Raw genomic sequence first — 922,746 nt, forward strand, 5'->3', positions numbered from 1 at the left:
AGTCCCTGGCCTCCTCCCATAAGGGCGACCAGCATGAATATACCCCAAAAAACGCCGAAAGCGGTCAAGAGGCTACGTGTCTTGTTTCTGGTGATGGTGATGAATATCTCCTCCCACCTGTCTAAATCTATTCTCATAATCTTAATCTGCTCTAAGTGCTTCGATAGGCCGGATCATGACAGCTTTGCGGGCAGGAAAGAAACCTGCCAGTGTACCGGCTATCACTAACGTCATGGTTGCTTGTATGGCTACACTGATATCTACAGTGGGATTGAGGAACACCGTTTCGGTGAAGACCCCTGCGTCCATTGTTTGATTTCCTGCCACGGCATTCATGTATTCCGTAGCGGCAATACCTGCCACCATTCCTATATATCCGAAAAAGGTGGTAATAGCTACACTTTCGGCTATAATCAGCCATAAGATGGATGCAGGCTTGGCGCCCAGTGCTTTGCGGATACCAAATTCACGGGTACGTTCTTTTACAGTAATCAGCATGATATTGCTTACGCCCACTATGCCGCTCAGCAACGTGAATATGCCGATCACCCAAATGGCTATGGTCAGGATGTGCATCCCCTTTTCTTGTTGCATGAATTGAGTGAAACGGTTCCACATCCAGATGGCACCTTTATCATCAGCTGTAAAACGATGATGTATACCAATAGCTTTGCGGTACTCCTCTTCGAAAGTTTTATTTTTTTCTTCTGTATCGAGTCCCTGTGTCATAAATATCAGATTGTTCAGCTTGTCACCTTTATTATATATAAGTTGTAAGGTGGTGAACGGAATGAAGGCATTGGGTTGGAAACTTCCCTTGTCTGTAAACAGGCCTACCACTTGATATACCACTCCGTTGGCATTGACAAACTTTCCGATAGCCTTGTCCGCCTCTTTTTTAAAGAGCATTTCTGCGGTTTTGGTATGAAGGATGATCACTTTTCGTCGCTGGCGGATATCAATGTCATTGATAAACCGTCCTCCGGCGGGTTTTACTCTTTCTACATCCTTATGATTGGGATATACTCCTTCCAATGTGGTGGATACATAGTCTTGTCCGTATGTTAAGGTCACATTGCTCTGACGTACGGTAGCTCCTACGCTGATGACATTTTTCGGAAAATCGGTTTCGGTTATCCGATAATCTTTATTGTCCAGTTCTATGCGGCGTCCTTCTTTCAATCCGTCGTATGCTTTGGAAGTCCATCCGGGAAATACTTTGATGGAGTTCATAGCCATGTCCGCCGAGGAGCTTTCGAAAGCGTGGATTAGTCCGTTGCCCGCTCCCAGCAGCACGATCAACATGAAGATGCCCCAGGCTACGGCAAATCCGGTGAGGAACGTGCGTAATTTATTGCGCTTTATTGTTCCGAATATTTCTTGAATAAGATCAATCATGGGCGTCAGTTATTTCATGAATCCGTTCTTTCCGAAAGGAGAGGCATTATGGTCAATGTTTTCTTCAATCCGCTCAATCACCCCATCCTTGATATGGATGATTTTGTCTGTCTGGTTCGCCACCCCACTTTCGTGGGTTACGACCACGATGGTCAGTCCCTCATTTTTATGCAGTTCTTTCAAAATGTTCATCACTTCCACGGAAGTTTTGCTGTCCAAAGCTCCGGTAGGTTCATCGGCAAGGATGATTTGCGGTTTGGAAATCAAGGCACGTGCTATGGCTACACGCTGCTTTTGTCCGCCGGACAATTCGTTGGGCATGTGATGCGCCCATTCTTTAAGTCCCAGCTTGTCAAGGTATTCCAATGCCATTTGGTTTCTCTTTTTCCGGCTCACTCCTTGATAAAAGAGGGGAAGCGCTACATTTTCTACCGCATTTTTAAAGGAAATCAGGTTGAAGGACTGAAAGATGAAGCCTATCATCCGGTTTCTGTACTCAGCGGAGCGGGTTTCGCTCAGATTCTTGATTAATACGTCGTTCAAATAATATTCTCCCGAATCGTAGTTGTCCAAGATGCCTAAAATATTCAATAAAGTGGACTTTCCGGACCCCGAAGCGCCCATAATGGAAACAAACTCACCTCGTTCTATGTCGAGGTCAATACCTTTCAAAACATGCAGCGGTGCTCCGTTGTGATAGGTTTTGTTGATGTTCTCTAAATGTATCATTACCGATGAATTTAACTTGTGTTTGTCTAGTTAGACGTGCCGAAGGTACAAAAAGTTGCAATGCTATATGAAATAATTGAAAAAAAATTTGCTCTCTTTTTTCTCATTATGTACATTTGCTCAAAATAACTAACCCTAAATAATAATATATCATGGTAACAGGCATGGAAAAACCCTACGTAGTAGGTATGGACATTGGCGGAACTAATACTGTTTTCGGTATCGTAGATTCACGTGGTAACGTATTGGCTACCGATTCAGTTAAGACACAATCATTTGCTAAAATAGAGGATTATGTGGAGGCTGTCAGTTCAAAATTGCGTCCGTTGATTGAATCATTCGGTGGTGTGGAGAAAATAAAAGGTATGGGTGTAGGTGCTCCTAATGGGAACTACTATAACGGTACGATTGAGTTTGCTCCGAATCTTCCCTGGAAAGGTGTAATTCCTTTAGCTGCCTTGTTTGAAGAAGCGATAGGTGTGCCTACTGCTTTGACAAATGATGCAAATGCTGCCGCTATCGGTGAAATGACATACGGTGCGGCTCGCGGTATGAAAGATTTTATTATGATTACTCTTGGAACCGGTGTCGGTAGTGGTATTGTAGTAAATGGACAATTGGTTTATGGACACGATGGTTTTGCCGGAGAGTTAGGGCATGTGATTGTTCGTCGTGACGGACGTCAGTGTGGTTGTGGCCGTAAGGGTTGTCTGGAAACTTACTGCTCGGCTACAGGTGTGGCACGTACGGCGCGTGAGTTTTTGGTTGCTCGTCCCGAACCTAGTTTGTTAAGAGACATTCCGGCTGAAGATATCGTATCTAAAGATGTTTTTGATGCGGCTGTAAGAGGGGATAAATTAGCGCAGGATATTTTTGAATATACAGGACGTATTTTGGGTGAGGCTTTGGCGGACTTCATCGCTTTCTCCAGTCCGGAAGCGATTATCCTGTTTGGTGGATTGGCAAAATCCGGTGATTATATCATGAAGCCGATCCGTAAAGCGATAGATGATAATATCTTGAAGATTTACGAAGGCAAGACTAAATTATTGATTTCTGAATTGAAGGATGCTGATGCTGCCGTGTTGGGAGCTAGCGCGTTAGGCTGGGAAGTAAGAGAATAATGGAAGACAGAAAACAAGGATATAAAGTCCGGGAATATCACGGGCCGGTAAAACGTTATTGCCAGATGTTGAGTCTGAAAGACGATCCGGCCTTGGTAGCCGAGTATAGAAAGCGTCATTCGGAAGGCAGGATCTGGCCGGAAACGTTGGCGGCTATCCGTGAAGTTGGTATTTTGGAAATGGAAATTTATATCCTGGGTACCAATTTATTTATGATAGTGGAAACGCCTCTCGATTTTGATTGGGATACGGCCATGGCCAGAATGGCTACGTTGCCTCGCCAGGCAGAATGGGAAGAGTATATGTCTGTCTTTCAACAGGCGGAGCCGGGAGCGTCTTCGGCTGAAAAATGGCAGTTGATGGATAGAATGTTTCATCTATATGAATAACTTTCATTCTAGAAAATAAGAAGAAAAGGATATGATAAAAATCATATCCTTTTCTTATATTATAAACTTATAAATTTGTGTTCTTTATGGTAAAGCTCATCAGGCATTCGCCTGCTGGCTCATTAATTTCTGAAGCTTGTATTGCAAAGATTGGCAAGCAGCTCCTTTTCTCATTGCTTTGTATCTTCTTAATTGATACTGCAACATCTCGATTGTGTCATTTGTTCTTTTCATAATTACATCTTTTTTATGTTCTCCCGTTTGGAGAACTGGTTATTCCTAAAAACCTTTTGTTTTCTCTTTTACTACTGCAAAGATAACACCAAAAGCCCTAATTATGTTTAGAAACATAGAATTAACCTTCTAGCTTTAACGTTTTATGTGTATTTACTTTGGTTATTTAGTATGTGTTAAGAAACACAACTGTAATAATGACACTTGTAATCTGACAGTAAAATGTTCGTTAACAAATGTGGCAGTTCTTCTTAAATCATGTTATTAAACATGCTTTTTTAGTTGTTTTATTTGTAGATTTCACTAAAGTCCGTACCTTTGCAATGTGTTTTTCATAGTATTAGATTTAAGGTTAACAAAGGTTGGAGCAAGGCGTTGCTCCTTTTTTTATGTCTATAGATGAAAAAAACTTCCAGTTTACAAATTGTTTTGTTACATTCGCATTATAAATTTGATATTTAAACTACTATTATGAAACACTTATTCATCACAGTTCTATTATTGTTGCCGTTGTGCCACATGTTGGCGCAGGAGAGAGAATACGTAATTGTTGTTCATGGCGGTGCCGGTGCTATGGCAGGGCTTGAGAACAATCAGGAGAAATCGGCCTTGTATTATGCAGCTTTAGATTCAGCTTTAAGTATCGGAAATGCTATATTGTCTGCCGGAGGTGAAGGACCTGAGGCGGTAATGGCGGTAGTTAATTATTTTGAGAACAACCCCTTGTTCAATGCTGGTAAGGGGGCGACATGTACCAGTGCCGGAACTTTTGAACTGGATGCTTCTATTATGGAAGGTAAGGATTTGACAGCAGGAGCTGTCGCCGGATTGAAAACGGTGAAGAATCCGATAAATGCTGCTTATGCTGTAAAGAATAAAACACCTCATGTGATGCTGGCAGGTGAGGGGGCTGACCGGTTTGCAAAGTCACAAGGACTGGAAATTGTGGATAATATGTATTTTGCTACTCCCAAGACGTTGAAGTGGATAGAGGATTTGAAAAAGGAGAGCAAGAAGAATGGAACTGTGGGCTGTGTGGTACTGGACAAGCAAGGTAACTTGACAGCGGGAACAAGTACTGGTGGTATGTTCAAGAAGCAATGGGGCCGTGTGGGAGATTCTCCGGTGATTGGTGCGGGTACTTATGCGGATAATGAAGGTTGCGCAGTGTCATGCACCGGGCATGGAGAGTATTTTATCCGTCATGTCGTAGCTTATAATCTTTCTACTCGTGTGAAGTTGTTGCACCAGCCTGTCGGGGAGGCTGCCGATTATATTATCCATCAGGAGCTGAATGCCAAGGAGGGAAATGGTGGATTGATCGCAGTGGACAAGAAAGGTAATTTTGCCATGCCGTTTAATAGCGGAGGTATGTTCCGTGGCTACTTGTATAAGGAAAAAGGAACAGGAAAAATTTCTAAAGCAGTGGGTATAGGGGAGAAGATGAAAACTTTATAATTTTTATAGGAAATCGAAGGTAGAATGCCTCTCTGAAATACTTCATGTCATCTCAGAGAGGCTTTTTACCTTTAATTTTAGTTTCTGTTTGAATTTTCTCGCCGACTCTCGCCTCCCTCGACTTTTCCTACAATAGAGTTTTGCAAAACTCTATTGTAGCGACTTCTTTCCTTGTATTGCATTTTCACTATTAAAGCCTGGTTATAAAAGGGTTTGAATGAATATTGAACACTTCCCCCCCCATTCCGGGATAAGACGGAAAGATGAAGACGTTTACTGCTGCCGGAATCCGATTCATCTTTCTGGTAGTGAGATACTTTTCGGAAAAAAAAGTAAAGAACCTGTAAACACGTGCGTATAAACAGATTCTTTACTATTGCTTAAAAGGACAAACTATTCAGGTGGAAAAGCCTATTCCTCTTCGTCCAGCAGAATGTCCATAATCTGAACGGCCGCTTTGGCAACGGAAGTTCCGGGACCGAAAATCGCTACAACACCCGCCTTGTACAAGAAGTCATAGTCTTGAGCGGGAATGACACCACCGGCGATGACCAGAATGTCTTCACGTCCTAATTTCTTCAATTCTTCAATAATCTGAGGGATCAGAGTCTTGTGGCCGGCCGCCAATGAGGAAACGCCTACCACATGAACATCGTTTTCCACCGCGTCACGGGCAGCTTCGGCGGGAGTCTGGAACAACGGTCCCATATCTACGTCGAAACCACAGTCGGCATAACCTGTTGCGACTACTTTTGCACCACGGTCGTGTCCGTCCTGTCCCATCTTGGCAATCATGATACGCGGACGGCGACCTTCCTTCTTTGCAAATTCTTCGGTCAGTTCGCAAGCTTTTGCGAAATCTGTATCCTTTTTACTTTCTGATGAATACACGCCTGATATAGTTCTGATTACTGCTTTATAACGTCCTACAATTGTTTCACAAGCATCCGAAATCTCGCCCAGGGTAGCGCGGACATGAGCCGCTTCTACAGCCAGTTCCAGCAAGTTGCCTTTGCCTGTTTTCACACATTCGGTGATGGCTGCCAAAGCCTTGTCTACTTCTGCCTGGTTGCGGCCTTCCTTCAAACGCTTCAGATTCTCAATTTGTTCCAGACGTACAGCAGTATTGTCCACCTCAAGGATATCGATCGGATCTTCTTTCTCCAAACGATATTTGTTGGTGCCGACAATAGTCTGGGCGCCGGAGTCGATGCGGGCCTGAGTACGTGCCGCCGCTTCCTCGATACGCATCTTAGGCACACCGGTTTCAATCGCTTTCGCCATACCGCCCAGACTTTCAATTTCCTGAATATGTTCCCAAGCCTTGTGGGCCAGTTCATTAGTCAAGGATTCCACATAGTAAGAACCGCCCCATGGGTCAACATTTTTGCAGACGTATGTTTCTTCTTGGATATAAATCTGAGTATTACGTGCGATACGTGCGGAGAAGTCGGTGGGCAATGCGATCGCTTCATCCAGTGCGTTGGTGTGCAGTGACTGGGTGTGTCCCAATGCTGCCGCCATAGCTTCGATACAAGTACGGCCTACATTGTTGAACGGATCTTGCTCGGTCAGTGACCATCCCGAAGTCTGGGAGTGGGTGCGCAATGCCAGTGATTTAGGGTTCTTCGGGTTGAACTGTTTCACAATCTTGGCCCACAGCATACGTGCCGCACGCATTTTGGCGATTTCCATAAAGTGGTTCATGCCGATAGCCCAGAAGAATGACAGACGCGGAGCGAATGCATCGATGTCTATGCCTGCGGCCACTCCGGCACGGAGATATTCCAGACCGTCGGCCAGTGTATAAGCCAGTTCAATATCTGCTGTGGCACCTGCTTCCTGCATGTGGTAGCCCGAGATGGAGATGGAATTGAACTTAGGCATTTTCTGTGAGGTATATTCAAAGATGTCGGAGATGATCTTCATGGAGAAGGCGGGCGGATAAATATAGGTGTTGCGCACCATAAATTCCTTTAAGATATCATTCTGGATGGTTCCGGCCATTTCTTCCAATTTGGCTCCCTGCTCCAAACCGGCATTGATGTAGAATGCCATGATGGGAAGCACGGCGCCATTCATGGTCATGGAAACGGACATCTTGTTCAAGGGGATACCATCGAACAACACCTTCATGTTTTCCAATGAGCAGATAGACACGCCTGCCTTGCCTACATCACCTACCACACGCTCATGGTCGGGGTCATAACCGCGGTGGGTCGGAAGGTCGAACGCTACAGACAAACCTTTCTGACCTGACGCCAGATTGCGGCGATAGAATGCGTTACTTTCTTCGGCGGTGGAGAAACCTGCGTACTGGCGGATAGTCCAGGGACGGAAGGTATACATCATGGAGTACGGGCCGCGAAGATAAGGAGGGATACCTGCTACATAGTTCAAGTGCTCCATGCCTTCCAGATCTTCTTTGGTGTAAACGGGCTTCACATTGATGTGTTCCGGCGTTTTCCAGTCGGCGGTGATGCCGTTTTCTTTTTGCCATTCCATGCCATTCTGAGGTTGGAATCCGGCATATATATCTATATTCTTAAAATTCGGTTTCATTGTTCTTCCTTACTTAATTCCTAACTTAGCGTTGTATTCTTTCAATGTGTCCAATACGTTGACACGCACATGGATGAAGTTCTCGATGCCTGCGGCTTTCAGTTCTTCCATGCAGGCGGGAGCACCTGCTACAATGAAGATGGCGCGTCCGTCCAGTGCCTTGAATGCCGGAATGGCATATTCTGCGTATTCGTCATCGCTGGAGCAGATAACTACGATGTCGGCGCCTGCTTTCATGGCTGCTTCGACACCGGCCTCTACGGTGGGGAAGCCCAGATTGTCTATTACTTCGTAACCGGCGCAAGCCAGGAAGTTGCATGAGAACTGGGCACGAGCCTGGCGCATGGCCAGATTGCCGATGGTCAGCATAAACGCTTTCGGGCGTTTGCCGGATTTCTCGGTCTGCAGACGAAGTGCTTCAAACTGGCTGGCGGCACGGTCGAAGTTCAATGTGGCAAACGGCTTCTCGCAAGTCGCATGGCCTCCGCCACAGCAGCATTTGGCTTCTACAGGAGTCTTTTCGCCTGCTTTTTCATTGAAGTTGGGATATTGGTTGGTACCCAGCAGGATTTCTTTACGTTTTGACACGGAGTCATGACGGGCCTTGTTGCTTGTGTTGATGGCTTCCTGTACTTTTCCTGCTTTGACCGCTTCCAGCATACCTCCTTCGTCTTCTACTTTCAAGAACAGCTCCCATGCCTGTGTGGCGATAGAAATTGTTAAGTTTTCGATGAAGTAGGAACCGGCGGCGGGGTCAACCACTTTGTTGAAATGACATTCTTCTTTCAACAACAATTGCTGGTTGCGGGCGATACGTTCGGAGAACTCGTCCGGAGTTTCGTAAGTCTTGTCAAACGGGGTTACGGTGATGGAGTTGACACCTGCCAGAGCGGCACTCATCGCTTCCGTCTGCGTGCGGAGCAGGTTCACGTGTGCGTCAAACAAGGTCAGGTTGAAAGTGGAAGTCTCGGCATGTGCCACCATTTTGCAGGCACAGAGGCAGGTACCGTCTTCCGCCTTGTTCGGACATTCGGGCTGGCGGTTGCATTGAGGATGATATTCTTTTACGATGTCCGCCCATAGCATACGTGCGGCACGGAACTTGGCAATCTCCAGGAAATAGTTGGAACTGATGCCGAAATTGAATTTTATTTTCTTGGCGGCCAGTGCGGCGGGAACTCCTGCTTCTATCAGCTTGCTCAGGTATTCGTTACCCCAGGCCAGTGCATAGCCCAGTTCCTGTGAGATATAAGATCCGGCGTTGTTCAGCTCTATCGCATTGACGCAGATGCAACGGAATTTAGGTAGCGGAGCCAGTACTTCTACCAGCTCTTTGGCAGTAGCGATGAAGTCGCTGAGGTCTTTGCCTTTCACCATCATCTTGCCCATAGGGTCATAGTTCACGGAGCCTTGCAACTTGGTCAGGTCGTATCCCTTCTTTTGGAAGTAATCAACCAGTAATTTGGCTAATTCCACCGTATGTCCTTGGCAAGTGGAGAAATTCAACTCAATGCATTCCGCACAGATATCATTCAATAAAGTTTCGATGTATTCGGGACTGAGGTCTTTCTTCTTTACGTAGAATCCCAGCGAGTCAACACCCTTGTTCAAAATATCCAGTGCCTTGGCATTGGCTTCTTCGGGGCATTCCACTTTGATGTCCTGACGTACGAACCATGTGTTGTCGTCTTTCTTCGTTCCTCTCACGTATGGGAATTCTCCGGGTAGTCCTTCGGTTGTTTTCAAGCCTTCCAGATCTTCCTGACGATAAAATGGTTTTACTTTAAAACCTTCGTTGGTTCTCCAGACCAATTTTTTTTCAAAATCAGCGCCTTTCAGGTCTGCTGTAATCTTTTCCATCCACTGTTCCGTAGAAACGGCCGGGAAGTCCGAAAAGAGTTTCTCTTTACTATCTGCCATAGTTTATTCGGTATTAATATTTAAGAATTGTATCACATACTTTTTTCAATAGTATGGGCAAATATACTAAAACCTTTTAAATAGCCTCCTTTTTTTAGTTATTTTCATAAAGGAGAACGGGTGGTTTCTGTCATTTTGTTAAGTCATGAAAACGAAAGACGTTCTTATTGCAAAGTGGATATTGCAAAATAAATAGGAATCATGAAATAATAGTTCTCGATTTGTTGGGCTGAGTGAGGGGAATTCACTAATTTTGCGGCAATTTTATAAAAACATAGTATTATATCATGGATTGGTTACAAAATCTATTATTTGATGAAAACTCCATCGCACATATCGTGCTGCTTTATTCCTTTGTGATTGCAGTAGGGGTGTTGCTGGGAAAAATTAAATTTTTCGGGGTATCGTTAGGGGTTACTTTCGTCTTGTTTACTGGTATTGTCTGCGGACATTTCGGCTTGACGGGAAATACACAGATCCTTACATTCTTGCAGGATTTCGGACTGATATTGTTCGTGTTCTGCATCGGACTTCAGGTAGGTCCTTCTTTTTTCTCTTCATTCAAAAAAGGTGGAATTGCCATGAACTTGGTGGCGATAGGCATTGTCGTGCTGAACATTGCTGTGGCTGTGGCTCTGTATTATGGCTTGAACGGCCGGATAGAGCTGCCCATGATGGTGGGTATTCTTTGTGGTGCCGTGACGAACACGCCGGGACTGGGTGCTGCCAACGAAGCGTTGAGCCAGCTGAATTACAATGGCCCGCAGATAGCGATGGGATATGCGTGCGCTTATCCGTTGGGAGTGCTGGGCATCATTGGTTCTATCATTGCCATCCGCTACATTTGCCGGGTCAATCTGAAAAAGGAGGAAGAGGACATTGCTAAGGAGGAGGCTGCAAATCCTCATCTGACTCCTCGTATGATGCATTTGGAAGTGCATAATGAGGCATTGGCGGGAAAGACTTTGCTTCAGGTCAGAGATTTTATGGGGCGTGACTTTGTCTGTTCACGTATTTTGCAGAACGGACACGTCAGTATTCCGAACCGTGATACTGTCTTTCATCTGGGTGATCAGTTGTTTGTGGTTTGTGCGGAGGATGATGCGGAAGCTATCATCGCGTTCATCGGTCCGAAAATTGAAGTGGACTGGGAAAAGCAGGATACGCCGATGGTATCCCGCCGTATCTTGATTACACAACCTAAAATGAATGGCAAGCAACTGGGTGAATTTCATTTCAGCAGTATGTATGGTGTGAATGTGACTCGTGTCAACCGTTCGGGTATGGATATCTTCGCTTCACGTAACTTGACTTTGCAAGTGGGCGACCGTGTGATGGTGGTAGGTCCTCAGGATGCGGTGGAACGTGTTGCCAATTTGATGGGTAACTCGTTGAAACGCCTGGATCATCCCAATATCGTGACTATTTTTGTGGGTATCTTCCTGGGTATTTTCTTTGGCAGTCTGCCCATTGCATTCCCGGGTATTCCTACTCCGGTGAAACTGGGTCTGGCCGGTGGACCGTTGATCGTGTCTATCTTGATCGGCCGTTTCGGATATAAACTGAAACTGGTGACTTATACCACGATGAGTGCCAACCTGATGTTGCGTGAAATTGGTATTGCCTTGTTCCTTGCCAGTGTGGGGATAAAGGCCGGTGCGAATTTTGTGAATACGGTTGTCGATGGAGACGGGCTGCTGTATGTGGGCTGTGGTTTCCTTATTACAGTGATACCTTTATTAATAATGGGAGCGGTGGCACGTTTGCATTACAAAATGAATTATTTCATGCTGATGGGTCTTATTGCAGGTAGCAACACAGATCCCCCCGCATTGGCATATTCCAATCAGACAGCAGGTAATAATGCTCCGGCGGTAGGTTATTCCACTGTATATTCGGTGTCCATGTTCCTTCGTATTCTGACTGCCCAGTTATTGATATTGATATTGGCAAGCTGATATTGGCAAAGAAGTATAAAGACAATAAAGTATAACTTGCAGGAGGGGGTGTTGAAAAATGATGGTTTGAATCATTTTTTGACGCACCCTCTTGCTGATTAAAAGAATAAATATGATTTCAGTAGATGGATTGACCGTCGAGTTTGGCGGTACCACCTTGTTCAGTGACATATCTTTTCAGATAAACGAGAAAGACCGTATCGCCTTGATGGGGAAAAACGGTGCGGGTAAATCTACCTTATTAAAGATTCTGGCTGGTGCGCGGCAGCCTAGCCGCGGAAGGGTTTCGGCTCCCAAGGATTGTGTTATAGCCTATCTTCCCCAGCATCTGATGACAGAAGACGGACGCACCGTATTCGAGGAGGCTTCTCAGGCTTTTGCGCATCTTCATGCCATGGAGGCGGAGATAGAAGCTGTCAATAAAGAGCTTGAGACGCGTACTGACTATGAAAGTGATTCGTACATGGAGCTGATTGAGAAAGTTTCCGCCATGAGCGAGAAGTTTTATTCCATTGACCTGACCCATTTTGAGGAAGATGTGGAAAAGGCTTTGCTGGGACTTGGTTTCGTGCGTGAGGATTTCAACCGTCCCACCAGTGATTTCAGCGGTGGATGGCGTATGCGTATCGAACTGGCTAAATTATTGCTCCAGAATCCGGATGTACTGTTGCTGGACGAGCCTACCAACCATCTCGATATTGAATCCATCCAGTGGCTGGAGGATTTTCTGATCAATAGTGCCAAAGCGGTCATTGTCATCAGCCACGACCGTAAATTTGTGGATAATATCACGACCCGTACCATTGAAGTGACGATGGGACGCATTTATGATTATAAGGTGAACTATTCCCAATATCTGATTTTGCGCAAGGAACGCCGCGAGCAACAGATGAAGCAATATGAGGAGCAGCAGAAGATGATACAGGAAACCAAAGACTTCATAGAGCGGTTCAAGGGCACTTACAGCAAGACTTTACAGGTGCAGAGCCGTGTGAAGATGCTCGAGAAACTGGAACTGGTTGAAGTGGACGAAGAGGATACCTCGGCGTTGCGGTTGAAATTCCCGCCTTCTCCGCGAAGTGGGAATTACCCGGTCATTATGGACAGGGTAGGAAAGACTTATGGTGACCATGTGGTTTTCAAGGATGCCTCACTGACCATCGAGAGAGGGGATAAAGTGGCTTTTGTGGGTAAGAATGGGGAAGGTAAGTCCACGTTGGTGAAGTGCATCATGCGTGAGATAGAGCATGAGGGGACTTTGACGCTGGGACACAATGTGCAGATTGGTTATTTTGCTCAGAATCAGGCTTCTTTATTGGATGAGAACCTCACGGTTTTTCAAACGATAGATGATGTGGCGAAAGGGGAGATCCGTAATAAAATACGAGACTTGCTGGGTGCGTTTATGTTTGGCGGGCCCGAGGCTTCCATGAAGAAAGTGAAAGTGCTCAGTGGAGGGGAACGTACCCGTCTTGCCATGATCAAACTGTTGCTGGAACCAGTGAATCTGTTGATTCTGGATGAGCCTACCAATCATTTGGATATGAAGACCAAAGATATATTGAAGCAAGCTTTGGTGGACTTTGACGGCACCTTGATTGTAGTATCTCATGACCGTGACTTTTTGGACGGATTAGTGACGAAAGTGTATGAATTTGGGAATAAAAAGGTGAAAGAACACCTTTGTGGTATCTATGAATTCCTGGAAACAAAGAAAATGGAAAGTTTGCAGGAGTTGGAAAAATAGATTAGCTTTGCGTCTGTTAACTTTGGATTGGAGGTGGAGATGCAAACAATTTCTATAGATATAAATAAAGTACAAAAAGGGGACGAAGCGGAGTTTCGTCTTCTTTTTAATCTTTTCTATCCTCGCCTGATGTCTGTAGCCTGCCGTTTTGTGCCTGAACACATAGCCGAAGATATTGTGCAAAGTGTCTTTGTGATGTATTGGGAGCAGAAATCTACTTTGATACCCAATGCCATTCATTCTTTCCTTTATAAATGTACCCAGAATAATTGCCTGAATTACCTGAAGCACCAGGCTGTCGTGTTGGGGCATGAGGAAGAAGTGCGTCTGGCAGAAGAACGCGTTGCCTTTCAGTTGGCAGGATCGGATGCCAATGAATTGTGGAATGAGGTGGTTGAGCGGGATATCCGGAAATTGTTGGAAGCTTCCATTTCTAAGTTGCCTCCTAAATGTCGTCAGGCTTTCGAATTGTCTTATTTTAAAGAGATGACCTATAAAGAGATAGCGGAGGTGATGCATATATCCTCCCGTACGGTGGAAGAACACGTTCAGAAAGCCACAAAATTCTTGAGAGAGGATTTGAAGGAGGTATTGTTCTGCCTGTTATTTTTGCTTCGTTAATACCTTTCCAGCAGGCTTTTCCGGAGTCTGTGAAAAATAAAATGCAAAAAAAAGCATTTTTTTTCCTTTTTAACCCCGTAGTTCCTTCTTGGTTAATTGTCTTAATAATGAAAGACAATAAAAAAGTAAATGAAGGACGAAATTTTAATTCGATATATCAGTAAGCGCTGTACTGCAACTGAAGAAAAAGAGATTCTGGAGTGGTTGAAGGAGAAAGAGAACCGTCAGCGTTTATTTGAGCTGGAGCAGATCTGGGGACTGAAAGCCGAAATGCGCTTTTCGGATAAAGGGCGTATGGATGAGGCTTACCGGCAACTGGGCGGACGGCTTGGTTTGGGTAAGCAGGCTGAGAAGAAAGAGACACCGGTACGGAGATTCACCGTCAGGGAATGGTGGAAATATGCGGCTATTTTGGTTGCCGTTTGTCTTTTTGCAACAAACTTGTTCTATATCACGAAAGAGGAGCCAGCGGCATATAATACGGTCGTGGTTCCGAAAGGACAACGGGTTTCTTTGTTGCTGAGTGATGGGACAACAGTCTGGCTGAATGCTGAGAGCCGTTTCTCTTACCCGGCTAAGTTCTCGGAGAAATATAGAACGGTCAAATTGGAAGGAGAGGGATATTTTGAAGTGGCGCATAATCCCAAATGTCCGTTCACGGTGGAATTGCCGATGTTGAACATCAGGGTGCTGGGTACAAAATTTAATGCAAAAGCCTACTTGGACGAACCTAGCTGGATTACCTTGAAAGAAGGTTCGGTGGAAGTGTCAACCTTGGATAACAAGAGCAAGGAAAGAATGCTGCCCAATGACCAGGTGTATTATACGGTTAGTGACGGTTTGGTGCTGATCAGGAGTTCGGCGCAGGCAAACGTGGACAGCTGGACTACCGGCGACTTGAGATTTGACAACAAGACCTTGAAAGAAATGGCAAAAGTGATAGAACGCCGGTATGATGTGAAAATCAGGATTATGGACAGCTCGCTGGTAGAAGAATATTTCACTTGTCATTTCAGAAAAGACCTGACTATAGATCAGGCGATGGAATTGCTGAAAGAAACCAGACGGGTGGATTATAGAATTGAAAAGAAAACGGTATACCTATATAAAAAATAACAGTATGTGAAACTTTGAAAAACAACGGATGCCTATGAAGTAAAACCTTTGCAAAAAATGAAGGGCCGAAGACGCACCACCATCTTTCGACCCGGATTAATGAGTAACCTTATAATTTATTACAAACTAATCAATTACAAATGTATGGATAATATTATGAAATGCACGCCATTGGATGAGCAAAAATCACTATGGCTACGAAAAACATGGTTAATTATGAAATTTTTTGTTCTTTTTCTATTATTGGGAACGATCCCGTGCTGGGCAGGCGTCGCTTATTCACAGAATGTGAAGATGTCTTTGGATATGGAAAATACGACGGTAAATGATGTGATTAATGCTATTGAGAAAAAAGGGGAGTTCTATTTTACCTATAATCTGAATCAAATCAATGTCAACCGAAAAGTATCCATTAAAGTAGAAAATAAAACGATCAACCAGATTCTGGATCAGTTGTTCTCGGAATCAGGTGTTAATTATAAAATAGAAAATCGTCACATCGTATTGTATAAGCAGGTTGCTTCCGAAGTGGCAGCGGTGAAACAGCAGAAGTCTATAAGCGGTATTGTAGCCGATGATCAGGGAGAGCCTATCATTGGTGCCAGTGTCTTGGAAAAGGGTACAACAAATGGTACGATCACTGATTTGGACGGTCATTTTACTTTATCTATCGGCAAGGGAACAGAACTGATCGTCTCTTACGTAGGTTATACCACAAAAACTGTGAAAATAGGCAATCAGTCCACACTGAAAATTATATTGGTGGAAGATACCAAGACTTTGGATGAGGTGGTAGTGATTGGTTATGGCACACAGAAAAAGTCGGATATTTCAGGTTCGGTAACGTCTGTATCGGGTGATAAATTGTCTAAAATCCCTACCGCTAATGCGGAGATGGCATTGCAAGGTATGGCTCCGGGCTTGTCGGTAAACTTTGGCAGTGGCGCTGCCGGTTCTTCTGCCACTTTGCAGGTGCGCGGTGTGACTTCCTGGAAGGATGATGATGGTGAGAACAGCGAGAGCAACGGTCCGCTGGTAATCATTGACGGTGTTCCGGGAAATATGTCTTATCTGAATCCGGAGGATATTAAATCTATTTCCGTATTGAAGGATGCTGCTACAGCCGCAATCTATGGAGCACGTTCGGCAGCTGGTGTTATCTTGATTGAAACACATCGTGGTACGATGAATTCAGCTCCGAAGATTACTTTTTCCGGTTATTGGGGGTTGAGTGCCATGCCGAAGCGCTTGGATGTTTGTAACTCGGCCGAGTTTATCAAGGTACGCAAGATGGCATTGACAAATGCCGGTACGGACGAAAGCCGTTGGCCTAAATATATCAGCGAATATGAGAGAGATCCGAGTCAGTTTGCCGATACCGACTGGCAGAAAGAGTATTACCAGCGCGGCTTTACACAAAAATATAACATTGGCTACACCGCAGGTAGCGCTAACTCCAATGTCTCTCTTTCTGCTTTCTACAGCAAGACAGATGGTGTGACCATTGCTACCGGAGATGAAAAATTCGGTTTCCGTTTGAATTCTGATGTTACCCGTGGTAAGTTTAAAATGGGTGAATCAGTAAGCTATAGCCGTTGGTCTGCCGATCTGGAGTCCAATTCGGGTTTCTCTTCCATCTATCAGGTGACGAATATGGAACCGTTGGCGTTCCTTTACGATGAGAACAATGATGGTGGTTATGGCGGCGCCATTTCCGGTATGGGTATGTCTGATGCCGGTAACCAGGTGGCTTTCAATAAATTGATTGACAATACAAGTTCTAACGACTATATCGCAGCTTCCGGCTATTTGCAATACGAGCCGATCAAAGGACTTATTGTGAAATTCAATGCCAGCCGTAACATGTACTTTGGTAAAACCCGTCTTTTCAAACCTACTTACGAAATCGGTTCGGCCAAACGGAATACGATGGCCAGTTTGTCTGAAGCGCGCACACAGACTACCAACGACTTGCTGGAACTGACAGCTAATTATGACAAGACCATTGCCGAACAACACAATCTTTCTCTTTTGTTGGGACTTTCCCAGGAAGAAAATAAGTATGACGACCTTAGTGCTTCCGGTTCTGATTTTGAGAACAACGACATGAGCCTGATGGGACATGCCAAGAGCAACTATTCTGTAGGGGGTACCAAAACCCGCAGTGCCCTTCGTTCTCTCTTCGGACGTGTGAACTATAACTACATGATGCGTTACATGATTATGGCCTCTTTCCGTTATGATGGCTCCTCACGTTTTGCCAAAGGTAACAAATGGGGTTTCTTCCCTTCCGTATCATTAGGATGGAACATTGCCAATGAACCGTTTTGGGAAAATTTGAAAGAGACAGTTTCCATGTTTAAGTTCCGTTTGAGCTACGGTGCTTTGGGTAATCAGAACATTGGTCTTTACCGGTACATTCCTACTTTAAGCTACAATACTCATGTATTGAACTATCCTTTTGGCGGTCGTGAAACTTCTATGGGATATGCAGTCACTGCTTTTCCGTCGAGCGACATCAAGTGGGAAACAACGGTATATAAGAATATAGGTGTGGATGTGAGCTTGTGGAACAATAAACTGGAACTTTCTGCGGAGGCTTATATCAAGAATACCAGTGATATGCTTTCTAGCCGTAACATCAGTCTGGCTACCGGTTATAACTCTTCTATTTTGGTGAACGATGGTAAGTTGCGCACAACCGGTTTTGAAATGCAAGCCATCTATCATGGCAAAGCCGGAGGCTTGAAGTACGATTTGGATTTGAATTTGTCTCACTATAAGAGTGTGCTGAAATCGATGGCCAATCCCGATTATCTGTATGAATATGGTGCCTTACGCACTTACGTAGGAGGTGAGATCGGTGAATTCTGGGTATATCAAACTGCTGGAATCTTCCAGAACCAGGAAGAAGTGAACGAATGGAATTCCGCTCATGGTTATAAGGATCAAAACGGTAACTGGCAACCCTTGCAGCCTGTCGCCAAACCGGGTGATATCCGTTTCGTTGATCAGAATGGAGATGGTATGCTCGATACAAACGACCGTGTGAAAGTGGGTAGTGGCACACCGAAAGTATCATTGGGATTCAATATCAATTTGGCTTATAAAGACTTTGACCTGGTGGCTAATTTCTATGGTGATTTTGGTGCCAAACGTTACAACTATACTAAATATCAATTGGAACGAATGGATCATGTGTTCAACTACGGTAAGAATGCCCTGAATGCCTGGACACCAGAGAATCCTAATACTGATATTCCACGTGCCGTGTCGGGTGACCCGAATAAGAATTCCCGCACTTCCACCCGTTTTGTGGAAAATGGTGACTATCTGCGCTTGAATAATTTGCAGATCGGTTATAACCTGCCAGTTAAATATTGTAAGAAGATGGGGTTGAGTAACCTGCGTATCTATGTAGGCGGTACTCGTTTGTTCACTATTACCAACTATAAGGGCTATGATCCTTCAACTGGTTCTTCAGTCGGACAGATGGGATATGACTATGCAGCCATTCCTTTGAGTCGTGACTTTATGATGGGTCTTAAATTCGGTTTCTAATAAAATTTAATACGAAGATTATGAAATTCAAAAATATATTATTTGCAGTTCTTCTGAGTGGGATTTCTTTTTCCTCTTGTGCTGATTTCTTGGATGAAGACTCTAATCCCAATGCTTTGTCACCCGGTAATTTCTGGAAAAGTGAAGGGGATATAATGAAAGGATTGACCAGTGTATATGCCGCTTTGCAGCCAAACGCGTCTTGGGCGGTACCGTTTGAACGCTATATGGTGATAGACGAATATCGAAGCGATGAAATTACCCACAGGGATGATGTGACAAGCTGGATGAATATCTCATCGTTTAATGTGGAATCCAGTAACTCCGTGATCAGTAAAGAGTGGACTAATTTATATAAAGGTATTAATTATGCCAACCAATGCTTGACCAACATCCCTGCTGTACCTGGCGATTCGGAATCACTCAATGCATTGAAGAAGCAGTCCATAGCGGAGGCCCGTTTTCTGCGTGCTTATTTTTATTATCGTCTGTATGTGAACTTTGGTGAGAGAGTGCCCATTTACAAGGAAGCATTGGCAGGCACGGATGAAGAATTTTATCCGCCGCAAGCCAACCCGGGAGAATTGGTAAGTTTGATTGAAACCGAACTGAAAGAAGTACAGAGCGATCTTCCCGAAAGCTATGATGAGAGTGACAAAGGGCGTGCCACACGCTATACGGCAGCGGCTCTTCTGGGCAAATTCTATATGTTCCGCAAGGAATTGAGCAAAGCCGAAGCCGAATTCAAGAAAATCATCGATAAAGAAGGAAGTCTTTTCGGCTTGATGGAGAATTGGGCTGACAATTTTGATGGTATGCACAAGAATAACAAAGAATCTCTCATGGAAATTCAGTTTACCGGTGACCGTTCGGGCGGACAGTATGAATACAATCTGTTTACTGTTCACTTGGGCCCCATGGCGGGACTGGACGCATACGAAGAAGCTTATCCTACAGACTGGATGTGTCAGACTTTGCTGGCTGATAAGACTGTAGATGGTAAATCCAGTGACCGTTTGCTCCATACACTTATTTTTGATGATCCGGAATGTCGTCCTTTCTATTACGAGAAAGGAAAATCCTTTAAGGATTACCACAAGGAAGGCGAGATTTTCTGGCATAAATATGTAACTTATACTGAAGGCATGAGCGATTATTGGGACTATAGTTTCTTTAATGTTTCCGTCATCCGCTATGCTGATGTGCTGCTGCTCTATGCGGAATGTCTTAATGACAGGGGTGAGACAACAGAGGCCATTAACATCATAAACAAGGTCCGTGCACGTGTTAATGTGCCGGCATTACCGCTTACCATGAGCAAAGCCGAAGTGCTGAGACATCTGCAAGAAAAAGAACGTCCTTGTGAGTTGGCACTGGAAGGTTCACGTTGGTACGACTTGATTCGTTGGGGTATTGTGGAAGAAACGCTGAAAGCTCATAACAAACCGTTTGTTGAGAACTACGTAGATGCTAAGCACCAGTTACTTCCTATCCCTCATAGCGAATTCCTGCTTAACCCTGATTGGGAGCAGAATCCGAACTATAGCAAGTAATCTAGTTTGTATCATTTTGAAGAACCGCTTATGAAACATTTATTTCCTATATACGGAATGTGTGGCATTCTTTGGCTGGGGGCATGTACCCCAGTCGCTACACAGCCGGAAGAGAGCCTGTTTACCACACAGGAGGATTTCCCTAATTTGCTGAACGTGAAGAATGTGCCCGAACAGGCTGTAGAAGGCGATCTCAATTTGTTTTCCGATCTGGGAGCATGGAGTGGCTATGCGTTGCCGGTAAATCAAAGCAGGGCATTTGCCGGTGCTTTCATCGGGCCTATGACGATGCACGGAAGAGGCTGGATTGCTCAAACGCTGGCGCAGCCTACGCTGATGGTCAATGGCGAAAAGTATGATCTGACCCGCAATACGCAGACGGCTAAGTACTTGCCCGGAAAACTGGTGCAGAACTTTAAGGATGTGCAGTTGGAGTTCACCACTGAATTGTGTTTTGCTACATCGCGTACAGCTTTTGTACGTTCTGTCATTACAAATCTCAGCGAAGAACCTTTGAAAGTGTCGTTGACTTGGGAGGGGGGTGTCTTTGAGGAGAATACCGTTGCCACTAAGCTGGACAAAGGTGTTCGTTTTGATTATCCGTTCTACGGGCGTCGGTGGGGAGCTGACCGCCAGATTATTACACTGCGTAACGAGCCACCGGTAGACGAGGTGGCGGCTACTGTCTTCTTCCGTACTGCCGATGAGGTAATGGCTGTTGGTAATGATAGCTTGCGGGCGGTTGAAAAGCGCGATTATTTGTTGCAGCCCGGCAAAAGCTATACTTCGGAATACAGTCAGACTCTGACCTTGAAAGGGGAAGAAACAGATAAGGAATATACAGCAATCAAGTCCATACGTTTTGATCAGTGTTTTGCCGACAATGAGCAGCGCTGGAATCAGGGACTTCAACGGGTACTTTCCACGGATAGTCCTTATATGAAAGAAAATGCTTACCGGAACATTGCCGTGAAAGCGATGATGACCTTGAACTCTAACTGGCGCACACCGGCCGGTGACATTTTTCACGGATGCAGCTTCCCCTCTTATACGGGATTCATCGGCGGATGTTGGTCGTGGGATGCCTGGCAGATTGCATCGGGCAATGTATTTTACAATCCCGAAGGAGCCAAAAGCGAAATGCTTTCTTTGTTCGACTATCAGGCCGAGAATGGTATGGTTCCCGACTTTATCGGTTACAACAAAGCTCGTAATAACTGGCGCGATTCCAAACCTCCTGTGGCATCGTGGGGGGCCATGAATGTCTATAAAGCTACAGGCGACAAGGCATTCTTGGGCGAGATCTTCGATAAGTTGTATAAGTTTCATCAATGGTGGTATGCCGAGCGTGACCACGATCACAATGGCATTTGCGAATATGGGTCTACTGATGGTACATTGATTGCGGCGGCTTGGGAGAGCGGCATGGACAATGGAGTCCGCTTTGACAATACCAAGATGCTGAAAAATGAAATGGAGAAAGCTTGGTCGATGGATCAGGAGAACATCTGTTTGAATTCCTTCCTTTATGTAGACAAACTGACCCTTTCGGAAATGGCTTCTATTTTGGGAAAACAAGAACTTTCTGAACAGTTGGTCAAGGAGGCTGAGGTAATCAAGCAGTATGTACAGACTAAAATGTACGACAGCGAGAGTGGTTTCTTCTATGACATTCGTCTGGATGACCGTACTCCCGTCAAAGTGATGGGTGCCGAGGGATGGTTGCCCTTGTGGGCAGGTATTGCCACACCGGAACAGGCCGAAAGGGTGAGGAACATCATGATGGATGAGAAACATTTCAACTCTTACTTGCCGTTAGGTACACTGGATGTAAGTCATCCTGCTTTGCGTCCTACCTTCGGCTATTGGCGCGGTCCGGTTTGGTTCAATCAGGTGTATTTCGGTATTACCGGATTGAAACGTTACGGATATGTGGAGGAAGCCGACTTGCTGACCCGCAAGTTCATGGCACATGCCCAAGGACTGATGACCGACGGGCCGATTCATGAAAATTACAATCCGCTGACGGGTGAAGTATTGAATGCACCCAACTTTGGCTGGTCTTCCGCTTTGATTTTGCGGTTGCTGTTGAACCAATGATAGTGGGAGCAAGAATCAGTATGCGGATGCTCCGAATTTATTAAAAGACATATTTATGATGAAAATTCGTTCTATATTGACAGGGGTTGCCGTGTCTTTGTCATTGGCAGGCATGGCACAATCCCAATATGACGGCGCTCCGGTGAACAGGAGCGTCGATGAAACGAGCAAAGACAATGTAGAAGTGCGTAGAAACAAATATCCCCGTTCGGATAACGATTGGGAGAATTTTGATGTGCTTCATATCAATCGTCTGCCTTCGGCGGCTAATTTTATGGGATATCCCACTAAAGAACAGGCATTGCAGGGTGATAAATCACAATCTCCTTATTTCCAATCCTTGAATGGAACATGGAAATTTCATTTTGTGCCTCGTTCGGATGAACGGCCGATGGATTTCTTTCAAAAAGGATATGATGTCTCGGGTTGGGATGATATAAAAGTCCCTTCCAACTGGGAACTTCAAGGGTTTGGTTATCCTTTTTACGTGGGTAGCGGGTATGGTATAAAGAAAAATCCGCCATTGATTGCCGTGGAGAATAGCCCGGTAGGTTCTTATAGACGTACCTTTACGATTCCTGCCCATTGGAACAAACGCCAGATTATTCTTTATTTCGGCGGAGTGGCTTCTGCTTTCTATGTATGGGTGAATGGCGAAAAGGTAGGTTACTCTCAGGACTCTAAAACACCTTCGGAGTTTGATATTACGCCGTATGTAAAACAAGGGAAGAATGAAATAGCTGTACAGGTTTTCAAGTTCAGTGACGGATATTATCTGGAAGATCAGGACTACTGGCGTTTTGCCGGCATACAGCGTGATGTCTATGTGTATGCCCGGCCCGAAACTCATGTGCGCGACTATGAAGTGGTCACCGACCTTGACGGAGAATACAAGAATGCTGACTTTCAACTTTTTGTAGAGTTGGGTAAAGCCGGAGAAGGAAAAATAAAGGGGGCTGAAGTGGAAGTAAGTCTGTTGGATAAAGCAGGTAAAAGTATCTATAGTGAACGTAAGCGTTGGAATGCTGCCGACCGGGAACTTCATTTCAAAAAAGAAGTGGTAGAACCTTTACTGTGGAGTGCGGAGAAACCGAATCTGTATAAATTGTTGCTTACTTTGCGCGTAAATGGCAAACCGGAACAATACATTTCCCAATACGTCGGTTTCCGCAAATCTGAAATCAAACATGCCCAATTGCTGATAAATGGCAAACCAGTCTATATAAAAGGAGTAAACCGACACGAACACGATCCTTATAACGGTCATGTGGTGGATGAGGCGTCCATGCTGCGTGATATTCAATTGATGAAAGAGAATAATATCAACAGTGTACGAACCTCTCATTATCCCAATGATCCCCGCTGGTATGAATTATGTGACATCTATGGTATGTATGTGGTGGATGAGGCCAATATCGAAAGCCATGGCATGGGGTATAAACCCGATCAATGCCTGGCAAACCAGCCCGAATGGGAGAAAGCTTTCATAGACCGCACGGAACGTATGTTCGAGCGTGACAAAAACCATCCTTGCGTCATTATCTGGTCATTGGGTAATGAAACCGGTGAAGGATGTAACTTCGCGGCTACCTATAAATGGGTACATGCCAATGACCGTTCACAGCGTCCCGTGCATTCGGAAGACGGAATAAAGGGGCCTTATACCGATATTTTCTGTCCGATGTATAAAAAGATAGATGTATTGATTAATCACTCTCTTTATCTTCCTACCAAACCGTTGATTCTTTGTGAATATGCCCATGCTATGGGAAACAGTGAAGGAAATCTTCAGGATTATTGGGATGTGATAGAGAAATATCCTTCTTTACAGGGCGGACATATCTGGGACTGGGTGGATCAGGGCTTGTATGCAAAAACACCGGATGGAAAATTCTATTGGGCATACGGAGGCGATCTGGCTCCGAAAGGCACTCCAAGTTCCGCCAATTTCTGTATGAACGGTCTGGTTGCCGCCGACCGCACTTTGAAGCCGCATATCCATGAAGTGAAAAAAGTATATCAAAATATAGCATTCTCTTTATTGGATTATCATGAGGGATGGGTAGAGTTACGTAACAAGTATTTCTTTACAGATTTAAGTGAATTCAATTTTACTTGGAAACTGGAGGGGAATGGTGAGCTTCTGGCTACCGGAACCATTGATGATGTATCCTTGGCTCCTCAGCAGACGGGTAGGTTCAAGACTTCTTTCCCGGCCATACAGGCTAAACCCGGTGTGGAATATTTCTTGAATTTCTATGCCAGTTTGAAAAATGAGGATGGTCTGCTGAAAGCCGGAACAAGACTGGCTGATGCCCAGGTGAGTCTTCCATTCTATCAGCCGTTTGTTGCTGAGGCTCAGTCTTCACCGGTGATAGCGGATGATGCGGCTTCGTTGTTGACACTTACAGCCGGTAACTTGAGCGTAGGTTTTGATAAGGAAACCGGTGCCTTGACTTCTTATAAAGAAGGAAGTATGGAACTGATAAAAGAAGCTTTACGTCCTAATTTCTGGCGTCCTGTGACGGATAATGATATGGGAAATGGCATGAATAAAACCTTGCGTCCGTGGCGTGATGCGGGGCGTCAGGCAAAGCTGTTATCCATGGAACAAAAGGCATTGGGTAAAGAAGCTTATGAGGTTGTTTCTCATTATAAGTTGCCTGTAGGAGAGTCTGATTTTATTGTTACCTATCATTTCTCGGGAAAAGGATATTTGGATGTGAATTGTACTTTCATTCCGGGTAACGACACGTTGCCTTTGCTGCCCCGGATGGGAGTCAGCATTACGCTGAACAAGCAGTTCGACCAGATGGAATGGTTGGGACGCGGTCCTCATGAGAATTATATAGACCGGAATACTTCTTCCTATGTAGGTCTGTATAAGGGAAGCGTGGCCGGTCAGTATTTCCCGTATGACCGTCCGCAGGAAAATGGCAATAAGACCGAAGTCCGCTGGATGAGTTTGACAAATACCGCCGGACAGGGATTGATGGCTGTCGGACAGCCTTATATCAGCACCAGTGCCTATCTGTTTCCTACAGAAGATTTGGATGAGCCGGGCCTGCGTAAATCGCAGCGTCATTTATCCGATATTCAGTTCAAGGATATGGTGACATGGAATATTGATTTAAAACAGATGGGAGTGGGTGGTGATACCAGTTGGGGAGCTTATCCTCACCAGCCTTATTTGATTCCGGCTGAACGTATGTCATTCTCTTTCCGCTTCTGTCCTGCAATGCTGCATGGAGTATCAGGAAACCGGCAATATTTGAATTTTAAGTAATATAGGTTCATTCAAAAAGACAGAGGGCAGGTAATGATTGTTCTTTTAGTTGCTGTAGCCCTTTTGTGAATAATTTAAGGTGGAAAGGGGACGCTCCAGTGATGAAGCATCCCCTATAAAAAAGACAGCTTGGATAGAATTCTGCTATCCAAGCTGTCTTTTTTATAGGAGGAATTTATCTTGTCTGTTAATATCCTGGATTCTGATATTCGTCAGCATTGTCGATCAGTAATAATTCAGCTGTCGGAATGGGGCGCAAATAGTGAATATTCTTATCGAATTTTGTGATTTGCGGGTTTGCTTTTGTGATGCGGCTCTCGAAAGCACGGAATCTTTTCAACGTCATCCAGCGGTTCCATTCGCCTACCATTTCACGCGCATTCTCATCCAGCAAGAAATCCTGAGTGACATCTGTGGCTGTGATATCCATGCTGTGGTCATGTCCCTTGCAGGCACGGTTCCGGAGCGTGTTCAGTCTTTCGGCGGCACTTTGGCTGTTGCCTAATCTCCAGTCGATTTCTGCTGATAGCAGGTAAGTCTCTCCTAGACGATAAACAATACAGTCCGCTGAGGAATAAGGCTTGGAGGCATTCGAACCTGCATATAGACTGGGGCAATCCGCTTTCTTCAGACTCGGGAAGAACTTCAGAGGACTTTTGGGGTCGGCATAATTGTCTTCCAAGTTGAAAATGGCATAGCGGCAAGCGTCTCTTTCGGCCTGTGTATAAGTCTTGCGGGATAAATAGACAGCCGTATCTCCTAAAGTGATATCATAGGCAGAATTACCGACTCTGCCGGTAGAAAGACCGTATCTTTGTGCGTCGGCTTCGTTCCAGGTATATCCGTTCTTGGCACTATTTGTTGCGTTATTCACATAATAAGTGTCTTTGAAGAAAGCTTTATAGCGGCCGTCTTTTTCTCCATATAAATCAAGCATATACTTGCTGGGTTCCATATAGCAGTTGCCTTTTGCCAGTTTGGGAACTTCGTATCCGTTGACATTAGTGGCATAGCTGGGAGTCATGCCCGACAGATAGACGCCTGAGGTATTGTTATTGTATGCTTCGGAGTGTTTCCATACACGGTTGAAATAGTTTCCACGGGGGTTATAAGCTGTAATGGTGGAGTGGCAGACAATAAACAGTGCCTCTTCGTTGTTCTTATTATTGTTTTCATCAAAAACAGCTTCTACATCATCATAGAGCTTGACTCCCAGCGAACCGGCATTCTGAATCAGATAATCAGCTGCCGTCTTTGCTTTTTCCAGATAGGCTTTGCTTTCGCTTTCCGTCAAGGCCGTGGTATTGCCCAGGCCGTCAGTGTAGGTAGAGAAGGTGAGGCAGGCTTTGGCATATAAGTGATAGGCTGCCGCACGTGTTACGTGTCCTTTTACCTCTTGTGTGATAGGGAGGTTTTTCATGGCGAATTCCAGATCTTCCAGAATTACTTTATAGAAATCGTTTACCGGACTACACGGGAGGACAGTAACAGGGCTGTTCATCGGCTCCAATGGCAGGTATTTGCCTCCCCACTGTTCTACAATATTATATAAGGCATGCGCACGGATGAAACGGGCCTCACTGACCAGTTCATTGATTCTTGTCTCACTCAGACCTTCCACTTTGCCGGCATAGTGAACAGCAGCGTTACATGCACTCAATATGCCATAGAAACCCGCGTATCCTTCATTCAGCATACCGTTTGAAGCACCATAATCCTCATAACGGAGCAACTTGCTCCAGTTGCCGTTGGTACCATCGGGGTTCGTGTCCTGCCAGATGTCTGTTCCTCCTTCTGCAACCATTAAATAAGTATCTTCTGCCTGACCGTAAACAATGCGGACCAGGTCAAAATAGCAGTCGTTCACTTTCTTTTCGTACCCTGCCGGGGTAGTCCATTCTTGTTCTGTAGAAATGCCTGAAGGATTGAATTCATCCAGACTGCAGCCGTTGGCAGACATCATCAGGATTACGGCTGATATAGAGAGTAATTTATGTTTTTTCATCAGTATGAGTTTTTAGAATGAGATATTAACGCCAAATACATATTGTTTTGATAACGGTGCATCATCGTCGTCACCTCCTTTTTCAGGGTCATAGTTTTTCAGATAGTCGCACTTGGTAAAGATGAACGGGTTATTTGCGGTGAAATATACACGCATTCTATCAATCTTTAGGGTGTTCAACCATTTCTTGGGAAGTGTATAGCCTAATGAAATATTTTTTACCTTCAAGTAGGAACCATCGAAATAATTAGCCCATTGTTGATATGGATCCTGTCCGTTTGTAATGCTTGCATCCGGACGCGGATAGCGGGCGCCTTGATTTTCAGGAGTCCAGTAGTCGCATACAGTAGGAGAGGGAGTCAGTCCGTCTGTGCGATACCATCCGGTCAGTCCGTAAGGAATCGTCCAGTCCCAACGGGCAATCAACAAGATGCTCAAGTCGAAATTCTTATAATTGAAGTTGTTGAGTAAACTGCCCGACCATTTCGGTGTGGCGCTTCCCAGAACATAATAATCATCCGAGTTCAGCTTGTAATCGGGAGTACCATTCTCGGCAATATGCACCTGTCCGGGTTTCTGGCTGTATTTGGCTGCTTCCTCGGCCTCGGCAGTACCCCATATTCCGGCATATTTGTACCCGTAATAAGTCTTGATCGCCTCACCGGGAATCAGGTAATAGTCTCCGAATTGAAGCGGGCCTTCGCTGGTTGTCTTTATCACTTCTTCCTTGTTGGTAGAGAATGCCAGGGTGGTGCTCCACTGGAATTTAGGTCCGACAAAGTTGCGGCTGGTAATGCTCAATTCCACACCCGTATTGCGCGTTTCGCCTACATTAGACCATATTTTGAATGGAGAGGAGCCGTAACCTCCTGTCGCATAGGGCAGGTTTTTCTCGAACAAGATGTCTTTGGTGTCTGTCCGGTACCAGTCAAATGCCACATTCAGTCTGTCACTGAACAGTCCCAGGTCGAATCCCAGATCTGCCATGTATGATTTTTCCCATCCCAGACTCTTGTTGGCAATGGAACGGGAATAGCCGCTATAAGGGACTCCTACATCCTGGAATCCGATGATACCTGTGCGGCTGTAGTCTAATGTGGCGTATTCTGAAGCACCGGCGTTACCTGTGACACCATAACTGGCACGTAATTTCAAGTTGGAGACAGCTTTTACATTCTGCATGAACGGCTCGTCACTGATGCGCCATGCAAAGGCTCCTGCGGGGAACATGTCCCATTTGTTGCCATCGGCCAATATGGAAGAGCCATCCCAGCGGTTGCTTAACGTCAACAGGTAACGTCCTTTATAGCTATAGTTGATACGGGCCACATAGGACATCTTCTGGCTGCCTACATAAGAAGACGAAACAGTGGGTGTACCGGTTGCCGCACCTAAATTGTGATATAGATAAGAGTCCGTATCAAACTTGTTGGCAGTGGCGGTGGCCTTTTCTTTTTGATCTTTTGACCATTCGGTGACTCCCGTTATGGTGAAATCGTGATCTTCTTTTATTTTAAAATTGTAAGTCAGGATATTCTGCCATTTATAATTATAAGTGAAGGTGTTGGGGATTGTGGCCTGCACCAGTCCGCTTTCCAGTCCCTGATAAGAATTTGTACCGGTATATTTACTCTCTTTTACGTTTCGGAAATATCCGCCTAGCAGACTCTTGAATGAAAGTCCCTTCAACGGGGTCAGCTCTACATACATCTGTGGGGCTATGCTTAATGTCTTTACATTGTTTACATACTGGTCTTTACCCATATCGGCCAGTGGGTTCATATTACCATCTCCCAAAGGATAATCTACCAGATTACCGTTTTCGTCGTAAGGGGTACCTAGTGGCGGCATACATAGAATACGGTTCCATATACGACTGTAACGCTTGTCATTTTCAGAATACATGGCATATAGGTTCAATCCGTATTTAACCATTTCGTTGGCTTTGAAATCTATTTTTGCACGCGCCGAGTAACGTTCCAGTTCGTCTCCTTTCAACAATCCTTCCAGATTATAATATCCTAAAGAGAAATAAGAGGTAACCCGGTCATTGGAATATGAAGTGCTTAGATTATAACTGTTGGTAATACCGGTTTGTGAGGCCAGATCAAAATAGTCCACCCATTGGTTGTTGTCTATGTATTTTTGCATATAGCTGGGGAAAAGGCTTCCATCGTCGGCCGGACTGTTCCACGCGCCTACTGTTTTTTGCGCTTCCCGGCGGAAATTGATATAATCTTCTCCCCGGTTTACTTCCGGAAAACTGGAAATGACATTCCAGCCATAGTAGGCATCCAGGTCGATGGAGAATTTGTCTTTCTTGGGAGTCTTGGTCGTGATGATGATGACACCGTTCGCGCCGGAGGCACCATAAACAGCGGTAGAAGAGGCGTCTTTCAGAACTTCGATAGAAGCAATGTCATTCGGGTTCAATTCATCGTAAGAACCCTCCATGCCGTCAATGATAAACAGCGGACTGTTGTCACCGTTGATAGAACGTGTACCGCGCAGCGTCATGTTCACTCCGGAACCGGCTTCGCCGCTGCTCCGGGTGATATCCAGACCGGCTACCTGCCCTTGAATGGCTTCCAGTACGTTACTGGTAGGCATACGGACAATATCTTCACTTTTCACAGAAGCTACGGCGCCCGTCAGGTCTCTCTTTTTCACCGTACCATATCCTACCACTACCACTTCGTCCAATGTCTGGGTATCAGGCTGCATCTTGATATTCAGTTGTTCATTTTTGCCGATGGTAATTTCCTGAGTCTTATATCCTATATAGGATATTTCGAGAATATTTTTTCCGGCAGGAACTTCCAATGTGTAATTCCCGTCAAAGTCTGTAATAGTCCCTATAGTGCTTGCACCTTTGACTATGACAGATACTCCGATTAAAGGTTCGTTGTTTTCATCAAGAATTTTACCTTTAATGGTACGTCCTTGCAGGATCGATTGAACCGATTCATTTTTTACCATGTCACTTGCTTCTGCATACAAATGGGTGGCCGGTATGCATAGGGCCATTGACAATCCTAAAATGAGGGGAGTGCGCATTAAGCTGCTTTCCCGGTTTTGTTTTGGATTTTTTCTCATGTTTTTCATTTTTGCTTTTTTATTAACTCACTAATTGTTTCTAATGGTTGATTTCTGATATCAAATAATTGAATCAGTTTGGTTTCAATCGTAAACTTATTAGGTTGGATAAATCTTATGTATTCTTTTCTATTTCCTTGTATCTGCCTTTTGGACGTCATTATTTTGCTGGTTTCTTGTGTTTGCTTTTTTGATTCTTTCTGTGTGTCTCTTTATTGCTTATAAATATTAAATTAATTTCTTTATTTTATTTTTAGTAGTTTGTTTGTGTTATATTTGTTTTATCGATGCAAAAGTATATGAAAGAAATCGAAAATAAAAGAAGTATTTACATGTTGTTAAACATATCTTTAGATGATTCTGTTTTATTGTTTCATAATAGTTGAAATATGGTACTGGATATGAGTTATGCATATCAAGATAAAAAAGTCCCCGGACAAGATGAACTGCACTGTTCTTGTCCGGGGACTTTTATAAATATGATAAGATAGTATTGTCTATCGGTTCTTATACATACTTTCGTAATACTTTTGGTAATCGCCGCTTGTTACATTTTCCACCCACTCCTGGTTTTCCAGATACCATTGGATAGTCTTTACAATGCCGATTTCGAATTTTGTTTCGGGATACCACCCCAGTTCATTGGTAATCTTTGTCGGGTCGATGGCATAGCGTTGGTCGTGTCCCAGACGGTCTTTGACGAAGGTGATCAATGATTCGTTAATCCAGTCGATGGAAATCTCACCTTTATCGTTCAATTCTTTTTTCTTCAGCACTTTGCGGTATTCGGGATTCTCCGTCATCATCCGGTGGATGGTGGCGATGGTGAGCTTCACTATCTCTATGTTTTCTTTCTCATTGTGTCCGCCTACATTATATACTTCACCTTCGCGTCCCTTGCGTAGCACCAAGTCGATAGCTTTGCAGTGGTCCTCCACATACAACCAGTCGCGTACATTCTTTCCATCGCCATATACGGGAAGTTTCTTTCCTTCCAGAATATTTTTAATGATCAGCGGAATCAGTTTTTCAGGAAAGTGGTACGGACCATAGTTATTGGAACAACGGGTAATGGTTACCGGCATTTTGTAAGTATCACGATAAGCCATGACAATCATGTCCGCACTTGTTTTGGAAGCGCTGTACGGGCTGTGCGGACACAAAGGGGTGGTTTCGGTAAAGAAGCCTTCCGCTCCCAGACTGCCGTACACTTCGTCTGTAGATACCTGATGGTAGCGTACATCCTTGCGCCAGGTAGGGTAACCGTTCTCGTCTTTTCCTGTAACCCATGCGCGACGGGCCGCATCCAGCAGGTTCTGGGTACCCAGAATGTTGGTCTGCAAGAAGAGTTGAGGGTTTTCAATGCTGCGGTCCACATGGCTTTCGGCGGCAAAATTCACGATGTAGTCAAACTTGTATTCTGCGAATAGCTGGTCTGCCAGGTCACGGTCGCATATATCTCCTTTTACGAAGAAACAGCGTTCATTATCAATGTCTGATGCGATGGTACCCAAGTTACCTGCGTATGTTAAAGCATCCAGCACCACCACTCTGATATCGTCATGTTTGGCCAGGATGTATTTCAAATAATTGGCTCCGATAAATCCGGCAGCTCCTGTAACGAGATAAGTCTTCATATTGTTTTTGATATTAATGCGTGCAAAGTTCGGAAAGATTTTTTAATCTTACAACTTATCAGCCAGTTCTATTACTTCTAAATCTTTAAATTCTCCGTTGTCGATGCAAAAACGTACCAATGTTCTCACTTTATGGAATCCGTAGATACCTGCCGCTCCCGGGTTGATGTGCAGCATATCCAGTGTTTTGTCATACTTGACCTTTAAGATATGCGAGTGTCCGCTGATAAACAGTCTGGGAGGTTTCACCAGCAGGCTGCCGCGGATGGAAGGATCATAGTTGCCCGGATATCCGCCTATATGCTTTATCAACACCTCGGCGCCATCTACGGTGAAGCGGTTGATCTGAGGATAAAGCCGGCGGATATCCTGTCCGTCAATGTTTCCATATACAGCCCGGAAGGGGCGGAAGGCGGACAGTTTCCGGGCGACTTCTACTGAGCCGATGTCTCCGGCGTGCCATATCTCATCACAATTCTCAAAGTATTTCAGGTATTTATCATCCCAAAACGCATGAGTATCCGATAATAATCCAACTCTTGTCATACTTTTTTTGTTTATTACCGGCAAAGGTACTATATTTGGAACAAATCTAAGCATAATATGGAGAGCAAATATCATTATTTCAAGCGTGATATCAGTTGGCTATCTTTCAACTATCGCGTATTGCTGGAGGCGGATGACGACTCCCTGCCGTTGTATGAACGGATTAACTTCATCTCTATATATTCTTCTAATCTGGAGGAATTTTACAAAATCCGTGTGGCGGAACATAAAGCCATTGCTTCCGGCGGCCAGAGTGATGATATGACACAGGAGGAAGCCAGACACCTGATACATCAGATTACCGAGGTGGTGAACAACCAGATGGAAGACCGTATCCGCATTTATGAGCGTAAGATTGTTCCGGCCTTGCGCGATCATCATATTGTTTTTTATCAAAGCAAGCAGGAGGTGGAACCTTTTCATCAGGAATTTATCCGTAATTTCTTTAAGGAGGAAATCTTTCCCTATCTCCAGCCTGTCCCGGTGTGCAAGAACCGGATCAAGACTTTTTTGCGTGACAACCGCTTGTATCTGTCGGTACGCGTGACGCGCAAGGACACGGGGGAAAAGGAATACTATATCATTAAATTGCCTTATAGCAAAGTTCCCCGTTTCATAGAGCTTCCCCGGCAGGGAGAGAACTTTTACCTGATGTATATGGAAGATATCATCAAAGCGAATATCGACCGTATGTTTCCCGGGTATGAGTTGGATTGCAGCTATTGCTGTAAGATTTCTCGAGATGCCGATATTTTTGTGGATGATGCGGCCAGTTCCGAAGTGATGGTGGAACAGTTGCGGAAAAAGGTGAAGAAGCGCAAGATAGGTGCCGTATGCCGTTTTGTCTATGACCGCAAGATGCCTGCTGACTATCTGGAGTTTCTGGTTGATGCGTTCGGCATTAACCGTGACGAGTTGGTTCCGGGTGACAAACACTTGAACTTGGAGGATTTGTCTCACTTGCCCAATCCCCACAAGGAGCTTTATGTCCAGTTGAAGCCCCGTCCTATGAAGTTGAACTGTCTGGATGAGAAAGAGTCCATCTTCCGTTACGTGAATAAAAAGGATTTGATGTTGCATTTCCCTTATCATTCTTTCGGGCATTTCATCCATTTTCTGTACGAGGCGGTTCATGATCCGGCTTGCAGGGAGATTATGATTACCCAGTACCGGGTGGCGGAGAATTCGGAAGTGATCAACACTTTGATTGCCGCTGCCCAGAATGGCAAGAAGGTTACGGTATTTGTGGAACTGAAAGCCCGTTTTGACGAGGAGAACAATCTGGCTACCGCCGAGATGATGAAGCGGGCGGGCATTCATATCATATTCAGCATACCGGGTCTGAAGGTGCATGCCAAGGTGGCGCTTGTACTACGTTATAACAAGGAGGGAAAGCAAACCCGCAGCTATGCCTATATCAGTACGGGAAACTTCAATGAGAAGACTGCCCGGATATATGCTGATTCAGGCCTGTTTACTTCCAATGAGGTGATTGTGAATGACCTGCATACCTTGTTCCGGGTATTGCGGAAGGAAGTGACCGAACCCCGGTTCAAGCGTCTGCTGGTAGCCCGTTTCAATCTGTTGCCTGAACTGAGAAGGCGCATCGGGTATGAGATAAATATGGCAAAGGCCGGAAAGGAGGCACGGATTGTTTTGAAAATGAACGCATTGCAAGATCCTGCCATGATAGACGAATTATATAAGGCTAGTGAGGCGGGAGTGAAAATAGACTTGATCGTGCGTGGCATCTGCTGCCTGATTCCCAACCAGCCTTATAGTAGGAATATACGCATCACCCGCATTGTGGACAGTTTTCTGGAGCATGCCCGGGTGTGGTACTTCCACAATGGAGGAAAGCCTCTTTTGTTCATGGGGTCGCCAGACTGGATGCGGCGCAACCTGTACCGGCGTATAGAGGCTGTCACTCCTGTGCTGGACGAGGACTTGAAACAACAACTGATAGATATGCTGGCCATTCAGCTGAAAGATAACAGGAAAGCCGGATGGGTGGATGAACATCTGAACAATGTGCCGAAAAGGGATCCGGAGGAAGGGCCGGTACGTGCGCAGTATGCTTTTTATGAGTATTTGGAGGAGAAGAATAAAGAAGGATATGTCAAAACTCCCAAGCAGCCATAAAATGTTGCAGATGCTACATGAGTAGAAAAAGAATAATTTTCTCTCGTTTTGTGTGAATGATTAAATATCTATAAATAGGTTGTTCTTTCTTTGTGAAATCGCAACTTATACGTTACATTTGCTCTATGAAAAAATATAGAACGGTTATCACATATAGAAACTACTTTGATGATTTTCTCGCAAGCCAACGCCCGAAAATAGCAAGTAAGATTCTGCAAATATTGCGTATAATCGAGGAAGTGGAACGTGTTCCTGTTACTCATTTGAAATATGTAGAAGATACGAATGGATTGTTTGAAATACGTGTTAAATTTGGCAGTGACATTTTTCGTATATTTTGCTTTTTTGATGCTGGAAAATTGGTGGTGCTTTTGAGTGGATTCCAAAAAAAAACACAAAAGACACCACCCGATGAGATAAAAAAAGCTGTGAGACTTATGGATGAATACTATCAAGAAAAAGAAAAGGAGGAACGAAAATGAATACAAAGACATTATCAGAGTTGGAAGATAAATACGTAGGTAAGCAAGGCACTCCTGAACGTGATGCTTATGAAAAAGAATTGTCTGATCTAATGATAGGTTTTCAAGTAAGGAATGCAAGAATCAAACTCGATCTGACACAAGAAGAACTTGCAGAGCGTATTAATAAGAAACGGGCATTTATTTCTCGTATAGAGAATGATGGCAGTAATCTTACTATAAAGACACTCCGTGATATTGTAGAGCGTGGTTTGGGTGGCAAACTGAATATAGAGGTTCAATTCTGATATTCTTTTAGGATCGGATTAGTCACAACATCCTTCTTATGCTACGATTTATTTCCGGACAGGCATTAGATTGAATCCGGGAATAAATCGAAGGCTACGGGAGGTCGCCCTACCGGCCATTTCTCCTTAGTCATAATCCAATTTGTTTCTCATGGCAGGAGCATACCGGCAGCGCGGATCAGGATAGTCCCAGCAATCGGGTCCGTATGCTTTGACAATATCACTCCAGCAGCGGTTCTGGTAACTGAAACAGTCCTCGAAAAAATAACAGCTTTGGCATTGGCTTGCCTCATTGATATCGGTACGTTCCAAGGAGCAAAGATGTTTGGCTTGAGGCGAGTTCCATACTTCCATGATACTTTGGGTGGTGACATCGCCTATGATAAATTGGGGAAGCCAATACAGCTGCTCACATATCGTTACTTTCCCGTCGGGTAATATGAACAGATGGGTGCTGAGCGCCGAGCATTCGCTTCCTTTAAAGTGGCGGCTGCCTCCCCAGGTGTCATAATATTCCTTTGTGACGGTCGCTTTGCCCAGAATGACAGGAAACGGGGCGTTGGCTATGAGCGGGCGCATTTCTTTGAATGTTTCCAGAATTTCTATTTGCGAAGGCTTCAGCCGCGCGAACTTCTTATAGTTTTTGCTGATGGAATTGGTGGTGGGCACGATGCGCCAGTCGCGCAGATGTTTCAGCTGGGACAGTTTTGATAATAATTCGGCCAGTGTGACAACATCGCAGTTATAAGTGGTCAGTACGGAGGACACCTGGTAGGTCAGTCCGCTGTCGTCCAGCAGGCGGAGTCCGTGTAGCATCTGTTCGGTGTACTGCCGGTTTACTTCCAGCGAAGAGCACAGGATTTCCGGCCGGGCGGCATCCAGCGAAACTTGCACGATGCCTTGGTAACCGGTTTCTTGTATATCTTGTATGATTTTTCCGGTCAGAGGTATTTTGGTTGATATGAATTCGGGTGCGATTCCTTTTTTCACCAGCTCCGTCAAGATGATTTTCCAGTCGTGATGCAGGAATATCTCGCCGCCTATCAAGCTGATCTGTTGCACTTGCATTTTCGAAGCTTCGTCAATGAGTTCCAGTATCCGTTTGACAGGCAAAGGAGATTCCACCTGTGTGGAGGTGTCTGCATAGCAATACTTGCAGTGGGTGACACACCGGTTGGTCAGCATGAAAGTGAGCAGCAACGGGCCGGTATAGAGCCTTCGGGTGGTAAGGTCCAGTTGCTTCCATACGAAAGAATTAGGGTCTAATTGTTCAAAACGCAAGGCGCTGCCCGCCTTTTCCGCTTCAATCAATACCCGTTTGGGGAAATAGATCTCTCCCTGCTGCGTGGAGGTATGAACGGGGGTCGTATTATTGATGAAGTACGACACCCACCCTGTTATTTCCTCCCTGCTGCGGTAGAAGAAATCGCACAGCAGGGGTATCGTTTCCTGCAAAGGCCTGTCATACGTGAAAAAACTCAGCATCACAGCCTGCAAGGGATGAATGAACGTATGCCAGTTCCGGGAGCAGCCGGTCTCAGCTCCCGTACCGGTGGAGAACAATGCTACCCTGTGTATATCATGACGGAGGTGATAATAGGGGTTCAGCACATACACTTTATTCATTTCCGGCATTTTCATCTTGTTTTTTGGTAGGATCGACAAATCCGCCTGTGTAACATCCCAGGCCGCATTGGGATAGTTCTTCGTCATCTATGCCGCCCTGCACGTCCATCAGTTCGTTCAAGTCCAGCACCTGTTCCTCATCAGAATAGTTGAGGTATTCCGGTTGCTTGTTGTTTTCTTCTTTTTTCTTCATGTCCTGTGTTTTTAATAGGTTTATGAATCCGTTTATTTTTGTTTGAAAAGTTCGTATATGGGGGCGAATATCCGGCTCATTATGCTTCGGCTCGAAGTGATGATCTCCGCTTTGCCGGACAGGTCTATCTCATATTTTATTTCTTTATGGTTCGTTGTCGTCAGCCCTTCCGGGAAGGCGACTTCCACCGCATAGCTTTTATTGTAAGGTACAAAAGAGATGGACGCTATTTTTCCCGGCAGCACTCCGTAAGCGTGTGTGGGATATTTGTTCAGCTCTATGTTCACATGGTCCCCCACCGCTACTTCCGCCACTTCATCTTGCGACAAGCTGATATGCCCCAAAGGGTTTTCCTGTTGTTTGGAGATAACGGTGCACAGGGTATCCCCCTCATTGACCCGGTGGCTCATGCCCCAGCTTTTCCCCCATACCACTATGCCGTCATGCCGGCTTTTTATCAGATACTTCCTGTCCCAAGTTCTGAGGCTGTTCACCATAGTCTCGTATGCCAGTTCCAGCATCCGCTGGTTTTTTCCCATTTCCATCTTATGGTTAATCTCCAGTTCGAACAGTTCCCGTTTCACCTTGAGTATATCCAGTGCGTCTGCCTGTCCGGAACTGTTCAGTATTTTCATCTCGTCGTCCAGAAACTTCTTTTTCTGCGGGTACAAGTCGAATTCCTGGTACATGACACAGGTGCGTACCGCTTGGGTGAATTGCTCGTATGCCGGAGCCATTTCCCCCATGATCAGATTGAACGGATAATTTTGCAGATAGTTGATGTCGTTGGTCCGGTAATACCATTCTATGTTGGTAAGGACGTTGCAGAACTTTTGCACATCCTCCAGCGAGGCCGTATTTTTCAGTATGCCCAATGTATCATTCCGTTTTACCTGCGACTGGTTTTCCACAAAAAACCGGTCTACCATTCCTCCCTGATTGGCGGTAATCCATTCCACGCTGCCCATATCATCAATGGTAATGTCCTTCTTTATTGTTTCAGGATATTTAAATAAGGCGGTTCCGGCAATCAGGAACGCGATAAGACCATAAACAATATAGCTTCCCGTATGTATCAGCCATCGGGGCATATCGCCCAGCATGTCGTTGTTTTCCCGGCTGTATATTTCTACATCTCTGTTTTCTTTATCTGTAGCTTTATATATTTCTTCCATGGCATGTTAATAATAGGGTAATACTGCAAAGATAGATGGTCTGTCCATATCGGACTGGATGCTTTTTTACATTCGGTCTTTCTGTGTTTCTCCGGCTCCTGTACCTTTATATTTGCTCCGTGCCTGATTGAATTTGTAACGTATCGTCAGGCTGACACTGCGCGACTGGGCAGGTAGGTATGTGCCTAAAGTTTGTAACTCGCCTAAATAGGCGATGGTGTGCGTCCGTGTGCTGTTGAACAGATCGTGGACACGGATCTGGCAGCTCAACCGGCTGTTCATCCAGCTTTTGAAAAGACTAAGGTCAGCAGACCATGTGGAACGCAACAGCTTGATGTTTTCACTGTGTCCGGTGGAACTCCATGAAAGGTCTGCGTTAACGAGGAAGTTGCAAGGTAGTTGCAGACTATTGTCCCATGACAGGCTGACGATTGGAGTATCTAGTATATGCTTTCCTTCGGGAGTGTCTGCCCGGAACCATTGCTGGGAGATCGTTCCTATAAACTGAGGCGACCAAATGCCGACAGTGGGTGAGAAAGCCAATGAAGCAAACAGGTTGTCGTAGCTTTCCGCATTGATCGTTTTCAGTAAAGCGATTGTAGGATTGTCTGGTGAATACGGGCTGCTTGCCATGACGATAGCGTTCTTTGTATGTCGATAACCGGCAGTCAGTTGCGCGTCATTATACACTGCGTTCAATATCAGGTTTTGTGATAATTGTGGGTGGAGCAGCGGATTTCCGCTCTCGTAAGTATAGCGGTTATTGTACACGATATTAGGGCGTAACTCGTGATATGATGGACGGAGGATATCCGAGGTGTAACTCAGTGAAAGTTGTAATTTTTCCAAGGGAAGCATGACTGTTGCCGAGGGAAACCAGTTATTATAATGCTTGCTTTGCATTTCGCTTTTCGTTCCCTGCTTGTAATATTCGGACGTGATGTGCTCGTACCGGACTCCTGCCTGTACATACAGAAGACCGAAACTGTGACTGTATTCCAAAAATCCGGAGAAGTTTTTTTCGCGTATTTTGCTGTCATTGTCTTTTAGAATAGCTTCTGCATTACTGAACTGATTGTGGTGTTTTGTATGGACGTATTCCCCTCCTATAGAGAAGTCCCCACCTGCTATTGTGTGCGACAAGACCAGTTTCCCGGCATAAAGACCGTTGTTTGTCCGGCTTAGGGTGTTTATCGTCCGTTCGTCTTTTGTGTCTTCGGTATAGTAATGCAAGTTCTCATGTGTCAGATTGGCTGAATGATTGTTTCTTTTCAGTATGTCCGCATTGAAGTCTATTTTCCATTCATTGATGTTGCCTTGGTAATAGAAGTTCAGCGAATGCTGGCTCTGTTGATCTCTACTGTCATAGAGGCTTAGTAAATGTTCCTTTGAGGTATTGTCTTCTGACACTTCACTTTTCATACTTCCCCAACTGTCATATCCGGGCAGGCGTGTAAAGCTGTATCGTGCTCCGGCGGTGTGGTTGGGATTGAACACGTAATTGGCAGAAAACATGGTATAGATTTGTTGGCTGTGTTCGTTTTCTTGTATGTTCGATTGCTGTTGCCAGGTCTTGTTCAGTCGTGTTTGCTGACTGATTTCTTTTTTATTCCAGTCGTGTTTGTTGCTTCCCATCAGTGTGCCGGAGAGGTCGAATCCTCCGGTACGGTAGTTGAAGTTAAACTGGTCTAGCAGACTCCATTTTTTGTTATATGCCACATGCGTGCGATTGTTGAATCCGAATCCGTCTCCTTGTATCCGTTTGGTGGTGATGCGTACCACGGCTTTCACGGAGGCGGCATAGCGTGCTCCGGGATTGTTGATGACCTCTACCGACTTCACCTCGTTGCTTGCCAATCGGTCTAGTTCTGAAAGATCGTGTATTTTTCTACTGTTGATATACACCTCTGCTGTTCCTCGTCCGAAAACAGATACGGTTCCTCCATCGTTCGAGACGCCCGGTATCCTACTCAACATGTTTTCTGCTGTTCCCGCTTTCTCCAGCAAGGTGCCTGCCACATTGGTCAGTAAGGAACCGCCTTTTATCCGGGTACGTGGTGGTTCGCCGTGTACCATTACTTCTTGCATCATTTGCGTGTCGTCACTCAACAGCAGTTCTCCGGATATTGGTTTGCCGGCATCTACGGGCAGATACAAAGTGGCATAGCCGATGCACGATACACGCAGCAATCCTTTTTCCTTTTCTGGATACTCCAAGGTGAAAGTACCGTCAACACCACTGACAGTTCCTTGTATGAAAGTACTGTCCGGCAGAGACAGCCATACGATATTGGCGTACTCTATCGGGCTCTTTTTTTCATTCATTACAGTTCCTTGAACTTTGATCTGTCCTGTTGCGGCGGAAGTGCACATCCAGCCGAATAAGAGGGCGAGTAGTTTATATTTCATATTTTTTGTCTTGTTGATAATTGTTCCCATGTTTTTCGGTCTTGTTTGATTTGTGCTATCATTAATAGGATACGCTCCAAGTGTATTTTGTTTTGTTTGCACAATGTTTCTTTAGGATGTTCCATGAATTTCTCTTTTTCTTCTTGATAAAACCATGTTCGTGAACATCCGCCACATATTGTGTTTGCCTTATCCAGTGTGATATCACGCGCTCAGTTCCAGTTGGTTCTTTACCAATCTGTAGTAATCTCCCTGCCGGGCAATCAGTTCATTGTGCGTACCCTTTTCGGTTATTTCTCCTTCTTTCAGCACCACTATCTGGTCGGCGTTTTTCACCGTGCTCAGGCGATGGGCAACAATGACCACTGTCTTGTCCTTGAAGAACTTCTCCAGATTGCCCTGTATCACCTTTTCATTGTCCGTGTCGAGGGCATTGGTCGCTTCGTCGAAGAACAGATAGTCGGGATTGCGATAGATGGCGCGCGCTATCAGGATGCGTTGCTTCTGTCCCTGGCTCAGTTCTTGTCCCGTGTTGCCTATTTTGGTGTTATACTTCAAGGGCAATGATTCTATAAAGTCGCGTATGTTCGCCATCTCCACGGCATAGAGCAGCCGTTTCTTGTCTATCATGTTTCCATCCGGAGCGATGTTGTTGGCTATGGTGTCTCCAAAGATAAATCCCTCCTGCATCACCACGCCACAATGCTTGCGCCACTCTTTGAAACTGATTTTCTGTAGAGACTGGCTTCCTATGGTGACTGCCCCTTCTGTGGGAGGGTAGAATCCCAGCATCAGTTTGATCAAGGTTGTTTTTCCGCTTCCGCTGAGGCCTACGATGGCGGTGGTTTTTCCGGCCGGTATATCCAGTGAAAGCCCTTTGATGATCCGTTTTGATTTTTCGGAACCGTAGGTGAAGATGACATTATTCAGCCGGATGGGGTCTTTGCCGGATATCTCAGTTTCCTGCTCCATGCCTTCCGTCTCCTCATCGGGCTTGCCATGTATCTCTCCCAGACGCTCCAGACTCAGTTGGGCATCCTGCGTGTCTTGCATAAAAGATACAAACTGCGTGACAGGGCCTTGCATCTGTCCGATGATGTACTGTATGGAGAGCATTACGCCCAGCGTGATGCTTCCATGCAGTACGGCGGTGGCCGAAAGGACGGTAATCAATACGTTTTTTACTTCGTTGATAAGCACGGCTCCCACCTGTTGCCACTGCCCCAGGTTGAGTGAATTCATATTAATGCGGAACAGAGAGGCTTGTATATTTTCCCATTCCCAGCGTTTCTGTTGTTCACAGCCCAGCAGCTTGATGTCCTGCATGCCATAGATGAGCTGCATCAGATTGTTCTGATTGACGGACATCTGTTCAAAATTTTTCCGGTTGAGGTCTGCCCGTTTCCGCATGAACAGTTTCACCCATCCTATATATGCCAGGCTGAACAGGAGAAAAATCAGAAATATCTTCCAGCTGTAAATGGCCAGTACAACCCCGAAGATAACCACTGTAAGGGTGGAGAAGAGTATGTTCAGCACAGACTGGGTGAGAAAACTTTCTATGCGGTTGTGATCCTCGATACGCCGTATCAGGTCGCCTTCCAGCTTGCTGTCAAAGAAGCGCATGGGCAGCCGCATCAGCTTGGAGAGGAAATCGGAGATGAGCGACACGTTTACGCGCGTACTGATGTGGAGCAGTATGCAGCGCCGGATTACCTCTATCAGTGTGCGGCTGAATACCAACATGAGCTGTGCTGCCAGAATTAGCTGGATAAAGTTCAGATTCCGGTGCCCGATGCCTTGGTCTACAATGGTTTGTGTAAGAAACGGGAAGACCAGTTGCAGCAAGCTGCCCGCCAGCAGTCCGATGACGAGCTGCATCATGGCTTTTTTGTACGGGCGGACATAGTGGAACAGATACCACAAGGACAGCTTCTCGTATTTTATGGGCTCTGCCTCGTAAAATTGCGGTGTGACATCCAGCAACATGGCTATTCCTTTTTCTATTCCTCCCTGGGTGGTGCTGATCCAGCACTTCTTCAGTTCCTGTTCTTCATACTTCAGCAGTCCGTAAGCCGGATCGGCAATGTAGAACCAGGTTTTTCCTTTTTTCTTTTCTATTTTGTAAAGCACCACAAAGTGCTCTTGGTTCCAGTGGATGATGCAGGGCAGCTTGGATTGCTGTTTCAGTTTATCCATAGAGGTGCGGATGCCCGTGGCACGTAACCCTATGCTGGCTGCCGCTTCACTGATACCCAGCAGGTTCACCCCGGTGCGCTGTATGTACGACTGTTCGCGCAACTGCTGCACCGAGAATGTCTTTCCGTAAAATTTGGCTATCATTCTCAGGCAGGTAGGGCCGCAGTCCATGGCATCCAGCTGTTTATAGAATGGGAATTTGCTCATTGTCGTGTTTTCTGTTTTACAATGCTTGTCCTATGCAATCCATTGTTTCAATGAATCATATAGACCTTTGTCACCATAGTAATAAGTTTTGGCAGATCTGTCGTACAGTATCACTATGTTGAGTTCGTTACGCATATAATCCATATATTCAAAGAATGTAGAGCGTGCTACACCTAGCTTTGTTGCAAATTCTGCGGCTGTGCCTGTTTTTCTAGTATGGATTAGATGATCCATATAGAAAATCTTTTTTAGTTCAACTTTAGTCATTGTATTTTGTGTTTTTAAGGGTTAGATTTTAAAGATTCCCGTCAGGTAGTCACCTTGGTTATTGGTCATTTGCAGCGTATATTGTCCTGAAGGAAGATTTCCTGTCTGGATTACCATATAAGCTGTTTGTGACTCGGAGAAGGTTTGGCGGTAGACTTCTTCTCCGGTACTGCTGGTGACGGTAATGGTGATGTCGCAGTTGGGAGAGGGATTCTCAATGTAGATGGATTGGGAATCGTAAGAAGCGGTAGGGGTGGGAGAAAGGCTTCTTGATGTGTTGGATTCCCAACGTCCATTTAAAGGCAAATTTTTTGTAGCCTCTGAGAATGCATAGATGCTTTGCATTGACAGGCCACTTAATAGCATGGCAAGTAATGCCATACGCAAATTCAGATTTTTCATTTTTTGTATTTTCATACTGTTCGCTATTTATATTGTTTTGATGGAAGCAAAATTAGGCTTTTGCTTTTAAATATATATAGACTTGATTTCCTAATAAATGGACAGCATGAAAAAATATTTTCTTGATTTTTAGCGCTTTATGCTTTTTGAATAATCCCCCTTATGGACGGCTTGTTCCTTTAAAATTCCAGAAGCCATAAATCGAGGGTATGGCTTTCGCCTAATGAGCCTAACTTTTGGGTAATCCGATCTTTGAGGCGGAACTTTCTTTTAGAAACAGACTGAGGAGAGATATTCAGTATGCTTGCTATAGTAGGATTGGAAAAACGAAGCTTGATAAGGCAGCATATCTGTAAATCACTCTCCGTTATTGAAGGAATCACTTGGCTTAAGCGTATCGTATAGTTATCAAACAACAAATCAATATTCTTCTTGATTTCCTCCCATTGCAAAACATCGATGGGGGATTTTTTATCTTTCAAGTTCTTGATCACCCTTATGTCCTTTATCAGTAAGTTCGATAGATAGGTTTCTCTATCGCGTAACCGCTGATTTTCTTTTGCCAAAATTTCTAATCTCTTCAGTTCATTAGACTTTTCATTCAGGGTAAAGGAATATTTATTTATATTGTTTTGAAGCGTTTCATTCTCTTGCTTCAGGCTCTCGTTTTGCTGCTGTATTTCGACCAATGCTTTATGTTCTTCTTCCAGTTGTTCCTGTACTTCTTTGTTTTCTTCTATCTGCATGGCGAGTTCTTCCATCCGGTTTCTGTTGCGGGCAATTATCATCTCATTCTCTTGTATTTTAATGGTGTTCTGGTTTATTTCTTCTTCCTTCCTTTGGAGCAGGCGTTCTTTGCGAAGCAGTTTTTTTTGATATATATATATCATGACTGCTATTCCCACAACTATTTCTATTCCTGCCAACAATATCATATTAATTATATTCTTCTTATCAATTTCTAATTGACTCTTTTCATTGATAATTTTCTGTTGGTCGTATTCCTTTTGCATTTCAGCCAATTCACTACTTTTATTTAGGGTTTGTATCGAGTCCTGATAATTCAATAGCTGGTCGCAATAAACTGACATCTTTTCATATTCATGATTGTCCCGGCTTACATAATATAAACCTTGATAAGCTGCACGAACTGTATAGATACTTGAAGAATGCAACGCTTTGTTAAAATAGTAATAAGCAGAATCAGAAATAGGAAGGTTGTAATAAATTTCACCTAACACCAAGAAGTTTTGCCCTAAGGATTCAATCTTGTCTGTTTCTTTTATCTGTAGTGCTTTCTGTGCATATTTCAAGGCAGATTGATAATCTTTTATATTCGTATATATCCCTGCCAATTCATTCATGGCGCCTGAACACAAATAGTTATCTTCAGTTTTCTCAGCTAGCAGAATCGCTTTCTGATAATATTCTATCGAAGTATTCATTTGGTTTAATGCAGCCATAATTCTTGCAAGAAAAATATAAGAAGAGCATATATATTTATCATCATTTGCTAATTCTGCATAATGAAGTGCTTTTTCAATGTTTTTTGAAGCATCCTCATATAAATCTCGGAAAATATAGAGATCGCCTAGTTCTATATATATAAGGTGTGCCAATTGGTAATCTTCTGTCTTCTCCACTTCCTCTATTGCTGCTAGGTAGAGTTTTTGTGCCTCTTCCGGCTTGCCGGCTATTTTGCACAATATACCTTTATAATATAGCACCATCGCTCTACGCTGCGTATTCTCTTGGTGCATAAAGTAGTCGTATGCTATATTAATGAAGGTGGAATCTGCAACTTCCTCTCTATAATTTTTGTATTTAGCTTGGGTTAGAAATAAAGCCCATGTAGCTTTTTGCAATTTATCAGAAGATGCCGGGACCTGCATCTCTTGTAATATGTGTAATGCACTATCCGGGTGTTCATACATTATTGACTCTGCTTGCGTCAATTCGGGCAGTAATATTGTTGTGCCATTATTAGGGAATGTGCAAGCTGATAAGTAGGTGATAATGATAGTTAGTATAATAATAACTTGTGTTCTTCTCATTGTTTATTCAATTGATGTATAATTTGCAAAATTAGAAAATAAATGTCAATTAGGAAATTAGATAGATGAAAAATTTAGTTGATTCGGCATCCTCATCTGTAGCAGGACTGGAACCAGAATTTGAATCATCCTTATCTTTCGACTTCTCTTCGGCGGAAATTCTGGCCTTTTCAACTTGTTTTTTCAGAAGAGAGACACTCATGTTATTGAAGTCATTGTTGCCCAGTCGCTTACGAATGTTCACAAACAAAGTAGGGTCAAAGATCGGTTTGTCGGTAAACTCGGACAGACCCACGAAATATTGCATATAGGGATTTTCCTGAATAGCCAAAATCGTTTCTTCGTCAGACTGGTTCATTTTGTGTTTGATGAGTAGCGAGCCGATAATCATGCGGGCGGGTTTGTTACCGACACCGCGTTTGCCATTATTCAAACGATGGTTATACAAACGTTCAATCTCATTCTAGGGAAGAGTGCACCCAATTGAACCCAACGATTAGATTTGGATAAGCCATCCAGGGAGGAGCGAAATATATCAATGCTGAGCTGTTTTCATTGTGAACTGTACTTCATAAAATCTTCTTTTAACACTCAAAGATACCCATTTTAAGATAAATGAGGGAATATACACATGACTATTTTAATGAAAATCAGTTAATTGATATTATTCAGGGAACTCTAAGTATGGTTAGCATTATAACCATACAAGTAATCGTTTTCTTTTTCATTGTAATGTTCTTTTTTATATTCATATTGTATTTTATTTGTTGCAAAAGTACAATATTATAGCTAAAAGAGTATAGACGGGATATGGACAAATGAAAATAGATAAAAGGCTATAAAACAGTCTTTTATCTATTTTTGCTTTCACTTAATATGGACGAACTCTTCTTAATATTCTATGAGCCACGTATCTAGATTCTGATTTTTGTCGAATGTCCCTATTTCTTGGAGGATTTTTTCTTTCAGTCTCAATTTCCTCTTTGAAACGCTGGTAGAGGCGAGTCCGCCTATTTGGTGTGCTATATTTACATTGCTGTAGCGTAGTTTTATCAAGTAACATAGTTGCATGTCATTTTCTGTTAAGGTAGGTATTTGTAAGCGGATCCGTTCGGTGAAACCATTGTATATATAGTCTATCTTTACTCTAATTTCTTCCCATAGTAATGCATCAATGGGCAATAGACCTTTCTCGTTTATCTTTTCTTTGATATTTGTTTGCTTTATTAATAAATTGCAAAGATATGTTTCCCGTTGGTGCAGATATTGATTTTCTTGTGTCAGAGTATCGAGCTTTTTCATAGCTTTGGACTTTTCGTCCAGTGATGCCGTATAATGGTTGATGTTTTCCCGCAGTTTTAGATTCTCTTGTTGTAACTGCTGATTTTGTTGCAGCATTTCCTGTAGCATATTTTGTTGTTCTTCCCATAACTCTTTTGCTCCTTTGTGTTCTTTCATTTGTGCAATGAGTTCATCCATACGCATTTGGTTACTATAAATGATATTTTCATTATCACGCAGTTGCTCTATATAGGAACGTATTTCATTTTCCTTTTCTTGTAGTTTTTTTCTTTGAAGTGTTATTTTACGTTGATAGCCATAAATAGTAATGATAATGGTGCAGAGTAAAATACTTAATATAATCAGTGTATTGCGTATAGTCCGGTCTTTTTCAATTTGCAATTGATTCTTTTCGTTAATGATTTTCTGTTGATCGTATTTTTCCTGCATTTCTATCAATACTTTGCTATGCTCTATTTTATTGATGGAGTCTTGATATTGCCACAATTTATTGCTGTATTCTACCGCTTTTTTATAGTCTTTTTCTTTTTTAGAAAGGTAAAATAGCGCTTGGTAGGCACAGTATGCTGTATGAATATTATTTGATTGGGATGCTTTGTTTAGATAAAAGTAAGCAGAATCATTTTGACCTAAATATCGATATGTATCGCCTAGTCTAAGTCTTTTTTTGTCTGTTTCTTCTATTTGGATAGCTTCTTTTATATAGTGTAATGCTTTCTTGTGATTGTTGATATGATTATAAAAGATAGATATTTCATTCAGAGCATCCCCTGTTGGTTTTATTAGTTTATATGTTCTCCCCAACTTTATAGCTTCATTGTAGGACTCTATGGCTTTATTATATTCACATTTTAGAGCATACGCTCTTGCAATCAGTATATAGGAGTAGGCTATGTAATCTTTATATTTGGATAATTGGGCATATTGTTGCGCTTTCTCGAAATACTGCATGGTATAATCACTAAGTTCGCGGTAAGCATATATCATTCCTATACTAGAATGAATGAGATAGGCGAGTTTGTAGTCTTCGGTCAATTCTACTGTTTTTGCAGCTTCAAGAAATTGTTTTAGGGCTTCATCATCCTGATTGTGTTCATTATATACTATACCTTTATAATATAGTACCATTGCTTTCCGTTGCATATCATTTCCTTTTGTGAAAAAAGAATAGGCTATATTGATTAAAGAATCGGATTGCTTTATATCATTCTTATATTTGGCTTGTGTCATTAGCAGTGCCCATGTGGCATGTTGCAGTTGATTCGAAGAAGAGGATATGTGCATATCTTGTAGTATCTGCAAAGCACTGTCGGGATGTTCGTACATCACTTCTTCTGCATCAGACAATGCGGAAGAAATACGAACTGAGGTTGTTTCATGTTCTACGCAGGCTGAAAGAACAATGCAGACTGTTGCTATCAGCCCAATAATTTTATAAGCTTGTGTCATGTTGTTATGAGGATAATAATAAATACAAAGATACAGAATCGTTTTTAGAAGGACATCTGCGAATGTGTAAAATTATATATTAATTAATATGCATTAACATTCTGCTTGTCGTATTATCTGATGGTGGTTATCTTTTACCTCATGTCCGTTTCTTATTATTCGAGCACCTTGTTCATCGGTAACTGGCAAACTTTTCAAAGAACTCATTTTATTTACAGTCAAAGCCACTTAGGATTAGCTGATTTTTAACGAACTATTGCAGCTTGGCATTAATAATCCTATTATAAATAAAAGTTAAATAGCAGATTCTATTTAGTCAGTCCAGATTGTTCGGACTAGCTTGACTTACATTTGCAATATAATTTGATTCACTATTTAAGAATACTGGTGTTCAGCATGAATTTAAGTATATCTTAAATTTCGGTCTTAAATAATTTAGTTTATCTGTTTTACCATAATGGTAAGTTTGTCAGCAGAAATTAGATTATTATTCTAAGCATCTTAATAAAATAAGACAGACTGTTTTATTGAGAATGCGTGCATTTTAAAAAAAGGTGTTTATTCTGGTAGTAGAGGAATGGATACTTGGTGAAATGAATACGTGTATAATATTTTTTTGTAAATAAATTCTTTGAGGTATGAATACAAATACTCAGCAGGAAACAGAAACTTTACTGGGAACAGAATTGGAGCAGATACAAGGTGGAGCTTGTAATTGTGATTCAGGTGCAGGTCAGATTGTAGTTAGACCTGTTAGACCGGGGCAATTATAATTAATTCTATAAAAAATTGATTATGGTTCGCATCCAGTTCTTAATATAAGTATAGTGAATCTCAAATATTCAATTTAGTAAGGAGGATATTCCTCCTTACTATTTTATGTATAAAATAGTTGTATTATGTATATCTACTTAAATCCGCAATATGTGATTCGAAATGAAAAGCATTGTTCCTATATTATCTCTAAATCTGCTTTAATTACCACTAAGCTAGAATATACTATGGCCTTTGCTAGTGTACTTCCGCCGTGTATAGGGTATATTTTGTCGCATATTGGAGAGGGGGAGTTAAATGCTTCAATAGAAAAAATAGCAAATACTCTAAATGTAAAGTCGGATATAATTGAAAAGTTTATTCGAAAGATAATAGATAATCCTATAAAAGTAGGATGGAATTATAAAGGAGTGACGATATCTTTTCCTCCATATTTGCTGACTTCTGTTAAAGAGGAGTCAGAAGGAAGTGTCTATACAGATGATGAATTGTTTTATACTACAGACTTTATACCTAAACGTCCTTCGATTCCGCTGAATCTTAATTTTATGATTACCACTAAGTGCGGAACAGATTGTATGTATTGCTACGCAGATAGAAATAAAAGGTATGATTTGACAAGTCGGCAAATCATGAAGGTAATCGATGAAGCTCATGATATAGGGGTTGTTAATTTAGCTTTGACAGGAGGTGATATATTTGCTTTTCCAGACTGGAAAAAGTTGGTACGAAAAGTTGGTCTATATGGTTTTAAACCTTTGCTGAGTACGAAGATACCGTTAAAAAAGGATGATGTTTACTTCTTAAAAGAGTCTGGAATTAATTTTTTGCAATTTTCATTAGATTCTGTATTTCCGTCCACTTTGCAAACGATGGTACATGTAAAGGAAGACTATATAGATAATGTAAGGCATATGTTTGAATATTGTACAGATAATGGGATAAAGGTGACAGTTCGTACTGTGCTGACTAAATATAATAGTGATAGTAATGAAATAGATTCATTGTGTGCTTTTCTTGAAGGGCAGTTATGTGTTGCTAATTGGGTGTTGACACCGGCCTTTTATTCTGGATATAAGAATGGCTATACGGATTATAGAGCAAGTGACGATGCTTTGGTTCATGTTTATAAGATGACTAAAATAAAAAGCTCATCAGTTGGCTTTAATATTTTATATAATAAAATGAGTGATGAAAGATATAATCTCCATTCATATAAGACTGTAGATGAATTTGTAGCTGAAAACCAGATATGTAATGCAAATAGCTATTCAATGTCTATCTTGGCAGATGGTAATACTACAGCATGTGAAATGTTATATGACAATCCACACTTCATATTTGGAAATGTACGACAACATACGCTGCGTGATTTATGGAACTCGGATGTTGCATTGAAAATGTATTCATATACACAGCAAATGATAAAGCGGAAGGAAAATAATGCTTGTACGAAATGTAAAGTGTATGCTGATTGCAAACTTGGAGTGGGAAAGAAAGTTTGCTATGTTGATATAGCCAAAGTTTATGGAGCGGATAGATATGAGTATCCTGATCCGCGATGCCCTCAGGCGTTGAGATGTGAAGAGAACTTAATATTATAATATATGATTACATGTAGATACAATACGCTTATGAAATTATTAGTTTTTACCCTTTTATCTCTGATGGTTGTTTTACAGTTATCCGCGCAATCCTTTTCCGGAAAGGTGGTGGACGAGAACCGACAACCAATGCCTTATGCCAATATAGTACTACTCTCTCTTCCTGATTCCGCTTTTGTGGCCGGAACCATCAGTGATGAGCAGGGTATGTTCTCATTCCCCGAATCTTCTACAGCGCAATTGGTATGTATATCTTCCATCGGCTATAAAACACTTTATAAGGCTTGTGCCGGAACAGATTTGGGAGTTGTCAAACTATCGTTTGACACGCAGCAACTGGGTGAGGTGGTAGTAAGGGGAAACTTGCCCAAGACCCGCTTGAAAGATGGGGCGTTAACTACCAATATACAACATTCTATATTGAGTGATATAGGTTCTGCCAATGATGTACTGGCAAAAGTCCCCGGCATACAGGGAAAGGATGGCAATTTTACTGTGTTCGGCAAAGGCGAACCTGTGTTTTATATTAATGGAAGAATGGTCCGCGATAATGCAGAACTGGAGAGGTTGCACTCCAAGGATATAAAGAGTGTGGATGTTATAACCAACCCCGGAGCGCAATATGACGCAACAGTAAAGGCGGTAGTCCTTATCAGAACACTGCGGCCGGTAGGTGAAGGACTGGGATTCAATGTACGCACTTCGCACATGTATGGCAAGCATTATTTTATGTTGAACCAAGTGGATTTGAATTATCGTCATAAAGGACTTGACATAATGGGGTCATTGTTTTACAGCGGAGGAAAAGACGGGACAAATACCCGGCTGGATGAACAGGCCTTTACAGATACACCGTGGATATTGCATTCCAAGGCTTCTACTGTGGCAAGAAGAAAAAACTATAAAGCAAGGCTGGGAGCCAACTACGTATTCAGTGAAAAACATTCTATGGGGATGCTTTATGACTATGTATGCTATACTACCAAGGAGCCTCATTACTTCATGGACTCGCAGATGAGGCAGGAAGGAACGCTCATTGATGAATGGACGGGACATAATAGGCTTTCAAATCGTTATCCGTCTCATTTGGTAAATACCTACTATACCGGAAGTATAGGAAAATTATCGGTCAACTTCAATATGGATGTGCGTCGTGGAAAGACTGAAAATCAGCAGACTACTCAGGAAGATAGCGGAAATCCGACGGACAGGACGGTAAGTACCCGGAGCGACTGTAACAATGGGCTGCTTGCCGGAAAGCTGGTGATGGAACATCCCTTATGGAAAGGGAAACTCTCGCTCGGCGGTGAATACACAAATACATATCAGAAGAATAAATTTCAGAATGAACAGGGTATATTGGAAGATACAGACAATGAGGTAAAGGAAAATACAACATCCGCTTTCCTTCAGTATAGTGCCACGTTGGGCAAGTTTACTCTGGGAGCCGGAATAAGATATGAACACAATGTTTCTGATTATTATGAAGCCGGGGAGAAGAAAAACGAGCAGAGTAAAACGTATGACAATCTGTTCCCGTCTGTTTCTGCTGCCTTTACCTCCGGTCAATATAATATAGACTTGAGCTATGTCAGAAAGACGGAACGTCCTTCCTACAGCCAGCTGGATGGGAACATGAGCTATGTGAACCGATACACTTATCTGAGTGGGAATCCGTTGCTGAAGCCTGTCACCACATCGGATATGACAATGGTGGCTTCCTTTCGGTTCCTTCAGTTCATAGCCGGCTATCAACATGTGGAGGATAACATTGCTTATACCATCCGTCCATTGGAAGGATCTTCTTATATCACACATACCACTTATGAGAATTTCAAGAAGATGGATAAACTGACATTGATGGTGTCCGCTTCCCCCACTTTAGCTTGTTGGAATTTGAATTATAGTGTGGGAATGATAAAGCAGATGTTTGAACTAAATCATAAAGGGGAGATGAAGCGGATGAACCGTCCCATATTTTATGCCTCGTTGTTTAATACTTTCAGCCTTCCGGGGGATGTTAAACTGACACTGGATGCGGTGTATATGGGAAAGGGAAATACTCAGAATATGCTGCTGGGCGAAGATAAGTATATTGATGTAAGTATCAGCAAGAAATTTTTAAAGAGCAAGGCTTTGCAGGTTAAGTTGGAATGTCTTGATGTTTTTGACTGGAAACGCAATGACATGACATTGTTCGGGGTACAGCATGTGTTGCGTGAGACGAATTCATGGACGGATATGAGAAGGGTGGTGCTGACCGTGCGCTATAACTTTAACCCGTCAAAGGGAAAATATCGAGGTGCAGGAGCGGGTGAGGCTGAAAAGGCACGTCTCTAAAAGAACTTTTATAGTTTCTCCACTTCTTCTTTCGGCTTAAGGTAATTGGACAGAAAAAGCATATTTTTAATAAAATTCTTTGGTGTTATAGCTCTTTGTTGTACTTTTGCGTAAATTTATAAAAAATATATATGAAAAAGTTATTATTACTAACCTTATGCTTAATGGTGAAAAGTCTGTCCATGCAGGCGCAAACTATCAGCGGAAAGCTGATAGATGAACACAAACAACCGATTGGTTTTGCTAATATAGTAGTACTTTCTCTTCCCGATTCTGCTTTTGTGGCCGGGACAATCAGTGATGAACAAGGGGCGTTCAGTATCAGTGGGTCTGGTGATAACAGGCTGTTGAAAGTTTCTTGTTTGGGTTACGCACCTGTTATAAAGTCATGTGCTCAGTCTCCGGTAACGATTGTAATGCGCGAGGACATCAATCTGTTGGGTGAAGTCGTGGTAAAAGGGAACCGTCCGTCACATAAACTTACTGCCGAAGGGTTGCAGACCCATGTGCAAGGGACAGTGCTCAGCAAAATGGGTACAGCGGAGGATGTGCTGAACCATATACCGGGACTTCAGAAGAAAAATGGTGCGTATGAGGTGTTTGGAAAAGGAACTCCGATCATTTATGTGAATGGAAGACTGCTCCGTGACTTGTCGGAGCTGGACCAGTTGAAGTCAGAAGACATAAAGAACGTGGAACTGATAACCAGTCCCGGTGCACGATATGATGCGTCAGTGAAAGCGGTGGTTAGAATAACGACCAAGCCCATAAACGGGGAAGGTTTTGGATTTGATGTGCGTTCCGGTTATAATCAGTGGGAGTACGCCGGCTTTGTGGAACAGCTGAACTGGAACTACCGGCGCGACAAGCTGGATGTGTTCGGAACCGTGTATTATAGAAAAAGTGAAGGGTTTGATGAAAGCCGGCTGACTCAGGACGTGTATGTGGATACACTTTGGCATCAGGACAATTATCAGTTCGCCAAAACAGACCGGCAGACGTTTACCAATATCGCCGGTGTGAACTATGCATTCGATGAGAATCATTCAATCGGAGTAAAATATACATTGAAAGCCAATCCGGATGCCCGCTATCGCACAGCATTTAATTCGGATGTATATGCCGACGGCGCACCTTATGACTATCTGGCGAATGATATCCATGCCATTGCATATTATAATCCCTCGCATTCGGTCAATGTTTATTATAAAGGTATGGCAGGAAAGACGGAGGTTGATTTCAACGCGGATTATCTGTTTGATAAAAATGGAGACCGTACGATACAATGTGAAGAAAGCAGCAATAAGGAAGACAGGGTGGTCACCTCCACCAATACATTGAGAAGTGAGCTCTTTGCAGCCAAGCTGGTGCTGAGCCGTCCGCTGCTCGGAGGAACTGTCATGGCGGGGGCCGAATACAGCCATACGGAGCGGCAGGATGATTATATGAATCCGGAAGGTTATGTGCCGACTTCGTTCAGCAAACTGAAAGAGCAGAACATCAGTCCGTTTATAGAGTACAGTCATGCTACCCCCATAGGGCAGCTTTCGGTGGGGGGACGCTATGAGTGGGTGAACTTTGATTACTATGAGGATGGCAGATATGTGGATGGGCAAAGCCGGAACTTCAGTAATTTCTTTCCCACCGTCTCATTGGGTTCTGAAATAGGTGAGATGCAGTTGCAGCTTGGTTATGCGGCAAAAACGCGTCGCCCGTCCTATCAGCAGTTGAGCAATAATGTGACGTATGCCAACCGGTTCACGCTCCAGTCCGGCAATCCGCTGCTGAAGCACGAGGTGGATCATCATGTTTCCTTGATGGGCGCATGGGAGTTCATGCAGTTCAGTGTGGATTATAATGACAGACGGAACGCGATTATTTACTGGGGGGAACAAATGGAGCATAATCCGGCGGTAACGCTTATCTCTTTCAAGAATCTCCATAGCTTGAAGTCCGTTTCTGCCTTTCTGGCATTGGCGCCCAAGTTTGGAATCTGGTCACCGCAATTAAGCTTCGGTCTTCGAAAACAATGGCTGGATCTGGAGACTACCGATGGATTGCTGAAGATGAACAAACCTGTGTTTACGGGGGCTTTCAATAATACATTTAACTTTCACCACGGCTGGGTGGCTTCGGTGGAAATGAGTTATCAGAGTAAGGGCGATATGGAGAATTGTTCGGAAACCAAGAATGTCTTTTATGTGGATGCCGGGGTTACGAAATTCTTTCTGGGGAATAAGATGTCTGTGAAGTTGAGTGGTACGGATTTGTTTCATGGCATAAAGTCGGGTAACCGCTTGTATTATAACCGGGCGTCTTCTTTGCAGATAAATAACTATGACAGCCGGAAAGTGATGCTGACGGTGCGCTATAAGTTTAATGCTACGCGTAATAAATATAAAGGTAGTGGTGCCGGAGAAAGCGAGAAAGAAAGGTTATAAGGGCTTGACATGCATACTTTGCTAAAAATAAGAACCGGGGCTCGTTTGCCTCGGTATTATTTGGCTCGTTTAAAGAAGAGAACATTACACCATTGATTATTATACATTTTAATACTAGAAATAGATGAGAATATTTGTTTGTTTACTATTTATGCTAGGAGTATTTTTAGCTGTATCAGCCCAGCAGGTAGAAATCTCCGGCAGGGTAGCGGACAGTAAAGGACAACCGGTTTCTTATGCCAATATTACATTGCAGCATAGTGATTCAACTTTTGTCACCGGATGTACTTCAGATGAAAAAGGTAGGTTCGTAATAAATAAGCTTGCAGTTGATAATTATTTGTTGCAAATATCTTTTGTAGGATACATTACCCAGGTAATCAGGTTGGACAATGTCAGTGGCACACTTGATATAGGAACTGTTCCATTGGCTGATGAAGCAATAATGCTGCAAGGGGTCACGGTGAAAGCATCCAATGTGATGAAACGGGTAGACCGCCAGATTGTGCTTCCTACAGACAAGCAGGTGAAATCTTCTAATTCTGGATATGAACTGATAGGCCACATGCAATTGGCCGGTTTGAAAGTAAATAGTATCGAACGCAAAATAACTACAGTCAGTGGCGGAACTGTACAGCTTCGCATCAATGATATCGAAGCAAGTACGGCTCAAGTACAGGCATTAAGACCTGATGAAGTTTTAAGGGTAGAATACATTGATAACCCAGGAGTGCGTTATGCTGATGCGGAAGTGGAGGCGGTGATTAACTATGTAGTTCGCAGGGCGAAGTCGGGTGTATCCGGTGGCGTGGATTTTATGAATGCTGTGACGACCGGATTTGGAGATGATAATCTTTATATACGCGCCACTCATAAATTATCGCAGTTCGGATTGAATTATTACCTCAGTTATCGCGATTATGACGATCGTAAAGTGGATGAAGAACAAATGTTTGATTTCCCTGACGCTGATGTGCGCCAGCGCGATTTGATAGGAATTTCTACCCCTTTCAATTATAAGGACCATTCAATAGAGGCAAGTTATAATATCACAAAACCTGAAAAGTATATATTTAATGCCGTTTTTACGGAAAATATTTATGATTCACCTCATGGGGATTATGGACAATTGATACAAGAAACCGGAAAGACGGATTTATATAACTATACACGTTCCGAATATAATTATAATTCTCCTTCACTGGATTTATATTATAAAAAGATTCTGCCTCATGATCAGTTTCTTGCTTTAAATGCGGTAGGGACTTATATCAATTCTGATTATAAACGTGAGTATAGCGAAGCTTATACTGAAGCGGGCAAGCCTGTATCCTCCTATAATTATGGTACGGATGGTTCCAGATATTCGCTGATAGGGGAAGGTATTTATCAGAAAACATTCAAGGAAGTAACTTTAACGACAGGTGTTAAGTATATGCAGGCATATACTCATAACCGCTATATGGGTGATGTGAATGAATCTACGGAAATGCATAATTCCAGCCTTTACGGTTACGTGCAAGCACAAGGAAAATGGGAACAGTTGAATTATTCTTTAGGCATAGGGGCATCCCGTCAGACTTTTGACGAATCGGAAGAAGGATTTACTTTCTATATGTTCCGCCCGATGCTGTCTCTTTCTTATCCTGTTTTCAGAGGGGCAAACTTGCGTTATAATTTCACTTGTTCACCTTCTATCCCCAGTTTGTCCGCATTAAGTGATATCCGTCAGCAAACTACCGATTTGGAGGTAAACAGAGGGAATCGCCATCTGGATCCTTATCGTTCATATACGAATCGCTTGCAATTGTCGTGGGGCAACAAAACAATGAATTTCCAGCTTAGCGGAGGACATCGCTATAGTAAAAATCCTATCATGGAGCAGATAGACTGTGTGGTGCAGCCGGATGGAAGTTATATCATCGAGTACAGCTCTGCCAATCAAAAGAGTTTCACTCAATGGAATGGAAGGCTTTATGCGAGTGTCAGTGTGGTGCCTGATTTATTGTCTGTCAGCCTATATGGAGGAGTGAATAGTTTTGAGAGCAAGGGAAATTCATATTTGCATCATTATACAGCCTGGTATGTGGGAGGGGATGTGTCTTTGAATTATAAGAATTTCTCTCTGTATGGTTCTATAGGAAACCGATATAATTCGCTCTATGGAGAATCGATAGATTATGGGGAAAAAAGCTCCATGATACAATGTTCTTATAAGTGGAAAAACTTAAATGCAGGTGTGGGAGTATTATATCCATTTACTCCTGCCGGTTGGAGTGCCGGTTGGAAGTTGATGAATGAGCGGGTGCAGAAGAAGAGTTGGACATATATTAAGGATAATGCCAATATGGTGGTACTGACGCTCTCCTGGAATTTCAATTATGGTCATAAGCATCGGACAGAAGATAAACTTATGAATAACGTAGACCGTGAGACTGGTATTGCAAGATAAGTAAATTTTTAATGGAATTCTTTGGTGTTATAGCTCTTTGTTGTATTTTTGCGTAAATTTATAAAAAATATATATGAAAAAGTTATTATTACTAACCTTATGCTTAATGGTAAAAAGTCTGTCCATGCAGGCGCAAACTATCAGCGGAAAGCTGATAGATGAACACAAACAACCTGTGGCCTTTGCCAATGTAGTGTTGCAAACGCTTCCTGATTCGGTTTTTCTTCAAGGCACAATCACTGACGAACAAGGGAAGTTTGTTTTTGATAAAGTAAATCAGAACCAAAGTGAGAAACTTATTCAGATTTCTTGTCTCGGCTATGAGTCATTGCATCAGCATGTTGTAACGGGGGATGTCGGTGTGTTGTCTTTACGGTCGTCCGCCATTATGCTGGGAGAAACCGTAATTACAGGCCGGCGGCCTACTTATTCATTGAAAGGGGCGTCACTGACAACAAATGTTGAAAATACATTGCTTAGCAGTTTGGGAACAGCCCATGATGTATTAAAACGTATCCCCGGATTAAAAACGGGTGACGGGACAGTTGAAGTGTTTGGAAAAGGAACTCCGATCATTTATATCAATGGAAGAAAAATAAGAGACTTGTCTGAACTGGAGGAACTGAACTCCAGAGACATCGCTAAAATAGAATTGATAACCAATCCCGGAGCGGAATATGATGCCGAAGTCAAATCTGTTTTAAGAATAAAGACCGTACGCCGCACAGGCGAAGGATGGGGAGGCAATGTACGTTCCATGTTGCAGAAAGGCAGGTTGTGGAGTAACAACCAGCAATTGGCTTTGAATTATCGTAAAAACAATCTGGATATATTTGGTTCATTTTATTATAACAAGCAAAAACGAAAGACCGGGCAGGAGGACTTGCAGACAGTATATATGGACAAGCTGCTGGAGATAGATGGAGATTCGGAAAGTCCTTATTCTACTGAGAATATACAGGGAGAAGGAGGGGCCAACTATCAGCTGAACGAAAATAATTCCTTGGGAGTTCGTTATACATACAACTATTATTCGAATGACAGCCATGTTTATTCATTGTTTCGTGTTAGAGAAAACAATCTCGATTTTGACAAGTTTGATTTTACTAATGCAATGGATGGAAGTGGCGAGACACATAAAGTGAATGCTTATTATAACGGAGTATGGGGACGGCAACTAAATGTTGACTTTAATGTTGATTGGCTGTATAGTGACAACGACACCCGGCAGAACATCATGGAAAACAGCATGAATGAAGAAGATCGTACTGTACATTCCGTAAGTGGATCCCGGAATAACCTGTATGCCTGCAAGCTGGTGTTTTCTCATCCTGTGTTTGCCGGTATCTTGCAATTTGGCACGGAAATCAGTTTGACTAACCGCCATAGTCACTATGTGAATGAAGAGCAAATCATGAACGATGCTTTCGATAAGATCACATCTTGCAATCAGGCTGGATTTGTCAGTTATGATCTGCCTGTCGGGAAAACCTCGCTGAATGCCGGACTGAGATATGAACATGTTTCTTTTAATTATTATGAGGATGGCGTGAAACAAGAGGGCCAGTGCAAGGAATATAATAATTTATTTCCCAGCCTCTCATTTTCATTCCCTGTCGGGAAAGCACAGTTCGCGCTGGGATATTCGGCACGCATACAGCGTCCCGGTTATTTTATGTTACGTAGCGATGTGCAATATGCCAACCGATATACATACGAACGGGGAAATCCGTTGCTACAGCCTGAAATATCTCATGATCTGTCCTTTCAGGGCGGATACAAGTTTGTTCAATTGTCTGCTTTTTATTCCTATACCAAGGATGCTATAGTATCTGTGGCCCGTCCTGATGATAGCGACAACCGGATAACCGTATTCGGAATGGAAAACATATCATCCTGGCAGAATTTTGGAGCAACTTTGTCTTTATCTCCTAAAATAGGAATATGGGAGCCTATATGGAATTTGCAGTTCATGCGTCAAATCCTTATGGGGACGCATAGAGGGAATTTGAAACATTTTAACCGCCCGGCCTTGGCAGCCGACTGGAATAATCAGTTCAGTCTGCCCGGACAATTTATCCTCTCTATTGATGCTTCATGCACTAATTCATATCACAGTGGATATAACCGCATGAAGGCTGTAGCCTGGATGGATTGCGGTCTTCGTAAGTCCTTTTTCAAGAATACATTGGATGTCAGTGTGCAGGTGAATGATGTATTCGCTTCTAAAAAGGAGAAGTATTTAGTTTATGGACCAATGGTCACTTTCAACAAACGGGGAGATAGCGACAGCCGTCAGGTAAGACTCAGGCTTGCTTATCGTTTTAACTCTGTTCGTAGCAAATATAAAGGAACAGGAGCGGCAGCCGGTGAGATGGGACGACTGTAAGGGGAAATCCTAACTTTATAGCTTACATGTAGATACAATACGCTTATGAAATTATTAATGTTACCTCTCGGTTACCTTTCCAAAGAATTGTTTCAATCGTTCAATGCCTTGTTGGTGCTTCTGTGGATTGGTATTTTTCAATTTGACAATGTTTTGTAATTTCCATTTTACTGATGGATAGTTGCTCAAATCCCCAGTAGAACACTTACTCCAATCAGGAGTGCCTTCTTCAAATGAGATTATAAAATCCTTGTCCGTTTCTGTTAATGCGGCATTGACTTGTGCAGTCAGATTTATTCTGGCTTCTTCATAATCGGCATAACTAAACTCAACATCAGACATGCCCTTAAATTGATTCTCCAAAGCATCCGTTTGATCAATGCTATTGGGTTGCAAAGATTCAATAATGGGCTTGTCGCTACCAAGTAGGCATAACATAAAACCATCTTTCACATCATCGAAAGACGATATTTCCATATACTTGCAATCAAACAAGTCTCGTGGATGCTGGCGACTCAATGCAGCTGTTATCTTACCGCCATATAATTGTGAATATGACACGGTACGAGCCTTACATGCCATACTGAACTCTTGTTGAGCCTTATCACACAACATCTTATCTTCAGTCACTCCGATTATACCTCTCTTCGTGCCATTTACCTCAATCTTAACGGTTGCTCCGTTGAGTGTACATTGCAGTTTCCATACATCATACTTCGGCACAACTTTAATACCTGGAATAGACTTCTCTATATTTGCTTTAAGAGTTTTTAGATGTTCGTTAATGGTCTTCAAACTCTCTTCTCTTTCCTGTATTGGGATGTAGGTCAAGTCAATATCCACAGAGTAACGAGGCATATTCTTATGAAACAGATTGATGGCTGTTCCTCCGTGAACCGCAAAATCCTTGATACGATAAACCGATGGCATAATGCGTATCAAAAGGGCTACTTGTTTTTTGTATATATCATTCATATTCGTTCAACTCTTTAGGTATTGTTATTCTGTACTTCTTTATATATATTCCATTCTCTACTAATTGCTGTTTGGATGTACCGAGATTTATTTTGTCTATATTCAGCATATCGAACCAATAATGTCCTGCTTTTTCAGCCATATATAGGAACACTCTTTTAACTCGTTGATTGTTTATGTTTTCAAGTAGTGTTTGCACCACATCGGCACGCAATGAGGTTAATTGCTCCATTATATAATATAAGTCCATATAATTATATTGTTCTGGAGCCAAAAGCAAGCATTCCATAAAAGCCTGTTCTGGAGAAGACGCCAAAACATCAACTCCCTCTATCTGTATGATACTTGTTTGGGGGGCATCAATCATTTTAGTGCTAAATGGTTTGAAATTCTTGTCAAAAGAATCACTTGTCATCCATTTGGGTATATTAGTATGATAGGCTACTACAAGCAAAGGCTTTCCCATCGGAACATAATGATTGAAACCGAAAAGTTCCAATGCCGAATGTGCAGCCACTCTTACCTTTTTATTTAACTGTTCATTGTAGCATGACAATGCAGCGAATGAAGATAATGAATCTCCAGTACGATACATTACTCCTTTATCCAAAGTCTCAAGCCATCCAGATTGTCGATACTTTCTTATCAACTGATCTGAATAACCATTTTTTCTTAACCAATCAGAGAAAAAGAGTCCGTTTTTCTTGCCTAATACAAGTAATCGGTTTAATTTACTTTGATATTCTAAACTCATAGTTTATAATAATCGATTAAATTCAACTGCAAAGATAGTGTATTTCTTAGAGCCTGTTTAAATTTTCTTCAATAATAATTTTATTGCTGAACTTTTGACCATTTCCTCTGCCGAATCGAATGTTAGTTCATAGTTCCTGCAGAGCCTCCTGTCATTTTCCATCCATGAAAAATGTTCTTTCCACAATCCATTTTTTTAAAGTTTGGTCACTTCAAACAAAGATATGATTGGGCAGATACGGAAACCTTCTTAAAATTTTATTTCAACCATTTTTAAAAGGCTCTAAATCTTGCTTCATCTTTTTCTGATTTTACAGGCAGGTTACAACGTACTTACGCTTGTTACACCCCGCACACGTTACTAACCTTTCAAAGAAGGTGTGTCGTAATACACGATGCTCCTTCTTTTTTTTCATTGACTATAAAAATCGACTCATTGTTATTGAATGAGAGCATGAGAATAAAAAATAGTAGAGAGCAGCAGATTTATTTTAATCTTATTATAAGTTCCTATGTTTGTAATTGCAAACAAGCCAAAAATCGAACAGGCTAAAACAGGTCTGATAAAAGATAAAGGCGAATGTTTAGCATGCCACCACGCGGTACACATTCCCCTTGGCGGTATGCACCCGTTCGCCCAGCTGGGGCAGGATACGGCTCAGGCTGTAGGCGGTCATGCCCCTCATGACCGAAGGATGGGCGGCTTTCATGCGCTCGAACAACTGGGTGGCGGAAAGGGTCAGCACTTCCTGCGGATGGTCCTCTTCGGTGGCAAAACGGAAGCAGAGGCGGAATACTTCCTCTTCGGGTATGTGTTTGTAGAACAGTGCGTTGTGCTGCTGCATGGCTTGTTCCTCTTCCTTGTTGAACCAGCTTCGCTCACCGGACAGAAGCTCCGCCTTGAGCTGGGCGTACAGCTGCTTGTGCTCTACGGGCGTGGCGCAGTCTATGGCGTGTTCCAGGCTGACACAGAGAAAACGTCGTGAGCCGGTGCGGTCCACCAGCAGGTCCTCCCGGTTGCTGGTGCCGATGAACGAGGCGATGCGGGGAAGTGCCGATGCACTGCGTTTGTAGGCCTTGCGGATGTTCAGTGCGGAGGCCTGCATCAGGTTCTTCAGCAAGGGCATTTTGGATGCGCCTAGTTTGTCAAACTCATCCAGGTTGATCAGGCCGTAGGCGGCCAGTCTGGCTTCGGCGGATGCCGGGGAGTTGAGGTCGTAACTTTCCGTGTAGTAGGCTTTCAGCGTATCGGGCATCAGCAGGCGGCAGAACGTACTTTTCCCCAGTCCCTGACGGCTGCTCACCAGCAGGGGGGCCACACTGTTGGCGCGGTTATTATCCGGATTAAGCTGCATCCATTGGGCGGAGAGCCCCAGCATCCAGCGGTGGAAACCGTTCATCCATACCGGGTCTTCGGACACCCGGCGGGCGAGTGCGGATACCCGGTCCGTTCCGTCCCATTCGGGGAGGTGCTCAAAGTAGGCGGTGAAGGGATGGTATTCGCTGATGCGGCGCGAGCGCACAAAGCGTTGGATGTCCCTGTCCCAGCAGTCTATGCCTGTTTCGATGGCTTCCATACTGAGCGAGTTCATCCATCGCTCGTCCACCTTGGTGTAGCGCAGGTGGGTGTCGGGAATGTCATTTGCTCTGTCTGTTACGTTTTCTATGTTTGCCACCTCGGTTTCCTCGGTAAGGACATTGAAGCGGAAACGGTAGCGGGAGGTGAGGAAAGCGGTCACCTCCTGCATCAGGGTACGTGATTTTGCCTTCCTGCCGGTGTCCTCCGAGGGTGCTTGTTCCGTTTTCTTTTGAACGTCTTTCGTATGGGCGGAATGTTCCTTTGCTTTTTCGGTTGAGGCTGCCGGGCGTTTGTGGGAAACGTCCATATTTTCCGGCAGGTTGTCCTTGCCGTTTTCAGCGAGGAGCACCTGTGATCCGGTCACTTCTCTCACTCCGTCTTCGCCTGACACGATGTAGTGGTAACTGCCCGTGGGTGCCTTCCCGTCGGTGCGCGGAGTCCAGTTCAGTACCAGAGCCAGCTGCCCCTCGCGGATATCCAGTGCCAGACGCACACCGGGGATAGTGCGGCAAAGCGGCATCACTCCGTTGAGGGCGGATACGAGATCACGGCGCAATGTTCCCTCGGTGGGAACAGGGCTTGACAGGAATTTGCTTCCGAAGAAGACTGTTTTGAGAGTGGCGAATACATTCATAGGTTACTTTTTTTAGTTTGGCAAACTACAAATATACAACATAAAAAGGCGTTTGTCAAGAGGGGCGGGTAATAGGGTGTGGAACTTGGTGCAGGATTCGATGAAACTTGGAGCAAGATCCGATGGGACTTGGTGCAAGATTTAATGGAACTTGGTGCAAAATTCAATGGATGCAGGGCGCAATACATACGTATGTGTAGGCCGATGCTTGCGTATGTGTGCCCCGATGCTTATGTACGTGTGGGCTTACACGTTACTAACATGCGGGCTGACACGTTACTAATGTTATTGTTGAATACGCCTTTATGTTTTTAAAATACACCTTCAGGTTTTACGAATATGTCTTCAGGCTTTTAAAAAACAACTATACGTTTTTAAAACACGCCAGCTTGTTCAGTGCACAGACTTAGCCTGTTCAACGTACAGACTTAGCCTGTTCAGCTTACAGACCTGGTCTGTTCCGTGTATTACTCCCCCACTAATCCGATACGCTCCCTTTTCCCCTCATCCTGTCATCTTATGTAATATGCACAGAAAATCAGCCGGTTAAAGCTGAAACCACTTCCCCTCACGTCCATTTCAGCCCGTATCGTTTTGTCCCTTCACAAAAAATATGAAAGAGCAGGCTGAAAGGAGGCTGACAGGGCAATGACAGGATGTCCCTTCATAACCGGAACGCCTATGGGCAGGGAGTTTCAGCGATAGTTGAAAGGAGGAAAGGAACAACCGGATTTTATCGCTGGGCCATTTATATTTTTAATAAAATTCTGTGGCGTTATAGCTCTTTGTTTTTTCTTGCAAAGGTTATAAAAAATATATATGAAAAAACGATGCTTTCGATAAGACTACATCTTGCAATCAGGCTGGATTTGTCAGTTATGATCTGCCTGTCGGGAAAGCGCAGTTCGCGCTGGGATATTCGGCACACAGACGGAATATCGGGACTCGTTTTCCTTGGTATTCCGCCTGTTTTTATTTTATAGGTTCTCCACTTCTTCTTCAGACAGCCCGGTGATGTTGGTGATCAGACTTGTGTCCATCCCCATCTTTTTTAAATTGGCTGCTATCGCCTTTTTCTCCTCTTTTTTCCCTTCTTCTATTCCTTTTTTCAATCCTTCTCTCATCCCTCTTCTTTCAGCGCTGTTGTAAAGTGTCTTTTCCACGCTGATAATATCCCAGAACTTTTCATATCCCAGCAACTGTGCCGGTGTGAATGCGGATTCCTCTATGGCTGTGACTGCTTTGTGTATTTCCGGGTTTGCCATCAGGTCTTCCGGCACCTCCCGTGTGTGTCCGTTTATTTCTGTCAGATAACGGAGCCACAGTGCTTGCATTTTCTTTTCTGTGTAGCTGTGCGGCTGGAACTTTGGCAGCTCTACAAATACCAGATGCAGCCCGTCTATCACTTTCTCGCTATGTTCCACGTGCACCAGTCTGTAGTAATGATAGTATCCTTCCAGTTCTTTTTCAAAAACCTCGTTGACCAGATTCAGGGAATAGACCGGCTGCAGCAGTTCATACTGTTCGCCGGCGTCAAGTTGGCGCACGTATGCTTTCGAGGCGTTGAACAAGATGCGCTGCTTGAACTCGGGAGACCATATCATCTGCATTCCCACGATGAACTGTCTGCCGGATTTGTCCTTGCACCGCACATCCACTATACTATTCTTCCGCAGCGGGTTTTCGGGCACAATTTCAGTGGGCAGGTATTCAATGTCCGCTATCTCCTCTTCCTCAGAGAGGGGCAGGAGTGCGTTCAGTAAACTTTTCACCAGGTCCGGATGCTCTCCGAACACTTTCTTGAAGGTCAAATCCGCCTTGGGGTCTAAGTATCTCATAATGGTTGGGTCTAAATGTTGCTATGGGCAAAGGTAGGCATAAAAGATGTAATGTGAAAGCAATCAGGCGAGTATGTTTCGACAATCTTTCCGCAGGATCCCCGCTCTTATTTGTTTCTTGCGACTCCCTGAGAAAAAAGTTGCGGCCATTTATGCCCTCAACTTTCTTTTGAAAAAGAATTCCGGTTACAAGCCTAGCTTCAGCTTCACAAACTCTTTGATGAACTGCACGGTTCCGTCAATGCCCAGTACGGACGAGTCAATGCATAAGTGATAAGTCCCGGCAGCCCCCCATGTTTTGTAACTATAATAATTATAGTAAGCAGACCGTTTTTTATCTGCTTTTTCCATTAGCTCCTCGGCGGTTTCTGCGGAAATGCGATGAATGCGCGTCAACCTTTCTACACGCGCTTCCCTGGAAGCGGAAACGAATATATTGACACAACGGGGGTGGTCACGCAAAATGTAATCGGCGCACCGGCCCACAAACAAGCACGACTGTCTGTCTGCCAGTTCGCGTATCACGTCGCTCTGTATCTTGAACAGGGCATCGTTACTCAGGCAACTGCCGTATGGAATAGCTCCGTCACTGATAAAAGGAAAACGGGTTCCGAACAGACCGCCGATGATGCTTTGGGAAGCCTTTTCATCTGCTTTCTCGAAAAACTCCTTGCACAAACCGCTTTCTTCCGAAGCCAGCTTGATTAACTCTTTATCATAAAAGGCGATACCAAACGCTTGAGCCAGTTTCTCGCCTATTTCTTTTCCTCCGCTACCCAGTTGGCGTCCCAGGTTGATGACATAATGCTCGTTCATAGTCGTTTTCTATTGATTATGCGGACAAATATAACGAAACTAATCTTTAATTCTTAATTTTCAACTTCTAATTTGTTGCCGTGGACCTTAAAAATCTTGAACTGGCGGTAAAGCATGATGCCTGCCACAACACTTGCCGCCAAATCTGATATAGGCATGCTCCACCAGATTCCTGTCGATCCCCAGATGAGGGGGAGCAGGATGATGCAGGGGAGCAGGAACAGCAACTGCCGGGTTAGTGACAGGAAGATAGCTTTACCCGCCATGCCGATGCTTTGAAAGAAATTGGAGGTGACCATCTGGAAACCGATAATGGGGAAGAATATGACCACAATGCGTAAGCCGGTGGCGGATAGCTGTATCAGTCCCTCATGGGTGGTGAAAGCGGATACGGCCAGTTGGGGCATCAGCTCACCTACCAGAAAGCCGGTTGTTGTAACGGCGGTGGCGCCATAAATGGTCAGCTTCAGAACCTGGTTTACACGATGGTATTGACGGGCTCCGAAATTGTAACCGGCTATGGGTTGCATGCCTTGGTTCAGCCCCATCACAATCATGACGAACAGGAAAACAATCCGGTTGACAATGCCAAACGCACCGATGGCAAGGTCGCCGTCATACTGTTTCAGTCCCTTGTTGATGAAAATCACAATAAAGCACGCCGCCAGATTCATGAGGAACGGAGACATGCCGATAGCGATGGTGTTTTTTACAATCGTGCCGCGCAGTTTGTAGATGCCGCCGCGGAGATGAAGCAGCTCGTTCCGGTTGGTGAATGTCTTGAATTGCCACACCAGCGAGATGATTTGCGCCAGAATGGTGGCGATGGCGGCTCCCTGGATTCCCCAATGGAAGCCATAGATAAAAAGAGGGTCAAGGAGGGTATTGATAATCACTGTGGTAATGGTGGCTGTCATTGCTTTTTGCGGATGGCCCGAAGCGCGCAGCAAGGCATTCAGACCTAAGTACATGTGGGTTACAACATTGCCCAGCAAAATAATGACCATATAGTCTCGTGCATAAGCGATGGTATCTGTGCTTGCCCCGAAGAAATAGAGGATCGGGTCAAGAAAGAGCAGCGTAAGTATGCTGAATCCTATACCTATGATAAGGTTCAGCGTAACCACATTCCCCAAAATGTTTTGGGCGGTGGCATAATCTTTCTGTCCTAACTTTACGGAAACCAAGGTAGAGGCGCCCACACCGACCAATGAGCCGAATGCTGCTGCCAAATTCATCAACGGGAAAGTGATGGCCAGTCCCGAAATAGCCAAAGGGCCTACGCCGTGGCCGATGAAAATGCTGTCCACCATATTATATAGTGAGGATGCTGTCATAGCAATAATGGCGGGTATTGCATATTGTAAAAGTAATTTTCCGATGGGTTGTGTTCCCAATTCTGTGGGTGTTCCTGCTTTTGCCATACTTTATTCTCTGTCTTTTTACCTGTTTAACCTGAAATTGACCGCAAAGGTACACAAAAAATGAGTGTGAGGAAAAAGTTTGTTTATCTTTGCATGAATAAAAAATAAACGGAATAGAATTCATGAACAGTCAAAGAGGAATAGTAGGCTGCCTGCTATTGGTATGCGCCTTACAAGTATCGGCACAAGTGAAAACTTACAAATATCGTATCAATCTTCGCGACAAGGCGGAGACAACTTACACATTGGACAATCCGTCGGCCTATTTGTCCGGACGTGCGATGGAGCGTCGCACGAAACAAGGGTTGCCGGTTGATTCTACAGATCTTCCTGTGTGCCGGACTTATATCCACGCGCTGGCTGAAAAAGGAGCGCAGCCGGTTTCTACGAGCAAATGGAACAATACGGTGGTGGTACAGGTGGCCGATACTTCGGTCATTGCCGGGATAGCGGAGCTGCCTTTTGTGACCGCTGTCCGGAAAGTATGGACAGCGCCCGACAGTATCCCTGCCCGCAATGCCGACCGTAAGAAAGAGGTGACCAACAAGGTTACGAAGAACGATCATTATTACGGAGATGCCTGGCGGCAGATTGCCGTCCATCACGGTGACAGCCTTCATGGCGCAGGCTTTCGTGGCGCAGGCATGCAGATAGCGGTCATTGACGCGGGCTATTACAATGCCGATGAAATAAGTGTCTTTAAAAAAATGAATTTGCTGGGAACACGCGATTTTGTCAACCCCCGCTCGGACATTTATGCCGAGAACTATCATGGCATGAAAGTGTTATCCTGCCTGGCGGCCAACCGGCCGCATGTATTGGTGGGCACGGCTCCCGAAGCCGCCTATTGGCTGCTGCGCAGTGAGGATGATGATACGGAACAGCTTGTGGAAGAGGATTACTGGGCCGAGGCGTTGGAATTTGCCGATAGTGCAGGGGTGGATGTGGTCAATACCTCATTGGGGTATTATGAGTTTGATGACAAGGCCATGAACTACCGTTATCGTGATTTGGACGGGCGTTATTCATTGATGTCCCATTCCGCCTCTCTGGCTGCCGATAAAGGGATGGTTGTGGTGTGCAGCGCCGGAAATTCGGGCCGTGGCGTCTGGAAGAAGATTACTCCGCCGGGAGATGCGAAGAATATCCTTACGGTGGGAGCTGTCAACAGAGAGCTGGTCAACGCTGATTTCTCTTCGGTGGGAAATACCACAGACGGCCGTATAAAGCCGGATGTGATGGCGGTGGGAGTCTCTTCGGCCGTGGCGGGTACTGACGGAACGGTTTCTTATGCCAACGGTACCTCGTTCGCATCGCCCATATTGTGCGGACTGGTAGCCTGTTTCTGGCAGGCATGTCCCTGGCTCACTGCCCGGCAGGTGGTGGAGGCGGTGCAGAACGCAGGCGACCGTAAAGAGTATCCCGATAATATATTCGGTTACGGTATCCCCGATATCTGGAAAGCTTATCAAACAGCATTAAAAAAGAAACCCTGATGGAAGAACATGCTCTTTCTTTATATGAACTGAATGCGTTGGTAAAGCGCAGTATCAACACCTGCATGCCCGACACTTATTGGGTTCAGGCGGAACTGAGCGATGTGCGCTCCAATTATTCCGGTCACTGCTATCTGGAATTTGTACAGAAGGAGCCGCGGGGGAATAAGCTGATAGCCAAGGCAAGGGGGACTATCTGGAGCAATGTTTTCCGCCTGTTGAAGCCTTATTTCGAGGAGGAGACGGGGCAGGCTTTTGTGGCGGGCATTAAAGTGATGGTGAAAGTGACTGTGGAGTTTCACGAATTATATGGTTACTCGCTTACCGTGCAGGATATAGACCCTACTTATACATTGGGGGATATGGCACGCCGCCGTCGCGAGATACTGAAGCAGCTGGAGGAGGAAGGCGTCCTGACCTTGAACAAGGAGCTGGAGATTCCCTTGCTGGCGCAACGTATAGCTGTTATCTCCTCGGCTACGGCTGCCGGTTATGGGGATTTTTGTAATCAGTTGGAACATAATCCATACGGCTTTGTCTTTTATCCCCGTTTGTTCCCTGCCATCATGCAGGGGGAGCGGGTAGAGCCATCGGTCATTGCCGCGCTGGATGCCATCAACGCCTGTCGTGACCATTGGGATGTGGTGGTGATTATCCGGGGGGGAGGCGCCACGTCCGATCTCTCGGGGTTCGATACATACGAGCTGGCGGCCAATTGCACCCAGTTTCCTTTGCCTATTATCACCGGCATAGGGCATGAGCGCGATGATACGGTGCTGGACAGTGTATCTCACACCCGTGTCAAGACGCCTACCGCCGCCGCCGAGTTTCTGATCAATCATTTGCACGACACGGCCGAGGTGCTTGAAAACCATGCGTCCGCCATTCTTCAGGCTGTTTCCACCCGTATGGAGCGGGAGAAGGTACGGCTTGCCCGGATAGCGGAGCGTATTCCCGTGCAGACGCGGATGAGGCTGAATGAGGAACATTATCGGCAGGAGCGGATCATGAAGCAGTTGGAAGTAGGCTGGCAGTCCCGTCTGGCAAAAGAGACTCATTTTCTGAATATGCTGGAGACGCAGCTGGGGGTTGTTTCACAGCGTCGTCTGGTGAAAGAGCAACATCGTCTTCAGCTGTTGGAGCAGGAGGTGAAGGCGGCATCTCCCGAGCATCTGTTGAAAAGGGGGTACAGTATCACGCTGAAAAATGGTAAAGCGGTGACCGATGCTTCTGCCTTGCAGCCGGGTGACGAGCTTACCACCCGTTTGGCTCAAGGGGAGATAAAGAGTATAGTAACTAAAAAATAAAACGAAATATGGCAGCAAAGAAACAAACCTACGAACAGGCCATGAAACGCCTGGAAGAAATCGTATCACGTATAGACAGTAACGAACTGGATATAGACAGTTTGAGCGAAAAGCTGAAAGAAGCGCAGGAGCTGATTAAGTTTTGCCGGGACAAACTCTACAAAGCCGATGAAGAGATAAAGAAGATTATCAGCTGATTTGTCAATGTGGCAATGTATCAATTTGCCAATGTGCCATGCGGATGCGCTATGTTCCGCATGGCACATTGACAAATTATTACTTTACTACTTCATAAAAGGCAATGATCGGATTCTCGGACTGAGCATCATATTGTTGGAAGATAGCAGGGTATTCGCCCGGACATTTGGTTATGCAATAATCGATGAACTCGGGAGATAGGACGCTGAAAAATTGACCTTTATAGACTCCGTCAATCGTATTAATCAAGGGAATGGTAAGTCTGGGACTGTCCTGCATCGCTTTGACACAACAAATCTGTTCGTTTTTTGCTAAATCATATAAAGCGGCCATGATATATCCGCTTTTAAAAAAACGGAAATAAAGCAAACTCTCACATTCGTAAACATTGGATATGCCGAATGCGTAGTCTGATTTTATAAGTTTCCATTCATTGGCTCTTTCCTCTATCTTTGAAAAAGGAAGAGGATTGGGTAAATCTATGCGATAGCGTGCTTTTATGCTGTCTTTACCTAATTGATACACTGTATTGTCGAAATTTTTGCAATAATAGAGCGTGGTGTCGTTGTCGTAAAAGGTTTGTAAAGAAGGACTGAATATATATTTTTCTTCGGCATCATTATGCGGAAAATAATTCTTGTCCATCTTCAGCCCGTCTGCTGATACCAGCAGGGAATAGTGCAGAGAGTTATCATTAGGGTAGTTCCGGTGGTCGCGATTGTTGTAGAAATACACACCATCGAAGAAAGCCATTTCACTGGGATTGGGTTTGGGAAAACTTTCTGTTCTCAAGTATTTTCCGTTCAGCATGGAATAATAATGAAGGGAGATTCGCATATTGTCGTAAATAACGACTTCTGCCCGGTCGGGATTGAGGGCGAAAGCATGGATGCCCGAATACTCGCCCGGTCCGTTTCCTACCCCATGAATCCGAAAGATCATATTTCCTTGCATGTCGTAACACACTATCTGGTCTGCCTGATCCCAAACATAGATTTTTTCATTGATAATGTGGATGTCATTGATCCGGGTAAGCAGAGGTTCAGAAGCCAATTTTACATACGATACAGTGCGCAGATAATCCTCTACATGGTTGAAATAATCCCCGTCTGTATGGACAGGAATGCACTGCACCTGGTCGGTTATCACCAGGGGAATGCTTGTGTGATAGATTGATTCTTTCTTGTTTGCGGCAGGGCGGTTGCAGGACGCAAGCAGGGTCATGCCTACAATAAGAAATAAGTACTTTAACATAATAACTTGAATTTAGTTATAGAAAATTTCTCCACATTCTGTTTCTGTACATGAATAAGGTACAGCACAGAATACACAAGCTCTTCTTACACTTCCTGTATGCCATGATCCTTCTATATAATCACAGGATACAGTTTTAGGCTGGCTGTAGTCGTAAACACTTTCACCCGAAGCCAAAGCTTCGATATTGTTCAGAATTATGTCAGAGGGACGGTCAGATTGAGTTTTTGATATGGTGACAGCAACTAAAAAAATAAAAGCGGTAGAAATTAAAGTTTTTTTCATAGAGTATAGATTTTAAGATTATTATTAATTTCCTGCAAAGGTATACTATGTTATTGAGTTATACAAATAAATGTTGATATTAAGAGTCGCACTTGGAAAAAGTTACTTTGATTTTCTAGCCTTTACTGGTCCGTTTCAATACTTCATGATTTTCTTTTTCATCATAGATTTGCTAAATATTATCTGTTTTGATTGGAATTTGCAAATATAAAACGTAATTTTGCTCTCATTCGTAAACAATAACATAAAAGAAGATACAAAATGAAAGAGATTGATTGGGCAAATCTGTCATTCGGCTATATGAAGACAGATTATAATGTACGTTGTTACTATCGTGACGGTGCATGGGGAGAATTGGAACTCTGTTCGGAAGAAACACTGAATATACACATGGCCGCCACCTGTCTGCACTACGGGCAGGAAGCGTTTGAAGGATTGAAGGCTTATCGTGGAAAAGATGGTAAAATCCGTATCTTCCGTCCGGAAGCCAATGCAGAACGCCTGCAAAGCACTTGCGATGGTATCCTGATGCCGGAACTGCCTACTGAAATGTTTGTGGCCGCTATAAAGAAGGTAGTGAAAGCCAACGAGCGTTTCATTCCTCCATACGAAAGTGGCGCGGCTCTCTATATCCGTCCGTTGCTGATTGGTACAGGTGCCCAGGTGGGTGTTCATCCGGCCAATGAATATCTGTTTGTGGTGTTCGTCACTCCGGTAGGCCCTTATTTCAAAGGTGGTTTCTCTACTAATCCTTACGTTATTATCCGTGAGTTCGACCGTGCGGCTCCATACGGAACAGGACGTTATAAGGTGGGTGGTAACTATGCCGCCAGTCTGCGTGCCAATAAGAAGGCTCATGATTTAGGGTATTCCTGCGAGTTCTATCTGGATGCCAAAGAAAAGAAATACATCGACGAATGTGGCGCGGCCAACTTCTTCGGTATCAAGAATAATACTTACATCACACCGAAGTCATCTTCCATCCTGCCCTCTATCACGAACAGGAGCTTGATGCAGCTGGCCGAGGATCTGGGTATCAAGGTGGAATGCCGGCCGGTTCCCGAGGAAGAACTGGAAACCTTCGAGGAAGCGGGTGCCTGCGGTACAGCGGCCGTGATCAGTCCGATCCAGCGTATTGATGATTTGGAAAACAAGAAATCGTACGTTATCTCTAAAGATGGAAAACCGGGACCTGTTTGTACAAAACTGTATAACAAACTTCGTGCTATCCAGTATGGTGATGAACCCGATACACATAATTGGGTGACTGTTTTGGACTAATAAAAAAAGAGATTCTTATGAAAACAAATTCAGAATTGAAAAATCAGGCAATCGATGCGTTGGGCGGTAATTGGGGATTGGGTGCTGTCATTACTTTTGTTTATGGATTGGTGATGAATGCTCCTACGCTGCCCTATCGTATCACGGAGTCGGTGACCTCATCCTCTTTTAGTCTCTTCACGTTGCTGCTCCTGCCTTTGGGCTTCGGCTATGCCATTCTTTTCCTGGACGTGATTCGTGGGATAAAGTTGGACTTTGCTCGTCTCTTCGACGGGTTCAAAGACTATGGACGGATATTGGGGACTATGTTGCTGACTACAGTCTATACGTTCTTGTGGGCATTGTTGCTCGTCATTCCGGGCATCATAAAGTCCTATTCATACGCGATGACGCTCTTTATTCTGAAAGATTATCCGGAATTGCAGTACAACGCCGCCATAGAGAAAAGTATGGCGATGATGTCCGGGCGTAAAATGAAGATGTTCCTGCTGGATTTGAGCTTCATCGGTTGGGCCATTCTGTGCTGTTTTACCTTGGGTATCGGTTTCTTGTTCCTGGCTCCTTATGTAGAAGCATCACACGCTGCTTTCTATGAAGACCTGAAGAAAGAGCTGGGAGAAACAATTGCCGAATAAGGAATCTGTTTTAACATATAAGGAAAGAGTCCTGCAATTAATTTGTAGGGCTCTTTTTATATGAGGTCGATAGTTACTATTTCAAAGATGCAGTGCCGTTGTTTCATCCGGATTTCAGCAGCGTTCTATTTTCGTATCGAATGTGAAGGAGGGCATTCTTTCTAATTTCCCTTCCTGTCATCTTCCTTATGTGAGGGAAATTCCCTACCTTTGCCCTGCAAAATAGAAAACTTATGGGAAAAGGAAAACTGGAGAAATTTGCTGATATGCGGGAATATCCGCACGTGTTTGAATACCCTTATTCGGTGGCCGATAATGTTCCGTTTGATATGAAGGGCAGTTGGAACCGTGACTTTTTTAAGAACGACCATCCGATTGTGCTCGAACTGGGATGCGGACGGGGTGAATATACCGTAGGGCTGGGGCGTATGTATCCCGATAAAAACTTTATCGGTGTGGATATAAAAGGATCCCGTATGTGGACCGGTGCGACGGAAGCACTGAAGGAATGCATGAAGAACGTGGCTTTTCTACGTACCAATATCGAAATCATCGACCGTTTCTTTGCTCCGGGTGAGGTGAGCGAGATATGGCTGACTTTCTCGGATCCGCAGATGAAGAAGGCGACTAAACGTCTTACTTCCACCTATTTTATGGAACGCTATCGCAAGTTTTTGAAGCCGGACGGACTGATTCACTTGAAGACCGATAGTAATTTTATGTTTACCTACACCCGCTACATGGTAGAGGAAAACAGACTGCCGGTAGAGTTTATGACCGAGGATTTGTATCATTCGGGGCTGGTGGACGACATATTGGGCATCCGTACTTATTATGAACAGCAGTGGCTGGACCGTGGACTGAATATAAAGTATATGAAGTTCCGTCTGCCGCAAGAGAATGAGTTGCACGAGCCCGATGTGGAAATAGAATTGGATGAGTATCGCAGTTACAACCGCAGCAAACGAAGCGGATTGAAAACAAGTAAATAATAACAATATGATGACTTTATATCCGAAATTGATTTTGGATGCCCTGGCAACAGTGCGCTATCCCGGAACGGGAAAGAATTTGGTGGAAGCGGAGATGGTTGCCGATAATCTTCGCATTGACGGCATGTCGGTGAGCTTTTCGTTGATTTTTGAGAAACCCACCGATCCGTTTATGAAATCTATGATAAAGGCTGCCGAAACAGCAATCCATACGTATGTATCACCTGAGGTACAGGTGGCTATTGCCACAGAGAGCCGCCAGGCGGCGCGTCCCGAACCGGGCAAGCTGCTTCCGCTGGTTAAGAATGTCATTGCTGTCTCATCCGGAAAGGGCGGGGTGGGCAAATCTACCGTGGCAGCCAATCTGGCTGTGGCGCTGGCTAAGCTGGGCTATAAAGTGGGGTTGCTGGATGCGGATATTTTCGGCCCTTCCGTGCCTAAGATGTTTCAAGTGGAAGATGCCCGTCCATACGCCGAGCAGATAGACGGCCGTGATTTGATTGTTCCGGTTGAGAAATATGGTATCAAGCTGCTTTCTATCGGTTTCTTTGTAGACCCGGACCAGGCTACTTTGTGGCGTGGCGGTATGGCCAGTAATGCCTTGAAACAATTGATCGGAGATGCCGCATGGGGGGAACTGGATTATTTCATTCTGGATACGCCTCCGGGTACCAGCGATATCCACCTGACTTTGGTGCAGACTTTAGCCATTACGGGAGCTGTGATTGTCAGTACACCCCAGCAGGTGGCTCTGGCCGATGCGCGCAAGGGAATCAATATGTACACCAATGACAAAGTAAATGTGCCTATCTTGGGGTTGGTGGAGAATATGTCATGGTTTACTCCTGCCGAACTTCCCGAAAACAAGTATTACCTTTTTGGAAAAGAGGGCTGCAAGCAACTGGCTGAAGAAATGAATGTGCCTTTGTTGGGGCAAATCCCCATTGTGCAGAGTATCTGTGAGAATGGTGATAAGGGAACTCCGGCGGCTTTGGACGAGAACAGCCTGACAGGACGTGCGTTTATAGAACTGGCCGGGAATGTGGTGAGGCAGACTGAGAAGCGGAATGCGGAACAGGCTCCTACACACATTGTGGAGATGAAGAAATAATCGGTTCGCCATGCTGCCGGACTCGGCGAAGAATCCGGCTTGGATAAAAAAGTCTGTCACACGGGCTGTCACAGTTGCAAGTAATATTTATACATCAATGTGACCGGTGCTTGTGTGACAGACTTTTTTTGTCCGAGCCGGCGGATGCTAGTGTTTCAGTTTGCCTATGAACATGACGTTGTTGTCATTCTCATCCAGAGAGTCCAGCAGTTTGTTCAGCACTTCTTTGTCCTTGTCGGTGCATCCGGATGCGGACAGGCGTTCTTCTATCTTGTCCATCAGAACCAACGGTTCGTACATGGCAAAGAAATAGCCATTAGTAAAGTTCATGGGAGTGGGAAGACCGCCGAAGTAATCGTTCACCAGCTTCACGTAGTGCGACTGCTGTTTCTGCAAGTCTATGGCTATGGTGCCTGTTCCCCAAACGGTGGCAAGGAATTTACCCGGCAGTTCGTTGTAAATCAGAAAGACATCCTTGCCTTTCGGTGGGTTCTGCAGGGCGAAACGGGCTGTCACCCGGTTCTGTTCCGGATTGTACTGATACAGTGTATCTGTAGGCATCGTCATGAAGTTGAAGTTTTCCGTATTGTTGTAGGACCATATCTCGTTGTTAAACCCTACAAAGTTGCCGTCTTTGTCCATCGGATTGATGATCTGCTCTGCGGTGGGCTTGTATGAGGTCAGGGTTCCGTCGGGTGCGATGTGGGCAACCATCATTTCGTTCCTTCCTTTGAAGCAGAGGTGGGTGACGGACAGGCTGCCGTCGGGGTGCAGATGGAGTTTGGGCTTGTTCAGGGTTTCTCCTAATTCGATGACTGACGCGAAAGTCCCGTCCAGGTTGTACTTCAGAATTTTGTTGCTGCCAAAGAAAGGTGCCAGATAGACGCAGCGGTTCTTCTCGTCGATGGCTTCGCTGTACAGCGAACCGGCATACTCGCCGGGCCCTTGGCCCATAGCACCGATGTCGTTTAGAAATTTGCCTTCACGGTCGAACAGCTTGAACACGGCTCCGCTTTGACGGATGCCGATGTACCGGTCGGTAATGGCGGGCCACCAGAGTTTGAACAATGCCGTGTCGCTGTTTTCGAACCGCACCAGTTGGCAATCTTCCACCCATTCGCTGAGGGGAACGCTCAATGTATCCGTCACTTTGTTGAAATCACACAGGGTCAGTTTGTTTCCGTCCGTTTCCAGAGTGGAAATACTTCCGTCGCTTTGGGTGGACGGGGTGCATGCGCTCCATACGCCTGCCGCTGTAAGGAGAAGGAGACCGTAAATGTTCTTTTTCATGTGCTTTGGTTTTTTATAATAAGGTTGTTTTTCAAGGCGGCTTAATGGTTACAGGAAGGGCGGACTTGCAGCGTACCGTTTCTTCTTTATGCTTTCCAGGAGTCTACGGGACATGCCTTTGATTTCTTGTATAGTTAACTTTTCCATAAGAAAATGAGTTGTTTACAGTGTTTTCACAAATCTACGATTTTTTCGTAATTAGCAAGACGGTTAAAGGTTAATTAGTGTAAAGGTGAAGAAAATAGCGACTGTTGCTACAATGGCGTGATAGGTTTTCAGTTTGTTGTAGCTTGCTCGTCGTCGGGAGTAACTAGTTTGGGATGAGGCGGATTTCCCCATTTGAACCAGTAATATCCTTCTTTTATCAGTTTGCTTTGTTTGCTATAGATGAAAGCGTACAGGTAGAATGTTCCGCTTTGTGCGTTTCCCGAGAACTTGGAGTATTTCTCTCCTGGATAGAACACGGCATAGTGCACGTTGTCTCCTTCGGCTTTTTCATCGATGGTGACATAATAATACCCTTCCCGGGTAGTGTAGGCGTTGTTGATATGCAGTGTGCTGTCTTCTCGGACAGTGAATTGAATGTGGCTTCCTTCCACATCCTTATACCAATTTTTCAAGGTGTAGGAACCATTGTTGTATTGTTGCAGGGTGGAGGTGTAGACGGTAGTTATTTTTTCTCCGGAGGCATCTGTCATCCAGGCATCTCCTTTGCTGCTTCCCACTAGTTCCGGAGTGACAAGCGTTCCTATCAGGGTAATTCCTACATAGAGCCAGTGTGCGCTGGTTCCTGCAACCAACCCGCCAATGGTGTGCGCTATCAGGTCCTTGGAAGTAAGTTGGCGGAATCCCAGTGAATCCAGCATGGCGGTGTGTGTGCTTAGGTAGCCGCTCCAGCACATACCGATGGCCGAGAATACAGCGATGGTGTTGCTGTCGATCACGCCATTGGCCTGGAATTTGGGAATCAGTCCTAATGCGGCACCTACCGATCCCAGCGAGATAATGGGGAAAGCGATCAAGGTAGAATCTTTAAATCCGAATAGCCATTCGAAGAGAAAACCTATTTTTCCTGCCAGTTTGGGAAGCAGTTCAATGCCTTCGTATGCTCCTCCGGTATAAGCGAGTATCGCTTCGCCTGTAGCATTGGTGCCTACCTGGCTGGGACCGAAAGTGAACATCATGACCAGTGTGGAGATAATCAGTACGCCGGGAATGATAGCCAGTCCTAGTTCTACACCTGTCTTGCCGCCATCCAGCAACGAGTTGAGCACCCGTAGGAAAAGACTTTGTTCTTCGGTTTTGAAAGATATCTGTTGTTCGTTACCGCCCGAGGTGTGTTCATGGGCATATTCAGGATGTTCTTTTAAGATAAAGAATTGCATCAGCCGGGTGGAGGTGAGACTTCCGATAAAGGCTCCGAACAGTCCGATCAAAGACGCGTAGGCATAGCCCAGACTGGACATGAATACGATTACGATCAGTCCCATGCCGTAGGCTGCGGCGAAGTTGGTGAACGAGATGAGCTGGAATGTTTTGAAGTAGCGGCTGAAGTTCTTGTCCTTGGTCAGTGACATGATGGCAGGATTGTCGGATAGAAAAGTCATGACAGCTCCCAGCGAGGCTACACCCGGCATGTTGAATAGGGGTTTCATGAGGGGGCGTAACAGTAATTCGAGCAAGCGTACCACTCCGAATTCTACCAGTAGTTTGCCTAACGCACCGGACAATACGGTGATGGCCATCAGATAAAATACGGTATCTATAAGCAGACTGTAGGCTGTTTTCATAAGGGTGTTAAGCATGTTGGGAACTCCCATGATACTTCCCAGAGTGCCGAAAATGGTAAAGAATACCAATAAGAAGATACCTGCTTCCATTCGCCGCAGGGTAAGGAACTTCAGTGATTTCATAGTTGTTTGAAAAAAGGTTTTTCAAATGGGTTGATAATTGTGGCAAATGTAGGGAAAATCTGTAAATTATGGAGTAAATGAGACGATAAATCGTTTTTTTTCTGTTGGAGTGACCGTTCTTTTTTAGTAGTATTGCTTATCTTCCCCATTCATTAGGGCCATGATATGGCCCTCAATGGAGTAAGTACCCTGTCGGGTTCTTGATTTATAAACAATTTTAAACGGCATTGAGTTTGCGTCTTTTCTTCATCTCTTTCAGCCTTTCGTATACATGCCTGCGGCTCAGGGTAATCTGGCGCCGATAGACTATGCAGGTGGTCAGGAAATAAACACCTGTTTGTATCCACAATACGCGGTACTCTGTCAGTACATCGGCCAGTGTGGCGCCCATGGTGTTGATGCGTACAAAACCGTTGATGCCGAAAGTGGAAGGAAACAGCCACGAAATCACTTTCCAGTATGGAGGGATGGCAGCACCCGGCCACGAGATGCCCGAGATAAACAGCAGCGGTACGGAGGTGAATACATAAATCATCATGCAGGCTTCCCGGTGGTGGATAAAAATGGAACAAGTCATTGCGAAGAAGATGCATGCCAGTATATAGGGGAGCATAAATGCCGCCAGGGTGCCGGCTTGCGCTATTTGTACCAGGCTGAACATTTTGGGGACAAGGCAGAGCATATAGGCAGCCATGACAGCATATATCATCAGGTAAGTCAGTGATTTCCCCAAAACGATGCGCAACGTGCCATGGTAGTGGCGGCTCATGGGGATAAGGTCGCGGAAACGGTTGTTCTCACGGGCGGTCCCGGCAGATAAACCTACCCCCAGCAGCAAAGTTTGCTGGATAATCAGTATCAGCACGGCGGGAATCAGGAAGCTGGCAAAACCGTTCTGCGGGTTGAAGATGGAGATGTCCTCGTATGCGATGGGAGCGGTGCTCACTTCATCCTGACGGTCGGTGGTATGGCCGGAGCGTTCTATCTTTATCTGCTTGTTCATCATCAGCGAGGCGTTGGTGTTGGCCGTCAGCATCGCTTTGTAGTATAGCATACCGCTCATGTCACAGTAAATGGTGACATGGGTTTGAATGCCTTTGGCAATGTCACGACTGAAACTTTCGGGAATATAGATGATGCCGTATATCTTGCCGTTCTTCAATAACGTTTTTGCTTCTTCCATATCACTGCAATGGGACACTATTTCCAAGTCGGCACCTGCATCTACCAGACGCAGGTATTCACGGCTGAGGCTGGAACGGTTGTTGTCCACCACGGCGGCGGGAACTTCGCGCACCGTCTCATTGGTATATATAAAGGTATAGAGAAGCGGATAGCCCAACGGTACCAGAATGAAGAAGATGAGCACGCCCTGGTCCTTGACAACTGCCTTCAGCTCTTGCCACCAGATGTAGAAGAGATCTTTGATACCTTGTGAGATGATATGTCTGAATTTATATTCTGTCATAATTGCTTGCCGTTTTAGGGGATATATACATAGTGCAATAGTACCGTGCGCAGCCTTTTCAGGATGAAGAAAGGCAACAGCATGAATAACATCAACGCGACTACTGAATGCCATGCGTAAATCAGCGGATATCCGTTAAGCGCCAAATCTACATAAATCAGGAAGTAATGGCGCAGCGGGAACAGATTGGCCAGTGCCTGTAACGCGGGATTCATAGCCATTACCGGAAAACTCATGCCCGAGATGGAGAAGGAAATCACTCCCCATAGGGAGGCGGTGCTCAGTGCCAGACGGACGGTGGTGAACAGTCCGAATAGAAAGACTCCGAATGCCTGCGAGGCCAGCACCAGTAACAGGCCGGCAAACAGCATGGGCAGTATGCCGCTGTTGCAGGGATAGTGCAGGAAACCGTACAGATAGGCATTATAGAAGGTGGCCATGACAAAGAAAACCAACGTCTGGGGCAGCAGCTTGCCGGTCAGGGCTACGGTGATGGAATTGTCTGCCATGCTCATCCATTCTTTCTGGGTGTTGGTCTTCATTTCACTTCCGATGGTATAGACGGTGGTCATAAAGATGAGCAGCATCAGGATACCCGGCAGGATGGTGTTGCTCAGATATACTGAGTAGTTGAGCCATGGATTGTTCAGTATATGGGAGTCGATGACGATGGGTTGCAGGAACGCCATGGCCTGGTCTTCTGTGGCTCCTTTGGCATATAAGGTGGCGCGGCCGATGGCTCCGCCTGCCAGTTCGGACATGGTGCGCTGGTCTTTGTAGAGCAGTGAGCCGGCTACCAGATAGGAATAGTTGGTATAGAAAGACACTTTGGGCTGGCGGCTTGCCAATGCCTTGTCCGTGGTTCCTTCGGGAATATAGTAGAAAGCGTAGATCTTCCCTTGCTGCATGGCTTTGCGGGCATCGGCGAAACTGGGATAATGGGCTACAATTTTCGTTTGCTGAAAAGCATCCAGATTACGGATGATGCTGCGTGTGGTAGCTGTGTTGTCCAAATCGACCACACCTGCCGGCATATCCGTAGGGAGTCCGTTCCACATCAGCGTGGTGAAAAAGAGGTAGCAGAACAAGGGCGCTATAATCATGCAGAACAGATATAGCGGTCTTGTAGCGATGCGGAACACTTCGCGTCGGGCTATGCGGAGGATACGGTTATGGACTGTACTGTTCATTGTCTGTTATTTCTCAATGATGGCACTCATTCCGGGGCGTAATCCGTCTGTCTTTTCTACGGGAACAGCTTTCACCTCGAAGGTTTTCAAGTCGAATTGCCCCGTAGTCTTGGTAGCTTTCCAAGCGGCGTATGTACCCAGATCTTTCATATAGGTGACTTTGAGTTTCACTTCCCTGTCAAAGGCAGGGATAAATGCGCTGATCTCATTTCCTACGGTAAAGTCTTTCAGGAAATCTTCGCGCACATTGAAAGTCACCCACATATCATCCAACCGGGCGATATTCATAATCGGAGCACCGGTTCCTACCAGTTCACCTGCTTTGGGGAAGATTTCGGTCACTTCTCCATCGGCCGATGCGGTCAGTATGGTTTCGTCTATGTAGGAGGAAACTTCGGCTACAGCGCCTTTGGCACGTTCCACTTGGGCAGCGGCTGCGGCTTTGTCTTCACGTTGCGCACCGTTTTTCGCCATCTCGTATTGGGAACGGGCGGCTTTTTCGGTGGCGGTCATGGCGTCAAACTGCGCTTTGGCTTCGTCACGCTTTTGTGCGGACATCACTCCTTGTTCAAAGAGCCGGTTCACGCGGTTGTATGATTTTTCGGCTATTTCCACACCGGCCTTGGCTTTCTGCCACATTTCGTAGGCGGCTTGCAGTTGTTCCCGACGGGTGCCCCGTTGCGCCTTTTCACTCAAGGCTTGCGCCGCTTGTTCGGCTGCCTGCGCTTGGGAAAGTTTGGCTTTCACATCGGGAGCTTCCAGGATAGCCAGTGTGTCGCCTGCTTTTACCTTATCTCCTTCTTTCACACGAAATTCAAGAATGCGTCCCGGCACTTTGCTGGAAACACGGTATTCGTCGGCTTCTGCCTGTCCCTGAATGATTTCCGGGCCTTTACCCAGTGTAAAGAAACCTATCAGTGACACGATGACAATGACTGCTGTCAGTGAAATGAATGCCAGCAAAATATTGCTGTGTTGTGATCTTTCTGCCATATCTATTCGTTTTTAATCTTTAAATTTTACTTTAGTACTCCCATTGCCTTGCGCAAATAGACTTCGGTCAGTTTAACATCAATCTGAGCGTCTATTTTGTCCGACTGGGCGGATAGCCAGGCGGTTTGCGCTTCCAGCACATTGCTGGTGGGAATCACTCCTTCCATGAATCCCAGCTTGGCGTAGCGCAGGTTCTCGTCTGCTTTCTCCCTGTTCTTTTCGGCCATTTCCAGCCGTTTGGCGGCTTCGTTTACTTTGTAGCTGGCTTGACTTACCTGCAACTCTACCTTTTCTTTCACGTCTGCCAGTTGGTAGCGGGCTATGTTTGCTTCTGCCTTGGCGGCTTTTACCTTATACATTCCTTCGCCCCAGTTCCAGATAGGGATTTTTACCATAGCGCCTACGGCCCACATGCCGCGGAATTTGCGTTCAAAGCCGTTTACCAGTGAGGGATTGGTTACCATATAGTTGGCCGTCAGAGCTACCGTAGGAAGGAATCCTGCACGGGTAATGTTGATTTTCTGGTCGTAAATTTTGCTGGCCAGATCCAGACTTCGCAATTCCTCGCGGTTTGCCAGGGCGGTGGCTACATTGTCGCCCGCATGGTATTCGGGAAGGGGTAAGCTTTCCACATCTTCATCTGCCAGGTGTATTTCATCCTGTAAGGGCAGGCCGCATAATTGGCATAATACCATTTTGGACAGGCTTAATCCGTTATCCACTTGTGTAAGTTTCATTTCGGCTTCATTCACTTTCACTTTTACGCTCAGTCCGTCGGCTTTGGTGGCTACACCTTCGGCTATCATTTTATCGACATCACTGTCCAGCTGGCTGACTAATTGCAGGTAGCTTTGTGCCAGTTTCTTCTTGTTTGTCAGTGAGATGACTTGCCAGTAGGCCTGGTCTGTACTCAAGATGATATCCTGCATACCGGTGGCATGCTGTGATTCGGCCAGTTGCTCGGCATATCGGGTGATTTTATTGTAGGCCACGATTTTCCCTCCCATGAAGATGGGCTGGGTAAGGGTTACGGCTCCTGCATACATGTTGCGCGTGTCGGTGTGCAGGGCATCTACCAAACCTTGTCCTACCTTGTTCAGTGCGTTTCCGATGCCGGGGATAAGGGGGGCAAGCGGTTGAAGTATCTGTGCCAGTTCGGGACTGGAAGCTGCCAGCTGCTGGAACGTTTCCTGTATGGAGCCTTGGGCGGCAGTCCCTATCTGGCTGATAGCTCCTTTTTGCTCGTCACTTAATAATGAGATTTCCTTCTGGGTGCGCATGTATGTTCCTACGGCGGCAATCTTTGGAAGATAATTGGTGAAAGCCGCTTTCTTTTCATAATGTGCCGCGGTTATCTTCTCAGCTGAAATGCGCAGCTCTTTGTTATTGGATAGTGCTAAAGTGCGACAACTATCTAAGGTGAGGGCGTTTTGGGCCGAAAGACTATCTAAAACACCGATAAATAGGATGAAAGCTACTATCTTTTTCATTATAGTGTTCTTGTTTTATGGTTCTTAAGTTGTTTATGCAACAAAAATAGAACAAATCTTCAGGAAAGCCATATTATAGGCGTTATTTTAAAATATTTTTATGATTTTGTCATCTACATGTTCATGGTTTGTGTTTGGTATATCCGTAAAAAAGATCAGCCGGTTGATTTTCAACCGGCTGATCTTTTTTACGGATATACTTTGGAGAAACGTTTCCTGTTATTTCATGCTGAACGCCTGTTGTCCTATCATTGTGCCATCGGCGAAGATGTAAACGTGATAAGTTCCGGCAGGCAGATATTCTTCTACCTCCCAGTAAACGGTCACATTCTGCTCTTCTCCGGTGTATTCTATGTATTTCTTGATAGAATAAGCCAGGTTGCGGTTCTCGTATGGAAATGTGTCTGAGGCGCTCTTGGTCAGCACATCGTTGTCCGGCTTGGCAATGCGTATATATAAGGTACGTTCGCCTGTTTTGGCAGTGATGTTCTTGACAATGGTGAACGAGATGGCGATCTTCTTCACATCTTTCACCTTCTTGGCTGTTTTGCCGCGTTTGTTTCTAGGATCTACGTTGATTCCTGTGGCATCCAATTGCGCCGCCAAGGTAACTTTCTCGTTCAGGTTCTTTTTCTCTTGAGATAAATTACTGATTTGGCGGGTTGCCTGTGTATATTTTTGTTTTACTTCCTGGTTTTCTTCGGCCAGTGCCTGGTTCAGTTTGTTCAGTGAGTCTATTTGGATAACGTAGGTGCGCAGTACGGCACGCACGGTTTTCAGTTCTTTTTTCAGCCGCATGATTTCAGCTGCATTGCTGGTTTTTACTTGTCGCAGTTCTTCCAGCAGCCGTTGTGTCTTCAGCTTCTCACTCTCCAGCTTTTCGCGCAAGGAGTCATTGTTTATCTGTACCTGAAGTTCATCATATTGGGTGGCGAAAGTGGTGTATTCGTTTTCCATTTCCAGTTTCTCCACAGCGAATAATTCGCTCATCTCTTTATTCTCTTTTGCTTGGTGGAAAGCATAAAAAGAAACTCCGCCGATAATCACGATCAGCAGAATAATGACAATAATCAGTTTTTTGCTCTTATCCATAGTGTTACATTGAATTTTGGACAAAAGTACAATAATTTATGTACACTGCTCGAAAAATATTATGGAAATTTTTCTTTAATCCGGAATATCATTGTAACTTTGCGGTGCTTTTAAGGAGGCGATTTTATTATCAACTTTAAACAAAATATAGAGATTATGTCAAAAGTAACCGTAGTAGGCGCAGGTAACGTAGGTGCTACATGTGCAAATGTTCTTGCTTTTAACGAAGTAGCAGATGAAGTGGTAATGCTGGATGTGAAAGAAGGCGTATCAGAAGGTAAGGCAATGGATATGATGCAGACAGCTCAGCTGTTAGGCTTCGATACAAACATTGTAGGTTGCACAAACGATTATGAAAAAACAGCTAACTCTGACGTTGTGGTTATCACTTCAGGTATTCCCCGTAAGCCGGGTATGACTCGTGAGGAACTGATTGGTGTTAATGCGGGCATCGTTAAGTCTGTTGCTCAGAATATCTTGAAGTATTCTCCTGATGCTATCATCGTAGTTATCTCTAACCCGATGGATACCATGACTTATTTGTCATTGAAAGCTTTGGGCTTGCCGAAGAACAGAATCATCGGTATGGGTGGCGCTTTGGATAGCTCACGTTTCAAATATTTCTTGTCTCAGGCTTTGGGCTGCAACGCTAATGAAGTGGAAGGTATGGTTATTGGTGGTCACGGTGATACTACTATGATTCCTTTGACTCGTTTCGCTACTTATAAGGGTATGCCTGTTTCTAATTTCTTGTCTGAGGAAAAATTGCAGGAAGTTGCTGCTGCTACTATGGTGGGCGGTGCTACTCTGACTAAGTTGCTGGGTACTTCTGCATGGTATGCTCCGGGTGCGGCTGGTGCGTTTGTTGTTGAATCTATCATCCACAACCAGGGTAAGATGGTTCCTTGTTCAGTTTACTTGGAAGGCGAATATGGTGAATCAGACATTTGCTGCGGTGTTCCTGTGATCTTGGGTAAGAACGGTATCGAAAAGATCGTTGAACTGCCTTTGAACGAAGATGAAAAAGCTAAATTTGCTGCAAGCGCTGCTGCTGTCCGCAAGACTAACGCTGCTTTGAACGAAGTAGGTGCTCTTTAATAAGAACAAGCTATCAATTGGATATAAAAGCCGTTTTCTCCTGTAAAAGGAGGAAGCGGTTTTTTTATTGGACACTGTTGAACCGGAACCTGATAGACGAATGCTTTCAGTCATCGTAGTTTCTTCTGTATGGGGAGGCCTTATATATTCTCTTCCGGATTTTAGGAAATGAGGCGGGAAATCCCGTTTTCAAGTAAGTTAAGTAACTTGTCCAAGTAAGTTAAGTTACTTTGCCTTTTAAGTCAACTTACTTGGATTCACTCTGAGAGTCTGTAATGAAAATGGCAGGAAGGCTTTCTCCTCCGTCTGTCCATCGGGTAAAGGTGTAATCGGGATAAAGGGTAGGGGCGGTTTCGTCTATCCATTGGTTGAGAAGTTGGTAGATGGCATCTTTCGTTTCATTTGTGAAATGATAGGGACTTGCTCCAGTGACCGTTGTTTTGATATTTCCTATAGGATTAGGGGATGAAATGGGGTAAAAAAGATTGTTTATGTGATATTGATTGGAGTTTCCTATCAGTGCTCCTCTTTGGATGGAGGGGAGAGTGATAGCATGAACATAACAGTTGGCCATAATTACAGTCATTGATGGGAATGACCTTCCGATAAGACCTCCACTGTAATTACTTGTACTTTTTACCGTATCATTGGCGGCAAAACTATTTAATATAATTCCACAGGCATTACCTGCTAATCCTCCGGTATAGTATTTGCTTGATATGTTTGTGTTTTCTACTTTACAATTTATAATTGCTTGTTTGGAGCATCCTACTAAACCACCGGTATCTACCTCCTGTTCTGACATAATGAAACAATTCTTTACAGAGCAGTTTATGATAGTTCCCAAATTGAAACTGGCTATAGTTCCAATTCCTGAACTTGCGCTTTTGTCATTTGCTTTGATATAAGCAGAGCATGATTCCATGTGTAGATTGCTGATTATGGAAGATGATCCTGTTTTACCAAATAATCCGGCATGACCATTGAATGGCTTTAGAATAAGATTGGAAATTTTATGTCCTCGTCCATCAAATATGTCTCTAAATATTCGGTCTCTATTAGACCATCCTCCAACATATTCTAATTTGCTGCAATCCACCCCTTTAAAATCAATATCATTCAGCAGGTAATAAGTCGTGATTCCATTCACTGTCTCTCCGAAATCAGCAAGCGTTTTTCCATTGTATTCAGTTATGTTATTATGGTTTATCAGCCGGCTGAATGCAATCCAGTCTTCGGCTGTTACAATGCCCGGCATTTTTTCAGAAATCTTCATGTTATAAGTATATTCCTGATTTCCGGTGAAAGACTTGGATGGCAATAGGGCGGTGTACTTCTTGTTGGAAGTCTGAATATTTATAGTGATCGTCATATTTTCAGCCGGAGGAACGATAAACGAATACTTTCCGGAGGAAGAAACTTGAGTGATAGAGGTGGTATGCGTTTCATGGGCTGCAAGAGTAATTTCGGCTGATTCCGGTGCTATGGCAGAAACGACCGCAGGACATGATACTTCTATCTTCTGAAAACCATTCTGCAAATCGTCGTTCAGCTGGAGTGTCAGAAGAGAAAACAAGTGTTTGAAATGCAGACTAATGGTATTACCGGCAGTAAATTCATCCTTGTCATAGAGTACATCCTCCAATCCTCCCTTGCTATAAAGGTTTTCCTTGGTATAAGCTAAATCGGGATAGACAGGATAGAATGCAGTGACGTTTGTTGTTTCCGTCCCGTCAGTCCAGCCAAATTCATCCCTTGCTTTCCATTGATTGTCAATATAGGTCAGAACCTGATTGTCTATTTGAAGACTGCCCGAAGCATTCAGCAGGATTTGGCTGCCGGGGCTGAAAGTAGAGATGGAGGAAGTTCCTGTGAAAGCTGTTTGGTATGTATTACCAGTGAAGGTTGCCTTCGTGCCGGGCTCTGTATAAATAAGGTTGTCGGTGCAGCTTTGTAAAGCCAGAACCGACAACCCTATGATCAATGCATGATATTTCAACTGAATAGTGTATTAATTAAATTTGCTTTACGGTTCGGGTATGGTGAATTCCCGGTCGGCAAAGAGTTCCATCAAGCCGGATATTTGTTTGAGTCGTAAAAGTTCGTCGGCATCCATGCCGATATTCTTTTTAATCCATTCGTCACTCATTCCGGCTTTGGTCAGTTCTGCCACGATATCCACCATCAATTCAATGCTGTGAGTACCACGGGCACGGTTGTGGCGGATGGTACTTGCCATTCTGTTTGAAAGGTCTTTTTTTATAACGACTACGGGAAGCAGACCTTTCTCTCGTTCAAACACACGTTTGGAAGTTTTAAGCACGCAGTAACGATGATAGCCATCTACCAGTTCATAGATGTCTTCATCGGGAATATAATAACATACGCAAGGCATAGTGTAACCATCTTCCCAAATGCTTAATTCCAGTAACTTCATTTCAGGAGCGGCTACGTGGTTTGGGTTATAACTGTTGGCGCGTACCTTTTCCACCGGTACTCTGTGCACGTGATACACAGGACTTTCGAATTCTTCTTTCATTTGATAATGTTTTTATATTTCTGCATCACTCTGTCTCTTCTTAATTTTTCTTTTTTGGTCAGGGCGAATCCCATGTATTTGCATACGTGGTCATTTTTCAGAATGCAAATACACATACGTTTATAGGTGGGGATTTCTTTGAATTCCGCAATGTCTATGTCATCCAGATAATCCATCTGGACAGGAAGTTTGTCTGTCTTGTAGTTCGTTTTCTTTTGTACATAGAATTTTATGCCCAAGTCAGTCAGTTTGCGGATCGTTGATAAATCCAGACACCCTCCCTTATACTTCCAGAACTCCCGGCTTACTCTTAGTTTTTCCAAGTAAGACTGCCTGGTTTCTTCGGGTAATGTGTCCAGCAGGAAGTACATATACTCCTTCCATGTGTAGCCTTCCGGCAATTTGATGTTTTGCCACCCCATGGCACGGGTTCCGCCATAGATTCCGGTGAAGTTCACTCCGTTTACGCGGCCTAACATTCTTCCCCACGTATTGGGATCGATGGCTTTGTATAATTTCAGAGTCTCCTGTGCTGTGCTGAGGAACGGACTGGCTACACGTTGTCTGTCCAAAGGTACGCCGGCTTTATAATAAAGTTCATACATTTGATTGAACGGCCATTTGAAACGGGCGTATGCAGTCCATATATCTTCGGTGGTCCAGTCATAGATAGGGTAGGCGTTGTATAAATCGTATCCCAGCCTGCGGGTCCATTTCAGGTTATGATAGCTGTTCAGGCGGTTGTTGCCGTGAATGGTTCTCCACCGGTCCAGGCTCTCTTGGGTACGGATACCTACCAGGCAGCAAGTGCGTACTGCGTCATGCTTTTTATGATACCACGATGCGAATGAGGTTTGGAAAGTATAGTCCCACATTTCCTCATTGTAGAAGGGAAAGTCTTCCTTTTTATAACAGTTTTTCGGAAGAGGCCTTACCCAGTGGGCGTGCATGCTTTCGTCCCAGGGGCGCCAGTAGGTTTGGAACATGGAAGCGCAAGTCACCACCTTGAATGGAACGCATACATGGTATATGTCCAGAATATCCTGGTTCTCTCTGAAGGTTTGCTCCACATACTCTGTGGTCATTTGGTACTGTGCCTCATAATCCATGTGGAATACTCCGATTTTTCTGTTCAGATTATGCTCTCTGATGTATTGGATACATAAGTTGAGCAAGACACCACTGTCTTTTCCTCCTGAAAAAGAGACATAGATATTATCAAATTCGTTGAATAGGAATTTGAGTCTCTTTTGAACGAGTTGATAAACATTTTCCCCTTTAGGTCTTTTATTATTCATGTTTGTCTGTGTTGTAAATCATTTTTATATAATTAGTCCAGCGGTGCTCAGTTTGAAAGCCGCATCCGGAAAAAGTCGCCTCGTGCTTGGTCTGAACAATGGCATATAAATTCTTTTTGGGCTTTATTGCTCCTATCAGTTCGGTCAGCACTTCCTGATTATCGTTATGGACATAATAGTTGTTGATAACATAACTGCCGCTTTTCCGTTCTACGGGGATGAAGCCGGTTACGTCATGATCTTCGACAGCAATGTACCATTGAAAACTTTGGGTCGTTTTAAAGGGATAATTGTTATTTGCTTTCAGGACTTTGGGATTCATAGCCAATGGTCCGATTAAATTAAATAATTGAGGTTCAAGGCCATCTAGTTGTACTATTTCCATAACTTAAATTTTACATACGTTACTTGAAGCTACAAATGTATAAAAAAGATTGGATATACCATAAAAAAACGCTGCCATACCTTCACAGGCGGGCAGCGCAAGCTACAATACAAAATACAAATACAACTAAACGAGATATTTTTATGCTAATAGAATGCTTTTAAACAATTCCTTGAGCCATCATGGCATGAGCTACTTTCATGAAGCCTGCAATGTTTGCTCCTTTCACATAGTTGATATATCCATCAGGTTCTGTACCATATTTCACGCATTGTTCGTGGATACCATACATGATTTGATGTAACTTGTCATCAACTTCTTGTGCACTCCAGCTCAAATGCATCGCGTTCTGGCTCATTTCCAGACCTGAGGTAGCTACACCTCCGGCATTTACCGCTTTGCCCGGTGCATACATCAGTTTATTTTCGATAAATGCATCAATGGCTTCGGGAGTACAACCCATATTGGAGATTTCTCCAATGCAAAGAACGGAATTTTTTATTAAATTACAAGCATCTTCGCCATTTAATTCATTTTGAGTTGCACATGGAAGTGCAATATCCACCTTAACTTCCCACGGACGACGTCCGGCAAAGAATGTGGAGTTAGGATATTTTTCAGCGTATGGAGCTACGATATCATTGCCTGACGCACGCAATTCCAGCATATAATCAATTTTATCGCCGCTTATGCCGTCCGGATCATAAATATAACCGTCGGGTCCAGAGATTGTGACTACTTTCGCACCTAATTCAGTCGCTTTAGTCACGGCACCCCAAGCTACATTACCGAAACCGGAAACAGCTACAGTTTTACCCTTGATATCAATTCCTTTTGCTTTCAGCATTTGGTTGACGAAGTAAAGACCGCCGAAGCCGGTTGCTTCAGGACGAATCAATGAACCACCGAATTCCAAGCCTTTACCAGTGAAGGTACCTGTAAACTCACGGGTCAGTTTTTTATACATACCGAACATATAGCCTACTTCACGGCCGCCTACACCGATGTCGCCGGCAGGAACATCCATATCCGGACCTACATGACGCCACAATTCCAGCATGAATGCCTGGCAGAAGCGCATGATCTCAGCATCGCTCTTACCGCGTGGTGAGAAATCGGATCCACCTTTACCACCGCCCATAGGCAATGTGGTCAGTGCATTTTTGAAGGTTTGCTCAAATCCTAAGAATTTCAGGATAGAGAGGTTTACAGAAGCATGGAAACGGATACCGCCTTTGTACGGGCCGATCGCGTTATTGAATTGAACACGGTAACCTAAGTTTACCTGTACTTTTCCTTTGTCATCCACCCAGGGCACCTTAAATGTAAAGATACGGTCGGGTTCTACCAGTCTCTCAATCAAGGACGCTTTCTCAAATTCCGGATGTTGATTGTATATATCCTCAATAGAAAGCAGGACTTCTTTTACAGCCTGCAAGTACTCTGATTCACCAGGGTGTTTTGCCTCCAGGGAGGTCATGATTTGATTAATATCCATAATTATTATGCATTTAAGGTTTTGACAAAATGAAAATCATTTCTGATGCAAAGGTATGTTTTTTGATGAATTGGCAAAATATTTTTGGCTAAATTTTAGTCTGCTGGTGATAAAAAGTTAATCTCCGTGGTGAACCCTCTCTACCCAAAAGTTCTTTTTTATTGCGAATAAGTTGCATAAAACAATATTATTGACGTATTTTGCTATTACATTATCCATGTAAATCAAGTAACCATGTTCAGCAAGTTAAAATTAAATCAGTTGTATTTCAAGGATACTTCGTTTGTAAACCTCATGACCAAACGGATTTTTAATGTTCTTTTGGTAGCAAATCCGTATGATGCTTTTATGTTGGAGGATGACGGACGTATAGATGAGAAGATCTTTAACGAATATATGAATCTCAGCCTTCGTTATCCGCCTCGTTTCACACAAGTTTCTACCGAGGAGGCGGCTTGGAAGCAATTGGAGAATACGACATTCGATCTGGTGATTTGTATGCCCGGATCCGATAACAGTGATACATTTGAAATTGCACGCAGCATAAAAGAACAATATCCTCATATTCCACTGGTGGTGCTGACTCCGTTCTCGCACGGCATCACGGCACGTATGGAGCACGAGGATTTGAGTATTTTTGAATATGTGTTCTGCTGGTTGGGAAATACGGATCTGTTGGTGTCTATCATCAAGCTGATAGAGGATAAGATGAATTTGGAGCATGATATAAAAGAGGTGGGAGTGCAGATGATCTTGTTGGTGGAGGACTCCATCCGGTTCTATTCTTCCGTATTGCCCAACTTGTATAAATTCGTGTTGAAGCAGAGCCAGGAATTTGCCACGGAGGCCTTGAATGCCCATCAGCGTACCTTGCGTATGCGGGGACGTCCCAAAATTGTATTGGCACGTACCTACGAGGAGGCGATGGACTTGTATAATAAGTATCAGAATAATGTATTAGGTGTGATTACGGACGCCCGTTATCCGCGCGGTGGTGTGGTGGATCCGATGGCAGGTATCAAGCTGTTGGCGGAGGTACGTTCCCGGGATCCGTTTATTCCTCTTATCTTGCAGTCGGCCGAGGTGAATAACAAGGTGTATGCTTCCCGGTATGGTGCCAGTTTCGTGGATAAGAATTCCAAGAAGATGAATATAGACTTGCGCGAGATTGTGTCTGATGATTTTGGTTTCGGGGATTTCATTTTCCGTAACCCCGATACATTGGAGGAAGTGGCCCGTGTTCATAACTTGAAAGAGTTGCAGAATGTAATCTTTGCCATTCCTAAGGAGTCTCTCCTTTATCATATCAGCCGTAACCACGTGTCCCGCTGGCTGTATTCCCGTGCCATGTTTCCACCTGCCGAGTTCCTAAAGCAGATTACTTGGGATTCTTTGCAGGACATTGACGCCCATCGTCGCATAATCTTTGAGGCGATTGTGAAATATCGTAAGATGAAGAACCAAGGTGTGGTGGCGGTGTTCCAGCGTGATCGTTTTGACCGCTATTCTAATTTCGCCCGTATCGGTGAGGGGTCATTAGGGGGTAAAGGACGTGGCTTGGCTTTTATAGACAATATGGTAAAGCGTCATGCGGAATTTGATGAGTTTGAGAATGCGACGGTAGTTATTCCTAAAACGGTGGTGCTTTGTACAGATATCTTTGATGAATTCATGGATACCAATAGCTTGTACCAGGTGGCGTTGAGTGATGCGGATGATGATACGATATTGAAGGCTTTTCTTCGGGCCAAGTTGCCGGATTGTCTGGTGGAAGATTTCTTCGCTTTCTTTGATGTGGTGAAGTCACCTATAGCCATCCGTTCTTCCAGTTTGTTGGAAGATTCTCATTATCAGCCTTTTGCTGGAATCTATTCTACTTATATGATTCCTTATCTGGATGATAAGTATGAGATGCTCCGTATGCTGAGCGATGCTATAAAAGGGGTATATGCTTCTGTCTTTTTCAGAGACAGCAAGGCTTATATGCAGGCTACCAGCAATGTGATAGACCAGGAGAAGATGGCTGTAATCTTGCAGCAGGTGGTCGGTACGCAATATGGTGACCGTTTTTATCCTTCCATTTCGGGAGTGGCGCGTTCGCTCAATTATTATCCGATAGGAGATGAGAAGGCCGAAGAAGGGACTGTGAGCCTTGCTTTGGGGCTGGGCAAGTATATTGTGGATGGAGGTTTGACTTTGCGGGTGTGTCCGTATCATCCTAATCAGGTCTTGCAAACCAGTGAGATGGAAATCGCTTTGCGTGAGACGCAGACTCAATTTTATGCGCTTGATTTGAAGAATACAGGGCATGACTTTTCGTTGGATGACGGTTTTAATTTGTTGAAGCTGCCGGTGAAGGAGGCCGATAATGACGGAGCTTTGGCTTTCATCGCTTCCACGTATGATCCGTATGATATGATTATCCGCGACGGAATTTATCCGGGGGGGCGTAAAGTGATAACATTTGCCAATGTGTTGCAGCATGATGTATTCCCTTTGCCCCGTATTTTGCAATTGGTACAGGAATACGGGCAAAGCGAGATGCGGCGTCCTGTCGAGATAGAGTTTGCAGTGACGCTGAACCAGCAAAAGAAAAATGGTACTTTCTATTTGTTGCAGATTCGTCCGATGGTGGATGTGAAAGCCAATCTGGAAGAAGATTTGAACCTTATCAAGGATGAAGATGTTCTTTTAAAGAGTAATAATTCGCTGGGACATGGCATAATGGAGGACATTCAGGATGTGATCTATGTGAAAACAGACGGTTATACCGCTTCCAATAATCCTACCATCGCTTATGAAATAGAAAAGATGAACCGTAAATTTCTGGATGAAGGGAAACATTATATACTGGTAGGTCCGGGGCGTTGGGGAAGCAGCGATTCGTGGCTGGGCATTCCTGTGAAGTGGCCGCATATTTCGGCGGCACGAGTCATTGTGGAGGCAGGGCTGACCAACTATCGTGTGGATCCCAGTCAAGGAACCCACTTTTTCCAGAATCTTACTTCCTTTGGGGTGGGGTATTTCACGATCAATGCTTATATAAAGGATGGCATTTATAGCCAGGAGGTGCTGGATGCTCAGCCGGCTGTTGAAGAAACGAAGTTCATACGTCACGTGCGGTTTGATAAACCACTGATAGTGAAGATGGATGGAAAGAAGAAGTTGGGAGTGGTGTTGCTGCCGGAATAATGTTCTAAATTACATAAAATGTGTTCTAAATTTCGATAAGAAGAATTAGACGTTTAACTTTTTAGTATATTTGCGCGATTTTTTGAGTATAAATTAAATTAACTAAGCAATGAAAAAGAATCTTTTTTATTATTTGTTCGCTGTGATTTGTTCAGTGACATTGTTCACAGCATGTAGTGACGATGATGAAGATACTACATGGCAGCAGATTCCGGAAATAACCAACGACAATGTAACTTTGAAGTTGAATAACACAACACCTGCCGGTGCTACTGCAACCTTAGATATTATAAATGGCGAGAATGCTAAAGTGACTTTGATTAATGCCATTTATGGTCATGCGTCAGTGCCTGTAAATGTAACTATGGAAAAGAAAAATGATACTTCTTATAATTTTTCGGGCACAACAGATCTGGAGGCTGCCAGAATGGAAGCATCGAATTCTCCTTTAAAAGTTACTGTAAACGGTACTGTGGATACTGCTGGAAAAATGACAATCGATGTAGCTACTTCTGGTTGGGCGGCTGTTTCAGGAGTTTATGCTAACGATAGTCTGGCTATCACATTCGATGGTAAATCTCATAATAATGGTTCTGATTATGCTGTTACTTTGATAGCAAAAGAAAATGGTTCTGCGGCTACTCTGGTTTTCAAGAAAATTATTAATGTAGCATTGAATGTGGAAGCTGACGTAACTTTGAACAATGGAAAGATTTCCGGAACAGTAGAGCCTAAATTGGGATACACCATTACGATTGATGGTTCTGTTGATAATAGTGGTAAATTAACTTTGGATCTGGTAAGTTCCGGTTATGGTACGATTGATGCTAGTTATTCAGCAAAAGGTAATGCGATTACCTATAATGGTAAGGAGCTGACCAGTGGATCTGTGTCAATAAAGGTGCTTTCCGAGAAGGCTGCACAGGTTACTTTAAGTGGTATGCTGGTTGGTAGCAGAACCGCTGTTATTGAAGAGGCAGTTATCACAAAAGAAGAAGGTAAGGAAGTATATGCTTTAAGTGGTGAGTTGAAAAACAATGATTATACTGTAACCTTTAAAGGAACAGTAGGTGAAGACCGTAAATTGACTGCCGAGGTGACTTATAGGGTAATAGGTGATATTATCGGTAAATGGAATCTGATGAAAACACCAGAAAACATGGCTGCTCCTATTTTCAAATTTGCAACGAATAAAGGCAGTGTGACTTTACCGGAGAGCCTCTTGGATATTATTCCTGAGAATATGAAACCGATGTTTCCTGCAACAATGCCGGATGCACAGCTTACACAGGTTATCCAAGCTTTGTTGGGCACTTATGCTGTTTATCTTCAGAGTATAGAATTTGCAGAAAACGGTAGAGTGATCGCTTCTTATATTGATATGCCGAAAGATGTAAATGGTGATGGGAAAATTGATGCTCAAGATGCAGTTGATACTACTCCCAAAACATTTGCTATGTTGCAATATTATATGAAAGATGGTCAGCTTTATCTGGCTTTCGACTTGAGTGAATTGCTATCTATGATGTCTGTAGACAATTCTCGTTCATGGGATCCCAGTACAGTTTTGACAGAAGGGATACCTGTAAGTTATCAGGTTGCTGGTAATACTTTATCTGTATCTTTGGTTACAGATGTTGTGGTGGGTCTTGCCGGATTCGCTAATACAATGTTGCCTATTATTGGAATGATGCTTCCTGAAGAAATGAAACCGCAGTTTGCAGTGATTGAGAAAATTTTCAGTGCAATAGTGGAAGGAATTATTCCTGATGTGAAAGAATTGGAAGTAGGTTTGATGTTTACAAAATAATCTACGTTATCCTTATTATATAAGAATAAAGGGCGTTTGGCTGAACAAATGCCCTTTTTCTTTGTCTGTATGAGGGGGAGAAAACAATAGCCCCTTTACTCTATTTATGAGTAGGAGAAATAGATTTCAAATTAGCAGGTTCTCCCGTTGTGAAGGATATGCAAGCTTCTATTACTGTTGGAAAAGTAAATGACAGTAAAGTCAAGATATCATTGTCTAATGTTATGATAACATATAGTGGATGAAAATTACCATCCAAAATATTGGAATAGCAAATATTTGAATAGAAAAAGAAGAATAAACTCTTTTATTGTTCAAAATATTACTATGTTTGCAACATGAATAGACAATTAACGGAAATAGGAGCTATCCCTATAACGAATTCAATCATTGAATCGTTATATCCTGAACTCAAGTCGGCAGATAAGAAGGTTGTTTGGCTTGAGAAGAATGGGTATATTATAAGATTGAAGAGAGGGCTCTATGTTGTCAATCCCGAACATTCAGGAAAGACGCTTTCAAATGAATTGATAGCAAATCATCTTTATGCTCCTTCTTACATCTCTATGTCGACAGCATTGAGATATTATGGTTTGATTCCGGAGGCTGTGTATACGCATCAGTCTATGACGGTAAAGCATTCCCGAAGTTTTCATACCCCTATAGGGAATTACGATTACAAGTATATTGACAGAGATGCATTTTCAGTAGGAGTAAGAAGTATGCATAAGGGGGAATATGCTTTCTTGATAGCGTCACCAGAAAAGGCTCTGTGCGATCTGATAGCAAATTCTTCCAAGGTCAATCTGCGTTTCCTGAAGGATGTGGAAAACTATCTTGAGCATGACATCCGAATGGATATGGATGAGTTCTATAAGTTTGACGCTAATATTTTTGAAGAGTATATAAAGGTAGGCAAGAAGGCCGATTCTATTGCAACTGTATTAAAGTTTCTGAGACGATGAAGAATGAAATTTATGATAGCATGTTGTCACGCTACGATCTGACGACAGAGCAGAATAAGCGAAACGCTATTTTTGAAGTAAACCAACAGGTGATTCTTGCTGGTTTGTATAATGGTGGATTTTTTGAATCGGTAGCATTCTATGGAGGAACTTGTCTGAGAATCTTTTACGGGTTGCAACGCTTCAGTGAAGATATGGACTTTTCTCTGCTGGCACAGGACGATGCGTTTGATTTCAGCAAATATTTCCAACCCATTGTTGATGCGTTTGCATTGGTGGGTCGTGAGGTTGAAATCAAGAAAAAGGACAAGAAGAATTTCGGCAAGGTTGAGTCTGCTTTCCTGAAGGACAACACCGATGTATATGATGTAATGTTTCAAACAGAGAAGTCTATAAAAATCAAGATCGAGGTTGACACTTGTCCTCCATTGAATTTCAAGACAGAGCAGAAACTGCTGCTTCAGCCTCATTCATTCATGACTCGCTGCTTCACTCTACCCGATTTGTTTGCCGGCAAGATGCATGCCTTGGTATATCGTGTGTGGAAAAACAGAGTCAAGGGACGCGATTGGTACGACTTTGAATGGTATGTTCGTCATAATGTGCCACTTGATTTTGCACATTTGGCTGAGAGATGCAAGCAGTTCAATAATGAGGAGATTACTCCAGAACTATTCAAGGATAAGCTTAAAGAACGTCTTTCTACAGCAGATATCAAACAAGTAAAAGAGGATGTTCTTCCTTTTGTGCGCAATCCGAAGGAATTAGACATCTGGTCAAATGACTATTTTGTTCAGTTGGCAGATATGGTGAAAATGGTATAACCTTTGACTATATTATAACATTGTAATAATACTCGCCCATATTAGATACTGTCAGTTTTAGCTTTAGGGAATCTGGACGTAACAGTTACCGGTAATGCTGATGGTAAACTGGTATTTGGATATTACAGTGACTAAGATGGCTGTTCTTGTTGAGTTTGACGGTCTGAAGAAATAGTATTCATACTGTATTAGTAAAGGAAAAAGGAAGCTGTATTATGCAACTTCCTTTTTTATGATTGAATTTGTATGATACACAAAAGTAAAATTCTACTTTAGAATGCGTATCCGAATCCTACATTCAGATAAACCGCATACATATCAAAAGTGATTGTCTTGAAATCTTTCTGGAAAATATCATTTAGTCCCCAGTTTAAATCCGCATATACTTTTAAATGCTTGAAAGCCTTCCAGTCGGCTCCTAACTGTACCCCCCATTGAAATTTACGTAAATCGGAAGAAAAGTCATAAGTCGCGATTTTATCGTTTGTAAATTCCACCTTTGCTCCTGTTGGATCGCCTTCCCGCAAATAGCCCTCATAAACATGTCCGGAAAAATCTCCGTCCATTAAATAGGCAAAATAAGGTCCGAATTTTAGATTCCAGCGTGGCGTCAGTTTGTAGGCTGCTAGAACGGGGATCGTGAGGTATGAATTTTGTACTTTTGTACGTACACCTCCGTTCCAATGTCCGGACATCTTTTCTCCACCATCGCCGATAATTTCCATTCCATAGTCTTTTACGGTAGCTTTAGTGCGCATACCTTTGTTTTCCATTTTGAGTCCTGTGGTGACACCCCATTTTTGTTTTTCACCGAACCATTTGGTGATGTTGCCTTCAATGGTTATGGAAAGTGTTGGATTGTAGGCGTCTATGGAGCGGATTTCTGCAGGAAACGGGATGGGCAATGTACCGCCAATATTAAATCCTGCCTTGATTTCATATTCTAAGCCATGTAATGAAGACCAGATAATACTTTTTGTTCTCTCACGTTGTGCCCAGGTAGAGAGGCTGACTAGTAAGCAAAGGATCAATATAATATTTTTTTTCATACTTTCCATTTTTAATTTTCGTAAAACATTTCTACTTCATCAAGCCAAAGCGTGCTTTCCGGAGCACCTTCAAATATATCTCCATCTGCACTTGACGAAAATACGATGGCGACATTATAACTACCTGCCAATAGTTTATCTGTATCAATTTCTTTATGGTAATCGAATAGCATTTCAAATCGAGTCCATTCGGATGTCTCATGCGGATTGTCTATCATGGCTAAAGCTACTAAATTTTTATGTTCATATCCATCTGCTTTGAAATAACCGTCCAATGTGCGTGTCTCTTTATCTGTTTCATAGAACATGGCATAGATATTAAAAATATCTTTTTTCCCTGCGACCTCTTTGCCTCCGGACATGAACTTGGGGCCTGCCTTGAATTTGTAATATCCTACTATTTTGGTTGGTTTGTGATAGAAAGGATAACCGAACTGAGTGGACTTTAAAGCATCAGTAAGAGCTGAACCAACGTCAAAGTTTCCCATAAATAAGTTTCCGGCAGCAATAGGCATTCCCACCATGTTTCCAAAGAAACCGGTGCTGCGGGTTACCAATTTAACACATTTTCCTACTACACCGGCATCGTCTTGCATGGTAGGGTAATCGTATGGACTTTTGGCCACTCCTGTCAAGCGGAATCCGGGGTTACCGCTTGACCATTCTAGCTTTCCACCGTTGTTTTCTGTAAGAACAAAATAATCTCCATTGCTTTGAGTGGTGATAACTGTATCCTCAAATTCATAGAAGGTAGGTATTTCCTCTGAAATAAAAGCTACCGTATAAGTCTTTTCCCATTTTCCACTTTCAGAGGTAACGGTATATTTTTGTGGGGTAGTGAAGTCACGTTCTGTTCCACTGAGAGGGGATATGGTTGCCCCTTCCGTCAATGTAAATTCTGGTGCCTGATGTTCAAGGTCGGTAGTTGGCTTTACCATTAAAGTAATACTGTTATTCTGAATGATAGGTTCTCGTTTTAGAATTTCTACCGGAACTTTACAACTTAGAATATCCGCTTCTGCATTGGGCGCTTCATCCTTTATACAGGAGGTACAGAAAAGCAAAGCTGTCATTGTACAGGCTAGTAAGTCTTTCAGTTTCATGAATTTATAATTTAATTGTTTTTTGAAATTAAAACACATATAATGAATGACAAAGTTACTGCTTTTGGTGAAATTTTCCGCATTTTATGCTAAAAAAGGATTGCCCTTTTTTCAAATTAGTTGATGATTTTCCGTTTTTTTCGGAACTTGGCTGAAACAACAAGTGAATTTCTTGCAGGTTTCAATATTTTTTGCGAATATTACACCTTAATTGCATGTTTTGTGACACAGAGATATGAAGCAGACTTTATTGAAATTAGACAAGTTGGATTTTGACGAGATGTACACCATCTATTTTCCAAAGTTGGTACGTTTTTCCCAAACCTATCTGCTTCTTCAGGAAGATGCGGAGAATGTAGTTCAGGATATCTTTCTGAAACTTTGGGAGAACCGTGAACAGTTATCATTTGAGGGGAATTTTAATGCTTATCTTTTCACGATAGTCAAGAATCGTTGTATCGACATACTGCGGAAAGAATGCCGGGAAGAGTCCAGACATTACTCTTTTTCACCGGTAGAGCGTCAGGAACTTGAGTTTAAATTGTATTCCTTGCAGAAGTTTGACGAAAATTCTTTTTCTTTCTTTGAAATGGAGCGTATTCTTCAACAGGCCATAGAGTCGCTTCCCGAACGTTGCCGGGAGATTTTTAAATTGAGCCGTATGGAGGGCTTGCAAAATAAGGAAATTGCCGCCCGGCTTGGTATCTCGGTAAATACGGTTGAAGGGCAAATGAGTATCGCGCTTCGTAAACTCAGAGTGGCATTGAAAGATTACCTTCCTTTTTTTATTTTCATGTGTTAATTAGTGTTTATTTTGAAATTGTTTTTGGTGGCTGTCTTTTTCCCTTTCGTTCTACTGTTATACAGAACAAAAGAACTTGGTGAAATATGGAAGAATATCTGCATAACTATTTTTTGGGTATCATGACTGACTCCGAGAAGGAGCGGCTTTTTAAAGAGCTGGAAAAAGATGCGGCCTTGAAGGAGGAGTTTGCGGCATTGCAAAACTCCATGGCTCTTTCCGGTCTGATGGAGGAAGAAGGAGATAAGCGGATGGCAGCCGTCAAGCTGAAAGAACTGAAGCGGATGGCGGCAAAGCGGCGTGTCCTTCGTCTGTCGTGGAAGATGGTGAAGTATGCGGCAATGATACTGCTGGTGGTCGGCACATGGCTTCTTTCCAAAGAATATAATTTGGACATTTATAGCAGGGAATATACGTGGGTGCAGGCTCCTAAAGGGCAGCGGGTATATGTCACTTTAGCCGATGGAACCACGGTATGGCTGAATCCTTGCACCAGGCTGAAAGTGCCTAATGTGTTCGATGCCAGACAGCGTATCGTGGAACTGGAAGGTGAAGGCTTTTTCAAGGTGATGAAAAATGCGGAAGCTCCTTTTATTGTGAAGACAGACAAGTATGATATACGGGTATTGGGCACTGAATTTAATGTGTTCGCTTATCCGGACCGGGACGATTTTGAGACGGAACTGGTCACAGGGTCTGTCTATATTTGTGACAGGGAGGAGAACGGGCAAGGCATTTACCTGAAACCTGATGAGAAAGCAATCGTTTTGAACGGGCGTCTGCATAAGTTATCTTCGGAATATAAACAACGGCAACTGCAAACCAATGGCATCTATACCTTTGGAGACCAGCCTTTCGGAGAGTTGTTGAAGCGGCTGGAACTGTGGTATGAAGTGAAATTTATTGTGAAGAATCCGGAAATCTTAAAACAGGTTTATAACGGTAAGTTCCGTCAGAACGACAGTATAGAAAGTATATTACAAGCGATTAAAGATGTGGGTAAATTCCAATACCGCATCTTGTCGGATAAAGAGATTGAAATATTTTGATTAATGTATAACCTTAATAACGAATATGCCTATGTAAAAACACACTTGAATCTATTTTTAAACTTATGCGTTAGATCAATGATATAAAAAAAGGAGAGTACTGCAACTACCCTCCTTTCCAAAGGATTATCCTGATATATCTTGACTAATGCCCCTAAAATCAGTACCTAATAACCCTTTTATTTTGCGAAGTTATGAAAAAAACACTACGTATTATGAAAATTACACTTTTTTTTATTTTTTGTCTTTTAATGCAGCTGCATGCGGAAAACACTTATTCGCAGACGGCGAATGTTAATCTTAATGGAAGTTCGCTCACCTTACAGGAACTTATTTCAGAGATTGAGAATCAGACAGATTATTTGTTTATTTACAGCAAGCATGATGTGGATCTGAATCAGAAACTGAAGATCAAGGCTGCCGGTAAGACGGTTGCGGATGTTCTGAATAAAGCTTTTGAAGGAACAGGCCTTAATTATAAATTTACAAACAATTATATCTCTGTGTATAAAAAAGGAACGGGCGATCCGGAGGCTGTCCGTCAGGACGGGAAGAAGCGGACTGTGACCGGTCGTGTGACAGACGTTCAAGGCGAGTCCATCATCGGAGCCAATGTGATGGATCTCAAAAGTAAAACCGGTACCATAACCGACATTGACGGTAATTTCAGCCTGTCTGTAGGCGAGAATGCTGTATTGGTCGTTTCGTTTATCGGATATATTGAGCAGAGAATTACAGTAAAAGGAAATGCGCCCTTGCATATCAAACTGAAAGAAGATACCCAGAAACTTGACGAAGTAGTGGTAGTAGGCTATGGCAGCATGAAGAAAAGCGACCTTACCGGTTCGGTGGTGTCTTTGAAAGCCGATGATATCAGCAGTCCCACCAACTCCAGTTTCGTGCAGATGATGCAAGGAAGAGCAGCCGGTGTGGTGGTGACTCAAAGCAGCGCGCAGCCGGGTGGGGCGGCAGCCATTAAGATTCGCGGTACTTCTTCTGTCAACGCCGGTAAAACTCCGCTTTACGTTGTGGATGGGTTTCCGATAGACAACACGAACTTCTATCCGGGTTCGGGAGATGTGTTCGATGGCCCCAAGAAAGACCCGCTGAACAGCATCAACCCTTCGGACATTGAAAGCATGGAAGTGCTGAAAGACGCTTCCGCTACCGCTATCTATGGTTCGAGAGCCGCCAATGGCGTTATCTTGATCACGACAAAGAAAGGTAAGGAAGGAAAGGCCAGAATCACATTCAACTCATCCTTTGGTACACAGGTCATAGCCAAGCGTTTTGATGTACTGAACGGAAGTGAATTTGCGCAGGTATATAACGAAATGCAGGTGTTCAACGGCAGAGACCCTTACTACAAAGACGTGGAGTCGTTTGGTAAAGGAACCGACTGGTTCAAAGAAGTTACCCGTACCGGTATGGTGACCAACCACGATGTAACCATGCAAGGTGGAAATGTGAATACCAAATACCTGGCGTCAGGCAGCTACCACCGCAATGATGGTATCGTGAAAGGCAGTTCGTTCGAGCGTTACAGCTTCCGCCTGAATTTGGACCAGAAGATTTCGGAGAAGCTGAACCTTACGATAAACAGCTTGTTGAGCAATACTACGGATAATAACATCATTGCCGGAACACGTGCCGAAGACACCGGTGTGCTGGGTGGTGCTTATGCTTTCCCCTCCAACGTGCCCATTCGCAATGAAGAAGGAAAATTCTCTGATAATCCGCATTATGTGCTGATGTCCAATCCGGTATCCTTGCTCGATATTGATGACAAGACCCGCTCCAGACGCGTTATGCTGAATGCATTGTTGAATTATACGCCTACGGATTACCTCTTCTTCAAGATTCAGGCAGGTACGGACATGCAGAACGCGAAACGCGAGTATTACAATCCTACCACTACACGCAAAGGTGCGGGTGCGGGAGGTATAGCGTCGGTTACCACCACACAAGGTGCCAGCAACTTGCTGGAGGCCACGGCTACTTTCAAGAAAAACTTCGGCAAGCATAAACTCGATGTGCTGGCAGGCTATACTTACCAGGATTTTCTTTTTGAAGACTTGAGTGCCAAGGCTACGAAGTTCTTTACCGACTATTTCGGATATAACAATATCGGTATCGGCGAAGAACGTCCTACCGTGGGTACCACCAAATCAAAGAATGTGCTGATCTCGGGTATCGCCCGTGCCAATTACAACTACGATGACCGTTATTTGTTTACAGCCACCTTCCGCGCGGACGGTTCGTCCAAGTTCGAGAAAAGCAACCGTTTCGGTTATTTCCCCTCTTTCTCGGCGGCATGGCGTATTTCCAACGAGGCGTTCATGAAGGATTTCACGAATTTGTCCAACCTTAAACTCAGAATCGGTTACGGAGAAACCGGTAACCAGGATATCGGTAACAACAGTTATATGACATTGCTGGGAAAAGGTTATGTCTATATCTTTGGAGACCGCGTGGCATCGACACTGGTTCCTAACAATGCCGGCAACCCGTTGCTGATGTGGGAGACAGCCAAGCAGTTCAATGTAGGGGTTGATGCCGGATTCTTTGATAACCGGATTTCCGCTACGTTGGAATACTATCAGACTACGACGGATAACCTGCTGCTTAAATTTGCCACACCCGCCTATTCGGGTTATGCAAGCCAGTGGAGAAATGCAGGTAAGATTCAGAACAAGGGAGTGGAGTTCACGCTCAATACCCGCAATATCAGCACCCGTGACTTCCAGTGGGAGACAACCTTGACAGTCACTCATAACAAAAACTTGTGGAAAGACCGTGCCGGACTGCCTCTGCCCCAACTCGGTGCATCGGAACACGATCCGGTCAATGCCATCTATGGTTATGTGTTCGACGGAATATGGCAGGAAGGAGATGATATCAAGGGCAGTGCGCAGCCCAATTCCGTTCCGGGAAATATCCGTTATGCCGATATAGGCGGACGCGATGAGAACGGTGAGTTCAAGCCGGGACCTGACGGCAAAATCGACGCGGCCGATATCACCTACCTGGGAACTCCCGATCCGAAGGTGGAGTTCGGATTTGGCAATGACCTGACTTACAAGAACTGGAATCTTAATTTCTTCTTCAATGCGCGTGTGGGTGGAAAAACCTTCAATCAGTTCAGGTCTTATTATGAGAATCCTGCCCGTGTGTTCGAAGGGGTGAATGCTTTCAAGAGCGTCATGGACCGCTGGACACCTACCCATACGGATACCCATATCCATTCGGGAAAGAGCAATCCTTATGGCAGCGAATACAATTCACTGTATATAGAGAACACTTCCTTCCTGAGACTGAAATCCGTCCGTCTGACTTACAACACCCGCATTGGAGCTGTTCCTTGCAGTGTATATGTAGATGCGCAGAATGTTTTCACCATCACCGATTATACAGGATACGATCCGGAAGTAGACGGTTCGTACAACGGTTATCCTCCTTGCCGCACATTTATGGCGGGATTAAGAGTTAGTTTCTAATTTAAAAAGAAGAATATCATGAAAAAACTTGGAATATATATTATTGCGGCTGCAAGCTGCCTTTTTTCCTCTTGCTTGGACACTGAGTTATATACCACGATACCGGTGGATGATTTTTTCAAGACAGAATCGGATGCCCAGGCATACCTGAACGGAGTGTACGGAGGATTCCGTGACCGGAGCGCCCGTTGTTACATACCTGCCGGAGAGTACGCTTACCAGATGTTGAACGAAGTGGCGGGAGCGAATCTTATTTTCGGTCCGGGAGCGCAAAAAGGCAACCAGCTTATGATGGAAAAGGCAGAGTGGGGAGTCGATTTCTATGTCACTTCTTCTTTGTGGATGGACTTGTACATGGGCATCAGCCGCACCAACATCGGTATTGATAACTTGAGGAAGCAGGCGCCGACCCCGGCCATAGAGCGTTTCATCGCAGAAACCCGCGTGATACGCGCCTTTTTCTATGCCGATCTGGTTTACCTGTACGGAGATGTTCCTTTTATCACCACTTCCCACTTCGACTTGATGTCGAAGCCGGGCAGAACCTCCAAGGATGAAGTCATCAAGTTCTGTATTGACGAGATAAAGGATGCCATGGACAAACTGCCGGACAGCTACCCCGCCAAGGATTATGGACGCTTCACCAAATGGGGGGCAAAGGCGAAACTTTGTAAAATATACCTAGAAGCCAAGATGTGGAAGGAGTGTGCCGAGATAGCCAACGAGATTATCACCCAGTCGCCTCATAGGCTGATTGCGGATTACAGCAAGTTGTGGGGAGTGGAGAACGAGAAGAACGCCGAATTCCTTTTTGTCATTCCTAGTCTTCCTCCGCGTTACCAGCATTCCGCATACGCCGCTCATTTTCAGCCGGCCGATTTCCTGAATCCGGACGGAACGGTGATAGGATGGGACTACTACCGCGCCACCTGGGACTTTTATGATTCATTCGATCCGGCGGACAAGCGCAGAGCCGACTTGCTGACATCGTATGAAGCGAAAGTAAAAGGCGAGATTGTGGTGAAAGAAGTGGGGCATGGAGTAGGCGAAGGCCCTATCCCCAATAAATTTCCGATGGACCCCGCCCATATAGACTGGACTGAAGGAACAGATATCGTATTGCTTCGTCTGGCGGATATTATCCTAGCGCGTGCGGAGGCATTGAACGAACTGAACGGTCCTTCTCAGGAGGCTGTCGATTTGATAAACAAAATACGCGAAAGAGCTTTCGGCAATGCGGAGCATAACTTGAAGCTGGCTGATTATCCGTCGAAAGACGCGTTGCGTGCCGCTATCTTGCAGGAGAGAAGCTGGGAGTTGTTCCTCGAAGGCTACAACCGCATGGATTTGATCCGTCACGGAGTGTATATTGAGACCATGAAGAAGAAAGGTTCGACCAACGTTTCGACCAACCATCTTTTGTTGCCTATTCCGCAGTCCGAACTGAACATGAATCCAAATTTGACACAAAATCCTTATTGACGGGAATAAAAGGTTGTTGTTTTTGGGGTGAAAAGATATTTTCAGGATAATACAATAACGTATTAAGAATATAGCTGTGATTATGTGCGGAGGCTGTTTCGGGAGAGGGGAGGAAAAAATATCCGTCTTCTTCTTGGGGCAGCCTCTTCTTTATTTATTCTAGAAAGGAAAAAGATATGTATGCGAAGTTTATTATTTTAGTTTTCTTATGGGGAATAACCCGGTTGGCGGCGGAAGCCCAACCTGCGGGATGGTCGCTGCCCACTCCTCAAAACCAGCTTTCGACAAGTCTTATCCCTTATCCTGCCGAGGTGACCGGAGGCAAGGGAACCGTCCGCTTCTCTTGCCTGAAGGTGGCGGGAGGCGGAGGCGCTGAACAGTTTCCGCAGCTTCGGGCGGAACTGGAAGAGGTGGCGCTGGACCGGGGGATGGTTGCCGGCGGGAAAGACTGCCTGCCCGTCCGGTTTGTCCCGGGCGGCTCTTCAAAGGCTGCCGGATCGGTAGAGGCGGAAAGCTATACGCTGTCCGTGTCCGATAAAGAGGTGCGGATCACTGCTGCCGGCTTTCAAGGATTTTTCAATGGCTTGCAGACATTGCGGCAGCTCATCGTAAAGGAAAAGAAAGGTTACGGAATAGCCCGTTGCATCATTAAAGACATGCCGGCATTCAGTGTGAGGGGGGTGATGCTGGATGTGGGGCGCAACTTCGCCTCGGTGGATTTCATCAAGAAGCTGGCCCGCCGCTTGTCTCATTATAAAATAAACATGCTTCATCTGCACCTCACGGACGATCCGGGATGGAGGGTGGAGGTAAAGAGCCACCCCGAACTGACAGACACCGCCACCTTCTGGAAGACCAGGCAGCCCGGAAAGTTCTATACACAACAGGAACTGGCGGATTTGGTGGACTACTGTGCCGGGCTGGGGATGCGTGTCCTGCCCGAGGTGGATATGCCGGGGCATAGTGCCTCCTTCAGAAAGGGAGTGGGAGCCGATATGCAGTCGGTCAAAGGAATGGAAGTATTGAAAGAGGCGCTGGATGAAATCATTCCCCTTTTTCCCGACCCATGGTTCCATATCGGTTCGGATGAAGTACATTTTAAGATGGAAGCCTTCATGCCTGAAATGATTCGTTACGTGCGCGGCAAGCACAAGGAAGTGGTGGTGTGGTCGCCCGGCTATGTGCCCGATACGGCTGCCGTGAGAATGTGCTGGGGCGAAAACGAGGCGGGGCATGCCTTGGACAAGTCGGCACGCTACATAGACTGTAACGGATTCTATCTGGATTGGATGGACTCTCAGACGGGAGTTCCGCAAGTCTTTTTCCAGCAGCCGTGTGAGGTGCCCCGTGGCGATGCCCGGGCGTTGGGAAGCATTTTCTGTGTCTGGACGGATGGGGCACTCGGTTCGGAGCAACGTTTGCTGGAGCAGTATCCGTTTTATCCCTGCGTGCTCACCTTTGCCGAACGCATCTGGCGGGGAAGCCGCGAAAAGAGGCGCGACTGCATGGCGCGTATCCCTTCCAAGGGAACGGAGGAGTGGAAAGCCTTTGCCGAATTCGAACGCAGGCTGGTCTATCACCGGGACCATTATTTTGCCGGCATTCCTTTCGCCTATGTGGAGCAGGCGGACATGGAGTGGAGGTTGATAGGCCCGTTTGACCACCACGGGCAGAATGATTTTTCGTTTGATCCCGAGCGTATAATAAAAGAGGAGTATGCGGTGAATGACACCGTGTTGGGATGGCAGTCTCGGGAAGCTTGCGGAGGCGCGGTGCAGATCCGTTCATTGTATGATATGTTCAATGCCCACCGCAAAGTCTTTCGTCCGGGGCATTGGCCTACGCTGATGTCTCCTGTGGTGGGGACAGGGCCGGGTACCTGCTATGCCCTTACCTATATTGAAAGTCCGGTTGATCAGGAGGTCTGGTTGATGTTCGGTCTGAACGGCATGTGGGGTCATTCGGGCGGCTACCGTTCGGGCAGAGCTCCCGAGCAGGGCAGCTGGGATTATGAAGGAGGGGATGTGTGGCTCAATGACGAGCGGGTGAATCCTCCTCACTGGCCTTTCCAAAGCCTGCCGTGGACAGGATGGGGGAGAGGGCGCATTGAAATCCCGTTGACGCAGGAGGGGTATTTCTTTCGTCCTCCGGTAAAGATACATTTAAAGAAAGGTATGAATAAAATGCTGGTACGTACGGTTTCCGGTCCGTGGAAAGGCGATCTGGGAGACCGGAAATGGCAGTTCTGCTGTATGCCCGTGCAATGGGACGGACTGCATTACACCGAGGTGAAGGGATTGAAATACCACGCCCGGTAAGGCTGTCACATTAAGTTATGGAACAATATTCAACCAACCTCGCTGATAAACAGTGGCAATTTATAGAAAAGATAGTGAACACGCAAACGGGAATACGAAAATATTCTATTCGCGGCACGGCTTTTTCATTTAAGCTTTGGATTTGGCGTACAATCCTCCTGCCCATGCCAGTGCGGCATGGAGGTAATAAACCAATGGAAAGTTGGACGCGAAAATGCCCTCATGCCCTAACTTTTGTTGTAACTGGTTTATAATGAACTGCTTATTGGTGGTGGTAGCATTATTGTTAGTGAGGGCATTGCCCTCACTAATGGACGCTTGAAAATAAATTATTGCAACCTTATTGCATGATATACAGTACCTTTATTGCTGGTTTTTGGGGAAGTGTTCAGTTTACAGCGAATGCGTACGAATTAATTTATATTGTTGATTGACAGTGTTTAACGCGTATATCCTTGCAGATAATTGAAAATCTTCATGGGCGATCAGCCCTTCTTTATTTTCCTCTGTAGTAGCAGAAGAAAAGCGACATTTAAACAACTGCTCAAAAGGCGAAATTTGCTCAAATTCGATGTTGTTTCACCGCAATATCTCCTCATTTTCTTCATTCAACCCCTAACCATTCGTTCTTATAAAGCAGCTGCATGGCTTGTGCACCGGATTTTCAGTAGTCTATGTGCGCGTATTCCACTGTCTCTCTGTTGTTTTCTCCCTTTTCTGTTCTTGCTTTTTATAGGTTGTAATTGCTTAGTCACCTAGGTGGTTAAGTCTAATCACGAGAGTGGTTAAAGTTAACCACCTAGGTGACTATACTTAACCACGTACGTGGTTAACGAATATTGAACTTTCAATCATCAAAGAAGAATAGTATAACACAAACTACGGTGGCCGCTATTTATGCCGCTTATGTGAGGAAAGAAAGCTGAAAAGCAGGGGATTTCACAAATAATCGGTTTATAAGTCTGTGAATGGATATCATGTTGTGAATGAATGATTTAAGAGGGGAATGTAGGAAAAAGGAGTGAGGGTGATGGTTTTATAATGAGTGTATTATAGCTAAAAGTGAGGGCATGAGGGCATAAGTGGGTGCAACTTATTATTGTATTATGTACAAATTGGTATTGGCGGAAGATGTCAAAAAGAATCACTTTGCACCCTTTCGGGTATATTATACGAAGGAAACTAATAAATTATACCCATTAGGGTGTAATTGTCGAAGCTTTTTGTATATTTGTACCCTAAAGGGTGTAATTATGAGTGATTCATTGTCATTGTTTGTAAAAGAAATGCGTAAGCGGTTCAGACTTACGCAAGTAGATTTGGCGGCTAAGGCGGGGGTGGGACTTCGCTTTGTGCGCGAGTTGGAGCAAGGAAAGCAGACTTTACGGATAGACAAGGTAAACCAGGTGCTTGCCCTCTTCGGACATGAAGTGGGGGCTGTGCCTGCAAGAAAGGAGCATAGCGCATGAAAAGGGGAAAAATATATTTGAATGATATCTACGCAGGGTTGTTGACGGAAGATGAGAATGGTTTCACTTTTGCCTATGATGCCGGATTCTTGCGCTCCGGCAAGGCGGAAGCCGTCAGTCTGACACTACCGCTGACGGACAAACCTTATCGTGACACTGTGTTGTTCCCGTTCTTTGACGGCTTGATACCTGAAGGATGGCTGCTGAACATTGCCGAAAATAGCTGGAAGATAAACCGGCGCGACCGTATGTCGCTGTTACTGGCCTGTTGTAAGGATTGCATTGGGGCAGTGAGCGTAGTAGAGGATGAACTTGATAAACCGGAAACATGATGGAAAGGTGTTTGTATTGTTATAAGGAACTGAAGGAAGGACAGGTGGACTATCATCCGGCTTGTGCCCGGAAACTTTTCGGTACCCGTCAGGCTCCTCAACTGCCTTACGTGCGGAGTGAAATAGGCGAACTGGCCAAACAGGTAGTAAGGGCACAGACCACGCTGACGGGCGTGCAAGCCAAATTGTCGCTCGATGTGAATCCCGGCGGAAAGAACGAGCCGGACCGTTTTACTATTGTGGGCTTGTGGGGAAAGTTTATTTTGAAGCCCCAGACTGATTTTTACCGGGCATTACCTGAGCTGGAGGATTTGACCATGCACATGGCGGAAGCAGCCAAAATGACGGTGGTTCCCCACGGGTTGGTGCGTTTTGCCGATGGCGAGTTGGGATACATCACCCGGCGCATAGACCGTCGCCCGGATGGTGGAAAGATTGCCATGGAGGACATGTGTCAGTTGACGGAACGTCTCACCGAATATAAATACAAGGGATCGTATGAGCAGATAGCCAAGACTATCAAGAAGTATTCCGCAGTGCCGCAGCTTGATCTGGTGAATTTCTGGGAAGTGGTGGTGTTCTCGTGGATTGTGGGAAACTCGGATATGCACCTGAAGAACTTTTCATTGTATAACACGGGGATGGGTTATACTCTGACACCTGCATACGATTTACTGTCCACGGTTATTGTCATGCCCGAAGATACGGAGGAAATGGCATTAACTCTTAATGGGAAAAAAAGGAAAATATGGAGAAGTGACTTTGAGAAGTCGATAACAGCATCGGGGATCAGTGGCAAGGTAATAGAGAATATCGCCCGGAAATTCCGGTGTTCCATCATCAAATGGATGGAACTGATAGATGCTTCCTTCCTGCCCGAAGACATGAAGAAACCCTATAAAAGACTGGTGCTTCAACGTCTGCTTTGGCTGCGCTGAAAGATGCTTTCTTTGCTATGTCAGTTATTTTAATCAAACCCCATGCACTCTGCCAAGGTGCAAAATTGGCGGAGAGCATACGTCATTGACAACCTGTTTTGGGCAAGTAGGGAATGGCATCAAAAATGCCACGAATAGAATATTTTCGTCTTCTCTTTTGCGTATTCACTATTTTTTCTATAAATTGCCACTGTTTATTAGTGAGGTTGGTTGAATATTGTTCCATAACTTAATGTCTTAGTAATCATAAAGTTACAAATGGTGTATTAATTAACATGCTGAAATCCAATATGATAAGCACTTACATGGCAATTATTTTAATTTATTTTTAAACAGTTTCTGAATAAATATTATACTTTATGACTTCTTCTTATTTGTTAAAATTGACAGGGCTATCCATACTGATATTCACGCTTTCTCTCTCGTGTTTGAGAGCGCAAAACATACGTGGAACCGTTTGGGATGAAAATCACAATGGTTTGTCTTATGCCACAGTACGTTTGTTGCATCCTGATTCTATTTTCGTGGCTGGTGTTTGTACGGATAGTGTGGGGCATTATCAGATAAAAGCAAGTTATACAGGTAATTATTTGCTGGGTATTAGCTCCATTGGATTTAAGACGAAATTCATTCCTGTTCATGTTTTGCAGGATGAGGTTCGTTTGGAACCTGTTGTCTTGGATGTTGAAGCTGTAAGACTTGGAGAGGTCATGGTGAATGCTTCTTCTTTTATCCGGCAGAAGGATCATGTTTTGATTATACCGGAAAAAACGCAGGTAAGGCATTCTGCTTCTGGTTACGACTTGCTATATCGATTAATGATTCCGGAGGTGGAAGTAGACCGGATAAATGGGAAGGTGTCGGCTATTGGTGGCGAGACAACTCTCTATATAGACGGACGCAAGGCTGATGCGCGTGAGATACGGAATTTGAATCCGAAGGATGTTGAGAAGATAGAGTATTACGATGTGCCGACAGGAAAATATATGAATGACATTTCTGCCATTAATTTCGTGATGAAACAACATGAAAGTGGGGGCTATGTATCATTTAATGCCGATCAAAAAATAGGATATTTGAGTGGTGATTATAATGTGGTGGCTAAACTGTCTAAAAAGTCTATGGATTATACTTTGTTTGCCGGATATTCTCAAAGGGAATATAGTAAGCTGACGGACGACAGGCAAGAGGCATTCGTTTTTACCGATCGTGTCGTTCGCAGACAGTCCACCTTGTTGGACGACCGTGTGAAGAATAATAGCCAGTATGCCCAGTTGAATATCTCCAATAAGCAGGATAAACGGTTGCTCTCGGGAAAATTGTCTTTGGTACATAGCGATTCTCCTGATAATTATAACCGGAGGTCGTTGTTGTATGATGGTGACAAGGAAAACATAGAAAGTTTCTCTAATGTAAGCCAATCAGGTTGGAAACCTAATTTGGAACTGTATGGACACTGGGACGTAACAGACAAGCAGTATTTGGAAACGACGGTAGTGGGCAGTTATACGCACAACCAATACCGTTATAGTTATCAAGAGAATGACTACACTGTCCTTACCGACAATCAAGAAGATATGTATGAACTTTATGCCATTCTCAATTATGGCATTCAGTTCAAACATCGAAACGCATTGACCATACAGGGCTTTCATTTTCATACCGTCAGTTCGATCGATTATCGGATTGGTAATATTCCTTGGCAACATTTTTGGGAAGGAGAAAGCATGTTGTTTTTGGATTATACTCAACGATTTGGAAAAAAAATATTCCTTCGGGTTTGTCCCGGATTCTCATATATCCAATATCGTTTACATCACGATGACAGGAAAAGCAAACTTTCTCCTCGTTTGCGTTTCAATGTAACATATACTTTTGCACCACAACAACAAATCAGACTGACTTGTCCTGTCGGCAGTGGTTTCCTGGATATCAGCCAATTGAATACGGTGGAACAACAAATAGATTCGTTGCAAATAAGACGTGGAAACCCTCATCAACGGGTACCTTTCCAAACCACTCCTTCTATTGCTTACAGTGGGCAATTCGGGAAAATTACTGTGGGGGCGAATGTGGCTTATGATATGATCAATTATATGCGATATGAGGATTTCAGTATAGAAAATAATAAATTGGTGCGGAGTTATAACAGTGACCGCAAGTATCGCAATTTCTCTGTCCAATTGTTTGGTACATGGAAGGTAACAGACCATTTACGGATGCGGCTGAATGGGGGCTGGCGATATGTGACTTACCCTTCCACTTCTAAAAGTTTAGATAATTTTTGGGGTAATCTGCAAGTGGATTATTACTGGAAAGACTTTTCGTATGGTTTGTATGCCAAGTCGAAGACCAAGTGGCTTAATTTTAACCTGATGTCTGTTACTATGGCTGCTCAATGTGGAGGATACGTTAGTTGGAATCCCAAAAACTGGCGAATGGAAGTGGGCGTGACTAATCCTTTTTCCACTAAATTTAAGGAAAAGTCTATGATGGACCGTGAGATATATCGTTGCCAAAACACTATGCTGTCTAAGCCGGATCGCTTCGCCGGTTATGTTAAGTTGGCTTATACATTCGACTTCGGCAAGAAGACCTCTCGTGAAAGTAACAGTGTGGACAGAAGTATCAATAGTGCTATACTGAAAGTGGAATAACTGAACAAGCTGGTGTGTTTTAAAACATAAAGTGTGCTTAATAGCCGTTTGAAATGGCTGCAAACCGGACACTTTTCAATGAAACTTAAATAAAAAAATGCTACCTTTGCCGCATGGTAAGACATCAAGTATTATAAAAAGGTAGCTTTATGAAAAATGCATTGTTTGTATATTTGTTGGCCGGATGCGTGTGTCTGCTTTCCTGCACCTCGGAGAAAGATTATCCTATAGCCATGCGTCATGCCATGGGCTGCATGAATGCCCGTCCCGACAGCGCTTTGATATGGTTGGCTACTTTGGCGGACAGCATAACCCATGCTCCTCAGAAAACACAAATGTATTATCGTCTGCTTACTATAAAAGCAGAGGACAAACTTTATATGCCGCATACCACGGACTCCGTTATTCTTTCCATCGTTGATTATTATCAGCAAAAGGGTGATAAGGAACGCTTGTTCGAATCCTATTATTATTTGGGAGGAACGTATCGGGACATGAACGATATTCCGAGGGCGCTGAAGGCGTATCATCAAGGCATAGAGGTTGGTGAGGATACGGAGCAAACGCTTTTGCAGGGAATGACCTACGGGCAGATGGGTATCTTATTTGCCTATCAGGACCTTTACGATGAATCCCGACGTATGCATTGGAAAGCATTACATTGCTATAGGGAATTAGGAGACTCTGTGAAATGTGCCAATTCGTTGTGTCATCTGGCTCGTACGTATGATGGGAAAAATGAAAACGATAGTGCCCTTTATTATTATAAGGAGGCTTACCGGATGGCGCGAAAGCTTCGAAAAGACAAATTGGCTGATGGCATAGCCGGGGAAATGGGATGTTTTTACTACGATAAGGGGCAAATAGGGTTGGCAAAACAGATTTTATTGGAAGTATTGCCTACGGAAAGGAAATCGAGTAATGTATTGTTGTGTCTGGGAAGTATATATAAAGATGAAAGACAAGTGGATTCAGCTCGCTATTATTGGGGAGAGGTGTTGAAATATGGAAATCTTCATAAACAGTGCTATGCAAATTATTATCTGACTGATTTGGAAAAGACGCAGGGAAATGAGGTGCTGTCATTAGCTTATGGCAAGCAATATAGAATATTACAAGATTCTATAAATGCTATAACTCGAACTGATGCGGTAGAGAAACTGCATCTGTCTTATAGCTTTCAGCACGAAGAACAGAAGAACCATCAGCTGGATTTGAAGAATGAAAGCTATTTAAAGAAAATCTATCTGCTTCTATTTATTCTGCTGTTTATCATAGCCTTGGCTGTTATTGTCATTCAGCGTATCCGCATCAGGAAGCAGAAAGCCATTGAGCAGGAAAAGCGTTTGCGGTTAATACAGGAAGAACAATATAAGCATAGCTTGGCCTATATGCGCGAGAACGAGCGGAAGTTGCAGGAAGTGGAAAGGCAATTGGTGGAAGCGGTTAAACAGAATGACACGCTCCGGCAGGAGCTGTTGCTCTCTCAGCGGAAGGTGTTGGAAACTTCCGGGCATCAAAGTGCCGCTTTGCTTTCCAACCGGGAGTTACTGGAAGATGCTTTTCGTCGGTCTGATGTCTATGCTTTCTTTCATCAAGCAGAGCAGGAGGAACTGAAAGTGCAGGAAGAGGATTGGGATGCGCTTCGCACAGCTATTGATATTGCCTATCCTCAATTCACTGGCCGCCTGTATGAACTCTATCCCAAACTGTCGCAAAGGGAACTCCATCTATGCTACCTCATCAAGTTGTCTTTAAGCTGCATGAGCATGACTCACATCTTGATATGTACTCCTTCTGCCATTACACAAGCCCGTAAACGGCTTTATAAAAAGATGTCGGGACGAGATGGTGCAGGAGAAGATTTGGATAAATTAATTGCTGATTTATAGGTGATTAGTATATTGTCAAATATCTGTCAAATCATTTTTTGAACCTCTTTGAATCTTTTTATCTAGCTTTGCATCATTAATTTTAAATGATAGTGCAATGATGAAAACAAAAAGATTAATAGTGATTTTATGCTGCCTTGTACAGGTCTTGTTTGGTACAGTGGCTTATGCTGAAAAGATACCAGTAAATAAGAATTGGGAAGATACACTTGATGTGCGTTCTTTGTCTTCATCTCCTATCTTGATGAAAGAAGGAAATATGCTTCTAATCCAATCGGATAAAGTTTTAGAGAACTTGTTTATTGCCATTACAAGTGAAGATGGACGGCAAGTGTATTTGGAATTGCCTAATGTAATAGTTGATACAGCATACGTTATCCCCATTGACTTGCTTCCGGCAGGCAATTACTGCATCACTGTGATGCAGGGTGCTAATTATGTGATAGGATATTTTCACGTGGGTTAAAAGGAGGTTATGTATCGTATTCTTCTCTATATAATATCAGTAACTGTGCTATTCCTTTGCAGTTGCAAGATGCAGACTGCGGAAACGGGAGTGGAGGAAGCATTGTCGAAAGCCGGAGGTAACAGGAAAGAGCTTTTCCAAGTGATTCGGCATTATCAGGATAGTGGTGACTCGTTGAAGTTGAAAGCGGCTCTGTTTCTGATAGAGAATATGGCAGATAAATACTATCTGACTGGCAATCTGATTAATGAATTTTATACTTTTATTGATTCCGTTTATCAGATAAAACAGCCGGAATATGACATCCCTGCCATTTATGATGCATTTGGGAATAAGGCAATATATAGAGATGAAAAGCCCCAAGTGAATTGGGATGTGCAGACTTTGTCTGCCGACTTTCTGATTCAGAACATTGAGGAGGCATTTGCCGTATGGGGGCGTCCGTGGAACAAACATCTCACTTTTGACGAGTTTTGCGAATGGATATTGCCCTATCGTGTGGCTACAGAAATACCCGAATCATGGCGAAAACTGTATAGGGAACGCTTTGAACCGCTGTTGCAGTCGGACACTATTCAAACAGCCAAGCAAGCTTGTACGATTATTAATAATGAGTTGATAAAACTTCCTATTCATATTGCTTTGGATGCGGTGTTGCCAATTAGTTTGCGCCCCAGTACATTGGCTGATATTAAGTTTGGTCTATGTGGCGATTATGCAGAGTTAGCACTTTATGCTATGCGGGCAGTTGGTATTCCGGTGGCAATAGAAAGCGTCTCTCATTGGGGAAGAGGTAATGGAGGGCACGTGTTCAATGTTGTTTATGATAATGATGGAACATGGCATGATTTTTCGGGAGCAGAACAAAATCCGGATGAGCATTTGGTACGTTTCCGCCATGAAATGCCAAAAGTGTATAGAGAGACTTTTGGCAAACAAAAAGGTTCGTTGGCTATGATTCATGGTAATGAGGATATCCCTTCCAATTTCCGGAATCCTTATCAGCAAGACGCTACGGGAGAATATCCTTTTATCGAAGCTAAGGATGTAGAACTTACATTGCAGATTCCTCGCAATAAATCATTTGCCTATTTATGTGTATTCAATCCGCAAGGTTGGTTTCCCGTAGCATGGACACAAGTAGAGAATGGACATGCTGTATTCAAGAATATGGGACCTAACATAGTCTATCATGCCGCCTATTTTGACAAAGGAAAAATTCAACCGACGGGACATCCATTTTTGCTGGATACTTTAGGATGTATCACATTTTTGACTCCTCAGAACGAAAAGGCGACATTAACTTTGGAACGTAAGAATCCGAAAGCTAGCAATCTGGCGTACCTTCCTCCCCTGATGATAGGATGCCGCTTCCAAGGGGCAGACAATGCAGACTTTACAGATGCTGTGACTTTTCATACCATAACAGAAGAACCGGATTTCAAGTATATCACGGTGTTGGTGACCGATTCTCGTCCGGTGAAATATGTTCGCTATCAGTCTTCCGACCAGACATGGGGAAACATGAGTGAAGTGGAATTTTATGCCAAAGGCTCTGATACGCCACTCAAAGGGAAGGTAATAGGAAAGTATATACCCAGTATATATTATCCACGGAACGGAGCAGACAATTTGTTTGATGGTGACCCGTTGACTTTCTTTCACAGCAATGATAGCTTGAGTTGGGGAGGACTGGAGTTGGAACAGCCTACGGTCATTTCCCGAATCCGATATATTATTCGCAATGATGATAACGGCATTCGTAAAGGACATAAATACGAATTGTTTTATATGAATAACGGACAATGGACGTCACTGGGTAAACAGATAGCAACTAAAGATGATGAGGCAGCCTATAATAATGTTCCACAAGGAGCTTTGTATTGGTTGCGTGACTATACGAAAGGATATGAAGAGAGAATTTTTGAAGTTAAAAATGGAATTGTAATTTGGCATTAATGATATGGAATTAAGGACATCATCTTATATAATTCCAGTAAAACTGGAAAAGGAAAAAGGGAAGTATTTATTGATTCATGGATATACAGGAGCAATTGATGTTGTTTCAGAAGAACTATTAGCGAAAATTGAATCGATAAATTTGGTAAATGATTTATCAGAAGATACGTTACAGAATTTATTAAAACGGGGATATATAACCGTAAAAAAACAAAATGAGGAGATTGAATATGTTTCGAGAATAGCTAGAGCATTACATAAAAAGATGCAACTATTATATAAAAATTTTACATTTGTGGTTACTTATAATTGCAACTTTAGATGTCCTTATTGCTTTGAAAACAGACGAATGAAAGATGATTCTTCAGTATTATCTTTTACAAGGATGATGGTCGATAAAGCTTATTCAGCAATGGAAGAAATAGAACCTCGTGTGGAGTTAAGAGATAAAACAATAGCTTTATACGGTGGTGAACCTTTATTACCACAAAATAAAAATATAGTAAAGTATATAATAGCTAAAGGTGCTGAGAAAGGATATACATTTAGAGTATTAACCAATGGATATAATTTGAATTGTTTTATGGATTTATTGTCTCCTGAGCTTATAGATGAAATTCAGGTTACGATTGATGGAACAAAAGAGTATCATAACAAGAGAAGGATACATTATGAAGATAATGAAACCTTTGATAAAATAATATCTAATGTTGATCAGGCTTTAAAAAAAGGAGTAAATATTATTGTTAGAGTAAATACGGACAATAAAAATGTCGAGGATTTTGTTCGTCTAAAAGCTTATTTTGAAGATTGTGGATTCTTTTCATATCCAACTTTTAAAATGTATTCTGCTTTATTGTGGGATAGTTCTTCTATTTCAGAAGAAGAACAACACTCACTTGATTTTTTATCTGCTAAATTGTATATTTCAAAAAATGAAGAGATGGGAACAATAAAACAATGTAAAGATTGTGGCTTATATACAAGAATATATCAAGCTTTGAGTGAAAATAAGCCTATCCCTTTTAGAAATGTATTTTGTGCTTCCCAAACAGGAGGATACATTTTTGATCCTTTAGGAGATATTTATCCATGTTGGGAGATAGTAGGGAATAACAATTATCGAATCGGAAATTATAGGAATGAAAAGATAGAGTGGGATAATGGTAAATTAGATGAATGGCACAACTATGACATTACTGTTAATTCTATTTGCAAAAGTTGTAAGTATGCTCTTTTTTGTGGTGGTGGGTGTGTAGCTCATGCACTATTTGGAAGGAAAGAACAATGTGCCTATTTTACGACAATGTTTAAATCAGTTGTGAATCGAGCTTTTGAAAAAATGCTAAATAAATCGTTTAATTAAAATTTTTCTAATTATGAAATTAAGAGAAGATGAATTAGTTTCTTTAAATGAAACTTTTTCCGAATTTAATCTTCAAGAACTTGAAGATCGTTTAGAAACCGATCCTCTAGCTGCTGGAGGCCTATTAGATATAGGCTCTTCAGATGATATCGCATTGTATGGTCACTGCACTGGCTATACGTGTGGAGGTATGTTTTGTGAAAGTTACGATTGGTAAATGTTGAATTTTAGGAGGGGGTATCAAAATTAAGATAGTTCATTATTTTATCATTCAAAATGGTTGGGAAGGTTTTGAATATATCTGTTTTAATGTATGCAGATTTTTTATAAGCCGATTAACCAAATGATAAAATGCTATTAGAATTTTGATATGACCTCCTTTATGGATTAATTTAGCTATGAATAGTCTTAGATTTATAGTAGCTTTATGTATAAGCTTATTCTTTATTGAAGCTCGGACACAAAGCATAGTCAAGGGAAAGATAAAAAATGCAATTAGTCAAGGTGTTTCTTATGCAACAATAAGAATCTTGCAGAAAGATTCTACCTATGTTCAAGGCGCTTCTAGTGACAGTATGGGTTGTTATAAGTTCGTGAACGTAAAGCAAGGTAGATATTTATTGGCTGTGAGTTCTATTGGTTATACTTCTGAAATTTATCCATTTGATGTAAATGGAACAAATGATAAAGTGTTGCCGGATATTATATTGACTGATAATAATATTGTATTAAATGAAGTGGTGGTAAAAGGACAATCTTTTATTCGTCAAAAAGACAGAGTCTTGATTGTTCCCGATAGACAACAAATGCAGCATTCTCATACAGGATATGATTTACTCTATAATTTAATGATTCCTAATATTGAGGTGGACCGTCGGAAGGGAAGTGTTTCTACATTGGGAGGAAGCGTGACGTTATACGTAAATGGGCGCAAGGCAGATTATCGGGAAGTAAAGAATCTTCGTCCAAAAAATATAGAGAAAATTGAATATTATGATGCTCCCACCGGAAAATATGCTGGTGATATAGCATCTATCAATTATATAGTAAAGGAACAACAAACTGGTGGGTATGTATCTCTTGATGCTGATCAAACAATCGGGTATTTGAAAGGAGATTATAATGCCGCTGTGAAAGTGGCTCATGGGAACACTTCTTATACTCTTTTTGCGGGTCATGCTATGCAGCAATATGAAAATGATGATAATAATAAGTTGGAAATATTTTGTTTCTCAGACAACCCTTTTACTAAGAATTCTTTTACAGATTTGGAAAGAATAAAGACCAATCAACAGTATGCACAACTAAATATTCTCAATCGGAATAAAATGCGAACATTAGGGGCAAAAATATCTTTGATTCACAATGATATACCTGATAATATTCAAAGTTGTCACTTCAAATATTCAGGCTATAATGAAACGGCTAAATCTAAAAATCTTACGAATCAATCTTCTCTTATGCCTACCGTTGAATTATATGGGAGTTTTCAATTGAAAGAAAACCAATGGCTTGAATGTACTTTAAGTGGAACCTGTACAAACAATGATTATAATCGTTCTTATGAGGAAAGTGCTTTTTTATCGTCAACAAATGTAAAAGAGAAATTGTATACTCTTGATCCATCTTTGAAATATACAGTTTCTATGAAACATCATAATTCATTGACAGTACAAGTACAGCATTCTCATAAGGTCACTTCTTCGACTTATTTAGGTGATTATCATTCGTGGCAACATTTATGGTCTGGTGAGACGTTGTTTTTTCTGAGTTATAACCAGCGGTTAAATAAAAAAGTCTTTATAGATGGACGTGTTGGTATGTCTTCCTTGCAATATCGTCTGCATGGTCATGATAAAATAGCTTATGTTACTCCACGTGGCAATATTCTTTTAGGATATCAGATGAGTGATAATCAACAGCTTTATTGGGGAGCAAGTATAGGAAATGCTTATCCCGAAATAAATACCATTAATTCAGCAGAACAAAATATTGATATCTTTCATATAAAGCGTGGAAATCCTGATTTGGACAAAATAAATATGTATATGACTTCGGCTAGTTATAGTTTGCAATTTGGACGTTTTAATTTGTTCGGTATTTTTATGTATTCATCTGAAATCAATGCAGCTTTGCCGGCTTATTATATTGAGAATGATAAAATATTAGAAACTTTTCGTAGTGATGGCGATTATCATCTGTTTCGTAGTGGATTGGACCTTTCTTGGAAAGCCACAAATGCATTCCGCTTAAGATTGAGCGGACGTTGGCAATATGGAATGATTAAAGGATTTACAAATGAATCACAGAATAGTGTTTACGGCAAATTGAATGTTACTTATTATTGGAAAAATTTAACTTTAAGCTTGTATGCTCAAACTCAGAGTCGTGAATTGACTGAAGTAGGTGTTTATGAATGGCAAGATGGACGTTACGGAGGAGCTTTGAGTTGGAATCATAATAATTGGGCAATCGAAGTGGGAACTAATAATCCATTCTTAACTAATAATGAAACAAGATATTATTTAAATTCGAATGTTTATAGCTATAGTAATCATATATATAATAGAGTAAATCAGCAAACTGGTTATATAAAAGTTGCTTATACTTTTGATTTTGGGAAAAAAATGTCTAAAGATCAAAAGAATATTAGTACAACAATCAATAGTGCCATTTTAAAAGCAGAATAAAATGAATATATATGGTGATATCCTTATTCATCCGTTATCTTCTTCCACACAAGAAAAACGTTATCTTTTGTCTTGCAATGGAAAATATTATGAGGCGAATTACTCTATTGTTGAATTGTTGCATTTTTTGCAGGAATATTCTACGAAAGAGGAAGCTATAACTGCTTATATGTGTCATAAGCAGGGTAGATATAAGATTGAACAGGTACAGCTAATTATAGATAGATTTATTGCACCCCTTTTTATGGTTAAAGAACGAAAACATACTTTTTTCTACGAAAAAGAATTGTTCAGTTCAACAGCCATTGATAAGTTTTCAAATCAATTCTGCTTCATGTTCAGTAAGACGTATATGCTTGTTGTGCTCTTTATAGCTGTACTTTTGGATATTTATTTTTTCCTAAGTTCTGACAATTTATTGATGTTCAACAATAAAGTTGACATTTATATGGTAATTGGATTAATTGTCTTTATGCTTGCTTCCTCTTTCTTTCATGAATTGGGTCATGCTTCTGCTTGTAAATATTATGGAATAAAACATGGTGCAATAGGATTTGGATTGTATCTAAATTTTCCTGTACTTTATACGGATGTAACAGAGGTGTGGAGGTTGAGTAGAGCAAAAAGGTGTGTGGTGAATATTGCTGGTGTTTATTTTCAAAGCTATTGGTTAATAATTCTGTTAGTAGCTTTTGAACTTACCGGAAATGATACTTTGCGTTATATTATATTAATTATGAATCTAGGTTTTTTGATGACATTGAATCCTTTTTTCAAGTTCGATGGTTATTGGATTGCGTCCGACATTTTGGGTGTACCCAATTTGCGCGCCCGGTCATTGGAACTGCTCAGTTATTGGTATAAGCGTATTTGTAAATATCCAATAGAGAAGAAACCTTATTTACTGCAAATCCGTTCCTTGGAAAAATACGGTTTACTGCTCTATTCTATTGTGGTGAATCTGTTTATGGGATTCTATTTCTTTTATATCATTCCAAGGTTCTTTTATCGGTTTGTACATACATTTCCCGATAAGGCAAACGAATTGATTCTTTATTTGTCTAATAATATGACACCTCCGTTTGCGTTGCTACGTAATATCGGTTCGCAATTGCTCTTTTTGATGTTAATAGGATACTTTTTGTACAGACTGGTAACTCCTTTAGTGAAGCGATATGTCGGCAGGTAAACTTTCTCTTTCCCGTCCGGCATGTGTAGGGATGGCTTTGCTGGTATTAGCGATAATGGCAATGCTTTTGTTCCGGATGGAAGACAACTATCATATAGGTTTGCTGCTATCGACATGCGGTTTGGCATGGGTAGGGGCATTGCCCTTTCGCCAATGGACACGGATAGATTGGATTCTTTCTCTTATTACGGTGTATGAATTGTTTTCATGCTATTGGGCAGAATGTATGGCACCGGCAATCTTTCCGGCATTCTATGCTGTTTTTGGTTGGACGGTTTACTTTCTGCTTCGTCGGATATTAGCTGAAGGATCTATCTTTTATTGGGTGGTAGAAGGAGGACTTATCCCGATAGGAATAGCTTTGTTGTTGGCTATTGGAAGTTTTTATGTTTTTCGTCATTCTGTATTAAATTCCGGGTTTGTGGATACTTATCATTTCCGTTTTCTGTTTCGTCCATTGGGCTATATTACGAATGTATGGGCAGAAGTATTGCTCATTCTTTTAGGATGGATATGTCTTGCGCGACGTTATTCTGCCCTATTCATTTTTCTATGTGTACTGGCAATTCTCTTTTCTTTTTCAAGGGGGGCTTATATTTCTTTGGGCATTTATTTATTGGCGGGGCTTTTGTGGATGGAAACAAAACGGGAAAAAATACGTTTGCTGGCAGTCGGTTCGACAGCCATTGTTTTGACTGCTTGTTTTCTTCCACAGGAAATGAAAACAACTTTGCAAATGAACCGTACGGTCTCCCAGCAACAAAGTACGGAAGGACGGATTGATGCTGCACACGCTGCTTGGAACGCATTTCGTGAACATCCGTTACTGGGCTATGGAAGTGGTAATTTTACTTATGCCATAGACCATGCCATGAATCAGGACAGTACGCATGCTTTTACATCGTTCGCGCCAAATATTATAGTGCAATTGTTGGTAGAGAAAGGAATCTTGGGTGTAATGTTTTATCTGCTGTTGACGGTAGTGGTACTACATTTTATATGGAAACATAGGCAACGGTCGGAGTGTAGGATTATAGGTTGTGTCCTATTGGCCTTGCTGGCAAAAGAAATGACCCAGGCCACATTATTGTGTGTGCCTTTTACATTCTTTATGCTCTATGTGTTGCTGGCTTTCTTGCAGAGTGGGGAAGTAGTGATGGAGGAGAAGAGGGAGAGAAAGGCGTCAGGCTATATACTTCCGGCTGTGGCACTGGTTTGTTTCATTGCTTGGAATACTCCTTCCTTGCAATCTATGGAGGCTACACCCCAATGGGTGAACAAGGCTATAGAAGAGATGGCACTTTATAAAAACGATGGTAAAACGGAACATTTGAGTGAAGCGGCAAAAGTTTTGGAGGAAGCCTCGGAAAGGCGGCCGGAGGATTTGCAAATCACCTATTTACAGGCCCGTCTCCATTGTGCTAAAAAAGAAACAGGTGAAGCCGAAACATTATTGAACGGGCTTGTTGCGGCTTATCCGAAAAATTCGCTTTATCTGGCCTCTTTATCAGATGTACAATACCGGCAAGACAAGAAAGAACTTGCTTTGCAATCGTTTGTGAATGCCGTCCGTTATATGCCTCGATTGCTGACAAATGAACGTGTCAGAAAATGGCGGCAAACCGATACGTTATTTTATCAGAACTTGCGTGACAGACTTTGGCTTCTCCGGCCTGCACCGGGAGATACTCCGTCTGATTATGCTCGCTATGGTTACATTGCCCGCTGGTGTGGCAATCCTTCTGCCGATACATATTTGCGGAAAGCTGTTGCGGCTTTGCCGAATCTTGCTACACCTTGGCATTTGCTGGGTGATGACCGGAAATATCGATTATTACTATTTGGCGCTTTTCGTAAAGAACTTGATACTGCTGAACTGCCTGACGAACAAGAACTGACTGACGAACTTATGTTGGAAATGGCTTATTCCGCTAAGTTTAAAAATTGGTATGGCTGCCCATTGATAACTCTCCAATAAACCTGTTTTCCTTCCCTGTTTTAGTTATTTTAATTAAAACGTGTGCAGTCTTTCAACATCTATTTCGTTTCTTTGTTAAAAGGATACTGAGTATGAACTAAAAGATTGCAACTATGAAAATTCGGTATTATTCGTTGATCGTGTTGCTGGTAATGAGCGTATTGGCTCCTATGCAGGCACAGACATACGATAAAATGTGGAAAGAACTGGAGGTATTGGAACAAAAGGATCTGCCCCAATCGGTTATTTCCGAAGCAATGAAAATCTACGATAAAGCAAAAGCGGAACAGAATGTACCGCAAATGATGAAAGCCTATCTCACTGCCATGCAGTACCGTTCCCTTTTAACGCCCGATAGCTTGAAGGTAGATATGAAAGGGCTGGAACAATGGGCTTCCCGAACCGGCAGTGTGGAGGACAAAGCTATATTGTATTCCATTCTGGGGGAAATGACGATGACCGACAGTATAAAAAAAGGATTTGATTATCTGCAATTATCCTTGAAAGACAAAGATAAGTTATTGCTTGTCCCGGTTGAGAAGTTTAAACCTATGGTAAAGGTGGGGGAGGCAAGCAAACGGTATTTCCGTGATAATCTGTACAACCTGCTGGCACGTCGTGCCATACAGATCATGCAGCAGTACAGGTGGCAGGCGGCCTCTAAAGCAAATCAGACAAACAGCCTGCCTGCGGATATGACGGATATGGATCGGTTTGTGACTTATCAGTTTGTCCCCGTCTCTGATTGCGACCTGACAGCAGCTGTCATGCAGACTTATCAGTCCTTGCTGAAAGCATACGATACGGAAACGGAGCGCGAGGGTTGGTTGCTGACCGGGATAGATGCATTGAATTACCTGTACCGCCATTTTTCCGGAAACTTCTCGAATGACGTATGCCAACAGGAACTCCGGAAGTGGATGCATACTTATCCGGCTGTGAAAACAGTTCCTGAAGTTTATCTGGCTTTGGCACAATTCCTACAGTATCAAAATAATCAGGTAGAGCGCTTGCGGATAGTTCGTGAAGGAATAGCCGGATACCCCCGTTACGAAGGGATCAACCAGCTGAAGAATATAGAACGAGAAATTCTGAATGCAAGTCTTTCACTGGAAATAGCTACGGCTTACCCGGGTGAACAGCAGTCGGTGAAGGTAAATTATAAGAACCTTACCGGCATCACCCTGCAACTCTATAAGGTGAATTTACCCGTTACCTCTGCCGTATTGCAGAACCGGACTGCCGGCTTTGAAAGTAAATATGCCCGTTTGCAACGCGAGGAGCATTTTTCTTTGAAACCTACTACAGATTATTTGAATGTCGATACCACCCTGACCATACAGGCTCCGCAAGCGGGAATTTATTTCTTAAAGGCTGTGCCCGATGGCAAGAAGGGCGTTTCGGACGGAACATTGATGTATGTCACCGCTTTAAAGACCATTTACCGTCCGCTGCCGGATGGCGCGTTGGAATTGGTGGTGGTAGATGCAGGGAGCGGACAGCCGGTTTCGGAAGCGGAAGTAACCGTTTATACGGAGAAGGGGGGAGGATATGCTCCCCAACAGACTTATCAGGCGGATAAACAGGGTACGTTGAAACTGGATTTCCTGAAAGGTAAAAGATACGGGTACAATGCACATACGGCGGCTGATAACGCGATGCCCATCTTGAATCTTTGGAAAAACGATTATTACTATCAAGAGAGCAAGAGGAAAGAAGTTTTGCAATTATTTACCGACCGCTCCGTTTACCGTCCCGGTCAAACCGTATATGTATCCGGCTTGGTTTATGAGATGGAAAAGGATTCTACGCGTGTGCTGGCAGATAAAAAATATACGGTATCCCTGTATGATGCGAATAATAATGAAACAGGAAAAGTAGAAGTGAGGACGAATGGGTTTGGCTCATTCAGCGGACAGTTTGTTTTACCCTCTCCTTGCCTGACCGGTTATTTTAGTTTGCGTGCGGCCGATACTTCTGTCAGTTTTAAGGTAGAAGAATATAAACGTCCCACCTTTGATGTCACGTTTGAGCCCGTGAAAGTAGAGTATCAAGCGGGTGACTCTATAGAAGTGGTGGGTATGGCAAAAACTTTTGCCGGTGCACCTGTGCAGCATGCCAGGGTACATTATAGCATATCCCGTTCCTATGCCTGGTTCTGGCGGTTTATGGGCCGAAGCTCAGCCCGTTGGGAAGGAGAGGCAATGACCGATGCGGAAGGTAAGTTCAGCATTCCGGTACATTTTGAAATAGATTCGGACAGGAGAGAATCTCCGTTGTGGTATTATACGTACCACATACAGGCGGATGTGACGGATGGTGCAGGTGAAACACAGCAAGCTAATTTGTCATTGCCTTTAGGAAGCACTTCAATGGTGCTGAATATGGATAATCTGCCCGATAATTGGGTGAAAGAAAAGAAGCCGGAAATAAAACTGACAGCCATGAACCTTTCGGGTGAGCCGGTAGATACTCCGGTCACTTATCAGGTGGTCGAGATGGAGAAGCAGAAAGACGGTCAGGAAAAAGAAGGCAGAAAGGTATTGACCGGTACGGTGCAAGCCAACACGAGTTTTGTTCCTGAGGCTATTTATGCCCTGCCTTCCGGTAATTATCGTTTGAAGCTTTCGGCTAAGGATACGCAGGGCAGAGAGTGTACGGCATCTAAGAATTTCCTTCTGTTCTCCTTGAACGACAAGCGTCCGCCCATCGTGACAACGGATTGGTTCTATCAGGATGGTCTGGAATTTGACGCGGCATCTCCAGCTACTATATATATAGGTAGCAGCGAAAAGAATGTCTATCTGCTTTATGATGTATTTGCAGGGAATAAGCGTTTGGAAAGCAAACGTATACAGCTTTCGGACTCGGTGGCCGGTTTCCGCTTCCCTTATAAGAAAGAATATGGTGACGGCATTCTGGTCAGTCTGGCATTTGTGAAAGACGGAAGACTTTACAGTCATCATGCACAGATCATGAAACCGGCTCCTGAGAAGAAATTACAGTTGAAATGGACTACGTTCCGTGACAAACTCCGTCCGGGACAGCAAGAGGAATGGAAACTGACGGTGCTTTATCCGGACGGGCGCCCGGCTGAGGCTGAAATGCTGGCTACCATGTATGATGCTTCGCTGGATAAGATCTATAGTGCACATCGGCTGGACTTCAGACCGGATTTTCATTATGTGGCTCCATTGACTTATTGGAATACATCTTCTATGCGGAACGCCTATTTGTATGTTCATTTCCCGTTGAAGATGCTTCGTGAGGCTTCTTTGAAATATAGTGAATTGCTGGTTCCGTCCACAGGAAGAATGGAAGCTATGGTGGTAGGCTATGGAGGCATGCCTCGTGCCGCTCTTACAGGAGCAGTGAAGATGAAAGGTACGAGTGTCGCAAATTCTGTGATGAAACAAGAGGCTGTTACTGATATGGTGCTTCAGGAAGAAATGGTAGAAATGTCTGCACTGGAAAATGCAGAAATGGGCAGTTCTGAAGAACTGGCAGAAACGGGCGATATACAGATACGTGAAAACTTTGCGGAAACGGCATTCTTCTACCCACAGCTTCGCACCAATGAAAAAGGAGAGGTAAGTATTTCCTTTGTACTGCCCGAAAGCCTTACCCGATGGAAGTTTATGGGCTTGGCACATACCCGGAATGTGGATTATGGAAAGATAGAGGCTACCGCTACTGCCAGCAAGGAGTTTATGCTTCAGCCTAATATGCCCCGCTTTGTCCGCGTGGGAGATAAGGCGAATATTGCCGCTTCACTGATGAACCTGTCGGACAAGGGAGTGAAAGGGATTGTCCGCATGGAATTGTTCAATCCGGAAACAGAAAAGGTATTCTATTCACAAAAACAGAAGTTTGATGTGAAGGGAGGAGAAACCGGGCATGTGAACTTTACTTTTGAAGTGAGTGACAAATATGCGGTAATGGCATGCCGGATGGTAGCGGATGGAGATACTTTCAGTGATGGAGAACAGCGTTACATCCCCGTACTGACAGACAAACAGTGGGTGACGGAAACCATTCCTCTGAACGTGAATGGGGAAGGTGTGCATACGTTCTCTTTGGAAAATCTGTTTAACAAGCATAGCAAAACGGCTTCCGGACAACGGTTGACCGTGGAATTTACTGCCAATCCGGCTTGGTATGCCGTGCAGGCTTTGCCTGTAGTGGCTCATCCTCAGAATGAAGATGCACTTTCCTGGGCTACAGCTTATTATGCCAATTCATTGGCTGCGTTTATAGTCAAAGAAAATCCCCGTATCAAGCAGGTCTTTGATAGCTGGAAGGCCCAAGGTGGCACGAAGGAGACTTTTATGAGCAATCTGCAAAAGAATCAGGAATTGAAAAATATCCTGCTGGCTGAAACTCCCTGGTTGACAGAAGCTACCAATGAAGCCGAACAAAAACAGCGTATCGCCACTTTGTTTGACCTGAATACAATGAATAGCCAACTGGCTGTTTCTGTAGAGAAACTGGGAGAATTGCAAAATGCCGATGGCGCATGGAGTTGGTATAAAGGTATGCAAGGCAGCCGCTATGTAACCACTCAGGTAATGGAAATGCTTGTCCGGCTGAATGCATTGACTCATCAGGAGGCTGACAGCCGGGTGCAGCCTATGATTCAAAAAGGGTTCGGGTATTTAGGCAAGCAGGTGGCGCAGGAGTATCAGTCCATGAAAGAAGCTGAAAAGAAAGGAGCCGTCGGTATCCGTCCGTCCGAACAGGTGCTCAGGTATTTGTATGTCTGCGCTTTGGATGGCAAGGCTCCGGTTGATAAAAAGGTGAATCGGTATTTCATAGACAAGTTGTCCGGTGAGGGAAAAGAACTGACCATTTATGGAAAGGCGTTGGGAGCTATCATCTTGCAGCAAGCTGGTAAGGTGGCAGAAGCCAAGCTGTTTATGCAGTCATTGATGGAATATTCTGTTGTGACGGATGAAATGGGACGTTACTTTGATACTCCTAAAGCCCGATATTCATGGTTCAGTTATAAAATCCCGACTGAAGTGGCTGCTATGGAAGCTATACAGCGTATAACCAAAGATACGAAAGCAATCGATGAAATGAAACGCTGGCTGTTGAAGCAGAAACAGACACAGACTTGGGAAACACCGATAGCCACGGCTGATGCGGTGTATGCATTGATGGCTACAGGGGTTTCGGATTTATTGGCGAATACAGGAGGAGTAGAGATTACGTTGGGTAAAGAAGTGATCCGGACTCCGGCGGATGATGCCATCGGTTATATCAAGAAGACGGTGTCCGGTGAGGTGATGAATATCAAGAAAGTAAGGGTGGATAAAGAAGGAGCCGGAATGGGTTGGGGAGCCGTTTATGCCCAATATCTGGAAAGTATGGATCAAATTAGCGGGCAGGAAAACGGATTGTCTGTCAGCCGCCGGTTATATAAAGGGGATGAAGCTTTGAATGAATCAGCTTCGTTAAAGGTGGGCGATAAGATTACCGTTCGCCTGACTGTAAAGGCCGACCGTGATATGGATTTTGTTCAGATCAAGGATGACCGCGCGGCTTGTATGGAACCGTTACAGGCAGTTTCGGGCTTCCGTTGGAGCAACGGGCTGGGATATTATCAGGCTACCAAAGATGCTTCGACTCAGTTCTTTATCGATCAGATGAGAAAAGGAACATACGTGATAGAATATCAGGTGTATATGAACCGGACAGGAGAATATCAGGCGGGAATGGCGACTGTACAGTCTGCTTATGCTCCGGAGTTCGGAGGGCATACGGCAGGATACCGGGTGATAGTGAAATAAGGAAACAGGTTGTCTTGGGGCAACTGTGTGATTTCAGAAAAAAAGTAAGTTATCTTCATCGGGCATTTAAGTTATCTTCATCGGCAAAGTTAGTTATCTTACTTTGCCGATGAAGATAACTTACTTTTTTCTCACACTTCTGCCATCTATCCATTCCAGCCTGATGTCAAATCCATCTTCTGCCGTGCCATAGAAATAGCGGCCGGAAACGGACGGGTATCTGATGATGAAACGATAGTTGTCATTATAGAAAAGATACAGCCATCCATCGCGTATTTCCCAATCAAACTTATATATCCTATAAAGTTCATCGTCATAATAGCAACGCTCTTCTGTGCCTACACCATGATCTGAAGAAGCCCCCGAGGTGAATGTGATATAACTGTAAAGAGGTTCTCCGTATGGATCTTCAAATCCTAGATCTCCATACCAGGTCTTACCATACATCCCTGAAATATCAAAGCCTCTTTCCTCATCACTTTCACACGAAGAGAAGCCGATCATTGCAATCAGTGCAACGGCAATGAACCAGTAGTGTTTTACTATTTTCATAATTTATCTGATTTTTAATGAGGGGCAAAGATAAGTGTTATTCATAAGATAAAATAAATTATAGGCTGAAAAAATGGGTAAAGGATGTTTTTTATCTATCTTTGCTATCTAAAAAGCATAAAATAATTGTATGAAACATATTTCACTGATAGTAAGTCTGCTACTGGCTGTAGCCTTGGGAGTACAGGCGCAACCCAAAGCATTATTTGATAAGACAACGCATGAGTTTGGAACCATTTTATGGAAAAATCCGGTGACGGCCATCTTTAAAATCACCAATAAAGGAGACAAGCCTTTAGTGATATCCAATGTGACCACTTCTTGTGGATGCACGGTTGCCGATTGGACTAAAGAACCCATTGCGCCGGGAAAGACCGGGATTGTAAGTTCCACGTTCGACGCCAAGGCCATCGGACGTTTCCAAAAGAGCGTAGGTATTTATTGCAACGCTTCCACTAAGCCCATCTACCTGGCCATTCGTGGAGAAGTGACTGCCGATCCTAAAAACTATACTTTCACTCATCCTTATCAAATCGGCGCTATTCGTCTGGACAAGGAGGAAATAGAGTTTGAAGATGCCAATAAAGGAGATAAACCGACAATGGAATTGCTGGTTGCCAATACTTCAGACAAGCTGTATACCCCTGTGTTGATGCATTTGCCTCCTTACCTCAGTGCCGTTGCCACTCCGGAAAAACTGGGAAGAGGGCGTACGGGTAAAATCAAGATTACTCTGGATACGGAGAAGCTGCCTAAACTGGGTTTGACAACGGCTTCTGTTTATCTGTCCCGCTTCCCGGGAGACAAGGTGGGAGAGGAAAATGAAATTCCGGTCTCTGCCGTGTTATTGCCTGATTTCTCGCATATCAGCCAGCAGGAACGTCTGAATCCTCCTGCGATCCATCTTTCTGCCCAAGAATTACAGATGGGGGCATTGGCGGGTGATGAAAAGAAGGCGTATACCATTATTGTGAAGAATGTAGGAAAATCCAATCTGGAGATCCGCGACTTGCAGGTGTTCAATTCTGCTTTAGGGGTCCAGCTGAAGAAACGTGTCTTGAAACCGGGTGCATCTACCAAGTTGAAGATTACCGCTTTCGGTCAAAACTTGAAGAAAGTAAAGGGTACTCCGCGTGTTTTGATGATAACCAATGATCCTAACAATCCGAAGATAATTATTAAAGTAAAAGTAACCTCAAAAAAATAGCTATGGAACATCCTGAAAATAGTGAAGAATATAAGGGATTGACTGTAAATAAAGGCATTGAGCAGCCATCCATTGTGAATCCTTATTTGAAACTGCGTAAGAAACCCCGTCGTCGCGAGTTTTCTGTAGACGAATATGTAGAGGGCATTGTAAAGGGTGATGTGACCGTATTGAGTCAGGCGGTTACTTTGGTGGAGAGTGTGAAACCGGAACATCAGGCTATTGCCCAGGAAGTGATAGAGAAGTGTCTTCCTTATTCGGGAAAGTCGATGCGTATCGGTATCAGCGGGGTGCCCGGTGCAGGAAAAAGTACATCGATTGATGTTTTCGGGTTGCATGTGCTTGAAAAGGGGGGGAAGCTGGCTGTGCTGGCCATTGACCCTAGCAGTGAGCGTTCTAAAGGCAGTATTTTGGGAGACAAGACTCGTATGGAGAAGTTATCTGTTCATCCGAAGTCTTTTATACGGCCTAGTCCGTCGGCCGGTTCGTTGGGAGGAGTGGCCCGTAAGACTCGTGAGACGATCATACTTTGTGAGGCGGCGGGATTTGATAAGATTTTTGTAGAGACGGTTGGAGTAGGGCAGAGTGAAACGGCTGTACATTCCATGGTGGATTTCTTTTTATTGATTCAACTGGCCGGTACGGGTGATGAGTTGCAGGGGATTAAGAGAGGGATTATGGAAATGGCAGATGGAATTGTGATCAATAAAGCCGATGGCAGCAATATTGAGAAAGCGAAACTGGCTGCCAGTCATTTCCGCAATGCGTTGCATTTGTTTCCTGCCCCCGATTCAGGCTGGAGTCCTAAAGTGATGACGTATTCCGGTTTCTATGGCATTGGAATCAAGGAGATCTGGGATATGATTGATGAATACTTCGCTTTTGTGAAAGCGAACGGTTATTTTGAATACCGTAGAAATGAACAGGCCAAGTACTGGATGTATGAGTCTATCAACGAGCATTTGCGTGATAGTTTCTATAACAATGAAAAGATCGTTTCGATGTTGGCTGTCAAAGAGGAAGAGGTACTAAAGGGTAAACTGACTTCGTTTGTTGCTGCCAAAAAGTTATTGGATGCTTATTTCTCAACCTTGAAATAAGGCTTTTCTATCACAGATAACACAAAAAACGCAGATTATAATTATTCATTTAATCTGCGTTTTTTGTGTTATCTGTGGTGAATGAAAATTAGATGGAAAGTTCGTGAAGTACGTTCACCAATTCCCTGTCTATAGGCTTGTCGTTCTTTATAGCCTTAGCGAAAGGTACATAAACGATTTTATCGTCATCAATACCAATCATCACATTACGCTGTCCTTCCAACAGTGCCTGGATGCTGGCCACTCCCATACGGCTGGCAATGATCCGGTCGTGTGCGGTGGGGCGTCCGCCACGCTGCAAGTGTCCTAATATAGTTACACGCACATCGTATTGCGGATATTCGTTCTTCACACGTTCGGCATAGTGCATGGCACCTCCGGTCAGTTCGCTTTCGGCTACCAGTACGATACTGCTGCTCTTGGACTTCCGGAAACCATGTTCGATGAATTCTTCCAGTTGGTCAACTTCTGTACTGAACTCCGGAATAATGGCTGCTTCCGCACCTGCGGCAATGGCACCGTTCAATGCCAGAAAACCGGCATCACGTCCCATTACTTCGACAAAGAACAAACGTTCGTGAGAAGTTGCCGTATCACGGATCTTGTCTACTGCATCCAGAATGGTGTTCAAGGCTGTGTCATAACCGATGGTGGTATCGGTTCCGTACAGGTCGTTGTCAATCGTTCCGGGCAGACCGATACAAGGAACATCGAATTCTTGTGCGAAAATACGTGCACCAGTCAACGAACCGTCACCGCCTATAATGACTAAAGCGTCGATTTCATGTTTCTTCATGTTTTCGTAAGCTTGTGCCCGTCCTTCGGGAGTGGTGAATTCTTTGCAGCGGGCGGTCTTTAGAATGGTACCTCCCATTTGTATGATGTTACTGACATTCTGACTCTTGAATTCCTGAATTTCATCTGTTACCAATCCTTTGTAACCTCTATAAATGCCATATACTTTCAAGCCGTTATAGATGGCAGAACGTGTCACTGCCCGGATGGCAGCGTTCATTCCCGGAGCGTCTCCTCCGGAGGTTAAAATACCAATGCTTTTAATCGTTCCCATAAATACCCATTTTAATATTTTTATGTCGCAAAGTTAACAAATTATCAGTTGGACAACGATAATTTTCTATTTTTTATTGGTCTATTTTTCGTTTAAGATAGCTTTTTTACATTCTTCCATCAGCCATTTGGGAGTGGAAGTCGCTCCACAAATGCCGATAGAACGGACGTTCTCCAGCAAGTTCCGGTCTATTTCCTCCGGCTGGTCAATGAGGTATGAATTCGGGTTGACCTTTTTGCATTCCTGATATAAGATTTTTCCGTTCGAACTTTTTCGTCCGCAGACAAAGAATATCAGATCATGCGCTGCTGCGAACTTGCGGATGTTAGGCATCCGGTTGGCCACTTGCCGGCAGATGGTGTCGTAATATTCAAAAGTGGCATCGGGTGAGATATGCTCCTTGATATATTCTATAATCTGCCAGAACTCTTCCAAAGATTTGGTAGTCTGGGAATACAGGCGGATGTCTTTGCTGAAGTCCAGATGGGCGGCTTCGGCGGGCGTTTCTATGACAATTGCTTTTCCATGGGTCTGTCCTACCAGCCCCAATACCTCGGCATGACCGTTCTTGCCATAAATCACGATTTGTGTGTCTTGATTTACCGGAACATTGTCATACTCCTGTTTGATGCGCTTTTGAAGGCGCAATACCACCGGACAGGTGGCGTCAATGATCTCGATGTTGTTGGTACGGGCCGTGGCGTATGTCTCGGGAGGCTCCCCATGTGCACGCAACAGTACTTTGGCGTCGTGCAATTGGGCAAACTCTTCGTGATTGATCGTGATAAGTCCCATCTTTTTCAGCCGTTCGCATTCCTGTCCGTTGTGCACAATGTCTCCCAGGCAATAAAGGGTGTTTCCTTTTGCCAGCTCTTCTTCTGCTTTACGGATAGCGGTGGTGACTCCGAAGCAGAAACCTGATCCTTCGTCTATCTCTATGTTAACCATTTATCGCTGCTTGAAATTTTTCGGTCAGCCACTGTTTCTGCTCGGCAATGCTCATGTGGCTGTTGTCTAACAAGATAGCGTCATCCGCCTGCCGTAGCGGGCTTACCTCACGAGTCTGGTCTATACGGTCGCGTTCCTCCACATTCTCCAGAATCTTTTCATAAGAGGCCTCTTGTCCTTTACTTCTCAATTCATCATAACGGCGCTGTGCGCGTATGGCGGCCGAGGCAGTTACAAATATTTTCAGTTCGGCATCGGGGAAAACAACGGTTCCGATGTCTCTTCCGTCCATGACAATTCCTTTGGCCTTTCCCATTTCCTGTTGTTGTTTCACCAAAGCCTCGCGTACAAACCCTAAGGCGGCGACGGGGCTTACATGAGAGGAAACCTCCATGCTGCGGATGGCCTCTTCCACATTTGTGCCGTTCAGGAAAGTCATGGGACGTTGTGTCTCCGGATTCAACCGGAATGAAATATGTATATCGGGCATCGCTGCTTTTAAAGCTTCGGTTTCGATGCCTTTTTCCGTAAAGAACCCTTTCTGCAAACTATATAATGTAACAGCGCGATACATGGCGCCACTATCAATATAAATGTATCCTATCTCACGTGCCAGGTTTTTGGCCATGGTGCTTTTACCACACGATGAATAGCCGTCAATGGCAATAGTTATTTTCTTCATATATAATTAATGTATAAGTGACTACTAAAAAACGGTTCAAAGATAGGCAAAAGTTGGGTGTATGTCTATGAAATAGAGTGAAAATAAAATGAATTAGCATATTTTTCATGTGAAAATACTTTTTATTTAAAAGATTTGTGTTACATTTGCCCTCAGTGAGAAACACTTAATTTTTAAAACACAATTTATGGAAATTAAAAAATCGCCCAAAGCAGATCTCGAAGGTAAAAAAAGTACCTGGCTGCTTATCGGTTATGTGTTTATCCTTGCTCTCATGTTTGTAGCTTTCGAATGGACTGATCGCGATAAACAAGTGACTACGGATACAGGTATAACTGATGTCGTATTTGAAGAAGAAATTATTCCTATCACGGAACAGGAACAGAAGCAAGCTCCTCCTCCTCCCGAGGCTCCTAAAGTAGAAGAAGTGCTTCAGATTGTTGAAAACGATGCTAAAGTAGAAGAAACTACGATTCAGGCTTCAGAAGAAACCGGTCAGGCTGTAGAAGTTAAATACGTTCCGGTAGAAGTTGAAGAAGAAGAACCCGAAGAACAACAAATTTTCCAGGTGGTAGAAGAAATGCCTGAATTCCCCGGTGGTATGGCTGAATGTTTGAAGTTCTTAGGTAAGAATATTAAATATCCCACTATTTCTCAGGAAAACGGTGTGCAAGGTAAGGTTATCGTTCAGTTTGTTGTGAACAAGGACGGTTCTATCGTTGACCCGGTGGTTGTACGTAGTGTAGACCCTTACTTGGATAAGGAAGCTCTCCGCGTAATCAAGACCATGCCGAAATGGAAACCTGGAAAACAACGTGGTAAGGCTGTACGTGTGAAATATACAGTGCCTGTAACTTTCAAATTACAGTAATAAAATACTTCAATATCTTAATTGAGAGGCTGCCCTAAAGCAGCCTCTTTTTCTAGTAACCCCTTAATCAAAATCATCTTATGGCTTTTTCTGCAGAACAATTATTGGATAAGGTAAATGCATACCTTGCTACAATGCCCTATGTGCGTGAACCGAAAGGATTATATGCTCCTATAGAATACGTCCTTTCGTTAGGTGGCAAACGTATACGACCTGTTTTAATGTTACTTTCCTATCAGCTTTATAAAGAAAATGTGGAGGATATCCTATCGCAGGCGGCAGGCATAGAAACGTATCATAATTATACATTGTTGCACGATGATTTGATGGATCGTGCGGATATGCGCAGAAACAAGCCTACCGTGCATAAGGTGTGGGATGAGAATACGGCTATTCTTTCGGGGGATGCCATGCTGGTGTTGGCTTACCGGCTGATGAACAATTGCCCGGATCGCTATTTAAAGCAAGTGATGGATATTTTCAGTCAGACCGCTCTGGAAATCTGTGAAGGACAGCAGTGGGATATGGAATTTGAGACGCGCAATGATGTTACCGTATCTGAATATATCGAGATGATTCGTCTGAAGACCTCTGTGCTTTTGTCCGCCGCGTTAAAAATAGGTGCAGTGCTGGGGGACGCTCCGGAAGATGAGGCGCAAAAGCTGTACGACTTCGGCATTAAGATGGGATTGGCCTTCCAGTTGCAGGATGATTTTCTGGATGTGTATGGAGACCCGAAGGTATTCGGAAAGAATATCGGAGGAGATATTTTATGCAACAAAAAGACGTTTATGCTGATTAATGCCTTGGCTTTGGCTGACGGACAGCAACGGGAGGAACTGGAAAAATGGATATCGTGCACCGATTTCTGTCCGGAAGAAAAAATTAGGGCTGTGACGAAGCTTTATGACAAGATCGGAATCGGCAGGATTTGTGAGGAGAAGATCAACGAATATTATGCTGAAGGGCTTTCTTTATTGGAAAGCATAGCTATGCCTTCCGGGAAAAAAGAAGAATTGAAATCTTTTGTTTGCCATTTGATGAATAGAAAAGTGTGATATGATTGATACACATTCCCATCTGTTTGCTGAAGAGTTTGCGGAAGATTTGCCGGCAGTGATAGAACGTGCCAGAGCTACCGGAGTTTCTAAAGTCTTCATGCCGAATATTGATGACACTACCATAGAAGCGATGCTGGGCGTTTGTACGGCATATCAGGGATATTGTTTCCCTATGATCGGATTTCATCCGACTTCTGTTGATGCAGATTCGTTATCCCGTATTCATGGAATGAAAAAAATGCTTTCCGATGAACATCCTTTTATAGCTATAGGAGAGGTGGGGATGGATTTGTATTGGGACAAAACTTATTTGAAAGAACAACAGAAGGTATTGGATATACAGATCCAGTGGGCGTTGGAGTATCATTTGCCTTTGGTGCTGCATTGCCGTGAAGCTTTTCCTGAGTTGTTTGAAGTAATGGAGCCTTACCGGACGACAGAGTTAAGCGGAGTCTTCCATAGTTTCACGGGAACGCAGGAAGAGGCTGAGAGAGTTTTGGAGTATGCTCATTTTGTGATTGGGATAAATGGGGTTGTTACCTTTAAAAAAAGCACTCTGCCCGGAATCCTGACGCATATTCCTCTGGATAGGATTGTTCTTGAGACGGACGCTCCCTATCTGGCTCCGACCCCTTTCAGAGGGAAACGGAACGAGTCCTCCTATATAAAGAATGTAGCCGTGAAACTTGCTGAAATTTATGCTGTGGATTTTGAATACATTGACAGAACCACTACCAATAATGCTTTAAAAGTGTTCAAAATGGCTGAATAAGTTTTTAAAGTTTATTAATTTTGATGAGTAATTTCAATAATGACAGGGTTAATTCTGCGTAAGACGAAAAAAAAGAATACATTTGTAGCTGAAATCGCTTGCAATTCCCGATTTTCTTTGTAATTTGCACCCGATTTTAAAAAAGATAGTATTGTGTAGCCCGAAATAAGGAGAGATGCTCGAGTGGTTGAAGAGGCACGCCTGGAAAGCGTGTAAACGTCAAAAGTGTTTCGCGGGTTCGAATCCCGCTCTCTCCGCCGTTGTTATGGAAAGCACAAAAAGCAGGAAAACAATTAAAACAAATAAATAACAATTAATTAATTAATCTTAAAAAATTAGACACACAATGAAAAAGTTATTTGCAATTCTTGCAGTGATGGGAGTCCTTACTTTAGGATCAGTTCAGCCTATTATGGCTCAAGACGCAGCTCCGGCTCAAACAGAACAGACTACTGAAGCAGCAGTAGTTGAAGAAGGTGGTGGTCTTCACAAAGAGTTAAAGACTAAATTTATTGAAGGTTCTGCTGACTTTATGTCATTGGTAGCCATCGCATTGGTTTTAGGTTTGGCTTTCTGTATTGAACGTATCATTTATTTAAGTTTGGCTGAAGTGAACACAAAGAAGTTGATGGCTAACATCGAAGCTGCTTTGGAAAAAGGTGATGTTGAAGCTGCTAAGACAGTATGTCGTAACACTCGCGGTCCTGTCGCTTCTATTTGCTATCAGGGCTTGATGAGAATCGACGAAGGCGTTGACGTAGTTGAACGTTCTGTTGTTTCTTACGGTGGTGTTCAGGCAGGTTACCTTGAAAAAGGATGCTCTTGGATTACATTGTTTATCGCCATGGCTCCGTCTTTGGGATTCTTGGGTACTGTAATCGGTATGGTTATGGCGTTCGATAAGATCCAACAGGCTGGTGATATTTCTCCGACAGTTGTAGCTGGTGGTATGAAGGTGGCTTTGATTACTACTATCTTCGGTTTGGTTGTAGCATTGATCCTTCAGGTATTCTATAACTACATCCTTTCTAAGATTGAAGCTATCACAAGCCAGATGGAAGATTCTTCTATCACTTTGCTTGACATGATCATGAAATATAACTTGAAATACAAAAAATAATTAGAACAATGGCTAAGTTATCATATAAAATGTCCTACTATGCATTATATGTCTGCATTGCATTGATTTTGGTGGTGCTGGGCATGTTCTACTTCGTGGGATATAATAATCCGGTCGGGGAATACAATGAACCGGCTCATACAGAAACATTGATATACTTGATGTATGCAATGTTTGGTATTTGCGTTGCTGTTACCCTAATTGGTGCTATTGCACAGTTTGGCGCTGCATTAAGAGATAATCCGAAAAGTGCCATCAAATCTTTGTTGGGTATCGTATTATTGGTTGTAGTATTGGTAGTTTCTTACTCTATGGGTTCGGATGCTACTGTTATGACTGGTACAGGTCCTTATACTGATGCTTTCTGGTTGAAAATAACTGATATGCTGATCTATTCTATCTATTTCTTGTTTGGAGTTGCAGCTGTCGGTACTTTGATCAACCTGTCTGGTATCTTTAAGAAATAATATTATCTCATTGATATTTAACAATTAAAAAACGAAGTAAGTAAAATGGCAAGAAAGAAAAGAGCCGTACCTGGAATTAACTCCAGCTCAACAGCTGATATTGCCTTTATGTTGCTTATTTTCTTCCTGATTACAACATCAATGGATACTGACCGTGGTTTGGCGAGACGTCTTCCGCCTCCTCCCGAAAACAAGGATCAGAAACAAGATGATATTATTGTAAAGGAACGTAATGTACTCCAGGTTCGTTTGAACAAAGATGACCAACTGATGTGTGGTCAGGACTACATTGACATTAAGCAATTAAAAGAAAAGGCAAAAGAATTTATAGTCAATCCGTATGATGACGAAAAATTGCCTGAAAAGCATAGAAAGAATATTCCTTTGCTGGGTGATTGTATGATTACGGAAAAGCACGTAATCTCTGTTCAGAATGACGTTGGTACTAGCTATAAAGCATATATTGACGTTCAGAATGAATTGGTTGCTGCTTATAATGAATTACGTGATGAGTTAGGTAAGGCTAAATTTGGCAAGACTTATGCTCAATGTGATGAAGATGAGCAAAAAGCAATCCGTGAATATTATCCGCAGAAGATTTCTGAGGCTGAACCTAAAAAGTATGGAGGTAAGTAATGGGAAAATTTAATAAAACAGGTAAACGTGGAATGCCTGAGTTGAATACCTCTTCATTGCCTGACCTTATCTTTACCATGTTGTTCTTCTTTATGATTGTAACAACCATGCGTGAGGTTACATTGAAGGTTCAATTTCAGGTTCCTCAAGGAACAGAGTTGGAGAAATTGGAAAAGAAGTCTTTGGTTTCCTTTATCTATATAGGTAAGCCGTTGCCGGAGTTCCAAAAGAAAATGGGTGCTGAAAGCCGTATTCAGTTGAACGATAAGTTTGCTGAAGTATCTGAAGTTCAGGACTACATTACTCAAGAGCGTTTGAACATGAAAGAAGAAGACCAGCCGTTTATGACCGTTTCTTTGAAAGTTGATAAGGACACAAAGATGGGTATCGTAACCGATGTGAAGCAGGCTCTTCGTCAAGCTTACGCTTTGAAAATTAACTACTCAGCTACTCAACGTCAGTAAACTAGTTAATATAGTATAGATAAAAAAGGAAGTTGTTTATGAACAGCTTCCTTTTTTTATTGTCTTTATTTTCTATTGGCTATAAGAACGGATTCAATCTGTTATCTATCTCCTAATAATAGTGCAAGAGACTTTGTGAGGATAATTCCTACATGGGGCAGTATTATTAAGAATGGAAGAATGAGTGTCATCAGATTTCTTGTCCGTAAACTTCTTTATAGAGGGTGTTCTTAACTCTTTCAAAATCACGATCCATATCTATGTCTCCATAAGTCATTAAGAGCATTGGCAATCCGCTATCTCCCTTACGGTAAGGAGGTTGCATATAGGGCTTTCTATGCAAAGTGAATTCCAAACGTTCATAGAAGTGAATACGGCGTGTGCTCATTTCATCATTGGGTTCCTCTACTTCCAATACAATTGGACTTTTTAGTTGCTTTTTTATCATTTCCAACACACGTTTTCCATAACCACCGTTTCTGAGCGTGGGATCAATGGCAAAATGTTCGATATAGTAGAAATCTTCCATAGCCCAATAACTGATCATACCAATGCTGTTACCGTCTTCTAGAATAATGTTGCTACGGAACAGGGGATTATTATCCGAATATTCTCTCTGTTGTACCGTATCACGGCGTTCTTCCTGAGGAAATGCCGTGTGCATTAATTTTTCCACAAAGTTGTAATTTGACTCATCTGATGTTTTTACTTGTTTAATTTCAATCATTTCATCTGTATTTGTTTCGTTTTAACTATAAAACTTATTTCGCGGTATAAAAGTTTATCAGTCTCTCTAATGCACGCTGGCATACCGGGCAGAACACAGGGGCTTCGTTTATCTTCATTCTGCATTCGGTAGTAGGGCGGTAAATTCCCTTTTGTGTATAGCCTGCTCCTTCATAGACTCCCACTTTGGTGTATAGATCGGTATCTTGGGTAGTTGTCGGAGTAGGTATGGCCGTTCCTTCCGGGATCATATCTTTCCATTTGCTGCCGAAATCAACCAATGTAGTGATATTCGGTTCCCAAGGCTCCACGTTATATGGATATTGCGGGCTAGGGGCTTCGGTATATGCATATTCATCTGCTAATCCTCCGAAACTATGGCCGAACTCATGAACTACAACAGGACGAAAGTCGGGATGGTGAGCTGTGGTCAGTGTATATGAGTTATAGATGCCACCTCCTCCATAAGTGTCTGTATTGGCTAGAATAATGATATGTTCGTAAGGAATTCCGGCCAACCAATTATGAATACTTTTAACCCGGCTGGTGGTGAGATACCGGTCGGAATAAAAGGTGTTGAAATGTGAACTAACAGCTGTAGATTTCCATTTTCCTTCTCCCGGTATGCTGACTCCGCTGTCTGCTGAAGGGCTTGCTACAGCAACAATATTAAATTTGTTCTTCAGTTTCTTGAAAGGTTCATGACTGAACAGGGCATCACATGCTGCTTGGGCATCTTTATAAAATAGCTCCATTTCTTTTTCTGTATATCCTTCAGCCATGATTGCTACATCGATACAATCCTCGGCATTTCCGTTTTGCAGAAGATAGCGGTGAGGAGTGATATGGTTCGTTCCCCGTTGATGGATCAGAATATCATCTGGATTTACTTCATGTGTGAGCGAGGCATTAACATTGTGATATACATCTTTCAGAGATACGGTCACTATTGCTTCTTTTTTGGGATAAGGCAGAAGAAAAGAGTTCTCGAATCCTTTTTTTACCCTGCTTGCTTCTTCTTCGCTTACCCATTCTTGGAAAAGACTTGAGAATGAAGTCCGGTAAATGGTTTCTCCGGTTGCTTTGTCTTTCATCGTGATTTCACCGTTGCCTGCCAGGGGAAGTTCTGCCAGATGATGTTTGCGTCCGGCCCATTTCGGAAGGCTTGACAGTTCGTCCAGATACACTTCCTGTTTAGTGGCATTTCCGGTAAAAATATAATCTGCCCGAAGTGTTTTGTCTTCGAAATACTCATTGAAATTTTGTGCGTTTACAGCTACGCTGAATAAACTGCATAAGATAAAAATAAATGTCTTTTTCATTGTTTTCTCATTTTCCACAAAGATAGAATATTCTATTAAATTATTGGGATTTATGCAATAAAAGTTATGAATCGCACAAATATTGTCGAGAAAAGTCATATCTTTGCAGAAAATTAAACTAAAAAGAATGGGACATCATCAATTAGACAGTTTGGATGAGCAGATTTTGAGGTTGATAGCCAGCAATGCTCGTATTCCGTTTTTGGAAGTAGCCCGTGCTTGCAATGTATCCGGTGCTGCCATTCATCAGCGTATTCAGAAACTAACCAATCTGGGGATTCTTAAGGGGTCTGAATACGTCATTGATCCAGAAAAAATCGGATATGAAACGTGTGCATATATTGGTCTTTATCTGAAAGATCCGGAGCAATTTGATTCAGTGACAGAGGCTTTAAAAGGTATTCCTGAAGTCGTGGAATGTCATTTCACTACAGGACAATATGATATGTTTATCAAGATTTATGCTAAGAACAATCATCATTTGCTTAGCATAATTCATGATAAGTTGCAGCCATTGGGGCTGGCTCGTTCAGAAACTATTATCTCTTTTAATGAGGCTATCAAGAGACAAATGCCTATCCTCGATTTAGCTGATGAAGACTAACAGTTACTTTATCCGGCTATAATTAATAAAATGATACGGGTAGAGATGTTTTTCATCTGTCGGGTGATCTTCTCTACCTGTTTCTTTCCATTCCTCTTCCTTAATTTCGGGAAAATAAGCATCAGCTTCCTTGGATGCGTCATCAATAAATGTGATATACAATTGTGTGGCTATGTGCATTGCTTCTTTATACAAGCTTGCACCGCCTATGATAAATATTTCCTCCTCTTCTTTGCAGTGAGATAGAGCGGTTTCCAATGAGGGGAAACATTCAGCTCCGGCAAAGGCGGCTCCTTCCCGGCGGCTTAATACGATATTCCGGCGATTGGGAAGTGCTCCTTTAGGAAGTGACTCAAAGGTTTTGCGCCCCATGATAATTGTATTTCCGGTGGTCAAGGCTTTAAAGCGTTTCAAGTCATTGGGAAGCCAATACAATAATTTATTTTCAAATCCAATGCCGCGGTTGCGTGCTATTGCTACTATAATTGAGATGTTCATAGTGATGAGTGATTAGTGACTAAACAGATACTTTACCTGCAATGTGTGGCCATGGGTCGTAATTCACCAATTCAAAATCTTCATATTTGAAACTGAATATATCCTTTATGTCCGGATTGATTTTCATTTGAGGCAAGGGACGAGGCTCACGGCTCAATTGAAGTTTTACTTGTTCCAGGTGATTGGTATAGATATGTGTGTCACCGAATGTATGAACGAAATCACCAGCTTGCAATCCAGTTACTTGTGCCACCATTTGCAGCAATAATGCGTAGGAGGCGATATTGAAAGGTACTCCCAGGAATGTATCTGCGCTACGTTGGTAAAGTTGCAGGCTTAAGCGTCCGTTGGCAACGTAGAATTGAAAAAAAGCATGGCAAGGAGGAAGATTCATCTTAGTTAAATCGGCTACATTCCATGCGCTGACAATGATACGTCGTGAATCCGGATTATGCTTGATGGTTTCTATTGCTTCGGAAATCTGGTCAATAAAACCCCCGTTATAATCCGGCCAAGAACGCCATTGGTAACCGTAGATGTGTCCCAGGTCACCGTTTGCATCGGCCCATTCATTCCAGATGCGTACTCCATTGTCTTGCAGGTATTTTATATTGGTGTCACCTTGCAGGAACCATAAAAGTTCATGGATGATGGATTTTAAATGTAGTTTTTTGGTTGTGACCAAAGGGAAGCCTTCTTCCAGATTGAAGCGCATTTGATGGCCGAATATACTGATGGTTCCTGTTCCGGTACGGTCTTCTTTGTGAACGCCTTCGGTCAAGATACGATTTAACAGATCTAAATATTGTTTCATGCTCGGAAATTCATTTTATAGATTGCAAAAGTACGCAAAATCTTTCTTTTCCGAGCATAAAAAACGAGTCTATTTTGGTTTTACCATTTGAAACTGCATACACGTTGTACGCCGATGATGGCAAGAACCACGGTGGCAATGACCCATGACTGGAAATTCGTATCACTGATCAGATAATAGGCTTGGGAAGTGATTATGTCACTGATAGCCTGGTACAGAACTTCAAAGCCATTGAAAATATAGAAGAATGTACAACAGACAATGGCGCAGGCTACACTGAGCATATCCGATAACCGCTTGGCTTGTTGGGGGAGGTTGCGGATAACCCGGCGTGAAAATCCATTGTCTTCAATTTCATGTTTGTTGGCAAGCATGAAATTCTTAATTAATTTATCATCATTTTCCATCATAACCGTTCTGTTTTAAGAAAGTTGTCAATTTCGTTTTTCCGCGTGATAAATGGGATTTGATTGTTCCCGCAGGCATTCCTGTGATCACTGCTATTTTTTCTATCGGAAGATCTTCCATAAAAAATAAGGTGATGCAGGTACGCTCCGCCTCTTTTAATTGGCTCAATCCCCGATATATGTCCATGTGCTCACCTACTTGCCTTTGTTCTGTTTGGTAAGCAGCATCTATTTCCCAAGTTTCCAGTCCGGACGTTTCTTTTTTGCTGCGAATATAGTCATAAAATATATTATAAGCAATCCGGTAAAGCCATGTGGAAAAGCTGGACAGGTTTTTAAATGAAGCCAAGTTGGTATATGCTTTTATAAAAGTTTCCTGTGCCAGGTCATCGCTGAGCTCTGCATCTCCCAATGTCTGGTGTAGGAAAAAACGCCTGATGGGCGATTGGTACTTTTTGACCAAAGTATCAAACGCCCGGGTGTTTTTGAAAACCACCACTTGTGCTACCAACGCTATGTCGTTGATTTGGCTCATCTTTATTCTTCGTTGTGGGGAGTATCTGTCTTTTTACTCTTATGTGGAGTGGTAGTATAAGCTATCAATACTTGTCCCAGCCCCATACAGAAAATAAGGAATCCGATAGCTGCCAATCCTTCTTCATAGGTCAATATCCAAAGGAAGACTCCCAGACCAATACCTAAGAATATATTTTTGATTCCCTTTGCCATTACAGCATTTTCCTGTTCTTCGGGATCGTTGAACAGTTCGGCCGGAATGGTCCGTCCTGCTGCCAAGGCCTCTGCAGCCAGTTTGTATTTGGCTTGTTTGTTCTTGTATCTGAACCAAAGTACAATAGCTACAATAAAGAAAGGCAGTCCGCAACAGATGATGAGTGCGATAATTGCTATTGAAGTAGGAGGGCCGCTGCTCCAATCATCGAAAGCTGGATTGGTGTTATGTATGGTGGCGTCTTGATCTTCATCCACATCTTGTAATTCGCTTACAACGACTGTATCCATCCGGGTGCTGTCAAGGGCGGAAGGCACTAGTTTGATTGTCTGGGCATGGATTGCGAAGCAAGTCCCCATGAGCAAGGCTAAAATAAAAAGTAACTGTTTCATGTTTTTATATCTTTATTATTGTTTTCTGCTAGTTAGACGGAACGAATTGGGAAATAGGTTGCAAATAGACAGAAAAAATTCATATAATCCCGAAATATCATCGTATTTTTGTCCTATAAAAAGGAAAAAACATGAAATTACCATCAGAATTTGAAGCAAGAACCCTGGAATGGATGGGGGAAGAAACCTATCGTGCGTTGGAAGCTGCTTTACAGGCCGAGCCTCCTGTCAGCATCCGTGTCAATCGTACCAAGCGGAATGAGAAAGTTACGGGGGAACCGGTGCCTTGGGCGGATGCAGGAGTCTATTTATCACAACGGCCGACTTTTACATTCGATCCGTTGTTTCATGCTGGTTGCTATTATGTGCAGGAAGCATCTTCCATGTTTGTGGAACAGGTCTTGCGCACATATATTACCGGACCTGTGGTGATGCTCGATCTCTGTGCCGCTCCCGGTGGTAAGTCTACTCATGTGCGTTCACTTCTTCCTGCCGGTAGTTTGTTGCTGGCTAATGAGGTGATGCGTAACCGTTCCCAGGTGTTGGCTGAAAATCTGATAAAGTGGGGGGATGCGGAAGTTGTGGTGACGAATAATGATCCGGCGGATTTCACTTCTTTGACAGAGCTGTTTGATGTTGTTTTGGCGGACGTGCCTTGTTCCGGTGAGGGGATGTTCCGTAAAGATCCTGTTGCCGTAGAAGAATGGAGTGCGGACAATGTACAGATTTGTTGGCAACGTCAGCGTCGGATTTTAGCGGATATATGGCCGGCTTTGAAACCCGGTGGTCTGCTGATTTATAGCACGTGTACTTATAATAAGGAGGAAGATGAGGAAAATGTGGCTTGGATTGCCGGTGAACTGGGTGCGGAGGTACTGAAGGTGCCGGTGTCATCGGAATGGGGGATCATCGGGAATTTGGCGGGACAGGATTTCCCTGTTTATCGTTTCCTGCCTCATAGTGTAAAAGGGGAGGGATTTTTCTTGGCCGTACTGAGAAAGAATGCCGCCACGTCTTATGCTGTTCCTTGCATCCGCTGCCGGGAGGACAAGGAGAAAATGACGAAAAGGAAGAGGAAAGGAGAAAAAGGAAATTCGTCTCAGGTTGCTTCTTTTCCCCATGAAGTGAAAAGTTGGTTAAAGCAGGCGGAGGATTTCCGGTTTGAGGTGAGAGGTACGAAGGTGATAGCATTTCCCGGTGCCTATCTTTCGGAATATGACTTGTTCCGGCAGGAATTGAAAGTGGTCCATGCGGGTGTTACTATAGGTGAGTTGAAGGGAAAAGATGTGATACCGGATCATTCATTGGCGATGAGCACGCTGCTGAATCGTGATGGTTTCCCTTGTTTTGAACTGACCTATGAGCAAGCCATTGCTTATTTGCGTAAAGAGGCGATCACACTGGATGCTTCTGTTCCGCGTGGCTATATACTTTTAACTTATAAAGATATTCCCCTGGGATTTGCCAAGAACATTGGCAATCGGGCCAATAACCTCTATCCGCAGGAGTGGCGTATCCGAAGCGGTTATTTGCCCGAAGAACTTTCTTTTGTATGGTAAAAGGAGCTATAATTTTGTCCGGGAAGATTGTGCGTGTTACTTTTCATAGACTGGCACAATGCTTCCCAGGGAATATGCGGGCTTGCTTGAATACAGTACAATTCTTGTAGGCTTTGTACAAGGGAACGTGTGATGATCAGAACGGTTTCCTGTAGGTACACCCGTTCTTCCATTCCGAGCAGCCATACGCGGCCTTGCCTTTTATAATTGTTCCTTTGCCACATAGCGGGCAAGGTTTTCCCGTCGGTTCGTCATCGGACGGGATAGTGGGAACGGGTGTGGCTGAAGAAGTTTTTTTCCGTGGGGTACCGTTCTTCTTTTTCGGCTGTTTGGGTGTAGAGTTTGTTGCAGCTTTCGTCACTGTTTCCTCTATTGTGGTGACGCGGCGGTTTGTATTATCACTTAAAACGCTGTGTACTATTTCACTTACCATCTGCTTCAATTCATTTAGAAAAGTAGTCGCATTATAACTTTTCTTCTCTATTTCACGTAGTTTCTTTTCCCATATACCTGTTAGCTCGGCTGATTTCAACAGTTCCTCGCGGATTAGTCCCACCAGCTCTATTCCGGTAGGGGTTGCGATCAGATTCTTTCGTTCTTTACGGATATAATGGCGCTTGAACAGGGTTTCAATGATGGCTGCGCGTGTAGACGGACGTCCTATTCCGTTTTCTTTCAACGCATCGCGTAACTCGTCATTATCTACCAGCTTGCCTGCAGTTTCCATGGCGCGCAGCAGGGTTGCTTCTGTATATGGCCGCGGGGGTTGTGTCCATTTCTCGTCCAGTTTGGGCAGATGCGGTCCGCTTTCTCCTTTCACAAAAGCGGGCAAGGAGTGTTCTTCGTCACTTTCACGAGCTTCTGCATCAGGATCGGTCATACCTTCTGGCAGATTGGTTTGTGGTTTGGCAAAGATAACGCGCCATCCGGCATCCAGAATCTGTTTTCCTGTGGCTTTGAATTCTATCTTGTCCGCTTCGCCTATTACGGTCGTGGTGGCAAACTTACAGTCGGGATAGAATACGGCAATAAAGCGCCGTGCTACCAGATCGAACACTCGTTTCTCCATATCTGTCAGATTTACGGGGGGCTGTCCCGTAGGAATGATGGCATGGTGATCCGTAACTTTCGAATTGTCAAATACTTTTTTGGACTTGATAAGCTTTTGTCCTGCCAATGGAGCGGTAAATGCAGTGTATGGAGTTAGCCCTGCCAATATATTAGGGCATTTGGGATAGATGTCATCGCTTAGGAAAGTGGTATCTACACGGGGGTAGGTAGTCACCTTCTTTTCATACAGTGACTGGATAAGCTTCAAAGTTTCATCGGCCGAATAAGCGAATTTTTTGTTGCATTCCACCTGTAGGGAAGTCAGGTCAAAAAGACGGGGAGGAGCTTCTGTCCCTTGTTTTTTTGCCACTTCGGTCACGGTAAAAGGAACATCCTTGATGCGCTCCATGAGTGCCTGTCCGGTAGCAAGGTCGAGAATGGGAGGGATTCCCCTGTTTTCTTCGGTCTTTTTGGCTTTCTTGGGGTTCTCTTTGGCGTCACTTTCTTCCTGAGCCAGTTCCTCGTCGCTTTTGCGGATGATGGCGGAGAAGGTAGTTTCCCGATATAAGGTAGCCAGTACCCAATATTGTTGCGGGGTGAAGTTCTCTATCTCTTGCTGGCGCTTCACTATCAGTGCCAAAGTAGGGGTCTGCACTCGTCCGATAGATAGTATCTGTCTGTTTTGTCCGTATTTTAAGGTATAGAGCCGGGTAGCGTTCATGCCCAATACCCAATCGCCGATGGCACGGCTTAAGCCGGCCTCGTATAAAGGTTGGAACTCTTTCTGGTCTTTTAGCTTGTTGAATCCTTCGCGTATGGCTTCTTCAGTCAGGGAGGAAATCCACAGGCGTTTTACCGGACAGTGTGCTCCTGCTTTCTGCATGACCCACCGTTGAATAAGTTCTCCTTCCTGGCCGGCATCACCGCAGTTTATAATTTCATCGGCATTTTGCATCAGTCCTTCTATGATGTGGAATTGTTTTTCAATGCCCGGGTTGCTGATCAGCTTTATGCCGAAACGGGGAGGGATCATGGGAAGGCTGGACAGGCTCCATGCTTTCCATGAAGGAGTGTATTCGTGAGGCTCCTTCAAGGTACAGAGATGTCCGAATGTCCAGGTAACCTGATATCCGTTCCCTTCTATATATCCGTCTTTTTTTGTTTTTGCTCCCAGTACATCCGCTATGTCACGGGCTACGGAAGGTTTTTCGGCAATACAAACTATCATATTTATTTTGTTTCTGTTCAAATAGGATTGCAAAGGTAATAAAAACACTTGGAAGAGATTTTGTTTTATCTTTATTAGTTCTTCTTTTATAAGAAATTAAAAATAGCTATCGAGTGCTTCGAAGTCATTTCACATAAGAATGCGAAAAAATAGATTTGTATAATATGGGATATTCAGCTACATTTGTATTCAGAATAAAAAGATAGAATGATGGAAACAGGACTGACTTATACTTCGACTGCAGTCGTATCGAAAGAAAATGCAGCTGCCACAATGGGCAGCGGAGATTTGAACGTGTTTGCTACTCCCGCTATGGTAGCGTTGATGGAAAATGCAGCCATGAATGCGGTGGCGGGCGGGTTGCCCGAAGGTTCCACTACGGTAGGAGCTATGATGAACACCACCCATATCAAGCCTTCGGCTGTGGGAGACACGGTTTCGGCCACTGCCGTATTAAAAGAGGTGGAAGGCAGAAAACTTACTTTTGAAGTGCGGGCGCAAGATAGCAAGGGCGTGATCGGGGAAGGTACGCATGTACGTTATATTGTGGATAAAGAGAAATTTATGAGCAAATTGTCTTGATGGATATTTGTTTGTGTCAAAACTGACCCAGACTGTCATACGATGATGACAGATTACGGTATGACGGCCTGGGTCAGTTCTGATTTTTTCTTATTCCTGCAACGACTGGATATACTCATATAATTTCTTATAAAACGGATGTCTTGTCAGCGTGGAAGCATCTCCCAATATAATAAGTTTCATGCGTGCGCGTGTGATGGCGACATTCATTCTTCGCAAATCATTCAGAAAACCTATTTGTCCGTCTTCATTGGCGCGTACCAGACTGATTAAGACCACATCCCGTTCCTGCCCTTGGAAACCATCTACCGTATTGACGGTGATAAGGTGCCGGTAAGGCTTGAAAAAAGCGTTTTGTCTTATCAGCTGGCGGAGATATTGTACCTGCGCTTTATAAGGAGAAATCAGCCCCACGTCAATCCGCTCTTCCAAAAAACGTTCTTTTCCTATTTTATGAATGTAATGAGTCAGTTGGGAAATGGATAGTGCCGCTTCGGTTTTGTTGATGCGGCCGAAACTTTCACCCACAAATTCCTCATTACAGTCCATCCCTTCCGTATTCACCCATTCTATAGGGGTGTCGTAATCCAGGATTCCCCGGTATTTTACTTCGGGGGCAGATTTCAATTCCCCCTGATAGAACCATTCCGAAGAGAAACGCATGATCTCATCATTCATTCTGTATTGAACCTTCAGCAGAGAAACCGTTTCGGGTTTGTTCTGCACGATTTCCTGCATCAAGGTCTGGTCCAGTCCGCCTCGTGCCGCCTCCACACATTTTATGGTAGGGGGGAGCTGGCAATGATCTCCTGCCAGAATAACCCGGTCTGCCTTGCGGATAGCGATCCAGCAGGCGGGTTCCAATGCTTGTGCGGCCTCATCTATAAATAAAGTACCGAATTTACGTCCTGTCAGAACCCGGTTGGCAGAGCTTACCAATGTGCAGGCTATGACGCGCGCTTCGCCGAACAGCGATTCGTTGATGCGGATCTCCAGTTCGGTGGCACGGTCTTTCAATGAATTAATTTTCAGACGTATGTTTTCCCGTTCCGCACCTTTGCGCGAACGGCGGTAGAGTTCGCGTATGGCTTTTCGGATACTCCAAAGTTGAGGATAATCCGGATGGCTTTCAAAACGGCGTTCATAGGTAAAAGAAAGCATTTTGTCATTGACACGGGTGGGGTTGCCGATTCGTAATACGGGAACTCCGCGATCGACCAGCTTTTCACTAATCCAGTCTACAGCCATATTGCTTTGAGCGCATACCATCACTTGGTTCTCGCGGTGCAGCGTTTCATAAATGGCTTCTACCAGCGTGGTGGTCTTTCCCGTTCCGGGAGGGCCATGGACAATGGCTACATCTTTGGCGTGCATCACCTTGTTCACCGCTTCTTCTTGCGTACTGTTCAGCCACGGGAAACGGGCGGGACTAAAACTGAATGTTTGTGCTTTTAATGTACCGTGGAAAATTTCCCGTAGCTCTGCCAGACGGTTGTCTTTCGCTTTGATAACCTGGCTTAAAGCCTCAAACATCAACCGGTAACTGGTCTCGTCAAAATAAAGTTGCACACCCAACCGGCACTCGGTGGACTGTATGCTGAGCAAAGCGTCTGCCGATGGCAGGACAATGACCATTCGGTCCTCATCCACATAGTTCACGGTGGCTGTGAAGTTGAAATAATGAATGCTTCCCGAGGTATCCTGAGTGAAAAAGCAGACGGGACGTCCGAATTCGAATACATGTTCTATTTCTTTGTCTTCCTGCCTCTCTATCTCTATAACCAGTTGGTTTAAAGAGTTGTAATAGCTTCTGCCTGTACAGACCGGATACCAGCACATGCCGCGTTTTACCTTGCGGTCGATGCCCATCGCTTCGGTCTGTTGCCTGAAAGTTTCTTTTTCGTAATTATATTCCATGTGAAGCAACAACTCTTTGCGTTGTAATTTGTTAATAATAGTAGAGAGGGATTTGTGCTGGTTCATATTTGTTCTTTTTTATAAGAATTGCAAAGATAATAATTATCTCTCTAAAAGTGCTTTGTGTTTTATATTGTTAAATGTATTATAGACTACACAAGGATTCTATTGATTTCTTTATCTCACCAAAGATAAAATGGATTAAAAAACATAGTAACTATAAATTGTGGTAGGTATGGTATATGACTTGGATATGTTAAAGGCCTTTTATGCTTCTTATGAAAAGAAGATCAGGCAGGTAAGAGCAGTGTTGCAGCGTCCGTTGACGTTGGCGGAAAAGATTCTGTACATACATTTGTACGATGATGCACGGTTGAAAAACTACAGACGCGGTGAGGATTACGTGAATTTCCGTCCCGACCGTGTGGCTATGCAGGATGCGACGGCGCAGATGGCGCTGCTGCAATTTATCAATGCCGGAAAGACGGCTGCGGCTGTTCCCTCTACCGTGCATTGTGACCACTTGATCCAAGCATATAAAGGTGCCGGACCGGATATTGCGACGGCGACAGAAACCAACCGCGAGGTATATGACTTCCTACGGGAGGTGTCTTCACGCTTTGGCATCGGATTCTGGAAGCCGGGTGCGGGTATCATTCATCAGGTGGTGCTGGAGAATTATGCTTTCCCCGGAGGGATGATGGTGGGGACTGATTCGCATACTCCGAATGCCGGAGGTTTGGGCATGGTGGCAATCGGAGTCGGTGGTGCCGATGCGGTGGATGTCATGACCGGCATGGAATGGGAATTGAAAATGCCGAAACTGATCGGCGTACATTTGAAAGGTGCGTTGAACGGATGGTCCTCTCCGAAAGATGTTATCTTGAAACTGGCTGGAATTCTGACTGTGAAAGGAGGGACAAATGCCATTATCGAATATTTTGGAGAAGGTACGGCTTCGCTTTCGGCTACCGGCAAAGCGACTATTTGTAATATGGGTGCAGAGGTGGGGGCTACGACTTCTCTTTTCCCGTATGATGAGCGGATGAAGGTGTATCTGGAGGCGACCGGACGCAAGGAAGTGGCTGCCATGGCCGATGCGTTGTCTGCTGATTTGCAGCCTGATGCGGAAGTTGTGGCTGATCCCTCAGCTTATTATGACCGGGTGATTGAAATTGATTTGTCCGAACTTGAGCCTTATATTAATGGACCGTTCACACCGGATGCCGCCACTCCTCTTTCGGAATTTGCCGAAAAAGTGCTGGTCAACGGTTATCCGCGTAAAATGGAAGTGGGGCTGATCGGTTCATGCACCAATTCCTCTTATCAGGATTTAAGCCGTGCGGCTTCCATCGCCCGGCAGGTAGCCGAGAAGCATTTAAGAGTGGCGGCTCCTTTGATTGTCAATCCGGGTTCGGAACAGATTCGTGCTACAGCCGAGCGTGACGGCATGATGGATGCTTTTCTGAGAATAGGAGCTATCATAATGGCCAATGCTTGCGGCCCATGTATCGGCCAATGGAAGCGGCACACAGATGACCCGGCCCGTAAGAACTCGATTGTGACCTCTTTCAATCGTAATTTCGCCAAACGTGCGGACGGCAATCCGAATACACATGCCTTTGTGGCTTCTCCCGAAGTGGTGCTGGCCCTGACCATTGCAGGTGATTTGTGCTTCAACCCGTTGAAGGATGCTTTGATCAATCAGAATGGTGAGAAGGTGAAACTGAGAGTTCCCGCAGGGGATGAATTGCCGTTGGCCGGTTTTACTCAGGGAAATCCAGGCTATCTGGCTCCGGAAGGCGCGCAGGTAGAAATCAAAGTGAATCCCGAATCACAACGTTTGCAATTGCTGGCTCCGTTTGCGGCTTGGGATGGAAAAGATTTTGCAGATATGCCTTTACTGATTAAGGCGCAAGGCAAATGTACCACAGACCATATTTCAATGGCAGGCCCGTGGCTGCGTTTCCGTGGCCATCTGGAAAATATCTCGGACAATATGCTGATGGGAGCGGTGAATGCATTCAACGGTGAGACGAACAAGGTGTGGAACCGCTTGACAAATACGTATGAGAGTGTGTCGGGTACGGCCAAGCAATACAAGGCCAAAGGGATCAGTTCCATTGTGGTTGCAGAGGAAAATTATGGTGAAGGTTCCAGCCGTGAACATGCCGCTATGGAGCCTCGTTTCTTGAATGTAAAGGTTATTCTGGCGAAGAGTTTCGCCCGTATTCATGAGACGAATTTGAAAAAGCAGGGAATGCTGGCGGTGACTTTTATAGATAAAGCGGACTACGACAAGATTCAGGAACATGATTTGATTACCGTCAGCGGATTGGCGGACTTTGCTCCCGACAAGAATCTGACTGTAACCTTGTATCACGAGGATGGGAGCAAGGATTGTTTTGAAGTGCAACATACCTATAACGAACAGCAGATAGGTTGGTTCCGTGCCGGCTCTGCTCTAAATGCAAGATAAAAGATGAAAAAGACAGTACCTTATATTATAGGCGACGGAGTGGGAGTGGAAATCACTCCCGCTATGCAAGCCATAGTCAATGCAGCCGTGAAAAAGGCGTATGGCGATGAACATGAAATAGAATGGATGGAAGTATTGGCAGGGGAGCGTGCTTTTAATGAAACAGGCTCCTGGTTGCCGGATGAGACCATGAAAGCGTTTCAAGAATATGGCGTAGGGATTAAGGGCCCGTTGACTACTCCCGTAGGAGGTGGCATCCGCTCTTTGAATGTGGCTTTGCGTCAGACGTTGGATTTGTATGTGTGTTTGCGTCCTGTACGCTGGTTCAGCGGAGTGGTATCTCCGGTGAAGGAGCCGCAGAAAGTGGATATGCATATTTTCCGTGAAAATACGGAGGATATTTATGCAGGTATAGAATGGGAAGCAGGTACGCCGGAAGCTGAGAAGTTCTATCGTTTTTTGCACGATGAAATGGGAGTGACGAAAGTGCGATTCCCTGAAAGTTCTTCTTTTGGTGTAAAACCGGTGTCCAGAGAAGGAACGGAACGTTTGGTACGTGCGGCGTGCAACTATGCTTTAGAGCATGGCTTGCCGTCAGTGACGTTGGTGCATAAAGGAAATATCATGAAATTTACTGAAGGCGGCTTCAAAAAATGGGGGTATGAACTGGCGGAGCGTGAGTTCGGTGATGCCGTTGCATCGGGCAGACTGGTGATAAAAGACTGCATAGCCGATGCGTTTTTGCAGAACACCTTGTTGATTCCCGAAGAATATTCAGTGGTGGCTACCTTGAATTTGAACGGAGATTACATTTCAGATCAGTTGGCTGCTATGGTAGGCGGTATCGGGATTGCTCCCGGAGCGAACATCAATTACAATACCGGTCATGCCATTTTTGAGGCGACTCATGGCACGGCTCCCAATATTGCCGGAAAAGACGTGGTGAATCCTTGCTCATTAATTCTCTCGGCTGTCATGATGCTGGAACATTTTGGCTGGAATAAGGCGGCAGAGCTGATAGTGAATGCTTTGGAATCCAGTTTTGGCGAGGGACGGGCTACTCATGACCTTGCCCGTTTTATGCCCGGAGGTGTTTCACTTGGAACATCAGCGTTTACAAAAGAAATCATAGAAAGAATAAACCCCTAAAAACTCACGGATATGAAGAAAGAATATATCATTTACAAACTCTCCGAGGAAATGAAGAATGCCACCCGGATTGAGAACGAACTGTTCAAGAAGTATGATGTAAAGCGCGGATTGCGTAACGAAGACGGTACTGGTGTCTTGGTAGGGTTGACCAAGATAGGTAACGTAGTAGGGTATGAACGTATTCCCGGCGGAGGATTGAAACCGATTCCCGGCAAACTTTTCTATCGTGGGTATGATTTGGAAGATTTGGCACATAGCATCATTAAAGAGAAACGTTTTGGTTTTGAGGAGGTGGCCTATCTGCTATTGTCCGGTCATTTGCCTGACAAGGAAGAGCTGGCGTCTTTCTGTGAACTGATTAATGACAATACACCGTTGGAGCAGAAGACCAAGATGAATATCATTGAGCTGGAGGGAAATAACATTATGAACATTCTGGCCCGTAGTGTGCTCGAGATGTACCGTTTTGACCCGCAGGCGGATGATACTTCGCGCGATAATCTGATGCGCCAGAGTATTGACTTGATTTCCAAGTTCCCGACCATTATTGCATACGCTTATAACATGTTGCGTCATGCCACCTACGGACGTTCATTGCATATCCGTCATCCGCGTGAAAAACTGTCAGTTGCGGAAAATTTCCTGTATATGTTGAAAAAGGATTATACGGATCTCGATGCGCGTACGCTTGATTTGCTGTTGGTGCTTCAGGCTGAACATGGAGGTGGTAATAACTCGACTTTTACCGTCCGTGTTGTTTCTTCCAGCCGTACGGATACTTACTCGGCCATTGCTGCCGGTATCGGTTCGTTGAAAGGTCCGCTTCACGGAGGGGCGAATATCCAGGTGGCGGATATGTTCCATCATTTGCAGGAAAACATCAAGGATTGGACCAATGTGGACGAAATTGATACTTACTTTACCCGTATGTTGAATAAGGAGGCGTATGATAAGTCCGGTCTGATTTATGGTATCGGCCATGCGGTCTATACTATTTCCGATCCTCGTGCCATCTTGTTGAAAGAACTGGCTCGTGACTTGGCAAAAGAAAAAGGTAAGGAAGAAGAGTTTGCTTTCCTGGAATTGTTGGAGGAACGTGCCATTGCTATGTTCGGAAAGATTAAGAATAACGGCAAGACGGTGTCCAGCAATATTGATTTTTATTCAGGATTTGTTTATGAAATGATTGGTTTGCCTCAGGAAATCTTTACTCCGTTGTTTGCAATGGCCCGTATCGTGGGCTGGTGCGCACATCGCAATGAAGAATTGAACTTTGAAGGAAAGCGTATTATTCGTCCGGCCTACAAGAATGTATTGGAAGAGTTGGAATATGTGCCGTTGAAACAGAGATAACGGTTTAGAGACATCCTCTTTATCCAACAGTGCGGCCCGGTTATTGTCGTCAGCGGTGTACGCAATTCATGGAGAATGGCATGCACCGCTTTCTTGCGGGAAGCAATCAGTGACTCGTTTTGTACCACAGAATGTTTCAGTTACCCTATCAAATCTGTCGTTTCTTTCTTATACCGTTTGATACAGTTCGCATTTCGGTGCATGATGATATAGGAAATGGCCAAAAGCAGAAGAGCAATCAGCAAATAACCAGAAACAATTATTTTTCGGATAAATATCATTTCTTTTGATGTTTATTGCATTCTCGTTATGAATATCTTATGCATCTATTGAAGTCTTTTTTACAAAATGCACAAAACGCTTCAGCCCTTCTGTCAGTGTATTACGAGGGCAGGCGATATTCCAACGCATGAATCCTTCGCCCTCCGCGCCATACATAGTTCCTGCATTAAGCCACAATCGGGCTTCGGTGACCAATCGCCGTTCGAGTTCCTCCGAAGATATACCGAGTTTGCGGCAATCCATCCAGACAAGATAAGTTCCTTCCAATATTGTGACAGGAAACTCCGGCAGATGCTCACGACAGAAATCCCGCATATAGAGATAATTGGCGTGTAGATACTCGATAAGTTGGTCCAACCACTCTTTCCCTTCGTTATAAGCCGCTTGGGTAGCGATTACTCCAAACGGATTGACATCGCATACTTCGTTGTCGTTGATGGCACGGTCGATTCTCGCACGGCGGTCGGCATTGGCGCAGACGATGTTTGCAATTTGCAATCCGGCGATATTGAACGCCTTGCTGGGGGATATGCAGGTGACGGAATGTCGCAAAAAATCTTCTGAGATAGAGGCAAATGGCGTGTAACAATATCCTGGAAAAACCAGTTCACAGTGAATTTCGTCCGAAACGACTGTAACGCCGTGGCGGATACAGATTTCTCCGATATGTACCAGTTCCTCACGTTTCCAGACTCTTCCGGCAGGATTGTGAGGATTGCACAGCAGCATCACCTTTATTTTCGGATCAGCGGCTTTGCGCTCCAAGTCTTCGTAATCAATCGTGTAAGTATGGTCTGCAAAGACCAACGGAGAAGAGACCATTTCGCACCCGTTGTTGCGGATGGACGAAAAGAAACAGTTATAGACGGGTGTCTGCACCAGCACCTTGTCGCCCGGAACGGTCAAAGCTTTGATGATTGCCGATACCGCCGGCACCACACCTGATGTGTAAATAATCCATTCACGGTCCATCTTCCAACCGTGACGATGTACGAACCAGTCTATAACAGTCTCGTAATAACTGTCGGGCACACGGGTATAACCGAAAATGCCGTGTTCTACCCGTCGGTGCAAAGCATCGACGATAACAGGGGCTGTACGGAAATCCATATCAGCCACCCACATCGGCAATACATTCTCGTTTTCGGCACTGTCCCATTTGTAGGAATCGGTTCCCCGGCGCGAAATTTGTTCATCGAAGTCGTATTTCATACCTTCATCTTAATCGGTGAAACAAGTACGATCGTCCCGGAGACGGATTTCACAATCGGCAGGAGCCTTGATGTTCTCGTCTATGGTGATGGAGCCGTATTCATCGGCTACGATGCGTCCCGACATTGGATTCTTGATATTCGTGATGGCTCCGCGAATATCGGCCTGCAACGTGCTGTACTCGAATGCACGGTCACAGTCTGGTCCGAAGGTGCAGTTTTCCAGTATGAGGTCGTGAGCGTAGCAGAGCGGCTGTTCACCGGTGATATGGCAATTGACCAGACGCAGGTTCTTCGAATGCCAGCCGAGGTACTCGCCGTTGAGTTCGGAATCGTAGATAGTCACATTCTCAACTTCCCAGAACGCATCCTTCGTCGTGATTTTGGCACGATGGATTTCTACGTTCTTCACGTACTGGAACACATATTTGCTGTCGCTCTCCAATCCGTCCACATAAATGTCGTTACTGAACATGAAAGGATAGGTACCGCCCTGCAGTTTGAGATTCTTGATGCGGATGCCGTTGCAACGCCAGAACACTTCATCGGCATCGTTCATCGTTACGTTCTCAATGTCTATTTCGTCCATCTCACGGAACATTTTCGGTGCGTCGATAATCGTGTCGGTCATTTTCAGGTGGTCGGAGTACCACAAGGCCGAGCGACCTCCGACATCGAAATAACAACGGTCGATTTTGAAACCGTGTACATGCCAGAAGGGGTAGTTACCCTCGAAACGGCAATTTACAGCTTCTATATTGCTACACTCTTTGATGGCCGATTCACCAGCGCGGATAATCACATTTTCCAGACGGAGATCATGGGACTCGAACAGGGGACGCTCGCCCCCAAATTCAGTATCTTTAATCAGTTTCATTTAGAATATTATTTTAGTTATCAGTCTTATTGATTTCAAAAGTCACGTTCACATTGCCTCTTCCAAGAGCCGAAGCCAGCCCTGACGGATTTTATATGTTATAATTCCAATCCCATTTTATAGGCTTTCTCAAGGTGCTCAGGTGCGATTTGACGGGCTGTATTTTCACATTCCGTACAACCGCCTGCCAGATAAGTCCCGGCCTCTTTCCCACCCAACACACCGCTGATAATATGAAAATAACTCAAAGCCTGGTCGAAAGTATGCTCGTTATTATCTCCAGCGGTCATAAGCAGCACGGTTTCTTTCTCAGATGAGGAGGTTCTTCCATTTTGCAGTCTTTCAGAAAACGGAAAATAGTCGCCCCCCCCCAAGCAATACGCCGCCAGCAGTCAGCAAACTGTTTCTTAAAAATGTTCTTCTTTCCATATTTTATAATCCTTGTTTCAAACAGTTATTCTTCTGATTTTCACATTGCAAAATTACGTTGAAACTACAAATCACTCAAAAGCATCTGCCACCATCATTGGAGTGGCAGGTGCTATCACTGTTATTCAGGTTTTCTTTATTTCAGGTATTTCTTGAAGAACTCTTCCAGCTTGTCGAACGGAATAACATCCGTCCGGTCATACAAATCCGTATGCACGGCACCAGGAATAATCATCAGTTCCTTGTTGTCGCCTTTCAGTTTCTTGAAAGTATCTTCGCTAAAATAGCGGGAGTGGGCTTTCTCACCATGAATGAGCAACACGGCACTACGGATTTCATCGGCATACGCAAGAATAGGTGCGTTGAGAAATGCGAGATTGGAGGTCTTGTTCCAACCTAAACCAGAGTTGATGGAACGAGGATGATAGCCTCGTTCGGTCTTGTAATAGTCGTAATAATCCTTCATGAACTGCGGCGCGTCGTCGGCAGGCTTCGGGTTCATCACGGTGCGGGGATAAGTACCTGTACGGTAGTCTTCCGTACGTTGGGCGTTGAGTTCCTGGCGCATCTTATAGCGTGCATCAGCATTGTCATTGGCATCGAAATAACCATTTGCTGAACAACGGCTGATGTCGTACATCGTGGAAGCTACCGTAGCCTTGATACGTGTGTCGTTGGCAGCCGCGTTGATGGCAAATCCGCCCCAGCCACAAATACCTACTATGCCGATACGTTCAGCATCCACGTCCGGACGTGTTGCAAGGTAATCCACCGCAGCCGAGAAGTCTTCAGTATTGATGTCCGGCGAAGCTATGTAGCGGGGCTGGCCACCGCTTTCACCTGTGAACGATGGGTCGAAAGCAATCGTCAGGAATCCCCGTTCAGCAAGAGTCTGGGCATACAGTCCCGATGACTGTTCCTTTACAGCCCCGAACGGACCACTGACAGCGATGGCAGGCAATTTTCCTCCGGCGGTCGTTTTCGGTACATACAAGTCAGCGGCGAGCGTGATGCCGTAACGGTTAACGAAGGTCACTTTGCTGTGGCTTACCTTGTCGCTCTTCGGGAACGTCTTGTCCCATTCCTGTGTTAATTTCAGTTTTTCCATATTTCTACTACTTTGAGTGTTCTGCGCCGGGCTTTCCATCAGACCGAAAAGGCAGAGGAAAGTGGCCGTTAAAATAGTTATACGTTTCATAATCGCTGTGAATTTAATGTTTATCGTTTCTTGTTTTCTTTTCACTGTACAAAATTACAGCGGATTACAGAGAACGCCGGTAGATGGATTACAGATAATATAACCCCAATTACATGATTTTCGGAAAGAACGGCAATTCATTACACGCGAAAATAGAAACAAAACCGTACTCGGAGAATTGGACACCCTGCTTAATGGGAAGGCTGATGCCATCTATGGCCCAAACAACGCTTACGGCTTTACATTGCGTCCTATCCGCGACCATCAGCATAGCACCAGTACAACACGGTAAAGCATAACTTCGTTTGTCTTTATACAGGATGCGGAATCATAGGCTTAAGCCCCTTTCTGCGGTGGTGGGATAATCCGTAACCGGACGGTAGGATAAACAGGCTTTCTTTCAAAACCATTTTATCCCGAACTCACGTCTATAATGACTACATGGATACGATAGAAAAGATGCTCCGTCGTCTTCGCTATGATTGGTTTTTTCAATCGTTGGTACATTGCTGTATAATTTCCTGTTTGAACTCCGACAATGTAGATACATCTCAGCCGGATTGGTTTATAAGGTAAACCTTTCTTTTTCTCGCAAAAAATCTCTTAATTGTTGCTTACATCTGATTTTTCCCTTAAATTTGTTAGTGACTTACTAAATTTAATCTAGGGAGGAACGAGTATGGGACAACAAACTTTTGAATTCTTGCTATTGGCAATGTCCGCGCTTGCGGTGATTGTATTTGTAGCTCTTTATTATGTACGTGCCGGTTATGGTATGTTCCACACCCCGAAATGGGGACTTTCAGTGAACAATAAATTAGGTTGGGTGCTGATGGAGGCGCCTGTGTTTTTTGTAATGCTTTATCTGTGGTGGAACAGCAACGTACGTATGGATGCTGCTCCTTTCCTCTTTTTTCTCCTTTTTGAATTACACTATTTCCAGCGTTCTTTCATCTTCCCTTTCCTGATGAAAGGAAAGAGCCGGATGCCTCTTGCCATTATGCTGATGGGAGTGGTCTTTAATGTCCTGAACGGACTGATACAGGGAGAATGGTTGTTCTATCTGGCTCCGGAAGGACTCTATACGGATGCTTGGCTCAGTACTCCTTCGTTTTGGATGGGGACAATTTTATTCTTTATCGGGATGGGCATTAATCTGCATTCCGACAGTGTGATCCGTCATTTGCGTAAACCGGGTGACACCCGCCATTATTTGCCACAGAAGGGAATGTACCGGTATGTCACTTCGGGCAACTATTTTGGCGAGCTGGTGGAATGGACGGGATTTGCCGTACTCACCTGTTCGCCGGCTGCGTGGGTGTTTGTGCTGTGGACGTTTGCTAATCTGGCACCACGTGCCAATTCTATCCGTAACCGTTATCGGGAAGAGTTTGGTAAAGACGCGGTGGGGAAAAAGAAAAGAATGATTCCTTTTATTTATTGAAATTAGATAGTATACCGTTTCTGTTTTAGGAAATGATGAAAGCAAAACATAAAATATGAATGATGAACTCTAAATTATTTACTCCAGCTTCTATCGGGCCGCTGACTTTGCGTAACCGTACGATTCGTTCGGCCGCTTTTGAGAGTATGTGTCCGGGCAATGCGCCCTCCCGGCAATTGAAGGATTATCACTGTTCGGTGGCAGCAGGTGGAGTGGGAATGACTACTATTGCTTATGCAGCTGTTACACAGAGCGGTCTTTCTTTCGACAGGCAATTATGGATGCGCCCTGAAATAGTGCCGGGCTTGAGGGATATAACCGATGCGATTCATAAAGAAGGGGCTGCTGCAAGCATTCAGCTGGGACATTGTGGAAATATGTCGCACAAAAGTATTTGTGGAGTGATGCCCGTAGGGGCTTCTTCCGGTTTTAATCTTTATTCGCCTACTTTCGTGCGTGGTTTGCGTAAGGAGGAACTGCCGCAGATGGCAAAGGCATACGGTCAGTCGGTCAATCTGGCGCGTGAGGCCGGATTTGACGCGGTGGAGGTGCATGCAGGTCATGGCTATCTTATCAGCCAGTTTCTTTCACCTTACACCAATCATCGTAAGGATGAGTTCGGCGGCTCGTTGGAGAACCGCATGCGCTTTATGGATATGGTGATGGAGGAAGTGATGCGTGCCGCAGGTAATGATATGGCTGTCCTGGTAAAAACCAACATGCGTGACGGTTTTAAAGGAGGCATGGAAATAGATGAAGCTGTGCAGGTAGCGAAGCGCTTGGTGCAGGATGGGGCCCATGCGCTGGTGCTGAGCGGAGGCTTTGTAAGCAAAGCGCCTATGTATGTCATGCGGGGGGCGATGCCTATAAAAAGTATGACACATTATATGAATTGCTGGTGGCTGAAATATGGGGTGCGTATGGTAGGTAAGTGGATGATTCCGACCGTACCCTTTAAAGAGGCCTATTTTTTGGAAGATGCGTTGAGATTCAGAACAGAAATAAAGGAAATTCCGTTAGTATATGTGGGGGGGCTGGTATCTCGTGAGAAGATAGATGAGGTATTGGATGATGGTTTTGAATTTGTACAGATGGGAAGGGCACTGCTGAATGAACCGGGTTTTGTCAATCGGTTGCGGAATGAGGAGAAGGCTCGTTGCAACTGTGGGCATAGCAATTACTGCATTGCCAGAATGTACACGATTGACATGGCATGCCACAAACATTTGGAAGAGAAATTACCCCCTTGTTTGGAACGTGAAATAGAAAAATTAGAGAAACAATGAGCAAATTAGCCATAATAACCGGTGCCGATGGAGGAATGGGAACAGAGATAACCCGTGCGGTAGCACAGGCCGGTTATCATGTAATCATGTTGTGTTACACTCTTTTCAAAGGGGAAGAACGTAAGAACCAGTTGATTCTGGAAACAGGCAATAAAGAGATAGAAGTCAGGCAGATTGACCTTTCTTCCATGGCCTCTGTGACTAATGTCGCGGATGATTTGTTGGGACGCGGAAAGCATATAGATTTGCTGATGAACAATGCGGGAACAATGAGTACCAGCGGTTTGATTACAACGGAGGATGGCCTGGAATATACGGTAGCCGTGAACTATGTGGCTCCTTTTTTGCTGACTCTGAAATTATTGCCTCTGATGGGGAAGGGAACCCGGATTGTGAACATGGTTTCTTGTACGTATGCTATAGGGAGGATTACTCCTGAATTTTTTACCCGTGGGAAGAGAGGAGGTTTCTGGCGTATCCCTGTTTACAGCAATACCAAATTGGCTTTGTGGCTTTTTACCCGTGAACTTTCCGAGAGGCTGAAAGCAGAGGGGATCACCGTCAATGCTGCCGACCCCGGTATTGTATCGACCAATATCATCCGTATGGATATGTGGTTTGACCCGTTGACCGACATACTGTTCCGTCCTTGTATCCGTACTCCTAAGCAAGGGGCCGCTACAGCTGTCAGTTTGCTTTTGGATGAGCGGTGGAAAGGGATTACAGGGCGAATGTTCGCTTCTTGCAAACCTAGAAAAGTAAAGGATAAGTTCATGAATCATCCACAGGCAAAACAGCTTTGGGCGGATACGAAGGCGTATCTGGAGAAGTTGAAGCTGGAGGAGCCTATTGGCTGAGTATTCCTAAATACAGAAAAGCCGTATCATCACTCAAAAGTGGATACGGCTTTTTTTATGGTCGATGAAGAGTGTCAGGTTGCGGATAGCAGTGTAGTTGAGGTCATTCTTTTCTAGCAGCCTGTTCTGCCAGCATCTGCTCACGGCTTTTACTTTGAGTCACAATATACACTCCCGTGAATACCAGTGCCACAGCTATTCCTTTGGCAATGCCGAAGGTTCCCATTCCTAACAAGATAGAGACACTGGTTCCTACAATGGGCTGCACATAGTTGTACATGCTGATGACTGTGGGGCGCAATGTTTTCTGTCCGATCATCATCAGGATATAGGCAAAGAACGTCCCGCCTAAAATGACATAAGCTACACAGGCCCATGTGGAAGCGGAGATTTCCTGAAAATGTATGGCCGAGACCTCATGATAGGAAAACGGAATAAAGCAGATGGCCGCATAGGTGAACATCCATTTCATCAAGGTGAATATGTTGTATCTGCTGATCAGTCCTTTGAAAATAGCCAGGTAGAACGAAAAACTGATTTGTGCGGCCAGACAAAGCAAATCGCCCGGAATGCTTCCGCTTTTTCCATCCGTTGACCCCTGACTGCTCAGTATCAATGTCAAAGCTCCGATAGATCCCAGAAAAATACCAATCACTTTTTTCCCGGTAACCGGTTCTTTCAGATAAATGGCGGCGACAATCATGGTGGCGATAGGAGCCGTGGTTGTTACGATGGAAGCGTCGATGGGAGAGGTCAGTGACAATCCGAATGTGAAGCATCCCTGATTCAGGACAATACCCAATAATCCTGCAAAGAACAACATCATCAAGTCGTGCGGCTTTACTTGTTCTTTAGGAGCGAAAATAGACGCTATCCAGAAACAGATAGCACCTCCTGTCATTCGGAATGTAGCGAGCGAGAGACCTGAAATACCGTTTTCTAACGCCGTTTTACCAATTGGGGACATCAATCCCCACATTATGGCAGCGCCTAGCAGTGCCAAATGTCCTTTGTACTTTTGAATAGCCATTCTTTTTACCTTAAAATAACAGTGCAAATGTAGGAGGTTTTTTTTATATTTTCTATCTTTGCTTAAGAGTAAATATATTAAAGATGAAAAAACAAGCTGATTATATAAAACGTATCGAGATAAAACGGCTTTGGGGTCGTAAGGATATCTCATGGGAACTGCGTCCGGATGTCAATATCCTGAGCGGAGTGAATGGTATTGGTAAGAGCACGATTCTGAACAGATCAGTGAACAGCCTGACAGCTTTGGAAGGTGGAGCGTTGAGTAACGGTTATGCTCCCGGAGTACATTTTGTCTTTTCTCCGGAAGATGCTACCCAGATACACTTTGATGTAATCCGCAGTTTTGACCGCCCGTTGATTCATTCGGAGCTTCTGGAGAAGATGGCGGATAAAAATGTAAAGACGGAGTTGGACTGGCAGCTTTATCAATTGCAGCGGCGTTATCTGGATTATCAGGTAAATATTGGCAACCGCATTATCGAGTGCCTTACCTCCGGTGGCCCTGACGGTCAGCTTCGTGCTGCCGAGATGTCTTACCCCAAGACTAAATTCCAGGATCTGATGGATGACTTGTTTGGTGAGACCGGTAAGAAAATCATCCGCAAAAGCAATGAAATCTTGTTTGAACAGGATGGGGATATACTTTATCCTTATCAATTGTCTTCCGGCGAGAAGCAGATTCTGGTCATCTTGCTGACAGTTCTGGTACAGGACAACCGTCGGGGAGTCCTGTTTATGGATGAGCCGGAAGTATCTCTGCATGTGGAATGGCAGCAACGCCTTATTTCCTTGATACGGCAATTGAATCCGAATGTGCAGATTGTGTTGACAACTCATTCGCCTGCTGTGATTATGGACGGATGGCTGGATGCGGTGACCGAAGTGAGCGATATTACAAAATAAACAATTTCTAACGACAACACTATGGGAAAAAGATTGTCCGAAAATCTGTCCTCCTTATATATTGGTGCGGCCAACAAATTGAAGCCCAGACGCTCGCGGCGTAAGATTATTGCGTATGTCGAGAGTTATGACGATATCTCGTTTTGGCGCACCCTGCTGGGCGAGTACGAGGATGAGACCCGCTATTTCGAGGTGATGCTTCCTTCGAAGACCACTCTGGCAAAAGGCAAGAAATCTGTACTGATGAACGAGCTGGGACCTCAGTTGGGGCAAAATATGATCGCTTGTGTGGATAGTGATTATGACTATCTGTTGCAGGGAGCTACCCATACGTCACGTTACATTATAAATAACAAATATGTTTTTCATACGTATGCGTATGCCATAGAAAACTATCAGTGTTATGCCGAAGCATTGCATGAGGTTTGTGTCATGGCAACGTTGAATGATCATCCGTTGATAGATTTTGTCGCTTTCATGCGCATGTATTCCCAGATAGCTTATCCGCTGTTTGTGTGGTCGGTCTGGTTTTATAGAAAACACAATCTTTCCGAATTCTCTTTGCTGGATTTCTGTTCGTATGTGAAATTGGATCACGTCAGTGTTTATTATCCCGAACGAAGCTTGGAAAGTATGAACCGTAGGGTGAGGCGTAAACTATTGGAATTGGAACGTCGTCACCCGAAAGCTTTGGAAGAAATAGAGGCGATGAAAGGCGAGTTCGCCCGATTGGGAGTGAACGAAGAGAATACCTATATGTTTATTCAAGGACATCACATGATGGATAATGTGGTCATGAGATTGTTGGTGCCGGTCTGCAATGTACTGCGCCGTGAACGTGAAACGGAAATTAAGGAACTGGCGGAACACAATATGCAGTTTCATAATGAACTGACCAGTTACCAGCGCCGGCAGTTGGGAGTAGACATTGTACTCCGCAAACATACCAGCTATAAGTTATCACCTCTTTATAAAAAATTGGAAGCGGATATAGAACGCTTCTTGAAACATATCTGATCCGGTTACTTCTTACGGGAGGCAATCGCTTGGGCTATGAAATGGTCTAACGAGAATTTACCCGGCCCTGCTATATACAATAATACGAATACTGCCAGATAAATGAAAGCCAATTCTTTGACGGCGAAAGGATCAGAACCATGGACTACAAAGAATGCGATACACATGGTGAAGATCATCGGAAGCATTGCCAGACGATAAAGGAATCCGAAAATGAAAGCTATCGAGCAAATCATCTCGCCGAAGATGGCCAGTATCAGTGAAAGCTGGCTGCCTATTCCTAACGGATCAGGAAAACTGCCGGACATGACATCATAGTTGGCCCATTTCTGTACGCCATGCGACATCAGTAAAATGCCAAACAGGATTCGTAAAGCTACTATCAGGAGTGACATGGCGGTACCATCGGGCTTGGCTGGAAATAAGAATTTATAAATGATGGACATAATACGTTTTTTTTGTTTATACTCTATTTATATAAACGTAACAAAAGGGTGAAATGTTTAGAAGTTCTATAGAGTGTAATGTTTGTTATGTGTCACGCAATGCAGCGTGATGATTGGCATTCATAATGATGAGGCGATAGATGTCTTTTATGCTGAGGCGGTTGAAAAAGACAAGCCCCTCGATAAATTGTCTGTCAAGGGGCTTGATGAATTACCTGTCTGGTGACAATAATCATTGCAGGAGAAGCGGCAGCAAATCTTCCGCTTTTTCCAGAATATGTGCCGGATGCAATGCTTCCAGTTCCGTGCGCGGACGGAACCCCCATGCCACGCCTATGGCTGTCACTCCGGCATTATGGGCGGTGTGCATATCCACATTGGAATCGCCTACATAGAGCACTTCTTCATTTTTTACTCCTGCTTTCGCCATGATGTCACATACAATGGATGGATCGGGCTTGGCCGGGATACCTTCACGCTGTCCCAGTACCTCTACGAAATTGATTTCCGGAAAATAATGGGATATCAGTTTTCGGGTAGCGGCCTGGTATTTGTTGGAGGCGACCGCTATCATGATTCCTTGTTGTTGCAGTGTCTCTAATAATTCGGGGATACCGGGATAGGGGCGGCTTAAATCGGCATTGTGCTTGTCGTAGTAGGGGACAAACTGTGAACGTATTTTCCATACATTCTCTTCCGTACGCTCGCCTTCGGGCAGGGCGCGCTCGAATAATTTATTGATTCCGTTCCCTACAAAAAAACGGTATGCTTCCGTTTCGTGAGTGGGATAGCCATAATGCAGTAAGGCTTGGTTGGTGGCGGCTGCTAAATCTGCTATTGTGTTCAGCAAAGTGCCGTCCAGATCGAATATCACAAGTTTCTTCATATTTGTACTTCTTTTATCGGCGCAAAGTTACTATTTTTGCACGCAAACTAATAATAATGCTTATGAACTTTCTAGAATTAGTGAAGGCGCGCTACTCTGCACGCAAATATGCCAATCGTCCTGTTGAGGCTGAAAAGTTGGATTATATCATGGAATGTGTGCGCATGGCCCCCTCAGCGGTCAATTTCCAGCCATGGCGTTTCCGCATTGTTACGGATGAAGCTATGCTGGAAGCTTTGCAGCAATGCTATAAGCGCGAATGGCTGGCTACGGCTCCTTGTATCATTGTGGCCTGTACCAACCATGATGAATTCTGGCATAGGCGTGCCGATAATAAGGATCATGCGGATATTGACATTGCCATTGCCGTGGAACATCTTTGCCTGGCGGCAACCGAGCAGGGACTGGGCACTTGCTGGGTTTGTAACTTTGATGCCGCCCAATGCCGTGAAGTGTTGGGCCTGCCCGGAAATTTGGAACCGGCTGTCTTGATTCCGGTCGGTTATGCAGAGGATGAACCGGCTGAAAAGAAGCGTAAACCATTGAATGAAATTCTTTTTTAAGAAACAGACAATAGGATATCAAAAGTAATTTTTGCTGTTCTTCAGCTGCGGGGGTATGCTTCGCCCTCGCAGCTGACAACCTGATAACCGCTTCGGGCTTTGAGCGCGCTTTTTTCTCTTCGTCTTCTTCCTTTTCTAATAATTTTGCATATTTTTTATTCCGTTTATGATAGAAGTAAAGCCGAAATGCCTAAATTTGAGCGCTTTTTAGGCTTTGAATAACCTATGAGTGTAGTAAGTACTATTAATAACACTAAAATTTATGGAGAACATAGGAGTTGGATTGATGTTGATGGTGGTCGGTATGGCGACTGTCTTTGTCATTCTCCTCATCGTTATCTATCTAAGCAAGTACCTTATTACTGTTGTCAACAAGGTGGCTCCCGAAGAAGCTCCCAAGAAAGCGCCTGCCGTAGCACCTACGGCAGATGCCGGTGCTATGGATGCTATTAAGGCGGCAGTCGAGATTTTGACGGCAGGTAAGGGTCAGGTGATAAAGATTGAGAAGCTATAATCCAAAAAAGAAAAACACATTTATCAAAAATGGAAAGAGAAGTAAAATTTAGTCTGGTATTCCGCGATATGTGGCAGAGCGCAGGTAAGTACGTGCCCCGCGTGGACCAGTTGGTTAAGGTTGCCCCGGCTATTATTGAAATGGGTTGTTTTGCCCGGGTGGAAACAAATGGTGGTGGTTTTGAACAGGTAAATTTATTGTTTGGTGAAAATCCGAATAGAGCCGTGCGCGAGTGGACGAAACCGTTTCGCGAAGCAGGCATCCAGACTCACATGCTGGACCGTGCGCTGAACGGTCTCCGCATGAGCCCCGTACCGGCAGATGTCCGCAAGTTGTTCTATAAGGTTAAACATGCGCAAGGAACCGATATCACCCGTACGTTCTGCGGATTGAACGATATCCGCAACATTATCCCCTCGATCGGCTATGCTCACGAAGCCGGAATGATATCACAATGTTCGCTCTGCATCACTTTCTCTCCGGTACATACTGTAGAATATTATGTAAATATGGCCAAACAGCTCATTGAAGCCGGAGCCGATGAAATATGTATCAAGGATATGGCAGGAATCGGACGTCCCGTCTCATTGGGAAAGATTGTGGCCGGAATCAAGAAAATAAAGAATATCCCTGTACAGTATCACTCTCATGCAGGTCCCGGATTCAATATGGCTTCTATCCTGGAAGTATGCCAGGCCGGTTGCGACTACATTGATGTAGGTATGGAACCGTTGTCATGGGGTACCGGTCATGCCGACCTGATCAGTGTGCAGGCCATGTTGAAGGACGCAGGTTTCAAAGTACCCGAAATCAATATGGAAGCCTATATGAAAGTTCGTTCTCTGGTTCAGGAATTTATGGATGATTTTCTGGGATTGTATATCAGCCCGAAAAACCGTCTGATGAACTCCTTGCTGATTGCTCCGGGATTGCCGGGCGGTATGATGGGTAGTTTGATGGCCGATCTTGAAACGAATCTGGAATCCATCAACAAGTATAAGGCAAAACGCAATCTGCCGTTCATGACCCAGGATGAGCTGTTGATCAAACTGTTCAATGAAGTGGCATACGTGTGGCCGCGTGTAGGTTATCCTCCTTTGGTGACTCCGTTCAGCCAGTATGTGAAGAACCTTGCCATGATGAATGTGATGGCGATGGAAAAAGGCAAGGAACGCTGGGGAATGATTGCCGATGATATCTGGGATATGATTCTGGGCAAGGCAGGACGTCTGCCGGGCAAGCTCGCTCCTGAAATCATAGAAAAGGCAGAACGCGAGGGACGCAAGTTCTTTGACGGCAATCCGCAGGACAACTATCCCGATCAGTTGGAAAAATATCGCAAGATGATGCTGGAAAAACAGTGGGATAAGGGACAGGACGATGAAGAACTGTTTGAATATGCCATGCATCCGGCTCAGTATGAAGCTTATAAGAGTGGAAAGGCGAAAGAGGACTTCCTGGCGGATGTAAAGAAGCGCCGCGAGGAAAAGGCGAATGCCACAGCTTCTGCAGAGGCTGAAAACAAGACCAAAGTACTGACTGTGGATGTGAACGGACAACCTTATCGCGTCACGGTGGCGTATGGTGCCGTAGATCCGGCTACATTGACAGCCGCTGCCGGCGCTGCTCCTGCACAAGCCGCCGCTCCTGCTCCGGTAGGTGAAGGAAAAGATGTGCTTTCTCCGTTGGAAGGTAAATTCTTCCTGGTGAAGAATGCACAGGAAACCCCGAAGAAGACGGGCGACAAGGTAAATAAAGGTGATGTGATTTGTTACGTCGAAGCGATGAAGACCTATAATGCCATCCGTGCGGAATATAGCGGTACGATTACCGCCATTTGCGCTAATCCGGGTGACACGGTTTCAGAGGATGACGTATTAATGAAGATTGTATAATGGAAGATATATTCGAAAGACTGTATAATATGACTGCCTTCAGCAATATCATTGCTGAACCGCAATTCTTGATAATGTATGCCATTGCCTTCATCCTGCTTTATCTGGGCATCAAGAAAAAGTACGAGCCGCTGTTGCTGATTCCGATAGCTTTCGGAGTGTTGCTGGCCAACTTTCCGGGTGGTGACATGGGTGTTGTCCAGGCCGATGAGAACGGCATGGTGATGGTGAATGGAGTGTTGAAGAACATCTGGGAAATGCCGTTGCACGAAATTGCGCACGACCTGGGACTGATGAACTTTATCTACTATATGCTGATTAAGACCGGTTTCCTTCCGCCTATCATCTTTATGGGGGTAGGTGCTTTGACAGACTTCGGTCCGATGTTGCGTAATCTGCGCCTCTCTATTTTCGGTGCGGCTGCACAGTTGGGTATTTTCACCGTACTGCTGGTAGCTATCCTGATGGGTTTCACTCCGAAAGAAGCGGCATCATTGGGTATTATCGGTGGGGCGGACGGCCCTACGGCTATCTTTACTACGATCAAGCTGGCTCCCCATTTGCTGGGTCCTATTGCCATTGCCGCTTATTCGTATATGGCTCTGGTGCCGGTTATCATTCCGTTGGTGGTCAAATTGTGGTGCTCTAAGAAGGAATTGAGTATCAATATGAAGGAACAGGAAAAGAAATACCCTTCTTCCGTTGAGATCAAGAATCTTCGCGTGCTGAAGATTTTCTTCCCCATTGTGGTGACTACGGTCGTTGCCTTGTTTGTTCCCAGTTCGGTGCCTTTGATTGGTATGTTGATGTTCGGTAACCTGATCAAGGAAATAGGCAGTGATACCTCACGTCTGTTTGATGCCGCTTCAAACAGTATTATGAATGCCGCCACGATCTTCTTGGGATTGTCGGTTGGTGCTACGATGACAGCTGAGGCATTCTTGAACTGGACTACGATTGGTATTGTAATCGGTGGTTTCCTGGCATTTGCCTTGTCTATCTCCGGGGGTATTTTCTTTGTGAAGATTTTCAATCTGTTCACCAAGAAGAAAATCAACCCGCTGATTGGCGCTACAGGCTTGAGTGCCGTGCCTATGGCCAGCCGTGTGGCAAACGAGATTGCGTTGAAGTATGATCCGAAGAATCATGTGCTTCAATACTGTATGGCAAGTAATATTTCGGGCGTAATCGGTTCGGCGGTAGCGGCCGGTGTGCTGATTTCGTTCTTAGGATAAGACATTGCTTGATTTATTACTGGCAAGGCCTTCACTCACGGCAGTTTTTTAATGCCGGGGGTGAAGGTTTTTTATTTATTTGAAATAGTTAAACCGGGGGGGAGTACGCATAAAAAGAAAGCTTATCCTTGCATGAAATAAGCAATAAATAGTATCTTTGCCATTATTTTGTGCAGAAAATGTGAGTATTTACACATTTTCTGCATATAAAAGTGGAAAAGTATGAAAATTCGTAGGGATATCATAGACAGACTGAAGCAATGGAAAGATAGTGAAAACAGGAAACCTATTTTGCTGAAAGGGGCTCGTCAGACAGGCAAGACTTGGATTATGGAAGAGTTTGGCAAGGAATGTTTTGAACATGTTGCGATTTTCAATTTTGACAAGGTGGAAGAATTGGCAGGCGTCTTTGAAAAAACCAAAGATGTGCAGCGCATTCTGAAAGAACTTGCCTTGTTTACCGATGTACCCATTGAAGCGGGAAAGACATTGCTTGTTTTTGATGAAATACAGCTTTGTGAGGGTGCGCTCAATAGCTTGAAGTATTTTTGTGAAGATGCTCCACAATATCATATTATTGCAGCAGGATCCTTGCTGGGCGTTGCTATTCGTAAAAAGAAAATGTCTGTCCCTGTAGGCAAGGTGCAGATACTGAGAATGTATCCGGTTACCTTTAAAGAGTTTTTGCAGGCTTCTGATGGACGTACATACCACTATGTGAACAATTTGGAGGTGATAGAGCCGCTTCCGGATATTGTTCTTAGTAAGTTGGAATTGGAATATAAGCGCTATTTGGTGTGTGGCGGAATGCCCGAGGCTGTTACGGCACTTTTGGGAAATAAGGGAGGACAGGCTGTTGATGAAGCCTTGCAGAATATACTCGACATGTATACGCTGGATTTTTCTAAATATGCTTCCTCTACGGAGATTCCACGTATTAATAGCTTATGGGCTTCATTGCCATCCCAGTTGGCAAAGGAGAACCGCAAGTTCCTTTATCGTATCATCCGCAGCGGCGCGCGTGCACGCGAATACGAGGACGCTTTATTATGGTTGGAGGAAGCCGGACTTATTTATCGTATTTTTAATGTGGCTAAACCGGGGCTTCCGTTAAGCGCTTATCAGGATTTGTCGGCTTTCAAGGTGTATGCCTCTGACTGTGGACTGTTACGCCGTTTGGCAAAACTGTCACCGGAAGTGATTCTTTCCGGCAATACAGTATATACGGAATTTAAGGGGGCATTGGCCGAGAATGCCATTTTGCAATCTTTGGTTCCCCGGAATGACGTGATGCCTTATTATTGGAGTTCGGAAAATCGTGCGGAAGTGGACTTCTTGTTGCAATTCCCTACTGAAGTGGTGCCGATAGAGGTGAAGGCCGACAGCCGTATCAGTGGGAAGAGTCTTTCCGTCTATGCTAATAAGTTTGCTCCTCAGCTGAAGATCCGTTTTTCGATGAATAATTTGAAAATAAATGATGGGTTGCTGAGCTGTCCCATTCCTTTGGCTGATTGGATAGATAAGATAGTAAAGGCGGCTATAAGTTTGTGAAAACATTCAGACTGGTATGGAGAAATTACAGCGATTATATCCGATAGGGATACAGACATTTTAGAAATCCGGGAAGATGTGGAAGAACTGGCACAAAGGCTGGATATGGCTCCTGGTAAAGATATTGGGTAAATTCGGCGTGTTGCCTTCCGAAATAGGATGTAAGCAGGCAAAGGCTTCGGCTTTTGATGCTCCATGACCACTATCACCTTCTTGCTTTATCAAAGCGGTTATATCACGATTAAGGATTATGACAGTGAACGCCGTACGTTGGGAGATTGGATGATTGCTGAATGAGTGAGAGACTTGCTGGTGAGAAAAGACGATACATCAAGGACGTTTCCGGAAGTGTGACCTGTCCGGAGAAAAAAATGATCCTTTAGGGGTGAAAGTCTTCCTCCATAACTTTGCAGGTGAGTCAAATTCTGTACACTAAATTAACGAGAACAGGTCGTTCTTAAAAAGATAACGAATTTTTTTTAATGTCTTGGTCTTTTAACTGAGCCTTTTTTGATGTTTCTTTACGCATGGAGGCCCACTTCTTTTCCTTTTTTACATGAAATCGTGAAGAAATTCATTACGAGATGATTGATTATTGAAATTATTGCGTAAATTTGTATTTGGACTGAGGTAACTTAGTCTATGACATATTAGAATATTTAGAAGCGTTATGCTTATCTCTTGCGAATGAAAACCTAGGAAATTTTCAAAAGCGAACAAGAAATAGCATGGTGGTTCTCACGCTATAGCGTGGGCTGCTATTACTACATCTGTTCGCATGGGTTTTCCTAGGACCTTCATTCAAAGACGTGGCATTTGCAGTTCCACGCTTGTGATTTATAATGGCTCTTTTTAAGGAACAGCGGGAGCCCCCAAAAGAATATTATAATGAGAACAATTCAGCTTTTAGTATTTACTTTGTTTGTAGTCATATCCTCAATTTTAACAGCATGTAGTTCTGGAAATGATGCCGATTTAGAGAATCCGGAAGAAAAAAATCCCATTGAAGTAAAAGATATATTAGCTAAAGATTTGATAGGACATTGGCAATGTGTCACCCAAAAATGGGTGGAAAGCGGAGATGAATGGCAATCTTCTTATGACACTAAAAAAGATGAGTATTATATCGAGTTCAATGAAAATTTTACAGGTGTATTAGACAGCGGGGATGATCAATTAATGGAAATTATGAATATGTACACTTTTACTTGGTCTATTTCTAAAGGTGTCATTTCTTATGGAACATCCGTTACTGATAAATGGTACATCAAAGAATTTTCTAAAAATGAGATGACACTTTATTGGGCAGATGGAGAGTACAATATTACTTGTAAATTTAAAAGAGATGCAGGGGGGACATATAAACCAGTATTAGGAAATAAAATAATGCGTATCACTAATTATTATTTAAGAAATGGAATAACAAAAGATAATTTGCGGTATTATGATTTTAAATATGATTCCCAAAATAGAATAGAGGAGTGGACAGAAACAGTGACTGATGGAAATGGGTTTAAAGAAACAACAAAATATAGTTATGAAGGAAATATTGTAAAAACTAATTTTCAAGACTACATTATAGGAGAAAATGGCTATTTAAAAATAGGTAATAAAAAACTTTCTCCAACAATAAAAGGAGAAAATATACAAAAATTGATTTACGATAAAAATGAATATCTTACTGATATTGAATATGGAGAAGATCCTTTAAAAAAAGGAACAATACATTACGAATATGAAAATAACGGTTATACTAGTACATTGAACTCTTTTTATGAGAAAGAAACATACCAATATATTTATAATGTCGAGTTTCTCAATAATACTTCTATAAACCTTGTTCCATTGTACACATATGGTGGATACTTTAATTTCACATTAGAACTTTTCGATTTTGTAGGAAAAAGACCCTTATACCTTCCAAGAGAATTTGTATATCATGGCAAAAACGGTTCTTATAATAAGAAAGAGTTTATATTTAAAAAAGACGATAAAGGGAGAACGATACAAATTAGAGAAGTAACTAATTTATCGCCACAGATTTGGGACATCTATTATGAAAATATTACCGATGAACCAGCTGATGATCCTACAGGTGGTTATGGTACAATTGCAGATGCAGTAGATCTTGGCTTAAGTGTGAAATGGGCTAGTTGGAACTTAGGAGCAACAGGACCTGAAGAATACGGAGAACTCTATACTTGGGGAGTTCCTGATGCAAAATCGGGTTATGATGCGAAAAGTAGCCGACCGGATTATTTAAAAGAAATTAGCGGTACAGAATACGACATTGCTCGTGCACAGTGGGGAGAGAATTGGCGGTTGCCGACTAATGCAGAACAAGCTGAACTCACAGAAAAATGTAAATGGGAGCTAACAGAGATAAATAATATTATTGGGCTAAAAGTTACTGGTCCTAATGGACATAGTATTTTCTTACCTGCCGCAGGTTATCAAAACAATGTTGCTACGGTTGATCATGGAGAAATAGGTTATTATTGGTCTGGAACAAGAAACCGATTGGATGCAGGAAAAGCCTATCCTATCTATCGTTTTTTTACAACAAGTAAGTTACAAATTAATTGGGGATGGGCTGCGAGAAATTATGCTGCAGGAGCTGATGATTTGAGATTTTACAATGCCATGTCAATTCGCCCTGTATGTGATTAAGTATGATATATAATAGTTCGTTAAAAATTAGCCAAGCCTAAACGGCTTTGGCAGTAAATAAAATGAGTTCTTTGAAAAGTTTGTCAATAACTTGTGGGGTTGGGTTAATCAATACTTCGGTAATTTTTTACCGAAGTATTGAATTATAGAAGAACTCGTTAATTATTTATCGACCTTTTGCTATAAATGAAGAGAAATGAATTATATTTGTAGTGCATCAATATAATATATATGAGTAATTTTATAACAGATATAAAAGTTCAGAAGGTCTTTCATCTGAAAGACTTTTGTATTCCTATTTCCGAAACAGAAAAGAAACACCTGATTATAACGGGAAGAAATGGCAGTGGTAAAACAATCTTGCTCAACGCCATTGCTGCTTTCTTTAATGAAATGTATTCCTTTGCGAGTGTAAAAAGTATTGCCGGAAAGTATATGCTGGAAAACCGGTTTGTTGCAGAAAAACAAGTAGGATTGTATTGTAATGATGCTGAGACTTTATTAAAGAAATATAGAAAGCAAGACTTTATTATAGCTTTTTATGCAGATGAACGTAAATCACGTTTTGAGGAATCTCGTAATCCGGTAAAGCCTGATTTAAAGGTAAATAAAGAGAATGTAGGACAAAGTAAAGTGGATCAGTTTCTTAATTTTATGGTTGATTATAAAGTTCAAGAAGCGTTGGCACGGAATGAAGGGAAGAATGAAGATGCTGATTATATTCGTCAATGGTTTATTAGTTTCCAGACTATTTTGGGAAGAATTTTTGATGATCCACAATTAAACTTGAAGTTTAATTATAAGGACTATTCCTTTTTTATTGAAACGGATGGTAAAAGTTTTAAGTTTACAGAATTATCTGCCGGTTATTCTGCTGTTCTTGATATTGTCACTGATTTAATTCTAAAAATGCAAGAAGGGAATAATATTGTACGAGCTTATGAAAAAGAAGGTATAGTATTGATTGACGAGATAGAAACGCATCTCCACCTGGAACTCCAGCGGGTGATTTTGCCCATATTGACTACGATTTTCCCTCATATACAATTTATTGTAACTACCCATTCCCCCTTTATATTAAGTTCATTACCCAATGCTGTTGCTTTTGATTTGGAACGTAGAGAATCGATAGAAGATTTGACTGAATATTCTTATGAGGCATTGGCGGAAGGTTATTTTGGTGTCAGTACAGATTCTAGCGAAATACAAATGCGTTTGCAGCAGTTGGAAAGTTTGATTCAAAAAGAAAAATTGTCCGTGTCGGAGGAGAAAGAACTGGAAATGTATCTAAAAGATTTTGAAAATATACCTGAAGTATTGGCTCCTAATGTCAAAGCAAGATTTTATGAACTGAAAAGAATATGGAATAGTAAAGCCTGGAAGTATGATTAGAATAAAAAAAAGTCTTGAAATACCTTTAGGTCTGGACACAAAATATAATGCGGAAGATGTCTGTAAGCAAATTTTAGAGGATCAATATGAGAAATGTTATTTATGTGAACGGTATTTGGGTACAGATTATCAGGTGGACCATTTACGTTCACAAGCGAATTACCCTTTATTAGTGAAGGAATGGAGTAATCTGTTTATTGCTTGTAGCTATTGTAATGGGAAAAAAGGAGTTTCTTTTGATGGAATACTTAATCCTTGTCTTCATAATATTGAAGAGATTATAGAGCATTCTGTTCTATTTATGGAAAAGAAAGTAGTTTTTAATAGCAGCCAACTGTCAAAGGAAGTACGGCAGACCATTCAGTTACTCACTATTTTATTTAATGGAAAAAACGGTTTACGGACATGTCGGGAACAGAGGTTTTATGATGAGTTTATCCGAAAAATTAATGTGTTTCAATATGCTGTTGATGAATATATGTTGGGCAAAAAAGAGGAATATCGTCCGATGATAGAAGAATTATTGGATATACACGGTGAATATTTGGGCTTTAAACATTTGATTATTTGTGGGAATCCTGTATTAAAAAAAGATTTTGAAGAATTTCTGGGTTGGAATAAATAGTATCTTTTCCATTTTTATGTGCGGAAAATGGAAAGGTATGAAAAGTATTAGGGATATCATAGACAGACTGAAGCAATGAAAAGGATAGCGAAAACAGGAAACCTATCTTGCTGATGTCGCAATTCTCCATGTTGATAAGGTAGAAGAATTGTCAGGCCTCTTTGAAAAAAACAAAGATGTGCAGCGCATTCTGAAGATAGATAAGAAGATAGTAAAGACGGCTATAAGTTTGTAGACAAATATATTTCTTTTGGTCTTTACTCTATTGAGGCAGTATATAAATGATTTTTGCCCGTTTAGCGGATGATGACATCCATCCTGATGCAAACCTATCCGCTTCCCGATCCATTCTTTGCGGCAATCTGTTCTGTTCGGTAATCATCGCTGGAAATCAGTCAATCACAAGCACAGATTCATTAATCACAAGCAGTGATCGACGAATCTGTGCCGATAATTTGTAAATGCAGCCAGAATCAATTAACTTTGTGTACGGTATCCAAATGCTTTGAATACCGTTAATACAAACTTTATACATACCAGCAATTATGGCTGAATACATCAAGCAGGAAATGAGTGACTTAGACGGCTCGGGAGAAGAACGAACTTTCTACCGCATGAAGATCTGTCACAATATCGATACCAAGGAATTTATCAGCAAGCTCGCGCGCCCGGCTTCAGGAATGAACAAAGGAACCGTGCTGCAAGTGCTAACTAACTTTGCCGACGAACTTGCCTACTGCATGGCACATGGAAACAGCGTGACCATTGACGGCGTAGGAACTTTTAAGCCCACTCTGGGCATAATAAAGAAAAAGAATAAAGACGCACCGTGCGAGGAAGGACAGAATCCCAACGCCCGCAGTCTCACAGTGAACGGCGTGAACTTCCGCGCCAGCAAAGAACTGGTGAAGGAGACTGCCCGACAGTGTGACCTGAAACGCGCCGGAGTAGAGTACATCCGCCGCTCGGCTTACTCGCTGGAAGAGCGAATCGCACTGGCTATGAAATACTTGGACGAACATCATTTTATGCGCGTAGCCGACTACATGGAACTGACTGGATTGCGCAAAACAGCTGCTACCATGGAACTGAAGCGGTTGAGGGAAGACCCGGCCAACGGAATCACAACGGAAGGAAAAAGGAACGGAATTATTTATGTAAGGCGAAAAACCGAGTAACTAAATGTTCGGAATATGTAATGAAAGTGCCGGGAATAACAGACGAAGAGTGAAACAAAATTTTGATTATTGTGATGATGAATTCTACTCGCTATGCCGGTACTTGCCGGATGCATTGGAATTATGGTTGGACTACCGGCTATGGAGAAGGCAAATCGATTGCTAAAAAACAGGCTCTCTTCTCACGAAGAAAGCCTATTATCCAATTAATGTTTAATTATAAGAGAGAGTGTGTTAAAGTCCTAACAGTTCATTGAACTTCTCTGCTGTCTTGGGATCTGACGGACGTGTCATATTAGCAGAGATGATTTTGCCATCCCGATCCAGCAGGATAAAACGGGGAATGCCGTTGATGAGGTAAGCATCCATAAACGGACTCTCTACCCCTAAATGCAGTTGTATTCCTTTCATTTCATCTTTCTTTACCATATTTTCCCATGCTTTTTTATTTTTGTCGCATGATAGGCTGACAAAGTAAATATCCTTATCAGCATATTTCTCTTCTAATGTTTTTAAATGGGGCAATTCTCCACGGCAAGGACCACACCAGGTAGCCCACACGTCAATATAGACAAACTTTCCTTTCAAATCTGCTAAAGATACTGTTTTTCCATTAATATCCGGACAAGAGAAAACAGGAGATGGGGTTCCGGCTTTTAATTTCTCCCATTTAGTACATAGCGTATTAAACTTGTCGAGCATTTTGGCATCTTTGACATGTTTATTAAACATGGAAATTAATGCATCCGATCCATCCAAACCACGGCTGCTGATATTGCCATAAACAAACAAGTTTACCAGATATTCTGCTACTTTTTCGTCTTTGATGTTTTTGTCTATATAGTTAACAAATTGTTCTGTGGTGTTTTCCGGCTTTTCTGTCACTCCTTGATTGCTCATGCTGGCAATGGCATTGGGCAGGAATTCTTTATATTCCGGCAAGGTCAGCAAATTGCTATCTATAGTAATGAGTGATTGTAATTTGTTATAGAAAGTGTTTGACGCTACGTGTGTAGAATCCTTAGTTTGATACACATAATACATCGGATGCATGGGGAAAAAGCCGTATGTAAAGTATTTCAAGCGTATTTTTTCCTTGTCAGTAAATGCCGCAGGAAGATTGGCAGCGTTTAATCCTTCATTGTTGGCAGCAAACAAGCTATCTGCTTTATTTATAAACGCATCTTCTTTAAGTTTTGTGTCTTGAAAAGTCAGATTCTTTATTTTACCTGTGTTTAAGTAAGTGTTAACTGCTGCAGCCGCTCCGTCAAAATTGATGGCTTTCCACATTGCTCCGCCATCAAAAGAAATAGTTAAATCTTGTACAGGATCCAGATAAAGTGTTCTCCGTGCACGCCCGTATTGCAAAAGGACGTATTGCGGAGTAAAGTCATTGATTTCGATTGTTCCGTTTCCGGTTGCATCAATTTCCACTTCTTTTTTCTCTCCGGTTTCAGTAAAAGATAATACAGTTTTAGCTCCATCATCAGGATTAGCTATCTTGAATGTTAATTTAGAAGCTTCTGCTTCTGTAAAGGAGATACCCAGCATTAAGCTGAGTACCATCATTGATTTAATTCTGTTCATTCTATTTATTTTTTTAGTTGAATACCATCTAGGCAGAACCATGCGGGGGTACGCATATTGCCATCTGTGTTTATGTCAGTGGACTCAAGGTAGAATACCACTTTATCTACTGTACCTAATGTGACAAGATCCATACGTGTCCAGTCGCTGACTACATATTTCCAGTTAGGATGCTCAGCATTTGTATTCATACATGCCAAGTCGAAAGTCACACTTCCTGTTGCTTGTCCATTGTTGAACCCTTTGGCCGTGAGCTTGAAGTAATCACCGCTATCGAATTTCTTAACCCCTCCTGGTACATAGGAATGCCAAATCCCTTTGGGGGCACTTGGAATATTAGGGTTGGCTTGAGGTTCTTCTTTTGTACCATAGGTATCACCATAAGTCATGGCCAGATATCCCCAAGTAGAATTGGATACAAGCATATAGTCAATAACAGAAGGTTCGTCTAAAGTAAAGAAAGCGTCATCACCTTTTACATGGCATACTACATAAGTTTCTGTAGTATTCGGGCGTGTGGTCCAAACGCTGTAACGGACAGTATCCATAGATACTACATCATTGTTCCACACAAATGAACGTTGAGAACGGTTACTGTAACAGAAACCGGCTTCTAACTGTCCGTCGGCTGCCTTCACTGTGTTAAAGTTGAGACCTTGTGAAGAGAAGCCTCCATCGGGTACATTATGTGTGAAATTCTTATCTAATTTCAGCTCATTGAAAGTTATGTTTGTCGGGTATGGTACTTTCACTTCCAAATCATCACTGCAAGCAGTAAACAATGCTAAAAGTGCTATTGCACTAAATATTATTTTTCTCATATTTATATTCTTCTTAAAATTATTCAAGCCCTGGGTTTTGTTCAATTTTGTTGGTGTGTGCTATAATTTCTGCATAAGGAATCGGCCAACAATATTTATTGGTGCTGATGTTGACATCCGGTTTTAACACTTCCAACCAAGTCTTTCCATCTTTTTTGAAACGGACGGATGCAAACCAAGGTGTTTCGTTCTCCATCAAAAGAGTGACTACATATTCTTTGAAGATAGCATCCATCAGCTGTTCGTGAGTTGTGATTCCTGTGATAGGGGACATAACCGGAGTGGTATATTGTGCGCGCATGTCATTCAAAGGTTTCAATGCTCCTTGAATATCTGATGGATTGGTACGGGCCAATAATTCGGCTTTCATCAAATAGAGTTCGGCATAACGGAATACATAGGTACAGTATTTGTCATTGGGGCCATTGGCTGCTCCTCTATGGTATAATTTCGTTAACACATTTTCATTAATGATCTCAGCTTGCCAGTTTTCGCCGCCTCCTGCTTCTCCGAATGTATAGTCATGGCGTTCATCCTTTTCAATCCATTCGTTGGGAATATCTCTGAATTCACTATCATACAAACCTTTGGAATATGTATATTCATAATTATAAAGATCCCACGTTAAATCTCCCTGACCCAGATAGCGGGCGAAGAGTACCTCGTTGGAGTCCCAGGCGTCCTCATACAATTTGGTAATATTTGGTTCCATTTTGAATATGGATGGTGCGGTGGAAATTACATTATTAACTAGTTCCAATGCTTTGGCATAATCACCTTCCCAGCCACGTACTAACAAGAGTTTGGCGTGCATGACTTGGGCAAATTGTTTGGACATATATTTTGCAGAAGTATAATCATGCAAGTTTTGTTCTGCATATTCAAAATCATCAATAATATATTGGTAACTATCACCTACTGAGCTTCTGTCTATCATCAAATTACTTAAATCAGATAATTGATCACGATAAAGGATGCCATAAGGAGATTCCGCATTGTCAAACCAGTGACTGAATAGCCACATTAACTGCAAATTTATAAAACCTCTGAAACAGCGTGCTTCAGCTATCAAGTCATTTTTTACTTTCTCTGAAGGAAATTTGGAGACATCTAGATCACTTACTCCTTTAATAGCTGCATTAGCCGCATTTATACAAATGTACAGATCATCCCATATATTGAAAGTATATGTGGTTGACTCATCTGTACTTTGACTATAAGTCATATTATAAAAGGCTTCGGCAGATTTGCCTCCTGTTTTATAAATTCCGGCTTGCATGTGTAAGTTGCCGTATATATAACCTCCCGTGTTTTTGCTTGAGGCATAATTGGAGTACATACCGTTAACAATATTCTTTGCCGAATTATAATCTATAACGGCATTCTCCTGTACCAATTCATGTTCGGGGACCTGATTAAGGAAATCCTCGCATGAACTAAGGGAGATACTGGCTGTTAAAGCTATAATAAAATATATCTTTTTCATATTTTCTTCTATTAGTTGAATATAAATTTAAGACCGAAATTGAATGTTCTGGCAGCCGGATAAGTACTGTAATCAGTTCCGAAACCATTTAATGCTACATTACTGGTACTGCTGAAGTTTCCTTGTGGATCCATACCGGGATATGGAGTTACGGTAAATAGATTTGTCGCTTGGAAAGTCGCTTCTATTCCTTGAACCAAGAATTTCTTAAACCATTTTTCGGGTAACCGATATGACAAGTTTATGGCACTTAAACGCAGATAGGAAGCGTTGTGTAACCAACGGTCTGTAAATACACCGTTATTACCCCAGCCATAGTGACTGCTAAATGGGTAAGTTGCATTTTCTCCCTTCATAGACCAACTGTCTAAAACAAATGTTGGAGCATTGTATACATTAAGTCCGTTGCATGTACTTAGTTCCTGTTGCCATAAACGTTTCCCTCCTACAGAATAGGTGAAAGTGAAGTTGGCCATTAAACCTTTCCAATAGAATGTTGTTCCAAAACCGCCAAAGAAATCAGGGTTTGAACTTCCTAAATATTTACGGTCACCATCGGCTGTAATTTTTCCATCTCCATCTAAGTCCATTACATAGATATCTCCTGCTCCTTCTGGTGTCGTCGCACGGTAATTAGTGACTTTTCCGGTGCTGGGATCAATGGGTTTATTAGCCCAAACTTCTTCATTGTTGAGGAATAAACGACCGGCATCTACATATCCGTAGAAACGTCCAAGTTCACCTCCTTCTTCCAATTTGAAATATTGATAAGCACCACCTCCAACACTCTTGGTTACTCCGTTCAGCTTTTCTAATTTACCTTTATTATGAGCTATGTTAAAATTGATTTCCCATGTTAAATCACGTGTTTTAATGATTTCACCACGAATATCAAATTCCAGACCGGTATTGCTGATGGCACCAATATTTTGTTTAACATCGTCGAAAGCAGATGAAGTTGGAACAGGTTTATCGTAGATCAGATTATCTACATATTTACGGTACCAACCAAAACCACCACGAATACGATCGTTTAGGAAACCGAAATCAAGACCTAAGTCTGTTTGAGCCTGTGATTCCCATTGCAACAGACTATTTCCTAATGAAGATGGGGATGATCCCGGCTGTCCATTATAGCTGCTGGAAGAGAAACGGCTGGCAAAATCGTAATTGTCCAAATTCTGAGAACCGGTCAGACCATAAGATGCTCTTAGTTTTAAATAAGAGAGGGCGGGTTTCATAAAGTCCATAAAATTTTCTTCAGATGCAATCCAGCCTGCTGCAATAGAAGGAAAGTATCCCCAACGGTTGTCTTTACCAAATTTGGAAGAGCCATCAGCACGATAAGTTGCTGTTAACAGGTATCGGTTGTTGAATTTGTATTGGATTCGGGCAAATGCGGAGATAAGTGCATTAGTTTCTTTTGCACTTTTCATAGCACCTCGTGTAGCAGCACTTCCTAAATCTGTCAGAATATCATCATCTGGGAAGTTGGATCCGCTTGCTTGCATCATATCATACCAGTTTTTTTCCATAGAGTAACCTGCTATGGCTTGAACATCATGTTTTCCCATTGTTTTGTAAAAAGTCAGCAGGTTTTCCCATACCATGACATAATTTTGGCGGTTTCTCTGAAGAGCCGAATTGGTACCGTCATCATAGTATTTTCGGGTAAATTGATCTAATTTATAATTCGTATATGCTATGTTGCCCGTTGTCCTGAATTTTAAGTAAGATAAGATGTTGTATTCCAAGAATAATGATGCATTTAAGTTGCGTGATTGACTTTCATTCTTATCTTTTAATTCCAGTAATGGATTCTTGGTATAATAATCAATCGTATTGATATTTCCATCTTCATTATAAGCTGGATAATCAGGACGTATTCCTACTATTTTGGAAATCATGTTGTCTTTGTCTGTAGCTTCGCGGGAAGAGGCATCCATATTAAGACCGAATTTTAAGGCTTCTCGTACTTTGGTTTCAAAATTAAAACGAGCACTTAATAATCTGGAATTGCTGCCTTTTACAATACCATCCTGATCCTTATAATTTAAAGAGGCATAGTATGAACTTTGTTGACTGCCACCACGTACGGATAAATTATATTCCTGTATGGCAGCGTTTTGAGTCATCATGTCCCAATAATCATCCTTTCCATTATAATATGCATTTTCTTTAAACATGCCTGCTAAATCTTCTTTAGTCCACTGGCTGGTATTTAAAGCTTTGAATTTGTTTTCATCAAGGTAACGTTTGCTGAAATATGTTAAGTTGCCTTGCCGGAAAGACTCATCAATATTGATTTGTTTGGAATACATGATATATTGGTCAACATTCATCGTTCTGAAGTCGTTTGAACTGATAGCTTGAAATCCATAGCGGGTTGTCAGTTCAATGGTTGGCTTGCTTCCTGCTGAACCTGTTTTTGTTGTAACAATTACAACACCATTGGCTGCACGTGAACCATAAATAGCTGTTGCTGAGGCATCTTTTAAAACATCAAGGCTTTCTACATCATTTAAATTTAGATTGTAGAGCGTGTTTGAAACATCTCCGGAAACATCATTTGAGTACTGGGGTACACCGTCAATGATCCATAAAGGCTGTCCATTACCCGATAAAGAGGATACTCCACGGATAACGACAGATACCGGAGCTGTAGGAGATGCACTGGCAATCATGACATTTACACCGGCGGCTTTACCTTGTAGCATACCTTGAATATTAGTGGTCATAGGAGCACTTTTGATGTCCTCCTTGCTTACACGTGCCATTGCGCCGGTTAAGTCTCTGGGTTTTGCTGTACCGTAACCGATTACCACAACTTCGTCTAGATTTGTAGTGGAACTTTTCAACTTCACATTGAATACACGTTTGTTTCCCATATTCTCTTCAACAGTGTTCATGCCAATAAAGCTGAACATCAATTTGTTTCCTGCATTTTCCGGAAAAGAAAGCATGAACTGGCCGTCCATATCAGCAATAGTTCCGAAAGTTGTTCCTTTGACAACGACAGAGGCACCAACTACAGGTTCTCCTAATTCATCTCTGACAATACCTGTTATGGTTTTGCGTTTGGCATTGCGATCAATGGGGAGAATTAATACATAATTGTTTTCTACTAGCTCATAGCGCATACCTGCCTGGCTGCAGATAACGGATAATGCTTGTTCTAAAGGCACTTTTTCTAATGTCAGTTTTAAAGGGACATTGTTTAGTGTTGCATCCTCATACATAATGTTAATCCCTGTCTGCTTTTTGATTGTGTTTAGTGCTTCTTTAACACTAATGTTTTCACTTTTAATCGTGACATTCTTGTCTGCCATGATATTGGCAAAGGCGGAATTGAAAACACAACACATGCATATAAGCATCATTAATAGCCTCATCTTAGGAGGTCGGGACGCTGAGCGTCTCCACATTTCATTCTTTTTCATAAAACTCTAGCTCATTAACTTTGAATTGTTTATAATATTAAAATTAACTCTATTGTTTTTTTACTAAAATAGTTTCACCGTCTTTCTCGAATTTTACGTCTGAAACCCGGTGTAATATCTCTAAAGCAAAACTGAGTGGTTTGTTTCTAAAGATGATTCCAGTGAATTTCATATTTTCTAATTCTTTGGAAGCCAGTTTTAAGTCTACGTTGTAGCAGCGTGATAGCCTGGCAAGTAAGTCTGGCAGAGGCATGGCGTCAAATTCCATAGCTCCAGTTGTCCATGAAGTATATAGTTCTGGATCTACTTGGCTGATCTGGGAAGTCTGTGATGAGTAATGCTCATTAGGAGTCATGGTGTATTCTCCGGTAGGGGATGTTACTTTTATTTTACCGCTGACTAATGTAATGGATACGTCTTCACCGGGATAAGCTGTAACATTGAATGTCGTTCCTAATACATAGACTACATGATCGTTGGCTTTTACAATAAAAGGGCGTTGAGGGTCATGGATAACATCGAAGAAGGCTTCACCTTGTAGTGTTACTTCACGGATGTTGGTGAACTGAACGGGAAAGTCAAGGTGGGAGTCTGCATTTAATTTTACTTTTGTACCATCTGATAGAACTATGGAATATTCTGAACCTCTAGGTACTTTTAATTGATTTTGTAGAAGAATTGTATCTAGAACAGGTTGATCAGCTTCCTTGCTGTTTTCTTGAGGGTAAATGATTTCCCCATTATTAATATGACTGCCGTTTATTTCCTGATGGTTTGAATATAGCTTTATTTCAGATTGGTCTGCTAATACCAAAGTGGCTCTAGAGGAAGGTACTATATTGTATTTTTCAGTTTTAGTTATATTATTCTCTGTAATCAATGAACTTGATTCTTGGTGTCTCAAATATAAAATGGAAGCAATCCCTATGATAACAGCTATCGCAGCGGCAGATGAATAAATCGCAACCCGATAGCGGATAGAGTGGGGCTGCTTGCAACGTTTTTGAATAGCTTCCCATGAAGCTTCTTTATCAAACTGTTGTAATAAGTTAAGTTGGTTATTGACATGGCGGAGTGAAAGTAACTTCACAAAGACTTCTCTATGCGAAGCGTCTTCTTCAATCCATTGTTTTAATTCTTTAAATTCCTGTTCATTGAGTTGGTGGGACAGGTATTTTTGAATTAAGGCTTCTGTTTTACTCTTTTGCATAATTGTTGTACTGTTTAACACTAAGTATCACAAATACGCAAAACGGGTGACAAAAATCTGAAGAAAATTATAAATTAAATAAGATTAGGATTTCTGTCATATTGAAACGACGCAACATTTTGAGTGCGCGTGATAAATGAGTTTTTACTGTATTTACAGAAATATGGAGCTCTTCGGCTACTTCTTTGTATTTTTTGTCTTCCAGAATAATTTTGACTAAAACATTGTATTCCTGTTCCGGCAGTTTTTTTAATTCGGCCAGCAACTGGCTTCTTTTTTGCAACAGTTCTTCTTCATCATAAAAGTCATCGATGGGAGAATAAGATTCTTCCTCCAGCTCGTCTAAGGAGAAATAGCGTTCTCGTTGTACTTTGGTCAGTGAGGAAAAACGGACGGCATTGAACAACCAAGCATGTAGGTTGGAGGAAATGGCAGTATGCGAGTTCTTGTCCCAGAAACTGACAAATAGATTCTGCACGATATCTTCTGAAGTTTCCGTAGAGCCTGTGAACTGTACAGAGTAAAGGCATAAGGGAAGGTAATAAGTATCATAAAGCAGACGAAAGGCTTCTTCTTTGTTTTCAGTAAAGAGGGCTAATATCCTTTCGTCTACTTCATCATATTTATTGTATTTTCTTGCATTATTGTCCATAGATGCCTTTTATGGCACAAAATTAGGAATTTAACCGGCAAAATGTGCGATTTACATCAAATAAAAATGCAAAAAGTACAATGTATATAGAATATCTTCTTTATTTTTCAATTCTGAACCAGTCTGCGTCTGTCCATCCTCCGTCATTGGTTAAAATAGCGGGGCGCGTACAGAAGATACCCACTTTGGCTCCTATCCATTTACCTTCTTTTACTTGGAAGGTTTCCCCCAATGGCTGGAATTTCTTGCCGTCCGTACTGTAACTGAGGTTACATTTCACTAACAGGTCGTGACCGCCTTCACTGGCTTTAATCTTGTCTCCTTTTGCGGAAAATTTAGCGCGAAGATAGATTGTGCCGTCTTTTAAGGGAACGGAAGCATTTACTTTTTCAGTACCCCCTCGATCGGCTTTCAGGCATTCCACTTGTGACAGGACGAGTCCGTTGTCTGTGTTTTCAACAACTAATCCGGCATAATCCATTCCCATTACAACCAGTCCCGTACGTTCACCTTTATATTTTTCTGTCGGCTTGAAAGTAAGTTTGGTGGTGGCAGTGAAATTGGGAGCCGGAGTCTTTTGTAGCATCAGATTAGAAACATCCCATAAACTCTTATAATCTTCGGGAATCGGGTAGGAGTATAGACGTACAAATCCTTCTCCTCCGTTGAAATAAGCCCATTTTTCATTGATGTTAGCCTGCCATTGCCATTGAGGAGACAATGTATAACCATCAAACTCGTCACTTTCCTGCGGAGTACAAATAGGATAGTTCTTACCTACATTAGGCTTTTTATAAGTCAGAACAGGTTCGCCACAGCCGTCTCCGTCTTTATCAATACCTATGACGGGCCAGTCATCAACCCATTCCATAGGTTGCAGGTGAACCAGGCGTCCGTAAGCACCTACGTCCTGGAAGTGCATGAACCAGTCTTCTCCCGTAGGGGTGTCCACCCAGCCTCCCTGATGAGGCCCGTTGATGGGAGAGTTGCCTTGCGCCAATACTGTTTTCCATTCGTATGGTCCATATACGTTTTTTGAACGAAGCACTACTTGCCAGCCTGTAGGAACACCGCCTGCCGGGTGGAAGATATAGTAGTATCCGTTGCGTTTATAGAATTTAGGTCCTTCGCAAGTCTGATGTGCTTCATGGCCGTCAAATATGATACGGGATTGTGTGATCGCTTTGCTGGCGTCGGCACTCAACTCACAAATGGTGATGACACTTTTCAGCCCGGCACGGCTTCCTGCATAAGCGTGAACCAAATATACACGACCGTCATCATCCCATAATGGAGTTGTGTCGATAATGCCTTTTCCGGCTTTTACCAGAACAGGTTCGCTCCAAGGGCCTTTCGGGTCTTTGGCTTTCACCATGAATACTCCTTGGTCAGGGTCACCCCAGAATATATAGAATTCGCCATTATGGTGGCGGATACTGGGTGCCCATACACGGTTGCCATGTTCAGGACGGACATCGGTAACAGGGGGTAGTGCATAGGGGACAGCCGCACCTATGATAGTCCAGTTGACCAGGTCTTTGGAGTGTAATATTTGTAATCCGGGCAGGCAGTTGAAACTGGATGAGGTCAAATAATAATCGTCTCCTACGCGGCAAACGTCCGGATCGGAGTAGTCCGCATACAGGACTGGATTTTTGTAGGTTCCATTGCCTTGATCGGCCACCCAGACTTGGGATACATAATTCTGTGCGGGAGCGGACAAAAAACAGGCTCCTAGCAGACAAAGGGTGATTAGTCGTTTCATGGTTTTAGATTTTTTTTTATTTAATCGTAATTTTGCAAGGATGTTCCAATTCTTTTCTCCATTGGGGAAGGTAATTGAACCAGTCTTTCATATCTTTAAATCCGAAACTTTCTTTTTTTGAGGTGAAAGTAACGTAATAGTGGAAATGCTGTTGACCCGGTGCTTGTAAGGTATATAAGTAGTTTGACCCGTCTTGCACTTCTTTACCGATATATTTAGGAATGAAAGTTCCCATACCTGTTGTTTCCTTCACATAGCCTATGGTGTCTGTGACAGGCCAGTCGGTTCCCCAGCTTCCGGTCAGTCCTTTATGGTCGCTCATGTGGCCTCCTTCTTTCAGAATCTGCACACCTGCAGCAAAGATTTCCTGTTTAAGCGGACGGTCAAACAGGACATCTACCTTCATATCCCGATGGCCGCCATAGAGGGTATATCGATTGATCATGTTCAGGTCGTTTCCTTGATATTCCCAACCGATGACTTCTGCTTCGACGATGGCGCGTACTGGTCCCGAGGCTAGTACGCGTTCCGTGCGGTTTATTACAGGTTTGATGTGGGTCGCTTCAGTACCGTTCCAGCCTTTTAATGCACCTACGCCGCCACTATTGTAAACACGTAACGCATCATCTCCGTAGCCGTTGGCGCGTTGCTCTTTGGTAGGGTAGAAACAAGTCTCTTTTATTTCCAGTCTTTTATTTACTTTGCTGTAGGGGTCTACCGTCTGCTTTTCGTTGAAATAGATACGATAAGCTACTAATTCACTTTCTATGGCCGGTCCGTGATGGTAAACAAAACTATACACATTTTCGGTTCCTGCCGCTGAAAATCCCGTGATGTTGGCGAACCTGTTGTTGTGTCCATAAGCCTTCATCTGGGCATAGGTACGTGCCGGATAGGTTTTGTTGCTTTTTTCGGAGGAGAGAATTACACGGAAGATTTTGTTGCTTCGGGCCGGCATATCGGTCAGGAAAGCCAGTTCGTCTGCTCGCGCGTCACCGTTCAGATCATCTAATTGGGATGGAATTTCTTTATCACCTTCCCATACGGTGGCGGACTTGATGTTGAAATTTGCTTTCAGATTGTTTAAGTCTATCACTACCGGTTCGTCGATTTTATTTTGATTCCATTCATTGCTGACTTCTACGGTTAGTGTCTTTTCTCCTTTTTGTGCAAAAGAGCTGGTAAAGCATCCTGCCAATAATGCAAGGACAATCATGGAGTGTTTTGTCATAATGCTATGTATTTTATTGGTTGAAGCACGGATTATACGGATGGCACAGTGTTGTATAGAAACTGTGTTTATCCGCGTAATCCGTGCCTGACTATTTTTGTAAATCAAGTAAAGATATTCGCTGATTGATGTGAGAGTTAGAAGTTGAGTTCTTCTCCTGCGGCTCCGATCTCTGCATGACTTTTTCCGTCTATCGTTACGTTGGACACATTTTGCATTTTCAAGCTATTTCCGTCTTTCAGCAACTCTATCTTGATATTCTTCATGTTTACTTCATCGGCTTCGCTCAGTACCACACCTTCTTTGGCATTGGACACGATAATGTTCTCCATATTGATATTCTGGATTCTCATTTCAGGTAAACCATTGAAGAATACAGCTCTGCCTGCTCCGTTACAAGTAACATCTTTGATAAAGATATTGCGGAATATCGGAGTCTCTTCTGTTACAGGAGGAATGGTGGTTTCTACTTTCTTGTCGTCTTGGTTGGGATCCTCACCACGGCCTTTTCCGCCATAGTACAAATTAAAGATCAAAGCTTCGTTGGGGATATTGATCATGTTGATATTGCTGATGTAGATGTTCTCCACCAATCCGCCACGACCACGGTTGCTCTTAAAGCGCAACCCGACATCTGTACCCATGAAAGTACAATTATCTACGTATATGTTATTTACGCCACCGGACATCTCGCTACCGACTACGAAACCTCCATGTCCGTGTAACACGGTATTATTCATCACAATCACATTCTGACAAGGCTCACCGCGTTTGCGTCCTTGTTCGTCCTTTCCTGATTTTAAGCAGATGCCATCATCTCCTGCGTCAAACGAATTGTTGACAATCAGTGCTTTATTACATGATTCCAAATCAAGTGCGTCTCCGTTTTGTGAGTACCAGGGATTGGATACGGTTACTTTATTAATCGTAATGTTTTCGCAGGATAGCGGATGTAGACACCAGCTGGGCGAATTCTTGAATGTCGCTCCTTCCAGCAATACCTTATTACATTTGATGAAACTTAGCAATACAGGACGCAACCAGTCGCGCATGTAGTCCCAGTCAGCGTCGGTCAGTTCTCCACGAGGTACGTTAAAGTTGTCTTTTGACAGGATAGCACCTTTCAATGCACCTTCGCTGGGATACCAGATTCTTCCATCGGCATCTACCACACCACCGGAGGCAACCAATTTATTCCATTGTCCTTCAGTCAACTTATCTTTTTTGGTCGGACGCCATGTGTCTCCGTTTCCGTCAAATACTCCGTGGCCGGTAATCGCTATGTTCTCAGCATTGCGTGCTGATAACGGAGACTGGCAACGACGAGTCTTCAAACCCTCGAAAGAAGTGTTGATGATAGGATATAGTGAATGGTCTGCACTGAATAATACCAAGGCATTCTTTTCGGTGTACAGGTTTACATTGCTTAATAGTTCGATGGGGCCGGTCAGCCACAAACCTTCGGGGATGATAACCTTACCACCGCCTTTTTCATTGACTTGCTTGATAGCGTCATTGATGGCTTTTGTATTCAAGGTAATGCCATCCGGTTTGGCACCGAAATCTATGATGTTTACAGAATAATCAGGGAATGTGGGTTGTTCAACCTTGTCCATCTTGAAAGGAAGGCTTGCGTAGATAGCGGGGTCTATGATCTCTTCTACAGTAGCCGTGGAAGGACAATTATTACATCCTGTCAAAAAAGGGATTAAACATGCGGCAGGAAGTAATAGAATCTTCTTTATTAAAGTAATCATGGGTATTATATATGTTTAAGATTAATAATTATCTAGTTGATAGTTGCTTTAAGAAGTCTTATTACTCCCCCGTAAAAGACCCTCACGGGCTATTTACGGGAGCAGCAATAATGTTTCATGTTAACCTAATTCTAACCTTAAATAAATATTATGAAAAAACCTCTTAATTCGGTGGCAAATATAACTGAAAGATTTGTCCTTTATGTGCACTATTTGATAGAATAAGTGGATTTTTTGTTAAATTCTCATAGAGTTGAAACTTTAAATGGTAAAAATTAGTTTTATAATTGCATTATTTCTTCATTTGTGTGCAAAAAAGGCTATGATTAATTTATTTGTTTGTATCTTTGCAAACTAATTTAACAATAAAGAAGGTATGAGTTACAATTTGTTGAAAGGAAAAAGAGGAATTATTTTTGGTGCATTGAATGAACAGTCTATCGCATGGAAAGTTGCGGAAAAGGCTGTAGAAGAAGGTGCGACCATAACATTGTCCAATACTCCGGTAGCTGTCCGCATGGGAGAAGTTTCTGCTTTAGCTGAGAAACTGAATTGTGAGGTAATTCCGGCAGATGCAACCAGTGTGGAAGATTTGGAGAATGTTTTCAAGCGTTCAATGGAAGTATTAGGTGGGAAAATAGATTTCGTCCTTCATTCTATCGGTATGTCTCCCAATGTTCGTAAGAAACGTACATACGATGATCTTGATTATGATATGTTGAACAAGACTTTGGATATATCTGCTGTTTCATTCCACAAAATGATTCAGGCTGCCAAAAAGCTGGATGCTATTGCTGAGTATGGTTCAATTCTGGCATTGAGTTATGTTGCTGCACAACGTACATTCTATGGATATAATGATATGGCGGATGCAAAAGCATTGCTGGAATCTATCGCACGTAGCTTTGGTTACATTTATGGCCGTGAACATCACGTGCGTGTGAATACCATATCTCAGTCACCGACCATGACTACTGCCGGCTCGGGTGTGAAAGGTATGGATAAGCTGTTTGACTTTGCTAACCGTATGTCACCCTTAGGCAATGCTTCGGCAGATGAATGTGCGGATTACTGTATTGTAATGTTCTCTGACCTGACTCGTAAAGTGACCATGCAGAATTTATATCACGATGGAGGATTCTCCAGTGTAGGTATGAGTTTGCGTGCCATGGCAACTTATGAAAAAGGTCTGGATGAATATAAAGACGAAAACGGAAACATCATTTACGGATAAGGATTGATGATACGCAAAATTATATTCATATTAGTGGTATGCTTTGTTGCTCTTTCCTCCTGTCAGTGGGATGGAAAGAGTGGCAACGCTGCTGATGTGGATGTAAAAGTTGCCCGTTATGATCGTTTGCAGTATGAGTATGTCACGATGAACAGTTTCTCGGCACTGCAAAAAATGAATACGGACTATCCTCAGGTTACCAAGCTGTTGATAGAAGATGTATTGGCGATAGGTGAGGTGGATGACATGAAGATTAATGACCGGATGTTGGAGTATTATTCGGATTCTACCCTATTGACTTTGATGCATGATGCCGAAGTGAAATTTAAAGATCTTGGTTGGGTTGAGGAAAAGCTGACTAAAGGTTTTAAACGTTTGAAAAAAGAAGTTCCTACGCTGTTTGTTCCTCATTTTTATGCCCAAATAGCTGCGCTGAACCAGTCGGTTGTAGTGGGAGATAGTATTTTAGGGTTCAGCATTGATAAATATATGGGGGCGGATTATCCTTTATATAAACGTTTCTATTATGACTATCAATGCCGTAGTATGGAACCCGATCGTATTGTTCCGGATTGTTTCACTTTTTATTTATTGAGTCAGTATCCTTTGCCATGGCAGCCCGGCCGTACTTTATTGGATATGATTATGCATCGTGGAAAGATAAATTGGATCGTGGCCCGTATTTTGGGTTATGAATCTTTTGAAAAAGAAATGGGATATAGCGAGGATGAGGCTGAATGGTGCAGGAAAAACAAAAGAAGTTTGTGGAAGACAATGGTTGAAAATGGTCATTTATATGCTACTGATCCTCTTATAGTACGTACTTATATACGCAAAGATCCCTTTATTTCTATTATGGGTGAGAAAACTCCGGCAAGCATTGGAGTCTGGATGGGAATTATGATGATTGATGAATATATGAAAAAGCATCCTGATATGACAATAGAGGATTTGTTGGCTAAAACAGATTATCACCAGATGTTGGTTGAAACAGATTTCAAACCTTGATATTTTGATTGAATAGTATGATGGAAGTTGCTTTATATCTATTGCCTGTTACCTTGGGCGAAACTCCTGTGGAAAATGTGTTGCCTGCATATAATAAGGAAGTCATTCTTGGTATCAAACATTTTATAGTAGAAGATGTACGTTCGGCACGTCGGTTTCTGAAAAAGGTGGATCGTGGGATTGATATAGACACATTAACTTTTTATCCATTAAACAAGCATACTTCTCCTGAAGATATTTCCGGTTATTTGAAACCCTTGATGGCTGGACAATCCATGGGAGTTATATCTGAAGCAGGCTGTCCGGCTGTTGCCGATCCGGGAGCGGATGTGGTTGCCATTGCCCAGCGCAAGAATCTTAAGGTGGTGCCTTTGGTCGGTCCTTCTTCTATTATTATGTCTGTTATGGGATCTGGTTTTAATGGACAGAGTTTTGCTTTTCATGGTTATTTGCCTATTGAATCCGGTGAGCGTGCAAAGCGTATTAAAGTATTGGAGCAACGTGTTTATGCGGAAGATCAGACGCAGCTTTTTATAGAAACCCCTTATCGTAATAATAAGATGGCGGAAGATATCCTTAAGAATTGTCGTCCGCAAACCAAACTTTGTATTGCTGCCAACATTACGTGTGAGGGAGAGTATATCAAGACTAAGACGATAAAGGAATGGCAGGGAAATTTGCCGGATTTATCGAAGATCCCATGTATATTTTTGATTTATAGATAACTACGACAAAAAGATTTTTAATTGAACTCTTCCCACATCTGCGCTACTATATTCAGATGATCTATTTCTTCTTTTAGAAAAGAGCTGTATAGAGTGGAGTTCTGCTCTATTTCTTCGGGAGTAACGAATCTTCCTCCTGTAAAATGTATTTGGCTTTCACTGCTCAAAGGGAGAACATAGAGCATGATAGTCCTTTTTATTCCATTGTTTTCTTTTATTAAATGCTTTAGGCTGAAGCGTGGCTCCAGTTGTCCGGTAAGGTTATTATTATATTTATTTTCTATCTCTTTGGCATATTTATCCGTGTCTGTTTTGCAGGCATAAATATAGTCTTCCATGGGTATGTCTAATTTACCTGGCTCTTCTCCTTGATAACTGCGGGGAGCAACATAAATTTTTCCATTGCAGATAGGTGCAATACGCAAAAAGGGCATTTTTTGATAAGTTAAGCTGATTGTTTTCACAAAAGCATGATTAACAATAATACAAATGACGTATACCAAAGGAGGAATGATGTGAGTCATCGTATAAAGGGTATGATAGGATAGTGGGCTGAAAAATAAATAGATTATGCAGGAGGTGAACAGATGAATGCCAGATAAGACTGCTATAATCTGCATTGCCCAACAGTTCAGAATAGATATCTTATAATGAAAGTAAGAGAATAGTTTAGTATAAAAACTTGGAATCATGAGATAGAGTAATGAAAAACTGAGTATCAGTATTTCCAGAGTGATGGGAACAGTGCGGTCCGGAATAAGCATGTCTCCGCTTATTCCTTTTATAATAGATGCAATGATCAAAGACAAAGTCCCATGCAGTAATATTATATTGGGTTGATAAACAGGTGGTTTGACAAGTCTGTATAAGATATAAATAATGCTGGCCAAACTACAGACATACAAAACAACTGCATCTTGAAAGAAAATGCAGAAAATCATGCACATGATGGTTGGAATTAATCCTGTGGACATGATTAAATTCTTGTATTCCAGTAACGATTTCATTCTCTCTATCTCAATTTACCCCTTTATAACAAAAAAGATATTAAGTTGGTTTACTCGTTATCCTTTAAATTTTATATGTTTTTCTGCATGATAGGAAGAACGTACTAAAGGAGCACTTTCCACTTCGCGGAATCCTTTCTTTAATCCGATAGTTCTATATAATTTAAATTGGTCGGGAGTGATATATTCCGCTACCGGATAGTGGCGGTGAGTAGGTTGCAGATATTGACCGATAGTAAGTATCTTGCAACCTTGTGCCAATAAATCGTCCATGACTTCTTCCACCTCTTCCGGGCGCTCTCCCAAACCTACCATAATGCCGGACTTGGCTGTAATGCCGTTATCTGCTATTTGTTTGATGACTTTTAAGCTGGTTTCATAGTTGGCTGCGCTTCGTACCAGAGGACTGATGCGGCGTACGGTTTCCATATTGTGTGAGATGATGTCAGGTCTGGCGTCAATAACCAGTTGGATCAGTTCGCTTCTTCCTTGAAAATCAGGAATTAAAACTTCAGAAGTGGTTTCCGGATTCAACCGTTTGATTTCTGAGATTGTTTTAGCCCAATGAGCCGCCCCTAAATCCTCCAGATCGTCACGGTCCACAGAGGTGATAACAGCATGGGATAATTTCATGAGCTGAATGGACTCTGCTACATGGGTGGGCTCTTCTGGGTCTAACGGAAGAGGGCGTCCGGTCTGTGTGTTGCAAAATTTGCAGGAACGTGTACAAATTTCGCCACCTATCATGAAAGTGGCAGTACCTTTTCCCCAGCATTCTCCCATATTGGGGCATCGTCCGCTGCTGCAAATGGTATGTAGTTTGTGGGAATCTACAATATGTTTGGTTTCGGCGTATCGAGCGTTTGCTCCTATGTTTATTTTAAGCCAGTCTGGTTTTTTAACGTGATTCATGATGATATTAGATTTATAATTCACCACAGATTATGCAGATTGCCCTCATTCGGCTTGATGTGGAACACCTGTATAATCTGTAGTGAACAGGTTCTTATTTCAAATTATTTATAAAAAAATTAGCTACACGAGTCAGCAAGTGCTTGGTTGTATTGCCTCCACTGATTCCATGATTGCGGTTCGTATAGATTTGCATATCAAATTGCTTGTCAGCCTGTACCAATGCTTCACTGTATTCCGCGTTGTTGCGTAAGTGTACATTATCATCTGCTGTGCCGTGAATCAGTAACAATTCACCGTTCAGTTTGTTGGCACGGTTAATGGCAGATGCAGCATTGTAACCTTCCATGTTTTCTTTGGGGGTGCGCATGAAACGTTCTGTATATACCGAATCGTAGAAACGCCAGTCTGTAGGGGCTGCAACAGCGACTCCAGCTTTGAATACCGGAGTTCCTTCACTCATGGACATCAAGGTATTGTAACCTCCATAACTCCATCCCCATATACCGATACGGCTACCGTCCACGTATGGTAATGTGCTTAAATACTTAGCGGCTTCTACTTGGTCTTTTGATTCTTTTACCCCTAAATTCAAGTAAGTACATTTCTCGAAATCAGAACCGCGTCCACCGGTTCCGCGTCCATCTACACAAACCATGATGAATCCTTGGCCGGCCATGTAAGCTTCGAACATACCACCATCTCTACGGGCGCCAATTCCCCATTTGTCTGCTACTTCTTGTGAACCCGGTCCACTGTATTGGTGCATGATAACAGGATATTTTTTACTTGAATTGAAATTTGCGGGTTTCATGATCCAACCATTCAATTCCACACCGTCATGGGTCTTGAAACTGAATAGTTCTTTACTTGGCATATTCAGACGTGCGATCTGCTGTTTCAGCTTGTTATTATCTATCAAGGTTGCCAATTCTTTACCCGTATTGTCATTAAGGGTAATGATAGGGGGGGTGTTGATATTGGAGAAAGTATTGATGTAATACTTCATATTGTTGCTGAAAATAGCTTTGTGGGTGCCCTCCTGTTTGGATAGTTTGGTCTTTTTTCCTTTACCGTCTACTTTATAGATAGCGGTGCGCAGCGGATTGCCTTCATTGCTCTCAAAATAGAATGTATTGGTAGCTTCATCCCATCCCAGAAAATTTTTCACTTCGAAGTTCCCTTTTGTGATTTGCTTTACCAGATTTCCTCCACTCGTATAAAGATAGAGGTGGTTATAACCGTCTTTCTCACTCATCACCACAAAGTTTTTTGGATAGAAAACAAGGTTGGAGTAGGCTTCTTCTTTAATGTATTGGGGAGCTTCATCACGTACCATCAGCTTGCACAATGTACTTCTCGGATTGGCAAAATAGAGGTCGAAACGGTTTTGATGACGGTTCAGAGTCATGATTGCCAACGCATTTTCATCATTCGTAAACTTGATGCGGGGAATATAACCATCTGCATCCAGAGGCAAATCCATCTTGCGGGTTACCTTGCTCTTGATATCAAAAGTATGAACGGTTACTTTGGAATTGTCAATTCCCGGCATGGGGTATTTATATTCATATTCTCCCGGATAAGTGCTGAATCTCTCTAATGCAGGAACCATACCTTTGTATAGCGGGAAAGAATACATCGGCACTTGACTTTCGTCAAAACGGATATAGGCAAGCATCTGGCTGTCTGCGCTGAAGTCGAAAGCACGGTTGAAACCAAATTCCTCCTCATATACCCAGTCGGGAATGCCATTCAGCACTTCGTTGAATTTGCCGTCTTTGGTTACTTGTGACTCACTGTTGCCGAACAGTAATTTTACCAGATAGATATTGTTATCGCGTACAAAAGCTATCTGATTGCCGTCCGGCGAGAACAAAGGAACCTGTTGCGGACCGTTTTCTGAGAGCGGTTCCATCTTGTTGTTCTTTACGTTGAAAATATAGTAATTGGCGGTGAACGAACGACGATAAATAGGTTTGGTGTCAGTCTGTATTAGAATCAGCTTTTCATCAGGTGACATGATATAGTCATCGAATGACTTGATGTTGCAATCACGGGCTGTATTTACATCGAAGATCGTACCTGTTTCTTTACCGGTCTTGAAAGAATATTGCACGATTTTTTTGCCGTCGGCACTCATTTGGGTATAATGTTCTCCATCCAACATCGGTTTGACACCTCTGATTCCTTCGGCACGATATGTTCTGTTTGCTACGTTTTGCAAGCTTACTTGTTGGGCTCCGACAGTCAGCAGGCAGAAGAATAAAATAATAAATATGCTTAATTTTCTCATAATAGATAAATTCTTTAAATGATAATCAAAGACAAAGGTAAAACTTTTGTTTGAAAATGCCTATCTTTGTCCCGCAAAATAAGTTCATGAACAGAGAGAAGCTTTATAACGACTTATCCGGCTTTTTAGCCATGCACTTTCCTTGCAAAGTGCAGAAGATTTCTATCAATGCCGGATTTACTTGTCCTAACCGCGATGGCTCGGTAGGATACGGAGGGTGCACTTATTGCAACAATCAAACATTTAATCCGGCCTATTGTCATACGGAAAAGTCTGTTACTCAGCAGTTGGAAGAAGGAAAGCGGTTCTTTGTACGTAAATATCCGGAAATGAAATATCTGGCCTATTTTCAGGCTTACACCAATACGTATGGGGAACTGGAAGAGTTGAAAAGGAAATACGAAGAGGCGCTGATGGTAGAGGATGTGGTAGGGTTGGTGATAGGAACCCGTCCGGACTGTATGCCGCTTTCATTACTGGATTATTTGGAAGAGCTTGGCAAACACACTTTTTTATTAGTGGAGTATGGCATTGAAAGTACGGATGATGAGACGTTGCGCCGGATAAACCGGAGACATACTTTCGCTGTTTCCGCAGAGGCTGTCCGGAAGACAGCGGAGAGAGGGATTTTGGTAGGAGGGCATATAATTCTTGGTTTGCCCGGAGAAGAAAGGGACATGTTAATCGAACAGGCCGGAATACTTTCACAGTTACCTCTGACTACTTTAAAGCTACATCAGTTACAACTTATTAAAGGTACGCGTATGGCGGGTGAATATGTGAAAGATCCTGAAGCTTTCCATCTTTATACTGCTGACGAATATGTTGATCTGGTTATTGATTATATAGAACATCTTCGTCCGGACATCGTACTGGAGCGTTTTGTTTCCCAATCGCCCAAAGAATTGTTGATAGCTCCTGATTGGGGACTGAAGAATTATGAATTTACAGACAAGGTGAAAAAGCGGATGAGAGAAAAAGATGCCTGGCAAGGCAAATACTATAAATATTAAAAGAAGGAAACAAATATGGAAATCAAAGGAAAAGTACATTATGTGGGAGTGAATGACCGTAACAAGGCTTTGTTTGAGAACTTGTGGCCGTTACCTTACGGTGTGTCTTACAACTCTTATTTGATTGACGACGAGATGGTCGCCTTGGTGGATACAGTGGATGTATGCTATTTTGAGGTTTATTTGAAGAAGATTCGTAGTGTCATCGGTGATAAACCTATCAATTATTTGATTATAAACCACATGGAACCCGACCATTCCGGTTCTATCAGTTTGATCAAGCAATATTATCCTGACATTGTGATTGTCGGTAACAAGAAGACTTTCGAGATGATTGAAGGATTTTATGGTGTAGGCGGTGAACGTTATGTAGTGGGGGAAGGAGATTTTCTGGCTCTGGGACATCACAGACTGCGCTTTTCATTGATTCCGATGGTTCACTGGCCCGAAACGATGGTTACTTTTGATGAAACGGAAGGTATTTTGTTTTCCGGTGACGCTTTCGGTTGCTTTGGCGCATTGAATGGTGGGGTGGTTGATACAAATATCAATACAGATATTTATTGGAATGAAATGGTGCGCTATTATTCTAACATTGTAGGCAAATATGGTGCGCCGGTACAGAAGGCTTTACAGAAATTGCAACACTTGAAAATAACCACTGTTTGTTCTACTCATGGTCCGGTATGGACGGAAGAAATACCTCGTGTGGTACGTATTTATGACCGTTTGAGTCGTTATGAGGCTGAAGAAGGGGTTGTAATAGCTTATGGCTCGATGTATGGTAATACAGAGGAGGTGGCGGAAGCTGTTGCGGAAGAACTGAGCAAGCAGGGAATCCGTAATATTGTGATGCATAATGTTTCTCATACCAGTCATTCTTTTATTATTGCGGATGTATTCAAATATAAAGGACTGATTGTGGGATGTCCCACTTATAATACTCAGATGTATCCGGAAATGGAGGCTCTGCTGAGCAAGCTGGCTTCTCGTGAGATAAAGGGACGTTATCTGGGATATTTCGGCTCATTTACATGGGCTAGCGCTGCTGTGAAGAAGATTGCGGAGTTTAATGATAAGTTGAAATTTGAACCTGTCGGAAATCCTGTAGAAATGAAGCATAGCATGAAGGCTGAAACTTATGCTCAAGCAAAAGAGCTGGCTAAGGCTATGGCTGACCGCTTGAAAGCGGATAGAAAATAAATCTTGTGATAGAAAACGAATGACGCAATTGACACAACTCTGATCTTATCAATCATTTGTGTCATTTGCGCCATTTGTGCTCTAACGATCGCTAGTGTCAGGCTTGATGTACGGTAAGCTGCGGGAATGGGAAATTGATTCCTTCTTTATTGAAAGTGCTGTAAACGGTCTGATTCATACTGAAGAATACGTCCCAGTAATCCGAACTGTTCACCCATACGCGGATTTTTATATTTACACTGCTGGCGGCAAGTTCTCCTAATTCAATAAAAGGGGCCGGACTGGTAAGAATACGTTTGTCATTGGCAATGATTTCGCGCAATACTTTTTCTACTTTTTTATAGTCTTCTCCATAGTCCACACCAAAATTCCATTCTATACGGCGGGTGTCCAGTTTGCTGTAGTTTGTAATGACGCCACTACTCATGGCTCCATTAGGTACATATATCATCTTGTTGTCTGCTGTGATAAGAATCGTATGGAATATCTGTATTTCTTTTACGGTTCCCGAAGCGCCGGTAGAAGCTTCGATAAAGTCCCCTACTTTATAAGGTCTGAACAATAAGATAATCAGTCCTCCGGCAAAATTTTGTAAGTTACCGGACAGTGCCATACCGATAGCGACACCGGCAGAAGCAAGAAGTGCGGCGAATCCTGTCAGTTCGATACCTAATTTCCCTATCACAGCAAGGATCAGCATGATGAGCAGTAGGATATTCACCATACTCTTTAGGAACGACTGGATGCTTGGGTCCACTTTTCTTTTTTCCAGGATACGTGCAAAAAGTCTGTTCAGCCAATTTACAAGGAACTTTCCGATTATAAAAATAATAAGTGCTCCTAATACTCTTTCTCCTAATTGAATGCCGGAGTCGATCAGTTTCTCTAGTGCATTGGTTAATTGAATGCTGGTTTCAGATGCTAATAACATGATAAATTTACTTTAATTTGATATTTCTAATATATAAAACAATTCAGATTAAAAATCGTTCAGAATGCCTTTGCCTTGACGGACGATTTCCGCTTCTCCGTTTGTACAGTTCACAATGGTGGAAGGTTCTATGTCTCCGATTCCTCCGTCAATAATTAGGTCTACTTCTTTCCCGAACTTTTCTTCTATCAGTTCTGGGGTAGTGATGTATTCTATATCTTCACCATCTTTCAGAGGCAGCGTGGTGGTCATGATCGGTGCTTTTAGCCAATGGCATATTTCCCTGATGATGTTGTTGTCAGGTACGCGTATGCCTACTTCTTTACGGTTCTTGAATATTTTAGGCAGGCGGCTTCCTGTGTTCAGGATAAAAGTAAACGGTCCGGGAAGATTTCGTTTCATTAACTTGAATGTGCTGTTATCTACTTTGGCATATTCACTGATGTTACTTAAGTCGTAACAGATAATGGATAAGTTGTTTTTACGTGGATCAATGTTTTTCAGTTTGCAGATACGTTCTATCGCACGTTCTTTCAGACCATGACATCCTATGGCATACATCGTATCGGTAGGGTAAATAATCAATCCTCCCTCTTCCAATATCCGGACGACTTCTTCCAGATCTTTGGGATTATTATCCTTATTGTAAAGTCTTAAAAGCATGTTATTTTAATTTTTAGAGTTTTTCTCACGCAACTGTTCCGCAATGGCCCATTGCAGGGCGGCTTCCTCTTCTTTTCCTACTCTCATCAATGCGTCTCCGAAATATTCATGGGCTTTGGGGTGTTCTGGCTTTAGAGAGACAGCCCGGTCAAAATCTCCCAACGCTCCTTCTATATTATCTAGTGCCAGTCTGTTTTTTCCTCGATTATAAATAGCTTTGAACAAAGCGGGACTAAGGCGTACCGCTTCATTCAGGCAGACTTCGGCTTCGTAATATTCTTTGTTGTTATGTAATGTGATGCCTTTACGTACCCAGGCGTCTGTATAAGAAGGATTCAATTCAATCGCCTTGTCATAATTGGCAATGGCGGCACGTGAATCATGTGCTTGGGTGATACATTCATTTCCCATTAAATAATATTCGCGGGCATATTTTTCAAGATTCTTGCGTTGCACATGAAGCTGGTCCTTCAGTCGTTTGTTTTCGGCTTTCAAATTGTTGATGATTCCCAGTTTCTTACGTATAAACCGTTTAATCAAAGGCTTCTCGATGTCGTAACGTGAATGGATGGCAAGAAAGAACTGTTCTAGAAATCTTTCAAAATCACCTTTGTCGAAGTGTTTTACCGCTTCTACATATTGTACATCAGCTTGTGCCTGCTTCAATGCTTTTTCGATGGACTGGCGATTATTGAACCGTTGCGAGAAATTTATTATTTCCGGGCGGACAAAGATGTCTCCGCGTGTAATTTGTTTCTTTAGTTGGATGCCGTTCAGGGAGGTACAACGGCTCAATGCCACGTAGGCTTGTCCGCCGGCAAATACTCCTCCTGTAAAATCAATAACGACTCTGCTGAAAGTCAGCCCTTGGCTTTTGTGTATGGTGATGGCCCATGCCAGACGGATCGGGTATTGTATAAATACTCCTAACTCTTCTTCCTCTATTTTTTTTTCTTGTTCATTATACTTATATCGAATATTGCGCCAGCTGTCTTTTTTAACATCAAATTCCTGTCCGTCTTCAGTGACAACATATAACGTACCCTCTTCGTCTATACCTGAGATGGTGCCAATCGTACCGTTCACCCAACGGTGGTCATAATCGTTTTTTATAAAAATGATTTGTGCTCCTGGCTTTACTTCCAGTTCCATTGGGGTGGGAAGGCTGCTCTCTGGAAACTCTCCGTGTATTTCACCGGTCAGCAGAGTTGGTTCTCCGGGTAGTTCGGATAATTTCTTTTCATTGATAAAATCCACGGTATCCCTCCGGGTGGCAAGTGTGATGTACATATCACTTTCATTTTCTTCTATTAGGGTGTTGTAGCGGGTGTTCAGCAGTTGCAGGTCGGCCGCTCCGGCGGTGTTGGTACGGATGTGGTCCAATACATTAACAAAAACTTTGTCCGACTGGCGGTACACTTTGGTCAGTTCGATGGATACCAGCTCCATTTCCTGAAAGACGCGTGCCGAGAAGAAATAAGGGTTGGGATAGAACCGGTTGATTATCTCACGTTCATCATTTTTAATGACTGGCTCCAGCTGGAAAACATCTCCCACCAGCAAAATTTGCTTGCCTCCGAACGGCTCACGCATATTTTGTGAATATACCCGCAGCACTTTGTCTATAAAGTCAATAATGTCTGCCCGGACCATGGAAATTTCATCGATGATCACTAGCTCTACTTCTCTTATCAGTTTGCGATGGGCGGAAGTATATTTTAGAAAGCTATGTAACTTTCCACCTTTCAAACTGAATTTAGGATCATCCGGCAAAAGTGGATAGAATGGTAATTTAAAAAAACTATGCAGTGTGCTTCCACCGGCATTGATAGCTGCGATTCCTGTGGGAGCCAGTACTATATGTTTCTTTTTAGTTACTTCGCAGACATATTTTAAAAAAGTAGATTTACCTGTACCCGCCTTTCCAGTGAGGAATACTGACTGACGTGTATATTGGATAAGATTCAAGGCATCTTGAAATTCTTTATTATGGGTATCTACTTGCATTTTGTCCATACGTTTGAAAATGAATGGGCAAAGATAGTGGAAATCCCGTAAAAAGGCATAAAAAAGACGGTTAAATAACCGTCCTTTTTTATAGTCCTACAGGGAGTTGCCCTGTATGGGTTCTAATTTACTTTGTTTCGTTCAACATAACGTAACCCCAAATCATAGGATCAGCGTTAGCGATTTTGTGAAAAATGTTTTTTACCTTTTTCATAATGTTATCCTTTCTTTTTTTAATTAATACCTAAAAACACTCATAAATAGCAGGCGCACCTCACGGTTGACCTTCTTTAAACAATCTTTCTTTTTACCTTAGTAGCTACTAAAAAACATCTTTTTATGTTTTACAACACAAAGATAAAGCCTTTGTTCGTTATGATATATGTTTTGAAGCATATTTTTAATCAATATCCCAATTTTATTGATTTAGGTCAACAAAGTAGGAGTTTCTTGTTGCATTTTGGTGAATATTTTGTTTGTTTCTGCCGTATAACATATAAATCGGTTTGTTTATCTCAAGAAATATTGTTTGATTTGTGATATCATAATAATATCAAAAATAAATCATTATGGAAACAAAAGAAACTTCTTACAATGAGCTGGTGATCAATGGATTTATGGCTTTGTTCTTTAACTTGGTTATGTTGCCTGCACTAGTATTTCTGAACTTTTTGATTTTTGGACAACTGCCCTGGTTGTTTATTCCTGTTTTGCTTGTGCTGGTATTGTTGTTTGTGCTGATGCTTCCGGGATATTTTTCTCAAGAACCCAATGAAGCACGTGTAATGGTGTTTTTCGGTGAATATAAAGGCACTTTTAAAAACACAGGCTTCTTTTGGGTAAACCCTTTCATGAACAAGAAAAAGTTGTCTCTTCGCGCCCGTAATCTGGATGTGGAGCCGATAAAGGTGAATGATAAGATTGGTAATCCTATTCTGATAGGGCTGGTTTTGGTCTGGAAATTGAAAGATACTTATAAGGCGATGTTTGAGATTGACGCGCAGACGATGGCGGACAGTAAAGGGACAGGGACGGCAAGTGTCAGCGTGGCAGGGCGTATGAATGCCTTTGAGGATTTTGTACGTGTGCAGAGTGATGCGGCCCTCCGCCAGGTGGCCGGACAGTATGCTTACGATGACAATGAGCATGATACGAATGAGCTGACCTTGCGTGGCGGAGGTGAGGAGATTAATGACCAGCTGGAACGTCAGCTTAATGAGCGTCTGGCTATGGCAGGTATGGAAATAGTAGAGGCCAGAATCAATTATTTGGCTTATGCTCCGGAGATTGCAGCGGTGATGCTTCGTCGTCAGCAGGCAAGTGCTATTATTACCGCGCGCGAAAAAATAGTGGAGGGGGCTGTTTCTATGGTTAAAATGGCTTTGGATAAATTAGCCGAGGATGGAATTGTAGAACTGGATGAAGAAAAGAAAGCCGCTATGGTCAGTAATTTGTTGGTAGTGCTTTGTGCGGACGAGCCGGCACAGCCGGTAATTAATTCCGGAACGTTGAATCATTAGTGTAGGAAATGGCAAAGAAAGAGACGATAAAAAGCTTTGTGCTCAGAGTGGACGCGGAAACCATGGAAGCTATCGAGAAATGGGCGGCGGATGAATTCCGTTCCACGAATGGACAGCTTCAATGGATTATAGCGGAAGCTTTGCGCAAGAGTGGCAGAATGAAGAAAAAGAAGACAATAATCAAAAAGGAAGAAACAGAATGATACATTTTAGAATGAAAAACAATATAGGTTCGGTTACAGTGACGGATCGTATATTGGAGATGGCCGCGTTGGCATTGGCCGTTTTTCTTGTCGTACTGGCAGTTGCTCTCTACCATTATTTGCCGGAACGTATTCCGGTTCATTTTAATAGTGTGGGTGAGGCGGATGGATGGGGAGGCAAGGGTATGATATTCATGCTGTCGGCATTAGGCGTGGTGGCTATGGCAATATGCAGTGCTGCGGCTTATAATTATAAGATGGTCAATCTTCCTTTTTCGTTGAATCCGGCTTGTCTGTCACAGCAGGTTACAATCATAGGGCGTATGATGCGTGTTCTTTCTGTACTGTGTGGTTTGTTGTTTATCGCTTTAATGTTGATGACGACTGTTCCCCAATGGGGGATGCAGTCTGTCTTTTTCTCTTTCTTTTTGATCGTTATGACAAGTATGACGGTTGTTTTGATTGTTTATACTGTTTGGGTCTATAAAAAAGGGCGTCAATGTCGATAAAACAAATTATTTTTCTTATTTTCATAGGGTATTTTAATCTTGGGTGATCTTATAAGTAGAAACAGGATTAGTATTCACTTTTTTAATACCTTAATGAATATGAGAGCGCATAAAAAACAATTGATCGAATGGACACTGCTCATTGTCTTTTGGTTGAGTGTCATTCCGGGATGGAGTCAGGAGGAGACACCGTTTGCTGAAGAGAATACTTATATTACAGTCAGCGGTGTAGTAAAGGACAAACAAAATAGAAAGACTTTAGAGTATGTCAATGTATCTGTTCCGGGTACCAGTGTGGGGACGGTGACAAATGCGGATGGTGAATTTTCTTTGAAGATAGAAGATGCGGAGATGGTTTCTGCTTTAGAGATTTCACATATCGGTTATCATAATAATAGAGTACGTTTGGATAAAGAACATTTGTCGGATTTAAAGATTTACCTTACCCCTCATGCCAATATGTTGAATGAGATTGTGGTTTATGCCCACAATCCTCGTCTTATAGTGGAAGAGGCCATTCGCAAGATTCCTGTCAATTACAGTAATAAAAACAATATGCTTACCGGTTTTTACAGGGAAACTGTTCAGAAAGGGCGTCGTTATATCAATATTTCGGAAGCTATTATTGATGTTTACAAGACTTCTTATGAGGATATGACAACTACTCGCGACCGGGTACAGGTTTTGAAGGGGCGCCGGCTGCTCAGTCAGAAAGTCAGTGATACGTTGGGGGTGAAACTGGCTGGTGGTCCCACTTTGTCTATCTATGTGGACATTGTGAAAAATCAGGATGCGTTGTTGGATATGGAAACGTTGAACTATTATGATTTCTTTATGGAAGAACCGGTACAGATAGACAATCGTCAGCAATATGTGGTTAGTTTCCGTCCCCGTGTCGTTTTGCCTTATGCCTTGTATTATGGCAAATTGTATATTGATCGTGACAAGTTGTCGTTTACCCGTGCGGAATTTAGTTTGTCTATGGATAATAAAGTCAAGGCAGTACAGGCTATTCTTGCCAAGAAACCCTATGGCTTACGTTTTAAGCCACAGGAACTTTCTTTCCTTGTTACCTATAAAGATATGGATGGGAAAACCTATCTGAATTATATCCGTAACCGTATCCGGTTTAAGTGTGACTGGAAGCGCAAACTTTTCTCTACCGGCTATACTGTGCTTTCAGAGATGGTGGCAACGGATAGGGAGGAAAATAATGTGGCGATAATTCCCGGAAAGATGGCTTTTCATCAGAAAGATGCTTTTTATGATAAAGTGGATGAATATTGGAGCGAGGATTTTTGGGGCTCCTATAATATTATTGAACCTACGGAATCATTGGAAAATGCAGTCCATAAGTTAAAGAAACAGTCGCGTTAAAGTCTCGGATGAGGTTCGTATGGTTGAAAAGAATTACCAAAAAAGAAGTGGATGCTGAATGATTTGTTAACACTGGCCAGAATAAGAGAGGGAGATATAAAGGCGTTTGAAGATGTGTTTCGCCGTTATTATTCCCCTCTCTGTTGGTATGCCATGAGTATCACCGGCAGTATGGAGGCTGCGGAGGAAATTGTAGAGGAGTTGTTTTATGGGTTTTGGAGAGACCGGGAGAGTCTGCCGTTGTTCCGTTCTATGAAAAGCTATCTTTATGTTGCGGTGCGCAATCAGTCTTTTCAATATTGCGAGCATCAGGAGGTGAGAAACAAATATAGGGAGTTTGTTCTCTCGCGGAAGGAGCGGATACGGGACAGCAGTCCTCAAGAAGAGATGGAATACCAGGAATTAAGACATTTGATAGACACTACGCTTGCTCGGATGCCGCAGCGAAGGTCGTGCATATTCCGGATGCATCGTATGGAAGGTAAAAAGTATGCGGAAATAGCCTCGCAGCTTTCTTTGTCGGTGAAGACTGTGGAGGCTGAGATGACAAAGGCTCTTAAAGCATTAAAAAAAGAAATTGAGAACTATATTATAAGGACATGAGTGAAACAAAAAGAAATAAGGAAAGAGTGGATCGGGCATGGAATAAATTGTATGACCGTTTGGATGCTGACGGACTTTTGTTATCAGGCCGGCAGGATAGGAAACGTTTGTCTGCATCCATGTTGTGGAAGTGGGGGGCCGTAGCTGCTATATGGATCGGAATAGGTGTCTTTTTGACGACTACTTATCGGAAGGTGGACGAGTCTGTGGAGGCTCAAGTCTTACTTATGCGGGAGAACACGGAGCAATCTACTTTGGTGACCACGCTTGAGGATGGATCTATTGTTTATCTGGGTGGGGAAACCTCTTTGCGGTATCCTGAACATTTCTCTATGGATAAGCGTGAAGTCAGTTTGCAGGGAAACGCTTTGTTTGATGTGACCGGTAATCGGGAACGTCCTTTTCTGATTGAAACGGAGGAGGTCAGAATTGAAGTCTTGGGAACGGCGTTTCATGTGAAGAGTGATGCGGGGAGTCCTTTCGAGCTGTCCGTACAGCGTGGAAAAGTCAAAGTGGCATTGAAAAATAAAAATCAAGAGATGTATGTCAATGCAGGTGAAGCGGTGACGCTTGAAACACATCAATTGCGTCTCACGGATTATAGGGACAATACCCGGATAGCCCGTTATCTGGAAAGTATGCGTTTCAAAGACGAACCTTTGATGAATATTCTTCGAGTGATTAATCTGCATTCCTCCGGTTTGCAGCTTCAGACTTCTCCCTCCTTGGGGGAGCGTCGGCTTACGGTTGCATTTTCCGGAGAATCTCCGGAGTCTATGGCAGAACTGATCTGTCTGGCTATGAATTTAAAATATATTCGTGAAGGTGATATAGGTGTTTTATCCGAATAAAGTGAGAAGATGAATCGTATCCGTACATATCATTATTATTGGCATATCTTTTTTTTCAGTTTGCTGATTTGCATGGCAGGATTTGCGAAGGCGGCGGATAGGGATGTGTTGGAGCGGGTCATTTATCTTACTAAGAGTAAGGGTACTGTCTATGCTTTACTGGGCAAGGTGTCCGAGCAGTCTGGTTTCCTTTTTGTTTATGACAGCAAGGTGGTGGACAATGATCGTACGGTGAAGTTGGGTGCAGGACAGCGCACCATTCGTCAGGCTGTTTACGAAATTATCGGTCGGCAGGATATCAGTCTGCGCGTTGTGGAAAATCATATTTTGATCAATCAGTCGCAGGTACAATATGCGGTTGTTCCCACTTCTAAAGATACTTTGGCCTATTTTACTTTAGAAGGCAAATTACAGGATAATCAGTCGGGGGCTCCGATTGCTTACGGTACGGTAGGGGTAGTCGGTACTTCTATAGGCAGTATAACCAATCAGGATGGCGAATTCCGTTTGCGGTTGCCCGATTCGTTGAGGCAGGGCCGCATCGGGGTTTCTCATGTGGGGTATGTGGGACAGGAGATGGATATGTCTTTATTAGAGGCTCAACATGCGGTGTGGTCTCTGGAACCTCGGGTCATTCCTATTCAAGAAGTGGTGATTCGTGCTGTTAATCCTATACGGTTGTTGCGTGAGATGTTGAAAGCCAAAAAAACAAATTATGCATCGGTTCCTGTTTATCTCACTACCTTTTATAGGGAAGGGGTTCGGTATAAACAAAAATTCCGTAATCTGACAGAGGCCGTTTTTAAAATCTACAAACCTTCTCCTTTGTTGCTTCATTCTCAGGATCATGTAAAATTATTAAAGATGAGTCGCATCGTCGATAGCCAGGAACAGGACACACTGATAGCCAAGATGAGTGCGGGGATTGATGCTTGTTTGCAACTGGATATTGTCAAAAACTTGCCGGATTTTCTGTTGCCTGACGATCAGGGTAGTGTGTACTCTTATGCCTCCTGTGATATGACGGTGATAGATAATCGTCTGGTTAATGTAATATCTTTTCGACAAAATAAAGGAATAAAAGAACCTCTTTATTGTGGCGAATTATATATTGATGCTGAAAACAATGCGTTGGTTCAGGCTCGTCTTGAGATTAATCCTGCCTATGTGAGGCAAGCTACGGATATGTTTATAGAACGGAAGACACGGAAGTGGAAAATAACCGCGCAAAAGGTGGTTTATACCATTTCTTACAGGCAGTGGAACGGCATTTATTACATGAATCATATTCGTGGAGATCTTTATTTTAAAGTGAAACCTAAACGGCAATGGTTTAGTGCTTCTTCTCTGCACACATGGTTTGAAATGGTTACTTGTAAGGTGGATACAGATAATGTGACTCGTTTCCAGCGTAAAGAACGGATACCTACACGCACTATATTTTCGGATACGCATTTTAAATATGATGCTGACTTTTGGGGGGAGTTTAATGTTATTCCGTGGGAAGAGGAACTGAGTACTGTTATTGAAAAGTTGTCTTCTAAAATTGAACAGATAGAATATTAAAATAAAAGTTGGATACGGAGCTTTGTATTTGGCATTTTTTGTCATGATGTGTGGCGGGTAATGTGTTAATCTGATGTATGTAAGTTTCGTATTTGTAGGTCTTTAGTTTAAAATCGATTCGGTTGTCCTTTCAATTTTTCACCGTGTCCGGAAGCATGCTGGGATAAATATACTTATTAGTACCAAGTCGTGTTAATCGGTTGATTAATAAGAGAAAAGGATGATTTTGTCAAAGGTTACAAAATCATCCTTTTTTTACAGACCTCACGTTAACAATATTGATTAAATATGTTAAATAGCTTTTTATTATCTGTTGCCACGAGTTAATAAACACGATAATACGAATATTATCATGAGGTCAATATTTCCTTAAAAAATCTCTAAAATCAATGTCCTTTCGGTTGGCCAAAAATAGGGATTCTTTTTCTGTGGAATTATTTGTGCAAATACGAATAATATAGATATCTGCAGCCGTATAGGTAATTTCCGATTGATATATCCATAGCTCTGCCATACAACAGGCACCAATGGGCGAACTCACCCTCCGGATATGATTCGGGCAGAATAATGGAATCAAGCATGGAGTAAACCAATTCAGGATCTGACTCCAACATCAGATCTGACCGTTCCAAGACAGAATGCATGGATTTATGTTTGTTGTTGCATCCCGCAAAAATAAGTGTAACAATAACAAATAACAGCGTAAACAATATTTTCATAGTTAATCAACATAGACAAAAAGCGAAAGGAAGTGCGAATCCATACCCCCTTTCACTTTTAGAAAAACAAAAACATTTCAAACTTTATGTAAAACAACATATCAAACGACTATCCTAACGGATAACTTTAAAAGACTTGACCGGTCTTCCGTCATAATTATAGAGACTGACAATATTCAGTCCGGAACCCGGCTTTAACGTAAACCGGATAGAATTATCGGAAGCGGATTCTGTCTGTAACAACCGGCCATTCAGATCCACTACACGAACGAATGAAGACTGCGGAACATTTTATACTATATGTGGCATCATTCTTCCGGGTTGCTTTATAACTTATACCATCCAATGAACAGCTTTCAAAACCTTCAGACTTGCCGTTTATCATTTTCTCACGTTGACAGGTGAAACTCACATTTCCTTTGCCACCCATGTAAGGCAAGGATACTTTTTCTTCCGCAAAGGCAATCTTGTATGAACCGTATTCTATAGTGGCGGCATCCTGATTTAGTTCCACAGTTCGTGTTTCGGTAGCAGTGTCATCCTGTACAGTCAGTACAATCTTTCCCTTTTGCATTTCCTCAGTCTCATTTTCCCTGGCGGTAACTTTCAACAGCAAACCTGCCTCTGTCTGTGATGATTCAGACATGAAATGTTCTCCTTCCACACTTGCCGTAACCTTTGCAGGTTCCGTTTCACCGGAAGGTTTGCCGTCCCAACAGATTTCTTTGCTGGCAGACACAGTGATGGTTCGGGTTTCCCCCAATGCGGTAAATGATACGGGAGAAGCAGCGTCAACCGTAATCCGGTAATTGGAGTAAGATTTTATCGGATCTTCATCCGATGAGCAGGAAGTAAATAACAAACATGAGCAGATTGATCCAAGAACAATGGCTCCTGACATTGAAGCGAATGGTGTCAATTCCATAGTGTTAAGTTTTGGTGGCCTTGTCCCCGGGAAGCCGGTTTGTATATAAAAGGAGAGCGTGGGAACTGTCGATGTTACCCTTCGAGGCCTTGGAACTGCCTATCTCGTATAACAAACAACAGCCCACGCCCTAAGAGGTATATGATTTTAATACATATACAACCAAGGCGTAAGCATTATGTTTATTATCCACGAGATTCAAAATGTTCCAAGTTTCGAAGTAGGATAATATCTTAACGCTTTCGCAAATAATCAAATATACGCTTAATTAAAAGCGTTATTTGATGCAAATATAGAAATTTAAAACAATAAAACAGCCTAAAATCCTAATAAGTTACGGTTCTTTTTGTATGGTTCAACTAGGATCGTTATGTTTGCGAAGTTTTTATTATTTAATAGATAAGAAATACTTTTGAGACTTTACTTGGCATTATAGAAGCCATAAACAGATTTTACTTAACAGAAATTAATATCATTCACTTTAACGTCTTGTTAAAAATATACCATCTGAATTTTTGCTATAAAACATTAATAATCAGAATGTTAATATGTAATTAGATTGGATTTATTTATATTAAAACATGCAATTTGCATACAAAAGTTCCAAATCCAAGAAAGCAAATACGCAAAAATACAAATCTTGAAATGAAAAATAGTAAGCCCTTTTTAGCACTATTTTCTTCCGTTTGTACTAATGTACATAAAATGTGTTTTGATTATTAATTGAAAGTAACAATATTATTATAGATTCTCGACAGTTTGACACAACTATTTGAATAATAAACATTTAGTGGAGTATTTGAGAAACGGCGGTAGCAAATTGGCAACCGTGCGATTTTCAGCGTTTTGCGGTGCTGTACTGTCAAATAACTCTTTCAATTACAAAAGTAGTGAAATTCTCGAAGAAGCAAAAGGTTGGATGATAAAAAGTTCAAAAGGAAAAAAAGAGGTTATGCCGACCTTTTGGCATAACCTCTTTTTCCCTCATTAAAATACCATTACCGTTTTCCATTTTTTATTGCACCATTCTCGTTGAGATGTATTCAACCCTCCGGCTGTTGGCGTCCCTTCCCAAAATCTGAGACCGCAAGATTCCGTATCTACACCATCAAAAGCAGTTGCATCAATTTCCGCGACACATCCCAAGCCCAACATATTCAGTTTACTACAGCCCGCAAATGCCGATTTGCCTATTTTTTTTACTGTTTTAAGGGTAGCCGTTTTTAATGCAGAGCATCCCGAAAAAGCGGACTCTCCTACTTCTTCGACTGCTTTCAATCCTCCGATTTCGTTCAATGAAATACATTCTGCAAATGTATGTCTCGGCAAAACTGCGACCTTCGGTAACGATACAGATGCCAAGTGAGTGCAATTCATAAAGACACTGCCTCCAATCGTTGTAACCTCCGGAAACTTAAGATGCGTCAACGAATAGCAATCCAGAAAAGCTGAATTGGGCAACGATGTAACTTTCGGCATGTTCACTTCCTTCAATAGATAGCATCCTCTTGCAAAATTAGCATAGGTAAGATACCCAAATGTTTCAAGATTGGGCAAATTCAAAGTCTCCAGTTGAGAACAGTTATAAAAGACTTGACTTCCTTGCACGCTGGTCACATTAGTCAAATCCACTTTTCGAAGACTGCTACATCCGGAAAATTCTGTTTGATAAAGAGTTGTGACATTAGGCAAATACACTTCTTCCACCGCGCTGTTCCAAAACGTACCGCCGTCAGAGTCCAAAGACGAAATATATTCCGATTTGAACACCTTTATGTTCGCATTCGCAATGTTATTGGTAAGATGTTGTATTTGCGGAACGGAAATTTCCAGCGTGCCAATTTGAGTGAATTTGTTTATTTCGCTTATCAAGTCTATTACTTCAGAAGATGTAACAACCTTGTCAAAACAACCGGTGATTTTGATGTCCGTAGCTTCAGTCTTATCCACCATGTCAAGTTGCGACATCAAATCATCTAAAGAAGATACGGACAAAACTCCCGTAAAGATGCCATTGGCAAACACCTTTTGTCCGGAAGCAAGCAGTTGTCCATCTGCCAAAGTTACCGTTACTTTCAATACGGCTGTTTCGTTCAAAGCGGTTTCTTCTGACGGATTGACTTTTATCGACAGTTCGTTGCCGGACAAGGAAGAACTGATATTCCACCGCTCGGAAGCGGAACGGGTTAAAATATCCGTGCCGTCAGCACTCTTGCTTTCTACTCGAGTCTGTACGACCAAATCAGTCCGGCTGAAAAGGTTGCTTTCAGTCGTAAATGTGTTATTTCCTTTTGTTATCACATCCAAATCATTGAATGTTAGGATAGAAGTGCATAGCGGAATGGCTATCTGTTGTGCATCCGCCCCTGTCCCTATGGTAAATATTACATTGTTGCCATTTATTTCTATATTGGAAATTCCACACGCTGCGCCACTTGGACCTGCAGGACCTTGTGTTCCTTGAGCTCCTTTATCTCCGGTGGCTTTGACTCCAGTTGAAGTCCACGTTTTACCGCCGTCGGTCGAGATTTCCCATTTGTTCGTATCTGTATTGATGCGAACTTGCGGAGCGATAGCGTCCGCACCTTTATCGCCCTGCGCCTTTACACCCGTGTCGGTCGTTCCAATCCACCAGTTGCCGTTGTCGCCGATGTGTGGTGTCTGCCCGTCAGTCCCGGTATTGCCTTGCGCTTTTACTCCGGTATCCGTTGTGCCTATCCACCAATTACCGTTATCACTGATATAAGGAGTCAGACCATCGCTGCCGGAAGCTCCGTTATCACCTTTGTCGCCCTTATCGCCTTTTTCCCCGGTTACGGGCATTTTGTTTCCATTATCAAGCAGCCACTCGCCGTTCACAGTCCAGTAGTATTTCCCGTCAGTGTCCAGCTTCACGCTGATAACGGGCGTTGTTCCGTCCTCGCCCTTTTCTCCTTGCTCGCCACGTTCGCCGTGCTTGATGGTTATATTACCGCTTTTGAGGAATGAGATGACATAGCCCGTTCCGTCCTCAAGAGGTGTAACCGCCGTAACATAATCCTTGTTTTCAAGGGCTGCGACAAGGCTTTGCAATGACCGTATGTCCGTGTTGACGGATTTCTGCCATTCTTCAAGGGCTGTTATTCGGTCTTCAAGGTTCTCAATGTCGCTTCTGAGTTCCGAATCGTTGTAGTCGTCGCCGCAAGAAGACAACCCGAGCATGCAGGCGCACATCATGGAACACGCAATCCATGTCTTACGGATTGTTCCCGTACCGATAAATATCTTTTTCATACTGATGAAAAGTGTCTTTCCAGTTCCCAAAAGACCTTTAAAACCACGAAGCGTGGAACTGCAAATGCCACGTCTTAAATCGAAGGTCGTAGGAAAAACCTTTAGCACAGATATGGGTATAGCAGCCCACGCTATAGCGTGAGAACCACTATGCTCTCCTTGTGCTAAATCTGAAAGTTTCCTACGTTTTCGATTTACAAGATAAGCATAACGCTTCTTTCTTTTCTAATATGTCTTGGAGAGGGTACACCCCAATCCAAACGCAAAAATATAAAAAATGCAGGAAGCGTAATAACATTTCCTGCATTTTTTATGTTGGCACATAAGTATTTATAATCATTACAGTTTGAATCCCCTGTTTTTCCGTTGCGGTTGCCGTATCGTTGGCCGTATCCGTCGGAGTAGCCTCTCGAACTGCTCCCAGAACCAGTCGAGGATGTTTTTCCCGTTGATGCGCAGGACAAAGCGTTTCCCTTTCTCTCCCTGCTCTATCCCCATCTGTGCGGTGGCACCCGTCACGGAGAGGGCTCTCTTGTGTTCCTCGGAGTAAAGGTTTCCGCTGTACTCCAACGGCTGGAACGTGAAAAGCCGGTCTGTCTGCTCGGGCGTGAAGCCTGCCGAACGGCAGTACCTCTCCATGCGCATCGCATCGGCGAAAAGAGGGAACCAGCCACATGCGCGGTCCGTCCATTTTTGCAGGTATGCCGTCCGCTCCCTTTCCCTTTCCAGTTTTTGGATGTAGTCGGTCTGCACCGTGGCAAGCTCCCTGCCGTGCTGTGCCCGCTGCCGTTGCAGGCTGGCCTGCAGGTCCTCTATGCTCTCCTCACGGGCCGCTATCTCGTTCTGAAGGCTGCGGTTGTCCGCCTCCAGCTCCTTGATTTTCCCGCTGCCCAAAAGAGAACCCACCTTTGCTATGATGGCGGTCTTTGCCTCCACCTTGACCGCCTCCAGCCTCTGCGTGTTGATTTCCTTTCTGGCCGTTTCCAGTCGTTTTTCCGCCTCTTCCTGCTCGGCTTGGAGTTGTCGCACGTTCTCTTCCAGTTTGCCCGTCTGCCGCCTCAAATCGCGGTAATACTGGGCGGTGGAGACATGCCGGGCTTCCGAGCCTCTTACCCCGCGTTGCAGGCCGTATTTCGCCATGACCTTGGCATAGTCGTCGTGGTAGGCAATCAGTCTGGTGCGGTTCAGCACGTCGTCGGCACACAGCCGGACGGCGTTCGCCTTCTTGCGGTAGGTTCGCCCTCCCTCCTTCGGCTTCTTCTGTCCCGCCTTCCTGCGCTCTCCCGTCACTATCGGTACGAGCGTGGCGTGTATGTGCGGCGTGTGCTCGTCCATGTGCAGCACCGCCGAGACCACGTTCTCCCGCCCGAAAGTCCTGTACAGCCAGTCCATGCTGTCCCGGCACCAGTCGTCCAGCCTTCCGGCCTTCTCTATCTCCGTCATGTCCTCATGTGTCCCCGAGAGCATGACACGGATGGCGCGTACCTGGTCGTGGGTGATTTTCCTTCTGATGCCCGCACTGCTGATGCGGGCGGCAATCGCGTCGTCACGCTCCCTGATGCCTTCGGGCATCCGGACGAGTTCGCGGTTCAGGTGCGTGCGCGTGGGGTCGACGTTCGGTGCTATCACCCTGCGCTCGATATGGTCGGACATCCGGCTGTCGGATGCCCCTTTCGCTTTTCTGAAATCGAGTGACAAATATCCCATTGTAAAGTCTTTTTAGGTTTGACAATTCCGCCTGCCATGCGGTATGTCCGCACGGCGAACGGGGTGTGCAGAGGGGCCGGCCCCTCGCCTCAATAGGGCGTTTTTAGCTGCGCTTGCGCTGCGTGAAGAAAACGCCCTATTGAGCTATGGCTTTTCACTGTGCAAAAAGCCTGCGGGGGTGCGTGCGGTTACATCCCGAGTCCCTTCCCCTTTTTCTTGTCCGGCTGCTGCACTCTCTGTACCTGCTTTGCCTGCTGTACCGGGTCCACCGGTTGTGACAACTTTTTTCCGTTCAGGTAGTCGTTCAGGTCCTTGTATCCGCTGTACACATATGATGCGTCGCGGACACGCGAACCGTACTCTCTTTGGATTTCGCGCAGAGCTTCCAGCCCGGCGCGGTCGTTGTCAAGGAAGCAGTGTATCCGCTCATAATCCCCCAGTGGCCGCAGGGCTTTGGAAAGGTTGGAGACCGAGTTCAGCACGATATAGTCCTGCCCGTCAAGGGCGGGGCGGTCGGGACGCCTTGCCTGCCGCAACGTGAGGAAGGAGAGGTAGTCCATGAAACCTTCGAAGAGGTAGCAGGTTTCCCCCGGTTCCGTTTGCCGTATGTGGGTGATGTCTTTCGGGGCTATGCAGCCCTTGAAGAACTTGTTGCGTATCTCGTAGCCTCCCGACATATTCGGAAATGCGATGGCAAAATACCACCTGCCGTTGTTGGTGAAATGCGCCTCGCTGCATTCTCTTCTGGCCAGTTCCGTATTTATCCCCCTTTCCCGCAGATAGGAGAATAAGGCGGGGGAGGAAAGCGGCACGATTTCCAGCTGTTGGAAACTCGGCTCCGAAGGGGATTGCCGGGGAAAAGAGAAGGAGACCGGGCGCACGTGCGGTGCCTGCCTTGCTATCATTTCCAGAAGGTAGGGTACATGGTCGGATGCGTAGAGTTCCGCCGCCAGTGCGATGATGTTGCCGCCTTTCCCGGTGGCAAAGTCGTACCAGAGATTACGTTCGATGTTCACCTTGAACGAGGCCTCGGTTTCCTCCCTCAGCGGTGACTTGTACCATAGGTTGCCGCCCTGCCGTCTTACGGGTGAGTACCCCAGACTGTGCAGGTATTCGGCTATGCTGATTTGTTTCGCTGTCTGAATGTCCATACGTGTAAGTGTTTGAATGAATGACTGTTTTTGTTTTTTTCGCCCGCACCTTCTTATATAAGGTACGGCATATACATAGCTTCACTTAAATGCTCGTATATATAGGATACGGGTATTAAGTGAAGCGGTTGCGTGATGTCCGCGTACCGCTTCGCTTTTCCCTTATATATAGGCACCGTGAATAAAGTGAAGCGTTTTTCCGCAGCCGGTTTAATAATGGAAATCGGGCATGAAGGTATATTTCCTGCCGTTCTCCTGCACTATCATCCGCTTGCTCCGTAGCGTGGTGATGAGTGATACCGCCTTGTGGTGGTTCAGCTTCACGCCGACGGCGGCATAGGCATTTATCAGCGCGTCCTCCAGCTCCTTGTAGCCGTATTCGCTTTTCAGTGCGAATGCCGCCTCCAGAGCGATGCGGTGCTGTTGTTCCGTGATGTGCCTATACGCGTCGAACGGCCCCTGCTGCGGTCTTCCGGCCTTCCTCTCCTGTGGGACATAGTTCTCCACCAGTTCGGGAAGTGCCCTGTCATTGATGCGGAAGGCGAACGGCTCGAAGTCCATCGCCCGGATATGCATGGCCGACACCCGGCTTATGTCGCTGTCATTCTTGTCCTTCTCCACCAGCAGCACCGTCTCAGCCTTGTTGTTCAGCTCCGTGCCGATATGCCCTCTTGCGTTTTCGTCGCCCTTGTTCTGGTGCAGTATCGTGTGGATGTGTATCTGGCGGTCGTCCGTCCACTGCATCAGCTTGGAGATGATGCGTGTGGATTCACTGGGGCTGTTGATGTCATACACCATGTCGCGGATGCCGTCTATCACGACAAGCCCCAGTTCCGGCGTATTGTAGATGGCCTGCTCCACAGCCGCGATGCGTTCTTTCGGGGTGTACTTGCGCAGGGCGAGAAATTCGAGGTGCTCGCTGTCCCGGTCGGTCGGCAGGCCTGCCATGCGCAGGATGCGTTCCATCACTTTGAGACAATGGTACGGGCTCTGTTCGGTATCAACGTAGAGGATTTTCCGCTTGTCCTTGGGCAGTTCCGCCGAATACAGCAGTACCGTGCCGTTCTTCAACGCCGCCGCGACGATGGCAGAGACGTTGAACGTCTTCTTGCTTTTCGCCTTGCCGATGGACGCGCTGAAATTGCCCAGCGTGCCGACGACAGTGCCGTTAGCCTTCAGTATCTCGGGAGCCTTCTCACATTTCATGCCGATGCTCAGCCGTGAGGCCTGCCAGATGATGATGGCGTTCTCACGGGTCACTTCTTCCATGCGCTCGTTACTTTCCATGACTGCGGAGTTTTCGGTTTGCGCTTCTGGCGATGGCGAGTGCCGCCTCGCCCTTGTCGTTCACACGTCTTGCGAGGCTTTCGGCCCATACGAGCAGCTCCCTGCGGGAGAACAGCAGTTTGTTTCCGTACTTGCGGAACGGTACGTTCCCCTTGGCGGTCAGCTTGTAGAGGCGGGCCTTCGAAATCAGGAACCCGTGCTGTTCGAGTACCCCCACAGCCGCATCCGGCGTGAGGTTGTCGGGTTCGTCCTTCGGCAGGGTGAGCCCTGCCAGTGTCTGCGAGACGCTCTCGCTCACGATTGCCCGGAGTTCCTCGGGCGTGGTAAGAATGATCTGGTTCATTTTCTTCCTTTCTTTTTGGGTGTTTGTACTATGGCTGTCGTCACAGCCGTTCCAACCGGTTGTGGCGCAAAGGAAGAATAAAGGAAAGCGAATATCGAACCGCAAATAACTTAACACGGATATGACTTTTATGGACGTTTCATGACTTTTGGTGACACTGCGTGGGGCGGGTAAAAAGGGAAACGGTGCCATAGGCGGATATAATCCTCCAATGGCACCGTTTTGCACACATATGTCAAGTGATTCGGAATGTACTATTATTTCACACCCTTTAACTTTCCGAGTTGGGAAATGACTTCTTCTATTACGAAATATTTCTCTCCCGGTATCCCGATATCGGAGCGCGATATGAAGCCCAGCTCCTCCCACCGGGCTATGGTCTGGCGGCTCACGCCCGCCATCTTTGCCAGTACACTCTGGCCTATCATCTCCCTGCCGAGGATGACGGGGTATTTGTACTTGCGGGTGGCATGGCTGAACCTTATGCGTTCGATGACCGCCTCCACATTGTTTATGGTGGGCCGTACCCGCTCCTGTACGCGTATCACGGCCTCCGTTATCTCATATCCGGCAAGCCCGGGATGTCCGGAAAGCTCCTCCCATATGGCACCGAAACATTTGAGGTGCCGTATCTTTATCTCTCTGGTCTTCTTTCTTGGCATGGTCAGTCGAATTTGGTAAGTAACTGCGCGTTCCTCATCCGTTCGTCCCGCTCGAAACTGGCAAGGTAGTTCTCCGTTATGGCAAGGTTGGAGTGCCCCAGACTTTCGGATATGTAGGAGATGTTCGTCCCGCTGCGCTTGAGCACGGTGGCGAACGAGTGCCGGGCTGAATACGTGGTCACGGGGGGCAGACCCACCGCCTCGGCTATCCTGCCCAATACCTTGTTGCATTTCTGTATGACCGTATCGACAAGGTGCTTGGTGGCGAAGCCGTCCTCCTTCCCCGTGGCGAACTTGAAGATGAGCGTGCCGGGGTTTCCGTCGTCGGGGTTGCCCCAGCGGTCCATGATTTTCCGCATCTCGGGGGTGAGCACCGCACGTATGGTACGCACTTGCTTGGAAGTATTCATCGTCTTTGCCCTGACAAAACAGATTTCACCTCCCACGATGTTTCCGTAAGTAAGATAGAGCATGTCCCGGAAGTTGATGCCGTTGCAGAGGTAGGAGAAGAACCACATGTCCCGGTAAAGCTCGGTTTCCTCCCTCCCGTCGGTATAGGTGACGAGCCTCTTTATCTGTTCCAGCGTGAGTGCCAGCTTCCTGCCTTCGGCTGAGGGTATCTCGAACCTGTTCCTGCCGAACGGGAAGTGCGCCTCCTTTATTATGCCGTCCGCCTTTGCCCGGTTCATTATCGCCTTGAGCATCTTGAAATAGACGCTGAGCGTGGACTTGCTTTTCTTTTGGCCCGTCCAGAATCTTCCGCAGCGGTTCAGCCAGTCCACCGTGACGGCAGAAAACGGAATGTCTTTCCCTGCAAACTCCTCCACCGCCGTCAGCAGTGCATGATAGCTGCGGTACGTACCCGCCTGCCCGTTACGTTTCAACTCTTCCGTCTTCGCCTTTATCGCGGCGTTCACTGTCGCGGTGGAGCATCTGCCCAGCCGGACACTCAAAAGGTCAAACGCGAAATCTCCACGTTCGGCGAGTGCCTCCACCTGCCCCTTGATGATTGAGAAGCTGTTCTCTATGTTCGAGCGTGCCTCCGTGAGCCTGCGGCTCTTGCTTTCCGCAAGGTTCGCCCAATCCTCCTTTGACAGCTCCTGCCCCGTGGAATAGTATTTCTGCCTGCGGTTGTGTATGACTTGTATCTTCACGGGGAACAAGCCGCTTTTCTTCGCCCTGCGTGCGTCCAGTACCGACAGCACCGAAATTCCGTCCTTTGAATACTTGTACATAATCTGCCGTTTTTGATGGTTCTTTACTTGGTCTGTATGCAAATGTATGTGCATACGATTTGCATACAAAAATAGAGATTATCGGAAAACGATGCAAATTATTTGGAGAGAAAATTTGCTAAAATACGCTATAATACAGTGATTTGCGTATATAGGTCAAATGGTGGAAAATAAATAAAAATGAGCTTGTTTTAACTATTAGATAATTACTACTATATCGATGATCTGCTTTCTATTAGATTTATCTACCCTTAATATCGATGAAAATGAAGAAAAACATGATGGATTATGAGCTGCTGTGGGAGAGGATAACGGATTACGCAAAGGCTGCCGGTAGGGGACTGCCCGTCCTGTACTTCTATTGTATTATGTATTGCGAAGTCCCGAAACTCCCTCTTCGGATAAAATGCTGATTGTGGCGGCACTTTCGTATCTGGTATTGCCGGTCGATTTGGTCTCGGCAAAGCGGTTGCCGGTTATCGGATGGATTGACGAAGCGGTATCTTTGGTTTATGCTTATAAGAAAGTATGCCGCTATGTGATTCCCGAAAAAGAGTCGGAGGTGGATAATATACTGGAACGCTGGATCCCGAAAGGAAAATACGAGCTGATAGAAGAATAAATAGTTATCTGCCAATGGCAGCATATCGTTTTGTATTTTCTTTTTTGTCCATGCAATTTCCGGTGTGAATCGTGGTAAAACTAAAACAGTCTCAGTTTTTTACCCTTAGTTTTCCCCTCCCGGAGTTTGGTAAAAGTGCTACCACTGCTACCACTCTTCCTACTGAAACTATAATGGACAGGGCGTTTGGATGGGTGGTGGCAGCACTTTTTTTTAGGTGGTAAAAAGGGCTGCTGCCACCACTTTTGTCTATTTTTTCCGGCTGTTGGCTTTTGCTGTTGATTCTTTTCAGTTGTCTTTTTGGGGCTGGAGGTTTCGTCAGTTGATGCGTACGGTTTGCCTTGTTCATCTTGAAAGAGTCAACTGATATTATAACTTAAGTATTAACTCTGTCAACCATCCATACAAGTAAGACTAAGAAGTAGTTAACCTAAAGCGTTAAACTACAGTATGAATGCGCATACGGACTAGGAGTTTCAACCGGTTCCTTCAGGTTGGAACTTTAGTTCCGCCCGGTTGAAACTACAGTTCCATCAGGTTAAAACTACAGTTTCATCAGGATTGTAACTTTGGTTCCGTCGGGCTGGAACTGAAGTTCCGCCGGATGGTAACTCTGGTATTGACGGGCTGCAACCGTGGTTTTGTCGGGTTGTAGCCGTGGCCTTGTCAGGCCGCATCCGGTGTCTTGTCCTTCAGTGGGCTTCGCATTGCCGGTCCGGTTTCCGGTTTCTGCGTGTTCGTATCCGTCTCCTTTTTCCGGCGTGTGGTCCTCTTCCGCCTGTTTCTTCCCCCTTTTCCGGACGTTTTGGGATAAAAAAGGGATAAAAGTGGTGGCAGCAGCCCTTTTTCCTGCATAAAAAAATGTGCTGCCCCACCCATCCAAACGCCCTGCCCATGGCGGTTCCATGGGGTAGGGTGGTAGCAGTGGCAGCAGTTTTTCAACACTCCAGGAAAGAAAAAAGGAGGGCAAGTATCTGGGCGGAGTTGCAATAAGAAAGTTTTTTTCAGGATGTCCGCGTTGTGTGCTTCCGTTTCCGGCTGCGTATATGATATGCCCTTTCCGGTCACGCCCGAAAGCTCCCGCCCTTTTCCGGAAAGACAGGGAGCTCTCCAAAAAGATGGCGAGCTTTTATCAAAAGGTGGCGAGCTTTTATTAAAAGATTACGAGCTTTTTTTAAAATGTCCTGTTGTTTTTCACCGCTGCCGTAATCCGCACTATCCACACCACACGCACTTCACTCCCCGTTCCAGTGTTCCTTCTCCATTCTTTTCCCGTTCCTTTTTTCCCTTTCCCTTCCCATATACGCGTCTGCACGCCCGTGTGCGAATATTATAATGTGTAGCTGTTTTCCCTCCTCCGGACGTCACCATAAAAATATGTTCTGTAACACAACTGTAAACCAGCCTGTTACAAACTTGTTTCAAAAAAGTTCAGGAAAAACCGTAAGATATGTTTGGCTGTTAAGTTAAAACCGTCTACCTTTGCAACCGCAATCGGGAGAGATGCGGCACTGACAAAACAGTGTGACTGACTTGGTGATACAAACGTAGGAGCGTTGCTTTCCTTTATAAGGATCTGCACCCGGTATCTTACCTTGGCGTGGCTAAGGGAGCGAGAACGGATAAGACCTTCCGGAACGTACAACCGGCCGCCTTGAAAAAAAAGTTTTAAAAAACTTTCGGAAATATTTGGTGGTTAAAATTAAATCCCTTACCTTTGCATCCGCTTTCGAAACCGATAGCACAACAAGAAGAAGAGTTCTTTGAAAGACTTATAGATAAACAAACAAGTAGTACAAGCCTATACATTATATAGTATATATGATGTATGGAAAAACAAGAACCGTCAATAAATGATATTGATAGATCTGGATCCTTGAGCAGATTACAACACTAGCAATAGTGGAAAGAATATTTTTACAATGAAGAGTTTGATCCTGGCTCAGGATGAACGCTAGCTACAGGCTTAACACATGCAAGTCGAGGGGCAGCATGGTCTTAGCTTGCTAAGACTGATGGCGACCGGCGCACGGGTGAGTAACACGTATCCAACCTGCCTTATACTCCCGGACAGCCTTCTGAAAGGAAGATTAATACGGGATGGTATCACGGGCCAGCATTTTCTCGTGATTAAAGAATTTCGGTATAAGATGGGGATGCGTTCCATTAGATAGTAGGCGGGGTAACGGCCCACCTAGTCGACGATGGATAGGGGTTCTGAGAGGAAGGTCCCCCACATTGGAACTGAGACACGGTCCAAACTCCTACGGGAGGCAGCAGTGAGGAATATTGGTCAATGGGCGCGAGCCTGAACCAGCCAAGTAGCGTGAAGGATGACTGCCCTACGGGTTGTAAACTTCTTTTATAAAGGAATAAAGTGAGGCACGTGTGCCTTTTTGTATGTACTTTATGAATAAGGATCGGCTAACTCCGTGCCAGCAGCCGCGGTAATACGGAGGATCCGAGCGTTATCCGGATTTATTGGGTTTAAAGGGAGCGTAGATGGGTTGTTAAGTCAGTTGTGAAAGTTTGCGGCTCAACCGTAAAATTGCAATTGATACTGGCAGCCTTGAGTACAGTTGAGGTAGGCGGAATTCGTGGTGTAGCGGTGAAATGCTTAGATATCACGAAGAACTCCGATTGCGAAGGCAGCTTACTAAACTGCCACTGACATTGATGCTCGAAAGTGTGGGTATCAAACAGGATTAGATACCCTGGTAGTCCACACGGTAAACGATGAATACTCGCTGTTTGCGATATACAGCAAGCGGCCAAGCGAAAGCGTTAAGTATTCCACCTGGGGAGTACGCCGGCAACGGTGAAACTCAAAGGAATTGACGGGGGCCCGCACAAGCGGAGGAACATGTGGTTTAATTCGATGATACGCGAGGAACCTTACCCGGGCTTGAATTGCACTCGGATATAGCGGAAACGTTATAGCTAGCAATAGCGAGTGTGAAGGTGCTGCATGGTTGTCGTCAGCTCGTGCCGTGAGGTGTCGGCTTAAGTGCCATAACGAGCGCAACCCTTGTCTATAGTTACTAACAGGTCATGCTGAGGACTCTATGGAGACTGCCATCGTAAGATGTGAGGAAGGTGGGGATGACGTCAAATCAGCACGGCCCTTACGTCCGGGGCCACACACGTGTTACAATGGGGGGTACAGAGGGCCGCTACCACGCAAGTGGATGCCAATCCCGAAAGCCTCTCTCAGTTCGGACTGGAGTCTGCAACCCGACTCCACGAAGCTGGATTCGCTAGTAATCGCGCATCAGCCATGGCGCGGTGAATACGTTCCCGGGCCTTGTACACACCGCCCGTCAAGCCATGGGAGCCGGGGGTACCTGAAGTGCGTAACCGCAAGGAGCGCCCTAGGGTAAAACTGGTGACTGGGGCTAAGTCGTAACAAGGTAGCCGTACCGGAAGGTGCGGCTGGAACACCTCCTTTCTGGAGAGGATGACTGATCGAAAGGTTCTTGTCCTTGTGCTGCTGGTTGTTTATTTAACATATAACTGTAGAAATACAGAGAAGAGAAAGAAGAAGCCGGGTCTAATACAGACTAGGTTGAACTTAGTCCTATAGCTCAGTTGGTTAGAGCGCTACACTGATAATGTAGAGGTCGGCAGTTCAACTCTGCCTGGGACTACGAATCTCAAGATTCGGGGGATTAGCTCAGCTGGCTAGAGCATCTGCCTTGCACGCAGAGGGTCAACGGTTCGAATCCGTTATTCTCCACAGTCTCTGAAAAGAGAAACGGTCTATGACATATTGTACAAGCAAAAAGTAATTTTAGTAGTAAAGAGCTGGAAGTATATATCATCCCGCCGACATGCAAGTGTCAGCGAATGGATAAAGAAAGTAAGCAAGGGCGCATGGCGGATGCCTTGGCTCTCGGAGGCGATGAAGGACGTGATAAGCTGCGACAAGCTTCGGGGAGGTGCAAATAACCTTTGATCCGAAGATTTCCGAATGGGACAACCCAATATCCTGAAGGGATATTATCCTACTTAGTAGGAGGCTAACGCAGGGAACTGAAACATCTTAGTACCTGCAGGAAAAGAAAATAAACAATGATTCCCCAAGTAGTGGCGAGCGAACGGGGAAGAGCCCAAACCATCCATGTTACGGCATGTGTGGGGTTGTAGGACTACGATATCGGACGAAAGCTGATGAAAAGAATGATCTGGAAAGTTCAACCATAGAGCATGAAAGTTGCGTATTTGAAGTCAGCCGAACCGTAGTAGTATCCTGAGTAGCGCGGAGCACGAGGAATTCTGCGTGAATCTGCCGGGACCATCCGGTAAGGCTAAATACTCCCGAGAGACCGATAGCGAACCAGTACCGTGAGGGAAAGGTGAAAAGCACTTCGAACAGAAGAGTGAAACAGTCCCTGAAACCGTGCGCCTACAAGCGGTCGGAGCAGCTTGAGCTGTGACGGCGTGCCTTTTGCATAATGAACCTACGAGTTGCCGTTGCCGGCAAGGTTAAGGGTGATGACACCCGAAGCCGAAGCGAAAGCGAGTCTGAATAGGGCGCCTGAGTCGGCAGTGGCAGACGCGAAACCAAGTGATCTACCCTTGACCAGGTTGAAGGCTGGGTAACACCAGCTGGAGGACCGAACCAATAAGCGTTGAAAAGCTTCTGGATGAGTTGAGGGTAGGGGTGAAAGGCTAATCAAACTTGGAGATAGCTCGTACTCCCCGAAATGCATTTAGGTGCAGCCTTGCGGGTTACTGATGTGAGGTAGAGCGACTGATAAGATGCGAGGGCTTCACCGCCTATCAAGTCTTGACAAACTCCGAATGCGCATCAGTCCTACCGCAGGAGTGAGGGCATGGGTGCTAAGGTCCGTGCCCGAGAGGAGAAGAATCCGGACCACCTGCTAAGGTCCCGAAATGACAGCTAAGTTAAACTAACGAAGTCGGACTGCCATGACAGCTAGGATGTTGGCTTGGAAGCAGCCATTCATTTAAAGAGTGCGTAACAGCTCACTAGTCGAGGAGTCCGGCGTGGATAATAATCGGGTATTAAGTTGTCTACCGAAGCAGTGGGATCATGTAAATGATCGGTAGGGGAGCATTCCACCCGGCGTCGAAGGCGTACCGTGAGGTATTCTGGAGCGTGTGGAAAAGCAAATGTAGGTATAAGTAACGATAAAGCAGGTGAGAAACCTGCTCGCCGCAAGACCAAGGTTTCCTGATCAACGCTAATCGGATCAGGGTCAGTCGGGTCCTAAGGCTCAGCCGAACGGCGAGGCCGATGGCAGAAACGGTTAATATTCCGTTACTACCTTTACGGGCGATGTGGAGACGCAGAAGTGACAGTGCCGCCATCTGACGGAATAGATGGTTGAAGGGTGTAGAAGCTGATCGTGGCAGGCAAATCCACCACGTGATTCGAACCTGAGAGTATGCCGCGTCCTCCGGGACAAGGCAATAGTGCACGTAAGCATACTGCCGAGAAAATCCGCTAAGCTATACCGTAAAGGTACCCGTACCGTAAACGGACACACGTGGTCGGGATGAATATTCTAAGGCGCTTGAGTGATTCACGGTTAAGGAACTAGGCAAACTGACCCTGTAACTTCGGGATAAAGGGTCCCTCCTCGCAAGAGAGGGCGCAGAGAATAGGTCCAGGCAACTGTTTAACAAAAACACAGGGCTGTGCGAAATCGAAAGATCCGGTATACAGCCTGACACCTGCCCGGTGCTGGAAGGTTAAGAGGAGACGTCATCGCAAGAGAAGCGTTGAATTGAAGCCCCAGTAAACGGCGGCCGTAACTATAACGGTCCTAAGGTAGCGAAATTCCTTGTCGGGTAAGTTCCGACCTGCACGAATGGTGTAATGATCTGGACGCTGTCTCAACCGTGAGCTCAGTGAAATTGTAGTATCGGTGAAGATGCCGATTACCCGCGATGGGACGAAAAGACCCCGTGAACCTTTACTATAGCTTATCATTGAATTTGGGCACGTGATGTGTAGGATAGGTCGGAGGCTTTGAAGCAGGTACGCCAGTATTTGTGGAGCCGCTGTTGAAATACGACCCTTCATTTGTTTGAGTTCTAACTCGTGATGCGAGGACACTGATTGGTGGGTAGTTTGACTGGGGTGGTCGCCTCCAAAAGTGTAACGGAGGCTTCTAAAGGTGCCCTCACGGCGATTGGTAACCGCCGGGAGAGTGTAATGGCATAAGGGCGCTTGACTGGGAGACTCACAAGTCGAGCAGGTAGGAAACTAGAGCATAGTGATCCGGTGTTTCCGTATGGAAGGGACATCGCTCAAAGGATAAAAGGTACTCCGGGGATAACAGGCTGATCCCTCCCAAGAGCTCATATCGACGGAGTGGTTTGGCACCTCGATGTCGGCTCGTCACATCCTGGGGCTGGAGAAGGTCCCAAGGGTTGGGCTGTTCGCCCATTAAAGTGGCACGCGAGCTGGGTTCAGAACGTCGTGAGACAGTTCGGTCTCTATCTATCGTGGGCGTATGAAATTTGCGTGGCTCTGACACTAGTACGAGAGGACCGTGTTGGACTGACCTCTGGTTTACCGGTTGTGCCGCCAGGTGCATCGCCGGGTATCCAAGTCGGGATCGGATAAGTGCTGAAAGCATCTAAGTACGAAGCCGGCCACAAGATTAGATTTCTCAGGGTCGTTGCAGACGACGACGTTGATAGGATGCAGGTGTAAAGATGGAGACATCAAAGCCGAGCATTACTAATTGCCCGTCCACTTTCTTTATGGAACGGATGGTGTATACCTTTAGCATTGTTGCTACGGAATGAAATTACGATAACAGCTTATCAATATGTCAACCTTATTCAGGTGGCTATAGCGTGAGGGTTCCACCTCTTCCCATTCCGAACAGAGAAGTTAAGCCTCACCGCGCCGATGGTACTGCGTCACAGTGGGAGAGTAGGTAGCCGCCGTTTTACAGAACTCCTCCGGAACAATCAGGTTCCGGAGGAGTTTTTTTGTTATGTACGCCCGGTAAAATCCCACCGGACGGATGAGCCTGCTAAACGCTCTTTAATCATTGCTGGTACAATATAGCATACGACTACATGAAGTGAATATTCTTCTGCAGAGTCTTTTCTATTTGGGATAGGAATAGATATCGTTCTGGTAAGCATAAACAAGACAATACATTTTTATCTAAATAAATAAAAGGGGCTATCCGATTTTTTGGACAGCCCCTTTTATTTATTTTGCAAGAATGGTTAGAAGTGATAACGTATATCCATACCCAGTTGTAAAGGTCTGCTTTTTTGTTCGAATCCTCTATGCATAGTTTCAAAATAGAAGGTTGTATAATCTTTGTTGGTTAAATTACGTCCCCATATATCTATCTGTAAGCCTTCTGCCTGCAGAGAAACACGTCCGTTCAGTGTTCCATAAAAATTTTGTGAGGCATTGTTCTTTTCAGTCCAATAAATTTTTCCTGCCCCGGTATAGTTCATGCCTAAAGTGAGGCTTTGCACCCAATTGTTTTTGCCGAAAAAGAAACTATAGTCTGCGCCTGCATTCAGGGTATGGCGTGGCACAAATGGTACATAGTTGCCACTATAATCAATTTGCGCTTCTGATGAGGTAGTACCCCCGTCATATTTCTTGAATGTGGAGTGAGTATATCCGTAACTGGCATTCATATTCAGGTTTTTGTTGATAGATGCCAGAAAACTGGCTTCTACTCCATAACTTTCGCTACTGCCGGCATTGACCATCATTCGCCCCAGACCGCTATTGACGAATTTGGCGATTTGTTGGTCGCGGGTATCCATGTAGAATGCGGCAAGGTCGGCTTTCAGTTTGCCGTTGAACAAGTTGAGATGTGATCCCACTTCGTAGTTCCAGCTATATTCGGGCTTGTAGACTGTTGTTTCTTGTACGTCCAGTTCTTTTCCATAATTGGGCATGTGTTGTTTGATCATTCCTTCTATCATACCTTTCATGGATTCTGGTGTCTTGTTCAGTATTGCCTCAATCATTTTCTGTTGCATGTCACTTTGTATCAGTTCTGAAAACATCTGTACGTTATAACCTCCGGAACGATAACCTCTGGTAATGCTTGCATACACATTATTTGCAGAATTAAAATCATACTTAAAAGCCAGTTTGGGAAGTAGTTGCATATAGTCGTTCTTTTCTTTTCCTTTCAATAGCGGCATGGCATTCAAATTCTTGAATGGAATGTTAAGAGGGGGAGTTGTCATCTTGAGAAAGAAATCAAAGTCAATATTGCTGTCCGAGAAATAATCCATAGACATTTTTTCATATTCCAAACGTAAGCCGGCTGTCACTGAAAGCCCTTTTACAAACAGGTCGTTGAATGTGGATTGGTGGTACAGTGCGGTGCTGAATACCGGTGTATCAAAACTTCCACCTACGCGGATGTGATTGTTCAGGACGTTCAGACTCATTTCCGGGGCACGGGGATTGTCTGAATGAATTTTCTTGAAAATATTGTTGACATTCCCTTCAATCATATCGGTCACTCCGTTCTCCATGAAGTTTACCGGACCGGTAGTATGCAGCCATTGATAAAAACCGCTGACTCCCGTAACCCATTGCCAACGCTTGCTATTTTTGCTTTTAAAAGTAATCTCTTCACTGATGGTATTCAGGCGTTGTTTCTGTTCAATGGTGTAAATGCTGGCAGGCAGGAAATCCTGATCCATAAACATACGGTCATTTAAATTCTGAAACCCTGTAACGGCGCTTAAGATAAACTTTTGTGCCTGGTATTCAATATTCAAACCGGTATTGAACAGTCCGCGTCGATAAGTACAGTCCTGATCGTATGAAATCTTTCCAATGTAGTCTTTATACTTTTCATTCTCTTTGTCGTATCCGTCTGTGGCTCCTGTATAGTAATAAGGGTATCCTCCTTCGTCACTATAATCGTAGCCTATGGTAAAGTCTAGTTTTAAGTTCTCTGAAGGCAGCCAGATGGCATGTATTCGTCCCCCTCCCGCTTCCATCTCATCTACTTTTTTCCCATTGAAAGAATTGCGGAAGAATCCGTCTGATCCCTCATAATAGCCACCGGCAGAGAAAGCGAAACGGTCACTCCAACGGTGGTAATGGGTCAATGATGCACTACGGTAGTTACTTTTTGTTCCATAACTCAGTCTGATGTCTGTTCCCTGATAGGAGAATGGCGAGCGGGTATGTACTTTGATTAATCCTCCCATGGTATTGCGTCCGTACAAGGTTCCTTGTGGACCGCGAAGGATATCAATACGTTCTATATCATAGAAATTGAAGTCAAATGCCGATTTGTCAATGTAAGGGATATTGTCCACATACAGACCTACCGCAGGAGTGTTTATACGCGAGCCGATTCCCCGGATATAAATAGCAGAGGTGAGTCTTGAGCCATAGTCGGGCATAAAGAAATTGGGTACCAGTGAACTCACGTTCTTTAAAGAATTGATTTGGTTTGCTTGCATGTCTTTTTGGGAGAGCAAAGATACGGCTGCAGGGAGTGCTTTTAATTTTCCTGTTTCTTTGGGGGATGCGATAACCACCACCTCTTCTATATCAATGACTTTTGTTGTGTCTTTAGGCAGCGTATTGATATCTTCTGCAAAAGTTGCTGTGGCAAGCAGACAGGATGTAATGAATAAAATGTTTTTTCTCATATTTATAGTTTGGTTTTATTTTATACCCCATGGATTACCAAGTGACGCTACAAGTTTCTGTCGAGCGGACAATTTATATATTCCACTTTGTGTAATCCGTGATGGAGAATGATTCCGGCTGCAAAGTAACGTTAAACCTGGTATGTGTGCAATCCTAATAAATGAGGATTTTATATTCTGTCTGCCTCAATGTAGCCATTCATTACAGCATAGACGGTAAGACCGGAAACAGACTTGATGCCTAGTTTTTCAGTAATGTTCTTTCGGTGGGAGATTACAGTGGTAAGGCTGATATTCAGTTTGTCGGCTATCTCTTTATTAATGAGTCCTTTGGTGATAAGTATCAGAACTTCTATTTCCCGGACAGACAATTCATGTTCCATCTTTTCAAACTGGGCAGGCTTTCCTGCTGTTTGCTTTCTTGCTTGATGTCCGTATTGGCGCAATTGATGGATGTCTTTTATCAAGGAAATTTCATCTTGGTAGATATTCAGCTTGGGAACACCGGATAGCTGGGGTTGGTTGTCACCTCCTGCTAATACAATGGTTTTCGGTTTGCGAAGCAAAAAGAAGGAAGTGTGTTCAAAATAGATTTGTGCGGAGATAAAATAATGGGCATACATGTCCGGGGTGTCATCGGTCAATTCACCAAAAGAGTGGAATACACGGATGGTAGCCATTGGAATGATATTTTCCAATATGTTTTTTAACCCCAGACAAGTAAGGATATTCGGATCTACTATGGCTATCTCAGGATGATGCATGATGTTTTCTTTGGCGCAAAGATACATATCTTTTATAAAAAATAGATTCATATAGACGAAGAAATCTTTTTGGAGGCAACTAAGTTTCTCACTTGTTTGTTGTTATGGTATATGAAATTTAAAACCTTAACCGTATGAAATATGATATAGCGATAATCGGCGGAGGACCTGCCGGATATACGGCTGCAGAAAGAGCTGCTGCCGGAGGATTGAAAACTGTGATTTTTGAAAAGAAAGCCATTGGAGGTGTCTGTCTGAATGAAGGATGTATTCCAACAAAAACTCTTTTGTATTCAGCGAAATTATTGGATCATGCAAAAAGTGCGGCAAAATATGGAATTTCTGTTCCCGATGGAATCAGCTTTAATTTAGAGAAAATAATAGACCGTAAAGATAAAGTGGTCAAGAAATTGACCGGAGGCGTGAAAATGACCGTACAATCTTATGGAGCCGAATTGATAGAGAAAGAAGCGGTTATAGCCGGAGAATCTGACGGACTGATTCAAATTTTAGCTGGAGGAGGAATATATGAGGTGACTTATCTGTTGGTTTGTACTGGTTCGGATACTGTAGTCCCACCTATTAAAGGCTTGTCGGAAGTAGACTATTGGACTTCCAAAGAGGCTTTGGAAATGACTGTATTACCCAAGTCACTGGCTATTATTGGCGGCGGAGTAATTGGAATGGAATTTGCTTCTTTCTTTAATAGCATGGGAGTAAAGGTGAGCGTCATCGAGATGATGCCTGAAATTTTGGGGGCTATGGACAAGGAAACCAGTGCGATGTTGCGTACGGAGTATCAGAAGAGAGGGGTTGACTTTCAACTGAATTCTAAAGTGACAGAGGTCAGTCCGTCAGGAGTTACCATAGAAAAAGCCGGTAAATCGGTACTGATTGAAGCGGAGAAGATTTTGGTAAGTGCAGGCAGAAAAGCGAATCTGAGTCAAGTGGGTTTGGATAAACTAAACGTGGAACTGGCGCGTAACGGTGTAAAAGTGGATGAGCACATGTTGACTTCCCATCCTCACGTATATGCTTGTGGAGATATTACGGGACACTCCATGCTGGCCCATACGGCTATTCGTGAAAGTGAAGTTGCCCTGAATCATATTCTGGGGGTGGAGGATCGGATGAATTATAATTGTGTACCGGGGGTGGTATATACGAATCCCGAACTGGCCGGAGTGGGAAAGACGGAAGAAGAATTGAAGGCGGCAGGCATTAGTTATCATATACAGAAATTGCCCATGGCTTACTCCGGACGTTTTGTGGCTGAGAATGAAACAGGTAACGGACTTTGCAAATTGATATTGGATGATGAAGACCGTATTATCGGTTGCCATTTGTTGGGAAATCCTGCTTCGGAAATAATCATTGTGGCAGGTCTGGCTGTTCAACATGGATATACTGTAGAAGAATTTCAGAAAACGGTATTTCCGCATCCTACGGTAGGCGAGATTTATCACGAAACATTCTTTGCATAATGTTTTGTGTAGATAATCGTTGTACGGATGTTTATTTCAATCTGGCGGCGGAAGAGTATTTGTTGAAGCAGAAAAGGGAGGATTATTTTATGATATGGCAGTCGGCCCCCTCTGTGGTCATTGGTAAGAATCAGTCTGTTCAGATCGAGGTGGATGAGGAGTATATGATAGAGAAAGGCATTCATTTGGCCCGTCGGTTTTCGGGAGGCGGTGCTGTCTATCACGATAAGGGCAATATCAATCTCACTTTTATAGAAACGACATCGCAGCCTTTGTTTGAAGACTATCTGCAACGTACTGTTGATTTTCTGGAAACGATGGGAGTCACGGCCTATACGGATGAACGCATGGGAATTTACTTGGATGGAAAGAAAATATCGGGCAGTGCGCAATGCATTCATAAAGACCGTGTGATGTATCATTGTACGTTGTTGTTTTCTACAAACTTGGATGTGCTTCATTCTGTGTTGAAAGAGAAGACCGATGAGTGGGAACTGATTCCCGGATCAAGAAATGTCCGCGCCGTATCGTCTGTTCCTAGTGAAGTGGTAAATCTCAATCATTTTTTGGATGTTTCAGTAAATATCAAACGGTTTATTCATCTTTTGTTTCATTACTTTCTGACAGAAGATGAAAAGAACAGTATTTATCATTTTTCCCGGAAGGATTTGGCGGCAATCGAATTGCTGAAAGTGGAAAAATATGCTGATGAGGGTTGGATACATCATCGGGCAACCTTAAAAAAGATTTAAGTTAAAACTTTATCTTTCAGTGTCTTGTTGTTCATATAAAAAAGGATTAAAAAATAAGATTATCAATATGTCAAGATTCGAAATAAAAATGCCTAAACTAGGCGAAAGTATTACTGAAGGGACAATTATATCCTGGTCGGTAAAAGTGGGCGACACTGTTCAGGAGGACGATGTGTTGTTTGAAGTGAACACAGCAAAGGTCAGTGCTGAAATACCATCTCCTGTAGAAGGCAAGGTGGTCGAGATACTATTTAAAGAAGGAGATACCGTGCCGGTAGGTACGGTAGTGGCAATTGTAGATATAGCTGGTGATGAAGGAACGGAAGAGACTTCCCTCCATGCGCAATCTGTGGCATCCGTTCAGGAAGTAAAGGAAGCTCCTAAGGCGATGGCTGCCAAAACAGAAGAAGAGCGTTGGTATTCTCCCATTGTGCTTCAATTGGCTCAGGCTGCACATATCTCGAAAGAGGAGTTGGATCGTATTCAAGGAACAGGATATGAAGGACGTTTGAGTAAAAAAGATATAAAGGCTTACATTACCAGAAAAGAACAGGGTAACATTGTCCTGCCAAAATCTGCACCGGCATCTGCTCAACCTGCTGTGAGTGTTTCTGCCCAGACTTCTCCGGCTGTCCAATCATCGGCTTCCTCTTTAGCTACTTCAGTTTCCGGTTTGCAAGAAGGTGTGGAAGTGAGAGAGATGGACCGAGTCCGGAAAATGATTGCCGACCACATGGTAATGTCCAAACATACCTCTCCTCATGTTACGAATGTGGTAGAAGTGGATGTGACCCAACTTGTGAAATGGCGTGATAAGAATAAAGATGCTTTCTTTCATCGTGAGGGAGTCAAATTGACTTATATGCCTGCCATAACCGAAGCCGTGGCGAAGGCATTGGTTGCCTATCCGCAGGTGAATGTATCTGTTGACGGTTATCATATCTTGTTTAAAAAGCATATCAATGTCGGCATAGCTGTTTCACTGAATGATGGCAATCTGATTGTTCCGGTGATACATGATGCCGACAGGTTGAATTTGAGCGGACTTGCAGTTGCTATTGATACCCTGGCGGTGAAGGCACGTGATAACAAACTGATGCCGGATGACATTTCGGATGGTACATTTACGATTACCAATTTTGGAACTTTCAAGTCCTTGTTTGGTACTCCGATTATTAACCAGCCGCAGGTGGCCATTCTGGGAGTGGGATATATTGAGAAAAAGCCGGCGGTAATTGAAACCCCTGAGGGTGATATGATTGCTATCCGCCATAAAATGTATCTTTCTTTGTCGTACGATCATAGGGTGGTAGATGGTATGTTGGGGGGGCAGTTCCTCTATGCGATAAAGAATTATTTGGAAAATTGGAAAGAATAACCATTCACTACAATAAAAAAGAAGATAATGAAAAAATATGATATAAAGACCACTGATACCGAAACGTTGAAAAAGTGGTATCATTTGATGGTGTTGGGACGTGCGCTTGATGAAAAAGCTCCGTCTTACCTGTTGCAGTCATTGGGTTGGTCCTATCATGCGCCATACGCAGGGCATGATGGCATCCAATTGGCCGTAGGCCAAGTCTTTACCAAAGGCGAGGATTTCCTTTTTCCATATTACCGCGACATGCTGACCGTGCTCTCGGCCGGCATGAGTGTGGAGGAATTGATATTGAACGGCATTTCGAAAGCGACTGATCCCGCCAGTGGAGGACGTCACATGTCCAATCATTTTGCCAAGCCCGAATGGCATATAGAAAATGTGTCATCAGCCACCGGAACACACGACCTTCATGCTGCCGGAGTGGCGCGTGCCATGGTGTATTACGGGCATAAAGGGGTGGCGATCACCTCTCATGGAGAATCCGCTTCCTCGGAGGGATATGTTTATGAGGCGATTAACGGAGCCAGCCGGGAAGGCCTTCCTGTGATATTTGTATGGCAGGATAATGGATATGGTATCTCTGTCCCCAAAAAGGATCAGACGGCTGTCCGTAAGTATGCCGATAATTTTTCCGGTTTCAAGAATCTGAAGATTATTCATTGCAATGGAAAAGATGTGTTCGACTCCATGAATGCTATGAGCGAGGCCCGTGAATTTGCCATAGCGAATCGTACTCCAGTCATTGTACATGCCAATTGTGTCCGTATCGGTTCCCATTCCAATTCGGATAAGCAAACGCTTTATCGGGATGAAAATGAACTTGCTTATGTAAAGGAAGCCGATCCGTTGATGAAATTCCGCCGGATGCTGTTGCGCTACAAACGCCTTACGGAAGAAGAATTGCAACAGATAGAGGCGGCAGCCAAGAAAGAACTGTCGGTTGCCAACAGGAAGGCGCTTGCTGCGCCTGATCCTGATCCGAAAAGCATCTTTGATTATGTTTTGCCCGATCCCTATATACCGGAAAAATATAAAGAGGGACTTCATCAAGAGGAGAATGGTGAGAAGGCCTTTATGGTAACCGCTATCAACGAAACGTTGAAAGAGGAATTCCGTCATAATCCGGACACTTTCATCTATGGCCAGGATGTAGCGAATAAAGAGAAAGGCGGAGTGTTCAATATCACTAAAGGAATGCAGCTGGAGTTTGGGGATGCCCGCGTGTTCAATGCTCCTATAGCAGAGGACTATATTGTGGGTACGGCAAATGGAATGTGTCGTTTTGATTCTAAGATACATGTCGTTATTGAAGGAGCTGAATTTGCCGATTATTTCTGGCCTGCTGTAGAACAATATGTGGAGTGTACCCATGAGTATTGGCGTAGCAATGGAAAATTTGTTCCGAATATTGTGTTGCGTCTGGCTTCGGGTGGATATATTGGTGGCGGACTTTATCACTCGCAAAATATAGAGGGTGCGTTGACTACCTTGCCCGGTGCACGGATTGTCTGCCCTTCTTTTGCCGATGATGCGGCAGGGCTGCTTCGTACTGCGATGCGCTCTCGCGGATTTACTTTGTATCTTGAGCCGAAAGCCTTGTATAATTCAGTCGAGGCTTCTTCTGTGGTGCCCGAAGATTTTGAGGTCCCGTTTGGAAAGGCGCGTATTCGTCGCGAAGGTACGGATTTAAGCATGATAACGTATGGAAATACGACCCATTTCTGTTTGAATGTGGCTGAACGTTTGGCCCAGGAGGGGTGGAGTGTGGAAGTGATTGACATCCGCTCGCTTATTCCGTTGGATAAAGAGACTATTTACGAGTCAGTGAAGAAAACAAGCAAGGCTTTGGTAGTCCATGAGGATAAAGTTTTCTCTGGTTTCGGGGCTGAAATAGCTGCTGGAATTGGTACGGAATTGTTCCGTTATCTGGATGCTCCTGTACAGCGTGTGGGTTCTACCTTCACTCCTGTAGGTTTCCATCCGATATTGGAAAAGGCCATTTTGCCTGCTGAGGATAAAATTTATGATGCAGCCAGGAAGTTGCTGGAATATTAATCAAAAGTCCACAGGTTACATGAATTATTCTATATATTATCCGTGTTAATCTATGGTGAATAAAAAATGAATTATGAAAACAATAGGATTATTTTATGCAATGAATGCAGCCAAGACTTCCCATATAGCTGATAAGATCCGGGAAGATTTGGGAGGAGTGAAAGTAATAGAAGTCGTTTTGATAGAAAGGGCTTGGCAGAATGATTTTCAGGCGTATGACAATATGATAGTGGGGGCGTCCACTTGGTTTGATGGTGAACTTCCTACTTATTGGGACGAGTTGGTTCCCGAATTGGAGTCGTTGGATTTAAAAGGAAAGAAAGTCGCTATATTCGGTTTGGGGGATCAGAAAAATTATCCCGATAATTTTGTGGATGGAATGGGGATTCTGGCGGATGCATTTCAAAAGGCAGGAGCTGAATTGGTAGGTTTTACTTCGACAGACGGGTATGCCTTCAGTCAGTCAAGGGCTGTACGTGGCGGAAAGTTCTGCGGTTTGGTGATTGACCAGGAGAACCAGGCACAATTAACAAGCAAACGTATTGCTGATTGGTGCAAGCAGATAAAAGAAGAGTTTGCTTCCGGTCAGAAAGAATGATAATTTAATTTATAGAAAGAGATAAATCGTATTCCATTCATAAATTGGGTTTACTCGGAAACCATGAAGGGTTTGTTGGAAAAGCAATGGAAGGTTTACGTACAACTTACCACCGTAATTCTGCAACAACTTGATATTATCAAGAAGTTGCAGAACTAACAAGGAGTACGATAATATTGCAACCGTATGAGTATGTCTATTAAATATTTGCCCAATCTGATAATCTTTGAAAGAAATTTTTGCCTCTGGAATTTACTTTCAAAATCCATGGTGTACGATAATCTACGATACCAGTATCTTTTCTGAAACGTTCAGGAAATGCCTGAAATATTTGATTCCGGATGGAAGAGTCAAGTAGAGTTATGAATGGAGTTGTATATCCGGGCTCTGCATTAACCCATCCAAAATTATAACGGCCGCAAACGAAAAAATCCTTATATGATTTCCCTAATAGAGCTACTGTGCCTATGTAAAGTACATACAACTGGTCTTGGGGATTTGTAAGCTGACTAAGGTCATTAGTCGTCTTGTTAAGTAATTGTTTGATTATACGTTTCTGACGAGCCACTATCGTTGTGTCCGCATCACCGTTGTTATCCATAACTTCTCGCACCAGCTTCAATATGATGGGATGGTTGGCGTAATTGATATAGTTATTGTCACCGTCTGACCACCAGCATTCACTATCGTTGCTATGGTAAAGATCTGTTTGTAGAAATTCCCCCCATACTGCATCGAAATAGTTGGAGTTGTGGAAAGTGCTCAGCTTTTTATAGGCTTTGAATATGTTGCGAAGGTTGTTGATATTAACTCTGTCAGGATTAATTTGATCTAATTTGAGGGTGAAATGGTCGGTTGCTTTCGATTCATGGAGTTCGATGATTAGGTTGCCTTCACGTGCCGTTAACAGTGGGTCGGAATCCATTTCGCAAATCAGGCTGTAAGCATTAGGGTGTTTATCTATAATTTTAGCCTTGAAAATCTCTATTTCACGTTGTTCAACACGAAAGCCTGCCAAAGAGGGAGTGTTATTGGCGAGTAGCGCATATACGTTCTGCGATATAAGTCCGTTAATGGACTCTACCATTGTAGGCCACTCACGCATGCTGCGGTCAGGGGTGTTTGCAATTAAGTTTCGAATCACTCTTATGAAATCACCGATACCCTTTTCATTTGGAAATTTGCGCAGATACTTTATGGCAGCAAATACACACATTTGTTTCATTACATCAGTGCTTTCTCCATCAGTAGCAATCCATTTGACAGCACTGGCCAGTCCTTTGTCTTCTTCGTTCCATTCAAGGCAACAATCGACATCACAGTCCTTAATCCTTGGTATGAGATTGAGTGAATCTACTAAAAATTTCAAATTTTCCAGTTTATTGTAGACTTTCGCCAAGATGTTTAATGACAAGTAGTCTGTGTCTTTATCAGCATCTTTATTGTTCTTGGATTTTGAAGTTTCAATAAGCATCTGAGTCACATATCGAAGCCAGTTCATGAATGGAGCATCTGTAACATATACATCTTTTTCCTTGTAGGGCCAAAGATTTGTCACCCAATCGTATTCAATTTTCCGTGTGATTTCATCCTTCAATGGAGAATCATCAATTATTTTAAAGAAATTGGACTTGAAAACCTCAAAATTGGTAAGTACCTTACCTCGCGCATTCATACGTGTGTAGATTTCCTCACCAAGTCCGAATTTTTCTAAAGACAGGAAATAGAAGGATACAGCCGATTCGTCAGCAACGAGACGGTTGTAAAGCACTGCCGGATCACTGTTTTTCACAACTTCGTGGTTGGCAATGGCATCAAGCATGGTAATGAAACCCATAACTGACGGATCAAGTTTCCATGCTTCGTCAAACCATATCGCATTTTCAATGATTTCTGTTTTGATATTTGGAGAAGCATTGACATTCTGATTGCAAAGAGCATTTAGAAAATCTTTACTTGAAACACGAGTTTCGTAAGTGAAACGACTAAGCATCTTCTTCGTATCGCTCTGAGGATCATCCAGAAGCCCAGCCTTACAAGCAAGATACCAATGAATTAACCAAAGAGTGGTGAGACGTTGTTGTCCATCTATAGGTATAAGGGCTATACGCTGCATACCATCGCTATTGACATATTGGCGTTCTACTCCGTATATGAAATCAAGTTCCACGCTGCAACCTTCAGAAAGAGCGTTGAAAATATGGTTCAAGATGCCACGGCGCACATTGGTTTCTTTTTTCCCGGTGCGTCCTTGTGCATAATCCCTTTGAATCACGGGAATTTCAATGCGATCGTATATATCAAGAATTGTCTTAAAAGATTGTTTCTGTCCAAGATTATTAGTTATCGTATTCATATCAGTTTTTCATGAAATCATTAATCATTTTCTTTATCTGAGCGAGATATGCATCTTGGTCGTTCCGGCTCCAATAATATGGTTGGGAGTCAGACGGACTATAGAATTTCAGGAATACATTACGAGTACAAGGAGGGATGAAGCGTCCTTCCTTCTCAAGTTCAATAATGCGGTTTCGCTTTGTAGGGAAAACAGCGTTATTAAGAGTCGAATTATCAACAGTTGACAAGAGAGCTAAATTAGAGAGAGGGTGCCGATCAACCTCACCGAAAATGTTGTTTACTTTGTTTTTAAGATTGTTGAAAGCATCCATGTCCAAAGTGTTTGGGTGAGATTGTTGCATCTTCTCTATCTGCACCTTAAGTTTTGTGAGATCAATCTCGCTCTTTTCTTGCTCACTTTGACTATCGTTTTTTATAGTCTTGATGACACTACTGATATTTTTTATTGATTTCTGCGTATCTGCTAACCAGTGTAAAGCTGCTTTTGGGTCTTTCATCGGATCTCGTGAATTTTGTGCGAAGATATGTTCTAAGCTCCAACCTCCGCGACTTCGTCTTTCTTTTGCTATCTCATTGTAACGATCAAAAGGGAAGCGGTTGTACATTCCATCGGCTATCTTTTCGCAAGTAAGCACGTTGAACAATAGGAGTACCATCTTGATTGTATCATCATCCTCACCATATTTAAGTTCATCAAGTTTGATACCTTTCAAAGTGTCTTTCACTAACCCTCTGAGATGATCGCGGAATCCTTTGCGTGACTTTTCAAAAGAATCATTATAAAGATCATAGACCTGAACCTTGCGAGAGGCTAAAAGATAGCCGACATAATGGTAAATAGCTGTATCAGACCCAACATTATTGTCGCAGAACCATGAGTTTACACGCGCATAAGCATCTTTTACCTGTCCCCAAAGTTTTATAGCCATGTCAGCCTGTGCCTCGGGTTTACGACCGGCAGCGTTCACTTGATGTTCGAACCATAAATAGGTTGTATACTTCTGTTCGGCAGTTCCTTTGGCTCGATTCTTGGCCATCAAGTCAAAAAGGAACTCGATATGCGAATCATACTCCTTGTGTACGTTTCCTGTAATGAAACCCCATTTTTGCGGTTTGCGTAGTTCTATCTCAATGCGATGCCATTCGTTATTTATTTCTGATTGGCGCATTGTGAGTTCAACAGCGTCTTTGTAACGTCCTTTGATTTTGCTTAGAAGAAGTGCTTTGACTAGTTCGGCATCATTAAGAGGTATTTTACCGATATTCAAACGATTGAACACGTCAATGTTAATCTCGCGACTCGTGGACTCGATGTCATACCAAATTACATTTACGTTCTTCCACAAAACAGGTTTATATTCCAAATCAAATCCTGGATCTTGATTGTTTTTATCTTTGAGCCACTGTTTGATTTTAGCCCATGCCTCACTCATGAAATGGAAATCAGGATCGTCATGATTGGCTTTGCCATTTGCGATCAGTTGGGCAAGAAAATCGTTACTTTTTGGGCGTGATTCAAACACTAAATTAAAGGTTGGCAGTCCCAAAGCATTGAGCAACATATAAATTGTGATGAGGCGCTGCTGACCATCGATTACCTCCCATGCCCCTTTATGGGTCGAAGATTGAGTGACAACTATAGGTTGCAAACAATAGCGGTCGTCAATATTGCGGTTCGTATTCATGAAGTCAAATACATCTTTGAGAAGAGCCTCTATATGGATGTTTGCTTCCCAACGGTATCCCCTTTGATAGTCAGGAATCGTAAATGTTTCATGATTGACTTTTGCAAGGTTGTACAGTTCACGAACTGAATCAAGTCTGTATAGTTCTTTAATAGGTAAAGTTGTGATTCTGCTCATTTATAGATTTCTTTATTGGATTAAATTTAAGGAAAGTGGTATTAAAGCTCCAATGAGTTTTCTTTTAACAGAAAATCAAAAATGCTCATAGTTGTAATACCCTGTTCGTCTCGTGTTATCGGGCATTCTTCACCAAGAATTATAATCTTTTTCTTGTAAGGAAACTAGCTCATTTAAATAATGATTACGTTGTATCATTTCCATAATCGAAAATTATGTGTTACTTATCAAATATTTCGATTACAAAATTAAGCCCTTTTTCTGAAACCCCAAGCAGCTAATCGAAAAACTGATACTCAGCACTTTTTTTTAGAATACAGCAGCACATTTGGAGAATTGAAGAATGTAGTTGAATATCAGAGGATTATAAAATGCGGACTTTTTATATCCAAATTGCGCTGGCTTACCTGCTCTAGGTGCACAAACGCTCAAGTACTATCTTAAATTCTCCTTTATCATCCGGTGGCATGATTGCGGATAATCATTTTAAATCACATTGAAAATCATTCATTTAATGCAGGCTCAATCCGCTCCTGCCCCTAAATAAGCGGCTACAGCTTCCGCACACCTTTCTCCATCGATACCTGCTGAAACAATTCCGCCGGCGTAACCCGCTCCTTCTCCGCAAGGAAATAACCCGTTGACAGTGACATGTTGCAGGGTCTCACTATCCCGCAGGATCCGTATCGGAGCCGACGTGCGTGTCTCTACACCAATCATCACTGCTTCATTGGTCAGGAAACCATGACTGCTCTTTCCGAATTGTTGGAAACCTTTGCTCAAACGGTCGGTGATGAATGCAGGCATCCAAAAATGCAGGGGAGAAGAGACTAATCCCGGACTATACGAACTGTCGGGTAAATCATAGCTCAGTTTCCTGCGGGTAAAGTCTACCATTCGTTGCGAGGGTGCGGTTTGGCGCATATTGCCTTGCTGCCAGCAGGAAGCTTCCAATGCTTCTTGAAAATACATCATGGTTAATGGACAGTGGCCGGTATCCCATTGGCCATTCTTTCGGTCTGCGGCTTTTAATTCTTCACTCTTCGCTTTTAATTCTTCTGTAAAAAGACTGTTGTCCGCCAGGTCTTCCGGTCTGATTTCTACTACCATTCCGGAGTTGCTCCATTTGGAACCGCGGTTGCTGGGACTCATGCCGTTTACCACAATCTGCTGCGGTCCGCTTGCGGCAGGAACTACAAATCCTCCCGGACACATGCAGAAACTATAGACTCCACGTCCTTCTACTTGTGCCACAAAGCTATATTCGGCGGCAGGCAGATATTTGCCGCGTCCGTTTTTATTATGATATTGTATCTGGTCAATCAGCATGGACGGGTGTTCCAGACGGACTCCTACCGCAATTCCTTTGGCTTCTATCTCTATGCCGTTATCATACAACCACTGATATACATCCCGTGCGGAATGCCCGGTAGCCAGAATGACAGGCCCTTTGAAAGTCTTTCCGGTATTTGTCTCTATACCTGTGATTTTGTTTTTTTCTATGATAAGGGAGTCCATTCGTGTTTCGAAGTGCACTTCACCGCCACATTCTATGATGGTATTCCGCATGTTTTCAATCACGCGTGGCAGTTTGTCCGTACCGATGTGCGGATGGGCATCTACCAGGATGGAGGTACTGGCCCCATGTTGGCAGAATACATTCAGAATTTTGTCCACATTCCCCCGTTTCTTGCTTCGGGTGTAGAGTTTGCCGTCCGAATAGGCTCCTGCGCCACCTTCTCCGAAACTGTAGTTGCTTTCGGAATCCACTTTGTGCTCACGGCTGATACGGGCGATATCTATTTTTCTATCACGTACATTTTTCCCTCGTTCCACTACGACAGGTCGGAGTCCTAACTCTATTAATCGCAAAGCAGCAAAAAGTCCGCCCGGGCCTGCTCCCACAACAATGACTTGTGGCTTTCCTTCCACCTTATTATATATAGTGCGGGTAAATTCCTCCTCTTCTGGAATTTCATTGATATATAGGCGTACTTTCAGGTTTACATAGATGGTGCGCTGACGTGCGTCTATGCTCCTTTTCAAGATGCGGAGGGCATGGATGGTGCGTATATCCAATCCCTTGTCACGTCCGATGAATTGTTTCAGTGACTGTTCGTTGGCTGCCTGTTCAGGCAAGACTCTTAGTTGAAATTCCTGTATCATGATTTCTGCTGTTGTTTAAATTTTGATTATCCGAATAACATCCGGAACGCTTCTTCTACCTTTCTCACCGGAATGATTTCTATCTTTAATTTGGAGGTATCCATTCCCTGTAAATTATGCTTCGGTATAAGAATCCGCTTGAAGCCTAACTTCTCTGCTTCTCCGATGCGTTGTTCGATGCGGTTTACCGGTCGGATCTCACCACTCAGGCCCACTTCGCCTGCCATGCAGGTGTCGCGTTCTATCTCCGTGTCCATATTGCTGGATAGAATGGCACTGATGACAGACAGGTCGATGGCCGGATCATTCACTTTCAATCCACCTGCGATATTCAAAAAGACATCTTTTTGTGCCAGTTTGAATCCTACCCGTTTTTCGAGTACTGCCAGAAGCATATTCATACGTCGTAAATCGAATCCGGTGGCAGAACGTTGCGGATTCCCATAGACTGCCGAACTGACTAAAGCCTGTGTCTCGATCAGGAAAGGGCGGACGCCTTCTATGGCCGAGGCGATGGCGACTCCGCTCATTCCGTCATGGTCCTGACTAAGCAATAGTTCGGAAGGGTTGCTCACCTGGCGCAGACCATTCTGCCGCATTTCATAAATACCTAGTTCGGCAGTGCTTCCGAAACGGTTCTTGATGCTGCGAAGAATGCGGTACATATAATGTTGGTCACCTTCAAATTGCAATACGGTGTCTACAATATGTTCCAGTACCTTGGGGCCGGCAATGCTTCCTTCTTTATTGATATGGCCGATCAGGATGACCGGCGTATTTGTTTCTTTGGCAAATTTTAAAATAGAAGCGGAACATTCACGTACCTGCACCAAACTGCCGGGAGAAGAGTCTATCGTTTCGGTTGAGATGGTTTGAATAGAGTCGATGATGACCAAATCGGGTTGTGTATTTTTAATATGGACGTAAATTTGCTCCAACGAAGTTTCACAAACTATCAGGCAGTCGGAAGAATTGTGTGGGATACGGTCTGCACGCAGTTTCAGTTGCCGGGCACTCTCTTCACCCGATATATACAATACTTTTCTGTCAGGCAGATGAAGTACGGTTTGCAGCACCAAGGTGGATTTCCCTATTCCCGGTTCACCACCCAGCAGGACAAGTGATCCCAGTACCAAGCCGCCTCCCAGTACCCGGTTCAACTCCTCGTCCTGCATATCTATTCGCGGCTCGTCTCCTCCGGTTATGTCATTCAGGGTGACAGGCTTGCTTTTTACGGGTTCCAGACCGGATACCGGCCTTTTGTTTGCAGATTCCTTGCGTACAACTTCTTCTACGTATGTGTTCCATGCACCGCAAGACGGACATTTCCCTACCCATTTGGGTGAATCCTGCCCACAGTTGGTGCATACATATACAGTCTTTTCCTTTGCCATATTCTTACGGGATAATTAAAACAGCGCAACTTGAGGCTGAATTTGTACAAAGGTAAGGAAATAGTTCTGCATACCAATACGGGCAGGATAAAAAAGTTTTAAATGGCTTTTCCCATTTCGTAAGCCTGTTGCATATAGGGCTTGTCGCTCACTTCACCTTTTTGCCATACGCCGATGGCGGCAATCGTTCCTTTTTCACGAGGTCCTTCCAGGCAGTCGGTGAATCCTCTCAAGCTTTCGAAGGTACGTTCTATTCTGTTTGCTTCAGTCTCGGCCATTGTTGCGATGAAGTAGAAATCTTTATTGCTGATTTCCGTATAACGTGCGCAACTACGGTCTATCAAAGTCTTCATTTGAGCACTCATTGTGTAGAAATATACCGGAGTTGCCAAAACTATGACATCTGCCTTTACCATTTTGTCTATTACTTCGGCGGCATCGTCCTTTTGCGGGCAGGGTTTCTGCAAGTTGCAAGTTCCACAGCCGGTACAATAATTGATTCTTTTGTTCCGTAGGTATATTTTCTCCACGTCGTTTCCAGATTCTTGTGCTCCTTTTATAAATTGATCACACAAAGTATCTGAATTCCCTCCTTTTCGAGGACTACTAGATAAAACTAAAACTTTTTTGCACATATTTCTTTCATTTAATTGACTGTGCAAAGATAGTTCTAATAGTATTGTGATGAGGTATATAAATTACATATGTTTTTACCTTTCTTACAGTTCATTCTTATCGAAATGAAAAATACCTGAACAAATGGAAAGATTATTCCGTTTTAGTTATTAAGACGTCTTATAAATTAAAGAACTAAAAAATAAAACTGAAATGAAGCGTATATACTTTTTAATATTACTTGCCGTTATGTCAACCGGCATATATGCTCAAACCGATGATAAAGGATATAAGGAAGGAGCATGGGTACTGAATGGTGTTACCGGTCTGAATTTGTCACAAACCGCCATGACTAACTGGTCGGCCGGTGGTGAGAATGCCTTATCGGGAAACGCTTACCTGAATGGTTCGTTGACTCATAAAAATGGAAACTGGCTATGGGTGACTAATCTGATATTGGATTATGGCCTGTCCAAAACAAAATCGCAGGGAATGAGAAAGACTACCGATAAAATAGGCCTTTCTACCCAATTAGGATATTCCACTAATAATGTATGGTATTATACTTTAATGGGAGACTTGAATACACAATTTGCCAAAGGATACAACTATCCGGACAAGACTCACTATATTTCGAACTTCTTTGCACCGGCTTATTCTAATATTTCATTAGGTATGGAGTATCGCCCTAAGAGTAACTATTCTGTTTTTCTTTCTCCGGTTTCTGCAAAAATGACTTTTGTGGAAGATGATTATCTTTCGGAGATAGGAGCTTTTGGTGTGGATCCGGGAGATCGTTTCAAAATAGAATGCGGCGCTTATCTGAAAGGCAGGGCCGAGATGCCACTTATGGAAAATGTGAGCATGATTACAACAGCCGATTTCTTTACTCCTTACAGTAGCCAGTTTGGTAATGTGGATGTAAATTGGGATGTATTGATCAGCATGAAAATTAATAAGTTTTTGTCCGCCACCATCAATACGACTTTGAAATATGATAATGATGTGAAGACTTTTGAAGAGGATGGAACTAAAAGAGGGGCGAAAGTTCAGTTCAAAGAAATATTGGGGGTAGGTGTTGCTTATAATTTCTGACGGGGGATAGTTTTACCATAGATTACACAGATTCACAGATTATGTGGATTTACAACGGTTCACACGGATTATGACGATTGATACTAAAGAGTTGGGTCAACTAAATCTGTGTGAATCTGTGTAATCTGTGGTGAATCCTCCTGTTTTCCTTTCTTTTTCACCGCTATTTTGTCTTATTTCTGCCTTAATAAAAAGTATTCTTATATTTTATCGCAAAAAAATGGGAAATTGTGATAGATTGTAGGAAATTGTTTTTATATTTGCATCGTTCAAATAAAAAACAGAAGAAGAACAATAATAAAATGACGATATACTATCTCCATACAACCACCACATTAGGGATGGGGCACATGACAACTACAATGTCCACATCCACAACAATGACCCCTCGGGGTTAAGGATAGTATATGTGTTTCTACGTGATACACGCTTACGGACGTAAGCAAAACAAGCTTTTAATTTTATTTTTTTAGTGTAAACAGAGACAGTTTCTTTTCGTTGTCATGCTGGGTGAAACGAAAGTAGATTCTTTACCGGACTTGAAATGGCTCGGAGGACAGAATGGTAAAAGAAGCTGGAATAAAAATAGATAATTGCATGAAAGTAATGAAATTCGGCGGAACATCCGTAGGTTCCGTGAACAGCATTTTAAGCGTCAAACAAATAGTAGAGGCAGTAGAAGAGCCTGTAATTGTGGTAGTGTCGGCATTGGGCGGTATCACCGACAAGTTGATCAATACTTCGCAGATGGCCGCCAAGGGGGATGCCGCATACGAGAAAGAATACCGTGAAATTGTGAACCGGCATATTGAAATGGTATATACCGTCATTCCGGCGGGGGATGCGCGCACCGTTTTATTGGATAAAGTCAATGAACTGTTGAGCGAGCTGAAGGACATTTTCCAAGGTATTTATTTGATCAAGGATTTGTCATCCAAAACGTCGGCAACTATTGTGAGCTATGGTGAACGCTTGTCGTCTATTATTGTGGCTTCATTGATAAAGGGTGCGGTATGGTATGATTCCCGTAACTTTATAAAGACTGAAAAAAAACATGCCAAACATATTCTGGATTCCGAGCTGACTACCCGCTTGGTTAAAGAAACGTTCCGGGAATTACCGGAAGTGGCATTGGTCCCCGGATTTATTTCTACTGACAAGAACAGTGGTGAAGTGACAAATTTGGGACGTGGTGGTTCCGATTACACCGCTTCTGTCATAGCTGCTGCACTGAATGCGGACAGTCTGGAAATATGGACGGATGTAGATGGTTTCATGACAGCGGATCCGCGGGTGATCAGTACGGCTTACACCATTAATGAGCTGAGTTATGTAGAGGCGATGGAACTTTGTAACTTTGGGGCAAAAGTGGTTTATCCGCCTACCATTTATCCGGTTTGTCATAAAAATATCCCTATTCTGATTAAGAACACGTTCAATCCTCAAGGTGAAGGAACCATCATAAAGCAAGAAGTCAATTCGGGTTCTAAGGCTATCAAAGGTATTTCATCCATTAATGATACCAGCCTGATTACAGTTACCGGTTTGGGTATGGTAGGCGTGATCGGTGTGAACTTCCGTATTTTCAAGGCATTGGCGCAAAATGGCATCAGCGTGTTTATGGTATCGCAGGCGTCTTCCGAGAACAGTACTTCTATCGGTGTGCGTAATCAGGATGCGGCATTGGCTTGTGAAGTGCTGAATGAAGAGTTTTCCAAAGAGATAGAAATGGGGGAAATCAGTCCGGTAGTGGCCGAAATGAATCTGGCCACCATTGCTATTGTCGGTGAGAACATGAAACACACGCCGGGCATTGCAGGTAAACTGTTCGGCACATTGGGGCGTAACGGCATCAGTGTCATAGCCTGTGCGCAAGGGGCTTCGGAAACCAATATCTCTTTCGTGGTAGAATCCAAGTCACTGCGTAAATCATTGAATGTGATTCACGATTCGTTCTTCCTGTCCGAATATCAGGTGCTGAATCTCTTTATCTGTGGCACAGGCACTGTGGGGGGCAGTTTGATAGAACAGATCCGTTGCCAGCAACAGAGGCTGATGCAGGAGCGCGGTTTGAAGTTGAAAGTGGTGGGCATAGCCGATGGACATCATGCGTTGTTTACCCGTGCGGGCGTGGATTTGTCCCGTTATAAGGAAGAACTGGTGGAGAAAGGAATGCCTTCGTCTGCCCGGGTGTTGCACGACGAGATTATAGGAATGAATATATTCAACTCTGTATTTGTGGATTGTACAGCCAGTGCGGAGGTTGCGTCTCTGTATAAAGATTTCCTGATGAATAATATCTCAGTGGTAGCAGCCAATAAGATTGCCGCTTCTTCTGAATACGCCGTTTACAGTGAGCTGAAACAGATAGCCCGCCGTCGCGGTGTGAAGTTCCTGTTTGAAACCAATGTGGGTGCGGGACTTCCCATCATCAATACCATCAATGACTTGATAAACAGTGGAGACAAGATCCTGAAAATAGAGGCGGTATTGAGTGGCACACTGAATTATATCTTTAATAAAATCAGTGCGGATGTTCCTTTCAGCAAGACTATCAAAATGGCACAGGAAGAACGCTACTCGGAACCCGATCCGCGTATTGACTTGAGTGGCAAGGATGTGATTCGTAAACTGGTTATCCTGGCCCGTGAAGCCGGATATAAGCTGGAACAGGAAGACGTGGAAAAACATCTTTTCGTACCGAATGATTTCTTTGAAGGTTCATTGGACGAATTCTGGAAGAAAGTACCTTCTCTGGATGCGGATTTTGAATCCCGCCGTCAAAAGCTGGAAGAGGAGAACAAACGTTGGCGTTTTGTGGCCAAATTGGAGAACGGCAAGGGCAGTGTGGCTTTGCAGGAAGTGGACAGCAAACACCCGTTCTATGGGCTGGAAGGAAGCAACAACATTATTTTGCTTACAACTGAACGATATAAAGAATATCCGATGATGATACAAGGATATGGTGCCGGTGCCAGTGTGACTGCTGCCGGAGTGTTTGCCGATATCATGAGCATCGCTAATATTTGATGAAATGGAATTTGAGAGTTGGGAATTTTAATCCTTGATTTATGAAGCATATTATTATTTTAGGTGATGGTATGGCCGACTGGCCTGCCGAATCACTGGGAAACCAAACATTGCTACAATACTCTAGTACTCCCTATATGGACAAACTGGCTGCTATGGGACGTACCGGAAGGTTGATTACAGTCGCTCCCGGATTTCATCCGGGCAGTGAAGTGGCGAACATGTCTGTGATGGGCTATAATCTGCCGAAGGTATATGAAGGGCGCGGACCGTTGGAAGCGGCAAGCATCGGAGTGGAGTTGCAACCGGGTGACATGGCTATGCGCTGCAATATAATCTGTATGGAGAATGACAGGATAAAAAATCACTCAGCCGGCCATATCACTACCGAGGAGGCTGACGTGCTGATTAAATACTTGGACGAAAAACTGGGTTCTGAACGGGTACGTTTCTATACCGGTGTGCAATACCGCCATCTGCTGGTGATAAAGGGAGGCGACAAGCATTTGGACTGTACTCCTCCCCATGACGTGCCTTTACAGCCTTTTCGCCCGCTGATGGTGAAAGCGTCTGTGCCGGAAGCACAGGCGACGGCTGATTTGATCAATAATCTGATCCTGGCTTCTCAAGAGTTGTTGGCAGAGCACCCTATTAATAAAAAGCGCATGGCTGAGGGGAAAGATCCCGCTAATAGTATCTGGCCTTGGAGTCCGGGGTATCGTCCGCAGATGGAAACTCTTTCTGCAAAATATCCGGCAATAAGGAAAGGAGCTGTTATCTCGGCTGTTGATTTGATTAATGGAATAGGTCATTATGCGGGATTACGCCGTATAACCGTAGAGGGGGCGACCGGTTTATATAATACGAATTATGAAAATAAGGTTGCCGCTGCCTTGGAAGCGTTGAAGGCGGACGACTTTGTATATCTGCACATCGAGGCCAGTGATGAGGCGGGCCATGAGGGAGATTTCAAATTAAAGCAATTTACGATTGAAAATCTGGACAAGCGTATTGTGGGGCCTGTTTATGAGGCTGTGAAAGATTGGGACGAGCCTGTGGCCATTGCCGTGCTTCCGGATCATCCTACGCCTTGCGAGCTCCGTACCCATACGGCCGAGCCGGTGCCTTTCCTCATTTATTATCCTGGAATAGAGCCGGACAGTGTGCGGACTTTTGATGAAGTGGCCTGTGTGGAAGGCTGTTATGGAGTGCTGAAAGAGGATGAGTTTATGAATGAATTTATGAAAGAATAATGTGCAGTCATATTGGCACATTAACAAATTGGCAAATTTAAAAATTATGAAATATTACAGTACCAATCATCAGGCTCCCGATGCTTCTCTGGAGGAAGCGGTAGTGAAGGGGCTGGCATCCGACAAAGGGCTATACATGCCCGAAGCCATCAAACCGTTGCCACAAGAGTTTTATGATCATATCGAAGAACTGTCGTTTCAGGAAATCGCTTATCGTGTAGCCGATGCTTTCTTCGGCGAAGATGTTCCTGCCGAAACATTGAGACAGATTGTTTATGATACGCTGAGTTTTGATGTTCCTGCCGTAAAGGTGAAAGATAACATTTACGCTTTGGAATTGTTTCACGGTCCCACATTGGCTTTTAAGGATGTGGGCGGACGCTTCATGGCCCGTTTACTGGGTTACTTTATTAAAAAAGAAGGCCAGAAGCAAGTGAATGTACTGGTGGCGACTTCGGGAGATACGGGCAGCGCTGTGGCCAATGGTTTCCTGGGCGTGGAAGGTATCCATGTGTATGTGCTTTATCCCAAAGGAAAAGTCAGTGAAATTCAGGAAAAGCAGTTTACTACTCTGGGGCAGAATATCACGGCCTTGGAGGTGGACGGCACTTTTGATGACTGCCAGGCATTGGTTAAGAATGCGTTTATGGACGCTGATTTGAATGCGCACATGAAACTTACTTCGGCCAATTCCATTAATGTAGCCCGTTTCCTTCCGCAGGCGTTTTATTACTTCTATGCCTACGCACAGTTGAAAAAGGCGGGAAAAGCGGACAGTTTGGTCGTATGCGTTCCTAGTGGTAACTTTGGCAACATCACTGCCGGACTGTTTGGCAAGCGTATGGGGCTGCCGGTCAAGCGTTTTATTGCAGCCAATAACCGGAATGATATTTTCTATCAATATTTGCAGACCGGAAAATACAATCCTCGTCCTTCCATCGCCACTATTGCCAATGCGATGGATGTGGGAGATCCCAGTAACTTCGCCCGTGTACTGGCATTGTATGATAACAACCATGCTGCCATTGCAGCAGAAATCTCCGGTACCACCTATACGGATGAACAGATCCGTGAAACGGTGGGCGAGGTGTATCGGGAAACCGGATACTTGCTCGATCCGCACGGAGCTTGCGGTTATCGTGCTTTGTCCGAAGGGTTGTTCCCCTGCGAGACGGGTCTTTTCCTGGAAACGGCTCATCCGGCCAAGTTCCTTGATACGGTGGAAGGCATCATTGGCGATAAGGTGGAGATTCCTGCCAAATTGCAGGAGTTTATGAAAGGAACCAAGCAGAGTATTCTGATGGGTAAAGACTTTGAGGGTTTCAAGGCTTATCTGATGGGAAAATAGGTTTCCGAAAGTAGAAATAAAACGTAGAAGGATATATTTCTGTTGCTAAGGAATGTATCCTTTCACGTTTTATAAAATAGCTTATCTGCTCTCTGTGCCCGATATGCTTTATCACGCGATGGTGCGGATTCTATATTTCCTATACGGAAATTTGTTTTGTTAACAAACTCATTTTCAATTATTGTTATTACAGATATTTTGCTTACATTTGTAGAAAAAAGGAGCTATATGGGTGACAATAATAAGATAATCCGTTTTGATTGGGCTGCCAAACGGCTTTTGCGTAACAAGGCAAACTTTGGTGTGCTGGAAGGTTTTCTGACAGTACTTCTGGATGAGAAAATCACCATCGTGGAAATACTGGAGAGTGAAGGCAACCAGATCCATGCTGATGACAAGTTTAACCGTGTGGATATCAAGGCGCGCAACAGCAAGGATGAAATCGTGATCATTGAGATTCAGAACACCCGTGAGGCCTGGTATCTGGAACGTATACTTTACGGCGTGGCCAAAACCATCACCGAGCATATCAGTCTGGGAGATAAATACAACACCGTAAAGAAGGTGTACAGCATCAATATTTTATATTTTGATTTGGGTATCGGTCTTGATTATCTCTACCATGGTCAAAATTCCTTTGTGGGGGTGCATACAGGTGACAAATTGGTTATAAACACCCGCGACAAGGATGTTCTTGTACAAAAGAAACCTGAAGAAATCTTTCCCGAATATTTTCTTATCCGTGTCAATGAGTTCAATAAAGTTGCCGTAACTCCATTGGAGGAATGGGTTGCCTATTTGAAGGATGGTGTAATCACGCCTGGAACTTCCGCTCCCGGACTGGAAGAAGCACGCCAAAAACTACAATATTACAGTATGAGCGAGGAAGAACGGCATGCTTATGATGAGCATATAAATGCCATCATGATACAGAATGATGTGATCAGCACCGCACATTTGGAAGGCTGTGAGGAAGGTGAAATGAAAAAGGCAAAGGAGATAGCCCGTAAAATGAAGCAGGCCGGTCTTTCGATTGAAATGATTGAAGATATGACCGGTCTTACAAAAAATGAAATAGAAAACTTATAGTTCCCCCATAATTTCCTTGCGGAAAAAAACTCTGCAAAAGCAGACATTCATTGCTATTACAGATATTTTGCTTACATTTGTAGAAAAAAGGAGCTATATGGGTGAGGATAATAAGATAATCCGTTTTGACTGGGCTGCCAAACGGCTTTTGCGTAACAAGGCAAACTTTGGTGTGCTGGAAGGTTTCCTGACAGTACTTCTGGATGAGAAAATCACCATCGTTGAAATACTGGAGAGTGAAGGCAACCAGATCCATGCTGACGACAAGTTTAACCGTGTGGATATCAAGGCGCGCAACAGCAAGGATGAAATCGTGATCATTGAGATTCAGAACACCCGTGAGGCCTGGTATCTGGAACGTATACTTTACGGCGTGGCCAAAACCATCACCGAGCATATCAGTCTGGGAGATAAATACAACACCGTAAAGAAGGTGTACAGCATCAATATTTTATATTTTGATTTGGGTATCGGTCTTGATTACCTCTACCATGGTCAAAATTCCTTTGTCGGGGTGCATACAGGTGACAAATTGGTTATAAACACCCGCGACAAGGATGTTCTTGTACAAAAGAAACCTGAAGAAATCTTTCCCGAATATTTTCTTATCCGTGTCAATGAGTTCAATAAAGTTGCCGTAACTCCATTGGAGGAATGGGTTGCCTATTTAAAGGATGGTGTAATCACGCCTGGAACTTCCGCTCCCGGACTGGAAGAAGCACGCCAAAAACTACAATATTACAGTATGAGTGAGGAAGAACGGCATGCTTATGATGAACATATAAATGCCATCATGATACAGAATGATGTGATCAGCACTGCACATTTGGAAGGGCGTGAAGAAGGACGTGAGGAAGGTGAAATGAAAAAGGCAAAGGAGATAGCTCGTAAAATGAAGCAGACCGGTCTTTCGATTGAAATGATTGAAGATATGACCGGTCTTACAAAAAATGAAATAGAAGACTTATAGTCCCCCCATAATTTCCTTGCGGAAAAACCTCTGCAAAAGCAGACATTCATTGTTATTACAGATATTTTGCTTACATTTGTAGAAAAAAGGAGCTATATGGGTGAGGATAATAAGATAATCCGTTTTGACTGGGCCGCCCAACGGCTTTTGCGTAACAAGGCAAACTTTGGTGTGCTGGAAGGTTTTCTGACAGTACTTCTGGATGAGAAAATCACCATCGTTGAAATACTGGAGAGTGAAGGCAACCAGATCCATGCTGACGACAAGTTTAACCGTGTGGATATCAAGGCGCGCAACAGCCAAGATGAAATCGTGATCATTGAGATTCAGAACACCCGTGAGGCCTGGTATCTGGAACGTATACTTTACGGCGTGGCCAAAACCATCACCGAGCATATCAGTCTGGGAGATAAATACAACACCGTAAAGAAGGTGTACAGCATCAATATTTTATATTTTGATTTAGGTATCGGTCTTGATTATCTCTACCATGGTCAAAATTCCTTTGTCGGGGTGCATACAGGTGACAAATTGGTTATAAACACCCGCGACAAGGATGTTCTTGTACAAAAGAAACCTGAAGAAATCTTTCCCGAATATTTTCTTATCCGTGTCAATGAGTTCAATAAAGTTGCCGTAACTCCATTGGAGGAATGGGTCGCTTACTTGAAGGATGGTGTAATCACGCCTGGAACTTCCGCTCCCGGACTGGAAGAAGCACGCCAAAAACTGCAATATTACAGTATGAGCGAGGAAGAACGGCATGCTTATGATGAGCATATAAATGCCATCATGATACAGAATGATGTGATCAGCACCGCACATTTGGAAGGGCATGAGGAAGGGCGTGAAGAAGGACGTGAGGAAGGTGAAATGAAAAAGGCAAAGGAGATAGCTCGTAAAATGAAGCAGACCGGTCTTTCGATTGAAATGATTGAAGATATGACCGGTCTTACAAAAAATGAAATAGAAAACTTATAGTTCACAAGGTTATTCGGTTTATTCTTAAATACAATAATAAGTTGCAACCACTTATGCCCTCACTCCTTATTTCCTATATTTTTGCTTAAGTTGTTCATATTCAATGTAATGTGCGTTCATAGGCTTATAAACCCTTTTTTTGTGAAATCCCTTGTTTTTCAGCTTTCCTTCCCCACACAAGCGCATAAATAGCGGCCACCGTAGTTTGTGTCATACTGTTCTTCTTTGATGATTGAAAGTTCAATATCCATTAGCCACCAAGGTGAATAAGCAATAATGAACATACATTTCCCACCAACTCTATGCACAAGCCATGCAGCTGCTTTATAAGAACGAACGTTATGTTATGGGTTGAATGATGAAAATTACATCCACACGCCACTTGTGAAAGTATGAAATATCGTTTTGTCTTTTCCTATTCCGGCATATATTTCTTTCAAAGGCAAGACGGTTCTTTCGTTTATTTCCCTATTATATAGGTCATGACAAACATATCCATACAAACCTACTGTTTAAAAGAAATTTATAGACTTGTAAGCCAATTTTTACCGGATTTTGTATTTATCCAAATCGCCAAACCAAAAAAGCATGTTCTTAAATGAAAAAGCCGTGTCTCAGATCTAAAAAAATAGAGGATACCTTTTCCCTTCTATAAATAAATTCGTATCTTTGCAATGTTTTCCATACCCATGCTTCTGCAAGGAGGTGTTGAGGAGGTGGAAATACATATATATAGAAAAGACGTTTACTTGACGTTTTGTCTTTAACGCATTAAAACTTCGCAACTTTTAATTAGTCAGTTAAAGAACAAAGCAACAGTAGGTGTCTGCGAGGTATGTTTATATCCTTAGTTCATCTTTGCCTGCCAAAGGTGTATTTAAGTTATTATACATATCGGCGTGGGCTTCTGCGTTGCTCGTTCAACTGACTGGGCGATGCGAAGGCCTTAATGCGTGGGACGGGTAACAAGTACAGATTCCCGCGCTTTTTTTATATATAGGTCTCGCAATTACAATTTCAAACATAAGAACCATCCGGTTCGGGAATCTGCGGAAGGTCATCGGTTGACCCGACAGGCTGCATCTGTTGATAGTGCGGATTCCACATCTCCTATCTATTGAAATAGCTTTTCCGGTCGACTTCAATCACAAGAGGCCGATTCCTCTTGTATTTTACGAAATAACTCGTAATTAATTGAAATATAGGTAAATACCTATACTTCAAAGCTCCGCACCTATGTCTTCAAGTGAACAAATGCAATGGTTTGCCATGCGCGCCACTTACTGTAGAGGAATGCAAATCAAGTCATTGCTGGATAAACAAGGAATAAATAATTTTATCCCCATGCGTTATGAAATCCGGGAGAAGAACGGTCGCAAGAAGCGTGAACTCGTTCCCGTTATCCGCGATTTGATTTTCGTCCGTGCCGTCCAGTCGGAACTTCAGCGGGTAAAGGACAGGAATCCTTATCTCCAATATATGATTGACATCCGCAACGGTCAGAAAATCATTGTGCCCGATGAGCAGATGCGCCAGTTCATCGCTGTGGCCGGAACGTACGATGAGCATCTCATTTTCTTCAACCCTGATGAGGTGAATCTTCGCAAGGGGACGAAAGTGCGTATCATAGGTGGTGACTTTGAGGGTTACGAAGGAGTATTTATAAAGGTAAAAGGCGCACGAGACCGCCGGGTGGTTATCAGCCTTCAGGGAATTATCGCTATGGCTATGGCGACCATTTCGCCAGACTTGATAGAAGTAATCAAATAACCTAAATAATGATTGAAACATTGCCTTCCGGCATCCGATTGAAGAATTTAATACAGAGTCAGCATACCGAAATACTCAGCAGGGAGAAGAATAATGATAAGTTCCTTCACCTGTATGACATTGGCGCGTATTGGGTGGCTTTCGAGCGTTCCGCCTGTAGGTTGAACGGTTTGTTTTCTAAAAGTGAGCTGACTTTGTTTCGTGTCCCGGATTGTGTGGAATATGTGGTGATGGCTTCCGTTCCTGCCGATGAGGCGGAGGTCTGTTTGAGTGAGTTTATCATTTTGCATGATGGAATTTACCGGAAAGTGCGGTCGGAGCATTCTCTGCCGACGGGGGATTACCGTCACTGGCATGAGATGGCTGTGAGGTCTGTTTTGTTGTAAAGAAAAGTATGTGGACTTCGTGGGCCAAGTAAGCGGTGTTACTTTGCTTGGGAACATATCTTACTTTGCTCACGAAGATATCTTACTTTTTTCAGTGGGATATGGTCGTTTATAATACTCTATAGGAAATACCTTGAAAAATCCTTCAAAAGATTCAGCCTGTTTGCAAACGCCCTGTTCATGGGCATTCCGGCTGAAGGATTGGGCTTGGGAATCCTTCAGTCGGGGATTGGAATGTTTCAGTCGGACTGATGTCCTTCCGATTTTTTGGGAATCGTTTTTCTGAAGGATATTTTCCGGCTGAAACATTTCGCGATGCATATACTTCAGCCGGAATGCCGACAGGCAGGGCATTTGTGGAGTGGCTGAAAGATCTGAAGGAAAAGTAAGGCGGTTCGGCATGTGGATGCCGTTATGGAAAAAACAACAGGTCAAATTTTAAAAAGCTCTTGTTCTTTCAATGAAAACGTCTTGTTCTTTTCAGAAAAGGACAGGATGTTTGAAAGGTTAGTAACGTGCATGCCGGAAGGTTAGTAACGTGTGGCGTGTAAGATTACTAATGTTACAGGTGTAAGATTATATATCTTGCCAGTGATACATATCATAATGTATGAAGTTCCAGTATATAAAAGATAAAGTTAATGCTTATTTCACTAAGGGGAATGAGCGTAGTGTGGCGGTAAAGAAGAACATCGCCGCTTCGTTGGTCTTGAAATGTGTCAGCATTTTGGTTTCCTTGCAGGTGGTTCCGTTGACCATCGGTTATGTCAACCCTACGAAGTATGGCATTTGGCTGACGTTGAGTTCTATCATCGCTTGGCTGTCTTATTTTGATTTGGGTTTTGCGCATGGATTCCGCAACCGTTTTGCCGAGGCAAAAGCGAAAGGGGATATGAAGTTGGCAAAACAATATGTCAGTACTACGTACGCGGTGCTGTTTTTGCTGTTTTCGGTAGTTTTGCTGGTCGCTTTGTTGGTTAATCATTATCTGAACTGGAGTGCCCTCTTGCATATTGATGTCGCCTATAATGAAGAATTGAATAAAGTGTTTGGTCTGCTGGCCTGTTTCTTTTGTCTGAACATTGTTGCAAGTGTCTTTACAACGATGCTGATGGCTGATCAAAAGCCGGCTTTGGCATCGCTGGTTCAGACGGGAGGGCAGGTGCTGGCTTTCGGTTGCATCTATGTACTGACCCGGACTACTTCGGGAAGCTTGAGTGCTTTGGCTGTAGCTTTTTCGGGAGTGCCTTGCTTGTTGCTGGTGATGGTTTCTGTCTTTATGTTTTGTGGAAGAAAATATAAATCTGTATCACCCGCCGTACGATGCGTCCGTTTCTCATTGACTAAGAAGATTTTGGGACTGGGCGGACAGTTCTTTGTGATCATGATTTCCATGCTGTTCATCTTCCAGTTCATCAATATCATCCTGTCCAGGTTGGAAGGACCGGAAGCTGTGACGCAGTATAATATCGCTTATAAATATTTCAATGTGCTTCACATGATGTTTGTCATTGTGCTTACTCCTTTTTGGTCTGCCTTTACGGATGCTTATGTGAAGAAGGATTATAGTTGGATGAGAGGTATAGTAAGAAAACTGGAATTATTATGGTTGCTATGTTTCCCCGTTTTGGTGCTGATGGTGTTATGCTCCCGGTTCCTTTATCAATGGTGGATTGGTGATTCCGTCTCGGTCTCTTTTTCGTTATCAGTTTGTATGGCAGTATATGTTTTGTTCCAAATGGGTGGCGGTGTATATATGTATTTAATTAATGGAATGGGTAAAGTCCGTTTACAACTCATTACTTATTTGTCTTTTGCATTAATAGCCATACCGTTAATGAGTTTTTGTTGTAAATGGTATGGGGTAGAAGGCATATTGATAGTTCCCGTTATTGTTTTTGCTTTTCAGGCTTGTATCGGGAGAATACAGGTTATGAAAATAATAAATGGCACTGCCGAAGGGATCTGGTTAAAATAATTGATTTATTATGAAGTTTATACGTATTGGTGTTAGGCTTTTTCTTGCTAAACTTTTTCGTATTCCTCGTCGCCTTCGTATGATATACTATATCCGTTTCAATCGCTTGAAATTTTGGGCTAACGGTGTGCGTTTTGGGGCTAATATGCGGGTATATAGTAAGATGTATTTATCAATGATGTCTGGTAGTAAGATTACGATTGGAGATAATTTTGTCTATACTCATGGAGATGCATTCAATCCGTTGTGTCGCAATATCAGAGGATGTATATATACGGCTTACCCACATTCGTCAATTACTATTGGAAATGATACGGGAATGTCTTCTGCTTGTCTTCGGGCGAGTACGTCCATTACCGTTGGAAATCATGTGAATATAGGGGGAGACTGTATTATTATGGATACGGATGCGCACAGTTTGGATTACATGATTCGCCGTTCACGTGAAAAGGATGCGGATGGGTTTGGAGTGGATGGTCTTTCTGCTGTTACTGCTCCCATTGTTATAGAAGATGATGTGCTTATTGGAGCCCGATGTATCATACTGAAAGGTGTGACTATCGGGGCACGTAGTATCATAGGCAGTGGCAGTGTAGTTGTAAAGTCTATTCCGGCAGATTGTATTGCAGCTGGTAATCCATGTAAAATAATAAGATATATAAATGGAAAATGATCTTTTGATTTCAGTTGTAACAGTTTCTTATAATGCTGTTACTACTATTGAACAAACCATTCTTTCTGTTATTAATCAGACTTATCCCCATATTGAATACATCATCATTGATGGGGGAAGCACGGACGGAACAGTGGATGTTATTAAGAAATATGCGGATAAAATCGTTTATTGGGTGAGTGAGCCGGATAAGGGAATCTATGATGCGATGAATAAAGGTGTTAGAGAAGCGAAAGGAAAATATATTGCATTTTTGAATGCTGGGGATTTTTATTATAATCAAGACTCTTTGTTGCAATTAATACAAAAAGGAGAAATAGATAATGATCCTGATGTAATATATGGATACCAAATCCATTCATTTAATTATGGGAAATTTGTGAGAAAAAAAATGCCTCTTGTTTATTTTAAAGAATTCATGCCGATAGGGCATCCTTCTTCTTTCGTTAAAGCAGATTTAATGAAAAATACGATGTTTGATTGTTCTTATAGGATAGCTGCAGATTATAATTTTTTATTTGGATTGTATCAGGCTAATAAAAAATTCAAATTTGTTGATGTGATTATTGCTGATTTTGAAAGCATGACAGGAATATCCAGTGAATCAAACCTTTTGGCATATAAAGAAACGGCAATAATAAATGGATGCTATGGCACATTGAAGTATAAAATACGATATTTGAAATTATATTTGTCAGGTATGATAAAAAAAATAACTCGTCTCCTTTTTCCTAAATTGGCTCTTACTATTCAAAAAAGAAAGCGGCGTAAAAATAAAGAATACTTACTTCTTGATGAATTTCTATTAGATTATAATAAATAAAATGGTTGATATATCAATAATAATCCCAGTATATAATTCTGCAAAATATCTGGATGTTTGTCTTGATAGTATTTTAAAACAGACATATAAGAATTTTGAAGTGATCCTGGTAAATGATGGAAGCACTGATAATTCTAAAGATGTATGTGAAAATTATGTTGGTAGAGATTCTAGGTTTTATCTTTATTCTATTCCTAATAGTGGTGTATCTGTCGCACGAAATTATGCTTTGGAAAAATGTATTGGGGAATGGATTACATATATAGATTCTGATGATTGGGTTGAGCCTGATTATTTAGAATCTTTGAAACGAAATGCAACTGTTGGAGTTGATATTGTAATGGGAAATTTCTTTTTCAATAGAGGAAAGGTGGAAACAATTGGAGTTTGTTCAAAACATAGCATCAAAAAAAAGCAATTTCCATCTTATCCGTTAGCTTTATTGGTTGAGGATTGTGCAGTTGCAGATAATATTAAAATATCAGTTGAGATTATTTGTGCAGCTTGTGGAAAGCTCACAAGAAAAAGACTTGTAAATAAAAATAATATAAGATTTGAAGAGGGACTTGAATTAAATGAGGATGGTTTATTTCATTTAATGACATATATAAAAGCAAATGATTTTGTTATTATTGATAAACCACTTTATCATTATCGAATTTCTGCCACTTCTTCGAATTATAGGTATAGGCCGAATGTGGCATCTCAGATGGAAATTTGGCATGCCTGCTATAAAAAGGTCGCTGATGATTTGCCTGCTGATCAAAAGAAGTTATTTTTGAGTTTAAGTGCTTATAGAATGTACTGCAATATATTTAACTTGTTTTTAAACCATAGGGAGTGTTGTTTAAGCTTTCGGGAAAAAATAGGAATTCTACAAGAATGTTTTAATACAGATAAATATGATGTTAGTAGAATTAGCAAAAAATTGATGTTGATAAAAAGGGTAGAGATGGTTTTGATGAAATACCGCTATTGTACTGCTCTGTTAATTTTTTCTAAGCTCAAATTTGTTTTTAAAGCTATTTTGAGTTCGAAATGTTGATATATATATTAACTTTTTCACTCTCCTTATTTAATGTTTATATGGCGAATAGACATTATAAGAAAAAGGGCCTTTTTTACTTTTTTTCGTTTTTTGCTGTTGCGCCCCTCGTGTTATTGGCTAGTTTTAGGGCATCTAATGTAGGTAGTGATACTAGTTTTTATCAAATTCCTTTTTGGAGAGATGCGTTGTTGTCTCATGGAGGATTGATTGATTATATTGAACGTCATCCAAATTTTGAGGCTGGTTATCTGTTTGTGAATTATTTTATTTCATTATTAACGGATAATATCGTTTACTTATTTCTTGTTATATACACGCTAATTATATTGCCTGTTTACAAAGTCGCTATGCGGTGGAGGAAATCTTTGTCTCCTTTTTTATTTATGACCATTTATTGTCTTGTTTGTTATAATGAGTTATTAAGCACAGTAAGACAAGGAATTGCAATGTCACTTTCTTTATTGGCTTTTAATTATTTCCTAGAGCAGAAATATTATAAATATTTCTCTCTGTCTGTAATGGCCTATGCTTTTCATACATCTGCTTTGATACCTTTTGTCTTTCCATTTGTTTACAAATTTGTAGATAAATATAAATTAGAGGACTGTCGTTTAATTTATATGTCTTTTAGTGCTTTATTTATTTGTATACTCTTGAATTTTGATAATATTCTAGTGTTTGTAATTAATAATAATTTTCTTGCGGAGAAATTTATAGAATATACATCAAAAGGAAATGCATTTGAAGGAGATTTAGGCTTGTCAAATCTCATTGTAAAGTTAATGATATTAGCTTATATTTATTTTATTATGAAACTGAGAGGAAAGTCTACATTTGTTGATTTCTTTTTTCTCATGGCAATCTTGGATTTAGCATTTTCTTCATTGGGAATTATAATTAATCATCTTATACGATTAAGTCTTTATCCTCGGATGATGACTTGTATTTCTTTGCCCTTTTTGTTTAAAAATTATCCATTGTATATAAGACTTGGAAAAATAAGATATAAACTTCCATTTGAATTTATTTTTATTTCTCTGTTACTGTTTTATTGGTATTATGTTTACATCTATGGTGATTTTGCAGCAACTTCAGATTATAAATTTAATCCTGAAATCTTTTGATTTATACATTTTATATCAAAGTACAATAATATGATTTCTATTTGTATGGCTACCTATAATGGGGAAAAATATATAGAAAAACAAGTGGATTCCATTTTACAACAAATTTCGATTCGTGATGAATTGATAATTTCAGATGATGGAAGTAAGGATGATACACTTGAAATTCTTGTTTCATTGAATGATTCAAGAATTAAAATTTTCAATAATAAAGGTCTTCATGGAGTCGTCCCTAATTTTGAAAATGCAATAAGGCATGCAGCTGGTGATTATATCTTTTTATGTGATCAAGATGATATTTGGATATCAAACAAGATAGAAATTTGTATGAAAGCATTGTGTAATTGCAATTTAGTTATTCATAATTCCCTGCTAATGGATGGAGTTGGCAATGTTTCTGATATTGACTTTTTCTCTCTTCGTAAATCAACGGCAGGATATTGGAAAAATTTATATAAGAATTCATTTATAGGTTGTTGTATGGCTTTCCGTAGAGAGATTTTAGATTATGTGTTACCTTTTCCTGAACATATTTTGTGGCATGATATGTGGATTGGTCTTATGGTGGAAAAAAAAGGAAAAACAATGTTTATTGAGGATAAACTTCTTTACTATAGAAGGCATGATAATAATGCTTCGGCAACAGCGGAGAAATCTTCTTTTTCATTTCTTTTCCAAATAAAATATAGACTACAAATGTTTGGTTATACTCTCATACGCTAAAAAATAACATGATAACAGTTTCCATCGTCACTTACAAGACAAACTTGGAAGAACTGTCCCAATGTCTGCATTCATTAACCTCTTCTCTCATCTCCCGAATTTACATTGTCGATAATTCCAATGAACAGTATATTGCAGATTTCTGTCAGCAATATACCAACGTGGAATACATCGGTAGCAAGAATGTAGGCTACGGAGCAGGGCATAATCAGGCATTGAGGCAAGTACTTGGCTCAGAAGAAGAATATCATTTGGTACTTAATTCGGATGTGTATTTCAATCCGTCAGTATTGAAATATCTTGTAGAATATATGGATGCGCATCCGGATGTGGGACAGGTACAGCCTAATGTGGTATATCCTGATGGAGAGCAGCAATATACCTGTCGTTTGCTTCCCACTCCTGCCAATCTGATATTCCGCCGTTTCCTTCCTAAGGGAATAATGGAGAAAATGAACATACGCTATCAGTTGAAGTTCAACGACCACAAGAGGGAGATGAATGTGCCTTATCATCAAGGCAGTTTCATGTTCTTCCGCACGGAATGTTTCAGAAAGGTGGGACTGTTTGACGAACGGTTTTTTATGTATCCTGAAGATATTGACATCACACGGAGAATGCACAGACTGTATCGGACAATGTTTGTTCCCGGTGTGACTATTGTGCATGCCCATCGGGCTGCATCTTATAAGAACAAGAAAATGCTGAAGATCCATATCATCAATATGATTAAATATTTTAATAAATGGGGATGGATAGTTGATAAAGAACGTTCTGCTTGGAACAGAAAGTTATTGGAAGAATTAGGATATAAAAAATAATATTTTCTATAATGAATTACTTTATTACAGGTGGTACCGGCTTCATCGGTACTCACCTCGCCCATCTTTTGCACGAAGTACATCCCGAAGTAAGAATTTACAACTTGGATATTGTAAAGCCGGGTACTCCGTTGCCGACTGTGAAAAATTATAAACCGGTCTTAAGAAAAGGGGAGGAGCATGCAGCCACATTCATCTATTGTGATGTGCGTCAACCGATAGAGTTGGAAAAAGTAAATATCACTCCCGATGATGTGATTTTTAACTTCGCCGCCGTTCATCGCACGCCCGGTCATCCCGATCCTGCCTATTTTGAAACAAATATCCGTGGCGCGGAGAATGTATGCGCCTTTGCCCATCGGCATGGTATCCGGAAAATGGTTTTTACCAGTTCCATAGCCCCTTACGGTGCGGCCGAGGAACTGAAGGAAGAAACCACGCTGTCTACTCCCAACACTCCTTACGGTATATCCAAACTGGTTGCGGAAAAGATTCATGTCGCCTGGCAGGCGGGGAGTCCGGAAAGACAGCTTACCATTGTCCGTCCCGGTGTGGTGTTTGGGCGAGGGGAGAACGGTAATTTTACCCGTCTGTATTGGGGCATTCGGGGGCATAAGTTTATGTACCCGGGGCGCAAGGATACCATCAAGGCCTGTATCTATGTGAAGGAGCTGGTGCGGTTCATGCTTTACAGATTGGAACATCACGACAGTGGGGTGGAACTGTACAATTGCTGTTACGAACCCGCCTATACGATAGAGCACATCGTAGAATCCATGAAAAGAGTGACAAATATGAAGGTAAAAGTTCCTTTCATGCCGGGATGGCTGATCATGACTGCTGCTGGTATAGCCGGAGCAATAGGCTCTCCGATGGGCATCTGTCCGGCACGGGTGAGAAAATTGCAGATCTCCACGAATATCTGCGGAAAAAAACTGGTTGCCTCGGGCTATCCTTTTCACTATACATTTGAGGAAGCGCTGGCAGACTGGTACAAAGACAATGATAATCGGTGCCTGCAATGAGGAAATTGATACTCTCTTTGTCCTTGCTCTGGGCAATGGGTGGTATGGCACATGCCCAGTTCACCTATGGAACAACGGGCATGCTGAATATGCCCACTGCCGATATGCAGCGTGACAAGACGTTCATGGTTGGCGGTGGCTTTCTGGAGAAACACGCCACTCCTGCCCGGTGGACGTACGATACTTTCAATTATTATCTTAACGTGACTATATTCCCTTGGCTGGAGGTGGCATATATCTGTACACTGCATAAGGCTGTGGAAAACGATCCGGCATACGGCACCGGTTTCTGGGTGCCTTCTACGTATGGGAGGTTTGTCAATCAGGATCGTAACTTTGCAGTTCGGTTACGGTTGTGGAAGGAGGGCTGGTGGAAACTGTGGACTCCGCAAATTGTGCTGGGTGCGAATGACGCTCTTAATAATTCGTGGACGGAGGGCAGTAAGATAGAAATGAGTTCCGCCCGGATGAATGGTTTCTATAGCCGTTATTATTTGGCTCTCACTAAACGTCTCCCTCTTAATAATATCGGTCGGCTGGGCTTGCACGCGGCGTATGTTTACAATCGTCGCAAAGACTATCCCCTCAACGGACCTGCCATTGGCATCAACTTTCGTTTTACTCTTCCCAACTATCACTTCCTGACGGAAACACTCAATCGTTTTACTCTCATGGCAGAATACGATTCCCATACGATCAATCTTGGTGCGGAATATAGTTTCTGGAAAGACCACATCAATGCAGTAATTCAGTTCAACCGTTGCCGTTATTTTTCCGGTGGACTGGTTTTGAAAGTCCATCTGAAATAATCACTTCCAAGGGGAAACCCGCGGCTCTTCTTCAATACATCCTTTTACTCATCAGCTGTTCTTTCTGCTTGACTAAACAACGTTCTCACCGTCAATAAGATAAAACCAACGGTCAAAACTCCACCGTAATCCCCAGCGTGGGAATCAAGGTTCCGCTTTCTTGTTTCAAATACTTCATTTTATACCTCTGTTCGGCAAGAGGGGCCGACGGATTATCAATCTCCCCCGTACTCATTAACACATCCGGTTGCTTCAACCGGCTGCCCGTCACATTCTGCAAATCAATATACACTCCCAACCTCCAATGCCGGAAATAATAATTCTTGTCCACCCGTACATCCACTTGGGCAAAGTTGCCCAGACGCTCTGTGTTATACAGGGTATAGTCATGATAAGGACGTCCTTGCGCATCCCATGCTTCCACCAAAGATGATTTCTCTATGTCGTATGGCGTATAGGGAGTACCCCCTATATAACTCAGTTTGCCTCCGATACTCCAGCGGCGCGGCAACTCCCAGGTGCCGCTCATATTCAGTATAAAGCGGTTATCCCATGCCGACGGGATATAAGAGCTGGCTTTGCTGTTTCTGTATTCACTGCGGAATACGGTCAGAGAGCCTGTCAGACTTATTTTTTCCGGCACTTGCCATCTGGCAAGCAGTTCGATTCCATAGGATTGCCCTTGGGCGGAGGATACCAGCGCTTCGTTGCCGGACACTCCGTAATCATTGCCCTTGCAAGCCAGAGGAATATGGTCGGCTAAAGAAAGCGGAATGTTGCCATATTGCTTGTAGAAACCTTCGATGGAGAAGGCGAGTCTGCTGTCAGGATGCCAGTCCATGCCGATGCTTCCCGAAGTGACTCGTGTATAGTCCAACTCCCGGTTTATCAGTTTGCCCGATTCGTCTTTAAATCCCAGTGCGGTATAGGGGGGAAGCTGATAATAGATTCCGATGTTTCCTCCTACAGACCATTGTTCGTTAAAGGCATAGCCCAGGGATAGCCTTGGAGAAATTTGTTTCCACATGCGGGACATTGTGCCGTAATCCGAAGCGTCCGAACGCACTCCTATGGAGGAGGTGAAACGCTTGTCGGGTGAAGTATAGTCGGCGGAGACAAACAGCCCCCAGCTCCATATACCTAAATCGGTTTTATAATCACTTACTTCGGCTTGAGCCTGGTAGAGACGTTGCAGGGTTCGGTTGGTATATTGCGAGTAACTGGCTTCCACTCCCTCTCTCAACGTCCATTGATTCAGATAAGAACGGTTTTCGGCCCTTAAAGAAGTCTTTTGTTCTACAGAGCGGAGCCTCAGAGTCAGGTTGTCTTCCGAAGATTCGTCATTGTTTCTGTATTTCACGTTTCGGTTGTTCAGGTAATTGTGGCTGAGGTAAATGCTTTGGGTGTGATGGCCTGCATAATGGCGGTAGGATGCCCCTACAGTGAATGTCTCCTGATTGATTTGGGGAAGATAACTCAATAAATATTCCGCATCTTCTCCTTTCTCGTCCGTATTCAGTTTCATTTTGTCGATGCCTGCCAAGGCAAGGAAGGTCAGTTCGTCGGAATCAGACAGGTGCGATTTGATTTTCACCTGTCCATCAATGTAATTGGGCAGGAACGGAAGTCCCAGCATTTTGAACAATAATTGAAGATAGGACTGACGGATGGAAAACAGATAAGTGGTCCGTTTATTGAAATGTCCGCTTCCGCTTAATGAAATCTCGGATGCTCCGAGCGTTCCCTTAAACGTTTGTTTATCCGGGTCTCCGTCCCGCAGACTGAAATCAAGAACAGCACTCAGTGCTCCCGAACGGTTGGCGGGGAATGCTCCGGTATAAAAATTAATTTCCCGTATCAAGTCGGCGTTTACAATGCTTACCGGACCGCCCGATGCTCCCTGGGTGGAGAAATGGTTGATGTTCGGTATCTCGATGCCATCCATGTAGAAACGGTTTTCGGCAGGACCTCCTCCCCGCACAATCAAGTCGTTGCGGTAACCTATCGGCGAGAAGGACACGCCGGGATAAGATCGTACTATGCGTGATACATCCCGGTTGGAACCGGGGTTCTTCTCCATATCCTGCAATCCGATGACCCTGAGGCTGACGGGGCTTTCCGTTGTCCGCCGGAAAACGGATGGGGTCACGGTGACTTCATCCAATGCATTGCTGTCCTCTGCCAGTTCGATTTCTATCAATGGAGTTCCCGCAGAAATCATATATTCAGAAGATACCGTTCCCTTATATCCCAGACAAGAGACTATCAGGCGGCAGATGCCGGGAGCAACCTTGGGGATAAGGAATACGCCCGTAGAATCTGTTGCGGCACCTACTCCGGCTTTCCCTTCTATCATGACATTGGCATAGGGAACACCTTGCCGTGTAAGGCGGTCAATGACTTTTCCGCGGACGGCATAGCCTTGGGTTTGCGCCTGTGCAGGCAGGATGAGAATGCACCCTAAAAAGAGGAATAAAAAAAACTTCATTTTATAGTATGTAGTTCATTTTCGTTTGAGACTGTTTTTATTATAACAACCAAAGATACTTAATTGGTTTATAAAAATAGCCTGTTTGCGGAATTAAATGATGAATGATACTTGAAATGAAAACATCGCTGTCACACTGCCTTATTTCTTTGCCACCATGAAAGCACCTACAACCATAAAGAACAAAAAACAGCTTCTTTATAACCGGTTATAAAAGTACACTACTCTTATAACTGGATTTTGACTAGTATTAATTCGATAGAGATCTTATAGTATGTCTGTCAGCCAAGCTGTAAGAACTACACTTACAGGAAGTGTCATGTAATATAATAGGAATGTGGTCGCAAGTGCTTTCTTTCTTTGGCGATGTTCTTCTTTGGTCAGTTTATCTGCCTCTTCTATAAACAATTCACATACTTTCTCTCTCTTTAATTTTATAGAAAATAAAATGGCTGTGATGATGGCAATTCCAATAATCCAATATATCAGTGGGCGTGAAACAGGTTTGTCTATACGTGCCCAAATAATAAAAAGGATAGTGAATGGCATTAAAATTTCAGTCATAATTAGGCATGTTATTCTCCAAAGAATATCATATACTTCACCTTTAGGTGTTACAGGATATAACCGATTGTTGGATAACATTATTCTTATAACAGGAATTACATAGTTCAATCCAAATTTGTAAAACATGGCTTTTATAAATTTAATCTTTGGCAATTAGTACTATACTTTCATTAGTGATTCTTTTGGTGTGACAAATATATTATTTTATGCCTAAAAAACAAAAAAAGAAGGATGATTATCAGGAAAACGAATCGGAGAGGTTAAAAGAATAAAAGAGGATCTTGTTGAAAGTTGGGAAGTAGTACATCTTTAATTTGCCGATAATCCCTTAACCTCCAGTAAGAAAAGGCTTAGCCTTCCGGTTAAAATCCGTAAGGCAGTTTGAAGAACTTGCATCCTTTAATTGAATTGTGCCAATAAGCTTTCGAAGGAGGGATACGTCTGTGTTTCTCCTTCCCGTATAAGTGTCAGTTTATCAGGCGATAATGCAAGGAGATGAGGCATATTCCTGTTCTTTTCCTCGGATGGCAGGCAGGTATAGCCATGACGGTTCAGCGCATTGATGGTCCAGTGCAGTAAGGTCTCGTCGGTTGCTTCCACCGTTATTTCCTGCTTTCCGTTCACGGTAGGATAGTAAATGCCATGGTCATAATCGAACCGGATATTGCTGTGTGAGAACAGCGTGTCCATACGGTGATTCAGAATCATGTCTTCCGTCCCCCCGCATTGCAGCCCTGTCTCTTTGGACAGCAGCCAAAGCTTGTCCGACAGTACCAGGGCTTGTTCTATGTCATGGGTAGATAGCAGGATGGCTTTGTTTTGCTCCACCGCCAGGCGGTGCAGCAGGGTCATGATTTCTATGCGGCTCACCACGTCCAGAAAAGCGGTCGGCTCATCCAGGATGATAAGCGGACATTCCTGCACCAATGCTTTGGCTATCATTACCTTTTGCCGTTCTCCGTCCGAAAGTTCGGCGGTGTAGCTTTCGGCTTTGTGGGCAATGCCTACGGCTTCCAATGCTTCTTTGATAATGAGACGGTCTTTGGAATGCAGTCTGCCGAAGAAACCCGTGTGCGGTTGGCGGCCCAAGGCTACCAGTTCATACACGGTCAATCCTCCGGCTTGTGTCTTGTCTGTCAGGACCACGCCGATGGTGCGCGAACGTTCCTTTTCCGAATACTGCTGCAAAGGCTTGCCCTGCAAGTGCAATTCTCCTGCCAGGGAAGGCTGCGAGGCGGACAGGGTGCGGAGCAAGGTGGACTTTCCGGCTCCGTTGGCTCCAAGCAGACTGGTCAGTTCTCCCGGATAAAGCCGGAAAGAAAGATGTTCGTGCACTTTCTTCTCTCCTTTATGGGTGCGATAACCTATGCACAGGTCTGTGGCGGTGATGACAGCTTGCTTTTCCATTAGTTGAAGTACTGGATTTTACGTTGGTTCACAATGACATAAATAATAATGGGCGCACCAATGACCGGAGTGACGGCATTCAGCGGAATGATACCTGCCTCGCCCGGCAGAATACAGATGAAATTACAGAGCAGGGCAATGGCTCCTCCCGTCAGCATGGTGACAGGCAGCAGGGAGTTATGGTTGGAGGTTCCTAGCATGAGGCGGGCGATATGAGGCACGGCCAGTCCGATAAAGGAAATCGGGCCGCAGAAAGCGGTAGTTACTGCTGTCAGTAATCCGGTGGCGAGCAGCAGCAGGTTGCGCGTGCGGCGGATGTTGATTCCCAGGTTTTCGGCATAGCGTGTGCCCAGCAGCAATGCATTCAGAGGCTTTATCAAGAGTATGGTAATCAGCAGTCCCGCCGCCGTGACCAACGAGAAGAAGGGAAGCTGTTGTAAAGATACTCCTCCGAAGTTTCCCATTCCCCAAATCATATAAGAGTGTACGCCTTCTGCCGTGGCGAAGAAGTTGAGCAGGGAGATGGCGGATGAAGTGATATACCCTATCATGATACCTATAATAAGCAGCATGATGCTGTTTTTTATCAAGGTGGAGAAGAACAGGATGATTCCCATCACCAGCATGGAGCCTATGAATGCTCCGATAATGACGGACAGGAATCCGGATAAAGTGAAAACTCCGGCAGTAATCGTACCTGCCCCTGCCAGCATGACCAGGGCGACTCCCAAACTGGCTCCCGAACTGATGCCCAGTATGGAAGGGTCAGCCAAAGGGTTATTGAATGTGGTTTGCAACATCAGTCCCGATGAGGCTAATGCCATTCCGCAGAGCAGGGCGGTAATGGCTTGTGGCAGACGGGATTCCCAGACTATGAAACTCCAACTCGCCTTTTCCACTTCATTGCCTGTAAGGATGTGCCACACCGCCTCGGCAGGGATGTTTACCGAGCCGAACAGCAGGTTGGCTCCTGTCAATGCAAGGATGAGGAGGAGCAGTATGATACCGTATTTCGTTCCTTTGTTTCTCATTGGTATTGTTTTGAGTTGCGCCCACCGTAGGGGCGGGGTCTGCCCGCCCGAACACATTCACAAATACATCTTTCTATGTGTATTCGGGCAGGCAAACCCTGCCCCTACGGTGGTTTACTCCGCTAATTTAGTGAAATATTTTAATTCATATCCTTCCAATAGGTTAGGATGGAAGATTTTTATCAAATCTTTCAGTAATCGGTCGGGATGGAAAGGGGAATCTTCGTAAAAGTCTACTTTCCCGGTGTTGCATCCATAAATGTTGCGTTCCTTGAATGCACGGAAACCGGTGTAGGGAGCATAGTCCTGCTCCAATTCCTTATATGTCTTGTCTATAGCCTGATTATATTTGATGAGCCAGAAATCTGCGTTCTGACCTTTATCGAATACCGTTTCGAAGGCTAGGGGAACGGAACCGCTATGCTCATCGGCGGCAAATACGTAATTGGCTCCTGCATCTGCATAAATCCGTGCCGAAGTACTTTTCCCTCCCGGAACATACCAGGCCGAACCGTTTTTCAGTTCGCTGATTACACTCGGTGCAGATGAAAGGGGGGCAACCAATGCTTTCAGCTCATGATAGTTCTTCTCTACTTCGGCAAACAAGCTGTCCGCTTTTTGTGCCTCACCGAACAGAAGGCCGTAGAAACGCATCCATTCGGCACGTCCCAAGGCCGAAGTTTCCATGTAGTCCGCACATTCGATAATGGGGATGTTGAGTTTCTCCACCCGTCCGTATCCGCCACTGTTCTCAAAGGGGGAGAGCATAATGGCATCGGGGTGCAGGTCGATTATCTTTTCTATATCTGGGTTCATTCCATTCCCTACGTCGGCGATGCTTCCTGTGCGGCAGCCATCCTGCACTTCTTGCAGTTTGATATACTTCAAATCGCAGACTCCTCCAATACTCTTCAAAGCGCCAATCTGGCTGAGCAATCCGCAATGTACGGATGAGTAAACAACGGCCTTGCTCAATGGCGTGCGGACAAGTGTCCCTTCGGGCAAGTCGGCAGGCAGGGACTTTTCTTTGTCAACCAAGACATAGGTATGCAGTATCCGGGTCGTATCCCATGGATTGCGTAGGCGGGCGATGGTATAGTCTTCGGTTGCAGACAGACTGAGGTTCTCTGCATAACGCAAAGAGATTGTTTCTTCTGCTTCTATAACAGAAGAAGTCTTGCTCCTTCCGCCGCAGGCGGAAAGAAGCAAGACTGAAAGCATTAGATGGATAAAGAGAGAAAATTGTTTCATTCTTTATAGGTTATTTAGTGACAAAAACTACTTTGGCGGTTGCATATCCGGCAGATAGCTTCTTTTTAAAGTTGCCGTCTTTGTCATAAATCATCAAGTCAGAAGTGCTGCCGTAAGGAGCATTACTGATGTAAACGTCCCCTGTAATTGGATCAATGTCCATAGAAGAGGGGGAGGGTATTGATGCAATGTCAATGAATGAAGACTCTTTTCCGGTTTTCAAATCATAGATAGCGGCCTTGTGCGTATTGGGTAAATAAAATTCTGCATATAAGAGGTACATTTTATCACCGCTATTAGCGATATAAGTGGCAGGACAGATATTTTTCACTTCATCCGTTTGGGGGTCGATGCGTTGCATGGTCTGATAAATCCATTCGCTTTCAGGCTTCTTGGGGTCACCTGCATAATTTCCGTTAGATACTACATATACATATCCGTCATCTGCCGTAATACATTGGGTATAAGGATTCAATACTACCTCAATATCCTTTATCTTAGTGAATGTTTTGAGGTCGACTACGGCAACATTTTTTCCACTTCCGTATCCGGAAATATTAATATACAGTTTTCCATTGGCATTGGTTAAGGCTTCCGGATGGTCTCCCACCTCTACACTACCTGTAATATTCATTGAAAGGGTGTCCAAACGGGAAACTGTGCCATCGTATGCGGTGAAATATACATTTCCGTCTACGGCAGTCATGTAACGGGGACTGACGGGTTGGTTTTCAGAATTGGTCAGAGGAATGTTCTTAATGATTTTACAATTTTTGTCCATGATGACAACTTTAGAGGAACCGCTTACCGTGGTATACAGTTTGGAACCATACAGACAGAGGTCTTGTCCTAAATCACCCAACGCTTCGCCGTTGGCGCTAGCATAGAGGTCGGCACTGACTGTTCCTTTTTCTATGTCCATATATTGGATGGAAGCGTCGTTTCCGCCCCAGTTTCCGGTATTGAGGATATACGCTCCGACAGTTTCCGTGGGAATTGTCACAGGAGGTTCAGGAATATTGTTATCATCATCGCTACAAGCAGTGAAAGCACCCAGCGCCACTGTCATTAAAGTCATTTTGTACCAATTCTTTTTCATTTTTGTACTCTTTTAATTATAAATTATAGTTAAATTTGATCTTGTAATTTCGTCCGGGCATAGGATAAAAGCGAACTACTTCATAATTCTTGTTTCCTAGGTTGACTGCGTCCAGTTGTATGCGGAGCGATTGTTTCTTCCAACGGAATACGCGTGAAAGGGACAGGCTGTGGTCTGTATAAGGCTCTATGCGGTTGTCGTTGGAGTTTTGCGGCATTCGGTAGCGCTCGGATGCATACAGGAGGTTATAAGTAAGGTTTAGCCATGGCAATTCTACTGTTATACTACCCGAGCCGGAATGCTTTGGTGTATAAGCTATTTGATTTTTCCATATTTTACTGTCTCGGTTTGTTATATCTTCGGCTTGCATGAAATTATAGGCTCCTGTTATGTATAGCTTATAACCGTCTGCAAGGGTTAGTTCACTTCCTATATTTACGTCAACACCTATGGTTTCTACTTTGCCTACATTGGACATTTTCCAGATGAACATGGTGGGGATAGCCACTATTTTGTCATTGACCCGGTTGTAATAGGCATCAATTGAAATATTGAGATAATCAATGACAGAAGGGAAAGAATACCCCCATGTAGTACCTAGATTAAATTGTTTCGTGCTCTCGGGCTTGAGTCGGCTATTACCTATCAGCAGATAATATAAATCGTTGAAGGTAGGGACACGGAATATGTCTTTATAAGAAGCTCTCAAACGCCATCCGGCATCTTCAAAAGGTTTCCATGCCAAACTGATGGCGGGGGACAGGCGTTTACGGTCATCGGCGGCTGTTCCTATTTTAACATTTTCTGTAATGTATGTGTTAAGTAAGGAAGCTGTTGCTGTAATGTGTGTGCTGCGGTAGTGAGTAGCCAGGACGGTGAGTAACGTAAAACGTTCCGGATACTGGCACTCACGCAGGCTCGTTGAAAGATAGTTGTAGGCAAAGTCTTGTGCCAATGAAAAAGACAGCCCTTGGATGGGTTCTGTCCATAGGGTGGTTGATAGATAGCTTTCGGTCTGTCGGAAACGGTCATCGGTAGTGCCGGAAGCTTGTTTGTTATAATCACGATTCCAACTATAGTTAAATTTTCCGATTGCCTGTAATTTCCATTGATCTGAAAAGTGGTTTTCATATTTTAACTGACCGAAATAGTTCTTGTCATAGAGCCGTTCTGTTGCATAAGGATTGTCATAAATGACACTTCCCGGTAAGCCTCTTGATGAGTCGAATAGGTAGAATTTGGCCTTTAAATTCTGTTTATGGCTCAAGGTGGCAAATAGATTCAGTTCCGCTTTATAAGTCTCTATGTCGCTATTATTTCTTTTGGAGTCGATGAGCTTGCTATGGTTCCACATTTTGAAGGGATAATTCCCATCTGCTCGCAAGTAGTCACCGTATGCAGATAGACTGAACCGATCAGTCAGCTTTCGGGCAAAAAGAAAAGAAGGGTTGGCAAGTCCAAAGGAACCGGTTTTGAAACTGGTTGATAATTTATAAGGACGTTCTTCAAACTTCGGACGGATAGTTTCGATGCTCAGAGCGCCGGCAGAGGCAAACATCTTGGCTGTTTGGTAGATATTGTCTGTCTGTCCGATATTCATTGTGAGTTCAGAAATGTTGTCTAGTGAAAAACGCGAAATATCCACTTGCCCCGATTGACAGTCGCTGATAGCTACTCCATCATAACTAACTGTGGTGTGTTGTGCTCCCAAACTACGTACCGATACGGTTTTCATACCTCCAATGCCTCCATAATCTTTAATGCTTACACCTGAGAAATGATGGACGGCATCCGAGACTTCTAATGCCCCGAGACGTTCCATTTCTGCCTTTTTGAATTGCTGGGTAGGAGAAGAGCTTATAATGTTTCGCGGCGCTCGTTTGGCCGTTACCGTAACTTCATCTATTTTATGCACTTTTCCGGTAATGGAATCTCTTTTCTCCTGTGCCTGCATATCAAACGGCAATAGGAGAAAACTGCAAAGCAGACAAAGCCATAGCTTATAAGCCTGGTTATTTCCTTTCATTTAAAAAACATATTAATGAATAAATACTGCATTCTTACCGCTGCTCTTTCCTCGAAAGCGACGGTCGATGACTTTACGTTTTGCAGGTCTTCTGACTTACTCCTGTTTACTTGCCTTCCCACCTTATTATATATACAGGTAGTGGCGTGAGTGATAAGTAAACCTATCCCCTTATAGGGTAGATGGAGCTTACAGCAGCGGGACTGTTCAGGACTTGCACCTGATTCCCTTTTCATCCGGTGCCTCGCCCTTATGTGGAGGCATCGCGGAACAAAACTGTCCAAAGGTAGAGGAAATCTGTGAGACAGCAAAAATAAAACCATAAAAAAAACAAAAATCGGGCACTCTCTCTTTTATTTCAGTATTTTTGTTGATTAAACCAATTGACTAATTCTAACCATGAAAAAAAAGATTATTTATCTGTTGCTGTTGATGCTGCTCATGCCTCTATGTTTGATGGCCCAGTCAAAATCGACTTTCGAGATTAAAGACGGACATTTTTACCGGAACGGTAAAGTGACCCCTATTCTTTCAGGAGAAATGCATTATGCCCGAATCCCTCATCAGTATTGGCGTCATCGCCTGCAAATGATGAAAGGCATGGGGCTGAATACGGTAGCTACCTATGTGTTTTGGAATCTTCACGAACCGGAACCGGGAAAATGGGATTTCACGGGTGACAAAAACCTGGCTGAATATATCAGGATAGCCGGAGAGGAAGGAATGATGGTGATTCTTCGTCCCGGACCGTATGTTTGTGCCGAATGGGAGTTTGGCGGTTACCCCTGGTGGCTGCAAAATGTGAAAGGCATGGAGATCAGAAGAGATAATGCTGAGTTCCTGAAATATACCAAAATGTATATTGACCGTCTGTATAAAGAAGTGGGAGACCTGCAATGCACCAAGGGAGGTCCCATCATTATGGTGCAGTGTGAAAACGAATTCGGATCGTATGTGGCGCAGCGCAAGGATATTCCTTTGGAAGAACACCGTGCCTACAATGCCAAGATCAAACAGCAGTTGGCGGATGCCGGTTTCAATGTGCCTCTGTTCACTTCCGACGGCAGCTGGCTGTTTGAAGGAGGAACCACCCGGGGAGCTTTGCCGACAGCGAATGGGGAAAGTGATATTGAGAACTTGAAAAAAGTGGTCAATCAGTATCATGACGGGAAAGGTCCGTATATGGTAGCTGAGTTCTATCCCGGCTGGTTGTCTCATTGGGCGGAACCGTTTCCGCAGGTGAGTGCTTCACAAATAGCCCGCCAGACAGAGGCTTACCTGAAAAATGATGTCTCTTTCAATGTCTATATGGTACACGGGGGCACTAACTTCGGCTTTACCAGTGGAGCGAATTATGACAAGAAGCGCGATATACAGCCCGACTTGACGAGTTATGACTATGACGCGCCTATCAGTGAGGCGGGATGGGTGACTCCGAAATACGACTCCATCCGCACGGTGATCAAGAAATATGTGAACTATGCGGTTCCTGAGGCACCGGCCCCGATACCGGTCATCGAAATACCTTCCATCAAGTTGGATAAAGTGGCTGATGTACTGGGCTATGCCGAGAAGATGAAATCGGTTGTGAATGATACACCGCTGACATTCGAGCAGTTGAATCAAGGAAATGGATATGTGCTGTATACCCGCCATTTTAACCAGCCCATCAGCGGAACACTGGAGATTCCCGGCCTGCGCGACTATGCCGTGGTTTACGTTGACGGCGAGAAGGCAGGTGTGCTGAACCGCAATACCCAGACTTACTCGATGGAGATAGATGTGCCGTTCAATGCTACGTTGCAGATTCTTGTTGAAAACATGGGCCGAATTAATTATGGCAGCGAAATTGTTCATAATACAAAGGGAATCATCAGCCCTGTCACCATTGCCGGCAAGGAAATAACAGGTGGATGGAACATGTATCCGTTGCCGATGAGCGAAGTTCCCGATTTGGGCAAACTGGGAAATAATGTGTATGCAAACGGATCGGTAAAGGCGGCTAAGTTAAAAGATTGCCCGGTGCTTTATGAAGGTACATTTACGTTGAAGGAAACCGGCGATACATTTATTGATATGGAGCAATGGGGAAAAGGAATTATCTTCATCAACGGAATCAATATAGGACGTTACTGGCAGGTAGGCCCCCAGCAGACTCTTTATATTCCCGGAGTTTGGCTGAAAAAAGGGGAAAACAAGATTGTCATTTTCGAGCAGTTGAACGCAGAGCCTAAGGCTGAGGTGGGAACCGTGAAAGTGCCTGTCTTGATGAAACTGAATAATTAAGCCCGAAAGAATAGCTGTAAAAAGACAAGATAACAGGATTGCCATTCCGGACCCGTGTGAAAACCGGTAGGGAATGGCAATTATAGTTCTAGAAACAAGATGCCCTGTGTGAGGGATGTTCATCATTTAATCTTTTCCCGAATCTTGCTAAGATAGGCACGCATCCCCGCAGCATCTTTCTTGTTGATGATATCCAACAGCTCATTTAATTCTGTACGGATACCTTCTACCTGTGCCGGGGTGCGGGGATTGAATAAAATTTCCTGCAACAGGTAGTCGTCTTCGCTTAGTACTCCCTTGGCTATCTTCATGTGACGTTTGAAAGTAGTACCCGGTGCGTCCTGATGCTTCATCACTGCCGCAAAAACGAAAGTGGAAACAAAAGGGATAGACAACGAATAGGCCACTGTCTCATCATGCTCGTCGAAGGTATATTCAAAGATATTCAGTCCAAGGTTCTGGTATAAGTCCTTGAAGAAGATTTTACCCAGATGGTCACCTTCGCTGATGATGATGGCATTTTCGGTGCTCAGTTTGTCAAGGTTGGCAAAGGTGGGACCGAACATGGGGTGAGTAGACACATAACGGAATCCGCATTGGTCATAAAACTCTTTCAGTCCGGTCTTTACCGAGGCGATATCGCTGATGATGCAATCCTTGGGGAGAGCAGGCAATACTTGGTGAAAAGCATCCAGCGTATATTTCACGGTTGCCGCATTGATAACCAGTTCGGGCTTGAATTCTTCAATCTCTTCCAGTGTGGTATATCGGTAGGTGTTGTAAACGAAACGAAGGCGTTTCGGGTCAACATCAAATACGGCTGTTTCGTGCTGGAAACTCAATACATCGGTAAAGAAGGAGCCCATTTTGCCGGCTCCTAAAATTAATATTCTCATCGGTTTACTTATTTATGATTTCCATTTGTTGCCTTACGCTTTCTTCGTGGATGGCTTCGAATACTTTTTTTATGAAGTCTGAATCCATGCCGCACAGTGAACCTTGTGCACCGCGCTTGTCCAGAATCTCATTGTAACGGCCTGTCTGCAGGATGGTCATATCGTGTTCTTTCTTGAATGTACCGATTTCACGGCAGACGCGCATACGTTTGGCCAAAACCTCGATAATTTCATTGTCGCAGTCATCGATTTGGTTACGCAGTTCACCCAGGTTTTCGGTGGTTTGGGTTTCTTTGCGGATGACCAGCAGATTCAGGATGTAGTCCAGCACATCGGGAGTGACTTGTTGGGCGGCATCGCTCCATGCACAGTCGGGATTGCAGTGTGATTCTACGATTAAACCGTCAAAACCTAAGTCCATTGCCTGCTGGCAGAGGGGAGCTACCAACTCGCGCTTGCCACCGATATGGCTGGGGTCGCAGAAGATAGGCAGTTCGGGAATGCGACGGCGCAATTCGATAGGAATATGCCATTGGGGCAGGTTACGGTAAATCTTTTTATCGTAAGAAGAAAATCCGCGGTGGATAGCACCCAGTTGCTTCAAACCTGCATTGTTGATGCGCTCGAAGGCTCCAATCCACAATTCAAGGTCAGGATTGACCGGGTTTTTAATCAATATAGGAATGTCCACTCCTTTCAGCGCATCGGCTATTTCCTGTACGGCAAACGGGTTGGCAGTGGTGCGTGCGCCGATCCAAAGCACATCTATTCCAGCTTTCAAGCATTCGTAAACATGTTTGGCGGTAGCTACTTCGGTAGCCACATACATGCCGGTTTCTTGTTTTACTCGTTTCAGCCATGCCAGGCCTTCTACACCGATGCCTTCGAAGCCTCCCGGTTTGGTACGCGGCTTCCAGATTCCGGCACGGAAAATCTTGATGCCTTTATTGGCCAGCATAGTGGCTGTATCCATTACTTGTTGTTCTGTTTCGGCACTACATGGGCCGGCAATGATCATCGGGCGTTTCTTTTCAATTCCCGCCAGTTCGATGGGTTTTAAATCTAATTCCATAAATCTATCTTGTTTTTTATTACATTATCTTTTTAATTCTTTCCAGTGCTTCTGCCAGTTTGTCCTCCTTGGCACAAAGGGAGATGCGGATATAGCGTTTGCCGTTGCTGCCGAAGATGAAGCCCGGAGTGATGAACACACGTGCTTCGTGCAACACTTTTTCGGTCAGCTCTTCCACGTCATTGTAAGATTCGGGGATGCGTCCCCAAAGGAACATGCCTACCTGATTGGGATCAAAACTACAACCGAGTACTTTCATAATCTCTTCTGCCAGTTGGCGGCGACGACTATAGACATTGACGTTCGCTTCTTCGTGCCATTCCACACTGTTGTTGTAAGCTTGTGCGGCGGCCAGTTGCATGGGGCGGAAAGTTCCTGAATCAATATTACTCTTTATTTTCAATATCCATTGTACGAACTGCGCGTTGGTAGCAAGCATTCCCACACGCCATCCCGGCATATTGTGGCTCTTGCTCATCGAGTTGAACTCGATACAGCATTCTTTGGCACCGGGCACATTGAGGATGCTCAGCGGCTGTTTGTTCAGGATAAAGCTGTATGGGTTGTCGTTTACAATCACGATGTTGTGCCGGCGTGCAAAGTCTACCAGCTTTTCATACAGTTCCATCGTGGCGTTCGCTCCGGTCGGCATATTGGGATAGTTGGTCCACATTATCTTGACGCGGCTCAAGTCCATCTTCTCCAGTTCCTCGAAGTCGGGTTGCCAGTGGTTGTCTTCGCGTAGGTTGTAGTTCACAATCTCGCTGCCCAATATCTTGTTTAAAGAGGTGTAGGTAGGGTAGCCCGGATTGGGAACCAATACCTGGTCACCCGGATTGACAAACGCCAGTGTAACATGCAGGATGCCTTCCTTGGAACCGATCAGGGGCTGGATTTCTGTCGCCGGATCAAGATCGACATGATACCAGCGTTTGTACCAGCCGGCCATGGCTTTGCGTAGTTCGGGGATGCCGACGGTGGGCTGGTATCCGTGAACATCGGGGCGTTTCGCCTGTTCGCACAGTACTTGCACGGTTTCTTCCGAAGGAGGCATGTCAGGGCTTCCTATCCCCAGGCTGATCACATTCTTACCTTCGGCATTCATTTGTGCCACTTCTTTCAGTTTACGGCTGAAATAGTATTCGCTAACATTCGCCAGACGGTCTGCCGGCTGAATATTATATGGTTGATGTTCCTTCTGCATATTCTCCTAATATTTTAAGTTCTTTTGTCAATGGGGTTACGGCGTCAATAGACTGTTTGTATCTCAGATAATCATTGAAAATTACATCTACGTAGAACAGGTATTCCCATTCGCGTCCGATGATGGGCAATGATTGGATTTTGGTGAGATTGATTTTATAGAAAGAAAAGATAGAGAGCACTTGCGACAGGCTTCCTTCGTTGTGGGGGAGGGAGAAGACGATGTTGGCTTTGTTCACACTGGAACGGTTGCGGAGTTCGTCGGCTTTCCATGGGTCGGCCACTACCAGGAAACGGGTGAAGTTGTGTTTGTTGGTTTCGATGCCTTCTTCCAATACCTTCATTCCGTACAAATCGGCGGCGTATCTGGAGCAGATGGCGGCATGCCCTTTCAGGTTATCCCGTTTGATGGCTTCCGCGCTCCCGGCTGTATCTTCCGTTTCTACGATTTTCAGTTTGGGATGTTGCATCAGGAATTCCCGGCATTGTGCCAAGGCGACGGGGTGGGAGTTGACTTCTGTCAGTGTATCCCAGTCATCATCGGGCAGACACATGAAACTGTGTTTGATGCGTAGTTTGTGTTCTCCGATAATGGTCATTCCACTTTCGCGCAGCAACTCGTAGTTATGCAGCAGGCTGCCTGCAATGGTGTTTTCGATGGCAAGCATACCAATCACATTGCTATCCTGCTTCATATTCGAAAAGATTTCCTCGAATGTGGAACAGCAGATTAGTTCGATTTCTTCCCCCGGGAAGAACTTGTGGGCGGCAATGTCGTGATATGAGCCCGGTACACCTTGTATTGCTATCTTTTTCATTTGCTGTTTTATTTATTATAAAAAAATCCCGCTTCTTGCCGGAAGCGGGATTTCGTTGTTATTATCGCATTGATTTATTCGTCGTTTAACGTACACATACAAACTCCCGCTTCACTTTGTTGCTAAAGTAAAAGTAATAAAAGAAGAAAAAGTATGTATTGTATAATGCTTTCATTTTGTTCTCATTGTTATTGAATACGCTGCAAAAGTAATATTTTTCTAGCAAAAACAAATAAATAAGAAGTTTTTTTTCAATTTTTTTTTTAGGGGATGCCTGTTTGACTCCGGCTTTCCATAATTCCCGGCAGCTGCTGTAAAGCCCAGTTTACCAATCCTTCTATATGTGGCATTAAGCTTTTTCCTCTTTCTGTCAGTTCATATTCTACTCGTGGCGGAACTTCGGCATACACTTTCCGGCTCACTAGTCCGTCAGTTTCCAGTGTGCGCAGGGTTACAGTCAGCATGCGTTGTGAGATATCGGCTATGGTTTTATGGATATCGCAGAACCGCATGGTTCCGTTAGCGTTTAATGTGATAAGAACTAGCATAGACCACTTGTCACCAAGCCTGCACAATACATTCCGTACAGGGCAATTATTATCCGGATGAAAATTTCTCATTTTTTAATATTTTCTATTCGCTTGTCGTTCAACAATGGTTACCTCTGTGTAAGTCCCTTATCTATAGGTGCCTTATTGTTTTTTGGAAGAAGGATACTTACATTTGCATCACAAAAGTAATAAACTTACTAAAGATAACTATTGTTTTACTAGATAAATTTATTGTTTCACTTAATAAGTTTAGATTATGGCAAAGAAAGTAGCTGTTTTAGCGGTAAATCCGGTGAACGGATTCGGTTTGTTCCAGTATTTGGAAGCGTTTTTTGAAAACGGTATATCCTATAAGGTATATGCAGTAGCGGAAACAAAGGAAATTAAAACAAACTCGGGTATTGAATTGGTTGCCGATGATGTGATTGCAAACCTTATAGGGCATGAAGATGATTTTGATGCTTTGGTTTTTGCTTGTGGGGATGCGGTTCCTGTATTCGCCCAACATGCGGATAAACCTTATAATGTGGACTTGATGTCGGTCTTGAAAGCCTTTGCCGGGAAGGGAAAGATCCTGATAGGTCATTGTGCGGCAGGCATGTTGTTTGATTTTGCTGGAATTGCAGAGGGAAAGAGATTAGCTGTGCATCCTTTGGCAAAACCGGCTGTAAGTAAGGGGACGGCTACTGATGAAAAATCGGTTGTCGATGGTAATTTTTATACTGCCCAAAGTGAAAACTTTGTTTGGACAATGATGCCTCAGGTAATTGAAGCCTTGAAAAAGTAAGGGAATTAATGTCGTCCAATGTAGAAATTTCCTATATTTGGGCGACAATTCCTAAAAATAGAAATAATGAAATACAATTTTGACAAAGTGATAGATCGCAGCGGTACGTCTGCTGAGAAACTGGAAGGGCTGAAGCAAATTTGGGGACGCACGGATCTGATCCCCTTATGGGTGGCCGATATGGATTTCGCCACAGCTCCTTTTGTGACGGATGCGATCCGTAAGCGTTGCGAGAATGAAGTCCTGGGCTATACCGGTAAACCGGACAGTTATTACAATGCTATTATAAACTGGGTAAAACTGCGTTATGATCTGACTGTGGCCAAGGAAATGATAAATTTTGTTCCCGGCATTGTACCGGGCATCGGTATGGCTATGAATTGTTTTACCCGAAAAGGGGATAAGGTAATGATTCAACCGCCTGTTTATCATCCTTTTGCATGGGTGACCACCCGTAATGAGCGTACACTGGTCACCAATCCGCTGAAGTGGGAGAACGGAATGTACCGTATGGATTTGGATGCCTTCCGTGAACAGATAAAGGGTTGCAAGCTCTTTATCTTGTGTAATCCTCACAATCCCGGTGGCGTGGTTTGGAGAGAAGAAGAGCTAAGCGCGATAGCCGATATCTGTTATGATGAGAAAGTATTGGTCTTCTCGGATGAGATTCATGCCGATCTCACTTTGCCTCCTCATAAGCATCGTCCTTTTGCTACTATCAGTGAAAAGGCCAGGATGAATTCCGTTACTTTTATGTCTCCCAGCAAGGCATTCAATATGCCGGGGCTGTCCGCTTCCCATGCTATTATTTTTAATGAAGAATTGCAGCGGCAGTTCCGTACCTATATAGATGCCGGCGAGCTGGATATGGGGCATGTGTTTGCTTTCCTGTCTGTTGAGGCGGCTTATAGCCATGGAACGGAATGGCTGGATCAATGCTTGGCCTATATACAAGGGAATATTGATTATGTGGATGAATTTCTCAAATTCCACACTCCTAAAATCAAAGCGATCCGTCCCGAGGCTTCCTATCTGGTGTGGCTGGATTGCCGTGAGTTAGGGTTGACGCAGGAGGCATTGAATGATTTCTTTGTGGATAAAGCGCATCTGGCACTGAATGATGGGGCAATGTTCGGTAAAGAGGGCACCGGATTCATGCGCTTGAATGTAGCAAGCCCGCGTTGCATTCTTGAAAAGGCCATGGGACAACTGGCTGAGGCTTATCAGTTAGTATAAGGTAATAAATGATAACGTGTCTCTGCTGTTTATAGGCTAATCCCATATCCCTTTCAGAAAATCCTCCAATTTAGCGTCACTGGCCAACCCCAGTCTTTTAACCGGTGTAGGGCAGGAATATAATCGGGATAGAAGGCTGTGAAGCTGCGGCGGAACTCAGCTTCCTTGTCGGAACTGAGAATTTCGGTGCTGATTTTCATCCGAAGGTCGCTGACAACGTTCTGTTTCGACACGGCATCCAGGCGCGAAGACATTTCGTTGAGCCGGCTGGATGTTGTGTGCAGTTCTTGTGTTAATGAAGCATTATGCCGGCTTAACTCTTGTTTTGCCTTGAACAATGCCTCGTATATACGGACTTTCGCAAAAAACACCTTTTACGAGGGCTAAACTCTGAAATTTAGTGCTATATTTGCCGGACAAGATTTTTAAGTATTAACCCCGTCCATGACTCCCAAGGCTGTGACCGTTGGTTCGGGCAGGCTATTTAGGTAACCCGGAGATTGGCTTTTCCTACCTACAAAGCATCAATCTCTTCGGCAGACAGTCCCGTAATCCGGGAAATAAAAGAATATTCCAGGCCCATCTCCTTCATTTTACGGGCATTGGATAAGCGTTCCTCCTCACGACCTTCCTCTCTACCTTCTTTACGCCCCTCCTCACGGCCTTTCTGCAATCCCCTCTGTTCCCCTTTCCATTCCGCCGTATCAATTACATTGGTCAGGTCACGGTAAACCTTCAGGCTCTCCTCGTATTCCATACGCTTGACGGGAGTGAACTTCGCTATCTCGGCAGCCTCAAAAAGACGGGTAAAGATACGTTCCTGCAAGGCGGCAGGACGCTCCAGCAAACGGGAAAGATTGTGCAACACGAACATCCATTTGTCAAACAGTGTAACCAGTTCCTCCTCACTCTTATGGAATTTGGGCATTTCCAAGTAGATAAAGGTCAGCTTGTCATAAAAGACTTCCTTGCGGTGAATATCCATCAGTTTCACCTCATGGTGAAAATAATTCTCGTCATCACTGTCTTCATCAAACACAAAGTTCAGAATGCCCACAGTATATACAGCCTTCAGTTCATAATTCCAGTCGCCACGCTTTGCCTGCTCGCGGATGGGAAAAGAAGCATAAAACACGCTCCGGTCCTTGAAGAACTTCTGACCCGCCTTCTGCATCTCGACGATGAATTTTTCACCCGCCGTATTCTCGCAATACACGTCAAAGACTGCCTTGCGGTCCAGCTCCGCCATGCCCAGATGCTCGGCGTTGAGATAGGTCACATCCGTTATATCGTGCTCCAAATGAAGCAGGGAGTTCAGGAAACCTATGAGCAAGTCCTTGTTCATAGGCGTACCGAAAAGGAGCTTGAAACCGAAATCGGTATAAGGGTTTATGTATCTGTCGGGAAATTCATTGGTCAGCATAACGGCTCGTCTTTTATCGTTCTGACTACAAAGATAACAAATAATTATTCATTGTTATTTTCCGCACCGTATTTTTTATAGCTGCTGGTCACGGCTTTTTCATTTAAGCTTTGGGTTGGGCGTACAATATCCCTGTCCATGCCAGTGCGGCATGGATGTAATAAACCAACGCCAATAGAAAGTTGGACGCGAAAATGCTCTCATGCCCTCACTTTTGTTGTAACTGGTTTATAATGAACTGCTTATTAGTGGTGGTAGCATTATCATTAGTGAGGGCAATGCCCTCACTAATGGACGTTTAAAAATAAATTATTCCAACTTTAATGCATAACGCAAAGTGACATTTAAACAACTGCTCAAAAGGCGAAATTTGCTCAAATTCGGTGTTGTTTCACCGCAATATCTCCTCATTTTCCTCATTCACCCCCTAAGCGTTCGTTCTTATAAAGAGCCGTTTTCTCCCTTTTCTGTTCTTGCTTTTTATATGTTACAATTACTTATTCACCTAGGTGGTTAAGTCTAACCACGAGGGTGGTTAAAGTTAACCACCTAGGTGAATAGACTTAACCACGTCCGTGGTTAATGGATATTGAACTTTCAATCATCAAAGAAGAACAGTATAACACAAACTACGGAGGCCGCTATTTACGCTGTTTTGAGGCGACATATCAAGATTTTGAAATAAACAATAAATGCGAGTGGGCATGTTCCGTTGTTAAAACGGAACATTCTTGGTCATACTCTCATAATTATTGTATTGCCCGCTGATGGTCGCCTCCTTTTCAGGAGCTAACTCTATCGCTTTCTTCATATCTTCTACCGAGCCGTCTTTGTCTCCTTTCAGCAATTTGACACGGCCCCTTTCGTGATAGGCTTTGGCAAAGTCCGGATTAATTTCAATAGCCTCATCGTATACTGCCAGCGCTTTATCAAAATCTTTGTTAGCCAGATGCAGCCCGCCGGATAGCAGATAGGCTTTTTCATTAAACGGATTGAGTGAAAGCACCTGGTTAAAGCACTCCTCTGCCTGTGCAGGTTCATGGGTAGCAGCTAGAATTTCTCCTTTCAACAGCAGGGCTTGCTCGTCGTCGGGGTTGAGGCTGAGCAGTTTCTGTATGTCTTCCGCCGCATCTTTTGCCTGCTTCATTTCCCAAAGCATTTCGGCACGTAGCTGGTAGGCTTCGGTATAGTCTTCTTTCAATACGATGGCTTTGGTCAGCATGGCAATGGCGGTGATGTCTTCTTTCATGCCGATGGCGGCTTTGGCAGACAGATAGAACGATAGTGGATTTTTGTTATCCAGTGCCAATGCCTTTTGGCAGGCATCATTCATCCCCTCATAGTCTTCCTGCATATAGCAGATGCCGGCCAGTGACAGGAAGGTATTTACCTGTTCCGGATCTTTGGCGGCCATGCGGTCCAGCGTGATGCGGGCATCATCCAGCCGGTTTGCCTGGGTATAGGCGGTAGCCAGCAAACTGAGAGTTTCCGGTTCGTCGTCGATGGCGACCGCTTCTTCAAAGCATTTGATGGCGTAGGGCAGTTTGCCCATACGCTGGGCACGGATGCCGTCGTATTTTAAAATCTCGAAGTTCTTTTTGTTATTTTTCTCTTTCTCGGTTTCGGGGGTGCTGTTTCCACCGAATAAGGATTTAAATAAGCCCATAATTGATAGTTGTTTTATTTGTCTACGGTTATAATGAATCGTCTGAGGTAAATTTCCTGTTCTTGATTCTGTATGTTGGTAAAACGTACGGCCTTTATCGGTCTCTGTTGCAGGTCAACCGTCAACCGGTTCTTTTCTTGCTTGAAATTCACTTGGATCCAATCCGTTCCGTTATCGGATATTTCAAGCTTGCCCCAAGCGGCTGTTTCCGGTTTGCCGAAATCAATATCTATGCTTTTGCCGGGGTAAACCCGGTCCAGTTCTACGGTGAATGAGCCTTTGCCCGGCCATTTGATTACTTCCAGTGCCGGAGATATCTGGATGCGGTTGGTCTTTACCTGCAAGGGCAGGTTCTTTATCTGACTGATGTCGCTGACCAATGTATGTGGCATATAGTCGGTTTCCGCATTCAGCTGTGTGTGATGCTTTTGGTTATAATGCCGGGTGACAGTGGCAAAAGTTTGGTCAATCAAGGGTTTGATTACTTTTCCGGCGGTTTTTACTCCGGGCTGATAGGGATTCTGATTGTAGGTCTGGTCAATCTGGAACATTTGTTGCTGCAAGGCTTTCACATGCTTGTATTTACGTATGAACAAGGACGGGTCATTGTTTTCATACGCCTTGACCATGGCCAGCACTTCATTGCCGGTTTCACCCAATAGCTTGAACTGATGCAGCCATGGCATGATTTCCGTTACAATCGGATGCTTGTCGGCATGGGCAATCAAAATATCACTTGACTCGCCCATTTGGCTGAAAGTCTCTTGTAAAAGGGAGAAATCTTTCTCGCTGTAAGTCTGGTTTTTCACATAGCTTTCGGTAAAACGGCGGGCTGCCGGCTGAAGGGATACGGATTCCTCGCGGCGGTATTTATGTCCGTTGGGGCCTAGATCCGAGTTATGGGCGGCAAAGAACTCCAATTCCGTAGCCGCTTCGGGCAGAATATTCATGATGGCATCTTTCCAGGCCTTCTCACTGTCATATTCAGCAGGGTTCCAGGCATAGGCGGCTACGCTGTAAATGGCTATTTTGGATGCTTCGGCATGTTCCATCGGGTTGGTGACAAAGCCGGACATCTGATCGGCTATCCGGGTGTCGTTTCCGTATACCGGCCCCATGAGCAAGTGGTCTCTGACGTAATCGGAAACCGGGAAGTTCCACCAGATATAGGCAGGACGCTTGATCCGTTCGTTTATCCATTCAATGCCGTCCTTGGTTATATCGGAAATGACACGGTCGCCTGTCCACATGATCTGTACGGACGGGTTCAGTTTGTCTCCCAGCGTGGTAAGATATCCTTTGGCCGGATCGGACCAGCTTTTGTTGTATTCCGTGGGACACATGATGAGGGGGGTGACGTCCGGTTTGGCTTTCACAAAATGCTCGTCTATGTAGTTCAGCAGTTCCGCCTGTTTCACAGGGTTGGTGCCTTCTCCTGAAATGTCATCAAAGAATACGGCGAAAGAACGGACTCCGAGCTGATACATCTTTTCAAATTTTGCCAATAGCAGCTCACGGTCTTTCTGGTTCCATTGGATGTCTTGTCCCGGATGGATGGCCCAGACGAAATCCACTTCGTTCTCGTGGGCTACTTTGACCAGTTCCTGTAATTGCCCGGCTTCCTTTTCGGGGTAGGGCAGGCGCCAGTTGGGGCAACTATGGTAGGGGTCGTCTTTAGGACCGTATATATAGGTGTTCATCTTGTTCTCGCCATAAAACTGAAGTTGGCGAAGGCGGGCTGCATGGCTCCAGGGAGTGCCGTAAAATCCTTCCACCACACCGCGGTAACGGACAGACGGATAGTCCTTTATCTCTACTTCCGGCAGCCGGTTGTCCTTTAGCAATTGCCTCAGGGTCTGCAAGGCATAATAGGTTCCGCGTTCATCGTTTCCTGCCAGAATTATTTCTTTCTGATTGATGGACAGGTAATAACCTTCCTTCTGGTTGGGAATTTGACGGGCGAATTTGCGGATAGCCTTGTCCCCTTTTTCTCCAATATAGATGCGCAAACCGGTATCGCCCGGTTGTTTTCCGCCCAATATTTTTTTTAATTCCTGTACAGCATACGGATTGGCTTCGGATTCTCCCGAAAGCCGGTAAGTTTCAGACAAACAGATTTGTCCGTCTTGTTTGGAAACTTGTTGAGGTATGGGCTGTACACCTATGTTTTGGGCAAAGATATTACAACCGGTAAAAAGACAAATGATCGCCAGATGCATTTTTTTCATGTTCTATTTTGGGGTAAAAGGTTAATAAATCGGTGGCAAAGATACGATTTATAAAGAAAGAATTCCATTTTTTAATTGTATTATTTCTTCGGAAAGCAGGTAAGAGAGTACCTTTTCCGTTTTTTCACGATTATTATCCAATTGATCCAGCAGTTCCGAAGCGGGCATGGCACTTGTTTGCAACAACTGTTTGATTTGCATTTCCAGTTCCTGGAATTCTCCCCATTTCACTCCTGAATGATGTTTGTTGAGGCATACGTCACACTGTCCGCAGTTGTGCTCGTTCTTTTCTCCGAAGTATCTGAGCAGCATGCGGCTACGGCATTTATCATCGGCTGTGGCATATTCTATCATAGCCTTGATCCGGGTGGTATAGCTTTTTTTCCGGTCTTCGTATATTTCCCGGGTCAGGACAAGGCGGTTCTTCTCCTGCCGTTCACGGGTATAGATGATATAAGGTGTCTTTTTCCGGGGAATGTAATGTATGATATGTTTGCGGGTCAGTGCCAGCAGTATTTCATAGATCCGCTGGCGGGTTAATCCGGAACGGCTCACTAGGGAATCTTCGTTGATGCAGGCATAATCGGTAAATAATCCGGTGTAAGAGCGCAGGATGATGTTTATCAGTTTTTCTGTGTCTGCATCATTTTCGTGTAGTTTATAGAGTTCGTCGCGCCGCATGGTGAAAAGAATGCGTGAGGCGTTGTCTTGCTCGTCCGTATATTCCAAATATCCGGCGCGGGTCAGGATCTTTAAAGCGCTGTCTGCCTGTACGGGGAAATGTTTGAAATTGTGGCAGAATTCATCCAGGTTGAAGGCAAAGGTGCAGCCCATGCCGTCTCCCATGGCCATTTGAAAATAGTAGTTGATGTCTTCATACACTTTCCGGATATACTCCTTGTCGGGGAATGTGTCACTGATACGCTTGTTGAGGGTGGTTTTATCACTTTGGGCGTATAGCAGGACAGCGTATGCTTTCTGTCCGTCACGGCCGGCTCGTCCCGCCTCTTGGAAATAAGCTTCGGGAGAATCGGGCATATCTATATGGATCACGATACGTACGTCCGGTTTGTCGATGCCCATGCCGAAGGCGTTGGTTGCCACCATGACACGGCTTTCTCCGGTGAGCCAGCTTTTTTGGCGTTGGTCTTTTACATCATTATTCAAACCGGCATGATAGAAAGTGGCGGTTATGCTGTTCTTGATCAGCAGTTCGGCTATCTCGCGTGTTCTTTTCCGGTTACGGGTATAGACAATGGCGCAGCCGGGCACGCTGTTTAAAATATGTAGCAGTTCTTCCTGTTTGTTTTCTGTAGAACGTACAATGTAGGCCAGGTTCTTTCTTTCGAAACTCATCCGGAAAACCTGACTGTCTTTTTTAAAACTCAGCCTGGCCTGAATGTCTGTTACAACTTCCGGGGTGGCGGTTGCTGTCAGTGCCAGGACAGGTATGTCGGGAAGAAGTTCGCGGATTTCTGCAATTTTCAGATAAGCGGGGCGGAAATCATATCCCCATTGTGAGATGCAGTGTGACTCGTCTACCGTGATCATGCTTACCTTCATGCTCCGTAGTTTGCTACGGAATATTTCGGTATTCAGCCGCTCCGGGGAGATATAAAGGAATTTATAGTCGCCGAAGATGCAGTTTTCCAGTGCGACGATGATTTCTTCACGTGTCATGCCCGAATAGACTGCCAAAGCTTTGATGCCCCGGTCTCGTAAATTACGTACCTGGTCTTTCATCAGGGCGATAAGAGGCGTGATGACCAGGCATAATCCGGGTTGGGCTAAAGCCGGAACTTGAAAGGTGATGGATTTGCCGCCACCGGTAGGCATCAGCCCTAGTGTGTCGTGACCGCTGCCTATGCTTTCAATGATTTCTTTCTGTATGCCCCGAAAGTCATCATATCCCCAATATTGTTTTAGAATTTCTTTATAGGTCATGGGAAGGAAAATAAGGAAATTATGTCAAAACTAAAATGACTTGTCATCTTGTTGCCGGTATAGATGATAACGTCATTAAAGCTTTGACATACTCCAAAGATAAATCTTTATTGTTACTCCTCACTGGGCTTTATATCTTCTATCTGCAATTGTACTTCGCCACGCTTATGCGTATTCTCCTCAATGGTATAACAAATATCAAAAGAACGTTTTGTCTTGATATAGCGTGCTTGCGAACTTTGTCCGAAAGCGATGCCGTTCATTACATTGTTTGACTTGTTGTCCACCAGCTCCAGCTTGATATGTTCCTGGTCACGCCCTACCACTTTGCTGGTACCATAATCATATACATTATGTGTACAAAAGATTGGCTTGTGGTTGTCCGGTCCGAAGGGATTGAACTTTTTCAAGTCGGCATGGAACTTCGGAGTGATATCCCGGAAGTCGATTTCTGCATCAATATCTATTACGGCGCTGGTCTGTTCCGGTAAAATATGTTCTGTGACATAGGTTTCAAAACGGCTGGTGAATTCTTCCACATTTTCCACTTTCATGGATAGTCCTGCAGCGTAAGTGTGTCCTCCAAAGTTTTCCAACAAGTCACGGCAGTGTTCGATGGCTTTGTAAACATCGAAACCTGAGACGGAACGGGCAGAACCCGTTGCCAGATTATCCGTACGGGTCAATACTACTGCCGGCCGGTAATAAATTTCTGTAAGGCGTGAGGCTACGATACCGATAACTCCTTTATGCCACGCTTCATTGTAGATGACAATGGAACGCCGGTCTGCCAGCCCTTCCAGACGATCTACAATTTGATTGGCCTCTTCGGTCATGGTCTTGTCCAAGTCCTTGCGGGTCTCATTGTACTGGTTGATTTGGTTGGCTTTCTCCAATGCTGCCGAAAAGTCCTTTTCTATAAGCAGTTCTACCGCTTCTTTTCCGTTCTGGATGCGTCCGGACGCGTTGATGCGCGGGCCTATCTTGAATACGATATCGCCTACGGTGATTTCTTTTTCTGATAATCCACATACATCGATAATGGCTTTCAGTCCTACACTGGGATTGGAGTTCAACTGCTTTAAGCCATGATATGTCAGTACCCGGTTCTCTCCCATGATAGGTACGATATCCGATGCTACACTGACAGCAACCAGATCCAATAAAGGAGTCAGTTGATGAAATTCAATGCCATTGTTCAAGGCGAAAGCCTGCATGAATTTGAAGCCTACGCCACATCCCGAAAGATGATCGTAAGGATACGTGTTGTCTGCCCGTTTGGCATTCAGAATAGCTATCGCCGGTGGCAATGTATCATCTGGTACATGGTGGTCGCAGATGATGAAATCGATACCTTTTTCTTTTGCATAAGCTATTTCCTCTACGGCTTTAATACCGCAATCCAGCACGATAATAAGCTTTACGCCTGTTTCACAGGCATAATCCACTCCTTTTACTGATACTCCGTAGCCCTCATTATACCGGTCGGGAATATAGTAGTCAATGTTCGAATAGAACTGCTGGAGAAATTTGTACACCAATGCTACGGCTGTTGTGCCGTCCACATCATAATCTCCATAAACCATGATACGTTCTTTCCTGCCCATAGCTTGGTTGAGTCGTTCTACAGCGATGCTCATATCCTTCATCAGGAATGGGTCGTGTAGCTCGTTGAGCTGGGGGCGGAAAAATCTTTTAGCCTCTGCTGCTGAGGTCATACCTCTTTCCAGCAACAACTTGCAAAGAATCGGGCTGATCCCTGTTTCCTTTGCTAATGCTTTAGCTGCTTCTGTCTGTTCTTGGCTTGGAGGTTGATAATTCCATTTGTGATTCATTTTATATATTGTTTTTTCTTTTTTCTGCTCTCGGTGACGGGGTGAGACCAACTTCTGGTTATATTTACCCAATCAATCCGTAAAGTTAGGAAAAAACAAATTAAAAAACCGCTAATTCCATATATATTTTATGGAATTAGCGGTAATACACTGTATAATAGTGGATTATTTGATGCCTAATTTCTTGGCGATTTCTTTAGGAAGTGCATTTTTATTGACTACAATATTCATGGTTTTGTAACGGGCGAATGCCTTTGAAGCATACCATAAACCATCGTATTTCCCAGCTTTGCCCCAAGAGTTCTTTACCATATAATATTCGTTTCCTTCTTGGTCTTTGGCTATACCGTAGATCAACATGCCATGATCATCGGTTGTTTCCCAATTGTCGTATGCTTCCTGGCGTTCTTCTTGTGTACACCATTTCTGAGGCTGTGGCTTGGTGTTCAGTTTCTTTTCTTCCGGTTTCATTTTCAGCCAATGCGCCATGTCCGAACCGCTTAGTTCTTGTACTTTTTCCGTGTCGGGCATTACGGCTACACCATCGCGTGTAAAGCCTTGTTCGCTGACATCGGAACCCCATGCGATTGGATAGCCGTTATAGATGGCGTTGTCGAACACTTGCATGAATTCATCAAGCGGAAGGTTGTATGATTGTCCCCAGCGCCAGTTGTCTTGAATCTCAAGAACAAATGGTTCATAGAACGGATGGTGTGTGTAAGAGGTCAATGAGATGTAATCATTGGGATTCAATCCGGTTGATTCGAAGAATGAATGGGGAGTGTATTCTTTTCCTTTATAGGTGAATTTCTCGGGACATTCACCTAAATAGATATCGTGGATGGCGGCAATAGCCTTTTTCCACAAGGGGGTATGGTTGCTGTCGGTCTGGAGTTTGCGCAGTCTTCCTTTGGCTATGGCTGCCACTACGGCGTCGGACACGGCGGTAAGCTCTGTGTGGTTGCTTAATGTATCACCATACATCACGCCGGGACGCATCACTTCTTCGGGTACCAGACCAAATTTTTTCATACCATAGATGACATCATAAAAGGATCCTCCTTGTGAAAAAGATACATCTCCGTGAGTGCGTACAGCGGCATCGGCCCGATCCAGGTAGGTCTGGTGTACAATGTACATTTCAGAAAAGTCGTACTCCCCTTTTCCCATGCGGAGTAATTCTGATTCCAGAAAAGCCATACTGGAGTAGCACCAGCAAGTACCGGCACGGCTTTGGTTCTTGACTGAAGTGATAGGCAGTTCTTTTACTGTGGTGAATACAAACCCTTCTTCCTTGGGTTCTTCTTTTTGTGCGTCTTGTGCAAAGAGGCTCATACTGCATAAACCTAATGCTGCTAATAATGTAAATCTTTTCATTTTAGAAATAATAGTTTTGTTTGTTATGTCACTCATTCATAATAGTTTCTACTTCTTCAATCGTGATGGGGATGCGCTTCTCGCCTGTAAAACGGGAGCCTTCCGGAGTAATCAGAATATCATCTTCCAGGCGGATGCCTCCAAAATCCTTGAATTTCTCGATAGCATCAAAGTTCAGGAAGTCTGTATGCATTTTCTCTGCTTTCCATTTGTCTATCAAAGCGGGGATAAAATAGCAGCCGGGTTCATCAGTAATTACAAAACCTTCTTGCAAACGGCGTCCCATGCGCAGAGATGCCAGGCCAAACTGGGAAGAAGGCCGGATTTCATCATCGTATCCTACATAAATTTGTCCCAAATCTTCCATGTCATGTACGTCCAATCCCATCATATGTCCTAATCCATGAGGCAGGAATAAGGCGTGTGCACCGGCGGCGACGGCTTCTTCTACATTACCTTTCATGAGTCCCAGGTCTTTTAATCCTTGAGCTAGTACTTTGCACACTTCCAGGTGCACAGACATATAAGTTATGCCCGGACGGGTTATTTCCAACGCTTTATCATGGCAGGCCAATACAATGTTGTATATATCTTTCTGCCGTCCTTCAAATTTACCTCCTACTGGTACGGTGCGTGTATGATCTGAGCAATAATTGGTCACTCTTTCAGCTCCGGCATCTGTCAGCATCATGCGGCCTACCTCTAATATATGGCTGTGGTCATGGTTGTGCAATGTTTCCCCATGCTGGGTCAGGATGGTGGCGAATGAGGTCATGCTTCCATAAGAAGCGGCGATGCCATCCAATACTCCGGCGATATATTGTTCCTTTACTCCCGGTTTGCACAGGCGCATGGCGGCCGTGTGCATTTCGTAACCTATATTACATGCCAGGTCGATTTCCGCTATTTCGCAAGCTTCTTTTACGGAGCGTAAATCAACTACGGCTTTTATCAGTTCTACAGAAGCGTATTTCTTTACTATGGCTGCACGGATACCGGTCAAGTCTTCCAATAACATCATATTGTCGAACCGGTAGGGAGGGAGGAAGTGCACTTTTCTGCCTTGTGCGACAGCTTTTCCTATCATTTCTTTCAGTTGGGCAAATGGAAAACTTTTCTGGATTCCTACTTGTGCGGCCAGATCTTTCACACTGGGCTGGGGACCCATCCAAATAATGTCATCCATGTCCACATCATTTCCGAAGAAATAATCTTCTCCGGCTTCTATATCCATTACGCCTGCATATCCGGGGTGGGAATGACCGAAAAAGTAGAGGAATGAGCTGTCCTGACGGAATTTATATGTGTTATCCGGATAGTTTGCCGGAGCTTCATTGTTACCTAGTATAAGGATAATGCCATTTTGCACTTTATCTCTAAGTGCCTGACGGCGTCTTTGATAAGTTGAGGAATCAAACATGGTTAACATTGTTTTAATTTGATGATTTATTTATCTGTTTTGCAAATATACGAAATTAAATTTTAAAAAAAATGCAGATGTACAATGAAAAAGATATCTTTGCGATGAACATTGCTTGCTGATAGATTATTTTTTATAAAATAGATGGAAATAGACGAGAAAACAGGATTGGTATTGGAAGGAGGCGGTATGCGTGGAGTGTTTACTTGCGGTGTACTCGATTATATGATGGATCATGCTATTTGGTTCCCATACGGGATCGGTGTGTCTGCCGGAGCGTGTAATGGTCTTTCATATATGTCACGCCAGCGGGGGAGAGCCAAGTTCAGCAATATTGATTTATTGGATAAATATCACTATATCAGTATCAGGCATTTGTGGCGCAAGCATTGCATCCTTGACCAGAATTTGTTGTATGATCAGTTCCCAAAGCAAATTCTTCCTTATGATTATAAGGCGTATGCCGAGAATCCTGCCCGTTTTGAGATGGTGACAACCAGTTGTGTGACAGGAAGGGCCTGTTATTTGGAGGAGAAGCAAGATGCCGACCGTATCATAGCTATTGTGAAGGCATCCAGCAGCCTGCCTTATGTTTGCCCTATTACGTATGTGGATGGGGAACCGATGTTGGATGGGGGAATTGTGGATTCTATTCCGGTGGTGCGTGCCATGCAGCAGGGTTATGATAGGAATGTAGTCGTGTTGACTCGTAACAGAGGATATCGTAAGAAAGAAAAAGATATCAAGATTCCCCATTTTATTTACAAGAAATATCCTCGGTTGCGTGTAGCATTGAGTAAGCGTTGCCAGGTGTATAATGAACAGCTTGAGCTGGTGGAGCAACTGGAGGATGAAGGAAAGATATGGGTAATCCGTCCGGTCCGACGGATGGAGGTGGATCGTATCGAAACGGATATCAAGAAGCTGACCGCTCTTTATGAGGAAGGTTATATCTGCGCAAAGAGGGTGTTAGAAGGAATTTAAGTCCTAAATAAGTGACTTTTTTGTAAAATATAAGTTCTGTTTCAATTGATTGGCTTATATTTGTGCCTTGTTATAATGAGGAATACTATGAGAAATTTATTCGTCTTTTGGATTTTGCTTATTTCTGCTCCTTTGTCTGCTTCTCCTTATAGTGCTGAAATAGAGTCGCTTTTATGTAAGTTGGATTCATTGGTTGCACGGAAAAATGAGTTTGTTGCGGCTAAGGAGGAAAAGATAGATCAGCTTCGTAGGCAGAGAAAGAATGTCCGGACACTGGAAGAGCAGTATTGGCTGAACAAAATGTTTTATGATGAATATTTTGTGTATAATGCAGATTCTGCCATGTTTTATGTAGATAAGAACCTGTCCATAGCTTGTGAAATTGACCGGAGAGAGTGGCAGGCCGAATGGAAAATTAAGAAATCGTTCTTATTGGCTGCCACCGGACTGTTGAAAGAAGCATTGGATGAACTGCAAGGTGTTTCGGGACAATTGCTTGCTCCTGAGTTGAAAGTGGAATATTACGGGCAGATGATGTATCTTTATTCCCATTTCGGGCAATATTCGGGGAATGATAATATGGGTAATCTTCGTGAAGGATATTATCAGAAAGAAGGAGCGTATAAAGATTCTATTTATGCTACCATAACTTCTCAAGATCCTTTTTACTTATGGTATAAGGGGTGGAAGTTTTTGGGAACTTCCGAATCCGGTCCGGTAAAGAAAGAATTATTGGAGGAGGTTGCCGCTTCGCGTCTGGAAACTCGGAGGGATGCAATGAATGCCTATATTCTGGCATGTCTCTATCGCGAAGGGGGACAGCAGGATGCTTATCTAAAATATATGGCTCTTTCGGCCATGGCAGATGTGCGTACAGCCAACAAGGACATTGCTTCTTTGGAGGAGTTGGCAAAGGCATTGTTCGAATTGGGGGATATTGATCGTGCTTATATCTATATTAATTATTGTCTTCAGAATGCTCAGCTCTATCGCAATCGTGTGCGTGTGGTTGGCATTTCGGAAGTGCAGGATGCTATTCATCAGGCCTATTTGGAACGTAACCGGATGCAGGAAGCACGCCTGCATGTGTTTTTGATAGTGGTAAGTGTCCTTTCTGTGGTGCTGCTTGTTGCTATTCTTTATATATACAGGCAGATGAAGCATCTTTCCAACTCGCGCACCAAATTGAACGAGGTCAATCACTTGCTGAACAAACATGTGGACGAACTTTCACAAGCGCATACGCGGTTGGCGGAAGTGAACGGGCAGTTACAATCTCTGAACAGACAGTTGAAGGAGGCAAACTGCCAATTACGCGAGTCCAATTATGTAAAGGAAGAGTATATTGGTTATGTGTTTGCAATCTGTTCCAACTACATCAGCAAGTTGGATGAATTTCGCAAAAATATCAATCGTAAGATTAAGGTAAAACAGTTTGAGGACATTAAGGTGCTGACAGATACTCCTGCCATGGCACAGACTGAGCTGAAAGAATTTTACCATAACTTCGATGCCATTTTTCTACATGTCTATCCTGATTTTGTGAATGATTTCAATGCTCTGCTGCAACCCGACGAACGAATTATGCTGAAAGAAGGAGAATTGTTGAATACAGAGTTGCGCATCTATGCCTTGGTTCGTTTGGGGATCAATGATAGCATAAAAATAGCCGAATTTTTGCATTGTTCTCCGCAAACGGTTTATAATTATCGGTTGAAGACGCGTAATAAAGCTATTATTCCGAAAGAAGAGTTTGCCGATACGGTGAGGTCGTTAGGCAAGATGCAGGAATAGTAGTTCCGAAGTCTTGATTTATAAGCTATTCGGGTTTATGCCGTACCTAAGGTGTTCCTGTTGCATGTCTAAGGTTTTTCATGCGGGATATTAGTATATCGTACTATGATGCGATATACGTCTTTCGTACGTGCAGATATATTAATCTGCAAGATAAAAAATTTTAGCGAATTGTTTTGAAATGATTAGCAGGTCTATTAAGTATGATTGGTATAACTGCTATCCTTGTCATGGCTTCTGCTATTTTTCTCTGGTTTTAACCTGTCTTTTTAGCATAATTTCTTATTGATGAAGTTCCTTGTTCTCTACCTTTAGTTTACTTTTTAGTGAAAAATGGCTTGTGCAATGTATTGAAAATCAGTATGATTTAAATATTTCCGGTTTACTTTTGCTTTTTACTTGTCCATATACGGTATAATAGCTCATGCTATCTTTGCACAGACGAAAGTCAGAGAAAAAATGAGTGCTAACTTTAATGTTTTAATGTATGAAAAACGATTCTAATCGAAGACAAGCAATCAGATACGTCTTATCAGCCTGTTGCTTGTTGCTTTTCTTTTCTATCGGAATGTTCGCCCAGTCAATAAGGGTGAAGGGAAATGTGAAAGATGCAACCGGTGAACCTGTCATCGGTGCCAGTGTGTTGGTAAAAGGTACGACTAATGGTACGATTACCGATTTTGACGGTAACTTTGAATTGAACGATGTATCGGGCGATGCGGTTATTGAAGTCACTTTTGTAGGCTATTTGCCGCAAGAGGTCAAAGTTTCTTCTACCCCTCTAAACATTATCTTAAAAGAAGATACCAAAACTTTGGATGAAGTGGTGGTAATTGGTTATGGTGTCCAGAAAAAGAGTGTGGTTACTGCTTCTATTGCTAAAGTAGGTTCGGACGAATTGGGAAAAACGGCTCCTGTTCGTGTGGACAACGCTCTGAAGGGGCTTGTGTCTGGTGTGCAAGTGACACTGGCTTCCGGCCAGCCCGGCAGTGGCAGTAAAATCCGGATACGCGGTAATGGTACAATTAATAACTCTGATCCTCTTTATATAGTAGATGGAATGCCGATTGAAGGCGGTATTGATTATCTGAATCCCAGTGATATAGAGAGCATCGAGGTGCTGAAGGATGCCGCTTCGGGTGCTGTGTATGGTGCACGTGCAGCGAATGGAGTTGTTTTGGTGACAACCAAATCCGGCAAGATTGGAAAGACTACCGTGCAGTATGATTTTTCTTACGGATGGCAGAATCCGTGGCGTCGTCGCAGTGTGCTAGGTGCTGCCGACTATAAGATGATGATGACTGAGGCGGCTGTGAACAAGGATAACGATACGCGCTTTAATACGGGGAATCTCACCACGGCTGAGCAGGATGCTATCGGTGCCAAGTTGTCAAGTTTTGGCAATGCCGATACCGATTGGTTGAAGGAGACATTTAATGCGGACGCTCCGGTACAAAATCATCAGTTGAGTGTAAGTGGTGCTACGGATAAGTTAAACTATTTCCTTTCATTGGGTTACTATGAGCAAGAAGGTATTGTAGGTGGTAATTTTGGACGAAGCAATTACAGGCGTATGACTATCAGAACCAACACCACTTATACTTTGTTTGATAAATCGGGAGAACGCAACTGGCTTCATGGTATGACAGTGGGTGTCAATGCTGCTTATTCACGTATTAAAAACACCAGTATTGAAACGAACTCTCTTACAGGATCGGCTGTGGGCAATGCCATGTTTTTAACTCCGTTGATGAGTGTTTATCCGAGTAGCGAGGAGGATTTGATAAAGCGTACTGCTAATGATGTAGCCAAATATGGTCCGTTGGTGGCTGACGGCAATGGCCGTTTGTATAATGTACCCGCTTCTGATTTTAATGAAATATCCAATCCGTTAGCTTATTTGTCGTTGCCGGGTACAAAAAATAACAGCGACAAGTTTGTGGCCAATTTCTTTGCAGAACTTAAACTTTGGGATAATTTGAAATATCGTGCGTCGTATGGCACGGATCTTTCTTTTTGGGGAAATGATGGGTATGATTATCCATACTTTCTTAATACCAATGCCCATAATGACAAATCCGGAGCATGGTCGGAAATGAACCGCGGTTGCAGATGGCAGCTTGAAAATGTCTTGACTTATGACAAAACAATCGGCTTCCATTCATTTGCTGTAGTTTTGGGACAGTCTGCCATTAAATATACTGGTCGCATATTGGGGGGCTCTGCTCAGGATTTAATTGATATTGACGGCAGCAAGGCCAGCATTGATTTTACTTCCGGTTTGAAGACGGATGGCAAACGCGATGTCTATGGCGGAGCATTTGACCCTCATACTTTGGCTTCTTACTTCGGTCGTTTTTCTTACAACTATGCAGAGCGTTATATGGCTCAGTTTACGATCCGCCGCGATGGATCTTCTAATTTCGGCCCGAACAACAAATGGGGTACATTCCCGTCCGTATCTTTGGGATGGAATGTCACTAATGAGAGTTTCATGACTAAACGTCCCGAATGGTTGAGTGCTGTCAAGCTTCGTTTAAGCTGGGGAAAGAATGGTAACGAGAATATCGGTGCGTTCCGTTACACCGCCAATGTGGCTATGGGCAACAATTATCCGTTTGGCGGAGGTTCGAATCAGATTGTAAATGGTGGCAGCAAGCCTACCGGTACTCCTAACGCAGACTTGAAGTGGGAAGAGAGCGAACAATATGATGCGGGTCTTGACTTTGGTTTCTTTAATAATTCGTTGACATTTACTGTAGATTGGTTCAAGAAGAAAACCAATGGTATGCTGAAAACCATGAGTATCCCCAGTTATTTGGGTGAATCGTTGCCTTGGGGGAATGTGGGTGATATGGAAAACAGTGGTATTGAGTTTGAAGCCGGTTACAAATTTCGTAGCGGCGACTGGGCGTTCAATGTCAATGCTAATATAAGCTACTTGAAGAATAAGTTGGTCAGACTTGGTAATGCCAGTGGCTTTGAAGCATACGATAATGTACATCAGATCGGTAACGTGAGCCGTGCCGAAGAAGGTCAGCCTTATCCATTCTTTTATGGTTACAAAACAGCGGGTGTTTTTCAGAATCAGGCTCAGATCGATGCTTATGTGAACAGTAAAGGGGAAAAATTGCAACCTAACGCCCAGCCGGGTGACGTTATCTTTGTAGATAACGATGGTAATGGTGTGATAGATTCCGACGACCAGACTAAGATTGGCAAGGGAGATCCTGACTGGACGTATGGATTCAATTTCAATGCCAGTTGGAGAGGTCTTGATTTTTCTATGCTTTGGTCGGGTGCCATAGGGAATGATATCTTTGATGCAACTCGTCGTGTAGATTTGCGTTATGTGAATCTGGCAGAAGAGATGCTTGACCGCTGGCATGGTGAAAATACGTCCAATTCGATGCCGCGTTTCACATGGGACGGTGGTCCGAACCACAACAACCAGGTATCTGATTTGTATATTAAGAATGGTTCTTATGTACGTTTGAAAAATATCCAGTTGGGCTATACCCTTCCGGAGGTTTTGACGAAAAATGTGTTCATTTCAAGATTTCGTGTTTATGTTGCTGCCGAAAATCTTCTTACCTTTACAGGGTATAAAGGTTTTGAACCTGAAATATCTTATGGAACCAGTTCAGGTATAGACCGCGGTTATTATCCGCAAGCTCGCACCTTCACAGTGGGATGCAACGTAACATTCTAAACTAATAAAAAACAGGAATATGAAAAAAAATATATTTGTCTGCTTGTCGCTTGCGGCGCTAGCAATGGGAACCGTTTCTTGCGGTGATGATTTCTTGACTGTAGAACCCTCTACAAAATTGGGACTTGATGGATATTATGTGACTCAGGCCCGCATAGATGAAGCCGTTACGGCTGCTTATGACCCGATGCATTGGTATGACTATTTTTCCGGATGGTGTCCTCTGTTTCTTGTGTCGGATGCTCAAGGAGATGATATTTATGTCGGCGGTGGAAATGAACAAGATCAGGCGGAGATTCATCTTGCTTCACAATATAAGTTGACAAGCCTTATGAATTTCAAGGGAGCTTGGACTACAAGTTATTCTGGGATTAATCGTTCAAATCTTGTAATAGCTGATGCCGAAAAGGCGGATTTGCCAGAAGATGTGAAAAAACATTATATTGCGGAAAGTAAGGTGACACGTGCTTTTTATTATAACCAGTTATGGAAATTTTGGGGAAATGTTCCGTATTATGATGTGAATTTGACTTTCCCGTACATTGCCGAGCAAAAATCGGCAGATGAAATTTATCGGCTGGTTACGGCAGATTTGAAGGAAGTGCTTGACAGTAAGGCATTGCCTATGAAAGAAACGGCGGTTCGTTCCGGACATGCTACTTGGGCTTTTGCTGCCATGCTTTATGCGGACTTTGTTATGTATCAGAAAGACGAGGCTGCTTATCCTCAGGCACTTGCTTATATGAAAGAGATCATTAATTCCGGCCAATATAAATTAATGAATGAGTTTGGTGCTATTTGGGAGCAGGAGAATGAATGGTGTGATGAATCAATTTTCGAAATCAACTATTATGCTAAAGGAGGTATTCGTGACTGGGGAGATGCCAATAAACCTGGTGGTACGGTAGTTCCGGCTATGATTGGTGTGGATGGTTTGTCCGGCTCACCGGATTATGTCGGCGGATGGGGATTCTGCGATGTGTCCAAAGAAGTTTACGATATATATGAGGAAACCGACCAACGTCGTGACGGTGGTATCCTTTGCATGGAAAAATATATTGCAGACTGTGCGGCTAGGGGGATTGTCGTGAAATATGGAGGGCGTTACCAGAATACCGGACTTTTTTTGCGTAAATACATCGGGCGTATAGGTGGCAATGACGGTGCTACGAAATCGGGTGATTTGAACTGGGATAATAATCAGCGCATTTTCCGTTATGCTGAAACGTTATTGAATGCAGCCGAACTGGCTCTTCGTACAGGAGATCAAGGAACTGCCCAGATTTATTATAATATAGTCCGCAGCCGTGCAAATGTTTCTGAAAAAGTGGTTTCTTTGGATAATCTGCTGGAAGAACGTCGTCTGGAGTTTGTAGGTGAAGGCAAGCGCTATTATGATCTAGTTCGTTTCGGTAAAGCCGCAGAAGTGTTGAAACCCGGTGGAGGTATGGTGCTGAATGCTGAAAAAACGGAATATAGTGTGGTGGGCAATCCTAATCGTCTTCAGTGGACGGAAAGCAAGAAGTATATGCCGATTCCTCAAGATGAAATTGAAGCAGCTCAGGGTACACTTGTTCAGAATCCGTATTGATTTTGAATGATTATTAAGTTTAAATAGGTAATAGAAATTAGTTAAGGAAAGGATATTCTGCCATTAACGAGATATAGTCTGATGATTGGAATATCCTTTTCTTTTGAATTTTGAAGGTTGTATGAAACTTTCCGTAGAAAGGAGGACGTGGTCGGTTTTTGGGAGGATGCCCGCTCATAGTAAGGCATGACTGGGTGATTTAGGAATAGATTATGTACGTGTATATCAAAAATAATAAGAATTAATAGTAATGTAATACCATGAAGCATTTAAAACTATTTTCCGCCTGTTTAATTATGTTGCCTTTCCTTGCTTGTACACATCAAGGAATGAAGGTGGACACGATTGAAAATAAGGTGGAGGAACTGCTGGGCAAGATGACTTTGCAGGAAAAGATCGGTCAGATGAATCAGTTGAGCCCGAATGGGAACATCGATGAAATGGCAGGGCTGATAAAGGAAGGTAAAGTGGGTTCGTTGTTGAACCTGACGGATCCCGAGTTGGTAAATAGAGTGCAAGAAATAGCTGTGAAGAAATCGCGTTTGGGTATTCCCGTTCTAATGTCCCGCGATGTCATTCACGGATATAAGACCATTTTCCCCATTCCATTGGGGCAAGCGGCTACTTTCAATCTCGAGATTGTGGAAGCAGGAGCTCGTGTGGCCGCCATCGAGGCATCGTCCGATGGTATCCGGTGGACGTTTGCGCCGATGATTGATGTTTCGCGCGATGCGCGTTGGGGGCGTATGGCCGAAAGTTGTGGAGAGGACCCCTATCTGAATGCTGTGATGGGAGCTGCCATGGTACGCGGATTTCAGGGTGATTCGTTGAGTGATCCCACGGCGATGGCTGCGTGTGCCAAGCATTTTGTGGGCTACGGTGCTGCCGAGGCCGGCAAGGATTATAATTCTACGTTTATTCCCGAGCGTGTGCTCCGTAATGTATATCTTCCTCCTTTCGAGGCGGCAGCGAAAGCCGGATGTGCTACATTCATGACTTCTTTTAATGACAATGACGGAGTGCCTTCCACGGGTAATGCTTTTATATTGAGGAAGGTGCTGCGTGGCGAGTGGAACTATGACGGCATGGTGGTAACGGACTGGGCTTCGGCTACGGAAATGATTGCTCACGGTTTTTGCAAGGATGCAAAGGAGGCTGCTTGGAAGGCTGTGAATGCCGGAGTGGATATGGAGATGGTCAGTGGTTCTTTCCTTGGAAATCTGGAAGCACTGGTAAAGGAAGGAAAAGTGTCAGGGAAAACGATAGATGATGCGGTGCGCAACATCCTGCGCCTGAAATTCCGCTTGGGATTGTTTGATAATCCTTATGTGGTGACAGATCAAAAGGTGAAATATGCAGAGGAGCATCTGGCCAAGGCAAAGGAAGCGGCCGGAGAATCTGTTATCTTGTTGAAGAATGCGGATGAAGTCTTGCCGTTGAAGGACAAGGTACGTACCGTTGCCGTGGTAGGTCCGATGGCGGATGCTCCTCATGACCAGATGGGCACATGGGTATTTGATGGCGAAAAGGATCATACACAGACTCCTTTGAAAGCTTTGCAGGAAATGTATGGCGACAGGGTGCAGGTTATTTATGAACCGGGGTTGGCATATAGTCGTGACAAAAACATCGCAGGGATAGCGAAAGCGGTTGCTGCGGCACGCCGTGCGGATGTGGTATTGGCTTTTGTGGGGGAGGAAGCAATACTTTCAGGAGAAGCGCATTCTTTGGCCGATTTGAGTTTGCGTGGTGCACAGTCCGAATTGGTTGAGGCTTTGTCGAAAACCGGAAAGCCGGTGGTGACTATAGTTATGGCAGGTCGTCCGTTGACTATCGGCAAGGAAGTGGAAGAGTCTGCTGCTGTTCTTTATTCTTTCCATCCGGGAACGATGGGAGGTCCGGCTATTGCCGAACTGTTGTTCGGGGAGATGGTTCCCAGTGGAAAAACTCCGGTTACTTTCCCGAAGATGGTAGGACAGTTGCCTGTCTATTATGCGCATCATCATACAGGACGTGCTCCCAGTGGAAAGGAAACATTGATTGATGATATTCCATTGGAGGCGGGACAGACTTCATTGGGATGTTCTTCTTTCTATATGGATGCAGGGTTCGGTCCTTTGTTTCCCTTTGGTTACGGATTGTCTTATACCACTTTCGGTTATGATAAATTGGTCTTGTCGGCTGATAAGCTGAAAACGGGGGATGTACTGACTGCCAGCGTGAATGTGACAAATACCGGAAAATATGCAGGCACAGAGGTGGTGCAGCTTTACGTGCAGGATAAGGTGGCTTCTGTTACTCGTCCTGTAAAGGAACTCAAAGGTTTTCAGCGTGTGGCTTTGCAGCCGGGAGAAACGAGGACAGTCATTTTCTCTTTGCCCGTCAGCGAACTGGCTTTTTGGAATATAGATATGAAAAAAGTAGTGGAACCGGGTGATTTCAAGCTATGGTTGGGGACTAATAGTGATGAAGGACTTTCAGCTGAATTTGAAGTAATTGATTGATACATTTGTAGAACATAGGTATGAAAAATGTAATGTGCGCATTGTTGTTTGCAGGAACACTAATCTCCTGCCAGCAAAAACAGGTACAGTCGGATAGTGCTGTACCTGCTCCCGAGGCTTTTGTACGTGTATCCGGACAGGACTTGATTCAGCCGGATGGTAGCAAACTTTTTATCAAGGGTACTAATTTGGGCAACTGGCTGAATCCTGAAGGATATATGTTTGGATTTAACAAGACCAATTCGGAACGCTTCATTAATGAAATGTTCTGCGAGGCGGTAGGACCGGACTTTGTAACGGAATTCTGGAAATTGTTCAAGGATAACTATATCACCCGGAAGGACGTGGAATTTATCGCTTCTACGGGAGCGAATACCATCCGTCTTCCTTTCCATTACAAACTTTTCACAGATGAGGACTATATGGGGCTGACTGTCAATCAGGACGGATTTGCTCGTGTGGACAGTGTAGTGAACTGGTGTCGTGACAATCATCTTTATCTTATTTTGGATATGCACGATGCTCCCGGCGGACAGACGGGGGATAATATTGACGACAGCTACGGTTATCCTTGGCTGTTTGAAAGCGAAGCCAGCCAGCAGTTATTTTGTGACATTTGGCGTAAGATTGCCGATTATTACAAGAACGAGCCGGTAATTTTGGGCTATGAACTGATTAATGAACCGATTGCTCCTTATTTTGAAAACATGGAAGAGTTGAACGGCAAGCTGGAAGCAGTTCACAAGCTGGCGGTAAAGGCTATCCGTGAGGTGGATAACAATCATATTGTATTGATTGGCGGTTCGCAGTGGAACGGAAATTTCAAACCGTTCAAGGATTCTAAGTATGACGACAAACTGATGTACACTTGCCATCGTTACGGGGGTGAGCCTACTAAAGCGGCTATTCAGGAGATTATCAATTTTCGCGATAGCGTGAATCTACCGATGTATATGGGTGAGATAGGGCATAATACGGATGAATGGCAGACTGCTTTCTGTAAAACAATGGAAGAAAATAACATTGGATATACTTTCTGGCCGTATAAAAAATTGAATGGCTCTTCGTTCCTGGGGATCAATGCTCCAGATGACTGGGATTTGGTTGTTGCATTTTCCGAGGCATCGCGTGGTACTTATAAGGAGATACGTGATGTGCGTCCACGTCAGGAATTGGTGAAGAAGGCTATGTTAGGATTCATAGAGAATAGTAAATGTGAGAACTGCATGCCACAAACGGGCTATATTCGTTCACTGGGCTTGCAGGTGAACAAGTAAAATCATAAAGGGATAATATCATGAAAAAACTTTTATTTGCATTTCCGTTAATGGTAGTAGGCTTTTTTGCTCAGGCGCAGACTGTACCGGTTTATTTGGATGAGGCAAAACCGATGGAACAGCGTATTGAAGATGCCTTGGCACGCATGACGCTTGAGGAGAAAGTCCGGGTGGTTCATGCCCAAAGTAAATTCTCTTCGGCGGGAGTTCCCCGTTTGGGATTTCCCGATTTTTGGACTGATGACGGCCCTCATGGCGTTCGTCCCGATGTATTGTGGGATGAGTGGGAACAGGCGGGGCAGACAAACGATTCCTGTGTAGCTTTTCCGGCGCTTACCTGTTTGGCGGCATCATGGAATCCCGCGATGTCTCTCATTTATGGGGAAAGTCTGGGTGAGGAAGCATTGTATCGTGGAAAGGATATGATTTTGGGGCCAGGTGTGAATATTTACCGTACTCCTTTGAATGGACGTAACTTTGAGTATATGGGAGAAGATCCTTATTTGGCTTCACGCATGGTTGTTCCTTATATTACGGGATTGCAGTCAAAGGGCGTTTCTGCCTGTGTTAAACATTATGCGTTGAACAATGATGAGGAATACCGCCATCAGGTGAATGTCATAGTTGACGACCGCGCACTGCACGAGATTTATCTTCCTGCTTTCAAGGCGGCTGTTGAGGAGGCGGGCTCTTGGGCTATCATGGGGGCATACAATCTCTATAAGGACCAGCATAACTGCCATAACCAGTGGCTTTTGAACGATATATTGAAAAGGGACTGGAAATTTGACGGAGTGGTTGTTTCTGACTGGGGAGGAACTCACGACACGGATCAAGCTGTGAAGAATGGCCTTGACATGGAGTTCGGTTCATGGACTAACGGGTTGACGATGGGGGCAAGTAATGCTTATGATAACTATTACTTGGCAAATCCTTATCTGAAAGGAATAAAGGAAGGTAAATATACAATAAAAGAGCTTGATGATAAAGTGCGCCGCATACTTCGTCTTTACTATCGTACAACGATGAACAGGCAGCGTCCCGTTGGCTTTCTATGTTCGGATCTTCATTATGCAGCCGCAAAGAAGATTGCCGAAGAGGGGATCGTCCTGTTGCAGAATAAGAACAATGTATTGCCGATTGATCTACAGAATGTCAGGCGTATTCTCGTTGTTGGCGAGAATGCTATCAAGCCTATGACTGTGGGTGGTGGTTCTTCCTCGCTTAAGGTACAGAAAGAAATATCTCCGCTGGAAGGCTTGCAGGCACGCCTTGCCGGTACAAACATTGTAGTGGATTATCAGCGCGGCTATGTGGGCGACAAGACCAGTGAGTATAACGGTGTGAAATTGAAAGTCAATTTGGATGAGGAGCGTACGGAAGAGCAACTTATTGCCGATGCTGTGAATGCTGCAGAGGATGCCGATTATGTAGTTATTTTCGGTGGCTTGAATAAAAGCGACTATCAGGATTGTGAGGGGCACGACCGCAAAGAGTATAAACTTCCTTATAATCAGGATAAACTGATTACCGCTTTGGCAGAGACTAATAAGAATGTAGTTTATGTTAATATTTCAGGCAATGCAGTAGCAATGCCTTGGACTGACAAGGTTCCTGCTATTGTTCAAGGATGGTTTATCGGTTCTGAGGCAGGTGGAGCAATTGCTTCCGTTCTGGTGGGTGATGTGAATCCATCGGGCAAACTGCCATTTACATGGCCGGTTTCTTTGCAGGATGTGGGTGCGCACAAACTTAATACTTATCCCGGTACATGGCGTGAGGGTAATCAGATTATAGATGAGGAGTATAAGGAAAGCATTTATGTGGGATACCGCTGGGCTGACAAGGAGAAGATAAAACCTACTTTCGCTTTTGGACACGGATTGAGTTATACAACTTTTGCGTATGGCAGGGCGGTGGTTGATAAGAAAGTGATGGGTGCGGACGAAACATTGACCGTTACGGTGCCTGTAACTAATACGGGAAACCGTGAAGGAGCTGAAATCGTGCAACTTTATATCAGTGACTTGAAATCATCTTTACCTCGTCCTGTAAAGGAACTGAAAGGCTTTAGCAAAGTAAAACTGACTCCGGGAGAAACCAAAGAAGTAGTTTTCACTATTGGAAAGGACGCTTTGAGCTTTTATGATGATGCTCGTCATGAATGGGTGGCGGAACCGGGCAAGTTTGAAGTTATTGTGGCTGCTTCGGCTGCGGATATGAAATCGAAAGTTTCTTTTGAACTAAAATAGCAATAATACAAATTACTAGGTTGAATAAAAGTTAGATTAAGGTTAAGTTAGGTATTATAATAGGCGTTATGGTTTGTGAAAACGATAACGCCTTTAATTTTAAGGGGAGATTTTGTTTTGCTTTTATTTGGCGAAGCTTACCGCACGTGTCTCGCGAATGACAGTTATCTTCACTTGTCCCGGATAAGTCATTTCATCTTGAATCTTCTTCGCTATTTCGCCAGACAAACTTTCAGTTTGTTTGTCATCAATCTTGTCGGCACCTACAATCACGCGCAATTCGCGACCCGCCTGAATGGCGTATGTTTTCGTTACCCCCGGATAGGACATGGCTAATTGTTCCAGATCATTCAAACGCTTGATATAAGCTTCTACAATTTCACGGCGAGCGCCCGGACGTGCACCTGAGATGGCATCACATACCTGTACGATAGGAGCCAGCAGGCTGGTCATTTCCGTTTCGTCATGGTGAGCGCCGATGGCATTGCAGATGTCTGGTTTCTCTTTGTATTTTTCGGCTATCTTCATACCTAGCAATGCGTGCGGCAATTCCGGCTCTTCATCAGGTACTTTACCTATATCATGCAGTAAGCCGGCACGTTTTGCTTTTTTAGGATTCAATCCTAATTCAGAAGCCATCACAGCGCAAAGATTGGCTGTCTCACGGGCATGTTGTAACAGATTCTGGCCGTATGAGGAGCGATATTTCATCTTACCGATGATACGGATCAGTTCAGGATGCAAACCATGAATACCTAAGTCAATCGTGGTACGTTTACCGGTTTCAATAATTTCTTCTTCTACCTGTTTGCGTACCTTGGCTACCACTTCTTCAATACGTGCCGGATGGATACGTCCGTCAGTTACCAGTTGATGCAATGCCAGGCGGGCGATTTCGCGGCGTACAGGGTCAAACGCCGAAAGTACAATAGCTTCAGGAGTATCATCCACAACGATTTCTACACCGGTTGCTGCTTCTAAAGCACGGATGTTACGTCCTTCACGACCGATAATACGTCCTTTTATCTCATCCGATTCGATATGGAATACGGTTACAGAGTTTTCGATGGCAGTTTCTGTGGCTACTCGTTGGATAGACTGGATGACGATGCGTTTGGCTTCTTTATTGGCTGTAAGCTTGGCGTCATCCATAATGTCATTAATATAGGAAGCGGCTTGTGTCTTCGCTTCTTCTTTCAATGATTCTATCAGGCGTTCTTTAGCTTCTTCAGCAGAAAGTCCGGAAAGGACTTCCAATTTTTCACGTTCCTGCATTTGTAACTTATCCAGTTCATCCTTTTTCTTGTCTATAATGACAATTTGAGCTTCCAGATTTTCTTTGATAGCTTCTGCTTCCGTGCGCTTGCGTTGAACCTCTTCCTGTTTTTGGTTCAACATCAGTTCGCGTTGTTTTAATTTGTTTTCGGCTTGCTGAATCTTTTGGTTGCGTAAGGCGACTTCTTTTTCCAGATCAGCTTTCTTGTTCAGGAATTTTTCTTTTACTTCCAGAAGTTTGTTCTTTTTAATCACTTCTGCTTCTGTTTGTGCTTCCTTGATGATAATGTCATACTTAGATTTCAGGCCATATCTGAAAAGCATGTATGATAGGCCTCCACCTACAGCGAAACACACAATTGCTATTATTACCGTTGTTATCATTGTTATTAATTTATATATAAATAAAAAACGCACAACTTATCTGTCAAGAACCCTTCTCTTGACAGTATAGCTGTGCGTGAATATCTCCAATTCTAAACGATTACTCTCTGTTACTGATTTGTTTTTCTATCTCTTTGGTCAGCTCCTGCAATTTTTCCTGATAAGGTGCAGTGTCATTTCTGTCTTTCATAGAAATATTTTCAAAAGCTAACTCCAGCGCAGCCATTGCCCAATGCCTTGTAGGGCTGAAATCGGGGTAATAACTACGGTATTTGTTTAGTTTATTGTCAATCTGCTTGGCAGCGTCCCTGTATAACTGTTCATCTTCACGACGGATAGTCATCGGGTATCGTTCGTTGTCAATCAGTAGATGTATCTTCATCATATCGTCCATCATACTATCGTTTTATTGTTCAACTTCTTTTATTCGTTTAATAAAGCGATGCATTTGTCGACTTCACGCACGAGCCTTGACAATCGTTGCTTTGTATCGTTGATATCTTTATCATGGATACTGATTGTCCGGGCCATTTTCAAATTGGCATATCTTACTTCTAATTCTTTCCGGCTATTTTCCAATCGTCTCACCTCATCGTCCTTTTCGGCGAGAAGTTGCTTTAACTTAGCATTTTCATGTTTCAATTCATCATGTAAATACATAAAATGCCTCAGTCTTGCCTCGAAAATATTTAATAGCTTTTTGTCCTCTTCAGTCATTTTACACCAAAATTGTACACAAATATAAAGGATTGGAAGCAAACACGAAAATATTTCGTCCTAAATTTATCGTTTATCGTTTAAAAAACTTTTTTAATGTCTTTATTAGCTGTTTTTCCCGTGGCTGTCCGGATGTGATTTTTTTACCGCGCGTGTCTGTCGGAAGGCGTTTGCCGCTTTAATGTTTTATAGGATAAGATGTGACGGGTGGTGCCGGTGGCAATGATCAGGAACAGGATTCTTGCCCAGATGTAGGGGGCTATCCAGATGGCGCAATAGCTTAGGGTGATCCATATTAATGATACGGAAACGATCTTGGCGTGTAAAGGAATTGCTTTATGCTCGCGGAAATTGCGGATATAGCTTCCTAGGTATCTTTGTCGGATGAGCCAATGATACAGGCGTGGTGAACTGCGGAAATACATGGCGGCTGTCAGTAATAAAAAGGGGGTGGTAGGCAGTAAAGGAAGAAATATGCCGATAATGCCTAGTATGAGTGATATTGTTCCTATAACAGTATATAGTGCTTTCATGGATGCAAATATAGACCAAAAAACGAAAAAATGCTGTGTCCTTTTTATATTATTCTTTTTTTATGGTGTATCTTTGTGCTCTGTAACACCGAGGTGACATCAGGTGTGAATTCTTTCTTATTTATAATTGAATGTTATGTATACAGTAATTAAACGAATGGAAATTTCAGCTTCTCATAGCTTGAAGCTGTCGTATGAAAGTAAATGTGAGAATTTGCACGGTCACAATTGGATTATTACCGTCTATTGCCGTTCCGAAGTGTTGAATGAGGATGGTATGGTGGTGGATTTTACGCATATCAAGGAAGCTGTGATGGGGCGTTTGGATCATCAGAATTTAAATGAAGTCGTTCCTTTTAATCCTACAGCAGAAAATATTGCGCGCTGGGTATGTGAGCAGGTCCCTGCTTGTTTCAAAGTTGAAGTCCGTGAGTCGGAAGGAAATACCGTTATCTATGAGAAAGATTAATGAAATATTTTATAGTTTGCAGGGGGAAGGTTACCATACCGGTATGCCTGCTGTTTTTGTGCGTTTCTCCGGATGCAATTTGAAATGTTCTTTTTGCGATACCCGGCATGAGGAGGGAACATGGATGAGCGATGAGGATATTGTGAGGGAAGTGATAAAGTATCCGGCCCGGGTTGTGATATTGACTGGTGGTGAGCCCGGATTGTGGATTGATGAAAGATTGGTTGACGCCTTGCATCAGGAAGGGAAGTATGTTTGTATTGAAACAAACGGCACTTGCCTGTTGCCCGAAAATATAGATTGGGTCACTTGCTCCCCTAAAGAAGGGGCGGAACTAAAATTAGACCGTATGGATGAGGTAAAGGTGGTTTATGTGGGGCAAGATGTTTCCCCTTATCTGGATCTGCCTGCCGGTCATTATTTCCTGCAGCCTTGTTCTTGCTCTAATACCGGTGAAGTGATTGCTTACATTTTGCAGCATCCCGAATGGCGGTTGAGCTTGCAGACTCATAAACTATTGCAAATTCCTTAGGAAAGCAGAAGATATAAAAAAAGAAAAGTCATTGGATGCCGTAGCATTGAATGACTTTTCTTTTTGCACGGGAGGAGAGGCTCGAACTCCCGACACCCGGTTTTGGAGACCGGTGCTCTACCAACTGAGCTACTCCCGTGTTTGCGGCTGCAAAGGTAGTGTAATATTTTGAATATACAAACCTATTTATGAAAAAATATTGTTCTTTATTCGTCTAGTAGACCTAACTCATTGAACATGAAACGGTAAGCATCCGACTTTTTTTCCAGTGCCAACGGGTAGGCCCGGCTTGAAGAAGGCATTCTGTATAGTCGCATTATCCGGTCTTCGAACTCGAAAGGTTCACTGGTTCCTACAGCGGGTTCTTTCACTTTTATTTGTTCGCGAATGATATCCGTCGCTTTTTGTCCAGTGGTTACAATTGCCTTGCACATTGGAATTTGTTTCAGCAGCAAACTGATATCTGTCTGTTCTACAACTTCCAGAAATTTGTCTGAGGCATTGTCCTGTAAACGGCGGATGGCTGAGGCGGTATCATAAAGTGCGATACCTTTCTTATGTAAAAAGTCAATAATACGTTCCTTGTCAAACACCTTCTTGTCAGGGTTCATGAAATGCTCCTTGTTTTGGAAAAAGATTATTCCAAAGATACGCCACATGTCATTTTGCAGATTGGGGTAAAAAAAGTCCATACTCCATCGTTTCTTCTGCGGAGGGAAACTGCCTAACATCAGTAGTTTGGCGTTAGCCGGCAAAAAAGGCTCCAATGGATGTTCTTCTATATTTAATAAGGAGTTCATAAAAGCTTTGGTGGTTTATTCTTTCGGCTTTGGCTCTTTTTTAGCCAGTAATACGATGTTATAGACATATTCCGTCATCCAACTTTCAGAATATCCCAAGGTTTGTTTGTATTTACGAATGGCAACGCAGGTCTTGTGCACGCTTTCGTCTTTCCAGTCGGACTTGGTCATGATGTCATGAATTGTCTTCTCGGTCATGTTGCGCAACATTTTCTTCATCACGCTGGGCATGCGGAATTTCCATTGCATCAAATTGCCTATCAGCATCATCAAGTCATTGCTGAATCCCTGGAACATAAAAAGATAAGTTTTGACGTCATTCACATTCTTGCAGTTCTTTTTTATAGAGCCGTCAATTTCTTTAAAGAAGTCGTCACTCAAACCATAAAGTTCTGCCAACATCTTTTTACAGCGTGATTTTTCAGCAATTCCCAACTTGTTGTTCTGAGTCGGTATTTTGAGGGTACGCTTGAAAACTGCCATATCCGGCAGAAAATTAATATTGGTTATACCTATGTTGCAGGCCATTACAGACTGATAATATACACGGATCAGTGTCATGAAGTCCTCCATACCGCCTACACGGCTTGTTTCTTCTTCTTCCGTCTGTTTTTTACCGAATAATTTTGAAAATATGCTCATTGTGCTCTTAATTATATTGTTTTCTTGCTTGCAAAGATAACGATAAAAACTGAAACATTTTTGATTAAATTTCTTTTGTTTCACTATTTATCATGATTATAGAATGGTTGATGCCGGATTTTGGTATGATTGCTTTGTGTTACCAGCATTCCAAATCATTTTCAATGTCCTTCATTTGGCCTTTGGTAAAAACAGGATTCTTGATACCGTTGCGTTTCTGAATCCGGTAGTCTTCCAATAGACGGAATGCGTATTTTCCTAGTAAGGTTATGGCTATCAGGTTGCAGATGGTCATAAATCCCATTGCCATATCGGCCAGACTCCATGCCAGATCCAGACTGGCCAATGCTCCGAACATAACCATGCCTCCCACTGATACACGATAAACGGGAAGGGCCCATTTCTGACGGGTAATGTAACGAACATTGGCTTCACCGTAATAATAATTTCCTAAGATGCTGCTATAGGCGAAAAACAGAATCGCCACCGCTACATAAATAGTCCCGATATTGCCTATTTCATTATTCAGCGCCATTTGGGTAAGTTTTATTCCGTTGGCTTCTCCGGTAGAGGCCAATCCGCTAAAAAGAATGATGAAAGCCGTGCAGGTGCATATAACAAGCGTATCGGTAAAGACTCCCAATGCTTGAATTAACCCTTGTTTTACAGGATGAGTGACATCGGCACTTGCCGCCACATTAGGCGCGGAACCCATACCGGCTTCGTTGCTGAACAATCCGCGTTTGATTCCTTGCATTAATGCTATGCCTGTACCTCCGCCTAATGCCTGTTCCCAACCGAAGGCATTCGCTATAATCAATTCAATAACTTCCGGTAAATGCTTTACGTTCATAATTACGATGAAAAGGGCTAAAAAGATATATCCCAATGCCATGACAGGAACAATAACGCTACTAACTTTAGCGATACGCTGAATACCTCCGAAGATGATGGCTAATGTGAGCAAGGTCAGTATCGCTCCCATTAAGGTGGGAGATATATTGAATGCTTCCTCGAAGGCGGCGCAAATGGTATTACTTTGTACGGAATTAAAAGCGAATCCGAAAGTGAAGATAAGCATAAATGCAAACAAGATTCCCATCCACGGCTGTTTTAATCCTTTTTTCATGTAGTAAGCCGGACCGCCAACAAAAGAATTATGTCCGTGTACTTTATATAATTGGGCCAGCGTGGACTCAATAAAAGCGCTGCTGGCACCCAAAAGAGCGATTACCCACATCCAGAAAACCGCACCCGGACCACCCAAAGTAATAGCCGTGGCGACTCCTGCCAAATTGCCTGTCCCCACGCGGCTGGCTATGGAGACAGCAAAAGCTTGAAAAGAGGAAATGTGATGTTCGCGACCTTCCGCCTTGCCGGTAGAATCACCTAGCAAACGTACCATTTCGCCTATCATGCGGAATTGTACGCATTTTGTTTTAAGAGTAAACCAAAATGCACATCCCAACAGCATGATAACCAGAACGTAAGTCCAAAGTACATCATTCACAATGCCGGTAAATTGGGTCAGTATATCCATTTTATTTATTCCTTGTTTAATTTAAAGTAGAATTTATGTCCGTGGAAAACAGGTTCCACCAGACCAAAACGGATAAAGTCCGCTAATAGTTCACAAGCAGTCTTGCGATTTAACCGGCAAAGTTTGCAACATTGGTTCAATGAAAGGTTTTCTTTTTCTTTCAAGATATCCAGTAACCGTTGCTCTCTTTCAGTAAATGCTACAAGTACTCCTTCTGGCTTTTTACTGTGTTGCCACATTCTCAGATGGACGGGAGTGGCCAATATGTTTTCATCTTTGATGCGGATGTAGGCCCATGGCTTATTGGTTTCATCCATGGCATATACAGGCTTGGAGGCCGCCTTGTTGATTCGTACTTCCAATACGGTCTTTCCTTCTACCTGATAAGTCCTCGTTTCCAGTTCCACCTTGGGCTGGCAATACATGGTTGCCGCCGCTTCTATCATATATATTTCTTCGTCAGAGCGGACTCCGGCTATTTTGCCATTATCCTTTACCCCTATTAACAGCCTGCCACCCTCGGTATTGGCGAATGCGGAAAGACTGCGGGCTATTTTTCGTGCATCCGAAATCTCGAACTTAAAATCCTGATGACAGTGTTCTCCCTCCGAGACAAGCTGCCGTATGTATTGTGTATCCGTTAATGCCTTCATTTCGATTGCAAAAATAGGAAAAATGAAACATATTATGGGTATCGAATGATAAAAAAGCAGATATTAGCTTGTCTGTTATCAAGCTTTTTGTTTCATTTGCATTGGAATAAAAATAATAAGCCTTTAAAATCTATGAGAATAAGAAAACATTGTTTGATCATTACATTATTATGCTTTTCCTGTCTGATGAATGCAAGCGGGTTCATGTTTAAACATTTGGAGGTGAAAGAGGGTCTGTCAAACAATCAAATACTTGATATATTTAAAGATTCCGAGGGATTTATGTGGTTTGCTACAGCTTCCGGACTGAATCGGTATGACGGGGATCGGATGACTCTGTTCCGTAGCTATAATGCTGATCCTGCTTCTTTGCCTGATAACTATGTCGAAAGCATACAAGAAGATTATAAAGGAAACTTATGGATTCTTACCGGTGCAGGTTACGCCATTTATAGCCCGGAGTCGGAAACGTTCAACAGGGATGTGCATGAATGGTTATGGGAAGCTGGTATTGATGGAACTCCTGCTCTGGTGCATATAGACCATTATAAAAATATGTGGTTCTATATAAAAGGAAAAGGTTGCTGTCTTTACATGCCGGAATCACAATTGTTATATCCGCTTTGGTTCGGGACTCATCAGTTGCCGGAAGGTGATATTACGGACATTCAGGAATGTGGGGAGGGAGTCTTGTTGGTATATAATACCGGCAGGCTTGTTTGTCTGGATTCCCAGACGAATAAGATTAAATGGCAGCAGGATGATCTGACCAGGGAATTGGGAATTGAAAAACAGGGAATCTTCACTCTGTTTGTAGACCGGGATAATGATATATGGATGTACAGTCCGTTTGGAATGTGGGTTTATAATCCAAAGCAAAAGAAGTGGCTGTCCCAGCTGGCGGATATGACTAAGTACCGGTCGTGTAATAGGGTTCGCGCTGTGGCACAGGATAAGCAGGGGCGTATATGGATAGGAAAGGATCAGGAGGGTATTGATATATTGGATAAGAAAACAGGTGAAGTGAGGCATTTGCTGAACAAGACGGATGATGAGCGTAGCCTGCAAGACAATACAGTGATGGCTCTATACGAGGATTCCAGTGAAACGATGTGGGTGGGAACTTATAAAAAAGGAGTTTCTTATTTTAATGAGAGTACTTTTAAATTTGGGATAGAGCACATAGGAAATATTAATTGCATTGAAGAGGACAAAGAAGGTTGTGTGTGGTTGGGGACTAACGATGCAGGTGTAATTTATTGGAATTCCGCAACCGGCAGCCGGAGTGCTTTCCCGCAGAATACTACGGATAAACTCATCACTGATGCCATTGTCTGCATCTTGAAAACTGATGATGGTAAACTCTGGATGGGCACTTTGGTAAAAGGGTTGATTTGTTATGATAACGGGCGTGTTACTCGTTATAAGAAAAATATGCCGGAACAACAAAATTCTTTAGCTCACAATCATGTATGCGCTTTGGCTGAAGACAAACAGGGGACTATATGGATAGGCACATTGGGTGGAGGAGTACAGAGCCTGGATCTTAAGACCGGTTTGTTTACCACTTATAATACAAGTTCGGCCGGTCTGCTTTCCGATGATGTTTTTTCATTGTGCATGGGGAAAGAAGGCTCTTTGTGGATTGGTACAGATCAGGGGCTTTCGGAACTGGATCTTGAGACTAAAAAGGTGGCTAGTCTGAAAGGTACTAAATCCGGTAAGGAATATTTTTCTGACCAGCATATAAGTCAGGTGTATGAAGATAGTCGCGGATTGCTATGGATTGGCACACGTAAGGGACTGAATGTTTATAATCCCCAAATGGATGAGCTGATTGTATTAGGAGTGGAGCAGGGAGTTTCCAGTCCTGTCATTTCCGGAATAGTGGAAGATGATCATAAAAATATATGGGTGACTACTGCACGTGGAATTACTAATATTATCCCTGCGGAAGATTCAAAAACAGGAGGTTATACTTTTCGTAATTATATTTATGATGACAAAGATGGTTTGCAGAATTGTGGGTTCAATCAGCGTTCCATCAAAAAACTGTCTTCTGGAGAAATTGTTATGGGAGGGTTGTATGGTGTTAATCGCTTCCGGCCGGATGATATTAAATACAATAAAAAATGTCCCAAGGTGATGTTTACCCGCTTGTTCTTGTTCAATGAAGAAGTAAAGGTGGGCAAGGAATATGAAGGCAGAATTATTTTGGATAAGGTCTTGAATAAGGTGGATCAGATAAAATTGAGCTATGAGCAGAATATGTTCAGCGTGCAGTTTGCTTCTGACAACTATATCTTGCCGGAGAAAACGGAATATGTCTATAAACTGGAAGGTTTCAATGATGGTTGGTTGACCACTGCCTATGGCGAAGTAACCTATACCAATCTGTCCCCCGGAACCTATATGCTGAAAGTGAAAGCGATAAATGGTGACGGATATGGCGGGGGTGAAGAAGCTTCATTAAAGATTGTTGTCTATCCTCCTTTCTGGCTTTCTGTTTGGGCGTATGTTATTTACGGATGTTTGGCGGTTGCTGTATTGTTGTTGGGACGCTATTTGTTCCCTAATGCTTTTAAATTCACCCGCAGTGGTGGAAGAGTGGACGTGTTTGTCGGTTTGGCGGAAGGACAGGAATCTCAGGAAATGCTGGAGGTCAGAGTGGCCGATACAGGTGTCGGTATCAGCGAGGAAGACAAAGAACGGGTTTTTGAACGTTTTTATCAAGTGGATAATCCGGACATAGAGCTTTCTGGTAGCGGAATAGGTCTGACCATTGCACGTGATTTTGTCAAGCTTCATGGTGGTACGGTGAAAGTTATGGACAATGTTCCTGCAGGTTGTGTCTTTGTTGTCCACATTCCGGTAAAATGTTCCGGTAGTAAACCAGCGGAGGCGGAACAGGCACAAGTAGCAGGCAGCCTCGTAGAAGACGTATCCACACTTCAAGTTCCGGAGCCTCATGCGGCGCCTGATGCCGGGGCGGAGCCGGAAGAAGAATCAAATCATATAATAACGATAGAGGGGTTGGAGGAGGATATCCGAAGATTGGAATCCGATAATGCGGAAGAAATTGTGGAAGAAAGAAATATAGAAACAATCTCAACAATTGCTCCACAAAGGGCAACGGTGATTCAATTGGTTGAAGGGGAGGATAATGAGATAATAACTCAGATTGTTCCACCGGAGGAATTGCCGGAGGCCGTGACTGCTGTTTCTGGCGGAAGGAAGGGGACTGCGTCATTCTCTTTGGATGCGGAAGAGAAATTGAATTCGCTTCGGGATCATGTTCTTATTGATCCCATTGCGCGTGAGGTGGCCATTACTTCGATGGATGAAAAACTGATAGATCATGCTGTGAAGTATGTGGAGGAAAATATGGCACGCAGTGATTTGTCTGTAGAAGAGTTAAGCAGGGAATTGGGGATGAGCCGTGTTCATTTGTATAAGAAGTTATTGGCTGTTACCGGTAAGACTCCTATCGAGTTTATTCGTGTTATCCGCTTGAAACGGGCTGCCTGGTTGCTCCGTGAAAGTCAACAGAATATTTCAGAAATAGCCTATCAGGTGGGTTTTAATAATCCGAAGTATTTCAGTAAATATTTCAAGGAGGAATTTGGAATGTTGCCTTCGGCTTATCAATGTAAGGAGGACGGATGATTTTCCGATCCGGAGGAAAAGGTGATTACTTCTTCTATAACTATGGATGATTTGAAGTTTTATGGTGATACCGGTTGTTTCTGGAAGGTTTAAAGTCTATATCGGAACCTCGTCAACCGACATGTGTTCTGTGGTAGATTTCGTCTGTGAGTAAAAACAATTCCATTCTATTATTGTTTTTATTCATAATAGTCGTACATTAAAATCATTATAAAATGGAACATACAGTTATACATGACGAGAAAGTAAACCGTTTTGAAGTATTTGAATCGGGACAAATCGCCTATTTGCAATATGACGAAAAGAACGGAGTTCTAGATATCCTTCATACAATAGTCCCTCCACAACTGGAAGGGCAGGGAATAGCTCAGGCTTTGACTGAGGCTGCTGTGAGATACGCTTCGGTCGGAGGGTTTAAAATACGTCCTACTTGCTCTTTTGCGAAAATATTCTTTACCCGGCATACCCAATATAAAGATATGTTAGTGGAGTAAGAAAACGAATCAGACACGGGTGCTTGTGCAATCTGTGCCTGATTCGTTTTTTTGACTCTCTTGTCTCTATCTATATCTTTAGTCACATTGTTTATGTGTCATGATATCCAATACCAGCTTGTCGGTCTCATTCATGCCCTGTGAGCCGATTCTGGTCAGGTTGCGGATGCTGCGGTCCACATCATCATCAATGATGCCTTCCACCGATGATACGCACTTGTGTTCCATCGCCAGTATGGCTGAAAATACGGCAGTAGAGACACCACTGCTCAATTTCAGAGCACAACTGGGCTTGGCCCCGTCACAAATCATACCTGTCAGGTTGGCAATCATATTCTGTACGGCAAAAGTGATTTGTTCGTAAGTGCCTCCCATCAAGTAAGTGATACCACAACTGGAGCCAGTTGCCGCTACTACACAGCCACATAATGCAGACAGACGTCCCAGACTTTGTTTGATGTAGATCACTGTCAGGTGACTGAGTGTCAGCGCACGGATCAATTCCTCTTCTGATTTATGGTTGTCCTCGGCATAAACCACTACCGGCAGGGTGGCTGTAATTCCTTGGTTTCCACTTCCCGAGTTGCTCATGACAGGAATCATGGCTCCCGCCATACGTGCGTCACAAGCTGCCGAGGTGTAAGAAAGGATATGGGTAAATGTGTTACTTCCCAATAGTTGTTCTTCGCTTTTGCTGCTTTTCAGAATCTTGCCTAATTCGTGACCGTAGTTCCCTTTGAAAGACCGTTCGGCTGCCGCTTTGTTCAAGCGTTTGGTTTCAAGGATAAAACGGATTTCATCCAGCGGTGTGGTGGTGGCGAAATCGTACACTTTCCGTAAGTTCAGCTCCGGCTCTATGGCATCTTCATTGCAGGTGGAGCTAGTCTGTTTGTTTAGTAAGACTTGGCTGTTGAGGGCCACATATACAAAATTGGTATGTCCGCAAGCAATGATGGCCGTAGCTTTATCACCGTCAGCCTCACAGCTAATTTCGATGTATAGTTTTTCTTCTATATCCTCTTTCAGCCCGATAGAGATGGCTTGGGAATCAATCAGTTTCTTACCCTCTTCTACGGCTTCAGGGGTACTGTCTTTTAAGACTTCCAGCTGATATTCGGATTTCCCGATCAATGCACCTAAGGCGATGGCGATAGGTAGTCCAATCATTCCTGTCCCCGGGATGCCTACTCCCATGGCATTTTTTAGAATATTGGCGCTGAGTAAGGCTTTGATCTTTTCAGGTCTTTTACCTAGCGTTTCAGTTGCTTTTGCTACACAAAGAGCTACAGCTATGGGTTCTGTGCATCCGATAGCCGGAACTACCTCGCGATTTATAAGGGCAATGATTTGCTCTCTTTCTGGTTTAGCGATCATAGTAGATATATTATTAAGGGGTCTTGCAAAAGTCTTTTTGGAGGTGTGTCAAAACTTGAATAAAACGATCATCTGTTTTGTCTTTTTGTGATAGGTTTACTTAGTTTTGACTCCCCTCCGGCTTTTGACACACTTTGGTTATTTTTTATAGTTTTGTAATCCTGTCTGAAGGAAATCGACATATTTGTCTATATCCTCATCGTATGAGTATGATTTATTCAATGGTTTTCCCTCATTGTCAATCAATACGTAGAAAGGTTGTGCGTTGGCACCGAATTTAGAGCGTTGCAGGTAGCTCCATTTATCACCGATCGTGCGTAGTGTACGTTCCTTGCCGTTCTCCATCACTTTAATGTGCTCGGGCAGTGGGGTTTTGTTATCAACGAACAAAGTAATCAGTACATAGTCTTCGGTCATCAGTTTGTTTACTTTCGGGTCGGTCCATACAGCAGCTTCCATTTTACGGCAGTTTACACATCCGTAGCCTGTAAAGTCGAGCATTACCGGTTTTCCGGTGCGTTTTGCATATTCCATACCGGCATCGTAGTCATCAAACTGAGCATGTACTTCGTTGGTATATAAGTTGAAGTCTTGTGTATTCATAGGAGGAGCGAACGCGCTGACAGCTTTCAAAGGAGCCCCCCATAAGCCGGGTACCATATATACTGCGAATGCCAGTGAGATCAGAGCCATAAAGAAACGGGCGACACCTACTTTGTCATCATCGTCATCGTGGGGGAATTTGATCTTGCCCAGCAGATAGAAGCCTAACAAAGCGAAGATCACGATCCACAAAGCAAGGAATGTCTCACGGTCTAGAATTCCCCATCCGTATGCCAGGTCGGCAACCGACAGGAATTTCAAAGCAAATGCGAGTTCAAGGAAACCTAATACTACTTTGATAACATTCATCCAGCCACCGGATTTAGGCATGGATTTCAACCATGATGGGAACATGGCAAACAGTGTGAACGGTAATGCTAATGCAAGAGCAAACCCTAACATGCCGATAGCAGGGGCGACCACACTGCCTGTCGTAGAAACTTCTACTAATAAAAAGCCGATGATGGGACCTGTGCATGAGAATGAAACCAACGACAGTGTGAACGCCATCAGGAAGATGCTTAACAAGCCACTGGTCTGCTCCGCTTTGCTGTCTACCGCGTTGCTCCATTTGGAGGGGAGAGTCAGTTCGAATGCTCCGAAGAAAGAGGCGGCGAACACAATCAGCATCAAGCAGAAGAAAATGTTAAAGACAGCATTCGTGGAAAGTGCGTTCAAGGCACTGGCACCGAATATCAAGGTTATGGCAAGGCCTAATAATACGTAGATCACTACGATGGATGCACCATAAGTCCATGCGTCACGGATTCCTTTCTTTTTGTCTTTGCTGCGTTTTAAGAAGAAACTTACTGTCATCGGGATGATGGGCCATACACAGGGAGTGAATAAGGCAAGCAATCCACCGATAAATCCGGCAAAGAAGATGTAGATCCATGAACGGTCTTGTTGTGATGTTGTTTCACCGAATGCGTTCAGCTCTTGGATAACCGGAGTCCAATAATCCTGTACGGCCTTGTCATTGCCGATCAGGGCGGCAGTTGTGGCACTATCTGTTGCGGTAGTTGTAGCGGGTGTTTCCGTTACTGGAACTTCCGTCGGGGCTGTTTCTGCGGGTTCAGTAGTCTTGGCTGTAGTGGCAGCGGCAACTCCTTTTCCGGAGAAAGAGAACGGAACCTCAGTAGGAGGCAGGCAGTTTTCATCGTTGCAGGCACCGAATTCCATGTAACCTTCTATCATGTAAGTGGCACCGGTTATCTTTAGTTTCTGAATAAAAATGGCGGTGTTTTCAAAGTAACGTAATTTCATTTCAAACACCTTGTCGAAGTTTTCAATTTCTTTACCTTGTGGGGTGAGTTCTCCTACTAGTTCCACACCTTCTTTCTTATCTACATTGAATGTGGCGGAAATAGGACCGCCCGAAGGAAGGTCTGTAGAATATACATGCCATCCGGCATCAATTTTGCCAGTGAATACTATTTGTGCTTCCGTGTCGGAAATCGTCTTTAACTCGGTCTTGAATTGTACCGGATCTTGAATCTGGGCAACTGCAGGAAGCAGTGCCATAACGATCAAGAGGCAACTTAAAAAAAACTTCTTTTTCATTACGTGTATTTTAATTTGGATTAATATTCGTATCGCAAAGTAAGGGATAATATCTTAGATATACCCTTCTGTACCTATATAAATATCGGCAATTGCCGTTTTCAGAATAAAAAAAAGAGCAAATAGATAGTCTATTGCCCTTTTTGGAGTTCCATTACTTTGTTTCTATATTGGGAGGGTGTCATTCCCACTGAGGACTGGAAAAGATTATAAAAGGTGGAGATGGAGTTGAATCCCAATTCCGCTGAAATAGCTTTCAGCGGAGTTTCATTATTGGGGTCGGACAACAGGCGGATAGCTTCTTCAATGCGGAAACGGTTTACATAATGGGTGAAGGATAATTTGGACTGTTCATTGATGATACGTGATAAATAGGTGCGGTTGGTTCCCAGAATATCCGCCACTTTGTCTTTTGTTATAAAATTATCTTTGTAAATTTTTTCTTCTCTCATGATACGTTCCAATGTACGGAAAAGTTCTAGGCTTTTCTCATCGGTCAGTGAGGAAGATGCATACTTCTCGGAAGCGGAACTCATGGAAGGTGCACTGGTCTCCAGTTCTTTTATACGGCGGTTCAGTTCCGTTTCTCTTTTGATTGCTTCCTGGTTTTGCTTGACAATACTTAAATAAAGTTTGTTTTTACGGCGGTAGAGGTAATAAAGTAACCCTAAAACGATTACAATGATGATAAGAATGAAAGTCTGTTGCTGTATGCGCTGTTCTTTCCGCATTACATCCAGTTTGCTTTGTTTTATCAAATTTTCCTGCCGCTCAGAGTCGTATTTGAATCGCATTTCACTTAAATCTCTTTCTTTATCCTTGTTGAAAAGACTGTCGTTCTCCAAACGGAATATTTTGTAATAGTTCAGTGCGTTATGATATTGGTGTAATTGTTCATAACAGGTGGACAGATTTTCATATAGTTCATTGCGATGTATGGCGTTGGCGCGTGCATAAGAGATAGCAATACCTTGTTTTAACAATAAAATAGCTTCTGTTTGTTTGTTTTGGTGCATCAGTACACGTGCATATCCCAGATGAGCATAGACTATGGAGGACGTTTGTGCCGCCTGTTTGTCTTTCATGGCCTTTTTGTAATATTCCAAAGCTTGGGCATATTCGCCCATATCATATAATATGTTGCCAAAGAGATTGTAGGTATGGGCCTGATCGTAGAAGTCATTTTCCAGCATCAGTGTTTCGGCTTCATGGATATATTTCATTGCCTCCTCGTTCTGCTTCATCAGAAAATACATATAGGCGGAATTTACAGCACCGGAATAAATGACGTATGGATTACGCATGCTGTGTCCCAATTCATAACACTCTAATGCATATTTGGTGCCGGCTGTATCTTTTTTGAGATAGTAGATATTTGCCAAATTGCCCAGAAGCAAAGCGTATTGTTGTTGGAAATTATTTTGTTGTGCCAATTGGATACCTTTATAAAGCCATCGTATGGCACGGTAGTAGTCGGTTTCAATATTTGCCGAATAGAGTCCGAGATTGCCATAAACAGAACAAAGGGCTGAGTCATTATTCAGTTTGGTTGCCAGTTCAAGGGAAAGATTCAAGTTCTTTTTGGCTGTTTTTTCCCGTCCGCTCATCATTTGTGCTTGTGCTTGGTAGATATATGAATAGAGTTGGAGTAAAGGCTTTTTGGTCTTGTCCGCTACGTTTTTCATAATCTCGGCATAAGTGATGGTTTTGGAATAATCCCCTTTATTTAAATAATATTGGCATAGAAACTTTAGCGCATCCCCGTTATCAGGTTCTTTTCTGATGATTTCCAGCTGCTTCTCAAGTACGACCGGTCGCTTTTGCGCTTGTACACAAAAGGGTATCCAAAGCAATAACAGTAAGAAAAAACACTTTAGTTTCATACGCTTTTATTCGGTTGAGAGTGCAAATATAATAAAATCTTTAATTTTTCTGGTCTAAAGGTATTGCATATTTAAAATAAAGTCGTACCTTTGCAACGCTTTCAACGGAAAGCACTTCTGATAAAGGAGTTTTGGAGAGGTGGCAGAGTGGTCGATTGCGGCGGTCTTGAAAACCGTTGTACTGCGAGGTACCCGGGGTTCGAATCCCTGTCTCTCCGCTGGAAAGAATTGCAAAACAAAGAAAATCCCTGTAAATTAATACTTTACGGGGATTTTTTGTTTTTGGTGCATAGCAAAAATAAGCATATCAAAGCATTCTTTCGGTGTACTATTCGGTGTACCTGTTTGCTTTCAATGTCAGGTACACCTATTAAGTAAATAATTCATTGTTTATCAGTATTTTGCATCTTGACTTGTTGCTCTTGGAAATTTAGTTTTGTGATTAAAAACAAGTAAGATGGAAAGAACAACATTTTGTCTATTGTTCTACATTCGTAGGACGAAATTGAATCGGAACGGTGAGGCTCCGATAATGATGAGAATTACAGTGAATGGAGTCCGGGTTGACGCTTCAGTGAAGAAAACAATTCTTCCGGAATTTTGGAGTGTGGCAAAAGGAAAGGCTCTGGAAAAGAAGCGTGAGTACAAGGAACTAAATCTGTATCTTGATTCTATCCGTTTGAGGATAATGAAAATACAGCGTGAACTGGAAATAGAAGGTGTAGCGGTTTCTGCCGGCAGTGTCCTGGAGCGTTTTTTGGGTAAGGATGCCCCCGTACAACGTACTCTGTTTGAGGTTTTCCGTGAACATAATGATAAATGCGCCCAATTGTCCGGTACGGACATGGCGCCTGCAACCGTGCAGCGTTATGAGACATCCTTGAAGCATACTCAGGATTTTGTCTGGGAGACATATCATAAGAAAGATATTCTTTTGGATGAAGTTTCCCGCCAGTTTGTTGAGGATTACGAGTTCTGGCTTAAAACCTCGAAAAAGTGTTGTCATAATACAGCCACCAAGTATCTGAAGAACTTCAAGAAGATTATCCGTATCGCTTTGGCCAAGGGATGGATGAAGAATGATCCGTTTTTGGAAATCAGGTTCTCGTTGGATAAGGTGGAGCCGGACTTCTTGGAAGATTCGGAAATCCGAAAACTGATTTCAAAGGAGATTGATATTCCACGGCTGAGTCAGGTGCGGGATATTTTTGTGTTCTGTTGTTTCACTGGTTTGGCCTTTTCGGATATTCACGGATTGAGAAAGGAGCATATTGTGGAGGACTCGAATGGTGTCAGGTGGATACGAAAGGGGAGACAGAAGACCAAAATCATGTGCAACATTCCATTGATGGAAATACCGTTAAAGATATTGGAGAAGTATTCCACCAATGAATATTGCAGGAAACATGGTGTACTTTTTCCGGTGCTTTGTAATCAAAAAATGAACGCGTACCTCAAGGAACTGGCTGATATTTGTGGTATTAAAAAAACATTGACCACTCATGTTGCGCGTCATACTTTTGCCACTTTTGCCTTGGCCAATGGTGTCTCGATAGAGAGCGTTGCTAAGATGTTAGGACATACCAATGTTCAGATGACTCGTCATTATGCGCGTGTGTTAGATCGTACAATAATACGTGAGGTATCACAAATAAAGGTTGACTTTTAATAAGTAGATTGATAAAAAGATGAGAAAAGTGCTATTTGTGTATATAAAGTTGAAATACAATCGTTTCTTTATTTCAACTATACTCTATGACTGAGAAAGTAATAAGGATTTTTTGATGTAATTATTCTATTTTGGTTGTATGGTGTTTAGAATAATTACTTTGAGAGAACCAACAGCTTGCTACGATATAATATCAGTCGACTCAGCAACCATGAAAGTCTTATAGCTTGGTTGCTGTGTTGAAAGCTCATTAAAAAGGAAGTATTATATTAAAGATCAGGTTATGTTCTCATTTGCATTAGTCTATTAAAATTATAACAGTAGAATATTGAATATTTGTATCCTATGATAATGAAAGAAATTTGTAAAAGAATTGCCCACTTGTTTATGGGTATAATAGAGTATATATAGTAAAATATATATGTATAGTTTTTGGGGTGTTTTCAATTAGATTACTACAAAAAAAATGAATACCAACTAACTAACAATGCTTTGAGTATAAATTGGTAGGTTGATTTTTCTGATTTACTGAGTATTTCAGATTGATGTGAAATTATTCTGATATTTTATATTTTCCTAAATAGTCGATGAACTCAACTTCATTATTACGTATTCTCAATAGTCGATGATCAAAATCACTTCCAATTTTGTCTCTAGCATCTAACTTTATATTTTCAATTTTTATTTCACGAGATGATATAGGCTCGCATTTTTTGTAATTATATATGGTTAAATTGATTCCATCATTGTGGAGTGAACTGCTAAAGCGAATTCCGTCATATCCTAAACTCTTAATATATTCAGAGATAATTTGAGATGGGATATAGTCATCTGGATTATTGGTAGGAAATGAGAATGCGCCTTGAATGTATGATAATATTAATTGTTCTTTGGATTTTGCTCTATCTGGAATTCTGTAATCGATGACCAAATCTGCTAGAGTTAAATTTTCTTTTACGGTTATTTCAGCAAGATTTATATTATCGGTAAGTAATGGACGCACTTCGAATATGGCAGTAACGGGGCTTTCTGCCATATATAAATACCGGATAAATTTAGGGTTGGCTCGCCCGTCCCGAACAAAATTATGATTGGGAGGAATAAATGATGCTTCTTTAACAAGACCTCTAAATCGATTGGATTCATTAAAATATCCACTATGATTATTGTTCTTATTACAGAATATTTTTAAAGAATGATCTTTGAGGGCCTTTTCATCAATGATACGAGCTCTATAATATATTGTATTAATTTTAATATTGAGTGTATGCTCTGAAATGTATTTTTTTAATATTTCAAGCAATGGATGAGTGATGAAGAATCTATTTTTGTGATAAACTTCATCTTTGAAAGAATTCCATAATTCATAGGTTTCTATTTCTAATTGGGTTCTATTATCCATAATTTATGAAGAGTATTTTAAGCGTATGAAGCTATGTGATTTAATATAACTTGGAATTTTAGCACTGTATATAAATGTTGAAAATATAGGTAACGATTTAGTTACCAAAGCCTTGCTTTAAGTTATACAGTTTTGCATAAAAATAAATAATTTTGTATACAAAGATAGGGAATAGTTGAATTGTAAACAAATATATTCATATGTGTTTTTAATTGAAGAAATTACTATTCCAGTGTCATAATAAAAAACAAGTGTTTTTTACCTTTTTAATATTTTGCTATATGCAAACTGAAAATCAATCATTTCTCTATTTGTTTCTGCCAAATTTTAATTACTTTTGCAAACAAGGTCTTTTCCATAGAGCAAGGACAAAGCACAGTAAAAAATAGGTTAAGGTTCAAGTATCTATTACGCTTGCTTTTCATGAGGTTGCTGCTCTTCTTATATGTAAAAGAACTATTTATGAGCCTATATTAGTTGCTTGTATGAATGATACACAGTGATAGAAGCCGAGATGTAAGCTCTTAAATTGAAAGACTCATGTGTCAGAGATAAAAAATAAAATACACCGTTAAGCAAATATTGCTACAAAAAATATTAGTGAATCAATTATGGTGAATGAAAACCTTTTAGCTACATATTCATTACTATCTTTTATAAGAGATACGTATGGCAGTGAATGTAACGAAAGTCTTACACAACTTTTCGTTCCATTAATTAAGGAAACTCTAAATAGGATGTTACGGAAGAAGGGGACAGCAATAATGGGTAAAGACTATTCTGAGATTTTCGATTCTGTAAGAGAGAATTTTCAAATAGAAATACCAATTCCTGTGATTATTACCTTAATGCCACAGGTTTGCAAATATTCGGGAGGTAGTTTTACTCTAAATAGTGATCATTCGTTTATTATTGATTCAGAATGTACATCTACGATTACTGAAGATTATCAAAACCAAAAAAAACTAATAAAAAAACTAGCAAACAACTACAAAATCTATTGTAAGGGACGCAATGTACCTTACGATTTTGAAGAGCTTGTGACTTTTATTCAAGATCAAAAGAATCGAATCTTTAACGATCAGTCCACTGCCATCTATAATCAATCATATCACGTTTCAAAGTATGTTTATGATAGAATAAAAAAGAAAGACTTTTATTTCGATATCATTTGTAGCATTTATCTTGGTGGAATTATTTCCTCTTATTTTAAATTTAAAATAAAAGATCGTATTATTGATACAGAATTATTAGTTGATACCAATTTTTATATCAGTTTAATTGAACTTAATACTGAAGAATCTTATGCTGCTTGTAAACAATTATACGACTTGACTATTGCGATGGGATTCCGTTACTCAATCCTTGAAACAACAGTAGAACAGATTCGTATTTTATTATCTAGTAAAGTCAGACAGTTTAAGTCTAAAGATTTATTTGCAACATTGGATGTTGCTGATATACTTTCTGCATGTGGTAGACGCGGTCTGGATCGCTCTTTTCTAGAAGCATGCAAGGATAATCTGAAGAACGATCTTTCAGAAAAAGGAATTTCTATTGTATACAACCAGAATATTCGAGCACTTTATGAAAAGACGGGTAAATCAAAAGATTTGCAGACTCTCACCAATATTCGTGGAAATAGAGAAAGTGCTTTTAATGATTTATTAGCTCAGGAATATGTTGCGTATAAACGAAAAGATAAAATTATAGCAGAATTTAACGATGTGAACTGTTGGTTTTTAAACAACTCCTATTCTGTTAATAGGAAAGAAAAGAGCCTACCTGTCTGGCAGAGAATTAGCATTACTGCTTCTGATTTGCTTGTGTTACTATGGCTTGCAAATCCGTCTCTTTCTATTGGAAATAGCAAAAGTATGCTTGCAATGACAAGTCTTTCTGCTAATGTGATTAAATACCGTTCTGAACATTATCCGTCTCATAAGGTTATTTGCAAAATACAAGATAGAATTGCAAGATTACAAATAGAAAATAATATAAGTGAAGCATCTATTGCCAAGTTATGTATTAGAATGTCAGAAGGTGAAATTGATCGGAATGAAGCTGATAGATTATTAACATTGTCATCTCCGGCGTTGTTAGAATATATCAATCGAGCTACAAAGAATGAAGATATTTATCTCGAAACTTCAGAAAAGAATGAGATATTATCTAGTGAAAACAATTCTTTAAAAGCCCAATTGGAGGATAAATGTATTGAAAACAAACTTATGAAAATGAGAGTATGGGGAGTGGCATACGCTATTATTGTTACTGTAGTCTATTGGTTGGGGATAAAATATGTGAATCCCAGTCCAATAACTTGGTATGAATATTTGGGTCATATAATATATTGGCTTGTTACCACAGTTTGTGTAAATTGGTATAATCACATGTACTTTGTGAATGGTATAATTTCTTTTTTCAAGCGAGATTTGATAATTAAGAAGATTAGTGAAAATTATCCTGTATAAATTCTATATTTTGTAGTGAGGTGAGATGGGGGAATATTCTGAATAAGTTTCAGTAGATGATGTGTAGATATTTATTTAGGTGTTTAAAATGAGGTGAAATAAACTTAGTTCAAAGATATAAGCGAGAATATTTATAAAGAAGCTATTGATAGATATAGTGATTAATATTCTTCGTGTTCGCCTACTTTGGGTGTTTAATAAAATTTTGAGAATAGAGAACGATATTACCTTGCATTAAGAATTCCAATGTAAATATAGGTGTTTCTTAAATTTATAGTGATTACTTTTGTAGGTATTTATTGTATTATCTAATAATAAACGCAATATTAAATATTTGCTTCTTTAAGAATGGCCGGAAATTGTTTCTGGCCATTCTTTTATTTCATTTTGTCGTTTCCTGTCTTTTTTTGGCGGTTGCTCAACGGTTGAGTAACCAACGGCCTTATAATATCTCCGTAATATTGCACCGTAAACAATAAAAACAAGGTCATTATGAACAACAGAAGAACTGCACCGGGTGGGCAGATGACCCACATGCTCAGTGCCATACTCGCCAAAGTAACCAGCATTGAGAAGTTATTGGCTCCTGCCATACATAACTTGCCCGACAGCGAGATACTGGATTCAAAAGGCGTGCGCCTGCTTACCAAGATGTCCGACAGGACACTTCTTAGACGCCGCAATGACGGTTCGTTGCCTTTCCACCGTGACAAGGGGAAGATTTACTACCGCCGTTCGGACGTGCTGCGTGCCATGCTGCTGGAAAAAGAAGAACACTTTAAAAATAAAAGGTTATGAGAAAGATGATTAAGGTTGAAAGCGGCTTGTTCGCCGCACTCGTGAGAAGTTACAAGAAGTCCCTCAACATGCTGGCCGTGCTGCAACATATCTGCGAGGACAACAGTGTCGAACTCTCCATGCTGCCCGATGAGGTTTGTGAGCTGATAAACCTCGACCCGGCAGAGATTGAGAAACAGCGTCTGAGCGGGCGTCTGCGTTTTGCAGAAGAGGAGAACGGGACCAGGCATTATTCGATTGTGGATATAATCAATCTGAAGGATTCCATTGACTGGAAGGTTATTAACAGACAGGTGGAGAGCCTTTCCTTTGAGGAAGAGGAATGACGGAATGGCTTTCTTCCCTTTACAGACAAGGGTATGGCCGGCAGGCCGGATTTATCCGGATGCCGGCCATACCTTTGTCCTTTCCTGAAAAGCGGCTCTTTGCGGCAGACTGCGGAAGCGCAGCTTCCGGGGTTGCCGCAATGTGCCGCGGGAAACTTAGGATATTTTTTTCAGCCCGTTTGACGGGGCGGCAATTTTCATTGGGGGGACGTGCCTCGCTTTCTGTGACTGTTCCGGTCCGTCATCCGTTCCGTTTTCATGCCCGCCTGCCGGCTTTATGGTAAGCTGTATTTTCCGGTTCAGCGTGGCAAGCTCTTCATTCAGCCGCTTGATTTCCGCATCCTTGGGCCATGAGGCCGCCACAATCTCCTGAAGGACCGGGATGTCCTTCGACAGCTCCGCGTTCTCCTTCTCCCGTTTCTCTATCATGGCGGGAATGCGTTCCAGCGCATTGATGAAGTTCGTGACGGCCAGTTTCGGGTCTTTGGCAATATAACCGTTGTTGTAGGTATATTTGATGCCGTCCAGCCCCTCGACCATGAACTTGTTCTGCAAAGCCTGCATGTCCCCCTCACAGGTCCTTTCGGTACGGACAAGGATACGGAAATCGAACAGGGTCCCGATTTTCATATAGTCATCCTCCGTCCGGGCATTCCGGTTGATTGCGGCAAGCCGGTTGCCGAGTACCTCGATATTGTTCGAGTCCACACCGTCCAGTTTCAGGGGATTGGGACGGAGTCCGGTTTTCGCATCTGCGGGGGCCACCTTGTTGAAATATTCCCAGTCCCTGGTGAAACGCCCGATAAAGGCATTGTTTTTTTCTATTCCCGAAGTCCTTTCATTCAGCTTGCCTTTCGCGTTTCCCTTGTTACGGTGGAATGCCTGCCTCTCGCTTTCGAGGACCGCCAGTTTCTTGTCCAGCTTCGCCTTTTCCAGCAGGTCGTCGTTGCCTGAAAGGATGGCTACGTATTCGCTGAAACTGCCGCCTCCGTTTTCGTCAATCGCCCCCTCGTCAATGGTACGGGCGGCCAGATTGCGGCTTTTGAGCTGGTTGATGAACACCTGCTTGTTTTGCAGCAGGTTGAACTTGTAGCTGTCCAGTGACTTCTCCACCGCATAGATATAGCAGTCCACCTTGTTGCCGGCGTACTGCTTGGCAATAATATTGCCTTTTCTCACCGCACGTCCGTTGCGCTGCTCCAGGTCGGACGGCCTTCAGGGTATGTCCAGATGATGGATGGCCACGGCACGTTCCTGCGCGTTGACACCCGTACCCAGTTTCTGTGTCGAACCGAAAAGGAAACGGATGCGGCCCGAGTTTATGTCCCTGAACAGTTCCTTGCGTGCGTTGTCGCTGTTCGCCTCCTGAATGAACCTTATCTGTTTCTCCGGGATATTGTGGTCTTCCACGAGCTTGCGTCTGATTTCACTGTAGATGTTCCACTGGTCCGGCTTATAAGTGCTCAGGTCCGAGAATACGAACTGTGTGCCTTTCTGGTCAAGATATTTGTAGTAATACTCCGCAATCTTGGCCGCGCAATGGGACGCCTTGTTTCCCGGACTGTCGCCGTATTCAGGGTCTATCAGCCGCATGTCAAGCGACATCTTGTTCGAGTAGTTGGTGGCGATCAGCATCTGTGCCTTCTCCTCCGCCTCGGACAGAGGCTCCCTGTCTATGTAGGTCGCATCCCCGGTTTCAGCGAACTTTATCAGTTTCTGAATGAAAATCTCCTGCTGGGGAGTAGGCGGTATATGATACAGTTGTTCGTTGAGTTCCGGCCTGTCAACCCCCACGTCTTCAGTGGTCTTGTAATCGGTTATCTCCGCATAGAAATTGGCGAGTTCCGGCACCTTGATAAAATAGCGGAAACGCTCTTTCTGCACCACCTGGTTGGTCACTGAAAATTCAAAGTCCGTGCTTTTCTTCGCATAGACTGCGGCCCAGCCGTCAAAGCAGGTAATCCCCTGCCGCTCCATTTCCTTCGGACGGAGATACTTGAAAAGGAGATAGAGTTCGGTCAGGCTGTTGGAGATGGTCGTGCCGGAGAGGAAAGTGGCCCCCAAATCCCTGCCTGTACGCTCCTGGATGGTGCGGATGGCGAAAAGCATGTTCATGGCCTTCGTACTTCCTTCGGGATTGCCCAGGCCGGAAACCCTCGCATGGCGTGTGTTGAACATCAGGTTCTTGAAATTGTGCGATTCGTCAACGAAGAGGTGGTCGATGCCCATCTGCCTGAAATCTGTAACATCATCTGTCCGGTCCTTTATATCCTGCTCCAATTTTTCAAGTTTGGCTTCCAGGTTCTCCTTCCTTCTTTCCAGCCCCTTCTTTATCCAGCCGGTCACTTCATTGCCCTGCTGCTCGAATACGGCGAGGTTCTCTTCGATACTCTCAATTTCCTGCGTATATATCTCCTGCTGTATTTCGGGGGACTGGGGTATTTTTCCGAACTGGTCGTGCGTCAGGATGATGCAGTCCCAGTTGTTGTTCTTGATGTCATGGAATATTCCGACGCGTTTCTCCGGCGTGAAGTCCTCCCTGCCCGGATACAGTACCCTGGCATTCGGATAGGCCCTCCTGAACGTGTCGGCTATGTCATGCACATTGCTCTTGAGTCCGATAATCATCGGCTTGTTCGCCAGTCCGAGACGTTTCATCTCAAAGGCGGCCACGCACATGATGAGGGTCTTGCCCGTACCTACCTGATGGTCGATTATCCCGCCGCCGTTCATCTTCAGCATCCAGACGGCGTTCTTCTGGCTGCCGTACAGGGACGGTATGCCCAGTCCTTTCAGGTCAAGGAACGGGAAACTTTGCAGGGAGCCGTCGTAATCGGGACGTACATAGCAGTTGAACTTGCGGTTGTACATGTCCGCAAGGTTCTGCTTGAACTCGGGCAGCTGCTCGTTCAGCCAGCCGGTGAAGGCGGAGCGTATCTCGTTGATTTTGGTGTCGGCAAGCTGGATGGCCTCCGCATCACGTACCTTTATGTCATTGCCCTCCTTGTCCTGAACAGTCTTGGTTATGTCGGGGACGGTGTTGTGCAGCGCATGTTTCAGCAGGTCATTGCCGTAATAGCCTCTCTTTTCCCCTTTCACGTAATATCTGTCGGTGATGTTCGCGTTGCTGCTCTCGAAGCTCACGCTGAACTCGTCGATGGATTCCGTATAATGGATACGGGCCTTTGTCTCGAAGAGGTATCCGGCGAACTCTTCATATACGGACATGGGTATCCACCGTTCCCCCAGGTTGAAGTCAAGCTGTTCAAAACTTATAGGCTCCGGTATGGCTTTCCGCAGGGCTTCCAATGATTTTTTGCCTGCATCATCATCGGGATGGTCTTTCAGGTAGTTCTCTATCCATTCGGCTTTGGCTATTACATTGCCCGCAATGAAGCGGTCCTTGATTTCATGGTTCTTCATCATGGGATTGTAGAAGATGCGCTCTTCCAGCTGTTCGAGCAGTTCCTGCCTGCCGATGTCGCAGAGATTCTCCATATATTCCAGATTGACCTCGCCGAACTTGTTCAGGGATGCCGCAAGGGCTTCCTGCGGAGTGTCCACATGTGTCACCTCGTTGGCGTTGAACGATACGGGCACGGTGAATATGTCCGCCTTCTGTATCTTCCCGTTGACGGAACGTTCCAATGAGAGCATTTCCCGTCCTCCTGCATCCATCAGCAGGAACTTGGCGTTGTCCTTTCCGTTCAGCTCCCTGAACATGCGGTGGAAACGGTCATACTGCCGGTTCAGTTCCTCCCTTAGTTCCGGCTGTTCGGTTTCCGTTTCGGCTTCCGCATTGTAGAGATTGTGGTAGGCTTCCCGAAGGGGGATGTAGTAGGCGGCCCGGTATTGCTGGGTGACAGTCAGCCTGAGCGGATGGAACTGTACTTCGGGAGTGCCCACTCCCTGCAAATACCCGTATTGCTCACCGGCTTTCACGAGAGAGCCGTTCTTGTATTCGGGACGTATCTCTCCGGTAAACGGACGTGGTTCCATTTCCTTCTTCCGCTCTTCCTCGATTTTTTGTCTGCGCTCCTGCCATCTGGCTTCCGCTGCCGCCCGTTCCCCGGTCATGTCTTCCTGCGTGGCGGCTTCATCGTACATGTTCTCTTGGGAGAAGAGATTGAACATTTCCGGTTCATCCCCTTTCTTTTTGCGGGATGCCGACGGTGCCCGGCCTGGCGAAGGTCTGCTTTCTACCACTTGCACCTCCGTTTGCTCTTCATCCGCATAGGCGGCAAACAGGTTGAGCATGGGTTCATAAGGCTTGGTGGAAAGGAGACTTTTTTCCTGCATCTCCTGCCGGTGCTCCACTGCTGTTGTTTCCGGTGGGATTTCCGGTCCGGTTTTCAGGATAGTGGAAACGGTGGGACGGGACAGGTTTGCCTCATAAAGTTTCCGGTCAAGATGGTTTCCCACATCTTGCGCCAATAACTGCCTGAGATGTTCGGAAATGGTGCCGACACCTCCTTCATGAATAAAATTCATGGCCGGTTGTCCGTACATGTTCTTGCCCATGGATACGGAAGTATGGACGATATGCTCTAAATCGGCATAGCTGTTGTTGATATGGATACCGCCGGATATGATGCGGGTCTCGATAAAGTTCCGCTCCTTTTCGGTCAGTTCCGATTTTCGGGTGTTCTTCTGCAACACAATCAGGTCGCTGCCCACTTCCGTACCCGCATCAACAAACAGATTGTCCGGCAGACGGATGACGGAAACCAGGTTGGCATGGTTCACCAGCCATTCCCTGACGGGGCGGTTCTGTGGCGAGTCCATGACACCCGAAGTCGTGATGTAGGCCAGTATCCCGCCTTCACGCAGCGTATCCATGCCTTTGAGAAAGAAATAGTTGTGTACGGCGGCAAGTGAGAATTTACGCACGGCGTCTTCACTCCGGTCAAAATCCAGGTCATAAACTCTGGTATTTCCAAACGGGATATTGGATGAGACCACGTCGAAATAGTTGTTATAATAGGGCTGTATGGACTGGAAACCGTCTATGGTCACCCTGCTTTCCGGATAGAGGGATGAGAGTATCCTTCCCGTCAGCCTGTCCTTCTCGAAGCAATGGATTTCGGGAACATCCTTCAGAGTGCTGATGAACATGCCCGTTCCGGCGGAAGGGTCAAGAAAACGTTCCGGACGGATTTCCGGTACCAGCAGTGCTTCCTGCATGGCCGTTACCACCGGCTCGGGTGTGTAAAAGGCTGTGAGGACGGAACTTTTAAGGCTTTGGACGTATGCCTTGTATTCTTTCCCGTCTTTGGAATACTCACGCAGAAGTTCATGCAGCAGCCGGACCTGGGGAAACAGCTCCCTGTCTGTCCTTCATTTTTCTATGTCCGTGTCTTTCTCCGCCGGATTCAGGATGCACTTCAACCCTCCGAAACCCGAATAACCGTTCAAGACCTTGCGTCCCTGTTCCGTAAGACAGAACTCCGGACGCATGAGTATCAGCTCAAGTGCGGCTATGTTATCCGCCAGATGTTGTCGTCTGTTATATGCCATATCGTTCTATATAGGATTGTATGAAACCTGTAAGTTCAACGGTAAGTGTATGATAGGACGGGGATGATTCAAACCTGTCGTCTATGGGGTATTTGCCGAATATCGCCTCTGCGGGCAGCAATACCTTCAGACAGAAATCCGTCCGTCTTTCGGGCTGTACTTCGGGAAACCACTCCGATACGGCCTCGAAAACCGCATCGAACCGGGAAAAGCGCAAGTCCTGATAGAGAACCGTGTCAGCCAGTTCCAAAGCCTGCGTAACAGATAAGCCCTCACGTATGGCGTGTTCGTAAGCCTCTGCGGCACTGTCCGCACGCTCCCGGATGAAAGCCTTGTCATCGGCCATGTGCGGGTGACTTTCTCTCAAATAAAAAAGGAGAGCTGTCTCAAAATAGGACAATTCTCCGGTTGCGGTATTTTTATCTTGTATAGTCATTTGTTTTCACTTTAAAATGTTAATCGGATATTAGATATATACCCGGCTGCCATAAAAGAGAACCGGGTATATATCTGATGTAAACATGAATAATCTGTCTGTTACACGACTGAAAGGCTCTTTTTTGACCGGGCCTTTACAGACGCCACATGACGGGGTGCCTGCTGTTTCACCTCCTTTTTTCTGTCGTTCTTCTTACTGTCAATGGCAGGCTTGTATTCACGGGCGTTACGTCCTATCAGCAGTTGGTTGCTCTTGTTGCTGAAGCGTACATCATCGGAAAATAGCCTGCCTTTGTAGCGCATATTTTCAACGAACACCATTTCATGGTTCTGGAGCATCTTCTTCTGCTCCGGTGTGATTTTGGCACCCATGATAGTGTCGTTGACTTTCAGTTGTTCACCGGACTGTTTGAAAGCGATGTCCATTATTCTCGGATCGACGAAAGCAACCCCGGAAAGTAGTGTGTCATTTTTGCGCTGTATGTCGTTGATGGGAAGTTGGCCGCCTGACGCGAGGATTTGCTTCTGTTTGTCATCCAGCCTTTTCCCGTAGATATAATCGGGTATCTTGATGGCATCCACGGGCATGGTTATGATACGGTTGCTTGGTTCATGGAAAGATACATAACAGTTGCAGACCGTTCCTGTATGTGTATCCCTCATCTCTTTGATTGCCCCCAAAGTTCCGGTGTCTTTAAGCGACTGCTTTTCCTCGTCCGTGAATACTCCTTTATAGGCCGGAAGGTCATACTGCGGTTTGTCGAGCCTGCTTAAAGTTTTCAGTTGCACCTTGCCGTCCTCCCCTTTGACACAGAGGAAACAGGCTTCTCCCATATCCTTCTTTTCACCGTTCACTTCCTTGCTGATAGGGAAAGCCATTGAGGTAATTCTTCCTTTCAGCATCTCACCCATGCAGTGGTTATCAAACAAGAGTTGCTTGTCAACTCCCAATGCGGCGAGTTCTTTCCACGGAAGCTGGTGCTCGTCGAACTTATATCGGCGGGCGAGTTTGGCGATACGACCTTCATCGTTGAGTTCGCTGTTCTCCACCAGTTTTTTACCTTCCACTCCGGGGTCTTCCCCTTTTCGGATCTGGACAACGGCGTTCAACGTCTTGTCCAATGCTGCGAGAGGAATAAGGAAAAAACTGAAACTCGTGGGATTTTCGTACTGGTTCTTGAAATTCGTGAAGAATAGTTCCAGTGGTGAGGTACGGTCCAATTTGAGGAAACTGTTGCTGTTCTTCTTGTCGGGTGGCACGATTTCGAGACTGCCGTCCTGCTCGTTCATTTTGGAAACGACTGCGGTCTTGTTTGTTCGCTTGTCAAGGATGGCCATTACATGTTCGTCCTGACTCTGTTCTTGTTGTTCTTGCTTTTTCTTAACCATAAAATCAATAATTTAAGTGATACAATAATTAATAAATACCGGGTAAACTTTAGTCCGTCGGTGCGAATGTAGGATATTAGTTAATAGTATGTTATAATTTTGACAGTATGGGGAATGAATGGCGGTATTTGGCATTTTTTGGCGAGTAATGCAAATAAGATTCAGTTATTGTAATACAAAAAGTCAAGAGGATTACAGCCAGAGGATTATTGTCTTACGGTATCATTGTACATAAAATAATAAGAGCCATCTAATTTATGTTTGGAATGATAAAATATATATTTTATCTACTATCTGCATTTTGCAAATTGAGTTAGCTTATTTGATACTATAGTTGGAATCTGCGTGAAGATGTCGTTTGTATTAATTTTGTTCTCTGTGCTAACTGGAACAGATATAGAAATATTTCCTTTAAAAAAAGACAATATAGTAAATTGACTTGAACTATTTTCAATATATTTGCATATTACATCTACTATTTGGAGTATTACGAATGATATAAATCGTATAAAAGTTATTCTGGTGGAGAAGAATAAAATAGGAAAATGGTTGGCTATGCAATTGGGGAAAGATCCTTCTACCATATCCAAATGGTGCTCGAATACCATTTAACCACCGTTAGAAACACTTGATCAAATTGCAGTAGTACTTAGAGTAGACAGAAGGGATTTATTAAACAAAAGTCAATATTGAACTTAGCTATACAAGAAGATGGCAACTAATACATATATGTTAGAATATGATGCATTTATCCGATCAATAAAACAAAACAAGAATGTTTCTCATGCTGTTTTGTTAGGGGCAGGAGCATCAATTTCTTCCCAAATACAGTCTGCGGCAGATTGTATTTGGGAGTGGAAGCGTGATATATATTCTTCCAATAATCCCAATACGACTTTAATTGTATCAAACTTCAGGTCTGAAGCCGTTCGTAGGAGTATCCAAGCATGGCTTGATGCGCAGGGAGAATATCCTTTAATGGGATCTTCTGACGAATATTCATTTTATGCGGAAAAAGCTTACCCTATTGAGGCAGACAGACAAAAGTATTTTGAACAATTAGCATATAATAAAGCACCATATATTGGATATAAGCTACTCTGCATGTTGAATAATGCAGGGATTGTTAAATCTGTGTGGACAACAAACTTTGATGGGTTGACCGAGAGAGCTGCTCATCAAATGAACATTACACCTATATGTATAACTTTAGATGATCCAGAAAGAATTTTCAGAAATGAGAATTCTCATGAATTATTATACATAGCACTTCATGGTGATTACAAGTATTCAAAATTAAAAAATACAAATCAAGAATTAGACACACAAAACAATATCTTTAAAGATGCTTTAAAACGATATTTTGTAGATAAAAATTTAATTGTAATGGGTTATAGTGGCCGAGATAAATCCTTAATGAATGCTTTGAAAGAAGCATTCTCACAACCAGGATCAGGTCGCTTATATTGGTGTGGATTTGGTGATGATATATGCAGTGAAGTAAAAGACTTAATTGATATTGCAAGAGTGAATAACCGCATTGCCTACTTTATTTCAACAGATGGGTTTGATAAGACTATACTTCAGCTAAGTAGGGCCTGCTTTGAGGATGACATAGTTAAACAGGAAGAAATAAAGAAACTAATAAAATCTACAATAAAGAAAGACGAAACCAAGACTAGCTTTAGAATAGAATCTCCGCGTGATGATAAATTCGTAAAAAGCAATCTCCATCCTGTGGCTTTTCCGAAAGATGTATATCAATTTGAAATAAAAACAAATGGAGAACATTTATGGAATAATATAGACCAAATTATAGGTAACAATAGAGACATTGTTGCAGTTCCATTCAAAGGGAAAGTATTTGCTGTTTCATCAATAGCAAAAGTAAAAGAAATATTTGGAGATTATCTTAAGGGAGATATTCTTAAAGATCCTATAGGAGTAGATGATATACGAAAAGTTTCTGTCTTTCAACGTCTAATGATGAAGTCTATATTGATAGGTATTTCAAAATCAGCCAATTTAGAGACTGATGGCAAGTGGAAATTATGGAAGAAAACAACTTCAAAGAAAGCTGTTAATGGTATTGAGTATTTTATAGCTGATGCTGTTGAATTATCGTTCTTTTTCGGAAAAGATACCAAATTCGCATATCTTAGTATTAAACCAACAATTCACATCTATACTCTTTCTAATGAAATTATTCCAAAAGATATTAAGTTACAATTTACGAAAGAGAAATTCGACAGATTATATAATGCACAATATGATCAGGCATTGGAAGATTGGAATAGTCTAATCTTCCATAATAACTCTCTGCGATTTACTTTTCCTATACTGACAACGAGCGATATGAGTTTTTCAATATCCAATAATGTGGCTTTTTCAGGAATTAAAGTATTGAATGACAAGTATAAGTCATATCCAATCAGTATGGAGCAAAAAAAGATTGTTTTTAAAGGTGTTGAGTTTTTGGAGCCACAATTACTATTTCAGAATAAAAATAGCGACTTCAAATCTAGAGATTTTCATCCAATGAGAGGCTTGGTAAACCATTATCCATTTGATTATCAGAATAATGGAATTACCAATACCTTCAATGTTGAATTAGGCGTATTATGTCCTTCAAAGTATTCTACTCGGTTATATGATTTTCTCATGAAATTAAATACCCAGCATAAGGCTCCAGAAAAGAGTGAATATATAATTGATTATATTGGATTCAATCAAATATACAATATACCAATTGAAATTCCTTTGATAAATGGTGAAAAGTGGATAGATGTGAAATTCAGCTCATCTACATCCATCAAGGATGGTGCATTGAATTTAGCTCGGACTATTTGTACCAAAATAGAAGCTTTGCATGAGAGTTATAAAGCAGATATGACAATTGTAATCTTTATTCCCAATGAATGGCAACTATATAGACATATAGAAGAAGATACGTGGGTATTTGATTTACACGATTACATAAAAGCCTATTCGGCACAAAAACGAATAAGTACTCAATTTATTGAAGAAGATACGCTGAATGATTCTTTAGCATGCCAAATTTATTGGTGGCTATCACTTTCTTTTTATGTGAAATCACTCAGAACCCCATGGGTATTAAATACAAATGATAATGAGACAGCATATGCGGGTATTGGCTATAGCGTTAAGAATAATAATGGTGAAACCTCAATAGTATTAGGATGTAGTCATATATATGACTCACATGGACAGGGATTGAAATATAAATTATCAAGAGTACAGGATTGCTATATAGATAATAAACGTAATCCATATTTATCTTATAATGAAGCCTATAATTTTGGAATTTCGATTCGAGAATTATTCTTGCATTCTATGGAATATCTACCCAAACGAGTTGTTGTACATAAAAGAACTGAGTTTAAGCCTGATGAAATAAATGGTATTGTTGATAGCTTGCAAATTGCAGGAATTGAAAATATTGATTTGATTTCAATAAATTTCGAGAGAGAAGTCAAATTTATGTCCACCAAGTCGAATTATGGTAAATTGCAAATTGATAATTTTCCAATTAGGAGAGGAACATGTGTTGTTGTTAATGATTATGAAGCATTACTCTGGACACATGGGATAGTTCCTTCAGTCAAATCTGATAACAGAACTTTTTATTTAGGAGGACGTAGTATCCCAAGCCCATTGATAATAAAAAAACACTATGGGAAATCAGATATCAATGTAATTGCAACAGAAATATTAGGGTTAACAAAAATGAATTGGAACTCATTTGACTTATATACAAAGCTACCTGCAACTATAGATTCATCAAATCAAATAGCTCGGATTGGTAATCTATTAACAAGATTTGAAGGTAAAACTTATGATTATCGATTTTTTATCTAATAGACTTCTTGTAGGTTTGTTTTTTGCACATGCGTTGAAGGATAAACTTCCGTAAAGTCTAATATATAATTTCACTAGTGTCCTATTAAAATAGGGACACTAGTGAAATTGGTTAATTATCTTCCCCTCCCAACAAATGTTTAAGTGCTGGATCATTCTCTATGCGAATCAGTTCGTTCTCCACCAGTTCGACAATATCCTGTTTGATTTGCCGGTAGTTCGCTTGTATCTGCTGTTCCATTGTATCATTGCCGTTCTCGTCCAGAAAGCTGCTGATTTCGGGAATTGGCTGGTAGGCCGCCGTCTCTTTCTGTACTGCTTCATTATCCACCACTATCTGCGCATGGAAAATTTTCTGTTCTATTGTCTCTCCGAAATTGTCAGCTACGGCACCGACAAACATGCCCTGCGAAAGTGTACTGATTTTGCTGGCAGGTATCAGGCTGTCCAGTTGCGTGTTGATGGAAGTAGAAATATCGTTACGGTTGATGCTCATGGATTCCCTCTTTTGTAGAATCTTTCCAAACCTTTCTGACAAAGTTTTCGCTGTTTCACCTACCACTTGGCCGCTAAAAACATTACCCACAGTTGACATGATGACGGCGGCCTCCTTGTCTCCGTAATCGCGCTTTAGCTGGCTGAAATCCTGAAAACCTAACACGACCGCAACCTTGTTGCTTCGTGCCGTGGCAATCAGATTATCCAGACCTTTGAAGAATATGGTGGGTAACTCGTCAATAATCACACAACTTTTCATTTGCTTTTTCTTGTTTATCAACTTCACAATACGGGAGTTATACAAACCTAAAGCTGCTCCATAAATAGAAATTCTATCGGGATTGTTGCCGACACATAATATTTTGGGTTCTTTGGGATTGTTGATATCCAACGTAAAATCACTGCCGGACATTACCCAATATAATTGCGGGCTTATCAGTCTTGACAGTGGAATTTTAGCGGATGCAATCTGGCCCATCAACTGTTCCGCAGCACCGCCTTTCCATGCGTCAACGAACGGACTCAAATAATTCTCTAAATCAGGATAGCTTGTCAGAATGGTGAATACGTCTTCATACCTTTTATTAAGTAATTCAATGGCATGTGGGAATGTGCAATACTTACCGTTTTCATACAACTTCAAAAACCAGATTATCGCAGTAAACAACACTATCGGAGATTCCACAAAGAAGTCTCCCTGCTTTTGCACCCAACTTTTATTCAGGTTCAACATGATGGTATAACTGGATTCATACGCATCCGAAATATCCGTCATCAGTTCGGGTGCCAACGGGTTACAACGATGGCTTTTTCTTGGATTGTCGAAGTTGATTACATAAAATTTGGGTGGTATCTTATAACGGTGTCTGTATTTAATCAGATGGTTATAAGCGATAACCGACAGGTCATCAAACTTGAAATCGTATATGTAGAGCGCATAGGATTTCTCGATGGTTTGCTTGATAAACTGATTGACAATCGCATAGGACTTCCCGCTCCCTGGCGTTCCTAATATCATTGTTGCTCGAAAAATATTTACAAGATTGATAAATCCGTCGTATGTCTTCCCTTTATACCAGAACTTTGTCGGCAGATTGACGGAATACTCGTTTTCCATGAGTTTTGTTTCCTGCATGAAGGATTCATTCTCCCGGTTGAAAACGTCCTCTAACAAGTTGTTCTTCAACAGACGACTTATCCATAAACCGGATGCTAACAGACAGAAGAAACCACTGATTAAAGTCGTGACATACAATACCGCACACACATCTGATGATGCACTGACGGACAACAACCACCAGTTCAGGAAAAAGAGTATAGTGCCCGCTATGGCCGCAACAATTATCTTCCTTCATGTGATTTCATGCTTCTTTACCCCCTTGTTACCCATACAGGACAGACCGAGGAAGAGGACACAAAACAGTTTGGTGTAAAGAAGCACTGAGAACAGTCCGGTGGTACGCTGGAAATTGGACAGTATCTTATCCACTATATCGAGCGTTCAGCCCATTTCTTGTAGCCAGCCGTAACAAAACCAATAGATGTGTATCGCCAAAAATAAAAAACTGATGGCCCGCATAAAGTCCGTGACTTTGGCAAGACCTCTTAAATCATCTTCATTCTGCATAATTGTAACTATTAAAATTAGACTTCTTGTTCCATACATTATTATATTATAACCTGCGCCTGCGCTTCTTCTTTTTCTTGCGCCCGAAGCGGAAAGCCGGATCGATGTACTCGTGCGTATGGTCATCTTCCATGAGTACGGAGAAAATGTCAATGGCACCGAGTGCGGACGTATCAATCAGACTGCCGGACGGTTCACTCTGATAGTTGCCTTGATTTTCCTGCTGCCGGTATTCCTCCCTTTCCTGTCTTTCTTCCGCATCCGTTTCCCGTTCCTGCCGGGGCGTATCCTGCTCCGGTAGTGGTATCAGCCTTGTACGGTCCGCATCCGGATTGTTGAACAGTTCGTTGAATACATTGGCTGAAAAGGCTTTGCCCAAACGCGAGCCGTTGAACACTGTCCGGCTGGTATGGTCTATGAAAGTGATACCGTACAGGCGTCCTTCGGGATTGATACGGTAAACCACTTCTATATCCGCATCTTTCAGCTTGCGGGCAAAATCCTCTTTCGTACTTATGTCCTGCATGGCTTTGACTATTTCCTGCCGTGCCCTTTCGGCAAGGCTGTTCCTTTTCACCTTTTTGGCAGAAGCGGCAAACTTCTTTTGCAGGGCTTCATAATCGAATACTTTTCCGAATTTGCTGGATTTGAAAGGCGTTCCCGCCTGCTGCCCGTCATCGTCCAAAGCTCCGTACATGATGCCGTGATATTCCTTTCCGTCCACGCTTCCCCTGACTTCGTAAACAGTGACATTATACAAATTCAGAAGGGTGTTGTATTCGGCAAGCGAATGGCAGTTGTAACATTCCAGTAGAGTACGGGCGGTATGCTTCACCTGCGCTTTCACGTCACCTTTCGGATAATCCACTTTTTGCAGGGATAGTAATTCCCTTTCATTGTGTTCTCCGAGTGTGGGATGAAGGCCGTATTTCACTTCCATATCCCGACAGATATTCTGTGCCCGGATAGCCTCCCGGTTGTGGTCTATCTTTTCTCCCTTCTCGTTGATGCGTACCGAAACGATGTGCATGTGTTTGCGGTCTATGTCTTCATGTAGTCATACGATATAGGGCTGGTTCCCGTAACCGAACTTTTCCATGAACTCCTGCGCCAATACGGTCATTTGTTCTTTTGAAAGAATGTCTTTCGGGGATGGATTCAAGGAGATGTGGATAACCGGTTTCCTGACGTGCGAGTTGAGTGCGATATAAGGCTCGAAAGCCTGCACGCAGTTTTCAATCGGCACATTGCCGGAAGTGTCCGCCGCTATTTTCGGGTGTCACAATACCTTTGCCGTACCGTCGTCCACCTTTATTTTATTATAGGCAATCACTCCGTAAAACGAACTGCCCGATGTGATATTCGGTACCATGACGTTATTCCTTTTTAGTGAGATACTCCTTTTCGTATCGCTTTGTAAGTTCGATAACCTGCCTGCATACTTCTTCCAGTTTACGGGTTTCTTCAGCGAGTTTGTAGAGAAACGCAAGCGATTTCTTCTCCCCGTAAATGGTATGGATGGTCTTTACACATTGGTTATAGTTGTTCCCGATGCGTCGGAACTGCTGATAGAAAGCGGTGAGCTGGGCATAATATTCCTGCGCTTCCTTATCAATCTTCACTACCTTGAACTCTCAACCGAAGATACGGGCGAAGATAAATTCGGCTTTGTTTTTCATGCCCGATTGCTCGAACATGGAGATAAACTTTTCGTTCTCTCCGTCATTGAGACAGAGGTAATAGCGGTGCGTGCGCGGGTCTGCCAGCACCTTGCGCCCTGCGGCGCCACGGATTCTTGTTTCATCTTTCATACATGAATAATTTAGGAAGTTCGACTTAGGAGAACTGACATCCACGAAAGAACTTTCGGGGAGAGACTTTCAGCGGGTGGAAATATTTTCAACCGCTGAAAGTACACCTCGCTATATGCTGACGCATATTAAAATCCGGCTGAGCCGGATTAAAGGTCTGAAGGATTTGTTTGACGTTCTCTTTTCGAGAACGGGCTGCGCTCTCCCGGCGACAAAGGTAGATAGTTTTTTCGGTATGGCTATTACCCGGTATCCCGCCAACAGCCGCCAATAAATGACTTTGAAACCACACGTACATTACGGATGCTCTTTTTGAGGTTTATTTGCAGCCGGATAGCTATTCAGCTACTTATTTAGATAGATAAAAAGGTAGTTATCAGGATAGCTATCCGGACGGTTTTCTATCTGAATAGCTTTCTATCTGAATAGCCATTTGATTAAGTATGTTTTCAGACAAGCATTCATAAAGCTATATATCCGCTTATGCAGCTATACATTTATAAAAATGTATAGACAAGCAAGTGGATATTCGGATACACCGTTATTCAGATAAATGGACTATTAGCCGAATATTTATGCAGACAACCAGATAGCTATATAGCCGGATAGATAAATAGCTATATAATTATAGCTATGTAAGTATATAGCTAAATAGACAGATAGCTTTATAGCTAAGTAACTATATAACTATAAAGCTAAGCGGATAATGAAATGACAGAACGAATAAGCGGATAGATGTCTATCTGCTTAATTATCAATATATCAAATTATTCACTTAAATTAGGTAACAATGGAAAAGAGACAGAAAACAGTATTCGTTTCGTTCGCCTCCCAAAAGGGCGGTGTGGGTAAATCAACATTCACCATTTATGCGGCATCGTGACTGCATTATGTGAAAGAGTTGAACGTGGCAGTGATGGATTGCGACTATCCGCAACATTCGATTATCAAACAGAAAAAACGGGATATAGAAGTGGTGAAGACCACACCTGTTTATCAGAACCTCTTGGTAGAGCAGGCCGGACGATTGAAGAAAAAGGCTTATCCGGTCATCGGTAGTAACCCGGCTGATTGCATGGCGGAGTGAAGGGCATTTGAAGGGAAAGCGGATACGCATTATGATATTGTACTGTTCGACTTGCCCGGCACAATGGGCAGTGACGGGGTGATAGCCGCAATCAGTGCGCTCGATTATCTGTTCGTGCCGATAAAGGCAGACCGTCTTGTGCTGGAAAGTACGCTGAACTTTGCGACCACCATTAATGACCGGCTGATAAAGACCGGCGTGTCCTCCCTGAAAAGTCTTCATCTGTTCTGGAACATGGTTGACCGCAGGGAGCGCACGACCTTGTATGATGTGTATCAACAAGGCTTCTCCCTGTTAGGGCTGGACTGCCTTGGAACACGTATTCCAGTGCGCAGCAACTTTACCAAAGACTTGTCCGTTACCGGCGGCCCCGTTTACCGGAGTACGCTGTTCGCTCCCGATGCGGCCTTCACCAGAGAGTGCGGCTTCGATACGTTCATGGATGAAATCATATCTGTACTTAAAACCGAATAGTCATGGCAAAGAAAACAAGCAGACAGAATCCGGTGGATGAAGCGTACCTGCGTAGCTTAATGGCGGGTGTGCCTTCGGAACCTGCCTTATCTCCGGTCCTTTCCGTTACCGGAGAGACCTGCGGTAAAAGAGAAAACGCCTTATTCGATGAGAAGGGTAAAAAGGTTAATAGTGTGGACGAAACGGCAGTTAACGATGTGAACGAAACAGTGGATAATGGTACAAATGAAATAGTCCGGGATATTTCCGGTGCAGATGATACCAACTGTTCGGAAGTCGTTACGGACAGACCGTCACCGAAAACGATTCGCACGACACTGGCTGACTTTATCCGTAAGTTCCTCACACCCTATAAATGCGAAGGCAGACAGGGGGTATATATAGACAAGGAACTGCACCAAAAGATATCGGTCATCGTGGGCATTGCCGGAAAACGGCAGTTGACGGTAGGAAACTACATAGACAATGTATTGAAAGAACATTTTGAGAAACATGCGGATGAGGTGAAGACTTATCTCCAAAAGAGTTATAACAAAATATTTTAGGTTATGGATATACAATCAGGTTACTATGAAGCCGGAATCGTTCTCTTCTGGTTGCTGTTCGCCTATCTGTTCATGGACAAGTTCCTGTTCAGAGGACAGCTTGGCGAAATATGTTTCGGTAAGGCACGCCGCCGCATGGCAAAAACCTTGCGGAGCATAGCCGGATGGTTCGATCCGGTAAAGGAGGAACAGAAGAAAGGACGCAGGCGCACGAAAGGGAAAACGGAAAAGAAAGAGGTTCCGGTGGTATCGGAGTCTGAAAAGAGGAATATTCCGACTGCAAAAGCGGAAATGAAGGATGACGAAAAGGTAGAAGCTAAGAAAAAAGCAGAAGGCAAAAATATGGAAAAACCACCCCAAAAACAACCTGAAACGGACAGCCTTGTCGTTACAAAAAGCTATGGTACACGCCAACAGCCGCCAATAAACGCCATCGGTTCCGGGGCTATTGCAGGTAAGGAAAATGCCTCTACTTTTGCTGACAGAACCGAGGAAACAATGACGCAGAAGGCTGTACAAGTGCCGCCTGAGCGCATCCCGGATTTGTTCCGGGACAAGCGCGTGGAAGAGTGGCGGGCTTTTGAGGCCGACAGTTCCGGCAGGCTTGAGGATAATAAGGGACAGACTGAAAACGGTGACGACGTGGATACCGACGAGTTGAACGAGGGACTGGAAGATTTGAACTGTGCCCGTGAAGATTATCTGGGCAGTGCAGCCGGTATCGGGCCGGAAGAGATTGACCTGATTATCGACCTCTGCAATGGCAAGGATATTCCGACAGACAAACGATTGTCCCTTTTAAGGGCAATCCACCATATCAAAGATACGCAGATTGAACGTTCGATACTGGAAAGCATCAATGGCAGCGACAGCCGTATCAACAAATTTCTGGATGAAGCCGAACATTTGAATGAGGCTGCTCCGGACAGTGACTAACCAATTAAAAAAGGAGGTAACAATGGCAAGAGGTTATTTTGATACGGGTTGATGGCCCGTATCACTATAAAGAGAGAGATTCGGTAGAAAACCAACAATAAAACGTATCATCCATGTTTATGACGTATTTCGATTCAAGTTGACAAACGGTGGTTTCCCGTCATAAGGGGAAACCTATTAACTCCCAGAGAGACAATCATTCCATTAACTTATCCATAAAACGACAGTGGCAATGACAAAAAGCTATTATGATTCGGGATGATCCGCATCCCGCTTTCAAGAGAGAATTAACAAGAATGTTTCACCACCAAATCAAGTGACAATGCAAATGGCATATTATGACTCCGGCTGATTTCCGGCCGGAACTTACCCCCTGAATCAATAAACCATAAGCGGCTGCGGGCTGCCTTATGGGGATAGTGAAAGGGGCAGGCCGTGGCTTTTTTAATCATTTTAAAAATCACGGAAATAAATGAAAAAGAAAAGATTGATTATGATGCTGGCCGCTGTTGCGGCGGCAAGTGCGGCAATAGCACAAGGAAACGGGCAGGCAGGTATCACCGAAGCGACACAACTCGTGACCGGATATTTCGATCCCGGCACAAAACTGATTTATGCAATCGGTGCTGTAATCGGCCTCGTCGGTGGAATCAAGGTATATCAGAAGTTCAGTTCGGGCGACCCCGACACGAGTAAAACTGCCAGTTCGTGGTTCGGAGCCTGTATCTTTCTGATAGTCGCCGCCACCATTCTGAGGTCGTTCTTCCTCTAAAAACATAAAAAAGACAATAACTTATGGCTGATTTTGAAATAAATAAAGGGGTGGGCCGTGAAGTTGAGTTCAAAGGACTCCGGGCACAATACCTGTTTATTTTCGCCGCCGGCCTGCTTGCCGTATTCGTGATGTTCGTCATCATGTATATGGCAGGCGTCGGACAGTGAATCTGCATCGGTTTCGGAGTATCGGCGGCTACGATACTGGTATGGCTGACCTTTACGCTGAACCGTAAATACGGCAGCCACGGGCTGATGAAGCTGTTCGCGGCCCGGCAGCATCCCCGGAGAATCCTCTCACGAAAACGTATCACACGTCTGATCAACAAACAACAATCGTAAATTATGAGAAGTATATTAAAAGCATCCACACTGGAAAGCAAGTTTCCCATCATGGCGGTGGAACACGGCTGCATCGTCAGCAAGGACGCCGACATCACGGCCGCTTTCCGGGTCACACTGCCGGAAGTATTTTCGGTATCATCCGCAGAATATGAGGCGATGCACGCCACATGAGCGAAGGCAATCAAGGTGTTGCCGAACTATTCAATCCTGCACAAACAGGATATTTTCATCACGGAGAAATACGAGCCGGACATCCGCCGGGACGAACTCAGCTTTCTCTCCCGCAGTTTTGAACGCCACTTCAACGAACGTCCCTACCTGCACCACGCCTGCTACCTGTTCCTCACCAAGACCACCAAAGAGCGCTCCCGGCAGCAAAGCAACTGGAACACGCTCTGCCGTGGTTTTCTGGTTCCGAAGGAGATAAGGGACAAGGAAACGGTGGAGCGTTTCATGGAAGCGGTGGGACAGTTTGAAAGTATCGTCAATGACAGCGGGCTTGTCAGGCTGGAACGGCTGACTACGGAAGAGATTACGGGAACGGAAAACGAACCGGGTATTATCGAACGGTACCTTACGCTCTCGGCAGACGGAACTACCATGTTGCAGGATATGCAATTGAATCCGGACGAAATGCGTATCGGTGACAAGCGGCTCTGCCTGCATACACTTTCCGACCTCGATGACCTGCCGGGAAAGGTAAGGACGGACGGGCGGTACGAACGCCTCTCGACAGACCGCTCGGACTGCCGCCTGAGTTATGCCGCACCCGTAGGCGTGATGCTGCCCTGCGACCATATCTACAACCAGTGGATATTCATAGACGACAGTAACGAAAACCTTTCCCGTTTCGAGAAGGCGGCAAAGAACATGCAGTCGCTTTCCCGGTACAGCCGCAGCAACCAGATCAACAAGGAGTGGCTGGACGAATACCTGAATGAAGCGCATACCAATGGATTGCAGTCGGTGCGCTGCCATTGCAACATCATCGCATGGGCGGAAAACGGGGACGAACTCCGCAGGGTGAAGAACGATGTGGGAAGCGCACTGGCATTGATGGAATGTACTCCGCACCATAACACGACCGATCTTCCGGCTCTCTATTGGGCGGGTATACCGGGAAATGAAGCGGACTTTCCGGCCGAAGAGACGTTCTACACGTTTACCGGGCAGGCGCTCTGTTTCTTCACGGCTGAAACCTGTTACCGGAACTCGCTCTCTCCCTTCGGCATCCGCATGGTGGACAGGCTGACGGGAAAGCCCGTCTTCCTCGACATATCGGATTTACCCATGAAAAAAGGGGTGGTGACCAACAGAAACAAGTTCATACTTGGCCCGTCAGGCAGCGGAAAGAGTTTCTTTACCAACCATCTTGTGAGACAGTACTGGGAACAAGGGACGCATATCCTGCTGGTGGACACCGGAAATTCATACAAGGGACTCTGTGACCTGATACATCAGAAGACCGGAGGGGATGACGGGATTTATTTTACATACAAGGAAAATGATCCGATTTCTTTCAATCCGTTTTTCACGGAGGATTACCGGTATGACATCGAGAAGCGGGACAGCATCAAGACACTGATACTCACCCTTTGGAAAAGGGAGGACGAACCGCCCCGACGTTCGGAAGAGGTGGCGCTCTCGAATGCGGTCAGCCTGTATATCGAAAAGATAAAGAAGAACCGGAAGATAAAGCCGAACTTCAACTCGTTCTATGACTTTGTAAGGAAGGACTACCGCAAGATACTGGCAGACAAGAACGTGCGGGAGAAGGACTTTGATGTGGACGGTTTTCTGAACGTGCTGGAACCTTATTATAAGAACGGTGAATACGGGTATCTGCTGAACTCGGACAAGGAACTGGATTTACTGAACAAACGGTTTATTGTATTTGAGTTGGATGTTGTGAAAGATAATCCAATCCTCTTTCCGGTTGTCACCATCATTATCATGGAGACGTTTATAAATAAAATGAGACGTTTGCAAGGTATCCGCAAGATGATACTGATTGAGGAAGCATGAAAGGCAATCGCCAAGGAAGGTATGGCAAACTACATCCGTTATCTTTTTAAAACAGTCAGAAAGTTTTACGGAGAGGCGGTTGTAGTGACGCAGGAAGTGGATGATATAATCTCTTCCCCCGTTGTGAAAGAGACGATTATCAACAACAGCGACTGCAAAATACTGCTTGACCAGCGGAAGTATCAGAACAAATTCGACCAGATACAGAACCTGCTCGGCCTGACGGACAAGGAACGCAGCCAGATACTTTCTATCAATCTTGCCAATGCAGCGAACCGCCTTTATAAAGAGGTCTGGATTGGGCTTGGCGGTACGCAAAGTGCGGTATATGCGACAGAAGTTTCGGCTGAAGAGTACCTTTGCTACACCACCGAAGAGACTGAGAAACTGGAACTTACCCGCCTTACGGAAAAGCTGGGCGGAAACATCGAACTGGCTATCAAACAACTTGCCGAAAGCAAACGGCAGGAAAACAAGTAACCATATTAAGCTATAGACAACAATGAGTAAGAAAGATTTATTAAGCCAATGCAGGGAAGCACTCGGAGATGCGACCCTGACCAATCTGGATCTGCTGAACCTGATCGGGGAAATGAAGAAGGAACTGGAACACGACCGCATCTGCGGTCACTGAATGAACAAGGAAGGCGGCTCCACGCTGACAATCCGTAAATCCAACCATGTGACGGACGGATTCAAGGGATACAAGGCTACGCTGTTCGCCGGAGAAATGAGTTATACCGAAATCAATATCCCGCTTCGGAAAGGGGACGACCTTTTCCTGCACGGGAACAAGGATGCCGGATGTATCGGGTATTTCAGCGGAAGCGAGGTATTGCTGTTCGGCTGTTACGGACTGTTTGCCCGTGATGACGACAGCCGGTATTTACTTACCAAAGAAAGGAGATAGACGCATGAAAAAGAGAATGATAATTTTATTCATGGCACTACTGTCCCTTTCGGTGACAAGCAAAGCACAATGGGCAGTGATAGACCCTACGAACCTTGCTCAAGGCATTGTAAACTCGGCCAATGAAATTGTACAGACTTCCACAACGGCACAGAACATGTGAAGTAACTTTCAGGAGACTGTAAAGATTTACCAGCAGGGAAAGGCCTACTACGACGCTTTGAAATCTGTACACGATCTCGTAAAAGGGGCACGCAAGGTACAACAGACTATCCTTCTGGTAGGTGACATCAGCGATATTTACGTGACTAATTTCAATACGATGATGGGCGACCCGAATTTTACCGTGGAAGAACTCTCGGCCATTGCTTTCGGGTATAACCGGTTGCTTGAAGAAAGCAGCAACCTGCTGCTGGACTTGAAGGAAGTGACCACGGCTACCGGACTCTCGATGACCGACAAGGAACGGCTGGACATCATCAACCGGATATATGGCGAAGTGCTGGAATACAAGAACCTGACATGGTACTATACCCGAAAGAATATCGGCATATCGTACCTGCGCAGCAAGAAGAAGGGGGATTCCCAGCGGGTGCTTGCCCTGTACGGGACACACGACCAGCGTTACTGGTAATCATTCATCATTAAAAAAAGATAGACTATGATATTACTATCAATAGACTGGACGAACCTGCATGAGTTGCTGCGTTCGCTTTACGATGAAATGATGCCGCTGTGCGAGGATATGGCAAGCGTGGCAAAAGGTGTGGCGGGTATCGGTGCCCTGTTCTACGTGGCTTACCGAGTGTGGCAGTCCCTTTCAAGGGCGGAAGAGATAGACGTGTTCCCGCTTTTCAGGCCGTTTGTGCTGGGCCTTTGTATCATGTTCTTCCCTACTATGGTGCTGGGGACAATCAATGGGATTCTTTCCCCCGTATGCAGTGCCACTTCCTCACTGGTTGAACAGCAGACTTTCGACATGAGGAAGTATCAGGAAGAGAAGGACGAACTGGAACGGGAGGCGATGCTGCGTGACCCGGCAAAGGCTTTCCTTGTGAGTGATGAGGAATTTGACAAGAAAATAGACGAGCTTGGCTGGTCGCTGGGGGACATGGACACGATGATAAACATGTACGGGCAGAAGGCGGTGTATGACATGGGGGAAAAGGTGAGGCAATGGTTCCGCGAACTGCTGGAACTCTTCTTTCAGGCAGCTTCGCTACTGATAGACACACTGAGGACTTTTTTCCTGATTGTCTTGTCGATTTTGGGGCCTATCTCTTTTGCGCTGGCCGTCTATGACGGATTCCAGAGTACGCTCACCACCTGGCTGTCACGCTATATCTGTATTTACTTATGGCTGCCCGTAGGTGACCTGTTCGGTGCTATCCTCTCACGCATACAGATTCTGATGTTGCAGCAGGACATCAAGCAGATGCAGGACCCGACATTTATACCGGATGCTTCGAACAGCGTTTATTGCATCTTTATGATTATAGGTATCATCGGTTATTTCTGCGTTCCCACAGTGTCCTCGTGGATTATTCAGGCAGGCGGTGCGGGAGCTTACGGGCAGAAGGTGGGCGGTGCCGGGAAAATGGCCGGAAACGGTGCGGCGGCAGTCAGCGGCGCAGTCGGCGGATCGGTAGCCGGACGTATCAAGAAAATGTTCTAAACATATCACTTTAAAAAACAGAAAAAAGACATGGAGTTCAAATCATTAAAAAACATCGAGACATCATTCCGGCAGCTACGGCTGTTCGGAATGGTATTCCTGGGAGTATGCGCACTGGTAACAGTCTTCGCCACCTGAAAGGCATACGAGTTTGCCGAGGCGCAACGGCAGAAAATCTATGTACTGGACAGCGGAAAATCGCTGATGCTGGCACTTTCGCAGGACATGCAGCAGAACCGCCCCGTGGAAGCGAGGGAACATATCAGACGTTTCCACGAACTGTTTTTCACCCTGTCACCGGACAAGAGCGCCATTGAAAGCAACATCCAGCGTGCCCTTTACCTTTCGGATGAAAGCGCCATCGGTTACTACCGGAACTTGCAGGAGAAAGGCTACTTCAACCGGATGATCGCGGGAAACATCTCGCAGACGCTGACGGTGGACAGCATACAGGGGAACTTCAACAGTTATCCATACGAGATGAAGACCTATAGCCGGCAGCACATCATCCGTTCGAGCAGCGTTACCGAAAGGTCGCTTGTCACCACCTGCCGTCTGAGGAATGTAACCCGGAGCGACAACAACCCGCAGGGCTTTCTGATAGAGAGTTTTACCATCATCGAAAACAGGGACATCGGACAGTATGAAAGATAACGGTATAAAAAAGGTCTTCCACTCGTTCAGAACGGAGAAAGACCGATATATAATAAAACTCCGCAGGCGGTGGCAACGGCTGAGCTACCGGCAGCAAAGGATTATCATCCTTTACCTGCTCGGACTCTTCGCCGCCATCGACCTTGCCTACATCGTGGGCGGTTTCTGCGGGACAGACAAATTTCCGATTGAGGTACAGCATCTCCAAAGGATTGCGCTTCCCCAAACGGACAGTATCCAACCATTAAAAAACAATGTATCCAATGACACAATCCGATAAGAAAGAAGAAAAGAATAAAGAAACGCAGAAAGCGGAACCTGCATCCGAAAAGGAGAAGAAGTTAAACCGCAAGGTTGCCGACAAACTGAAATTCTATGGCGTGGTGACATTCCTCTCCCTGCTTTGCGCCGGGTTCATCTGGTTTATCTTCAAACCGGACACACCCGAAACGGTGGAAGGAATGGCGGGAATCAATACGACGATACCCGACGCTATCGCACCGGAGACGATGGCCGACAAACAGAAGGCTTACGAACTGGAAGAAATGAAGAAACGCAGGCAGGAGAAGGTAAGAACCTTGCAGGATGTGGCCGGGGGCTATCTGACACCGGACACAACGGACGGGCTGAAACCGGAAGAAGATGTACCGAAAGCGGATGCTATCCGGGAGTCCAGAGAAAAACAGCGGCAGATTTCAAGGCAGATCACCTCGTTCTATCAGGAACCGAAGGAGAGTCCGAGGGTGGACGAACTGGAACGGCAGGTGAAGGAGCTTAACGAAAAGCTGGAACGCGAACGGAAAGGACAAGACCCGCTGGAACTGATGGAAAAGTCGTATGAGATGGCGGCACGCTATTTCCCCGGACAGACGGGTGGACAGGTGAAAAACATACAGCCTGCGGGCGTTACGGGCGGTTCATCCGGCAATCCTGCCGCCATAGCTGCCGGACGTGCTACGGAGAATGTGGTTTCGTCACTGGCCGTACCTCCGGTACCCGACACGATACCCCGCAATTACGGTTTTGCCACTGCCGTGGGCGGCGGACAGCTTGCCGGAGCCAATACGATACGTGCCTGCGTGGCCGAAGACCAGACAGTGACCACCGGAGCATGACTGAAGTTCCGGTTGCTGGAACCGCTGCAAGTGGGCGGTGCGCTTGTACCTGCCAATACTCCGCTATATGGTACGGTGCGTATCGAAGGGCAGCGGATGGCAGTCACAGTAAACTCCATAGAGAGTGGCGGGAATATCCTGCCGGTGGAACTAACGGCTTACGATATGGACGGGCAGGCCGGACTTTTCGTTCCGAATACCGCAGAACGTACCGCCATGAAAGAAGCCGCCGCCAATATCGGGGGCAGTTTCGGAACAAGCATCTCGTTCGCACGCAGTGCCTCGCAACAACTCGTCATGGACGTGACAAGGGGCGTGCTTGGCGGCGGATCACAATATCTGGCCACAAAGATGCGTGAGGTGAAGGTGGCTGTGAAAGCGAATTATCAACTTTTATTAATATCCAAAAAGCAGTAATCAGATGAAGACAAGAATTATTTTATCATTAGTAATGCTTTTAACCGTATTGTCGGTAAAGGCGCAGGAACCGGTGGAAACAAAGATTTTCCCCACCAACCAGATTATCTCACCGCATAAGATTGAGGTGACTTTTCAGAAAACCGTACATATCCTTTTCCCTTCCGAAGTGAAATATGTGGATTTGGGTTCGTTCGACATCATAGCGGACAAGGCCACGGGAGCGGAAAATGTAATACGCATCAAGGCGGCGGTGAAAGGTTTTGAAGGGGAAACGAACTTCTCCGTCATCACTGCCGACGGTTGTTTCTATTCTTTTAATGTGGTTTATAAGGACGAACCGGCCTGGCTTTCCATTGAGATGGAAGACTGGCTCCGGGACAATCCCGAAGGCGGGATTGCGGGCGACCGCATGTTCGTGAAGCTGAAAGAACTCGGCGGGGAGACACCGCTGGTGGTGAACCGTATCATGTACACGCTGTATAAGAAGAACAAAAGGGACATCAGGCATGTCGGTTGCAAGAAGTACGGCATACAGACACTGCTCAAAGGGCTTTATATCAACAATGACCTGCTGTACCTGCATACTTCCCTGCGCAACAGTTCGGATATATCGTTCGACATTGACTATATCCGTTTCAAAATTATCGACAAGAAGGTGGCCAAGCGCACGGCCATGCAGGAGAACTTCATAGAACCGGTAAGGACATACAATCGTCTGACAACGGTGGACGGAAAAGCCACGGTACGTAACATATTCGTGCTGCCAAAACTTACCTTGCCGGATGACAAACTGCTCGTCGTGGAGGTTTACGAAAAGGGCGGTGCCCGTCACCAGTCGTTCCGCATAGAGAACACAGACCTTGTGGCGGCAAAACCAATCAGTGAACTGCATCTGAAATAATAACCTATATAATATAATGTATATGCAAAGAATACTATTCATACTGACAGTTGCCGTGTTGTCGCTCTTTGCGGGCGAAGCACACGCGCAGCGTGACCTGCCGGGACAGACAGGCATACAGTTCACATCGGGCGGGGTGAATCATTTCCTTTCATGGAAGAGTGGCGGCGAACGCCACTACTTCACCTCGCTGGCCTTTACACATTCCAACCGTAACCGTACCTACTGGCTGTATGGTCTGGATTATCAGATAAAGGAGTACACCTACGAAAATAAGGCAATACCCAAAGCGCAGTTCACGGGGGAACTCGGTTACTTTATTCCCGTATTGTCGGACAAGGGCCGGAACGTCTGTTTCCGTATCGGACTTTCCGTTTTGGGCGGCTTCGAGACAGTCAACTGGGGAACCTCCCTGCTTCCTGACGGGGCGGCAGTGACAAACGGTGACTGCTTTATTTATGGCGGCGGCCTGACGGCGGCTTTCGATGTCTGGCTGACAGACCGGATTATCCTGCTGATGCAGGTGAAGGAAAGGGCGCTGTTCGGAACGGATGCGGGTAACTTCCATACCCAGATAGGATTGGGCGTTCGCCTTATTATTAACTAATAAAAAGAGAAAGGAGAAACAAAAAATGAAAAACGTATTATATATATGTATAGGCGCACTGCTTGCGGCGCTGGCCTTCAGTTCTTGTAACGACGGGATAGACATCCGGCAGGATTATGATTTCAGCCTCTCGTCATGGTATCTGCAAAAGCAGATTGCAACGGGTGAAACGGTGGAGATACGCTTTTATCTTGACCGTGAAGGGGACTATGAAAAGGCGGAGTATGAAATAGGTTACATTCAGATGGAAGGCAAGGGAGAGGTGTCCGACAGTGAAGGCATAAAACTTGTGAACCGGGAAGTGAGGCCGCTGACAGAGGTGCCGGGACTGGATACGGAAAATCCGGTGAAGCAGGTATTCACCCTCTTTTACCGTTCGACAAGCGCCAGACGTTCGGAACTGAAATTCTTTGTCCGGGATAATTTTGGCAGGGAAAGAGAAATGACGGTGACGTTCGATTTAGAAAGCACTACGGCAAAGGAATAACTGCTACCATTATCTATCAAGAAAGACGGTGGGGAAACCTATCGTCTTTGTTTTATGAAATTTGCTTAATGAAAACAAATGAATAAGTAATTGTTCCGGATTGCACAAAATTTGTTTTTATATTTAGCCGGAAGTTAATAGTTCAATCATATACGCATGAAAACAACACTCAGAATATTCCGTATCATCAGCAAGCTGTTGCTGCTGGCTTATGTCACGATAGTGAATTTTGTCTTTATTACGGTGTTTTACGCATTGCTACTTTCAATCTTGCGCCATATATGGCCGGCATATATACCGGGGCTGTTTGATGAGGGGGTGATTCCGTATTTAGTCAATACGTTACCGTATTATCTTTTGCTGTTATTCATCCTTTATTCCATTTCTCCGCTAAATGTGTGGGTGCTACGCAGAAAAGAAGGATACCGTCCTATGAACAGTTCCGATCGCATGAGGGTGGAACGGTTGCTTTCAGAAATGGGTATGAACCGGAAGCTGAAACTTTATCGTAACAATGACGCTCGGGTAAATGCCGCCGCATTCGGTTTCAATACGATAGGGCTGACGGGCGGAGTACTCGCCTCCGCTTCGGATGAGGAGCTGAAGGGCATCATCAGCCATGAAGTGGGGCATATCTCCCATTACGACTTTGTCTATCAGGTGCTTTTATTCTCGATGGAGTCGTTCGGTTACCGTTGCCTTTATGGTATATTTCTTATTCCGGCTTTGATATTCGGGATAATTGGCAGCATGGTGTTTGCATTGGTTCCGGCTTTGGGCCTTGTGGGTGAACTCATAGCGAAGTTATGGTGGGCCGTTTACAAACTGCTTCACCGGATTATATACGGCATCAGCCGGATAACTGACGTGAATATCAATAAATATGCCGAGTACCGTTGTGATGCCTATGCAGTGAAATATGGTTGCGGCGAAGGATTGCTTTCTTTCCTCCGCCGGTTGAAAAGGACGGAAGACGTTTACGGTGAGCGTCCGACTTTCACCGAATATATCATGAGTACGCATCCGTCCACCGAAAAACGGATTGCACGGCTGGAGAAACTACTGTAACCTGCGGTAAAGAATGTGTGCCTATATCATTTTACGGATATTGGTATAGGGAGTACCGGATGCGTATATCTGCTGCATTTCTGTGGAAAAGTCATCGTAATAACAGATGATATGACCACCGACAAGCGCATTGCCAAAAAACTCTTTTTCCGGAAGTATTTTTTTATTGTCCGCCTGCTTTATCAAGTCGTCATACAAGGCACGATACACCTTGTTGGTATCTGCTGGAAAAGCGGTTTCCGGTATGGCTACTGAAAGGATTATCTCCGGGCATTTGCCCGCTTCACGCAGCATGACTATCGTATCCGCACCTAATAATCCGATATAGGAATGCGGATTGCAGGTGAATGTGCGATAACCTTCATTATAAAGTGAAAGGATAATCCGGTAGAGTTCCATACGGATTTTATCTTCCTTGAACCAGTCGTATTTGGTTGTCTTTTCAATGGTACTGCCGGTAATGGCAACGTTCTTGTTGTACATCTTCCTATGATTTTTGAGTAATACCTTGTCCGTAACTTCCTGTTATGTACCAAAAAAGCACGGAACTTAACAGGTTCTACTCTCCGGTACGACCAAGCACCCATGCAGGAAACGAGTTAAGACCGTGCCATTAGTGTATGACAAGGACTCTGCCCGTTTATTCTCCTGCATTGAATTTGGTCGTTTCGAGAGTAAGAACAAACAGCTAAAAGCTATTCTAATATGTTATCATTCAAAATCTTTAATCTTATAACTTTCTTTTTTGGTTCAACCCTGCAAAAATAGAAAAAAGCCGGGCAACCGCATAGGGATTGCCCGACTTTTTTAAGAAGAAGTATTCAGGTGTGGGGTGTGGCAGGTCATTCCACCGGCTCGCCACCATAGCGAAGGCGGCGGATGTCCTCGTGGATTTCACACATGATATGCATCTGCATCCGCTTGCTGATATGACGGCTGTCGGAACGCATGAACAAACGGTTCTCTATCAGACTGCAAAACTTCGTGCCCTCCCTGCTTACAATGCAGACAATCTGATTCTCAAGAAAAAAATCCCTGTCGGTGGAATATTCCACATTCGGGGCTGTTCTTATATACTTCATATATCGGTATTTTAAAGGTTTTACGGTGGCGGTGTGGGTGGGGTCGTCCGGCCCTGCCCTCTGTTCTCTTGGGGGGCGGTGAAAAAGATGTGCCGGATGTTGTCTCCGGCACATGCTTTCTGTTCGGCTTCAGGCGGCTTTTCCGCTTTCGGGTTTCTCCGTTTTCGGGGCGGTGACTTTCTTCTCCGTCTTTTCTGCCGTCTGCTGTTTTTCCGCTTCTTTGGCTGCTTTCTTTTCCGCTTTCTTCATTTCCTTTATCCTTTCTTCCAAACGTTCATGCCGTTTCTGATATTCTTCCTCGTGGGTGGCTTTGGCAAGTCCGTACTGGTCGGGAAAGTGCATGTTTGCGAAGTCCCTTAACAGCTTGGATGCGTTGTTGTCTCCGTGGCCGTTTTCACAAAGGAAATGACTGATGAAGTCCCGTTTGATGAGGGTCTTTTGTGCGTCCGTCAGCTTGGCTACGATTTTCATCCGCTGTTTCTCGTCCAATGCGAAAGGCTGGTCTTTGATGCCGAAAAGTGGAAAATGTCTCCTTTGAAGTTGGGCAAGCATGGCGAAATAAACCATACCGTCTTCGTACTGCGTGAACGGGCTTTCGGGATAGTCGTTCTCCCGGACAATCTTTTTCGTGTCGGCAACGGTCTTTTCAATAGAAAGCTGTCTGAAACGCTTGTCCCTCTCCTGCAATGTCCCGATAGTGACGGGGGCGGTTTCCTTCCTGTTTATCTCCACGTAGCAGAGTTCGGGTTCCGTCTGCCCTACCTTCACATAGGTCTTTATCCTGCCTTCCTCCTTCATGCGGTCAAGTTCCTCCACCTTTCGGGCATATTCCTCGTTTCTGCGCTCAAAAGTCTCTACCGCTTGTTCGTACTCTTTCGCTTGGGTGAACTGCTCTTTCTTCGGTGCTTCGGGGGCTTTTGGAAATTCCCTTGCCGATACGTTGTAGTCAAGTTCCTTGATTTCATGCCCTTTCTTGTCCAATTTTTGTAGTGCCATATCGTTACGGCTTCCGTAGTAGGGGCGTGCGACAACCAACTTCGGATCGGATTTCAAAAGTTTCTCCGTCTCTTTTGCCACATGGGCGGCATTCTTGGTTTCCAGACATTTGCGGTTTGTGCAGTGTCCGCATCCGTTATGCTCGGCAAAGAGGTTGTAATTGGCTGCGTTGTGTACGCATGCCTTGCATTCCGTCTTGTCGAACTTGTATTGCTTAAGGTCGGTTGTGTAGTATTTCTCAAAATATTTCTTGAACAGATTGAGTGTGTAACCGCTCCAATCGTCCTTGTTGTCTGTCTTGAGGTGGTTCTCATATACGTCCTTTTGGATATTGGGTTCATAGGTGCTTATCTCTTCGGCTACGCTGATAGTGATTGTTTCATTGTCTAACAGTTCACCGATAGGCGCATAGAGTTCGTTCAGTTTCAATCGGGTATAGATATACTTCTCGCTCCGTCCGAAACGTCCTGCCAAAGAATAAATATCATACCGTCCCTTTTCAAGCAAGCGTTTGAATGCTTTCGCTTCTTCGGTGGGGCGTACCTGCTCACGTTGTAAATTTTCACTCAGTGACATATCTTCCGCTTCATCATCTGTTATATTATTATAGATAGTTGCCTTTATCGTCTTTGCTCCTGCAAGCAGTGAGGCACGATAACGGCGTTCTCCGTATATGATTTCATAACCGCCTCCCGTGTGCGGGCGTACCGCAATGGCTTGCAAAACGCCCACTTCCCGAATGCTTTCCGCAAGTTCCTGCAATGATGCGTCATTGAATGTCTTGCGGTGGTTGTCCGTGCTTGGTTGTACGGTGGTGATGTCAAGGTCTGTTTCGGCTGTGGCCGTTGCAAGCGGTGTCTTGAACGTGACCTGCTGCGGTGTTTCTTCCGTAACGTTGGGAACGGCTGCCGTTCCGAGGGAGGCCGTCACTTCGGTAGCCGTGGGCACGTCCTGCGGTGTGAGTAACATTATCGGCTTCGGGATGATTGCCAAAGCGGTTACTTTTACTGCATTTTCTTTCTCTGATTTCTGCACGCTGTTCTTCTGTACTTTCTTGTTCGTTTTCATAATGATAAGTTTTTAAATATTGATAATTAATTGAATAGTTTTCCGTCTGAAAGGTATTCCCAACCGTTGGCGTTGCTTTCTTCCGTGAAGTATTCCAAAGTCTGGGTGCTCTCCATATCATCCCGACAAGCACGGAAAAAGCTGTCGAGACATTCGTTCATAAGGTTGTCAAACGTGACATTCCCGGTGGGGGATTTCAAGAACTTATAAATCGGATCAAGAATATCGTTATCTATATAATAGCCCGTAAGGGGACAACAAATATCTACAAATATCCTGCTTTTTCGTCCTTTCGTCCCTTTCCAAAAATATTTTGGCGTGTATAGGTCGTTCCAATGGTGGTTTATCAGATAGGCCATCAACCGCCAACCGCTTAACCCGTCTATGCAGTCTTCCTGCTTACTGCGGTAGTCATAGCTGTAATTGCATGCATCATATCTCCAATTACGGCACACGATACCGAAGCGTTCGCAAAAGGCATCAAGGGTTTGACGGTTCTCGTGCGTCCAACCGTAAAAATATCGGTTACACAACCATTCGGTGTGTGCTTTCTCTTTGGCTTCCTCGGATAACTCGGTTATCCGATAGAGGGTGTATGTTCTTGTTTCTGTTCTCATGTCGTTACTTTTTTATGGGTTCATTGATAGGTGGGCGGATTGCTCCGCCCTGCCGTTCATGCTGTCATACACGGATGCACGTGGCGAGTGCTTCCCTTACTTTCAGCTCCTGCTTCTTGGAATATATCCACCCTGCACGCCTTTCGCCCTTATAAGTGAGGTTTGCACGGAACAAACCGTTCAAGTCTTTCAGAACGTCCTTTATCGGCTTGGTGTCACCGAATACGGCAATCGCCTTTTCGCTGTATTCCACGATTTCAAGACTGAGGGTTGAAGGGGCTGCGGTTGCTGTCGGCTGTTGTGCTTCGTTTTCCCTCTGCGGTGCTTTCATGCAAAGGTTGGCTTCATCCCCTGCGGTATGCGCATACCGTTCTATGAACTTTTCAAGGTCACAGATAGGCTCTTTCTCAATTGTCCAACCGCTGTACTTGTTCCTGCCCAAATACATGCCGTCCCCCATGCTGTAATTTTCACGGTGTTCGTAATCCGCGTTATATTCTGCCAAATAGGCCGTTTCCTCAAAATTGGCGGCATGCTTGCGCATTTCTGAAAAGAGGTTGCGTGTATGTTTGGAAAAGCCTAAAATGACGGTTCTTGCTATACTATAGTCGTAATAGTCCGTATAACTGTCGCATTCGTTCACCCTCAATGTGCCGATAATGACCGCCTTTGCATCTGTCGGGATAAGGGGGCGCAAACGTTCCGCACCGATTTTTGCGATACGCTCGTATTCTTCCCTTGCTTCCTTCGCTTTCCGTTCCGCTTCGGCTTTCTTCTCTTTCGCTTTGGTTAGTAAAGCGGCTGTTTCCAACGGATCCAAAAACTTGGGGTTCGCATCATCGTAATAGATGCCTATTCCGAATTTCTCCGATAATGGCCGGATAAGGTCGGAAGTGTGAAACTCGTGTGTTTCCAAATTGACAAGATGATAGGTTATTCCCCACTTGTCACGGGTTACTTCATACACAACATAGCTGTCATAGCTGTAGCCTTCCAATACTACCACTTGATTGACTGAAACGGTCTGAACGTCTCTGTCGTAACTTCTGTTAGCTCCCAATAAATGTACTTTGTTCATAATGAGTTGTTTTAATGATTAATATTTCGTTTCAGAGTATCACGCAAAGAACAAGGATGAAAAGAGCGAGCACGCAAAGGGAAAGGAGAGCGGAAAGGATGCGCCACACGGAACGGATGAGGAAAACCACCACCGCCAAAACTGCCAACATGGGCAACCAACCGCTCCAAAAGGCCGCCACACCACCGACAAAGGCACACACGAAACGCACCGCCACGTACACCACGAAGCCGACCAACGACCACTTCATCCAAAATTTTATGCCGGTTGGAGCGAAGCCGAAGCCTCGTTTCAAATCTTGTTGTATTTCAGTTCTCTTTTTCATAACATTGACTTTTTTTTTATGCCTTGTCGGTGGCCTCACCTTGCTCGTTTCAGGGGGCAGATACGGACGGGGAGAAAATATGCAAGGCTTTTGGTGAAAATTTTTCAACCGCCCCGCTGGACGGATTGAAAAATTTTCGCCAAAACCCGTAGGGCGCGAAGCGGGCTTGCAGATTTTTAGGGGCCCCGCCCGTAGCTTCGCACCCTGAACTACGGCAAGGTGAAGTCATGACAAGGTTATAAAAAAGGGGAAATGGCTATAATGGGGAAAAGAGAACTGAAATATGACAAGATTCGGAAGGCTGTGCCAACTGGTTTATATATTTATTATGCAAATATTCTTGTTTGTTTACACTTAAAAATAACATGTTATATTGGTTTAAGTATAAATAAAGCATTCATTTGTATTATTTGTTTAAATTTGCTGCAATAAGGTGAATCTTTATATGTCAGTTTCTATAATTTATACTTCTAAAAAGGCTTTGAAGTATTTTTAGAAATCTTATAAGATCACAGAATAAATTTATTGGAAAGAGTGAAATACTTTTATATAAAAAGTTATAGATTTTTGTAACATAATGGCAACAGGTTCTTAATGAAGGGTGGATATGTAAAATTATGCATGAACAGTATGGTAGGCTATTACTGACTTATTTTCGTAAATCTGTTATCTGCAATGTAATCTATGGGGGATACTATCTCAGGATTGGAAAAATATAAAAGATTGCTGTGCAATGATAATTATCTGTAACGAATCACTTTCAAACTGTTTATGTCAGTGAACTTTACAGCGTCTTAAAAAGACGCTCGGAATATCGGAAGCGGAAATCTTCAAATGCTATAAGAACAAATAGAAGCTGTTTTGTTATTGTAATAGGTTAATTATAGTTTGTTGATACAATATGTGCAAAATTGCTAAAACCAATATTTTGTTTCCGAAATTCATAAATGAATATGTGAAATACGTATAACGAACTATAGACAACTTGTATATTACCTCATAGTAAAATACTATTTTTTGAATTTGATACCTTTACTATAATCATTTTTATAACTTTACCTGTCAAGCCATTCCTTAATACGTTGAGCTTTTTCCTTACTTACTTGGATTTCTGTCTTCGGATAACCCTTTAAATGGACAATAAGTTTCCCTCCGAAATAATTACCGAGGAATAAAACATGCTCTACGTTGATAATATATTGTCGGTTTGCACGGAAGAAACAGTCTGGGTTGAGTTGCTGTTCAAGTTCTTCCATTGACACATTGACAACTTCTGAAGTACCGTTATTAAGGCGAAGATACACATTCTTATTTTCAGTCTCAATATGATTGATGTCCGAGACACGTACTGTCTTATATCCGTCACGATAAGGTAACAGGAAACGTTCCCGATAACGGAACTGGTTCTTTTGTAACGCGTCGAAAAGCTGCCGGAAATTCTCTTCGGTATAATTTTTACCTGCTTTGATTGCTTTATTTATGGCTGCTTCAAGTTCATCGACATCCAAAGGCTTCAGAAGATAGTCAAAACTATTGAACTTGAATGCCTGTACCGCATATTCATCGTATGCAGTAGTGAATATGATGGGTACGGTTGCCGGAGCGTATTTAAGAGCCTCGAAACTTAGACCGTCAGTAAGACGGATATCCGCAAGTATGAGGTCTGTTGTTTTTCTTGATTGGAAAAATTCGACCGCCTCTTTTATGCTTGTAAATGGACCTTCAATTACAAACGTTGCATCAATATCATTTAGTAATCTTATGAGGCGCATGGCATTGCGCTGTTCATCTTCAAGAATCAGTATTTTCATGGGAAATGATGTTTTTAATTATTGGCAAACTTACCGAATAGAAGTTTTCGGCATTCTCTATCTTAACCTTTTTGTCGCAGAGCAATGCGTATCGTTCTATGATGTTTTTATGGCCTAAACCCGTTGAGTCCATTTTTGACAGCAAAGGTGATTTAAGATTATGCACAGTGATATAATCATCCGACAACGCAATGGCAATAAACAGCGGATGTTCCATTGAAAAGCTATTATGCTTTATTGCATTCTCCACAAGAAGCTGCAACACCGCCGGAGGAAGGAACCCCTTACATTCTTTAACCTCTGGACTGATTTTCGTAATGACGCCTCCGGCGTGACGTACCTTCATTAGATACAAGTATGAATCAAGGAATTTTATCTCCTCAGTAACAGGAATCAGATTCCTGTCCAAATTAGCAATGATGTACCGATACACTTTTGACAGATTGCTTAGGAATTTGCCAGCCAGTCCGGTATCTTCTTCAATCAATTCCAGCAGATTGTTGAAGTTGTTGAACATGAAATGCGGATTGATTTGCAGTTTCAGGGAGTTGAGTTGTGACTGTAGGGCGATCTCTTTCTCCTTCATCAGTGCCATTTCAAGTGTTTGCTTCTCGTCACGTGCCTTGATGTAAGATTGAAGGTAGAATGCGTTGGCATAAACGCTTGATATGAAGGTGGATATCATTGCAAAAGTATATGCGCCTTTCATGTTGAGTAATTCGTCAAGAAGTCCGTTCCCGGTTTCATCCCATAAGAAATTGAATAAAGATATCATGCCGAATGCGACAATATTATTCAGAGTCAAAAGACATGAGGCATAGACAATCACCCACACATAAGATGTCCTGAAAGGCAAAATCCTAAAAACAAGATAAGAGAATCCCAAAGATATATAGGTAAAGAGCATGCACAATAAAAAATCGACGATATAATCGACTGCCGCCATTCCCGGAGATTGGTCAGTTGTTTCATCATCGAGAATTAACCATATAATGAGGTAGAGCACATAGGAAACGGCTGATAATAAAAGCCCGTTCCGCCAGTTCATTATTTTTATATTTTCTTTTGTCATATCAGATGCAAAGTTACTTCATATTCCACAAAGATAGGGATTTGCTTCTTTATTTGATAAGATAAAATCGGCTGAAACGGACAAAATCACTTTCGAAATGATTAAAATGAATGTTGAAACGAACAGTGTTACACTTTACGTTTGCCGAAATGCCAATTCGGAAATTAGTTTTTTGTGCAATAAACCGCCCGTTTGGGCGGTTCAGATATCAATTTATCCGTTTCAGTCGGATTTTACTATTACGACTGATACTACACGGATAATTTTGCATCCTTGTGTTATAAATGCCATTATGATAAAGTCTGAATCAACCAAATTTGAAAAAATAGATATAGATAGTATTTATCGGAAATACTATCGGCTATTGTGCCTGTATGCACTTCATTACCTGCATATAACAGAGGATGCAGAGGATGTCGTACAGGATTGTTTGACTGATTTTCTCGAACGGTCCGAAAAAGGTTGTTTCGTCTCCGATATAAAATCCTATTTGTTTATGATGGTGCGCAACAGATGCTTTTTTATCCTGAAAAAAGAAAACATGATTGACCGGAATCGTTTTATTTCAGAGTTTGAGGAAATTCTTACTGATACAGAATACAAAGAACAGTCATTTATGGAAGCAAGAATGTGGACTGCTATAGATTCATTGTCTGATCGTTGTCGTGAAGCCTTCCTGCTGTGCAAACGGGACGGATTGAAATACGAAGAAGTGGCAGACCAACTTGGAATCTCCGTAAACACGGTCAAAAACCAAATCAGCAAGGCTCTTAAGACTATCAAAGGTGAGTGCCGGAAAATTTATTTTTTCTTTTTCGGGTAATTTTTTTTGTTTGGAATAGTAGGATTTCGGTTGATTTTACTCTTAGCTAAAAAGAACATCGAAAATGGACAAAGAAGAATTAAAAGGATTACAATTTGTTTTGAGGTATTATTCTCCGGGAATTTTTGATACCCGAAAAGCTTTACGCAGATACAAGGAGGCGCATCCAGCCAAAGAGCGCAGATGGCTCCGATATGTATCTGGGATTGCTGCCTCTGTTGCAATATGCCTATTTACTGCATATTGTCTTATGTGGGAGAAAGAATCTCCTGTTTGCTTATATTCTTATGCTGATGCCACAACATTCACACTTCCCGACAGTTCAGTGGTTACGTTATTTCCCAATTCAACTCTCAGTTACCTGCCGGACAGGTTCAATAAAAACAAACGGGAAGTTGATATGAGCGGAAGAATTAGTTTTGATGTGCGCCGTAACCAGTACGCTCCGTTTATTGTATCAGGAGAATATGCTAAAATAGAAGTGCTGGGTACACAGTTCGAAGTAAACGAGAACAATAATGGTTCCGTTACCGAAGTTCATGTATTATCAGGCAAGGTGTTGTTCTCTTCTAAAAATAATAAGAATGGTATTGTACTTACCCGGAATATGCAGGCTGTTATGCCTTTTGGGTCGGATGTTCCACTGATAATGGTGAAAAACTCAGATAAAGATCATGCAGACAAATCCGGGAAGTTCATTTATGAAAACACACCTTTGTCTGAAGTACTGAAAGAATTGTCCGAACACTTCCATGTAAAACTGACCAGTGTCTCCACTGGAAAGACACTTACAGCAGAATTCGATACAGACAACTTGGATGAGATTATTTCCATGATAGAAAAATCGCTGGATGTAAAGATAAGGAAGGAGGTCACGAAGTGATCAGGCTGACAATCCTTATATTGACCTTGTTTATATTGCCACTTTCGCTTCACGCCCAGCATAAGGTTCATTCATGTACCGTCAGACAACAAATGGAGGTAGTTAAAAAAGAGTATGCCGTAAATTTCGTGTATGATGCCTCATTGAAACTGGATATACCCTATATCGGCAAACCCTTAAAAGGACGGGGCTTGCACTCCACTTTGAATGAATTATTCCGTAATACAGACATAAAGTGGGAAGTAAACGGGAAACATGTACTGTTGAGCCGGAAAAAGAAATACACTTTGAGCGGTTATGTCTATCAGCATGATGGTGAAACAGTCATAAATGCCACAGTATGGGACGTCACGACAGGAACAGGCACATTGAGCAACGAACACGGTTTTTTCAGTATCACACTTCCGGAAGGACATCATGCCATACGCTTTTCATCCATAGGTTGTGGCGAACACTCGGAAGATGTGTTTCTTCAGCATGATACAACTCTGAAAATTCATCTAAAAGAAGGATATCAACTGGAAGAAGTGGTTGTGACCGCTGATTTGAATTCTCCGTTGATGACTACCCAAACAGGAAAAGTATCATTGACTTCCAAAGAACTGAATACCGGATATGCGCTTATGAGTTCGCCGGATGTGGTAAAGACATTACAGAATCTTCCGGGAGTGGCGGCAGGCACCGAACTCATTTCCGGGCTGTATGTACATGGCGGCGGTAACGATGAGAATCTTTTTCTGTTGGACGGCACACCTCTTTATCAGGTGAACCATCTGGGAGGGCTTTTTTCCGCATTCAACACGGATATTGTAAAAAACATCGACTTCTACAAGAGCGGCTTCCCTGCACGCTACGGCGGAAGACTTTCTTCCGTCGTGGATGTACGTACCAATGATGGAAACATGAAAGAATACCACGGTACGGTAAGCATAGGACTCTTGGACGGACGAATCCAATTTGAAGGTCCCATAAAGAAAGACCGGACCTCGTTCAACATTGCAATGCGTCGCACATGGCTCGATGTCATCACAGTACCGGCATTGGCCATACGCAACAGTTCAAAGGCCGATAAGATAAATATGCGCTATGCCTTCCATGACATAAACGCCAAAATAACGCACCGCTTTTCGGAACGCAGCCGTGCAGACATCAGCTTATATTCGGGCAATGACATCATGAAAGTGAACAACAAGCAGTTTGAGAAAGAATACGGCACGAACTACAACCGGGAAGAAGACCGTACTAAATTCAACCTGCAATGGGGCAATCTGACGGCCTCCCTGAACTGGAAGTACCAGTTCTCCCCGAAACTGTACTCCATATTCACGGGTGTCTATACCCATAACCGTTCCCGTCACGATTACCTTTCCGAAGAAAGGGTTTTTAATGAAGGACAATTATCAGGGATAACCCATAGCGAGCGTAATAACCGCTCCACCATCGATGACATTGGCTACCGTATGGAGTTCGATTATCGGCCAAATCCTGCGCACCGCCTGCGTATAGGGTCAAATTACCTGATGCACTTTTTCCGTCCTCAAAGCGCACGCACATGGGATTATTCCGGGACTGACAGCCAGAAAGACACCCTGTCACGCGAGGCTTCAGGTTCCTATAACGGACAGGAATTTTCATTGTATGCCGAAGACGACATAGCTCTAAGCAACCGTCTGAAGCTGAATGCCGGACTGCATTACACCCTGTTCCATATAACAGGCAAGACTTATCATTCCATAGAACCCCGCGCATCCATCCGTTACCAATGCAGCGACCGTGTGACATTCAAGGCTTCCTATACGGAAATGAGCCAGTTCATGCACCAGCTTTCCAACACATACTTGAATCTGCCGATGGATTTTTGGGTACCTTCCACCAAAAAGATTGCACCGATGCGCTCCCGACAATATGCGGTCGGGATGTATCTGCAACTACCTTTCCGCATCCGGTTGAATATGGAGGGATTTTACAAAACGATGAATCACATTGTGGAATATAACGGTGGAAACAGCCTCACGCCCTCTGCCGATGACTGGGAAGAAAAAATCCATGAGGGCAAGGGAAAGGCATACGGGCTGGAATGGGAAACCAGCTATAGCAATAACCGGACACACATCAGTGCGGCTTATACCTTGTCATGGAGCAAGCGCAACTTCCCGACATTCTATAATGGATGGTATCCCGATAAATTTGACAATCGTCATAAATTAAACCTCAGCGTTCGCCACAACTTTTCTTCCCGGATAGAGGCATACGCTTCATGGACTTACCATACAGGGAACCGTATGACCGTGCCGCAACAACAGGTCAATGCTCCCGTCATCCCCGGCATCGGTGGCGAGTCTGCTTCGGAATGGATATACGAACAGCCGAACAACGTGTCGCTTCCGGCATATCACCGCCTCGACCTCGGTGTTAATTTCCGCAGCACCACCCACCGAGGGCATGAAAGGATATGGAACATCAGCGTTTATAACGCTTATTGCCGTATCAATCCCCTTTACGGCAAGGTGCAAGAGATGCCAGACGGCAGTTTCAAGGGGAAAGCGACGGGGATGTTCCCCATACTTCCGTCATTCAGTTACACATTAAAATTCTGACAGATACATGAAAATAAGGAATCTGATATACATAATCTCCCTGTTCATACTTTCATCGTGCAACTATGAGTTCGAGTTGGGTGATATAAACGCCGGAGAAAAGCTGGTACTCTACTGTATGCCCGGTGCCGGCAAGGACACCACGCTCATACAGCTGTCCCGCAGTGTGCCTGTCTCCCGAAAAGGAGAACAGCAAAAGGGCATTCCCTATGCCGATGTCAACTTTATGGTTAACGGCAAGGAACAGCCGGTGTATTGGAACGAGAGTGCGACGCCATCTGTTCCGGTACAGTGCTACTATGTGCTTGGTCGATACCATGAAGCGGATGAGGTGGATATAAATGTGTCTGTCCAGGGGCTTCCGTCTGTAAGCTCCCGGACGGTATTGCCGGTGTCTTTTCCGCTGAAAAAGATGGATATGAAGCTAAAGCAGGAGATTGAGACAAAGTTGCAGTTTCTTATCACATTTCAGGATAATGCCGATACGGAGGATTATTATGGAGTGCGGATAGTACGTAGGTGCATTTATACGAGTGTGCCGGACAATCATGTCATACGCACGAGTTTCTCAGACCTCGAATTGGAGGTAGACGACGAACCCCTGCTGTATAGCAAGAGCGGACTAAACTCCGCATTTGACCTTTCCAATGATTTCTATCAGAACCTTTATATCTGGAGCGACAAGCAGATTAAGGGAAAGGAATATACCTTGCGTTTGAAAATCTCCTACTCGGCCGATGATATTTCGATGTGGGAAGGCACCACTTATAAATACTCGTACAAGGTATATCTGTACAAACTCTCACAGGAACTTTTCCGGTATCTGAAGTCATTGAATGATGTCAAGAACAATGATTTGGGCCACAAGGGGCTGGCTCCCATACGGAGCCATTACTCCAATGTGGAAAATGGTATCGGTGTTGTGGGGGGATGCCGGATTACGGAAACGGAGTGGATGAAGAATCTGTCGGACGAAGCATCAGAGGCTCCTCCGATGAAATGGAGTTCCAATGACGTGACAATCGAGACCATTGAAAACTCTTCGGCTCTTCGCATCCGTATTCCGAGGGACGGAGGAACTTACAAAATGAGAAACCTCTCCGAGAAATGGCTTTTGTTCTATTGGTTTGGCGGAATGACCAATATATTATCCGAGGAAGTGCAAAACAACTGGTTTCATGCCGTTCTTAAAGAAGACTTGCTGCAATTCACCACGCAGCCGAATGATACAGGGAAAGACCGCGTCGTCTCCGGAGGCATCATGTCCGGCAACCACAAATATCGGAATGGGTATTTCGTGTTTGAGCAATCGGGGGACTGAATAAATAAGGATAATTGGAAACATATTCATTAACTAAATAACAATTCGATTATGAAGAAGATTCTATTGACATTGCTTTTCATCCTGCCTTTCTACATGGCGGCAAAGGCGCAGGATTTCAGAGTAGGAGTGACAGGAGGTTATAACCTCAGTTCTCCGAGTGCTTACCAGTCACAGTCCGGTTTCCATGCTGGCGTAAAGGGGGAGCTTGGACTTCCGCAGGTGGCGAAAGGTTTGTATCTGGACTTCGGGCTGATGCTTTCCTCTCATGGTTGGGAAAATCCGGGCTACTATTACAACGCTAATTACAACCCTTCTGCCGGAAACGGTTCGGGCAATTCCTCACCAAACTACAGTTCTAACAGTAAGTCTACTCCTTATTATCTGAACATTCCTGTTCACATCGGATATAAGTTTTCTGCTGGACGGAATGTCAGCCTGTTCGTCAATGCAGGTCCTTATATTAGCATCGGCCTGTTCGGGAAGGCCACAGAAACCATCTTTCCCGACGAGGGAGCAGTCACAACCCGGACTGCGGCAAACAATGTCTTCAGCGACAAGATGCTCAATCGCTTCGATTGGGGACTGGGATTCCGTGCTGGGATAGAGATTGTTCGCCACGTTCAACTTTCTATCGGTTATGATTGGGGTATGAAGAATATAAATAAGAATGGTGTGGACTGCAAGAATAGAACTTTTGTTGTATCGTGTGCCTATATGTTTTAGTCTCCAATGTTAATTTTTAATATTAATCATTTAATCAAAATTTAAGATGAAAAAATTATTTTTTTTAATGTGTGTTACAATGCTTGGTGCATGTAATAATGAAGAAGAAGTGCAAATTTCTAAGGTTGAACAGCCTTCATCTATAAAAGCTGTTCTTATTCCCGTTCAACAAACGGGCAATTTAGTGACAAGAGGTGTCGGAGATGGAGAGTATGCATTAAGTTTCGATAGCGAAGGTCGTTTTCAAGAATTCAAAGAAAAACTTTCTTCTATCTCGGATAACGAAAAGTTGGAATTAGTAAATCAATTTGGAGTTAGAAATTTACATAATCTTGCAGCAGAGGCTGATGATGAATTGGAGTCTATTGGTACTAAAGCTAATTCAGAAGGAGAATTCCGTCAATCATACGAAGAATATAAGAAAAAGTATGAGGGGATTCTAATACCCAATAATATTGATGCCAATGATCTGTCACTTTATGTGCCGGATGAAGATAATGTGGAAACATTTATCGGAAACCAAAATGGCATGTATGTTATTGACGGTGAAATTAAACGGATAAATATAAGGAAAGATTTAGCGGAAAGTGTAGCAAAAGCAACACAATCATTATTGTCAGATAGAGCTAATGCAAAATCTATTGATGTAAATACATCCACATACAGACCGATGAAAAATAAAGAAATATATTTCAATGCTTATATGAGGGGAGGACGACTTTGGGTTAAAATGTCTGCCAAAAAGAAAATGTGGTATGGTTGGAAAAATGATCCACATCGTTCTTACTATTTCGATTCATTCCTTAGTCCCAATTTTAGTTATTTAGCACAAGGACAATATGGGCAAGAAGTTATTGCACCACGATTACCCAGATATATTTTCAATAATAATGTGAAAAATGGGTTTAATATTATTCTTGGAAAGATTACTGGTGGAAATGCCTTAACAGGCAAGTTTCATACGTGGACTGATCTTACTTCTGAACATGATGCCAACGGTAAAGATCAGACAGAGGTTATTAATGGTCATGTGGTTCCCAAATGTCTGATAGGAAAAGCACATATTATCAATATAAACTTAAAATAATGGTGCTATAAGAATGTATTTAGATCAAAAATAACTATCATTATACTTTGCCATTCTGAACGACGCTAAGGACTGTTCATCAAGGAGGTAATAGCTTGGCTGGTTTAGCATGGCAAAGTAATATAGACTAAACGTAGAGCGATTATATAATGCGAAAGCAATTGATTTTTATCGGATGCTTTATATGGAATGTTTATTCCTTGGCACAAACAGAGCGGAAATTCCTAATGATCGATACCTTGCCAAGCGTTAGGACAGAGCGTCCTGTTGGTATTGTTGAGAATAATGCCCACAACAAAATAGATACGGCTTTTTCTGTTCCAATACAGTCTTTTGCAATCATTACTGCCAATCCGTTTCTTATGCCAACCGATATTGTTGGCAATCAGTTGTTTCCTTGGAATAATCGTCCTGTAGGGAATCCGAACTTTCCTTTTGCTTCAGACTATCTGTGCGAAGGTCGACTATGGAGATTTCGCACCATCAGCAGTCATACCACCTATCCCTTTTGGGGATCGGCTACTTATGTAAAGTTTTTCTATCATCATCTGTTGACGAAACATTTGACTCTTAGCGTAGGAGCGTTTTGGGGTAAATATTCTATATTACAACAAGAAGACAAGGATGGCAACCGATGGCTTTTAGATGATAGTCCAATGATACGTAAATTGTTTAATGACTTTGGTGGCATCTTGGGAATGGAATACAATCCAATTGACCGATGGTCTTTGTTATTCCGTATCCGTTATTCTTTGATGGAGCGTTCTAATAAGGTTATGCCTTCACTTACTCCTATGTTTCCGCATAACAGTATGGAGATGAAGTTACAATTTACTCCAGTCAGGAATGTAAAGATAAAAATAGGATATGAAAGAGACTTGTATAAACCAAAGTAATAATTGAAGGTTTCCTTCGTCACACAGTTGGGCTTTTTACGTAAGTTTTGCAGAATAATGTCGGAATAACCAAAGCTATTCTGCAAATTGCATTGGTATCAAAGGGAATGCTGTCTCATTACTGCCGTATATTGAATATAAATTAAATGAAAAAATATGTGGAAACAGAAATTAAAAATCTGCGCCATCAACTTGACGGCATGCAGTGTGGCTCTTGTCATCATGATACTGTTGTCCGTTTGCTCCCGATTATACGGGCAGGAAAATTCTATGCTGTTCTTCGGCCGTGCAAAACTGACCGTGACGAACATAGACACTACCAAACTGTCGATTTATGAATATGGGAAGTCGTTTCTGTCTCCACATTTTGATTTCATTCCCAAAATGCCTGAAACACTTTTGAACTTTCGTCCTGATTATACACAGAGCTTTCCCGTTGACCGTTCGTCTTTGCATAAAGGCGAATACAATGTCGGCGGGATTATTCATCGGTTTGAGAAGATAGATGTTTGGGGACGTGGCAGACAGGAAAATATCATAGGAGTTGGCGTATCGAACTATGCTGAAGTTAAAACGGCATATTCTCCAAACGAGAGATGGAAATTGGGCATAAGCCTATATGCGCACAAACTGAGTATTCCCCGTTCGAGTAGCAATACATTTGGGATTGGAACCGATGTTTCCTATCAATTCCTCCCTAATACATCGCTCCATCTCTTTGGTACATATCATCGCACCTATTTGCTGGGTGTGCAATCGATGAAGAGACTGAACGGCTACCATTATGGCGGTTATCTTTCTTTTGATTTGGCAGAACGATGGGCAATGGATGTGGGCATGAGAAGTTATGGCGGCAATGGGTCTCACCAGCAATCGACTGTACCGATAATACGTCCGTTGTATAAGCATAACGGGCGTGAAATAAATGCGGATTTTGGTGGAATGTTCCAGCAAATCGTGAAAGGACTATTCTTTAATCATTGATAATATGAAACAGAAAAAAAGCAAAATAATGATTGTTGCAATATGGATTCTGCTGTACGGCTGCATGATGTGCATGAGTTCATGCGGAAGTCTGCTTTATAATCCGTCTAATAAGGCAGAACAGGTGACGGTAACTATTAAACAGCCCATAAAAATGTGAACAAAAATGATACAAGCATAGTTTAAACTTATTGGAAAAAACTTATGAATCCGTTAATATTAAAAAATAAAAACATTTTTTTCGACACTCCAAATATTGAAAGAAGTATTAGGACATAGCTATAAAGTCTTTGAAGAACAGAGGACTGAATTTACTGATTCTGTGATTGTTACTGAATGGCAATATTACAATGATAGTAAAGCATGGCTTTGCAAACTGATGTGCAAAAGAAAGAGCTTGGGGTGGTTTCATGTATATAATATTTTTTTCACTGTATCCTGCTTCTTTGCTGAAAAACATTTGAAGCAATAGAAAGGTTGGCAATCGCCAATGAAATAAAAGATGAATTTTATCATTTAAAAATAACAGGAAAACTGATATATATAGATATTCGGAGATGATTAGTTACCTGAAGATGAAAATGTTTTTTGTAAGAAAGATTTTAAATAGCAATATCTTTTTATATACAAAAAGGACAGCAAACTGTTTTCTTTCTTTTAGTTTTTCTTTCCATCCCATTCAGTGAACCGAAGTCAGTCGGGAAGTCAATGGTTTTCAGTTCCTGACTCATTATCTCCATCTTGAGGGTACTTAAGAAGTAGAGGCAGAAGAAGTGAGATTGCATAATAAATTTATTGTGCAAATTTCTTCCACTTGTTTCTCAAAGTTATCCCTTATCTTTGCCTTATTTTTCACCACACTCCGATGGTTGTAAATTGTCTGTGGGGAATAGAACAGAAGGGTTGCTATCTTGGAGCTATCCTTAATTCCCATTCGTATTAAAGCAAAAATGCGAAGTTCCGTAGTCAATATTTCCCCCCGTTTGGGTATTATTTCTTCACCTTCACGCAATAGGGAATTGAATTCCTTTATAAAGTTAGGGTATAGATTCAGGAAAGCCGTATCAAAGTTCATAAAGAACTCCCTGGTATCCATTTCTGAAAGTTTGGTTGCATTGACCAGTCTCAATAAATCATCTGTTTGCTTCGCTTTTACCTTGCGCTTCACTAAATCCTGATATTTCTTCAGCTTGTCTATATAAGCGGCACATAAATCCATAAACAGGCTTACATACTCTTCGCGTGTATGATTCGTATCTACCAACGCTTTATTCAGGTGTTGCAATTCACAGTTCATATTTGCCAAAATTTTCTTCCGCTTATGAAGTTGGTTCATCTGCCGATATATATAAACCAAAGAAACTACCAGTCCGATAGATAAAAGACTGATACATATCAGTGACCATTGCAAGCGTTGGCTTTCAATAAGGTTCTGTTTCTGATATGAAAGAACAATGGAAGGGAATTTTCTTGCTATTTCGAGCATACGGAGACGGTTGTTATAATACATGGCATCTTCTAGAGAATAGTTTAAGTAACGATTGGCACGTGAAACTTCTCCATCCCTGTTCTTGAAGATGTATAACGCCAGTTCCTGCAAGGCAAGATTCTCTTTCAATGGGCATACCTGATCGGAAATAGCTGCCTTTATCAGATAATTCTCATATTCTTTCCAGTTGTTGGTTCGTGAGTACACCAATGCCAGTCCGTAAGTTGCCATAGCAAACAAGCGGACATTGACCGGTAATCCTTCCAACGCTTTTTTATAGCAATTTTTAGCTTCGGCATACCTGCGATGACGATAGAAGTTTTCGCCTTTCCAGTAATGATGCAACGGTGAACCGACTGGTAGAACACTGATAAGTGAATCTTGATAAAGCATCTCCTTTTCATAATAACGGGGAGCATATATATTATCATTGGAGTATTCGGCCCACATACTATATGCCCACTCATAAGCGGTATAATATTCTATCCGTAATGCGTTGTCCAGTGTACGGCTGTCTATCTGTTCCAAGTTTTGAATGGATTCACTGAAATATCCCGAAGTGGCGAGGAGGATGGAACGATGAATGATACTCAGGTTGCGATATGTAGGATTGGAGAGTTTCATAGCCACTTCTTCTTCCCGGTCTACGTAATATATGGCCGAATCAAACCGGTAAGTATAATATTCTTCATAAATGGCGTTATACAACAGGAAACGTTCATCATCATTCATATTCGGATAGAGTAAATGTTTAAGACTGTCAATACGTGTTTCTTTCTGGCGTGAATATTGGTTACGCAGTTTCAAAGCAGTTTCTAACTCTCCGGACAAGTCAACTTTATTTGTAGCACGAAAAGGCAGAAGTACGAATAGCAAAAATAATCCTGATAATAAGCATTTCTTCATAGGAGGTATTCATTAAAAGTGGATAAATACAAAGATATTAAAAGTTTTCAGTAAACAGATACATCTACTTACTTTTCTAAAGCAAGTATTACTAAATAGTTAATTATAAAGCTATTATTCCTTGTACACCTCTCCTGTCAATCTACTTAATATCTACTTGTAGAAACAGTGCGTTATTATACCCTCTAATTTTGCCCTCGTTGAAAAACAAGGGGTAAAATCCTTCCCGGTTCTTTCTTCAGAGTATTTAATTTTAAATCAATGAATATCATGAAAATCAATCTCTTTTTTCACATCGTGCCGATGATTATCGCATTCGCTTCTTCTGCAATGGCAAGCAATCCGGCAGAAGTAAACGACACCATTAGTACAAAGAAATCCAAAGGTAGCGAACGCAATGTGATGCTGAACGCTTCGGATGCCAATAAACCCCGTGAAATTCAAATCGGACTGCCCAGTGAGGATGTGAATGTATATGAGAACGGACTACCTGCCGTATATTCTTCGGCTGTGCACAAACTGGCTACCCATTGGCGCAGCGATGCCAGTCTGGGCGAAGTGGGCCTGATGAACCCGTCCGAATCCGCCATCACTACCGGAAACATCGCTTATTCGGTGAATACCTTCTCCAAGTTAGGGCAGAAAGAATTTAAAGGAGTACTGAATTACCACACCAACCACTTCGGCTGGCAGAATGTGGACATGAATGTATCCGGTGGCATTGGCGACCGTTGGCTTTATACAGCCAGTGTCTATCAGAACTTTGATCCGGGCAGTTTTGCTCCTAAGTTTGAGAACTTCAGCGACCGTACCCAGCTTTATCACGCCGGATTGACCCGATTGTTCAATAACAATCGTGGCAAGTTCTCCGTCATCTATAAATTCTCGAAAAGCAATGCGCTCGGCTCAATGATTAATGCGGCTCCCTTTATTTATGTGGGAGATGGCAGTGTGAAAGAAATTCCGGGCTTCAAGCTGGGTACTTCCTCGTACGCTCCCGAAGGCGGACGTTTTCAGTACATGGACGTGACGGATGGTAAGATGAAAAGCGGACGCTTCGGCGATTTCACCGGAAACAAGGCGCACGAAGTAGCTATGCTATTCGACTATACCTTCCGCAATAATCTAAACTGGACACTTAACGCCAAATTTATGAATGCCCCCGAAGCCAATTATGTAGACTTTGGCGGTAGTAATATCAGCGAGGCGACTGCAACAGATGGTCTTTTCCTGGATGACTCCAAAGAAGCCTACACCGGATTGGTGGAAGGAAGACGCACTTGGTTGCACTTCGGCAAAGTGAAGAATGCTTTGCTTACTTCCGAACTGAAAAAGAAAGTGGGCAACCACGATATGAGGTTAGGATTGAACGAGTGGTACTATCATTTGGATTATCATTCTTCCTCTTTCCAATGGATAGGAACTGTCACCGAATACCCACAGATACTGAATCGTCGGGAAGCCGACGGAAGTACCAATAAGTTCAGAGGCTTCAATGAGCTAAGTCCGGAATATACCAAAGGATATGAAAACAAACTGGCTGCCTACTTCACGGACAACTGGCAGATCACTCCGAAGATTAACGTTTATTACGGTGCCCGCTTGGAATACTACCGTATGTCTGCCGACCAGATACCTTACGGACGTTATGCGGGTTTCCATATCGGCGATACCCATTCATATACGGACAATGACGGCAACATACTTTCTACTGAAAAGATAGAACCCCATAAAGTGGTAAAGGACAAGCTGAATTATGCAGCAACCGCACAATTCACTTATAAGATAACAAAGAACTTCGGTCTTACAGCCGATGGAACTGTTGCCACCCGCTTCCCCCGCATCAACGAGTATGCCGGAACAGGTCCCACCGAGGAGCAATACAAACGCGTCACCATCCCTTTGCTGCGTGGCGGACTGTTCTACCATAACAACTGGATAAATCTGACTTCCATGATTACATATATTTCCAAGTCGAACAACATCGACCAGCAGAACGTAACGAAACCCGGTACGACGCAATCCAAAACCACCTTATTAATATACGACATCAAGACCCTGGGCTGGACTACCTCGGCAGAAATCAATCCGTTCAAAGGTTTCCATCTGCATGCCCTGTTCACTTACCAGAAGCCGACTTATAACAACTATTTCATCAGGTCTCCCTTTGAAGGAGTGCCCGACCTGAATGCCAATGGCAACATCGTGAAAGAAATTCCGCAGGTACTTGCTGAAATAGATCCCAGCTACAACATCACTCCCGACCTGCGCGTATGGCTCAGCTTCCGTTATTTCGGAAAGACGTATGCCAATCTGACCAATGCCCTCTACTTCAACGGCCGTTGGGAAACCTTCGGCGGCGTGAACTGGAAGGTAAACAAGCATCTCTCTTTGGGAGCTACGGTTGTGAACTTCCTGAATCAGAAGGGTGCCAGCGGCACTATCAACGGTGCCGAACTGTTGAGCAAGGAAGAAGCCGGAAAGTTCAAGGATCACTATATGAGCGGTAATTATTTGCGCCCACTCACTCTGGAATTCAGCGCAAGTCTTTCATTCTAATTTAATTTATATATTTTGGTAACTAAATTTATCGTACACCATGAGAAATTTACTTGTAACTCTCTTTGCATGTGCGTCCCTGACGTATGCCCATGCAGCGGAAAAAGAAACCATCCGCATCTCTACGGACAACACCGATCTGGTGCTCCAGGTAGGCGAAAACGGCCGCTTGTATCAAACGTACCTGGGCGAGAAACTCTTGCACCAGCAGGATTTGCAGAACTTCCGTTGGAATATACATGCCGGGTCGGACGGCAGCGTGAGCAAGCGCGGCTGGGAAGTGTATAGCGGTTCCGGCAATGAAGATTACTTTGAACCTGCCATCGCCATCACTCATAATGACGGCAATCCGTCGACGATTCTTTATTACGTTTCTTCCTCGTCCAAGCCTGTAGAAGGTGGTACGGAAACCGTGATAAACCTGCGCGATAACCAGTATCCGGTAGATGTGGCACTGCATTATGTGGCCTATCCCAAAGAGAACGTCATCAAGACGTGGAGCGAGATAAAGCATCAGGAGAAGAAACCTGTCATGCTCTCCACCTATGCCTCCACCATGCTCTACTTCAATAATTCCAGTTATTATCTGACCGAGTTCAGCAGTGACTGGGCAAAAGAGGCGCAGATGAGCAGTCAGCAATTGCAGTTTGGCAAGAAAGTGATTGACACGAAGCTGGGAAGCCGTGCTGCCATGCACACCCATCCCTTCTTTGAAGTGGGACTGGACCAACCGGTGAACGAACACCAGGGTGATGTCTTGATGGGTACACTGGGCTGGACGGGCAACTTCCGTTTCACTTTCGAAGTGGACAATGTGGGCAACCTGCGTGTAATCCCTGCCATCAATCCTTATGCATCGAACTACGAACTGAAACCGAATGAAGTGTTCACCACTCCCGAATTCATTTTCACTTTAAGTTATGATGGTGCCTCGCAAGGCAGTCGCAATCTGCACGAATGGGCACGCAACTATAGCCTGAAAGATGGTAAAGGCAGCCGTCTGACTCTTTTGAATAACTGGGAAAATACAGGTTTCAATTTCAATCAGGAGATACTTGCCGAACTGATGAAGGAAGCCAAGCATTTGGGAGTGGATATGTTTTTGCTGGACGATGGCTGGTTTGCCAATAAATACCCGCGTAAGGATGACCATGCCGGTTTGGGCGATTGGGAAGTGACCCACGATAAGCTGCCTGGCGGTATTCCCGCCTTAGTAAAAGCTGCCAAAGATGCGGATGTGAAGTTCGGCATCTGGATTGAACCGGAAATGGTGAACCCCAAGAGCGAACTCTTTGAGAAACATCCGGACTGGGCCATCCAACTGCCTAACCGCGAAACGTATTATTACCGCAATCAGTTGGTACTGGATCTCAGTAACCCGAAAGTGCAGGATTATGTATATGGCGTTGTAGAAAACATTATGCAGGAAAATCCCGATGTCGCTTTCTTCAAGTGGGATTGCAACAGCCCTATCACCAATATCTATTCCCCATATTTGAAGAATAAACAGGGACAGTTGTATATTGATCATGTCCGCGGTATCTATAATGTTCTGAAACGTGTAAAGGCGAATTATCCCAATGTCCCGATGATGCTTTGTTCCGGTGGCGGTGCACGTTGTGATTACGAAGCATTGAAGTACTTCACGGAATTCTGGTGCAGTGACAATACCGATCCGGTGGAACGTATTTATATCCAGTGGGGCTTCTCCCAGTTCTTTCCTGCAAAGGCTATGGATGCCCATGTGACGAGCTGGAACAAGGTGACTTCCATAAAGTTCCGCACCGACGTGGCCTCCATGTGCAAACTTGGCTTCGATATCGGTCTGAAAGAACTTACTGCCGATGAACTGACTTATTGCCAGACAGCGGTAGCCAACTGGAAACGTCTCCAAAACGCTATAATGGATGGTGACCAGTATCGTTTGGTTTCTCCATACGAAGAGAATCATATGGCACTGAACTATGTAAGTAAAGATGCAAACAAGGTGGTTCTGTTTGCCTATGACATTCACCCACGCTTCCAAGAGAAGTTGATGGCAGTAAAACTGCAAGGGCTGGACCCGGACAAACAGTATAAAGTGGAGGAAATCAATCTAATGCCTGCTGCAACTTCCAGATTAGAAGCCAACGGAAAGATTTATTCGGGTGATTATTTGATGAAAGTTGGACTGAATGTATTTGGCTTTATACATACTCAGAGCCATGTAGTGGAACTGACTGCCCAATGATAAGTATATTTGAAATTGTAGTAGTAGAACATTTCTGAACAAACAAATAAAATTGAAAGGCTCAAAAGATGAGAGAACCTATTGGCTGCTGATAAGAATATCCGTTTGTTTCTGTATTGGTCATATCTAAGTCTTTGTTGTGCGAGGATGTTGACTAGCTATGCTCTGTTGTAAAGTAGAAATGTTATTTGGATGGTTTGTTTTATGCTAATGAAGTGAATCCCGAAAGTTAGACAAAAAACTTTCGGGGTTCACTTCACATTTTGCACACCCTCTCTTTATTGATAAAAAGCAAAATGATTATCCGCATTCCTCCCACTGATTGGTTATTTGCATGCTTCATCCTTATTTTTTTACTGTATCTGCCAACCTCGTTCCCGTAGTGAAGTGGCTTAAAAGCCTTATAATAGCGTATTAAAAGGCTTTTAATCATATCTTCCCTGTACTGCATTCCTTAGACTTATACACGTATCCTGCTTCCCTATTGCACTAAAATGCCGGAATGTGGAAGAGTGGATGGGGATATTGCGGATAATCATTGAAGCAAAATATAGACAGAAAAAAGTGCCAAAGCGAATTTTTCAGTGTTCCTAGATGTCGTTTCAGAAGCCGTTTTCGCCGTTTCAGATAAAATGTAATTAAAGAGTTTACACTGAAGTGCTACTTTTGTTCTGCAATTGCATAAAAGAGCGTTCAATAAAACAATAAAGTTTTTAATTAAAAAAAAGAACAACAATGAAAAAAGTAAAGTTTCTTAAATTCACTATGGCGTTTTTCGCCTGTGTTCTAGCAGTAGCCATGGGTTCTTGCGATAAGAATGATGACCCCAAAGTTCCAGATCTTAAGTGTACCCCCTCTAAAGTAGAGGTGGCTCCCGGCAAAACTGCAACGGTTACTGTAAGTGGCGGTACTGCTCCATTTACTGTAACCTCAAGCAATACCAAGATTGCGACGGCTAAAGCAGACAAGAACACCATTACAATCACCGGTCTTAAAGACGGTACAGCAACCATGCTCATCTCCGACTCAAAGAAGCTTACAGGAAAGATTCCTGTGGTGGTCAAGGCTGCGGCATCCGGACTTGATTTTGATAAAAAGTCTGTATCCGTAACTGTTGGGAAGGAAGAGGCTGTCACTGTAAAAGATGGTTCCGCTCCTTATACAGCAACCGCCAAGGACACGAAAATTGCCACAGCCACAGTCAAGGATGGAAAGATTATTATCAAAGGTGTCAAGGCTGGTAGCACATCAGTGACTGTTACTGACAAGAACAAGAAAACTGGAACTATTTCAGTTACAGTAAAATAAAGTATCAGAGAATCCTTTTGGGAGTAGAAGAAACGCATATCTTTTTTCTCTTCCAAAAGGATTGTTATGGATTATTGTATGTCAACAAAAATAAATTGAGTAATGGGATATCGAAAAAGTAAATTATCTATCCTTGTCGTATTGGCAATAGTCATATTATTAGCTGTTTGCATGACAAGTTGCCGTTCATGCTGCTGTGGATAAGGTCCAGTGATACGGATAAATTTTCAATGAAAAATATTGTAATGAGCGTATTAATATGCTTTCTCGCTTTTTCTGCTTTTGGGCAAGAGATAGAAAGTTCGCACAAGGATAAAACGTACAAGAGCATTTATTTGGAACTATTGGGCGCTTCAAATATGATTGGCGTTTCTTATGACACAAGAATAAAGCCCGGTTCAGTTTTCGGCTATCGTGCCGGAATATCCTACTTTTATGGGACGAACTACAATTCCTATGAAGGGCATGGTTTTTCCGTGCCATTGGAGTTTAATTGCATTTTGGGTAAACGGCGCAGCAAGTTTGAAGCCGGAACAGGCATCAATATGGGGCTGTATTCCATAAAGGAAACCTATTGGGTAAACAGCGAGGGAAATGTCAGCATTATCGAACCGGTTACTCAGATAGTTGAATCGCGGAATACTTTCAGATACTATGTCTTTATTTAATATTGGATATCGGTATCAACGGGAAAATGGTTTTATGTTCCGTGCCGGTGTCAGTCCTTCATTCAATTTTAGAGATAAATACGGATTACATAAAACCCCGTTATTGTATCCTTATCTGAGTTTTGGCTATACTTTCAAATAGCATCGCACAGTTTAAGACGGTTTCTTGTTTATGGTATATGATTAAAGGCTATATTCTGGAAGAACCTGTTTTTGACCATTTTGTACGGTTTCTTTAATCAAAGTGAGTATTAGAAGTACATTCTTCACAAGGTAACGATATTGCTTTTGTTTATAAGATAAGCGTTTATATTAATTTATTTTCAATGTTTAAAAACTCCGTTTCGGAAATTGTTTTTGCCGTTTCAGACAGGTTCTTTTTTGTTCCAGTTGTTCCTGTAAGTAATTTTGGACAGTCTGCTGAGTTAATGAGATATTTCAATCCAATAGAGAAATAAAGCAATGATGGAGAACCAATTTCCTTTGAGACTTATAAAAGAAGAACAAGAGTCATCTGAAAAACTGTTGGAACTTCTGGTGTCATCAACGCATTCTCCCAAAGGCAGATTTTCAAAAGAGAATAGTTACATTATACTGAAGAGAAAAATGGAAACAACAAAAAACGGAAACACAGTGAAATTGGTATTGCCTTTTCCTCATTTTTTGTGGATGCTTGGTACCAAACCAGTATCCACAAAAGAAAAAGCAGTGTTGCATGAACCGCAAACAGAACAAGAAAATATAAATAGAAACAATACAAATTATGAAGAAGATAAATGATGCAGATATGCTGGCTGCTATTGTCCGAGCCTCGAATCATTATGCCATGCGTCCGGCACTGGTTCTTGACAACCAGACTTATACCTATCAGGAGTTGTTCGGATTGGCATGGAGCATTTGTGAAACACTGAGAAATCTCAAAGAAGACATTATTGGCATCACCGCAGAAAATCGTATGGAAACCTACGCATCCATTTTAGCTGTGCTACTTTCCGGAAAAACTTACGTCATGTTGCATCCTGATTATCCGGCAGAGCGCAACTGTCGTATAGCCCGGCAATCCGGCATTGGTCTGTTGCTTTACAGTGGAGAAAACGATAATATACTTCCACCTGAAATCAATGCAGGACGGGTATGTATCTCCTCTTATCGACATACTTTGCATTCCGGCATGGCGTTGTGTGAAGTTAATCCCGATGTGCCTGCTTACATTATCTTTACATCAGGAAGTACGGGCGAGCCCAAAGGTGTTCCTATATCCCGAAGGAACCTGAATGCTTTCTACAAGGCTTACTGTGCTTTAGGATGGGAGTTAGACGAAAACGACCGTATGCTTCAGATGTTCGAACTGACATTCGATGTTTCAGTCGTGTCGTTCCTTTATCCCCTCACCCTCGGGGCGTGTGTCTATGCCGTTCCGCAGAAAGGAATGAAATATCTGCATGTACTGGATATCATGGAACGTCACCGTCTTACATTTGCGGCAATGGCACCTTCCGTACTTCGGTTATCACGTCCTTATTTCGGGGAAATTTGTTTTCCGGACCTACGCTATCTCATAGTTACCGCCGAAGCCACTGACGTGAATCTGCTCGATGAATTTCGCACTTGCATCCCCAATGCCACAGTAATCAACCTCTACGGACCAACCGAAGCCACTATCTACTGCACTTCTTATATCATCCCGGTTGAAGGAGCCAAACATTATAACGGTTTGGCGGCAATCGGGAAACCTTTTCCGGGTATGGACTATATGATTGCATCCCCTTCGGGCAAGCAACTTCCCGCCGGAAAGACCGGTGAACTGTGGATTGCCGGACCGCAGCTAATGCGCGGATATTGGCGCGCTCCCGAAAAATCCGCTGGATGTTTTGTTACGACTCCCTTTGGAAAACTTTATTACCGTACCGGAGATCTCTGTCAGGCAGATGCTGACGGAGATATCATTTATTGTGGCCGTAAAGACACACAAGTAAAGCTACAAGGCTTCAGAATCGAATTGGGTGAAATCGAATACCACGTTAAAGCGTTTTACAAGCATACCTGTAACGCTATGGTGTTGCCGGTTTATACTACTGACAGAGGTTGCGAACTGCATCTTGCCTTAGAGAAGGATGCAGAGGATACGGAAAGCCTCGAACGGTATATGCAAAGCCATCTGCCTTCTTATATGTTGCCTCGGCGTATTCACTTCATCCCTTGTTTTCCACAAAATAATAGTAATAAAATTGACCGGAATCAACTATTAAAGTACATCACTCAATAAATAAGAAACAATCAAGTATATGGAAACAACAGAATTATTGGAAATACTGAACGGAATATTCAGAAAAGTGTTAAAGAGAGACGACATCACATTGACTGAAAGCACCACTGCCCATGATGTGGACGGATGGGATTCACTGACCAATATGGTACTTATCACCGAGATAGAAAATAAATTCGGCGTGCGTTTCTCGTTTCGCGAGATAGTGAAATTGAAAAATGTGGGCGATCTTTGCCGTACCATCATGAATAAAGCCAAATAGGAATAGGAGGAAAAGTAATGTCGTTCATCTCCCTTGAATTTATCCTGCTGTTCCTGCTCTGTTTCACATTATACCATTTTGTCAGTGATAAAGGACAAAAATTTGTTTTGCTTGCGTCAAGTGGAGTTTTCATCGGATATTTCAATCCCGTATTCCTTCTCACGGCACTGGCTGTAAGCCTTTTTACATACGGCGCAGCAGTACTTGTTGAGCAAGCCCGCGGGAAAAAAGGTTCTTGTTTGGTTTACTGGAGCAGCATATCCTGTCTTATCCTCTGCTGGATTGGTTTCAGGTATGCCAACCGGTTAACCGGAGACTCAGGTTTTATTTTCCCGTTGGGAATGTCGTTCTATACATTTCAGGCCATCGGTTACTTGACGGAAGTCTATTGGGAGGAAGAAAAGGCGGAACGTTGTCCGATCGATTTCCTGCTTTACATGCTTCTGTTTATGAAGTTCCTGTCAGGTCCCATTGAACGGTCCGCCAATTTGCTCCCGCAAGTCCGAAGACTCTCTCCGGCATCATACTCCATGATGACTTACGGCTTGAGACTGATTGTGGTGGGATTGGTGAAAAAAATGGTACTTGCCGACCATATAGCACCTTATATTGACGGTGCGTTCAATTCAATGCATACCGCATCAGGCGTACAATTGTTTATGGCCTGCCTTCTCTATCCCATCGAACTTTATGCCGATTTCTCCGGCTACACGGATATGGCGATTGGGATAGGAATGCTGTTTGGATTGAAACTATCACCCAACTTTGCACATCCTTTTGCCGCCCAAACCACGGCTGAGTTCTGGCGTCGCTGGCACATCTCCCTTTCCTCCTGGGTACGGGATTACCTTTTTCTTCCCCTGTCATCGTTCACACGCCGTTGGGGGCAATGGGGTGTGGTGGCAAGCCTCATGGTGACATTTATTGCTCTTGGCATATGGCATGGTGCAGGATGGACATTTGCCGTCTATGGACTTATACAGGGGCTTGTGATTGTATGGGAACTAAAGACTGAAAGAATACGGAATAGGGTAAGGAAACATATCGGCAAACGGCTGTTCGCCACGCTCTCAGTCATCCGCACCTACCTCATTTTTGCCATATCGCTGGTGTTTTTCAAAGCACAGTCCGTTTCAGACGCATTCTATTTCCTACGGAATATCTCTTTTCAGATCCATGTAAGCTGGAAAGAAATCAATATCGGTATGTCCGACCACATCTGCATCGTGGCAGGTGCCGCATTATTGTTGATGCTACTTTATGATTTTTTTATGTCCAAAGGCGACTTGCATCTTCGTTTTGAAAAGCAGCCTGCCGTGCTTCGCTGGATAGTGTATTACTTAATTGTGTTTGCCGTGTTCGCTTATGGCAAGTTCGGCACGGAAAACTTCATATATCTGCAATTCTGATGGAAAATATACCGGAAACTGTTACTGGAGCAAACCTCTGCAAACGACCTGCTTTCCTGCGCCTTGTCCGAAAGTTGGTGCTATTCGCCATGCCGTTTTGGGCTTTGATTGCTCTTTATGTTTACGATGATCCTTTCATGGTACTTCGCAAATATGACCTGTATGATTCAGATGTCATGCTCAACGAACAGCATGTAGGTTGGCAGATATACTTGAATCATAATGACAGTGTACATTTCAATTCTTTTATCTTGGGCAATTCATGTACTATGGCATTCCGGTGTGGGGAATGGGAAAAATATCTTGATTCCGGTGATCGCGCCATTCGTCTTTTCGGCAATGCAGAGGGTATGAAGGCGATAAGCCTTAAACTCCGTACCCTTGACCATAAATGTGCGGAAATAAAAAACGTACTGATGATTCTCGACCGGACCTCCCTTTCACGTTTTGATCTCTTGACGGGTTCCAGCCATATACTTCCAGCTGATATATCGGGACGTAATCCGTTTGCCGTACAGCTGGAGTTCATGCAGGCATTTGCAATGCCCGATTTCTTGTTTCCATATCTGAAATACCGCATAACAGGAAATGTAGAGCCGGACATGAAGCGAATGAATCCTTATGGAAGGATACGTGATTCGAAGAACAATGATGCGTTCAATCCTCGTGAGAAACAGATAGAACAGGAAGGTGAGGAATATTGGGAAAAACGTAAAAATGAGTTCCCCGAACGAGAAGGCACTGCAATTATAGCTGAACCTGCCATATTTCACAGGCAACGGATGGTATTGGATGAAATTATGGAAGTTCTACGTCAACATGGAACCTCGATATATGTCCTGATCAGTCCGGATTATAACCAGAAAAAACTACACCCGAATGATAGAGAAATCTTGCAAAGTATTTTCGGAAAAGAGAATGTGTATGATTTCAGCGGCATTAACGAATTTACAGAAGATTACCATCACTATTATGAGGCAGGACACTATCGTCCCTTGTTGGGCAGTAAACTGCTGGAAAGAATATATAAATGTCAATGATAGTCGGAATTTACGGGCTGCAAAATGTAGCCATTCATTCCAATAACATAAATATTTTGGTACAAATGCATAGCAAGAAATCAAATGTTGGCATGGCGGCAAAGGCATTCCTGCTAACAGCTATAGGATTGGGATTACCTATAAGGATATGTGCACAGGGAGTAAGCGCGGAAAAGGCAGATACGATGGTTGTATTCCCGACACAGAACCTTGAGGAGGTTGTCATCGTACACCAGGCCCCGATAGTCAAACTAAAAAACGACAAGGTGACTTACCAGGTGAGTAATGATGTGGAGTCAAAGACACGCAGTGTATTGGACATACTGCGTAAGGTTCCTATGGTGACTGTGGACGGGCGAAACAATATCATGGTGAACGGCTCCGCGCAGTTCAAGGTTTATGTGGACGGAAGATTGAGCACTGTCATCACTCGCAATCCAAAACAAACGTTGCGCAGTATGCCTGCCAGCCACGTGAAGAACATTGAAGTTATCACTAATCCAGGTGCCCGGTATGATGCAGAGGGAACCGGAGGTGTCCTTTGCATCACCACCAAGAAAGGTGGTGCCAAACAAGCATTTGCATTGGAGAAAGACGGGTATGACGGAGCTACAAGTGGCTCCGTGCACCTCCTGACAGGTATTCTGAGCAACGGAATTGACGCCAGCCTCTCCGGTCAACAAGGCAAATGGTCGTATGACGTAAATTTGAACGGAGAGTATATGTATTCAACGGGTACCATTGTCGAATCGGACGTAACCGGCAACGGGACACGTCAATGGATGCGACAAAAGTCCTCATCGAAAACGCCATTCTCAATGGGCGAAGTAGGTGTGGGATACGATATTGATTCCGTCCAATCACTCCATGTTTCCATGTCCACGACTTGGTTTGCCACAAAAGAGAAGAGCCGTCCCACCTATCTTTACTCAGGTGGAATATGGGGACAGGGGATGGCTTTTAGTGGTAGTCAGAAGATGAATATGAACGAGATTTCAGTAGATGGAGGCATCGATTACCAACGTCAGTGGGGTGACAAGGGCAGGCTGTTTGCGAGTTATCAGATAAGCCATGCTCCCAACCGGAATGATACAGAGAACAGATACGATGGCCTTGACACCTCCTTGCACCCCGAAATCACTTCCACCGTGAAGGACATCCGTACAGAAATTTGCGACCGCACCACCCAGCATAACCTGACCACGGACCTCACCATTCCACTTACCCGGCATCAACTGCTCAACGCCGGTGTGAAGTTCTCCTTCGACCATGGAGAGAGCCGGGCTACCGAAATGCGCTTTTTGAATGGTAGCTTCGTGGAACAAAAGGCGGCTGCCATGCACTACCGACAGTATCAAAACATAGCCGCCCTGTATGCCGAATGGGAAGCTCAGTGGGGTTGGCTGGGCTTGAAGGAAGGGCTTCGCTATGAACATACCTGGCAGAAATCACGCTATTTAAAGGGTGAAGGGAGTAAATTCTCGCTTCACTATGGCGACCTCGTACCTTCCGTCACTCTTACTGCCAGAGCTAAGGAGAACAGCACTTTTGGCGTGAGCTACACCATGCGCATACGTCGGCCGAGAATCAAAGAACTCGACCCATACGTCAATAAGTCCGATCCTACGCAGCTTTCCTATGGTAATCCCAACCTGAAAGCACAGCACCTCAATAATCTGGCTATTGTACATACGTTGAAAGCAAACACATTAGCAATGCGAATCAGCCTCAATCATTCATGGAGTAACGATGGTATTGCCCGGTATTCTTCAATGAAGGACGGGCGTATAAATACCACCTTTGGCAATATAGCCAGAAATCGCAAGACATCGCTGAATGCTTACGCTTCATGGAACGCGACACGTTCAGCCCGCTTGATGCTTAATGGAGAAGTGGGCTACAATGACATGCGAAGCCGGGAGATTGATGCCTGCAACTATGGTTGGCATGGTAACCTGAATCTGGGGTGGCAACAGAATCTGCCTTGGCAGTTGAAGTGGAGTAGTAATATGGAATGGATGTCGCGTCGGTACTCTCTCCAAGGTTACGATTCGGGTATGATGATGATAAGTGCAACACTCGCGCGCTCCTTCCTCAATGACAAACTGGATGTGGCTATCAGTGGCATGAGCGGTTTAGGTCATGGTGGCAAAATGTATTGGGAGTCGGTATCCAGCACCAGGGATTTCACGAACATATCACGCCTTATTGAACCCATGCAGGACATCACCATAGGCATCACTTACACGTTTGGTGGAAAAAGCAGGAAATATACGGAAGAAACCGTATCGGATTCATTTGAAATGGGGGACAGCCGCATCGTGAAACAGCAGATGAAGCGAAGAGGAAAATGATGAAACGTATTCAGTGTGAACGCGACCATTTCAGATTGTTCTGAGAGCAGCCAAGGTTGAAGTAATCGGTAGTGATATATTTTATCTTATGAAACAAGATATTATCGCTCCCAGTGAAGTAAAAATAATTAGGAAGAATTCCACTAAACTGAATTAGCCAATGACTGTTAACAAACAAGAAGGGAATGTTGCAGGCAGCAGAATACAGCCTGCCATTCCAATAGCGGGAGTATTTTTCAAATTCCTCCTGTTTAATGCAATATGGTGTTATTACACCACCTTTACACCTTTCTCATGTTGGGAGTCGTATGCCACGGCTCTTGCAGCCACGCTTGTCTTGTCCGTTCCCTACATATTGACAAGACGTATAGCGGCAAGCATACTTGTCATGGTGGTTCTGGATATATGGATGGTAGCCAACTTGTTATATTATCGGAGCTATTTTTCCGCCATTCCCTTATCAAGTTACCTATTGGCAGGAAATCTGACCGATTTTCTACCGAGTGTGGCAGCTTCATTCCGATGGTGCGACGGACTATTTCCTGCTTCAACTGCCGCTGTCGTGTTTTTTATGCTTTGGAGAAACCATCGGTCGAAAATCATATTTCCGTTTGGCAAACACGCTTATTTTACACTGCTCATATTTTTATGTGCACTGTTGGCTGTCAATCTTTCTATCCGAGGCGGTTTCCTTACAGTCTATAGGAACATGAAATCGTCTGCCCATCGACACGCAAGTGGTCCGCCGCTTTATACACTGTTCGGCACACTCTATTTTGACTATGCCGACGAACTACCTGAACTAACGGAAGAACAGGAACATGAAATTCACAATTGGCTTTCGGAGAGACCTGCGCTTGTTCCTGTGCCGGACATTGCATCCAGGGACAACTGCATCTTTATTCTGGCCGAATCACTGGAGAGCTGGGTACTGAATCTCACCGTTGAGAATCAGGAAATCACACCCTATCTCAATAAACTTCTCAAAGAACGGTCCACGCTGTATGCCCCCCATGTGCTTACACAAGTCAACGGAGGGCGTTCCATTGATGCCCAGTTGCTTGTGCTCGCCGGTCTGTTGCCATTGCAGACCGGCGCATACAGTTGCCGGTTTCCTCTCAATACATACCACACTTTGCCCAAGGCAATGAAAGAACTTAAGGGAACTCGCAATTATCTTTTAACAGTGGATAAGACAAAAACATGGAATCAGGGGGCGGTGGCCCGGAGTTTCGGAATAGATACCATTGTCTCTTATCCTGATTTCCGGATGACGGAAGCATTCGGAAACCGGAAAAGGTTGGGCGACAACGCTTTTTTCAGCCAATGCAGGGAAAAGATGGAAAACGGGGAGATTTGGCGTTCCGATGAAAATGTATTTATTCAGATGGTCACATATTCCGGTCATTCGCCGTTCAAGATGCCAGAATCTCTAAAAACCGTCCATTTCTCCAATCGGATTCCCGAAGTCATGGCTGACTATATGACCGTGGCGCATTATACGGACGAGGCGATCGGGAAATTCGTGGAATATCTGAGAACACGTCCCGAATACGGACGGACAATGGTGGTGATAACCGGCGACCACGAAGGACTGGCGGACAATCGCAAAGATTTGTGCCGTACAAAAGCAGGGAAAGGAATTGTTTCGGAGAACGAGTTCACACCTTTTATTGTATTAAACTCTCCTATAGCAATGTATCATACAAAAGTAATGGGACAGGTGGACATCTATACCACGCTTTTGAACTTGCTCGGTCTGGAGAGTTATCGGTGGAGCGGTATCGGTCAAAGTATTCTCGATTCTGGAAAGCCGGGTATTGCCATCAGCCCGAAAAGAAGTATAGAGGGAGATACCATGTTTTTATCCCGCGAGGAACTTCTGAGAATGCGGCAGTCTCAGGTAATCTCTGACCGGATAATACGATTCGACAAATTGAAGGATTTGCGATAGCCGATATTTCGGAAGCTATTTTCGTCGTTCTGGAAGCGGTTTTCTCCGTTTCGATTGTATTCCGATTGTCAGCATATTGGGTACGAAGTATTTTTGCATCTAAAATTTGCGATATATGATCATTAAAACAGAACATCTTATCATCAGGGACTTTCAGAAGAAGGATGCCGCAGGTTTGTTGGAATACCTTTCTCATCCACGCGTCAATTGCTTTGTTGGTGACCGTCTGTATTCTGAAGAATCGGCATTGGCTTATATTTTCCATTCTTCCGAGGATATGCTGCGCTATGCCGTATGTCTGCGAGAGGACGATTTTATTATCGGTGATGTTTTCGCTCTGTGCGAATATACTGACACTTATAGCATTGGTTGGCATTTCAACAAACATTTCGAAGGCAAGGGATTGGCGTATGAAGCGGCAACAGGATTTTTGGACTACCTTTTCCGTGATGCCGACGCACGACGTGTTTACGGATTTGTCGAAGACGATAATCTGCGGTCGAAAAGATTGTGTGAACGTCTCGGAATGAGGTGTGAAGGATGTATGAAAGAGTTCATATCGTTTATATGTCATCCTGACGGTACACCACGGTATGAGGATACCTGCATCTATGCGATATTGAATAAAGAATGGAAAAACAATAAGAACAGATGATGAATCGACGAACATGGATTGCCGGTGTCACGGCAACGACCCTTATGGCTGCTTCACTGGCAGCCTGCAAACCGGAACAGAAAAGACAGGAAACGGGACAGACACTGCCCGTTATGGTGGTTTCTTCCCGGCCTATTGAATTTCAGGAAACGTATTCTGCCTCCATCCGCGGACGGCAGGATGTGGACATCATGCCCCAGATTTCGGGACGTATCAGCCGCCTGTGTGTAAAAGAAGGCGAATGGGTGAAATCCGAACAAGTATTGGCCGTGATTGACCAAGTGCCTTATCTGGCGGCACTACGCACGGCGCAGGCCAACGTCAGCGCTGCACAAGCCAAGACTGAAACGGCACGAATCGAACTGCAAGGCAAGCAAGCCTTGTTTGACGAGAAGGTCATATCCGATTATGAACTATCTCTTGCCCGGAATCAACTGGCTGTGGCACTTGCCGAACTCGAACAGGCAAAGGCACAGGAGACGGATGCCCGCAACAACCTTTCATATACCGAGATAAAAAGTCCGAGTGATGGCGTGATAGGCACACTGCCCTTCCGCATCGGCGCACTTGTCAATCCCAACATGGCACAGCCGTTCACGGTGGTATCTGACAATTCGGAGATGTACGCCTATTTCTCCGTTTCCGAAAACAAGCTGCGTCAGCTCAGGGCGCGATACGGATCAATTGACAAGATGATTTCCAAAATGCCTGAAATCAGCCTGCAACTGAATGACGGCACTTTCTACGGACAGAAGGGACACATAGAGACCGTCAGCGGTGTGGTGAATCCTACTACCGGAGCGGTACAAATCAAAGCCCTGTTCCCCAATCCCGACCGCGAGCTGCTGAGCGGTACCATCGGCAACGTCATCCTGCAAGGACTGAATACGGATGCCATTCTGGTTCCCATGACCGCCACTGTCGAGTTGCAGGACAAAATTATCGCCTACCGCCTTAAAAACGGGAAGAGTGAAGCCGCTTACCTGACAGCGGACCGTCTGAACGACGGCAACCACTTCGTTGTAAAGCAGGGGCTCTCTGTCGGTGATACCATTGTGTGCGAAGGAGTAGGACTTGTAAGGGAAGGAATGATTGTCACACCTAAAACCGTAACCCCATGAACTTGCGCTTTTTCATAGACCGCCCGGTGTTTTCGGGTGTTATCTCCGTGGTGATTGTCCTGATGGGCATTATCGCAATGAAGGCCCTTCCCGTGGAGCAATATCCCGACATCGCACCACCGACCGTCAACGTATTCTGCACCTATCCCGGTGCAAATGCCGAAACTGTGCAGAAAGCGGTAATCGTCCCGCTTGAGGAAGCAATCAACGGCGTGGAGGACATGATTTATATGACCTCGACCGCATCAAACACGGGAGACGCATCCATCAACATCTATTTCAAGCAGGGCGCAAATGCGGACATGGCGGCGGTAAACGTTCAGAACCGCGTAAACGGTGCGTTGAGCCAGCTTCCGGCGGAGGCCACCAAAAGCGGTGTCACGACAGAGAAACAGCAGAATGCCGAACTTATGACTTTCGCGCTTTACTCACCCGACGACCGTTTCGACCAGACGTTTCTCAACAACTACATGAAAATCAATGTCGAGCCACGCTTGAAACGAATAAGCGGGGTCGGCAAGGCGCAACTGTTCGGTTCCAATTACAGTATGCGCCTCTGGCTGCGTCCCGACAAGATGGCTCAATACGGACTGATTCCCGATGATATTTCCTCAGTTCTGGCGAAACAGAATATCGAGGCTGCCACCGGTTCGTTCGGAGCAAACCATCCCACGGCCAATGAATACACGATGAAGTATCGCGGACGTCTTTCCACGGCGGAAGAATTCGGTGAACTGGTAATCAAGTCCCAGCCCGGAGGCGATGTACTGAGGCTGAAGGACGTGGCCGACGTGGAACTCGGTGATGAAAACTATAATTATTCTACCGAGGTGAACGGTCGTCCGGCTGCCATTATGCTTATTAACCAGAAAGCCGGTTCCAATGCTTCAAGTACCATCAAAGAAATTCATGAGGTACTCGATGACTTGAAGCGTGACCTGCCGGAGGGAACAGAATTCGTGGTACTTACCGATACCAACAAGTTCCTGTATGCCTCCATCCATTCTGTCATACGGACGCTTATCGAGGCGATACTTCTGGTTATTGTGGTGGTGTATGTGTTCTTGCAGGACATCAAGTCCACGCTTATTCCCACGATTTCCATCTTTGTATCCATCATCGGCACATTCGCCGTAATGTCCATGATTGGATTTTCCATCAACTTGCTTACCCTGTTCGCCCTTGTGCTTGCCATAGGGACTGTGGTCGATGACGCCATCGTGGTGGTGGAAGCGGTACAGGCGAAATTTGACGAGGGCTATCAGTCTGCAGTTCTCGCCTCCGATGATGCCATGAAAGGGGTATCTTCGGCCATACTTACCTCTACCATTATATTCATGGCAGTGTTTTTTCCGGTAGCCATGGTGGGCGGCACTTCCGGAGCCTTTTATGCCCAGTTCGGCATTACGATGGCGGTTGCCGTGGGCATCTCGGCTATCAATGCGTTCACCCTCTCTCCTGCGTTGTGCGCTTTGTTCCTGAAACCTTATACCGATGAGCACGGAAACACGAAGAACAATTTTGCGGCGCGCTTCCGCAAGGCTTTCAATGCGGTCTTCAACCGCCTGAGCCGTCGCTATGTGCGTGGGGTACTATACATCATCCATCGCCGGTGGCTGTTGTGGGGCACCATTGCGGTCTCGTTCGGGTTGCTGGTACTACTTGTCAATGTCACGAAGACGGGGCTCATCCCCGAAGAGGATACCGGCACGGTGTCGGTGAGCATGAATACAAAACCCGGCACCTCGATGGCACAGACGGGCAAGGTCATGAAGCGTATCGGCGACTGTCTCGACAGCGTAAGCGAGATTGAATACAGTGGCGCGATAGCCGGTTTTTCTTTCAGCGGCTCCGGTCCGTCACAAGCTATGTATTTCGTGACGCTTAAAGACTGGAAACAGCGTGAGGGGAAAGGGCAGTCGGTCAATGATGTCATAGGAAAGATTTATGCCGCCACCTCAGACATCCCCGATGCCACCGTATTCGCCATGTCTCCCCCGATGATTGCCGGATACGGTATGGGGAACGGCTTTGAACTTTACTTGCAGGACAAGGCCGGCGGTAACATTGCCGCCTTCAAGAAAGAGGCAGACAAGTTTGTCGAGGCATTGTCGCAGCGTCCTGAAATCGGAGAAGTCTATTCCTCATTTGCTACGGACTACCCGCAATACTGGGTGGATATTGACGCGGCGAAATGCGAACAGTCGGGTGTTTCCCCGTCCGATGTGCTCTCTACGCTTTCGGGATATTGCACGGGACAATATGTTTCGGATTTCAACCGATTCTCCAAACTCTACAATGTAACGATGCAGGCTCCTTCGGAATATCGTGTAAATGCGGAATCCCTTAATCACATGTATGTACGTACATCCGGTGGTGGTATGGCACCATTAAGCCAGTTTGTACGCCTGACCAAAACCAACGGTCCGTCGGATCTCACCCGTTTTAACATGTTCAATGCCATTTCGATAAATGGTTCTCCGACTCAAGGTTATAGTTCGGGGCAGGTACTTGATGCAATCAGGAAGACGGCGCGCGAAGTGCTTCCGGCAAATTACACCTATGAGTTTGGTGGTATCTCACGTGAGGAGAGCAAGACTGCCAATAATACCACGCTTATATTCATATTCTGTATGGTTTTGGTATATCTGATTCTGTGTGCCCTCTATGAAAGCGTGTTTATTCCCTTCGCGGTTTTATTGTCAGTTCCCTGCGGGCTGATGGGCAGCTTCCTGTTCTCATGGCTGTTCGGGCTGGAGAACAACATCTATATGCAGACCGGACTGATTATGATTATCGGACTGCTTGCCAAGACTGCCATTCTGCTGACCGAATATGCCGGCAAACGGCGGTCGGAAGGTATGACCCTGGCACAGGCGGCATACAGTGCGGCGAAGGTTCGCCTGCGTCCTATCTTGATGACCGTACTGTCTATGGTGTTCGGCCTTGTTCCGCTGATGATGGCTCATGGCGTGGGTGCCAACGGTAGCCGCTCGCTTGCCACAGGCGTAATCGGAGGTATGATTATAGGTACGTTGGCCCTGTTGTTCCTTGTACCTTCATTATTCATCGTATTCCAATATATTCAAGAACGTGTTAAACGTAATTAAATGAAGAAGATAGCAATATATATAATATCCGCTTTGATGCTTACCGGCTGTAGCACATATAGCCGGTATCATCGGGCTGAAATCCCGACAGAGAATCTATATCGGACCTTACCGGCAGGTATTGATACAGTAACAATTGCATCTATGTCATGGCGGGAAATGTTTACTGACCGGAAACTTCAATCTCTGATTGAAACAGGAATTAAGCAGAATACTGATCTCAATGTGGCACGTTTGAGGGTTGAAGCAACCGAGGCAGCTTTGATTACGGCTAAGCTTTCATATCTCCCTTCACTTGGGATTAATGCCGAAGGTGGTGGCAGCCGGTATGACGGGACGACGGCAAAGACATATAATGTTGGTGCGTCTGCAAGTTGGGAACTTGATATATTCGGCAGGCTCACGGCTGCAAAGCGTGGTGCGGTCGCCGCACTGCAAGGAAGCCGTGACTATCAGCAAGCCGTACAAACACAACTTGTCGCTACTATAGCTGACAGTTACTATACACTTTCCATGCTTGATACGCAGATGGCGATAAACAATCGGACTTTGGAAAACTGGCGGGCTACGGTACGCACGCTTGAAGCGTTGAAAAAGGTGGGCAAGGCAAATGAAGCCGGCGTATTACAGGCAAAGGCAAACGTGATGCAACTCGAATCATCGCAACTGGCCATACGCAAGAGTATCTCTGAAACAGAGAACGCCTTGTCTGCGATACTTGCCATGCCGTCACACTCGATTGAACGGAATAATTTGACTGAGGCGTCTTTTCCTGATACAATCTCTATCGGAGTTCCTTTACAGTTGCTTTCTAACCGTCCTGATGTACGTCAGGCTGAAATGGAACTGGCACAAGCGTTTTACGCCACCAATGTAGCCCGCGCTGCTTTCTATCCTAATATCACTCTTTCGGGGACACTTGGTTGGACTAACAATGGAGGCGGAGTAATCACTAATCCCGGACAATGGTTGCTCAACGTCATCGGTTCCCTTACACAGCCGTTATTCAACCGGGGCGTGAATATAGCCAACTTGAATATAGCCAAAAGCCGTCAGGAAGAAGCCAAACTGTTGTTCCGGCAAGCATTGCTGAATGCGGGAAAAGAAGTGAACGATGCTTTGACCGTATGGCAGACGGCAAAATCTCAAATTGAAATTGGTGAAAGGCGCATTTCTGTTTTGAACGACGCTGTACGGAAGACAGAACTGCTGATGTGTCATTCCGACGCAACCTATTTGGAAGTGCTTACTACCCAGCAATCACTTCTTGATGCCGAACAGACTCAAGTGCAAAATATATTTAGTAAGATACAAGGAGTGATTAAATTATATCATGCATTAGGAGGGAAATAAGAATATAAAGATTGATGTAGGGGTACAAATTATGGTACTAAGAACCTTGCTACCCCAAAAAAGAATATTTTTCCGATTTGAGTATTGATTTTATCTGATGCCAGAATGGAACTATAGCCAAAATCACAGATATCACTTTAATGTAAAACGCATATCATGGTATAATTTAGAATGAAAACAGAACAAATGCAAATAAATAACTCGTCGGTATCTCTCCGGTTAAAAATTATTGTCGGATATGTATCGTTACTCATATTCCTTATTATCATTGTTTCTCTTGTGTGGCTGGAACATCAGAAGATGGAAATGTTGAATAGTGAAGAATTACTTATCAAGCAAAAAAGAGAAGCCGTGAACCGGACTTTTGAAAAACTGCTTGACTTCTCCTTTTCTGATGATTTCCTGCTATTACGTGACAAGGATAAATTCAATGAATACCGGATGAAGCGTGAAATAGCAACCACCGCTTTGAACGGACTGAAACGATACTATCCGTCCGACATACAACATGCACAAATCGACACAATATCTTTGCTTTTACAGGAAAAAGAAGCACTATTGCTTGGAGTGATGAATACTCTTTCGGATTTACTGCATTCTGACAGTTTGTTCCAACGGAGAATACCTTCTGTCGCTTTACAAATGCATACTATATTGTTACCAGACAAACCAGAAAAGACGGGAAAAAGGCTGAGTGGTTTCTTTGGGATATTTAAAAAGAAAGAAGAAAAATCTGTCTATGCATACCAAAAGGAAAAAACGAAACAGCCGTCCGCATCCCAACAAATAACCAGGGAACTTTATTCCCTGCAAAAAGAAATGTCTATACAATATACCGACTACTGGAATAAGTTGACCACCTACTCCGACAGTTTGCAATGGCGTAACACAGAACTGAATTCACAAATAAACACACTTATTGGTGAGTTTGAACAAGTAGTTATCAAGCAAGCAGAAAAAGAAATAGAGGAAATTACCACATCAAGGGAGCAATCATTTCGTATCATTCTGTTTATAGCCGCTATCGCCATCCTGCTAATAGTGATATTTTACCTTTTTATCCATCAGGACATAAGAAAGAGGCAGGAATATCGGCTGAAACTGGAAGCGTCTGACTGCCGGAATCGTGAACTGCTGGCCGCGCGCCGTAATCTTATACTGACAGTAAGCCATGACCTCCGTGTACCGCTCGGTACTATCAGCGAATATGCAGAATTATTACAAGATGAAAAAAGTCCGGAACAGAGCAAAGGGTATGCAATGAATATCCTGCATGCCTCGCGCCATGTCATTGGGTTGGCAAATAACCTGCTGTATTATTACAGGCTGGAAGCGGAAAAGGAACAGCCGGAAAAAGAAATCTTTCATTTGGGGCGGACAATTGAAGATGCTGCCCACTCATTCTTATCGGTAGCGGAAAAGAAAGGGTTGGACTTGGTAATAAAAGTGATAGATTCTGATATACTTGTTGAGGGGGATTGCGGGCGGTTGGTGCAAATACTCAATAATCTGATCTCAAATGCAGTAAAGTTTACCAGTGCCGGATATATACAAGTAGGCGCACAATACCGGGTCGGAAAGCTATCCTTCTTCATTAGAGATACGGGCATAGGTATTGATAAGGAAAGTCAGGAACAGATATTCACCGCTTTTGAACGAGGTAAAGCGCCAAATGCGGAAGAAGGCTTCGGACTGGGATTGGCGATAACATATAAATTGGTAACATTGCTGGAAGGTACTATCCATGTCCAAAGCACACCGGGACACGGAAGCACATTCGAGGTATGCCTACCTATGCGTGAAACAAATGGAAAAACAGACACAATAAAAACACCTTTGGAAGGTGGTGAACTTTCAGGAATGAGGGTGCTGGTAATAGATGATGACCGGATACAACTGGAAGTAATCCAAAAGATGTATGCACGCCATGGAGTGGAATGTGATTGCTGCCTGAATGTAAGTGAACTGATCGCAGCATTACGCCGTAACCGTTATGACCTTATGCTTACGGATATGAGGATGTTGGAAATGGACGGTTATGGAGTACTGGCCTTACTTCGTGGCAGCAACTTCGGCCAAACAAGAACACTTCCTGTATTGGCTGTAACCGCACAGGCGGACAAGAAACCGGAATATTTCAGAAAAGCCGGTTTTGCGGACTGCTTGTATAAGCCTTTCTCGCAGAAAGAATTAGTGTCGGTTACCTCATATATAGACAGAACGAATTTTGCAGCTATCATGGAGGGTGAAGATAATACGAGGGAACTATTGGATATGTTCATAGAGGACACGGAAAAGGAACTCTCTGAAATGCAGGACGCTTTGGAAACGGCAAATTATATGCAATTGAGGCATATCATACACAAAGCTGCTCCATTATGGGGGATGATTCGTATCAATGTACCCTTGAATGAACTGGAAGAGATGGCTTCACTATCCTCTGAAAAATGGTGTAAGGAATTGGATGCCCGTATTAAAAGACTGATGAAAGCAGTGGAACAGGCCGTAAAAAAAGCGAAAGAATTAAAGTTTGAACCGGATGAAAACCATATTGGTAGTAGAAGATGACCGGATATATGCACGTACTACCGCCAACTGGCTGGTAAAAAACGGGATGGATGCCCGTTACGTGCTGTCAGTAAATTCCGCAAAAGAATTTCTAAGCGATCACGAAGTAGATCTGGTCTTGTCGGATTTCCGCCTTGGTGACTGTAATGGTGTGGAATTGCTCGAATGGATGAGGGTACATGGATATCGTATGCCTTTTCTAATCATGACAGGATATGGAGATATACCTGGTGCTGTCGAAGCTGTAAAGAAAGGGGCTGACAATTATCTCCCCAAACCCGTACAAACAGAAAAAGTACTTGATGTCATCCGTGAACTGTTGGAACGTAGGGAGAAAAGGAGAAATCCGGAGCAGGCTTTTTATGTCTGTAAAAGTCCATTGGCAGTAAAACTTCAGGAGATGGTTCGTTTGGTAGCTCCCGCAGAAAGCTTATCCGTATTGATACGTGGCGCATCGGGTACAGGTAAGGAATGGGTGGCGCGACGGATCCATGCACTTGGCGGACGTTCGGACGCTCCTTTTGTAGCGGTGGATTGCGGGGCATTACCACGGGAGCTGGCCGCATCGGAATTGTTTGGACATAAAAAAGGTACTTTTACGGGAGCAACTGAAGATAAAACCGGCATGTTTACTGCCGCCAATCATGGAACATTGTTCCTGGATGAAATTGGTAATCTGAACATGGAAACTCAGGTATTACTATTACGTGCCTTGCAAGAGAAACGTTATAGACCTCTTGGCGGAAAGGAAGAGATACAAGCGGACATACGACTGCTTACAGCCACCAATGAGGATTTAGAACGGGCTATAAGTGAGGGGCGGTTCAGGGAAGACTTGTTCCATCGGTTGAACGAATTTCCGCTTCATGTTCCGTCATTGAGAGAGTGTGCGGATGATATTATTCCGTTAGCCGGATTCTTTCTTTCCTATGCGAACGAGGAATTGGGAAAGAAAGTGAAGGAATTTGATATGGACGTGAGGAAGGCTTTCAGGGCTTATTCATGGCCGGGCAATATCCGTGAGTTAAAAAGTGTGGTGAGGCGTGCGTGTGTATTGGCGCAGGATGAATGGATTACACTTAAAGACATCAACCTTCCGATGGAGATAAAACCATCGGATAATTACCGGCTGGATATGGAGCGTACGGAATTGGAAGCGATAGTGAAAGCATTGGAAACTACGGGTAATGATCGGAAAGCTGCCTCCCAGCTGTTGGGTATATCCCGGAGTACGCTTTATTTGAAACTGAAAAAATACGGTTTAAACTGAATGTGTCCATAATTCTGAACACATTGTGTCTGATGGGGATAATAAATGCAGACACGTTTTGGAAATAATGCATGGTAACATATTAATTGTCAATGCATTAATGTGTTTGTCTTTCTGTGGCATAGCACTTGCCCTTTATGGTCATGACAAGTGACGGTGAAAACCGGAACAGTTTCAAACTTTAAAATTTAATGCCATGAGAACATTGACAAATACTCTTCTATTCAATATGTTCACCTCCTACATGACAGGCTCTGAACTTATGTCGGAAGAATTACCTGCCGCCTATGATGATTTTGCAAACCTGCTTGCCGGACTGTCGCAAGATAAGGATAGAATGAAGCTATTAAGACGGTTGAACTACACGAGGATAGAACTTTCTTTTATGCAACAGACCTGCAATACTATAAAAGAAGGACGACATATACTCTATGATGTGTTTATCAACAAAACTCTTTCCTTATTGGAAGCGGAAATAGAAATGATGAAAGATTATATCCGTCACCATGCGGATGATACCGATATGAAAATGGAAATCCACCGGCAGGGTGATAAATGGAAATCCACTCTTCGCTGGAATGGTACGGATAATGACCTGATAGAATTAGTGGCTGCATTGATGGCCGCCGGAGTTGTGGACTGTGGGGAAGGAAAGAAGCTTACCATTGTAGATGTCATCAGAGTATTTGAGGATGCTTTTAACCTGAAAATAAATGCCTTATACACCAAACGGGGAAAGGTGTTTGATCGCTGTACGGTTTCCACTCCTTTTATTGACTCTATTCGCAAAAGTTATATCAAGATGTTGGACGAACGGCTGGCGTAAAGTTTGCATGCCAACAGCCGCCAAAAGGTGACTTGTGTGTCCGCCGTGTTGCAGATTGACGGTCAAAGCGCTTTCTTTGCATCTATAAAATTTCTATAAACAAATCAAGATTATGGGATTACTGAAAGATTGGACGACCCGCTGGATAACCCGTTTATCGGGGCGGACAGCGGGAGGGCCAGGGAGCGTGTTCATCACGCTGGACGAAAAAAATACCCCGGTGGATGTACACACGGGTGATGCCGTACCGAAAGCGTATGAGGATTATATCGGGAAGATGATGAAGAGCTTCGACAAACGGGGCTACCTACCCGGCTGAACGATTCTAAAAGCGGATTTCGCAGATAAAGGGAAGATACCTTCCCGACGGGGAGAACTGGCGGACTGGTATTTTCATACTCTGGTTCCGGCTATTCATAGACACAAGGCAGTGACGGGAAGGCAGATTCCTTTGAGGGATGCGGCCTATACGCTGAAAACGGGGTTGAAACTGTTCAGCCGCCGGGCATCATCCACAGCACTGCAAAAAGACAAGCAATATAAAGAGTTTATCCGGCATAACGAGGCGGAAGGCTGGAACAATGAAAAACTGTCGGGCGAAAAGTGGCGAGTGTATGCCGTGGCGACGGATGAGGGCGTATTGTTCTTCTCGGACAACGAAAAGGGCATGAAAGCCCGCAACAGCTATCTGCAATATCTGGCGGATGGATTTTTCAATATGACCAAAGGGGCGGAAACATTGAAACTGTATGAGATAGAGACACCTTCCCGACAAGTGGCGGAACTGGCGGACAACTGCATCGACAAACTGGCGAAAAGCGATTTGCGCAGTGCCGATATGCAACTGCGTAAATCGAAGTTCAGCTTCACTTCTGAGAAACTGGCAGGAAAAGAAATGCTGGAAGGTGCCGTCTGCACGGACAAATACGATTTAAGACCGGATTACAGTAACTTTGACCGGTTGACGAAGGACTTCAATCTGGGTATTTCGCCACGTAATTATGACGTGGCCTCTCTGCTTTATATTTCGGAAAACGGGTATGCCGGTCATGTGACGACAGACTATTTTCATCCGTTCAGTTATGAGTATGAGTTCCGAGATTTGGCTGAAAAGTTGGGTGACAGCATCAAGGCACGGCAATCGGCGCCAATGTCGTCACATGATTTCGGCTATGCGGCCTTGCAGACGGAAGCGAAGGTAATGGCAAGGGATATTCTGCAATCGGAGTTTCATATAACGGACGGGGAATTTAAGTTGGGCGGAAGTATCAACCGGATGGAAAAAACAGAAAGAATGCAAACAGCTTCTTATCAGCGTTCTAAAGAACAAAAGACAGGTAAATCATTCGATACAGCCCCCATACGGGAAGTTCCTGCGCAGAAACGGGGTAACGGTCAACGGCAGGCAAAGCATGTGGTCTCCATTACTCCGGATAAAAAGGAAAAGAAACAACTAATCATATAGAATTTATGGAAGAAAAGAAAATGCAAGCGGTGGAAAGCGGCAGTCTGTATATGACGCTGGATGCTTTTTACCGCCCCGTTTATTTAAGTATGCGGGGACAGGGAGAAGAAGGATTCTCCCGATATATCAGCAACAACGTACGGTTTCATACTGCAAGCAGGGAATTTGTACCCGACCACTGAATGTTCCGTTTCGACTTCAGAGACAAAAGTCTGATTCCCCCCATACTCGGAACGGATAATGCGAATTATCTGGAACGGCTCACGCCGGTATTGGAACGGGAAAGGATTCATCCTTCGGGTGTGGTAAGACTGCGGGATGCGGCATTCTGTGAGGAAAGGGGTATCGTACAACTGTCGTCATCGGCGGAACATACGGTCTTATTGGAGAATGATGACTACAGGCGGTTGGGGCACCGTTTCGGAATGAACGGGGACGTGATAAGGAACGGACTGGCCGTTTTTCCTACTTGTACGGCAGTAGAATACGGACAGAAGGTGTTGCTACTGGGAAAAACGGACAAAGGGGACAAGGCATTAGAAGAGTTTCTGAACGATTTGACCGGATACTTTTTCGATGGGAAACGAAAGCCGGAGGAATTGAGGTTCCATGAAGTGGCACCGCTGGATGCGAAGTTCCGGGCGGAAATTGGAGACTGCAAGACTGCCTCACCGGATATACTTCGATACGGGATTTGTACGAAACGTTGTGGCATGGCACCGACACTAAGAAACTTTAACCGGCTGAGAAACTTGCAACTAATGAGTGCGCCACTGACAAAGGAGCAGGAACGGATTGTTTCGATGCTGGTTACACGACCGGATAATGTGCGGTTTCCGGATATGGAAGTGAAGACGAGGATACCGTTTAAAAAGAAGGGACAGAGTATAAACATTTAAATTTTTGATATATGGAAAATGAACAGAACGGAACGACAAAAGGCGGTAGCGTATATATAACTGTGGACAAATTTTTCAATCCCGTACATGTCAGCATGAAAGGTACGGGTGAGGAAGGTTATCAGGAGTTCATGCAGGAAGATGTGGAGAAAGCATTGAAATGCGAGGAAATGCCGGCTATGAGTCTGATGTATTATAATGTGCCCGATATGGGTATCGTGCCGCCATTGCAGGAAGGGGACAATGAGGATTACCTGAAAAGGCTGGAAAAGGCAATGGACGAGCATGGAATCATATTGCAGAGGTACCAGCGCTTGTCGGAAGTGGTGTATTGCCTGTGAAATGAAATAGACCCGTTTTCGAAGGATGAGACTTATACCCGCTGGCTCACGCCGAAGATATGGACGGAAATAAAGTCGTCACCCGTAGCGATGGCGGATATGCTGGATGATTTGAAGCACGGGAATAAGTTCTATACGGGTGTTGAGACGGACAAGGGGGTATTGCTTTTCAGCCGGAATTATGAGGGAAACCATCAATACGGGGCTTTTATGGAGGCGAATATCGAGAGGCGTTTCTTTGAGCCGGACTTTGAAGGCAAGTCGCTGACGGTATATGAAATTCGGGGATGGCCTTCGCTGATGGCAGGAAAAATAAACCGCTGTTATGATAGTTATGACAGCCTGCTGCCATTGGAAAAGATTCCGGTGGATGCCTATCTGGATAAATCGGCTTTGAAAAGTGTTACGCACAAAGAGGAGTATGACCTTTCACCCACATGGAAGAATTATGCTCGGCTGACGGATGGTGAAAAGGGACTTGGTTTAGCCCGAAGCGTGGATAATTATGACCGGATGACATTGCTGTATATCATGGACAAGGGTTATCCGAGGGACGGACTGATAGACGAGTATCCGGACAATTTCAGTTTTCATGAGAAATTTGAAAGGATTGAAAACAAGCTGCTGGGCCGGGACAGATGGAATGTGTATGACGAGATGCAGGAGAAGGCGAAGAAACTGGCCGGGAAACTATTACATGAGCATTTTCCCGATACACGGCAGAAAGAAGATGATGCTCCGAAAATGAAGGTCGAAAGCGAAATACCGAAAAAGAGTAAAGGCAGAAAGATGTAGAATAACAAAAGACAAGTAAAAGGATGGAAGCCCGTTGCTGCATGGATGCAGGGACGAGCTTTTGTTTTATCAGGCCAATGCACGCCAACGGGTGACTCTGATTTCGGCGGTTTGGAAGGTATGTAAGATGTGCCTTATTTTGCCGCATATTCAGAAACTTAAAAATGATTTTAGTATGGAACTGACGATTATTGATACAAGCGCGTATCAAGAACTGAGAAAGCTGGTCAGTACACTGGCCGCACAAATGGGTGACTTTCAAAAAAAGATTGCCCCGCCCGCACTGGGCAAATGAATGGATGCGCAGGAAGTATGTTTGGCATTGGGCATATCTAAAAGATGCCTGCAAAACTATCGGGATAACGGACTTATCCCTTACTTGAATGTAGGAGGAAAGTTCTTCTACCGGGAAGTGGATATTCAGGAGATTTTGGAAAGCGGACTAACTAAAAGAAAATAAAGGGATGGCAGAGATTATCACAAAAGATTCGGAAGAGTTTAAGGATTTGATCGGATGGATCAGGAGAATGGGAAAAGCGGTGGAGGAAGCAACGGCACGGATACGTCCGACAATCGTAGACGAACATTACCTGACCGGGGACGATGTATGTGCCATGCTGCACATCTCATGACGCACACTGCAAACGCTGAGAGATGAAAAGGCAGTGCCATATACCAATATCGGGGGAAACTGCTTTATCCCGAAAGCGGGCTATATGATGTACTGAGAAAGAATTATAGGGATTTCAGACGTTTTAAGCATTAGAACAATTATGTTCCAAACTGCCGGAGATGGATGTGCCTGCTGATGTTGTCCACAGCCGGGAAGATCCAATCCAGAAACAAGGAAACAGACAGCAACGGGCAAAACATATCGTTTCGATTATTCCACACAAGAAAGAAAAGAAACAATTAATTATTTAGAGTTTATGGAAGAGAAGAAAATGCAAATGGCTGAAAGCGGCAGCTTGTATATGACGCTGGATGCCTTTTACCGTCCCATGTATCTGAGTATGCGGGGACAGGGAGAAGAAGGCTTTTCCCGTTACATCAGCAATAACGTACGGTTTCATACACCAGGCCGGGTATTTGTACCCGATCACTGAATGTTCCGTTTCGACTTCCGGGACAAGGTGATGATTCCGCCTATATTTGTAACGGACAATGCGGATTATCTGGAACGGCTGTGTCTGGTGCTGGAGAGGGAAAAGATTCATCCTTCAGGGATAGTGAGGTTACGGGATACGGCATTCTGTGAGGAAAGGAGCATCGTGCTTCAACCGGCTGAGAAATCTGCAACTGATGAGTGTGCCTCTCTCAAAGGAGTAGCAGCGGATTATCTCGCTGCTGGTTACACGACCGGATAATGCCCGGTTTCTGGAAACGGAAATGAAAGGGGGATACCGTTCAAAAAGAAAGGACAAGGTGTAAATATTTAATTCTTTGATGTATGGAAAATGAACAGAAGGGAACGCCAAAAGGCGGCAGTGTACACTTCATGTGTATTTTTTTTTGATCTGTTTACAGTCAAATAACAACTTAAAACTGTATCAAATAAACATATCCAAGTATTCTTTTTTTGCCATATTTTCAAAAGGACTATGCATCACGCACTGTCCTTTTCTTATTAGAACTTTAAACACCCGAATATCTTACCAATTTGGTTTTCGTCATTACCTGTCTAGCCATGCTCCTACCTTCTCTTTAAAGAAGAAAGTATAGAGGAATGCTCCTATCCAGCTTGTAAGGACTACCAGCAGGATTGCCATAAGTTTTTTTTCTTTCGGTATTCTCAGGCAACCTATTTCCCAGGCGCATCTTATAGTCAGAACTATTCCAACGACCCAAATAGCAAGAATATTCATACCTGTATAAATTAAATGAGAGATAGTAAATCGAGATATAAAGGTTTATATGACAGTCTTAATCAAGCTGCTTTTTTACTTCATCTTTAGCTTTGTTATAATCCTTTTTTATTTCTTTTTTTACCTTTTCCGTACCTTGTTGCACGTCTTTCTTGGTTTCTTTCCAGGCATCTTTAACTTTGTCGGCACCATCCTCTATTTTGTTAGAGGCCTTGTCTAATGCGTCATTTACGTTTTCTTTTGCATTTTCAATCTGCTGTTCTGTCCGGTTCTGTTCTTTTTTGTCCCGACAGGATGATGCGGACAGTGCAAATAAAATTGTCAGTGTGATAAACATTATCTTTTTCATATAGTTCTCTATTTTTGCTTGTTATACAATATGTTTTAGGATTTCCGGTGGAGAAACCAGTTCTCCACCGGGATGAAGATTTAGACTTCATACTGTCGGAAGATCAAGTTATTTCTTTTCCGATTTTTTGTTTGAAGCAGCAGGCTTACTTTCTTTAGCTTTGCTTTGGGTACACTTTTTGCCACCCTTTGCTTCCATCTGTTTTTTTTCGTTCTTTGTTGTCATAAAATTTAGTTTTTAAGTTAAACAATAGTAGAACTGGAAGTCTTATTTGTTTCCGTTCTTAGCATTTCCATATTCACACCAACGCATTTCTCCTTTAGGGATATGGGAGAGTATCTCGCTGCTCCGTTCCTTGGCTAGTTTTTCATCTGTCTGGCGTACTTCCTTTTCCGTACGTTTGGTGCCTTCAGGTTTACGTTGAAGTAGTCCGTCAGTACTTCTGACTTCCTCCAGTGGATTCTCAATATATTGCCATTCTTCTTTGAGCCTCGTACTTTTGCCTTCGTTCCATGGTCCGCGGGCTTCCTTTCCTTTGGAATCATTAAAATAAAGGTTACTGTATCGGGGGGATGTTTGGAATACTCCCGGAGGAAAGTTAGGCTGAATAGTTTCCAGAGCGGCCTCAAACTGTTGAAAATGGGTCACTTCGCGAGTCATAAGGAATGTGAGCGTTTCTTTTACAAGTGGGTCATCCGTAAGTGGGATAAGGTTTTCGTAACCTATCTTGGCACGTGCTTCACCCGCCATGTTGGAACGGAGGTCCACTGTCAGGTCAGCATTGGCCGATACATAGGTGGCACACCATGGGTTCCCGTTGCTATCGGTCAGCACGGGACTACCGGGAGCTGTTACCAGAAACGCAGGATTGGTGAAGGCTTGGTGGATAAGATCCTCTTTGCCTGCTTTTCCTCCCATCATGGTACGCAGAGGAGTATCTTCCAATACATCCTTCATTTCTCCGTTTACTGGTCCGAGGAGCATCTGGATGGTTGCACCTACGATTTCAAGATGGCCGAACTCCTCAGTGGCAATATCCATGAGCATGTCATATTTGTCAGGGTAGGGGTTATGGCAACTGAATGCCTGTACAAAATACTGTAGAGCGGATTTCAACTCACCGTTGGCCCCTCCGAATGCCTCAAGCATCACACGAGCAAAACGAGGATCCGGCTGTGATACACGGGCATTGAACTGAAGATCTTTTACATGGTAAAACATAACAGATTCATTTTTAAGTTAATAATTCAGGTTAATTTTAGATGTACATCTGTATATTAAAGATAGGAATATCCTTGCCGGGCCGTATATACAGACCGGAAGAGGTTTATCCAATCAAGTCAAGAGGGTAAAGTTGTCGGTAGAGATATAAATGAGAAAGGATCGGAGAAAATGAATTTTATTCCTCCAGTTTGTCCAGTTCAGACATATATTTCTTTATATAATGACAATTTCCGTCGCATATCCTTTTCCGCACTCCCACGGAAAGGGAAGAGTCCATACATTTGTTTCCGAACAGACAGCTGCACCTGAGTCTATACGCTTCCAAGCTTTTATTCCTCTCATCCGTACGGCCCTCTGTATAGGCGGACAGGCATAGCGTGTACAATTCTTCATAACTCTTTTCCCGCAGGGATGCGGGAGTATATTGGCATTTATTGTTCCATTTCATATTCATTAATCATTAATTCAAGTGAAATGGATCGGGAAGCATTGAAAATACATCCCGTAATTTTAGTTGTTTGTTATAGTAGCCTATTTTTTGGCTTCTAAAGCAGCTGCATGGACTTTACTTTTCAGAGTGTCAGCCTTTTCGGCAACGTCAAAGGTCGCATCTGCAACCTTGTCGGCGGTTTTGGTACTTGCATCCAGTGCTTTGTCTCTCACGGTTTCTGCAAGGTTTTCAGCACGATCGGCAATCTTTGCCATGGCATTATGAATTTTCTTTTTTAGCATCTTGGCTTTTGCCGTACGTGAAAAACGTTGAGCAAGTGCTCCGATGGCCGAACCTATTGCCAGCCCAATCAAAAAGTTAGATTTACTAGTTTCCATAATCAAAAAGGGTTTAGGTTAATAAAAAATTAAATATCAGTTCTTCTGGGATGACGAAAGAAGGATATGATCCACAATAATAGAACTGCACCGATAACAGAGGTGAAAAGGCTACCCAGAAGGCCTGTGGTAGTAATTCCCAATAAGCCGAATACCCAGCCACCCAATACGCCACCTACAATACCTACGAGTAGGTTAATGAGAAGTCCGAAACCGCCTCCTCTCATAATCTTGCCGGCTATGAGTCCGGCAACGATTCCAATGATAATGTACCAAATAAAATACATAATATTAAGTTTTAGTTAAAATAATACTGTTGGAACAGATGGCTTGAGGAATCATATCAGACGGAAAACCATCGGTCCCGTTTTGAAAAAAAAACATGTTGTGTAAGAAAATGGTTTGGGTGTAAAAAAAGGATTTAACAACAATTTTCATTTTAATAATAGGCTGGCTGGCTATATTAGTACTATTTATATGTTTATCCCATGTAGTGTTTTATTGCCAAGTAACTATGTCATGCAGTCAATATTTCAAACTTGTAATTGATAAAAGTTGTGGCCTAATATTTTGATAATAAATGATATAACTCCATATGTCGTTCTTTCTGATGGCCGTTGGCTGAAGATGTATAACAACCGAAGATGCCTTGATACTATGGTATTGAATTCTCTCAGAGTCGTTTATAAGTAAACATAATCCTTCTTTCATCGTTATAATCTACACATATAAGATTTATGATATGAAAGGATTATTGTTAATTGGAATTTTTATGTTTTGCCCCGTTTCCATCTTATGGGGACAGGATAGGATACAACAATACGCAGGGACAGCCATGCCGTATCCTGTTGTGAAAGACTCGTCTGGCTTTTTTCAGGATAGTATGGTTCCGTTTTATATTAATCATCTGGGGAGACATGGAGCGCGTTTTCCAACTTCAGGAAAGGCTTTGAATAGAGTGAAGGAGATTCTGGAATTGGCTCGACGAGAAAATAGGCTAACATCAGGAGGAGTAACCTTGCTTTCTACAATACAGAATCTATCGGAAACTTTTGACGGACAATGGGGGAAGTTATCAGTGGTGGGAGAGGAGGAACAACGGGGTATTGCCAGACGTATGATAGAACGCTATCCACAGTTATTCAGTGATTCTGTCAAAGTGCAGGCAATTGCGACATATGTTCCCCGTTGTATACATAGTATGGATGCATTTCTTGCTTGTATGGTAGAGTTTAATTCTTCTTTACACATACAACGCAATGAAGGGAAGCAATATAATGATATTCTTCGTTTCTTCGATTTAAACCAATCTTATGTTGATTATAAAGAAAATGGTGATTGGCGTCCTATATACGAGACTTTTGTGCGACGAAAGATTTCTCCTGCTTCTGTTATGGAAAACTTCTTTCTGGAATCAGGGCAGGAAACAGATAAGGAGGCAGAGGAATTTGTCATGGCTTTATTCTCCATTGCTGCCATACTACCAGATACAGGTACTCCGATAAATTTGGATGGTCTTTTCACAATAGGTGAATGGGATAATTACTGGCAGACTCAGAATTTGCGACAATATATGAGTAAAAGTTCTTCGCCGGTTGGGCGAATGTTGCCTGTTGCAATTGCATGGCCTCTGCTATCAGAATTTATTCATTCAGCTGATGAAGTGATAAAGGGCAAGTCGGATACCAGGGCGAACTTTCGTTTTGCTCATGCAGAGACAGTTATTCCTTTTGTAGCATTAATGGGTATAGAAGGAACAGATGTTAAAGTTGTTGTTCCTGATTCTGTATCTAAATATTGGAAAGATTATGAGATTGCTCCGATGGCTGCTAATGTACAGTGGATTTTTTATCATGACAAGGCTCGAGAAATATGGGTGAAATTTCTTTTGAATGAAAAAGAAATGACACTTCCTGTTTCAACTTCCCGTTTTCCTTATTATCGATGGGAAACTGTCTGCATGTATTTAAAGAAACGGGTTGAAATGGCGAAAAAGGTACTTGAATCTTTTTCAGATAATTGTAAATAAGGTAGATATGGGTTGAGTATTGGTGTGGTATGAGTGTGATAGAATTGAAAAAGTATCTGTATTATCCCGGCGGTATAGAAATCATTATATACCGTCGGGATTTTTTTTGTTACATTGGATTTATATTAGTGGGGTGATTTGAGGATAAAGTGTGCGTACTATTTTTTCTCTTTTGCCAAATCAGCCAATTCATCCTTTTCAACGTAAATCGTTCGTGTTGGGAATGCGAAATCAATGCCTGCTTTATTGAATGAGTCTAGAATCTCCATATTTACATTTGAAGTTACCATTAAAATATCTCCCTGTTTTTCTATAAAATATATGTACATGATGTTCAGTGCAGAGTCTGTGTATTCTGTAAAAACAGCTGTGGTATCTGATGGTTTGGAAGATACATTTTCTATTCTTTTAGGAATGGCTTTCAGTATATTTAAAGCTTCTTTCATTTTTTCGGATGTTGTGTTGTATGTCAATCCAAGTTTCAAGACGACTCGACGCATCGGTTCGGAAGAGATATTTATGATAGAAGCATCTGTAACTTTATAATTAGGGAAAGTGATGATACGTTTATTGTAGTCCATGATTTTTGTACTTCGAACTCCAACATCAATCACAGTACCTTCGATATTATCCACGCGAATCGTATCACCTATGTTGAAAGGCTTATCTGTCAATATAGTGAAAGCGCCGAACACATTTTTTACAGTGTCTTGGGCTGCTAAGGCAAATGCGATACCTCCAATACCCAGAGTACCTAATAATGCACCAATATTGACTCCAATATTACTTAAGGCCATTACAAGACCGATTATCCACACAATGACCAGTATTGTCCGTCTGATAATGGGCATCATTTTGTTGTTTTGTCCATCCGATTGTCGTCCCCAGTAGATTTGCAATAAACTACTGGATAATCGGGCAAATATCCATGTGATATCCAGAATAATCAGTATCTTGTAAGCATTATCTATTACTTTTACAAAACTATCCGGAGAAACAAGCCTGTGAATAGCTATCCAAATACCTAATAACATAATTGCAAGCTTGACGGGCGATTCTAAAGAATAATAAATTATATCATCCAGCCGATTATTGGTACGGGTGATAAATGGATTGAGTACTTTTCTGCTGAAGAATGATATTAACTTCATCAAAACAATTGTTCCTAAAATAATAAGTATGGAAATACCCCAGTCTTCTAAAGTATTTCCCCAGATTTCTCTTTCTAACATAGCTGGAAATTTTTTAATTAAACATTTTATGGAATATCCTTGATTTTGGATTATGTAAAAACAAACGGATAAAGAAAAATTCCTATTCATAATCAAGTAAATTATGTATATGAAAAGAAATATTAAGATAATTTGCATTACTCCATTGGAGATGGTTAAAAACATTGGAGGCGTTTTTATAATGCTTAATGTGATGTTGTGTTATACTTTTTTCTTACTAAACTATAATTTACATTTATAGTGGGAACCATCTTATTATTTATTTTGTTAAGTTACTCATCAATTTTAAATTAAATAGTTATGGAAAATGGAGTAATGATGCAGTATTTTGAGTGGAATCTTCCGAATGACGGAAAGTTGTGGAAACAGTTGAGAGAGGATGCGTCGCATCTACATGAAATAGGTGTGACAGCGATCTGGATACCACCTGCATATAAAGCAGATGAACAGCAGGATGAAGGGTATGCTACTTATGATTTGTATGATTTGGGTGAGTTTGAACAAAAAGGAACTGTGAGGACTAAATACGGAACGAAAGATGAATTGAAGGAGATGATTGATGAACTTCACAACAATAAGATTGCTGTATATCTGGATGTCGTTTTGAATCATAAAGCAGGTGGTGATTTTACGGAAAAGTTTATGGTGGTGGAAGTAGATCCTGATCAAAGAAATAAAGCTTTGGGGAAACCTTATGAAATACAAGGATGGACCGGATATAGCTTTCATGGACGTAAAGATAAATATTCGGATTTTAAGTGGCATTATTATCATTTTTCCGGGACTGGATTTGATGATGCTCGAAAGCGAAGTGGTATATTTCAGATTCAAGGAGAAGGAAAAGCCTGGAGTGATGGTGTAGATGGAGAGAATGGCAATTACGATTTTCTTTTATGTAATGATATTGACCTGGATCACCCTGAGGTTGTCGCCGAACTGAATCGTTGGGGCAAATGGGTTTCAAATGAACTTGATCTTGATGGAATGCGTTTGGATGCAATTAAGCATATGAAAGATCAGTTCGTTGCACAGTTTCTGGATACGGTAAGAAGTGAGAGAGGTGATGACTTCTATGCTGTGGGAGAATATTGGAACGGTGACTTGGAAAGATTGGATAATTATCTGGAAGCAGTAGGGCATAAAGTTAACTTGTTTGATGTTCCGTTACATTATAATATGTTTCAGGCATCACAAGAAGGAAAAGATTATGATTTGCGGAATATTCTGAAGAATACTTTAGTGGAGCACCATTGTGAACTTGCTGTGACTTTTGTTGATAATCATGATTCGCAGCATGGAAGTTCTTTGGAATCACAGGTTGAAGCTTGGTTCAAGCCATTGGCGTATGGTCTTATTTTTCTGCTGAAGGATGGTTATCCCTGTTTGTTCTATGGTGATTATTATGGGGTGAAAGGAGAGAAATCGCCACATACTAAAATTATAGATATTCTATTGAATGCAAGGAAAAAGTATGCGTATGGTGATCAAGTTGATTATTTCGACCATCCATCAACCGTAGGCTTTATTCGTACAGGAGATGGGGAACATGTTAATTCAGGCTTGGTATTTTTAATCTCGAATGATGAAGCGGGAAGTAAAACGATGTGTTTAGGGAAAGAACATGCAGGTGAAGTGTGGTGCGAAATTACCGGAAGTATTCCGGATGAAGTAACTTTGGATAAAGAAGGAAATGGAGAGTTCTCTGTGGATGCGCGTAATCTTGCTGTTTGGGTAAAAAAAGCATGAGATGACGGAACAATTCATAGGAAAGAAAAAGTTAAGCCTATCCTTATTAATCAAGATTGTAAAGGATACCGGACAAGGGTTTATTGATGATAGTGTCACTAGATTAAGCGGATCGTTAGCTTATGCGACACTATTTTCAATTATCCCCTTTCTTTCTCTTTTAGTTACTATTGGGGTAGCTTTGCATATGGATTTGGCTAATCAGTTGTATATTCAGTTGGAACCGATAGTGGGAGCGGAGGTAATTGGGGCACTTCGCTTAATTATAGAAAATGCAGAAAGAACGGACTCTTCCGCATCTGCAGCTATTGTTAGCCTGGGAATTTCTATATTTGGTGCTACTACCATTTTTGCAGAAATACAAAGTTCCTTAAATTCGATTTGGGGAATAAAGGCCGTGCCAAAGAAGAGTTGGCTGAAATATATTCAGAATCGGTTACTTTCATTCTCGATAATTTTAGTATTTGCTTTCGTGCTTCTGATAACATTTAGTATAACCAATATTATTGGAGACTTGAGCAATAAGTTTATGGCCAGCTATCCGGAAGTGGCAGGGTTTATTGTGAAAGTTGTGGGACAAGTATTAAACATAGGTGTTACGGTTATTATTTTTGTATTGATTTTCAAGGTTCTGCCTGATGCGAAAATAAAAAGTAAGGATGTTGTTATTGGAGCTGTAGTGACAACGGTATTGTTGTTGATAGGGCAATGGGGAATATCCTTTTACATCGGAATTGCGAATGTAGGAACTATCTATGGTGCAGCGGCATTCATGGTTGTTTTTATTACATGGATTTATTATTCTGCTATTATTGTCTACGCAGGTGCAGAATTCACTAAAGCATGGGCTAATGAAATGGGAAGCAAAATTTTCCCGGATGAATATGCGGTAGCAACGAAAGTGGTTGAAATACGTGAGACCTGACAATTGGAGGGCCTTGTTTTGCATTCCGGTTAATAATGGTAATATCAGCACTGGGGGTATCATAAACGACTTAAAGAATATCATGTCATACAAAGCATACCTTCGTAAAAGTAGTCATCTGAATAATACCATAGTTAAGAATTTCTTTTTGGGTTAAAAGGAAAAGAGCCCAATGTAATATCGGACTCTTTCTTAAATAAGTAAACAATTTACTGTCAAACTTTTCGGGGTAGTTCATTAGAATCTGTACCCATATCCCAGCATGATAGCTACATTGTCATCCTTGGCAAACATAAACCTAGCCTCGGCATTCAGATAACTACGTTCGGAGATAGGTAGTGTAATACCCCCTCCCAGATTAAAGGCGAATTTGGTGGAGTTGCTTCGGTCTATTTCTATTTCTTTACCGTCTACTTCCATACTCTTTTTCCCATAGAAATTATTTTGCATGCCGATGCCTGCAAGAGGGTATACGGAAAATCCCTGACCGTCTTTCTTGAAATTGAATACATAATGGAAATTCACGCTCACATCCAATCCGGTAATCTTGTCTTTAGGAAAATAGAACGTTACATCCGGAGCAATCCGGAGATTATTCGCTATCGCGTAACGTCCTTGTACTCCCAAACCGAACCTCTCATAGTTCGTTTGATAACCGATGTTGCCCATCAAAGAGCCTTCACCTTTAACTGTTTGGGCATTTATGCCCACAGATGCCAATGCAATCATGGCCAGCAAGAATAATTTTTTCATAATTAAGGCATTTAGTTAATAAAATATTTATTTAAAAGAAGAATGATCTCCTTTTAATGGAAATAACAAACGTTTGCTTACATTTGTTTGCTATATATTGTTACATATACAAAGACTTTTGATGTTAATATACGAGCGCTTTTCTCAATTTTTTATAAAGCAAAAAATGATGTTAATTCCGTTTTTATGCCTCGAACCATTTTTTTTAATGCTGTGTTTTTAGTATATGGCAGGGATTAAAGTTGGTTACATTTGAATTGCCAGTTTGTAGAGAAAGGAGCAAGTGGTATATTACATTGTCGTAACTGACTGAACCTGCATTGTTACGAAAGGATAAAATATCAGGATTGTTTCATTATTAAAATCTACAGCCATGAAAAGTCTAAGTTTTGATTTGCGGGTCAGGCTAATAGCCAGTTCTGTCATCGGGGCAATAGTTTATTTCTTTTCAAGTTCCCGCAGGTAGGTAAAGTGATAATAAAATAAAGGATCGCAGGATATGCCTTTATATTGGAAATAAGCGGATGATATATCTATCTATATATTTACATGTAAATCTCAGAACTGAGTGTGTTACTTTAAAAAATAGTTTATGTATTTTTTATGGTACATTGTTATCGGGATCGCTTCTCTGTCTTATAACAGAAAGAAAATTGAACTTTAATTATTTTAATCGTTTAAAACCAACTTAATTATGGAAAATAGAAATTCTAGTTTATGGATCGGCCTGGGAATAGGTACGGTCATCGGTACTCTGGCTTATCGTTTCTCACGTACTTCAAAAGCCAAGAAATTGAAGGAAAAAGTATGTAACGTTTTTCATAAGATAACCGGTCAGACGGAAGACCTGTTAGATGAAGCTAAGGAAAAAGTGGCGGATACCGGAAAAGTTGTAGTGGATAAGGTAGCCGATAAAGTTCAAGATGGCGCTGATGCTGTAAAGGACGCGTTGAAAGATGCGAAGAAAGATGTCAAACAAGGAGCTGAAAAGGCCAAGACAGAAATAAAGGAAGGGTATGAAGATGTAAAAAAAGAAGCAAGTAAAAAACTTGATTGATTTTTTTATATATCATTCTGTTAGTAGTAATATCTTATATAAAGAAGAATTATGATTGGATTTGTAATATGGATTATAGGATTGGTCTTAACTATCAAAGCTGCTCTAGAGATATGGCGTATTCATGCGCCGGCGGAAAGAAGGTTAATAGCCATTATCCTGGTAGTTTTGACCAGTTGGGTAGGATTGTTGTTCTATTACTTTTATGGTAAGCCTCGTATGGCACAGTGGCTGGGGACCGGTCTTGAAAGGTATTGATGGTCACATAGCTGTTTATGCTGAATAGATAGGAATATCCCAAAATAAAAATGTGTTGGTTGATAGAAGTGACCGATTTATTTTTGTTTTGGGATGTTTGTATAGGAGTATACAAAGGTAATGTCAAAAGTATATGAGACTTGTCATTATGATAATATTTTAGGCACGGATTACGCGGGGTAAATTAAAACCGTGAAATCCGTACCTAAAAGAATGCACAGAGAGAGAGGTCTTTTCTTCTTGTCTGTCTTACCAATATTTTTCGATTCTATCATAGCCGAAAACGTGACTACGTTCATCTTTAATATCTTGCAGCTTATGACAAATTATTTGCGCTCCGATCATGCTGAAAGTGATTCCGTTTCCGCCATATCCCAGATCGAAAAATATTCGTTCCTTGCCGGGCCAATTGCCGATGAAAGGTAGCCCGTCTTTGGTGCTACTGAAGGTACCGCACCATGCCATTTCTGTTTTGAAAGGGATATCGGGGAATAGTTTTCTGATTTTTCTCTCCAAGATACGGATTTTCTTTCTGAGTAGTGAGTCACGGTGTTCTGGATCGCTGAACTTTTCATCCTCACCACCTACAATAATACGGTTTCCGTCGGTGGTACGGATATAAAGATATGGATCGGCTGTTTCCCAGATCAGGCAATGTTCCGGCCAGAGATATTCGGGGGCTACCGGATGTGATATGAGTGCATAAGTAGAAGTCAAATCCATAATTTTTTTGGGAAGGAATTGTCCGGCCTCAAATCCGGTGGCTACGATTACATATCCGCACTTAATTTTATTTCCTTTGTCTGTTATCATGATACAGCCATCAGATGTTTCAGTGCACTTCTTTATGTTGGTATGGGTAAAGACCTTCAGACCGTTCTCCTTCATATGATAGGTGAGCAGTCCGGTTGCAGCTCTGTAGGCATCCATCTGTGCGGATGTTTCATTCACCAGGGCATTGCCGGGCACTTTCACCTTATATCGTTTTCTGATTTCTTGTTTCTTGAGCAGATTGACCGGCAATTCATGCTTTTGCCGTATTTCGTATTCTTGTTCCAGAAGTTTGTTGTCTGCCGAGCAGCTGGCATAAAAGACGCTGGACAATTGCTCAAATCCGGCATCGACATCTGTTTCCTTTAGTACTTTCTTTATATCAGAAATGGATTGCAGGCATGCATGATAGGCGGTTGCTGCATTTTCTTCGCTGATGATTTTTGCCATCCGGCAGAGGGGTACGTCTATTTCATATTGTAGTAAAGCGGTACTTGCAGCAGAGCTTCCGGTTGCGATGCTGCGTTTGTCAATCACGCAACATTCTATTCCGGCACGACACAATTCGTGTGCCATCAAAGCGCCTGTTATACCCGAACCTACGATGACGATATCTGTTGACAGATCATCCTCCAAAGGGTGGAAATAGTCCAATAGGGAATTTCTGACGATCCAATAGGGTAAACCTGAATGTAAGTCCATAATATATTTTGTTAATTCCCCCTTACTTTCTTCCTGTTGAGAAACAGGAAGAAAGTAAGGGGGGAGTGAGAAATGGGAAAGCCGTTTTATTGAAATTTGCTTTCCGTTTACGGTAGTAGATTATTTGCCTTCTTCGATAGTACAAATGCTGACACGGTTCCAGTCCGGTTCGGAGAACATATCACCGATTCCTTGTCCTTCGGCGGTAATGCGGGTGTCGTTAATCTTGTATTTTTTTACAAGTATAGACTTCACAGCTTGGGCACGTGCTTTTGCCAGTTTCTCATTGAAAGCGAGGTTACCTTCGGGAGAGGCATATCCTTTGATGACGACTTTAGCTTCGGGATGTTTTTTCATGTAAATGGCTACACGTTCCACATTAGGCAGTTGGGAAGCATCAACCACAGACTTTCCTTGTCTGAAGGTGATGATGGATTCTGGAATGCGGTTGGTTTTTACCACGGTTTCTATGTTGGCAGCTTGGGTTCTGCAATCTGCCAGTTCCTTTTGTAAGTTGTTGGCCTGTTGTACGGCATTGCTCAGTTGCATGTCCTTGTCGCTCAGTTGTGATCGCAGGCGGTTGACTGCATCATTTAGCTCGCCTACTTCTACTGGGTCGTAAGGCTTCACTGTTGTGAAATGATGTGAGCCGTTGCTGCATATGAAATGGTAGGTCAGTCCGGCAGTCAGTTCAAAAGTGGCATTGTTGGCGTTGAAACGGCTTTTAGTTTTGCTGAAGTCTCCTTGCATATCATATACGATAGCTGGTTTGATACCGAATGTCCATGCTTTTTCCTCACCTAGGTTGAAGTTCAAGTTCAGACCAAGGCGTGTAGACCAGGAATTTGTATCACCGGGGCCATTCTGATAGTAATGTAGCCAGCCGATACCTGTCAGAGTCTCGATTTCAAAAACGCGTGGTTCGCCCATATAACCTCCAAAGAGATTCATCAGGTTGACTTTACCGAGTAAGCTCACTTCGGAAGCATCAAATGCAGTTTTGCTGGCTGAGGTATTTACATATCCCATACCTTGAATACCTAGACCGAATATAGGAGTAAGTTGTTTTCCGATTCCGAATCCGAAGGCCGGTCGGGCATTTTTTAAGAAGGAGCTGTGAGTCAAAGGGGTTACAGCACCAGCTTTCAGTTCAATAGACCAGTTATCACCAGGGCGTGTGCCTTCAAGGGCCGTACGGTCATTTTGCGCATGCATGGTAAGAATACTCATGCTTAGTGCTAAAACAAAGATAGATTTTTTCATAATTAAATAAATTAATAGTAATACAATAAATATGTCACACACGTTGTACTGTCTGTTGTGTAGTTATGACTGTGCATAATCTAATGAATTACTTTGTCATAACCTTTGTTTAAAAAACAGCCCGTTAAAAAGGATGGTTCGAAAAATAGAAATGGATTTAACATCTATTTAAGAAGTCGGAGGGTGTCAGAAGCCTGTATTGGCAGTGAAAGTACATCATAGATATATAAGGTGCAAATTCTTGGATTTATATATAACGGCATCAAATATAACTTTATATATACATGCGTTTTTTAACACAAATATCTGTTGAAATGACAAATATTCATCAAACAAATATTCTTTCAATGCTGTTTTTTATAGAGATACAAATCATAGTATTAATTAAAAACCTGACAATTATGAAAAAATTAAGTTTCGCAGGACTGAAGGGTAGAGTGTCCTGGGGCAGTGTTTTCGGCGGTGTCATGACTGTATTGGCAATATCCGTGTTACTGTCTATTTTAAATTCAAGTATTGGTTTGTTTATGTTTGATCCATTATCAGATCACCCGGTTGCGGGCATCGGCACTGCTGTTGGAATCGGATCCGCTATCATTCTGGTTGCCGGCATGGCTGCAGGAGGCTTTGTGGCCGGGAAACTGGCCGGTATGGACGGAATGATACACGGATTTCTGGTCTGGGCGACCACACTGATTGTGGCTGTGGTACTGGGAATCTTTCTGGCTGTCGGTGCGGCAAAAATGACGGTGAATACTCTTGGAGCGGTCTCGTCCGTTACGGGCAGCGTTTTGTCTGGAACAGGTGATACCGTTGGAAACGGAGTTGCAGCATTATCAGAAGACGCAAAGGAACTGTTCGGAGAAATCGATTTTAATGCAACCCTGAAAGAAGGGAATATACCGCAGAATATCCGTACCGCACTTCTAAAAAGCGACGTGAAGGAACTTCAGCCGGATTACCTGCAGAAGCAACTGGCGGAAGTGAAGGATGACCTGGAAGCGTCCGTAAAAAAAATAGTACGTTCCCCACAACAAGCGGATGAGAGCATTGACAGTTTCCTTGACCGATTGAAACAACGTACAGAAAATATCAGCAAAAATATAGACCGGAATGATTTGGCTAAAGCTATAGCAAACAACACCAATATGTCAAAAGCGGAAGCAAATAAAACTATTGACCAATATATGAACCTGCTGGAAAATGCACGTATGGAAGCCGGCAAACTGATAGACAAACTGGAGGTGACCCTGAAGAAAGCCGCACAGGAATGGAAAGAAATCAAGCATGAGGCACTCGTGGCTGCCGATAAGGCAACGGATGCCGCAGCGAGGTCCGCACTGATTTCGTTCCTTGCAATTCTCTCCGGAGCGGTATTGTGCTGTATTGCAGGCGCCTACGGTAGCAGGAAGACCCAAGAAAGGGTGGATATCTGACAGTATTTCATTAAATCAAGTAAGAAGTTCGGTCCCCCAAACAGTATGACAGGTTGATGTCATTTTTAAGCATGTTATATCTTTTCCGAAATCGGGCCAACTGATATCCGCATTATAAAAGGCAATGACTAACTTGCATTGCCTTTTTAAATTTAAACTATTTTTATTATTTTGCGGGTAACATTTAACTTAGCATACTTTTACTACAAATGACATACTTTCAGATTTTAAAGAGGGTGCTTTTTCTGTTCCCTTTACTAATAGCCACTTTTACTACCTGCAAGGGTCAAATTTATAAATACCTGGGCATAGAGGACGGACTAAGTAACCGGAGAATTTTCCGCATCCAGAAAGGCGGGCACGGTTACATGTGGTTCCTTACCCAGGAAGGGATAGACCGTTATGACGGAAGCAAGATTAAACATTATGCCGTCTTTGACGGAAGTATGGAGGTGGCGCCGCAAATCAACCTGAACTGGCTATATACCGACAGCAGGCACAGGCTGTGGGTTGTGGGTAGAAAAGGACGCATATTCCGGTACGACACCGCCCGTGACCGTTTTGTTATGACCTACAAGCTTAACGGCCTGCAGGATGACGTAACATCAGGCACCGTCAATTGTACCTATATGGACAGTAATGACCGTATCTGGCTCTGCCATGGTGACAGTATTATACGCTATGATACCCGCGCAGGCACTACGGACAGAATAGACTCCCCTGCCTCGAACGATATTACTGCAATCACGCAGACCGACAGTACAAACTTTTTTATAGGGACATCAAACGGGTTACTGCAAACCATAGAAAAGGAAGGTGTCCTAGAAACTGTGGTCGGAACATATACTGACAGTATCTGTATACCGGTAAGTGAGCTTTATTTCCACCAAGATTCAAAGAAACTGTTCATAGGAACCTTCAAGGAAGGAATTATAGCATACGGAATGAACACGACTTCAACCATCATCGCGGACGGTCCGCTACAGAACGTGGCAATCAAACGAATCACCCCCTTTGGAAAGCGGCAACTGCTGGTAGCCACGGGAGGCAGGGGAGTATACAAGATTGACGTTGATTCTCTCTCCGCCCGGCCTTATATAACCGCCGACTACAGCAATTATAACGGTATGAACGGGAACAACATCAATGATATTTATGTGGATGGAGACGGACGGATATGGATGGCCAATTATCCTATCGGGATTACAATACGCAACGACCGTTACAGAAGTTACAAATGGCTCAAGCATTCACCGGGCAACAACAGTTCGCTGGCCAATAACCAGGTCCATGATGTAGTCCGGGACGGCGAGGGTGACCTGTGGTTCGCCACCAGCAACGGGATCAGCCTGCTTCACAGCGCAACCGGTCAGTGGACTTCCTTCCTTAGCAGTTCCGAGCACTTGAAAGGCGATGACAACAATATCTTCCTGAGCCTCTGTGAGGTATTACCCGGCATTATCTGGGCAGGTGGGTATACATCAGGTATATACAGGATTGACAAGAAGAAAGGCATGGTGGAGTACATCTCACCTTCCTCCCTGGCGGGAATAAGCCCTGACCAATATATCAGTGACATAATAAAGGACTCCGGAGGGGATATATGGTCAGGCGGATACTGTAATCTCAAACGCATCAACCCTGAAACCGGTGACATACGACTCTACCCGGGACTGGGGTCCATTACCGCCATACTGGAAAAGGACGCGGAACACATCTGGGTAGGTACAACTATGGGATTATACCTGCTGGACAAGCTCCGGGGAGATTACCGTCGCATAGATTTCCCGGTCGAGACAGTCCATGTCAGTACTTTGTACCAAGCTGCGGACAGCACACTATATGTGGGGACCAGAGGAGCGGGACTGCTTGTATATGACGGTGCAAACGATAAATTTATACACCAGTACCACATGGAAAACTGTGCCCTTGTCTCTGATAACATTTATATTGTCATTCCAAGACCGGATGGCAGCTTGCTGCTCGGTACGGAAAACAGCATAGTTACTTTCCTGTATGAAGACCGGACTTTCCAAAACTGGACGGCGGAACAAGGATTGATGAGCGTATGCTTCAATGCCGGCGCTGCAACCCAGTATGGGGACAGTCTTGTGTTCGGAAGCAATGATGGCATCGTCATATTCCCGGTTGACTTGCAGATTCCCGTTCCACAGTTCTCACAGATGCTCCTGAGGGATTTTACCGTTTCTTCACGTCCGGTCTATCCTGGTGAGGAAGGGTCGCCGTTAAAAAAGGACATTGCCGGTAATTACAGACTTGAACTGGCTTATGACCAGAGCAGCTTCTCCCTGGAAGCAATATCCATTAACTATGATTATCCTTCAAACATTCTGTACTCATGGAAATTGGAAGGCGCCTATAACGGCTGGAGCCACCCGTTGCAGGACGGGCAGATACAGGTCACCGGTCTTTCCCCAGGCAAGTACATCCTGCGTATCTGTGCCATATCCAACGAAGAAAAATACAAAGTTTATGAGGAGAAAAGTATTGAAGTGGTTGTCGCCCGTCCACCATGGGCGAGCGCATGGGCCATAGCGGGATATGCACTTCTTGCCATATCAGCCGTTACAATAGCAGTCAGGATCGTCATGTTGCGCAGACAAAAAAGGCTATCGGAGGAAAAGACACGCTTCTTCATAAATACCGCCCATGATATCCGTACCCCCCTCACTCTGATAAAAGCTCCTTTGGAAGAAGTGGTGGAAAGGCAGCAGGTAAAAGAGGAAGGGACGGATAACGTGGGAGTGGCCTTGAGAAGCGTGAATAACCTCCTGCAATTGGTTACCGACCTGATCAATTTCGAAAGGGCGGACGTTTACACCTCACAATTAAGTGTTGGCGAATATGAGCTGCACAGCTACTTGGAAAGTACTTGCGAAACTTTCCGGACATATGCGTCACAGAAAAACGTCAACCTCTCATGTGAAAGTAAGTTCCCTTTTATGAATGTCTGGTTTGACAGGGACAAAATGGATTCCATATTGAAGAATCTATTGTCAAATGCCTTGAAATATACCCCCCGAAATGGTAATGTCCATGTTTGTGCCTACACTGAACAGAATACATGGAGCATAGAGGTAAGTGATACGGGGATTGGAATTCCCGCCGGGGAGAGGAAATATCTGGGCGGAAGGTTTTTCAGGGGCAGCAATGCCGTTAATCAGAAAGTGCCGGGAAGCGGAATCGGCCTGATGCTGGTCTGCAAACTAGTACGTTTGCATAAGGGAAGGATCATTATATCAAGCACGGAAGGGGAAGGTACCTGTGTACGTGTTACATTCCCCATGGGAAACAGGCATTTGCGCAAGGCACGTTTCATAACAGTGGCAAAGACGGAAGATGCAGCCCCGCCACAACCGGAAACGTGTTCTGCCGAACTGCGGATGGAAACGATGAAAAATGGCAAAAGTTCATCACGTATTCTTGTAGTGGAGGACAACGATGACTTGCGGGGATACATTGAGAGACTCTTGGGACAGGACTACCACGTCCAATCATGCACAAACGGACGCGACGCGTTGGTCGTGGCAAGGGAATATAACCCGGACCTGATCCTTTCGGATGTCATGATGCCGGAGATGGGCGGTGATGAACTATGTGCAGCCATCAAGTCGGACATTGAAACCTCTCATATTCCGGTCATCCTGCTGACGGCACTCAGCGATGAGAAAAATATGCTCAAGGGGTTGGACAAGGGAGCCGATGCATATATAACCAAGCCGTTCAGTGTGAATGTGCTCAAGGCGAACATCAGGAGCATACTGGGCAACCGGATATTGCTCCGAAAAACATATGCCGGACTAAAATCTGGTACCGGCCCGTTACCTGAAGGATGCAGTAACGCATTGGACTGGAAATTCATTGCCACCGTGAGAGAATGTGTTATGGAACATATTACCAGTCCTGATTTTAACGTGGACACCCTCTGTGAAATCCAGCACATGAGCCGTTCGAGTTTCTTCAACAAGCTCAAGACATTGACAGGATACGCACCGGCCGACTACATCCGTTCCATCCGCCTGCAACATGCGGCAAACCTGCTAATCCAGGAAAGGTGCACGATAATAGAAGTTGCGGATGCAACCGGATTCAGTGATGCAAAATATTTCAGGGAAGTATTCAGGAAACATTATGGTGTAAGTCCTAGTGAATACCGCAAAGTAGCAATGGGAACGCATCCGAAAGAAAGCCTATCCGATTATCGGTGCCATGGGGGAGGAAGTGTGGGAAGCCGTTGATGAGTTGATAAAAAACAGAGAGAGTACTATCGACTTGATACTGGTCGTTACGTCAGGTAGGGTAAATGCTTAGGGTGGGTTCCACACTATTTGCAATATGATTACGTGATTACTCCGATCACGGTGGGTAAGATGGTCATGCGGAGCAGCCTCTCTTCCTCGACCATCGTGTTGGACTATGTCCGCAACAAGCCTGAAATTCCCTTGAGAGATATCCTTTTCTTTTGGAACAAGATAGACTACAAGGCCAATACCGAGGTGTTCGACCTCTATCAGATGATGATGTAGCGGCTAAAGCTGACGGTGCTGGCAACCAGCGTTCCCGAAACGTACCGTTACGACAAGGAACTGTTCGTCTGCAGCAAGAGCTATTACCGCTGTACGCTGTTGTTGCCTCCGACCAAGTTGTTGAAAGGCTGTGAATTCGTAGAACTGGCATGAATAGACAATCATATTGAGTGAAAGAGGTATGGAAAAATATTGAAAATCCGGGCAGCCGCATAGGGATTGCCCGACTTTTTTAAGATGGATATTCAGGTGTGGGGTTGGCAGGTCAGTCCACGGGCTCGCCGCTATAGCGAAGGCGGCAGATGGCCTCGTGGATTTCACACATGATATGCAGCCGTAGCCGCTTGCTGATATGTTGGCTGTCGGAACGCATGAAGAGTTTTTGAACGATTTGACCGTACACTTTTTGGACGAGAAACGAAAACCAAAGGAATTAAGACTCCATGAGGTGGCACCGTTGGACGCGAAATTTCGGGCGGAAATCGGGGACTGCAAGACCGCCTCACCGGATATATTCCGATACGGGATTTGCACGAAGCGGTGCGACATGGCACCCACACTGAGAAAGTTCAACAGGCTGGGAGACTTGCGACTGGTCTGTGCGCCGCTTCTCAATGAGCGATGGATTGTCTCGCCGCCGGTTGCGCGACCGGATAATGCCCGGTTCCCGCCGCCGGAAGTGAAGACGAGGATACCGTTTAAAAAGAAAAAACAGAGTATGAACATTTAACTCTTTGATATATGGAAAATGAACAGAATGGAACGCTAAAAGACGGCAGTGTATATGTAGTCATGGGATTATGTTACAGAGATTCCAGCTTCTGTCGGAAGTGGTGTATTGCCTGTGAAATGAAACAGAACCGTTCTCGAAGGATGATACCTATACCCGCCGGCTCACTTCGGAAATGTGGGAGGAAATAAAGTTATCACCCGTAGTGGTGGCTGATATGCTGGATGATTTGAGGCACGGGAACAAGTTCTATACGGGCGTTGAAACGGATAAGGGGGGCTTCTTTTCAGCCGGAACTATGAAGGGAACCACCAATATGGGGCCTTTATGGAGGAGAATATCGAGAGATGTTTCTTTGAGCCGGACTTTGAAGGAAAGTCGCTGACCGTGTATGAACTTCGGGGATGGCCTTCGCTGATGGCGGGGAAGATAAACCTCTGTTATGATGATAACGATACCCTGTTACTATTGGAGAAGATTCCACCGGATGCCTACCTTGATAAATCGGCTCTTAAAAGCGTACAGACAGAGGTGTATGACCTTTCACTCACGTGGGAGAATTATGCCCGGCTGCCGGACAATGAGAAGGGGCTTGGCCTGTTCCAAAGCGTGGATAACTATGACCGGATGACCTTGCTTCATATCATGGACAAGGGTTATCCGAGGGACGGACTGATGGATGAGTATCCTGATAATTTCAGTTTCTATGAGAAATTTGAAAGGATAGAAAGAGCATTACTGGGCCGGAACAGATGGAATGTTAATGACGAGATGCAGGACAGAGCAAAGAAACTGGTCGGAAAACTGTTGCGTGAGCAATTTTCCGATACACGGCAGAAGGTGGAGATAAAGGAAAAAGTAGTTTTACGGAACAGTAAAAGTATAAGGATATAAGGGATAACGGAAAACAAGTGAGGGTTGGAAGGCGCATTGCCGGCGGATGTCGGTGATGTGCCTTTCACCTTTATATCGGGATTCTGAAAGTTTTTACTTTGAGTAAATATGGGGAAAGAAATGACATGACAATATTTCAGGGTATGTTTTAGGGGACAATGTACGCCAATGGGTGACTTTGATTCCGGAAGTTTTGTCGGATGTGGAAATGTGCTTTACTTTGCTTCACAAATAGTAAAATCATAAATCAAATTTATTATGGAGTTAGTTGTAATTGAGAAAAATGCGTATTTACGGTTAAAACAGCAGGTTGAGGATTTATTCACACAGATTGAAGCTGTTAAAAAGAAATTTGGAATTGTTGAAAAGGAAAAATGAATGGATGCCCAGGAGGTTTGCTTGGCTTTGAATATCTCCAAACGAACTTTGCAAAGCTATAGGGAATACGGAATTATTCCGTGTTCTTTTATAGGTGGCAAATATATGTATAAAGAGAGTGATTTGGTCAGAGTATTAACTCAAAAAGCAAGATAACATATGGATGGAGTAATCACAAAGCAGTCAGAAGAGTACATAATGATGATGAGGATACTTAAGAAATGTTCTAAAGAGGTACTTGAATTTCAAGATTTGCCTGTTCCTATCGCCAATGAGGTTTATATGACTGGTGAACAGGTATGTGGCGTGTTGCATATATCAAGCAGAACTTTGCAAAAGTTACGTGATGAAAAGGGGATAGCTTATACTGTTATAGGTGGTAAGTTTCTTTATCCTCTTTCTAAATTGCAATTGTTATTGGAAGAAAATTATAGAAGTTATGTTCGTTAAATCAAGCGTTTGATTTGTATTTATGCCATTTTTTTACTACCTTTGCAAAAGTAAGAGTGTAACAGGAAGAAAGTTGCAGTATATTTGCGGTGAATTATTCGGTGTCATAGGAGTAGAGGCTTCTGGTAAGATGCTGATAATGAGTAGGGAAAATGAAAGTTAATCGTTCCCTGTCTCTCCGCTGAACTAACCGGACAATACCGGACAGAAAGCAGACAAGTCCCACAAATTCAATGATTTGTGGGACTTTTTTATCCCCTTATGTCTGCCTTAAAGTACACCTTTTCGCCCCTAAAAGACAAAGTTCGTAACCTAACTCGTACCCCCGACAAACAAAAACGGAAAGGGGGTACAGATTGTCCGAAATTGGCGAAGTCCTGTCGTTATTTGGCTTGTCTGCATAGAACTCATTTTTAGAGAATTACAATAGTTTTGCAACTTAAAAAGTGAGTTATGAAATCGACATTCAACATTTGCTTTTACGCAAAGAAAGACAAGCAGAAAGCCAACGGTGCGTACCCCCTTTTCGCCCGTATCACAGTGGACGGCGTGGCAAGCCGTTTTAACACCAAGTTGGACGTGTTACCCTCTATTTGGGACGGCAAAATGTGCAAGGCTACCGGACGTACTGCGGAAGCCAGCCGCATAAACCGTATGCTGGATGATATAAACGCATCCTTGAACACCATTTACCACGAAATGCAGCGGCGTGACAACTACGTGACCGCTGAGAAAGTGAAGAACGAGTTTTTAGGTCATAGCGAGAGCCACGAAACAATCCTTACCCTGTTTCAAAAGCACAATGACGATGTGAAGCAGTTGGTCGGCATATCCAAGACGATAGCGACCTACCGCAAGTATGAAGTCACCCGCCGCCACCTTGCTGAATTTATCCAAAGCAAGTACAACGTATCGGATATATCCATTAAGGAGATAAGCCCGATGTTCATTACCGATTTTGAGTTGTATTTGCGTACCGCCTGCAAGTGCGGCTACAACACCACCGCCAAGTTCATGCAGTTCTTCAAGCGTATCATCATCATTGCCCGCAACAATGGCATACTGGTGAACGACCCTTTCGCCAGTTACAAAATCCGGCTGGAGAAAGTGGACAGGGGGTATCTGACAGAGGACGAGATTAAAATTATCCTTAAAAAGAAAATGGTTTCCGAGCGGCTGGAACACGTCAGGGACTTGTTCATCTTTGCCTGCTTCACCGGGCTTGCCTATATAGATGTAGCCGGACTTACCCAAGACAACATTCGCAAATCTTTTGACGGCAACCTTTGGATAATGACAAAACGACAAAAGACCAACACGGACGTTAATGTTCCCCTGCTGGATATTCCCAAGATGATTTTGAAAAAATACAAGGGTAAGTTACCGAATGGCAAGATACTTCCCATAATCAGCAATCAGAAGCTAAACGCCTACTTGAAAGAGATTGCCGATGTATGCGGTATTAAAAAGAACTTGACATTTCACCTTGCCCGCCACACGTTCGCAACGACTACCACGCTGTCAAAAGGCGTACCCATTGAAACGGTGTCTAAAATGTTGGGACACACGAACATTGAAACGACCCAAATCTATGCCCGCATCACTAACAGCAAGATAGGTAGTGATATGCAGGGGCTTGACAAGAAGTTTGTCGGCATCGAGAAGATTTACAAGGAAGTCGCTATGTAATCTTGATTGTTGGGAACTGGTCACAATTTGTGACCAGTTCTTACTATTATTCCAACATTACTAAATCTCCTAAAATATACGATTATGGACTTACAGATTATCCAAAACAAAATTTTTGAAGTCAGAGGTTGCCGAGTGATGCTCGATTATCATTTGGCAGAACTCTACCAAGTGGAAACACGAGCCTTGAAGCAGGCGGTCAAGCGCAATATCGAGCGTTTTCCCAGTGATTTTATGTTTGTTTTCACCAAAGAGGAAGCTAACTTATTGTTGTCCATAGGGGTATCACAAAATGTGATACCTCCTGATTATAACTTCGGTGTAGCCATGCCTATGGCTTTCACCGAGCAGGGCGTAGCCATGCTTTCTTCGGTTCTCCGTTCCAAAGTAGCCATAGAAGTAAACATTTCAATCATGCGGGCTTTTGTCCTCATGCGCCAAATGGCAATCGGTTACGAGGAACTGTTAAAGCGCATCGAGGAATTGGAGGTAAGCACCGATGCGCAGTTCAACGAACTGTACCAAGCCCTTACCCAGCTTCTAAGCCAGTCGAAACAACAGAAAGAACGCCGTCCGGTAGGTTTCGTTACCTATAACCGTGACAAAGACGAATAGGTAACGATTTCGGTAGCTAAACTTCTCATTTATCGGGTAGCTCAATCACTACCCGATATTTTTATACTATTTTACAATCATCAATCATATACTATTCATACGTCAACCTGTTATTTGGATTTTATAGCCAATGTAAATGATTCCATATTTCCTAAAATTTCAGTTTTAATACTTAATGAGAAAATATCATCGCTATAATTACAATCGTTTTTTTTAGCGAAATTATATATATCATCCGGTAAACTTAATGAAAGTATTCTTACTATATTGAGTACAGATTCTTGAAACTTTGATATGGCATAATTCCGTTCTTCAGAAGATAGTATTGATAGTGATAATTCTAATTTATGGATATATAATTCTTCTCCTTGTAAGGATAGTACTAAATTAGATAACCCATCTTTTTTTATAAGGTAATAATTCGTAATACTATAAAATTCATTTAATCCATCAAGTTTTTTCCATTCACTAAATTCGCCTAATTGCAAATCAGATAATGCTTTGCAGCAACCACCAATATTATTAAAAAGTTTAATTTTCATTTTATTCGTAATAGAAGATTTCGTATATAATGGAGCTTGTGCAGCTTTTTTGAAATAATCTTTATAATTAGCAGCATCTTGATATGCAAGGAATGCTATTTTATGCTTTATACGATTAATTCGTTTCAGATTTAAATGCCCATAATACAGTATATAAAATTTGATTTTACATTTTTCATATTTGTCTTTATCTCTAAATATTACATTAATAGCAACAAACATTATTTCGTAATTCATATATAATGTTAATCCCCAGTAGTAAGGAATAAATAAAATCGTTAGAATCAAAGGTAATAAGAACTGTTGGGAAACGTCATTCCAATTAGTTGTATTAAATTCTATAATTGTTTTGTATAATGCAAATCCTAAATAAACTAACCCGATAATAATAAGCAACTTATTTAGGCATGAATGCGTTTTTTTGTAATCTTTGCCATTCTCTGTATAATATTCAGAATATACGCTAAGTGCAGTTATAAATGCTACAACAGGAAGAGCTATCAATTCAGTAATCAAACTAAATGAATATAGATTTATCATGAATTGTACGATGGCTGTAACTGCAATATTACTTTTAATTAAGTCAGTAAAATAACCAAAATCTTTTATTCTATTTAATGTAAAAGCAGTACCTAATGCAGAAAATATCAGCCATACAACTGTATCTTTCAAAAGAAATATTCCCCAAATATTTAATAAATAAAGTAGTATAACAATTATAGATGCATAAATAGCCAAAGTTGTATATATAACTACCAATTTGAGGGTAAATGCAGATATTATAATTCTTTTCAAATGGTATCTCCATCTGTTCTTAATTAGAAAATAAACCAATAGGATAACTAACCAAATTAGAAAAGCTAATTCCCTATTTGAAAAAACGCTTAAAATAGCACTCATTTTTGCTTAAAATTATGTGTAATTTCGTCTAACTGACCTTTTAGTAATTCCTGAATATCTATTTGGTCTTGTTTTTTAATTTTTTCTTCCAAAGGAGAAGAAAAAACACCTGTATAAAAAGTATGATTTTTTAGGGGATATCCGCATCTACTAATTAAATAAGTATTGGAAAAACTTAAATCTAAAATGTTGTCACAAAAATGTAAATTAAAAACTAAAAGTCTATTTTCTCTAAGAGTTTGAGGGAATCCGTACACTATTGCAGAGTAATCAATTATTATGGGTATAGCAAAAGTTCCAACTATAACCACAGAATCTTTGGCTTCTACAAATTCATACAGATAATTTTTAGCTAACTGTTCTAAATAGTGCTTACTTAAATTAATAGGCTTAGTATTGACAAATATTGGTTTTTCTTGTATGCTATTGGGCAAGGTTATACAAATACCTTGTAATTCTGAATTGTCATTATTTAAGTTAAAAGATAGTTCAAGTGAATCTATCTTTTCTTTTATTGCTGGCGTATGAATTATCATATCTTTACTAATTCCATACTCAAAACTCTGTTTTGATGTACAGTAGGATAAATAGCTAATAATTAGGGCTATTACAGATATAATTATAGGCAATACTGCCATGATAAATTTTAATATTTTCTTCATAAACTATTTTTTTACAAAGATACGAATTATCAATCATTTAATGGATTGAATAGCCTACAACTTCGATTTCCAGTGAATGGATAGTTTGCATACTTGTAATTATTATCTTTCTCCAACTGGCACATTCCCCGAAACGCCAACCGTGCGTGGCATGGCTGACTGTATTTCGTGAAAAGAGCCGTTGGAAACCCGCACAAGCGTACCGCAAGGTAAACTTGCCATACCCTTGCCTTTCCCGCCCGTATGGAGTGTTCCCTAAAGGACGAAAGAGAACAGGCACTTTTCCCCTGTTTCCCTAAATGTAAATCTTCCTCTTACGCAGTCCCCCAGCCGGGACAGTCGTTTTAATCATTTCAATAGGCAAAGGTAGTTACGTGTTCTTCACGACTTTGCAAGGTCGAGCCGTTCCGGTTTGGCGAAAAAATCTTCCCTGCCTTGCGAGGTATTTTTTGTCCAAAACCTTGCAAACTCTAAACACTACCCTTTTGAGCCTATGTGAAACGAAAACGACCGACCCGACCGGAAGACGCATAAAAAAAAGTCGGATTTACGGGAAACAGGAAAAAAGTTCAGTGAAACTTCAACTCCCTCACCTCTCGAATCCGCATAAAATTAAAAACTTAAAAATTACAGCAATATGGAAACAAAGGTATTATCGGAAGCAAAAGTTTATGTAGGCACTTACGGCAAGTATAACAACGGTTCATTGTCCGGCGCATGGCTTGACCTTTCGGACTATTCGGGCAAGGAAGAATTTTACGAAGCCTGCCGGGAACTTCACAAGGACGAGGAAGATGCGGAATATATGTTTCAGGATTACGAGAATATCCCGGAAGTCCTGATTTCCGAAAGCTGGATTTCTGAAAACTTCTTTTCCTTGCGTGATGCGGTAGAGGATTTGGACGACACCGAACAGGAAGCCTTTTTCGTGTGGTGCAACTACAAAAGCCATGATTTGAGCGAGGAAGATGCGGACTACCTTATACGTGATTTCCGGGACGAGTATCGGGGTCAATATGACGATGAAGAAGATTTCGCCTATGAAATCATAGAAGAATGTTACGACCTGCCGGAGTTCGCAAAGACCTATTTCGATTATGAAAAGTTCGCCCGTGACCTGTTTATGTGCGATTACTGGTTTGATGACGGTTTTGTGTTTCGTGCGGCATAACCAAATACCAATACGGGCGGGGTGTCAAAGCCCTGCCCGCTAAAAACAACCAAGTCTATAACCATAAAAAAATAGAACATCATGCAGTCACTTAACAAAAACGGGGTAAGCATTACCCAAACACCGGGAGAAGAAAAGTTCGTGAAATGCTGTTTAGGGGCTTTCAGGGGACAGATTTATTTTCAATATGACTACCGCCACTTTGACAGCAAACTTTTCAGCACGGTAGCCAAAACACTGGACGAGTGCCGCCGCAGGCGTGACGAGTGGATAGCGAAAAAGTAACAGAGTAACAAGTAAAATTTAGGGATATGAAAACGACAGAAGTGAACAAGGAGCTTATCGGCAAGCGTTGCGAGTGTATTTTTACGGGCTTAATGGTAACGGGCGTTATCGAGGACACAGAAGAAAACGAACACACCATAGAGGTAAAAGTCCGTTTCGACCATCCGCACCAGTGGGGCGATGATTTGTATAATGATGTGTGGGCGTGGGGGCGCAAAATTGACGAGTTCGGCACGCTGCACCATTTGCAACTGCTGGTAGAAAAGCCGGACTTTCAGATAATGACGGTAGTTTTCGGCGAGCCAATCAGCCAAATAGACCGCAGTGTTTTTGAAGATGTTGCAACGTGGGGTGTCTGTTCCCTGCAAGGCTGGGTAAACAGTTACGAGAGTGTCCGGTTTGTAGCCATAAACGACCATACGGCAATCATTACGGGCGAATACAATATGGAACAGGTAAAGGTGTGGTTAGAGAAATACACATCCATAAAGAGCCTTAAAACTAGTTGATAGAGAACGGCGGCTATTTGCCGCCGCTACTTTCTTTCGTGAGTACCGGAAAATAAAGTAGCAAAGAAACCCATAAAAATAAATCATTTTATTTTTAATGCCTGACCTTGGGTATTTCTCACTCCACTATTGATAATACAGATAGCGCCATTAGTAATAATAGGATTAGAGTAAAATTCTAAATCTTGCTCCTTATTGAATTTTTCAAAATTGGAATATAAGAAAATTTCCTTAAGATAACAATCTAACAAAGCTTGTATTCTTTTATTCGTGAATTTTTCAAACCCAACATATTCCATAATATTATTTTTTTGCGAGTTGTCAATTTGTAATGTTATCTCGACTTCATAATTACTTTTGGTTTTTATTTCAAATCCATATTTTAGATTTTTACCCGGAATTCGGAATACAATATCAGAATCTCTTTTTAATAATATTCGCCTAAGAAGTCTTGTACTATTATGAAAAACAATATTAATTCCTGTACGTTCAATTTTGTTTAGGTCTTTCCACCAATCTTTAAATTCTAACAAATCAAATGCAGGAAGATGTTTGAGAATATTGTACTTATTTATATATTTGGTAAAATTATCTCCATAATAAGTCATTCCATTATACCGAATAAAGAATAACTCACTATCTGTTAGTTGAGCCCGTATGATTTTAAGATAGTTCTTTTTTACTTTTTCTTTTAACTCTGCATTATCCAGCAAATCATATATCCGGTATAATGTTCTAAAGCATGCTGCAACTTTTGTCCTATGCTTAATATAAAAAAGCATATATAAGTTTATAGCACCTCTTATATTTCCTTCATAGGATGTGGTTGGCTGAAAAGCTCGTTGTAACAATTCTTTTTCAAAATCGAAAAAATCTTTATTATTATAATTTATGGTTATTTTTTCATTGCCTCTTTCTCGCACTATTGTTCCACATAATTCAGATATTTCTGATTGATATAATCTTAATAACTCAAAAAACAAATCATTAAATCGCTGATTTTCTATTTGTTCTTTATTCTTTTCTGTTACAGCTCGTTGTTGGTTGAAAGTCCGAATTAATATTAGAATACTTATAAGCGCAAATATAGTTCCCAACACACCACCTATAAAGTCTCCGTATGTTCCTAAAAGTTCATGGTTAACAACATATTCATTATCAAACCAATGAATAATATGCTGCCATTTAAAGATATAGGCAAAAATGCCTACAAAAAGAAGTGTTATAATTATATAAAATCGTTTTTTCATCAGAAGTTTATCAAACGAATTATCTGTTGTTTCCATAAGGTCAAAATAGATTATCGGATACAAAATTACTCATAAATAAAACACCCAGCAATATTTTGCTGGGTGTTTATTAACATATTCATTCAAAACAGTTTATTCGTTTTCGCTCCTATCACTATTGAAAGATAGTGATAGGAGCTGCATCTGTCCGAAGCTGTCGATGATATAAATGTCAATCGTCTGCTGGTCTGTCGATGCGGAGGTGTAGTAGAGCCTGAACGTTTCTTTCTCCAGCGGGTAAAGGTCATTGGGCAGGAACACCGTACCGTTATCCATCTCCAGCTTCCCTTTGCCGTCCGGCTGGAAAAACCTTATCTGATAGGTAGTCGGCTGGTAATAGCCGCCACGCACCAGTTGGCAGCGTATTTCGGCGGTCTCCCCGACTTTCAGCCTTTTGGGTACTGGCAGCGTTTCGATGCTGAACGGGTATGCCTGCTGAATATCCAAGTTGTCATTACAGGCGGTGACAAGCACGAGGGCGGCCACGATGTAGCAGCCCATGATGATTTTATACATTACATTCTTCATATACATTATTATATAGCGGTCAGTTGATAATGAATTTCAGTCCCACAGATACCTGCGTGCGGAACTTGCCTATGTCCGAGCCGAACAACGCCCGTTCCCTTGCGTTCAGTAGCAGAGCCACCCGGTCGGTCAGGTAGGCTTCCAGTTCCAGCGTCAGCGCACCGCCGTAAACGAAGCAGTCCTTATCCAGCAAGGTAGAGCCGTCCGGTAAGAGCTTTTCGCTTCGGTTGCTTGTTTCATACCCGGCGAGTGCCGACAGTCCCAGCGAGAGGAAAAAGGTCTTTCGCCTGTCCGATAGGAATTTCAGGTAATAGCCGCCCTCTGCGGTGAACTGTTCGACTGGTATTCTCATATCTTTGTAGTCATACTTTTTGTGCAGGTACTCCCCGCCAATCACCCAGCGGTTGGCGTTCTTGGTGTAAACACTGTACGCCGCCCCGATATGGTAGGCAAAATCCGTGTTGTCGTTCCAATGCACCCCGTCCGCCATGCCCGCCGTGACCTGCAAGCCTTTCATGCCCGGCAGGTATCTTTGTGCGTGTGCCTGAAACGAGGTCAGGCACAGCGCAAAGAGCATCATTATAAAAATGTGTTTCTTCATTCCCTATTTGATTTTGAGTTCGTTAATCACTTCTGCGTTCACTATGTCGGAATTTTCCACCCGGATGACCTGATGCCGCCCGCCGTTCTTCTCGTAGAGTTCCACCAACAGCAGCTTGTCGTCAGGAATGGTGAACTTCGGCAGGGCGTACACCGTGCGCACGGTACTTTTTCCTGCAATCTCTATCACCTCGTTGTAGCTGCGTACCGCATCCAGCACCGTTTCCTGAATAGCCGTGCGCTTGGGTACTTTCTTATCGACTATCTTAAACTTGATGAAGTCGGTATCGAAAGGCACGTTGGAACTGTTCTTTGTCTGCGTGTGTACATAGAGCATCCCGTTATAGGTGTAAATCCCCTTGATTAAGAACTGTATGCCGAAACGCTTGCTACCCAAGTGGCGCACTTTCCGGTCATTGTTCTTGTAGATACTTTGCATTATCAGTTTCACCAGCAGCGGGCTTTCATTACCTAATTCCCGGAAATAGATGTTCATGCGGGTATGCGAGAAATCGGACGTATCTTCATTCTCCAAGAAGTCTTTCATTTCGATATTGAGCATTTCCGGTTCACGGGCGTACTTGGCGTTGAATGAAAAGAAACTGCCGTCCTCGCAGATAACGGAGAAGTTCGTTTCGCCCGGAAAGCCCTCTGTCGTGGCTTTTACCCGGATTACGTTCTCCGCACCGTCCGCCTTGCCCGCTATGATGTGGTTGCTTCCCAAATCCACGTAGCGGACGGCAGCGGGGAAGATGATATGTACCGTCTTGGCAAAGGTCACTTCCACGCCGTAGGGCGTAACCATTTGGCGGTACGGGAGTTTCCGGGTAATCCCCCGGTACAAGTCGTTGCCAGCCGCATACTTCACGGTGTCAGTGGTTTGTGCGTTTGCCGCACACACGCCCAGCAAGAGGGCGAACAATACAAAAATCTGTTTCATCGTTAATTGAAATTTTAGTGGTTGATAAAATGGTTATTGTTGTTTTGCGTAAAGCATCACCTTGTATCCGGCTTTCAGCTTTACTTTCACGGTTCGGAACTTCTTGGCGAGGTAGCCGGACGTTCCTTGCAGCAATCCCCTTGTCACGTCCATAGCCACCTGCTGCCCGGCACTCCGTGCAAATGAAATGCTTGTACCCAGCCCGCTTCCGATATTCGCCATAGCTTCGTTGAACGCTTCCTGCTCCATAGAGGACGGCACAGATAATCCCTTTTGCCCGTCCGTGTCGAACACGGCGAGTTCCACCGGGATGATGTTGCCAGCGTACTCAATCGAGGACACCAGTATGTCGAGCCTTTCACCCTGCACCTTTGCCGTCCCCGCCACAAGGGTATTTTTCGGCACAATTATGTCCCCGGCTTGCATGGGTTCGAGCAGCCGGAGTTTCACCGCCTGCCCGTCCGTCAGGGTTTGGTCTTGGTGGATGCAGGCGGCTACCGTGTTCCTGCCCATAGCGTAGCCCGTGCCTACCGCCGTGTTGAAGCCGTAGTTTCGTGGCTGGCTGTAAGCCCGGATGAATTCGGCATCGCTCATTGACTGCTGCAATCCTGATACGGTCGTTTCCCGGATTGCCTGCACGGGCTGGGCTTGCGGCTTTTGAGTGACAGTCCCGGCAACAGGCACTTGTGTCGTTTGTCCGTCCTGCCCGTTCATGTATTTTGCCGCCAGCTCGTAGGACTTTTCCAAGAGTGCCATTTGGTCGTCAGTGGTAGGCGTGGCGTTCTGCTGCTGTTGCAGTCGGTCGGTCAGTTCCTCCACCTGCCGCTTCAAGTCCTCTTTTTCCTCGTCCACCGCCGGGGTTTCGTAGAACGTGCTTAACTGGCGGTTGATGTCCCGGTAAGCGTTTGCCGAATAAGAAGCACCGCCGCCCCTTTGGGGCGGCACATCTTCTTCCGGCATCAGGTCGATTTCCGCTTGCGGTTCTTCCGTTTCATTGTCCCCCGTGAAACCGAAGTCCTGCAAGGATTGTATCTTGTCCTGCTGTTTGCGGTTCAGCATCGCTTGTTCGTAAGCCTTTTGCTTGTCGGCTATAATCCCATCCTCTGCGGGCAGGGGTATGTCGGCGTTGAAACCGCCCACGCTCTCCACATTCACGTCCTCTTTGCCGGAGGGGGCGAATATCAGGTACATACACCCGGCAAAGGCAAGGAACATCAGCGGGAAGACTATCATTTTCCTGCGCTGCTGCACCTGTTGGGGTGTCAGTTCCCGTTTGGGCTTCTTTTCCTTTTCAGGATTCCCGTCCGTCTGTGGTACGGTCGTGCCGTTCTCATTCTTCTGTACTTCTTCCATATTCAGGTCTGTTTAAGGGGTTGATACTGTTGGTTGTGTCATTGCCTTGCAATGGCAGTTGTTTGATATGTTCTATTTGCAGCCTTTGCCCGTCCCGTTTCCCGATATTGTAGATTGATGAAACGGTGATGTAGATAGACAAGCCGCCAAAGAAGAAGAACATCACGAGGATAACCGCCAGCCTTTTGCCCGGCGTAATCCGTCCGCACATTTGGCGTAGGTGGTCATCCGCCCAGTCCTGCACCTTTTCGATGTAATTTCGTTTTCTCTCCATAAGGCTACCTCTTAACGGTTTGCAAATCCTTGTTCTCGGTAATGGTGAACGCTTCGATGATGAAGCCGTGCGGGTTGTTATCGCTCCGGGTTGCGTTGAGCAATCGGCATGAGGTCACAAGGCTTCGCACCGTCAGGCTGCTTTCCCGGACAATCAACTGGCGGGCATACGTGTTCACCTTGTAGGGGTACTGGTCGAAGTCGCACCTTACGCTGTCAATCTCCACCGTCTGCGTGACGTTTCCGGAAATCACCCGGTTGTAGTAGCCCTTTTCCGCCAAGTCCTTGTAATAATTGAAGGCGGTCTTGTCGGCGAGGAACAGCGAGCGTTTGATGTTGCTTTCGATAGCTCCCTTGTCAGGCGAGAGCGTGAAGAACAACTCGTGGAAACGCCGCACGTGTGATTTGGCTTCAACGGGTCTGTTCTGTGCCATGTCCTGCGAGAGTGCCAGCATCAGGCTTTTCCCGTTGTCGAGGACGTATATCTTCTGCCGTTGCTTTTCGGCGAAGTTGTACGAGTTCCACACGGCAAAGCCCGTCACCAGTGCGCACAGGCAGATGAATACCAGTGCAAAGAGCCGGATTTGCCGGAAACTCGTTTCGATGTTCGTTAATGATTTAAATTCCATATACTAAATTTTGATGTTTGTTATTTGAGTAGTTTTCCGGCTACTTTCCCGGTTGCCGCACCCGTCACAGCCCCGGCGATTGCTCCAGCCCTTGTAACATTGCGGCTATAAGCCGATGTACCGCCAGCAGATACCACCCAGCCAGCCACCGAGGGAATGGTGAAGTAGCCCACGATACCTATAATCATAAAGATTACATACACGGTGCTGCTCCCGTCAGGAATGAAATTCGGGTCTGAAAGTTCCTGAATGTCCTTTTGTAGCATCAGCGTTTGTATGCGTGCCAGCACGCTGCTGAACAAGTCCGACACGGGCAACCACAGGTAAATGGAGATATAGCGTGAAATCCACTGGGTCAGCGTGCTTTGGAAACCGTCATAGACGGAAATCGCAAACGCCAGCGGACCCAGTATCGAAAGCACAATCAGGAAGAACGTGCGCAGCGTGTCTATAATCAGCCCCGCCGCCTGAAAGAGCATTTCCAGCAATTCCCTGAACCAGTCCCGTACGGACTTCTTGATATTGTAAGCCGCCCTGTCCATGTACATACCCGTCATAGTCACCATGTCGGAGGGCGACCAGCCCAGTTCTTCCAGTTGTCTGTCAAATTCCTCGTCCGATGCGAGGTAAGCCGTTTCGGGGCTTCGCATCAGGGCTTCATATTCCAGTCGGTCTTTCTGCGCCCGGTACTCGTTCATGTCGAAAGTCTGCGTTTCCATAAGCTGGTTACACCCTTTCACCACTGGCGACAGCACCGTGTTGATTGTCCCCAGCACGAACGTGGGAAAGAACATGATGCACAGCCCCAGCGCAAAGGGGCGCAGGAGCGGGTACACGTCTATGGGTTCGGCACGTGCGAGCGACTGCCACACTTTTGCCGCCACGTAGAACAAAGCTCCCAATCCGGCAATACCTTTCGCTACCCCCGTCATGTTGCTGCACAAGGGCATCATTTCATCGTACAGCACCCGCAACACTTGGTGCAGGTTGTCAAAATCCACTGCTGCTAATAACATAGGCATACCGATTTATATGTTACCAGTAGCGTTCATCCGCCGAGCCGTAGAGAGCCAGCACCCGGTCGGTGTCGTTCTTCTTCTTCGCCCGCAGGTAGGACACGGATATGTTCTTGCGGGTGTAGTAGTTCACGAGGTTGCGGTAATTCAATAGACTTCGGTAGGCATTATCAATAATAGCCAACCGTTCGGCATCCGTCAGCGACATACCCGTGATGTTCACTACATTCTTCAAGTCTTGCAACACGTCTGAGCTTTCCGACATCAGTTTGGCATAGCCGAACGAGATTGCCGACAGTTCGTCAGGCGTGAAATTCGGGTCTGCCAGCATACTTTGGAAGTTGCGCACGTAGATTTCGGATATTTCCGCCACCAGTTCAATGGACTTCTTCACCTTGACACCGCCCTTAACCACGTCATGCACCGCTTTGAGCGCATCGTAATATTTTTTACCCTGCTGGAAAATCTTCTGCGCTTCCATGAAGCCGTCCAGCGTGTTCTTGGCTGTGGTGGAGGTCTGCACTATCTGCTTGGTGGTGTTGATGATACCCTGTGCCAAGTTACCGGGGTCTGACACCACCCACTGGGCGGATGCCTTGCCGACGAAGCAAAGGCATACCGCCATAAGGAGAATTGTTTTCTTCATGTTCCTAATTTTTAAGTTGTTGATGATTGGGGATTGCGTTTGCTTTCCGCAAGCCGCTTGATAGCCAGTTCAAGGTTGCCGCCCAGCTTTTCGGCGAGGGCGAACAGTTCCATTTTCTCGCTTTCCTCTGTCGTGAACGTGAAATATTCTTCCAACGAAACTTCTGTGGCGTACACCGCTGACTGCGTGCCGCCCAGCGAGAAGAAAACTTCCTTGTACTTCCGTCCGGGGTGGTTCGCCATGTTGATAGACAATATCTGCGAACGCTCCTTGTCGGTCAGTCCGAGCAGGTTTTGTATGCTGTCGAACTTGTTGAGATATTTTCGCTGGTCTAACAGGATTTTGCAGTCCGAGTTATTGATGATACTCTCTTTCACTATGGGCGAGGAAATAATATCTTCCACTTCCTGCGTTACCACAATCGCTTCCCCGAAATACTTTCGGACGGTTTTGTATAAATATTTTATGTAGTCCGCCATGTTAGCCGATGCAATCGCTTTCCACGCTTCCTCGATTAGTATTAACTTCCTTATTCCCTTTAACTTGCGCATCTTATTGATGAACGCTTCCATGATGATGATAGTCGTTATCGGGAATAAAATCTTGTGGTCTTTGATGTTGTCCAATTCAAAGACAATGAAGCGTTTATGCAGCAAATCCAGCTCCTTGTCGGAGTTCAGCAAATAGTCATACTCGCCACCCTTGTAATATGGTTCAAGCACGTTCAGGAAATTGTCGATGTCAAAATCCTTTTCCCTGACGTTCTTCTGTTCAAGTTGTCGGCGGTAATCATCCCGGACAAACTCGTAGAACGTGTTGAAGCAGGGCGTTACCGACCTGTCGCCCGTGATACGTTCGATATAGGCACTTACCGCATTGGACAACGCCACTTCTTCCGACCGCTTGGGAGCTTCATCGTCCCGCTTCCATAAAGTAAGGATAAGCGTCTTGATACTCTCTTTCTTCTCGATATCAAATACCCCGTCCTCGACATAGAACGGGTTGAACGCTATCGGGTTCTCGTTGGTGTAGGTGAAATAAATCCCGTCCTCGCCATGCGTGCGGTTGTGGATAAGCTGGGACAGCCCCAAGTAGCTGTTACCCGTATCTACTAATAGTACGTGCGCACCCTGCTCGTAATACTGGCGCACCATGTGGTTGGTGAAGAAAGACTTCCCGCTACCGCTCGGCCCAAGTATGAACTTGTTGCGGTTGGTGGTGATTAATCCGTACCAACATTTATTTATTTAATACTGAATATCAGTTAATTATGGTATAAAACACATCAATATTAATATTTTTAAAGCATACAATTTGCATACAAATAGAGTGATTATAAGAAAACAGAAAAGGATATTTGTTGTTAAGGGGTAAATGTGGTAGGAGATGTTTTTATATCTGTTTTCTCTCGTTTTTCAGTGAAAAATAGACATGATACTGGCAAAAAGAGAAAGAAACTCTGTTTTTCTTTTTTCGCCAGCATATATAATTTGCTGTCTAAATAAGTTTAGTTCGTTTTGGATATACAGACAAAGAAACGTACTAAACCTTTGAACTTAAAAATATAACAAACATGTTATGTTACATACTTTTTTGAATATTTAAACAATGTAGTTAAGTACTATCAAGCATATTTCAGGCATTTTTTATACATTTGCACCAATGACAAGTAAATGATGACTGAATTTAATTCATATATGAGCAATATAGACATAGATTTTTTTAAAGAATTGTGTCTAAAACATGGAGAGTTACGACATTATAAAAAGAATGAGTTTATTCTCCATGAAGATGATGTATGTTCTTTCTTCGGGTTTATCTTGTCAGGTGTAGTCAAATACAGTTGTACCAACCGGACAGAAAACAAGCCGTATAATGTCGGTTTTTCCTTTCCAAATGAATTTATAGGCGATTACCCCACTTGCTTATATGGCATGAAATCAGAATTGAATATACAGGCAATAATCCCGTGCGAGATTTACATCTGTTCTTCTGCATTCTTACAGCAAAAATTCGAGGAGAACAAAGAAAGCCAACGGATAGCCCGTATCGCAGCCGAACAGATGTTTTTCCAATCATATTCACGTTATTTGGATTTATTCAGATTCACACCGGAAGAGCGTTACCTCCAACTTTTAAAAAAATGCCCTGCAATCCTTCAAATGGTATCACTAAAAGAAATAGCATCCTACCTTAAAATTACACCCGTACACATGAGCCGAATCAGACGCAAGCAAAGTCTTGACAACAAAAAATAAACATAGGTTTAGAAATTTACATTCATAACAATATTCCAAGAGTATCTTAATCTGCCAAAGGATTCTTCTTTTTATCTTTGTCTTATCTTTGGTTGGTTCAACGAAGAAACAAAATAAAGATTGAATGAGTTAAACAAAAAATAAAAAAGAGAATATGAAAACAAAAGAAATTCTTGGAATACTTATGCTATTCCTCTGTACATTCTGTTTTATAAACTGCGATGATGATAATGAACAGACAAATGAATTAACCCCCGAAGCACTTTATCAGACTTCATGGCGTGGAACAGGGCATTGTGAGGCTTGGACAGTACAAAATATGGGGGTCGGTATGCAATTTGTAGATACTCAGAAAGGGAAAGTAAATTGGGAAGGTTACGATGAAATTGATATTACTTATACAATAGAAGGGAAATATATCACATTTAATAGCAATGCTTTATATTTGGGTGGAGCCCCTTGGATTATCAAAAGCTATACCCAAAAACATATAACCATTATACAGAATGAAATTAGTCCAGATAAAGAGAAAGTAGCTACGATTGAATTAGAGAAAATAGATTAAACTGAATCATAGGAACATTAAGTTGCATAAATGTATGCTACAACAAAACAAAGAGAACCGTGAGATTCGCAAATTGAGCAAAGAAAGGATGAAAGAACATATAAATACCTTGTAAACAAAGGGAAAATGCAGATTCATCTAATATTCCTTTATGTGCTATTATCGGGCTGGTCTATGTGCTGAAATACAAGGAAAAGAGATTCACCTTGTTCTCTTGTATAGGATTGGTTATTGGGATAGGATGAGCAATTTATATGCTACTGATAATAAGGTCAATGTAAATCAAAGTAATATGAAACTGAAATATATATTGAATGCTATAATATTTGTTTTGGCATTATCTTTTTTGTCTATGTGTATATTTAAGACTACAGAGTTAAGTTTGAAATGTATGCAATTTGCTGTATCTATCTCCTGTATAGGAGCAATGTTTTCTACAAAAAGATATAGATACATATTTGCATCTATTGCTTTAATCATTATAGGAATATCTTTTTTACTTTAAATGTCCATAATAACGATAATGATTTGATTGTTGCTAATGTCTTCAGTCAAGTATATTTACTTCAGCAAACGCCCCCGTAGGTGCAGTTCCTATTCACAATTAAATCATTGCCTAATCATCATCCAAACAATTCAGCGGATTGGGGATTTTGGGCTTTTCAAATTAGACTATCCGCAAATATAGAAAAAGTGCAATACACCACGAAGATGCACTGCACTTTTCTCCATATATTGGGTGGGCTTTAACATTTACAGTTTGTATCCTTTGTTTTCCCGATTTATGGCTTGCCCAGTCGGTTGGCTTCCTTTTTCAACCGCTCGGCTTGTTCATTGAGCAGCCTTGCACGTTCCAACGCTTCCGCCTGCTTCCTGCTGCGGTATTCAAAATCCGTCACCGAATCAGTCAAGTTTTGGATGAAAGCGTTATCCCGTTCCCTACTGAAATTCGTTTCCAGCAAATCAAGGCAGCCCCCGTCCGCTTCCCCTTTCATCAGAATGTAGCGGTATTTCATATCGTTGTCCTGCAACTGCTGCATTCGTCCAGCCAAACGGACATTCAGGAACAAGGAAACGAAACAGACAACCAGCCCTGCCAAAAAAACAAAAAGTTTCGGGCGTAACAAACCGCTTATCCTCCGGGACAACGATGCAGGTTCGGTTTCCGCTTTTTCTGTTGTGTGTTCCTTATGGTAAGAATCCAACACATCCAGCATTTCTTTCAGACAACGGTAGGTAGCCGTTACAAATTTTCTCACTTCTCCTATGGATTGCTGCTGCTCCTGTTCCGTATTCTTTATGTCGGCAAGTTGGCTTTGGATAGCCTGCAATTCCTTTTCGGGAACAGCCGGATTATTGTGCAGTTCCGACAATGCCTGTTCGATTGCGTTCAGCCTTTCGATAGTTTCTTCCCGACTGGCTGGCGTTACCTGTGCTTCCTGCTTCTCTTTCAATTCCGTAACCATTGAGAGAAGCCCCTCTAAAATCAAATTTTCCTCCATGTATTTACAATTTAAGTTGTTTTTTCTTTTTCTTCTTCTTTCTCAAATTAAAATTAGGTTCTTCATCCACTGGGGGAGAAGAAGCGGAAAATAGACCGGGCGAACCAGTTATCAACGGACTGTCAGCCTTTCCCTGCGTTGGCAATGGCTCCCGAACGGATGTAAAAGCTGCCTGCCGCTGATTTCCGATTGTATTCAGTCCTGCATCCCCGAAACACTTATCCAGTTTGGAGAAACTGAAATTACGGTCTATCTCCGAACCCTTGAACGTGTATTCGCCTTTGGAAAAGGAAACACCTTGTATCTCGCTTGTCTGCCCCTTGTACTTGAACCGGACAGTAATACCCTTTTCCGCTAACCGCTCCTGTAACTGCCGCCAGTTCTTGGACTTCCCGATTTCGTTCTTCACAGCCGTGTAAATCTCGTATTTCGACTTGTCCGGCTCTTTCAGTCGGTGCTGCTTTACCTGTTCTTTTCCACCAGCGAAATAAAGCCCGTGTTTGGCTTTCAGCTTCTTGCATACCTGTTCGTTACGGTACATATCGTTCCTGTCCGAAATGGTCTTGCCGTTATTGTCTATGCGGTTGAACACGATATGCACGTGCGGATGTTCCCGGTCTTGATGACGCACGATGATATACTGCGTATCGGTGATTTTCATTTCACGCATATACTCCTGCGCAAGCTGTACCATCTTCCCGTCTGTCAATTTGGGCGTATCCACTGTCGAATAACTTAACGCAATATGTCCGACAGGCTTCTTCAAATCGGGATTCATCTCGGTCTGCATACAGAAGCTGCGGATTATATCACCCCGGCTTTCAGTCAGAACCCCGTCCGCATGAAGCAAAACCGCCTGCTCCTTGCCGAGCACATAGTTCACACAGCCCTTAAAACCGCTTCCCTTTTTTATTTTTCCAATCATCCGACAAATGGTTTATGATTCCAATAATCCTGTTTTTGAGCTTCACCAGTTCCACCGCCACCAGTGCGAAACCTCCGGCATTCGCCCGGTGCGCCAACTGGTTGATGTTGTTGGCTTCCCCTGCCAGCTTGCGGATGGTGTCCGCATCCTGCCTGTTCAGCCGGGGTATGACCTCTGCCGAAACAACCGCCTGCCTTACATACTCACTGACACGCAACCCGGCTTCCCCGGCTCGCTTCCTGATGGCGTAATACTGCAACTCGGTCAGTTTCGTACTGACAACCCGTTGCTGCTTCTCTATCCGTTTCTTTGCCGGACGTCCCCCCGGCTTGTCCTTTATACTCGTCATGGTTTTTTACGTTTGAATGGTGTCTTAAAAATTGCGACCAACGGGAGAAATTTTCTTTGCGGTGAGCAAAGCAAGGTAGTTTCGGTTTACCGAAACATAACCTTGCTCTCCAAATAAACCGCCAGCCGTTGATAGTCCTGCCGGATTAAATGCCCCTGCCTCTCTTTTGTCTTGGGGCGGCACGTTGTCCGGTTTCCTGCTTCGTTTCCTGCACTTGGCTGGCTTCGTTTTTCTGTTCCTGCTTCCTGCCGCACAGGTAATCGTTCAAGTCCGAATATCCCCTGTAATTGTGTGAGAAGTCACGTACACGGTAGGAGTATTCCAACTCGATATCCCGTGTCGCTTCATATCCAGCCTTGTCATTGTCAAGCATACAGTGGATGCGTTCATACAGGGACATCACGTCAAGGGCTTTCGACACATTGGCGGTAGAGTTAAGAATGACATAATCCTGCCTGTCAAGGTCGGGCATGGTCGGACAGTTCCTCATACGGAGCGTAAGGAAAGAGAGGTAGTCCATGAAACCCTCGAACACCAGACATTTCTCTCTCGGCTCTCCCTGCTGCCGTATATGGGTGATGTCTTTCGGGGCGATGCAGCCTTTGAAAAAAGAGTTGCGCACCTCATAACCTCCTGTCATGTTCGGGAAACCGATAGCGAAGAACGGTCTGCCGTTATTGGTAAAATGGAGTTCCTTACATTCTCTTTTTGCCAGTTCGATATTGATACCCCGTCCCTGCAAGTAACGGAGCAATGCCGGATGGGTAAGGTCACGGACTTCCAAATGCTGGAAACTCGGTTCTTTCCTACGCTGGGGAAAAGAAAAACTGACCGGACGGATGTGCGGTGTCTGTTCCGCTATCCGGTTTAAAAGGTATGGCAAGCTGTCTGAACAATAGAGTTCCTTTGCCAGTGCGATGAGGTTGCCGCCCTTGCCTGCGCCAAAGTCATACCAAAGGTTGCGGTCAGTGTTCACCTTGAAAGACGGTTCGTGTTCCTCCCTTAACGGTGATTTGTACCATAAACCGTTACCCTGCTGTTTGACAGGAGAGTAACCTAAACTGTGCAGATAGTCTGCGATGGGTATTTGTTTCACATCTTCGATGTTCATAACATTTTCTTTTTGGGGATAAAAAAATAGTTGAAAAGTGCACCAGTCCTGTTTAGTCCGTTATATATACACCCGTACCATACTAAACCTGCCTGTTCCGATACTGGGAAATAGTAAGTCCGTTCCTCTTGTATATACACCCGGACTAAACCAAACTGACTTTTAATAATGGAAATCGGGATTATAGCGGTAGCCCTTGCCCTCTTTCACAATCATGCGCTTGTTCACAAGAAACTTGTTAAGCGACACAAGAACATTGCGTCCACGCTCGTAACCGATACTCGCATAACCCTGTTTCAATGCCGCTATGACATTGGAATAGCCTTGTACCACCTGCTTGCCGAAACCGTTCTCCAACGCTTCCCGGTGTTGCTGTTCAGTCAGTTCCGTAAGCGAAAAGTTCCTGTCCTGCTTAGGTTGTTGGAATACATAATCATCCACGATTTCGGGTAAAGCGTTGTCATTGATACGGAATGCGAACGGGTCAAATTCCCGGTCACGTATGTGCATCGCCTTTACCTCGCTTATGTTGCCGTCCTGCTGGCTTTTCGTGATTTGCAGGACGGTTTCAGCCTTGTTGTTCAGTTCCGTACCGATATGCCCCCTTGTGTTGTCATCCCCCTTGTTCAAATGCAGCACGGTGTGGATATGCAGGTTATACCCACTTGACCAGCGCATCAAAAGGTTGATTAGGTCGGTTGATTCGCTGGGGCTGTTGATGTCGTACATCAAGTCACGGATTCCGTCAATGATGAGCAACCCCACATCGGGCATATTTTCAAGCATATAGCCGATAATCTGTTTCCGCTTGTCGGGGGTCTGCTCTCTTAGCACGATGAAAACAAAATCGTCCCTGTCCTTGTCGGTAGGCAGTCCGGCAAGTCGCAAAATACGCTCCATGACCTTATGGCAATGGTATTTGCTCTGCTCGGTATCTACATAGAGGATTTTCCGTTTGTTCGGTGGCAGGTATGCCGAATACTTCAGTACCTCGTCATTCTTCAACGCTGCCGCAACAATGGCGGAAATATTGAATGTCTTTTTGCTCTTGGCTTTGCCTGTGGATGCGCTGAAATTACCCAGCGTGCCAATGGTAGAGCCGTTCACCCAGAGTATTTCGGGCGGCACTTCGTAAGTGTCCGTCACCTTTAAATGAATGGTTTTCCAAAGGGCTGCGAAATCCTCTTTCTGCATGGTAACACCCTGCCCGGCTTCTTCTTTCCTCTTATTTTCCATAGTTACGGATTTTCCGGTTTGCGCTCTTGGCGATGGCGAGTGCCGCCTCGTCCTTGTCGTTCACCCTTTTTGTAAGGTTTTCCGCCCACGTGAGAAGCTCTTTCCGTGAGAAAAGCAATTTGTTCCCGTATTTGCGGAACGGCACTTCCTTTTTTGCGGTCAGCTTGTAGAGCCGTGCCTTTGAAATCAGAAAACCGTGTCGTTCCAGCACCTCTACCGCCACATCGGGCGTGAGGTTGTCGGGTTCGTTCCTCGGCTGGGTGAATCCTGCCAATGACTGGGAAACGGTTTCGCTCACGATAGCCCGGAGTTCTTCGGGCGTTGTCAGAATAATGTTCGTCATATTTTCTTCCTTTTTTAGTTATTACTTGGCTACCGTCATAGCCGTTGCAACCGGTTGATGCCGCAAAGGAAGAATAAAAGAAACCGATTATTCAATTACTAATCACTTGACACAGACCGGACAACTTGGGACAATGCAGGACATCCGGCAAGATTGGAGCGGGATAAAAAAAGGGACAAACGATGTATTGGTGATTTTGTCCTTCCAACACACCGTTTGTCCTATGTATGTTAAGTGATTATGCGAATGCCGCTATTTCACATCCTTTAACCTTTCAAGTTGGGAAACGACTTCTTTTATTACGAAATATTTGTTTCCCGACAGCCCTATGTCCGAACGGGATATGAAACCGAGTTCCTCCCACCGGGCTACGGTCTGCCTGCTCACGCCCGCCATTTTCGCCAATGTCTTTTGGTCTATCAGTTCCCTGCCCTCGAATACGGGGTACTTGTATTTACGGGTGGCATGGCTGAACCTTATTTTCTCTATCGCCTTGTCCACGTCTTTAACAGTAGGGGGAATATATGATTTCACTTGCAGTACGGCTTCTTCTATTTCGTAGCCTGCGTATTCGGGATTCTGCGCCAGTTCCTCGTAAATGGCACTGAAACATTCAAGGTGTCTAATCTTCACCGTCTTGGTTTTCTTGTTCGGCATGGCTCAATCGAATTTGGTTAATAACTGCGCATTCCTTATCCGCTCCTCCTGCTCGAAACTGGCGAGGTAGTTCTCCGTGATGGCAAGGCTTGAATGCCCCAAACTCTCGGATATGTAAGCGATGTTCGTTCCGCTGCGTTTTAAGACAGTCGCATAGGAATGCCGGGCGGAATAGGTCGTGAAACGGGGGACACCGACAGCTTGGGCTATTTTAGCCAAAGCGATGTTGCAACGGTGCGTTACCCGTCTGACAATATTGGAAATGACAAATTCGTCCTCCGTTTCTCTGGCGTACTTGAACAGGAAAGTATCGGGTTTCCCATCGTCAGGGTTTCCCCACCGTTTTATAATATCCCGCATTTCGGGAGTGAGTACCGCCCTTATTTCCCGTATATGGTTGGACGTGTGCGATGTCTTGGAGCGTACAAAGCAGATTTCACCGTCCACGATGTTCCCATACCGCAAGAAAAGCATATCCCTGAAATTGATACCGTTGCACAGGTAGGAGAAAAACCAAAAATCCCGGTACTTCTCAACGGTCTTGCTGCCCTTGTATGTCACGACTTTTTTTATCTGTTCCATCGTCAAGGCTAACTTTCGGCTGTTGCCGCTCGGAATCTCGTACTTCCCCCTGCCGAACGGGTATTGGGCTTCTTTTAAAATCCCGTTGCGTCTTGCGTCATTCACCACGCATTTAAGGGCTTTCATATAGAAATTTATGGTGGTGACGGTCTTGCCCTCGTTCCGCAGGAACTTGTCAAGGCGTGACAGCCAGTCCGCAGAAACCGCAGAGAACGGCACGCTGCCGCCTGCGAACCGTTCTATGCTTTTCAACGTGCTGCGGTAGTTATAATAGGAATTTACCTGCCCGTTGAGTTTGAATGCGTCTATTTTCCCCTGTATGGCTGTGTTAAGGGTTGTACCCGTACACCTGCCCAACCTCATGCTGAGCGCATCGAAACAGAAGTCCCCACGTTCCGCAAGGGCTTCCACTTGGCTTTTTATGATGGAGAAACTGTTTTCCACGCTTGCCCGTATCTCAATCAGTCTGCGGCTCTTGCTTTCGGCAAGGATTTCCCAGTCCTCTTTGGACAATTCCTTTCCGGTGGAATAATATTTCTGCTTGCGGTTGTGTATCACTTGTATCTTGACAGGGAACAGACCGCTTTTCTTCGCCCTACGTGCATCCAGTACCGATAGTACGGATATTCCATCTTTTGAATACTTGAACATAGGCTGCCTTGTTTATTGTTATACGTCTATTTTGTACATACGATTTGCATACAAAAATAGAGATTATCGGAAAAAACAGCAAATCAAAAGCCAAATCATTTTCCTAATAATCTCTAAATATCAGTTATTTATATACAAACTCAAACAATATAAAAATGGTAAAAATATAGGGTATTATTACGGTTGGTGGTGATGCCTTTCTTCATGGGCAAATCCGATATGTCGATGTGCAGCGGTCGCCCGCTTACCCTGTCCACCATTTTGATGCCGAACGGGGAAAGCGAACTCTTGTAGTTCGTTTCTTCCACGAACAGGCAGAGAGCCTGCCCCAAGAACGTGTAGAAACTTTCCTCTGCGGGGAAGTCGGCTTCGTTGCCGGGTATGCCCGCCCAAAAGAGCGTGGGCGTGTCGGTGGTGTTGTGGCGTGGCTTGCACTCCATGAGTGCAAGCTGGCTTCCCACATCGTTGCGTATGCGTTTGAGTTCGTCCCTGTCGTCACTCCATGCCATGACGTTGCAGTGGCAGCGCACCGAGATAAGCCCCTTGCTGTGGGCTTCGTTCAGGTACTCGTCTATCCACTCCTTGTTCACTTGGTTGGCACGGGAGTAGCGGGAGAGCGATTGCATATTCCGGGCGGTCTGCTCGAAGTTCTTCAGGTTTTCGGCGTGGTCGTCTATAAAGATGAACTGGTTATAGACGTGGTTACACGACAACAGCACGCCCACCGGGGCGGCGAATGACAGTCGGCAGTCGCTCCGGTCAGTGGACAGCTTCTCAAATCGGCAGTCCGTCCCGACCTTTCCGGGCAAATCTTCCACGTCCGAAAGCGTGTGCAGGCACAGAATATCGTCCCCGACACGCATTTCTTCCGGGTACAGCCCGATGTCTTTCAGGCAGGTGGTATCTGTCTGCGAGAGCGAGAAGTATTTCTCGATGATGCCCGCCTTTCCGTCCTGCCCGGTGATTTCCGATGCCGCCAGCCGGGTAAGCGTGACAAAACCGCAGTCGTTCATAATCCTTTCAAACTGCCCGACCGCTTCGATGAACTTTGCCGCCGCTTCCCAGTCGGCTATCTCCTGCGGAACAATCCTGCCCCGGCAGAGGGTGGAGAAGTCGCTCTGTCGGCGGCTTCTCTCCCTTGTCGTCTTTGTCAGGAACAGGTAACAGTAATGGTTCAGGAACGGGCGTTCATTGAAATGCCGTTCAAAACTCCGGGACAGAAAACTAAGTTCATCCCTTTCCGTGTCGGGCTGGTAGTTCTCCTTGATGAAGAAGTCCTGCTTGTGTACTATGGAGTAGTCGGGCAGCACCTTGATTGCCTTGTACCACGCCGAATGTATGGCTTCGTACTCGGCACTGGTGACGGTGAACAGTTCGGGCAGTTCCACCCTGAAAGCCACCGTTATGTCCGCATCCTTTGAAATGATGCAGCCGTTCTCCACCGCCAAAAGTGGAAATTTCCTTTCCAGCGTGGTAGCCTTTAATGTATTCCTCATGTTCTTTCTTCCTTTCTTCTTTTGTAGTTGAACAGCCGGGGTATCGCCTTTCGGCTGATAATGAAGCGTGGGTGTCTTTTGCGTGCGGCTGCTTTCATCAGCCCGTGCGTGCCGTACCGTGCGTTGAGCCGGAACGTCTGCCACACGAGCAGCAGCGAAGCCGACACGATGAAACCGATACATAGCCACTGGTTCACGCCTGCCATGAACAGGACGATGAACACCACGAAGACGGCGAGCAAGCCGCCGCAAAAGATAAAGAGGTACTGGCTTTTCAGCCCCTTGAACTCCACCGGCTTCCCGATACCCCTGTTTACCGGATATTCAGACATAGCCGCTGGTTTAGAGGAAGAACGACCGCAGGATAGTGGCGGCTACAATCAGGAAGATGCACGCCCCGAACCAACTGGCGGCGGTCTTTGAGGTGTCGGGGTCGCCGCTCGAAAATTTGTTATACACTTTTACCCCGCCAATCAAGCCGCAGACCGCCCCGATTGCGTACACCAGTTTTGTTCCGGGGTCGAAATACCCTGTGATTAGGTTCGTGGCTTCGGTGATGCCCGCCTGCCCGTTGCCCTGTGCGTAGGCACTTACCGCAGCGGCAAGGATAGCCGCCGACAAAAAGATTTTCTTTCTCATTGTGATTTGTTTTTAATGCCGGGCGGCGGGTGGGAAGTCCGCCTTTCCCGGCTGGTGAATAATTTGAAATTTTAGTGGTCGGGGATAGTCCCGTTTGCTTGGTTTTCAGGTTGCCAATCAACCGTAGTCACGTTGCTTCATATTGTTAACATTATTATATTATAGGAAATCGTTCATGTCGAACTTTTCGTGTTCCTCGCTTATGTTGCCAGTTCCGGCAGGAGCAGCCGTAGCCAGTTCCGCTTCGTTGCGTCCCAGCAGTTCCGCCACCTTTGCCAGCCCGCCGTTGATGTTCTCCACCACCGCATCGTAGAGGTTCGTTCCCTCAATGCTTGCCAGCGTCCCGGCGGCTTGCCGCTGTTCCGCTTCGGTGGGGTTGTCGGCGTTCGCCGTGCGTACCGCTTTGCCCAGTTCGTCAAAGCTCACGCCCGTAGCCCGCCCGGTATCATCGTCACCGTCCATGTACCCGGCTATTTCCTCGTCCTCGTAGTCGGGTTCGTCATTCTCGTAACCGGGTGTTTCTTCCGTCAGTCCGTCAGCCTGCGGCGCAAAAATAGTATCATTTTCAACCGCTTGCGGGAGGTGTCCCGATTTGTCCTGCGCTGTCCCGATTAGTCCACCCTTGTATCGGCTTTCACCTATCAGCGTGTAGCCTGAAACCCTGTTTCGTGGAAGCGGCGCATCATCCGTTCTGCCCGGTGATGTCCGGCTGTCCGTGTAGCGATACCACAGCCACAGGGCGATATAGTACACCAAAAGCCCGGTTAATATGCAATAGGCTACCATAGCTAAAAGGGCTTTTGGAAGTGGCTTTCGTACAGTGTGTTTATCTCGTCTTGGTACTGCTCGAAGTGGCGCAGCAGAATGTTTTCCACGTAGCTGCTTACCGTCACCTTTCGCCCGCCTATCACCGTCACGATACGCATCAGCTTCTCGTGCGTGGTGCGGCTTACATACAAGGGCTGTCGGTCTGCCAGTTCCACTTTCTGAAAGTAGGTTTCCCGGTAGTCACCCGAACCGCCCTTGCGCTTGCGGGGTGTCGGTTTCTCCACCCGCACCGTTTCAGTCTGCCGTCCCTCGTGGGCGGTTTCCGTTTCGCCGCCGGGCTGCGGTACATCATCCGGCTGGCTCTCCCGCTTGGCGGGTACGCCCTGCGAGATAAGTTCTTTCATGAAATCCTCGTCTATCTTCGGCATCCCGCCGCTTTGCTTTGCCATATCATTTTAATTTGATGTAGTACACTATTTCCGTTATCAGTTCTTCCAAGTTGCTTCCCCTTACCAGCGGGCGGCTGGCGGGAAAGAGCGTGGAGCGGAACACCGCTTTTTTATCCGCCACCAGTTCCTTTTTGTAGCGTTTGGTATCGGGGATAAAGGTTTTCATCAGCGGTAGTTCCAGTTCCTTAATCGTCTTGTCGTAGGCGGCGTAAAGGTTTGTTTTCTCCCGCCCGTCCACCATGTTCCAAAAGAGGTACAGCCCGGCAAGTCGGCAGGCTTCATTCTTCACCAATAGCTTTTGGATAGCCATTGCGAACGACAGGCTGCTTTCCAGCACCACCTTGTCGGCGGAAATGGGGGTGAAGATGTAGTCCATGCCCGCAAGAGAATTTATCACGCCCTCGCTGTTCACCGTGCCGGGCAGGTCGAAAAACACGATATCCGGCACGTGTCCGGCGGCTATATATTCGTCAGCCGTTGCAATCGCCTTTTCGGGCGAACTGCACAATACTGGGTAGGCTTTCTTCTCCAGCCGGGTGAACTGTTCATACGCCATGCGCTTGTAGTCTTCATCCGCTCCGACCTGTTCGGCATCTCGCTTTCGCATCCCGGCAATGGAGTGTTGGGGGTAGTCGCAATCGACCACCGCCACATCGTAGCCTTTGAGGTAATAGAGGTAACTCGCCGCCAGCACGGTAAAGGTGGTTTTGCCGACCCCGCCCTTTTGTGTGGAAAAGGCGACATAAAGGGGTGTTTTCTCGTTTTCCATATTGCTTTCGTTCATTATTGGTTGATAGATTTATTTATTGCTTTCAATCAATCCAGCCATATAGCTTTCTTTGTTTCCATCTTTCAATCTTGAAAGATTGTTTTATTTCAATCTTGTTTTCCTGCTTTCATCCTTTCTTGAAATCTTGAAATCCTGCAATCACGTTTTCTTGAAATCCTGCTTTCTATCCTGCTTTCTTGCTTGAAATATGGCTTTCAATCTTGAAATCTTCTGCAAATAAAAGGAGAAAAAACGTTCGTTTTTAGATGTGTCCCGATTTGTCCTGCGTTGTCCCGTTTTGTCCACCAACCGCCTATTTTACAGCATTATAAATCACTGTTACTTTGCAGCGGAGTAACAAACCGCAGGGGGCAGAGGTGTAAAACCGGGCTGGTGAACGGCAGGGCTTACCGTTCCACGCTAACCCCAATCCGTCCGTGACGGATTTCGATTTTCGTCAGAAAATAGCAAGGTGTGTTCTATGGCACATAGAACCGTTTTCCGTGCCTGAAAACGCCTTGCCCCTTGCGGGGGTAAAAATCACTCCGAAGTCGTAATTTTTTAATCCAAAGAAGCATGGAAACAAGAAAACCTAACAAGGGCGGTCGCCCCGCCCTCGCAGACCCAGCGAAGCATCGCCATGTCCTTTACCTGAACGACCGGGAGAACGCCCGTTTCCTCTCGCAGTGGGAACAGTCGGGCGTTACGAGCAAGTCCCGTTTCATCGCCGCCCGGTTATTCGGCGAGCCGTTCCGGGTGGTGAAAGTGGACAAGTCGGCGGTCGAGTATTGCGCCCGTCTGACCGAATTTTATGCCCAGTTCCGTGCGGTTGCGGTCAATTACAACCAAGTGGTAAAGGCGTTGCACGGCAACTTTTCGGAGAAAAAGGCATTGGCTTTTCTCTATAAATTGGAGAAAGCGACCACTGAATTATCTATGTTGAACCGTCAGGTTATCGACCTGACAAACGAGTGCAAGGAACTATGGTTGCCAAAATAAGCACGGGCGGCAATATGTTCGGCGCACTGGCGTACAACCAAAACAAGGTGGACAGCGAGGAAGCAAAGGTGCTTTTCTCCAACCGGATGCTGTTGGGCGAGGACGGGAATTTCTCTATCGGCGAGTGTATGCGCAGCTTTGAGATGCAGATGCCCGTCCAGCTATCCACCAAGAAGCCGATACTTCATATTTCCATAAACCCGCACCCGGAAGACGTGCTGACCGACCAGCAGCTTTCCGACATTGCCAAAGAGTATATGCGGAAGTTGGGCTATGGCGACCAGCCTTATTTGGTGTACAAGCATACTGACATCGACCGCCACCATATCCATATCGTGGGGTTGCGGGTGGACGAGAACGGCAAGCCGCTTAATGACAAATTCGAGCATCGGCGCAGCAAGCAAATCACCCGTGAACTGGAGAGGAAATACGGGCTGTACCCGGCAGAGCGAAAGGAACGTGCCGAACGCCCGGAACTGAAAAAGGTGGACTATGCCGCCGGGGACGTGAAGCACCAAATCGGCAATACCGTGAAAGCGGCTTGCTACGGCTACCGCTTCCAGTCGTTCGGGGAGTACAAGGCGTTGCTTGCCGCTTACAACGTGTGCGCCGAGGAAGTCAAGGGTGAAGTGAACGGCAAGCCCTATCAGGGCATTGTCTATTCTGCCACGAACGACAAGGGCGAAAAGACAGGAAACCCGGTAAAGGCTTCCCGCATTGGCAAGTCGGTGGGTTATGAAGCGGTGCAGCGCAGAATGGAGAAATCGGGCGAAGCAATCAGGAACGGGAAACTGAAAGAGCGCGTCCGGAGGATTGTCGCCACTGCCATGCAGACCGCCCGCAGCCGCAAGGAACTGGAACAGCAGTTAAGGAACCAGGGCATTGACGTGGTATTCCGTCAGAACGACAGCGGGCGCATCTATGGCGTTACGTTCATCGACCACGACAGCCGGGTGGTGTTGAATGGCTCCCGCTTGGGCAAGGAGTATTCGGCGAACGTGTTCAACGAACGCTTTTCGGACGAAACCGGAAAGATGCACCAGCCCGAAGTGGCAGCACCGCAGCAAGACCAGTCCACGCATCAGAACCAGCCGGGCTTCACGCCGAAAGCCGACATCGTTTCGGGCGTGGCTTCCGTGCTGGGAGCTTTCGGCGGATTGTTGGGCGGCGGTGCATCAGGCGGTGACGAGCCGCAGGACAACGCCCGCCAAAAGAGAAAGAAGAAAAAGAAGCGCACAAGGCGCATCAACTAACTAAAAAACATTACAATCATGCAACAGGAAGATGATTTGAGAGGGCTTGCAAGGGTCATGGACTTTATGCGGGCTATCAGTATTCTATTCGTGGGAATAAACGTGTACTGGTTCTGTTACTCCACCCTGAAAGAGTGGGGAGTGACCTTTGAAGTGATAGACAAGATACTGTGGAACTTCCAGCGCACCACCGGGCTGTTCTCGTCTATTTTATGGACGAAACTTTTCTCTGTGGTGTTTCTCGCCCTGTCGTGTATCGGCACTAAGGGCGTGAAAGAGGAAAAGATAACGTGGACGAAGATACATTGTAGCCTTGCGGCGGGTGTCGTGTTGTTTTTCCTGAACTGGTGGTTGCTGGAACTTCCGTTGTCACATACGGCGGATGCCGTGTTTTATATCGCCACGCTGTCGGCAGGCTATATCTGTATGCTCATGGCGGGTACGTGGATGTCCCGGCTGTTGAAGAACAACCTAATGGATGATGTCTTTAATACCGAGAACGAGAGTTTCATGCAGGAAACAAGGCTTATCGAGAACGAGTATTCGGTAAATCTGCCTACCCGGTTCTACTATAAGAAGAAATGGAATAATGGCTGGATAAATGTCGTGAACCCGTTCCGTGCCAGTCTTGTACTGGGAACGCCGGGCAGCGGTAAGTCGTATGCGGTGGTAAACAGTTACATAAAACAGCAAATTGAGAAAGGTTTTGCGCTTTACTGCTATGATTATAAGTTTCCCGACTTGTCGGAAATTGCTTACAATCACCTGCTTACACACTTGGACGGCTACAAGGAAAAGCCTAAGTTTTATGTTATCAACTTTGACGACCCCCGCAAGAGCCACCGATGCAACCCGATAAACGCCAGCTTCATGTCGGACATTGCGGATGCTTATGAAGCGAGCTACACGATTATGCTTAACCTCAATCGAAGCTGGATAAGCAAGCAGGGCGACTTCTTCGTGGAAAGCCCGATTATTCTTTTGGCGGCTATAATTTGGTATCTCCGTATCTATCAAGGCGGTAAGTATTGCACGTTCCCGCACGCCATAGAACTGTTGAACAAGAAATACGCCGATGTATTCACCATTTTGCGCAGCTATCCTGAACTGGAAAACTATCTTTCCCCGTTCGTAGATGCTTGGGAATCAGATGCTCAAGAACAGTTGCAGGGGCAGATAGCCAGTGCGAAAATTCCGCTTTCAAGGATGATTTCACCCGCCCTTTACTGGGTAATGACGGGTGATGATTTCTCGCTGGACATCAACAACCCGAAAGAGCCTAAAATACTGGTTGTCGGCAATAATCCTGACCGCCAAAATATCTACTCGGCAGCACTGGGATTATATAATTCCCGTATCGTGAAGCTGATAAACAAGAAAGGTCAGCTTAAAAGTTCGGTGATAATAGATGAATTACCGACTATATATTTTCGTGGGCTTGATAATTTGATTGCCACCGCCCGAAGCAACAAGGTTGCGGTTCTGTTAGGCTTTCAGGATTACAGTCAGCTTACCCGTGATTACGGGGACAAGGAAAGTAAAGTAATACAAAATACCGTGGGTAACGTGTTCAGCGGTCAGGTAGTCGGTGAAACGGCGAAAATCCTTTCCGAGCGTTTCGGTAAGGTGTTGCAGAAACGGCAGAGCATGACGATAAACCAACGGGAAAAATCCACCTCGATAAGCACCCAAATGGACAGCCTGATACCCGCCAGCAAAATATCCAACCTCACGCAAGGTATGTTCGTGGGTGCTGTGGCGGACAACTTCGATGAACGGATAGAACAGAAGATTTTCCACTGCGAAATCGTGGTGGACAATGAAAAGGTGAAGCGGGAAACCGCCCGTTACGTGAAGTTGCCGCAGATAATCGACTTCACCGACAAGGACGGCAACGACCGGATGCAGGAGGAGATACAAGCCAACTATGACCGCATCCGTCAGGAAGTCCGGCAGATTGTCGAGGACGAGATAATCCGGATTAAGAACGACCCGAAACTATGCCATTTAATTAAAGAGGAAGAATAACCGATATTCTTTCCTGACAGACAGTATTTTTACTAATTTTGCAGACAAAGAAATGATTATGAATGAAAACCAAAATACGGAATGGAAAGAAAGCTGGCGTGACGAGTATCTGAAATGGATATGCGGCTTTGCCAACGCCACAGGCGGCAAGATATATATAGGTATGAATGACAACGGTAAGGTAGTCGGCGTTGCCGATGCCGACAAACTGCTGGAGGATATACCGAACAAAGTGCGTGACGTGCTGGGTATCATCGTGGACGTGAACCTGCTGGAAGAAAACGGGCTGAAATATATCGAGATTGACGTACCGCCTTATTCCAATCCTATCAATTACAAAGGTCAGTACCACTATCGCAGCGGCAGCACGAAACAGGAGTTGAAAGGTGCTGCGTTGAACCGTTTTATCCTGCAACGTACTGGCAGGCATTGGGACGAGTTTCCCATAGAGTGGGCAGGCATAGAGGAACTTTCCCCCAGCGCATTAGACCGTTTCCGCAAGGAAGCGGCGAGAAGCGGGCGTGTGGACGAAGATGTGTTGAAAGATACTACCGAAAACCTGTTACACGATTTGCGGCTGATTGACACCCAAACCAACCGCCCGACCCGTGCCGCCTTGCTGTTGTTCCACCCCGACCCGGAACGCTTTGTAACAGGGGCTTATATCAAGATAGGTTTCTTCCGGGATGATAAGGGTAACTTGGAGTTTCAGGACGAGGTTCACGGCTCTTTAATGGAGCAGGTGGATAAGGCAATGGATTTGATAAAGACCAAATACCTGATTTACCGCATTTCATACGAGGGCATTTCCCGGCGTGAAACACCGCAGTTCCCGGTGGAAGCTATCAGGGAATCACTGATGAATTGTGTGGCACATAAAGACTATGCCAGTGCCGTACCCATTCAGATTAGCGTGTTCCCCGACCATATCACCTTTTGGAACGCCGGGCAGTTGCCGGAAAGCTGGACGACTGAAAAACTTTTTGAAAGCCACCCGTCTTCTCCTTATAATCCGTTAATCGCCAACGCCTTTTTCAGAAGCGGGGATATTGAAAGCTGGGGACGTGGCTACAAGCGTATCTTGGAAGCTGTCAGCGCATACAAGTTGTTGCCGCCCAAACTTGAAATGTTAAGCGGTCTGATGATTACCTATTATACCGATATACGTTCGCAGCTATTGGCGCAGCGGGTGGATGAAAGGTATATTTCAGTTGTCGAGTATGCAGCCAAGAACGGACGTGTCACGAACTCGGACGTACAGAATATTTTGGGGGTAAGCAAGCCAACAGCATCCCGCATACTCCAGCAAATGAATGGTTGGTTGGAAATGCAGGGCAAAGTGGGAAAAGGAACTTATTATGTACCTAAATGGCTCACTAACGTATCGCAAGCATAATACAAGTTTTAATAAATCGTTGATTATAAGGAATAAGAACTATAATTAAATGGCTCATAAATGGCTCATAAATGGCTCATCCAAAGAGAGTGATTAACTTCGCTCTCTTTTATTTTTTATTTAAAAAGGTAAATCATCGGCGATTTCTCTTTTTATTGAATCAAATCGCATCCATAAATTATTAAGTACAATAATTTTGCGTTCAGTTGATAATTCTTTCCACCATTTACTGAAAACAGCCAAATTCTCTACTGGAATTATAGGTTTTGATTTATACCGATATGGTGGACATATAAAACATGCAATAAATAAATTATTATTTTGAATGTATTCTTCAAGTATAGATTTCTGCAATAAATCATTTAATGATTTGGTAATTAATTCTATATCTTCTTTGTATTTTGTTGTTGGTTCAACACTGGGACAAACGCTCATAAACGAATTGGCAATATTCGCATAGATTTCTTTTTCTTCATCGCTAAAATCTATATATATGGCATTTTCAGACATTATATCTCTTGTTACGTCATAAAAAGAAGCAATCCTTATGTCATGATTAGTTATAATCATTTTATCTAATGCCACTTTGTATTTAAATATCTGATGTAGATTGTTGTCGTTTATTATTCTTTCAAATAGCTTTCCAACGAAATAAACCTCTGTCTTAAAGTCATATATAGACATACTAAAATCATTCGGTAAAGAATATGTCCAATTCAATGTTATGCTTTTTTTATAATCCACTGATTTTTGTACATCCTTTCCAAATCCGAAATCAATTATTTTAACGATGCCATCATTAGAAATCAGAATATTAGAAGGTCTAATATCTCTATGTAAAATATTTCGCTCCTCTAAATATTTAAATCCATTTATTGTTTGAATGAATAAGTCATTTATCTTATTCGGATTTACAGTTAAATACTGTTCAATATCAACCCCGTCAATGTATTCCATTAAAATATATCCTGTTGATTGTTCAGGATATAGGTAATAACTAAATACACGGACTATATTAGGATGATTTATTTTGTATAGTATTTTAATTTCATTTACAAAGTTTTCGTAATATAGAGATTGATGTTCCGGATAATATGTAGAATATTTTTTACACACAAATGTTTCATTAATAGTTTCATCTTTAATCAACTTTGTTTTTCCTGTACCACCTTGTCCAATATCCCGTATTGCTGTATAATCTTTTGATTTTAGAAATTTGATAATATTATTTTCCATGATTTATATCTGCTGTTAAAATTACCACAAAGTTACGAATAATATTCCATGTTGTGTTATAGATAAGACAAATCAAGACATCGTTGGACAAATTCGGACAGCCTTTGCCGTCCGTCCAAATATAGCATATTTAGTCGCTACCTTTGAGCGGGACTATTCCCGTAACCACTAAAATTCCAATTATTTATGGCAAACAGAATGACCCCGCCCGTGGAGGGGCAGGAAAAAGACGTGCTGCTGGTCTTGGATAAACAGCAGGGCAAGGTGAGTGCCGTTAAGGGTATCGACAAGGACGGCAATTTGCAGACCGTGCCACCCACTACCGGACATGGCGGCGAGTTCATGCAGGTGGACAAGAACAGCGATGTGTTCAGCAACTTCATTTCCAACTTCTTCCGCAAGTTTCAGGACACTTCCGGACTGGAACTTTTCAGTGTTAAGGCTTCCGAAGTGGAGCAGAACGCAAAGGCAATCGAGGACAACCACCGCAATCCCACGCCGGAGGGCGACAAGCGGGCTGAAATGTTACGAGTTCCGAAGCCCGACTTCCACGAGTTCAAGCAGGGCTACCGCTTCGACCCGTCAAAAATAGACTGGGAGAATCTGAAAAAAGTCGGCATCACCGCCGACACCCTGAAAAACACGAAGGACTTCGACCGGGTGATGCGTGGCTACAAGTCCCGCAACACCTACACCGTTTCGGGGACGGTGGGCGGCTTCTACCTGAAACCTACTGATGTCAAGCTGTCTTTCTATCAGGCTAAAGACGGCACGGTAGTACCCAAGCTGCACGGCGTGCAGCAGGACGAAAAGCTGTTGCAACGCCCGTTCCATGAACACGGGTTCACCAAGCAGGAACAGGGCAACTTGCAAGGCACTGGCAACTTGGGCGGCATTGCTGAAATCAAAGACCCGAAAAGCGGCGAGCAAATCCCCGTGTTCGTCAGCCGGGACAGGTACACGCACGAACTGGAGTATATGCGGGCTGACAAGTGGAAATGCCCCGATACCATTTGTGGCGTGCAAGTCAGCCCGGAGCAGAAAGCCGCCTTTGAAGCCGGGCAAGCGGTGAAAATGGAAAACCTGCAATTCAGGGACGGCACGAAGCGCAGTGCCTATTTGCAGGTCAGTGCGGTGGAGCGTGGCTTGGAGTTCCTGCTGAGGTCTGCCGTCCAGTTCTTGCAGCAGGGACAACAGCCCGGAGAGCAGCAGGTAGCCGGGTTAAAGGACGGCAAGGGCGTTGAGTTCAACGGTCATGTGCAGCCCGGCGCACAGGGCAAATCCCCCGACAAGGTACAGCCGAAAGACGTTACCCCCGCCGCCGAGAGCCGGACACAGGTAGCGGTCAATTCGGAGGGCAAGACCAACGAAGCCACCAAGCGGGGCAAAGAGCCGCTGAAACAGGGTCAGGACAAGCCCACCGCCAAGCAGAAAGAGAAGCAGGGCAAAGCGCAGGACAAGAGCCTGAAAGCGGACAAGCCCAAGAAGTCCAAAGGAATGAAATTATAAAGGTATGCAGCTAATCTATATTATAGCTATTCCGCTTGTCATCCTGATTTTCTTCATAGTCCTTTCTTTAAAAACCGACTCGAAAGAAATAGACAGGCACAACCGCCAGTATTACGTGGGCGGCTACCATATTTATTATGACCGTAAAATTTTACGGAAAATCAAGTCAGTAACAGACCATAAAAAAGAAACAACATGATTGCATTGATAACAGAAAAGCCCAGCGTGGCAAAGGACATCGCCCGCATCATCGGTACGACCCAGCGTAATGACGGTTATCTTTCCGGCAACGGGTATATGGTGACATGGGCGTTCGGCCACTTAATCCAGCTTGCCATGCCGGAAGCCTACGGCGTGGCGAACTTTCGCAGGGAGAGCCTGCCCATACTGCCGCCCGATTTCCAGCTAATCCCCCGTCAGGTGAAAGCGGAGAAAGGTTACAAGGCAGACCCCGGCGTGCTGAAACAGTTGAAAGTGATAAAGGAAGTGTTCGACCAGTGCGACCGGATTATTGTCGCCACCGATGCCGGACGTGAGGGTGAGTTAATCTTCCGCTACATCTTCCATTACCTGAACTGCCGAAAACCATTTGTGCGCCTGTGGATAAGCAGCCTTACCGACAAGGCAATCCGTGAGGGGCTGGATAACTTGCAGCCGGGAGAGCGTTACGATAACCTCTACCTCTCTGCCAAGTCCCGCAGCGAAGCGGACTGGCTGATAGGGATAAACGCCACTCAAGCGTTGAGCGTAGCCGCCGGGCAGGGGGTGTTCTCGCTGGGCAGGGTGCAGACACCCACGCTCGTGATGATATGCAGCCGCTATTTGGAGAACAAGAATTTCGTACCCGTCAAGTTTTGGCAACTCAAAGCCCATACCGCCAGCGGGGGGATAAGTTTCACCGCCCAATCGACCGCCAAGTGGGAACAGCAGCCCGAAGCTATAGCCGCCCTGCAACGTGTAAAGGATGCCGGGCAACTTGCTGTGAAATCCGTTGAGAGGAAAGAAACCGCCCAAGAACCGCCGCTTCTGTACGACCTTACCACGCTGCAAAAGGAAGCGAACACGAAGCTGAACTTTTCGGCTGACAAGACGCTTTCCATAGCGCAAAGCCTGTATGAAAAGAAAGTGATGTCCTACCCGAGAACCGGAAGCCGCTATATCCCGGAAGACGTTTTCGATGAAATGCCGGAGCGTGTCGCCCTGCTGGAGCAATACCCCCGCTTTGCCGGGTATGCCGCCGGGCTGGACGGCACACCCCTGAACCGCCGCAGCGTGAATGACGGCAAAGTGACCGACCACCACGCCTTAATCATTACCGAGAACCTGCCCGGCGAACTCTCCAAAGACGAGCGGGCGGTTTACGAGCTGGTAGCCGGGCGTATGCTGGAAGCCTTTTCGGGCAAGTGCGTGAAAGACGTTACCACCGCCATATTGTCGGCTGGAGATACCGACTTCACGGTGAAAGGGTCTGTAATGAAAGTAACTGGGTGGCGTGCCGTGTTCGGCGAGCAAGAAACGGGCGGGGATGAAGAAGCCGCCAGCCTGCCGCCGCTCCAAGAGGGAGAATATTTGCCACTCTCCGGCGTGGATCTGCTCGAAAAGCAGACCAAGCCGAAACCGCTGCACACAGAAAGCAGCCTGCTTGCCGCAATGGAGAACGCAGGCAGGGAGCTGGAGGATGTCGAACTGAAAGCCAGCCTGAAAGATGCCGGGATAGGCACGCCCGCCACCCGTGCGGCTATTATCGAAACGCTGTTCGCTCGCCAGTACATCGTGCGTGAGAAGAAGAACCTTGTGCCTACCGACAAGGGGCTTGCCGTTTACAAGATTGTCAAGGACAAGAAGATTGCCGATGTCGAAATGACGGGTATGTGGGAAACCGCCCTTTCCAAGATAGAAGCGGGCAGCATGGATGCCGACACATTCCGAAAGGGTATCGAGGTGTACGCCTCCCAAATCACGGCGGAACTGCTTTCGGTGCAGTTATCTATCGCCAATGGCGAAACTTGTTCCTGCCCCAAATGCAATAACGGGCGCATCCTGTTCTACCCGAAAGTGGCAAAGTGTTCCAACGTGGATTGCACGCTAACCATATTCCGCAACAAGTGCGACAAACAACTGACCGACAAACAGATTGTCGAACTGGTGACAAAACGCAAGACCGGGCTAATCAAGGGCTTCAAGGGCAAGAACGGCAAGACTTTCGATGCTTCGCTTGTGCTGGACGAACAGTTCAATGTCAGTTTTTCATTCCCCGAAAAGAAAGCAAAACCGAAGAAATAGCCTATCTTTGCCACTGAAATTTCATTGTGATAGGTTTTACAACTTATAATAATTGAAATTTTAGTGGTTGCGCCCGGCGGGAACCGGGCGCATTTTTTATATGCTGCCGCCAAACAGGTAGGTCGAACAGACCACCCCGTTATCCAGCACCCTGCTTTCCGAGAGTTTCCAATGTGAGCCGGATGTTTCCCCGATAAAGCCGATGCCTTTGCCCGCCATGACCGGGACGGTGTATATCGTCAGGCTGTCCAGCAGTCCGGCTTTAATCAATGAAGTAAGCAGCTTGCCGCCGCCCACCACCAGTATGTCGGTTTTCTCTTTCAGTTCATAGACCCTTTGCAGCGGTTCTTCGGTCAGGAACTCCACGCCGCAGTTCGGCGTTACGTTGGTGTCGTAGTGTGACACCACAAAAGACCGCTTGCTTTTGTGCGGCCACCCGCCCCAGTGTTCAAAGATGTAGTTGTAGGTGTTCGCCCCCATAAGCAGGCAATCTGCATCCAAATAGTATTTGCCGATGATAGCTTTTACTTCATTGGGTAACCAGTCCAGTTCTTTGTCTAAAGTTGCGGTATGTCCGTCAAGAGATACGGCGATATGCGCTTTAATTTGTTTCATTCTATCGGGTATTAAACAGTTTACTAATCTATATTCAACTGTCCGCCAGCATCCCAAAAAGAAGCGTGAACTTACACTGCTCCAAAGTAGAGGTACTGGCATACCCTAAATGACGAAACAGGCAAGCCCACGCTATGACGAAGCATAGCATAGACATTGCGCTGAAAATCTCGTCATTTTTTGAAAAGTGCCAGTTTTCTACTTTGAGATATTCGGCGAACGAATATGTTATATATAAAGACGATATTACAGCCGAAACTGTTCAACCGCCGTTATTCTCTTATGTTACTTTTGCAAAAGTAGCGAAAATCGCTGGAATAACCTTGCAAATAATAGAAATCCTGCCTTATTATCATAACAAGACAGGATTCAAGATGAAAATATATGATATTGATTATCACTCAATCCATGCGTTCACGGATTAACTTGTGTATGTCACTTGCACGGTAGAAATATTTTCCGTCTAACGTCAAGTAAGGCAGTATTCCTTTCTTCCGGTAACGTTGCAAGGTTTTGGTACTCACTTTCAGCATAAAGCACAAATCCTGATTGTCAAGGAGTTTTTCACCGTTTAGGTAATTGTAACCACTTAAAAGACGGTCTATCTTTTTGTCCTGCATATCGAGCCTATCCATGATACGCTCCATCCAAGCCACGAAGTTTTCTTTATCTATATACATAAGGCTACCGGATTAAATAAGACCTATCATAAAATAGCTTTGGTTCACCGGGTCTTTAATGATAATCTCCCGTTCACGCATAAAGCGGATATAACTCTTTGCGGTACGCTCCTTAACATCCAAGACCTGCTGCAACTGTTCGCAAAGGTCTATATAAGTAATATGTGCCTGTCGCCCGAAAATGTCACGAGCAACACCTACCAGTTCCCTTTCCTTGCGCTTCTCTTTTTCCTCACGGGGTTTCTCACCCTTGTAAACGTGCATCCCGGCTTTCTTGTCCCATGCAAAGAGCATCAGAGGAACGTCCAGCGGGCTACCGTCCCTTACTTTCAGGGCTTTTACCACCGACTGGGTGGGTTCATCGTCTTTCTCTATCGAAAGGATTGTAGCCGCCTTGCGCTGCAACTCGCTGCCCAAATGTCCCCGTAGCTTCAAACCGTTCGGAACGAAGTGCAGCACACAAAGAATACAGGTGTTATAGATACCCGCCAACCGATAAAGTTCATCTATCACCGCCACGCTTTCCGCTTCATCGTTGGCACTTTTCACAAGGTCTGCGATGCCGTCAATGACGACCAACTGGATGCCGCCATACTGGTAATAGAACTTATCCATGCTCTGCACAATGGCGTTCAGGCGTTCTTTGCGTGACATACCCGTCAGACAGAATGCTTTCAGTTCATCGGGTTTGTCCGGCTGTTTGGCACGTGCCAGCAGGTTGCTTACATTCTTGAACAGTTGCACTTCCGACTGTTCGGTATCATAGAGCAAAACCGCTTTGTGCCTGCCGTTGGCGGTTATCTGTATGCCCAGCGTATCTACATCCGCACCAACCGGACAGATACACCCTGCTACGATTGCGGCTACATAATTGCTCTTTCCCGTTCCCTCGCCCCCGGTGATGCCGAACAGGTTGCCTTGTGTTCCTAACGGAACGTCACCCGCCGAAATAATCTCTTGCGCTTTGGCTGGCGGGTTGTTGAAATCTATCTCGCATGATTTTAGCATAATTAGTGTGTCGCTATACAGGTTGTCTAAAAATTCTATAAACAGTTTCAGGAAATCTTCACGGGTGTTCCCGGCTTTGAAGTAGTCGGATATGTCCTTTTCCTCTTTCGTTCCCGAAAGTGGTAGCAGCAGACGTTTCACGCCAAATTCTTCCAATAGCTTTTCCTGCTTGCGTGAACTTTCCTTGCCCGTTTTATCCATATCGAAAAGTAGGATGATGTGTTTGAAACGGAATGTTAGCCGATAAACCAGCGTAGGCGGGATAGTCACCGTTTCGCTATTGAAGCAGATAGCATTAAAACCGTGTGCCGTCAGCGAAAGCACATCTTTTTCGCCGCCCGTGATAAAGAGTGTGTCACCTTTGGCGGGCAGTTGCTCCAGCCCGAAACAATAGTTTTCGCCGAAGCTGCCACCATAGAGGAAGCGGGGTGTGGAGAGCGGGCGGTACAACTTGATATATTGTTTGCCTTTGTAGCCGTACATGGGTTCTGCCACCGATGAAGTGTAGGTGTACGGTTTACCCTCTGCCGTTTCGCTGTTGTATTCCCGGAGCGAACAGACCTTGTAACGTTCCAGCAGTTCGGGCGTGATGCCATATTGCCGCCAGTATTCCAACTCGGCAAGCGGGAATTTCTGTTCCCGGAACTGGTAGGGCTTGACAGACTTTTCGGGTGTTTCTTCTGTTTTGTCCGGCACTGCCCGGCGGACGGTTGCCGGGGGAAGGGAAACCGGAGTGCCGGAAGCCTGCCCCAAGCCCAAATCCCGGTCGATGATTTCCAGTATCTCCACGAAGTCAGCCGCCCGATTACAGTCCAGCCCCTTTAACTGCCCCACAAAGAAAAAACAATCGCCGCTATAATTGTCGTTACCGAAGTCTTTCATCTTGTACATACCGCTATGGCGGTCGAAGTAGATATTACAGGATGCTTTCTTATCCTGATAAAAAGGATTAAGAAAGTGCCTGCCAATACGCCAGTCCCCGGGTAAGTAATGTTTGAAAACAAGCAGACCGTTATTTGTTCTGCTTAGAATTTCTTCTTTCCTTAACATATTTCTGATGATTGGTTATCAGTTCATTTATACACTCCTTATCACGCTTAATCAGGCGTTCTTCCAACATTCGCTTTACTTCCTTAATCTTGTAGAAGTAATGCCCCTTGATGTCGGAGTAAGAAATCATTCCTGCCGCCCTTAGGCGTTGTAAAGTACGGTCACTGATTTTCAGGAACGTGCAGACTTCGTAACTATCCACCCAAATTTCATCTTCATCGGTCTTGTTTTCGTCCAAGTGATTGAAGATGTAGTCTGCTATGGCGGTAATCTTGTTGTCAAGTTCCTTATAGGCTTTTGACTCAAATGTTATAATCTCCATATTGTAACTTATTGATTTGCCGCAAAGTTCGGGAGAAGAAATAACCTAAAAGTCATGGTTGTATCTATCATGGTATTACTTTTTTTCAGGTTATTTTAGGAGAATATTGGCGTAAAAGCTCCCCGAAATGTCATTTTTCAAAGTAGATTTCACTATAAAAAGAAAGTACCATGTTGGGGAGAACATGGTACTTCTACATACTGGAATACTGGAGATTATTTCATATCATCCTCATTCATCCGCTTAACAAGGCTTTCTATCAGATGATGAAGATATGCCGTCCGGTCTTTTCTCTCTTTCATGGCTATATATGAAGCGTAATAATCTCCTAAATCAATGTGGAATATCGTGCTAAGGAAATTCATCATTTCTTTTATCTCCACGTTGCCATTGTTTATGTCGCCCGAAGATACAAGAGAATATCCTAATTCAATAAGATATGCCTTTTTGCCTGTAAAGCGGAAAATATACTTATCCAGTTGTTGCAGCTTGTGTTCTAACTGATTCGTATTCCCAAGTTTTACCAACCGTTGATTTAAATATATGCGCAACATTTCGTTACATAATATCTTCGCAATCTTATAATCGTATTCCGTTGAAAACAACGGGTCACGGTCATATTGGAAACTGTCAAGCAATAACTGAATATCCGTTTTCTTGCGAACGAAATACAAGTTATCCATATAAGTGGATTTTGACCGATAGTATTGGTAAAAATCCAAATTGTCACGGAAGAAACGGGTTAATTCCTCTAATTCTTGGTTCAAATATTCTTTGATAATCTCATTGTTACCAATGGGACATTTCATTTCGATACTGTAAACCTTACTGAAATACAGATATTTGTCGAGGATATTAGGCTTGATTTCCTTGAAAAAGAGAATTTCGTCTTCATTTGTTGGAAATACATAGTCTGATACAAGCTTTCTTAATTGGCTGTATAGCGGAGTAATGAACTTTACCATGCGCAAAGCATCATCTGCTGTAATATCATTGTCATAATTGAGCAATTTTATTTCAGCATTTATCCGGGACAACATTTCTTCCGCTATTGTTCTCATAGCTACCTATTTTTCATTGCCACTATTTTTTCTAAATCGCCATTCATCAGATAAGGCAAAAACTCCTGTATCTTATCTACCGACCAATTCCACCATTTCAAAGCCAGCATCTGTTCTATCATATCAGAATTGAACCGCTTTCGTATCTCTTTGGCAGGAACACCACCCACAATGGTATAGGGCGGCACATCTTTCGTCACAACCGCCCTTGTTCCAATAATAGCCCCGTCACCGATATGGACACCAGCCATAATTACGGCTTCATATCCTATCCACACGTCATTGCCTATCACGATGTCGCCTTTGTTGTCCCAAGCAGAAGCCACATTTACCTTATCCAATTCCCAATCTTCATAGAACAGCGGAAATGTGTATGTCGATAGTGATTTTAGGGTATGATTGGCACAGTTGAACAGAAATTTTGCTCCACAAGCAATAGAACAGAACTTTCCAATTATCAGCCGTTCGTGGTTAATCGGATAGTGATACAACACATTGTTTTGCTCAAACAGACACGGGTCTGAAACAAAATCATTGTAAATGGTATAGTCGCCTATTTTGATAGACGGGTCTTTTACGACAGCGTTCAAATAAACGGTTTGCGTGTCACCCTTACGGGGATATATCTTGCTCATCATAACTTTCAGTTCTTAGTATTGTTTATATTTAAGATAAATGACGGATTGTGTACCAAGCAGTATCACATATAAGTATTCCACAGCCCAATATGTCGCTAACGGGACATCACAAGAATCTAATCCCCATAAGCAGAACAGATAAGCAATCGTAGTTGTCACCTGAAAAATGAATACCGTCCGTGTCGCTCCCGTTCCTGTGGTGGCATTCAGATAGACGTAACCGGGTAGTGCAAAGAAGTAATTTAACAGCATGACAAGAAAAGGCGCCCATGCAAGCTGTACGATACCGGGATTTTCCGTATAAGCCCCTATAATGGGCTGGTGAAAGAACAACGCAAAAGCAATCAATGGAATGCCTGTTGCGTATCCTAAACGGATAATCTTATGGCAAAGCGGAAAAACTTTTTTCTTTTCACCTGCTCCAATCAGATTACTCACTAAAGAACCGGTGACACCTGCCAACGCATTGACGATAACAGAAAACAGTGCGGAAACACTTCTTACAATGTTTGATACTGCCAATTCCGTTTCTCCCAAACGTTCGATAGCCACGAAGAACAGAAACCAAATGGCTACACTTGTAAAGAACTGGAGCATACTCCATACCGAGATAGAAAATACCTCTTTCAATATCGTTATATCAATACGCCAGTATAAGCCATACACTTTTTTATTAATGTGTCTAAACATATATGCAGCCAATACAGCCAGCGAACACATTTCGGCAGATGAAGAAGCGATAGCCGCTCCCGATATACCCATATCGAAGCCGAATATCAGGAGCCAGTTCAGCGGAATATTCACCAGTACGGCAGTGAAAGCCGCCATGTTCAGGGATTTTGTCTGTGTGATACCGACCAAAAACGAGCGTAAGGCAAGGAACGGGAAAGAGAACAACAATCCCCAAATACGCCAATCCAAATAGCGGATAACCGCATTATAAACATCATCCGAAGTTATCAGATGTTTCAACAGAACGGGAGAAAATATCTTGGACAGCAGACAGAGGAGTACAGCCAGCATCAACAAAAAAAGCAATCCCTGAAAGAACGTTTTTCCCGTTTCTGCATACCGCTGTTCTCCGTTACGACGGGCAATTACCACTTGCAACCCCAAACTGAACCCGAAGCCGAGCATATAAATTGCCAAGAACCATATTCCGGCAAGGGCAGATGCGCCCAGTTCCACATCACCCACATGCCCTAAAAACAAAGCATCGGTAATATTTATCAGTTGTTCGATAAGGATGCTCATCATTACAGGAAAAACGATGAGCCAGATTTTCTTATAGGTATAATTCATTTGTTCAAACCAATATGATACAATATATCCTGCCACTTTAAGCAGCACGACAATCTTATAGATTTATAATAAGGGATAATGACAAGACAATCACAGGCAAACTTAAAACATAAGCCTGTCTATTGCTGAATAGCAATAATTGGAAGTGCTATTCGTTGGGCGTAGCTATATGCACAACTGCCATTTCATATTGTTGAACAACTATTTATTTTTCTGTTAGTTCTGCAAAGATAGCGTTTTTCCCTGAACTTATACTATCGGATTATCAATTAAATTCTTGATAACACTTCATCTTTCTAAAAAACTAAAGATGTAGTGCAAGGTGCAAGTATATATCTATATATAGCTTGCACCTTGCACTAACCGCAGAATATTTATTTTCAATGATTTGCACATATCAAAAGAAAGCCGTATCTTTGAACCGTAGTTTTAGGCAGACAACGAACAGCCAAAAGGTGACAGAAAAGCGTTATTCTTGTAACCTAAGTTGTACCCCCTAAGGCATTGACATACTGATAATAAATTGAATTTCAAGGATATTGGAGAGTGGGTTCATAACCCTGTCTCTCCGCTGAACTTACTGGACAGAAATGGTCAGTAAATGGATAAAAAGCTACAAATCAATGATTTGTAGCTTTTTTATTGCCCGAAAGTCCAGCTTCCAAGACTTCAAAAGTACGGTAAAAGACAAAGTTTCGTTACTAAATCGTTACCTATTCCCCGCCGGACAAAAACGGTAACGATTTGTCCTTAAATGGCCTGATAATGACTTGATTAGTCCATAGTCAAGCACCAGTTCAAGGATGGCGGCTTCAAAAGCTTTTGTGTCATTGTATTGCTTGTAGAAGTCCGTGATGAATTTCTGCCTGTCAAAAGAGAAAGTATGGCTGACTATAAAGTCGCTGTATATCCGATTGAGTTCACCGTATTGGGGAATCATAATCTGTATTTCTCCTGCCATATACACTTGGTTTATGGGGTCTTATCTTTATCAAGAAAGGAAGTCAGTTCTTCCTCCACTTCTTCTATGCTTGGCAGAGCCGATTTTAAGTTTTCAGGTATAGCCTTGCTCAGTTGGTAATCGCTGATGCCTATCGGCTGGTCATAGCCTGTCAATGCGTATTGTGCTACAACTTCGTCTTTTCCCTTGCACAGCAACAACCCGATAGTCTTGTTGTCATTCTCTCCCCTCAGTTTATCATCCACCACATTGATGTAGAAGTTCAGTTGCCCTGCATACTCCGGTTTGAATGGGGTAGCCTTTAATTCTACCACGATATATGCGTGCAGTGGAATGGAATATAGTATCAGGTCTGCATAGAAATCGCTGTTTCCGACTTGGAAATGTTTCTGTCGTGCAACGAAAGCAAAGCCATTGCCCATTTCTTATGCCAACAAATTTATTATGCAAAGTGACTTAAACTAAATCACAGCTACAAAAGTAATTATAAAAAGATTTATCTCCATCACTTTGCATAATATTTTCATCAGAAAGACTTTAAAAAATCCATTAACTTTTCATTTCCTTGCCACATAGGTTTAGTATCCACCTCCTGAACAACTTTAATATAAGCTTTTTCTATAGCCTCCCGTTTCACTTTTGAGTCCGCTCTTGCATAAATTTCTGTAGTTTGCACATTCACGTGCCCCAAAATATCTCTAATATAAACTAAGTTAACCCCAGCTTGTAACAGATGCATTGCCTTACTATGCCTAAGACTATGACAGCTTATTTTCCCCTTCATTAACGTGGGATGAAGTAGCTTTGCCTTTTTGATGTATCTATCCAGTATATTCGCCACCCCTGCTCTTGTCAGCTTTTCGCCCCAACAGTTTGTAAATAGCGGATGTTGTAGACATTCTGATCTCAACAATCCATTCTCTTTCATATATATTTTCAGTATATCCAACTGTTCTTCAAGCATTGGTACAACTCTATTTTTATTCCCTTTTCCCGTGATTATTACAGTATATGGTTCATCTAATCGAACACATTGCGGAGTTAGGCTTATTACTTCTGACACTCTACACGCTGTATCATACATAAGTGACAATAACGCCAGATCCCTACGACCTTTAGGTTTGGTCGTATCTGGTTGTTGCAGAAGAATCTTCATCTCTTCTACCGTTAGATAGTTCATAATAGGCTTGACACTCTTTTTATTATTTATAGCCATTATTTCTTGATATTCGTATAGATGGTCTGAACTCTGATATTGGAGGTACTTAAAAAATGATTGTATGGCAGCAAGGCGAAGATTACGTGTTGATGTACAGCAACTTCTTTTTGTTTCCAACCAATCAAGGAAGGACAAGATATTCTCTTTTGTTATACTTTCCATTGTCAGTTTTTCAGCTTTTACACCTTTACTTTCCATGTATACCAGATATAAGGTAAATGTGTCCCTGTATGAATGGATCGTATTAGTACTTGCTCCTCTTTCATGGGGCAAATACCGGAGAAGGAAGTCTGTTAGATATTTTGAAAAATTTGTAGGTTTCATAAATGTCACATTTTAGGGAAAATATCAAAACCAATGATATCTATTTTTCTAATTAATTCGGGATACATCTCTGACGTAAGCCGAACATAGTTATTCGTCGCCCGCAAAGATTGATGTCCAAGGTAAGTTGATAGGATCGGCAAAGAACAATATAAATCCATACCTTCTTCAGCCATTTTAGCAAGAGAGTGAACGGCAAATGTATGTCTCAAGTCATGCAGACGTATGCGGTCTTTGGGAATGTTTGCTTGAATGAGTATTTTGCAAAATCGACGATATATGCTATCCCTGTCACAAGCCCTTCCTTTAAGTGTGATAAAAAAGGGAGTAGTATCTGATATCTTTACGGGTAATCTGTTTCTATGTACAACATAATCTTTAAGAACCTCTGCTAAAGAAGTGGAAAATGGGACAATCCTGTCTTTGCCGTTTTTTGTATCTCGTAAAATGAAGTATTCTTCCTCAAGATTAATATCTTCATTGAGCAGAGACAAGGCTTCACCTATGCGTATTCCTGTTCCGTATAACATGCGAAGCAGTGAAGGCATTATAAAAAAAGAGGATCTCATATCATTATTTCCACTTTGCATATTATCACATGTCGTAAAAATTCGTTCTATCTCTTTTGATGAAAAGATATGAGGGATAAAGGTATTTCTCAATGACGGGGTTCTTGGTATATATGAGCGGATTCCTTTTTTGTTAAGAAACGAAGAGAAAGCACCTAAAATATAGCACCTACGATAATGGTAACTATTGGATTCATTGTCACGTTCCTTGCACCATGCATCTGACAACTCCTTGGTAATACCTATTGCAGTCTCATTTCTTTCAATAGTAAATCTATCAAATAAAGTCAGGACAAACTCTCCCCCAATATACTTAAATCCCATACTGCGCTTCAAGCTCACAAACTCTCTTATCAATGAGGCGTAAATGCCTTTAAAATTTCTATTCATAAAAATAGCCTCCTTTCTGGGTATAAAAGTTTTCACATACAGGTGATACATCAAGGGAGCATTTTTTCAGTGATTGGATATCTATTCTTAGATAATAACTTGTTGATTCCGTGTTCTCATGCCCTAAAACTTCGCTTATAACAGGGAGCTTTACCTGCTCTTCTAAAAGAAGTGTCGCTAAGGAATGTCGAAGGGCATGTGCGCCATGATGCTTGTTCTTTATATTTACGTTGGCTTTAAGAAAATATTTCTTGGCTATCTGGGATATGACCGGTTGGTTTATGTGAGTATAGGGAGAACGTGCCAAGAGAAATATATATGATGACTGGGACTTTGGACGTCCATACCGTAGATATTCAATAATAGCATTGCCTATTTCCGGTAGAAGTGGCAGTTCTAATTCCTTATTTGTTTTATGCTGGATTAAACGTATGGCATTATCCTCCCACAATATATTTTCAAACTTTAAATTTGCTATATCAGAAGCCCTCAAACCAAGCATTGTGGCTAATAGAATAATTGAGTAATTACGTTTTCCTGTAGTCGTACTTCTATCCACAGAAGACACTATCTTTTTTATTTCTTCAGAAGTGTAAGCTGACGGTAGCTTAGGCTGTTTCTTATAATTATCTTTTGGAATAAATGCCGCTAAATCCATATCTATAATTTTGTGTTCATATAGATATCGGAAAAAGTTACGTAGAATATGGATGGATATACTTGCTACAGATTTATATTTAGTACCAATGGTATTAAGATATTTAATGATGTGGGTAATCTCAACTTGTTCTATGGAGGCTACTTTTGCAGATGTTAGAAAATCAAGGAAACGATGGAATATTTGTTTGTGATTGTAGATAGTGTGTCCGGACAAGCGTTCTTGACTTCGAGATAATATATATTGCATCATCAAACTGCCAATCTCTCCTTTCAATTCTACCGGAACTTTTCTTGGAATAACTTGGCCTGTAATGAGGTAATTTTTCAGGAGTAAGATAGCGGATAAAAATTTCTTGTCACCAGATTTTAATGAAGTTAAATCTTTAGAACCATAAAGAGAAGATAAAAAATCATCGCAGACTTTAGGGGTGAGGGAATGCAAATCATTGTTCTCCATGAACTGCCTTAATTGATTCCATTTCCATGCATAGCCTTCCAATGTACTATCTGTACGAGAAAAATCCTCTTTTAAGATTTTCAGCATAGAGGATGTGACTGCTTCAAAAGTTGTTGAGTGATCATTCATACGTCATTAATTTAAGTTGTGGCAATATCACCGCACTTAAATTAATGAAATTCTTATGTAAAGAAATAAATGATTATATTTTTATAATTACTTTTGTAGCTGCGATTTAGTTTAAGTCACTTTGCATAATAAATTTGTTGGCATAAGAATTATTATGTAAAGGTTTGCATAACATTTCCAGCAAGTAACGGGTAACGTGCTTAACCAACTGTTCTTCTATGTCCCTTTCGTCTGCTTTCTCTTTAGTTCCAGCCAAATCAAAGATGTACGGGTCTTTCAACAGGTAATTGGCGAGGTCGCTTTGCGGTGCAGGAAGCGTAGTGGTGAAATTGTTTACCTTATTATTGCTGATTTGTCTGCTGTACAGGTTGGTTTCAATTTGTATTTTAAGAACATTGCTGCTCCAGCCCATTTCCACAGACTGCTTCATGTACCAATAGCTTACACCCAATGGAATTGAACTGTTAAGCATAATCACATGGCTTGCCCAATTGGTTCTTGCAACAGGTGATGCCATGAATACGCTTTCTATATCCTTAATTTCCATCCGGTAAATATCAGATACGGTTCTGGCAACATTATGAATTTGCGCAAGAGGTTCTTGCGTGATTATAATTTCATTGTTATCAGTGGATTGGATTTGCGCAAGAGGCTCTTGCGTAAATTGCGCATCGTTTAAGTAGCGTACTTCGTCTGCTATTCTCTCCACACTTGGAGCTATCAACTTTGCATCCGTTTCTATGAAACTTTGCAATGCCCTCAAAGGATATGCCTTTGCAAACTGACACATATAGGTAAGGTTGCGTTCCGAATAGCCTTTCTTTTCAGGATAATTAAACCGGATAGCCTTTGCCAGTTGCTTGATGATTTTACTTCCCCATCCTTGCTATTGTTGATGATAGAGAATATAGTTGCCTACTTTCCAGTAGTGGAACAGCATTTGCGCATTGGCTGCGACAATCAGCCTTACTTGCGCCTGTTCTATTTCCGAACCGACAGCGTGTATGAACACATCTAAGTTCGTTTTTTCTATGTTGGATTCCTTGTTGTTCATATTGTGATAATGGTTTCTGCAAATATACTTATTGATAACTATCTATGAAACTGTTTGATACTTTTATAGTTGATTAAACTTGTTCATGGCGTTTGCTCTGATGTCATCCGCTATGTCAATATAGGGTTTCATGGCTTTATAACATAGTTGTGATTATTCCTTTCTATTAAATATTCTATCCTTTCAAAACCGCCCAAACTCTTATATATGAGAAAATAGCTTGGAGCATAACTCAGCACCATTATACATTGTCAACATAACTTTATTAATCATCGCTTTTGTGGATTAATGCAGCACAGTCGTGACAGACCCGCGAGTATTTTACGATTTTATGATATTATGTGAGTGTGTCGGTGATAGAGCCTCTCTCATTTCTCAATTTATAGGGGGCATAAGTTGTTGCATTTCTATCCCTTTCCTATATATATAGAAAGGAATGGGGCGGTTTATTTGCTCCATTCTTTCCCGGCCACATATACCGGTGCGTTTTTGGTTCCGATGTTACGCAGTTTTCCTTGTTCCACACATTGACGGAGATAGTTGCAGAGTGAAGTGCGGGATATATCGGGATAGACAAATTGGAAATGCCGCCTTGTGATGGTCTGTTCTTGTTCGAGGCAAGTGCGCAGGGCGTTATCCAATGCTGTTTTGTCGATACCGTTTACGGCATGGTGCATGTTGACGGTACGTACGGTATTGATGGACATGAGGTATTGTTTCACTTCTTTTTCCGGCACGAAGTTCAGTCCCGTAGCGCATACTTTGGGTGACTTGCTACGGTGGTTCTTGGGTGGAAAAGCCGTTATCTGGGGCGAGAAGTAGCCTAACTCGTCCACGTGTATGCGGAATCCTTGTGCTACGGCTGTCTTCAGTTCGTCCACCACTCGTCCCAGCACGAATCTTGCTTGCGTTTTGGTGAGATGTGTTCCATCTATCACGCGTTTCATCAGTTCGTCCGTGGTCAGTGTCCGGATGCTTTTGACGCGTGCATACAGTTTTTCTTTCTCTTCACCTTCCGGCTGCGGTGATTGGTACATGTCGTAATATATTGCCATAGCTTTTCTTTTATTATTGCTTACTATGTACAAAGTTAGTTTTTTCTTCCGTATTTCAAAGCAGATGTCTCTGCATATATAAAAAATCATTTCCAGCGGTTGTTGGAAATGCATCCGGCTTACGTTGGAGTTTCGTTCATCTCTGGTTGAAAATGCGTCCGGCGAGTGCTGGACGGTTGAGTCATGAGGCTTCTTCGGCTTTTTCTTTAGGCTCTTTGGGGCTTTTCATCAGGTTGGAGGAAGGGATGGATGCGGTTGTTTTTGTATCGGCATAAGGCGGTACGTTGGTGTGTTGGCTTCTGCTCTTTGCGGGTTCCTTGACAGGATGAGGTCATAAAAACAGGAAAAGTATCTTTTATTTCTCGTTTATTTGAATGTTTCCCTATAAGTGTGCCGTGTGGTTAATACACCGTTTGGGTTATCAATCTTATACCGTTTTGTTCGTCAACTTCCTTCGGAAAATCAACGAGTTTGATATCTTGTATAATTCTTTTTTTTGCAGTCATTCAATTGGTTTGTCGGTTAATGCTAGCGAAAATACTGCTTTTATAAAGAATCCGGGTGCATTGTTTCAATGCACCCGGATTTCGTTACAATAAGACAGACAAGGAGTTGTTAAGAATCATTTAATTTTTGTGTTGGACATGTCTTCCTGTATGAACGGAATGTTTATTGATTTGCTTTTATTATAACTTACTGTAACGGTTTCTTCGCCATTGTTTATGGTGTTCGTCTTTATTTTAAATCCTTGTAGTTTGCCCTCTTTATATCCGGGAATGTCCGATAACGGAAAGGACACATAGCCGTGACTTAGATATTCCTGTCTGTCACCTTCGGCATTGTGGCGCAGTTCTACGGCCATATATCCGTTTGCATCCGGAACAGTCCCCTCCGTGGCTACAAGGCTGATCCGATGTTTGATATCAGAGCTGAAACCTAATATCTGGAACATAAGAGTCAGGTGCGTCTTGCCCATTATGGGAGTGATGAGGTTGATTCCGTCGTGCCCGTAAATATCGTCCCCATTTTCTTTGAGTATATCCATTGATTTGGTTAAGACTTTCTGCAAGTAATCTATGGAAATAAAAGGCCCTTTATTGTTTGCATCTCCGGTCGGATTGGCTGCATTAATATAGGTATAGAAGATGCGTTGTCCCAGATTGTTTGTTTCAAGGCGTGTCAATTTATCGGGATTCACCACATACGCTATTCCATCATTATCACTTTCTATCACTGCTTCACCCGGCACTTCGCTAGGATTCACCACAGTTGCCAGAGCGGCGTTGAAAGGCATTCCTCCCTGTATGTTATAAAGGTCGTCATCATAGTCATTCAGGCAAGACTGCATGAATGGGATCAGCGTCATCACAATTGTTACAATAACTATCGCTTTATATTTTCTCATATTTTCTGTTTCTAGGATTGTTACTGTCACTTAAATGCGCGGATAGCAAGTTTACTGCTTATAAAAGTGTTAAATCTGCTTAAGCGAAAAATTTATTCTTCCGGATGCAGTATTTTTGCAGTCTTATCATTTATTCAATAAAGAAGTGTCACAAACAATGAATGAAACAGAATTGGTGGAACGTTGCGGCAAGGGCGATAACCTTGCACGCAAGCAATTGTATGAGCGTTATGCCGGACAATTGATGGCCATTTGTGTTCGTTATACAGGTGACAGGGAAGTGGCGCAGGATGTCTTGCATGATGGATTCTTGAATATATTCCGTTCATTCGGCCAGTTTACTTATAAAGGAGAGGGATCTTTGAAAGCATGGTTGACACGCATTATGGTAAACGAAGCGTTAGGGTATCTGCGCAAGAAGGTCTCTACAAATCAGGAAGTGATAGTGGAAGAGTTGCCCGATGTGATAGATGGAGATGAGGATGATTTTGAGCAAATACCCCAATCTGTTTTAATGCAATTCATTAAAGAACTTCCGGATGGATACAGAACGGTCTTCAATTTATATGTATTAGAGGAAAAAGGACATAAGGAGATTGCTGAAATGCTGGGGATCACGGAACATACTTCATCATCTCAGTTGTATAGAGCCAAAACCTTATTGATGAAAAAAATAAATGATTATAGAAAGAGAATATAGGGATGAAAGAAAAAGATAAATGGATAAAGAATTTCCGCACTCGGATGGAGGACTATTCAGAGCCCGCTCCTGCTGATCTTTGGGAACAGCTGGAAAAGGAACTGGATACGGTTCCAAAAGTGATTCCGATGTGGCACCGCTGGCAGGCCATAGCGGCTGTGGGCTTGTTGCTGGTGGTATCTTCATTGACTGTATGGTTTTGGCAGTCGCCTTCGGCAAACTATCTGGAGAAACAGTCTGCGGAGCTGAATTCACTGCATGAACCTGATGGACTGGTGCCCGGAGCAGTCGTTCCCGAGCAGCCTGTGGCGCGGGTGGCCCCTGCAGTTTCTTCTGGAAGAAGCCAACGTGCAAAAGTTGCCCGGACTGTTATGCTGGAGGCATCAGCTGCCGGGCAGGAGGTTTTGAGGAATAACGAGGCGGAGGAGATACAGATAGAGGAGAATTATGTTGAAGAGCAGAAGGAGGAACCGGCTGTGGCGGAACAAAGACAGCAGAAACCGGCCCGCAGGTCTTCCTATTCGGCTAAAAAAACGAATTACGCTTATGTGGCTTCTCATAGAAAGAAAGATAGGAATTGGTCGATAGGACTTTCTACCAGCAATGGAGCCTTTTCGTCCTCGACTAGCATGGAGGGGTATTTGCCTTTGCCTAATGGCGCAAGAAGCGCTTATGGAGTGGGGACGAGGGCTGAAATAGACAAGCTGGTTCAGTTCAACAATTTGTCAGAAGGAAAGAGTGCGAAGTCTGACATAAAATACCGTATGCCTGTTACTTTTGGAGCTTCACTTCGTTTTGATTTAACTGATGACTGGGCTATAGAAACCGGAGTGACTTATACTCAACTTTCATCCGAGACACGTTCGGGAACCGAGAAAAACAATTATGGCTGGGAAGAGAAATTGCATTATGTGGGTGTTCCTTTGAAAGTGAACCGGAATATATGGAGCAGCAAAAGATTTGAAGTGTATGCTTCGGCCGGTGGAACTGTGGAAAAATGTGTATCCGGAAAGCGGAACATCATCGGCAGTGTTTCTACCTCAAATGCAGGAAAAGACGACCAGCTTTTGGGAGGTGAGGAAGATATTAAAGTAAAACCTTTGCAATGGTCCTTGTCCGCAGCGGCAGGTGCACAGTTCAAGATTACGGAGAAATTGGGCGTTTATGCGGAGCCGGGGGTTGTTTATTACTTTGATGATGGCAGCAATGTAAATACGATTCGCAAAGAACATCCTTTTAATTTTAATATACAGTTGGGCGTACGGTTTACTTTGCCGAAATAAAATGAACTTTTTCACTGTTCTTATATAAAATATGGTTATCTTTGTTCTGTGTAAAAAGAATAAGAACAGTGAATCATGAATAGACCTCTGATATCCCCTTCTTTATTGTCTGCCAATTTTGCAGATCTGCGGGCAGATATAGAACAAATAAATCGTAGTGATGCCGACTGGTTGCACATCGATATAATGGATGGTGTGTTTGTACCGAATATCTCTTTTGGCTTTCCTGTGTTGAAATATGTAGCCGAATTGTCTGAAAAACCTTTGGATGTGCATTTGATGATCGTTAATCCCGAGAAATTCATTGAAGAAGTGAAAGATTTGGGGACAATGATGATGAATGTGCATTATGAGGCTTGTGTGCACCTGCATAGGGTGGTGCAGCAGATAAAGGATGCCGGAATGAAAGCGGCCGTGACATTGAATCCTTCTACTCCCGTGGCTATGCTGGCTGATATTATCCGTGATGTGGATATGGTATTGCTGATGAGTGTGAATCCCGGTTTTGGCGGCCAGAAATTTATTGTACATACGCTGGACAAGGTAAGGGAATTACGTGAGTTGATAGCGCATACGGGTTCGCAAGCATTGATAGAGGTCGACGGGGGAGTGAATCTGGAAACCGGCAAACAGCTTGTAGAGGCGGGAGCGGATGTGCTGGTGGCGGGAAATGCTGTGTTCAAAGCTCCTGACATGCTGGATATGATACATCGGCTGAAGTCCCTTTGATTATTCTCTTGAGGTGCGGAATTTAACGGCTGTAAGGCCTTGCTCCATGTTCCGGTTGGCTATACCTTTAGTCACCGGAATTTTTGTATCCGACCATTTCTTTCAGGGTGCCTTGCCGGTGCCGGCTTTTGGTATGGGAGCGTTGGTGTGTCTGATAGGGTCGGCGGTATTGGTGAGGTGGCGGCATTATCGTTCCCGATGGCTGTTTGGGGGCATGGCCTTTCTGTTTCTGTTTTGCCTGGGGGCATTGCTGGTACAGCAAAAATGGCAAGGAGTAGACTATGAATGGGGGGCGGGGAAAGATGTGTATCAGGGGGTGATCGTGGACGTTCCGCAAGAAAAGGCAAAAACATATCTCTGTAAATTGCGGATAGACAAGAAAGTGTCTGAAAGGGGGATGGCTCCGGTGAATCGTACGGTACTGGTCTATATGATGAAAGATAGTCTTTCCGTAAATTTACGATGTGGAGATCATTTGAATTTTTATACACGTGTGACAACTCCTGAGAAAGAGGCTCTGCCGGGAGAATTTGATTATGCGGCTTATCTTTTCAGACAACAGATCAGTGGAACGGCCATAGTCTTTCCGGGTTATTGGCAATGGACAGGGGAGAGAGAGCCATTGACATGGAAACAGCAAGCGGGCGTATGGCGGGAGAAGATATTGGATCGTTATCGGAAATGGGGATTCTCAGGAGATGAGTTTGCCGTATTGTCCGCTCTGACTGTCGGTTACAAGGAGGAACTGAGTGAGGATTTACGTGAAACTTATCAAACGGCGGGGGTGAGCCATATCTTGGCTTTGTCGGGAATGCATATCGCTGTTTTATGGGGATTATTGTGTTGGATATTGCGTCCGTTGGATAGGAGTTGCTTGCTACGATGGGTGAAGTGTGGCATTGTTGTGTTGTTGTTATGGGCATTTGCTTTTTTAGTGGGTTTGCCTCCCTCGGTCATACGGGCGGTGGTGATGTGTATGTTGATGACCATGGCACGTGCGGCAGGGGAGCGGGCTTTGTCATTGAATACTTTGGCTATAGCGGCATTCTTTATGTTGCTTTATAATCCTTTCTATCTTTTTGATACCGGATTCCAGCTTTCATTTCTGGCTGTGTTTTCAATTCTGCTTGTTTATCCTGTCGTTTTTCGGTGCTGGCCGGTGCGTCACCCTGTACTTCGTTATATTTGGGGGATCGTGGCGGTTTCGTTGGCGGCACAGTTGGGAACGGCTTCTGTGGTTATTTATAAATTCGCATATTTCCCTGTCTGCTTTTTGCCGGCCAATCTGATAGTGGCACCTTTGGTACTTGTCATCATCTATGGATCGGTAGCGGCTTTTGTACTGTCTCCGTTTGCGTTATTGCATCTATGGTTGGTGAAAGGATTGAATGGGATGTCGTGGTTGCTGAATAACAGTATGCGATGGGTGGAGCATTTGCCTATGTCGCATTCCGGCGATATGCACTTCTCTTTGTCTCAGGCAGGCCTCCTTTATTCCTTATTGTTTGTGGTGTTGTTTTATCTGTTGCGTCCTTCACGGAAATTATTGATTGTGGCTTTGTGTGGAATTAATCTTTTTATAGGATTTTCAGGTTACCTGTATTATATGAAAGAGGAACCTCACCAGTTAATACTTGCTCGTTCGCAAATAAAGGTTTATCCTCCCAAAGATGTTTGGCGGCAGGATAGCATTTATCATTATAAAGGTTTGAACATTTGTGTCTTGGCCGACAATCATTGGCAGGGTAAATCGGTTGGCCGATTGTTGGATATTGACTATATGTACCTGTGCAAAGGTTTTAAGGGAAGGATTGCCCCACTGCAAAAACTATTCAGAATTAGGAAAATCATATTGGATACTTCGCTTGGTGATTACAGATTAAATCTGTTGAAAGAAGAATGTAGAAGGCTGGGATTGGATTATATTGATCTGTCTCCGAAAGGTTCTTACCGTATTCTTCTGTGAATAAAGAATTAATTTGTAAATTTGCCGTTTCAAAAGAAAAAGATTGAGTATGTTATCAAAAGTAATTGCGCAGGCTAATATAGACCATGCCGAAAAATGGTTTGAAAGAGCTGATAAAATAGTTATCGTTACCCATGTGTCACCGGATGGTGATGCCATTGGCTCCTCGTTGGGATTATGTCATTTTTTGGAATCACAGGAGAAGACGGTGAATGTCATTGTTCCCAATGCTTTTCCCGATTTTCTGAGATGGATGCCGGGAGCCAAGGATATAATCCGGTATGATAAATATGCCGAGTTTGCCGGTAAGTTGCTGAATGAGGCAGATGTGATCTGTTGTCTGGATTTTAATGCATTGTCGCGTATTGATGCGATGGCGGATGCGGTGGCTCAGTCGCCGGCACGTAAAATGATGATAGACCATCACCTTCATCCGGAATCCTTTTGCAGAATCATTATTTCTCATCCGGAAATATCTTCCACTTCCGAATTGGTTTTCCGGCTGATATGCCGTCTGGGATATTTTGAGGATATCACCAAGGAAGGTGCTGAATGTATCTATACAGGGATGATGACTGATACAGGTGGCTTTACTTATAATTCTAATAATCGTGAGATTTATTTCATTATCAGTGAATTGTTGTCGAAAGGTATTGATAAGGATGAGATTTACCGCAAGGTTTATAATACGTACTCTGAAGGCCGTTTGCGCCTGATGGGGTATGTGCTGTATGATAAGATGCAGGTATTCCCACAGTTCAACTCGGCATTGATCTGGCTGACAAAAGAGGAGCAAAGAAAATTCCAGTATATAAAAGGAGATACGGAAGGGTTTGTGAATATTCCTCTTTCCATAAAGAATATTATTTTTTCCGTATTCCTGCGTGAGGACACGGAAAAGAATATGATCAAGATTTCCCTGCGTTCTGTCGGCACTTTCCCTTGTAACAAAGTGGCTGCCGAATTCTTTAATGGAGGTGGTCATCTGAATGCATCCGGTGGTGAGTTTTATGGGACAATGGAAGAGGCTATTGAACTGTTTAAACAGGCTTTGGTGAAGTACGAAGAGTTGCTTCTGGCAAAAAAATAGTTATTTTACTATAATTGCGTACAAACAATATAAAAGTTAGGGGCATATTTATTAATTTTGCCCCGAATAATAACGGAATTAGAATGAAGAAATTAGGTATATTGTTCGCATCAGTGTTTCTTTTGGGACTGGTCTTCCAGTCTTGCAATAATGGAAAGACTTATGCTGAAATGAAAGAAGAAGAGAGAGAGGCTATCAAGCGGTTTATTGAAAAAGAAGATATCAATGTAATCAGCTTTGACCAGTTCCAGGAACAGGATTCTACCACCAACGTAGATGAGAACCAGTTTGTCCTTTTCTCGGAGACCGGTGTCTATATGCAGATAGTGGAGGAAGGGAACGGTGAGCGTCTGAAGGACGGCCGCTATGAGATTCTGGCCCGCTATGTGGAAGAACAGATTACTTCGGATGGAACCGATTCTTTGTCCTGGAATACGGATTATGGCAATCCTAACATGGTTTATCCGGATGCCATGATGCTGACAAAAAGTGGAAAGTCTTTTTCGGCAACATTTACTACCGGTATCATGTATAACGCTTGGGGCACACCGTATGTACCATCCGGATGGTTAGTTCCATTCAATTATATAAAGGTCGGCAGGGAAATTTCCGGCCGTTCCAAGGTCAGATTGATCGTACCTCACAGTGAAGGGCAATCTGACGCTTCTGCTTCCGTCTATCCTTGTTACTATGAAATAACTTATCAATTAGCACGATGACATTAATTAAATCAATATCCGGAATTCGCGGAACTATCGGCGGACACGTGGGGGAAGGTTTGAACCCGCTGGATATAGTGAAATTCACATCAGCATACGCAACGCTGATACGTAAAACAACCACAGTAAAGAGCAACAAGATTGTAGTAGGCCGTGACGCACGTATCTCTGGCGAGATGGTGAAGAACGTGGTATGCGGTACTTTGATGGGCATGGGCTTTGATGTCGTGAACATCGGGCTGGCATCTACACCGACTACAGAACTGGCGGTTACCATGGAAGGAGCATGTGGCGGTATTATTCTGACTGCCAGTCATAACCCCAGACAATGGAACGCTTTGAAATTGCTGAATGAGCATGGGGAATTCCTGAACAAAGAAGAAGGAAATGAAGTGCTGCGCATTGCAGAAGCGGAAGCTTTTGACTTTGCTGATATCGACCATATCGGAAGTTATCGTGAGGACAATACCTACAATCAGAAACATATAGATAGTGTTTTGGCTTTGAAATTGGTAGATGTGGATGCGATCCGTAAGGCTGATTTCCGTGTAGCTATAGATTGCGTAAATTCAGTTGGCGGTATTATCCTTCCGGAATTGTTGGAACGGTTGGGAGTGAAGCATGTAGAGAAGCTCTATTGTGAAGCGACCGGTGATTTCCAGCATAATCCGGAACCCTTGGAGAAGAATCTGGAGGATATCATGGGATTGATGGCCCAAGGCGGTTGTGATGTAGCTTTTGTTGTAGATCCGGACGTTGACCGTCTGGCTATGATCTGCGAAGATGGAAAAATGTATGGTGAAGAATACACATTGGTGACCGTGGCAGATTATGTATTGAAACATACTCCTGGAAACACCGTTTCCAACTTGAGCTCTACCCGTGCTTTGCGTGATGTAACCCGTAAATATGGTTGTGAATACAATGCCTCGGCCGTAGGAGAAGTGAATGTGGTTACCAAGATGAAAGCAACGAATGCAGTGATTGGCGGTGAAGGTAATGGTGGAGTCATTTATCCGGAAAGCCATTATGGACGTGACGCATTGGTGGGAATTGCTTTGTTCCTGAGTCATTTAGCTCATGAAGGTAAAAAAGTAAGCGAGCTGCGTGCTTCTTATCCTCCTTATTTCATTGCCAAGAATCGCATTGATCTGACTCCGGAAACGGATGTGGACGCTATTCTGGCCAAGGTGAAGGAACTGTATAAGGATGAAGAGATAAACGACATAGACGGTGTGAAGATCGATTTCCCCGACAAGTGGGTACATTTGCGTAAGAGTAATACCGAACCTATTATCCGTGTCTATTCTGAGGCTGCGACCATGGAGGCTGCTGATGAAATAGGTCAGAAGATAATGGATGTGGTTTATAGTCTGGCGAAATAAATAGATTATTAATAGATTAAATTTGCCGTATTAAATGAGAGTATGTTTCATTTGATACGGCATTTTTAGTTGAGTGGAAGAAATACGAGGAAAAAGATAGATATGCAGTTGGGCAGCTCATGGGTTGGGGCTGTGAACCCGAAAGAATGACTGGTGGAAATGTGGGTGGACTGGGTGAAGTATTACGAGAAACGCTGAATGCTGTTTGTCGGGAAACAGGGGGCTGTTCAATGTTGGACAGCCCCCCCATTCTATTTAATTAGAAGGCAAATAGGGCTTGATGTAACATCATCAAAGAAAAATGTTACAGGCGGAGCGTGTCTGTTCTGCCTGTAAAGATGCGTGTATCATTGTGATTACAGGATTCATAAAGCTTTGTGTACTTTTGTTTTCTAAAGATTGGAGCAGGGACAACATTTTGTTTAGCTCATTTTTGTTTTCAATAGGCGTAAAGTAATTCCAGCCAATGGATGGAATTACTTTTATGGAAGATATTTTAATGTAATAACCATGAATACACAAAGTCAAAAAGTTTCGATGGCCGAGAAAATCGGTTACAGCCTGGGGGATTGCTCGGCTAATCTGGTCTTCCAGATGATGATGATTTATCAGACAAAGTTTTATACGGACATATTCGGTCTGGAAGGTGCCATTGCCGGTACGGTGATGTTGGTGGCGCGTATCACGGATGCCTTTGTCGATCCTACAGTGGGGTTATTGAGCGACCGTACCAAGACACGTTTCGGGAAATATCGTCCGTGGGTGCTTTGGACCGCATTGCCTTTCATGGTCTTTTATGTGTTGGCTTTCTATAATCCGGGCATTGAAGATAAAGGACTGGTAGCATTGTATGCTACGCTGTCTTATACCTTGCTGATGAGTCTTTACTCTTTTAACAATACGCCGTATGCTTCTTTGGGCGGAGTGATGTCCGGTGATATAAAGGAACGTACCAGTATCACTTCCATTCGTTTTGTGGCGGCCACCATTGCCCAGTTTGTGGTACAGGGACTTACGCTTCCTTTGGTAAGCAAGTTTTCGGATGGTGGGGACAAGGCGCACGGCTGGTTATGTACCATTGCCTTGTTCGCTTGTATCGGGCTTGTCTTTTTGGTCATCACTTTCTTCTCGGCCCGTGAGCGCATAGAGCCGCCTGCCAGCCAAAAGACAGATATGCGTCAGGACATAAAGGATGTGTTTGGCAGTCTTCCTTGGCGGGCAATGTTCATTCTGACACTGTTCGTTTTCACTACGCTTGCCATGTGGGGCAGTGCCATGAACTATTATTTTGAGAATTATGTGGATGCCGGAGCATTGTATGCCTTTCTTGACCGTCTGGGATTGGTGGCAATGGAAACGGATGGCAGCGTGGGGTATGCTGTGTTGAATGCTTTCGGACTGGTAGTCAATTCTTCCGATAAGGCATACGAGGTAGGATTTGGAGTGTTTAATATGTTGGGAGCACTTGTCCAGTTCTTTGGGGTGATTTTCTTGTCCGGCTTTTTGGCAAACCGTTACGGTAAGAAACGCGTCTTTATCGTTTGCCTCTCGCTTACGGCCCTTTTTACAGCTTTGTTCTATTTTCCGGGAAAAGCGGATGTGGAAACGATGTTTGTACTGAATTTCCTGAAGAGTCTGGCATACGCGCCGACTGTTCCTTTGTTGTGGGCGATGATTGCGGATGTAGCCGACTATTCGGAATATAAAAATTACCGTCGCGCCACAGGCTTTGTGTTTGCAGGTGTAGTCTTTGCCTTGAAGGCCGGGCTGGGCATCGGTGGGGCCATCCTGGGATTTCTGCTTTCAGGATTTGGGTATGTGTCCGGTATCGGGGCGGAACAAAGCGATACGGCCATTATGGGAATCGTGCTTTCCTCCAGTCTGATTCCGGCTCTGATATTTGGAATGGGAGTAGCTGCTTTATGCTTCTATCCTATTACAAAAAAATACAACGAACAGATGCAGGCGGAACTTGCCGACCGTCGCAGTAAGGCTGGTTATTAATGAAAAAGAACAAATTATTTACCTTAAAAACTTTGTAATATGAAAATAAGATATGTAACATTATTGGCTGCCATAGCCGGATTAATGGTCGCTTGCGGCAATGACCGGAAGGCCGGTATGCAGCCGGAACCTTCGCTGAAGGAAGCAGCCTCGGGCAAGTTTCTGATGGGGGTAGCGTTGAATGTACGTCAGGCGGCAGGTCAGGATACTTGTGCATCGAAAGTGGTAAAACGCCATTTTAATTCCATTGTGGCCGAGAATTGCATGAAATGCGAAGTGATTCATCCGGAGGAAGACCGTTTTGATTTTACGGAAGCGGACCGGCTGGTTCGTTTTGGCGAGGAGAACGATATGGCTGTTATCGGGCATTGCCTTATCTGGCATTCACAGCTGGCACCTTGGTTCTGTGTGGACGAACAAGGAAAAACAGTAAGTGCCGACCTCTTGAAGGAGCGTATAAAAAAACATATCCAGACTATTGTGACACACTATAAAGGGCGTATAAAGGGCTGGGATGTGTTGAATGAAGCCATTGAATCGGACGGCTCCTGGCGTAAATCTCCTTTTTACGAGATATTAGGCGAAGAGTACATCCCGCTTATTTTTCAGTATGCTCATGAAGCAGATCCGGAAGCCGAACTTTACTATAATGATTATGGCATGGACGGGAAGGCTAAGCGTGACAAAGTAGTAGAATTGGTAAAGATGCTGAAAGACCGTGGACTGCGCATCGACGCGGTAGGTATGCAGGGACACATGGGAATGGATTATCCGTCGGTGTCCGAGTTTGAAGCCAGTATGCTGGCATTTGCTGCTGCCGGAGTGAAGGTGATGGTAACCGAATGGGACATGAGTGCATTGCCCACGGCACGGATGGGAGCCAATATTTCGGACACGGTGTCTTATAAACAATCCCTGAATCCCTATCCCGACGGTTTGCCCGACTCTGTGTCTGTGGCATGGAACAACCGGATGAAGGAGTTTTTCGGTCTTTTCCTGAAACATTCGGATATCATTACCCGTGTGACGGTGTGGGGGGTGACGGACGGTGACTCATGGAAGAATAATTTCCCTGTGCCCGGACGTGTGGATTATCCTTTATTGTTCGACCGTGATTGCCGGCCGAAACCTTTTGTGGAAGAACTGATTGGAAAACAGAACATTTAATAACGTAACGATATGGAAAAGAAATTCAGATACTTGGTGCCCGGAGACTATATGGCAGATCCTGCCGTACATGTTTTTGACGGAAAGCTTTACATTTATCCTTCTCATGACCGCGAGAGCGGAGTGGAGGAGAATGACAATGGTGATCATTTTGACATGTGTGACTATCATGTCTTTTCTACAGAAGATGTGATGAACGGAACAGTGACCGATCACGGAGTCGTACTGAAAGTTTCGGATATCCCTTGGGCCGGGCGTCAGTTGTGGGATTGTGATGTGGCTCGTAAAAACGGGAACTATTATATGTATTTTCCATTGAAGGACCGGAACGACATCTTCCGTATCGGCGTGGCGGTGAGCGATTGCCCCGAAGGGCCGTTCATTCCCCAGCCCGATCCCATGCGTGGAAGCTACAGTATAGATCCGGCGGTATTTGATGATGGTAATGGGAACTATTATATGTATTTCGGCGGTTTATGGGGAGGGCAGCTTCAGCGTTATCGCAACAACAAAGCATTGGAGTGTGCGGCTTTTCCGGCTGATGGTGAACCGGCTTTGCCTTCACGTGTGGTGAAACTTTCGGACGATATGCTTCAGTTTGCCGAAGAGCCGCGGCCTTTGGTTATTCTGGATGAACACGGACAGCCGTTGACTGCCGGTGACAATGCGCGTCGCTTTTTCGAGGCTTCATGGATGCACAAGTACAACGGGAAATATTATTTTTCTTATTCCACGGGAGATACTCATCTGCTTTGCTATGCCACAGGAGATAATCCGTATGGCCCGTTCACTTATCAAGGGGTCATTTTGCAGCCTGTGGTGGGTTGGACTACTCATCATGCCATTGTGGAATACAAAGGAAAATGGTATCTGTTTCACCACGATTGTGTCCCTTCGGGGGGAACCACTTGGTTGCGCAGCCTGAAGGTATGCGAATTGGAGTACGATGCGGAAGGGAAAATAAAGACCATAGAATCTGTCTGAAAAGAAATCAGTGATACATCATCCGGACAGATTGGACCGCTTGCTTTGCCGGGCATTGTCCAAACAGACCGTTTGCAGGAATCCCTTCATTGTCCGGGACTTGCAAACGGTCTTTTTATATCCGTGCTCTTCAATTACAATATCTGGTGATGTAATTGTAATTTATTGTAATATAGGATGTTATGTGTGTATTGTAACGCAAATAAAGATTCATGTAACACGTTTGAAGCAAGATGTAACTCTACGAAAGATGCGTGTATCATGCAGAGAATCCATATTCGGTGACACTTTCTATATTTGCGTCTGAAATCCGTAAAGGAATTGGTCAATTATAATACTAGAAAGACAATGAAACAAAAACAAAATCTGAAAAGATGGTCGGGCGTACTGATCGCTTTAGGGGTGTTGGGCTCCTCCTTAACCTCATGTAGTTCGATAAAGAAAGGAAACGATTTGCCTGTTGTAGGAAAGTCTGTCGCTCTTTTCGATTACTTTAATTATAGAGGTGAGGATGATGTTTATATTTCCAATCCGCTTCCGGGGGACGATTATTTTTATAATCCCATTCTGCCGGGATGGTATTCCGATCCCAGCATTTGCACCAATGGCGAAGGCGATTATTTTCTGGCTGCTTCCACCTTTACTTATTATCCGGGTGTGCCTCTTTTCCACAGCAAGGACTTGGTGAACTGGAAGCAGGTGGGGCATATCTTGAATCGTCCTTCTCAATTAGTCAACATGGAGGGGCAACACGTAAGCGGAGGAATCTTTGCCCCGGCCATATCTTACAACCCGCATAACAAGACTTATTATATGGTTACTACCAATGTAGGTGCCGGAAACTTCTTTGTGAAGACACAAGATCCTTTTGGCGAATGGTCTGATCCTATTATGTTGCCCGAAGTGACAGGCATTGATCCCTCTTTCTTTTTCGATGAAGATGGGAAAGCCTACATTGTCAATAACGATGACGCGCCGGACAACAAGCCCGAATACAGTGGGCATCGTACCATCCGTGTGCAGGAATTTGATGTGAATGCGGACAAGACGGTGGGTCCGCGCAAGATTCTGGTGAACAAGGGAGCTCGTCCGGAGGACAAGCCCATCTGGATTGAAGGTCCGCACCTTTATAAAATAAACGGAAACTACTTCCTGATGTCTGCCGAGGGTGGAACAGCCGGATGGCATTCGGAAGTGATTTTCCGTGGTGATTCTCCGACGGGCAAATTCACACCGTGGAAGAACAACCCTATTCTGACCCAGCGTCAGCTGGATGCGGAGCGTCCCAATCCGGTGACATGCGCCGGACATGCCGACTTGGTTCAAACCCGGGAAGGGGATTGGTGGGCGGTCTTTCTGGCTTGCCGTCCCATAAACAATACGTTCGAGAATTTAGGACGTGAGACTTTTATGATGCCCGTCAAGTGGAGTGAGGATGGTTTCCCCTATATGACGCAAGGAGATGATCTGGTACCGGTCATTGTCCGCCGCGAAGGAGTGAAGCGTGACGAATCCGCCACCTTTGGAAACTTTGAAGTAAATGACGGTTTCGACGGACAAACATTGGGCATGGAATGGATGACCTTGCGTGCTCCTGCTACCGGACTTTACTCGCTTTCCCAGACTCCGGGTTATCTCACTTTGAAATGCGATTCAGTCAGTGCTTCCGAAAAGAAGGTACCGGCTTTTGTCTGCCGCCGGTTGCAGCATCATAAGTTCGAATGCAGCACACGTATGCTGTTCTGTCCGCAGAGCAAGGCAGAGCAGGCGGGCATATTGTTGTTCAAGGACGAAAAGCATCAATATTTCCTGGCTGTAGGCAGGGATGACCAAGGTGAATGTATTTCCCTCAGGCAGATAGGCGATGGGGAAAGCAAGACGCTGGCTTCCGTCCGCCTGGACGACGGAGGAGTGATTACCGACCTGAAGGTGGTTTCGCGCGGAACACATTATGATTTCTACTATGCTCGCCAGGAAGGTGGGTGGAACGTGTTGTGCAGGAACGTGGATGCCGGGTATCTGTCAACGGCTACTGCCGGAGGTTTTACCGGAACAACGATAGGCATGTATGCCACATCAAAATAAGTAACTGATTAAATTTTTTGTATAACTTAAATTAATGTCTTAATGAAAAATGCTATGAATTTTAAGCCAATGGGACTGATACTTCTGTTCTGTCTCATTCCTCTGTGGGCATTTGCACAGAGTGTGATGGTAAAAGGTGTAGTAAAGGACACAAGTGGTGAAGCCATCATCGGAGCCAGTGTCTTGGAAAAAGGTACTACCAACGGTACGATTACCGATTTTGATGGTAACTTTACATTGAATGTATCGAAAAACGCCGTGTTGGTGGTAAGTTTTGTCGGTTATAAGAACGAGGAAATCCCGGTAGCGGGAAAGACTTCTTTAAAGATTACGTTGAAGGAAGATTCCAAGGCTTTGGAAGAAGTGGTGGTAATTGGTTACGGTAGCGCCCGCAAGAGTGACGTGACCGGATCTATCGCGTCGGTAGGCGGAGAGAAACTGCGTGAGATGCCTGCCACCAATATTACATATGCTTTGCAGAACCGCGTGGCAGGTGTGGATATGTCGCAGACTTCTTCCGCACCGGGTGCTTCCATGCAGATCCGTATCCGTGGTACCCGTTCGTTGAACGCCAGTAACGACCCGTTGGTGGTATTGGACGGAATCCCCTTTATGGGTAATTTGTCCGACATCAACCCCGGTGACATCAAGAGCATGGATATCTTGAAGGATGCATCCTCTACGGCAATCTACGGTTCGCGCGGTGCCAATGGGGTTATCCTGATCACTACACACAAAGGTGCACAGGGTACTCCCGCCCGGTTTACTTACAATGGGTATGCAGGTATGAAGAAAGTATTCTCCAAATATCCCATGATGAGCGGCAGCAAGTTTGCCGAAATGCGTAAACTGGCAGGAAAGTTCGAGAATTCGATAGACGAGTCGGACGATGTGGATACCGACTGGCAGGACTTGATGTTCCGCGACGGTTATGTAAACAGCCACGATATCAGCGTGTCCGGTGGTACCAACGGCGGTGGCTACAGCTTTGGCGCGGCTTACTATAAGGATCAGGGCGTCATTCCTACTCAGAACTATACCCGTTACTCTATGCGTGGTTCTTTCGATCAGGGCGTGGGAAAATATTTCCGCTTCGGACTGGTGAACAACACCAACTATAATGTCACCAAAGGTTCCAATATCGGACTGTATGGTGTACTTGCCATGTCTCCTATCGCTAACCCCTATAATGCGGACGGCACATTGAAACGTACCGTGAAATACAACAGTCAGGATGAGTCATTTGTACTGACCAGAGGCGTTGTGGAAGGATTGGAAGACAGTTGGCTGAGCAAGACCGAAGGCTTTGGTACGTACAACAACCTGTTTGCCGAAGTGAAATGTCCGTGGGTGGAAGGTTTGAAATACCGTGTCAACCTAGGTTTGAACTATCGTTCTACTAAAGGTGGATCGTTCACCGGCGAAGGCATCAACAGCACTACGGCCGACACTCCGTCCACCGCTTCGCTGAACCACTCGGAAACGACTAACTGGACTGTGGAGAACCTGCTGACTTACGACCGTACTTTCGGAAAGCACCAGCTGAACGTTGTCGGTATGTACTCTGCCGAACAGACCGTCTATACACGTTCGGATGTTGCCGGACGGGATATTCCTGCTGAATATTTCCAGTTCTACAACATCGGGCGTGCGGAAGGCACCATTACGGTGAACCCCGACAACTGGAACTATCAGAAGAGCGGTCTGATGTCTTGGATGGGCCGTGTGATGTACACATACGACAACCGCTATATGTTGATGGCGACTGTACGTGCCGACGCTTCTTCACGTTTGGCAAAGGGACACCAATGGCACACTTATCCCGCCGTATCGGCAGGATGGAACATCCGTCAGGAAGAGTTTATGGACGAGGTGGACTGGATAGATATCCTGAAACTGCGTGTAGGTTACGGACAGACCTCCAACCAGGCTGTTGATCCTTACAAGACCTGGGGACGCCTGGCAACCCGTCCTTACAACTTCGGTCCTACCGGCTATGTCACCGGTTACTATGTATCCGAACTGCCTAATGCCGAATTGGGTTGGGAATACTCTTCCACCTGGAACTTCGGTCTGGACTTCACCTTGCTGAGAGGACGCCTGTCCGGTACATTCGAATATTACATTCAGAAAACCACCGACTTGCTGCAAAGCGTAAGCCTTCCTTCCACTTCGGGAGTAAGCAGCTACATGGCCAATGTGGGAAAGACGGAAAACAAAGGTTTTGAATTTACCTTGAACGGAACGATTCTGGACAACCATAACGGATGGACGTGGGAGGCAAGCCTCAACCTGTCCGCCAACCGTAACAAACTGACCGAACTGGCTTCGGGAGCTGATGATGATAAATCGAACAACTGGTTTGTGGGACATCCCATCGACTGTATCTACGACTATGAAAAAGTAGGCTTATGGAACAGTGATGATCCCGATTTCCAATACTTGGACATCCTGGAGCCGGGTGGCAATGAAGGTATGATCAAGGTGAAATATACCGGCGATCGTGATGCCAGCGGCAAGCCGACTCGCGCCATTGGTCCCGAAGACCGTCAGATTATCAGCCTGGAACCTAAATTCCAGGGAGGATTCAGCACCCGCGTGGCCTATAAAGGCTTTGACTTGAACGTTATCACCGCCTTCCGTTGCGGAGGCAAGCTGATCAGTACGCTGCACCACAGCAACGGTTACCTGAATATGCTGACCGGTCGTCGCGGACAAGTGGATGTGGACTACTGGACACCGGAGAACAAGGGGGCCAAGTATCCGAAACCGGGTGGCATCCAGAGCGGTGACAATCCGAAATACGGAAGCACATTGGGTTACTTTGACTCTTCTTATTGGAAAGTACGCAACATCACGCTGGGCTACAACTTCGAGAAGCAGTCTTGGCTGACCCGCATGGGCGTACAGAGCCTGCGTGCTTACCTGTCCGTACAGAATCCGTTCATCATCTGTTCTCCTTTCCACAAAGAGACCGGGCTGGATCCTGAAACCAACTCTTACGGTAACGAGAATGTAGCTGTGACAGAGGGTATCCAAAGACGATTCCTGACGGTAGGTACCAACTCACCGTCCACCCGTAACTATTTATTCGGCATTAACTTAACATTCTAATGAAAGCATGATTATGAAACCTATCTTTTCAAAAATAAGAGTTCTGGGAACAGCCGCACTGGCTTTGTTCCTGACAGCATCCTGTTCAGACATTCTGGACGAGCAGCCGCGCAGCAGTTATGACCCTACCTTCTTCAAGACAGAGAAGGGGGTGGAAGGCGGTGTGACCTCCATGTATGCGCACTTGCGCTATATTTACGGACAAGCTTATTATTATAATTCCTGTCTGACGGGAACCGACGAGGCAACTTGGGGATGGAGTGCCGATGGTAACTTCAAGGATGCCGACCTGTCCGGAGTAGGCAACCTGACTGCCACGACTTGCCGTTCCGATGCCTTGTGGGGAACCGCTTTCTCGAACATCAATACCGCTAACGGCGTGATAGAGAACGCTGCCGAGGTAGGAGTCAATGAATCATTGGTTTCCGAAGCCCGCTTCTTCCGTGCGTTCGACTATTTTCTGTTGGTGCAGACCTTCGGTGGAGTGCCTTTGGATATGGGGGCCGGCGAACTGAAGTTCAACATCACTCCCTCACGTACCTCCGTGCGCAATACCGTGCCCGAAGTGTACACCAAGGCCATCTTCCCCGACTTGCTGACGGCTATCGAGAACCTGCCCGCCAATCCCCGTGTGACGGGTGGAGTGACCAAGACCGTTGCCCGTCTGTACTTGGCAAAGGCTTACCTGACCTACGCCTGGTGGCTGAAGAATCCGAATAACATTCCTACTTATCCCGAGTGTCAGCGTACCGACCCCGACGGACACGATGCGGCATGGTACTTCCAGCAGGCATACGATGTGGCGGTTGCCGCTATCGAGAACCCCGGTCCTTTCGGCTTGCAGGAAAGTTTCTGGATGGTGAATGCCGGACCTAATGACCGTAACATGGAAATCCTGCTCTATGCGGATCACACACAGGAAAACGAGTTCTATAACGGCGGTAGCTTGAGTTACGGTAGTGGCGGTGCTCCCGATAACTTTGCCGGATGGATGATGAACTGGAACTATACCGATGCGCGTTCGGCTGATAATCAGGCTGTCATCAACCGTATTGCCGAACAGTGCTATGGCCGCCCCTGGACCCGTATGGCTCCTCCGTTGGGTGTGTTTACCAAGACGTTTGCCGACAAGGTGAACGACTCCCGTTACGACGGTACTTTCACCACCGTTTATCGAGGCAACTGGTCCACAGCCGGACAAAACTGGGAATCGGTGACCAATGCCAACGGAATGAAAGTGAAAGAACGTGAACCTATATTCTCTTTCGTGTTCCAGGATATGGATAAGATAGACTATGCAGGCGAGGGTTCTAAAAGCAATCTGGGTGCAGGTACATTGCCCGGTCGTGCCGACTGGGTATTGGGACTGGATGCGGTAGGCCGCTATGTATATCCTGGTCTGTGGAAACTCGGCCCGTATCGTACGGACAACGGTTCCGGAGCCGGACAGCCTAATGCGGGAAGTACTCGTCCATATAACATCGCCAAGTTCTCCGAACTTTATCTGGTTGCTGCCGAAGCTGCCGTAGAAGGAGCTGCCGCACAAGCCGGCAAGTCTGCCCGTGACCTGGTGAACGTGCTTCGTGCCCGTGCCGGCCGCTGGACTTACAGCAATGCCGAATATAAGAATGTGGATCGTGATTTCAGTGCTGAAATGACAGCCGCCACTCCGGCAACCATTGATATCAACTATATTCTGGATGAACGCAGCCGCGAGTTCTATGGCGAAGGCTATCGTTGGTTCGACTTGGTTCGTACTCAGAAATGGAACGAATATGCTGACAGTTACGTGATTTGTGGGGGCAAGGGTGATCACAATCCGCAGACTTACAACCGTACCATCGAAGCGTTCCATTATCTCCGTCCCATTCCGCAAGGACAGTTGGATGGCATGGAAATGACCAAAGAAGAAAAGATGGCTTATCAGAACCCGGGATACAGAGATTGATTCGGACTGATAACAATGAATGAACAAGGATACCGGAAAAGGGGAATAACACCTCTGCTTTGGTATCCTTTTTTATTTCAGCTTTATTATACCAGACTCACGTTATTATAAACCTTCCCACAGTTGATATAAACGTGTTTTTATCCTTTCCTATTCTAAAATTCCGCCAGTGATCCGTGGATCAGTGCCACTGATCCATAAATCAATGACACTGATTTGTAAGTCAGTGCCATTGATTATTTGATAGAACAGTATCATAAAGACTATCCATACGGAAGAATAGCTCTTCCTATGCAAATGCTTTTTTTAAAAACGCTATCCTTCGTTTTCTTTCAGATGTTGCTCCATGTACGTAGTCGGCGGTACCCCATACAGTTCCTTGAAGGCGGTCGAGAAATTATTGGGATTGGTAAATCCGGTCAGGTCTGCCACTTCGGCTATGGTGTACCGTTTCTTCGACAACAGTTCCGCCGCCTGCTTCAGGCGGATGTTACGGATAAAGTCTCGGGTGGTCTGGTTGGTCAGTTCCTTCAACTTGCGGTGCAGGTGCACGCGGCTGATACCGACTTCGGTACTGATCATCTCCACGGTGAGGTTCGGATTGCTCAGGTTTTCGTTGATGACCCGCATGATGCGTTCCATCAGTTTGTCATCGGGCGACTGTACTTCTATTGGTTGTACTTTATCCTCTTGAGTCTGTTGTCCGGTATAGGTGTTGCGTAGCCGTTCGCGGCTGCGGATCAGGTTGGCGGCCGTTTTCCTTAATATCTCTATATGGAAAGGTTTGGTCAGGTAGGCGTCGGCTCCTGTTTCCAGTCCTTCCAGATTGTCTTCCTCCCGTGTCTTGGCGGTGAGCAGTATCACCGGGATGTGGTTCAGATTCACGTTCTGCTTTATTTTGCGGCACAGGGTGAGTCCGTCCATTTCGGGCATCATGACATCACTTATCACCAGGTCCGGGGTTTTGTTGAAGATGCTTTCCAAGGCTTCCTTGCCGTTGCAGCTTTCCAGGGTATGGTAATCACCTGCCAGTTCGCGACAAATGTAGCGGCGTATTTCTTCATCGTCTTCCACTACCAGTACTTTGTATTTTGTCTTGGCCCGTGTTTTTTCGTTTGCTTCCTCTTCGGTCTCATAAGGAACGGGAAGGACCGGAGCCGGAGCGTGGATGAGGGGAGCTTTGTCGGCTTCCATCTCTTCTTTGCCCAGGTGGGCGCACCCCAAAGGCATACGGATGATAAAGCTGCATCCCGGTTGTCCGTCCGGATTATTTGCTACACGGATGTCTCCGTGATGCAGTTCCACCAGTGAGCGGGTGAGGTGCAGCCCGATGCCGGTACCTATGTTTGAGTTGTTTTGGCTGTTCCGTATCTGGTAAAAGCGTTCGAATATATGTTCTGTTTCTTGGGGGGAGATTCCTATTCCGCTGTCGGTCACGATGATTTCGGCATACTGTTGCAATGGTTCCGACAGGGTGGAATCCTCGCCGGTGCGCAGCCGTATGTCTACGCTGCCTCCTTCGGGGGTGAATTTGAAAGCATTGGACAAGATGTTCAGGATAATTTTGTCGAAGTTCACCGGGTCCACCCATAACTTTAAGTGGTCGGCGCCCTCGTGGTGGAATCGCAGGCTGATATGTTTCTTGTTAGCTTGTTCCATAAAGGTTTCGCACAAATCATTAATGAATCCGGTCATTTCGGTTTCACGGAAAACAAGTGACATCTGTCCTTTGTCTATCTTGCGTATATCCATCAATTGGTTTACCAGCCGCAGGATTCTTTCGGAGTTGCGCCAGATGATGCGGTAGTTCTTTTGCCGTTCGTGGTCCGTATCGTTTGTCATCAGTTTTTGCAGGGGACTGATGATGAGTGACATCGGAGTACGTATCTCGTGGGAGATGTTGATGAAAAACTGTAGCTTGGCTTCGTTTATCTGTTCGGCATGGATATGTTGCATCATTTCCTGCCTTATGCGGTAACGGTGTCTCACTTGCAGGATGAGGCCATAGACGGCTGCTACTGCCAACAAGGCATAGATCAGCATGGCCCAGCCCGATGCCCACCATGCCGGTGCGATGTGAATGGTGATTTCGTCGGTGTCGGATTCCAGCAGATAATCTTCGGCTTTGATCCGGAAATGATAATCGCCGGGGGGAAGGTTGCTGAATGACACCCGGTTGACTCCTTTAGGCAGCTTGACCCAAGGGGTGTTGTTTATGGTATATAGATACGTGATACGTTCGGAATTATTTAGTTCGCGGGTGGAGAACTCGATGCTGAAAGCGTTGTCGTTATGTGACAGGTGAAAATCCCGGGCCTCAAAGACGGAGGTGTTTATGATTTCTTTTCCGCCCGACAACATTCCTTTCCTTATAGGCTGGTCGTGCAGATAGAAGTCGATGATGCGTACGTTCCATTTTTTGGCGGGATTCGTAATTTCTTGAGGATTGAAATAGGTAATTCCGTTTGTACCTCCAAACCAAAGTATGCCGTTGCGGTCGGCAAAAGAGGCGTTTTTGCTGAATTCATTTCCTTGCAGACCGTCGTCTGCATAGAAATTGCTGAATGTGTGGGTCTTCAGATTAAAACGTGACATTCCGGCATTGGTGCTTATCCATAAGTTGTCCTGCCCGTCTCCCTTGATGGCATATACGGCGTTACTGGATAGTCCGTGGGCGGTGGTGTAGGTCTTTAATTGCCGGGTTTGGGGATTCCATTCCGCCAGTCCGTCGGAATTGCCTATCCAGATGTTGCCTTGGGAGTCTTCATAAAGGGAGTGGATGATGTGTCTGGACAGGATTTCTTCAGTCTTGAAGTCATCGGTGTTCAGGTCTATACATCTTATTCCGTCATACGTTCCTACATAAAGGTGGTTGTCACCGGCATACAGAAGACAGCTTATCCATTTATATTTGTCGGTGGCTGCATTGAATTTAGGGTCATATACAGACTGTCCTGTCTGCAAGTCATAATAGAAAAGTCCGGCTCCCATGGTGGCTATCCAGAGTCGTTTGTCCTGGTCTTCAACCAGATCATACACACGTTGGATACGGTTTCCATTCTTGTCTGTCAGATTCTGCAGATAGCTGCACCGTCCTGTTTTCTTATCCAGTCTGCCCAGTCCGTTGGTATAGGATCCGAACCACAGATTACGTTCAGAGTCTTCATACAGGCCGAAAACCGTGGAAGGAACCGAAGAGGGGCTGTCATGTGGGGCATAATGGACTTTTTGCTTCAGTTCTGTGGTGATGCCGTATATGCCGTCGTTGTCAGTACCTATCCATAATATGCCTTCGTGGTCGCGGCAGAGTGAGGTGATACAGTTGGAGCCGATGATATTCTTGTTGATTGATTTGTAGCCTATGTACTTGAAACTGTTGGGCTGTGCGGGAATCATCATAACCCCTTTTTGGTAAATGGCTATCCATAGGTTTCCTGCATTGTCTTTCAGGACGGAGTGCACTTTGGAGGTGCCGGAGTCGAGGTAATTATTATCAAAAGGGTAATCCGTGATGAGCTGTTTGGGGATGTTGAAAATCTTGGCGCCTTTCCCGTCCGTGCCCAGACAAAGCTCATTCTGGCTTATCTGGCAGATGGATTTGATAGGCAGGTTTTGCTTTCCTTTATAAAGGATAGGAATGAACTCTTCTGCCGGTTGGTTATATTTCAGCAATCCTTTGCCTATGGTTGCCAGGTAGATGTCTCCGTAGTTGTCTTCATAGAGGTCCACAATGGTCATTCCCTTCTCTTGTTTCAGGAAGTGCTTGCTTTTATTGTCCGCAGAGAGGCGGTAGATGCCGTTCTCACCTTGTGTTACCCAAAGATTGTGTTGCCTGTCCTCTATCATGTAGTCTGTCATTTGGGTGGGGATAGGTAAATCCGGTTTGTGTGCAGTCAGTTTCCCCTGTGTGATGGTTATGGTGCACAAGTTGTTTCCCGATACCCATATTTCTCCGTTTCTACATTCCAGAATGGACATGATATTGCTGTCAAAAGTCTTTCCGTCTTCCCATTGCGCCCGCGCGCTGAAGCTGTCGGTGGCGGGATCGTATAGCTGTATCCCATTATAGGTTCCTACGAACAGCCGTCCCTTGCTGTCTTCATACAGGGCGCGTACGTAGTTGTGACAGAGAGAATGTTCGTTTTGGGGATCATGCTTGTAGATAATGAACTTGGCTCCGTCATAGCGGTTCAGTCCGTCTTCGGTGGCAATCCATATCATGCCGTTCCGGTCCTGGTATATTTTGTTGATCAGACTGCTGGACAGCTCCCTGTCTGTTGTGAAGAATTTGTACGATTGTCCGTGGCACAATAAAGACAGGAACATGAATAATGTAAGAATCGTATGTTTCATCATAATATAATATCTCAGATTGATTCAGGTGCACAAAAATAATTCAAAAAAATATATATAGCCTAATAAAAAGGAGGTAATTTCTATACTCCATCCCATAATAGGCTGGGTTTGTAACATGGGAAAAGGACTATGTAACATAGTCTCGCCCGAAAATAAAGCAGATGTCTTTACCTTTGCTCTTGTTGAGCCGTGAAGAACGGAACGTAAAAACAACCTTGTGAATTTAATACCATGAATATGAAACTTGAATGTGATTTATCCGGTATCCGGAAATGTATGATGAGCGGCTTGTCCCTGCTGCTTGCCGGAGTGTTGCAGGCGCAGAATCCGATTGTGCAGACTTGCTATACTTCAGATCCGGCACCCATGGTGCACGATGGCACCTTGTATGTTTACACGGGACACGATGAGGACCATGCCGATTTTTTCTGGATGCAGGAATGGCGCGTCTATTCTACTAAAGATATGGTGAACTGGACCGATCACGGTTCTCCGCTTGCTATCGAATCTTTCGACTGGGCGGACGATCGTGCCTGGGCATCGCAATGTATCGAACGCAACGGGAAATTCTATTGGTATGTGTGTCTGCATTCCAAGTTGACGAACACGATGGCCATCGGTGTGGCGGTGGGTGATTCGCCTACCGGCCCTTTTAAGGATGCTATCGGCAGACCGCTTTACGAAGGTAGCTGGGATTTTATTGATCCCACGGTTTTTGTGGATGATGACGGGCAGGCTTATCTATATTGGGGAAATCCGAATGTTTACTATGCCAAGCTGAATGCCGATATGGTTTCGCTGGATGGTGAGGTGTCCAAGGTGGAGCAGACTATAGAGAGTTTTGGTTCTCCGGGGCCGGACAAACGGGAGAAAGGAAAGAAATACAAGGATATTTATACGGAAGGCCCGTGGTTGCACAAGCGTGGCGGTACATATTATTTGTCGTATGCAGCCGGCGGAGTACCCGAACACATCGCTTACTCGATGAGTGACACTCCGACAGGACCTTGGAAGTATATGGGAGAAATTATGCCATTGCAAGATACCGGTTCGTTTACCAATCACTGTGGAGTGACGGATTACAAAGGTAATTCTTATTTCTTTTATCACACTGGGAAATTACCCGGTGGAGGTGGTTTCGGACGTAGCGTGGCAGTGGAGCAGTTCAGTTACAACCCCGATGGTACTTTCCCGATAATTAATGCGACGACAGAAGGGGTGTCGCCGGTAGGCACACTGACTCCTTATCAACGTGTGGAGGCGGAAACGATAGCTTTCTCCGAAGGAGTAAAATCGGAATGGAATGCAAAGACGGGGGTGTATGTATCCGGAATTCATGACGGGGATTATATAAAGGTACGCGAGGTGGATTTTGAAGATTTGTCGCCCAAGTGTCTTTGTGTGTCTGTTGCCAGTGCCCTTCGCGGTGGGTGGATAGAAGTCAGGACCGACAGCATCGGCGGGACGCTGATAGCTGAAACGAGGGTTCCTCATACCGGAGGATGGGAATGCTGGACAAGCATAGAGGCGGATGTGACGGTTCCTGTGACGGGTGTGCATGATGTCTATTTTGTGTTCAAAGGCAGGAAAGGATGTGAACTGTTTCATTTTGACTGGTGGAAATTCAGCCGGCAGGAAATGACAGAGCGAGAGGTGAAAGACAGGACGCAGGCCGCATCTACCAACATTCCGGGTTACGAGTATCCGCGGCTGGACGAGGAGCGTTGCGCCCACTTCCGTTTTTATGCTCCGCAAGCCGGAAGGCTTCAGGTGGACTGTTGCGGTAAGAAGTATGACATGCAGAAGGACGCGGATGGCTTCTGGACAGTGAAGACCGATCCGTTGGTCGTAGGATTCCATTATTATTTCTTGATAGCGGACGGGGTGCAGGTGGCCGATCCGTCCAGTTACACTTTCTTTGGTTGTTGCCGTATGGCGAGTGGGATAGAGGTTCCCGAGGGAGTGGCAGGTGATTACTATCGTCCTCAGCAGGGAGTACCTCATGGGCAGGTGCGCTCGTGTACTTATTATTCGGAAGCCAAAAAGGAATTCCGCCGTTGCATGGTCTATACTCCGGCAGAATATGAAACCAAGGTGAAAAAACGTTATCCGGTACTTTACCTGCAACATGGCATGGGCGAGGATGAGACGGGCTGGTCGGCACAGGGATGTATGCAACATATCATGGATAACCTGATAGCCTCCGGGCAATGTGTGCCGATGCTTGTTGTGATGGACAGTGGGGATGTGGAAGCTCCTTTTATTCCTCGCAAAGGGAAGGATGTGAATGAGGAGAGAGCTTTGTATGGTGCCTCTTTTTACAGGGTGATGCTGGAGGACTTGATACCGATGATTGACAGGACGTTCCGGACTTATACTGATCGTGAACATCGTGCAATGGCAGGATTGTCATGGGGTGGTCATCAGACTCTCACTACCACATTGCCTCATCTGGACAAGTTTTCGTATATTGGCGCATTCAGCGGTGCTATCTTCGGACTGGATGTGAAGACTTGCTTTGACGGTGTGTTTGCTGATGCCGGCAAGTTTAACAAGCAGGTACATTACTTGTTTTTGGGATGCGGAACGGAAGAGCAGTTCGGTACCCGAAAACTGGCGGAGTCTTTGCGCAAAATAGGTATTCATGTGGACTATTACGAATCGCAGGGCACAGCACACGAGTGGTTGACATGGCGTCGTTGCTTGTACCGGTTCGTGCCTCATTTGTTCAAAAACAGAAAGTAGAAAAAGAGATGAAGAAGATCATTATTTTTATAGTTTGGATCATTGGTTTGTCGGGGGCGTTTGCACAACAACGGGAAATGTTCCATAATCCGGTGATTGAGGCGGATGTACCTGACCCTTCCATGATAAGGGTGGGAAACTATTACTATCTGGTAAGCACCACCATGCACCTGATGCCGGGTTGTCCGGTGATGCGTTCAAAGGACTTGGTGCATTGGGAAACGATCAGTTATGTGTTTCAACGGCTTACTGACTTGCCCCGTTATGATTTGAAGGAAGGTACGGTATATGGTCGCGGACAATGGGCCTCCAGCATCCGCTATCATGACGGACGGTTCTATGTATGGTTCTCACCCAATGATGAACCTCATCGTGGTTATATCTATACCGCCGAAGATCCGGCGGGCGAATGGACATTAGTCTCCCGTCCGCCTCATCATCATGATGCTTCTTTGTTTTTTGATGATGACGGCAAAGTCTATCTGTTTTATGGCACCGGACAACTTCGTCAGCTCAAGAGCGACCTGAGCGATGTGGAGCCGGGAGGTATAGACCAAAAGATATTCGAGCGGGATGCCGATGAGCAGGGACTTTTGGAAGGAAGTCAGGCATTCAAGCATAACGGCAGATATTACGTGATGATGATTTCCATGGACTGGAGCATTCCCGGACGGTTACGTCGTGAGGTGTGCTATCGTGCCGACCAGATAACCGGTCCGTATGAGAAAAAGGTGATTTTAGAAACCGAATTTCAAGGATATGGTGGCGTGGGACAAGGCTGTATAGTCGATACTCCTGACGGAAACTGGTATGGCTTTATTTTTCAGGATAGGGGCGGCATAGGGCGTGTGCCCACATTGATGCCCTGCCGCTGGGAAGACGGTTGGCCGATACTGGGTGATGCGGACGGACGTGTGCCCGAGTGTATGGAGATGCCTGCTTCCGGAGAGGAGTGTAAAGGAAGTATCATGGGAAGTGATGATTTCGACACCGGCCGGTTGAGCTTGAACTGGCAGTGGAACCATAATCCGTTGGACGATTGCTGGTCGCTGACAGAGCGTCCGGGTTTCCTGCGGTTGAGGACCGGAAGGGTGGTGGATAATCTGTTTCTGGCTCCCAATACCTTGACTCAGCGTATGAGCGGGCCGAAATGCAGCGGTGTGGTAGCTATGGATGTCTCGAAGATGAAAGAAGGGGATGTTGCGGGCTTCAGTGCTTTCAATGGGTTGTCCGGAGTGCTGGCAGTGGTCATGGAAAACGGGAAAAAGCAGTGGGTGATGTCACATCAGTCTGTCAGTCTTTCGGATCGGGAAAAAAGGGTGACTGCTGTGGAAGTGCTGGAGAAAGAACGCATAGATTGTGAGAAAGAGGTGGTCTATCTTCGTATGGAGGGCGACTTTGCCGATAAAAAAGATGAAGCCACTTTTTACTACAGTTATGACAAGAAAACGTGGAAACGAATAGGGGAGCCTTGTAAAATGGTTTTTGATTATACCAAATTCTTTATGGGAAGCAAGTTTGCTATTTTTAATTATGCTACTAAAGATTTGGGAGGATATGTGGATATAGATTATTTTGAGTACGGTAACTAAAAAGTGAATAGAATGAAACTAAAAAAATGTGTGGGGATATTCTTGTTCTCCACCTTGTGCCTGAATGTAGGAGCTATAGATCATAAAGGGATTACTTTCGACCGGCTGGCTCCCGAACGTTTCACACTGATGGAAAACGGAGTGGCCAATGAAATATTGGTGGACGAGCAGGAGGATGCCGGTGTGATGATAGCAGTAAGGAATCTTCAGAATGACTTTAAACGGGTGAGTGGCCGGGATGCCGGGTTATGCTATACTCCCGGTGTAAAGCGCATGATTATGATAGGTACGTTGAAAAGCCGTTATATCCGGGAATTGGTAAAGGCGAAAAAGATAGATGCTTCGTTGCTGGAGGGCAAGAATGAGAAATACCTGATGACCGTGGTATCTGCTCCCTTGAACGGAGTGGATGAGGCGCTCGTCATTGTGGGAAGTGACAAACGCGGAACGATTTATGGGATTTATGAGCTTTCGGAACAGATTGGTGTTTCGCCGTGGTACGACTGGGCGGATGTGCCGGTGATGCCCCGGCAGAATCTTTCGATGACGCGTGGAAGTTATACGGCGGGAGAACCGGCGGTAAAGTATCGGGGTATCTTTTTGAATGACGAGGCTCCTTGCCTGACCGGATGGGTGAAGCACACTTACGGCACGAATTATGGTGATCATCGTTTTTATGCCCGTGTGTTCGAACTGATTTTGCGTCTGCGTGGTAACTTTATGTGGCCTGCCATGTGGGGTTGGAGCTTTTATGCGGATGATCCGGAGAACAGCAAGACCGCCCATGAGATGGGGATTATAATGGGAACCTCACACCATGAGCCTATGGCACGCAATCATCAGGAATGGGTAAGGAAGCGTAGCGAATATGGGGTGTGGGACTATGCTTCCAATCAGCAAGTGATTGACCGTTTTTTCCGTGAAGGTATGGAGCGTGCCGCCGGTACGGAAGATTTGATTACCATTGGTATGAGAGGTGACGGTGATACTCCGATGGGTGGAAAGGAAGGAGAAGATGACAAATATGTGCCGCGTGATGAGGAAAACATGCGCCTGATGGAGAAGATATTCCGGAATCAGCGTCGTATTATCAAGGAAGTGACGGGAAAAGCGCCGGAGAAACGTCCGCAGGTATGGGCTATTTATAAAGAGGTGCAACGCTATTATGACATGGGACTCCGTGTGCCCGATGATGTGATTATGTTGCTGAGTGATGACAACTGGGGGGATGTGCGCCGGTTGCCGGATGCCAAAGGACGGAAGCGTTCCGGCGGATGGGGGATGTATTATCATGTAGATTATGTGGGGGCTCCCCGTAATTCCAAATGGTTGAATGTAACTCCTATACAAAATATGTGGGAACAGCTTCAGTTGACTTACAGCTATGGGGTGGATAAGCTTTGGATATTGAATGTGGGTGATTTGAAACCGATGGAGTATCCTATCACTCTTTTTATGAATATGGCTTGGAATCCGGAACGCTATGCGGCAGGGAATCTGTTGGAGCATACACGGGCGTTTTGTGCGCAACAGTTCGGTGAGGAACAGGCGGATGAGGCCATGCGTATCCTGAACCTGTATTGCAAGTACAATGGACGCGTGACTCCCGAGATGCTGGATAAGGATACTTATCACTTGGCTTCGGGGGAATGGAGGCAGGTGGCCGATGAGTATGTGAAGCTGGAGGCGGAAGCCTTGCGGCAGTATTTGAAACTGGATACCGCTTACAGGGATGCTTATCGCCAACTGATTCTTTTTCCTGTGCAGGCGATGGCCAATCTATATGAAATGTACTATGCACAAGCCATGAATCACAAATTGTACCAGGAGAACAATCCGCAGGCGAATGAGTGGGCCGACAAGGTGGAGAAGGCGTTTAGGCGCGATGCGGAATTGTGCAGGGAATACAACGAAGAAATGTCGGGAGGCAAGTGGAACGGAATGATGACGCAGAAACATATAGGCTATACTTCGTGGAACGATGATTTCCCTGCCGACCGTTTGCCGGAAGTTTACCGGATAGAGCAACCGGAACAGGCTGTAGGAGGATATTTGTTTGCCGGTGACAAAGGGGTGGTTTCCATGGAGGCGGAGCATTACTTTGCATCATCCGTGGCACCGAAGACCGTTTGGACAGTCATACCGCACATGGGACGTACGCTGAGCGGAGTGGCTTTGATGCCTTATACACAGTCTGCTGAGGGAGCTTCGCTCTCTTATAAAATGAAAATACCGCAAAAAGTAGATACGGTAAATGTGTATGTCATTGTGAAATCCACCCTGCCCTTCCTCAGACGGGAAGGTCATCGCTACACAGTAGGTTTTGAAGGAGGGGAGGAGCAGACTGTCTGTTTCAATGCGGAGTTGAACGAGCATCCGGATAATGTATATCGTGTACTGTATCCCACAGTGGCCCGTCGGGTGGTGAAGACCCGGGTGAAATTGAGCCTGCCCGACCGTGCGGACGGAACCTATACATTGGTTCTGAAACCGGTGGAGCCTGCCATCGTATTTGAAAAGATTGTGGTGGATTATGGCGGTTATGAGGATAGTTATCTGTTTATGGACGAATCTCCTTGCCGGAGAAATAAACTGAATGGACAATGAAAAACATCAGATTGACAGTTTGGATAGGAATGATGTGCGGGTGCTTGGCGGCAGGAATGTTGCAGGCCGGTACACGACCGGACAATGCCCGTCCGGCAGAAGAAGACGGCAGCCGCTTGTGGTTGCCGGTGATGCGCCCGGCGGAAGGTGCGGAGGTGGAAGTTATATATAAAGGAAAAGTGTCACCCACCATAGCCATTGCCATTGCTGAGTTGAAAAACGCCTGGAAGGGAGAGCCTGTACTTTTGGAGAAAAAGAGGACAGGGCAGGGGGATGGGTTTGCCATCACTTCTTCGGAACATCAGGTCCGTATTCTTTCATCCACCGAGGCAGGATTGCTTTATGGTGTTTATAGTCTGTTGCGTATGCAGGCGGCGGGGCAGGTCACAGTACCTCTGTCGGTTACTGAACAACCTGTGTATGATCTTCGCATCTTGAACCATTGGGATAATCCGGATGGTACGGTGGAGCGTGGTTATGCCGGTCGTTCTTTGTGGAATTGGGAAGAACTTCCCGGAACTTTGTCACCACGTTACGAGGCATACGCCCGTGCCAATGCTTCTGTGGGTATTAATGGAACGGTGCTGAATAATGTCAATGCCTCGCCCCAAGTGCTGGCAACCTCCAGTCTGGAGAAAGTCAAGGCATTGGCTGATGTCTTCCGGCCTTATGGTATAAAGGTCTATTTATCGGTTAATTTTGCATCTCCTATCCAGTTGGGCAAGTTGGATACGGCAGATCCGTTGGACAAGGAGGTCATCCGGTGGTGGAGGCGGAAAGTGAAAGAAATCTATACGTTGATACCTGATTTTGGCGGCTTTTTGGTAAAGGCCAATTCGGAGGGGCAGCCGGGACCATGTGATTTCGGGCGTACTCATGCCGAGGGAGCGAATATGCTGGCGGATGCGTTGAAACCCTACGGAGGAATCGTGATGTGGAGGGCGTTTGTCTATAGTCCTACCGACAGTGACCGTGCCAAGCAGGCCTATTTGGAGTTTATGCCTTTGGACGGGCAGTTTCATGACAATGTAATAGTACAGATAAAGAACGGACCGATAGATTTCCAGCCTCGCGAACCTTACAGCCCTTTGTTCACAGCCATGAAGCGGACTCCCATGATGGTGGAGTTTCAAATCACTCAGGAGTATTTAGGCTTTTCCAATCATCTGGCCTATTTGGTTCCTTTATGGGAGGAGTTCTTTGGCGAGGTGCGTCCGGATAGATTAAAAGCTGCGGCGGGTGTGGCAAACATCGGTACGGATGTGAACTGGTGCGGACACCATTTTGCACAAGCCAACTGGTATGCTTTCGGGCGGTTGGCATGGAATCCGTCGCTGACTTCAGACCGGATTGCGGATGAGTGGTTGCGGCAGACGTTTACTTCCCAGCCGGCATTTGTCCGTCCGGTCAAAGAGATGATGTTGCAGAGCCGGGAGGCGGTGGTGAATTATATGATGCCGTTGGGGCTGCATCATCAGTTTGCATGGGGGCACCATTATGGGCCTGAACCGTGGTGTAGTGTGCCCGGTGCTCGTCCGGACTGGCTACCTTCTTATTATCATAAGGCAGATAAGGAGGGAATCGGTTTCGACCGTAGCAGCAAAGGGAGTGATGCCGTTTCTCAGTATCCCGATTCACTTCGTCAGATTTACAATGACAAGGCAACTTGCCCCGAGATTTATTTGCTTTGGTTCCATCATGTGCCTTGGCATCATCAGATGAAAAGCGGACGTACGCTTTGGGGGGAGTTGTGCCATGCATACGATAGAGGTGTGCGGCAGGTACGTGGTTTTCAGGAAGTATGGGACAGTGTGGAACCTTTTGTAGATGCACGCCGGTTCGGGGAAGTGCAGTCGAAATTGAAAATCCAGATGCGTGACGCTGTGTGGTGGAAAGATGCTTGTCTGCTTTATTTCCAGACTTTCTCAGGGATGCCTGTTCCGGCCGGCATAGAACGTCCGGTACACGAGTTGGAGGATATGAAACGCTTCCGGTTGGAAATCTCGAACTATGAATGTCCTGAGAGTGGGTTCAATAAATAAATTACGGTTTTTAACTTTATAAGAAAAATGAAATATAAGTTGGCTTTAGTAATGTCGGTTCTTTGTGCATTTTCCGCATGGACCGAAGCAAAGGTGAAATTGCCTGCCATCCTATCGGACGGTATGGTATTGCAACGTGAGCGGCCCGTTAAAATATGGGGAAATGCCGATAAAGGAGAGAATGTGACCGTTGTTTTTAAAAAGAAGAAATTCAGTACGGTAGCCGGGGAAGATGGTAAGTGGCTGGTGGAGCTGCCTCCCATGAAGGCAGGCGGCCCTTTTGAAATGACCGTGAATGATATCCGGTTGAAAGATATTCTAGTGGGTGATGTCTGGCTTTGCTCCGGACAGTCCAACATGGAATTGACCGCCGGACGGGTGACTGATAAATTTGCCGAGGAAATAGCAAGGGATGAGAATCCGATGATACGGTATGTGAAGATTCCTTTAGGCAATGATTTGCATGGACCTAAAGACGATCTGCCGGGGGCAGACTGGATGCCGCTGACTAAAGAAACTGCTCCTTCCTTCTCTGCTTTGGCTTATTTCTTTGCCAAGGAGATGTATAGGGAGACGCAAGTACCTGTGGGCATTGTTAACTCCAGTTGGGGGGGGAGTTCCGTCGAGGCTTGGATGAGTGAGGAGGCCTTGCAGAAGTTTCCGCGTCAGTTGCACGAGCGTGATTTGTTTAATTCGGATGAGTATCGTGAGTTGTGCAACCGTTCGGGACAGATGATGAACCGTTTTTGGGATACCGCTTTGTACAAAGGAGACCGGGGACTTCATGACGGGATATGCTGGAATCGTCCGGAACTGGATGATACGGACTGGCAGACAGTAGATATGTTTTCCAAGGAATGGGGAAGAAAGAATGGATATCCGGTGTGTGGCTCTCATTGGTTCCGTCAGAAAGTGAATGTATCAACGGAACAAGCCGGAAAAGAAGCCGTTCTTCGTTTGGGGTGCATGGTGGATGCCGATTCGGTGTTTGTGAACGGGATTTTTGTAGGTAACACTTTCTATCAGTATCCGCCGCGTATTTATCGGGTGCCGGCTTCTATATTGAAACCCGGTGAGAATCTGGTGACTGTCCGGCTGATTAATTACGGAGGGGCCGCCAGTTTTGTGCCCGATAAACCTTATTGTCTGGCATGGGGGACAGATACAGTCCGTTTGTCCAGCCGCTGGAAATATCAATTAGGCTGTGAGATGCCTGCACGCACCAACAGTGTCTCTTTTCAGAATGTTCCTACCGGCATGTATAATTCCATGATTTCTCCTCTGCGTAATCTGGCCTTTACCGGTGCGTTGTGGTATCAGGGAGAAACGAATACGGGCCGTCCTAATGAATATGAGGAATTGCTGGCTGCCATGATTATTGACTGGCGTGAGAAACTGGCTGATAAAGAATTGCCTTTCTTCATTGTACAGCTGGCCAATTTCATGCAGACACATCCGGAGCCGGTAGAAAGTAATTGGGCGGCTTTGCGTGAAGCGCAACGGCAAGTAGCGTTGAAAGTCCCGAATGCAGCTTTAGCGGTAGCGAGTGATTTGGGCGAGTGGAACGACATTCATCCATTGAATAAAAAAGAACTGGCAAGACGTATCTCCCTGTTGGTGAAAAGAGGGGTGTATGGTGATAAAAAGAGTGTGCACAATGGGCCCATGTGTACGGGCATGACTGTCAATCATGAAGGAAAGGCTATTCTTTCTTTTGAAGCGGGAACTGATAAATTACGGGCGGTAGATGAATTGACGGGATTTGCGATAGCTGGTGCCGATGGACATTTTCAATGGGCGGAAGCAGTTGTCGTCAATGGGAATCAGGTGGCAGTATGGCATAAAGATATCCCTCATCCAGTGACGGTACGTTATGGTTGGGATGATAATCCGGTTCATGCGAATTTGAGAAATATGGCCGGCTTGCCGGCTTCTCCTTTCCAAATTTCATTGGGGGATCAATAATTCAAATGTTAGGGGAAGGAATGGCAGTGTACTAAATGAGTTGATATGAATTATTTAGTACACTGCCTGTTGAGGTTCTATTCTGTGAGTGTACCAATCCGTTATGCACACTTCCTCTCTGATTTTGCAGGTGAGCCTGAATGATGATTCTTTTCAGTCTGTCCAAAGCATGTCGCTCATGATCCCGTCAGAAATAAAGATGCCTTTGCGGGTGAGTCTCAATACATCATTGACAAGTTCTAATGTACCTTGCTTTAAATGCGGAGCAGCCATGCGGAGACAGTAGTCGTACAACTTTTCTCCAAATTCATCACGTAGCTTTGACAGTGGCATACCCCATTCCGTGCGGATGCGGGTAATGACAAAGTCGTTATACCGGGTATATAAATCCAATTCTTCTATTTCGAAAACGGGTGTCCCTGCGGAGATTCCTTTTATATAGGTATCCAGTGAGGCGACATTCCATTGGCGGGAAACGCCATTGTATGAGTGGGCGGAAGGGCCGCAGCCCAAATACTTTTTCTCTGTCCAGTAACTGGAATTGTGGCGTGAGTAAAGGCCCGGCAGCGAGAAATTGGAAATCTCATAATGATCGTACCCTTCGGAGGTCAGCCGGTCTATCAGTGTGCTGAATAAGGAAACGCTTAAGTCTTCGTCCGCCTCTTCCACTTTATGCTGTTCACGCAGCTTCCACAATACGGTATCTTCTTCGTATATCAGGTGATAGGCCGATAGATGTTCGGGGTGTAATAAAAGGGCTTGATCCAAATCTTGTTGCCAGGTTGACAAGGTTTCTCCGGGCAGGCCATACATCAGGTCAATGCTGATATTCTGAAACCCGGCGGCACGGCAGTTTTGGAAAGCTTCGATGGCTTGCCGGGCGGTGTGACGGCGTTGCAGTACTTTCAATATGGATTCGTTAAAAGTCTGAATGCCCATACTCAGCCGATTGAAGGGGAGGGTGCGTAGCATAGCGATATACTCTGGGCTCAGATCGTCAGGATTGGCTTCAAGGGTTATTTCGGGATGACTGCCGATGGAATAGTTCTTATATATATAGGAGAAGATAGTCTCAAAGTCTTCTTTGTCAAGCTGGGAAGGAGTGCCTCCTCCCCAATAAATGGTTTCAACCGTTTCACCGCCCAAGTATTCTTTCCGCATTTCCAGTTCACTGCATAGTGCATGCACATAAGCTGTTTTTCTTTCGCTTTGAGTCGTAGAGAAGAAATCGCAATAAATGCAACGTCGTTTGCAAAAAGGAACATGAAGATAAATACCTGCCATAAACTTAGAATTTTCAGCAAAGCTATAAAAAAAGGGCTTATCAGACAAATGAAAGCCTACTAACCCCAAGAATGTGAAGCCATAAAACTATGGTTTCTTAATAATGTGCCGTAAAACATAGTTTAGTAACACCTCTCTTTAAGTTGCTTTTTTTCTCTTTATTTTCTAATTTGCGCTCCACATTTTTAGGAGATATGAAACACATATCCGTTTGTTAATAATTAAACCTTAGATATCATGAAAGTATATCAGACTAACGAAATTAAAAACATTGCACTTCTTGGCAATGATGGCTCAGGTAAAACCACCCTCACAGAGTCTTTGCTCTTTGAGAGTGGTATTATAAAACGTCGTGGCAGAATTACTGCCAAAAACACGGTTAGTGATTATTTTCCGGTAGAGCAAGAATATGGTTATTCAGTATTCTCTACCGTTTATCATGTAGAGTGGAACGGAAAAAAACTAAATATAATTGACTGTCCGGGTAGTGATGACTTTGTAGGAGCTGCCATAACCGCGCTGAATGTAACCGATACTGCTATATTGTTATTGAACGGGCAATATGGTCCCGAAGTAGGAACTCAGAACCACTTCCGCTATACGGAAAAATTGGGCAAACCGGTTATCTTTTTGGTTAATCAGCTCGATAATGAGAAATGTGATTATGACAATGTGCTCGAACAATTGCGTAGCATTTATGGTTCCAAGGTAGTTCCCGTGCAATATCCTCTTGAAACAGGTCCTAATTTCCATGAACTTATTGACGTACTGTTGATGAAAAAATATTCATGGGGTCCTGAAGGAGGTGCTCCTACCATTGAAGAAATTCCTGATTCCGAAAAAGAAAAGGCATTGGAGATGCATAAGGCTTTGGTGGAAGCTGCTGCTGAAAATGACGAGACATTGATGGAGAAATTCTTTGAATCGGAATCGTTGACCGAAGATGAAATGCGTGAAGGCATCCGTAAGGGATTGGCCGCACGTGGCATGTTCCCTGTATTCTGCGTATGTGCAGGCAAGGATATGGGTGTCCGTCGTCTGATGGAATTCTTAGGCAATGTTGTTCCCTTCGTATCCGATATGCCTGTGGTTCACAATACGCGTGGTGTTCCCGTGCCTCCCGATGCCAATGGACCTACTTCTCTCTATTTCTTCAAGACTGCCGTTGAACCCCATATCGGTGGTGTGCAGTATTTTAAAGTAATGAGCGGTAAAGTACATGAAGGGGATGACTTGACTAATGCCGACCGTGGTTCCAAGGAACGCATAGCACAGCTTTTTGTTTGTGCAGGTGCCAACCGTATTCCGGTGCAGGAGCTGGTAGCCGGTGATATTGGTTGTACGGTGAAATTGAAGGATGTAAAGACCGGAAATACCTTGAACGGCAAGGACTGTGAAAACCGGTTTAATTTCATTAAATATCCTAATGCTAAATATTCACGTGCCATCAAGCCGGTAAACGAGGCTGATGTAGAGAAGATGATGGTTATATTGAACCGTATGCGTGAGGAAGATCCTACTTGGGAAGTGGAGCAATCCAAGGAATTGAAGCAGACTATTGTACACGGACAGGGTGAGTTCCATCTCCGTACCTTGAAGTGGCGTTTGGAGAATAACGAGAAATTGCAGATTAAGTTCGAAGAACCTAAGATTCCTTATCGTGAAACAATCACTAAAGCAGCTCGTGCCGATTATCGTCACAAGAAACAATCAGGCGGTGCGGGACAGTTTGGTGAAGTCCATCTCATTGTTGAACCTTATTATGAAGGAATGCCTGTACCCGAAACGTATAAGTTTAATGGTCAGGAATTCAAGATAAATGTGAAGGGCACCGAGGAAATACCTTTGGAATGGGGTGGTAAATTAGTCTTTATTAACAGTATTGTGGGAGGATCTATTGATGCTCGTTTTATGCCTGCTATCTTGAAAGGAATTATGAGCCGGATGGAACAAGGTCCGTTGACAGGTTCATACGCACGTGATGTACGGGTAATTGTCTATGATGGTAAGATGCATCCGGTAGATTCAAATGAAATCTCGTTTATGCTTGCAGGACGTAATGCGTTTAGTGAAGCGTTTAAGAATGCCGGACCTAAGATTCTGGAGCCGATTTATGATGTGGAGGTTTTTGTCCCCAGTGATAAGATGGGCGATGTGATGAGCGATTTGCAAGGCCGTCGTGGTATGATTATGGGTATGAGCAGTGAAAGTGGCTATGAAAAACTGGTTGCGAAAGTACCTCTGAAAGAGATGTCTTCTTATTCCACTTCTTTGAGTTCCTTGACAGGTGGGCGCGCTTCGTTTATAATGAAGTTTGCCAGCTATGAGCTGGTTCCGACAGATGTACAAGATAAATTGATGAAGGAATTTGAGGCTAAAGAGAATAAAGATGATTGATAAAGTGTAAGATTTCATACTTAGAAGAGGTGCATTTCGTTAAAAATGTGCCTCTTTTTATTTAAGAGAACTTAAACTTTTAGCTTTGTTATTTGGTTTTGAACTTAATTTTTTATTATTTTTGCAAACCAACTGGCGTTAAATTTGTTATAATAGTCAGAATCTTAGCTTAAATGACTTTTTCGGTTAATTATAGAGAATGGCCGTTTAAATTTGGTTAATCTGTTATGGAATAAGATTTAACGCTTTTAATTTTGCTGACATGAAAAAGTCTACTATTTGGGTATTAGGTATTGTAATGGGACTATCGTTTCTTAGTTTATTGTATTTGCAGGTAAGCTATATTGAAGAAATGGTGAAAATGCGTAAAGGACAATTTGATGAGTCTGTTCAGCGCAGTTTAGTCCAGGCGTGTCGAAATATTGAGTTGGTGGAAACTAAAAAGTACCTTGAGGATGATGCGATTGCCACAGAAAAAGCAGCGCAGTTATCCAGGGAACAGTCTGGGGAAAAGGAAGGAGAGGAAAGCGGCGATGTGGTAGCGCATACGCATGAGTACTCCATAACTTCCGACGGGTTGAATGGTTATTCTACTTTTGAATTGAAGATGAGGTTCAGTGCGAATCGGCCTTCTAATATACCTAAAGCGATTATTTCGACCGGTAAGAACATTCCGCAGACTTCAAGAGCCTTGCAGGAGATAATTAAAGACAGATATGTGTACCAGCGTGCATTGCTGGACGAAGTGGTCTATAACATTTTGTATACAGCTAGTGACAAACCGTTGAACAAAAGGATCAACTTTAAGCAGTTGGATTTGTTCTTGAAAACAGAACTGCTGAATAATGGGATTGATATTCCTTATCATTTCACGGTGACAGATCGTGACGGAACAGAAGTTTATCATTGTCCGGATTATACCACAGAGGGTAGTGAAAATACTTATCCGCAGGTTTTATTTAAAAATGATCCTCCTGCGCGTATGGCAACAGTAAATATTCACTTCCCTACATTGAACAGTTACATCTTCAGTTCTGTTAAATTTATGATCCCGTCACTGATCTTCACGTTTGTATTGCTTGTGACGTTTATCTTTACCATCTATATCATCTTCCGTCAGAAGAAGTTGACCGAGATAAAGAATGATTTCATCAACAATATGACACATGAATTCAAGACACCTATCTCTACCATTTCGCTGGCAGCTCAGATGTTGAAGGATCCGGCAGTGGGAAAATCTCCTGCCATGTTCCAGCATATATCCGGAGTGATAAATGATGAGACCAAGCGTTTGCGTTTTCAGGTGGAAAAGGTGTTGCAGATGTCCATGTTCGAGAAGCAAAAGGCAACGCTGAAGATGAAAGAGGTGAATGCAAATGATTTGATAGTCGGCGTGGTCAATACTTTCACGTTGAAAGTAGAGAAATACAATGGTAAAATCACTTCAGACCTGGATGCGGTAAATCCGGATATATTTGTAGATGAGATGCATTTTACGAATGTTATTTTTAATTTGCTGGACAATGCGGTGAAATATAAAAAAACGGAAGGTGAATTGCTGTTGAATATACGTACTTGGAATGAATCGGGTAAGCTTTATATCTCTATCCAAGATAATGGAATAGGTATTAAGAAAGAAAACCTGAAGAAGATATTTGATAAATTCTATCGTGTGCATACCGGTAACCTGCACGATGTGAAAGGTTTTGGCTTGGGACTGGCATACGTGAAAAAAATAATTCAAGATCACAAAGGAACTATACGTGCTGAGAGTGAATTGAATGTAGGGACTAAATTTATAATTGTATTACCTTTATTTAAAAATGAATAATATGGACGAGAAATTGCGTATCTTGTTATGCGAAGATGATGAGAATCTTGGCATGCTATTGAGAGAATATTTGCAGGCAAAAGGCTACTCGGCCGAACTTTGCCCGGATGGTGAGGCTGGCTACAAGGCTTTCCTTAAGAATAAATATGACTTATGTGTATTGGATGTGATGATGCCGAAGAAAGACGGCTTTACTTTGGCACAGGAAATTCGTCAGGCTAACGCTGAAATTCCTATCATCTTCCTGACTGCTAAAACATTGAAAGAGGATATTCTGGAAGGTTTCAAGATTGGTGCGGATGATTATATCACCAAACCGTTCAGTATGGAAGAACTGACTTTCCGTATTGAAGCTATCTTGCGTCGTGTACGTGGTAAGAGAAATAAGGAAAGTAATATCTACAAGATCGGTCGTTTTACTTTTGATACTCAGAAGCAAATTCTGGCTATTGATGGCAAGCAGACCAAGCTGACAACGAAAGAATCTGAACTGCTGGGCTTGCTTTGTGCACATGCCAATGAGATTTTGCAGCGTGACTTCGCATTGAAGACAATCTGGATTGATGATAACTATTTCAATGCCCGAAGCATGGACGTGTATATCACTAAGTTGCGTAAGCACTTGAAAGAAGATGACTCTATCGAAATTATCAATATTCATGGCAAGGGTTATAAACTGATAACTCCGGAAGTTGAATAAGGTTGATTAATGACGAAATAAAAAAGCCCGAAACGAATGGTTCCGGGCTTTTTTATTCTTGTTCCTATATACTTTAATCAACAATGCGTTTGTTTAATACAATATATACGATTAAACCTATAACGATAAGGGCGGCACTTCCACCTAAAACACCGTTGTCGTTAATTGCTGCACTTCCGGTGAAGAAAACACCGACTAAAATAGCGGCGCCGATGATCATCAGTATCAGACCTAAATTCTTAAGTAAGCTTTTCATGTGTGTATTTTATTAATAGATTATATTTATTCTTGTGTACAAATTAAAGCATAATTCTCTTATCATGGAAATTATTTTAGGAAAAAAAGATGAAAACCTTGAAAAACTTTAGTCTTTGATGTTGGTGAATACCTTTCTTAATACATCTTGGCTGACTTTCAGCTCCTCCAGCGTTAACCCTTGTAATGCTTCCTTTAATGTTTTGTTTGCGATGAAACGTGCTTTGCCTTCCAGTTCCCTGCCTGTTTTGGTCAAGTGTATCAAATTGGTACGCCGGTCTTTTTTATCGGCAATGCGGACTACCAAATGCTGGCGTTCCATATTGTCAATCAAGCGGGTCATGCTGGGTTTGTCTTTAAAGGTGGCATTACATAGTTCTTGCTGTGTGACACCGTCTTTTTCCCATAGAAAAAGAAGGACAGTCCACTGTTCGGGAGTGATTTCCACACCGTTCTGACGGAAATTCCGGCTTAGTTTCCGATTGATGGCGGCAGACACTTTGCCATTCAATATGGCAAATATTAATTGGATGTCAAAGCTAAATTGTTCTATCATGGAATTATTGTTTAAACAACTTTGCAAAGATACAATTCTTGGTGGATATAACTTGTTTTTCACAGATAAAAAATACAAAAAGGCGGATTAATTGTAAGGTGAAACTATATTTTTTTAAGAAAATAGTGATAACTCTTTGTAGATTAAGATAAAATGCCTACTTTTGCACTCGCATTTGAAATTTTAATTTAATAATTTAATTAACGTAGTATGAATCAATACGAAACCGTTTTCATTTTAACTCCCGTTTTATCTGACGTTCAGATGAAGGAAGCGGTAGAGAAATTCAAAGGTATTCTGACTGCAGAAGGTGCAGAGATTATCAATGAAGAAAACTGGGGCTTGAAGAAGCTGGCTTACCCCATTCAAAAGAAGTCAACTGGTTTTTATCAGTTGGTAGAGTTCAAAGCAGAGCCGCAGGTTATTGAAAAGTTAGAAATTAACTTCCGTCGTGACGAACGTGTTATCCGTTTCCTGACTTTCAGAATGGACAAATACGCTGCTGAATATGCTGCTAAGAGAAGAAATGTTAAATCAACTAAAAAGGAGGATTAATCATGGCACAGCAACAATCAGAAATCAGATATTTAACTCCGCCCTCAGTAGACGTTAAGAAGAAAAAATACTGCCGTTTCAAAAAAAGTGGTATTAAGTACATTGACTACAAAGATCCTGAATTCTTGAAGAAATTCTTGAACGAACAGGGTAAGATCCTTCCTCGCCGTATTACAGGTACTTCTTTGAAGTTCCAACGTCGTATTGCGCAGGCTGTTAAAAGAGCACGTCACTTGGCGTTACTTCCATTTGTAACTGACATGATGAAATAATAAGGAGGAATAGGTATGGAAATAATTTTGAAAGAAGACGTAGTAAACTTAGGCTACAAGAATGATATTGTAACTGTAAAGTCTGGTTACGGTCGTAACTATCTTATTCCGACTGGTAAGGCGGTAATTGCTTCACCTTCAGCTAAGAAAATGTTGGCGGAAGAGTTGAAACAACGCGCTCACAAATTGGAAAAGATTAAGAAAGACGCTGAGGCTATGGCAGAACAGTTGAAGGATGTAACTTTAACTATTGCAACTAAAGTTAGTGCTACAGGTACTATCTTCGGTTCAGTTAGCAACATCCAGATCGCTGAAGAATTGGAAAAATTAGGCCACAAGGTGGACAGAAAGATTATCGTTGTGAAAGATACTGTGAAAGAAGTGGGTTCTTACAAAGCTATCGTTAAACTGCACAAGGAAGTTTCTGTAGAAATTCCATTCGAAGTAGTTGCTGAATAATCTGTAAATACTTTAAAGTATAAAATGATGCTGAAAAAGCCCGGTTCGTGAGAGCCGGGCTTTTTCTATAATGCTGGTTTTCTAAAAGAAGGGAATTAGAAGAGTGAATTTCTGGAAAGATACGGATAAAAAAAAGTCTGTTGTGCTTTCGCACGGCAGACTTTCAATTCTCTCTCTAGTGTTCGTACTGAAATTATTCAGCCTTAGTAGAGTCACAGCAAGCAGCTGTAGAATCACAACAAGCAGCTGAATCTGCTACAACTTCTTCTACAACAGCAGCTTCTTCTACTACTGCAACTGAGTCAGTTCCTTCAGCGTTGTTATTTGCAGCCTTGTTTCCGCAAGATGCGAAAGAAACAGCTACGAATGCTACGAACAAAAATACTAATTTTTTCATTTTCTTTGCTTTTTAAATCTGTAATACTAACATTGCTTTCTTAAAACGATGCAAAGGTATACACTTTTTCAATACGTTGTACCAAAAAGAACAACTTTTTTTCTGCTTTTTTATGTTATGCAACCTATTTAGCTGATTAGTAGTATGTTTTATAACATGTTTATTCTTCGGCAATGCTATTATATAAGAAGCGTTTGATACTTTTCTTGGGAGTTTTTTCAAACTCCGTGGGATAAAGTTGTATTTTGCTCACTTGCTCATAGTTGCCCACCAGTTTATTCAGATTCTTCAAGTTTTCATCCATTACTGTTTTCAGGTTTTCAGGTGTGTTGAGTCCCAGGCTGTCCAGGCTTTCATAATCAGGATATACCAAAGCCACCAATTTCTTGTTGCGTTCTATGATCAGACTTTCCAGAACGAACGGCATGTTATTTAGTTTGGATTCTATCTCTTCAGGAAAGATATTCTGTCCATTGGAACTTAAAAGCATGGTTTTGCTGCGGCCTCGTATATAAATAAATCCGTTGGCGTCTATTGTACCTAAATCACCTGTCTTCAACCATCCGTCTTCAGTAAATACTTCATGGGTAGCTTCTTCGTTCTTATAATAGCCTTTCATTACGTTTTCGCCACGTACCTGTATTTCTCCGGTAATGTTATAAGGATCATCCGAGTCAATACGGACTTCCATGATATCCAGTATCTTTCCGGCAGAACTGGGAATAAATTCATTCCAAGGGGCATAACTGATTAGTGGGGCACATTCGGTCATGCCGTAACCGATGGTGAATGGAAATTTTATCTTGTAGAAAAAATCGGTGACTTCCGGATTCATGGCGGCTCCGCCGATAATGACTTCTTTAAAACGTCCGCCTAATGCGTCAATCAGTTTTTTACGAATCTGTGCATAGATCTGGTGGTCTAGCAAAGGAATGTTGAGCGCCCATTTCATACTGCGTTTGTTGATGAGCGGCTGAATGACATTCTTATAAATTTTTTCTATAACTAACGGTACTGTAATAATAAGGTTGGGCTTTACTTCCTCAAAAGCTTTCATCAATATTTTTGGGGAAGGTGTTTTACCCAATAAGGTAACATGGGTGCCGACAGCGGTAGCGGTCAGAAAATCAAAAGCGCATCCGTATGCATGGGCCAGAGGAAGGAAAGAAAGTACGTTTTCTCCTTTCTTTAAAAGTCCTGTACGAATGCCGAAGGTGACGTTTCCTGCCAGATTATTGCCTGTAATCATTACTCCTTTACTGAATCCGGTCGTTCCTGAGGTATAATTCAGTAACATGACCTTTTCATTGGATAGTTCCGTGTAATTGATATTGTCCTTTTGGAAACCTTCAGGGAAGTTCTTTTTCATTGCTGCGTCAATATTCTTCATGAATTTTTGGACGCTTTCACCGTCACGTTGATGCAGACATCTGAAATCAGTCAGAGAGAATACGGCCCGTAATCCACTTAATGCCTCTTCTTCCAGATTTTCCCAAATATGATCGCTGGTAAACAAGAATGTGGATTCGGAATGATTCACAATATGATGGACGTCATTCGGCTTGAAGTCTTGTAAAATAGGGACTACGATGGCTCCGTATGTGACAGTGGCCAGATAGGCGATACACCAACGGGAGGTATTCTTGCCTATAATGGATATTTTATCGCCACGGCGCAGGCTGCAATATTGGAATAACAAGTGCATCTTGGCTATTTCTTCTGCTACTTGTCCGTATGTAAACGTGGTATCTTCACCATAATCTGTGTAACAGGGTAGATCCCAGTTCTCTTTGAAGCTATTTTCATATAGCTTGATAAAGTTTTCTTTGATCATTGCACAATTTTTGATGTAATGTGCAAAAATAAGCATAATTATTGGTATTCTAAAGAATTTAAGCAGAATAATGTGTACCTTTGCTTTCTAATTAGATAAGAAAGTATGATTGATACGACAATTTTCCAGGATAAAACGGCCGTTTATTATACATTAGGCTGCAAATTGAACTTTTCAGAAACCTCAACTATCGGTAAAACTCTGAAAGAAGCAGGCATACGTACAGCGCGTAAGGGTGAGAAAGCTGATATTTGTGTTATTAATACTTGTTCCGTCACTGAAGTTGCGGATAAGAAATGTCGGCAGGCCATTCATCGTTTGGTCAAACAGCATCCGGGTGCATACGTGGTGGTGACGGGGTGTTATGCCCAGTTAAAACCTGACCAGGTGGCTGATATAGAAGGGGTGGATGTCGTTTTAGGGGCCGAGCAAAAGGGGGAGTTGATGAATTATCTCGGAAATTTGAAAAAGCATTCTCAAGGTGAAGCTATTACAACGGCTGCAAAAGATATACGTAGTTTTTCACCTTCGTGTTCCAGAGGTGACCGGACTCGTTATTTTCTGAAAGTGCAGGATGGTTGCGATTATTTCTGTTCTTATTGTACTATTCCGTTTGCTCGTGGTCGTAGTCGTAACGGCTGCATTGAAGAGATTGTGGAACAGGCGCGGCAGGCTGCGGCCGAAGGGGGGAAAGAAATTGTGATTACCGGGGTGAATATCGGAGATTTCGGAAAGACAACCGGTGAAAGTTTCTTTGATTTGGTAAAGGCTTTGGATCAGGTGGCAGGGATTGAACGTTATCGTATCTCTTCCATTGAACCCAATTTGCTGACGGATGAAATAATAGAGTATGTGTCACGTTCACGTGCATTTATGCCGCATTTTCATATCCCTTTGCAGTCGGGCAGCGATGATGTGTTGAAATTGATGAGACGTCGGTATGATACCGCATTGTTTGCTTCCAAGATACGTAAAATTAAGGAAACCATGCCGGACGCGTTTATTGGCGTAGATGTAATTGTGGGGACACGTGGTGAGACAGAGGAATATTTTGAAGACGCTTGTCGTTTTATTGAAGGGCTTGATGTGACGCAGTTGCATGTTTTCAGTTACTCGGAGCGTCCCGGTACACAGGCCTTGAAAATAGACTACGTGGTGAGTCCTGAGGAAAAACATCGTCGTAGCCAGAGATTGTTGGCTCTGTCTGATGAGAAGACAAAGGCGTTCTATACCTCTCATATAGGAAAAGAAGCTTGGGTATTGATGGAAAAATCTAAGGCCGGAACCCCTATGCATGGATTTACTGATAATTATATCCGGGTGGAATTGGATCACGATGATCAATTGGATAACCGGTTGGTTCGTGTAAGGATGGGAGAATTCAATGAAGAAGGTACGGCGTTGAAAGGTATTTTAGTCTGAACTGTTCCATACATTGGACATTAGTTTGAAAAGAAATGAAAAGGGTGTCTGTTGTCATATTGAATTGGAACGGGGCGGATATGCTCCGTGAGTTTATGCCATCTGTTATAGATTATTCAGTAGGAGAGGGGGTGGAAATTTGTGTGGCTGATAACGCCTCCTCTGATGAGTCGCTTGAAATGCTCCGTACGGAATTTCCTGTAGTCCGTTTGATTGAACTGGATCAGAATTATGGTTTTGCCGAAGGGTATAACCGGGCTTTGACACAAGTTGATGCAGAATATGTGGTTTTGCTGAATAGTGATGTGGAGGTTACTCCGCATTGGCTGGAACCTTTGCTGGATTATATGGATACTCATTCCGGAATAGCTGCCTGCCAACCTAAACTGTTAAGCTGGCACAACAAGGAATATTTTGAATATGCCGGAGCGTCGGGAGGATTTATCGACCGATATGGATATCCTTTTTGCAGAGGGCGTATATTTGATGTTCTTGAAAAGGACTGCGGACAATATGATACGGTAACGGAGGTGATGTGGGCGACGGGAGCCGCTCTTTTTATCCGTCTGGCCGATTATCGTGAAGCGGGAGGTTTGGATAGTCGTTTTTTTGCTCACATGGAAGAAATAGATCTGTGCTGGCGTTTGCGCAGCCGGGGGAAAAAACTTGTCTGCATTCCGCAAAGTGTGGTATATCATGTAGGAGGGGCTACGTTGAAAAAAGAGAATCCGAGAAAGACCTTTCTGAATTTCAGAAACAACCTGTTGATGCTTTATAAGAACTTGCCCGATAAAGAGTTGGAACATGTTCTTTTTGTACGTGGTATATTGGATAGGGTGGCTGCCTTTGTCTTTTATCTGAAAAAGGATAGGGAGAATGCGCGTGCTGTAATGCAGGCGCGGAGGGAATTTGAGGATATAAGATACTCTTTTGCTGCTTCTCGTATAGAAAATATGATGAAATCAACAGATGAAATAATTCCGGAACGGACTCATTTTAGTATTCTTGTGAAATATTATCTGTTGGGTAAAAAACATTTCTCACAGTTGGAACTCTTTTAAATTGCTTCTCTTTATATTTCTTTTTATAGTATAATTCCCGTATCTTTGTTTGGTGAAATTTGATCAAAAAAGAAAAGGAGCTGTAAATGAATGTTCATGAGGTGAAGTCTATTGAAACAAAGTCTATTCTGTCACGTTTGAAAAGTAAAGATAATTATTGGGGTATTGCTTATAACATGAACCTGTATAGAGGATGCCAACACGGTTGTATTTATTGTGATACACGTAGCTGTTGCTATGGCATGGGTGATATTTCTCATATTTCTGTAAAGAAGAATGCCTTGGAATTGCTGGATCATGAACTGGGGGCGAAACGTGGAAAAGCGACCATTGGTACAGGTTCAATGAATGATCCTTATATGCCGTTGGAGAAACAGATGAAGCTGACAGGGGGTGCGTTGGAACTTATTGCCAGACATCGTTTTCCTGTTCATGTGATGACAAAGAGCAATCTTGTTACTCGTGATGCCGATCTGTTGCAGGATATAGGACGCACTTATGCTGCCGTTACTTTTACTGTCACTACAGCTGATGACGAGATGGCACGAAAACTGGAGCCTAACGCACCCGCATCTTCCGAGCGTTTTAAGGCGATGAAGATATTGTCCGACCGGGGCATATATACAGGAGTGGCATTGATGCCTGTCTTGCCCTTTATAAATGATTCTATAGAAGACATTGAGGAGATAGTGGAGAAGGCAGCCGAAGCGGGAGCGTCCTATGTGCTTCCTTTGTTTGGGGTAACTTTAAGACGGGGATCCCGTGATTATTTTTATGACAAAGTAGAGCGGATTTTTCCCAAAATGACCAAACGGTATAAAACTTATTTTGAAGACCGCTCTGAATGCACCTCTCCTAATGCGCCCTATTTGAATGAGGCTTTTTATCGTAAAATAGAAACATTAGGTATCAGTGCTTCCATGAATTTTTATCAGTCTGAAGGAAGAAAGCAACTTTCTTTGTTTTAGTCGGCAGAGTTGTTGGCATTGTCTGTCTATTTATCATTAAGTGACCGGATATTGGTCTGATAATTTTTCTCAGCGTGTATAATGTACTTCTACTCCAACATTTTTGCAATCACTTCCCATAGGCGGGTTTTCTTTTGATAACCGGATGGCTATTTCCTGAATTGTAGGGAAATCACGAAAAAGTCTTTGTCCTATGCGTTCACAAACATGTTCTAAAAGTTTGGATGGAGTTTTCATTTCTTCTTTGACAACTGCATGTACATCCGCATAACTTATGGTTCCCTCCAGTTCATCAGTTTGTGCTGCGTGGGTAAAATCAGTCTTTAGTTTTAAATCGACTGTAAAATTAGCTCCTACTATTGTTTCTTGCGGATCGACTCCGTGATGACCGAAAAACCTGACGCCTTCCAGATAAATATACATAGATGTTGCTTTCATATTTTTTTCTGTTTGGGAAACAAAAGTAGAACTTTCATTTCATATCTCAAAATCAGAAATCACAGTTCTAGCTTTTTCCTTTATCTGTTTTATGGGTCTGTTTTATAGTATTAACACGAAATAAGGTCAACAGCACGGCTGTTTTCATTACTTTTGCATCGTATGAAAAAAAGGATTCGTAAATTAATAAAAATAAGTGCCATTGCGGTAGGAGCCTTGCTGTTTACTTTATTTGTGGTAGTGGCTTTTGTGATTAACTGTGTATTTACACCGGAGAAATTAACTCCGATAGTATTGAATGTTGCTAATCGTTCGCTGGATGCTGATTTGAAGATAGAAAGTGTGGAGTTGACTTTCTTTTCTACCTTTCCTCAATTTGGGTTGAAAGTTGACGAAGGTTTTTTGGTTTCCAAGGTGTTGAATGATAGTCTTCCGCAAAAGACAGATTCTTTATTGACCTTTAAGGAATGTGTGTTGACAGTGAATCTTTTGGATTATTTTTTGAAAAATAAGATTAGTGTCCATAATCTGTCTTTGAAGAATGTTGCTGTTTATGCTTACCGGGATAAAACCGGTGAGGCGAATTGGGAGATAGTGAAAACTTCTTCGGATACATTGGCTGTGGAAAAAGATACTGTTTCACAAAATAAGTTTGATAGTGAGATAAATATCCGCCAGATTGAATTAGAACATGCCAATTTGATTTTTGACGATCGTAATACAGAGATTTATTCACGTATCGATGATGCTGATTTGCGTCTAAGGCTGGTGCTGACAAAAGGAGTTTCTTCTTTGGGGGTGGAATTTGAAAATAAAAATTTTCTTTTCTGGCAGCAAGGTGAATTATTGATTAATAAAGTAGCCGCTTCTTTGCAGACTGATATTGAGGTGGACAGGGTTACGTCATTGTGGGCCTTGAAAAATACAGCGTTGACTATAAATGGTATCCGGCTGGATGTTAACGGTGAATTAAAACGTGATACGGTGGCAAAAAGGGTAGGCGTGGATTTGAAGTATGGATTACATGCACCTTCCATGGAGACTGTTATGAATATGATTCCCGAGGCTTATGTGAAACGCGGACAAGTTTCGGCAAAAGGGGAGGTTAAAGTCTATGGAACATTGAAAGGTAATTATGGGAACAAACAGCTTCCGGCGGTATCATTGAATATAAAGATAAATGACGCATCCGCCCGATATGAAGGACTTCCTTATGGAATTGATAGTTTTACGGCTGATTTTGAATCATATATTGATTTGATGCATCGGAATCCTTCTTTTTTGAACTTGAAAATTCTTCATTTTGAAGGAGCGGATACAGAGATCTTGGCAGATGCAAAAGTAGAGGATTTATTGATAGATCCACTGATAACGCTTCATACTGAATCTGCTGTTGATCTGGATGCTTTAGCTAAAACCTTTCCTTTGCAGGAAAGTGTGACTATTCGTGGCAAATTGGATGCCGGCTTGAATTTGAAATGCCGTCTCTCTTCTTTGAAAAAGCAGGATCTCGGGCGTATTAAATTAGCGGGCAGATTGGCTTTAAAGGATTTTGAGTTGAAAGACACTGCGAAAGATTTTAATTTTTTGGGTGATGCCGATTTAAAATTCAGTGACAGTGAGACTTTGCAGGCTGAACTGGAAATCAGGGAAATAATATTGAAAAGTAAGAGAATTTCTTCAGAGATAGACCGGATGAAGGCAAAGGTTGTTTCGACTAATCCTCAGGATACTACAAAGATTGTCACTTTGCAATGTGAATTGGAAATGAATAAATTGCGTGCGAATGTGGGGGATTCGATCAAAATATATAGTGGTAAGACTGCTGGAACAGGCAAACTAGCTCCGGAGGAACAAAATCCGGCAATGCCGGTGATTAGTCTTTCCATGCGTACGGACTCTCTTTTCTTTAATGCCAACGAAACGAAACTGGCATTGGGTGTGGCAGGCATTAAGGCGAAATTGGAAAAGAAAAATGATTCATTATGGATACCTCGTGGAATTGTCGGCTTTGATCGTTTGCTGGTGCGTACTCCTGAATTTGGTTTACCTTTGCGGATACGCAAGACGGCTGTAACAATAGATGGTCCGAAAATAACATTAAAAAATGCTTCTTTGAAAATAGGGCATTCAGACATGGTTGCTACCGGAGAGGTGACGGGATTATATCGTGCGATGACTAAAAATGAAACCTTAAAGGCGCATTTGGCTGTTTCTTCCAATATGATTGATTGTAATCAATTGATCAATTCATTCTCTTTACCTGAAGATTCAGTATCTGTAGCACTGGCAGATACAGTGTCTTCAACAGAAATGAAACTGTTTATGTTACCGGATCATTTGGATTTTGAATTACAGACGGATTTAAAGAAAGTGATGTTTGAGAAGGTGGAATTTGACGATGTACGTGGAAAGGTGGATTTGAAAAACCGCACATTATATTTAAGGAATTTGGAGATGCGTGCATTGGACGCTGATATGAAGGCGGTTATGGTATATCGCGCAGATTCTGTGAGAGGAGGATATACAGGTTTTGACTTTAAAATCAAGGATATAAATATAGCTAAGCTGGTAGATTTTATACCTTCGATGGATACCATTGTACCTATGTTGAAGTCTTTTAAAGGAAGGGTCCGGTTTGATGTGGCTGCAGAGGCACGTCTGGATTCAAATATGAATATTCGTATTCCAACTTTGCGTTCGGCCATGCATATCAAAGGGGATAGCCTGGTGTTGATGGACGGTGAGACTTTTGCCGAAATTTCAAAGATGTTGATGTTCAAGAATAAAAAGAAAAATGTGTTTGATAGTATTTCGGTTAATGTGGTGGTCAATGACGGTAGTGTTCTTGTTTATCCTTTCCAAGTGTCTATAGACCGTTATAAAGCCGCCATAGGAGGAGAGCAAGGCTTGGATATGAATTTTAAATATCATATATCTATTTTGAAGTCACCATTGCCATTTAAGGCCGGAGTGAATATTTCCGGTAATCCGGATAAGATGAAAATACGTGTGGGCAAGGCTAAATATAAGGATGAAGTGACTCCTGTTGCCATTCATAAAGTGGATAGCACGCGTATGGATTTGGGAAAGCGTATTGTGGAACGGTTTCACCGCATTGCAGGGAGTAGATAGAAAACTGAAAAGGAGTATCGGCCGGGTTTATATATTAAAAAGCCCCTTCACGAGAATCACGAAGAGGCTTTTACTTTTGTGCTGTTACATTATATAATAAACCATTATCCACATCTCGATGTGCCGCAAGTCTTGCAGATCAGGCATCCTTCTTGATATACAAGTGTCTCGTTGCCACAGTTAGGGCATTTTTGTCCTTCGGCACTGGTGCCATCTGTTACATATTTTTTCAGTGCGCGTTCTACACCGTTTTTCCATGTGTTGATGTTTTCACTGTCAAGTTGCAAGGAATCTACCAGTTTGATAACACGATCGATAGGCATCCTCCAGCGAAGTACACCTGAAATTAATTTTGCATAGTTCCAATATTCTTTGTTGAACTTTTCGGACAAACCTTCGATAGTTGTCTTGTATCCGCGTTTGTTTTCAAACTGGAAGTCATATCGTTTGTTGCCTTCTTCATCAATATTTTTGATGATACGTCCGGTGGTGACAGATTTAGGCAATGAGATACCTTCTTCGTCATCCTGCAGACCGGTAAAGATCTCGTATGGATGTCCATCCAGCAAGCCGACAAATGCGACCCATTTTTCTTTATTGTTTTGAAAACGTACTACTTCTGCTTCCAATACTTTGGGACGCACTTCCACTACCGTAGGTGGTTTGCAGGGAGGAAGTTCTTCTTTTTTGTCTTTCTTGTCCTTCTTGGTCGAAAGCAAGACTCCGGAGCGGGAACCGTCACGATAAACAGTACATCCTTTACATCCTGAACGCCACGCTTCTACGTACAAGCGGTTCACCAAGGCTTCGTCTACGTCATTGGGCAGATTGATCGTTACGCTGATGGAATGGTCAACCCATTTCTGGATACGTCCTTGCATTTTTACCTTCATCAGCCAGTCTACATCATTTGATGTAGCTTTATAATAAGGTGACTTTTCTACCAGGTCATCAATTTCTTCTTGCGTATAACGTTTGGTGGGATCGTAACCGTTTATTGTCATCCATTCCATAAATTTATGGTGGAATACAATATATTCCTCAAATGCATCTCCTGTTTCATCTACAAAATCCACATGGGTCTGAGGATCATTCGGATTGACTTTTCTTCTACGTTTATATACCGGCATAAATACCGGTTCTATGCCGGAAGTGGTCTGAGTCATCAGGCTGGTAGTTCCGGTGGGGGCGATGGTCAGGCAGGCGATATTACGTCGTCCGTACTTTTTCATCTCCTCATACAGTTCGGGATCAGCATCTTTCAGGCGGTTGATGAACGGATTATTTATTTCCCGTTCACTGTCATAGATAGCGAAGGCTCCACGTTCTTTCGCCATGTTGACAGACGAGCGATAGGCCTCCAGTGCGATCGTTTTATGTACTTGTTCGGAGAATTCCGTTGCTTCTTCCGTTCCGTAACGTAATCCCATAGCGGCAAGCATGTCACCTTCTGCTGTGATACCTACACCGGTACGTCTGCCTTGTCCGCTCTTCTTATAAATTTTTTCCCATAAATGTTTCTCCGCTTCTTTTACTTCCCCGCTTTCAGGATCGGAATCGATTTTAGACATGATCTTCTCGATTTTTTCCAATTCCAGATCAATGATGTCGTCCATAATGCGCTGGGCCAATGCTACATGCTTTTTGAACAGGTCGAAGTCAAAGTAAGCATCCTTTGTATAAGGATTTACCACGTATGAGTATAAGTTGATAGCTAATAAGCGACAGGAATCGTAGGGGCACAAGGGGATTTCACCACATGGGTTGGTGGAAACTGTACGATATCCTAAATCGGCATAACAGTCAGGTACGGATTCACGGATGATGGTATCCCAGAATAACACACCGGGTTCGGCTGATTTCCATGCGTTATGGACAATCTTCTTCCATAAAGCAGAAGCGTCAATATTTTTGGTGAAAACAGGTTGGTCTGAATCTACCGGATATTGTTGTGTGTAAGGGGTGCCATTAACAGCTGCCTGCATGAAGGCATCATCTAGTTTTACGGATACATTGGCACCGGTTACTTTGCCTTCGGTCATTTTGGCGTCAATAAAAGCTTCCGAGTCCGGATGCTTGATGGATACGCTTAACATTAATGCACCACGACGTCCGTCTTGTGCCACTTCGCGTGTGGAATTGGAATAACGTTCCATGAAAGGAACCAGTCCGGTCGAGGTCAGTGCTGAGTTCTTGACCGGGGAGCCTTTAGGACGTATATGAGACAAGTCATGTCCTACACCACCACGACGTTTCATTAATTGTACTTGTTCTTCGTCAATGCGGATAATAGCTCCGTATGAATCAGCGGCTCCGTCAATTCCGATAACAAAGCAGTTCGATAAAGAGGCCACTTGAAAGTCGTTTCCGATACCTGTCATGGGGCTGCCTTGTGGAACAATGTACTTAAAGTGATCCAATAGCTCGTAAAGTTGTTGTGCGCTTAACCCGTTCTTATATTTAGCTTCAATACGGGCTACTTCATTTGCAATGCGCCAATGCATGTCTTCGGGAGACTTTTCGAAAATGTTCCCGAAAGAATCTTTTACTGCATATTTGTTTACCCAAACCCTTGCAGCAAGTTCATCACCTTTGAAGTATTGTAAAGATGCTTCAAAGGCTTCGTCGTAGGTGTACGTTTGTCTTTCCACTTTTATTTTTAGATTTACTATAATATCAATAAGTTGTTTTAGTGTAGAAGCCGCAACTCATTATAACAAAAGTTTCGGCAAAGCTATATATGTTTTTCCAATTAACAAAATAAAAAGCGAATAAGTTTTCAACAATTTGAAAGTTGTCCAAAATATTTTGTTAATTCGTTGATTATCAAAATGTATATATGTTTACTTGTTTGTGAAAGTTTTCTGTTTTGAAAATTTGGAAGAGGAGGATGGAGAATTAAATAGCTGAAAAGATTCAATCCTCGGCATATATTATTTTGCGGAAAAAGCATTATTACTCTTTTCTTTTTTTATCTTTGCAAGAAAAATATATATGGAAACAATAAAGAATAGACGGACAATCCGTAAATATAAGCAAGAAGATATTCCTGTTTCTTTGTTAAATGATTTGCTTGAAAAAGCATTCCGTGCTTCTACGATGGGGAATATGCAGTTGTATAGTGTGATTGTAACCCGCGATAAGCAGATGAAAGAGAGATTGGCACCTGCTCATTTTAATCAGCCGATGGTAACTGGTGCTCCGGTTGTACTGACTTTTTGCGCGGATTTCAACCGTTTTAGCAAATGGTGCAGAGAACGTAAGGCGGAACCAGGTTATGACAATCCCATTTCTTTTCTGAATGCTGTTACGGATACATTGCTTGTGACCCAGAACTTTTGTACATTGGCAGAGGAGCATGGGTTAGGTATTTGTTATTTGGGAACCACGATTTATAATCCTGATCAAATCATTGACATTCTCCAGCTGCCGGAATTGGTCATGCCGGTAGCTACTATTACGGTAGGATATCCGGATGAATATCCTCCACAAGTCGATCGTCTTCCCATAGAAGGTATTTTGCATGAAGAAATATATCATGATTATACAAAAGAGGATATTGATCGTATCTATAGATATAAAGAATCACTTCCGGAAAATCATCGGTTTATTAAAGAAAACGACAAGGAAACATTGGCTCAAGTGTTTACTGAGGTCAGATACAAGAAGTCGGATAATGAGTATATGTCTGCAACGTTAAAAGAAACCTTGAAAAAGCAGGGGTTTGAAAAATAAGTTGCCGAGGGCTTTAAATCTTTAAAAATGCAGAGGTGTGCAGAGAGAAATAAAGAACTCTCTGCACACCTCTGTGGTTTTATTTTCTTTTGAGGGAAGCTTCAATTTCCTCAATGTTCGCTTTAAATGCTTTGTCAACCTCCACTTGGTCCTTTACTATTTTACAAGCGTGTAATACGGTCGCGTGGTCTTTATTGCCTATTAATTGACCAATCTTGGAAGAAGAGGATTCTGTATGCTTCTTTGCCAGATACATAGCCACCTGGCGTACTTGCACTACTTCTCTTTTTCTGGTTTTGGTATGGATGGCAGATTCTTCTATCTCGTAATGGCTGCATACTTTCTGTATGATATCTTCCACTGTGACAGGTTTGCTCTTTTCGCAGCAGCGTACCGCTTTTCGTACAATCCTTTCTGCCAGATCCAAATCGACATCACGCTTGAAGATAATGGACTGGGCCAATAGCGAATTGATGATACCTTCTAATTCACGAACACTTTCATTTACGTTTTCAGCAATATAATTGATTACAGTTTCCGGTATATTCAAGCCGTCGCGACGTATTTTGTTACGTAGGATATTCTTTCTTAATTCTACATCCGGTTTTTCCAATTCAGCCACTAAGCCCCATTTGAAACGGGTCAGAAGACGTTCTTCCATACCTTGTAGCATTACCGGTGCGCGGTCGGAAGTCAGGATAAGCTGCTTGCCGTTCTGGTGCAGATGGTTGAAGATGTGGAAGAACGTGTTCTGGGTTTTGGTTACTCCGGCGAATTCCTGAATATCATCAATAATCAAAACATCTATGGTTTGATAAAAGCTGATGAAATCGTTGAAATGATTGGTGCGTACAGAGTCGGTATATTGCACTTGAAACAGATGTGCTGATACGTATAATACTCTTTTTTCAGGATATAATTCCTTGATGCGGGTACCGATAGCGTTGGTCAGGTGGGTTTTGCCCACACCGGATGGTCCATACAAAAACAATGGGTTGAATGTTTTTGCCGGATTTTTAGCTACAGTTTCTCCTACCGTCCGTGAGAACTCATTGCTGTTCCCTTTTATGAAATTCTCAAAGTTATAATTTGGATTCAAATGTGGATCCAAATCTTGAGGAGCCGGTGCCTGCATGGGATTGGGCGCCTTGTTGCCATCTCGTATAACTGTTTGTGCGGGTAGTGCTGACGAGCGTTTGCTCCCCTCCATGTTAACAGTTATATGATTCGTTTTATCGGTCAAGATACAATACATGAGCTGCGTTCCTTCCCCAATTTCTTTATATAGGGCGGCGCGCAGCAAGTCCACAAACTTTTCTTCTAAAAATTCATAGAAGAAAGGGCTGGGGACACCAATTGTCAGTGCCTTGTCCTCGTATTTAAGCGGTACGATGGGCTCAAACCACGTTTTAAAGGTCGTTTCCGGTACGTTGTCTCTGATAATGTTCAGACAGCGCCCCCATAAAACGACGTGATCGTTTTCAATCATATGAAACATTTATTATAAAAAGCGAAACTTCTACAGTGCAAATTTCGAAATGAATTTCTGAAAAAACAAATCGCTTTTTTCTTGCTTTTTATTTTTAAAGAGTAATCTCTTTAGTTTCAGTAACTTATAAAAACCCTTATCTAAAGGATTCTGAAACATCTTTTTTATTTGATAATTGACTGATTTCTAGTTGACTATCATTTAAAATAAGCTTTTATTTATTTTAAATGAAATAAGTCTACATAGCATTTCTGCCCTATTTGCAGTCATTTACTGAAAAATGGTAAGAAAATGGTTTTGTGGACTTATTTAGAATCTTTTTAAATTGATAAATTTGTTACTTGTCTTTCTTGCCAAACAAGGAGAAGTGTACATAACGTTTAGGATGCGCTTTCAAATCCTCCAATAATGTTGCGGCATTTGCTGTCGTCGCACTCAGATTTTGGTAGAGGGCAGGATCATTGAATAGCAATCCGATGCTGTTATCCTTGCGGTTAAGCTTTTCTGTCAGCATTTGTACATTATATAAAGTAGAATCCACCTTATTGAAGGTTGAAGCATAATCAATCCCTTTCAAGTTGTCACTGATAACAAGGAAATTATCGGCAATTGTGTTTAGTTTCCCTGTGAGTTGCGGAAAATCCTTTTGCATTAATATATTTAATTGGCGTGTTGCCACGTCCAGATTGGCCGTCAGTTTTTCTGCATTGTGTAGAGTTGCACCCAATGCAGGGTCAGCCAATATTTTGTTTAATGAGTGCAGGATAGAGTCCATTTTAGGCAACATCTGCTCTATTTGAGGGACTAACTTTTCTTCTGCGGCTCCCATAAGTCCGGCATTGGTCTTACCGGGCAGTGTGTCACCCGGTTGATAGTATTCTGTAGAATGAAAGTTAAGGAGTAGGTTCATTTTCACCGTCCCCAGCATTTCTGTAACTAATTCTCCTGCACTTCCTTTGGGAATACGCATTTCCTTGTCCACTTCCACTTCTACTGTGACATGTCCCGGTTTGGCATAGTTGTAATTGATGCTTCTCACCGTGCCCACTTTGTAACCATTGGCAAAGACGGGGCTTGATCCGGCTAATCCGTTTATATTTGTATATTCTACATAATAGTAGTTGGCAGATTGGAACATATTTATTCCTTTCAGGTAGTTTATACCAAAGATCAGCATAGCCAATGCGGTAATGCCTATTAATCCTATTTTTACCTCTTTTGTCATTTCAATTATACCTTTTATATATTATCTATTCTTTTTAAATTCTTTGATGGCTTCGTTTACATTCATCTTCTCTCCATTTTTGAAAGCGATAATGAAAGCGTCCTTAAACTTAGGAGTAATATTACGTTTCATACGTAGGATTTTATTATAGTCGGTACTTTCTCCGTAAGTATATTTATAAAGTCCTTTTTCGCGATAATAGCTGACAGGTGATACACCTTTCAACTGCTTGCTTCCTTTGGGTAATACTTTGTTTGATACCAGAATCTGTATTTTGAATACAGGCTTGGCAGATGTCCGGGCTTGGATGTCTGTCGCTGTTTTCCGCGTGGCGGGCAGAGGATTTCTGGCAACTTTGTCAGATTCCGTTGCAGTGTCAGGCTCCGCTGTTTGTTCTTCTGCCGTTGATTCTTCCGGTTTGTTTTCCGGTTCCGGCAAGTCTTGTTCTTGTACTCTGCTGCGACTGGCGGGGGCGTCATGTTCACGTTTGTAGTTGAGGAACGCTTTATAAATACTGTTGGACAAGGTTGTCGTTCCGGCATCGGATAGCAGATATTGTTCTTCATCCGGTGTCGAGATATAGCCTAATTCCACCAAAACGCTGGGCATGGAAGTGGCACGTAGAACTAGAAATCCGGCTTGATGTACCCCTTTGTCTATCCGCTTGGCTGTGCTCTTGAATTGTTTTTGGATAAGAGTGGCTAATTTTACACTCTTCTCCATATTTTTGTCTTGTACAAACTCAAAAATAATATAGCTTTCAGAAGAGTTCGGATTGAATCCCGCGTAACGTTGCTTGTAATTATCCTCTATTAGGATAACCGAGTTTTCCTTTTTGGCAACTTCCAGATTCTCTTCAGTACGGTGGAGTCCTAATGTATAAGTTTCTGTTCCCCGTACAGTTCTTCCACGGGCTACAGAATTGGTGTGTATGGAGATGAATAAATCCGCCTTGGCATTATTGGCTATTTGTGCACGACGGTCTAAAGGGATAAAGACATCTGTCTTCCGGGTATATATCACCTTTACATCATTACAGTTGTTTTGGATTAACCGGCCTACCTTCAGTGCTACATTCAGATTGATATTCTTTTCTTTTCCACGTCTGCCGACGGCACCAGGATCATGTCCGCCATGACCGGGATCAATGACGACTACAAAATCCTTTCCCTTTGCCGCCAGGCAGAAACAGGGGAGGACCAGCCACAGGCTACACAACAGGAATATTATTTTAAGTCTATCGGTTTTCATATTAATTAAGGTGCAAATGTAGCGATTTTTAGTGAAAACTCGGCTTTTGTCTTTAAGTTTTGCGCTTTTTATTCGAAACATGCCACAAAACCCGAAAAATAGACGAGTGTTTGGACTAAATTCTTTTATTTTGCACTCCAAAATAAATAGTGAAAAGATGGATTTGCTTAAGTTTATGAAGAATTGGACGTTACCTCTGGCTATGCTTGCAGGGGTTATCGGCTATTTTGTTTTTGCCAACTTCACTTTTCTGGAGCCGGCAAAGCCATTTATGAACAGGTTGGTTTCTTTTTTAACTCCTGCCCTTATTTTTGCCCAATTATTGCTTACATTTTGTAAAATAGAGCCAAAGGAATTAGTTCCTGGAGCATGGCATGGCTGGTTGTTGGCTATTCAAGCCGTTTCTTGTGGCATCATTGCGCTGTTGTTGATATTTTGTCCGATGGACGAATCTTATAAGGAGATATTTGAGGCGGCTATGGTTTGTTTGATTTGTCCTACTGCCACGGCAGCGGCGGTGATTACGGGAAAACTGGGTGGAAGTGCTTCCAGTCTGACTACCTATACATTGCTTTCAAATATTTTGGCTGCAATAGCGGTACCTTTGGTCTTTCCATTGGTTGAGCCGCATGCGGAGGTCACTTTTGGCATTGCTTTTCTTAAGATTTTAAGTAAGGTTTTCCCTTTGTTGCTTGCACCGTTTTTCATCGCTTTATTATTTCGTTATTATATTCCCCGAATTCATAATTTTTTACTGGAATATCATACTTTGGCTTTTTACTTATGGGCGGTAGCATTGACCATTGTAATGGGGCAGACCACTCGTTCATTGGTTAACAGCACGGCTGATGTAACGGTGGAGATGTTGATTGCTTTTGCCGGTCTGGTTACTTGTTGTTTGCAATTTTATTTTGGTAAAAGAATAGGCAGTGTATACAATGACCGTATAAGTGCGGGGCAGGCATTGGGACAGAAAAATACAGTGTTGGCTATTTGGATGGCGGTTACGTATCTTAATCCTTTGTCGTCTGTCGGGCCCGGTAGCTATGTGGTGTGGCAGAATCTCTTCAATAGTTATCAGTTGTGGAAAAAGAGAAAAAATGAGATGAAAGATTGAATAGCAACTATATACTTCATTATATGCAAATGTTTGGTACAATAAAGCATATAGTTGCGGGAAAGAATTCATTGAACGAAACTTTTAGTGTGTTTCTTGTGGAAATTCATAAAAATGTCCTATCGCTTCTAACTATTCCTCCCATAGAGTTTTGCAAAACTCCGGGAAGTGGAAATTGCCCCATCAATGCGATTCGTGATTTTGCCAACCGTCTCGTCGAAATGAAGGATACGGAAGCTCTTCTATATTTATACCAAGAGGTGTTAAAACTCTCTCTTTGAAGAAATCACCCCTGCTACAGCTATTTGTCGCAGGGGTGAAACTTTCTGTTTGGGCACTATGACACCCTCTTCTTTTTATTCCTTATTTTTTGTTTTTTAGAACATGAATAATGCTGTTGCTACCAGTCTGTTGTTTGAGACAGAATGAGTATCGGTGATTTTCCCGTTAGAACTTTTCATGGAACCATACCATGCGGAAGTAAGATTATACTCAACTCCTAGTTTCCAGTGAGGTACATTGTAAGTAAGTTCAGCGCTGGTGCTTACCAATTGGTCCACGTTGGTTCCTGTACCATACATTTTACTTACTTCGTCACTCGTCCCTAAATTTTTCATATAACCTAAAAAGACAGCCGGTTTCCATTTTTTGCCGTATGCAATGTTCAGCCATGAACTGGAATTGCGGTTGGGGGAGTACTCTTGCTCACCCGTACGTGCATCAATGGATTTTATACCGTATCCGCCCAGCATGGATACTTGGGTAAGGTTAGATCCCAAGATGCTTTTTGCTGCCACATACCATAGAGGGGAAGTATATTTCATGTGAATTTCGTAAGACAGAGAAGTGACACGTTCGTCCACTTTATAGACTTTGTCTTCTACCACCGACTGGGTGCGCGGTTTTAATGAGATCATTTCAATGCCTGCTCCCACTAACCAGTTGCTTCTTTTGTAATCCGCACCGATATAGATTTCGGGTGTACAACTTCCTTTTATGTATTTCTGGCTTTTTCCGTCAGGACCTTGGGACAGGTATTGGGATTGCCAGATAGCCGCGCCTGTCAGCTGTACATCACCGGTCTTGTAGCGGAAGCGTATTTGCGGGGCACGGCTGAATGGCTGGAAGGGAGCTCCCATATTCAGATTCAGAATTTGTGGGGCGACATCACCGTACAGCGGATGCCACGTTTGTCCCAGCAGTAAAGCTGTTTCTCCCCAATCAAGGTTCAAATAGGCATGGCGCAGACGTACAGTGGAGAAGGTTGTTCCCGATCCGCGGAAGTCCATTTCTACTTTTGCGGAAGTCTTTGCTCTACCCAGCCTGGGCCCTTGCACATCTACTCCCAAACGGGTGTATAAAGTGTAAAAGCTTCCATTCGCTGTCGCATTCAGGTCTTTACCAGCAGAGTCGTATACTTTGTCTTTGGGATACATATAGAAGAGCCCGTCAACAGTTTCTTCATTGGCACGACTATTGTAATAAAGATCGGTGCGGACTTGTCCGTAGAACTTGTAATTGAAATCTTTGTCTTGAGCAAAGTTGTTTGCCGACAGTAGTAAAAATGTGAATAAAAATAAATATTTTCTCATAATTTAAAGGGTTGTTATAAACAGTCGGCAAAATTACATAATTTATTTGAAAATAACACGTGTGCCTTGATAAAAGAGTCGTGCCGTCCGCATATAAAGCCTGCACCGATATAAATTATTTTTTCAGATCATTCAAGGCAGCATTTGGATTTTGTCGTATTCTTCGTCGGTTACGGGTGCCAGCCATTCATTGGATGTGTTTTCTCCGGAAAGTTCGAATGCGAGGTGTGCGAACCAACTGTCGGCTGCTGCACCGTGCCAATGTTTTACGTTGGCAGGAATATGGATCACTGTGCCGGGAAGGATCGCTACAGCAGCTTTTCCTTCCTCTTGGTACCAGCCACGACCGGCGACGCCAATAAGCATTTGCCCGCCACCTTGAGTTGCGTGGTGGATATGCCAGTTGTTGCGACAGCGTGGTTCAAAGGTGACATTGGATATGTTCACCTGTTCACGTGAGATGGGGGCGAGGTAACTGTTGCCGGTGAAATATGCTGCATAAGCGGTGTTGGGTTCTCCGACAGGAAAAATCATTTCGCGTTGGAATCTGGCTTTCTCATCTTTACCGGAGGTTTCTTCGTTCCATACTTCTTTGGCAAGGCGGAATGCTGCCCATGCTTTCGGCCATCCTGCATAGAAGCCGATGTGGGTGATGATCTCTGCAATTTCCGTACGCGTAATGCCGTTGTTCTTGGCTGATTGGAGATGGAATGTGAGCGAGCTGTCCGTTATCCCTTGACTGATGAGTGAGGTGATTGTAACCAAACTGCGGTCACGAAGACCGAGTTGATCGGTGCGGCTCCATACTTCTCCAAAAAGAATGTCGTCATTAAGTTCCGCGAATTTAGGAGCGAATGTTCCCAATTGGTCGCGTCCTGCTGTCTGTTTGATTTTTTCTTGCGCCATACTGGTTGTTGTTAAAATACTGAATGTTAAAAGTAAAATGATTTTGTTCATAGTGTTTATCTTTTCAAATCTTTTAATTCTATGTACAAAAGTATGGAATTGCAAGAAATGGCATAGTACCCGGATTACAGATTCTTATACCATTTTTCCTGTTTTATTCGTTGTGCTGTTTAAAATGAAATTCCATTGTCATCCGGCTAAGTTTTCAATCAGGAGATAGAAAACAAGGTTTTGAACCGGATAACAATGGAATTCAATGCTCTTTGATATAAAACGAGTATAGATGATTAATAGATTTCTATCTCGTCCAAAGCTATCATACTGGGCACCTCGCTCTTGTCGTGCGGACTATAGCAATCTATTCCATTACGGATTTTGCCTCCGCTTGTAAATTCTATCTTCACTTTGACAGCTTCTTGTGCGGGGAATTCTATTTCTTCATCAAATCCTTTGAACGTATTTTCTTTTATATTATATGTAAACTTCTTTTCGGCTACTTGTTCAAATTTGCCATCCGGTACACAAACATAGACTACGGCTTTGCTCACCGGCAATATTCCACCTGCTGCGTTATACAGTGTACCGAATCTGATTTTATGGATGGCAGTTTTTTCAAAGTTTACTATAAAGGTCACTTTGTCGTTATTGTCCGGGCGGATACCTACCCACGGAGTGGATGAGGCATTATTTCCACGTTTCCCGTTGGTCAGTCCTAAAGTCACCGTGTCAGCGCCCAATACGTCATTTTCTCCTAAAATATCCCCTTTCATTCCTTTGGGTTCAGGCGTGATTTCATATTTCTTTCCACTGATTAAATTCTTGTAAAGCTGTTTATGAGTAACTTTGCCGATGGGTTCGCCGTTGACGAAGGCGGCGGCTTTCAAGTCGTATGTGCCGTCCAATGGGAATGGATGACTGTACAAGCTGGCATGTACGGACGGTTCCTCACCATTGGTTGTATAATAGATTTGTGCTTCCGGACAGAATGTTTCCAGTTCCACATTCAGTACACCTTCTCGGGTGGCGCGGGTATTGATGTTTACATCAAAGAAATTGAGACAGGGTTTTACACCCATTGCTTCCAGACGTTTGAAATCTTCAACCATGCGGTTGCAGAATGAAGCGAAATTCTTTTCCTTCATCGGAGTCCATCCGGTTTCGGCTATGGCGATCAGGCGCGGGAAGATTTGATAATCACGGTTAGTCTCGGTTGGCATATATTCTGCCCAGCAGTTGGCTTGTACACCGATGATGTGCTGTTTTACCTGGCTGTCTGCATCAGTCGGTACGGGATTATAGCTGTATGTCTTTTTCAGTGTATTGTATCCGCCGATAGTGACAGGAGCTATTTCCGGCTCTTCCTGGTAATGGTCAAGGTAAGCGTAAGGATTAGGAGTCATGATGGCGTCATGTCCGGCCTTGGCTGCGGTTATTCCTCCTTCCACGCCACGCCATGACATCACTGTGGCGTTGGGGGCGAGCCCTCCTTCCAGTATTTCGTCCCAACCGATGATGTTACGTCCTTTGCTGTTCAGATACTTTTCCACACGGCTTACGATATAACTTTGTAACTTCTCTTCTTTCGTATGTTTTCTTCCGTCTACGGGATTGGGGGTGATGTCATTTTTCAATCCCAGCTTGCGTATCAGTTTCTGGCAATGTCCACATTGTTCCCAGGCTGTTTTAGGACATTCATCACCACCTATATGTATATAGGAGCTTGGGAATAATTCCACCACTTCGTCCATGACTCCCTCTATAAACTGGAAGAATGTGTCGGTGGGGCAAAATACCTGGTCGAACACCCCCCACAGCTTGCATACTTCGTAGGTGCTGTCCGGAGTACAGGACAGTTCCGGGTAGGAGGCGATGGCGGCCAGGGCATGCCCCGGCAACTCTATCTCCGGAATGACAGTGATATACTTGCTTTGAGCGTATGCGATGACTTCTTTTATTTCCTCCTGCGTGTAAAAGCCTCCGTGGGGCTTGCCGTCATATTTGAACGGATAGTGGGTATAGAAATAATCCACCATGGTTTCTGAACGCTGAGAGCCGGTTTCAGTCAGTTTGGGGTATTTTTTGATTTCAATTCTCCAGCCTTGATCATCGGTAAGATGCCAGTGGAAGGTGTTCATCTTATGTGCGGCCAGTACATCTATGAATTTTTTGACATAATCTACGGATGCGAAATGACGGCATACATCCAGCATGGCTCCGCGATAGCGGAATGCAGGGGCATCTTCTATTTCGACACAAGGTACGCTCCAGTCGGCATTACGTGCTCTATCCTTATTATAGATATCGGCCGGCAGCAGTTGGTACAGGGTCTGTAACCCATAATAAAATCCGTTAGGCGCTGATGCACTAATCTTTATCAGTTGAGGGGTGACCGATAACTTATAGGCTTCATTCTCCATGCCCGGGATGCTGTCAAAAACAATGGTGGGTACGTTTTCATGTAACTCATCGGCCGGTTTCAGTTTGAGACCGGCTATATCCAGAAGGATGGTTGACAGACCGGAGGCGATGTTTTTCACTTCTTGTGAGGCGTTGACAACGATAGGGACATCGCTGTTCAGATAAAAACGTCCCTGCTGTTCATTCATGGTCACAGGCAGTGGGACTACATTGTACTCATTGATTACTTCTTTCATTTGGCATCCATACATTAATAACCCAACGAAAAATACTAGCAGACTCTTTTCCTTCATAATAAATTTGTGTTAAGTTTTTAAATAAAGGGGGTATAGAAATTCTTTGCGGACAAAAATAGCAATAAAAACGGAATAAACATGTTTTCCGGGGAGATTAATATGTTTAGAATATCAAAATATTTTTCACAGATTTATTTCTTTATTGCTGATAGAATACTATCTTTGTCCGAGTTAACCAATTTATTAATCTAACACACATGACAGCAAATACCCCCAAACGATTGCTTGCTCTTGACATTTTGAGAGGCATCACTATTGCAGGCATGATTCTTGTGAATAACCCCGGTTCATGGGGTTATGTATATACTCCTCTGGAGCATGCCGCCTTTAACGGATTGACCCCCACCGATCTTGTTTTCCCTTTTTTTATGTTCATTATGGGAATATCCACTTATATCTCTTTGCGGAAATATAATTTTACTTATTCCCATGCTACGTTACGGAAGATTGTGAAACGTACAGTCGTTATTTTTTGTATCGGTCTGTTTCTGAATCTTTTGGCCAAGTCGGTTTTTGCACATCATCTGAATTTTGAGGAATGGCGCTATTTGGGAGTCATGCAGCGGCTTGCTATAGGATACGGCGTGACCAGTCTGGTTGCTATAACGGTGAGGCATAAATATTTTCCCGTTATCATTTTGGTGACTTTGGCCGCTTATTTTCTTTTATTGGCTGCGGGAGACGGCTTCAACCTGTCGGAAACCAATATTGTGGCCCGTTTTGATGCATGGGCATTGGGTACATCCCACATGTATCATGAGGGAGGAATGGCGTTTGACCCGGAAGGACTGTTGAGTACGGTTCCTGCGGTGTGTCATGTCATGGTAGGGTTTTATTGTGGAAAGTTATTGCTTTCTGCTAAAGATAATGGCGAGAAGATACAGCGGTTGTTTTTGGTGGGCACTATACTCACATTTGCCGGCTTTTTGTTAAGTTACGGCTGTCCCATCAATAAGAAAGTGTGGTCGCCTACTTTTGTCATCACAACTTGCGGGCTGGCATCCAGCTTTTTGGCTTTGCTTATCTGGATCATTGATATGAAAGGCTATCAGGGATGGTGCACTTTTTTCCGGTCGTTCGGAGTGAACCCTTTGTTTATCTATGTGTTTGCGGAAATAATGGGGATTGTATTGGGCGCTACAGGAGCAAGCACTTTTATTTACGAAAAGGTGCTGGCTCCGGTGCTGGGAAATTATCCCGGCTCGTTGGCATACGCTTTGTTATATATTATATTTTGTTGGAGTATTGTGCATATTTTATACAAAAAAGGTATTTATGTCAAGATCTAGAAACGGAAACAGAAAATTAGTTAGATGAAAGAAACGAAGAATGTTTTTATGTCAGAACTGACGGAGGTGTTTAATAAACGTCAGCAACAGTTTATTCAGTTTGCCTGCTCATACGTCAGAGACAGGGAAGAGGCTGAGGATATTGTAATGGGGGCTTTTACTAATGTGTGGGAGCACCGGAATGAATTACAGGAAGATACCAATATTTCCGCGTTGCTGTTGACTGCCATAAAAAATCGTTCGTTGAATCATTTACAACATTTGGAGGTACGTATGCGTGCCGAGCAGCATATAGGAGATATGCGGCAGAAAGAGCTGGCTTTGCGTATCTCGACTTTGGAGGCCTGTGATCCCGACAAATTGTTTTGTGATGAGATTCAGGCTTTGGTACAGGAAGCCATCAGCGAACTGCCTCCTACAAGCAGGGAGGTGTTTGTCTTGAGCCGGATGAAGAATATGCCAAACAAGGAAATTGCTTTGCAACTGGATCTTTCTGTAAAGACTGTGGAATTTCATATTACCCGGTCGCTGAAACAGTTGCGGGTACGGCTGAAGGATTATCAGTTTCTTTGGAGCTTTTTATAAGGACTGTTTTTCTGTTTTCAGGGGTGGCGCAAAATGATTGCGGAATCATAAAAAAATAGGGCGACGCTTTCTTCTTAGCGTGCCCTGAATTTGTTTTGTATGTTAAGGATCAGAAACTATAATCCGCACTTAAACCGAACACTTTGTTAGTACGGCTGTATACGTTTGTTCCTGGTAATTTGGTTCCGTTATAGTTTGAAGATGTTTTGGTATAATCTTCATAATTAGTCCACATGTAGCCTACATTCAAATTGAGATGTTGGTTCATTTTTACTTTCGCTCCGAATCCTAAAGTGTAAGAGTCGCAAGAGAAACTAGTATCTGATTGGAAACCATCAGACAACCCATAATCTGTAATTTGTCCACCGCAACTGAGAGTCAGCTGTTTGGTTACATCAAATTCGATACCTGCCAGATATTCATTGGTTCCTTTGGTCAGGAATTTCTGCTTGTCGTTTGCCATACCTGCATTTTTGTCATCATAGAAATGGTATTCTACAGAAGCGCGCAGTACCGGAAGGAATTCGTAGGCGGCTGCAATGGAGAACATGGCTGGGATGTCATTGGGGGTGTTTACACCGTGTTTGTAGGGAGCTACCATGTCTTCGGCAGTAGAGGGATAATCTAATTTGTGGGTGTTGTTTTCAATATTCAGATTCGTCTTGAAATCGTATTTGGCACCGATGTTAAGTTTTCCTAGCTTGGCATCCACGCCGATAACAGGAGTAAGCCCCCAACCTGTCTGGTCGCAATCCAAGGCGAGTGGCAACAGATTGGTATCGGTTCCTTTCACTATGGCATTCAGAAATCCTTTATAACCACCTGTAAAATAGTTCATGCGGCCTCCGCCGAATACAGAAAGCCATTCGGTGGCTTTGTAGGATAACCCTAGCTGCAACGAGTAGATGTATTGTTTACCGTCCATGGCGCTTGTGATATCGTACATGTTGGGAGTCATTATCGGCCTCTGCCCTTGGGACTCTTGGTATTTTTCCACACTGCTTTGGAAGATACCTGCCATGGCCGAGGCATCGAATATAGGCAATCCGTCGTCAAAAGACGCTTTTCCACCTCCGGCGGTAATTGCAAAAAAGCCCGAAATAGTCCAATCTCCTTTTTTATAGGCTGCGAACAGACTGGGGATAACCGGTGCGGAAGCTGTTCCTTCATAATATTTTTCGAAAGGTTTGTCTGCCACGGTAGGACCTGTGGCGCTAACACCGCTGTATGTCATAAAGCTGGCATCAATATTTCTCGTCTGGTAAGCACTTTGAATGCTCAGTCCTACATGGAATCCGTCTTTGGGCAAGAAAGACAGTCCGGCAGGATTAGACAAAGCACCATCTATTTCTGTAGTAGCACCACGGGATAGCATACGAAGAAAAGCTGCATGTTGATTTGTATTGGTCAGGATACCTCCTGCGAAAGTTGAATTTGAAACGATTAGCGTCGCTGCGCCAATGAATAATAGTTTCTTCATTTATTACTTGATTTTTTTGTTTGCGGGCGCAAAGGTAGGATAAAATAACACACGGACAAACCTTTTGTGCAATTATTTGTGTGATCTATTGAAAAAATCAACTGTTTCAATGGAAACTATTTGCCTGGGTGCTGAATATTCTTTTAAAAGCTTTTGTGATTGTACGAGTTGTGGAATGAGGGGGAGGATCTGGTGATCACGACTTTGGGGTAAAATGATTTGTTTTCTATGTTATCCACTTTTTTCTGATACATTTGTTCCGGAACACCTGTCCGCTAAATAAATTCTTTGTCTGTTTACGGATTCTTCACTCCATTCAGAGTATGGGATTGAAAAGAATATAGTATCTTTGTAACCCTTTTACTCAATGCAAATTTTTATATGTACACCAACAAAGAAATATGGAATGTAAGTTATCCGATCTTTCTCGGACTATTGGCGCAAAACATTATCAATGTGACGGATACGGCTTTTCTGGGCAGGGTAGGAGAAGTTGAGTTGGGAGCTTCCGCCATGGGCGGGTTGTTTTACATCTGTGTCTTCACCATTGCTTTCGGTTTTAGTATCGGTTCGCAAATTCTGATTGCCCGTCGCAATGGAGAAGGCCGTTACAAGGATGTGGGTCCCGTGATGATACAAGGGGGAACATTCTTGTTAGGACTGGCGGTGGTGCTGTTCGGGCTGACGCGTCTGCTGGCCCCGTCTATAGTCCGTCTGCTCATTTCGTCCGATTCCATCTTCGATGCTACGATGGAATTCCTCAACTGGCGTATCTTCGGCTTTTTCTTCGCTTTTGTCAATGTGATGTTCCGTGCGTTGTATATTGGTATCACACGTACTAAAGTGCTGACCATGAATGCAGTGGTCATGGCATTGGTGAATGTGTTGCTGGATTATATGCTGATATTCGGTAAGTTCGGAATGCCGGAAATGGGGATTAAGGGTGCGGCCGTCGCTTCGGTGATGGCTGAGGCTGCTTCGTTGGTTTTCTTTTTGATTTACACCTACGCCAAGGTCGATTTCAAGAAATTCGGATTAAATCATTGGCAGCGGATTGATTTTTCTTTGTTAGGAAGAATTTTGAGTATATCGTGCTTTACTATGGTGCAATACTTTCTGGCCATGGCTACCTGGTTTGTCTTTTTTATCGCGATAGAACGGTTGGGGCAGCGTGAGCTGGCGATAGCCAATATTGTGCGTAGCATCTATATCGTGATGCTCATTCCGGTTCAGGCATTGTCTACCACAGCCAATTCCTTGGTCAGCAATCTGATTGGTGCGGGAGGAATAGCTCATGTCATGCGTTTGATTTGGCGTATAGCCCGGATGTCGTTTCTCATTATGGTGGTTTGTGTGGCGGTGGTGGTGCTTTTCCCTCATGCCATGCTTTCGGTTTACACCAATGAACCGGCGCTGCTGGTGGAGTCTGTGCCTTCGTTGTATGTCATTGCCGGAGCGATGATGATTGCATCGGTGGCGAATATCTATTTCAACGCCATTTCGGGCACGGGGAACACACAGGCTGCTTTGGTGCTGGAGATGGGAACTTTGGTATTCTATACCCTTTACATTCTGTGGATAGGCATGGTGGTGAAAGCACCGGTTTCGGTTTGTTTCTCCATAGAGGTGGTTTACTATAGTTTGTTGTTACTGAGCAGCATTATTTATTTGAAAAAAGCAAAATGGCAGAATAAAAAGTTATAAGGTTCATAAGTTTTTTGTATTTTTGCACCCTGTTGTTATTCTGGATACTGGTGAGGGATAGCAGACAATCATAATTCGTAATTTATAATGAAAGATATATGTTCGATAATTTAAGTGAGAGACTGGAACGGTCTTTTAAGATTTTGAAAGGTGAGGGGAAAATCACCGAGATTAATGTAGCGGAAACGTTGAAGGATGTGCGTAAAGCTTTGTTAGATGCTGACGTGAACTATAAGGTCGCCAAAAGTTTTACTGATACAGTGAAAGAAAAAGCCTTGGGGCAGAATGTGCTTACGGCTGTGAAGCCCAGCCAGTTGATGGTGAAGATTGTACATGATGAACTGACAGCATTGATGGGTGGCGAGACTGCCGAGCTGGTGCTGGAAGGTCGTCCGGCGGTTATTTTGATGTCCGGTCTGCAAGGTTCTGGTAAGACTACTTTCTCCGGTAAACTGGCCCGTATGCTGAAAACCAAGAAGAACCGTAAGCCGCTGTTGGTGGCTTGTGACGTCTATCGTCCTGCTGCTATCGAACAGTTGAGGGTCTTGGGAGAGCAGATCGAAGTTCCTGTATATAGCGAATTGGATAGTAAGAATCCGGTGCAGATAGCATTGAACGCTATTCATGAAGCGAAGGCGAAAGGTTATGATTTGGTCATTGTCGATACAGCCGGTCGTCTGGCTATCGACGAGCAGATGATGAATGAGATTGAGGCGATCAAGAAAGCGGTCAATCCGGATGAAACACTGTTTGTGGTCGATTCCATGACCGGTCAGGATGCGGTGAATACCGCCCGTGAGTTTAATGAACGTCTGGATTTTAACGGTGTAGTGCTGACCAAGCTGGACGGTGATACCCGCGGTGGTGCCGCCCTTTCTATCCGTACTGTTGTGAACAAGCCTATCAAGTTTGTGGGTACCGGTGAGAAGTTGGATGCTATTGACCAGTTCCACCCGGCGCGTATGGCAGACCGTATTCTCGGCATGGGTGATATCGTGTCTTTGGTGGAACGTGCACAGGAGCAATATGACGAGGAAGAGGCAAAGCGTCTTCAGAAGAAGATTGCCAAGAACCAGTTCGATTTCAATGATTTCCTGAGCCAGATTCATCAGATCAAGAAGATGGGTAACCTGAAAGAACTGGCTTCCATGATTCCGGGTGTGGGTAAAGCGATTAAAGATATTGATATCGATGATAATGCCTTCAAGAGCATTGAAGCGATTATTTATTCCATGACTCCGCAGGAACGTACAAACCCCGAAATTCTGAACGGAACCCGCCGCACGCGTATCGCCAAAGGTAGTGGAACCAGCATTCAGGAGGTGAACCGCCTGCTGAAACAGTTTGACCAGACCCGCAAGATGATGAAGATGGTGACCGGCAGCAAGATGGGTAAGATGATGCCGAAGCTGAAAAAATAACACCTAATAATATATAAGAAGGAGGAAGCGCGAAACTTTCTCCTTTTTTTGTTATGTCGGGTGGCTCATTTGTAGTATATTTGCTACTCAATGACTCATTTATAAGTAAACAGATAGTATGCAACTGATTGATGGAAAAGCTATTTCGGAACAAGTGAAGCAGGAAATTGCTGCCGAAGTTGCCGAAATCGTAGCCAATGGCGGCAAGCGTCCCCATTTGGCTGCCATCCTCGTGGGACACGACGGGGGAAGTGAAACATATGTAGCGGCCAAGGTAAAGGCTTGCGAAGTATGCGGTTTTAAATCCAGCCTGATCCGCTATGAAGCGGATGTGACGGAAGAAGAGCTGCTGGCGAAGGTTAGAGAACTGAATGAAGATGCGGATGTGGACGGTTTCATCGTACAGCTTCCGTTGCCGAAACACATTTCGGAACAGAAAGTGATTGAAACGATTGACTACCGCAAAGATGTGGACGGTTTCCATCCCATCAATGTGGGACGTATGTCTATCGGTCTTCCTTGCTATGTATCTGCCACCCCCAATGGTATTCTGGAATTGCTGAAGCGTTATAACATAGAAACACAGGGAAAGAAGTGTGTGGTATTGGGACGCAGTAATATAGTGGGTAAGCCGATGGCCAGCCTGATGATGCAGAAAGCTTATCCGGGCGATGCGACCGTCACTGTTTGTCACAGCCGCAGCAAGGATTTAGTGAAAGAATGCCAGGAAGCGGATATCATTATCGCCGCATTGGGACAGCCTAATTTTGTAAAGGCGGATATGGTGAAAGACGGAGCGGTGCTGGTGGATGTAGGTACCACCCGTGTGCCGGATGCGACCAAGAAGTCGGGCTTTAAACTGACTGGTGATGTGAAGTTTGACGAAGTGGCTCCGAAGTGTTCTTATATCACTCCGGTGCCGGGCGGCGTAGGTCCTATGACTATTGTTTCGCTGATGAAGAATACATTGCTGGCCGGAAAGAAGGCTATTTATAAGTAAGAAAAAACTTCAGAATATCATTAGAAAGGTGGAGGCTGTATGAAAACAGTATCCACCTTTCTTTATTTTAAAATAATGATATAAATTATTGTTAGTCAATTTGTTATGCTCTACGCTTGTACAATAGAGATAGTATTTTGTACAATAGAGACAGTGCTTTGTATGCTATTTCTAATACTTTGAACGATTCATACCATCCTCTTTTCATATTCCAGATACATTTGCCATCACAATGTTCAACCTATAAAATTAAGAATATGAAAAAGACTTTATTATGCCTGATGATGGCATGGGGAAGCTTGGTTTTTGCCGAAAACTACACGGTTAATTCCCCGGACTCTCGTATTACAGTGAATGTGGAAACAGGAACGAATACCACTTATTCCGTTACCTTTCATGGGAAAGTGATTCTGAACCCTTCTCCCATTTCCATGACATTCGACAATGGAACCGTTATCGGAAGAAATATGGAAGTGAAGAAAGTGGAGCGTTTTACGCAAAACCAAGTATTGAAACCGGTAGTGCGCCAGAAGAGCGAACAAATCATTGACCATTATAATGAAATGGTGTTGGATGCGGATCGTTATAAATTGTATTTCCGTGTCTATAATGATGGATTGGCTTACCGCTTTCATACAGATTTTCCGGATTCCTTGAAAGTGCTGAATGAAGAAGTGACTTATTGTTTTCCGGAAGATTATAATACGTTGTTTCCTGAAGAGCGCAGTATGCTTTCTGCTCAGCAGCCGTTATTCAAACCGATGAAACTCTCGGAAATCGGTACAGATCGTTTTTGCAGTACTCCTATATTAATAAAAGTAGATGAGAATGCCCGTATTTTTATCAGCGAATCTGACCTGGAAAGCTATCCGGGAATGTTCTTGCGTAAGCAAGGTAAAAACGAGCTGGCCGGCAAGTTTGCCGCTGTCTCATTGGAAGATTATAAGACAGACGACCGCCAGATATTTCCGACCAAGCGTGCTGATTACATTGCCCGGGTAAATGGCACACGCAATTATCCTTGGCGTGCGATGATTGTTGCCGAGAATGATGCTAATCTGATAACCAACCAATTGATCTATAAGTTAGCTCCGGAAGCAGAAGGCGATTATTCATGGGTACGTCCCGGAAAGATAGCATGGGACTGGTATAATGCGTTGATTTTAACAGGAGTGGACTTTAAATGTGGTATCAATAATGACACTTATAAATATTACATTGATTTTGCTTCAAAATATGGGATAGAATATGTGGTGATTGACGATGGATGGTCGGAAGCATGGGATGTGACTAAAACGATTCCTGAAATCAATATGGAAGAGTTGGTGGCATACGGAAAGAAGAAGAACGTGGATTTGATTTTATGGGTGTCTTGGGCGCCGTTCCGCGAAAAGATAGACGAGGCTTTTGATAAGTTCAGCCAATGGGGAATTAAAGGTATCAAGATGGACTTTATGAACCGTGATGATCAGGAAATGGTGGACTTTTATTATGAAGTGGCCAGGAAAGCTGCCGCACACAAGATGCTGGTGGACTTTCATGGAGCTTACAAACCGACAGGATGGTTGCGTACGTTCCCCAACGTACTGACTTCGGAAGGTGTGGCCGGATTGGAAAACCATAAATGGGGGAGCTTCGTGACACCGAAACATAATGTTACTTTGCCGTTTACCCGTATGGTGGCAGGTCCGATGGACTATACGCCGGGCGCCATGATTAACTTCCACGAAAAGGATCATAAAATATGGTTTAATTTACCCGCTTCTGTGGGTACTCGTTGTCATCAATTGGGTATGTATGTAGTCTATGAAAGTCCGTTGCAGATGCTTGCAGACTCTCCTTCCAACTATTATCGTGAGCCTGTTTGTATGGAATTCTTGTCTCAAGTGCCGGTGGTATGGGATGAGACACGCGTATTGAAAGCTTCTGTAGGCGAATATGTGATAGTGGCCCGTCGTCATGGGGATGCATGGTATATCGGCGGAATGGCAGGCGAGAAAGGACAGAAATTTGAAATCGACCTTGATTTCATAAAGGGAAACAAAATCCTGACTTACTGGGAGGATGGTGTCAATGTGGACATGAATGCCAATGATGTTGCCCGTCGGACACGGAAGGTGAAGCAGGGAGATAAAATTACGATAACAATGTATGATGGCGGTGGTTATGCTGCTGTTATCAAATAACAGTTTTGTTAAACTTAATATTTCTAATCTAAAATGAACACTTTAAATTCTAATTCAAAAAGTAAGCATATCCTGTTGGCTGGAATGCTTAGCTTGGGAGCTATGACGGCTTTTGCTGCTCCATCCTTGAGTGGTGAGATGCTGGCTTCGTATTCTGTTTCTCAGCAGAATCAGACGGTGAAAGGAGTGGTGGTTGACAAAAGTACCGGGGAACCGATTATCGGAGCCAATGTTGTTGTCAAAGGAACTACGAATGGAGTAATTACAGATTTTGACGGTAACTATACCTTGGAAGCTCCTATAGGCTCTATCTTGGTTATTTCGTATATCGGTTATCAGCCTATAGAAGTAAAAGCAACTGCGGGCGTTCAGCAAATCCAGTTGGGTGAAGACACGCAAGCATTGGAAGAAGTAGTCGTAGTGGGATACGGTGTACAGAAGAAAGCGACTGTTACCGGGTCTGTGTCCACGGTGAAAGGTAGCGATTTAAAAACAACAGGTACGGCTAATATAACCAATACATTTGCCGGAAAACTACCGGGGGTAATTGCTACTAACCGTTCAGGAGAGCCGGGAAATGACTATTCAGATATATTGATTCGAGGTAAGGGCTCATTGAATGACAATTCCCCTTTGATTGTGATAGATGGGGTTGCCAATCGGGGCGGGCTAGAGCGAATTAATCCGAGCGATATCGAATCCATCAACGTATTGAAAGATGCTTCGGCTGCTATTTATGGGGCACAGGCTGCGAATGGTGTCATTCTTGTAACTACCAAACGAGGTACATCAGACAAGCCTACTATTACTTATAACGGATCATTCACTTTGTCGCAAAATACCCGTACACCGGATTTGATGAATGCTTACCAGAATATGACTTGGACAGACGAAATCCGTCAAGGAAACGGGCAGGCTCCGCTGTATGAAAATATAAAAGGAGGTTATCTGGATGGTACAATCAACCGTGATCAGTATGGAGATACAGACTGGATGAATGTGGTTTTTCGTGGGGCTGCTCCGCAGACCCGCCATTCGCTTAGTATTAGCGGAGGATCGGAAAAAGTCAAATTTTATGTATCCGGTGATTATTCCTATCAAGAACCTAATTATAGAAATACGGCCTTGGACTTCCAAACAGGTCAAGTGCGTTCGAATATTGATGCGCAAATTACAAATAATTTGAAAATAGGTGTGGACTTGGCTGCCCGCAGGGAAAAACGTAATAACTCGGTTATTCCTACTGAAAGCATTTTCTGGGAGGCTTTTATGGCATATCCATGGTTGTATGATTATTATCCTAACGGATTGCCGGGACCGGGTTTGGCAAATGGTAATAATCTGGCTATTTTGGTAGCAGGAAAAGAAACCGGTTATAACAGGGTGAATGATACTTTTGTGGATTCCAAGTTCTCCTTTGACTTGAAATTGCCTTGGATTACAGAAGGGCTTTCTTTATCGGGTTATGCCGCATTTGACTATCATGCACGCGAGCAGAAACAATTGTGGGATGTATGGGATACATACGATTATAATGCCGATAGTGGAGAGTATATCAAGAAGACCACTAATATGAATGGTAATAACATCAGCCTGCGTCAGGATCATGATGACAATGTGACCAAGACTTTCCATTTGAAACTGGATTACCAGCGGACATTTGACGATCATCGGGTAGGAGCATTTGTTGCTTATGAACAAAGTAAATATGAAGGTGAAAACTTCTATGGATGGCGTGGATATTATTTGAGTAACCGTCCTGATTATCTGGATTTTGGTGCAGACAAAGAAAAGACAAACGGTGGAAGAGGGTATGTCACTGCCCGTCAGAATTTCTTCGGACGATTGAACTATGCTTATAAGGAACGCTATATGTTTGAATTTACATTGCGTCGTGATGGTTCCATGAATTTTGCTTCCAATAAGCGTTGGGGTACTTTCCCGGGTTTGTCTGTGGGATGGCGTATGAGTGAGGAAGATTTTATCAAGAATAATTTTTCATTTGTCAATGACTTGAAATTGCGTGCTTCCTGGGGAAAATTGGGTAATGACAGGGTGGATGCTTTTCAATATATTAGCACTTACAATATGCAGAATGGAGCTATTTTAGGTGAAACTCCCAATATAAATAAAGGATTTGTACCGGGACGTATTGGTAACCCTGATATTACTTGGGAAAAGGTGGATTCTAAAAATATTGCATTGGATGGTAACTTGTGGAACAGTCTGTTAGGATTTACTGTGGAATATTTTTATCAAAACCGTACGGATATCCTGACTCCGAAACAAGCTTCTATTCCTTCTTATACCGGTCTGGTATTACCTGACCAGAATATTGGTGAGGTAAGCAATCAAGGAGTGGAATTGATGTTGAGCCATAGAAACCGTGTGAACGATATTAACTATTATGTATCGGGTAACTTTACTTTTACCAAGAATAAGATTAAATTTTTTGATGAGGCGGCTAATACTCCTGAGTGGCAGAGGAGAACCGGACACTCTATCGATTCATGGTTAATGTATAAGACAGATGGTATTTATCAGACATGGGACGAGGTGAATAGTACCCCGCATATGGCTAATGCACAGCCGGGTGACATCAAGTATGTGGATATTGATGGAGACAATGCGATTACTGACAATGACCGTATCCGTAGCAAATATGGTAATGTTCCACAGATTGTTTACGGTTTGAATATGGGTGTTGAATGGAAAGGTCTGGAATTCAGTATGCTATGGACCGGACAGGCTAGAGCGGAACAGATGATTGTACCTTATTCTTATAATCTGGATAAAGAATTCTATAATCATCGTTGGATATCGGCTGAAGAAACTCCTGATGCAAAATATCCGAGAGCTTTTGATAAAGATGATTATGAAAATACCAGATGGAGTGATTTCTGGTTATATGATGCTTCATTTATTCGTTTGAAAAATGTGGAACTGGCTTATACATTCCCTAAATCTTTTGTAGAGAAATTAAAGATTCAGAACTTGCGTCTGGTATTGACTGGAACGAATTTGCTGACCTTTGACAAGGTGAAAATTCAAGACCCGGAATCGGATGCGACTTCTACAGGTCAGAAATATCCTCAAGCCCGTACTTATACATTCGGAGTTAATGTCAGTTTCTAATTAGTAACCTTTAAGTTTAAGAATAAATATGAAAACAACCATATTGAAAAGTACATGCATTGCCTTGTTGATGGGAAGTATGTTTTCTTGTGATGTACTGGATGTAGAACCATTGGATTCGTACACGGAAGATGGCATTTTTACAGATGCCAATCTTACTGAATCTTATGTGACTATGAATTATACAAAACCACGTAACGGATGGAGTCGTAGCTCGTTGAGATTTGTGTGTGATGAATCTATGGAAAACTTCAATTGGGCCGGCGCGTGGACTATTAATACGGGAGGCATGACTCCCGACCAACTTGGTGGACTGAATATCTGGTCGGATTATTATACCAATATAAAGAATTGCAACATATTCTTTAGTAATATGGATAAGGTGGAGACAATAGATGAACCGAGAAGAAGCTGGTTGATAGGTGAGGCTACTTTTTTCAGAGCTTATTACTATATGGAATTAGTGAACAATTATGGAGGAGTACCCTTGATTACCCGCTTGTTTGAGTTGGATGATCCCGAAATGATGATTAAGCGTGACACTTATGAGGATTGTGTGGATTTTATTGTTTCTGAATTTCAGAAAGCGTCCGAACTGTTACCGGAAAAATTTACAGGTGAAAACTTCGGACGTGTAACGAAAGGGGCGGCTTTGGCCATGAAAGCACGTATGCTGCTTTATGCTGCAAGTCCGTTATGGAATCCGTCTGATGATAAAAGCAAGTGGGAGGCTGCCGCCAAGGCTGCGGAAGAGGTGATGGCGTTGGGATATTCTTTGGATGCCGATTACAAAGAACTTTTTCTTGATCCGATGAGTCCTGAAATTATATTCCAGCGTTTGTATAATACGGAATTCGGTCATTGGTATGATTGGTATAACAGTACAAATGGTTGGGGTGGATATTCCTGTACCGCTGTGTTGCAGGAAATGGTAGATAGTTATGAAATGGAAGACGGAACTATGCCGGATCCGGCTCTATATACCTCTGCTACAACAGATCCTTGGGCCGGACGTGATCCTCGTTTGTATGCTTCTGTAGTGTGCGACGGACAGTTGTTCAGAGGTACGGAAACCGAATTCTGGGTAAATAGTGACGGGAAAACGGGTGGTGTTGATAGTGAGTTCGGTAGAGATGCATGGAACTATTCTAAAACACATTATATCATCCGGAAATTTATGGATGAAAATCTGACTAAAAGCTGGTCGGACAAAGGAAAGCAACCGTGGGTTTATTGCCGTTTGGCAGAAATCTATCTGAATTATGCGGAAGCCATGTATCATTGTGGCAAGGAAGATGTAGCACGTGAATATGTAAATTATATCCGTAAAAGAGCACGTGGGGGAAGAGAAGATATTTTACCTGATGTGACTGAAAGCGGAGAGGCTCTATTGGCCAAAATCCAACATGAACGTAAAGTGGAACTGGCTTTCGAAGAACATCGTTTTTATGATGTGCGTCGCTGGAAAATTGCAGAAAAAGTGGATAAAAGTGTTTTTCATGGTATAAATATTACCAAACAGGCGGATGGCACAAAGAAATATGAGTTATTTGAAATTCAAAAACGTGATTTTGTAGCTCCTGCTCATTATTTGCTTCCTATTCCACGTTATGAAATTCAAAAGAATGACTTATTGGAACAAAATCCGGGTTACGATAAATAGGTAGAGGTATGATTATATGACGAATTCCGGGAACGTGTGATGATGTTCCCGGAATTTTATCTTATTTTGTGAATCTCAGAAATTATATGAATTATGCATAAAGTAAAAGCGATTTTTTTAGCGGCCTGGATGTTCCTGGCTGTATCTTCTTCTTTGGCTATGAAGACCGGAGAGTCTCGTTGGCAAATGTTGGCGGATGGAAGCATTGAATGGATGCCCGGCAAACAAATTCCGCATGATGACCACATCGAGATGAGTGGAAAACAAGTGTCTGTCGTTTTGCGCTATGGTGTGAATGCGGAAGGGGAATTTGTGATAAATAAAAGTATGGTATGGCCTTTGTTACGTACCATTCCCAATAATACTCATGCCAGTTTGATGAGACGGTTCGACTGGAATCCGTTAGATTTAGTGACGGTTAATGGCAGAACCATCAACGGAGAGAAAGTGGAAAAGATCCGTTTGAAGGGGATGTTGGCTGTGGAGAGTTCGTATAACGGCGGATGGTATGGGCAATGCAAAGTGATACGGGAGTATTTGCCTTCGGTGGACCAGCCCGCATTGGTTGAGAATTATTTCTTGATCAATACGGACAAGAAACCTATGTCCGTAGAAATTCCGGTAACCAATGACAGGTTGTTCACCGATCCGCAAAAAGGAGTGGACGGTTCTTATCTTATTGAAATGAAAATGGATAGAAATGGGTATTTCTCCATACAACCGGGAGATACGCTGGCTTTTAGCGCTTATATTATCGGATATAAAAAAGGACAGCCCGCATTGGCCATTAACGGACAGCAGGAGAAACTGAAACGAATGGAGGCGGTAACTTCATGGATGGACAATCTGGTGCTCGAAACCCCTGATCCGGTTATTGACCGGATGTTCGCTTTCTCTAAAATCCGGGCTTGTGAGAGTATCTATGAAACTCAGGGAGGGCCTATGCACGGACCCGGCGGAGAATCATATTATGCAGCTATCTGGGCTAATGACCAGGCTGAATATATCAATCCTTATTTCCCCTTTACAGGCTATGATTATGGAAATGCATCGGCATTGAACTCATTCAAGCATTTTGCCCGTTTTATGAATAATGAATGGAAACCTATTCCCAGTTCCATTGTGGCTGAAGGGCTGGATATCTGGAATGGAGTAGGAGACAGAGGGGATGCGGCTATGATCGCTTATGGAGCGTCCCGTTATCTGCTGGCCCGTGCAAGCCGTGAGGAAGCGGAACAACTGTGGCCGCTTGTCACCTGGTGTTTGGAATATTGTAATCATAAACTGAACAAAGAGGGAGTGGTGGCTTCGGATACGGACGAATTGGAAAATCGTTTTCCTTCGGGAGATGCTAATTTGTGCACTTCTTCCCTTTATTATGACGCTTTGATTTCTGCTGCCTGTCTGGCACGGGAACTGGGTAAAGGGAATGCGGGTGCTTATCGTAAACAGGCTGCCGTATTGCGTAAGAACATTGAAAAATATTTCGGTGCCTCTGTGGAAGGCTTTGACACGTATGCTTATTATAAGGGGAATGACATTTTGCGTTCGTGGATTTGTATTCCATTGACGGTGGGTATAGATGAACGTGCCGAGGCTACTATAAATGCGCTGTTCTCACCACGTTTATGGACGGAAAACGGATTATTGACACAGGCAGGAAGTGATACTTTCTGGGATCGTTCCACGCTATATGCCTTGAGAGGGGTATATGCGGTGGGAGAGACGGAAAAAGCGACAGAGTATTTGCACCGTTATTCCACTACCCGGTTGTTGGGAGGGCATGTGCCTTATGCCATTGAAGCATGGCCTGAAGGTGGCCAGCGTCATCTTTCTGCTGAAAGCGGCTTGTATGGACGCATTATCACGGAAGGTATGTTTGGCATTCGTCCTACGGGTTTCAAAAGTTTTACTCTTACTCCTCGTCTGCCGGAGGCGTGGAATCACATGGCATTGAGAAGAATCGGGGCGTTTGGTGCTGAATTTGACATTGAAATCCAGCGTTTGTCCAATAATAGGCTTCAAGTGAAGATTATAAATGGAAACAAGATACAACAACACGTAATGAAAGCCGGAAATACACTTTCCATTCAATTAAAGTAAGTATAAAATGAAAAAAGCGATATTATTGGGAGTTACAGCTTTGTGCATGGCAGGTTGTAGCTCATCTTCAAAAGAGGACGCTATTCAGAGATTGCCGTCGGACCAGGTATCAGTATTCACCTCTTCGGACAAGCAATTGGAAAATGCGTACAATTGGGCGAAAAAAATGGCATTGTCATACGCACATGATCATAGTGACCCGGTAGGTTACTGGTACGAAGCCGCATTACCGCAGCGCGAGGCTTTCTGTATGCGCGATGTGTCTCATCAGTCGGTGGGAGCCCAGATTTTGGGCCTTACCGCGCATAATAAGAATATGTTCACGCGTTTTGTGGAAAATATCAGTGAAGAAAAAGACTGGTGCACTTATTGGGAGATAAACCGTTATAATAAACCTGCACCGGCTGACTATACCAATGACAAGGAATTCTGGTATAATCTGAATGCCAACTTTGATGTGATGCAGGCTTGCCTGAAAATGTATCAATGGACGGGAGATGCCGGTTATCTGACAGACCCTCTTTTTACGAACTTCTATGAAAAGTCTGTGAACGAATATGTGCATCGCTGGGCTTTGGAACCGGAAAAGATAATGGATCGCCCTCCTTATATGAATCAGCCTGAGGACTTTAATCCGAATAATAACTTTCATACTTGCAGGGGGCTGCCTTCGTATGTGGAGAATTTCCGTGGACTGACGGTTGGTGTGGATTTATTGGCTACGATGTATGCGGGTTTTAATGCATACGCCGAAATGGCCGGATTGACGGGGGATGATGTGAAGATGACAAAAGGAAGAATCCAGGCGGAAGCATACCGGGAAATCTTGGAGAACAGGTGGTGGAACCCTGACAGTTCTTTTTATCAGACTTTTTGGACGGAGGATCAGAAGTTTCACCGGGGGGAAGGAGTTCCTTTTATTCTTTGGTTTGACGCGTCTGAAAATCCGGACCGCATTCGTGCCAGCGTGAAGGACATTTTGAGCAGAGAATGGAATGTGGAGAATATGTCAGCATTTCCCGCCCTTTTTTATCGTTTGGGGTATGATGATGAGGCTTATTATTTTCTTGTAAATCTGCCTCACATGAACAGGTCTGAGTATCCTGAAGTGTCTTATGGTATCATTGAAGGTACGGTGTGCGGGGCTATGGGAGTCAAGCCTTTGGCTAGTGAAAGCAGTGTGGCGACTTGCTCGCGTCTGACGGGCGATTCCCAAAAGGCGGAAATTAAAAATCTTCCTGTTTTTGATGGATATATCACCGTGAAGCATGGAGGCAGGACGAGGACTGATATAGAGAATAACACTTCTAAGGAATTGACATGGAGGGTTGCTTTTATGGGGGATTATTCTCAGATAAAAGTGAACGGGAAGATGCATGCCCCGACCTTGTTGAAAGACATTCGTGGAAATCTGATTTCTGAAGTTTGCGTATCCTTGCCTGCCCACTCTAAGTTAAGTGCGGAAGTTCTAACTAATTCAAACTAACAGATCATGAAAAAGCTGACAATTTTATTTTTATGCAGTTGGATAGTATTGACTGCACAGGCACGGAAAGTGTTCCAACTGGACTCGCCTGACGGACATTTGAGTACAACTATAACCCTAGGGGATGAGTTGACTTATGACATAACATGTAACGGGCAGCAGGTGCTTGCCGCTTCTCCATTGTCAATGACTTTGGAAGACGGAACCGTGTGGGGGGATCATCCGCAACTGGCAGGCAGTTCTCGGAAAGAGGTGGACCAGCTGATTGATTCGCCTTTTTATCGCAGCAGCCGGCTGCGGGATCATTATAAAAAGCTGGTACTTCGTTTTAAAAAAGGATGGAGTGTAGAGTTCCGGGCGTATAATGATGGAATAGCCTATCGGTTTGTGAATCAATTGAAAAAGCCGTTCAATATTCTTCAAGAAGAAGTGAACTATCAATTTACCGCTGATAAAACGGCTATTGTGCCTTATGTAGTACCACGTAGTGAGGATCAATTTTATAGTGCGTTTGAGAATACATATACTACCAGTAAAATTTCAGAATTGGATAAACAGAAGCTGATGTTTCTTCCGTTAGTCGTTGAAGCCGCTGACGGAGTGAAAGTATGCATTACCGAATCGGATCTGGAGAATTATCCGGGGCTTTATTTGTCGGGTGCGACAGGTGGTAACAGTTTGACAGGTGTACATGCTCCTTATCCTGCAAGTAAGCGTCAGGGAGGACATAATAACTTGCAGATGATTGTGGAAAAACGTGAACGTTTTATAGCGAAGGTTGATGGACCGCGCACTTTTCCCTGGCGCATGGCGATTGTTACGACTGATGATAAGGATTTGGCTGCAAGTAATATGACTTATTTGCTTAGTTCACCTTCACGGATTGGTGATCTTTCATGGATAAAGCCGGGTAAAGTGGCTTGGGAATGGTGGAGCGACTGGAATCTGGATGGAGTGGATTTTGTAACGGGAGTGAACAATGATACTTATAAAGCATATGTTGATTTCGCAGCCGCCCATCAGTTGGAGTATGTGATATTGGATGAAGGATGGGCGGTTAATCTGCAGGCTGACTTGATGCAGGTGGTAAAAGATATCAATTTGAAAGAACTGGTGAATTACGCAGCTGCCAAGAATGTAGGTATTATTTTATGGGCCGGTTATTATGCATTCGACAGAGATATGGAAAATCTGTGTCGCCATTATGCTGAACTGGGAGTGAAGGGTTTCAAGGTTGATTTTATGGATCGGGATGATCAGGAAATGGTCGCTTTCAATTATCGGGCGGCGGAAACCTGCGCTAAATATAAACTGCTCCTTGACTTGCATGGCATGTATAAGCCGTCCGGATTGAACCGTACTTATCCTAATGTATTGAATTTTGAGGGAGTTCATGGACTGGAGAACATGAAATGGAGTCCGGAGAGTGTGGATCAGGTAAAATATGATGTGACGATTCCTTTTATCCGTCAGGTGGCAGGGCCGATGGATTATACACAAGGTGCAATGAGAAATGCTGTGAAGGGCAGTTATTTCCCTTGCAACTCTGAACCGATGAGCCAGGGTACCCGTTGTCGGCAATTGGCTTTGTATGTGATATTTGAATCCCCGTTGAATATGCTGTGTGACACACCGGGCAATTATGAACGGGAGACTGAGTGTACTGATTTTATAACAGGTATTCCTACAGTTTGGGATGAAACGCATATTTTGGATGCCAAATTGGGAGAATACATTGTAACGGCACGTAGGAAAGGAGACCACTGGTATATCGGCGGCATTACGGATGGAACCGCAAGAAACCTTGAGATAGATTGTTCCTTCCTTGGAGATAAGGATTATGTGGGGGATCTGTTTAAAGATGGTATGAATGCGCATCGTATTGGCAAGGATTTCAAACGCGAGTCCGTTCGTTTGAACAAACAGGATAAGTTGAAAATACATCTGGCTCCAGGAGGTGGATTTGCAATCAGATTGCAATAAAGTTTTCATTGTCCGGATAATGATGAGGTGGGGAGGCTGGTAGCACTCCTCATCTCATTGTATTTTAAGTATAGGATCAAATAACTTTCTTTTTATACCTGTTAAATCATAAGAAAGCATTATTTTTGCAAGAAACCTTGGTTCCTTTTATTGGACTTCCAATGATGGAGAAGAACAATGATCAATAGAAATGTCTAACTATGAATAAACGGATTTCGTTATTTGCTTTTCTTTTTATACTATGCTTTGCGATTAGAAGCCAGACTAGAAATGTGAGGCACTATACCATTAATGAAGGTTTGGCAAACAATGCTGTGTATAGCATATTTCAGGACGTGAAGGGCCGGATGTGGTTCGGAACGATTGATGGGATACATAGTTTTGATGGTAACGGGATTCGTGTATGGCGGGATGAACGGATTTCTTCATTAGGCTCCAGTATTTATACTATAAGAGAAGATGACAGGCAAAGGCTTTGGATAGGTAGCGATCAGGGATTGGCATTATTTAATCTTCAGACGGAGAGTTTCTCTACTTTTGACGGGCAAACAGTGTCGGGCGTAAAGATCAATACGCCTGTCAGCCATATTATGCTGGACCGTAAAAAAACGCTTTGGATAGGTACGGTGGGCCAAGGCCTTTTTCATTATGATCCCCATGCGGACAAGTTGTATCAATATACGGCTCTTGGAAAAATAAATTCGGACTACATTTCATATATATTAGAAGATAGTTCCGGTACTATTTGGGTAGCTACAATGAATGCCGGAGTAAGCCGGTTTGTTCCATCGGAAGATCTTTTTCAACAGGTTGCGGCGGATGGGGTAAAGAATACAATCACTCTGTTTGAAGATTCAAGACGGAACCTGTGGGTGGGAAGCAGCGGAAACGGACTTTATTTACTGGAAAAGAAGGATGAACGACTTGTACAAAAATTAAAGCCGTCAGATGCTAAAGGGGTGCTTCAGGTGCGAAGTATGGTGGAATGGATACCGGGAGAACTTTTGATAGCTTCGGATGAAGGGTTGACGAGTTACAATATTGTCACAGGAGAAGATAAAACATTACGTTCGGACTCCAGGCAGGCTAACGGGTTGAATGATAATTATCTGCAAACATTGTTTGTCGATCGTGAACAGGCTCTTTGGGTCGGCACTTATTTTGGAGGGGTGAATTATGTTCCACCGACAGGAAACAGCTTTATACATTATTATAAAGGAAATACGCAGTTGGATGCCCGGATTATCAGCGTCTTTGCCCAAGCGGATAAGGATAATCTTTGGTTAGGTACTGATGATGCCGGTTTCTTTTATTGGGATCGTAAGAAAAATACATTTAAATCTTATAAACCTCAGCATTCTGTTTCCGGACCGACTTATCATAATATTCATGCCTTGTTGCAGGATGGTGATAATTTGTATATCGGAATGTATATGGGCGGACTCGATATAATGGATTTAAAAACCGGAAAGTTTAAGAATTATAAGTTCGGTACTTCTTCCAGATCTTTGTATGCATCAGGTATTTATGCGCTCTATAAAGATTCCGCTCAGCGCTTGTGGGTGGGAACTACCAATGGCTTGAATAAATACATTCCTGAAACAGATGATTTTGAACGGATTTATGAGGTACATCCGGCTGATGTGTCTTATATAATGGAAGACAAAAAAGGATATCTATGGGTATGTTCGCTTAATCAAGGCGTTTTTCGTTTGGATGGGAAAACACAAAAATGGGAACATTTTTCTTTACGAACAGAGGAAGAGAGGAATCAGTCCGTTATTCCTTCCAATAAGATTATTACTGCTTGTCTGGATGAAAAAGAAAATTTATGGTTTGGAACAGATGGATGTGGTCTTTTAAGATATGATTATAAGAAAAATGTTTTTGAGAAAGTGGTTTTACCGGAGAATATACGTGTGGTACACAAGATTATAGCGGCAAATAATGAACTGTGGCTGACAACCAGCAATGGTCTGTATTGTTACCAACCGGAGAATGGGAGTATCAAGATATATAATAAGCAGGATGGATTGCAGGAAAATCAGTTCTTGCCCAATTCGGGAATACAGTTGGTGGACGGTACTATTTTTGTAGGAGGCATTAATGGATTTAATGAATTCCATCCGGACAGACTTGCTTCTCATAGCCCAAAAACGACAGTGGTTCTGGCTGACTTTCAGCTGTTCAACAAACCGGTAAAAGTCGGGAGTGAAGATTCTCCTTTATCTACTTCCATTACGTATGCAGACCGTTTGGTACTGGAACATAAACATTCCATTTTCAGTTTGTCTGTCGCTACGCTTAATTATGCTAATCCTTCCAAAAATCAATATAAATATAAACTGGATGGATTTGAAAAAGACTGGACTGAGACAAATTCGGCTCCTCGCGTGACCTATACTAACCTTCCTTCCGGAAATTATACATTTCGTGTCAGTGCTTCCAATGGTGACGGAGTATGGAACGAAAACGCGATTGTTTTTCCTATTAGGGTTCTTCCTCCTTGGTGGGCGTCTACTTGGTTCTTCATTTTGTATGTTTGTATGGGAATAGGTCTGTTGGCCTGTTTGTATTATCGTATGAATAAAAAGCAACGTGAGAAATTAATGATGATGGCAGTAGAGAAGGACAAGGAAATCTATCAAAGTAAAATAGAGTTTTTTACGCACATGATACATGAGATAAGAACTCCCCTTACCTTGATTTTGGCTCCTCTTGAAAATGTGATGAGGTCTACAGGAAGCATCGGAGAGGCTATGCCCCAGCTTTTAGTCATTGAGCGCAATGGAAAGCGGTTGCTGAATTTGGTGAATCAGCTGATGGATTTCCGCAAAGTAGAGTCGGGGGGGATGAATGTTACTTTGGTGGATGTTGACATAAAAGCGATTCTGGCAGCTGTTTGCCAGCGTTTCTCTCTTTCGGCGGAACTGAAGAATATCAAAATTGTACTTACAATGCCGGATGCGGCTTGTTATGCTAAAGTAGATCCGGAGGCGTTTACAAAAATTGTGAGCAATTTGCTTACAAATGCATTAAAATTCACGGTTTCCCATATTTGGATTGATTTGATTCCCACAGAGGAAAACAAATTGGAATTGAGGATCAAAGATAATGGTCAAGGAATAGCCGTAGAGGAGCAAGAGAAGATTTTTACTCCTTTTTATCAGATACACGAGAACAGACCCAGTGATAATATAGGGACAGGTGTAGGATTACTGTTGGTGAAAAAACTGGTGAGCCTGATGCATGGTGAACTAAAATTGGAAAGTGAATCAGGTCTTGGAGCTACATTTATTATATGGTTCGATCGAAGTGAACAGGGTGAAACTTTACAAGATGAGGCCACACCGGCTGTCATGTTGCCTCAGGTACCTATTGATGTGACCGAACAGAAGCCCTATCACATTCTTCTCGTAGATGATAATCAGGATTTATTGGCTTATTTACGAATGCTTTTGGCTCCCGGGTATCAGATTACTTGTGCTTCGAATGGTAAGGAAGCGCTTGATTTATTAAGTGAACTGATGCCGGATTTGGTTATCAGTGATGTGATGATGCCTGTAATGGATGGTATGGAACTTTGTCGGAAAATAAAACAGAACTTCCGGACAAGTCATTTACCGATTATTTTGCTTACTGCAAAGGTGGAAACAAGGGATTATGTGGAAGGATTGGAGAATGGAGCAGACCTCTATGTGGCAAAACCATTTTCCTCAGATATTATAAAAGCACAGATACATAGTTTGCTGTCTAATAGAGAGCGAATGAAAGGAAGTTTCAAGACCGAACCGATGCTTCCTTCCGTTTCTGTTGCCAGCTCGCGGATTGATAAAGAGTTTTTGGAAAAAGTGACCGGTATTATCGAAGGCAGAATGACCGATTCGGATTTTTCAGTGGATGTGTTGGCACAAGAAATTGGGATTTCCCGTACCGGATTGTTCACAAAGCTAAAAGCGGTGTCGGGTATGACTCCGAATGATTTTATTCGTGTTATCCGATTGAAGAAAGCAGCGGTATTACTTTCTCAAGGCGATGTACAGGTTAGTGAGGCCTGTTTTCAGGTTGGTTTTTCATCTCCATCTTATTTCGCGAAATGTTTTCAGGCACAGTTCGGCGTTGCTCCTACGGAATTTAAGCGTATGAAAACTGTTAATTGATGTAGAACTTTGTTCTTTACGGATTTTCTTCCTATCTTGTGGCCCTCAATAAATAAGATAAGAATAGATGAAACAGCTATCCGCTTTCTTTCTGTTATGCTTTTGTCTTTCGCTATCGGCGCAGGATCAGATCTCTTTGTTGTTTGTCGGTGATTTGATGCAGCATCAGGCTCAGATTGATGCGGCCAGGCAAGGAGACGGGTATCATTACGATGATTGTTTCCGCCATGTGAAGGACGAAATCAGCCGGGCGGATGTGTCTGTAGGAAACTTGGAGGTGACATTGGGCGGAAAGCCTTATAGAGGGTATCCGGTGTTCAGTGCTCCGGACGAGTATCTTTACGCGATAAAGGATGCCGGATTTGACGTGCTGCTGACTGCTAACAATCATTGCCTGGACAAAAGGAAGACAGGGCTGGAACGCACCATCCGGATGCTGGATTCTTTGAAAATACCCCATGCCGGAACGTATAGCAATCCGGAGGAACGCCGTAAGAACTATCCGTTAGTGATAGAGAAAAATGGTTTTAGAGTTGTATTGTTGAACTATACTTATGGCACGAATGGTTTTAAGCCTGATGCTCCGAACGTGGTGAATTACATTGACCGGGAGCAGATAAAGAAAGATATTCTGGCGGCGCGCAGGAAATTCCCCGATGTCATTATAGCCTGTATGCACTGGGGGGTGGAATATCGTTCCTTTCCCGAACGGTCGGAGCGTGAACTGGCTGACTGGTTGATCGGGCAAGGAGTAGATCATGTAATAGGTTCGCATCCGCATGTGCTCCAGCCGATGGAAATTGTAAAGGACTCCCGAACTCCTGCCCGGCACGTTGTTGTTTATTCATTGGGTAATTTTATATCGAACATGTCGAAAGAAAAAACGGATGGAGGGGCTATGGTAAAATTGAAACTGCAACGGATTTTTCGAATAACCCGTCTGGTAGATTGTGAATATGCCTTGGTTTGGACTTCAAGACCGGTTTTAAGTAAAAAAAAGAACTTTGAATTATATCCTGCTACTTTTATAAATAAATCCATTCATAATGAGGAGTTTAACGTGATGAAACGTTTCTTGAAGGGAGCTGGAGAACTATTGGAAAAATCGAATGAAGGCATAAAAGAGTATTTTTTTGAATAATTTTTCCCCGAAATGTTTGCAGATATAAAAAAAAGCCGTATCTTTGCATCGCTTTCGAAAGGAAAGCCTAACATGGTGACTATAGTTCAGTCGGTTAGAGCGTCAGATTGTGGTTCTGAATGTCGTGGGTTCGAATCCCACTAGTCACCCTACCCCTATGAAAGGTTCTGTAAATCTAATGATTTATAGGACCTTTTTTTATTTTCTGTACCTGTTTGTGCAATTGTCATGACGATAAATTTAAACGATAATGGCGAAAGAGATAAATATATCTTGGAGTTGTTCCGGACATCTCCTAAGGAGGCTTTTCGTTTATTATTTGATACTTATCACATGAAATTGTGCATATATGCAGTGCAACTGACCGACTCTTTTGAAATGGCGGAAGATATAGTGCAGGATTTTTTCATCTATTTCTGGGAGAAGAAATATTATTTGAAAATAAATCAAAATCTTCGTTATTATCTTTATTTGTCTGTGCGGAATGCGGCCGTCAATGCTTTGCAGAAAAATAACATGTTGTCTATGGAGGAACTCTCGGGCATTGATATGACTATTCCGGAGGAATCTATAGATGAAGAGGAGCAAGAGGAGCAAAATAAGTTATTATTGGAAAAACTACAGAAATTATCTCATCAGGAACTACAAGTGGTGAGAGCTGTCATTATGGAAAATAAGAAATATAAAGAGGCGGCTGAGGAACTCCATATATCTGTGAATACTTTAAAGACTCATCTGGCGAGAGCGTTGAAGAAACTAAGAGAAGGATACAATTTGTACGCGCTGTTTTATTAAAATTAAAATTCTTTTCCTTTTTTGTCACCCGTTTATTAAAAATGGCTCTCTTTCATTAAACGAAAGTGATAATGGATAAAGAGAATCAAAAAAAGAATAAAAAGTATTTTGAATATTATATAGTGCAGCGAAAGGAAGAATTTCGTTGCCGATATGATCACGAACGGTCGTGGGAAGCCTTGCAATGCAAGCTTCAAAAGAGAAGAAAACGCCGGATCGGCCTGTATTGTGTAACAGCGTCGGCAGCCCTTTTTATTCTGGTTTTAGGAATTAGTCATATATTCTCTCTTCACAATAACACACAAAACAAAGATGCCGTAGTGGCTGCTGTAGTTTCATTTCCGGAAACAGGCAGCCGCAAGGCTATTCTTACTTTGGAGAATGGAGAAAAAGTGGACTTGTCGGTTAAAAAAGGTACGATTTCTAATGAAAGTTCTACGATCATTAATAATAATTCCAATCAATTATTGACTTATAAAAAAGTGGAAGAGGTTTCTTCAACTCCTCAGATGAATACATTGGCTGTCCCTAGAGGTGGGGAATATCAGTTGATTTTATCGGACGGAACAAGGATATGGATGAATGCTGAGAGTTTTTTGCGTTATCCTGCTTCTTTCGTTGGGGAGAAAAGAGAAGTGTTTCTGGAAGGGGAAGCTTTTTTTGAAGTGGCAAAAGATACTGAGCATCCCTTTGTCGTTCATACAAACAGACATTCAGTGGAGGTGCTGGGTACAAGTTTTAATATTTCTGCTTATCCTGACTATAAGGTATATACAACTCTTGAAGAAGGGCGCGTTAAAGTCAGTACGGCTAAGGCATCGGTCGTGTTAAATCCAGATCAACAAGCAGTTATTGAGCCGGATAATGATGATATAGTGACACGTGATGTGCCTGCTTACCTGTTTACTTCCTGGGCGAAGGGGAATTACGAATTTCGTAATACGTCTTTGGCTGAGATTGTCGCCCAGCTGTCACGGTGGTATAATGTGGATATCTATTTTAAAAATGAATCTTTAAAAAATAAGAGATTTGCAGGTATCATTTTCAGGGAGGAAGAACTGAGCTTTGCCATTGAAGTGATAGAAAGAGTCTCTAATGTGCATTTTACCCGTGATGGGGAAACTATTTACATTGAAGATAAGCACGAATAAGAAAGCAGCATGATAGGAGAGAATTGACTTTTTTAATAATAAATCAACAAACAATTATGAGTACAAAACTTTTGAGCGAAACTATTTGTCGCAAAGGCCTCATGGTGAAATGCTTTGTTGCATTGATCGTATTCTTTTGTTCGGTGGGTGATGCGTTTGCCCAGGCTGATACTAAAGTGACTGTCAATGTGAACAGTGTTTTAATCAGAACTGCCTTGGATCAACTGCAAAGGGAGGCAAAGATCCATTTTGTTTATGATGAAGAGAATATTGATTCAGGAAAACGGGTGAGTTTATCTTATACTCAAACCCCTCTGAACGTGGTTCTGGATGATTTTTGTAAACAGACCTCGTTGCGGTATGAAGTAAAAAGAAACTTGATTCTTATTTTACCAGCAAAAGCGGAGAAAAAGACCGGAAAGCATGAACCTTTTTATATGACGGGCGTGGTTACGGATGAAACCGGAGAAAGTATCATTGGAGCTACCATAATGATTGGAGGTACAAGCCAGGGTACGGTGACCGATATAGACGGCCGGTATAGCTTGCAGGTTACTCCCGGCGATTTGGTGTCATTTACTTTTGTCGGAATGGCGGATAAAGTAGTCAAGGCGCAAGCTGGCAAGAAAGTGGTGAATGTGAAGATGGAGACAAATGCCACTGCATTGGCGGATGTTGTAGTAACTGGTTATCAGACGTTGTCTAAAGAACGTGCGACAGGTTCTTATTCTGTCATTTCAGAAAAAAGTACGAAGGGTAAACTGGAAACAGATGTGTTGTCACGTATTGAAGGTCTGGTAGCGGGTATCAATAAAACTTCCAGTAACAGCAGTGATGTCGTTATTCGTGGTATTACTACTTATATGGGAAATACAAAGCCACTGTATGTAGTTGATGGTATGCCTTATGAAGGTGATTTGGCATCCATAAATCCTACTGATGTGCAAAATATAACCGTATTGAAGGACGCTGCTGCAAGTTCTATTTATGGTGCCCGTGCTGCTAATGGAGTAATTGTTATTACAACCAAGCGCGGACAGGAAGGTAAAACTAAAGTGAGCTATAATGGTAGTGTCAAGTTGTCACCGAAGCCGGATTTTGATTATTTGAACTTGATGAGTAGTTCTGAATTGGTGGATATGCAGATTGAGGGATTTGATTATTATCATACGGCTTATGAGAATCTGAATAAACGTCGGGCTGTAAATCAGGTAGTTGATTTGTTATATCAGCATGAACAAGGTCAGCTGACGGATGGTCAATTGGCAGATGCTTTGTTGCCTTATCGCACCAATGATAACCGTAAACAAATAGAAGATGAATTTGCGCGTGTAGGTATTGTTCATCAGCATAATTTGGCTGTTTCTGGTGGTTCTAATAAAAATCGGTATATGGCTACTATTAATTATATGGGTGATTATGGTAATCAAAAGTACCAAAGTAAAGATCGTATTGGCTTTAGCTTAAAAGATGATGTGGATTTCTTTAATTGGCTATCGGCTGATTTCGGGGTGACAGGAAGCTTTTATCGTTCAAAAGGTGATAATGGAGCAGGCAGTTATAGCAGTTTGATGAGCAGTTATCCTAGTTATTATATGTTGAGAGACTTACAAGGTAATCCACTAAGTTTCCAACGTACTAAATCAGATTATGAATTGCAACGTTTGCAAAGTATAGGTTTGATGGATGAAACATATAGCCCGATAACGAACCGTGCAGAAGAAAGTTATCATAATAATTCTAATTATTATCGTTTGCATGCAGGGTTGAAATTTAAAATAATAGAAGGTCTTAATCTTGATTTGAAATATCAGACTGAAGGAACGTATGATAAAAATCGGACTTTGTATAGTAATATGTCATATACAGTACGTAATATGATAAATGATGCAGCTCAATATGATGCGGCAACAGGAAGTCTTACACTGAATGTTCCTAAGGGTGGCCAGTTGGGTGAGAGCCGTTACGAATCTTATTCATATACAATGCGTGCTCAAGTGAACTTTAATCGTGCATTTGGAAAACATGCTATATCAGCGTTGGGCGGTGCTGAACGTCGGTTGGTGCGTCGTACCGGTGCGAAGAATTATTATATGGGATATGATGATAATAGTCTGGGAGTAAAACCTATAAATCCGTTGGTTATGTCTCCTATTAATGGAACTGAGGCTTTGCTGGGATCATTTAATTGGGTTTATGGTGAATATAATTCATTGACTCATACGGAAGATCGATATGTTTCTTTCTATGCTAATGGTTCATATACATTTGACGAACGTTATTCACTGACAGGAAGTATTCGTATTGATCAATCTAACTTGTTTGGTACTGATCCTAAGTATCAGTATCGTCCGTTATGGTCTGTTGGTGGTGGTTGGCAAATTGCTAACGAGGCTTTTATGGAAGATTGTACGTGGCTGAATCGTTTGAATTTGCGTATTACTTATGGTGTGGGCGGTAATGTACCTAAGGATGCAGGACCGTATATGACTGTGGTTGACAGCGGATATAATGATTGGGTAGGAGATTTTGGCTCGTACATAAAGAATCCGCCTAACTCTCAGCTTCGTTGGGAAAAAACGGCTTCTACCAATATAGGGCTTGATTTTTCTGTATTCAATTCTCGTTTAGGTGGTAGCATTGATTATTATTATAAGAAAACGACGGACTTGTTAGGAAATCGTAATGCGGATCCGACTTTGGGCTGGGCAAGTTTATTGCAAAATTATGGTTCGATGTTCAATAGAGGCGTGGAATTGTCGTTACAGAGTGTAAATATTCAAAATAAGAATTTTACTTGGGGCACTAATTTAATGTTCAGTTATAATAAAAATGAACTGACCAATTTGGAAGGTACAAGAGAAACTGTTTTTTATTATAGTGCATATAATGTAGCTGCAGTGGGATATCCTATAAATAGTGTATTCAGCTATCGTTATGCGGGACTTGATCCGGAAAATGGAAATGTGCTGGTCTATAATAAGGAAGGAGAAAAAGTTTCAAAAATAAGTTCTATTGATGATATGGTATATTCTGGTACTCGTACTCCCAAATATACAGCGTCATTGAAAAATTTCTTCTCTTATCGTGATTTTGATTTTTCATTCATGTTTGTATATTATGGCGGTCATGTATTGCGCGATGTCGTAGCTGGATATATGAGTGGTGCACCGAGCGCAAATCTTACTCGTAAGGCTTTAAATCATTGGAGGAAGCCGGGGGATGAAAATATTCCGGGAGTGGCTCCGTCTTTCAATAGGAATATTTATTATACAGACGCTCAGGCATGGTATTCGGCAGATACGCATGTAAAGAAAGCAGACTATATCAAATTGAGAGATATTTCATTGAGTTACAATTTGCCGAAGAATTGGTTGAGGAAATATTTTATAGAGTCGGCTGCTGTGACTTGTCAAATCAGTAATGCGTGGTGGTGGGCTGCTAATGGAGATATTGATCCGGAAGCATATACTACATCTGGGTATGGATGGGGATCCTTGACTCTTCCGAATCCTACTACTTATACAATTGGTTTGTCTCTTAATTTTTAAATGATTAAATAGATAAATATGAAATTATATAAATTTTTACTTTGTGCATGCCTGGCGTTGTCTGTAATGTCATGTGATGATTATTTGGATATACAGCCCAAAGGGATTGTAATTCCGGAAAAGAGTGAAGACTATGAACGTTTATTGAACTATGCTCAATTGCTGAAAGCTTCAGAGTCATATCCTAATTTTATGACAGATGATGTTTTTATGCCTTATGATGATGATATGACAGGAGGATTTATTTCTCTAGGGTTGCCGGATCAGCATTTATATGCGTTTAATAGTGAAATCTTTGGAGAGGGAGAAAGTGACGGTCTTTGGGAATATTCCTATAATCGTATTTACTATTACAATGTAGTTATTGATGATATAATGGGGGCTACTCAAGATACTGAAGAACATAAAAAGCAATTGAGGGCTGAAGCTTTGGTTGGACGTGCTTTTGAATATTTGACTTTGGTCAATGCTTACGCCAATCATTACGATCCGTCGACTGCCGCTACAGATCCTGGAGTTCCATTGATGCTGGATAAGAATATCAATAAAACAAATCTGCAGCGTGCCACAGTGCAGGAAGTGTATGATCAAATTAAGGCAGATTTGGATGAGGCTGCTCCTAATTTACCGGAAAAACCTGTGTTGAATGCCTATCGTGCATCTAAGCCGGTGGGCTACGGGATGTTGGCACGTATGTATCTTTATATGGGAGATTACAAAAAAGCGTTGGAGAATGCGGTAATCTCATTACAGAATAATTCAACTTTGATGAGTCTTTTCCCTTATAAAGTAGTGGATCGTGATAAATACATTGGTAGAATTGACGTTCCGGATGGAGATGAGAATCCGGAAAATATTTATATTCGTTTGGCTCCATGGACTTTTGGATTCAGTGCTACTGCGTATGCATCTGAAGAATTGGCGTCTTTGTACGATCAGGAAAAGGACCAGCGTTACCTGTTGTATTTTACGAAATATTTAGGTGGAATAGATTTGGATTATCCTCTTTGGGCTCCTTATATTTATGCAAATATGGCTATGTCTACTCCGGAAATGTATTTGATAGCAGCCGAGTGTGAAGCCCGTATAGGTAGTAAAGACAAGGCTATGGAATATATTAATACCTTGCGCGATAACCGTATTATTGATAATGTACCTTTGGTTGCGAGTGATAACAAGGATGCATTGGTAAAAGTGCTGGAGGAGAGAAGACGGGAGATGCCTATGCTGGGTTGCACCCGCTTGATTGACTTGAAACGTTTGAATCGTGAGCCTGAATTTGCAAAGACTATTGTGCATGAGGTGAATGGTGTGGAATATAAATTGGAGCCTAACAGCCCTAAATATATTCTGCCTATTCCGCCTACAGTGCTTCGTTTTAATCCTGATATGGTTCCTAATATAAGATAAAAGATATTTTAATGAAAAAACTAACAAGTATGATGGCAACAGCAGCATTATGCTGTTGCCTGGGTTCCTGCAACAGTGGAACTAAGCAAGAAGTGGAGAATACGGTACATATCAAAGGCCAGCTGATGGATATGGGTAGCCAGAATGTGCGTATGCGATTTGACGGAGCGGCATCTATGGTGGGCGACAGCCGGGACATTTTGTTGGAAACGGATGCTGCCGGTTATTTTGATACTACTTTTGTACTGAAAGAGCCGACATATTACAGCATCAGTCGCAACACATTGTATCTTACTCCAGGGGATGATATGACTATCAAAGTAACTCAGTCAAATACTGAAGCGGAATTTTCAGGAAAAGGCGCTGAAGCTAATAATTACATGAAGTTCCGTCTTTTCCCGAAAGGGGGATCTTACTTGGAAGGCGGCGGTAACTTACGTGGAGATTTTGTTTCTACTAAAGCATTGGTTGACAGCTTGGCCGCTATACGTATGCATACATTGGATACGTTGAGTAATGTATCCGGTTTATTTAAAAAGCTGGAAACAGCACGGATCAAGGCGGATGTGATCAATAGCTATATCTGTTATGCTAGTTATTCAAGGATGTTTGCCGACATAAAAACTGAAGAAGAGATGCAGGCTAAATGGAATGAGTTTAATGTTTCGTTGACACCGGAGGTAGCTCCGTTGTATAAGGAAATTATGGATGAGAATATGTTGGATGTGGCTGTAGTACGCGATGTCCTTTCTTATCAGGAAGATTCCACACTGACTTCTCTTTGGTTCAAAGACATTTCCATTCCTGCGCGTACCACAGAACTGTATGCTTGTGCTAAAATCGTAGGCGATTTACGCGATGAAGTTTCGGAACAGACGGTGGACAAGGCGAAGGCATTTTTGCAAACAGTGAAGAATGCCGATTTCGCAACAGAAGTGGAAGGAAAGATTGTTCAGGCTTCCAAGTTGCTTCCCGGACAACCTGCATTTGATTTTGAGATGGAGGACGTGGAAGGCAATGTGAAACATCTTGCGGATTTCAAGGGCAAGGTGATTTATATTGATTTATGGGCGACTTGGTGCGGTCCTTGTATTCAGGAGTCTCCGGCGTTCGAGGCTTTAGGAAAGAAATATGCGGGTAAGGATATTGTTTTTCTTCCGGTTTCCACAGATACTACTACGAAGCCTTGGCTAGGATACCTGGATGCACATAAGAAAGAGTTGACTCAGTATCATTCCAATGACGTGGCTTTAAAAGAAAGCTGGGCCATCATGTATATTCCTCGTTTTATCTTGATAGACAAGGATTTCAATATTGTGAATGCATACGCTCCACGTCCGTCAAGTGAAGAGATTAGTCCTTTGATCGATTCTGTTCTTAATAAACAGTAAATTTATGATTGATAAGAAATATTTGTTATTAGGCGTTTCTCTATGCATGTTAAATGCTTGTAATGAGCCTAAGTCTGTGACTTTAGAGGGCAGTCTGGATGGAATCCAGACTGATTCCATCTATCTGTATCAAGTAAACAATGAGCATTATGGTAATGTGAAACTGATTGAGTCCATTGCCGTTACCGATGGTAAATTTGTTTATCCCGCTGATTCTATAGAAACCGGTCTTTATTGTTTCTCTTTGCAGAATATGGAGCGTGGAGAGTATTTACAACAATATGCCAACTTGTTTTTAGAACCCAAGTCCATGCAACTGACTCTTGGCAAGGACAAATATGAACATCTGAGTTTGCATGCTACTGGTTCTGCATTACAGGAACAATATGAGGCCTTACAAAAAGCGAAATATGTAGCTGGAAATCGTGCTGTTCTCGACTCTTTGGATAATATGTTCTATGAAGCCCGTGAAAAGGGAGACCAAAAAGAAATGGAGCGTATCCGGGAGGTTTCCATGCCCTATTATGACAGTGCTTCGGAACAGACCCGTAAATTGATCAGTGAGGAAATTGATAAAAATAAGGGTTCATACTTCGGTTTGTATCTGTATTACACCTATCGTTTCCAGAATCATACTTTTAATACAGTAGAGGAGATTGATGAGGTGCGTAACTTCATTGGTGGTTTTGACGAGACTTCCAAGCAGAGTAGCATGTATGCCAAAATGCAAGAAGGTTTGGATAAACTTGCCCAGTGTGCTGTTGGCAGTGCCGCTCCTGCTATAACCGGTATTGATTTGGAGGGAAATACTGTCAGTCTGAGCGATTTTAAAGGCAAATATGTATTGGTGGATTTTTGGTTTGCAGGCTGTCATTGGTGCCGTTTGGAAACTCCTTATTTATTGAAGACATACAATGCTTTTAAAGATAAGGGATTCACTATTTATGGTGTGTCAACGGACCGTCGTGAGGAAGACTGGAAAAAGGCCATTGAAGAAGACAAGAGTTATTGGAACCAGGTCCTCTTGCAGAAGGATGACGTAAAGAAGGTGTTGGAAACCTACTGTATTGTTGGTTTCCCACATATTATTTTAGTAGATCCGGAAGGTAAGATCGTAGCGAAGGAGTTGCGTGGAGATGATCTTTATAATACCGTTGAGAAGTTTGTAAACGGAGCAGAATAAGGAAATGTGTTTTTAAACGAGTGGAACAGCAGGTTGGGGAATGTCCAGCCTGCTGTTTTTTCTTTTATGGAATGTGAGTTTCTTGAGGGGAGGATATTCCTTTATTGCAGATAATGATGCATCGTGGTTTTGTTGTATTCATTTTTTATAGATCTAATGTGTGACCTGTATTTCTTTAATCTTTTCCTTTTGAAGAACATTTTGCCTGTCGGATAGGTTAAAAGATTATCTTTGTACTATTATTTAAAAAGAAAGACATTGGCAGAAATAAACATAAAAGACTAAAACGTATAGGTATTGTAAGCGTACAATACTTTTGGCGGTCTCGTTGGATGCTTGTGTTCAGATTTAAGACGAGGCCACCTTATTCTCGTAGAGAATTTAGATTTTAATTTGGATGATACCTGCTCGTGATGAGTAGGTATCATTTGTTTTTCAGCCTGTCCTGTTATGGAAATGGTATCCGTGATAATATAAAAGGAAAGCCAAGAAATATTTCGGCAGATTTCATGTTATTTATTGAATAAAACAAGTAAAAGAAAGATTCTTTTCTGTTTAATGTAACAGTTTACTTTAAATTCTTAACTTTGTCCCCCTCGAAAATGATTGTTACAAGATAATTTAGCAGTTAAAGATGCAACCATATAAAAAACCGGAAGCCATAAAACGTATGAATGAGCTGGCGGGCAGCCGGAAGCCTTTTCTTTTTATTATAGATTATAAACAGCAATGCTCTTTGATAGAAGAGGTAAGCCGGATTGATTCTGCCTGTTGCCGTTATGATTTCAATGGAGTGAAAAATGTGGAGGCTTCAACGGAAAGTTACCCTGGGCGGATAGATTGGGACTTTGCCCCGATGCCTTTGGCAGATTACCGGCAGGCTTTTGAAATCGTAAAACGGAATATTCTGGCGGGTAACAGTTATCTTGCCAATTTGACTTGCAAGGTTCCTGTCAGTACTAATCTTACTTTGGAAGATGTGTTCCGGCATTCCAAGGCGCTTTATAAACTTTGGTTGAAGGATAAACTGGTCTGCTTTTCTCCCGAAATCTTTGTCCGCATAGAGAATGGAGAGATAAAATCTTTTCCCATGAAAGGAACGATTGACGCGACTTTGCCGGATGCGGAAAAACAATTGATGGACGATCCTAAGGAGGCAGCCGAACATGCTACCATTGTAGACTTGATTCGGAATGATCTGAGTATGGTGGCGGAACGGGTGAGCGTTGCGCGGTATCGGTATTGTGACCGGTTGGAAACAAATAAAGGCCCTATCTTTCAGACCAGTTCGGAGATCTGTGGAACTTTACCTGATGATTATCCTTCCCGTATCGGAGAAATTATATTTCGTCTGCTGCCGGCCGGCTCCATAACCGGAGCGCCTAAACCCAAAACCATGGCTATTATTGAAGAAGCGGAGGATTATGAGCGCGGCTTTTATACAGGTATAATGGGGTATTGTGACGGCAGGACTTTAGACAGTGCTGTGATGATCCGTTTCATAGAAAAAGACGGAGAACGACTTTATTATAAGGCAGGGGGAGGAATTACTTCAAAGAGTGATTTGCAAAGTGAATATAACGAGATGATACAGAAAATTTATGTGCCCATTTATTGAGACTATACGGATAAAGCAAGGAAAAGCGTGCAATTTGTCTTATCATAATGAAAGACTGAATGACACCCGTCGTCATTTCTGGCCGGGCTGTCCCGACATAGAGCTGGACAAATACCTGAAACTGACACCGGAGATGGACGGGATGAAATGCAGGGTGATATATGATGGTGGAGGTATAAAGGAAATTAGCTATGCAGCCTACCGGATGCGTCCGGTACATTCCTTGCGGCTGGTTTGTTCGGATGATATAGACTATACCTATAAAAGTACGGACAGGGAGGTATTGAACCGTCTTTTCGCCTGTCGCGGGGAACAGGATGATGTATTGATTGTCAGACGCGGACTGCTGACCGATACCTCCATAGCCAATATTGCCTTGTTCGACGGGAAGGATTGGGTTACGCCTAAATCACCTCTGCTGAGAGGGACTTGCCGCATGGCGCTGATGGATAAAGGAGTCATAAAAGAGAAAGATATCCGGCCGGAAGAACTATCCTCTTATTCTTTTGTTAGGTTGTTTAACGCTATGATCGAATGGGGAGCGTTGGAACTTTCTACCGGAACTATTTACGAATAATAAAAAAGACGGTGGAATTTTGGACTTTTTTGTTTGTTTTCTTAAATAATTTGCTATATTTGCAAAAAAAATATAAATATAGGTAGGGTATGAGATTGCGGACAGTTGCCAAGTTGGGTATGGTGTTATCAGTTGTATTGTTTTGTACAGCTGTTGGCTTTTACGGCTTTGCAAAATTAAGCCTGACGGATAAGAGTCGTGAAATCAATCTCTTCTCACTTGTACCGGCTGATTGCATCGGTGTGTTGGAGAGCGACAATATTAATTATTTTCAGAATGAATTTACTCAGTTGAATTATTCGGAAGAGTTGGGCAATTTCCAGTTTCCCGGTTTGTTTAATTATGTGTTGGGAGGCTTGAATGAATATACAACCAATAATGCCCATGGCTTGAGCAGCAAGATGAGCCGGGTGGTGGTCAGTTTCCATTCGCCTGGCACTCCGCGTGACCAGGTGGTGTATTTCCGTATGGGAGATGATGATAAGGAAACATTGGGCGATATGTTGTTGGAGAGGGCTCCGGGGAATTTCTCACCTAAAAAGGAAAAATACAGAGGGAAAAATATAGCTGTCTACCCGTTGGGCAATGATGATTTTCTGGCTGTCTATAGCGAGGAGGGATTCTATGTGGTGAGCTACCAGAAAAGTTTGATAGAGAAAGTGATTGATACACGTGAGGATGAGGAGAAAGCACTGAGCAACGATCCTGTATTCTCCAAAGCGATGCAGAAAAAGAAAACGCATAATTTTCTGACTTTATACGGACGTACCCCTTCTATGCCTTTCTTGCAGGATAATAAAGGCTGTTGGAGTGAATTTGACTTTCACATGAACAGCGATGTGGTGTATCTCACCGGAGATACCTTCATGCCTGATACATGCGATTGTATGAACCAGATATCCGGAAAGTTGAAAAGTATTCCGGATATTAGGGAAGATAGTCTGATCATTTCTGCTGATAAGGATTCCATGGCAGGTTATATGGAAGAGGCATACGAAAGGAACAGCCGGACATTGTTCAATGAATGTGTGGCTAATCTTTCACGCGACGCCGCCTTTATGCTTGTGGCGGATATGAACAAGGTATCCCGGAATCCGGAACGTTTCGAACCTTATCTGCCGGCATTTCTGCTGGAAAATGCTCCCTTGTTCCACTCGTTCATTCTTTCAGCACAGTTGTCGGTAGTGAACGACCGGCTTTCCCACATCATGGTGCTGACATATAAAGATTAGCGCAACTTGTGCCGGTGGAAGTGGGGGGCCACTTTGTTTCTGAAATAGAATAATGAGATAACAGTGAGTGCAGCTCCGAATAGATAAGCCATCTTGAAAGTGGCTATTTCCGCTATATATCCGCCCAGTAACATGCCGGCGCCTATGCCCACATCCCACGAAGTCAGGTAGGTGCTGGTTGCCGTACCGCGCTGACTGTTGGGGGCCAGGTTCACAAACAACGTGTTGTAGGCAGGAAACATGGTTCCGAAACCGATGCCTAGCAAAAGAGCTATGGTGAACAGAAAATAAGTAGTCCATTGCAAGTCCCATGTTGTCAGCCATCCGCATGAACTCAACCCGAAGAAACAGAAACAGACCAGATACAGGCCGGCTTCGATGACCTGGGTAACCATTCCCCGGTCTACCAGGCGTCCGGAGAAGAGACGGGAAACCGCCATGCCCAATGCCATGAAGGTGAAGAAGAAACCGGTGGATGCCTGGATGCCTATTTGCTTGGCATACATTGCAACGTAATTGGTGGTCATGCCGTAAGGAATGGATAACAGTAGCAAGCTGAAACCTGCCGGGAGTCCTTTGAGCAAGATGAAACGGTCCAATGATACCGGTTCTCGTTTTACAGGTGGCTTGTAGGTGGTCTTTACCAATGAGGCGCAGAGAAATCCTGTCAGGCAGGAGCCTAACGAACAGCAGAAGATAAGTGTATAATCCACTCCTGCATCATGCAGGAAGAGCCCTGTCATCGGTCCGATGGACATGGCTATGTTGTTTGCCAGTCCGTAATATCCCAGTCCTTCCCCACGGCGTGAAGAAGGCATGATATCAATGACAATGGTATTTCCGCTGACTGTCACCATGCCGAACGATACTCCGTGTACAATGCGGAATAAGATAAATAAGGTGAGTGTTCCAGCAATGATATATCCTCCGAAGATGGCGGTAAAAGTGAAATAAGCCAACAGATAAAGCGGTTTGCGGGAAAAGGTATCCAACAGATAGCCGGAAAAGGGGCGTATGCACAGAGCGGCGATGGTGTAACAGGAAAGTACGGCACCTATGGTTGTTTTATTGGCGTCAAAAACTTCTGCCAGATAGAAAGGCAATACAGGCATCAGTAACCAGAATCCAAAGAATAATAGAAAATTGGCTGCCAGTATTTCTATATAATTTTGGGTAATCAGCTTGTCCTTCATGAGTGATAATGTGCTAATGTGTCAATCTGCTAATGGGTTAATGTGTCAATGTGCCAATAGCTAATATGCCAATTGACCGCGTTATATTCCGCATGGCAATTGGCACATTAGCACAGGGTCTGCAATTGAGACACATTATTAATTAGCCGCTTCGAATTCTTTCAGGAAGCGGGTATCGTTTTCAGAGAATAATCGTAAGTCGTTTACGCGATATTTCAAGTTGGTGATGCGTTCAATACCCATACCTAGCGCATAGCCTGAGTAAACTTTACTGTCAATGCCGTTGGCTTCCAATACATTCGGATCCACCATACCACATCCCAGAATTTCCACCCAGCCCGTACCTTTACAGAACGGACAACCTTTTCCGCCGCAGATATTACAACTGATATCCATTTCGGCACTCGGTTCGGTGAACGGGAAATAGGACGGACGCAGACGGATTTGAGTATCTTCGCCGAACATTTCTTTGGCGAACAGCAACAATACCTGCTTCAAGTCAGTGAATGATACATTCTTGTCAATGTAGAGCGCCTCTACCTGATGGAAGAATGCGTGGGCACGGTAGCTGATCGCTTCATTGCGGTACACACGTCCCGGACAGATAATGCGGATGGGAGGTTGCGAATGCTCCATGGCTCTGGCCTGTACGGAAGAAGTGTGGGTACGAAGCACGATGTTCTTTTTCACATCTTCCTGATTGGCTTCGATGAAGAACGTGTCTTGCATGTCACGTGCGGGATGGTCCTCGGCAAAGTTCATGGCGGTGAACACGTGCAGGTCGTCTTCTATTTCGGGGCCGTCGGCAATGCTGAAGCCCAGCCGGTGGAATATATCAATGATTTCATTCTTTACGATGCTCAGCGGGTGGCGTGTTCCCAGGTCGATGGGGTAGGCCGTGCGGGTGAGATCCATTTCGGCCGCGCCGTTGTCCTGGGTCTCGAAAGCTTCTTTCAAGGAGGCGATACGTTCCTGAGCCTTGTTCTTCAGCTCGTTCAGTCTCATGCCTACTTCTTTTTTCTGTTCGGCAGGTACATTGCGGAAGTCTGCCATCAACTCATTAATCGCTCCTTTTTTGCTAAGATATTTAATGCGCAAGGCTTCCAATTCTTCCGCATTGGCTGCTTGCAAGCCTTCAATTTCCTGAAGTAATTGTTCTATTTTAGCTAACATAGTTTCTTCTTTATTTTTTAATGACCGCAAAGTTAGCGAATTAAACCCATATATTTTGCTGAAAACTAAAAAAAACGATATTTTTGCATCGTTTTTTTCTAAATATAGAAAATGAGAAAACTAATAATCGGAGTTTGTCTGCTTATGCTGATAAGCTCCTGTGGAGGCGGAAAAAAGAAAATGGACCCCTTCGAGACGCTTACTGAGGAAATTGATTCGCTGACTGCAACCCCGGACACAACAGAGGCGATGGCTGCGGTAGAGGAAGAGCCCATGGTTCCCGCTACGGCCGACGAGAGTTTTGCTGACTTTTTCTACAATTTTGCCAGTGATGAAAAATTGCAACTGTCACGCATCGTGTTCCCTTTACCCTATTATACCATGGAAAAGAAAGAACACATTGAAAAGGACAAGTGGAAGCACGATCCTTTATTCAGCCGGCAGGATGCCTATACTGTTCTGTTTGACAAGGCGGAGGACATGGAGGTGGAGAAAGATACGGGGCTGACCAGTGTCAAGATAGAATGGATTTACTTGAAAACAGGGAAAATCAAGCGGTATTATTTTGAACGCTTGAAAGGGCTGTGGAAACTGGAAGCCATAGATTTCGCGGATATGCCGCGGGAGGATGCCGGTAAGGAGGACTTCTTTGAGTTTTATGAACGTTTTGCCAACGACTCTGTTTTCCAGTTGTCACGTCTGCACGAACCGTTGAAATTTGTGACCGCTGATCCCGAAGACGAGTTCCAGATACTGGAGACAACCCTGGAGGCCGGACAATGGTTCGCCTTCCAGCCTGTATTGCCTCGTGAGAATCTGACCAATGTGAACTATGGACAGAACGAGAATGTGCATTCCGATACGAAGGTGATTGAAATGAAGGGCTTTGGCAATGGATTTAATAATACGCTCTATTTTGAACGGCGGCACGGTCAGTGGAGACTGATGCAGTTTGAGGATCTGAGCGACTGATTTGATGGTAAATGAAAGAAATAAAAGACTACTCTCTGTTGCCTCATAATACATTCGGTATGGATGTAAAGGCATCTTTGTTCGTGGAATATGAATCGGTGGAAGAACTGCGGTCCGTCTTGTCGGATAAAAAACGGATGGCCGGCGGCTGGTTGCATATCGGCGGAGGAAGTAACTTGCTTTTTAAAGGTGATTACGCGGGGACTATCCTGCATTCGGCTGTCCGGGGATATGAGGTGGTGGCTGAGAACGAACGGGAAATAGAGGTCAGGGCGGGAGCCGGAGAGGTATGGGATGATTTTGTGGCATATACCGTAAGAAACGGTTGGTATGGCGCTGAAAATCTGTCATTGATTCCCGGCGAGGTAGGCGCTTCTGCCGTCCAGAATATCGGTGCGTACGGTGTGGAGGCGAAAGATCTGATTGTAAGTGTGGAAACCCTCGAGGTGGAGACCGGCAGGGAACGGCTCTTTACCTGGGAGGAATGCCGTTACGCTTATCGTGAAAGCATTTTCAAGAAAGAATTGAAAGGTAAATATATAGTGACTCATGTCACTTACCGTCTGAGCCGGCAGCCGGTCTTTCATCTGGAATATGGCAATGTGCGTGGCGAATTGGAAAAGCAAGGCCGTGAGGTGACTTTGGAGAATGTAAGGGAGGTGATCATAGCCGTGCGTGAAGCCAAGTTGCCCGATCCGCGGGTGCAGGGCAATGCCGGAAGTTTCTTTATGAATCCCATCGTTCCGCGTAAGCAGTTTGACATGCTACAGCAGCAGTATCCCGACATGCCGCATTATGAGGTGGATGGCAGCCGGGTGAAAATTCCCGCTGCATGGATGATAGACCGTTGCGGCTGGAAAGGCAAACAAATAGGACGCGCGGGTGTTCATTCCAGACAGGCGTTGGTTCTGGTGAACTGTGGGGGCGCTACGGGGGATGAAGTGATCTCTCTTGCCATGCAGATACAGCAGTCTGTGTTTCAAAAGTTCGGGGTGGCGATCTCTCCCGAAGTGAATTTTATATAAGGTATGATATGAAGATTACAATACTAGGCAGCGGAACATCTACGGGAGTACCCGAAATAGGGTGCAAATGCCCGGTATGTACCAGCAGTGATCCCCGGGACAACCGTTTGCGCTGTTCGGGGCTGGTAGAAACGGAAGGGCTCCGGATACTGATAGACTGCGGTCCCGACTTCCGTGAGCAGATGATACGATTGGATGATTTCAAGCCCTTGGATGGTGTTCTGATCACTCACGAGCATTATGACCATGTAGGAGGTTTGGATGATTTGCGTCCTTTCTGCCGTTTCCGCGATGTGCCGGTTTATGCCGAACAATATACGGCGGAGCGTCTGCGCCAGCGTATTCCTTATTGTTTTGCCGAACATCTTTATCCGGGAGTTCCCCGTATTACATTAGAGGAAATTGTTCCCGGCTCTCCTTTTGTGATCGGCAGTCCCGAAAGAAAAAAGGTGGAAGTGACGCCCCTCCGGGTGATGCACGGCAGACTGCCCATTTTGGGATACCGCATCGGCCGGATGGCATGGATTACCGATATGCTGACGATGCCCGAATCTGAATACGATTTGTTGCAGGGACTGGATGTACTGGTAATGAACGCGTTGCGTCCCCAGCCTCACAATACCCATCAGAACCTGCTGACGGCGTTGGAAAATGCGCGGAGGATAGGAGCCGGAGAGACTTATTTTATTCACATGAGCCATCATGTGGGATTGCATGCTGACGCTGAACGGCTGTTGCCTCCGCATATACATTTTGCATACGATGGAATGAAAATTTGTTTATAAAGCCGGCTTCAACGAATACCGGCACAATCCGTTCAGTCCGCATTCCGCACATTTCGGCGTACGTGCCACGCAGACATACCTGCCGTGTAAAATCAACCAATGATGTGCGGTGGGTACAATCTCTTCCGGAATGTACTTCATCAGATATTTCTCGGTAGCCAGCGGTGTGGTGCAGGTTTTGGGAACCAGCCCGATGCGGTGGCTCACCCGGAACACATGCGTGTCTACCGCCATGGCAGCTTTGTTGAACACTACGCTTTGAATGACATTGGCCGTCTTGCGTCCCACTCCCGGCAGTCTGATCAGTTCTTCCAGTGTTCCCGGCACTTCGCTGTGAAAATCCTTCACCAGCATCTGTGCCATGCCCACCAGATGTTTCGCCTTGTTGTTGGGATAACTTACACTCCGTATGTATTCATAAACCACTTCCGGTGTCGAAGCGGCCAGTGCCTCAGGAGTCGGGAAATCCCGGTAAAGGGGAGGGGTGATCATGTTTACCCGCTTGTCCGTACATTGCGCGCTCAGAATAACGGCTATCAACAACTCGAATGGGTTGTTGTAATGAAGTTCGGTCTCGGCAACGGGCATCGCCTCTTGGAAGTAAGCGATTACCTTGTTATAAAGTTCTTGTTTTTTCATCTTTTCTCTTCTTTTTCCGGTTACAAATATAATTGATAAATCAATAAGGTGGAGTGATTCGGGCGGTTCATTTGTCCGGCCGGGGTGTCTTCTTCTCCTGTTTGCATGAGCGGGCTTGACGGTTTCTTTCAGATAAGAATATTTAAGGCGGTTATATTCAAATACCTCGGAAATAATTTCTATCTTTGCGCCTTGAATTAAAAATAGACGTATGATGCCGTGAATAGCGGTCGTGTATTCTAGAACACCACGTAAAAAACAGGAGAAATGAAGAAGAATAATAACACTGTATCTGTATCGTTCATGTTGCTCGGCATACTGTTTTGTGTATGTCTTGTCGCAGCGAATTTATTGGAGACCAAGGTAGTCCAGGTCTGGAAAATCACGGCGACAGCCGGATTGGTCGTATTTCCCATCTCTTACATCATCAATGACTGTATAGCCGAAGTCTGGGGCTTCCGTAAGGCGCGCCTTATCATTTGGATGGGCTTTGCCATGAATTTCATGGTGGTAGCCTTGGGCCAGCTTGCCATCCTGATGCCCGCGGCTCCGTTCTGGGAAGGAGAGGAGGGCTTCAACTTCGTGTTCGGCATGGCGCCCCGCATCGCCGTGGCCAGTCTGACCGCTTTTCTGGCAGGTTCTTTCCTGAATGCCTATGTCATGAGCAAAATGAAGCTGGCCTCGGGTGGAAAGCACTTTTCGCTCCGTGCCGTCGCTTCTACCTTGGTGGGCGAGAGCGCCGATTCCATCATTTTCTTTCCTGTCGCCTTCGGAGGCTTGATGCCTGCCGGCGAACTGATGAAGATGATGCTCATTCAGGCGGTGCTCAAGACACTCTATGAAATCATTATCCTGCCCGTTACCATCCGTGTGGTAAAGTATATCAAGAAGGTGGATGGAAGCGATGTCTTTGATGAGCATATCTCATACAACGTATTAAAAATAAAAGAACTATAATAATTTGCTAACGTGCCGGTATGCCGATAGGCCAATTACCGTGCGGAATATGGCGTACCATATCCATATAGCGGGGCGGTTAGTGCAGGGGCATGTCAGCACATTGAAAAAATATAAACAATGAATAAAAGTGACGCATTGGTTGTGTTCAGCGGCGGGCAGGACTCGACCACTTGCCTGTTTTGGGCAAAAAAGCATTTCCGCAGGGTATATGCTTTAAGTTTTATCTATGGACAAAAGCATGTGAAGGAGGTGGAGTTGGCCCGCGCCATTGCCGGAAAGGCAGGTGTGGAGTTTAAAGCGATGGATGTCTCCTTTATAGGAAACTTGGGCAAAAATTCGCTGACGGATACCACGATAGCGATGGACGAGGAGAAGCCTGCCGGCAGTTTCCCTAATACATTTGTGCCGGGGCGCAATCTGTTCTTTCTGAGCATTGCGGCTGTCTATGCGCGCGAACTGGGGATCAATCATATCGTGACCGGTGTGTCGCAGACCGATTTCAGCGGTTATCCCGATTGCCGGGATGCTTTCATCAAGTCGCTGAATGTGACGTTGAACCTTGCCATGGATGAGCAGTTCGTGCTTCACACTCCGCTGATGTGGATTGACAAAGCGGAGACATGGGCGTTGGCGGATGAATTGGGCGTGCTCGATTTGATCCGGCATGAAACGCTGACTTGCTATAATGGCATACAAGGGGATGGCTGTGGCCATTGTCCGGCCTGTAAGCTTCGTCGTGAAGGATTGGAGAAGTATCTGGAGATAAAGGCGGAAAAAGAGAAACAATAAGATAAATGAAGGTGTTTTCTCCCTGTATGAAAAGTGTTTCCTTCCTGTAGATTTTATCGTTTCACCCTAGTGATTAAGCTTGATCACTAAAGTGAGGATGTTTCATCACCTTGGTGATATAACTTCATCACCCGGGTGAAACGATAGGCTCTGCCGGAAGGGAATCTCTTCTCCGAAGCATGAAAGAGGAAACATGAATATGGAAAAAAGAGAACTTTAATGGAAAGAAAAGATGAATTGACCCTTCTCGGGGCGAAGACCGAGTACAAGCAGGATTATGCTCCCGAAGTGTTGGAGTCCTTTGTGAACAAGCATCCCGGAAACGACTATTGGGTACGTTTCAACTGCCCCGAATTTACCAGTCTGTGTCCTATTACAGGACAGCCCGACTTTGCGGAGATCCGTATCTCCTATCTTCCCGATGTGAAAATGGTGGAGAGCAAGAGTTTGAAACTGTATTTGTTCAGTTTCCGTAATCACGGTGATTTTCATGAAGATTGCGTGAATATCATCATGAAAGACTTGATAAAGCTGATGGATCCCAAATATATAGAGGTGACGGGCATCTTTACTCCGCGCGGCGGGATCTCCATTTATCCGTATTGCAATTACGGCCGTCCGGGTACCAAGTATGAGGAATTGGCGGAGTATCGGATGCGCAATCACGATTTATAAGCCGTTTCTTATCAATGAATGAGAGTTTGTTGCCTCAAATATTTGCTAGTCTTGAAAATTTGTTCTACCTTTGCACCCCGATAAAGGAGAGGTGCTCGAGTGGTTGAAGAGGCACGCCTGGAAAGCGTGTATACCCCAAAAGGGTATCCGGGGTTCGAATCCCCGTCTCTCCGCTGGAAAGAATTGCAAAACAAAGAAAATCCCTGTAAATTAATAATTTACGGGGATTTTTTGTTTTTGATATATAGCTAAGCATATCTTTAGAATGGAGGAAATGCAAAGCTTTCCTCTCAGTCTGTTAATTGTAATGCAGATAGTCGTATCCCAATGAAAAAGGCTTAGTTGTCGGATAGAAAACCTTTAGCAATGCATAAGAAAAGGCTTGCCTTTCAAAGCGTTTTTCTGCTGTAGTCCCAGTGTATGAGGGCTGTTCGCTGCTTTGACACGATACTATAAACATTTGGTATAATCCTACAAATCTTTTTCAGACTGTGCATCTATCTTTGAGGCAACGAATTAAATGTAAAATCTGATAATATGGAAAAGATTAAAAAGTGGTTTCTTAAGATTTATTTCCCTGTCGGACTGGAGAAGGGTACAAGCACCCTCCAGCTTGAGATGCCGGGGCAGTGTGGAAATTGTATTCACCAGTTGTTTATCGTGAAAGAAATTAATTCGTCTGAAAAATGAAAAATATGAAGAGGCTTTTATCTGTTATATTATGTGTGCTGATGTCCGTGGAAATGTCGCATGCCCAAACTGTTTCCTTTAATGTGAAGGACTATGGGGCGCGTGGCAATGGGAAAAGGTTGGATTCTCCTGCCATCCAGCGGGCGATTGATGCTTGTCATCGTGCCGGAGGAGGAACTGTGATAGTTCCTCCCGGTACTTATCTTTCGGCTACGGTAGAGTTGAAGGACAATGTGACGTTGCATCTGGAAAAGGATGCGCTTATCTTGGGTACTACCGATTATAAAGCATATCGGAATCTGGATCCTTTTACGGAAGGACTGGGCATTGAGGTAGGCTGGGCATTGTTGGTGGCGGTGGATGCCCGGAATGTGGGATTGACCGGCGAGGGGACGATTGACGGGCAGGGATCTGCTTTGAAAGAACGTCATATAAAGGAAGACAAGCGTCCGGAAAAAGATCGTTGGGGATTGCGTCCTTTCTTGCTTCGCTGGGTGCGTTGCCAGGGTGTTACGGTGAAGGATGTGACATTGAAATATGCCGGTGCGTGGACTTCGCATTATTTTCAGTGCACGGATGTGACGATTGACCGGGTGACGATTCGCAGCGTGGGGGTTGCTCACAATGATGGTATCAATATTGATGGTTGCCGGCATGTGCGTATCAGTCATTGTGATATTGTGAGCGGAGATGATGCGCTGTGTTTCAAGACAACTTCCAGCAAGATGGCATGCAGTGATATTGTTGTCACCGATATGAAAATGAAAACCAATCAGGCGGGGATAAAGATGGGAACGGAGTCGATGGCGCCGTTCGAGGATATCAAGATAAGCAACTGTCACATCTATGACACGAAGAACGGGGGGATCAAACTCTTCTCGGTGGATGGTGCTTGTTTGCGTAATGTGGAAATTTCGGATATCACGATGGATGAAGTCCGTACGCCGATGATGTTCCGGTTGGGGTCGAGACTGAGCGTTTTCCGTAAGCAGGAAGACACGAAGCAATCTACCGGCACGTTTGAAAATGTAGTTGTCCGCAATGTGAGGGCAGTGGCGGCCGACAAGGCGCAGCTTGATCCGCCTTCGGGTATTCTGGTAACCGGTGTCCCGGGACATTATATTACAAATCTGACGTTGGAAAATATTCATATCCGTCTGTTGGGAACGGGAACGGAGGAGGACGCTCGCCGGCAGGTGCCGGAAGCGGTGGACCAGTATCCTGAAGTGAAGACTTTCGGACCTAAGATTCCTGCTTACGGCGTATGGGCACGCCACGTCAAAGGATTGAAGTTGAAAAATGTGACTTTTGAATTGAAGAATCCGGATGCCCGTCCTAAGATTATTTGTGAGGATGGAGACCTGGAAATTTATGAATGATAGAAGAGACTGATATGATAAGGTTGTATAAAATAGGTTTTGCTTTGTGGCGCTGTGTCAGCGCGGTTGGTGTGCTGGCACAGACAGCCACCTTGAAAAGTCCGGATGGAAGGATTACTTTTTAAGGGTGGACAAGGATCGTTTGATTTACATTAATGAAGAAATAGAGATGAAAAAGATATTGATAGGAATTTATGGTGTGGCAGTGCTGTGCTTGTCCGGATGCGGACAGAAAGCGGCTGTGTGGGAAGTGGCTTCTCCGGATGGTAATGTCCGGTTTGTGACTGAAACTGTAGGCGGGGAAGGAGAGGATACAGAATTGCAATATAAAATAATGTATAAGGATTCGGTAGTGGTGAACCCCTCCCGTTTGGGCATTGTGATGAACGGGCATGAGTATGGACGTAATGTGAGGCTGGAAGATGTGTCTTTCAAGAGCATAGACGAATCTTATGAACTGAAAGCGGGCAAACGGCTTCTTGCGCATAACCGTTGTGAGGAAATGACCTTGACTTTTGCGGATGGACATACCCTGCCTTTCCAATTCATTGTCCGTGTATTTGATGACGGAGCTGCCTTTCGTTACAGTTTTCCGGCACAGGTGGATTCTTTGTTCACTATTGAAAATGAATTGACAGAATTTGCCGTGCCTGTTGGTGGCAAGGCATGGATCCATCCTTATGACTGGAATGACCGCTTCAAACCTAGTTACGAACAATATTCAAAAAATGAGATAGCTGTCAATGCTTTGCCCGATCATGATAAAGGCTGGGCCTTTCCCATGCTTTTCCATACCAATGGAGTGTGGATGATGATAACGGAAGCTTGTCTGGATGGTACGTATCCGGCTACTCATGTGGATAACTCCGGTAAAGGAGAGGTTTATAAAATTCGTTTTCCAGAGGCGGAGGAGCCTGTCATTCCCGATAGTCCCGAGCCTGTATCTACCTTGCCCTGGTGTACTCCCTGGAGGGCCATTGTCATTGGCACGGAGCTGAATACCGTGTTTACCACTCAAATGGTATCTCATCTGAATCCGCCTTCGGTCATTGAAGACGCTTCATGGATAAAGGCAGGTCGTTCGGCATGGAGTTGGTGGTATGATGGTTCGTCTGCACGCAGTTACAAGGAACAGTTGAAATATGTGGACTTGTGTTGCGAGATGGGCTGGGAATATCTGTTGATTGATGCCGGATGGCCGGACATGGACGGCAAGGGAGTGGAAGGTGTAGTGGCGTATGCGGCAGAGCGTGGCATCGGTGTATGGTTGTGGTATCATTCCGGTTCAGGCAGAGGGGAGGACACCCCGTTACAGCATCGGCTGATGGCTGATACGCAATTGCGAAGGGCCGAAATGGAGCGCATCAGCAAGATGGGAGTCAAAGGCATCAAGGTCGATTTCTTTGATACGGACAAACAACGTATTATCGCCAATTATCCGGCCATATTGAAGGATGCGGCGGATTATCGGTTGTTGGTTGATTTGCATGGAGCCACTTTGCCACGTGGTTTAGAACGCACCTATCCCAATCTGTTGACAACTGAGGCGATCCGTGGAGCGGAGACGCTGGGCAGGCAGGAACGCTGTGACAGGGCTGCGGAGCATAATGCCACTGTGCCGTTTACCAGAAACGTGGTTGGTTCGATGGATTATACGCCGGTGACTTTCTCCAATAAAATCCGTCAGGGAGTACCGGCTTTCCGCCGTACTTCGGTGGCACATCAGTTGGCGTTGGCGGTTGTATTCGAGTCGGGCTTCCAGTGCTTTGCCGATCGTGCCGAGGCTTATCTGTCATTGCCCGAAATACCCCGGGATTTTCTGAAGAAGGTTCCTGCCGCATGGGATGAGAGCTTGTTGCTGGCCGGATATCCTTCAGATTATGTGGTAGTGGCCCGGCGTAAAGGGGATACATGGTTCATTGGAGGAATTAATGGTAAGAATCAAGAAAGAGAGATTTCGTTTGCGCTGCCTGAATCCGGTGCCGGTAAAGCTTTTACTCTCATAAAAGATGGGGAGGACATCCATAGCTTTGACTATGAGGAAGTGAAACCGGAAGATGGCAGACTTCACCTTACACTGGCTGGTAATGGAGGGTTTGCGGCTATAATTAACTGATCGTATAAATAATATTGTGGAATTTATGAATATCAAGAAATGGATAGGTACGGTGCTATGCATGGTGTGTATGTTGCCTTTGCGTGCACAGATTGTCTGGCAGCCGGTAGAACCGGGAGTCTGGAAAGGGGTTGTGGGTACTCCTGAAGCGTACTCTTTGTTGGAGGTGGCAGGATGCACACCGCAGAAAGAAGGTTTTAAACGGTTGCCGGAGGTTGGTCTGCCGGAGTGGGCTGGCAAGATTGTGGGTAATGTTCAGGATGGGAAAACCTCGCTTCGCATTCCTTTGCAGAAGAAAGAACAACTGTATGGGTTCGGACTGAATTTTCAAACTGTCCATCAACGTGGGAAGATATTGAATTTGCATACCGACCATTATGGTGGGAAGGATAATGGGCGTACTCATGCTCCGGTTCCTTTTTATGTTTCAAGCCGGGGATATGGCATCTTTATCAATTCCGCCCGCTATCTCACGGTGTATGCAGGAACAGGAGCGCGCAAGGACAGCCCCGAAGCGCCGGTTGCAAAAGACCGCAATACGGATAAAACGTGGGTGGCGCGTCCTTATTCGGATGCCGTATCAGTATTGGTTCCGGCAGGGGGGGTGGAGATTTATTTGTTTGCCGGTCCTGCACCGATGGATGTGGTGCGCCGTTATAACTTGTTTTGTGGAGGAGGTAACTTGCCGCCGCGTTGGGGGCTGGGTTTTACACAACGCACGCAGAAACTATATACTGCCGGGCAGGTGATGGAGGAAGCAGAGGCTTTCGAGCGGAAAGGTTTTCCGTTGGATTATATCGGCTTGGAGCCGGGATGGCAGAGCAAGGCTTATCCCTGTACATTTGAATGGGATAAGGAGCGTTATCCTGCGCCTGCCGATTTTATAGCGAAAATGCAGGAAAGGGGAGTACGCATTAACTTGTGGACCAATCCTTACGTGTCGCCTGAGTCGGGGATTTATAACGAGATGTATCCTTTCAGTGGTTCGCATACGGTGTGGTGTGGCATTGTGCCTGATTTTGCTACTGTGCAGGCACGCCGTTTGTGGAAGGATAAGTTGGAAAAAGAACATATAAACATCGGTGTCAGTGGTTTCAAGATTGACGAGGTGGATGGGTATGATCACTATATATGGCCGGATGTGGCAACATTCCCGTCGGGTATCTCTGCCGAACAGATGCGCCAGACTTACGGTTTGTGGGTGCAACGTACTACAGCCGAACTTTATAAACAGCGCAATCAGCGCACATTCGGTTTGGTACGTGCTTCCAATGCAGGGGGAAATTCATTTCCTTATGTGCTTTATAATGATTACTATAGTCATCAAGATTTTATAACGGCACTTATTAATTCCGGTTTCAGCGGTGTGTTGTGGACTCCGGAGGTGCGTGGCTCCAAATCAGGAGAAGAATGGTTGCGCCGTTTCCAGTCGGTAGTGTTTTCGCCTATGGCCATGATTAATGCGTGGGCGAGTGGCACCAAACCTTGGTCTTTTCCCGAAGTGGCGGAACAGGTAAAAGAGTATGCCATGCTCAGAATGCAGATGATGCCTTATTGGTATACGGAGTTTGCCCGCTATCATTATGATGGTATTCCACCTTTCCGGGCTATGAATCTGGAGCCGGGATTTAATCCGGAACAAGCCGTGTCTGTGGAGATGGCTGATCGTAATTTGGAGGACAATCCTTATCTGGAGGCAGTGACTAAAGAAATAAAAGATCAGTATATGGCGGGAGAATACTTGCTGGTGGCTCCGATGTTCACCGGACAGGCTACCCGCAAAGTGGTTCTTCCGAAAGGAGACTGGTATGATTTCTATACTGGCAAGTATGCTGGAAATGGGGAGACGATTATAGTCACTCCGGGGCTGGACCGCATTCCTGTTTATGTAAAGGATGGAGGAATCATCCCGATGATGGAAGCCAGACTTCATGCTCCGGCTGCCGGTGAAAAAGTAAACCTTGAAATCCGTCATTATGGTAAGGCGGAGGGAAGCTATCGCTTGTATGATGACGATGGAGAAACATTCGATTATGAGAAGGGGGCTTTTTGCTGGCGCGAGATCAAGGTGGTGCGTCAAAAGGACGGTAAGCTGAAAGGAACCGTTTCTAAAGCGGAGAAAGGTAAGCCCAATTCGGTGGCTTCAGTGACTTGGAAATTTATGTCTATGTAATAATGGGTAATTTATGAAAAACAGAATCGGTATATTTTGTATGTTGGTGTTTGCCCTGTTGGGGGCGCAGGCACAGCAGGCTGCATCTTCTGTAGCAAAGCAGGTGATTGAGATCGTCTCCGGCAATTTGAAGTTGACTTTGATGGTGGGCAGTGACAACCGCCTTTATCAGCTGGGCTTCGGAGATGCGGAGAAGAAGATTTTGCTTCCTTCGGTTTTGCCCTCTCGCGAACAGGAGTTTTTGCCGCCTTATGGCAATGGTGTGATAACGGAATCTGCTATCCAAGCTACGCATACGGATGGAAATACTTCGACGGAATTACATTATGTGGGCCATGAAGAGCAATCGGTGTCGGCTGATGTGCGGCAGACTGTCATTTCCTTGCGTGACCCTGCCTATAATTTTTTCGTTGATGTCTATGTGAAATGTTATCAGTCTGCAGGTCTGATGGAAATATGGAATACAATCCGTCATGATGAGCGAGGGGGGAAAGTGGTATTGTATCGTTATGCTTCAGCCTCTCCTTTATTGAAAGCTTCCTCTTATTGGCTTACCCAGTTCAATGGAAAGTACAAGCGTGAGGCAACTTTGGAAGAAGAACGGCTGGGAGAAGGTATCAAGATACTGGATTCTAAATTGGGAGTAAGGGCCAATCAGTTTAGAATTCCTTCTTTTATCTTATCATACAATCATGCCGCCAAGGAGAATGAAGGGGAAGTGTTTGCTGCATCTCTGAAATGGGCGGGAAGTTTTCAGTTGGCGTTCGAAGTGGATTGGAACAAGAACTTGCGTGTGCTGACAGGGATCAATCCTATCGGTTCACAGTATTATTTAGAGCGTGGAGCTACATTTACCACGCCTGCCGTGTTGTGGACATACAGTAAGAAAGGGAAGGGAGAAACCAGCCGCAAGTTTCATCGATGGGCTGCCGAGTATGCTATCCGCGATGCGGAGAAAGACCGTCCGGTGCTGTTGAATAATTGGGAAGCCACTCATTGCGATTTTGACGAGAAACGCCTTATCGGACTTTTTGACGGTGCCCGGCAGATTGGAGCCGAACTGTTTTTGCTGGATGACGGTTGGTTTGGTAACGGAGAATTCTCCCGCGACGATGACAAGCACGGGCTGGGAGACTGGCAGGTGTCTGCTAAGAAACTGCCCAAAGGACTCTCTTATCTGGCTAAACAAGCAAGCAAACGGAAAATAGGTTTTGGAATTTGGCTGGAGCCTGAGATGGTGAATCCTAAAAGCGAGCTCTATAACCTGCATCCCGACTGGATTATCACTCAGCAAAAACGTGAGCCCATCTTGGGACGTCATCAAGAAATCTTGGATTTGACTCGCCCGGAAGTGCAACATTACGAATGGCAGGTGATTGATCAGACACTTCGTCCCAATCCGGGTATCTCTTATGTGAAGTGGGACTGCAACCGTTATGTCACCCAGCCTGGATCTGCCTATCTGCCCGCACAGGAGCAGAGCCATCTGTTGATAGATTACAATTGGGCGCTTTACCGGCTGATGGACCGTTTTGCAAAAGGTTTTCCGGATGTGATGGCGATGTTGTGTGCCGGTGGGTCGGGGCGCATCGACTATGGTTCCTTGCAGTATTTCCATTCTTTCTGGCCCAGCGATAACACAGATCCGTTGAGCCGGATAAAAATACAATGGGGGTTTGGGCATTTCTTTCCAGCAAGTACTATTTCCGCACATGTCACCCGTATGGGCAAGCGCCATCTGAAACTGGCGATTGATGTGGCATTGAGCGGTGCTTTCGGCATTGACTTGGCATTAGACAAAGCAACTCCCGAAGAGCGCGCCCAACTTGCCGAAGGGGTACGGCTGTATAAAGAAAACCTTCGCAAACTGGTGATGCATGGAGAACTCTATCGGTTGGTTTCTCCTTATGAACATCCGTTGGCTGCTTTAAGCTACGTGGCAAAGGATAAGACAGAGGCCGTTGTTTATCTTTATCAGACTATGGATGGAAAGGTTTCTTCCGTGCATTTGGATGGATTGGAAGCCGACCGGACCTATAGTCTCCGGGAAATCAATCTGCCTGAAGGAGCGGTTTCCCGTTTTACTTCGGAGATACGTACCGGAAAGGAATGGATGGAAAAAGGAGTTGCCAATCCTTTGGAGAAACAGTTTGAAAGTGCTGTCTTGGAATTGAAAATGATTGACTAATTTAATAAATAGCTGTAATAGATATGAAAAAGAGATTATTGATAGGGGCCATTGCTCTGTGGGGAGTGTGTGGAGCTGCTCATGCACAAATGATGGATCGGTGGCGCATTGAAGATAATGGAGCCATCTGTTGGAAAATCAATGGGCGTCTTCCGCATTTTGATCATGTGGAAATGAGCGGTCAGAAATTATCTGTCGTGTTGCGTTATGGGGTCAATGCCGACGGTGCCTTTTCTTTGAATCGTAGCTTGGTGTTTCCGATGTTGCGTATGAAGCCTAATAAGACACAGAACAACTTGAAACAGAGGTTTGATGTAAACATACCGGGTATGGTCACCATTGACGACCTTACGTTGACGGATGAAAAAGTGAAGGATGTAAACTTCGACGGAATCATGACTGTGGAAAGTTCGTTTAGTCATGTTTACAGAAGAAAGAAGGTGGATAACGCCGTATCGTTGAAACGGGTACTTTATCCGTCACCCAACTCTGCTTATTACTGCGAGGAATATACTTTCACCAATCAGATGAAGAATGCCATCACGATGCGCGTCCCCGAATGGAAAGTGAAATATACCACTCCTGAGGAGGCGGGCGTTTATGGAGCTTATCATATTGAGGCATCTTTGTCCAAGAGCGGTGTGTTTGTGCTGAATCCCGGTGAGTCATTGGAATTTTCTGCCGTTTTCAGTGGCAGAAAAGAGGGAGACGAGCCGTTCGCCCGTATCAATCTTGACGCCGATAGGGCGGGACGCCGTGCGTTGATAGCCCAGTGGCGGAACAATCTGGTGCTGGACACTCCTGATAAAACTCTGAATACGATGTTTGCTTTTGCCAAATTGCGTGGTGCTGAGAGCATTTACAATACGAAGGGCGGACTGATGCATGGCCCTGGTGGCGAAGCCTATTATGCAGCCATCTGGGCGAATGACCAGGCCGAGTATATCAATCCGTTTTTTCCTTATTTGGGCTATGAGATAGGAAATCAATCAGCTTTGAATGCTTTCCGTCATTTTGCCCGTTACATGAATGATGAATACCGTCCTATTCCCAGTTCCATCATTTCAGAAGGCGTGGGCTACTGGCACGGAGCGAAAGACCGGGGCGACGGGGCGATGATTGCATACGGAGCGGCACGTTATGCATTGGCACGAGGCAATGAAAAAGAGGCGCGCGAACTTTGGCCTTTGATAGAATGGTGCCTGGAGTATTGTCGTCGGAAACTGACAGATCAAGGAGTCGTGGCTTCCGATTCCGATGAATTGGAGAACCGCTTTCCTGCCGGTAACGCCAATCTTTGCACCTCTTCTTTATATTATGATGCGCTGTTGTCTGCTTCTTTTTTAGGAAAGGAACTGGGGCTTCCCTCATCACGGTTGAAAGAGTATTCGCAACAGGCGGCTGCATTGCGTCGTGCTATCGAATCTCATTTTGGTTATGATATAGAAGGGTATAAAAGTTATCGGTATTATGAAGGCAACGATGTGCTACGTGCATGGATCTGCATGCCGTTGACAGTCGGAATCTATGATCGCTCCCGAGGTACTATTGATGCGTTGTTTTCATCGCGCCTTTGGACAAATGACGGTCTGTTGACACAGGCCGGGACAGAAACTTTTTGGGATCGTTCTACGTTGTATGCTTTGCGGGGTACTATTGCTGCAGGTGAGGTAGAAAAAGGTATCGATTTTCTGAAGCAATATTCTCAACGCCGTTTGTTGGGCGATCATGTTCCTTATGCTATTGAGGCATGGCCGGAAGGTGATCAACGCCATTTGTCGGCAGAAAGCGGATTGTATTGCCGTATATTTACAGAAGGTCTTTTCGGAATACGTCCCACAGGATTCCGTTCTTTCGAGATGACACCACGTTTGCCTAAAGATTGGAAATATGCTAATTTGAATAAAGTACGCGCTTTCAATTCCGATTTTGATATACAGGTAGTTCGTGTAAAAGACAAATTGGATGTGAGGGTTTATAAGGGAAAGGAACTTGTGTATAAAAAAAAGATCAAAGAGGGTGAGTCGGTAAGAATTGTGCTTTCTGTCTGATCTTGTCTTGGATGTGTTTGTGGATTAGTTGGGCCATGTTGAAACAAAATAAGATATCAAGCACTCCGATGAAACATTTATGAAGGATTCCTTGCAAAATCCTTCATAATAACACGCTGACAAACAATATGTTGTGTGATTATGAAGGATTTGAAGGATTTTTCGGCGGCTTTTTATTTCAATAGAGGTTATGATAACTCCAGCCCCAGTGCTTCTTTTAGTTTCAGCAGATTCGGATTCTTCTTGCTCATCATCTGGAAACGTTCCACGTGGCTGTAGGCACGGATGTTCTCGGTAGGGGCGCTGACACGTACCGTCATGGTGATTTTCCGGTTGTGCAGGCGTTCGCGCAAGTGATTCTGAACCGATGGAATCAATTGCATCATGTATTTTTCCACCATGTCATTATCGACTGTTACTTCAAAAGTCGTGTCATTCAACAGGTGCGGATGCATGTTCATCATTCGTGCGGAGTTGGCCTTCTCTTCTTTGGGCAGGGCGGCTGCAAATTCACGCCAGTAATAGTCCAGATCTTTTTCATTGAAAATATAATCTTCGTATGTGGCATCGTTTTGGACAGCGGTGCTTGCCACTTTTACTTCTTGCTTTTCCGCGGCTTGCTGTTCGTGCAAGGGGCGGCGAAGGGATATGCCGAGCGAACCCGCCTTGAACACCGGGATCTTTTTCTCTTCTCTGGCTTGAGGCAACGGGCTTGGACGGCCTGCGTTCATACCACCACCGGCTGTACCTGTGCCCTGCGGTTGAGGGACGGCGGTTGCTGGGGTCTGTGCAGCGGCGGCTTTAGCCTGAGGCTGTGGCTGCGTGGCGGCTGCTGGAGCCGTTTGCTGCGTGAATAGGGGTTTTAATATCTTCTTAGGGCTACGCCCACCACTTACATCATCGGCATCGGGCAGGGTGAGCTGGGCGCATTGAATCAGTGTCAGTTCTACCAGTAAGCGTTTGTTTTTGCTTGCACGGTAGTTCAGATCACAATCATTGCACAGCTTCATGGCACGGTACAGGAATTTCTGGTCGCATTTCTGCGCTTGTTCCTTATAGCGGTCGCGGATACCGGCGCCTACTTCCAGCAATTGCAGGGTGGAAGGATCCTTGCTTACCAGCAAATCCCGGAAATGAGAGGATAGACCGGTGACGAAATGGCTGCCGTCAAATCCTTTTTTCAATACGTCATTGAAAAGCAGCATGGACTCGGGAACCTTGTTCTCAAGCAACAAATCGGTCAGCTTGAAATAATATTCGTAATCCAGTACATTCAGGTTCTCGATCACACTTTTATAAGTGATGTTTCCGCCTGTGAAACTGACTACCTGGTCAAAGATGGAAAGGGCGTCGCGCATACCGCCGTCGGCTTTCTGTGCGATGACGGTCAGGGCCTCGGGTTCGGCGTTGATATGTTCCTGTGTGGCGACGTATTGCAGATGTTCGATCGTGTCTTTGATGCCGATGCGGTTGAAGTCATAAATCTGGCAACGACTCAAGATAGTAGGCAGTATTTTATGCTTTTCCGTTGTGGCAAGGATGAAGATGGCATGTTGAGGCGGCTCTTCCAATGTTTTCAGAAAAGCATTGAAGGCGGCTTGCGACAGCATGTGGACCTCATCAATGATATAGACTTTATACTTGCCGATTTGTGGCGGGATACGTACCTGTTCGATCAGCGAACGGATGTCTTCTACTGAGTTGTTACTGGCGGCATCCAACTCATGTATATTATAAGAACGCTGTTCGTTGAATGCCAGACAGGATTCGCACTGGTTGCAGGCCTCGCCTTCGGCAGTGGGAGTCTGGCAGTTGATGGTTTTGGCAAAGATACGTGCACATGTTGTCTTTCCCACTCCACGCGGCCCGCAGAACAGGTAGGCATGTGCCAGCTTGCCGGTAGCGATTGCATTTTTCAAGGTGATGGTCAACGCGTGTTGTCCCACAACCGATTCGAATGTAGCGGGACGATATTTTCGTGCCGATACGATATAATTTTCCATAAGCGGAGTTCTTTTTCTAATATGAGTTCTGCAAAAGTACATAAATTATCTGTTTTTATGGGTAGGATTGCTTGAAATATTTCTATCTTTGCAAAAATCAAAAAAGGTATTCTTTGTATGAGCAAACTGCTGACTATTTGGAACTACATCCGGCACCATAAGTATATGATTACGGTGCTGATCTTTATGGTGGTTATAGGTTTTTTGGATGAGAACAGCCTGATTCGGCGTGTGAAGCACCGTAGTGAGATCAGTGCGCTGAATAGTGAGATAGAGAAATACAGGAAGCAATATGAGGAGGATACGGAGAAACTGAAGGAGCTGACCACGAATCCTGAGGCTTTGGAGAAAATAGCACGCGAGAAGTATTTGATGAAGAAGCCTGACGAGGATATTTTTGTGTTTGAAGAATGAATAAATCTTATAATATAATTTCGATGGCGGGGGCAGTCCTGCTGTTGGCTGGTGCGGTGTTGCAAATCACCCGGTGGGAGCTTGCACCTTATCTGTATACGCTGGGTGCTGTGATGTTCGGCTATGTGCAGGTGATGGGAAATCGTTATGATGGAAAGAATTTTATCATCAAGCGTTTGCGCAAGCAGCAGGTTTTCGGAGCTGTCGCTTTGGTCTTTGCAGGAGTCTTGATGTTTACCATGAAACGCAACGAATGGATTGTTTGTCTTTCCATTGCCGCGGTTCTGGAGCTTTATACGGCTTTCCGTATTCCGCAGGAGTTGGAGAAGGAGAAACGTTGAGGGATCTGTGTCGTTTTTCGTGCACGTTTATCATAGGTTTGTCTTGTGAAAAATAGAAGAACGCGGACGACATGTGTTACGTGTTGTCCGCGTTCTGAAAGATAGTTGTTTGCGTGCTGTTATTCCACAAGGGTCATTTCATCTATCAGGTGTTTCGCTCCTGCAAACTTATCAATAATGAATAAGGTATAGCGGATATCCACACAGGCTGCACGTTGCAACTGGGGATGATAAGCGATGTCACCGGTCAGTCCTTCGTAATTGCGGTCAAAGCCGGTGCCAATCAATTCTCCTTTATGATTGAAGACAGGAGAACCGGAGTTGCCGCCTGTATTGTCTGTCCCTGTGACAAAGCAGAGGGGCATCTCACCATTCTTCATGGCATAGCGTCCGAAATCTTTCTTGTTATATAGTTCCTTCAGTCTGGCCGGAACCACGAACTCATAATTGTCCGGGTCTTCTTTTTCCATTACGCCTTTCAAGGTGGTGTAATAGTTGTATTCCACACCGTCTTTGGGGCTGTATGAGCCTACTTTTCCGTAGGTGAGACGCAACGTGGAGTTGGCATCTGGATAAATAGGAGTACCTTCATGCTGTTTCAGTTTCATCATGCCTTCCACCCAAGTTTTATGAGCCAGATTATAGGCATCGGTTTCGGCTTTCATGGCTGCATCGGTATCTGCATAACCTTGGTCTACTGATTTGGCATATTGCACCATCAGGTCATTTTCCAATGTCTTGGCATCCGGTTTTGCCACAAAGTTGTCAAAGGCTTCACGGCTGCGGAAGATGGATGTGTCAAAACAAGCATCAACAAAGGCGTCAATGTTTCCTTTGAATTCTTTGTCTATTACTTTGAAGATGCTGATGCGTTGTTCGGCCGGAATTAGTTCCGCGTAAGTTTTCAGCAAAGCTTTGGATACTTTACGGTCTACTTCGGGATTATAATTCTTGTTGAAAAACTTATCGGCCTGTTTGCTTAACTGGTTCAAGGCATGATCCAGCGGATTGATTTCTTTGGTGGCGTGAGGCGCTTTGTATCCTTCTTTCAACGCTTGCAGGACTTTGTCTGTGGAAGGAATCTTGTAGAATTCCGTTCCCAGTTTGCAGACTTCATAGATGGCTTGCTGATGATATACGGCATTCCGGCGTTTGCTTACGATTTCCCGGATAGCATCGAAGGCTTTCTGATAGGCGTCAGTACCCGTCTCACGTCCGTAAGCCAGCAGTTTTTCCTGTTGTTTCTTTTTGGTATCAAGCACTTTCAGGTGAACCAGTCCTTCGTTCATACCGATGGCATTCTTCCAGTAATTGGCTGATGAGGCGTATTTGCTGGCGTACTGGATGCGTACTTTATCACTTTTCAGCATCTCTTCCAACAGGTTGTTCAGGCGTATGGTGCGTACGGTCTTACGCATGAAGTTGGTGGTCTGCATACGTTCTTCCACTTCGTCCGAAATCATGTACCGCCAGTTGCGTCCGGGGAATCCCATTACGAAAGTGAAATCTCCTTCTTTGATTCCTCCCAGGTTGATGGCCAGATGCTTTTTCACCTTTAAAGGTACATTGCTTTCATTATAGTCGGCCGGTTTGCCGTCGGGGGCCGCATAGATGCGGAACATGGAGAAGTCGCCGCAGTGACGGGGCCACATCCAGTTATCGGTGTCTGCACCGAATTTCCCGATGGAAGAGGGGGGAGCGCCTACCATGCGGACGTCTTTATAGATGGTTTTTACAAACAAGTAATAGCGGTTGGCTCCGTAGAAAGGCTTTAGTTCCAAAGCGGTGAACGGAGTGATTGCTATATTTTCTTGTTCGGCAAAACGTTTGGCTACTTTGCTCAGATAGGAGGGGGACAGGTAGTTCAGCCCTTCCGGATCCTCATCTTTAGCCAGTTGTTCCTTTACGTAAGGAGTGACATCCAGTATTTTGTCTATAAAGGTGACTGTCAGTCCCTTGCAGGGAAGTTCTTCTTTGCGGCTCATAGCCCAGAAACCGTCAGTCAAGTAGTCGTGTTCCACCGAACTGTGTTGCTGGATATAGCTGTAACCGCAATGATGGTTGGTCAGTACGAGGCCTTCTGCAGAGATGATTTCACCGGTACAACCGCCTCCGAAATGCACTACAGCATCTTTCAGACTGATGCTGTCCGGGCAATATACTTTATCTATGCTGATATCCAGCCCCATGTCATACATGGTGGCTGCGTTCTGTTCTTTCAGATCGGTCAGCATCCACATCCCCTCGTCGGCATGGCCGGCGAGAGTTGTGAGGGTAAATAGTGATAGTAATAGGCTCTTTTTCATTATTCTACAATAGTCATTTCGTCAATCAGGTGTTTGCATCCGCCCAGTTTGTCGATGATGAATAATACATAACGTATGTCCACTGCGATACAACGCTGTAGGTTGTTGTCGAAATTAATGTCACCACTCAGTGATTCCCAGTTACCGTCAAAAGCGGCACCGATGAGTTCACCGTTACCGTTGATGACGGGAGAGCCAGAATTACCACCGGTAATATCGTTGGTAGTCAGGAAACAAGCAGGCATGTCACCGTTGGGCAAGGCATAACGTCCGAAATCTTTGGCTTCATACAATTCTTTCAGTTTGGCGGGAACAACAAATTCCGGATTGGTCGGATCTTCTTTTTCCATGACACCTTTCAGTGTGGTGTAGTATTTATAATGTACTCCGTCTTTGGGATTGTATGATTTTACATTACCGTATGTCAGGCGGATCGTGAAATTTGCATCCGGGGCTTTGGGTTCCGGTGAATACATTTCACACAGGCCGCGTACATAAGTTTTGTGTAATAAAGCCATGCCTTTCATTGATTCACCCAGTTCGTTTCCTAACTTGTCCATCAAGTCATATTTAGCCCGTACGTATGCTGTCATCGGATCTTTATCTATGGCTTTCACCGTCGGTTTTTTGATGAATTTATTGAAATTCGCTTCGTTGGAGAAGATGGAATTGTCATAACAATGATCTACGTATGCGTCATAGTTGCCTTTAAAATCCTTCCGGATGGTAGTATAGAAGGCGGGTAAGGCATCAGCAGGAACCATTTCGGCATATAGGGGTAACAGGGCTTTGGCCACTTTGCGGTCTACTTCATGATCGTAGTCCTTGTTATGTACATCGGCATATACTTTTTTCAGCGTTTCAATATTCTTATTGATTGCTTCCTTATCTTTCTTTTTGATCGCTTCTTTCAGTTTGTCCAGAATCAGATAAGGAGTGCCGAATTCTATACCTCCTTGAAAGACTTCACGGAAACAGGTATAATTATAAAGAATAGGATTGCTCTTTTCGATAGCGGCGTCAATTTCGCTGACCACTTTTTCATAATCGGCGTTCTTCTTTTCCTTGGCGAATTGGGCGAACTTGGCTTCCTGTTCAGCCTTTGTCTCCAATACTTTATTATCGACAATCGCTTTGTTCATGCCGATAGAATTTTTCCAATAGTTGCTGGAGCCTGCGTATTTGCTGGCATATTGGATACGTACCTTGTCACTGGCGGCCATCTCTTTCTTCAGTACATCCTGACGTACACCACGTATGCGGATACGGGGTTCGTTGGTGGAGTACATGCGTTGCTTCACCTCGCTTTGAGTCAGATAGCGGTTGGTGCTTCCGGGGAATCCCATAATCATGGCGTAGTCACCTTCGTTGATACCTTTCAGTGAGATTGCCAGATGCTTTTTGGCTTTCAGAGGAACATTGTTTTCATTATATTCTGCCGGTTCGCCGTTGGCATCCGCATAAATACGGAAGACAGAGAAGTCGCAAGTATGACGGGGCCACATCCAGTTGTCTGTTTCACCACCGAATTTGCCGATGGATGAGGGCGGAGCGGCAACCATGCGTACGTCGCTGTAGGTTTTCAGATAAATCAAATAGAATTTATTGCCTGCATAGAAAGGCAAAGCCTGTGCGCTGATGCCTGCTTTCCCATTCAGGTCACTGGCTTTCAGTTCCTCGTCGGCCAGTTTTTTCAGGAAATCGTATTCAAAGGTTTCCTCTTCTTTTGCTTCACCTGTCTTTACCTTGTTATTTACTTTGTCTGTGACATCGACAATGCGTTCTACAAATTTGAACTTCAATCCCGGAGTCGGCAGCTCTTCCTTGCGGCTTTTTGCCCAAAAACCATCCGTCAAGTAGTCATGCTCTACCGAACTGTGTTGCTGTATCGCTCCGTAGCCACAGTGGTGGTTGGTCAGGATCAGTCCATCCGGTGAGATGATTTCGCCGGTGCATCCTCCTCCGAAAATACCGACTGCATCTTTTAATGAAACGCGGTTCGGGCTATAAATGTCGTCTGCTTCCAGCAGCAAGCCTTGTGCTTTCATGCGGTCTGCCAAATGCTGTTCTTGCATCAGTTGCAACAGCCACATACCTTCGTCTGCCTTCGAAGGCAAGAATGCTACACACAATAATGCGAGCAATAAAAGTTTGAATTTTTTCATCTTGTGTACTAATTGTTATTTCTTTATTCTTATATCGGTTACAAAAATAGAAAAAAAGAGGGAACTTCGCACTATAAATCACCTTCTCGGTAATAATCTTCTATTTAGTTTTAAATTTTGATAAAATGTTTTTGTCACTAAATTATAGATTGTACCTTTGTATGCGAAAAATAGTAATGGGGCGTAGATAAGCATGAATAAACTTTTTTTCTCTGTGGTATCTTTATTGGCTTTTACTTCATGTGCCAGTGAGTATAAGATAGAAGGCAGTTCTTCTGTTTCTCGTCTGGATGGAAAAATGCTATTTGTAAAAGTTCCGAGTGGAGACCGGATGCTGAGTATTGATTCGGCAGAGGTGATTCATGGGATGTTCAAGATGGAAGGTATAACCGATTCTACTTCGATGGCATCCTTGTATATGGATGATGAGAGCATCATGCCTTTTGTGATTGAAAAAGGGAAAATATCCATCAGTATCGACAATGCTCGTATTGTAGTGACCGGAACTCCGTTGAATGACCGTCTGTATGATTTTGTAGGAAAAAAGACTTCTTTGGATGACAGGGCATACGAGCTGGAGCGTCAGGAGAGCCGTATGATTATGGATGGAAAGGCGCCGGATGAAATTCAACGTGAGATAACAAGAGAACGTGAGAAACTGGCTGCTGAAATGAATGCATTGGCCAAGGAGTTTATCCAGAAGAATTATGATAATGTATTGGGGCCGGGTGTTTTCATTATGTTATGCAGCAATTTTCCTTATCCTGTCATGACTCCCTTGATTGAGGAAATTATAGAGGAGGCTCCTGACAGATTCAAAAATAACTCTTTAGTAAAGGATTATGTGACGGTGGCCCGTTCGAATATGGAAAAATTAAAAGCTCCCCATTAGTGAGGAGCTTTTTTTATCTGTCTTGGTCTGGATTGTCTATCTTTCCTTGATATTTTTCAGGTAAGTCTTTCTCAATCTCCCTGTAAGCCTCTTCCATGGTTGCCTTGATGTTCTCCATTCCTTGGCTTTGCGGATAAATGGGCTTGTGTACGACTAATGTCATAGGATGCCAGGATACAAAGCCGCCGGTACGGGGGAGAATATTAAAGGAACCGATTATAGTGAGTGGCACTACGGGAAGTTGCAAATCATCCGCCAGTTGGAAAGCACCTTTCTTAAAATATCCCATGTGTCCGGTAAAAGTACGTGCACCTTCGGGAAATACCACCAGGGAAGTTCCATCCTGTAGTACGTGACGTGCATGTTCTATGGTTTCTATTACTTTTTTGGGACCGGATTTATCAACGAATATATGTCCGGCAGCTTCACAAGCTTTGCCGACGAAAGGCATTTTGCGCAGACTTTTTTTCATCATCCATTTAAAGTTTCTTCCCAGAAATCCATAAATCAGGAAAATATCGAAAGAACCTTGATGATTGGCTACAAACACGTAGGATGTTTTTTTAAGTACTTCCGGATGTCCTACTACTTTGACAGGAATAAGTAATACATAGCAGAAAAGCTGTGACCATATCTTTCCCGGATAATATCCCCAAAAATGTGGATCGCCTATCCATGAACCAATAATGGTAACTATTGCTGTGAGTATGGTTAATACCAGCAAAACAGGAAGTGCTATGAATAGTTGGTATAGAATATACAGTACTTTCATTTGTCTGAATTTTGGTTGTACAAAGATAGAAAAACTATTTTAGATTTTATGTAACGTGATTACACTAATTTCCGGCCATGCTCCCAGACGCATGGGGAACATCAGATAGCCCAAGCCGATATTGACAAACAAGGATTGTTTTCCTTCCTGATACAAACCGTTGTGTTCGGAATATACAAATTTGGCAGGAGAGAAACCAAACAGGCTGAACTGCATTTCATGGGTATGTCCGGAAAGCATTAGCTGTACATCGCTTTTCGGCAAGACTTCTCTGTGCCAATGGGTAGGATCATGGCTCATTAGTATTTTATACATTCCTTCCGTTCCTTTCAACGCTTTCGGCAGATCTCCATGATTGGGGAATGGGGGATTTCCACTGTTCTCCACACCTGCCAGAGCTATACTGTCTCCATGATGATGCAGAATGACATGATCGTTATTGAGCATCTTCCATCCCATGGCGGCCTGTTTGGATTTCAAACTGTTCAGGTTGGCTTCTTGAGCTTCTTTTGTTTCCCATTTTATATAAGGGGAATAGTCATGGTTGCCTAAAACGGAATACACTCCGTCTTTTCCTTTTATTTGTTCTAGAATAGGGATAAATTCGTCCAATTCCGTTGCCACGTTATTGACCAGGTCACCTGTGACAACTACCAGATCGGCGTTTTGCTTGTTGATGAGGTTTACAGCCTTTTGTAAAGCGGAGCCATTTCCAGTCCAGCTGCCGGAATGGATATCGGATATTTGTACAATGCGGTAGCCGTCAAAGCCGCTAGGAAGCTCATCGGAACTGATGGTTACCTCTCTGATTTGAAAATGTTGTTTTCCTTCGGTCGCTCCATACACTACGTATACTAAAGAGGCCAAAGCCAATCCTCCCGCTACATATCCTCCGTACAGTTTTTTGCCGGAGATGATGTGTAAGAGTTTCATAAACAGGATGACAATGACGAAAAGTGCCTTGGGCACGACAAAACAAAGAAATATCAACAAGAAATTGCTGAGCCGTTGCATGGATTCCGGACGCGGCTCGTGTATGGAAAAGACCAATGTCATTCCCAATAAAAGGAACAGGCTGGGAAGCCAGTAGGCCCAATGTATCCATTTTTGGGAAACACGGCGTATATATGCCTTGTATATATACATGTCGGGCACTATCAGTAGGGTCAGAAAAAACAGAAATAACTTTATCAGCATCATGATTTATTCGTCTTTTATAGATTGGCGGCGAGAAATTTTTTAGTTTCTTCTATGCTCATGCCCCGACGGGCGGCATAGTCTGCCAATTGGTCTCCACCTATTTTCCCGATAGAGAAATAGCGGGAAGCCGGATGGGCAAACATGAGTCCGCATACAGAGGCATGGGGCTTCATCATACCATTCTCGGTCAATGAAATTCCGATTTGATTCATATCCAGCAATTCGTCTAATAAGAAATTGACGGACTGGTCGGGCAGGGAGGGATAGCCTACGGCAGGGCGTATCCCTTGATATTTTTCATTGTGCAGGTCTTTTATGCTTAGATTTTCATCGGGGGCATAGCCCCAAAGTTTCTTGCGTACCTCTTCGTGCAGCTTTTCGGCAGTAGCTTCCGCCAGTCTGTCGGACAACGTTTGCACTAACATACGTTTGTAATCGTCTTCTGCATAGAGCCGCTCTGTTTCTGCATCTACCGTAGTGGCAAATGCACCGACTTGATCTGTGATGCCCGATGATAATGGACGCACAAAATCGCTCAGACATAAAAACGGGTCATCTTCCTTTAACTTTGCAGTTTGTTGCCGCAGAAGCGGAAAACGCTTGCCGTTCAGCAGCAGGTCGTCTCCGTCGGCATTGGCATCCATGATGTTGACCACTCCATGGGTCTGGTACATTGCGTCTAATTGGTCTAACATCCGGTTCGCCTCTTTGAAAAGTTGCATGGCTTCACAAGCTTTCGGACGTTCTTCTTCTGTAAAACCGGTGAGCCATACGGCACGGCATGAATCGCATCCATGTATGTCCGCAATGGCGGCATACTTGGGCTGGAAGCCCCATGCATGGAAGAAATAAATCCAGTTGATATATTCGCTTACTTCGTGAATCTTGTAATCTGCAATCATCTTTTAAACCTTAGTTCTTGTCCGCGATGACTTTCATCTACCTTGTTGTCACGGTAAACCAGGTTACCATTGACGAATGTTTTTTCTACCCGTGTGTGAAATTTCTGCCCTTCCATTGGAGTCCATCCGCATTTGCTTAAAACACAGTCGGCGGTTACAGTCCATTCATGATCCGGATTTACCAATACGAGGTCGGCTTGATAACCGGGGCGGATGTAGCCTCGTCTTTCAATATGATAGAGCTCGGCCGGTGCATGGCACATCTTCTGAACCAGTTGTTCTATGCTTAATATGCCTTCGCGTACTAATTCCATGATCGCCACTAATGAGAACTGTATCATCGGCATACCCGATACAGCTTTTAATGCTCCTCCTTCCTTTTCTTTCAGTAAGTGAGGGGCGTGGTCTGTGCCTATTACATCTATCCGGTTGGTAGATAATGCTTTGCGTAAAGCATTCCGGTCTTCTAAAGTCTTGATGGACGGGTTACACTTGATACGTCCTTTTAATGTCTCATAATCTTTGTCATAGAAATATAGATGTGAGACGCAGGCTTCCGCCGTAATTTTTTTCTCACTCAGGGGTTTGTCTTCAAACAAATCCAACTCTTGTGCGGTACTGATATGCAGGATGTGCAGGCGGGCATTGTTTTCTTTTGCCAGCCGGATGGCCAGTGAGGAAGAATATGCACATGCTTCCGCACTACGAATCAGCGGATGGTATTTTATATCAGGATCTTCTCCGTATTTTTCTTTAAAAGCTGTTGTGTTGGCACTGATTATGGATTGCTCCTCGCAATGTGTCGCAATCAGCATACCTGCATTGGCAAATATTTTTTTGAGTACTTCCATGCGGTCCACCAACATGTTTCCCGTGCTGGCTCCCATGAATAATTTAACACCGCATATCCGGCTTTTATCCAGTGTGGGGAGTATATCCGCATTCGTATTGGTCGCTCCGAAATAGAATGAATAGTTTACGATACTTTTGGTTGCTGCATCGGCAAACTTGGCATTTAAGGCTTCCAAGGTCGTGGTTTGCGGAGTGGTGTTGGGCATGTCCATAAAACTGGTGACTCCGCCTGCCGCTGCTGCTGCGCTTTCAGTATGCATGTCGGCTTTGTGAGTCAGTCCCGGATCGCGGAAGTGTACATGGTCGTCTATTACTCCCGGTATCAGATAGCAACCTTTGGCGTCGATTGTTTCTCCACAGGGTTGTGCGGGGGCTGTTTCTTCTGTCAGTACTTCAGCTATGACTTCATTCTCAATCACTATTGAACCGTGAAAAGTCTTGCCTTCATTCACGATCCGTGCATTTTTTATCCATGTACGTTTCATACTGTTTTCTTTTGCGGGTATTTGCGGAACCAGCTACCCAGTTTTAATTGAATGACTCCTAATACGGCTTCTCCGAAGATGCTTCCGTTCATTTTCGAAGTGCCCAGTTCGCGATTGACAAAAATCACAGGGACTTCGGCTATCTTGAATCCGCATTTGTAGGCAGTGAATTTCATCTCTATCTGGAACGCATAACCTTTGAAACGGATGCTGTCCAGTCCGATCGTTTCCAGAACCTCACGGCGATAGCATTTAAATCCGGCGGTAGTGTCATGTATGGGTAATCCGGTGATAATCCGTACATATTTGGAGGCGAAATAGGACATCAGCACACGTCCCATCGGCCAGTTCACTACATTCACACCGCTGACATAGCGTGAACCGATAGCTACGTCATAACCTTCAACGGCACATTTGTTATACAGCCTTGGCAGGTCATTCGGATTATGACTGAAATCGGCATCCATTTCGAATACAAAATCATATTGATGCTCTATTGCCCATTTGAATCCGGCAATGTAAGCGGTACCCAGTCCTAATTTGCCTTTACGCTCAACCATGAAAAGACGGTCGGGGAATTCTGTCTGTAATTTGCGGACAATCGCTGCCGTGCCGTCGGGTGAGTTATCTTCGATAATCAGTATGTGAAAGAACTTTTCCAGTCCGAATACGGCCCGGATAATGTTCTCTATATTTTCCTTTTCGTTATAGGTGGGTATAATAATAATACTATCGGATTTCTCCATACATTTTTTGTATTAGCTGAATAAATATCATACAAAAATAACTATTATATTAACACTCCCGTCAGAATTTAATTTTATTAATTAAAAAAAGAGGATTATCCCTGCCTGACGCACGAATAATCCCCCTAATTAACAGAATAGTTTAGAAATCTTTAGAATGCTACACCGACGCGGAAGCCGAAGTTGTTTAATTTATCCATATCGTAGTTAAATACGGTTCCCTTGTTGGTAGAGTAGCTGTAGAATGCTGCCAGATGGAAGCCGATACTGTTGGTCCAAGGGTAGATATTCACACCGATTTCAGGGGATACATAGAAACCCCAAGTGTTGTCTTTTACTTCGTAAATGTAAAAGTCACTGGACATTTTGGTATAGTTGGCACCTAGCTTCAATCCGATATAAGGTTGGCATGCACCGTCACTGAAGCGATAGTGTGTCGCGAAACCGAAAGGTAACTGAAATACGGAATGTTGCTGGTCGGTTGTCAGGGCTGCCGAGTTGCTGATGGGCAATGTCTGACGTGAAATGTACTCATTGTTGGTATGATAGTTGATGAAGGCACCGATTGACAAATCCGGCAGTACATAATATCCACCTTCGAAGTTCATACCCCAACCGCTTGCTTTGTTTGCAAAGTTATTGCTGATAGGGGCATTGAACTGCCAGTCCACATTGAAATAGGTAAATGGAGTTACCTGTGCTTTTGCCGGCAGGGCAAAGGCTATGGCGATAGCGGCTACCGCCATCAGTCTGAGAGTAAAATATTTTATAGTTTTCATATTTCCTTTTTATTTTAAATGAATACTTGTTTCACTTACGTTTATTTTTTCAGATAAGGACTCTGGGTAAATGCCTGGTTGATGGCGGTTGTTGCACGGTTTACATTCAAATTGCTACTTCCTCCGAGCAATCCGCTGATGTATGCGTTCCAGACAACGGTCAATTTTTCTTTTTGTCCTTCCGGGGCATTTTTCAGATTAACCATGTCGGCCAGTAATGAGCCGGTGCTATAACTGTAAGTGATAGGATAGGGATAGTACCATCCACCTCCCCAGTTGCCACCCCAGTAACCGGGATACCAATAACCGGGATAATATCCCCACCAGGGACCATCGTTATAGTAGCCTTGGAAATAGTAAGTACTTGCTACATAGCTCACCTGTAGTCCGAGGTCGGCATCTTCTTTTTCAGAAATGCGGGTATAACCGGCAGCGTTCATTTTGGTGACAAACGTATTTATCAGAGTTTGGGCATTTTCGTCTTTCCAGTATTCGGGATCTTTTTTGTCACCGATGACCAAAATGCTGTCGGGGATATAATAAGTACTGAAATCACTGAATTTAGTACTCGTGTCATGACTGGTAAATACCAGATACTCATTGTCCAGTTTGTCCATGTCCGGGTCTTTCTCGCAAGATACCAAGGCAAAGACCGCCAGTAGGATAGGAATTAATTTTTTCATGTCAAGTTTTTGTTTAAGTTAATACTAATTGTTTTTTGTCTAGTTTCTCTCATACAACGGCCGGCTTATGTTTTTGTTCACTTGCAGTCTGTCCTTTAGTGAATTTTTTTGCCGCCTGGTTAATCAGAGTTTCTTTTTTAAAGTGTAATTTAGTTTAGAGACAGCTTTCTTGAAGTCCTTGCCAATCATTGTCAGCGCACTGTCACCCTCTGCCAGAAAGTTTGTCTTTTCGTGTCCCGGAGTGGCGGAAACCAATTGATAAACGATGGCGGTGCTGTCATTAGGAATTCCAATGATCGTTACAACTGTACCGCTGTCGGTAAATGCTTGGTTGCCATCTTTTGTTCCTAGATAAGTGGTAGTGAGATTGTAGGTGCCCAGTGAATCCTGGCCTATCTCCTGAAGTGTCAGTTGGTAGTTGATTCCTTCGGCATCGGCAGCGGGTAAGATACCTTCATAACTATACGTTTGTAATTCCCCCAGTGTGCTGTCGTCCACAGTGAAAATGGAGTCACTTTCACTTTCGGCTATTATTTCAGCACTTTTGTTTCCTTTAGAGCCGCAGGAAACAATCATGGCAGCCAAAGCTGCTACAATAAATACTTTTTTCATTATTAAGTCAAGTTTTTAATGGTTATTTGGGTACATAACATCTATTCCGCCCGTTTTGTTTTTTAGTAAGTTCTCTTTTCAGAAAAAAACAAGACCATGTTTAAAATGAATTAAACACGGTCTTTAATAAATAGAGGCGTTGTATCCGGATGAATCGGACTACCGTAATCGGATGCCGTTCATACTTCTTCGAGTCAGGGAGTTATAGATCATCTTTCCCTTTAACGTTTGTTCTTTTGCTTGTGGCAGGTCGGGCATACTTCCTGTCGTGATATAAGCGATGGTATTCTTCAATAAATACTCTTTGGTATCTCCTAAAGGATAGAGAGGAGAGATGAGGTTACGTTCGCTCAATGTGAAATCAGGGGTGATGCCATTTACATAGTTGGCTTGTCCTGCCGAGTTGAGAACGTATGCCACTACCGGCCATAAAATAAAGTTGTAGCGTTCGTCTTGGTATGGTTCCATGGCTACATTTTTGCCAACGGTTGTCTCACCTATCACTACTATGTTTTCTGTACCGATGTATGGACGGAGGCAATTTATGACGGCTTCTGAAGCCGATGCGGAAAATTTGCTTGTTAGCACATAGAGCTTGCTCAGATTCAAATTCTCAGAAGCAAGTCCAGCATTAAGTTGGAAATCAACCCTTTGCGGGTCACTGATGTCATTATATAAAATAGTACAAAATACTTTTCCTAAATCTGCAGCGGGTGCCAGATAGCTTCCTAGATCTGTGGCGCAACTCAGATAACCACCAGGATTGTATCGTAAGTCTAGAATAAAAGTATCAGGTGACTGCCCCTTGAACCGGGCGAATATCTGTTTCATCTGTTCCCTGTATTCTGTGTCTGTAGCTTGGTTCTCAGGTCCTGTGCTGAATTCATTGTAAACCATATAAGCTATTTTTTTGCCGGATACTTCATATACAGTATCTACATAGAACGGGTTCAATTCTACGGGGCGTGATGCCGCTACTTTGACAGTATCTGTTGCAATCCAGCTGGAATTGCCTTCCTCATCAAAAATCAGGCTTTCCCGGGCAAAAGTTGTATTGCCGCCTTTCATCAGGTATCCGTAATTATTGCTGGTCAGCTTTTCTTTACCGATAGCTGATATCCAGTTTCCTCGTTCCAATCCGGCTTCTGAGGCTGGTGAATTGGGCAGAACGAATAAGATACGGGCAAATATGTGTGATGAGATGCCGGTGGGATCGGTCATTAATTCAAAATCAAATCCGTAAGTAGAGGTACGTTGCAGGTAGGAACGGGACGCATCGGAAGTTTCTTTTGTTTCTATATACGAATATGGGTCCCCTTTTCCGTTTTGCGCTTTGCTATAAACCAATTTTTGCAGGAAGTCTTTCGGTTCGGCAAAATAGTCTGTTTCTTTTATTGCCGGAATACTGTCATACCACAAATAATGTTCTTTCATTATTTGTTCTATCCATAAATTTTCTCCAACCAATGCATAATATTCCCCACTACGGTCTTCACCGCATGAAGTCATGATAAATAAGGTGGTTAGAAGAAAAATCGTGTTCCGTATATGCTTCATAATCTAATTCCTTTTTTTGATTTGCAAAGCTAGGGATTTTATTTTAAAGTAGAGATACGGTTCGGAATAAATAATCCAAAAATCCTTTATATAAAAAAGAAATCCGCCGGCTGGGTCAATCAGACTTCAGGGCGGATACTTTTAATTTTTTTATTTCTTCCCAGATTCCCATTTATCAGCATATTCATTCAGAATTCTGCGGATACTGAGTCCGATTTTGATATAATCTTTCTCATTCAGGTTGGCAAGTGATACGCGTACACTCCATTCGGGGCCGTCGAATCCACCACCATTCAATACGACCAGACCGGTTTCATTGGCAAGACGGAATACTACGTCCAACGGATTATAGGTTGCCCGCAGATGTTGTACGAATTCGTCTCCGTAAAATTTCTTGGCCCATACCAGCATATCTATCTCTGAATAGTAACCGGCTCTTAACGGATCGTCAGGGAGGATGAATCCGGTATTGTCCCATAATGCTTTCAGACGGGTGTGGATTAAGTTAAGCATGGCATGCCGATACGTGTTTTCTTTGTCCAGCAATGAGAAGGAAGCAAAGAGTGACATCTGCATTTGTTGTGGCAAAGACAACCCTGCCGTATGGTTCAAGGCCACTTGGCGGCTGTCTGCCACCATACGGTCTATGAATTTCATGTCTTCTACATGCATACTCAGGCTGCCATAACGTTTGGCCAGCTCGCTCTTCCTTTTACGAGGCAGATTAGCAATCATTTTGTCGAATACATTTTTCTCGTGTAAGGCAATTACCGCAAGGCGCCAGCCGGTCGCTCCAAAATATTTGGAGAAAGAATAGACACAAATTGTATTCTGTGGCAAATCGGCCATCAGACTTCGGAATCCGGGGACGAAAGTACCATATACATCATCTGTTATAATCATCAGATTGGGATTCCAACGTGTGACTACATCTTTCAAGGCATCTACACATTCTTTGCTCAACTGATAACTGGGTGGATTGCTTGGATTGACAATGAACAAGGCTTTGTATTTCGGATCCCGCAGTTTATTGATATCTTCCACTTTGTACTGCCAGGTATGAAGTCCTTCTTCGTTTAGAGTATCAGCCGGAATATTGAGCACATCATAGTCGTAACGTGCCAACTCAGGTATCTCGATATATGGTGTGAAGATAGGAACCATTAATGCTACGCTATCTCCTTTATGTAGCAGGAAGTTTTCTTCCAGTGAGTCGAATACATAGCACATTCCTGCTGTTCCTCCTTCGGTGGCGAATAAATCGAATTTGCCTTGCGGGGGTTGTCCGTTGCACATTTCCTGATTCAGATAATCCCGGACTAAAATTTCTGTATATTTCAAGATACGGTCAGGCATAGGATATTGGTCGCCTACAATACTTTCCGCCCATTCGTGTACCAGTTCGTCCGGATCGGCTGCATGTTCCATCAGCATATAATTATAGGTACGTTTCAATAGATCTGTCCCCGCATCCCCTTCATGTTTTTTCAAGTATTCCTCAAAACGTTGGGCTATGCCCGCCTTTTGAGGGATACCGGCAATGCCTTCGGGCATGTTCATGACCCGGCGGCACTCTTCAATGCCAAAGCTACCCAGGATAAAGAATGCTTCACGGGCCTCCGTTGCAATCCAGTTGGGATTACCCCGGCCTGCATTCAGCATGACGTGTGCCATTTGCTTCACACTTTCGTCAGCCATTTCAATCAAGCGGTTTTTTAATTCGAAAGGGCTGATCTTTTCCAGATTCTTGTCCATTCGGGCTACGCTGCTTTTATCACTTAAATATTCCATAATGTATGAGTTTAGGTTTTTAATTCATTAATAATACAATGACCACTCCCCAGATGATGAGTAGTGTATTTCCTACGGCATAGGTCACGGTGTACCCCAAGGAGGGGGTTTCGCTGCCTACTGTTTCTTGTATGGCACCCAGTGCGGCAGTGGTCGTACGGGCTCCTGCCGTACATCCCAAAGAAAGGGCGGGGTGGAATTTGAATACATATCTGGCTATAACCAGCCCTAATAATAAAGGTAGGGAGGTGGCCAGTGCGCCAATGATGAACAACATAGGGCCTACTTCTTTTAGTCCTTGTACAAAACTAGGTCCGGCAGAAATGCCGACTACGGCGATGAACATATTCAAGCCTACATTATTCAGCACCCATAAAGAGGATTCCGGTATCTGGCCGAAGGTAGGGCGTTTGCTGCGCCACCAGCCAAATACTAAACCGGCTATCAAGGCTCCTCCGCTGGTACTCAGGCTGATGGGGACTCCACCGATATGGATTGCGAGTGCTCCGACAATACCTCCTAGTAAAATACCGAGCCCTACAAATATCATGTCTGTGGCATTAGTGGGGCGGTCTATATATCCTAGTTCCTTTGCGGCTGACTCTACTTCTTTTTTCAGACCGACCAGTTCCAAAGTATCTCCGCAGTCGATAGTGGTTTGTGCGAAAACAGGGATATCGATGCCTGCCCGTTTGATGCGTCGTACACTGACACCATGCATAAAGCTTTGACGACGTATGAAGTCCAGTTTTTGGTTGGAATATGGCTTTTTGTGTACCATGACGGGGAGTACTTCCACAGGGAAGTCAAGCAACTGGGGATCGACGATCTCCTCTCCGATCCAGTCCTCCTCACCAATGGCGAATTCTCTTCTTCCGCTCAGTACCACTTCATCTCCTTTTTGTAATAATTGTCCGGGAATAATATCATTGACAATGGAAGCTCCATGTCGCATTCTTTCAACAAATAATCTTTTCCCTTGTGAAATAAAGTAGGATTCTAGCTGGTCAACGGTCTTGCCGTTGCCAAACCAGTCGTTCTCTATGCGGTAAGCACGAAAAACAACCGGACGGCGGGCATGTTCAAATCCCGGTTCGTCTGCTTCGCTAGTACCCATTTGGGTTTCCAGTTCCTTGCAGGCCGCTTTCACTTTTTCTAGTCCTCCCAATATCTTAGGACCTAAAGAAGAGAGAACCCAGGCAGAACCTGCCGTTCCGAAAATGTAAGTTACGGCGTATGCTACGGGGATAATATTAATCATATCACTTTTTTGGGAGGAGTCTATGCCGAGTCCGTTGATAGTATCTTCCGCGACCCCAATGACGGCGGAGATGGTTTGCGCTCCAGCCAGTAATCCGGCTGCTTCACCAGCGTTATATCCCATTAAAACAGCTAATAACCAGGTGATAACCAGACAACCTGCACACATAAGTACAGCAAATCCTACTTGGGGTAAACCGTCTTTTTTCAGTCCTCGAAAGAATTGTGGTCCTACTTTATATCCGATAGCAAAAAGGAATAAAAGAAAAAATACGGATTTAACCGGTTCTTCTATTGTTATGTCAAGTTGTCCCACTAATACCCCTACCAGCAATACGCTGGTGACAATTCCCAAACTGAATTGTTTTATTCTCATTTTTCCAATCCAGAAGCCTGCAGCGATTGTCAGAAAAATCGCCAGTTCCGAATGTTGTCTTAAAAGATGTATAATCCATTCCATATTTCATTTCTTATTGTAATTGCTGTTTAAAACAGAATGGAGGTAAAGAAGTTGAGTTAAAAAGCTCCAAATTGCACTTAGTTCTAATATTTTTTATTTTATTTGCATAGATATGATGCTTGACTTATGAAAATGAATCTGTTTGTAAAATATATTTCTTTGTTCACCCTTCTGCTTGTAATTGGAGGGTGTAAAGAAAAAGTGGCTGATATGTATGTAGCTAGAATCACGGATTTAACGAGAGAGGAAGAACAAGTTTTGAAACTGGAATATGGTCATGATGGTAGGATTATAAAGTATGGAGATACCCCAGTAAGGTATGAGGGAGACCAAGTCATCATCGGACAGATGGATTGTTTGAATACTGATAATAAGCTTTGCAATGTAACGTTTCAAATGGGAAAAGGCAAGGCGCGGGAGAGCAGGGCCCGTTGTGTGTTGAAGGTGAAAGAGGAGGTTTATGAAGCTGAGAAACAGACTCTCTATGATTATAAAGGGGATACTATTTTTATCAACTCTGATTATCGTACTATTTCCGACCATCGTTTTTTGAGAAATGTGCAAGGAAAATATGTTTTTGATCAGTTGGGACGGTTGAAGGAAGTGATGACCGTTTTTACTGAGGCAAATGATAGCGTATCTAGCTGTCACAGTTATTATAATTATGATAATAACATCAACTATCAGGCGAATTTGAATTTACAGGCTTATGTGATTGATCGTGACGGGGTGGATAGTTTCTTCTATTTTTTGTTGAATCTTGGGCAGTTAAGGAATAGAACGGCTTTGCCCAATGATATCGGATATTGTATGAATCATGGTTTAAGCACTTATAATGTGCATGCAAATTATCGTCTGGATGATGAAAATCCGGTCAGGATAGAAATCTTATATAATTATACCAAACTTCTATCCCGCATAGATTTATCTTATAATCCTTTAAATTAATTCATCGGGCAGGATAAACAGATCTGTTTCGTTTGCTCCTTGTTTGATCAAATCCTTCTTGTCTATTTGATAAAGTCGGACAAACTCGTCATGGCTGCCGCATAGTTCCTGAGCTTTGCGATAATATTCTATTGATTTTTCTGTTTCATTCAGGATATAATACACATGTCCTGCATTCATCCAGTCTTCCATAATGGGTTTGGGTTCGGACATCAGCAAGTCATAATATTTCTTGGCTTGTTGATAATTGCCGGTGATGAAAGAACACCATCCTATGGCTCGTCGGGCATTCTGTGGCTTTTTATCCAGATACTCCACTTTGAAGAAATAAGCCAGCGCTTCATCGTATCTTTCCAGTGCCATCAGGCATTGTCCTATTTGTAGTGCCAGATTCAGACTTTCGGGCTGTGCCTGTTCCACCTTGTTATAATATTCCAACGCTTTTGGGTAGTTTCCCTCTTTTCTATAACATTGTGCCAGATGGCGGTTGTTCCATGCATTGTCAGGGGCCAGCAGATCTGATTGCAGATAATAATCTATCGCTTTTTCATAGGAACCTATTTTCTGATAAATGAAACCTGCTTTCTGCCATAATTCGGCATTTTTACGATTGTATAAATCAATTGATTTGTCATAGAGCATTCCGGCTTCTGTCAGGTCGTTGTGTGTGAACAGGTAGTCTGCCAGTTTGTTGATATAATCTTTGTGCAACAAGGCTTGAGACAATATCTTTTTATTCCATAAGTCCAGAGTGTCCTCAAAAATGTCATGCATTTCATGTCTTCTTGACCATAATTTGAAAAAACGGTAGAGATCATGGATATATTGCCGGCTCACATATTCAGCACGAACTTTTGATTGTGACATCTCTTTTAAACGTTCTTTCAGTTCTTCAGAAGCTTCATGTTGTCCGTTCAATTGTTGCTGCATGAGATATCTTTGGCTTTCCGGCATTTGTAGCATGGTAAAGCAGAAAGAGTATTTGTCGGAATTGCAGAACACATCCGAGTTCATCAGGATGTTGAGCAGAGAGATTTTTTGTTCGTCATTCCCGGGAGATAATTTGGCGATATCCCGATATTGGGGGTCAAAAGGATAGAACCAGTGAGAAATTTTACGGAAAAACGGGAATTGTTTCAGTTGTGAGAAAGTGCTCATATACACATCCGCCCCAGACATTTGCAGCTCACCCAGTTCACGTAATTTATCGGTGATTCCTGAACGGTCAATCCATTCTTCCCATTCCGGGTTATGATCTTCTGTATCTTCATCCACTCCTTCCATATTGAGTTGGGGGTTTTTCATCATTTCGGGAATGATTTCTTCACGCATCTTCTTGTCTATCTTTCGGGTTTCACGGGAAGATTGCAATAATTGAATCTGGATATTATGCAGGTCTTTGATGAACTCGGCATTTTCATTCAGTTCATTCATGCGCGATACAGCTTCGGGGTATTGAAGGATACGCTTTTCATAATAGTAGCATGTCAGTGCGATACCTACAATGGCGCGCTGATTCAGCATGACGTCCTGATGGGTATAGGCGTTCAATAGAAATATGAACTTGCGGATATCGAATATTTGCAGCAGGCTCAGGGTGACGGCGCTGACCATGATGGAAAGGTCGTTTGCCTGGATCAATAGGGAGTTGAACAAAGCTTGTGCTTCAGCAAATTCCGGTTCGCTCCATCGGACGGATACCCATGTTTTTTCGAATAACTCATCTACGGCTGTTTCGTGATCCTTTCTCATGGCATCCATTTCTTCATCCCTTTTGGCCTCTGTGGTATATATCAATGGGGCCGTAGCCATATCTTCCGTGTATGCTTCCAGTTGCATTTGTAATTCGGCGTAGCTGTGAGGAGGCATCTGGACAAAAGTGCGCATTGTGTCATAATAGGCTCCGTAATCTTTTGTTGCCTGTACGGCTATATGGATACGGTCGGCCAGTTCGTATGCCGTGCGCAACATTTTATGGTATATTTCTACCTTGTTGGGGTCTTTCATCCCTTTCGAAGTATATTGCAGCATCAGGTCGTATGACGTTTGCAGGGCTTCTATTTCATTTTTTAATTGCCAGTCGGAAGTATGCGTGGCATATCCTGTCATTTGGGATAATGCCTCTTTCAACCGATATTGGTCTAATAGTTTAATGATTTCTTCGCGCATATTTTAAAGTTCTATTTGTATATCTAACAAATGCCGGCAGACTTCGGTTCTCGGTTTATTTCAGCCAGGTTGCCCGTTTCCATAAGTATTCCATCGGGCCGTGCGAGTGATGGTTCATCCACCAGCGGCAGAAAGCGAATTGCAAGATAAAGAAAACGATTCCTGCCAGACAGCTGGCTGTGATACCAAACTGATTGTGCAATGCAAATCCCCAGTTGTAATATAACATGGAACCTACGATGCTTTGAGTGATATAGTTGGTGAGACTCATCTTTCCGTATGGTGTGATTTTCATTAATCCGTCGTGCAAGTTTGTCTTGTAAAAAGCGAAGATAACACCGGATACCAGAATCAGCATAAATGCGAAATTGGAAAGCGAGGTGATGATGAGTGACAGAGGGGTCAGTATGGATTTGTTTGTGATAAAGTCCGGTAGCATATTACCCAGCCCATACAAAGGGAAAAATGCGATGAGTGAGCCTGCAAGTACCTTGTTCCATACTTTCAAGTGCTCTTTCAAAAAAAGCCCCTTGCGCCCTGCCAACATGCCGAGCAGAAAAAGAGCAGCCGTTTGGAATACCCGTCCGTGATCCCACGCCCATGCAAGGCTTGCCAACTGTCCTTCCCATAAATTGACACGGATGGTTTCCAGAAAGTTACCGTTACTTTGTACAGCAAAAGTTGCATCCCAGAAACTGCGGGTGGGTATAGCCGGGGTGACAAATTCCGGATCGAGGCAGGCACGTATTACATAGTAAAGCGGCAGGGGCTGAATCAGTAAAAGACATGCCAGTGTAAATATCCATTTGTCCTTCAACCGGCAGGTCAGTGGCAGGATGAAGCCTACTAAAGAATAAAGGACCAGCACTTCTGCAGTGAAAAAGCTGGCATTGATATTACCTATCAGGAAAAGAAGAATTAACCGCCAGCAAAAACGCAGCCGGAAATCATTTCCCCGTAGGCGTTGGTTATCGTCTTGAATAAAAAAACTAAAGCCGAAAAGTAAAGCGAATACGGCGTATGCCTTTCCGCCGAACATGAAGAATAATCCATTCCAGATGGCTTTGTCCGAGAAGTTCAGCCACGCACTTTGTCCGGCAGTGTCGGGAAATGAGTAAAAATTAAAATGTTCGATGGAATGCAGGATGATGATTCCCATCACTGCCAGTCCTCGTAGCACATCAGCTACATCTACACGTGCGTGTCCTTTCAACTTTGTGTTTATTGCTTTTGTTTCCATGGGATTATATATTAGAGTACAAAAATAGGAAAATCTTGAATAGTTGGCAAAAAAAGGAGGAAGTAATAAGATATTTCTTTAATTTTGTCCCCATCTTAAAAAAAGATATGGATATTTCGGAATTACAACGTATTTATGCCGGTCATCCTAACACTAAGGGGCTGGCAGCGTTATTGGAAGATTCCTCGGTGAGGACTATTTTCCTAGGGGGATTGCATGCTTCTGCAGCAGCTTTATTTGTTTCCTCCTTCCTTAGAGAAAGTAAACAGACATTTGTATTTGTATTGGGTGACTTGGAGGAGGCGGGTTACTTTTATCATGACCTGATACAGGTGAACGGTGATGAGCATATTTTATTCTTTCCATCCTCGTATCGTCGTGCCATCAAATATGGACAGAAAGATGCCGCCAATGAAATTCTGCGCACAGAGGTGCTGAGCCGTTTGCAGAAAGGTGAGCCGCTATGTGTGGTGACTTATCCCGAAGCGCTGGCGGAGAAAGTGGTGTCGCAGGAAGAGCTGATGGACAAGACGTTAAAACTGGGTGTGGGTGAGCGTGTGGACACGGAGTTCATCACGGAAGTGCTGGCCGGTTACGGATTTGAACATGTGGATTATGTTTATGAACCGGGGCAATATGCCGTACGCGGTAGTATTATTGACGTTTTCTCTTTTGCTTCCGAGTATCCTTACCGTATTGACTTTTTTGGTGATGAGGTGGACAGCATCCGTACTTTCGAAGTGGAGAACCAGCTTTCGAAAGAGAAGAAACAGAGTATTGCCATTGTGCCCGAACTGACGAATGCTTCCGACAAGAACGGGGTGTCTTTCTTCGAGTTCATTCCTCGGGAAACAGTTCTGGCAATGAAAGATTTTCTTTGGGTACGCGAAAGAATACAGGCAGTACGTGATGAGGCGCTTTCACCTCAGGCACTTGCGGCATATGAGGGAGAGAAGACGGAATTGATGAATCTGGAACTGAAACTGATAGACGGGTCGGAGTTTACGGTACGGGCTTTGGAATTCAAGCGGATTGAATTGGGCAGCAAGCCTACGGGAACTCCACAGGCGACGTTGGCTTTCGACACGACGGCCCAGCCCATTTTTCATAAGAATTTTGATTTGGTAAGTTCTTCATTCACTGATTATCTGGAACGGGGTTACACCTTATATATATGTACCGATAGTGAAAAACAGGCAAAGCGTCTGAGAGATATCTTTGAGGAGCGTGGTGATCATATCACGTTCATTCCGGTCAACAAGACTTTACATGAGGGCTTTACAGATAATGCATTGAAAAGCTGCTTCTTTACAGACCATCAAATTTTTGACCGTTTCCATAAATATAATCTTCGTAGCGACAAGGCACGTAGCGGTAAGGTGGCATTGACCTTGAAAGAGTTGAGCCAGTTTGAGCCGGGTGATTTTGTGGTACATATAGATCATGGCGTAGGCCGTTTTGGCGGTTTGGTACGCATTCCGAATGGGAATACTACTCAGGAAGTGATTAAACTTACTTATCAGAATGAGGATGTGGTATTTGTTTCCATTCATTCCCTGCACAAGATTTCCAAATATAAGGGCAAAGAAGGAGAAACTCCCCGCCTGAACAAATTGGGGACCGGTGCGTGGGAAAAAATGAAAGAGCGTACCAAGAGCAAAATTAAAGATATAGCCCGTGACCTGATCAAACTGTATTCGCAACGTAAACAGGAAAAAGGGTTCTCGTATAGTCCCGACAGCTTTATGCAACATGAATTAGAGGCGAGCTTTATTTATGAGGATACCCCCGACCAGTTGAAGGCAACTCAGGATGCCAAAGCCGATATGGAGAGCGACCGCCCTATGGACCGTCTGGTGTGTGGTGATGTGGGTTTCGGAAAGACTGAAGTGGCTATCCGTGCTGCCTTCAAGGCTGTGACGGATAACAAACAGGTGGCTGTGCTGGTTCCCACTACGGTGCTGGCCTATCAGCACTTTCAGACTTTCAGCGAACGATTGAAAGATTTTCCATGTAAGGTTGATTATTTGAGCCGTGCCCGCAGTGCGAAAGATGTTTCCAGAATAGTGAAGGAACTGGCGGATGGAAAAATAAATATTTTGATCGGTACACATAAAATCATAGGCAAAAGCATCAAGTTCAAAGATCTAGGATTGCTGATCATTGATGAGGAACAGAAATTCGGAGTCAGTGTGAAAGAGAAGCTGCGTCAGATAAAAGTGAATGTGGACACACTTACCATGACCGCTACTCCCATTCCTCGTACCTTGCAGTTCTCGTTGATGGGCGCCCGTGATCTTTCTGTCATTCAGACTCCGCCTCCCAACCGTTATCCCATTCAGACAGAGGTACATACCTTTAATGAAGATATCATTACGGAAGCGATTAATTTTGAAATGAGCCGTAACGGACAGGTGTTCTTTGTCAATAACCGCATACAGAATCTGGTAGAGCTGGAAGCCATGATCAAGCGGAACATACCCGATTGCCGTGTCTGCATCGGTCATGGACAAATGGAGCCTGAAAAACTGGAAAAGATTATTTTCGACTTTGTGAACTATGATTATGATGTGCTGCTGGCAACCACCATTATAGAGAGTGGCATTGATATACCGAATGCCAATACGATTATCATCAACCAGGCGCAGAATTTTGGCTTGAGTGATTTGCACCAGATGCGCGGGCGTGTGGGGCGAAGCAATAAAAAAGCATTCTGTTATTTGTTGGCGCCTCCATTGACTTCACTGACTCCCGAGGCGAAGCGTCGTCTTCAAGCCATTGAGAATTTCAGTGATTTGGGCAGCGGTATCCATATAGCCATGCAGGATTTGGATATCCGTGGAGCCGGAAATATGCTGGGGGCGGAGCAGAGTGGCTTCATTGCCGATTTGGGCTATGAAACTTATCAGAAGATATTGGCCGAAGCGGTGAAGGAATTGAAAGAGGATGAGTTTGCCGATCTTTACGCAGAGGAGTTGCAGGCAGCGGGAGAAGAGAAAATCAGTGGTGAGAACTTTGTGGATGAATGTCAGGTGGAAAGTGATTTGGAATTGCTTTTCCCCAATGAGTATATCCCCAGCAGCAGCGAACGTATGTTGCTTTATCGTGAACTGGACGGATTGGAACTGGATAAGGATCTGCTCGCTTTCAAGGCACGGCTGGAGGACCGTTTCGGACAGGTTCCTCCCGAAGGGCTGGAACTTCTGCGTATCGTACCTTTGCGCAGGTTGGCTAAACGGTTGGGTGTGGAAAAGGTATTTTTGAAAGCCGGACGAATGACCTTGTTCTTTATCAGTAATCTGGAAAGTCCTTATTATCAAAGTGCGGCTTTTGGCAAGGTGATTGATTACATGAGCAAGAATCCGCGTTACTGCAATTTGCGTGAGCAGAATGGTAAGCGCAGCATGGTAGTCAAGAATGTGGAGACGGTAGAGACGGCGGTAGGTATTCTGCAGGAGATGGTGAGTTTATGATAAAAGGTGTCTGTATTGGCGGAAACCGGCATTGTCGTAGAGTAGACAGGATATGTTAACGTAAAACTGAATATTAACTAAAGAAACAACTGTTTTTAAATTAATTGTTTAACAGAATTGAATTCGGGGTGTTTTGTATTAAAAAATAATATAAGACGCCCCTTTCTCTTTTAACTTATCTATATTTTTACTATCTTACTTCCAGTTTAAAAGCGGACACTGAGATTTTTACTCACATATTGTCTAATTAAAAAAACACTTGTTATGGAAGTGAAAAAAACACGAAGAGCCGACCTTGAAAAGGGTAAGTCCCGTTGGCTGTTCATGGGTCTCATTGTGACGCTGTCGTTTATGTTTGTTTCGTTCGAATGGACTGAACGTAATGTAACTTACGCGATCAGTGATTTGGTCAGTGACCCGGATTTCTTTGAAGAATTAGTTCCTGTAACCTATAATCAGGATAAACCTCTGCCGCCACCGCCTCCGCCGGCTGCCGTCAACCCGGAAGAGCTCAATATAGTGGATAATAACTCGACGGAAACAGAAACCGATATTGCAGCTTCAGACCCTACGGATGCTCCGGTAATTATACCGACCCCTATTGAAGTACCCGAAGAAGTAGTGGATGAAAATGTGGAATTTGTGGTGGTGGAAGAGATGCCGGTATTTCGTAACGGTAATGCTGATTTGATGAGGTATCTGAGCGAAAACATCAAATATCCTACTGTCAGTGCCGAGCAGGGAGTTCAAGGAAAGGTAGTGGTGCAGTTCGTTGTGGGTGTTCATGGAGAGATCCTGAATCCGGTAGTGGTGAAGAGTGTGGATCCGTATCTGGACAAGGAAGCAATCCGCGTGATCAGTTCCATGCCGAAATGGAAGCCCGGCAAGCAAAGAGGAAAAGCAGTGAGGGTGAAATACACTGTTCCTGTAGTCTTCAGACTGCAAAATTAAGATTTAATTAGTATGGATGGAGGAAGCGTAATCTCAGAAGAGGACGCTTCCTCTTTTTTATGACAGTACGGTCAGCTGTTTATATGTGCAGGACACAGTGAAGTGTCTTAATTAAAGGGTGTATCCTAAATCGTGTTTACTTTGTTAATGTATTGTTTTATTGAAAGGTACTTGTCTGTAATTGCCAATAAATCCAATCTTAAATGATATTACGGGAATCTGAATGTGAAGAATAAATTTCGGTAAGTAGGTCTATGATATAATAGTCTGATAATCAAAATTTTCTTGTTTTAAATATTTGCAACAAATTGGGGCTCTCTTCATAAGAGAACCCCAATTTATCTTAATCAATTGATAATGTGGTACATAATATTCCTTAGAATTAAAACCTTTGCAAACAATAATCATTCTTAAGCCAATTTGAAGACACTTTTTCTAATGCGAAAACTTTCAGATTGAAGAATTATACGTATATTTGCAACAAATTGGGGTTCTCTTATGAAGAGAACCCCTCCAAAAAGAAGAAATTTAAGGGCTTGCCTGAGCCTTATATTTCAAGATTATGAACTTAAATTGTAATGTTTTGATGGCAATAAAGAGCGATGCGGAATCTGTAAAAGTACTCCCGTCAGACAATCAAAACATAACGAGCGAAGCGCCTAAGTTACTGCTCTGCAGTTCAATCGCTTCCGGCTCAGACCTGGGGTCAAATGAAGGAGTCACGCCATTGGCGGGAATAGGAAAGGAATACCCGGAACTCAGTTGGTATTATCTGTATCTGTCTAATAAAGAGCTGAAACGCTATATCAGTGTATTCAGCGGTAGGAAAGCTGTCCGGTTCCGTACTCTATCGGGGAGTGTAGAGGAGGAATTTTTCTGTTTCAAAGTGTTTTCCTATACAGCTGCCGATCATAGGAAACGTTTTGAGCAATGTGCTTATACTAAGGAGGAATATACTGCCCGCCGTGACTCAGCCCGGGTGGTAAAAGAGGCTTTTGCTACCGGTTCCACCCAAAAATTGAATACTTTGACGGACGAGAAGGAAATTGCAGGTAATGGCTGGCTGTTTGTCTGTGCTCCCTTGGATCAGTTGGAGCGTATTCTGTCTGCCATGCTTCCCCGCCAGTATCTGGTGACGGACTATAACACGCATCGTGCGGCTGTCATCCCTCAAAGCCAGATGGAGGAATTTATCTATCTGTACGAATCCATGCCTTACAATATCGAACTGATGAACCGTCCTTTGGAGGACTATCTTCAGAAGAAACAACGAATTCGCATTACCGGTGGTGTTTTCCGAGGAAAGGAAGGGTGCATCATGCGTCTGCACCGGAATACAAGGCTAGTGTTCGCTTTGGGAAATATGACGGTGGCGGTGAGTTATCTTCATGCTTTTCCGTTCGAGAAGGTGGAGTGACAAGCCATTTCTGATTTGGCTAAAAAGAACTGTATAACATTTAGGCATGATAGATAAGTGAGTTCATTCAAAAAAGACTAAAGAAGAAATTCTTTTGAATAGGTCTTTCTTTCCGGAAGAAAAGCTAACCTTTGCAAAAAATAAGATTTATGGGCAAGTCTATTAGGAATACTCCGATATTGACAGGTAAAGATGCAGATATGTTTCTTGAAACGCTTAGTCTTCATTCCTCTCGCGAAGAGCGTGAGAAGGAGAGAAAGCGCATTAATGCTAGTGTCGCTGAGCTTACTCGTTTGGTTGCTGAAATGAAAAAGTGACTTAAGTGGAGCATATTGGACTCTTTGAACGTTTGAATCAGGAACATGAGTTTCTTTGCTAAGAAAAATTTATGTTTGAAACATCATTGACAAATAAGCGAATAGCTAAAAATACATTACTTCTTTACTTCCGCATGATATTCATGATGCTGGTCAGCCTTTACACTTCGCGTGTAATACTGGAAGCGTTGGGCGTAGAGGATTTTGGTGTATATAATGTGGTGGGAGGAGTCGTATCAATGTTTGGATTCTTGAATAGTGCGATGTCCTCTTCTACTCAACGTTATATTACATTTGAATTGGGTAGAAGAGTGATGAGTGAACAACAGAAGGTGTTTACTACTTCAGTGCAGATACATATGTTTATTGCATTAATTGTAGTTCTGTTGGGTGAAACAGTTGGACTCTGGTTCTTGGAGAATAAAATGGTGATTGATCAATCTCGTCATTCGGCTGCTTTCTGGGTGTTTCAATGTTCAGTCTTGACTATGGCTGTATCTATTATCAGTGTACCGTATAACGCTACCATCATTGCCCATGAAAAGATGTCGGCCTTTGCCTACATCTCCGTTGTTGAAGTTGTATTAAAACTTTGTATTGTTTTTCTGTTGCTTGTGGCACCTTTCGATAAACTGATTTTCTATGCCGTGTTATTGCTTGTAGTGCAACTTATGGTGCGCTTCATTTATGGTAGTTATTGTAATCGTCACTTTAAAGAGACAAAACTACGTTGTATCTGGGACAAATCCATGTTTAAAGAAATGATGGGTTTTGCCGGATGGAACTTAATGGGTAATTGTGCTGGCATTCTTTCAACGCAAGGTGTCAATATATTGCTTAATATTTTCTTTGGCCCTACGGTCAATGCCGCTAGAGGTGTTGCCGTGCAAGTACAAAATGCTGTACTTCAATTTTCACAAAACTTCCAGACTGCGCTCAATCCGCAGATTACTAAAAATTATGCCAAAGGCGATAGGGGGGCTATGTACAAACTTATTATCCGTAGCTCTCGCTTCTCGTTCTTCTTGCTTTTTTTTCTTTCTTTGCCCATTTTTCTGATGACGCAAGAGGTGTTGGAATTGTGGTTGAAGAGAGTGCCTGATTATTCGGCTGTCTTCTTGAAAATTTCGCTGATGATAGTTACAGTGGATGCTATGGTTAATCCTCTGATGGTTGCTGCTACCGCTACAGGGCATGTACGTCATTACCAGACGATTGTTGGCGGAGTGGTTATGCTTATTACACCTGTCGCTTATGTGGCGCTCAAATTGGGAGCTGCACCTCCGGCGGTATTTGTGGTCCATTTCATTGTGTGTGTTGTCGCAGCTATTGCACGTATTTATATCCTCAAGTCTTTGATCGGATTATCTGTCCGCAATTATGTGACACAAGTGGGAAAGAATTTGTTGATGGTTATTTTAGTGGGTGTACCTCTGCCTTTGTCGTTGTACTATTTTGTGACGCCAGATAACTTTCTGCGTATGGCTTCATTGGGAATTGTGTGCATGTTGTCAGTGGCTATGGCCGTCTATTCGGTAGGTATGGATGCAAATGAAAAGAAATTTGTGACTGATCAATTTGTTAAGAAATTTAATTGTAATAAATAAAAATGAATGCCCCTTTAGTGTCTCTCATTGTTCCTGTTTACAACCGTCAGACAAGTATTGAAGTATGTTTGAAAAGTGTGTTGAATTTGGAATATACTCACTTTGAGGTACTGGTGATAGATGATGGTTCGACCGATGGTTCGTTGGATATAATCCGGCGTGTGGCGGCTACGGATACTCGTATCAAAGTCATTGTTCAAAAGAATAGTGGTGTCAGTGTGGCACGTAATCATGGATTGGATGAGGCTAAAGGTGAATGGATTGGTTTTATTGACTCGGATGACGCTGTGATGCCATGTCATCTTGATATCGTTCGTGATGAACAAGGATCGCACGCCGACTTGCTGATGGTTAATCACACATCAGGCCAATACTTTGATGGTGTGATCAAACTTCATGTTTCTGACGGAATGAATAAACGTACAGAGCATCCTGTAGCCGCTACTTATTTGTTTAATGATTTCGATCCTTTTGAAAATCCCTTTTTCCCAATATGGAATAAATTTTTTAATCATACACTGATTGAACGGCACCAAATACGTTTCGATTGTACACTGTCGTTGGGCGAGGACCAGGAAATGTTGTGCCGTTATTTGTTGTATGCCGGAAAGATTGTTCACTATTCGCGTCCTTCTTATGTCAATCTTGAGTGGCCGGGATTGATTCATTTGGGTAGTAAACTTCGAGAACCTTCTGATTATCTTTATAATCAAAAATGTAACTATAAGGCATTATGTAGTGTAATACCAGTCGGGAAAGGTAAAACAGAATGGTATTCAATACATTACGGAATAAATAGACCTATTACCCGTATTCTTTATAATTATACAAAATTAAAAAATCACAAGAAGTTGTGTAGGGGCGAACTACTGAAATTCACTCAAAAAGAAATAATTCCGTTCATTGCATCTATTGACATTACTGAAGGTAATGCTCGTGAGGCGAATGTACGCTTTGTACGCCGACTTTTGTTGAGTTATGGAGCAAGGCCGGCTATCATTTGGTGTTATATTTATAATGTATATATACAGTTTACTGATTGTCTTTATAGGGGGTTGCGTAAATTGAAAAAAATCGTTGGGAATGATTTACATTCAAGATAAGAAGGACTGTTGCGGTTGTTCAGCTTGTGTACAGAAGTGCCCTAAGCATTGTATATCTTTGTATGAGGATGAAGAAGGTTTTCTTTATCCTAGGATAGATACAAACCATTGTATAGATTGCGGTTTGTGCGAGAAAGTCTGTTCGTTTCTGAATTGCGACAAGGCTGTTCCTCCGCAGGAGGTCTGGGCGGTAAAAAATCAAAATGAATCGGATCGAATGCACAGTTCTTCGGGAGGCGTGTTTATAGCATTGGCTCGTGAAGTGCTGGCATGGGGCGGTGTGGTGTTTGGTGCTGTCTTTGACGGGAATTATGAGGTGAAGATAACTTATTCGGAAACTTTGGAAGGGGTTCGTCCCATGATGGGAAGTAAATATTTGCAGGCACGGGTGGAAACAGGGTTTGCAGATGCTGAACATTTTTTGAAGCAGGGGCGTCATGTTTTATTTTCGGGGACTCCCTGTCAGATAGCCGGACTTCATAAGTATCTCCGGAAAGATTATCCTAATTTGTTGTCTGTAGATTTTCTTTGTCACGGTGTGCCGAGTCCCGGCGTGTGGCGGAGATATTTGAAAGAAACAATGAATGACTTACAATCCGCCCGTAGGGCGGCGGCTGGAAAAAATACAGTTTTCCCTTCTCTAAATGTCATGCCCACGATAGTGGGTATAGAATTTAGAGATAAGACACTGCACGGCTGGAAAAAATACAGTTTTGTTGTCCGTGGAAGGTCCGCCTTTAAGGCGGACAAAAATTCAGTTTTGTTGTCCGATATACACCGTGAGAATCCTTTTATGAGGGGGTTCTTATCTGATATTTATCTGCGTCCTTCTTGTTATGAATGTAAGTGTAAGAACGGGATGAGTCACAGTGATTTGACTATTGCTGATTTTTGGGGCATTGATCGCTTGATGCTTGATTTTGATGATGATAAAGGGGTGGGGTTGGTATTGGTAAATACGACTAGTGGACATCATTTTTTTGATAAGCTTTCTATGGAGAAACGCTTGTCCTCATTGGCAGATGTGCAGCCATTGAATGGTGGTTTCAAGGAATATACCCGACCACATCCTAAACGTGTGCAATTCTTTCAACGGTTTGCGAAAGGGGAGTCAGTGAAGAATATTGTGGAGGATTTGCTGCATGTTCCTTTGTGGCGTAGAATACTAAGAGCCATAAAGAAACTTTGTAGACGCATATTCCAAAGAAAGCTGACGTGTGATTAGGAAAAACGGAATGGAATTTGTTTCTTTGCATAGAAAACAAACTAAAAAGGGAATTGACATCAATGCCACAATTCATTCAAAATATACAGATCAAGAACTTCAAATCAGCAAAGAATGTCAGGTTTGAAGACTGTAAGCGAATCAATCTTTTGATCGGCAAGCCTAACGTCGGTAAGAGCAATTTGCTGGAAGCCTTATCCATCTTTTGTCTTCCATTTTTGAAGTATCTTAAAAAGAAAGATTTGCAACAGTTTGTCAGGGTGGAAAATATCTCGGAATTGTTCTGTAACGGTAATGTTGAAAGTGACATACAGATTCAGGCAGACGGGAAGCAAGCTGTACTCAGGTGGGTTCCGCAGGGGGGCATTGAAGTGAGTTTGCAATATGCAGCTTCAGAAGAGGCAATAACGTTGCCTTTTTCAAGTACATTGACATGTATGAAGAAAAATATACCGGACACCTCGGATAATCCCTTCCGTTATTATATTTTTCCGGCATCTTTTACCAGGGAGAGTAGCTTGCAGAACTTTTTATTGCCTCCTTCCGGTGGTAACTTGATGACTGCCGTCTCCTTGTTGTCTGCATTGAAAGATGAACTTTCCGCTATATTTCATGAATACGGTCTGAAGTATGTGTTTGATGCGGGCAGTCAGGAGATCAAGGTGATGAAAGAAAGTGGTGATGGAGAAATCTTTTTGATACCGTTTCATTCTTTGGCAGATACATTACAGCGGCTGATATTTTATAAGGCTGCCATATTGAGCAACAAGCGGAGCATATTGCTGTTTGAGGAGCCTGAAGCGCACACTTATCCTCCTTATATCACTAATGTGGTGCAAAGTGTTGTAGACTCGACGGACAACCAGTTCTTCATCACGACTCATAGCCCTTATATTATCAATGCTCTGCTGGAGCAATTGAATGATGAGGTTGCCATCTATTTCGTGGACATGAAGTCGGGAAATACTACCGTGCAACGTGCGACGGAGGATGAAATGCAAGAAATGTATGAGAGCGGGGTGGATTTGTTTTTTAATATAGAAACATATTTGAAGTAATGAAAGACTTGTTCATCATTCCGGAATGTTATATTGACACAAATCTGGTAGAAACTTTGATAATAACTGATGGGTGTAATCATCAAAAAGGTTGCAATACAGTGGTGAAGACGATGCAACAGAAGTTTGCCAACACCTTTTCTGTAGGAATTATAGATGAAGATAAACGCCAGGTGAGTTATGTGAAAGAGTTTTCCGAGATAGCGCGTACTCCTTCATTACGGCTTAAGAAACATGGTTCTAAACCTCATTATTTGATCATGGTATCTCCTGCAATGGATGGATTTTTATTGAAATGTGCGGAAGAATTAGGAATCAGTATGGAAGAATATGGTTATACTTCTTGTTTGAAAGAATTTACGTCTATAACAAAGTCTGTAACCAGTAAGAATGATTCAGCCTTAAAAAAACTTTTTAAAGCGTTAGATAATGCTTCGGAGATGATTGTTTTGAAGGAATGGTTGGAGTATCTGAAAAAGAATCAATATAAGTGCAATGTGGACGAATTGAAAAAGATAGCTAAAGTATGAAAGGAGCTGTTTTCACAGCCCCCCATATTCCTTCACCGCATCAAAGCAAGGGCATCCCTTCTGCGGATTCAGATCCCGATGTCCTACAATGATTGCTTCGGGCAGGACAGCCCGCAACTCCCGCAGCAAGGCCAGCAGGGCCGCTTTCTGTTCCAGTGTCCGTGTGTCCGCGGGTATGCCGCCTGCAGACAAGCCTCCTTCATAGCAGATGCCGACAGAATGCCGGTTGTGGTTTTTGCAGTGCGCTCCGATTCGCTCCAGCGTGCGTCCGCGGTGAATCCCGCCGTCGCGTGTGATGTAGAAATGGTAACCGATATCCTTGAAACCGCGGTGGTGGATATGGTCGTGGCGGCAGGTCTCGAAATCCAGGTTCCGCCCCTCGGGGGTGGCGGAACAATGGATGATGATCAATGTTATCTTACGCATTCCGGTCGGTTAAATGCAACTTTGTATGCCTATGACGCCGCCTATGGCGGTAGCTACTGCGATGATAACTTTCAGGATGGTGCTCCAGATAGATTTTCTTTGTTGATTTTCCATACGGATTAAAGTTTTTAAAAGTGATACATACTATTTAAAGAAATAAGCCGGAGGGTGGGAGAGGGGATAACTCCATCCCCCTTCCGGTTAGACTTCCAGTTAGGTTTCCAGCCAGTTTTCCGGCTGTACTTCCGGCTAGACTTCCGGCTGTACCGGTTCGTCTTTGCCCTTGAGCAAGTCCGCCACGGCTTTTCCCTCCTTTTCAGCACGTAGTGCGGCGGCCTGTGCGGCACGGCTGGCCACGGGTTGGAACTCCAGTGCGCCGAAGATGGTTTTCAAGTCCTCTCCGGGAATATACTGTATGTTCACTCCGGTGATTTGGGCGGCGGTGAAATCCGCCAGAGTCTCCGTTCCCGTACTGACTATCTGGAGACGGAACTTGCCCAGCTCGCCGAAATCCACCTGCTTGCCTTCACATAGAGCTTCCAGCAGGTTGTCCACGGTGGCGGTGAGCACCGCCACCACATCGGCGCGGCTCACGGTGGTCTGCGAGGAGACACGCTTGCTGAGCTGTTTCAGACTGAGTTCACCGTTGATCTGCGCGGTGGCGTATGCCTTCGGGGAGGCATCCTTGTCAAACGGATTGGGACGTAATGCAACACTGTAATTTAATGCCATAATTAATTTTGTTTTTTAATGGTTAGTATGAATTGAACATGACAAAGATAATACCCGGAGAAGGGGCGGATGTGAAAGGACGCGAACAGGGATGAAAGCGTGTGACACACTGTGGCAGAGAATGAAATAAAGTGAATTAAAAGCCGTGATATATTTCTGTATATGAGCTGTTTTCATTACATTTGCTAGGATGATAAACAACGGAAAACCGACAATATACGATGAATGATTGACGATTGGAAGTTGGTATGTTGTAGTAAAAAAAACGAATGTTATGAACGAAGAAGAAACGTATTCGGGCGAATGGCCCGTGAAACCTTATTACAAACGGGATCTGGCCATGGGGTACGCCCCCGATATCACTCCTGTGGCGGCACTGAACCGTCTTTCCGCCTGGATACACCATCACAAGTTGCTTTATCAGGATTTGCTCGACTCGGGCTATGTGGACAGGCAGCGTATTTTCAATTCGGTGCAAGTGAGGCTGATTTTCCATTACTTGGGAAGACCTTGATTAGTGGTTAGTGATTATTGGGCTGCGCGTGTGTTGTTTGTGGGGGGCGGAGAGGTTGTCAATTAAGGAAACTGTAGGGGATTTATACGTTAGTACGTGTGGGGGTGCACATACGTATGTATAAGCTTATACGTACTAATGTATGAAGTGACGCTACTATATGTGCACGCTTTTTCAAGTACATGTCTCCCCAAGCGCAGCCCACTAATCACTCACCACTAATCACTCACCACCAACTTCCCGCATTCCTCCTCGCTCTCGTGTTCCTCGTAGCGTCCGCAGGGCTGCCGGGTGTAGTACACGGTTCCCGTGCGGCACAGTTCCTGGTCACGCACTTTCAGCACATCCAGACGGGTGAAGGCACGGTCGGGCTCGTTGATACGGGTGATGGAGAGGATGAAATCGGCCAGATTCGCCCAGTTGGCACTGCCGGATATGGTGTACATGTTGATGTCCTCCATCGCGTTCTTGCCGTCTATTTTCTTCAGGCTGCGCGGATGCGCCACGATGATCACCCAGATGTGGTTCTCGCGCCCCCACGACTGGAAACGGGTCAGCATCGACTTGATGCTCTGGGTCTCGGTCTCGCCTTTTCCACTTTGCGCCTCTACAAAAAGATAAGGGTCTATCACCAGATATTTCAACGGCTGTCTGCGGCGCACCAGGTCGGCCCGGTGCAGAATGTTTCCGGGAGTGGGCGGCACCTCGTGCATATCCAGATGAATCATGTGAGTGTTCAGAAAATCAATATAGGGCGTCAGCTGCTCGTCCGTATAGGCGGTGGTGTTGGCTTTACCCAGCAGCAGATGCACCAGGTGCGCTATATGCTTGTCCTTGTCCGGCACTTCGAAGGAAAGGTAGCACACGAAGCGTTCCGTATCGCGCATGATGCGGCTGGTCAGGTCGTTCAGAAAATCCGTCTTTCCGCTGTTGGGCATGCCGGTCATGATCATCAGGCCGCCTGTGTCGGTGGGATGGAAAACACGGTCGGTCAAGGGGCCGTAGCCCACGCTGTAGCCGTGGTCGTATCTGCCGTGCAGCACGTTTATCACCTCTTCACGGCGCTGTTCCACGGTGATGATATCGGTGGTGTGGCAGGCACAGGCATCTTCTATGACGCTCTGCACCACTCCGGTGCCGTACAGTTTCATCACATCGCCTATGTCCTTGCATCCTCCGGGCAGGGTGGTGAAAAGGCAGCGTGCCCCGAAGTAGTCGGACAGATGCTTTACCAGCGTGCGTCCGGGTAGGTCGGTGTCACCACACACCACGATGTCCTGCACCTGGTCCAGCCAGGAGGTGAATGCCTCGAAGCTTTTCGCCAGATCGCTTGCCGCTCCCGAGGGCACGCTGATGACGTGGCGGTATCCCGCTTCCATCAGTACCAACGCGTCTTTTCCGCCTTCCACGATGATGAGGCGGGGGATGGTCTCCTCCTCCACCAGCAGTGGGTTGATGCAGTCTATGTTGTAGGGGGCGCACGGTGTGGTGGGCGAATCCTGACTCCAGAATTTGCTGTAGGTCACGGGGGATTCTTCCGTAGTTGTCCCGTCCGGAATTTCGGCCTCTCCGGATGCGGCGGGACTGTTGGCGGAGGCACCGGTTCCGGCGGACGGCGAGGGGCTGCATGAGCGGTACTTGGCATTGACGGGGCGTCCGTCCACGTAGTTCACGTAGGCGATGCAGGGAAAGACGGAGGACGCCTGCTCGCGTTTGTCCTCACTGTTTTTGGTGATGCAGTAATGACGCAGACAGCCGATGTGTGCCGCGATGGCGGTGGCGAGGGAGATGCCCTGGTCGGCCAGATAACGGCGTGCCGCCAGTTGGTCGGAGTCCGTACAGTCGGGCGATCCGTCCAGCGGCTTGATTTTCTGCAGTACGGTGGGGGCGAGGGCTTTGTAGTCGCCGGGCATCATGGGGACTTCGTTCACGCTGTTCTCCGTATTCCGGTTGCCGGACGGGCGATATGTTCCGGCAGCTGGGGACGGATCTCCTTTCCGGTAAGAAAACATGGGACGTTTGTCTTTGCAATAATCGGTCAGTATGCCATTGAACTCGCATCCGGCGTAGAAGCAATGATACAGTCCTTTGGCTTTAGAGATATACAGATGCATGGTGTCGCATTTGGGACACCGGGCAATGAAATTCTTTCCCGCATTCTTGCGGTCGGGAAAGTCTGAAAGAGAATAATAAGGTTTCATTTGAGTAAATAAAAATTAAGAATTAAAAAATAAAAGAACAAACACCTACGTCATGAGCCTCCCATGCGGAGCCACCCCATGCGCAGCTCACTCACCACTAATCACTCACCATTCACCACCACCCATTCTTTGGACAGCACGTTCCAGATGGCGGTTTCGGCAGGTCGTGGCGGTGCATTCTCCGGTATTTCCACTTTTCCGTCTATGGGGTCGTCGTAGTAGCGGAGACCCTTGCCGGCGTCCTTCCACTCGAAGGGTGAGACGGGTCGGAATTCACGGAGTTTCCTACGTTTCTCCTCCAGGTCTTTGCTCAGCTCGCTGCTCAGCCGGGCGACGGCTTTTTCCATCAGCGACTGTCCGTGGCGCGTCTTCATGAGGTTTTGCAGCCAGATGATTCTTCCCACGTGCGAGTTGCGGGGAAAGCGGGGATCGGCATCGAAGTAGGGGATAAGGAATTGGTTCACCAGGATCACCAGTGTTTGTAATGCCCTTGGGCGGGTGTAGTGATAGGTGATGGCTATGGAGTTGATGAGCGGCACCAGCACCCGCTGCTTTTCCTCGGGGTTGGTGTTGAGCCGGTGGAAAAAGTCAGCGGCATCCGCTTCCGTTTTCTTCGCTTTCCGTGCTCCGTTTCCGGCGGGATCTCCCTTACGGGAATCCTCCGGAGGAATTATATTATTAATATTATATAATACACTATTATTCGTTGTTGCTTGATTGGCAGCTGTAGTTGCCGGACTGGCAACAGGAACTGTAAGTTCGGCAACAGAACCGGCTGCTTGCGCGGGGGTATTTTTCAGTCCGTCGCACCACAGGGGGGAGTAGAATCCCAGCAGGTGGGTACGGTTTTCGTTCCAGATGAGGCCGAATGAGCAGCACTTCCTGATGTTTTCCAGCAAGGTGGTGGTATGCGTGGTTTTCATGGACTGGCAGATTTGGTAGAGGTTGCGCATGGGATATATTCCTTCGGCAGTCATGTAGGGTGTCAGTCCCAGATAGAGATCCAGCAGTTTCAGTGTGGCGGAATCAGTGATTCCTTTTGCTTTCCACTGGTGGATCATTTTCTGTGTCTCGCTGATGGAGACGTTTTGTTTCAATGCTTTTATAGCCATGTATACTTGTTTTTGTAATAATGGCGGTGAAGTTACAAAGGAAAAAATAGACGCGTCTGTCCACTGTGGACAGACAATTATGAGACAGATGGTATTATTAACAATGTTTAAACTGAAAAAAATGAAAGACAGAGAGTTTTCTACAAAGAAGTTGGCCGAGAGCATCAAGGCTCTTAGAAAAGCCAGTGGTGTTAATGTAAAAGAATTTTGTAAATCTATCCACATGACGGAACGTAGCTATTACAGTGCTCTTAAAAGTAAACTGACAACTTGAATTTTTATGCTACTATCATGCATTCTTTGGTGGAAAATTATGGCGACTGCGGAATGGACGAGGAGATAGAGGCGGTGAAACGCGAGTGGTGGAATGTGGTGACGGAGAACTCGTGGGAGTATCTGACGGGGGAGAAAAAAGAGGAGTTGTGAGGATATTTTACCGTAATCACGGTAAACCGCATGGACTGAAAAAATGGAATGCCAGCTTAATTAAAACATCTATTTATTTTTTATGAGAGTAGGAATACTAAATCTTCCATTTGACAATAATTATGGAGGTAATTTACAGCGGTATGCTCTGGCAAGAGTATTATGGGAGATGGGGCATGATGTGAAGCACATAAACCTGCGATACTCGTACTGTCTGCCTTTTTATAAAAAACCGTATTGCTATGCCAAAAGACTGTTAATGAAACTGCTAGGTTCTAAATCTTCCATTTTTTTAGAACAGGAAAGGAAAAGGGAAGACGAGCGGATGGAAATAAATGCGTTAAATTTTTATGAGCGTTATGTGAACCATACTCGTGTTGTCTATGGAATAAAAGAGATAGGTCAAGTATGCAGGGAAAATAAATTCCAAGCTGTTGTTGTCGGTTCCGATCAGGTGTGGAGGCATGGCATGGTAAAAGGTGTGCTGGGGCTGGATAATTATATGCTGGGATTTATTCATGATGAACACATAAAGAAAATAGCCTATGCGGTATCTTTAGGAACTGAACAACGGTTAGGAAGTGCGCAAGTGCAGCGGTATTCTAAATTTTACAATAAATTCAGTGCTGTGTCTGTCAGGGAATCTCAGTCGGTAGCACTCTTTGATGAATATGGATGGACGGAGCCGCGTGCGCAACATGTTCTTGACCCGGTGTTCTTGCTGAAAAAGGAAGATTATGTGACGCTAACGGAAAAAGAGACTGTAGACAATGCGGCGAAGAATAGAATTTTCTGTTACATACTTGACACCAATAAAAGGATAGAAGACATCATTCGGTGTAAAGAAAGGGAGTTGGAGTCGGCTTCTGTGACAGTCGGCTTAAAAGATACCGAAAAGGTGTCTGTTGAGCAATGGTTGTACAACATATATACGTGCCGTTTGATGATAACCGACTCTTTCCACGGAGTGGCATTCTCCATTCTTTTCAACAAACCGTTTGTATTCTGCGGTAATGAGAAACGCGGGAATATGCGGTTAAGTTCACTCTATAAGATGTTTATGATAGACTCAGAACAGACGGAACATCTTGATTGGCAGGCGATAAATAGAAACATTGAACAGTTCAGACGGGTGTCTGAGGATTTTTTGAATCATAGTCTTAGAGCTGAGTGAAATGCTGATATATATTATACTTTATTCCATGCTGTTGCCGGGCATATTATATGATGCGGTAAGGAAGTCATTGTCTGCAAAGAAAGCTGTTCTTGGTTTCTATGTACTTCTGTTTACGCTGTTCCGTGGATTGAGGTGGAATACGGGCACAGACTGGTCGCAATATTTGTGGCATTTTCAATATTTGAACATAGATAATGTGTTCAGTTATTCCAGATATGGGGGTGATGAGACTTTGGAGCCGCTTTATGCGCTTATTAATGTGCTGGTGGGCTTTGTTGGTAATTATTCATTGTTCTTGCTGGTGACTAACCTGTTTGTTCTGTACACTTATTATTGGTTCAGTATAAAGTATACGCCCAAGCCTGTTGTTACGTTTGCTTTGCTGCTATTGTGCGCTAGCTTTTTTCCTGTCAGGATGGAGCTGGCTGTCACTGTTCTGATGTGGACGATTCCGTCGTTGGTGCATAAAGACTTCAAGTCCTTCCTGTTTGTAACGTTTCTGGCTTTTTTCATTCATAAGGCTACAATTGTCTATCTTCCTTTTTATTGGCTGCTGCATTGCCGTTTCGGGCTGTTTTTGCAAATAGGCTTGTATACGGTATGCACCTTTATGATAAACGAGGCGCTTATAAGTAAAATAATACTGTTGCTGTCGTTGCTGATTCCTATTTCGTCCGTTCAGGTGGCAGCTCAAAACTATCTGCACTCCAATTTTGACTATGGACTGGAAAGCGTGGTATCAGGCTCGATGTCTTATGTCATGGCGGTCTCATTTTTAGTGCTGATGCACTATAGCCCTATACAGAAAGAAAATATTCTGTATAGAGTTTCAGTAAACGCCTATCTGTTCATGTCGTGCATATCTCAGGTGATACCCGAAAGTCTGGGCGATTTAGGTAGGGTGGGCGGTTGTTTTATCTGGGGCTTGCCTATTGCTTTTTCTTTTATAACAGAATGTTATTTGAAGACCAGGTTTAAATATATTACGTTTATGCTGTTGGTCTTGTATTGTGTATACAAGTTCATCAGACTTTGCTCCCTTTTTCCTGCGGCTTTATTTCCTTATTATTCAATTTTTGATTCACCTCCTTATGTGCGATAAAAATATATTGTTTGTAACTACTTACAATCCGTATGTGCAGAAAACCGGTGCGCATCAACGTACCCGGCATTTGTTTAATGCGCTGAAGCAGACGGCACATGTGGACGTATTGTTCTTTAATCTGTATGATAAGAATGTACCGATAACAGATAGCCATGTCTTTATGTATGATGTAGATCTTGAAGCCGGTGCTTTATCCAAACTGAAAGGCTGTGTGCCGTTTGGACAGCATGTAATAGCGCTGAAGAACGGGCGGTGCAGCCGCATTTATCGCGAAATGATTCAGCGCAGGAAATACGATGTCGTTGTTTTCCGTTATTTGGCTACAGCGGTGATGTGTGGTGTTGAAGATTATGCGGATGTAGTGATTGACATAGACGATATACCTTGGCACAATTATCACAAGATGGCGGAAAACCCATCGTACTCTTGGATTAAAAGGGTTTATTTCGGATACAAAAGCTGGGGGATAAAGAGGGTTGCCTCTCGAATCATGAAGCGATGCAGATTATATTATACGGCCAATCCTCAAGACTGCCTCACCGATAACAGCCGATATCTGCCTAATATTCCTGCCATTCTTGAGAGTCAGGATTATGTGTCCGCTTGCAATAAAAACATACTGTTTGTCGGATTCATGGCTTTCCCTCCCAATTATCAGGGGGTGGACCATTTTATTAACTATATATGGAGGAATGTATGCCGGAAGCATCCGGACGCGCATTTTTATGTGGTGGGGAAAGGGACACCGGAACATTTGCGTAAGGCATGGGAGTCATACCCCCATGTGCATGTATTGGGCTTTGTGGACGATTTGAAGGAAATGTATAGAAAGTGTTCTGTGGTGGTGTCGCCGGTGTATAGTGGTGCGGGTACTAATATAAAGGTATTGGAGGCACTGGCCATGAAGAAGATTTGTGTCGTTTCGGATTTTGCTTTCAAGGGTTTTGACGCTCATCTGACGGATGGGGTGGATTTGTTGGTGGCACGGTCGGATAGTGATTATACCGTATTGTTAGACAAAGTTTTGTCTGATGTTTCGGCTTGTATGAATCTGGCGGTGCACGGCTACGTTTCTATTCGAAAAAATTATACATCATGTGCGGTGGTGTCAGTGATAAAGGACAGCTTGCTGCCGGATTGTTGACTTATTGTAAAAAATAGATAAAAGATGCTATTTCTGGTACGGGTATGATGAGCGAAGTGCACGGTGCATTCCAGAAGGACAGGCTCTTGTATTCATTAAAATAAATAGATTATGTTATTTTCAGTAGTGATTCCTGTTTACAACAAGGAAAAAGAGATACGCAGTACATTGGAAACAGTACTGGTGCAGTCCTTTACTGATTTTGAGGTTGTATTGGTGGACGACGGCTCCTCCGATGGGAGTATGGAGGTAGTTAAGGGAATAAAAGACAGCAGGATACGGTTGCTCTCGCAGAAAAACCAGGGAGTGTCCGCTGCCCGCAATGCAGGTATCAGACAGGCGGCTGGACAATACATCGCCTTGTTGGATGCGGATGACAGGTGGGAGCCTTCTTATTTAAAAGAGCAATATGATTTGATACAAAAATACCCTCAGTGCGGAGTATTTGCAGTAAACTACAGTTATGTGTATTCATCGGGAGCAAAAGTGCCGAACCGGGTAAATCATTTGGATTTTTGTGGCATGGACGGTATTCTGAAAGACTATTTCCGGGTGGCGGCATTTTCGCAGCCTCCTGTATGTGCTTCGTCCGTTGTGATAAGGAAAGATTGTCTGGAGTCGGTGGGAGGTTTTCCTGTGGGAATCACTTCGGGTGAGGATCTGATTACTTGGGCCAGATTGGCATATCGGTATGAGATAGCCTACAGTAAGAAGTGCCTTGCATGGTATATACTGAGGGAAGAACTGGAGCTGACCTCAACTCCTACCCGTTTTTTTGACGGTGATTATGTGGAACAACAACTGATAGCTTTGTTGCGTAAGGATGCTGGCTATATGTATAAATCATCGTTGCGCAAATACATAGGTCTTTGGTTCAAAATGAAGTCTTCTGTGTATTTCAGAGCCGGTCGGAAAAGAGAATGTTGGAAGTATGGGATGAAGTCTCTTCGTTACAATCCTGCTTGTATAGGGCAGTATGCCATTCTATTGCTTGCCGTGCTGCCCTTGGGAGTCCGGAATATGGCAAAGCGGTATGTCCAATCAGTTAAAACAAAAAAAAGAGTATCATGACACAGGTGTTGAAAAGAGTTTTTTATTATATCATGCTGGCATTGTCTTTTTGCTCGCGTGCGTTGCATAACAGGAATCTGACCATGAGGTTGGCTATGGCTGCTTATCGGAGCCAAGGTGTGGTGTTTTGCGGAATGCCCCGTTATATTCATCCGGATGCCTATCTGGATGGTAGCGGAGGGTTATATATAGGTGAGCGTGTGGTTGTTTCCACTAAAGTGATAGTTCTAACTCACGATTATTCTGTAAACGTGCGACAGATGGCAAATCCCACTTTATTTTGTATAGATAATTTGCCTAAAGAGGATGCAGGTATATTCGAAAGTGTTAGGATCGGAGACTGGTCTTTCTTGGGAGCAGGTTGTATTGTCTTGCCCGGAAGTACTATTGGAAAATATTGTATCATAGGCGCGGGAGCGGTGGTAAAGGGAAATATTCCCGATTATTCTGTGGTGGCAGGGAATCCGGCTAAAATAATTAAAAGAACTTGCTGATAGTTGAAGTGATTGTGTAGTTTTCAGAACATAGAAAAATGAAGCCTCGTATTCTTTTCATCCTTCATCTTCCTCCTCCCATACATGGCGCAGCCATGATGGGAAAATACATTCAGGAAAGCGAATTGATAGACTCTTCTTTCGATTCTTATTGTATAAATTTAGCGACAGCCGGCAGTTTATCTGATATCGGACGTACAAGTTTCAAAAAACTGTTGAGATATGTATTGCTTCTGAAGCATATTTCTCACGTTGTAAGAGAAATTCGTCCCGAATTGGTTTATATTACCCCGAATGCTGGAGGAAAAGCTTTCTTCAAAGACTTTATTGTGGTACAGCTGCTCAAAATTATGGGATGTAAAGTCATAGCTCATTATCACAATAAAGGAGTTTCGGCTTATCAGAGTAAATGGGTTTATAACTTCCTCTATAAACGTTTTTTCAGTAATCTGAAAGTAATCCTGTTGGCAGAGAGTCTTTATAAGGATATAGCTAGGTATGTAAAAAGGGAAGATGTATATATTTGTCCGAATGGCATACCAAACTCATGTAAGGAAGAACTGAAAGCAAGACGGAATAACGAAGTCCCTCATTTACTTTTTCTTTCTAATTTATTGATCAGTAAGGGCGTAACAGTATTACTTGATGCACTTAAAATATTAAAAGAGAAAGAATATACTTTTGTTTGTCAGTTTGTTGGTGGAGAAACATCAGAAATAGGGGCTGTACAGTTTTCAGAAGAAGTGGATAAACGGAATTTGAATGATAGGGTTGCTTATGTCGGTCGAAAAATAGGAGAAGAGAAGGAGGTTTTTTTTAGACAAGCGGATGTCTTTGTTTTTCCAACTTATTATTATAATGAGTGTTTCCCTTTGGTCATTTTGGAAGCCATGGAATATAAACTGCCGGTCATTTCCACCAATGAAGGCGGCATCCCCGATATGGTGAAAGATGGAGAAAATGGTTTGATTTGTGAAAAGCAGAATCCGGTTTCGTTGGCTGATTGTATGGCGGAGTTGTTGGATGATGAAGAATTAAGAGTTAAAATGGGAAATGCCGGTTATGAGAAATTCTGTCGGGAGTTTACTTTAGATCAGTTTGAAAATAGAATGAGAGACATACTAAATCAAAATCTGTTTTCATCCTGACATTAGCAAATTAAAGGAGAGACTATCAAATTCTTATATTACTTTCTTGTTCAAAAGAATAAGAATCTGTATATTTGCTATCGAAGAATGATGTATGGATATGAAAACGACTTCCGAATATATGGCATTATTGCGTAAGTACATGGTTGAGAACGCTCATAAGTATGGCATTATGCGCATGGGAATCTTCGGTTCGGTTGCACGTGGCGAGCAAACCGAAGATAGTGATGTGGATGTGTGTGTGGAATTGCAAACTCCCAGTATGTTTTGTCTGGTCCATATAAAGGACGAACTTCAGCATTTGTTTGGTTGTGCCGTTGATATTGTCAGATTGCGTGAAGATATGGACAAGTTGCTGAAACAAAATATAATGGAGGAAGGAATATATGCATAAGAAGGAGATGGTTGATGCCATGTTGGTTGTCTTTGAGGTGGTAAAAACAACCTTCCTTCCATGTTGACGATTATCAAAAAGATGAGGACAGAGCTTCCGCTTCATGAAATTTAGAATCTTATTATATGTAGCCTTCATAGACTAACTTAGCGATGTGTGAACAACCAGTAGCGCATCCACAATCTCATTCCAGCATTCTTTGTCCAGCATAAAATAAGGAATACTTTCCGCTTCGCCTTCCATCCGTACAAACAAATGTCGCATGGTGTCTGTCGGGGCATATTCGTAAAATTCCAGTTCCTCCACCCGGTATCCTTTTGCACGGACCCGGGCAATAACTTCTTGCCGCTCCTTGTCGGACAGGTTTCTGCCTATCTCGTAAAGGGAGTGTAAAGCATTGCCGTATCCGGTGTGGATGCGGTCATGAATGGACGGAAAATCTTTTAATCGGCTCATGGCGTTCGCTGTTGGGCCACAAAAATAATATAATATTTTAGAACTGCCATATTCATGTTATTGAAGTTGACAAATTTGTCCCTGGTGGAAAGTCGCCAGGGGTTGGCCGCTTTGCCGGAAGGCAAACTCCTGATCAATACCATCAACGCCCATTCCTACAACACGGCCCAAAAAGACAAGCTCTTTGCCGAAGCTTTGCAGCGGGGGGATGTGTTGATCCCCGACGGGGCAAGCATCGTGAAGGCGTGTCGTTGGCTGAATGCCAAATCCAAACCTGCAGGGCGCATTGCCGGCTGGGATTTGTTCGAATTTGAAATGAACAAGTTGAACCGGAGGGGAGGAAAATGTTTTTTCATGGGCAGCAGCGAAAAGGTGCTGGCATTGATCAAACGGCGTGCAGCGGTGGATTTCCCTCACATCGAAGTGGAAACCTATTCGCCACCCTATAAGCCGGAGTTTTCGGAAGAGGAGAATCGGGCGATAGTCGAAGCCATCAACAAGGCAAATCCTGATTTGCTCTGGATAGGGATGACTGCCCCCAAACAGGAGAAATGGGCGTACACGCATTGGAATGAATTAAATATCCACTGCCATTGCGGAACGATAGGCGCTGTTTTTGATTTCTATGCCGGAACGGTAAAGCGTGCTCCCGCCTGGTGGCAAAAGCATTCTTTGGAATGGTGCTACCGGTTGTTGAAAGAACCCCGCCGGATGTGGAGACGTTACATTGTCGGCAATCTGTTGTTTATGTGGAATATATGTAAAGAGTAGCTTGATGAAAAGAATCTTATTGCTTGCTTTGGGGTGTAGCGTTTCCTTATGGGCCGATGCCCAGGCATTGATGGGGACTACCGGACTGCTTCATGCTCCCACGGCTGATATGCAGCGTGATAAAACGTTCCTGTTTGGTGGAAACTATTTGAATACTCATCCGTTATCCACCCATTTTCGTAGCCGTGAGGTGGGGTACACCTTCAATTATTACATAAATATAACGATGTTTCCCTGGCTGGAGGTGTCGTATATCTGTACATTGGTACATGCGGATCACGGCTCTACTTATTTCCCGGAACAGTCTTGGGGGAAATTCACGAATCAGGACCGGGTTTTCAGTGCGCGTCTGCGCCTTTGGAAAGAAGGGTGGTGGAAGGAGTGGACACCGCAAATCGTCCTTGGTCTGGACGATCCCACCTCTCATGCCGATCATGGCGGTGGGGAACTGGTGTCCGGTAATACAAGCGGTTCCAATAATTACGCTACACGCTATTATCTGGCTGTAACCAAACATCTGAATTTTCAGAACATAGGTGAATGGGGTGTTCATGCCGCATTTGTATATGGTAATGCCAAAGGTATGGAGCATTATAAACGTCCTTCATTCGGCATAAACTTCCGTTTTGCTTTTCCCGAAACATCTATAATAAGCAAGGCAGCGAATGGCTTGAACCTGATGGCGGAGTACGATGCAAGAACTTGCAATGTAGGTTTTGAGTACAGTTTCTGGAAAGACTATGTAAATCTTGTTGCCGAACTGAATAATGGGAAATACTTCTCCGGAGGTCTTGTCTTTAAAGTCCATCTGAAATAATAAAAAAGAGCATTCGGCTAGGAATTTCCGGTTAGATTTTGTTCCTTTGTAGTACAATCCGAAAAAGTAGCGCGCCATGAAGCAACAGTCATTGAAGAGATGCCCGATAGGGATACAGACTTTTGAGGAAATCATCAACAAGGATTATCTCTATAATAGATAAGACGGAATATATTGTTGGGCGACTGGCTCATAGAAAAATAGCCCCTGTCATCGGTTTCGTATTAAATTCAGTGGCGGAACAATTAGCGATATCAAATATTTACGATATCAACTAGCAAGCCGCTGATAAAAAATGAATCCATAAAGATAGAATATTCACGATAGGCTGTGTGCGATGATGCATGCAGCCTTTCCCGCTTTTGTTGCCGGTGGCGACCGGCATCCGCACCATGATGTATTGCAAGAACGATGGTCTTCGTGACTACCAGCAGGAGATGAAGCTCAGGCTCTTTAAGGAGTGGGAATTCCATCGGAGTGTCATGGTGCAAATGCCTACAGGCACAGGAAAGACACATCTGCTGGCAGCGGTGGTGAAAGAGTTTCTCTGTGGTATCGGTGCCGGTACGCAGGTGTGGATTGTGGCACACCGCCGGGAGCTGGTGGAGCAGATAGAGGAAACCGCAGCCCGGTATGGAATGGGAAAAGAACCGGACAAAACGGGAAAGAACGGAAGGACGGGGAAAGACAGTATGCCGGAAGAATCCGGGAGGGTACGGGTAGTCTCCATCCAGTGGCTGTCCCGTAACTGGAAGAATAGGGAGGAAGCCCCCAGATTGATTGTCATTGACGAGGCGCATCATGCCCTGGCGGAGACTTACCGGGAGCTTTGGAAAAGATATCCGGAGGCAAGGAAACTGGGCATGACTGCTACCCCTTGCCGGCTGAACGGCAAGGGCTTCACGGATTTGTTTGATGCGCTGATAACTTCGTGGAGCATCGCGGAATTCATCGGGAAAGGCTGGCTGTCGGCTTTCGACTACGTGTCCATCCGTGCGGACAGCAGGGAGCAACAGAGGATTGATTCGTTGAAGAAACGGGGTGCGGACGGAGATTATCAGGTGAAGGAAATGAATGAGGTGCTGAATCGCCAGGTCAGCATCCGGCGGTTGTATGAGAGCGTCGAGCGGTATGCCGCCGGGAAAAAAGGAATGGTGTATGCCGTCAGCATCGCCCATGCCCGCCAGATAGCTGCCTGTTACAATGCACACGGAGTGGCGGCTGTGGCTATTGACAGCAAAACCCCAGCTTCGGAGCGTAGGGAACTGGTAGAGGGCTTCAGACAGGGGCGGATCAGGGTACTGGTCAATGTGGATATCTTCTCCGAGGGCTTCGACTGTCCCGATGTGGAGTTCGTGCAGCTGGCTCGTCCCACGCTTTCACTGGCGAAATACCTGCAACAGGTGGGGAGAGGATTGCGTAAATTGGGCGACAAGGAATCCTGCATACTGATAGATAATGTGGGGCTGCACCGGATCTTCGGCCTGCCCGTCCGTGAGCGGGACTGGGAAGCGATGTTCGAGGGACGGATGCTGAGTGACACCCTTTCCCGGGAAAGAACGGAAAACGGGCTGTCTCTGTCGTGTCCGCTCTTGGAGGAAGGCAGGCGGGAGGAAGAATGGGAAATGGTGATGACTCATGGACAGTTGCTGGATGCGATCAGGAACCGGAACTTGTCTGATCCGGAAGAGGGGCGGAATGCGCCCTCTGTTCTGAAAGCTTTCCATGACCGGTGTAGCGGATTGTGGGGACTGAGGCGTGGAAACAGAGTGACAGTGATGCCCCGATACAGGGAAGTGTTCGACACCTGTGCGGACCGGGCGGCGGTTTGTTTGGAAGATGGCTGTACAGGGGTGGTGGACGATAACGGAAAGCCGAAGATCATCATAGACTGCTGCCGGAGGTTGAGATTCCTGAAAGGGGAGCTTCTGGCCGTTACGGGCAATGATGGTACGGATGCTTACATCGACTTGAAAACGGACAGGACTTATCGGGAGAAGCCGGTGGTGTGCTCTTACGGTAGCATGGAGTTACTGAAAGTGGGGGAGACCTTTCATAGCCGCACACGGAAGGCGTATGCTTCCATGCGCGGGCTGCATAAGGACAGTCTCTGTTTTTATGGTTTTTATCTGAAGATACCGGACTATCGTGTCCCGAAGTCCTGCAAGTTGGCGGACCCTGTATGGTCTACCGTGTTCGATGTTTTCGCCTGTCTGCTGGAAGGGGATGACGAGGAGGTGTATTGGTGCTGTGGTCGTCTGGCAGACCGGAGTATCGTGGTGATGGACGGGCAAGGGAGTTATTATCAGGTGGAGAAAGGAAAGAGGAAACGATATATCGCCTGTAATAATCCTGAGGCAGGTGAGGAGGATTTCGACTCTGTGGTGGAAAGATTGAAGGAGGAGGCCGGGCGTCGTGCGGAGGAAATGAACCTGTTGCAGCAACGGAATGAGGAGGAGAAAAGGCGGAAGAGACTGGAGGGGATGGGCGATGTCCGTCCTTTCCGGATGGGGCTGAAATGGGGGTTGAAGTCGGGTGAGCGTATCGTGGTTCCTCCCTGTTATCGGAACATCCGTCCTCCCGTCGGCGGTTATTGTGTATTCGAGGAGAATGCCTGTCAATGGGGGCTGATGGCACTGGATGGTAAGGTGGTGGTGGAGGCCCGGTACCAGAAAGTGGAGATAGAGGGGGATGGAAGGGTACGGCTGACGGTTATCCCGGGTAAGGTGAAAACGATAAAACTGTGAATACAATGGATGGGGCTTATAATAACCGTTACTGTTTGAGACAAAAAGAAGGCATTTACTACAGCTCAGCAAGGCTTGTCCCTGCTGGGCTGCTTTTTTTATGAGGAATAAATAGGGGATATTTATAAAAACATGTAATAAAAAGGGGAGTAAAAGGAAATAGTTAGTAATAAAATGCTTGCTATCTTATTATATTTGTTACCTTTGTGGGTCTTATAATATGAAAAACAATGAAAATAACAATTCTACAGAGAAATATAGAATGGGCCAATCCACAGGCAAATGTGGCAAGGGCGGACGAAGCGATCAGCTGTCTGCCGGATGCTGATCTGTTTGTCTTGCCCGAAATGTTTTCCACCGGTTTTTGTACGCAACCCGAGGGAATTGCGGAGAGTGCCGACAGTGAGACCCTGCACTGGATGAAGCGCAAGGCGGCTGAGCGGAATTGTGCTGTTGCAGGCAGTGTGGCGGTATGTGAGAATGGAAACTATTATAATCGTTTTTACTTTGTCCATCCGGATGGAGCCGTGCAGCATTATGACAAGAAACATTTGTTCACCTTCGGGGGCGAGCACAAGCGTTTCACCGCCGGCACAGAGCGTGTGGTGGTGAACTTCCGTGGGGTACGTATTCTTTTGGAGGTATGCTATGACCTCCGTTTCCCTGTTTGGTCACGCAACCTGGGGGATTACGACATGATACTTTATGTGGCAAGCTGGCCCACTCCCCGTGTGGATGCTTGGAGCGCGCTGCTTCGTGCGCGGGCTATTGAGAACCAGTGTTATGTGGCCGGAGTGAACCGCATGGGAACTGATCCTGCCTGTGAGTACTCGGGTGGCAGCGCCATCATCGACCCCTACGGAAAAACGATAGCCGAATGTCCGTGGAGCAGGGAAAGTGCGGTGTCGGCTGAGATAGATATGGAGGCATTGCAGGCTTTCAGGAAGAAATTCCCGGTATTGGATGATGCCGACCCTTTTACATTTATATAAAAACAATCATAAAAGAATAGATAATGGCTGAAAAGAAATTATTATTGGGCGATGAGGCGATTGCCCTCGGAGCGATACATGCCGGCATATCGGGTGTATATGCCTATCCGGGCACACCGTCCACTGAAATCACAGAGTTTATCCAGAAGAACCCTCTGGCAAAGGAACGAAAACTGCACAGCACTTGGTGCACGAATGAAAAAACGGCCATGGAGGCTGCGCTGGGCATGTCATACGCAGGAAAACGTGCTTTGGTATGTATGAAACATGTAGGCATGAACGTGGCTGCCGATGCGTTTGTCAATTCTGCCATAACCGGTGTGAACGGCGGCTTGGTGGTGCTGGCAGCCGATGACCCTTCCATGCACTCGTCTCAGAACGAGCAGGATTCACGCTTCTATGGAAAATTTGCGATGCTTCCCATCCTGGAACCGTCTTCCCAACAAGAAGCATACGATATGATGGGGTACGCATATACACTCTCGGAAAAGATGAAGTTGCCGGTGTTGATGCGTGTGGTTACCCGTCTGGCACATTCGCGTGCCGGTGTGGAAGTGGCCGATATCCGTGAGGAAAATCAGTTGAAGCCTGATCATGAACGTGCCCACTGGGTGTTGCTGCCGGGGAATGCGCGTAAACAATACTTGGATCTGGTGGAAAAGCAGGAGGAACTGGAAGAATCTTCCTCCAAGTCTCCTTATAACTATGTGGAAGGGTTGAATCCCGAATATGATTATGAATTCGGAGTGATAGCCTGCGGTATCGGTTATAATTATGTGAAAGAGGCGGATACGGACGGTTGTCATATTCCGGTCTTGAAAATCTCGCAATATCCGTTGCCGGCTGAAGAGATCAGGACGATGGCGGAATGTTGCGGACATGTCCTGGTAGTGGAAGATGGCCAGCCGTTTGTGGAAGAACAGGTAAAAGCGATCCTCTCCTCGGATTATGAGATAAAAGGACGACTGACGGGAACTTTGCCACGCACCGGTGAACTGACTCCGGACAATGTGGGCGAGGCGATCGGATGGGGAGTTAAACGTCCGTTTGGCAAACCTCAGGTGGTGATGCCGCGTCCGCCTGCATTGTGCCAGGGATGTGGCCATCGGGATATGTATGATGCCTTGAACAAGGTGGCTGCGGAATATCCGGATGCACGTATTTTCGGTGATATCGGTTGCTATACATTAGGTGCGTTGCCCCCGTTCCGCGCGATCGACAGTTGTGTGGATATGGGTGCTTCCATAACCATGGCCAAAGGTGCTTCCGATGCAGGGGTCTTTCCGGCCATTGCTGTTATCGGTGACTCTACCTTCACTCATTCCGGTATGACTGGTCTGCTGGATGCGGTCAATGACCATGCCAATATCACGGTGGTGATTTCGGATAACCTGACTACAGCCATGACCGGCGGACAGGATTCTGCCGGTACGAACAAGTTCGAGGCGATCTGCCTGGGATTAGGAGTGGAACCCGAACATGTGCGTGTGGTGGTCCCGTTGCCGAAGAATATGGAAGAGATTACCCGTATCATTCGTGAGGAAATAGAATATAAAGGGGTGTCTGTCATTATTCCGCGCAGAGAATGTATCCAGACATTGAATCGTAAACTAAGACAGAAAAAAGCAGATAAGGCATGAGAAAAGATATCATACTTTCGGGCGTAGGAGGACAGGGTATCCTGACTATCGCTACTATTATAGGAGAAGCTGCTACGGCAGAAGGCATTAATTTGAAGCAGGCCGAGGTACACGGCATGAGCCAGCGCGGAGGAGATGTACAGTCCAATCTGCGTTTGTCCGACGAAACGATTTATTCGGATCTGATCGCTCAGGGTGAGGCGGATCTGATTATTTCCATGGAACCGATGGAGGCGTTGCGTTATCTGCCTTACTTGCAGGAGGAAGGTTGGGTGATTACTTCCGCTAATCCATTCAAGAACATTCCCGACTATCCTGAGGACGTGGATCTTATGAGAGCTTTGGAAAGCCTTCCGCATGTGGTGAAACTGGAAATAGAGGATATGGCAAAAGAAAACAGTATGCCTAAATGCGCGAATGTGATTTTGCTGGGCATGGCTGCGAAGTATATTGAAATCGTATCGCCGGAACAGTTGCGTGAAAGCATAGGACGTGTGTTTGCTGCAAAAGGTGAGAAGATTGTTGAAATGAATCAGAAGGCTTTTGATATAGGCTTGAATGCGGTAAAGAACTGGTAATGCCATGAAGATATTTAGTGAAGAATTAGTGGAGAAGGCGGTGAAGGAACTGCACATCGCCAATCTTGCACAGGCTACTATCGGTGATGTGCTGCTGGTAGCCCAGTATCTGGAAAAGGAAACGGGGATTCCTTTTATCCGTATGGATCAGGGATCTCCCGGTCTTGCCGCCAATCAGAGAGGGATTGAAGCGGAGAAAGCGGCTTTGGACAGGGGCGTAGGATCGCAATATCCGGCTGCCGCGGGAGTGCCCGAGTTGAAAAAGGAGGCTTCCCGTTTTGTAAAGGCTTTCTTGGATCTGGATATCTCTCCGCGCGCCTGTGTGCCTACCACCGGATCGGTGGCGGGTTCATTCGGTTCGTTCATAGCCTGTACGCAGCGTATTCCGGGGAAAGACAAGGTATTGTTCATTGATCCAGGATTTCCTATTCAGAAATCCCAGCTTCGTATCATCGGCGTGGAGTGGGAAGAGTTTGATATCTATCATTATCGGGGACAGGCCTTGCGCGAGAAATTGGAAAGTTTCCTGAGCAAAGGCGATATAGCAGCGATCATCTATTCTAATCCGAATAATCCGGCATGGATCTGCCTGGAAGAGGAGGAGTTGCAGATAATCGGTGAACTGGCAACCCGGTATGAGGTGATTGTGATGGAAGATCTGGCTTATTTCTGCATGGATTTCCGTCGGGATATGGGACATCCTTTCGAACCGCCCTATCCGCCCACCGTGGCAAGATATACGGATAATTATATCCTGATGCTTTCTTCTTCCAAGATATTCAGCTATGCCGGACAGCGCATGGCGTTGACGTGTATCAGTGATAAACTGTTCGACCGCCAGTTTCCGGCATTGGCGGAACGGTATAAAGATGCAGGGGTGTTCGGCCCTACATTGATTGCTTCCATTCTTTATATGATTACTTCGGGATGTACGGCTTCTACTCAGTATGCATACGCTGAAATGCTTCGTCTGTCCACCGAAGGTAAAATCAATTTTGTAGAAGATACCCGCGAGTATGCCCGTCGTGCGGAACGCATGAAGAAGATATTTACCGACCATGGTTTCCATATCGTATATGATTATGATGCGACCCAGGTGGTGGGAGATGGTTTCTTCTTTACCATTGGTTACGGAAATATGACAGGGGGTGAATTGCTCCGTGAATTATTGTATTATGGGGTGAGCAGCATCTCGCTCTCTACCACCGGTAGTGAGCAGGAAGGCGTCCGGGCCTGTACATCACGGATGCGCGATGAACTTTATCCGGTGATGGAGGAACGAATGAGGGCTTTTCATGAAGATCACCCTAATCACTAACCATTAATTATTAATGCTATGATTTGGAATAAAAATAAAGAGTGCATGAGTCGGGACGAGATGAGCGCTCTGCAGGGGAAACGCCTGAACAAGCTGGTGAACCTGGTTTATCACAATGTCCCTTTTTATCGTAACAAAATGCAGGAGATGGATTTGTCTCCGGATGACATCCAGACTATCGAAGATATCGTAAAACTTCCTTTTACTACCAAGCAGGATTTGCGTGATAATTATCCATACGGCCTTCAGGCTGCTCCTGCCTCGGAAATTGTGCGTGTGCACGCTTCTTCGGGCACAACGGGAAATCCTACCATTGTGGGGTATACGCGCCGTGACTTGTCCGTGTGGTCCGAAGTGATGTCGCGCTGTCTTTCGGCCTACGGGGTTACCCGTAATGATACCTTTTCCGTCAGTTATGGTTATGGACTGTTTACCGGCGGACTGGGCGCGCATTATGGGGTGGAGAACCTGGGGGCGACGGTTATCCCGGCTTCTACTGGAAATACGGAAAAACATGTCCGTCTGATACGTGACTTGGGTATAACGGGCATTGCCTGTACTCCTTCCTACGCCCTTTATCTGGCGGAAGTGGTGGAACGTATGGGACTGACCAAGAATGACATCAACCTCCGTATCGGAGCTTTCGGAGCCGAGCCGTGGACAGAGAGTATGCGTAAGGAGATAGAAGAGCGGCTGGGATTGAAAGGGTATAATATTTATGGTCTGAGTGAGATTATGGGACCCGGTGTTTCCTACGAATGCCAGGAGCAACATGGATCGCATATTAATGAGGATCATTTTTATCCTGAAATCATTAATCCTGAAACGTTGGAACGTCTTCCGGATGGAGAAGTGGGAGAACTGGTGTTTACTACCTTGACCAAGGAAGGGATGCCGTTGCTGCGTTACCGTACGAAGGACTTGACTTCCCTGATGGAGGGTGAATGTCCGTGTGGAAGAACCAATATCCGCATGTCGGGCATTGTAGGCCGTAGTGACGATATGCTTATTATCCGTGGTATCAACGTCTTCCCGTCCCAGGTGGAGAGTGTGATTCTGGATATGCCGCAGTTTGAGCCTCAGTACATGCTGGTGGTGGACAGAAAGAATAATCTCGACTCTTTGCAGGTACAAGTGGAAGTGCGCAAAGACTTCTTCTCGGATGATATGGGAAGTATGCTGGCCATGAAGAAGGCGTTGAGCGACAAACTGAAAAGTGTCCTTTCCATCAGTGCCGAAGTGAAGCTGATGGAGCCCAATAGCATTGCCCGTAGTGAAGGCAAGAGCAAACGTGTGATAGACAATCGGATTTTAAAATAAAAGAGTACGCGATATGACAATCAAGCAATTATCTGTTTTTCTGGAAAACAAGACCGGAAGAATCAATGATGTGACCAAGACATTGGCGAAGCATGACATCAACATGCATGCGTTCAGCATGGCGGAATCTACTGATTTCGGCATCCTTCGTTTAATTGTTTCGGATGTGGAGAAGGCGGTGGAGGTACTTCGTGCCGAGGACTTTGCCGTGATGCTGACTGATGTGGTTTGTATCAGTTGTCCGAATGTGGCAGGTTCATTGTCCGAAGTATTGGATTACTTGGCCGCCGAGCATATTTTCATCGAATATATGTATGCTTTCGCACAAGGTGATACTGCCCATGTGGTGATCCGCCCTTCGAATGTGGAGAGATGCGTGGAGATATTGAATAAATTCAATTGTAATGTCTTGACCAAGAACAGTCTGTAATTTCGGGCGAGCGAACCTCGCCCCTACTGGCAAAATAGCAACATGGCCAATGTTCAGGCACAATCCTACGTGTAGTCCGATGCTTACGTATGTGTGAAAATCTTTTTTTAAAATTAGAAAGCCGCCTCCTCCGAAGCGGCTTTCCGTTTTTCTATCAGAACAAACTCCAAGCAACTGTCAGTCCGGCCATTACAATGGCGACCATACTCATCAGTTTAATCAGAATGTTCAAACTGGGTCCGGATGTATCTTTGAACGGATCACCTACAGTGTCACCGGTAACCGTTGCTTTGTGTACTTCGCTTCCTTTACCTCCGAAATTACCTTCTTCTATAAATTTTTTCGCATTATCCCATGCGCCTCCCGCATTGGCCATAAAAATGGCGAGAACGAAGCCCGAGGACAGACCACCTATCAGCAGACCGATAACACCGGGTACGCCGAAAATCAATCCGGTAGCGATAGGGGCGATGATAGCCAGTAGGGAGGGGAATACCATTTCACGCTGCGCTCCTTTGGTGGATATTTGTACGCAACGGGCATAGTCGGGCTCGGCCTCTCCTGTCAGAATCCCTTTTATCTCACGGAACTGGCGGCGCACCTCTTCTACCATGTGGGCGGCCGCACGTCCTACGGCATTCATGGTCAGACCGCAGAACAGGAATGCCATCATACTGCCCAAGAACATACCGCTCAATACTTTGGGGTTCATCAGGGTTACATCGTAATAAAGCATGTAGTCGGTGAAACTGGCGTTATGCACATCTACAGTGATACCGTTGGGCAATTCCAGGAGGGTTTGCCCCAATCGGGTCAGTCCGATACGGATTTCTTCCACGTAGGATGCCAATAAAGCCAGTCCGGTCAATGCAGCGGAACCGATGGCAAAACCTTTGCCGGTAGCGGCAGTCGTGTTACCCAACGAGTCGAGGGCATCGGTACGTTTGCGCACTTCTTTGCCCAGTCCGCTCATTTCGGCGTTACCGCCGGCATTATCGGCAATCGGTCCGTAAGCATCGGTAGCCAAAGTGATGCCGAGAGTGGAAAGCATACCTACGGCAGCAATTCCGATGCCATAAAGTCCCATCGAGATATTGGCAAAATCGAAACCGGATGCCAGCCAGTAGGATAAAATGATGCCTGTCACTACAGCCAGTACAGGGATGGTGGTGGAAATCATACCCAGTCCGATACCGGAAATGATCACGGTGGCCGGACCGGTCTTTCCACTTTCGGCCAACCGTTGGGTGGGTTTATACGACTGGGAAGTATAATATTCGGTGGAACGGCCGATAACGATGCCTACTATTAATCCCACTACCACAGCAAAGGATATGTTTACCCAATTTTCCAGACCTAATATCCAAAGGATAAGGAAGGTGGCGACAACAATCAGTACCGAGCTTAAATTGGTTCCTGTGGCCAGTGATCCGAGTAATTCCTTCATCCCCGCATCTTCTTTGGTGCGGACGGCAAAAATGCCGATGATAGAGAGGACGATACCCACTGCCGCAATCAGCATCGGTGCGATGACCGCTTTAAACTGCATCACGGTATCATCCGAACCGATAAAGGCTGCGGCACCTAAAGCGGCGGTAGCCAGGATAGAGCCGCAATAGGACTCGTAGAGGTCGGCGCCCATTCCGGCTACGTCACCTACATTGTCACCCACATTGTCGGCAATGGTGGCGGGGTTGCGGGGGTCATCCTCCGGAATGCCGGCTTCCACTTTACCTACCAAGTCAGCGCCTACATCGGCTGCTTTGGTATAGATTCCACCTCCCACACGGGCGAAAAGCGCTTGCGTGCTGGCTCCCATGCCAAAGGTAAGCATGGTGGTTGTGATGACACATAATTTGGCGGAAGGGTTCATGGCGTCTGCCGGAATGCAATAATCCAATAAGATGTACCAGAAAGAAATATCGAGCAGTCCCAAGCCGACAACGACCAGGCCCATAACAGCTCCGCTGCGGAAGGCTACACGCAGCCCTTTGTTTAAGGAGTTCCGGGCGGCATTGGCGGTACGGGCTGAAGCGTATGTAGCCGTTTTCATTCCTAGAAAGCCGGACAGTCCGGAGAAGAAGCCGCCGGTAAGAAAGGCGACAGGCACCCACGGGTTTTGCAGGTTAAATCCGTATGCCATGATAGAGAACAGGAGAACCAGCCCCAAGAATACCCATCCTACTACCTTATATTGTTGTTTCAGATAGGACATGGCGCCTTGGCGCACATAGAGAGCGATTTTTTCCATTGTAGGGGTTCCTTCGCTTTCGAGCATCATTTGTTTGTAGAAATACCATGCGAGTGCCAATGCCAAGAGGGAGGCAATGGGCACAATCCAGAATAGATACGTTTCCATACGCAGTATTGATTTAAAAGTTGGTTTTGCCCAAAGATAGAAAAAAAATAAATGATATTCAAGGGGATAGATGCATTTTTTTATGCGATTCTTTCTCTTCAGCCTAGGGTGGTTTAAGACCTGTTTTATTTCCATTCCTTATGGCGGAAACGGGTGTCTGTTTATCCGGTATCCGGGAGAAGGTGTATTCATGGAAATATGAAACAGTGAAAATATGGATGTGAAAAAGAGGTTGTATGGAAGAACAAGACATTCAAAAGATCTATCCCCGCCCCTACCGGCAAAATAGCAGCATGATTAGCGTTTGGACACAACCTCGAAAGTCAATCCATCATATCTGTATTTTTTTCGGGAACATTACAATCGTATCATGAATCGATATATTGTTTGATTTGTTCCATAGGTATTCCTAATTGTTCGGATATCTCGTCCATTGATGCTCCATTGTTACAGAGCATCTTAACCATGGAGCGAATCATCTGCTCTTTCTGCTCAATCATCTGCTCTTTCTGCTCAATGACCTGCTCTTTCTGTTCAATGACCTGCTTGTTCTGCTCAATGACCTGCTCTTTCTGCTCAATGAGCTGCTCTTTCTGCTCAATCATCTGCTCTTTTTCCTCTATCACCTTATTCTTGAGCATTATTGTCGTATCCCTGTCCTCTATTTCCGAAAGAATCTCGTCCTCTATCTCCATGGCACGGCGAACGGCGGGTGCCGCAGCGGCCTTCAGCAGGCGGTGCACCACATACTTCACTTCCTCGTCCATGTGCTCATCGTTTATTTCCAGATAATGCTCACTGTCGGGCTGCCGGTATTCCTGGTCGAACACGCTCAGCAGACGTTCCAGGCGGTTGCGGGTACGTCCGGTGAGGAACGGGATCTGTACGATGATGCTGTCATGCGTCAGACTCTCGATGAAAGGGTCGGGAGCAGGGAGCGGATGGTCATCATAGTCCAGATAGCTGCGGCGCACATAAACCACCGGCTCGGTGAGGTCGCCCAAGGGATGCCCCAGGATGTAGATGGAAATGATGGGCAACCCATACGTCCGTTTTTGTCCGTGCTCGTTCTTCTCTTCGATCATGTTCTCCTTGTTGAGGTACTGCGTACCCAGGTACTGGCGGAAGCGCAAGGTCTCCGTAATGAGCCAGGTCTTTTGCAGTTCGATAAGGACAAGGTGTTCCGAACCGTCGCTCTCGCGAATCTTTGCAGAGAAGTCGATGCGGAAGAGCGAGATGCGTGTCTGCTCCATGGATGTATACTCGTGGCGGCGCATCTCCAGGTCTATGATCTCCTTTTTCAGCAATGCGGAGAGCAGTATCTTGGCGACTTTCTTGTCTTCCATCAGGAATTTGAAAACGGCATCGTAAATAGGGTTGGCTATGATGGTCATAATGCTTATGGTTTGATGATGAAGCAAATGTACCTCTTTTTTTTGAATAGCAAGCGGATGGAAAGGTTAAATCTTCTATCGGAAAGTTTTTTCGGACATTGTATTGCCGACGAGATAGTAAATGAGGAATCTCAGACTGATATTCTCTCGGTTTAACGCTCCTAAATTAATCCACATTTTTGAGCTGTTTGGTGCGTACTGTACCCCAGTTTGTACGAATGTAAATCAACACACAAAGCTGAACAATCAGAAGAGAGTATCTATGTCTGGGAATAGGGCCGATAACAATTTCTTTTCTCTATAGAGTATCATGACCGATCATATCCCACTGAAAAAAGTAAGATATCTTCGTGGGCAAAGTAAGATATGTTCCCGGGCAAAGTAACACCGCTTACTTGGCTCACGAAGTCCACATACTTTTCTTTACAACAACAGATAGACCTCACAGCCCTTTCATGTCAGTGACGATCATTTCAATGAATTACGAGAGATTTCGTAAAATACAAGAGGAATCGGCCTCTTGCGATTAAGCTGGCCGAAAAAACTATATTTCATGAATAGGAGGATGAGAATCCGCACTATGTAGATGCAGCCTGTCGGGGCAATCGATGACCTTCCGCAGATTCCCGAACCGGAAGGTTCTTATGTTTGAAATTGTAATGCAATACCTATATATATAAGGAATAAGAAAGAAACGGGCTGACAAATCAAAGGGTGTCAAAAATAAAAAAAGGTATTGTGGAAACAATAGAGTTTTACAGAATAAGAAACAGGGTGATTGAGAATCAGTGCCCTAAAATCTTATTCGATATATTTTCTAATATAATTAATTGAATATCAATGGTGAAAAACGGGTCTGATTCTAGCCGAACCGGGTAAGGGGACTATGTCTCTATTTTTTAGTAAAATGAAGCCGTGATGGTAATCAGAAGATTAATTCAAGATTATTCCTCTGGAATCGCTTTCAGACGATTTAATGAATAGTTATCATGGTAAAATGCATCAATTCCTTTTCGGTTTAAAAGATATGATTCATAGGAGTGAGTTGTTGTCGGCAGGAAAAATCTGTGTTGAAAAGTGGTCAAAGCATTATTTGCAGCATGAAAAGACGATGTACTGTGATTCGTTGGGGTTAGATCATACTTATGATTTGTCGGAGAAAGAGGAGGATGAGAAAAAATGGCTGAATGCTATACCTAGGTCAATAAAAATGCATACGGCATTGGATAATGAAAAGGCGGAGAGAATTTATCAGCAGAATCTGCAACGGATGGTGCTGAAGGAGGAAAATCTTTCTTAGAATTGCAATGTTCACAGAACATTGCTTTTGTTGTATATGTTTCATTAATAAAAATAAATCAATATGGAAGGACTATTCAGAAGGTATCCCATCGGAATATAGAATTTTGAACAAATGCGTATGGACGGCTATGTTTATGTAGATAAGACTGAATTAGTCTATCGGCTGGCAAATATGAATACTACTTATTTCCTCAGCCGTCCCCGTCGCTTTGGAAAAAGCTTGCTGGTATCTACTCTTGAAGCCTATATCCAAGGAAAGAAGGAATTGTTCGAAGGATTGGCGATGGAAAGGTTGGAAAAAGAATGGAAGGTTTATCCCGTGTTGCATATCAAACTGATGGGGCAATATGTGGAAACGGAAGTGAAGAGTGCCATTGACCGGTCGGATATCGTAGTGAAACTACAGGATGCTATTTATGTATTCGAATTCAAGATGGATGGTACGGCAGCAGAGGCGTTGGCTCAAATAAACATCAAGGGATATGCCATTCCCTATCAGGCGGATCATCGCAGGGTAGTAAAGGTTGGCGTGAACTTTGACAGGGCGGCACGTACTGTCGGAGAGTGGATCATAGAAGCCGAGGAAAGATCAAAATAAGACTTCAAAAAAAACAGTATCACCACAGACTATACAGATTGATAATCTGTGGTGAATTTAAACTTTTATTTCCCATACAGTTTGTCTATCAAATCTGTACGCCCTATTTTGCGCAATTCATTGATAATGGCACGCCGTTCTTCGGGCTTGTACCAGAAGAAGAACATCCGTTGCGCCAGTTTCTCTTTTTGTGATTTGGCGGAGAATACCGGTTGTAAGGTGTATGGATGGTATCCGGTGTACCAGGCCTCGGTGGCTACGGTCATCGGGGTGGGGGTAAAGTCCTGCACCTGTTCCAGGTGGAAATCCAGCTTCTTGGTGATCACGGCCAGTTCCGCCATGTCTTCTTCCGTACATCCGGGGTGGCTGCTTATAAAATAAGGTATAATCTGCTGTCGCAGATTCAGTTCCTTGTTTATTTTGTCGAAAGTCCTTTTGAAATCATAAAATTGTGAGAACGAAGGCTTCCGCATGATTTGTAGTACCGTGTCGCTGGTATGTTCCGGAGCCACTTTCAAGCGTCCGCTGACGTGGTTTGCTATCAGTTCGCGGGTATATTCGGCCGTGCTGCGGTTGACAGCCGGATCTTTACTTTGATATTGTAACAGGTCATAGCGCACACCGCTGCCGATGAAGCTTTTCTTGATGCCGGGAAGCGCGTCTACCGAGTGATAGATATCCAGCAGGGGACGATGGTCGGTATTCAGGTTGGGGCATACTTTGGGATGGATGCATGACGGGCGTTTGCACTTGCGGCACACCTTTTCGTCCTTTCCACGCATGGCATACATGTTGGCGCTGGGGCCTCCCAAGTCACTCAGATAGCCTTTGAAATCGGGCATTTCTGTTATGGCTTTCACTTCTTTCAAGATACTTTCCTTGCTCCGGCTTACAATAAATTTCCCTTGATGGGCGGAAATGGTACAAAACGCACATCCACCAAAACAGCCGCGGTGCAGGTTCACCGAGAATTTAATCATGTCGAATGCCGGAATGCGTTTGCCTTTATATTTGGGATGGGGCATACGCGTATAGGGCAAGTCGAAAGAATGATCCAGCTCACCCTGTGTCATCGGCGGATAAGGCGGATTGACCACCACCGTCTGGCTGCCTGCATCCTGCAAGATGCGGGAGGCTTCATACTTGTTGCTTTCCTCTTCGATGAAACGGAAGTTCTCGGCCTGTTTCTTTTTATCTTTCAGACACTCTTCGTGAGAGTGCAGCACGATGTCGGGTTTTGCCTGAGGGGCATCGGACACTGTGCTTTTGGGTTCTGCCGAGCCGGGGAGTGAACACAGCGGGTCGCCTTTATAGGTGATGTAAGCTGTTTGTAAAATATCATGTGGGACAGGCAAGGGGGCTGCAGAGCCATCCCCCTGGGGCTGTCCGGTAGTGTCCGCTGATGCCTTCATCCTCCGGCAAAGTTCCGTAATCGGTTTCTCGCCCATTCCATAGATCAATAAATCGGCTCCGGAGTCTATCAGAATTGATTTGCGCAGGCAGTCCTGCCAGTAGTCATAGTGGCTGACACGGCGCAGGGAAGCTTCGATACCTCCCAGAATAACTGGTACGTCGGGATAGATTTGCTTTAAAATCTGTGTATAAACGATGCTGGGATATTCGGGGCGCATGTCGTGTCGTCCGTCAGGGGTATAAGCATCCTCGCTGCGCAAACGTTTGTTGGCAGTGTACTTGTTTACCATGCTGTCCATGCATCCGGCGGACACACCGAAAAAGAGGCGTGGACGTCCCAGTTTCTTAAAGTCGCGCAGGTCGTCACGCCAGTTGGGTTGAGGCACAATGGCTACTTTCAAGCCTTGTGCCTCTAATAATCTTCCAATCACTGCCGGGCCGAAGGAAGGATGGTCTACGTAAGCGTCACCGCTGAACAGGATTACGTCCAGTTCATCCCATCCCCGTATTTCCACTTCTTTCTTGGTGGTCGGCAGCCAGTCTGTAAGTTTGTATTCTTTCAATGATCAGTACTGTTTTTTTTGATTTGCTACAGAGGGGCGGAGACGGATTATTCTATCTCTTCTTCATCCTTGTTTTTCTCCTTCTCCCATTGGATATAAAGCAGAATGAGCTGATGAAGCCCGAAAGCTTTCATATTATTATGATAAATCACATCGATACAAAGATCGAGCAGTTCTTTATTATTTCCTTCCTCACTGGTGATCAGTGAGCGGATATTCAGTTTCAGTTTGTCCAGTACCGACTCGTCCACAATGCCGTTGCTGTCTATCAGATGCTGGAATAAAGCATATTTTTCAATGGTTTGCAAGTTCTCTTCTGAGATTTCCATGCTGCGTGTGCCCGAGGCATTAGTCTGTATGGTGTACATAATCGTTTTATTTTAATGGTTTATACGGACAAAGTTAGGCGTTTTTATGAAATAACCTCTTATTTGCCTTTTTATTTTCGTTTAAAAATCTCATTTGCCGCTGAAGAAGCCCAGAATGGCGCTCATTACCCGTGCCCTTTCCTTCACTCCCTGAATGCTTTCAAAGGGGAACCCCAGGACAAAAGTCCGATAGTTTCCTTGGTAGGCGATGCCGGCACTGTAGTTGTCCGGACTATATATAAAAGCGGAGTAGGCGGGAGCAGCCGGTGTCAGACACTCGGGTGCGGGTACGGCGTATGTCTGTTCGTTGACGGTGCGGGGGATGCTGAAACGGGTGTCGGCTCCGTAGATCTCTCCCGAGGCGGAGTTGCTCATGCTGCCCCCGAAACTATATTTCAATACGGTTTCGGTGAAGCGGAGTGCTGTGGGGCTGTTCATGCTGCTTCCTATGTACGATCCGCTGAGCATCAGGTTGCCGCCTCCCTGGCAGTAAGCCGTGAGCATTTGCTGCAATGTGTGGGAGAAGGGGCGTCTGTCGGCTCCGGATATCCAGTCTGTGATGGGGTAATCCGTCAGCCGGACAAAACCATGTTCAACGGCCTCGTCACTGCACGAGACGAAAGAGTAGCCTCCGGCTGCCTGGATGGCTTTCCCGTGAATGAACGGATAGTCGAAAGTGTTTCCGGCTATCAGCATTCCTTCCAGTTCGCTGCCGCTATACCCCAGCCCGTCTTTGGTCTCGCGTCCTATGCGGCTGCGGTCAAAACTTAGCTGGGCTCCGCAGAAGGCAGGCGTATGTAGATAAGGTATGCCCGGATCGGCATTCAAGTCAAAGCCCTGCAGGAAAGGAGATTCTACGGTGGCGGGTCCGCTCAGACGATCGAATCCGTTGACAATCAATACCGTTCCTTTGCTTTTCTTTGCCTGATAGGCCGACAGAATCTCGGAAGGAAAGCTTTCTCCACCCCTGTTGACGGCGGTTACTTTGAAACTATACACCAGTCCGGGTTCGGCCTCGAAGGTATATTCAGTGCCGCGTACCAAGGTTCCGTTGTCAAATCCGCCATGCCCCAGACGGGTATAGACCATGTATTGCTGTGCCTTGGCAGTCGGCTCAAGTGGGTCATCCACCGCTTGCCACGTCAGTTGGAAGGTATTTTTCTTGCTGCCGGGACGGATGGCGAAGTCGCTTACGGGCAGAGGCTGGACCACATAGTCCGTGCCGTGCATGGTGCTCACATACTTCAGTATGGACTTATAGACAGAACGTCCTACAGTAAATTTGAAATGCGGATCATGGCCCAGTTTCAAATCGGCGAAGTTCTGATGGGAGAGCAGTTCCAAAATCATCGAGGGAACAGCAGGCAGGCGCGTCTCGCTGTAATTGCGGTTCCACAGGCTGCGGCGTTGCCACCGGATGCCGAACCGGGCGGAGATATCCCGTTGCAGGCCCGTCAGAACCATGTCTGCCAGATCGCGGGAGGCATAACGGGAGATGCCGGCGTTCAGCTCACCGTTATTGTAATCGGTGGTATAGATGCCCAGTGTACCTATCAATTCGTCCTCTTTGGAAAAGCCCGCATCACTGTGCACTCCCAGGGTCATTTCGAAAGGAACACCCAGTCCTTTCTCCTTTGGGTTGTACACGGAGTTTCCGCTGAGATAGTTTATGACCCGGCTACGGGCGTTAATGTCATCGGTATAGTCATTCTTGCCTTCGCTGGGGCTGTAGACCGGATAAGGGAAACCCGACCATTGTGCGGCATAGCGTGCCCCTTCCAGATAGCGGGGCAGACCGCTGGTTGTTCCACCGCGCGCTATATTTCCCATTCCTCCGCCCCAACGGACGGCATCGGCGCACACCACTCCCTTCTGTCTGCTTTCATTGCTCAGTACCACCATGCCGTAATCGTTGGTTCCTTTGTCAAATTCGAACGTGCCCAGATAAACCCAGGTGCCTCCTCCTATTTGCTGGTTGACCAGAAATTCGGTTACGCCTCCTTTATGGAATACCAGGTATTTGGCGTCACTTACGCTTCCGGGCAAAGTCTGATAAGTCACATAGACGGCATATTCTCCTGTTTCGGGAATATGGGGAATCCATTGAGCGAAGGCTTTTTCCGGTTTCTTCTCGGTGGGGGCGAAGCGTGCCGTACCTTCTTCAAAAGGATTTTGTCCGTCCTGATAGATCAATCGTTTTTTGGCGAATGCCGGAGTGGGGGTGGTTTTCCATTTGCCTTTCCGGCTTTTTATTTCCTGGTAGATGCAGCCTTGGGCATGGGTGTCATTGTCCACTATCACCTCATTGCGTTGCCAGTCGCGTTCACGAGGGGTGTAGACGATGGCTCCCGCATTCTCCAGCATGGGTATGATATAAGGTATGACGAATGACTGAGTGAACAAATCCTCTGTGGTGCCGAACAGGCGGGGGCGTTGCCATTCCCAGCTTCCTTTGTCGTTCTTGTAATATTTTCCGTGGCTTTGCCAGAGGGCGATGTGCCTGTCTTCCAGTCCTTTGACGGCTGTAAAGGGGCGGGAGATGTTTTTCACCCACGGATCTCCTTTGTAATCTGTCCGTTGCCATAGGCGGCTTTTGTCCTGTTTCTTTCTCAGATAGTTGGGAATCAGGTCTTCGATAGGCTTTCCGTCGGCATAGATGGTGATATCGTAGTAGTTTACAGGGCCGGGAAGGCTTTGCTTGAGCAACCGGTAGATGGCTTCTGTATTTTCGGGAGTGAACGGCTGGTAGCCGAAGCTGCCACCGGCATATACGTTCAGTTCCTTTTGGTTATGATTGATTTCATAACGCTCCAGTTTGCACTTGCCTATGTGGGCGTAAGACGTTTCGTAACGGGTGAAGAAGGTTTCCAAACGCTGTTTCACGTTGGCGTCCAGTCCTTGTGCCGGAGCGCAGAGAATCCCCGTCATCAGGAGCAGGAGGGACATTACTGTTCTTTTCATATAGCTGGAAAACATAAATTCTTTCATTTAATGGTGCGAAGTTAGGGATTTTTGTTAGTATTGTCGTACTGACGAATCTATAATGAATCTAAATGAAACGAATTATCTTTAATTTCTGCTTCGTCCGGCTGCTGTTCCTATTTTCCCAGCCAGGCAGGGACACCCCGGAAACGGCAGGTTCTTTTCTGAAAGACCGGAAAAACCTGACTGTGGATGGACTGGGTGGTGATGTTGTCTTTCAGGGTGTAACGGCTGGTTTGAAACGGGAACTTGCCGGAATGTGAAGATGGAAAAGAACGGTTTTGAGGATGAATTTTCACGTACGTGTAAAAGTGTGCTTCCTGACGCGGGATGAAAATGCGGCAAACGAATAAGGAATGTGTCAAAGAACAATAAGGTGGTATATTCTACAACAGCAGGGGTGGATTCAATCCACCCCTGCTATTGAATGATACTGAATTTTACTCTGATGTTATTCTACTTTCCCGATGCTGAAGTTTTCAGGAAATTTTCCTTTGAAATTCTTATAATACAATTTGATCTCGCGCATATCCTTGTCCAGATCACCGCTGGGATGTATCACCTTTTCGGCTGTGATGCACTTTTTCTCGTAATCGATCGCTACCAATATGACAGGCAGTCCGGCTCCCTGGGCGATATAATAAAACCCTTTTTTCCAATTGGGATTGGCCTTGCGCGTCCCTTCGGGAGTGATAGCCAGATGGAATTTTTTGCTCGACTTGGCAATCTTGATCATCTGGTCCACCAATGAAGTCTTGCGGCTTCGGTCTACGGGAATTCCCCCCATCCAGCGGAAGATAGGGCCCAAAGGCCAGAAGAACCAGTCTTTTTTCATCATAAAACCGGTTTCACGGCCTATCGCTCCCATAAACAGTTTGCCTATGAACAAATCCCAATTTGTGGTATGCGGTGCGGCGCAAATAATATATTTGTCATAATCGGGAGCGGAAACTTTGGTCTTCCATCCCAATAGTTTGTAGTAGATAAAACCACAAATAGCTTTTTTCATTCTCTAAATCTTATGCTTTTGTAGCTTTAGCCAGTTCGTCCGCAACCACTTGTATTTCTTTGTTCAGGTCTTCATTCAGTTTCTTGTAGAACCCTTTTACGTTACCTGGTTCGGTGTGACTGATGCGGGTAATAAGCTTTATCACATTGTGTACCGAGTTGCAAACCACTTCACGGTTCACGCCTTCCATCAAACTGACTAAAAATAAATCACCTGCTATATTGGTTATTTTTTTCTTTAAATCTCTTCTACTTGCCATACATGTAATGTTTTAAATTAATACAAAATTCTAAATTCGCGGTAAAGGTAGCATTTTTATTTGTATACGTTTTCATATTTGCGAAAAAAGAGCGAAATTTGCACGTGAATTTCAAATGAGATTTATACACCTTTAAATAGAATAAATAGAATATGACTAAAAGTGCATTACAAATTGCCAGAGCTGCTTATCAGCCCAAACTCCCTAAAGCGTTGAAAGGCGCGGTAAAAGTAAAGGAAGGCGAACCTACCCAGTCTGTTGCAGATCAGGAAGCTATCAAAGCCTTGTTCCCTAACACTTACGGCATGCCGTTGATCCAGTTCGTTGAAGGCGAATCGGTCAATATGCCTGCTATCAATGTAGGTGTCATCTTGTCTGGTGGACAGGCTCCCGGCGGACATAACGTTATCTCCGGTTTGTTCGACGGTATCAAGGCATTGAACAAGGACAGCAAGCTGTATGGTTTCATCTTGGGTCCCGGTGGCTTGGTAGACCATAACTACATGGAACTGACTTCCGATATTATCGACGAATACCGCAATACCGGTGGTTTCGATATCATCGGTTCGGGACGTACTAAGCTGGAAAAGGAAGAACAGTTTGACAAAGGGCTGGAAATTATCAAGGAATTAGGCATCAAGGCATTGGTAATCATCGGTGGTGACGACTCAAATACGAACGCTTGCGTATTGGCGGAATACTATGCTGCGAAGAATTGCGGGGTACAGGTAATCGGTTGTCCGAAGACTATCGACGGTGACTTGAAGAACGAAATGATTGAAACTTCTTTCGGCTTCGACACGGCTTGTAAGACTTACTCTGAAGTAATCGGTAACATTCAGCGTGACTGTAACTCGGCCCGCAAATACTGGCATTTTATCAAGCTGATGGGACGCTCGGCTTCTCATATCGCTTTGGAATGTGCTTTGCAGGTTCAGCCCAACGTATGTATCGTTTCAGAAGAAGTGGAAGCTAAGAACATGTCTTTGGATGATGTCGTTACTTATATTGCCCAGGTGGTGGCTAATCGTGCCGCACAGGGAAACAACTTCGGTACGGTGTTGATTCCTGAAGGTCTGATCGAGTTCATCCCCGCCATGAAGAGATTGATCGCTGAATTGAACGACTTCCTGGCTGCTAACGCGTCAGAATTCGCATTGATCAAGAAATCTCACCAACGTGAATATATCATCTCCAAGCTTTCTAAGGAAAACTCGGAAATTTATGCTTCTCTGCCCGAAGGCGTTGCACGTCAGCTTACTTTGGATCGTGACCCGCACGGAAACGTACAGGTGTCACTGATTGAGACAGAAAAACTGTTGTCGGACATGGTAGCCGTTAAATTGGCTCAGTGGAAGGAAGAAGGCAAATATGTAGGCAAATTCGCCGCACAGCATCACTTCTTCGGTTACGAAGGACGTTGCGCCGCTCCGTCTAACTTCGATGCCGACTATTGCTACTCATTGGGTTACACGGCTTCTATGCTGATTGCCAATGGCAAGACCGGTTATATGTCTTCTGTACGCAATACGACTGCTCCTGCCGAAGAATGGATTGCAGGTGGTGTGCCTATCACAATGATGATGAACATGGAACGTCGTCACGGTGAGATGAAGCCGGTTATCCAGAAAGCGCTGGTGAAACTGGATGGTGCTCCTTTCAAGGCGTTCGCCGCACAGCGTGAGCGTTGGGCTGTTGAGACAGACTATGTATATCCGGGCCCTATCCAGTACTTCGGTCCTACAGAAGTTTGCGACCAGGCAACCAAGACCTTGCAGCTGGAACAAGGAAAATAATTTTTTCTTATTCCTATAAAATATAAAGAAAACCCATCGGGGCTGATTGTAAAACCATTCTCCCGATGGGTTTTGTTGCATGGTCTGCGGAAGCAGGTAAAGAAAAACAATTAAATAGGATAAAATGGTAAGAACGAAAAGCACACGTCCTGCTGCTGTTAAGAAAAAGACAGCCGCGAAACCTGTCCGCCGGACTACACAGCGGAAGGTGAAAAAGAAACCGCAAAGACAGATGCCGCCATGGCTCCGGTATGTCATTGCGGCTGTCGTTGCTTTTTTGTTCCTTGCCGCTTTTTATTATTTCTTCATTCGCCCTTATTCTTATCGTTGGAAGCCTTGCTATGGCTTTAAGGCATACGGGGTGTGCATGCCTTCGGGGTTCGGAGTGCATGGCATCGATGTCTCCCACCATCAGGGTGTCATAGACTGGAGGATGCTGGCGCAGACCCGGCAGGGAAAGTTCCCCATTCGCTTTGTCTTTATGAAGGCTTCGGAGGGAGGGGATTATGGAGACAAGGTTTTCCAGGCTAATTTTGATTCGGCGAGAACACACGGCTTCATCCGGGGGGCTTATCATTTTTACAATCCGAAGACCGATCCCATCCGTCAGGCCGATTTCTTTATCAACTCCGTCCGGCTGGATTCGGGCGATCTTCCTCCCGTGCTCGATATTGAGAAGAGGGGCAATGACGAGAACCAGCTTCGCCGTGACCTGAAACGGTGGCTGGACAAAATAGAGCAGCACTACAAAGTGAAGCCCATTCTTTATACTTCTTATAAGTTCAAGACCCGTTACCTGAACGATTCCGTTTTTAATTCTTATCCCTACTGGATAGCTCATTATTATGTGGATTCGGTGGAATACAAGGGGGAGTGGAAATTCTGGCAGCATACGGATGTGGGTACATTGCCGGGCATTCGCGGAAAGGTGGACTTGAATATTTTCAACGGCTCGCTGGAGGAATTGCAATGGATGACACTGAAGAAATAAGGAGGCATGGTTTGTTGTTCTTGAAAACTTTCCCTATATTTGCTTTATGAACTTACTACTCAATATTCTTTGGCTGATTTGCGGCGGATTTCTGATCTGCGTGGAATATATCCTTTCCAGCCTGTTGCTGATGGTGACCATCATCGGCATTCCTTTCGGTTTCCAGACCTTGAAGTTGTCCATGCTGGCTCTTTGCCCTTTTGGGCGGGAAGTGCGCAGTTGTCCCGGTGACGGCGGATGCCTCAGTGTGTTGATGAATATCATCTGGATATTTGTGGGAGGAATCTGGATTAGTCTCTCGCATCTGGCGTTCGGGGTGTTGCTCTGCATCACCATCATCGGTATTCCGTTCGGACTGCAACATTTCAAGCTGGCGGGTTTGGCGCTTACTCCTTTCGGAAAGGAGATTGTGTAACTATTATATTCCGACAGGATCATTTTGTGACTCCGGATGGAGGATTTTTATGTATGTTTATCCCTGTCTTACCTGGTTCTAATTTTCGGACAGAAAAACAAAAGGACAAAAGAGAGAGATACTCTGTTCTTTTGTCCTCCAATAGATCAATATCAATCTTGTGTGATGAGTGATGATCCCATCATTTTATTACGGATTGCCCTATTTGAAAGGGTCTTATTTCATGATAAGCTTCACAGCTGCCCAGTTGTTCTTTTCCCGATGATGCACGAATTCCATTCCCAGACTTTCCGCTTTCTCGCGGATAAAAGGAATATCCTGCACATAGAATCCGCTCATGAAGATTTCCGATCCCGGATGCATGCAGGCGGCATACCAGGGAAGGTCAGCCAGAAGAATATTCCGGTTGATGTTCGCGATAATCACATCAAACGGCGGGCGTCCTTCCAGCAGACGGGCGTCACCCAGTTCCACGGTGATGTTGTCTATTTGGTTAAGTGTTATGTTGTCTCTTGAATTGTTGACGCACCAGTCGTCAATGTCAATGGCTGTCACGGGGCCGGCTCCGCGCATGGAGGCCAGGATGGCGAGAATGGAGGTGCCGCATCCCATGTCCAATACCGATTTCCCTTTCAGATCGGCATCCAGCAGTTCGCTGATAATGGAACTGGTTGTTTCATGATGTCCTGTGCCGAAAGCCATCTGCGGATTGATCAGTATTTCATACTCAGTCTTCGGAGTATCTTTGTGGAACGTGCTGTGAATGCAGCAACGGTCACCGATGACGATGGGCTGGAAGAAATTCTTCTCCCATTCCTCGTTCCAGTTTTTGTCCTCTGCTTCTTTCACGGTGTATTCCACTGTGGTGCCGGGCAGGGGGAAACCTGCAACCATTTCTTTCAACGCTTCCTCGTCGAACAACTCCTGTTGGATATAGGCCTGTATGCCTCCTTCGCATTCCACAAAGCTTTCAAAGCCTATTTCTCCCGCCAGTGCGGACACTACATCGTTCACGGTCTCATTGCAGGGATGTGTGGCAAAGGTTACTTCTAAATATTTCATGCTGTTTTGGTTTATTCTATTACTTTACGGAGCAATGCCTCCATTTCATTCTTGAAGATTCCCGCTTCATGCACTTTCACGCCGTCCACATAGAAGGTGGGGACGTAATAATAATCGTACTGGTCGGCCAGTTCGGACTGTTGGGTTTCTTCTATCATTTCTATCTCTATGGGGCGGAATTCGGGATGTTCTTCTTTCAGTTCTTCAATGTAGCGCAACGCTTTCTTGCAGAACGGGCATCTTTCCTGATAAAACAATTTCACTGGTTTCATGATGGGTACATATTTTTAGGTTTATATTTCTTCGCACACCGGCATATCCATCCCTTTTTAAAGGGTAGTGTCAAAGATAACTTCTTTTCGTTACTTTCACAAACAAACCATCCGGCTTTTTGTTTCACACTGTTTTTTCTTGCTATAAGGTTGGATGCGGAAATAATTCAATTGGCATTTTTCCCTTCTCCGGTTTCTTTTTTCCGGTTTCAGCATCTTTTTCTTGCTTTTCTTTCTTGTAATCTCTAAATTTGAAACAGAGTTGAAAGAATCGTTAACTTAATGATAAATTTGTTTAATTTATGTAGGACGTATTCTTGAATCAGTTCTAAAGACAGGGGATAATGAATCACTTAAAAGGGAATAGATTATGAGTTTATTTTATAAAGAAGAACACACTACTTGTTATCATTACACAATGCTTGCATCTGCAAACTTTCAGATACTTCATTTTAACGTGAGCCATTTGCCGCAGCTGATAGAGGTGGACCGGTCGGTATTGATTTTCCTTTTGTCCGGCGAGGCGCGGGTTACTTGTAACAACTATAGAGACCGGCATCAGCGTGAGGGGGAAATGCTGCTGCTTCCCTGTAACAGTTGCTGTTACGTTAAAATAATAAAAGAATGCACTATTATAAGCTGCTCGTTTCTGCCCAACGTTGATTTTTGCAGCAGCTTTTCGTTCCATGATCTGGCCAGGTATATACCGGAAAATTATAGCTATGATTTTCCCGTGCTGCCTGTACGCGAGAGGGTGGCCCAATGCATGACCTTGCTGAGGCAATGTTTGCAGGATGGGGTGAGTTGCGCTCATTACCACACGTTGAAAGAGCGGGAACTGTTCATCCTGCTGCGTGCCTATTATAGTAAGGAAGAGCTGGCGGTCTTTTTCTTTCCTTTACTGGGAAAGGATGTGGACTTTAAAGATATGGTGCTGATGAATTACCGTTCTGTCCGGCATATCAATGAATTTGCGGAATTGGCCCACATGAGTACGGACACTTTCAAGCGTCGTTTTAAAGATGCTTTTGGCGAGCCTGTGCACAAATGGATGACTCAGCGTAAAGCGGAATTGATATACAGGGACATTGTGCTGGGACAGAAAACATTTGCGGAGATATCTATAGAACATGACATGTCCTCGCAAGCTTATTTGAGTACTTTTTGTAAACGGCATTTTGGCGATACACCGCAGAATTTGAGGGAAAGCAGTTCGTTTGATACGGTTTTAAATTTACGAACTTAGTCTTGTTTGCGCTGAAATTGTAAACCTTTGCACCAAAATGATAAGTCTTGCTTGACTGGAAACAAGTAATTTTGCCGGCGGGGAATAGAAAGAGAATCGCATCGTCTTTTCTTAGGTGACATGAGGGTCTCTGATAGACTGTTCGGATCTTTCTCCAGACTATAAAATACGGTAAATGAGAAGAATTTATATTGTTTCAGTGTTAGCGGTTGCGCTGTTTGTGGTCAAGACATCGGCGCAGAATACAGCGGTCAAAATCAATGGACTTTACGGGCTGGCTACGACTTTGAATGCCGGTGTGGAGATGGCCTTGAATGATCAAATGACTGTGGAACTGGCTGCCGCCTACAATCCTTGGACCTTCAGCGGCGGCAAGAAGATGCGCTTCTGGCTGGTACAGCCCGAAGCGAAATACTGGTTTTGTGAAAAGTATGAAGGACATTTTGCCGGGGTTCATCTTCATGGGGCGCAATATTTCGGAGGATTCGGCAAGAAACGTTACGATGGTTATCTGGCGGGAGGAGGCTTCACTTATGGCTACGACTGGATACTTTCCCCTCACTGGAATCTTGAGGCGGCTTTGGGCATAGGCTATGCTCATCTTTGGTATAAGGAAAGCGAGCGCATTCCTTGTCTGAAATGTTATGAGCGCAAGCGTAAGAATTATTTCGGACCTACCAAGGCGGCGGTATCCATTGTTTATCTTTTTTAAACTTGATGTGGCGTATGGGAAAGAAGAAATATTTATATGGTCTGGCTTTAGGGCTTGTGGCAGGAGGATTGTTTGCCGGATGTGCTGTCACCGGACAGCCGTTGTCAGAGAGAAGAATGACCTCCGGCCCGTATATCCTGACGCCTGACAGCACCAACCGGCTGCAACTGGATTTTGTCTTTCATATTCCGGAAAACTATATAAAGAAGAGAAACCGGCTGATTGTCACGCCGCAATTATGTCATGGATCGGAAGTGAAAGAGGAGTATCTGCCGGTGGTGCTGGACGCGCCTGTCTTCCGTCAGAAAATGCTTCGAAAGCAAGTGCTGGAGCAGGAGACCGATCCTTATGAGGCATGCGTACGGAAGCCGGAACGGGGAAATCAAGCCTTTCACTTGCCTTACAGGCAGACGGTACAGTTGCCCGAAGGAGTGGAGAACGGACGGATAGTGGCGGTGGTCACTACAGATGGATGCGGGGCTTGTACAGGGTTGGATACGGTTGAGGTCGCCTTTGTTCAGAATCTGGTCCCATTGACGGAGGACACATGGCGTCTGCCGGTTGAAAAGCGGGAGTTTGTGGTGCGTCCCAAAGTAAGGGAAGGAAGTGGGGAAGCCCGGTTACAGTTTGCTATCAATCAGTCGGATATAGACCTGTCAATGGGGGATAACCGTCAGGAAATGGAGGGGATGCTTCATACCTTGCAGCCGATTGTGGAGGATACGCTGGCGGTGCTTGATGCCGTCACTATCACAGGGCTGGCTTCTGCCGACGGTTCGTCAGCATACAATACGGCACTGGCACGTAACCGTGCTCTGTCCGCAAAGAATTGGCTTGCCGGAGAGTTGGATCTGGATGCTGCCGGGCGGCAGGTGTTCCGTGTCAGCTCCCGTCCCGAAGGGTGGCAGCCGGTACTGCTGGCCATGACTGCCGCCGGAGACAAAGACTCGGTGGCGGTAAAGAATATACTGGAGACTTATGGAGACAAGGACGAGGATGTGCACGAACGGTATATCCGCCGCCTTCCCTGCTGGAACCGTATCAAGAAAGAGTATTTACAAAAGGACCGGAAGGTGGCTTATATCTATACATATACGATGAAAAGTTTTACAACCGATGCTCAGTTGCTTGCTTTGTACGAGTCTCGTCCCGATGCTTTCAATGAAGAAGAGTTGTTGCGGGTAGCGGCTTTGAAAAAGGGCGGGGAGGAAAAGATGGAAGTATATCGTACCATTCTTACCTACTTCCCCCAGTCGGAAGCGGCGGCTAGTGATTATGCCTCTATTTTGATCAATGAGGGGAGATTGAAGGAAGCCAGAGAGGTGTTGACCTCCTTGGCGAAACATTCGCCCCTGGTGACAAACATGCTGGCGGCTACCCATGCGTATGCCCATGATTATGAGAAGGCGGCGGAGCTGCTTCAGAATATCGACTTGCCTTCTGCCAAATACAACCTGGGGCTGGTCAAGGCGCGTCAGAGGAAACTGCATGAGGCTTATGCGCTGCTCAAACCGTTTGTCGACCTGAACAGTGCCATCATAGCGCTCAGTGTGAATGAGAACAACCAGGCGGAGAAAGTGCTGGAGCGGCTGGACGACGAGTCTTGCAAGGCGGAGTATGTCCGTGCGCTGCTGGCGGCCCGTTTACATAAGAGGAGTGAGTTTTACAACCACCTGGAGGCGGCGTGCCGTGACAACCGTCTGCGTAAGCGTGCGGTCGATGAGCCCGACTTTGTACCCTATAAAAAAGACAACCGGTTCAGGATGCTGGTTCATAGAAAACACTAAAGACGGTTAGAGAGGATGAAAAAGATGGTTGGTATGCTTCTTGGGTTGATGCTGGTGTGCTGTTCGTGCCTGCGCGATGAGATACGTCCCTGTCCGCCTTTGCAGGTAAGCATCGGGGTAAAGGACAAGAACTATTTCAATGTGGACGATGTGGAAAGACAGGGGCTTGCCTCCCGGCTGGATGAGGATTTGCCTTTCCGTAGCTATGTATCTACGCTTTACTGTGCTTTGTATGAGCTGGAAAGTGGCGAAAAGGTGGAGGTGAAGCCTCACATGGAGGTGGACAATGAGGAGAAGATACAGCGGATTACCTTTTCGGATCGGTTGCCGTTTGGTAGGTACCGGATGGTGGTATGGGGGAACTTGCGTGACGAGCGTCCGCTGGAAGGCGATGCTACCGATGCTTGTCTGGAAGAGCACGACGCCTCTTTGCAGGATATTTATGTGGCGGCGGACACGCTGGAGTATGGCTATGCCGCCTACCGCCATACGGTGGAGCTGGAGAGAACCAAAGGAAAACTGATTGTGTTGGCGGAGAATATGCCTTTTCCGGTGGCAGCTTCGGTCAAGGAGGTCAGCCAAGTGTATAGTTTTGTGCAAAGCGATTTGCAATATGACGAGGCGATTACCCACCGGACGCATACGCCGTGGGAAGATCCGTACCGGATGCTCACCGAAACGCTGATGGGACCTTCCGTAGAGGAGGACCGGTCGGTGTTGGAAGTGGACTTTCTTCCGGAAGAACCCGGAGGGGGAAGGGCGTCGCCGGAAAATATCCATATCACGATAAACCGCAATGAACTGGCGGTGGTGAAGTATGTATTTACAGGCAAGGGGTTTGAAATATACGTATTGGTGAACGACCGGTGGGAAGCGCAACATAATATGGATATAGATTGACTATAACAGTTCATTTCATTTATAACTAAAAAATAAAAGTATGAGAAAAATTAATTTGTTCAGTGCCGCTGTATTGCTGGCACTGGGGGCATCTGTTGCATCATGCAGCGATGAAAGTGGTCTTGTAGACAACTCGAAAGTGGAAGTTCCCGAACTGAAAGGGGAGCAGGAAGTGGTGTTGAAAGTAGCCAGTGCGGGCGATGGACTGGTGTCTCGCGCAGGACGTCCTCTGTATAGCTCGGAAGCGGCTCAGAAGATTGACAAGGTGAAGATTGTCATTGTAAAATGTGCACCGGGTAATCCTGCTCCTACTTACACTGTAGTTGCCTCAAAGCTGATAGAGGATTGGATGAATGTCAGTCAGGATTATGCCACAGGAGGACACGGAAAGCAGTACACATGGAGATTGGGTGCGGATGAAAAATTGGAATATGATGAGAGTTCGCAGGATACTTATATGGTATATGCCATCGGGTACACCAATGCCGGATTGTATAAGACTTCATTAGATAATTTTGAAAATTTAACAACTGGTGATTTTAATTGGGTCTCCTCTGCATTAACAGCTGAGAACTTGGCAGCCCTTGATTTAGGAGAAGAAGTCTTTGCCGGTTCTTTGGAAAATCTGACGATAGACAAAGAAGGAGGTTTCACCATTAAAACGGGGGGAGAAAATGTATTGACTTTGCATCGCCAGGTATCGGGTATTACCGGTTATTTCACTAATGTACCTACTTTCCCGGCTGGAAAACAGGGAGATGTTTTAGGTGTGAGTGAAGACAATTATCTAGCTTATACCAAAGGTTTGAAGCTTCAGTTGGTTTCTTCCAATGCTAATGATCAAATTATCTTTGCCGGTTTTAATTCAAGTTTTCAAGAAACAGGTAAAGATGTGAAGTATATCGTGAATGGTTCACAGTCAGGAGAATGGAATGATAAAAATAGTGCCCTTAAAACTAAATTTGATGAGCCTAATCAATCTATCGGTGCTTACAAAATCTATGAAATAAAATTGGAATCTTGGTTCCCCCAAGGAGATACTTCTAAAGACGGTTATCTAGGTACGCTGGATGCTTATGATGAGCAAGGTAACCCTAATGATAACTGGGTAAGCCCTTATGGAAGTGGAAATACAGTTGATTTCCGGCCGGGTTCTGTCTTTGCCGGTAAGTTCGTGATTCCGTTTACCAAAGTACCCAACACCAAAACATTGGAATTGCAGTTGGTGGCAACTAAGGAATTGCCGGCTACTGCTAGTGCAGGCGATGCCACTTCTTTAGCAGACAATCCTATTGTAGCAGCAAATACCATCATCAAATCATGGAGAATCAATCTTTCTTCCACTGATGAACAGCTAGGTACTACCGCTGCCTCCAACCATGTGGAAGTAGTACAAAAGGATGGTATTCCAGCTGTACTTACAGGCAATAATTCTGAGGAAAAATTCGATTCATACAGTATTGTCCGCAACCACCTGTATGGAGTCGGAGTGAAATCTACCGACGGTTACGATCCCGACAAAGACAAACCGGAAGATTTGTCTAAAGGCCAGACTTTGATTCTGAAAGTCAATGACAACTGGGAATTGATACACAAGATGGAGATTGAATAATCCGTCCCCTTTTTGAAACAGGTTTTATGGTATCGGAAGAAGCTTTTTCTTCCGGTACCATGAATTCTATAAAGAAAACCGATTGAAGAAAGATACCATTAGCCGAAAGTTACGAATGAGAATATTAGTCTATATCCTTATGTATGGAGTCTTACCCTTTGTATGCCTGTCTTGCACAGAAGACATTCAGCCGGAAAAGGATAAGAAGCACGAGGCCGTGTTGTGGCTGGACTTTGGAGCGGAAGGAGCCGGGAAAGGCGGCCGCAGTGTCTTGTCCAGTGCCGAGCCGTTGCAGCATGTCACCACCGCCTGTCTGTATATCTATAAAGGAACCGGGGATGATGCGTCGCTGGTGGCTTGCGAGAATTTGGGCTGGATAGAAGGGACTTATACGAAGAAATACAAAATACGCTATATGCTGGAGGAAGGACAAAGCTATACATTGATGGCGGTAGGAATGGACAAGGAATCGGCTACTGCTTACCAATGGCCGGCGTTGCCGGACGAACCGTTGCCCGGTGATGTGAAGCTGGGAACTTCCAAAGCCGTGTTCAATGAAGCGGGAGGGGCAACCCTCGCTAACCTTGCGAAATCCGAGTTTTTTGTGGGAACGGCTCTCGCTGTTTATCAAGGAGGAGTGCTCATGCAGCAGCATACCGGCAATGCCGACACCGGCAACGAAGTGCGGATAGAAATGAAACGCCGCACAGCCGGTATTCTGCTGTATGTGAAAGATATACCTTGTACCATCAATGGAAAAAAGACCACCCGCATGGAACTGGTACTGGGCAGCCAGCAACGCAGCGAACTGGTGCTGCGCCGTAAAGAGGCTTCCACCTCCACCCCCGAAGAAGTGGTCTTGGAGGAAACCGGAGCCACCTTTGCCTCCGGCAGCGAGAACTTGATGAACATCCCTTTCCCCTCCGAAGGCTATGTGGAGAACGGCACGTACCAGATTGCGCCTCCCGCCCCGGGAAGCGGGGTGCAGCGATTGCCCAATACCCTGCTGAAAGGCGTGTATCTGTTACCCCTTGAAAGAGAAAGCGGCGCCACGGACGCTACGCTGACCTTGCATATCTATGGAGAAAACGACAAGCTGCTGAAAAGCTTTCCCGTGCAGGAGAAAGACGGAAAGGCAGTATTCGATGTGGCAAGCAACCACATTTACAGCATCGGCATCAAATGGATGGATAACAACACGGAGAACGATGCCCCCATCAGTTTGTCGGGAGATAAGATCATCCTCGATGTAAAGGACTGGGAGGAAGTGACCGACGAGGTAATCTTCCCCAATCCCGATGCGCTGGCAGGACTGAAACCGGAATTTAATCCGAATAACTATATTTTCAATTCCATAGACCACACCGACATTATCATTAATGCCGTATTGCCGGATGACAACACCGACAATTGGAACGTGACGATACTGAATGTGGGTGCGGACGAGCAAACGACGACCAACTGCGACTGGCTATGGATACGGCCTTATGGTTCGGAGGATAACTGGGAGCACAGTTATTCCTCCCCTGTGCCTACTTCCAAGAAGATGGAGCTGTTCATGAACCATTATGCGGTGAAAGCTCCGTATGCGGAAAAACCGGCCGGAAGCATTACAGCCGATGATATCCGGCAGGATTACCGTACCGCCCGTATATTGCTGACTGCCGGTGGGCATTCTTACACCTTGAACATACGCCAGTATAATGCCATCACCGTAAAGTATTGGAATGAGGAAGAAAAGAAGGATTATTATGCCGGTTTCTCTCGCTTGGATTATGGGGATGAATATGATAGGGAGAGCGGAGAGAGTCTGGGCAAAGCCGAAGTGCATGGCTGGGGATATTTTGAATCAAAAAACGACCTTTGTTATGTAGGATATAAGTGGAGTGACTATGATGGCTTGACAAATTGGGAAAATATAGAAAAAAAGGATGCATGGAAGAGTGTTTGGAAAGGATCCGCCTTGCAGATCTGTCATCATCCGTTTAAGGAAGTCAGCGGAAACGCCCTTGTGGAATCTACCGCGCAAGATGCTTGCTGGTTCTTTCCTTCTATCGGGGAGATGGCCGGACTTATCTCCATGGATAAGCCACTCCGTCCGGATAATCAGGAGGTATTGAACCTGCGGCGGGATGAGTATTATTGGAGCTCTTCTCCGGATGGAATAGGGTATGACTCTTATCGTATCAAGGCGGACGCTGCCGGAAAATGGGAAGATGTGGACAGAGGGGGCAGAAATGGGTGGAACGGCCCCTATATCAATCTGCATTATTTGCGGCAGGCATGTCGGTTGAAGTAATCAGGATGTAAAAAAGAAAGTGGAAGTAAGGATATGAAGAATGGAATAATCGGCAATCCGGTGTTTGGGTTGTGCACACTGATACTGTGGTGTCTTGCATTTACTTGCTGCACGGACGACTGCATGGAAGAGACCGGAGGCAGCAACTATGCGCAAGGCAGGGAAGTGGCGGTTTGCCTGGTACAGGCGGAACAGCCGGTCATTGTTACCCGTGCGGCAGGCGGAAATGAAACAACCTTGGAAAATGTGGCGTTGTTCATATTCAAGGCCGATGGCATCCTGTTGTCCTCCTTGTCGCAAAACCTGAACGGAGCGAATTTTGTCAATTGTTATTTGCCCGAAGGCAGTGCTAAAGTCTGCGCGGTGTGTAATGCCGAAGACCCTGCCGCCCTGATAGAGACGGTAAAGTCTGCGGGAGGCACCGAACAGGCTTTCCATGACCTGACTGTCACTACGGAAACCATAGCGGGTGTATATCGGGAAGGGTGCTACGTCATGTCGGGGAGCACCACCGAGAACGTGTCGGTCACCAATATCGGCAACCCCAAGACCATCACAGTTCCCATGGTCCGCCTGGCGGCTTATCTGGATTTCACCATCCGATTTGATCCGCAGATGCCGGGCGAAAACTTTAAAATCAGCAAGGTGACAGCCTGCAACCTGCCCCGCAGGAGTCGGATTGTGGAGACGGAGCAGGTCGATACGCTGGTGTCCTGCACAGAGGATGCCGTCTATCAAGATTCCCAGACCGGTGCGGCTGCCGATTACTTCTCGGAGCGTCTTGCCGTCACTCGCGACGCGGTGGATGCGGATACCTATCGCACCTCCCTGCGCATGTTTGAAAACCGGAGGGGAGGGATTACCGACGAAAAAGGAAACACAACCTATTGGCCTGAACTGGTCGCTGAAAAAGATAAATGGCTGCGGCAGATTCGCAAGAAGAAAGTCATGGAACAAGAAGGATTTCACGCGGCCACTTACCTGCTGATAGAGGGCGTGTACGAACAGAACCAGCACACGGTTTATGAAGTGAAGTATTATGTGTATGTGGGAAAGGACAATTACAAAGACTTCAATGTCCTGCGCAATCACAAATATACGTGTACCGTCACCATCCGTTCGGTGAATGAGGTAGATAGCCGGATTGAGTCCGGTCTGATTTCCGAAATGAGCATCTACCCCTCCCTGAAGGACGACGAGAAGCTGGATGCGCATTGCAATGCCACAGAGATTTTGCTGTACGCTCCCGAAGCCTGGGAGATGGAGGTGTCGGCCCCCGACCGGACTCCGTGGCTGGAATTGTCCACTTCCGCCTGGTATCAGCCCGCCATGCTGGGAGAGCCCCATGCGCAGGGAAAGAAAGCCTCCTTCCGCCTGTCGGGCCATGCCGGGTTGCAATACGTCTATATTCATACGGATGAGTATGTGCCCGATTTGGACAAGCCGGAAGATAATATCCACCACCTTGCCGACCGGCAGGGAACCATACGCTACCGCTCGGGCGACAAGGAGTGGAAGACATACACTGTCACCCAACAGCCCGCGCAGCTGGTGGTGCTTGAGATGTACGACGCCAACAAGGTGCAATGGATAAAGGATGTCTATTATGTGGAGCGGAAACTGGAGAAAAAGAACATAGAATGGGGCTTTCTGACGTATTGGAGCCTCACCATGGACAACCTGATTTCTACCGGACAGTGGGACGGGCTGTCCAATACCCGCAAGCTCTACCAGATGGCTCTTTATGGAGACAAGGAAGCGCCTCCCGGCTGGCTGGCCGATTTTCCGGGTGACGAAGAACCTGCCTATCCGGCTTATACCGCAACCGGCATCTTGCCCGATGATGTGGCGGTGGGCTATGCCGTGAACAAGAACCGCGACCGCAATGGCAATGGAAAGATAGATTACGATGAGGTGTTGTGGTATATGCCTGCCATCTGCGAGTTGCAGCAACTGTATGAAGCCCTGAAAAGCTATTCCGGCACGGATGCGCTGTTCGATTCGTCTACCGAGAAATTCCATTCGTCCACACCGTCGGCGGCAGGACCCGATGCCGAGAACCCCGGGCGCATGTATTACCTGAAGATGGCGGATGGCGACCGTTCGCTGGCCATGCGTAACCGCCAGTACAATGTGCTGTGTTGCAGGCGGCGGGGCGGATGGCGAGGCAATGAGAACGCAGGGGGCGGAGGAACGGTGGAACTGCCGGACGGTGGATGGAACGAAGACCATGATGTGTTACCCAAGTCTGTTACTGAAAATAAATAAAGATAGAAAATGATGAAACCTGTTTGTTGGATCGTTGGAATAATGATTCCTTTCTTGCTGGCGGCGTGTGAAGAGAAGCGTCCGCTTGCCGGTGGGGGGGAACCCGGCTCATTGACTTTCAAGGTGATGAACCGGACAGGGACGGAGACGGTTGCCTCTCCTTCGGTGGGGCAGGGGGTACGGCTCTATGTGGCCGACCGCCGTCCGGAGATGAATGACTGTCCGCTGTATTGTCCGCAGGAGTGGCGTTACGATTTGACCACCGGCGGCGGAGCGGTCACTTACACGTTGAGTGATATGCTTCCCCAGTGGTATAAGATGGCTTTTATCTGCGCTCCGCAGTTGGACGGTGTGTTCCCGTCTATAGAAGACCATGATTTTACTCATTTATATATTGATTATTCTCCCGTTCTGCAGCGTAAGGTCCAGCAACCTGCTGAAGATTTAGCCGTGTACAGACAGGTGATGGACCGGTGGCTCAAGGCGGGGGAAACGGCATTGACGGAGGATGTCGTCCTGTCCCGTCTTACCGGAAGGCTGGTGATTGACATGGGGATTCTGAAAGACCAGTTCGAGCATCCGGTGGAAAAGATAGAAGTGCGGTTGAGCGATATCCTGTCCCGTCTTTACCTGCGCGATGAGGCGCAAGGGCTGATTCTGGCGGACCATCCGCAGAATTATGTATATGGCGGCGAAGCCGTGGAGTGGGACAGTGACGCCCCTTACTCCATCTGCATGAACCTGCTGCCTCAGCAGCTGACGGGCGGCTCCATTCACGTATTTTATGCCGACGAAAGCCTTCCACCTTCCGTCTTTCCTTTGGTCGACGAGGAAGGCCAATCCTTTGTTTCCGTGAAGCGCAATACCATCACCACCCTTTATTTCAACGGTATGGAAGATTCCGAATTTGAAGTGCGTTATGCCGGGTTCAATGAAAACGACGCCCACATCGGTGTGGACGATGACCGATGGGACGGATGGCAGCCTTTTGATCATCCGGCAGCCACCGGCGAAGCGGAGGGGGCATATATCATCGACTATACCGTGGGCGGTGGAACATCCTTGTCGGCCCGTGCGGGGGGGATGCCCGACCGCCGCATACAGTCGCTCATTTATTTACTGTATCAGAAACAGCAGAAAGAGGAGTACCGTCTGGTCAAAAAACGCCGGATTCCCGACATTCCCGGGTCCTGTTGGCCGCTGAGCCGTGAAAACGGGATGACTTGGGCGCAGCGCGAGGCCTTGAAAGACACACTGGTGACAGGCCATGCGTACAGGGCGGTATTTGTAGCGAATACCGACAACCATTTCCTGGCAGACGGTGTCACCGCCGAGCAGGTGCTTTTTCAGGTGGATTTGCCTGTCGGCGAAAACGATGGCAGTCTGTATTCGGACGCGCGTCTGGTGCTTCCCTCCCGGGCTTTTACGGACGAGAACATGTTTTACCTGGCGGTGGCGGACATTGTGCAGGATGCTTCCGACCCGCACCGCGTGCCTAGCAATTGCGGGGTCACGTTGCAGCGGATGGTCACGCGGACGGATGTGAAATGCAGTTCTGTGCCCGGAGATGATGCGCTCGGAACGCTGATCCAATCCGGAGTCTATGTCGAACTTCTGCAAGCGGGCGGCGCGGTACACGATGGTTACCAGGCGGAGGTTTCCAAGCTGCTGGCTGATGGGTTTATGCTGAGTGGGGAATTTCTTATTCAAACAGGGGAGTTCAAGAATTTGGTTAAAGAGGGCTTGAATGCCGTTTTAAGTACGAAGGAAGGAACGTCTCCCGACGCCATGACGATAGGCGGACGGATACAGGCCGGGCTGCTGGCCGATTTGAAATCCTCTTCTCCCGCCACGTTACCGTGCTTTGACTGGACATCGGCGCAGACGGCCACGATAGGTTATGCGGAAGGTACACGTGCCAATGAACTCAGTTTTGACAGGGTGGCGGCCTACAATGCCGCTTATGACTCCCGTCCGGCGGTTTATCCCGTAACGGAAGGGGCTTTCTCCATCTGTTCCTTGGGGTCCAATCCCGGGGAGACCGCCCAGAACCGACTGGTTTCAGTGACCTTGAATCACGGGGTCTTATTGGCCGGCATCCCCGTTCAAACCAACCAAGGGGGTAACGAGTGGTATGAGGTGCAATGCCAGCCGTTTGCCGAATTACATTATGAAGGTTCGGGAATGAGCGTGCCGGATGGGACCAGAACCTTGAAGGTGACGATTGACTGGGAGGCCGTATTGAATTTAGAGCATGAGGTGCCTCCTCCGTTAACGGGCTATGAAGCGTTCCGGACGGCACTGGATGCTAAAATAGCCGAAGTATATCCGGGCAATACCCTGAACAGGTTCCAACTGGCATTGCCTTATCCTAACCTGTCGGTTCAGGACACCTATCGGTGGGTGCACAGCTGGACGACAACCAAGATTAATCAGTAAAAACGAAGATAGATGGATAAAATGATCAACTTACTGAGTGTGCTGTTCTTTTGTGGCATTCTTCTTGCCTCTTGTCAGGACGAGGAGATACCGGCATATTCCGATGTGTCCAGAGCCGCTTCAGATACTAAAACTACATATACCGGGGGAAGCTTGAAACAAAATGCCGATGGCACGTGGCAGGCGAGTTCCCGTGTCCCTCTGATAGGTCCCGGGCGCATTGTCAATCTGGTAGGAAACGGCTTGCTCAGCGCCGTGGGTTCGGGAGATTGCAAACTGGGGAATCTGATGGATATTGACCTTACGAATGCGGCGTCTTTCAGTGGATCGCTGCTGGCGGTGGAACTCGGTGTTCCGATTGTTTCCGTCAAAGATATGTACCGCGTGTACAAGGCCGGACAGAAAGCCGGATTCATTTACCGGCCGAATGCCCAAAGCGGCAAGCTCTTGGGAGCGGAGGTATTGAAGGGCTTTTGGCTGGAGTTTTATAGAGAGGGGGTAAAGGTGGGTTCGGCCGCTTCGGGTGGCGGCTCGGGAGGAGTGCTGGGCCTGGACTTGCTCACACTTCCATCTACCGGAAAGGGGGATTTGGAGTGTGAGATTGCCGCTACTTGTGACGCGGATTTTGATGAGGTGAGAATGGGGACGATCAAAGTGGATGTGAACCTGCTGGATGCCATTGAGGTATGCTATGCATTCGTGGGGGATAATCCCGAAATTCCGGCGGTGACCGGAAATTCTTGGTTTGATGACGGGGCAGGACTCAGTGTTCCCGATAAATTTAATGTGGTAGATGCGGAGAATGTGATTGATCCGGACAAACATGCTACGTATGAGGATTTTATTGTGAGCCCTTCTCATTCAGTGACGGTGGATTTCGGAAAAGATATTCCGGCAAATTACGAGGTAGGTTTCTATTTTAAAGGATCTGAACTCCTTGGCCTGGATGTGCTTGCAGGCAGTACATCGCTTTCGTCTTATTCATCGGAAGGAGAAAAGTTGCAGACAGCGGGCGGCAACCTGTCTGTGTTAAGTTTGAAATTATTGTCGGGTGGCCGACAGAAAATAAACATGGTAGCCCAGAATCCTTTCCGGCGGGCGAAACTTCACTTACCGGGGGGAGTGAAAATAGGTGGTGGCGAGATTTACAATGCCTATCTGCGTAAACCGGTAGAGCTGGACCCCACCAACTTCTTCTCCATGGCCGGGGGGGAAACCACACGGAATTATTATAATCTGCCTGTGCCGCAGAAGGGGACTGTGACGTATGAGCTGGTGGAACAGCCGGCAGGCGCCTCGGCCGCTGTCTCTCCGTCCGGTAAACGGGTGGTGGGCATGCGTGTGCTGGGCGATTACAAGATACGCGCCACGTATCGTATCCACATAGACGGCACCGAGCATCTGGACAAGGAACTGGTGCAAGAGGTGGTGGTGACAAAAACGGTGGCTGCTGCCACCACGTGCAACCAATGGATTACCCATACAAGCCGTGGGGCGGTGGTCACTTCACCGGTGGATCATGGCAGCGGCTGTCTGCTTTGTCTGCCTTTGGGAACGGAAGGGGTGAACAATATCGTGGACGATGATTATACCAATTACCAGACCTATACGGGCTTGCTCGATTTGGCGTCGAATATTCCCGTGACAGCCATCCGGATGGATACTCCCGTCACTCCTTCGCAGGAAGGCGGCAGGGTGCGTACCGGCTTTGTGCTGCAAGCCTCGAAGAAGTTGCTCAACCTGGGCGCGTTGCAATTCTTCCGCATCCGGCTGTACAAAGGCAATACGGAGGTGGATAAAGGAACGGCCGATGAAAACGCTACGGTATCAGTGGGGTTGCTGGGCAGTGATGAAGGAAAGATACGCTATAGCATAGAAACCGACCGGGAGTTCGACCGCATCGAACTATGGACTTCGGGAGTGCTGGATTTGGGACTAGTGAAGCAGTTGCGCATCTATGGGGCTTTTTATGAGCCGGCTGATGCGGCGGACTGTGAGAACCTGTCCATAGGGGATGCCTGCATGGAGATGATGAATCCCGTCAATGCAGGGCTGGATATTGACTACGAGCATCTGGAACTGGGTTTCGGCCTCTTGGGAGTAGGCAATGTGTTTGCCGACCTGGAGCATATCCTGGACGGTGACAAAACATCCGGTGCGCTGAGCAATACTACCTTGGGACTGCTGTTGGGTTCCACCATGGCATTGCGCTTCCATCCGGTAGAGGGTAATCAGACCGTCGGCGTACTGCTGAAAACCACCGGCTCCATAGCGAATGCCGATGTGATAAGCGCCATGACGGTGAAACTCTTTCACGGTTCGGTGCCGATAGCCGACACCGGAACAGGGGGAGTGGCGGATGTCGATGTCATTTCGCATGGAGGATATACCACCATCGAACTGACCCCCTTTACCACGGTGGACCGGGTGGAAATCACCACCGGTTCGCTCTTGTCCGCTTTGAAGGACGCCAAGGTGTGTGGTGTGTTCCTGCGTCCCGATACGGACGGGGACGGCATTCCCGACTGTGCGGAAGACGAAGGAGAGGACGAGTCGGAAGACCTTGCCTATGTAGGCATATCCGAACATCAGTGCGAAGCGCGTGACGCTGCCGGAGCGAGGACAGGCAAAGGCACGGTGAGCGTGTACGTGTCGGGCGGCAAGCCGGGTACCTCCTATACCTTGTTCTATTATGCCGTGGAAGGTGTGGAAGCCGACGGACAGCAACGCACGGTGACGGTCCCCTTGCAGGAGAAAAACGGGAAAAGATATTTTGAACTGGAATTGCCGGTGGGTGAGTATTATATAGGTATAGGAGATGCCTCTCCGCAGGGAAGGGCGGTGTATAACGGTGCTCATGCGGTGGTGCATCCTCTGCAGACTCTCTGGCTGGGGACGGTGGATACCGGCTGGAACACGTGGGGCAATTGGTCGGAAGGCAGTCCGTGGGGATGTACGGATGTCATTATCCCGTCTCCTTCGGATTCCCCGGCGATAGCGTGGTTCAACGGACAGCATCCCGACGCCACTCCGTTGCGTTTCGGAGGGCGTTATCCGGTATTGGCGGAGCAAGCCGAAAACCAGTGTGCCGGCATTCATTTTGAACCGGGTGCCGAGGTGGTGCATACCCATCGCCTCACGTATGACGCCGCCTGGGTGGACTTTATCCTGCCGGGAGGCGGTTACCGTTTGCTTTCCGCCCCGTTGAAGGAGATGGCTACAGGCGATCTGTTTGTGGGGACACCGACGGGCGGCACTTCTGTGCCCGATACTTATTTTACACGCTGGACGGATGCCAATTATCCGGTAAACCGTTTCTATCCCCGTATTTACCAGCGTTTCTGGAGCAAGTCCACTTATGGGATGACCGCTTCCAACACCCCCACAGCCGTGGGACCGGGAGAAACCCATTGGACTGCGCCGTTCAATGCCGTGCGGCAACGCTATGACATGGGTTGCGGTTTTTCCGTCCGTCCCGGCGCCGAGACGGACAACGGACAGTACACTTTCCTGTTGCCTAAATACCATTCCCAATATTGGTATTACAAACCGGACGGAAATCCGACCTCCATTTACGAAGACCTGTCGGTAGCCACGTCGGACGATGCAGCCATCCGGACGGGGCGCGGCGGGCGTTTTATCTATGAACCGGAAACAGGCACGCCTGCCATGCCGGTATCCGTCGAACTGAAGAATGAGGCAGGTACGGACTTCCTGGCGGGAAATCCCTTCATGACCCATGTCAACATCGCCCGTTTCCTTGCCGGGAACTCCGCCTCCGTGGCTTCAATCAAACTGGAGGACGGAGCGGGAGGATATGTCTCGCTGAGGGCCGATGGCAGTGGCGGGGTGACTTCCAGCGACGGACAGACCTATACCTCCATCGCCCCCCTGCAAGGTTTTCTGGTGGAAGGCAAGGGAGAAACCCGGACGTGCGCCATCACCTATACGGAAGCCATGCTGGAATCCGGTGCCCTCACGGCAAGGGCGGTTCACCGTTTCGTCACACCGGGAAGCGGCGGAAGCCTGTGTATCACCGTCCGCACGCCGGGCGGAGGTTCCTCGTCTTGTCTGGTAGAGATGGATGAGCGTGCTTCCGATGGTGTCCGTCCGGGCGAAGATACTCGGATATTGCTTGACCGTACCACGGGTGGCAGGCGGGTTGCTGTTTATACCCTGTCGGAAGGACAGGCGTTGGACATACAGCGGTTGGGAAGCGGTTCGGGATGCATTCCGGTAGGAGTGTACTGTGCGGAAAAGACGGAGGTCACGCTTTGCCTGGACGGTACGGGGCAGTGGAACAACGGCCGATGGCGCCTGGTGGATACCCGCGATGGCAAGAGCTATATCCTGCGTGGCGGGCTGGAGCTGGCAGCCGGTGGCATGCATACGGACGAGAGACGTTTTTATTTGGAGAAAGTGAAGTGACGGTTACATTAAAATCAGAAGAGTATGTATTTGGGAAAGATCAGTTATTATGGGTGGATGCTTTGTCTGGCAGGATGGCTGCTGGCAGGTTGTAGCGGTGAGAATATGCCGGAGGAGCCGGAAAGCGGAGAACGGGTGCTGGAGTTTGGGGTGCGAAGTCAGGATCTCACGACGCGGACGGTGCTGTCCGGTCCCGATGCCGTGCAGCATGTGACCCGCGTACATCTTTATATCTTCGATGGTGTTTCGGGGACAGCCCGGTGTGTGGCGTCGGAGGAGGTGGACTGGCCTCATTGGGAGGGTGCCGATGGGGGACTGCCCACCCGGGACCGGAAGCATGTGTTGCGCTACAAAGACTTTATGCCCGGCAAGGAATACACCTTCCTGGCGATAGGGCTGGACAATACGCGCCCGTCGGCAGAGGATATACGGGAGGATCATTCCGGGGCCACTTATCAGTTGCCTCAAAGCATATCCGTCGGTTCCACGCTGAAAGAGGCCAATGCGGTATTGGCGCCGGGCAAGGGAAGACAGGACATTGCCGGTTCCGAACTTTTCGCAGGCTCCCTTCCGTTGAGGCTGGAAGACTTTGTCAAGGGACGTCCTGTCATCGACTTGTATCGCCGGGTGGCCGGGGTGATGGGCTATTTTGTCAATATCCCTGCCACTATTGAGGGGCGGAAGGTGGGCGCCTTGCAAGTCAGGCTTTATACCGGTCAGAATACGCGGGTGCCTTTGAGGAAAGTTCCCTATAACGGCAGTCTTTTCAGCGATTACATCACTTCCCCGATGGCTTCGGATGCCGGAGGGGCGGTGCTGGTGGAAATTCCCGCTTCGGAGTTCGCCGGTTCCCCGTCCGTGGTGAACAGCCGTGGATCGTATGTATTGCCGGCGGCGGCAGCCACAGGAAGAGAAACCACACTGTCATTGGTGCTGGTGGATGAGGCAGGCGGGGAGTTGCAGCGGAATAAAGTGCGTTTGGTCTCGTCGGCCGCTCCGTCCCGCTCCGGAAGGATTGCTCCGCGGGGGGATACAGACGGGGGGACCGGCATCATTGAAGGGGATGATACAATTGACCCCGATCAGGAAAAAGCGTATCACTATCCCATCGTGGCGAATCAGTTTTATAGCATCGGTAGTAAGGATAGTCCCATCGACTTGTCCGATGCCAAAAGGGTTACCGTTACCATCAACCCGATTTGGGATAAAAACCATGAGTTGATTTTTTAATGCGGATATGTATGTCTCCCAAAGCAATTTAGTCCTTAATACGTTCAAATTATAGGCAACTCTTGCTAATGCGCAGAAAACGCATTAGCTTTATAAAGAGAAACCCTTATTCAGGGAACCCTAAATAGATCTTGTTTTTTGTATAATACACAACTTTATCGTTGTTTTTTTGTTATAATACTGTATCTTTGCAACATGGTTACGAAAGAAGATGTTGAAAAGTTTTTGAATAATTTCTACTTGAAGGTGAAAGTTTTTGGTATTCGTTTCAGGGATGACCGTGAAAAGAACCGTAATGCCATTTTTGATTTGGAAATCTCACCACGTTTAAGAGAAACGGTGGTTATGTCTTTGGAGTGGAAGGACTATTCTGAAGGCCCTATCATTGATGAATTGAATAATCATGGGGAAATGTGGGTATTTGGCAAGGATGTAAAAGGAACAGAAGTGTATATCAAAATCACAATGGGTGCACCGAACACAAATACAGTCTGTATTTCTTTTCATAAAGCTGAATATCCAATGTCATACCCATTAAAAAATAGTTAGTTATGGAAAAGAACAAACTTGGAAACAATGAACGTTACTTCTCAGAACCGAGAACAGCGACATTCAGAAAGGAACAGTTCGATTATATCCATACCGGAATAATAGACGAGAATGGTGAAATGTGGACCACTACAGAACTTGATGAAGCGAACATTAATCAAGTTTATAATCAATACCGTAAAAAGCACGGTATCCCATTTCCTGATGAAATAATCGAACTTAGAAAACACTATGGGGTCTCATCGGCAAAAATGGCAGAAATACTTGGCTTTGGCATTAATCAATATAGATATTATGAAGATGGAGAAGTCCCCAGTATTTCTAATGCAAGAAATATAATTGCCATCCGAAGCAAGAATATGTTTCTTGATTTTTTGGAAGCATCTTGTGAGACAATAGGAGAAAAGGAATATGCTAAAATATTAAAATACGTCAAAGGGATTGGGGATTATCAGAAGCCTTATCCTGTACCTTCTGTCATGACGGGATATGTATCGTTATCCTTGGTGAAGATAAAAGCGGTCATGCTGTATTTTATCAATAAAATGGATGAGATATATGTAACAAAAATGAATAAATTGTTGTTCTATACGGATTTTCTTTCATACAAGAGACATGGCTATGGCATGACCGGATTGGAATATGCCGCACTTCCTTATGGTCCGGTTCCAGACCAGTGGGGAAAGGTTTATAGCTCTATACCGGAAGTGTCAATGAATGAATGTATTCGATACGAACAGTCGAGTGGAATATTGCTTGAATCCAATGCGAATGCAAATCTCGATATACTTTCAGATATAGAAAAGGAAGTCCTGAAAGATGTATTCCATCGTTTTAAAGATATGAATGCAAAGAAAATCTCACTTGTCAGCCATGATGAGAAAGGATGGATTGATAACAGTGCTCAAAAAGGATATATAAATTACCAATATGCGTTTGACCTTTCAATGCAATGACCTTATCAAAACAGCTTCTTTACCCAATAGAAAGTTGGACACGAAAATGCCCTCATGCCCTCACTTTTGCTGTAACTGGTTTATAATGAACTGCTTATTAGTGGTGGTAGCATCCGTATTAGTGAGGGCATTGCCCTCACTAATGGATGCTTGAAAATAAATTATTCCAACTTGACTACGTGATACAAAGTACCTTTGCTGCTGGCTTTTTGGGGAATGTCCAGCTTGCGGAGAATGCGTCCGAACCAATTTATCTTGTTGATTGACAGCTTCTCACGCGTGTGTTTTTGCAGGTCGTTGAAAATCTCCATGGCGGTCAGCCATTCTGCCTTCTTCTCTATAGTAGCAGAAGAAAAATGACATTTGAATAACTGCTCCAAAGGCGAGATTTGCTCAAATTCGGTGTTGTTTTTCCGCAATACCTCCTCGTTTTCATCATTCAACCAATAGCGTTCGTTCTTATAAAGCAGCTGCATGGCTTGTGCATAGAGTTGGCGGTAGTCTATGGTGACGTTGGTGTCAATAGGGGCGGTCACCTCGATGCAGATGAAACGGCGGCTGCCGGTGGGGTCGGTGAGCAAATCCTTCTGATTGCTGGTGCCGATGAAGGAGGCGTAGCGGCGCAACTCGCGCACGCTGGTCCCGTAAGGTTTGCGCAGGTTGGCTACCGGTTTCTGCAACAGATGCTTCAGGAATCCTTGCTGGTTTACGGTAATCTGGTCGAATTCGTCCAGGTTGATGAGGAAAAAACGTCCCAAGGCACGCTCCGCTTCCTGTTTGCTGCTGAAGTCCAGACTGTCGGCATAGCCGAAACGCAGTTCGGGTGGCAGCAGGATGCGGCAATAGGTGGATTTTCGGAATCCTTGCGCACCGACGAGCAGGGGAGAGGTGCTGTTACCATGCTGGCGGTCCATCCCCCTCCAATGTGCCACCATGCCCAGAAACCAACGGTAAAAAAGTTCCTCCCAATGCGGATTGTCGCAGGGAACAAGCCGGGCGAGTGCGCGGATGCGGTCGGTGCCGTCCCAGCGGGGCAGGTCGCACAGGTATTCTTCTACCGGATTATAAAGCGGTACGAAGTCGGAGGAAAGAAAGCGGTCTATATCCCGGTCCCACACTTGCAGCCCCTCCTTCAGGGCACAAAGGGCGATGCTGTTGCGGATACGCTTTTCCATGGGCTTGAAATAGAAATGGATGGAGTCCCGTTGGCGGTATTCCACCTCGTCCAGCACGGTGTTGAAGCGGAACTCATACCTTCTTTTCAAGAACTCTTCCAGCAGGAAGGTGGCTTCCTGCTCTTTGCTGAGTCCGCCTTTCTCGCCGAAGCCTTTCATTTCCCGGTAGCCGTTGCCGAAAGTCATGCGGATGGTTTCCGTATCCGTTTCGTGAAAATAGTGCATCAGCGTACGCCGCACGGCTTCTTCTTCGGGGATGCCTGCTTTGAAACATTGTTCTATCAGATGGGGCAGCAAAGGTTCCAGTCCGTCGTCGCTCTTCCAGTTTTCCATTTCGGCCAGTGCCCTTTTCCGTGCCGACTGGTACATCAGGGCAAAGGTTTGCATACTTTTACAGCCGGGTTTCATTCGTTCCGGTGCGCTTTCGCTGCTTTGTTTCCGTTGTCGGAAAGTCTCCTCATCGGGCAGGGCAAGCGGTTGCTCTATGCAGAAAGGGACAGCGGCAGGGTTATAATACGGCTGTTCGTCCACGGTCATGCGGCAACTTTGCATCAGGTCCGGTTCCTTCAGCGTGATGCCGAAAGGGAGCATGGGCTGGTAGCAGGTTACGGCCAGTCGGTAAGCGTTGGCATGGAACAACAGGGCTTCCTGTCCGGTGGTGGGCAGGCTGCCGTCGGGGCGTGCGAAGCGTACCCATATCTTTACACTCCGTCCGCTTGAACCGCAGAAGGCGGCGAAGGTTTGTGGCAGTTGCTCTACTTGGCGTTTCACATATTCCACCTCATACAGGTCGGCGAGCCGGTTCACTTCCAGCTGTACCAGTCCGTTGTAATGTTTCATGCGTTTCTCACCCTTTTGTTTGCGGGTGTACTCCACGGCAGGATAGACGCGCGGCAGCTTGTCGATGTGGGTATAGCGGGCGGACGAGCCTTCCAGCCGGGGTAGCACTTCGCGCAGTCCCGATACATGGGCCGTTTGGGGCTCTGTCTTTATTTTCTCGAAGAATGCGTCCGTGTCGCATAGTGACAGGGTTTCTGTTCCCTGTTCTTCATCTTTTCTGATGAGTGTAATTTTCATATTTCTCTTTTGTTTGAATGTTCTTTGGTTTTATGTACCTCCCATGAAAAAGATGATGTCCTGTCGTGTGGAGAAGACGGTGTGTCGCAGAGTCTATGTGTGCATATTTTTAGTAAAGGTACGGTTTATTTCCCCATTCTGCAAGTGCTTTCCGAATAAAATGCTGTCTTTTTCTTTTCCCTTTCTTTCCTGTGTTTTTATTCTGAGTCTCAGTGTATATTTCCCTGTCTCTTATTTGTTTTCTCCCTTTTCTTTTCTTACTTTTGTATGTTTGTAATTGCTTAGCCACCTTGGTGGTTAAGTCTAACCACATAGGTGGTTAAAGTTAGTCACGTTGGTAGTTAACTCTAACCACCTAGGTGGTTAACGAATATTGAACTTTCAATCATAAAAAAAGAACAGTATGGCAATACTATTTGATTGGTACGAGAATCCTAAAACTCCTGAGCAACAAGGGGAAGAGAATATGTTGCATCCGCGTCTCCGGCTGAACGGAAAGGTGACCACGTCCCAACTCCGTGCCCGTATACAGAAACGTTGCACGCTGACGGAGACGGACGTGATAGCCGTGCTTGATGCGCTGTCACATGCCATGGGCGAGGAATTGGCTGATGGCAGGCAGGTGCATCTGGACGGCATCGGTTTTTTCCGTCCCAACCTGGTGAGCACCGAGCCGGTGACGGAAAAGACGAAGCACAAGAATACGAAGGTGAAACTGAAGGGGATTGTTTTCCGTCCTGATCAATTCTTGATGGATGAGGTGGGGAAGGTAAAGGTGCAGCGCACCCGGTTCCCGTTTCATTCCAGCAAACTGACCGATGAGGAAATTGACGCCTTGCTGACGGAGTACTTTGCGACCCATGATTTTGTGCAGCGGAAAAGTTTCCAGTTTCTTTGCGGTATGACACAAACTACGGCCGCCCGCCATTTACGCCGTTTGTGCGAGGAAGGAAAGCTGAAAAATGCGGGACTTCCCAAACAACCGGTTTATAAGCCTGTGAATGGATATTATGTTGTGAATGAATGATTTAAGTGCGTAATATGGGGGGTAAGGAGTGAGGGCATACTAAAAAAGTGAGGGCAATGCTCTCACTTTTTAGCATGCCCTCACTGTTGGTAATGGTTTTATAATGAGAAGGTTATGGGTAAAAGTGAGGGCATGAGGGCATAAGTGGGTGCAACTTATTATTGTTTTGACAGCTTTGATTGGGAAGATAACCTGCTTTTCAAGTCATCTATCACACGTCCAGTTATATTATTTATCAGTTTGGGTAATTCCATTTTCTTTTATAAAAGACTATTTAATCAGGTTTTACGGCTGATGATAGGCATGTATAGATGCAAAGATACAAAATACTTTAATCACGAAGTAGCACTGGCCGGTAATTTTGAAGAAACGGTTTCGTATTCTATTGAAAAAAAGTAAAATAGGGAAATCCCTACCAACTAATAGGGATTTTCTTTGTTATGAACTGAAACCTCTGACTATCTTTGCACTAGAAAAAGTAGATAGAATAACAAATAAAACAGGTACGAGTATGAAAAAGATTGTATTAGCTTCGCTTATGATGGCGTGCTTGCCTTACTTGGCAATGGCACAAAGCGTTGATGACGACCTTTATTTCATCCCTAAGAAAAAAGCTGAAAAGAAAGAGGAGGTTAAGCAAGAGGTGAAAGTGGTGGTTCCGCAGAAGCAGAACACGACTACCGTTTACGCAGCTCCCGGTTCTACAGTGGTGGTGAAGGATGTGAAAGGAAAAGTGCGCGATGTGGATGAGTATAATCGTCGTTATACTTCACGAGATAATAACTTCTCGATGGAGAATGATACCTTGTATATTGAGGAGAAACCTTTGAATGAGAGAGGGGAGTGGGTTAATGGTTTTGAGGGTTCTCAAGACGATTATGAATACGCCATGCGTATCGTCCGTTTCCGCAATCCGCGTTATGCCATTCCGGTGAGCAGCCCGCTCTATTGGGATGTGGTTTATGGCGCCTATCCCTCATGGGACTGGAATGTGTATGATGACGGACTCTATGCATACGCTTTCCCTACTTATACAAACCGCTTGTGGTGGGACTGGAGATTCAACTATCCGTATGGCGGAGGCTGGGGGATGAGTTGGGGATGGAGTTCTCCTTGGTACTATAATAGCTGGTACTATCCAGGTTACTGGGGTGGCGGCTACTGGGGTGGCTATTGGGGTGGTTACTGGGGCTACCATCACCATCATTATTATCCGCATTATTCCGGTCATGGTTGGGGCGGTGGCTATTGGGGGGGTGGCCATGGATGGTATGGCTCAAGCGGACGTAACCCGGGAATACATGCAGGAAGATATACCAATAGTTATAGTTCGTCCCGTCCGGGCCGGAGTAACTATGTGAATAGTTCTGATAGGAATAGTCGGAATTCGTACGTAGGAAATTCCAGACAGAATATCCGTAATAGCGCTAACAGCTATCGCAACGCAACACGTAACGGCTCTTCATCGGGAAGAGTGGTTTCGGGATCTGACAATGTAAACTCGGTTCGTCCTAATAGAAGTGCTGTCAGGACCCGTACGGGGGAAATGCTTTCACCGGGTCAGGCGGCAGGAGTTCGTCCGGGCAATTCTTACTCGCGTCCGACAGAAGGAAGGGGCTCTTCTTATACCAGACCGAGCAGCACCCGTAGCAGCGTGGGAAATTCTGCAGGATCTACTTATCAGCGGACAGGGGCTGCGAGTCGTGGTGCTTATCGTAACAATAGTGGAGTCTCGAACTCCCGCGGCAGTTCATATTCCCGTAGCAGTAGCCCTTCTCGTAGCAATTCGTCTAATTCTTATCGCAGTGGTGGAACTTCTTCTTCCCGTAGTAGTTTTTCTAGTGGCGGTGGGGTTTCCCGTAGTTCCGGCGGCAGTGTCTCCCGTTCCAGTGGCGGTGGTGGCGGAAGATCGCGTACCAGATAAGTGGCAGATTAAACCAGACAGTTGAATTTAATAGAATTGATGTATGAAGAATAAAGTAATAGTAACCGCTTGTGCGTTGCTGGTAATGGCAACGGCAAGCGCACAAAATGCTTATGATGCGGAAAAGTTGCTGGGCAGTGACTTGAATGGAACGGCAAGGTTTGTAGGTATGGGTGGTGCCATGGGAGCCTTGGGAGGGGATATCTCTGTCATGAGTTCCAATCCTGCAGGTATCGGCATTTTTCGTAGTAATGATGTGTCTGTCTCTTTTGGTTTTAATAATACGTCGACAAAGAGCAACTTTAGTGGCGTGTCGATGAATGAGGACAAGACACGCGCTTCATTTGACCAGATTGGATTTGTGTATAGCAATAAGATCGGTAATAATACTTCTTTGCGTTTTGTGAATTTCGGATTCAATTATCATAAAAGTAAAAACTTCAACCGCCTTTTCTCTATGGGAGGGGCATTGGATAATTTGTCGCAGAGTTTCCAACTGGCTCAGGAGATGGAAGGATACGGATTGACGGAAAGCGAGTTCAATGACATACTGGATGTGAAGAACCCTTATACCAAATATTGGAACCAGTTACCTGTTTTAGGGGTTATGGGGGTGAGAACCGGTGTGGTTGACTGGGTGAATGATTCTGAAAAAAACATTCATGCTCCATGGGGCTGGAATGGTTTTAACAATAACTTCTTCAGTAAGGAAACAGGTGGCATCAGCCAATATGATTTTAATGTTTCATTCAATATGGAGGATCGGATTTATTTCGGTGCGACCCTGGGGGTATATGATGTGAATTACAATCGTTTTACTTCTTATACGGAGAACTTGAATGATGACAATGGCGCGGATAATGGTGGCTATACTTTAGATAATTATTATGGGCTGGAAGGAACAGGTATAGATTTGAAGTTGGGTGTTATCATACGTCCTATGGAAAGTTCTCCTTTCCGTTTGGGATTTGCCGTGCACACACCTACATGGTATGATTTAAGAGAAAGCTATAATGCCACTTTATCTTCTGATATTTTAGCTGTTGAAGGAGCCTATAACCAGACATTGAGTGATTTTCTGGTAACTCCGGAGTATGATTATTTGACTTATGATTATAACCTTACCACTCCGTGGAAATTCAATGTCAGCGCAGGTACTACTTTTGCAGGTGCGGTGGCAGTAGGTGCGGAATATGAATATCAGGATTATTCTTCCAGTAAGCTGAAGGATGTGGATGGATATGAATTGGGTGATCAGCCCAGCGTTGAAAAGTATCTGAAAGGTGTTCATACTTTTCGCATAGGTATGGAAACGCGTATTGTTCCTGAGTTCAGCATCCGTGCAGGATATAATTATTCTTCGGCTGCATTTGCTAAAGATGCTTATAGTGCTTTATCTTTATATAGCACGCGCACTGATTTCAATAATACGGAGTCAAAGAATACCCTTACGTTTGGTCTTGGATACCGTGGCAGTGTAATCTATGCGGATTTGGCTTATAAATATGATATGTACAAGTCTAAGTTTTATGCGTTTGATGATATAGACCTTCCGGCAACTAAAGTGGACAATGAACGGCATCAGCTTCTGCTGACAGTCGGTGCCCGTTTCTAAGAATTAATTGTGAGTCTAATATAATTAACCTGTGATGGGGTTGTGCCAGCGTTTTGACACAACTCCATTTTTTATTTATCGCGATACTCTTTCTTTTTCCAGAAGTTGAACCCTGCATATACACGAACAGTTCCGAATGTATTGGTGAGAGAGAAATTCCTTTTCCGATAATCGTATGTATGCATCACCAGTGAAGCACCTACAAAGTACTTGTTGGTATTATAGACCACGGCAGCACGTGTTATCAGATCAAAATTGATATCCTTTATCCAATGATTGTCAGTGTTAGGCGTATCGTCTATTTTTGATTTTTTATAGGCAATGGCCGGTAAAAGCGAAAGATTGGAAACCCAGTTTTTTGCAAATACCCAGTTATAACCATAGCCCACGTTGATGCTATAATCGGAATATTTCACTTTCTTGAAAAGCAGGGCATCATGTAGTTGAGCCCTCACTTCACCGGGAAGCTTATCATAATCAAAGGATATTCTGTGCTGGGAATAAGAGAAGCCCGCCATCAGGGAACCTGCGCTTTTACGCTGGTTGGTGGACTGGCTGTAGGCCGCCGGATAGGAGAATTTCTTATAGTTGAAAATCCAATAGGCGTTCAGTCCCTTGATTTTGCTTTGCAAGCCATTGAAATTTAGATTCTTGATAGGGGTGTTCAGCTCAAAACCGCTGGAAGAGCGTATCTTGAAATCACTCCCTGTTTTCCTGTAATATAAATCCACACCAAACTTGGAACTATAAAGATTCAGTGCCATTTCTGTTTTCTTGGCTTTGTTCTTGTGTCCGCCGAAAATATCTTTTACATCAAAGGAATACCCTAGAAAGATCCAACGCCATCCGAAATAGACCCCCAGTTTGAAACTGGCATTGGGGGAGAATCCCAAACTTTGTTCGCCGTTGTTCCCTTTACTGCCCAGCCGGTAGTATTCGTACCAGCTGCTGGATTCTAGCATGAAAGCCAGATTGTAGAGGTTGGGCGTGATATAGGTGGTGTCGATCGCGTTGAATTCTTTTCCTACTTTCCTGATTTTTCTTCCGGTGTGGCGGACCGTTGTCGCTATTCCATCGGTCAATGTAATAAGAACACCCTTGTTGTCCTGTACTGTCGAGTCTTTCTGTTCCGTTTGTGCATATACACCAAGAGCGGAAAGAAAAGACAGACAGAGCAGGCATATTTTACGAATGTCCATAGGCGGGGATCATAGCTTGTCAAGAATACGGTCCATGACCCAGTTGGTGGGGGTCGCACTGATGCCGTCGCAGGTACAGATGGCTTTGCCCTGCAGGTGTTCTACCACGGCTTTTATCAGCGGAAGTTGCACATGGGGAGGATTTTCAGGAAGGAACTCCTCACGTCCCCTTTCGGTATGCAGGGCGATGGGGTCGTAGGTAAAGACGGAGAAACAGATCATCCCCTTGTCTCCGATGATTTCTATACGGTCTTCCTTGGCTGATTCGTGGGCGACGAAACACCAGGATCCTGATCCCGGCAGGCCGGAGTCAAATTTGAAGCAGGCACTTATCGTATCTTCTGCCGGATATAATCCGCCACGGTTGCTCTTGTATCCTTGGGCTTCGAGAATGCAGCCGAACATTTCTTGCAGCAAATCCAGTTGGTGGGGGGCTAAATCATAGAAATAGCCGCCACCGGCAATATCAGGCTGTACACGCCAGGGCAGATTGGTGCTGTTGTAGTCCAGATCACGGGGAGGCTGGGCGAAACGGATCTGTATATTGATGACATTCCCTATTTCCCCGTCCTCTACCATCTGGCGTACTTTCTGGAAATAGGGAAGATAACGTCTGTAGTAAGCTACGAAACAAGGAATCCCTGTTTCCTGTGATATGCGGTTGATGCGTGCACAGTCTTCATAACTGGCAGCCATTGGTTTTTCGATATATACGGGTTTTCCCGCTTTCATGGCCATGATGGCGAAAGTGGCATGAGAGGAGGGTGGGGTGGCTATATAAATAGCATTGACATCTTCATCTCCTATTAACTGCTGCGGGTCGGAGTACCAGCGGGGGATGTTGTGTCTTTTGGCGTATGATTGAGCTTTTTCTTTGTCACGGCTCATCACGGCCACTACTTCTGAGCCTTCTATCAGGGCGAAGGCCGGTCCGCTTTTTTTCTCAGTCACTTCTCCGCAACCGATGAAGCCCCATTTTACTTTGTCTAATTTAACCATGAGTAATCACTTTTTTATCATTTCGCTTAAAATGATAACTGTTCATCTTGCAAAGATAGGATTATTTTGCAATTTTTGTCGGATAAAAATCAGTTATTGTAATATTTCCGGCGCAACTGTTTGAATGCGGGAGTCTTGATGTAATCATTCAACCAGGCATTCAGGCTGTCTAGCAATATTGGGGAATGTTTACTGACTCCCCATGAATAGAATTGTGAGAAGCTGATGGCTGTTTCTATATCCAATTGGGGGAAATCATTGATGGAAGCTTGGGCAATGCTCTCGTCGCACACGGCATAGTCTATGTCACCGTGTGCTACCATGGCCAGTAATTGTTCTTGTCCGTATTTCTCCACCTCTTTGATATAGATGGTATCGCCTATTTCGTTACTTAAGTTGTGGATGCGCAGAATGGCGGGTGAACCTTTGACCAGATGTAAGGTTTTACGGGCCAGCTCCAACTGGCTGTGGATGTACAAGCTGTCGTTTTCTCCTTCGGGTTTGCGCTGTACCAGCACTTGCTTGTTCAGTATAATAGGCCGGGTGAACAGCAGGGAGTCTTTGGATTCTGTGGTGACTACCGTGCTGTTGGCCAGTATATCGTATTTTCCCTTTTGTACGCCTTCCAGTCTTTTGTAAAAACTCATTTCGGGAGTGATTTCCGGTTTCAGTCCTTTGCTGTATGCAAAAGCATGGAGCAGTTCGTAGTGGAAACCGGAAATGGTGTCGCCGTCAGCATGAAAGCTGATAGAGTTGTACTCGGTGACGGCACGCAGGATGCCCGATTCTGCTATTTCTGCATAATCACGGGGCTGGCTGGCTTCAACTTCCGTTTTCTTTTTGAAGAAGATGAAGGACAGGGCTACCGCAAGAATACCCATCAGGATGTATTTCAGATACTTTCTCATACAAACCGTCAATCAAAGAAATTCCATGAAAGGCCGAACTTTATCATTCGCGGATTGATAGGGTAGTGCGGTGCCAGGAAGTAATTGGATTTTCCCGAACCGGCATTGACGTGGTACATCATGATAAAGAAACGGGTACGTTTCAAATGCAGGTTGGCATAGACATTGACAATCGGGAAAGCTCCTATCTCGATTTTGTCATTAGGATTCTGGGTGTAGAACTGTCCGATGACGGGGGAATAGTCTGGTGCGTAATATTTGCTGAAGTAACGCACATCCGCTCCCATTTCTATTTGGAGTACTTTTTTGGCCAGACCGAATTTCATGTACAGGTTGCCGTAAGCCGATAGTTCCGGTAACGGCAGTATGTCTTGTTCACTTGATTTTTGATAGGCCACTTCACCGTCGAGATGGAAAATTCCGACTTTCAACTTTTGTTGCAACATGGCAGTGAATACTTGTATGTTGCCGGAGTGTTGTCTTACGGCGGCATTGTTCTTGAAACCGGTGACATTTCCTTCGCTGTCTTTTACCGGGATGCTGGCATTGGCCAGATAGGTGTAATTCTTTATATTTTCCACTCCGGCACGCAACTGGGTCCCCCATCTGTCCAGACTTAGTTTTCCTTCCAGGCGGGTTCTCATGATTTTGGATAAGTCGTTGTTGTCCCACCAGTAATGTTTGGACTGGAAATGCCTGAAATAGAAGACGGGGTTCTGGTTCTTGATGTATGCGTTGACATCCAGTCTCACTGTATCTCCGAATAAACGGAGATTCAGATCCCCTTTGCCTTCTACGCTGAATTGTCCTGCATCTTCACCGGCTATGGCCAATTCTCCTAGAATATTGTAGTGTAATAGTTTGCCTTGTTTTTTGGATAGTTCGCCACCGATGGAGAGTGAACTTTCCTTATAGTGGTTGATGATGCGTTGTCCCGGTATGTCTGTTGTATCGGTCAAGGCGAAGTTTCGGTATTCATAACTTAAAAAGGCGGTAAGTCCGGCTTTCGCCCATTTGTTGAATCCTTCTTGTAAGGCAATGCCAATGGTGTTTTTGATGGATGTCCGCTTGGTCTTGTCTATGGAGTCGGTACCCAGATAGTTGTATTCAAAATACGTTTGATTCTGTGCGTCGTCGTAGGAGATATACTTACGATTATTCAAGTCCACTTGTAATGTATGTATGAAGCTTGTGACAGGAACAAATACCTGTGTTGTTCTTACAGAGTCTGTATCCACACTGTCCTGTTTTTCTTTATAAAATCCTAGGTTGTAACGGTGTGTCAGGAAGGCATGGTAGCTGGTGTTGTGGTTCCATATCTGATTCAGACGGGTCGGAATTTCGTTGGCGGAATATTCTTTTTTGCCTTCTGCCATGTCCAGTGGGTTGGTGATATACCGGTCGTCCGCGATACCTCCGTTTTCTGCCATTTTCAAGTTGTCGTTGTTGAATATGAAATGCATGTCATATTTATCTCCCCGGTAGCTGGAGAACAGGCCACCGTTGAAGAAGGCTGTGGACTGATCTTGATAAAGCCCCCGGCCATACAGGTAATCTATGTAGAATCCGAACCCTAGTCTTTTGTTTGCATTGATGGCAAAATAGGATTTGAAACGCTCTTCTCCGTCACGGCTGCCTCCTCCTTTGTAATAGGACAGGTTTGTGAATGGAGAAAATGTATTGGTGAAAATGACATCTTCCGGACGTTGTACGCAGAAGTCGTATGGGTCGGTGAAAAAGTATTGGCTGGGGTCCCGACGGTCAAAAAAGATACGTGAGAGGCGGGGGGAGCCCAAATTTCCCAAGTAATTGTATTGTCCGGTGTAGCCGCCCATGTCATTCGAGTTCTGGAAAGCGTGCTGCAAGGTATCTACAGGGATATAAGTGACATTGCCAAAACGACTGTCCACTTTCCAGGAGTACAGTCCGATGGGGATTGTGTTGGCATCTACTACGGCTGCCGTGTCTATGGGATTTCCGTTACGGTCATATCGGTCTCTGTCCAGTCCGCTTGCTGAGGAACCGAACTGGTTGTTCAGGGTGTTCATTGTCCGCTGTGCCATCAAGGAAGTGTGGAAGCACAGGAATAATAGGAAAATGATAGAGAATATTCTTTTCATAACGGCGACAAAGATACAATATAAAAATAAAAGGAAGAGCTTTTCCACTATGGAAAGTTCTTCCTTTTATTATTCGTTTAGAGTTATTTTAACTTACTGAGGTCTAATAATCTCCATTCCGATCCGGATGGCTTCCTCGTTCATCGGTATCAGATGATGGTGACGTTCGGGCAATGTCTTGCGTAAAGCTTTTATTACGCTTTCAATAGATACTACGGGACGTAGTTTCAGCAAGCCTCCTAAAACAATCATATTGAAGGTCTTTGCCATTCCTTTCTCATTGGCGGCATCCATGGCGTCGATGCGGTAAATCTGTATATCCTTCCGTGTCGGAGGTTCGATGATTCCGTATCCGTCATAAATGAGGATACCACCCGGTTTGATTTTGTTTTCAAACTTCTCCAATGAGGGTTGGTTCAGTATGATGGCTGTATCATATTGGCTGAGAATGGGTGAAGAGATGCGTTCATCACTGACAATCACCGTTACGTTGGCGGTTCCTCCCCGTTGTTCGGGACCGTATGCCGGCATCCAGGTTACTTCCTTGTCTTCCATCAGTCCGGAATAGGCAAGTATCTTACCCATGGATAACACACCCTGACCGCCGAATCCTGCTATAATGATTTCTTGTTTCATGGTTTCTGTCTTTTTATTCTTTATCTTTCAAATCACCCAGCGGATAGAAGGGGAACATGTGTTCCACCATCCAGTCATTGGATGCCTGCGGAGTCATTTTCCAACCTGAATTACAAGTCGATACAATCTCTACCAGATTGGATCCTTTGCCGTTCATTGAGTTCTCGAATGCTTTGCGGATAGCCTTTTTTGCCTTGCGGATGGCAGGAACCGTATGTACGCTCTGGCGGGTAACGTAGGCAGTGCCTTCTAAAGTGGCGGCAATTTCTGTCATTTTCAGCGGATAGCCATGAATGGCTACATCACGGCCATAGGGACAGGTGGCTGTTTTCATGCCAACCAGAGTGGTAGGAGCCATTTGTCCACCGGTCATTCCATAAATGGCGTTGTTGATAAAGATAATAGTAATGTTTTCACCACGATTTAAAGCATGGATGGTTTCGGCAGTACCGATACAGGCCAGATCACCATCTCCCTGATACGTGAATACCAGACGTCCGGGCCATAAACGCTTGATGGCCGTAGCTACGGCAGGGGCACGTCCATGAGCGGCTTCTTGCCAGTCGATGTCCAGATAATTGTATGCAAATACGGCACATCCCACCGGTGACACACCGACGGTTTTGTCTTCCATGCCCATTTCTTCGATGACTTCGGCTATTAACTTGTGAACCACACCGTGACTGCATCCGGGACAATAGTGCATCGGATTGTCATTCATTAGTGTCGGTTTCTTATAAACCAGGTTTTCGGGTTTTATGATTTCTTCTTTTGTCATAGTTTCTCCTCCTATTGCTTATAACATGAACCGCATAAAGAATTCCATCAGCTTGAGAAAAATAGCTGCTGCACAGACATAGATGAATACTTTGAAGTCACTTGCCACGAAGTAAGTGATGACAGCTGCCAATGCCAGTGCCATGAAAAGTATGTTCAATATATTTCTGATCAGATCAATATTCATACGGTCTTATTTTATTAGTTTCTCTTTCAGTGCAGTGATTACTTCGTCCGGATCGGGGACAATACCGCCCAGACGTCCGAAATGTTCTACGGGCACTTTGCATGCTACCGCCAGGCGGACATCTTCCACCATTTGTCCGGCGTTCAATTCTACAGTGAGGATACCTTTTACCTGTGCGGCACGTGCTGCGATAGCTTTTGACGGGAACGGCCATAGGGTAATAGGACGGAGCAAACCAACCTTGATGCCTTCCGCGCGAGCCATCTCCATTGCTTTCTGGGCAATGCGGGCACAGGAACCGAAGGCTACGATCAGGTATTCGGCGTCTTCGCAGTGAAGTTCTTCGAAACGTACTTCGTTCTCTTCTATTTCTGCATATTTCTTCTGGAGATGGATATTGCGTTTTTCCATTTCGGCAGGGTCAAGTTCCAATGAAGTAATGATGTTGGGCTTGCGATGTTGGGTTCTGCCGGTAGTCGCCCACGGGCAACGGGCGATGACTTCTTCATCTGTCAGGCGTGTGCGCTGTTCGGGCAGTACCACCTTTTCCATCATCTGTCCGATCACACCGTCTGCCAGAATAATGGCGGGGTTGCGGTATTTGAAAGCCAGATCAAAAGCTATACCTACGAAATCTGCCATTTCCTGCACCGATGCAGGAGCCAGGGCTATGAGGCGATAGTCTCCGTGACCGCCGCCTTTCACTGTTTGAAAATAGTCGGCCTGACTGGGTTGGATGGTTCCTAATCCGGGACCTCCGCGCATGACATTGACAATCAGACAGGGGAGTTCGGCACCGGCAATGTACGAGATGCCTTCCTGCTTTAAGCTGACGCCGGGACTGGAGGATGAGGTCATTACCATTTTACCGCTCGCCGCACCGCCATATACCATGTTGATTGCTGCGACTTCACTTTCTGCCTGCAACACCACCATGCCGGTAGTTTCCCAGGGTTTCTCTTCGGCCAGCGTTTCCAATATTTCCGATTGGGGAGTGATGGGATAGCCAAAGTAACCGTCAACTCCGATACGGATGGCGGCGTGGGCTATGGCTTCATTTCCCTTCATTAAAACGACTTCTTCTGCCATATTTGTTACATTTATTGTTGTTTTACTTTATACACAGTGATGCATCCGTCCGGACAGACTGTGGCACATGATGCGCAACCATTGCAGGTATCTTCCAGTACCTGATGGGCGAATGTGTATCCTTTTTTATTCACTTGTTTGGCATTGAGCTCGATTACATGCAGCGGACATGCCACTACACATAGATTGCAACCTTTGCAACGCTCCGTGTCTACTACAATAGCACCTTTAATCTTTGCCATGGGGTTAGTTGTTATTGATTATACATGTCTTTGTTATAGAAATTCAGAATATTCATGAGCATGTCACGGGCGGAAACAGCGGGACTTTCCGGGTTACGCTCGATAGCTTCCAGATAATTGTTCAAGGCTTGTTGCCAGTCTCCCATCTTGCGGTAGGCATTACCCAGTAAATAATAGGGTTCATCGTTGATGTGCGCATCGTTTCGGATGAAATTAGTTAGCGCATGAATGGCTCTTTCCGTATCACCCTGTTCGATAAGTGTCTTTATGTCCTGTAATTGTTCCGTCATAAGGCATGATTGTCTCATTGTTGTTTACAAAGATACTCTTTATTTGTTATGAAAGGGAAGATTGGAGCAGAAAAAACGATTTTCTTGCTAAAAACATTTAAAAAATAGAGAGAAAACAGGAGGAAAATGGTGGAATGATTTCTTCTAATGGTTTGATTATTATGGAAATGGTTTCAAGTGAAACGGTTGGTGGGGGGGACGGTGTTATTTATTCTTAAAGGGGGGGAAGGTGCTTGAATTGTATTTGTCAGGATGTTTGGGGGTGAAGTTTATGGCAGATCGTTTGTATGTTTCAGGGGGGGGCAATCCAATGCCTCCCCTGAAAATGTCTCTTGTTTATCGTATGGATTTAATTTGTTACGGCATAAATGCATAGAAGAGAATAAGGGTTATTTTACTATTTCGCCTACATACATGTTATATGCCTTCTGACCGTTGTTACTGGGGTTCATCTTCTTTGCTTCTTCACCGGTAACTGTCTGTTTCATCAGTTTTTTGCAGTTTACGATCAGCCATGGTTCGCTACTGCCTTGCTTATAGAACGAAATTTTATAATTATCGCTCTGATCCATCAGCATATTACCCATTGATTTGGATTGGTCAATGACGCAGAAGGCTACTTCTTTGCCGAATAACTGACCGAAACCTCCCCAGCATTCTTTACCTATTTCAAATTGTTCGTCGTTTCCGGCGGTGATTGTCATGCGTGCAGATGCTTTGATCTGATCGTCTATGCTTTGTGCTTTGGCGGGAACTGCATTGTTATTGGCTGCCTTTATTTCGGTAGTACCTTCGGAAACGCTGATTACAACCGGTTGGGTGGCAGGGGTAAGCGGAGTGGCGGCTATTACATTCGGAGTAGGAGCGACCGCTATTTGTGAACTGTTCAAAACCTTGTTGCCCAATGTGTCTTGGATAGATTTGAACAGCGTATCTTTCAGGTCGATAGTTTCCCTTCTGAATTTGCCGCAGATAGGAGCCAGCTTGGTTTTCGATTTGTTTAAAGCCATGTCGTCCACAATCCATTCCTCGGCACTGTATTTTTCACCACCGTCGCGGGCTTCGTCGTACCAATAACGGATACGGGTCATTTCTATATCACATTTCCCGTTTCCGCAGGTGATGAACAGCTGGTAGTAAATTCTGGTTCTGTCCAGTGACAATGCAGAGGAGGAGAAGACCAGATATTCTTCACCGCCAGCCGCAATAGTCCCTTCATCTTCATTGGTGTAAAGAATACGTGCATTGAACTTGCCTTCGGGCTTGAAGCGTTCTGTAGCCCATTTCAGCATGGTGTCATATAACTGGTCTTTCGTTAAAGACGGTGCCTGTATCTCTGTCTTGAAAGAAACTTTACCGTCATCCAAAGTTATCGCTCCCGCCAGATATTTGGGATCTGTCTGTGCCATAGCGATGAATGGCAGACATAAGAGCATTAAAAAAAGAATTTTCTTCATAGTAATATATCTTATTTTATATTTTATTCTAAGCAAAGATAGGAATAAAAAAAAAGAGAAGCTATAAAGCCTCTCTTTTTTTACTTTTATTATTATTGCATGAATTTTACTTCACAGGTATCTTTTCAATGCGCTTTTGATGGCGTCCGCCCTCAAAACCACTGTTAAAGAATTCATCCAGAATCTTTTCAGCCATTTTATGATCAATGAATCGTCCCGGCATTACCAGAATATTGGCGTCATTGTGTTGGCGTGACAGATGGGCTATCTCTGGAATCCAGCATAGTGCCGCACGGATGCCTTGATGTTTGTTCAATGTCATGCTGATACCTTCACCGCTTCCGCAAATTGCTACTCCGGGCCCGCATTCTCCGGCTTCGACAGCCAGTGCAAGGGGGTGGGCATAATCTGCATAGTCGCAGCTTTCTGTACTGTATGTGCCGAAATCTTTGTAGGGATAGCCTTTTTCTGTCAGCCATGTTTTTACAAATTCTTTCAGCTCAAATCCTGCATGATCGGATGCCAGTCCTATTTTTTTCATGCCAGCATTTCTTTTACTTGGTTATACACATTCTGTGCGGTGAAGCCCAGTTTTTCATCCAATACTTTATAAGGAGCGGAGAATCCGAATGATTCCAGACCGAATACCTTGCCGTTAGCACCTACCAAGCCTTCAAGGTTTACAGGCAGACCGGCGGTCAGACCGAATACTTTGGCTCCTGCGGGAATAATGCTGTTCTGGTATTCTTTGCTTTGGCTGCGGAACAGTCCTTCGGAAGGAGCGGATACGATACGGATTTTTATGCCATCCTTGCGCAACAGTTCTGCACCAGCTTCCAATGTGGAAACTTCGGAGCCTGAAGCAACCAGGATTACATCCGGATTTTCGTCAGATCCTGCAACAATATAAGCACCTTTCGCTGCCTGTGAATAGTCGTTTCCTACGGGCAGGTTTGCGATATTCTGGCGGGAGAAGATAAGTGCGGTGGGAGTGCTGGTATTTTCCATAGCCAGTTTCCACGCCACAGTCGTTTCTTCGGCATCTGCCGGACGAAGTACCAGCATGGAGTTGTGCCCTTTGTGGTTTTTCAGTTTTTCCATCAGGCGGATTTGTGCTTCTTGCTCTACCGGTTCGTGAGTAGGACCGTCTTCACCTACACGGAATGCATCGTGTGTCCAGATGAACTTGACAGGAAGTTCCATCAAGGCGGCCATACGTACGGCAGGTTTCATGTAGTCTGAGAATACGAAGAAAGTAGCGCATGCGGCAATCACACCTCCGTGGAGCGCCATACCCAGACAGCAGCAAGCCATGGTTAATTCGGAAACACCTGCTTGCAGGAATGCACCGGTGAAATCGTCTTTAGTGAATGCATGTGTTTTTTTCAAGAAGCCGTCAGTCTTGTCTGAGTTTGACAGGTCGGCGGAAGAAACGATCATGTTTTCTACTTCTGTAGCCAATACGCCGAGGACTTTGGCGGAAGCGCTGCGTGTAGCATCTCCGGCTTTCTGTTCGATGGCGTTCCAGTTTATTTCCGGAGCCTTGCCCGAAAACCACTGTTCCAGTTTGGCTGCCAGTTCGGGATTAGCTTTAGCCCATTCGGCTTTAGCCGTGTATTTCCCGGCAACAATTTTTTTCAGTTCTTCTGCACGTTTGGCATACAACTCTTTTACTTCAGGGAAGATTTGGAACGGATCGGTCGGATCGCCACCCAAGTTTTTGATTGTATTGATGTAGGCATCACCTCCCAAAGGAGCACCGTGGGTAGCGCAGTTACATTCATAACTGGAATCATCCGCTTTACGTGCACCTTTACCCATAATGGTCTTGCCGATAATTAATGTGGGCTGGCCGGTTACGGCTTTCGCTTCTGTCAGAGCCGTGCGGATTGCATCGGGATCATTACCATTGATGGTAATTACTTTCCAGTGCCATGCTTCGTATTTCTTGGCAACATCTTCGCTGGTAACAGCATCGGTAGCGGTGGACAGCTGGATGTCGTTTGAATCATAGAACATGATCAGATTGTCCAGTCCCAGATGGCCTGCCAGACGGCCTGCGCCCTGGGAAATTTCTTCCTGGATACCACCATCGGATATGTAGGCATAAATGGTCTGGTTCATGACATTCCCCAAACGTGCCTTCAGGAATTTGGCGGCGATAGCGGCACCTACTGCAAAGGTGTGTCCTTGTCCTAACGGGCCGGAAGTATTTTCAATACCGCGCATGATGTCCACTTCGGGGTGTCCCGGAGTCGGGCTTCCCCATTGACGGAACTGTGCCAGTTCTTCCATGGTGAACTTGCCGGTCAGTGCCAAGGTGGAATATAACATCGGTGACATGTGGCCTGGATCAAGGAAGAAACGGTCACGACCTTCCCAACGTGGATTTTCAGGGTCGTAAACTAAAAACTCAGAGAAAAGTACGTTCACAAAATCTGCGCCACCCATAGCACCGCCCGGGTGTCCTGATTTAGCTTTCTCTACCATCGAAGCAGCCAGAATACGGATGTTGTCCGCTGCACGGTTCATCAGTTTTTTTTCGTTCATATTAAAATAATATTATAATTTGAATGCTATTAGTGAGTCGGTTTATCTTTGCTATTTTATTTAATATCTGCAAAGATAACTCTTTATATGTAAACCACAACATGTAAAGAGGCTCTTTTTTAAGCCTGTTTGATTCACTTCTTAAATTGGGTCGCTGCTTCTTCAACAGGTAGTCCTGACTTATAGTTCTCGATGTATGTGTTGAATCCGGCTACATCTCCGGCTGTTGGCGAAATCTCGATACCGGCATCACCGGCGAATACTTTTTCTTCCAGAAAATCGGCCAGGGATTGTTTTTTCTCATTGTTGACAAGGTAAGAACCCAGCAAAGCGATTCCCCAGGCGCCACCCTCACCGGCAGTCTCCATTACGGAAATAGGAGAGTTTATAGCTGCTGCAAGTATTCTTTGGCCTACACCTTTGGTCTTGAATAATCCACCGTGTCCTGTGATTCTGTCGACTTTGATTTTTTCTTCATTGAACAGAATATCATTGCCGATTTTAAGGACTCCGACTGAAGCGTATAAATGGGTGCGCATGAAGTTGGCGAGGTTGAACTTGTCGTTTGCCGAACGTACAAACAGCGGTCTGCCGTCGGCAAGTCCTGTCACGGGCTCACCTGAAATGTAATTGTATGAAATGAGGCCACCGCAGTCCGCGTCACCGGTAAGGGCATGGTTATAGAGTTTTCCATACAGTTCATTCATATCTACAGGGATGCCCAGCAATTCCTGATATTCTTTGAACAGATTGATCCAGGCGTTGAGGTCGGAGGTACAGTTGTTGCAATGCACCATGGCTACCAGGCTTCCGTCGGGGGTAGTAACCATGTCAATCATTTCGTAGGGTTTGGACAATTCTTTTTCCAATACAATCATAGAGAATGAGGAGGTACCTGCTGATACATTTCCGGTACGCTGCTTGACGGCGTTGGTTGCTACCATGCCGGTTCCGGCATCTCCCTCCGGAGGGCAGACAGGCACTCCTGCTTTCAAATGGCCTGACACGTCCAGTCTTCCGGCACCTTCCGGCGTGAGGAAACCTGCGTTTTCACCGGCAGGCAAGACTTTGGGCAGGATATCTGTCAGTTTCCAGTCATATCCTTTAGGGGCTACTAACTTGTCAAACTTGGCTATCATTTCAGCGGAGTAATCCTTGGTAGCCGGATCTATGGGAAGCATACCTGATGCGTCACCTATGCCCAGTACTTTCTGACCTGTAATCTGCCAGTGAATGAAACCGGCAAGGGTGGTCAGATAGTCAATGTCACTTACGTGTTTTTCATTGTCCAGAATGGCCTGATATAAATGGGAAATGCTCCATCTCAAAGGAATGTTATATACAAACAATTCGGATAAGGCGGCGGCTGCCGGACCGGTGTTGGTATTTCTCCATGTACGGAAAGGTACCAGGATTTCTTCTTTTTTATTGAATGCCATGTAACCGTGCATCATGGCGCTGATACCGATTGCGGCCAGACTTTCTATCTCTGTATCATATAATTCTTTTACGTTGGAACGAAGATCTGCGTAGCAGTCTTGCAAACCATGCCAGATCGCTTCTATACTGTAAGTCCATAATCCGTCCACCAATTGGTTTTCCCAACTGTGGCTTCCTTGGGCGATAGGCTTGTTTTCCTGGTCAATCAAAACAGCTTTGATTCGTGTTGAACCGAATTCTATACCCAAGATGGCCTTTCCTGCTTCGATGGTTGATTTTGCATCTGATTTCATATTAAAAACCTATAATTTAAGGTACAACAATAATGATGGTAAAAAAAGTCGGGATGTGCCAAAAAACTTATTAGTCCTGACACATCCCCTCTTTATGGATGAATTAGCACAGTGCTTTGTTCAGCATGTAATAGACTTCGTTCATGCGAAGCTCTTTCTTGAAATTACTGATAGTCGTATCTTTGTCAATACGGATCATTTCGATACCTGCAATTTCAGCATAGTCTTCCCAATATTCTGCTGTCAGATCGTATGAGAAGCAAGAATGGTGTGTGCCACCTGCCAAAATCCATGCGCCTGCACCTACTTCGAAATTAGGCATTGGAATCCAAAGAGCGGAAGCAACCGGCAATTTAGGCAACGGTTTCGGCTCGATACATTCTACATCGTTCACAATCAGACGGAAACGATTACCCAGATCTACTACAGTGGCGGTGCAGCCTGAACCTACCTTGGATGTGAATACAAGACGGGCTGTCTGGCTCTTACGAATACCTATGCCCAGGAAATGTACTTCCAAACGTGGCTTGGAAGCAGCGATAAGCGGACAAACTTCCAGCATGTGTGATTGCAGGATAGCGCTGTTTGCACCGTCGAAGTTCAAGGTGTAGTCTTCCAGGAAAGAACAACCTTTGGAAAGTCCTTGGTTCATCACCCATACGGTACGGTATAGAGCTGCCGATTTCCAGTCGCCTTCGGCACCGAATCCATAGCCTTCAGCCATCAGACGCTGAGAGGCCAGTCCCGGAATCTGATCGAAGTAGCTGCCGTCAGTCTGGCCCAGGTCGTCAAAATTGGTCGTGAATCCTTTGGCACCTTTGGCTTTGAGGATAGCGCGGAGAGCCAATTCGGCTTTTGCAGCGTTCCATACTTTCTGATAAGCTTCGGTTGATTTGTCTTCCAATGAAGCATCGTGGTCGTATTCATTGAAGTAAGTTGATACAAGTGCCTCTACATCTGCGTCCTTGATATCTTTATGGTATTCCATCAGTTCGCTTGCCGGACAGTAATCTACGTGGTAACCCATGCGTTGTTCTGCTTCCACTTTGTCACCGTCAGTTACAGCTACGTTGTTCATCTGGTCACCGAAGCGGATGATCAACATATCCTGAGAATCTGCCCATCCTGCGCAGACACGCATCCAAACGGCGATCTTGTGCTGGGTATCTTCCTCTTTCCAGTAGCCTACCACTACTTTGCGGCGGATGCGCATACGGGTGCAGATATGTCCGAATTCACGGTCGCCATGGGCGGATTGATTCAGATTCATGAAGTCCATATCCATGGTATCCCAGGGAATTTCTTTGTTGAACTGAGTGTGCAGGTGTAACAGCGGTTTCTTTAACTGCTGCAGACCGTGAATCCACATCTTGGCAGGTGAGAAAGTGTGCATCCAAGTGATGACACCGATACATTTCTCATCATTATTGGCTGCTTTGAACACTGTTTCCACTTCTTTAGAAGAATTGGCTGTTCCTTTATATACTACTTTTACAGGAAGTTTTCCTGATTCGTTCAGTCCGTTTACCATTTCGTTGGAGTGGGCATCTACTGCTACTACAGCGTCACCTCCGTACAGAAGCTGTGCTCCTGTTACAAACCATACTTCATACTGATCAAATGCTTTTTCCATGATTTTTTTATTTAAAGGGTTTTGTTTTTATTATTTCTGTCCATAATAAGCATTGGGACCGTGTTTGCGGCTGAAATGCTTTTCTATCAATAGCGGGTTCATTGTCAAATGAGGGTTGGCGGCAAAAGCGATACTTGCCATTTTGGCTACCTGTTCCATCACTACGGCATTGTGTACGGCGTCATTGGCATCTTTTCCCCATGCGAAAGGGCCATGGTTTTTCACTAGTACTCCCGGAGTGTGTACCGGATTCAATCCTTCGAAGCGTTTGACGATCACATTGCCTGTTTCCAGTTCGTAGGCGCCTTTTACTTCCTCTTCTGTCATATCGGCGGTACAAGGTATGGCGTCATGGAAATAATCGGCATGAGTTGTTCCGATATTGGGAATGTCCAGCCCGGCTTGTGCCCAGGCGGTGGCATAAGTGGAGTGGGTGTGTACCACCCCGCCTATTTCAGGAAATGCTTTATATAGAACTACATGGGTAGGGGTGTCTGACGAGGGGCGAAGGGAACCTTCTACCACGTTGCCGTCCAGATCTACTACCACCATGTCTTCGGCTTTCATATCATCGTATGATACACCACTAGGTTTGATCACTACCAGGCCTGTTTTACGGTCGATGGCAGAAACATTTCCCCATGTAAAAATAACTAGTCCGTGTTTTACCAAATCCAGATTGGCACGGAATACTTTTTCTTTTAATTCTTCTAACATAATGAATAATTAAGCAATGTGGCAAATTAGCAACATTGACACCTTTTTTAAAGTTTGAATTTCGGATCCTTTTTGTAGGCCTTATCGTTAAATTTATAAAGATAAGCACCTCGCCGGGAGCCTGATTTATCTATTAAATCTGTTTTTTCTATGAAATCCATTTCGGCTACCCGTTTGCGGAAATTCCGTTTGTCCATCGGTTCGCCATAGATTGCTTCATACAGATTTTGCAGCTGGGTCAGAGTGAACAATTCGGGCAACAAGTTAAAACCGATGGGATTGTATGACGCTTTGTGCTTCATCAGCTCACGTGCTTTAGAAATCATGATCGGGTGGTCGAATATGAGTTGTGGCAATTCGTCTATTTTTGTCCAATAGGCATTGTGCTGTTGTACGAGTCCTCTGTCATATTCATTTACATTGACCAAAGCGTAGTAGGCTACTGATATCACTCGTTCTCCCGGATCACGTTCCAGGTCTCCGAAGGTACCGACTTGTTCCATATATACATTTTCAAGTCCGGTCAGTTCAGACAAAACTCGTTTCGCAGCAGCATCTACACTTTCGTCCTCTTGTACGAATCCTCCCATCAAAGACCATTTTCCCATGGCCGGCTCAAAATTTCGTTTTAGCAGAAGCAGCTTTAGTTCTCCTTCGTCAAAACCGAAAATGATACAGTCCACAGATACATAGAATTTAGGATTTATGTTATAATAGGTGGTCATTTGAGTTGGTTTTTAGATTGAGTTGTTTTTTTACCAGAAGTACCAGTAGAATGCCGCTGTTATACCCAGGATGATAACCGAGTGAATAATATCCCAATGATCCCAGCTTGCACGTGTGGCGGCTTTTTGTTCCGGAGTTGAGGTGCCGAAAACCAATCCTTGGATCTTTTCAGTAGAAGGAGCTTCTGTTGAAAGGCTGACTAAAATGACGACAATCATACAGAAAAGGAACATCCATCCGCAGAAGAACAGCCAGTTCATATCGTAGAACAGGTATTTGAAAATACTGTCGCTGGCATCTGTCACATTGCTATAATAAACTTTGGCACCCAGACGGGTCAGACCGATAATCATACCTGATAACAATCCCCACATACCCCCTTGGGAAGAAGTACGTTTCCAACAGATACCCAGTAAGAAAGCTGCCGCAATACCCGGAGCCAATACAGACTGAACATCTTGCAGATAAGTATAAAGTACATCACCTACAGAACGCATGATAGGAATCCACAGAATACCTAGAATAACAATTACAACGGTAGCCATCTGACCGATAAGAACCAGTTTCTTTTCAGAAGTCTGAGGCTTGAATCTCTTGTAGAAGTCGATGGTGAACAGCATTGCTGAAGAGTTGAATAAAGAAGCCAATGAACTCATCAAGGCAGCAAGGATACCACATACCACCAATCCTTTCATTCCGGCAGGCAGCAATTTAGCCACCAAAGTTGGGAATGCGGCATCGGCATTGGGATTTCCGTTAGCAAGCATCGGCAAGAAACCACCGTCACCTATATATTTCTGATGCAATGCGAAAGCAATCATACCCGGAATCAGGAACAAGAATACAGGAAGCAATTTCAAATAGGCACCAAAAATAGTACCACGGCGTGCTTCTTTTTCATTCTTACCGGATAATACACGTTGCACAATGAACTGGTCGGTACACCAGTACCAGAAACCAATGATAGAAGAACCAATCAGAGCACCCAGCCAAGGGAAATTCGGGTCGGCATTGCTACGAATAAGGTTCGTCATTGAATCACCGTAATCATTCACTGTGACAGCGCCACAAATTCGGATCATTTCATCCCAGCCACCCAGTTCTTTGAAACCAAGTACCAGAATCACTAATGAGCCCAACAGCAGGATAGGAGTTTGCAAAACAGAAGTATAAAGTACTGATTTCATACCTCCGAAGATGGTATAAAGGGCAGTCAGCAGTACCAGCCCGATAGCTGCGATCCAGAAGAAATCAATTCCCCAAAGTTCCTTGATACCGAATACCTGCTGGAATACCAGGCCGCCTGCATATACAGTTACGGCAACTTTAGTCAAGACATAGCTGACCAATGAAATGATGGACAGAATGGTACGTGACTGAGGGTTGTAGCGACGTTCCAGAAATTCCGGCATCGTATAAACCATGCTTCGTGTATAGAAAGGTACAAAGACCCAACCAAGTATCAAAATCATCCATCCCTGGATTTCCCAGTGTGCCATGGCCATACCGCTTGAAGCACCGGCTCCTGCCAGACCGATCAAGTGTTCCGAGCCAATGTTTGATGCGAAAATAGATGCACCGATAGCAATCCATGTAGCATCTCTACCTCCTAAAAAGTAGTCTGCTGAGTCATTTTGTTTCTGGCTTACTACCCAGATGATAATTCCTATTAATGCCAGGAAAAAAGCGGCAATAACAATCCAATCTAGTGTTCCCACGTTTTTAAATATTTTAAGTTTAACAATTATTTCTCTATACCAAATTTAAAGATGCATTGGCTGCGATAGGTTTGTCCCGGTTCCAGAATGACAGAGGGCCATTGTGCTTTGTTGGGACTGTCCGGATAATGCTGTGTTTCCAGGCAGACAGATGCGCGTTGCGGATAAGTAATTCCTTTTTTCCCTTTTACGGTTCCGTCCAGGAAATTGCCTGTGTAAACCTGTATTCCCGGTTCGTTGGTATATACTTCCAAAGTGATGCCGCTGGCAGGACTGGTCAGTTTGGCTGCCAGCTGGTTGATGTCGCCTTTCGTGTTAAGTACCCAGTTGTGGTCGAAACCGTTACCAAATTTCACTTGTTCGTTTTCAAAGTCAGTCACATCGGGGGCGATGGTTTTGGGAGTGTTGAAGTCAAATGGAGTTTTTGCTACCGCTGTCATTTCTCCGGTAGTCATGAATGTGCTGTTAACCGGAGTGATGCTATCGGCATTTACATACAGAATATGGTCAGTGGCCGGATTGGCTGGATTTCCACTCAAGTTGAAGTAAGAGTGGTTGGTCATATTGATCACCGTCTTTTTGTCAGTTGTTGCTTCATAGTTTATGTCGATGGCATTGTCACCACTCAGTGCGTAGGTAACGGTAGCGGTGACATTCCCCGGAAAGTTTGCGTCTCCATCCGGTGACTTCATGGTCAGGGTCATGGTACTGTCGTTTAACTGGTTTGCTTCGTACACTTGGTATTGCCATCCTTCGGGACCTCCATGCAGACAGTGGCCGAAATTATTTTGAGGAAGCTGGATGGTTTCTCCGTCTATTACTATGATTCCTTTATTAATACGGTTGGCATAGCGTCCGATAGAAGCGCCAAAGTCGCTGGGGATGTTTTGGTAATCAGCAATGCTGTCGAAACCCAGCACTACGTCTTTCATCTCTCCATTTTTATCGGGAACCAGGATCGACACAATACGTCCGCCGAAGTTGGTTACACACACTTCCATTCCGGCGGTATTTTTCAGCGTGTACAGTTTGACAGGTTTTGTACCGTCCACCATGGTTTCATAATTAGTGGGATTCAATCCGGACTTTGTAAGTGTCTCTTGTGATTGTTTGGGAGCGCAAGCACTAAACAAGGTCAGTGCGATACCGGTTCCCAAAAAGGTTTTCTTCATGCTTTTCATGATATAAAAGTACTAATTAGTAATAGGATATATGATTTGGGTGTAAAAGTAACACTATTACTAATACGTTGGATATGAAAAGAGTATGTTATGTAACATAAAAGTGTAGGAAATACACTTTTATAGTATAAGGAAGAAAAAAACCGCCCTGAACTCAGAGCGGTTTTTATATGCAGGCGAATTTGAGATATCTTTTATACCAGTTTACGAGAACCGTCGCTAATGACTACATCGTAAACCTTCGGGCTTCTGCCGAATTTTTCTTTGAATCTTTCTTTGGCAGTAGTGATGAATGTTTCGTATAGTTCGTTTTTAACCAAGTTGATTGTACATCCGCCGAAACCTCCGCCCATGACGCGTGAGCCGGTAACACCACAGTCAAATGCAATATCATTCAGGAAGTCAAGTTCTTCGCAGCTTACTTCATACAATTTGCTCATGCCATAGTGAGTTTCATACATCTTTTGACCTACAGTTTCGTAGTCACCTCTTTCCAAAGCATCGCAAACATCGAGTACGCGCTGGATTTCTTCAATAACATATTCTGCACGCATATAGTCTTCTTCACTGATATCAGCTTTTGCCTCCTGTAACATTTCCATTGTACAGTCACGCAAGAATTCTACATGAGGATGTTTTTTCTGGATAGCAGCTACAGCGGCTTCACAGCTTTGGCGACGTTTGTTATAAGCAGAAGAAGCCAATTCGTGTTTAACTACCGAGTCAACCAATACCAATCGGTAACCTTCCGGTTTGAACGGGAAGTATTGATATTCCAAAGAACGGCAATCCAGACGGATCAAGCTGCCTTCTTTTCCGAATACAGAAGCAAATTGGTCCATGATACCGCAATTTACACCACAGTAATTATGTTCTGTTGCCTGACCCACTTTAGCCAATTCGAATTTATCTATTTTGTTGTCACCGAAAAGTTCGTTGATAGCGAAAGCATACGTACTTTCCAATGCAGCCGATGAAGACATACCCGCACCCAGAGGCACATCACCTGCAAAAGCAGTGTCGAAACCTTTTACGTCTACACCGCGTTTGATCATTTCACGGCAAACACCGAAAATATATCTTGCCCAGCTGGCTTTGGGGGCATCCTCTTCGTTCAAACCGAATTCTACGTAGTCTTTCAAATCTATAGAATAGGCACGTACCTTATCTGTACCGTTTGGTTTGATTTCTGCAATCATACCTTTATCTACTGCTCCGGGGAATACGAAACCACCGTTATAGTCGGTGTGTTCTCCAATAAGGTTAATACGTCCGGGGGATGCATATACTGAACCTGTTGTACCATCAAAATGCTTGATGAAGCGACTTCTTACGTATTCTATGTCCATGATATTAATAGTTTAAAGTTAATACTATATATAATGTTTATATGATTATTCTACAGGAATGTCTTTGTTCACGTTCTTGCATCCTATCAAGCCGTAGAACAGCAAATAGGCAAGCAAGGCGATAATCAACCAATAGCTGGCCATATATCCTACTGCGTCAGAAATGAACTGTTGCAATAACGGGAATATACCGCCACCGACAACCATCATCATGAAAATACCTGAGGCTTGTGCGGTGTATTTGCCCAAACCTTCTACAGCAAGGTTAAAGATACCTCCCCACATGATGGACGTACATAAACCGCAAAGTACCAAGAATAGGGCGCTGACCGGTACGGATGCCATTTCAAATCCATTTTCCACACTGTATCCAGGCATAGAAACGGTGATTTCTTTAGGAGTAAATATGGCAATTAATATAAAGAAGATGGCTGTTGCGGAAACAACGATTAATTGTGTGCGTGTAGCTACTTTACCACTGATGATGCTACTTGCAGAACGTCCCACCAACATAAGTAACCAATAAATGGCAGCGATAGCTCCACCAATAGCGGCACCGTTGGCAACCAGACCCGCACCTTTTTCTGTTGGGTCGGCAAGGTAGAAATTCAATGTGCCCGGAATACCGATTTCGATACCTACATATACAAAGATACCGATAACGCCTAATACAGTATGACGGAAGTTCCAAGGACTATGAGAGAATTTTTCTTTCTCATGGCCTGCTTTTCTAAGATGAGGTTCCGGAATGGCGATGAATGAAAGAGCGATAAATGCTGATACGAATACACCCATTGCGATGAATAGCAGAGGAGCCACATCCGACATGGCTGTCTGGGGAGTAACCGAACCAATCAGAGCACCTACAAAAAGCGGAGTCAAAGTACCGGACAATGAGTTTAAAGCACCACCGGCCTGAATCAGCTGGTTGCCCTTGTTGCCGCCACCTCCTAAAAGGTTGAGCATCGGGTTGACTACAGTGTTCAACATACATACACAGAAGCCGCAGACAAAAGCACCAAGTAAATAGATGATGAAGTTCATCTTAATGGCATATTCTCCTAAATTGAATACGTTTATATCTGCACCGAATAAACTGGAAATATACTGGATGAACAGACCGATGAACCCCACTGCCATAGCAATCAGGGCTGTCTTTTTATATCCGATTTTTACAAGCATATTGCCTGAAGGGATACCCATAAACAAGTATGCAAGGAAGTTCATCATATTTCCCATCATACCCAAAGTATTGGCGCCTGCATATTGGTTCTTCCATATTGTGCCGAAGGGCGCAGCAAGATTGGTTACGAAGGAAATCATCGCGAAAAGAAAAAACATTGTAATGATAGCGATGATATTACCGTTCTGTTTTTGTTGATTCATGATTTTGAAAAAATTATAAGTTTATAAATTAGGTTATTTCATAAAATTATTTTTCTACACCGAACTTGTAGATCGTTACTTGGTTGTATGTTTCTCCCGGATGCAGCACACAAGAAGGGAAATGTCCCTTGTTGGGAGTGTCTGGAAAATGCTGTGCTTCAAAACAAATAGCACTTCTTGCCGGGAAAGTTGCTCCATGAGCTCCCTCGAAACCATTATGCCAGTTTGAGGTATAGACTTGTACACCTGGCTCTGTGGTATAGACCTCCATGCTGCGACCGCTTTCGGGTTCTACACATTTTGCAGCGAAACTCAAGGTGCCTTGTTCATGTTTGTTCAGTACATAACAGTGGTCATAGCCTGCACCAAACTCTAGCTGCTCGAATTTATCATTGATTCGGCTGTCTACTCTTTGGGGAGTACGGAAATCCATAGGGGTGCCTTCTACTTTGGCGATTTCGCCTGTAGGGATTGACACATTGTCTATCGGAGTATAGAAATCAGCATGGATGGTTACGATGTTGTTGTCAACGGTTGCCGTAGGGTTGGCAATGCCTGATAGGCTGAAGAAACCGTGGTGGGTGAGATTTACCAGAGTCGTTTTGTCTGTTGTTGCACTATAAGTAATGATAAACTCATTTTGATTACTTAAAGTATATGTTACGTTGATGTCCAGATTTCCCGGAAATCCCTCTTCGCCATCAGCAGACAGATAATGCAATTTCAAACTTTGAGGTGTTTCCTGTTCTGCGTCCCAAACACGGGCATGGAATCCTGTGGGACCACCGTGTAGCGAGTTGGGACCATTGTTGACTGTCAGTGAATACTCTTTCCCCTCCAGAGTGAATTTGCCTCCTGCTATACGGTTGCCGTAACGGCCGATAAGGGTGCTGAGGAAAGGTTCGTGGCTATTGATTACATGTTCTATACTGTCATGTCCTTGAATGACATTGGCGTATTTACCATTTTTGTCCGGAACCATAATAGCCAATACGGCTCCACCATAGTTGGTAACAGCGATTTCAGTGCCGTTCTCATTTTTCAGTATGAAAAGGTCTGTTTGTTTCCCGTTCACTGTTGTCTGAAAATCGGCCCGTTTCAGGCCGCATAAATTCTCATCGGAAGTAGATGTGTTTATCATGTTATTGAAAATCTTTTTATTGTATGTATAAAACTAATGCAAATAAAAAGATTTTCTTCGGTATTCCCAAACTTTTTATAGAAAAGTGAATGCGCTAAACGTGAAATTTTAATAAATCAGCCACGATAAAGCTGCTCCCTCCAACAAAAATAAAGTCATTTTTGTTTGCTTTCTTTTTAGCGGCCGCTATGGCTGTTTTTACATCGGGATAGGTGTTTCCGTGTAATCCGGATTGCAAAGCTAAATCTTGCAGTTCTTTTTCGGGTAAGGCACGTTTTACACTGGCTTTGGTAAAATAGTACATGGCATCTTGGGGAAGCATGGCTAATACTCCGCTGATATCTTTGTCGTTTACCATACCTATTACGATGTGTAACTGTTCGTATTTTTGATGTCTTAACTGTTCTACGATATACGAAATGCCTCCTACATTATGCCCTGTGTCACAAATTAAAGTTGGTTTATGCTCTAATTTCTGCCATCTTCCCATCAGACCGGTAAGTTCGCATACTTGTGAAAATCCTTTACGTATATTCTCTTCCGTGAATTGATAGCCTGTCTGTTTCAATCGGCGAATGGCGGATAGAAGTGTCTGGGTGTTTTTTAATTGGCATAGTCCTCCCAATTCTCCTTCCAGATTTGCATAATCGACAGTCTGATAGATTTGCTTCCCTTCTTCGTCTATGCAGGAAGTCTGTAATAATTGTTCTTCTTCTGCAAAGTAGATGGGGGCGTTTACCTCTTTGGCGCGGGCCATGAATACCGGTTTGGTTTCAGGAGTTGTTTCGCCAATAACTACCGGAATATTTTCTTTGATGATTCCAGCCTTTTCTCCAGCTATTTTTTCTAAAGTGTTGCCTAAAAATTGTACATGATCAAAACTGATATTGGTAATGATGCACAAATCCGGCCGGATGATATTTGTGCAATCCATCCGTCCTCCCAGTCCCACTTCTATAATGGCTACATCTACTTGTTCTCGGGCAAAATAGTGAAAAGCCATTGCGGTAGTCAGTTCAAAGAAAGAGGGATGTAAAGGTTCGAAGAAAGTACGGTGCTTCTCTACAAAGTCTATCACATATTCTTTGGATGCAGGAATTCCGTCAACACGGATTCGCTCACGGAAATCTATCAGGTGCGGTGATGTGTAGAGTCCTGTCTTATATCCGGCTGATTGCAGGATGGCAGCCAACGTGTGCGAACAAGAGCCTTTTCCATTAGTCCCGGCTATATGGATGGTTCGGAACTGGCGGTGGGGATGATTGAAATATTCATCTAGAAGATAAGTGTTTTCTAATCCTGCTTTGTATGCATCCTTGCCTATATGCTGGAATAGTGGGGCGCTATTGTATAAATAATCCAGTGTTTCTTCGTAATTCATAGCGAATGTTTTTATTTGCCGCGGAGTGTTATAAAGGAATACCAAGGTCTTATATCTCCCTGGTACTCCTTTGTAACACTCCGCGGTGTAGGACTAATCGAAGAAGTTTTTGAACTTCTTGAATATTTTTTCTTTAATGCTTGTATTCGGTTTGAAATTATCCGATTCCTGCATTTTCTCTAGTGCTTGTTTCTCATCTTTGTTCAACGTCTCAGGAACATACACGCTTACATTGACTAATAAATCACCCGTACCATTACTGTAGCCATAACTATTGACATTGGGTAATCCTTTGCCTCTTAAACGTAAAACCTTGCCAGGCTGAGTGCCCGGTTCTATTTTTACTTTTACTTTACTGTCAATAGTAGGTATCTCCACCGTACCTCCTAAAGCGGCTGTCGGGATACTTAACAACAGATTGTAAATCAGATCGTTCTCGTCACGTATCAAGTCCGGATGAGATTCTTCCTCGATGACTACAAGCAAATCACCGGGAACACCGTTGTGCTTGCCTGCATTTCCTTTACCATTGACCGAAAGTTGCATACCTTCAGCTACACCGGCAGGAATTTTCACTTCCACCACTTCCTCTCCATATACGATACCTTCTCCCGAGCAAACTTTACATTTGTTCTTGATGATTTTTCCTTCTCCGTTACATTGCGGACATACGCTTTGCGATTGTACCATTCCGAAGATGCTTTGCTGGGTACGGGTAATACTTCCCGTTCCATGACAAGTGGGACACGTTTCCGTTCCTCCTTCTCCTTCGGCTCCTGAACCATGGCAATGGTCACATGTGACGTACTTTTTCAGTTTGAATTTCTTTTCTACTCCCGTAGAAATCTCTTTTAAGTTCAGTTTTACTTTTACGCGGAGGTCTGAGCCACGGAATCTGCGTTGTGCGGAACGTCCGCCGCCTCCGAAACCTCCAAAGCCTCCGAAACCTCCTCCGCGTCCGCCGAAAATATCGCCGAACATAGAGAATATGTCATCCATAGACATGCCTTGTCCGAATCCTTCAAAACCGCCACCGGCAGCTCCGCTCATACCCGCATGTCCGAATTGGTCATAACGGGCTCGTTTGTCCGGATTGCTCAACACGTCGTATGCTTCGGCGGCTTCCTTGAATTTCTCTTCCGCTTCTTTATCTCCCGGATTTTTGTCCGGATGATATTGTATCGCTTTTTTACGGTATGCCTTTTTTATAACATCGAGGGTGGCTGTTTTGTCCACCTCCAGAACTTCGTAATAGTCTCTTTTTGCCATGTTGTTTTATGATACTGTTTTATTGGGCCACTACTACTTTGGCGTGGCGTATTACTTTGTCATTCAGTTTGTAACCGGTTTGCACGCAGTCCAGAATTTTTCCTTTCTTGTCTTCCGAAGGAGCCGGGACTAATGCGATGGCTTCGTGATAGTCGGTGTCAAAATCTTCACCGTCAGTTTCTATTTTCTGAAGTCCTTCCTGGTTCAATACTTTCAGGAATTTGTTGTAGATCAATTCGATTCCTTCACGCATGGCTTTTACGTCATCCGAAGTTTCTGAAGTCTTTATAGCACGCTCCAGATCATCCAGAACAGGGAGAATGGCAGTAATGGTCTTTTCTCCGCCATTCTTAATCAATTCCGCTTTCTCCTTCATGGTGCGTTTGCGGTAATTGTCAAATTCGGCTGAAAGACGCAGGTATTTGTCATGCTGCTCTTCTATTGTTTTCTGAGCTTCCGCCAATTCCTTGCTCACCTTCTCTTCAGCGTCCAGTTCTTCGGCCGCTTCTTTCTGAGTTTCTTCATCGATGGCAGCTTCTGCCGCTTCCTGATTTTTCAAAACTTCCTCGTCTTGAGGCTGGTTCTTCTCTGTTGGGTTCATATTCTTATTAAACTTTTTGTTTTTCTTGTTTTTACTCATAACAGTCAGGGGTTTTAGGTTCATTTATTGCTAACAAATTCCATGCCTGCTTGTTTCCTTTGAGTGATAATTTTGCAAAAGTACGGAATTTCTGCCACACTGACATACTTTTCTGAATTAAAATGCCTACCTTTGCAACCTCAAAAATAGAATAACTATATAAATAAGGTATATTAGGATGATTACAGTTTCGAACTTGGCCATTCAATTTGGTAAAAGAGTGTTGTATAATGACGTAAATATGAAGTTTACCAATGGTAATATTTACGGGGTTATCGGTGCGAACGGCGCCGGAAAATCTACTTTCTTGAAAGCGATTTCAGGTGAGCTGGAACCGACTAAGGGTTCGGTGACATTAGGACCGGGCGAGCGTCTGTCCGTATTGAGTCAGGATCACTTCAAGTGGGATGAATATACAGTCATGGATACGGTTATGATGGGACACACTGTGCTGTGGGACATTATGAAACAGCGTGAGGAACTGTATGCGAAGACTGATTTTACAGATGAAGATGGCTTGAAAGTTTCCGAACTGGAAGAAAAGTTTGCCGAGCTGGATGGCTGGAATGCCGAGAGTGATGCCGCTTCTTTGTTGAGCGGATTGGGCATTAAGGAAGACAAGCACTATATGTTGGTGGGTGACTTGAGCGGTAAGGAAAAGGTGCGTGTCATGCTGGCACAGGCGCTTTATGGTAACCCTGATAATCTGTTGTTGGATGAGCCTACCAATGACTTGGACATGGATACGGTGACTTGGCTGGAGGAATATCTTTCAAATTTCGAACATACGGTGTTGGTGGTAAGCCATGACCGTCACTTCCTGGATTCAGTTTGTACCCATACTGTGGATATCGATTTCGGTAAAGTGAACATGTTTGCCGGTAACTATAGCTTCTGGTATGAATCAAGCCAGTTGGCACTTCGCCAGCAGCAGAACCAGAAGGCGAAAGCGGAAGAGAAAAAGAAAGAGTTGGAAGAATTTATCCGCCGCTTTAGCGCCAATGTGGCTAAGAGCAAGCAGACAACCAGCCGTAAGAAGATGTTGGAGAAACTGAATGTAGATGAAATCAAGCCGTCTTCCCGTAAGTATCCCGGTATCATCTTTACTCCGGATCGTGAACCGGGCAATCAGATCTTGGAAGTATCCGGCTTGCGTGCGGAAACTGAAGATGGCATGGTGTTGTTCAATGATGTGAATTTCAACGTAGAGAAAGGAGATAAGATTGTCTTTTTGAGCCGTGATCCGCGTGCCATGACTGCTTTCTTTGAGATAATCAATGGAAACCGTGCTCCGCAGGCCGGTAAATATGCATGGGGAGTTACTATTACCACGGCTTATTTGCCGGTAGATAATACGGAATTTTTTGAAAGTGATTTGAATTTGGTCGATTGGCTGAGCCAGTTTGGTGAAGGCAACGAAGTCTATATGAAAGGTTTCCTGGGACGAATGTTATTCTCGGGAGAAGAGGTGCTGAAGAAAGTGAATGTGCTTTCCGGAGGTGAAAAGATGCGTTGTATGATTGCCCGTATGCAGTTGCGCAATGCGAATTGTCTGATTCTGGATACTCCGACCAATCATTTGGACTTGGAATCCATTCAGGCTTTCAATAATAATCTGAAGACGTATAAGGGAAATGTGCTGTTCTCTTCTCATGACCACGAATTTATTGAGACGGTGGCGAACCGCATTATTGAACTGACTCCGAATGGCATCATTGATAAGATGATGGAATATGATGAATACATCACTTCCGATCATATCAAGGAAATGCGTGCACGTATGTATGGAGACAATTAAATGATCAGTATGAGCTGAAAAAGAAAGAGCCACCGGGAACCGTTGTCCCTGTGGCTCTTTTTTTATGGTTTAGCTGCAATTCTTATTCCTTATGAACCGCAATGAGTTCAAAATTCTATGATAATGAACGATAATCCATGTCGTTGTATTCGGATTTGGATTACTTTTGCGTCACATTAAAAATGTGAAATGATACTTATGAAAAACTTGATTTTGATTTTAGTCTTTGCTGCCGTCAGCTTGAATATGGCAGCTTCTCATCCTGTACACGTGATTATTACTGCCGGACAGTCCAATACCGACGGGCGGACTTCTAATGAAGATTTGCCGGCATATATTAAAGCGTTGGCTACGGATACGCTGGCGTATGCCGAAGGTGCCTACCGCTATTGTCAGATAGCCCAGAATGACGGGGAAGGAAAATTTGTTCCTTTCTGGCCTCGTGCCAAACGTAACGGGAAAAATAACATGTGGGCTTTTGATGCAGTGGCATATTATGAGTTGGAGCAGTTGTTGCAGGAGAAGTTTTATGTGGTGAAATGGGCCGTTGGCGGAACCTCCATTGCGCCTGATTACAATGCTTCCAAGGGACGTTTCTGGTCAGCGGATCCTGAATGGCTGTCACAGACCAAGGCGACTTCTGACGGGGGAAACTCCTTGTTGCTTTCTTTCATCCAAGAGATAGACGTGTGCATAGACCAGACTCTTTCCCGGCTGGAAGAGGGGTATCAGATAGATGCATTTCTTTGGCATCAGGGAGAAAGCGACTATGCTAAAAGTAAAGACTACTACCATAATCTGAAAACGATGGTGGCTTATGTGCGTACGCATCTGACTGAAAAAACGGGGAAGGACTATTCCCGCCTGCCTTTTATTTTCGGAACTGTTGCCCGGAGTAATAAATATTTCAGCAGGGAAGTAGAGGATGCGATGAAGCAACTGGCCGCTGAAGATCCGAACATGCACCTGATAGATATGTCAGGCGCGGAACTGCTGAGTGACAGGCTTCATTTCACGGCACATTCGGCAGAATATTTGGGGCGGCAGGTATATAAGCGGCTGGAACAAATTATCAAAGGGGATCCCGTTCAGACGGATGGGTTGAGAGGAAAGCGTTTGGGAATTATCGGAGATAGTTATGTGAAGAATCATAAGGAATCCGTAAAGAATACCTGGCATTATAAATTTGCCGAAAGACATGGCATGGAATATTTTAATTATGGCAGGAATGGCAGCAGCATTGCCTATAGTAGCCCGCGTTGGGGGGAGGCGATGTATGTAAGATATAAGGAGATGCCGGATGATCTGGACTATGTGATTGTAGTGGGGGGGCACAATGATGGTTTTAAATTGGATTCAATTGGCGGTATGGATGTCTTTAAAGAGAGGCTGGCAATGCTGTGTGAAGGGCTTATTGAAAAATATCCCACAGCTAAGATTTTCTTCTTTACCCGATGGAATTGTAAGAATTTTAAAGGAAGTGATGCTGAAAAGGTGGTGGATGCCATGATTGAAGTTTGTGGAAATTATAGCATTCCTGTTTTTGACAGTGCTCGAAAAGGGGGAATTTATGCAAGTAGTGATCGTTTCAGGAAAATCTATTTTCAGAAAAGCAAGCACAATACAGATACTGCCCATCTGAATGAAAAAGGTCATGAACGTTTCTTGAAAGTGGCTGAGAACTTTATTTTACAATATTAAGATCCTGTTTGCAAATGCAATAGATTCTTTTTCAGATGCGGATGATGTTGAAGTGATACGGTTTCGTCAAATACGACTGCTCTGTATGCTGACAGAAATCCGGCATGATCCGCATCATCAAAAAAATAATCTATTTAAAGCGGCACAGACGGAGGGCCGGTGTCATTTCAGGTAATCTCCGTCAAACGATAAAGGTAAAAGTCCGCCAACGTTTTCTAATATATAAATATCAGTCTTGCTATAGAGCAGTATCCGCATGGGCTTACCGTATCGTTTTTCAGTTTCTAATAAGACTTGCCGGCAGGCTCCGCATGGAGGAATGGGAGTGTCGAGAAAGTCGTTCTCTGTGCGGGCGGCAATGGCAAGTGTCCTTACTGCCTGGTCCGGATATTGTGAATTGGCATAAAACAAAGTCGTGCGTTCCGCGCAAAGCCCCGATGGATAGGCTGCGTTTTCTTGGTTGGTTCCGGTGATAACCATGCCATTTTCCAACAGTGCGGCGGCTCCGACGGAAAAATGTGAGTAAGGAGCGTAGCTTCTTTGGGTGGCGTCACATGCAGAGTCTATCAGTCTACGGTCTTCTTCCGTCAGCTCGTCATAATGGCGTGCTTCTATCGTTATTTCCAGTTTGATTTGTTTCATGGTACCTCCTCGTTTGTTTTCTTGCAAATGTAATGTTTTGTTTTTAATATCTCACTATTGGTTGGCATAATTCATCCGGTAGGGCCTTATATTACGTTAAAAGAACGGACGGAATGGAGAGGTATGGTAAAAGCCGCTCAATTAGAAGCGTTATGTATCACAAGCGGAAGTGTCAGGCTACGCGTCCTGCCGCCTCAACCGTCCAGCGCCTGCCGGACGCATTTCCCATGCAGGCTGAACGCATATCCGGCACAGGCTGAACGCATATCCGACATCCGCCGGAAATCCATTTTTTTATCTATGGAAGTATTTGTTGCAACCTTTTCCTCGGGTTGTGCGTCTAACAGGTATGTATAACTAAAAAAGGAGAAAGATTATGTTAGCAACAACAACACCTACCATCGAAGGAAAACGTATAACCAAATATTATGGCATTGTGACAGGTGAAACCATTATCGGCGCCAATCTGTTCCGTGATTTTTTCGCCAGTATCCGCGACATTGTGGGCGGGCGTTCCGGTTCTTATGAAGAAGTACTGCGTCAGGCCAAAGATACCGCGTTACGCGAAATGCAGGATCAGGCTGCTTTATGGGGAGCTAATGCTGTCGTTGGAGTGGATTTGGATTATGAAACCGTGGGAGAAAGCGGTAGTATGCTGATGGTGACCGCAAGCGGAACGGCTGTCAGAATAGAAGATTAAGGGAAAGAAGGTATACCTGTTGCAGTATTCTTTTTAAAGACTTATTGCAACAGGTGAGTCCATGATCTGTTTAGGTTGGATTACCATCTGTCCTTGATCCCCAGTATTTTACGTGCGTCATCTTGCTTAAATAAAGAATCCAGCGTTTTGACGATTTCGTTTCCGTTTTCACGGTCTACAATACGGTCGGAAACCATTCTTAATACTTTCATCTTTTCATCATCCCATGTAAATATGGACATGAGCCGGGCGGTTTGTTTACAGGTGAAATAGTTGTTTACGACTCCTACAGACAGTAATTCCAGCTGGTCGTCCTTAAAAGCTTTGCTTCTCACTTTTTTATAAAGGTTTTCAAAATCTAGTGGATTCATGGCCTTGTGTCTCGGTCTGTGGGGACCGGAATGATCGGGCTGACTGGGTGGGGCTACCGTAATAATTTCATTGGGCGGACACACTGCGACCGGAGGCGGAGTGACGATGGCTTTAAAAGAATCCATGTTTGTTACCATTCCGTCTATAAAATCGATAATGATTACTTTGTTTGCGGCTGTGGTATATTCCCATTGTTCCGAACCGTTGTCAAATCTACGGAAATCGGGACTTCCAAGCAACTGGCTGACTTCTTCTTGGGACATTCCTCTCTGCACTTTCATGATAGCGTTACTGGCAGTCAAACCGCAACTGCTGACCAATGCACAAATGGCTAAAGCTACTAATGCTTGATTTAATCTTCTCATCTTTTTTGTGTTTTCTATTTGCAACAAAGGTAAGTCGGGAAAAAGTATATTCCTCTATCTTTTCCCCTATTTATTTGTAGGGATTTCCCTATTGTTTATATAGTAAATCTTCTAAAGTCCGTAATTCGTTCATTAGCAGGTTGTTTCAGACCTGTATTCTGAAGGATTCAGTTGTATCCTCCCAGAAAAGATGCCATTGATTATTTTAACGCCATCTATAATTAATGTAAAAACTGAGATCTCAATTTTAACTTCTTGTTCTCAGGTGGTTCTAACCTATAAACATTTGAAGAGCAGATGATAAACGAAGATAAAATTCGGGAAGTATGCGCTTCCCACCCGGAGCGGGGATTCAAACTGTTGATGGATCATTTTCAACAGCCCATATATTGGCATATCCGGCGGTTGGTCGTTTCGCACGAGGATGCGGAGGACATCTTGCAGGAAGTCTTTATCCGTATCTTCCGCCATCTTCCCCAGTTCAGGGAGGAAAGTTCGTTGGGGACATGGATTTACCGGATAGCGACCAATGAGTGTCTCCGATTTCTGAATATGCGTAAGGAACAAGCTGTTTCTGCGGAAGAAGTTCAGGAAGAGTTGATGAATAAGTTGATGGCATCCGATTATGTGGATTACGAGAATGAAATGGCGGTGAAATTCCAGCAAGCCATCTTGATGCTCCCCGAAAAACAGCGGATCGTTTTCAACCTTCGTTATTATGATGAACTGGAATATGAGGAAATCAGCCGGATTACGGATACGAAGGTAGATACATTGAAAGTGAATTATCACTATGCAAAAGAGAAAATAAAAGAGTATATGGTAAATAATTAAGGATAGTATGGAAAAGGAGTTTGATTTTAAGAATATGGGTAAGCAGATGCCTTACCGTACCCCTGATGACTTTTTCGGGAAAATGCAGAAACAAGTTTTGGAGCGTACTCGGGCTGGGAGGCTTGACCGGCGGCATAGAGTCAGAAGGATTGCCTGGGCTGCTTTAGCTGCTGCGGCTGTCATGTTAGGAGTTGTTTTTTTCCCGACCTCCCGACCTGTGACAGAGGAGTTGCCTTCTCATTCGCTTGTTGTTTCTGCGGATTTGGACCATTCCTATTCAGAAGCTATGGATCATTATATAGAATCTATGTCCGATGAGGAATTGGCAGAATGGGTGGAATTATCTGAGAATGATATATTTATAAATTGATTAATCACTAAAAAGTAATGAAATGATGAGAACAAAAAAGTTTTTAATGGTATTGGTTGCCATTTTTATGGGAAGTCAGGTAACACTTTTTGCACAAGAAAAGAAAGGGGCTAGACCTGAAAGAAAACAGTTGAATAAAGAGCAGATGCAGGAAATGCAGTGCAGTCAGATTATAAAAGGATTGGCATTGGATGATGCAACGGCTGCCAAGTTTACTCCGGTGTATAAACAATATATGGAAGAAATGCAGGCTACCCGTAACATGGGAGCTCGCCGGAATGCTGCAAATAGAACGGCGGCCGATAAACAGACTCCCAAACCGGTCCCTACAGACGCCGAAGTGGAGCAGGCTATTAAGGCACGATTTGCGCAGAGCAGAAAGATGCTGGATATCCGTGAGAAGTATTATAATGAATTCCGGAAATTTCTTTCGCCCAAACAAATTCAGAAAATGTACAATCTGGAGAAACACAATGGAGATAAATTCCGTAAAGAGATGAAAAGAAGACAAGGAATGAAAAAACAACCTGATGGAAGAAGACGTATGCCGCAGGGCGATGTGAAGAAGTAAATATGGATGAAATGAGGGAAGTGGCTGCTGTTTATGGCGGCCACTATTTTGTTTTCTCGTGGGAAGTGCGTATTTTTGTGAAGCTAACAGTGGCTATTCAACCAATAAGAATAATACGATGAAAGTAAAGAAATTAAGTGGCAAAGTTCAAGATGCGCAACAGATACCGGCCTTGTTTGATAATGAGAACATTATGTATCATCCTGTTGATAGGGTGAACTGGGAAGCATATCCTTATCAGCCTCATGTGTCTTTTCGTATAGCTTATACAAATGATGCTATATTATTGCATTATAAAGTGACCGAAGATAGTGTCCGTGCCAGATATGGTGAAGATAACGGCAGTGTATGGACTGATTCTTGTGTGGAATTTTTTTCTATTCCTGCCGCAGATGGCATTTACTACAATTTGGAATGTAACTGCATCGGTACGGTTCTTTTAGCTGCAGGACCGGAACGTAGTGATCGTGAAGCGGCTCCTCTTGAAATAACCGGTCAGGTGAAACGTTGGGCCAGTTTGGGTAGAGAAACTTTTGAAGAAAAGATAGGAGAATGTACCTGGGAGGTTGCTTTACTGATTCCGTATAAGGTATTTTTTAAACATGCCATTACCGGGCTGGATGGAATGAGCATACGGGCTAATTTTTATAAATGTGGGGATGAATTGCAAAAGCCTCATTTCTTATCATGGAATCCGATCAAGATAGAGAAGCCGGATTTTCATCGTCCGGACTTCTTCGGGCTTTTGGAGTTTGAATGAAATTCGTAATTAATTTAAAAAGATTGCATACTGCCGGATAAAAATGCTAAGTTTGTGATATTATATAACGAAAGAAATAGTATAGTAGCGATTTTGAAACAGTTCTATAGGATGAAACATACGTTGAAATTTATATGGGTCGGGTTGTTTTGTTGTCTATGTCATCTCACCGTGGAGGCGCAAACCCGTAACCGGCAGTATGAGGAATATATTCATAAGTATAAAGATCTTGCTATCGATGAGATGAGACGGTATCGTATTCCTGCCAGCATCACTTTGGCCCAGGGACTATTGGAGTCAGGGGCGGGAAAAAGTACCTTGGCTCGTAAATCCAATAACCATTTTGGTATAAAATGCGGTGGTGACTGGACGGGCCGTACTGTACGGCATGACGATGATGCCCGTAATGAATGTTTCCGTGCCTATAAGCATCCTCGCGAGTCATACGAAGATCATTCCAAATTCTTGAAAGGACGTTCGCGCTATGCATCTCTTTTTAAGTTAAAAATCACCGATTATAAAGGATGGGCACATGGACTGAAGAAAGCAGGATATGCTACTGATCCTCGCTATGCGTATCGTTTGATTGATATCATTGAACTGTATGGACTACATAAATACGACACTAAGGATGGTATAAAGTGGATGAAGGAATTTCCAAATCCGCATCAGCCTTATTTGGCTAATGATTTGCTTTATATTGTGGTACGTCCGGGGGATACATTAAAAAAACTTTCTAAAGAGTTTGATATCAGCCAACGTAAGTTGAGGAAATACAATGATCTATATAAAGGATATGTGCTGAAGCCGGGCGATATTATCTATTTGGACAAAAAGCATCGTCGTGCGGATAAGGAACATATTGTTCATGTGGTTCGTGGGGGAGAATCCATGTATTCCATTTCTCAGAAATACGGTATTCGTCTGAAGAACTTATATAAGATGAATAAGATGAAACCGGAGGATCCTTCTCCTAAAGTAGGTGATATATTGCGTTTGCGTTAACCGTTATTGTGCGGTGACAGACATTTAAAAACGTACAGGGTGTCCGATATCGGACACCCTGTACGTTTTGTTTATTATTGATTATCAGAAGATTAATTTCTTGGCATGAATGTTGCATATTCTTTGGTACAAAATGAAAATAATAAAATGACAATAAGTTATGGACAGAGAAATCCCCAAAGAAGTGCGTGATAAGGAACGCAAGAAGAAGTTTATCAAATATGGTGCAATAGGCGTGGCGGCGGTGGTATGTATAGCCGTATTGATTTCGTTTATGCGAAGCAGTGTCAACCGAAAGGATCTGGTATTTTCGGAAGTGGATAATGGAACCATCGAAGTGAGTGTCAGTGCTTCCGGTAAGGTAGTTCCGGCTTTTGAAGAGATTATCAATTCACCTATTAATACTCGCATTGTGGAAGTTTACCGTAAAGGGGGGGACAGTGTGGATATAGGTACACCGATTTTGAAACTCGATTTACAGAGTACGGAAACCGAATACAAGAAACTGCTGGATGAAGAACAGATGAAACGCTATCAGTTGGAGCAGCTGAAAGTGAACAACAGTACTTATCTGAGCGACTTGGCTATGCAAGTGAAAATCTCTGCCATGAAGTTGAACCGCATGGAGGTGGAACTACGTAATGAACGCTATCTGGACAGTTTGGGATCAGGGACAACGGATAAGGTCCGCCAGGCCGAACTGAACTTCAATACCGGAAAATTGGAATTGGAACAGCTTCGTCAGCAATACGCCAATGAGAAAGAGGTGAAGGCCGCCGATTTGAAAGTGAAGGAGTTGGAATTCAATATCTTCTCAAAGAGTCTGGCGGAAATGAAACGTACATTGGACGATGCACAAATCCGTTCACCGCGTAAAGCGATTCTCACCTATATTAATAATCAGGTAGGTGCGCAGGTGGCGGAAGGCAGCCAGGTAGCTATCATCTCTGATTTGAGTCACTTTAAAGTGGAAGGTGAGATAGCCGATACATACGGTGACCGTGTGGCGGCAGGCGGACGTGCCATCGTCAAGATTGGCAATGAGAAACTGGAAGGAACGGTAAGCAGCGTGACACCGCTGAGCAAGAATGGGGTGATTTCGTTTATCGTACAACTGAATGAAGACAATAACAAACGCTTGCGTTCCGGCTTGAAGACGGATGTGTATGTCATGAATGCCGTGAAGGAAGGAGTCTTAAGATTGGCGAATGCTTCTTATTATGTGGGCCGGGGTGAATACGAATTATTTGTCCAGGACAGTAAGGATGAAATCGTGAAGCGTAAAGTTCAGTTGGGCGACAGCAACTTTGAATATGTGGAAGTCGTATCGGGGCTGAAGCCGGGTGACAAGGTAGTTGTCAGTGATATGAGCAGCTATAAAAACAAGAATAAGTTGAAGTTGAAATGAGAGCAGCTATGACATAAACAACAAGATAAAACTTTCTCTCTTAAATTAAAGTAGCGGGAAACCGGGTGGAAGGGAGGCGTATTCCCTTCTGCTCGCCCCGGATACTGATGATAATTCGTTCTCATTATGATAAAATATTATTGGAAGCAGGCCTGGGAGCTGCTGAAACAGCATAAACTGTTCAGTGTGCTTTATATAACAGGTGCGGGATTGGCTATTGCCATGACTATGGTTGTTTTTGTGGCACATTATATAAGAGTGGCACCTGTTTATCCGGAGACAAACCGTGCTGAGACGTGGGTTTTGAAGTCTGTTACGGTGCAACGGGTGAAAACCCGTGGAAGTGGCAGTTGGCAAAGCTCTCACCAATTGGTACGTGACTGGTGGTATCCCATACAGGAGGCCGAGCAGGTTTCTGCTGTATATAACTCGTGGGAATTGGATGACTACATTCAACGTGAGAACTTGGGTTCGGAACTGAATGTGAAAGTGAAATATACCGATCCTGCTTTTTTCCGTATCTTTCAATTCTCTTTTTTAGCTGGGAAGCCATTCTCGCAGGCCGATTTTGAGAGTGGTATCATGAATGCGGTGGTAGGGGAGGACTTGGCACGTCGTCTGTTCGGCACCACAGAGGTGGTTGGCAAGACTTTCAGCTTGAATTATACGGACTGTCGCATTGTGGGAGTTGTGAAAGATGCAAGTTTCCTGACAAGAGACTCCTTTGCACAATTATATCTGCCTTATACTACAGTGGCAGGCTATGATAAGGATTCTAAAAGTGATGCCGGTATGTTGGGACCCTATACGGTTTATTTCAAAGTGAAGGATGATGCCATGGGAGCGGCTTTGGAGGCGGCCATGCATGAAATGGTCCGTAAATATAATACTTCACAGGAAGAGAATAAATTGGTTTTATCAGGTCCGGATGTTTATTGGAAAAGTGTCTATCGGCGTGGAAATGTTCCTTTGGACTGGTGGGAGCTGATACGTCTTTGGGGAGGGCTTGTTTTGATTTTCTTATTGGTGCCTGCTCTTAATTTATGTGCGATGATCAGTACGCGCATGGAAAACCGTCTTCCGGAAATGGGTATCTGTAAAGCCTTCGGTGCCGACCGCGGACGTTTGCTTCGTCAGATATTGATCGAGAATTTGATATTGACCTGTTTGGGGGGGCTGCTGGGCTTATGTTGGGTCTGGACGATATTGATAGCCGGACGTAATTGGGTGTTTACTTTGTTTGAGCGTTACGGAAATTCCGCTCCTGAAGGAGTAGATACAATCGTCAGTTTTGATATGCTGTTCTCTCCATGGATTTTCTGTGCAGGTTTTATCGTTTGTCTTTTGCTGAATTTATTCTCTGCATTATGGCCGGCGTGGAAGGCACTGGGTAAGGATATCGTTTATTCATTGAATCAGAAGAAATAAAAGGAGGGGGATGCGATGCTACATTTGATAGGTAAGAATTTATGGGCACGCCGATACCGCAATGGCTGGTTGTTGGCAGAGTTGATCATTGTATCTATGGTGATATGGGTACTGACTGACCCGATTGTGGTGACTACCCACGACAGGGGGCTGCCTACCGGTATCACAGAGGAAGGAATGTACAGACTGAATCTTGCTGCTGTCTCTTCCAAATCAGCGCGTTTTGAAGCAGGGGAAGACACTCCGGAGGCACGTGCTGCCAATGTACGACGGATTCTTTCGCGCATTCGCGACTATGAAGATGTGCGGTATGCAACTTTGCAGTTTAGAGACGTCGGCCCGTTTTGTTCCAGTTCATGGAGCCGTTCGTTAAATACGGACTCTTTACATTATTATCCCTATATGGTGATGTTCTTTGAGCCTCAGAGCCAGTTTTTCAGCACATTTGGATTTGAGGAAGTGGAAGGGCAGACTAACGAAGAGCTGGACCGTATGCCTTTTGAAAATAAAGAAGTCGTTATGACCGTAGATCCTGTACCGGGAGTCGTTTCATTGGGCTATCGCTATGTTGATTTTAAAACGGATACCTTGAACTGGATTATAAAAGCAACCATCGGTAAACTACGTATGCGCAATGGCATGCAGCCGCAGAATGTATTGGCCGAGCCTCAACAGTTGGAAAAATTCGAAATACCGGAAGAGGTATGTATCGTCTTCCGTACTAAACCGGCTATAAACGAAACGCAATTTATGCAGCATTTCAGACCATGGGCGGAGAAAGAGTTGCGTGTGGGTAATCTATATATGCGTAGTGTGAAGAGTTATCATGAAGTAATAGCGGACAATGATGAAGAGAATACGGTGAATTATACTTATCGTGTGAATTTACTGATGGGAGGATTCTTCCTGATCAGTTTATGTTTAGGAGTTTCCGGTACCTTTTGGATGCAGACACGCAGCCGTCGGGAGGAAGTGGGTATCATGAAAAGTTTCGGTGCCCGGTCTGTCTATATCATCCGTATGTTGCTGGGCGAAGGGATAGTGCTTTCTACGCTGGCTACTTTGACCGGTTGTCTTATTTATTTGCAATATGCCTTGAAAGAAGGGCTTTATACCAATATGTGGAATGAACAGGAAATACTTCCCATTTATTGGGTGAATAGATTCCCGCTTCATTTTTTAGGAGTGTCACTGATTGTATGGATTATCTTGCTGATTGTGGTCAGTATAGGCATTTATATTCCTGCACGCAGCATCAGCCGCATAACTCCGGTGGATGCATTGCGGGATGAGTAGGATTAAGATTTAAAAAAAATGATAAACGGCTGTAAACCGGTCTGTTTATAGGTGTATGGATTTTGAGATAACTAGTATGAGATAAGATTAACAATTTAAATACGAAACGATTATGGCAATGATTAAATTAACCGGTATCAATAAGATCTACCGTACGAATGAGATTGAGACATTAGCATTGGAAAATGTGAATCTGGATGTGGCTAAAGGTGAGTTTGTCAGCATTATGGGACCTTCCGGTTGCGGTAAGTCCACATTGCTGAATATAATGGGGCTGCTGGATGCTCCCAGCAGTGGAAAAATTGAAATCAACAGTACGTCTGTGGAAAGCATGAAGGATAAGGAGCTGGCTGCTTTCCGTAACAAGACCTTGGGCTTTGTGTTCCAGTCGTTCCACCTGATTAATTCACTGAATGTGCTTGATAATGTGGAATTGCCTTTGCTTTATAGAAAGATGGCCGCCAAGGAGCGTACCCGTCTGGCAAAAGAAGTGTTGGAGCGTGTCGGCTTGAGCCATCGTATGCGTCACATGCCCACACAGCTTTCCGGAGGTCAGTGTCAGCGTGTGGCGATAGCTCGTGCTATTGTAGGTAATCCTGAGATCATCCTTGCCGATGAGCCTACAGGTAACTTGGACTCAAAGATGGGTGCTGAAGTCATGGAATTGTTGCATAAATTAAATAAAGAGGATGGACGGACCATTGTGATGGTAACCCATAATGAGGAACAGGCCAAGCAGACTTCCAGAACGATCCGTTTCTTTGATGGCCGCCAGGTGCAATAACTACTGATTACTATGAAAAGGAATTTATTAAGAAATAACAGAGATGATTAAACAGTATTTTAAGCAAGCTTTGGCGCAACTTCGCCAGCATCCGCTTATCAGTGTTATCAGCATCGCAGGAACTGCTCTTAGCATTTTCCTTATAATGTTGGTAGTGATGCTACAACAAGTGAAGGTTGCTCCTTTTTCTCCCGAGTCAAACCGGGATCGTTTTCTGCATGTGCATTATATGAGCATAAATCATAAGGATTGGGGGGACGGAACAAGTAACGGACCGATGAGCGTGCGGACGGCGCGTGAGGTATATAAATCATTGAAAACTCCTGAAGCTGTCACTATTTATTGCAGTATGCCGATATCGACTCCTGTCTCATTACCTGCGATGCCGGCTATTGGAGCGGATGTGCGGGAAACGGATGATACTTTTTTTAAAGTGTTCGATTTTCGTTTTGTGAGTGGAAAACCATACGATGAAGCTACTTTCAATGCAGGCACTCCTGTGGCAGTGATTACTGAGAGCATATCGCGGGCTTTGTTTGGTTCCACAGAATCTGCGGGCAAAGAGTTTTTATTGAATCATGCTCCCTATCGTGTGGTAGGGGTAGTGAAAGATGTATCTACTCTTGCCGATGCTTCTTATGGCCAGGTATGGATTCCCTTTACTTCGACGGATTTGCCTGATGATACGTGGAGTGACCAGCACATGGGGATGATGAGTGTCACTATTTTGGCTCGTAATCATGATGATTTTGGAGAAATCCGTGCTGAAGCCAAGCGGCGTATGAGTGAGTATAATTCTATTCTTGCCGATCAGGGGTATACGTTGATAGACCGTAACCGGCCATACGATCAGGAAACTCAGTCTATTTCATTTGCGGCTAACTTGGAGCCGGATTTGAAGTCGGCTCGTCGTGAACGTGCTATCATTTTTATCATTCTGTTGTTGGTACCTGCTATAAATCTGAGCAGTATGACGCAAAGCCGGTTGCGCCAACGTGTGGCGGAAATAGGAGTACGCCGTGCTTTTGGAAGCACCCGCATGGAAATGGTTGGACAAATCATCATGGAAAACCTGGTCGTAACTTTGTTGGCTGGTGCCGTAGGTTTGTGTATCAGTATTGTTATGGCTTATTTAGGTACCGATATCCTGTTTGCACAGCCTTATAGTGCGACACTGAATGCCCCTACAGTTGATTCCAGTATTTTATTGCACCCTTCCACTTTCCTTTACGCATTGCTGTTTTGCTTTGTTTTGAATTTGCTGAGTAGCGGCATTCCTGCTTGGAGGGCTTCAAGGACTAGCATTGTCAATGCGCTGGGAGGAAAGATTCACTAGGTCGATAACGAATTAAAAGTAAAGAATCAAGATGAATAAGAAACTATTTACTCAGATAAAAAATGAATGGCGGTCTAATCTTTGGCTTGTCACCGAATTATTGTTGGTAAGTGTCGTTTTATGGTATATTGTGGACTATATGTATGTGCAGACCTCAATTTATAATGAACCACGGGGATTTGATATTTCTCATTGTTATTTAGTGCAAATGGGACGCCTTACGGACAAAAGCCCAGACTTTATTCCTAATCAGACAGACGAGGAAAAGCGGCAGGATGTCAAGGAACTTCTAAGTCGTCTTCAGCATAGACCGGATATAGAGGCAGCCGGATTAGGACAAAATTCTTATCCGTATAATGGCAGTAACAGCGGTGCGTCAGTGGTGTATGATACATTACGTTCGCCGGGATGGACTATACGCAGATTGGTGTCTCCCGATTTTGTCCGTGTGTTCCGTTATCGTGGCACCCGTGGGGAGACCCCTGAACAACTGGCTGAGATGCTGAAACATCCGAAAAATTTTCTTGCTTCAGATAATCTTTATAAACGGCGCTATGGATGTGATTTGACTTCATTGGTGGACAAACAATTTTATTTGTTTGGGGATACAACGAACACATATAATTTAGCGGCTTCTTTGCAGATTGTCCGTTATGGGGATTATTTTGAGGCATGGAACAGTTACTGCATGGTGGCTCCTATGCCGGAAGGATGGTATGATTTGGGCGCGGAGCTTTGTGTACGCGTAAAAGAGGATCAGGATCGCGATTTTATAGCTCGTTTGAAAGCGGATAGTGAGAAACTGTATCGCGTGGGCAATGTGTTTATTGCGGATGTGCGTTCTTTTACTGATATCCGTCGTAACTTTCAGCAGTCACAAACGAATGCCTGGAACAGTTACCTTTTCGGAATGGGTTTCTTGTTGTTGAATATATTCTTGGGATTGCTAGGTACTTTCTGGTTCCGTACTCAGCAACGACGTGGCGAGATTGCATTGATGAAATCATTGGGTGGAACAGATCATAGTATCTTTGTCCGTCAGTTGGCAGAAGGATTGATATTATTGGCGGTGGCCACAATTCCTGCGATCTTTATTGATTGGAATCTGGCAAATGCGGAACTGAATGCCTGGATGGATGGCTCTACATTTGGTTGGATCCGTTTTGTCAATACTGTGCTCATTTCCTTTGTCTTGATTGCATTGATGATTGTAGTAGGTATCTGGATTCCTGCACGTAAGGCTATGAAAGTTCAGCCGTCGGAAGCATTGCATGATGAATGATTTCTTTTTTGGGATAAAAGAATTTGGGAGTATGAACACAAACATGATAAAACTATATTTCAAACAGGCTTTTTACCAACTTCGTGAGAATAGGCTCATCAGCTTGGTTTCTATTATAGGAACGGCATTGGCTATTTGTATGATCATGGTCATTGTCCTGGTGTTGGAAGTGCGCATTACGGATTGTGTGCCCGAGGTGAACCGTTCACGTTCTCTTTATATGAAAGCGATGTCTATTCATCAGAAAGGAGATACCAGTGATAGGTCATCCAACGGCTGTATGTCACTCACGGTGGCAAAAGAGTGTTTTAAGGCACTTACTGTTCCTGAGGCGGTAACGATAGTGTCTACAGGAGGCAGGATGCGTATTTCTGTACCTGCGGGAAAAATGATGACGGTGGATAACCTTGAAACTGACGATACCTTTTGGAAAGTCTTCTCTTTTGATTTTATTGCCGGAAAGCCGTTTACGGCTGCCGATAGTGAAAGCGGACTTTCTAAAGTTGTAATTAGCGCTTCTGTGGCCCGGAATTTGTTTGGTACGGTAGAAGCGGTGGGACGTACAGTCCAACTCAACTTGGCCGATTATACGGTAGTGGGTGTTGTGAAAGATGTATCCAAACTGGCTGTCTCTTCGTATGCGCAGATTTGGATACCTTTCCATTCAACAGAAATAGCCGGAAAGTGTTGGTATGACAATGCGATGGGAACTTTTCGTGTGGTCATTCTGGCACATTCGGAGAAAGATTTTCCTGCCATCAGAGAAGAGGCGGAACGCCTGCGTCAGAAATTTAATGATGGATTGCAGGATTCCGAAATCTTTTATCGTGGACAACCCGATGATCGTTTCTCTTTTATCTTTCGTCACTGGGGAAGAGAGTTACAGGCGAAGGAAGCTTATTTGCACTACCTGCTGGTGATTGTTATTTTATTGCTGGTACCGGCTATAAATCTGAGTAGCATGACTTTGTCCCGTATGCGGAAGCGCATGTCGGAAATAGGAGTGAGGAAGGCATTCGGTGCTACTGCCAATGTCTTGTTGAGGCAAGTGTTTTATGAAAACTTGTTATTGACGCTCATAGCCGGAGCTGTAGGAATGCTTTTCAGTTATGCATGTACTTTTTTATTGAATGATTTCTTATTTTCCAATAGCGAGAACCGTACCCAAATAGGAGAAACCAGTCTTTCGGCAGATATGTTGTTCAGTCCCTGGATATTCTTGGCTGCATTCATTTTCTGCCTGCTTTTGAATTTGCTGTCGGCATGCATTCCTGCCTGGAGGGCATCGCGCATGAATATTACGGACGCTTTAAACCAACGCTAGATCATGAACAGGAATTTATTGAAACAGATATGGAACGAGCGCCGCAGCAATGCGTTTCTGTGGATGGAACTTTTTGTGGTGTTTGTCATATTATGGTATATTGTGGATGTGGTATATGTCACATTGAGCATCTATAATTTGCCGATGGGCTTTGATATAGAAAATACGTATGTTCTTCGTTTTGAGCGGATGACTTCGAAAGCGGCTGCTTATCAGCCTGGCCGTACTATGAAAGAGGATGTTGCCGATTTGCATGAAATTGTAAACAGACTTGCTCATCGTCCGGATGTGGAAGCAGTCAGCCTCTCGCAAAACTGTATACCTTATAATGATGGTGCGAACAGTTTTTCATTTTATCTGGATACAGTCCCGGTACGTAGTTTGAAACGATGGATAACTCCGGAATATTTTAATGTATTCCGTTACCGCAATATAGACGGTTCGGGCAGTGAAAGCCTTGCTGAGGCACTGACACCGTCCGGCATGGTTTTATCTGTGAATATTGCCGATGTTTATCAGGATGCGCCTTGGCACGGTAAGGAACTTTTAGGGCGTAGGGTACCTGTTTGGCGGAATGAGCCGGAGGCGGAGCATCTTTCTATAGCTGCTCTTACCGAGCCGGTCCGTTATGACCATTTTACAGCTCCGGATGATTACGGATCCCGTTATGCTGCTGTGTACCTGACAGATGAGGAAATGGAGTCCTTGGGCGAAACGGTTTATATAGAAGTTTGCCTGCGTGTTCGTGAGGGACAGAATGATGGATTCATAGACCGTTTGATAGTGGAGGCCGACCGTCAATATCAGGTGGGCAATCTATATCTTTTGGATATAACCCCGTTGAGTGATATACGCGCTGCTTATGAAACGGATTCGGTGAATGAGTTGAATACGCAATTTTGTATCATATTTTTCTTATTGCTGAATATCTTTTTAGGCATTATCGGAACTTTCTGGTTCCGGACACAGCATCGGCGTGCCGAAATAGCGTTGCGTATGGCTTTAGGCTCTACCCGTTGGGGAATCTGCGGTCGTCTGATGGGGGAAGGGGTCTTGTTATTGCTAATATCTGCTATTCCTGCATGGGTCGTAGCGTGGAACTTGGGATATGCCGAACTGGTGGAAGTTACACGTATGCCTTTTACGGCAGGTCGTTTTGCGATTACGGTTCTGGGCACTTTCATTCTGATTGCTGGAATGATTGTCATTGGAATAGGATACCCTGCCCGTCGTGCCATGAGTATCAAACCGGCTGAGGCGTTACATGAAGAATAAATAAAATGGAGATATAAGACGAATGAAACAGCTATTATCACAAGCATTCAATCTGATACGGCAGAACCCTTTCTATTCTACAATCAGTATGATAGGAACAGCTGTCACTATCGCTTTTGTCATGGTGGTAGTGATGATTTACGACTTCCGGACCATGGACATGGCTCCGGAGAGTGATCGGAGTAATATGATGTATACAGGTCCGGGGATGACCTATCGTAAGCAAGACCAAACCAACCGAAACAGTGGTATGGGACGTAAGGCTTTCGAAGCGTTATTTTCAGAGCTTCCCGGCGTGAAAGAAGTTACTTGGTATCGTGGTGTTGCCAAGACACCTTGTAACTTGTCTGCTTCGAATGAAATTTTCAACTATTTTGTGCGGCCTGTGGCTGATAACTGGTTTAAGTTCTTTGATTATGAATTTATAGCGGGACGTCCTTTCACACAAGAGGAGTATGATGCCCGTCGGTGGGTCAGTGTGATAACCGAGCGTATGGCCTTGCAGCTTTTCGGCACGACGGATGTGGTAGGAAAAGAATATCAAAGTAATTTTTTCCCGACTAAAGTGGTAGGCGTGGTGAAAGATGTCAATGCTATTTTCCAAACAGCATACGCTGATGCTTTTGTTCCTTTCTCATTGGAAAATGAAGACTATTATGCTACTTGGACAGGGGGCTTGGGGGGAATCCGCATGGGATTGCTCAAACTGCTGCCGGATACTCGTCCTGCAGATATACGGACAGAAGTACAGCATCGGCAGGATCGTTTGAATAGTTCGACGGCGGAATATGCTTTCGAGATGAACGAACTCTATACTCATACGGAATACACTTTTTTCCGTGGAAAGGATATTAGTGCACCGTTGGTTTACAGTATGTTATTGATGGTCTTGCTGATTGTTCCTGCTATTAATATCTCAGGTATGACCAATGCCCGGATGCAGGAGCGGGTGACAGAGATTGCAGTTCGCAAGGCGTATGGCGCATCACGCATTTCCATCATGACGAGGTTGTTTTCCGAGAATCTGCTCACAGTCTTTTTGGGTGGAATCTTAGGATATCTGCTTTCGTGTGTGTTGGTTTGGCTGGGACGTGTATGGTTGTTTGGTAGCGGCGAGGTAGAATTGTCAGGTATCAGTCTGGATGGAGGTTTGTTGTTGCATCCTGCTTTATTTGTGTTGGTTTTCGGCGTATGTGTTGTCTTTAATTTATTGTCGGTATTGATTCCGGTATGGATGGTCACACATCGAAATATTGCAACTACCATCAAAGGAGAATAGGAGGAAAGAAAAATGATAAAGAGTTTATTCAGACAAATGTGGAATCAGAGGCATGCCAATGTATGGGTGTGGGTTGAATTGGTTGTTGTTCTTGTTTTGCTATGGTACAGCATCGATCTGGTTTATAATTATGAGGCGGCTGCCCGTCAGTCTAAAGGATATGACACGGAGAATGTTTTTGATATTCAACTGAATATTAAACCGACTTTGCAAAATGATTCTGTATTAATGAGTCATTCTGCCGAATATCTGGAACAAATCTATCAGTTGATCCGACAATATCAAGGGGTGGAGGAAGCTTGTTTTTATTATGGGACAATACCTTATACGGGAAATAATATGTATGAGGGGTATGCTCCGCATTCGGATTCGACTCATGTGGTAGGCTGTTTCATCCGTTATGTCAGCCCTGCTTATTTCAAGGTATTTCGTTTGCGGCCATTATCAGGTTCGTTTGAGGCGGAGCGTTGGGACAAGAATGAATATCCCATGCCGGTGTTGATGAGTGAAACATTAAGTGATTCCTTGTTTAGCGGACGCAATGGAGTAGGGGAGACTTGTTTCAATCCTTATTTCCTGAATAGTGCGCAACCGGAAACTAATTATAAGGTAATGGCGGTGCTTCCTGCTCATAAGACAGATGAGTACGAGCGTTACGAACCTTTTATTTATCTTCCCAGTCCGCCGCTGACTCATTGGCATCACATTGCGGTGCGTGTGGTTTCCAATTCCATACCGGGATTTACCGAACGTTTTATGCAGGATATGCAAGGGAAATTATCTATCGGCCCTTATTACTTATACGATATAAATTCGTATGGCGATATGAAGGAAGCTTTTGATATAGAGCAAGGAACGGTGAATTATCTGAATACGACCTATGCCGTTATCCTTTTCTTTGTTTTCAATATATTTTTGGGGATGCTGGGGACTTTCTGGTTCCGGACTCGTAAAAACCGGAGCGAGATAGCATTGCGCATGGCATTAGGTTGCAGTAGGATGAATGTATTCGGCTATTATGTACTTGAGGGCGTTCTTCTCTTGGTTTCGGCTGCCATTCCCGCTGTTTTTGTTTGTGCGAATATGCAGATGGCGGATCTTACCGTGCATACATTGATGGAACCTGCTTGGGGACGTTTTCTGTTTTGTTTTGTGTCGGCCATGCTGTTGCTGGGGATAATCATTCTGTTCGGCATTTATTTCCCCGCCCGGAAAGCGATGGAGATTGAGCCGGCAGACGCGTTGCATAATGAATAGTGTTATTTCATTGTCACAGGATCAGCAGTGTTCGTATATGAATGGAGTGTCCGATTTCGGACACTCCATTTTTATTGTAAGTTGTTATAAAACAGTGAAATAGTTTTTTGGCATACCATTTGCCTTACCTTTGACAAAAAGAATCATAACACAATGAAAAAACAAGTAATATCTCTATTTTTAGCTTTTGGCATATCGTTGGTTGCCGGAGCGCAGCCACAAGAAAAGCGACGTGCCATCACTTTGGAGGAAGCCATCACTATTGCCCGTGTGCAAAGTGTGGATGCGGCCGTAGCCTTAAACGAGCTGAAAACCGCTTATTGGGAATATCGTACTTTCCGTGCGGATTTGCTTCCGGAAATGAATTTTGAAGCCACTATTCCCAGCTATAATAAGAAGTATAATTCTTATCAGCAGGATAACGGTTCTTATACATTTGTACGTAATAATTATATGGAAATGAATGGTGAAGTCTCTATCGATCAGAATATTTGGCTGACCGGTGGTAAACTCTCATTGAATACCTCTCTTGATTTCTTGAAACAACTGGATGGAGATAAGTCCAAACGATATATGTCTGTTCCGGTAGCGTTGACATTGGAACAACCTGTTTTCGGAGTGAATACAATTAAATGGAACCGCCGCATCGAACCGGTGAGATATGCCGAAGCCAAAGCCGCATTTCTTACTGCAACCGAAGAGGTGACCATGACTACTATCAATTATTTTTTCAATCTGTTGCTGGCCAAAGAAAACGTAGGCATCGCCCGGCAGAATCTGAAGAATGCGGACAAACTGTATGAAGTGGCCAAAGCAAAGCGTAGCATGGGCCAGATCAGTGAAAATGATTTGTTGCAATTGGAACTGAATGTATTGAACGCCCGCTCCACACTGACGGATAATGAAAGCAATTTGAAAAGTAATATGTTCAAACTCCGTTCATTTTTGGCATTGGGAGAGGATGAGGAATTGGAACCGGTAGTTCCCGAGACGATTCCGGCTGTATTGCTGAACTATCCGGATGTTTTGGACAAAGCTCTTGCCAATAATTCATTTGCGCACAACATCCGCCGCCGCCAGTTGGAAGCCGATTTTGAAGTGGCTAAAGCGAAGGGCAATCTGCGTGAGATCAAGCTCTATGCACAGGTAGGTTTTACGGGGACAGACCATGAATTTAATAGTGCATACCGCCGTTTGAAAGACAACCAGATTGTAGAAGTTGGTTTTAAGATTCCTATTCTTGACTGGGGAAAACGTCGTGGTCAGGTAAAGATTGCCCAAAGTAACCGCGATGTGACTGAAAGCAAGCTACGTCAGGAAACCATGAATTTCAATCAGAACCTGTTTATCCTTGTAGAACAGTTCAATAACCAGCAGGCTCAGTTGCAGATAGCAGGCGATGCGGACAAGATTGCCCAGAAACGTTACAGTACCAATGTGGAGACCTTCATGGTCGGTAAAATATCGACATTGGATTTGAATGATTCCCAGACAAAGAAAGATGAGGCCCGTCAGAAGCATATCAATGAGTTGTTCTATTATTGGTACTATTATTACCAGTTGCGAAGCTTGACATTGTGGGATTTCAATACCAACACCAATATTGATGCCGATTTTGAGAAGATTATCAAACAATAGGATTTTCACCATTCCATTCTGTTTGAATATAAAATGGGGTTGTCTTTGTGCTTATTAAAATAATAATTTCTACATTTGCAGCATTATGATATTAATTATAGACGATGACAGTGCCATTCGTTCTTCTCTGAGCTTTATGCTGAAAAGAGCGAAATATGATGTGCAGGCCGTACCGGGTCCCAAAGAGGCTATTGAAATAGTCCGTTCGGTTGCACCCCAGTTAATCTTGATGGATATGAACTTCACCCTGTCCACCAGTGGCGAGGAAGGATTGACTCTTCTGAAACAGGTCAAAGTGTTCCGGCCCGATGTTCCCGTTATATTGATGACGGCATGGGGAAGTATCCAGCTTGCCGTGCAAGGGATGCAGGCAGGTGCATTCGACTTTATTACCAAGCCTTGGAACAACGTAGCGTTGATGCAACGGATAGAAACGGCCCTGGAACTGAATTCACAAGATAAGAAAGCAGAGGTTCCGGTGGAAGATAATGACGGTTTCAACCGTAGCCATATCATTGGAAAGAGTAAAGCGCTGATGGATGTGCTGGCCACGATCAAGCGGATAGCACGTACCAACGCATCGGTCTTGATTACCGGTGAAAGTGGTACAGGCAAGGAGTTGATAGCCGAAGCGGTGCATTTGAACAGTCCCCGTAGCAAGAAACCTTTTGTGAAAGTGAATTTGGGAGGTATTTCTCATACTTTGTTCGAGAGTGAAATGTTCGGTCATAAGAAAGGTGCGTTTACGGATGCCACAGCCGACAGGGTGGGACGTTTTGAACTGGCTGACAAGGGTACGATTTTCTTGGATGAGATTGGCGATTTGGATTTAAGCTGTCAGGTGAAACTGCTTCGCGTGTTACAAGAGCAGACTTTCGAAGTCTTGGGCGACAGCCGTCCCCGTAAAGTCGATATCCGTGTGGTCAGTGCGACGAATGCCGATTTACGGCAGATGGTGCAGGAACACACCTTCCGCGAAGACTTGTTCTATCGTATTAATTTAATTACGGTGCATCTTCCGGCATTGCGCGAACGCCGGGAGGATATTCCGTTATTGGTCCGTCATTTCGCCGACAAACAATGTGAATCGAACGGTCTTCCCAAAGTGGAATTTACTTCTGAAGCGATGGATTATTTGAGCCGTTTGCCTTATCCGGGCAATATCCGTGAATTAAAGAATTTGGTGGAACGTACCTTGCTGGTCAGTGGAAAGGAAATATTGACTGCGGATGATTTTAAATCACAATACCAGCATCCTATAGAACAGAAGGTGACAACGAATCTGCAAGGCATGACCTTGGAGGAGATAGAAAAGCAGACGATTCTGCAAACGCTTGAGAAGTATAACAATAATATGTCACAGGTTGCCGTAGCCTTAGGAATCAGCCGGGCCGCTCTTTATCGCCGTTTGGAGAAATACAACATACAAGTGAATGATTAGCAAAACCGGAACCGGATAAAATATGAAACTGAAATTCTTGTTCTTCTTTTTAGCATTACTGTTGACAGCAGTATGGATTATCCTGCTCGTTCTGACCTTGAAGGAACGCGGTGCGCTGTTTTATATAGGAGAGGGAGTCATTACATTCAGTCTTGTGTTTCTGGTTTATTTTTACCGCAAAGTCGTGAAACCGCTTGATATCATCGGCAACGGTATGGAACTTCTTCGTGAGCAGGATTTCAGCAGTAGACTGACTCCTGTCGGACAAAAGGAAGCCGACCGCATAGTGTTGGTTTTCAACCGCATGATGGAGCAGTTGAAAGACGAGCGCCTTCGGCTGCGTGAGCAGAATCATTTTCTTGACCTGCTGGTCAGCGCTTCTCCCATGGGAGTTGTCATACTGACGCTGGACGGACATATTTCCATGCTGAATGCGGCAGCTCTTCGTTTTTTGGATTATTCTTCGGCAGAAGAAGTCAGAGGCCGATTGCTGTGCGAGTTGGCTTCCCCTTTGGCCGAAGAAATAGAACGTATTCCCAAAGATACTACGGAAACAATTCGCCTGAGCGATTCCATGATTTACCGCTGTTCCCGGCTTTCTTTTGTTGACAGAGGCTTCTCTCATCCGTTTATTCTGGTGGAAAGTCTGACTTCCGAGGTGGTGAAAGCAGAGAAGAAGGCATACGAAAAAGTGATCCGTATGATAGCGCATGAGGTGAATAATACGACAGCGGGCATCACCTCTACCCTTGATACAGTGGATGGCGCTTTGGAATGTATGGAAGACACGGAAGATTTGCGCGAAGTGATGAAAGTCTGCATAGAGCGTTGCTACAGCATGAGCCGTTTTATCACAAATTTCGCCAATGTGGTGAAAATCCCCGAGCCTCAATTACAATCAGTGGACTTGAATGACCGCGTGGCCGCTTGCAAGACATTTATGGAAACGGTTTGCCGTAACCGTAAGATTACGCTGCATCTTGATTTATGTAAAGAGAACCCCGAAGTGATGATGGATACTTCCCTGTTTGAGCAAGTACTGGTCAACATTATCAAGAATGCGGCTGAAAGTATCGGGGAGACGGGAGATATCTTTATCCGTACTTCCGTATCGCCTACGATGCTGGAAATTGCTGATACCGGTGCCGGTATCAGCAAGGAGGTGGAAACCAAACTGTTCAGTCCTTTCTTCTCCACTAAACCTAACGGACAGGGCATCGGTCTTATTTTTATTCGCGAAGTCTTGATGAAACATGGGTGTACTTTCTCTCTTCGTACTTATCCGGATAAACTGACCCGTTTCCGTATCCGTTTCTGATAATTGGAGGACGAATATTTGGAATGTTATCAATAAAATGTGTATCTTCACCACTTTACCACGCCGATGCTTCCGAAAGGAAGTGAAAAGGGAGGGAGGGTTTATAGTAAACGTCTTTCGGGGTGTTTTGTTTTGTGCTGTTGGTTCCTTCGGAATCTCGAGCTCAAAATGAAACACCCTTTTTATTATGCTAAGCTGTCCGCGATGAAAAATGTTCAATCAGGATTGGATGAAATCGGTTCGTTTTGTTTATCTTTGCAATATCATGTACTAAATACATCAAATTATGAAATACCCTATCGGCATACAAACTTTCAACCGCATCCGCGAAAATGGTTATGTTTATGTAGACAAGACTGCCCTCATCCATCAGTTAGTGAGCAGAGGAAGTATCTATTTTCTCAGTCGTCCGCGCCGTTTCGGAAAAAGTTTGATGATCAGTACCCTCGAAGCCTATTATAAAGGGCGGAAAGAGTTGTTTGAAGGACTTGCCATTGCCGGACTGGAAAAAGACTGGTTTCAATATCCGGTATTTCATATAGACTTCAACGGAGATAATTTTGCCAAAGAAGGAGTGCTGGAAGCTGCCATTGAGGGCTATTTGGGAAATTGGGAGGATATGTATGGCAAGAATCCCAATTACACGACTCCGGGAACCCGTTTTATCGAATTGCTGCGTCGTGCCAGCGAAAAGACAGGAAGGCGTGCCGTGGTGCTCGTCGACGAATATGACAAACCCATTCTCGATGTGCTTGATACCCCCTTGGAAGAGGAGAACCGGAATACGTTGAAAGCTTTTTATTCTACCTTCAAGGGAGCTGATAAATACTTGCAGTTCGTGATGCTGACGGGAGTCACCAAATTCTCGCAAGTCAGTGTCTTCAGTGGTTTCAACCAGCCTAAAGATATCAGTATGGACCCGCGTTATGAAGCACTGTGCGGAATCACCGGGGAGGAAATGGAGCATTATTTCCATGAACCTATTTCCGAGCTGGCCGAAAAAGACGAATGCACGTATGAGGAAATGAAAGAACGTCTGAGAGCGCAATATGACGGTTATCATTTTAGCGAAAACATGCTTGATATTTACAATCCTTTCAGCATTCTGAACGCTTTTGATTCTTTACAAATCCGTGACTACTGGTTTGCCTCGGGCACGCCTACCTATCTGGTCCGGCTGTTGCAGCATAGCAACGAGCAGATCAACGAATTGGTGGGGCAATATTATGACGCATCCCTGTTTGCCGATTACAAAGCTGATGTGGAACGTCCTCTTCCCATGATTTACCAAAGTGGATATCTTACCATTAAGGATTACGATAAATATACTCATTCCTATCTGCTTGATTTTCCCAATGATGAAGTACGCAGAGGTTTTCTCAGCTTGTTAGCCAGTGATTATTTCAAAATACATGGAGTTTCCGTTTCCAGTTGGCTGATCAGTTCTATCCGCCTGTTGAATGCGGGTAAGACAGATGCCTTCCGTGATTCTTTCACCGCTTTTTTGTCCGGTATTCCCTACGATTCGCATGACAGTACCAAGACTCCGGAGCTGACCGAGAAACATTTCCAGTACACTTTCTATCTCATTCTCCGTCTTATAGGCGTATATTGCCTCCGCATCGAGCAGACACAAAGCCGGGGACGGGTGGACTGCATACTCGAGACTCCGCAATATATCTATATTTTTGAATTCAAACTGGACGGCAGTGCCGATGAGGCCTTGCGGCAGATAGAAGAAAAGGGATATGCCCGGCCTTATCTGGCGGACAAGCGAAAAACAGTTTGTACGGGAGTGGTATTTTCTTCACAGACGCGAACCATTTCCGAGTGGAAAGAGGTGAGGTAATATCCGGACAAGCTTGAAAATCTCCTGTGGTTTGGAATAAGTAAGTAACGTCATAAAAGTGTGCGTAACGGGTTTGTACTTCTATGGAATGCTCGTGGCGGTCTCATCAATGCAGATGCTTTCACCTATGTTCTCAAGAAAAATGAGCCATTCCTCCGCATGGGAGAGTTCCCTCCATTCACGATAGCCGCTGAGTATCTCCTTGTACTGCCTTTCAAACGTATCCCCGTTTATGTGGTAATAGCGGTTAAGCGAACGGGAGGTCGTAGGGATCGTCTCCATACACTCCTTTTAAAAAAAGCCGCGAACTCCTTCGGGTAGCGGGTTACTTCGGCCTTGAGGTGATAAGTGTCCGAGAAATAACGGTTGTTCTCTTTGTCATACCATCTGCGTGCTAATAGTCCTTGATGATTCATGATGCAAAGATAGAATTTTATTGATGAATTAAAGAAGCATCCCCCCTATGTTTATCCGGTGACCCGTTAAAGGCGCATAGTAATAAACCTGGCATTTAGTATTATCAATAATGACTTTGATACTACCGACTTCTTACTAACTAATTGGGCTAATGAAAAGGATATAATAGAACTTATGAAGCATAAAGGGATAATGCCCGAAGATATAGAAGTAGCTTATAATAAGGATGGTAAAGCTATACTTAAATTGAAGAGACTGTCATCCAAACTGTGTCAAGTGTAAAAGTTTAGGTTTTGCATATAAAAAGAGAGGTTGTGTTAGCATTTTGACACAACCTCCTGTTCTTTTTTGAAGTGATTTTTGAATTATGCTTCAGTCGGAGCTTCAGTAGTTTCAGCAGCAACTTCTTCTGCAGGAGCATTAGCGGCTTCTGCTTCAGCCTTGGCAGCAGCTTCAGCAGCTTTCTTTTCAGCTACTTTCTTAGCAATTTCTTCATTTACCTTCTTTTCAGCTTCCAAACGAGCTTTTGCGTCAGCTTTCTTTGCTTCGTCCAGTTTAGCCTTCAAAGTAGCCAGACCTGACTGTTTGTTGTTCTTCCAAGCTTCGAATTTAGCTTCAGCTTCAGCTTCTGTGAATGCGCCTTTGGCAACACCGCCCAGCAAGTGTTTCTTCATGTAAACACCTTCTTTTGACAGAATGTTGCGTACTGTGTCAGTAGGCTGTGCACCGCACATTACCCAATGAAGTGCGCGCTCAAAATTCAAATCTACTGTGGCAGGATTGGTATTAGGGTTATAAGTACCAAGTTTTTCAGTAAATTTACCATCACGTGGAGCTCTTACATCTGCGATAACGATTGAGTAGAACGCATAGCTTTTGCGTCCGTTTCTTTGCAATCTGATTTTAGTTGCCATTTTTAAATAATGTTTTTATAATTAATGATTTGAATTAATGCTAACAACCCGTATTAGCGGGTGCAAAGGTAAGACTTTTCTTTTGAACCACAAAGATTTGGATGAGATAAAATATAATTTTTATAAAAATGTGAACGGACATGGTGTTAATCGCTAGAAAAATTATATATTTGCAACAGTTACAATTTAACTAAAAACAAAAGAATTATGATTTCACAAAAATTACAAGACGCAATTAATGCTCAGATTGTAGCCGAAATGTGGTCGGCCAATCTTTATCTTTCCATGTCTTATTTCTTTGCAGCAAAAGGGTATGAAGGTTTTGCTTCATGGATGAAAGCGCAGGCTCGCGAAGAGAATGATCATGCCGATATGTTGGCGCAATATGTGATGAAACGTGGCGGACAGGCAAAGGTGGGAGCTGTGGATGCAGTTCCTCAGGAATGGGCTTCTCCGCAGGATGTGTTCGAGCATGTATACAAGCATGAATGTCATGTATCCGAATTGATTGACAAATTGGTAGATGTTGCTTCGGCTGAAAAGGACAAGGCTTCTCAGGATTTCTTGTGGGGATTTGTACGCGAGCAGGTGGAAGAAGAAGCTACCGTTCAAGGCATTTTGGACAAGATTAAGTTGGGTGGTGACGTCGCTTTGTATCACTTGGATATACAGCTTGGCGCAAGAAAATAAGCGGTAAGAGAAACGAATGCCTGTTTTTTTCTTTTATGATAACGATGTAGGTGTTTATTTGTAATAAAACGAGGGTGTCTGAAAAGGGCATCCTCTTACTTTTTATTTTTGTTTCTTTTGCAGACGTGCTATCTTACGACAAGAGTACACATTGTTCAGGTAGGCAAAGAACAACACTTTCAAAAGCATACGGGGATAATAAGCAGGATAACCATCACCTTTATAAGTGGACAACAACGGACTGATGTCAATCTCATCAACGATCTGGTTGACAAGCCTGACTGGAGCATCCGAAGAAATATTTTCATCAAGACGGAAAGGAAATAAGGAATCAATACCTTGAGAATACTCCTTAAATTGTATATTTGTACTATCGATTAACATACTCTAAGATAAACATTTTAGAGCAAATAAAAAAAAGTCCGAGCTTGCGAAAGTTCGGACTTTTACTAAAAATGAAGGTACCCTTGTCGGACACCCTCTTTGTTATTTTATAGTATCTCTCTCAGCCATTTTTCTAATTCTCCCGTCCATTGACGCTTATAGGTGAAGTTGTCGCGGAATCCCCACCCGTGGCCACCGATAGGATAGGTGTGAAGGGAAACGGAGACTTTATTCTTTACCAGTGCTAGGTAATAGTTCACGCTGTTGCTGACGGGTACTGCCCCGTCATTGCTGCTGTGCATGATGAAAGCGGGAGGAGTATCGCCTGTTACTTGCAGTTCATTGGAGTAAAGTTTCACTAGCTCTTCTGACGGGCTTTTTCCTAAAAGATTGTCACGTGAACCTTTATGGCAGTTTGCTAGATCCATACTTACTACGGGATAGAACAGGATCTGAAAATCCGGACGTGTTTCGGCGGTATAATGGGTGGCTGCCGTACAGGCCAAGTGCCCACCCGCAGAGGCTCCCATGATGCCTATTTTCTGAATATGCCATTCGTTGGCATGCTCTCTCATCAGCCGGACAGCCTGAAGGGCATCGCTTAACGGTACATCATGGTGTCCGTTGGGCATACGGTATTTTAATACGGCGTATGTGATGCCTTGTGCGTTGAACCAGTCTGCCATATCGTGACCTTCGTGATTCATTGCCAGACGTATGTATCCCCCTCCGGGACAAGCCACAACGGCCAGTCCGTTCGGCTTGGCTGCCGGATAAACGGTGAGGGTGGGTTCGCTGACATTGGAAATCCGGTTATTCTCTAATTTCTGTTCGGGGGTGGTGATGCCGTTAGAGTTGGGAGCGCCATTGGGCCATAATTTTAACTCTACAGGTTTCTGGGCAGACAATGCAGCAGAGATTGCAAGTAAACTCATTAGTAAGATTCGTTTCATATAACTTTTATTTTTAAGATGTTTGAAGGAAGGGTATTTTCCTTTCTGGCGTCACCTTTCAAAGGTCGATACCCCTTCTTCAAAAGAAAGGTTATTTTTTCTTGATATGCATACTGGCTTTAACCAGCCATACGATCAGGAGGATATAGGCGGCTATTGACAGCACTTCGCTCATCGGGTTGTTCAGCCATTCTTCATTGATCAGATTGATACCGCCAAAACGCATGGCTGCACTGACAACCCCCATCAATGCGCCTCCGGCTATGAATCCGGATGCCAGCAAAGTTCCTTTCTCACCACGTTCGGCGTTCACGGTCTCGTCTTTGCTGCGGGTAGTGACATACCAGTTCACCGCTCCGCCTACCAGCAACGGTAGGTTTAATTCCAGTGGAATGAACATACCCAGTGCAAAAGCCAGTGCGGGTACTTTGAAGTAGGTCAGAATCAATGCCAGTACGGCGCCTATTCCGTAAAGCAGCCATGGAGCGCCTACACCGTTCATCAATGGGTCTATTACGGCTGCCATCGCGTTGGCCTGCGGAGCCGCCAATGCGCCGGTGGAGAAACCATAGGTCTTGTTCAGGATCATGATGACGCCGCCCACTGTTGCCGCCGATACCAGTGTGCCGAGGAATTTCCATGTTTCCTGTTTGGCAGGAGTACTGCCCAGCCAATAACCTATTTTCAAGTCTGTGATGAACCCGCCTGCCATGGAGAGTGCCGTACAAACCACACCACCCATAACTAATGCGGCAACCATGCCGGTAGCACCTTTCAGTCCTACGGCAACCATTACTACCGAGGCAAGTATCAGTGTCATTAATGTCATTCCCGATACCGGGTTGGTGCCGACTATGGCAATAGCGTTGGCTGCTACGGTGGTAAACAGGAATGCGATGCCGGCTACGAGCAGGATGGCTACAATGCTGTGCAATACATTTCCATGCATCACATCAAAAAAGAAGAACAGCAAGATAAGCAGGATGGTGAAGATGGAACCGAAGGCGATCACTTTCATGGAAAGGTCTTTTTGCGTGCGGATAACGTTTGCTTCCACCTTTTTGCCACCCATCTCCTTGGCGGCCAGTCCCACGGCACTTTTTATAATGCCCCATGAGCGCATGATACCGATCACACCGGCCATGGCGATACCACCGATGCCGATACTTTTGGCATATTCCTTGAATATAAGTTCGGGTGACATTTCGTTGATGGTCTGTGTCAAAGCCGGATTCCATGCATTCAGCACTTGCTCACCGAACAACAGGGCCATACCCGGGACAATAACCAGCCATACCACTAATGAACCGGCACAAATGATAGCCGCGTATTTCAAGCCTACAATGTATCCTAAGCCTAATACTGCCGCACCGGTGTTTATTTTCATCACCAGTTTGGCTTTTTCAGCAACTATCTCCCCCCAGCCGCATACGCGGGTGGTGAAGTTTTCATTCCACCAGCCGAATGTGGCTACAATGAAGTCGTACAGACCTCCTATTAATCCTGCAAAAAGCAACGGTTTAGCCTGGCTTCCGCCTTTCTCGCCAGAAACAAGCACCTGCGTACTGGCAGTGGCTTCGGGGAAGGGATATTCGCCGTGTTTGTCGCTGACGAAATATTTACGGAAGGGGATGAGGAATAGGATTCCCAGAATACCTCCCAGCAGTGAGCTGATGAACATCTGGAAGAAGTTGACTGTCATTTCGGGATATTTTTCCTGCAATATATAAAGGGCGGGTAATGTGAAGATGGCTCCTGCCACTATTACTCCCGAACAGGCACCGATGGATTGGATGATTACATTCTCACCTAACGCATTTTTACGCTTGGCGGCTCCCGATACACCTACGGCGATGATGGCGATAGGGATGGCGGCTTCAAAAACCTGTCCCACTTTTAATCCTAGGTAAGCTGCGGCTGCCGAGAATAATACCGCCATGGCGATACCCCATAACACAGACCATAGGTTTACTTCGGGATATTTTTTGTTTGGTGACATGATGGGGTGATATTGTTCCCCCGGTTTCAGAGGTCGGAACGCGTTATCGGGCAATCCAACCGATTTTTCTTCTTCTTGTTTCATGTTTCTCTATGTTGTTATTTTTGAAATTTATCATAATAAATGCCCAAAAATAGTGAAAAAATAAAGAAACATCCTCATGATTTGATTAGAATATCTGAAATTTCAGTCCAAATGATAGTCTCAGATAGTCATCGGGCTTCAGATAACTGTTGTTGAACGCACTGACAACATATAAATCGCATGTGCTGATTTCGTAGAATGCGGTGATGCTTTTAGAGAACTTCCGGTACTTTTCGGGCACATCGAGACGGACGCGTTGTCCCAAGAAGATATGGGTGCGGATACGGGTGGAAAACCCGTAGTATCCACGGGGGTAACGCTCGGGTTCGCTTGTCCAGAAATCATCGCTGAATACGGTGTTGAAATAGATTCCGGTAGTTAACGGTTCCAACGAGAAGTCTTTGCCCAACCAGATACTCCACGGGATATAATTCTGTTTCAAAGTCATGGTCATCTTGAAATGTTTGGATGAGTAGCGCGGGATGAATCCCAAAAGAAGATCGGTTTCCCATTGGCTTCTTTTTCCATAATCCCAGCCTATGCCCCAGGATAACAGGCCCATTCCACCAGCGTACTGTAATTTGGTATGGGTGGGGATCAAGGCTTCCCATGCCCGCCTGTAACGGTGTACGCGCTTGTCGTATTTATGATGCCGGTTTGGCATTTGGGTTATAATATCTTCCCCTTGGTCTTGAACGGAAGAGACAAGTATGCTGTCTTTGGGAAAAAATGAGTAGGGTGCTTTATATTCTTGGGCTTGTGCTGTAAAGGACAACAGTGGCCACAGTAGGTTCAGAAAAATCTTTTTAAAATTCAACGGTCTCATAATCGTAGGTTCCATCTTCTTTAATGGTGAATAATAAGTAGATGCGTTTGTCTATGCAGGGGCATTGGAAGTATAGAATTCCATCGTTAAACAAATCATCGACTGTAAGCTGGTGTTCGTGTCCGTAAAGACAGAATTGGACTTGGGGGAACTGGTTGACGTATAGTTGGAAAATTTTTGCTACATTGTTGTTGAATATGAATTCAAAAGGTTTTACGTGCATGGCGAATACGGTCTTTTCTACTTCGGATGGCAGGTTGTTTAGCTCATTTTCTATAAAGTTGAAATCGGGTACCGGCTCCGAATAATCATACTCCATGGCATTGGTGTTGAGACAGATAAAGCGTACGTTTCCGGCAGTGAAAGCGAAATTAGGATTTCCATAAATGGCTCTGTATGCGTCTTCACCTGTACCCAGACAGTCGTGATTGCCTAAAAGGCATACGTAGGGCATCTGGAATTTGTTGAATATATTCCGCATCCATACAAATTCTTTTGTGACTCCGAAGTCGGACTGGTCTCCTCCATGAATGACAAAGTCTATGTCGCCATGGGCGTTGATGGCTTTTACAACGTCTTCGGTAGAGTTATACCATCGTTGGGTGTCACTGATCATGGCAAAGCGGATTGTTTTTTTGCCTTGCATTTTGTTTTCTATCAATTGGATGTTTTTGTTGGTCAGTTCTCTTTCTCCTGTAATATGTACATCGTATGGATGGGTTTCCAGCATGTCGCAGCCACTGATGTATAAGGCCAATAGGACAAAAAATAATAGTCTGTTTGTCATTGTTCTCTTAAATTTGCTGCAAAGTACGTCATTTTAATCAGAATAAGAGTGGCTTATTATTGGGGAAAAATGTTCTTTTTTTCTTATTTTTGATAAAAGAGGGGATGGTTGGGAGGATAGGTGGTTGCTTGAACAGCTTTTCTTCGCTTGCATACTAGCAGGTGGGGCAGTGTTTTCCGGATATAAAAAGAGGATGTATCAAACTTGAATCTTTTTTGTTTTGATACATCCTCTTTTTATGATGTGAAAATTTATTCTGCGGCTGCGTCTTTCGGGGTCATGTCGCCTTCTATATAAAGACGCGTCATCTCATTTTTTCCGTTTGTGCGGATAGTGATTGATTTTTTGAAATGTCCCGGGAATTTGCCGGCACCATTATAAGTCACTGTTATCTGTCCGCTTTCGCCCGGTTTGATGGGCTCTTTGGGATATTGGGGAACCGTACATCCGCAGGATGCGATTGCTTGATGAATGACCAAGGGACCGTCTCCCGAGTTCTTGAATTTGAAAACACAGGTCACTTTCGGACTTGATTCGGAAAATGAACCGAAATTATGTGTTGTTTTTTCAAAGGTTATTTCTGCTTCTCCTTGAGATTGCCATACAGCCGCGTATGTGGTTAACCCTATAATTAACAATAATGTTGAAAGCAAAATTTTCTTCATTCGTTCCACTGTTTAAAAATTATGGGGACTAAATTACTGTTTTTTTTATAAAAGGTCTTTAACTGTTAGTGAAATAAATGGTAAATTAACACCTTTAAAAATAAGGGACAAAGATAATCAACCCTATGATGGCGGTAAAGATGGCGCAAATCAGTACGGCTCCTGCTGCTACGTCCTTTACGTCTCCGGCCACAGGATGGTAGTCCGGAGATACTAGGTTCACCAGACGCTCTATAGCGGTGTTGAATGCTTCTGCAGCCAGTACCATTGCAAAGCACAGGAGGATGATAAGCCATTCGGTGCGTGTTATTTCAAACCAGATGCCTGCAATGGTTACGGCGATGACGGCTGTGCAATGTATCCAAGCATTGTGTTCCTTGCTTAAAAAACTACATAAGCCTTTCCAGGCGTATGTAAAGCTTTTTAGTCGTTTATGCAGTTCATTCATTTTTTGAAGGTTTTGGGTGGGTTATCCTCTGTTTACCTGTTTTACTCCTTTTACAGTCTTTATCTTTTTTACTAATGATTCCAGCTTTGAAGTGTCATCTACCATTACTGTCATCATGCCGTTGAACAGTCCGTCGTGCGAGTCGATGCTGATGGAACGGAGCAGGATATCGTTTTCCTTGTTGATAATGGAGGTGATGTTTGTTACAATCCCTATATCATCATGACCGACAATGCGCAGCGTGATGGGGTATTGTTTGCCGTGGCTTTTCCCAGCCCAGCGCGCCTTTACGATACGGTAAGCGAAACGTGATTGCAACTCCCGTGCGTTAGGGCAGTCGGTACGGTGTATTTTGATTCCTCCGCTGATGGTTACAAACCCGAATACATCATCACCATAGATAGGATTACAGCATTTGGCTAATTTGAAGTCCAGTCCTTTCAAATTCTGATCAATGACTAGCACGTCCTCTTTGAAAGTCTTGTCATCCTGTGTTATCTGCATGCTGAAATTCTCGGCGCTGCGATAGACGATATCTTCCCGGTTTTCCGTTTCCTTTTTCTTCAGTTCCAGGTATTTTTCGATGATGTCGTTCGCATCTCTTGTCTCGTTGGCTATGTCCTGGTAGAACTCGGTTACAGTTTTGTATCCCAGCTTTTTTATCAGGCGCATCATCACCGCTTCGTCGTATTCCAGTTTGCGGTTTTTGAATTTACGTTCTATGGTTTCTTTGGCGAACTCTGTCTGGCGAGCTTCTATCTCTTTGATGGCCTGGCGTATTTTGGTTTTTGCTTTCGAAGTGGTGACGATATTCAGCCAGTCGCGTTTGGGTGTCTGGGTGTTTGAAGTCATGACTTCTACTTGGTCGCCGCTGTTCAGCGTTTGTTTTAATTGTGCGTTCTTTCCGTTCACCTTTGCTCCGATACATTTGGAACCCAGTTTGCTGTGGATGGCGAAGGCAAAGTCTAGTACGGTCGCTCCTTTCGGCATCTTGTACAAGTCACCTTTGGGGGTGAATACGAATACTTCGTCTTCGTATAACTCCAGTTTGAACTGGTCCATCACTTCCAGGTCACTGTCGGCGTTCTCCAGCGTTTCCCGGATGGAGGTCAGCCATTCATCCAGACCGCTTTCTCCTTTTACGCCTTTGTAACGCCAGTGGGCTGCCAGACCACGTTCCGCTATCTCGTCCATGCGTTCGGTGCGTATCTGTACTTCCACCCATTTGCCTTCAGGCCCCATTACAGTGGTGTGCAAGGATTCGTATCCGTTACTTTTGGGTACGGAGAGCCAGTCGCGCAGACGTTTGGGATTGGGCATATACATATCGGTCACAATGGAATATACTTGCCAGCATTCTTGTTTTTCCTTGTCAACGTGAGAGTCCAAAATGATTCGGATGGCAAACAAGTCATACACTCCTTCGAAGGGACATTTCTGTTTCTTCATTTTCTGATAGATGGAATGGATGGACTTGGTACGCCCTTTCATGTGGAACTTTAATCCTGCTTCTTCCAGCTTATGCTGTATCGGTTCGATAAAGGCGGCTATGTATTTGTCACGGGAGGCTTTCGTTTCGTTCAGTTTGTCCTTTATATGATAATATACGTCGTGCTCGGTATATTTCAAGGAAAGATCTTCCAGTTCCGATTTCAGTTTGTATAGCCCCAGCTTATGTGCCAGAGGTGCGTACAGATAGGCAGCTTCGTTGGCTACTTGGGTGCGTGCTTCTATATTGGGAGTCTCCTTTATCTGTCTCATCAGGTTCACGCGGTCCGCAATGATGATCAGAATAACACGCATGTCTTCGGCAAAGGAGAGTAGCAGGTTGCGGAAATTTTCCGATTCTATGGTAGGGCTTTTGGAGTATAGCTCATTGATTTTCACAAGACCGCGTATGATCCCTGCTACATCCTCTCCATATTCCTGTTGTACAGATGCTAAGGTGCATAAATGGTTCTTTACCGATTCGTGCAGCATGATCCCCAGGATGGAAGCCCGTTTCATCCCAATTTCCTCGGCCACGATGACAGCGGTCTGCATATCTTTGATGATAGGATTCATCCCGAAACAGTTTCGTGGCAGGTTACCTTCGGCAACTGCTTTTATGAGGTGTATTTTTAACTTATGGCAATCACCCTTCTGCAAGGTGTCGCCGGATAATTGCAGCAATCGTTTATAGAGGGCGAACAGTTGCTCACGCTCTTTGGCTGTGAAAAATGCTTTTTCTTCCATAACACGTGAAATCTTTTCGAGGGTAAAGGTAGTTTTTTTCTTTATTTATTAGGTAGTGTTCTAGCATTTTTTTGTATTTTTGGGCAATTAATAGTGAATGAGTAAGGTAACAATTTATTTAAACCATATAAAATCATGTACTTATGTTAACACCTGAAGACAAAGACTTATTAGTGAAAAAAGGAATTTCCGAGCAGCAGATTGCAGAGCAACTGGCTTGCTTTGAAAAGGGGTTCCCATTCTTGAAACTGGATGCGGCCGCTTCTGTTGAGAAAGGCGTCATGGCCCCCTCCGGAGATGAAGTGAAGGCTTATTTGGAAGCATGGGATACCTATAAGGAAGGTGAGAAAACCATCGTGAAGTTTGTACCCGCCTCTGGTGCCGCCAGCCGTATGTTCAAGAATTTGTTCGAATTCCTGGGGGCTGATTACAATACTCCGAAGACTGATTTCGAGAAGAAGTTTTTCGATCATATTCATAGCTTCGCATTCTATAATGACTTGAATGCGGCTTGTATGGATAATACGGGAAAGAATATTGACGCTTTGATGGCGGAGAAGGATTACAAACCTATCGTAGCCCAGTTGCTGGAAGCTGCCGGCTTGAACTATGGGGCATTGCCGAAGGGATTGTTGAAATTCCACCGGTATGCGGATGGTGTGCGTACGCCGCTGGAAGAACATTTGGTGGAGGGTGCGCTGTATGCGGCAGGCAAGACCGGAAAAGTGAATGTGCATTTCACTGTTTCTACGGAACATCGTGAGTTGTTCATGAAGCTGGTGGAGGAGAAAGTTGCCGTTTATGCAAAGAAGTACGGAGTGGAATATGATGTGTCGTTTTCTGAACAGAAACCGAGTACGGATACGGTTGCTGCCGATATGGAGAATAAACCTTTTCGCGATAAAGGCAAACTGTTGTTCCGTCCGGGAGGGCACGGCGCGCTGATTGAAAATCTGAATGATCTGGATGCCGATGTTATCTTTATCAAGAATATAGATAATGTGGTGCCCGATCGCTTGAAAGAGGATACTGTTACGTATAAAAAACTGATTGCGGGGGTACTGGTTACTCTGCAGAAGCAGGTTTTTGAATATTTGGAATTGCTGGATGGCGGTAAATATACACATGCGCAGCTGGAAGAGATCATTCGTTTCTTACAGCAGACTTTATGCTGCCGCAAACCGGATATCAAGGATTTGGAAGATGCCGATTTGGTTATTTATCTGCGTAAGAAGTTAAACCGTCCGATGCGTGTATGCGGTATGGTGAAGAATGTGGGTGAACCGGGAGGCGGCCCGTTCCTAGCTTATAATGCGGATGGTACTGTTTCACTGCAAATTTTGGAAAGTTCTCAGATTGACATGAATGATCCGGCCAAGAAGGAGATGTTCGAGAAAGGTACTCACTTTAATCCGGTGGATTTGGTGTGTGCGGTACGCGATTATAAAGGGAACAAATTCGATTTGGTGAAGTATGTGGATAAGGCTACAGGTTTTATCTCTTATAAATCAAAGAACGGTAGAGAACTGAAAGCATTGGAACTTCCGGGCTTGTGGAATGGTGCAATGAGTGACTGGAACACTGTTTTCGTTGAAGTGCCGTTGAGTACTTTCAATCCGGTGAAGACTGTGAATGATTTGTTGCGTGAACAGCATCAATAACCCCTTTTTATTGTAGGCTACATGGATTTATACAGATCGGATGGTTTGTGTAGATCTGTGTAGCTTTTTGTAAAATTAATTTATATACCCTTGACTATCAACCTATAAATAAGAATGAACCTGCTAACCTTTATTACCCCACTGGCTGTGGCGGCAACGTTTATGATGCCGGCTGATGCCGCAAATCACAAAGAATTACCGGCATTGGGAAATACTCATATTCAAGTATTCGACAAAACTCCTGTTTGTTTTCGTCCCGACTCCTTTCCTAATTATACTCCTGCCAATGCTGACGGAGTGATCCGTCTGGTAAACGGGCGTATCATTTTAAAGAAAATAACCTTGCCCGATTATAAAAGAGATGTGGATGTTACCCTGAAAGTAACAGTAGCTTCTAATGGTGACCGTTGGGATAAATCAGGCTCTTGTTTTGTACTTCCCAAAGAATCGGTGATCAATCTGATGAATATAGCCGAAGGCAAGAAGGCGTTTCCTGCGGTAGACAGTACCAAATATGAAAAAATGATTGGTATTGTTCCGGGCAAGGATTATGTGCCTACCCTGGAACTGATGCGTTTTATGACCCCTTTCGGTGTGGGGTATTATAGTTCGGATAATGATTCTTTGAGCAGCAAGAGACGTCCTGTATATATCCCGAAATGGGAAAAGAGTGTGACTTGGGTGCAGGATATTACCGATCTTTATCCGGCATTGGAGAGAGAGGCATACGTGGGAATTTATATTGATACATGGACTGCCGAAGGGTATGTGGCCAGTATGGAATTGGACGTGAAGGAGAGTAAGATCACTTGCGACGTGATGCCGGAGCGCCGTGTGAAGCCTTTGATGAATACGGTGTATTATATCGGACAGACTTATCCGGATATTTTCTCACGCAAGGATGTGGTGATGGATTTTGATATGCCGGAAGCTGCCCGAAATGTTCGTTTGAAGTATATTGTAACAGGTCACGGAGGACATAGTGGCGGAGATGAGTTTGTGGAGAAAAGAAACATCGTGTCTGTTGATGGCAAGGAGGTGTTGAATTTCATTCCTTGGCGTGATGACTGTGCTTCTTTCCGCCGTTTTAATCCGGCTACGGGAGTATGGTTGATACCACGAGTTGCCGCATATATAGGTGATAAGGGTTATACGACAAAAGAGATTGAAGAACCTCTGGCTTCTTCGGATTTATCCCGTTCCAATTGGTGTCCGGGTAGCGATGTGATGCCTGAGGAGGCTGTTATTGGTGACTTGGCGGCCGGTAAACATTCTTTTAAGGTAAGTATCCCTGAGGCACAACAGGTGGATGGCAATAAATTGAATCATTGGCTGGTTTCAGCTTATTTGGTTTGGGAAGAATAACTTTTCCCGATTATTAATAGCTGCTGGAGAGGTTTGAATCTTTCCGAATATGAATGGTGAATTTCTTTCGGAAGGATTCAAATCCTCTTTGTGGTAAATGGACATTATTTGTTTTTTCTTTTCATGCTGCGGATGATTTCTTTGTCCTCCGTGCTTACCCGATAAGATTCTATGATTTTTTGTAGTGCCTTATTGTAAGTAAAGTCATCTAAATGATTTTCCTTCAGATAGTTCATCGTTTTTTGAGGAAACTTGACATAACATACGGATAAAGCCCATGCTACAGCCATCTTCACATAATATCCTTCGTGACAGATCCGGTCCATCCATTGCAATACGTTGTCTATATACTCTTCGTCAATATAATGAGCCATTGCCATTACTACTCCGAAACGTATCTCATATTCTTTGTCGGATTTCATCCAGTTTTCCAAAAATAGCCAAACTCTTTTCTTGTTCTCGTCAACAAACCGTTGTTTGCCGTAAAAGTCAAAAGTATCACAAACAGACCAGCTGTTGATGATGGTAACAAACCGGGCCACCAGCGAAAGATATGCTTCTGTGTCTTTCATTTTCAGCTGGCTTATTACCATACCTTGCAGCATACGCTCCTCCATATAATAAGTATCCGCAGTCTGTAGATAACTCTCCCAATCGTCTTTGGCAATCTGTGCTCCTAACCGCCTTAGGGCAGGGATGCGGATACCCAATACATTCTCTATTCCAGGATGCAGCGATTCGGTGAATTTCTTATTCCCATTTTCTGCCAGTTGCAGCAGATTTTCTTTTATGGTCAATCCGTTGATACGATATTCATTCATCTTGTTGTTGTAAAGTAGGGTTAGATTTTCAATCCCATAATATAATCATTCATATAATATCCGTTGCCTATATGGAAATCTCCTTCCGCCACTTTTTCCATTCCTAAATGTTGGTAGAATTGTAATGCCTTATTGTTACGGTTCACATTCAAGTGCATTTCGCAAGGTCCGGGATGGATCTCTTTAATTGCCTTGACGGCCTGTTCGAATAGTGCTTTGCCCAACCGGCAACCTTGAAAACGGGGCAGCACATAAATTTTCTGCAGATGGAACAAGTGTTCTCCTTCAGGCTGTATGGAAACATATCCGGCAGCTTCTCCATTTTTGTAGGCTATATAATAGATATGTCCTTCCTCTTCCATTTGTTTCTGCAGGTTTTGCGGAGAGTACATCCAGTCCATCATGTAATCCAACTGTTCTTTTGAAAGAATTTCCCGGTAGGTAGCCGGAAATACAATCTGAGCCATCTCGTTAATCAACTGAATATCATTGATTGTCGCTTTTTGTATGGTAAACATGATCTTTATGTCTTTTTAGCATTATAACAGGAGGCAAAGATAAACTTTTTGTTCAAAAATTGGAGGCAACTTCCTTCCTTTTATCTGTTTTAATATTAATTTATGTAAAATAATAGAACTATGTAATACAAGGTACTAATATAATACATATATTTGTGTCAAACAAAGTACTATAGATTATGAATGTAGATAATGTACGATCTCAGATGCGTAAAGGAATGCTGGAATATTGCATTTTGTTGTTGTTGCACAAAGAGTCCTCATACGCTTCGGATATCATTCAGAAATTGAAAGAAGCCCGGCTCATTGTAGTAGAGGGAACGCTTTATCCGCTGCTTACTCGGCTGAAAAACGATGACTTGCTCTCATACGAATGGGTGGAGTCCACTCAGGGGCCACCTCGTAAATATTATAATCTCACTCCTCAGGGTGAAGCATTCCTTAGCGGATTGGAAGCTTCCTGGGAGGAGTTGACGAATACGGTGAATCATTTAAAAAACAATTAAAAACAGGATACAATGAAAAAGACTTTAACCATAAATTTAGGAGGCACCGTTTATCATATAGACGAAGACGCTTACCATTTGCTGGATAACTATTTAGCTAATCTACGTATTCACTTTCATCGGGAGGAAGGTGCGGAAGAAATAGTACATGATATGGAATTGCGCATCTCAGAGCTGTTTACCGACCGTCTGAATGAAGGCAAACAGGTCATTACGATTGAAGATGTGGAAGAAATCATAGCCCGAATGGGCAAACCCGAAGATATTTCCGGTGAAGAAAATGAAGAAACATTCGGTCCGGAAAGACAAAAAGGAACTGCTGCACGCCGCCTGTTCCGTAATCCGGACAATAAAGTGCTGGGTGGAGTTGCTTCCGGACTGGCCGCTTATATGGGATGGGATGTGACTGCGGTACGTATCATTTTATTGATTTTTGCTTTCTTTGTCCGTGGGATGATATTGGTATACATCATAGCATGGATTATTATTCCTACGGCACGCACCGCTCCCGAGAAGCTTGCCATGAAAGGAATTGCCATTAATGTGGAAAATATAGGCAAGACTGTAACTGACGGATTTGAAAAAGTGAACAACTATGTACGTTCGGATCGTCCCCGGAGCATCTTGCAGAAGATAGGGGAGGGGATTGTGGCTGTAGCCGGATTCCTTATCAAGTTTCTGCTTGTTTTTATTGCCATTTGCTGTGCGCCTGTTTTGTTTGTGTTATTGATTGTCTTTTTTGCATTGCTGATGGCGGCCACGGGGCTGATTGCAGCATTGCCTGCGGTACTTTATGAGGTGATGCCTGCGGTAAATTGGGCTACGGTGGGTGCTTCTCCGGGGCTGACTGTCGCTATGTCCGTTGCAGGTATTCTAGTTATCGGTATCCCTATTATAGGACTGATACACATGCTGATGCGTTATTTTGGAGGTTGGCAGCCGATGTCTGTTGTAACCAAAGTCATATTTATCGTATTGTGGCTCATCGCTTTGGGAGTGGGTGTTTTCTTTGTACTGAATGATCCAAATATTGCGGCAATGATATCGTATAGTTTATAAAATACACTATCTTTGCACGCGGAAAGTTGGGGTGGGGAGTTGTCTTGTTTCCCACTCTCTGTTTTTTGCAAGGAATATCAAACATATATAAATACTATGACTAAGAAGATTTTATTGTTGGGCTCCGGCGAATTGGGTAAAGAATTCGTTATTGCGGCAAAACGTAAAGGGCAGTATGTCATTGCCTGTGACTCTTATGCAGGAGCTCCGGCTATGCAGGTGGCAGATGAATTTGAAGTGTTCAGCATGCTTGACGGTGATGCACTGGATGCAGTGGTAACCAAGCACAAGCCGGATATCATTGTACCCGAAATTGAAGCGATACGTACCGAACGTTTGTATCATTTAGAACAGGAAGGTATTCAGGTCGTACCGAGTGCTCGTGCGGTGAACTTCACAATGAACCGTAAGGCTATCCGTGATTTGGCGGCTAAGGAACTGGGCTTGAAAACTGCAAAATATTTTTATGCCAAGTCTTTGGAGGAATTGAAAGAGGCTGCGAAAGAAATCGGTTTCCCCTGTGTGGTGAAGCCTTTGATGTCTTCATCGGGCAAGGGGCAGTCTTTGGTCAAGAGTGCGGATGAACTGGAACAAGCATGGCATTATGGTTGTGAGGGCAGCCGTGGTGACATTAAGGAACTGATTATAGAAGAATTTATTAAATTCGACAGCGAGATCACTTTACTTACCGTTACCCAGAAAAACGGTCCTACTTTGTTCTGCCCGCCTATCGGACATGTACAGAAAGGGGGAGACTATAGGGAAAGTTTTCAACCTGCGCATATTGATCCCGAATATTTGAAGGAAGCACAGCGTATGGCTGATAAAGTGACGGCAGCTCTGACCGGTGCTGGAATCTGGGGGGTTGAGTTCTTCCTTAGTCATGAAAACGGGGTTTATTTCTCCGAACTTTCTCCCCGTCCGCATGATACCGGAATGGTGACTTTGGCGGGTACTCAGAATTTAAATGAGTTTGAGTTGCATCTGCGGGCAGTGTTAGGACTTCCTATTCCTGAAATTACACAAGAACGCATAGGGGCTAGTGCGGTGATTCTTTCTCCTATTGCCAGCAAGGAAGCTCCCCGCTATCGTGGTGAAGAGGAAGTTTGTAAGGAAACAAATACTTATCTCCGTATTTTTGGTAAACCTTATACAAAATTGAACCGCCGTATGGGGGTTGTGGTTTGTTATGCTCCTAATGGCAGTGACTTGGACGCTTTGCGCGACAAGTGCAAGGCTGCTGCTGCAAAGGTAGAGGTGTATTAATATCTTGTATTGATGGATATAAAATAAAGGAAGGGGAGGTGTGTCAAAATGCACACCTCCTTTTTTTAAGCACAAAGCCCCGACTTTCACAAGCTGGGGCTTTTAAATTTTATTGTTTACAGGTCATAATGCTATAGGCACGCCTATGTGAGTAAGAACGATTTATTCTTGCTCTTTCAGTGCTGTAAAAATCAGACCTTCTAGTTCCTCTGCTAATTCGGGGTTGTCTTGAATAACTTGTTTGGAAGCGTCACGTCCTTGTCCCAGTTTGGTTTCGTTGTAGCTGTACCATGACCCACTTTTCTTGATAATGCCTAAATCAGCACCCAAATCAATGATTTCACCAGCTCTTGAGATACCTTCACCAAACATGATATCGAATTCGGCTTTACGGAAAGGAGGTGCCACTTTGTTTTTCACCACTTTTACTTTAGTCTGGTTGCCGATTACTTCTTCACCATCTTTCAATTGAGTGGAACGACGGATGTCCAAACGTACGGAAGCGTAGAATTTCAGAGCGTTACCACCGGTAGTAGTTTCCGGATTACCAAACATGACACCGATTTTTTCACGCAACTGGTTGATAAAAATACAAGTCGTATTGGTCTTACTGATGGCTGATGTAAGCTTGCGCAAAGCCTGAGACATCAAGCGTGCCTGCAAACCTACTTTGTTATCACCCATATCTCCTTCAATCTCAGCTTTCGGAGTCAATGCTGCTACGGAGTCGATAACAATGATATCAATAGCGGATGATCGTATCAGTTGCTCAGCAATTTCAAGTGCCTGTTCACCGTTATCGGGTTGTGAAATCCATAAGTTATCTACATCCACTCCTAGTTTGGCCGCATAAAAACGGTCGAAAGCATGTTCGGCATCAATGAAGGCTGCAATGCCACCTGCCTTCTGAGCTTCAGCAATGGCGTGGATAGCCAATGTAGTCTTACCGGATGATTCGGGACCATAAATCTCTATGATTCTGCCTTTGGGATATCCACCTACCCCTAATGCAGCGTTCAAGGCGATAGATCCGGTCGGAATTACTTCCACTTCCTGTACGTTGTCATCACCCATTTTCATGATAGAGCCTTTACCAAAAGTTTTCTCTATTTTATCCATTGCAGCTTGCAGTGCTTTCAGTTTCTCGCTGTTTCCGGCACCCGGACCTGCTGAGAATGGAATTTCCTCGTTATCTTTTTTTGCCATAAATCTGTTGGTTTATAAAATTTGTTGTGCGTGTTCTTTTGTTTTCACCTCTTTGGGAGAGATGATACGTTCAATCACGCCTTCTTCGTTAATGATGAAAGTCGTACGGAATGTACCCATGTATTTGCGTCCGTACATACTTTTTTCTCCCCATACTCCGAATTGTTCTACCAATTTCTTGTCGGTATCGGCAATAAGAGTGAAGGGCAGTTCGTTCTTTTCTATGAATTTTTGATGCGATTTGGCATCGTTCACACTGACACCGATTACTTCATAACCATGGGCACGCAGTTCGGCGTAATTATCACGTAAGTTACATGCCTGGGCAGTACAACCCGATGTCATATCCTTAGGATAAAAATAGAGTACTATCTTTTTTCCTTTATAATCACTTAAACGAATTTCTTCTCCTTTCTCGTTCAAGCCTAATATTTCCGGGGCTTTATCTCCTATGTTCATATTTTAAAGTTCCAAATCACCATCTAATACTTCATGCCAAGGCAAACCTTGTTTGTTCAGTTGTTCCATAAATGGATCGGGGTCAAACTCTTCCACATTCCATACTCCCGGACGTTTCCACAACCCTTGCAGGAACATCATAGCTCCAATCATGGCAGGAACTCCGGTTGTATAGCTTACTCCCTGCATTCCGGTTTCCTTGTAGGCTTCCTGGTGGCTACAGTTGTTGTAAACGTAGTAAGTACGTTCTTTTCCATCTTTTATACCCCGGATGCGGCATCCGATAGAAGTTTCGCCTTCGTAATTTTCTCCCAGATCCTGTGGGTTGGGAAGTACGGCTTTCAAGAACTGTAACGGAACAATTTTCATTCCGTTATAATCTATTTCGTCAATACGGGCCATACCGATATTCTGGATAACACGCAGATGGGTCAGATATTCCTGACCGAAAGTCATCCAGAAGCGGGCACGTTTGATGGTCGGGAAATTCTTAACCAATGATTCTAGTTCTTCATGATACAGTAAGTAGGAATCACGAGGGCCGATATTCGGATAAGTCAGATCCTTGTGAAATTCCAGTGGTTTGGTAGTCACCCATTTGCCGTCTTCATAATAGCGTCCGTTCTGAGTAATCTCGCGGATATTGATTTCAGGATTAAAGTTGGTAGCAAACGCTTTGTGATGGTTACCGGCATTACAGTCCACGATATCCAGATAGTGCATCTCGTCAAAATGATGCTTTGCAGCGTAGGCTGTATAAATGCCACTGACTCCCGGGTCGAATCCACAACCTAGTATGGCTGTCAGTCCTGCGTCCTCAAAACGTTTCTTGTAAGCCCACTGCCAGCTGTATTCAAAATGAGCTTCGTCTTTCGGTTCGTAGTTTGCTGTATCCAGATAGTTCACTCCGGCTTTCAGACAAGCCTCCATAATGGTCAGATCTTGATAAGGCAGAGCTACATTGATGACGATTTCGGGTTTGAAACTATTAAACAGGGCTATCAGTTCATCCACATGGTCCGCATCTACCTGTGCCGTTTTGATAGCAGGATTGCCGATAGCTTTTACGATTGCATCACATTTTGATTTTGTACGGCTGGCAATCATGATGTCAGTGAATACATCCGGATTTTGAGCCACTTTGTGTGCTACGACAGTACCTACACCGCCTGCACCGATAATTAATACTTTACCCATTTGCTGTTTTTTATTCTTGTTAAAATAAAATGCCCGGCAAATATTACCGTTCACTGGGCAAAGATAACAAAATATTTTGGGTATTAGTTGATACGGTCCAGTTTCTTATGGGTGAAATCCAAGGTTTTTCTTTTTGCAGCCAGAGGCGGCTGTCTGTTGTTAAGGCTAAATATTGTGAGGTCTTCGGCGGTTCGACTGATGTTTTGTCTTGCTGTGAAGTGTGGCTATATATCCAAGTTTGTACAGAAGTGCGTAGCTTACAGTTTGTTATCAGATTCCAAAATGGTCAACAAACCTTTTTGTTATTTTAGGTGTTAGTATATATAAATTGATATAAAGCATAAAATTTTCAGGTGTAATTGCTGCAGTGAGAAATAAAATAGTTAGTTTTGTACGCAAAACTAACGGATTTAACAAAAAAAAGAGTATGAGAAAATTAGTATTGAAATTTATGGCTGTTTGTACCGGAGCATTGATAGTGTCTTGTGGTAGTGGAAAGAATATGTTGTCTATATCTTCATTGGATGGCGAATGGAATATCACAGAAGTGGACGGACAACAAATTTCTACAGAGAGAATGCCCTTTATCGGTTTTGATGTAGCTCAGAAACGTATTTATGGAAATAGCGGATGTAACCGCATGATGGGAAGTTTTGAAGCTGATTCACTGAAGCCGGGCGCATTGAAATTGGGGCAGATAGGAAGTACCCGCATGATGTGTCCTGATATGAAGACCGAGCAGATGGTTTTGAGTGCATTGGATAAAGTGACTTCTTTTCAGACGGTTTCTGACAAGCCCGAGGTGATATCTCTATGCAACCAGGATGGCCAGCCGTTGATGACTTTGGAGAAGAAGGCGGATCCGGAAGTATCCCTGTCCGATCTTTCAGGTGAATGGGCTGTTGAACTGGTGAACGGAAAGAAAATAGTAGGTACAGCCGACGTTGCTCCTTTCATCGGTTTTAATTTGGACGAAAGCCGTATTTACGGTAATGTAGGCTGCAACACCATTAATGGTGCATTGACGCAGGAAGATGGAAAGCCTAATTCTTTGAAATTTGGTAATGTTGCTGCTACTATGATGATGTGTCCCGATATGGAAACAGAAACTATTGTGTTGAATGCTTTAAATGAAACAAGACGTTTCAGCATGAAAGACGGTAAGGTCTATTTGTTAGGTGAAAATGGAAATGAATTGCTGGTGTTGAAGAAACAATAATCTATACATATATATATATACCAAAATGATGTGGGTCGGCCTGTTTTCTCGTTTATGAGGAAACAGGCCGGTTGCATTTATGGCATGGTGGTAGTAGGGTGCTGACTGGTATTCTGTTTGGTGGAAATCTGACATTCTTGCCTTGTATAAATCCATCTGAAAGTCTCATATAATAGATAAATCAGTCATTTTGTCAGCCTTTGTCATATTCTTGTTTTTGGCATACCGTTTGTTTTATGAAGGACGTGCGGTTGGTGCACGGAAGAAAAAAGAAAACCTTCGTGAACCATTCGTCGGGAAATCAGTTTAATTGAAAACAAATAAATAAAAGATATACAATTATGGGAAAGATTATTGGTATTGACTTAGGAACCACAAACTCATGTGTTTCAGTATTTGAAGGTAACGAACCGGTAGTAATCGCAAACAGCGAAGGTAAACGTACCACTCCGTCTATCGTTGCGTTTGTTGACGGTGGCGAACGTAAGGTAGGTGATCCGGCAAAACGCCAGGCAATCACTAACCCGCAGCGTACTATTTTCTCAATCAAACGTTTCATGGGTGAAACTTGGGATCAGGTACAGAAAGAAATAGCCCGCGTTCCTTATAAAGTAGTGAAAGGTGACAATAATACTCCGCGTGTAGATATTGACGGACGTCTTTATACTCCACAGGAAATTTCAGCTATGATTCTTCAGAAGATGAAGAAAACAGCCGAAGACTATTTAGGGCAAGAAGTGACAGAGGCCGTTATCACCGTTCCGGCATACTTCTCCGACTCACAGCGTCAGGCCACTAAAGAAGCCGGTCAGATTGCAGGTCTGGAAGTAAAACGTATTGTGAACGAACCGACAGCCGCCGCTTTGGCTTACGGTCTGGATAAGGCTCACAAAGATATGAAGATTGCTGTATTCGACCTTGGTGGTGGTACATTCGATATCTCTATCCTTGAATTTGGTGGTGGTGTGTTCGAAGTACTTTCTACTAATGGTGATACCCATCTGGGTGGTGATGACTTCGACCAAGTGATCATTGACTGGTTGGTACAGGAATTCAAGAATGATGAAGGTGCGGATTTGACAAAAGATCCGATGGCAATGCAGCGTCTGAAAGAAGCAGCGGAAAAAGCAAAGATTGAATTGTCTTCTTCTACTTCAACAGAAATCAACTTGCCGTACATCATGCCGGTAGACGGTATGCCTAAGCACTTGGTTAAAACTTTGACTCGTGCTAAGTTCGAAGCTTTGGCTCACAACTTGATTCAAGCTTGTCTTGAACCTTGTAAGAAAGCTATGAGCGATGCCGGTCTGAGCAATTCTGATATTGATGAAGTAATCCTTGTGGGTGGTTCTTCTCGTATTCCGGCTGTTCAGGAATTGGTTGAAAAATTCTTTGGCAAGGCTCCTTCTAAGGGTGTGAATCCGGATGAAGTAGTTGCGGTAGGTGCTGCGGTTCAGGGTGCTGTTTTGACAGATGAAATCAAGGGTGTTGTATTGCTGGATGTTACTCCGTTGTCAATGGGTATTGAAACATTGGGTGGTGTAATGACTAAGTTAATTGATGCAAACACTACTATCCCTGCACGTAAGAGTGAGACTTTCTCTACAGCTGCCGATAACCAGACCGAAGTGACTATCCACGTACTTCAGGGCGAACGTCCGATGGCTTCACAGAACAAATCAATCGGTCAGTTCAATTTGACAGGTATCGCTCCTGCCCGTCGTGGTGTTCCTCAGATTGAAGTAACTTTTGATATCGATGCTAACGGTATTTTGAAAGTATCTGCCAAGGATAAGGCTACCGGCAAAGAACAAGCTATTCGTATCGAAGCCTCTTCTGGTTTGAGCAAGGAGGAAATTGAAAAGATGAAAGCCGAAGCTGAAGCTAATGCAGAAGCAGATAAGAAGGAACGTGAAAAGATTGACAAATTGAATCAGGCTGACTCTATGATTTTCTCTACTGAAAATCAATTGAAGGAGTTGGGCGACAAGTTGCCGGCTGACAAGAAAGCTCCGATTGAAGCTGCTCTTCAAAAACTGAAAGATGCTCATAAGGCACAGGATTTGGCTGCAATTGATACTGCCATGGCTGAACTGAACACAGCATTCCAGGCTGCCAGCGCTGAAATGTATGCTCAGAGTGGTGCACAAGGTGGTGCTCAGGCTGGTCCGGGTGCAGGTGCAGGACAACAGGCTAATCAGGGATCTTCTTCTAATAATAAAGAAGATATTCAGGATGCGGACTTTGAGGAGGTCAAATGATTCCGATAAGGAAACAGATAATAAACAATAAGCAAGAAGGTGTGTCGTAATACACGATGCGCCTTCTTTTTTTCATTGACTATAAAAATCGACTCATTTTTTTTAACTGCGATCTTTTGAGGATTTCTTTGGTTTATGTGTTCGCAACATCTAAATAGAACAACTGTAAGCTCATAAAACGGTCTAATCAGCCAATCCATACCTTCTTTAGTCATTTTTGCACACATCTTTTTTATATTGAAGGCAATGGCAAAGAAGGCAAAGTCCATGAAGACCTTATCCTTTCCAAAATGGCGGAAACGTTTGTAATTCATATTGTTTTTCATTTGTCCGAACACGGCTTCCGGTTCTATGCATCTCTGTCCTCTGTGTTTCAGTCCTTCCTCTGAGCAGAGCAGCTCTTTGGCTTTTTGCTTGTATTCTCTGAGTCTGTGATTCAACTCTATCGTTCTGTTCCCCTTTGCTTTAAAACATCGGCATCTTAGCGGACAGCCCTCACATCTGATGGCTCTGTACCTGGCATTTTCGCTGACATATCCGGATGCTGTTTTCACATGTCTAGTCCCTATCCTTTGCATCTTCTGTCCCATGGGGCAGATACAAAAGTCATGTTCTTCATTGTAGTAGAAGTTTTCCGCCTTGAACGGGTCCGGTTTGAACCTCGGCCGCTGTTCCATGTGGAAGTAGTTGTACTTGACGTAGGCTTCCATACCGTTTTCTGACATGAAACGGTAATTCTCCTCAGAACCGTAGCCGGAATCGGCAACCACCGTATGGGCCAGCCTGTCATATCTGCTTGAGAAGGATTGCAGGAAAGGTATCAGGGTCAGTGTATCCGTAGGGTTCGGGAAGAGTGCAAAGTCAGTAATGAACTGGTTCCCGGTGCCGATCTGGAGGTTGTAACCGGGCTTTGTCTGGCCGTTACGCATGGCATCCTCCTTCATTCTCATAAAAGTAGCGTCATTGTCCGTTTTGGAATAGGAGTTCCTGTCCTGCAGCGTGTCCAGACGGTTGTCGTATTCCTGCAGCTTGTCCCTGTGCTCTTCCAGCTCCTTCAGCTGTTTGCGTTTCTTTTTCAACGCAGTCTTTTCCTCTTTCGTGGAGGGTTCAGGAACCTGTTCGAGTGCTTGACGCAATTCTCCCGCCATTTCAGTCAGCATGGCCGGAGTGAAATCAATCTCCTCATTGCTTTCCGATGAGTTCTCCTGGGCGATGTCATCGTCTATCTGTTCCAACAGGACATGTATCTTCTTCATCAGACGTTCACGGTTCCGCCCAACCGTTTTCCGCCAGACGAAAGTATACTTGTTGGCTTTGGACTCAATCTTTGTCCCGTCAATGTATTCCACATTCAAGCTGATGAAGCCTTTGGAAGAGAGAAGGAGTACGGTTTGGGTAAACACCTCGTTGATTTCCTTCTTCACCCGGTTACGGAAACGGTTGATGGTGATGAAATCAGGTCTCTCATATCCGGCAAGCCAGATATAATGGATGTCACGGTGAAGGAGCTTTTCGATTTTCCGGCAGGAGTAGATGTTGTTCATATAGGCATACAGAATGACCTTGAGCATCATCCTGGGATGGTAAGGGCTGCGGCCGCATTCCTTATACAACTTTCTGAAACTTTCAAGGTTCAGGCTCTCAACCAGAGCGTTAACCATGCGCACCGGTTCGTTTTCTGCAATATCCTCGTCTATTCTTGGAGGAAAAAGCACTGTTTGGTTGGAATTGTAAGGACGAAAATGTATCTTTGTCATAGTATAAAATGTTATGCCTAAAGATACAAAATCTTTATGTAATAACAAAGCCCCTGCTTGTGAAAGTCGGGGCTTTGTGCATAAAAAAAGAGGTGTGCATTTTGACACACCTCCTTGATAATTCTATTTGATTATTAGAATTATCATTCATTACTGAATTGAGACAAACAAGCTTCTTATCTGTTTGGGGTATAAGATTAAAACATGGCAGGCTCTGTTCTTGATAAGACGAGTTTACGGCTGGCAGTAGTATCCAACATCCGCAAACACGTTCTTTACGCATAGCTTTGTATGTGGCTTCTACATTGCGAGGACATTTGCACACGTTGAAAGCCACTTTGTATGTATCATGTTCAACAACAACATCTGCATTCCATGTAGCAGACTTTACTTTGGTTATATAGTTTAGACCCATGTCTTTGCAAACGTCAAGTATTGTTGATATGATTATTTCTTTTTCCATAATCATTATTTTACTTATTTTTCTTTCTCCCTTCTCTCTTTTACTCTTTCCAATCCCGGCATCTTTTTAGCCAATACCTTTTCTCCTGCAGGAAAGTAAAGCGGAAAGACCTGAGATAAGAAACTTACAATATCATTACGCTTCTTACCTATGTTGAAAAAAGCAGAACAAACAAAATACATAAGATCTTGTTGACTACATGTATCTGTTTGCTGAATAGATATTGAGGGAGTGATGACTATCAAACTGTGTTCTGCAAATGCGCAAGCACTGGCAAGAATAGCTTTCTGTTCTTCTTCGGTGAACATCTTGATTTTATCTGCTAACCATTCAAGTTCTCTTTGCTGAAGTGCTTGTTGCTTTTCATTCTGATGTTCCAATAGAATTGCTACATTTTCTTGTTGCTTTTCGGTCAAGGCATTTTCTAATGCTTGATTCTTTCGTTTAAGGACATTGAATTTCAGTAATGCGGCAATGTACATACAGAAATAACCTACTGCAATATCGAATATCAGAACAAGCAGATAATTGCTGTGTGAATTTTTGGTATTTTCAGTCATATACTCACTGATAGGAATAACGGCAAATAGCATGATGATGGCTATTGCATAAAGCACTCTGTATCGTGTTTTATAATTTACCTGTGGTAGGGAGGCAAACAAAAAGGCAATAATCAAAATGGCAATTATTGCACTGAGTGGTATGAAAGATGTTCCCATAGATTTATTGTTTTGTTTATGGTTTAACAATTATGCGCCAATAGCCACCATGGTCCGCTCCTTCACGAGACAAAATTCCCATAGAACGAAGCTTTGAAATATGTTTTTCTACGGCTCGGGAACTTATTCCTATTTTGTAGGCCATTGCTTCAGCAGACATTGATGGGTCAGAAATGACGAAATCAATAATCTTTTGTGCGGTTTTTCCAATGCTTTTAGATTTGTTTTTCGAATCTCCGAACTTTTTCTCCGAACTTTTTTGTATTATCTCCGAACCTTTCTCCGAACTTTCTTGCGTATTATCGAAGGTTTTCACCGAACTTTTCCTCCGAACATTCTTCGTTTACAGGGTACTTTTTGAGGGTACTATTTACCCTGTTGGCTACTTCTTCAACAGGTATTCTTCCGTTTTCGTTCCAGTTTAAATTATAGAACGTGGTGTAAAAAGAGGTCGCTTCTGTTTGATATTGCGGTTCTTTTCCTTGCAGGAAATTGGGTAACTTCTCTGTAAGTTCTCGCATTTTGCGTAAGCCGGAGCCACGTTTCTCCATATAGTCCAACTGTGTGAACACATCCGCAATGACAGGGTTACGGCGCATGGAAGGCACTTTGTATATGTCACGGTCTTGAATCTGTGTACCGTCAAGCATAGCACCGGGTGATACCAGTTCTACACGGTCATCGTAAATATCAATATGCACTTCACCGCCCATTACAGTATAATCTCTATGGATAAGGTGGTTTACCAGTCCTTCAAAGATGGCACGGTCAGAGTAGTCGGGGAGATTCAGACGATAGTTCGGCATCTTCATCCACTCATGGTGTAGTTCTTGATGAAGTCCATGCCATATTTTAAGAGCAATACGAGGTTATCCCGATGCTCTACGGAACTGATAGCATCATCTTTATAAAGTCCCGTCCAACGTGTACAGAAAATACGCGATTGAAATACCGTGCAATTATCCACAAACAGCAATCCGGCATTGGTCAGTTTTCCGTCAGAAGTGATAAGCCCGAATGATTCCAAATACTTATCGTTCCATTCCTGATGAGTTTGCTCGCGGAAGGTATTAGCAAGGATGATGAAAGAGTGCTTGCTGGCATCCACTTGTGTAGGAAGAGAATCCCATGTCATGTGCGTACCCTTTAATACTAACGAAAGAAGTTGTTGTGAATTACATTCTACACTTTCATTGCCAACCCGTACATACGCAGTACGTGTCCCATCCTGATAATAGTAATAAGGTGTAAGCATTCCAGCCTTTACTTTCACTTCAAGTAAGGAGTGTCCTTCGTGTTCTATCGGAATAAGTTGAACTTCCGGCACAGGGTCAAGTCTTGCCTTTATCGTTTCACTGATAAAATCGGCATCGGCTTGCGGATTCTCCAAACCTACAATCACTCCGTCATCGTTCATTCCATAGAACAAACTGCCGCCATCCGTATTGGCGAATGCCGACACCGATTTAAGCCATGACTTCACCTTCTTGCGTTCCAACATTTCCTTGAAATCGTAAGTCGAGCATTCTGCTATCAATGTATTGTTATGTATCTGCATCGTTTTCTTATTATTGTTAGGGGTAAGGCCCAAGTTTATATACAAAGGTAAGGATAAAAGTGGAGAATCTACTAAATTAGAACGATGTTCTTAATTATGTGCAATATTCACTCCAACAGATTTCTATATCTCTAAAATATCTCATTTTGTGGTTGATAATATCCCTGTAACAAAGGCTTTTGTTGCGCACCATAAATCATCTTCAATTTTCAAAATTAGTATAGTTAAAAGCCGTAAGAATACCAAATATGCGATATGGTGTTTCTCGGTATCTTCTTCAGAAATAATGCAGCCATGAGCATAGAGGTTTCGATATGCAAATCCATTGGTGAACTCCCCATTATCCATGTAGTAGCTGAAGTATTGTTTCTCCTCTTTTGTCAATAGATTGTCGTTTTTTATAAGCCAACCTTTATCTACCATTTCATCAAGGCACTTCATTCCTTTCTCCGAATGATGCCAATAAGAACAAACACGATATTCCCATAGGGACTTTAATATGATTTTTAGATCATTACTGGGTATGGACAGTTGTCCGTTTTCGTTCTTTTTTATAACATTATGCGATATAAGGAAATCAATGCTAGCCCTTTTGTAGTCTTCGTAGTTCTCGTAATACACCTCTTCGTTATTTAATAAATCAAAAAGATTATGATAATGCTTCTCCTTAAAGGGCTTAATATAGCTAAGTAGAGTGTTAGAGCCAAATAAGTTGTTTAGTATTGTACGCAGTTCTGACGACTCCTTATTGATTTCATAATACTTGTTAAGCAAAAGACTTTTACCTTCTGTCATTTTCAAAGGCTTGCTTAACCTTATGATATCTTTGTCAATCTCATCATACTGAACATAGGTGTTATATTGTTTGACAACAGAATCTAGTTCAGGGAATAATATCCGGCATTTATTTAACCAACAATCTTCAATATTGGGGTAGTTCAATTTCAATGCAGGATAGCCATATTTGTTGAAAAGATGTACTTCGTAAAATTCTTTTAGCGTTTGCTCAAAAGACATGTTTAATTGAGCTAATACTTTGTTGTACCCATATATTTGATATAATGCTAAGTCGTTCTTTTGATGGAAATAGCTGTAATCTGGATAGGCATTTTTGCTTTTATCCATAAAAGCAATCTCTAATCCATCGATTTCACTACTTTTATTGATGAGTTCCAATAGTCCGTGACGATTTATCCAATAGAATAAGGTTTTGCAATTCTCCACCAGCTCTATAGAATTGCAGGAACGAATATACTTTACGCTGTATAAAAAAGTAGGACAACCTTCTTCGATTCTATAGTCTGTTGGTGTTATATTGTTTTCATTAGAAAATGCAATAGCTATTTTATGCGGAATTTTAACAGTACGACTGTCGGACATCAATTCATCGTTCAGCTTTTGAGATAGACGTTCAGCTTTTACTCTCGTTTGGGGATCTAATACTAGTCCATTTTTGTCATCCTTATTCTGACAAATTAGGCGGACATAATTTAAATTAGGTTTTTTGCTATCTAAATATGAGTTTATTATTTTAACCTTGTCGTCCATTGATAGATTTGAAGGAAGGTGAATTTTTCTATCAGCTATATTGTCATGTTTGGCGATATAATGATTTATGAGAATATGAGCCGTATTACTGTCTTCAAGCATTATCTGCCTTAGTTCGATTTTGAATTTTTCCACAACATTTCTGCAATGAAGTATTTCTGTCAAGTCATTTTGTTTGCCTTTTGCTATATGTTTTACAAAATTATTATCTATAACATTAAATAATTTGAATTGGTCAATAATGTCCCAAAATGCTTGTCTGTAATCCCAAGTTAATGCATCATAGCAGTTCTCCAAAGAGTTCCTATTTAGCTTGGCAAAGTGTTTTACAATAATAGCATTATAATCTTTTATATCTTCTTTGATTTGATTAAACATGGTGTCTGACCAGCATTTCAATCGACAATCATTATCTATGAGTTTTTTGATGTGGAATAATTCTATCACGTCTGTTAACGTAGAAGCTAGCTCAGATTTATACTTTGCAATTGCTTTTTCTGCAAGTTCAAGATTATAACCGATGCTTAAATCATTCGGAGAATAAAAACATACTCGATTTTCCATCATAAATAAAAAGTGGTATTGAAATGAATGAAAATGCGTTTTTTACAATCACGTGTCCATTCCCAGACTTATCTTCGTGCCTAAATGCCGACACCGATTTAAGCCATGACTTCACTTTCTTGCGTTCCAGCATTTCTTTGAAATCGTAAGTCGAACATTCTGCTATCAATGTATTGTTATGTATCTGCATCCTTTTCTTATTGTTGTTGGGGTATAAACCATCTGTTTCCAGATACAAAGTTATGGATAAAAACGGAGAAACTGTTAAAATCACTGTTTTCTTTTGATTTTTATGCTTTTATCCTGCGTTCTTTATCAAGAAAAAGTGTACTTTTGTGGATGAGAGCCATTGTTGCTTATAGATGCTTATTTTCGGATTTGCGATATATTTGCAACACGTGTACGTAAATTGCTTATAGAGATAATATGTTGATTTTGAGGAGGTCAAATGATTCCGATAAGGAAATAGATAATAAACAATAAGCAAAAGCGTGCAGTTCTGGTGAGGTGCACGCTTTTTTATTTATAGAGTTTATGGTTGCTATGTCTTCAGACAGGATTACGACGCATGGACGGCACTTAAAAAACAAAAGGGTCTTTAAAAAAAACTCGTCATTTTTCAAGAGCAACCGCTGTAGTCATCATTAGAAATAGTGAAAATTGAATTCGGGAAGGTGTGACTGCGAAGCGGACAGGAATTGCATTACGAGAATGTAGTTTTTATCGTTTTCAAGCTTGCCGGCTTCTTCACTAAGGGAATATCATACAGGCGAAGGGCGCATCGGCCTTGTCTTGCCTTCAGCCTGCTGGATGTATTCTTTAAAAGCCAACATCCCTTCTGCAAGTGACAGCGGCTTGTCAAACAGATATTAAGCGATAGAATACGGATCATTATGAAAAGTTTTGTAACTTTGCATCCGATTTTAAAAAAGGAGATATTGATATGGAATTACCTGACGACCCGATGATGCTTTTCAGCATGGTGAATATGAAACTTCGTGACTGCTATCCTTCGCTGGATGAGCTTTGCGATGATATGAATGTGGACAAGGAACTGTTGGTGAAAAAATTGAAGGCAGCCGGATTTGAGTATAGTAAGGAAAACAACAAGTTTTGGTAGATAAAAGGATCAGCCCGTTCCGGAAAATGGAAACGGGCTGATTTTTTATGGGGTTTCTATTGATTTTTTTTATGTAAGTCTTGCTTTCGGTATTGCAGCAAGGATGCTCCGGTATGCCTCTTGAAGAAACGTCTCAAGGTGGCGAGATTGGAAAACCGGGTTCTTTGAACAATTTCCTGTATGCTGATGGATGGATTCTCCAATAGTGCGTAAATCTCTTGCAAAGTATAATGTATAATCCACTCTTTAGGAGATTTTCCGCTTACCAGAGTCAAGGCTTCGGTCAGGTATTTGGAGGATACATGCAGCTTTTCGGCATAGAACGCCACTTCTTTGTTTTCCTTGTAATGTTTTAGTAACAAATCCAGAAAGAAGTATCCGATTTCTTCTTTGTGCAAGGTGGTGGATTTATGTTCTTTTACCGTGTTGCAATAGTCTGCATAGAGTTCCAGAAAAGGCAGCTTCAGTAGATTGGTGATGGATTCTTTTATAAATAAATAAGTTGGCGAAGTCGCTCTGGTGTATAATAACCGGAAATAGATGGAGAACTGCTCCGCTTTCTCTTGGGATAACGAATACACGCAGTGGGTCTGGGTGTAGGTATGAAAACCAGTCGGAAAGCGTTTGATACTTCCATTGATCACGTCGTAAAAAAGGGCGTTTGAAAAAGTACAATAATTGATGGTGAAAGTGAGACTGGATTTTATAAATGAAACCAGAAATCCTGGCATGAAAATAAGAAGGTCGTTTGCGCAAATGACATATTTCCGGGAGCCAATCCGGATCTCGGCATTTCCTTCTGTACACATACCTAGAATTCCTACCTGCAGATAAGAAGGGTATTTGCTGAAAGGCACTGTGTGCGCATTCATATAAAGTCCAAAGTCTTGGCTGGATAGTCTTTCTTTGATATTCTGTTGGTTTTGGTTATTATATAACATACTTTTATCAAATCTAAGTTCGCAAAATTAGAATTTAATGATACATTCCTCCGGAAGTAGTGGATATAAGGGAAAATAAAACAGAAAAAAAATACGTGTATTTGATTTTTTTAATACTATGGCAGGAGAACAGTTTAGCTTTCCGTATGTTGGAGGAAAGTACGGAAATTTATTCTTTTTTACAGAAAGAAAGGTGAATTCAAAAACAAATCAAAAAGATCTTTTTGAATTCACCCTTTATGAATGGAGCGGAGTTATTTTTGCGCCAGTAATTTGGCTATGGCACGGTCGGGTTTCCCGGTTTCTGTCAGGGGAAGTTTGAATACCGGAATAAAACGTTTGGGGCGCCAGTAGGGGGGTAATTGATGTGTGCAGGTCTGTTCTATGTCATCGGGCAGTTGCCCTTCGGCAAGCAGCACAATGATTTCTCCGAATTTTTCATCAGGAGCGGAGGTGATTAAGAAAGGAACGGACAGGTGTTCTTTCAATGCGGCCTCTACCTGTTCTATTTGCACTTTCACTCCTCCGGTATTGATCGTGTTGTCTTTTCTGCCTAGAATGCGGAATTGGTTCTGCCCGTTTGTTTCGGCTATGTCATTGGTCACCAACTCTTTTTCGCAAATCTGGGGAGCGTATATCACCAAGGTGTTTTCTTTACTCAGACGAATCTGTATGCTCTCGAAAGGGGTGTACCAGTCTGAAGCTTCAGGACCGTTCAGTCTGCGTAGGGCAATGTGTGACAAGGTCTCGGTCATGCCGTAGGTAGACCATACGGCATGAGGGAAATCTTTTAACGCAGCGTTCAGTTGGGAGTCGATAGGACCTCCTCCGATAATGAGGTGTCTGATTTGTTGCAATATCGCTCTCTCTTCGGGTACTTGTAGTGAGTTATAGACTTGCATGGGGATCATGGCAGCAAAGACGGGGGCTTTTGTCAGGTCTTTTAAAGGATGCCCGGATGGAGTGACAGGCAGCAAGTCCAATCCCGCTACCAAGGCACGTACTACCACCATTTTTCCGGCAATGTATTGTAAGGGCATACAGAGCAGGGCGGAATCTTCTTTTTGTAGTCCGAGGAAGGAACAGGTGAGGCAGGCGCTTTCCATCATGTGTTCTTTTTCTACATGCAGTTCCTTGGGTTTGCCGGTGGAGCCTGAGGTATGTACCAGCAGGGTGTCTGCCGGGTCAAACCATTCGGAAAGAAAGGAGAAAAGTTCCTGCCGGAAACTTCGGTTGTCGGCAGGGATATTCATTCTTACCATTTCAATTTCCCAATTGGAGTAGGGGATACTTTCTATCAGAATGGTTTGTTTGTTTCTATTGGTGCAGAATTTTGTCATTGTTTCAACCAGTTTAGTAAGTCGGGTTCTTGTTCTTCGGGGTGGAACCAAAGGCAGTCCCCTTCGATGTGAAGCGGATAGTCTATATTGTCGGTAAACAGCAAACCGGTACCTAGTCCTTGGGGAAGGGCGGGCTGTAAGGTGGCACACCATTGTGCGATGGCATTCAGTCCGATATTGGACTCCAGAGCGGAAGTGACCCATGAACCGATGCCTCTTTCAGCCGCCAGTTCCATCCATTCTTCGGAGCCGCTGATTCCTCCGTGCAGAGAAGGTTTCAGGATAATGTATTGAGGATGGATGGTTTCCAGCAGTTCTATCTTGCGGTCGCGCCGGTTGATGCCTATCAGCTCTTCATCCAGTGCAATGGGGAAGGGGGTGGCGGCACAGAGGCGGGCCATTTCATCCCATTGCCCCGCACGGATGGGTTGTTCGATGGAATGGAGCCGGAATTCGGAAAGACGATGTAACTTTTCGAGGGCATCTGCAGGAGAGAAAGCACCGTTGGCATCTACACGCAGTTCGATTTGGGCTGGGGTGAAATGCCGGCGGATGTGCGCCAGCAGTTCCAGTTCCTTTTCAAAGTCGATGGCACCTATTTTGAGTTTGATGCAGCGGAAGCCTTGCTGCATCTTTTCCCCGATGCGCCGGTACATCTCGTCAAAGTTTCCCATCCAGATAAGTCCGTTGATGGGGATGCCCTCTTTACCTTTGCTGAACGGGGTGTGCCAGAATTGCAGGCTGTGTGCCCGGAAATGTAGCAGGGCGGTTTCCAGACCGAACAGGATGGACGGATAGGGAAGCAAGGCTTCCCGATCTATTTCTCCGTTCTTTTCCAGGTTTTTGCAGGCAGTAGCCAACACCTCGTCGTATGAGGGGATATCGTCACAACTCAAGGCAGGGAGAGGGGCGCATTCACCCACGCCATAGTGGCGGCTGCCGGTGTCGGTGAGGAGGATGTACCATACATCCCGGGTGGTATATACTCCTCTGGAAGTACCTGCCGGTTGCTTGAAGTGTAGTTGTTTTTTTATAATTCGGGTTTGGAACATTCTTATTAGTGATTAGTGGTTAATGGGAAGCAAGGAGGACTATTGGGTTGTCCTCCACCGGAAAAATGAACCACTGATTATGGGAACTTCGGATAATCCTGGAACCGTGGCTTGCGCTTTTCCAAAAATGCCTTTCCTCCTTCCTGCGCTTCCTCTGTCATGTAATACAGCATGGTGGCATCTCCGGCAAGTTCCTGTATGCCGGCTTGTCCGTCCAGTTCGGCATTCAGTCCGGCCTTGATCATACGGAGGGCGAGCGGGCTGTGTTCCATCATCTTTTCCGCCCATGCCACGGTTTCGTCTTCTAGGCGGTCGAAAGGAACGACTGTATTGACCAATCCCATTTCCAGTGCTTCCTGTGCGGAGTATTGGCGGCAAAGGAACCATATTTCACGGGCTTTCTTCTGCCCTACGATGCGTGCCAGATAGGAAGAGCCGAATCCAGCGTCGAAGCTGCCTACCTTGGGGCCTGTCTGTCCGAAGATGGCATTCTCTGAGGCAATGGTCAGATCGCATACCACATGCAGCACATGGCCGCCGCCGATGGCGTAACCGTTTACCATGGCGATGACCGGTTTCGGCAGTGACCGGATTTGCTTTTGTACGTCCAGCACATTCAGACGGGGAACTCCATCCGTGCCGATATAGCCGCCATGACCTTTTACATGCATATCGCCCCCGCTGCAGAAGGCTTTGTCGCCTGCTCCGGTCAGAACCACTACATTGATATCCTGGCACTCGCGGCAGTAATACAGGGCATCGCTGATTTCCGAAGTGGTGGTGGGGGTGAACGCGTTGCGGTAACGCGGACGGTTGATGGTGATTTTCGCTATTCCATTGTAAAAGTCAAACAGAATATCCTGATATTCTTTGATGGTTTTCCATTCTCTTGTTTCCATTATTCATTTTTATTTTTAAGTCCGTGATAATATTCTCTTAACAGGGTGGTGTCTTTTTCCTTGTCGGTAAACACTTCCAGCAGCATGGGTTGCATTCGTGTCTCGGGTGAGGTGAATGGCTGCATCGCTTCTTCCAGCTCTTCTTCTCCGGTCACTTTCATGTAAATAAAGCCGCGTTCTTCCGCCCAGCCTTTGGCGGTGGTGTAATGCTCGGCTGTGATAAACTCCCTGGAACGGCTTGATTTGTCCATTCCAGGCAGGGTATGGAATATTTCTCCTCCTTCGTTATTCAGTAACAGGATGCGGATGTTGGCACCGTAATTTTGATTCCACAGAGCGTTCATGTCATAGAAGAAGCTCAAGTCGCCTATGATGATGAAATTCAGCTTGCTGGAAGCGGCGGCATAACCGATGGCGGTGGACAGGGAGCCTTCTATGCCGTTCACGCCCCGGTTGCAACAGATTTCCACCCGGGGAGGAACTGTAAATAACTGTGCATAGCGCACGGTGGAGCTGTTTGCCAGATGCAGGGCACAGGGTTCGGGCAATGCCCGGATGAGTTTTCCGATAACGGAGATTTCGGAATAGGCAAGGTTCGGCATCGGAATGGTTTTGCAATAGTTTTCCCACATCAGCGGATAATGGGTCGGTTTGTTGTCCAGCAGGAAAGCTATTTTTTCCAAGAACTCAAACGGATCCATCTCGATGACAGTGGTCAGGCAACCGTATAAATCGGCTATCTTTCCGTCAGCGGCAACATGCCAGTGTTCGCGCGGGGGATGGTTGCGCAGGTATTTCTTTAGTTGTTTAGATACGATGTGTCCGCCGTAGGTAATCAGTATTTCGGGGGCCATGTCTTCCTGGCGCTCCGGCGTCATGGAATAAACGGCGGCGTCGAAATTCTTGATAGGAATGCCGGGGATGGTCTGATTGCCCAGATGTTCCGTCAACCAGGCGAAATGTTTATAAAGCGGTTTCACATATTTTTTCTCGAACAGGTAAATCAGACTCATCTGGCCTACCACGACCATGCGCTTGTTGTACTTGTTCAGCCGTTCGATCAGTTCCTTATAGTCACGGTCGTACACGCTCAGTCCCTGATAACGGGTGATGACACGTACTTCGGGAAGTGTTTTGGCGGTGAAGCGGTAGATGGGTTCGGAAATAGGTACATTGATATGTACAGGTCCTTTGCCGTGGTGGGTGGTTTCCAGTATGGCTTCGTTGATAAGGCGGTTGCAAAACCATTCGTCTTCCTCTGTATGTACTTCGGGCAGGTTGACAGACATCTTGACTAACGTTCCGAACACATGGGGCTGGGGCAGGGTTTGTCCGTCCATTTGTCCTATCCAGGCGGCGGGGCGGTCGGCGGAAATGACAATCAGAGGTACTTGTTGGTAAAAGGCTTCGGCTACGGCAGGGTGCAGGTTCAGCAGGGCCGAACCGGAGGTGCAGCATACTGCGGCAGGACCTCCGCCTTGTAAAGCCAGGCCGATAGCAAAAAAACCGGCACTGCGTTCATCGGTTACAGAATAACAAGTGAAGTCCTCTATATTGGCCAAAGTATGTACGATGGCAGCATTACGGCTGCCGGGACAAAGCACTATTTTCCGCACACCGTGCGCTTTGAGAAGTGCCACCAACTGAAGTATGTTCTTTTTGTCTGAATACATTATTCTTCTACTTTAATTGTTTCCATTTATTTACTTATAAAGTCAGGATGAAGGATGCTTCGCATCGTATTCATCTTGTCTCCCGTTTCCACCCATTCCGATTCTACTTCCGAGGAAGCCAGTATTCCTCCTCCTGCATACAGGATGGCTTCACCCGGCTTTATTTCCATGCAGCGCAGATTGACGTAGATATCGGTATGCCCCTCTGTGTCCAGCCAGCCGGTGAATCCGGAATAATAACTGCGGTCGTACCCTTCATTGTCCGGAATAAACCGGAAAGCCTCCTCTTTGGGCAGGCCGCAGACGGCGGGAGTGGGATGGAGTTCTTGCAATAAATTGCCTATATGGTCTGTATTTTTCAACAAGAAATAAAAATCGGTCTTGAGGTGTACCAATTGTCCGGCACGGGCGGTATAAGGACCTTTTTCTGTCATTTTGTTGCCGAATTTTTTAGCGATCCGGCGGATGTAATCAGCCACATAGCCCTGTTCTTCTTGGTTTTTCTTGTCCCAGTCTGTCGGCATTACTTCGTCCTGCATCGGCATGGTACCGGCCAGGGCCACGGTGTGCCATTCTTTGCCGTGTCCGCTTAATAAGATTTCCGGTGTGCTGCCCAGCCAGGTTCCGGAAGCGGGGGTATGGCATAGGTAAATCATCATGCGCGGATAGTTGTTGCAGGCCCGGACAAAAGCGCCGAGTGGTGAAAAATCATCTCCGATATGTCTGGCAGAAGAACGTGACAGAACCAGTTTCTGGAACTGCTTCTCTTGTAAGGGAGTGATGAAACGCCCGAATGCACGGGTATATTGTTCTTTATCCGTTTCTTCGGAAACAAAAGGCGAGAGTTCACTCTGCCGGCTTTTGCAGGTAAGCAGGGCATCTGCACATTCCAGTGAAGACAGTGCTTCGCTGATTTCGCTCCAGTCGTATGCGGTGACATCCGGACGGATAAGTACCAAGGGATGTTCCTCCGATATCCGGAAAGGAGCCATGACAAATCCCTTTTTTTCATTCAGTTCCTGAATATCCGCTAATTGTTCCACATCGCCTGAGGTTTGCAATACCAGGTAGCATTCGTCTGTCCAAGGTAACCGGTAGAGGGCGAAACCGAGGCGGCTGTGTGTCAGGCAATCTAATAAATTTTGCGTATGTATATCTGGTAGATTCATTTCTTTTTCAGTATGAAATTAACGACACGAACAGTAGAAACCAGTTGTCCCTGTGGGCTGGTGATATCTATATTCCATATATGCGAGGATCTGCCGCGGTGAATCAGTTTGCCGGTGGCGAATACTTTGCCTCCGACAGGCACGGCCGACAGATGATTTCCACTTACTTGTACTCCGCAGGCATATTCGTCTTCCCGGCATAGCGACATGGAGCCATGCCCTGCCACAATCTCGGCCAGAGCCAATGACGCGCCACCGTTCAACATGCCAAAGGGTTGTGAAGTACGATGGTCTACAGGCATTTCGGCATGTACCGTATCTTCGGTGGAGGGTAGAAACCGGATGCCCAGATGTTCCGCCATCGAATTCGAATAATCAGGTTTGCAGGTTGTTTCTTCTATCATTTGTATGTCTGTTCGTTTCTATAAGGCTACAAAAATAGGAAAATTTTAGATGAAAATGTCGTTAATGTTGTTCTTTTAAGAACAAAAACATTCGGGGTTTGTTTCTAGTTTCGGAATATATTTCTTATTTTGCAAAAAGAACTTGTACAAATGCAACAACGAATAAATAAAACAATAATTTAATACTTATGCTCATTACGATTATTATCCTTGTACTGTCCGCAGTATTTTTTGTAAATGGCAAGATACGGTCGGATCTTGTGGCTCTTTGTGCTTTAGTGGCTTTGTTGATTTTTCAGATATTGACGCCTGACGAAGCTTTGTCCGGATTCTCCAATTCGGTTGTCATTATGATGGTGGGGCTGTTTGTAGTCGGCGGAGCGATTTTTCAGACGGGACTTGCCAAAATGATCAGTTCACACATTCTGAAATTAGCGGGTAAGAGTGAATTGAAATTATTCTTGCTTGTAATGTTGGTGACTTCGGCTATCGGGGCTTTTGTGAGCAACACAGGTACGGTGGCTCTGATGTTGCCTATCGTGGTCAGTCTGGCAGTCAGTGCCAACATGAATCCCAGTCGTCTGCTTATGCCGTTGGCGTTTGCCAGCAGTATGGGAGGTATGATGACACTGATTGGTACACCGCCCAACCTTGTTATTCAAAATGCGTTGACTTCGGCCGGTTTCCCTCCGCTTTCGTTCTTCTCTTTTTTTCCGGTAGGGATTATTTGTGTGGCAGTGGGTACTTTGGTGTTGCTTCCGCTCAGTAAATGGTTTCTTTCGAAACGGGGGAAAAACGGGGAAGACAATGTTCATTCGGGCAAATCCCTGAAACAGTTGGTGAAGGAATACGGGCTGTCCAGTAATTTGTTCCGGTTGAGGGTGGTAGGTGACTCCCGGTTACATGGAAAGACGATTATAGAGTTGGATATCCGGCGCAAGTATGGATTGAATATACTGGAGGTGCGTCGTGGGGATATGTCACAACATCGCTTCCTGAAAACAATTACTCAGAAGTTGGCCGACCCCGGTACAGTTCTTCAGAAAGAGGATATTCTGTATGTGACAGGGGATTTTGAGAAAATAAAATTGTTTGCCGAGGATTATCTCCTGGAGATGCTGGACGAGCATACTACCGAAGAAGCGAAAAACTCTGCCAATTCATTGGATTTTTATGACATAGGTATTGCTGAAATCGTTTTGATGCCTTCCTCCAATCTGATAAACCTGACGATAAAGGGGGCGGGCTTTCGTGATAAGTTTAATGTGAATGTACTGGGTATCCGCCGGAAGAAGGAATATTTGTTGCAGGACTTGGGCAATGAGCGGATTCATAGCGGGGATGTGTTGCTGGTGCAGGGTACATGGAACAATATCGCCCGGCTGAGCAAGGAAGATGCCGACTGGGTGGTACTGGGACAACCGCTGGCTGAGGCTGCGAAGGTCACGCTGGATTACAAAGCACCGGTGGCTGCGGTTATCATGGTGCTGATGGTGGCAATGATGGTGTTCGACTTCATTCCGGTAGCTCCGGTGACGGCGGTGATGATTGCGGGTATCTTGATGGTACTGACGGGATGTTTCCGCAATGTGGAGGCGGCTTACAAAACCATTAACTGGGAAAGCATCGTACTCATTGCGGCCATGCTGCCTATGTCGCTGGCTTTGGAAAAAACAGGGGCTTCCGAATATATTTCGAACAGTCTGGTCAGTGAACTTGGGACATACGGACCGTTGGCGTTGATGGCGGGTATTTATTTCACTACTTCCCTGATGACGATGTTTATCAGCAACACGGCTACCGCAGTGCTTCTGGCTCCTATCGCGATGCAAAGTGCAACGCAGATAGGGGTAAGTCCCGTACCTTTTCTCTTTGCGGTGACACTGGGGGCAAGTATGTGTTTCGCTTCGCCATTCTCCACTCCGCCCAATGCGCTGGTGATGCCTGCCGGACAATATGCCTTTATGGATTATGTAAAGGTAGGTCTGCCGTTGCAGATTATTATGGGCATTGTGATGGTGCTGGTACTTCCTTTGCTGTTTCCTTTTTAAGTTGTTTATAATATATGATTCCGATGACGTCCGCTATAAACCATCCGATAGGAATAGACCACCAGATTCCGATGACCCCGATGGCAGGAATGCCGGCAAGCCAATAGGAAAGGGCTACACGGGTTCCCAACGATACCACTGTGAGTACTACGGACATTCCCGGCATACGGATGGCACGATAATATCCGTACAACAGGAACAAAATCCCGATTCCGCAATAAAACGCTCCCTCGATGCGTAAATAACTGATACCGATGTTCAGAATTTCCGTTTCGTGGGGGCGGACAAAAATCAGCATCAATGGTTTGGCGAATAAAAAGACCAGAATGGAAATGACCAGAGAGAAGAGAACGGTGGTAATCAAGGCACTTTTCACTCCTTTGCGGATCCGTTCCTCTTTTCTCGCTCCGAAGTTCTGGGCAATAAAGGTGGAAAAGGCATTTCCGAATTCCTGTACCGGCATATAGGCAAACGAGTCTATTTTTATTGCTGCCGCAAAGGCGGCCATGACTACAGTGCCAAAACTGTTGACCAATCCTTGTACCATCAGAATGCCCAGATTCATCACCGACTGTTGTACACAGGTCAGTGCGGAGAACGAAGTGATCTCTTTCAGGCAGTGACGGTCGAAATGCAGGTCGTTGCGGTGTAATCTCAGTTCGGGATATTTCACGTAGACATATCCCATAATTCCCAAAGCGGATACTCCCTGTGCGGCTACCGTGGCGATGGCTGCTCCCTTGATTCCCCAATCCAACTGCAAGATAAAGAACAAATCCAGCCCGATGTTCAGTACAACGGAAACCGCCAGAAACCAAAGAGGAGTGACGGCATCTCCTATGGCACGCAGCAATGCTGCATAGAAATTATAGATAAAGGTAAAGCCGATTCCCCAAAAGATAATCCACAGGTAATCATACATCATGCCATAAATATCTTTGGGAATCTGCAATAACCTGAGGATGGGATGCATCCAGACGAAAACCGCTATATTTAGAATCAATGTTACTGTGCCGATCAGCAGGGCGGATACATAGATGCTACGGCGTAGGGAATCCGTCCGTCCGGCTCCATATTGCAAGGAAAAAACGGTTCCGCTTCCCATAGACAATCCCAGCAGGATGGAAGTAAGGAAAACCATCAGCGTGTAGGCGGAACCGACAGCGGCCAACGCACCGGAACCTATACATTGTCCTACAATCAGCGTATCGGCTATATTGTAACACTGTTGTAGCAGTGAGCCTATAATCATAGGCAAGGTAAAACGTAGTAGCGTGCCGGTGATGCCTCCCTGCGTCAAGTCTATTTTAGATAACATGATGCGTGTCTGTTCTATTCTATTTCCTGTTTATTTTGAAATTTATTGCGAAGGTAGGGAATTAAATATCAAACAACAATAGGGATTGTCTATTTAATACTCGGAATGCCCTTTCTCCTTAAAAAGAGTTAATCTGAGAACATTTTCCATAGGAAACTTTTTATTATAAAAAATATCATGTATGTTTGCATAAGATTTCCATTGGAAAATATTAAATCAAATAAAATAGTTCAATTATGAAGTATATAGTAATAGGAGGCGTAGCAGGAGGTGCAACTGCTGCCGCACGTATCAGAAGAAACACGGAACAGGCGGAAATCATTCTGTTCGAGAAAGGAGAATACATCTCGTATGCCAATTGTGGTCTACCTTATTATATAGGAGGTGTGATTGCAGAGCGGGAGAAATTGTTTGTACAGACTCCGGAGGCTTTCGGGAAACGCTTCAACCTTGATGTGCGTATCCGGTCTGAGGTAATGGCCATCCATCCTGCCGAGAAGACAGTGGACATTCGCACTTCGGACGGGGAAACTTATACGGAGAGTTATGACAAATTATTGCTTTCTCCGGGTGCGTCACCTGTTCGTCCTCCCTTGCCGGGCATTGACAATGAAGGAATTTTTACACTACGTAATGTGAATGATACCGATGCCATCAAGAGTTACTTGCAGCAGCATCAGGTGAAACGGGCGGTAATCATCGGGGCCGGATTCATCGGGTTGGAGATGGCGGAGAATTTGCAGGAAGCCGGTGCGGAAGTGGCGGTTGTCGAGATGGCAAATCAAGTCATGGCTCCTATCGATTTCTCTATGGCATCGTTGGTGCACGAGCATTTGTTGCAGAAAGGGGTGCGCCTCCATCTGGAAAAGGCGGTGGCTTCTTTCGAACGCACGGCCAATGGATTGGAGGTTGTTTTCAAATCGGGCGAGAGACTGCCGGCCGATATGGTGTTATTATCCATCGGGGTACGCCCCAATACTTCGTTGGCGGCAGAAGCCGGACTGGAGATAGGGGAGATGCGCGGTATTAAGGTAAATGATTACTTGCAGACTTCCGATGAGCATATTTATGCGGTGGGTGATGCTATCGAGTTCCGTCATCCACTGACTGACAGGCCGTGGTTGAATTATCTGGCAGGTCCGGCCAACCGTCAGGCGCGTATTGTGGCAGATAACATGGTCTATGGAAATAAGGTTACATACGAAGGGGCTGTCGGTACTTCCATTGCCAAAGTTTTTGATATGACTGTCGCTGCTTCGGGCCTTCCGGCAAAGCGGTTGAAACAGGCGGGCATTGATTATTTGTCGGCAACCATCCATTCCGGTTCCCATGCGGGATATTACCCCGATGCTTTACAGATGTCCATTAAAATAACCTTCTCTCCCGTGAACGGGAAATTACTGGGAGCGCAGATTGTGGGGTATAACGGAGTGGACAAACGTATTGATGAATTTTCGCAAGTGATTAAGCATAACGGAACTGTTTATGACTTGATGGCTTTGGAGCAGGCATACGCTCCTCCTTTCTCTTCGGCAAAGGATCCTGTAGCAGTAGCCGGATATGTGGCTGGAAATATACTGAACGGAAAGATGCAGCCTCTTTATTGGCGTGAGTTGCAGGCTGCCGATTTGAGTAAAGTTACGTTGGTTGATGTCCGTACTCCTGATGAATTTGCACTCGGCGCTTTGAAAGGGGCTGTCAATATACCTTTGGATGATATGCGCGAAAGGATGAAAGAGATTCCTCAGGATAAGCCGGTCTATTTGTATTGTGGAGTAGGGCTGAGAGGGTATCTGGCTTCTAATATATTGTTGCAGAATGGTTTTGGGGAAGTAAAGAATTTAATAGGAGGTTTAAAACTGTATAAAGCGGCAACGGCTCCTCTGCCCGAACCGGAAGCTTTCTCGGATTCCGGATCTTCAAGTATGTGTCATTCGTCTGCCTCTTCCGTCATTCCTTCTATGAAAGCGATAAAAGTGGATGCTTGTGGCATATCTTGTCCCGGTCCTATCATGAAGCTGAAGAAGAGTATGGAAGAACTGGCGGATGGCGAACGTCTGGAGATTGTCGCTACGGATGCCGGTTTTCCCCGCGATGCCGAAGCATGGTGCCAGACTACCGGGAACCGTTTTGTCTCAGTAAAATCAGGAGTAGGAAAGTATGAGGTAATTGTTGAGAAAAATACTCCGCAATCTTCTTCCTCGGAAGTTTGCCGGGAGGATAAAGGGAAAACTTTTATTCTGTTCAGTGATGACCTGGATAAAGTTTTAGCTACTTTTGTACTCGCAAACGGTGCGGCGGCTACGGGAAAAAAGGTGACCATCTTCTTTACTTTCTGGGGGCTGAATGCTATCAAAAGACTGGATAAGCCTGCGGTGAAGAAAGATATCTGGGGGAAGATGTTCGGCATGATGCTGCCTTCCAGTTCTTTAAAGCTGAGATTGTCTAAAATGAATATGGGTGGAATGGGAGCCAGGATGATGCGATATATCATGAATAAGAAAAACATCGACTCACTGGAATCTCTGCGTACTCAAGCCATTCAGAACGGAGTGGAATTTATTGCTTGCCAGATGTCGATGGATGTAATGGGTGTGAAGCGTGAGGAATTGCTGGATCATGTGACTATTGGCGGAGTGGCAACCTATATGAACCGTGCCGAACAGGCGAATGTGAACTTGTTTATTTAAATTTGCATGGAGAAAATAAAATCAATATGTGTCATGAGAGAGCTGTTCAAGGCTCTCTCTGAACTTGAAACCCGCTTGATGGAACAATATGGTGTGTCATTGAATGAGGCAATGGCACTTTGTTGCATTGGTGGCGATACGCTGATGGCCAGTGTGATATCGGAAAAAACGGGCTTGTCTGCTTCGCATACCTCTAAAGTCATCCGTTCCATTGAAGAGAAAGAATTAATCGTCCGTAATTTGGGGGATAAGGATAAACGGCAGATGCATTTTACTTTATCCGATAAAGGGCGTGAATGTTTGGAAGCGTTGAAAGCAAATGAAATAGAAATACCGGAACTATTAAAGCCATTGTTTAAATAAACCCTTCTCTTTTCCATTTGTTTATTCCGGATATGAAACTGGAGAAATGGAAAAACAAGTGGAAGAAGTGGAGCAATCTGCGCAAATGGCAAATATGGAAACTGAAGCTGATTGATGCCCGTCTGTATTTCGTGAGCATATTCGTGGGGCTGCTTACGGGACTGGTTGCTGTGCCTTATCACTATCTTCTTTGGTATTTCTTTGATGTGCGGAAAACTTTTTTCATAGCGCATTATCCGTGGTATTGGCATGTATTGTTATTTTTTATCTTATGGGGGATTTTGATCTTTGTCGCCTCTTTGGTAAAACGTATGCCATTGATAGCCGGAGGCGGGATTCCTCAGACACGTGCGGCCAACAACGGTCGTATCCGTTATGAGCATCCTTTTAAGGAACTGGTGGCCAAATTCTGCGGAGGGGTGTTGGTTCTCAGTGCGGGGCTGTCCTTGGGACGTGAGGGGCCGTCTGTTCAGATAGGGTCTTATATAGGGACACTTATCTCCCGTTGGGGACATATTCTGAAAGGGGAACGGAAACAATTGCTGGCTGCCGGAGCCGGTGCGGGTTTGTCTGCCGCTTTTGCCGCTCCGTTGTCTTCTTCTTTGCTGGTAATAGAATCCATTGAGCGTTTTGATGCGCCTAAAACCGCCATTACTACTTTGTTGGCCGGTGTGGTAGCCGGAGGAGTGGCCAGTTGGATGTTCCCCACAACTCCTTATGATCTGATTAGTGCGGTCGTTCCCGGTTTATCTTTTATCCGTCAGGCGGAGCTTTATATTATCTTAGCCGCCCTTATGGCTGTCATTGCAAAGTTTTATTCGCTCATTGTTCCTTTTTTTCAAGAAAGGATGCCTGCCATGAAACTCTCCATTCCTGTCAAGATGTTGTATTTATTGGTCATAGCTTATGCCATTTCGTTAACAGAGACGAATCTGACAGGTGGCGGAGAGCAGTTTTTGATGATGCAGGGAATGAATGGAACTCATGATATCCGGTGGCTTACTATCATGATGCTTATTCATTTTGTTTTTACGCTGTTTTCTCTTTCTTCGGGTTTGCCGGGAGGCAGTTTCATTCCTACTTTGGTTACGGGAGGATTATTGGGACAAATCTTTGGGTTGGTATTGGTACAGCGTGGATGGATAGGGTATGAGAATGTGAGTTATATGATGCTGATCGGGATGGTGGCTTTTTTGGTGGCTGTGGTGCGTACCCCTTTGACTGCTATTGTCCTGATAACGGAGATTACCGGTCATTTTGAGGTGTTCTATCCTTCCATTGTGGTAGGTGGATTGACTTATTATTTCACCGAATTGTTACAGATAAAACCTTATAATGTATTGCTGTATGACAGGATGTTCCGTAGCCATAATCCGGAGTTTCCCGAAGAGGCTGGTGGCCGCTATCATCTTTTTGTCGAGATAATGGACGGGTCTTATTTTGACGGAAAGGAAGTGGACACACTGGCTTTACCTAATCATTGTATCATTCGTAGCATATACCGGAATCGTAAAAACTTGTTTCCGCAGGGACAAACCCTTATTCCAGGTGACCAAGTGGAGATAGAAATGGATGCGCAGGACATAGAAAAATTATACGAACCGTTAGTCAGTATGGCAAATATCTATTAAAGAATGAGTATAAAAAAGCCCCCGTTAGAGGACGAGGGCAACCTGAATGTTTTCACAACGGAATAATCCTTATTGTGACTTGTTTCAAATTAGTATTGCAAAACTATGAAATTAATACGTAAGTAACAAGTATTAATCGGAATAATTGGATAACTTTGAAGAGTTTTGATAGAATTGTTGTATTATGAAAAATATAGTAGGACTTGATTTAGGTACCAATAGCATAGGTTGGGCAGTAGTGAATGGAAACATCAATGATGATGGAAGTGAACAATTGGTTAAGATACAGGCTTCTGGAAGTCGCATCATACCTATGGATGCAGCTATGATAGGAGATTTTAATAAAGGTAATTCCATATCTCAAACTGCCGAGAGAACCAGATTGCGTGGAATTCGTCGTTTAAGCGAACGATATCTGCTTCGTAGAGAACGGTTACATAGAATCCTTGATATTCTAGGATTTTTACCCTCTCATTTTGCTCGAGATTTAGATAGATATGGTAAAATAGTCAAAGATAAGGAACCTAAATTGGCTTGGCGTAAGAATGAAGCAGGTCAGTTTGAATTTATATTCCAAAATTCATTTAAAGAAATGTTGGAGGACTTTAAACTAAATCATCCGAATCTGATAACGGATGATAAAAAAGTACCTTATGATTGGACTATCTACTATCTCCGTAAAAAAGGGCTGACTTCTAAAATCTCAAAAGAAGAATTAGCTTGGATATTGTTGAATTTTAATCAAAAGCGCGGATATTATCAATTGCGTGGTGAGGAAGAGGAGGAAAACAAGAATAAGCAGGTTGAGTTCTATGCTCTTAAAGTGATTGCAGTAGAAGATTCCGGAGAAAAAAAAGGAAAGGATACTTGGTATAATGTACATTTGGAAAATGGGTGGATATATCGGCGAACGAGTAATATGCCGCTTGATTGGGTTGGCAAAACTAAAGAGTTTATTGTAACTACGGATTTAGAGAAGGATGGAACGCCTAAAAAAGATAAGGAAGGAAATATAAAGCGTTCATTTCGTGCTCCTAAAGAAGATGATTGGTCATTGGTTAAGAAGAAAACGGAAGCGGATATTGATCAGACTCATAAGACTGTAGGTACCTATATTTATGATACGCTTTTAGGAAATCCTAGTCAGAAAATTCGTGGAAGATTGGTGAGAACCATTGAGCGTAAATATTATAAGGAAGAGTTGAAACTGATTTTGGATAAACAGAAGGAATTCCATCCGGAATTGCAAGATAGAGCATTATATGCTGCTTGTGTTGAAGAACTATATACAATAAATGAAGCACATCGGAATAATATTGGTAATCGGGATTTTACTTATTTGTTTTTAGAGGATATACTCTTTTATCAGCGTCCTCTTAAAAGCAAAAAATCATTAATAGACAATTGTCCTTATGAGGAGAACCATTGCCTTGATAAGGAAACAGGAGAGATAAAATTTTTTCCTGTAAAATGTATTGCTAAATCACATCCGTTGTTTCAAGAATTTCGTTTGTGGCAGTTTATAGTAAATCTGCGTATTTATAGGAAAGGCTTGGCACAAGATGTGGATGTTACAAATGAGTTATTGAAGACTGAAGAAGATTACGTTGCTTTATTTGACTGGTTGAATGGTAAAAAAGAAATTGATCAAAAGGCTTTTCTGAAATATCCGCCTTTTGGACTGAAAAAAGAGGTAGAGAATTATCGTTGGAATTATGTGCAAGACAAATCTTATCCATGTAATGAAACCCGTTCATTGATGTTGGCGAGGCTGGAGAAATGTGATATTTCTATTGAATTCTTGACAAAAGAGAATGAGGAGGCTTTATGGCATATATTATATTCGGTTGAAGATAAGAATGAAATAGTAAAAGCTTTGCAGAAATTTGCGGATAAACACAACCTGAATGCTTCTTTTGTTGATGTTTTCCAGAAATTCCCATCTTTTAAGAAGGAATATGGTTCCTATTCGGCAAAAGCGATTAAAAAGTTATTGCCTTTAATGCGTATGGGAAAATATTGGAGTGAGGATTCCATAGATAAAGGAACGCGTGAACGGATGGATAAGATAATAACGGGAGAATATGATGAGAAAATAGAAAATAGAGTAAGGGAGAAAGCAATTCATCTTGCTGATATTTCAGAATTCAAAGGTTTGCCTCTTTGGTTAGTGTGTTACATTGTTTATGGCCGTCATTCAGAATCGAAAGAAATAGCCAAATGGGAATCTCCTGCTGATATTGATTCGTATTTAAAGTCTTTTAAGCAACATTCATTGCGTAATCCGATAGTCGAGCAGATTATTATTGAAACACTACGTGTTGTTCGTGATATTTGGAAGCAAGTGGGAAATATTGATGAAATACATGTGGAGTTAGGGCGTGAGATGAAGAATCCGGCTGACAAACGGAGGAAAATGACACAGCAAATATCCGAAAATGAGAATACCAACTTGCGTATCAAGTATTTGCTCACGGAATTTTTGAATCCTGAATATGAGGTTGAAAATGTTCGTCCTTATTCGCCAAGTCAGCAGGATATTTTGCGTATTTATGAAGAGGGTGTTTTAAATAGTGTCTCCAATTTACCAGAGGAAATATCGGATATATTGAAAAAGTTTACAGAAACCGACTTGAAGAAGCGTCCTTCAAGGTCAGAAGTTTTGCGTTACAAGCTTTGGCTGGAACAGAAGTACCGTTCTCCTTATACCGGTGAAGTGATTCCATTGGGTAAGTTGTTTACACCTGCATACGAAATAGAGCATGTCATTCCCCAATCACGCTATTTTGATGATTCTTTTAGTAACAAGGTGATTTGTGAAGCGGAAGTCAATAAGCTTAAAAGCAATTTATTGGGACATGAGTTTATAGTGAAGCATCATGGGGAGATAGTGGAGCTTCCTTTCGGGAAAAAAGTAAAGATCTTCACTGTGGATGAATATGAGCAGTTTGTGAAAGATAACTATTCGCGTACTCGTGGTAAAATGAAAAAACTTTTGGTGGATGATATTCCGGAGGAGTTTGTTGCCCGGCAGTTGAATGATAGTAGGTACATCAGTAAAGTTGTAAAGTCACTCCTTTCCAATATTGTTAGAGAAAAAGGAGAGGAAGAAGCGATATCAAAGAATGTGATTCCTTGCACCGGAGGAGTTACGGATCGTTTGAAGAAAGATTGGGGAGTGAATGATGTTTGGAATAAAATTATACTTCCTCGTTTCCAACGTCTGAATGAGTTGACCGGTACAAACAAATTTACCACTATGAGTCTCAATAATCATGAGATTCCGGCAATGCCTTTGGAATTGCAAAAAGGTTTCAATAAGAAAAGAATTGATCATCGTCATCATGCAATGGATGCCATAATAATAGCGTGTGCGAATAGAAATATTATTAATTATTTAAATAATGAATCGGCAACAGCTAAGGCTGAATTATCCCGATATGATTTGCAGAGACTGCTGTGTGATAAAGCTAAGACTGATGATAACGGTAACTATAAATGGGTGATCAGAAAACCGTGGGCATCGTTTACCCAAGACGTACATGGGGTATTGGAAGATATAATAGTCAGTTTTAAGCAAAATTTGCGTGTTATAAATAAAGCGACCAATCACTTCTTGCATTACAATGAAGAAGGTAAAAAGATCTTTGTGAAACAGGAAAAAGGGGATAGCTGGGCTATACGTAAATCCATGCATAAAGATACGGTATTTGGAGAAGTTAATTTGCGTAGGATAAAGACTGTAGCTTTAAATGAAGCAATGAAAAATCCTCAAAGCATCGTTGTGAAAGACTTCAAGAGAAAATTATTGGAACTTTTGAATTTAGGATTTGATGCGAAGAGAATAAAGAAGTACTTTGAAGATAATAGGGAAACTTGGAGTGATATAAATCTTTCTAAAATAACGGTTTACTATTTTAGTAAAGATACTAAAGATCGATTCTTTGCTACTAGAAAACCGTTGGACACTAGTTTTGATAGAAAGAAAATAGAAAATAATATTACTGATACGGGTATCCAAAAGATATTGTTACGTCATTTGGAATTGAAAGATAATAATCCGGATATCGCTTTCTCACCGGATGGTATTGATGAAATGAATCGTAATATTATTCAGTTGAATAATGGAAAGTATCATCAGCCTATCATTAAAGTTCGTTGGTATGAACAGGCTGATAAATTTGCAGTAGGTCAAACAGGTAATAAATCTTCTAAATTTGTAGAGGCTGCGAAAGGAACAAATTTATTTTTTGCTGTATATGAGTCGAATATTCTAGATGAAAAGACGAATACTATAATAAAGAAAAGAAATTATGCTACCATTCCACTGAATGTTGCAATTGAACGACAAAAACAAGGTTTATCTGTTGCGCCAGAAGAAGAGAATGGTAATGACCCTATTTTTGTATTGTCACCTAATGATTTGGTTTATCTTCCTACTACTGATGAATTAGCTAATGGCGTGGTTGCTCAACCTTTGGATAAGGAAAGGATTTATAAGATGGTAAGTTGTACGGGAAATGAAGGACACTTTATACCTGCGAGAATAGCGAATCCTATTTTACAAACAATAGAATTGGGTAGTAATAATAAGGCTCAAAAGGCATGGACAGATGAAATGATAAAAGAAATATGTATGCCTATAAAAGTTGATCGTTTAGGAAATATCTTAGAATCAAGTAGTTTACATAAAAAATAATATATAAACCTTCAGAATACGATACTATGATAAAGAAAACACTTTATTTTGGAAATCCAGCTTATTTGTCATTGAGGAATAACCAATTAGTTATCAAGCTTCCGGAAGTTGAGAAAAGTACCTCTCTGCCGGATTCTTTCAAAGAGCAATCGGAAATAACAAAACCGATTGAAGACTTAGGCATTGTAGTATTGGATCATAAGCAAATTACTATCACTTCCGGTGTGTTGGAATCTCTATTGGAGAATAATTGTGCTGTTATTACTTGTGATAGTAAAAGTATGCCTGTGGGATTGATGCTTCCTTTGTATGGAAATACGACTCAGAATGAACGTTTTCGTCAACAATTGGGCGCATCATTACCATTGAAAAAGCAACTTTGGCAGCAAACAATTAAGACTAAAATAGATAACCAAGCATCTGTATTGAGAGTTTGTGTAGGTGAAGAAATGAAATGTATGCGAATTTGGGCGAATGAAGTGAAGAGTGGTGATCCAGAGAATTTGGAAGCACGTGCGGCAGCTTTTTATTGGAAAAATTTGTTTGCAGATATTGTTGGCTTTACTCGTGACAGAGAAGGGATTTCTCCTAATAATTTATTGAATTATGGCTATGCTATACTTCGTGCTATCGTTGCTCGTGCTTTAGTGACAAGTGGGTTGCTTCCTACCTTAGGGATTCATCATCATAATCGTTATAATGCATATTGTTTGGCTGATGATTTGATGGAGCCATATCGGCCTTATGTCGATGAATTAGTATTCGGTTTAGTGAAATTGTATGGTGCAGATTTGGATTTAACAAAAGATATAAAATCACGTTTGCTTGTTATTCCTACACTGGATGTACGTATTGGTGGTAAGCGTAGTCCGTTGATGGTAGCTGTCGCTCAGACCACAGCTTCTCTATATAAATGTTTTTGTGGAGAAATTCGTCGTATTAGTTATCCAGAACGATAATGGACCGTTTTAGTGAATATCGGATTATGTGGGTGCTAGTATTATTTGATTTGCCAACGGAAACTAAGAAGGACAAGAAAGCTTATACTGATTTTAGAAAAAATCTACAAAAGGATGGTTTTACAATGTTTCAGTTTTCAATTTACGTCCGTCATTGTGCTAGTAGTGAGAATGCAACTGTTCATATAAATAGAGTTAAATCTTTTTTGCCTGAATATGGACAAGTGGGAATAATGTGTATCACTGATAAACAATTTGCTGCTATTGAACTTTTTTATGGAAAGAAATTACAAGGTGTAACTACTCCGGGACAGCAATTGGAATTATTTTAAAAATAAGAAATCCCGTTTCAAACGGGATTTCTTATTAGAAAACAATTTCGTTTTTAATTTCTGAATACATGCTTAACTAATTGATAATTAGGTTGTAATATGTATTCAGTTGTTTCCAATGGTTCAAAGATACTAATTTGAAAGCAAATCACAACTAAGATATCAGCCTGCAATTCATTTACACGTTGTTTCCAATGGTTCAAAGATACTAATTTGAAAGCAAATCACAACATTTCCCGTAGTCTCCCTCAGGCATTTACGTTGTTTCCAATGGTTCAAAGATACTAATTTGAAAGCAAATCACAACATGTCTGCTCAGGAGGCTTCTACTCTCCTTGTTGTTTCCAATGGTTCAAAGATACTAATTTGAAAGCAAATCACAACAGTTTCTGACCATGCTGTACGGCAATATCATTGTTTCCAATGGTTCAAAGATAGCAATTTGAAAGCAAATTACAACTATGGACGTGATTTATGTCTTTGTTGGTCACGGCTTCATTTAAGAAATATTGTTCATCGCTTGTTATTGTTGTAAAAAGCCTTACATTCGCGCACAGCGATACTGAAGCACCGCCTTAGGTGTTTCTTCTTATCGTTTATTTTTTAATTTTTTATAGGCGGAATTTAATAGCAATATGATGTTGGCATTGTCTTCTTCCTTTGTTCTTGTAATAGTAAAAATATGATTTATTTTATTGGTATACAACTTTTTATACATAATACTACTAAAAAAGAAACACTTTAAGTGCCTTCGTGGCAGCCTCATGATTCATTTGAAAATATTTGTATCCTCAATCCCTGAATACCGCAGAACGAGCAGGGGAAATTTCAAACACAAACTTGAAGATATATTCATGCTTATCATATTGATGAGGCTCAGTAAGTGTATTACCAGAGCTGAAATACTTGAATTTGGCAAACATCACTTGAAACGCTTGCAGGCGAAAGGGCTATTTTCGTATGGGTTACACTCGGAAGCTACGCTTTGCCGTGTATCCAAAGCATAGACGATGAAAAGATGGCTGATTGAATGTCTGCTTTTGCAGAGGTTTTCCGCAAGGAAATATCCGATTCGGCAACTGACATCATTTGCATTGACGGCAAGGCCATGCGAGGTACTTTGTACAAGTATATTTGGAACACGGCAGGATTGAGTTAAGGATATGCCGTATATACCGTGGGGAAGAACTGATTGTTGACGGGGGAAAATGGAATGGAAGTTTGATAGAAATACTCACATCTACGGAGAAAAAATCTGATGGCAGGAGTACATCTGAACAATGACTGCAATTAACCAATAGAAAGTTGGACGCGAAAATGCCCTCATGCCCTCACTTTTACTCTAACTTGTTTATAATGAGATGTTTATTAGTGGTGGTAGCATCAGTGTCAGTGAGGGCATTGCTCTCACTAATGGATACTTAAAAATAAATTATTTTAACTTTGTTGTATAATGCAAAGTACCTTTGTTGCTGGTTTTTGGGGAAATATTCAGTCTATGAAGAATACATCCGAATCAATTCATCTTATTGATTGACAGCCTGTCACGTGTATGTCTTTGCAGGTGATTGAAAATTTTCATGGGCGGTCATCCATTCTTCCCTCTTCTCTGTAGTGGCGGAATAAAAGTGACATTTAAATAACTGTTCCAAAGGCGAAATTTACTCAAATTTGGTGTTGTTTTGCCGCAATACCTCCTCTTTTTCATCATTCAACCCCTAACGTTCGTTCTTATAAAGCAACTGCATGGCTTGTGCATCGGGTTGGTGGTAGTCTATTGTGTGCATATTTCCCTGTCTCTTAGTTGTTTTCTCCCTTTTCTTTTCTTACTTTTTATAGGTTATAATTGCTTAGTCACCTTGGTGGTTAAGTCTAACCACGATGGTAGTTAAAGTTAACCACTAAGGTGACTATACTTAACCACGTCCGTGGTTAACGGATATTGAACTTTCAATCATTACGGTTGACGCTGCTTCTCCTGTATCATTTACCGCATTGGGGGAAACCCGAACCATCACTGTGTCTACCAGCAAAGAAATCTGTTGGGACGGCAAACCTTCCGGTGAAACGGAACCTGCAAAGGTTACGGCAAGTGTGAAAGGAGAACATTTTATGTCTGAATCATCACAGACAGATGCAGGTTTGCTGTTGAAAGTTACCGCCAGGGAAAATGAGACTGAGGAAATGCAAAAGGGAAAGATTGTACTGACTGTACAGGATGACACTGCTACTGAAACACGAACTGTGGAATTAAATCAGGATGCCGCTACTATAGAATACGGTTCATACAAGATTGCCTTTGCGGAAGAAAAAGTATCCTTGCCTTACATGGGTGGCAAAGGAAATGTGAGTTTCACCTGTCAACGTGAGAAAATGATAAACGGCAAGTCTGAAGGTTTTGAAAGCTGTTCATTGGATGGTATAAGTTATAAAGCAACCCGGAAGAATGATGCCACATATAGTATAGAGAAAAGTGCCGGGATTGGAGTGTACATGCTGAAATATGTTGTACCCGAAGCCGCTACTATTCATGAAGTCAGCAACACTTTCTATTTCCTGGATATGAAAGAGGAAAAGATTGCTTCATTTGATATCATCTTGGCGGCTAACCCTAATGGTGATTTATCAGATAGATATACTGTTTTACGATTAGTAGAATCTCTTTTTGATATTCTAATAGTAAAAGGGAGTATGGCATCGCACTCCCTTTTACCATAATATTGATTAACGGGCTATGGCAACAGAATCAAGTATCTGTAGGTCGAGAGCGGATTCTATTTTTGCAATAGTCTCAATAGATAGATTTTCAGTTCCTTTAAGAACACGGGATATGTATTGTTGCGAACAGCCCATTCTCTCGGCAACCGCTTTCTGTGTAAGGCCCAACTCCTCCATTTTATCAAGCATCATCATGGCAATCATCTGGGAATAGCGTAGCCATGACTTATTGGTTATTCGCCATTCTGCATTTTCCCTCCACTTTGATGGTGTGAGGCTACTATGCTGTTTTAGTTTGCTAATGATTTCACTTTCAGTTTTCATAATTACCTCCTTCTTAATTGATTTCAGTCAGATAATCCTTAAAAGAATCCATGTCTACAATATTGTTATCAAGCATAAACTGTCTCACTTTTTCCATTCTGGCCAATTCAACAAGCGTATGTTCACGCTCCTGCATTGTCCTTGTCAGTTTGATGGCACCTCCGGTTATGACGTAAATTCCGGGATTGAGCTTAATGGCATAAATACGAAGCCATGATGCATGACGTGGTGTGTCACGAAGCCGGGCCTTTTCTTTGCCGAGTATTACTTCTGCAGTGCGGTTGTTATCAAGCGGGCGAAAGATCCGTTCAAGATCTGTGTCAGGAGAAATATCTATGATAAGGCATTGCAGCCGCTCACTATCCTCAATCGTATCATAGATTGCTTGATTGACATCCGTTATTTTGAAATACGAGGCCAGATCTCTTATGTTTTGCTTAAAAAAGGAACGCAACCAAGATACATCATTCCATTGTTCAAGAATCGTATCAAGGACATTGTCAAGGCAATCATCATATCTGACAGCCCAAAGATGTTCATTTTCAGTAATACGGTCAAATTCCATTGCTGATGTTTTCTGCAAAGATATGTATTTATTTTCAGTAATACAACTGGAAAGTTGTATTTATCCAATTCTTTCTACTATGTTATCCATTCGTTTTCTAAGTTTCACTTGTTTTGCCATAGGTGCCCAAATCATCCTTTCCAAAATGAAACTTAATTTTATTGAAGCGTGCTGTCTCATGCACGGTATTAGTTTCGGTCTCATCCCATATTTTCAGTTCGGTAACTTGACTTCGCTTGAATCGGTTTACTTCTTTTAGAAATATCGTAAAGCTTTGATGCATAAATATACCTTTATATTTGAATTGATGTTTAATTTAATTTCTCCATTAAAGCTAATAATTAAAGATGAAATTAACATTTAAATCCCAAGATAGGACTGAATATATGGTAATTTGTTTTTAGTAAAACAACTATCATGATATACTATATGTAACATGCAGAATATCAGTGTGTAAAATAAGAATTATCCGAAAAATCGGTAGTTTGCTGAGTTACTGCCCATCAAAGAAGAACAGTATGACACAAACTACGGTCGCCGCTATTTATGCCGCTTGTATGAGGAAGAAAAGCTGAAAAACAGGGGACTTCTCCAAACAACTGGTTTATGAGCTTGCAAACATGTTTTATCTTATGAATGAGTGATTTAAGTGAAAAATATAGGGGATAAGGAGTGAGGGTTTTATAATGAGTGGGTTACAACTGAAAGTGAGGGCTATATCGAAAAATTATATGAACCGTTAGCCAGTATGGCAAATATCTATTAAATTTGCCGTATGAAAAAGAAATTCCAGCTTGAAGTTCCGGGAGGAGCCGGCAAGGTGTTGCTCCATACTTGTTGTGCTCCTTGTTCATCAGCCATCATAGAGTGCTTGATGCAGCATGGTGTCACTCCGGTTATCTATTATTGTAATCCCAATATTTATCCGTTGGAGGAATACATTATCCGTAAAGATGAATGCACCCGGTACGCCCGGTCCCTGGGATTGAAAATTATAGATGCCGATTATGATCATGACGCCTGGCGTTGTCGAATGGCAGGAATGGAGCAAGAACCTGAAAGAGGAGGCCGTTGCCTGTGTTGTTTCAAGATGCGTTTGCAGGAAACCGCGCGTTATGCCCACGAGCACGGATTCTCGGTTATCACTACTACGCTTGCTTCCAGCCGTTGGAAAAGTCTGGAACAGATAGAGGAGGCGGGTCGATATGCTACGGCTTCTTATCCGGATGTCACTTATTGGGAACAGAACTGGCGCAAAGGCGGATTGAGCGAGCGTCGCATTGCTATCATCAAGGAATATAATTTCTATAATCAGCAATATTGTGGCTGCGAGTTCAGTATGCGGAAAGAAGAAAAGGAAGGATGACGGGAATGAAGATGCTTAAACTGTGGGTGGTTGTAATGTTATGGGGATTTTTGCCTGTTGTTTCGGAGGCACGGGAAGACATAAATAATGCCATAAATATGCAGTTGGAACATCTGAAACAACATCCTAAAGATAAAGAAGCGCTTCGGAAAGTTAGTTTTCTCTATCTGAACAAAGCTGATTATGATCAGGCTATCTTCTATGGACGACAATTGTTTGAGATAGGTTATGATGAACAGGATTACAATGGCGCTGTAATTTATTCTCATATTTGTCTGGGGCAGGCCCACATGATGAAGGGAAATGTAAAGGAGGCTTATAGTCATTTAGGGCAGGCCAGGCTGATAGGTGAAAGTAATAAAAATGATTCCGCCTTATGTTCCGTATATAATGGTCTGGGACTTTATGCATCGAATGTCCAGAAAGACTATTATCGTTCACTAACTTATTTCTTCCAAGGGGTTGAAGCTGCAAAGCGTTGTCATTATGACAGACTCTACTCCATTTTGCTTTCTAATATTGCCGGCATTTATTATTTGAAAAATGACAGCACAGGATTGAAATATGCCCTTGAATGTTATGAACTGGGACATGAACGGAAAGATCCTTATCTGATCTATAGTGGTTCAACCAATACCGCTTATATGTATTATTTGAAGAGTGACTATAATACAGCATTGAAATATATTCAGGAGGCGGAGTTCACCATGGTGCAGAATGATTTTTATGATCAATCAAACGTTTATAATCTTTATGGGTATATTCTGCACAAGTTGAATAAAGATGATGAAGCGATGGACTTTTTCCGGAAGGCTTTGGATTTGAAAGAACAGGGAAATATTTCTTCTGTGATGAATTCCTATTTGGGCTATGCCGGAATTTTAATGGAGCATCACCAGTATGACCGGGCTGTACGGATGCTGAAAGCCGGAATAGAATTGTCTTACCAACAGGCCAATGCCATTTATCGAAGTGATCTGTTGCAGGCTTTATCCCGATGTTATGAAGAAGATGGTATGCCGGTAGAGGCGTTGAAGTATCATAAGCTCTATCAGCTGGAAACGGATAGCTTGTATAATGCGGAAAAGGAACGTGCCGTGGGGGAGATACGCGCAAAATACGATATGGAACGGCAGGAAAACGAGATAAAACAGAATCGCCTGGAATTATTGGAAAAGGAAAATAAGATGCAACTGCTTATAGCCGGATTTATCTGTATCTTCATAGCCGCTTCTTTGCTATATTACTTATATTACAGAAAGAATAAGCTGTATCTTACCATTGTGAAGCAAAATCAGGATGCCATCCGGCGCGAACAGCAATTGCAGCACAAAATAGACGAGCAGTTTGCAGAGATAGACCGCCAGTCCGCTCTTTTACAAGAACATCTTACAGACCCGGCGAAAACTTCTTTGCCGCAACCTGAGAAATATGCGTCATCCTCGCTGACGGATGAAAAGAAGCAGGATTTATTTCTGCGTCTGGAAACGTTGTTGCAGGAGGAGAAGGTATTTACAGACAATTTGCTGACCAAAGAGAAAGTAGCGGAAATGTTGGGAACTAATCGTACTTATCTCTCCCAGATCATCAATGAGCAGACCAAGCAGACTTTTACTCAGTTTGTAAATGGTTTCCGCACAAAAGAGGCAGTCCGTTTACTTTCCGATCCGGATAACCAAACTCCGTTAAAGGCGATTTCTGCTGAGTTGGGCTTTAATTCCATGACTACTTTCTACAGCCAGTTCCAGACGGCTACCGGTATGACTCCCGCCCAGTATAGAAACAAAGTGCAGGAATTGCATAAAAATAGATAATCTGTTAATCTGATATCATTAATTTATCCAAATGCAGCAATTGCCGCATTTGGATAATCTCTTTTTGCTATAATTTGAAACTTTATGCATTAATTTGCTATCGATGTTACAAGCTGCAAGACTGTTTTAGCAATGAAATGAGACTTAAAAAGGGATTATGAACAGTATTAATATTAAATCTATGAAGAGTATGAAACATTCAGATTACCACGGAAAGCTGCTTCGGCTGGTGATGATTTTCGTAGCATTGTTTTTGTATGGAACAATGTCCTATGCACAAACAGACCGGATGATCAGCGGTATAGTTGTAGATGAGAATGGAGCCCCCCTGCCTGCCGCTCACATCCGCCAGGTGAGCCAGACGAAAGGGGAGGAACTGGCTGCCGTCATAACCGATATGAACGGGCATTTCCGGCTGACCCTGCTCCGCACGGCGAAAGAGATAGAAGTTTCTTTTTTGGGCTATGAATCAAAAAAAGTAAGACTGACAAGTGCGGAAAGTTACAGGATAGCCTTGGAGCCGGCCTCCGAACTGCTGGACGAGGTGGTGGTGACCGGATATCAGACTATCTCCCGGGAACGGGCCACCGGGTCATTTGCAAAAGTGGATTCAAAAAAGTTGGAAACCCAACGATTAAGCAGTGTCGGCTCATTGATGGAGGGAAGAATAGCGGGTTATAGTGACGGCAAGATACGTGGTGTAACTTCGATGAACGGACTCACTACTCCTCTGTACGTGATTGATGGGTTTCCGGTAGAGAAAACGATTTCTGACGGACGGGGTAACTGGGTGGAAAATGTGCCTGATCTGAATATAGAGGATATTGAGAATATTACGGTATTAAAAGATGCTGCAGCTACATCTATCTATGGTGCCCGTGCTGCCAATGGAGTAGTGGTCATCACGACCAAAAAGGCAGGAAAGAATCAGCTGAATGTTTCATTTTCAGCGACACTGACAGTACGTCCTTATCATTTTTATACCGGTCATTTGGCTGGTACGGCCGACATGATAGAGATGGAAAAGGAATGGGCGGCCATGAATCCTAATCTTCAGGGGGAGGGAGCGTCCGGATATGCGCAGAATTTGTTGGATAACGCGTCCATGTATTCCTATCTGGGGGCACAGGCCATTTTAAAACATCATACAGGTGCGATCAGCGAAACACAGATGGAGCAGACCTTGCATGAATTGGCTTCGCGGGGATTTCGTTATTACGATGATGTGAAGAAATATGGTAAACGAAATCCGTTTTCACAACAATATAACTTGAATATCGGGCGTGGAACGGAAAAAAATACGTTTAATGCTTCGCTGTCTTACCGGAATAACCGGGAAGAGGATAAATATACTGACAGCGAGAGTTTCGGCTTGAATTTGCTGAACACTACCCGGCTTACTTCATGGCTGACTTTGGACTTGGGAACGTATCTGAATTATGGAGACGGTACGACGCAGAGTTATAATCTGACCTCACCGGGATATAATTATGTTCCCTATAGTTCATTGTTGAACGGTGATGGAAGCTATTATACCAACACGGCTGCCGACCGGTACAGCAAGTCGCAGCAGGAAATTATTTCTTCTTACGGATTGTATAGTATGGATATTACTCCTTTGGACGAATTGGGAAGAAACTTGTTGAAGAGCAGGAATTTCAGTAACCGTACTTTTGCGAGACTTAATTTAAAATTCACAGATTGGTTGAGATACGCGGCTTCATTCCAATATGAAGTGGGAGAGTACAAGACCAGCCAGTTGCAGGACAAGGAAAGCTATGATGTACGTAATAAAGTCAATGCCTTTGCTACTGATGCAGACGGGAGCAGCCGGGTTGTTTACAATCTTCCTTATGGTAATATATATACAACGGGGACTAATAGTATCCGTGCTTATAATTTCCGTCAGCAAGTGGACTTTAATAAGACATTTGCGGAAAAACATGATGTGACCGCTCTGTTCGGTATGGAGATACGTGAAAACAAGACGGAATACAATAATAGAAAATACTATAACTACGATCCGGCCTTGCTGACTTATGATCTGATTGATGAACGGGTCTTGAGTAATACATATACCGGGGTATTGGGTAGTTATGTATCATTCAGCAAGAATGATATCTCCAGCATTTATGAACTGGTGAATCGTTTTGTCTCTTTTTATGGCAATGCCGCCTACACGTATGACAGTAAATATATGGTGACGGGAAGTATTCGTTGGGATCGTACCAATTTGTTTGCTACCGGTTCCAAGTATCAGAAGAAACCCATCTGGTCGGTAGGTGCTGCCTGGAATGTGGATAAGGAATCTTTTTTTGAAGTTCCATTTGTGAATATGATGAAATTTCGTTTCAGTTATGGTATCGGTGGTAACATCGCCAAGAATTCTGCTCCTTATATGACGGCTTATTACAATAATAATACCCATGTAGGTGGCATAGAAGGGACGATCAGTAACCGTCCTAATCCTGATTTGCGGTGGGAAAAGACAACCACAACTAATATTGGTGTGGATTTCTCTATGTTTAGAAACCGCTTGAACGGTTCTATTGAATATTATAATAAGTCGGGTGTGGATTTGTTGGCCAATACCAATGGAGTACCTACCGAAGGATTTGGCTATTCTACTTATACCATGAATAATGGAAAAATGAGAAACCGAGGATTCGAGCTGACCCTTTCCGGTGATGTCATTACGGGAAAAGACTGGAACTGGAATGTAGGTGGTGTGCTGGGGTACAATAAGAATAAAGTGACCTATGTCAATGTGAAGGCGCCTGCTATTTTTCTTCAATTCGATTATCCTGCTGCCTATCCCCGTGTCGGAGTGCCTTATGATGCCATTTATGGCTATCAGTGGGCGGGGCTGGATGATAAAGGACAGCCTCAGGTGTATGACTCGGAAGGAAATATCCATGTAAGCAGCTCACCGCAGAAAGTGGAGGATGCCGTGTATTTGGGGACGTCTGTTCCGGTTTATACCGGGGCGGTTAATACCAATCTCCGTTATAAGAATTGGGAGCTGGCTGCTCAACTGCTGTTTGAAGGAGGACACAAGATGCGGAACACCAATATAGCTTATCCGGGATTGGGAGTGACAAGCAAGGATGTCAGCCGGCGCTGGCGTCAGCCTGGTGATGAGGCATATACCAATGTGCCGCGTTATGTATCACCGGAAAGCAGGGATTATAACTATTATTCATCCGATCTTTATTATAAAGCTTCCATCCATGTACTGGATGCCGATAACTGGCGTTTGAAGAATCTCTCCGTCACTTATCATATCCCCACAAGTATATGCCGGAAATTTTATGTAAAGAACGCACGCATCATGCTGGGCATGGAGAATGTGTTCACTTTGGCTAAAAGCCGTGATGTGAAATGGATGCTTGGGGGATATAGTAAACCGAATTATTTGTGTAATGTCAACTTGAACTTTTAAAGGAGAGGCAATATGAAAAAGATACTATTTATGATCATGAGTGTGCTGGGGTGGATGAATCTGACCTCTTGTAATGACTATCTGGATATTGTGCCTAAAGGGAATAAGATTCCGGCTACCTTGGCTGATTTTGAAGCATTGTTGCGAGATGAATATACCATTGGCTATATTCCTGTTACAAATAGTCTTTATTTGTTGAATGATAAATTTGTAGGACAAAGTAGCCTGAATAGCGTTACCCTTACGAGTGTCAATTATCTGTGGAATGAAACAGCGGACAGAATTGTGTTGAACAATCAGGACGAAGGAACCTACTATCGCAGTTATATGGCTGTTTCTACTTGTAATCTTTTGTTGGAGCATGTTCCCGTTGCAACCGAAGCGACTGATTCCGAACGCAATGAGGTGATGGCTTATGCCAAAGTGATTCGTGCTATGAGCTATTATATATTGGCTAATTATTATGCGGACACTTATGTCGCTGCAACTGCCGGAACAAAACTGAGTGTGCCTTTGATAACCAGTGCCGATATCAATGCTCCCCACAAACAGGTCACTATTCAGGAAATCTATGATTTCATGATTAAAGATGTGAAAGAAGCCATACAGCAAGGATTGCCCCGACAGTCAAAGACTGTGATCCATCCCAATTTGGGAGCGGCCTATGCCTTTTTGGCGCGGGTCTATCTGCAAATGGCGAATTACGAAGAAGCGCTGAAGTATGCGGATATGGCTTTGGAGCAGAATGATAATCTGTATGACTGGACTTCTTATTACGACACTCATAAGGAAGCTATTACAAAAGAAGGAAGTTATCCGTCATTACCGTCAGCGGCAGGATATGACTATGTGGAGAATTACTACTTCCGTTGTGGAGAAGGTAACCCGAACTATGCTACCGGTGAACTCAATATTCCGGTGGAACGTGCGGCGGGTTTCGAGGAAGGTGACGCACGTTTTCTTTCCCGCTGGAAACTGCGTACAGTAAATCAGGATACTTACTATCAAGGTTTGGCCAGAGGATATTTCAATGGGGCCGGTCTGACTACGTGCGAGGTATATCTCATCAAGGCCGAATGTTTGGCGCGCCGGGCCACAGGTAATGATTTCTCTGCTGCTATGGATGTGTTGAACAAGGTACGTAAGACCCGTATTCTGCCGGAAGTATATCAACCCTTGCAGGTTTCAACTTTGACCGAAGCTATTGACTTGATCCGACGTACGAAAGACAATGACTTGATTTTCACGATTGTGCCATTCGCTGATGCCCGGCGGTTTAACGCCGAAGGTACTTTTGCACGTACACTGTCTAAAACATGGAAAGGGCAGACTTACACATTAATCCCGGCCTCACATCTTTGGATCATGCCTTTCCCGGCAGGTGCCGTTCAGAATCCGGGTAATGGAACGATCACTCAAAATGTATCTAAATAACCTATAAAAACAGATTTTATGAAATTGATGTATTTATTAGCAACATCCGCCGTCGTTTTAGTGATGATGGCATCTTGTGTCCGGCAGCCGGCAACGGGGTACACACTGACAGCTGCAATTGATGGAATTCCTGACGGAACTCATGTACAGTTATTTCCCGTAAGCCATAGTCATGAAAAACCGGTGGCGGACACTACGGTTGTAGATGGAAAATTTATATTTAAAGGGGTGGCGGATGAACCTCTGGCTGTACGGTTGATGGTGAAAGACGCATACGGTTTCATGCCTCTGATGTTGGAGAATGGCAGTATAAGCGTGGAGGGTAAGGTGACTTCTGAAAATCTTAATGGAACTGTGAATTATAATTTCTCACAGGTTTCAGTGACAGGATCGCCTTTGACGGACAGATATGTGAAATTATTGAGCGCACGTGAGGCTTTGGATTCTATTTATGTGGCAAATAACGAGAAGTTTAAGGATATCCGTGCTGCCTATGGAGAAGCGAGAGGTGCCAAAGATAAGAATTTGATGGATTCTGTCGTTGCTACGGAGGCTTACAAAGCCTCTGCCGTGGCCGATAGTCTGTTCTTTGCTACGGTAGAGGCCACTTACCATAAAATAGTTATGGACAATAAGGATTCTTATTGGGGTCCTCTGATGATGATCAGTTTGTTTGCTTATCTTACCGAAGAGCAGAAACCGTGGTATGATGCCTTGTCGGAAGAGGCCAAGCATTCCCGCTATGGAGAAATGGTGAAAGAGAGTGTGGCTCCTGATAGTAAGGTCGGCTCTAAAGTGCCTGTCTTTACGGCTAAGTCACAAGATGGGAAATCGGTAACTTTAACCGATTTATGCCAAGGCAAGAAGTACATTCTTATTGATTTTTGGGCATCGTGGTGTAACCCCTGCCGTAAGGAGATTCCTAATTTGAAAAAACTCTATACGCAATATGCAGACAAGGGTTTCCAGATTGTAAGTATCTCCATTGACAAAAAGGAGGCGGAATGGACAAAAGCGCTGAAAGAAGAACAGCTTCAGTGGCCTAATTATCTGGATACTGAAGGTATTGCCGATATATATAAAGTGAAATTTGTTCCTACTATGTATTTGATAGATGCCCAAGGGGTCATGGTAGGAGAGAATCTTCGTGGTGAGGCTTTGGCAAACAAACTGGCCGAACTTTTCGGGGAGATTGAATAAGCATTTTCTTTTTATGACATTCTGACACAGAACGGGACTGATTCAATGAATAAGTTGGATCTGTCCCGTTGTCTTTCGGACTGACCTCCTATTATATACCAGGGTGGCCTAAAGGCTGGATAAAAATAAAAAAGCTGTCGATTTGTCGACAGCTTTTTTATTTGGTAGCCCGTGGGGGAATCGAACCCCCCTTTCAAGAATGAAAATCTTGCGTCCTAACCGATAGACGAACGGGCCATCCTTTTTGCCGAGGATTTCTCTCTCGATTGCGGGTGCAAAGGTAGTGACTTTTTTTGAATATGCAAACTTTTCCCAAACTTTTTTCTAAACTTTTTGTTCATTGTCCATTGAATTGACTATTTACCTAAACTTAACTTTTATGAAAACTATCTTTAAATCAATGAGTTGTGTCGCATTGTGCGCAATTATTGCTGCACCGGTGTTTGCGCAACAAAAAGATCTTTATCCGGAGCCGGAAGGGCCGGGACCTGTTGTTATTATCTCAAAAGATAAAAATGGAAAGGAAGAATTAATTAATGTATTTGAAGAAACGCAGCGTCCGCACTTCCATGATCCCCGTGCTCCTCGTTTTTTACTTACTGACCAGCAGGGAAAGTTTGCATTGGGCATCGGTGGTTATTTGAAGACTACGATGGAGTATGATTTTCATGGAATAGTGGATGATGTTGATTTTATTCCTGCATTCATTCCGCAACCGGGAGCTACTGCCGTCCGCAACCAGTTCCAGATGGATGCAAGTACTTCCACTATCTTTTTAAAATTGGTGGGCAGAACCAGGCATCTGGGCAACTTCATCGTTTATACGGCCGGCAACTTCCGTGGAAGCGGAAAGACTTTTGAATTGCGGAATGCTTATTTATCCTTCCTGGGCTTTACCATGGGATATGATACCGGATTGTTTATGGACCTTGCCGCAGCTCCTCCGACGATTGATTTTCAAGGTCCTGATGGAATGACCTTCTATCGTGCCACCCAGTTGCGTTATGAAGTCAGTCTGATTAAAGGTCTGAAAGTGGGTATCGGTGTGGAAATGCCTTCAGTAGACGGAACTCCGGCAAAGAATGTGAGAATCGGCAAGCAACGGATGCCGGATGTTCCTGCTTATGTGCAGTATTCTTGGGCAAAGGCTGGTCATATACGTGTGGGGGGGATCTTGCGGAGCACGACTTATGAGGATCAGGTGAATAATAAGGCAAAGTCATTGACCGGTTGGGGGATACAGGCATCGGGAACGGCAAGACTGGGTAATTTCCAGCTTTACGGACAATATACTTATGGTAAAGGTATTGCTCAATATTTGAATGATATCAGCAACTTGAATGTAGATATCGTTCCCGTGGCGGATGAATCCGGACGTATGCAGGTACTCCCCATGAAAGGCTGGTATGCCGGATTGCAATATAACTTTTCGAAACGGGTATTCGCATCGGCCACGTATAGCCGGTCACGCCTGTTTACGGAAGACTGCTATGCTCACTTTTATGAAACCCAATATAAAAAAGGGCAGTATCTGGTTGCCAATGTGTTCTGGAATATAAGTCATAACCTGCAGGTGGGTGCGGAATATCTGCATGGCTGGAGAGAGAATTTTAATGATGTAAACCGTGAGGCAAACCGTATAAACCTGAGTGCGCAATATAATTTCTAACTTATCTATGCCTCCACGCTTGTATGGTTAAGCCTTTTGGGGCGACCGGCTGAACATATCCTTTCTATCTAGCTTGGAGCTAACTCCCAAGCTTATGAAGATAACTCCAAAGGCTATGGGGTTAACTCCGCAAGCTTGGGAGATAGAATTTATCAGTAAGAGAACTCTTAACTTGAAGGATACAAATGCTTAGGTTGCCGTAACTTATGGAATCATATATCCTTTCTGTATCCTTTGTCCGTTTTATGTTCTGATTACATGTCTTTTATCTCATCCAGGTTCTTTTGGATATCTTCGTCTTTCAACTCGTAATTCATCAAGTTGCCTGCCAAGTATTGGTCGTATGAAGCCATATCAATCAGCCCGTGACCTGAAAGGTTGAACAGGATTACTTTTTCTTCGCCGGATTCTTTGCATTTGTTTGCCTCACGCACGGCGGCGGCGATGGCATGGCACGATTCAGGAGCCGGAATAATACCTTCGGCCTGAGCGAACAAGCAACCAGCCTGGAAAGATTCCAATTGTTGGATATCAACCGCTTCCATCAGATTGTCTTTCAATAATTGTGAGACAATGACGCCCGCGCCATGATAGCGGAGTCCGCCCGCGTGTATGTTGGCCGGAGAGAAATTGTGTCCCAACGTAAACATGGGCAACAGCGGCGTATATCCGGCTTCATCGCCAAAGTCGTACTGGAATTTGCCACGGGTCAGTTTCGGGCATGAAGCAGGTTCGGCGGCAATGTATCGGGTCTGTTTTCCATCAAGGATAGTATGGCGCATGAACGGGAAGCAGATTCCTCCGAAATTGGAACCGCCGCCAAAGCAACCGATAACCATGTCGGGATATTCGCCTGCCATTTCCATTTGCTTTTCGGCTTCCAGGCCGATAACCGTTTGATGCAGCGTGACGTGGCTTAATACCGACCCTAGTGTATATTTACAGTTGGGAGTGTTCATTGCCAGTTCGATAGCTTCGGAGATAGCTGTTCCCAGTGAACCTTGGTAGTTGGGGTTACGGGTGATGATATCCTTGCCGGCACGGGTGGACATGGAGGGAGAGGCGGTGACTGTTGCTCCGAATGTCTGCATAATGCTGCGGCGGTAGGGTTTCTGATTATAGCTGATTTTTACCTGATAAACGGCAGCTTCCAGTCCGAACACTTTTGCGGCATACGATAGAGCGGCTCCCCATTGTCCGGCACCGGTCTCTGTAGTGACATTGGTCACACCTTCTTCCTTGCAATAATACGCTTGGGCCAGAGCCGAGTTCAGTTTGTGGGAGCCGATGGGGCTGACGCTTTCATTCTTGAAATAAATGTGTGCGGGAGTTCCCAGTGCTTTTTCCAGTCCGTAGGCACGTACCAATGGTGTGCTGCGATAGTATTTGTACATTTCGCGCACTGCTTCGGGGATTTCAATCCATGCGTCTGTCTGGTTCAATTCCTGTTTGCAAAGTTCTTTGGCAAAAATGGGGTAGAGATCCTCCGGTTTCAGCGCTTCTTTGGTCTTAGGATTCAACGGCGGCATGGGTTTGGTCTTCATGTCTGCCTGTATGTTGTACCAGTATTTGGGTATTTCATCCTCTGGTAAGATAAAACGCTTCTGTTTTGTGCTCATAATCTTTCAATTTAATAGTTTTGCGGTCAAAATTAAGTAAAAAAAGTATTCCTTACTAATTTTCAACTGCTTTTTTGTCGCGAACAATAAAAAAAGGGGGCGTCAGAGTAAAAACGTGAAGTTATTTGTTATTATAGACAGAGATATGAATATTTTGATTAAGTTTGTTTTTTGTTAATGCAAGATAATATCGACATGGAACTTTTACACAAATTGTTTATCTATCGTAAGAAGTTGGTAAAACCGTACATAGAGCAATTGCTGAAGTGGACGGACGGGATAACTTATATGATGTCGGCCTTGTTAATCCTTACCTTGGTTTACGAACATGGATTTCTTATTTCTTTTGAAGAAATGGAGGTGATAAACACGTTGTATCATTTTGTCTGGATTGTTTTTCTGGTTGATATTTCGCTGCATCTTTTATTGAATTACTCGGACACGAAGCGGAAGTACCGGGGGCTGGCGTGGATACTGAGTCTGATGCTTTATCTGACTTTGATTCCGGTTATTTTCCATGAACCGGAGGTGCAAGGGGGAATTCATGATTTCTGGTCTTTTTTCCACAGCCGTTTGTATCATGTGGTGTTGCTCACTTTGCTTTCGCTGCTGCAATTGTCTAATGGGATAGTCCGGCTGCTGGGCAGGCGTACCAATCCGTCTTTGATCTTTGCATCCAGTTTTCTCATATTTATTCTGATAGGTGCGGCGTTGCTGATGCTTCCGCGTGCCACTTATCATGGTATTTCCTTTATCGATGCTCTGTTTACCGCTACCAGTGCCACTTGTGTCACGGGGCTGGTTTCGGTCGATGTTTCCTCTACATTTACGCCCGAGGGGTTGTTCATCATTATCATGCTGATACAAATCGGTGGTTTGGGAGTCATGACTCTGACCAGTTTCTTCGCCATGTTTTTTATGGGGAATACTTCGCTCTACAATCAGTTGGTGGTTCGTGATATGGTAAGCTCACAGTCACTCAGTTCGCTGCTTTCTACCTTATTATATATATTGGGGTTTACACTGGCGATAGAGGCTGCGGGGATGGGGGTTATTTTTCTGAGTATTCACGGCACTATGGGTATGGATCTTGAAGAGGAACTGGCTTTCTCTGCTTTCCATGCCATTTCTGCTTTCTGCAATGCCGGATTCTCCACCTTGTATGGAAACCTGGGTAATGAACTGGTGCTTCATAATCATAATTTGCTGTACATCACTATCTCTTTCCTGATTATACTGGGAGGTATCGGTTTCCCGATTCTGGTAAATCTGTATGAGACGGTTTCTTACGAAGCCAAGCGCTTGTTTCAACGTTATGTCAAAAAGAATAAGAGGACAATCCGTAAAATACATTTATATAACTTGAATACCCGTATTGTACTGATTATGACAGCAATTTTGCTGGTGACGGGTACTGTGGCCATTGTCTTTTTCGAGTGGAATCATGCTTTTGCGGGAATGACGGCTGCAGAGAAATGGGTACAAGGTTTCTTTAATGCGACTTGTCCGCGTACAGCCGGGTTCTCCAGCGTAGGCATGACTACTTTCAGCGTGCAGACACTGTTGCTGATGGTGGTGCTGATGATGATCGGTGGTGGCACGCAGTCTACGGCCGGTGGTGTGAAGGTGAATGTGTTTGCCGTAGTCATGTTGAACTTGCGTGCTATTCTTATCGGTGCCGATAAGGTCAATATTTTCAACAGAGAGTTGTCTCATGATTCCATCCGGCGTTCCAATGCCACATTGATTCTTTATCTGCTGATTGTTTTTGCGGGTATCTTCAGTTTAAGCATTCTAGAGCCGCAGGCTTCAGTGATGGCGCTGGTCTTTGAGTGTACTTCGGCACTCAGTACGGTGGGTTCCAGCTTGGATCTGACACCTGCTTTGGGAAGTGACAGCAAACTGATTGTCATTGTTCTGATGTTTATCGGGCGGGTAGGTGTGCTTACTTTGATATCCAGCCTTATTAAACAGAAGAAAATTACGAAATATAAATATCCGAGTGATAACATCATAATCAACTAGTTATGAAATATATTATTATTGGTTTAGGTAATTATGGCGGTGTGTTGGCCGAAGAACTTTCCGTTTTGGGGCATGAGGTGATAGGAGTGGATGCAAACGAGCATCGTGTGGATGTGTTGAAGGATAAAATCGCGACTTCCTTTATTATTGATGCTACGGACGAACAGTCGCTCAGTGTGCTGCCGCTGAAAGATGTGGATGTGGTTATTGTTGCTATCGGCGAGGACTTTGGTTCTTCGGTACGTGTGGTGGCGCTGCTGAAAAAGAAAGGGGTGAAACATATCTATGCCCGTGCGGTGGATGATGTGCATAAGACTGTGCTTGAGGCTTTTAATCTGGACAGCATTCTGACACCGGAGAAAGAAGCGGCACGCAGCTTGGTCCGGTTGCTGGATCTTCATGTCCATGTGGAGTCTTTCCGGATTGACGAGGAACATTATGTGATGAAGTTCAAGCTTCCTTCTTGTTTTATAGGCTATAAGGTGAGTGACCTGTCATTGGAGACTGAGTTTAATCTAAAAATCATCGCATTGATAAAAGGGGAGAAAGTGCTGAACAGTTTGGGCATCTCGATATGGGAGCGTCAAGTGGAAAATCATTTTGAGGAAGATTATGAGCTGGAGGAAGAAGATCTTTTAGTCTGTTATGGACTTTATAAGAATTTCATGGACTTTTGGAAGGCGTTGTAGCAGGAAGTCTTTCAATGAACGTTTTTTTTCAGGTGAGATTAAACCTTTTCTTTTTTATTTAGTCTAATCAGATAAATAATTTAGTTTAGTTTTTAGTTTTCTCTGAAGGCCGGCCAATGTGATATTGCCCGGTTTTCGCTTTTTATGGAGCTTTTCTTGTGAGTGTCCGTTACTTTTTGTTACTTTGTCGCCTAGAAATAGAGAGTTAGATGAAACAGATATATTTTTTATTGGTCGTTTTGTTGGTTGTAATGACCGCTTGCGGAGGCAAGAAAGATGCTTCCGGTGATGCAGAACAATTGATGTTCCAGATAGACAGTGTGGATCATGTGACAGGTTTGCAGCGTATGCAGGTTTCACGTATAGACCAGCAGATTGTCTGTGGCGGGAAAAAATATAATTTGTTCATAGAGCGTGCTCCCAGTGATTCCCTGCCCTCGGTTAAAAGTGACTTGGGCCTTTTTGCCGACAATCGTATAGTTGTTAGAATCTCCCGTGAGAATGGAAGCCGGGTTTTTGCCAAGACCTTTACCAAGCAAAACTTCTCCGGATTTGTGAGTGCTGACAATCTCCGTCATTTTATATTGGAAGGTGTGGTATTCGATGAGGAGAAGACCCGTGAGGGAAAAAATATCATATTGGCTGCCAGTGTGAGTTATCCTCAGACAGATTTGTATATTCCTTTCTCTATCACTATTACCCCTGAAGGAAAAATGAGCATGTCTAAAAATGAGGATATGGGGGAACTTCCTCCAGTATTGGGCGACAGCCTTAATTAAATCTAAAATGCAGGAATATTTTTTCACGTCATAATCTTTTTAGGTGGTTGGTTGTTGGTATGGCATTAACTAACTAAAGAATAAATTAGATTATGAGAAAGATTTTGTTTTTAATGGCTATGCTGGTATGTTCTTTTCAGTTTGCCATGGCGGGCGATGTCGTGACTCGCGATGTGAATAAGCTTCCTGTTGCCGCACGTGAAATGATCGGCAAGCATTTCCCTCAGAATAAAGTTGCGTATATCAAGATTGAAAAGGATTTGTTTCAGACCACTTCCTATGATGTGAAGTTGGCCGATGGCATTGAATTGGAGTTCAATTCAAAAGGAGAGTGGCTGGAGATAGATTGCAAGAACAAGTCGGTTCCTTCTACTTTTGTCCCTCAGACTATAGCCAAGTATATGAAAGCTAATTATAACGGGCATAAAACGGTGAAGATAGAACGTAACCGCAAAGGGTATGAACTGACATTGGAAAATGGACTGGAAGTGGACTTTGACCAGTTTGGAGGATTCTTGAAATTGAGTGATTGAAAAGGATTTTCTCTCTTTGGAACGGCTCTTGCTGTATCCGGGTGTTTCTGTTTGTAGCAGTGCCGGTTGTTTTAGCAGAGGTTGGCAGAATCCGTCCGAATACACGCTGAAAGGTGAATGGGTTGATGTATTCGGACGGAAGCATTCCGCCCCTGCTATGGGGAAATGATAGATGTGTGCGGATAGTGAGTTAATCCATTTGCTTGTAATCTTTAGCCAGTCCACCTTCGCTGGTTTCCTTATATAAAGAAGGAAGATCATGACCGGTTTGCTTCATTACTTCCACCACTTTGTCAAAGGATACACGGTGATTGCCGTCTGTAAAGGCGGAATAGATATTGGCGTCAAGAGCCCGGGCCGCCGCGTAGGCATTTCGTTCGATACAAGGAATTTGTACCAATCCGCATACTGGATCGCAAGTCATTCCCAAGTGATGCTCCAAGCCCATTTCGGCTGCATATTCTATTTGTGCCGGGCTGCCTCCGAATAATTGGCTGGCAGCGGCGGATGCCATTGAACATGCCACACCTACTTCGGCCTGACAGCCTGCTTCGGCTCCTGAAATGGAAGCGTTGTGCTTTACTATATTGCCTATCAGTCCGGCAGTGGCCAGTGCTCTTAGAATCCGCATGTCACTGAAGTCACGGCTTTTTTGCAAGTGATAAAGTACAGCCGGAACCACTCCGCATGATCCGCAAGTAGGAGCAGTGACGATTCTACCCCCTGAAGCGTTTTCTTCACTGACTGCCAGGGCGTATGAGAAGACCAACCCGCGGGAACGTAGATTGTCTTTGTAGCCTTTTGCTTTAATATAATAGGTGGAGGCTTTTCTACGCAGATTGAGTGGACCGGGTAATACGCCCTCCTGATCCAAGCCACGCTCAATGGCTTCTCTCATGGTTTTCCATACTTCTGCCAGATAGTCCCAAATGCCTTCGTCTTCACATTGCTGGACGTATTCCCAGTAATTGCGTCCGGTACGTTCACACCAGTAGAGGATTTCACTCATACGGTTCATATCATAGATTTCCGGAGTTGAGCCATTGTCGTGTCCTTCTTCAGCCAGAGCACCGCCGCCTACACTGAAAACAGTCCATTCGTCCGTTACTTTTCCTTTTTCATTCAATGATTTGAAAGTCATTCCATTGGGATGAAACGGATAGAAGACATGGGCTTTCCAGATAATCTCTGTAGGCGCATGTGATTGCAAGGTATCTAAAATGGCTACATCAGTCATGTGACCTTTACCGGTAGCGGCGAGACTTCCATAAAGGGTGACTTGGAAAGCTTTGGCTTCGGGATGTTTTCCTAAGAAGATTTCAGCAGCTTTGCGCGGCCCCATGGTATGACTGCTGGACGGACCGGTACCGATGCGGTATAGTTCTCGGATAGATTTCATTTCGTTTTATAAGGTTAGTTGTTATGCGCAACAAAGGTATAAAATAAAGGGGGAAAGTTGCAAGAAAGGAAAAGAAAAAACTCTCTTGACAAATAGGAAAGTTGTCAGGAGAGTTTGGAAAGACCATCGGTAGGATTTAGCGTATTGTCTTTATTTTAATTTTCTTTGTATGCCTTTGTCACCGACAACAAAATACTGATTGTTTTCAATCAGTATGGCTCGTCCGCGCTTTTTTTTCCGGTTTTCTTTATTGTCTACATTTACGCCAATGACCTTGCCGTTATAGAAAGTGGAGATATCCTTGAAAATGGTATGTCCCACGATGATGTGTTTTGCCTTATAACGATCCATTATCATTTGCAGGGAATCTTTTGCCAATGGATTGTACTTGGCATCGGTACGTACCAGGCCGCGATACCAGATGGGTCCGCTGTTTCCATACAGGAAGGCTGTGAGTGGAGAAAGCGCTTTGCGTTCTTTTTTATCCATAAATAGTCCTTTGCTCATTTCTTCATTGACGGTGGGGATGTTTAAGTTCTTGTCATAGAATTCCTTGCCCAGTCCGGCATGTACATATAGGTCGTTACCTATCATTTGCATGGTGTTACGGGTTCCCAGCCATCTGCCCAGCTCAGTGTCAGGACTGAATAGTCGGGGGTATTTCATTTTTAGCCTTTCAGCCAGTACTTTATATTTTCCTTTGGTGTATCGAAGGTCATTGGCTAGTACCATCGGCTCATGATTTCCCAGCATGAACGATACATGTCCTCCGGCTTTGGCTGCTTCCTCTTCCAGTTTGTAGAATAGCCAGAAGATTTGCGGTACATCTTTTCCTCTATCAAAAATGTCCCCTATAATCATCAGGTGGTTTTTTCCGAAGCTCCATTGGTAGTCTTTGTCAATGATATGGTTTCCTTGCAATAGACTGATGACACAGTCCAGTCTTCCATGAGGGTCGGACATGACAAATACTTTGTCTGCCTGAGGATAATTCCATTCGGGACGTTTCACCGGGTGCAGTTTTACATCAAATGGAAACCTGCCTTTGTGGTCTATTACATGCAGGGTAAAGTTTTGAGGTAATGTGGTATAAGTAGTATCAATGATATTCCCTTTCTTGTCTACACTGATTACTCTGGTTTGGCCGTCGGGCTGATACAGTACGTATGGGCCGTCGGCCGTTAATTCTTCTTTTTTCTCTTTGTCTTTCTTCTTGTCTTTGAAATCAAGAGTTCCGGCACTGAGGCCGGAACTGATGAATGTGAGGATGAATGCAAGAAGAAAGTAGTTGATAAAATTAGTCTTGCTTGTCATCGATTTGGGTCTTGAATTCAGTTAGAGTTTATTGATTTGGATTTTTTCAATTTGTGTTGACTATTATTTCAGATATTCTGGTGTTTGTACAATATTAGAATTAGCATTAATTTCTTTTTGCGGAATAGGTAATACTGTACGATAATAGTTTCTGTCGAAATCCATAGATGTTTTTTCGTCAGCGAAATGTACTACTTCTTTCATCATATCGTCAGTCTCGTTGATACGAGTGACTCGTAAATTGTTACGTAATAGGTCAAACATGCGGTGTCCTTCGCCGATGAGTTCTTTTCTGCGTTCTTCTAGAACATCATCAAGAGTAACCTCCGCAGGCATCATATAGTCCGGATTTCCTCGGAGTGCGATAGCTTTCAGGTATTTTGCAGCTTTTGTTGCATCTCCGCTTTTTACGGCTGCTTCGGCTGCATTTAAATAAGTTTCGGAAAGACGTACAATAGGAATATTGGCATCCATAATATTCTCTCCAGGTTGTGGTTGATACTTATTCAAATACATTACTTTTTTGTCTTGATTAACTAATAACTTAATGCGTACATCATTAGGCGTTTCTAACAGATGGTGATAAAAACTGACTGTAATGCACATATCTTGATATCCTTTTGGAGAAGTTAGATATCCCATACTTTCATTGCCGGGGCTTTCGGTAGTAGTATTGACTATTTCGAAGAGAATTTCTCCCGGATTTGCTTCGGAGGCTTCCGTACCCCATACAGTGGGATATTCTTCGGTATTCCATAATTGGTATTTATTGGCTTCCGATCCTTTTATAGCTTCTTCTGCAGCTTGTAAAGCTTCACTGTTCTTCCCCATATATAGATATGCCCGACTTAACAAAGTTAATGTGGCCCATTTACTGATTTTACCTTTCTTGTTTAAGGATAAATCTTTCTGATTCAAATTTGTGCCTGACCATGAATATGTGGGTATCATTAGATCAGCCGCATCCTTTAAATCTTTGATTATTTGATCATAACATTCAGCTACAGTATTACGTGAAGGTTTGCTGTCAGCAGTGGCTGATGCTGAAGTGATGATAGGTACTCCTAAAGAGGCTCCGTTATCTTTTAAATAAGTATATCCGAAGAAGCGTGTAAGGTCAAAAAGGGCCAGACCACGTATTGCTAATGCTTGTCCTTCTAAATCATTGCGGAAGATATGCTCATCTTCATCGTTTGGAAGAATTTCGATATTGTCAATTCCGTCTAATATAACATTACAGTTTTGAATGATGGAATAAAGATATGACCAGTGTGTACTTGGTCCATTTGCAGGTAACCAATCCATTTGGTAATAGTGAGCTGTTCTACAAGTTGATTGTACAGCTTGCATGTCATCTCCTGTTACATCTCCGTAGTAGATTAAACGCCCGGAATACGCATAGGCATTACGCATTGTCGCATAAATGGCGTTTAGCGAATAATCAATGTCGGAGAGAGATTTGATACTCGTTTCTGTTGGAATTTGTGTGGACGGTTCTAAATCCAACCAATCGTTTCCACATGAAGTAAACAATCCGATGGATAAGACTATTGATAAAAAATTATGTAATGTTCTCATATTGTTGTTTTTTAGTGGTTAAAAATTGATGTTGAGACCAAAAGTAACGGTTTTTAAAGGCGGTGTGGTTTGAGTTGCACTACCGGCACTAACAGCTTCAGGATCATAATTGTCATAGGCCGCCCATGTCCATAAATTGCTTGCTGATGCATAAATACGAACATTTCCTATATTGATTTTATTTGTCCATTCTTTAGGTAACGTAATGCCGAATGTGATATTTTTTAAGCGGAAATAATCAGTACTGTGGATACGGCGGCTACTTGTTATTTTATGCATTGATACAGAAGATGATTTACCCGGCATATATACTTCTATATTGGTTTGATCACCTGGCTTTTTCCAGCTATCACGATAATAAGTCGGAATGTTTGCATAGGAATCGTAACCGCCATGTTCTGTCTTTTGTGCCCAAGTATCATAAGAATATCCTCCGAATTGATAGGAGAATAAGAAATTTAAATCAAGCCATTTATAACGCAATGAATTAGAGATACCTCCGTTAACAGTTGGTTCTGCATGTTTATAAGGAATGAATTGTGCATTTTTAGAGTTCTCGGTAATTTCTTTTATATAATTTCCGTTCTCATCCAATTCATTGGTATAGAATAGAGGATTTCCTGTTTCAGGATTGATGCCCGCAAATTCTTGTACATAGAATGTACGATAAGAACTTCCTACTTTGTGTATTTGGGTTCCACTGACAATTTGTGTCTGTTCGCCATCTAATTTTACAACTTTATTGGAGTTATGACCTAAATTGAAAGTTGTATTCCAGCTAAAGTCTTTGGTTTTAATATTAGTGGAATTAATCGTCAATTCAATACCTTTATTTTTCACTTCACCTATATTCATTAAATAGCTGCTAAATCCTGTTGTCATGGATACAGGACAGTCCATTAATAAGTTTTTAGTTGTGCGGGTATAATATTCAACCGTGAAGTTCAGACGATCCCAAAAACCAAAATCCAAGCCAATATTCATATTGTAATTGGTTTCCCATTTCAGATCAGGGTTTGCAATTTGGGACATTTGAATACCGGGTTGCTCCAAGTAACCACCACTAATAGAACTTAATCCCATGTAACCGAAATAGTCAGAAGGAAGAGTACCATTTACACCGTATGATGCTCTTATGCGCAAGTCTGTCAACCAATCTTTTACAGGTAGCATAAATTCTTCTTCAATAGTACGCCATGCTCCGGATACAGACCAGAATGTTCCCCAACGATTGTCACGGTGTAAACGTGAACTGCCATCAACGCGAAAACTAGCTCCTAGATAATATTTATTTTTATAATCGTAATTCAAACGGCTTAAATAGGATACCAGTCTGTACCTTGAATCACTTCCCCCTACAGATACTGTTTTCATTCCATTACTGATGGCATGTTTGTCGGGAGTTGTAAAATTGTAAGCTTCTCCTGATAAATAGTCATTGTAGGTATCATCAATTTCATATCCGGCAAGAAAGTCCAAATGATGAATATTGTTGAAAGTTGTTAAATAGCTTAAGGTGTTACTCCATACCATTTTTTTATATTCTCTCATGCGCTTTACTACTTCTCCATTTTCATCTTCACCGTTGGAAGTACGTGGGTCATACCATTTCTCACCTTTTACAGTAGTGTAATCATAACTGAAAGTTGTTTTGAATTTCAGGTTTTTTATGATCTCATATTCGGCATAAAGCGTGTTGAATGCGCGTAACATTTTTTCATGTTTATAATCGTATTCAGCTGATAATTTAGGGTTGCGGTCATTGGCTTTACGGATAAACTTACGATTCCAACTGCCATCTTCATTATAAACCGGATCTGAAGGAGTAGCCCAATTGCGTGAAGAATAGAAAGGAGATGTATAAGTGAATCCTTCGTCATAAACGCTTTGATTTACATTTGAGAAAAGAATCTTGGCACCTACAGTCAATTTGTCTGTTGCGCTGAAATCTGCATTTACACGCCCTGTTACACGTTCCAGACCGGAACCTTGTACAATACCGTTCTGCTTCATATATGATAAGGAAGAATAATATTTGAATTTATCACTACCACCGGCTAGTGACGCTTCATAGGTAGAATGATGTCCCTTTTGAAAAAGTTCTTTATTCCAGTCTGTGAAACCACACCATGGAATTGGAGCATATTTATCGATTTGCCCATCTGCATAAGTTTTACTTTGTGACATTAGTTCTTCCTCTGAAAGATTAGGATTTTTATCAGCTAATTTGCGTTGTTGATATAATATCAATCCATTATAAATATATTCACGGCGTTCTTCTCCACCCATAACCGGACGATAATCCATTGCGAAATCATTGCTGCCCCAGTCTGCTTTTAATGAAACTTGTGCTTTTCCGCTTCTACCTTTTTTGGTGGAAATTAAAATAACTCCGTTCGCAGCACGTGAACCGTAAAGGGAAGCTGCAGCAGCATCTTTTATGACTGTAATATTTTCAATATCCGAGTTGTTTAATGTGGACATTATATCAAATCCGGAGTCGGAACTGGTAGCCGCAACAGAACCGGATTGAACGGGAACTCCATCAATCACATATAATGGAGAATTGCTTGCATTAAAAGATCCCATACCACGAATACGGATAGAAGTGGAGGCGCCAGGCTGACCTGAACTGGAAGTGACTTGTACTCCGGGAGCATTACCTTCTAGTAAGCTGGAGAATGAAACTACGGGCAGGTCTTTTAATTCTCCTGTTTTCACAGTTGAAGCGGAACCAGCGTATGCCGACTTCTTGAAAGTACCATAACCGGTAACAACCACTTCTTCCATGACATTATTATCGGGAGTCATGACTACTTTCAGCATCTTTCCGGCAGTAGCTTTGATTTCTTGTTTTCCATAACCTATATAGGAAATAATCAAAGTGGCGGGTATATGGTCAACATTTAGTGAGAAGTGTCCGTCCAGATCTGTAGTGGTTCCATTTGTAGTACTTTTTACCAAGATATTTGCTCCAATAATAGGTTCTCCCGTTTCATCCAGTACCGTACCGGTTAATGTTGTTTTCTGTTGAGGAACAGCAGTCTCTTTTTCCTCAATTTGCTTGATGGCAATAACGCCGTTGTGAACTGAATAGGTCAAACCGCTATTCATGAGACATTTATCAAGCACGTTGGCTATTTTTTCGTTATTTACATTTAGGTCTTGGACTTTTATTTGTCTCACATCATTGGTGCTGTATACAAAAGTAAAGTCGGTTTGTCTTTGGATTTCCCAAAGTATTTCACTCAACGTGGCATTCTTGAATGCAGCTGTGACAGTGGTTTGTGCAAACACTTTGTTGGCTGCCTGCATAAAACCTGTAGTAATGATACAGAAAAATAGGAACGTAATCCACAAACGTTTACTACTTTTACCGTGATTGGTGTAGTTGTGTTTTTTGTCCATAATACATCATTTTTATTAGTTATAGAATGTGATTGTTTTGTTATTGATTTTTACGTGTACCTTTTGTGTTTCTTCCAACAAACGTACAAACGGAGTGATTTCCGAATACCGGTCTACATTGCATCCGAAGCGTAAGTCTTTTATTCTTTCATTGGCAAAAATTACTTCCATGTCATACCAGCGTGATAGTGTTTTCATGATATCTTCCAGCCGCTGGTCTTTGAAGTGGATTTTTCCTTTTACCCATGAGGTGTAAAATCCGGCATCTACCCTACGTACCTGTATGCTGCTGTCTCCAAGGCTGATCGTTGCTTGTTGGGAAGGCTTTAAAATACAACTTTCTCCTGTTTCAGTGTTTACTTTGACGGAACCGTTTACCAAAGTTGTCTGATACTCTTCTTGTGGATAAGCAGAGATGTTGAATGTGGTTCCTAGCACTTCTACTTGCATGCCTTGAGTACATACTACAAACGGTTGCCCTGTTTTGCAAACTTCAAAATAGGCCTCACCTTCCAGTTCCACTTTACGCGGACCGTTATCAAATGTCACGGGAAAGCGGAGACTGGTCATTGCATTCAGATGTACTTTGGTTCCATCACTTAATAATAGAGCATATTCACCACCTCGTGGAGTTTCCACTTTATTATATATAGGTTTGTTTTCTTTAGCTGTTTTTGATGTTACTTGGTAATTCAGCATCGTAGAGTCCATGTGGACTTGGGCTCCGTCTATTTTCTCAAGCAGACTTCTTGCTTCTTTATTGATCTGGATTGTCTGCCCGTTGTCCAGTGTCAGGATAGCCTTGGATTCCCCAGGTAGAATGGATTGTGCAATGGGTTGTTTGTCCGAAAGAGAAACAGAAGAGGTGAATTTCATGGAAATACCTATAAAAAGAACGGGTAACAGAATAACTGCGGCATAACTTACTATTTTGATATATCTGCTTCTGCTATTATTTCTTTTGATTTGTTTTTCCACTTCTTTCCATCCGGATGAAGGGTTGAATACCAAACTTTGACGGAAGTGTTGTTTTTGGTTTTCTTCATCACAGATTTTTTTGAATAAAGTCTCGTGTGCTGTAGATTCTTCTCTCCAAGCAGCTAGTTCGGTCGTTTCTTCCGGGGTTATTTCGCCCGATAGATATCTTGCTATGAGGTTGGCTATATAGAAATCTTGTTTTATCATATTTTGACCTGTTTTTAATCTCTTTTATAGTAAAACAGGTCTCTTTAGAAAGAGGGTGAATAAAGAAACAACTTTTTTTGAAAAAAAATAAATAAGTGTCTTTTTATACAAAGAAAAAGAGCAAGTAATAATAGTCCTTCAGGTATTCTCTGAGTTTCTTGTAGGCTATTTTTTTTAAGGTGTGGACTGTCTCTGTAGATATGTTTAGTCTGTCTGCTATTTCTGCATTTTTTTTCCCTTCCAAGGCTAGTCGCATGATGGATTTCATTTGGCCGGGCAGTTTGTCTATGGCTTCAGAAACGATACGATAAGTTTCCTCTTCGACGATTGCGTCATGAAAAAAAGAGTCTTTCTTCTTCTCGATCACATTTTGGGCGTATTCATAAACCACTTTTGAATGCTCCAATTCGTTGAGTGCTTTATTGCGTACAGCTGTATATAGAAATGCTTTTACCTGATGCAGATAAAAAAAATCCTCTCTTATCTGCCATAGTTTGGCAAATGAATCTTGTACAATGTCTGCTGAAGTTTCTTGATTTTCTGTATATTGGTTAGCAAATAGGCATAGGGTTACATAATATTTATTGAAAATATCATGAAACCCTTGCTCATTAAGCTTAATACTTATCATTGTATGAGAAGTCTCAGATGCCACCTTCGCTTTTAATTTTCTCTAATTTCAATGCGAATATAGAGAAAATTAATTAAAAACAACCTCTTTCTCTATTAAAATATTATTTCAAATCTACTACAGTAATGCCTGCCCCGCCAAATTGTACGTGTTCGTCCTGATAGTGTTCAACTCCCGGAACACTGCCCAAATAGCTGCGGATCAAGGTGCGCAGTATGCCGGTACCTGTTCCGTGAAGGATGCGTACACGGTCTATTCCCAACAATATGGCGTCATCAATGAAATAAGTTACAGCCTGTATGGCTTCATTTCCGCGCATACCGCGCACATCAATGTCTTGTTTAAAATTTAGTTTCTTTTCGTATACTCGGTCTTGTGTGTCACTGCTGACAAAAGTACTTTTTGTCATTGCTTTTGGGGAAGCCTGTGTCGGAGTGCAGCGTTCCAGTCTGTCCAGTTTTACATTCGTTTTTATCATTCCGAACATGACTACTGCATTTTTCCCGTTTATCTCCAACACTTCCCCTACGCTGGACTGGCCTTTGATTTTTACAGGAGCGCCTACAGTGACAGGCTGTATTTTAGGTGTTGCAGATTGGGGAGAATCGGTTTTAGCCTTCTCTTTCTTGTCTTTTTTCCGTTCTTGCTTCTCGCGCAGTTTCTCCATTTTGCGGGCAATTTTATCTTCTTGGCTTTTTTTCTCGATATCTTCTACCTCATTTTTGAAATCAGCCAGTTCCTGGCGTGCCAGTCGGGTGCGTTCCTTGTCGGCTTGCGCTTCTTTGATGATGCGGATGGTATTTTCGATGCGGGCATTTGATTCCTGCAATAATTTTTCCGCGTCTTCTTTGGCCTTTCGCAAAATCTCTTTACGGCTTTTCTCCAGTTCTTGTATTTCTTCTTCGTATTTGGCGATGGTTTCTTCCATCTGTTTTTCCCGTTTACGGATGTTCTGACGCTTGGTTTCCCAGTAACGTTTGTCACGTACGATATCTTGCAGATATTTATCGGCATTGATATATTCGCTGCCTACAATTTCGGATGCGTCGGCTATCACTTCTTCCGGCAAACCTATTTTCCGGGCTATTTCTACAGCGAATGAACTTCCTGGATTTCCTATCTGCAATTGGAACAGAGCTTGCATTAAGTGTCTGTCATATAGCATGGCGCCATTAACCACACCTTCGTGATCTTCGGCAAAATGTTTCAAATTTTGATAGTGGGTGGTGATAACACCGAATGTGCCTTTTTCATTGAAACGTTTCAACACAGCTTCGGCTATGGCTCCGCCAATTTGTGGCTCTGTACCTCCGCCGAACTCATCAATGAGGATGAGGCTGCGTTCGTTACAGCTTTTCATCATTGTTTTCATGTTGGTAAGGTGCGAGGAATAGGTACTCAGATCGTCTTCAATGCTCTGTTCGTCGCCTATGTCTATAAAGATACTGCCAAATAATCCGGCATGGCTACGTTCATGCATCGGAACCGGCATTCCACATTGTAACATATATTGCAGTAATCCCACTGTTTTCAGACAGACGGATTTACCTCCGGCATTCGGTCCGGATATAATAAGGATACGTTGATTCAGATTCAGTTCTATATCTAGTGGGACAACTTTTTTATTATGCTTGGCCAGCGAGAGTTGCAGCAGTGGGTGTATGGCCATGGTCCAATCCAAAATCTGTTTGTCTTCCAGTGACGGCTTGATGGCGTTGGTCTGAATAGAGAAATGGGCTTTGGCACGGATGAAATCAATTTCAGCCAGAAACTCGTATGACTGGAGGATGGCGGGGACCTGTGGACGGATGACGGCAGAGAAATCTGTCAGGATACGGATGATTTCCCGTCGTTCTTCTCCTTCCAGTTCTCGGATTCTGTTGTTTGCTTCCACTACTTCGGCCGGTTCTATAAAGACTGTCTTGCCGGTGGATGATTCATCGTGTATGATTCCTTTTATTTTCCGTTTGAGTCCCGGTGCAACGGGGATGACGAGTCTTCCGTCACGCATGGTGGGGGTTACATCTTTGTCAATGTAGCCTTCTGCTTGGGCGCTGCGCAGGATGGTGCTCAAACTGCGTGATATGCTTCCGGCTGTCGAAGCCAGTTCTCTGCGGATGCGTAATAATTCGGAAGAAGCGTTGTCTTTGATTTTACCGAATTTATCTAAGATGTTGTTTATACGTGTAATAAGCTGGGGAAACACGATGATATCCCCTGCCAGTCTTCGTAGGGCAGGGTAGGGGGAGTTTCCTTCTTCTTGTTCTTCATCATCCGGGGTCGGTGTCAGGAAACGGATGATATCGCGGATCGTTTCTAAGGAACGGCATAAATCAAACAGTTCCTGCTCATCCAAATACATACCTTCTACACGGATACGTTTTAATGATGGGCGCACATCGAAAAAGTATTGATCGGGAAAACTGTCTTCCTCCTGTATGATGCGTATGAATTCCATTACCTGTTCCAGCCATTCATTAATGTCTTTAAAGGATTCGGAGAAATTCATTCCGTCTACTCTTTCTTGGCCTAATGTACTGAGGCATTTATCTTTTAGTAAATGACGGATGGAATCGAAGCCTATTTTCTGTTCGAAGTTCTGAGGGTATATCATGATTTGTTTCTTTCGTTTGTTATTTGAGTGCAAAAGTACGATTTGAAAATTTCATGGCAAAAAAACTGGTAAACTATTTGCATATTAAAAATAAAGTCGTACCTTTGCAGCGCTTTCAACGGAAAGCACTTCTGATAAAGGAGTTTTGGAGAGGTGGCAGAGTGGTCGATTGCGGCGGTCTTGAAAACCGTTGTACTGCGAGGTACCCGGGGTTCGAATCCCTGTCTCTCCGCAACAAACGCTGAAAATCAGCAAATTGCAAAACAAACACCCAGTTTTACACCCAAGAATGTAAAGTCGGGTGTTTTTGTTTTATTTAAGATAATACAACCACTACATAATAAAAGAGTAGCGATATTAAAAGAATCCGATGAGAAAAGACTAATATTTATCTATCCATTCAGTTTGATTTTTCAGGACTTTACATCGTCCTGAAAGTATTTGTTATTGTATTCCAACGTCAGGAGTGGATTATAATACAAGTTTTTTGTGTGGATAGAATTTCGTTTTGCTTAATGTACGAAAGTACTTATCTATAAACGCATGAAATATTAGCACAATGAATCATTGGAAATCAACTTTGGCCGTGATAGGAATAGGCCAACTCATATCTATTTTAACAAGTACGATTGTTGGCTTCTCCATTATTTTTTGGATTAGCAACGAATTTAAATCCCCGACAGCTTTATCTCTGGCTATTTTAGCTGGATTTTTACCACAATTTGTATTAGGCTTGTTTGCCGGGGTCTATGTTGACAGATGGAATCGAAAGAAAACGATGTTTTATTCGGACTTGTTCATCGCGTTCTGTACCCTATGTCTTTTTATTGTGATAACCAAGGGTTATAAAGACCTTTCTTTTTTTTATCTATTGACTGCTTGTCGTTCAATAGGCAGTACGTTTCATGCACCTGCTTTACAGGCAAGCATCCCTCTACTGGTTCCCAAGCACCATCTTGTCAGGGTATCAGGTTTGTACCATTCCATTCAATCCTTCAGTGAGGTGATAGCTCCCGTTGTAGGGGCAAGCCTCGTTGTTTGGCTTCCCATACAGTATATTCTGCTCATAGATGTGATCGGAGCTGTTGCTGCTTGTCTGACCTTACTTTGTGTCCAGATTCCTTCTCTTCAAAAAACGAAAGTTCTTCCAGATTTCAAAAAAGAACTGACGGAATGTTGGCATACCTTGCGGCGTACAATGGGCATTTTGCCTTTATTCGTATGCTTTACGCTGGTGACTTTTGTCCTTATGCCTGTTTTTACGTTATTTCCTTTTATGACGCTTCTGCATTTCAACGGAAACATTTTGCAAATGGGAGTTGTGGAAATGGGTTGGGGCTCAGGGGCATTGTTGGGCGGTTTAGTACTTGCCTGTAAGGCTTTGAAAAGCAAGCAAACATTAGTGATGCATACGGCTTATGTGATATTGGGATTGTATCTGATTAGCGCCAGTTATTTACCATCAAGCGCATTTATAGGTTTTGTTTGCCTAACATTTACAGGAGGCATAGCTTATTCCATTTACCATGCGCTTTTCATCGCTATTATTCAGCAGAACTTGGCTTCGGACATGCTTGGACGGACTTTTTCTCTCATCTTTAGTTTGAGTACCTTTCCATCAATGCTGGGTATCGTAGCTTCAGGATATTGGGTGGAAGCATGGGGTATCACATCCGTCTTTATGATCAGCGGATGGGTTATCTTTCTGATTGGAGTGGGTGCAAATTTTATTTCTTCAATCAAGCAGTTGGATAATTACGCATAGTATTATTTATTAAAGAATTATTATATGACAAAGAAAGAACACACTACGATTACAGAGTTATTTCAAGTTTTGGACTTGTTGGAAAGCCTGGACATGCAGTTTTGGTTGGATGGAGGCTGGGGAGTGGATGTCTTGTACGGACAGCAAACCCGCTTGCATAGAGATATTGACATTGATTTTGATGCCAATTATACAGACCAACTCCTTGATCTTTTGCAGGAGAGAGGATATCAAATTGAAACAAATTGGTTGCCCACCCGTATGGAACTGTATAGCAAAGAATTAGGCTATATTGATATCCATCCTTTTGTCTTGAATGCGGACGGCACTTCCAAACAAGCCGACTTGGATGGAGGCTGGTATGAATTTCAACCGGACTATTTTGGAACAGCAGTCTTTGAAGGCAGAAGCATCCCTTGCATTTCTGCAAAAGGGCAACAAGTATTCCATTCGGGCTACGATTTAAGAGAGAAGGATATTCACGATTTATCTATAATTAAACAATGTATAACAACAATGAGCCTAACAATTAGATAAGAACAAGAAAATGACAGAAAAACAAATTGTCTGGTATATCTTACTTACAGAAGTAAAGATAGACAGTGACACCCAGTCTGTCACATCCCTGAGTGTAGCTCCATTGGCAGTCTTGCCGGAATTCCAGCGTAAGGGAATTGGGGGGGATGTTGATTCAGTAAGCCCATCAGAGGGCAGCACTTTTGGGTTACGGCACAGCAGTCGTATTGGGGCATAAAGAGTATTATCCTCGATTTGGCTATCGCAAGGCTATCGATTTAGGAATTGAATTTCCTTTCGAAGTCTCTCATGAATATTGCATGGTGGCTGAATTAATACCTGGAGCTACTGAGAATGTGAAAGGTATGGTTTGTTATCCAACTGACTTTAAATAGTTTAACAAGTAAAATTCATTATATAACTCGGACTGGGTATTTCAATTTCCCAGTCCGTATTCTGATAGTACTTATTCAATTGGAAGATTGTGTTGCTTCAAGAATGAAAGTTTATCCCAATACCCTCTTTGAAAGACGATTTTGTTATCTTTTACATGAAAAAATCCGCATCCACGAAGTCCAAGAGAGTCTTTCCATTCCATGATAGCCCATTCGCCATCTTCAAAAATATTTTCCACCATACAAACCATTTTAGCAGTGGCAAATTCATTCACAAACATTTTGTAGATTGATTCTTTACCTATTATTGGTTCGTTTGCGACTTGATGATTTACTGCATTAGTAGCATACAGCTCTGCTATATGATAAGCATCTGCTTTGTTAAAGCAATCTATCCATTTTTCCAAAACTTCTTTAGGCTTCATTTTTTATAAATTCTTAGGATTTTGATTCTGTAATAAAAACAATCTGTTTGGATGCATAGATACTTGATTTTATTAATAATAGGCTATTCTATATTCTAAATCCTCTGGATTTTTGCTCTCTCTGCACCGAGTTACGTAGATTCTGCTGTAACTTTTCCCATTGTTCCTTAAACCATTGTACTATGGGTTGTCGGTTTATGGTCAGCATAAGCTTACCACTATCCATCGGATGTTTCTCAACCCTAAAAATATCATTCTTGATGTCAAATTTCCACCTGTGTTCTTCGGAATAAATTTTGCCACTACATTGTATGGATTCTTTCTTTGTCAAGAGGTTTTCTATCATGTCTTTGGTAAACCCGATAACAGCGCATAATTTTTCCATTCTCAACATCTCTTTGAACATGGGAAACCATTTGTGGGCTTTTTCAAGCAAGGTGCTCAATCGTGATATTTCCTTGTCTTTGGCTTCAAGTTCTTGATTATGTATTCTTTGAAGATTACGAATTTGTCTGCTATGCTGTTCCTGTATTTGTTGTATCTGAATTTTTAATTCATCAGTAGCTTTGTCCCGTTTGGTAATTTCCTGATGTAGCTGCTCGATGTGATGTTCCAGTTCTTTCAGCTTACCGCTTCCGAAAAGAGAACCTACACCGCTTGCTATGGCGGTAGCAGCATTGGTGGCTGTTTTCTTTAGTTTGTCCGTGCGTATCTCTGCTTTTACCTGTTTGAGTTCCTGTTCGGCAAGGCTTACTTGTTGTTCCTTGTGTCGCTTGGTTTCCTCTATACGTTGCAGTTCGGCTTTCTGCTTCTCAATGATGAAATCATTTCGTTCCAGATGCTCTTTACCTGTGACAGCTTTTGCCTGTCCACGTTCCATCAGGAGAATATCGGAAGCAAGGGTCTGCATGGTTGCCATATCCTCGTCATTGAGCTTTCGGCTCTTTCCAGTTTCATGGTTCATCCAGTCGAATACGACATGAGCATGATAATTTGGTTTGAACCATCTGTTACCGACTTGGAAGCTCTCCTTGTCTTCTGCTTCCGGCTGACCGTTCAGCCAATGCCCTTCGTCTTTATGCAGGAAAATCTGTAGCGGAGTGATGCCCCAGCGTCTTTGGCACTCTTCACCGAATTTGCGTACATCAGCCAGTGTGGTGTCCGGTCTGATAAGCAATACTCCTTCACGGATGGGTGAGCATCCCGCCACCTTGATAATCTTTCCATTCTTTCCCTTGCGTTCCCTTTCCTTTTCCTGCATGGCACGTCCGGTCTTTTCCTTGACCATTTGCTTGATATTGTCATAATGAGTTCGCAGTTCGGGAGTGCCGAAGTCGGGATTTATCCACTGTTCGTTATCGGTGGAAAGTTCGGGAACGACATAGATTCTGGACTCCCCGATATTACGCATATACTCGGCAGTCCTTCGGTTGTGTGCCTCGCTCGATGCGATGTTGCAAGGCTTGATATGTATGCTTGATTTTGTTGCCATAGCTTCTTTCCTTTGTTTACAATTGATTTACTTTGCTCGCTTTCGCAGAGGGGTTCTTAGGGGTAACCCATAAGCGGAGATTGCAAAGAGAGGGTCACTCTTTGCTCGGGGTTCTCAGGGGTGAAACGCCCTGAGTGGGTCATTAGGGCAAAGCCCTAATCCCCTCGGGAGAGCCCACAACTACGAAAGCGAAGCGTGTAGTTATAGTGGGCTATAACTGGAAGCCGTTCTTCTTTTCCGGTGATTGGCTGCGCACCCCTTTGGCGGACTGGAGCTGCCTTTTTCTTTCAATCTGTTTCTGTAAGTATTCGTTCAAGTCCTTGCATCCTCTGTAAATCTGCGAAGCGTCCCGGAGGTACCGCTCTCTGCCGTATTCCATGCGGATTTGCCGGAGTGCTTCCAGTCCTGCATGGTCGTTGTCGAAAAAGCAGTGGATGCGTTCGTAATTGCCCAACGGATAGAGAGCCTTGTTTACATTCGATACGGAGTTCAATACAATGTAGTCCTGCCCGTCCAATTCCGGATAATTTGGGCAGCTCTCTTGTCTCAATGTCAAAAAGGAGAGGTAGTCCATAAATCCCTCGAACACATAACAGGTATTCCTCGCTTTTCCCGACTGCCTGATGTGGGAGATTTCCTTTGGGGCGATGCAGCCCTTGAAATAGCGGTTGCGGATTTCATATCCACACGAACCATTGGGAAAGGCGATGGCAAAGTACCGCTTGCCGTTGTGAGTGAAACGTGCTTCACTACATTCTCTTTTCGCCAGTTTTATGTTAATTCCTCTACCTTGTAAGTAGGCAAGCAGGGCAGTAGATGACAGCGGAACAATCTCCAACTGTTGGAAGCTCGGCTCGGAAGAGTTTTGCTTTCCAAAAGAGAAAGATACCGGGCGCACGTGCGGTGTCTGCTCTGCTATCCGTTTCAAGATGTAAGGTACATGGTCGGTAGCGTACAGGTGTGCAGCCAGTTCTATGATACCACCACCTTTACCCAAACCGAAGTCATACCATTGTTCACGTTCGGTATTTACCTTGAACGAGGCTTCGGCTTCTTCCCTTAACGGTGATTTATACCACAGATTGACACCTTGTTGCTTGACGGGAGAATATCCTAAACTATGCAGATAATCCGCTATTCTGATTTGCTTGGCTGTCTGTATATCCATAAAATGATTGTTTTAGTAGTTGGTGAATTGGTTTATTTTTCTTTTTGCCCGTACCTTTTTAGGAAGTACGGTCTATAATCACTTCACTAAATTCTCGTATATATAGGATACGGTAATAAAGTGAAGTGATTTAGTCCCATTCCCCAAGCACTTCACTATATTCCTAATATATACACCCCGAGAATAAAGTGAAGTGATTGCAGGGAAATGGGCTAATAGTGGAAGTCAGGCATGAATGTGTATTTTCTGCCTGTCTCCTGCACTATCATCCGTTTGTTGCGGAGCATGGTGATGAGCGATACCGCCTTTTTATGGTTCAGCTTTACACCCACTGACATATAGGTCTTGATTAAGGCATCTTCCAGTTCCTTGTAGCCGTATTCCTCTTTCAGCCCGAAAACGGCTTCCAATGCGATACGGTGCTGCTGCTCGGTGATATGCCTGTAAGGGTCGAACTTCTCTTCTTCGGGTCTTCCCGGCTTCTTTGTTTCAGGTTTGTATCCCTCAATGAGTTCGGGAAGGGCTTTGTCGTTGATACGGAATGCGAAAGGCTCAAAGTCCATTGCCCGGATGTGAATGGCTGAAACATGGCTGATGTCACCGTTGCCCTTGTCCTTTTCTACCTGCAATACGGTTTCCGCCTTGTTGTTCAACTCCGTACCAATGTGCCCTCTTGCGTTCTCATCCCCTTTGTTCTGATGCAGTATCGTATGGATATGTATCTGCCTGTCGTCCGTCCACTGCATCAGCTTGGATATGATGCGTGTTGATTCACTGGGGCTGTTGATGTCATACACCATATCCCGTATGCCGTCTATAATTACAAGACCGATTTCGGGTGTATTGTAAATAGCCTGTTCCACAATCCTGATACGCTGCTCAGGCGTGTATTTTCTTAAGGCAAGAAATTCAAGATTCTCATTGTCCCTATCATCTGGCAAACCAGCCATTCGCAAAATGCGCGTCATGACTTTCAGACAATGGTAAGGGCTTTGCTCTGTATCAACATAAAGCACTTTCCGCTTATCTTCAGGCAGTTCAGCCACATACCGCAGCACTGTGCCGTTCTTCAATGCAGCGGCTACGATAGCCGATACATTGAACGTTTTTTTACTTTTGGCTTTGCCGATGGATGCGCTGAAATTACCCAATGTCCCAATGACAGAATCATGTACTTTAAGGATTTCAGGTGCTTTCTCATAACTTTTCGACAGGCTCAAACGTGAGGCTTGCCAAAGGATTATGGCTTCTTCAGCCGATATTTCCTTAGTCTCTTTCATATAGTCCATAGCCATGCCTCCCGTTATTTCCGTCCTCCTGTTTTCTTTCCAGCCAGTTCAAGGGCAAGCTCAACATCCACGATAATCTTACGTCCTATCTGAGTGATTGCCTTGTCAATCTTTCCGCTTTTCTTGATACGGTTGGCGGTGGGTAGGCTGCACCCGAACAGTTTGGCTATGCCCAGTATTCCGTACACATATTTTCTTTCTGTGTCTGTAATGGGCTGTGGCTGCGTTTCCGTTTGACGGGAAGCGTGCTTACTTAGGAATATGAACTCTTCACCTGTCATCTGCCAGACGGGTTTTGATAATAATTCTTGAAGATTTTTCATCGTTCAATCTATTTAGTCGTTTAACAATCAGCCCTGCGCACTGGCTGTTATCTCTGTTCTCGAACGATGCAAAATTAGGTAGGGTTGTAAGTGGTAAGGATGTGGTTGATATAAATGGAATATCTTGTTATTTATCTGAATATCAGATAATAAAAATACCACTCAAAAATTTAATTTGAGTGGTAAAAGTGGTTGTTTCGTAAAATGTCAGGGCATATCACAGATTATCGGAATATACCATCCATTTCTTTGGCAAATTTCCGGTTGCTGTCACTGGGGAAATCGGAAACAGGCTCTTTGTACTTTGACTTGTAGTAGCTTTCCTCAATATCCAATATTTTCAGGATATTCCTCTTCCAATTCTCCCTGTCCTGTTTGGGCAGTTTTTCGCTCATCAGGAATATCAGATAGCAGGTACGTATTTTTTCTCTCGGTCTGATTTGGGGTTTGGTGTCGCTTGGTAGCAGGTTCATGCAGGTATAGAAATCATGTTCGGAAATATTCTCGAACTGTTCTCCCACGCAGGTTACATGAATGAGCGAAAGCAGTTCCATATTGAAATACTCAGTCTGTTTCGTTCCCAGCACTTCTTCCTGTATGTTGGGGGCATTTGGTTCTTGTTCGGCTGGCTCTTCCGGCTCGTTTGTTTCATCAAATACATATTTCGCCAATGTCTCTTTGAGGTGGCAGCCCAGCCGATAGATTTCATTGAAACGGCTTTTTGCATATTGCAGGGCTTTCTCTCTGGTCTGTTTTTGCAGATCGTAGAGTTCGGTCAGCTTGTTTTTTTTCTCCTCGTATTCATCTTTGCACCGTTCATATTCCATTTCCGCACGCTTTTCATCCTCTGCAGTGTGTTCCCGATAACCTATGGAATCGTATCGGTGGTATGCTTCGTTTAGCGGAGCATGGAGCTTGGTCGTCTTGTATTGCTGTTCTTCTATGGCTTCTTTATAGATTTCTGAAACTCGGAAGCAGATATTGTAAACGGTCTGTTCATCCGGCATACATCCTTTCTTGTAATAACTTATGTTTTCGCATACTTCCTTTTTCAGGCTATTCAGAATCAGTGTGTATTGCTCCTGTGGAAGATGAAACACCAGTTCAAGAATGGCTGTTTCAAGAACCGTTACATCATTGTAGTCCAGATAGAACTTGGTAATGAATTTCTGCTTTTCAAAAGAGAAACCTTTATTATCAAACCAGTCTTTATATATTCTGTTCAATTCTCCGTATCGGGGAATCAGCGTTGTAATTACATCTTTCATGGACGCAACTATTTTTGAGTGTTATTGTCTTTGTCAAGGAAAGAGGCCAGTTCTTCTTCCACTTCTTCCACGCTGGGCAACGCTGATTTCAGTTTCTCGGGAATCGCTTTGCTCAATTGGTAATCGCTGATGCCGATGGGCTGGTCATAGCCTGTCAATGCGTATTGTGCCACAACTTCGTCTTTTCCCTTGCATAGCAACAACCCGATAGTCTTGTTGTCATTCTCTCCCCTCAGTTTATCATCCACCACATTGATGTAGAAGTTCAGTTGTCCTGCATACTCCGGTTTGAATGGGGTAGCCTTTAATTCTACCACGATATATGCGTGCAACGGAATGGAATATAGAATCAGGTCGGCAAAGAAATCGCTGTTTCCGACTTGGAAGTGCTTCTGCCGGGCAACGAAGGCAAAACCGTTGCCCATTTCTTATGCCAACAAATTTATTATGCAAAGTGACTTAAACTAAATCACAGCTACAAAAGTAATTATAAAAAGATTTATCTCCATCACTTTGCATAATATTTTCATCAGAAAGACTTTAAAAAATCCATTAACTTTTCATTTCCTTGCCACATAGGTTTAGTATCCACCTCCTGAACAACTTTAATATAAGCTTTTTCTATAGCCTCCCGTTTCACTTTTGAGTCCGCTCTTGCATAAATTTCTGTAGTTTGCACATTCACGTGCCCCAAAATATCTCTAATATAAACTAAGTTAACCCCAGCTTGTAACAGATGCATTGCCTTACTATGCCTAAGACTATGACAGCTTATTTTCCCCTTCATTAACGTGGGATGAAGTAGCTTTGCCTTTTTGATGTATCTATCCAGTATATTCGCCACCCCTGCTCTTGTCAGCTTTTCGCCCCAACAGTTTGTAAATAGCGGATGTTGTAGACATTCTGATCTCAACAATCCATTCTCTTTCATATATATTTTCAGTATATCCAACTGTTCTTCAAGCATTGGTACAACTCTATTTTTATTCCCTTTTCCCGTGATTATTACAGTATATGGTTCATCTAATCGAACACATTGCGGAGTTAGGCTTATTACTTCTGACACTCTACACGCTGTATCATACATAAGTGACAATAACGCCAGATCCCTACGACCTTTAGGTTTGGTCGTATCTGGTTGTTGCAGAAGAATCTTCATCTCTTCTACCGTTAGATAGTTCATAATAGGCTTGACACTCTTTTTATTATTTATAGCCATTATTTCTTGATATTCGTATAGATGGTCTGAACTCTGATATTGGAGGTACTTAAAAAATGATTGTATGGCAGCAAGGCGAAGATTACGTGTTGATGTACAGCAACTTCTTTTTGTTTCCAACCAATCAAGGAAGGACAAGATATTCTCTTTTGTTATACTTTCCATTGTCAGTTTTTCAGCTTTTACACCTTTACTTTCCATGTATACCAGATATAAGGTAAATGTGTCCCTGTATGAATGGATCGTATTAGTACTTGCTCCTCTTTCATGGGGCAAATACCGGAGAAGGAAGTCTGTTAGATATTTTGAAAAATTTGTAGGTTTCATAAATGTCACATTTTAGGGAAAATATCAAAACCAATGATATCTATTTTTCTAATTAATTCGGGATACATCTCTGACGTAAGCCGAACATAGTTATTCGTCGCCCGCAAAGATTGATGTCCAAGGTAAGTTGATAGGATCGGCAAAGAACAATATAAATCCATACCTTCTTCAGCCATTTTAGCAAGAGAGTGAACGGCAAATGTATGTCTCAAGTCATGCAGACGTATGCGGTCTTTGGGAATGTTTGCTTGAATGAGTATTTTGCAAAATCGACGATATATGCTATCCCTGTCACAAGCCCTTCCTTTAAGTGTGATAAAAAAGGGAGTAGTATCTGATATCTTTACGGGTAATCTGTTTCTATGTACAACATAATCTTTAAGAACCTCTGCTAAAGAAGTGGAAAATGGGACAATCCTGTCTTTGCCGTTTTTTGTATCTCGTAAAATGAAGTATTCTTCCTCAAGATTAATATCTTCATTGAGCAGAGACAAGGCTTCACCTATGCGTATTCCTGTTCCGTATAACATGCGAAGCAGTGAAGGCATTATAAAAAAAGAGGATCTCATATCATTATTTCCACTTTGCATATTATCACATGTCGTAAAAATTCGTTCTATCTCTTTTGATGAAAAGATATGAGGGATAAAGGTATTTCTCAATGACGGGGTTCTTGGTATATATGAGCGGATTCCTTTTTTGTTAAGAAACGAAGAGAAAGCACCTAAAATATAGCACCTACGATAATGGTAACTATTGGATTCATTGTCACGTTCCTTGCACCATGCATCTGACAACTCCTTGGTAATACCTATTGCAGTCTCATTTCTTTCAATAGTAAATCTATCAAATAAAGTCAGGACAAACTCTCCCCCAATATACTTAAATCCCATACTGCGCTTCAAGCTCACAAACTCTCTTATCAATGAGGCGTAAATGCCTTTAAAATTTCTATTCATAAAAATAGCCTCCTTTCTGGGTATAAAAGTTTTCACATACAGGTGATACATCAAGGGAGCATTTTTTCAGTGATTGGATATCTATTCTTAGATAATAACTTGTTGATTCCGTGTTCTCATGCCCTAAAACTTCGCTTATAACAGGGAGCTTTACCTGCTCTTCTAAAAGAAGTGTCGCTAAGGAATGTCGAAGGGCATGTGCGCCATGATGCTTGTTCTTTATATTTACGTTGGCTTTAAGAAAATATTTCTTGGCTATCTGGGATATGACCGGTTGGTTTATGTGAGTATAGGGAGAACGTGCCAAGAGAAATATATATGATGACTGGGACTTTGGACGTCCATACCGTAGATATTCAATAATAGCATTGCCTATTTCCGGTAGAAGTGGCAGTTCTAATTCCTTATTTGTTTTATGCTGGATTAAACGTATGGCATTATCCTCCCACAATATATTTTCAAACTTTAAATTTGCTATATCAGAAGCCCTCAAACCAAGCATTGTGGCTAATAGAATAATTGAGTAATTACGTTTTCCTGTAGTCGTACTTCTATCCACAGAAGACACTATCTTTTTTATTTCTTCAGAAGTGTAAGCTGACGGTAGCTTAGGCTGTTTCTTATAATTATCTTTTGGAATAAATGCCGCTAAATCCATATCTATAATTTTGTGTTCATATAGATATCGGAAAAAGTTACGTAGAATATGGATGGATATACTTGCTACAGATTTATATTTAGTACCAATGGTATTAAGATATTTAATGATGTGGGTAATCTCAACTTGTTCTATGGAGGCTACTTTTGCAGATGTTAGAAAATCAAGGAAACGATGGAATATTTGTTTGTGATTGTAGATAGTGTGTCCGGACAAGCGTTCTTGACTTCGAGATAATATATATTGCATCATCAAACTGCCAATCTCTCCTTTCAATTCTACCGGAACTTTTCTTGGAATAACTTGGCCTGTAATGAGGTAATTTTTCAGGAGTAAGATAGCGGATAAAAATTTCTTGTCACCAGATTTTAATGAAGTTAAATCTTTAGAACCATAAAGAGAAGATAAAAAATCATCGCAGACTTTAGGGGTGAGGGAATGCAAATCATTGTTCTCCATGAACTGCCTTAATTGATTCCATTTCCATGCATAGCCTTCCAATGTACTATCTGTACGAGAAAAATCCTCTTTTAAGATTTTCAGCATAGAGGATGTGACTGCTTCAAAAGTTGTTGAGTGATCATTCATACGTCATTAATTTAAGTTGTGGCAATATCACCGCACTTAAATTAATGAAATTCTTATGTAAAGAAATAAATGATTATATTTTTATAATTACTTTTGTAGCTGCGATTTAGTTTAAGTCACTTTGCATAATAAATTTGTTGGCATAAGAATTATTATGTAAAGGTTTGCATAACATTTCCAACAGGTAGCGGGTAACGTGTTTCACCAGCTGTTCTTCAATATCCCTTTCGTCTGCTTTTTCTTTGGCTCCTGCCAAATCAAAGATGTACGGGTCTTTGAGTAGGTAATTGGCAAGGTCGCTTTGTGGAGCCGGAAGTGTGGTCGTGAAATTGTTTACCTTGTTGTTGCTGATTTGTCGGCTATACAAATCACTGTCAATTTGCATTTTCAATACATTGCTGCTCCATCCCATTTCCACAGACTGCTTCATGTACCAGTAGCTTAGACCTAAAGGTAGCGAACTGTCAAGTATAGTCATTTGGCTTGTCCAGTTTATTTTGGCTATAGGAGAGGTCAAGAAAACTTCTTCTATTTCCCTGATTCCCATCCTGTAAATGGCAGACACGGTTTTTCCCACATCTTCAAATTGCGCAGGAACTTCCTGCGTAATTGCTAATGATTGACAATCAATCGATTGCATTTGCGCAGTAAGTTCCTGCGTAAATTGCTTGTCATTCAGTTTTAATACTTCATTGGTCACACTCTGTATGGTTGGGACAGACAGGCTTGCATCTGTTTCTATGAAACTTTGCAACGCTCTTAAAGGATATGCTTTTGCAAACTGGCACATATAGGTAAGGTTACGTTCCGAATAGCCTTTCTTTTCAGGGTAATGCAGTCGGATAGCCTTTGCCAACTGCTTGATGATTTTGCTTCCCCATCCGTGCAGCTGCTGGTGATAAAGGATGTAATTGCCTATCTTCCAGTAATGGAACAGCATTTGTGCATTGGCTGCAACAATCAGCCTTACTTGTGCCTGTTCTATTTCCGAACCGACCGCTTGTATGAATGCATCAAAATTCGTTTTCTCTATGTTGGATTCCTTGTTGCTCATATTGTGATGATAATTTCTACAAATATAGTCATTGGTAACTATCTATGAAACTGTTTGATACTTTTATAGTTGATTAAACTTGTTCATGGCATTTGCCTTAATATCATCCGCTATGTCAATGTAGGGTTTCATAGCTTTGTAGTCGCTGTGTCCCGTCCATTTCATGACCACCTGTGCCGGGATTCCGAGAGCCAGCGCATTGCAGATGAATGTCCTTCTTCCTGCATGGGTACTGAGCAAAGCGTATTTGGGTGTGACTTCATCAATACGTTCATTTCCCTTGTAGTAGGTTTCCCGTACAGGCTCGTTGATTTCTGCCAGTTCGCCCAGCTCTTTCAGGTAATCGTTCATCTTCTGGTTGCTGATGACGGGCAGAGCCATGTAATTCTCGAAATGGATGTCCTTGTATTTGTCCAGTATGGCTTTGCTGTATTTGTTCAGTTCAATCGTCAGGCTGTCGGCAGTCTTGACTGTGGTTATTTCGATGTGGTCGGACTTCACATCGCTTCTTTTCAGATTGCGAACATCCGAATACCGCAAACTCGTAAAGCAGCAGAACAGGAAAACATCACGCACACGTTCCAGGTATTGCTTATCCTTGGGTATCTGGTAGTCTTTCAGCTTGTTCAGTTCATCCCAAGTCAGGAAGATTACTTTTTTCGAGGTGGTTTTCAGTTTCGGTTTGAACGTATCGTATGCAATGTTCTGATGATGTCCTTTCTTGAAGCTCCAGCGCAGGAACCATTTGAGGAATCCCATTTGCTTGCCGATGGTGCTGTTTCTCATATCCTTGGTGTCACGCAGGAAGTTGACGTATTCGTTCAATCCAAACTCGTTGAAATAGTTGAACGTTGCATCCTCCTTGAACTCTTTGAGGTGGTTCCTCACTGCTGCAAATTTTTCATAGGTGGATGCCGTCCAGTTATTCTGGTTACCGCACTCTTTTACAAACTCATCGAACACCTCCCAAAAGCTGACAGGGGCTTCTTCCGGCTGTTCTTCGCTGGTGTCTTTCATTCTCATGTTGAAAGCTTCCTTCAACTGTTGGGTCGTTGGCATGACCTCCTGCACCTCAAATTCCTTGAAAATATTCTGGATTTCGGCATAGTATTTCAGCAAGTCCGTATTGATTTCGGCTGCACTTTGCTTTAGCTTGTTGGTACATCCGTTCTTTACCCGCTGCTTATCTGCATCCCATTTGGCTACGTCAATCCGGTAGCCCGTTGTAAACTCGATGCGTTGGCTGGCAAAGATGACACGCATACGGATGGGTACGTTCTCTACGATTGGCACACCGTTCTTTTTCCGGCTCTCCAATGCAAAAATGATGTTGCGCTTGATATTCATAATTGGGTGCGTTTGAAATTCTACACCCAAATATACACCCAATTATTGAGATAGCAAAAGACATTTAGAAACATTTACTTTTACTCTATATTGTAATTTACACTTGATTATCAGTCGTTTGCAGTTTTATGATATTCTGTGAAAGTATAAGTTCGAGAGCCTCTCTCTCCGCTGAACGTGCTGGACAGAAATGGTCAGCAAACGGACAAAAAGCTACAAATCAATGATTTGTGGCTTTTTTTATTGCCCAAAAGTCCTGCTTCCAAGACTTCAAAAGTACGGTAAAAGACAAAGTTTCGTTACTAAATCGTTACCTATTCCCTGCCGGACAAAAACGGTAACGATTTGTCCACAAATGACCTGATAATGACTTGATTAGTCCATAGTCTGCATAACTCGAAAACGAGAGGTGAAAATTAATTTTGCAACTAAAAAAAGTGAGTTATGAAATCGACATTCAAGGTTCTTTTTTATTTGAAGAAAGGTTCTGAAAAGAAAAACGGCGAGGTTATGATTATGGCACGCATCACCATAGACGGCAAACTTTGCCAGTTCAGTACGAAACAGAGCATCCAGCCCGACAACTGGAACACGGCTGCGGGCAAAGCCAAAGGCAGGGATGCCGGGAGGATAAACGCCCTTTTGGACGACATACGTTCTTCCCTGAACACCATTTACCACGAAATGCAGCGGCGTGACAATTACGTGACCGCCGAGAAAGTGAAGAACGAGTTTTTAGGTCATAGCGAGAGCCACGAAACAATCCTTTCGTTGTTCCAAAAGCACAATGACGATGTGAAGCAGCTTGTGGGCATATCCAAGACGATAGCGACCTACCGCAAGTATGAAGTGACCCGCCGCCACCTCGCCGAATTTATCCAAAGCAAGTACAACGTATCGGACATATCCATAAAGGAGATTACCCCGATGTTCATTACCGATTTTGAGTTGTATTTGCGTACCGCCTGCAAGTGCGGCTACAACACCACCGCCAAGTTCATGCAGTTCTTCAAGCGTATCATCATCATCGCCCGCAACAACGGCATACTGGTGGGCGACCCGTTCGCCAGCTACAAAATCCGGCTGGAAAAAGTGGACAGGGGTTATCTGACAGAGGACGAGATAAAAATCATCCTTAAAAAGAAAATGGTTTCCGAGCGGCTGGAACACGTCAGGGACTTGTTCGTCTTTTCCTGTTTCTGCGGTCTGGCTTACAGCGATGTCGCCAACTTGCGGCAGGAGAATATCCAAAAGTCATTTGACGGCAACCTTTGGATAATCACCAAGCGGCAAAAGACGAATACGGACGTGAATGTCCCCCTGCTGGATATTCCCAAGATGATTTTGAAGAAGTACAAGGGCAAGTTGCCGGACGGCAAGATACTTCCCGTAATCAGCAATCAGAAACTAAACGCCTACCTGAAAGAGATTGCCGATATATGCGGTATTAAAAAGAATTTGACATTTCACCTTGCGAGGCACACGTTCGCAACGACCACCACGCTGTCAAAGGGCGTACCCATTGAAACAGTGTCCAAGATGCTGGGACACACCAATATCGAAACGACCCAAATTTACGCCCGCATCACCAACAGCAAGATAGGCAGCGATATGCAAGGGCTTGACAAGAAGTTTGTCGGCATCGAGAAAATTTACAAGGAAGTCGCCATGTAAATTTTCAGTTACCTATATACCGTTGGTAACAAAACAGGTAACGATTTCGGTAACGAAATTCCACCTAACAACCTATATCCCAATAAAGTACATTCTTTCACCTTGCGGGCAGTCCACCGACTACCCGCATTTTTTATATCCTTTTCCAACTGGCACATTCCCCGAAACGCCAGCCGTGCGTGGCATGGCTGACTGTATTCCGTGAAAAGAGCCGTTGGAAACCCGCACAAGCGTACCGCAAGATAAACTTGCCATACCCTTGCCTTTCCCGCCCGCATGGAGTGTTCCCTAAAAGACGAAAGGGAACAGGCACTTTTCCCCTGTTTCCCTATCTGTAAATCTTCCTCATTATGCAGTCCCCCAGCCGGGACAGTCGTTTTTATCATTTCAATAGGCAAAGGTAGCTACGGGGGCTTTTGGCTCTGCAAATTGGGTTTCATCGAAAAAAATTGTTCCAGCTTCCCGTTGGTCGGAAAAAATTTTTGTCGGAAAAATTTGCATAGCAAGACCCCTTCACAAACCAGCCTATGTGAAACGAAAACGACCGACCCGACCGGAAGACGCATAAAAAAAAAGTCGGATTTACGGGAAACAGGAAAAAAGTTCAGTGAAACTTCAACTCCCTCACCTCTCAAATCCGCATAAAATTAAAAACTTAAAAATTACAGCAATATGGAAGCAACGAAATTATCAGCAGCAAGCGTTTATGTAGGCACTTATGCCAAGTACAACAACGGTTCTTTGTTTGGGGCATGGCTCGACCTTTCGGACTACTCGGACAAGGAGGAATTTTACGAAGCCTGCCGGGAACTGCACAAGGACGAGGAAGATGCGGAATACATGTTTCAGGACTGGGAGAACGTGCCGGAGGGCTTAATCGGCGAAAGCTGGATTTCTGAAAACTTCTTCACCCTGCGTGATGCGGTGGAGGATTTGAGCGACACCGAGCAGGAAGCCTTTTTCGTGTGGTGCAACTACAAAAGCCATGATTTGAGCGAGGAAGATGCGGACGACCTTGTACGTGATTTCCGGGACGAGTATCAGGGGGAATATGACGATGAAGAAGATTTCGCCTATGAAATTATAGAAGAATGTTACGACCTGCCGGAGTTCGCAAAGACCTATTTCGATTATGAAAAGTTTGCCCGTGACCTGTTCATGTGCGATTACTGGTTTGATGACGGCTTTGTGTTCCGGGCGGCATAACAACCAATCCGGGCGGGGTGTCAAAGCCCTGCCCGCTAAAAACAACCAAGCGATGAAACGGAAAAGCATTTATAAAATCCTTTGGCGGGCGTTCCTGCTCTGCCTTGCATGGCGGTTCACCAGCGTAGCCGGAGCAGGCACGGCGATAACGGCATATATCGTATTTCGTGCCGCCTGTTTCCTGCTCCGTGTCTGCCTTTCAGCCCTTTATGCGCTGGGCATGGCTCTGCTTTTCCTGCTGTTGCTTTCTTTACTGATATTATAACGACCATTAAAAAAATAGAACATCATGCAGTCACTTAACAAAAACGGGGTAAGCATAACCCAAACACCGGGAGAAGAAAAGTTCGTGAAATGCTGTTTAGGGGCTTTCAGGGGACAAATTTATTATCAATATGACTACCGCCACACGGACGGCGAACTTTTCAGCACGGTAGCCAAAACGCTGGACGAGTGCCGCCGCAGGCGTGACGAATGGGTAGCGAAGAAGAACGGAGTAATAAACAAGTAAATTTTAGGGACATGAAAACAACAGAAGTAAACAAGGAGCTTATCGGCAGGCGTTGCGAGTGCATTTTTACGGGCTTAATGGTAACGGGCGTTATCGAGGGCATCCAAGACGACCAGCATTCCATAGCGGTCAAAGTCCGTTTCGACCACCCGCACCAGTGGGGCGATGATTTGTATAATGATGTGTGGGCGTGGGGGCGCAAAACTGACGAGTTCGGCACGCTGCACCATTTGCAACTGTTAGAGGACAAACCGGACTTTCAGATAATGACGGTAGTTTTCGGCGAGCCAATCAGCCGGATAGACCGCAGTGTTTTTGAAGATGTTGCAACGTGGGGTGTCTGTTCCCTGCAAGGCTGGGTAAACAGCTACGAGAGTGTCCGGTTTGTTGCCATAAACGACCATACGGCAATCATCACGGGCGAATATAACATGGAACAGGTAAAGGTGTGGTTAGAGAAATACACGTCCATAAAGAGCCTTAAAACCAGTTGATAGAAAACGGCGGCTGCTTGCCGCCGTTACTTTCTTCCGTGAGCCTGCCAGCGGGTGAAGAAAGTAACAAAGAAGCCTTTCGTTTTCCCTATCATGGAAACAGCCCGCCGATGCTTCCCGGCGGGCTGTCTGCCCGATATTTACGCTTTGCGTATCATTCCATACCCGGTTTCCCAAGAGGATGATAAAAACGGATGTCGCAACTATAAATCCTCATAGTGAATAAATTTTACACTAAGTATGCACACGGTTTCTTCTTCCTCGATGTCATATTTCCATGTCCGCTTAGTGACAAGCATTTCCGTGTCGCAATCGAACCATACCATTACGGGCGCATCATCTTCTTCGTCCGCCCATTTGAAAACCTGATTGGACGGTATTTTCCACAATTCAGCACTGTCACGTTCGGAAATGCAGTCCTTATCCACTATGATGATGTCACCTACTGCCGGAACTATATCCGTTTCCAACGTGGTTTCTATATACCACGAGATACCTTTTATATCCAATTCTATTTTTACCATGTCATTTTATTGTTTAGGGGTTATCGTTTCCGTTTCTTCCTTGCTGTTGTCATTATTGAACGATAGCGAAAGTTGCTGCACCTGCCCGAAGCTGTCGATGATATAAATGTCAATCCTCTGCTGGTCTGTCGATGCCGAGGTGTAATAGAGCCTGAACGTTTCTTTTTCCAGCGGGTACAGGTCATTGGGCAGGAACACCGTGCCGTTATCCATTTCCAGCTTCCCTTTGCCGTCCGGCTGGAAGTACCGTATCTGATAGGTTGTCGGCTGGTAATAGCCGCCACGCACCAACTGGCAGCGTATTTCGGCGGTTTCCCCGACTTTCAGCCTTTTGGGTACTGGCATCGTTTCGATGCTGAACGGGTATGCCTGCTGAATATCCAAGTTGTCATTACAGGCGGTGACAAGTACAAGGGCGGCCACGATGTAGCAGCCCATGATGATTTTATACATTACATTCTTCATATACATTATTATATAGCGGTCAGTTGATAATGAATTTCAGTCCCAAAGATACCTGCGTGTGGAACTTGCCGATGTCCGAGCCGAACAACGCCCGTTCCCTTGCGTTCAACAGCAGAGCCACCCGGTCGGTCAGGTAGGTTTCCAGTTCCAGCGTCAGCGCACCGCCGTAAATGAAGCAGTCCTTATCCAGCAAGGTAGAGCCGTCCGGCAGCAGCTTTTCGCTTCGGTTGCTTGTTTCGTACCCGGCGAGAGCCGACAAGCCCAATGAAAGGAAAAAGGTCTTTCGTCTGTCCGATAGGAATTTCAGGTAATAGCCGCCCTCTGCGGTGAACTGTTCTACGGGTATCTGCATATCCTTGTAGTCATACTTCTTGTGCAGGTATTCCCCGCCAATCACCCAGCGGTTGGCGTTCTTGGTGTAAACGCTGTACGCCGCCCCGATGTGGTAGGCGAAATCACTGCCAGCGTTCCAATGCACCCCGTCCGCCATGCCCGCCGTGACCTGCAAGCCTTTCATGCCCGGCAGGTATCTTTGTGCGTGTGCCTGAAACGAGGTCAGGCACAGCGCAAAGAGCATCATTATAAAGATGTGTCTTTTCATTCCCTATTTGATTTTGAGTTCGTCAATCACTTCTGCGTTCACGATGTCGGCGTTCTCCACCCGTATGGTCTGATGCCGCCCGCCGTTCTTCTCGTAGAGTTCCACGACCAGCAGCTTGTCGTCAGGAATGGTGAACTTCGGCAGGGCGTACACCGTGCGCACGGTACTTTTTCCTGCAATCTCTATCACCTCGTTGTAGCTACGTACCGCATCCAGCACCGTTTCCTGAATAGCCGTGCGCTTGGGCACTTTCTTATCGACTATCTTAAACTTGATGAAGTCGGTATCGAAAGGCACGTTGGAACTGTTCTTCGTCTGCGTGTGCACGTAGAGCATCCCGTTATAGGTGTAAATCCCCTTGATTAAGAACTGTATTCCGAAACGCTTGCTGCCCAAGTGGCGCACTTTCCGGTCATTGTTCTTGTAGATGCTCTGCATTATCAGCTTCACCAACAGCGGGCTTTCATTACCTAATTCCCGGAAATAGATGTTCATGCGGGTATGTGAGAAATCGGACGTATCTTCATTCTCCAAGAAGTCTTTCATTTCGATGTTGAGCATTTCCGGTTCACGGGCGTACTTGGCGTTGAATGAAAAGAAACTCCCGTCCTCGCAGATAACGGAGAAGTTCGTTTCTCCCGGAAAGCCCTCTGTCGTGGCTTTCACCCGGATTACGTTCTCCGCACCGTCAGCCTTGCCCGCTATGATGTGGTTGCTTCCCAAATCGACATAGCGGACGGCGGCGGGGAAGATGATATGCACCGTCTTGGCAAAGGTCACTTCCACGCCGTAGGGCGTTACCATTTGTCGGTACGGGAGTTTCCGGGTAATTCCCCGGTACAAGTCGTTGCCAGCCGCATACTTCACGGTGTCGGTTTCCTGTGCGTTTGCCGCACACACGCCCAGCAAGAGGGCGAACATTACAAAAATCTGTTTCATTGTTAATTAAAATTTTAGTGGTTGATAAAATGGTTATTGTTGTTTGGCGTAAAGCATCACCTTGTACCCGGCTTTCAGCTTCACTTTCACGGTTCGGAACTTCTTGGCGAGGTAGCCGGACGTTCCTTGCAGCAATCCCCTTGTCACGTCCATAGCCACCTGCTGCCCGGCACTTTGGGCAAAGGAAATGCTTGTACCCAGCCCGCTTCCGATATTCGCCATAGCTTCGTTGAACGCTTCCTGCTCCATAGAGGACGGGACGGACAGCCCCTTTTGCCCGTCCGTGTCGAACACGGCGAGTTCCACCGGGATGATGTTGCCAGCGTACTCAATCGAGGACACCAGTATGTCGAGCCGTTCGCCCTGCACTTTTGCCGTTCCCGCCACGAGGGTATTCTTCGGCACGACGATGCTGCCCGCCTGCATGGGTTCGAGCAGCCGGAGTTTCACCGCCTGCCCGTCCACCAGCGTTTGGTCTTGGTGGATGCAGGCGGCTACCGTGTTCTTTCCCATAGCGTAGCCCGTGCCTACCGCCGTGTTGAAGCCGTAGTTTCGTGGCTGGCTGTAAGCCCGGATGAAGTCGGCATCGCTCATGGGCTGCTGCAATCCCGATACGGTCGTTTCCCGGATAGCCTGCACCGCCACCGCATCCGGCTTGCGGTCAATGCCGCCCGTTACCGAGACTTGTGCGACTTGTCCCTGCCCGCCGTTCATGTACTTTGCCGCCAGCTCGTAGGACTTTTCCAAGAGTGCCATTTGGTCGTCAGCGGTGGGTGTGGCGTTCTGCTGCTGTTGCAGTCGGTCGGTCAGTTCCGCCACCTGCCGCTTCAAGTCCTCTTTTTCCTCGTCCACAGGGGGCGTTTCGTAGAACGTGCTTAACTGGCGGTTGATGTCCCGGTAAGCGTATGCCGAAGAAGCACCGCCGCCCCTTTGTGGCTGCGCATCTTCTTCCGGCATCAGGTCGATTTCCGCTTGCGGTTCTTCCGTTTCATCGTCCCCCGTGAAACCGAAGTCCTGCAAGGATTGTATCTTGTCCTGCTGTTTGCGGCTTATCATCGCCTGCTCGTAAGCCTTTTGCTTGTCGGCTATAATCCCGTCCTCTGCGGGCAGGGGTATGTCGGCGTTGAAGCCGCCCACGCTCTCCACGTTCACGTCCTCTTTGCCGGAGGGGGCGAATATCAGGTACATGCACCCGGCAAAGGCAAGGAACATCAGCGGGAAGACTATCATTTTCCTGCGCTGCTGCACCTGCTGCGGGGTAAGTTCCCGTTTGGGTTTATCTTCCTTTTTCGGCTTCCCGTCCGCCTGCGGTACGGTCGTGCCGTTCTCATTCTTCTGTACTTCTTCCATATTCCGGTCTGTTTAAGGGGTTGATACTGTTGATTGTGTCATTGCCTTGCAATGGCAGTTGTTTGATATGTTCTATTTGCAGCCGCCTGCCGTCCCGTTTCCCGATGTTGTAGATTGATGAAACGGTGATATAGATAGACAAGCCGCCGAAAAAGAAGAACATCACGAGGATAACCGCCAGCCTTTTGCCCGGCGTAATCCGTCCGCACATTCGGCGCAGGCAGTCGTCCGCCCAGTCCCGCACCTTTTCGATGTAGTTTCGTTTTCTCTCCATAAGGCTACCTCTTAACGGTTTGCAAATCCTTGTTCTCGGTAATGGTGAACGCTTCGATGATGAAGCCGTGCGGGTTGTTGTCGCTCCGTGTGGCGTTGAGCAACCGGCACGAGGTCACAAGGCTTCGCACCGTCAGGCTGCTTTCCCGGACAATCAACTGGCGGGCATACGTGTTCACCTTGTAGGGGTACTGGTCGAAGTCGCACTTCACGCTGTCAATCTCCACCGTCTGCGTGACGTTTCCGGAAATCACCCGGTTATAATACCCTTTTTCCGCCAAGTCCTTGTAATAGTTGAAAGCGGTCTTGTCGGCAAGGAACAGCGAGCGTTTGATGTTGCTTTCGATAGCCCCCTTGTCGGGTGAGAGTGTGAAGAAAAGTTCGTGGAAACGCCGCACGTGCGACTTGGCTTCCACGGGTCTGTTCTGTGCCATGTCCTGCGAGAGTGCCAGCATCAGGCTTTTCCCGTTGTCGAGGACGTATATCTTCTGCCGCTGCTTTTCGGCGAAGCTGTACGAGTTCCACACGGCGAAGCCCGTCACCAGTGCGCACAGGCAGATGAATACCAGTGCGAAGAGCCGGATTTGCCGGAAACTCGTTTCGATGTTCGTTAATGACTTAAATTCCATATTTTATAAATTGATGTTGTTTATTTGAGTAGTTTCCCCGATACCTTTCCACCGATTGCCCCTGCCGCAGCCCCGGCGACTGACCCAGCCCGTGCCACGTTACGGTTATAGGCAGACATTCCGCCAGCCGACACTATCCAGCTTGCCACCGTAGGAATGGTGAAGTAGCCCACGATACCTATAATCATAAAGATTACATACACGGTGCTGCTCCCGTCAGGAATGAAATTCGGGTCTGAAAGCTGCTCGATGTCCTTTTGGAGCATCAGGGTTTGTATGCGTGCCAGCACGCTGCTGAACAAGTCCGACACGGGTAGCCACAGGTAAATGGAGATATAGCGTGAAATCCACTGGGTCAGCGTGCTTTGGAAACCGTCATAGACGGAAATCGCAAACGCCAGCGGACCCAGTATCGAAAGCACAATCAGGAAGAACGTGCGCAACGTGTCTATAATCAGCCCCGCCGCCTGAAAGAGCATTTCCAATAGTTCCCTGAACCAGTCCCGTACGGACTTCTTGATATTGTACGCCGCCCTGTCCATATACATACCCGTCATAGTTACCATGTCGGAGGGCGACCAGCCCAGTTCTTCCAGTTGCCTGTCAAATTCCTCGTCCGATGCAAGGTAAGCCGTTTCGGGGCTTCGCATCAGGGCTTCATATTCCAGTCGGTCTTTCTGCGCCCGGTATTCGTTCATGTCGAAAGTCTGCGTTTCCATAAGCTGGTTGCACCCTTTCACCACTGGCGACAGCACCGTGTTGATAGTACCCAACACGAATGTTGGAAAAAACATGATGCACAGCCCCAGCGCAAAGGGGCGCAGGAGCGGGTACACGTCTATGGCTTCCGCCCTTGCGAGCGACTGCCACACTTTTGCCGCCACGTAGAACAAAGCCCCCAATCCGGCAATACCTTTCGCTACCCCCGTCATGTTGCTGCACAAGGGCATCATCTCATCGTACAGCACCCGCAACACTTGGTGCAGGTTGTCAAAATCCACTGCTGCTAATAACATAGGCATACCGATTTATATGTTACCAGTAGCGTTCATCCGCCGAGCCGTAGAGAGCCAGCACCCGGTCGGTGTCGTTCTTCTTTTTTGCCCGCAGATAGGACACGGAAATGTTCTTTCGGGTGTAGTAGTTCACGAGGTTGCGGTAATTCAATAGGCTTCGGTAGGCATTATCAATAATAGCCAGCCGTTCGGCATCCGTCAGCGACATACCCGTGATGTTCACTACATTCTTCAAGTCCTGCAACACGTCCGAGCTTTCCGACATCAGTTTGGCATAGCCGAACGAGATTGCGGATAGTTCGTCAGGCGTGAAATTCGGGTCTGCCAGCATGTTTTGGAAGTTGCGCACGTAGATTTCGGATATTTCCGCCACCAGTTCGATAGATTTTCCTACCTTGACACCGCCCTTGACAACATCGTGTACCGCTTTGAGCGCATCGTAATATTTTTTACCCTGCTGGAAAATCTTCTGCGCTTCCATGAAGCCGTCCAGCGTGTTCTTGGCTGTGGTGGAAGTCTGCACTATCTGCTTGGTGGTGTTGATGATACCCTGTGCCAAGTTGCCGGGGTCTGACACCACCCACTGTGCGGATGCCTTGCCGATGAAGCAAAGGCATACCGCCATAAGGAGAATTGTTTTCTTCATCTTTTTTTGTTTTTAGGGTTTATAACTCGCTTGTATTCGCCGCCGGGTGAAAGGATTATCCGGTCACGTTCCTTGTCATACGTCAGCAGTATGGCAAAGCCAGTTCCGATAAACAGTTTTCCGTCCTGTTCCGACACTTGATAGGCAGTTTCCAGTACCTTGCCCCTGATATTCGCTTTCCGGGTGACGGTGTATTCGCCGCCCGTTTCCGAGAGCGTGAAAGCCGGGTGTCCCTTGACATGTACCCATTCACCCCGCATTTGCTCCAGCTGCTTTTCCGGGCTATCCTTGCAGGATGCCAATAGCAACACGCAGGAAAAGAGAAGCAAGATTTTACTTGTACGTTTCATATTTCTAAATTTTAAGTGGTTGATAATTGGGGATTTCTCTTGCTTTCTGCAAGCCGCTTGATAGCCAGTTCAAGGTTGCCGCCCAGCTTGTCGGCAAGGGCGAACAGTTCCATTTTCTCGCTTTCCTCTGTCGTGAAGGTGTAATATTCTTCCAATGAAACTTCCGTGGCATATACCGCCGACTGCGTGCCGCCCAGCGAGAAGAAAACTTCCTTGTATTTCCGTCCGGGGTGGTTCGCCATGTTGATAGACAATATCTGCGAACGCTCCTTGTCGGTCAGTCCCAAGAGGTTCTGTATGCTGTCGAACTTGTTGAGATATTTTCTTTGGTCTAACAGTATCTTGCAGTCCGAGTTATTGATGATACTCTCTTTCACGATAGGGGAAGAAATAATATCCTCAATCTCTTGCGTGACTACAATCGCTTCCCCGAAATATTTTCGGACGGTTTTGTAGAGGTAGCGGATATAGTCTGCCATGTTCGCCGATGCAATCGCTTTCCACGCTTCCTCGATTAGTATTAACTTCCTTATTCCCTTTAACTTGCGCATCTTGTTGATAAAGGCTTCCATGATGATGATAGTCGTTATCGGGAATAAAATCTTGTGGTCTTTGATATTGTCCAATTCAAAGACAATGAAGCGTTTATGCAGCAAATCCAGTTCCTTGTCGGAGTTTAGCAAATAGTCATACTCGCCACCCTTGTAATAAGGTTCAAGCACGTTCAGGAAGTTGTCGATGTCAAAATCCTTTTCCCTGACGTTCTTCTGTTCAAGCTGTCGGCGGTAATCATCCCGGACAAACTCGTAGAACGTGTTGAAACAGGGCGTTACAGACTTGTCACCCGTGATACGTTCGATATAGGCACTTACCGCATTGGACAACGCCACTTCTTCCGACCGCTTGGGGGCTTCATCGTCCCGCTTCCATAAAGTAAGGATAAGGGTTTTTATACTCTCTTTCTTCTCGATGTCAAATACCCCGTCCTCGACATAGAACGGGTTGAACGCTATCGGGTTCTCGTTGGTGTAGGTGAAATAAATCCCGTCCTCGCCGTGCGTACGGTTGTGGATAAGCTGGGACAGCCCCAAGTAGCTGTTACCCGTATCTACCAGCAACACGTGCGCCCCTTGTTCGTAATACTGGCGCACCATGTGGTTGGTAAAGAAAGACTTACCCGACCCGCTCGGCCCAAGTATGAACTTGTTTCTATTGGTCGTGATGCCTTTCTTCATGGGCAAATCCGATATGTCGATGTGCAGCGGGCGACCGCTCACCCTGTCCACCATTTTAATACCGAACGGGGAAAGCGAACTCTTGTAGTTCGTTTCTTCCACGAACAGGCAGAGAGCCTGCCCCAAGAACGTGTAGAAACTTTCCTCTGCGGGGAAGTCCGCCTCGTTTCCGGGTATGCCCGCCCAAAAGAGCGTGGGCGTATCGACCGTGTTGTGGCGTGGCTTGCACTCCATTAGCGCAAGCTGGCTTCCCACATCGTTGCGTATGCGTTTGAGTTCGTCCCTGTCATCGCTCCATGCCATGACATTGCAGTGGCAACGCACCGAGATAAGCCCCTTGCTGTGAGCTTCGTTCAGGTACTCGTCTATCCACTCCTTGTTCACTTGGTTGGCACGGGAGTAGCGGGAGAGCGATTGCATATTCCGGGCGGTCTGCTCGAAGTTCTTCAGGTTTTCGGCGTGGTCGTCTATGAAGATGAACTGATTATAGACGTGGTTACACGACAATAGCACGCCCACCGGGGCGGCAAAACTTAACCTGCAATCGCTTCTGTCGGTGGAAAGTTTCTCAAATCGGCAGTCCGTCCCGACCTTTCCGGGCAAATCTTCCACGTCCGAGAGCGTATGCAGGCACAGTATATCGTCCCCGACACGCATTTCTTCCGGGTACAGCCCGATGTCTTTCAGGCAGGTGGTATCTGTCTGCGAGAGCGAGAAGTATTTCTCGATGATGCCCGCCTTACCGTCCTGCCCGGTGATTTCCGATGCCGCCAGCCGGGTAAGGGTGACAAAACCGCTGTCGTTCATAATCCTTTCAAACTGCCCGACTGCTTCGATGAACTTTGCAGCCGTTTCCTTGTCGGCTATTTCCTGTGGGACAATCCTGCCCCGGCATAGGGTGGAGAAGTCGCTCTGTCGGCGGCTTCTCTCCCTTGTCGTTTTCGTTAGGAACAGGTAGCAGTAATGGTTCAGGAACGGGCGTTCATTGAAATGCCGTTCAAAGGAGCGGCTTAAAAAACTAAGCTCGTCCCTTTCCGTGTCGGGCTGGTAGTTCTCCTTGATGAAGAAGTCCTGCTTGTGTACTATGGAGTAGTCGGGCAGCACCTTGATTGCCTTGTACCATGCCGAATGTATGGCTTCGTACTCGGCACTGGTGACGGTGAACAGTTCGGGCAGTTCCACCCTGAAAGCCACCGTTATGTCCGCATCCTTTGAAATGATGCAGCCGTTCTCCACCGCCAAAAGTGGAAATTTCCTTTCCAGCGTGGTAGCCTTTAATGTATTCCTCATGTTCTTTCTTCCTTTCTTCTTTTGTAGGTGAATAATCGGGGTAACGCCTTTCGGCTGATAATGAAGCGTGGGTGTCTTTTGCGGGCGGCAGCTTTCATCAGCCCGTGCGTGCCGTACCGTGCGTTGAGCCGGAACGTCTGCCACACGAGCAGCAGCGAAGCCGACACGATGAAACCGATACATAGCCACTGGTTCACGCCTGCCATGAACAGGACGATGAACACCACGAAGACGGCGAGCAAGCCGCCGCAAAAGATAAAGAGGTACTGGCTTTTCAGCCCCTTGAACTCCACCGGCTTCCCGATACCCCTGTTTACCGGATATTCAGACATAGCTGCCGTTTTAGAGGAAGAACGAACGCAGGATAGTGGCGGCGACAATCAGGAAGATGCACGCCCCGAACCAACTGGCGGCGGTCTTTGAGGTGTCGGGGTCGCCGCTTGAAAATTTGTTATATACTTTTACCCCGCCAATCAAGCCGCAGACCGCCCCGATTGCGTACACCAGTTTTGTGCCGGGGTCAAAATACCCGGTGATTAGGTTCGTGGCTTCGGTGATGCCCGCCTGCCCGTTGCCCTGTGCGTAGGCACTTACCACGGCGGCAAGGAGAGCCGCCGACAAAAAGAATTTCTTTTTCATTACGAATAGATTTTTAATGCCGGGGCAGCGGGTGGATAGTCCGCTGTCACCCGGCGGATGAATAATTTGAAATTTTAGTGGTTGCGGCACGGATGCCGTCTGTTGGTTTTCAGGTTGCCAATCAACCGTAGTCACGTTGCTTCATATTGTTATACATTATTATATTATAGGAAATCGTTCATGTCGAACGCTTCGTGTTCCTTGCTTGCATCGCCAGTTCCGGCAGGGACAGCAGCCGTAGCCAGTTCCGCTTCGTTGCGTCCCAGCAGTTCCGCCACCTTTTCCAGCCCGCCGTTGATGTTCTCCACCACCGCATCGTAGAGGTTCGTCCCCTCAATGCTTGCCAGCGTCCCGGCGGCTTGCCGTTTCTCCGCTTCGGTGGGGTTGTCGGCGTTCGCCGTGCGTACCGTTTCGCCCAGTTCGTCAAAGCTCACGCCCGTAGCCCGCCCGGTATCATCGTCACCGTCCATGTACCCGGCTATTTCCTCGTCCTCGTAGTCGGGTTCGTCATTCTCGTAACCGGGCGTTTCTTCCGCTTCGGCTGCTGCTTCCGAAATGTTTTCTTCCGACTGTCCGTCAGCTTGCGGCGCAAAAATAGTATCATTTTCAGCCGCTTGCGGGAGGTGTCCCGATTTGTCCTGCGCTGTCCCAATTAGTCCACCCTTGTATCGGCTTTCACCTATCAACGTGTAGCCGCCCACTTGTTTTTGCGGAAGTGGTGCATCATTCGCCTTGTCCGTTGGTGTATGGTTGTCGGCATGGCGATACCAAATCCATAGGGCGATATAGTACACCGCCAGCCCGGTAAGTATGCAATAGACCACCATAGCTATACGGGTTTTTGGAAGTGACTTTCATACAGGGTGTTTATCTCGTCTTGGTACTGCTCGAAGTGGCGCAGCAGAATGTTCTCCACGTAGCTGCTTACCGTCACCTTTCGCCCGCCTATTACCGTCACGATACGCATCAGCTTCTCGTGCGTGGTGCGGCTCACGTACAAGGGCTGTCGGTCTGCCAGTTCCACTTTCTGAAAGTAGGTTTCCCGGTAGTCACCCGTGCCGCCCTTGCGCTTGCGGTTTGTCGTTTTCTCCACCCGCACCGTTTCAGTCTGCCGTCCCTCGTGGGCGGTTTCCGTTTCGCCGCCGGGCTGCGGTGCATCATCCGGCTGGCTCTCCCGCTTGGCGGGTACGCCCTGCGAGATAAGTTCTTTCATGAAATCCTCGTCTATCTTCGGCATCCCGCCGCTTTGCTTTGCCATATCATTGTAATTTGATGTAGTACGCTATTTCGGTTATCAGTTCTTCCAAGTTGCTTCCCCTTACCAGCGGGCGGCTGGCGGGAAAGAGCGTGGAACGGAACACTGCCTTTTTATCCGCCACCAATTCCTTTTTGTAGCGTTTGGTGTCGGGGATAAAGGTTTTCATCAGCGGCAGTTCCAGTTCCTTAATCGTCTTGTCATAGGCGGCGTAGAGGTCTGTTTTCTCCCGCCCGTCCACCATGTTCCAAAAGAGGTACAGCCCGGCAAGTCGGCAGGCTTCATTCTTCACCAGCAGCTTGTGGATAGCCACCGCAAACGACAGGCTGCTTTCCAGCACCACCTTGTCGGCTGAAATGGGGGTGAAAATGTAGTCCATACCCGCGAGGGAGTTTATCACGCCCTCGCTGTTCACCGTGCCGGGCAGGTCGAAAAACACTATATCCGGCACGTGTCCGGCGGCTATATGTTCATCAGCCGTTGCAATCGCCTTTTCGGGCGAACTGCACAGCACCGGGTAGGCTTTCTTCCCCAGCCGGGTAAACTGTTCATACGCCATGCGCTTGTAATCTTCATCAGCCCCGACCTGCTCGGCATCCCGCTTGCGCATCCCGGCAATGGAGTGTTGCGGGTAGTCGCAATCGACCACCGCCACATCGTAGCCTTTGAGGTAGTATAGGTAACTCGCCGCCAGTACGGTAAAGGTTGTTTTGCCGACCCCGCCCTTTTGGGTGGAAAAGGCGACATAAAGGGGTGTTTTCTCGTTTTCCATATTGCTTTCGTTCATTATTGGTTGATAGATTTATTGTTTTCAATCATTCAGTCTTTCATTCATTCTTTCCATATTGCAATCTTGAAATATTGAAAGACTGTTTTATTTCAATCTTGTTTTCTTGCTTTCATTCTTTCTTGAAATATTGAAATCCTGCAATCATGCTTTCAATCATTCTTTCCTGATTGGAATATTTCTTTCAATCTTGCTTTCAATCTTGAAATCCGATGCAAAAAAAAGGAGAAAAAACGTCCCCTGAAAACCTTGTCCCGATTTGTCCTGCACTGTCCCGATTTGTCCACCAACCACCTATTTTACAGCATTATAAATCACCGTTACTTTGCAGCGGAGTAACGAACCGCAGGGGGCAGGGGTGTAAAATCAGGCTGGTGCATAACCGGGCTTACCGTTTCACGCTAACCCCAATCCGTCCGTGACGGATTTCGATTTTCGTCAGAAAATAGCAAGGTGTGTTCTATGGCACATAGAACCGTTTTCCGTGCCTGAAAACGCCTTGCCCCTTGCGGGGGTAAAAATCACTCCGAAGTCGTAATTTTTTAATTGAAAGAAGCATGAAAACAAGAAAACCTAACAAGGGCGGTCGCCCCGCCCTCGCAGACCCGGCGAAGCATCGCCATGTCCTTTACCTGAACGACCGGGAGAATGCCCGCTTCCTCTCGCAATGGGAGCAGTCGGGCGTTACGAGCAAGTCCCGTTTCATCGCCGCCCGGTTGTTCGGCGAGCCGTTCCGGGTGGTGAAAGTGGACAAATCGGCGGTCGAGTATTGCGCCCGGCTGACCGAATTTTATGCACAATTCAGAGCCGTGGCGGTCAATTACAACCAAGTGGTAAAGGCGTTGCACAGTAATTTTTCCGAGAAAAAGGCACTGGCTTTTCTCTATAAACTGGAGAAAGCGACCACCGAACTGGCGGCACTGAACCGCCAAGTTATTGCATTAACCAATGAATGCAAGGAACTATGGTTGCCAAAATAAGCACGGGCGGCAATATGTTCGGCGCACTGGCGTACAACCAAAACAAGGTGGACAGCGAGGAAGCAAAGGTGCTTTTCTCCAACCGGATGCTGTTGAGCGAGGACGGGAATTTCTCTATCGGCGAGTGTATGCGCAGCTTTGAAATGCAGATGCCCGTCCAGCTTTCCACCAAGAAGCCGATACTTCATATTTCCATAAACCCGCACCCGGAAGACGTGCTGACCGACCAGCAGCTTTCCGACATCGCACGGGAGTATATGCGGAAGTTGGGCTATGGCGACCAGCCTTATTTGGTGTACAAGCATACCGACATCGACCGCCACCATATCCACATCGTGGGGTTGCGGGTGGACGAGAACGGCAGACCGCTGAATGACAGGTTCGAGCATCGGCGCAGCAAGCAAATCACCCGTGAACTGGAAAAGAAATACGGGCTGCACCCGGCAGAGCGAAAGGAACGTGCCGAACGTCCGGAACTTAAAAAGGTGGACTATGCCGCCGGGGACGTGAAGCACCAAATCGGCAACACCGTGAAAGCGGCTTGTTACGGCTACCGCTTCCAGTCGTTCGGGGAATATAAGGCTTTGCTTGCCGCTTACAACGTGTGCGCCGAGGAAGTCAAAGGCGAGATAAACGGCAAGCCCTATCAGGGCATTGTCTATTCCGCCATGAACGACAAGGGCGAAAAGACAGGCAACCCGGTAAAGGCTTCCCGCATCGGCAAGTCGGTAGGTTATGAAGCGGTGCAGCGCAGAATGGAGAAATCGGGCGAAGCAATCAAGAACGGGAAACTGAAAGAACGCACCCGGAAGATTGTAGCCAATGCCATGCAGACCGCCCACAGCCGCAAGGAACTGGAACAGCAGCTAAGGAAGCGGGGCATTGACGTGGTATTCCGTCAGAACGACAGCGGGCGCATCTATGGCGTTACGTTCATCGACCATGACAGCCGGGTGGTGCTGAACGGTTCACGCTTGGGCAAGGAGTATTCGGCGAACGTGTTCAACGAACGTTTTTCGGGCGAAACCGGAAAGATACACCAGCCCGAAGTGGCAGCACCGCAGCAAGACCAGCCCACGCATCAGGAACAGCAGGGCTTCACGCCGAAAGCCGACATCGTTTCGGGCGTGGCTTCCGTGCTGGGTGCTTTCGGCGGTTTGCTGGGCGGCGGTGCATCAGGCGGTGACGAGCCGCAGGACACCGCCCGCCAAAAGAGAAAGAAGAAAAAGAAGCGCACAAGGCGTATTGACTAACTTAAAAACATACAATTATGCAGCAAGAAGATGATTTGAGAGGGCTTGCAAGGGTCATGGACTTTATGCGGGCTGTCAGTATTTTATTCGTGGGAATAAACGTGTACTGGTTCTGTTACTCCACCCTGAAAGAGTGGGGAGTGACCTTTGAAGTAATAGACAAGATACTGTGGAACTTCCAGCGCACTACCGGGCTGTTCTCGTCTATCTTATGGACAAAACTATTTTCGGTGGTGTTTCTCGCCCTGTCGTGTATCGGCACTAAGGGCGTAAAAGAGGAAAAGATAACATGGGCGAAGATACATTGCAGCCTTGCGGCGGGTGTGGTGCTGTTTTTCCTGAACTGGTGGCTGCTGGAACTTCCCCTGCCCCATACGGCAGGTACGGTGTTTTACATCACCACGCTGTCGGCAGGCTATATCTGTATGCTTATGGCAGGTACGTGGATGTCCCGTCTGTTAAAAAACAACCTTATGGATGATGTCTTTAATATGGAGAACGAAAGTTTCATGCAGGAAACAAGGCTTATCGAAAACGAGTATTCCGTAAATTTGCCGACCCGGTTTTACTATAAAAAGAAATGGAACAACGGCTATATTAACGTTGTAAATGTTTTTCGTGCGAGCATCGTGTTAGGAACTCCGGGCAGCGGGAAGTCGTATGCGGTGGTAAACAGTTACATAAAACAGCAAATCGAGAAAGGTTTTGCACTATATTGTTATGATTATAAGTTTCCCGATTTGTCGGAAATCGCTTACAATCACTTGCTTAACCACTTGAGCGGCTACAAGGTAAAGCCTAAGTTCTATATTATCAACTTTGACGACCCCCGCAAGAGCCACCGATGCAACCCGATAAACGCCAGCTTCATGTCGGACATTGCGGATGCTTATGAAGCCAGCTACACGATTATGCTTAACCTCAATCGAAGCTGGATAAGCAAGCAGGGAGACTTCTTCGTGGAAAGCCCGATTATTCTTTTAGCGGCTATAATTTGGTATCTCCGTATTTATCAAGGTGGTAAGTATTGTACGTTCCCGCACGCCATTGAACTGCTAAATAAGAAATATGCCGATGTGTTCACCATTTTGCGCAGTTATCCCGAACTGGAAAATTATCTCTCTCCATTCGTGGATGCTTGGGAATCAGATGCCCAAGAGCAGTTACAGGGTCAAATAGCGAGTGCGAAAATCCCGCTTTCAAGGATGATTTCACCCGCCCTTTACTGGGTAATGACGGGCGATGATTTTTCACTCGACATCAACAACCCGAAAGAGCCTAAAATCTTGGTTGTCGGCAATAATCCTGACCGCCAAAATATCTACTCGGCAGCACTGGGATTATATAATTCCCGTATCGTGAAGCTGATAAACAAGAAAGGTCAGCTTAAAAGTTCAGTGATAATAGACGAATTACCGACTATATATTTTCGTGGGCTTGATAATTTGATTGCCACCGCCCGAAGCAACAAGGTTGCGGTTCTGTTAGGCTTTCAGGATTACAGCCAGCTTACCCGTGATTACGGGGACAAGGAAAGCCGGGTAATCCAAAATACTGTGGGCAACGTGTTCAGCGGTCAGGTAGTCGGTGAAACGGCGAAGATCCTGTCGGAGCGTTTCGGTAAGGTATTGCAGAAACGGCAGAGTATGACGATTAACCAGCGGGAGAAATCCACCTCGATAAGCACCCAAATGGACAGCCTGATACCCGCCAGTAAAATATCCAACCTCACGCAAGGTATGTTCGTGGGTGCTGTGGCGGACAACTTCGATGAGCGGATAGAGCAGAAGATTTTCCACTGTGAAATCGTGGTGGACAATGAAAAGGTGAAGTGGGAAACCGCCCGTTACGTGAAGTTGCCGCAGATTATCGACTTCACCGACAAGGACGGCAACGACCGGATGCAGGAGGAGATACAAGCCAACTATGACCGCATCCGTCAGGAAGTCCGGCAGATAGTCGAGGACGAAATAACCCGGATTAAGAACGACCCGGAGTTATGCCACTTGATAAAAGAGGAAGAATAAACGGCGAGGAACATTATTCCTCGCTATCTTTTTCAGGCAATATTGAGGATAATTCATCTTCAATATCTATCCCATAAGCCACAGCCATTTGCGCCAACATTATACCAAATGTACCTCTTAATTCGCCTAATGTAGAATTAAATTTCCAGCTACTTATACAATCATAATTGTGCAAATAAAAATGCACCTTATTATTCTCGTTAGTATATTGATTTAAGAACTTCCTACATGCAATACGCATTGCTTTTAAGTAATTATAAAGATTGGTTTCTGATGATATATCTTGTATCTTATCTGTTAGAAAATGTCTGATTTCAATTATTGAATGAATACAATGGTCAGGACATTCTTGTTCATAAGGATTATATAATACTCTTCTGTCTTCTAAAAAACGTATAATTTTAATTGCTTTTGTACGTTCTGTTTCAGACGGATTCCAAGATACACCAAAAATGGGGCAACTTATACCAGTTAATCGTTCTCTTATTTCTCTGAAAATCATATAATTGCTTCTTCTATTTTTAATTAACAGCTATTCTTTGTTTTGTTGCTTTATTCGGTAGGCTTCAAAGCGCACCAGTATTTCGTGTAGGTTCTTCAATGCTTCCACAGCCTTGCCTATCGGCGGCATCTTGCTTTTGTCGAAAGTCAGTTTCTTCAAATCGGTAGTGTACGCCGTAGTTACTTCGGGCAACGCCATGACCGTTTCGGAATCCTTGAATATCGGTGCATCAGCCAGCGACAAGTGCGAACGGGAATTTTTATTTAGTCCGTCCTCTATCGTCACACGGTACATGGCATCCAAGAAATCTTCCGAATGTAGGTAATCGTTATATTCCTGATTGTGGTAGAGTGCCGACAAGTCGTAAACATCACGGATATGCTTTGCCAATAGTGCGGTTGCATCCTCATTGTAAGACAGCTTTACCAGCCTTGAAACCTTGTCGCAGATAGTCTTTCGGGGATTGATACACTGCGTTTCAAAACTTTCCAGCCCGTAGGTGCTTATCAGTTCATCTTGCCCGATGCTTTCAAGAAAGGAGGTCACAATTGGTTTGATAACCCGTTTGTCCGCCGGATAGAACATCAGTTTTTTGTCCGGCAGGTCACAAGATTTTATCTCTACTTCCAAATGCTCTTTAAGCCCAACGCCTTGAAATACATTGTCATACGAGAAATACAGTTTGCGGTAATTACCGCCCGTTTCCGACAAATCTTCCTTGTATATGTCACTGTTGAGTTCGGTTATATACTTTGAAAGTTTCTTGTTCAATGTCTTTTCCGCCTGCTTGGACGCACCTTTATCACCCGTGAACACGAACAAGTCCAAATCTTCCGAGAAGCGTTCTATCAGCCCGTAGGCTTTGGAAAGTGAAGTCCCGCCTTTGAAGTAGGTCTTATCCGCATATTCGGACATGGAAATATCCCGCAGTATCTTCGATACCCAGTAATCCTTTTCCACGTGTGACTGCTCGTAGCCGAAATGTTCAGCCGCCAGTGCGATGATTTCCTTGAACGCTTCCTTGTCCGAATGTAAATTCATATTTCTGTCCTATGCCGTTTTATAATCCAAGTTGAACCGTGTCGTGGGAAGAATAGTCTTTGCCATTTCCGTTTGCAATACGGTTTGTCTGATGTCGCCCAGTATATCCGCCACCACCTTTCTGACACGTGGCGGGTAACTTTTTGCCAAAGATACGATTTTTTCCAGTTCCGGCAGGCTGTACCCGTTGAAATATTGGCTTTTGACCCGGTTGTAGATGTCCTGCCCGGTTGTTCCGGGTATGCGCTTCATGTCCTTTATCGCATCGAGCAGCCGCAAGTACGGGACAAGGCTTTCATCCGGGTAGTCCATGCAGTAGGCTTTCACGCACTCTATATCCAAGTTCTTGAAACGGAAACGGCGAACCGGGTTAGGAGTGGCTATCGTTATGGTTGTGGCTACCTGTTCGGTCAGCCCCATTTTGTTATAGACGTAAGCACCCGTGATATAGCCGTTCAGTTTTTCAGTCAGGTAGCGGAACTGTTCATCCTGATAGACAGGCAGCTTTCCCAGCCCCAGCACTGATTTCTTGGGACGGTAGTACGCCCCCTTTTCAACCCGTACCAGTACTCCTTTGCGGCTCTGTTCGGAGAGCAGCACCGCAACATTGGCGGTCTTTTCCGTTTCAAACGACAAATCCCGGAACGTGAATATACGCCCGGTATCTATCCGTTCAATCTGCCCAAGTATCTCTTTCCTGAATGAAGCCATATTTATGTACTTTGTTTCTATACTGCAAAGATAGTATATTATGTAATCACCTGCAAAAACATAACAAATATTTTGCCGAAGATGTTTTTATTTCTCCAACTGTAGGTTGGATATTTTCATCTGCCACGGACAAATCGGGACAGCGCAGGACAAATTCGGACAGCCCTTGCCGCCCGTCCAAATATAGCATATTTAGTCGCTACCTTTGAGCGGGACTATTCCCGTAACCGCTAAAATTTCAATTATTTATGGCAAACAGAATGACCCCGCCCGCAGAGGGGCAGGAAAAAGACGTGCTGCTGGTCTTGGATAAACAGCAGGGCAAGGTGAGTGCCGTTAAAGGTATCGACAAGGACGGCAATTTGCAGACCGTACCGCCCACTACCGGACATGGCGGCGAGTTCATGCAGGTGGACAAGAACAGCGATGTGTTCAGCAACTTCATTTCCAATTTCTTCCGCAAGTTTCAGGATACTTCCGGGCTGGAACTGTTCAGCGTAAAGGCTTCCCAAGCGGAGCAGGACGCAAAGGCAATCGAGAACAACCACCGCAACCCTACGCCGGAGGGCGACAAGCGGGTTGAAATGTTAAGAGTTCCGAAGCCTGACTTCCACGAGTTCAAGCAGGGCTACCGCTTCGACCCGTCAAAAATTGACTGGGAGAACCTGAAAAAAGTCGGCATCACCGCCGACACCCTGAAAAACACGAAGGACTTCGACCGGGTGATGCGTGGCTACAAGTCCCGCAACACCTACACCGTTTCGGGGACGGTGGGCGGCTTCTTCCTCAAACCAACCGATGTCAAGCTCTCTTTCTATCAGGCTAAGGACGGCACGGTAGTACCCAAGCTGCACGGCGTGCAGCAGGACGAGAAACTGTTGCAACGCCCGTTCCACGAACACGGGTTCACCAAGCAGGAACAGGGCAACTTGCAAGGCACTGGCAACTTGGGCGGCATCGCTGAAATCAAAGACCCGAAAAACGGCGAGCAAATCCCCGTGTTCGTCAGCCGGGACAGGTACACGCACGAACTGGAGTATATGCGGGCTGACAAGTGGAAATGCCCCGACACCATTTGCGGCGTGAAAGTCAGCCCGGAGCAGAAAGCCGCCTTTGAAGCCGGGCAAGCGGTGAAAATGGAAAACCTGCAATTCAGGGACGGCACGAAGCGCAGTGCCTATTTGCAGGTCAGTGCGGTGGAGCGTGGCTTGGAGTTCCTGCCGAGGTCTGCCGTCCAGTTCTTGCAGCAGGGACAACAGCCCGGAGAGCAGCAGGTAGCCGGGTTAAAGGACGGCAAGGGCGTTGAGTTCAACGGTCATGTGCAGCCCGGCGCACAGGGCAAATCCCCCGACAAGGTACAGCCGAAAGACGTTACCCCCGCCGCCGAGAGCCGGACACAGGTAGCGGTCAATTCGGAGGGCAAGACCAACGAAGCCACCAAGCGGGGCAAAGAGCCGCTGAAACAGGGTCAGGACAAGCCCACCGCCAAGCAGAAAGAGAAGCAGGGCAAAGCGCAGGACAAGAGCCTGAAAGCGAACAAGCCCAAGAAGTCCAAAGGAATGAAATTATAAAGGTATGCAGCTAATCTATATTATAGCTATTCCGCTTGTCATCCTGATTTTCTTCATAGTCCTTTCTTTAAAAACCGACTGGAAAGAAATAGACAGGCACAACCGCCAGTATTACGTGGGCGGCTACCATATTTATTATGACCGTAAAATTTTACGGAAAATCAAGTCAGTAACAGACCATAAAAAAGAAACAACATGATTGCATTGATAACAGAAAAACCCAGCGTGGCAAAGGACATCGCCCGCATCATCGGTACGACCCAGCGTAATGACGGTTATCTTTCCGGCAACGGGTATATGGTGACATGGGCGTTCGGCCACTTAATCCAGCTTGCCATGCCGGAAGCCTATGGCGTGGCGAACTTTCGCAGGGAGAACCTGCCCATACTGCCGCCCGATTTCCAATTAATCCCCCGTCAGGTGAAAGCGGAGAAAGGTTACAAGGCAGACCCCGGCGTGCTGAAACAGTTGAAAGTGATAAAGGAAGTGTTCGACCAGTGCGACCGGATTATTGTCGCCACCGATGCCGGACGTGAGGGTGAGTTAATCTTCCGCTACATCTTCCATTACCTGAACTGCCGAAAACCATTTGTGCGCCTGTGGATAAGCAGCCTTACCGACAAGGCAATCCGTGAGGGGCTGGATAACTTGCAGCCGGGAGAGCGTTACGATAACCTCTACCTCTCTGCCAAGTCCCGCAGCGAAGCGGACTGGCTGATAGGGATAAACGCCACTCAAGCGTTGAGCGTAGCCGCCGGGCAGGGGGTGTTCTCGCTGGGCAGGGTGCAGACACCCACGCTCGTGATGATATGCAGCCGCTATTTGGAGAACAGAAATTTCGTACCCGTCAAGTTTTGGCAACTCAAAGCCCATACCGTCAGCGGGGGAATATTTTTCAACGTCCAATCGACCGCCAAGTGGGAACAGCAGCCCGAAGCCATAGCCGCCCTGCAACGGGTTAAGGATGCAGGGCAGCTTTCCGTGAAATCCGTTGAGAGGAAAGAAGCCAGCCAAGAACCGCCGCTTCTATACGACCTTACCACGCTGCAAAAGGAAGCGAACACGAAGCTGAACTTTTCGGCTGACAAGACCCTTTCCATAGCGCAAAGCCTGTATGAAAAGAAAGTGATGTCCTATCCGAGAACCGGAAGCCGCTATATATCGGAGGACGTTTTCGATGAAATGCCGGAGCGTGTCGCCCTGCTGGAGCAATACCCCCGCTTCGCCGGGTATGCCGCCGGGCTGGACGTTGCGGCACTGAACCGCCGCAACGTGAACGATAGCAAAGTGACCGACCACCATGCCTTAATCATTACCGAGAACCTGCCCGGCGAACTCTCCAAAGACGAGCGGGCGGTTTACGAGCTGGTAGCCGGGCGTATGCTGGAAGCCTTTTCGGGCAAGTGCGTGAAAGACGTTACCATCGCCGTGCTGTCGGCGGGAGATACCGACTTCACGGTGAAAGGGTCTGTGATGAAATCAGCCGGGTGGCGTGCCGTGTTCGGCGAGCAGGAAACGGGCGGGGATGAAGAAGCCGCCAACCTGCCGCCACTCCAAGAGGGAGATTGTTTGCCACTCTCCGGCGTGGATCTGCTCGAAAAGCAGACCAAGCCGAAACCGCTGCTCACGGAAAGCAGCCTGCTTGCCGCAATGGAGAACGCCGGAAAGGAACTGGAAGATGCCGAGCTGAAAGCCAGCCTGAAAGATGCCGGGATAGGCACGCCCGCCACCCGTGCGGCGATTATCGAAACGCTGTTCGCCCGCCAGTACATCGTGCGTGAGAAGAAGAACCTTGTACCCACCGACAAGGGGCTTGCCGTTTACAGGATTGTCAGGAACAAGAAGATTGCCGATGTCGAAATGACGGGTATGTGGGAAACCGCCCTTGCCAAGATAGAAGCGGGCAGCATGGATGCCGACACGTTCCGGAAGGGCATTGAGGTGTACACCGCCCAAATCACGGCGGAACTGCTTTTGGTGCAGTTGTCTGTCGCCAATGGCGAAACTTGTTCCTGCCCCAAATGCAATAACGGGCGCATCCTGTTCTACCCGAAAGTGGCGAAGTGTTCCAACGTGGACTGCACGCTAACCATATTCCGCAACAAGTGCGACAAGCAGCTTTCCGACAAGCAGATTGTCGAGCTGGTGACGAAACGCAAGACCGGGCTAATCAAGGGCTTCAAGGGCAAGAACGGCAAGGTTTTCGATGCTTCGCTTGTGCTGAACGAACAGTTCAATGTCGGTTTTTCATTCTCCGAAAAGAAAGCGAAACCGAAGAAATAGCCTATCTTTGCCGCTGAAATTTCATTGTGATAGGTTTTGCAACTTATAATAATTGAAATTTTAGTGGTTGCGCCCGGTTCCCACCGGGCGCATTTTTATAAATTATTATAAGAACTTATTAATTCTGTGGTGATAATTTCTAATATAGTATTCAATTTATCAATTAAAACATCATCATTATTATTAGGAATAAAACTAAATGTTTTATCTACTACTTCTCCGTGAAATATTTTATTGCGTAAAAAATAAGCATATTTACAACATAATAACGCAGCTAATTGCATATTATTAGTTTGGAGATATTCCGCTTGCATGTAATGTGTTATATGATTTTGAATATCTCCTATAAAACCATAACTATTTAATTCATTTTGGCGAAATACCAAGGTCTCGTCTAATAATTTGATGATTCTATTGTCAGTATTTGCTAAAACAAAGTAGTTCTTATAACCCTCATAAACACCTATTTTCCCTCCTCTAGGATAATTGTTTAGGATTAGCTCTCTCCAGTGAAACTTTCGTAACTCATCATACGTCATTGCAGATAGTAGATGCTCTGTATTGGTGAAGTATTGTGGATTAGCAATCAAAAAACTCCTCATTTTTCTCAAAGCATTAAATTCTTTATTGTCTGCATCAGTTCTATTGCTGTAAAAAGAAAGTTGTTCGAATGTCCTCCACAACCTTTCAAATTTATAATATCTCTCTGTTGAGGACATACCTTTAAGCCAATGAGATAAGATGTTTCTTAATTTTTCAGCTTTATCATCTTCTTGTAAGAGAATAGATAAATCTCCATCATTAAAACTTATAGGACTTGTGATAGTACCATCTATTGGCTGTGTCTTCTTGTCATATAACAAAGTTACTACTTGTTCTTCTTTTCTTGCTGTTTTTCTTACTATGTTGATAGAGCAAAGTTGCAAATTAGACAAATTCATAGCGTAACAATAAAGTAAAGCCTTAGCAATTTGTTGGTAAATACTATTTGATGGATTGTTAAGTATAGCATCTTTATCATAGATAGAGGAACGAGATGCAACTATATTAATCTCTTTAGGTTGGAAAATAAAAGAATCTCTAAATGTCCCTGAATTTTTATATGGAACATTACCTATTCTGCAAACAAGTGAATTTCGTTTAGAAAATGTTATTTTTATGTGATAATGATTTGTCCTCATTTCCTTTATGCTATTTTATTATGTACGACATATAAATTAGGTTGCAAAGATAGCCATAAACTTCCAAAACATTTTTATTTAAGCAGATAAATACTTTATATTGAACTTGTATTACACAGAAGTATATAGGTTTTTTCTAAATTTATATATCGAACAAATCACGCCGTTATCCAGCACTTTGCTTTCCGACAGTTTCCATTCAGAGCCGAATGTTTCCCCAATAAAGCCGATGCCTTTGCCCGTCATGACCGGGACGGTGTATATTGTCAGGCTGTCCAGCAACCCGGCTTTAATCAATGAAGTAAGCAGCTTGCCGCCGCCCACCACCAGTATATCGGTTTCCTGTTTCAGTTCATAAATCCTTTGCAGCGGTTCTTCGGTCAGGAACTCCACGCCGCAGTCCGGCGTTACGTTGGTATCATAGTGTGACACCACAAAAGACCTTTTGCTTTTGTGCGGCCACCCGCCCCAGTGTTCAAAGATGTAGTTGTAGGTGTTCGCTCCCATAAGCAGGCAATCTGCATCCAAATAGTATTTGCCGATGATAGCTTTTACTTCATTGGATAACCAGTCCAGTTCTTTGTCTAAAGTTGCGGTATGTCCGTCAAGAGATACGGCGATATGCGCTTTAATTTGTTTCATCCTATCGGGTATTAAACAGTTTACTAATCTATATTCAACTGTCCGCCAGCATCCCAAAAAGAAGCGTGAACTTACACTGCTCCAAAGTAGAGGTACTGGCATACCCTAAATGACGAAACAGGCAAGCCCACGCTATGACGAAGCATAGCATAGACATTGCGCTGAAAATCTCGTCATTTTTTGAAAAGTGCCAGTTTTCTACTTTGAGATATTCGGCGAACGAATATGTTATATATAAAGACGATATTACAGCCGAAACTGTTCAACCGCCGTTATTCTCTTATGTTACTTTTGCAAAAGTAGCGAAAATCGCTGGAATAACCTTGCAAATAATAGAAATCCTGCCTTATTATCATAACAAAACAGGATTCAAGATGAAAATATATGATATTGATTATCACTCAATCCATGCGTTCACGGATTAACTTGTGTATGTCACTTGCACGGTAGAAATATTTTCCGTCTAACGTCAAGTAAGGCAGTATTCCTTTCTTCCGGTAACGTTGCAAGGTTTTGGTACTCACTTTCAGCATAAAGCACAAATCCTGATTGTCAAGGAGTTTTTCGCCGTTCAGGTAATTGTGACCGCTTAACAGACGGTCTATCTTTTTGTCCTGCATATCGAGCCTATCCATGATACGCTCCATCCAAGCCACGAAGTTTTCTTTATCTATATACATAAGGCTACCGGATTAAATAAGACCTATCATAAAATAGCTTTGGTTCACCGGGTCTTTAATGATAATCTCCCGTTCACGCATAAAGCGGATATAACTCTTTGCGGTGCGTTCCTTGACATCCAAGACCTGCTGTAATTGTTCGCAAAGGTCTATATAGGTGATATGTGTCTGTCGCCCGAAAATGTCACGGGCAACGCCTACCAGTTCCCTTTCCTTGCGCTTCTCTTTTTCCTCACGGGGTTTCTCACCCTTGTAAACGTGCATCCCGGCTTTCTTGTCCCATGCAAAGAGCATCAGAGGAACGTCCAGCGGGCTTCCGTCCCTTACTTTCAGTGCTTTTACCACTGACTGGGTAGGTTCTTCGTCTTTCTCTATCGAAAGGATAGTAGCCGCCTTGCGCTGCAACTCGCTACCCAAATGTCCCCGCAGTTTCAAACCGTTCGGGACGAAGTGCAGCACACAAAGAATACAGGTGTTGTAGATGCCCGCCAACCGATAAAGTTCATCTATCACCGCCACGCTTTCCGCTTCATCATTGGCACTTTTTACAAGGTCGGCTATGCCGTCAATGACGACCAACTGGATGCCGCCGTACTGGTAGTAGAACTTATCCATGCTCTGCACAATGGCGTTCAAGCGTTCTTTGCGTGACATACCGGTAAGACAAAACGCTTTCAGTTCATCGGGTTTGTCCGGCTGTTTGGCACGTGCCAGCAGGTTGCTTACATTCTTGAACAGTTGCACTTCCGATTGCTCGGTATCGTAAAGCAAGACCGCCTTGTGCCTGCCGTTGGCGGTTATCTGTATGCCCAGCGTATCTACTTCCGCACCAGCCGGGCAAATGCAGCCCGCCACGATTGCGGCTACATAATTGCTCTTTCCCGTTCCCTCGCCCCCGGTGATGCCGAACAGGTTGCCTTGTGTTCCTAACGGAACGTCACCCGCCGAAATAATCTCTTGCGCTTTGGCGGGCGGGTTGTTGAAATCTATCTCGCATGATTTAAGCATAATCAATGTGTCGCTATACAGGTTGTCTAAAAATTCGATAAACAGTTTCAGGAAATCTTCACGGGTGTTCCCGGCTTTGAAGTAGTCGGATATGTCCTTTTCCTCTTTCGTTCCCGGAAGCGGGAGCAGCAGGCGTTTCACGCCAAATTCTTCCAATAGTTTTTCCTGCTTGCGTGAGCTTTCCCTGCCCGTCTTGTCCATGTCAAAGAGCAGGACGATGTGTTTGAAGCGGAATGTCAGCCTATAAACCAGCGTGGGTGGTATCGTCACCGTTTCGCTGTTGAAGCAGATAGCGTGAAAACCATGCGCCGCCAGTGAAAGTACGTCTTTCTCGCCACCCGTGATAAAGAGCGTATCGCCTTTGGCGGGCAGTTGTTCCAGTCCGAAACAGTAGTTTTCGCCGAAGCTGCCGCCGTAGAGGAAGCGGGGTGTGGAGAACGGACGGTACAGTTTGATGTGCTGCTTGCCCTTGTAGCCGTACATGGGTTCTGCCACAGATGAAGTGTAGGTGTACGGTTTCCCCTCTGCCGTTTCGCTGTTGTACTCCCGGAGCGAACAGACCTTGTAATGTTCCAGCAGTTCGGGCGTGATGCCATATTGCCGCCAGTATTCCAACTCGGCGGGGGTGAACTTCTGTTCCCGAAACTGGTAAGGCTTGACGGGCTTTTCGGGTGTTTCTTCGAGTTTGTCCGGCACTGCCCGGCGGACGGTTACAGGAGGGACGGAAACCAGAGTGCCGGAAGCCTGCCCCAAGCCCAAATCCCGGTCGATGATTTCCAGTATCTCCACGAAGTCAGCCGCCCGATTACAGTCCAGCCCCTTTAACTGCCCCACAAAGAAAAAACAATCGCCGCTATAATTGTCGTTACCGAAGTCTTTCATCTTGTACATACCGCTATGGCGGTCGAAGTAGATATTACAGGATGCTTTTTTGTCCTGATAAAAAGGATTAAGAAAGTGCCTGCCAATACGCCAGTCACCGGGTAAGTAATGTTTGAAAACAAGCAGACCGTTATTTGTTCTGCTTAGAATTTCTTCTTTCCTTAACATATTTCTGATGATTGGTTATCAGTTCATTTATACACTCCTTGTCACGCTTAATCAAGCGTTCTTCCAACATTCGCTTTACTTCCTTAATCTTGTAAAAGTAATGCCCCTTGATGTCGGAGTAAGAAATCATTCCTGCCGCCCGTAGGCGTTGTAAAGTACGGTCACTGATTTTCAGGAACGTGCAGACTTCGTAACTATCCACCCAAATTTCATCTTCATCGGTCTTGTTTTCGTCCAAGTGATTGAAAATGTAGTCTGCTATGGCGGTAATCTTGTTGTCAAGTTCCTTATAGGCTTTTGACTCAAATGTTATAATTTCCATATTGCTAACTTATTGATTTGCCGCAAAGTTCGGGAGAAGAAATAACCTAAAAGTCATGGTTGTATCTATCATGGTATTACTTTTTTTCAAGCTATTTTTAGGGGAGTATTGGCGTAAAAGCTCCACAAAATGTCATTTTTCAAAGTAGATTTCACCATAAAAAGGAAGTACCATATTGGGGTGAATATGGTACTTCATAGTTCTGTATTACAAAGGATTACTTTATGTCATCCTCATTTGAACTAACATGGGTTTATCAGGGAATGGTTGCTAATATCTTGTAAGTATCGTATTTGCTTTTTCAATATCATATAAAAACACCCATGTCGTTTTTATACAATTTAATAAGAACCAAGTAAAGTAACTTTGCCGGATAAATGAAATGAGTATGAATATTACCTATACATCAATTTATAAAACCAGTTTGCCTGTATTGGTTAGTTTATTAATGGAATACTTGATTGGTTTTACTGATACAGCCTATTTAGGAAGAGTTGGAGAAACCGAATTGGCTGCATCAGCTATAGCTGGTACTTATTACATGATTATATACATGATTGGATTTGGGTTCAGCATAGGAGCGCAAATCTTAATAGCCCAATGTAATGGAAACCGACAGTATAAAGAAGTAGGAAAAATTCTCTCACAAGGAATATTGTTTTTGTTAATAATCGCGGCAATGGTAATATTGTTTTCTTCTATAATTTCACCAATTATATTAAAAACAATTATAGACTCCGAGTCTGTACTCCAAACAGTTTTGCAATATCTTGACTGGAGAATCTATGGTTTCTTTTTTTCTTTTACAATTATCATGTTTAGAGCCTTTTATATCGGAATAATACATACCTCCGCATTAATGCTCAATTCCATAACTATGGTAGCAATTAATATTATTCTAAATTATATCTTAATATTCGGGGCATTAGGTATTCCCGCACAAGGAATTTCCGGAGCAGCCATAGCATCTGTCATTTCCGAAGCTGTAGCAGTAATCCATTTTATCATATATACCCAAAAGAATATAAATCCTTGCAGATATGGATTTAAAAAACGAATTACTGTAGATTGCACAATCTTAAAAAAGATATTATCTATTTCTATTTGGATGATGTTACAACATGGATTAGTATTTGGCAGTTGGTTCGTTTTCTTTATTACAATAGAACATTTTGGAGAGAGGTCATTAGCGATTACGAATATCGTGAGAAATATTTCGTCTTTTCTCTTCCTTTTCGTACAAGCATTTGCATCTGTTGTCAGTTCTTTGGTCGGAAATCTCATCGGAGAGGACAAAAGTAACTCTATCCTATATGTATGTAAAAAAGTAATATTCTTATGTTACATAACTATTTTGCCGATAATTATACTGTTCGTGCTTTTCTCTTCATACATTTTACGAATTTATAGTGACAATGCAGCATTGGTGTTTGAAGCTATCCCCACGTTAAAGGTCATGCTTACTTCTTACCTGATTGCAGTACCTACATTTGTATTTTTCAGTGTGGTTTCGGGAATAGGGCATGCTGTTGCTTCTTTATCGATAGCATTTATATCCTTAGTCATTTACATAATGTATGTGGAAGCTATTGGTCATTTTAGTTCAAGTGTTCCGCTATTGTGGACATCGGAGCATGTTTACTTTTCATGCGTGTTTATACTTTCTCTTTATCACATTCACCATTGGAGAATGAACCTTTATCAATCAAGGCAAAAAATTAATCACTGATTTTTCTTAGAATCAGAGTTAATAATTATCTTTGTTATATGTATAAAGAATATTCTCCATGTAACATATTAGCTCCTTTTATCTATCACTTTTGGGAATACAAAGGAGAAACAAGAAGTGGATTGAAATTTAACATTCCACCTCATGGTTGTTCTGACTTTGTTTTCACAGGGGGTAGCGCCGCAGATTCTATTAGAAATGGACTGATAATGAAACCTTATCATTCCTATTTCTTTGGACCGATGAATACATTTACAGAATTGGTCGCTCGCACAAATTTCATTCATATCATAGGTGTACGCTTTCGCCCATGTGGACTTTTTCGGTTCATAGAGATTCCACTAAATGAATTGGTAAATCAAGGATTGGATAGCCAAGAATTTCCGGCTATTTTTAGTCAATCTTTCATATATAAACTCTGTGAATCCAATCAAAATCCGATTGATACTATTGAACATGAATTGGTTAGATATGTGTACAAAAATAATATGGACACAGAAAAGCAAATATCTTATGCTGTTTCCTTGATTAGCAGACAGAAAGGTGTTGTTTCTATTAAGGAATTGGCAACAGAAGTATGCTTATGCCTACGACAATTTGAGCGCAAATTTAAATTTTATACAGGTTATTCTCCCAAAGAATATAGTCGAATTATTAAGTTTTGGAACGCTATTCACCTTTTAAAATCCAACATTTCATTCGATAACCTTTTGTCTGTTGCTATCCAAGCGGGATATTATGATACACCGCATCTATATAGAGAAGTAAAAAGGTTGTCAGGCAATACACCTAATGCCTTTCTTTCACTTCCAACAAACGAAAAAGTAGAAGTGTTGCATTTTGAATTATAGAAATAACAGTAACAATGTTTTTTGTAACTGTTAGTCATGCAGACATTTCACTTCATATCATCCTCATTCATCCGCTTAACAAGATTATCTATCAGATGATGAAGATATGCCGTCCGGTCTTTTCTCTCTTTCATGGCTATGTATGAAGCGTAATAATCCCCTAAATCAATATGGAATATCGTACTAAGGAAATTCATTATTTCTTTTATTTCCACGTTGCCATTGTTGATGTCACCCGAAGATACAAGAGAATACCCCAGTTCAATAAGATATGCCTTTTTACCCGTGAATCGGAACGGATATTTGAAGCATCTTTGTAGATTGTCCTCTATCTGATTGTTACTTTCCAGTTTTACTAATCTTTTATTTAGATAGATGCGCAGCATTTCATTGGCGATAATCTTAGCTACCTTATAATCATATCCTGTTGAGAAATTGGGGTCTTTATCGAATTGTGCGCTATCGGTACATAAACGCAAATCCGCTTTGCCCCGAACAAAATAATATTCATCGTACATAGTTGAACGTGAACGGTAGTATTGGTAAAAGTCCAAATTACGATTGAAGAAATAAGTCAGATTATCCAGTTCTCGATTGATGTAATTTCTAATCACTTCATTGCTACCATTGGGGCATTGTGTTTCTATCCGATAAATCTTGTAGAAGAATAATAACCGGGCAAGTATTTCCGGTTTCTGTGTCTTAAAGAATAGTATTTCATCCTCTTTGTTTGGAAATACATAGGTTTGAACTTTAATTCTCAAATCATAAAGAACCGTCTGTAGCCGATGTACCATTGACAAAGAAGTTTCGATAATATCATAGCCGTAGAGGTCGATTTCTGATATATCGACCTCTATTTGCTCTAATATCTTATCTACTTCTTCTTTCACGCTTTTTATAATAAAACTATATTATAGCACTATACGTTCAAATTTCCTGTCTATCCACAAGGTTGCTTCTTCTGTGTGAAAACAAAGTATGCAATAATCAGGGTCATTTATACCCAGTGGAAAATAGTGCAGCATATAGTCTTGCCAAAAGTTCTGACGGGTTTCTGCATCAGTCTGTATTTCTACTTTTCCGGTTAAAGTAATGCTGTCTGCTTCGTGAACAAAACAAACCCCGGCTTTTGTGTTTTGTCTGATGTGTTTTACCTTTTCTGTGGATAAACCAGTTGTCATCCATAAAATTGATATACCAGTATGGCGCAATATGTCAATAGCTACCGGACGTGGATAACCATTTTCACTGACAGTGGAAAGTATAATATAGCCACATTGCTCAAGTACCCATTCTGCCTGTTTTTTGATAGGCATCCAACGTTTGAGTGTAGGTAAGAATTTGTGTAACCCTTCGGCTGCTTCTTCTTTGGTGAAATGTGTCCCTGACGCTTTATTGAATGCGTTTAGACTTTCAGGTTGAATGTTTAATTCAATTTGTTCCTCTAAAGAACTGTTCGTAAAGAACCCTTTTTGAAAACAATGGTAACAATATTCGGTACACAAACATCCGTTACCGTGAGTTCCTAACAAATCATCAGTGGGCATAGACATACCACAGCTTTGGCAAATTCTCTGTTTCATATTTACGACTTATTTTTCTAATGTTATTGATGCTGCTGTTTTTAATGAAATAGCAAAATTACCACTATCCACATCTGTCCTATTGTATAAAAACGACTTTATGGCGATATATATTAGTGTCACATCCTCGGCTTGTGGGACAACAAGAAAAGAATTTGGCGTACAACCTGAAAGCCTTTTTATTTTTTCGTGACAAATGTGGAACCTCATAATATATCCGGTTCTACTTCTTTTTCATTCAGTTACTGTTCTTTTGATATATAAGGAGGATAATCATCTTTAGACAACCTTTTTTCCAATGTGTCAGGGGATATATCCCAAAGCGTTGGCAAATATTCAAATACGACTTTCCCGTTATCAAGATAAAAACGAACTTTAGAATTGAAAGCGACAGGTTTATATTTATCTTCTCCTATGGGATTATCTCTATATAACAACTGATTTTCTTGCCATTTCAGCTCTTTCCCGTCAAAAGTCACATCAAATATTCCGTAAACTACGGCTTCCATTGTGGAATCTTGAACTGTTGTTGAAACACAGCGCATATAACCTGTGATTTGCTTTGTGCTTTTTCGCATTGCCAATTCATAACAAAACACGCTCGTTCCTGTATAATCTTTGGCTATAGTGGTTCTTGCTCCTTTATCATCCAAATTGTAAACCAATTCTTGGGTAACAGTTGTCATGTCGAACTTGAAACCGTTTCCCGTTGTCACTAAATTTGAGAATGTCATTTTGTCGTTATATACGCCTTCTAAATTTCCGTTCTCTAATTTATAGACTGCACCAGTAAGCAATGTTTTACCAATGATGTTTTCTTTTAAAAATTGAATTATTTCGTCTTTCATTTTATCTTTTGTTTTACTTCAATAGGTAAATAGATTTCCGTTACCAATTCTTCCATGCTTGCTTTATCGGGAGTATTGGTATATATTTCAAAAGTCATTTGTTCCCTTAAACGATACTTGCTATTAGGCAACCAATCAAGATAAATATCCCGATAAATTCTATTTAATTCATGGTATCTTCCTTTTATATTGAATACCGAATATAGACCTGTTTGTATGTTTAGAACACTGAAACCTTTAGGAATTTCCATTGAATAGGGAACAGTTATACCAATCAAAAATCGGCATTTATCTATTTCCGTAATATCAATGCTATCCAAACTGATACTAACGTATTTGAAGCCTTTATCTGTCAGATTGTATTTCTTGGCAAATTCCATTATTTGCTTCCATAAAGTAGAATATGCTTGCTTATTTCTATGTGTTCGCTCAAATTTCAAATATGCAACTTTAATTTCTTTAATCCTCTTTATTGAATACTCCAGTTGTTTTATAATCCTGTTTTCATAAGCAACATTTGAATATGCTTTTCTGAAAGCAGGAATAGACATCTGAAAATGCTTCTTAAATGCCCTTGATAAAGTATGTTTGTTTTGAAAATTTATCTGTTCAAGTAGTTCCGATACCCTTGTATTCGTTGAAATAAGTTTGAAAGCAATATATTCTAACCTTAGCCGCTGAATATAATCACCGACATTCTCTCCAACAACATCTTTGAATACTCTCCGGAAGTGATACATAGACATACAAGCTACATGAGATAAATTGTCACAATTTAAGTCCTCAAATAAATGCCTGTTGATATATTCTTGAACATTCATTATAAGGTCATAGTGTATATGGGCAGTGTTTATCTTTTGCTTCCACCGCTTTAGATTGGGTAACCTGTCGGATAACACATTTCTCAATTCCTCGCTTTTGTAATTCGTACCAGCAATTTGATTATAAGAATCGGGGAAAAGTCCCCAAAGATAAATGAGGTACTCCATTGAGAAATTAAAAAGATATTTGCCGGAGTTCAAACAACAAGAACAAAATTCCTGATTGAGTGTATCATCAGAATTTGTTCCATATTCTGAAATATCCTCAATGTCTAATGGCATACCGCAACTTTGGCAATATTTGGTTTCTATGTCTGTTTCCATTGCTGTTTCTATTATTGAGAGCAAAGTTACTCAATCTGTTACGAAATCAGTTACCCTAAATAGTCATTTTTGAAATAAGCTGCAAAATCGTAACCTGTGTATATCATTTATAGCAAACTTACTTATACTGCAAATTGTCAATTGCTCTCTGAATCCCGTCCAAAAAGCGGGAAGCGTGCGCCCCGTCCATTTGCGTGTGGTGGAACTGGAAAGAAACGGTGAGCGTCGTTTTCATCAGGCGACGTTTGTATTTGCCCCAAATAAGAAACGGATTATTAAAAATGCCGCTATACATCCCGACAGCCCCGTCTATTTCATATTGTGCCAAGGCGGAAGTTCCGATAACCATGCTTTCCGTCAAGTCGTGATTGACGCAACTTTCAGCCACTTGTTTGGTTAGATGCAGATAGTGTTGATTAAATAAAGATAAATCATCACAGAAAGGAACATCACACGAACTTACCTCGCCCTTTCTGTTGGCGACAATGGTGTTTACTGCAATGGTATCGTACTGCATCAGTTTGTCGTTTACGGGCAGCAGATAAAATTCTTTCACGCTCCTTGCGGCTTTGCCGATGCACCAGCACATCAACATATTAAACTTCATGCCCGATTTCCGACTGATTTTCACAAGGCGTGACACGTTGAGTGTCTTAAAGAACGTCACCATTGGCATAGGTGCGTTCATCCACATTTCAAAGGCGTATGCCCGGCTGGTTTCTTGGGGATTTACTTCTTTCATACTTAATGCTATTTTCATTTAATGAATCAGACGGCAAAAGTAGGAGAAGCGTTTGAACCCGGATAGAACAAA

General features: G+C 44.1%; 733 protein-coding genes, 9 tRNA genes, 3 rRNA genes, 24 pseudogenes and 1 riboswitch (1 of these 770 running past the window's edge). Of the genes and pseudogenes, 414 read left to right on the forward strand and 355 right to left on the reverse strand.

The window, feature by feature from the left end; genetic code table 11:
• The 3 genes in view from ACYQ0C_RS04170 to ACYQ0C_RS04180 are tightly spaced (at most 9 nt apart) and all read right to left on the reverse strand, a layout consistent with a single transcriptional unit that may run on beyond the window.
• Window positions 1–137, reverse strand: partial view of an ABC transporter permease gene (locus ACYQ0C_RS04170; protein ID WP_016277076.1) — the start only. 1,105 nt of this gene lie to the left of the window's left edge; only the first 137 of its 1,242 coding nucleotides appear in the window; it begins with the start codon at window positions 135–137; the stop codon falls past the left edge of the window.
• Between the two features lie 4 nt (window positions 138–141).
• Entirely contained in the window at window positions 142–1,398 is a 1,257-nt protein-coding gene (locus ACYQ0C_RS04175) for an ABC transporter permease (protein ID WP_016277077.1), read from the reverse strand.
• A gap of 9 nt (window positions 1,399–1,407) precedes the next feature.
• On the reverse strand, window positions 1,408–2,127 hold the full coding sequence (locus ACYQ0C_RS04180; protein ID WP_016277078.1) for an ABC transporter ATP-binding protein: 720 nt from the start codon (window positions 2,125–2,127) through the stop codon (window positions 1,408–1,410).
• Window positions 2,128–2,279: 152 nt separating this feature from the next.
• On the opposite strand from ACYQ0C_RS04180, the gene ACYQ0C_RS04185 reads away from it, so the two are divergent.
• Together ACYQ0C_RS04185 and ACYQ0C_RS04190 are read left to right on the forward strand one after the other, a co-directional pair.
• Window positions 2,280–3,251, forward strand: coding sequence for an ROK family protein (locus ACYQ0C_RS04185; RefSeq protein WP_016277079.1), 972 nt, complete (start codon window positions 2,280–2,282; stop codon window positions 3,249–3,251).
• Window positions 3,251–3,640 carry an L-rhamnose mutarotase gene (locus tag ACYQ0C_RS04190; RefSeq protein WP_016277080.1) on the forward strand — a complete coding sequence of 130 codons (390 nt, stop codon included), beginning with the start codon at window positions 3,251–3,253 and terminating at the stop codon, window positions 3,638–3,640. Before ACYQ0C_RS04185 ends, ACYQ0C_RS04190 begins: the two co-directional genes overlap by 1 nt.
• A gap of 99 nt (window positions 3,641–3,739) precedes the next feature.
• On the opposite strand, the gene ACYQ0C_RS04195 is transcribed toward ACYQ0C_RS04190, so the two are convergent.
• Entirely contained in the window at window positions 3,740–3,874 is a 135-nt protein-coding gene (locus ACYQ0C_RS04195) for a hypothetical protein (RefSeq protein WP_005843640.1), read from the reverse strand.
• A gap of 471 nt (window positions 3,875–4,345) precedes the next feature.
• Between ACYQ0C_RS04195 and ACYQ0C_RS04200 the strand changes: the two genes are divergently transcribed.
• The gene (locus ACYQ0C_RS04200; RefSeq protein WP_016277081.1) at window positions 4,346–5,332 is read left to right on the forward strand and encodes an isoaspartyl peptidase/L-asparaginase family protein; all 987 of its coding nucleotides are present in this window, start codon (window positions 4,346–4,348) and stop codon (window positions 5,330–5,332) included.
• 411 nt (window positions 5,333–5,743) lie between these two features.
• Here ACYQ0C_RS04200 and scpA read toward each other — a convergent pair whose 3' ends face one another.
• Window positions 5,744–7,894, reverse strand: a complete 2,151-nt coding sequence (gene scpA / locus ACYQ0C_RS04205; protein ID WP_016277082.1) for a methylmalonyl-CoA mutase — start codon at window positions 7,892–7,894, stop codon at window positions 5,744–5,746.
• A 9-nt stretch (window positions 7,895–7,903) separates the two neighbouring features.
• Window positions 7,904–9,814, reverse strand: a complete 1,911-nt coding sequence (gene mutA / locus ACYQ0C_RS04210) for a methylmalonyl-CoA mutase small subunit (RefSeq protein ID WP_016277083.1) — start codon at window positions 9,812–9,814, stop codon at window positions 7,904–7,906.
• A gap of 287 nt (window positions 9,815–10,101) precedes the next feature.
• Here mutA and ACYQ0C_RS04215 point away from each other — a divergent pair, with 287 nt between their 5' ends.
• From ACYQ0C_RS04215 to lacZ, 8 genes are all read left to right on the forward strand, one after another.
• The gene (locus tag ACYQ0C_RS04215) at window positions 10,102–11,772 is read left to right on the forward strand and encodes a putative transporter (protein WP_257463978.1); all 1,671 of its coding nucleotides are present in this window, start codon (window positions 10,102–10,104) and stop codon (window positions 11,770–11,772) included.
• A 112-nt stretch (window positions 11,773–11,884) separates the two neighbouring features.
• Window positions 11,885–13,519 carry an ABC-F family ATP-binding cassette domain-containing protein gene (locus ACYQ0C_RS04220; RefSeq protein WP_016277085.1) on the forward strand — a complete coding sequence of 545 codons (1,635 nt, stop codon included), beginning with the start codon at window positions 11,885–11,887 and terminating at the stop codon, window positions 13,517–13,519.
• 39 nt (window positions 13,520–13,558) lie between these two features.
• Entirely contained in the window at window positions 13,559–14,140 is a 582-nt protein-coding gene (locus tag ACYQ0C_RS04225; protein WP_016277086.1) for an RNA polymerase sigma-70 factor, read from the forward strand.
• 129 nt (window positions 14,141–14,269) lie between these two features.
• Complete coding sequence (locus ACYQ0C_RS04230) at window positions 14,270–15,256, forward strand: FecR family protein (RefSeq protein WP_016277087.1); 987 nt, start codon at window positions 14,270–14,272, stop codon at window positions 15,254–15,256.
• Between the two features lie 144 nt (window positions 15,257–15,400).
• Window positions 15,401–18,817, forward strand: a complete 3,417-nt coding sequence (locus tag ACYQ0C_RS04235) for a TonB-dependent receptor (protein ID WP_025076759.1) — start codon at window positions 15,401–15,403, stop codon at window positions 18,815–18,817.
• A 20-nt stretch (window positions 18,818–18,837) separates the two neighbouring features.
• Window positions 18,838–20,370, forward strand: coding sequence for a RagB/SusD family nutrient uptake outer membrane protein (locus tag ACYQ0C_RS04240; protein WP_016277089.1), 1,533 nt, complete (start codon window positions 18,838–18,840; stop codon window positions 20,368–20,370).
• A gap of 30 nt (window positions 20,371–20,400) precedes the next feature.
• Window positions 20,401–22,470 (forward strand): MGH1-like glycoside hydrolase domain-containing protein, encoded by a 2,070-nt coding sequence (locus ACYQ0C_RS04245; RefSeq protein ID WP_016277090.1) that lies wholly within the window; start codon window positions 20,401–20,403, stop codon window positions 22,468–22,470.
• A 55-nt stretch (window positions 22,471–22,525) separates the two neighbouring features.
• Window positions 22,526–25,756 (forward strand): beta-galactosidase, LacZ type, encoded by a 3,231-nt coding sequence (gene lacZ / locus ACYQ0C_RS04250; RefSeq protein WP_032941988.1) that lies wholly within the window; start codon window positions 22,526–22,528, stop codon window positions 25,754–25,756.
• Between the two features lie 187 nt (window positions 25,757–25,943).
• Here lacZ and ACYQ0C_RS04255 read toward each other — a convergent pair whose 3' ends face one another.
• The 4 genes from ACYQ0C_RS04255 to ACYQ0C_RS04270 form a co-directional block, all read right to left on the reverse strand.
• Window positions 25,944–27,761 carry a RagB/SusD family nutrient uptake outer membrane protein gene (locus ACYQ0C_RS04255; RefSeq protein WP_016277092.1) on the reverse strand — a complete coding sequence of 606 codons (1,818 nt, stop codon included), beginning with the start codon at window positions 27,759–27,761 and terminating at the stop codon, window positions 25,944–25,946.
• Window positions 27,762–27,773: 12 nt separating this feature from the next.
• Window positions 27,774–30,866 (reverse strand): SusC/RagA family TonB-linked outer membrane protein, encoded by a 3,093-nt coding sequence (locus ACYQ0C_RS04260; protein WP_016277093.1) that lies wholly within the window; start codon window positions 30,864–30,866, stop codon window positions 27,774–27,776.
• A 488-nt stretch (window positions 30,867–31,354) separates the two neighbouring features.
• Window positions 31,355–32,494 carry a dTDP-glucose 4,6-dehydratase gene (gene rfbB / locus ACYQ0C_RS04265; protein ID WP_016277094.1) on the reverse strand — a complete coding sequence of 380 codons (1,140 nt, stop codon included), beginning with the start codon at window positions 32,492–32,494 and terminating at the stop codon, window positions 31,355–31,357.
• A gap of 48 nt (window positions 32,495–32,542) precedes the next feature.
• Window positions 32,543–33,040, reverse strand: coding sequence for a metallophosphoesterase family protein (locus tag ACYQ0C_RS04270; RefSeq protein ID WP_016277095.1), 498 nt, complete (start codon window positions 33,038–33,040; stop codon window positions 32,543–32,545).
• A 57-nt stretch (window positions 33,041–33,097) separates the two neighbouring features.
• Here ACYQ0C_RS04270 and ACYQ0C_RS04275 point away from each other — a divergent pair, with 57 nt between their 5' ends.
• The 3 genes from ACYQ0C_RS04275 (at window position 33,098) to ACYQ0C_RS04285 (ending at window position 35,951) form a co-directional block, all read left to right on the forward strand.
• The gene (locus ACYQ0C_RS04275) at window positions 33,098–35,182 is read left to right on the forward strand and encodes an RNA degradosome polyphosphate kinase (RefSeq protein ID WP_016277096.1); all 2,085 of its coding nucleotides are present in this window, start codon (window positions 33,098–33,100) and stop codon (window positions 35,180–35,182) included.
• A 125-nt stretch (window positions 35,183–35,307) separates the two neighbouring features.
• Complete coding sequence (locus ACYQ0C_RS04280; RefSeq protein ID WP_016277097.1) at window positions 35,308–35,664, forward strand: type II toxin-antitoxin system RelE/ParE family toxin; 357 nt, start codon at window positions 35,308–35,310, stop codon at window positions 35,662–35,664.
• Window positions 35,661–35,951, forward strand: a complete 291-nt coding sequence (locus tag ACYQ0C_RS04285) for a helix-turn-helix domain-containing protein (protein WP_016277098.1) — start codon at window positions 35,661–35,663, stop codon at window positions 35,949–35,951. The genes ACYQ0C_RS04280 and ACYQ0C_RS04285 overlap by 4 nt, the downstream gene beginning before the upstream one ends.
• Window positions 35,952–36,077: 126 nt before the next feature.
• Here ACYQ0C_RS04285 and ACYQ0C_RS04290 read toward each other — a convergent pair whose 3' ends face one another.
• The 11 genes from ACYQ0C_RS04290 to ACYQ0C_RS04340 form a co-directional block, all read right to left on the reverse strand.
• Window positions 36,078–37,592, reverse strand: coding sequence for a radical SAM/SPASM domain-containing protein (locus ACYQ0C_RS04290; protein WP_081642415.1), 1,515 nt, complete (start codon window positions 37,590–37,592; stop codon window positions 36,078–36,080).
• Window positions 37,570–37,770 (reverse strand): hypothetical protein, encoded by a 201-nt coding sequence (locus ACYQ0C_RS04295; protein ID WP_016277100.1) that lies wholly within the window; start codon window positions 37,768–37,770, stop codon window positions 37,570–37,572. The genes ACYQ0C_RS04290 and ACYQ0C_RS04295 overlap by 23 nt, the downstream gene beginning before the upstream one ends.
• A 32-nt stretch (window positions 37,771–37,802) precedes the next feature.
• Window positions 37,803–38,945, reverse strand: a complete 1,143-nt coding sequence (locus tag ACYQ0C_RS04300) for an HlyD family secretion protein (RefSeq protein ID WP_016277101.1) — start codon at window positions 38,943–38,945, stop codon at window positions 37,803–37,805.
• Between the two features lie 66 nt (window positions 38,946–39,011).
• Complete coding sequence (locus tag ACYQ0C_RS04305; RefSeq protein WP_167330612.1) at window positions 39,012–41,354, reverse strand: outer membrane beta-barrel protein; 2,343 nt, start codon at window positions 41,352–41,354, stop codon at window positions 39,012–39,014.
• Window positions 41,351–41,479, reverse strand: a complete 129-nt coding sequence (locus ACYQ0C_RS04310; RefSeq protein WP_016277103.1) for a hypothetical protein — start codon at window positions 41,477–41,479, stop codon at window positions 41,351–41,353. Before ACYQ0C_RS04310 ends, ACYQ0C_RS04305 begins: the two co-directional genes overlap by 4 nt.
• A 79-nt stretch (window positions 41,480–41,558) precedes the next feature.
• The gene (locus ACYQ0C_RS04315) at window positions 41,559–43,760 is read right to left on the reverse strand and encodes a peptidase domain-containing ABC transporter (RefSeq protein WP_016277104.1); all 2,202 of its coding nucleotides are present in this window, start codon (window positions 43,758–43,760) and stop codon (window positions 41,559–41,561) included.
• 30 nt (window positions 43,761–43,790) lie between these two features.
• Window positions 43,791–43,994, reverse strand: coding sequence for a hypothetical protein (locus tag ACYQ0C_RS04320; protein ID WP_235783080.1), 204 nt, complete (start codon window positions 43,992–43,994; stop codon window positions 43,791–43,793).
• 54 nt (window positions 43,995–44,048) lie between these two features.
• On the reverse strand, window positions 44,049–44,444 hold the full coding sequence (locus ACYQ0C_RS04325; protein ID WP_016277106.1) for a DUF3244 domain-containing protein: 396 nt from the start codon (window positions 44,442–44,444) through the stop codon (window positions 44,049–44,051).
• A gap of 164 nt (window positions 44,445–44,608) precedes the next feature.
• Window positions 44,609–46,483: a tetratricopeptide repeat protein gene (locus ACYQ0C_RS04330; protein WP_016277107.1), complete on the reverse strand. Its 1,875-nt coding sequence runs from the start codon at window positions 46,481–46,483 to the stop codon at window positions 44,609–44,611.
• A 49-nt stretch (window positions 46,484–46,532) separates the two neighbouring features.
• Complete coding sequence (locus tag ACYQ0C_RS04335; RefSeq protein WP_025076760.1) at window positions 46,533–46,931, reverse strand: transposase; 399 nt, start codon at window positions 46,929–46,931, stop codon at window positions 46,533–46,535.
• A gap of 443 nt (window positions 46,932–47,374) precedes the next feature.
• Window positions 47,375–49,234 carry a tetratricopeptide repeat protein gene (locus ACYQ0C_RS04340; protein WP_016277109.1) on the reverse strand — a complete coding sequence of 620 codons (1,860 nt, stop codon included), beginning with the start codon at window positions 49,232–49,234 and terminating at the stop codon, window positions 47,375–47,377.
• Between the two features lie 638 nt (window positions 49,235–49,872).
• On the opposite strand from ACYQ0C_RS04340, the gene ACYQ0C_RS04345 reads away from it, so the two are divergent.
• The 6 genes from ACYQ0C_RS04345 to ACYQ0C_RS04370 all read left to right on the forward strand — a co-directional run bounded on the left by ACYQ0C_RS04345 (window position 49,873) and on the right by ACYQ0C_RS04370 (window position 61,234).
• Window positions 49,873–50,007: a hypothetical protein gene (locus tag ACYQ0C_RS04345; protein WP_016277110.1), complete on the forward strand. Its 135-nt coding sequence runs from the start codon at window positions 49,873–49,875 to the stop codon at window positions 50,005–50,007.
• A gap of 126 nt (window positions 50,008–50,133) precedes the next feature.
• Window positions 50,134–51,612: a radical SAM/SPASM domain-containing protein gene (locus ACYQ0C_RS04350; RefSeq protein WP_016277111.1), complete on the forward strand. Its 1,479-nt coding sequence runs from the start codon at window positions 50,134–50,136 to the stop codon at window positions 51,610–51,612.
• A gap of 30 nt (window positions 51,613–51,642) precedes the next feature.
• On the forward strand, window positions 51,643–53,952 hold the full coding sequence (locus ACYQ0C_RS04355; protein ID WP_032942000.1) for an outer membrane beta-barrel family protein: 2,310 nt from the start codon (window positions 51,643–51,645) through the stop codon (window positions 53,950–53,952).
• Between the two features lie 131 nt (window positions 53,953–54,083).
• Window positions 54,084–56,393, forward strand: a complete 2,310-nt coding sequence (locus tag ACYQ0C_RS04360; RefSeq protein ID WP_016277113.1) for an outer membrane beta-barrel protein — start codon at window positions 54,084–54,086, stop codon at window positions 56,391–56,393.
• A 124-nt stretch (window positions 56,394–56,517) separates the two neighbouring features.
• Complete coding sequence (locus tag ACYQ0C_RS04365; RefSeq protein WP_016277114.1) at window positions 56,518–58,845, forward strand: TonB-dependent receptor; 2,328 nt, start codon at window positions 56,518–56,520, stop codon at window positions 58,843–58,845.
• A gap of 73 nt (window positions 58,846–58,918) precedes the next feature.
• Window positions 58,919–61,234, forward strand: a complete 2,316-nt coding sequence (locus tag ACYQ0C_RS04370) for an outer membrane beta-barrel family protein (protein WP_016277115.1) — start codon at window positions 58,919–58,921, stop codon at window positions 61,232–61,234.
• 60 nt (window positions 61,235–61,294) lie between these two features.
• On the opposite strand, the gene ACYQ0C_RS04375 is transcribed toward ACYQ0C_RS04370, so the two are convergent.
• The 6 genes from ACYQ0C_RS04375 to ACYQ0C_RS04400 form a co-directional block, all read right to left on the reverse strand.
• Window positions 61,295–62,209 (reverse strand): nucleotidyl transferase AbiEii/AbiGii toxin family protein, encoded by a 915-nt coding sequence (locus tag ACYQ0C_RS04375; RefSeq protein WP_016277116.1) that lies wholly within the window; start codon window positions 62,207–62,209, stop codon window positions 61,295–61,297.
• A complete protein-coding gene (locus tag ACYQ0C_RS04380; protein ID WP_016277117.1) occupies window positions 62,202–62,963 on the reverse strand; it encodes a type IV toxin-antitoxin system AbiEi family antitoxin in 762 nt (253 codons plus the stop codon). Before ACYQ0C_RS04380 ends, ACYQ0C_RS04375 begins: the two co-directional genes overlap by 8 nt.
• A gap of 583 nt (window positions 62,964–63,546) precedes the next feature.
• Window positions 63,547–65,175, reverse strand: coding sequence for a VapE domain-containing protein (locus ACYQ0C_RS04385; protein WP_016277118.1), 1,629 nt, complete (start codon window positions 65,173–65,175; stop codon window positions 63,547–63,549).
• A gap of 977 nt (window positions 65,176–66,152) precedes the next feature.
• The gene (locus tag ACYQ0C_RS04390) at window positions 66,153–67,013 is read right to left on the reverse strand and encodes an Rpn family recombination-promoting nuclease/putative transposase (RefSeq protein WP_016277119.1); all 861 of its coding nucleotides are present in this window, start codon (window positions 67,011–67,013) and stop codon (window positions 66,153–66,155) included.
• A gap of 186 nt (window positions 67,014–67,199) precedes the next feature.
• Entirely contained in the window at window positions 67,200–67,829 is a 630-nt protein-coding gene (locus ACYQ0C_RS04395) for a cytidylate kinase-like family protein (RefSeq protein WP_025076727.1), read from the reverse strand.
• A 53-nt stretch (window positions 67,830–67,882) separates the two neighbouring features.
• Window positions 67,883–69,253 carry an MATE family efflux transporter gene (locus ACYQ0C_RS04400; RefSeq protein ID WP_016277121.1) on the reverse strand — a complete coding sequence of 457 codons (1,371 nt, stop codon included), beginning with the start codon at window positions 69,251–69,253 and terminating at the stop codon, window positions 67,883–67,885.
• A gap of 122 nt (window positions 69,254–69,375) precedes the next feature.
• Between ACYQ0C_RS04400 and ACYQ0C_RS04405 the strand changes: the two genes are divergently transcribed.
• Genes ACYQ0C_RS04405 through xseB form a run of 3 tightly spaced genes read left to right on the forward strand, consistent with a single transcriptional unit; the run spans window position 69,376 to window position 72,253 of the window.
• Complete coding sequence (locus tag ACYQ0C_RS04405) at window positions 69,376–70,749, forward strand: S8 family peptidase (RefSeq protein WP_016277122.1); 1,374 nt, start codon at window positions 69,376–69,378, stop codon at window positions 70,747–70,749.
• The gene (gene xseA / locus ACYQ0C_RS04410; protein ID WP_016277123.1) at window positions 70,749–72,056 is read left to right on the forward strand and encodes an exodeoxyribonuclease VII large subunit; all 1,308 of its coding nucleotides are present in this window, start codon (window positions 70,749–70,751) and stop codon (window positions 72,054–72,056) included. The genes ACYQ0C_RS04405 and xseA overlap by 1 nt, the downstream gene beginning before the upstream one ends.
• An 8-nt stretch (window positions 72,057–72,064) precedes the next feature.
• Window positions 72,065–72,253, forward strand: a complete 189-nt coding sequence (gene xseB / locus ACYQ0C_RS04415; protein ID WP_016277124.1) for an exodeoxyribonuclease VII small subunit — start codon at window positions 72,065–72,067, stop codon at window positions 72,251–72,253.
• 79 nt (window positions 72,254–72,332) lie between these two features.
• Here xseB and ACYQ0C_RS04420 read toward each other — a convergent pair whose 3' ends face one another.
• Both ACYQ0C_RS04420 and ACYQ0C_RS04425 read right to left on the reverse strand, forming a co-directional pair.
• Window positions 72,333–73,508, reverse strand: a complete 1,176-nt coding sequence (locus ACYQ0C_RS04420; RefSeq protein ID WP_016277125.1) for a DUF4934 domain-containing protein — start codon at window positions 73,506–73,508, stop codon at window positions 72,333–72,335.
• A 12-nt stretch (window positions 73,509–73,520) separates the two neighbouring features.
• Window positions 73,521–73,793, reverse strand: a complete 273-nt coding sequence (locus ACYQ0C_RS04425; RefSeq protein WP_016277126.1) for an NVEALA domain-containing protein — start codon at window positions 73,791–73,793, stop codon at window positions 73,521–73,523.
• A 261-nt stretch (window positions 73,794–74,054) separates the two neighbouring features.
• Between ACYQ0C_RS04425 and ACYQ0C_RS04430 the strand changes: the two genes are divergently transcribed.
• From ACYQ0C_RS04430 to ACYQ0C_RS04445, 4 genes are all read left to right on the forward strand, one after another.
• Window positions 74,055–75,074 (forward strand): branched-chain amino acid aminotransferase, encoded by a 1,020-nt coding sequence (locus ACYQ0C_RS04430; RefSeq protein ID WP_016277127.1) that lies wholly within the window; start codon window positions 74,055–74,057, stop codon window positions 75,072–75,074.
• A gap of 17 nt (window positions 75,075–75,091) precedes the next feature.
• Window positions 75,092–75,709, forward strand: coding sequence for a DUF975 family protein (locus ACYQ0C_RS04435; RefSeq protein ID WP_016277128.1), 618 nt, complete (start codon window positions 75,092–75,094; stop codon window positions 75,707–75,709).
• Between the two features lie 233 nt (window positions 75,710–75,942).
• The gene (trmB, locus tag ACYQ0C_RS04440; RefSeq protein WP_016277129.1) at window positions 75,943–76,701 is read left to right on the forward strand and encodes a tRNA (guanosine(46)-N7)-methyltransferase TrmB; all 759 of its coding nucleotides are present in this window, start codon (window positions 75,943–75,945) and stop codon (window positions 76,699–76,701) included.
• A gap of 10 nt (window positions 76,702–76,711) precedes the next feature.
• Entirely contained in the window at window positions 76,712–77,812 is a 1,101-nt protein-coding gene (locus tag ACYQ0C_RS04445) for an Mrp/NBP35 family ATP-binding protein (RefSeq protein ID WP_025076728.1), read from the forward strand.
• 147 nt (window positions 77,813–77,959) lie between these two features.
• Here ACYQ0C_RS04445 and ACYQ0C_RS04450 read toward each other — a convergent pair whose 3' ends face one another.
• From ACYQ0C_RS04450 to ACYQ0C_RS04480, 7 genes and pseudogenes are all read right to left on the reverse strand, one after another.
• Complete coding sequence (locus ACYQ0C_RS04450; RefSeq protein WP_016277131.1) at window positions 77,960–79,102, reverse strand: DUF4934 domain-containing protein; 1,143 nt, start codon at window positions 79,100–79,102, stop codon at window positions 77,960–77,962.
• Window positions 79,103–79,851: 749 nt separating this feature from the next.
• A pseudogene (locus ACYQ0C_RS04455) lies at window positions 79,852–80,982 on the reverse strand (CD0519/CD1768 family membrane protein); the annotation flags it as partial.
• Between the two features lie 250 nt (window positions 80,983–81,232).
• Entirely contained in the window at window positions 81,233–82,483 is a 1,251-nt protein-coding gene (locus ACYQ0C_RS04460) for an ABC transporter permease (RefSeq protein ID WP_025076729.1), read from the reverse strand.
• A 14-nt stretch (window positions 82,484–82,497) separates the two neighbouring features.
• Complete coding sequence (locus ACYQ0C_RS04465; protein ID WP_016277134.1) at window positions 82,498–83,673, reverse strand: ABC transporter permease; 1,176 nt, start codon at window positions 83,671–83,673, stop codon at window positions 82,498–82,500.
• Window positions 83,674–83,679: 6 nt separating this feature from the next.
• Window positions 83,680–84,666, reverse strand: coding sequence for an HlyD family secretion protein (locus ACYQ0C_RS04470; protein WP_016277135.1), 987 nt, complete (start codon window positions 84,664–84,666; stop codon window positions 83,680–83,682).
• Window positions 84,667–84,692: 26 nt separating this feature from the next.
• Window positions 84,693–86,156, reverse strand: coding sequence for a TolC family protein (locus ACYQ0C_RS04475; RefSeq protein ID WP_016277136.1), 1,464 nt, complete (start codon window positions 86,154–86,156; stop codon window positions 84,693–84,695).
• 219 nt (window positions 86,157–86,375) lie between these two features.
• Window positions 86,376–87,248, reverse strand: a complete 873-nt coding sequence (locus ACYQ0C_RS04480; RefSeq protein WP_016277137.1) for a hypothetical protein — start codon at window positions 87,246–87,248, stop codon at window positions 86,376–86,378.
• Between the two features lie 156 nt (window positions 87,249–87,404).
• Between ACYQ0C_RS04480 and mdh the strand changes: the two genes are divergently transcribed.
• Window positions 87,405–88,346: a malate dehydrogenase gene (mdh, locus tag ACYQ0C_RS04485; protein ID WP_016277138.1), complete on the forward strand. Its 942-nt coding sequence runs from the start codon at window positions 87,405–87,407 to the stop codon at window positions 88,344–88,346.
• A gap of 247 nt (window positions 88,347–88,593) precedes the next feature.
• Here mdh and ACYQ0C_RS04490 read toward each other — a convergent pair whose 3' ends face one another.
• The 5 genes from ACYQ0C_RS04490 to gdhA all read right to left on the reverse strand — a co-directional run bounded on the left by ACYQ0C_RS04490 (window position 88,594) and on the right by gdhA (window position 94,066).
• A complete protein-coding gene (locus ACYQ0C_RS04490; RefSeq protein WP_016277139.1) occupies window positions 88,594–90,345 on the reverse strand; it encodes a fimbrillin family protein in 1,752 nt (583 codons plus the stop codon).
• Between the two features lie 27 nt (window positions 90,346–90,372).
• Window positions 90,373–90,885 carry an IbrB-like domain-containing protein gene (locus tag ACYQ0C_RS04495; RefSeq protein WP_016277140.1) on the reverse strand — a complete coding sequence of 171 codons (513 nt, stop codon included), beginning with the start codon at window positions 90,883–90,885 and terminating at the stop codon, window positions 90,373–90,375.
• Window positions 90,882–92,183 carry a DUF3440 domain-containing protein gene (locus tag ACYQ0C_RS04500; RefSeq protein ID WP_016277141.1) on the reverse strand — a complete coding sequence of 434 codons (1,302 nt, stop codon included), beginning with the start codon at window positions 92,181–92,183 and terminating at the stop codon, window positions 90,882–90,884. Before ACYQ0C_RS04500 ends, ACYQ0C_RS04495 begins: the two co-directional genes overlap by 4 nt.
• The gene (locus ACYQ0C_RS04505) at window positions 92,176–92,568 is read right to left on the reverse strand and encodes a hypothetical protein (protein WP_016277142.1); all 393 of its coding nucleotides are present in this window, start codon (window positions 92,566–92,568) and stop codon (window positions 92,176–92,178) included. The genes ACYQ0C_RS04500 and ACYQ0C_RS04505 overlap by 8 nt, the downstream gene beginning before the upstream one ends.
• Window positions 92,569–92,728: 160 nt before the next feature.
• Window positions 92,729–94,066: an NADP-specific glutamate dehydrogenase gene (gene gdhA, locus ACYQ0C_RS04510; protein ID WP_016277143.1), complete on the reverse strand. Its 1,338-nt coding sequence runs from the start codon at window positions 94,064–94,066 to the stop codon at window positions 92,729–92,731.
• A 234-nt stretch (window positions 94,067–94,300) separates the two neighbouring features.
• On the opposite strand from gdhA, the gene ACYQ0C_RS04515 reads away from it, so the two are divergent.
• The 4 genes from ACYQ0C_RS04515 (at window position 94,301) to ACYQ0C_RS04530 (ending at window position 100,857) form a co-directional block, all read left to right on the forward strand.
• Window positions 94,301–97,258, forward strand: a complete 2,958-nt coding sequence (locus ACYQ0C_RS04515) for a PEP/pyruvate-binding domain-containing protein (RefSeq protein ID WP_016277144.1) — start codon at window positions 94,301–94,303, stop codon at window positions 97,256–97,258.
• A gap of 109 nt (window positions 97,259–97,367) precedes the next feature.
• Complete coding sequence (locus ACYQ0C_RS04520) at window positions 97,368–99,068, forward strand: DUF4925 domain-containing protein (protein WP_016277145.1); 1,701 nt, start codon at window positions 97,368–97,370, stop codon at window positions 99,066–99,068.
• A 338-nt stretch (window positions 99,069–99,406) separates the two neighbouring features.
• Window positions 99,407–100,033 (forward strand): type IV toxin-antitoxin system AbiEi family antitoxin domain-containing protein, encoded by a 627-nt coding sequence (locus ACYQ0C_RS04525; protein WP_016277146.1) that lies wholly within the window; start codon window positions 99,407–99,409, stop codon window positions 100,031–100,033.
• Window positions 100,030–100,857, forward strand: coding sequence for a nucleotidyl transferase AbiEii/AbiGii toxin family protein (locus ACYQ0C_RS04530; protein WP_016277147.1), 828 nt, complete (start codon window positions 100,030–100,032; stop codon window positions 100,855–100,857). Before ACYQ0C_RS04525 ends, ACYQ0C_RS04530 begins: the two co-directional genes overlap by 4 nt.
• A gap of 272 nt (window positions 100,858–101,129) precedes the next feature.
• Here the strand turns inward: ACYQ0C_RS04530 and ACYQ0C_RS04535 are convergent, their stop codons facing one another.
• The gene (locus ACYQ0C_RS04535; RefSeq protein WP_016277148.1) at window positions 101,130–101,906 is read right to left on the reverse strand and encodes a porin family protein; all 777 of its coding nucleotides are present in this window, start codon (window positions 101,904–101,906) and stop codon (window positions 101,130–101,132) included.
• A gap of 11 nt (window positions 101,907–101,917) precedes the next feature.
• Window positions 101,918–103,009, reverse strand: coding sequence for a PCMD domain-containing protein (locus ACYQ0C_RS04540; RefSeq protein ID WP_016277149.1), 1,092 nt, complete (start codon window positions 103,007–103,009; stop codon window positions 101,918–101,920).
• Between the two features lie 235 nt (window positions 103,010–103,244).
• Between ACYQ0C_RS04540 and ACYQ0C_RS04545 the strand changes: the two genes are divergently transcribed.
• From ACYQ0C_RS04545 to ACYQ0C_RS04585, 9 genes are all read left to right on the forward strand, one after another.
• Window positions 103,245–103,811: an RNA polymerase sigma-70 factor gene (locus ACYQ0C_RS04545; protein ID WP_016277150.1), complete on the forward strand. Its 567-nt coding sequence runs from the start codon at window positions 103,245–103,247 to the stop codon at window positions 103,809–103,811.
• Window positions 103,812–103,897: 86 nt separating this feature from the next.
• The gene (locus ACYQ0C_RS04550) at window positions 103,898–104,860 is read left to right on the forward strand and encodes a FecR family protein (protein WP_016277151.1); all 963 of its coding nucleotides are present in this window, start codon (window positions 103,898–103,900) and stop codon (window positions 104,858–104,860) included.
• Between the two features lie 215 nt (window positions 104,861–105,075).
• Window positions 105,076–108,357 (forward strand): TonB-dependent receptor, encoded by a 3,282-nt coding sequence (locus ACYQ0C_RS04555; RefSeq protein ID WP_016277152.1) that lies wholly within the window; start codon window positions 105,076–105,078, stop codon window positions 108,355–108,357.
• Window positions 108,358–108,375: 18 nt separating this feature from the next.
• Entirely contained in the window at window positions 108,376–109,839 is a 1,464-nt protein-coding gene (locus ACYQ0C_RS04560) for a RagB/SusD family nutrient uptake outer membrane protein (protein ID WP_016277153.1), read from the forward strand.
• Window positions 109,840–110,015: 176 nt separating this feature from the next.
• Window positions 110,016–112,157, forward strand: a complete 2,142-nt coding sequence (locus tag ACYQ0C_RS04565; RefSeq protein ID WP_016277154.1) for a family 20 glycosylhydrolase — start codon at window positions 110,016–110,018, stop codon at window positions 112,155–112,157.
• A 17-nt stretch (window positions 112,158–112,174) separates the two neighbouring features.
• Window positions 112,175–112,411, forward strand: coding sequence for a hypothetical protein (locus tag ACYQ0C_RS04570; protein WP_081642417.1), 237 nt, complete (start codon window positions 112,175–112,177; stop codon window positions 112,409–112,411).
• 999 nt (window positions 112,412–113,410) lie between these two features.
• On the forward strand, window positions 113,411–113,626 hold the full coding sequence (locus tag ACYQ0C_RS04575; RefSeq protein ID WP_016277155.1) for a helix-turn-helix transcriptional regulator: 216 nt from the start codon (window positions 113,411–113,413) through the stop codon (window positions 113,624–113,626).
• Window positions 113,623–113,958, forward strand: coding sequence for a HipA N-terminal domain-containing protein (locus ACYQ0C_RS04580; protein WP_016277156.1), 336 nt, complete (start codon window positions 113,623–113,625; stop codon window positions 113,956–113,958). Before ACYQ0C_RS04575 ends, ACYQ0C_RS04580 begins: the two co-directional genes overlap by 4 nt.
• Window positions 113,958–114,896, forward strand: a complete 939-nt coding sequence (locus tag ACYQ0C_RS04585) for a HipA domain-containing protein (protein WP_016277157.1) — start codon at window positions 113,958–113,960, stop codon at window positions 114,894–114,896. The genes ACYQ0C_RS04580 and ACYQ0C_RS04585 overlap by 1 nt, the downstream gene beginning before the upstream one ends.
• Before the next feature lie 82 nt (window positions 114,897–114,978).
• On the opposite strand, the gene ACYQ0C_RS04590 is transcribed toward ACYQ0C_RS04585, so the two are convergent.
• The gene (locus tag ACYQ0C_RS04590) at window positions 114,979–115,122 is read right to left on the reverse strand and encodes a transposase (protein ID WP_016277158.1); all 144 of its coding nucleotides are present in this window, start codon (window positions 115,120–115,122) and stop codon (window positions 114,979–114,981) included.
• Between the two features lie 133 nt (window positions 115,123–115,255).
• Here ACYQ0C_RS04590 and ACYQ0C_RS04595 point away from each other — a divergent pair, with 133 nt between their 5' ends.
• The 10 genes from ACYQ0C_RS04595 to ACYQ0C_RS04640 all read left to right on the forward strand — a co-directional run bounded on the left by ACYQ0C_RS04595 (window position 115,256) and on the right by ACYQ0C_RS04640 (window position 134,885).
• The gene (locus ACYQ0C_RS04595; RefSeq protein ID WP_016277159.1) at window positions 115,256–117,553 is read left to right on the forward strand and encodes a carboxypeptidase regulatory-like domain-containing protein; all 2,298 of its coding nucleotides are present in this window, start codon (window positions 115,256–115,258) and stop codon (window positions 117,551–117,553) included.
• Between the two features lie 149 nt (window positions 117,554–117,702).
• Window positions 117,703–119,445 carry a tetratricopeptide repeat protein gene (locus ACYQ0C_RS04600; protein ID WP_016277160.1) on the forward strand — a complete coding sequence of 581 codons (1,743 nt, stop codon included), beginning with the start codon at window positions 117,703–117,705 and terminating at the stop codon, window positions 119,443–119,445.
• A gap of 97 nt (window positions 119,446–119,542) precedes the next feature.
• The gene (locus tag ACYQ0C_RS04605) at window positions 119,543–119,911 is read left to right on the forward strand and encodes a DUF3244 domain-containing protein (protein ID WP_016277161.1); all 369 of its coding nucleotides are present in this window, start codon (window positions 119,543–119,545) and stop codon (window positions 119,909–119,911) included.
• 9 nt (window positions 119,912–119,920) lie between these two features.
• Window positions 119,921–121,870, forward strand: a complete 1,950-nt coding sequence (locus ACYQ0C_RS04610) for a discoidin domain-containing protein (RefSeq protein ID WP_016277162.1) — start codon at window positions 119,921–119,923, stop codon at window positions 121,868–121,870.
• Window positions 121,871–121,874: 4 nt separating this feature from the next.
• Window positions 121,875–123,236, forward strand: a complete 1,362-nt coding sequence (locus tag ACYQ0C_RS04615; protein WP_016277163.1) for a radical SAM/SPASM domain-containing protein — start codon at window positions 121,875–121,877, stop codon at window positions 123,234–123,236.
• A 13-nt stretch (window positions 123,237–123,249) separates the two neighbouring features.
• On the forward strand, window positions 123,250–123,453 hold the full coding sequence (locus ACYQ0C_RS04620; protein WP_016277164.1) for a hypothetical protein: 204 nt from the start codon (window positions 123,250–123,252) through the stop codon (window positions 123,451–123,453).
• A gap of 181 nt (window positions 123,454–123,634) precedes the next feature.
• On the forward strand, window positions 123,635–125,926 hold the full coding sequence (locus ACYQ0C_RS04625) for a carboxypeptidase regulatory-like domain-containing protein (RefSeq protein WP_016277165.1): 2,292 nt from the start codon (window positions 123,635–123,637) through the stop codon (window positions 125,924–125,926).
• Between the two features lie 448 nt (window positions 125,927–126,374).
• Entirely contained in the window at window positions 126,375–127,115 is a 741-nt protein-coding gene (locus ACYQ0C_RS04630) for a hypothetical protein (RefSeq protein WP_235783064.1), read from the forward strand.
• Window positions 127,102–129,093: an O-antigen ligase family protein gene (locus tag ACYQ0C_RS04635; protein ID WP_016277167.1), complete on the forward strand. Its 1,992-nt coding sequence runs from the start codon at window positions 127,102–127,104 to the stop codon at window positions 129,091–129,093. Before ACYQ0C_RS04630 ends, ACYQ0C_RS04635 begins: the two co-directional genes overlap by 14 nt.
• Window positions 129,094–129,206: 113 nt before the next feature.
• Window positions 129,207–134,885: an alpha-2-macroglobulin family protein gene (locus tag ACYQ0C_RS04640; protein WP_016277168.1), complete on the forward strand. Its 5,679-nt coding sequence runs from the start codon at window positions 129,207–129,209 to the stop codon at window positions 134,883–134,885.
• A gap of 120 nt (window positions 134,886–135,005) precedes the next feature.
• Here the strand turns inward: ACYQ0C_RS04640 and ACYQ0C_RS04645 are convergent, their stop codons facing one another.
• The gene (locus tag ACYQ0C_RS04645) at window positions 135,006–135,437 is read right to left on the reverse strand and encodes a hypothetical protein (protein WP_016277169.1); all 432 of its coding nucleotides are present in this window, start codon (window positions 135,435–135,437) and stop codon (window positions 135,006–135,008) included.
• Window positions 135,438–135,567: 130 nt separating this feature from the next.
• On the opposite strand from ACYQ0C_RS04645, the gene ACYQ0C_RS04650 reads away from it, so the two are divergent.
• Window positions 135,568–136,644, forward strand: coding sequence for a DUF1573 domain-containing protein (locus ACYQ0C_RS04650; protein ID WP_016277170.1), 1,077 nt, complete (start codon window positions 135,568–135,570; stop codon window positions 136,642–136,644).
• Between the two features lie 2 nt (window positions 136,645–136,646).
• Window positions 136,647–137,744: a methylmalonyl Co-A mutase-associated GTPase MeaB gene (gene meaB, locus ACYQ0C_RS04655; protein ID WP_016277171.1), complete on the forward strand. Its 1,098-nt coding sequence runs from the start codon at window positions 136,647–136,649 to the stop codon at window positions 137,742–137,744.
• Window positions 137,745–137,832: 88 nt separating this feature from the next.
• Here meaB and pfkA read toward each other — a convergent pair whose 3' ends face one another.
• The 3 genes from pfkA to cmk form a co-directional block, all read right to left on the reverse strand.
• Window positions 137,833–138,813, reverse strand: a complete 981-nt coding sequence (gene pfkA / locus ACYQ0C_RS04660; RefSeq protein WP_005845845.1) for a 6-phosphofructokinase — start codon at window positions 138,811–138,813, stop codon at window positions 137,833–137,835.
• Between the two features lie 81 nt (window positions 138,814–138,894).
• Complete coding sequence (locus ACYQ0C_RS04665) at window positions 138,895–139,761, reverse strand: 4-hydroxy-3-methylbut-2-enyl diphosphate reductase (RefSeq protein WP_016277172.1); 867 nt, start codon at window positions 139,759–139,761, stop codon at window positions 138,895–138,897.
• On the reverse strand, window positions 139,754–140,443 hold the full coding sequence (gene cmk / locus ACYQ0C_RS04670) for a (d)CMP kinase (protein ID WP_016277173.1): 690 nt from the start codon (window positions 140,441–140,443) through the stop codon (window positions 139,754–139,756). Before cmk ends, ACYQ0C_RS04665 begins: the two co-directional genes overlap by 8 nt.
• A 187-nt stretch (window positions 140,444–140,630) precedes the next feature.
• Here cmk and ACYQ0C_RS04675 point away from each other — a divergent pair, with 187 nt between their 5' ends.
• The 8 genes from ACYQ0C_RS04675 (at window position 140,631) to ACYQ0C_RS04710 (ending at window position 145,834) form a co-directional block, all read left to right on the forward strand.
• A complete protein-coding gene (locus ACYQ0C_RS04675; protein ID WP_016277174.1) occupies window positions 140,631–141,314 on the forward strand; it encodes an energy transducer TonB in 684 nt (227 codons plus the stop codon).
• Window positions 141,315–141,394: 80 nt separating this feature from the next.
• Window positions 141,395–142,372, forward strand: coding sequence for a polyprenyl synthetase family protein (locus ACYQ0C_RS04680; RefSeq protein ID WP_016277175.1), 978 nt, complete (start codon window positions 141,395–141,397; stop codon window positions 142,370–142,372).
• Window position 142,373: 1 nt separating this feature from the next.
• Window positions 142,374–143,147 (forward strand): TatD family hydrolase, encoded by a 774-nt coding sequence (locus ACYQ0C_RS04685; protein WP_016277176.1) that lies wholly within the window; start codon window positions 142,374–142,376, stop codon window positions 143,145–143,147.
• Window positions 143,148–143,316: 169 nt separating this feature from the next.
• Window positions 143,317–143,404: transfer RNA gene (locus ACYQ0C_RS04690), tRNA-Ser, on the forward strand.
• An 89-nt stretch (window positions 143,405–143,493) separates the two neighbouring features.
• Complete coding sequence (locus tag ACYQ0C_RS04695; protein ID WP_016277177.1) at window positions 143,494–144,267, forward strand: MotA/TolQ/ExbB proton channel family protein; 774 nt, start codon at window positions 143,494–143,496, stop codon at window positions 144,265–144,267.
• Window positions 144,268–144,275: 8 nt separating this feature from the next.
• On the forward strand, window positions 144,276–144,734 hold the full coding sequence (locus ACYQ0C_RS04700) for a hypothetical protein (RefSeq protein WP_016277178.1): 459 nt from the start codon (window positions 144,276–144,278) through the stop codon (window positions 144,732–144,734).
• 45 nt (window positions 144,735–144,779) lie between these two features.
• Window positions 144,780–145,370: an ExbD/TolR family protein gene (locus ACYQ0C_RS04705; RefSeq protein WP_007836224.1), complete on the forward strand. Its 591-nt coding sequence runs from the start codon at window positions 144,780–144,782 to the stop codon at window positions 145,368–145,370.
• Window positions 145,370–145,834 (forward strand): ExbD/TolR family protein, encoded by a 465-nt coding sequence (locus tag ACYQ0C_RS04710; protein WP_016277179.1) that lies wholly within the window; start codon window positions 145,370–145,372, stop codon window positions 145,832–145,834. The genes ACYQ0C_RS04705 and ACYQ0C_RS04710 overlap by 1 nt, the downstream gene beginning before the upstream one ends.
• A gap of 190 nt (window positions 145,835–146,024) precedes the next feature.
• Here the strand turns inward: ACYQ0C_RS04710 and ACYQ0C_RS04715 are convergent, their stop codons facing one another.
• Both ACYQ0C_RS04715 and ACYQ0C_RS04720 read right to left on the reverse strand, forming a co-directional pair.
• Window positions 146,025–146,561 (reverse strand): GNAT family N-acetyltransferase, encoded by a 537-nt coding sequence (locus ACYQ0C_RS04715; RefSeq protein WP_016277180.1) that lies wholly within the window; start codon window positions 146,559–146,561, stop codon window positions 146,025–146,027.
• A 34-nt stretch (window positions 146,562–146,595) separates the two neighbouring features.
• Window positions 146,596–147,882: a M64 family metallopeptidase gene (locus tag ACYQ0C_RS04720; RefSeq protein WP_032942005.1), complete on the reverse strand. Its 1,287-nt coding sequence runs from the start codon at window positions 147,880–147,882 to the stop codon at window positions 146,596–146,598.
• 127 nt (window positions 147,883–148,009) lie between these two features.
• On the opposite strand from ACYQ0C_RS04720, the gene ACYQ0C_RS04725 reads away from it, so the two are divergent.
• Window positions 148,010–148,486, forward strand: coding sequence for an Lrp/AsnC family transcriptional regulator (locus ACYQ0C_RS04725; RefSeq protein ID WP_007836220.1), 477 nt, complete (start codon window positions 148,010–148,012; stop codon window positions 148,484–148,486).
• Between the two features lie 3 nt (window positions 148,487–148,489).
• Here the strand turns inward: ACYQ0C_RS04725 and ACYQ0C_RS04730 are convergent, their stop codons facing one another.
• The 5 genes from ACYQ0C_RS04730 to ACYQ0C_RS04750 form a co-directional block, all read right to left on the reverse strand.
• Window positions 148,490–148,984: a dihydrofolate reductase gene (locus ACYQ0C_RS04730; protein WP_016277182.1), complete on the reverse strand. Its 495-nt coding sequence runs from the start codon at window positions 148,982–148,984 to the stop codon at window positions 148,490–148,492.
• 19 nt (window positions 148,985–149,003) lie between these two features.
• Window positions 149,004–149,798, reverse strand: a complete 795-nt coding sequence (locus ACYQ0C_RS04735; protein ID WP_016277183.1) for a thymidylate synthase — start codon at window positions 149,796–149,798, stop codon at window positions 149,004–149,006.
• 80 nt (window positions 149,799–149,878) lie between these two features.
• Window positions 149,879–150,208 carry a DUF5056 domain-containing protein gene (locus ACYQ0C_RS04740; RefSeq protein ID WP_016277184.1) on the reverse strand — a complete coding sequence of 110 codons (330 nt, stop codon included), beginning with the start codon at window positions 150,206–150,208 and terminating at the stop codon, window positions 149,879–149,881.
• A complete protein-coding gene (locus ACYQ0C_RS04745) occupies window positions 150,195–150,740 on the reverse strand; it encodes an RNA polymerase sigma factor (protein WP_016277185.1) in 546 nt (181 codons plus the stop codon). The genes ACYQ0C_RS04740 and ACYQ0C_RS04745 overlap by 14 nt, the downstream gene beginning before the upstream one ends.
• Window positions 150,741–150,742: 2 nt before the next feature.
• Window positions 150,743–151,327: a DUF6249 domain-containing protein gene (locus ACYQ0C_RS04750; RefSeq protein ID WP_016277186.1), complete on the reverse strand. Its 585-nt coding sequence runs from the start codon at window positions 151,325–151,327 to the stop codon at window positions 150,743–150,745.
• 131 nt (window positions 151,328–151,458) lie between these two features.
• Between ACYQ0C_RS04750 and ACYQ0C_RS04755 the strand changes: the two genes are divergently transcribed.
• Window positions 151,459–152,886: a methyltransferase RsmF C-terminal domain-like protein gene (locus ACYQ0C_RS04755; protein ID WP_016277187.1), complete on the forward strand. Its 1,428-nt coding sequence runs from the start codon at window positions 151,459–151,461 to the stop codon at window positions 152,884–152,886.
• A gap of 136 nt (window positions 152,887–153,022) precedes the next feature.
• On the opposite strand, the gene ACYQ0C_RS04760 is transcribed toward ACYQ0C_RS04755, so the two are convergent.
• Window positions 153,023–155,164, reverse strand: coding sequence for a DNA topoisomerase 3 (locus ACYQ0C_RS04760; RefSeq protein ID WP_032941992.1), 2,142 nt, complete (start codon window positions 155,162–155,164; stop codon window positions 153,023–153,025).
• Between the two features lie 207 nt (window positions 155,165–155,371).
• On the opposite strand from ACYQ0C_RS04760, the gene ACYQ0C_RS04765 reads away from it, so the two are divergent.
• A complete protein-coding gene (locus ACYQ0C_RS04765; RefSeq protein ID WP_081642418.1) occupies window positions 155,372–155,746 on the forward strand; it encodes a thioesterase family protein in 375 nt (124 codons plus the stop codon).
• Between the two features lie 90 nt (window positions 155,747–155,836).
• Here ACYQ0C_RS04765 and ACYQ0C_RS04770 read toward each other — a convergent pair whose 3' ends face one another.
• Window positions 155,837–157,729: an AAA domain-containing protein gene (locus ACYQ0C_RS04770; protein ID WP_016277190.1), complete on the reverse strand. Its 1,893-nt coding sequence runs from the start codon at window positions 157,727–157,729 to the stop codon at window positions 155,837–155,839.
• A 169-nt stretch (window positions 157,730–157,898) separates the two neighbouring features.
• On the opposite strand from ACYQ0C_RS04770, the gene ACYQ0C_RS04775 reads away from it, so the two are divergent.
• From ACYQ0C_RS04775 to ACYQ0C_RS04785, 3 genes are read left to right on the forward strand one after another with little or no spacing between them, the layout of a single operon-like run.
• Complete coding sequence (locus ACYQ0C_RS04775) at window positions 157,899–160,142, forward strand: aconitate hydratase (protein WP_016277191.1); 2,244 nt, start codon at window positions 157,899–157,901, stop codon at window positions 160,140–160,142.
• A gap of 3 nt (window positions 160,143–160,145) precedes the next feature.
• Complete coding sequence (gene icd / locus ACYQ0C_RS04780; RefSeq protein WP_016277192.1) at window positions 160,146–161,291, forward strand: NADP-dependent isocitrate dehydrogenase; 1,146 nt, start codon at window positions 160,146–160,148, stop codon at window positions 161,289–161,291.
• A gap of 12 nt (window positions 161,292–161,303) precedes the next feature.
• Complete coding sequence (locus tag ACYQ0C_RS04785) at window positions 161,304–162,647, forward strand: citrate/2-methylcitrate synthase (RefSeq protein WP_016277193.1); 1,344 nt, start codon at window positions 161,304–161,306, stop codon at window positions 162,645–162,647.
• Between the two features lie 35 nt (window positions 162,648–162,682).
• On the opposite strand, the pseudogene ACYQ0C_RS04790 reads toward ACYQ0C_RS04785, so the two are convergent.
• The 5 genes and pseudogenes from ACYQ0C_RS04790 to ACYQ0C_RS04810 all read right to left on the reverse strand — a co-directional run.
• A pseudogene (locus tag ACYQ0C_RS04790) lies at window positions 162,683–162,883 on the reverse strand (histidine kinase); the annotation flags it as partial.
• An 82-nt stretch (window positions 162,884–162,965) separates the two neighbouring features.
• Window positions 162,966–164,141: a MalY/PatB family protein gene (locus tag ACYQ0C_RS04795; protein ID WP_016277195.1), complete on the reverse strand. Its 1,176-nt coding sequence runs from the start codon at window positions 164,139–164,141 to the stop codon at window positions 162,966–162,968.
• A 9-nt stretch (window positions 164,142–164,150) separates the two neighbouring features.
• Complete coding sequence (locus ACYQ0C_RS04800) at window positions 164,151–165,017, reverse strand: DUF3737 family protein (protein WP_016277196.1); 867 nt, start codon at window positions 165,015–165,017, stop codon at window positions 164,151–164,153.
• 98 nt (window positions 165,018–165,115) lie between these two features.
• Window positions 165,116–165,307 carry a hypothetical protein gene (locus ACYQ0C_RS04805; RefSeq protein WP_016277197.1) on the reverse strand — a complete coding sequence of 64 codons (192 nt, stop codon included), beginning with the start codon at window positions 165,305–165,307 and terminating at the stop codon, window positions 165,116–165,118.
• Between the two features lie 275 nt (window positions 165,308–165,582).
• Window positions 165,583–166,644, reverse strand: coding sequence for an alpha/beta hydrolase (locus ACYQ0C_RS04810; RefSeq protein WP_016277198.1), 1,062 nt, complete (start codon window positions 166,642–166,644; stop codon window positions 165,583–165,585).
• A 679-nt stretch (window positions 166,645–167,323) separates the two neighbouring features.
• Here ACYQ0C_RS04810 and ACYQ0C_RS04815 point away from each other — a divergent pair.
• From ACYQ0C_RS04815 to ACYQ0C_RS04825, 3 genes are all read left to right on the forward strand, one after another.
• Window positions 167,324–168,088, forward strand: coding sequence for a DUF1295 domain-containing protein (locus ACYQ0C_RS04815; protein ID WP_016277199.1), 765 nt, complete (start codon window positions 167,324–167,326; stop codon window positions 168,086–168,088).
• A 62-nt stretch (window positions 168,089–168,150) separates the two neighbouring features.
• Window positions 168,151–169,374 (forward strand): NADH:flavin oxidoreductase, encoded by a 1,224-nt coding sequence (locus ACYQ0C_RS04820; protein WP_025018057.1) that lies wholly within the window; start codon window positions 168,151–168,153, stop codon window positions 169,372–169,374.
• Complete coding sequence (locus ACYQ0C_RS04825) at window positions 169,371–170,231, forward strand: SDR family NAD(P)-dependent oxidoreductase (RefSeq protein WP_016277201.1); 861 nt, start codon at window positions 169,371–169,373, stop codon at window positions 170,229–170,231. Before ACYQ0C_RS04820 ends, ACYQ0C_RS04825 begins: the two co-directional genes overlap by 4 nt.
• Window positions 170,232–170,334: 103 nt before the next feature.
• On the opposite strand, the gene ACYQ0C_RS04830 is transcribed toward ACYQ0C_RS04825, so the two are convergent.
• Entirely contained in the window at window positions 170,335–171,261 is a 927-nt protein-coding gene (locus ACYQ0C_RS04830) for a DMT family transporter (RefSeq protein WP_025076741.1), read from the reverse strand.
• An 83-nt stretch (window positions 171,262–171,344) separates the two neighbouring features.
• On the opposite strand from ACYQ0C_RS04830, the gene ACYQ0C_RS04835 reads away from it, so the two are divergent.
• Both ACYQ0C_RS04835 and ACYQ0C_RS04840 read left to right on the forward strand, forming a co-directional pair.
• Entirely contained in the window at window positions 171,345–172,166 is an 822-nt protein-coding gene (locus ACYQ0C_RS04835; RefSeq protein ID WP_016277203.1) for an AAA family ATPase, read from the forward strand.
• A 21-nt stretch (window positions 172,167–172,187) separates the two neighbouring features.
• Complete coding sequence (locus ACYQ0C_RS04840; protein WP_016277204.1) at window positions 172,188–173,183, forward strand: DUF4435 domain-containing protein; 996 nt, start codon at window positions 172,188–172,190, stop codon at window positions 173,181–173,183.
• 5 nt (window positions 173,184–173,188) lie between these two features.
• On the opposite strand, the gene ACYQ0C_RS04845 is transcribed toward ACYQ0C_RS04840, so the two are convergent.
• A complete protein-coding gene (locus ACYQ0C_RS04845) occupies window positions 173,189–173,629 on the reverse strand; it encodes a DoxX family protein (RefSeq protein ID WP_016277205.1) in 441 nt (146 codons plus the stop codon).
• 82 nt (window positions 173,630–173,711) lie between these two features.
• On the opposite strand from ACYQ0C_RS04845, the gene ACYQ0C_RS04850 reads away from it, so the two are divergent.
• The gene (locus ACYQ0C_RS04850) at window positions 173,712–173,855 is read left to right on the forward strand and encodes a hypothetical protein (RefSeq protein ID WP_159106247.1); all 144 of its coding nucleotides are present in this window, start codon (window positions 173,712–173,714) and stop codon (window positions 173,853–173,855) included.
• 6 nt (window positions 173,856–173,861) lie between these two features.
• Here ACYQ0C_RS04850 and ACYQ0C_RS04855 read toward each other — a convergent pair whose 3' ends face one another.
• Window positions 173,862–174,515 carry an HAD family hydrolase gene (locus ACYQ0C_RS04855; protein WP_016277206.1) on the reverse strand — a complete coding sequence of 218 codons (654 nt, stop codon included), beginning with the start codon at window positions 174,513–174,515 and terminating at the stop codon, window positions 173,862–173,864.
• 62 nt (window positions 174,516–174,577) lie between these two features.
• Here ACYQ0C_RS04855 and ACYQ0C_RS04860 point away from each other — a divergent pair, with 62 nt between their 5' ends.
• The 10 genes and pseudogenes from ACYQ0C_RS04860 (at window position 174,578) to ACYQ0C_RS04905 (ending at window position 186,138) form a co-directional block, all read left to right on the forward strand.
• Complete coding sequence (locus ACYQ0C_RS04860) at window positions 174,578–175,078, forward strand: nitroreductase family protein (RefSeq protein WP_025076742.1); 501 nt, start codon at window positions 174,578–174,580, stop codon at window positions 175,076–175,078.
• A gap of 262 nt (window positions 175,079–175,340) precedes the next feature.
• Window positions 175,341–175,592: an OadG family protein gene (locus tag ACYQ0C_RS04865; RefSeq protein WP_016277208.1), complete on the forward strand. Its 252-nt coding sequence runs from the start codon at window positions 175,341–175,343 to the stop codon at window positions 175,590–175,592.
• A 29-nt stretch (window positions 175,593–175,621) separates the two neighbouring features.
• On the forward strand, window positions 175,622–177,487 hold the full coding sequence (locus ACYQ0C_RS04870) for a biotin/lipoyl-containing protein (RefSeq protein ID WP_016277209.1): 1,866 nt from the start codon (window positions 175,622–175,624) through the stop codon (window positions 177,485–177,487).
• A complete protein-coding gene (locus tag ACYQ0C_RS04875) occupies window positions 177,487–178,722 on the forward strand; it encodes a sodium ion-translocating decarboxylase subunit beta (protein ID WP_016277210.1) in 1,236 nt (411 codons plus the stop codon). The genes ACYQ0C_RS04870 and ACYQ0C_RS04875 overlap by 1 nt, the downstream gene beginning before the upstream one ends.
• Window positions 178,723–178,944: 222 nt before the next feature.
• On the forward strand, window positions 178,945–180,273 hold the full coding sequence (locus ACYQ0C_RS04880; protein ID WP_016277211.1) for an ATP-binding protein: 1,329 nt from the start codon (window positions 178,945–178,947) through the stop codon (window positions 180,271–180,273).
• 70 nt (window positions 180,274–180,343) lie between these two features.
• Window positions 180,344–180,528, forward strand: a pseudogene (locus tag ACYQ0C_RS04885) (AAA family ATPase); the annotation flags it as partial.
• 633 nt (window positions 180,529–181,161) lie between these two features.
• Entirely contained in the window at window positions 181,162–182,943 is a 1,782-nt protein-coding gene (locus ACYQ0C_RS04890) for a lipocalin family protein (protein ID WP_016277214.1), read from the forward strand.
• A gap of 231 nt (window positions 182,944–183,174) precedes the next feature.
• Complete coding sequence (locus ACYQ0C_RS04895; RefSeq protein WP_016277215.1) at window positions 183,175–184,335, forward strand: AAA family ATPase; 1,161 nt, start codon at window positions 183,175–183,177, stop codon at window positions 184,333–184,335.
• Window positions 184,328–184,960, forward strand: coding sequence for an HNH endonuclease family protein (locus tag ACYQ0C_RS04900; protein WP_016277216.1), 633 nt, complete (start codon window positions 184,328–184,330; stop codon window positions 184,958–184,960). The genes ACYQ0C_RS04895 and ACYQ0C_RS04900 overlap by 8 nt, the downstream gene beginning before the upstream one ends.
• A gap of 545 nt (window positions 184,961–185,505) precedes the next feature.
• Window positions 185,506–186,138: an HU family DNA-binding protein gene (locus ACYQ0C_RS04905; protein WP_016277217.1), complete on the forward strand. Its 633-nt coding sequence runs from the start codon at window positions 185,506–185,508 to the stop codon at window positions 186,136–186,138.
• Between the two features lie 234 nt (window positions 186,139–186,372).
• Here the strand turns inward: ACYQ0C_RS04905 and ACYQ0C_RS04910 are convergent, their stop codons facing one another.
• The 9 genes from ACYQ0C_RS04910 to ACYQ0C_RS04950 form a co-directional block, all read right to left on the reverse strand.
• Window positions 186,373–187,725 (reverse strand): TlpA family protein disulfide reductase, encoded by a 1,353-nt coding sequence (locus tag ACYQ0C_RS04910; protein WP_016277219.1) that lies wholly within the window; start codon window positions 187,723–187,725, stop codon window positions 186,373–186,375.
• 5 nt (window positions 187,726–187,730) lie between these two features.
• Window positions 187,731–188,546, reverse strand: a complete 816-nt coding sequence (locus ACYQ0C_RS04915) for a DUF4465 domain-containing protein (protein WP_016277220.1) — start codon at window positions 188,544–188,546, stop codon at window positions 187,731–187,733.
• Between the two features lie 19 nt (window positions 188,547–188,565).
• Window positions 188,566–190,032, reverse strand: a complete 1,467-nt coding sequence (locus ACYQ0C_RS04920) for a RagB/SusD family nutrient uptake outer membrane protein (protein ID WP_016277221.1) — start codon at window positions 190,030–190,032, stop codon at window positions 188,566–188,568.
• Between the two features lie 11 nt (window positions 190,033–190,043).
• Window positions 190,044–193,361 (reverse strand): SusC/RagA family TonB-linked outer membrane protein, encoded by a 3,318-nt coding sequence (locus tag ACYQ0C_RS04925; RefSeq protein WP_235783066.1) that lies wholly within the window; start codon window positions 193,359–193,361, stop codon window positions 190,044–190,046.
• A 160-nt stretch (window positions 193,362–193,521) separates the two neighbouring features.
• Window positions 193,522–194,682, reverse strand: a complete 1,161-nt coding sequence (locus ACYQ0C_RS04930; protein ID WP_016277223.1) for a FecR family protein — start codon at window positions 194,680–194,682, stop codon at window positions 193,522–193,524.
• Window positions 194,683–194,749: 67 nt separating this feature from the next.
• On the reverse strand, window positions 194,750–195,334 hold the full coding sequence (locus ACYQ0C_RS04935; RefSeq protein ID WP_016277224.1) for a sigma-70 family RNA polymerase sigma factor: 585 nt from the start codon (window positions 195,332–195,334) through the stop codon (window positions 194,750–194,752).
• Window positions 195,335–195,434: 100 nt separating this feature from the next.
• On the reverse strand, window positions 195,435–197,099 hold the full coding sequence (locus ACYQ0C_RS04940) for a glycoside hydrolase family 43 protein (protein ID WP_016277225.1): 1,665 nt from the start codon (window positions 197,097–197,099) through the stop codon (window positions 195,435–195,437).
• A 16-nt stretch (window positions 197,100–197,115) separates the two neighbouring features.
• Window positions 197,116–198,330 (reverse strand): DUF4861 domain-containing protein, encoded by a 1,215-nt coding sequence (locus ACYQ0C_RS04945; protein WP_016277226.1) that lies wholly within the window; start codon window positions 198,328–198,330, stop codon window positions 197,116–197,118.
• A 137-nt stretch (window positions 198,331–198,467) separates the two neighbouring features.
• A complete protein-coding gene (locus ACYQ0C_RS04950) occupies window positions 198,468–200,087 on the reverse strand; it encodes a glycoside hydrolase family 28 protein (RefSeq protein WP_016277227.1) in 1,620 nt (539 codons plus the stop codon).
• A gap of 376 nt (window positions 200,088–200,463) precedes the next feature.
• Between ACYQ0C_RS04950 and ACYQ0C_RS04955 the strand changes: the two genes are divergently transcribed.
• From ACYQ0C_RS04955 to ACYQ0C_RS04965, 3 genes are read left to right on the forward strand one after another with little or no spacing between them, the layout of a single operon-like run.
• Window positions 200,464–201,321 carry an enoyl-ACP reductase FabI gene (locus tag ACYQ0C_RS04955; RefSeq protein WP_016277229.1) on the forward strand — a complete coding sequence of 286 codons (858 nt, stop codon included), beginning with the start codon at window positions 200,464–200,466 and terminating at the stop codon, window positions 201,319–201,321.
• Between the two features lie 6 nt (window positions 201,322–201,327).
• On the forward strand, window positions 201,328–202,329 hold the full coding sequence (locus tag ACYQ0C_RS04960) for a gliding motility protein GldB-related protein (protein ID WP_016277230.1): 1,002 nt from the start codon (window positions 201,328–201,330) through the stop codon (window positions 202,327–202,329).
• A gap of 20 nt (window positions 202,330–202,349) precedes the next feature.
• Entirely contained in the window at window positions 202,350–203,054 is a 705-nt protein-coding gene (locus ACYQ0C_RS04965) for an SAM-dependent methyltransferase (RefSeq protein ID WP_025018067.1), read from the forward strand.
• Window positions 203,055–203,071: 17 nt separating this feature from the next.
• Here the strand turns inward: ACYQ0C_RS04965 and ACYQ0C_RS04970 are convergent, their stop codons facing one another.
• From ACYQ0C_RS04970 to ACYQ0C_RS04980, 3 genes are all read right to left on the reverse strand, one after another.
• The gene (locus ACYQ0C_RS04970; protein ID WP_016277232.1) at window positions 203,072–204,061 is read right to left on the reverse strand and encodes a hypothetical protein; all 990 of its coding nucleotides are present in this window, start codon (window positions 204,059–204,061) and stop codon (window positions 203,072–203,074) included.
• Between the two features lie 57 nt (window positions 204,062–204,118).
• The gene (gene lipA, locus ACYQ0C_RS04975) at window positions 204,119–204,973 is read right to left on the reverse strand and encodes a lipoyl synthase (protein ID WP_016277233.1); all 855 of its coding nucleotides are present in this window, start codon (window positions 204,971–204,973) and stop codon (window positions 204,119–204,121) included.
• Window positions 204,974–205,067: 94 nt separating this feature from the next.
• The gene (locus ACYQ0C_RS04980; RefSeq protein WP_016277234.1) at window positions 205,068–207,269 is read right to left on the reverse strand and encodes a S9 family peptidase; all 2,202 of its coding nucleotides are present in this window, start codon (window positions 207,267–207,269) and stop codon (window positions 205,068–205,070) included.
• Between the two features lie 86 nt (window positions 207,270–207,355).
• Here ACYQ0C_RS04980 and mnmL point away from each other — a divergent pair, with 86 nt between their 5' ends.
• Together mnmL and ACYQ0C_RS04990 are read left to right on the forward strand one after the other, a co-directional pair.
• Window positions 207,356–208,282, forward strand: coding sequence for a tRNA modification radical SAM protein MnmL/YtqA (gene mnmL / locus ACYQ0C_RS04985; protein ID WP_025076747.1), 927 nt, complete (start codon window positions 207,356–207,358; stop codon window positions 208,280–208,282).
• Between the two features lie 15 nt (window positions 208,283–208,297).
• Window positions 208,298–209,485, forward strand: a complete 1,188-nt coding sequence (locus ACYQ0C_RS04990; protein ID WP_016277236.1) for an FprA family A-type flavoprotein — start codon at window positions 208,298–208,300, stop codon at window positions 209,483–209,485.
• 97 nt (window positions 209,486–209,582) lie between these two features.
• On the opposite strand, the gene ACYQ0C_RS04995 is transcribed toward ACYQ0C_RS04990, so the two are convergent.
• The 3 genes from ACYQ0C_RS04995 to ACYQ0C_RS05005 are packed head-to-tail and all read right to left on the reverse strand — an operon-like array spanning window position 209,583 to window position 213,086.
• On the reverse strand, window positions 209,583–210,416 hold the full coding sequence (locus ACYQ0C_RS04995) for a mechanosensitive ion channel family protein (protein WP_016277237.1): 834 nt from the start codon (window positions 210,414–210,416) through the stop codon (window positions 209,583–209,585).
• 48 nt (window positions 210,417–210,464) lie between these two features.
• Complete coding sequence (locus tag ACYQ0C_RS05000) at window positions 210,465–211,079, reverse strand: L-threonylcarbamoyladenylate synthase (protein ID WP_016277238.1); 615 nt, start codon at window positions 211,077–211,079, stop codon at window positions 210,465–210,467.
• A gap of 6 nt (window positions 211,080–211,085) precedes the next feature.
• The gene (locus tag ACYQ0C_RS05005; RefSeq protein WP_016277239.1) at window positions 211,086–213,086 is read right to left on the reverse strand and encodes an AAA family ATPase; all 2,001 of its coding nucleotides are present in this window, start codon (window positions 213,084–213,086) and stop codon (window positions 211,086–211,088) included.
• Window positions 213,087–213,655: 569 nt separating this feature from the next.
• On the opposite strand from ACYQ0C_RS05005, the gene ACYQ0C_RS05010 reads away from it, so the two are divergent.
• The 7 genes from ACYQ0C_RS05010 to ACYQ0C_RS05040 all read left to right on the forward strand — a co-directional run bounded on the left by ACYQ0C_RS05010 (window position 213,656) and on the right by ACYQ0C_RS05040 (window position 219,715).
• A complete protein-coding gene (locus ACYQ0C_RS05010; protein WP_016277241.1) occupies window positions 213,656–214,606 on the forward strand; it encodes an SPFH domain-containing protein in 951 nt (316 codons plus the stop codon).
• Between the two features lie 8 nt (window positions 214,607–214,614).
• Window positions 214,615–214,809 carry a type II toxin-antitoxin system antitoxin gene (locus ACYQ0C_RS05015; RefSeq protein ID WP_016277242.1) on the forward strand — a complete coding sequence of 65 codons (195 nt, stop codon included), beginning with the start codon at window positions 214,615–214,617 and terminating at the stop codon, window positions 214,807–214,809.
• Window positions 214,806–215,318, forward strand: a complete 513-nt coding sequence (locus tag ACYQ0C_RS05020; RefSeq protein ID WP_016277243.1) for a DUF1648 domain-containing protein — start codon at window positions 214,806–214,808, stop codon at window positions 215,316–215,318. The genes ACYQ0C_RS05015 and ACYQ0C_RS05020 overlap by 4 nt, the downstream gene beginning before the upstream one ends.
• A gap of 99 nt (window positions 215,319–215,417) precedes the next feature.
• Window positions 215,418–216,695, forward strand: a complete 1,278-nt coding sequence (locus ACYQ0C_RS05025; protein WP_016277244.1) for a carboxypeptidase-like regulatory domain-containing protein — start codon at window positions 215,418–215,420, stop codon at window positions 216,693–216,695.
• A 51-nt stretch (window positions 216,696–216,746) separates the two neighbouring features.
• The gene (locus ACYQ0C_RS05030; protein WP_016277245.1) at window positions 216,747–217,298 is read left to right on the forward strand and encodes an RNA polymerase sigma-70 factor; all 552 of its coding nucleotides are present in this window, start codon (window positions 216,747–216,749) and stop codon (window positions 217,296–217,298) included.
• Window positions 217,295–218,149: a FecR family protein gene (locus tag ACYQ0C_RS05035; protein WP_016277246.1), complete on the forward strand. Its 855-nt coding sequence runs from the start codon at window positions 217,295–217,297 to the stop codon at window positions 218,147–218,149. The genes ACYQ0C_RS05030 and ACYQ0C_RS05035 overlap by 4 nt, the downstream gene beginning before the upstream one ends.
• A 9-nt stretch (window positions 218,150–218,158) precedes the next feature.
• A complete protein-coding gene (locus tag ACYQ0C_RS05040; protein WP_016277247.1) occupies window positions 218,159–219,715 on the forward strand; it encodes a carboxypeptidase-like regulatory domain-containing protein in 1,557 nt (518 codons plus the stop codon).
• 933 nt (window positions 219,716–220,648) lie between these two features.
• Here ACYQ0C_RS05040 and ACYQ0C_RS05045 read toward each other — a convergent pair.
• The 8 genes from ACYQ0C_RS05045 to ACYQ0C_RS05080 form a co-directional block, all read right to left on the reverse strand.
• A complete protein-coding gene (locus tag ACYQ0C_RS05045) occupies window positions 220,649–221,359 on the reverse strand; it encodes a hypothetical protein (protein WP_016277249.1) in 711 nt (236 codons plus the stop codon).
• A gap of 987 nt (window positions 221,360–222,346) precedes the next feature.
• Entirely contained in the window at window positions 222,347–224,632 is a 2,286-nt protein-coding gene (locus ACYQ0C_RS05050; protein ID WP_016277250.1) for a leucine-rich repeat protein, read from the reverse strand.
• Between the two features lie 339 nt (window positions 224,633–224,971).
• Window positions 224,972–226,339, reverse strand: a complete 1,368-nt coding sequence (gene mobV, locus ACYQ0C_RS05055) for a MobV family relaxase (RefSeq protein ID WP_016277251.1) — start codon at window positions 226,337–226,339, stop codon at window positions 224,972–224,974.
• Between the two features lie 188 nt (window positions 226,340–226,527).
• On the reverse strand, window positions 226,528–227,490 hold the full coding sequence (locus ACYQ0C_RS05060) for a toprim domain-containing protein (RefSeq protein WP_016277252.1): 963 nt from the start codon (window positions 227,488–227,490) through the stop codon (window positions 226,528–226,530).
• A gap of 210 nt (window positions 227,491–227,700) precedes the next feature.
• On the reverse strand, window positions 227,701–228,777 hold the full coding sequence (locus tag ACYQ0C_RS05065) for an AAA family ATPase (protein WP_016277253.1): 1,077 nt from the start codon (window positions 228,775–228,777) through the stop codon (window positions 227,701–227,703).
• Window positions 228,767–229,120, reverse strand: coding sequence for a helix-turn-helix domain-containing protein (locus ACYQ0C_RS05070; RefSeq protein ID WP_016277254.1), 354 nt, complete (start codon window positions 229,118–229,120; stop codon window positions 228,767–228,769). Before ACYQ0C_RS05070 ends, ACYQ0C_RS05065 begins: the two co-directional genes overlap by 11 nt.
• A gap of 257 nt (window positions 229,121–229,377) precedes the next feature.
• On the reverse strand, window positions 229,378–229,782 hold the full coding sequence (locus ACYQ0C_RS05075; RefSeq protein ID WP_016277255.1) for a hypothetical protein: 405 nt from the start codon (window positions 229,780–229,782) through the stop codon (window positions 229,378–229,380).
• Between the two features lie 2 nt (window positions 229,783–229,784).
• Complete coding sequence (locus ACYQ0C_RS05080) at window positions 229,785–231,017, reverse strand: site-specific integrase (RefSeq protein WP_016277256.1); 1,233 nt, start codon at window positions 231,015–231,017, stop codon at window positions 229,785–229,787.
• A 260-nt stretch (window positions 231,018–231,277) separates the two neighbouring features.
• On the opposite strand from ACYQ0C_RS05080, the pseudogene ACYQ0C_RS05085 reads away from it, so the two are divergent.
• Window positions 231,278–231,639: pseudogene (locus ACYQ0C_RS05085) on the forward strand (YkvA family protein).
• A gap of 544 nt (window positions 231,640–232,183) precedes the next feature.
• Here the strand turns inward: ACYQ0C_RS05085 and ACYQ0C_RS05090 are convergent.
• Window positions 232,184–232,753: a hypothetical protein gene (locus tag ACYQ0C_RS05090; RefSeq protein WP_459976806.1), complete on the reverse strand. Its 570-nt coding sequence runs from the start codon at window positions 232,751–232,753 to the stop codon at window positions 232,184–232,186.
• Between the two features lie 805 nt (window positions 232,754–233,558).
• On the opposite strand from ACYQ0C_RS05090, the gene ACYQ0C_RS05095 reads away from it, so the two are divergent.
• The 5 genes from ACYQ0C_RS05095 to rrf all read left to right on the forward strand — a co-directional run bounded on the left by ACYQ0C_RS05095 (window position 233,559) and on the right by rrf (window position 238,569).
• Window positions 233,559–235,087: ribosomal RNA gene (locus ACYQ0C_RS05095) — 16S ribosomal RNA — on the forward strand.
• 125 nt (window positions 235,088–235,212) lie between these two features.
• Window positions 235,213–235,286: transfer RNA gene (locus tag ACYQ0C_RS05100), tRNA-Ile, on the forward strand.
• Window positions 235,287–235,301: 15 nt separating this feature from the next.
• Window positions 235,302–235,375: transfer RNA gene (locus ACYQ0C_RS05105), tRNA-Ala, on the forward strand.
• A gap of 117 nt (window positions 235,376–235,492) precedes the next feature.
• Window positions 235,493–238,378: ribosomal RNA gene (locus tag ACYQ0C_RS05110) — 23S ribosomal RNA — on the forward strand.
• Between the two features lie 80 nt (window positions 238,379–238,458).
• A 5S ribosomal RNA gene (rrf, locus tag ACYQ0C_RS05115) occupies window positions 238,459–238,569 on the forward strand.
• Together the 16S, 23S and 5S rRNA genes with 2 tRNA genes alongside form the textbook arrangement of a ribosomal RNA operon.
• 288 nt (window positions 238,570–238,857) lie before the next feature.
• On the opposite strand, the gene ACYQ0C_RS05120 is transcribed toward rrf, so the two are convergent.
• On the reverse strand, window positions 238,858–241,281 hold the full coding sequence (locus tag ACYQ0C_RS05120; protein ID WP_016278439.1) for a TonB-dependent receptor: 2,424 nt from the start codon (window positions 241,279–241,281) through the stop codon (window positions 238,858–238,860).
• 170 nt (window positions 241,282–241,451) lie between these two features.
• Window positions 241,452–242,072 carry a helix-turn-helix transcriptional regulator gene (locus tag ACYQ0C_RS05125; RefSeq protein WP_016278440.1) on the reverse strand — a complete coding sequence of 207 codons (621 nt, stop codon included), beginning with the start codon at window positions 242,070–242,072 and terminating at the stop codon, window positions 241,452–241,454.
• A 107-nt stretch (window positions 242,073–242,179) separates the two neighbouring features.
• Between ACYQ0C_RS05125 and lpdA the strand changes: the two genes are divergently transcribed.
• The 5 genes from lpdA (at window position 242,180) to ACYQ0C_RS05150 (ending at window position 248,318) form a co-directional block, all read left to right on the forward strand.
• Window positions 242,180–243,529, forward strand: coding sequence for a dihydrolipoyl dehydrogenase (gene lpdA / locus ACYQ0C_RS05130; RefSeq protein WP_016278441.1), 1,350 nt, complete (start codon window positions 242,180–242,182; stop codon window positions 243,527–243,529).
• Complete coding sequence (locus tag ACYQ0C_RS05135) at window positions 243,529–244,281, forward strand: lipoate--protein ligase family protein (protein WP_016278442.1); 753 nt, start codon at window positions 243,529–243,531, stop codon at window positions 244,279–244,281. Before lpdA ends, ACYQ0C_RS05135 begins: the two co-directional genes overlap by 1 nt.
• A 67-nt stretch (window positions 244,282–244,348) precedes the next feature.
• Entirely contained in the window at window positions 244,349–245,659 is a 1,311-nt protein-coding gene (locus ACYQ0C_RS05140) for a dihydrolipoamide acetyltransferase family protein (protein ID WP_016278443.1), read from the forward strand.
• Window positions 245,660–245,686: 27 nt separating this feature from the next.
• Entirely contained in the window at window positions 245,687–247,720 is a 2,034-nt protein-coding gene (locus ACYQ0C_RS05145; protein ID WP_016278444.1) for an alpha-ketoacid dehydrogenase subunit alpha/beta, read from the forward strand.
• Window positions 247,721–247,793: 73 nt separating this feature from the next.
• Window positions 247,794–248,318 (forward strand): flavodoxin, encoded by a 525-nt coding sequence (locus ACYQ0C_RS05150; protein WP_016278445.1) that lies wholly within the window; start codon window positions 247,794–247,796, stop codon window positions 248,316–248,318.
• Window positions 248,319–248,517: 199 nt separating this feature from the next.
• On the opposite strand, the gene ACYQ0C_RS05155 is transcribed toward ACYQ0C_RS05150, so the two are convergent.
• From ACYQ0C_RS05155 to ACYQ0C_RS05175, 5 genes are all read right to left on the reverse strand, one after another.
• On the reverse strand, window positions 248,518–250,674 hold the full coding sequence (locus tag ACYQ0C_RS05155; protein ID WP_016278446.1) for a DUF262 domain-containing protein: 2,157 nt from the start codon (window positions 250,672–250,674) through the stop codon (window positions 248,518–248,520).
• 1 nt (window position 250,675) lies between these two features.
• Window positions 250,676–252,538, reverse strand: coding sequence for a DUF262 domain-containing protein (locus ACYQ0C_RS05160; protein WP_016278447.1), 1,863 nt, complete (start codon window positions 252,536–252,538; stop codon window positions 250,676–250,678).
• A 522-nt stretch (window positions 252,539–253,060) separates the two neighbouring features.
• Complete coding sequence (locus ACYQ0C_RS05165; RefSeq protein ID WP_016278448.1) at window positions 253,061–254,704, reverse strand: NAD(P)/FAD-dependent oxidoreductase; 1,644 nt, start codon at window positions 254,702–254,704, stop codon at window positions 253,061–253,063.
• Between the two features lie 26 nt (window positions 254,705–254,730).
• The gene (gene radA, locus ACYQ0C_RS05170; protein WP_016278449.1) at window positions 254,731–256,098 is read right to left on the reverse strand and encodes a DNA repair protein RadA; all 1,368 of its coding nucleotides are present in this window, start codon (window positions 256,096–256,098) and stop codon (window positions 254,731–254,733) included.
• A 98-nt stretch (window positions 256,099–256,196) separates the two neighbouring features.
• Window positions 256,197–256,733, reverse strand: coding sequence for a flavodoxin family protein (locus ACYQ0C_RS05175; protein ID WP_016278450.1), 537 nt, complete (start codon window positions 256,731–256,733; stop codon window positions 256,197–256,199).
• 193 nt (window positions 256,734–256,926) lie between these two features.
• Between ACYQ0C_RS05175 and ACYQ0C_RS05180 the strand changes: the two genes are divergently transcribed.
• The 18 genes from ACYQ0C_RS05180 to ACYQ0C_RS05265 all read left to right on the forward strand — a co-directional run bounded on the left by ACYQ0C_RS05180 (window position 256,927) and on the right by ACYQ0C_RS05265 (window position 277,659).
• Window positions 256,927–257,808, forward strand: a complete 882-nt coding sequence (locus ACYQ0C_RS05180) for a DUF3078 domain-containing protein (protein WP_016278451.1) — start codon at window positions 256,927–256,929, stop codon at window positions 257,806–257,808.
• 597 nt (window positions 257,809–258,405) lie between these two features.
• Window positions 258,406–260,838, forward strand: a complete 2,433-nt coding sequence (gene thrA / locus ACYQ0C_RS05185; protein ID WP_016278452.1) for a bifunctional aspartate kinase/homoserine dehydrogenase I — start codon at window positions 258,406–258,408, stop codon at window positions 260,836–260,838.
• A gap of 41 nt (window positions 260,839–260,879) precedes the next feature.
• Entirely contained in the window at window positions 260,880–262,091 is a 1,212-nt protein-coding gene (locus ACYQ0C_RS05190; protein WP_016278453.1) for a cofactor-independent phosphoglycerate mutase, read from the forward strand.
• A 46-nt stretch (window positions 262,092–262,137) separates the two neighbouring features.
• Window positions 262,138–263,439: a threonine synthase gene (thrC, locus tag ACYQ0C_RS05195; protein ID WP_016278454.1), complete on the forward strand. Its 1,302-nt coding sequence runs from the start codon at window positions 262,138–262,140 to the stop codon at window positions 263,437–263,439.
• 228 nt (window positions 263,440–263,667) lie between these two features.
• Window positions 263,668–264,528, forward strand: a complete 861-nt coding sequence (locus ACYQ0C_RS05200) for an Rpn family recombination-promoting nuclease/putative transposase (protein ID WP_175271176.1) — start codon at window positions 263,668–263,670, stop codon at window positions 264,526–264,528.
• Window positions 264,529–264,625: 97 nt separating this feature from the next.
• On the forward strand, window positions 264,626–265,498 hold the full coding sequence (locus ACYQ0C_RS05205; protein WP_175271175.1) for an Rpn family recombination-promoting nuclease/putative transposase: 873 nt from the start codon (window positions 264,626–264,628) through the stop codon (window positions 265,496–265,498).
• 96 nt (window positions 265,499–265,594) lie between these two features.
• On the forward strand, window positions 265,595–266,479 hold the full coding sequence (locus tag ACYQ0C_RS05210; protein WP_175271174.1) for an Rpn family recombination-promoting nuclease/putative transposase: 885 nt from the start codon (window positions 265,595–265,597) through the stop codon (window positions 266,477–266,479).
• Between the two features lie 1,236 nt (window positions 266,480–267,715).
• The gene (locus ACYQ0C_RS05215) at window positions 267,716–268,249 is read left to right on the forward strand and encodes a UpxY family transcription antiterminator (RefSeq protein ID WP_016278456.1); all 534 of its coding nucleotides are present in this window, start codon (window positions 267,716–267,718) and stop codon (window positions 268,247–268,249) included.
• A gap of 8 nt (window positions 268,250–268,257) precedes the next feature.
• On the forward strand, window positions 268,258–268,635 hold the full coding sequence (locus ACYQ0C_RS05220) for a hypothetical protein (protein ID WP_016278457.1): 378 nt from the start codon (window positions 268,258–268,260) through the stop codon (window positions 268,633–268,635).
• 610 nt (window positions 268,636–269,245) lie between these two features.
• Window positions 269,246–270,613 carry a lipopolysaccharide biosynthesis protein gene (locus ACYQ0C_RS05225; protein ID WP_016278459.1) on the forward strand — a complete coding sequence of 456 codons (1,368 nt, stop codon included), beginning with the start codon at window positions 269,246–269,248 and terminating at the stop codon, window positions 270,611–270,613.
• A gap of 10 nt (window positions 270,614–270,623) precedes the next feature.
• Entirely contained in the window at window positions 270,624–271,286 is a 663-nt protein-coding gene (locus ACYQ0C_RS05230; RefSeq protein ID WP_016278460.1) for an acyltransferase, read from the forward strand.
• Window positions 271,276–272,109, forward strand: a complete 834-nt coding sequence (locus tag ACYQ0C_RS05235; RefSeq protein ID WP_016278461.1) for a glycosyltransferase family 2 protein — start codon at window positions 271,276–271,278, stop codon at window positions 272,107–272,109. Before ACYQ0C_RS05230 ends, ACYQ0C_RS05235 begins: the two co-directional genes overlap by 11 nt.
• 1 nt (window position 272,110) lies before the next feature.
• Window positions 272,111–273,154, forward strand: a complete 1,044-nt coding sequence (locus ACYQ0C_RS05240; protein WP_016278462.1) for a glycosyltransferase family 2 protein — start codon at window positions 272,111–272,113, stop codon at window positions 273,152–273,154.
• A gap of 41 nt (window positions 273,155–273,195) precedes the next feature.
• Window positions 273,196–274,281, forward strand: coding sequence for an EpsG family protein (locus tag ACYQ0C_RS05245; protein ID WP_016278463.1), 1,086 nt, complete (start codon window positions 273,196–273,198; stop codon window positions 274,279–274,281).
• A gap of 30 nt (window positions 274,282–274,311) precedes the next feature.
• Window positions 274,312–275,004 (forward strand): glycosyltransferase family 2 protein, encoded by a 693-nt coding sequence (locus ACYQ0C_RS05250; protein ID WP_016278464.1) that lies wholly within the window; start codon window positions 274,312–274,314, stop codon window positions 275,002–275,004.
• Window positions 275,005–275,012: 8 nt separating this feature from the next.
• Window positions 275,013–275,825 (forward strand): glycosyltransferase family 2 protein, encoded by an 813-nt coding sequence (locus ACYQ0C_RS05255; protein WP_016278465.1) that lies wholly within the window; start codon window positions 275,013–275,015, stop codon window positions 275,823–275,825.
• An 11-nt stretch (window positions 275,826–275,836) separates the two neighbouring features.
• Window positions 275,837–276,850, forward strand: coding sequence for an NAD-dependent epimerase/dehydratase family protein (locus ACYQ0C_RS05260; RefSeq protein ID WP_016278466.1), 1,014 nt, complete (start codon window positions 275,837–275,839; stop codon window positions 276,848–276,850).
• Window positions 276,847–277,659 (forward strand): YjbH domain-containing protein, encoded by an 813-nt coding sequence (locus ACYQ0C_RS05265; RefSeq protein WP_016278467.1) that lies wholly within the window; start codon window positions 276,847–276,849, stop codon window positions 277,657–277,659. Before ACYQ0C_RS05260 ends, ACYQ0C_RS05265 begins: the two co-directional genes overlap by 4 nt.
• Before the next feature lie 112 nt (window positions 277,660–277,771).
• On the opposite strand, the gene ACYQ0C_RS05270 is transcribed toward ACYQ0C_RS05265, so the two are convergent.
• The 7 genes from ACYQ0C_RS05270 to ACYQ0C_RS05300 all read right to left on the reverse strand — a co-directional run bounded on the left by ACYQ0C_RS05270 (window position 277,772) and on the right by ACYQ0C_RS05300 (window position 287,528).
• A complete protein-coding gene (locus ACYQ0C_RS05270) occupies window positions 277,772–280,147 on the reverse strand; it encodes a TonB-dependent receptor (protein WP_175271173.1) in 2,376 nt (791 codons plus the stop codon).
• A 267-nt stretch (window positions 280,148–280,414) separates the two neighbouring features.
• Window positions 280,415–280,711 carry a hypothetical protein gene (locus tag ACYQ0C_RS05275; RefSeq protein WP_139015977.1) on the reverse strand — a complete coding sequence of 99 codons (297 nt, stop codon included), beginning with the start codon at window positions 280,709–280,711 and terminating at the stop codon, window positions 280,415–280,417.
• A 402-nt stretch (window positions 280,712–281,113) separates the two neighbouring features.
• Window positions 281,114–282,121, reverse strand: coding sequence for an ABC transporter ATP-binding protein (locus ACYQ0C_RS05280; protein WP_016278471.1), 1,008 nt, complete (start codon window positions 282,119–282,121; stop codon window positions 281,114–281,116).
• Window positions 282,121–283,152, reverse strand: a complete 1,032-nt coding sequence (locus ACYQ0C_RS05285; RefSeq protein ID WP_025076643.1) for an iron ABC transporter permease — start codon at window positions 283,150–283,152, stop codon at window positions 282,121–282,123. Before ACYQ0C_RS05285 ends, ACYQ0C_RS05280 begins: the two co-directional genes overlap by 1 nt.
• Before the next feature lie 114 nt (window positions 283,153–283,266).
• Complete coding sequence (locus tag ACYQ0C_RS05290; protein ID WP_016278473.1) at window positions 283,267–284,403, reverse strand: ABC transporter substrate-binding protein; 1,137 nt, start codon at window positions 284,401–284,403, stop codon at window positions 283,267–283,269.
• A 10-nt stretch (window positions 284,404–284,413) separates the two neighbouring features.
• Entirely contained in the window at window positions 284,414–285,502 is a 1,089-nt protein-coding gene (locus ACYQ0C_RS05295; RefSeq protein WP_016278474.1) for a YncE family protein, read from the reverse strand.
• 16 nt (window positions 285,503–285,518) lie between these two features.
• A complete protein-coding gene (locus ACYQ0C_RS05300) occupies window positions 285,519–287,528 on the reverse strand; it encodes a TonB-dependent receptor plug domain-containing protein (protein WP_016278475.1) in 2,010 nt (669 codons plus the stop codon).
• 64 nt (window positions 287,529–287,592) lie between these two features.
• Window positions 287,593–287,819: riboswitch (cobalamin riboswitch) on the reverse strand.
• A gap of 108 nt (window positions 287,820–287,927) precedes the next feature.
• Here ACYQ0C_RS05300 and ACYQ0C_RS05305 point away from each other — a divergent pair.
• On the forward strand, window positions 287,928–289,814 hold the full coding sequence (locus ACYQ0C_RS05305; RefSeq protein WP_016278476.1) for a glycoside hydrolase family 35 protein: 1,887 nt from the start codon (window positions 287,928–287,930) through the stop codon (window positions 289,812–289,814).
• Window positions 289,815–289,936: 122 nt separating this feature from the next.
• Here the strand turns inward: ACYQ0C_RS05305 and ACYQ0C_RS05310 are convergent, their stop codons facing one another.
• The 5 genes from ACYQ0C_RS05310 to ACYQ0C_RS05330 form a co-directional block, all read right to left on the reverse strand.
• Entirely contained in the window at window positions 289,937–290,710 is a 774-nt protein-coding gene (locus ACYQ0C_RS05310; RefSeq protein WP_007836776.1) for a prephenate dehydrogenase, read from the reverse strand.
• Between the two features lie 4 nt (window positions 290,711–290,714).
• Entirely contained in the window at window positions 290,715–291,782 is a 1,068-nt protein-coding gene (locus ACYQ0C_RS05315; protein ID WP_016278477.1) for a bifunctional 3-deoxy-7-phosphoheptulonate synthase/chorismate mutase type II, read from the reverse strand.
• 19 nt (window positions 291,783–291,801) lie between these two features.
• The gene (locus tag ACYQ0C_RS05320; RefSeq protein WP_016278478.1) at window positions 291,802–292,986 is read right to left on the reverse strand and encodes a pyridoxal phosphate-dependent aminotransferase; all 1,185 of its coding nucleotides are present in this window, start codon (window positions 292,984–292,986) and stop codon (window positions 291,802–291,804) included.
• A complete protein-coding gene (locus ACYQ0C_RS05325) occupies window positions 292,961–293,803 on the reverse strand; it encodes a prephenate dehydratase (protein WP_016278479.1) in 843 nt (280 codons plus the stop codon). Before ACYQ0C_RS05325 ends, ACYQ0C_RS05320 begins: the two co-directional genes overlap by 26 nt.
• A gap of 263 nt (window positions 293,804–294,066) precedes the next feature.
• A complete protein-coding gene (locus tag ACYQ0C_RS05330) occupies window positions 294,067–294,423 on the reverse strand; it encodes a winged helix-turn-helix transcriptional regulator (protein ID WP_016278480.1) in 357 nt (118 codons plus the stop codon).
• A 187-nt stretch (window positions 294,424–294,610) separates the two neighbouring features.
• On the opposite strand from ACYQ0C_RS05330, the gene ACYQ0C_RS05335 reads away from it, so the two are divergent.
• Together ACYQ0C_RS05335 and ACYQ0C_RS05340 are read left to right on the forward strand one after the other, a co-directional pair.
• Window positions 294,611–295,141 (forward strand): DJ-1/PfpI family protein, encoded by a 531-nt coding sequence (locus ACYQ0C_RS05335; protein ID WP_016278481.1) that lies wholly within the window; start codon window positions 294,611–294,613, stop codon window positions 295,139–295,141.
• 66 nt (window positions 295,142–295,207) lie between these two features.
• On the forward strand, window positions 295,208–296,377 hold the full coding sequence (locus ACYQ0C_RS05340; RefSeq protein WP_016278482.1) for a MalY/PatB family protein: 1,170 nt from the start codon (window positions 295,208–295,210) through the stop codon (window positions 296,375–296,377).
• A 53-nt stretch (window positions 296,378–296,430) separates the two neighbouring features.
• Here ACYQ0C_RS05340 and ACYQ0C_RS05345 read toward each other — a convergent pair whose 3' ends face one another.
• From ACYQ0C_RS05345 to ACYQ0C_RS05380, 8 genes are all read right to left on the reverse strand, one after another.
• Window positions 296,431–296,748: an exocyst complex component 4 gene (locus ACYQ0C_RS05345; protein WP_025076642.1), complete on the reverse strand. Its 318-nt coding sequence runs from the start codon at window positions 296,746–296,748 to the stop codon at window positions 296,431–296,433.
• Between the two features lie 143 nt (window positions 296,749–296,891).
• Entirely contained in the window at window positions 296,892–297,800 is a 909-nt protein-coding gene (locus tag ACYQ0C_RS05350; RefSeq protein ID WP_016278483.1) for an Rpn family recombination-promoting nuclease/putative transposase, read from the reverse strand.
• A 715-nt stretch (window positions 297,801–298,515) separates the two neighbouring features.
• Window positions 298,516–299,466: a tetratricopeptide repeat protein gene (locus tag ACYQ0C_RS05355; RefSeq protein ID WP_016278485.1), complete on the reverse strand. Its 951-nt coding sequence runs from the start codon at window positions 299,464–299,466 to the stop codon at window positions 298,516–298,518.
• A 14-nt stretch (window positions 299,467–299,480) separates the two neighbouring features.
• On the reverse strand, window positions 299,481–301,694 hold the full coding sequence (locus tag ACYQ0C_RS05360) for a beta-N-acetylglucosaminidase (RefSeq protein ID WP_025076641.1): 2,214 nt from the start codon (window positions 301,692–301,694) through the stop codon (window positions 299,481–299,483).
• 48 nt (window positions 301,695–301,742) lie between these two features.
• A complete protein-coding gene (locus ACYQ0C_RS05365; protein ID WP_016278487.1) occupies window positions 301,743–303,638 on the reverse strand; it encodes a RecQ family ATP-dependent DNA helicase in 1,896 nt (631 codons plus the stop codon).
• Window positions 303,639–303,751: 113 nt separating this feature from the next.
• Window positions 303,752–305,473, reverse strand: a complete 1,722-nt coding sequence (gene recJ, locus ACYQ0C_RS05370; RefSeq protein WP_175271172.1) for a single-stranded-DNA-specific exonuclease RecJ — start codon at window positions 305,471–305,473, stop codon at window positions 303,752–303,754.
• A 165-nt stretch (window positions 305,474–305,638) separates the two neighbouring features.
• On the reverse strand, window positions 305,639–306,850 hold the full coding sequence (locus ACYQ0C_RS05375) for a C1 family peptidase (RefSeq protein WP_025018249.1): 1,212 nt from the start codon (window positions 306,848–306,850) through the stop codon (window positions 305,639–305,641).
• A 28-nt stretch (window positions 306,851–306,878) separates the two neighbouring features.
• Complete coding sequence (locus ACYQ0C_RS05380; RefSeq protein ID WP_016278490.1) at window positions 306,879–308,270, reverse strand: aminopeptidase P family protein; 1,392 nt, start codon at window positions 308,268–308,270, stop codon at window positions 306,879–306,881.
• Window positions 308,271–308,414: 144 nt separating this feature from the next.
• On the opposite strand from ACYQ0C_RS05380, the gene ACYQ0C_RS05385 reads away from it, so the two are divergent.
• The 7 genes from ACYQ0C_RS05385 to ACYQ0C_RS05415 all read left to right on the forward strand — a co-directional run bounded on the left by ACYQ0C_RS05385 (window position 308,415) and on the right by ACYQ0C_RS05415 (window position 322,384).
• Window positions 308,415–309,254 carry a patatin-like phospholipase family protein gene (locus ACYQ0C_RS05385; protein ID WP_016278491.1) on the forward strand — a complete coding sequence of 280 codons (840 nt, stop codon included), beginning with the start codon at window positions 308,415–308,417 and terminating at the stop codon, window positions 309,252–309,254.
• A gap of 87 nt (window positions 309,255–309,341) precedes the next feature.
• Window positions 309,342–311,048, forward strand: coding sequence for a SusR family glycan utilization regulator (gene susR, locus ACYQ0C_RS05390; protein ID WP_016278492.1), 1,707 nt, complete (start codon window positions 309,342–309,344; stop codon window positions 311,046–311,048).
• Between the two features lie 487 nt (window positions 311,049–311,535).
• Window positions 311,536–314,760 (forward strand): SusC/RagA family TonB-linked outer membrane protein, encoded by a 3,225-nt coding sequence (locus ACYQ0C_RS05395; RefSeq protein ID WP_016278493.1) that lies wholly within the window; start codon window positions 311,536–311,538, stop codon window positions 314,758–314,760.
• Between the two features lie 19 nt (window positions 314,761–314,779).
• Entirely contained in the window at window positions 314,780–316,351 is a 1,572-nt protein-coding gene (locus tag ACYQ0C_RS05400) for a RagB/SusD family nutrient uptake outer membrane protein (protein ID WP_016278494.1), read from the forward strand.
• A 260-nt stretch (window positions 316,352–316,611) separates the two neighbouring features.
• Window positions 316,612–318,855, forward strand: coding sequence for a beta-glucosidase BglX (gene bglX / locus ACYQ0C_RS05405; protein ID WP_016278495.1), 2,244 nt, complete (start codon window positions 316,612–316,614; stop codon window positions 318,853–318,855).
• A gap of 20 nt (window positions 318,856–318,875) precedes the next feature.
• Window positions 318,876–320,132: a glycoside hydrolase family 5 protein gene (locus tag ACYQ0C_RS05410; protein WP_016278496.1), complete on the forward strand. Its 1,257-nt coding sequence runs from the start codon at window positions 318,876–318,878 to the stop codon at window positions 320,130–320,132.
• A gap of 20 nt (window positions 320,133–320,152) precedes the next feature.
• A complete protein-coding gene (locus ACYQ0C_RS05415; protein ID WP_016278497.1) occupies window positions 320,153–322,384 on the forward strand; it encodes a glycoside hydrolase family 3 C-terminal domain-containing protein in 2,232 nt (743 codons plus the stop codon).
• A 123-nt stretch (window positions 322,385–322,507) separates the two neighbouring features.
• Here ACYQ0C_RS05415 and rny read toward each other — a convergent pair whose 3' ends face one another.
• The 4 genes from rny to ACYQ0C_RS05435 form a co-directional block, all read right to left on the reverse strand.
• Window positions 322,508–324,043, reverse strand: a complete 1,536-nt coding sequence (rny, locus tag ACYQ0C_RS05420; protein ID WP_016278498.1) for a ribonuclease Y — start codon at window positions 324,041–324,043, stop codon at window positions 322,508–322,510.
• Window positions 324,044–324,143: 100 nt separating this feature from the next.
• Entirely contained in the window at window positions 324,144–324,437 is a 294-nt protein-coding gene (locus ACYQ0C_RS05425) for a cell division protein ZapA (RefSeq protein ID WP_016278499.1), read from the reverse strand.
• 29 nt (window positions 324,438–324,466) lie between these two features.
• Window positions 324,467–324,760 carry a hypothetical protein gene (locus ACYQ0C_RS05430; protein WP_016278500.1) on the reverse strand — a complete coding sequence of 98 codons (294 nt, stop codon included), beginning with the start codon at window positions 324,758–324,760 and terminating at the stop codon, window positions 324,467–324,469.
• 143 nt (window positions 324,761–324,903) lie between these two features.
• Window positions 324,904–325,293: a YbaN family protein gene (locus ACYQ0C_RS05435; protein WP_081642386.1), complete on the reverse strand. Its 390-nt coding sequence runs from the start codon at window positions 325,291–325,293 to the stop codon at window positions 324,904–324,906.
• Between the two features lie 136 nt (window positions 325,294–325,429).
• On the opposite strand from ACYQ0C_RS05435, the gene queD reads away from it, so the two are divergent.
• Window positions 325,430–325,762 carry a 6-carboxytetrahydropterin synthase QueD gene (gene queD, locus ACYQ0C_RS05440; protein ID WP_025018251.1) on the forward strand — a complete coding sequence of 111 codons (333 nt, stop codon included), beginning with the start codon at window positions 325,430–325,432 and terminating at the stop codon, window positions 325,760–325,762.
• Entirely contained in the window at window positions 325,749–326,294 is a 546-nt protein-coding gene (locus ACYQ0C_RS05445; RefSeq protein WP_016278502.1) for a 7-carboxy-7-deazaguanine synthase QueE, read from the forward strand. The genes queD and ACYQ0C_RS05445 overlap by 14 nt, the downstream gene beginning before the upstream one ends.
• A 66-nt stretch (window positions 326,295–326,360) precedes the next feature.
• Here ACYQ0C_RS05445 and ACYQ0C_RS05450 read toward each other — a convergent pair.
• From ACYQ0C_RS05450 to ACYQ0C_RS05470, 5 genes are all read right to left on the reverse strand, one after another.
• Window positions 326,361–326,433: transfer RNA gene (locus ACYQ0C_RS05450), tRNA-Trp, on the reverse strand.
• A gap of 67 nt (window positions 326,434–326,500) precedes the next feature.
• Window positions 326,501–327,094 (reverse strand): uracil-DNA glycosylase family protein, encoded by a 594-nt coding sequence (locus ACYQ0C_RS05455; RefSeq protein ID WP_016278503.1) that lies wholly within the window; start codon window positions 327,092–327,094, stop codon window positions 326,501–326,503.
• A gap of 15 nt (window positions 327,095–327,109) precedes the next feature.
• Window positions 327,110–327,736, reverse strand: a complete 627-nt coding sequence (locus tag ACYQ0C_RS05460; protein ID WP_016278504.1) for a hypothetical protein — start codon at window positions 327,734–327,736, stop codon at window positions 327,110–327,112.
• A 139-nt stretch (window positions 327,737–327,875) separates the two neighbouring features.
• The gene (locus tag ACYQ0C_RS05465; RefSeq protein ID WP_016278505.1) at window positions 327,876–329,276 is read right to left on the reverse strand and encodes an alanine/glycine:cation symporter family protein; all 1,401 of its coding nucleotides are present in this window, start codon (window positions 329,274–329,276) and stop codon (window positions 327,876–327,878) included.
• A gap of 5 nt (window positions 329,277–329,281) precedes the next feature.
• A complete protein-coding gene (locus ACYQ0C_RS05470; protein ID WP_016278506.1) occupies window positions 329,282–329,929 on the reverse strand; it encodes an AlbA family DNA-binding domain-containing protein in 648 nt (215 codons plus the stop codon).
• A 132-nt stretch (window positions 329,930–330,061) separates the two neighbouring features.
• On the opposite strand from ACYQ0C_RS05470, the gene ACYQ0C_RS05475 reads away from it, so the two are divergent.
• Window positions 330,062–333,595, forward strand: a complete 3,534-nt coding sequence (locus ACYQ0C_RS05475) for a two-component regulator propeller domain-containing protein (RefSeq protein WP_016278507.1) — start codon at window positions 330,062–330,064, stop codon at window positions 333,593–333,595.
• A 215-nt stretch (window positions 333,596–333,810) separates the two neighbouring features.
• Entirely contained in the window at window positions 333,811–334,089 is a 279-nt protein-coding gene (locus tag ACYQ0C_RS05480; protein ID WP_016278508.1) for a GNAT family N-acetyltransferase, read from the forward strand.
• A gap of 78 nt (window positions 334,090–334,167) precedes the next feature.
• Here ACYQ0C_RS05480 and ACYQ0C_RS05485 read toward each other — a convergent pair whose 3' ends face one another.
• The 3 genes from ACYQ0C_RS05485 to ACYQ0C_RS05495 form a co-directional block, all read right to left on the reverse strand.
• Complete coding sequence (locus tag ACYQ0C_RS05485) at window positions 334,168–335,463, reverse strand: L-cysteine desulfidase family protein (RefSeq protein WP_016278509.1); 1,296 nt, start codon at window positions 335,461–335,463, stop codon at window positions 334,168–334,170.
• Window positions 335,464–335,601: 138 nt separating this feature from the next.
• Window positions 335,602–337,629, reverse strand: a complete 2,028-nt coding sequence (locus tag ACYQ0C_RS05490; RefSeq protein ID WP_016278510.1) for a protein-disulfide reductase DsbD family protein — start codon at window positions 337,627–337,629, stop codon at window positions 335,602–335,604.
• A 131-nt stretch (window positions 337,630–337,760) separates the two neighbouring features.
• Entirely contained in the window at window positions 337,761–339,512 is a 1,752-nt protein-coding gene (locus ACYQ0C_RS05495; RefSeq protein WP_016278511.1) for an AraC family transcriptional regulator, read from the reverse strand.
• Window positions 339,513–339,645: 133 nt separating this feature from the next.
• Here ACYQ0C_RS05495 and ACYQ0C_RS05500 point away from each other — a divergent pair.
• Together ACYQ0C_RS05500 and ACYQ0C_RS05505 are read left to right on the forward strand one after the other, a co-directional pair.
• Window positions 339,646–339,730: transfer RNA gene (locus ACYQ0C_RS05500), tRNA-Ser, on the forward strand.
• Window positions 339,731–339,969: 239 nt separating this feature from the next.
• Window positions 339,970–341,181: a site-specific integrase gene (locus ACYQ0C_RS05505; RefSeq protein ID WP_016278512.1), complete on the forward strand. Its 1,212-nt coding sequence runs from the start codon at window positions 339,970–339,972 to the stop codon at window positions 341,179–341,181.
• Between the two features lie 553 nt (window positions 341,182–341,734).
• Here the strand turns inward: ACYQ0C_RS05505 and ACYQ0C_RS05510 are convergent.
• The gene (locus ACYQ0C_RS05510) at window positions 341,735–342,583 is read right to left on the reverse strand and encodes an RES family NAD+ phosphorylase (RefSeq protein WP_016278513.1); all 849 of its coding nucleotides are present in this window, start codon (window positions 342,581–342,583) and stop codon (window positions 341,735–341,737) included.
• A 611-nt stretch (window positions 342,584–343,194) separates the two neighbouring features.
• Between ACYQ0C_RS05510 and ACYQ0C_RS05515 the strand changes: the two genes are divergently transcribed.
• The 3 genes from ACYQ0C_RS05515 (at window position 343,195) to ACYQ0C_RS05525 (ending at window position 346,181) form a co-directional block, all read left to right on the forward strand.
• Window positions 343,195–345,057 (forward strand): hypothetical protein, encoded by a 1,863-nt coding sequence (locus ACYQ0C_RS05515; protein ID WP_016278514.1) that lies wholly within the window; start codon window positions 343,195–343,197, stop codon window positions 345,055–345,057.
• Window positions 345,058–345,549: 492 nt separating this feature from the next.
• Window positions 345,550–345,855, forward strand: coding sequence for a MerR family transcriptional regulator (locus ACYQ0C_RS05520; RefSeq protein WP_016278515.1), 306 nt, complete (start codon window positions 345,550–345,552; stop codon window positions 345,853–345,855).
• On the forward strand, window positions 345,852–346,181 hold the full coding sequence (locus tag ACYQ0C_RS05525) for a hypothetical protein (RefSeq protein WP_016278516.1): 330 nt from the start codon (window positions 345,852–345,854) through the stop codon (window positions 346,179–346,181). The genes ACYQ0C_RS05520 and ACYQ0C_RS05525 overlap by 4 nt, the downstream gene beginning before the upstream one ends.
• Before the next feature lie 156 nt (window positions 346,182–346,337).
• Here ACYQ0C_RS05525 and ACYQ0C_RS05530 read toward each other — a convergent pair whose 3' ends face one another.
• The 5 genes from ACYQ0C_RS05530 to ACYQ0C_RS05550 all read right to left on the reverse strand — a co-directional run bounded on the left by ACYQ0C_RS05530 (window position 346,338) and on the right by ACYQ0C_RS05550 (window position 353,525).
• Window positions 346,338–347,360, reverse strand: coding sequence for a hypothetical protein (locus ACYQ0C_RS05530; protein WP_016278517.1), 1,023 nt, complete (start codon window positions 347,358–347,360; stop codon window positions 346,338–346,340).
• Between the two features lie 36 nt (window positions 347,361–347,396).
• The gene (locus ACYQ0C_RS05535) at window positions 347,397–351,365 is read right to left on the reverse strand and encodes an N-6 DNA methylase (RefSeq protein ID WP_122287921.1); all 3,969 of its coding nucleotides are present in this window, start codon (window positions 351,363–351,365) and stop codon (window positions 347,397–347,399) included.
• A gap of 153 nt (window positions 351,366–351,518) precedes the next feature.
• Window positions 351,519–351,698, reverse strand: a complete 180-nt coding sequence (locus ACYQ0C_RS05540) for a hypothetical protein (protein WP_016278431.1) — start codon at window positions 351,696–351,698, stop codon at window positions 351,519–351,521.
• Window positions 351,688–352,134: a DUF1896 domain-containing protein gene (locus ACYQ0C_RS05545; RefSeq protein ID WP_016278430.1), complete on the reverse strand. Its 447-nt coding sequence runs from the start codon at window positions 352,132–352,134 to the stop codon at window positions 351,688–351,690. The genes ACYQ0C_RS05540 and ACYQ0C_RS05545 overlap by 11 nt, the downstream gene beginning before the upstream one ends.
• A 101-nt stretch (window positions 352,135–352,235) precedes the next feature.
• Window positions 352,236–353,525 (reverse strand): DUF3945 domain-containing protein, encoded by a 1,290-nt coding sequence (locus tag ACYQ0C_RS05550; protein WP_016278429.1) that lies wholly within the window; start codon window positions 353,523–353,525, stop codon window positions 352,236–352,238.
• Window positions 353,526–354,011: 486 nt separating this feature from the next.
• Between ACYQ0C_RS05550 and ACYQ0C_RS05555 the strand changes: the two are divergent.
• Window positions 354,012–354,218 (forward strand): annotated as a pseudogene (locus ACYQ0C_RS05555) (helix-turn-helix domain-containing protein).
• An 18-nt stretch (window positions 354,219–354,236) separates the two neighbouring features.
• Window positions 354,237–357,404, forward strand: coding sequence for an SIR2 family protein (locus ACYQ0C_RS05560; RefSeq protein WP_025076639.1), 3,168 nt, complete (start codon window positions 354,237–354,239; stop codon window positions 357,402–357,404).
• 112 nt (window positions 357,405–357,516) lie between these two features.
• Here the strand turns inward: ACYQ0C_RS05560 and mobC (ACYQ0C_RS05565) are convergent.
• From mobC (ACYQ0C_RS05565) to mobA (ACYQ0C_RS05575), 3 pseudogenes are all read right to left on the reverse strand, one after another.
• Window positions 357,517–359,529, reverse strand: a pseudogene (mobC, locus tag ACYQ0C_RS05565) (conjugal transfer protein MobC).
• A gap of 46 nt (window positions 359,530–359,575) precedes the next feature.
• A pseudogene (mobB, locus tag ACYQ0C_RS05570) lies at window positions 359,576–360,757 on the reverse strand (conjugal transfer protein MobB).
• A 148-nt stretch (window positions 360,758–360,905) separates the two neighbouring features.
• Window positions 360,906–361,340 (reverse strand): annotated as a pseudogene (mobA, locus tag ACYQ0C_RS05575) (conjugal transfer protein MobA).
• Window positions 361,341–362,232: 892 nt separating this feature from the next.
• On the opposite strand from mobA (ACYQ0C_RS05575), the gene ACYQ0C_RS05580 reads away from it, so the two are divergent.
• The 19 genes and pseudogenes from ACYQ0C_RS05580 to ACYQ0C_RS05670 all read left to right on the forward strand — a co-directional run bounded on the left by ACYQ0C_RS05580 (window position 362,233) and on the right by ACYQ0C_RS05670 (window position 375,363).
• Entirely contained in the window at window positions 362,233–362,427 is a 195-nt protein-coding gene (locus ACYQ0C_RS05580; protein ID WP_025076634.1) for a hypothetical protein, read from the forward strand.
• A 63-nt stretch (window positions 362,428–362,490) separates the two neighbouring features.
• Window positions 362,491–362,901: a ParA family protein gene (locus ACYQ0C_RS05585; RefSeq protein WP_016278420.1), complete on the forward strand. Its 411-nt coding sequence runs from the start codon at window positions 362,491–362,493 to the stop codon at window positions 362,899–362,901.
• 2 nt (window positions 362,902–362,903) lie between these two features.
• Window positions 362,904–363,446, forward strand: a complete 543-nt coding sequence (locus ACYQ0C_RS05590) for a DUF3408 domain-containing protein (RefSeq protein ID WP_016278419.1) — start codon at window positions 362,904–362,906, stop codon at window positions 363,444–363,446.
• A 3-nt stretch (window positions 363,447–363,449) separates the two neighbouring features.
• Entirely contained in the window at window positions 363,450–364,382 is a 933-nt protein-coding gene (locus ACYQ0C_RS05595; protein WP_016278418.1) for a hypothetical protein, read from the forward strand.
• A 472-nt stretch (window positions 364,383–364,854) separates the two neighbouring features.
• The gene (locus tag ACYQ0C_RS05600; protein WP_016278417.1) at window positions 364,855–365,154 is read left to right on the forward strand and encodes a DUF4134 domain-containing protein; all 300 of its coding nucleotides are present in this window, start codon (window positions 364,855–364,857) and stop codon (window positions 365,152–365,154) included.
• A 23-nt stretch (window positions 365,155–365,177) separates the two neighbouring features.
• Window positions 365,178–365,498 (forward strand): annotated as a pseudogene (locus tag ACYQ0C_RS05605) (DUF4133 domain-containing protein).
• A gap of 3 nt (window positions 365,499–365,501) precedes the next feature.
• Window positions 365,502–368,006: pseudogene (locus tag ACYQ0C_RS05610) on the forward strand (TraG family conjugative transposon ATPase).
• A gap of 22 nt (window positions 368,007–368,028) precedes the next feature.
• Window positions 368,029–368,160, forward strand: coding sequence for a hypothetical protein (locus ACYQ0C_RS05615; protein ID WP_008020351.1), 132 nt, complete (start codon window positions 368,029–368,031; stop codon window positions 368,158–368,160).
• A complete protein-coding gene (locus ACYQ0C_RS05620; protein ID WP_004313115.1) occupies window positions 368,161–368,436 on the forward strand; it encodes a hypothetical protein in 276 nt (91 codons plus the stop codon).
• A gap of 4 nt (window positions 368,437–368,440) precedes the next feature.
• Window positions 368,441–369,070: pseudogene (locus ACYQ0C_RS05625) on the forward strand (DUF4141 domain-containing protein).
• 27 nt (window positions 369,071–369,097) lie between these two features.
• Window positions 369,098–370,111 carry a conjugative transposon protein TraJ gene (gene traJ / locus ACYQ0C_RS05630; protein ID WP_016278412.1) on the forward strand — a complete coding sequence of 338 codons (1,014 nt, stop codon included), beginning with the start codon at window positions 369,098–369,100 and terminating at the stop codon, window positions 370,109–370,111.
• A 30-nt stretch (window positions 370,112–370,141) separates the two neighbouring features.
• Window positions 370,142–370,765 (forward strand): annotated as a pseudogene (traK, locus tag ACYQ0C_RS05635) (conjugative transposon protein TraK).
• Window positions 370,755–371,045: a hypothetical protein gene (locus ACYQ0C_RS05640; RefSeq protein ID WP_009040011.1), complete on the forward strand. Its 291-nt coding sequence runs from the start codon at window positions 370,755–370,757 to the stop codon at window positions 371,043–371,045. Before traK (ACYQ0C_RS05635) ends, ACYQ0C_RS05640 begins: the two are co-directional and overlap by 11 nt.
• Window positions 371,029–371,880: a conjugative transposon protein TraM gene (locus tag ACYQ0C_RS05645; protein WP_016268087.1), complete on the forward strand. Its 852-nt coding sequence runs from the start codon at window positions 371,029–371,031 to the stop codon at window positions 371,878–371,880. The genes ACYQ0C_RS05640 and ACYQ0C_RS05645 overlap by 17 nt, the downstream gene beginning before the upstream one ends.
• 12 nt (window positions 371,881–371,892) lie before the next feature.
• On the forward strand, window positions 371,893–372,297 hold the full coding sequence (gene traM / locus ACYQ0C_RS05650) for a conjugative transposon protein TraM (protein WP_004313122.1): 405 nt from the start codon (window positions 371,893–371,895) through the stop codon (window positions 372,295–372,297).
• Window positions 372,298–372,301: 4 nt separating this feature from the next.
• Entirely contained in the window at window positions 372,302–373,201 is a 900-nt protein-coding gene (gene traN, locus ACYQ0C_RS05655; RefSeq protein WP_016278411.1) for a conjugative transposon protein TraN, read from the forward strand.
• A 16-nt stretch (window positions 373,202–373,217) separates the two neighbouring features.
• Entirely contained in the window at window positions 373,218–373,808 is a 591-nt protein-coding gene (locus ACYQ0C_RS05660) for a conjugal transfer protein TraO (RefSeq protein ID WP_016268084.1), read from the forward strand.
• A 25-nt stretch (window positions 373,809–373,833) separates the two neighbouring features.
• Window positions 373,834–374,295 (forward strand): TraQ conjugal transfer family protein, encoded by a 462-nt coding sequence (locus ACYQ0C_RS05665; protein ID WP_016268083.1) that lies wholly within the window; start codon window positions 373,834–373,836, stop codon window positions 374,293–374,295.
• 156 nt (window positions 374,296–374,451) lie between these two features.
• Window positions 374,452–375,363 carry a M48 family metalloprotease gene (locus tag ACYQ0C_RS05670; protein ID WP_016268082.1) on the forward strand — a complete coding sequence of 304 codons (912 nt, stop codon included), beginning with the start codon at window positions 374,452–374,454 and terminating at the stop codon, window positions 375,361–375,363.
• Between the two features lie 21 nt (window positions 375,364–375,384).
• Here ACYQ0C_RS05670 and ACYQ0C_RS05675 read toward each other — a convergent pair whose 3' ends face one another.
• From ACYQ0C_RS05675 to ACYQ0C_RS05710, 8 genes are all read right to left on the reverse strand, one after another.
• Window positions 375,385–375,846 (reverse strand): hypothetical protein, encoded by a 462-nt coding sequence (locus ACYQ0C_RS05675; RefSeq protein ID WP_016268081.1) that lies wholly within the window; start codon window positions 375,844–375,846, stop codon window positions 375,385–375,387.
• Window positions 375,847–376,205: 359 nt separating this feature from the next.
• The gene (locus tag ACYQ0C_RS05680; protein ID WP_016268080.1) at window positions 376,206–376,445 is read right to left on the reverse strand and encodes a hypothetical protein; all 240 of its coding nucleotides are present in this window, start codon (window positions 376,443–376,445) and stop codon (window positions 376,206–376,208) included.
• Window positions 376,446–376,574: 129 nt separating this feature from the next.
• On the reverse strand, window positions 376,575–378,509 hold the full coding sequence (locus ACYQ0C_RS05685; RefSeq protein ID WP_016268079.1) for a ParB/RepB/Spo0J family partition protein: 1,935 nt from the start codon (window positions 378,507–378,509) through the stop codon (window positions 376,575–376,577).
• A gap of 26 nt (window positions 378,510–378,535) precedes the next feature.
• A complete protein-coding gene (locus ACYQ0C_RS05690; protein WP_016268078.1) occupies window positions 378,536–379,126 on the reverse strand; it encodes a hypothetical protein in 591 nt (196 codons plus the stop codon).
• Between the two features lie 64 nt (window positions 379,127–379,190).
• Window positions 379,191–380,204: a hypothetical protein gene (locus ACYQ0C_RS05695; RefSeq protein WP_016278410.1), complete on the reverse strand. Its 1,014-nt coding sequence runs from the start codon at window positions 380,202–380,204 to the stop codon at window positions 379,191–379,193.
• Between the two features lie 31 nt (window positions 380,205–380,235).
• Complete coding sequence (locus tag ACYQ0C_RS05700; RefSeq protein WP_025076632.1) at window positions 380,236–380,529, reverse strand: hypothetical protein; 294 nt, start codon at window positions 380,527–380,529, stop codon at window positions 380,236–380,238.
• A gap of 1,055 nt (window positions 380,530–381,584) precedes the next feature.
• The gene (locus tag ACYQ0C_RS05705; protein WP_016278409.1) at window positions 381,585–382,340 is read right to left on the reverse strand and encodes a LytR/AlgR family response regulator transcription factor; all 756 of its coding nucleotides are present in this window, start codon (window positions 382,338–382,340) and stop codon (window positions 381,585–381,587) included.
• Window positions 382,321–383,412: a sensor histidine kinase gene (locus ACYQ0C_RS05710; protein ID WP_016278408.1), complete on the reverse strand. Its 1,092-nt coding sequence runs from the start codon at window positions 383,410–383,412 to the stop codon at window positions 382,321–382,323. The genes ACYQ0C_RS05705 and ACYQ0C_RS05710 overlap by 20 nt, the downstream gene beginning before the upstream one ends.
• Window positions 383,413–383,704: 292 nt before the next feature.
• Here ACYQ0C_RS05710 and ACYQ0C_RS05715 point away from each other — a divergent pair, with 292 nt between their 5' ends.
• The 10 genes from ACYQ0C_RS05715 (at window position 383,705) to ACYQ0C_RS05760 (ending at window position 393,201) form a co-directional block, all read left to right on the forward strand.
• Window positions 383,705–384,235, forward strand: coding sequence for an RNA polymerase sigma-70 factor (locus tag ACYQ0C_RS05715; RefSeq protein WP_032941520.1), 531 nt, complete (start codon window positions 383,705–383,707; stop codon window positions 384,233–384,235).
• Between the two features lie 64 nt (window positions 384,236–384,299).
• Window positions 384,300–385,118, forward strand: a complete 819-nt coding sequence (locus ACYQ0C_RS05720) for a FecR family protein (protein ID WP_016278406.1) — start codon at window positions 384,300–384,302, stop codon at window positions 385,116–385,118.
• Window positions 385,115–387,715 (forward strand): TonB-dependent receptor, encoded by a 2,601-nt coding sequence (locus ACYQ0C_RS05725; RefSeq protein WP_032941513.1) that lies wholly within the window; start codon window positions 385,115–385,117, stop codon window positions 387,713–387,715. Before ACYQ0C_RS05720 ends, ACYQ0C_RS05725 begins: the two co-directional genes overlap by 4 nt.
• A gap of 7 nt (window positions 387,716–387,722) precedes the next feature.
• Window positions 387,723–389,036 carry a DUF4249 domain-containing protein gene (locus ACYQ0C_RS05730; protein ID WP_009860255.1) on the forward strand — a complete coding sequence of 438 codons (1,314 nt, stop codon included), beginning with the start codon at window positions 387,723–387,725 and terminating at the stop codon, window positions 389,034–389,036.
• Between the two features lie 51 nt (window positions 389,037–389,087).
• Window positions 389,088–389,762 (forward strand): porin family protein, encoded by a 675-nt coding sequence (locus tag ACYQ0C_RS05735; RefSeq protein ID WP_009860256.1) that lies wholly within the window; start codon window positions 389,088–389,090, stop codon window positions 389,760–389,762.
• 46 nt (window positions 389,763–389,808) lie between these two features.
• Complete coding sequence (locus tag ACYQ0C_RS05740; protein ID WP_009860257.1) at window positions 389,809–390,849, forward strand: DUF4848 domain-containing protein; 1,041 nt, start codon at window positions 389,809–389,811, stop codon at window positions 390,847–390,849.
• Between the two features lie 149 nt (window positions 390,850–390,998).
• Window positions 390,999–391,745: a hypothetical protein gene (locus ACYQ0C_RS05745; RefSeq protein ID WP_009860258.1), complete on the forward strand. Its 747-nt coding sequence runs from the start codon at window positions 390,999–391,001 to the stop codon at window positions 391,743–391,745.
• A 156-nt stretch (window positions 391,746–391,901) separates the two neighbouring features.
• Entirely contained in the window at window positions 391,902–392,729 is an 828-nt protein-coding gene (locus tag ACYQ0C_RS05750; protein WP_016278403.1) for a hypothetical protein, read from the forward strand.
• A 4-nt stretch (window positions 392,730–392,733) separates the two neighbouring features.
• Entirely contained in the window at window positions 392,734–392,889 is a 156-nt protein-coding gene (locus ACYQ0C_RS05755) for a hypothetical protein (RefSeq protein WP_009860260.1), read from the forward strand.
• 96 nt (window positions 392,890–392,985) lie between these two features.
• The gene (locus ACYQ0C_RS05760) at window positions 392,986–393,201 is read left to right on the forward strand and encodes a DUF3788 family protein (protein ID WP_227073467.1); all 216 of its coding nucleotides are present in this window, start codon (window positions 392,986–392,988) and stop codon (window positions 393,199–393,201) included.
• 279 nt (window positions 393,202–393,480) lie between these two features.
• Here the strand turns inward: ACYQ0C_RS05760 and susR (ACYQ0C_RS05765) are convergent, their stop codons facing one another.
• Window positions 393,481–395,124, reverse strand: coding sequence for a SusR family glycan utilization regulator (gene susR, locus ACYQ0C_RS05765; RefSeq protein ID WP_009860263.1), 1,644 nt, complete (start codon window positions 395,122–395,124; stop codon window positions 393,481–393,483).
• A gap of 270 nt (window positions 395,125–395,394) precedes the next feature.
• Here susR (ACYQ0C_RS05765) and ACYQ0C_RS05770 point away from each other — a divergent pair, with 270 nt between their 5' ends.
• The 27 genes and pseudogenes from ACYQ0C_RS05770 (at window position 395,395) to ACYQ0C_RS05900 (ending at window position 426,944) form a co-directional block, all read left to right on the forward strand.
• Window positions 395,395–397,683, forward strand: a complete 2,289-nt coding sequence (locus tag ACYQ0C_RS05770) for a TonB-dependent receptor (RefSeq protein WP_016278401.1) — start codon at window positions 395,395–395,397, stop codon at window positions 397,681–397,683.
• A 40-nt stretch (window positions 397,684–397,723) separates the two neighbouring features.
• A complete protein-coding gene (locus ACYQ0C_RS05775) occupies window positions 397,724–399,913 on the forward strand; it encodes an alpha-galactosidase (RefSeq protein ID WP_016278400.1) in 2,190 nt (729 codons plus the stop codon).
• Between the two features lie 735 nt (window positions 399,914–400,648).
• The gene (locus tag ACYQ0C_RS05780; RefSeq protein WP_016268059.1) at window positions 400,649–401,221 is read left to right on the forward strand and encodes a pilus assembly protein N-terminal domain-containing protein; all 573 of its coding nucleotides are present in this window, start codon (window positions 400,649–400,651) and stop codon (window positions 401,219–401,221) included.
• Between the two features lie 245 nt (window positions 401,222–401,466).
• Window positions 401,467–401,889, forward strand: coding sequence for a hypothetical protein (locus ACYQ0C_RS05785; RefSeq protein WP_016268058.1), 423 nt, complete (start codon window positions 401,467–401,469; stop codon window positions 401,887–401,889).
• Window positions 401,890–402,351: 462 nt separating this feature from the next.
• A complete protein-coding gene (locus ACYQ0C_RS05790; protein WP_227073466.1) occupies window positions 402,352–402,669 on the forward strand; it encodes a hypothetical protein in 318 nt (105 codons plus the stop codon).
• Entirely contained in the window at window positions 402,653–404,155 is a 1,503-nt protein-coding gene (locus ACYQ0C_RS05795) for an amino acid adenylation domain-containing protein (protein ID WP_016278399.1), read from the forward strand. Before ACYQ0C_RS05790 ends, ACYQ0C_RS05795 begins: the two co-directional genes overlap by 17 nt.
• Window positions 404,156–404,174: 19 nt before the next feature.
• The gene (locus ACYQ0C_RS05800; protein ID WP_009860270.1) at window positions 404,175–404,417 is read left to right on the forward strand and encodes an acyl carrier protein; all 243 of its coding nucleotides are present in this window, start codon (window positions 404,175–404,177) and stop codon (window positions 404,415–404,417) included.
• A gap of 17 nt (window positions 404,418–404,434) precedes the next feature.
• Window positions 404,435–405,826: an MBOAT family O-acyltransferase gene (locus tag ACYQ0C_RS05805; RefSeq protein ID WP_016278398.1), complete on the forward strand. Its 1,392-nt coding sequence runs from the start codon at window positions 404,435–404,437 to the stop codon at window positions 405,824–405,826.
• Entirely contained in the window at window positions 405,826–406,866 is a 1,041-nt protein-coding gene (locus ACYQ0C_RS05810; protein WP_009860272.1) for a hypothetical protein, read from the forward strand. Before ACYQ0C_RS05805 ends, ACYQ0C_RS05810 begins: the two co-directional genes overlap by 1 nt.
• Window positions 406,863–409,220, forward strand: coding sequence for a TonB-dependent receptor domain-containing protein (locus ACYQ0C_RS05815; protein ID WP_016278397.1), 2,358 nt, complete (start codon window positions 406,863–406,865; stop codon window positions 409,218–409,220). The genes ACYQ0C_RS05810 and ACYQ0C_RS05815 overlap by 4 nt, the downstream gene beginning before the upstream one ends.
• A gap of 160 nt (window positions 409,221–409,380) precedes the next feature.
• Window positions 409,381–411,174: an LTA synthase family protein gene (locus tag ACYQ0C_RS05820; protein WP_016278396.1), complete on the forward strand. Its 1,794-nt coding sequence runs from the start codon at window positions 409,381–409,383 to the stop codon at window positions 411,172–411,174.
• A gap of 115 nt (window positions 411,175–411,289) precedes the next feature.
• Entirely contained in the window at window positions 411,290–411,829 is a 540-nt protein-coding gene (locus ACYQ0C_RS05825) for a GNAT family N-acetyltransferase (protein WP_016278395.1), read from the forward strand.
• On the forward strand, window positions 411,826–412,950 hold the full coding sequence (locus ACYQ0C_RS05830; protein ID WP_016278394.1) for an efflux RND transporter periplasmic adaptor subunit: 1,125 nt from the start codon (window positions 411,826–411,828) through the stop codon (window positions 412,948–412,950). The genes ACYQ0C_RS05825 and ACYQ0C_RS05830 overlap by 4 nt, the downstream gene beginning before the upstream one ends.
• Window positions 412,947–416,060, forward strand: coding sequence for an efflux RND transporter permease subunit (locus ACYQ0C_RS05835; RefSeq protein WP_016278393.1), 3,114 nt, complete (start codon window positions 412,947–412,949; stop codon window positions 416,058–416,060). Before ACYQ0C_RS05830 ends, ACYQ0C_RS05835 begins: the two co-directional genes overlap by 4 nt.
• Window positions 416,061–417,413 carry an efflux transporter outer membrane subunit gene (locus ACYQ0C_RS05840; protein ID WP_025076629.1) on the forward strand — a complete coding sequence of 451 codons (1,353 nt, stop codon included), beginning with the start codon at window positions 416,061–416,063 and terminating at the stop codon, window positions 417,411–417,413.
• A 186-nt stretch (window positions 417,414–417,599) separates the two neighbouring features.
• Entirely contained in the window at window positions 417,600–419,981 is a 2,382-nt protein-coding gene (locus tag ACYQ0C_RS05845; protein WP_016278391.1) for a hybrid sensor histidine kinase/response regulator, read from the forward strand.
• Window positions 419,953–421,251, forward strand: a complete 1,299-nt coding sequence (locus ACYQ0C_RS05850; RefSeq protein ID WP_016278390.1) for a sigma-54-dependent transcriptional regulator — start codon at window positions 419,953–419,955, stop codon at window positions 421,249–421,251. The genes ACYQ0C_RS05845 and ACYQ0C_RS05850 overlap by 29 nt, the downstream gene beginning before the upstream one ends.
• A 196-nt stretch (window positions 421,252–421,447) precedes the next feature.
• Window positions 421,448–422,077, forward strand: coding sequence for an RteC domain-containing protein (locus tag ACYQ0C_RS05855; RefSeq protein ID WP_016278389.1), 630 nt, complete (start codon window positions 421,448–421,450; stop codon window positions 422,075–422,077).
• A 430-nt stretch (window positions 422,078–422,507) separates the two neighbouring features.
• On the forward strand, window positions 422,508–423,542 hold the full coding sequence (locus ACYQ0C_RS05860; RefSeq protein ID WP_016278387.1) for a DUF6047 family protein: 1,035 nt from the start codon (window positions 422,508–422,510) through the stop codon (window positions 423,540–423,542).
• 5 nt (window positions 423,543–423,547) lie between these two features.
• Window positions 423,548–423,724 carry a hypothetical protein gene (locus ACYQ0C_RS05865; RefSeq protein ID WP_009860284.1) on the forward strand — a complete coding sequence of 59 codons (177 nt, stop codon included), beginning with the start codon at window positions 423,548–423,550 and terminating at the stop codon, window positions 423,722–423,724.
• On the forward strand, window positions 423,725–424,441 hold the full coding sequence (locus ACYQ0C_RS05870) for a DUF6047 family protein (RefSeq protein WP_016278386.1): 717 nt from the start codon (window positions 423,725–423,727) through the stop codon (window positions 424,439–424,441).
• A gap of 11 nt (window positions 424,442–424,452) precedes the next feature.
• A complete protein-coding gene (locus ACYQ0C_RS05875; RefSeq protein ID WP_016278385.1) occupies window positions 424,453–424,782 on the forward strand; it encodes a hypothetical protein in 330 nt (109 codons plus the stop codon).
• Window positions 424,783–424,839: 57 nt separating this feature from the next.
• Window positions 424,840–425,577 carry a DUF6047 family protein gene (locus tag ACYQ0C_RS05880; RefSeq protein ID WP_025076628.1) on the forward strand — a complete coding sequence of 246 codons (738 nt, stop codon included), beginning with the start codon at window positions 424,840–424,842 and terminating at the stop codon, window positions 425,575–425,577.
• A 295-nt stretch (window positions 425,578–425,872) separates the two neighbouring features.
• Complete coding sequence (locus ACYQ0C_RS05885) at window positions 425,873–426,037, forward strand: helix-turn-helix domain-containing protein (protein ID WP_025076627.1); 165 nt, start codon at window positions 425,873–425,875, stop codon at window positions 426,035–426,037.
• Between the two features lie 4 nt (window positions 426,038–426,041).
• Window positions 426,042–426,343 (forward strand): annotated as a pseudogene (locus tag ACYQ0C_RS05890) (helix-turn-helix domain-containing protein).
• Between the two features lie 163 nt (window positions 426,344–426,506).
• Window positions 426,507–426,683, forward strand: coding sequence for a hypothetical protein (locus ACYQ0C_RS05895; RefSeq protein ID WP_016278381.1), 177 nt, complete (start codon window positions 426,507–426,509; stop codon window positions 426,681–426,683).
• Window positions 426,684–426,944 carry a hypothetical protein gene (locus ACYQ0C_RS05900; protein ID WP_025076626.1) on the forward strand — a complete coding sequence of 87 codons (261 nt, stop codon included), beginning with the start codon at window positions 426,684–426,686 and terminating at the stop codon, window positions 426,942–426,944. It abuts the gene before it with no gap.
• A gap of 306 nt (window positions 426,945–427,250) precedes the next feature.
• Here ACYQ0C_RS05900 and ACYQ0C_RS05905 read toward each other — a convergent pair whose 3' ends face one another.
• The 6 genes from ACYQ0C_RS05905 to ACYQ0C_RS05930 form a co-directional block, all read right to left on the reverse strand.
• Entirely contained in the window at window positions 427,251–427,442 is a 192-nt protein-coding gene (locus tag ACYQ0C_RS05905) for a hypothetical protein (RefSeq protein ID WP_016278380.1), read from the reverse strand.
• 58 nt (window positions 427,443–427,500) lie between these two features.
• Window positions 427,501–427,791, reverse strand: a complete 291-nt coding sequence (locus ACYQ0C_RS05910) for a hypothetical protein (protein ID WP_016272770.1) — start codon at window positions 427,789–427,791, stop codon at window positions 427,501–427,503.
• A gap of 267 nt (window positions 427,792–428,058) precedes the next feature.
• On the reverse strand, window positions 428,059–429,012 hold the full coding sequence (locus ACYQ0C_RS05915; RefSeq protein WP_016278379.1) for a manganese catalase family protein: 954 nt from the start codon (window positions 429,010–429,012) through the stop codon (window positions 428,059–428,061).
• A gap of 178 nt (window positions 429,013–429,190) precedes the next feature.
• Window positions 429,191–429,463, reverse strand: coding sequence for a hypothetical protein (locus tag ACYQ0C_RS05920; protein WP_016272768.1), 273 nt, complete (start codon window positions 429,461–429,463; stop codon window positions 429,191–429,193).
• Between the two features lie 83 nt (window positions 429,464–429,546).
• Complete coding sequence (locus ACYQ0C_RS05925) at window positions 429,547–429,843, reverse strand: YtxH domain-containing protein (RefSeq protein WP_016278378.1); 297 nt, start codon at window positions 429,841–429,843, stop codon at window positions 429,547–429,549.
• Between the two features lie 29 nt (window positions 429,844–429,872).
• Window positions 429,873–430,130: a GlsB/YeaQ/YmgE family stress response membrane protein gene (locus ACYQ0C_RS05930; protein ID WP_016278377.1), complete on the reverse strand. Its 258-nt coding sequence runs from the start codon at window positions 430,128–430,130 to the stop codon at window positions 429,873–429,875.
• 455 nt (window positions 430,131–430,585) lie between these two features.
• On the opposite strand from ACYQ0C_RS05930, the gene ACYQ0C_RS05935 reads away from it, so the two are divergent.
• Window positions 430,586–431,872, forward strand: coding sequence for a histidine-type phosphatase (locus ACYQ0C_RS05935; protein ID WP_032941511.1), 1,287 nt, complete (start codon window positions 430,586–430,588; stop codon window positions 431,870–431,872).
• A gap of 158 nt (window positions 431,873–432,030) precedes the next feature.
• Here ACYQ0C_RS05935 and ACYQ0C_RS05940 read toward each other — a convergent pair whose 3' ends face one another.
• Window positions 432,031–433,104 (reverse strand): mechanosensitive ion channel family protein, encoded by a 1,074-nt coding sequence (locus ACYQ0C_RS05940; RefSeq protein WP_016278375.1) that lies wholly within the window; start codon window positions 433,102–433,104, stop codon window positions 432,031–432,033.
• A 300-nt stretch (window positions 433,105–433,404) separates the two neighbouring features.
• Between ACYQ0C_RS05940 and ACYQ0C_RS05945 the strand changes: the two genes are divergently transcribed.
• Both ACYQ0C_RS05945 and ACYQ0C_RS05950 read left to right on the forward strand, forming a co-directional pair.
• Window positions 433,405–434,850: an alpha-amylase gene (locus tag ACYQ0C_RS05945; protein ID WP_016278373.1), complete on the forward strand. Its 1,446-nt coding sequence runs from the start codon at window positions 433,405–433,407 to the stop codon at window positions 434,848–434,850.
• 1 nt (window position 434,851) lies between these two features.
• Window positions 434,852–435,775, forward strand: a complete 924-nt coding sequence (locus ACYQ0C_RS05950) for a YihY/virulence factor BrkB family protein (RefSeq protein ID WP_016278372.1) — start codon at window positions 434,852–434,854, stop codon at window positions 435,773–435,775.
• A 237-nt stretch (window positions 435,776–436,012) separates the two neighbouring features.
• On the opposite strand, the gene ACYQ0C_RS05955 is transcribed toward ACYQ0C_RS05950, so the two are convergent.
• Window positions 436,013–436,528, reverse strand: a complete 516-nt coding sequence (locus ACYQ0C_RS05955) for an outer membrane protein (RefSeq protein ID WP_007665883.1) — start codon at window positions 436,526–436,528, stop codon at window positions 436,013–436,015.
• Between the two features lie 694 nt (window positions 436,529–437,222).
• On the opposite strand from ACYQ0C_RS05955, the gene ACYQ0C_RS05960 reads away from it, so the two are divergent.
• Window positions 437,223–437,585, forward strand: a complete 363-nt coding sequence (locus tag ACYQ0C_RS05960; RefSeq protein WP_016278370.1) for a YtxH domain-containing protein — start codon at window positions 437,223–437,225, stop codon at window positions 437,583–437,585.
• Between the two features lie 51 nt (window positions 437,586–437,636).
• Window positions 437,637–437,843 carry a hypothetical protein gene (locus tag ACYQ0C_RS05965; protein WP_007665878.1) on the forward strand — a complete coding sequence of 69 codons (207 nt, stop codon included), beginning with the start codon at window positions 437,637–437,639 and terminating at the stop codon, window positions 437,841–437,843.
• A 249-nt stretch (window positions 437,844–438,092) separates the two neighbouring features.
• On the opposite strand, the gene ACYQ0C_RS05970 is transcribed toward ACYQ0C_RS05965, so the two are convergent.
• Window positions 438,093–439,316, reverse strand: coding sequence for an NAD(P)/FAD-dependent oxidoreductase (locus ACYQ0C_RS05970; RefSeq protein ID WP_016278369.1), 1,224 nt, complete (start codon window positions 439,314–439,316; stop codon window positions 438,093–438,095).
• Between the two features lie 120 nt (window positions 439,317–439,436).
• Window positions 439,437–440,579 carry an OmpA family protein gene (locus ACYQ0C_RS05975; protein ID WP_016278368.1) on the reverse strand — a complete coding sequence of 381 codons (1,143 nt, stop codon included), beginning with the start codon at window positions 440,577–440,579 and terminating at the stop codon, window positions 439,437–439,439.
• A gap of 401 nt (window positions 440,580–440,980) precedes the next feature.
• Here ACYQ0C_RS05975 and ACYQ0C_RS05980 point away from each other — a divergent pair, with 401 nt between their 5' ends.
• The 10 genes and pseudogenes from ACYQ0C_RS05980 to ACYQ0C_RS06020 all read left to right on the forward strand — a co-directional run bounded on the left by ACYQ0C_RS05980 (window position 440,981) and on the right by ACYQ0C_RS06020 (window position 451,318).
• Entirely contained in the window at window positions 440,981–442,015 is a 1,035-nt protein-coding gene (locus ACYQ0C_RS05980; RefSeq protein ID WP_025076625.1) for a hypothetical protein, read from the forward strand.
• A gap of 209 nt (window positions 442,016–442,224) precedes the next feature.
• Window positions 442,225–446,274, forward strand: a complete 4,050-nt coding sequence (locus tag ACYQ0C_RS05985; protein ID WP_016278366.1) for a hybrid sensor histidine kinase/response regulator transcription factor — start codon at window positions 442,225–442,227, stop codon at window positions 446,272–446,274.
• A 105-nt stretch (window positions 446,275–446,379) separates the two neighbouring features.
• Entirely contained in the window at window positions 446,380–446,562 is a 183-nt protein-coding gene (locus ACYQ0C_RS05990; RefSeq protein ID WP_025076624.1) for a hypothetical protein, read from the forward strand.
• Window positions 446,563–446,577: 15 nt separating this feature from the next.
• Window positions 446,578–446,715, forward strand: a complete 138-nt coding sequence (locus tag ACYQ0C_RS05995; RefSeq protein ID WP_175271170.1) for a hypothetical protein — start codon at window positions 446,578–446,580, stop codon at window positions 446,713–446,715.
• A gap of 199 nt (window positions 446,716–446,914) precedes the next feature.
• Entirely contained in the window at window positions 446,915–447,292 is a 378-nt protein-coding gene (locus ACYQ0C_RS22315; RefSeq protein WP_025076623.1) for a DUF6047 family protein, read from the forward strand.
• Window positions 447,293–447,467: 175 nt separating this feature from the next.
• A pseudogene (locus ACYQ0C_RS06000) lies at window positions 447,468–448,186 on the forward strand (DUF6047 family protein).
• A gap of 378 nt (window positions 448,187–448,564) precedes the next feature.
• A complete protein-coding gene (locus tag ACYQ0C_RS06005) occupies window positions 448,565–448,720 on the forward strand; it encodes a helix-turn-helix domain-containing protein (RefSeq protein WP_016272734.1) in 156 nt (51 codons plus the stop codon).
• A 3-nt stretch (window positions 448,721–448,723) separates the two neighbouring features.
• On the forward strand, window positions 448,724–449,014 hold the full coding sequence (locus tag ACYQ0C_RS06010) for a helix-turn-helix domain-containing protein (RefSeq protein WP_016272733.1): 291 nt from the start codon (window positions 448,724–448,726) through the stop codon (window positions 449,012–449,014).
• A gap of 453 nt (window positions 449,015–449,467) precedes the next feature.
• Window positions 449,468–450,703 (forward strand): site-specific integrase, encoded by a 1,236-nt coding sequence (locus tag ACYQ0C_RS06015; protein ID WP_016278362.1) that lies wholly within the window; start codon window positions 449,468–449,470, stop codon window positions 450,701–450,703.
• Window positions 450,704–450,787: 84 nt separating this feature from the next.
• Entirely contained in the window at window positions 450,788–451,318 is a 531-nt protein-coding gene (locus tag ACYQ0C_RS06020; protein WP_016278361.1) for an ORF6N domain-containing protein, read from the forward strand.
• A gap of 110 nt (window positions 451,319–451,428) precedes the next feature.
• On the opposite strand, the gene ACYQ0C_RS06025 is transcribed toward ACYQ0C_RS06020, so the two are convergent.
• A complete protein-coding gene (locus ACYQ0C_RS06025; RefSeq protein WP_016278360.1) occupies window positions 451,429–452,760 on the reverse strand; it encodes a hypothetical protein in 1,332 nt (443 codons plus the stop codon).
• Complete coding sequence (locus tag ACYQ0C_RS06030; protein ID WP_016278359.1) at window positions 452,757–453,422, reverse strand: hypothetical protein; 666 nt, start codon at window positions 453,420–453,422, stop codon at window positions 452,757–452,759. The genes ACYQ0C_RS06025 and ACYQ0C_RS06030 overlap by 4 nt, the downstream gene beginning before the upstream one ends.
• A 637-nt stretch (window positions 453,423–454,059) precedes the next feature.
• Between ACYQ0C_RS06030 and ACYQ0C_RS06035 the strand changes: the two genes are divergently transcribed.
• The 3 genes from ACYQ0C_RS06035 (at window position 454,060) to ACYQ0C_RS06045 (ending at window position 455,387) form a co-directional block, all read left to right on the forward strand.
• Entirely contained in the window at window positions 454,060–454,593 is a 534-nt protein-coding gene (locus tag ACYQ0C_RS06035) for an antirestriction protein ArdA (RefSeq protein WP_016278358.1), read from the forward strand.
• Window positions 454,594–454,674: 81 nt separating this feature from the next.
• Window positions 454,675–454,878, forward strand: coding sequence for a DUF3873 domain-containing protein (locus tag ACYQ0C_RS06040; protein ID WP_016278357.1), 204 nt, complete (start codon window positions 454,675–454,677; stop codon window positions 454,876–454,878).
• Window positions 454,879–454,904: 26 nt separating this feature from the next.
• Complete coding sequence (locus ACYQ0C_RS06045) at window positions 454,905–455,387, forward strand: DUF7258 domain-containing protein (protein WP_016278356.1); 483 nt, start codon at window positions 454,905–454,907, stop codon at window positions 455,385–455,387.
• An 83-nt stretch (window positions 455,388–455,470) separates the two neighbouring features.
• Here the strand turns inward: ACYQ0C_RS06045 and ACYQ0C_RS06050 are convergent, their stop codons facing one another.
• From ACYQ0C_RS06050 to ACYQ0C_RS06095, 10 genes and pseudogenes are all read right to left on the reverse strand, one after another.
• On the reverse strand, window positions 455,471–456,673 hold the full coding sequence (locus ACYQ0C_RS06050) for a putative phage abortive infection protein (RefSeq protein ID WP_016278355.1): 1,203 nt from the start codon (window positions 456,671–456,673) through the stop codon (window positions 455,471–455,473).
• Between the two features lie 96 nt (window positions 456,674–456,769).
• Entirely contained in the window at window positions 456,770–457,210 is a 441-nt protein-coding gene (locus ACYQ0C_RS06055) for a DUF3872 domain-containing protein (RefSeq protein ID WP_032941509.1), read from the reverse strand.
• Between the two features lie 13 nt (window positions 457,211–457,223).
• The gene (locus tag ACYQ0C_RS06060; RefSeq protein WP_016278353.1) at window positions 457,224–457,805 is read right to left on the reverse strand and encodes a conjugal transfer protein TraO; all 582 of its coding nucleotides are present in this window, start codon (window positions 457,803–457,805) and stop codon (window positions 457,224–457,226) included.
• 3 nt (window positions 457,806–457,808) lie between these two features.
• Window positions 457,809–458,744 (reverse strand): conjugative transposon protein TraN, encoded by a 936-nt coding sequence (gene traN / locus ACYQ0C_RS06065; RefSeq protein WP_016278352.1) that lies wholly within the window; start codon window positions 458,742–458,744, stop codon window positions 457,809–457,811.
• A 33-nt stretch (window positions 458,745–458,777) separates the two neighbouring features.
• The gene (traM, locus tag ACYQ0C_RS06070; protein ID WP_016278351.1) at window positions 458,778–460,097 is read right to left on the reverse strand and encodes a conjugative transposon protein TraM; all 1,320 of its coding nucleotides are present in this window, start codon (window positions 460,095–460,097) and stop codon (window positions 458,778–458,780) included.
• Window positions 460,075–460,371 carry a TraL conjugative transposon family protein gene (locus ACYQ0C_RS06075; protein WP_016278350.1) on the reverse strand — a complete coding sequence of 99 codons (297 nt, stop codon included), beginning with the start codon at window positions 460,369–460,371 and terminating at the stop codon, window positions 460,075–460,077. Before ACYQ0C_RS06075 ends, traM (ACYQ0C_RS06070) begins: the two co-directional genes overlap by 23 nt.
• Before the next feature lie 4 nt (window positions 460,372–460,375).
• Window positions 460,376–460,999, reverse strand: coding sequence for a conjugative transposon protein TraK (gene traK, locus ACYQ0C_RS06080; protein ID WP_016278349.1), 624 nt, complete (start codon window positions 460,997–460,999; stop codon window positions 460,376–460,378).
• Window positions 461,000–461,019: 20 nt separating this feature from the next.
• A complete protein-coding gene (gene traJ / locus ACYQ0C_RS06085; RefSeq protein ID WP_016278348.1) occupies window positions 461,020–462,015 on the reverse strand; it encodes a conjugative transposon protein TraJ in 996 nt (331 codons plus the stop codon).
• A gap of 19 nt (window positions 462,016–462,034) precedes the next feature.
• A complete protein-coding gene (locus tag ACYQ0C_RS06090; RefSeq protein ID WP_025077325.1) occupies window positions 462,035–462,661 on the reverse strand; it encodes a DUF4141 domain-containing protein in 627 nt (208 codons plus the stop codon).
• Between the two features lie 11 nt (window positions 462,662–462,672).
• Window positions 462,673–463,884: pseudogene (locus tag ACYQ0C_RS06095) on the reverse strand (TraG family conjugative transposon ATPase); the annotation flags it as partial.
• Between the two features lie 453 nt (window positions 463,885–464,337).
• Between ACYQ0C_RS06095 and ACYQ0C_RS06100 the strand changes: the two are divergent.
• Together ACYQ0C_RS06100 and ACYQ0C_RS06105 are read left to right on the forward strand one after the other, a co-directional pair.
• Window positions 464,338–464,919 (forward strand): Crp/Fnr family transcriptional regulator, encoded by a 582-nt coding sequence (locus ACYQ0C_RS06100; RefSeq protein ID WP_008645841.1) that lies wholly within the window; start codon window positions 464,338–464,340, stop codon window positions 464,917–464,919.
• Between the two features lie 154 nt (window positions 464,920–465,073).
• Window positions 465,074–465,484: a hypothetical protein gene (locus tag ACYQ0C_RS06105; protein ID WP_007656455.1), complete on the forward strand. Its 411-nt coding sequence runs from the start codon at window positions 465,074–465,076 to the stop codon at window positions 465,482–465,484.
• A 782-nt stretch (window positions 465,485–466,266) separates the two neighbouring features.
• Here the strand turns inward: ACYQ0C_RS06105 and ACYQ0C_RS06110 are convergent.
• The 14 genes and pseudogenes from ACYQ0C_RS06110 to ACYQ0C_RS06175 all read right to left on the reverse strand — a co-directional run bounded on the left by ACYQ0C_RS06110 (window position 466,267) and on the right by ACYQ0C_RS06175 (window position 476,976).
• The gene (locus tag ACYQ0C_RS06110) at window positions 466,267–466,986 is read right to left on the reverse strand and encodes a hypothetical protein (RefSeq protein ID WP_025077265.1); all 720 of its coding nucleotides are present in this window, start codon (window positions 466,984–466,986) and stop codon (window positions 466,267–466,269) included.
• Window positions 466,987–466,990: 4 nt separating this feature from the next.
• Window positions 466,991–467,911, reverse strand: a complete 921-nt coding sequence (locus ACYQ0C_RS06115) for a relaxase/mobilization nuclease domain-containing protein (protein ID WP_025077264.1) — start codon at window positions 467,909–467,911, stop codon at window positions 466,991–466,993.
• Window positions 467,877–468,260 (reverse strand): MobC family plasmid mobilization relaxosome protein, encoded by a 384-nt coding sequence (locus ACYQ0C_RS06120; protein ID WP_004315361.1) that lies wholly within the window; start codon window positions 468,258–468,260, stop codon window positions 467,877–467,879. Before ACYQ0C_RS06120 ends, ACYQ0C_RS06115 begins: the two co-directional genes overlap by 35 nt.
• Before the next feature lie 145 nt (window positions 468,261–468,405).
• Entirely contained in the window at window positions 468,406–469,371 is a 966-nt protein-coding gene (locus ACYQ0C_RS06125) for a toprim domain-containing protein (RefSeq protein WP_007656447.1), read from the reverse strand.
• A gap of 162 nt (window positions 469,372–469,533) precedes the next feature.
• Complete coding sequence (locus ACYQ0C_RS06130; RefSeq protein WP_007656440.1) at window positions 469,534–470,607, reverse strand: AAA family ATPase; 1,074 nt, start codon at window positions 470,605–470,607, stop codon at window positions 469,534–469,536.
• Window positions 470,597–470,950 carry a helix-turn-helix domain-containing protein gene (locus ACYQ0C_RS06135; protein WP_025077263.1) on the reverse strand — a complete coding sequence of 118 codons (354 nt, stop codon included), beginning with the start codon at window positions 470,948–470,950 and terminating at the stop codon, window positions 470,597–470,599. The genes ACYQ0C_RS06130 and ACYQ0C_RS06135 overlap by 11 nt, the downstream gene beginning before the upstream one ends.
• Window positions 470,951–471,202: 252 nt before the next feature.
• Window positions 471,203–471,607 carry a MerR family transcriptional regulator gene (locus tag ACYQ0C_RS06140; protein WP_007656427.1) on the reverse strand — a complete coding sequence of 135 codons (405 nt, stop codon included), beginning with the start codon at window positions 471,605–471,607 and terminating at the stop codon, window positions 471,203–471,205.
• Window positions 471,608–471,610: 3 nt separating this feature from the next.
• On the reverse strand, window positions 471,611–472,840 hold the full coding sequence (locus ACYQ0C_RS06145; protein ID WP_007656426.1) for a site-specific integrase: 1,230 nt from the start codon (window positions 472,838–472,840) through the stop codon (window positions 471,611–471,613).
• Window positions 472,841–473,016: 176 nt separating this feature from the next.
• Window positions 473,017–474,336, reverse strand: a pseudogene (locus ACYQ0C_RS06150) (TraG family conjugative transposon ATPase); the annotation flags it as partial.
• Window positions 474,333–474,668: a DUF4133 domain-containing protein gene (locus ACYQ0C_RS06155; protein ID WP_010803765.1), complete on the reverse strand. Its 336-nt coding sequence runs from the start codon at window positions 474,666–474,668 to the stop codon at window positions 474,333–474,335. The pseudogene ACYQ0C_RS06150 and the gene ACYQ0C_RS06155, both read right to left, overlap by 4 nt.
• 10 nt (window positions 474,669–474,678) lie before the next feature.
• The gene (locus ACYQ0C_RS06160; RefSeq protein ID WP_004309970.1) at window positions 474,679–474,975 is read right to left on the reverse strand and encodes a DUF4134 domain-containing protein; all 297 of its coding nucleotides are present in this window, start codon (window positions 474,973–474,975) and stop codon (window positions 474,679–474,681) included.
• Between the two features lie 159 nt (window positions 474,976–475,134).
• Complete coding sequence (locus tag ACYQ0C_RS06165) at window positions 475,135–475,761, reverse strand: hypothetical protein (RefSeq protein WP_025077253.1); 627 nt, start codon at window positions 475,759–475,761, stop codon at window positions 475,135–475,137.
• Between the two features lie 2 nt (window positions 475,762–475,763).
• A complete protein-coding gene (locus ACYQ0C_RS06170; RefSeq protein ID WP_025077252.1) occupies window positions 475,764–476,192 on the reverse strand; it encodes a DUF3408 domain-containing protein in 429 nt (142 codons plus the stop codon).
• Between the two features lies 1 nt (window position 476,193).
• Window positions 476,194–476,976 (reverse strand): ParA family protein, encoded by a 783-nt coding sequence (locus tag ACYQ0C_RS06175; RefSeq protein ID WP_025077251.1) that lies wholly within the window; start codon window positions 476,974–476,976, stop codon window positions 476,194–476,196.
• Between the two features lie 561 nt (window positions 476,977–477,537).
• Between ACYQ0C_RS06175 and mobA (ACYQ0C_RS06180) the strand changes: the two genes are divergently transcribed.
• The 4 genes from mobA (ACYQ0C_RS06180) to ACYQ0C_RS06195 are packed head-to-tail and all read left to right on the forward strand — an operon-like array spanning window position 477,538 to window position 482,637.
• Entirely contained in the window at window positions 477,538–477,960 is a 423-nt protein-coding gene (gene mobA, locus ACYQ0C_RS06180; RefSeq protein WP_016276702.1) for a conjugal transfer protein MobA, read from the forward strand.
• Window positions 477,945–479,213 carry a conjugal transfer protein MobB gene (mobB, locus tag ACYQ0C_RS06185; RefSeq protein WP_025077250.1) on the forward strand — a complete coding sequence of 423 codons (1,269 nt, stop codon included), beginning with the start codon at window positions 477,945–477,947 and terminating at the stop codon, window positions 479,211–479,213. Before mobA (ACYQ0C_RS06180) ends, mobB (ACYQ0C_RS06185) begins: the two co-directional genes overlap by 16 nt.
• A gap of 18 nt (window positions 479,214–479,231) precedes the next feature.
• The gene (gene mobC, locus ACYQ0C_RS06190; protein ID WP_016276700.1) at window positions 479,232–481,241 is read left to right on the forward strand and encodes a conjugal transfer protein MobC; all 2,010 of its coding nucleotides are present in this window, start codon (window positions 479,232–479,234) and stop codon (window positions 481,239–481,241) included.
• A gap of 58 nt (window positions 481,242–481,299) precedes the next feature.
• Window positions 481,300–482,637, forward strand: coding sequence for an RNA-binding domain-containing protein (locus tag ACYQ0C_RS06195; RefSeq protein ID WP_025077249.1), 1,338 nt, complete (start codon window positions 481,300–481,302; stop codon window positions 482,635–482,637).
• A 120-nt stretch (window positions 482,638–482,757) separates the two neighbouring features.
• On the opposite strand, the gene ACYQ0C_RS06200 is transcribed toward ACYQ0C_RS06195, so the two are convergent.
• On the reverse strand, window positions 482,758–483,873 hold the full coding sequence (locus ACYQ0C_RS06200; RefSeq protein ID WP_007653059.1) for a protein kinase family protein: 1,116 nt from the start codon (window positions 483,871–483,873) through the stop codon (window positions 482,758–482,760).
• Window positions 483,874–484,059: 186 nt separating this feature from the next.
• On the opposite strand from ACYQ0C_RS06200, the gene ACYQ0C_RS06205 reads away from it, so the two are divergent.
• The 3 genes from ACYQ0C_RS06205 to ACYQ0C_RS06215 are packed head-to-tail and all read left to right on the forward strand — an operon-like array spanning window position 484,060 to window position 487,665.
• On the forward strand, window positions 484,060–485,382 hold the full coding sequence (locus ACYQ0C_RS06205; protein WP_175271168.1) for a DUF3945 domain-containing protein: 1,323 nt from the start codon (window positions 484,060–484,062) through the stop codon (window positions 485,380–485,382).
• Between the two features lie 4 nt (window positions 485,383–485,386).
• Window positions 485,387–485,581: a hypothetical protein gene (locus tag ACYQ0C_RS06210; protein WP_025077333.1), complete on the forward strand. Its 195-nt coding sequence runs from the start codon at window positions 485,387–485,389 to the stop codon at window positions 485,579–485,581.
• Window positions 485,578–487,665, forward strand: coding sequence for a type IA DNA topoisomerase (locus tag ACYQ0C_RS06215; RefSeq protein WP_016276696.1), 2,088 nt, complete (start codon window positions 485,578–485,580; stop codon window positions 487,663–487,665). The genes ACYQ0C_RS06210 and ACYQ0C_RS06215 overlap by 4 nt, the downstream gene beginning before the upstream one ends.
• A gap of 96 nt (window positions 487,666–487,761) precedes the next feature.
• On the opposite strand, the gene ACYQ0C_RS06220 is transcribed toward ACYQ0C_RS06215, so the two are convergent.
• The 15 genes and pseudogenes from ACYQ0C_RS06220 to ACYQ0C_RS06290 all read right to left on the reverse strand — a co-directional run bounded on the left by ACYQ0C_RS06220 (window position 487,762) and on the right by ACYQ0C_RS06290 (window position 502,564).
• Window positions 487,762–488,280, reverse strand: a complete 519-nt coding sequence (locus ACYQ0C_RS06220; RefSeq protein ID WP_016276695.1) for a dihydrofolate reductase family protein — start codon at window positions 488,278–488,280, stop codon at window positions 487,762–487,764.
• A gap of 401 nt (window positions 488,281–488,681) precedes the next feature.
• Window positions 488,682–488,960: a helix-turn-helix domain-containing protein gene (locus ACYQ0C_RS06225; protein WP_007653068.1), complete on the reverse strand. Its 279-nt coding sequence runs from the start codon at window positions 488,958–488,960 to the stop codon at window positions 488,682–488,684.
• Window positions 488,961–488,972: 12 nt separating this feature from the next.
• The gene (locus tag ACYQ0C_RS06230; RefSeq protein ID WP_007653069.1) at window positions 488,973–491,018 is read right to left on the reverse strand and encodes an AAA family ATPase; all 2,046 of its coding nucleotides are present in this window, start codon (window positions 491,016–491,018) and stop codon (window positions 488,973–488,975) included.
• Window positions 490,981–491,340: a helix-turn-helix domain-containing protein gene (locus ACYQ0C_RS06235; RefSeq protein ID WP_004325475.1), complete on the reverse strand. Its 360-nt coding sequence runs from the start codon at window positions 491,338–491,340 to the stop codon at window positions 490,981–490,983. The genes ACYQ0C_RS06230 and ACYQ0C_RS06235 overlap by 38 nt, the downstream gene beginning before the upstream one ends.
• 215 nt (window positions 491,341–491,555) lie before the next feature.
• Window positions 491,556–492,401, reverse strand: a complete 846-nt coding sequence (locus ACYQ0C_RS06240; RefSeq protein WP_016276692.1) for an RteC domain-containing protein — start codon at window positions 492,399–492,401, stop codon at window positions 491,556–491,558.
• 2 nt (window positions 492,402–492,403) lie between these two features.
• Window positions 492,404–493,039, reverse strand: a complete 636-nt coding sequence (locus ACYQ0C_RS06245) for a CatB-related O-acetyltransferase (RefSeq protein ID WP_004325478.1) — start codon at window positions 493,037–493,039, stop codon at window positions 492,404–492,406.
• A 12-nt stretch (window positions 493,040–493,051) separates the two neighbouring features.
• Window positions 493,052–494,341: an MATE family efflux transporter gene (locus tag ACYQ0C_RS06250; RefSeq protein WP_025077306.1), complete on the reverse strand. Its 1,290-nt coding sequence runs from the start codon at window positions 494,339–494,341 to the stop codon at window positions 493,052–493,054.
• 709 nt (window positions 494,342–495,050) lie between these two features.
• The gene (locus tag ACYQ0C_RS06255) at window positions 495,051–495,302 is read right to left on the reverse strand and encodes a hypothetical protein (RefSeq protein ID WP_016276691.1); all 252 of its coding nucleotides are present in this window, start codon (window positions 495,300–495,302) and stop codon (window positions 495,051–495,053) included.
• A gap of 11 nt (window positions 495,303–495,313) precedes the next feature.
• A pseudogene (locus ACYQ0C_RS06260) lies at window positions 495,314–495,727 on the reverse strand (PDDEXK nuclease domain-containing protein); the annotation flags it as partial.
• Window positions 495,728–495,828: 101 nt separating this feature from the next.
• Window positions 495,829–496,845 (reverse strand): site-specific integrase, encoded by a 1,017-nt coding sequence (locus ACYQ0C_RS06265; protein ID WP_008024684.1) that lies wholly within the window; start codon window positions 496,843–496,845, stop codon window positions 495,829–495,831.
• 5 nt (window positions 496,846–496,850) lie between these two features.
• Window positions 496,851–497,804: a tyrosine-type recombinase/integrase gene (locus ACYQ0C_RS06270; protein WP_229091420.1), complete on the reverse strand. Its 954-nt coding sequence runs from the start codon at window positions 497,802–497,804 to the stop codon at window positions 496,851–496,853.
• Window positions 497,797–499,050, reverse strand: a complete 1,254-nt coding sequence (locus ACYQ0C_RS06275; protein WP_008024682.1) for a site-specific integrase — start codon at window positions 499,048–499,050, stop codon at window positions 497,797–497,799. Before ACYQ0C_RS06275 ends, ACYQ0C_RS06270 begins: the two co-directional genes overlap by 8 nt.
• A 172-nt stretch (window positions 499,051–499,222) precedes the next feature.
• A pseudogene (locus tag ACYQ0C_RS06280) lies at window positions 499,223–500,104 on the reverse strand (DUF1016 N-terminal domain-containing protein); the annotation flags it as partial.
• A gap of 446 nt (window positions 500,105–500,550) precedes the next feature.
• Window positions 500,551–501,159 (reverse strand): HU family DNA-binding protein, encoded by a 609-nt coding sequence (locus ACYQ0C_RS06285; protein WP_016277007.1) that lies wholly within the window; start codon window positions 501,157–501,159, stop codon window positions 500,551–500,553.
• Window positions 501,160–501,781: 622 nt separating this feature from the next.
• The gene (locus ACYQ0C_RS06290) at window positions 501,782–502,564 is read right to left on the reverse strand and encodes a NigD1/NigD2 family lipoprotein (RefSeq protein WP_016277006.1); all 783 of its coding nucleotides are present in this window, start codon (window positions 502,562–502,564) and stop codon (window positions 501,782–501,784) included.
• 157 nt (window positions 502,565–502,721) lie between these two features.
• Between ACYQ0C_RS06290 and ACYQ0C_RS06295 the strand changes: the two genes are divergently transcribed.
• The 13 genes from ACYQ0C_RS06295 (at window position 502,722) to ACYQ0C_RS06355 (ending at window position 521,738) form a co-directional block, all read left to right on the forward strand.
• Window positions 502,722–503,264 (forward strand): RNA polymerase sigma factor, encoded by a 543-nt coding sequence (locus ACYQ0C_RS06295; protein WP_016277005.1) that lies wholly within the window; start codon window positions 502,722–502,724, stop codon window positions 503,262–503,264.
• Window positions 503,265–503,266: 2 nt separating this feature from the next.
• The gene (locus ACYQ0C_RS06300) at window positions 503,267–504,547 is read left to right on the forward strand and encodes an outer membrane beta-barrel protein (protein WP_016277004.1); all 1,281 of its coding nucleotides are present in this window, start codon (window positions 503,267–503,269) and stop codon (window positions 504,545–504,547) included.
• Between the two features lie 75 nt (window positions 504,548–504,622).
• Window positions 504,623–505,276, forward strand: a complete 654-nt coding sequence (rpe, locus tag ACYQ0C_RS06305) for a ribulose-phosphate 3-epimerase (RefSeq protein WP_016277003.1) — start codon at window positions 504,623–504,625, stop codon at window positions 505,274–505,276.
• Between the two features lie 46 nt (window positions 505,277–505,322).
• Window positions 505,323–507,242 (forward strand): ComEC/Rec2 family competence protein, encoded by a 1,920-nt coding sequence (locus ACYQ0C_RS06310; RefSeq protein ID WP_016277002.1) that lies wholly within the window; start codon window positions 505,323–505,325, stop codon window positions 507,240–507,242.
• A gap of 49 nt (window positions 507,243–507,291) precedes the next feature.
• Window positions 507,292–508,332 (forward strand): DHH family phosphoesterase, encoded by a 1,041-nt coding sequence (locus tag ACYQ0C_RS06315; protein WP_016277001.1) that lies wholly within the window; start codon window positions 507,292–507,294, stop codon window positions 508,330–508,332.
• 83 nt (window positions 508,333–508,415) lie between these two features.
• Window positions 508,416–509,051: a BamK family beta-barrel-assembly machinery protein gene (bamK, locus tag ACYQ0C_RS06320; RefSeq protein ID WP_016277000.1), complete on the forward strand. Its 636-nt coding sequence runs from the start codon at window positions 508,416–508,418 to the stop codon at window positions 509,049–509,051.
• Window positions 509,048–510,436, forward strand: coding sequence for a phosphoglucosamine mutase (gene glmM, locus ACYQ0C_RS06325; protein ID WP_016276999.1), 1,389 nt, complete (start codon window positions 509,048–509,050; stop codon window positions 510,434–510,436). Before bamK ends, glmM begins: the two co-directional genes overlap by 4 nt.
• A 510-nt stretch (window positions 510,437–510,946) precedes the next feature.
• Window positions 510,947–512,440, forward strand: coding sequence for an MFS transporter (locus ACYQ0C_RS06330; protein WP_032941951.1), 1,494 nt, complete (start codon window positions 510,947–510,949; stop codon window positions 512,438–512,440).
• Window positions 512,441–512,479: 39 nt separating this feature from the next.
• A complete protein-coding gene (locus ACYQ0C_RS06335; RefSeq protein ID WP_016276997.1) occupies window positions 512,480–513,607 on the forward strand; it encodes an endo-1,4-beta-xylanase in 1,128 nt (375 codons plus the stop codon).
• A gap of 12 nt (window positions 513,608–513,619) precedes the next feature.
• Window positions 513,620–514,591 carry a glycoside hydrolase family 43 protein gene (locus ACYQ0C_RS06340; protein WP_016276996.1) on the forward strand — a complete coding sequence of 324 codons (972 nt, stop codon included), beginning with the start codon at window positions 513,620–513,622 and terminating at the stop codon, window positions 514,589–514,591.
• A gap of 348 nt (window positions 514,592–514,939) precedes the next feature.
• Window positions 514,940–516,676, forward strand: coding sequence for a glycoside hydrolase family 43 protein (locus ACYQ0C_RS06345; RefSeq protein ID WP_016276995.1), 1,737 nt, complete (start codon window positions 514,940–514,942; stop codon window positions 516,674–516,676).
• A gap of 42 nt (window positions 516,677–516,718) precedes the next feature.
• The gene (locus ACYQ0C_RS06350; protein ID WP_016276994.1) at window positions 516,719–519,790 is read left to right on the forward strand and encodes a SusC/RagA family TonB-linked outer membrane protein; all 3,072 of its coding nucleotides are present in this window, start codon (window positions 516,719–516,721) and stop codon (window positions 519,788–519,790) included.
• A gap of 13 nt (window positions 519,791–519,803) precedes the next feature.
• Complete coding sequence (locus ACYQ0C_RS06355; RefSeq protein ID WP_016276993.1) at window positions 519,804–521,738, forward strand: RagB/SusD family nutrient uptake outer membrane protein; 1,935 nt, start codon at window positions 519,804–519,806, stop codon at window positions 521,736–521,738.
• Window positions 521,739–522,053: 315 nt separating this feature from the next.
• Here the strand turns inward: ACYQ0C_RS06355 and ACYQ0C_RS06360 are convergent, their stop codons facing one another.
• The gene (locus ACYQ0C_RS06360; protein WP_016276992.1) at window positions 522,054–526,094 is read right to left on the reverse strand and encodes a hybrid sensor histidine kinase/response regulator transcription factor; all 4,041 of its coding nucleotides are present in this window, start codon (window positions 526,092–526,094) and stop codon (window positions 522,054–522,056) included.
• A gap of 237 nt (window positions 526,095–526,331) precedes the next feature.
• Here ACYQ0C_RS06360 and ACYQ0C_RS06365 point away from each other — a divergent pair, with 237 nt between their 5' ends.
• The 5 genes from ACYQ0C_RS06365 to ACYQ0C_RS06385 are packed head-to-tail and all read left to right on the forward strand — an operon-like array spanning window position 526,332 to window position 537,045.
• Window positions 526,332–528,839, forward strand: coding sequence for a family 43 glycosylhydrolase (locus ACYQ0C_RS06365; RefSeq protein ID WP_025076716.1), 2,508 nt, complete (start codon window positions 526,332–526,334; stop codon window positions 528,837–528,839).
• 8 nt (window positions 528,840–528,847) lie between these two features.
• The gene (locus tag ACYQ0C_RS06370) at window positions 528,848–530,431 is read left to right on the forward strand and encodes a glycoside hydrolase family 43 protein (RefSeq protein WP_016276990.1); all 1,584 of its coding nucleotides are present in this window, start codon (window positions 528,848–528,850) and stop codon (window positions 530,429–530,431) included.
• Window positions 530,432–530,443: 12 nt separating this feature from the next.
• Window positions 530,444–533,038: a glycosyl hydrolase 115 family protein gene (locus tag ACYQ0C_RS06375; protein ID WP_016276989.1), complete on the forward strand. Its 2,595-nt coding sequence runs from the start codon at window positions 530,444–530,446 to the stop codon at window positions 533,036–533,038.
• Entirely contained in the window at window positions 533,035–535,080 is a 2,046-nt protein-coding gene (locus tag ACYQ0C_RS06380) for an alpha-glucuronidase (protein WP_016276988.1), read from the forward strand. The genes ACYQ0C_RS06375 and ACYQ0C_RS06380 overlap by 4 nt, the downstream gene beginning before the upstream one ends.
• A gap of 27 nt (window positions 535,081–535,107) precedes the next feature.
• Window positions 535,108–537,045 carry a sialate O-acetylesterase gene (locus tag ACYQ0C_RS06385; protein ID WP_016276987.1) on the forward strand — a complete coding sequence of 646 codons (1,938 nt, stop codon included), beginning with the start codon at window positions 535,108–535,110 and terminating at the stop codon, window positions 537,043–537,045.
• A 153-nt stretch (window positions 537,046–537,198) separates the two neighbouring features.
• Here ACYQ0C_RS06385 and hemW read toward each other — a convergent pair whose 3' ends face one another.
• Window positions 537,199–538,329, reverse strand: coding sequence for a radical SAM family heme chaperone HemW (gene hemW / locus ACYQ0C_RS06390; protein WP_016276986.1), 1,131 nt, complete (start codon window positions 538,327–538,329; stop codon window positions 537,199–537,201).
• A 237-nt stretch (window positions 538,330–538,566) separates the two neighbouring features.
• Between hemW and ACYQ0C_RS06395 the strand changes: the two genes are divergently transcribed.
• The 3 genes from ACYQ0C_RS06395 (at window position 538,567) to rprY (ending at window position 543,257) form a co-directional block, all read left to right on the forward strand.
• Entirely contained in the window at window positions 538,567–540,726 is a 2,160-nt protein-coding gene (locus ACYQ0C_RS06395; protein ID WP_016276984.1) for an elongation factor G, read from the forward strand.
• Between the two features lie 262 nt (window positions 540,727–540,988).
• Window positions 540,989–542,557: a sensor histidine kinase gene (locus ACYQ0C_RS06400; protein WP_016276983.1), complete on the forward strand. Its 1,569-nt coding sequence runs from the start codon at window positions 540,989–540,991 to the stop codon at window positions 542,555–542,557.
• 1 nt (window position 542,558) lies between these two features.
• Entirely contained in the window at window positions 542,559–543,257 is a 699-nt protein-coding gene (gene rprY / locus ACYQ0C_RS06405; protein ID WP_005841169.1) for a response regulator transcription factor RprY, read from the forward strand.
• A 73-nt stretch (window positions 543,258–543,330) separates the two neighbouring features.
• Here rprY and ACYQ0C_RS06410 read toward each other — a convergent pair whose 3' ends face one another.
• Both ACYQ0C_RS06410 and ACYQ0C_RS06415 read right to left on the reverse strand, forming a co-directional pair.
• The gene (locus ACYQ0C_RS06410; RefSeq protein ID WP_005851190.1) at window positions 543,331–543,513 is read right to left on the reverse strand and encodes a hypothetical protein; all 183 of its coding nucleotides are present in this window, start codon (window positions 543,511–543,513) and stop codon (window positions 543,331–543,333) included.
• A 108-nt stretch (window positions 543,514–543,621) separates the two neighbouring features.
• On the reverse strand, window positions 543,622–544,068 hold the full coding sequence (locus ACYQ0C_RS06415; RefSeq protein ID WP_016276982.1) for a MarR family winged helix-turn-helix transcriptional regulator: 447 nt from the start codon (window positions 544,066–544,068) through the stop codon (window positions 543,622–543,624).
• Window positions 544,069–544,278: 210 nt separating this feature from the next.
• Between ACYQ0C_RS06415 and rpsF the strand changes: the two genes are divergently transcribed.
• Genes rpsF through rplI form a run of 3 tightly spaced genes read left to right on the forward strand, consistent with a single transcriptional unit; the run spans window position 544,279 to window position 545,354 of the window.
• Entirely contained in the window at window positions 544,279–544,623 is a 345-nt protein-coding gene (gene rpsF, locus ACYQ0C_RS06420) for a 30S ribosomal protein S6 (RefSeq protein ID WP_016276981.1), read from the forward strand.
• A gap of 2 nt (window positions 544,624–544,625) precedes the next feature.
• Window positions 544,626–544,895, forward strand: a complete 270-nt coding sequence (gene rpsR, locus ACYQ0C_RS06425; RefSeq protein ID WP_005841178.1) for a 30S ribosomal protein S18 — start codon at window positions 544,626–544,628, stop codon at window positions 544,893–544,895.
• 15 nt (window positions 544,896–544,910) lie between these two features.
• Entirely contained in the window at window positions 544,911–545,354 is a 444-nt protein-coding gene (gene rplI, locus ACYQ0C_RS06430; protein WP_016276980.1) for a 50S ribosomal protein L9, read from the forward strand.
• A 193-nt stretch (window positions 545,355–545,547) separates the two neighbouring features.
• On the opposite strand, the gene ACYQ0C_RS06435 is transcribed toward rplI, so the two are convergent.
• Together ACYQ0C_RS06435 and ACYQ0C_RS06440 are read right to left on the reverse strand one after the other, a co-directional pair.
• Window positions 545,548–545,751, reverse strand: a complete 204-nt coding sequence (locus tag ACYQ0C_RS06435; protein ID WP_016276979.1) for a PG1828 family lipoprotein — start codon at window positions 545,749–545,751, stop codon at window positions 545,548–545,550.
• Window positions 545,752–545,911: 160 nt separating this feature from the next.
• Complete coding sequence (locus ACYQ0C_RS06440) at window positions 545,912–547,585, reverse strand: long-chain fatty acid--CoA ligase (RefSeq protein ID WP_025017493.1); 1,674 nt, start codon at window positions 547,583–547,585, stop codon at window positions 545,912–545,914.
• A 105-nt stretch (window positions 547,586–547,690) separates the two neighbouring features.
• Between ACYQ0C_RS06440 and mtaB the strand changes: the two genes are divergently transcribed.
• From mtaB to ACYQ0C_RS06455, 3 genes are all read left to right on the forward strand, one after another.
• Window positions 547,691–549,007: a tRNA (N(6)-L-threonylcarbamoyladenosine(37)-C(2))-methylthiotransferase MtaB gene (mtaB, locus tag ACYQ0C_RS06445; RefSeq protein ID WP_016276977.1), complete on the forward strand. Its 1,317-nt coding sequence runs from the start codon at window positions 547,691–547,693 to the stop codon at window positions 549,005–549,007.
• A gap of 35 nt (window positions 549,008–549,042) precedes the next feature.
• Window positions 549,043–550,068: a glycosyltransferase family 2 protein gene (locus tag ACYQ0C_RS06450; RefSeq protein ID WP_016276976.1), complete on the forward strand. Its 1,026-nt coding sequence runs from the start codon at window positions 549,043–549,045 to the stop codon at window positions 550,066–550,068.
• A gap of 86 nt (window positions 550,069–550,154) precedes the next feature.
• On the forward strand, window positions 550,155–551,036 hold the full coding sequence (locus tag ACYQ0C_RS06455; protein ID WP_016276975.1) for an SPL family radical SAM protein: 882 nt from the start codon (window positions 550,155–550,157) through the stop codon (window positions 551,034–551,036).
• 69 nt (window positions 551,037–551,105) lie between these two features.
• Here the strand turns inward: ACYQ0C_RS06455 and folB are convergent, their stop codons facing one another.
• On the reverse strand, window positions 551,106–551,474 hold the full coding sequence (folB, locus tag ACYQ0C_RS06460; protein ID WP_016276974.1) for a dihydroneopterin aldolase: 369 nt from the start codon (window positions 551,472–551,474) through the stop codon (window positions 551,106–551,108).
• Window positions 551,475–551,636: 162 nt separating this feature from the next.
• Here folB and ACYQ0C_RS06465 point away from each other — a divergent pair, with 162 nt between their 5' ends.
• Window positions 551,637–554,609 (forward strand): AsmA family protein, encoded by a 2,973-nt coding sequence (locus ACYQ0C_RS06465; RefSeq protein WP_016276973.1) that lies wholly within the window; start codon window positions 551,637–551,639, stop codon window positions 554,607–554,609.
• A 104-nt stretch (window positions 554,610–554,713) separates the two neighbouring features.
• Here the strand turns inward: ACYQ0C_RS06465 and ACYQ0C_RS06470 are convergent, their stop codons facing one another.
• The gene (locus ACYQ0C_RS06470; RefSeq protein ID WP_016276972.1) at window positions 554,714–557,260 is read right to left on the reverse strand and encodes an adenosylcobalamin-dependent ribonucleoside-diphosphate reductase; all 2,547 of its coding nucleotides are present in this window, start codon (window positions 557,258–557,260) and stop codon (window positions 554,714–554,716) included.
• A gap of 343 nt (window positions 557,261–557,603) precedes the next feature.
• On the opposite strand from ACYQ0C_RS06470, the gene ACYQ0C_RS06475 reads away from it, so the two are divergent.
• The gene (locus ACYQ0C_RS06475; RefSeq protein WP_016276971.1) at window positions 557,604–558,344 is read left to right on the forward strand and encodes an NADPH-dependent oxidoreductase; all 741 of its coding nucleotides are present in this window, start codon (window positions 557,604–557,606) and stop codon (window positions 558,342–558,344) included.
• Between the two features lie 79 nt (window positions 558,345–558,423).
• Here ACYQ0C_RS06475 and dnaA read toward each other — a convergent pair whose 3' ends face one another.
• The 3 genes from dnaA to ACYQ0C_RS06490 all read right to left on the reverse strand — a co-directional run bounded on the left by dnaA (window position 558,424) and on the right by ACYQ0C_RS06490 (window position 562,309).
• Entirely contained in the window at window positions 558,424–559,833 is a 1,410-nt protein-coding gene (gene dnaA / locus ACYQ0C_RS06480; protein ID WP_016276970.1) for a chromosomal replication initiator protein DnaA, read from the reverse strand.
• Between the two features lie 337 nt (window positions 559,834–560,170).
• Entirely contained in the window at window positions 560,171–561,058 is an 888-nt protein-coding gene (locus tag ACYQ0C_RS06485) for an MlaD family protein (protein ID WP_016276968.1), read from the reverse strand.
• A gap of 21 nt (window positions 561,059–561,079) precedes the next feature.
• Window positions 561,080–562,309, reverse strand: coding sequence for an N-acetylmuramoyl-L-alanine amidase family protein (locus ACYQ0C_RS06490; RefSeq protein WP_016276967.1), 1,230 nt, complete (start codon window positions 562,307–562,309; stop codon window positions 561,080–561,082).
• Window positions 562,310–562,466: 157 nt separating this feature from the next.
• Here ACYQ0C_RS06490 and ACYQ0C_RS06495 point away from each other — a divergent pair, with 157 nt between their 5' ends.
• Window positions 562,467–563,426, forward strand: a complete 960-nt coding sequence (locus ACYQ0C_RS06495; RefSeq protein ID WP_016276966.1) for a BASS family bile acid:Na+ symporter — start codon at window positions 562,467–562,469, stop codon at window positions 563,424–563,426.
• Window positions 563,427–563,803: 377 nt separating this feature from the next.
• Here ACYQ0C_RS06495 and ACYQ0C_RS06500 read toward each other — a convergent pair whose 3' ends face one another.
• The 3 genes from ACYQ0C_RS06500 to ACYQ0C_RS06510 all read right to left on the reverse strand — a co-directional run bounded on the left by ACYQ0C_RS06500 (window position 563,804) and on the right by ACYQ0C_RS06510 (window position 568,635).
• Window positions 563,804–565,018 (reverse strand): hypothetical protein, encoded by a 1,215-nt coding sequence (locus ACYQ0C_RS06500; RefSeq protein ID WP_016276964.1) that lies wholly within the window; start codon window positions 565,016–565,018, stop codon window positions 563,804–563,806.
• Between the two features lie 132 nt (window positions 565,019–565,150).
• Window positions 565,151–565,975 carry a carboxymuconolactone decarboxylase family protein gene (locus ACYQ0C_RS06505; protein WP_081642412.1) on the reverse strand — a complete coding sequence of 275 codons (825 nt, stop codon included), beginning with the start codon at window positions 565,973–565,975 and terminating at the stop codon, window positions 565,151–565,153.
• A gap of 236 nt (window positions 565,976–566,211) precedes the next feature.
• On the reverse strand, window positions 566,212–568,635 hold the full coding sequence (locus tag ACYQ0C_RS06510; RefSeq protein WP_016276962.1) for a beta-N-acetylhexosaminidase: 2,424 nt from the start codon (window positions 568,633–568,635) through the stop codon (window positions 566,212–566,214).
• Window positions 568,636–568,835: 200 nt separating this feature from the next.
• Between ACYQ0C_RS06510 and ACYQ0C_RS06515 the strand changes: the two genes are divergently transcribed.
• Window positions 568,836–569,927, forward strand: a complete 1,092-nt coding sequence (locus tag ACYQ0C_RS06515; RefSeq protein WP_016276961.1) for an acyltransferase family protein — start codon at window positions 568,836–568,838, stop codon at window positions 569,925–569,927.
• Between the two features lie 24 nt (window positions 569,928–569,951).
• Entirely contained in the window at window positions 569,952–570,512 is a 561-nt protein-coding gene (locus ACYQ0C_RS06520; protein WP_016276960.1) for an RNA polymerase sigma-70 factor, read from the forward strand.
• 109 nt (window positions 570,513–570,621) lie between these two features.
• Here ACYQ0C_RS06520 and ACYQ0C_RS06525 read toward each other — a convergent pair whose 3' ends face one another.
• Window positions 570,622–571,992, reverse strand: a complete 1,371-nt coding sequence (locus ACYQ0C_RS06525) for an OmpP1/FadL family transporter (RefSeq protein WP_016276959.1) — start codon at window positions 571,990–571,992, stop codon at window positions 570,622–570,624.
• Window positions 571,993–572,373: 381 nt separating this feature from the next.
• Here ACYQ0C_RS06525 and ACYQ0C_RS06530 point away from each other — a divergent pair, with 381 nt between their 5' ends.
• The 21 genes from ACYQ0C_RS06530 to ACYQ0C_RS06630 all read left to right on the forward strand — a co-directional run bounded on the left by ACYQ0C_RS06530 (window position 572,374) and on the right by ACYQ0C_RS06630 (window position 606,882).
• Entirely contained in the window at window positions 572,374–573,696 is a 1,323-nt protein-coding gene (locus ACYQ0C_RS06530; protein WP_016276958.1) for an MATE family efflux transporter, read from the forward strand.
• 98 nt (window positions 573,697–573,794) lie between these two features.
• Window positions 573,795–575,117: a signal recognition particle protein gene (gene ffh, locus ACYQ0C_RS06535; protein ID WP_016276957.1), complete on the forward strand. Its 1,323-nt coding sequence runs from the start codon at window positions 573,795–573,797 to the stop codon at window positions 575,115–575,117.
• A 118-nt stretch (window positions 575,118–575,235) separates the two neighbouring features.
• Complete coding sequence (gene folD, locus ACYQ0C_RS06540) at window positions 575,236–576,117, forward strand: bifunctional methylenetetrahydrofolate dehydrogenase/methenyltetrahydrofolate cyclohydrolase FolD (protein ID WP_016276956.1); 882 nt, start codon at window positions 575,236–575,238, stop codon at window positions 576,115–576,117.
• A gap of 257 nt (window positions 576,118–576,374) precedes the next feature.
• Window positions 576,375–578,303 carry a glycoside hydrolase family 97 protein gene (locus ACYQ0C_RS06545; protein WP_016276955.1) on the forward strand — a complete coding sequence of 643 codons (1,929 nt, stop codon included), beginning with the start codon at window positions 576,375–576,377 and terminating at the stop codon, window positions 578,301–578,303.
• Between the two features lie 33 nt (window positions 578,304–578,336).
• Entirely contained in the window at window positions 578,337–581,438 is a 3,102-nt protein-coding gene (locus ACYQ0C_RS06550; RefSeq protein ID WP_016276954.1) for a SusC/RagA family TonB-linked outer membrane protein, read from the forward strand.
• A gap of 28 nt (window positions 581,439–581,466) precedes the next feature.
• Window positions 581,467–583,101 carry a RagB/SusD family nutrient uptake outer membrane protein gene (locus tag ACYQ0C_RS06555; protein WP_016276953.1) on the forward strand — a complete coding sequence of 545 codons (1,635 nt, stop codon included), beginning with the start codon at window positions 581,467–581,469 and terminating at the stop codon, window positions 583,099–583,101.
• 93 nt (window positions 583,102–583,194) lie between these two features.
• Window positions 583,195–585,204 (forward strand): glucosidase family protein, encoded by a 2,010-nt coding sequence (locus tag ACYQ0C_RS06560; RefSeq protein ID WP_016276952.1) that lies wholly within the window; start codon window positions 583,195–583,197, stop codon window positions 585,202–585,204.
• Between the two features lie 7 nt (window positions 585,205–585,211).
• Window positions 585,212–586,690, forward strand: a complete 1,479-nt coding sequence (locus ACYQ0C_RS06565; RefSeq protein ID WP_016276951.1) for a hypothetical protein — start codon at window positions 585,212–585,214, stop codon at window positions 586,688–586,690.
• Window positions 586,691–586,696: 6 nt separating this feature from the next.
• Entirely contained in the window at window positions 586,697–588,673 is a 1,977-nt protein-coding gene (locus ACYQ0C_RS06570; protein WP_016276950.1) for a retaining alpha-galactosidase, read from the forward strand.
• Window positions 588,674–588,873: 200 nt separating this feature from the next.
• Complete coding sequence (locus tag ACYQ0C_RS06575) at window positions 588,874–592,833, forward strand: hybrid sensor histidine kinase/response regulator transcription factor (RefSeq protein ID WP_016276949.1); 3,960 nt, start codon at window positions 588,874–588,876, stop codon at window positions 592,831–592,833.
• Between the two features lie 67 nt (window positions 592,834–592,900).
• Entirely contained in the window at window positions 592,901–593,974 is a 1,074-nt protein-coding gene (locus ACYQ0C_RS06580; RefSeq protein ID WP_016276948.1) for a CapA family protein, read from the forward strand.
• Between the two features lie 75 nt (window positions 593,975–594,049).
• Window positions 594,050–594,123, forward strand: a tRNA-His gene (locus ACYQ0C_RS06585).
• 79 nt (window positions 594,124–594,202) lie between these two features.
• Complete coding sequence (locus tag ACYQ0C_RS06590; protein WP_016276947.1) at window positions 594,203–594,769, forward strand: sigma-70 family RNA polymerase sigma factor; 567 nt, start codon at window positions 594,203–594,205, stop codon at window positions 594,767–594,769.
• 71 nt (window positions 594,770–594,840) lie between these two features.
• Window positions 594,841–595,920: a FecR family protein gene (locus ACYQ0C_RS06595; protein WP_016276946.1), complete on the forward strand. Its 1,080-nt coding sequence runs from the start codon at window positions 594,841–594,843 to the stop codon at window positions 595,918–595,920.
• A gap of 56 nt (window positions 595,921–595,976) precedes the next feature.
• On the forward strand, window positions 595,977–599,471 hold the full coding sequence (locus tag ACYQ0C_RS06600) for a SusC/RagA family TonB-linked outer membrane protein (protein WP_016276945.1): 3,495 nt from the start codon (window positions 595,977–595,979) through the stop codon (window positions 599,469–599,471).
• Window positions 599,472–599,489: 18 nt separating this feature from the next.
• Window positions 599,490–600,881 carry a RagB/SusD family nutrient uptake outer membrane protein gene (locus tag ACYQ0C_RS06605; RefSeq protein WP_016276944.1) on the forward strand — a complete coding sequence of 464 codons (1,392 nt, stop codon included), beginning with the start codon at window positions 599,490–599,492 and terminating at the stop codon, window positions 600,879–600,881.
• 11 nt (window positions 600,882–600,892) lie between these two features.
• On the forward strand, window positions 600,893–602,272 hold the full coding sequence (locus tag ACYQ0C_RS06610) for a TlpA family protein disulfide reductase (RefSeq protein WP_025017510.1): 1,380 nt from the start codon (window positions 600,893–600,895) through the stop codon (window positions 602,270–602,272).
• 4 nt (window positions 602,273–602,276) lie between these two features.
• Window positions 602,277–603,455: a TlpA disulfide reductase family protein gene (locus tag ACYQ0C_RS06615; RefSeq protein WP_016276942.1), complete on the forward strand. Its 1,179-nt coding sequence runs from the start codon at window positions 602,277–602,279 to the stop codon at window positions 603,453–603,455.
• Window positions 603,456–604,089: 634 nt separating this feature from the next.
• Window positions 604,090–605,073, forward strand: a complete 984-nt coding sequence (locus ACYQ0C_RS06620) for an aminodeoxychorismate synthase component I (protein WP_016276941.1) — start codon at window positions 604,090–604,092, stop codon at window positions 605,071–605,073.
• Window positions 605,057–605,650 (forward strand): aminotransferase class IV family protein, encoded by a 594-nt coding sequence (locus ACYQ0C_RS06625; protein WP_016276940.1) that lies wholly within the window; start codon window positions 605,057–605,059, stop codon window positions 605,648–605,650. Before ACYQ0C_RS06620 ends, ACYQ0C_RS06625 begins: the two co-directional genes overlap by 17 nt.
• Before the next feature lie 89 nt (window positions 605,651–605,739).
• On the forward strand, window positions 605,740–606,882 hold the full coding sequence (locus ACYQ0C_RS06630) for a hypothetical protein (protein WP_016276939.1): 1,143 nt from the start codon (window positions 605,740–605,742) through the stop codon (window positions 606,880–606,882).
• Here the strand turns inward: ACYQ0C_RS06630 and ACYQ0C_RS06635 are convergent.
• Together ACYQ0C_RS06635 and pheS are read right to left on the reverse strand one after the other, a co-directional pair.
• On the reverse strand, window positions 606,879–608,075 hold the full coding sequence (locus tag ACYQ0C_RS06635; RefSeq protein WP_016276938.1) for an MFS transporter: 1,197 nt from the start codon (window positions 608,073–608,075) through the stop codon (window positions 606,879–606,881). The genes ACYQ0C_RS06630 and ACYQ0C_RS06635 overlap by 4 nt on opposite strands.
• 138 nt (window positions 608,076–608,213) lie before the next feature.
• On the reverse strand, window positions 608,214–609,248 hold the full coding sequence (gene pheS / locus ACYQ0C_RS06640; RefSeq protein WP_016276937.1) for a phenylalanine--tRNA ligase subunit alpha: 1,035 nt from the start codon (window positions 609,246–609,248) through the stop codon (window positions 608,214–608,216).
• A gap of 111 nt (window positions 609,249–609,359) precedes the next feature.
• Between pheS and ACYQ0C_RS06645 the strand changes: the two genes are divergently transcribed.
• Genes ACYQ0C_RS06645 through ACYQ0C_RS06655 form a run of 3 tightly spaced genes read left to right on the forward strand, consistent with a single transcriptional unit; the run spans window position 609,360 to window position 612,030 of the window.
• Window positions 609,360–610,220 (forward strand): DUF4348 domain-containing protein, encoded by an 861-nt coding sequence (locus ACYQ0C_RS06645; RefSeq protein WP_016276936.1) that lies wholly within the window; start codon window positions 609,360–609,362, stop codon window positions 610,218–610,220.
• An 11-nt stretch (window positions 610,221–610,231) separates the two neighbouring features.
• A complete protein-coding gene (gene murB / locus ACYQ0C_RS06650; protein WP_016276935.1) occupies window positions 610,232–611,245 on the forward strand; it encodes a UDP-N-acetylmuramate dehydrogenase in 1,014 nt (337 codons plus the stop codon).
• Between the two features lie 8 nt (window positions 611,246–611,253).
• Window positions 611,254–612,030 carry an MBL fold metallo-hydrolase gene (locus tag ACYQ0C_RS06655; RefSeq protein ID WP_016276934.1) on the forward strand — a complete coding sequence of 259 codons (777 nt, stop codon included), beginning with the start codon at window positions 611,254–611,256 and terminating at the stop codon, window positions 612,028–612,030.
• On the opposite strand, the gene nth is transcribed toward ACYQ0C_RS06655, so the two are convergent.
• The gene (gene nth / locus ACYQ0C_RS06660; RefSeq protein ID WP_016276933.1) at window positions 612,025–612,669 is read right to left on the reverse strand and encodes an endonuclease III; all 645 of its coding nucleotides are present in this window, start codon (window positions 612,667–612,669) and stop codon (window positions 612,025–612,027) included. The two genes, ACYQ0C_RS06655 and nth, sit on opposite strands and share 6 nt — an antisense overlap.
• 267 nt (window positions 612,670–612,936) lie before the next feature.
• On the opposite strand from nth, the gene ACYQ0C_RS06665 reads away from it, so the two are divergent.
• The 10 genes from ACYQ0C_RS06665 to ACYQ0C_RS06710 all read left to right on the forward strand — a co-directional run bounded on the left by ACYQ0C_RS06665 (window position 612,937) and on the right by ACYQ0C_RS06710 (window position 625,690).
• A complete protein-coding gene (locus tag ACYQ0C_RS06665) occupies window positions 612,937–613,626 on the forward strand; it encodes a queuosine precursor transporter (protein WP_016276932.1) in 690 nt (229 codons plus the stop codon).
• Window positions 613,627–613,746: 120 nt separating this feature from the next.
• Window positions 613,747–614,418: a 7-cyano-7-deazaguanine synthase QueC gene (gene queC / locus ACYQ0C_RS06670; protein WP_016276931.1), complete on the forward strand. Its 672-nt coding sequence runs from the start codon at window positions 613,747–613,749 to the stop codon at window positions 614,416–614,418.
• Between the two features lie 219 nt (window positions 614,419–614,637).
• Window positions 614,638–615,093 (forward strand): preQ(1) synthase, encoded by a 456-nt coding sequence (queF, locus tag ACYQ0C_RS06675; protein ID WP_016276930.1) that lies wholly within the window; start codon window positions 614,638–614,640, stop codon window positions 615,091–615,093.
• An 85-nt stretch (window positions 615,094–615,178) separates the two neighbouring features.
• Window positions 615,179–615,266, forward strand: a tRNA-Ser gene (locus ACYQ0C_RS06680).
• Between the two features lie 364 nt (window positions 615,267–615,630).
• A complete protein-coding gene (locus ACYQ0C_RS06685) occupies window positions 615,631–615,783 on the forward strand; it encodes a hypothetical protein (protein ID WP_016276929.1) in 153 nt (50 codons plus the stop codon).
• Window positions 615,780–617,162, forward strand: coding sequence for a glycoside hydrolase family 28 protein (locus ACYQ0C_RS06690; protein ID WP_016276928.1), 1,383 nt, complete (start codon window positions 615,780–615,782; stop codon window positions 617,160–617,162). The genes ACYQ0C_RS06685 and ACYQ0C_RS06690 overlap by 4 nt, the downstream gene beginning before the upstream one ends.
• A gap of 169 nt (window positions 617,163–617,331) precedes the next feature.
• Complete coding sequence (locus tag ACYQ0C_RS06695; RefSeq protein ID WP_025076721.1) at window positions 617,332–619,278, forward strand: glycoside hydrolase family 97 protein; 1,947 nt, start codon at window positions 617,332–617,334, stop codon at window positions 619,276–619,278.
• A 25-nt stretch (window positions 619,279–619,303) separates the two neighbouring features.
• Window positions 619,304–621,451, forward strand: coding sequence for a glycoside hydrolase family 31 protein (locus ACYQ0C_RS06700; RefSeq protein ID WP_016276926.1), 2,148 nt, complete (start codon window positions 619,304–619,306; stop codon window positions 621,449–621,451).
• Window positions 621,452–621,464: 13 nt separating this feature from the next.
• The gene (locus ACYQ0C_RS06705) at window positions 621,465–623,639 is read left to right on the forward strand and encodes an alpha-galactosidase (RefSeq protein ID WP_016276925.1); all 2,175 of its coding nucleotides are present in this window, start codon (window positions 621,465–621,467) and stop codon (window positions 623,637–623,639) included.
• Between the two features lie 23 nt (window positions 623,640–623,662).
• Complete coding sequence (locus tag ACYQ0C_RS06710; protein WP_016276924.1) at window positions 623,663–625,690, forward strand: glucosidase family protein; 2,028 nt, start codon at window positions 623,663–623,665, stop codon at window positions 625,688–625,690.
• A 188-nt stretch (window positions 625,691–625,878) separates the two neighbouring features.
• On the opposite strand, the gene ACYQ0C_RS06715 is transcribed toward ACYQ0C_RS06710, so the two are convergent.
• Window positions 625,879–627,693, reverse strand: coding sequence for a DNA polymerase III subunit gamma/tau (locus tag ACYQ0C_RS06715; protein ID WP_016276923.1), 1,815 nt, complete (start codon window positions 627,691–627,693; stop codon window positions 625,879–625,881).
• A 117-nt stretch (window positions 627,694–627,810) separates the two neighbouring features.
• On the opposite strand from ACYQ0C_RS06715, the gene ACYQ0C_RS06720 reads away from it, so the two are divergent.
• Entirely contained in the window at window positions 627,811–628,107 is a 297-nt protein-coding gene (locus ACYQ0C_RS06720; RefSeq protein ID WP_016276922.1) for an FtsB family cell division protein, read from the forward strand.
• 23 nt (window positions 628,108–628,130) lie between these two features.
• On the forward strand, window positions 628,131–628,448 hold the full coding sequence (locus ACYQ0C_RS06725) for a hypothetical protein (RefSeq protein WP_016276921.1): 318 nt from the start codon (window positions 628,131–628,133) through the stop codon (window positions 628,446–628,448).
• Window positions 628,449–628,567: 119 nt separating this feature from the next.
• Here ACYQ0C_RS06725 and ACYQ0C_RS06730 read toward each other — a convergent pair whose 3' ends face one another.
• Window positions 628,568–630,754, reverse strand: a complete 2,187-nt coding sequence (locus tag ACYQ0C_RS06730; protein WP_016276920.1) for a S46 family peptidase — start codon at window positions 630,752–630,754, stop codon at window positions 628,568–628,570.
• The gene (locus ACYQ0C_RS06735; protein ID WP_016276919.1) at window positions 630,754–632,919 is read right to left on the reverse strand and encodes a S46 family peptidase; all 2,166 of its coding nucleotides are present in this window, start codon (window positions 632,917–632,919) and stop codon (window positions 630,754–630,756) included. The genes ACYQ0C_RS06730 and ACYQ0C_RS06735 overlap by 1 nt, the downstream gene beginning before the upstream one ends.
• Before the next feature lie 193 nt (window positions 632,920–633,112).
• Here ACYQ0C_RS06735 and ACYQ0C_RS06740 point away from each other — a divergent pair, with 193 nt between their 5' ends.
• A complete protein-coding gene (locus ACYQ0C_RS06740) occupies window positions 633,113–633,811 on the forward strand; it encodes a DUF4369 domain-containing protein (RefSeq protein ID WP_008781938.1) in 699 nt (232 codons plus the stop codon).
• A 13-nt stretch (window positions 633,812–633,824) separates the two neighbouring features.
• On the opposite strand, the gene ACYQ0C_RS06745 is transcribed toward ACYQ0C_RS06740, so the two are convergent.
• The 11 genes from ACYQ0C_RS06745 to aspT form a co-directional block, all read right to left on the reverse strand.
• Window positions 633,825–634,583, reverse strand: coding sequence for a lysophospholipid acyltransferase family protein (locus ACYQ0C_RS06745; protein ID WP_016276918.1), 759 nt, complete (start codon window positions 634,581–634,583; stop codon window positions 633,825–633,827).
• 39 nt (window positions 634,584–634,622) lie between these two features.
• Window positions 634,623–635,783 (reverse strand): metallophosphoesterase, encoded by a 1,161-nt coding sequence (locus tag ACYQ0C_RS06750; RefSeq protein ID WP_016276917.1) that lies wholly within the window; start codon window positions 635,781–635,783, stop codon window positions 634,623–634,625.
• A 14-nt stretch (window positions 635,784–635,797) separates the two neighbouring features.
• Window positions 635,798–636,685 carry a vitamin B12 dependent-methionine synthase activation domain-containing protein gene (locus ACYQ0C_RS06755; protein ID WP_016276916.1) on the reverse strand — a complete coding sequence of 296 codons (888 nt, stop codon included), beginning with the start codon at window positions 636,683–636,685 and terminating at the stop codon, window positions 635,798–635,800.
• Window positions 636,682–638,022, reverse strand: coding sequence for a dihydroorotase (locus ACYQ0C_RS06760; protein ID WP_016276915.1), 1,341 nt, complete (start codon window positions 638,020–638,022; stop codon window positions 636,682–636,684). Before ACYQ0C_RS06760 ends, ACYQ0C_RS06755 begins: the two co-directional genes overlap by 4 nt.
• Window positions 638,019–638,768 (reverse strand): polyprenol monophosphomannose synthase, encoded by a 750-nt coding sequence (locus ACYQ0C_RS06765; protein WP_016276914.1) that lies wholly within the window; start codon window positions 638,766–638,768, stop codon window positions 638,019–638,021. The genes ACYQ0C_RS06760 and ACYQ0C_RS06765 overlap by 4 nt, the downstream gene beginning before the upstream one ends.
• A gap of 152 nt (window positions 638,769–638,920) precedes the next feature.
• A complete protein-coding gene (locus ACYQ0C_RS06770; RefSeq protein ID WP_016276913.1) occupies window positions 638,921–639,547 on the reverse strand; it encodes an outer membrane beta-barrel protein in 627 nt (208 codons plus the stop codon).
• Window positions 639,548–639,588: 41 nt separating this feature from the next.
• Entirely contained in the window at window positions 639,589–640,230 is a 642-nt protein-coding gene (locus ACYQ0C_RS06775) for a DUF4136 domain-containing protein (protein ID WP_016276912.1), read from the reverse strand.
• A gap of 123 nt (window positions 640,231–640,353) precedes the next feature.
• Complete coding sequence (locus tag ACYQ0C_RS06780; RefSeq protein ID WP_016276911.1) at window positions 640,354–640,842, reverse strand: copper resistance protein NlpE N-terminal domain-containing protein; 489 nt, start codon at window positions 640,840–640,842, stop codon at window positions 640,354–640,356.
• A gap of 159 nt (window positions 640,843–641,001) precedes the next feature.
• On the reverse strand, window positions 641,002–642,399 hold the full coding sequence (locus ACYQ0C_RS06785; protein WP_016276910.1) for a S41 family peptidase: 1,398 nt from the start codon (window positions 642,397–642,399) through the stop codon (window positions 641,002–641,004).
• Window positions 642,400–642,549: 150 nt separating this feature from the next.
• On the reverse strand, window positions 642,550–644,190 hold the full coding sequence (locus ACYQ0C_RS06790) for a bifunctional aspartate transaminase/aspartate 4-decarboxylase (RefSeq protein WP_016276909.1): 1,641 nt from the start codon (window positions 644,188–644,190) through the stop codon (window positions 642,550–642,552).
• A gap of 19 nt (window positions 644,191–644,209) precedes the next feature.
• Complete coding sequence (aspT, locus tag ACYQ0C_RS06795) at window positions 644,210–645,910, reverse strand: aspartate-alanine antiporter (protein ID WP_160247190.1); 1,701 nt, start codon at window positions 645,908–645,910, stop codon at window positions 644,210–644,212.
• Between the two features lie 126 nt (window positions 645,911–646,036).
• On the opposite strand from aspT, the gene ACYQ0C_RS06800 reads away from it, so the two are divergent.
• Entirely contained in the window at window positions 646,037–646,858 is an 822-nt protein-coding gene (locus tag ACYQ0C_RS06800) for a hypothetical protein (RefSeq protein WP_016276907.1), read from the forward strand.
• Here ACYQ0C_RS06800 and ACYQ0C_RS06805 read toward each other — a convergent pair.
• Both ACYQ0C_RS06805 and ACYQ0C_RS06810 read right to left on the reverse strand, forming a co-directional pair.
• The gene (locus tag ACYQ0C_RS06805) at window positions 646,850–649,027 is read right to left on the reverse strand and encodes a tetratricopeptide repeat protein (protein WP_016276906.1); all 2,178 of its coding nucleotides are present in this window, start codon (window positions 649,025–649,027) and stop codon (window positions 646,850–646,852) included. The two genes, ACYQ0C_RS06800 and ACYQ0C_RS06805, sit on opposite strands and share 9 nt — an antisense overlap.
• Window positions 649,028–649,082: 55 nt before the next feature.
• Window positions 649,083–650,267 carry a DUF418 domain-containing protein gene (locus ACYQ0C_RS06810; RefSeq protein WP_016276905.1) on the reverse strand — a complete coding sequence of 395 codons (1,185 nt, stop codon included), beginning with the start codon at window positions 650,265–650,267 and terminating at the stop codon, window positions 649,083–649,085.
• A 107-nt stretch (window positions 650,268–650,374) separates the two neighbouring features.
• On the opposite strand from ACYQ0C_RS06810, the gene mfd reads away from it, so the two are divergent.
• From mfd to ACYQ0C_RS06855, 9 genes are all read left to right on the forward strand, one after another.
• Entirely contained in the window at window positions 650,375–653,740 is a 3,366-nt protein-coding gene (mfd, locus tag ACYQ0C_RS06815) for a transcription-repair coupling factor (protein ID WP_016276904.1), read from the forward strand.
• A gap of 264 nt (window positions 653,741–654,004) precedes the next feature.
• Window positions 654,005–654,691 carry a TonB family protein gene (locus ACYQ0C_RS06820; RefSeq protein ID WP_016276903.1) on the forward strand — a complete coding sequence of 229 codons (687 nt, stop codon included), beginning with the start codon at window positions 654,005–654,007 and terminating at the stop codon, window positions 654,689–654,691.
• 586 nt (window positions 654,692–655,277) lie between these two features.
• Window positions 655,278–656,108, forward strand: a complete 831-nt coding sequence (locus ACYQ0C_RS06825) for a hypothetical protein (RefSeq protein ID WP_016276902.1) — start codon at window positions 655,278–655,280, stop codon at window positions 656,106–656,108.
• A gap of 149 nt (window positions 656,109–656,257) precedes the next feature.
• On the forward strand, window positions 656,258–656,425 hold the full coding sequence (locus ACYQ0C_RS06830; protein ID WP_016276901.1) for a hypothetical protein: 168 nt from the start codon (window positions 656,258–656,260) through the stop codon (window positions 656,423–656,425).
• 71 nt (window positions 656,426–656,496) lie between these two features.
• Complete coding sequence (locus ACYQ0C_RS06835; RefSeq protein WP_016276900.1) at window positions 656,497–658,032, forward strand: lipopolysaccharide biosynthesis protein; 1,536 nt, start codon at window positions 656,497–656,499, stop codon at window positions 658,030–658,032.
• Between the two features lie 2 nt (window positions 658,033–658,034).
• Window positions 658,035–659,135 carry a glycosyltransferase family 2 protein gene (locus ACYQ0C_RS06840; protein ID WP_016276899.1) on the forward strand — a complete coding sequence of 367 codons (1,101 nt, stop codon included), beginning with the start codon at window positions 658,035–658,037 and terminating at the stop codon, window positions 659,133–659,135.
• Window positions 659,116–660,360 carry a Coenzyme F420 hydrogenase/dehydrogenase, beta subunit C-terminal domain gene (locus ACYQ0C_RS06845; RefSeq protein ID WP_016276898.1) on the forward strand — a complete coding sequence of 415 codons (1,245 nt, stop codon included), beginning with the start codon at window positions 659,116–659,118 and terminating at the stop codon, window positions 660,358–660,360. Before ACYQ0C_RS06840 ends, ACYQ0C_RS06845 begins: the two co-directional genes overlap by 20 nt.
• A 62-nt stretch (window positions 660,361–660,422) precedes the next feature.
• Window positions 660,423–661,418, forward strand: coding sequence for an AAA family ATPase (locus ACYQ0C_RS06850; protein ID WP_016276897.1), 996 nt, complete (start codon window positions 660,423–660,425; stop codon window positions 661,416–661,418).
• Window positions 661,418–661,948: a hypothetical protein gene (locus ACYQ0C_RS06855; protein ID WP_016276896.1), complete on the forward strand. Its 531-nt coding sequence runs from the start codon at window positions 661,418–661,420 to the stop codon at window positions 661,946–661,948. The genes ACYQ0C_RS06850 and ACYQ0C_RS06855 overlap by 1 nt, the downstream gene beginning before the upstream one ends.
• Window positions 661,949–661,960: 12 nt before the next feature.
• Here ACYQ0C_RS06855 and ACYQ0C_RS06860 read toward each other — a convergent pair whose 3' ends face one another.
• The 3 genes from ACYQ0C_RS06860 to ACYQ0C_RS06870 all read right to left on the reverse strand — a co-directional run bounded on the left by ACYQ0C_RS06860 (window position 661,961) and on the right by ACYQ0C_RS06870 (window position 663,106).
• Window positions 661,961–662,374 (reverse strand): N-acetylmuramoyl-L-alanine amidase, encoded by a 414-nt coding sequence (locus ACYQ0C_RS06860; protein WP_016276895.1) that lies wholly within the window; start codon window positions 662,372–662,374, stop codon window positions 661,961–661,963.
• A gap of 9 nt (window positions 662,375–662,383) precedes the next feature.
• Window positions 662,384–662,488, reverse strand: a complete 105-nt coding sequence (locus ACYQ0C_RS06865) for a smalltalk protein (RefSeq protein WP_016276894.1) — start codon at window positions 662,486–662,488, stop codon at window positions 662,384–662,386.
• 135 nt (window positions 662,489–662,623) lie between these two features.
• Window positions 662,624–663,106 (reverse strand): HU family DNA-binding protein, encoded by a 483-nt coding sequence (locus tag ACYQ0C_RS06870; protein WP_016276893.1) that lies wholly within the window; start codon window positions 663,104–663,106, stop codon window positions 662,624–662,626.
• A 274-nt stretch (window positions 663,107–663,380) separates the two neighbouring features.
• Between ACYQ0C_RS06870 and ACYQ0C_RS06875 the strand changes: the two genes are divergently transcribed.
• Complete coding sequence (locus ACYQ0C_RS06875; RefSeq protein WP_016276892.1) at window positions 663,381–663,620, forward strand: DUF4248 domain-containing protein; 240 nt, start codon at window positions 663,381–663,383, stop codon at window positions 663,618–663,620.
• A 218-nt stretch (window positions 663,621–663,838) separates the two neighbouring features.
• Here ACYQ0C_RS06875 and ACYQ0C_RS06880 read toward each other — a convergent pair whose 3' ends face one another.
• Together ACYQ0C_RS06880 and ACYQ0C_RS06885 are read right to left on the reverse strand one after the other, a co-directional pair.
• On the reverse strand, window positions 663,839–665,821 hold the full coding sequence (locus ACYQ0C_RS06880) for a toprim domain-containing protein (RefSeq protein WP_016276891.1): 1,983 nt from the start codon (window positions 665,819–665,821) through the stop codon (window positions 663,839–663,841).
• 101 nt (window positions 665,822–665,922) lie between these two features.
• Complete coding sequence (locus ACYQ0C_RS06885) at window positions 665,923–666,933, reverse strand: hypothetical protein (protein WP_025017539.1); 1,011 nt, start codon at window positions 666,931–666,933, stop codon at window positions 665,923–665,925.
• Window positions 666,934–667,203: 270 nt separating this feature from the next.
• Between ACYQ0C_RS06885 and ACYQ0C_RS06890 the strand changes: the two genes are divergently transcribed.
• The 8 genes from ACYQ0C_RS06890 to ACYQ0C_RS06925 all read left to right on the forward strand — a co-directional run bounded on the left by ACYQ0C_RS06890 (window position 667,204) and on the right by ACYQ0C_RS06925 (window position 673,892).
• Window positions 667,204–667,359, forward strand: coding sequence for a hypothetical protein (locus tag ACYQ0C_RS06890; protein ID WP_159106286.1), 156 nt, complete (start codon window positions 667,204–667,206; stop codon window positions 667,357–667,359).
• An 82-nt stretch (window positions 667,360–667,441) separates the two neighbouring features.
• On the forward strand, window positions 667,442–668,533 hold the full coding sequence (locus ACYQ0C_RS06895; RefSeq protein ID WP_016276889.1) for a polysaccharide pyruvyl transferase family protein: 1,092 nt from the start codon (window positions 667,442–667,444) through the stop codon (window positions 668,531–668,533).
• A 1-nt stretch (window position 668,534) separates the two neighbouring features.
• Window positions 668,535–669,638, forward strand: a complete 1,104-nt coding sequence (locus ACYQ0C_RS06900) for an EpsG family protein (protein ID WP_016276888.1) — start codon at window positions 668,535–668,537, stop codon at window positions 669,636–669,638.
• Complete coding sequence (locus ACYQ0C_RS06905; RefSeq protein ID WP_016276887.1) at window positions 669,628–670,785, forward strand: glycosyltransferase; 1,158 nt, start codon at window positions 669,628–669,630, stop codon at window positions 670,783–670,785. Before ACYQ0C_RS06900 ends, ACYQ0C_RS06905 begins: the two co-directional genes overlap by 11 nt.
• A gap of 111 nt (window positions 670,786–670,896) precedes the next feature.
• Window positions 670,897–671,856: a glycosyltransferase family 2 protein gene (locus ACYQ0C_RS06910; RefSeq protein WP_016276886.1), complete on the forward strand. Its 960-nt coding sequence runs from the start codon at window positions 670,897–670,899 to the stop codon at window positions 671,854–671,856.
• Complete coding sequence (locus ACYQ0C_RS06915; RefSeq protein ID WP_016276885.1) at window positions 671,853–672,350, forward strand: acyltransferase; 498 nt, start codon at window positions 671,853–671,855, stop codon at window positions 672,348–672,350. The genes ACYQ0C_RS06910 and ACYQ0C_RS06915 overlap by 4 nt, the downstream gene beginning before the upstream one ends.
• Window positions 672,351–672,388: 38 nt before the next feature.
• Entirely contained in the window at window positions 672,389–673,498 is a 1,110-nt protein-coding gene (locus ACYQ0C_RS06920; RefSeq protein WP_016276884.1) for a glycosyltransferase family 4 protein, read from the forward strand.
• Between the two features lie 100 nt (window positions 673,499–673,598).
• A complete protein-coding gene (locus ACYQ0C_RS06925; RefSeq protein WP_025017545.1) occupies window positions 673,599–673,892 on the forward strand; it encodes a nucleotidyltransferase family protein in 294 nt (97 codons plus the stop codon).
• A 141-nt stretch (window positions 673,893–674,033) separates the two neighbouring features.
• On the opposite strand, the gene ACYQ0C_RS06930 is transcribed toward ACYQ0C_RS06925, so the two are convergent.
• On the reverse strand, window positions 674,034–674,348 hold the full coding sequence (locus ACYQ0C_RS06930; protein ID WP_016276882.1) for a hypothetical protein: 315 nt from the start codon (window positions 674,346–674,348) through the stop codon (window positions 674,034–674,036).
• 54 nt (window positions 674,349–674,402) lie between these two features.
• Between ACYQ0C_RS06930 and ACYQ0C_RS06935 the strand changes: the two genes are divergently transcribed.
• The 9 genes from ACYQ0C_RS06935 to ACYQ0C_RS06975 all read left to right on the forward strand — a co-directional run bounded on the left by ACYQ0C_RS06935 (window position 674,403) and on the right by ACYQ0C_RS06975 (window position 684,961).
• Window positions 674,403–675,119, forward strand: a complete 717-nt coding sequence (locus ACYQ0C_RS06935; protein ID WP_016276881.1) for a WecB/TagA/CpsF family glycosyltransferase — start codon at window positions 674,403–674,405, stop codon at window positions 675,117–675,119.
• Between the two features lie 4 nt (window positions 675,120–675,123).
• The gene (locus ACYQ0C_RS06940) at window positions 675,124–675,936 is read left to right on the forward strand and encodes a YjbH domain-containing protein (RefSeq protein WP_016276880.1); all 813 of its coding nucleotides are present in this window, start codon (window positions 675,124–675,126) and stop codon (window positions 675,934–675,936) included.
• A 344-nt stretch (window positions 675,937–676,280) separates the two neighbouring features.
• A complete protein-coding gene (locus ACYQ0C_RS06945; protein WP_175271154.1) occupies window positions 676,281–678,683 on the forward strand; it encodes a DEAD/DEAH box helicase in 2,403 nt (800 codons plus the stop codon).
• 230 nt (window positions 678,684–678,913) lie between these two features.
• Entirely contained in the window at window positions 678,914–679,675 is a 762-nt protein-coding gene (locus tag ACYQ0C_RS06950; protein ID WP_016276878.1) for an amidohydrolase, read from the forward strand.
• 23 nt (window positions 679,676–679,698) lie between these two features.
• Window positions 679,699–681,315: a thiamine pyrophosphate-dependent enzyme gene (locus tag ACYQ0C_RS06955; RefSeq protein ID WP_016276877.1), complete on the forward strand. Its 1,617-nt coding sequence runs from the start codon at window positions 679,699–679,701 to the stop codon at window positions 681,313–681,315.
• Window positions 681,312–681,893 (forward strand): indolepyruvate oxidoreductase subunit beta, encoded by a 582-nt coding sequence (locus ACYQ0C_RS06960; protein ID WP_016276876.1) that lies wholly within the window; start codon window positions 681,312–681,314, stop codon window positions 681,891–681,893. The genes ACYQ0C_RS06955 and ACYQ0C_RS06960 overlap by 4 nt, the downstream gene beginning before the upstream one ends.
• Window positions 681,894–681,897: 4 nt before the next feature.
• Window positions 681,898–683,211 carry an aminotransferase class I/II-fold pyridoxal phosphate-dependent enzyme gene (locus ACYQ0C_RS06965; RefSeq protein ID WP_016276875.1) on the forward strand — a complete coding sequence of 438 codons (1,314 nt, stop codon included), beginning with the start codon at window positions 681,898–681,900 and terminating at the stop codon, window positions 683,209–683,211.
• 18 nt (window positions 683,212–683,229) lie between these two features.
• Window positions 683,230–684,531, forward strand: coding sequence for a phenylacetate--CoA ligase family protein (locus ACYQ0C_RS06970; protein ID WP_005846118.1), 1,302 nt, complete (start codon window positions 683,230–683,232; stop codon window positions 684,529–684,531).
• A gap of 13 nt (window positions 684,532–684,544) precedes the next feature.
• Window positions 684,545–684,961: an ACT domain-containing protein gene (locus ACYQ0C_RS06975; protein WP_016276874.1), complete on the forward strand. Its 417-nt coding sequence runs from the start codon at window positions 684,545–684,547 to the stop codon at window positions 684,959–684,961.
• A 154-nt stretch (window positions 684,962–685,115) separates the two neighbouring features.
• On the opposite strand, the gene ACYQ0C_RS06980 is transcribed toward ACYQ0C_RS06975, so the two are convergent.
• Both ACYQ0C_RS06980 and ACYQ0C_RS06985 read right to left on the reverse strand, forming a co-directional pair.
• A complete protein-coding gene (locus ACYQ0C_RS06980; RefSeq protein WP_016276873.1) occupies window positions 685,116–687,320 on the reverse strand; it encodes a sodium-translocating pyrophosphatase in 2,205 nt (734 codons plus the stop codon).
• A gap of 368 nt (window positions 687,321–687,688) precedes the next feature.
• Complete coding sequence (locus ACYQ0C_RS06985; protein ID WP_016276872.1) at window positions 687,689–688,714, reverse strand: hypothetical protein; 1,026 nt, start codon at window positions 688,712–688,714, stop codon at window positions 687,689–687,691.
• Window positions 688,715–689,741: 1,027 nt separating this feature from the next.
• Between ACYQ0C_RS06985 and ACYQ0C_RS06990 the strand changes: the two genes are divergently transcribed.
• Window positions 689,742–690,014 carry a hypothetical protein gene (locus ACYQ0C_RS06990; RefSeq protein ID WP_016276871.1) on the forward strand — a complete coding sequence of 91 codons (273 nt, stop codon included), beginning with the start codon at window positions 689,742–689,744 and terminating at the stop codon, window positions 690,012–690,014.
• 114 nt (window positions 690,015–690,128) lie between these two features.
• Complete coding sequence (locus tag ACYQ0C_RS06995; protein WP_016276870.1) at window positions 690,129–690,614, forward strand: AAA family ATPase; 486 nt, start codon at window positions 690,129–690,131, stop codon at window positions 690,612–690,614.
• Window positions 690,615–690,679: 65 nt separating this feature from the next.
• On the opposite strand, the gene ACYQ0C_RS07000 is transcribed toward ACYQ0C_RS06995, so the two are convergent.
• From ACYQ0C_RS07000 to ACYQ0C_RS07010, 3 genes are all read right to left on the reverse strand, one after another.
• Window positions 690,680–692,590: a YgiQ family radical SAM protein gene (locus tag ACYQ0C_RS07000; protein WP_016276869.1), complete on the reverse strand. Its 1,911-nt coding sequence runs from the start codon at window positions 692,588–692,590 to the stop codon at window positions 690,680–690,682.
• A 47-nt stretch (window positions 692,591–692,637) separates the two neighbouring features.
• Entirely contained in the window at window positions 692,638–692,958 is a 321-nt protein-coding gene (locus ACYQ0C_RS07005; RefSeq protein ID WP_016276868.1) for a hypothetical protein, read from the reverse strand.
• Window positions 692,959–693,048: 90 nt separating this feature from the next.
• Complete coding sequence (locus ACYQ0C_RS07010) at window positions 693,049–695,919, reverse strand: golvesin C-terminal-like domain-containing protein (protein ID WP_032941962.1); 2,871 nt, start codon at window positions 695,917–695,919, stop codon at window positions 693,049–693,051.
• A gap of 92 nt (window positions 695,920–696,011) precedes the next feature.
• Between ACYQ0C_RS07010 and ACYQ0C_RS07015 the strand changes: the two genes are divergently transcribed.
• Window positions 696,012–696,203 carry a hypothetical protein gene (locus ACYQ0C_RS07015; protein ID WP_016276866.1) on the forward strand — a complete coding sequence of 64 codons (192 nt, stop codon included), beginning with the start codon at window positions 696,012–696,014 and terminating at the stop codon, window positions 696,201–696,203.
• A 188-nt stretch (window positions 696,204–696,391) separates the two neighbouring features.
• Here the strand turns inward: ACYQ0C_RS07015 and ACYQ0C_RS07020 are convergent, their stop codons facing one another.
• Entirely contained in the window at window positions 696,392–696,949 is a 558-nt protein-coding gene (locus ACYQ0C_RS07020) for a lysophospholipid acyltransferase family protein (RefSeq protein WP_016276865.1), read from the reverse strand.
• A gap of 10 nt (window positions 696,950–696,959) precedes the next feature.
• On the reverse strand, window positions 696,960–697,208 hold the full coding sequence (locus tag ACYQ0C_RS07025) for a hypothetical protein (RefSeq protein ID WP_016276864.1): 249 nt from the start codon (window positions 697,206–697,208) through the stop codon (window positions 696,960–696,962).
• A gap of 152 nt (window positions 697,209–697,360) precedes the next feature.
• Between ACYQ0C_RS07025 and ACYQ0C_RS07030 the strand changes: the two genes are divergently transcribed.
• The 3 genes from ACYQ0C_RS07030 (at window position 697,361) to ACYQ0C_RS07040 (ending at window position 700,410) form a co-directional block, all read left to right on the forward strand.
• A complete protein-coding gene (locus ACYQ0C_RS07030) occupies window positions 697,361–699,004 on the forward strand; it encodes a diphosphate--fructose-6-phosphate 1-phosphotransferase (protein WP_016276863.1) in 1,644 nt (547 codons plus the stop codon).
• Between the two features lie 124 nt (window positions 699,005–699,128).
• Complete coding sequence (locus ACYQ0C_RS07035; RefSeq protein WP_016276862.1) at window positions 699,129–699,995, forward strand: glycoside hydrolase family 25 protein; 867 nt, start codon at window positions 699,129–699,131, stop codon at window positions 699,993–699,995.
• Window positions 699,996–700,041: 46 nt separating this feature from the next.
• Window positions 700,042–700,410, forward strand: a complete 369-nt coding sequence (locus ACYQ0C_RS07040; RefSeq protein ID WP_016276861.1) for a YccF domain-containing protein — start codon at window positions 700,042–700,044, stop codon at window positions 700,408–700,410.
• Between the two features lie 216 nt (window positions 700,411–700,626).
• Here the strand turns inward: ACYQ0C_RS07040 and prmA are convergent, their stop codons facing one another.
• Window positions 700,627–701,472, reverse strand: coding sequence for a 50S ribosomal protein L11 methyltransferase (gene prmA / locus ACYQ0C_RS07045; protein WP_016276860.1), 846 nt, complete (start codon window positions 701,470–701,472; stop codon window positions 700,627–700,629).
• Between the two features lie 11 nt (window positions 701,473–701,483).
• Window positions 701,484–701,744, reverse strand: coding sequence for a thioredoxin family protein (locus ACYQ0C_RS07050; RefSeq protein ID WP_016276859.1), 261 nt, complete (start codon window positions 701,742–701,744; stop codon window positions 701,484–701,486).
• A 370-nt stretch (window positions 701,745–702,114) separates the two neighbouring features.
• On the opposite strand from ACYQ0C_RS07050, the gene ACYQ0C_RS07055 reads away from it, so the two are divergent.
• From ACYQ0C_RS07055 to ACYQ0C_RS07110, 12 genes are all read left to right on the forward strand, one after another.
• Window positions 702,115–702,990, forward strand: coding sequence for a helix-turn-helix transcriptional regulator (locus tag ACYQ0C_RS07055; RefSeq protein ID WP_016276858.1), 876 nt, complete (start codon window positions 702,115–702,117; stop codon window positions 702,988–702,990).
• Between the two features lie 175 nt (window positions 702,991–703,165).
• On the forward strand, window positions 703,166–703,702 hold the full coding sequence (locus ACYQ0C_RS07060; RefSeq protein ID WP_016276857.1) for a DUF3575 domain-containing protein: 537 nt from the start codon (window positions 703,166–703,168) through the stop codon (window positions 703,700–703,702).
• A 14-nt stretch (window positions 703,703–703,716) separates the two neighbouring features.
• Complete coding sequence (locus ACYQ0C_RS07065) at window positions 703,717–705,489, forward strand: OmpA family protein (protein WP_016276856.1); 1,773 nt, start codon at window positions 703,717–703,719, stop codon at window positions 705,487–705,489.
• Window positions 705,490–705,504: 15 nt separating this feature from the next.
• Entirely contained in the window at window positions 705,505–706,389 is an 885-nt protein-coding gene (locus ACYQ0C_RS07070; RefSeq protein WP_016276855.1) for a hypothetical protein, read from the forward strand.
• A gap of 40 nt (window positions 706,390–706,429) precedes the next feature.
• Entirely contained in the window at window positions 706,430–708,001 is a 1,572-nt protein-coding gene (locus ACYQ0C_RS07075) for a hypothetical protein (RefSeq protein ID WP_016276854.1), read from the forward strand.
• Window positions 708,002–708,116: 115 nt separating this feature from the next.
• Entirely contained in the window at window positions 708,117–710,300 is a 2,184-nt protein-coding gene (locus ACYQ0C_RS07080) for a hypothetical protein (RefSeq protein ID WP_016276853.1), read from the forward strand.
• A 33-nt stretch (window positions 710,301–710,333) separates the two neighbouring features.
• Window positions 710,334–712,568: a DUF4906 domain-containing protein gene (locus ACYQ0C_RS07085; RefSeq protein ID WP_016276852.1), complete on the forward strand. Its 2,235-nt coding sequence runs from the start codon at window positions 710,334–710,336 to the stop codon at window positions 712,566–712,568.
• A gap of 9 nt (window positions 712,569–712,577) precedes the next feature.
• On the forward strand, window positions 712,578–715,007 hold the full coding sequence (locus ACYQ0C_RS07090) for a hypothetical protein (RefSeq protein WP_139015994.1): 2,430 nt from the start codon (window positions 712,578–712,580) through the stop codon (window positions 715,005–715,007).
• Between the two features lie 12 nt (window positions 715,008–715,019).
• Window positions 715,020–719,435, forward strand: coding sequence for a hypothetical protein (locus ACYQ0C_RS07095; protein WP_016276850.1), 4,416 nt, complete (start codon window positions 715,020–715,022; stop codon window positions 719,433–719,435).
• Window positions 719,436–719,459: 24 nt separating this feature from the next.
• Window positions 719,460–720,665 carry a FimB/Mfa2 family fimbrial subunit gene (locus ACYQ0C_RS07100; protein ID WP_016276849.1) on the forward strand — a complete coding sequence of 402 codons (1,206 nt, stop codon included), beginning with the start codon at window positions 719,460–719,462 and terminating at the stop codon, window positions 720,663–720,665.
• A 195-nt stretch (window positions 720,666–720,860) separates the two neighbouring features.
• A complete protein-coding gene (locus ACYQ0C_RS07105) occupies window positions 720,861–721,214 on the forward strand; it encodes a hypothetical protein (RefSeq protein ID WP_016276848.1) in 354 nt (117 codons plus the stop codon).
• 2 nt (window positions 721,215–721,216) lie between these two features.
• A complete protein-coding gene (locus tag ACYQ0C_RS07110; RefSeq protein WP_016276847.1) occupies window positions 721,217–722,170 on the forward strand; it encodes a type II toxin-antitoxin system antitoxin SocA domain-containing protein in 954 nt (317 codons plus the stop codon).
• A 161-nt stretch (window positions 722,171–722,331) separates the two neighbouring features.
• Here the strand turns inward: ACYQ0C_RS07110 and ACYQ0C_RS07115 are convergent, their stop codons facing one another.
• A complete protein-coding gene (locus ACYQ0C_RS07115; RefSeq protein WP_016276846.1) occupies window positions 722,332–724,422 on the reverse strand; it encodes a BT4734/BF3469 family protein in 2,091 nt (696 codons plus the stop codon).
• A 403-nt stretch (window positions 724,423–724,825) separates the two neighbouring features.
• On the opposite strand from ACYQ0C_RS07115, the gene ACYQ0C_RS07120 reads away from it, so the two are divergent.
• From ACYQ0C_RS07120 to ACYQ0C_RS07130, 3 genes are all read left to right on the forward strand, one after another.
• Complete coding sequence (locus tag ACYQ0C_RS07120; protein WP_016276844.1) at window positions 724,826–725,449, forward strand: HU family DNA-binding protein; 624 nt, start codon at window positions 724,826–724,828, stop codon at window positions 725,447–725,449.
• Window positions 725,450–725,960: 511 nt separating this feature from the next.
• Window positions 725,961–727,373 carry a hypothetical protein gene (locus tag ACYQ0C_RS07125; protein WP_016276843.1) on the forward strand — a complete coding sequence of 471 codons (1,413 nt, stop codon included), beginning with the start codon at window positions 725,961–725,963 and terminating at the stop codon, window positions 727,371–727,373.
• Between the two features lie 43 nt (window positions 727,374–727,416).
• Window positions 727,417–728,988: a hypothetical protein gene (locus ACYQ0C_RS07130; protein WP_016276842.1), complete on the forward strand. Its 1,572-nt coding sequence runs from the start codon at window positions 727,417–727,419 to the stop codon at window positions 728,986–728,988.
• A gap of 71 nt (window positions 728,989–729,059) precedes the next feature.
• Here the strand turns inward: ACYQ0C_RS07130 and ACYQ0C_RS07135 are convergent, their stop codons facing one another.
• The 25 genes from ACYQ0C_RS07135 to grpE form a co-directional block, all read right to left on the reverse strand.
• Window positions 729,060–730,187 carry a DUF4421 domain-containing protein gene (locus ACYQ0C_RS07135; RefSeq protein WP_016276841.1) on the reverse strand — a complete coding sequence of 376 codons (1,128 nt, stop codon included), beginning with the start codon at window positions 730,185–730,187 and terminating at the stop codon, window positions 729,060–729,062.
• Window positions 730,188–730,196: 9 nt separating this feature from the next.
• On the reverse strand, window positions 730,197–731,186 hold the full coding sequence (locus ACYQ0C_RS07140; protein WP_016276840.1) for a Gfo/Idh/MocA family protein: 990 nt from the start codon (window positions 731,184–731,186) through the stop codon (window positions 730,197–730,199).
• A gap of 89 nt (window positions 731,187–731,275) precedes the next feature.
• A complete protein-coding gene (locus tag ACYQ0C_RS07145) occupies window positions 731,276–732,094 on the reverse strand; it encodes a transporter substrate-binding domain-containing protein (RefSeq protein ID WP_016276839.1) in 819 nt (272 codons plus the stop codon).
• Between the two features lie 8 nt (window positions 732,095–732,102).
• Window positions 732,103–734,214: a putative porin gene (locus ACYQ0C_RS07150; RefSeq protein WP_016276838.1), complete on the reverse strand. Its 2,112-nt coding sequence runs from the start codon at window positions 734,212–734,214 to the stop codon at window positions 732,103–732,105.
• Window positions 734,215–734,307: 93 nt separating this feature from the next.
• A complete protein-coding gene (locus ACYQ0C_RS07155; protein ID WP_016276837.1) occupies window positions 734,308–734,850 on the reverse strand; it encodes a 2-oxoacid:ferredoxin oxidoreductase subunit gamma family protein in 543 nt (180 codons plus the stop codon).
• Between the two features lie 13 nt (window positions 734,851–734,863).
• On the reverse strand, window positions 734,864–735,628 hold the full coding sequence (locus ACYQ0C_RS07160; protein WP_016276836.1) for a thiamine pyrophosphate-dependent enzyme: 765 nt from the start codon (window positions 735,626–735,628) through the stop codon (window positions 734,864–734,866).
• Between the two features lie 18 nt (window positions 735,629–735,646).
• Window positions 735,647–735,814 carry a hypothetical protein gene (locus tag ACYQ0C_RS07165; RefSeq protein WP_016276835.1) on the reverse strand — a complete coding sequence of 56 codons (168 nt, stop codon included), beginning with the start codon at window positions 735,812–735,814 and terminating at the stop codon, window positions 735,647–735,649.
• A gap of 6 nt (window positions 735,815–735,820) precedes the next feature.
• Entirely contained in the window at window positions 735,821–736,903 is a 1,083-nt protein-coding gene (locus tag ACYQ0C_RS07170) for a 3-methyl-2-oxobutanoate dehydrogenase subunit VorB (protein ID WP_016276834.1), read from the reverse strand.
• Window positions 736,904–736,914: 11 nt separating this feature from the next.
• Entirely contained in the window at window positions 736,915–737,145 is a 231-nt protein-coding gene (locus ACYQ0C_RS07175; RefSeq protein WP_016276833.1) for a ferredoxin family protein, read from the reverse strand.
• Between the two features lie 11 nt (window positions 737,146–737,156).
• On the reverse strand, window positions 737,157–737,453 hold the full coding sequence (locus ACYQ0C_RS07180) for a tetratricopeptide repeat protein (RefSeq protein WP_016276832.1): 297 nt from the start codon (window positions 737,451–737,453) through the stop codon (window positions 737,157–737,159).
• Window positions 737,454–737,824: 371 nt separating this feature from the next.
• On the reverse strand, window positions 737,825–738,892 hold the full coding sequence (locus tag ACYQ0C_RS07185) for a DUF4468 domain-containing protein (RefSeq protein WP_016276831.1): 1,068 nt from the start codon (window positions 738,890–738,892) through the stop codon (window positions 737,825–737,827).
• A gap of 106 nt (window positions 738,893–738,998) precedes the next feature.
• Window positions 738,999–739,433 carry a ribose 5-phosphate isomerase B gene (gene rpiB, locus ACYQ0C_RS07190; RefSeq protein ID WP_016276830.1) on the reverse strand — a complete coding sequence of 145 codons (435 nt, stop codon included), beginning with the start codon at window positions 739,431–739,433 and terminating at the stop codon, window positions 738,999–739,001.
• Window positions 739,430–741,442: a transketolase family protein gene (locus ACYQ0C_RS07195; protein ID WP_025017918.1), complete on the reverse strand. Its 2,013-nt coding sequence runs from the start codon at window positions 741,440–741,442 to the stop codon at window positions 739,430–739,432. Before ACYQ0C_RS07195 ends, rpiB begins: the two co-directional genes overlap by 4 nt.
• A 134-nt stretch (window positions 741,443–741,576) precedes the next feature.
• Window positions 741,577–743,175 (reverse strand): xylulokinase, encoded by a 1,599-nt coding sequence (locus ACYQ0C_RS07200; protein WP_016276827.1) that lies wholly within the window; start codon window positions 743,173–743,175, stop codon window positions 741,577–741,579.
• A gap of 103 nt (window positions 743,176–743,278) precedes the next feature.
• Window positions 743,279–744,808 carry an L-arabinose isomerase gene (gene araA, locus ACYQ0C_RS07205; RefSeq protein ID WP_016276826.1) on the reverse strand — a complete coding sequence of 510 codons (1,530 nt, stop codon included), beginning with the start codon at window positions 744,806–744,808 and terminating at the stop codon, window positions 743,279–743,281.
• A gap of 30 nt (window positions 744,809–744,838) precedes the next feature.
• Window positions 744,839–745,525, reverse strand: a complete 687-nt coding sequence (locus tag ACYQ0C_RS07210) for an L-ribulose-5-phosphate 4-epimerase (protein ID WP_016276825.1) — start codon at window positions 745,523–745,525, stop codon at window positions 744,839–744,841.
• Between the two features lie 47 nt (window positions 745,526–745,572).
• Window positions 745,573–746,250, reverse strand: a complete 678-nt coding sequence (locus tag ACYQ0C_RS07215) for an NUDIX hydrolase (protein ID WP_016276824.1) — start codon at window positions 746,248–746,250, stop codon at window positions 745,573–745,575.
• A gap of 30 nt (window positions 746,251–746,280) precedes the next feature.
• On the reverse strand, window positions 746,281–747,969 hold the full coding sequence (locus tag ACYQ0C_RS07220; RefSeq protein WP_016276823.1) for a sodium:solute symporter: 1,689 nt from the start codon (window positions 747,967–747,969) through the stop codon (window positions 746,281–746,283).
• Window positions 747,970–747,995: 26 nt separating this feature from the next.
• On the reverse strand, window positions 747,996–749,150 hold the full coding sequence (locus ACYQ0C_RS07225; RefSeq protein ID WP_032941901.1) for an aldose epimerase family protein: 1,155 nt from the start codon (window positions 749,148–749,150) through the stop codon (window positions 747,996–747,998).
• Window positions 749,151–749,344: 194 nt separating this feature from the next.
• Complete coding sequence (gene galK, locus ACYQ0C_RS07230; RefSeq protein WP_016276821.1) at window positions 749,345–750,499, reverse strand: galactokinase; 1,155 nt, start codon at window positions 750,497–750,499, stop codon at window positions 749,345–749,347.
• Window positions 750,500–750,544: 45 nt separating this feature from the next.
• The gene (locus ACYQ0C_RS07235; RefSeq protein ID WP_016276820.1) at window positions 750,545–751,885 is read right to left on the reverse strand and encodes an MFS transporter; all 1,341 of its coding nucleotides are present in this window, start codon (window positions 751,883–751,885) and stop codon (window positions 750,545–750,547) included.
• A 46-nt stretch (window positions 751,886–751,931) separates the two neighbouring features.
• Window positions 751,932–753,026 carry an aldose epimerase family protein gene (locus ACYQ0C_RS07240; protein WP_016276819.1) on the reverse strand — a complete coding sequence of 365 codons (1,095 nt, stop codon included), beginning with the start codon at window positions 753,024–753,026 and terminating at the stop codon, window positions 751,932–751,934.
• 94 nt (window positions 753,027–753,120) lie between these two features.
• Complete coding sequence (locus tag ACYQ0C_RS07245; RefSeq protein ID WP_016276818.1) at window positions 753,121–754,407, reverse strand: bifunctional folylpolyglutamate synthase/dihydrofolate synthase; 1,287 nt, start codon at window positions 754,405–754,407, stop codon at window positions 753,121–753,123.
• Between the two features lie 93 nt (window positions 754,408–754,500).
• Window positions 754,501–755,676 carry a molecular chaperone DnaJ gene (gene dnaJ, locus ACYQ0C_RS07250; RefSeq protein ID WP_016276817.1) on the reverse strand — a complete coding sequence of 392 codons (1,176 nt, stop codon included), beginning with the start codon at window positions 755,674–755,676 and terminating at the stop codon, window positions 754,501–754,503.
• A gap of 19 nt (window positions 755,677–755,695) precedes the next feature.
• The gene (gene grpE / locus ACYQ0C_RS07255; protein ID WP_016276816.1) at window positions 755,696–756,316 is read right to left on the reverse strand and encodes a nucleotide exchange factor GrpE; all 621 of its coding nucleotides are present in this window, start codon (window positions 756,314–756,316) and stop codon (window positions 755,696–755,698) included.
• Between the two features lie 178 nt (window positions 756,317–756,494).
• On the opposite strand from grpE, the gene ACYQ0C_RS07260 reads away from it, so the two are divergent.
• Both ACYQ0C_RS07260 and ACYQ0C_RS07265 read left to right on the forward strand, forming a co-directional pair.
• Window positions 756,495–758,114, forward strand: a complete 1,620-nt coding sequence (locus tag ACYQ0C_RS07260; protein WP_016276814.1) for an ABC-F family ATP-binding cassette domain-containing protein — start codon at window positions 756,495–756,497, stop codon at window positions 758,112–758,114.
• Between the two features lie 189 nt (window positions 758,115–758,303).
• Window positions 758,304–759,815 carry an SGNH/GDSL hydrolase family protein gene (locus tag ACYQ0C_RS07265; RefSeq protein ID WP_016276813.1) on the forward strand — a complete coding sequence of 504 codons (1,512 nt, stop codon included), beginning with the start codon at window positions 758,304–758,306 and terminating at the stop codon, window positions 759,813–759,815.
• A 162-nt stretch (window positions 759,816–759,977) separates the two neighbouring features.
• Here ACYQ0C_RS07265 and ACYQ0C_RS07270 read toward each other — a convergent pair whose 3' ends face one another.
• The gene (locus tag ACYQ0C_RS07270) at window positions 759,978–760,457 is read right to left on the reverse strand and encodes a cytidine deaminase (RefSeq protein ID WP_025017926.1); all 480 of its coding nucleotides are present in this window, start codon (window positions 760,455–760,457) and stop codon (window positions 759,978–759,980) included.
• A 113-nt stretch (window positions 760,458–760,570) separates the two neighbouring features.
• On the opposite strand from ACYQ0C_RS07270, the gene ACYQ0C_RS07275 reads away from it, so the two are divergent.
• Together ACYQ0C_RS07275 and ACYQ0C_RS07280 are read left to right on the forward strand one after the other, a co-directional pair.
• The gene (locus ACYQ0C_RS07275; protein WP_167330609.1) at window positions 760,571–760,717 is read left to right on the forward strand and encodes a hypothetical protein; all 147 of its coding nucleotides are present in this window, start codon (window positions 760,571–760,573) and stop codon (window positions 760,715–760,717) included.
• A gap of 116 nt (window positions 760,718–760,833) precedes the next feature.
• A complete protein-coding gene (locus tag ACYQ0C_RS07280) occupies window positions 760,834–761,157 on the forward strand; it encodes a heavy metal-binding domain-containing protein (RefSeq protein ID WP_016276811.1) in 324 nt (107 codons plus the stop codon).
• Between the two features lie 80 nt (window positions 761,158–761,237).
• On the opposite strand, the gene ACYQ0C_RS07285 is transcribed toward ACYQ0C_RS07280, so the two are convergent.
• On the reverse strand, window positions 761,238–761,894 hold the full coding sequence (locus ACYQ0C_RS07285) for a DUF4476 domain-containing protein (RefSeq protein WP_016276810.1): 657 nt from the start codon (window positions 761,892–761,894) through the stop codon (window positions 761,238–761,240).
• Between the two features lie 297 nt (window positions 761,895–762,191).
• Between ACYQ0C_RS07285 and ACYQ0C_RS07290 the strand changes: the two genes are divergently transcribed.
• The 19 genes from ACYQ0C_RS07290 to ACYQ0C_RS07380 all read left to right on the forward strand — a co-directional run bounded on the left by ACYQ0C_RS07290 (window position 762,192) and on the right by ACYQ0C_RS07380 (window position 784,349).
• Window positions 762,192–762,728, forward strand: coding sequence for an RNA polymerase sigma factor (locus ACYQ0C_RS07290; protein ID WP_016276809.1), 537 nt, complete (start codon window positions 762,192–762,194; stop codon window positions 762,726–762,728).
• A gap of 7 nt (window positions 762,729–762,735) precedes the next feature.
• Window positions 762,736–763,098 (forward strand): hypothetical protein, encoded by a 363-nt coding sequence (locus tag ACYQ0C_RS07295; protein ID WP_016276808.1) that lies wholly within the window; start codon window positions 762,736–762,738, stop codon window positions 763,096–763,098.
• 22 nt (window positions 763,099–763,120) lie between these two features.
• Window positions 763,121–763,669: a hypothetical protein gene (locus ACYQ0C_RS07300; protein ID WP_025077088.1), complete on the forward strand. Its 549-nt coding sequence runs from the start codon at window positions 763,121–763,123 to the stop codon at window positions 763,667–763,669.
• A 118-nt stretch (window positions 763,670–763,787) separates the two neighbouring features.
• Complete coding sequence (locus ACYQ0C_RS07305) at window positions 763,788–764,429, forward strand: carbohydrate-binding family 9-like protein (protein WP_025017928.1); 642 nt, start codon at window positions 763,788–763,790, stop codon at window positions 764,427–764,429.
• A gap of 111 nt (window positions 764,430–764,540) precedes the next feature.
• A complete protein-coding gene (locus ACYQ0C_RS07310) occupies window positions 764,541–765,434 on the forward strand; it encodes a glucosaminidase domain-containing protein (RefSeq protein WP_025077089.1) in 894 nt (297 codons plus the stop codon).
• Window positions 765,435–765,594: 160 nt separating this feature from the next.
• On the forward strand, window positions 765,595–766,842 hold the full coding sequence (locus ACYQ0C_RS07315) for an efflux RND transporter periplasmic adaptor subunit (protein WP_016276804.1): 1,248 nt from the start codon (window positions 765,595–765,597) through the stop codon (window positions 766,840–766,842).
• 126 nt (window positions 766,843–766,968) lie between these two features.
• Window positions 766,969–768,270, forward strand: a complete 1,302-nt coding sequence (locus ACYQ0C_RS07320; RefSeq protein WP_016276803.1) for an ABC transporter permease — start codon at window positions 766,969–766,971, stop codon at window positions 768,268–768,270.
• A gap of 15 nt (window positions 768,271–768,285) precedes the next feature.
• On the forward strand, window positions 768,286–769,566 hold the full coding sequence (locus tag ACYQ0C_RS07325) for an ABC transporter permease (protein ID WP_016276802.1): 1,281 nt from the start codon (window positions 768,286–768,288) through the stop codon (window positions 769,564–769,566).
• A 112-nt stretch (window positions 769,567–769,678) separates the two neighbouring features.
• Window positions 769,679–770,350, forward strand: a complete 672-nt coding sequence (locus ACYQ0C_RS07330; RefSeq protein WP_016276801.1) for an ABC transporter ATP-binding protein — start codon at window positions 769,679–769,681, stop codon at window positions 770,348–770,350.
• A gap of 43 nt (window positions 770,351–770,393) precedes the next feature.
• Window positions 770,394–771,686 (forward strand): ABC transporter permease, encoded by a 1,293-nt coding sequence (locus ACYQ0C_RS07335; RefSeq protein ID WP_016276800.1) that lies wholly within the window; start codon window positions 770,394–770,396, stop codon window positions 771,684–771,686.
• 31 nt (window positions 771,687–771,717) lie between these two features.
• Entirely contained in the window at window positions 771,718–772,968 is a 1,251-nt protein-coding gene (locus ACYQ0C_RS07340) for an ABC transporter permease (RefSeq protein ID WP_016276799.1), read from the forward strand.
• A 43-nt stretch (window positions 772,969–773,011) separates the two neighbouring features.
• A complete protein-coding gene (locus ACYQ0C_RS07345; RefSeq protein WP_025077090.1) occupies window positions 773,012–774,292 on the forward strand; it encodes an ABC transporter permease in 1,281 nt (426 codons plus the stop codon).
• Between the two features lie 3 nt (window positions 774,293–774,295).
• A complete protein-coding gene (locus tag ACYQ0C_RS07350) occupies window positions 774,296–775,567 on the forward strand; it encodes an ABC transporter permease (RefSeq protein WP_016276797.1) in 1,272 nt (423 codons plus the stop codon).
• A gap of 22 nt (window positions 775,568–775,589) precedes the next feature.
• Complete coding sequence (locus ACYQ0C_RS07355) at window positions 775,590–776,846, forward strand: ABC transporter permease (RefSeq protein WP_016276796.1); 1,257 nt, start codon at window positions 775,590–775,592, stop codon at window positions 776,844–776,846.
• Between the two features lie 12 nt (window positions 776,847–776,858).
• Entirely contained in the window at window positions 776,859–778,103 is a 1,245-nt protein-coding gene (locus tag ACYQ0C_RS07360) for an ABC transporter permease (RefSeq protein ID WP_016276795.1), read from the forward strand.
• A 153-nt stretch (window positions 778,104–778,256) separates the two neighbouring features.
• Window positions 778,257–779,741, forward strand: a complete 1,485-nt coding sequence (locus ACYQ0C_RS07365; protein ID WP_016276794.1) for a TolC family protein — start codon at window positions 778,257–778,259, stop codon at window positions 779,739–779,741.
• 85 nt (window positions 779,742–779,826) lie between these two features.
• Window positions 779,827–781,182 carry a sigma-54-dependent transcriptional regulator gene (locus ACYQ0C_RS07370; protein ID WP_016276793.1) on the forward strand — a complete coding sequence of 452 codons (1,356 nt, stop codon included), beginning with the start codon at window positions 779,827–779,829 and terminating at the stop codon, window positions 781,180–781,182.
• A gap of 22 nt (window positions 781,183–781,204) precedes the next feature.
• On the forward strand, window positions 781,205–782,500 hold the full coding sequence (locus ACYQ0C_RS07375; protein ID WP_016276792.1) for a sensor histidine kinase: 1,296 nt from the start codon (window positions 781,205–781,207) through the stop codon (window positions 782,498–782,500).
• 286 nt (window positions 782,501–782,786) lie between these two features.
• The gene (locus ACYQ0C_RS07380) at window positions 782,787–784,349 is read left to right on the forward strand and encodes an ATP-binding protein (protein ID WP_016276791.1); all 1,563 of its coding nucleotides are present in this window, start codon (window positions 782,787–782,789) and stop codon (window positions 784,347–784,349) included.
• 90 nt (window positions 784,350–784,439) lie between these two features.
• Here ACYQ0C_RS07380 and ACYQ0C_RS07385 read toward each other — a convergent pair.
• Window positions 784,440–784,631: pseudogene (locus ACYQ0C_RS07385) on the reverse strand (ISAon1 family transposase); the annotation flags it as partial.
• Between the two features lie 500 nt (window positions 784,632–785,131).
• Window positions 785,132–785,680, reverse strand: coding sequence for a 30S ribosomal protein S16 (locus ACYQ0C_RS07390; protein WP_016276787.1), 549 nt, complete (start codon window positions 785,678–785,680; stop codon window positions 785,132–785,134).
• Window positions 785,681–785,887: 207 nt separating this feature from the next.
• Here ACYQ0C_RS07390 and ACYQ0C_RS07395 point away from each other — a divergent pair, with 207 nt between their 5' ends.
• On the forward strand, window positions 785,888–786,370 hold the full coding sequence (locus ACYQ0C_RS07395; RefSeq protein ID WP_016276785.1) for a ferritin: 483 nt from the start codon (window positions 785,888–785,890) through the stop codon (window positions 786,368–786,370).
• Window positions 786,371–786,490: 120 nt separating this feature from the next.
• Here the strand turns inward: ACYQ0C_RS07395 and ACYQ0C_RS07400 are convergent.
• The 8 genes and pseudogenes from ACYQ0C_RS07400 to ACYQ0C_RS07435 form a co-directional block, all read right to left on the reverse strand.
• Window positions 786,491–786,754, reverse strand: a pseudogene (locus tag ACYQ0C_RS07400) (transposase); the annotation flags it as partial.
• A 107-nt stretch (window positions 786,755–786,861) separates the two neighbouring features.
• Window positions 786,862–787,707 (reverse strand): alpha/beta hydrolase, encoded by an 846-nt coding sequence (locus ACYQ0C_RS07405; RefSeq protein ID WP_016276783.1) that lies wholly within the window; start codon window positions 787,705–787,707, stop codon window positions 786,862–786,864.
• A 91-nt stretch (window positions 787,708–787,798) separates the two neighbouring features.
• Window positions 787,799–789,790 carry an OPT family oligopeptide transporter gene (locus tag ACYQ0C_RS07410; protein ID WP_016276782.1) on the reverse strand — a complete coding sequence of 664 codons (1,992 nt, stop codon included), beginning with the start codon at window positions 789,788–789,790 and terminating at the stop codon, window positions 787,799–787,801.
• Between the two features lie 85 nt (window positions 789,791–789,875).
• Window positions 789,876–790,631 carry a hypothetical protein gene (locus ACYQ0C_RS07415; RefSeq protein ID WP_016276781.1) on the reverse strand — a complete coding sequence of 252 codons (756 nt, stop codon included), beginning with the start codon at window positions 790,629–790,631 and terminating at the stop codon, window positions 789,876–789,878.
• Window positions 790,597–791,403, reverse strand: coding sequence for a metallophosphoesterase family protein (locus ACYQ0C_RS07420; RefSeq protein ID WP_016276780.1), 807 nt, complete (start codon window positions 791,401–791,403; stop codon window positions 790,597–790,599). Before ACYQ0C_RS07420 ends, ACYQ0C_RS07415 begins: the two co-directional genes overlap by 35 nt.
• A gap of 251 nt (window positions 791,404–791,654) precedes the next feature.
• Window positions 791,655–792,068 carry a DUF1573 domain-containing protein gene (locus ACYQ0C_RS07425; RefSeq protein WP_016276779.1) on the reverse strand — a complete coding sequence of 138 codons (414 nt, stop codon included), beginning with the start codon at window positions 792,066–792,068 and terminating at the stop codon, window positions 791,655–791,657.
• Between the two features lie 94 nt (window positions 792,069–792,162).
• Window positions 792,163–792,516 (reverse strand): diacylglycerol kinase family protein, encoded by a 354-nt coding sequence (locus tag ACYQ0C_RS07430; RefSeq protein WP_016276778.1) that lies wholly within the window; start codon window positions 792,514–792,516, stop codon window positions 792,163–792,165.
• A 21-nt stretch (window positions 792,517–792,537) separates the two neighbouring features.
• The gene (locus ACYQ0C_RS07435; protein ID WP_016276777.1) at window positions 792,538–794,751 is read right to left on the reverse strand and encodes a RelA/SpoT family protein; all 2,214 of its coding nucleotides are present in this window, start codon (window positions 794,749–794,751) and stop codon (window positions 792,538–792,540) included.
• 143 nt (window positions 794,752–794,894) lie between these two features.
• On the opposite strand from ACYQ0C_RS07435, the gene ACYQ0C_RS07440 reads away from it, so the two are divergent.
• Window positions 794,895–796,412 carry a DUF4301 family protein gene (locus ACYQ0C_RS07440; RefSeq protein WP_016276776.1) on the forward strand — a complete coding sequence of 506 codons (1,518 nt, stop codon included), beginning with the start codon at window positions 794,895–794,897 and terminating at the stop codon, window positions 796,410–796,412.
• A gap of 114 nt (window positions 796,413–796,526) precedes the next feature.
• Window positions 796,527–797,777, forward strand: coding sequence for a PNGase F N-terminal domain-containing protein (locus tag ACYQ0C_RS07445; RefSeq protein ID WP_016276775.1), 1,251 nt, complete (start codon window positions 796,527–796,529; stop codon window positions 797,775–797,777).
• 104 nt (window positions 797,778–797,881) lie between these two features.
• Here ACYQ0C_RS07445 and ACYQ0C_RS07450 read toward each other — a convergent pair whose 3' ends face one another.
• The gene (locus tag ACYQ0C_RS07450) at window positions 797,882–798,598 is read right to left on the reverse strand and encodes a DNA alkylation repair protein (RefSeq protein ID WP_016276774.1); all 717 of its coding nucleotides are present in this window, start codon (window positions 798,596–798,598) and stop codon (window positions 797,882–797,884) included.
• Between the two features lie 20 nt (window positions 798,599–798,618).
• Window positions 798,619–799,116, reverse strand: coding sequence for a GNAT family N-acetyltransferase (locus ACYQ0C_RS07455; protein ID WP_016276773.1), 498 nt, complete (start codon window positions 799,114–799,116; stop codon window positions 798,619–798,621).
• Window positions 799,117–799,295: 179 nt separating this feature from the next.
• Between ACYQ0C_RS07455 and ACYQ0C_RS07460 the strand changes: the two genes are divergently transcribed.
• The 3 genes from ACYQ0C_RS07460 (at window position 799,296) to purT (ending at window position 801,947) form a co-directional block, all read left to right on the forward strand.
• Window positions 799,296–799,622: a PadR family transcriptional regulator gene (locus ACYQ0C_RS07460; protein WP_016276772.1), complete on the forward strand. Its 327-nt coding sequence runs from the start codon at window positions 799,296–799,298 to the stop codon at window positions 799,620–799,622.
• Window positions 799,623–799,634: 12 nt separating this feature from the next.
• On the forward strand, window positions 799,635–800,681 hold the full coding sequence (locus tag ACYQ0C_RS07465) for a PspC domain-containing protein (RefSeq protein WP_016276771.1): 1,047 nt from the start codon (window positions 799,635–799,637) through the stop codon (window positions 800,679–800,681).
• Window positions 800,682–800,768: 87 nt separating this feature from the next.
• Window positions 800,769–801,947: a formate-dependent phosphoribosylglycinamide formyltransferase gene (gene purT / locus ACYQ0C_RS07470; protein ID WP_257205113.1), complete on the forward strand. Its 1,179-nt coding sequence runs from the start codon at window positions 800,769–800,771 to the stop codon at window positions 801,945–801,947.
• Window positions 801,948–802,109: 162 nt separating this feature from the next.
• Here the strand turns inward: purT and recA are convergent, their stop codons facing one another.
• The 3 genes from recA to ACYQ0C_RS07485 are packed head-to-tail and all read right to left on the reverse strand — an operon-like array spanning window position 802,110 to window position 804,809.
• Window positions 802,110–803,153 carry a recombinase RecA gene (recA, locus tag ACYQ0C_RS07475; RefSeq protein WP_016276769.1) on the reverse strand — a complete coding sequence of 348 codons (1,044 nt, stop codon included), beginning with the start codon at window positions 803,151–803,153 and terminating at the stop codon, window positions 802,110–802,112.
• A gap of 12 nt (window positions 803,154–803,165) precedes the next feature.
• Window positions 803,166–803,612: a thioredoxin-dependent thiol peroxidase gene (bcp, locus tag ACYQ0C_RS07480; RefSeq protein ID WP_016276768.1), complete on the reverse strand. Its 447-nt coding sequence runs from the start codon at window positions 803,610–803,612 to the stop codon at window positions 803,166–803,168.
• Between the two features lie 3 nt (window positions 803,613–803,615).
• Entirely contained in the window at window positions 803,616–804,809 is a 1,194-nt protein-coding gene (locus ACYQ0C_RS07485; protein ID WP_016276767.1) for a saccharopine dehydrogenase family protein, read from the reverse strand.
• Window positions 804,810–805,236: 427 nt separating this feature from the next.
• Between ACYQ0C_RS07485 and ACYQ0C_RS07490 the strand changes: the two genes are divergently transcribed.
• Both ACYQ0C_RS07490 and dnaK read left to right on the forward strand, forming a co-directional pair.
• Complete coding sequence (locus tag ACYQ0C_RS07490) at window positions 805,237–806,028, forward strand: META domain-containing protein (protein ID WP_016276765.1); 792 nt, start codon at window positions 805,237–805,239, stop codon at window positions 806,026–806,028.
• A gap of 341 nt (window positions 806,029–806,369) precedes the next feature.
• Window positions 806,370–808,289: a molecular chaperone DnaK gene (gene dnaK / locus ACYQ0C_RS07495; RefSeq protein ID WP_016276764.1), complete on the forward strand. Its 1,920-nt coding sequence runs from the start codon at window positions 806,370–806,372 to the stop codon at window positions 808,287–808,289.
• Here dnaK and ACYQ0C_RS07500 read toward each other — a convergent pair.
• The 5 genes and pseudogenes from ACYQ0C_RS07500 to ACYQ0C_RS07520 form a co-directional block, all read right to left on the reverse strand.
• A complete protein-coding gene (locus ACYQ0C_RS07500; RefSeq protein WP_016276763.1) occupies window positions 808,259–810,046 on the reverse strand; it encodes an IS1182 family transposase in 1,788 nt (595 codons plus the stop codon). The genes dnaK and ACYQ0C_RS07500 overlap by 31 nt on opposite strands.
• A gap of 34 nt (window positions 810,047–810,080) precedes the next feature.
• The gene (locus ACYQ0C_RS07505; RefSeq protein ID WP_244964579.1) at window positions 810,081–810,509 is read right to left on the reverse strand and encodes a hypothetical protein; all 429 of its coding nucleotides are present in this window, start codon (window positions 810,507–810,509) and stop codon (window positions 810,081–810,083) included.
• A 14-nt stretch (window positions 810,510–810,523) separates the two neighbouring features.
• Window positions 810,524–811,228: a hypothetical protein gene (locus tag ACYQ0C_RS07510; RefSeq protein ID WP_016276761.1), complete on the reverse strand. Its 705-nt coding sequence runs from the start codon at window positions 811,226–811,228 to the stop codon at window positions 810,524–810,526.
• A gap of 16 nt (window positions 811,229–811,244) precedes the next feature.
• Window positions 811,245–812,786: pseudogene (locus ACYQ0C_RS07515) on the reverse strand (RNA-binding domain-containing protein).
• Window positions 812,787–812,927: 141 nt separating this feature from the next.
• A complete protein-coding gene (locus ACYQ0C_RS07520; RefSeq protein ID WP_016276758.1) occupies window positions 812,928–814,901 on the reverse strand; it encodes a hypothetical protein in 1,974 nt (657 codons plus the stop codon).
• 940 nt (window positions 814,902–815,841) lie between these two features.
• On the opposite strand from ACYQ0C_RS07520, the gene ACYQ0C_RS07525 reads away from it, so the two are divergent.
• The gene (locus ACYQ0C_RS07525; RefSeq protein WP_016276756.1) at window positions 815,842–816,018 is read left to right on the forward strand and encodes a DUF4250 domain-containing protein; all 177 of its coding nucleotides are present in this window, start codon (window positions 815,842–815,844) and stop codon (window positions 816,016–816,018) included.
• A gap of 56 nt (window positions 816,019–816,074) precedes the next feature.
• On the opposite strand, the gene ACYQ0C_RS07530 is transcribed toward ACYQ0C_RS07525, so the two are convergent.
• From ACYQ0C_RS07530 to ACYQ0C_RS07560, 7 genes are all read right to left on the reverse strand, one after another.
• Window positions 816,075–816,959 (reverse strand): helix-turn-helix domain-containing protein, encoded by an 885-nt coding sequence (locus ACYQ0C_RS07530; protein ID WP_016276755.1) that lies wholly within the window; start codon window positions 816,957–816,959, stop codon window positions 816,075–816,077.
• A 254-nt stretch (window positions 816,960–817,213) separates the two neighbouring features.
• A complete protein-coding gene (locus tag ACYQ0C_RS07535) occupies window positions 817,214–818,299 on the reverse strand; it encodes an AMP-binding protein (RefSeq protein WP_016276754.1) in 1,086 nt (361 codons plus the stop codon).
• Window positions 818,296–819,351, reverse strand: a complete 1,056-nt coding sequence (menC, locus tag ACYQ0C_RS07540) for an o-succinylbenzoate synthase (RefSeq protein ID WP_016276753.1) — start codon at window positions 819,349–819,351, stop codon at window positions 818,296–818,298. The genes ACYQ0C_RS07535 and menC overlap by 4 nt, the downstream gene beginning before the upstream one ends.
• Window positions 819,352–819,428: 77 nt before the next feature.
• Complete coding sequence (gene menB, locus ACYQ0C_RS07545) at window positions 819,429–820,250, reverse strand: 1,4-dihydroxy-2-naphthoyl-CoA synthase (RefSeq protein WP_005840491.1); 822 nt, start codon at window positions 820,248–820,250, stop codon at window positions 819,429–819,431.
• The gene (menD, locus tag ACYQ0C_RS07550) at window positions 820,250–821,923 is read right to left on the reverse strand and encodes a 2-succinyl-5-enolpyruvyl-6-hydroxy-3-cyclohexene-1-carboxylic-acid synthase (RefSeq protein WP_016276752.1); all 1,674 of its coding nucleotides are present in this window, start codon (window positions 821,921–821,923) and stop codon (window positions 820,250–820,252) included. The genes menB and menD overlap by 1 nt, the downstream gene beginning before the upstream one ends.
• 26 nt (window positions 821,924–821,949) lie before the next feature.
• Window positions 821,950–823,092, reverse strand: a complete 1,143-nt coding sequence (locus ACYQ0C_RS07555) for an isochorismate synthase (RefSeq protein WP_016276751.1) — start codon at window positions 823,090–823,092, stop codon at window positions 821,950–821,952.
• Entirely contained in the window at window positions 823,089–823,496 is a 408-nt protein-coding gene (locus ACYQ0C_RS07560) for a PaaI family thioesterase (protein ID WP_016276750.1), read from the reverse strand. Before ACYQ0C_RS07560 ends, ACYQ0C_RS07555 begins: the two co-directional genes overlap by 4 nt.
• Window positions 823,497–823,684: 188 nt before the next feature.
• Between ACYQ0C_RS07560 and ACYQ0C_RS07565 the strand changes: the two genes are divergently transcribed.
• A complete protein-coding gene (locus ACYQ0C_RS07565) occupies window positions 823,685–825,547 on the forward strand; it encodes an SLC13 family permease (RefSeq protein WP_016276749.1) in 1,863 nt (620 codons plus the stop codon).
• Here ACYQ0C_RS07565 and ACYQ0C_RS07570 read toward each other — a convergent pair.
• Window positions 825,498–826,865, reverse strand: a complete 1,368-nt coding sequence (locus tag ACYQ0C_RS07570; RefSeq protein ID WP_016276748.1) for an MATE family efflux transporter — start codon at window positions 826,863–826,865, stop codon at window positions 825,498–825,500. The two genes, ACYQ0C_RS07565 and ACYQ0C_RS07570, sit on opposite strands and share 50 nt — an antisense overlap.
• Window positions 826,866–827,101: 236 nt before the next feature.
• Here ACYQ0C_RS07570 and ACYQ0C_RS07575 point away from each other — a divergent pair, with 236 nt between their 5' ends.
• The 8 genes from ACYQ0C_RS07575 (at window position 827,102) to ACYQ0C_RS07610 (ending at window position 840,257) form a co-directional block, all read left to right on the forward strand.
• Complete coding sequence (locus ACYQ0C_RS07575; protein WP_016276747.1) at window positions 827,102–829,555, forward strand: FAD-dependent oxidoreductase; 2,454 nt, start codon at window positions 827,102–827,104, stop codon at window positions 829,553–829,555.
• 33 nt (window positions 829,556–829,588) lie between these two features.
• Complete coding sequence (locus ACYQ0C_RS07580; RefSeq protein ID WP_016276746.1) at window positions 829,589–829,918, forward strand: helix-turn-helix domain-containing protein; 330 nt, start codon at window positions 829,589–829,591, stop codon at window positions 829,916–829,918.
• Window positions 829,919–829,950: 32 nt separating this feature from the next.
• Window positions 829,951–831,549: a ClC family H(+)/Cl(-) exchange transporter gene (locus ACYQ0C_RS07585; RefSeq protein WP_016276745.1), complete on the forward strand. Its 1,599-nt coding sequence runs from the start codon at window positions 829,951–829,953 to the stop codon at window positions 831,547–831,549.
• Window positions 831,550–831,733: 184 nt separating this feature from the next.
• Entirely contained in the window at window positions 831,734–836,248 is a 4,515-nt protein-coding gene (gene cas9 / locus ACYQ0C_RS07590) for a type II CRISPR RNA-guided endonuclease Cas9 (protein ID WP_016276744.1), read from the forward strand.
• 26 nt (window positions 836,249–836,274) lie between these two features.
• Window positions 836,275–837,207, forward strand: a complete 933-nt coding sequence (gene cas1 / locus ACYQ0C_RS07595) for a type II CRISPR-associated endonuclease Cas1 (protein ID WP_016276743.1) — start codon at window positions 836,275–836,277, stop codon at window positions 837,205–837,207.
• Window positions 837,207–837,539, forward strand: coding sequence for a CRISPR-associated endonuclease Cas2 (gene cas2, locus ACYQ0C_RS07600; RefSeq protein ID WP_005848349.1), 333 nt, complete (start codon window positions 837,207–837,209; stop codon window positions 837,537–837,539). Before cas1 ends, cas2 begins: the two co-directional genes overlap by 1 nt.
• 1,030 nt (window positions 837,540–838,569) lie before the next feature.
• Entirely contained in the window at window positions 838,570–838,698 is a 129-nt protein-coding gene (locus tag ACYQ0C_RS07605) for a hypothetical protein (RefSeq protein ID WP_257205110.1), read from the forward strand.
• A gap of 836 nt (window positions 838,699–839,534) precedes the next feature.
• Window positions 839,535–840,257, forward strand: a complete 723-nt coding sequence (locus tag ACYQ0C_RS07610; RefSeq protein WP_244964578.1) for a hypothetical protein — start codon at window positions 839,535–839,537, stop codon at window positions 840,255–840,257.
• A 6-nt stretch (window positions 840,258–840,263) separates the two neighbouring features.
• Here the strand turns inward: ACYQ0C_RS07610 and ACYQ0C_RS07615 are convergent, their stop codons facing one another.
• Together ACYQ0C_RS07615 and ACYQ0C_RS07620 are read right to left on the reverse strand one after the other, a co-directional pair.
• Entirely contained in the window at window positions 840,264–840,581 is a 318-nt protein-coding gene (locus tag ACYQ0C_RS07615) for a helix-turn-helix domain-containing protein (protein ID WP_016276741.1), read from the reverse strand.
• A 13-nt stretch (window positions 840,582–840,594) separates the two neighbouring features.
• Window positions 840,595–841,146, reverse strand: a complete 552-nt coding sequence (locus tag ACYQ0C_RS07620) for a hypothetical protein (RefSeq protein WP_016276740.1) — start codon at window positions 841,144–841,146, stop codon at window positions 840,595–840,597.
• Window positions 841,147–841,921: 775 nt separating this feature from the next.
• On the opposite strand from ACYQ0C_RS07620, the gene ACYQ0C_RS07625 reads away from it, so the two are divergent.
• The 5 genes from ACYQ0C_RS07625 to ACYQ0C_RS07645 all read left to right on the forward strand — a co-directional run bounded on the left by ACYQ0C_RS07625 (window position 841,922) and on the right by ACYQ0C_RS07645 (window position 850,402).
• Entirely contained in the window at window positions 841,922–842,512 is a 591-nt protein-coding gene (locus ACYQ0C_RS07625) for an epoxyqueuosine reductase QueH (protein WP_016276738.1), read from the forward strand.
• Entirely contained in the window at window positions 842,509–844,326 is a 1,818-nt protein-coding gene (locus ACYQ0C_RS07630; RefSeq protein WP_016276737.1) for a helix-turn-helix domain-containing protein, read from the forward strand. The genes ACYQ0C_RS07625 and ACYQ0C_RS07630 overlap by 4 nt, the downstream gene beginning before the upstream one ends.
• Before the next feature lie 190 nt (window positions 844,327–844,516).
• The gene (locus ACYQ0C_RS07635; RefSeq protein WP_025077122.1) at window positions 844,517–847,768 is read left to right on the forward strand and encodes a SusC/RagA family TonB-linked outer membrane protein; all 3,252 of its coding nucleotides are present in this window, start codon (window positions 844,517–844,519) and stop codon (window positions 847,766–847,768) included.
• A 12-nt stretch (window positions 847,769–847,780) separates the two neighbouring features.
• Window positions 847,781–849,202: a RagB/SusD family nutrient uptake outer membrane protein gene (locus ACYQ0C_RS07640; RefSeq protein WP_016276735.1), complete on the forward strand. Its 1,422-nt coding sequence runs from the start codon at window positions 847,781–847,783 to the stop codon at window positions 849,200–849,202.
• Window positions 849,203–849,220: 18 nt separating this feature from the next.
• On the forward strand, window positions 849,221–850,402 hold the full coding sequence (locus ACYQ0C_RS07645) for a TlpA disulfide reductase family protein (protein ID WP_016276734.1): 1,182 nt from the start codon (window positions 849,221–849,223) through the stop codon (window positions 850,400–850,402).
• Window positions 850,403–850,564: 162 nt separating this feature from the next.
• Here ACYQ0C_RS07645 and ACYQ0C_RS07650 read toward each other — a convergent pair.
• Window positions 850,565–850,639 (reverse strand) — tRNA-Glu (locus ACYQ0C_RS07650).
• A gap of 142 nt (window positions 850,640–850,781) precedes the next feature.
• Here ACYQ0C_RS07650 and ACYQ0C_RS07655 point away from each other — a divergent pair.
• Entirely contained in the window at window positions 850,782–852,071 is a 1,290-nt protein-coding gene (locus tag ACYQ0C_RS07655; RefSeq protein ID WP_016276733.1) for a DcaP family trimeric outer membrane transporter, read from the forward strand.
• 254 nt (window positions 852,072–852,325) lie between these two features.
• On the opposite strand, the gene ACYQ0C_RS07660 is transcribed toward ACYQ0C_RS07655, so the two are convergent.
• The gene (locus ACYQ0C_RS07660) at window positions 852,326–853,690 is read right to left on the reverse strand and encodes a TrpB-like pyridoxal phosphate-dependent enzyme (protein WP_016276732.1); all 1,365 of its coding nucleotides are present in this window, start codon (window positions 853,688–853,690) and stop codon (window positions 852,326–852,328) included.
• A gap of 195 nt (window positions 853,691–853,885) precedes the next feature.
• On the opposite strand from ACYQ0C_RS07660, the gene ACYQ0C_RS07665 reads away from it, so the two are divergent.
• From ACYQ0C_RS07665 to ACYQ0C_RS07685, 5 genes are all read left to right on the forward strand, one after another.
• Window positions 853,886–855,715: a TrkH family potassium uptake protein gene (locus ACYQ0C_RS07665; RefSeq protein ID WP_025018988.1), complete on the forward strand. Its 1,830-nt coding sequence runs from the start codon at window positions 853,886–853,888 to the stop codon at window positions 855,713–855,715.
• A gap of 2 nt (window positions 855,716–855,717) precedes the next feature.
• Window positions 855,718–856,404, forward strand: a complete 687-nt coding sequence (locus ACYQ0C_RS07670; protein ID WP_016276730.1) for a potassium channel family protein — start codon at window positions 855,718–855,720, stop codon at window positions 856,402–856,404.
• Between the two features lie 209 nt (window positions 856,405–856,613).
• On the forward strand, window positions 856,614–857,183 hold the full coding sequence (locus ACYQ0C_RS07675) for a DUF4738 domain-containing protein (protein ID WP_016276729.1): 570 nt from the start codon (window positions 856,614–856,616) through the stop codon (window positions 857,181–857,183).
• A gap of 92 nt (window positions 857,184–857,275) precedes the next feature.
• Window positions 857,276–857,716 carry a PepSY-like domain-containing protein gene (locus tag ACYQ0C_RS07680; RefSeq protein ID WP_016276728.1) on the forward strand — a complete coding sequence of 147 codons (441 nt, stop codon included), beginning with the start codon at window positions 857,276–857,278 and terminating at the stop codon, window positions 857,714–857,716.
• Entirely contained in the window at window positions 857,709–857,885 is a 177-nt protein-coding gene (locus ACYQ0C_RS07685) for a hypothetical protein (protein ID WP_175271148.1), read from the forward strand. Before ACYQ0C_RS07680 ends, ACYQ0C_RS07685 begins: the two co-directional genes overlap by 8 nt.
• Before the next feature lie 21 nt (window positions 857,886–857,906).
• Here ACYQ0C_RS07685 and ACYQ0C_RS07690 read toward each other — a convergent pair whose 3' ends face one another.
• The 7 genes from ACYQ0C_RS07690 to ACYQ0C_RS07720 form a co-directional block, all read right to left on the reverse strand.
• The gene (locus ACYQ0C_RS07690; RefSeq protein WP_016276727.1) at window positions 857,907–859,115 is read right to left on the reverse strand and encodes an L-serine ammonia-lyase; all 1,209 of its coding nucleotides are present in this window, start codon (window positions 859,113–859,115) and stop codon (window positions 857,907–857,909) included.
• 150 nt (window positions 859,116–859,265) lie between these two features.
• Window positions 859,266–860,429: a metallophosphoesterase gene (locus ACYQ0C_RS07695; RefSeq protein ID WP_016276726.1), complete on the reverse strand. Its 1,164-nt coding sequence runs from the start codon at window positions 860,427–860,429 to the stop codon at window positions 859,266–859,268.
• 63 nt (window positions 860,430–860,492) lie between these two features.
• Window positions 860,493–862,007: a RagB/SusD family nutrient uptake outer membrane protein gene (locus tag ACYQ0C_RS07700; RefSeq protein ID WP_016276725.1), complete on the reverse strand. Its 1,515-nt coding sequence runs from the start codon at window positions 862,005–862,007 to the stop codon at window positions 860,493–860,495.
• 18 nt (window positions 862,008–862,025) lie between these two features.
• Window positions 862,026–865,415 (reverse strand): TonB-dependent receptor, encoded by a 3,390-nt coding sequence (locus ACYQ0C_RS07705; RefSeq protein ID WP_016276724.1) that lies wholly within the window; start codon window positions 865,413–865,415, stop codon window positions 862,026–862,028.
• Between the two features lie 15 nt (window positions 865,416–865,430).
• Window positions 865,431–866,600 (reverse strand): FecR family protein, encoded by a 1,170-nt coding sequence (locus ACYQ0C_RS07710; protein WP_016276723.1) that lies wholly within the window; start codon window positions 866,598–866,600, stop codon window positions 865,431–865,433.
• A 103-nt stretch (window positions 866,601–866,703) separates the two neighbouring features.
• Window positions 866,704–867,255: an RNA polymerase sigma-70 factor gene (locus ACYQ0C_RS07715; RefSeq protein ID WP_016276722.1), complete on the reverse strand. Its 552-nt coding sequence runs from the start codon at window positions 867,253–867,255 to the stop codon at window positions 866,704–866,706.
• Window positions 867,256–867,334: 79 nt separating this feature from the next.
• Window positions 867,335–869,845, reverse strand: coding sequence for an endonuclease MutS2 (locus tag ACYQ0C_RS07720; RefSeq protein WP_016276721.1), 2,511 nt, complete (start codon window positions 869,843–869,845; stop codon window positions 867,335–867,337).
• A 147-nt stretch (window positions 869,846–869,992) separates the two neighbouring features.
• Here ACYQ0C_RS07720 and ACYQ0C_RS07725 point away from each other — a divergent pair.
• The 3 genes from ACYQ0C_RS07725 (at window position 869,993) to lnu(AN2) (ending at window position 872,147) form a co-directional block, all read left to right on the forward strand.
• Window positions 869,993–870,077 (forward strand) — tRNA-Ser (locus ACYQ0C_RS07725).
• A gap of 327 nt (window positions 870,078–870,404) precedes the next feature.
• The gene (mef(En2), locus tag ACYQ0C_RS07730) at window positions 870,405–871,610 is read left to right on the forward strand and encodes a macrolide efflux MFS transporter Mef(En2) (protein WP_005786079.1); all 1,206 of its coding nucleotides are present in this window, start codon (window positions 870,405–870,407) and stop codon (window positions 871,608–871,610) included.
• Window positions 871,611–871,634: 24 nt separating this feature from the next.
• Window positions 871,635–872,147 carry a lincosamide nucleotidyltransferase Lnu(AN2) gene (lnu(AN2), locus tag ACYQ0C_RS07735; RefSeq protein WP_009038171.1) on the forward strand — a complete coding sequence of 171 codons (513 nt, stop codon included), beginning with the start codon at window positions 871,635–871,637 and terminating at the stop codon, window positions 872,145–872,147.
• A 445-nt stretch (window positions 872,148–872,592) separates the two neighbouring features.
• On the opposite strand, the gene ACYQ0C_RS07740 is transcribed toward lnu(AN2), so the two are convergent.
• The 12 genes and pseudogenes from ACYQ0C_RS07740 to ACYQ0C_RS07795 form a co-directional block, all read right to left on the reverse strand.
• Window positions 872,593–872,946, reverse strand: coding sequence for a nuclear transport factor 2 family protein (locus ACYQ0C_RS07740; protein WP_004308780.1), 354 nt, complete (start codon window positions 872,944–872,946; stop codon window positions 872,593–872,595).
• An 88-nt stretch (window positions 872,947–873,034) separates the two neighbouring features.
• Complete coding sequence (locus ACYQ0C_RS07745) at window positions 873,035–874,438, reverse strand: hypothetical protein (RefSeq protein ID WP_004308779.1); 1,404 nt, start codon at window positions 874,436–874,438, stop codon at window positions 873,035–873,037.
• A gap of 211 nt (window positions 874,439–874,649) precedes the next feature.
• On the reverse strand, window positions 874,650–875,606 hold the full coding sequence (locus ACYQ0C_RS07750; protein ID WP_025077123.1) for a toprim domain-containing protein: 957 nt from the start codon (window positions 875,604–875,606) through the stop codon (window positions 874,650–874,652).
• 212 nt (window positions 875,607–875,818) lie between these two features.
• A complete protein-coding gene (locus ACYQ0C_RS07755; RefSeq protein WP_008766855.1) occupies window positions 875,819–876,895 on the reverse strand; it encodes an AAA family ATPase in 1,077 nt (358 codons plus the stop codon).
• Window positions 876,896–876,909: 14 nt separating this feature from the next.
• Entirely contained in the window at window positions 876,910–877,218 is a 309-nt protein-coding gene (locus ACYQ0C_RS07760) for a DUF3853 family protein (protein ID WP_004308776.1), read from the reverse strand.
• A gap of 224 nt (window positions 877,219–877,442) precedes the next feature.
• The gene (locus ACYQ0C_RS07765) at window positions 877,443–878,486 is read right to left on the reverse strand and encodes a hypothetical protein (protein ID WP_004308775.1); all 1,044 of its coding nucleotides are present in this window, start codon (window positions 878,484–878,486) and stop codon (window positions 877,443–877,445) included.
• Between the two features lie 8 nt (window positions 878,487–878,494).
• Window positions 878,495–878,914 (reverse strand): annotated as a pseudogene (locus ACYQ0C_RS07770) (PDDEXK nuclease domain-containing protein); the annotation flags it as partial.
• Window positions 878,915–879,015: 101 nt separating this feature from the next.
• Complete coding sequence (locus ACYQ0C_RS07775; protein WP_008024684.1) at window positions 879,016–880,032, reverse strand: site-specific integrase; 1,017 nt, start codon at window positions 880,030–880,032, stop codon at window positions 879,016–879,018.
• A 5-nt stretch (window positions 880,033–880,037) separates the two neighbouring features.
• The gene (locus ACYQ0C_RS07780; protein WP_229091420.1) at window positions 880,038–880,991 is read right to left on the reverse strand and encodes a tyrosine-type recombinase/integrase; all 954 of its coding nucleotides are present in this window, start codon (window positions 880,989–880,991) and stop codon (window positions 880,038–880,040) included.
• Window positions 880,984–882,237: a site-specific integrase gene (locus ACYQ0C_RS07785; RefSeq protein ID WP_008024682.1), complete on the reverse strand. Its 1,254-nt coding sequence runs from the start codon at window positions 882,235–882,237 to the stop codon at window positions 880,984–880,986. Before ACYQ0C_RS07785 ends, ACYQ0C_RS07780 begins: the two co-directional genes overlap by 8 nt.
• 172 nt (window positions 882,238–882,409) lie before the next feature.
• Window positions 882,410–883,291, reverse strand: a pseudogene (locus ACYQ0C_RS07790) (DUF1016 N-terminal domain-containing protein); the annotation flags it as partial.
• 63 nt (window positions 883,292–883,354) lie between these two features.
• Complete coding sequence (locus ACYQ0C_RS07795; RefSeq protein ID WP_004308773.1) at window positions 883,355–884,638, reverse strand: site-specific integrase; 1,284 nt, start codon at window positions 884,636–884,638, stop codon at window positions 883,355–883,357.
• 444 nt (window positions 884,639–885,082) lie between these two features.
• Here ACYQ0C_RS07795 and ACYQ0C_RS07800 point away from each other — a divergent pair, with 444 nt between their 5' ends.
• The 5 genes from ACYQ0C_RS07800 to ACYQ0C_RS07820 all read left to right on the forward strand — a co-directional run bounded on the left by ACYQ0C_RS07800 (window position 885,083) and on the right by ACYQ0C_RS07820 (window position 888,523).
• Window positions 885,083–886,312, forward strand: coding sequence for a site-specific integrase (locus ACYQ0C_RS07800; protein WP_016276720.1), 1,230 nt, complete (start codon window positions 885,083–885,085; stop codon window positions 886,310–886,312).
• 672 nt (window positions 886,313–886,984) lie between these two features.
• On the forward strand, window positions 886,985–887,518 hold the full coding sequence (locus tag ACYQ0C_RS07805) for an antirestriction protein ArdA (RefSeq protein WP_016276719.1): 534 nt from the start codon (window positions 886,985–886,987) through the stop codon (window positions 887,516–887,518).
• Between the two features lie 52 nt (window positions 887,519–887,570).
• Window positions 887,571–887,783: a hypothetical protein gene (locus ACYQ0C_RS07810; RefSeq protein ID WP_016276718.1), complete on the forward strand. Its 213-nt coding sequence runs from the start codon at window positions 887,571–887,573 to the stop codon at window positions 887,781–887,783.
• Between the two features lie 24 nt (window positions 887,784–887,807).
• Window positions 887,808–888,029: a DUF3873 domain-containing protein gene (locus tag ACYQ0C_RS07815; protein ID WP_004329651.1), complete on the forward strand. Its 222-nt coding sequence runs from the start codon at window positions 887,808–887,810 to the stop codon at window positions 888,027–888,029.
• Window positions 888,030–888,040: 11 nt separating this feature from the next.
• Complete coding sequence (locus ACYQ0C_RS07820; RefSeq protein ID WP_016276717.1) at window positions 888,041–888,523, forward strand: DUF7258 domain-containing protein; 483 nt, start codon at window positions 888,041–888,043, stop codon at window positions 888,521–888,523.
• Window positions 888,524–888,726: 203 nt separating this feature from the next.
• Here the strand turns inward: ACYQ0C_RS07820 and ACYQ0C_RS07825 are convergent, their stop codons facing one another.
• The 16 genes from ACYQ0C_RS07825 to ACYQ0C_RS07900 all read right to left on the reverse strand — a co-directional run bounded on the left by ACYQ0C_RS07825 (window position 888,727) and on the right by ACYQ0C_RS07900 (window position 900,522).
• A complete protein-coding gene (locus ACYQ0C_RS07825) occupies window positions 888,727–889,047 on the reverse strand; it encodes a hypothetical protein (protein WP_016276716.1) in 321 nt (106 codons plus the stop codon).
• 6 nt (window positions 889,048–889,053) lie between these two features.
• Window positions 889,054–889,518: a DUF3872 domain-containing protein gene (locus ACYQ0C_RS07830; RefSeq protein WP_128812181.1), complete on the reverse strand. Its 465-nt coding sequence runs from the start codon at window positions 889,516–889,518 to the stop codon at window positions 889,054–889,056.
• 13 nt (window positions 889,519–889,531) lie between these two features.
• The gene (locus tag ACYQ0C_RS07835) at window positions 889,532–890,113 is read right to left on the reverse strand and encodes a conjugal transfer protein TraO (protein ID WP_016276714.1); all 582 of its coding nucleotides are present in this window, start codon (window positions 890,111–890,113) and stop codon (window positions 889,532–889,534) included.
• Window positions 890,114–890,116: 3 nt separating this feature from the next.
• Window positions 890,117–891,052, reverse strand: coding sequence for a conjugative transposon protein TraN (gene traN / locus ACYQ0C_RS07840; protein WP_016276713.1), 936 nt, complete (start codon window positions 891,050–891,052; stop codon window positions 890,117–890,119).
• 33 nt (window positions 891,053–891,085) lie between these two features.
• A complete protein-coding gene (gene traM, locus ACYQ0C_RS07845) occupies window positions 891,086–892,402 on the reverse strand; it encodes a conjugative transposon protein TraM (protein WP_016276712.1) in 1,317 nt (438 codons plus the stop codon).
• The gene (locus ACYQ0C_RS07850; protein WP_016276711.1) at window positions 892,380–892,676 is read right to left on the reverse strand and encodes a TraL conjugative transposon family protein; all 297 of its coding nucleotides are present in this window, start codon (window positions 892,674–892,676) and stop codon (window positions 892,380–892,382) included. Before ACYQ0C_RS07850 ends, traM (ACYQ0C_RS07845) begins: the two co-directional genes overlap by 23 nt.
• 4 nt (window positions 892,677–892,680) lie before the next feature.
• Window positions 892,681–893,304, reverse strand: coding sequence for a conjugative transposon protein TraK (gene traK, locus ACYQ0C_RS07855; RefSeq protein ID WP_004309966.1), 624 nt, complete (start codon window positions 893,302–893,304; stop codon window positions 892,681–892,683).
• Between the two features lie 20 nt (window positions 893,305–893,324).
• Complete coding sequence (traJ, locus tag ACYQ0C_RS07860; protein ID WP_016276710.1) at window positions 893,325–894,320, reverse strand: conjugative transposon protein TraJ; 996 nt, start codon at window positions 894,318–894,320, stop codon at window positions 893,325–893,327.
• 19 nt (window positions 894,321–894,339) lie between these two features.
• On the reverse strand, window positions 894,340–894,966 hold the full coding sequence (locus ACYQ0C_RS07865) for a DUF4141 domain-containing protein (protein ID WP_016276709.1): 627 nt from the start codon (window positions 894,964–894,966) through the stop codon (window positions 894,340–894,342).
• Window positions 894,963–895,316: a DUF3876 domain-containing protein gene (locus ACYQ0C_RS07870; protein WP_016276708.1), complete on the reverse strand. Its 354-nt coding sequence runs from the start codon at window positions 895,314–895,316 to the stop codon at window positions 894,963–894,965. Before ACYQ0C_RS07870 ends, ACYQ0C_RS07865 begins: the two co-directional genes overlap by 4 nt.
• 11 nt (window positions 895,317–895,327) lie before the next feature.
• Window positions 895,328–897,841, reverse strand: a complete 2,514-nt coding sequence (locus ACYQ0C_RS07875; RefSeq protein ID WP_016276707.1) for a TraG family conjugative transposon ATPase — start codon at window positions 897,839–897,841, stop codon at window positions 895,328–895,330.
• Window positions 897,838–898,173, reverse strand: a complete 336-nt coding sequence (locus ACYQ0C_RS07880; protein ID WP_009291848.1) for a DUF4133 domain-containing protein — start codon at window positions 898,171–898,173, stop codon at window positions 897,838–897,840. The genes ACYQ0C_RS07875 and ACYQ0C_RS07880 overlap by 4 nt, the downstream gene beginning before the upstream one ends.
• A 10-nt stretch (window positions 898,174–898,183) precedes the next feature.
• Complete coding sequence (locus tag ACYQ0C_RS07885) at window positions 898,184–898,480, reverse strand: DUF4134 domain-containing protein (protein ID WP_016276706.1); 297 nt, start codon at window positions 898,478–898,480, stop codon at window positions 898,184–898,186.
• A gap of 164 nt (window positions 898,481–898,644) precedes the next feature.
• Window positions 898,645–899,307 (reverse strand): hypothetical protein, encoded by a 663-nt coding sequence (locus ACYQ0C_RS07890; protein ID WP_025077254.1) that lies wholly within the window; start codon window positions 899,305–899,307, stop codon window positions 898,645–898,647.
• Window positions 899,308–899,309: 2 nt separating this feature from the next.
• Window positions 899,310–899,738 carry a DUF3408 domain-containing protein gene (locus tag ACYQ0C_RS07895; RefSeq protein ID WP_016276704.1) on the reverse strand — a complete coding sequence of 143 codons (429 nt, stop codon included), beginning with the start codon at window positions 899,736–899,738 and terminating at the stop codon, window positions 899,310–899,312.
• A gap of 1 nt (window position 899,739) precedes the next feature.
• On the reverse strand, window positions 899,740–900,522 hold the full coding sequence (locus ACYQ0C_RS07900; RefSeq protein ID WP_025077255.1) for a ParA family protein: 783 nt from the start codon (window positions 900,520–900,522) through the stop codon (window positions 899,740–899,742).
• A 557-nt stretch (window positions 900,523–901,079) separates the two neighbouring features.
• On the opposite strand from ACYQ0C_RS07900, the gene mobA (ACYQ0C_RS07905) reads away from it, so the two are divergent.
• From mobA (ACYQ0C_RS07905) to mobC (ACYQ0C_RS07915), 3 genes are read left to right on the forward strand one after another with little or no spacing between them, the layout of a single operon-like run.
• Window positions 901,080–901,502 carry a conjugal transfer protein MobA gene (mobA, locus tag ACYQ0C_RS07905; RefSeq protein ID WP_025077256.1) on the forward strand — a complete coding sequence of 141 codons (423 nt, stop codon included), beginning with the start codon at window positions 901,080–901,082 and terminating at the stop codon, window positions 901,500–901,502.
• A complete protein-coding gene (mobB, locus tag ACYQ0C_RS07910; RefSeq protein ID WP_025077257.1) occupies window positions 901,487–902,755 on the forward strand; it encodes a conjugal transfer protein MobB in 1,269 nt (422 codons plus the stop codon). Before mobA (ACYQ0C_RS07905) ends, mobB (ACYQ0C_RS07910) begins: the two co-directional genes overlap by 16 nt.
• 17 nt (window positions 902,756–902,772) lie before the next feature.
• Complete coding sequence (gene mobC, locus ACYQ0C_RS07915; RefSeq protein WP_175271147.1) at window positions 902,773–904,782, forward strand: conjugal transfer protein MobC; 2,010 nt, start codon at window positions 902,773–902,775, stop codon at window positions 904,780–904,782.
• Window positions 904,783–904,795: 13 nt separating this feature from the next.
• Here mobC (ACYQ0C_RS07915) and ACYQ0C_RS07920 read toward each other — a convergent pair whose 3' ends face one another.
• From ACYQ0C_RS07920 to ACYQ0C_RS07930, 3 genes are read right to left on the reverse strand one after another with little or no spacing between them, the layout of a single operon-like run.
• Complete coding sequence (locus tag ACYQ0C_RS07920; protein WP_025077258.1) at window positions 904,796–905,284, reverse strand: DUF6650 family protein; 489 nt, start codon at window positions 905,282–905,284, stop codon at window positions 904,796–904,798.
• 30 nt (window positions 905,285–905,314) lie between these two features.
• On the reverse strand, window positions 905,315–906,325 hold the full coding sequence (locus ACYQ0C_RS07925; protein ID WP_025077259.1) for a nucleotidyl transferase AbiEii/AbiGii toxin family protein: 1,011 nt from the start codon (window positions 906,323–906,325) through the stop codon (window positions 905,315–905,317).
• A gap of 9 nt (window positions 906,326–906,334) precedes the next feature.
• Window positions 906,335–907,036 (reverse strand): DUF6088 family protein, encoded by a 702-nt coding sequence (locus ACYQ0C_RS07930; RefSeq protein ID WP_007845725.1) that lies wholly within the window; start codon window positions 907,034–907,036, stop codon window positions 906,335–906,337.
• Between the two features lie 248 nt (window positions 907,037–907,284).
• On the opposite strand from ACYQ0C_RS07930, the gene ACYQ0C_RS07935 reads away from it, so the two are divergent.
• From ACYQ0C_RS07935 to ACYQ0C_RS07945, 3 genes are read left to right on the forward strand one after another with little or no spacing between them, the layout of a single operon-like run.
• The gene (locus ACYQ0C_RS07935; protein ID WP_175271146.1) at window positions 907,285–908,607 is read left to right on the forward strand and encodes a DUF3945 domain-containing protein; all 1,323 of its coding nucleotides are present in this window, start codon (window positions 907,285–907,287) and stop codon (window positions 908,605–908,607) included.
• A gap of 4 nt (window positions 908,608–908,611) precedes the next feature.
• The gene (locus tag ACYQ0C_RS07940; protein WP_016276697.1) at window positions 908,612–908,806 is read left to right on the forward strand and encodes a hypothetical protein; all 195 of its coding nucleotides are present in this window, start codon (window positions 908,612–908,614) and stop codon (window positions 908,804–908,806) included.
• Window positions 908,803–910,890 (forward strand): type IA DNA topoisomerase, encoded by a 2,088-nt coding sequence (locus tag ACYQ0C_RS07945; RefSeq protein WP_175271145.1) that lies wholly within the window; start codon window positions 908,803–908,805, stop codon window positions 910,888–910,890. The genes ACYQ0C_RS07940 and ACYQ0C_RS07945 overlap by 4 nt, the downstream gene beginning before the upstream one ends.
• Window positions 910,891–910,985: 95 nt before the next feature.
• On the opposite strand, the gene ACYQ0C_RS07950 is transcribed toward ACYQ0C_RS07945, so the two are convergent.
• The 5 genes from ACYQ0C_RS07950 to ACYQ0C_RS07970 all read right to left on the reverse strand — a co-directional run bounded on the left by ACYQ0C_RS07950 (window position 910,986) and on the right by ACYQ0C_RS07970 (window position 915,773).
• Window positions 910,986–912,071 carry a hypothetical protein gene (locus tag ACYQ0C_RS07950; RefSeq protein WP_016276249.1) on the reverse strand — a complete coding sequence of 362 codons (1,086 nt, stop codon included), beginning with the start codon at window positions 912,069–912,071 and terminating at the stop codon, window positions 910,986–910,988.
• A gap of 111 nt (window positions 912,072–912,182) precedes the next feature.
• A complete protein-coding gene (locus tag ACYQ0C_RS07955) occupies window positions 912,183–912,713 on the reverse strand; it encodes a dihydrofolate reductase family protein (RefSeq protein WP_016276250.1) in 531 nt (176 codons plus the stop codon).
• 401 nt (window positions 912,714–913,114) lie between these two features.
• Window positions 913,115–913,393: a helix-turn-helix domain-containing protein gene (locus ACYQ0C_RS07960; RefSeq protein WP_016276694.1), complete on the reverse strand. Its 279-nt coding sequence runs from the start codon at window positions 913,391–913,393 to the stop codon at window positions 913,115–913,117.
• Between the two features lie 12 nt (window positions 913,394–913,405).
• Window positions 913,406–915,451, reverse strand: a complete 2,046-nt coding sequence (locus ACYQ0C_RS07965) for an AAA family ATPase (RefSeq protein ID WP_175271144.1) — start codon at window positions 915,449–915,451, stop codon at window positions 913,406–913,408.
• On the reverse strand, window positions 915,414–915,773 hold the full coding sequence (locus ACYQ0C_RS07970; RefSeq protein WP_004325475.1) for a helix-turn-helix domain-containing protein: 360 nt from the start codon (window positions 915,771–915,773) through the stop codon (window positions 915,414–915,416). The genes ACYQ0C_RS07965 and ACYQ0C_RS07970 overlap by 38 nt, the downstream gene beginning before the upstream one ends.
• A gap of 388 nt (window positions 915,774–916,161) precedes the next feature.
• Here ACYQ0C_RS07970 and ACYQ0C_RS07975 point away from each other — a divergent pair.
• Both ACYQ0C_RS07975 and ACYQ0C_RS07980 read left to right on the forward strand, forming a co-directional pair.
• Window positions 916,162–917,512: pseudogene (locus ACYQ0C_RS07975) on the forward strand (MATE family efflux transporter).
• A gap of 28 nt (window positions 917,513–917,540) precedes the next feature.
• Window positions 917,541–918,353 (forward strand): helix-turn-helix domain-containing protein, encoded by an 813-nt coding sequence (locus ACYQ0C_RS07980; RefSeq protein ID WP_016276254.1) that lies wholly within the window; start codon window positions 917,541–917,543, stop codon window positions 918,351–918,353.
• A gap of 47 nt (window positions 918,354–918,400) precedes the next feature.
• Here the strand turns inward: ACYQ0C_RS07980 and ACYQ0C_RS07985 are convergent, their stop codons facing one another.
• From ACYQ0C_RS07985 to ACYQ0C_RS08005, 5 genes are all read right to left on the reverse strand, one after another.
• Window positions 918,401–919,246: an RteC domain-containing protein gene (locus ACYQ0C_RS07985; protein WP_016276255.1), complete on the reverse strand. Its 846-nt coding sequence runs from the start codon at window positions 919,244–919,246 to the stop codon at window positions 918,401–918,403.
• A gap of 21 nt (window positions 919,247–919,267) precedes the next feature.
• The gene (locus ACYQ0C_RS07990; protein WP_016276256.1) at window positions 919,268–919,939 is read right to left on the reverse strand and encodes a zinc ribbon domain-containing protein; all 672 of its coding nucleotides are present in this window, start codon (window positions 919,937–919,939) and stop codon (window positions 919,268–919,270) included.
• 242 nt (window positions 919,940–920,181) lie between these two features.
• Window positions 920,182–920,787 carry a hypothetical protein gene (locus ACYQ0C_RS07995; protein ID WP_016276258.1) on the reverse strand — a complete coding sequence of 202 codons (606 nt, stop codon included), beginning with the start codon at window positions 920,785–920,787 and terminating at the stop codon, window positions 920,182–920,184.
• Entirely contained in the window at window positions 920,784–921,932 is a 1,149-nt protein-coding gene (locus tag ACYQ0C_RS08000) for a GyrI-like domain-containing protein (RefSeq protein ID WP_016276259.1), read from the reverse strand. Before ACYQ0C_RS08000 ends, ACYQ0C_RS07995 begins: the two co-directional genes overlap by 4 nt.
• 118 nt (window positions 921,933–922,050) lie before the next feature.
• On the reverse strand, window positions 922,051–922,674 hold the full coding sequence (locus ACYQ0C_RS08005) for a CatA-like O-acetyltransferase, family 2 (RefSeq protein ID WP_016276260.1): 624 nt from the start codon (window positions 922,672–922,674) through the stop codon (window positions 922,051–922,053).
• Between the last annotated feature and the right edge of the window lie 72 nt (window positions 922,675–922,746).

The organism is Phocaeicola sartorii JCM 17136 = DSM 21941 (assembly GCF_054653615.1).

Excerpts from the sequence above, each read along its gene's own strand:
- ACYQ0C_RS04175 (WP_016277077.1), bottom strand. The coding sequence starts at position 1,398 with ATGATTGATCTTATTCAAGAAATATTCGGAACAATAAAGCGCAATAAA.
- ACYQ0C_RS04180 (WP_016277078.1), bottom strand. The coding sequence starts at position 2,127 with ATGATACATTTAGAGAACATCAACAAAACCTATCACAACGGAGCACCG.
- ACYQ0C_RS04185 (WP_016277079.1), top strand. The coding sequence starts at position 2,280 with ATGGTAACAGGCATGGAAAAACCCTACGTAGTAGGTATGGACATTGGC.
- ACYQ0C_RS04190 (WP_016277080.1), top strand. The coding sequence starts at position 3,251 with ATGGAAGACAGAAAACAAGGATATAAAGTCCGGGAATATCACGGGCCG.
- ACYQ0C_RS04195 (WP_005843640.1), bottom strand. The coding sequence starts at position 3,874 with ATGAAAAGAACAAATGACACAATCGAGATGTTGCAGTATCAATTAAGA.
- ACYQ0C_RS04200 (WP_016277081.1), top strand. The coding sequence starts at position 4,346 with ATGAAACACTTATTCATCACAGTTCTATTATTGTTGCCGTTGTGCCAC.
- scpA (WP_016277082.1), bottom strand. The coding sequence starts at position 7,894 with ATGAAACCGAATTTTAAGAATATAGATATATATGCCGGATTCCAACCT.
- mutA (WP_016277083.1), bottom strand. The coding sequence starts at position 9,814 with ATGGCAGATAGTAAAGAGAAACTCTTTTCGGACTTCCCGGCCGTTTCT.
- ACYQ0C_RS04215 (WP_257463978.1), top strand. The coding sequence starts at position 10,102 with ATGGATTGGTTACAAAATCTATTATTTGATGAAAACTCCATCGCACAT.
- ACYQ0C_RS04220 (WP_016277085.1), top strand. The coding sequence starts at position 11,885 with ATGATTTCAGTAGATGGATTGACCGTCGAGTTTGGCGGTACCACCTTG.
- ACYQ0C_RS04225 (WP_016277086.1), top strand. The coding sequence starts at position 13,559 with ATGCAAACAATTTCTATAGATATAAATAAAGTACAAAAAGGGGACGAA.
- ACYQ0C_RS04230 (WP_016277087.1), top strand. The coding sequence starts at position 14,270 with ATGAAGGACGAAATTTTAATTCGATATATCAGTAAGCGCTGTACTGCA.
- ACYQ0C_RS04235 (WP_025076759.1), top strand. The coding sequence starts at position 15,401 with ATGGATAATATTATGAAATGCACGCCATTGGATGAGCAAAAATCACTA.
- ACYQ0C_RS04240 (WP_016277089.1), top strand. The coding sequence starts at position 18,838 with ATGAAATTCAAAAATATATTATTTGCAGTTCTTCTGAGTGGGATTTCT.
- ACYQ0C_RS04245 (WP_016277090.1), top strand. The coding sequence starts at position 20,401 with ATGAAACATTTATTTCCTATATACGGAATGTGTGGCATTCTTTGGCTG.
- lacZ (WP_032941988.1), top strand. The coding sequence starts at position 22,526 with ATGATGAAAATTCGTTCTATATTGACAGGGGTTGCCGTGTCTTTGTCA.
- ACYQ0C_RS04255 (WP_016277092.1), bottom strand. The coding sequence starts at position 27,761 with ATGAAAAAACATAAATTACTCTCTATATCAGCCGTAATCCTGATGATG.
- ACYQ0C_RS04260 (WP_016277093.1), bottom strand. The coding sequence starts at position 30,866 with ATGAAAAACATGAGAAAAAATCCAAAACAAAACCGGGAAAGCAGCTTA.
- rfbB (WP_016277094.1), bottom strand. The coding sequence starts at position 32,494 with ATGAAGACTTATCTCGTTACAGGAGCTGCCGGATTTATCGGAGCCAAT.
- ACYQ0C_RS04270 (WP_016277095.1), bottom strand. The coding sequence starts at position 33,040 with ATGACAAGAGTTGGATTATTATCGGATACTCATGCGTTTTGGGATGAT.
- ACYQ0C_RS04275 (WP_016277096.1), top strand. The coding sequence starts at position 33,098 with ATGGAGAGCAAATATCATTATTTCAAGCGTGATATCAGTTGGCTATCT.
- ACYQ0C_RS04280 (WP_016277097.1), top strand. The coding sequence starts at position 35,308 with ATGAAAAAATATAGAACGGTTATCACATATAGAAACTACTTTGATGAT.
- ACYQ0C_RS04285 (WP_016277098.1), top strand. The coding sequence starts at position 35,661 with ATGAATACAAAGACATTATCAGAGTTGGAAGATAAATACGTAGGTAAG.
- ACYQ0C_RS04290 (WP_081642415.1), bottom strand. The coding sequence starts at position 37,592 with ATGAAAATGCCGGAAATGAATAAAGTGTATGTGCTGAACCCCTATTAT.
- ACYQ0C_RS04295 (WP_016277100.1), bottom strand. The coding sequence starts at position 37,770 with ATGAAGAAAAAAGAAGAAAACAACAAGCAACCGGAATACCTCAACTAT.
- ACYQ0C_RS04300 (WP_016277101.1), bottom strand. The coding sequence starts at position 38,945 with ATGGAAGAAATATATAAAGCTACAGATAAAGAAAACAGAGATGTAGAA.
- ACYQ0C_RS04305 (WP_167330612.1), bottom strand. The coding sequence starts at position 41,354 with ATGAAATATAAACTACTCGCCCTCTTATTCGGCTGGATGTGCACTTCC.
- ACYQ0C_RS04310 (WP_016277103.1), bottom strand. The coding sequence starts at position 41,479 with ATGGAACATCCTAAAGAAACATTGTGCAAACAAAACAAAATACACTTG.
- ACYQ0C_RS04315 (WP_016277104.1), bottom strand. The coding sequence starts at position 43,760 with ATGAGCAAATTCCCATTCTATAAACAGCTGGATGCCATGGACTGCGGC.
- ACYQ0C_RS04320 (WP_235783080.1), bottom strand. The coding sequence starts at position 43,994 with ATGGATCATCTAATCCATACTAGAAAAACAGGCACAGCCGCAGAATTT.
- ACYQ0C_RS04325 (WP_016277106.1), bottom strand. The coding sequence starts at position 44,444 with ATGAAAATACAAAAAATGAAAAATCTGAATTTGCGTATGGCATTACTT.
- ACYQ0C_RS04330 (WP_016277107.1), bottom strand. The coding sequence starts at position 46,483 with ATGAGAAGAACACAAGTTATTATTATACTAACTATCATTATCACCTAC.
- ACYQ0C_RS04340 (WP_016277109.1), bottom strand. The coding sequence starts at position 49,234 with ATGACACAAGCTTATAAAATTATTGGGCTGATAGCAACAGTCTGCATT.
- ACYQ0C_RS04345 (WP_016277110.1), top strand. The coding sequence starts at position 49,873 with ATGAATACAAATACTCAGCAGGAAACAGAAACTTTACTGGGAACAGAA.
- ACYQ0C_RS04350 (WP_016277111.1), top strand. The coding sequence starts at position 50,134 with ATGTATATCTACTTAAATCCGCAATATGTGATTCGAAATGAAAAGCAT.
- ACYQ0C_RS04355 (WP_032942000.1), top strand. The coding sequence starts at position 51,643 with ATGAAATTATTAGTTTTTACCCTTTTATCTCTGATGGTTGTTTTACAG.
- ACYQ0C_RS04360 (WP_016277113.1), top strand. The coding sequence starts at position 54,084 with ATGAAAAAGTTATTATTACTAACCTTATGCTTAATGGTGAAAAGTCTG.
- ACYQ0C_RS04365 (WP_016277114.1), top strand. The coding sequence starts at position 56,518 with ATGAGAATATTTGTTTGTTTACTATTTATGCTAGGAGTATTTTTAGCT.
- ACYQ0C_RS04370 (WP_016277115.1), top strand. The coding sequence starts at position 58,919 with ATGAAAAAGTTATTATTACTAACCTTATGCTTAATGGTAAAAAGTCTG.
- ACYQ0C_RS04375 (WP_016277116.1), bottom strand. The coding sequence starts at position 62,209 with ATGAATGATATATACAAAAAACAAGTAGCCCTTTTGATACGCATTATG.
- ACYQ0C_RS04380 (WP_016277117.1), bottom strand. The coding sequence starts at position 62,963 with ATGAGTTTAGAATATCAAAGTAAATTAAACCGATTACTTGTATTAGGC.
- ACYQ0C_RS04385 (WP_016277118.1), bottom strand. The coding sequence starts at position 65,175 with ATGAATGTATTCGCCACTCTCAAAACAGTCTTCTTCGGAAGCAAATTC.
- ACYQ0C_RS04390 (WP_016277119.1), bottom strand. The coding sequence starts at position 67,013 with ATGAGATACTTAGACCCCAAGGCGGATTTGACCTTCAAGAAAGTGTTC.
- ACYQ0C_RS04395 (WP_025076727.1), bottom strand. The coding sequence starts at position 67,829 with ATGAACGAGCATTATGTCATCAACCTGGGACGCCAACTGGGTAGCGGA.
- ACYQ0C_RS04400 (WP_016277121.1), bottom strand. The coding sequence starts at position 69,253 with ATGGCAAAAGCAGGAACACCCACAGAATTGGGAACACAACCCATCGGA.
- ACYQ0C_RS04405 (WP_016277122.1), top strand. The coding sequence starts at position 69,376 with ATGAACAGTCAAAGAGGAATAGTAGGCTGCCTGCTATTGGTATGCGCC.
- xseA (WP_016277123.1), top strand. The coding sequence starts at position 70,749 with ATGGAAGAACATGCTCTTTCTTTATATGAACTGAATGCGTTGGTAAAG.
- xseB (WP_016277124.1), top strand. The coding sequence starts at position 72,065 with ATGGCAGCAAAGAAACAAACCTACGAACAGGCCATGAAACGCCTGGAA.
- ACYQ0C_RS04420 (WP_016277125.1), bottom strand. The coding sequence starts at position 73,508 with ATGTTAAAGTACTTATTTCTTATTGTAGGCATGACCCTGCTTGCGTCC.
- ACYQ0C_RS04425 (WP_016277126.1), bottom strand. The coding sequence starts at position 73,793 with ATGAAAAAAACTTTAATTTCTACCGCTTTTATTTTTTTAGTTGCTGTC.
- ACYQ0C_RS04430 (WP_016277127.1), top strand. The coding sequence starts at position 74,055 with ATGAAAGAGATTGATTGGGCAAATCTGTCATTCGGCTATATGAAGACA.
- ACYQ0C_RS04435 (WP_016277128.1), top strand. The coding sequence starts at position 75,092 with ATGAAAACAAATTCAGAATTGAAAAATCAGGCAATCGATGCGTTGGGC.
- trmB (WP_016277129.1), top strand. The coding sequence starts at position 75,943 with ATGGGAAAAGGAAAACTGGAGAAATTTGCTGATATGCGGGAATATCCG.
- ACYQ0C_RS04445 (WP_025076728.1), top strand. The coding sequence starts at position 76,712 with ATGACTTTATATCCGAAATTGATTTTGGATGCCCTGGCAACAGTGCGC.
- ACYQ0C_RS04450 (WP_016277131.1), bottom strand. The coding sequence starts at position 79,102 with ATGAAAAAGAACATTTACGGTCTCCTTCTCCTTACAGCGGCAGGCGTA.
- ACYQ0C_RS04460 (WP_025076729.1), bottom strand. The coding sequence starts at position 82,483 with ATGACAGAATATAAATTCAGACATATCATCTCACAAGGTATCAAAGAT.
- ACYQ0C_RS04465 (WP_016277134.1), bottom strand. The coding sequence starts at position 83,673 with ATGAACAGTACAGTCCATAACCGTATCCTCCGCATAGCCCGACGCGAA.
- ACYQ0C_RS04470 (WP_016277135.1), bottom strand. The coding sequence starts at position 84,666 with ATGGCAGAAAGATCACAACACAGCAATATTTTGCTGGCATTCATTTCA.
- ACYQ0C_RS04475 (WP_016277136.1), bottom strand. The coding sequence starts at position 86,156 with ATGAAAAAGATAGTAGCTTTCATCCTATTTATCGGTGTTTTAGATAGT.
- ACYQ0C_RS04480 (WP_016277137.1), bottom strand. The coding sequence starts at position 87,248 with ATGGATAAGAGCAAAAAACTGATTATTGTCATTATTCTGCTGATCGTG.
- mdh (WP_016277138.1), top strand. The coding sequence starts at position 87,405 with ATGTCAAAAGTAACCGTAGTAGGCGCAGGTAACGTAGGTGCTACATGT.
- ACYQ0C_RS04495 (WP_016277140.1), bottom strand. The coding sequence starts at position 90,885 with ATGAAAGAAGAATTCGAAAGTCCTGTGTATCACGTGCACAGAGTACCG.
- ACYQ0C_RS04500 (WP_016277141.1), bottom strand. The coding sequence starts at position 92,183 with ATGAATAATAAAAGACCTAAAGGGGAAAATGTTTATCAACTCGTTCAA.
- ACYQ0C_RS04505 (WP_016277142.1), bottom strand. The coding sequence starts at position 92,568 with ATGGAAATAGTACAACTAGATGGCCTTGAACCTCAATTATTTAATTTA.
- gdhA (WP_016277143.1), bottom strand. The coding sequence starts at position 94,066 with ATGGATATTAATCAAATCATGACCTCCCTGGAGGCAAAACACCCTGGT.
- ACYQ0C_RS04515 (WP_016277144.1), top strand. The coding sequence starts at position 94,301 with ATGTTCAGCAAGTTAAAATTAAATCAGTTGTATTTCAAGGATACTTCG.
- ACYQ0C_RS04520 (WP_016277145.1), top strand. The coding sequence starts at position 97,368 with ATGAAAAAGAATCTTTTTTATTATTTGTTCGCTGTGATTTGTTCAGTG.
- ACYQ0C_RS04525 (WP_016277146.1), top strand. The coding sequence starts at position 99,407 with ATGAATAGACAATTAACGGAAATAGGAGCTATCCCTATAACGAATTCA.
- ACYQ0C_RS04530 (WP_016277147.1), top strand. The coding sequence starts at position 100,030 with ATGAAGAATGAAATTTATGATAGCATGTTGTCACGCTACGATCTGACG.
- ACYQ0C_RS04535 (WP_016277148.1), bottom strand. The coding sequence starts at position 101,906 with ATGAAAAAAAATATTATATTGATCCTTTGCTTACTAGTCAGCCTCTCT.
- ACYQ0C_RS04540 (WP_016277149.1), bottom strand. The coding sequence starts at position 103,009 with ATGAAACTGAAAGACTTACTAGCCTGTACAATGACAGCTTTGCTTTTC.
- ACYQ0C_RS04545 (WP_016277150.1), top strand. The coding sequence starts at position 103,245 with ATGAAGCAGACTTTATTGAAATTAGACAAGTTGGATTTTGACGAGATG.
- ACYQ0C_RS04550 (WP_016277151.1), top strand. The coding sequence starts at position 103,898 with ATGGAAGAATATCTGCATAACTATTTTTTGGGTATCATGACTGACTCC.
- ACYQ0C_RS04555 (WP_016277152.1), top strand. The coding sequence starts at position 105,076 with ATGAAAATTACACTTTTTTTTATTTTTTGTCTTTTAATGCAGCTGCAT.
- ACYQ0C_RS04560 (WP_016277153.1), top strand. The coding sequence starts at position 108,376 with ATGAAAAAACTTGGAATATATATTATTGCGGCTGCAAGCTGCCTTTTT.
- ACYQ0C_RS04565 (WP_016277154.1), top strand. The coding sequence starts at position 110,016 with ATGTATGCGAAGTTTATTATTTTAGTTTTCTTATGGGGAATAACCCGG.
- ACYQ0C_RS04570 (WP_081642417.1), top strand. The coding sequence starts at position 112,175 with ATGGAACAATATTCAACCAACCTCGCTGATAAACAGTGGCAATTTATA.
- ACYQ0C_RS04575 (WP_016277155.1), top strand. The coding sequence starts at position 113,411 with ATGAGTGATTCATTGTCATTGTTTGTAAAAGAAATGCGTAAGCGGTTC.
- ACYQ0C_RS04580 (WP_016277156.1), top strand. The coding sequence starts at position 113,623 with ATGAAAAGGGGAAAAATATATTTGAATGATATCTACGCAGGGTTGTTG.
- ACYQ0C_RS04585 (WP_016277157.1), top strand. The coding sequence starts at position 113,958 with ATGGAAAGGTGTTTGTATTGTTATAAGGAACTGAAGGAAGGACAGGTG.
- ACYQ0C_RS04590 (WP_016277158.1), bottom strand. The coding sequence starts at position 115,122 with ATGGAACAATATTCAACCAACCTCACTAATAAACAGTGGCAATTTATA.
- ACYQ0C_RS04595 (WP_016277159.1), top strand. The coding sequence starts at position 115,256 with ATGACTTCTTCTTATTTGTTAAAATTGACAGGGCTATCCATACTGATA.
- ACYQ0C_RS04600 (WP_016277160.1), top strand. The coding sequence starts at position 117,703 with ATGAAAAATGCATTGTTTGTATATTTGTTGGCCGGATGCGTGTGTCTG.
- ACYQ0C_RS04605 (WP_016277161.1), top strand. The coding sequence starts at position 119,543 with ATGATGAAAACAAAAAGATTAATAGTGATTTTATGCTGCCTTGTACAG.
- ACYQ0C_RS04610 (WP_016277162.1), top strand. The coding sequence starts at position 119,921 with ATGTATCGTATTCTTCTCTATATAATATCAGTAACTGTGCTATTCCTT.
- ACYQ0C_RS04615 (WP_016277163.1), top strand. The coding sequence starts at position 121,875 with ATGGAATTAAGGACATCATCTTATATAATTCCAGTAAAACTGGAAAAG.
- ACYQ0C_RS04620 (WP_016277164.1), top strand. The coding sequence starts at position 123,250 with ATGAAATTAAGAGAAGATGAATTAGTTTCTTTAAATGAAACTTTTTCC.
- ACYQ0C_RS04625 (WP_016277165.1), top strand. The coding sequence starts at position 123,635 with ATGAATAGTCTTAGATTTATAGTAGCTTTATGTATAAGCTTATTCTTT.
- ACYQ0C_RS04630 (WP_235783064.1), top strand. The coding sequence starts at position 126,375 with ATGGTAATTGGATTAATTGTCTTTATGCTTGCTTCCTCTTTCTTTCAT.
- ACYQ0C_RS04635 (WP_016277167.1), top strand. The coding sequence starts at position 127,102 with ATGTCGGCAGGTAAACTTTCTCTTTCCCGTCCGGCATGTGTAGGGATG.
- ACYQ0C_RS04640 (WP_016277168.1), top strand. The coding sequence starts at position 129,207 with ATGAAAATTCGGTATTATTCGTTGATCGTGTTGCTGGTAATGAGCGTA.
- ACYQ0C_RS04645 (WP_016277169.1), bottom strand. The coding sequence starts at position 135,437 with ATGAAAATAGTAAAACACTACTGGTTCATTGCCGTTGCACTGATTGCA.
- ACYQ0C_RS04650 (WP_016277170.1), top strand. The coding sequence starts at position 135,568 with ATGAAACATATTTCACTGATAGTAAGTCTGCTACTGGCTGTAGCCTTG.
- meaB (WP_016277171.1), top strand. The coding sequence starts at position 136,647 with ATGGAACATCCTGAAAATAGTGAAGAATATAAGGGATTGACTGTAAAT.
- pfkA (WP_005845845.1), bottom strand. The coding sequence starts at position 138,813 with ATGGGAACGATTAAAAGCATTGGTATTTTAACCTCCGGAGGAGACGCT.
- ACYQ0C_RS04665 (WP_016277172.1), bottom strand. The coding sequence starts at position 139,761 with ATGGTTAACATAGAGATAGACGAAGGATCAGGTTTCTGCTTCGGAGTC.
- cmk (WP_016277173.1), bottom strand. The coding sequence starts at position 140,443 with ATGAAGAAAATAACTATTGCCATTGACGGCTATTCATCGTGTGGTAAA.
- ACYQ0C_RS04675 (WP_016277174.1), top strand. The coding sequence starts at position 140,631 with ATGGAAATTAAAAAATCGCCCAAAGCAGATCTCGAAGGTAAAAAAAGT.
- ACYQ0C_RS04680 (WP_016277175.1), top strand. The coding sequence starts at position 141,395 with ATGGCTTTTTCTGCAGAACAATTATTGGATAAGGTAAATGCATACCTT.
- ACYQ0C_RS04685 (WP_016277176.1), top strand. The coding sequence starts at position 142,374 with ATGATTGATACACATTCCCATCTGTTTGCTGAAGAGTTTGCGGAAGAT.
- ACYQ0C_RS04695 (WP_016277177.1), top strand. The coding sequence starts at position 143,494 with ATGAAAAAGTTATTTGCAATTCTTGCAGTGATGGGAGTCCTTACTTTA.
- ACYQ0C_RS04700 (WP_016277178.1), top strand. The coding sequence starts at position 144,276 with ATGGCTAAGTTATCATATAAAATGTCCTACTATGCATTATATGTCTGC.
- ACYQ0C_RS04705 (WP_007836224.1), top strand. The coding sequence starts at position 144,780 with ATGGCAAGAAAGAAAAGAGCCGTACCTGGAATTAACTCCAGCTCAACA.
- ACYQ0C_RS04710 (WP_016277179.1), top strand. The coding sequence starts at position 145,370 with ATGGGAAAATTTAATAAAACAGGTAAACGTGGAATGCCTGAGTTGAAT.
- ACYQ0C_RS04715 (WP_016277180.1), bottom strand. The coding sequence starts at position 146,561 with ATGATTGAAATTAAACAAGTAAAAACATCAGATGAGTCAAATTACAAC.
- ACYQ0C_RS04720 (WP_032942005.1), bottom strand. The coding sequence starts at position 147,882 with ATGAAAAAGACATTTATTTTTATCTTATGCAGTTTATTCAGCGTAGCT.
- ACYQ0C_RS04725 (WP_007836220.1), top strand. The coding sequence starts at position 148,010 with ATGGGACATCATCAATTAGACAGTTTGGATGAGCAGATTTTGAGGTTG.
- ACYQ0C_RS04730 (WP_016277182.1), bottom strand. The coding sequence starts at position 148,984 with ATGAACATCTCAATTATAGTAGCAATAGCACGCAACCGCGGCATTGGA.
- ACYQ0C_RS04735 (WP_016277183.1), bottom strand. The coding sequence starts at position 149,798 with ATGAAACAATATTTAGATCTGTTAAATCGTATCTTGACCGAAGGCGTT.
- ACYQ0C_RS04740 (WP_016277184.1), bottom strand. The coding sequence starts at position 150,208 with ATGATGGAAAATGATGATAAATTAATTAAGAATTTCATGCTTGCCAAC.
- ACYQ0C_RS04745 (WP_016277185.1), bottom strand. The coding sequence starts at position 150,740 with ATGAGCCAAATCAACGACATAGCGTTGGTAGCACAAGTGGTGGTTTTC.
- ACYQ0C_RS04750 (WP_016277186.1), bottom strand. The coding sequence starts at position 151,327 with ATGAAACAGTTACTTTTTATTTTAGCCTTGCTCATGGGGACTTGCTTC.
- ACYQ0C_RS04755 (WP_016277187.1), top strand. The coding sequence starts at position 151,459 with ATGAAATTACCATCAGAATTTGAAGCAAGAACCCTGGAATGGATGGGG.
- ACYQ0C_RS04760 (WP_032941992.1), bottom strand. The coding sequence starts at position 155,164 with ATGATAGTTTGTATTGCCGAAAAACCTTCCGTAGCCCGTGACATAGCG.
- ACYQ0C_RS04765 (WP_081642418.1), top strand. The coding sequence starts at position 155,372 with ATGATGGAAACAGGACTGACTTATACTTCGACTGCAGTCGTATCGAAA.
- ACYQ0C_RS04770 (WP_016277190.1), bottom strand. The coding sequence starts at position 157,729 with ATGAACCAGCACAAATCCCTCTCTACTATTATTAACAAATTACAACGC.
- ACYQ0C_RS04775 (WP_016277191.1), top strand. The coding sequence starts at position 157,899 with ATGGTATATGACTTGGATATGTTAAAGGCCTTTTATGCTTCTTATGAA.
- icd (WP_016277192.1), top strand. The coding sequence starts at position 160,146 with ATGAAAAAGACAGTACCTTATATTATAGGCGACGGAGTGGGAGTGGAA.
- ACYQ0C_RS04785 (WP_016277193.1), top strand. The coding sequence starts at position 161,304 with ATGAAGAAAGAATATATCATTTACAAACTCTCCGAGGAAATGAAGAAT.
- ACYQ0C_RS04795 (WP_016277195.1), bottom strand. The coding sequence starts at position 164,141 with ATGAAATACGACTTCGATGAACAAATTTCGCGCCGGGGAACCGATTCC.
- ACYQ0C_RS04800 (WP_016277196.1), bottom strand. The coding sequence starts at position 165,017 with ATGAAACTGATTAAAGATACTGAATTTGGGGGCGAGCGTCCCCTGTTC.
- ACYQ0C_RS04805 (WP_016277197.1), bottom strand. The coding sequence starts at position 165,307 with ATGACCGCTGGAGATAATAACGAGCATACTTTCGACCAGGCTTTGAGT.
- ACYQ0C_RS04810 (WP_016277198.1), bottom strand. The coding sequence starts at position 166,644 with ATGAAACGTATAACTATTTTAACGGCCACTTTCCTCTGCCTTTTCGGT.
- ACYQ0C_RS04815 (WP_016277199.1), top strand. The coding sequence starts at position 167,324 with ATGGGACAACAAACTTTTGAATTCTTGCTATTGGCAATGTCCGCGCTT.
- ACYQ0C_RS04820 (WP_025018057.1), top strand. The coding sequence starts at position 168,151 with ATGAACTCTAAATTATTTACTCCAGCTTCTATCGGGCCGCTGACTTTG.
- ACYQ0C_RS04825 (WP_016277201.1), top strand. The coding sequence starts at position 169,371 with ATGAGCAAATTAGCCATAATAACCGGTGCCGATGGAGGAATGGGAACA.
- ACYQ0C_RS04830 (WP_025076741.1), bottom strand. The coding sequence starts at position 171,261 with ATGGCTATTCAAAAGTACAAAGGACATTTGGCACTGCTAGGCGCTGCC.
- ACYQ0C_RS04835 (WP_016277203.1), top strand. The coding sequence starts at position 171,345 with ATGAAAAAACAAGCTGATTATATAAAACGTATCGAGATAAAACGGCTT.
- ACYQ0C_RS04840 (WP_016277204.1), top strand. The coding sequence starts at position 172,188 with ATGGGAAAAAGATTGTCCGAAAATCTGTCCTCCTTATATATTGGTGCG.
- ACYQ0C_RS04845 (WP_016277205.1), bottom strand. The coding sequence starts at position 173,629 with ATGTCCATCATTTATAAATTCTTATTTCCAGCCAAGCCCGATGGTACC.
- ACYQ0C_RS04855 (WP_016277206.1), bottom strand. The coding sequence starts at position 174,515 with ATGAAGAAACTTGTGATATTCGATCTGGACGGCACTTTGCTGAACACA.
- ACYQ0C_RS04860 (WP_025076742.1), top strand. The coding sequence starts at position 174,578 with ATGAACTTTCTAGAATTAGTGAAGGCGCGCTACTCTGCACGCAAATAT.
- ACYQ0C_RS04865 (WP_016277208.1), top strand. The coding sequence starts at position 175,341 with ATGGAGAACATAGGAGTTGGATTGATGTTGATGGTGGTCGGTATGGCG.
- ACYQ0C_RS04870 (WP_016277209.1), top strand. The coding sequence starts at position 175,622 with ATGGAAAGAGAAGTAAAATTTAGTCTGGTATTCCGCGATATGTGGCAG.
- ACYQ0C_RS04875 (WP_016277210.1), top strand. The coding sequence starts at position 177,487 with ATGGAAGATATATTCGAAAGACTGTATAATATGACTGCCTTCAGCAAT.
- ACYQ0C_RS04880 (WP_016277211.1), top strand. The coding sequence starts at position 178,945 with ATGAAAATTCGTAGGGATATCATAGACAGACTGAAGCAATGGAAAGAT.
- ACYQ0C_RS04890 (WP_016277214.1), top strand. The coding sequence starts at position 181,162 with ATGAGAACAATTCAGCTTTTAGTATTTACTTTGTTTGTAGTCATATCC.
- ACYQ0C_RS04895 (WP_016277215.1), top strand. The coding sequence starts at position 183,175 with ATGAGTAATTTTATAACAGATATAAAAGTTCAGAAGGTCTTTCATCTG.
- ACYQ0C_RS04900 (WP_016277216.1), top strand. The coding sequence starts at position 184,328 with ATGATTAGAATAAAAAAAAGTCTTGAAATACCTTTAGGTCTGGACACA.
- ACYQ0C_RS04905 (WP_016277217.1), top strand. The coding sequence starts at position 185,506 with ATGGCTGAATACATCAAGCAGGAAATGAGTGACTTAGACGGCTCGGGA.
- ACYQ0C_RS04910 (WP_016277219.1), bottom strand. The coding sequence starts at position 187,725 with ATGAACAGAATTAAATCAATGATGGTACTCAGCTTAATGCTGGGTATC.
- ACYQ0C_RS04915 (WP_016277220.1), bottom strand. The coding sequence starts at position 188,546 with ATGAGAAAAATAATATTTAGTGCAATAGCACTTTTAGCATTGTTTACT.
- ACYQ0C_RS04920 (WP_016277221.1), bottom strand. The coding sequence starts at position 190,032 with ATGAAAAAGATATATTTTATTATAGCTTTAACAGCCAGTATCTCCCTT.
- ACYQ0C_RS04925 (WP_235783066.1), bottom strand. The coding sequence starts at position 193,361 with ATGGCAGACAAGAATGTCACGATTAAAAGTGAAAACATTAGTGTTAAA.
- ACYQ0C_RS04930 (WP_016277223.1), bottom strand. The coding sequence starts at position 194,682 with ATGCAAAAGAGTAAAACAGAAGCCTTAATTCAAAAATACCTGTCCCAC.
- ACYQ0C_RS04935 (WP_016277224.1), bottom strand. The coding sequence starts at position 195,334 with ATGGACAATAATGCAAGAAAATACAATAAATATGATGAAGTAGACGAA.
- ACYQ0C_RS04940 (WP_016277225.1), bottom strand. The coding sequence starts at position 197,099 with ATGAAACGACTAATCACCCTTTGTCTGCTAGGAGCCTGTTTTTTGTCC.
- ACYQ0C_RS04945 (WP_016277226.1), bottom strand. The coding sequence starts at position 198,330 with ATGACAAAACACTCCATGATTGTCCTTGCATTATTGGCAGGATGCTTT.
- ACYQ0C_RS04950 (WP_016277227.1), bottom strand. The coding sequence starts at position 200,087 with ATGATTACTTTAATAAAGAAGATTCTATTACTTCCTGCCGCATGTTTA.
- ACYQ0C_RS04955 (WP_016277229.1), top strand. The coding sequence starts at position 200,464 with ATGAGTTACAATTTGTTGAAAGGAAAAAGAGGAATTATTTTTGGTGCA.
- ACYQ0C_RS04960 (WP_016277230.1), top strand. The coding sequence starts at position 201,328 with ATGATACGCAAAATTATATTCATATTAGTGGTATGCTTTGTTGCTCTT.
- ACYQ0C_RS04965 (WP_025018067.1), top strand. The coding sequence starts at position 202,350 with ATGGAAGTTGCTTTATATCTATTGCCTGTTACCTTGGGCGAAACTCCT.
- ACYQ0C_RS04970 (WP_016277232.1), bottom strand. The coding sequence starts at position 204,061 with ATGAAATCGTTACTGGAATACAAGAATTTAATCATGTCCACAGGATTA.
- lipA (WP_016277233.1), bottom strand. The coding sequence starts at position 204,973 with ATGAATCACGTTAAAAAACCAGACTGGCTTAAAATAAACATAGGAGCA.
- ACYQ0C_RS04980 (WP_016277234.1), bottom strand. The coding sequence starts at position 207,269 with ATGAGAAAATTAAGCATATTTATTATTTTATTCTTCTGCCTGCTGACT.
- mnmL (WP_025076747.1), top strand. The coding sequence starts at position 207,356 with ATGAACAGAGAGAAGCTTTATAACGACTTATCCGGCTTTTTAGCCATG.
- ACYQ0C_RS04990 (WP_016277236.1), top strand. The coding sequence starts at position 208,298 with ATGGAAATCAAAGGAAAAGTACATTATGTGGGAGTGAATGACCGTAAC.
- ACYQ0C_RS04995 (WP_016277237.1), bottom strand. The coding sequence starts at position 210,416 with ATGTTATTAGCATCTGAAACCAGCATTCAATTAACCAATGCACTAGAG.
- ACYQ0C_RS05000 (WP_016277238.1), bottom strand. The coding sequence starts at position 211,079 with ATGCTTTTAAGACTTTACAATAAGGATAATAATCCCAAAGATCTGGAA.
- ACYQ0C_RS05005 (WP_016277239.1), bottom strand. The coding sequence starts at position 213,086 with ATGCAAGTAGATACCCATAATAAAGAATTTCAAGATGCCTTGAATCTT.
- ACYQ0C_RS05010 (WP_016277241.1), top strand. The coding sequence starts at position 213,656 with ATGGAAACAAAAGAAACTTCTTACAATGAGCTGGTGATCAATGGATTT.
- ACYQ0C_RS05015 (WP_016277242.1), top strand. The coding sequence starts at position 214,615 with ATGGCAAAGAAAGAGACGATAAAAAGCTTTGTGCTCAGAGTGGACGCG.
- ACYQ0C_RS05020 (WP_016277243.1), top strand. The coding sequence starts at position 214,806 with ATGATACATTTTAGAATGAAAAACAATATAGGTTCGGTTACAGTGACG.
- ACYQ0C_RS05025 (WP_016277244.1), top strand. The coding sequence starts at position 215,418 with ATGAGAGCGCATAAAAAACAATTGATCGAATGGACACTGCTCATTGTC.
- ACYQ0C_RS05030 (WP_016277245.1), top strand. The coding sequence starts at position 216,747 with ATGCTGAATGATTTGTTAACACTGGCCAGAATAAGAGAGGGAGATATA.
- ACYQ0C_RS05035 (WP_016277246.1), top strand. The coding sequence starts at position 217,295 with ATGAGTGAAACAAAAAGAAATAAGGAAAGAGTGGATCGGGCATGGAAT.
- ACYQ0C_RS05040 (WP_016277247.1), top strand. The coding sequence starts at position 218,159 with ATGAATCGTATCCGTACATATCATTATTATTGGCATATCTTTTTTTTC.
- ACYQ0C_RS05045 (WP_016277249.1), bottom strand. The coding sequence starts at position 221,359 with ATGGAATTGACACCATTCGCTTCAATGTCAGGAGCCATTGTTCTTGGA.
- ACYQ0C_RS05050 (WP_016277250.1), bottom strand. The coding sequence starts at position 224,632 with ATGAAAAAGATATTTATCGGTACGGGAACAATCCGTAAGACATGGATT.
- mobV (WP_016277251.1), bottom strand. The coding sequence starts at position 226,339 with ATGGGATATTTGTCACTCGATTTCAGAAAAGCGAAAGGGGCATCCGAC.
- ACYQ0C_RS05060 (WP_016277252.1), bottom strand. The coding sequence starts at position 227,490 with ATGGACATTCAGACAGCGAAACAAATCAGCATAGCCGAATACCTGCAC.
- ACYQ0C_RS05065 (WP_016277253.1), bottom strand. The coding sequence starts at position 228,777 with ATGGAAAGTAACGAGCGCATGGAAGAAGTGACCCGTGAGAACGCCATC.
- ACYQ0C_RS05070 (WP_016277254.1), bottom strand. The coding sequence starts at position 229,120 with ATGAACCAGATCATTCTTACCACGCCCGAGGAACTCCGGGCAATCGTG.
- ACYQ0C_RS05075 (WP_016277255.1), bottom strand. The coding sequence starts at position 229,782 with ATGCCAAGAAAGAAGACCAGAGAGATAAAGATACGGCACCTCAAATGT.
- ACYQ0C_RS05080 (WP_016277256.1), bottom strand. The coding sequence starts at position 231,017 with ATGTACAAGTATTCAAAGGACGGAATTTCGGTGCTGTCGGTACTGGAC.
- ACYQ0C_RS05120 (WP_016278439.1), bottom strand. The coding sequence starts at position 241,281 with ATGAGAAAAAACATTTTATTCATTACATCCTGTCTGCTTGCCACAGCA.
- ACYQ0C_RS05125 (WP_016278440.1), bottom strand. The coding sequence starts at position 242,072 with ATGTATCTTTGCGCCAAAGAAAACATCATGCATCATCCTGAGATAGCC.
- lpdA (WP_016278441.1), top strand. The coding sequence starts at position 242,180 with ATGAAATATGATATAGCGATAATCGGCGGAGGACCTGCCGGATATACG.
- ACYQ0C_RS05135 (WP_016278442.1), top strand. The coding sequence starts at position 243,529 with ATGTTTTGTGTAGATAATCGTTGTACGGATGTTTATTTCAATCTGGCG.
- ACYQ0C_RS05140 (WP_016278443.1), top strand. The coding sequence starts at position 244,349 with ATGTCAAGATTCGAAATAAAAATGCCTAAACTAGGCGAAAGTATTACT.
- ACYQ0C_RS05145 (WP_016278444.1), top strand. The coding sequence starts at position 245,687 with ATGAAAAAATATGATATAAAGACCACTGATACCGAAACGTTGAAAAAG.
- ACYQ0C_RS05150 (WP_016278445.1), top strand. The coding sequence starts at position 247,794 with ATGAAAACAATAGGATTATTTTATGCAATGAATGCAGCCAAGACTTCC.
- ACYQ0C_RS05155 (WP_016278446.1), bottom strand. The coding sequence starts at position 250,674 with ATGAATACGATAACTAATAATCTTGGACAGAAACAATCTTTTAAGACA.
- ACYQ0C_RS05160 (WP_016278447.1), bottom strand. The coding sequence starts at position 252,538 with ATGAGCAGAATCACAACTTTACCTATTAAAGAACTATACAGACTTGAT.
- ACYQ0C_RS05165 (WP_016278448.1), bottom strand. The coding sequence starts at position 254,704 with ATGATACAGGAATTTCAACTAAGAGTCTTGCCTGAACAGGCAGCCAAC.
- radA (WP_016278449.1), bottom strand. The coding sequence starts at position 256,098 with ATGGCAAAGGAAAAGACTGTATATGTATGCACCAACTGTGGGCAGGAT.
- ACYQ0C_RS05175 (WP_016278450.1), bottom strand. The coding sequence starts at position 256,733 with ATGTGCAAAAAAGTTTTAGTTTTATCTAGTAGTCCTCGAAAAGGAGGG.
- ACYQ0C_RS05180 (WP_016278451.1), top strand. The coding sequence starts at position 256,927 with ATGAAGCGTATATACTTTTTAATATTACTTGCCGTTATGTCAACCGGC.
- thrA (WP_016278452.1), top strand. The coding sequence starts at position 258,406 with ATGAAAGTAATGAAATTCGGCGGAACATCCGTAGGTTCCGTGAACAGC.
- ACYQ0C_RS05190 (WP_016278453.1), top strand. The coding sequence starts at position 260,880 with ATGAAGCATATTATTATTTTAGGTGATGGTATGGCCGACTGGCCTGCC.
- thrC (WP_016278454.1), top strand. The coding sequence starts at position 262,138 with ATGAAATATTACAGTACCAATCATCAGGCTCCCGATGCTTCTCTGGAG.
- ACYQ0C_RS05200 (WP_175271176.1), top strand. The coding sequence starts at position 263,668 with ATGGGTGACAATAATAAGATAATCCGTTTTGATTGGGCTGCCAAACGG.
- ACYQ0C_RS05205 (WP_175271175.1), top strand. The coding sequence starts at position 264,626 with ATGGGTGAGGATAATAAGATAATCCGTTTTGACTGGGCTGCCAAACGG.
- ACYQ0C_RS05210 (WP_175271174.1), top strand. The coding sequence starts at position 265,595 with ATGGGTGAGGATAATAAGATAATCCGTTTTGACTGGGCCGCCCAACGG.
- ACYQ0C_RS05215 (WP_016278456.1), top strand. The coding sequence starts at position 267,716 with ATGTCTTCAAGTGAACAAATGCAATGGTTTGCCATGCGCGCCACTTAC.
- ACYQ0C_RS05220 (WP_016278457.1), top strand. The coding sequence starts at position 268,258 with ATGATTGAAACATTGCCTTCCGGCATCCGATTGAAGAATTTAATACAG.
- ACYQ0C_RS05225 (WP_016278459.1), top strand. The coding sequence starts at position 269,246 with ATGAAGTTCCAGTATATAAAAGATAAAGTTAATGCTTATTTCACTAAG.
- ACYQ0C_RS05230 (WP_016278460.1), top strand. The coding sequence starts at position 270,624 with ATGAAGTTTATACGTATTGGTGTTAGGCTTTTTCTTGCTAAACTTTTT.
- ACYQ0C_RS05235 (WP_016278461.1), top strand. The coding sequence starts at position 271,276 with ATGGAAAATGATCTTTTGATTTCAGTTGTAACAGTTTCTTATAATGCT.
- ACYQ0C_RS05240 (WP_016278462.1), top strand. The coding sequence starts at position 272,111 with ATGGTTGATATATCAATAATAATCCCAGTATATAATTCTGCAAAATAT.
- ACYQ0C_RS05245 (WP_016278463.1), top strand. The coding sequence starts at position 273,196 with ATGGCGAATAGACATTATAAGAAAAAGGGCCTTTTTTACTTTTTTTCG.
- ACYQ0C_RS05250 (WP_016278464.1), top strand. The coding sequence starts at position 274,312 with ATGATTTCTATTTGTATGGCTACCTATAATGGGGAAAAATATATAGAA.
- ACYQ0C_RS05255 (WP_016278465.1), top strand. The coding sequence starts at position 275,013 with ATGATAACAGTTTCCATCGTCACTTACAAGACAAACTTGGAAGAACTG.
- ACYQ0C_RS05260 (WP_016278466.1), top strand. The coding sequence starts at position 275,837 with ATGAATTACTTTATTACAGGTGGTACCGGCTTCATCGGTACTCACCTC.
- ACYQ0C_RS05265 (WP_016278467.1), top strand. The coding sequence starts at position 276,847 with ATGAGGAAATTGATACTCTCTTTGTCCTTGCTCTGGGCAATGGGTGGT.
- ACYQ0C_RS05270 (WP_175271173.1), bottom strand. The coding sequence starts at position 280,147 with ATGAAGTTTTTTTTATTCCTCTTTTTAGGGTGCATTCTCATCCTGCCT.
- ACYQ0C_RS05275 (WP_139015977.1), bottom strand. The coding sequence starts at position 280,711 with ATGACTGAAATTTTAATGCCATTCACTATCCTTTTTATTATTTGGGCA.
- ACYQ0C_RS05280 (WP_016278471.1), bottom strand. The coding sequence starts at position 282,121 with ATGGAAAAGCAAGCTGTCATCACCGCCACAGACCTGTGCATAGGTTAT.
- ACYQ0C_RS05285 (WP_025076643.1), bottom strand. The coding sequence starts at position 283,152 with ATGAGAAACAAAGGAACGAAATACGGTATCATACTGCTCCTCCTCATC.
- ACYQ0C_RS05290 (WP_016278473.1), bottom strand. The coding sequence starts at position 284,403 with ATGAAACAATTTTCTCTCTTTATCCATCTAATGCTTTCAGTCTTGCTT.
- ACYQ0C_RS05295 (WP_016278474.1), bottom strand. The coding sequence starts at position 285,502 with ATGAAAAAGAATTGGTACAAAATGACTTTAATGACAGTGGCGCTGGGT.
- ACYQ0C_RS05300 (WP_016278475.1), bottom strand. The coding sequence starts at position 287,528 with ATGAAAGGAAATAACCAGGCTTATAAGCTATGGCTTTGTCTGCTTTGC.
- ACYQ0C_RS05305 (WP_016278476.1), top strand. The coding sequence starts at position 287,928 with ATGAAAAAAAAGATTATTTATCTGTTGCTGTTGATGCTGCTCATGCCT.
- ACYQ0C_RS05310 (WP_007836776.1), bottom strand. The coding sequence starts at position 290,710 with ATGAGAATATTAATTTTAGGAGCCGGCAAAATGGGCTCCTTCTTTACC.
- ACYQ0C_RS05315 (WP_016278477.1), bottom strand. The coding sequence starts at position 291,782 with ATGGAATTAGATTTAAAACCCATCGAACTGGCGGGAATTGAAAAGAAA.
- ACYQ0C_RS05320 (WP_016278478.1), bottom strand. The coding sequence starts at position 292,986 with ATGCAGAAGGAACATCAACCATATAATATTCAGCCGGCAGACCGTCTG.
- ACYQ0C_RS05325 (WP_016278479.1), bottom strand. The coding sequence starts at position 293,803 with ATGAAAAAGATAGCAATACAAGGTGTACCGGGCTCATATCACGACATT.
- ACYQ0C_RS05330 (WP_016278480.1), bottom strand. The coding sequence starts at position 294,423 with ATGAGAAATTTTCATCCGGATAATAATTGCCCTGTACGGAATGTATTG.
- ACYQ0C_RS05335 (WP_016278481.1), top strand. The coding sequence starts at position 294,611 with ATGGCAAAGAAAGTAGCTGTTTTAGCGGTAAATCCGGTGAACGGATTC.
- ACYQ0C_RS05340 (WP_016278482.1), top strand. The coding sequence starts at position 295,208 with ATGAAATACAATTTTGACAAAGTGATAGATCGCAGCGGTACGTCTGCT.
- ACYQ0C_RS05350 (WP_016278483.1), bottom strand. The coding sequence starts at position 297,800 with ATGCTGACCAATGAATTTCCCGACAGATACATAAACCCTTATACCGAT.
- ACYQ0C_RS05355 (WP_016278485.1), bottom strand. The coding sequence starts at position 299,466 with ATGGGCTTATTTAAATCCTTATTCGGTGGAAACAGCACCCCCGAAACC.
- ACYQ0C_RS05360 (WP_025076641.1), bottom strand. The coding sequence starts at position 301,694 with ATGAAAAAAATGCATCTGGCGATCATTTGTCTTTTTACCGGTTGTAAT.
- ACYQ0C_RS05365 (WP_016278487.1), bottom strand. The coding sequence starts at position 303,638 with ATGACCTATAAAGAAATTCTAAAACAATATTGGGGATATGATGACTTT.
- recJ (WP_175271172.1), bottom strand. The coding sequence starts at position 305,473 with ATGAATCACAAATGGAATTATCAACCTCCAAGCCAAGAACAGACAGAA.
- ACYQ0C_RS05375 (WP_025018249.1), bottom strand. The coding sequence starts at position 306,850 with ATGAAAAGATTTACATTATTAGCAGCATTAGGTTTATGCAGTATGAGC.
- ACYQ0C_RS05380 (WP_016278490.1), bottom strand. The coding sequence starts at position 308,270 with ATGTTTGATTCCTCAACTTATCAAAGACGCCGTCAGGCACTTAGAGAT.
- ACYQ0C_RS05385 (WP_016278491.1), top strand. The coding sequence starts at position 308,415 with ATGGAAATAGACGAGAAAACAGGATTGGTATTGGAAGGAGGCGGTATG.
- susR (WP_016278492.1), top strand. The coding sequence starts at position 309,342 with ATGAGAAATTTATTCGTCTTTTGGATTTTGCTTATTTCTGCTCCTTTG.
- ACYQ0C_RS05395 (WP_016278493.1), top strand. The coding sequence starts at position 311,536 with ATGAAAAACGATTCTAATCGAAGACAAGCAATCAGATACGTCTTATCA.
- ACYQ0C_RS05400 (WP_016278494.1), top strand. The coding sequence starts at position 314,780 with ATGAAAAAAAATATATTTGTCTGCTTGTCGCTTGCGGCGCTAGCAATG.
- bglX (WP_016278495.1), top strand. The coding sequence starts at position 316,612 with ATGAAGCATTTAAAACTATTTTCCGCCTGTTTAATTATGTTGCCTTTC.
- ACYQ0C_RS05410 (WP_016278496.1), top strand. The coding sequence starts at position 318,876 with ATGAAAAATGTAATGTGCGCATTGTTGTTTGCAGGAACACTAATCTCC.
- ACYQ0C_RS05415 (WP_016278497.1), top strand. The coding sequence starts at position 320,153 with ATGAAAAAACTTTTATTTGCATTTCCGTTAATGGTAGTAGGCTTTTTT.
- rny (WP_016278498.1), bottom strand. The coding sequence starts at position 324,043 with ATGATAACAACGGTAATAATAGCAATTGTGTGTTTCGCTGTAGGTGGA.
- ACYQ0C_RS05425 (WP_016278499.1), bottom strand. The coding sequence starts at position 324,437 with ATGGACGATATGATGAAGATACATCTACTGATTGACAACGAACGATAC.
- ACYQ0C_RS05430 (WP_016278500.1), bottom strand. The coding sequence starts at position 324,760 with ATGACTGAAGAGGACAAAAAGCTATTAAATATTTTCGAGGCAAGACTG.
- ACYQ0C_RS05435 (WP_081642386.1), bottom strand. The coding sequence starts at position 325,293 with ATGAAAGCACTATATACTGTTATAGGAACAATATCACTCATACTAGGC.
- queD (WP_025018251.1), top strand. The coding sequence starts at position 325,430 with ATGTATACAGTAATTAAACGAATGGAAATTTCAGCTTCTCATAGCTTG.
- ACYQ0C_RS05445 (WP_016278502.1), top strand. The coding sequence starts at position 325,749 with ATGAGAAAGATTAATGAAATATTTTATAGTTTGCAGGGGGAAGGTTAC.
- ACYQ0C_RS05455 (WP_016278503.1), bottom strand. The coding sequence starts at position 327,094 with ATGAACTCCTTATTAAATATAGAAGAACATCCATTGGAGCCTTTTTTG.
- ACYQ0C_RS05460 (WP_016278504.1), bottom strand. The coding sequence starts at position 327,736 with ATGAGCATATTTTCAAAATTATTCGGTAAAAAACAGACGGAAGAAGAA.
- ACYQ0C_RS05465 (WP_016278505.1), bottom strand. The coding sequence starts at position 329,276 with ATGGATATACTGACCCAATTTACCGGCATTGTGAATGATGTACTTTGG.
- ACYQ0C_RS05470 (WP_016278506.1), bottom strand. The coding sequence starts at position 329,929 with ATGAAGGCATTAACGGATACACAATACATACGGCAGCTTGTCTCGGAG.
- ACYQ0C_RS05475 (WP_016278507.1), top strand. The coding sequence starts at position 330,062 with ATGAGAATAAGAAAACATTGTTTGATCATTACATTATTATGCTTTTCC.
- ACYQ0C_RS05480 (WP_016278508.1), top strand. The coding sequence starts at position 333,811 with ATGGAACATACAGTTATACATGACGAGAAAGTAAACCGTTTTGAAGTA.
- ACYQ0C_RS05485 (WP_016278509.1), bottom strand. The coding sequence starts at position 335,463 with ATGATCGCTAAACCAGAAAGAGAGCAAATCATTGCCCTTATAAATCGC.
- ACYQ0C_RS05490 (WP_016278510.1), bottom strand. The coding sequence starts at position 337,629 with ATGAAAAAGAAGTTTTTTTTAAGTTGCCTCTTGATCGTTATGGCACTG.
- ACYQ0C_RS05495 (WP_016278511.1), bottom strand. The coding sequence starts at position 339,512 with ATGAAACTAAAGTGTTTTTTCTTACTGTTATTGCTTTGGATACCCTTT.
- ACYQ0C_RS05505 (WP_016278512.1), top strand. The coding sequence starts at position 339,970 with ATGGAAAGAACAACATTTTGTCTATTGTTCTACATTCGTAGGACGAAA.
- ACYQ0C_RS05510 (WP_016278513.1), bottom strand. The coding sequence starts at position 342,583 with ATGGATAATAGAACCCAATTAGAAATAGAAACCTATGAATTATGGAAT.
- ACYQ0C_RS05515 (WP_016278514.1), top strand. The coding sequence starts at position 343,195 with ATGGTGAATGAAAACCTTTTAGCTACATATTCATTACTATCTTTTATA.
- ACYQ0C_RS05520 (WP_016278515.1), top strand. The coding sequence starts at position 345,550 with ATGAACAACAGAAGAACTGCACCGGGTGGGCAGATGACCCACATGCTC.
- ACYQ0C_RS05525 (WP_016278516.1), top strand. The coding sequence starts at position 345,852 with ATGAGAAAGATGATTAAGGTTGAAAGCGGCTTGTTCGCCGCACTCGTG.
- ACYQ0C_RS05535 (WP_122287921.1), bottom strand. The coding sequence starts at position 351,365 with ATGCAGGAAGCACTGCTGGTACCGGAAATCCGTCCGGAACGTTTTCTT.
- ACYQ0C_RS05540 (WP_016278431.1), bottom strand. The coding sequence starts at position 351,698 with ATGGCATATAACAGACGACAACATCTGGCGGATAACATAGCCGCACTT.
- ACYQ0C_RS05545 (WP_016278430.1), bottom strand. The coding sequence starts at position 352,134 with ATGACTATACAAGATAAAAATACCGCAACCGGAGAATTGTCCTATTTT.
- ACYQ0C_RS05550 (WP_016278429.1), bottom strand. The coding sequence starts at position 353,525 with ATGGTTAAGAAAAAGCAAGAACAACAAGAACAGAGTCAGGACGAACAT.
- ACYQ0C_RS05560 (WP_025076639.1), top strand. The coding sequence starts at position 354,237 with ATGGCAACTAATACATATATGTTAGAATATGATGCATTTATCCGATCA.
- ACYQ0C_RS05585 (WP_016278420.1), top strand. The coding sequence starts at position 362,491 with ATGGGCAGTGACGGGGTGATAGCCGCAATCAGTGCGCTCGATTATCTG.
- ACYQ0C_RS05590 (WP_016278419.1), top strand. The coding sequence starts at position 362,904 with ATGGCAAAGAAAACAAGCAGACAGAATCCGGTGGATGAAGCGTACCTG.
- ACYQ0C_RS05595 (WP_016278418.1), top strand. The coding sequence starts at position 363,450 with ATGGATATACAATCAGGTTACTATGAAGCCGGAATCGTTCTCTTCTGG.
- ACYQ0C_RS05600 (WP_016278417.1), top strand. The coding sequence starts at position 364,855 with ATGAAAAAGAAAAGATTGATTATGATGCTGGCCGCTGTTGCGGCGGCA.
- ACYQ0C_RS05615 (WP_008020351.1), top strand. The coding sequence starts at position 368,029 with ATGAGTAAGAAAGATTTATTAAGCCAATGCAGGGAAGCACTCGGAGAT.
- ACYQ0C_RS05620 (WP_004313115.1), top strand. The coding sequence starts at position 368,161 with ATGAACAAGGAAGGCGGCTCCACGCTGACAATCCGTAAATCCAACCAT.
- traJ (WP_016278412.1), top strand. The coding sequence starts at position 369,098 with ATGATATTACTATCAATAGACTGGACGAACCTGCATGAGTTGCTGCGT.
- ACYQ0C_RS05640 (WP_009040011.1), top strand. The coding sequence starts at position 370,755 with ATGAAAGATAACGGTATAAAAAAGGTCTTCCACTCGTTCAGAACGGAG.
- ACYQ0C_RS05645 (WP_016268087.1), top strand. The coding sequence starts at position 371,029 with ATGACACAATCCGATAAGAAAGAAGAAAAGAATAAAGAAACGCAGAAA.
- traN (WP_016278411.1), top strand. The coding sequence starts at position 372,302 with ATGAAGACAAGAATTATTTTATCATTAGTAATGCTTTTAACCGTATTG.
- ACYQ0C_RS05660 (WP_016268084.1), top strand. The coding sequence starts at position 373,218 with ATGTATATGCAAAGAATACTATTCATACTGACAGTTGCCGTGTTGTCG.
- ACYQ0C_RS05665 (WP_016268083.1), top strand. The coding sequence starts at position 373,834 with ATGAAAAACGTATTATATATATGTATAGGCGCACTGCTTGCGGCGCTG.
- ACYQ0C_RS05670 (WP_016268082.1), top strand. The coding sequence starts at position 374,452 with ATGAAAACAACACTCAGAATATTCCGTATCATCAGCAAGCTGTTGCTG.
- ACYQ0C_RS05675 (WP_016268081.1), bottom strand. The coding sequence starts at position 375,846 with ATGTACAACAAGAACGTTGCCATTACCGGCAGTACCATTGAAAAGACA.
- ACYQ0C_RS05680 (WP_016268080.1), bottom strand. The coding sequence starts at position 376,445 with ATGAAGTATATAAGAACAGCCCCGAATGTGGAATATTCCACCGACAGG.
- ACYQ0C_RS05685 (WP_016268079.1), bottom strand. The coding sequence starts at position 378,509 with ATGAAAACGAACAAGAAAGTACAGAAGAACAGCGTGCAGAAATCAGAG.
- ACYQ0C_RS05690 (WP_016268078.1), bottom strand. The coding sequence starts at position 379,126 with ATGAGAACAGAAACAAGAACATACACCCTCTATCGGATAACCGAGTTA.
- ACYQ0C_RS05695 (WP_016278410.1), bottom strand. The coding sequence starts at position 380,204 with ATGAACAAAGTACATTTATTGGGAGCTAACAGAAGTTACGACAGAGAC.
- ACYQ0C_RS05700 (WP_025076632.1), bottom strand. The coding sequence starts at position 380,529 with ATGAAAAAGAGAACTGAAATACAACAAGATTTGAAACGAGGCTTCGGC.
- ACYQ0C_RS05705 (WP_016278409.1), bottom strand. The coding sequence starts at position 382,340 with ATGAAAATACTGATTCTTGAAGATGAACAGCGCAATGCCATGCGCCTC.
- ACYQ0C_RS05710 (WP_016278408.1), bottom strand. The coding sequence starts at position 383,412 with ATGACAAAAGAAAATATAAAAATAATGAACTGGCGGAACGGGCTTTTA.
- ACYQ0C_RS05715 (WP_032941520.1), top strand. The coding sequence starts at position 383,705 with ATGATAAAGTCTGAATCAACCAAATTTGAAAAAATAGATATAGATAGT.
- ACYQ0C_RS05720 (WP_016278406.1), top strand. The coding sequence starts at position 384,300 with ATGGACAAAGAAGAATTAAAAGGATTACAATTTGTTTTGAGGTATTAT.
- ACYQ0C_RS05730 (WP_009860255.1), top strand. The coding sequence starts at position 387,723 with ATGAAAATAAGGAATCTGATATACATAATCTCCCTGTTCATACTTTCA.
- ACYQ0C_RS05735 (WP_009860256.1), top strand. The coding sequence starts at position 389,088 with ATGAAGAAGATTCTATTGACATTGCTTTTCATCCTGCCTTTCTACATG.
- ACYQ0C_RS05740 (WP_009860257.1), top strand. The coding sequence starts at position 389,809 with ATGAAAAAATTATTTTTTTTAATGTGTGTTACAATGCTTGGTGCATGT.
- ACYQ0C_RS05745 (WP_009860258.1), top strand. The coding sequence starts at position 390,999 with ATGCGAAAGCAATTGATTTTTATCGGATGCTTTATATGGAATGTTTAT.
- ACYQ0C_RS05750 (WP_016278403.1), top strand. The coding sequence starts at position 391,902 with ATGTGGAAACAGAAATTAAAAATCTGCGCCATCAACTTGACGGCATGC.
- ACYQ0C_RS05755 (WP_009860260.1), top strand. The coding sequence starts at position 392,734 with ATGAAACAGAAAAAAAGCAAAATAATGATTGTTGCAATATGGATTCTG.
- susR (WP_009860263.1), bottom strand. The coding sequence starts at position 395,124 with ATGAAGAAATGCTTATTATCAGGATTATTTTTGCTATTCGTACTTCTG.
- ACYQ0C_RS05770 (WP_016278401.1), top strand. The coding sequence starts at position 395,395 with ATGAAAATCAATCTCTTTTTTCACATCGTGCCGATGATTATCGCATTC.
- ACYQ0C_RS05775 (WP_016278400.1), top strand. The coding sequence starts at position 397,724 with ATGAGAAATTTACTTGTAACTCTCTTTGCATGTGCGTCCCTGACGTAT.
- ACYQ0C_RS05780 (WP_016268059.1), top strand. The coding sequence starts at position 400,649 with ATGAAAAAAGTAAAGTTTCTTAAATTCACTATGGCGTTTTTCGCCTGT.
- ACYQ0C_RS05785 (WP_016268058.1), top strand. The coding sequence starts at position 401,467 with ATGAGCGTATTAATATGCTTTCTCGCTTTTTCTGCTTTTGGGCAAGAG.
- ACYQ0C_RS05790 (WP_227073466.1), top strand. The coding sequence starts at position 402,352 with ATGATGGAGAACCAATTTCCTTTGAGACTTATAAAAGAAGAACAAGAG.
- ACYQ0C_RS05795 (WP_016278399.1), top strand. The coding sequence starts at position 402,653 with ATGAAGAAGATAAATGATGCAGATATGCTGGCTGCTATTGTCCGAGCC.
- ACYQ0C_RS05800 (WP_009860270.1), top strand. The coding sequence starts at position 404,175 with ATGGAAACAACAGAATTATTGGAAATACTGAACGGAATATTCAGAAAA.
- ACYQ0C_RS05805 (WP_016278398.1), top strand. The coding sequence starts at position 404,435 with ATGTCGTTCATCTCCCTTGAATTTATCCTGCTGTTCCTGCTCTGTTTC.
- ACYQ0C_RS05810 (WP_009860272.1), top strand. The coding sequence starts at position 405,826 with ATGGAAAATATACCGGAAACTGTTACTGGAGCAAACCTCTGCAAACGA.
- ACYQ0C_RS05815 (WP_016278397.1), top strand. The coding sequence starts at position 406,863 with ATGATAGTCGGAATTTACGGGCTGCAAAATGTAGCCATTCATTCCAAT.
- ACYQ0C_RS05820 (WP_016278396.1), top strand. The coding sequence starts at position 409,381 with ATGACTGTTAACAAACAAGAAGGGAATGTTGCAGGCAGCAGAATACAG.
- ACYQ0C_RS05825 (WP_016278395.1), top strand. The coding sequence starts at position 411,290 with ATGATCATTAAAACAGAACATCTTATCATCAGGGACTTTCAGAAGAAG.
- ACYQ0C_RS05830 (WP_016278394.1), top strand. The coding sequence starts at position 411,826 with ATGATGAATCGACGAACATGGATTGCCGGTGTCACGGCAACGACCCTT.
- ACYQ0C_RS05835 (WP_016278393.1), top strand. The coding sequence starts at position 412,947 with ATGAACTTGCGCTTTTTCATAGACCGCCCGGTGTTTTCGGGTGTTATC.
- ACYQ0C_RS05840 (WP_025076629.1), top strand. The coding sequence starts at position 416,061 with ATGAAGAAGATAGCAATATATATAATATCCGCTTTGATGCTTACCGGC.
- ACYQ0C_RS05845 (WP_016278391.1), top strand. The coding sequence starts at position 417,600 with ATGCAAATAAATAACTCGTCGGTATCTCTCCGGTTAAAAATTATTGTC.
- ACYQ0C_RS05850 (WP_016278390.1), top strand. The coding sequence starts at position 419,953 with ATGAAAACCATATTGGTAGTAGAAGATGACCGGATATATGCACGTACT.
- ACYQ0C_RS05855 (WP_016278389.1), top strand. The coding sequence starts at position 421,448 with ATGAGAACATTGACAAATACTCTTCTATTCAATATGTTCACCTCCTAC.
- ACYQ0C_RS05865 (WP_009860284.1), top strand. The coding sequence starts at position 423,548 with ATGGAAGAAAAGAAAATGCAAGCGGTGGAAAGCGGCAGTCTGTATATG.
- ACYQ0C_RS05870 (WP_016278386.1), top strand. The coding sequence starts at position 423,725 with ATGTTCCGTTTCGACTTCAGAGACAAAAGTCTGATTCCCCCCATACTC.
- ACYQ0C_RS05875 (WP_016278385.1), top strand. The coding sequence starts at position 424,453 with ATGGAAAATGAACAGAACGGAACGACAAAAGGCGGTAGCGTATATATA.
- ACYQ0C_RS05885 (WP_025076627.1), top strand. The coding sequence starts at position 425,873 with ATGGATGCGCAGGAAGTATGTTTGGCATTGGGCATATCTAAAAGATGC.
- ACYQ0C_RS05895 (WP_016278381.1), top strand. The coding sequence starts at position 426,507 with ATGGAAGAGAAGAAAATGCAAATGGCTGAAAGCGGCAGCTTGTATATG.
- ACYQ0C_RS05900 (WP_025076626.1), top strand. The coding sequence starts at position 426,684 with ATGTTCCGTTTCGACTTCCGGGACAAGGTGATGATTCCGCCTATATTT.
- ACYQ0C_RS05905 (WP_016278380.1), bottom strand. The coding sequence starts at position 427,442 with ATGAATATTCTTGCTATTTGGGTCGTTGGAATAGTTCTGACTATAAGA.
- ACYQ0C_RS05910 (WP_016272770.1), bottom strand. The coding sequence starts at position 427,791 with ATGAAAAAGATAATGTTTATCACACTGACAATTTTATTTGCACTGTCC.
- ACYQ0C_RS05915 (WP_016278379.1), bottom strand. The coding sequence starts at position 429,012 with ATGTTTTACCATGTAAAAGATCTTCAGTTCAATGCCCGTGTATCACAG.
- ACYQ0C_RS05920 (WP_016272768.1), bottom strand. The coding sequence starts at position 429,463 with ATGAAATGGAACAATAAATGCCAATATACTCCCGCATCCCTGCGGGAA.
- ACYQ0C_RS05925 (WP_016278378.1), bottom strand. The coding sequence starts at position 429,843 with ATGGAAACTAGTAAATCTAACTTTTTGATTGGGCTGGCAATAGGTTCG.
- ACYQ0C_RS05930 (WP_016278377.1), bottom strand. The coding sequence starts at position 430,130 with ATGTATTTTATTTGGTACATTATCATTGGAATCGTTGCCGGACTCATA.
- ACYQ0C_RS05935 (WP_032941511.1), top strand. The coding sequence starts at position 430,586 with ATGAAAGGATTATTGTTAATTGGAATTTTTATGTTTTGCCCCGTTTCC.
- ACYQ0C_RS05940 (WP_016278375.1), bottom strand. The coding sequence starts at position 433,104 with ATGTTAGAAAGAGAAATCTGGGGAAATACTTTAGAAGACTGGGGTATT.
- ACYQ0C_RS05945 (WP_016278373.1), top strand. The coding sequence starts at position 433,405 with ATGGAAAATGGAGTAATGATGCAGTATTTTGAGTGGAATCTTCCGAAT.
- ACYQ0C_RS05950 (WP_016278372.1), top strand. The coding sequence starts at position 434,852 with ATGACGGAACAATTCATAGGAAAGAAAAAGTTAAGCCTATCCTTATTA.
- ACYQ0C_RS05955 (WP_007665883.1), bottom strand. The coding sequence starts at position 436,528 with ATGAAAAAATTATTCTTGCTGGCCATGATTGCATTGGCATCTGTGGGC.
- ACYQ0C_RS05960 (WP_016278370.1), top strand. The coding sequence starts at position 437,223 with ATGGAAAATAGAAATTCTAGTTTATGGATCGGCCTGGGAATAGGTACG.
- ACYQ0C_RS05965 (WP_007665878.1), top strand. The coding sequence starts at position 437,637 with ATGATTGGATTTGTAATATGGATTATAGGATTGGTCTTAACTATCAAA.
- ACYQ0C_RS05970 (WP_016278369.1), bottom strand. The coding sequence starts at position 439,316 with ATGGACTTACATTCAGGTTTACCCTATTGGATCGTCAGAAATTCCCTA.
- ACYQ0C_RS05975 (WP_016278368.1), bottom strand. The coding sequence starts at position 440,579 with ATGAAAAAATCTATCTTTGTTTTAGCACTAAGCATGAGTATTCTTACC.
- ACYQ0C_RS05980 (WP_025076625.1), top strand. The coding sequence starts at position 440,981 with ATGAAAAAATTAAGTTTCGCAGGACTGAAGGGTAGAGTGTCCTGGGGC.
- ACYQ0C_RS05985 (WP_016278366.1), top strand. The coding sequence starts at position 442,225 with ATGACATACTTTCAGATTTTAAAGAGGGTGCTTTTTCTGTTCCCTTTA.
- ACYQ0C_RS22315 (WP_025076623.1), top strand. The coding sequence starts at position 446,915 with ATGTTGGCTGTCGGAACGCATGAAGAGTTTTTGAACGATTTGACCGTA.
- ACYQ0C_RS06005 (WP_016272734.1), top strand. The coding sequence starts at position 448,565 with ATGGATGCCCAGGAGGTTTGCTTGGCTTTGAATATCTCCAAACGAACT.
- ACYQ0C_RS06010 (WP_016272733.1), top strand. The coding sequence starts at position 448,724 with ATGGATGGAGTAATCACAAAGCAGTCAGAAGAGTACATAATGATGATG.
- ACYQ0C_RS06015 (WP_016278362.1), top strand. The coding sequence starts at position 449,468 with ATGAAATCGACATTCAACATTTGCTTTTACGCAAAGAAAGACAAGCAG.
- ACYQ0C_RS06020 (WP_016278361.1), top strand. The coding sequence starts at position 450,788 with ATGGACTTACAGATTATCCAAAACAAAATTTTTGAAGTCAGAGGTTGC.
- ACYQ0C_RS06025 (WP_016278360.1), bottom strand. The coding sequence starts at position 452,760 with ATGAGTGCTATTTTAAGCGTTTTTTCAAATAGGGAATTAGCTTTTCTA.
- ACYQ0C_RS06030 (WP_016278359.1), bottom strand. The coding sequence starts at position 453,422 with ATGAAGAAAATATTAAAATTTATCATGGCAGTATTGCCTATAATTATA.
- ACYQ0C_RS06035 (WP_016278358.1), top strand. The coding sequence starts at position 454,060 with ATGGAAACAAAGGTATTATCGGAAGCAAAAGTTTATGTAGGCACTTAC.
- ACYQ0C_RS06040 (WP_016278357.1), top strand. The coding sequence starts at position 454,675 with ATGCAGTCACTTAACAAAAACGGGGTAAGCATTACCCAAACACCGGGA.
- ACYQ0C_RS06045 (WP_016278356.1), top strand. The coding sequence starts at position 454,905 with ATGAAAACGACAGAAGTGAACAAGGAGCTTATCGGCAAGCGTTGCGAG.
- ACYQ0C_RS06050 (WP_016278355.1), bottom strand. The coding sequence starts at position 456,673 with ATGGAAACAACAGATAATTCGTTTGATAAACTTCTGATGAAAAAACGA.
- ACYQ0C_RS06055 (WP_032941509.1), bottom strand. The coding sequence starts at position 457,210 with ATGTATATGAAGAATGTAATGTATAAAATCATCATGGGCTGCTACATC.
- ACYQ0C_RS06060 (WP_016278353.1), bottom strand. The coding sequence starts at position 457,805 with ATGAAGAAACACATTTTTATAATGATGCTCTTTGCGCTGTGCCTGACC.
- traN (WP_016278352.1), bottom strand. The coding sequence starts at position 458,744 with ATGAAACAGATTTTTGTATTGTTCGCCCTCTTGCTGGGCGTGTGTGCG.
- traM (WP_016278351.1), bottom strand. The coding sequence starts at position 460,097 with ATGGAAGAAGTACAGAAGAATGAGAACGGCACGACCGTACCACAGACG.
- ACYQ0C_RS06075 (WP_016278350.1), bottom strand. The coding sequence starts at position 460,371 with ATGGAGAGAAAACGAAATTACATCGAAAAGGTGCAGGACTGGGCGGAT.
- traK (WP_016278349.1), bottom strand. The coding sequence starts at position 460,999 with ATGGAATTTAAATCATTAACGAACATCGAAACGAGTTTCCGGCAAATC.
- traJ (WP_016278348.1), bottom strand. The coding sequence starts at position 462,015 with ATGTTATTAGCAGCAGTGGATTTTGACAACCTGCACCAAGTGTTGCGG.
- ACYQ0C_RS06090 (WP_025077325.1), bottom strand. The coding sequence starts at position 462,661 with ATGAAGAAAACAATTCTCCTTATGGCGGTATGCCTTTGCTTCGTCGGC.
- ACYQ0C_RS06100 (WP_008645841.1), top strand. The coding sequence starts at position 464,338 with ATGACTGAATTTAATTCATATATGAGCAATATAGACATAGATTTTTTT.
- ACYQ0C_RS06105 (WP_007656455.1), top strand. The coding sequence starts at position 465,074 with ATGAAAACAAAAGAAATTCTTGGAATACTTATGCTATTCCTCTGTACA.
- ACYQ0C_RS06110 (WP_025077265.1), bottom strand. The coding sequence starts at position 466,986 with ATGGAGGAAAATTTGATTTTAGAGGGGCTTCTCTCAATGGTTACGGAA.
- ACYQ0C_RS06115 (WP_025077264.1), bottom strand. The coding sequence starts at position 467,911 with ATGATTGGAAAAATAAAAAAGGGAAGCGGTTTTAAGGGCTGTGTGAAC.
- ACYQ0C_RS06120 (WP_004315361.1), bottom strand. The coding sequence starts at position 468,260 with ATGACGAGTATAAAGGACAAGCCGGGGGGACGTCCGGCAAAGAAACGG.
- ACYQ0C_RS06125 (WP_007656447.1), bottom strand. The coding sequence starts at position 469,371 with ATGAACATCGAAGATGTGAAACAAATACCCATCGCAGACTATCTGCAC.
- ACYQ0C_RS06130 (WP_007656440.1), bottom strand. The coding sequence starts at position 470,607 with ATGGAAAATAAGAGGAAAGAAGAAGCCGGGCAGGGTGTTACCATGCAG.
- ACYQ0C_RS06135 (WP_025077263.1), bottom strand. The coding sequence starts at position 470,950 with ATGACGAACATTATTCTGACAACGCCCGAAGAACTCCGGGCTATCGTG.
- ACYQ0C_RS06140 (WP_007656427.1), bottom strand. The coding sequence starts at position 471,607 with ATGCCGAACAAGAAAACCAAGACGGTGAAGATTAGACACCTTGAATGT.
- ACYQ0C_RS06145 (WP_007656426.1), bottom strand. The coding sequence starts at position 472,840 with ATGTTCAAGTATTCAAAAGATGGAATATCCGTACTATCGGTACTGGAT.
- ACYQ0C_RS06155 (WP_010803765.1), bottom strand. The coding sequence starts at position 474,668 with ATGTCTGAATATCCGGTAAACAGGGGTATCGGGAAGCCGGTGGAGTTC.
- ACYQ0C_RS06160 (WP_004309970.1), bottom strand. The coding sequence starts at position 474,975 with ATGAGAAAGAAAATCTTTTTGTCGGCGGCTATCCTTGCCGCTGCGGTA.
- ACYQ0C_RS06165 (WP_025077253.1), bottom strand. The coding sequence starts at position 475,761 with ATGGTAGCCTATTGCATATTAACCGGGCTTTTGGTGTACTATATCGCC.
- ACYQ0C_RS06170 (WP_025077252.1), bottom strand. The coding sequence starts at position 476,192 with ATGGCAAAGCAAAGCGGCGGGATGCCGAAGATAGACGAGGATTTCATG.
- ACYQ0C_RS06175 (WP_025077251.1), bottom strand. The coding sequence starts at position 476,976 with ATGAACGAAAGCAATATGGAAAACGAGAAAACACCCCTTTATGTCGCC.
- mobA (WP_016276702.1), top strand. The coding sequence starts at position 477,538 with ATGGAAACAAGAAAACCTAACAAGGGCGGTCGCCCCGCCCTCGCAGAC.
- mobB (WP_025077250.1), top strand. The coding sequence starts at position 477,945 with ATGGTTGCCAAAATAAGCACGGGCGGCAATATGTTCGGCGCACTGGCG.
- mobC (WP_016276700.1), top strand. The coding sequence starts at position 479,232 with ATGCAACAGGAAGATGATTTGAGAGGGCTTGCAAGGGTCATGGACTTT.
- ACYQ0C_RS06195 (WP_025077249.1), top strand. The coding sequence starts at position 481,300 with ATGAATGAAAACCAAAATACGGAATGGAAAGAAAGCTGGCGTGACGAG.
- ACYQ0C_RS06200 (WP_007653059.1), bottom strand. The coding sequence starts at position 483,873 with ATGGAAAATAATATTATCAAATTTCTAAAATCAAAAGATTATACAGCA.
- ACYQ0C_RS06205 (WP_175271168.1), top strand. The coding sequence starts at position 484,060 with ATGGCAAACAGAATGACCCCGCCCGTGGAGGGGCAGGAAAAAGACGTG.
- ACYQ0C_RS06210 (WP_025077333.1), top strand. The coding sequence starts at position 485,387 with ATGCAGCTAATCTATATTATAGCTATTCCGCTTGTCATCCTGATTTTC.
- ACYQ0C_RS06215 (WP_016276696.1), top strand. The coding sequence starts at position 485,578 with ATGATTGCATTGATAACAGAAAAGCCCAGCGTGGCAAAGGACATCGCC.
- ACYQ0C_RS06220 (WP_016276695.1), bottom strand. The coding sequence starts at position 488,280 with ATGAAACAAATTAAAGCGCATATCGCCGTATCTCTTGACGGACATACC.
- ACYQ0C_RS06225 (WP_007653068.1), bottom strand. The coding sequence starts at position 488,960 with ATGTATATAGATAAAGAAAACTTCGTGGCTTGGATGGAGCGTATCATG.
- ACYQ0C_RS06230 (WP_007653069.1), bottom strand. The coding sequence starts at position 491,018 with ATGTTAAGGAAAGAAGAAATTCTAAGCAGAACAAATAACGGTCTGCTT.
- ACYQ0C_RS06235 (WP_004325475.1), bottom strand. The coding sequence starts at position 491,340 with ATGGAGATTATAACATTTGAGTCAAAAGCCTATAAGGAACTTGACAAC.
- ACYQ0C_RS06240 (WP_016276692.1), bottom strand. The coding sequence starts at position 492,401 with ATGAGAACAATAGCGGAAGAAATGTTGTCCCGGATAAATGCTGAAATA.
- ACYQ0C_RS06245 (WP_004325478.1), bottom strand. The coding sequence starts at position 493,039 with ATGATGAGCAAGATATATCCCCGTAAGGGTGACACGCAAACCGTTTAT.
- ACYQ0C_RS06250 (WP_025077306.1), bottom strand. The coding sequence starts at position 494,341 with ATGAATTATACCTATAAGAAAATCTGGCTCATCGTTTTTCCTGTAATG.
- ACYQ0C_RS06255 (WP_016276691.1), bottom strand. The coding sequence starts at position 495,302 with ATGGCAGGAGAAATACAGATTATGATTCCCCAATACGGTGAACTCAAT.
- ACYQ0C_RS06265 (WP_008024684.1), bottom strand. The coding sequence starts at position 496,845 with ATGAAACCTACAAATTTTTCAAAATATCTAACAGACTTCCTTCTCCGG.
- ACYQ0C_RS06270 (WP_229091420.1), bottom strand. The coding sequence starts at position 497,804 with ATGAATAGAAATTTTAAAGGCATTTACGCCTCATTGATAAGAGAGTTT.
- ACYQ0C_RS06275 (WP_008024682.1), bottom strand. The coding sequence starts at position 499,050 with ATGAATGATCACTCAACAACTTTTGAAGCAGTCACATCCTCTATGCTG.
- ACYQ0C_RS06285 (WP_016277007.1), bottom strand. The coding sequence starts at position 501,159 with ATGGCAATATATTACGACATGTACCAATCACCGCAGCCGGAAGGTGAA.
- ACYQ0C_RS06290 (WP_016277006.1), bottom strand. The coding sequence starts at position 502,564 with ATGAGAAAATATAAAGCGATAGTTATTGTAACAATTGTGATGACGCTG.
- ACYQ0C_RS06295 (WP_016277005.1), top strand. The coding sequence starts at position 502,722 with ATGAATGAAACAGAATTGGTGGAACGTTGCGGCAAGGGCGATAACCTT.
- ACYQ0C_RS06300 (WP_016277004.1), top strand. The coding sequence starts at position 503,267 with ATGAAAGAAAAAGATAAATGGATAAAGAATTTCCGCACTCGGATGGAG.
- rpe (WP_016277003.1), top strand. The coding sequence starts at position 504,623 with ATGAATAGACCTCTGATATCCCCTTCTTTATTGTCTGCCAATTTTGCA.
- ACYQ0C_RS06310 (WP_016277002.1), top strand. The coding sequence starts at position 505,323 with ATGTTCCGGTTGGCTATACCTTTAGTCACCGGAATTTTTGTATCCGAC.
- ACYQ0C_RS06315 (WP_016277001.1), top strand. The coding sequence starts at position 507,292 with ATGTTATCAAAAGTAATTGCGCAGGCTAATATAGACCATGCCGAAAAA.
- bamK (WP_016277000.1), top strand. The coding sequence starts at position 508,416 with ATGAAGAAATTAGGTATATTGTTCGCATCAGTGTTTCTTTTGGGACTG.
- glmM (WP_016276999.1), top strand. The coding sequence starts at position 509,048 with ATGACATTAATTAAATCAATATCCGGAATTCGCGGAACTATCGGCGGA.
- ACYQ0C_RS06330 (WP_032941951.1), top strand. The coding sequence starts at position 510,947 with ATGAATACACAAAGTCAAAAAGTTTCGATGGCCGAGAAAATCGGTTAC.
- ACYQ0C_RS06335 (WP_016276997.1), top strand. The coding sequence starts at position 512,480 with ATGAAAATAAGATATGTAACATTATTGGCTGCCATAGCCGGATTAATG.
- ACYQ0C_RS06340 (WP_016276996.1), top strand. The coding sequence starts at position 513,620 with ATGGAAAAGAAATTCAGATACTTGGTGCCCGGAGACTATATGGCAGAT.
- ACYQ0C_RS06345 (WP_016276995.1), top strand. The coding sequence starts at position 514,940 with ATGAAACAAAAACAAAATCTGAAAAGATGGTCGGGCGTACTGATCGCT.
- ACYQ0C_RS06350 (WP_016276994.1), top strand. The coding sequence starts at position 516,719 with ATGAAAAATGCTATGAATTTTAAGCCAATGGGACTGATACTTCTGTTC.
- ACYQ0C_RS06355 (WP_016276993.1), top strand. The coding sequence starts at position 519,804 with ATGAAACCTATCTTTTCAAAAATAAGAGTTCTGGGAACAGCCGCACTG.
- ACYQ0C_RS06360 (WP_016276992.1), bottom strand. The coding sequence starts at position 526,094 with ATGATGAAACATACGATTCTTACATTATTCATGTTCCTGTCTTTATTG.
- ACYQ0C_RS06365 (WP_025076716.1), top strand. The coding sequence starts at position 526,332 with ATGAAACTTGAATGTGATTTATCCGGTATCCGGAAATGTATGATGAGC.
- ACYQ0C_RS06370 (WP_016276990.1), top strand. The coding sequence starts at position 528,848 with ATGAAGAAGATCATTATTTTTATAGTTTGGATCATTGGTTTGTCGGGG.
- ACYQ0C_RS06375 (WP_016276989.1), top strand. The coding sequence starts at position 530,444 with ATGAAACTAAAAAAATGTGTGGGGATATTCTTGTTCTCCACCTTGTGC.
- ACYQ0C_RS06380 (WP_016276988.1), top strand. The coding sequence starts at position 533,035 with ATGAAAAACATCAGATTGACAGTTTGGATAGGAATGATGTGCGGGTGC.
- ACYQ0C_RS06385 (WP_016276987.1), top strand. The coding sequence starts at position 535,108 with ATGAAATATAAGTTGGCTTTAGTAATGTCGGTTCTTTGTGCATTTTCC.
- hemW (WP_016276986.1), bottom strand. The coding sequence starts at position 538,329 with ATGGCAGGTATTTATCTTCATGTTCCTTTTTGCAAACGACGTTGCATT.
- ACYQ0C_RS06395 (WP_016276984.1), top strand. The coding sequence starts at position 538,567 with ATGAAAGTATATCAGACTAACGAAATTAAAAACATTGCACTTCTTGGC.
- ACYQ0C_RS06400 (WP_016276983.1), top strand. The coding sequence starts at position 540,989 with ATGAAAAAGTCTACTATTTGGGTATTAGGTATTGTAATGGGACTATCG.
- rprY (WP_005841169.1), top strand. The coding sequence starts at position 542,559 with ATGGACGAGAAATTGCGTATCTTGTTATGCGAAGATGATGAGAATCTT.
- ACYQ0C_RS06410 (WP_005851190.1), bottom strand. The coding sequence starts at position 543,513 with ATGAAAAGCTTACTTAAGAATTTAGGTCTGATACTGATGATCATCGGC.
- ACYQ0C_RS06415 (WP_016276982.1), bottom strand. The coding sequence starts at position 544,068 with ATGATAGAACAATTTAGCTTTGACATCCAATTAATATTTGCCATATTG.
- rpsF (WP_016276981.1), top strand. The coding sequence starts at position 544,279 with ATGAATCAATACGAAACCGTTTTCATTTTAACTCCCGTTTTATCTGAC.
- rpsR (WP_005841178.1), top strand. The coding sequence starts at position 544,626 with ATGGCACAGCAACAATCAGAAATCAGATATTTAACTCCGCCCTCAGTA.
- rplI (WP_016276980.1), top strand. The coding sequence starts at position 544,911 with ATGGAAATAATTTTGAAAGAAGACGTAGTAAACTTAGGCTACAAGAAT.
- ACYQ0C_RS06435 (WP_016276979.1), bottom strand. The coding sequence starts at position 545,751 with ATGAAAAAATTAGTATTTTTGTTCGTAGCATTCGTAGCTGTTTCTTTC.
- ACYQ0C_RS06440 (WP_025017493.1), bottom strand. The coding sequence starts at position 547,585 with ATGATCAAAGAAAACTTTATCAAGCTATATGAAAATAGCTTCAAAGAG.
- mtaB (WP_016276977.1), top strand. The coding sequence starts at position 547,691 with ATGATTGATACGACAATTTTCCAGGATAAAACGGCCGTTTATTATACA.
- ACYQ0C_RS06450 (WP_016276976.1), top strand. The coding sequence starts at position 549,043 with ATGAAAAGGGTGTCTGTTGTCATATTGAATTGGAACGGGGCGGATATG.
- ACYQ0C_RS06455 (WP_016276975.1), top strand. The coding sequence starts at position 550,155 with ATGAATGTTCATGAGGTGAAGTCTATTGAAACAAAGTCTATTCTGTCA.
- folB (WP_016276974.1), bottom strand. The coding sequence starts at position 551,474 with ATGAAAGCAACATCTATGTATATTTATCTGGAAGGCGTCAGGTTTTTC.
- ACYQ0C_RS06465 (WP_016276973.1), top strand. The coding sequence starts at position 551,637 with ATGAAAAAAAGGATTCGTAAATTAATAAAAATAAGTGCCATTGCGGTA.
- ACYQ0C_RS06475 (WP_016276971.1), top strand. The coding sequence starts at position 557,604 with ATGGAAACAATAAAGAATAGACGGACAATCCGTAAATATAAGCAAGAA.
- dnaA (WP_016276970.1), bottom strand. The coding sequence starts at position 559,833 with ATGATTGAAAACGATCACGTCGTTTTATGGGGGCGCTGTCTGAACATT.
- ACYQ0C_RS06485 (WP_016276968.1), bottom strand. The coding sequence starts at position 561,058 with ATGACAAAAGAGGTAAAAATAGGATTAATAGGCATTACCGCATTGGCT.
- ACYQ0C_RS06490 (WP_016276967.1), bottom strand. The coding sequence starts at position 562,309 with ATGAAAACCGATAGACTTAAAATAATATTCCTGTTGTGTAGCCTGTGG.
- ACYQ0C_RS06495 (WP_016276966.1), top strand. The coding sequence starts at position 562,467 with ATGGATTTGCTTAAGTTTATGAAGAATTGGACGTTACCTCTGGCTATG.
- ACYQ0C_RS06500 (WP_016276964.1), bottom strand. The coding sequence starts at position 565,018 with ATGAGAAAATATTTATTTTTATTCACATTTTTACTACTGTCGGCAAAC.
- ACYQ0C_RS06505 (WP_081642412.1), bottom strand. The coding sequence starts at position 565,975 with ATGAACAAAATCATTTTACTTTTAACATTCAGTATTTTAACAACAACC.
- ACYQ0C_RS06510 (WP_016276962.1), bottom strand. The coding sequence starts at position 568,635 with ATGAAGGAAAAGAGTCTGCTAGTATTTTTCGTTGGGTTATTAATGTAT.
- ACYQ0C_RS06515 (WP_016276961.1), top strand. The coding sequence starts at position 568,836 with ATGACAGCAAATACCCCCAAACGATTGCTTGCTCTTGACATTTTGAGA.
- ACYQ0C_RS06520 (WP_016276960.1), top strand. The coding sequence starts at position 569,952 with ATGAAAGAAACGAAGAATGTTTTTATGTCAGAACTGACGGAGGTGTTT.
- ACYQ0C_RS06525 (WP_016276959.1), bottom strand. The coding sequence starts at position 571,992 with ATGAAGAAACTATTATTCATTGGCGCAGCGACGCTAATCGTTTCAAAT.
- ACYQ0C_RS06530 (WP_016276958.1), top strand. The coding sequence starts at position 572,374 with ATGTACACCAACAAAGAAATATGGAATGTAAGTTATCCGATCTTTCTC.
- ffh (WP_016276957.1), top strand. The coding sequence starts at position 573,795 with ATGTTCGATAATTTAAGTGAGAGACTGGAACGGTCTTTTAAGATTTTG.
- folD (WP_016276956.1), top strand. The coding sequence starts at position 575,236 with ATGCAACTGATTGATGGAAAAGCTATTTCGGAACAAGTGAAGCAGGAA.
- ACYQ0C_RS06545 (WP_016276955.1), top strand. The coding sequence starts at position 576,375 with ATGAAAAAGACTTTATTATGCCTGATGATGGCATGGGGAAGCTTGGTT.
- ACYQ0C_RS06550 (WP_016276954.1), top strand. The coding sequence starts at position 578,337 with ATGAACACTTTAAATTCTAATTCAAAAAGTAAGCATATCCTGTTGGCT.
- ACYQ0C_RS06555 (WP_016276953.1), top strand. The coding sequence starts at position 581,467 with ATGAAAACAACCATATTGAAAAGTACATGCATTGCCTTGTTGATGGGA.
- ACYQ0C_RS06560 (WP_016276952.1), top strand. The coding sequence starts at position 583,195 with ATGCATAAAGTAAAAGCGATTTTTTTAGCGGCCTGGATGTTCCTGGCT.
- ACYQ0C_RS06565 (WP_016276951.1), top strand. The coding sequence starts at position 585,212 with ATGAAAAAAGCGATATTATTGGGAGTTACAGCTTTGTGCATGGCAGGT.
- ACYQ0C_RS06570 (WP_016276950.1), top strand. The coding sequence starts at position 586,697 with ATGAAAAAGCTGACAATTTTATTTTTATGCAGTTGGATAGTATTGACT.
- ACYQ0C_RS06575 (WP_016276949.1), top strand. The coding sequence starts at position 588,874 with ATGAATAAACGGATTTCGTTATTTGCTTTTCTTTTTATACTATGCTTT.
- ACYQ0C_RS06580 (WP_016276948.1), top strand. The coding sequence starts at position 592,901 with ATGAAACAGCTATCCGCTTTCTTTCTGTTATGCTTTTGTCTTTCGCTA.
- ACYQ0C_RS06590 (WP_016276947.1), top strand. The coding sequence starts at position 594,203 with ATGACGATAAATTTAAACGATAATGGCGAAAGAGATAAATATATCTTG.
- ACYQ0C_RS06595 (WP_016276946.1), top strand. The coding sequence starts at position 594,841 with ATGGATAAAGAGAATCAAAAAAAGAATAAAAAGTATTTTGAATATTAT.
- ACYQ0C_RS06600 (WP_016276945.1), top strand. The coding sequence starts at position 595,977 with ATGAGTACAAAACTTTTGAGCGAAACTATTTGTCGCAAAGGCCTCATG.
- ACYQ0C_RS06605 (WP_016276944.1), top strand. The coding sequence starts at position 599,490 with ATGAAATTATATAAATTTTTACTTTGTGCATGCCTGGCGTTGTCTGTA.
- ACYQ0C_RS06610 (WP_025017510.1), top strand. The coding sequence starts at position 600,893 with ATGAAAAAACTAACAAGTATGATGGCAACAGCAGCATTATGCTGTTGC.
- ACYQ0C_RS06615 (WP_016276942.1), top strand. The coding sequence starts at position 602,277 with ATGATTGATAAGAAATATTTGTTATTAGGCGTTTCTCTATGCATGTTA.
- ACYQ0C_RS06620 (WP_016276941.1), top strand. The coding sequence starts at position 604,090 with ATGCAACCATATAAAAAACCGGAAGCCATAAAACGTATGAATGAGCTG.
- ACYQ0C_RS06625 (WP_016276940.1), top strand. The coding sequence starts at position 605,057 with ATGTGCCCATTTATTGAGACTATACGGATAAAGCAAGGAAAAGCGTGC.
- ACYQ0C_RS06630 (WP_016276939.1), top strand. The coding sequence starts at position 605,740 with ATGAGATTGCGGACAGTTGCCAAGTTGGGTATGGTGTTATCAGTTGTA.
- ACYQ0C_RS06635 (WP_016276938.1), bottom strand. The coding sequence starts at position 608,075 with ATGAAGGACAAGCTGATTACCCAAAATTATATAGAAATACTGGCAGCC.
- pheS (WP_016276937.1), bottom strand. The coding sequence starts at position 609,248 with ATGTTAGCTAAAATAGAACAATTACTTCAGGAAATTGAAGGCTTGCAA.
- ACYQ0C_RS06645 (WP_016276936.1), top strand. The coding sequence starts at position 609,360 with ATGAGAAAACTAATAATCGGAGTTTGTCTGCTTATGCTGATAAGCTCC.
- murB (WP_016276935.1), top strand. The coding sequence starts at position 610,232 with ATGAAAGAAATAAAAGACTACTCTCTGTTGCCTCATAATACATTCGGT.
- ACYQ0C_RS06655 (WP_016276934.1), top strand. The coding sequence starts at position 611,254 with ATGAAGATTACAATACTAGGCAGCGGAACATCTACGGGAGTACCCGAA.
- nth (WP_016276933.1), bottom strand. The coding sequence starts at position 612,669 with ATGAAAAAACAAGAACTTTATAACAAGGTAATCGCTTACTTCCAAGAG.
- ACYQ0C_RS06665 (WP_016276932.1), top strand. The coding sequence starts at position 612,937 with ATGAAGAAGAATAATAACACTGTATCTGTATCGTTCATGTTGCTCGGC.
- queC (WP_016276931.1), top strand. The coding sequence starts at position 613,747 with ATGAATAAAAGTGACGCATTGGTTGTGTTCAGCGGCGGGCAGGACTCG.
- queF (WP_016276930.1), top strand. The coding sequence starts at position 614,638 with ATGGAAAGAAAAGATGAATTGACCCTTCTCGGGGCGAAGACCGAGTAC.
- ACYQ0C_RS06685 (WP_016276929.1), top strand. The coding sequence starts at position 615,631 with ATGGAAAAGATTAAAAAGTGGTTTCTTAAGATTTATTTCCCTGTCGGA.
- ACYQ0C_RS06690 (WP_016276928.1), top strand. The coding sequence starts at position 615,780 with ATGAAAAATATGAAGAGGCTTTTATCTGTTATATTATGTGTGCTGATG.
- ACYQ0C_RS06695 (WP_025076721.1), top strand. The coding sequence starts at position 617,332 with ATGAAAAAGATATTGATAGGAATTTATGGTGTGGCAGTGCTGTGCTTG.
- ACYQ0C_RS06700 (WP_016276926.1), top strand. The coding sequence starts at position 619,304 with ATGAATATCAAGAAATGGATAGGTACGGTGCTATGCATGGTGTGTATG.
- ACYQ0C_RS06705 (WP_016276925.1), top strand. The coding sequence starts at position 621,465 with ATGAAAAACAGAATCGGTATATTTTGTATGTTGGTGTTTGCCCTGTTG.
- ACYQ0C_RS06710 (WP_016276924.1), top strand. The coding sequence starts at position 623,663 with ATGAAAAAGAGATTATTGATAGGGGCCATTGCTCTGTGGGGAGTGTGT.
- ACYQ0C_RS06715 (WP_016276923.1), bottom strand. The coding sequence starts at position 627,693 with ATGGAAAATTATATCGTATCGGCACGAAAATATCGTCCCGCTACATTC.
- ACYQ0C_RS06720 (WP_016276922.1), top strand. The coding sequence starts at position 627,811 with ATGAGCAAACTGCTGACTATTTGGAACTACATCCGGCACCATAAGTAT.
- ACYQ0C_RS06725 (WP_016276921.1), top strand. The coding sequence starts at position 628,131 with ATGGCGGGGGCAGTCCTGCTGTTGGCTGGTGCGGTGTTGCAAATCACC.
- ACYQ0C_RS06730 (WP_016276920.1), bottom strand. The coding sequence starts at position 630,754 with ATGAAAAAGAGCCTATTACTATCACTATTTACCCTCACAACTCTCGCC.
- ACYQ0C_RS06735 (WP_016276919.1), bottom strand. The coding sequence starts at position 632,919 with ATGAAAAAATTCAAACTTTTATTGCTCGCATTATTGTGTGTAGCATTC.
- ACYQ0C_RS06740 (WP_008781938.1), top strand. The coding sequence starts at position 633,113 with ATGAATAAACTTTTTTTCTCTGTGGTATCTTTATTGGCTTTTACTTCA.
- ACYQ0C_RS06745 (WP_016276918.1), bottom strand. The coding sequence starts at position 634,583 with ATGAAAGTACTGTATATTCTATACCAACTATTCATAGCACTTCCTGTT.
- ACYQ0C_RS06750 (WP_016276917.1), bottom strand. The coding sequence starts at position 635,783 with ATGATGCTGATAAAGTTATTTCTGTTTTTTCTGACCCTACTGATAGTG.
- ACYQ0C_RS06755 (WP_016276916.1), bottom strand. The coding sequence starts at position 636,685 with ATGATTGCAGATTACAAGATTCACGAAGTAAGCGAATATATCAACTGG.
- ACYQ0C_RS06760 (WP_016276915.1), bottom strand. The coding sequence starts at position 638,022 with ATGAAACGTACATGGATAAAAAATGCACGGATCGTGAATGAAGGCAAG.
- ACYQ0C_RS06765 (WP_016276914.1), bottom strand. The coding sequence starts at position 638,768 with ATGGAGAAATCCGATAGTATTATTATTATACCCACCTATAACGAAAAG.
- ACYQ0C_RS06770 (WP_016276913.1), bottom strand. The coding sequence starts at position 639,547 with ATGAAAACTATAAAATATTTTACTCTCAGACTGATGGCGGTAGCCGCT.
- ACYQ0C_RS06775 (WP_016276912.1), bottom strand. The coding sequence starts at position 640,230 with ATGAAAAAATTAATTCCTATCCTACTGGCGGTCTTTGCCTTGGTATCT.
- ACYQ0C_RS06780 (WP_016276911.1), bottom strand. The coding sequence starts at position 640,842 with ATGAAAAAAGTATTTATTGTAGCAGCTTTGGCTGCCATGATTGTTTCC.
- ACYQ0C_RS06785 (WP_016276910.1), bottom strand. The coding sequence starts at position 642,399 with ATGAAGCATATACGGAACACGATTTTTCTTCTAACCACCTTATTTATC.
- ACYQ0C_RS06790 (WP_016276909.1), bottom strand. The coding sequence starts at position 644,190 with ATGGAATATTTAAGTGATAAAAGCAGCGTAGCCCGAATGGACAAGAAT.
- aspT (WP_160247190.1), bottom strand. The coding sequence starts at position 645,910 with ATGGAATGGATTATACATCTTTTAAGACAACATTCGGAACTGGCGATT.
- ACYQ0C_RS06800 (WP_016276907.1), top strand. The coding sequence starts at position 646,037 with ATGAAAATGAATCTGTTTGTAAAATATATTTCTTTGTTCACCCTTCTG.
- ACYQ0C_RS06805 (WP_016276906.1), bottom strand. The coding sequence starts at position 649,027 with ATGCGCGAAGAAATCATTAAACTATTAGACCAATATCGGTTGAAAGAG.
- ACYQ0C_RS06810 (WP_016276905.1), bottom strand. The coding sequence starts at position 650,267 with ATGGAAACAAAAGCAATAAACACAAAGTTGAAAGGACACGCACGTGTA.
- mfd (WP_016276904.1), top strand. The coding sequence starts at position 650,375 with ATGGATATTTCGGAATTACAACGTATTTATGCCGGTCATCCTAACACT.
- ACYQ0C_RS06820 (WP_016276903.1), top strand. The coding sequence starts at position 654,005 with ATGGAAGTGAAAAAAACACGAAGAGCCGACCTTGAAAAGGGTAAGTCC.
- ACYQ0C_RS06825 (WP_016276902.1), top strand. The coding sequence starts at position 655,278 with ATGGCAATAAAGAGCGATGCGGAATCTGTAAAAGTACTCCCGTCAGAC.
- ACYQ0C_RS06830 (WP_016276901.1), top strand. The coding sequence starts at position 656,258 with ATGGGCAAGTCTATTAGGAATACTCCGATATTGACAGGTAAAGATGCA.
- ACYQ0C_RS06835 (WP_016276900.1), top strand. The coding sequence starts at position 656,497 with ATGTTTGAAACATCATTGACAAATAAGCGAATAGCTAAAAATACATTA.
- ACYQ0C_RS06840 (WP_016276899.1), top strand. The coding sequence starts at position 658,035 with ATGAATGCCCCTTTAGTGTCTCTCATTGTTCCTGTTTACAACCGTCAG.
- ACYQ0C_RS06845 (WP_016276898.1), top strand. The coding sequence starts at position 659,116 with ATGATTTACATTCAAGATAAGAAGGACTGTTGCGGTTGTTCAGCTTGT.
- ACYQ0C_RS06850 (WP_016276897.1), top strand. The coding sequence starts at position 660,423 with ATGCCACAATTCATTCAAAATATACAGATCAAGAACTTCAAATCAGCA.
- ACYQ0C_RS06855 (WP_016276896.1), top strand. The coding sequence starts at position 661,418 with ATGAAAGACTTGTTCATCATTCCGGAATGTTATATTGACACAAATCTG.
- ACYQ0C_RS06860 (WP_016276895.1), bottom strand. The coding sequence starts at position 662,374 with ATGCGTAAGATAACATTGATCATCATCCATTGTTCCGCCACCCCCGAG.
- ACYQ0C_RS06865 (WP_016276894.1), bottom strand. The coding sequence starts at position 662,488 with ATGGAAAATCAACAAAGAAAATCTATCTGGAGCACCATCCTGAAAGTT.
- ACYQ0C_RS06870 (WP_016276893.1), bottom strand. The coding sequence starts at position 663,106 with ATGGCATTAAATTACAGTGTTGCATTACGTCCCAATCCGTTTGACAAG.
- ACYQ0C_RS06875 (WP_016276892.1), top strand. The coding sequence starts at position 663,381 with ATGAACGAAGAAGAAACGTATTCGGGCGAATGGCCCGTGAAACCTTAT.
- ACYQ0C_RS06880 (WP_016276891.1), bottom strand. The coding sequence starts at position 665,821 with ATGAAACCTTATTATTCTCTTTCAGACTTTCCCGACCGCAAGAATGCG.
- ACYQ0C_RS06885 (WP_025017539.1), bottom strand. The coding sequence starts at position 666,933 with ATGGCTATAAAAGCATTGAAACAAAACGTCTCCATCAGCGAGACACAG.
- ACYQ0C_RS06895 (WP_016276889.1), top strand. The coding sequence starts at position 667,442 with ATGAGAGTAGGAATACTAAATCTTCCATTTGACAATAATTATGGAGGT.
- ACYQ0C_RS06900 (WP_016276888.1), top strand. The coding sequence starts at position 668,535 with ATGCTGATATATATTATACTTTATTCCATGCTGTTGCCGGGCATATTA.
- ACYQ0C_RS06905 (WP_016276887.1), top strand. The coding sequence starts at position 669,628 with ATGTGCGATAAAAATATATTGTTTGTAACTACTTACAATCCGTATGTG.
- ACYQ0C_RS06910 (WP_016276886.1), top strand. The coding sequence starts at position 670,897 with ATGTTATTTTCAGTAGTGATTCCTGTTTACAACAAGGAAAAAGAGATA.
- ACYQ0C_RS06915 (WP_016276885.1), top strand. The coding sequence starts at position 671,853 with ATGACACAGGTGTTGAAAAGAGTTTTTTATTATATCATGCTGGCATTG.
- ACYQ0C_RS06920 (WP_016276884.1), top strand. The coding sequence starts at position 672,389 with ATGAAGCCTCGTATTCTTTTCATCCTTCATCTTCCTCCTCCCATACAT.
- ACYQ0C_RS06925 (WP_025017545.1), top strand. The coding sequence starts at position 673,599 with ATGAAAACGACTTCCGAATATATGGCATTATTGCGTAAGTACATGGTT.
- ACYQ0C_RS06930 (WP_016276882.1), bottom strand. The coding sequence starts at position 674,348 with ATGAGCCGATTAAAAGATTTTCCGTCCATTCATGACCGCATCCACACC.
- ACYQ0C_RS06935 (WP_016276881.1), top strand. The coding sequence starts at position 674,403 with ATGTTATTGAAGTTGACAAATTTGTCCCTGGTGGAAAGTCGCCAGGGG.
- ACYQ0C_RS06940 (WP_016276880.1), top strand. The coding sequence starts at position 675,124 with ATGAAAAGAATCTTATTGCTTGCTTTGGGGTGTAGCGTTTCCTTATGG.
- ACYQ0C_RS06945 (WP_175271154.1), top strand. The coding sequence starts at position 676,281 with ATGCAGCCTTTCCCGCTTTTGTTGCCGGTGGCGACCGGCATCCGCACC.
- ACYQ0C_RS06950 (WP_016276878.1), top strand. The coding sequence starts at position 678,914 with ATGAAAATAACAATTCTACAGAGAAATATAGAATGGGCCAATCCACAG.
- ACYQ0C_RS06955 (WP_016276877.1), top strand. The coding sequence starts at position 679,699 with ATGGCTGAAAAGAAATTATTATTGGGCGATGAGGCGATTGCCCTCGGA.
- ACYQ0C_RS06960 (WP_016276876.1), top strand. The coding sequence starts at position 681,312 with ATGAGAAAAGATATCATACTTTCGGGCGTAGGAGGACAGGGTATCCTG.
- ACYQ0C_RS06965 (WP_016276875.1), top strand. The coding sequence starts at position 681,898 with ATGAAGATATTTAGTGAAGAATTAGTGGAGAAGGCGGTGAAGGAACTG.
- ACYQ0C_RS06970 (WP_005846118.1), top strand. The coding sequence starts at position 683,230 with ATGATTTGGAATAAAAATAAAGAGTGCATGAGTCGGGACGAGATGAGC.
- ACYQ0C_RS06975 (WP_016276874.1), top strand. The coding sequence starts at position 684,545 with ATGACAATCAAGCAATTATCTGTTTTTCTGGAAAACAAGACCGGAAGA.
- ACYQ0C_RS06980 (WP_016276873.1), bottom strand. The coding sequence starts at position 687,320 with ATGGAAACGTATCTATTCTGGATTGTGCCCATTGCCTCCCTCTTGGCA.
- ACYQ0C_RS06985 (WP_016276872.1), bottom strand. The coding sequence starts at position 688,714 with ATGACCATCATAGCCAACCCTATTTACGATGCCGTTTTCAAATTCCTG.
- ACYQ0C_RS06990 (WP_016276871.1), top strand. The coding sequence starts at position 689,742 with ATGATTCATAGGAGTGAGTTGTTGTCGGCAGGAAAAATCTGTGTTGAA.
- ACYQ0C_RS06995 (WP_016276870.1), top strand. The coding sequence starts at position 690,129 with ATGCGTATGGACGGCTATGTTTATGTAGATAAGACTGAATTAGTCTAT.
- ACYQ0C_RS07005 (WP_016276868.1), bottom strand. The coding sequence starts at position 692,958 with ATGTACACCATACAGACTAATGCCTCGGGCACACGCAGCATGGAAATC.
- ACYQ0C_RS07010 (WP_032941962.1), bottom strand. The coding sequence starts at position 695,919 with ATGAAAAGAACAGTAATGTCCCTCCTGCTCCTGATGACGGGGATTCTC.
- ACYQ0C_RS07015 (WP_016276866.1), top strand. The coding sequence starts at position 696,012 with ATGAAACGAATTATCTTTAATTTCTGCTTCGTCCGGCTGCTGTTCCTA.
- ACYQ0C_RS07020 (WP_016276865.1), bottom strand. The coding sequence starts at position 696,949 with ATGAAAAAAGCTATTTGTGGTTTTATCTACTACAAACTATTGGGATGG.
- ACYQ0C_RS07025 (WP_016276864.1), bottom strand. The coding sequence starts at position 697,208 with ATGGCAAGTAGAAGAGATTTAAAGAAAAAAATAACCAATATAGCAGGT.
- ACYQ0C_RS07030 (WP_016276863.1), top strand. The coding sequence starts at position 697,361 with ATGACTAAAAGTGCATTACAAATTGCCAGAGCTGCTTATCAGCCCAAA.
- ACYQ0C_RS07035 (WP_016276862.1), top strand. The coding sequence starts at position 699,129 with ATGGTAAGAACGAAAAGCACACGTCCTGCTGCTGTTAAGAAAAAGACA.
- ACYQ0C_RS07040 (WP_016276861.1), top strand. The coding sequence starts at position 700,042 with ATGAACTTACTACTCAATATTCTTTGGCTGATTTGCGGCGGATTTCTG.
- prmA (WP_016276860.1), bottom strand. The coding sequence starts at position 701,472 with ATGAAATATTTAGAAGTAACCTTTGCCACACATCCCTGCAATGAGACC.
- ACYQ0C_RS07050 (WP_016276859.1), bottom strand. The coding sequence starts at position 701,744 with ATGAAACCAGTGAAATTGTTTTATCAGGAAAGATGCCCGTTCTGCAAG.
- ACYQ0C_RS07055 (WP_016276858.1), top strand. The coding sequence starts at position 702,115 with ATGAGTTTATTTTATAAAGAAGAACACACTACTTGTTATCATTACACA.
- ACYQ0C_RS07060 (WP_016276857.1), top strand. The coding sequence starts at position 703,166 with ATGAGAAGAATTTATATTGTTTCAGTGTTAGCGGTTGCGCTGTTTGTG.
- ACYQ0C_RS07065 (WP_016276856.1), top strand. The coding sequence starts at position 703,717 with ATGGGAAAGAAGAAATATTTATATGGTCTGGCTTTAGGGCTTGTGGCA.
- ACYQ0C_RS07070 (WP_016276855.1), top strand. The coding sequence starts at position 705,505 with ATGAAAAAGATGGTTGGTATGCTTCTTGGGTTGATGCTGGTGTGCTGT.
- ACYQ0C_RS07075 (WP_016276854.1), top strand. The coding sequence starts at position 706,430 with ATGAGAAAAATTAATTTGTTCAGTGCCGCTGTATTGCTGGCACTGGGG.
- ACYQ0C_RS07080 (WP_016276853.1), top strand. The coding sequence starts at position 708,117 with ATGAGAATATTAGTCTATATCCTTATGTATGGAGTCTTACCCTTTGTA.
- ACYQ0C_RS07085 (WP_016276852.1), top strand. The coding sequence starts at position 710,334 with ATGAAGAATGGAATAATCGGCAATCCGGTGTTTGGGTTGTGCACACTG.
- ACYQ0C_RS07090 (WP_139015994.1), top strand. The coding sequence starts at position 712,578 with ATGATGAAACCTGTTTGTTGGATCGTTGGAATAATGATTCCTTTCTTG.
- ACYQ0C_RS07095 (WP_016276850.1), top strand. The coding sequence starts at position 715,020 with ATGGATAAAATGATCAACTTACTGAGTGTGCTGTTCTTTTGTGGCATT.
- ACYQ0C_RS07100 (WP_016276849.1), top strand. The coding sequence starts at position 719,460 with ATGTATTTGGGAAAGATCAGTTATTATGGGTGGATGCTTTGTCTGGCA.
- ACYQ0C_RS07105 (WP_016276848.1), top strand. The coding sequence starts at position 720,861 with ATGGTTACGAAAGAAGATGTTGAAAAGTTTTTGAATAATTTCTACTTG.
- ACYQ0C_RS07110 (WP_016276847.1), top strand. The coding sequence starts at position 721,217 with ATGGAAAAGAACAAACTTGGAAACAATGAACGTTACTTCTCAGAACCG.
- ACYQ0C_RS07115 (WP_016276846.1), bottom strand. The coding sequence starts at position 724,422 with ATGAAAATTACACTCATCAGAAAAGATGAAGAACAGGGAACAGAAACC.
- ACYQ0C_RS07120 (WP_016276844.1), top strand. The coding sequence starts at position 724,826 with ATGGCAATACTATTTGATTGGTACGAGAATCCTAAAACTCCTGAGCAA.
- ACYQ0C_RS07125 (WP_016276843.1), top strand. The coding sequence starts at position 725,961 with ATGAAAAAGATTGTATTAGCTTCGCTTATGATGGCGTGCTTGCCTTAC.
- ACYQ0C_RS07130 (WP_016276842.1), top strand. The coding sequence starts at position 727,417 with ATGAAGAATAAAGTAATAGTAACCGCTTGTGCGTTGCTGGTAATGGCA.
- ACYQ0C_RS07135 (WP_016276841.1), bottom strand. The coding sequence starts at position 730,187 with ATGGACATTCGTAAAATATGCCTGCTCTGTCTGTCTTTTCTTTCCGCT.
- ACYQ0C_RS07140 (WP_016276840.1), bottom strand. The coding sequence starts at position 731,186 with ATGGTTAAATTAGACAAAGTAAAATGGGGCTTCATCGGTTGCGGAGAA.
- ACYQ0C_RS07145 (WP_016276839.1), bottom strand. The coding sequence starts at position 732,094 with ATGAGAAAGTATCTGAAATACATCCTGATGGGTATTCTTGCGGTAGCC.
- ACYQ0C_RS07150 (WP_016276838.1), bottom strand. The coding sequence starts at position 734,214 with ATGAAAAGAATATTCTCTATCATTTTCCTATTATTCCTGTGCTTCCAC.
- ACYQ0C_RS07155 (WP_016276837.1), bottom strand. The coding sequence starts at position 734,850 with ATGAAACAAGAAATCATTATAGCAGGATTCGGCGGTCAGGGTGTGTTA.
- ACYQ0C_RS07160 (WP_016276836.1), bottom strand. The coding sequence starts at position 735,628 with ATGACAAAAGAAGAAATCATAAAACCCGAAAACCTGGTTTATAAGAAA.
- ACYQ0C_RS07165 (WP_016276835.1), bottom strand. The coding sequence starts at position 735,814 with ATGAATATTGATCTGATCAGAAATATATTGAACATACTTTTCATGGCA.
- ACYQ0C_RS07170 (WP_016276834.1), bottom strand. The coding sequence starts at position 736,903 with ATGGCAGAAGAAGTCGTTTTAATGAAGGGAAATGAAGCCATAGCCCAC.
- ACYQ0C_RS07175 (WP_016276833.1), bottom strand. The coding sequence starts at position 737,145 with ATGGCAAAGATTAAAGGTGCTATTGTAGTAGACACGGAGCGTTGCAAA.
- ACYQ0C_RS07180 (WP_016276832.1), bottom strand. The coding sequence starts at position 737,453 with ATGAGACAATCATGCCTTATGACGGAACAATTACAGGACATAAAGACA.
- ACYQ0C_RS07185 (WP_016276831.1), bottom strand. The coding sequence starts at position 738,892 with ATGAAGAAAATTCTTTTTTTAATGCTCTTATGTCTGCCATTCATCGCT.
- rpiB (WP_016276830.1), bottom strand. The coding sequence starts at position 739,433 with ATGAAAAAAATAGGACTGGCATCCGATCATGCAGGATTTGAGCTGAAA.
- ACYQ0C_RS07195 (WP_025017918.1), bottom strand. The coding sequence starts at position 741,442 with ATGAACGAAAAAAAACTGATGAACCGTGCAGCGGACAACATCCGTATT.
- ACYQ0C_RS07200 (WP_016276827.1), bottom strand. The coding sequence starts at position 743,175 with ATGAAATCAGATGCAAAATCAACCATCGAAGCAGGAAAGGCCATCTTG.
- araA (WP_016276826.1), bottom strand. The coding sequence starts at position 744,808 with ATGGAAAAAGCATTTGATCAGTATGAAGTATGGTTTGTAACAGGAGCA.
- ACYQ0C_RS07210 (WP_016276825.1), bottom strand. The coding sequence starts at position 745,525 with ATGTTAGAAGAATTAAAAGAAAAAGTATTCCGTGCCAATCTGGATTTG.
- ACYQ0C_RS07215 (WP_016276824.1), bottom strand. The coding sequence starts at position 746,250 with ATGACCACCTATTATAACATAAATCCTAAATTCTATGTATCTGTGGAC.
- ACYQ0C_RS07225 (WP_032941901.1), bottom strand. The coding sequence starts at position 749,150 with ATGAAAAGCATGAAGAAAACCTTTTTGGGAACCGGTATCGCACTGACC.
- galK (WP_016276821.1), bottom strand. The coding sequence starts at position 750,499 with ATGGACATAGAATACGTAAGAAGTCGCTTCATCAAGCATTTTGATGGT.
- ACYQ0C_RS07235 (WP_016276820.1), bottom strand. The coding sequence starts at position 751,885 with ATGAATCAACAAAAACAGAACGGTAATATCATCGCTATCATTACAATG.
- ACYQ0C_RS07240 (WP_016276819.1), bottom strand. The coding sequence starts at position 753,026 with ATGATAAACACATCTACTTCCGATGAGAATTTATGCGGCCTGAAACGG.
- ACYQ0C_RS07245 (WP_016276818.1), bottom strand. The coding sequence starts at position 754,407 with ATGAATTACGAAGAAACACTGGATTATTTATACAATAGCGCCCCACTA.
- dnaJ (WP_016276817.1), bottom strand. The coding sequence starts at position 755,676 with ATGGCAAAAAGAGACTATTACGAAGTTCTGGAGGTGGACAAAACAGCC.
- grpE (WP_016276816.1), bottom strand. The coding sequence starts at position 756,316 with ATGAGTAAAAACAAGAAAAACAAAAAGTTTAATAAGAATATGAACCCA.
- ACYQ0C_RS07260 (WP_016276814.1), top strand. The coding sequence starts at position 756,495 with ATGATTACAGTTTCGAACTTGGCCATTCAATTTGGTAAAAGAGTGTTG.
- ACYQ0C_RS07265 (WP_016276813.1), top strand. The coding sequence starts at position 758,304 with ATGATACTTATGAAAAACTTGATTTTGATTTTAGTCTTTGCTGCCGTC.
- ACYQ0C_RS07270 (WP_025017926.1), bottom strand. The coding sequence starts at position 760,457 with ATGAAACAAATCAAACTGGAAATAACGATAGAAGCACGCCATTATGAC.
- ACYQ0C_RS07275 (WP_167330609.1), top strand. The coding sequence starts at position 760,571 with ATGGAGAGGTATGGTAAAAGCCGCTCAATTAGAAGCGTTATGTATCAC.
- ACYQ0C_RS07280 (WP_016276811.1), top strand. The coding sequence starts at position 760,834 with ATGTTAGCAACAACAACACCTACCATCGAAGGAAAACGTATAACCAAA.
- ACYQ0C_RS07285 (WP_016276810.1), bottom strand. The coding sequence starts at position 761,894 with ATGAGAAGATTAAATCAAGCATTAGTAGCTTTAGCCATTTGTGCATTG.
- ACYQ0C_RS07290 (WP_016276809.1), top strand. The coding sequence starts at position 762,192 with ATGATAAACGAAGATAAAATTCGGGAAGTATGCGCTTCCCACCCGGAG.
- ACYQ0C_RS07295 (WP_016276808.1), top strand. The coding sequence starts at position 762,736 with ATGGAAAAGGAGTTTGATTTTAAGAATATGGGTAAGCAGATGCCTTAC.
- ACYQ0C_RS07300 (WP_025077088.1), top strand. The coding sequence starts at position 763,121 with ATGATGAGAACAAAAAAGTTTTTAATGGTATTGGTTGCCATTTTTATG.
- ACYQ0C_RS07305 (WP_025017928.1), top strand. The coding sequence starts at position 763,788 with ATGAAAGTAAAGAAATTAAGTGGCAAAGTTCAAGATGCGCAACAGATA.
- ACYQ0C_RS07310 (WP_025077089.1), top strand. The coding sequence starts at position 764,541 with ATGAAACATACGTTGAAATTTATATGGGTCGGGTTGTTTTGTTGTCTA.
- ACYQ0C_RS07315 (WP_016276804.1), top strand. The coding sequence starts at position 765,595 with ATGGACAGAGAAATCCCCAAAGAAGTGCGTGATAAGGAACGCAAGAAG.
- ACYQ0C_RS07320 (WP_016276803.1), top strand. The coding sequence starts at position 766,969 with ATGATAAAATATTATTGGAAGCAGGCCTGGGAGCTGCTGAAACAGCAT.
- ACYQ0C_RS07325 (WP_016276802.1), top strand. The coding sequence starts at position 768,286 with ATGCTACATTTGATAGGTAAGAATTTATGGGCACGCCGATACCGCAAT.
- ACYQ0C_RS07330 (WP_016276801.1), top strand. The coding sequence starts at position 769,679 with ATGGCAATGATTAAATTAACCGGTATCAATAAGATCTACCGTACGAAT.
- ACYQ0C_RS07335 (WP_016276800.1), top strand. The coding sequence starts at position 770,394 with ATGATTAAACAGTATTTTAAGCAAGCTTTGGCGCAACTTCGCCAGCAT.
- ACYQ0C_RS07340 (WP_016276799.1), top strand. The coding sequence starts at position 771,718 with ATGAATAAGAAACTATTTACTCAGATAAAAAATGAATGGCGGTCTAAT.
- ACYQ0C_RS07345 (WP_025077090.1), top strand. The coding sequence starts at position 773,012 with ATGATAAAACTATATTTCAAACAGGCTTTTTACCAACTTCGTGAGAAT.
- ACYQ0C_RS07350 (WP_016276797.1), top strand. The coding sequence starts at position 774,296 with ATGAACAGGAATTTATTGAAACAGATATGGAACGAGCGCCGCAGCAAT.
- ACYQ0C_RS07355 (WP_016276796.1), top strand. The coding sequence starts at position 775,590 with ATGAAACAGCTATTATCACAAGCATTCAATCTGATACGGCAGAACCCT.
- ACYQ0C_RS07360 (WP_016276795.1), top strand. The coding sequence starts at position 776,859 with ATGATAAAGAGTTTATTCAGACAAATGTGGAATCAGAGGCATGCCAAT.
- ACYQ0C_RS07365 (WP_016276794.1), top strand. The coding sequence starts at position 778,257 with ATGAAAAAACAAGTAATATCTCTATTTTTAGCTTTTGGCATATCGTTG.
- ACYQ0C_RS07370 (WP_016276793.1), top strand. The coding sequence starts at position 779,827 with ATGATATTAATTATAGACGATGACAGTGCCATTCGTTCTTCTCTGAGC.
- ACYQ0C_RS07375 (WP_016276792.1), top strand. The coding sequence starts at position 781,205 with ATGAAACTGAAATTCTTGTTCTTCTTTTTAGCATTACTGTTGACAGCA.
- ACYQ0C_RS07380 (WP_016276791.1), top strand. The coding sequence starts at position 782,787 with ATGAAATACCCTATCGGCATACAAACTTTCAACCGCATCCGCGAAAAT.
- ACYQ0C_RS07390 (WP_016276787.1), bottom strand. The coding sequence starts at position 785,680 with ATGGCAACTAAAATCAGATTGCAAAGAAACGGACGCAAAAGCTATGCG.
- ACYQ0C_RS07395 (WP_016276785.1), top strand. The coding sequence starts at position 785,888 with ATGATTTCACAAAAATTACAAGACGCAATTAATGCTCAGATTGTAGCC.
- ACYQ0C_RS07405 (WP_016276783.1), bottom strand. The coding sequence starts at position 787,707 with ATGAAACGAATCTTACTAATGAGTTTACTTGCAATCTCTGCTGCATTG.
- ACYQ0C_RS07410 (WP_016276782.1), bottom strand. The coding sequence starts at position 789,790 with ATGAAACAAGAAGAAGAAAAATCGGTTGGATTGCCCGATAACGCGTTC.
- ACYQ0C_RS07415 (WP_016276781.1), bottom strand. The coding sequence starts at position 790,631 with ATGGAACCTACGATTATGAGACCGTTGAATTTTAAAAAGATTTTTCTG.
- ACYQ0C_RS07420 (WP_016276780.1), bottom strand. The coding sequence starts at position 791,403 with ATGACAAACAGACTATTATTTTTTGTCCTATTGGCCTTATACATCAGT.
- ACYQ0C_RS07425 (WP_016276779.1), bottom strand. The coding sequence starts at position 792,068 with ATGAAGAAAATTTTGCTTTCAACATTATTGTTAATTATAGGGTTAACC.
- ACYQ0C_RS07430 (WP_016276778.1), bottom strand. The coding sequence starts at position 792,516 with ATGAATGAACTGCATAAACGACTAAAAAGCTTTACATACGCCTGGAAA.
- ACYQ0C_RS07435 (WP_016276777.1), bottom strand. The coding sequence starts at position 794,751 with ATGGAAGAAAAAGCATTTTTCACAGCCAAAGAGCGTGAGCAACTGTTC.
- ACYQ0C_RS07440 (WP_016276776.1), top strand. The coding sequence starts at position 794,895 with ATGTTAACACCTGAAGACAAAGACTTATTAGTGAAAAAAGGAATTTCC.
- ACYQ0C_RS07445 (WP_016276775.1), top strand. The coding sequence starts at position 796,527 with ATGAACCTGCTAACCTTTATTACCCCACTGGCTGTGGCGGCAACGTTT.
- ACYQ0C_RS07450 (WP_016276774.1), bottom strand. The coding sequence starts at position 798,598 with ATGAATGAATATCGTATCAACGGATTGACCATAAAAGAAAATCTGCTG.
- ACYQ0C_RS07455 (WP_016276773.1), bottom strand. The coding sequence starts at position 799,116 with ATGTTTACCATACAAAAAGCGACAATCAATGATATTCAGTTGATTAAC.
- ACYQ0C_RS07460 (WP_016276772.1), top strand. The coding sequence starts at position 799,296 with ATGAATGTAGATAATGTACGATCTCAGATGCGTAAAGGAATGCTGGAA.
- ACYQ0C_RS07465 (WP_016276771.1), top strand. The coding sequence starts at position 799,635 with ATGAAAAAGACTTTAACCATAAATTTAGGAGGCACCGTTTATCATATA.
- recA (WP_016276769.1), bottom strand. The coding sequence starts at position 803,153 with ATGGCAAAAAAAGATAACGAGGAAATTCCATTCTCAGCAGGTCCGGGT.
- bcp (WP_016276768.1), bottom strand. The coding sequence starts at position 803,612 with ATGAACATAGGAGATAAAGCCCCGGAAATATTAGGCTTGAACGAGAAA.
- ACYQ0C_RS07485 (WP_016276767.1), bottom strand. The coding sequence starts at position 804,809 with ATGGGTAAAGTATTAATTATCGGTGCAGGCGGTGTAGGTACTGTCGTA.
- ACYQ0C_RS07490 (WP_016276765.1), top strand. The coding sequence starts at position 805,237 with ATGAGAAAATTAGTATTGAAATTTATGGCTGTTTGTACCGGAGCATTG.
- dnaK (WP_016276764.1), top strand. The coding sequence starts at position 806,370 with ATGGGAAAGATTATTGGTATTGACTTAGGAACCACAAACTCATGTGTT.
- ACYQ0C_RS07500 (WP_016276763.1), bottom strand. The coding sequence starts at position 810,046 with ATGACAAAGATACATTTTCGTCCTTACAATTCCAACCAAACAGTGCTT.
- ACYQ0C_RS07505 (WP_244964579.1), bottom strand. The coding sequence starts at position 810,509 with ATGGAAAAAGAAATAATCATATCAACAATACTTGACGTTTGCAAAGAC.
- ACYQ0C_RS07510 (WP_016276761.1), bottom strand. The coding sequence starts at position 811,228 with ATGGGAACATCTTTCATACCACTCAGTGCAATAATTGCCATTTTGATT.
- ACYQ0C_RS07520 (WP_016276758.1), bottom strand. The coding sequence starts at position 814,901 with ATGATGGAAAATCGAGTATGTTTTTATTCTCCGAATGATTTAAGCATC.
- ACYQ0C_RS07525 (WP_016276756.1), top strand. The coding sequence starts at position 815,842 with ATGGAATTACCTGACGACCCGATGATGCTTTTCAGCATGGTGAATATG.
- ACYQ0C_RS07530 (WP_016276755.1), bottom strand. The coding sequence starts at position 816,959 with ATGTTATATAATAACCAAAACCAACAGAATATCAAAGAAAGACTATCC.
- ACYQ0C_RS07535 (WP_016276754.1), bottom strand. The coding sequence starts at position 818,299 with ATGACAAAATTCTGCACCAATAGAAACAAACAAACCATTCTGATAGAA.
- menC (WP_016276753.1), bottom strand. The coding sequence starts at position 819,351 with ATGTTCCAAACCCGAATTATAAAAAAACAACTACACTTCAAGCAACCG.
- menB (WP_005840491.1), bottom strand. The coding sequence starts at position 820,250 with ATGGAAACAAGAGAATGGAAAACCATCAAAGAATATCAGGATATTCTG.
- menD (WP_016276752.1), bottom strand. The coding sequence starts at position 821,923 with ATGTATTCAGACAAAAAGAACATACTTCAGTTGGTGGCACTTCTCAAA.
- ACYQ0C_RS07555 (WP_016276751.1), bottom strand. The coding sequence starts at position 823,092 with ATGAATCTACCAGATATACATACGCAAAATTTATTAGATTGCCTGACA.
- ACYQ0C_RS07560 (WP_016276750.1), bottom strand. The coding sequence starts at position 823,496 with ATGATAGAAGAAACAACCTGCAAACCTGATTATTCGAATTCGATGGCG.
- ACYQ0C_RS07565 (WP_016276749.1), top strand. The coding sequence starts at position 823,685 with ATGCTCATTACGATTATTATCCTTGTACTGTCCGCAGTATTTTTTGTA.
- ACYQ0C_RS07570 (WP_016276748.1), bottom strand. The coding sequence starts at position 826,865 with ATGTTATCTAAAATAGACTTGACGCAGGGAGGCATCACCGGCACGCTA.
- ACYQ0C_RS07575 (WP_016276747.1), top strand. The coding sequence starts at position 827,102 with ATGAAGTATATAGTAATAGGAGGCGTAGCAGGAGGTGCAACTGCTGCC.
- ACYQ0C_RS07580 (WP_016276746.1), top strand. The coding sequence starts at position 829,589 with ATGAGAGAGCTGTTCAAGGCTCTCTCTGAACTTGAAACCCGCTTGATG.
- ACYQ0C_RS07585 (WP_016276745.1), top strand. The coding sequence starts at position 829,951 with ATGAAACTGGAGAAATGGAAAAACAAGTGGAAGAAGTGGAGCAATCTG.
- cas9 (WP_016276744.1), top strand. The coding sequence starts at position 831,734 with ATGAAAAATATAGTAGGACTTGATTTAGGTACCAATAGCATAGGTTGG.
- cas1 (WP_016276743.1), top strand. The coding sequence starts at position 836,275 with ATGATAAAGAAAACACTTTATTTTGGAAATCCAGCTTATTTGTCATTG.
- cas2 (WP_005848349.1), top strand. The coding sequence starts at position 837,207 with ATGGACCGTTTTAGTGAATATCGGATTATGTGGGTGCTAGTATTATTT.
- ACYQ0C_RS07605 (WP_257205110.1), top strand. The coding sequence starts at position 838,570 with ATGTCTGCTTTTGCAGAGGTTTTCCGCAAGGAAATATCCGATTCGGCA.
- ACYQ0C_RS07615 (WP_016276741.1), bottom strand. The coding sequence starts at position 840,581 with ATGAAAACTGAAAGTGAAATCATTAGCAAACTAAAACAGCATAGTAGC.
- ACYQ0C_RS07620 (WP_016276740.1), bottom strand. The coding sequence starts at position 841,146 with ATGGAATTTGACCGTATTACTGAAAATGAACATCTTTGGGCTGTCAGA.
- ACYQ0C_RS07625 (WP_016276738.1), top strand. The coding sequence starts at position 841,922 with ATGAAAAAGAAATTCCAGCTTGAAGTTCCGGGAGGAGCCGGCAAGGTG.
- ACYQ0C_RS07630 (WP_016276737.1), top strand. The coding sequence starts at position 842,509 with ATGACGGGAATGAAGATGCTTAAACTGTGGGTGGTTGTAATGTTATGG.
- ACYQ0C_RS07635 (WP_025077122.1), top strand. The coding sequence starts at position 844,517 with ATGAAACATTCAGATTACCACGGAAAGCTGCTTCGGCTGGTGATGATT.
- ACYQ0C_RS07640 (WP_016276735.1), top strand. The coding sequence starts at position 847,781 with ATGAAAAAGATACTATTTATGATCATGAGTGTGCTGGGGTGGATGAAT.
- ACYQ0C_RS07645 (WP_016276734.1), top strand. The coding sequence starts at position 849,221 with ATGAAATTGATGTATTTATTAGCAACATCCGCCGTCGTTTTAGTGATG.
- ACYQ0C_RS07655 (WP_016276733.1), top strand. The coding sequence starts at position 850,782 with ATGAAAACTATCTTTAAATCAATGAGTTGTGTCGCATTGTGCGCAATT.
- ACYQ0C_RS07660 (WP_016276732.1), bottom strand. The coding sequence starts at position 853,690 with ATGAGCACAAAACAGAAGCGTTTTATCTTACCAGAGGATGAAATACCC.
- ACYQ0C_RS07665 (WP_025018988.1), top strand. The coding sequence starts at position 853,886 with ATGGAACTTTTACACAAATTGTTTATCTATCGTAAGAAGTTGGTAAAA.
- ACYQ0C_RS07670 (WP_016276730.1), top strand. The coding sequence starts at position 855,718 with ATGAAATATATTATTATTGGTTTAGGTAATTATGGCGGTGTGTTGGCC.
- ACYQ0C_RS07675 (WP_016276729.1), top strand. The coding sequence starts at position 856,614 with ATGAAACAGATATATTTTTTATTGGTCGTTTTGTTGGTTGTAATGACC.
- ACYQ0C_RS07680 (WP_016276728.1), top strand. The coding sequence starts at position 857,276 with ATGAGAAAGATTTTGTTTTTAATGGCTATGCTGGTATGTTCTTTTCAG.
- ACYQ0C_RS07690 (WP_016276727.1), bottom strand. The coding sequence starts at position 859,115 with ATGAAATCTATCCGAGAACTATACCGCATCGGTACCGGTCCGTCCAGC.
- ACYQ0C_RS07695 (WP_016276726.1), bottom strand. The coding sequence starts at position 860,429 with ATGACAAGCAAGACTAATTTTATCAACTACTTTCTTCTTGCATTCATC.
- ACYQ0C_RS07700 (WP_016276725.1), bottom strand. The coding sequence starts at position 862,007 with ATGAGAACATTACATAATTTTTTATCAATAGTCTTATCCATCGGATTG.
- ACYQ0C_RS07705 (WP_016276724.1), bottom strand. The coding sequence starts at position 865,415 with ATGGACAAAAAACACAACTACACCAATCACGGTAAAAGTAGTAAACGT.
- ACYQ0C_RS07710 (WP_016276723.1), bottom strand. The coding sequence starts at position 866,600 with ATGATAAAACAAGATTTCTATATAGCCAACCTCATAGCAAGATATCTA.
- ACYQ0C_RS07720 (WP_016276721.1), bottom strand. The coding sequence starts at position 869,845 with ATGATATACCCTCAGAACTTCGAACAGAAAATAGGCTTCGATTCCATC.
- ACYQ0C_RS07740 (WP_004308780.1), bottom strand. The coding sequence starts at position 872,946 with ATGAAGCCTAAAGAAGTTTTGGAAAAATGGATAGATTGCTTTAACAAA.
- ACYQ0C_RS07745 (WP_004308779.1), bottom strand. The coding sequence starts at position 874,438 with ATGGCAACAAAATCAAGCATACATATCAAGCCTTGCAACATCGCATCG.
- ACYQ0C_RS07750 (WP_025077123.1), bottom strand. The coding sequence starts at position 875,606 with ATGGATATACAGACAGCCAAGCAAATCAGAATAGCGGATTATCTGCAT.
- ACYQ0C_RS07755 (WP_008766855.1), bottom strand. The coding sequence starts at position 876,895 with ATGGACTATATGAAAGAGACTAAGGAAATATCGGCTGAAGAAGCCATA.
- ACYQ0C_RS07760 (WP_004308776.1), bottom strand. The coding sequence starts at position 877,218 with ATGAAAAATCTTCAAGAATTATTATCAAAACCCGTCTGGCAGATGACA.
- ACYQ0C_RS07765 (WP_004308775.1), bottom strand. The coding sequence starts at position 878,486 with ATGAAAGATGTAATTACAACGCTGATTCCCCGATACGGAGAATTGAAC.
- ACYQ0C_RS07775 (WP_008024684.1), bottom strand. The coding sequence starts at position 880,032 with ATGAAACCTACAAATTTTTCAAAATATCTAACAGACTTCCTTCTCCGG.
- ACYQ0C_RS07780 (WP_229091420.1), bottom strand. The coding sequence starts at position 880,991 with ATGAATAGAAATTTTAAAGGCATTTACGCCTCATTGATAAGAGAGTTT.
- ACYQ0C_RS07785 (WP_008024682.1), bottom strand. The coding sequence starts at position 882,237 with ATGAATGATCACTCAACAACTTTTGAAGCAGTCACATCCTCTATGCTG.
- ACYQ0C_RS07795 (WP_004308773.1), bottom strand. The coding sequence starts at position 884,638 with ATGAATATCAAGCGCAACATCATTTTTGCATTGGAGAGCCGGAAAAAG.
- ACYQ0C_RS07800 (WP_016276720.1), top strand. The coding sequence starts at position 885,083 with ATGAAATCGACATTCAAGGTTCTTTTTTATTTGAAGAAAGGTTCTGAA.
- ACYQ0C_RS07805 (WP_016276719.1), top strand. The coding sequence starts at position 886,985 with ATGGAAGCAACGAAATTATCAGCAGCAAGCGTTTATGTAGGCACTTAT.
- ACYQ0C_RS07810 (WP_016276718.1), top strand. The coding sequence starts at position 887,571 with ATGAAACGGAAAAGCATTTATAAAATCCTTTGGCGGGCGTTCCTGCTC.
- ACYQ0C_RS07815 (WP_004329651.1), top strand. The coding sequence starts at position 887,808 with ATGCAGTCACTTAACAAAAACGGGGTAAGCATAACCCAAACACCGGGA.
- ACYQ0C_RS07820 (WP_016276717.1), top strand. The coding sequence starts at position 888,041 with ATGAAAACAACAGAAGTAAACAAGGAGCTTATCGGCAGGCGTTGCGAG.
- ACYQ0C_RS07825 (WP_016276716.1), bottom strand. The coding sequence starts at position 889,047 with ATGGTAAAAATAGAATTGGATATAAAAGGTATCTCGTGGTATATAGAA.
- ACYQ0C_RS07830 (WP_128812181.1), bottom strand. The coding sequence starts at position 889,518 with ATGTATATGAAGAATGTAATGTATAAAATCATCATGGGCTGCTACATC.
- ACYQ0C_RS07835 (WP_016276714.1), bottom strand. The coding sequence starts at position 890,113 with ATGAAAAGACACATCTTTATAATGATGCTCTTTGCGCTGTGCCTGACC.
- traN (WP_016276713.1), bottom strand. The coding sequence starts at position 891,052 with ATGAAACAGATTTTTGTAATGTTCGCCCTCTTGCTGGGCGTGTGTGCG.
- traM (WP_016276712.1), bottom strand. The coding sequence starts at position 892,402 with ATGGAAGAAGTACAGAAGAATGAGAACGGCACGACCGTACCGCAGGCG.
- ACYQ0C_RS07850 (WP_016276711.1), bottom strand. The coding sequence starts at position 892,676 with ATGGAGAGAAAACGAAACTACATCGAAAAGGTGCGGGACTGGGCGGAC.
- traK (WP_004309966.1), bottom strand. The coding sequence starts at position 893,304 with ATGGAATTTAAGTCATTAACGAACATCGAAACGAGTTTCCGGCAAATC.
- traJ (WP_016276710.1), bottom strand. The coding sequence starts at position 894,320 with ATGTTATTAGCAGCAGTGGATTTTGACAACCTGCACCAAGTGTTGCGG.
- ACYQ0C_RS07865 (WP_016276709.1), bottom strand. The coding sequence starts at position 894,966 with ATGAAGAAAACAATTCTCCTTATGGCGGTATGCCTTTGCTTCATCGGC.
- ACYQ0C_RS07870 (WP_016276708.1), bottom strand. The coding sequence starts at position 895,316 with ATGAAACGTACAAGTAAAATCTTGCTTCTCTTTTCCTGCGTGTTGCTA.
- ACYQ0C_RS07875 (WP_016276707.1), bottom strand. The coding sequence starts at position 897,841 with ATGAGGAATACATTAAAGGCTACCACGCTGGAAAGGAAATTTCCACTT.
- ACYQ0C_RS07880 (WP_009291848.1), bottom strand. The coding sequence starts at position 898,173 with ATGTCTGAATATCCGGTAAACAGGGGTATCGGGAAGCCGGTGGAGTTC.
- ACYQ0C_RS07885 (WP_016276706.1), bottom strand. The coding sequence starts at position 898,480 with ATGAAAAAGAAATTCTTTTTGTCGGCGGCTCTCCTTGCCGCCGTGGTA.
- ACYQ0C_RS07890 (WP_025077254.1), bottom strand. The coding sequence starts at position 899,307 with ATGGTGGTCTATTGCATACTTACCGGGCTGGCGGTGTACTATATCGCC.
- ACYQ0C_RS07895 (WP_016276704.1), bottom strand. The coding sequence starts at position 899,738 with ATGGCAAAGCAAAGCGGCGGGATGCCGAAGATAGACGAGGATTTCATG.
- ACYQ0C_RS07900 (WP_025077255.1), bottom strand. The coding sequence starts at position 900,522 with ATGAACGAAAGCAATATGGAAAACGAGAAAACACCCCTTTATGTCGCC.
- mobA (WP_025077256.1), top strand. The coding sequence starts at position 901,080 with ATGAAAACAAGAAAACCTAACAAGGGCGGTCGCCCCGCCCTCGCAGAC.
- mobB (WP_025077257.1), top strand. The coding sequence starts at position 901,487 with ATGGTTGCCAAAATAAGCACGGGCGGCAATATGTTCGGCGCACTGGCG.
- mobC (WP_175271147.1), top strand. The coding sequence starts at position 902,773 with ATGCAGCAAGAAGATGATTTGAGAGGGCTTGCAAGGGTCATGGACTTT.
- ACYQ0C_RS07920 (WP_025077258.1), bottom strand. The coding sequence starts at position 905,284 with ATGATTTTCAGAGAAATAAGAGAACGATTAACTGGTATAAGTTGCCCC.
- ACYQ0C_RS07925 (WP_025077259.1), bottom strand. The coding sequence starts at position 906,325 with ATGAATTTACATTCGGACAAGGAAGCGTTCAAGGAAATCATCGCACTG.
- ACYQ0C_RS07930 (WP_007845725.1), bottom strand. The coding sequence starts at position 907,036 with ATGGCTTCATTCAGGAAAGAGATACTTGGGCAGATTGAACGGATAGAT.
- ACYQ0C_RS07935 (WP_175271146.1), top strand. The coding sequence starts at position 907,285 with ATGGCAAACAGAATGACCCCGCCCGCAGAGGGGCAGGAAAAAGACGTG.
- ACYQ0C_RS07940 (WP_016276697.1), top strand. The coding sequence starts at position 908,612 with ATGCAGCTAATCTATATTATAGCTATTCCGCTTGTCATCCTGATTTTC.
- ACYQ0C_RS07945 (WP_175271145.1), top strand. The coding sequence starts at position 908,803 with ATGATTGCATTGATAACAGAAAAACCCAGCGTGGCAAAGGACATCGCC.
- ACYQ0C_RS07950 (WP_016276249.1), bottom strand. The coding sequence starts at position 912,071 with ATGAGGACAAATCATTATCACATAAAAATAACATTTTCTAAACGAAAT.
- ACYQ0C_RS07955 (WP_016276250.1), bottom strand. The coding sequence starts at position 912,713 with ATGAAACAAATTAAAGCGCATATCGCCGTATCTCTTGACGGACATACC.
- ACYQ0C_RS07960 (WP_016276694.1), bottom strand. The coding sequence starts at position 913,393 with ATGTATATAGATAAAGAAAACTTCGTGGCTTGGATGGAGCGTATCATG.
- ACYQ0C_RS07965 (WP_175271144.1), bottom strand. The coding sequence starts at position 915,451 with ATGTTAAGGAAAGAAGAAATTCTAAGCAGAACAAATAACGGTCTGCTT.
- ACYQ0C_RS07970 (WP_004325475.1), bottom strand. The coding sequence starts at position 915,773 with ATGGAAATTATAACATTTGAGTCAAAAGCCTATAAGGAACTTGACAAC.
- ACYQ0C_RS07980 (WP_016276254.1), top strand. The coding sequence starts at position 917,541 with ATGTATAAAGAATATTCTCCATGTAACATATTAGCTCCTTTTATCTAT.
- ACYQ0C_RS07990 (WP_016276256.1), bottom strand. The coding sequence starts at position 919,939 with ATGAAACAGAGAATTTGCCAAAGCTGTGGTATGTCTATGCCCACTGAT.
- ACYQ0C_RS07995 (WP_016276258.1), bottom strand. The coding sequence starts at position 920,787 with ATGAAAGACGAAATAATTCAATTTTTAAAAGAAAACATCATTGGTAAA.
- ACYQ0C_RS08000 (WP_016276259.1), bottom strand. The coding sequence starts at position 921,932 with ATGGAAACAGACATAGAAACCAAATATTGCCAAAGTTGCGGTATGCCA.
- ACYQ0C_RS08005 (WP_016276260.1), bottom strand. The coding sequence starts at position 922,674 with ATGAAAGAAGTAAATCCCCAAGAAACCAGCCGGGCATACGCCTTTGAA.